The organism is Exiguobacterium sp. R-17, from assembly GCF_049913315.1.
Lineage (GTDB): Bacteria > Bacillota > Bacilli > Exiguobacteriales > Exiguobacteriaceae > Exiguobacterium_A.
Genome location: NZ_CP184372.1, coordinates 152,501 through 1,075,246, shown reverse-complemented (window position 1 = coordinate 1,075,246; position 922,746 = coordinate 152,501). Strand labels below are relative to the sequence as shown.

The following is a 922,746-nucleotide window of genomic DNA, read 5'->3' as shown; positions in this document are numbered from 1 at the left end:
GATCTTGGAACGTATACGGATACGCTGCTGCTTCTTCCGGTGTCGGCGTTCCTGTTGACGAGACCCCTTTTTCGAGTAAGAGCAGAGATAAATCAAGGCTTGACGCCAAACGTTCTGCTTCTTCCGTCGTTTCGGCACATGTCACGAAGATCGAAACGAGTGTTTGTGGTGTCTCATTAAACGACGTCGCCATGAAATTATGACGATAGTAATCCATTACTTCCTGACCACCCTGTCCATTGATGAAGTGGGCAAATGCAAATCCGAATCCGCGTTGTGCGGCGTTCAAGGCACTACCACCACTTGATCCGAGCAACCAGCCTTCTGGTGTCGTATCGACTTCTGGTGTGGCGACGAGTCCCGCGAACCGGTGTCCGGCAGGTGCCCCGTCTTTCAGGTAGTCGACGAGATCATCAAGTTGCTCACCATAATCAGCTCCACCAAACCGTGGCGACGAACCTTCTTGTAACGCACGCGTCGCAAGCGGCATACCACCTGGTGCCCGACCGAGACCGAGATCAATCCGGTTCGGAGCAAGTCCTTCGAGGACACGGAAGTTCTCCGCAACTTTGTAGGCACTGTAATGTGGCAACATGACACCGCCTGAACCAAGGCGAATCTGTTTTGTCACGGCTGCCATATACGCGATCAAGACTTCCGGACTCGAACCGGCTAGTGTTTTTGCAAAGTGGTGCTCGGATACCCACAGGCGATGATAACCGAGTTCGTCCGCGATTTTTGCGAGCTCGACCGTTTCGTGTAAGGCATCAGATGGGGATTGTCCTTTAGAGACCGGGGATTGGTCTAAAATACTAAGTTTCATATATGTCTCTCCTTTTTCTTTCGAATGCGTACTTACACTGTACGCCTCCTCGTTGTACCGTGCAACGAAACTGCTTCTTTCTGTCATGGGGACGTTTTTATTTTAAAATTCAGGGAACAATCCTTACGTGAGCATAAAAATCTAACGAATGAGGTGGAGCTACATGTCAACGCATACTACGAATCAAGAAGCAGTCGAAACGGTCAAGAAACTGATCGATAAAATCGAGACAGCGATGCTGACGACGATTGCAGCAGAAGGACTCGTATCGCGTCCGATGCAAACGCAGGATATTGAATTTGATGGTGACCTCTGGTTCCTCACTTCAAAAGAAACGGACAAGTATCAAGAATTACTTAAGAATCCGAGTGTTAACGTCGCGTACGTCGACAAATCATACGTCTCGATTCGTGGGACAGCAGAACTCGTCGAAGACATCGAACGAAAAAAAGAGCTCTGGAGCCCACGTTACGAAGCATATCTTGGAACGACATACGAAGATCCGAAAGTCGTCTTGATCAAGGTCAACACGGAAGCTGCTGAGTACTGGGAAACAGGAAACACGACAAAGTCCGTCAAACAAGTCTTAAAGAAAGTCGTCGGCAAAGACGATGAGAACGAAATCAATAAAACAGTCGACTTATCTTGACGAGTTAAACCCGCGCAGCTTGCGTGGGTTTTTTCATGTGAAGATAGTCGTTTTTCTCAAAATGATGTAACATAATAAAATGAACTAATACGTAACTTAACTAAAAGGAGTACAATCATGGGAGAATTTTTTACGTTATTACGCCGGGGTAACCGGTCTGCGTTGACGGCAGGCATCGTCAACTCTATCATCGCCATCATCAAGGCAATTGCCTACGTCCTGACGGGAAATGTCGCGATGTTCGCGGAGATGATGCATACGCTCGGGGATGCTGCCAATCAATTTTTCGTCTTCATCGGTTCTGCCCTCAGTAAAAAAGCACCAACGAAACGGTTCCCGAATGGCTTTGGTCGTCTCGTCAATCTCGTCTTGTTAGGCGCAATCCTCTTTGTCGGCATCATGGCCTACGAAACGATTCATGAAGGGATTGCCCACATCATCGAACCGACAGAATCGACAGGCTTCTGGATCACGTTATCCGTTTTATTCGCAGGGGTCGTCTTAGAAAGTGGTGTGTTCTTTAAAGCAATGCAGGAAATCGCGCATGATGCGAAATTGGACTCAAAAGGACCACGCCTCATCCTCGACAGCTTCCGGTCACTGAAGCAAGCAAAACCAGCGACACGCCTTGTGTTCCTTGAAGACTTAGTCGCAACGGCTGGCGGAATCGTCGCGATGATCGCCGTCATCATCTCACATGTGACACCGTTTCATCAGGCAGAAGGAATTGCTTCGATCCTGATCGGGCTGATGATGTTTTACGTCGTCGGAAACGTCTTCTTGCAAAACGCAGCTGGTGCACTTGGTGAAGCCGATGAGACGATGGCAGCACGTCTCGGCGGACTGATCATGAAAGACCCAGACGTCAAAGACATTAGTAAACTGGAAGTTATTAAAGAAGGCGATCATTTCCACGTCGAAGTTGAAATCGAAGTTGATCCGACGTTGACGATCGCTCAAGCAGACGACATCAAGGACCGCCTTGAACTGCAGATCCGTTTGCAACAAGGCATCATCGATGTGACGATCGGCTTTGACGAAGACGATAAGATTCAACAGTATGTCGTCGCTTCTGACGAGTCATGACACCGTTCACGCAAGATGTCCTGACCATCATCCGTTCAATCCCTGCTGGTCGGGTCATGACGTACGGGCAAGTCGCTCGACTCGCCGGTCATCCGCGTAGCGCACGACAAGTGGCGCGGATTCTTCACAGCATGAGTACGACGGAACGTCTACCGTGGCACCGCGTCCTTGCTGCTGGCGGAAAACTATCGTTCGAAGGCGATGAACAACGGCTAGCACTTGAAGCAGAAGGTGTCGAGTTCCTTACAATCCGTCAACTCGATTTATCGCGTTATCAAGTAAGAAGTGAATAGATGAAAAATAGAGGGATGACCGGTGTATGTACCAGTCATCCCTCTTTTTGTTGTTTTGAATCAAGCTTTTGACATACTCGAAGCCGCAGCAATTTGTCGACGTACTTCTGCTTCAAGCTGTGGTTCCGGTGGTTGCCAGTCTTCTGGTTTCATGACCTTTTGGTCAGATTCCCGGAAGATTGGTTTTCCGTCCGGTCCAAGCTTCGCCATATTGGCACGTTGAACGATCTCGAACAATGGAGCCGGATCAAGACCGATCTCAACAAAGCTTCCCATGATGAAGTAGAGCGCGTCCGTCAAGGCATCCCCTTGTCCGACGAGTCGTTCGACGTCCGTTTCGGGTTGTTTCATCTGGAGCGATTTTTCGACCGCTGTATCAAGCACTGACTTGAAACGTTCGATCGCATCGAGGAACTCTGCTTCACTCGTCGCCGTTTGATGCAAGAACTCAACGACCGCTTCTTCCGCCGTCCAAGTCGAGCGTTTGATTCCACGCTCAACCGTCATAGGTGTTGGCGTCGTTGCGCCAGGATGTGAAAACACACGGTGAAATTCCTTTACGTCTTGATAATAATTTGTCATACCGATCATCCCCTTTTACCGAATGTCTCCATTCTAACAGGTTCAGAACCGGAGTTCGACTCATTGATGAACGACGTCGAGTAAAGCCATTCCACGTGTGATCAATTCATCTCGCTGCTCAGACGTCGCTTTTAAGCGTTCGAGATCAGCGACCAGACGTGGTTGGTCGACTTCATCCGCTAACTCAAGTAATTCGAGGCGGAGTAACCAAGCGTCCGGTAACTGGACGAGTGTCTGGTCGATCAGTTGCGGTAACCGTTCCCGACCGGCACGTCCTTCACGAATCTCGCGGACGACTTCGAAGATCGGATCAGCCGCTGTCAGCGGACGTTCGATTCGTTCGAACTCGACCGTTTCCGGAATCGGCTTCAGTGCTTCAACTTCCGTTCCCGGGAATGCTGACGTGATATCACCGACGATCAATTCCATCCGATCCATCGTCATCGTTTTCCCGTCGTTCGAGAGCGTTGCTGCTTCTAAGACGACGAGTGCCCGGTGACCATTGACGTTTTGAATTGCTGTGATGTCACCTGTGACGTGAACATTTCCTTCCGCCCAGTCGAGACGTTCACCGACTTTGACTTGCATCAATACTTCGTTCAATTCCTTGCCGTGAAGGAGTGTAAAGCCTTTCGGATGATCTGCAAGTCCTTGACCCGTCAACACTTCACCGTTTGCAGCCAACGCTGTCGGTCCAGTCAGTTTGACGATATGCAGCGAATCGTGAATTTCTTGCGTTTCAGGAACACCGACGAGTGAGAGACCGCTGTCGAAGACGAGCGTTGACAGGTTGCCTGATTCAACGGCTTTCGTCAGTCCGTGGATGCCACCGCGAATGTAGGACATCGATTGAGCGAATTCTTCGAGTGCGTCGCGGAGTTGTTCAAACGATTCACAGACGAAGAGTTCTTTTTGCATGCTCGTCACGTCATGTTTCGTCGCAAGTGCTTTCTTAAGCGAGAATGGATGTTTAACGACCGCGTCCGTCAAACAATGGCGACTTTCACCGACTGATGATAGAAGACCTGCCCCGTAGATTTGTGGGTTGTCGATATCACCGATCAGACCGAATTCAACCGTCCACCAGAACAGACGTGAGATTTCGTTCGCTTCCGAAATCCCTTTGACGTGTGTCCGTGTCTCCGCAAGCTCAATTTCAGCTTGCTCGATATCGGCTGGCGTCGAGAATGGACTCTCTTTGACGATCGTCAATTTCTTGAGTGCCTTGAATACGTCATGCTCGGCTTTATGGTTAAAGGCATGTGCCCCGATCTCACCGAAGCGACGAACGAATTCCGCGTAGACCGGATTCATCAGGATCGGTGCATGCCCCGCTGCTTCGTGCAGAATATCCGGTGCTGGTGTGTAGAGAATGTTATCGACCTTCCGGATGTCGGTTGCAATCGGTAATAAACCATGTCCTTGGAAATCGAAGAAGGCGACGCCAGGAATGAGACCATCGACAGCGACTGTTCCCCAGCCTCCACGGCTTAGATTCGCTGTCATCTCACGTACATCTGGAATCCGTTCCGGGCTGATGCCCGATGCAGCAAGACCTTCGAGGTATGCTGGATGTGCTGTATCTTGTAACGTATTTAAATTCAGTCGCATGACGTATCTCCAAACGGCATGATCCGTTGGCGTGTAGTCTTCGTAGTGCTGTGGTGCGACATGTGGACGTAAGTGACTTGGAATGATTGGTGTAGACATATGAGTTCCCCCTTGAATGAATGTAAGATAACAAAAAAGCCCCTGCCGAACGTATCGTTCGACAGGGGCGACGAAAGCCGCGGTACCACCCTGATTACCCAGTCATCAACTGAGTCACTCATGATTGGGATAACGGTTTGCTCCGCTCGCTTACGCAAGAAGCTCAGAAACTGTAATTCAACACCATCTGTGTACACGTTCGCAGCGCCACGTGCTCTCTGAAACAGGGAGATGGTCTTTACTTCGGTTTCATCATCGCTTAATCTTTCGTTCTGTTATGCTGTTATACTGTTATGCTTTTAGCAAGTAAAGTATCGTTAAGGAGGACTATACGCTTACTTTTTACTTTCGTCAATGGCTTTTTTACGTTTAAATCGATTAAATGTTTTATCACGGACTGATTTTTGTTCGATCGTCAATGATGTGATATGGCGACGAAGCCCACCATTGAGGCGTTTTTCAAAGGATTCGAGTTCTTGTATCCACTCATTCATCGAGACGACGATCGGTAAAATTTCCATGATGACTTCTTCCTCGAGTTCATCACGGTCGAGAAAAGAGTGCTTGACGAAGGCAATGTTCTCTTTGACGAGATCCTCCATCGCGAGCGGCTCTTCCGTCAACAGGAGATCGTATGTCAGCAAGACTTTCTCTTGTCGCTGGGCGATATGCATCAAATGATAGAACAGTTCACTTCGAAGATCGTCTGCAATCGAATCAAGTGCCTTCTCTCGTTCTCTGAAGCGCTCTGCCGTCGCGACGCCACGTTCGAGGCACGATTGCATATGTTTGAGGATCAGCAGGTTCCGTAGAAGCGAGGCATGCTTCTGACGCGTTCCTCTAATTTCTTCCTTGTGTAGGTTGAACAGGTTTTGTGTCTCAAGGAGCGAACGTCCCATCTTATCGATTGCTGCCCGATATGGGGTGACCTTGCCTTCAAAGGCAATTGCTCGCGTGACGACGAGTAGTTTCTCAAAGAGTTTCGTCGCTTTCTGGTAATAGACATTGCCGTAACGTGGCGGGAAAATTAACGCATTGATGCCGAGTGCACAACCAATCCCGAGCATGACGAGCAAGTAGCGGATCAAAACGACTTGCCAAAGTGGTTCGGTCGCAGTCGCGACACTTTCGAGAATGACGATGATCATCAAGACGACGTGTGGAATCGTCCGCCCGAAACCAAAAGCTAGCAAAATCGAAATTGCTGCCATGATGACGATCCCGATCGCAAGCGGATTCGCCGGATTATCGCCTAAAATCCAAAGTGCGAGTAACGTCAAAAAGGCACCAATCAAGTTGGCCTCTGCTTCTTCGAGAAATTGTTTCCATGTCTGATAGACCGAAGGCAGGAGTGTCGTCGCTGCCGAGATCGCAGGCAGGATTGGGCTGAGGTTGAACAGGTTACTGATCAACAGCGCCAAGATGACCGCGAGACCTGTCTTAATGGTCCGTGGTCCGATTTGTAAGGATTGTCCACCCATGTCCATCCCTCCTTCTTATTCAGTATGCCCTCTATTCTTCACCGTTAGCCGTCAAAATTCAACAAAAAATCCCCTCCGCTTAAAAACGGAGAGGAGATTTAGGTGAATTATGATGCTTTCGTACCTGTTCCTTCTGTCATTTCCGCTTTCGCGACCGATTGGTCAACAAGCGGTTTTTTGAGGAAGGATAGGATTGCCGCACCGACGAGTGAACCGATGAGGATCGCACCCGCGTAACCGACGATTGCCATGACCGTACCTGATGGACCATCAAGTAACGGGAAGACGAAGATACCGCCGTGTGGTGCAGGGAGCAAGACGCCGAAGACGATCGTCAACGCACCAGCGATCGCTGAACCGATGACGCTTGACGGAATGACGCGCAGTGGATCGGCTGCAGCGAATGGAATCGCACCTTCAGTGACGAACGATGCGCCCATTGCGTAAGCGGCGATACCTGCTTCACGTTCTTGCGGCGTGAATTTCTTACGTGCGAACAATGTGGATGAGAAGGCAACGATGAGTGGTGGAACCATACCACCTGCCATGACAGCTGCCATGACTTCCGTGTTACCTGCTGTAAGAGCAGCTGTACCGAAAACGTATGCTGTTTTGTTGATTGGACCACCCATGTCGATTGCCATCATCGCTGCGACGAGCATACCGAGGAGGATTGCGTTTCCACCACTGAGTCCGTTCAATGAATCTGTGAGCCATGTCATGAACTTCGCAATCGGCTCATTGATGACGAGCAACATGATCATTCCTGTGATGAATGAACCAAACAGAGGATAGAGCAAGACTGGTTTGATTCCTTCAAGTGCTGCTGGAAGACCTTTGAATACTTTAACAAGCAAGAGTACGACGTACCCGGCAAGGAAACCGGCAATCAATCCGCCGAGGAAACCAGCGTTACCGTTGCTTGCAAGGAAACCAGCGATTAGACCAGGAGCAAGACCTGGTTTATCAGCGATCGACATCGCGATAAATCCAGCGAGGATCGGAATCAAGAGACCGAACGCGGCTTTCCCGATCGTCATCAATTGCGCAGCGAATTCATTGTACGATGGATCTTTTGGGTTCGCAGAGTTGATACCCCAGAAGAAGCTGATTGCGATCAAGAGACCACCTGCAACGACGAGTGGCAACATCGCGGATACCCCACTCATCAAATGTTTGTAGAATCCGCCACGAGCTGGTTTTGAGCTTTCGCTTGAACCGCTCGCTTTGTAGACAGGTGCATCCTGTTTGACGGCACGGTTGATCAATTCTTGTGGTTTCCGAATTCCTTGTGCAACTGGTACTTCAACTACGTGTTTCCCGTTGAAACGATCCATCTCAACTGCTTTATCCGCTGCGACGATGATGGCTGTCGCATCGTTGATGTCTTGTTGTGTCAAACCGTTCTTGACGCCTGTCGATCCGTTCGTCTCGACTTTGATACGGACACCCATCTCTTCCGCTTTTTGACGAAGGGCATCAGCTGCCATATACGTGTGTGCGATTCCTGTCGGACAAGCTGTGACGGCAAGGATATATGGTGCGTCTTGATCGACGTTGTCGCTTGAGACGTCAACTGGACCTTCTTCTTCGCGTTCCTTCGCTTCGATTGCTGCGATGACTTCGTCTTTCGTTTTAGCCGCAAGGATCGTATCGCGGAAGTTCATATCCATTAAATAAACGGATAGTTTCGAGAGTGTTTCAAGGTGTGCATTATCTGCGTTCTCACCCGCCGCAATCATGAAGAACAACCGACTTGGTTGACCATCGAGTGCTTCGTAGTCAACGCCTGCCGAACGCCCGAAAGCGATTGCTGGTGTTTTGACCGCTGCTGTTTTTGCGTGTGGGATGGCAATGCCTTCTCCTAAACCTGTCGTACTTTGCGCTTCCCGTGCGAGAATTGCTTCTTTATATGCCGAACGATCGTTTAGTTTTCCTGCCCGATCGAGGACGTTGACGAGTTCATCGATGACAGCGGCTTTAGATGACGCTTGTAAATCGAGTTGAATCGTATCACGTGTCAAGAGATCAGTAATTTTCATGAGTAGTCACACTCCTTTTAGGATTGAATGAGTTCAACGACGTTGACGTCTTTGATGAGACGATCGATATCTTCTTTCGTACAAAGACCGAAGGAATAAGCAGACGCGCTGCCAGTCGTTACCGCATAGCGGAACGCTTCTTCTGGTGATTTGCCGAGCGCGTGGCTGGCGACGAATCCAGCGACGAGTGAATCTCCGGCACCGACGGAATTGACGAGCTTTCCTGCCGGTGTGTTTGCCGTGTAGGCACCTTGACGATTGACGAGCAGTGCTCCGTCTCCTGCAAATGAGATGACGACATTCTCGGCACCACGCTCGACGAGCTGTTGCGCGTATGGAACGGCCATCTCCTTCGACGTAATCTCGACGTCGAAAATTTCACCGAGTTCATGGTGATTCGGCTTGATTAAAAATGGACCGAGCGGTAAGACTTCAAGCATCGCTTCCTTCGTCGTATCGACGGCGAAGCGGACGTTCCGTTCATTCAAGATCGTCGCGATATGACGATAGAGATCATGCGGTAGACTGCTTGGGATACTGCCTGCGAAGACGACGATGTCACCGGCTTGCATCGTCTTGAATCGGGATAATAAATGCTCCAGCTCTTCCGGTTGAATCTTCGGTCCCGCTGCATTCAGCTCAGATTCTTGATCGGCACGAATCTTTACGTTGATCCGCGTCTCATCTTGAATCGGTGTGAAGTCCGTTAACACGCCTCGTTTCTCGAGTTCCGTCCGGATGAATTGTCCAGTACTTCCTCCAAGGAATCCGAGTGCTTGTGTTTCTACCTCATAGTTTTTTAGGACGAGAGAGACGTTGATTCCTTTCCCTCCGGCCACTTTTTCCGCCTGTTCGACACGATTGACTTGTCCTGCCTCAAATACCGGTAACGTGACATAATAGTCGATTGATGGGTTGAGTGTCAGTGTATAAATCATTTCGCGTTCACCACCTCTGTGTATTGACTGTATTTCGCTGCTTGCTCACTGGATGTCGTCGTGATGATCGTCGCCGCTTGCAAGGACGCCACCCGACTGAAGCTGATCGCATCCAGCTTCGTCTCATCGACGAGTACATACGATTGTTTTGCTAATTCGATCGCTGTCTTCTTTACGAGTGCCTCTTCCGGATCTGGTGTCGTGAAGCCTTGTGCCGGATGAACACCGTTCATCCCAAGGAACGCGACATCAAAATGGTAAATCAACATTCCTTCACGTGCGTTGTAACCGACGAGTGCCTGCGTTGAATGCTTGAGTTGCCCTCCGACGACGAACGTCGGGATACGGTGATAGAGTAACGTGTTCGCTAGAGGAAGACTGTTCGTTACGACCGTAATCGCCTTCTCTTCGAGATACGGAACGATGGCAAGCGTCGTCGTTCCGGCATCGAGATAGACATACATACCGTCTTCAATCAGGTCGGCAGCCGCTCGCGCGATCCGTTCCTTCTCTTCGACATGCTGATCACTCTTCTCGAAGTAACTCAGTTCTTCAATTTGCAAATGGTTTGCTGTTGCTCCCCCGTGCACTCGACGCAGGTGACCTGCTGTCTCGAGTTGTGATAAATCCCGACGAATCGTGGATTCACTCGCACCGGTTTGTTCGACGATCTTTTGCATCTTGACGACTTCTTCTCGGGCTAAAAGCTCAAGGATGAGTTGATGGCGTTTTTTGGTTAACATAAGGTTTCCCTCCGCATCTTTAATATAAAGCGTTTACATATAAAAATCAATCAAAAACGTTCAAAATTTATATAAATTCTTTATAAAACGTTCAAAATACGACTTTTTTCGACATGAAACCGTTCTTATAGTTTCATTATACATCAAAAACGGTCATTTTATGACTGTTTTATTTTTTGAAATCAATCATTTTTTAAATTTTTGACGATTTTCACAAAATAAAAAACCACTTTCCAAAGTAATTTGGAAAGCGGTGAATGCAATTCAATCAATTCGGTCATCTTCGTTCACTGGACTTCATTTTGTAAACGACCGATTCCTTCAATCGATACTTCGACGACATCCCCTGTCTGAAGGTAGACCGGTGGTTTCATACCATGTCCGACACCAGCTGGAGTTCCTGTCGCGATGACATCTCCGGCTTCAAGTGTCATCCCACGTGACACTTCCACTAAAATCGTTACGACGTCACGCAACATTAAGGCGGTTGATCCTGACTGTCGGAGTTGCCCGTTCACACGTGTCTCGACGAGGACGTCACTTGGATCAAAGCTATCCGCTGAGACGATGACCGGTCCAAACGGACAGAACCCATCGAGTGATTTACCACGGAAGAACTGGACGTGTTCTTTTTGTAAATCCCGTGCCGTCACGTCATTGACAATACTGTAGCCAAACACATGATCAAGCGCATTTTCTGGTGTCAGATCACGCCCCGTCTTGCCGATGATGATGGCGAGTTCTCCTTCATAATCCAGTTGCTTCGTCAAATCCGCATGCCGTTCGATTGGTTCGAACGGACCGACGATCGACGTCGGTGCTTTCGTGAACAAGACGAATTTCCCTGCTCCCGCCGTATCCATCTCTTTGATATGATCAGCATAGTTCTTGCCGACGCAAATGACATTTCGTGCTGGTACATACGGTGCGAGTTGTCGCACATCCCCTTTAAGTAGTGGTGCGATATCTAAATCAAGATCAACATCAAACTCACGTGAAATCACTTCAAGCAATGAATCGGTGTAGACTTGCCCTGTTACATCATATGTAGTGCCCTGTTGTTCAACCCCGATGCCAACTTTTCCATCTTGCTCAAATCGAAACCATTTCATCTTAAATGCCCCCTTTATTTTTAGTATAGCGAAACGGATAACCCGTCGCACCTAACCTCTTCAGCCTATATTCAGTCCTAAAATCATTTTACTATTATTTTCAAAGATAGAGCACCATCTATACATGTTACTCAATCGTTCCTCGATCTTGTTGTTCGTTTTATCTGGTGAAAAATTATGAAATCATCCGTTATAAATAGTTATCTCATGAATCATATTGAACAAATAGTACATTTAAATATTGAAACATCCTAAAATTGTTTATTCTTGCGATAAGAAGTTAAACTTTTCTATAGGAATATGATCAACGTTTATTGAACAATTGTATTTTTCTAATATGTTTTGAAGTAATGGAAAAATGTCGTTCAAATTATTTTTTTGTTTAAAATCATCAATAACTTCAACATCAAAGTTCCATCGACATTCTTCTTTATCCTCTAAAAAACCACCCGCCACTATACATAACTCATCATACGTTTCTTGAGTAACTTCCTCAGATGAAATAAGGAGTGCCTTAATATAATTATCATCTCCGAATTCGTCTTCCGAGATTCCATCAATATTTTTTAAATAAGGAAAATCGTCAATTGTGCTAGGACGTTGATAATCAATCAGTATCATGCAATAAATAGGTGGTGTTAAATAACCAGTTCTCAAAAAATATGCTTCGACCGACCTTAAATTGATTATTCTATTCAGGTGGTAATTTTTCATTTAGTGAACCTCGTTTATTTATTAGAGTGAGTTTAATTAATATTTTTAACGTTAGTTCAGATAACTTTCTTTAATAGTTTACACCTTATCACATCATACAACTATCGGATATATAGTACTTATATGACTCGTCAAGATAATAGAAAGGGGTAGCATTCCCATGTACCTAGGAATGCTACCCCTTTGATAAAATTCATTATGCAATCCGTTGCGCTAATCGATCAACAAGAGCCTGAGACTCTTCATTTAATCCTACCAATTCAACTTTTTTGCCGAGTCGTTCATATTTCAAGACGACGTTCTCGATCGCTTCGATGGCTGAATCATCAAATAAGTGACACGCTGAGAAATCGAGCGTGATGATCGATGATAGATCAGCATCGAGCTGGAACTGTTCCGCAAATGCAGTCGTCGACGCAAAGAATAACGGTCCACGGATCGTATAACGGACTCGTTCTGTTTGCTCCTCACGCTCGACTTGGATGCGAGAAATTTTTGACGCGAATAATAACGCTGCAAGCAAAATCCCGACAAGGACACCCATCGATAAGTCATGCGTCAATACCGTCACGAACACGGTCGCGAGCATGACCGCAGAATCACTTTTCGGTGACGTCTTGAGCATCTTGAATGAGCCCCAGTCAAACGTCGCATACGAGACGAAGAACATGACACCGACAAGTGCTCCCATTGGAATCGTCATCAATAGATCGTTCATCGTAAACATCAATAGCATCAAAAACACACCTGCTGTCAACGTCGACAAGCGACCGCGTCCACCGGATGTGACATTGATGACTGATTGCCCGATCATCGCACAACCTGGCATTCCACCGAACATACCGGCGATAATGTTCGCAATTCCTTGTCCGCGCGATTCCATCGCTTTGTTCGACGTCGTATCCGTCATTTCATCAACGATTCGTGCTGTCAGTAACGATTCGATCAAACCAACGAATGCGAGTGACAAGGCATATGGGAAGATGATTTGAAGTGTCTCGAGTGAGAACGGGACATCTGGCAAGAAGAAGCTTGGTAACGCCGCTTCGATTTGTCCCATATCCCCGATGACACGGGTATCGAGCGAAAAGACGACTGTTAATACCGTCATAATCGTGATCGCAACAAGTGGCGCCGGAATCGCTTTTGTGACCCGTGGAAATAACAAGATGATGGCGAGTGACGCGGCGACCATCGCATACATAATCCAGTTTTGCCCTTCGAACTGTGGCAATTGCGCCGAGAAAATCAGAATGGCGAGCGCATTGACGAATCCGACCATGACAGCTCGAGGAATGAATCGTAATAACTTGGCAATTCCTAAAAAGCCGAACGCGATTTGTAGAATTCCGGCAAGTATACCGGCAGCTAGTAGATAATCAACACCGTGATCTTTGACGAGCTGAACGACGACGAGTGCCATCGCGCCAGTCGCAGCCGAAATCATTCCAGGGCGACCACCAGCAATCGAGATGACAATTGCAATGATAACGGAAGCGTATAGCCCAACCATCGGGTTGACACCAGCGATCAGCGAAAACGCGATTGCTTCCGGGACGAGTGCTAAGGCAACGACGATTCCGGACAACAAATCCGCTTTTGGTTGCAAGAACCACTCTTTTTTCCATTGAGTAAACATATGATGATTGAGACCCCTTTTCTAACATGAATGATCTCAGTGTAATTGGATTAGTTTCAAAAAGCAACCTTTTTAGGAAGTTTTGGTCCGAATGCGGGCAATCTCATCGACCATCGTTTTATAAGTCGCCATGATTTCCTGGCCCGCAAAGACCGGATCTTCATCCATCGTCTCGAGTGCCCGGCGCAGGAGATGGATTTTCGGTTTCTTACGTTCGAGCAATTCCTCATAGATGAAATCGAGAACTTCTTCATGTGCTTCCTTCGATTCTTCGGAAATCGAAGACAAGGTGATCAAACGCTTCATATGTGCGCTCGTCTTTTCGAATAAATCCTTCCGAATGACGACTTCATCTTGTGGACGATCGAGCCAGACCGATAGGAATCGTGGCGGAATCAATTGTTCCTCCGTCCGACTGACGTCTTCGACGAGATGCGTCAACCGATTGAACACATAGCGGACAACCCGTTCCGGTTGAGTGTTCGGCTCAGATTGACGGAAGAAGTACATTGCATATTGCAACATCCCCGTGTAAATGACTGCTAAATCTAGAAGATACGGTTCCTTCGTCTGACCGAATAAATCACGTAACCGATCGAACGTCCACTCGATCTCAAGAAGTCGATTGTTTTCCATGAACGTCTTGAGTTCTTTTTCATTTGAAGCAATGGCCTCTTCGAACAATGTATATAATTTATATTTTTGCATCAATTCCAAATAACAGTTTCCTTGTTGAATGAATGTTTCATAATCCGAGACATCCCGTCCGACAAGAATTTCCTTACGCGCGGTCCGCATTTTTTCAAAGACGGTATTAAAGACATCAATGAATAATTCGTTTTTAGAAGAGAAGTAATTATAGAACGTCCCTTTAGAAACGTTACTGTGTTCGAGAATATCCTGAATGGATGTCGATTGATAACCCTTTTCGACGAATAGTTGATAGGCAGCATCTAATAATTGTTTCTTTTTTGGATTCATGGTCTTGTCCTTTTCTGTTCATAATTGGTTCGAGAACCACTTATTTTAGTGTATGAAGCAAATAATTTGAACTCATTCGACTTCTGCTGGTAAGATAGCCAAGTCAGTCATAGAATTCAAGTCTAACATTTTAGACTCGTAGTACAAAAGGAGCATAACGAAATGCAATCAAGCAAGCAATCATCACGACTTTATTTAATTTTAGCTGTCCTCATGGCAGGTGCGTTCGTTGCGGTCCTAAACTCGACGTTACTCAACATCGCCTTACCGTCGATCATGAAATCGTTCGGTATTCAGGCAAGCACCGCCCAGTGGTTGACGACGGGATATATGCTCGTCAATGGAATCATGATTCCGACGTCGGCATTCCTCGTCCAAAAGTTCTCAACGCGTCAACTGTTCTTGACGGCGATGACATTGTTCTCACTCGGAACGATTATCGCTGGACAAGCACACATCTTCCCGCTCCTACTCGGCGCGCGCATGATGCAGGCCTCGGGTTCCGCGATCATGATGCCACTGTTAATGAACGTTCTCTTGACCGGTTTCCCAATCGAAAAGCGTGGGCAAGCGATGGGAATCTTCGGACTCGTCATCACCTTCGCTCCAGCAATCGGACCGACATTGTCCGGGTGGATTCTTGAACATTATGAGTGGCGGATGTTGTTCCATCTCGTCACACCGATCGCATTGCTCGTACTCTTCACGGGTGCCTTCTTATTGAAGAAAGAGACGGTTCAAAGTTCACTTAAGCTCGATTTGTTCTCACTCGTCCTTTCAAGCTTCGGCTTCGGTGGTTTGTTGTATGGATTTAGTTCCGCCGGTTCTGCCGGATGGGGATCTTGGACGGTCATCGGATCATTGATTATCGGTGTAATCAGTTTGACTTCCTTCATTATACGTCAATTCATGCTCGAAGAACCGATGCTTGAGTTCGGTATTTTCCGGTATCCGATGTTCGCTTTATCGCAAGGGATTTCAATGGTCTTGAACATGTCAATGTTCTCCGCGATGATCTTGATGCCGATCTACATCCAGACGATTCGTGGCATCTCACCATTTCACTCTGGTCTCTTGATGTTACCGGGTGCGATCGTTATGGCGATCATGTCACCAATAACAGGTCGTCTCTTCGACCGATTTGGTGCTCGCATCCTTGCCATCATCGGCTTATCACTGACTGTCTTGACGACGTTCTCATTCAGTCAGCTAGCTGCGGATACGTCATACGCGTTCCTCGTCATCATGTATACGTTACGTTTCCTTGGAATCTCGATGGTCATGATGCCGGTCATGACGAACGGATTGAATCATATTCCACAACATTTGACACCTCACGGTACGGCATTAAACAACACGTTGTCACAAGTATCGGGTGCGATTGGTTCAGGTCTGCTCGTGACGATCATGACATCGCGGACGAAACACCACGTTCCGGAACTCGCTTCACAACCAGAAGCCGCTAATCCGGAATGGTTGCAGATGCAGGCGATGATCGAAGGAATCAATGATACGTTCTTCATCGCGACGTTACTCGCACTTGCTGCTTTGATTTTATCGTTTTTCATCAAAAAACGACGGACAACGACACTCGCAGTCGTCGAATCCGTCGATCAAGAACAAAAATATGCATGATTTGATTCTCCCCTGTCTAAAAAGATGGGGGAGTTTTTGTCTAATCCAAACGTTTGTTTAAATGCTGTCGATCATACATTCGTTGATTCGTACTCCCCCGAAAGCTTGTCGTTCGGTCAAGTTTCGATAGGATGAACGGACCATCAATCAATCCATCTAGTCGGCGTAACAAAGGGTGCCATTCTCGGTGCTTAATGATCTCTTCCAACACATAGCCCGTATACAAGATCACTTCATAGTCTGGTCCGAGTCGTTCTAGTAGCCGATAGAGCGCTATTGCTTGTAACAACGGTTCCCCACCGGATAGCGTCAGACGCCGGTGACCAGTTGCTTGAATCCGCGCGATCGTCTCATCAATTGTCCAAGCTACACCACCTGCCGGATCCCAGGAGGACGGATTATGACAGCCGGCACAATGATGCGGACAACCGGCAAGAAATAACACCGTTCGTAAACCAGGACCATCGACGACCGAGTCAGGAAGAAGCGAGAGAACGCGTAGCATCGTGTTTCACCCGATTCTGCTCTTCTGCCCGTTTCGCTTCATTCCAGCGGTCCAGCGTACCGACGAGATATCCGGTGATGCGCCGAATGCGTTCGATCGATCCACTCCCGCAAACCGGACATTGATCCTCGATCGTCTGCTCCGTTCGGCAATCAAGACAACGATCGACGGGATGATTGATTGATCCATAACCGATTCCAGCCTCCGCCATTAAACGAACGATGTCTTCGATTGCTTCCGGATTTCCAGCAAGCGCACCATCCGTCTCGACATAGGTGATATGACCGCCATTACATAATGAATGGAACGGGGCTTCAAGTTGAATCTTCTCACGGATCGTCACGGGCGCATCGACAGGAATGTGAAAGGAATTTGTATAATACGGTCGATCTGTCACTCCTTCGATCTCACCAAAGTCACTGACATCGCGACGTGTGAACTTACCGGATAATCCTTCGGCCGGAGTTGCGAGTAAACTAAAGTTCAACCCTGTCTGTTCGCCAAAATTGTCGACTACCGTCCGCATCGCTTGAATCAATGCAAGACCAATCCGGTGTGCTAGTTCGGAATAACCATGATGACTCCCCGTCAGGACGGACAAACATTCAGCAAGTCCGATGAAGCCGACCGCTAACGTCCCGTGTTTGAGGACCGGACCTACCTGATCCGTATTTCTTAGCGTCTCACCGTCTTTCCAGACGTGTTGATATAAAAATGGAAACTCGTCAGCCGTTCGACTTGCCTGGAACTCATACCGTGCGATGAGTTGCCGGCATGCAAGTCTTGTCGTATCTTGGACGGCTTCGAACATTTGATCGACGGTTTGACTTTGAAGTGCCAAGCGGACAAGGTTGATGCTCGTGAAGGATAAATTACCACGACCTGTGACGGACGGTATGTCTCCACGATCCTCGAATACACGGGTCCGGCATCCCATATACGCGACTTCCGCTTTTCCCGGTTGCTCCTGGTGATTAAATGGTGCATCGAGAAATGCAAAGTTGGGAAACAATCGCTTTCCTGTTACCCGTGTAGCGAGTTTAAACAAATCATAGTTTGGGTCCATTGGTGACAGATTGATTCCTTGTTTCACTTTATAGATCTGAATCGGAAAAATCGGTGTCTCACCCTTGCCCAGTCCACGCTCCGTCGCTGTCAGCAAGGCGCGCTGGAAGAGCCGCCCTGCCTGCGTCGTATTCGTTCCATAATTGACGGATAAAAACGGTACCTGTCCCCCACCGCGTGAATGCATCGAATTCGTATTATGGATGAACGCTTCGCACGCCTGAAACGTCTTTTCATACGTCTCCTGCCATGCGCGCCGCTCCCGCTTGCGTCGCTTCCAATGCGGCACGAGGTCATGTAGTTTGGTCCATTCGCGTTGGTAGGTCTTTTCGACGAATGGTGCTATATCATCGTCAAAGGTCGCAAAGGCTTGTCCGCCATGCTGCATGTTTTGATTCGCCTGGACGATGATTGCTGCAAGGGCGAGGGCAGAACGAATGTCTTGCGCCGGACGGATCGAACCGTGCGTTGTCTGAAATCCGTTTGAGAGTAACTGACCGAGCGGAATTTGGGCACAAGTCGTCGTCCCAGTCACATAATAATCGGCGTCATGAATATACAAGATGTTGTCGTCAAGCGCCTGCAAGACATCCGCTTCGAGATGTCGTCGCATCATCTGCCGTGCTGCTTCCCCAGCAATCCGTTGTAACTTCGCAAGTGGTGTTTTGCCATCAATGTTTGCATTCTCTTGTTCGATCTCTTGCGGTGGTGTGAGTAACGCTTCTAAGCTCTCCATGATTCTTCTTCCTCTCCCGCTTTTTTTGTTTTCACTATAGCGATGGAGCCGAAAGAAGTGCAATCCCTGCATACCTTACGATTTTTTCAACTGTTTCAGCCGTTTTGTCATCAATCTGTTCGGTTTATTGCGTAAAAGCCCGATTCTTCTACATTTTAGCCGATCTCATGGACTTGGACGAATCTCACACGAGAAACGACAAAAAAGAAGAGGCGCATGATATCGCCTCTTCTTCATCTCTTCATTCTGCTTCGAGTAACGCGTCCGTCGCACTTGGTAACTTGACCCGAAAAACCGTCCCTTCTCCCAAGATCGATTCGACTTCGATGTTGCCATCATGCGCTCGAACGATTTCTTTACAAATCGATAATCCAAGACCTGTTCCGCCGATTTTTCGGCTGTCTGAGTTATCGACACGATAGAACTTGCTGAATAGATGCGGCATCGAATGACTCGGAATCCCGATTCCGAAATCACGGACGCTGAGTTCAATCTGATTGTGCTGATGGGTCAGCGTCACAACGACATCCCCACCGTCCGGTGAGTATTTGACTGCATTATTCAATAGATTTCCGAGTAGCTGTTTCATACTGTTCGCATCTGCTTCGACCATAAAGTCCTGTTCGTCATTCAAATCAAGCTGCAGACTATGTTGTTCCGTCGCTGCTTGATAAAACTGAATTTGTTCCTTGACGATTTCTTTCAGGTCAAAGATTTGTTTATCATACTCTTGCTTTCCTGACTCCATCCGCTGAACGTTCAAGAAGTCGCTGACAAGATTGGTCAATCGTTTCGATTCATCATGAATCGTTTGCAAGTATCGCTTGTTCCGCTCGGGATCCAGATCCCGTTTCAACATCAGCTCCGTAAAGCCATAAATTGAAGAGAGCGGTGTTCGAAGTTCATGCGAAACCGTCGAGACGAGTTCTGATTTGACCCGATCAACCTCTGTCTCAGCCGTGACATCACGGAAGACGAGGATCGTTCCTTTCGACTGTTCTCCATGCGCGATGGCTTCGGCATAAACTTGAATGAAATATTCACCCTGGTCGATCGACAAAGAGAACATGCCCTCAGGGATCTCACCCGATAAGACTTCTTCAAAGTACGCTTCAAAAGCTTCTTTCTGGTCCATCTGCTCGAACATCGTCTCTGGTCGGACTTCAAGAAACGTCATCGAGTCATTGTCTTCCTCGACCTGTAACGACTGGAAGATATCAAATAATGCCTGATTCCCTAAGATCGTCTTTTCCTCATGTTTGATATAAAGAATCGCTTCCCGAACGGAATTCAACAGTTGCGCCGTCTCTTTTCGTTCATATTCCATCTGTTCATAGAGTGACATCCGCATCAATGAAATGGCGATTTGTTTCGAGAACGATTCCAGTTCCGCCAAATCTTTTTGATTGAACGGCGCGTCAAAGCGCGCTAAATAAAGACAAGCAATCAATTCCTCCTTCGCCGGATCCATGATCGGAATGACTCCCTCATAGACATGATACGGATACTTGATAAGATCATCATTGGCGACCTTTTTCGAGGAATGCGCTGTCTCCTTTGAAATCATGACCCGTTTCAGCAGCAATGATTCTGTTTTTAAGCTCTCCTGCTGATCCTCCGTCATCTCCTTTGGAACGACTTGGGCGATCTCATTATGTTTGATCAGCAACAGGGCACCAAATTCCGTCTTCGTCAATCGGACGATCGTACTGATGACAGAAGAATAATCGAATAAACTCTCCTTTGAAGCAAGCGTTTCAATTAATTCGTTCCGATCTTGTAAATGCAATTCGTTCGTCCGAGTCACTTCCAAAGCACGCTCAAGTTCGTCCTGCTTTTGCGTCAGTACTTCCTGATTGCGTTCCATTTCTTGATTCTTTGCTGACAGTTCCGCATGTTGTGATGAGATCGACCGTGCCATCTGGTAAAACGATGCTGTCAATTGACCGACTTCATTATGGCTGTCGACATCATGCTCGAGCGAAATCGACTTTCCTTCCGCAAGACGGCGACTTTTGACATTCAATTCGCGGAGCTGTGACGTCACCCGATGAATCAACGGACGGACGATGAACAATAGACAAAATAAAAAAACCATCAAGTTTAAAAACCAGAACCATTGTGTCTTTTGTAACTGGTCGAGTACCTGTTCCTTCGTCCGACCGTCTGCATTGTCCACGTATAAATAACTGGCAACCGATGTGATGACACTTAGTGCAAAGACACTATAAAAAATTGCCATCAACTGTCTGCCTAACTTCTCAGTCATCCAGTGTTTCATGTTCATAAATCCTCCTAGCAGTATATTGCCCTTCGTTCAAGATTGTTTCCTCCTCATCTATTATCATCTAATGATTCCCGGAAACATCTCTCTTGAATCCTTTATGGTCGGGCAGGCGAGAGTCCGATCCCAGTCACGAGAGCAATCGCATCGACAACTTGTCCTTTTGTCAGATCGTCCGTCTGGATCTGTTGACGAAACAGCGGATCGGATAATTGCCGTAGTCGTTGTTCCGCTTGTTGACCGCCCCACGAGTTTGGACGCTCAAAGCGGCTGATCAGGCGGCGTTTGACAGTCGTCTCCTTCGCCATCAAGGCGATATGACGGACATCATGTCCAGTCTCGCGTAACGTCCCGATGATTTCCTGAAAGTACGTTGGATTCGTCAAGGTCATCGGTACGATGATCCGCGCATCTTCCGTATCGAGCTGTTCGAGGAGCTGTCGATTAAACGTGCGCCACAACGGCTCATCCTGAAAATCGTCCTTGTTTTCCGGCAGTTGTACCCGTAAGAAATAGCCTGTCTCTTCCGGATCAAAAATGTATGATCCGCTCCAGCGTTGGTGTAGTCCTTTTGCTGCTGTCGTCTTCCCGACGCCAAACGTACCGTTAATCCAAATGATCATCCTCTTCTCCTCCACCCTGTTTTCTGTTGTACTATACTGCAAAAGTGGTCGACAAGTTTCAATCGGTTACAAAAAAACACTCCGTTGAAAAAACAGAGTGTTTAGCCATATAACCATGTGATTAAAAACGGTGCGAGAATGCTGGCACAGACAGCCGTCAAGACCATCGTCAACAGACCGACCGCCCCTTCCCGTTGATCGAGACTCATCGACTTCGTCGCACCCATGACATGAGCGATTGATGCTAAACCGACCCCACGGCTGACGAAGTGGCGAATCTTTAATCCCGTCATGAGCTTCGGACCGACGATCGATCCAGTTAACCCCGTCAATAAAACGAAAGCAGCCGTCAGCGTCGTCGTCCCACCAGCTTTTTGTGAAATCGCCAAGGCGACGGGTAACGTGACCGACTTCGGTAACAGAGCAAGATTCGTTGTCCGCTCAAGATGAAGCAATAGACCAAGTAACAAATCAGAGCTCATGGCAATACATGTTCCAAGCAAAACACCAAGTCCGATTTCTGTTAGAAAACGCCGAACGTGATGCCGGACCCGATAGAGTGGAATCGCAAATGCCGTGATCGCTGGACCGAGCATCTTCGACAAGTATTGTCCTCCTTGCATGTATTCTGCGTGTGAGACTCCAGAACAGACGAGAATTAAGATCAAAACTGCCGTTACCGTCAGAATTGGTAACGTCCAGACACGAGGATAACGTTGATAGATGAACATTGCGATACTAAACAATGCAATTGACAGGATGATCCAAAACAGTGCCTCATTCATGTCGTGTCACCGCCTCTTTTCGGTGTGCTAGTCGATCAACGATATATGCTGATCCGACTAATGTCAGAAGGCTACTGACGATGACGATCAACACGACCTGTAAACCGGATGTCCGGAGAAATGCGGTATAATCCATGATTCCGGACAGTGCTGGAACAAAGAACAATGGCATGACGAACAGAAGAAATGTCCCGCCCCGTTCGACGGCCACAAGCGGAATCAGACGGCTTTTTAACGCCAGGTACAGTAGAATCAAGCCGATGATGTTACCGGGTAATGGTAATTGAAAGGTTTCGCTCACCCAGTCCCCACTGAGTGAAAAACAAAAAATAAGTGCGATTTGAGCAATGATTTGAATAATACGCATAACGCGTGACAGCATGATAAAGGTCCCCTTGTTAACAGTTTCGGGTCCTATTATCCGCCTCTTTCCTTCAACAATCAACCTTAGAATTTGTTCTAAATAAGTAATCATCTCGTTCAAAATTACTTATATTTAATTTTTAACAATTTATTTAAAATTAATCGCCAATGAATTATATTCAGCTTCAAGATTTACTTTCAATTCGCTAGTTTCCTTTGTGTATGTTAAATAAGAACCCGATGGTTCTTTGGCTAAGCTAGAATAAGTAGAATAATTTGAATAGTATTCTTTAAAATCTAAATATAGATCCATATATTTTTCAGATGGACTTTTTAATTTATTTACACTCTCATCAATAGTAAATTGTGCATCCTCCATACTGCTATATATACCCTCGTCCTCTAACACACCATGAACAGTTTCTAATGCTGCGCTAAATTCGCCTCTTTCAATATAACGACCTCTATTATTAAAACGTGTTCCATTCTCTGGTGCATTATTCTCAACTGACGATTCATCTACTCCAAGATAATTTGCAAGAGAACTTAGTCTTAAATTATTTTCAATAGAAGCATTCCAAACGTCGCTATACATTACAATTACGTCGTTAGAAGTATCACTTAGAGTATTTAGATTTTCTACAGTATTATTCATTAAAGTAAGGTAATCTTTCTCTTGTTGTTCTTTTTTTTCTTTTCTAATAACTGCTTGTTGATTTTTTTCTCTTTAATCACTAAGTAACTCGCAACTCCTCCACCAATAACTAATAAAGCTACAATAAATAAAATCACCTTTTTTTTAATTAATTTTTTTCTCATAGTAAATATTTTCTTATTCCTTTCCAATATCTATATTAGTGAAACTTCCACTTTGTAATTATAGCATTTATTTCTATTTTTTCATTATTCCAGAAAAATTATTCTAATCATACAATTTTCTATATAAAAAATTCTCTATCAATAGAAAGATTACTCATCTAACTATATTTAGAGAATTTAACATTATTTATACTTATATGTTTTATTCCTAAGCAAAATCACATGACTCGCTTAAATAGCTTCTCGAGTTCATATGTCGTCCATTCAATGATGACTGGACGTCCGTGTGGACACGTGAACGGCATCTCTGTCTTCGCTAAATCATCAATCAACCGACGCATCATCTCATCGTTCAACGGATGATTCGCCTTGATCGATTTCTTACATGCCATCATGATGGCGGCATCTTCCCGATACGTCTCAAGATCGATTTTCCGTTTCATCAATGCCTCATCGAGTAATTCTTGAATCGTCTCTTCCTGTCGATGGGACGGGAACCACGTCGGGACTTCTCGGACGATGAAGCTCTGTGGACCGAACGCTTCGAATTCAATGCCGACGTCTTTTAGTAACGGAAGGATTTCCTCCATTCGTTTCATGTCATCTGACGAGATTTCAAACGTATATGGTAAGAGTAATTGCTGCCGTTGCTCCGGTGGTCGACCGAACATGACTTTATACGTCTCGTATTTGATCCGTTCCTGAGCCGCGTGTTGATCAATCATATACATCCCGTCTTCTCCGGCACAGACGATATAGGACGAATGAAGTTGTCCGATGACGTCGAGGTGTGGAAAGCGCGGACGAGCGTGGGATTCCTCTATCGGTTCGACAACGTCCTGCTTGACCGGTTCCATGGGCTCGAATAGATCATCCTCGTTACTAAACGGCAATGGTTTCTCTACAGAGGATCGATCGTCCTCTTGCGGTTTTTTCGGAATCGGATAATTCCAGACTGCTCGCGATGACGTCTCCTCGACCGGTTCCGCGACGTAAGAAAAATCGAGTTTCTCTTGACTACTCGGATCCTTTTTCGGTTTCGGTGACGTCACCTTCGGAATCAACGTCTCTCGGCTGAGCGTCATCTTGATTGTCTCTTGAATCAACTGGCAGAGCTCCATCTCTTTTGAGAGACGAACTTCCCGTTTCGCCGGGTGGACGTTGACGTCAATCAGGAGTGGATCCATCGTCACCTCAATGACGGCAATCGGATACCGTCCAATCGGTAAGAGCGTATGGTAACCGTTCAAGACCGCTTGCGTCAGGGCAAAGTTTTTGACCGAACGTCCATTAAGAATCAACGTGATGTAATTCTTCGAGGCACGGGTCACTTCCGGTTTGACGAGATGACATGTCAGTTGATAATCGGCATTCGCTCCCTTAGCGACCAACGTCCCTTGGATCGTTTGATGACCGTAGACACTCGCCAGTGCTTGCCGGACGTCTCCCGATCCATTCGTCTGAATCAGCGTCTTCCCTTCATGGGTAGCCCGAAGCTTGACGTCCGGATGGGCGAACGCCATTCGGTTCAACACGTCCGTGATTGCGGCAAGCTCCGTATGCGTCGTCTTTAAATATTTGAGCCGAGCCGGTGTATTGAAGAAGAGATGCTCGACTGTCAATTCCGTTCCTCGGTTCATGGCAGCTGGTGTCCGCTGAACGACCGTCCCGTACTCAAGCGTCACTTGAATCCCTTCCGCGTCCTCGCGTTTCGTCTTCAACGTCACTTTACTGACGGACGCGATCGAGGCAAGGGCCTCTCCGCGAAAACCAAGTGTCTTGATTCGGAACAAGTCATGCTCGTCCTTAATCTTACTCGTCGCGTGACGAACGAAAGCCAGTTCAGCGTCATCCGGGTAAAACCCGTGTCCGTTGTCACGGATCGTCATCCGTTTCATTCCGGCTTCTTCGAGTTCGACATCGATTTGGGTCGCACCGGCATCAAGTGCGTTCTCAACCAGTTCCTTGACGACCGATGCGGGACGTTCAACGACTTCTCCCGCCGCGATCCGGTTCGCTAAACTATCGGATAATTCACGAATGATTCCCACTGCATTCTCCTCACTTTCTCGCTTCGGCTTGTAGACGGTATAGCGTATTCAGTGCCTCGAGTGGCGTCATATTAATTAAATCAAGACTAGCCATCGTCTCTCGTAACGGATCCGCTTCTGAGAACAGACTGAGTTGATCAATCGGCTCCTCCTGAACAGGGGCTTTTACAGGTGCTGCGACCGGAACAGGCTCCGCCTGCTCGAACTCGGACAAGAGGATTTGCGCCCGCTCGATCAGACTATCTGGTAAATCAGCTAGCCGCGCGACATGGATTCCGTACGATTGATCAGCTTTTCCATCGCGTACTTCATGCAAGAAGACGACGCGTCCCTCTTGTTCGACGGCGCGGACATGAACGTTCGCTAATCGATCAATCGATTCTTCGAGCACTGTCAATTCATGATAATGCGTCGAAAATAGTGTCTTTGCTCCAACATGACGAGCGATGTGTTCAACGATTGCTTGCGCAAGTGCCATCCCATCATACGTCGAGGTCCCGCGACCGATTTCATCAAGCAGAATCAACGACCGGTCTGTTGCACGCGTCAACGCTTCTTGTGTCTCGACCATCTCGACCATGAACGTCGATTGTCCACTGACGAGGTCGTCTGCCGCCCCGATCCGAGTAAAGATTTGATCGAAGATTGGTAGTTCCGCTTGAGAAGCTGGTACGAACGAGCCGATTTGATGTAACAAGGCAATCAAGGCGAACTGTCGCATATAGGTCGATTTACCGGACATGTTCGGTCCAGTGATCAACAACATCTCGCGTTCTTCGTTTAAGGTAATCCCGTTCGCAACATATTCGCCGCGCGGTAAGACTGTCTCGATGACCGGGTGACGCCCTTGCTGAATATCAACCGTTCGTCCCGTCGTCGTGATTGGTCGGACATAGTCGTGTGTTTCGGCAATCTCAGCCAGTGCGACGAGGACGTCGAGTTCCGCAATCCGGCGACTGACGCGTTGTAAGCTTTCGATATGTCCTTTGACTTCATCGCGCACTCCACAGAAGAGATCGTACTCGAGCGTGACACTCTTCTCTTCCGCACCAAGGATCAATGCTTCTTTTTCCTTCAATTCCGGTGTGATATAACGCTCAGCATTGGCGAGTGTCTGCTTCCGTTCATACCGTCCTTCCGGTAACAGTTTGGCATTTGCACGCGAGACCTCGATGTAATAGCCGAAGACACGGTTGTAACCGATCTTCAACGTTTTGATGCCGGTTGCTGCTCGTTCATTTGCTTCGAGTGTCGCAAGCCACGTTTTGCCGTCTTTTGAAGCGACAAGTAACTCGTCGAGGTCTGGTGAATAACCGGACTTGATCATCCCGCCCTCTTTCGTTGAGATCGGTGGGGCTTCAACGAACGCACGATCGAGTAGATCGCTCAATTCGTCGTGTGGATCGAGTCCGAGACTAAGTTGACCGAGACGTTCGCTCATCATCTCTTCAAGTGCTGATTGGATACGGGGAATCAATCGCAACGTCGACTTCAATTGAACGAGATCACGCGCTGACGCTGTTCCGTAACCGACTTTTGCGACGAGTCGCTCAAGATCATAGACTTCCCGTAACGTATCTTTTAATTGCTGACGCTCGAAATAGTGTTGCAACAGTTCCTCGACAGCGTCGAGCCGTTCCGTGATGACTCGCTCCGATAACAACGGTTTTTCCAGCCAGCGTTTCAACATCCGTCCACCCATCGCTGTACCTGTCACGTCAAGTAGACCAAGCAACGAACCCTTTTTGTCTCCTGTCCGTGCCGAGCGGACGAGCTCAAGATTTTTGACCGTATTCGGTTCGAGTTGCATGAAATCGCTCGCTTCGTAGACAACTGCCGGTTGCAGATGTGTCAACGCTCGTTTTTGTGTATCGTGCATGTAGGCATAGAGGACAGCAAAGGCTTCCGCTTGGGCTGTATCAATCGCGCGATCTCCATGTGGATGTGTCTCGCGTCGTGAACTTCGCGTCAGCGGGATCCGTAAGGACGCAAGTGCCGTCTCATGTTCCTCTGTCGTGACGATGATTTCCCGTGGCAAGATAATGCTTAATTCTTTGATTACACCATCGAGTGTTGCAACGCTTGTCAAGGCACTCTCACCCGTCGAGACATCTCCTCTGGCAATCCCAAAGCGACCGTCCTGTTCAACGACCGCAACTAAGTAACGATTTTCTTTTTCTGTCAAGGCGGACATCAACGTTCCCGGTGTGATGACTTGGATGACTTCGCGTTTGACGAGTCCTTTCGTCAACTTTGGATCCTCGACTTGATCACAAAGCGCCACTTTATAACCACGCTCGATCAACTGTTCGATGTAGCCGTTCGCCGCGTGATGGGGCACGCCACACATCGGAATCGGATGCTCCGCGTTTTTACCGTTTTTCGCCGTCAACGTCAACTCCAGTTCATGGGCGACTTTCTTGGCATCCTCAAAAAATAATTCATAAAAATCACCGAGCCGATAAAACAAGAAAGCGTCCGGATAATCTGCCTTGATCGAGAAGTATTGTTTCATCATCGGTGTGTTGTGTACTGCTTCCATTCTTCCACCTCATTCGTCGAAAAAGCCGACGGATGTCCGTCGGCTTTTCGTTCATTTCGTGATTAGTAGCCGCAACCGCCGCTTTTGTTTTCTGCTTCCATACCGCTACCTGTCTTACCTGCAAGAACATCTCCGTCCGTTGCTTCGATGATTTGATCCGTAATCCCGTTCGAGATCGTCACCGTGATGTATTGGAGAAGTCCATTGACTTCTTCTTGCGTTTCTTGGAACTGTTGGACGACAGGCATCTCATCAAGCTCAGCAAACAATTTATCGAGCTTCGCTTCGACACGTGCGAGTGCTTCTGTTTTGCCGTAATGTTGGCAGTTGACTGCCTCTTTTTGAAGGAACTTGATTTGTTTCATCATCTTTTGGACTTTTTCATTCCCATTGATGTTGGCTTCTGCCGCTTTGAATCGTTCTACTTCCGGTGTCTCTGAAATCATTTTGGCGATTTCATTGGCTTTTTCGATGATTTGTTCATCTGTATACATCCACATTCGTCCCCTCTATCGTTAGCGAACACGTCGCTTCCCTTAGCATTTCTGAACGATTCCTCGTTCTATCGCATTCATTATACCGTTCTGACGATAGAGTGACAAGAATAGTTCCTTATTCAATCGAACGCCATAATAGATAGGCGGCGTGACTGCGAACAGGAGCGAATTCCTCTGCCAGTCGCGTCGCTTCTTCTACTGTCGGTCGATATCCAAGTAATCGTTCAAAAGCCCGTAATATCCCAATGTCCGATGCCGGGAAAAGATCCGGACGACCGTACCCGAACATCAGGACGTTTTGAACCGTCCATGGTCCGACACCTTTCAGTGCAATCAACGTCTCAGCGATTTCTGCGTCGGTCGCTGACGTCAATGCATCATAATCAATCGCTGCTGTTGCTACCCCGAGTAGATAATCGACTTTACGTCCTGATAGTTGCAGAGCGAGCAAGTCCTCGCGACGCGCTGCCGCTAGTTGGCGCGGTGTCGGCGGTAGGATGATTCCATCCTTGACCGTTCCGAATGTCCGAAAGACACGTTCCGTCAACGTATGCGCAAACGACAGATTGATTTGTTGATGGATGATCGAACGAATCAAGGCCGTGAACGGTGAATGATCAAGAACGAGCCGTTCGTCGCCGAACTGTTCGACGATCGCATGTAATGACGTCGTCTTGAGACGCTGCGCAGGATTCGGCTCACTGAGTCGAAAGCGTCGCTTGAGTTGTGCCAACACCGCTGCTTGTGGTCCTGAACCGTCAATCCGTAACGTGAAGCCGTCGATATCTTCAACCGTCGTAATATACGCCTGTTCTTCAACGAAGATTGGAACGACGAGTCGCCCATTCTGTTCGATTTGTAACGGGTCTTCCGTCAAACGAGACACGATTCCTTTAAAATCAAATGCTTCCGACAACGTCAGATCATACGTCCACCGACTCATCCGACGAACACCTTGATGGCACCGAGGATCAAACCGATGATGAATCCACACAATGCTCCGTTGACCCGGATCCATTGCAAGTCACTGCCAACCTTATCCTCGATCATGTGAATGAGTGTCTCGGTATCGAACCGGTTTAAGTTCTCGCGCACGAGTCCGCCGATTTTTTGGTGATTTTGTTCGACGAAACGCACGAGTTGCTCCTTCATCCACTGATCACTGCTATCCTTGAACGTCGGATGCTGTTCCCAGTCGTCTAAAGCGCGCGAAAGCATCGGCATCGCCCGTTCCGTCCAGAAAGCGTCTGACGTCAAATAGCGTTCGAGCTCGATCAGACCAGCGTCATAGGCACGTTCAATGACCGGTACGAAGTCAAACCGGTCAACCTCACTTGCCTTCCAAGCATCGATTTTCGCGAGACGCTCTTCATCAATCGACAACTGTGCCAGGTTACGACGCAGATGATCGAGAATCGCGAGTCGATTTGGATGATGGACGTGCCGCATATCTTGAATGACCGTCAACAAGACGCCTTGAATGACCAGACTGAGTTTTTCTTCCGAATAGACTTTTTGGACGGTTCGCGCCGTCACCCGCAAAAACGTATTTTTTTCTTGGTCAATCATTGCCGTATAAGCAAGGCGGCCAATCTGATCGCGAATGATCGGATCTTCGAGAAGACGTTGGCCGTAATCGAGTAACTGATCCATCAGCCACTCGTCGAGTCGACGTTCCTCATTCAACTCCATCGCCCGGACCGCCAGCCGTTTGGACGGATACGCTTTGATCGTCTCCGTCACCCGTGTATTCGCAAACTCAAGAATTGCCTCTTTCGGTAGTTTCCGAATCAACCCCATCAACAGCTCGGTGACGGTTGCTCGAAAGGCAGGTAAGACCAGAATCGAACGTAAAATTTTGATGACACGATCTGCAAGCGTCATATGTTGCAGCTTCGCAACGATACTTTCTTTGTTCAGTAAGTCCGTCTCGAGCATATGAACAATCGATTCGATGACCCGTTCCCGATTTTTCGGCAATAGGTTCGTATGGGGAATCTTTAAGCCGAGCGGGTGACGAAACAACGCCGTGATCGCGAACCAGTCGGCAATCCCACCAACGAGTCCGGCTTCAAAACCACTCTGGAGCCAAAAGACCCAGGCATTTTCTTTAAATGGCAATGAGACGACGAATCCGACCGCCATGAAAATCAACGAAACGGTTGCAAGCCGCCGTGTCGATGTTTTAGGTTGTTCAAATGATGACACATCGTTTCCTCCTTCAACTGAGTCACTTATCTACCTTACGAACGGGACAAGGATTAGGTTTCGACACGAAAGAGCCCCAGTCATCGACTGGGACTCCCTATGTACTTAAAACGTGTATTCACCAAAACGGTCGCCATCCCATGTCGCGGTTGCCGTTGAGACAAAATAGACCAGTCCGTTGCCAAATGTATTTTCCATTAATGAAACGAGTTGTTGACCATTTGTCTGTTCAACGAACGCTAATCGGACTTCTTCTTTCCCTTGATAAATCCGTTCGTAGACACTTAAACCGCGTGCATTGAGAAACGTACGCGCCGACTCGAATTGAATCGGACCGACTTCAGGTCGTCGTTCCTGAATGAACGACTGACATTTTTGCTCGAATGTCTCCATGGTTCTTCACTCCTTCTCTCTTTTTGTTCATGGATATCATGTTCCCGACTCTTCCTCATCATAATCCTCAAATGTGAAAAAAGCGACAGATGCGTCGCTTCTTTCATCATTTTACGACGATTTCTCACAATCTGACTCCAAACTGTCGGGCAACATGGATCGCAGACGTCGTCGCACCGATCGTTCCAGCACCCGGAAAGATGGTATCGCCGATTGCAAAGAAATGATCGACACCTGTTCGAAACGGTGCCGCGAATAGGAGACTCGTACTCGGACGTTGCGGATATCCACCGACTCCACCATCCGGACGGAACGTATAGCGGACCCATGCACCTGGTCCACCCGGATGGCGTTCGATTGCCTGTTGCGCGAAGCCAGGAAACTGCTGCTCGAGAATGGCTTCGAAGATCGCCGACATCGTCTCGACTTGTCCGTCATAGCGTTTCCGGTTCGTCTTATCAAACGTACCAATCGGAACATGGCATGACATCGTCAGCGTCCGCTGACCAACTGGTGCACGTAATCGATCATCCGGACGGGACAGCGAGATGAAGGCATGACCTGAAGGTAAGGACGGATCATGAACTTGCCGGAATGCTTCGTCAGACAAAATGAGTGCCTCTGGAATCGCCGCATAATACGTAAAGGTCGCCCATTGCTGTAATTTTTCCTGTCGTCGGTACGTTCGTCGTAACGTTCGTCGCATATCCATGCTGACGACTTCCCGGATGCCTTCAAGCGGAACCGCACAGATGACAGCATCAGCAATCATCAAGCGTCCTCGGCGATCCTCAATCAAAAATCCATCTGATGTCTTTCGAATCGACGTGACTTTTCGCCCAAGGAGACAGGTTGCCCCGCTCTCCTCTGCTGTCTCTTTCAATTGCTCAGCTAGTCGGTACAAGCCTCCCGGAACATAATAGGCACCTTCATGATAAATCGATAAGGCGACGGCTCCTAGTAAAGCTGAGGCCTCCTGCCCTGTCTGCATGCTGTCGAGCAAAATCCCATCGATCACTTGTGCGAATAACGTATCCGCTAGTCGATGTTTTCGTAACAAATGACCAATCGTCAGCGGAAAATACGGAAAGAGAACAACACTTTTCGCGTGACGGACTAACCGCCGGACGTCTGCTGGATCTTGAAGTGGTAATGCTGGCAGTTCTGCCATTAGCGGACGAATCATCTCGTGAATCTGCTCGATTTCAGCAAAGAAAGCCTGAATCGACGATGCCTGCTCCGGAAAATGTGACGTCAATTCGGTTAGAAACGCAGCACGATCCTGATAATAATGAATCGTCCGTCCTGCGATGCGAATCGTCATGACGACGTCGAGCGACTCGACCTGATGCGTTACTCCAAGATGATCAAGAACACGGGCGTGAATACCACCGGGCTCAAACCCCATTCCGAGTGTCGCCCCTACCGGATACGTCAGGTCCCGGCGCGTGAACTTCCCGGCTGATCCCCCCCATTCACGACTTCCTTCAAGGACGGTAACAGTATGGCCTTCTTGTGCGATCAGAGCCGCAGCCGTTAAACCTGCAATTCCTCCGCCGACGATGACGACGTGTTTCATGATGATTCCTCCTCCGTGACCCGATTTTCTTTAAATAGGAAATTGCGGATTTCGCGGAAGACCGGCTCCCGGCGATGAATCGTGAAGTGATCATATTTATACGATTTTGTCTGGATATTATCCGTGTAGTTCTCGAGTGCAAAGGAACTCTTTAACGAAATCAGATTGAAATCGCCTCCTTTGGCACCAAACGAATAGACGAGTACATCGCGCGGCCACGTCTCGAGCCGCTTAGTTAAATTGTTCATCGCTGGTGAGCCCTTCGCGAGATCACGAATGGCGGGACTGTTCGTATTCGTGCCAAGCGGTGCGAGCGTCAACCCGAGTTTTGCATAATCGGAGCCGGCGATTGGTGAGTCGAGCGTCACAACTTTTCGGACGTGATACGGCATCTCTTCTTGGACCGTATAGGCGACGACATCCACACCACCCATGCTGTGCCCGACGAGCTGGATATCGGCAAAGGTCGCTTTTTGTTTCGCATCATACGCAGCAATCGCTGCATTCAACCACTTTTGTTGATCGGCAAGGCTCGCCTCGTCGTCTGCAAAGACGATTCGGACAAGCGGGTAGCCGGTTGACGAGGGTGTGACGCTACAAGTCGCTTTCCCAGAACGAGTCACGTCACATCGACCGCCATCATCGGCAACTTTTTTTTTCGTGAAGTTCTGAATCATTGGGACGAACGTCCGCTCTGTACCGAACAATCCATGGACGAGGAACGTCGGTACGATTTCACTCTTTCCTTGCGTAACGATCTGACGCGTTGGCGGTGGAGCACTCGATGTATCTTCCGCGAATAGCCACCATGCCCCTCCTCCGACAATCAAACAGACAAGGAGCGAAATACTGATTGTCTTCAACTGTTGCCGACGCAAACGACGGACACGGTGAAAGATCCAGTAAAGCAATAAGCCAACACCGATCAATAATACAACACCGGTGATGATCCAGCCTGTCGGATTTGGTACATAGGCAATCAACTGTAGTTGGTTTGCTTTCGTTCCGTATAATTTCCATGACACATCATGGTAATTCGACCAGTCGATCTTTTCTCCGTTTTGGAGACCAATCACTTTCGGACCGTGGAGCTTGATCTCGATATCGGCTTGGCGAATATAACGATCAGCAAGTTTCTTGACTTGACCCGTCGGTTGATACCCTTTGATGTTCAGGCGATCGATACTTAGATCGATGTTCGTATCAAGTCGATACGTATCAAACCAAAATCCGTCTGATTTTTTCATGTCGAACTTCGTATCAGGTGGAATGAGAATCCCACCGATGCCCGTCTTCCATTCGTCTTTGATCGACGTCATGTCCTTGAAGTTCGCAAATGTCTTCTGCATCCGGATGCCTTCGTAGTCATCCTTCGTCTTGAACGTCTTTGCCGCATAGCCATTCTTTTCTGCCTGTTTGACATAACCTTTCCAATTCGGATTTAGATTCAGTAAACGCGCCACTGGATGTTCCTTTGCGGCATATGTCGTTTTTAAGGTGACGCTCTGATCGGTATGGATCGTTGCATCGTACTGGATGCGAATACACCCCCCAAGGAGTAGTGTCAGCATCAAAAATGAGAGCAGTATCCCTTTCTTCTTCATACTCATCAGGTCACATCCTTTCCTCATCTATTATTCCCTATCTCGCAAAAGTAAAAACGGTCGACTTTGATTCTTTCGTCATGACGCACTTCAGGCAGCGGATCGCTGATCCGCTGCCTGAAAGTATGCGGACCTGGTTCGTCCGTGATCGATATCAACCGATCAAGTTTAATTCACGACCGACTTTTTCGAACGCTGCAAGAGCTGTCGTTAAGTCTTCGCGTGTATGTTCCGCCGTTACGATCGTCCGAACACGTGCTTTTCCTTTTGCAACGGTCGGGAAGGCGATTCCTTGAGCAAAGACACCTTCTTGACGGAGGCGATCGGATAATTCGTGACAACGCGCCTCATCACCGACGATGACCGGTGTGATCGGTGTCGTAGACGTCCCGATATCGAATCCAAGATCCCGTAATCCTTGTTTGAAGAATTCCGTGTTTTCCCACAGACGATCAAAGAGGACCGTTTCTTCTTCCATGACACGAAGTGCTTCCCGGTTTGCTTCAACGACTGCTGGTGGATGTGATGTCGAGAATAAGAACGGACGCCCTTTATGGATCAAGTAATCTTTGACGTGTTGTTCACACGCAACGTATCCACCGAGGACTCCGATTGCTTTTGAGAGTGTACCGACTTGCAAGGCAACCCGACCGTCAAGACCGAAGTGATTGACCGTACCGCGTCCTGCTTTCCCAAGAACACCTGAAGCGTGCGCATCATCGACCATGACGAGCGCGTCATAACGCTCGGCTAATTCAACGATTTCTGGAAGTGGTGCAATGTTCCCATCCATCGAGAAGACACCGTCCGTGACGACGAGGCGCGTCCGTGCGTCTTGTGTTTCTTGTAATGCTGCTTCAAGATCCGCTAAGTCAACGTGTTTATAGATCCGGCGTTTCGCTTTTGTCAGACGGATCCCGTCGATGATCGAAGCGTGGTTCAACTCATCCGAGATAACAACGTCTTCAGGACCGAGTAACGCTGATAAGACACCGAGATTCGTTGCGAATCCCGACTGGAAAACAAGTGCCGCTTCCGTATGCTTGAATGTCGCGAGTTCCCGCTCAAACGCTTGGTGCATCTCGAGCGTTCCAGCAATCGTTCGAACCGATCCTGTTCCGGCACCAAACGTCCGCGCTGCTTCCGCTGCTTGTTCAGCAAGACGCGGATGTGCTGCGAGTCCGAGGTAGTTGTTCGACGACAGTTGGATCAGTTCCTTCCCGTCAATCGTCACGCGATTGTGTTGCGCGCTCTCGAGTGCTACAAGGTTGCGGAACGTGCCCGCCTGTTTCATCTCTTCTAATTCTGTCCGTAAGTGTTCAAATCCCATTAATTCGTCCCCCTTGGTTGTAATACGACTTTCCCGCATTTCCCTTGACGCATCAATTCAAATCCTTCTTCGAACCGCTCAAGCGGCAACGTGTGTGTAATCAACGGTCGGACATCAACTTTTCCACTTGATAAGAAAGCAGAAACCTGACTCCATGTCTCATACATCTTCCGACCGGTGATGCCTTGAACCCGGACGCCTTTGAAGACAACGTGGTTCGTCAAATCGATTTCGACCGGTTTGACCGGCAGACTGAGGATGTTGACGTCTCCACCTGCTGTCACCATTTCGAATGCTTGACGAATCGCAGCCGGATGTCCACTCATCTCACAGACAACGTCGATTCCGTCGCCGTCGGTCATACGCTCGATCCGCTCCAAGACATCGTCATGACGTGAATCGATGACGACATCTGCCCCCATCGTCCGTGCGAGTTCAAGACGATACGGATTGACGTCGATTGCGACGACTTCCGCCGCACCGGCTGCTTTAGCGACTGAGACTGCCATCAAACCAATTGGACCACAACCGACGATCGCGACCGTTTTAGCGCTGACATCACTCGCAAGAACGGTATGGACAGCATTTCCCATCGGCTCTTGAATCGAAGCGATTCCCGCTGGCATATCTTCCGGGTTGACCCAGAGGTTTTCTTCCGGCATGACGACGTATTCCGCAAAACAGCCTTGTGTATCGACACCGATGATCTTCGTGTTCTTACAGATATGATATTGCCCACGAAGACACTGTTTACATTGATGACAGACGATATGCGTCTCAGCCGAGACACGGTCACCAAGTTTCAAGCGTTTCGTACCCTCCCCGAGCTCGACGACTTCGCCCGAGAACTCGTGACCGAAGACATACGGCGGATTGACACGTGACGCTGCCCACGCATCCCACTCATAGATATGCACGTCCGTCCCACAAATTGATGTTGCCTCGACTCGAATCAAGACTTCTCCACGATCCGGTACGGGTACGGGTACTTCTTTCAGTGCCGCACCGAATCCGCGCTCTTCTTTGACAAGTGCACGCATCGTTTTCGTCGTTTTCGTCTCTTCTACCGCTGTTACTAATTTCGTCATCTTTCCCCGACTCCTTCGCGGAAGCTCACGTTTATTTATATGTGGCGAACTTCCAAATGTTTAGCATCCCCAAAAACCAAACACATCTTTCCTCTATCTTACATGAATTCTGCCGCTAGTTTACCGAATGTTTCTTCGTTTAGCTCAAGATCCGCATATGCGAGACCGGATTCTTGGTACCCATCGATTTGTGACTGGTAATCAGGACGTGTTTCATCCTGATAGATCAATCCCATGACGAGACCATCGTGTGCATGAACGGTCTGTTTTGCAAGATCCAAGTTCGACGGGTCGTATCCTTCGATATCGGACAGCTTCGTCAAGTTCTGCTTGAACCAATCGTACGTATTGACCTTGTTGAATGTGACGCATGGACTGAAGACGTTGATGAACGCAAATCCTTTATGTGCCGTCGCTTGCTCGATCAGTTGCGTCAAGCCCTTCAAATCATTCGAGAAGCTCTGGGCAACGAACGTCGCGCCAGCCGTCAAAGCAAGTTCAACCGGTGAAACACTCTTTTCAATCGATCCTTTTGGCGTCGATTTCGTCTTAAATCCCGGTGCAGAAGTAGGTGACGTCTGTCCTTTCGTCAAGCCGTAAATCTGATTGTCCATGACGATATACGTCATGTCGACATTCCGTTTGAATGCATGAATCGTATGTCCCATGCCGATCGCGAATCCATCACCGTCGCCACCAGACGCGATGACCGTCAATTCGCGGTTCGCCATCTTAACACCTTGGGCGATCGGTAAAGATCGTCCATGAACGCCGTGGAAGCCATACGTATTGATGTAACCGGAAATCCGACCAGAACAGCCAATCCCGGAAATCAATGCCAACTCTTCTGGTTCGAGCCCGACGTTTGCGACAGCACGCTGAATCGCTGCTTGAATCGAGAAGTCTCCACACCCTGGACACCAGTTTGGTTTGACATCATTTCTAAAATCCTTAAAGGTTGCCATGATATACCCCTCCTACGACCTGCTCGACGACCTCTGCCGGGTAGAACGGGTCGCCATTGAATTTCAGGATATGCTCGATCTTCGATGCATGTCCACAGTTCATCTGGATTAGCTTCGCCAGTTGTCCTGTTGCATTGTACTCGACGACGATGACTCGTTTTGCCCGCTCTAAGTGCGGCGTGACGAGTTCACTTGGGAACGGATGGACTTGACGGATATGCAAGTGATCGACCTTGATCCCTTGTGTTTCGAGTCGTGGCATGATCTCTTCGATTGTTCCACGTGTCGAGTTGAAACCAACGAATAAGATATCCGGTTCTGCATGATGCTCCGTTACAAGAACGGCATCCTGTAAGCGGAACGTATTCAGCTTGCGAAGTCGTTTCGTCATTTGATCGACCCGGTTCTTCGTCGCTTCCGACGGACGCCCTTCCTCATTGTGCTCAACACCCGTCACGTGATGAATCCCGTGCTTGACGCCTGGAATGACACGTGGGCTGATTCCATCTTCCGTCACTTCGTAGCGTTTGAAGTACGCTTTCCCTTCAAGTTCCGGTAAGTCTTCCTGAATCAACTTCCCGCGACGGATCTCAACGCGTGACATATCTGGTGGCTCAACCGATTGTTTTCCGAGCGATAGCATCAAATCCGTCAATAGAATGACAGGACATTGGTACTCTTCTGCGATGTTAAATGCTTCTGCTGCATCGTAGAACGCTTCCTCGACCGTTGATGGTGCCAAAACGACCTTTGGAATTTCACCATGTGTACTATAGATCATCGCCATCAAGTCAGATTGTTCCTGTTTCGTTGGTAGACCTGTTGACGGACCACCCCGTTGTGTATCGACGATGACGAGCGGTGTTTCCGTCATCCCGGATAATCCGATCGCTTCCGCCATTAGTGACAATCCTGGACCAGCAGACGCCGTCAAAGCACGGACACCTGCGTAGTTGGCACCAATTGCCATCGTAACCGCTGCCAGTTCGTCTTCCGTCTGGACGACCGTTCCACCGAACTGCGGTAATTTCTTGATTAAGTATTCCATGATCTCAGATGATGGTGTAATCGGGTAAGCTGCCATCAGACGCGCTCCACCGGCAATCGCGCCAAGAGCAATTGCATCGTTTCCGATCATGAACATCCGTTGTTTTCCGTCAGCCGGTTCCAAGACGAACCGTTCGCCCTCTCCTGCAAGAGCTTCAAACGCTGCTGCTCCTTCACGGATTGCTGCTAAGTTCTTCTCGACCATATCTGGACCTTTTCGTCCGAAAATCTGTTCGACGACGGCTTGGAAACGCTCTGGTGCAATGCCGAGAATCGCACTCGATGCACCAATCGCGACCATGTTCTTCATCAAGGCCGTACCGAGATCAGCTGCGATCTCCGTAAATGGAATCGCATACAACGAGGCGCGCGCTTCGTCCGGATTCGTCGGATTGAATTTCGCATCCGCGATGATGATGGCACCTTGACGCAATTCATGGAAGTTGACGTCGATCGTCTCTTGATCGAATGCGACCAAAATATCGAGATCATCGGAAATCGTCCGGACTTCCTGTGTCGCGACACGAATCTTATTATTCGTATGTCCTCCCTTGATACGTGACGAAAAGTGACGGTAGCCATACAGGTAATAGCCGAGTCGATTCAAGGCAATCGCAAAGATTTCGCCTGTTGATTCGATCCCTTCTCCCTGCTGACCGCCAACTTTCCATGATAACTGATTATACATCGACGTTCGCTCCTTCTCTGTCCCCTGAAATGATAGTTCTCTCTATCCTCCCTCATGATACCGATTTACCGGAAGTAGTACAATGCTCCCTCGGTGGAAAGGTGAGAAAAATTCGAAGACGCAGCAAAAAGACCATCTACTCCAGTCGAGTAAATGGTCTACTTGTAAATATAGGACCTATGTCCAATTCATCATCGTGGTTCGATGATGAGTTTGATGGCGGTTCTTTCTTCTCCATCAATTAAAATGTCTGTGAAGGCTGGGATACAAATCAAATCGATGCCAGAAGGCGCCACGAACCCGCGTGCGATGGCGACGGCTTTGACAGATTGATTGAGCGCTCCCGCACCAATGGCCTGAATCTCGACGGAACCTCTCTCTCGAATGACACCCGCGAGTGCACCTGCTACCGCGTTTGGATTCGACTTAGCTGATACTTTCAGGACGTCCATGCGTGTACCTCCCCATCCAGAAATGGCAATCAGTCGAAGAATACTGACTGATCCGTCAGATGAATCCGTTCAATCTTCGTTGCTTTTTTTGTTGTGTCATCGATATGAATCAAGACTCCATTAAGTTGTTCCCGTCCTTCGGCAACTTCAAACCGCGTTGGGAGCTGTGTCTTAAATTTTCGTAGGACATCTTCCTGACGCATCCCGAGCACACCGTTCAACGGACCTGTCATCCCGACATCCGTGATATAAGCCGTTCCTCCGTCAAGAACACGCTCATCTGCTGTCTGGACGTGCGTATGTGTGCCAACGACAGCTTGTACACGACCATCGAGGTGATAACCCATCGCGATTTTTTCACTCGTTGCTTCCGCATGGACATCAACGAATATCGCATCGACTTTTCCTTCGACTTCCGCAATCAGTTCATCAACGGTACGGAACGGGTCACCGAGAGGTGGTAAGAAGACCGTTCCTTGGACGTTGATGACGGCAATCTTTTTATTGCCTGCCTTAACGATCATCATCCCACGACCTGGTGTGCCTTCCGGATAGTTCGCAGGACGGATGATCCGGTCCGCGTCGTCAATCCAGTCAAAGATGTCACGGTTATCAAACGTATGGTTCCCCATCGTGATGCCGTGGAATCCGAGTTCGAGGAATTGATGATAAATCGATTTCGTGATGCCGCGTCCGTGTGCTGCATTTTCACCGTTGACAAGCATGACGTTCGGATTGTATTTCGCTTTCAAGCGTGCTGTAAATTGTTGCAGGATATGTCGACCGGGTGCACCGACGACGTCTCCGACGAATAAAATCTTCATTGCTGTTCCTCCGTTCATTAAAAAAAGTGGCGGTCGCCCGCCACTCCACTTATTTCGCGTATTCGACTGCTCGTGTTTCCCGAATGACCGTGACTTTGATGTGTCCCGGATAATCGAGTTCTTCTTCGATTTTTTTCCGGATGTCACTCGCCATCTTGTGAGCCAGTACATCATCGACGACGTCAGGTCGAACGATGATGCGGACTTCACGACCCGCTTGGATCGCAAATGATTTTTCGACACCGTCGAACGATTCCGAGATTTCCTCGAGGCGTTCGAGACGGCGGATATAACTTTCGAGCGTCTCTTGACGTGCACCTGGACGAGCAGCAGATAATGCATCCGCAGCTGCAACCAAGACAGAAATGACAGATGTCGCTTCCGTATCTCCGTGGTGTGATGCGATCGCGTTGATGACGGTTGGATGCTCTTTGTACTTCGTACCGAGCTCGACACCAATCTCAACGTGACTGCCTTCGACTTCGTGGTCGATCGCTTTCCCGATATCATGCAGAAGACCTGCACGCTTCGCAAGCGTGACATCTTCTCCAAGTTCAGCTGCCATCATACCTGCAAGGTGGGCAACCTCAAGTGAGTGATACAGGACGTTCTGTCCGTAACTCGTACGGTACTTCAAGCGACCGAGAATTTTGACAAGGTCCGGATGAATGCCGTGGATTCCGACATCATACGTCGCTTCTTCCCCGATTTCTCGAATCCGCTCGTCGACTTCACGACGGGATTTGTCGACCATCTCTTCAATACGAGCCGGGTGAATCCGACCATCCTGAACCAATTTCTCGAGCGCCATTTTAGCGACTTCGCGACGAATTGGGTCAAAACCAGACAAAATGACGGCTTCCGGCGTATCATCGATGATCAAGTCGATCCCAGTCAAGGTCTCGAGCGTACGGATGTTGCGGCCTTCCCGTCCGATGATGCGACCTTTCATCTCATCGTTCGGCAAGTTGACGACCGATACAGTCGTCTCTGCGATATGTTCAGCGGCGAACCGTTGAATCGCAAGTGACAAGATGTTACGTGCTTTCTTGTCGGCTTCTTCTTTTGCTTTTTGTTCGATTTCTTTTTGAAGAATGGCTGCGTCGTGTAAAGCAGCCTGTTTCGTCTCATCCATGATGATTGTTCTTGCCTCGTCTTGCGATAAATTCGCGACGCGGACAAGCTCTTGACGTCCCTGTTCATACAGGTCCTCTACTTTGCGCTCTAGTTCTTCAGCTTGATGCTTCCGTTTCGCGATCTCTGCATCACGTGTATTGATTTGATCTTCCTTACGGTCGATAGCGTCAACACGGCGATCGAGTGTCTCTTCTTTCTGGAGCAACCGGGCTTCTTGTTTCGCTAGCTCTTGGCGACGTTCACGCAATTCTTTTTCCACTTCGTTACGAAGTTTGAATGCTTCATCTTTCGCTTCGAGTACGGCTTCTTTTTTCGTTGCCTCAGCCGATTCACGCGCACGTTCAACGATTTTATTCGCTTCCGTTTCTGCGCCTTGAATTTTCGCTTCTGCAATCGATTTCCGCAAGAAGTAGCCTACGATGAATGCGATCAGCAAAGTGAGGAGAAGTATGACAATCCAAGTCAGTGTACTCATGGGTTCACCTCCCCTTTGCAAGGTGTTTCTTAGTTCATTTCGGTATTTCATCGAAGCTGTCTAAAAAACGTACATCTATATTGTAAGGATAGCACTCGTTCATTGTCAACGAACGGACGGGAAAGAATTCCACTGTTTTCCTCTTTTACACTAAAAAAGAGAGGATTCGTATGCGAATCCTCTCTGAAACGGTTTATTCAGCAAATAGATCTTCTGGTTGTTCTGCTTCGAAATCAACCGGCTCTTCGCGATCGACGAGACCGTGATGTTCACGAATCAAACGTTCGACCTCTGCTGCGACTTCCGGATGCTCGACCATGTATTGCTTCGCGTTCTCACGCCCTTGACCAAGACGCTCTGAGTTGTACGAATACCATGCACCACTCTTTTGAACGATATCCAGATCCGTTCCGATGTCGATCAACTCACCGACCTTCGAAATACCGAGACCGTACATGATATCAACTTCTGCTTGTTTAAACGGAGGAGCAATTTTGTTTTTGACGACCTTGATCTTCGTTTTGTTACCGACGACGTCCGTACCGTTTTTCAACGCTTCCGCACGACGCACTTCTAAACGAACAGACGAGTAGAATTTGAGTGCTCGACCACCTGGAGTCGTTTCCGGGTTACCAAACATGACACCGATTTTTTCACGGATTTGGTTGATGAAGATGACAATCGTTTTCGATTTATTCGTTGCACCAGACAACTTACGGAGCGCTTGGCTCATCAAACGCGCTTGAAGACCGACGTGTGAGTCACCCATCTCGCCTTCAATCTCTGCTTTTGGTACGAGTGCCGCAACAGAGTCGACGACAAGAATATCGACCGCACCAGAACGAACGAGTGCTTCCGCGATTTCAAGTGCCTGCTCCCCAGTATCCGGTTGTGACAAGAGGAGCTCATCGATGTTGACACCGAGTTTATTTGCGTATGCTGGATCAAGCGCGTGCTCTGCATCGATGAATGCTGCTTGTCCACCTTGTTTTTGAACTTCTGCGATTGCATGAAGCGCTACCGTCGTTTTACCTGACGATTCAGGTCCGTATACTTCGATGACCCGTCCACGTGGGTATCCACCTGCACCTAGGGCAATATCTAATGTAATCGATCCAGAAGAGATCACTGATACCTTCTGATCCGCATTTTCTCCGAGTTTCATGATGGAACCTTTACCGAACTGTTTCTCTATCTGGCGTAACGCCATCTCAAGTGCTGCTTTACGATCACTCACGTAGCAGGCCTCCTTTTAATTATCTTACTGAGATTATTGTACTTCTTTTGAGACCGAATGACAAGCATTTTACGAACATTTATTCGCATACTTGCACTTTGACCAATTTTCTCACTCGGATGCTTTTTCGAGATGTTTCAGTAGAAGGAAATAGGTATCCTTGACGGCGCGCAGTCGAATCATTCCCCGGTCGAACGATGGATATTGCCATTCGACGATGCGTGTTCCATGTGCATCCGCAACAGCACAATAGACGGTTCCGACCACTTTTCCGCTGTTGCTTGTCGGACCTGCTTCCCCTGTCAAAGCGACGGCGATATCGGATTGATACAGTTCGCGTACCCCTTCAGCCATCGCGATTGCGACTTCTTTACTGACAGCAGTATGCTCTCGTAACAAAACTTCCGGTACCGATAATACGCCTTGCTTCGCTGCATCATCATACACGACGGCGCTCCCACGCAACACTTGACTCGCACCGCTGACATCAACGAGTCCACTTGCGACAGCTCCTCCCGTCAGTGATTCGGCGAGTGACAGTGTCAATCCTGCTTCTTGATACCGTTTCAGTACGACTTCCGGCAGGCTTGTCTCGCCATATCCATAAAAGTACATGCCCACTTCAGCCAGTACGTGTTGTTCCAGTTCATCGAGCATACGGTCGGCTTCCTGTTGATCGAGTGCTTTAGCAGTCAGACGCAACCGTACTTCAGCGAGTTCCGCATAAGGGGCGACCGATGGATTGGTTGCTTCTTTGATTAACGTTTCCAGGCGATCGTTTAGAGCCGATTCTCCGATTCCGAAGAAACGTAGTGTTCGGGAACGGATTGTCTCTTGACCGAACAAATGACTGAAGTGATCTTTGAGGATTTGCTTCATCTCACGTGGCACACCGGGTAAAACGATATATTGGTGGTGCTCCGTCTGCACCGACATACCGGGAGCAAGACCCGCATCATTGCGTAAAACCGTCGCGCCAGCGATGACTAATGCTTGTTTCCGTTCATTGTTCGTCATCTCCCGTTGACGTGTCTTCAAGAATCCTTCGATTCTTTCGTACGCTGCTTGATCGAGAACGAGATCGCGCCCAAGCAGGTCAGCGAGCACCTCTTTCGTCAAGTCATCCTCGGTCGGTCCAAGCCCCCCTGTGATGACAAGGAGATCCGCCCGCTGTTGCGCCTGACGGAACGTTTCCTGCATCCGCTCGCGGTTGTCACCGACGACTGTATGATAATGAACGTCAATTCCTGCACTGGCTAGCCATTCGGAAAGGTACTGTGCATTCGTGTTGGCGATTTCTCCAAGGAGAAGCTCACTTCCGACTGCGATGATTTCTGCTTTCATGTTGATTCCTCACCTTCTTGAAGTATAAGAAAAGACTGTTCGGTATGACGAACAGTCTAAATTGATCCAACTTACATGGATTTCGTAATTAACTTGATGTTTTTCGAGAAATACTCGACGCCTGAGTAGATCGTCAAGATAAGAGCAAGCCACATCGTGATGTCTGCGAATGGAATATTCCACATCGCAAAAACGATATCGTGCAATAAATACGCTGTAATCGATGTCAACTGGACCCATGTCTTTGCTTTCCCAGAGTTTCCGGCAGCAAGAACGATGCCTTCGTCAGATGCGACAAGACGAAGACCTGTGACAGCGAACTCACGGCAGAGAATGATGACGACGATCCATGCCGCAACGAAGTCAAGTTCCACAAGGTAGACGAGCGCAGCAGCGACTAACATCTTATCGGCAAGTGGATCCATGAATTTTCCAAAGTTCGTTACTAGATTTTGTTTGCGGGCGATATACCCATCGAGCCAATCCGTCAGTGAAGCAACAAGGAAGATGATGGCTGCAACGAAGTGTGAGACGGGAAGTTCAGCTCCTAGTACATCCCACTGTCCCCAGTTCGGATCAATCGCAAGTACGATGACGAACACGGGAATTAATAAAACGCGTAATACTGTCAATTGATTCGGTAAGTTCATGTAACGCCCTCCTCCTTCATTTCATATGTAGATGAATATGCCATCTAAAAGAAGGCACGCCGGTTTACGGCGTGGCTACTTTCTTCAGATAGATGTTTTGGACGAGAAGCGAACGGTTCAGTTTCAGTTCTTGGTCATTGACGACGATTTTATCAATCCCTTTAATCGAACCGATCCGGATCCGGATCAAGTCCGTCTTCGCGTCCTTCACGACGATCGGATTCGGATCCGACGCGTTGATGTGATCTGGCGCGAGTGCTTCTCCTTCAAGGGATGTATCACGCACACCAACGAATGGTGATGGAGAGGCATCTTTCTTGATTTGAATCGAGACACTCATCGTACCTTTCGTTGCGACTTCATAGGTGACATCTTGACCAGATGTCGACTTCGCAGCAAGCGCTTCTTTTTTAGGTTTTTCTTTTGTTTCTTCTTGTTTCGCCGGTTCCTCCTTCGGCTTTTCTTCTGTCTTCGCAGGCGCATCCGTTTCTTTACTCGGTGCGTCTCCTTGATCAATCGTGACATCGTTTTGCTTCGGTGCAGACGTTTTTGCCTCTTCGTTACCGTCGAGGAACATCTGAAGTCCATAATACAAGGCAGCACCAATCGCAAAAATTAGCACGATGATGATGATGTTCGGAATCCAGCGCTTTGCAACGCTTTTCTTCGGTGCACTTGATTTCGAATACGTCGCGCGTCGTGATAATTCGACGACCGGTTGTGCCTCCGGTTCCGGAAGATCACGCTTATAGGTCGTGAAGACTTCATCGACGTCAAGACCGAGTGCTTCCGCATATGTCTTGATGAAGGCCCGGGCATAGAACGCACCCGGTAATTGATCATAATTGCCTTCTTCAATCGCGACGATGTAACGCTTTTGAATCTTCGTCGTCGTTTGAATTTGTTCGAGAGAGACGCCTAGCGCCTCTCGTTGTTCCTTTAAGTAGGTTCCGAGCTCGGTCATCGGTAACACACCTTCCATTTTTCATACTTATTCAAAGTTGAACCAATCATTTCCCCCATGGGAACGAGGCAGTTCAGTCACAATGATTTCTTCTGTCGTGTTGCGTAATTCAATGATGTAATCAAAATCATCCCACGTATATTCACTTGATTTGACGAATGCATCCGGATGTTCGACGATTTTCGTCGCCGGTAGTCGCATGACTTCGCGTAAAATCTGCCAGTGCCGTTCATCGAAATTCCGTTGCGACACCAAGGCATCGATGATGTAGACGTAATCCCCAGTCCGTTCGTCATCGAATAACGACGTTCGTACCGTCTGTTTGATCAGCGTCGAAGAAAGGAACAACCATTTCTTGTTCGCACTGACGCTTGCAGCGACGATCGATTCCGTCTTTCCGACTCGTGGCATACCGCGGACACCAATCAACAAGTGCCCATCCTGTTTGCATAGTTCTGCCATGAAATCGACGAGAATCCCTAAGTCTTCCCGAACGAAGCGGAACGTCTTTCGTTCATCACTGCTTTGATCGATATAACGACCGTGACGAATCGCGATCCGATCACGCAGTTTTGGTTTTCGTAGTTTGATGACCTCTATGGTTGACATCGTCTTGAGAATAGCAGCGAGTCGTGGAATTTGATCCGGTTGTTTCGTTTGGAGCAACATACCGCGTCGTTGATGATCGACACCATTGATCGTCACGATCGAAATATGTAACATTCCCATCAACGAAGCAATGTCCCCGAGTATACCGGGACGGTTGACCTTTAATTCATATTCGAGATACCATTGCTCGAACTCACTCACGCGCCCATCCTCCTCTATTGATACGATTATCCATTCCTCATGTTAAATGATTTTTTGAAAAATGAAAAGCATTCCTGAACTGAAATTCCAATGCTTACATCCACGCACCATCTATTTTAAGGATGGCTCCCGACACATAACTCGATTCTGGTTGCACCAAGTAACGGATCGCGGAAGCTACTTCCTCTGCTTTTCCGAATCGTCCGGCAGGGATTTCAGCAATCGCTTCTGCCTTTTCATCCTCAGAAAAAATCGCGTTCATCGGCGTATCAATCCATCCTGGCGTAATCGCATTGATGCGTCCATGCATTGGTCCAAGTTCTTTACTGTATGCTTTGACGAAGCCCAGCTGTGCTGCCTTGCACGTCGAATAGGCAACTTCACCCGCGACACCTTGTTCCCCTAATACACTACTGATGACGACGATCGCCAGCTGCGACGTAAACGGTTTCGTCCGCGTCACGGTTTGACTGATGCGCATCAACGCATCGACATGTATTCTCCAAAGTTCACTCATTGATGTTGCCGATTGATCGAGCAACAGACCGCTATAACTCGTTCCGGCACAATGGACGAAGGCATCGACGACAGGTAACGCCGTACAAAATGCCTGCAAGTCCTCATCATCCGCTAAATTCGCCGTCAGGATGTGGTGCTCTCCTTGCCACTCCTCTATCATCCGTTCCAAAACCGCTTGCTGTCGATACGTCTGAAGTACCAATTCATGTCCGGCGGCAGCAAGTTGTTTTGCTGCCGCAAGACCAATGGCGCCACTCGCACCGGTGATGAGGATTCGCATCACGCGTACGGTTTGACGATTGAGATCGCCCGGTTTTCAATGGCGAACAACTCGTCGAAACGGGCTTCGATCTCTTCTTTCGTAATCGAAGCAATCAATGTCGGAAGCGTGAACAGATTCGTACCGGCAAGTGCGTGACGCGAGAACTGATTCGCGATGAATTCCGGTGAATTCAAGGCACGGAGGAATTTCCCTTGCATCATGTTCCGCTTGCGCGTGACCTCGTCTTTCGTGAAGTCAGGACGCGTTTGCAGAAGTGTCTCATACGCTTGGATAAACTTGTCTGGATCCTCTGTCTCCATGCCGAACGTCGCGAAGGCGAACTCTTCCTCACTCGAGTAATCAAAGCTGAACGTATCGTCGATCAGACCGTCTTCATACAATTCCAAATACGTCGATGATGTTTGATCGAATAAGAGGTGCAATAATAATTCACTCGTCAACTCACGACGGACTTGTGCTTCGCCGCGGACAGATTCGTCCTTGTAACCGATTAATACCTTCGGTGTCTTGACGTCGAGCTCGAGTTCGAGACGTGGACGATGCACGCCGTGCGGTTCTTGACCATAATCCCGCTCGATCGCTGGACGATCCGTATAATCCTTCTTCGCCTGATTCGCCTTGATCAATGCCAGCGTCTCTTCCGGGTCGATGTTTCCGACAACGAACAATACCATGTTCGATGGATGATAGAACGTGCGATAGCACGTGTATAGGTCATCGGCTGTGATTTGATTGATTGATTCCGGTGTTCCTGCGATATCGATTCGGACCGGATGCGTCGCATACATTGATTCAATCAGACCGAAGAACAAGCGCCATCCCGGATTATCTTGATACATCTGGATTTCTTGCGTGATGATTCCCTTCTCTTTTTCAACGCTTTCCGGCGTGAAGTAGGGATCTTGTACGAAATCGATCAATGTCTCGAGGTTTTGTTCGATCAATGACGTGGCTGAGAACAAGTACGCTGTTCGTGAGAACGAGGTAAAGGCGTTCGCTGAGGCACCGAGACGACCGAATTCTTGGAAGACGTCCCCTTTTTCGGATTCAAACATCTTATGCTCGAGGAAGTGGGCGATGCCGTCCGGTACCGTGATCCATTCCTCTCCTTTTTTAAATCGTTGATCAATCGAACCATAACGTGTCGTAAACGTCGCATACGTCTTTTCGTATCCTTTTTTTTGCAACAGATAAACGGATAAGCCGTTATCGAGCTGCTCGTGGTATACCGTTTCGTCTGTATCGTGATAAGTCAGTTGTTCCATCATGCTTCACCTCGCAATAGATATACGGCATCAAGGTCGATTGCCGCTGCTAATCGGACGACGTCTTCACGTGTCGTCGTCTCGATGATGTGGATCTCATCTTCAAGTGTCAGTCCACGCATCTTCGAACCATTCAACCAGCCAATCAATTGCCCCGGCTGATCAAGAATTTGACGGCGCGCATTGATCAACATCGCCTTCGTCTGTGTCAATTCTTCATCCGTGAACTGCCCCGCCTTCAAATCAACGAGTTGCTCTAGGATGATCTTCTCGGCACGTTCCGCTTCTTTTGTGTCAACCCCTGCATAGACGTAGAGTGCACTGTTTAATGCCGCATATCGTGAAGCCGCATAATAGGCGAGACTCTCTTTTTCACGGACATTCATGAACAGTTTCGAATGTGGGAATCCACCGAACAGACCGTTGACGATTTGCATCCGGATTGAATCGGCAGACGTCGGATCGACCGCTACCCGGTAACCAAGGTGCAGCTTCCCTTGTTTGATCGGTTGCGTTTCGCTCGACCGTTTCACACCATTGACCGGTTTTTGGGCAGGGATGTAATGGCTGACTTTTTCTGAGTGCGATGGCAAGAAGGACAACGCATCTTCCATTTCCTCCTTCGTCACCTGTCCGACGACGAAGACATCGATTCGATCGTCTTCGATCATCGAACGGTATGTATCACGCAAGGACGATGGAGTAATCCGTTCGAGTTCTTCGATTGTCCCAAGCGATGGTAACGAAACGGCTTCACCTGGTGCCATCAATTCAAGGAGACGCTGCTGTGCGTAGCGCATCTTATCGTCGTATAGCGAGCTGATTCGTAAGGCATGCAGTCGCTTTTCTTGTTTGACGAACTGTTCGCGGAAACCACTTTCCGTCAAGTCTGGATACAAGACCATTTGCTCTAGCAATTCAAGTGCTTCTTTTAATAACGACGGGTGATGGACGAGTTCTCCACGGACGACATCAAGTTGGAACGAGATGACGTGCTCTTCTCCGAACTTCGACGCGTCCGCATAAAGCCCGGCATCATATAATGTCTCAAGTGGCTCACGTAATGCTTTCATCGACGGATAAACAGCTGTCGATTTTTCCATGATGTATGGTAAAATCGCGCGGCTAGTCAGTGTTTTCGCCTCTAGCGGTGCTGAAAACGTGACGAGGATCGTCGTCGTCTTGAATTTATCGGTCGGAACGAGGTGGAAGCTCGTTCCTTCCTTTTTCCATGTGCTAAATGACTGACTCATTACTCTCCATCCTTTCGTTTGAACACGTGCGCACTGCGAACGTATTCAATATCTGCTTTTTGGTTAACGGCATTCTCATAACGGGCTGCTGTAAAAAAGAAATCACTGAGCCGATTGATGAACGGTAACAAATGAGCCGCTTGGGGAACATCGATCATCGAACGTTCGACGCGACGGCAGACCGTCCGTGCCACATGCAATGTCGCGGCCGCTTCCGTTCCGCCTGGTAAGATGAACTTGTCGAGTGGTGGCGATAATTCCGTTAAACTATCAATCCAACTTTCTAAATCAACTGTTGCTTCCTGACTTAACCGTGATGGACGAGGTTCGACATACATCAAGTCACTGCCACAGTCGAACAACGCATGCTGGATGACCGTCAATTGTTCTCGTACTTCGATCGATGATGCTTTGGTCCGAGCAAGTCCGACGAAGCTATTCAATTCATCGAGTTCTCCCATCAAGCTGATCAATTGATCATTTTTTTTGACTCTCCCACCGACAAGGGATGTTTCTCCTTCATCGCCTGATTTCGTATAAATTTTCATGTTTTATTCACTCCTATAGCGAAAGGAAGCGACTCATAATGTTCGCTTCCTTTGTTTTTTTGGTAATCGGATTCGGAAAGTCGCTCCTTCTCCTAAGCGGCTGTCGACTTCGACCTCTCCACCATGAGCACGGACGACGTTCGCGACGATTGCAAGACCAATTCCTGTACCGGTCTTACCGCGCGTTCGTGCCTTGTCCGCCTTATAGAAACGATCAAAGACGAAAGGTAGATCTTCTTCCGGAATCCCGTCACCTGAATCGATGACGGATAATGTAATGTTTTCCCTATCTTCGTCAATCTTAATCTTGATTTCTCCGTTCTCCGTATAACGAAGGGCGTTTCCAAGAAGATTCGTCAAGACTTGTTCCATCTGATCCGGATCGGCGTCAAATGTGATGTTCGGACCGGAAACCGAGAAAGTGACCTGCTTATCGCGTCCCATTTGTTTGAATTTCTTGATGACTCGCTGTGCAAACGAGACTGTTTCGATGGCTTCAATCCGTAACTCCTGATAACCGGCTTCCATCCGCGCGAGATCGAGTAGATCATTGACGAGACGGGACAAGCGTTGCGATTCATCATAGATGATTGATGCAAATTCTTTCGTCGCCTCGTCACTTTCCGTCATCCCGTCGACGATCGCTTCCGAATACCCTTGCAACATGACGAGTGGCGTCCGCAGTTCATGGCTGACATTCGCGACGAAGTCGGCCCGCATCTTCTCCAGTTGTTGTGCTTCCGTCATGTCGCGCAGGACAGCGACCGCTCCGATCTGCTCTTCTTGTTCGAGTAACGGACTGACGATGATGATGTAAAAGCGTCCTTCCCGTTCAAACGAAACCGTCATCTCCGTCTCTTCCTTCATGACTGTCTGGAACAGTTCAATCAGTTCATCCGGTACGGGAGAACCTGCAAGAAATGCTTCAGCTGGTGGATTCGTCGCGAGTAGCTCACCTGATTTTGAGAACGTCAACACGCCGTCTGCCATACAGCGCAGAATCGAGGAGAGCAAATGCCTCTCCTTATCAAGATCCGTGACGTATTGATTGAGTTGGCTACTCATCTCGTTAAAGGCAAGCGCTAAGTCACCAATCTCATCACGTGAACGTTGCGTCAGGCTTTGATCGAATTTCCCTTCACCGGCCTCAACGACGGCTTGACGAATCGTCCGTAGTGGTGCGGTGATCCGTGTCGATAGGAAGAAAGCAAAGACGGTCGTTCCGATGATCGCTAACAAGACACAGAGCTGAATGATTTGACGTGCGCCTTCATTCGCTTGCTCGATGTTCGTCAATTGTTCGATCAAGTAGATCGTTCCGTTACCGCTATCCGTAATGAGCGGTGCTCGATACGCGAGTGCCGCCTTTCCATCGAAGGTCTCGTAATTACCGATTGCCGTTTCACCTTCTTCACCATCGATCGCTTTCCAGTTCTGACGTTCGAGCTCCTTGATGATCCGGTTCGCTTTCGCTTGTGAAATATTCGCTTCGACAGAATCGTCCTGGGTCTTCGCAATTAATGTCGCGCCATATATATCCGTGATTTCGACAGCAGTACTCGATCCTTCCTCAATACCGGAGTGCGCCTGAAAGACGGTCTCGACTTGTTGACCGAGCTTTGCAAGGTGCCCCCGCTCCTGTTCGATATGAAAAGAGTTGAAAAATTCAAGTAACAAGATCGTCAAGGCGATCAAGACGACCGAGACAAGCAATAGGATCGTGCCCCATAGTTTGATGACTACACTTTGCAACCATTTCATCGTCAGGTCGGACTATTCTCGAACTTGTATCCGACACCCCAGACCGTCGTGATCATTTGAGCAGCGTTCGGAGACAAACGATTCAGCTTTTCACGCAGACGTTTGACGTGTGTATCGACCGTCCGAAGATCCCCAAAAAATTCATAGTTCCAGACTTCCTTGAGTAGTTGTTCCCGTGAGAATACTTTGTCCGTTTGTTTTGCCAAGAAATACAGGAGTTCATATTCTTTTGGTGTTAAATTGACTTCTTGTGATTCAACCGTCACGCGGTGTGCGTCATTATCAATCGTCAAATGTGGGAAGACGATGACATCTTTTGTTTTCGCATCCGTATGGAGGAATTTCGTTGCACTCGCTCGGCGAAGGATTGCTTTGACACGCAAAACGACTTCACGTGGACTGAATGGTTTGACGATATAATCATCTGCCCCCATTTCAAACCCATGGACGCGATTCGTTTCTTCACCTTTTGCCGTCAGCATGACGACCGGCGTCGCTTTTGTTTTCCGTAGTTCTTCACAAACTTGCATCCCGTCCATCTTCGGCATCATCAAGTCGAGGAGAATGACATCGTATTCTGTCTCAAGCGCCATTTCAAGCGCCGTCTCTCCATTGTCTGCTTCCTCGATCGTGAAATTTTCCCGCTCCAGATACATCTTCAACAGGCGACGAATTCGTTCCTCATCGTCGACGACTAAAATACGTGCTTCTTCTGACATGCTGTCTCCTCCTATAAACTAAACTCTACTCCTCTATCCTACTACTCTTTTAGTATACTATGAAACGAAAAGAATGGCTTGCACTGGCTGATTTCCCCTAAACGATACTCTTTTGTCAGAGAAACATGAAAAAGCAGCGGACCGTTTCCGGATCCGCTGCTTTTCTTTTCCTTATGCGTACGAGTGTAATCCCGCTACGACAAGGTTGACGAAGACCAGGTTGAACATGATGACAGCAAAACCACCAACACATAACCATGCTGATTTTTTACCGATCCACCCACGCTGGATGCGCATGTGGAGATAGAACACGTAGAAGAGCATCGTGATCAGTGCCCAAACCTCTTTCGGGTCCCAGCCCCAATAGCGGCTCCATGCCATTTGCGCCCAAATCATTGCGAAGATTAATCCGCCAAGGATAAAGATCGGAAGACCGATCGCGATCGCACGGTAACTAATCTCATCAGCTGTTTCTAGATCAATCTTCCGCGCGATTGGTTTCAGACTCTCTGCGACACGCTTACGGAGAACTACGAAACGTAGCAACACATATAAGACGACCCCACCAATGACTGACCATAAGACCGTATTGACCTTATTCGCATTCAAGAAGTTCGGCAATTCAATGACGGCACCTGAACCAGATAAGACTTTTCCGTTCTCAGGACCTGTCAGAACCGGCATCGTGTATTCATGTGTCATCTTCGCACCATTCTTCGCGACGTATTCGATCGTTGATGCAGAACCTGTTGCTTTGAACAAGAGGCCGACGAGGATGTAACCAACGACACAAACGAGTGAGAACATGACGATCTCAAGCCATGTCCGTGTTTTCGATTCTTTATTGAAATCCGTCGCGTGGACCAGATAGAGCAATCCGGTCGCAAAACTGACAGCGAGAATCCCCTCACCGAGCGCTGCCGTCGTAACGTGGATTTTGAGCCAGACACTTTGAAGTGCCGGAATCAAGGGTTGGACCTCATCCGGGAACATCGACGCATAAGCGATGACGAGCAAGGCAACCGGCATTGCAATCAAGCCAAGGACATTGTTTTTATAGATGGCATAGACGATTAAGAATCCAAGGACCATCATCATACCAAAGAATGTCGTGTATTCGTATAAGTTCGAGACCGGAACGTGTCCAGCACCCGCCCAGCGCGTAAAGAAATACCCTAACTGAGCAAGAAAACCGATGATCGCGAGCGTATAGGCGATCTTACCAGAACGTGTCGGACCTTTTTTACCACTCGTCGCAACAGCGAAAAAACCTGTACTGACGAGGTAGACGATGAATGACGTTAGGAGCAGATTACTGCTCAACTGAAGCATGTTCATTTAGCTTCCCCCTCTTCCCGCAACTTTTGTCGGTCCTCAAGTTCTGGTAGACCAACTTCCGTCAACGCGAGATTGGCTTCTTTTTGAAGCCCTAATGCGTTTTTGTTCGTAAATCCAGCAATCTGAATGCGACCGTTCTTCTCACGTAACCAGAGACGACGGTGCGGCCAGTACATCCCGATCAATAGACCTGCCATGAAGATGATGCCACCCGCAAAGAGGAATGGGAGCGTCAAGTCTTTCTTGATTCGGACACCTGAGATGTTTGAGAGCTCCGTACCGGCAAACGCCATCTTGTACTGGTTCTCATCCCCACCGACATTCAGCTTGATACCAATCAAGCTACGCTCCCCTTTTGGGTGCTCCGGTGATTTGATATTAAAGACGAACGCCGGATTGACAGGACGTCCAGAATTGGTCGTCGGCTGTCCATCCTTGACGACGAAATCAGGCAAGAAATCCTTCAATTCGACATCATAGCCGTTTTTCAACTTGTAGGTCTCTTTTGGTTCACGTAAATCGACCTTGATCGTATCCACGACTTTACCTGTCTTTTGGTTGACGATGCTAAACGACATCGTCTTAAATTCTGGATCTGCCGCGTATTGTTCTTGGAAGACTTGGAAATCATCGAATTCGAATGGACGGTTGACTGCCGTCTCACCTGATTTGACTTCTTCGAGTTTCGGTTTGAAATCACTTGTCTCTCCGACTCTTTTATAGAGCGTCATCTTCGTGTCGTAGTTTTTCGGTACATTTCCGCCCGCTGCTTCAAGTGATTTCTTGAATTTTGCGTCCACCTTCTCAGGATCATAGAACTCGATGTTGAACGCCTCATTCTTCAAGTAATACTTGTTGTCTGTCGCCTCGATCGGTAATGTTTCTCCTTCACGAAGCCAAAGCAGTTCATCTTCATGCATGCCCGGTACGACCCGAAGCATCGCCCCTCCGAAGAATAGTACAAGACCGATATGGTTGATGTAAGGACCCCATCGTCCAAAACGTTGCTTTTCCGCTAAGAGCGCCCCGTCTTGCCGACGAACTTTATAGCCCTTTTTCTCAAGTAACGGTGCGATCGCATCGATTTTTTTGACGTCTCCAGTCGCTTCAGCGCCAAATCGCTGACCATTCATGAAACGGTCCGACTGGATGACCGGTTGTTTCTTCAATGCTCGGTAGAGCGGGAAGAAGCGGTCAATCGACACGATGATGATCGATAAGAGTAACAGTGTGATTAATCCGATGTACCACCATGATTCAAACAGGTTGTGGAATCCTAACGTATAGTAGATATCCCCTGCCGTACCGTATTCTTTTTGATAAAATTCTTCCGGTGGTGTTGCCTGCGGAATATACATCTCTTGCGGGAAGATCGTACCGACCCCACTCGCGATGATGATCAGACCGATCAGCCATAACCCGACCTTGACGGACGAGAAGAACGTCCATGCCCGGTCGATCCAAGATGGATTCTTACGTTTCGAACGAAGTTCTGCTTCCTCGTAACGCATGTCCAGTTGTTTAAAATCTTCTTGCTCCTGCATCCTTAAATCCCCCTTCGATGCGTTACTGGTTCGCCTTCTTCACCATCTCTTCCAGCTTCGCTTGATCAATCTCACCTTCGTATTTCTCGACGACCTCACCTTTTTTGTTGATGATGAACGTCACAGGTAAGTTGTAGATCCCGTAAGCCTTCTCGACCGAACTATTCGTATCCATGAGGATCGGATAATCCGTTCCGCCGATATCCTTGATGAAGCTTGAGACTCGAACCGGTGTTTCTCCGACATTGACCGCTACGAAATTGACACCTTGATCCTGCATCATCTGATAGTTGTCATTGATCAAAGGCATCTCTTTCTTACATGGTTCGCAGAATGTACCCCAGAAATTGAGTAAAAGTCCTTTTCCTTTGTATTCATCCATTGAGTGCTGTTTCTCACCGTATAGATCGACGAGCGCGAAACCAGGAGCATCATCGCCTGCCATGACACGTCCGTTTTTATCGCGTGTCGCCTGATCGACGAATTGCATGATGACAACTGCGCCTGCAAACAAGACCATCGTCATGATCATCAGACGCCAGAAGGAGCGTTTCTTCTTTTTTTGCTGGGCCGCTGCTAAGCGTTCTTCCGGATTTTGTTTTGTTTTTTTCATATTTTACCGCCTCCACCCATATTGTACTTGAAATCGCTTAAACGTTGATAAAATGTGAAATTCGTTAATCGTTTTGTCACAAAAAAAGAAAACTCAACCCGGAGGATGAGCTTCTCGCTTTACAAATTAACGTTTTTTTGTGTTCTTACGTCTTTTCGTAGGTGGAGCGGCTGGATCCGCTAGCTCACGCAATTGATTGACTTCTTTTTTTGAAAGTTCACGCCACTCGCCAGAAGTAAGACCTGCCAGTGTCAAGAAACCAAACTGTTCACGTTTCAACTTCAAGACTTCTGAACCGAGTGTCTCGACCATTTGACGGACTTGGCGGTTATGTCCCTCGTAGATGACCATTTCGAGGATAGCCGTGTTTTTCTTCTTATCGATGTCACGCATCTCGACGCGTGCTTTCCCTGTCTTAAAGCCGTCCGGCAAGACGACGCCTTTTTCAAGACCTTTGACGTGGAAATATTCCGGTACGCCTTTGATTTTGACGATGTAACGCTTCGGTACCTTATACTTCGGGTGAAGCAGAAGGTTTGAGAATTCACCGTCATTCGTCATCAACAGAAGACCGCTCGTATTGTAGTCGAGACGACCGACTGGGAAGACACGATGACCCGGTGGTACGAGATCGACGACCGTCTTACGTCCTTTATCGTCTTCAACCGTCGAGACGACACCTGTTGGTTTATATAGCATGTAATAAACGTGTTCTTCCCGCTCGAGCTTGACGCCATCGACTTCGACTTCAGCACGCGCTCCAACTTTCGTTCCGAGCTCCGTGATGACTTTCCCGTTGACCTTAACGCGACCTGCTGTGATCAATTCCTCTGCTTTACGCCGTGAAGCGACACCTGCTTGTGCGATGATTTTTTGTAACCGTTCCATTAATTCACTCTCTCCTCTAATGAAGGATCATTCCGGAAGAAGAGATCTCCATCTGATTCGAACGTTTCTTCGAACTCGAGTGGTGGTAACTCCTCAATACTATTCAGACCAAAGTGGTCCAGGAAATGATCCGTCGTCTTATACAATTTCGCGCGACCAACGCCTTTGGCGCGTCCCGCTTCTTCAATCAAACCTTTTGCACTTAACGTATGGATGACGCGTTCCGTCTTGACGCCACGGACGACTTCGATATCAGCACGCGTGACGGGTTGTTTGTACGCGATGATGACGAGTGTCTCCATCGCTGCTCGAGACAAGGAGTCTTCTGCAAGTGATCCCGCATACGCCTGAATATATGGCGACATCTCTTTTCGTGTCACCATCTTAAAGACGCCACCTGACTCCACGATTTGCAACACCCGTCGCTCCGCTTCGAACGTCGTCTGAAGAGCCAGTAACTGTTCACGCGCCGCCGCTTCACTGATCTCTAGTGCTTGACTAAGACCACGTGGGTCGATGCCGTCATCGCCGACGACGAATAACAAGCTTTCAATGATTTGTTCATACGCCAATCTGACTCTCCTCCTTCACCATGCTACGCAACAAAATGTCATCGGTCATTTGTTCACAATCAATGACGCGTTGCTTGACGAGTTCTAGGACGGCGAGGAAACTGACGACCAGTTCTTCGACCGTCGGCTGCTCCACAAAAAAGCCAAAGAATGTCGTACGCTCACGCGTCGCGACGTAACGGGCGACAGACTCCATCTGTTGCTCAAGCGACCGTTCTTCCCGTTTGACCGTCTTCGAACGACGTACCTTCCAAGCTTCCCGTTGACGCATTTTTTCATAGGCACGCAATAAATCACTTAGTGATAACGTACCATTATACTCTTGTGCGTCCGTATCGAGATAACGCATCAAATCCTCTGGTTGTTTCGAGAACAGCTCAAGGCGTGCCTCTTCCTTTTCCTTCAGGACGAGGGCTGCTTCCTTATATGCCTTATACTCGATCAACTGTTGAATCAGACCTTCTCGTGTCGGTTCTTCCTCGAAATCGGGAATCTCATCATATTCCGTCTGTTCGATCGGCAAGAGTTGTTTGCTTTTCAGTTGCAACAGCGTCGCTGCCATGACAAGATATTCACTAGCAACATCTAGTTCAAGATGTTGCATCGCACGGATATAGGACACATATTGATCCGTCACCATGGAAACGGATATATCATAAATATCGATTTCTAATTTACCAACCAAGTGTAACAGCAAGTCCAGCGGGCCTTCAAACGCATCCATCTTTACACTGTATGATTCCATGATTCTCCCTGCCCATCAACGTTTTTTGCGCCTTAGTATACCATACAACTGGTGGGTTCGACTATGTTATATTCCAAGGAAGAGGTGATTCCATGAATCCGATCGAGCGATTCGTATTTGAATTCAACATCCGGCACGATTACTTCGAGTGCCATGAAATCTTAGAGGAAGTCTGGCAAGAAGGACAACGCCAGGACGAGGCGCTTGTCGGTCTGATCCAGCTGGCCGTCGCCCGCTATCATCACCGCCGCGGCAATACGACTGGGGCACAGCGGACATATGCGAAAGCATTTGATAAAATCGAACGCCATCGGGCAACACTGATTGCGTCCGGGATCGACGTCTCTTGTTTGCTGGATTATCGGAACCACTTTACGGAGCCGGTCTATCGACACATTCCGTTACCAGTCTTCCCGGACGTCATCCGAACCGTCGCCCTGGAAGCGACAGCACCTGATCTCGACTACGTGACGCATAAACATCGTTTGCGTGATCGTACGGATGTCGTTCTTGCACGGCAAGAAGCGCTACAAAACCGAAGAGACCGGTCCATCTGAGCCATGGACCGGTCTTTTTATTGATTTTTCCATTTGTCGACGAGGCGTTGCGTCTCTTCGGTCGCACCCGTAATATCCGTTCGAAGCAATTTGGCTGCTTCATCGAGTAGGAGATACGACATCCGTTCTCCACGGAAAGACGGTGATAATGCGATATGTTTCAATTCAGCATGGCCATCCATTAATTGAAACCCGATGACACCGACGAAATCCTCATCTTGTTTGTACAAATACAAGCGTTGGTCTTCTTCCTGTTCATAGGCTTGAACCGTTTCAAGCAAATACTTCGGATCCTTCACTTCGCACGAAAAGGCGATCAGCCCCATCGCGGTCCGTTCATTCAACTTCTTATATTTTACTAGCATGTGATTCTACACCTTCCTAATTTCAACAACTCTCAGGAGCATGAACGACTGAGACTCATTCATTCTACACCTTCTCACACAGAATTACTGCATTTTTTTCATAATCCATGAAAAAGGCAGGAGACCGTCATGTGACGTCCCCTGCATCTGAATCATGCTTGTTCTTCCATCACTTGGATGAAAGCACGCATGTAATCTGGTAGATCAGGCGGGCGACGGCTCGAGACGATATGTCCGTCGACGACGACGGCTTCATCGTGCCAAATCGCACCTGCATTCGTCATGTCATCCTTGATTCCTGGCGTACTCGTGACATTAACACCTTTTAAGATGCCAGCAGAGATCAAAACCCAACCAGCGTGGCAGATTTGACCAATCGGTTGTTTGTTCTGGTCAAAATGACGCACCATGTTCAGGACAGAGTCAAAGCGGCGTAACAGATCGGGTGACCAACCACCCGGAACAAGAATCGCATCGTATTCTGCTGGATTGATCTCATCGAACGTCTTATTCGATTTGATCGGAACACCGTACTTCCCGATATACGTCTCATCTGCCTTCTCACCGACGATGTCAACGATCGCGCCTTCTTCACGCAAGCGATGGACAGGATACCATAATTCTAAATCCTCGAAGTCATTGCTGACAACTTGGATGATTCGTTTTCCTTCTAAACGCATGACAAACACTCCTTTACTAGTTGAGTTCCCTTACTGATTGTACCCGCTTCTAAAAAAAGAAAAACTCCTCTTCAAACGTTTGAAGAGGAGTAAGAACTTATGCTTCGACGCGGATTTCTTTGATGCCAGCGCCTTGCTTCATTTTTTGTGCATGTTCGAGACCTGAAGTCACTTGTCCGAAGACCGTGTGTACGCCGTCGAGGTGCGGTTGTGGCTCATGTACGATGAAGAACTGGCTTGATCCAGTGTTACGACCAGCGTGTGCCATCGAAAGTGAACCCGCTTTGTGTTTGTGTGGGTATGATGTAGACGTTTCGCAAGGAATCGTTTTTCCTGAACCGCCTGTACCGTTTCCGATTGGGCATCCGCCTTGTGAGACGAAGCCTGGGATGACACGGTGGAAGTTCAATCCATCGTAGAAGTTCGAGTTTGCAAGGTTTTCGAAGTTTTCAGTCGTGATCGGTGCTTCATCGTTGAACAATTCGAATTCGATTTTATTTCCATCTTCTAATAAGATATGACCAGTTTTTTGCATGTTTGACCAACCTTTCGTGCTTTCCAGCAAGAGATTCGTCACGATTCAAGATCGTGATTCCATGGTACAGTGTACCAAATTTCAGGACGTCGTGCAGACCTTTTTACTCGACAGCTGCCTCTAACACATCGAGTGTCACCGAATCCGTTGCTTCGACACGAATCCGAATTCCATTCGCGAGTGTCGCAACAGGATCCGTATGCCCGAAGTCCGCATCGAGAATGATCGGGAAATCATAGCCCCGCGTCGCGCGCAGAATGATGTCTTTGAGCGGGAAGTCCGGATCAAAATCGACCTTGCTCGGGAAGCGTCCGACGACGAGCGCCGCAATCTTGTCATACGCACCCATGTGTCGCAATTGCGTGAAATACCGGTCGATCGTTTCTGGTGTCTCACTTTCGTCATCCTCAAGCATCAAGACGACACCGTCAAATGATGGCAAGTATGGTGTCCCAGCAAGCAGCAAAAGTGTTCCCGTGTTCCCCGTCAGAATCGGACCTTCTGCGACGCCCGTCTTGACGATCGTGTACCCTGCATTCGGCTGATGCTCTCGTCTGCGATCATCCGCGATATCCCAGCGTAAAATCTCGTCCGTCCACTCTTCCGATGCTTCAATTCGACCGATCGGTTCCGTCTGCATGAACGTACGATTAAACGACTCTTCCGTATACGGATCAAGACCATCAAATTGACCGAACTGTGTCAGTAGCGCTGGTCCGACGAACGTCGTCAATCCTGTCTGCTGATAGATGCCAGCAAACAATGCGGTGATATCACTGTATCCGACGAAGATTTTCGGATTGTTTCGGATCAACTCATAATCAAGTTCATCGAGTAATTGGTGCGAGTTAAACCCACCGATTGTCGAGATGATCGCCTTAATCGACGGATCAGCAAACGCCATATGTAAATCTTGCAGACGTTCGCCGATCGTTCCTGCTGTATGACTATGAACAGCTGTTGCATTCGGCATCAAGACGACCTCGAACCCCATTTTTTCAAGTGTTGCGATACCGCGGGCGAGACGACGCGGTACGTATGCTGCGACAGCAGACGCCGGCGAGACGATAGCAATCTTATCCCCTTTTTGTAAGCGTGGTGGTTTCATGAAAGTTCCCCCTTATTCATTACAAGTATTTCCAGTATAACAAATCGAAAGGGAACCGCGTACTTTCATTTTTTAATCCATTTTATAGCGTTACGAACAACGAATTCCCGTCCTCCAGTAACTCACCTTTTTCCGAGACATAGTCAACCTTGACCGTCATGTATTGAAGGATCTTTTGTTCGCGCAACGACTTTGCCCACGCTGTAATCTGCGTTTTATCCTGTTCGCTTTGCTTGCGTGGAACGCTAATTAAAATCGTCGGAGCGACTTCCGTACGTAAATAAGCCTTTGAATCAAAACGCGCATTACCAAGCTGTTGAATCTTATCGTTATCAAACAGTACCACCATATCTAGTTCCGCGTTCACATCATTAAGAGTAGGCAACGTGATCCGTCGTTCTAACTGATCTTCCCAAAGTGACGCATGATACGTATCGACGAACCTTCCCGACTCCTCATCTTGATATACGAAAAACTCAGTATTCGTTTTTTCGTCAATCGCTCGTGCTGCGTACTCAAACGAAAAATTACCCATATTGTCGTAAATACTACCGGTCACCTTTGCTTTCGGAAGATGCTTCTCTAAGTATGTCCTTGCTTTTTGTTGAATTTCAGCCTCTTTCGTTCCATCTGACTCCATGTCCTGTGTAAAAGCGGACGTCATCATCAATGCGCCGCCGCCGATAACTCCAACTAAACTGGCAATTACTATGAACCAACGTTTCATGCGATCACTCCTTTAGATATATCCATATTTTTACACTTTCGATTTTATCACAAAAAAAGAGTAGCGGACGAAGTCCACTACTCAAGTATTGCTGATTGAATTGCTTACTGGATGACAGCGTGAACGAGCGGACGTTCTGCCGGTTTCGTTTCACTAATGTGATACGCGTGATCCATTTTTTCGATCGCTTGGTCGAGCGTTTCTTTGTTTGAACGAAGCGTTGCGATGACATCGCCGACTTCGACACGATCGCCGACTTTTTTATGCAGCGTGACGCTTGCTGCGTGGTCGATCTCATCTGCTTTCGTCGCACGTCCAGCACCGAGGATCATTGCCGCAACACCGACTTCGTCAGCGATGATTTCAGAAACGTAACCGGCTTTTGAAGCAACGAATGTTTTTTCGTATTTCGTTTCAAGTGCTTTTGTCATGTCGTCAACGAGTGACGCGTCGCCGCCTTGCGCTGCGATAAACTTTTTGAAGACGTCAAGTGCTGCGCCGTTACCGAGACGTGTTTCGAGATCCGCATATGCTTCATCGAACGTCGGGTAGAACTCACCGAGGACTGCCATGTGTGATGCAATCGTCAATGCGATGACTTTCAAGTCACGGACATCTTTTCCTTGAAGGACTTCGATCGCTTCCTTGACTTCGTTTGCGTTTCCGATTTCAAAGCCGAGCGGCTGATCCATGTCTGTAATGACAGCAACCGTCTTACGGTTGACACTCTTACCGATCGAAACCATCTCTGTCGCGAGTGCTTTTGCATCTTCAAACGATTTCATGAAGGCACCAGAACCTGTCTTGACGTCGAGTACGATGCTGTCTGCTCCCGCTGCGATTTTTTTCGACATGATTGAACTTGCGATCAATGGGATCGAGTTGACCGTCGCCGTGACATCACGAAGTGCGTAGAGTTTTTTGTCTGCAGGCGTCAAGTTACCTGTTTGACCGATGATCGCCATCTTGATGTCGTTGACTTGTGAGACGAATGCTTCTTCTGAAAGTTCAACGTCAAAACCAGGGAACGCTTCGAGTTTGTCGATTGTTCCACCTGTGTGACCGAGGCCGCGACCGCTCATCTTCGCCACCGGAATACCGATTGACGCAACGAGTGGTGCAACAATCAGACTGATCTTGTCACCGACACCGCCAGTCGAGTGTTTGTCGACTTTTTTTCCGTGAATGCGGGAAAGGTCGATCACGTCACCCGAGTTGACCATCGCCATCGTCAAATCAGCGATTTCACGATCTGACATTCCTTGATAGAAAATCGCCATCGACATCGCTGACATTTGGTAATCTGGAATCTCACCATTCGTGAATCCTTCTACCATTGCTTGAATATCAGCTGTTGCGAGTTCGCCACCGTCTCGTTTTGTTGCAATCAAATCTACCATACGCATAATCTAGTTCCTCCTCAGGAGTGGTTTGTAAGTTTTATAAACAGTCGTTACATTTTTTTGATCGAACCGCGAACGAGTGATAGGAAGTGTGCGCGGACGCGTTCTGTCGTTTCGATGACTTCATCATGGTGTAACGGTTGATCGAGAATACCTGCTGCCATGTTTGAGACACACGAAATCCCAAGGACTCGCATATCGGAATGACGGGCAACGATGACTTCAGGGACCGTCGACATACCGACGACGTCGCCACCGAGCATCCGTGCCATCTTAACTTCTGCTGGTGTCTCATATGTTGGACCAGTGTTTCCGAAGTAGACACCTTGACGGACACGAATTCCGAGTTCATCCGCTGTTTCCTGTGCAAGACGAAGTAATTCCGCATCATACGGCTTCGACATATCCGGGAAACGTGGTCCCATCTCGTCGACGTTCTTCCCGATCAATGGGTTCGTACCGAAGAAGTTGATGTGATCCGTGATCAACATCAAATCACCTGGTTCGAACGCTTCGTTACAAGCACCCGCTGCGTTCGTAACGATCAATGTCTCAACGCCGATCGCCTTCATGACACGGACTGGGAACGTGACCATATCCATCGAATATCCTTCGTAGAAGTGGAATCGTCCTTGCATCGCAACGACTTGTTTCCCTTCAAGAGTACCGAAGACGAGTTGCCCCGCGTGTCCTTCGACTGTTGATACCGGGAAGTTCGGGATTTCGTGGTATGGAATCGCGATTGGATTTTCAATCTCATCCGCGAGGACACCAAGTCCTGAACCGAGAATTAATCCAATCTCCGGTTTTGCCTGCATCTTGCTTTCTAAAAACGAACGTGTTTCATTCCAGTTGACTGTCATCTGAATCGCTCCCTCGAATTATAGTTCTGTTAAAAAGCTTGTTCCATGTGCCGGCATTTTGACGCCGAAGTTTTCTGCGACCGTCGCTCCAAGATCAGCGAACGTTTCACGGATACCGAGCGGTTTTGCAACACCATTTTTATGGTAGGCAAGCAACGGTACATACTCCCGTGTATGGTCTGTTCCAGCATGAACCGGATCGTTTCCGTGGTCAGCCGTGATGATCAAGAGATCGTCTTCGTTTAAGCGAGCAAACACTTCCGGAAGACGCGCATCGAACTCTTCAAGTGCTTGTCCGTAGCCTTGCGGATCACGACGGTGTCCGAACAACGCATCGAAATCAACGAGGTTTAAGAAGCAAAGTCCGTTGAAATCCCGATCGAGTTGCTTCACGAGCTGATCCATGCCGTCCATGTTCGACTTCGTACGGATTGCATCCGTCACGCCTTCGCCGTCATAGATATCAGCAATCTTACCGAGTGAGATGACATCAAGTCCAGCTGTCTCAAGTTCGTTCATGACTGTCCGGTCGAATGGTTTAAGGGCATAGTCGTGACGGTTCGCTGTCCGAACCCATGCTCCTGCCTCACCAAGGAATGGACGTGCGATGATACGACCGAGCATGTACGGGTCATCCCGCGTAATATCGCGTGCATATTCACAAATCCGGTACAGTTCCTCTAATGGAACGACTTCTTCATGAGCTGCGATTTGAAGGACAGAGTCTGCCGAGGTATAGACGATCAAGGCGCCTGTTTCAACATGTTCTTGTCCAAGTTCGTCTAAGATTTCCGTACCAGAAGCCGGTTTATTCCCGATGATCTTCCGCCCTGAGAACTCTTCTAAGCGATGAATCAAATCATCTGGGAATTTTTCGAAGACACGGAATGGTGTATCAATTCGCAGTCCCATGATCTCCCAGTGCCCTGTCATTGTATCTTTCCCTGCAGATACTTCCTGCATTTTCCCGTATGCTGCAAGCGGTGCTTCTTCAGCCGAGACACCTTCGACCGGCTCGATATGTGAAAGTCCGAGCTTTGCCATGTTCGGCATGTTTAATCCGCTACGTTCACGCGCGATGTGACCAAGCGTATGTGAACCAAGATCTCCGAATTGTTCAGCATCCGGTGCTTCTCCGATTCCTACGGAGTCCATGACGATCAAAAATACACGTTTAAATGATTGAGCCATTTGCTATTCCTCCTATTACGAGCTGTAGTTGTGCGATTCCCGTTACGAATTTTCCCGTAAAGGAACTAGACAAAACGCATTAATTGTCTGAAGTCAGACCTTTAAAAGATAGAACCATCATGCCCGTGGATGATGTTTCTTATACACGTCATGGAGTCGTGCTTTATTGACGTGTGTATACATTTGTGTCGTCGACAAATCAGCATGCCCTAGCATCTCTTGCACGACGCGTAGATCAGCACCATTTTCAAGAAGATGGGTCGCGAACGAATGACGCAAGACATGCGGCGTGATTCCTTTTTCGATACCGGCTTCCTTTGCCCGTCGTTTGATCATCTTCCAAAAACCTTGTCGTGATAAACGATCACCGCGACTGTTCAAGAAGACATCGTCCGTCTGTTGACCACCGAGACTATTACGCGCGAGGTCAAGATATGTCCTGACGCTTTCAATCGATGTCGAACTCATCGGGATGATACGGGACTTGTTCCCTTTCCCGATACACGACAGATACCCTAGTTCGAGTTGCAAATCGTTCAACTTCAGTTGTAGCAGTTCGCTGACGCGCATCCCTGTTCCATAGAGAAGCTCAAGCATTGCTGCATCTCGTCGTGTAAGCGGATCGACACCGACGACCGAATCAAGTAAACGTTCGACGTCGGTTTGACTCCAGACGACGGGAAGCTTCTTCTCCGGTTTCGGTAAATCAAGATGACGGGACGGATCATGCGTCGTTAGTTTCTCTTCGACCAGATATTGATGGAACGAACGGATTGAGCTCGTCGCCCGGCGGACCGTCGATCGTGACTTGCGTGCTTCAAGCAATCGTTCAATGTGGTCGACGATATGATGTCGGTGAACCTGTTCAAACGAAGAAACTTCCGCTGTTTCGAGCGTCTGTAAGTATTGATTCAAATCATTTCGATACGCAGCTGCCGTATTCGCGGACATTTGCCGTTCAATCACTAAATAGTTGATAAATGCTTCCAGTTGTTCACGCACTGAACTCATCCTCTTCGTTTACGAAATCGCTTACTTTCCCATCATATCAAAGGTGTAAACCGTTGTGAAGAGGTCTGACCTATAAAAATCGAAAAAGAAAAACCATCCGAAATTTCCTCGGACGGTCAGACTGTTTGTGTTTGCGATTGTTCCAACGCTTCCCGAGCGTGACGCTCTTGGCAGACACGGCAGACGCCATGGAATGTCAGGCGGTGATCCTTGATTTTGAAATGGAATCGGGACACGATTTCTTTCTCTACTTCTTCAAGCATATCGTCTAAAATCTCTTCGACGGATCCACATTCGATACAGACGAGATGGTGATGCGAATGACTCGCACCTTCTTGTCGTAAATCAAACCGGGATACGCCATCTCCGAAGTTGACCTTATCGACGACTTCGAGCTCCGTCAATAATTCGAGCGTCCGGTAAACCGTCGCAAGTCCGATGTCGGAGTTCTTTTCTTTTACAAGGAGAAAGACATTTTCGGCACTGAGGTGATCCGACTCATGTTCGAGCAGGACACGCACAGTCGCTTCACGTTGGGGAGTCAGCTTATATCCTTTACCGCTTAGCTGTTTTTTGATGCGTTCTACACGACTTTCCATCATAGCGCCCCCTTTGTTCGAACTGATGCTATTATCATAGCTGAAACTCAGTCTTTTTTCAAATTAAAATGATTATCAACTGAAAATCATTTAAATGAGAATCATTTTAAAGTACGGATCTGCCAATGCTGAATCGCCATGATTGTCTTCGCGTCGACAATCGTTCCGTTTGCTACGAGTTCGAGCGCTTGTTCAAGCTTCAATGTTTTGTTCTCAAGGAACTCATCTTCATCGAGCTGACGATCACCGGCAGTAAGACCAATCGCTTCATAAATATGTACACGTTCGCTACAGAAACCAGGCGCACCGTAGAAATCAAAGACATGTCGTAACTCTTTCGCGACGTAACCTGTTTCTTCCTTTAATTCACGTCCGGCACAATCGAGTGGATCTTCACCTTTCTCGAGTTTGCCCGCTGGTATCTCGATCGATAGACTCTCGAACGCCTTCCGATATTGTTCAACGACAATCAGATCCCCTTGTTCATCAAAAGCGATGATGGCGACGGCACCATTATGATAGACCAGTTCACGAACCGAGGTATTACCGTTCGGTAACGTGACGACATGTTTCTCGACATCAAAAACTTTTCCTTCATAGATCACTTCACGTTCAATCGTTTTTTCTTCCATCGGTAGTGTTCCCCTCTTCTATCCTAGTTTACGTTCTCTGTCATGATTAGTATGCCGTTTCCGACGTATTGCCGCAAGACTTCAAGCCGTCTTTTTCATAAGATATGATACACTAGAATGCAGAAGTTCCAAACTTACAGTTCATTTAAGAAAAGAGGGAATTGAACATGTCATTAGGATTAGGTACGATGACGATCTTAAAACGCGGACAGGAAGAAGCGGCAGCAATCCTGCGGACGGCACTCGACGCGGGTATCACCCATTTCGACACAGCGGATGTCTATGCAAACGGAGCCGTCGAATCGATTATCGGTCAAACCTTCGCGCAAGAGGATCGTAGTCGATTGTTTCTTGCCTCAAAAGGTGGCAATCGAATGAATGCGACCGGAACCGGTTGGACATGGGATCCGAGTTATGACTATTTGAAGCAAGCCTGTCTTGAAAGTTTAAATCGACTCGAAACACCTTACCTCGACCTATATTACGTCCATGGTGGCACGATGGACGACGATATCGATGCATCGATTCGCGCGATGGAAGACTTAAAAGCAGAGGGGAAAATCAAGGAATATGGTCTCTCGTCATTGCGACCGAACGTCATCGAATATTGGCTTGAGCATAGTAATTTCTCTTACTTGATGACGCCTTATTCATTGCTCGATCGTCGCATCGAAGAGTTGTTACCACGCTTAAAAGAGAAAAACATCCAAGTCGTTGCCCGCGGTCCACTAGCAAAAGGACTGTTGACACACGAAAGTGTCTCACGCCTGCAGTCGGTTGATCGTTTCGAACAGTTCGATAAAGAGACGCTCGAAGCCAGTCTACAACAATTACAAAACTTCCCGCTTCCAGCGCTTGCATTGCAAGCAATCGATCAACAGGTCGATATCGTCCTTCCAGGTGCGTCAAGCGTGTCGCAACTTCAAGCAAACGTCCAAGCGATGAGAGAGCCGGTTTCGCAAGCTCAGATCGACCAGGCGCTTGCTACACTGCCAGTTCATCACTATACCGAACACCGGTAAGGTTTAACACTCCATTTCTCCGGGAATCTCCTTCTTTGTAACGTTCATACAGAGGAGGAGTTTTATTATGGCACGTATTTTAATCGTATCAACAAGTGCAGATGACATGAATGGTCACAAAACAGGATTATGGTTCGAGGAGTTCGCAGCACCCTACAACCTGTTCAAAGATGCAGGACATGACGTGACGGTCACGTCCATCAAAGGCGGAGATGTTCCAATTGATAAAGCATCGATCGTCAAAGAAATCTTACCGAAATTCCAAGATGCTCGCCGTGCGTTGCACGATACGAAAGCACTTTCTGAAGTAGATCCAGCATCATTTGACGCTGTCTACTTCCCAGGTGGTCACGGTGCGGTCGTCGACTTCCCGAATAACCCACAAGTGGCGAGTGCCATCGAAGCTGTCATCAAAAAAGACGGCGTCGTCGCATCGGTCTGTCATGGTCCTGCTGCCTTCGCGCACGTCATGATCGATGGCAAACCCTTCGTATCAGGTCGTCAAATCAACGGCTTTACAGATGAAGAGGAAAAATCAACAGGTCTCGAAGATAAAGTACCATTCTTGCTCGAGACGACACTTCGCGGTGAAGGAGCTACTTTCCTGACATCGGATGCTGGTAAAGAGTTCGCTGTCATCGATGGCAATGTCGTTACAGGACAAAATCCGGCTTCAAGTGAAGCAGTCGCAAAACTAGTCCTTGCGAAACTGGCTACACAAGCTTAATAGAAACAGTGCTTATAGAAAATGGAGCAGGCGACGGTATGTCGCCTGCTCCATTTTTTCACGTGAATTATAACCGATGAAGCGAATCCAATCGTTCGAGATCGGCTTCTGTCTCACGCTTTTTTCGTTCAAGCCGCTTTAACTCGTTCTCGAGTTGTTGCTGTTGGGCTCGCAGCATTGATCGTTCTTCCTCTGTAAAGGAACGAGCTACTTCTTTTTCTTTGAAATACCACCACTTTTTAATTTTCTCAGGTGGTGGTCCGATCTCAATCTGTTGCTCATGCTGTTTGACCTCATCCATTTGTTCAGCATGGGCCAATTGAAGCTGTTCTAATTCTGTCTCATAAGCTGTTTGTCTAGCTTCAAGAATCGGTGTCAGGTACGCAAGGATATGCGCCGTCAAGTCTCGCTCGACGACTCGTCGTAATACATCTCGACGAAGTGAGGCTTCCGAATTGCCCGAAGCATTTTTCCAGACGGTTGGATCCGCCTGTTCTAGAATCTCCTCTTCTTCCGCTTCTCCGAGCCAGCGTAATTTGAGTAATAATGGCTCGAGGAGTGCCTCCTCTACATACGCCGTAAATTGCGAATACGACGTCGCTTCTCGCGTCAACGGTTCTTCATGTAGGTGAAATAACGCTTCTGCCTCTTCTTCGATCCAGTCTTCGTAATCATTAAAGTACATGGTTTAACTCCTTACTTCATCTCATCAAAAACAAGACTGGCTCGAATCCGCCATCTACATGACAGTCGAGCCAGTTTTGTTAGACGTTCGCTCCGTTTTTTTTGATTTCCGCGATCGCCCAATCACACCAGTCCAAGTAATTCAACATCATACGCAAGCCGTATTCACTCGTCAAGGTCTCACCTAGTGTCGCACCGTTCTCGAGATGATCGTGACGCCAACTTTGCATCATCTCGACGGCAAATTGATGGTGTCGCTTCGATTCTTCTAGATAAGCGACAGCTTCCTCTGGTGGGAGCAGATGCAAGAGCGACACCCGCATCAAGTTCTCATCCTTCATCTTCGGTTTGAATTCATTTGGTGTCCGTAACCATTCGACGAGCTCCGTCCGCCCTTTATCCGTAATCGAATAGACTTTCTTATCCGGCAGATCTTCTTGAACGATATGAACACTCGTCACGAGTTCTGCCTCTTCCATTTTTAACAACTCTCGGTATATTTGTGTATGATGTGCGGTCCAGAAGTGGATCATCTGTTTTTTAAAAGTCGCGCTCAAATCATAACCGGTCGCTTCCCCTTGGGTCAGCAGCCCGAGTAGTGCAAATCGTAATGCCACTGGCTGCACCTTCTTTCCTTCTTTTGTATATATACTTAATTATCTCAAATATACCTGAATTTCGCTACTCTCGTGTCGAACAAATGTACGAATGAAAACGACCTACGTCGACATCACATTCGATCGTAGGTCGTTCTGTGTCATGATTCTCAAGATTAGCTTAGGTTACGTAATCTTTCGATTCCCTGTTGGACATGTTTCCAGTAAGAAGAAGGATGCGGAACGAATTGATGACGATCGAACCATTCTCCTGTTTTATCCTGAATACGCTCAATCGTCACGTCAGCGATGCGATCCAACTGCTCAATCGAAAAAGCGATTAATCGTTTCACTTCGGTTTCCTGGAGCATATACGATTCTAACGCTTGATCACTTTGTGCGAGAAACACATGGCATCGTTCACAATCCCAAAGTGTCGCATCCCGAAACTCCTCCTCCTGAACTCCAAGAGGTATTAGTTGATCAAAGGTATAAGCTAAACCAATCTCTTCTTCGAGTTCCCGGACACCATCTTCAACCGTCTCATTTGCAAGCAGATGACCGGCTGCCGTGATATCGAGCATTCCCGGAAAGTCCTTCTTTTGTTCAGAACGTTGCTGGAGCAACACGACGTCCCGCGTTGGATCATAGACGAAACAATGAAACGTTTCATGCCATAGACCTTTTGCGTGGACTTCTGATCGCGGACGCGGTCCGAGCGGATTCCCAGCTCGGTCCACCGTCATGATCATCTCTTGTTCACTCATCGTAACACCTTCGATGCTTGATGGAATCGTTCTCCAACCGTATAGAGTTCAGCGATCAAGAAGACACTTGCGATCCAGATGATAGCACTTGGAAACAGAATCATCGCCGTCAAGAATAGAAATCCTTCCGTTCGTTCGATGAGTCCTGGTTGATATTGAAACGACTTGTAACCGTAGTTCTCACTAACTGCTCCGATCGCAAGGAACATCGTCATCCCAATGACGAATGATGCGACAAGTAACAGAATCACAACCTGCGTTTCCGGAAACCGGAGTGCGAGACCAATTAACACTGACAGTTCGACAATTCGGTCGAGAACAAGATCAAGGATCGTACCAATTGGTGTTGTCTTCTCTTTTCTTGCCATCGTGCCATCAATAACGTCGAGCATACCCGAGATCCACAATAGGACAATTGCCGTTCCCATCATGTCGTTATAGACGAAAAAGCCTGTCGCACCACCGATGATGCCCGAAATGATCGTCACCTGCGTCGCTGATAATCCAATTTTCTTAAATAAGGTCGCCCCTTGATCAAACAGGGGTTGAACGATTTTACGCGCACGTGTATCTAACATGTCACCCCTCCTTTCTAACGATATACCCTTCTATCGAATGAATCGTCTCGTCTGAAGAAAGTACGAGCCGTTCGCCTGATGGCCGTTCCACTTCGTAGAACCGAACGCCATATTGAATGAGTTCTTTCGTAATCGTAACACGCTCATCCGTTTCCTTCGTCGGTCTTGAGACCAAGTTAACTGACGTCAACGGATACCAAGTCGCTTCGATGTAGATGCCTTCACCGAAAAACGGACTTGTCTGACTGAGCGTGATCGGTGTGCCGCGATCCACGATCCGTCCTTGTTCCAAAACATAAATGACATCTGCCATCGCCATTGCCTCTTCCCGGTCATGCGTGACAAGCAGTGTCGTGACGCCTTGTTCCTCGGTCAACTTTCGGATCAATGTCCGAAGTTCTCGTCGTCTCGGTACATCTAGACTCGAGAACGGTTCATCGAGCAACAAGAAGTCCGGCTGACTCGCCAGCGCACGAGCTAGACTCGCACGTTGCTGTTCACCACCTGAAAGTTCGTGAATGGCACTTCGTCCTCTCCCCTCGAGTCCAACGCGATATAACCAAGAATCAAGTTCGATCGGTGTTAACTGTTTCGCACCGAGGCGAATGTTTTGTTCAACGTTCAAATGCGGAAACAATAAAGAGCGTTGAAACATCATCGTCACACCTCGTTGATTCGGAGAGAGTGTCGTGACGTCTCGTTCCCCAAATCGAATCACTCCACTCGTCACACGTTCGAGACCCGCAATCAGGCGGAGAAGCGTCGTTTTCCCGCTACCACTCGGTCCGACTAAAGCCACGCATTGTCCAGACGCGATGCTTACATCGATATCAGACAACACTTGTTTGCTTCCAAATCGTTTATTGACTTGTTGTATCGTGACTTCCATTTAAACGCCTCCGTACGATTCGTATCCAGCTAGAAAAAATAACGGCTTGTAATACATAAAAAAGAATAGGTAATCCAATCAACCAAAGTGTCGCCAGACGAGCTGCCTCCTGGGAATTACCAGAATACGCCGGGAACACTTCCAGTGCGATCATGCGGACGATTCCGCCTCCAATCAACGCAACAAGAGCATATTGACTGATCGTGATCACGGTGACGAGCAACGTCACGGACTGTAATGTCGATCGTAACATCGGTCCCGTCAAATAAAACCAACGTTTGAATCGATTTCCTTCGAGCAAGACCATCTGTTCGAGCATCCGCTCACCGAGCGTCTGAAATCCGTTCGTGTACAAACGGACTGTATATGGCAATGTCGGCAGAAGCAACACGAGCAGTACACCGAAAAAACGATCTGCCAGACCGAGCCGGATCCATGTCAAATAGAGACCGAACGACAACAATAAGACGGGAACGAATAGCGGCAAACTAATCAAGAACTCTGCTATACGAATGCGTGTCCCGGTTTGAAAAGCGATCGCTTTTCCTGCCATGTATCCGAAGAGATGATTTAACAATATAACGGCACAGACCATCGCAATGGTCGTACCAAGCGTTGCTTCAAGACGCGGATTCCAATTCCATTCTCCCGGAATTAAACCGATCAATGGAACGTTGAAAAGAAGAACAATACATACGATGACGCTAGTTTTTTTCATTCACTTCGCCCCCTACTGATCTTCGTTGCCAACGGGCGGGTTAAACCCGTCATGAGCACTAGTAAGAGGAAAAGTCCACCCGTCAAGACGACACTCATCGCAAAAGCGAGCGGTTGTTCCGATAAATCACCTTGTGTGTATAAGTCAAAGGCATAGACGCCAAGTAATTTCGGATAGGTCACGCCGAGCAGTGCTGGAATCTCATATGCGAACAGGATGAAGGCAAGTAAGATAAAGCCGGCTTCAAGCATGGGAACGAGCAGGAACACACCCCGTGCATGCCAGAATCGGCGCACTGGCGATAAATCGAGCATCATACCGAGTTCTTGGTAACGTGGATCGAGACGTCGTACAACCGGTAAGAGATAAAAAAAGACGAACGGAATTTCTTTATATAGATACGTCAAGATGACACTGATGTAGTTCCCTTCATGCGGTCCGATGACCGGCACATCACTGAGGTAGAGGATTGCGAGATACGCCGCTCCTAGATGAGGAATGAATAACGGAATCGCGAGCAACGCCGCTAGCCGTGTTCTGCTCAAGATTCGTGCGAGCATCACACCGATGATCAAGGCAATGCCCGTACTCACGATGGCAACGTAACTACTGACGGTTAGACTCTCTAAAAAGACGTCATCCGTCAGTAGCTCATGATAGTCGGCGGGTGGCGTCATTGAAACACTCACCCACAGCCCGTATAAGACCATCCCTGCCATCAGAATTGCAGCAGGATATACGTTACCGCGCCACACGAGACGGCCATTCCTTACGGATCATCTCGAAGACCGATGGATCTAGTTCCGTCCGGACTTTCCCTTCAAAGACACTCGGCTTCGGTGTCGACGGTGCGGCCGGTACATCAGCGAACTGCTTTTGTTCTGCCTGATCAAGTGTCGACAAATCGAGACTCGTTCCATCGCCCCAGTAAGTCGCATCATATTTTTTCAATTGTGCCTCTGGTGACAACAGCGTATTGATCGTAACGAGTGCACCTCTCGGGTTCGGTGCGTTGAATGGTACGGAAAGGAAATGGGTCGATGCGATTGAGCCATCCTTCAAAACAATCGGACGCGTTTGTTTCGGAAACGTTCCTGACTTCACTTCTTGTTCTGCCCGTCGTTCGTTGAAGCCCATCGTGAAGTCGACGTCTCCCTTCGCGTATAACTGATCGAGTTGCGCAAGCGTCTTCGGATACGTTTTCCCCTTTTTCCAGAGGTACGGTTTGATTTCGTTCAGGTAAGCCCATGTCTTCTTGAAGTCTGCTTTTGGGTCTTTCAGGGTCGCGTTCGATTCGACACCATACATGACGTGACGGACGAAGGCGTTTCCTGTAAAATCCGTCACTTCTGGATACGTGAAGCGTCCTGGATTTTCCTTAACCCAAGACTTCAACGCTTGTAAGTCCTTTGGTGACGATTTTACATCAGCTGCGTCATAGTGCAACGTATATTGGACTTTTCCCCATGCGGCTTCGAGCCCGTCTGTTTTCGTACCGCTATCTGAACTTTGGGCGGCAGCATCAACGTATTTCATGTTTGGAAGAACTTTTGTAATTTCCCCATAAAGTAACTCATCTTTTTTAGCATTCAAAAAGTTATCGCCATTAATCCAGACGACATCGATGACGCCTTTTTCCTTATCTGCCTTTTTCTCAGCACGTAATTTTTGAATAATGTCTGCCGTCTCGATCGGAACGCGTTCGAGCGTAATATTATGTTCCTTCTTCAGACGGGGCGTCACATATTCATCGATATAGGCGTTGATTCCGTCATCGCCGCCCCACATGTACATCCGAACCGTTGATTTTTCCGCTTCTTTTTCAATTGTCTGATAAGAAGTTCCTAAGACATTCTTCGGTTCCGGTGTTGCATCCGGTGACCCACATCCTGCAAGCAGGGTACCTAAGGCAAGAAAGCTGATTACTTTTGTTTTCATTCGTTGTTCTCCTCCGTCATCACTTTTTGTCGAAACCTGATTTTCCTAACCATTCAATCAGCTGTGGCATAACGCCGTACCCTTTTGCTGAAAGTTCCATCCACCATGGCGCATTGACCTCTCGCTTTCGGCGTCGCATCGCCCGGACGACAGTCCGTGCGAGTTGTTCTTTCGATAAGACAATCGAAGCCACGTTTTTTTCGTACTTCCGACTAATGTCCGCTCTTACGAAAAATTCCGTTGCGATCGGTCCGGGATTAATCGTCATGACGTGAATCCCTTTTGGACGCAACTCCAGTCGTAAGGCGTTCGAAAACTGCAGGATTGCTGCTTTCGTCATGCAATAGATCGTCGACTTCGGTGTCGGCAGCTTTCCTGCTTGACTCGCGACATTGACGATCATACCCCCTTCTCGAAGTAACGGAAGGCACGCTTTCGTTAAGCGAACGGGAGTTAAGACATTGATCCGATGCATCGACTCGATCGTTTCAATCGAAGTATCGTCTAGGAAGCTGAATTCCCCGAAACCTGCGTTATTAATCAAAATATCGATCCGTCCATAACGATTTGCGAGTGTTTTCGCAAGAATTTCGGGCGCCACTTCCAAATCGTAGACCAGGTAGTCTGCCTGGAGTTCAGATGCTAACGTTTGTAATCGATCCTCGCGTCGTGCGATTAAAATCAAGTTTGCCCCTTCTTTATGCAGAGTGCGCGCCAGTGCTTCCCCGAGTCCACTTGAAGCACCGGTGATGACGATCGTCCGGTTGATGAGTTGCATTAAACTTCCTCCATTTTCGAATAGTAGAGGATACCAGATCGTTTCTCAACCGTAATCGCACCACGTGCGACGAGCGTATCAAGACGTGCCTTCATTTCACTCATGACGAGTGGGAATGATTTTTTCAATCGATTCCCATACGTCACTTGTGCTAATTCAAATAACGTATGCTCTTCTGAAAAATACTTTAACAGTTGATCGCCGCGTGCCTTGCGTTGCATCAATCGTTCTTCAACGAGTGCCGCGACATCGCGAATCGGATCACCATGACCGGTATACGCAATTCGGATCTGTTCTCCTTGTAGTTTTTCCAAGGAGTCAAGATACGCAAGAACAGGTCGTTTCACGAGCACGTCATCACCCGGTTGCGGTTGTTCAAGCAACGGGTTCGGTTCGACCCGGTCTAGCAGATGATCCGCCGCGAACAATATACCATCGTCGCTTAAAATTCCGATTTGGTCACTCGCATGACCTGGCAGTTCGATGACGCGATATCGCCCAGAAGGTGTAATTGCGTCGCCTTCCTTTAATATGAAATCAAGCTGACCTTTTCCAAGCCATTTTAAGGCAGATTGATAGCTCGGTAACATCTCTTGAATCGCTGACGGAACACCAAATGAAGTCGCCAGCCGACGTAAGAACACATCCCCATTGTTTAGAAACGTCTCGTCCTGTTCCAAATACGGACGCAACCGCGCATGTCCATAGACAGGAATGCCTTTCTCTGAAAATCGATGTGCCATCCCAGCATGATCCGCATGGTGATGCGTCACGATGACACGATCTAAATCCTCAACCTGCAAATCGTGTCGCGCAAGCGTCTGTTGCATCATTTGCCACGCCTCGAGTGTATCGGGGCCACAATCAATGAGGATGTTTTCCCCTTCCGTTCGTAATATATAACAGTTCACGTCCCCTACAGGAAATGGTGTGGGAATCGGAATCGGGATGATTTCGTCTGCTACAGCCATGCCTACATGCCTCTTTTCTCTCGTCCATTTTCTTTCATTATAAAGAGAATGAAGCTATAGCGCCAAACTTTGTGCGTCAACGGATGATATTTGTTGTCTAGCTTACGCTAGAGTATAAGAAATGGATGCACAAAAAACCGACCTTTCCGCAGATTGAAAGGTCGGTCAAAAACTTATTTTAAGTTGAGGACTGTTAATTTGTCGCGTGTCATCGAAGCTAAGCTACGTCCGACACCTTGAACACCAAGACCCGATGATTTAACACCGATGAATGGGAAGTGGTCAGGACCACGTTCCGTCCGTCCATTGATTTGAACAGAACCTGTTTCAAGCGCGTCCGCTACCGCAAACGCAGCATCGATGTTTTCCGTGAAGACACTTGCTTGAAGACCGTATTCTGATTCGTTCGAGTATGCGATCATTTCGTCGACCGAGTTAACACGAATAATTGGAAGAACTGGTCCGAACGGCTCTTCCCAAGCGACGCGCATGTCACGTGTCACGTTGTCAAGAAGTGTTGGTTCGATCAAGTTCGCTGTACGTCCGCCACCTGTGACGAGCGTTGCGCCCTTGTCTGTTGCGTTCGTAATCAAGCCTTCGACGAAGTCCGCTGATTTCGTATCGATAAGCGGTACGACGACACTTTCTTGTTCAGGTGAACCGACTGTCAATTTTGCAATTCGAGTCTTAAGTTCTTCAATAAGCGCATCCGCTTGGTGATCGAGAACGAAGACACGTTTGATTGCTGTACAACGTTGACCTGAGTAAGAGAATGCACCACTGATGATGTGATCTGCTGCAAGGGACAGGTTCGCATCCTCAAGAACGAGTGCTGGGTCTTTTCCACCGAGTTCAAGGACAAGTGGAATCATTGCAGATTGACGTGATAAATGTTGTCCTGTTCCTGTACCACCTGTGAATGTGATCATGTTGATTCCCGGATGAGCTGTCAAGTAATCACCGATGACTGATCCACGACCTGTGACGATGTTTACGAGTCCAGCTGGAAGGCCTGCTGCGACGAGTGCCTCGACCATTAAGATACCACTGATTGAACCTTGTGTTGCCGGTTTAAAGACGACGGCGTTCCCTGTCATGAGTGCAGGTGCGAGTTTCGCTGCTGCCAAGTTAACTGGGTAGTTGAACGGTGAGATGGCAAGCACGACACCGAGTGGCGCTTTTTTGATGACCGCGATTTTTTTCGCGCTACCGCCTGGGAACGAATCCCCTTGCATCATCTGACCGTCGAAACGGAGACCTTCTTCCGCAGTGTAGCGAATGATTTCAGCTGTCCGTTTGACTTCTTTGACGCCATCTGCACGTCCTTTACCGACTTCGCGCATGATGACTTCACCGATTTCGTCCGCACGTTTCTCGAGTTCCGTTGCCCAAGCGTGAAGCAGTTCAGCCCGTTTGTTCGCTGGTTGTTTTGCCCACTCTGCTTGTGCCGCTTTCGCTGAAGCGATGGCACGATCGACTTCTGGTTTTGTCATCGCTTGAACACGACCGACAAGATCCTCTTTATATGGTGAAGAGATTTCAATCGTCTCTTTTGATTCACTTTCATGCCATTTTCCATCTAGTAAAAACGTGTAGGTTGTTGCTGTAGTCATTCCACTCTACCTCCATTTATTTTTATCTCTCTCATTTCAGTGTGTGGCTGCATAGCTTATTGTAATCAATTGGTCTGACAAATGCCAAACTTTTTGCTTAACATATTATGAAAGCGATTACAACACTTTTTTTGTCGATTCAGAACTAGAATTTTTAACGTAGCATGCCGATAACTAGTCAGAAGTGAAGTGAAGGTAATGGAAAGGGGCACAACCATATGTACAATCAGCACGATATTTTATTAGAAGCCGGCACGAACGAACTCGAGATCGTCATCTTCCATTGTGGTCCGTATACGTTCGGTATCAACGTCATGAAGGTTCGGGAAATCATCGTTCCGCTCCCGATGACACCACTTCCGGGTACACCGGATGCTGTCAAAGGATTGATCGAACTCCGCGGCGAAGTCATGACGGTAATCGATTTGCCTACAGTCATCGGTGTTCCCCACGACGAAGCAACCGAGGATCGACTGATCATCTGTGAATTCAATGGAGAAAAGAGTGTCCTACGCGTTGATTCCGTGACGGAAATCCGCCGTATCTCATGGGAACAGATCGATACACCAAACGAACTCGCTCGTGGCATCGAAGGGTTAACGAACGGTGTCGTCAAAACGGGAGACAAGATGATCATCCTGCTCGACTATGAAAAAATTGCCCTTGAGCTCTCACGCAAGGATATCTTCGCCCGCGAAGAAGGACGTCGCGTCCAGTCCCGTGACCGGTCCGATAAAATCATCTGGATTGCCGAAGACTCGGAAATGCTCCGGACGTTGATCATCGAAACACTCGAGGAAGCCGGTTACCACGGACTGAAGTGGTTCATCAATGGTAAGGAAGCTTTTGATGCGTTTGAGAACGGAAGCAACTGTGATCTCCTGATCACCGATATCGAGATGCCGAAGATGGATGGACTTCATTTAACGAAACGACTCCGTGAAGATGATCGTTATGCAGAACTGCCGATCATCGTCTTCTCCTCCTTGATTTCCGACGATTTACGCCATAAAGGCGAGTCCGTTGGTGTCAATGCACAAATCACGAAACCGGAAATCGGTCGATTGATCGAAACGGTTGATTCATACGTCTTGTAAATCAAAAAAAAGCCGACATGAAGTCGGCTTTTACTATTTATTTCATCCTTAACGTAAAGCGTCAAGGTTTTTCCCAGTAAAGACATCGAGCCAGACGACACGGAATTCTACCATGCATTGCTCAATCCGATCGACGATTTCTTGCGTTCCGGTCATCGAACCGGATTCTGCTTCTTTTTCAAGCAGTTCGAAATCATCAGCTAAATCATCAGCGGCAACGGAATAGGAAGCACCTTTTAACAAGTGAGCGAGTTTTTCAGTTTGCTCAGCATCTTGTTTAGCGACGGCATCTTTCAGTTCAGGAAACTTTCGATCGAACTGTGCGATATACGTCTCTCCGATTTTTTGAAGGAACGCGTGATCCCCACCCGCGATCGATTGAAGTTCTTCGAGCTTCTTAGCATTAAAAAAAGGCATGTCTTCCCCTCCTCTGTTTTCATCTTATCACTAATCTTCGTAAAAAAAAATCGGAGAATCATTTACACGCCATCGTTTCTATTTCTATAATGAGACAGTGAAGAGCAGGAGGGATAGACAATATGTTGACGATTTATCGAAGCGATGTCACTGGGGCAGTCAACGAGATACAGGAGTTTACGAAAGGTTCCTGGATCCATCTTGTCAATCCGACCAAGGATGAAGCCGACCAAGTCATCGCTGCTACGAATATTCCAGAGGATTTCATTTATGACCCTTTGGACGTGGAAGAAAAACCACGTTTTGAAAAAGATGAAGAAGGTCTACTGATGATCGTCGACGTTCCCTACATCGAAGAAGAATCATCAGGACGCCGTTATAATACGATTCCGCTCGGTATCATCGTAACATCCCGTCATTTCATCACCGTTTGTTCGCAACAGCTCGATGTCCTGACGTTATTCTCGAGTGGTAAGTTGCGAGGATTCCGGACGAATTATCGATCGCGCTTCGTATTTCAGATTCTCTATAAAGTCAGTTCCTCGTATCTCCGTTTCCTACGCCAAATCGATCGACGGATGGATGAACTCGAGGAAGAATTACAACGTTCGATGCGAAATCAAGAAATCTTTCAACTCATGAACCTTCAGAAATCATTGGTCTATTTCATGACATCCTTGAAATCGAACGATGGTGTCCTCGACCGAATCATCAAGACACCGAGTCTTGAGAAACACGAAGACGATGAAGACTTACTCGAAGATGTCTTCGTCGAACACCGGCAAGCAATGGAAATGGCACAAATCTATAAAGACATCATCAGTTCGACGATGGATACATTCGGTTCCGTCATCTCGAACAATGTCAACTTCGTCATGAAGTTCCTCGCCTCGATTACGATCGTCATCTCGATTCCGACGATGATATCTGGGATGTTCGGAATGAACGTCCATGTCCCTTGGGAAGGAGAAGTCATCGGTTTTTGGATCGTCTTCGGCATGATGATCTTCTTCTCTGGTCTTGCCGCATTCATCTTATGGCGGAGAAGGTTCTTCTAGTTCAAGTAAGCGCAAGACTTGTATGACTCAAAAAAGACTCAGTGACGGTGTTTCTGTCGCTGAGTCTTCTTCATTTACATGTTAATTGATTTCGACTGTCACGAGACAAAGATCATCCGCTTCATCGCTCTGATCCGGTTGAATCAGCTGATGGATGTTCGGTCCTTGTTGTTCAATCAGATTTTGGATGGCGTGAATTCCTTCATCAATACCTTTACTGTACAATTCCATGAAACCATCCGTGTACAGATAGACACATCCTGGTGAGACGATGTCGATCGTCTTGCTCGAATACGTCGAGTCTTCGAACATACCAACAGGAAGTCCCGTATTCTCAAGCGGAATGATTTGATCGTTCATCCGCAACAAACCAGGTGGATGCCCCGCGTTCGCATAGCTGAGTTTCATTTCATCTAAGTCGATATAAAGGTAGACAGCCGTGAAATAGATTTCTGTCTCGTCTCCCGGAAACAGTCGACTCATCTGTTGATTCAATTCTTCAAGCACTTGAGCCGGATCACCAATCCGGTGCACGAGTTCAAATAAGATTGAACTCATCCCCATCGTAATCAATGCAGAGGAGACACCGTGTCCCATGACGTCAAATAAGATGATGCCGTATTTATTCTGAGAGATGCGATACCAGGCATACATGTCTCCCGCTAGTTTCTTAGACGGGATATAGGTCGCCATGATGCGGATCTCATCGTCTTCGATATTGGCACTAAGCACACTCTGTTGCAGTTTTTGCGCCAAATCAAAGTCTTCTTGTAGCACTTTTTCATATCGTTTTCGTGCATCGATTGCTTGCTTCAGACCGATCGCATTACGAACTCGTGCGAGCAATTCCGTTTTTCGAATCGGTTTCGTCGTGTAATCAGATGCCCCTGCATTCAATCCATCAACGATATCTTCTTCGTTTGATCGACCCGAGACGATCAGGATTGGTAGTTCATCAAGACCAAACCGTTTTCGGATCAAACGTGTTGCCTCGATTCCGCTGATTCCCGGCATCTCAACGTCGAGCAGGACGACATCTAATTGCTCAATGAACAATGGATCCTCCATCAATTCGATTGCTTCTTCTCCACTCATGGCTTTGACGACGTCATATCCTTCATTTTCTAACAATCGCTCTAAGAGCATTAAATTTGTTAATTCGTCATCTACGACCAAAATACTCATCCGTCGTCACCTCGTTCTGTTTAACATGTTTATCTGAAATCAGTTTAGCACACAACCTACAATTTCGTTTAGACGGATGCTGCTTTTTCCGTCATACTAGAAAGTGAATGAAAGGAGGAGTGGACTATGTGGCTATATGTCGTCTCCATTCTCATCATCGTATTCGTCTTGGTCGCCTCGATCATTGTCATTTCAAAAGGATATGGCTATAAGGGCAACAAGGACGATATCGAAATCGATTATGATGAAATCAACCGAAAACTTCGTCACGAAAATGATGATGATTCATCCAACAAATGAACCTCTAAGACCATCATATCACGGTGGTCTTTTTAAATTCATTTCAAATACATGTTTTTTTTAGATGTTTTTGATTTGCTCACAAGGGTATATCCATATCATGGTTAAATACTATCTCAAGGGAGTGTTTATTATGGAACCGAATCTTCAACATGATCCACACGCAACGCACGCAGAACATCCGAATCGTCAGTTTGATCAGGAGGAATCATCAGGTCGTCAAGTTAATCTTGTCACAGGGATGTTAATCGGTGCCCTTGTCGGCGGACTATTGACGCTACTTAGTTCTTCGTCCCGTCAAAACACGAAACAAAGCTTACGTGGTGCGAAGGATTCCGTCTCGACACTCGCGTCTTCCATCAAGGAAGATCCGTCGGGCAAAGCGTCGCAAGTTATCAATCAGGTAAAGAGTGCTTCAAGTATCATCCAAGAAGTGGCGTCTGACGTTCAAAACGTCTATGACAAAGTGAACACAGAACTTGAAACAGTGAAGTCTGATGCTTCGACTGTGAAAGATACAGTCAATGAGACAAAAGGTGACCTGAGTTCTATCAGCAATAAAGTCGTCGAAGCGAAAGATGTCGCACTTGGCAAAGAAGAACCACCTGCTGAGCACGATGCTTCTAATCAACAAGCAAATGATTCTCAATCTTCTGAGGAAAAAAATAAAGGTGAAGGCATCTAATCGTTTGGTGTACTTCTTCATTCTCCCCGATGTGTTCAACACGTCGGGGTTTTTTAACGTAGGAATTGAACAAGAATCGCGACGCGTTCACGCATCCCGAAACGAAGGACACCTGAAAGGGGTGTCTCTGCCGGAATCGCGTCCGTCTGTAACCCCAGTTGTTTCGCCTCTTTTCGAGCGCGGTACAGATGAAAATCTGACGTGACAATTGAGACACGTCGGACATTCTTTGGTAATAAGTCTTTTGAATACTGTAGATTTTCCGTCGTCGATGTCGAACTGGACTCAAGAACCAGTCGCTCCGCTTCAATGCCAGACGCCACCATTCCGCGTCGCATCGCTTCTGCTTCCGAGATATCCTCATCCGGTCCTTGTCCACCACTCAAGATGAAGCGGACATTCGGGTGTTGTTTCCCATATGCGGCTGCCGCCTGAATCCGATTATGTAAGATTTGCGACGGTTTCTCCCCTTTGACACCTGCGCCAAGAACGATGACATACGGCGACGACCCATCCGCAAGTGGTCGTTCTCCTCTGTTGACGAAAATCCCGACACTGTACCAGAAGGCGACACAAGCGACGAGTCCTCCACCAACCATCCATTTGATATTTCGTTTGTTGAACGTGCGTTTAATCATACCGTACGACCTTTCTGCTAAAAAATGGTTTACGGTATGCTGTACGAATGATGCTTGCAAAAAGTTTCAACCTGACGGGCTTTACCTCCAAAAAAATGCGATCTTCTCTGAATCGAGAACATCGCATTTTCCTATTGATTGACTCGTCATCAATTTCCCCAAATTGATGTCACGTATTCCGGATGATCAATGAATGGATTCCGGTTTTTTTGCCACTTCTCGAAGATGACGTCGTTACGACGCATTTCGAAGCTATCGACTGGATCAAGCTTATTCCATGCTTTCAGCGTCGATAATTTTCCATGTAATGGGTTCGTTCCATTGTTGACGTTTTCTGAGGCTTCGAGATCGATTTCTCCGCCACCTTCGTAACGAACTGCCATGTAGAAGATCATCCGCGCGATGTCACCTTTGACTCGGTTCGGTGGTTCCCACGAATCGCCATCACGGTAGCAATCGCATCCACTATATTTCGTACCGCCATTGTCGAAATCAAGATTCCCACGTGCGCTGTTGACGACGACATCTTCCGGACGCAAATGATGCAAGTCTGTTCCCGGTCCGTTCGTCGTACCAAAGTCACCGTGCGACTTTGCCCAGACGTGTTCCCGGTTCCATTGACCGACATTTCCACCATTGCTGCTTTTCGCAATCGATTTCCCCGTGTATAACTCGATAACGTTGTTCGCATTGTTTGGATCTTGATCCGTTTCTTTCAGTGCTGTCCATACTGTGTCGTATGACACTTGTGTATGGTTGTCGATGATATCGTGCAGCGATGCCTTCAACGCTGCCCCTGTCTTTCCTGCTGCCGGTAGATAGTACGCATCGATCGTCGATTGAGATGTAACCATCTGCGGACCTGCCGCTACTTGTTTTGGATCGACTGTTTTTGCAGTGACCGGCGTAAAGACGATTGACCCGAGCGCAAGTGTTGCAGCAAGTGCACCTGTGACCTTTGACTTCCAGTTCATGCGTGTTCCCCCTCGATTGGTATGTATGAAAACGGATGTTACACGCTCATTTTCACATCGAATCCATTCATGGTGGAAGATGGACGATAGACCTGCTTTTTTGAAGATGAGTCGTCGTTCAGATTTTTTATCGAAAGACAACGGTTAGATGGTCCTGATTTTTTTCGTCCAAGACATTAATTGCATCAAAATAATTCTTCGAAAGAAATATTCTAGGGTCAAAAGTCACGAACGAAAGACACTGACAAATAAGAATCCGGGACGATATTCCTTTCCTCTAAGGCTTCACTATAATGAATCATGCAAGCGTTTTCATAAATCATAAGGAGGTCTTTTTGTGAAACAAAAAGGATGGATTTTAGCAACCGTCGCTTCAGTTGCATTTTTAGCGCCACTTGCGCAACCGATTGCAGTAGGTGCAACAGCTGACAATGGTACGATGATGCAGTACTTCGAATGGTATGTACCAAATGACGGTAACCATTGGAATCGTCTCGGAAGTGACGCGACGAAACTGGATCAGCTCGGTATTACATCAGTCTGGATTCCACCTGCCTACAAAGGAACTTCACAAAGCGATGTCGGCTACGGTGCCTACGACCTATACGATTTAGGTGAGTTCAACCAAAAAGGAACAGTCCGCACGAAATACGGAACAAAAACGCAATTAAAAACAGCGATCGGACAACTGCATACCGCTGGAATCGATGTGTACGGGGATGTCGTCATGAACCATAAAGGTGGTGCTGATTTTACCGAAGCCGTTACGGCAGTCGAAGTCAATCCGAGCAACCGCAATCAGGAAGTCTCGGGCGATTATCAAATCCAGGCGTGGACGGGCTTCAATTTTGCAACACGAAATAACCTCTACTCGAACTTCAAGTGGAAATGGTATCATTTCGACGGCACGGATTGGGATCAATCGCGTTCAAAGAGCGCCATCTATAAGTTCCGTGGTACCGGTAAAGCTTGGGATACGGATGTTTCAACTGAAAATGGCAACTACGATTACTTGATGTACGCAGATCTCGATTTTGATCACCCGGAAGTTCAACAAGAAATGAAGAACTGGGGAAAATGGTACGTCAATGAGCTTGGTCTTGATGGGTTCCGTCTCGATGCCGTCAAACATATCAAACATGGTTACTTAGCGGACTGGCTCGCGAACGTTCGTCAGACAACGGGCAAACCGCTATTCACAGTCGCCGAGTACTGGCAGAACGATCTCGGCACTTTACAAAACTACTTAAGCCGGACGAATTACCAACAATCCGTCTTTGATGCCCCGCTTCATTATAAATTCGAGCAAGCAAGTAAAGGTGGCGGATACTACGACATGCGGACGATCTTTGACGGAACACTCGTCAAGAGTAATCCAGTCCAAGCCGTGACACTCGTCGAAAACCATGACTCGCAACCTGGACAATCGCTTGAATCAACAGTTCAACCATGGTTCAAACCACTCGCCTACGCGATGATCCTGACCCGTGAACAAGGCTATCCATCCGTCTTCTACGGTGATTACTATGGCACAAAAGGCACGTCGACCCGCGAAATTCCAGCACTCGCTTCGAAGATTGATCCGTTGCTCAAAGCACGGAAGGACTTCGCGTTCGGAAAACAAAACGATTATCTCGATAACCAAGACATCATCGGTTGGACACGTGAAGGTGTCTCGGATCGGGCAAAATCCGGTCTTGCAACAATCCTCTCAGACGGCCCTGGCGGTAGCAAATGGATGTACGTCGGCCTTCAGAACAAAGGAGAAGTCTGGACGGATATCACTGGAAACAACACGGCATCGGTCACGATCAATCAAGATGGCTACGGTCAATTCTTCGTTAATGGTGGTTCGGTTTCCGTCTATCGTCAACAATAATCACGTAAAAAGGTCTCTTCCGTATGACGGGCGAGACCTTTCTTCTTCATTCAGCGAGACCGACACTCGACTTGATGTGATCTTCTGTCTCGATCGCCTGTAAAAGGAAATGTGCCACATCTGCACGATTGATTTGTTTCGCATCTTCCGGTACACCTGTATCCGCTTGGCGATAGAGTCCGGTTAACGGACCGTTCAGTAAACGGAGTGGACGGGCTACCGTATAGTCAAGATTCGCCTGCTGGAGGAGTGAAATCGCTTGACGGTGATCTTTTAATGGATTCTTCAGAATCCGCTGAGCGAGCATCCCTTGCACACCCGGTAATTCATCATCGACACCGGCAGACGCGACATAACCGATCCGCTCTATCCCCTGTTTCTTCATCGCTGTCACGATCCGGACGAGACTTCGTTCTAAAAAACCACTATACGCAAGACTCTCCGTACCGAGTGCTGTCAGGACAGCATCTTGTCCGGCAACAGCAGCTGTTACCGCTTCTTGATCGAGCACGTCGCCCTTTACGACTCGTAACCGTTCGTCATGTAGTGTCAGTTTTTCTGGACTGCGGACGAATGCTGTGACCTCATGCCCGTGATCAATCGCCTGTTTGACTAGTTCTTGTCCAGTTTGACCAGTCGCTCCAAAAATAATCAGTTTCATACGAAACATCCTTTCTCTTTCAAGATCCACTGATTCAATCATACCCTTACCACTTGAAAATGAATCGTCTCACCTTGTCTTTATTTTCAGAAAATTATTTTTATTTGTTAACACAGTATGCTAAAATCTTCCTAAGTACATATGGATATTTTTTCCTTAAACAACTGAATCATCGTTCTTAAAAAATCACCCTATCTTTATACATCAGATGTGTCTTCACGTGTTCGCGATCTCGTGATCCGCTTTGAACAACAATTAGCACACTACTCAACCATTTAACTTTGGAGGGATTTCCTATGAAACTACAACAATTAAAAGATCAACTCAATTCCATCTATCTCGGTAAACCGGACGTCATCGATCTTTGTCTGACGGCACTCATCGCAGAAGGACATATTCTATTAGAAGATGTACCGGGAACAGGGAAAACGATGCTCGCCAAAGCGCTCGCTCAGAGCTTTGAAAGTGCCTTCTCGCGGATTCAGTTTACGGCGGATTTGCTTCCGTCCGATGTCATCGGTTCGGATTTCTTCAACTTAAAGACACAGGAGTTCGAGAATAAACACGGTCCATTGTTCGCGAACGTCGTCTTGATTGATGAGATCAACCGTGCTGTTCCGCGGACACAATCGGCATTGCTTGAAGCGATGGAAGAACGTCAAGTCTCGATCGGTGGAACGACCTATCAGATGCCCGCCCCATTTTTCGTCATCGCGACACAAAACCCGATCGAGTCAGCAGGAACGTTCCCATTACCGGACGCCCAACTCGACCGGTTCATGGTCGCAATTGAAGTCGGTTATCCGGATTTCGAGAACGAACGGCGCTTATTGTCTGAGATTCTGACGAACGTCCGTCGATCAGCTGTCGGCATCGCGTCAGGCGGTGACTTGATTTCCTGGCAGGAAGAGGCACGCCGCGTCCATGCATCACAAGACGTGCTCGATTACTTGCTCCATATCGTCCAAGCGACACGAAACCATGAACTCATTGAAGTCGGCGTCAGTCCGCGTGGAGCGATTGCATTACTTCGCGCCTCGCAAAGCTACGCGTTCTTGAATCAACGCGACTTCATCATCCCGGAAGATATCAAATATCTTGCAAAACACGTCCTGTCTCATCGCCTGACACTGACACTTGAAGGTGGAATCAAGACGACGAAAGCGGCTGTCTTGACGCATATTCTGGACGACGTGCCGGTTCCGGTCGAGATGGGGTGACGAATCATGCAGATTGAACGTTCCGTCCCGTTTTGGCTTGAACGCCGACTCTTTCCACTGTACGTCGCGATGACGTTCATCTTCCTCTTCATTCCACGTCTGTCGATCCTCGGTTTTCTGTTCGCCGCCTTGGCGACGATTCATTTCGTCGTCGGTCGAACAGAAAAACAGCTCCGACGGGACGTGGCAATCGAATGGAAGCATTATGAAGCATTGATGTTCAACCAAGAACAGACATCGCTCCATCTACAAGTCTTCGGTGTCGAATCTTTAAGTCAGCTCGGACTCGAAGCGACGCTTCGTTTGCATACGGATGGTGGGGTCATCTTCCCGGAGATGGACCCGCTGCACCCGGCGACGTTTCATGCGGTGATTGACTCTGAAGACGCGGTAACAATACCGATTCAGACGGTTCGCCGCGGACCGGCGGAGTTCGATGAGATCATCTTGACGATTCGTTTGCCTTGGAAGATGGGCGTCTATCTCTTTACGTTCGATACGTATCCGTCGTTTACAGTCTTACCGTCCTTGACGGCGCAGGCGACGCCGCTTCTTTTACAGCGTTTACGGATCGGCGACCGACCAGATCGGTACTCGCCACTTAAGAACAAGCTCGTTCAGCTTGGTGCAAAACCCTATACGGCAGAACCGTCAAAAGAGATTGATTGGTATGCGACAGCGAAGACCGGTCGATTGCAGGCAAAAGTGTTCGAAACAAGCAATCAGGATACGTTTACGATTGCCTTGAATTTATCGGCACCAAGCGGTTACGGGCTCCATCAACAATTCGAGACATTCATCGAACAAGCAGCGTTCCTGATCAGTGAATTAATCAAGGAAGGCTGCAAGATCGAACTATTTCTCAATCGTCTCGACGGAGCGAACCGAATGACGCATCTTTCGCTACAAGAAGGCCAACCACAATTAAAGCATGTCTTAATGACCCTCTCGACGGTCTCGACGCGTGATTCGTTCATCGCGACGCAACATTTCGAACGCTACGTGCTTCGCCGTAAGCATATGAATAGTCAGTTGATTCAAATTGGGAATGACCGGATCCTCGCCATCGGTTGAGGACCCTAAAGAAAGGAGTTTCTCACTTCATGGCTTTTATCGCCCGAAAATCGATGCAGCTCATCGTGGCTTTTTTTGTCTTGATTGCGATCAGCGCCCTTCCGGCGCTCGTCGCACAAATGAAATTCAATCCAGCAAGCTACATAGAAGGTCTGAAACAGCAATTCGTTCAACTAGCAAAGCTTAATGAGATCACTTATTTTAATGTGTCTGCTCAAAAAGAAGTCTTATTACTCCCTTCTTTACAGCCCTATATTCAAGAGACGTTGATCATCTTTACAATAGCAATGATCGTTTCCGCGATCAGTGCGATTCTTTACGCCTATCTGTTTTATCGAAGTGGTCAACGAACACGGACACTATTGAAACAGGCGACACGCACACTTGAGATGGTTCCAGACTTATTTTGGATCATTTTTTCGCAATTCCTTGTCATCTATTTATTCAAAATGACAGGATATAGCAAAATCGAGATTGCAGGAACATATGCTGACTCGATTCGTTTCTTACCGATTACCACCTTAACGCTGACAACATTATTTTTCTTTATCAAATGGCTGACGACACAAGTACTGGAACAAGAATCTGCACCGTTCCTTGAACTCGCAAGGGCAAAAGGTATTCAGCCAACCGCTCTTTTCTGGAAACATTTACTTCCGACGATGGTCTATCGGTTTTATATATTTTTCAGAGCCAATATTATTACAATTCTATCAAGTTTGTTAATCATTGAGTACACTTTTCAGGTCCAAGGCCTGTTTCGTTTCGTTCTTCAATTTGGGCAAATGCCGATTTTAATGGTCGTCTTGTTCTTAATCTATTTACCAATCTTCATCATGGATTTACTTGCAGAATGGTTGATCCCGAACGCCTGGAAAGGAGGGATTTGATGCGTCGCACCCTAATGCGAGATCCTGTCTTCTGGCTATGTCTATTTTTGCCCACCGTTTTACTGATCCTAAGTTTCGGAAATACGATCTTACGTGATGGTCAAGTTGATCAAATCTCGAATCGTTACGCTGAAGATGGCACATTTCTTGCTACGTCTCCCTTAAAACCGTCAAGTGATCAATGGCTCGGTACAGACCGCTCTGGCTATGACCTCTTTCAATTGATGATTGAAGGATTTAAATGGACAGCCGGTATTTGCATGATTGTTGCGCTCGGTCGAATGTTTCTTTCGCTAGTGATCGCAATTCCGCTAGCTTTCCGAACTGCTCGCGTCAATCGATACTTAAAACTTGTTTTTGATGGGTTTTTAGTTTTACCGCTCTCTCTTGTCGCGTTGCTCATTTTGCTTCCATCACTTACGTTCTTTGATTCGACTGCTATCCCACCACTTTTTGATCGTGTATCGTTTGAATTGATCGTCTTGATTTTGCTTGGTCTCCCCTCTTTATCGCTTTATCTGATTGCTGAGACCCGCCAGTTACTTAGTCAAGAGTTCATGATTGTCGCCCAGACGCTTGGTGGTAGTCCATGGCATCGGTTCAGACGCCATATTTTGCCACACCTCATTCCGACGTTGATGATCGTCTTCATGCAACAATTCATCCAAACGCTAATGTTGCTGATCCATTTATCGCTCTTAGGTATTTTCTTCGCCGGAACAGTTAATTTACATGTAGGAACTGCTCCAACGATCTTTGAATGGTCATCGATGTTTGGCTATTACTACAATCAGTTTTCGGCGACGTCGTGGCTCAACCATATGTTCCTCGTTCCACTGATTGGACTAGCATTAGTCGTCTTTTTCAGCAATCTATTCATGAGTCGACTCGAACGGGCTTTCCGATTCCGCCAGCAACTAAAACCAATCAAGCTATCGGCATCTCGTGCTCAAGACGAAGCTGCCGCGACATCGATGGTTGATTCCTTTACACTCGTTGCCCGGAACTCCCGTCACGATTCTGATTGACAATCCATTTTTTTCCTCTTACACTAGAAAAAAACACGAAATGAGGGCGTCCAATGTAAGTCATTCTGAATTCTCACTCCTAATTAAATACGTACGATATGGAGGTCATTCAGAATGAACCGGTTTACGCTTTTATTGGTCAGTCAATGGATTGCGAATGCGGGAGATGCGCTCTATATCGTCTCCCTGATCGCGATGATCTATCAAACGACAGGGCAAGCGAGTCTCTCTGCCCTGTTTCCTGTTCTCGTCACAGCAGGCATGACAGGAAGCGGCTTCTTATTCGTCCAAGTCGCTCAACGTGTTCCCCATGCCTCGTTGTTGTTCGGCAGTCAACTCCTCAAGACGATTCTATTAGGCATCATCTGGGGATTTAATTTACCACTGCCACTTATCCTCGCACTCGTTGGATGTATCGCTTTCTTCGACGGATTTGCTCGTCCGATCGAAAGTGCCTTCATCCCTCGACTGTGTCAGGATGTCCAAAAAGCTAACAGTCTCGTACAAGGTTCGAATCAAGTGATTCAGCTCATCATGTGGCCGCTTGGTGCCATTCTGGTCAGCCTGTTATCGCCTCTTTCCGTCTTGTCCGTCTCAGCTGCTCTGTTTTTAGGTGCGAGTCTCATCAGCTATCTGTTCTATCGAAGCGTCCGCTCTCTCCCCGACCCTTCGATGGAAGGGGAAGACGTCTCCTTCCGGTCGAGTATTCGCTACACGCGAACGCATCCTTTCGCGAAAGCCAACACGTATCTCGTCGGAATCGATGCGTTCGTCAGTACGGCTTGGATTTCTGCTCTGTTCCTCGTCTACATCGATACACATTTCCAGCTATCGGAACGCTGGTGGGGCATTCTAAATGCCTTCTATCTGCTGAGCATGATCGCCGGCAGTTACATGATGTTACGCCGTCGTGGAACGCGTTCGTTGCTTTATCGAAGTATCGGCTTTTCGATTGCTGCGACCTTCTTGTTCGCTTTCGCTCCAATCGTCACACTTGCCGTGATCGCTTGTCTGTTCCAAGGGTTTGCAAGTCAAGTCCGAGCGATTGAGCTGAATACGTTGTTGCAGACGACGACACCACTCGAACGGTTACCGTATGTCTATAGCGTACAACAAACCGTGTATGCACTCTGCTTCTGTCTCGGTAGTCTATTGTTCGGATGGCTTGCCGATGTGTTTGCGATCGAGCTTGTCTATGCGCTCGCAGGAGCCCTCTCCTTATTAATGTGGCAACCAGCTCGCCAGCTATTAGCACGTTCCTCTCAGGAGCAACGACACGTGTCGTAATAAATGACAGTCAAAAGGACAAAGGTCAATGCACCTTTGTCCTTTTTTTGATTCAGTTCTGACGCGTGCGCGTCACACTATACAACAGAAGCAACATAAGTGAGACGAGACCGAGCGCGGCATAGGTCATCTGAAGCGAGAAGACACGTTCGACGAAGACGAATAGCGTACCGGTTCCAAGCACAGCTAAACGTTCAATGACTGAGATCAGCGATGTAAACGTTGCGCGTCCATTTGTCGGCGCAATATCTTGGATAACAGTGGTCACATAAGGCTCAGCCCAGCCGTAACACAAGTACAGTGTACCGAGTAACCCGATACTGACGAGCGGAGAGGCAACCGACAATCCGACAAGACACACGATATAGATCATCGCCCATCCGACGGGCGATCGAAACTGTGATAAGGATGCACCGATCGCTTGCATGACTTGGAAGAACACGAAGACGAATCCGAAATGGACCATCGGTATCGTTTGATCCCGTAGATAGAGTTGCCAAAACTCATCAACGAAATCAATCGTCGCCCCGTATAACAAGACAAGACAAAGAATTCGGACGTAGACGCGTCGAAACGAGAGTCCTATTAGCAATGTCTTCAACGAACTCGTCTCTCCGTCTTGTTCTCGCGCTGCTTCCTTTAAGAAAAACGTCAGGAGTACTGTTCCGAGCAAAACCCACCAGGACACGTGATAGTGCCAGATCAAGTCTACCGATCGCACGGCGTAACTCCCGACGAGTGCCGCAAGTCCAGACGTCAACAAACCACCGATTGAAATCACTCGCCAGACCGTCTCGAATCGCTCTTCTCTCTTATGCATTCGCAATGTTTCATAGACGTGGGCTTCAAGCAACACCGTAAACGATAACCACTCACATACGAAACCAGCCAGAATAAACGGCTTTCTACCCCACCGGTCGGATAACAAACCGAACGGAACCTCACCAATCAATATGACCCAAGCAAAGATGATCTCTGCGATGACGACATCGGCAATACTCATCCCGCGGTCTTCCCAGTAAAAGCGTTCAATCACATAAGCTGGAATAAACGAACTACTGGCTTCAATCAGGATCCAAAGAATGAGTGATCGTCGGACTTAACAAGGCCATCTGCTTCGCCGCATCTCCTCACTTCCTTTCTGTTTGATAGTAATCAGTTCCCGTTTTGCAGATGAAACCAACAAAAAAACGTTCTTTGATTTTTCAATCAAAGAACGTTTTTGACATCAACAGTCCTCTACCGATTCCGTGACCGGGACGACAGACTGGACGATCGGTAGTTCGACGATGAACGCCGACCCGACACCTTCCGTTGATTCGACATGAATCATTCCTTCGTGCGAACGAACGATTTCCTGACAAATCGCAAGACCGAGACCCGTACCACCGATTTTTCGACTATCTGAATTATCGACTCGATAAAACTTGCTGAACAGTTGTGGTAGCGCGTGACGCGGAATACCGATTCCTTCGTCTTCGATCTTTAGCTGAACACGATCATCGACTTGACGCATCGTAATCGTGATCTGACCACCATCCGGTGAATACTTAATCGCATTGTTGATTAGATTCGTGAACAGCTGGCGCATTTTTTGTTCGTCGGCATGAATCCGCCCCGTCGTCGTTTCTTCAAAATCAAGGACTAGCTCGTGATCTTTTGCCGAAGCCGTATGGAACTCGACCGTTTCCTGAATGACTTTCGTCAAATCAAGCGGTTTGAAATCATATTGTTGCTGACTCGATTCCATGCGTTGGACATCAAGGAAGTCGTTGACGAGGTTCGTCAGCCGTTCGGTTTCCGCATGAATCGTCTCGAGATACCGTTGACGTTTTGATTCCTGGACGTCGCGCGCAAGCATCAATTCCGTGTAGCCGTAAATCGAGGCAAGCGGTGTCCGCAACTCATGCGATACGGTCGAGACGAATTCCGATTTCATCCGGTCGATCGCTGTCTCTGCCGTCACGTCACGTAAGACGAGCATCGTGCCACGGAAACAGCCACCATAATGAATTTCCTCTGCATATAACGTGACGAATCGCTCTTCCTTATTTAAGGACAACGCCAAACTCTCCGTCGGAATTTCCTGGTTGCAGACATGATCCATGTAGGTTAAGAACGCCTCATGTTGATCAACCTGTACTGCCAACTCTTCGATTTTGACGTCGAGCGTCATCAATCCTTCTTCCGCCACTTGATCGTGCGCCGGATGATGGAACAAAGCGAGCAATGGTTTATTGGCAAAAATCGTCTCTCCTTCGATATAGATGACCGCTTCCCGAATCGAATGGAGAAGTTTTGACGTCTTTTCCCGTTCTCGTTCGACTTCTTCGAAGACGCGCATCCGGAGCAAGGAGAGTGCCAATTGACGGGAGAACGACCAGATTTCGTTCGTCTGGTCTTCTGTAAAAGCATCCCGGTAACGGACGAGATAAATGCTTGCAATCATCGTATTCGACGCTGGATCCATCACTGGTACGACGATTTCGTACATCGTGTACGGATACGGGAGCGGATGATGACTCGCGACTTGTTTCGTCGAGCGAACGGCGCGTTTGTTTAGACGTGCGCGTTCGAGTAATGACGTCGAAGCATGTAATAACTGGTGTTCCTGAATTGGCGTCATCCCGTACGAAACGAGATCCGTGTAACGGTCCTGCTCGAGGAAGACAATTGCTCAGAGCTCCGCATCAGTGATCGTGATCAATTTTTCGATGATCGCCGGATATGCCGTCAACGTTTCGCGAGACGCAAGTGTCTCGGTCAACTCATTGCGATAACGCAAATGGGTCTCGTTACGTAACGTGATGTCGAGTGCTTCTTCGAGTTCTTCCTGTTGCGATTGAAGTTCTTCTTGCTGGGCAATTAATTCTTCCTGTTGACTTTGTAGTTCATCGTTGCTTGCGACAAGTTGATGTTTTTGCCCCGAAATGGCGGCTGCCATCTGATTGAACGTCGTCGTCAACTCACCGATCTCATCTTGATGATTCGTGATGACGATCGGCGTCGCATCCTCACCTTTAGCGAGTCGTCCACTTTCCCGGTTCAACTGACGCAACTGACGCGTCAAGCGGCGGACGAATGGTCGGACGAAAATGAGAGTGATCAATAAGAGGATTGCGATATTGACAGCTCCGAGAATTTGCGACGAGTTCACTTGTTTACCAAGTCGCTCTTGCGCTGCCATCTCTTGATCGTTTAAAGAATTACGATATTTCGTGAAGACCGTCTCCATATCAACGATACTTGAACTCATATCAGCTGCACTCTTCGTCTTGATGTTGAACTTCCGCTGTGGATCGAGTGGTTTTGATTTCGTAACCTTTCCAAGCGTCGGCATCTTCAAGAACGGCTCCGTCACTTTGCCGTCTTTTTTCGCTGCGACATAATTGACGAGGCTCGGCATGACGCGTTGGGTATACGCTGTATAGAGTTCCCGTGCGTCTGTTGCATACTGTCGTTCTTCTTTGAAGCGTGCATTGCGCTCGAACCAAGTCGTTTGTTGATTGATGTCATTTTTCTTTGCTTCGATTTCTTTTAACATCTCTTCGTCACCAAGCAAGACGAAGCCACGCATCTCGTACTGCATGCTTTGCCACGACTCATATAAATCCGTCGCCCGTGTCCGATGTTCGTTTAACATCTTTAATTCTTGTCGTGATTCATCCACCTGTTGTTTCGTATATAGGTAGACACCACCTGTCGTTAGCAGCAGTGTCAGAAAAATCACATAAAACGCAGACATGATTTGCCGTCCAATCGTTCGATTCAGCCATGTTTTCATTGGAGGAATTCAACTCCTTTCCCTTTATCCTTCTCCAGCAACAAAGGTATTCCCGTCCATTCATTGTAAACTTTTTTCAATCGATACACAGCATTCTGCTCAAAAAGATTTCAATTTCATACAACTTTAATCTAAATCGTTGTATATGACAATTAGATGTCACGATTCGATCGTTTTCAACAAAAAAAGAGCCCCTGAGGACCCTTTTTAATGATGATGGTGATGGCTATGACTATGACTCCGGACCGGCTGTTCGTCCGCTAAATGATCCGCATCCAAAATGCCGAGCCGTAAGTATTGGGCGACGACTTGTTTTTTCGTCGTTTCGGAAATCTGATCTGTTCCCTGAATGAGCCTTAAGATACCGGTCGCAATCCGGAACGGTTCGAGATTCGTCTTTTCCACCGGAAAACTTGTCAACGTTTCTAAGTAAGCGAAGTAATTCAGTGCATCCGATTCATTCGGACTGACGAGACGCGCCGCATGCTCGCGCAGTTGTTGCGTCAATGAATTCGTTGAGATTCCCTTTGAGGCTGCAGAGATGACTCCGAACAGAATGAACCCGATGATGAGAATAAAAAATCCGACCATGAAAATCGGCATGCCCGAGAAGAAGCCGTCGCCTCCCAATTCGCTTTCCATGAATGCTACTGTAAACATGATGAACCCTCCAATTGAACAGTATGATGACGTTAAGCTATATTACGTCATCCTGATCAAGAAAGTTTCACCTAGTTAGGTAGTTTTTGTAAGTCAGCTTGGAACCAGTCTTCAACGAAGAAGCGTTCCGTCTCCGTCTCGATTTGATATGAATACAACACTTCGAAGTCGCCTTCCGTCAACATCGGTAATGTCAATTCGCGGACGAGTTGGCGTAATTCTTCCGTCAGCTCAGCTTCGTAGCGGATGAATCCATCTTCCCGGTGCTCGACTTCCATCAAGTACGGAAGCAGGATATGCTTGCCGAATGATTGTGGATCATCGATCACTTCCGCTGTCACACCAAACAGTTCTTCTGCTTCTTCGACCAGTCCTTCTGCCGACTGTACCTCGATATGATCCGGAAACCAGACCGTCAAGCGGCGCCCTTCCTGTAACAGTCGTTCAAAGACAGGACGAAATGATTGATTTTGAATCAGTTCGTATTGCATCAGTCTTCCCCTTTCGTGAATTCGAATTTTAATTGATCGCGCTCGAGATAAAGCATCGCCTTAAACTGGCGCGCATTCTTTTTCATCTCGAGTGGCTTTGTTTTTTGACCTGCGAGTACTTTTTTGACTTCCGTTTGTGTCAATTTGGCACCAAGGATCGTTTTCGGTAACGTAAAGCCACAGTTGTTCTTCTGATAGCCGCTGCAGCCATAAAACTTCCCACGATCAAGCACCGCTGATTGACACAGTGGGCACGGACCGACCGGACGATTCGTTGCACCCCGCGGAGACTTACTCTTGACTTGCGTCGGATCAACAGCGAGTTGTTCGATCCGTTGCTTGGCATCAACGACGAGATGCTCCGACAGTTTCTTCGCCTGTTCAATGAACTGGGCGGCAGACGCTTCCCCTTTACCGATTTGCTCGAGACGGCTCTCCCACTTCGCTGTCATCTCTGGCGAAGCAAGAATACTCCCCGTCACGGCATCGATCAATATCCGACCTTTTGGCGTCGGATGAATCTCTTTTTTGACGAGTTTGATGTATTCCCGCCGTTTTAGTCCGTCGATGATCCCGGCACGGGTCGCTTCCGTCCCGAGTCCCTCGACTTCCTTCATAATCGCTTGCAGCTCATCTTCGAGTAATTTACCAGCTGTTTTCATGCCGAGGATGAGTTTCCCTTCCGTATAGCGTTTCGGCGGCTCCGTTTGTTTCTCGAGCAGACGACAGCCTTTGATCGGCATCTCTTGTCCTCGTTCGACGGCTGGCAATTCGACTTCCTTTGATTCGATTTGTAAGACTTGTTTAAAGCCCGGATCAATCGTACGACTGCCGCGTGTCAAAAAACGGTCCATCTCACGCGTCGTCACGATTTCCGTCTTCTCCGAGACTGCGTCCGGTGCAAAGGCAGCAAGGAAACGGCGAACGATTAAATCGTAGACTTGCGCATCTCGTCCAGAGAGCTTCGCGACGGCACCCGCCTCTTCTGTTGGAATGATCGCATAGTGGTCGCTGACCTTTGCCGGATTGACGTAGCGTTTATCGTTAGCTGGATTGTTCGTCAGGACATCCTTGATTGGGCTATATTCCGCTTGCTTCAATAACCGATCAAGAATGACCGGGAACTGTCCCGCCTCCTCTTTCGTCACGAAGGAAGAGTCCGTTCGCGGATAACTGATCCAACCACGGATATAGAGTTTTTGCGCGATATCGAGTGTCTCTTTTGCACCGAGACCAAACCGTCGACTCGCTTCTGTTTGTAAGAGCGACAAACTGAACCAAAACGGTGGACGTTCCGTCTGCCGTTTTTTCTCGATCGATGCGACGATTCCGGTTCCTTTCGTCCGATCCACGATCGCTTGTGCCTGTTCCCGGTCACTCAGTTTCGTCTGTTTCTTCGCATTGATATATTTTCCTTTGTATTGCGTAAAATCCGCCTCGACTTCGTAGTACGTCTCCGGTAAGAAATTCTCGATCTGTTTTTCCCGTTCAACGATCAGTGCAAGCGTCGGTGTCTGGACTCGTCCGAGGGAAAAAACGTCGGCGATGCCCTTCTTCTTCAGTAACGTCGTATACGCACGGGACGCATTCATCCCGATCAGCCAATCGGCGCAAGCGCGACTCATCGCCTCATGGAAGATGTTCTCTGTTTCCTTACCATCGAGCAGGTTCGCAAACCCATGATCAACGGCTTGAGGCGTCAAACTCGAAATCCAGAGTCGTTGCAGTGGTTTCGCGTTGTTCGCGAGACGTAAGATCAATCGGACGATTGCCTCTCCCTCTCGCTCGGCATCCGATGCTATAATGATGGAAGTCGTCGTCCGCTCATTCAATAATTTCTTGATGACTTGGTACGGTTTACTCTTACCTTTTGCCAGTCGGTAATCAAATCGTTCCGGGATAATTGGCAAATGGTCATAGTTCCATCGTTTCCACTTGGCGTCATAATGCGCCGGCTCCTGCAATTCGCATAAATGTCCAACCGCGTAGGCGAGTTTTGCCCCTTGCGGAAATCGGTCACACGGTTTGATTTCGATGTAGTCGTCCCGCTTCACAGACGGATACGGAGCTGCCAGTTTTTCAGCTTGTTTTGGTTTTTCAGCAATGATCAATTGCACACGCTTCACCCTCATTTCCTTACTTCAGACATGTGGAGGTACCCATGCCCTATTTTACGTTATTCATGGCTTTATTCTTTATTTCAACATCGGCAATCTTCGTCAAATGGGCGGAGACCCCGATCGAGGCTGTCGCCTTTTACCGCATGCTGTTCTCGACCTTATTGTTGCTCCCACTCATTCGCTTGAAGGAACTTTTGCAACTCAGTTCGTCGACGATTCGGCATATGCTATTAAGTGGCATTTTGCTCGCCGGGCATTTTTGGCTGTGGTTTCTCTCTCTTGATTATACGACAGTTGCGAGCTCAACGCTCTTCGTGACCGCAAGTCCGATTTTTGTCCTTGCCGGTAACGCATTATTTTTCAAACAACACCCGTCGCGCAAGGCACTCCTGTTCGTCGCTGTCGCCTTGTTCGGTGGCGGTCTCGTCGCTTACGGAGATATCGCCGTCGGCATGCGCGCCTTGATCGGGGACGGTCTTGCTTTGCTCGCAACGATTTTAGTCGCTGGTTACTGGTTGCTCGGTCAACACGTCCGCACAAGCGTTTCGACGAATCTCTATTCGTTCGGTGTCTACGCTGTCGCGTCGCTCGTCTTGCTTTTGTTATCATTGATTCAATCAACGAATCTCGTCGCTGCGTTCCAACAAGACTGGTGGCTGTATATTCTTCTTGCCGTCTTCCCAACGTTACTCGGTCACAATTTATTCAACTGGGCGCTCGCTCGTGTCAGCGCTAGCATCGTCAGCATCACGATCCTTGGCGAAGCGGTTTGGGGCATGATCTTTGGGTATTATCTGTTTAACGAGAAGTTAACATGGATTCAAATCACCGGTGCCGCTTTACTCTTGATTGGAATTGGATTGTTCCTCCGACGCAATGAACGTGATATTCGTGAACAGCTCGCCCATCGTGAAAGTGCCACTAGTCAATCTTCCTCATGACAAAAGCGAACCAGGATGATCATCATCCTGGTTCGCTTTTTCGTTACGATCGTGGATCGTCAGGTCGAACTTTCGGTAAACGCCATGTCATCACAAACGCAAGAATCGCACAAAGGACTCCGCCAATGAAGACGTAACGTAATCCATGCGACAACGCAATTTCTGCCGCATACTGCACGTCTTGCCCGAACGTTTTAGCCGTACTTGATTGAAAGAATGGATCAATCGCGTATCCTGAAAGCGTATCTGACGCTGCAAACGAACGAAGGATGGATAAGTTGAAGATCGTACCGAAGATCGCAACACCGAGCGTCTGTCCCGTCGTACTCAAGAACGAGTTGACGGCCGTCGCTGAACCACGAAGTGACCAATCGACGGATGTCTGCAAGACGACCATGAAGACGGGTTGCGAGAGACCAAAACCAATTCCGATCAGCGAAACGGCAAGATAGATGAAAACATCACTTGATTCGCGCGTGATCAACGATAAAATTACTGTGCCGACGATCAGCAGCCCCATTCCTGTCATCGTCCGGTACCGGGGTGAGGCGACACCAATCGTCCGTCCACCGATGATGGCGGTCAGCGTCCAAAAAAGCGACAGTGGCATCAACATGAAACCAGCTTCGGTCGGACTCTTCCCGAGTACCCCTTGGGCAAAAATCGGAATATACGCTGACATCGAGACGAGCACCCAGGCGGAAAAGAAGACCGCTAAGTTGATCACGAGAATGACCGGATGGCGAATGACTGCTGGTGGCAAGAGTGGATCGCTCGCCTTTTTCTCGACCCGATAAAACGTGAACAATAATACGAAACTAATGAAAAAGCTCGCTAGAATGATCGGCCGCAAGAACGTCTCCGACTCACTGCCCGACAATAAACCGTACAGAAACGCACTCATCCCGAGCGCAAACAATAAGGCACCCCGGTAATCGATTTTCCGCTCCGTTTCCCTGACCGTCTCTTTGTAGTAAACGACGATCATGAAAAACGATAATAAGGCAAACGGTACGTTTAGTAAGAAAATATACCGCCACGAAAGCGATTCGACGAGGAATCCACCGACGAGTGGTCCAGCGACACCCGAAATCCCCCACACGGCACTGAGCACTCCTTGGATTTTCCCTCGTTCCTCATATGTATACAAATCACCGATGATCGTCATTGCAATCGGTAATACAGCTCCTGCCCCGATGCCTTGGACGGCGCGGAAGACGATCAACATCTCCATCGATTGAGCGAGTCCACAGGCTAACGAAGCGACGGTGAAGACGCCAATCCCGAATAACAGAACCCGTTTTCGACCATATAAATCTGCCATCTTGCCGTAAATCGGCGTTGATACCGCCATGAACAATAAGAACCCGGCAAAGATCCAACTGACTAATTTCGCCCCGTTCAATTCACTCGCCATGACAGGTGTTGCTGTTGCAACGATCGTCCCCTCGATCGCGGCTAAAAACGTCGCGAGCAACAAGGCGACGGTTACTTTTTTCCTCATCTGTTCCACTTCCCCTCTACTGTTCTATCATACTGGTTGGACCAGTGATAAGAAAAGTAAATGCTTATGAAACAGGATTCGCGGGAACGGTATGGAATGGTATACACTAGACTCAGATTCACGATTTCGAATGGAGGAATGTCCTATGTTACGAAAAACGGCACTGATTACCGGTGCATCGGGTGGAATCGGACTGGATCTCGCTGTTCTCACAGCGCGAGATGGCTTCGATTGTGTACTCGTTGCCCGCAATGAGAAAAAATTGAAGGAGCTTCAACAGGTCCTTGAAAAACGCTATCAGATCAAGGTCTATGTATTCGCTGCTGATTTATCACTAAGCGACAGCGTTGATCGTCTCGTGCAATACTTAGAGGAACAAGAATTGACAGTCGATCTATTGTTCAATAACGCCGGATTCGCCACGTCGGGACGCTTTGCGGAAATCGATCCAACAGAAGACATTAACTCGATCCAGGTCAACGTCGTCGCCTTGACGGATTTGACGAAACGTCTCTTACCAGGAATGGTTGAACGTGGCTTCGGACGCATCCTGAATGTCGCGTCGGTCGCTGCCTTCATGCCAGGACCATACATGAGTGTCTACTATGCAACGAAAGCCTATGTCCTGTCGTTCTCGGAAGCACTTGCGACAGAAGTCGACGGCTCGGGTGTCAGTGTGACTTGTCTCTGCCCAGGACCGACCGATACGAACTTCTTCGACCGGGCGAACATCACGCTACCGTTCAAGAGTATGCCGTCACACCTCGTCGCATTCGCTGGGTACCGTGGCATGCTCAAAGGACGCCGCGTCGTCGTTCCAGGTGTAAGCAACCGGGCCATGGTTTCCTTGTCTCGTCTCCTGCCGCGTCGTCTCCTAACGGAAGTAACAGGACGAATCCAAAATCCTGCACGTCAGCAAGAATCCTCGACAGAAGAAGATCTCCTGTACGCGAATTCATGAAAAAACGGAAGAGCCAGATAGCTGGTTCTTCCGTTTTTGTATTTACGCTTCGCGATGACGAAAGCGTCGCGTCACATAACGTTTGACGCGATCAAATGTCATCGTATAATGATACAGATAACGAACGACGAGCGCACCCGTGATTGAGACGAGGTACCCCGTCGATAAGACGAGTAACCAGGAAACAATCGCGAGGAACCAGGAACTCTCGAATCGTAAATATTGCCATTGTAATCCTTCTGATGAGGTAATCAACATGGCGCCCGGGAAAACGGAGGCAGCGAGTAAGTAACAAGCGGCGTAGCGTCCTCTAATGGTACCTTTCATCAACAAAATACTACCAAACACTAAGCCGACGCTCGAGACGATGAGTAACATGACGACATAAGCAAGCGAAATCGATGATCCCAGCATATGCCTTCCCTCCTGTTCGGTATGTTACTATTCTGTACCCCTCTTTTCATCGAATGAATGCAAAATTCGTAAAAAAATCGGAAACAATATCCAGATGAATACCGCATTACTGAATCCATGAAGTAAGTCAAACGTTCCCCCGGTCACAAGTAATGTCAAAAAGGCTTGCCACGAGAACCCGGTTAATACCAAGAAACCGAGATTGCTCACCCATCCATATAAAAAGCCAGCAAAAAAACCATACCCGGTTAATACGATTCGGGATCGAAGAAACGGAATGAATCCTAGACTGGCAATCGTTGCATACGCCAGTGCCTGAAAGAGGACGAACGGACCGCTTCCTAAAAATAAACTCGTCAATACGACGATGAGCATCCCAGAGATAGCACCGGCGATTGGATGAACGAAGACGGCTACTAATAAGACGAGGGCCGTTGCCGGCTGAATGTTCGGCAAACTGGAAAACAACAAACGTCCAACGATTGCCGCTGCCGTCATGATAGCGATGAACCGTAATCGTTGATCTGTCACCTGAAGTCTCTCAAACATGATCAAGAACAAAGAAACGATCAGAACCGTTACGACGATCATACGAACAACCGACTTTCTTGTAAAAAGTGCTTCGTTGGTCCATCGAAAGCCACTTCTCCGTGCACGAGATAGATGATCCGCTGTGCTGCCCGAATTAGAACTGGATCATGCGTCGCCATAACGATCAGATTCGTTGGATTCTGCTTCCACGATGCGACAAAATCCATTCGTGCGCTGTCATCAAGTCCAGCCGTCGGTTCATCAAAGTAATAGCTGTCTTTACTCCATTCGATACCGTCCAAGAGACGTTTTTTTTGCGTCGTAAAACTACCGCTTCGATCGTCTAATGGCGCAAGCATCGGATGCGCTGGTACATAATGCGTCTCCCCCGACCGCTGGACTTTTCCGTATAGCGGTCGCTCGACACCGAGCGCGAGCCGGAGTAACGTCGATTTCCCACTACCATTTGCACCAATGATCGCAATCCGTTCGCCTTGATGAAACGACAATTTTTCTGTCACGAGTGCATAGCGTGTCTGTAACGGATAACGGTGTTGGACGTTTTCGATCCGATTCAGGACACGACCTGTCAGTTCAGTGGCGCGACTCGTGATCGCCAAGTCGGATTGGATCGTCATCGAGCAATGGATCTGACAACCAAACCGTCGTTCGATTTCTTCAAGCAATCCCATTAATCGCTTGCGTCTGACATGATCAAGAAAGAGAAACGGTTCCGACAAAAAAAGTGTCTTCGGTGACGAAGACAAGGCATGACCGAGTCCGACGAGCTGTTGTTCCCCAGCCGAAAGTTCACTCGACTCCGCTTCAAAAAAGGCTTCTAAGCCAAGTAAGGTCGCGAGTTCTCCGGCTCGAAACAAGGAGACGGTCGCAAGCAAGTCCCGGACACGTCCATGTAGGAGGCGCTCTGGTGTCAAGACCGATTGATCATGTTCGATTGCCTGATGTCGCAGTCGCTCTTCTCGATCGTTGTCGGTATACATGATAGGCATCCCGCACTCCTCCCTTTGTAACTAATAATGATATTGGTAGCAACAGAGCCGAAGCGATTGCCCATGATGTGAAACAAAGCAGGACTCCCATTGTTAGCAGGACTCCGGTCTGAACATCCCGTCGCGCGAACGGTCGTAAACGAGACGGTGCCGCTTCGATCGGGATGATATGATAGGCCGCCATCCGTTCCAGACGAATGCCAAGCGACGCATCAGGATGACTCATCTTAACCTCCGGCCAAGTCCGTAAAAACGAGGGAATTAGTGCCAGGACCATACCCGTCAATCGTGTTAGTCGGGGTAGGAAACGAAACAACGGTCCCATCTGATCAAGTCGAACTAACGTGAAGATCCATTGACTTGAGGTGACGAATAATGTCACCTGGATCGTCGTTTCATATATGGCAAACGAATCGATGCTTGCTCCATATAGGAGTGGTACACACATCATGACGGCATAGAGAGCAGGAAGTAAGAGATATCGAAAAATAGTCCGCTCTTGAACGAATAAGAACAAGAGTAGATGATAGACCACGATGATCGTTTGATCGTGTGTGAGGACGAACGGGATCGTAATCATCCCGATGAAAAAGAGAGCGACGTTCACTGGGTGAAGTCGCTCCCGTTCTGGTTTACTCAAAATAAGCCATTGCATCTTTTTCAAACCGCCATTCGAGACGGTCTCCTTTTTTCAGTTCATAACTCCCGGCACCGACTTCCCCGGGTTTTCCGTTGACACCGAAGACCCAGCCACTCCCTGCTCCAGCTGACTTTTCACGAATCCCATCGACTGCCGTTACATATGCCATCTCACCTTTACCTGTTTTAACGACATCAAGCGTTGTATCTTCAAGCGCATCCAGTGCTGTATCTTTTTTATTTAAACACACGTCTTTATCGAATAATGTCTTATCCTTGACGTGATCCACGACCGACACCTTGACTTCGGTCTCACAAGACGCTGTTTGTTGTTCCTCTTTTGCTTCTGCGCAACCGGCAAGTAACACGATACTTGCAGCAAATAACCATTTTTTCATCGTACGACTCCTTTTCGCCTTGAGGTCTCAAAGCTGTAATTGTATAACAGAATGGTTTTGTCTCGTAATGATTGACCGTCAGACCGCAGATAGGTCAGGCGAATCGCATTCGCTAAGACATCGTCCCCTGTATTAACATACGGAATAAGTTTTCCTTTGTCATCAATCAAAAATACTGTCGCATCCTGCAGACTAAACGTTTCGTAGAGCCCATCGAGATCCATCTCGACATAGGGGGTTTTGGAATCATGTAAAATCTCATGCATCGAGAGTTTTCGTAACGTCTCAAACGATTGGTTCGCATCAATCAGTTTTTGATAATACGATATCAATGATTTCGTTGCCAACTCTTCACGTGGTCGATAGGAAATCGTTCCGGTCAACTCTTGATAACTGACATCATAACGAATGAACCGTTTCGGAGTTTGGACGAGCATCTCAAACGAAGCATTCCGTAGATTCCCGCCTCGATCGAACATTAGCTGGCTTTGTTCCAACCGTAATCCGTCTTCTCCTACACGGCGTTCGACTTGTGCGAGAAAGCGATCGAACGAATCATCCGTGATGGTCACGCGACCAATCTGTTGAGTTTCTTCCCGCAACGTTCCGGCATCAAACGGTCCGAGGAACAGTTGAAACAGGAAGAACAAGAACCCGAATAATGCCATGTATCGTTTATAACGTGAATTCTTTTTCGGATGCAACACGATCAAAAAGATGATGATGCCGAGCGGTAATTGAATATCATAGACTGGAAACGACACGGCGCCGAGACACGCATAAAAAATGAACTTCATATACAAGTATGTTTCTTTTTCCGTTCGCCGTTCAAGTAAAAACGCTAAGCCACTAGCAGCCAGTAAAAAGAGTGCCCATAAAATGAGAAAGTCCATCTTTTACCCTTTGACCGGGACGACCCGGTGATCAAACATGAGATGGCTGTTTGCAAATACCTCTCGTGCCTCTTGTTCCAGTACTTCTTCTTGATCGACATAACGCGCAGATACGTGCGTCAAGAGGAGCTTTTTTACCTGCGCCGTATCCGCGATGACAGCTGCCTGTCGAGCAGTCGAGTGACCGAAGCGTCCCGCATGTTCGACTTCTCGATCGGCAAACGTCGCTTCATGGACTAATACATCGACATCTCGCGCGAGCTCTATCGACGCCGCGCACGGCATCGTATCGCCAAGAACCGCTAGCTTGACACCTGGTTTGGGAGATTCTAAAAAGTCAGACGATGCGTAGACCGTGCCATCGAATTCAAAGGTTTCTTCCAGTGTGATTCGGCGATAGAGTGGACCGGAAGGAACTCCAAGTGCCTTCAGTGCATCGACACGCAATGCCCCACGCTCTTCTGGTCCTTCTAGGCGGTATCCGAACGCCGGAAAACGGTGCTCAAGTGACCGCACCGTCACGCGGAAACCATCTTGTTCGTATGTTTGACCATCTTCGACTTCAACGATCTGGAGTGGATAACGTAAATAGGTTCCTGTAATCCTTAATGTCGCGTCCATCCATTCCTTAATCCCTGTCGGTCCATAGATCGTTAGCGGTGTCGTTCCTTCTAAGGCAGCTCGCGTACTGATAAATCCTGGTAATCCAAAAATATGATCCCCATGTAAATGGGTGATGAAGATCGCGTTGACTTTTCGTGGTTTAATCGGACTGTGTAAGATTTGATGTTGCGTCGCCTCTCCACAATCGAACAACCAGGTCATTTTGGGGTGTAACAAGGCAATCGAAGTAACGTTCCGTTGTTTTGACGGCATACCGGCTCCTGTCCCTAAAAAATAAAATTCCATCTTTTTCCCCTTTTCGTAAAATTAGCATTTTTTATACACAAAATACACCTTTCGTCTGTTGAAGCATGGTAAACTGTACCTATTCAGATTTGGAAGGTGGTTTTTCCATGACTAAGATTGAACGGACATATGCCCGGATCGTCCGGGAAGCCCGTAAACTAAACGAGAGTTATCGGCAAAAATACGGAAAGTCGATTCAAATCGATGAAATCGCTTCGACCTTATTATGTACAGAAGAACTCGTTTTAGAGTCTATGGAATATGTGGATCGTCCTCAAGTAGTTTAATCGTACAATGATAAAGAGTGTATCGCAATGTCGCGATACACTCTTTTTGTGTTCCATCAGCTTATTTGTTCGTGATGTAATCGACTAACGTCACACAAAGTTCCGCTGTTTTGACGAGTTCTTCGATTGGCATCTTCTCATTCGTCGTATGGATATCTTCATATCCGACCGCCAAGTTGACCGTTGGAATACCGAAACCAGCGATGACATTGGCATCTGATCCGCCACCAGAATGCAAGAGACGTGGTGTACGTCCAAGTTGTGTGATGGCTGCTTTTGCGACTTCGACAACTTGATCTCCATCTTCGAACTTGAAGCCTGGGTACATGACTTTGACTTCCACTTCGGCACGACCACCGAGTTCTGCCGCTGCTTCTTCAAACGCCGCTTTCATCTTCTCAGTCTGCGCTTCCATCTTCGGAGCAACAAGTGAACGTGCTTCCGCGAAAATTTCTACATAATCACAAACGATGTTCGTTGATGGACCACCACCGCTGAACCGTCCGATGTTAGCTGTCGTCTCTTCATCAATCCGACCGAGTGGCATCTTCGCGATGGCTTTTGAAGCAATCGTAATCGCCGAGACCCCTTTTTCTGGTGCAACACCAGCGTGAGCTGTTTTTCCAAAAATCTTCGCATTGACTTTTGCTTGGGTTGGAGCAGCGGTGATGATGTCCCCTACTTTTCCGTCTGAATCGAGTGCGAAACCGTAATCCGCATCAATTTTCGATGAATCAAGGACCATCGCCCCAACAAGTCCAGATTCTTCACCGACTGTAATGACGAACTGGATTTTTCCGTGTGGTTGATTTGTCTCATTGAGTACATGAACGAGTTCAATTAGTGAAGCGAGTCCCGTTTTATCATCTGCTCCGAGAATCGTCGTGCCGTCCGTCTTGACATAACCGTCCTCGATAATTGGTTTGATTCCTTGACCCGGGAATACTGTATCCATATGGGAAGTGAAATAAATTTTATCGACCCCATCTTTTGTTGCCGGAAGCGTGACGATCAAGTTATTTCCTTTGTGTTCCGTCTTAGACGAAGCGTCATCCTCAAAAACGTCACATCCGAGATCCTCAAACGTTTTTTTCAAGTGAGCACAAATTCGTGCTTCCTCTTTTGATTCCGAATCGATCTGGACAAGCTCTAAAAACGTATCCAATACGCGTTGTTCATTGACCATGACAAAAACCTCCTCTAATATACTTCAATCCAATAGCGCTTTATTAGTATACCATCCTGACAGCCATTTGCACTTCTGAAAGGTTGTTTGTACAATGGCAGTAATCAGTCGATATGAGAGAGGAGGACATGACGATATGGCAAGACCATCGAAACAACAACGGATCATTAAATGGACGACGATCGGAATCTTAGCGATTTTCCTACTCGGAACATTCGCTTCAACGATGTTCTATTTCTTTTGATTGACGTAGCGTTGTTTAAGACGCAAATATTGCTCTGCTTCCTGCAGCATATGCAACAAGGCAGATCGAACCTCAAACTCCTCCCGCGTGACGGGTAAGGCAGAGGCACGAAAACGCGTCAATAGCGCTTCTAGTTCTAAAATGTATACCATTGCGTCGGCTTCAGGTCGGACATTGTCGCCAATCGTCCGAAAGAAGGCGGCGACTTTTTTTCCTTCTTCGACAACGAGAACAAGTTCCTCCGCATGATGGACGATGCCACGTAGGAGCTCGAATTGTTGTTCGCGCATTCGGAAATAGGCATAGTCCTCATCGTCATTACGTCGACCGATCGCATTCCCCATCCGTTTTAAGGCAGCATCTTTTCCCTCATGTAACAGCCGTTCCGTCTCGTCAAGCGTCAACGCATGATGATTGACTCGCCCTGTCTCGATCGCGGCCGCGACTTCATAGAATAAGGACGCGATCCGTTGATCAATCTTTTCCCGTCGGTCGTCGATCAATAGATCGAGACTTGGCATGTACATGTTGACAAGCATTCCGACACCAACACCAATTCCGAGCAATAAGGATTCATTCAACAGGATGTGTGCGTTGAGCTGACGTTCCGTATACAAATGTGTCAGTATGACGACACTCGTGATGAAACCGTCCTGAAGTCGGAGGCGTTGAACGGATGGAAGGAATAAAATGAAATAGATCAATAACGTAACCGGACGATAGCCGATGACTTCGAACAGAATGAATCCAAGTACGATGGCAAGTAATGACGCCATGATCCGTTCGTAAGACGACCGAAACGTCTTCTTTCGTGTCGATTGGATACTCAAGATCGCAATGATCGCAGCGAAAACGTAATAATCGAGCTTGAGTCGCTCCGCGATCCACATCGCGAGCGCGGCAGCGACTGCGGTCTTCAGCGTTCGATAACCGATTTGCATCAGATTCACCTCCCCATTTATTTTTCTTTGTTAGACTACCTACGTTGGACACGAATGTCCATTGCTTTTTAAAGGACGTGATTTTCTTTGACGACACGCACCATCCGTCCTGGTCGCCCCGTGCGCCGGACTAGCTCACTAAAAGGGTTACTCTTCTTTTTCCTCATCGGCATTCTCTTGTTCTTTTGGCTTCGTGAGGAACCGAAGACAGTTTTATCCCCACCGGCTCCTTATACAGCTGAGCGCTATGAGAAAGGTACAATCAACGAACAAGACTTCCAAACGTTCGCCGAGGCAAAGGAGTATGCGGGTCAGCGTGGTGCGGTAAAACGCGCTTCCGATGACCGCTACGTCTATCTCGGTGGACAAGGTACCGGGATCGTCGATGATCGCGGTATTCTGTCGATTCATCGTGACGTCGATTTAAAGAAACGGCTTACCTACGTCGCTTCCGGCACACGCGTCCAGTTGCTTCAGTTCGGTGAACAGACGAGTCGCGTCAGCGTCGCAGGCGCAACTGGTTATGTTCCAACGGATCGCTTACGTCCGTTCCCGGCAGAACGTGTCTCGAATCCGTCGTACTATCAGACGAAGGGAAATCGACTCCTTCACTACATCGTTGCTGACGGTGGACTTGGTGGATTGATTGTCGCTGGTGAAGCGACGAACGCGACGTCTCGGACGAGCAAATACATCGAATCGAAGACACTGACACGTGATTTGACGAAACCGACGCGCCTGAGTGCCAAACAACTCGATGCGTTCATCAAGGAGCAAGCGCCGGACAGCCCCTTGGTCGGGAAAGGAAAAGTCTTTAAATCCGTTGAAAAGAAATACCGGGTCAACGCGGCCTACCTGCTTGCACACGCCATCCACGAATCCGACTATGGACGGTCTGAGATTGCCCGCGAAAAAAATAATCTATTCGGCGTCAATGCGACGGATTCTGCCCCGGGAGAAGATGCGACTGCTTATAAATCCTTGACGGATTCAATCGAGCAGACCGGCCGATTCATCGCAAAGGACTATCTTGATCGGGATGGACGTTATTTCCGCGGGGCTTACCTCGGGAACAAACAAAAAGGAATGAATGTCTTTTACGCATCAGACCCCTTCTGGAGCGAAAAAATCGCTGGTATCCTAGTGAAAATGAACGCCTTCTAAATCCGAGATATGATACACTATAGGGCGAGACAACAATCATTGAGGAGTGAACACGTCATGGAAAAAGTTTTAGTATTTGGTCATAAAAATCCTGATACCGATACGATCACATCGGCAATCGCTTATGCAGAATTAAAGAAAGCGCTCGGTGTCAATGCCGAAGCAATCCGTCTTGGTGAGATGAATGATGAAACGTTATTCGCGCTCGATACGTTCAAAGTTTCAGCACCACGTCTAGTGACAGAGGTCGCGACAGAAGCGTCACACGTCATCTTAGTCGACCACAACGAACGTCAGCAAAGTGCGAACGATATCGACGCTGTTACCGTAACAGAAGTCATCGACCATCACCGAATCGCAAACTTCGAGACATCGGATCCTGTCTATTACCGGGCAGAACCAGTCGGTTGTACAGCAACGATCCTGAACAAGCTCTACAAAGAGCATGGTGTTGCAATCAAACCAGAAATCGCTGGTCTGATGCTATCAGCGATCATTTCTGACTCGCTTCTGTTCAAATCACCGACTTGCACAGAGCAAGATATCATCGCAGCTCGTGAACTCGCAGAAATCGCCGGTGTCGATGCGAACGTCTACGGTCTTGAGATGCTCAAAGCTGGAGCTGATCTCTCGAAGAAAACCGTTCCTGAATTGATCTCGCTTGACGCAAAAGAATTCACGATGGGAACACTCAAAGTCGAAATCGCTCAAGTCAACACGGTCGATACAGCTGAAGTTTTGCTTCGCCAAGAAGAACTCGAAACAGCGATCAACGAAGTCATCCTTGCAAAAGGTCTTGATTTGTTCGTCTTTATCGTCACGGATATCTTGACGAACAACTCAGTCGGACTCGTCCTCGGGAAAGAAGCGAATCTCGTCGAACGTGCTTATGGTCTTGAAGCGACGAACAACCTCGTCTACCTCGAAGGTGTCGTTTCACGTAAGAAACAAGTCGTTCCTGTTTTAACAGATACAGCTCTTGCAACACAATAAGTAAAAAAAGAAGGAGTTCGCTCCTTCTTTTTTGAATAAAGAATATGAATGGTCGTTCATTCATTACATAAAGGAGGAATCAATATGACACAAACAATCATGGTGACGGGTGGAACAAACGGTATGGGAAAAGCGATGGCAATCGCTTTAAAGGAAGCTGGCTGGAATGTCGTCGTCACAGGACGTGACGCAGAACGCTTGCGACTGATGGATGAAGCATTGGGTCAGATTCAAGGCGAACATCTGACGATTCAGATGGATGTCCGTGACGCGGACGCTTGTCTTGATGCTGTCAAGCAAGCACGCGAACGGTTCGGTCGTCTCGAGGCATTAATCAACAATGCTGCCGGGAACTTCATCTGTCCGACCGACGAATTATCACCGAATGGATGGAAGACGGTCATCGATATCGTCCTCAACGGAACATTTAACTGCTGTCACGCTCTTGTCAAAGGTTGGCAGGAAGATCAAGTCGCTGGCGGTCAAATCGTCAATATCGTCGCTTCTTATGCATGGCAGGCAGGTGCCAGTGTCGCTCCGAGTGCTGCTGCAAAAGCCGGCGTGCTGAACTTGACGCGGACGCTTGCCGTCGAATGGGGCTATAAATATCAAGCCCGTGTCAACGCGATCAGTCCGGGGCCGATCGAACGGACGGGTGGTGCCGATAAACTTGCTTTATCACCAGAACACGCGGAACGAATTCGCCGCAACGTTCCACTCGGTCGATTCGGAACACCGGAAGAGATCGCGACGCTCGCAACCTGGATGGTATCAGATCAAGCCCGCTACTTGAACGGAGAATGCATCGCTCTTGACGGTGGTCATTGGTTAAATAAACAACCATTCTGATGATTGAGATTTAATTACTTAAGAAGTCGTTCTCCACAAAGATAAAAATGACGCGTTTCACGCCACTCCTACAGGAAAAAGCGCATTTTTGCGCTGTCAGAGACGAACAAGATCTGCTTTCCTGCTTGAATGAAGCAGGAAAACTAGCTTGTGTCTCGCCTGAGGAAAGAGCGTGAAAAGACGCGGCATTCTTTTTTTTGGAGTCAGCCCCTTACATTCGTCTCGAACTATTTTTCTTTCTTTTCGCTATGTTTATGAATTATCTAGAACAGGTAGAAAGTACAAGAAGGAGGCGGTCATATGTGGGGTGCGTTCGGTTGGGGTGCGTTAGCAGGTGGCGCCGTTGTCATTGGCGCCTTGTTTGGACTGTACTTACCCTTAAAACAACGACTGATCGGTTACATCATGTCGTTTGGAACAGGAATCTTGATTGGAGCAGCGACATTTGAGTTGCTCGATGAGGCATTAAAGAAATCAACAACGTTCGTCGTCGCGATTTCCTTTATCGTCGGGGCACTTGTCTTTACGGGCTTTGACTTGTTTGTCTCGTCACGCGGCGCGAGTAAACGGAAACGCTCGTCTGGTGGGAATGAAGGCACGGGGACGGCGATTTTCTTTGGGACGATTCTTGATGCCATCCCGGAATCAATCATGATCGGTGCCAGTCTGTTATCTGGAAATGTCAGCGCGGCACTCGTCGCGGCAATTTTCGTCAGTAACATCCCGGAAGGTTTATCGAGTACGACAGGGTTACGAAAAGATGGCTTTTCGAAGAAAAAAGTCTTGCTGATGTGGGGAGTCGTCTGGTTGATCTCCGCCCTCGCCTCACTCGCCGGCTATACGGTTCTCGCAGAACTACCGGACATGCAGTTCGCCATGATCGGTGGCTTCGCAAGTGGTGGGATCATCGCGATGCTCGCTTCGACGATGATGCCGGAAGCTCACGAGGAAGGCGGCGCGATCGTTGGTCTGTTCGCAGCACTTGGGTTAATTACTGCCATCATCCTTAGTTAAATACAACATAAGGCGCGTTGTCTGGAAAACGAACCGGACAACACGCCTTATGTGTTAAACAATTTAAAACTCACCTGTTCCTCCCGTAACCCCCTCCCATTCCTCCTTAAAACGATCCACGAACTCTTCCATGTAGCGATGCCGTTCCTCCGCTAAATGATGGGCCGTCTTCGTATTCATTAAATCTTTTAGTCGGAATAACTTTTCTTCAAAATGATTCAGGGCACTTGTCTCGCCTGTTCGATCACCCGGCTTTCGTGGTGTTAGTCCTGGCACATGCATTGGCTCCCCGAACCGACCAGCGAACTGAAACGTTCGCGCAATCCCGATTGCGCCGATCGCATCGAGACGGTCGGCGTCTTGGACGACTTGTCCTTCGATCGTTCGCATTGGTGGACGTGTGCCATCTTTATAGGACAAGCTCGTAATAATGTTTAAAATCTGTTCCTGTTCCTCCTCTGTCACCTTTCCTTGCAAAAAGGTGGCGACCGTCTCTGCCGTTCCCCCGAGTTTGCTATCTGCTACGTCATGAAGTAAGGCTGCTAATTCGATGATCCGGGTATTCCCGCCTTCCTGTTTTGCAATATGTAACGCTAAACGGCGAACTCGTTCAATGTGAGCATAATCATGACCTGAAAAGTCCGTCGCATGAAACGACCGGACGAAGATTTCCGTTTCTTGAATCATTGTCGACCCCTCCATTCCGGTTCAAGTAATCCATACAGTAACATGTCATGCCGCTCTCCGTCTCGTCGTAAAAAAGCACGGTATCTTCCTTCCTGCACGAACCCAAGTCGCTCGTATAATTTAATTGCACGCAAATTATAATCAAAGACCGTCAATTGAATCCGGTACAGATTCAGCTCCAAGAAGGCGTATTCGAGGATCGTCTGTAGCGCATCCGTCGCATACCCTTGCCCTTCACAATCCGGATCGATGCCGATCATCAACCACGCCGTTCCGTGTGTCGGTAAAATATCTTCTAATGCGACCACCCCAATCATCCGTTCATCTTCAAAGTTCCGAATCGCAAATCGAAACGTCTCCGGTGCATCCGTCGCCATCATCTTTTCAATCTTATCCATGGATAAATGACGATATGGCGTTGCACTAAAATGACGGGCGAATGTCGCATCGTCAAGCAATCGTTGCATCACTTCGGTATCTTCCGGTTGAAAACGTGTCAGACGAGTATGATGACCTTCCAGTAGTTTTTTCATTCTTATCCCCCTCTCTATATTAAAAATCGAAAAACGCTAACCCCTTTTCAGAGTTAGCGTACGGTGATCATAAAACTTTTTCGAGGAATTTTTTTGCCCGGTCCGTCTTCGGATTGTCGAAGAGTTCGACTGGTGAACCTTCTTCCATTAAAATTCCTTCATCGAGGAACAAGACACGATCGGCGACTTCTTTTGCGAAGCCCATCTCGTGCGTCACGATGACCATCGTCATTCCACTCTCAGCAAGCTGCTTCATGACGTCTAGCACTTCGTTGACCATCTCTGGGTCAAGGGCTGATGTCGGTTCATCGAACAGCATGACGTTCGGTTCCATCGCAAGTGCGCGGGCGATCGCGACCCGTTGTTTTTGTCCACCTGACAACTGATTCGGGTAATTATCGCGTTTTTCCGCTAAACCGACACGTTCCAGTAACGTCTCCGCTCGTTTAATCGCCTCGTCCTTTGAAATTCCGAGGACGTTGATCGGTGCGTACGTCAGATTATCAAGGACAGACTTATGCGGGAACAAGTTGAACTGTTGGAAAACCATGCCGATGTTCTGACGTGCTTTCGAGATGTTCGCCTTTGGTTTTGTCAGTTCAAAACCATCGACGATGATCGTCCCACTCGTTGGTTGTTCAAGTAAATTGATACACCGTAGAAATGTTGATTTACCAGATCCCGACGGTCCGATGACAGCGACGACTTCACCGCGTGTAACCGTCGTCGAGATACCTTTTAATACTTCTAATTTTCCGAACTGCTTATGCAAATCGGTGACTTGGATCATAGGTTCCATCTGATTACCCACTCTTTCTCATAGCTTTTTCGACTTGTTGGCCTATCAAGCTCAATCCCATGACAAGAACAAAATATACGAATCCAGCAAACAATAACGGTTCGAAATAGATTGCCTTTTCTCCTCCGACGATTTGCGCCCGGCGCATGACATCAAGTACGCCGACCGTCGAGACAAGCGCCGACTCCTTCGTCAACGTGATCAATTCGTTCATGATCGCTGGGAGGATATTTTTAAAGGCTTGCGGCAAAATGATCGAACGCAGTTGTTTGAAATACGAAATACCGAGCGCGTCTGCTGCTTCCCATTGTCCACGATCAACAGCCTGAATCCCTGCCCGAATGATTTCCGAAATATACGCTCCGGAGTTCAAAGAGAAGGCGATGATTGCTGATTGGTATCCTGTCGTGACATATCCAGTTAGTTGCGGTAATCCGAAGTGAACGATTGCCAGTTGCAAAATCAGTGGTGTACCCCGGAAAATCGCTGTGTAGGCATGACCGATAAAACGGAGGATTCGACTTTTTGTGATTTTTAGTGCCGCGACGACGATTCCGATCAGCATCCCGGCAATGGCTGCTACGATGACGACTTGGAAGAGGACCGGAATGCCCTCGAGAATATATGGAATTGAATCTTGAATCTTTGTAAAGTCTATCATAATCAATCTCCTAACGTCGCACAAAAGGGATGAGGTTACCCCCACCCCCATGCACTTGACTTATTTTGCTTCTTTTTGGAACCATTCTTCTGCTAATTTATCGATTTCACCACTGTCGATCATTTTCTTCAGCTCTTTGTTGAAATCGTCACGCATCTTATCCCCTTTTTTGAAGGCGATTGCTGAACCAGCTGGACCATCTTCTTTAATCTGGTACGTTTTCAGGGAGGCATCTTGATCCATGTATTTGACGGCGACTGCATCCTCGATAATGAGGGCATCGATCCGACCTGTATTCAATTCTTGAATGATTTCTGGAATTTTGTTCAATGGAACCGTTTCGCTGTCCTTAAAGCGGTCTTTCGCGAGTCCCTCTTGAATCGAACCAAGCTGGACACCAATTTTTTTACCTTTGAGTTCATCTTCTGAACTGATCGCTTTATCCTTCGTCATGACTAAGTTTTTCGATTCGAAGTAAATGTCCGTGAAGTCAGCATTTTTCTTCCGTTCTTCCGTTGGTGTCATGCCCGCCATGACGAAATCCACACGACCTGAGCTAAGCGCACCAAGTAGACTACCGAATTCCATATCTTCGATTTTTAATTTATATCCAAGATTTTTCGTAACTTCTTTGGCGATCGCAACGTCGAAGCCGACGATGTCTTCTCCTTTTTTCGTATCGATGTATTCAAATGGGAAGTAATCCGCTGATGTTCCCATCGTCAATACTTTATCATCCTTACTTGATCCACCTGTTGATTCTTCTGACGCGCCACATGCTGCCATTGTGACCGCCAGAATGCCTGCCATTGCCGTTGCTAATAATTTTTTCATTCGAGTTTTCCCCTTCCAACGCTCAATTGTCAGAACTTTAACAATAGTATGACTTATGTGTATGTCCAATTCAATACCGAAAAGCCTGACCTGTTCTATTGCTTTTAGGATATACGAATATTTATTCACTGTAAAGCATAAATATATAAATTTTTTTGACTTTCTATTCATAAATCATGCATAAATGACTGTTTATACAATTTTGCAAACGTTTTCAAATTTAAAATTTATTATTTTAGTCTTATGAATACACAAAAAAAGACTCCTTTTTCAGGAGTCTTCTTCGTTTAGGCGTAGATTTCAATTAATGATTCAAGTTTCTCGACGACTTCTTCCGCCGTGAACGATTCGATGTCGAAGCGCTCGACCATCGAGAGGATGTTTCCATCTTGCATTAACGCAAATGATGGAGATGAAGGTGGATAACCTTCGAAATATTCACGCGCACGGTCTGTCGCTTCGCGATCTTGTCCAGCGAATACCGTGACGAAATGATCGGGCTTGATGCCCTCTTTCCGATTGACGTACGCTGCTGCAGGACGGGCGATCCCGCCAGCACATCCACAAACAGAATTGACAAGGACAAGTGTCAGACCTTCCCGTTTCATTGCTTCATCCACGCTCTCTGGCGTCGTTAATTCTTCAAATCCAGCAGCTTGCGCTTCTTTGCGGGCTGTTTGGACGACATCTTCAAAATACATTTGGAAATCCATCGTATTGCCTCCTTTGATTCGTTCTCCTTCTTATTGTACGAGTTTCGGTGAAATCTGTCCAAGTCTGCCGCTTAATTCATTTTCTAAAAATGGTCGTGCCTGCAACAGATCACGGAATGCGATGTACCGGTCGATTTTTTCTTCCGTTGGTCGCTTGTTTTGTTTGTACGCACGGATCAAGATGTTCTTCGGTGTGTGCTCAAGATCGATGAATTCAAGCAATTGCGCTTCATATCCTACAAGCGTCAATAACTCGGCACGAATCGAGTCCGTCGCAAGTGATGCGAATTTTTCTTTGATCAGTCCGTGCTGGAGCATGACATCAAGCGGAGTGCAGTCCAATTGACGGTTCAGCTCCTTTTGACAACACGGTACACTTAGGATGACTGATGCATTCCAGTCGACAGCTCGTGCGAGTGCGACGTCCGTCGCGACATCACAAGCGTGAAGCGTCACCATCAGGTCGACTTCCGTCTCCCCTGTATAATCATGAACGTCCCCGACGCGGAATGTCAGATCGGTATAATCCAGATCACGTGCAATTTGCGTACATTCTTCGATAACTTCTTTCTTTAAATCAAGACCTGTCACTTCAAGGTCGAATCCTTTGACGACTTTTAAATAATGGTAGAGAGCGAACGTCAAATACGATTTCCCGCAACCAAAGTCTAAAATCCGCAGTTTTTTTCCTGTTGGTAAGGCGGCGATGCTATCCTCGACGAATTCAAGGAAACGATTGATTTGCTTGAACTTATCGTACTTCTGTTTTTTGACTTGCCCCGCTTCCGTCATCACACCTAGACGAATCAGAAACGGAACCGGTACACCGTCTTCTAATAGATAGGTTTTTTTTCGGTCATGCGACAAGAGTGCTTTCATCGGTTCCTTTTGGGATGTCTTGATCGCGACTTTCATCTTTTTCGAGAGCTGGAACTGCCATTCTTCTTCTTCGAAACGGAAGAGGAATTGCCGGAATTCCGTGAACCAGTCATCGAGTCGACCGATGAAATCCTCCACTAAAATATTTTCATGCTTCATGACGCGTTCAAATTGAAACTCAACCTGCATCATCACCGTATCTCTTAATAGAATCGGTTTTACCTTGATTCGTCGGAGATCATTGGATTTTTGACGCGGATTGCTCATCGTTGCATGGATCAGTACTCCTTGCGTGATTTTCGAAGCAAGGTTCGCTTTTAATTCATGTAGTTCCACTAGTCGTCCCGTCCTTTTCTAATGTTCTTTCGAAACTGTAGCAAATTCGTACCTGTTCGACAAGTTTACACGCTTCATCATTCTTACGTAATCAAAAGGAGGAATGCATCATGTTCAAAAAAATTCTCTCACAAATCGGAATCGGTGCTGCAACGGTCGACACACGGTTGACGGATGATCGCTGTGAACCAGGCGGTCAAATCCACGGTGTCGTCCATATCAAAGGTGGAAACGTCGATCAAGAAATTGACCGGATTTATCTTGAATTCAACACGCAGTACAAACAAGAAGTCAATGATAGTACGACGTTTACGACCTTTACGCTCGACCGGTTTGCCTTAAATGAAGCGAAGTTCACGATCGAAGCGGGTGTCGAGCGGGAAATTCCATTCACATTACGTGTGCCACTAAATACGCCACTCTCCGTCAGCCAATCGAAATCATGGATCGAGACCGGACTTGACATCGCACAATCCGTTGATCCGTCGGACCGTGACGCTGTCATCGTCGAAGCAAACCGTTACCAAACGACGGTCTTAGATGCCATGGAGTCACTTGGCTTCCGGTTAAAGAAAGCCGATACAGAAAAATTACCTGGACGATTCCGTAAAGATTTACCGATTGCTCAGGAACTTGAATACTCAGCACGCAATACACACTACGCTCATAAACTGGATGAGATCGAAATCATCATGCTCCAAGACAGCTCAGGGATTGATTTAATCGTCCAAGTCGATCGTCGTGCGCATAGTCTCGGATCATTGTTCAGTGAAATGGCTGGAGCGGATGAGTCGATGATCAAACTACGCCTATCCAATAGTGAACTGCAGGATCAGTCATTTGTCGAACGCCAGCTGACAAACATCGTGGAGCGCTATAGCTGATCGATCGAATGACTAAAAAGTGATTCCTCTTTAAGGGGAGTCTTTTTTTTGTTCAAATCGGAATGCACAAAAACATTATTAAAACTTATTTGCTAATGTAATCGTTTTCAAATAAAATATTGTTTTAAAACAAGCACCTTGCTATACTGTCCGTATTGAAAAGAATTCCAGTCGTGGTTTGACTAGAGGAGGATGTACATCATGAAAAGGATCGGGCAATTCACGTTAACAGCAGGACTCGCAGCAGTACTCGTTTCAAGTAGTTTGCCTGTCATGGCAGAGGCAGGATCTTCAGCAGATCGGATCAGTCAAAAAATCGACACGATGACGCTCGAACAAAAAATTGGACAGATGATCATGCCGGACTTCCGGCAGTGGAATGGCAGTAACCATACGTCGCTTGCTCCGGAAGTCGCGAACATCATCGACCGCTATGATTTAGGTGGCGTCATTTTGTTTGCTGAGAACGTCAGTGAAACCGAACAGACGACAAAACTCGTTCATGATCTGCAAGAAGTCGTCAAACAAGATGACAGCAACGATATTCCGCTCTTTGTCACGATCGACCAAGAAGGTGGCATCGTCACTCGGCTCGGAACAGGAACGAACTTACCCGGCAATATGGCGTTAGGTGCGACCCGTAGTAGCGCGTATGCCAATGATGCCGGTCATATCATCGGTTCCGAACTGCATGCGCTTGGCATCAATGTCAACTTCGGTCCGGTTCTTGACGTCAACAGTAACCCTGGAAATCCCGTCATCGGTGTTCGCTCGTTCTCAAGTGACCCGGAGCTCGTCGGAACGCTCGGTTCCGCTTTGATGAAGGGTATTCAAACTGAAGGCGTCGCAGCGACCGCGAAACACTTCCCGGGTCACGGCGATACCGCGACCGATTCCCATTATGGCTTGCCGGTTGTCGACCGGTCCCTGGAGGAGCTGGAACAAGTCGAGCTCGTCCCGTTCAAGCGAGCCATCGCCGAAGACATCGATATGATCATGACAGGACACATCGGAATGCCGCAAATCGAGTCTGAAGTCGTCACGTCAAAAAACGGCACTTTCCCTTTACCTGCGACATTGTCGGATGACGTCATCACGGGCGTACTGCGCGAAAAACTCGGCTACGATGGCATCGTCATCACGGATGCTTTGAATATGCAGGCGATCGCCGACAATTTTACGGAATCAGAAGCCGTTCTGAAAACATTTGACGCCGGTGTCGACATCGCGCTCATGCCGACGATTCTTCGTTCCGAGCAGGATGTCACAAAACTCGACCAGATTTTTAAGGACGTGATTGCAGCAGTCAAAGACGGACGTCTGTCAGAGGAACGGATCGATCAATCGGTCGAGCGGATCCTGACGCTGAAGGCAGAACGCGGAATATGGAATGGCACGACGGATACGACATCCTTAGCAGATAAACTCGCGCAAGCGAACCAAATCGTCGGTAGTCCCGAACATAAAGCAAAAGAACGCGCGATGACGGAAGCCGCGGTCACACTCGTGAAAAATGATCAGCGGACGTTACCCTTCAAGCCGAAAAAGAATGCAAACGTTCTTGTGATCGCCCCTGCGACGGATCAAACGGACAGCATGAAAAAGACGATTGCTTCCCTGCCTAAGAACCGGAACTGGCACGTAACGACAGCGAATTACTCGGCTACTACGCTACCGCTCGACCAAAACCCGACACTACGGGCACAACTCGATGCAGCAGATTACATCATCGTCGGTTCAAACGTCAATACGAGTGCCAAACTACTGCCTACTGCACCAGAGCAAGCGATTCCGGCTTCAATCTTCCGGTATGCGAAACAAACAGATATACCATCCGTCTTGCTTAGCCTCCGCAATCCATACGATGTCGCCGTTCAACCGGACGCACCGGCACACGTCCTCGTCTATGGTTTTAAAGGGGATCCGAACGGACCGGACTCCGAAGCAGGCAATCTGAAATCAGCGGGACCGAACCTCCCTGCCGGTATCCGAGCGATTTTCGGAACGTTTAAGCCCCAAGGCACTCTACCTGTTGATGTACCAGTCTTTCAGAACGGTATCTTTACCGATCAACTGCATCTCGAATTTGGTGACGGCTTTAAAAATTGGAAAAAATGAGAACATGATACACAAAAGACCGAGACTCCTTTAAAGGATGCCTCGGTCTTTTAACGATTGATACGGATAATCCGCTTCTTCTTTCGCACGATGGTAGACGCGGTATAACCAATAGGTCAGTAATGCATAGACGACAATGACAAGAACAGCAGAAATGTAGCTCCCCATGCTATATGCTACCTTGAAGTTTCGAGTCGTAGCGGATATACCGGACAACACGATTAACGTTGGAATGATATATCCAATAAATCTTACTTTGACTTTACCCAGCATTCGTTGCACGGCATACGCGGCGCTGATCGCGAGTATGATCACGATGATTTCCATTTCTACCCCTACTTCCGCTAAATGTTATACCTAATTCTACCATTCAACTCTTTAGGAAGATACCGTCCGTGCTGGAATCGTCTCGTAAATCGACGTAAACGTTTCTTCCGTCCATCCCATATGCCAAAACAGCAACTCATAATAACAGCTCGTCACGAAATGCCGTTTCATCCGCTCTCGTTCAGTCGGGCTTGCTTGTTCCGCCAACGTATCAAGCCGTGCAATCTGTTCAAAGACGACCTTTTCGAACCATTCCGAACTATATGTGTCGATCCATTGCTGATAGATTTTTTCATCCGGTGTACACGTCAATAATTGTTGTCCAACTTCATAATACAACCAGTAACATGGCAAGATGGCAGCAATCGTCTCACCAAGCGTCCCTTCACTCGCATGATGCATGTGTGAGACGTAAGCATATGCCGTTGGTGCCGGTTCAAATGCTTCAAGGTCTGCTTCTGTGATACCGAGCGGCTCGAAAAATGATTGATGCAAGCTCAGTTCTGCCCCATATGTCGAAGTCGCGTGCTCGGCAAGTGTCGCGATCGTCGCAAAGTCATCTGCTTTTGACGCTGCCTTCGCTTGAATCTTCGCAAAGTGTTTTAAGTAATACGCATCCTGCATGACATAATGTCGAAATTTCGAGAGCGGTAACGTTCCCTCGCCGATTCCTTGAACGAATGGGTGCGTAAAACTACTGTCCCAATACGCTTGTGCTGCTTGTTTGATTTCTTGTGTGAATGTCATGATCTCATCCTCCTCGTTTTTATGAAACGAAAAAACACCACCCCGAAACACACGGGCATGGCGCAAGAAGAACAAGACTTGACGCCACTTCCCTCCGTAAGTACGAACTTAATCAGGTTCAAAGGGTCCGAACGTCTTCGTTCGTCTCAGTCGGTCAACCGACTCCCCTAGTGGTCATTATTCGATTCAAATCCACTATAGTATGCTGAAAATGGAAGTCAAGTTGTCCTCTTTTCGCTATACTATGGAGTGTCAGAAGGCGGATATCGTCTCCATCTACAGACCGATTCCGAACTTCTTTCGTTCTCGTACACTAATTTTAGTACCTGATACTATAATTCATTCTGTTACTTACAATTGGAGGATTTCATTATGCATACACCAACAAAAATCATGGCGTCAGCCGTTATCGCTTCTGCTTTATTACTTCCGACAGCCGCATCCGCCGAGCAAGTCGTTGATAAAACGATCGTCACTCTCGGGGAGTCACTCGGCGCAAAAGATAAGGCTTGGGTACTTTCACGTCTCAATGCACCAGAAGGTATCACACCGATCATCGCAACCTCTGCAGACGAAGAAAAATACCTCGGGAAAAACATTCCCCAGTCACAAAAGGGCGGCAACATGTATTCATCCGCTAAGATCGAATTGACGGAAAAAGGGGACGGACTTTCCGTTGCGACGGAAAACATCACGTGGGTGACGAAGGATATGTACTTGAACGCTCTCGTCACGGCAGGTGTCAAAGATGCCGACATCACGATCACTTCTCCTTATAAAGTGACTGGAACATCGGCACTGACAGGAATCATGAAAGCCTATGATCAAACTTCGGCTGAGACCGGAATCAAGCTGAGTGACGAACGGAAAGATTTAGCACAGCAAGAATTATCGGTCACATCAGACGTCGGGAAGACAGTCGGGACAGATAAAGTCGCTGATTTGATGAATGAGATCAAGGCCGAAATCGCGAATCAAAAACCGGAAACAAAAGTTGAGATCGAAAACCTGATCGTCCAAGTCATTCAAAACAACAACATCCAACTGTCTGACGCACAGATGGATCGGTTGACGAATCTATTCAATCAAATGGAGCAAGCGAACATCAACTGGGGGCAAATCGAGAGTGGACTGAAAAATGCTGGTCAAGACATCCATTCGTTTGCAACGTCCGAGGAGACAAAAGGATTCTTCGCTAAATTATTTGATGGTCTGAGTGACTTCTTCAGCTCGATTGCTGGTGTGTTCAAATAATTCAGACTTCCGCAATTAACAAGATAATGGTAAACTGATTGTATCTGAAACGAAAGGTGGTGTGAAATGATGGACTTTGCCGCGTGCAAACATTGGTTAATGGAACAATTGTATCGGTTGCGCGCGATTTTTCATGGAATGGCGTTCTAAGGCACCCGTCTGCCCTTTTTAGAACTTCATGATTGAAAAATACAGCAAAGCGCATCTTTCACACACTAGGGAGAGTGCTATTTGCGCTCTCCTTTTTTTAATGCGCGCGAAAGGATCAACTCATTATGATGATTTGCGACATTCAACATCTGACAAAACAATTCGGAGGCGAAACGATCTTAACGGACGTTTCCCTCTTCTTAAACGAACACGATCGTGTCGGTCTGATTGGACGAAACGGAAGTGGTAAAACGACATTACTCCGCTTACTTGCTCGCCTTGACCAACCGGACGGTGGCGTCATCTATCAAAAGAACGGTTTGACGATTGGCTACTTGGAACAACTTCCCACTTATGCCGAGACAATGACCGGACTCGACGTCCTTTGGACGGCGTTTGAAGAGATCCTCGCAATCCGTTCTCGGATGCAACAGTTGGAGCTTTTGATGGCGACAGCGCCAGATGATCTGGATGCACTACTCGTTCGATATGCGGAAGCGATAAATGCATTCGAACAAAAAGATGGCTATCTACTCGACTCGAAGATCGAGCGCATGGTGAACGGATTACATTTACGTCCGTTACTCACTCGCCCTTTCCATCAGTTGAGCGGCGGTGAGCAAACGAAGATTTGCCTCGGTCGCATGTTGCTGATGGAACCACACCTCCTGATCCTTGATGAGCCGACGAACCATCTTGATTTAGCTGCCGTTGAATGGTTAGAACAATTCTTACGGGACTACACTGGAACTATCCTGCTCGTCTCTCACGACCGGGTCTTCTTAGACGCCGTCGTCACCTCGATCGTCGAGCTCGAAGATGGTGAACTGACCTCCTACCTAGGGAACTACAGTGCGTTCGTCGTCGAACGAGAACGTCGCTTGATGGAACAGTTCCACGCCTATCAGGAGCAACAGAAAAAAATCAAGAAGATGAAGGAAGCGATTCGTCGACTACGGCAGTGGGCAAACGAAGCATCTCCACCGAGTGAGAAATTATTCCGTAAAGCAAAATCGATGGAGCGGGCACTCGAGCGAATCGAACGGATCAAACGACCGCAACTCGAAGCCAAAACCGCTGATGTCTCTTTTTCTTCTACCGATCATACGAGTCAAGTCGTCTTTCGCGCTGAAGAGCTCTCTTTCGCTTACGATTCCCGTCGCATTTTCGATGTTGTCTCGTTCGAAATCATGGCTCAAGATCGGGTTGCAATCGTCGGAACGAATGGGAGCGGGAAATCGACGTTGCTCGCACTGTTGCTTGATGAATTGTCACCAGACGCAGGCACGCTCACGCGTGGACCATCGAACCGGATCGGTTACTTGTCCCAACATGCTCATTTCGAGGAGGATGCTCGCTTAATCGACTGGTTTAGAGACCGCATTGCCGTTCCAGAAGCGGAAGCCCGCCATATTCTTGCCCGGTTCCTGTTTTTCGGACCGACTGTCTTTCGGTCTATTTTGTCACTAAGCGGAGGAGAACGTGTTCGATTGCAGCTTGCCGTACTCGTTCATTCGTCGATCAACGTTTTGATTCTCGATGAGCCGACGAATCATCTAGATATTGAATCAAGAGAGACGCTTGAAGAAGCACTCGAGAATTTTTCTGGTACATTGATCGCCGTCTCACACGACCGCTATTTCTTGAATCGTCTTTTTCCAAAAATCATTTGGCTTGACCATCAAATTACTTCGTATACTGGAAACTATGCTTATGCAGTGGAGAAACGACAAGCCAGTCATGGCACACCACCTCAGATAAATCATGAGAAGAAATCGAAAATTTCAAAGCGTTCGAAAGCACCTGCGAAAGAACAGTCCATTGAACAGCAAATAGAAGAGTTGGAACTTCAAGTCGTACATCTTGATGCCGTTCTTTCTCATGTATCCGCGGAAGAAGAATGGATGACGGTCGAGATGGAAAAAGAAGCATTGTTACGAAAAATTGAAGGTTTGTATGAACGTTTAATTTTAGAAACTTGAACTAAAATGATTAGTCCTTCTTTGACTCGGGAAAATAGGAACAGATACGTCAAAGGAGGAATTCATCTTGTCTCAAGCTATGTTGATCATCAACCCGTCTTCTGGTAAAGAACTCGGAAAAAAACACGCGACGCTCGCTGAAGAGACGCTTGCTACTCGCTTTCAAACCGTCGACGTTCGATTCACGGAAAAAGAACACGATGCAACGGAATTCGCACGTCATGCCGCCCAGTCTAATTACGACGCCGTCATCGCCATGGGTGGTGATGGAACGGTCAATGAAGTCATTACTGGAATTGCCGAGCAACCACATCGTCCAACACTTGGGATCGTACCGCTTGGAACGGTCAATGATTTATCACGCGCGTTACACATCCCGACGGACCCCGAAGAGGCGATTCAGATATTAGCTGATGCCCCTGCCCGCCCGCTTGATATCGGTAAATATGATGATCATTACTTCATGAACGTCATTGCGGTTGGTCTGATTGCGGAAGCCGTCGAAGAAGTGAGCATCGAACAGAAAACGTCACTTGGATCGGTCGCTTATTTCATTGAAGGTTTGAAAGCCTTTAAGGATCATAGTCCTTATCCAATCAAAATCAACTCTGCCGAAAAACAATTTGATGGAGAAGCCCACTTGTTAATCATCGCCTTGACGAATTCCGTTGGTGGATTCGAATCGTTTGCGGAAGAAGCAAAAGTCGACGATGGATTACTGCATGGATTCATCATTACGAAGCTCGGATTCTTTGATGCGCTTCAAGCATTACCTAAACTCATCACGGGTGGGTTATCAAAGGCGGATCAAATCGAACACTTCACGACGACACGTGTCGAGATTCGTTCGAAAGAAGAGTTACCAATCAATGCCGATGGTGATACGGCAGGTCATGTTCCTGTGACTGTCGAGGTACTCCCTCAACATCTTACTGTATATTCACCATTCTCTGCTGGCTAACGTTATACGAGTAAAAAAAGAAATCGACGATTTGTCGGTTTCTTTTTTTACTTTAAAATCCATTACAATATATGTTAACAAAGCGTAATTTTGAAATATATTTGAAATATTTTTGTGTTATTGACGATGCTATAATCATCTCAGACGAAAAATCATTCTTTAAAATAAATAAATATACATAAAATCTTACAATTTTGTAATGATCAGTTCTGTCGCTTCAGATTTTTAAGGAGGAAATACACTTAATGAAACGTTTGCTTACAACAATGACAATGACAGCTTTGGTAGTTTCAGGTTTTGCTACAACGAGTGCTTCGAAAGTTGAGGCCGCAACGACATATAAAGTAAAAGTCATGGCAGACGGACTACGCGTCCGGACAGGTCCATCAACGGCTTATAAAATCGTCGGTAGCGTCAATACAGGACAGACATTCAATTATCTCGGTGTTTCTGGTTCATGGACAAAAATTTCATACGGCGGCGCATCACGCTACGTTTCTTCTACATATGTTAAAAAGTACAGTACGACGACTTCAACAAAAGCAACGACTGGTTTTTCGCGTCCAGCAAGCGGTCCGATCACACAAGGATACGGTGCGGCAAGCGGTGTTTATGGTTACACGTTCCACAATGGTATTGATATCGGTGCTCCGACGGGTACACCTATCTATGCTTCAGCTGCTGGAAAGGTCATCACGTCTCGTTACTACGGTGCATACGGTAATCATGTCATGATGACGCATACGGTTAACGGCATCCAGTACACGACAGTTTACGCACATATGAACAGCCGTGCTGTTTCTGTTGGACAAACGATTGCTAAAGGAACAAAAATCGGGACAGTCGGCGCGACAGGAAATGCCTTTGGTGCTCACTTGCATTTTGAAATGCACCGCGGCTCTTACGTCTACAGTGGAACGTCTGCAGCAAACAGCGTTAATCCACTCAATTACTTCAACTGAATCAGATTCGCCGGACTTCTCATCTTGAGAAGTCCGTTTTTTTGTTTCAGATGAAATCTTCTGACAGGAGTGGTACGGTATATTCATGGCTCTCATGAATATAGGAGGCGAATCATATGAAACGAACCATTCCCTTGATTCTATCGGCATCTTTCGGCGTGACTCTGCTTGCCGGTTGCCAAGATCAACCGACACCTGAAGAACGTCTTGATGCCTATATTAAACTTTGGGAGAAACAAGACTACGATAAAATGTATACGTACGCGAGTACAGCTACTAAAAAAGAATACGGTAAAAAAGAATTCATCGAGCGAACGAAACAATTGTCGAAATCACTTGATATTCAAAACTTATCCGTCGAACGAAAGAAAGCGGAGGAAGCAACGGATGACGAAAAAGCGTCCCTTCCCGTGCAGATTTCCTTTGATACGGTTGCAGGAACCGTTGCCTACGATAAACAAGTTCCACTGACATTTGAGAAACAAGGTAAGACCGAAAACTGGTTCATTGACTGGGACTCTTCGTTCGTTCTAAAGGATTTTAAAAAGGATGACAAAGTCCAGCTACAAACCGTTGAAGGCAAACGTGGTGATTTACTCGATTCGAATGAGAAACCGCTCGCAACCTCTGGAAAAGGATTTGCTGTCGGCGCGACAGCCGGACAATTAAAAGACGTCGAGAAAGTTGCCGAATTGCTCGACCGCCCGACCTCTTCAGTCGAAGATTCCTTAAAGGCAAGTTGGGTCAAAGATGGACAGTTCGTTCCGCTCAAAACGATGACCGACGAAGCAACGGTTGAAAAATTGCGTGACATTCCTGGAATCAGTGTCCAAGAAACGGAAGTCCGAACGTATCCACTTGGTAAAGCAGCCTCTCATTTGATTGGATATATCGGTTCAGCGACAGCAGACGAGATTAAACAATCAAAAAATCAAATCCAAGCTGGCGAGCAAGTCGGGAAACGTGGACTTGAACAAGTACTCGATGAGCGCTTACGTGGTAAAGCCGGTGCGACAATCACTTTACAGAAAAAAGACGGCTCAAACGTTACTGTTGCCGAAACGAAACCGACGGATGGCGAAGATATTGCGTTGACAATTGATGCCACTCTTCAGAAAAAGACTTATGAAACGATGCAGGATGATCCCGGAACAGCATCAGCGATTGATCCGCGGACCGGCGAGACCCGTGTCTTACTCAGCTCTCCTGGCTTTGATCCTTCTGAATTCATGTCAGGAATCTCACAAGCACGACTCGATGAACTGACGCAGGACCCGGACCAGCCATTATTGAACCGATTCACAAGTGCCTTCGCACCCGGTTCGACTCAAAAACCATTGACGGCTGCTGTCGGATTAAAGAGCGGAACGCTCGACCCGGAAAAAGCCTACACAATCAATGGGCTGAAAAATAAGATCGATGGTTTTAACGTCACCCGCATTCATGAGACACCGGCCCCGGTCAATCTGCATAATGCGCTCGTCTATTCCGACAACATCTATTTCGCCCGTTCGACACTCGAACAAGTCGGAACGAAAGCATTTACGTCTGGTCTTAAAGCGCTCGGATACGGTGAAAAACTACCGTTCACGTACCCATTACGTGCCTCACAGATCTCAAACGACGGCACGATTTCTTCTGATGGACAGCTGATGGACACGTCTTACGGACAAGGTCAGATGTTGACGAATATTCTACACTTAGCATCGATGTATGAAATTTTCCTGACGGATGGAACAATCTATCGTCCGACACTCTTACAAGAGGAAAAAACGAAGCAAGTCTTTAAGAAGGATTTACTCGACGCAGACGACGCGAAGATGATCCGCGATGATTTGTATGATGTCGTTCATAACGGTTATACGCTTCCGGCTGATATCAAAGAAGTCGATGTTGCCGGTAAGACAGGTACGGCAGAATTGAAAAAGGCAGGCGAAACCGACGGCAAAGAGAATGGCTTCTTCGTTGGGTACGACAACGACAAAAAAGATCTTCTCGTTGCCATCATGATCGAGTCAGTCGAAAAAGAAGATCGTGGCAGTCCGTACGTGTCGGGACTCGTCGCCGAAGTACTCAAACAAAATCGATGATCGGAGTGATCCCTTGATGATCCGCACTAGCTGTACTTCAGACCTCCCTGCCCTGCTTACACTGACGGCTGAGACTTTCGCGCATCACAAGCGGTTGTCGCCTCACTTTCACCCAGATGTAACGACACCATACACGCTAGAGTCTTTAAGTCAGATGATAGAAGCAGAACAACACCTCTGTCTGACAGCGCTCGATGGAGAAACACTCATTGGTTACTTGTTTGGCAAGTGGACGGCGCCAGCATCCGACCGGTTTACGCCCGTTCAAATCTTGAACATCACTGACGTCGGTGTCACCTTTTCCCATCGTTCATCGGGAATCGGTCGCCAGTTGATGCAGGTGGCAGAAGAACTCGCACTCGAACGAAAGGTCGATGCTGTTCGCTTAAACGTTTGGACGGTCAACGACCGGGCCGCAGCGTTTTATGAAGAACTCGGATTCGAACCGCTGTATACGAACTTGCAGAAGTCACTCGTTCAAAAGTGACATCTATACGAAAAAGAGCGGATGATCGTATGATCATCTGCTCGTTTTCATTAATGTGACGGCGTTGCCGCAAGCCGTGCTGCCATCAACTGTTGAATCGTTTCTCGATTGTTTTGATGGAGTAAGTCGACGATCTTACTGCCGACGATGACACCCGCGACTGGTCGACTCAATTGTTTGACGTGTTCCGGTGTACTGATTCCGAACCCGGCAAGTACCGGTACCGGGCTATGGGCTGCGACATTTGCTAAATGTTCTTCAAGTGTCTTATCAAACGTCGTCTGTCCGCCAGTCGTCCCGTTAACCGTAACGGCATAAAGGAACCCTTCGCTTTTATCGGCAATCTTTTGAATCCGTTCCATTGGACTCGTCAAGGAGACGAGTTGAACGAGCGCGATATCCGACTTGTCCTCTCGTTCGAAGAACTGTTCACTCTGTTCAAGTGGTAAATCAGGAATGATCAATCCGTCAACCCCGACTTCGCGACATGTCGCTAAAAACGCTGTTAATCCATAACGGAAAATCGGGTTTAAGTACGTCATCAAGACGATTGGAACATCGACGGTCTGACGGGCAACGCGAACCGCCTCAAGAACATCCTTCAGTCCGACGTTCGCTTCTAGTGCCCGGAGTCCCGCTTCTTGAATGACTGGACCGTCAGCAACGGGATCCGAAAACGGAACGCCGACTTCAATCGCTGTCGCTCCGGATTCAGCGAGAAACGCTAAGATTTCCGGAAGGCGATCAATCCCTCCATCTCCCCCCATGACGTACGGGATGAAGGCTTTTTCGCCCTTACTTGTAACGTTACGAATCGCTGTTTCTAATCGCATCATTCTTCCCCCTTTAGTGCGTTTCTGACAGTGACGACGTCTTTATCGCCACGTCCTGATAAGCAGATAACGAGAATCTCTTCCTTGTCCATCTCTGCAGCGAGTTGAGTCGCATAGGCAATCGCGTGTGCCGACTCGAGTGCCGGGATGATTCCCTCCTTGCGGCTCAACAGCTGTAGTGCTTCGAGTGCTTGTTCGTCGGTCACCGCTTCATACTGAACACGACCGATATCTTTGAGCAAACTATGCTCGGGTCCGACGCCCGGATAGTCAAGTCCTGCTGAGATCGAGTGCGCTTCTTGTACTTGACCGTGTGCATCCTGTAAAAGATACATCATCGATCCGTGCAAGACACCAACCTCTCCTTTTGTCATCGTCGCTGCGTGTTTCTCTGTGTCGATTCCGCTGCCCGCCGCTTCAATGCCATACAATTTTACATCTGTATCATCGATGAACGGGTGGAACATCCCGATCGCATTACTACCGCCGCCGACACAAGCGACGATCGCCTCCGGTAGACGCCCCTCTTTTTCGATGATTTGGCGTCGTGTCTCTTTTCCGATGACTGCTTGGAAATCACGGACGAGTTGCGGGAATGGGTGTGGTCCGAGAACAGAACCCATCAAGTAATGCGTGTCTTCGACATGTTTGACCCAGTAGCGGAGTGCTTCATTGACGGCATCTTTGAGTGTCCGACTGCCTTGTGTGACTGGGATGACGGTTGCTCCAAGTAACTCCATCCGGAAGACGTTCAATTCTTGACGACGGACGTCCTCTTCTCCCATGAAGATGACACATTCGAGATCGAGTAAGGCACAGACCGTCGCTGTCGCGACACCGTGTTGTCCTGCCCCTGTCTCAGCAACGATTTTTCGTTTCCCCATCCGTTCAGCCAGTAACGCTTGACCGATCGTATTGTTGATTTTATGGGCACCGGTATGGTTCAAGTCTTCTCGTTTCAAATAGATCTTTGCGCCACCGATCGTTTGCGTCAAATGTTCGGCAAAATAAAGTGGTGTTTCACGTCCGACGTATTCTTTCAGCAATTCGTCCATCCGCGCTTGAAACGCTGGATCTTCTATTACCGTTGCGTAAGCTTCTTCGAGTTCGATCACCGCGTGCATCAATGTTTCCGGGATGTAGCGTCCTCCGTATTTACCGTATTGTCCGAGTGTATCCGGTTGTGCGTAGCTCATACTTCTCTCTCCTTTACGGCATCTGCGAATGCCTGCATTTTGATGGGATCTTTCCGTCCATCCGTCTCGATGCCACTTGAGACATCGACGGCGAACGGGTGATATCGTTTGATTGCTCCTCCGACGTTTCCTGCTGTCAAGCCACCGGCAATGAACAGTGGTCGATCGGCTTGAATGTCTCGTGACCAGTCGAATGTCTCGCCACTTCCAGCAACCGGTGCGTCAACGAGCAAATAATCCGTCTGTTGCTCTACTTCCGTGATGTCCGTCACGGGAATCGCTTGAATGACGGGAACCGGCAGCTTGCCATCCGGGATGATCCCGTGAATTTGAACGAGATCTAGCGCGACTTGTTCGACCGCGTCGGTCACCTGCTGGTAAGTCGGGGAGACGAAGACACCGACGACCTGGATTGCACTCGGAATGTCGCGTCTAAGACGTGCTGCCTCTTCCAGCGTGACCTGTCGTTTACTTTTAGCAAAGACGAAGCCGATGTAGTCCGCTAAGCGAACTGCCGCTTCGACATGTTCGCTTTCTCGGAGACCACAGAATTTAATCCGTGTCATACGCGCATGCCACTCACTTCTCGGATGAAGACTTGCGGATCGTCTGCCCGCATCAATGTCTCGCCGACGAGGATCCCGTCTGCACCGGCAGCATGTAATCGCTGTGCTTCCTCGACCGTCTTGATACCACTCTCACTGATGTACCGGACGTCCGGTTGTTGCTGTTCGAGTAATCCGACCGATGTCTGTAAATCAACTTCGAACTTCTTCAAGTTCCGGTTGTTGATGCCGATGATTTGCGCACCGATCGCCTCTGCTCGGCGTAATTCCTCTTCGTCATGGACTTCGACTAAGACCTCAAGTCCTTCCGCGTAAGCATACGCATACAAGTCAGCAAGCGTCTCTTGTTCGAGAGCGGCGACGATCAAGAGAATCAACCGTGCTCCATGTGCTTTTGCCCGGTCGATCTGAACCCGGTCGATCATGAAATCCTTACAGAGGACGGGGATGTCGACCGCTGCAGCGACTGCCGCTAAATCGTCCATCGATCCTTTGAAGTACGTCTCGTCCGTCAAGACAGAGATGACGGTCGCCCCACTCGCTTCATATTGTTTTGCCTGAGTGACGACATCGACGTCGAGTGCGATGGCACCTTTTGATGGCGACGCTCGTTTGATTTCCGCGATGACGGATAACTCCGCTCCCGATAGTCGTTGCTTGATCGACGGCTTCAATGCCTCCCGGTCGATCCGTTCGACGCCAGTTAATTTCAATTGCAGGACTTCTGCTCGTTTTGTTTCGATGATGCGATCTAAGATATTCATCCGATTGCTTCCTCCCGTGTCATTTGTCGTAATTGGTTCAATCGTTCCATCGCTCGTCCTGAATCGATGCTATCTGCTGCTAAAGCAATCCCTTCCTCAATCGTCTTCGCTCGATTTGCTGCAAAGAGTGCAATTCCGGCATTGAGTAGGACCGTGTCGCGATAAGCACCATGCTCGCCACCAAGGACTTGCAGTAAAATCGTCGCATTCTCTTGTGCACTACCTCCACGGATCGCTTCAAGCGGTGCGGTCTTCAGTCCGACTTCCTCCGGGTGAAGACTGAAGCGGATCAGCTCACCTTTGTCAAGTAAGACGAGTTGGTTCGTTCCGGCAAGGGATGCTTCATCCATTCCATTCGCACCATGCAAGACGATTGCCCGCTTCCGACCGAGTCGATGTAAAGTCAACGCCATCGTCTCGAGCATATCCTCCCGGTAAATTCCTAATAGTTGTGTCTTGAGTGGGACCGGATTCGTCAACGGACCGATCAAGTTAAAGATCGTTGGAATCCGCAGATCGCGTCGAACCTTCATGATTTGCTTGACGCGTGGGTGCATCCGTTGCGCAAACAAGAAGGCGATTCCGTTCGACTCGAGCTGTTCTGCTAAACGTTCTGGTGTCGCATCAAGTGACACCCCGAGTGCTTCGAGCACATCAGCGCTGCCCGTTTTACTCGAGACACTCCGATTTCCGTGCTTCGCGACTTTCATACCGGCACCGGCTAGGACGAAGGCGGCTGTCGTACTGATGTTGAACGATTGTGAGCCGTCGCCTCCCGTGCCGCAGTTATCCATGAAATCGCCGGTGACCGGAATGTCGAGGGCGACCTCGCGCATGATTGAAGCGAGACCAGCTAATTCTTCTGCAGTCTCCCCTTTTGCTTTCAAGGCGACGAGAAAAGCAGCAATTTCGCTATCGGTCACGTCTTCTGCAAACAGTTCGCGTGCTGCCTGTTGCATCTCTTCATATCGTAAATGTTTTGCTTCTGCTAATTTCAATAACGTCTCTTTCATCGTTCGTCACTCCTTCGTCAATTCAATGAATCGTTTAATCATCTGCTGTCCTTGTGGTGTTCCGACGGATTCAGGATGGAACTGGATTCCGAAAGTCGGATGCGTCCGGTGCTCGAGTGCCATAATCGTCCGGTCATCCGTTTCTGCTGTGATGACGAGCTCCGTCGGTAAGTCGTTTCGAGCGACGATCAGCGAATGATAGCGCATGACCTCTAACGTTCCTGTCATTTCGTCGAAGAGTTGTCCCGATTGTCGGATCATCGATGTCTTCCCGTGCATGATGACCGGTGCTTCAACGATGCGTCCTCCGAATGCTTCGCCGATTGCCTGATGTCCGAGGCAGACACCGAGAATTGGTACTTGACCCGATAATTGACGAATTAGATCGATGCAGATGCCAGCATCAGCCGGGCGACCGGGACCGGGTGAGAGGATGATACCGTCCGGTTTCATCTCGCGGAGCTCTTCGATGCTAACCGCATCGTTTCGAATGACGTGGACGGCCGTATAAACGGATGCGTATTGGTATAAGTTATAGGTAAAGGAATCATAGTTATCAATCAGGACGATCATTTCCAAACCTCCAGTAGTGATTTCGCTTTGTGTAACGTCTCCTGGTACTCAAGGCGTGGAATCGAGTCGTAGACGATACCAGCCCCTGCTTGAACAGAAGCGACACCATCTTTGATGACCATCGTCCGGATAGCGAGGGCAAAATCCATATTCCCCCGAATGTCGAAATAGCCAACAGCTCCAGCGTATACTTCTCGTTTGACCTGTTCGTACTGGTCAATCAACTGCATCGCTCGAATTTTCGGAGCTCCTGTGACCGTCCCAGCCGGTAGACAAGAGACAAGTGCGTCTGCTCCGGTCTTCCCGTCTGCTAACGTCCCTTCAACGACGGAGACGAGGTGCATTACGTTTTTGAATCGTTCGATTTGCATGAAGCGTGTCACTTCGACGGTACCAATCTGACAAATCCGTCCTAAGTCGTTGCGTCCAAGATCGACGAGCATCCGGTGCTCTGCCCGTTCCTTCTCATCGTGAAGCAACTCTTCTGCCAGCCGTTCGTCCTCCGCTTTCGTCTTCCCACGGCGACGTGTACCGGCAATCGGATTCGTCGTCACTCGATTCCCTTTGACTTGGACGAGACTTTCAGGAGAAGCCCCAAGTACGATTGCTTCGCCTAAGTCGATATAAAAGAGATAGGGACTCGGATTATCCTTGCGGAGCTTCCGGTAAAACTGGAACGGGTCACCCGTAAACGTCGCATCAAGTCGTTGCGAGAGAACCAGTTGGAAGACGTCTCCTTGGCGAATATGTGTCTTCGCTTGCTCAACGAGCCCTTCAAACGTCTCTTGATCCATCAATGGTTCATAGATGACATCCCGGAGTGGTCGCTCGATATCCGTTCGTTCTCGCGGTTGCTCGAGTTGCGCTTTTCGTTCTGCTAAACGTTGACGTAAGACGTCACGATCAGTGATGCCACCAAGTGACGTTTGAATCAAATGAACACGATGCTCGAGATGATCGAACAGGATGATTTGGTCGTAGACGGCGAGCAGCGCATCCGGTAGTTGGCGCGTTCGTTTCGGAATCGTTCCGAGTGTCTCATACGCCCGCATCATATCGTATCCGACATATCCGATCCCGCCTGCTAAAAACGGAAGATCTTCTTCGACGCCATTCCGGAGGATCATTTGTTGCATCAGCCGTACTGGATCACCTGTTTCTTGTGTCAATCGACCTGTCTTCAACTGTTCCCGTGTCACGGTTCGTCCTTCTGCGCGGATCATTTCCACCGGATCGACACCGATGATTGAATACCGTCCATGATCCGTATGGGCGGAGCTTTCAAGCAAGCATTTCTGTGTTCCACTCAGTTGTTGGAAAATCATGATCGGCGTCATCTCGTCGCCGTTTAGTTCAAGTTGTTCAATGATAAGTGTGTCTGTCTGAACCATCCCTGTTCGCCTCCTGGAATATAAAAAAAGTCCCCCACACAGCGTATGCTGCATGGAGGACGATTATCTCGCGGTGCCACCTCTCGATTGGAACGGTTCGACCGTCCCCACTCTGTCTGATGCGTCTAAATAAGAGACATCATAGCCTACGATAACGGGGGCATCCGTCGTGACCTACTTCTTCGTTCAGCCACGCTCTCATGAGACCATTCACGAAACCTCGCCGTACGGAAGTCGCACCATTCTTCCGCTCTCTGAAACGCCGATGTTGCCTCGCTACTTAACTCACTCTACGATTTATTCGATTCAATTGTATACGAAAAGGGTCTTCTCGCCCATTCATGTAGAACATGAAGGACGGGAAGACCCGCGGTACCACCTTCGTTGACGATGCTGACATCGTCCCCTTTGAAACGAACCGGACCATTGTCCTGATTCGTCGACCCCAATAACGGGAGGAACCCGTCAGAGCCTACTACCCACTTAAAGGATTCGGTCTGAAGCTCGGAAGGCCATTCGCTTGTTACCCGATACTGATTCACACCACCCATCAGCTCTCTTAAATCGTTTCACAAGTTACTTCTCTTCGTCTTTGCTATCGTGTGTTGAATTGTTTCTTATATTACGATGCTTCTACTTCCCTGTCAACTGGAAAATCTCAGTATAAGGAAAGTTGGTTTGGATCGATGGATTCGAGCGCTTGTTTGACGGTTTGTAGGAACTGTCCGGCGACGAGTCCGTCGAGCACCCGATGGTCAATCGACATACAGAGGTTGACCATGTCACGTGCTGCGAACATGCCGTTCACCCAAACTGGACGTTTAACGATTGATTCAACGGATAGAATCGCTGCTTGCGGGAAGTTGAGGATCGGTGCCGATTGAATCGATCCGAACGATCCTGTGTTGTTGACTGTAAACGTCCCACCTTGCATCTCTGCAGATGATAGCGTGCCTGCTTGTGCACGTTTACCAAAGTCATCGATCGCGCGTGCGATCCCTTTGATGCTTAGTTCATCCGCATTCTTGACGACCGGTACGAACAGAGCGTCCTGCGTTGCAACAGCAAGTGATAGATTGATCGCTTTCTTTTGAATGATCTTATCTCCCGCCCATGTCGAGTTCATGATCGGATGTTTCTTCAATCCTTCGACCGTCGCCTTCATGAAGAACGGCAAGAACGTCAATTTGACCCCTTCTTGTTTGAAGAACGCATCTTTATGACGATTACGTGCTTCGACCAAGTTCGTGACATCGACTTCAATCATCAACCAGGCGTGTGGCGCTTCGTGTTTCGCGCGAACCATGTTCGAAGCGATTGCTTGACGTACGCCGGCAGTTGGAATCTCGATGTCGCCTGCTTCAGTCGCTTGTGGTGCGCTGACCGGACGTTTTGGTGCGGATGGTGCTTCTGTTGGAGGCGCTACCGGAGCCGTTTTCGCTTCCGGTTTTGGTTCAGTTGTTTGTGGTGTAGGAATAGCGCCGGACTCAATCAGTTTCAACAAATCTTTCCGGGTAATCCGGCCGCCCGCTCCTGTACCCGTCACTTGTTCGAGATCGATGCCATGCTCACCCGATAGTTTCAAGACTGCTGGTGAATAGCGCTTTTTCATCGAAGTATCAGCCGTCGTTGTCTCTTCGACAGCCGGTACTTCTTGTTCAGTCGCAGCGACTTCCGTTGCCCCCCCGTTGACTTGCATCGTGACGATTGCGTCACCGACTTGCAACGTATCGCCTTCTTCTGCAAGAAGTTTTTCGATCACACCATCAAACGAAGATGGGACTTCTGCCGTTACTTTATCAGTAATGACTTCTGCAATCGGATCATATTTTTTGACAGTGTCACCTGGTTTGACCAGCCACATCGAAATCGTTCCTTCAGTAACGCTTTCCCCGAGTTGTGGCATCGTAAGTGTTTCAGTCTTCATCGGTCAGTTCCCCCTTAGTATGCGTGTAACGTCCGGATTTTATCTTCAATTTTCTCACTTGAGATGTTGAAGAACTTCTCCATCGTCGGAGCGTATGGCATCGCTGGTACGTCTGGACCACAGAGTCGTTCGATTGGTGCATCAAGATCGAACAAGGCTTCTTCTGCAATGATCGCCGATACTTCACTCATGACGCTACCTTCTTTATTATCTTCCGTGACGAGCAAGACTTTCCCCGTCTTTTTCGCTGCTTCGACGACTGCTTCGCGGTCGATTGGATAAACAGTCCGCAAGTCAAGGATGTGAACATCGATTCCGTCTTTTTCAAGACGTGTTGCCGCCTCGAGTGCCATATGGACACACAGTCCGTAGGTAATAATCGTCACGTCTTCGCCCTCACGCTTGACGTCTGCTTTACCGATTTCAACCGTATAATCGCCTTCAGGGACATCTCCCTTCAATAGACGATAGCCCCGTTTATGCTCGAAGAATAAGACCGGGTCATTCGAACGAATCGCTGCCTTTAGCAATCCTTTCGCATCGTATGGATTAGACGGGATGACGATCTTCAGACCTGGCGTCGAGTTGAACATCGCCTCGACCGATTGGGAATGATAGAGCGCCCCGTGAATACCACCACCGAACGGTGCGCGGATAACGATTGGACACGTCCAGTCATTGTTCGAACGGTATCGAATCTTTGCTGCTTCACTGACGATTTGGTTGACCGCTGGCATGATGAAATCAGCGAATTGCATTTCAGCAATTGGACGCATACCGTACATCGCAGCTCCGATTCCGACACCAGCAATCGCACTCTCAGCGAGCGGTGCATCGATGACACGTTCTTCTCCGAATTGTTCAAGCAACCCTTGTGTCGCCCGGAAAACACCACCACGGACACCGACATCTTCGCCGAGGATGAAGACGGACTCGTCGCGCTCCATCTCTTCTTTGATTGCACTATTGATCGCTTCGATTAAACTTAACGTCGTCATTTTGTTTCCTCCTCGTCGTACACGTAACGTAATGCATTTTCTGGCGCATCGTAAGCCGCTGCTTCAGCATACGCCGTTGCTTCATCGACTTCTTTCTCCATCGCTTGTTCGATTTCAGTCGCTGTTTCTTCCGTCAAGACACCCATTTCAATCAGACGCGCACGGAAGAGTTTGATTCCGTCACGCGCTTTTAAGGCCTCGAGTTCTTCAGCAGAACGGTATGATTTATCGTCATCATCGGATGAGTGTGGCACGAGACGTTCGACTTCAACTTCGATTAAGGTTGGACCTTCTCCCCGTAATCCACGTTCGCGTGCTTCTTTGACGACTTTGAAGACAGCAAGTGGATCAATACCGTCCACTGTATATCCTGGCATACCATAGCCAATCGCCCGGTCAGCAACGTGTTTCGCTGACAGCTGTTTCGAAAGTGGTGTCGAAATCGCGTATTTATTGTTTTCACAGAACAAGATGACAGGAAGCTTATGAATTCCGGCAAAGTTTGCTCCTTCATGGAAATCACCTTGGTTTGAAGAACCTTCACCGAACGAGACGTAAGCAACGAGTGGCTCCTTACGCATCTTCGCAGCCAGTGCAATTCCAACAGCATGTGGTACTTGCGTCGTAACCGGACTTGAACCTGTCACGATGTTCAAGGCACGTGAACCGTAGTGTCCTGGCATTTGGCGACCACCTGAGTTCGGATCTTCTGCTTTGGCGAATGCCGATAGCATGATATCGCGTGACGTTTGACCGAAGTGCAAGACGACACCTAAATCACGGTAATACGGCAAAATGTAATCTGTTCCTTTTTCGAGTGCGAACGCTGCACCGACTTGAGCCGCTTCTTGTCCTTGACACGAGACGAGGAAGGGAATTTTACCTGCTCGGTTCAACTTCCACATCCGTTCATCGATTTTCCGCGCACGGACCATCGTTTCGAACATGTGAATCGCGTCTTGTTCCGTTAATCCGAGTTCTACCAATTCTTTGAATTCTATCTTTTCCATCCGTAATTCCTCCTTAGGCGTGAACCGCAAGTCCGTCGACTGCAAGTGCTGCTTCTCCAAATGCTTCAGATAAGGCCGGGTGCGGATGCACGAGCTGTCCAACTTCCCATGCCGTTGCATTGAGTACGAGCGCTAACCCACCTTCACTAATCAGTTCCGTTGCTTTTGGTCCGACGATGTGAACGCCGACGAGATCATCTGTCTTCGCATCCGATACGAGCTTGATGAAGCCTGCTGCTTCTCCTTCAATCCGCGCTTTTCCTAACCCATTGAACGAGAAGCTCCCGACCTTAACGTCCATTCCGGCACGTTTCGCTTCGTCTTCCGTTAAACCGACCGATGCCGCTTCCGGTACGCTGTAGATACAACGTGGTACGAACGCATATTCAAGTGGTGTCGTCGATCCGTTTACGATCGCCTCGACTGCTTTGACGCCTTCTGCTGACGCGACGTGCGCGAGTTGCAAGCGACCGATGACATCACCGATTGCATAGATATGTTGATCCTTCGTCCGGAAATGGTCATCCACTTGGATGAAGCCATTTTCGACGACGATATTCGTGTTTTCGATTCCGATACCTTCGACATTCGCCATCCGACCGATGGCGACGAGCAACTTATCCGCTTCAAGCGTCGTCTGTTCTCCGTTACGGTCGATCGCGATCGATACGCCGTCTTCTGACATACGGAACGTATCACTTTGTGCAGCTGCGCCCGTATGAATCTTGACGCCCCGCTTTTTTAGTTGGCGGGCGACTTCACGACTGACTGCCGCATCTTCTGTCGGTAAAATCCGGTCGCTGAATTCAACGACCGTTACTGCGACGTCAAAATCCGTCAACATCGATGCCCATTCGACACCGATGACGCCGCCGCCGATGATGACGATTGATTTTGGCAAATCTGCCATATCGAGTGCATCATCCGAGCTGAGGACATACTCTGAATCAAAAGCGAGTCCGTTCAATGGACGTGGACGCGACCCTGTCGCGACGATCAATTGACGCGGAAGGATCAACTCGCCTTCGCCTTCTTCCGGCTCAACGCTGATTGTTCCCGGCATCGGTGAAAAGATACTTGGTCCAAGAATCGAACCCCGACCATGAAAGACTTCAATCTTTCCTTTTTTCATCAGATGCTGAATGCCTGCCTCTAATCCATCTACGATCTCTTGTTTACGTTGTTTGACCTGTTCGAATCGTAAAAACGATTCCGGTACGTCCACGCCATATGTAGTAGCGTGTTTGACCGTCTGATAGACTGCTGCTGATTTCAAAAAGGCTTTAGAGGGGATGCAGCCACGATGTAAGCATGTCCCGCCTAATTTTCCTTGTTCTACGATTGCTACCGACTTCCCGGCTTGTGCTGCACGGATCGCGGCGACATATCCACCGGGTCCGCCACCTAGGACAACGACGTCGAATTCTCTAGCCATGTTGGTTCGCCTCCATATTCCTTAACTTCCTCTTCCCCACGTAAGACACGCAACACTCCTTCTGCGAGCGCCTGCAACTCATCTTCACCAGGACTACGCACGACTTGACCAAGATGGGCGACGCGTTCTTCGATCACACGCGTCAACCGATCACTATAAGCAAGTCCGCCTGTTAGAATGATCGCGTCGATCTGACCGAACAAGACAGCACTTTGACCAGCGATTTCTTTCGCGATCCGGTACGCCATCGCGTCATATAACAATGCCGCTTTTTCATCGCCTTCTTCAATCCGGCGCTCGATCTCAACCGCGTCAAACGTACCTAAGTGCGCAACAAGTCCGCCTGACCCAACGACCAGACGCTTCATCTCTTCAAGTTTATACTTGGTACTATAACATAGTTCTACTAGTTGACCAACAGGTAGCGACCCGCTTCGTTCTGGTGAAAACGGTCCTTCTCCATCGAGTCCATTGTTGACATCGATAACACGCCCCTCATGGTGTACGCCGACTGTAATGCCGCCACCCATGTGAGCGATGATCAGGCGTAGTTCCTCATATGGACGTCCGATTTCCTTCGCGTACCGTTTCGCAACAGCTTTCTGATTCAAGGCATGGAAAATACTTTTTCGTTCAAGTTCAGGTAAGCCTGTAATACGTGCAATCGGTTCTAGTTCGTCAACGACGACCGGATCAACGATGAATGATGGGATGTCGAGTGTCCGAGCAATCTCATCCGCAAGGAGTCCACCGAGGTTCGATGCATGAACGCCAAAAATACCGCTGAGTAAGTCTTCTCGCATTTCTTTGTTGACTGCATACGTACCGCTGACAAGCGGTCGGAGTAACCCACCACGCCCAACGACTGCAGTAAGCGCTTTCAAATCAATCTGCTCTTCAGCTAACACTTCGAGTACTACGTGACGACGCATCTCCAGCTGCGCTGGAAGCGGTCCTCTGACCGCTTCCGCTGGATGGCGTAACGTCTTCATGAACACCGGGTTTGGTCCTTCGAAGATACCGATCTTCGTCGAAGTTGAACCGGGATTGATCGTCAAAATACGTTCGCTCATGGATATCCTCCTCTGATCAGCCGCGTGATCCTAGAATGTTTTTATCACGACGTAAGAATTGGCTGCGGGCACTACGCATCGTTGCGATACGCTCTTCTGCCATTTTCTCAGCAGCACGATATGTCGGTAAATGATCGCGTTTTGCGATTTCGAATACTTTCGTGACCGCATCGTAGACGAGTTCGACTTTTTTCATGGCACGATCACGGTTGTATCCGTCGAGTTCATCGGCAACGTTGATGACACCACCCGCATTGATGACGAAGTCTGGTACATATAAGATATCGCGTTCTTCGAGCATGTCACCGTGACGGTCTTCTTTAAGTTGGTTATTTGCCGCACCAGCGATGATTTTGACTTTCAATTGTGGAATTGTCTCGTCGTTTAATGTCGCACCGAGGGCACATGGCGCAAAGATGTCCGCTTCGACGCTATAAATGTCTTCTGGTGCGACGATCAAGGCACCGAATGCTTCTTCTGCACGTTGCAGTGCTTCTTGATTGATGTCCGTGACGATCAGTTTCGCCCCTTCTTCATGCAAATGACGGCATAGATTGAAGGCAACGTTACCGACACCTTGGATCGCAATCGTTTTTCCACCAAGTGAATCTGTTCCGTACACTTCTTTTGCCGCTGCTTTCATACCACGGTAGACACCGTATGCCGTAACTGGTGATGGGTTACCACTTGATCCAAATGCTGGGCTGACACCAGTGACGAAGTCCGTCTCCATATGGATGTAATCCATGTCTGCAACCGTCGTATTGACATCTTCTGCTGTAATATAACGACCGTTCAGTGACTGGACGTAACGTCCGAATGCCCGGAAGAGTGCTTCTGATTTTTGTGTCTTCGCATCGCCGATGATGACAGCTTTGCCACCACCAAGGTTCAAACCAGCGGCTGCATTTTTATACGTCATCCCTTTTGATAAACGAAGCGCATCAATCAATGCTTCTTCATCTGATGCATAATTCCACATACGAAGTCCACCGAGTGCCGGTCCGAGTGTCGTGTCATGAATCGCGATGATTGCTTTTAATCCAGATACTTTATCGTGGCAAAAAACAACTTGTTCGTAATCTTCCATCTCCATTGTTTCAAAGATACTGAAGCGTGATTCTACATTTGTTTCGACCATTTTAAGTTCCTCCTCAGATTGTTTGTTTTACTTTTTTCGTCTGTTGAGCATTTAATAGCGCAAAGGCTAGTGAGTACATTTTTGCTTCTGCTGTATCGGCGCGGCTTGTCAATACAACTGGAGCACGCGCTCCGACGAGAATCGCCGCCACCGAGGCATGTGCGAAATACATGAGCGATTTGTAGATAACGTTCCCAACTTCGATTTGCGGAACGACGAGTAAATCCGCCTGCCCTGCTACGTCTCCCGTCAAGCCTTTTTGCTGGGCAGCGACGAGATTCACGGCATTGTCGAGCGCGAGTGGTCCGTCTACAAGGCAATCCTTGATTTGACCACGTCGGTTCATTTGCGTCAGTAGGGCAGCGTCTATCGTTGCCTGCATCGTCGGATTGACGACTTCGACGGCTGCTAAGACTGCGACTTTCGGTAATCCGTATCCAAGCGCTCGTAAGGCGGAGACACCGTTTTCGATAATTTTTACCTTATCTTCGAGTGACGGTTGGATATGAATCGCTGCATCGGTCAATCCGATCGCTGATTCACGCCCTGGCACTTCGAACAACGCGACATGCGACAGGACATTTCCAGAACGCAGACCCGTTTCTTTGTTCAAGACAGCTTTCATGAACATCGCTGTCGGAACAAGACCTTTCATCAAGACGCTCGCATCCCCTTTACGAACGGCATGAGCGGCACGCTCTGCCGCTTCTTGCGATGTAGAGGTGTGAGTGATCACGAACTGCGACTCTCGTAATGTCCGTTTTTGAATCATCTGCTGAATCCGTGTCGCATCCCCGAACAAATGAAAACGCGCTAAATCGTTTTCAATTGCTAATGCGACAGCATCCATCACTTCTTCGTCATCCGCAGCTGCAATCGCAACGACGGAATCCTCGAGTCGAGCTGCTTGCTCGACCATTTCACTGAATCTCACTGTATTCCCCCCTTACCTGTCATACATAAATAGTAATAGCAATTTTCGTGCCAATTCAAAAGAGACGGTAGGATAAGCAAGAACGTCTTTAATTTTGCACGCTTTTGCATTTTTTGCAATATATTGCACGCAAAAATTTGCGCTTCATGAATAAATGTTAAATCGTTCCACTTTGTAATAAAGTGCCCGGAGAGAAATCCCAAGTTGTTTTGCGGCTTCTGTTTTGTTGCCGTTAAAAGCAGTAAGCGCTTCCCGGATCAACCGTTCTTCGACGTGAGACATCTCGTCGGATAAATGTTTGATTTCCTTTTTCTGTCTCGTCGTGACTTTTGTTGTTTGTGGCACGACAAGTTGAAGATGTCCTTTTCGTAAGACCGTTTCTGTTTTATCCGTAAAAATCAACGCGCGTCCGATGACATTCTCAAGTTCACGGACGTTTCCTTTCCACGGTTGCTTCTTCATTGCTTCGAGTACATCATCCGATATCCGTCCGACCGATCGTCCATAACTTTGATTCAATTTACGGAGTAAATGTAAGGTCAATGGTACGATATCATCCGGTCTCTCACGTAGTGCCGGTATGTGAATCGGTAAACGATTGATCCGGTAGTAGAGATCCTCTCGGAACTCATTCATGATGATTTTTTGCTCTAGATTCGCATTCGTCGCCGCGATGATCCGGACATCGACTGGAATTGCCTTTGTTCCACCGACACGAACGACTTCATTCTCCTGTAGCACCCGTAACAGTTTGGCTTGGACATCGAGTGGCAGCTCGCCGATCTCATCTAAAAACAGCGACCCTCCGTGTGCTTCTTCGAAGTATCCCCTCTTGCCGCCACGCCGTGCTCCTGAAAATGCTCCTTCCTCGTAACCGAATAGTTCACTTTCGAGTAACGTCGGTGCAATCGCCGCACAATTGACACGGACGAATTGTTCGTATTTACGTTCGCTCGCTGCATGGATCGCATGTGCGAACAGTTCTTTGCCGGTTCCGGATTCACCGCGAATCAAGACGTTGACTGGCATCGTTGCCGCAAGCTTCGCTTGATCGACGACGAAGCGCATTGCTTCACTCTCAGCGATGATATCATCGAATGTATATTTAGCTTCGAGTGTCCGGATTTTTTGTCGCGCTGCCTTTAATTCTTTTGCTAGAGCCTTCATTTCCGAAATATCTCGAATGACCCCAACGGAACCGCGGACTTGTCCATCGACGATGACAGGTGCTGCGTTGACGATGATATCGCGTTGATCTTGTCCGATCTTCATCCGAACATCTCGCACGTTCTCGCCTGTATTCAAGACTTTCAAATGAACGGATTCCTGCATCCCGATATCGGCGCTAGCCGGTTTTCCGACGACATCTCGTTCTGTGAAACCGGTCATTCGTGTATACGCCGGATTGATCAGCATCGTCTGTCCGTCTTGATCGGCGACGGAAATCGCTTCGCTCGTACAATGAATGATTGCTTCGAGCATTTTCTCTTTTTCAGTCAGACGCTCAAGTAACACTCTGACGAATTCACCCGGTAAGACCGCCGCTCCCGGAAAATCATGGATTAATTGTTCGAGTACGCCACTTTCTCCCGTAGCGTCAATGATGAAATCGACGTCTGCTCCTTCGAATGCTGACCAGTTCGTTTCGATCCGGATGTCCGCGCGCCGTGCAAGCGCTACCCCAGGCGCCTCCATGTTTGGATCAACAAGACCGATGACCGTTAATAGTGGTGAACGTTGAAATGCGTGCAAGACCTCTGTTCCCCCTTGACCTGCTCCGACGACGAGTAGATGATGCATATAAATTCCCCCTTTGAAACTGCTTACATTTCTATCCTACTCGGAATAAAAAAGGGAAGCAAACCCGATTCGCAGAACGGTCGATTTTTTGATACAATACGCTTGGAAAGGAGTGGCGTCCTATGCGTATCATTGGTTTGCTCTCATTATTAATCCCCGGCATCATCGGCGCGATTGGTATTAAGCTCATGCGCGACAGTGTCTTTCTAATTGCGCAAGTGCCGTTTAAATACTTAGGCGATGCGGCTTACGTATATGTATTGCAAGGTCTTGTTGGGTTGATTCTTGCGATGGGTGGTATTGGATTTGTCGCAGGATATGTCTTTTATCGCGATCGAAAACGTGGAAAAGTCTCCGACCGCTATCAAAAAAAATAAATAAACACAGAAAAAGGTCCCCATCTCTTGAACTCATTTCAAGCGCGGGACCTTTTACTCGTATAAAATTGGTTTCACTTACGGATGAACTCCTCTCATAGTTAGAACTATTCGTGTACTCCAAAACCTTAGGTGTTCCTCTTAATGAAGAGGTGGAAAGAAATCAGATCTGGCTATCGAGCTAACGATAGAATGGTATTTCAGTTCCATCATCTGACTGTACTCGGGACCTAGGTGGAGCGTAATGTCATCCGCTTGAAGCAGTCAAACATTCGGTTGCTAACAATCACTGCTAGACAACACTCCTTTTCACGAACTGTACTTTTCATCTTAGACGATCCGTTACCTTCCACTTTTCCCTAGCTTCGAAATCATGGAAGCTCCCATTCATTCGAGATTTCCCATCTAGAATGAACAAGATACCTTGGTACGACTTCTACCAAGAGAATGTCGTCCGGCATTCTTGAGCCATTTACAGTTGGCGTTCTGAGATGATATTCATCAACGGGATTTCCGGAGTCCTCGCCGACTCGACGTTCATCTGACGTCTTGCCAAATCATTTGGTACCTTTATTATAACAAACATTTCAGTTTATGCAATATTTATTTGCAAACGCTTTTATTTTTTTTGACCTCTACGGTATGCTCTAGAAAGAGTGCATTCGAAAGGAGATCTTATATGCGAAAAATCATCGTATTCGAACATCTATCTTTAGATGGTGTCGTTCAAGCACCGAGTGGAAAGGAGGAGGATGTAAGCAACGATTTCGAACATGGTGGCTGGACCGTTCCTTTTCAACATCCTGAGATCGGTCAAGTCATTCGCGGATGGATGCATGAGGACTGCTCTCTGTTGCTCGGTCGAGCGACTTACGAACAATGGGCAAGTTATTGGCCACTCCACTCAGATGTCTGGCCGGTTGCCGATCATGCCATGAAGTATGTCGCCACGCGTCATGCACTACCTGTCCTTTGGCAGCCGACAACTTGTTTGAAGAATCCGACTTCTGAACTAAAGCTTTTGAAACAACAGGCTGGCCCACCGTTTCATATCTGGGGCAGTAGTGAACTCGTTCATACACTTTATCAAGCGGATTTGATCGATGAGCTTCGATTGCTCCATTATCCTGTCATCATCGGTTCCGGTAAGCGTCTCTTTCCCGATCAAAGAATGGTTCCCCTCACTTGGAACGTCATAGAACAGCACACGTTTGATAACGGAGTGACAATCATTCGCTATGAACGAAATAAGAATCAAATATAAACCGTTTATTGTATAGATACTTCCTTTTACCAGAAAGAAAGAGGAAAGAAGCGTAGCGATTCGAGATGGACAAAAAAAGTGCAATCTTTCTCGTTAAGAGAAAAACTGCACTTTGTCTTCAGTCTGGCGCCTTTTATGAATTAGACGGTATATGGCTTCAACCGGATTGTTCTTGATTCATATGACTCGATACATACGAGATGAATTCCGAGTTCTTTGGACTCTTCTCCTGTTCGATCCGACCGTTGAACAACTCGTGTTGCTGCATTCCTTCGTTCCAGGCGGACTTGATGGCATGACGCATCGCTCGTTCGACGCGAGAGGCTGTTGTTTGATGTTTTTTCGCAATCGTCGGATAGAGTTCCTTTGTGATCAATCCGAGTAGATCTTCCCGTTCAAGCACCATTAAGACAGCGTCTTTTAAATACGTAAACCCTTTGATATGCGGAGCGATTCCCACTTCTCGAAGCGTCGAGCCGACTTTTAGATCAATCGTTTCGATCGCCGGAGCTTGTCCTTGATTCGTCACGAGACGAATTTTTTGAACGAGCTGATCCATGCTGAACGGTTTAAGTAAGAAGTATGATGCACCAAGGGTGACCGCCTGTTGTGAAACCTCGTCCTTACCGAAAGCACTCAACATGATGACAGCAGGATTCTTCTTTTTCTTCATCAATTCTTCGAGCACACCAAGCCCATCTAAATGAGGCATGATGATGTCGAGGAGCAATACATCCACCTCATGTTCTTTCATGCGTTCGAGACAACTCTCCCCATTGTAGGCGACGCAAACGACTTCCATGTCTTCTTGCGCAGAGATATGCTGGCGAATCAGTTCGACCATTTCGCGATTATCATCTGCTATCCCGACTTTAATCAATCCTTACACCCCATTTTTAAGCGATTCTTTCATCGTCTTCGCCTGATCCATCAATTCCTCGGCATGCCGTAATGTCAAATCTGTCATATGGGCACCGGAAATCATCCGTCCAAGTTCGTTCCCTCGATCTGCTTGAGACAAGACGTTGACTTGGGTCGTCGTACGATCCGTCTCCTCAATCTTTCGAATATAGAGATGTTGATCCGCCATCGAAGCGACTTGTGGTAAGTGCGTAATACAAAGCACTTGTCCGTCTACCGACAAACGATAGATTTTTTCAGCCATCGCTTGTGCAACACGACCCGAGACACCCGTATCGACTTCATCGAATATGATTGAGGCGACTCCGACCGAGCGCGAGAAGATTGACTTCAGTCCGAGCATGATACGAGATAACTCCCCGCCCGACGCAACTTTTCCGAGTGACTTGAATGGCTCTCCCGCATTCGTCATGATGAAGAATTCCACATGATCGATCCCGTTCTTGCGTAGCATCGGTGTCTTTCCGTCTTGAAGAAAACGAATTTCAAACCGCGCCTTCTCCATGTAAAGCTCACGCAATTCCAAATGAATCGCTTCACTTAATTGAACTGCCGCTTTGCGACGCTGTTGTGAGAGTCGACCTCCAATTTCAAACAATTCGCTTTCGAGCTGTTCGACTTCGGTTTTTAAGCGTTCAATTCGTTCATCTCGATTTGTCATCGTATCAAGTTCAATCCGAATTTTCTCACCGTAAGCAATGACTTCCTCAATCGTCGCCCCGTATTTTCGTTTCAGCTGTTGGAAGACGGACAAACGTTGTTCGATCTCATCGAGTCGATTGGAATCGAACTCAAGTGTTTCGAGTTGATCTCGAATGGCATAACCGACTTCTTCTAGTCCATAAAAGGCGCTTGCGATCGCGTCACTTTGCTGAGAAAACTGTTCGTCGATGCTTGATGCTTGTTGTAGTTCACGCATCGCGTCTCCAACGGAATCGATGCCGCGCATCTCATCGTGTAAGGCGTCATAGGCTGTCTTCAACGACGCATATAACTTCTCGAAGTTCGCAAGACGATTCCGCTCGACGAGTAACTCATCTTCCTCATGTGCTCGAAGTTTTGCGCCCTCGATCTCTTCGGTCTGAAACGATAACAAGTCGATCCGTTGGGCGAGTTCTTGCTCGCTTTGTGCGAGCGATTGTAGCGCCGTCCGTTTTTCTTCATACGTTTGATAACCGGACTGATAGGCTTGAAGGAGTGGCGCGATCGCCTCTTGCGCGAAGTCATCGAGAATCGCTTGATGGTACGTACTGTCCATTAAATGCTGATGTTCATGTTGCCCGTGCATATCGACGAGGACACGTCCGAACTCACGTAAAATCGTTAGTGTGACCAGCTTATTGTTGACGCGACAGACACTTTTTCCTGTCGCGAACAGATCACGTCGCAAGATGATCAATCCGTCTTCGATATCGATGCCATACTCTTCTGCAAGATCATAGACGAGATGGTCGTCTTCAATCAGAAACAATCCTTCTAGTTCCGCCCGATCTTCCCCGTATCGAACGAATTCCGCAGATCCACGTCCACCAATTAATAATCCGATCGCATCGAGAACGATCGATTTACCGGCACCTGTTTCCCCAGTCAAGACGGTCATTCCTTTTTTAAAGTCGATCTGTAGCTCGTCAATGATCGCAAATTGTTTGATCGATAATTCAGCTAGCATCCTGTCAACTCCTTACAGCATTTCTAAAATTCTTTCCGTCACTTCTTTCGCTTGTCCCTCACTTCGTGCAATCAATAGGATCGTATCGTCCCCACACACCGTTCCAAGCAGTTCGCTCCAGCTCAAATGGTCTAGTAAGACAGCGACTGCATTCGCATTTCCCGGCAGGACATGCATGACAATCAGATTTTGAGCAGAATCAATCGAGATGAAGCTATCTCCGAGCAGACGCCGCAATTTCCCGAGTGGGTTGAAGCGTTGGTCGGCGGGTAAGCTATATTTATAACGTCCATCATTCAACGGGACCTTCACGAGATGGAGTTCCTTGATATCTCGTGATACCGTTGCCTGTGTCACCTTATATCCTGCATTCCGTAATTCCTCTACCAATTCATCTTGGGTTTCTACTTCTGATTGGGTGATGATCTCCCGAATCTTAATCAACCGTTGCCCCTTTGTCATTCCTGCACCTCACAGTATTCTTCGATGTTACTATTGTAATCCAATAAATCATCAAAAGTCCACGTTTGCCATTTTATTATCCGGTTTTCATCGTGCCACACAACAAGGAAGACGGACCCATGAACCGGATCCGTCTTCGTTATCATCTGTTCGTTTAAAGACTAGCATGCGCTAGCTTGACCGTCTCCGTCGCATGAACGGACGGATCAAGCCCTGGTTGACCAAGGCGTGCATGCAACAAGAACTCAATGTTCCCCTCTCCACCGGTAATCGGAGAATAGTCGAGCTGCTTGACATAGAACCCTTGTTGAATGAAGAATTCGATCATCTCATCGAGAACTCGGACATGAATCCGCTCGTCACGCACGATGCCTTTTTTACCGATATCCTCACGACCTGCTTCGAATTGCGGTTTGACGAGCGCCATGACGTCTCCTCCTTCAACGAGGATCATCTTCAATGGTGGAAGCATCAAACGTAATGAAATGAACGAGACATCGATCGTCGCAAACTGCGGCGCGACAGGGAACATGTCTGGTGTCGCATGCCGGAAGTTCGTTTTTTCCATCACCGTCACGCGGTCATCCGAGCGAAGCTTCCAGTCCAGCTGATTGGAACCGACATCAAGTGCATACATATGTGCTGCTCCATTTTGTAAGGAGCAGTCGGTAAAACCACCTGTCGACGATCCGATATCGAGACCTGTTTTACCCGTGACATCAAAATCGAATACTTGAAGTGCCTTTTCCATCTTAAAGCCACCACGCCCCACGTAAGGCATCAACTGACCTTTAACGTGCAAATCGATATCGGACTTGACCTTTTCACCGGCCTTCTCCAATCGTTCCGTGCCACTAAAGACGAGTCCAGCCATGATCGACCGTTTCGCTTTTTCACGCGTTTCAAACAAACCGCGCTCGACGAGAAGAACGTCGAGGCGGATTTTCTTTACATTTTCCATGAATCGTCACACACTCTGTTTCTTTCCTTGATTGACGAAAGCGCGTACTTCTTCTGCGATTTGTCCAGGTAATAGTCCAATTTCTTCCAGCAACTCATTCACACCGCCGTGCTCGATATACCAATCCGGAATACCGAAGCGTTTGACGCGTGGGAATGCTTCCTGCTCGTTCGCATGCTCAAGGACAGCTGATCCGAATCCACCTTTTAGGACGGCTTCTTCCAGTGTCACAAGTGGAATTCCCTCTGCGTAAAGAGCGTTCAGCATCTTCTCATCAAGCGGTTTGATCGTCCGGGCATTGATGACACGAACTGATAATTCGCCTGCTAAGAGATCCGCGATTTTGAGCGCGTCTTGCACTTGTGGTCCGAATGCAAGGATGGCGACATCTGTTCCTTCACGTTCAACTTCCCACGTATCGAGCGAAATTTCATGCAATGTCTCATCCATTGGTACACCAAGTCCTTCGCCACGCGGGAAACGAACGGCGATTGGTCCTTCGTATTTAACAGCTGAATAGAGCAAGTGCTGTAGTTCATTCTCATCCTTTGCCATGACGATTCGAATATTCGGCACGTGGCGCATGAAAGCAATATCGAAGACCCCTTGGTGTGTCTCTCCATCTGCTCCAACAAGACCTGATCGGTCAATCGTAAACGTTACGTCCAGATTTTGACGCGCCACGTCATGCACGAGTTGATCGTATGCGCGCTGGAAGAACGTCGAGTAGATTGATACAACGGGTTTCATGCCTTGCGTCGCTTGACCAGCTGCGAACGTGACAGCATGTTGTTCCGCGATCCCAACGTCAAACATCCGCTCTGGGAATTCTTTTTCAAAACAATCGAGTTTTGAGCCAACACTCATCGCTGGTGTGATCAACGTCAGCTTTTCATCGTCGCGTGCCATCTTCGTCAAGGTATCCGCTACCGTAAAGGAATAACTTGGTGCTTTTGATTTTCCTTTGATGACTTCGCCGGACTCCATCTTGTATGGTCCAAGACCGTGCCATGTACCGACCCCGTCAAACTCTGCCGGACGATAACCTTTCCCTTTTTTCGTGATGACATGAAGCAGGACAGGTCCTTCTTCTTTTTTCACGTAATTGAGCTGTTCGATCAAATCATTAAGATCGTGTCCATCGACCGGACCGTAATAGTTGAAACCAAGTTCTTCAAAGAACATCCCAGGAACGAGTGCTCCCTTGACGGCTTCTTTCAATTTCTCGCTTCCTTTTTCCAAACGTCCGCCAATGACCGGAATCTTTTTGATCAATGCTTCAAGCTCGTCTTGCGCAAAACGTACTTTTCGCGATGAACGAATCCGTCCTAGCATTTGATGCATCGCACCGACGTTTGGTGCAATCGACATCTCGTTATCATTTAAGATGACGATGACGTTTTGTTGCTCTGCTCCGATGTGATTCAATGCTTCGAGGGCCATACCGCCTGTTAACGCCCCGTCACCGATGATCGCGACTGCGCGGTCATCCTTACCGCTCAATTCGTTTGAAACAGCAATCCCCATTGCTGCTGACAAGGACGTCGAGCTATGCCCTGTCTCCCAGACGTCATGCACGCTTTCATTGCGTTTCGGAAATCCACAAAGTCCTTTATGCTGACGGAGCGTATCAAACTGGCTCGCGCGTCCTGTGAGAATCTTGTGCACATAGGCTTGGTGTCCGACGTCCCAGACGAACTTGTCATTTGGACTGTCGAATTCACGATGCAGTGCAAGCGTTAACTCGACGACTCCAAGATTCGGTGCCAAGTGCCCACCTGTCGTCGCTAATTCTTCAATCAAAAAGCGTCGAATATCGCCTGCGAAAACTTCGAGTTCGGAGACCGACATACGCTTTAAAAATGACGGATCCTGTATTTCTGTCAATTTCATACCTTACCGCCTCTTTTCCTTACAATCTTATAGGGTTTGTACCCTACATTGTACTAGAACAATCTATCGAGCGCCATTGTCAGCATAGAAAAAGACGACGCACGATGCGTCGTCCTGCTTAATGGTCACGCTTGACCACGAAGTCTAGCAGTTCCTTAAGTGTCGTCGCTTCGACCGATAGTGCTTCAATCGCTTGTTCTGCTGCTTCTACCTGAGCTGTCAGTGCACGTTTCGCACCTTCAAGACCGAGGAGTTTCGGATACGTCGCTTTTTCATTTTCTTCATCACTACCAACCGGCTTGCCGATTTTTTCAGCATCTCCTGTCACGTCTAAGATGTCATCTTGAATTTGAAAAGCAATGCCGAGATGGCGACCATATTGATGCAGGTGCTCAAGATCTGTCGGACTAACTGCGGCGAGCAACCCGCCTGCTTCGACCGCAAAGACGAGAAGTGCTCCTGTTTTTCGACGATGAATCGATTCTAGCTCCGCTACATCATTTATGCCACCACGCTCACCGAGCATATCATCGAGTTGTCCGCCGACCATACCAGAAGCTCCTGCCGCCGCCGCTAATCGTTCGACGAGCGCAAGCTTCACTTCTGGCGAAGCTGGTGTCTCAAGGAGGCAGCTGAATGCGTTCGTGAGCAATGCGTCTCCTGCTAAAATCGCTGTCGCTTCATCAAAAGCAATATGATTCGTCGGACGACCTCTACGGAGATCATCATCGTCCATTGCCGGAAGGTCATCATGTATCAGCGAATATGTATGAATCATCTCAAGTGCCGCAGCAGTAGCATCTCCTTTTGAGCGGTCGATTGAAAAGGCATCGAGTACTGCATAAATCAAGGCCGGACGAATCCGTTTCCCACCGGCATCAAGTGAATACCGCATTGAGTCACGTAAACGGTCGGGTGCATCGAGTCGCTCCATGAACTCTGCCATTTTGTTTTCGACTTGTGTCTTCCATTCATGCAAGGCAATCATTGTGCTCCTCCTTTTTCCCGCAGCGTACCATCTTGCTCCAGGATCTGATCGAGTTTTTTCTCAGCAACGGATAACTTTCCTTGGCAAAGAGCTGTCAATTTGACGCCCTCTTCATAAAGAGCCATCGCTTGTTCTAGCGGAGCTTCGCCCTCTTCGAGTAACGTGACGATCTCTTCTAGTCGTTCTAGTGCTTCTTCAAAAGATTGTTCCGTCTCCATCCTTACTCCCCATCCTCTCGTTTGGCACGAATCGTTCCATCATGGAATCGGATATCGAACGAAGACGCTGTTAATGCCTTCGCGGAACGAACAATTTGTCCATCCTGTTCGACATACGTATAGCCGCGCATCAGGACATGCGTCGGACTGACGGAGTCGAGTCGCGCGAGCACATGACGCACTTGTTGTTGTTTCGATTGCAAAAGCCGACGCACGATTTCGAGTCGACGACGCGACTGTTCAATCGTTGCTCGTTGTTGTACGAATCGATCACGTACTGGTATTCGCATTAAGCGTGTGTGAAGACGCTCCACCTGCTGTCGGTTTTGGGTCACGATATACTGCATCTCTTTTTGGAGCAACATTTCCGTCCGGTCCAGTTGTTCCTGCTTTAGTCCAAGTAAAACACGTGGCGATTTAAGACCGTAACTCGCAGCTAGACGCGTCACTTGCTCCTGTTTACTCTTAAGGAGTTGTGTATACGTTCGTTCCAAACGTCGCTCTACATCCTGGACACGACGGACGAGTGCCTCTGCTTCCGGAGTGACAAGTTCTGCCGCCGCTGTTGGTGTAGCAGCACGAACGTCGGCGACGAAATCACTGATCGTAAAATCAGTCTCATGTCCGACAGCAGAGACGATTGGGATACGTGATTCAAACACGGCTGTCACGACAGACATTTCATTGAATGCCCACAGCTCTTCGATCGAACCGCCACCACGACCAATGATCAACACATCACAGGCAGCATGCTCGTTCATCAGTTGAATAGCACGACTGATTTGGGGTGCCGCGTCTGCTCCTTGTACAAGAACTGGCGCGAAGACGATAGCTGCTTGCGGATAACGACGCCGGAGTGTCGTTGCGATGTCGTGAAGCGCCGCTCCTTTTGGCGATGTGATGATCCCGATCCGCTCCGGAAAAGCAGGCAACGGTTGTTTGATCGCAGGATCAAACCAGCCACGTTCCTCAAGATCCATTTTCAGGCGAGAAAACGCCTCGTATAATGCGCCCACACCATCTTCCGTCATCCGTTCGACATAGAGTTGCATTTCTCCAGAAGAGACGTAAACGGATAAGCGTGCTGTGACGACGACACGCATGCCGTCGCGTATGTCTGTCTTGACCCGACTCGCATCCCGAGCAAACATGACGGCTTTCATCCGTGACTGTTCGTCCTTCAACGTAAAATAAAGGTGACCGGAAGAGTGTCGTTTAAAGTTCGACACTTCTCCCACCACCTGGACTTGTTGTAGAAGGGCGTCGCCTTCTAGTTCACGTTTGACATAGTGGACTAAATCGGAAACGTGAAGAGGTTCACTCATTGCGCGGCCTCGATCGTGTTATGCAGTAACATCGTGATCGTCATTGGACCAACGCCACCCGGAACAGGTGTAATCATCGATGCAACGTCTTGTACCGTATCAAAATCAACATCACCGACGAGTTTACCATCGACACGGTTGACACCGACGTCAATGACGACAGCATCCGGTTTCACCATATCTGCAGTAATCAGCTTCGGTACACCGACTGCGACGATCAAGATATCCGCTTGGCGTGTCATCGCACCGAGGTCTGCAGTTTTTGAATGACAGTATGAAACGGTAGCCGATTCATTCAAGAACAACATACCGACGGGTTTTCCGACGATTTGACTCCGTCCGACGACAACGACGTGCTGACCCGCGATCGGTACATTCATCTCTTTTACGAGATGGAGAATACCGTTTGGTGTACATGGTAAAAATGTCGGTTCACCAATCATCATCTTCCCGACAGAGACAGGATGGAAGCCATCGACGTCCTTTTCAGGAGAAATCGCAAAAATGACCTTGCTCTCATCAATATGGTCTGGCAACGGCAATTGAACGAGAATCCCGTGGACACTCGCATCTACGTTCAGGCGTTCAATCAAATGAAGGAGTTCTGATTCCGTTGTTTCTGCCGGAAGTCGGATCAACTCTGAATCCATTCCGATTTCCTTTGCTGCCTTCTCTTTTCCGCGTACATAAGATTGACTAGCTGGATCTTCACCAATCAAGATGACAGTCAATTGCGGTTGAATCCGCTGTTCTTTCAGACGTGCGACTTCTTCTTTCAGCTTCATACGATATGAATGGGCTACCTGTTTTCCATCGATTACTACTGCCATGATTTGTCCACTCCCCCAAAAAGTTCGATTCACTCTTCTGTCTGTTTGTCTCTATTCGGTTTTAAATCGGTTTATGAATTTTCTTTGACGACGCCTTGTGCCACTTTACCAAGAACACCGTTCACAATTTTCGTCGCTTCTTCATCTGCGAACGCCTTCGTCAATTCGATGGCTTCGTTGATCGTTACTCGAACCGGAATGTTCGTTTCGAACAACAATTCGTAGACGGCCAAGCGAAGAATCGTCCGCTCGATGTTGCCAAGTCGCTCGAACGACCAGTTGACGAGTGCTTCTCGAATATGCTGATCAATTGTTTCTTTGTTCGTTTCGACACCGTTCACCAATTGCTCGACGAATGTATCGTATTCCTTACCTTCTACCGCGAATTCAATGGCCTCTTGTGCAGTCAGATCCGAAAGTTCCATTTGGAACAAAGATTGGACTGCGAGTTCGCGTGCCATGTGTCGTTTCATCATGATTTTGCGTGCTCCTTTTTTTGTCGTTCTCAATCAGTTAGTTTAGCACATTCCTCTTTTAAAAAACATAGAGAACGCCAAAAAAAGACGGGAGTTCGTCGCACAAACTCCCGTCCTGATTCAGTTTACGATCGTACCTTTTAACTCACGCTCTGCAAATTTCGTCGTAAATGTACCACGACGGAATACCGGGTGACTGAGAACCCGTTCGTGGAACGGGATCGTCGTTTTAACACCTTCGATCCAAAATTCAGCTAGCGCACGTTCCATTTTCGCGCATGCTTCTTCCCGTGTTTCTGCATGAACGATCAACTTCGCAACCATCGAGTCATAATATGGTGGAATCATGTACCCTGGATAGACCGCGCTATCGATGCGCACGCCCATTCCGCCCGGTGTCACATATTGTGTGACACGTCCAGCAGACGGACGGAAATCATGGTCTGGATCTTCGGCATTGATCCGGCACTCAATCGAATGACCATGGAACTTGATATCCTTTTGTTTAACGGCAAGTGGATGATCGAGCGCGACTTGGAGTTGTGCTTGAACGAGATCGAATCCTGTGATCATCTCCGTTACTGGATGTTCCACTTGGATGCGCGTGTTCATCTCCATGAAGAAGAATTCTTCTGTCTCTTCGACGAAAATGAATTCGATCGTTCCAGCTCCAGTGTACTGAATCGCTTTTGCTGCTTTTACAGCAGCCTCGCCCATCTTCAACCGTGTCGTTTCACTGACCGCAGGAGATGGTGCTTCCTCAATCAGTTTCTGCATCCGGCGCTGAACGGTACAATCTCGTTCACCGAGGTGAATGACATTGCCGTGCCGGTCAGCAAGTACCTGTACTTCAACATGGCGGAATTCTTCGATGAAGCGCTCTAAGTATACGTCTCCGTTTCCGAAGGCTTGTTTCGCTTCACGGCGCGTCTCACTTAGACCATTGATCAATTCTTCTTCCGAACGAGCGACCCGAATCCCTTTACCACCGCCACCTGCTGTCGCTTTGATGATGACCGGATAACCGATTTCTTGCGCCAGCGCGACCGCTTCTTCGTCTGTGACCGTTCCATCTGAACCAGGCACGACGGGTACTCCGCATTCGATCATCGTCTTCTTCGCGACATCCTTGATCCCCATCTGACGGATCGCATCCGACGTTGGACCAACGAACTTAATCCCACACGCTTCACACATCTCGGCAAAATCAACGTTCTCAGCTAAGAAACCATAACCCGGGTGGATCATCGTGACTTGACGATTTGTTGCGATTGCAAGGATGTTCGTAACGTTTAAGTAGGATGAAGCAGAACTTGCTTCACCGATGCAATATGCCTCATCTGCTAAGCGAACGTGTAACGCTTCCTTATCCGCCGTCGAGTAGACAGCAACGGTTTGTATTCCAAGTTCCTTTGCCGCTCGAATGATGCGGACGGCAATTTCTCCACGGTTGGCAATCAATAATTTTTCCATGCTGTTCACCCCCGTTTACGGACGGATCCGGAAGAGTGGTTGACCAAATTCAACGAGATCTCCATCGGCGACAAGAATCTCGACGACCGTTCCAGATACTTCCGAGTTTAAGTTATTGAAGAGTTTCATTGCTTCAAGGACACAGACGACTTGACCGACTTCGATCTGATCCCCGACTTTGACGTATGCCGGTTTATCCGGATTCGGACGAGAATAGAACGTCCCGACCATTAACGCATTGATTGTGATCGTATCGTCAGCGACTGCTTCTTCTTCAACAGGTGCCGCTGTTTGTTTCACAGGAGCAGGTGCTGCTACCGGTGCAGCGGGTGCTTGGTGTGAGACCGTTACCGTCTCTCCTTGTTTCTTTAACTCCAATTTATACGTATCCGTCTCGAGTGAGAGTTCATTTACACTCGACTGATCGAGCATTTCGAGTACTTGTTTCAACTGATCGATTTTCATCTGTCATTCTTCCCCCATCTATGCTGTATTCACAATTATTATACCAGGTGCTAATGCCTACTCAAATACTTATATTAACTGGTCATACCATTGGATGCAAGTCAAGCTGGATGAAAAAAGACGTCTCTCGACCTGATAAAAGGTGAGAGACGTCTTGTCGTTTCAATATTATCCGTTGTAACGACCTGTGAAATCACCTGTACGTGTATCAACCGTTACTTTTTCGCCTGCTTCGATGAAGAGTGGGACTTGAATGATATGACCTGTCTCCACTGTCGCATTTTTCTTGACGTTCGAAGCTGTATCACCCTTAACGCCAGGCTCTGCTTCAACGATCGTCATGACGACTGTGTTCGGTAATTCAAGACCGAGGATTTCGCCGTTGTAAACCGCGATTTGAACTTCCATGTTTTCAAGCAAGTATGGAAGAGCTGCTTCGACTTGTGCCGTCGTCAATTCCAATTGCTCATACGATTCTGTGTCCATGAAGACGTAAGTTTCACCCATTGGATAGAGGTATTGCATCTTGTTACGCTCGATGTGTGCACGTTCGACACGCTCACCGCCGCGGAATGTCATCTCTTGGATGTTTCCGTTACGGATATTACGCATTTTCGTCCGAACGAACGCTGCCCCTTTACCTGGTTTAACATGTTGGAATTCAAGTACTTGCCAAATCATACCGTCTGAAGTTTTAATCGTTAATCCTGTTTTTAAATCGTTTACTGATACCATGAATGGTTCCTCCTAAAATGTCCCGTCACTCTGAATTAGAGAGTGATCAGTTCTTTTGGTGAAGACGAAAGAATTTCTCGACCTGTTTCCGTGATCAAGACGTCATCTTCAATCCGGCATCCGCCGACTTGCGGCACATAGATGCCTGGTTCGACCGTGACGATCATGCCCGGTTCAAGTTTCGTCTCAGAGCGGAAAGATAGACCAGGTCCTTCATGTACTTCTAGACCAATGCCGTGTCCCGTCGAGTGACCGAAGTACTCGCCGTATCCTGCTTCTTTGATGATATCACGCGTCAATGCGTCCGCTTCGATCCCAGTGATACCTGGTTTTAAACCATCAACGCCCGCTAGTTGCGCTTGTAAGACTGTATCGTAGATTTTCTGCAATTCAGCATTGATCGGACCGACTGCTACAGTCCGTGTGATATCTGAAACATAACCGTTCAGAAGCGCCCCAAAATCAAGCGTGACAAGTTCGCCTGTCGCAATGACCTTCGAACTGGCAACACCGTGCGGCAAGGCAGAACGATAGCCCGATGCAACGATCGTATCGAAAGAAGAAGACGTCGCTCCATGCTTACGCATGAAGAATTCTAGTTCATTTGATACTTCAAGTTCCGTCCGTCCTGGTTGAATGTACGTCAAGATATGCTGGAAGGTCGCATCTGCGAGCTCCACCGCTTCCTTAATCATCTTAATCTCTGATGAATCCTTAATCAAGCGTAGGTTTTCGATGATTCCCGTCGTCGGAACGAGTTCAATCGAAGAAGCTTGATCATACGCTTCAAAAGCACCGAGTGTCATCGCATCTTTTTCGACGCCGACCGCGCGAACACGTGCCCCTGCCATCAATTCACCCATTGTCTCTGGAATCGAACGTTCAATTTGGACGATTTCCATTCCTTTGACTTGGTCTGCCGCTTGCTCCGTGTAACGGAAATCCGTCACGAAGTACGCTTGCTCTTCTGTTACGAGACATGCACCGCTTGAACCTGTGAAGCCGGAAATATAACGAATGTTCTCTGCTTTCGTGACGAGTAATCCTGGAAGGTCCCGTTCCTTTAAAGCTGCTTGTAACGCCTCGATCCGTTGTTTCATGATTGATTTCCCCCTTATTCCGATTGTTGTAAAGCTTGGAGTGCTTCTGTTGCCAGACGATATCCCGTCATGCCAAGTCCAGCGATGACCCCCTTGCAGACTGGTGCGATCATCGAATGATGCCGGAAGGATTCACGTGAATGGACATTCGATAGATGGACCTCTATGACGGGTGCTTCGATTGCAGCAATCGCGTCACGTAACGCGATACTCGTATGCGTGTAGGCAGCCGCATTGAAGACGATGCCGTCCGCCCCTCGTTCCTCGTGAAGAACATCAATCAGTCGTCCTTCATGGTTCGATTGCTCGAACCGAAACTGAATGTTCGGAAAATAAGCGCGAAGCTCGTGTTCTAAATCAGCTAACGTTGCCGTTCCGTATGTATCCGGTTCGCGTGTTCCAAGTAAATTCAAGTTTGGTCCGTTTAAAATCAAGACACGCAAAAAAACACCTCCTCGAATTCTTTTTCATTGTATCATAACCCGATTTCCGACTCCTAAAGATTACCTCGTTTTGACGAGTCGAACATAGTTTTTTTGTCGTAAATCAAGTACACTGACGATACACCTAATTTTAATGAAGACGGGATGCGTTCTATTATGAAAACGACTAATCCGCCGGTCGGTGGTCAAGCCATCGTCGAGGGCGTCATGTTCCAAAATGCGACCCATGCGGTCTCTGCGATTCGTCGAAATGATTCGTCGATTGAGACGTTTGCACAACAAAAACCGATTCGACCACGAATCGCCAAAGGAAAACGAATTCCACTCCTGCGCGGTCTCTTTGCATTAATGGAGTCTTCAGCGAATGGCGCAAGTCACATGAATTTCGCAAGTGATCGCTACGGCGTTAAACCCGGTGAAGAACAACCAGAAGAGTCAACAGCTAGTCCATTGACGAAATGGCTCGGAGTGGCTGTCGTCGGAATTCTTTCCTTTTTCTTTGGGAAATTACTCTTTACGCTATTACCTGCTTTCCTTGCGTCTTTGTTTGATGTGTTTCCGCTCTTATCGGGACATGTCGTTCAAAACATCATCGAAGCAGTGATTAAATTAACGTTACTATTTAGTTATCTCTACGTGATTTCTTTGACTCCACTCGTAAAACGACTCTTTCAGTATCATGGCGCTGAGCATAAAGTCATTAACTGTGTCGAGTCCGGACGTCCACTCACCGTCGAAAACGTTCGTGTTAGCAGTCGACTCCACTACCGGTGTGGCTCGAGTTTCTTGATTTTCACCGTCATCGTCGGTTTTTTCGTCTACTTGATCGTCCCAACAGATCCGCTTTGGTTGCGTCTCGTCTGCCGGATTGCTTTATTACCGGTCGTCATCGGTCTCTCATTTGAAGTCTTACAGCTAACGAATAAAGCACAACATATCAAAGGACTTCGTATTATCGCCTTGCCTGGTCTATGGTTACAGTACTTGACGACGAAAGAACCGGATGATGCTCAAATTGAGGTTGCGATTTATGCGTTTGAAGCCTTAGAAAAACAGGAACATAACCTACATGAGAATGCACTGGGTTAATCGATAACAGGGGTGATATTATGATCAGACAACGCATTGGTTCTACATTCGCACTCGTCGTGTTACTGTTCGCTTTTGTCGGCTTTGGATATAAACTCGTCAATAATCCAAGTAGTCTGTTTTCACAATTGCTGTTCTTCGGCATTACTGCCGGGATCATCTTCTTACTCTTTAAGTTCCTGACTCGTAATCGAAGCGTCGGAAACGGTACGAACGCACAGTACCGTAAATCGGTCGCTCAATCCAAAAAAATGCATGGTCCTTCGAATTCTGTTCGCCGGACAGACTTCAAGAAAAAACCAGTCAAGTCTTCGAAAGCACCTGCATCGAATAAAGTCAGACCGTTACGTGATCGTTCGAAAGCGCCTCATCTGACGGTCATTGAAGGAAAAAAAGGCAAAAAGAAAAAACGTGCTTTTTAATGTTGAAAGCATATTAAATAAGGAGGTTCGTCGCCTATGACGAACCTCCTTATTTTTCACTCCGTTTCGACCCAACCGATGTAAGGAAGATTGCGGTATTCCTCGGCACAATCAATCCCGTACCCGACAACAAAGTAATCCGGAATCTCGAACCCGACATAGTCCGCATCGAGTTCTACTTCACGACGTGCCGGTTTATCAAGTAACGTACATACCTTCAGGACGCCTGGCTGATGCAATTTCATATGATCACATAGGAAATGAAGCGTCCGTCCTGTATCAATGATATCTTCGATGACGACGACATATTTTCCTTGAACATCGAGATCGAGGTCCTTCTTCAATTGAACACGACCTGAAGAAACAGTCTTTGTACCATAAGAAGAGCACGCGACCGTATCAATTTGGACGCTTCCTTTGATTTCGCGCATCAAATCCGCAGCAAAAACCATCGATCCTTTCAATACGACGACGAGAACGATTTGACGTCCTGCCGCATCTGCTTCGATCTGCTGTGCTAACTCACGAACTTTTTCTTTCAGTTGTGATTCCGACACTAACTTTTCTTTAATCGTGATTTCCATGACAAGGTGCGAACACCCGTCACCCCCTTCGTCCATTTTCAGGATCAGTATAGCATATCTACCTCATAATGCGTACTTTACCATGAAATTATAATGGATTGTTCGTGTTTAAGTGTATCTAATAAGAAATTATATAAAAAAAACAAGCCTCAATCCTCTGGATGGGCTTGTTGATAGCGATGTAACTCTTCTTTCAGACCAGGACGTTCCGCAAAGAACTGAATCATCCCATTGATTTTATCCAATGCTTCGATGCTAATATGGTGTTCGATTCCTTCGACATCCTTGTAAATCAATTCCTCATCCACACCAACAAGACGAAGAAAATCTTCAAGCAATGCATGTCGTTCTACAAGACGCTTACCAATCTTACGTCCTTTAGGCGTCAACATGAGCCCACGATATTTTTCATAAACGAGATAGGTCTCGCGGTCGAGCTTTTGTACCATCTTCGTCACAGACGAAGGATGTACACCTAATGACTCCGCAATATCCGATACACGGGCATATCCCTTATCTTCAATCAACTTATAAATTTGTTCCAAATAATCTTCCATACTCGGAGTTGGCACGACATCACCTTCCCATTTCATTCATTAGCGTTTCCAGTTCCACTCATCACTACGGTATTTCTCGGCAAGACGCTCAATCTCCTGCCACTGCTCACTAGTGAATGTCAACGGAACGAACGACAAATCAAGTGCTTCTTCAAACCCTTTCGTGAACGCTCCTCTTACTTCGTCAAATGCTACAGCACGACCTGCTAACTCGTTCAGAGCGACAGCCTTTCCTGAAAAACGAGCCTTCATCCGCTCGCGCGTCAACTCATCATCGTACAAGAAGCAATCAAACAGTTCGCCTTCATCAACAGAGAGTGGAACAGAACCATGCTGTAAGACGACGCCTTGATGACGGACTTGTGCACTTCCGGCGACTTTTCGTTTACCGACAGCGAGTTCATAATATGATGCTGCATCAAAACAGACAGCCGATTTCGGCTTCCGTAATTCTTCTTTTTCCTCTTCCGTCAATGGAACTGAAAATTCGACTGGAATGCCGAGGTGATGGTATCCCTTGCGAATCCCTTCCGTCAACATTCGGTAACTTTCGATGACCGTGCGTGGTAACCCTTCCGTATCTTCAGGGATTACGATACTGTATGTCAACTCGTCTGCATGCAAGACAGCTCGCCCTCCTGTCATCCGACGCACGATCGGAATGCCGAGCTCCGCGATCCGCTTTCGATCGATATCACGGGTTGCTCGTTGGAAATGACCAATACTTAATCCACGTGGTTCCCATGAGTAAAAACGAAGCGTCGGTGCGATCTCCCCCCGCCCGACGAACTGAATTAATGCTTCATCGATTGCCATGTTCATTGCCGGCTCCATTGCCGGCGTCGTCAACACTTGCCACTCTCTGTTCACTTCAGCACCCCCAAAACGTTTCCGTATTAGTGTATCAAACCCTTTCTCGGTCGCGCAATCACGAGTCGATTGCCGAAATCGATTTCGTTGACTATAATGAAACAGAGGTTAAACGAACGAAGGGGTTGGAAGTCGAATATGGAAACTGGAACTATCGTTACGATCGTACTATGGGTCGCGCTGATCGCCTACATCGCTTGGCGTTTCATGCCGGTCAAAGGTATCACGAAATTGTCACAGGAAGAATTCCGTGCGAACTATCGCAAAGCACAAATCGTCGATGTCCGCGAGACACAGGAATTCAAAGGTGGACACATCGTTGGTGCTCGTAATATCCCGGTCAGCCAAATGAAGATGCGCTCGAAGGAATTACGGAAAGATATGCCGATTTACTTGTACTGTCAAGGTAGCATGCGTTCTTCACAGGCTGCAAAAGTTTTGAAAAAAGCAGGCTATACGAATCTGTATCAATTAAAAGGTGGATTCAAGCAGTGGTCAGGAAAAATCAAACGGAGCTGATGCTTCGTTCATCGCAAAAAAAGGATCCCTCCGGAAGGAGAGATCCTTTTTTTATGGTTCTTGCTTATACATGTACTTCTTGTTTTGGTTCATAGCGTAAGACGGGCTTGCGAGCAGCAAGTGTCTCGTCCATCCGTTTGACGACCGTCGTGTGTGGGGCGTTCAAGACGACATCCGGTGTCTCTTCGACCTCTTTTGCAATCTGGAGCATCGCATCACAGAAGGCGTCGAGTGTTTCTTTCGATTCCGTTTCCGTCGGTTCGATCATGATACACTCCTCGACGTTCAACGGGAAGTAGATCGTTGGTGGATGGTATCCAAAGTCAAGCAGACGTTTAGCGATATCAAGCGTCCGGACACCTAATGCTTTTTGACGTTTACCCGACAAGACGAATTCGTGCTTGCAATAGACGTCGTATGGCGCGTCATACGCACCTTTGAGACGAGCCAACATATAGTTCGCATTCAAGACCGCTTCTTTCGAGACGCGAGCGAGACCTGCCCCACCCATCGTCCGAATATAGCTATAGGCACGAACGTTGATGCCGAAGTTACCGTAGAATGGTTTGACACGACCGATCGCTTCCGGGCGATCGTAGTCGAGGACATAACGCTCTTCTTCTTTGCGGACGATTGGTTTCGGTAAATACGGAATCAAATCTTGTTTGACCCCTACTGGACCCGATCCTGGTCCGCCGCCACCGTGCGGTCCTGTGAACGTCTTATGCAAGTTCAAGTGGACGACATCAAAGCCCATGTCCCCTGGACGAGCAATGCCCATGATCGCATTCGAGTTCGCACCATCATAGTACAGTTTTCCGCCTGCTTCATGAACCGCTTGTGCGATTTCGACGATATCCGACTCAAACAAACCGAGCGTGTTGGGATTCGTCAACATGAGTGCCGCTGTATCGTCACCGACTTTTTTCTTTAAGTCTGCTAGATCAACGAGACCACGTTCATCCGATAAGACCGTCACGGTATCAAATCCAGCGACTGATGCCGATGCCGGGTTCGTTCCGTGTGCCGAGTCCGGTACGAGGACTTTCGTCCGTTTAAAGTCACCACGTGCATGGTGGTAGGCCTTAATCAACATCAAGCCTGTCCACTCACCGTGTGCTCCCGCCGCCGGCTGGAGCGTCACTTCATCCATTCCTGTGATGACCGCGAGTTTTTCTTGCAGATCATACATCAAACCGAGTGCCCCTTGAACACTTTCGACTGGTTGAAGCGGGTGAATGTGTGCAAACCCAGGGAGGCGTGCCATATCTTCATTGATTTTCGGATTGTATTTCATTGTACATGACCCGAGTGGATAGAATCCAGAATCCACACCATGGTTACGGTTCGAGAGTGCCGTGTAGTGACGGACGAGATCCAGTTCAGATACTTCCGGTAGCGCCACGTCTTCCTTCCGTAACATCGAGGTCGGTAACAATTCTTCTACTGCCACCTCATCGACAGTCGGTAACGGTAAGCTATAGGCGATACGACCCGGTTTAGAAATTTCAAAGATCAATGTTTGCTCATTCATGTGTGAGTCCCCCTAACGCTGTCACGAATTGATCCAACTCTTCATTCGTCCGTAATTCCGTTGCACAAACAAGCATTTCATTTTGACGCGCTGCGTCATACGATCCTAACGGCAAACCGCCGATGATCCCGTGATCGAGCAATTGTTGACTCGCACGTGTTGCATCGATCGGTAGCGTAACGACGAATTCATTGAAGCTCGGTCCATCGTCAACGATCGTAAAGCCAGCCTGTTTCAGCTTTTGTTTTAAGGCATGTGCCGTTTGCAAGTTGCGTGTCGCGAGTTCTCGGATTCCCCGTTTTCCGAGTGCACTCATCGCAATCGAAGCAGCGAGTGCATTCAACGCTTGGTTCGAACAGATGTTAGATGTCGCCTTGTCACGGCGAATGTGTTGTTCACGTGCTTGTAACGTCAGAACGAAACCGCGTTTCCCATTCTCATCGACGGTCTGCCCAACGAGACGTCCCGGAATCTTACGCATCAACGCTTTTGTCGTCGTGAAATAACCACACGTCGGTCCACCAAAACTTTGTGGAATTCCGAACGGTTGGCAGTCTCCGATCGTTATGTCAGCGCCAAGTTTACCTGGTGCTTCTAAGATACCGAGTGCCAGTGGATTCGCAGAGACGATGAACAGCGCACCACGAGAATGAGTCGCATCGGCCAATGCTTGTAGTTCTTCGACACGACCGTAGAAGTTCGGATACTGCACGATGACACAGGCAACGTCTTCGATTGCATCGAGTTGATCGATCCGTGTGACACCTTGCTCAAGCGCCAACGTCTCGACGTTTAGTCCTGGACCGTTCGCATACGTCCGAACGACATCGTGCGCTTCCGGGTGAACGCCGTCTGAAAGAACGATCGTCTTTTTCTTCGTATGGGCGCACGCAAGCATGGCCGCTTCCGCTAACGCCGTGATCCCGTCATACATCGACGAGTTCGCGACGTCCATCCCTGTCAATTCACAAATCATCGATTGGAATTCAAAAATCGCTTGCAGCTCACCTTGCGAAATCTCTGGCTGATATGGTGTATAGGCAGTGTAAAACTCTGAGCGCAGTAACATATGGTTGACGACAGCAGGTGCATAATGATCATAGATGCCTGCGCCAAGGAACGATGGATATTGTTTCGTATTCATGTTTTGGTCGGCAAGCTTCGATAGCGTCCGAATCAAATCTGTTTCCGGAAGTGGCACACCGACTTCTTCCAATGTACCGTTATCACGGACGGATGCCGGGATATCAGCAAGTAAATCTTCGATCGATGTTGCACCGATCGTCTGTAACATCGCCTGCTCATCTTCTGCTGTCATTGGTAAATAACGAAAATCCATAGAAATATCCCCCTTATTTCGTGCGACGATAAAACGGTGTCGCTGTTCGTTTCGCTGCTAGACGTTTTCCGCGTACTTCTACTTCAAATTGTTCTTGTTCCGCTACTTCTGCAGGAACGAGTGCCCAAGCAATCGCTTTTCCGACTGTCGGCGGCAACGTACCTGTCGTCACCACACCAACGACTTCCCCGTCATGCCAAACCGGTGCATCTTGACGCGCAATCCCTTTATCGAGTAATTCAAGACCGATCAAGCGCCGCGGTGCTCCTTGTTCTTTCTGTTGTAACAAGACTTCCGAACCGACGAACGGTTTGACTTGTGGTTTGACCGCAAAGCCCATTCCCGCTTCGATGGGTGAAATCGTTGCTGATAATTCATGTCCGTAAAGTGGCAGACATGCCTCAAAACGTAATGTGTCACGTGCCCCGAGCCCGCATGGTACGACACCTTGCTCAAGCAATGCTTGCCAGACAGCAGATGCGTCACTAGCTGCCATGTAAAGCTCGAATCCATCTTCCCCTGTGTACCCACTGCGTGAGACGATCATTTCCACTCCCGCAACCGTCCCCCGTTGGAACTTGAAAAATCCGATCTCTGATAAGACAAGTGGTGTCATGCCGGAAAGGATGGCTTCCGCACGTGGTCCTTGGACAGCAATTTGACCATATTGTTCCGATTGATTCTCAAGCGTGACGTCCCCTGTTAGATAGTGACGTAAATGTTGTTCGTCTTTTTCAATGTTCGAAGCATTGACAACGAGAAGATAATCCGTTTCTGCTAAACGATAGACGAGTAAATCATCCACTGTTCCACCGTCTTCTTGGCATAAGACGTTATATTGCGCTTGCCCCACCGCAATCTTTGAAATATCATTTGATAACGTGGCTTGTAAAAATGTCAGAGCATCCGGTCCGCTGACGAACAGTTCACCCATGTGCGAGACATCGAACATACCGACATTCTCTCTTACTGCAACGTGTTCTTCTTTAATCGAGGAAAACAAAACTGGCATTTCAAATCCCGCAAAATCCACCATCTTACCGGTTTTCGAAACCGTTTCGAATAATGGTGTTCTTTTCAATGTCGTCTGACTCATACAAATCCCCCTATTAACGAACGTTTTCACTCTCTCTTCTCATTAATGTTCCATTTTCAAATTTATCTTACCAATTTAAATCATAATTATCTAGTATTATTCGGAAAAAGGAACACATGAAAAAGAGAGAAAGGACCCTGTCCCTTCTCTCCTATTGTTTCATATTCTTCCCATGAAAGCCATTTCAAAATTGATTGATTCCGGCAGTTCGCTTGATTTCTTCTTGAAGTCGTCGCCCTTCCGTCACTAATTGGCTTGTTCCCTGCTTCACACGATTTCCTTCTTCGGTGATCCGGTTGATGTTCCCTTTGATTTGATCGATTCGGTGCGTTGTATGATCGATGTTCGTCTGCAAGGTTTTCTGACGAATCGTAAAGCGCTCCATCAATTGCTTCAATTGTTGAATATCCTGAGATAGCTTCTTTTTGTAAAGAATGAATCCGAACAACACAAGTCCTACGATGGACAATAAAATAATACCTAACGTAATCCAAATCATGACTTTTCCTCCAATACAGTTTCAATCGCATGAACCAACCCTTCGATTGATGTCGTTCCTTCAATGCGAACAGTGGCAACTCCAGCATACAAAGAATAGCGACGATCGAATAAATGCTTCACCTGTTCCCGTTCTGTCACGAGTGGACGATTCGAGTCAGAAGCAATCCGTTTCCAGATGACATCAAAAGGCGTATCAATCCAAATGACTGTCCCTGCCTTTTTCATGAACAGTCGGTTCTCTTCTCGTTCGACGATTCCACCACCCGTGACGACTACTTCCGCGTTGCTGTTCCTTAACAATTCGCTCTCGTGTGTACGAAACCCTGCTTCGCCATGCTCAGCAAAAAAAGAAGGAATCGTTTGTCCATGTTTCTGTTCGAAGTGTTCATCCAATTCGTCGACCGTGTAGCGTCCACGTAATCGATGTCCGACGGCTGATTTACCAGTTCCCATAAAGCCAATCAAATAAACCTTACTCATGTGTAACGACCGCCTCGATTCTTTGACCATTATCTAATCTCGCTTCCATTTTAAAGCCTTTATCGGTCACTGTACAGCTGACTTGCCCGATTGGATAGCGTAGGGTCTCATCCTTCGTACAATCTGCTTTTGCCGCGCGGATGAGAGATTCGAGTTGTAGTGCTTCTTGTTCCAACTGATGATGGCGCATTTCTTCGTCAATTTGCTGACAAGCGATTAAGAGCACGACTCCCATGCCTAGAAGCAACATTAAGGTCTGAATCAAGATGAATCCGTCTTGACGCATCGGAAGGAACGTTTGCTGTCGTTCAACTGAATTGAGAGGATCTCGGCAGTGCTTGTCACTGTGTATTGTTTGACATCGCGAGCGTATGTCAGTTCACCTCCTTGTTCTTTCTTGAGGCGTAGTTGATCCTGCACACGGACGAGACGCCATTTCTCAGCCATCTCTCCCGGATTAACGTCCATTCCGCGAATCTCATCTCCAACGCGTTCACACATCGTACTCCGCCACATAAGCCGTTCTACGGTATGAAAGAACAGTTCCTCATTCATTCGATTGACTTCTGGTGGGCGAACGAGTGGTGTCAGCGTCAAAATCGCCAACAGGAGCAACGGACTGATCCACAGGACGAACGATAGTTCGAGGAGGGTCATTCCGGATTCTGCTCGCAAGACATGTCGTTTCATTGCACCACGCTCCTTGCTTCAGAACATAGGACACTGTTCGGTTTTCAACTTGATCCGTCGCCATCTGCTCAAGCTGTTTCGTCTCTTGTTCCCATTTGATTTGTTTCGTTCGTAAATCGAGATAAGGATCGATCGCTAGCATCATGAAGACACCCATCGCAACGATAGAGAGAATCACTTCGAGCAAAGAGAAACCCGCTTGTCGTTTGTCCTGCATACTTCTCACCTCACTTTACGGATTGCCATTTGATAGTTCCCAAGTAAGAATTTAATTTCATACTCGGCTGTTGCCGAACGGCAAGACCACGTCGCTGCATAAATCGAGTGATAGCTCTTAAAGTAGATGATGCGGTTTGACGGGGGGACGGCACATGTATGCCCATTCTGGAACGTTCGTTGCCATAACAGCCGGTCATCCGCAAGTACAAGGTATCCTGTTCCGTCTCCTCGAAATCGAAACTGCATCAATGCTTGATCTTGTTTCGAGTACTGCATGAGCCGAAGCGTCTGAATATCTTGTTCCATTAGACGAACCTCTTGTTCAAGCGGAATCCAGTCCGGTCGTTTTTCAAATAGTGCCGGCAACAACAAAACAAGTAAACAAGCAATGATTGTCAGTACCGCCGTCATCTCAAATAAGGTAAATCCTTGTTCACTTCGTAAGTTCGCCAGTCTTCGGATCATACGTATACGTCTCCTGATCACAGACGAGGGCATTCGGTTTATCGGCGGTTCCCCGATTGATCGTCTGAAGCGATTCCGGGTATTTTTTCTCTTTCGCATAATAGAGATTGACCTCCGAACGAATGACTCGAATGTTCGCCTCACAACTCACACCTTTCGCCTGATCCTTTCCACTTGTCATCGTTGGAATCAAAACGAGCAGTAACAACGAAATGATTAATAAGACGGCTGCCATCTCCAGTAAAGTGAATCCGTCCTGTCGTTTTAAGAATTGTTTCATCGTATCGTCTCCTCTGTTTAAAATGGAAGCTGCTGTATCGCTAGCTGAATCGGATAATATAAGATGAGAAACAACGTTCCTGTCATGATCGTTAATCCCCCGTACAAAATCGGCTCGATCCATAACAACTTTTTCTCTAACTCCTCTTCCATCGACTCATGCAAGAGCGTCGCTTGTTCAAGCAACAACGGACCAAGATCTCCACTTTCTCGCGCTAAATGGACGATTCCAATCGTCTCGGCTTCGATGATCTCATCTTCGCCAAGCGCTTCTGCAAGTGGTTCCCCCGACTGTTGTTTAGCATGCAAACGAGCGTACAAATGACCTTTTTTATTCGCTTGTCCTTGCTCTAGATGACGAAAGGTCTCTTCGAGCGAAAAGCCAGCATCGATAAACGATCCTACTTCGATCGTGAATAAATAGCTGTAGTAGAGACGAATCAAACGCTGTAACGGTTTCAGTCGTAAAATACGGTTTAATGGAAAGAAGCGAAAGAAGAGGTAACCGGAGGTTAACAAAATAACGGGAATACTTGCGAGCATATATTTCGCAGAGGGGTGAAGAAGAAGATGAAGAAATGAGGGGAGAGTTTTCGGGTCCGACATCTCGAGGAGAGATGGAAATACGTAGAGGGCGTAAAAGAAGAACAGCAGGAATAGACTGGTCGCTAGAACAAGCGGATATCGGATCATCTTCCAAAACTTCGATCGCATTTCTGTTTCGAGGTCGAGCAGTTTCACGATTTGGCGAAGAACAAGCAACGGTCGCTCTGTCCTTTCTCCAACAAAAAGAAGTCGTTTTAAGGTATTCGTTAACGCAAGCGGTTCAAGGGATGCTGCAAGGGAGTCTCCTTTTTCAAGACGTTGCTCCATTTCTCCGACCACTTCCGAGAACGGATGACGCTCGAATCGTTTTAAAATGAGTAGCGTCTCTTTCGCGGAAATACCTTTTGATAACAAGCGATGATATCGTTTTAAGAACCGACTTTGATCGCGGCTTGTAAGTTTCTGACGGTACAGCGGACATCCTCTCCTTTTCGCTCGAGATGAATGATGCGTTGACAGACAGCTAGCTCTGACTCTTCGATACCTAAACTGCGCAATCGTAATCGCGCTTCATCAATACTTCCAGCGTGTAGCGTAAACAACACGACGTGACCACTAAGAGCGGCATTCATCGTCAAACGTGCTGCCTCCCTTGTCCGCACCTCACCAAAAGCAATCCAATCTGGATCCGCTCGCAGTATTTCCTCAAAACATCGCGTAGCAGTGAAGCCTGCTTTTTCATTTAGTTCCAGTTGTAAGACGTTTGGTACCGTACATTCCACCGGATCTTCAATCGAGATGATTCGTTTTTCTTCCATTGCACTCATCAAGGAATATAACATCGTCGTCTTTCCTGCACCTGTGGATCCGGAAATGACGATACACCCATGTCGTTGTTCAGCTAACCATGCGAAGTCCAATTGATCATGTAACGTTTGTAAAGCCGTTTCTCGAGAGACCGTCGAACGATAAAAACGCCACGACATCGCATCCCCTTGTCGACTCGGTAACAACGAGACACGCATTCCCTTTTTCCCATGTGGATACAAGCCACTTTGCGGAATTCGTTCATTTTGTTCCTTTAAGTTCGCCTCATAGCGAATATGGCTGACAAGCGTCCGGTAACGTGTCAGTTCTACGTCATCTTGTTCACACAGCCCATCGCTCGTTCGACAAACGATTCGGACACGAGTCTCGTTCGGAACGAAATGAACATCTGTTGCACCGAGTGCTTCGAATCGTTCCATGAGTTGTGTCGTCCATTCCTTCATTTCTACTCACCTCCCTACAGCAAACAATACACAAAAAAAAGAAGCCGACCAAACCGGCTTCTTTATGATACGTGTGCAATTGTCCGATGTTTACGCTTCGCTAATGTCTCAAGACCCGGTTTATCATACCCGATAACGAGTTGTTTTCCATCAGTGATGATTGGACGGCGTAACAACTTCGGATTGTCACTCATGAGGCGTAATAACTCACTGAGTTTCATGTCTTCAATATCAATGCCGAGATCTTTGAAGGCTTGACTGCGTGTTGCGAGCAAACTTTCAATCCCGTCTGTCGATAATTTTAACAGTTCCATGAGTTCATCAACTGTTGGAGCATTTCTGAACAGATGACGTTCCTCTACATCAACATGTTCCTCTTTTAACCATGATTTCGTTTTACGACATGATGTACAACTTGGATATGTGAAAAAGACTAACTCATTCGCCATTTTTGCTCCTCCTCTCAAAGTGTGGGGTTTCATTACAGTTACTATAGCACGACATTTTGACTTTGTATACCTTTTGTACAACTATTGTACAACTTTTTTTGAAACTTCATCTTTTGTTCACAGTTATTCCTTAACAATCACTAGAACAGGATAGACGAATGATTGTTTGCTTGGTAAAATAAGTACGTATATTGACTATCTGTCGGATTTAGGGGGTTATAGGAATGGGGAGAATGTACCGCGTACTCGGTTTCTGGACTGGTATCATCGCAGTCATGGCATTTATCGGCGCATTGGGTGGCGATGCAAGCTCAAGTGAGCATACGGATTCATTTTTAGTCATGGGCTTCGTCTTCTTGGCACAAACTGTCTTTTTTGCAGCGCTTGGTTACTTGCGTTTAACTGAAAAAACGTATGTCTATATCTTTGGAGCTTACTTAACTGTATTTTTCATCGTCTTTACGTACTGGTCGAACTTCCAGATGTAATGAAAAAAACTCGTCATCCTCTTGGATGGCGAGTTTTTTTGCTTATAGAAACGGATTGGTTTTCATCTCTTGTCGGATCGTCGTATTTGGACCGTGACCCGGATAGACTGTCGTGTCTGCTGGTAGTTCCGCAATGAGTCGATCAAGCGAACGCATCAATACGTCTTGATTCCCACCATAAAGATCCGTTCGCCCGACGCCTTGTTGGAATAGGAGATCCCCACCGAATGCGATTCGTTCTCCCTTGAAATAGAACGTCACACTTCCTGGTGAGTGTCCTGGCGTCTCAAGTACATGCATTGAAAAGTTACCGATTGCCAATTGTCCTGGTTGTAACAGGTGATCGGCTGGCTTCATGCGCATCGGCGGCATGCCGAATTTTGCCGAACCATTCCATTCTGGATTACCAAGCCAGCCTGCCTCTTCCGCATGAACGTAGACAGGAGCTTCCGTGAAGCGTCGTAACATATCCACACCACCAATGTGGTCAAAGTGAGCATGGGTCAAAAGGATTCCTTTTAAGGTTGCTCCTCGACTTTCAATTTCATCGAAAAAACGCATATCTTCTGTTCCTGGATCAATGACGAGACACTCCTTGTCCTTAAATAACAAGTAGCCATTCTCAGATGCCATACCGGAAGTGATCATGACGATTTCCATTCTATAAAACCCCTTTTCAATAGACTCTTCCCCTACTATACACGAAATTGTCGAAAGTTCCTGCAACGCCCTCTCGACTTTATCCCGAGAGTCGGATAAACTAAAAAGTGAGATTTAAGTGAAATCTTCGTGAAATTCATAACGTGATTGTTTAAGGGGGAGTACGTCATGCATTTGGATCAACCAATCGGTTGGCTTTTCTTCTTCGTCGCACTCGTCGGTGTTTGGGCCGTCGTTCGTTCACTTAAGAAACGCCAAATGTTTCCACTCGTATTCGCAGCCCTAACTGTCGTCTTATTCGGCTGGTTTGGGATTGCGACATTGATTTACGGCGGTATTCCATCGTAATCAGAGTACACTAAAAAGAGAGGTGCCTCGAGCATCTCTCTTTTTTGTTATTTTATAAAAAGAGTAGACCTACTAGAACGTAGACCTACTCTCAGTATTATCTTACTTATTTTGAAGTTTGAAGGAAACGTAGCAAGTCGCCATAGATGACTTTATCTGAGAGTCCTAATTCTTTCTCAGATTGTTTCGTAGATTGTTTACACATTTCCGCTTGTTCCCCGTCCTTCACTTCTTCTCCTGTCTTACGGTCATAACATGTTTCTTGCGTGTAGACCGTCTTATCTGTTACGACAGAACCGTCACGGAACAACGCATAGTCTTTATGTTGTTTTGAGAAGAGATCGGTACCGAACAAGATCTCATTCTTGAAATCATGACCTAACAGGTGAAGCAATGTTGGTTTAATATCGATTTGACTCGCAACATTTTCGTGTTTGACACCTTTCGTTTGACCCGGTAAATGAATGACGAACGGTACACGTTGCAGTTGCGCAACATCATACGGAGTCAACTCATCTTTGTTCATGAGTTCTGCCATTGCAGCATTATGGTTTGTTGAAATACCGTAATGGTCACCGTATACCATGAAGATCGTATCATCCCACGTACCATCTTTTTTTAGACCTTCGATGAACTTACCGAGTGCCATATCTTGATACGCTAGCGCCTGAACGTAGTGGTTCAGTGTCGTAGAACTCGTTTCAAGCGGTGGTACGAGTTCATCTTCTGGTTTTGGCATCTCAAATGGATAGTGGTTCGTTAACGTAATGAATTTCGAATAAAACGGACGTGGTAAATCTTTTAACATCGGAAGTGACTGTTCAAAGAACTTGTCATCGAGTAAGCCCCACTCCGTCAAATCTGCTGGATCCCCTAAATCATAATCCGTCTCCGAGAAGAAACGATCTACGCCGAAACTGTTGTAGACGATGTCCCGGTTCCAGAATGACTTGTTATTCGCATGGAAAACAGCTGAGTAATAGCCATCTTCTTTCAACATCTCAGGTGTTGCACGGAATTCGTTCTCTCCGTTCGTAAAGAATGCAGATCCACGACCAAGTGGATAGATCGAATTCTCAAGAATGAACTCAGCATCTGACGTTTTCCCTTGTCCTGTGTTGTGATAGAAGTTATCCCATGAATGGGATTCCTTGATCAATTTATTCAAGTTCGGTGTAATTTCTTGACCGTTCGGTGCTTTTAAACCAACGGCAAATGATTGAGCTGACTCAAACGAGATGACGATGACGTTCTTACCTTTATACTTGCCGAACATCGCCGGATTGGCTGCAGCATGCTTCGAATCGATGAAGTTTTGGACTTCTGATAACTCAGAGCTATCCGCAAGTGCTTTTTGCGCAGATGTCTTCGACTGGATGAGTGCGTCATACATATGGAAGTTAAATGTTCCGATGTTCTTAACGAGTAATTCCCGGTCAAAGGCACGTGTCAATAATTCTGGACGTTCTGTCTCAGCAAGCGTCAAGTTTCCAAGGAAGACGACGACTGCTGCGACGAATGCAAGAATTGCGCGCCCACGTGACGCGACGTTTTTGGACATATCCATTTTCCGTAAGAAAAATGGTAAGATGATCAAATCGCCGACGATCAGTAAATCAGCCCAACTTAAAAGCGATGCGAGTGAAGCTGAAACCGTCTCTGCATTCGAAGTTTGGAACAATACTGGCAACGTCAAGTAATCATTAAAGAAGCGGAAAAAAATGATGTCCGCATATAAAATGATGGTTGCGACGAACAGTGTACCGTAGATGAACCATTTTTGGACATTTCCTCGGAAGAAGAAGCTAAATCCAAACATGAAGAGCGCTGAACTAATTGGATTAATTAGTAGAATGAATGCTTGCGCGGAGTTCGTTACGGGAACGTTGAAGAAAAGTGTATACGCTAAATACGTTTTTAACCAAATCAATAAGGTCGCAATCCAAAAAAGCTTATGCTCTTTATAAGTACTGCGAACGCCTTGACCCATCTTTAGGCGCATTCGCGACCAGATGTTTGCGTCTTGCTGCATAAAAACCTGCCTCCTAATTTACATGTGCTTTCTGCTTTCAGTTCACACAACTTACATCATAATGTACATATACCCATATCACGTGAAAATTTTACGCTTAGTTTTACAAAAATGCAACCGGAATCCGGAAGATACTTAACAATCACACAATTACTATACGTTTGTAAACAAAAAAAAGATTCGCCGGAGCGAACCTTTCATTGAAATTGAATATTATCATTTTTTCAAGAACATTTGCTTAGCAAGCCATGCACACCCGATGACTCCAGCATCGTTTCCGAGTTCAGCAATCTTGAACGTCGTTGATCCAAAGACACGGGGTAACGCAAACCGTTCAAATTGCTGACGTAGTGGTGCAAGCAGTGTTTCACCTGCTTTCGAGACACCACCACCGATGACGATGATTTCCGGATTGATACTATTTGCTAGATTTGAAATCGCAAGTCCGAGGTGGAACGTCACTTCCTCTACAACATCCGTTGCGATACGATCGCCTTTCTCATACGCTTCAAATACATCTTTCGCCGTCACTGCTTTAATGTCATTCAGTAGCGATTCTTGTCCTTTACGTTTCTCAAGACCAAGACGGGCGATACCCGTTGCTGAAGCAATCGTCTCAAGGCATCCTTTACGTCCACATCCACACATGACGCCACCTTCAGGCAACATGGTGATATGACCGATTTCTCCTGCCATTCCGACCGTACCGTGAACGATTTGTCCGTTCGTGATCAGACCACCACCGACACCCGTACCAAGTGTGACCGCGAGTAATTCTGTTGCGCCACTACCGGCACCTTTCCACATCTCACCGATCGCTGCTGCGTTCGCATCATTTTCAAGTACTGCCGGTAAACCTGTCAACCGTTCGAATTCACCAACGAGTTCAAAATTATGCCACCCGATGTTGACTGCCTTTTCAACGACACCCGTATTAAAGTCGATGAATCCTGGCGCACCAATACCTGCTCCGACAAAATCCTCTGGTCGTTTGTTGCTTTCTTGACACTTCTCAAAAAATGATTTTGCAATATCTCCCGGAATTTGTGCACCATCATTCAGGATCACCGTCTCAATTTCCCATTTTTCTACGATGATGCCCTGCAAATCCAAAATTGCCATCTTCACTGTCGTTCCACCGATATCAATGCCGAGTAACCATTTCATTGCTCTGTCTCCCCTATGCTCATATAATGTCTACTTGTTCATTTTAACGGACACACTCGCATTGCGCAAAGGGTTGCGCAACCTTAAACATTATCGGATTGTGAACGTTTTAATTCATGTCGTAAGATGAGTTTTGCTGAATCGTACTGACGTTGCTCTAAAACGCCTGCTTCTTGCAATTCATCGAGTTCAAGCATCATCATCGCAATATCGGATGCTCGGTCTCCTAGATAGATGAATGTTCCGTACGTCTTAAGTAACTGTTGTACATCATACAGTGTCTTCATCGACCATCGGCTCCTTTACATACGCATGTAGCAAATCATAGGTCGCTTGTAATGACGTCTCATGTGTTCGCTCGTAAGAATGGCTCGATTCAATCCCCGGACCAAATAGTCCGTGTCGAACATCATGTCCCGCACGCACTGCTGCCGAAGCGTCCGAGCTATAGAACGGATAGATATCAACTTTATATGGGATACTATTGCGTTGTGCTAGACGTGTTAGCTGATGACGTAACGCTAGGTCATACGGACCGGAACCATCTTTTGCACAGATCGAGACCGTGAATTCGTCAGAGTGCTGACCATCTCCTAACGCACCCATGTCGACCGCGATATATTCTGCGACTTCTTCCGTGAATCCAGCATTTCCACCGAACCCAACCTCTTCGTAATTTGAAATCAGGATCTGGACCGTGTGTGGCAGGTCGATGGTTTTCCATTCTTTAATCAATTCGAGCAACAAAGCAACCGATGCTTTATCATCGAGATGGCGCGATTTCACAAACCCAGTTTCCGTATAGAGGAAACGCGGATCAAACGTCACGACGTCTCCTACTTCAATCCCCGCGACGCGCGTCTCTTCTGCTGTCGTCGAACGAATATCAAGTCGGACTTCGATATTATCAGCGGACCGTTCCGTTTTGTTCGTCTCGCGTGACGTATGGACACTCGAATGATGGAAAACAATCGTACCGGAAATTGTTTGACCGTCCATCTTATGCACGAGGCAGTTTTCTCCTTCGATCGCTGTCCAAGCATAGCCCCCTAATTGTGATAAACTGAGTCGTCCCGTTGGTAAAATCTCTTTTACCATTGCCCCTAATGTATCGACGTGTGCCGTCAGTAACCGCGTGCGAGTTGAAGCACCAGGCAAAGTCGCTAAGATGGCTCCTTTCTCGAGTTTTCGATACGTGATGCCTTCTGCCATCAATCGCTTTTCTACGTATGTAATCGCTTCTTTCGTCGAACCTGTCGGACTTGGAATCGAGACCAGCTCTTCAATCGTACGTATGACTTCTTTCATGTTCATTCGCTCCCTTTCAATCGGACTACAACGTGCTATCCGCTTTGTTTTCATGATAACAAATATTCATTCTCTGTCGGTACTGATATCCTACATGCATTACGCGAAAAAGCTGTAGCACTTTTTTGCTACAGCTTTTTGTCCACACCATATAATGAACTTAGACGTATTTTTTCATCCAAATATCATCGCGGTATGTGCCATCTTCTAATTTTACAGAGTCTGGATCTTCGGCATATACTTCAAAGCCGAGCGATTCGTAAAGACTTTGCGCTGCTTCATTTCCTGATAATACGGCAAGAATGACTTGCTCAACGTCTGGTAACTTCTTCGCCTCGTCGATCAAGGCTTCCATTAGAGCACGACCGGTCCCTCCACGATATGCAGGCGAAACATATACTCCGGAAATCATCGCTTTGTGCGATTCACGTGACAGTTCATATGGCTTGACCTGACCAAACCCAAACAATACATCGCCGTCGAACATACCGAGCCAAATCTCATCGGAGTCGGGTTCTCCTTCTAGACCTTCTCGTACTTCGCGGAGCGGGGTTTGCTGTTCATCGTCAAACGAATGACCGAACGCATCTGGATGATTCTTTAATCCCTCAAGGCGTAGATTCCAGTATTGTTCTGCATCCTCTTTAGTTAATTTTCGAAAAGTATACATGACTGTCGATTCTCTCCTTTTTTGGGTTTCATGACGTACAATCAAATGGCGTAAAAACGCTTCTATCTCTTACTTAACCCTTTTCTAGTAAAATAAAACCTAGATTTTTTTCTCTTTTAATTTCATTTAAATACGGTAGTGATGTTTACCTCTTCTTTTTTTTCATAACAAAAACTCAAAGGTGGACACTAAGATACAGGATCACCATTTGAGTTTTTAAACTCTCTATTTATGAGGTTTTCGTTATGCTTCGCGCCGTTAACCTTGCAAGACAGGTTCGAGCGTCTGACGCAATACATCAGCAGAATGATGAAACTTCTTCATTTCTTCTTCTGTCAACGCGACTTCAATGATTTCCCGCACACCTTGACGATTGATGATTGCCGGTACTCCGATGTGAATGCCGGAAATCCCGTACTGCCCATCTACATGCGCTCCGACCGTCAACAAACAGTTCTCGTTCCCAAGGATGGCACGCACGATTCGAACAAGTCCAAGTCCAATCGCATAATAAGTTGCTCCTTTACGTTCGATAATATGGTAGGCAGCATCCCGAACGTTGATATAGATTTGATCAAGGTCTGCTTGAGAATAACGATCGTCCTCAGCAAGTAGTTCATCAATTGTTTTTCCATAAATACGGCTATTACTCCAGGCAGCGAATTCCGTATCTCCATGTTCTCCAAGAATGTAGGCATGGGCATTGCGAGAATCGATGTGAAAGTATTCTCCAAGCATTTGACGCAGACGTGCTGTATCGAGCACCGTTCCTGATCCAAATACGCGTGATTTTGGAAGACCGGAATATTTCCAAGCCAGATGTGCCATGATATCAACCGGATTGGAAGCCACGACGATGAGACCATCAAAACCAGAATCCATAATCTGACGAATCATTTCTTTCATGATCAATGCATTCTTTGCGACGAGATCGAGTCTCGTCTCTCCTGGTTTTTGAGGAGCTCCCGCCGTGATGACGACGACCTCAGCCTCTCGGCAGTCCATATAATCTCCAGCCCAGATCCGCATCGGTGAAGAACTAAACGGGGTTCCGTGGTTCAAGTCCATCGCTTCACCTTCTGCTTTTGCTTTATTGACGTCAATGATGACAAGTTCCTCACAAAGTCCGGCTGTTGACATCTGATAAGCAAAGCTTGAACCGACCGCACCTGCTCCGATTAACGCCACCCGTGTTACTTTCGCATGTAATTCCATCTCGTTATGTCCACCCTTTCATTCGTTCTAAGAGTTTGTTAACTATCTCACAAATAAATTGTAACATCTTTCACATTCTTTGTAATATGTGAAACTAATCACATTTGTCTATTTTGTGTCATCGATATCCTAACATAAGGAATTACCCTGTCATACTTTTCACTTACCAGAATCGGACGATGATAAACCCGATTCCACTCGCTAGACCACTCGTCATGACGTTTACCGCATCATTTCCAAGAAACCAAATACCCGATACGTAAGCTGTCGGTTGTCCATGATGCTCTCGTTTTTCCGTACGTTCCCCGCAAACTGAACATTGATACACGCGTTGCCACATTGCTCCAAATAGTGTATCGAGCAGACTTCCAAGGACACCGATACCTGTCACAAGTAAGGCCTCTGTCAAAGAAAGAGAGAAGATCCACTGCGCTGCTAAAGCGATGAACGCAGCTCCAGCAATTGTTCCTAACGTTCCGATTAACGACATCGCTCCGCTCGTTCCTGCTGGTACCCGTCGTAATGTTTTCAGAGACCATGGATCACGTCTTGAGAGTGGACCGATTTCCGAAGCCCATGTATCGGCATTCGATGCCGCGATGACGAATAGGAATAACAAGAGATACGCAAAATTCATCGTCATGGCGTAGGCTATAGCAGCGACGAACGCTACTCCTCCATTCGCAAGTACTTGCCATCCGTCACGTGCACCCTCTTTTTCGACGATCGCGTCCACGGATTTTTTTCTAGAACGCCCAATTTTCGATAAAAGACTCGAGCTGCCAAAGAAGAGTAAGAGCACCACTAAACCTTTCAAGCCGAATCCGAATGAGACACCACTACCGACGAGCATTGTTAAGACAGCCCCGCTTGTCGTCAACAAGCGAAAATATCGTCCAGTCCAGGCGAGAATGAGACAAAATAAAATCGTAACACTTAACATCGGATAACCTCTTGGTCCGTGACGATGAGATCAACTGGGATATCGAAGTCTTCCACTTCAAAATCTGGAAAGAGCTGTTCTGAAAAGGCGATGGATACTTTACAACCTGTGTATGTCACGAGTGCACGATCATAATAACCGCCTCCCCACCCTAAGCGATAGCCATCTCGTCGATAGGCGCGTCCCGGAACGAGACAAAATCCCGCTTGATCAAGTGTAGTGCGACGAGCTGAATCCATTGGTTCTGCGATCCCCATCTGATTATGCTGCAATCGATCTTCTGGTCTGTATTCATAAAAGACCATCTCTTCTCCGACTACTTTCGGTATCAAGACCGTCTTGTCCTCTTGCCACGCTTGTTTAATCAATATGCTTGTATCACATTCATTTCGAAATGCTAACGTGATTGCGACACAAGTCGCTTGTTGCCATTCAGGCAATAACAAAACATGTTCGTGTATTAACCGTTCCTTTTCAGCACGGTTCTCCATCACATCTAATCTTTCTTTGATCAGACGGCGTACTTCTTGTTTGTTCATAACTGTCTTCCTTTCCACAAAAAAAGCCATCACACGAAGTGACGGCTTCCATCTCAATTATTTCACTTCACGGTGAAGTGTGTGTTTACGGAGACGTGGGTTGTATTTCTTCAACTCAAGACGCTCTGGGTTGTTACGCTTGTTCTTTTTAGTGATATAAGTACGGTCACCAGTTTCAGTGCAAGCTAATGTGATTTTAACGCGCATGGGATTCCCTCCTATCTAGCTCTCGATGTATCAAGTGATTTTGCTTTACATAAGGTTAAGCATACTCAAGTATCGTACCAAGAAAGGAAAGGAATTGCAACTGTTCATCCGTTCTTTTTCGGATTCGTCACGTGTTGATATGGTTTTTCAAGGTTCTCTTCAAAACGAAGGGGTTTCTTTTCAACGTGATACTCTTGTTCCACCCCGTTGCGTGATTCTTCCCGTTCTAGATAAACGACAGCCGATTGACGCAATGCGTCTCCTTCAAGTCGTTTTAACGCAACGACCAGACCACCTGAACGATCCGGAGAACGCTCACTCTCGACATCATAAACATTACTGACGAGTGGCAACTCTTTCATCTTGGCGATTGCCTGGGCAGCTGACGCTGTTTCCATATTGAAGTTATGAACGACTTGGAAGTCAACGATCTTCGCCAAGGCTTGCGCCTGACGCAAGAAGGCTAGATTTAACGCAGCCAGTTGATTGTATGTCTGAACAAGCGGTAGACCTGTCACTTGTACCCCGTATACATGCACACCCTCCTCGAATCGATACGCTTCAGGATGTTCCGTTACGACGTAGACGTTCTCTCCCGCTGCCGCTAGTCGTCTAGCTACATCACGAACTGGACGGTGGGATTGTTCGTAATCCCGAGTGAACATTAGAATACCATCCTTGTTCAAAGCAGCATCGCGTTTGACCGCAACATAATAGTCATGAGCCGTTAAGAAAACATCTGGTTCAATGTCTTCATCTTGCAAGAACGGATATTGTTGATAACGTCCTTCCAACCAGTCCATCGTTAATTCTTGTGCATCGAGACGACGTTCGGTTTCTTCAAAACGTAAGATATGCTCACGGAACCGGTTCGCAGCGTACTGTGCTGTCGTCTGTCCGTCTAAAATGAACGGCCAGTCGCTTGAGACAGCAAGTAGATATTCTCGAATGAGCTGGCGTTTCGCCTTGACAGTCAATGCATCTTGATGACGATTTCGCGCAACGATTCCTGCTAGTCTCTTTTCGAGCTGGTGGAGATGGCGAATCATCCAGTCGTTGCGCTCGTTGATCCAGACTTCCGCATAGCCTTTTCGTCCCCACGTTCCCATCGCGACATGTGCCGTATCGATGTCTTGGAAGTGACGTTCGAGGAACATAGCTGGTGAAATCGACTCAATCGCCTGATCCTCTAGACGTTCCATCGCTTTACCAAGGAAATCAGGTCCTTCAAACCACCAGTGACCAAACAATTCAGCATCAAATGGTGCTGTGACGAGAAATGGTGGGAAGTCTTGCCCTTGATATGAATCTAAATGTTCACCAAGTGCTTGAGCAAAATCTGCTGCATGCTCACTTGTTCGTTGCCATGCCCAGTCACGTACGTAATAGTCTTTTTGATCCGTCTCACCTGTTACACGATGCAATTTCAACCCTGTATCATAACGTAAGCCTTCCGGATGCATGAACTCAGCAATTTGATCCCATTCCCGATCATACGCGAGATCCCGATAAAACTCACGATAATCAGGATGTCCCGGATACCCGATGACAGAACTCCAGATTTTTCCGGAAATGATTTGATCACGCGGGAAGAGTGCTACGCCGTGTGGAGAATAGACGGGTGCTCCGATTCCGTGTTTTGGTGCTGGATCGGCGTTTAAAATCGAATGTTCATCGACGAACGTATAGCGAATGCCTTCCTCATATAAAATCCGATCAAGTCCTGGCGTATAGGCACATTCCGGCATCCAAAGACCAGATGGACGGAATCCATAATGGCGTTCGAAACAGTTCAATCCTGTCTGAATTTCAGAGCGTGCCGCTTGTTCGGACAACATATGTGGACTGAACCCGTGTGTCGCCGTACAGGTGATCAAATCAAGATACCCCTGATCTTTGTAATGACGGAATGCCCGGTTCAAATCTTTTTCCCAGTGAAGGAACGTATTCAATAAATCTTGATAGCGGTCTTGATAGAATAAAAGAGCATCTCGTTCCTTTTGGTCAAGCTCTCGCTCCAGTTCCTGACGAATTAAACGTAATGTGTCCTCGATATGCTCGATGTAGCGGTCTTGAATCAATGGATCGGCAAGCATCTCGATGACCGGCGGTGAAATACTGACTGTCCATCCGAGTGGGCGTGACAAACGATCAACTTCCCAAAGCAACGGGATGTAAGTTTCTGAAATCGCTTCGTACATCCATCGTTCTTCTAGACGATGTGCCTCTTCGTGACGGATATATGGTAAGTGTGCATGTAAGACGAGTGAAAAATATCCTTTTCGCATAGCTTCTCTTCCTTTCCCTCTCTCTAATTCCATTATCGGACGCGATCGAAATAAGAATACGGGCGTAATACCTCGACCCATTCCGGCTGTTCGACCTCTCCGTATTGCCAATGATGCACGACTTCGGCGAAGCGTCCGTCTGTGACTGGTTCGTCACGTGGTGTCTCGACTGGTTTCGAACGTAATACTGGAACGAAATCTCCATCAATCGTTTGAATGCCCCATTCAATGATGTATGTAGTATTCGGGGCAACTGGTCGAACGAACCAAGCATTCGTCATCTCAGGCAGTTCGAACTGATACGTACGATTCGCTTGTCCTTGTTCGTAATCAACGAGTGTGACGTCAATGATGCGTAACTCTTTACGGAACGAATCAAATGTCGTGTGATAATGCGTTTCTAACAACTGTTTCGACAGTTCAGACAATTCCCAGTAGACATATAACGCAGTCGGTGACTGAACGATCGCATGGAGAATATCATCTTCATAATGCGTCGCCATTCCAAACGCATCACGTTCGAGCGATGGCATCACTTGCACAGACGGTACGACATCTAATACCGGTGCAGTCGACTTTTTGGTCTGTTTGACAGTTTTTGATTTTACTTTCGGTGCTTCTACAGTTGGTTGATCTGTCAACGATTTACGATATTTGGTCCAAGCATATTTGATTTTTCCTTCAGTCGTATCCAATTGAGCTGCGATTTGTTTTGTTGTCAGCCCTTGTTCTTTCATTTTAATGATTTGCTCAAGCATTCCCAATCACCTCTCTGTCATTATTCACTTCTTTCCTATTCTACAAACGTGTTTCGAATCCCTTTACAAAAAAAGTAGGCAGAGGAAATTCCTCCTGCCTACTTAGTTCACCCATTTAAATCATAATGTTTTCCTTTTTCGAGATAGATCAGATGTTCCCCGACGTTCGTCAAGTGGTCACCCATTCGCTCGATATATCGGCAAATGTTCGTGAATTGCATGACTTCATCGACAACAATTGGTTGCAAGGACATATGACGCATATACTGACGAAGCGCCTTGTATGTCGTCTCATCGATGACATTGTCGAGATCAGACAGTGCTTTTGCTTTTTCGACATCTCCGTCACGATACGCAACGATTGCGGTTTCCGTCATATCAAGTAATGTCTCAAACGCTTCCTTCAACAAGGAGATATCGATGACGTATGGAAATGTTTCGACACGAAGGACTGCTTTTGAAATATTTCCTGCATAATCCGCAATCCGCTCGAGATCCGATGAAATCTTCATCGCCGTGATGATCCGTCGTAAATCCGTCGCAACCGGTTGTTGCTTCGCGATTAAAAGGATCGCATCATCGTTGATTTCGAGTTCAAGATCATCGAGTTCATTGTCGTTCGCAATGACACCACGCGCGATATCTTGATCATATTTTTCGAGCGCCTCTGCTGTCGTTGCGATTTGTTGCATCGTTTTTCGTGCTAGTAAAAAGACTTTTTGATCGAGTATTGCAAGGTTTTCTCCAAAAATTGTACGGTTCGCTGCCATTCGTCTCGTCTCCCCTTCTTATCCGAATCGTCCTGAAATGTAATCTTCCGTCCGTTTGTCGGTCGGATTTCCAAAGATCCGGTCTGTTTGATCGAACTCGACGACTTCACCATTCAAGAAGAATGCTGTTTTGTCAGATACACGTGCAGCTTGCTGCATGTTGTGCGTGACGATGATAATTGAGTAGTCCGATTTCAACTCTTGGACGAGTTCTTCTACTTTTAATGTAGAAATCGGGTCAAGTGCCGATGTCGGCTCATCCATCAAAATGACATCCGGCTCGATCGCGAGGCAACGCGCGATACAGAGACGTTGTTGTTGACCACCCGAAAGACCATAGGCATTTTCATTTAAGCGATCTTTAACTTCATCCCAAATCGCTGCTCGGCGTAAACTACGTTCCACGATCTCATCAAGGATTTTTTTGTTTTTAACGCCATGGACACGTGGACCATATGCGATGTTATCGTAAATTGATTTTGGGAATGGATTCGGTTGCTGAAAGACCATTCCGACAGACGTCCGTAATTCTTCAACACCATACTCTTTTTCAAAGATATTACGTCCGTGATACTCAATGACACCATTCGTTCGAACGATCGGAACGAGTTCGACCATCCGGTTCAATGTTTTGATGAATGTCGATTTACCGCATCCTGACGGTCCAATAATTGCCGTAACTTCATTTTTTTTGATATCAAGATTGACATCTTTAAGCGCGTGATCGTCACCGTACCATAAATTTAAATTTTTAACGTTATAGACGCTCTCGCGTGCTACTACTGGTTGGTTCATACGCTCTGCCCCTTCTGTGACGACTGATTTCGTATTCAGCTTCGTATCCATCATCTGTCTTCCTCCTTAAAAGAAATCCCTTCTATCTCGTTCGATTAATAGCGTTTAGAAAATCGGTTCCGGATCCAGATCGCAAGCGAGTTCATTGTCAAGAGAATGACCATCAAGATGATGATTCCTGCTGCTGCAAGACCTTGGAAGTCCGCTTGTGGACGACTTGTCCAGTTATAGATTTGAATCGGTAATGCCGTGAACTCTGAAAAGATCCCTTCTGGCGCACGGGCGATGAAAATGGCAGCTCCGACCATGATCAACGGTGCGGTCTCACCGATCGCTCGAGATACAGCTAAGATGATTCCTGTAATGACTCCCGGAAGTGATGCCGGAAGAACGACTTTGAACGTCGTTTGCCATTTCGATGCACCGAGTGCGAGTGATGCATGGCGCATCGCTTGTGGCACGGCGCGAATTGCTTCTTGAGAAGAAACGATGACGACCGGAAGACTCATCAATGCGAGTGTCAAAGCTCCAGCAATCAACGTCGAACCAAAGCCCATATTACGGACGAAGAAGGTTAATCCGAGTAGTCCGAAGACAATTGACGGAACACCTGCGAGGTTCGAGATATTGACCTCGATGAACGATGTCATCCGACTCTTTTTTGCATATTCTTCTAAATAAATTGCTGCTCCAACACCAATGATGAAAATCATCGGGATGATCAGGAGCATCAAGAAGATCGATCCCATTAACGCTGGATAGATTCCGGCACGTTCCGCACGACGAGATGGTGCGTTTTGTAGAAATTCAAGTGATAACCACGAAGCACCGTCACGGATGACGCCGAATAGGAGAATACCTAAGACGACGAGACCGAAAAACAGACCGACGAGGAAAATGACTTTCGTTACATTGTTGACGACGAGGCGTTGGCTAATGGATTTCTTAACTGCGACCGGGTCGATGAATTTTTTTGTGACAGGTTGCTTTTCTGGTAAGGCCATCTTAATACTCCTCTCTGAAGCGGCGTGTGATCCAGTTCGCGAGTAAGTTCATCAATAACGTAAAGACGAACAAGAGCGTACCAACCGCATAGATACTGTAATATTCAACTGTTCCAAATCCAGCATCGCCTAAAGCGACCTGAACGATATACGCAGTCATCGTCTGGACCGGCTCGAGTGGATTAACAGCAGCTGTCGGATTCGAACCACCAGCGATCGTCACGATCATCGTCTCACCAATTGCCCGAGACATTCCGAGTACGATTGAAGCAATGATTCCGGACAAGGCAGCGGGAACAACGACTTTTAATGCGACTTCAAGACGTGTCGAACCAAGAGCGAGCGCACCGTCACGAATTTTTTTCGGGACAGAGCTCATCGCATCCTCAGAAATCGAGGCGATCATTGGAATGATCATGATACCGACGACGATCCCCGGACTGAGCGCATTGTAGATTTGAATGCCTGGAATTAATTTAACGAGTAGTGGTGTGACGAACGTCAACGCGAAGAATCCGAAAACGATCGTCGGAACACCAGCTAAGACTTCTAAAATCGGTTTTAAGATACGGCGTGCACGGTCTGACGCATACTCACTTAAATAAATCGCAGACGTGAGGCCGATCGGCACGGCAACTAGCATCGCAATCACGGTAATCTCAAGTGTACCGACGACAAGCGGCCAAATCCCATACTCTGGTTGAGAGTTCAGTGGATACCAGCTCGTACTGCCGAAAAATTCCTTGAACGGAACGACTTCAAAGAAATGCTCGGTTTCAATGACTAACGTGAGAATGATGCCGATGGTCGTAACGACCGAGACGAACGCACACAGAAATAAAACGATCGGCATGATGCGTTCCATGACGTTTTTCACACTGAATTTTTGCTGTCGGTTCTGTTGAATCAGCTCGCGAACCGATTTATTGGGTGTTGAATTCATCCTTCTTCGCTCCCTACTCCTTCTTGACATGAGAACGGGACCCAACCGGTACAGACTTCCCCGGTTGGGCCATCCTCATGACTCGATGATTATTTCATTGCATCTTCGATTGCTTTTGTGTTTTCATCGTAACGATCTTGTGGCATTTTGATATAACCGACTTCTTCAGCTAAATCTCCAGCGTTTTCGTTCGCAAATTTCACGAAGTCTGCCACCTGTTTTTTATCGTTCAATGATTTGTTGTTGACGTACGTGTAGATTTCACGTGACAGCGGGTAAGATAAATCCTTGATTGTTTCTGGTGTTGGATCGACAGCATCTTTTCCTTCAGCTGAAAGTGGTACTTCTTTTAACTTATCTTTATTTTCAGCGTAGTAGGCATAACCGAAGTAACCAATCGCACCTTTCGTTCCTTCAACCCCTTTGACGAGTACGTTATCGTCCTCAGACAGTTGAACGTCTTTACGCATGTCTTTCTTCTCAAGTACTTTTTCAGAGAAGAAGTCGAATGTTCCTGAATCTTTCCCTGGGCTGAAGAACTTCAGTGGTTCAGCCGGGTAAGAAGAATCAACATCTTTCCAAGTCTTAACGTTTGGGTCGAGCCAAATCTTTTCGAGTTGATCAAGCGAGAGTTCTTTTACCCATGTATTATCTTTGCTGACTGCAACAGTTAGACCATCATATGCAAGTGAAAGTTTTGTATATTCGATGTTGTTCTTTTTCGCTTCAGCTGCTTCTTCTTCTTTAATTTCACGCGATGCGTTCGAAAGATCCGTTTCACCGACGACGAAGCGTTTGAATCCGCCACCCGTACCAGAGACACCGACTGTGACATTTACGTCAGGTTGTTCCGTTGAATATTCTTCACCGACAGCTTCCATGATCGGGAAGACTGTAGAAGAACCGTCGATTGCGATTTTCCCTTTTAAATCAGATGAACTAGCAGAACCGCCTTTATCGTTACCACATGCTGCCCCCACTACTGCGATTGATGCTACCGTTGTGATGAGTGCTGTTTTTTTCATCCAAGACATGATTAATTTTCCTCCTCGAAAGTATGTCGCTGACGATGCTACGACTTTTTATCCGTTTTCCTTACAAGACTTATACTACGGATGAACTATTAAAACGAAATGAATCCAACGTAAAAGAATTGTAAAGGCGTGTTTTTTAGTGTTTACAATTCGAAATCCATTATAAAAAAAGGTCAATACAAACAAAAAAAAGCGAGAGTGATTGCTCACTCTCGCTTAGTTTCTAGTTAATTTGGCTTAGTCTGCCACGGTACGTCCTTTACGTTGAAGTACGCTTTGACAAGATCATGACCGATTTTCGAGTTGACAGTCTCTTGTTCCATATAAGGAAGGAACACGGCCCACGCCATCTCTGGATTGTCATACGGTGCCCAACCGACAAGGTTTGAGTTCAATGAACGAACCGGTTGCCCGCTACCGTCACGTAAGGCGATTCCGTCATCCCCATAGACGCTGACCTGTGCAGTACCTGTTTTCGCTGCAGCATCGATTCCAGTTTGTGCGATGACTTTCGCTGTACCACGCTCACCTTTTACAACACGGTGCAACCCTTCCCGGACATGATCAATATTATCTTGACTGACTTCAATCCGGTTCAGATAATTCGTTTTAAAGCTGTAATCGACTTTTTTCGTACCCTTTTCAATCGAGTTCGACGCTAATACTTCTTTTAAGAAATGAGGCTGAACACGATAACCACCGTTCGCAAGTGTTGAAATGTACTGCGCGACTTGAAGCGGCGTGAAAGCATCGTACTGTCCAATGACTCGGTCCATCAGCAATGTGACACGGTCTGGCGTTCCTTGAACACCTTTTGCTTCGTACGGCAAATCAACACCCGTCGTCACCCCAAGACCGAACTGGCTATAGTAATTCTGCATGATGGCTGCTGCTGCATCCACGCTCGCACCAGCGATCCCATTGCTTGGATACTTCGCCATCCGCATCGCAATGTTAAACATATAGACGTTTGACGAACGCTCAAGCGCCGTTAAATCCGTAATCGGTCCCATGTTAACATATGACCCTTTTTTTGTACCTCCGATTGTGATCGGCGCATCATTGATGACTTCGTTTTGACGAATGACACCTTCCTGTAGTCCCATCGCAACTGTCGCACCTTTGATCGTTGAACCGATTTGAAGAGACGTCAAGACATTATTAATCGCTACATCCGTGAACTTCCCAGTCGAAGGATCAAGCTTTTGACCTGACATCGCTAAAATCTCACCAGTTTGTGGATTCATGACGACGGCATATCCTTCTTTTAAATAACGACTACCCATACCACGACCCATTTTGATCGCTTGTTGCATGATTTGATCTACTTTTTTATTGTATTCCGCATCAACGGTTAGAACGAGGTCCTTCCCGGACTCGCCTTCTTCACGTTTTGGATCACCGACCGGTTCTCCATTAAACGTTTCGTACACATCGTATGCCGGTTTCCCGCGCAGAAGATCTTCGTACTGTTGCTCAAGGAACGAAGTCCCGACACGATCATTCAAACTATATCCTTTTGCTTTGAACTCCGCTTGTTGTTCTGCCGGAATCTTCGAGTACTTTCCGAAGATGTTTCGAAGTGTTCCTTCATACGGATAAGAGCGTTCGTAAAACGGTTCGACCGATACACCTTTCAAATCTTCTAAATTTTCATCGATGATTGCCATCTCTTTTGCAGACGCACCGAGCTTGACGAGTTGCGGATCAAGTGCGTAACCGACTTCCATGTTATGTTTGATCGCGATGACTTCCATTGTCTTGTCATCATAATCGATATCTTTTTTCGTGATCGCATCTAGGCGAATTTGATCTTGTTCCGCAATCGAAAGCTTACTTTGCGCTTCCGTTGAAGGATACTTCTTTTTCACTGCTGCTTGGTAACGACGATCCGACTCTTCCGTGTTTGTTGCGACCCAAAAATCCTTGATATCACGTTCCGTGACTTTCCAGTCTTTTTTAGGCAGATCAATGATTGCTGCGAGACGCTGCGCGATTTCAATACGTTCATCTACTTTCGTCGATTGTGCGCGACGATATACAATGGAGTATTTAGAAATTGTATCGACAAGTAGACGACCATCCCGGTCATAAATCTTACCACGTGGTACTTCATACTTTGATGCAGTCATCTCCGTTTTTTGGACTTCCCGCGAAATTTTTTCACCATTGACGATTTGAACGACTCCTAGACGGAAAATCAAAATCGCGAACAATAAAAAAACGACGAAGAACATTAAATTCAGACGAAGCGGCAGATGATTACGCCGTCTTCCTCGTACGGTGATTCGTTTAGCCATGGCGTACTCCCCTATCGTTCAAAAGTCATCTTGTTTCATTATATAGAAGGAAACTTTCCATAACAACCTATCCCATGATTTTCCGCATTAAAAAAAGCGTATCGTTCACAATTGAACGATACGCTTCTTTCCATTACTTCGCGTCAGCGTAAAGCTTCGCTACGTGGTCCCAATCAACGACGTTGAAGAATGCATTGATGTAATCCGGACGACGGTTTTGATAGTTGAGATAGTATGCATGTTCCCAAACATCAAGACCGAGGATTGGCGTTTTGCCTTCCATGACTGGTGTATCTTGGTTTGGAGTCGAAACGACTGCCAATTTCCCACCGTCAACGATCAACCAAGCCCAACCAGAACCGAAACGAGTTGTTGCTGCTTTCGCGAACTCATCTTTGAATGCATCAAATGATCCGAATGCTTCGTCGATTGCTGTTGCAAGTTCCCCTGTTGGAGCAGCGCCATCGTTTTTCTTCAACAATTTCCAGAAGAATGAGTGGTTCCAGTGACCGCCACCGTTGTTACGGACTGCAGTTTGAATGTTTGCTGGGAGAGCATCCAAGTTTTGAAGAAGTTCTTCAAGTGACTTTCCTTCATGTTCTGTACCCTCAAGCGCCGTATTCACGTTCGTGACATACGTGTTGTGGTGTTTCGTGTGGTGAATCTCCATCGTACGAGCATCGATATGTGGCTCAAGCGCATCATAAGCGTAGCCGAGTTCTGGTAATTCAAATTTTGACATGTTCATGTCCCCCTTTGTGCTATTTTCGAAAACTTCAATACCCTTTAAGACTAGCAAAAGAACCTGTGTTGACGCAAGTCAAGACCCTCGGATTCACTCGACTTCTCGCGGAGCAAAAACAGAGACGCCTCCGCCCGGAACCGGGAAGACACCAAATCCTTCTTCGTCGATCACGACTGGATGATCTTGATGGTTCGTATAGTCGAACCATTCTTGACCCGCACGCTCTTCACCGACGAACATGCGTTTCTCGCACATGTCGGCGTTCGAAAGCAACACGGCACAACCCGAGTTCTCGATTTCATCGACACCAAGACGAACCCAGCCTACACAGTGCGGGTCATCAAGATAATCCTGTTGTTCTCCGTATGCTTTATGATAGCGCGTATAGAGTAGGGCATTGATCATCTCTTTTTTCCCTTCGACAGGGGTCGGTCCTTGGACGCCATAGTAATCCCCGTAAAAGACACATGGATATCCGTCCTTACGCAACAAGATCGCTGCATAGGCATGTTGCTTGAACCAGTCATCCACCCATGATTCTAACGACTCGCCAGGCTGTGAATCGTGATTGTCGACGAACGTCACGGCATTCGTCGGATGCGACTCGACGAGCGTATCCGCAAACAATGTCGTTAAATCAAATTTTTCTCCCTGCTTGGAAGCTTCATGGAACTTATAATGAAGCGGAACATCAAACAAATCGATCGTGTAGTCGACACTGTCCAGGAAATGACGGCAATCGTCGAGGTCTGACTTCCAAAACTCGCCGACCATGTAAAAATCGCCTTCGCTGCTTTCCATCATCGATTTCGCGAATTCACGGACAAATTCATAGTTGATATGCTTGATCGCATCAAGACGGAAGCCTTGGCAATCGATCGTGTCCTTGAACCAGTGTCCCCAACGGATCATTTCTTCCCGTACCGTCGGATGATTGTAGTCGATGTTTGCAAACATGAGATAGTCATAATTGCCGAACTCATCATCTACTTGGTTGTTCCAATCCTTATTATTTCCGGAAATCTTAAAGATCCCTGTTTTTTCTTCGCGCGCGTCAAAATCCGTTCCATTGAAGAATTCGTGTGTCCAGACGAAATCCGAATACTTTCCATTACGACCTGGGAAAGTAAACTTCGTCCACGCATCGATTTCAAACTCTTCTGAAATTTCTTTCGATCGGTCTTCTGGGTTAACTTCCACTACTTTAATCGTCTCGAGTTCGTCTGCTGCAGCTTTATGGTTCATGACAACATCCGCATAAACAGCGATATCGTTCTCGTGAGCAACTTCGATTGCTTCGACCAGCTCATCCTTTGTACCATATTTCGTCCGGACCGTTCCTTTTTGATCGAACTCGCCTAAGTCATAGACATCATAGATGCCGTATCCTGTATCTTCATCCGACTGACCTTTCGATGCTGGAGGAATCCACACGGACGTGATGCCGGCAGCACGCAATTCAGGCGCTCGTTCTTTCAAACGTTGCCAGTGCTTTCCATCATTCTCTACATGCCACTCGAAAAACTGCATCATCGTATGGTTACGTTCCATCTCTCTTCGCTCTCCCTTAGTTACTATAGTATGAATATTATTACAATACCTTTACTATTCCCCGAGCGAACAAAAATAAACGCTTCCCGTTTTTCAACGAGAAGCGTTCTACTGAATGGACCCTGCAGGGCTCGAACCTGCGACCGGACGGTTATGAGCCGTCAGCTCTAACCAGCTGAGCTAAGGGTCCTTAAGTAATAGTAGCGGCGGAGGGAGTCGAACCCACGACCTCACGGGTATGAACCGTACGCTCTAGCCAGCTGAGCTACACCGCCATGATGTATGTTTCTTACTCTTACTAGATTACGAGATGTGACGAAACTTGTCAATATGCTATTTCAAAAAAATAAACAGCTGATTTCATTTTTTTCGAAATCAGCTGTATTAAAATACGTCTATACTTAGTTCGTTAATGCTGTCCGCTGTTCAAGGACGAGATCCGTGATGTTCACAGCGTGATCGCCGATTCGTTCAAGGTTTGAAAGTAAGTCGACGAAGATCATTCCTGCTTGTCCTGTACATTCACCAGCATTCACGCGAAGTACATGATGTTTACGGAATGAACGTTCGAGTGCATCAAGTTTCCCTTCAAGTTCAAGAACTTTTCGTGCCCGCGTGATATCGTCTTCTTCGACGGCGCGAATCGCACAAGCGACGATTTCTTGTGTCAGGACATACATCTCATCGAGCTCTCGCTTCGCAGATGTGGTGAACTGAATCCGGTTGACGATCTGGAAGTCGATTAATTCAACGATATTCTCAACATGATCACCAATCCGCTCAAAGTCATTGACGGCGTGCATCAATAACGAATGATCGTTTGATTCACGTTCTGATAAATCATGTGCTGCTACTTTAACGAGATAACTCGTCACTTCTGTATTCAGGTGGTTGATCGCATATTCAATCTGCTCGGATTCTGAAACATCTTTTTTATCATGCGATTGCGTGTAACGGTGTGCTTTTGCAAGTGCGTCTTTTGAGAATTCACCCATACGCAAAACTTCAAGTTTCGCTTGGTTTAAAGCAAGCGTAGAAGATTGATTTAAGATGTTTTGATCGAGATGACGCGGTTTTGAATCGATCGTCGTATCCGTACCTGGTACGATTTTTTGAACGAGCCATGCGATTTGTGCGATGAACCAACATTGAATCAATGTGTTGACGACATTGAACGTTCCGTGTGCAAAAGCGATTTGCATTTTCGGTTCTAAACCAAGCGCGTCTGTAATCCATGCGATGAAGCTTGAGAACACTGGTAATGCGATCAAGAACAAAATTGTTCCGATGATATTGAAGATGACGTGTGCGGCGGCTGTCCGTTTGGCTGCGATCGACGCACCAAGTGCTGCAAGTACTGCCGTAATCGTTGTTCCAATGTTATCACCGAACAAGACCGGTAGTGCCGCTTTGATATCGATCATGCCACCAGCATACAACTCCTGTAAGATACCAATCGTCGCAGATGACGACTGAACAAGAACTGTAAAGATAGTTCCGACGAATACACCAAGCAATGGGTTATCCGACATCGAGACAGTCAACTCTCGGAACCAGGCACTTGATTCGAGCGGAGCCATCCCGTCCCCCATCAATGTGAGACCGTAAAACAATGCACCGAAACCAAAGAAAATCTGTCCGATATACTGAACACGTTCTTTATTGAAGAAGAAGATCAAGAAAGCACCAATGGCGATTGCCGGAAGTGCCGCTTCTTTAACGTTGAAGCCGATGATAAAGGCCGTGATCGTCGTACCGATGTTCGCTCCCATGACGACACCAATTGCTTGTCGTAAATTCATCAGACCTGCACTCACGAGTCCGACGACGATGACAGTCGTACCGGATGACGATTGAATCAATATCGTGACGACGATACCTGCTAAGATACCTAATAGTGGATTCGTCGTATACTTATCGAGGATATAACGTAATCGGTCTCCCGCTGTTTTTTGGAGACCATCTCCCATATACTTAATACCGAAAAGGAAAATCCCTAGTCCACCGATGAAGGTAAAAATCATTTCCTGCAAATCATAGTTCATCTTGCCAGCTCCTTTATTTGATGTGGATTGATGTGTTTGTAAAGTTTATTTTTTCGACTCCCCCTATTATGTAAAGGTCTAATGAACTTGTAAACAGTTTTCCCGACATCCAATTGTTAAGGTTTTATTAATCTGTACCACTACAATAATTCCTTTATTTATGAACAAATAGACAAACCAAAAAATCTGTTATAAAACAATGGAAAGAGTGATATTCTTGTCTTTTTTACGTCAACTCATTAATTACTTACAAACTTCATTAATTCCAAACCGCTCGTTTTTACGACTTCGTCTATCAGATGTTTCTTTGTATTTCTGTGGATTGGCTTGGATTTCACTATGGACGACGATCATCGATTCCTTCTTTTTACAAAAAGATATTCCAATCGTGATTTGGTTCGTTCTCCACTTCATCTTCATCGCTATCGCGGTCTTACTGTATTTGCTCTTGATGGCATATCTGACGAAAGGATTCGTTCGTCTGTTACTCCCCCGCCCATGGGCATATCGTCAGACGTTCCCTTACACGGTTGCAACGAATCTATGGACCTTCCCCCTTGGCATGCTTCTTTACCAATTGGGGCATCATCAAATAGGAGTCGCTTTACTCATCCTCGGGCACTTCATTTACACGTTAGTGCCATTATGGATCGCCCGTTACTCGAAACCCCGCGCGTCACGTAAATCTCGATGAGTATCAAAATCAGGCGTCCGACGGATTGACGGACGCCCTACTTTCATTAAACAATTGTAAATGTTCGATTTTCGTTCTTGTTTCTCGATTTTTAGGGAATAGTTCGATATGATAGAAAAGGTAAACATAAACAATATGGCGGTATGCCACAAAAGGAGATTTTCGATATGCCGAAAATGGTCCATCGCTCTAAGACTCGTCCCGTTCGTGTAGGGGACCTTGTCATTGGTGGAAATAATGAAGTCATCATCCAAAGTATGACGACAACTAAAACACACGACGTCGAAGCGACAGTCGCTGAAATCCTACGTCTTGAAGAAGCTGGTTGCCAAATCGTCCGCGTCGCTTGTCCAGAAGAACGTGATGCGCTCGCACTTGCAGAAATCAAAAGCCGAATCAACATTCCGCTTGTCGTAGACATCCACTTCAACTATAAACTCGCGCTCATGGCGATCGAAGCTGGCGTCGATAAAATCCGGATCAACCCAGGTAATATCGGTCGCCGCGAAAAAGTCGAAGCCGTCGTGACAGCAGCAAAAGCGAAAAACATCCCAATCCGTATTGGGGTAAACGCTGGTTCACTCGAAAAGCACATTCTCGAAAAATACGGTTATCCAACAGCACGTGGTATGGTCGAAAGTGCCTTGCACCACATCAAGATCCTTGAAGACCTCGACTTTCATGACATCATCGTTTCATTGAAAGCATCAGACGTACAGTTGGCGCTTGAAGCATATCAACTTGCTTCTGAATCGTTTGATTATCCACTTCACGTTGGGATTACGGAATCGGGTCCACTACGTTCTGGTTCATTAAAATCAGCAGCAGGACTTGGAGCGATCCTCTCACGCGGAATCGGAAACACGGTTCGTGTATCTCTTTCAGCAGACCCTGTCGAAGAAGTAAAAGTCGCAAAAGAAGTCTTGAAATCATTTGGTCTCGCAGCCAATGCGGCGACATTGATCTCATGTCCAACATGTGGTCGGATCGAAATCGATTTGATGTCGATCGCTGCAGAAATCGAAGACTATATCGAAAATATCCAAGCGAACATCAAAGTTGCTGTTCTTGGTTGTGCAGTCAACGGTCCTGGTGAAGCACGTGAAGCCGATATCGGTATCGCCGGCGCTCGCAACGAAGGATTGTTGTTCCGCCATGGAGAAATCATTCGTAAAGTACCAGAAGCAACAATGGTCGAAGAATTGAAAAAAGAGATCGATGCCATCGTCCTCGAAAAACAGGCTGAAAAAGAAGCCGAAAAAGCAAATCACGTATAAGATAGGGACTCCTCTTTCATGAGGAGTCTTTTTTCGTATCTCGATTTCGACTATGTTATACTAAGTGAAGAAAAATTCTTAGAACGTGGGTGACTGTAAATGAAAATTGGAATCGACATCGATGGAACGATCACACATCCATCCTCTTGCTTCACTTACATGAATAAACATCTCGGAACGTCGATTGACTTCAATCAGGCGTCTGAATATGAATTGCATACGTATACGGATATGAATCAAATCGAATTTTGGGACTACATGGTGAATTCTGGTCACGAGACAGGAATTTATCGTGAGTCCATCCCTCAAGAACATGTTCGCCACCACTTATGGAATTTGCGGAAGCAATATGATCTCCATTACGTGACAGCACGATCGGAACTCGTTCGTCCTGTAACTGAAGAGTGGATCAAACAACATGAACTTCCTCTTGATTCCTTAATCATGACGGGATCACACGACAAAGTACAAGTCGTCCGTGATTTATCACTCGATTTGTTTATGGAAGATCGATTAGAGAATGCTGTGCAGATCGCAGAAGATACATTCATCCCTGTGATTTTGTTCGACGCACCTTATAACCGTAAAGCCGTACCGAATAATGTTATTCGTGTCGCTTCATGGAATGAGGCCGTTCAAGAGATTCAAAAATTTGCACCGATTCGTTAAAACAGCCGATTAGGCTGTTTTTTCCGTTTTTCATGTTATTGAACTCTGAGATATCTTACAATGATTTTCGTTTTAAATTTTAAACTAGGAAGTGCTTCATGATGCTTGCTACAGTGAATATCTTTTTTATTAATATTTGTATTATTTTTCTCGTTTCTACATTCGCCTTTTATCTGCTTCGTGATCGTTTACCGATTCAACCCGACTCGATGATATCTACTCGGCTGTATTTTGGTTTTGCTAATGGGATCACCGGTATTCTTCTTATGCATCATGCGATTGATTTAAACGGCGCACTGATTGATTTGCGTTTGTTACCTCTCGCTTTATCCGCTTTATTCGGTGGTAACATCAGTATCACAGTGACGGGATTAATGCTTTTGATTTATCGTTTTTTAATCGATAATGGCGATTCTATAAATGCCTTACTTAGTTCTGTCATGACGCTACTCGGTTTTTTGATGCTGTCATTTATTTGTCGTCGGTTCATTACACGGCAAGGATATTTTTTTGCCGCCATCGTGACAGTCGGTTCTCTACTTGTTCTTTGGCGACTGATTACGAGTAATTCCCCTGTAGATGCCTGGAGGACGATTTATATTCCTTATTTCGTCTTAACGATTGGCGGAGCCGTTTTGTTTTATCGTTTGTCACTACTCCTGCAACAACATTTTGTTCTTTACTCTTATCAATCCTATCTCGCTTCGACCGATCAATTAACAAGGCTTGCGAATCGACATGTCATTTTGGAAAAGGTCACGACGCTTGAAAAAAACAGAGCTTCTTGGGGGGTTATCTTGTTTGACTTAGACCACTTCAAGAGTGTGAATGACACGCATGGTCACGCCGTCGGCGACGCTGTCTTGCGCCATTTTTCGATTGTATTGAATGAACGTTGTCCCGCACCTATCACAGTTGGTCGATATGGCGGTGAAGAGTTCATCGTCATCATTCCAGATTGTGACCTTTACGAACCTATTCATTTAGCAGAAACAATTGTGGCAGCCGTTCAACAAACGCCATTTGTCATGCAGGATCACGCTGTATCGATCACGGTATCTGCTGGAATTGCTTACGCTCATCATCAACCCGCTGAAACGGTCTTCAAGCAAGCAGATGCTGCTTTGTATGAAGCAAAAACACAAGGTCGAAATCAATATCGACTGTACCAATCATAAATACTGTATGAAAAAGCCACTTCTCTCCGAAAGGTTCGGACTGAAGTGGCTTTTTAGGGATTAATGAATCGTTCCTTCATTCGTTTTTTGTAGCAGACAGATGATTTCTTCGAGTGGTACCGGTTTAGCGAAGAAGTAGCCTTGGAATAAATGAATCCCGATTTCTTTGGCAATGCGTACTTCTTCTCCCGTCTCTACCCCCTCGACGATACATTCGACATGCATCGACTGACTCAATTGAAAAATCGACTCAAGGATCGATTGTCGTTTCTCTGATGCTCCGATTTGTTCAATGAATTGCTTTGGAATCTTTAATTGACGTAACGGTAATAAACGTTCGAGGACGTGATACGAGGCATGACCAGTCCCGAAATCATCAAGAGAAACTGGAAAATCGAGTGTTTTGATGCGCTTGAGCGCTCGATGAATCGATTGACTCTCAAAATCAAGCGACTGACTTTCCGTGATCTCGATCTTAATCTGTTGCGGCTTTAGTGCATACTTGAGTAGCGTTCGTTCAATGAATGGCATGAATGACTCACTCGTCAATTGTCGTGGCGATACGTTAACCGATAAGGTAAATTCATCCGGAACGAGACCGATCAATGCTTTACGCGTCTTACACCCTTCCTCAAAAATCCATTCTCCTAGACGAATCATCAAGTCACTTTTTTCAGCAATCGGGATGAAGACGGATGGTCGATCAGCTCCTTGCAACGAGGTCTTCCAGCGAACCAATGCTTCAAGACCGATGAATTGCTCTGATCGAACATCGTACTGCAGTTGATAGACGAGGTGAAAGTCCGTTTCAATATTAGCCTGTGCTAATGATTGTGCTGCTTTGACTCGCAATTCTTGATCCTTTCGCCAGGCTTGGTCAATGCACATCACACGTTCATTTTGTTGAGCGGCTTCCTGTAGCGCAGTCAATAACTGCTGTACTCGACGCTTCCGATTGTCCGTCGCCCCTTCTCCATTATCGATGACGATGGATATGTTGACGTAGACATGATGCCCTTCGATTTCGTAAGGTATGGAAATTTCTTGACTCAATTTTTCCATCGCTTCCTTACATGCCACCTTATCCGGCTTTTCCATGACGATCAATAACGTTCCTGCTTCGATTCGAGCAAACGCTTGATAAGGAGGTAGTTTTCGCTTGAGCCGTTCAATACATGCTCGTAACACTTGTGACTGAATGTCTTCTCCAAAATACCGTGCCAACTCATAATAATTTTCTAAATGAATCCCGACAAAAATGAGCTGTTTATCAGGTCTTGGGAAATCGACTTCGTTCAATCCTTGACGATTCAAAACACCTGTTTCTTCGTCACAGCGTGCCGTATCGTGTAGTTGTATCGCCAAATCATTCAAACGATTTAAATTACGGATATGCAAGTGATTGATGACAAGGGCGATGGAAACACCAATTATAATCATGCCAATTCGTCCATAATGATCAGTCGGATCAATTTTCACCGTCACGGTATCGGCATTCCACATGACGTAAAAACTAGTTGCGATGGCAATGATGATGGCGTACCACATCATGATTCGTTGATACGAAATCAAAGCGATCATTAAAAACAAAAAACTGCTAGCCCAAACGGTGACCGCCGCATAAGGTAAAAAACTAATCGAAGTGATTGGAACAACGAGCAATATCAAGGACAATAAGTGGGTTTGCAACACCACGTCCATCTTACGACGACTGATATAAAAAATAAAAATCCCCATGAGGACTAAAAATGAAATAATGACAGAACGACTTAAATATGCATTCTTTATCGTCTCTTCCGTCGTCGTATAAATGATTAAAGCGCCAACGAGCATCATGAAAAGGGCAAAATTTCCGATCCACCATTGTTGTTTCCGAACAATGTCCTCCATGTATTTCCCTCCTTTCCATTAGATTTTTCGTATATAGGTTTCGACATCGCTTGATGATACTCCTATCGTATCGAATGTGTCAATTCTTTCCTAAAAAGAAAAGTCTTCCCTCATACATGTCGCGGAAGACTTTTCTCTAACATTTATTGTCCTATAACCCAAATCGTCCTAACTCTTCGATGACATCCGTTGCTAACAAACTACTTGGATGTAATCGTCGTTCAACTTGTTTTGAAGCACGCGCATACCACTCTGCTCCTAGCGCTAGCGTCCTTTCGACATCTCCTGATGGATGTTGCGCAAGGAGACTCGTTAAAATTCCAAACAAGGTATCCCCGCTTCCTCCCTTTGCAAGACCACTCGATGCACCAGAGATGACAAACCCACCTCCATTTGGTTTAGCGATTAAAATGACATGGGATTTCAAAACGACAGTTACTTGATGCAAGACGGCATACTCAGTTGCTTGACCGAATAGATCATCTTGAATACTTGCAACAGTCTGATTCGTCATCCGAGCGAATTCGCCAATATGCGGTGTGACGATGATCGGCGCGGTTCGTTCTGGGTAACTTTCTTTTATTAGTGCTCCGGCATCTAATACTACCGGTAAATCACTCTCAAGTAGATGATCCACCCATGTTTCGGCTACTTCTTGCGATAAACCAGGACCGATTCCAACTGCTGATATGGAAGATAGCACGTTCTGAATCGCCGGTAACGTCTGGTCCACGACCATCGCTTCCGGTGCTTGGACGACGATCCCCTGTTTCGCAAGTGACGTCGTCGCGACTTGTAGTTTACCGACTCCCGTTCTTAGGGCTGCCCGTGTCGCAAGTTGAATGGATCCCGGCATCGTGTCACTTCCTCCAATCAATAATGCGGTTCCGTATGTCCCCTTGTGACCGTATGGTTCCCGCTTAAACAAGGAAGCCAGATCCTTCGGTGAGACGCGCCATTCACCAAAAGCCGGTAATCCGATATCTAGCGTTTCTGATTCTCCATAAAACGGTGCCGTCCGTATCAAAAAGGTAGATCGTTTCATCGCATGCAATTGAAATGTCGCATCTGCTCGAATCGCTATCTCTTTGAATCCTATAGTATGGTCCGTTGGCACACCGCTCGGTACATCTATTGCATAGATGCGTGCTCCTTGCTGCTTTTGTTCCGATACGAATGTACACTGCGCCTCGAATTCCGGATTAATCCGACCTGGATCAAATCCAGTACCGTATAAGGCATCCAAAATGACATCATATCGACCACATGGTTTTTCGGCTACAAGTCCGAACGCTTCTGCATAATGAGTATGAATCGTTGCAATATCCGAACGACTCTTTCCAAACGGAGTGAATAGCGTGACATCGAATCCGTCACGTATCAGTTCGCGACCAATGACATAACCATCCCCACCATTATTGCCGGTTCCACACAAAATTAGTATTCGTTCCCTCTTCGAATGGCGCGTTTTAATCTGTGTTGCGATCTGACTTCCGGCTCGCTCCATTAACACCTCGAGCGGTAGCCCAGATGTCCGTGCCCACTCATCAATTTGTCGTGCTTCCTGTGTATCATAAATCATCATCTCATCACCTCTGTTCGACTATTCCCGTTTTAATCAGGACTAGTCGTATAAAAACAAAAAAGAGAACGTCCCGAATGGACGTTCCCTTCTATTTAAGACGTCAAGCGTTGACAATTCGCACAACGTCCATAGATTTCGAATTTATGATCTTCGACTTCAAAACCAGTCTCTTGAGCAGGTGAAATCCACTCCATCGGGCAGACATTCAACGTCTCCGTCTTGCCACAGATTCGGCATATCAAATGATGATGGTGATGACCGGAAGCACAGGCAGCCCGATATTTCATCTCACCGTCTAATTCCGTCACTTCTAATAAATCGATTTCCGAAAAATCATTCAAGTTTCGATAAATCGTATCATAACTTAACGAAGGATGAGACGTCCGGAGAGCTTCTGCCACTTCCCGCGCACTGACATACCGATTCACTTCAAACAGATACGATAGCAAATCCAGACGTTTCGGTGTCATTTTAAACCCACAAGCCTTCATTCGTTCACGCGCTTGTTCGATGTTCGTCTTCATGTGTTTTACCTCCTATCCAAAAACGTTCTAATAGCATGACGATGATCAGTTCGAGCACGGCAAGTAGGACAATCATTCCGCCGGGTGCTAAATCAAACTGATAAGCCAGGATGAGTCCAAGTACTGTTGCAACCTCACCGAAGATGATAGCTAAAAAGATCGTCGTCTTAAAACTTTTTGCAATTCGAAGTGCTGCCGCAACCGGCAACGTGATTAAGCTCGAGACAAGTAAAATCCCGACGATTCGCATACTAATCGCGATCACAAGCGCAACGACGATCATAAAGAGAATGTGAACTAAACGAAGTCGGATTCCCGAGACACGTGCCTGTTCCTCGTCAAATGAGAGGAACAACAATTCCTTATAAAAGGCAAAGACGAAGATGACGACCACGACCGTCACGATAAGAATCGTGTACACATCCGTTAAGGCAACAGCCGAAACCGTTCCAAATAAGAAGGAGACGAGATCCATTGAAAAGCCGTTCGCAAGACTAATGAATGTCGCACCGAGCCCCATCCCTGTTGCCATGATGATCGGAATCGCGAGTTCTTGAAAATGCTTATATTTAGCGCGCAACCAATCAATCGTCAGTGCCGCGATGACCGACGTCACGATTCCTAAGTACAGTGGATTTAAGTCCGCTAATTGCGCGACCATACCAGAAATCAAGAGACTGAGTGCAATCCCAGCTAACGTGACGTGCGAAAGTGCATCTGCGATCAGGCTCATCCGCCGGACGACGACGAACGAGCCAATCAATGGGGCCGTGAATCCAATTAAAATGGCAGCCACTAAAGCATACTGTAAAAATTTTAACGTCATGAATGCTTCAATCATTGGACACTCTTCCCTTCGTGAACGAGGACACGTCCCGGAACTGGATAGAGGGAGCGGATCGTCTGTTCATCTAGTTCCCAATACTCTTTAATGCCACAGTTACAACCTAAACGTCCATCGACCAAATGAATGACATCCGTGACGAGTTTGCTGACGAAATGGATATCATGTGTCACAAGGACGAACGTTCGCCGTTTATCTCGACGCAGTTCTTCAAGAATTTCATAAAATTCTTTCACGTATCGCTGATCGACACCAACAGTTGGTTCATCTAAGATCATTAAGTCCGGATCGTTGACGAGCGCACGCGCGATGAAGACGCGTTGTTGTTGACCGCCGGACAAGTCGCCGACTTTTGAATCACGGCGTTCCCACATTCCGACTGTTTCAAGGGCAGTCCGCACTTTGTCTCGATCATCGCGTGACAAACGACGAAAAAGTCCTTTTTTAGCATACAACCCCATCTCGACGACTTCTGCGACAGTTACCGGGAAACCCGAGTTAAACGAAGCTGCTTTTTGCGAGACATAGCTGATTCGCCACCATTCATTGAATTGCGATTGGGGTTGTCCGAATAAGCGAATCGTTCCTTTCGGTTGCAATAAACCTAAGATACATTTGATCAGCGTCGATTTCCCAGATCCATTTTCCCCGACGATTGCTAAGAATTGTCCTTGTTGAACCTGAAACGAAACTTGATTCAATACCCGGCGATCTGGATAATCATAGCTGACTTGATCAATCTCGATGATTGGTGTTTCCATTTATTTTCACTCCTTCCGTTTTCGTAAAACGGAATAATTACGTCTTAATCAACTGTCTTATTATAGCGTTCGCTAATTATTGGTGCAACTCTAGCAACTTCCTATCCTCCTTTGAAAATAATCAAGGTACAATAAAGACAGAAACTAGCTGTTTCCGGCTTGTTCAGGAAGGGAAATCTTTTAATGCACGCATCGCAGAGAGGAGTCGAGGTCACTTGAAACAAGAACTTGCAGTTATCGATATCGGTTCCAACTCAATTCGTTATGTCATCTTCCATCCGATCGCTTCTGGTCGTTACATCGAGAAGATTAACATTAAAGTCGTCGCGCGTTTATCTGCTCATATCAATAAAGACGGAGCACTTGACGACGCAGGCATCTCGTTACTCGAAGAAACGTTACATCGATTTTACGAAGTCGGTGTCACCCATGAGGTCGAGGAGACGATTTGTGTCGCGACCGCTGCTATTCGTAATGCGACGAATCGAGAAGCAATTGTTAAATCCGTTACTGAAAACACACCTTTTTCCATTCAGGTTCTAACAGACGAACAAGAAGCATACTATGGTTATTTTGCTATCATCAATTCGACCTTCCTGACAGATGGGTTTTCTGTCGACATCGGCGGTGGTTCCATGGAAGTCACCTTGATCGAAAATCGCGAGATGGTAGCGTATCATAGCTTTCCATTTGGCGCCGTCACATTGACACGGCAATTCGTTTCCGACGAGACACTTAGTGCAAGTGATAAGAAGAAGTTGGTGAAATTCTTAAGGGAACAATTCGAATCGATACCATGGCTAAGTGATAAAAAGCTTCCTTTAATCGGTGTCGGTGGTTCTGCCCGAAACTTCGTTCGTATCCATCAATCCAATCAGGATTATCCGCTTCGGAGCGTTCATCAATATCAAATCAAGGCGAAGGAACTCGCTAAGATGGTCGATGATCTGGAAGGGAAATCAGCGAAACAGCTATCGAAAATCGAAGGGTTATCAAAGGATCGAATCGATATTTTCCTGCCGGCATTGATTGCGATCCAAGGGTTAGCTCAACACATCGAAGCGGAAGAATTCATCATGAGCAATCTCGGTCTTCGTGAAGGTCTTGTTTACGAGTTCGACGTGCAGGACGAAGCATACCGCCGGATTGAAAACGTACGTGAGCAGAGCCTCTATCAGCTTGAAAGTGATTATAAGGTCAATCGTGATCGTGCGTCGTATATCAGAACACTTGCTAAATCGATGTACCGTCAACTCGTCACGTTAGACCTGGTATCAGAACGAGCGTCCGATTTACGCCTCCTCGATTCCGCAAGTCGTTTGTTTTATTGCGGTCAATACATTAATCCGGACACGCGATCAGACCAGACGTTTTATTTGTTGACGAACACCGAAATGAATGGCATGACGCATAAGGATCGCGTTGCACTCTCCCTTGTCAGCTCCTATTCTTCAGCAAAACGGATGCAACAACTCGCAAAGCCGTTCAAAGAATGGTTCACGGAAGAATCACTGGACCGCTTCGACTTACTCGGTTCTTTACTCAAGTTAAGCCATGCCCTCGACGTGACGGAACGAAAAGCTGTCGATCATTTGGAACTGTTCCTTAAAAAGGACCAACTCCAATTCGTCCTCGATACAGGCGATCACGATTATGGATTTGAAGTCGAAAAAGCCGAAAAACAAAAGAAACACCTGGAACGAATCATTGATTGTACGATTACCTTCGAAACGAAAGGAGATCTTCCTTCATGAAGCTCGACATACCGGAACATTTCAATAATCGTGAGCTCAGCTGGCTCCAGTTCAACGAACGTGTACTGGGTGAAGCTTTTGACACACGCAATCCATTAATGGAACGTTTTAAGTTTCTCGGTATCTTTAGTTCCAATTTAGACGAGTTCTATATGGTAAGGGTCGGTGGCTTAAAGGATGAAGTGCTCGCCGGGTTCAATAAACCGGAAAATAAACAACAGATGACACCTAAACAACAGTTACGTGCGATCGCGTTGAAAACAAAAGAGTTAGTCGATCGGCAATACGAAGCATTTCAAGCAATCAATCAGACGTTATCAGATGAAGGCATTACATTCTTAAAATACGACGCCCTGACTTCAGAACAAACGACCTATGTAAAATCCTTTTTCCGTGAACAAGTCTTTCCGGTACTCACGCCTGTTGCTGTCGATGCCTATCGTCCGTTCCCGATGTTGTCTTCAAAATCACTTAACATCGCAACGGTTCTTGAAGCAGAAGACGGGACGAAACGAAATTTGGCACTCGTACAAGTACCTGCTGTTTTACCGCGATTCGTCGATTTACCGGTAGAAGATGACGAGACGACGGCTGTCATTTTACTCGAAGACGTCATCATCGCCTTTATTGACAGTTTATTTAAAGGCTATCGCGTGTTGTCTGCTATGCCATTTCGGATAACCCGGAATGCCGACCTTCCGTTTCACGAAGAAGGGACACACGATTTATTGAAGTTAATCGAAAAGGAATTAAAAAAACGGCGTTGGGGGGTAGCAATTCGACTTGAAGTCCAAAAAGCTGCCATCAATACTGAACTACTCAACATGCTACGTGATGTACTTGATTTGCAGGAACGCGATATCTTTGCTGTGGATGGTCCGATTGATTTGACGTTCTCCTTCGCCTTCTACAGTCAAATCGGTGTTGAATATGATCATTTGATCTATCAGACGATCATGCCGGTCGATCCACCCGCACTCGATAGTTCAAAAAATCTGTTCAAGCAATTACTGGAACGCGACTATCTCTTGCATCATCCGTATCATACGTTTGATCCTATCGTCCGGTTCATCGTCCAAGCGGCTAATGATCCGAACGTCCTTGCCATCAAACAAACCCTTTACCGCGTATCTGGTGACTCACCGATCATTAAAGCCTTAAAAACAGCAGCCGAGAACGGGAAACAGGTCACTGTCCTCGTCGAACTCAAAGCTCGATTCGACGAGGCGAAGAACATCGAGTGGGCAAAGCAGCTAGAAAAAGCCGGCGCTCATGTCATCTACGGATATAGTGATTTAAAGACGCACTCGAAGATCACGCTCGTCGTCCGACTCCACGAAGGAAAGATTCAGCGTTTCGTCCATCTTGGTACCGGCAACTATAATGATTCGACGGCGAAACTATACACGGATGTCGGATTATTGACGGCTCGAGAAGAAATCGCCGAAGATGCGACTAATTTCTTTAACTGGTTGTCCGGATACGGGGAACAACCCGAATGGAACGTCATCCAAACTTCCCCGAACGCGATGCTTGAGAAGTTCCTGTCATTGATTGATGAAGAAATCCATCATCATCAAAAACACGGAAACGGTCGAATCGTTGCCAAGATGAATAGTTTAACGGAGAAAGACATCATCTTACGTCTCTATAAGGCATCGCGCGCCGGTGTACAAGTCGAACTTATCGTTCGTGGCGTCTGTTGTCTGCGTCCTGGCATTCCAGGTGTTTCGGAGAACATTCGCGTCATCTCGATCGTTGATCGTTATTTGGAACATTCACGCATCTTCTACTTCCATCACAACGGGCAGGATTTGATGTATGGGTCAAGTGCTGACTGGATGACACGCAACATGCGAAAACGGATTGAAATCTTGTTCCCGATTATGGACGAAGAACATAAACAATATCTAAAGGATTGTCTCGCCCTCGCCCTTGCTGATAATGTCAAAGCGCGTGAGCAGACAGCCGATGGATCCTATTATTACGTTAAAGACGGAAAACAGAGCTGCGAATCACAGTTGCTGATTCTAGATTATACGAGCGGCAAATTAAAACAAAAACCAAGTTTTACAGCTCCATTGAAACAAAAGTGGATCACAATCGAAAAGAAGGATGACAAAGTCATTCTTGATCAAAATGCCACCTGACATTTAAGATATACTTTACTTCAAATGCTGATTACAGCAGAAAGGACGAAATGTATGCTTCAGCAAATCTTGTTATCCCTTCTCGCAGGCGTCATCTGCGGAGTCGTGTTCACCGCATTGAAATTACCAATCCCTGCTCCACCCGTTTTCCCAGCCGTCGTCGGGATCTTTGGTGTCTTCCTTGGGATGAAAATCTATCTGTTTTTAGTAGAACGCTTTTTCTAATCTAAATGAAAACAGTTCTCTTTACTGCCAGCGCAGATAGAGAACTGTTTTTTTGATTCTTTTAAGGTTTTAATGATTGGATGATCAGTCATACGAGCTCTGCTTGAATAGAAAAAGCTTTTACTCACTCTCTTCCGTCGCCGCCGCCGTATCCATACCATGCAACATCCGTTGATGTAACCACCGGTGACATGTCGGACACACCGTCTGGTATCCTTCTGATGTCAAATGCCATTCGAGTAACGACTGCCTAGACTCCTCACAATGAACACATTGACGCGCAATTTGTTCTAGATGATTTCGCTCCTTGAAGCGCTCGATTCGACGTTGTTTAGATTGTTCGAGTGTCAGCACATCGGTTTCGAAATACCCATACTGCCATGAATCAAGCAGACGTGTGCGAAACGCACTTTCGACTGGTCCGGTTTTAAGACTAAGTTGATCGAGTGGTCGTCCAAGTAACGGATGTCGTAAATCCACACTGATGAGATCAAGGCACACATATGACCCTTCCGAGTCGTCAGCATTCGTCAACCAAAATGGATCTTCTGGACGTGTCGTATACTCGGTGAACAAGACTTCTGCATACGCAATGATTCCATCAGACGTCGCAAGAAATACTTCTTCTCCCTCTGCCAGATCTGCCGGCAAATAAAACGGTTCCTTTGTTTCATAATAGTGGACAACAGCTTGTCGTATCGCAAAATTAGTCTCATCGACGACGAGTATATGACACATCACTGACACCCCTTTATGAGTTATTCGACCGGTGCTCCTAGAATCGGTAGACGCCAGTCTGCATCAAATGCACCCGAACGTAACATATCGATTTCTTGTTTATACGGTGCTACTTTTTTCTTTGGATCGAGACCAATGTAAGGTGTCTCTAGAATTTTGGGTAAATGAGCCAGGGCAGGATGATGCACGACACGGTGTAAGGCATCAAATCCAATCTCACCAAAACCAATATTTTCGTGACGGTCTTTCCGCGCACCGCGGACATTTTTCGAGTCATTCACATGGATGACACCAAGACGATCCAGTCCGACGATTCGGTCGAATTGTTCGAGAACACCATCTAGGTCGTGCACGATATCGTATCCCGCATCATGCACGTGGCATGTATCAAGACAGACGGACAGACGATCATGATGTGTGACGCCTTCGATGATCTGAGCAAGTTCCTCGAAGGTTTTTCCGATTTCCGATCCTTTTCCAGCCATCGTCTCAAGCGCTATCTTCACCTGTTCTTCGCCTGTCAATACTTCATTGAGTCCTTCAACGATCCGTTTGATTCCAACCTCTTCCCCAGCACCTACATGCGCACCTGGATGCAATACGATGTGTCGTGCTTTCTCTAGAGCTTCTGCTCGTTTGATCTCAGCTCCTAAAAACGAAACCGCGAGTTCGAATGTCTCGGGTTTTGTCGTATTCCCTAGGTTGATGATATACGGTGCGTGTACGACGATTTCTTCAATTCCATTCGCACTCATATGTTGCAATGCTTCCGGAATTCGTAACTCTTCCATCGGTTTACGGCGTGTATTTTGAGGTGCTCCTGTATAGACCATCATCGTCGTTGCACCATAAGACGCTGCTTCCTCACTGGCACCTAACAGCATTTTTTTCCCCGAAACGGAGACGTGTGAACCTATTTTCATGTTGTTTTCCACCTTTCTCTTTTTACAGTGTACCAAATCTTGAAAACGACAAGACACCCGAAAAATGTTTTTTCATTTCACGGGTGTCATCAATGGAGTTATTTTGATTTGCGGGCGTTTTCTTTACGTTGCGCGCGACCGACACCACGTTGTTCTTTGATGCGTTCACGTTTTGCTGTTTCTTTCAGCTTATATTGATGTTTCTTCTTATAACCTGGTTTAACACGTTTTTTCGCTTTTGCTGCTTCACCCGAAAGACGACTATGCGCTGTCTTCGAGACGGCAGTCTTCATGTGCGGCTTCGCGCGGCGGCGTTCTTTGACTTCGACGATTTGACTGCCTTTGACATCGACGTTCGTAAATTGAATGCCACGGTCTTCTAAGCGATTGATCATACCGTTCTCGTGATCTTCAAACAGCGTGTACGCCAATCCATCTTGATCGACACGACCTGTCCGACCGACACGGTGAACGTAGAAGTCCAAATCTTTCGGAATACCGTGGTTGATGACGTGTGAGACACCTGAAATATCGATTCCACGTGCAGCAAGATCCGTCACGATGACATACTGGTACTTCGCATCGTTGATTTCCTTGATCGCTTGTTTCCGGCGACGAGCCGGGAGGTCACCGTGAAGAGAACCAACATTAAGTCCTGCTTCTAGGAACAAAGCTTCGACTTCGATTGCTTCTGCTTTTGTGTTCGTAAAGATCAGACAAATATAAGGGTTCAACGCTTTCGCGACTTTCAGTGTCAACTCTGAGCGCTCACGGTGTTTGACTGGAATCGTATGGTGAACGATTTTCTTCGCTGTCTGTTGTTTCGGATCCACATGGGCGTAACGTGGGTTGTTCATGTATTTTTTCAAGAACGGTTGCAATTTCTCAGGAATCGTTGCTGAGAAGACCATCATCTGAAGCTGTTCTGGAAGAGCTTGAGCAATCCGGTCAACTTCTGGCAAGAACCCCATATCGAGCATTTGATCCGCTTCATCGATGACGTAGTGCTTCACGAAATGCGGCTTCAATGCTTGTTCCTTGAATAAATCTAAAATACGTCCCGGTGTTCCGATGACGATTTGTGGCGAGACTTTAACACGACCAATTTGACGTTCGCGATCCATCCCACCTGTAATGAGACTCGTTTTGATGAAGTCAGGTTCTTTCACAAGTAACGATTTTAGTTCTTCATGGATTTGCCAAGCAAGTTCACGCGTCGGAGCAACGATGATCGCCTGTAATTCTTGAAGCTTCGGATCGACGTTTTGAACGATTGGAAGAAGGAACGATAACGTTTTTCCTGTTCCTGTTTGTGATTGACCGATGATATCGCGCCCCTTTACTGCAGCTGGGATGATCCGCGACTGAATGTCGGTCGGTTTTGTGATGCGGGCGTCATCGAGTGCTTCGATGACGAACGGGTGTAATTGATAATGGCTGAATCCATTCATGAATTGACACCGTCCTTTCCTTATTTGCTGAGGCATCTGCCTCTCGATTAGTTCAACATGGTTATGGGTCTACTACCGTCATACAGATAGGAGTACGTATAAAAACGATTTGGAATCTTTTTGTTTTTCGTATGAAGCTTCAATGCACTGAAGGCGACTTTCATCATCTCATCAGCACTCTGGACGACCGTCGCATCCATCGATTTCATGTCAACAGCTTCTAATATAGCACGATTCCCGTCTATGCCGACAATTATTTTTCCTTTGATGCCTGCTTTTTTCAATGCTTCGAGGACACCGAGCGCGATATCGTCATTATGACAATAGACGGCATCAAACGGAATTCCTGACTCAATCACCTGCGTCATAACCTTTTCTGAAGTGATGGGGTCGTAATCCCCATTCACGGATTCGACAATCTGAAGTTCCGGCTCACGCTCAAGACCAGTCAAAAATCCTCGGTGTCGTTCATTCGTTGTATTGACGTTTGTTGTCCCTGCGACTTCAATGATATTGGCGGTAGCTCGTCCCGTCTGCTTGATACGTTCGTGTTTAATGAAGGATGCAAGTTGTTCCCCAATCAATTGATTATTTGAAGTGATTGAACTGACGACTGCATCGGAACGAATCAATCGATCGATGGCAAAAACCGGAATCCCGGCACGAGCCGCTTCTTCTAATGTATTAGCGATATAGACGTCATCTAATGTCGTCACGAAGATCGCATCGACTTTCATCCGAATGAACTCTTGAATCTGCTCCCGTTCATTGATGCGTGAGTTATGGGAAGTCGTGACGACCGCTTCGTATTTATTGATTTTTGCCTGCGTTTTAAACGCATCTACGAGCCGTTGTGCGAACTCATGCTTATCATTAACGATCGTAAATCCAACGAGATGACGTCGTGGACTAGGATCTGGATTGACGAACAAGTTGGAAATGAACAGAACGGATGAAATCCAGACAATCAGGACGAATAACCAGGCCTTATTGAATTTCATTCCATTTGCTCCTTTCGTGGCAAGTGAACTTGAATCGTCGTACCGACGCCCGGCTTACTATCAAAGATCATTTTCCCTTTATGATCACGGACGATTTGTTTCGACATGAAGATCCCAAGTCCATTTCCATCGACTTTCGATGTTTTGAATGCTTGACCGACATGTTCGATTTGATCTCCGTCCATACCGATTCCGTTATCCTGAACAATGAAGACGACCTCTTCTGGATAGACATGCACATGCAGATGACATATGCCGTCCGGTCCTTTAAACGCAACAGCTTGTAGGGCATTTCGGACACAGTTTGCTAAAATTTGTAAGATCCCCTCTTCTGACGCATAAATCTTCGGCATAAAGGATGGTGTATAAATCTTGCAGTCCGCCTCGTAATGATGCGCTTCAGCTTCGAGGATATATGTCAATTTCTTCATTAAATCATTCATATCAATCGTTGTTTTTTGAAGCGCATTGTTCTCACCTTTTGACAGATCGAGCATCGTTTGAATCATACCATTCGCCCGATCGAGTTCTGATAAAGCAAGGACTAGCATTTCTGCATTACGATCTTTTTCCGTCGCTAACAACTGTAAGGTCATCTTAACAGGCGTCAATGGATTACGGATTTCGTGTGCGATTCCTGCTGCTAATTGACCGAGTGATGCTAATTTTTCTTGATGTAACATCGTTTGTTGCTGACTCAATTGCTCAAGACGCGCATTTTCCATCCGTTGTGCATACTCGTTATAGGCGGCAACGAGTGTCTTGACCTCATTAGATCCCGCTCGCTCAAGAACGATCGGTTTGGGTGAGGTGCTTTTCTCGATCTTATTTACAAGTTCAAGCATCGGCGCGGTCAACTGCTTCGACATCAAATAGCCGACAATTAGACTGAGGACAAGCGTTAAAGCCGCGATGATCAAATATTGTTGTCGTGTCGTATAGACCGGTTCATAAAAAACATTTCGCGGCGTTCGAACGAGTATTTTCCAATCCGTCACTTTCAAATCTTTCGCAAAGTAATACATATCTTGATTCGTACTAAAAATCTCGGAAGGTTCTAGCGATTTAAAAGCACGGTCAACCACACTTCTTGATAATACGCGCTCTTCATCTGTCACGAGATTACTGGATGTGGCTAACAATTGTTTTTTACTATTGAAGAGGTAAGCAATGGTCTGATCGTCGAACGATTCAAGTGAATTTCGAAAAACAATCGAATTCATGACGCTTAATCCACCACCAAAGACTCCGACACGCTCATTGCCGTCTCGAATCGGGACGAACATGTACGTGACAGCATCTGACTCCATCGTATAGAGCTTGCTCATATGAAAATCCGTACTCGTCAACGTTTGCAAAAAATCGTCGTCTTTTAGGATGGTACTATTCTCCACTCGACGATCATCGCTTGAAAACCAGGTGATTTGTTTCGTCTTTCGGTCAAAATAAAAGAGACTTTTAAATCCTGTATCAATGTCTAACAATTTAGACTCCTCAATTTTCCGACTCAACTTTTTAGGGTTTTTGACATTCAACTGCAAGCTCATGATTTCTTCATGCAAATTCCCGACATTGTCGCGAATTGCATTCCCAGAGACTTCAACACTTTTTTCACTCTGTTTCTCTGTTTGTTGTTCGACTCGGGAAATCGTGACCCGGTCTGCAGTGAAGGCAAGCGCTGAAATGACAAGACAAATCAGGATGAATAAGACGGCGGTGATTTGGAAAAAATACGACCGCATCATTTTCTTTGACTCCATCCCTTCGCCTCCCTTTTGAATAATTGACAACTTCATTAGTATAGCATGTTCTGTGGCTGAAACAGACTCCTCTATTTTCATTCAGCTTCAATCAATGGTACACTCTAACTAATCATTCTTTTTCACAAAGGGAGAATCTACAACTATGCTAGTAAAAAAAATCAGCCCCCGCGGCTATTGTTACGGTGTCGTCGACGCAATGAAACTTGCACAACAAGCGGCATTGAATAAAGATTTGCCACGTCCGATCCATATTTTAGGGATGATCGTCCACAATGCTCACGTCACACGTGAGTTCGAAAACATGGGCGTCATCACTGTTGATGGTCCTGATCGCCTCGAAGCCTTAGAGACGATTCAAGAGGGAACGGTCATCTTTACAGCACACGGTATTTCACCTGCTGTTTATGCTCGTGCTGCAGAGAAGAACTTACACGTCGTCGATGCGACGTGTCCTGACGTAACGCGTACCCACGACTTGATTCGTCAAGTCGTCGCAGATGATTACGAAGTCATCTACGTCGGGAAACATGGGCATCCGGAGCCTGAAGGTGCCGTCGGCGTAGCGCCGAAACATGTTCACCTCATCGAAAAAGTCGAAGATATCGATGAACTTCCTCCTCAGCTTGCTCATAAAAAAATCATCGTCACGAACCAGACAACGATGAGTCAATGGGATGTCCAAGCTTTGATGGAACACGTTCGGAAAAAATATCCGCATGTGGAAGTACACAATGAAATCTGTAACGCAACACAAGTCCGACAAGAAGCGGTAGCGGATCAAGCAGGAGACTGTGATCTCGTCATCGTCGTCGGTGACCCACGTTCGAACAACTCGAACCGTTTGGCACAGGTATCCTTTGATATCGCAGGAACTCCTGCACATCGAATCGGCGATTTAACGGAGCTTGATTTATCATGGCTTGAAGGTGTACAGCAAGTCGGCGTCACATCAGGTGCATCGACGCCAACACCGATCACGAAAAAAGTCATCGACTTCTTACAACAATATGATCCTACTGATATTAGTACGCATGACAAGACACCATTCCTTGAACTAAGACGGATTTTGCCTAAAGTCAAAGTACTTTAATCCTAACAATCGATACAGCAAAACCGAGTCGCGATTATCATTCGCGACTCGGTTTTTTACTGCTCAAAAGATACCCTTAGCGTACTCGATTCGTTGCCTCACAAAAACTGAAACGGATTCGTATTCGCTGTTGAAATTAGTAGTTCAACGTCGATTTTTTTCTGATCGAATCGGCGCTTCAATTCGTTGACGACGCCTTCTTTCATGACCGACTCTACATGATGTCCGGGATCAACGACCGCTAGTCCAAGTGCCATCGCATCATGGGCGACATGAAAATAGAGATCACCCGTGACAAGAACATCGGCTCCGGCAAAAGCTGCTGTCGAGACATATTTATTCCCATCGCCACCGAGAACAGCAACTTTATTGATCTCCCGTGATTCGTCTCCAACGAAACGTAAGTTTTGAACACCAAACACCGTCCGAACGTGCTCTGCAAATGCTCGCAACGTCATGGGTTTCGGCAATCGACCGATTCGCCCGAGACCAAGTGGCGCTGCCGGACGTTCCTGCTTTATGAGATCATAGGCTACCTCTTCGTAAGGATGTGCCTGCTTCATCGCTCGAATGACTTGTTTCTGATTCAATTCCGTCACGATCGTCTCAATTCGGACTTCAGAAACCCGCTCGAGTTGATTCGCTTCACCGATATATGGCGTAGCCTCAGGCGACGGTCGGAATTGCCCAGTTCCATTGACATGAAACTGGCAGTCACTATAATCCCCTTCTTGCCCGGCTCCTGCTTTCGCAAGTGCTGTCGAGACACGCTCTGCATCTTCTGTCGGTACAAAAACGCTCAACTTGTAGCGCGTATTTTCAAATGTGGGGGTGAGAACTTCACATGACTCAAGACCGATTGCCTCTGCCATCCAATCATTGACCCCTCCTGGTGTCACATCAAGGTTCGTATGCGCAGCGTACACCGCAATATCGTGCTTGATACATTTTGTGACGATGCGTTCTGTTGCGGAACGATCCGTCACATTCGCTAACTTGCTAAAAATCGGTGGATGATGCGCGATGATGAGATCAACCTTTTTTTCAATCGCTTCATCAACGACAGACTCCAAGACATCAAGTGTCACGAGCACACGTTTTACGTCCTTGTTCAACGTTCCAATATGCAAACCGATCGGATCACCCTCGAGCGCGAATTTTTTCGGAGCGAATGCTTCAAACTGCTCAATGACATAATTCCCATTCGCCATCAGCTTGTCACCTCTTCCATCTTTTGAATCAATCGTTCGATCGCTATGATTTTTTCAGATAAGATTTCCGTAGTTTGTCCTTGTTTCATCTGCTCCAAAATATACTGACGTTTTTGTTTTTCCATTTGCCACTTTGCAATGAATTCTGGCGCTCGCTCTCGCATCAACTGCGGACCAAAGAAGAGTTCCCATTGTCGTGTTGTTTCATCTTCCGAATATAAGGTTTCTTCGCCACGTTCCGCGACAAGGATTTCATAAATCTTCCCATTCTCCTCGACGATGGCTTCTGACAATAAAGCATACGAATGTGCGAGTAACCAGTTTCGGACATCGACTGCATCGACATTCGGTTGTAGAATCAAACGTTCTTCTCCCGACAATCGATCTTTCCCTTCTTCAAGGATTGAGGCAATCAATGTTCCACCCATTCCCGCGATCGTGATCGCTGTCGCTTCTCCCGGTTTCAATACCGATAGACCACTCCCAAGACGGACATCAATTTGGGACTCGAGTCCTACAAGTGCCACTTGTCCTTTTGCGGCTTCCATCGGTCCTTCATTCACTTCCCCCGCGATGGCGCGTTCGATTTTATTTTGTTGGATACAAAAACACGGTACGAATGCATGATCCGAACCAATATCTGCAAGGATGGCTCCTTGTGGAATATACGACACGACTTTTTGGAGTCGTTGATCCAATACGACGTTCATTTGCATCTTCTTCATCCTTCCTATTTTCCGAAAAACTCTCTTTTAAAATAGCGGATTTACAGTAAAAAAGAAACCATCCGCCCATAAAAAAACATCCATCTCGTAACGAGATAGATGCTCTTGTTCTTATTTCTTAGCAGCTAACCATTTAGCTAAAACAGCTGCTTCTTCGTCATTCGCAAGACCGCCAGGCATTTGCCCTTTACCGTTCATTGCGATGTTCTTGATTTCATCTTCTTTCAGCTTCGCGCCGATCTTTGTTAAGTTCGGACCAACGCCGCCTTCTAAGTTTCCACCGTGACATCCTGTACATCCTTTAGATGCAAACAAGTCTTCTGGCTTCATTTCTGCAGTTGACGGCCCTTTGCGAGCTTCCTTCACCTGATCGACCCCAAAGTAAGACAATGAAATCATTGCGATGATGGCGATGACTGCGATCGCCGCAAACGGTACTAATGGATTACGCATTTGGATTCCCCCCATATTCTATACCCAACCAAGTTGGTGACTGAATGGTATTCCCCGTTACTATTCTACTGTAAAAAAAACAGGGAAGGAAGAAAAAAACGAAACTTTTTTCTTCCTTCCCACTAAAATTTCATATATTCTTCACACTTTGAATTAATCGAGGAAGTCTTTCAAGCGTTTTGAACGACTTGGATGACGAAGTTTCCGAAGTGCTTTTGCTTCGATTTGACGAATCCGCTCACGCGTGACGCCAAACACCTTGCCGACTTCTTCGAGTGTTCGAGTCCGACCATCATCAAGTCCAAAGCGAAGACGAAGGACGTTTTCTTCACGATCCGTGAGTGTATCTAACACATCTTCGAGTTGCTCTTTTAAGAGTTCATATGCAGCAGCATCCTGTGGTGCTGTCGCATCTTGATCCTCGATGAAATCACCGAGGTGTGAATCGTCTTCTTCCCCGATCGGTGTCTCAAGAGAAACCGGCTCTTGCGCAATTTTCAGGATTTCACGAACTTTTTCCGGCGTGATTTCCATCTCTTTCGAAATCTCTTCCGGTGAAGGTTCGCGTCCGAGATCTTGCAAAAGTTGACGTTGGACACGAATCAATTTATTGATCGTCTCAACCATATGAACCGGAATCCGGATCGTCCGTGCTTGGTCGGCAATCGCACGTGTGATCGCTTGACGAATCCACCACGTTGCATACGTCGAGAATTTATATCCCTTCGTATAGTCGAATTTCTCGACCGCCTTGATCAGACCCATGTTACCTTCTTGAATCAAATCAAGGAACAACATACCGCGTCCGACATACCGTTTAGCGATCGAAACGACGAGACGTAAATTTGCTTCCGCTAGACGTTTTTTCGCTTCCTCATCGTTTTGTTCGATTCGTTTCGCGAGTTCAACTTCGTCTTCTGCATTCAACAAATCCACGCGTCCGATTTCTTTTAGATACATCCGGACAGGGTCATTGATCTTAACGCCGGGTGGAACAGACAAATCGTTCAAATCTGCCTCTTCCTTTTCATCTCCTGTACCGTCATTGTTAACCTTGATACCTTCTGTTTCGAGCAACTGAAGGAATTCCTCGAATTGCTGAGCATCCATTGATTCGAACGAACTCAGTTTGTCTTCGATTTTCTGGTGCGACAATTCACCATTCTTATGTCCGAGCGCGATGAGTTCCTCTTTCGCGAGACGGAGTAATTCAGCTTCTGATCTTGCTTTTTCTGCCATCGAACCATACACTCCTTCCACATCATGCAGCAGGTCATCGATCTTTCAAACGACGCTTTCGTTCAATGATCGCCTGCATCAGTTCCGCTTGGGCACGGATATCTGTTTGTTGATTCAATCGTGATTTTTCTTCTTCGAGCAATCGACGTTGCTGTTCGTTCTGGACGGCACGAATGTAATGACTGAGTAAGTCAGGATCATATTCAGGCATCAGCATGAACTCTAGATCCACTACGATTCGTTGCAGGGACGCATCATGGAGCATCGTCAAAAAACGATCTGGACTTCCTTGCGTACCTGTCCCATAAAATTCATATAACTTGCCGGCAATCAATTGATGTGCCGGATCATTGAATTGGACACCCAGCTGCTCACGCACTTCTAGACATACTTCTTCGGAACGGATCATGTAGGCAAGCAAGAAGCGTTCTGCCTTTTTCCAGTTCGCGAACGTTCGATCAGGAGGTGCTGTCGGTACAGCGGTCGGGCGATCGGAAACGATTTGTTCTCTTTTCGGTTGTTGGACGGTTGGACGCACTTGTGCGATCAAGGAATCTTTCGAGAGTTTAAATTCCTCAGAAAGTTTTCCTAAATAGATGTCCCGTAACAACGGATTGGATGTTCGACCAATCTCTTCAAGCATAGTTTCAATATATCGAACGCGTTCTCCTTCTAATCGCAAGTTTTTTCCTTGTCGAAAATAAAAAGATTTGAATTCAAGACTTGAAACCCGTTTCTGTTCGATCCAGTGTAAAAACGTCTCTTCTCCCTGATTCCCAATAAAGGAGTCAGGGTCTTCGCCATCCGGTAAGCGGATGACGGAACAGTCGACGGCAACGGCCTCAAGCAACTGTAAGGCTTTTAGCGTCGCAGCGCGTCCTGCTTTGTCTCCGTCATAACAAACAATGACTTCATCGACGATGCGTGCCAGGTTTTGAGCATGAACAGGCGTTAACGCTGTTCCTAAAGAGGCTACCGTATAAGGTATACCCGCTTGAGCAACACGCACAACATCAAGATTTCCCTCAACAAGGACGACTTGTTTGATTTTACGCATCGCCCCTCGTGCTTGAGCAAATCCAAATAACAGTTCACTTTTATTGAACAAAGGGGTTTCCGCTGTATTAACATACTTTGGGTCACGACCGTCAATCGAACGGCCACTAAATCCGACGATCGTGCCATCACGATCGGAAATAGGGAACACGACCCGACCGTTGAATCGATCTCGATAATCACCATCACGTCCGATTGAAATCAATCCCGCTTCGACCATCTCATCTAAATCAAACCCACGTCGTGCCAAGGAATCCACTGTAAAACGATCTTGATCCGGTGCATACCCGAGTCGAAACTCACGCATCGCCCCCTCGCGTATACCGCGATTTTCTAAATAGATTCTTCCGGCGTCGCCTGCTTCCGTTTGAATCAGCACCTCGTGATAGAGCTCGGTGACGATTCGATGCGCTTCGCGCATGCGGAACTTCTTTTCCTGTTCAGGCGTCGATTCCGACTGCTCGAATCGGTCTGGTTCTAGCTCTGGAAGTGTGACGTCGCTTCGGTCGGCTAATTTCGAAACGGCTTCCTTGAAACTCATTCCTTCTGTTTCCATGACGAAAGTGATTGCATTTCCTCCTGCACCACATCCAAAACAGTAGTACATTCCTTTATCAGGAGAAACAGAAAAGGAAGGTGATTTCTCAGAATGAAACGGGCAAAGCCCTGAATATCGATTCCCTTGTTTTTTTAATTCTACACGTTCTGAAATCAATTCGACGATGTCCGTTGCTTGGCGGACCTGATCGACGATTTCATCAGGAATTCGCTTCATTCCGTCCTCTCCCCTTTCCTTGAGAACTTATCCTTACATGACCATACCCGCAATGAAACGGAACGATGACTCGTTCCGTTTCATTAGAAAAAGGGCATTATCTCATTTATCAGCTAAACAAGTATACTATGTTCCTGACTGCTTGACTAGTCATGCGCTTTCCCGGAAATTCCGGTCAAAATCAAATTCGCCGTCTCTTCGACTGCTTTATTCGTCACATCAATAATTTGGCATCCGATTCGTTCATATAAATTTCGTGCGTATTCAAGTTCCCGATTGATTCGGTCCATCTGCGCATAGGCTGCTTCAGGTTTGAGTCCTAATGAACGCAATCGTTCCATTCGGATATCGATCAACTTTTCCGGTGAGATGAGTAGTCCAAAACATTTTTCTTTTGGAATATCGAATAGCTCTGCCGGTGGAATCGATTCGGGTACGAGTGGTACATTTGCTACTTTATATCGCTTTAAGGCTAAATACTGCGAGAGCGGCGTTTTAGATGTACGCGACACACCGATCAAAACGATATCGGCGCGTTTAATTCCTTTTGGATCACGTCCATCGTCATACTTAACAGCAAATTCGACCGCTTCGATTTTCCGGAAATACTCCTCATCTAAGCGATAGATTAATCCAGGTTCTTCCTTCGGTTGCATCTGCAAACGATCTTCCATCGTGTCAAGCAATGGACCAAGTAGATCAATCGCCTTTACACCGTGGGCACGCGCTGTGTCTGCAAGCAGACGACGATGCGTCGCATGAACGATCGTAAAAGCGATCGTCGCTTGTTCTTCTTTCGCATGAAGAACCAAGTCATAAATGACTTGATCATCATCGACGAACGGAATGCGGACCGTTTCGATGGCTTGTTCCGGGAACTGAATAGCAGCTGCGCGGACGACGAGTTCACACGTCTCTCCGACAGAATCACTCACGACATAAATCCGTTGACGCATCAGGAGCCCTCCTTAAATTTCTTCATCACGTGCTAAAGCGACCAGCACTTTCGTCATGTTCGTTTTCGTCATTCGACCGACGACTTTCAAGACCCCATTCTCTTCTTCAACGACTGGCATCGAATCAATCTGTTTTTCGATCAGTTTCATGCCGGCACCAATTAACGTTTCCGATTTTTCACAGACTGTCAAATTTGGCATTCGTGTCATGATGATATTGACCGGTAACGAGTCTAATTCTTGATTACCAATTGCCGCACGTAGAAAATCCTTACGTGATAGCACACCGACCAACGCATAGTCCTTGCTGACGACAAACAACGAACCGACATCTTCTAGGAATAAATGGACGATTGCATCATACACAGTCATCCCTTCATGAATGACCTTTGCTGATGACATGAATTCGCCGACGGTCAAGGTGTCCAGTTTCTCATGAAGCATGGAAGCATTTTTCTTTCCGACATACATATAGCCGACACGTGGGCGCGCTTCTAACATGCCGGTCATCGTTAAAATCGACAAATCAGGTCGTAACGTCGCTCGTGTCAGGGAGAGCGCTGCAGCAATCTGCTCTCCCGTGATCGGACCATTCTCTTTGACGATTTGGAGTATCTTTTTTTGCCGTTCATTTAACTTCATCGGCTCATCCGTCCTTTTTCTTTACGCTAAAGTGAGTGCATTGAACCGAGCGACTGATTCGATTGCTTCTGCAAATCGTTTCATTTCGCTAAGACGGTTCGTACGGACCGTTTCGTCATCCGTCATGATCATCGTACCGTCAAAGTAGGCTGTGATCGATGGAACGGTTGCCTCAAGTGCCTCAAGTGCTCGTGCATAGTCAAGTGACGCGATGGCTTGATCGACCTCTGGTAAGGCTTTCTCAATCGCCTCATGCAACGCACGTTCCGCATCATTTTCAAAGAGCGCTGGATTAACAGTTGTGACACTTTCTGCTTTTTTCGAGATGTTCAAGACACGGCTTAATTGTTCGACCGTTTTCTTGAACGATTCTTTTTTCGTCGCACTTTCAAGCATCGCAGCACGCTGTTCATTCGCTTCGACCGTTAATGTATGATCAAGTGCAGCTTCGACGACATCATGACGGAAGTTCATTTCCGATAGACGGTATTTCAAGCGTTGCGCAAAGAAATCTTGTAATGCGGCTTGGACTTCTTCGGCATCCTTCGTATAAAGACCTGCTGCTACCTGTTCAGACACGACGAAGGCAATCAGTTCAGTCAATGTCAGATTCAACTTACGATCCGATAAGATTTGCACGATCCCTTGTGCTTGACGACGCAATGCATACGGATCCGCCGATCCACTTGGAATCATGCCGACACCGAAGAATCCAGCGACACTGTCCATCTTATCGAGGATCGCGTAGAGTGTCCCTGTCGGTGTCTCCGGACTTGCATCACCCGCGAAGCGTGGCATGTAATGTTCGCGAATCGCAGCAGCGACTTCCGGATCCTCGTTTTTCATGTTCGCATAACGTTCACCCATCAGACCTTGTAATTCCGTGAATTCGTAGACCATCTGACTGACGAGGTCGAATTTATAGATTTGACCCGCACGTTCGACACGTGTTTTGTCTGCGCCGACACGGTCAGCAAGTGCGAGTGCCATTTGACGTACGCGACGGACTTTTTCACCAGTCGTTCCTAATTTTTCATGGAAGACGATTTTATCAAGACGTTTCGCCTGTTCATCAATGTCTGCTTTTTTATCTTCTTCATAGAAGAACTGAGCATCTGCTAAACGGGCACGAATGACTTTTTCGTTTCCTCGAGCAACGTTTTCAAGATGGGTTGCGTTCCCGTTTCGTACTGTCACGAAATAGTGGAGCAACGCACCGTCACGTTTGACTGGGAAGTACCGTTGATGTTCTTTCATCGTCGTGATCAAGACTTCTTCCGGTAACTCAAGATACGCTTCATCGAATGCACCGAACAAGGCTGTCGGATATTCGACGAGATTCGTGACTTCTTCAAGTAAAGACGCATCGATCGGTACTTCGAATTGTTCACGCGCCTCAAGCGCCGTGATTTGTTCTTCGATTAATTGACGACGAGCTTCATAGCTGACGATGACGTGCTCTCCTGCGAGCGCTTCGACATAGGCATTCGGACGAAGAATCGTGATGTCTTGCCCAAGGAAGCGATGCCCACGAGACGTTCGACCTGTTTCGACGGATGCGACTTCAAACGGGATGACTTGATCGTCAAGAAGAGCAATTAACCAGCGAATCGGACGCATGTAGCGTAACGATTGTGTGCTCCAACGCATGTTTTTCGGGAACGTCATCGCTTCAACGACTTGTTTTAATCCAGGAAGTAGATCGGCTGTCGCTTGTCCAGTTTCCTTACGCGTCGCATAGAGGTATTCGACTCCCTTTTCTTCCCCAAGGAAGAGATCGTCCGTCGTGAGTCCTTTACCACGCGCGAATCCTTCTGCAGCTTTCGTCCAGTTCCCTGCTTCGTCCATCGCGATCCGTTTTGCGGGTCCTTTTAATGTCTCTTCGAGGTCGCTTTGACGTGCTGCGAGACCCTTGACATATACTGCAAGACGGCGTGGTGTCGAGAAGGATTCGACGCTTGTGAACTCAATCCGTGCTTCTTCAAGGAAACGCGTCACGCGTTCCTTGAGTTGTGTTTCGGATTGAAGGACGAATCGAGCCGGCATTTCTTCTAAACCGATTTCAAGTAATAATTCATGCATGTGACTCACCTGCTTTCGACTTGATCAATGGGAAGCCAAGACGTTCCCGTTCTTCGATGAAACCTTGCGCACAACGGCGCGACATGTTCCGTACACGATGGATGAATCCTGTGCGTTCCGTGACGGAAATCGCCCCCTTCGCGTCGAGAAGGTTAAAGGTATGCGAACATTTCAAGATGTAATCATATGCTGGGAAAACGAGATTCTCATCCAAGGCACGATTCGCTTCTTTTTCATATTGATCGAATAATGTAAAGAGTAAAGCGACATCTGATGTTTCAAATGTATACTTCGAATGTTCGAATTCCGGTTGATAGAAGATATCACCGTATTTGAACCCATCTGTCCAAACGAGATCAAAGACGCTCTCGACATCTTGGATGTAAGAAGCGAGACGCTCGATTCCGTAAGTGATCTCTACTGCGATTGGATTACACTCGATTCCACCGACTTGTTGGAAGTACGTGAATTGTGTAATTTCCATTCCATTTAGCCATACTTCCCAGCCGAGACCAGCAGCACCGAACGTTGGGTTCTCCCAGTTATCCTCTACGAAACGGATGTCATGTTCGAGTGGATTGATCCCGAGCAACTCGAGACTTTGTAAGTACAATTCCTGAATGTTGTCAGGTGATGGTTTCATGATGACTTGGAATTGATGGTGTTGATACAGACGGTTCGGGTTTTCTCCATAACGACCATCAGCCGGACGGCGTGATGGTTCTGTATAACAAACGTTCCACGGTTCCGGTCCGAGACTCCGTAAAAACGTCATCGGATTCATCGTACCGGCTCCTTTTTCTACGTCGTATGCTTGCATCGTCAAGCAGCCTTGTTCTGCCCAAAATTTTTGTAATGTCAAGATCATGTCTTGTACTGTCATCTTCACGACTTTCACCTCCGAAATGATTAAGGAACGCAAAAAACGCCCCTATGTACAACAATCGTTGCACATAGGGACGAGACGAGCCCGCGGTTCCACCCTACTTGCATGCATCGCATGCCACTCTTTTTGACAAAAAAACACTCCGAAACGCCGTTCGCGCCCCTCTCACTCCCAGCTCACACCACCCTGGAATCGCTTGATTGAGAAAAAAGACGGTACTCCTTTTCGTCATCGTGTTCATTTAGTTACTTCTTCCGCATTCATTCTACCGAACCCGCTTGTTGCTGTCAATCGTTGCCGAAATCAATCAACTGGTCGAGGACACGTTTTGAACGCAGACGTAACCCGCTGTAGCGTTCCATATAAGCATCCATGATTTGACGCAATAGATGCTTCGTTTCTGGCTTTACCGTCACGGTACCAATCCGTGAGAAATCATAGACGGAAAACACATAGAGCATCTTCGCAACTGCCTCTGACATATAGACAGCATGTTCATCCTCATGGCGATGCCGGCGACAGAGTAGACCGCCGTGGTGTAACGAAAAAGCGAATGGCGCTTCAGCACTTCCGCAAATCGTACAACCATTCAAATGTGGAGCAATGCCTAGATGACGCAACAGACGCAATTCGATGATGAAAGAGACGACGTCAGGATCTAGTCCTTCATCCATCGCCTCTAGTCCTTCGACGAATAAATCGTACAGCGCCGGTTGCGGCACCCGTTCATCAAGCGCTTTATCCGCAAGCTCCAATAGATACATCGCATAGGCCATCAACACGACATCTTGCCGAATATGCGCATGACTTGTAATGACGTCTGCTGATTTTAACTGACCGAGACCCCGTGAACGTGGATAGATATAAACAGCTCGGACGAAAGGCTGACTAGCCGCGTTAAAACGGCTACCCGGCTTCTTCGCTCCTCGCGCCATGACGGCGAGCTTGCCGTATTCACGTGTCAGTAGCGTAACGATCTTATTCGATTCACCATATACGACCGTTCGTAATACAAGCCCTTCCGCCTTATCGATCATCGCTTAATACTCATCATCGCGGAAGCCGAGTTCACGCAATTGACCGGCCTTGTTGCGCCAATCCTTTTGGACTTTGACCCACAAGTTCAGGTAAACTTTCGTCCCGAGTAACATCTCGATGTCCGTTCGTGCTTCAGAGCCGATTTCTTTTAGAAGTGCTCCGCGTTTACCGATGATGATTCCTTTTTGGGAATCGCGCTCGATCAAGATCGTCGCATGGACATCCACCATATTTCCATTCTCACGCGTCTTGATTTGATCAATCGCGACGGCAATCGAGTGAGGTACTTCATCGCGTGTCTTTTGCAAGACTTTTTCACGAATCATCTCTGAGATGATGAAGCGCTCTGGGTGGTCAGTGACTTGATCCGCTGGGTAATACATCGGTCCTTCTGGTAGAATTTTTGCGATTTCTTCAAGTAACGGCCCGACGTTATTCCCTTGTAGCGCCGAAATCGGAACGACTGCCGCGAACTCGAGTTCATTTTTGTACGACTCGATGATCGGTGGAATATCATTCGGATGAATCAAATCGACTTTATTCATGACGAGAATGATTGGTGTATCGAGTTCCTTCAATTTTTCAATAATGAAGTCGTCACCTTTTCCTTTTGGTTCCGTCACGTTGACCATGAACAAGATCGCATCGACTTCACGCAATGCGTTCGTCGCGACCTTCATCATGAAATCGCCGAGTTTATGTTTTGGTTTATGGATCCCAGGTGTATCGATGAAAATCGTCTGAACATCTTCTGTCGTGTAGACACCTTGAATCTTATTACGCGTCGTTTGTGGTTTATCAGACATGATGGCAATTTTTTGTCCGATGACACGGTTGAGGAATGTCGATTTTCCGACGTTCGGGCGTCCGATGATCGAGACAAAGCCCGATTTGAATCCTTCTTTAAACATGTAAATCTCCTTTCGTGAATGCTCCCGGTAAGAGGGCACCCACTGTTGTTTCTGTGACATCCCCTTTAAGGTTCGTCAAATAGATTGGCATATCCGCATCACACATCTCTGATAACACTTGGCGGCATTGTCCGCATGGTGCGACCGGTCCTTCTGTGTCCGCAACGACAGCCATCGCTGCATATTCGCGCGCATCTTGTGCCCACGCAGAGAAGATAGCTGTCCGTTCTGCACAGTTACAAAGACCATACGCTGCGTTTTCAATATTGCAGCCATGGAAGACTTGTCCGTCTTTCGTTAAGAGAGCAGCACCGACTTGGAATTTTGAATATGGAACATACGCTTTTTCGCGTGCACGTTTAGCTTGTTCGAGTAATTGTTCTGTTTTCATGTGAGTATCCCCTTTTTAGGAACGGTATTGGCCAAAAAGGCCGGATTCTTATTGTACCAAATATGGGATGAAGATGCATAGCGCAATCGCAACAGATGTAAGCGCCAACACTAAAACAGCACCACTCGCGATATCTTTGACTGCTTTTGCCAGTGGATGCCACTCCTGCGTCACGAGATCCACGACGCGCTCAAACGCTGTATTGAACATCTCGGCACTTATGACGATCCCGACCGTTAGAAAAAGAATCGCTCGCTCGACAGATGTCAACGGTAATAAAAAGGCGACAAGTAATACGATGCCGCCAATGATGACATGAACTTTCATATGCCGTTCTTCTCGAATCGATTGGCGCAACCCATGCATCGCATGTCGAAATGGTTGCCACCAGCTTTTCACAATGTGCCCCGGAATAACTCGAAGTGATGCAGGATTTCCTCCTGTCGCTTCGTCATGATTTCCTCATCTGCCTTTTCAATGTGATCATATCCGAGTAAGTGGAGGAAACCATGGACGGCGAGAAAACCGAGTTCACGCTCGAAATGATTGCCATATTCAGCCGCCTGTTCGCGACATCGTTCCACGGAAATGATCAAATCACCGAGGACGACTGGTTCATCTTCCAATAATCCAAAATCGATTTCATCTTCTCCGAGTTCTTCCATCGCGAAGGAAATGACGTCTGTCGCCTGATCTTTCCCACGCCATTCACGATTAATCTCTTGAATTTCATCGTTTGAGACGAAAGTCACGGACAACTCACTGTTCGGATCGACTTCTTCTTGTTCCGCCGTGTAAATCAAAATCGATTCGACAAGCTGTCGTTGCTCTTCCGTTAGACGATTATTTTCGTCTGTCATATAAATGTTCATTTCGTTGCCTCTTTCTTTAATTCTGGATACTCGATTCGTTCATGGAACAAACCGGATAAGGTATGACATGCACTTTCACCAACGCGATAAATCTCGCGTGTCGTGATGTCACATTCCGCAAATTGGTCGTCCATCATCTTTTCACGAATGATTTTCGCGACTAGGTCCCGAATTCCTTCTTCCGAAGGAGCTTTCATTGAACGAACAGCCGCTTCAATCGAGTCGACGATCATGATGACCGCCGCTTCACGCGTTTGTGGTTTAGGTCCTGTATAACGGAACGTATCCTCATCGACTTCACCTTGTTCTGCTGCCTTGACATAAAAATATCGGAGCAACGATGTTCCATGATGCTGGCGACAAATATCGATGATCGCTGCCGGGAGTTTTGCTTTTTCGAGCAATTCAACACCATCCTCTGTATGTGCCAAGATGACACGTGCCGACTCTTCCGGCGTCAATCGATCATGCGGATTGCGTCCATGCTGGTTTTCAATGAAATAAAGTGGTCGTCGTGTTTTTCCTAAATCATGATAGTAGGCACCGACTCGCGCAAGCAACCCATCTGCACCGATTGCTTCACAGGCTGTTTCTGCTAGGTTCGCGACCATCATGCTATGATGATACGTTCCTGGCGCTTCGACCAAGAGTTTCTTCAACAAGGGATGCGTCGGGTTCAACAGTTCGAGCAGACGCGTCGGTGCTAAGATACCAAATGTCATTTCGAGGAACGGCAATAACCCAATCGCAAGAATGGCACTCAAGATCCCACTAGCAATCGCAAAACCGACTAAAGTCAATGTTTCACGTAATTCGAATGTGCCACTACGTAATAGAACGAACGCAAAGAAAATCGCGATGTTTGCTCCGGCAATCGAAATACTGCTCATGAAAATACGACGACGTGACAAACTAGACTGTAGGAAAAACGTTGCGACTAAACCACCGACTAATAAATAGATCGCGATATTGAAGCTGAAGTTTTGATTCGTACTATAGAAGAATGTTCCGGCAAGTGCCGTGAAGAGTGAACTTGACAATGCAATCCGTTCGTTTAATAAATTGCGCAGAACAAGCGCAACAAAAGCGGTCGGTGTGAGTAAGTAAAGTGCAGGATTGATATCGTTTGCTAAAAACGCCATGCCATACATGACAAGCAATTGTAAGCTGACGACGAGGTAGACAAGCCCAAACAACCGGATCCGCCCCATCTGTGCATACCGTAGTTTCGAGCGATGAATGAAGCCGAATAGGAAAGCAGTCATCAATGCACTGACAAGCATCGCTCCAAGTAACGGTTTCAACGACTGACGGTCAGAAATCAAGCCGACGAGTTGTAGCTGGCGGTAAGCATCTTGCGAAATCACTTCGCCTCGCTTCACGATCACTTCCCCTTCCGAGATGATGACCGGTTCCACTTTATCACTTGTTTGTTTACGAAGCTGTTCCGTCTTTTCCGGATCATAGACGTAGTTCGTCACGATCAGTTGATCGGTCAACGCTTTGGCAATCGCCTTTAGCGAGAAAGAAAGCGGTGAACGTTCGATATCAGTTCGGGCATTTTCACGTGCTTCAGCCACTTCGCCGCCATCAGACGAGATGCGCTGACGCATCGCTTCTTCGATTGCTGTAATGACGACATCCCGTGTCGTGTCTCGAAGCGCTGTCGTTGAAGCTACAAGTAAACGTAGTTCGTCGTCCTTTAAAAGAGTTGCCGCTTCTGTCCCACGCAAACGCTGTTTGATTTTACTGATCTCGTCTGCTTTTTTAATGCCGGATAAACTAGCAAAAAGTTGTTCGACTTTATCAATTTGCTGTGCTGCATACTCTTGTTTGATCGTATACTGACTCTCGATTGCAGCAATCGCATTTTCCTTGATTTGATTCGTCGCGACCCGATCCTCCATCGTCAATGGCGACCGGATGTCTTCTTCTGCAATCGAGAATGGTTCTGCGGACAAGGCTTCTGGTCGGACACTGACATACATCATCGTCGATACGACGAGATAGAACACTACTGTCAAAAGTCCAACCCAGACCCTAACCTTGCGCATATCATCTCCCCCTTTTTCCATTATTCCCGTAACGGCTTATGTCAATTCCTGACTGTAAGCATCAACGATTTTCCGGACAAGTGGGTGACGCACGACATCAGCTGAGCCGAAGTGTTCGAAATGAATGCCTTTGACATTTCCGAGCAGATGCAATGCTTCTTGTAGACCAGACGTTTTTCCGCGCGGAAGATCAACTTGTGTCAAATCGCCTGTGACGATCATCTTCGAATGAAAACCAAGACGTGTCAGGAACATCTTCATTTGTTCACGTGTCGTGTTTTGCGCTTCATCTAGAATGACAAATGCATGTTCAAGTGTCCGCCCACGCATATAAGCGAGTGGCGCAATTTCGATGACACCACGCTCAAGTAGTCGAGCCGTATGTTCGACACCAAGGACGTCGTGTAACGCATCGTATAGAGGACGTAGATATGGATCAACTTTTTCTTTAAGATCACCAGGAAGAAATCCAAGATTCTCTCCTGCTTCTACTGCTGGACGCGTCAGGACGAGTCGTTTGACATGTCCTTCCTTCAGTGCTTTTGCAGCCATCACGACTGCGAGATATGTTTTTCCGGTCCCCGCTGGTCCAATACCAAATGTCAAATCACAGCGATCAATTCCGCGGACGTAACGTGCTTGACCGAGCGTTTTCGCACGAAGTGGTTTTCCTTTATGATTCGTATGGATGACCGTATCGTAAAGTTCCAGTAGTTCATCCACCCGATCTTGACGTGCGAGTTGAATGGCGCTCGTTGCGTCACGCTCCGTCAAAACAGCTCCACGATTGACGAGTTGCTTCAGGACACCAACGACTTGTCCTGCCAAGATCACAGACTGTTCCTGTTCGGATTGTGCCAACAGCTCATCTCCTCGATGTGTAAGCTGGACTTCAAGTTCCGCTTCCATCGTACGTAAGACTGCGTCATTCGGACCGACGAATGCTTGAATCTGTTCTGAATTCGAAAATGCAAATGGGATTCTTTCGTTGAATATCACGTTGTGAATGGCCTCCTAGTCATGGATAACAAGTTGTCATCGCTTCATATCTAATCTCTTCCACTTTAGCACTTCCACCGAAAAGATGGAAAGAAAAACCCGTTTCCACCTTTTGGAAAACAAAAAGAGTCGATCCTACACGTTTCGTAGGATCGACTTCCTGTCCAACCATCATCGTTTTCGTTTAGAGACAGGCGCTCCGAGAACCTCACTCCAGACGATCGCACGTCGCATTTCGTCTTGCGAAAGCGTCGTTGCTGATGCCGAACGACTCGATGTTCCAATAGCACCGTCTGCGACGCTGTCTTTGATTTCACCAATACTCGAAGAAGGCACCCCTTTTTTCGAATGTTGTTTCTGACGTTGGTCCAAACGTTGTTGCAATTCCGTTCGTTCATGAACTGGTCGTGCTTTCGTTTGGGTTACCCCAGGTTGTTTCTTCGCAGGTGCTTTTTTACGAACGACAGGTGGAGGTGTCGTCTCTTGTCGAACCGTATCCACCTGTTCGACCATTTGCTTCACATACTCCCCGAACTCTTTTGAAGGTGTCCGGTTCGTCTGCTTCGGTTTTTTATCTGCTGCTTTTGAGATGACGGAGATGACACCGAATGCGATCATCAATCCGACCCATATGATATCCATACCGTCTCACCCTTTACTGTGAGTCATGTGGTGATGATTGTCCACCGATTGCTTGACGCATTTTCGTATCGGCTGTCACGTTCAAGTAGTTCGCATAATCCATGACGCCAAAATTTCCGTCACGCATCGCTTCTGCGATAGCAAGTGGTACTTCCGCTTCAGCAGCGACAACCTTCGCTCGCATCTCTTCAACACGTGATTTCATCTCTTGTTCGCTTGCGATCGCCATTGCGCGACGCTCTTCCGCCTTCGCTTGCGCAATGTTCTTATCTGCTTCCGCTTGATCCGTTTGAAGGACCGCACCGATGTTCTTACCAATATCAATGTCTGCGATATCGATCGAGAGAATTTCAAACGCCGTTCCTGAATCGAGTCCTTTTGCAAGTACTGTCCGTGAGATCATTTCTGGATTCTCAAGTACTTCTTTTTGGTCATTACATGATCCGATGGTTGAGATGACGCCCTCACCAACACGCGCGATAACTGTTTCTTCCCCAGCACCACCGACGAGACGATCAATATTCGCACGTACCGTGATCCGGGCTTTCGCTTTCACTTCAATCCCATTCATCGCGACACCGGCGATGAACGGTGTTTCAATGACTTTTGGGTTAACCGACATTTGAACAGCTTCTAAAACATTACGACCAGCAAGATCAATCGCCGCTGCGCGTTCGAAGCTCAGCTCGATATTCGCCCGGTGTGCTGCAATCAAGGCATTGACGACACGGTCAACGTTACCCCCTGCAAGGAAATGACTTTCCAGTTGGTTCGTATTCAAGTTCAATCCCGCTTTAACTGCCTTGATCAACGGATTGACGATTTTTGATGGTGTTACTCGACGAAGACGCATCCCGACTAATGTAAAGATTGATACGCGTACGCCTGCTGCGAGCGAGCTAATCCAGAGTGGAATCGGGACGAGCGTGAAGAAAATAGCGAGGAAAATTAAGATTCCTCCAGATATGAGTAATACGGTCAATAATTCAGGTGTCATGTGTGGGACTCCTCCTTCGTATGTTGGACTCTAACAATGACGCGTCCGTGCGTCACTTCTTTTACAACGATCGTTTCCCCCGCTTGAATGAAGGTTCCTTCTGTAACGGCATCAATTCGGTTCCCATCGATTTCAATCGTTCCTGACGGACGTAATGGTGTCAGACTGACTCCTTCTTGTCCTAACAGTTGTACTTTGTCTTGATGAGAAAGGTAGCCCTTTTCAGACGATGTAGAATCCGTCAAAATCAAACCTCTCCAAAGCAATGACTGATTTGATTTTATTCTGCGATACGCCCAGAACCCGGCCGCAAGTGACAGAAAAACTGCAAGCCCAACGGCTAAACCGACTTGTCCGACGGTCGCACCTGCCATAATCAAGCTAGCAAGGACAGCACCGATCCCAAGGACGCCAAAGATTCCAAACCCTGTGACGAATATTTCAACCAGTAACATGAGTACCCCGATCATGAAGACCGTCAAAATCATCCCTAAGCTAAACGTCATGCGTACGTTCACCCCTTTTCATTCGTGTCAGAAGCTACTTCTTTTGCACTTTGATTCGTTACTACAATTATATACGCTTTCAAAACAAAAAGGTTTCATGACTATTCTGAATTCATCAAGAAACTTTAAAAACGTGACAGGAACGACAAAAAAAGGTGTCCCTCGGGACACCTTTCCATGTATTAAGCGAGACGTTGTTTGACGAGTCGATTAATTAAGGCACCGTCTGCCTTGCCCTTAAGCTGCGGCATGACGACACCCATTACTTTCCCCATATCCGAAGGAGCAGAGGCACCCGTCTGCGCAATAGCTGCGTCGACGATTTCCTGTACTTCTTCCTCGGAAAGCTGTTTTGGCATATAAGCTTCGAGCACGACAATCTCTGCTTGAATTTTCTCGACGAGATCGTGACGACCAGCGCTTTCGAATTCTCGGAGGGAGTCGTTGCGCTGCTTCATTTCACGTGAAAGAATCGTTAATTCTTCCTCGTCTGTCAATTCTTGCTTACCGAGTTTGATCGTTTCATTTTGCAGCGATGATTTCACCATGCGAATCGTCGTAAGACGATCTTTTTCACGAAGACGCATGGCATCTTTCATATCCGCTGTCAAACGCTCCTGAAGACTCATGAGGATACACCCTCTCTAACGTTAGAACTTCTTACGCTTACGCGCAGCCTCCGATTTAAGCTTACGTTTTACACTTGGCTTTTCGTAGTGTTTACGTTTACGAACTTCTGCAAGCGTACCATCTTTTGAAACACCACGTTTGAAGCGACGAAGTGCGTCTTCAAGTGATTCATTTTTACGTACACGAGTTTCCACTAGTTTTCCCTCCCTCCGATATTACCGACTAAAGGAAACGTGTCAGACACGTCATACAACATTATAGTAGGAATATACAATTTGGTCAACAGTTGATTCAAGCGACTTTTCTGTACCCTACGCTGTTCCTTTTTGTTCTTTTCTATCCTCTCATGCTTGCATCCGTTTGACAACAAAATCTGATCATTCCTGCATCAAAATTCAGAAACTTTTTTGTAAGCGTTATCATCATTTTTTAAAATGTTTTGTCAAAAAGGGTGATGATGTGTCAAAATATAGGCAATTATCAAACAAAGGAGTGTGACATCACGTATGAAAGAAGCAAAACGTATCATTTTCGGACTTATCCTCGGATTGATTCTCGGAATCGTCCTCGCTGCATTGCCCGATAAGTCGATTTATGAGGGATTGAATAAATATGCTCTACAACCGATCGGGACGATATTCTTGAACCTGATCAAGATGCTCGTCGTACCGATCGTCTTCTTCTCGATCACCCTCGGCGTCATGGGACTCGGTAATCCAAAAGAATTGGGTCGTGTTGGCGGAAAAGCGATCACTTACTTCATGACGACGACGGCTGTCGCGATCGTCATCGCTCTCGGTTTGTCATTATTGATTAAACCGGGTACGTTCGGTAACTTCGAGACGCAAGGTCTTGAATACGATAACGGAAATCTACCAGATACGAGCTTGATCAATACAATCGTCGGTATGTTCCCGACGAACCCGATCACGTCGATGGCGGAAGGCAACATGCTACAAATCATCGTTTTCAGTGTGTTCGTCGGTTTTGGAATCACGTTCCTTGGTAAAAAAGTTTCGACGTTACGGACATTCGTCGAACAAGGGAACGAATTGATGACGTACTTGATCACGCTCGTCATGAAGATGGCCCCGCTCGGTGCGTTCGCTTTGATTGCATCGGCAGTTGGCTCACAAGGATGGTCTTCAATTAAAGCCATGTTCTTCTACATGTTAGTTGTCGTTTTATCTTTAATTATCCATTCTTTATTGACGTACGGTTCAACCGTCTCACTTCTTGGGAAGATGAATCCGTTCTTCTTCTTTAAAAAGTTCGCACCTGTCATGTTATTTGCTTTCTCGACGTCTTCGTCGAACGCAACACTTCCTGTCGCGATGCAAACGGCTCAAAAAGAGCTGAAAGTTCCACGCTCCGTCTCAAGTTTCGTCCAACCGCTCGGTGCGACGATCAACATGGACGGTACGGCGATCATGCAAGGAGTTGCGACTGTTTTCATCGCGCAAGTCTATGCGGTTGATTTAACACCTGGGCAACTTGCGACGGTCGTTCTGACAGCTGTTCTCGCATCGGTCGGAACAGCTGGTGTTCCGGGTGTCGGTCTCGTCATGCTAACGATGGTTCTTCAGTCGGTCAATTTACCCGTAGAAGGGATCGCTTTGATCATCGGTGTCGATCGTCTTCTGGATATGATGCGTACAGCCGTCAATATCACGGGTGACGCAGCATGTGCCGTCATCGTCTCGAAATCAGAAGAAGGTAACCTCAAAGAAGGCGAAGAAACCGATGAACGCTATGCGTAATCGTATGTCTCTTACTCCAAGAAAGGACGTTCCGCAGTTTGCGGAACGTCCTTTGTCGTTTGTTTGATTATTTTGCTAAGACGAACGAGCTGAGTCCCTCAACACGAACCGTACCTGAAACAGTGCGGATCGTTTTTGTTCCTGCTTGTTTACCATCTACGAGAAGCTTCCATTTCCCTTTCGGTAGCTTCATGTCAACTACTGTTCGATTTGCATTGTGAATGACATATAAATCGTTCTTCTGTTGTGGAGCGTCGTCATCTAGTCGATACGCAATGACTTGTGCCGGTGCTGCTTCAAACGTCAAGTAACGACGGATATCTTTCGCTGTTGCTAAGTGAAGTGCAGGGTTCTTCTTGCGTAATTCGATTAATCCTGTCATATAATCGACGTCTTGTTGACGATCCATCTTCCGTTTCCAATCGAGCTGGTTGACAGAGTCCGGTGATTTATATGAGTTATGATCGCCACCTTTTGTCCGCATGAAGTCCTGACCTGCATGGATGAACGTCGTTCCTTGTGACGTCAGCAAAATACTTGAAGCTAGACGGTGCATCTTCGTCTTCGTTGCGTCATTGTCTTGTGGATTCGTCAGGTTCAACTTATCCCAGAGGGTATGGTTATCATGTGCTTCAACGTACGTGATCGCTTGATCTGGTTCTTGCGTAAATCCTTGAATGTCTTTATCGTAAGCAATCTCGCCGACGATACCACGTTTGATACGTGTCTCAAGACCCGCTTTCCCGTTGATGAATCCAGCATCCGTGTCTTCGAAGACACTACCTTTGAGCGCATCGCGCAGGTTGTCGTTGAAATGTCCGATTCCCGGCATTTGTTTTGTGTTCGTTTGGTTTGCTTTCTCTGAATCTGGAAGAGGAGTTCCGAGGCTCCACCCTTCTCCGAACACTAGAATCGACGGATCAATTCGCTTCGTCGCCTCTTTGACAGCGTTCATTGTCTTGACGTCGTGAATGCCCATCAAGTCGAAGCGGAAGCCATCCCAGTGGTATTCCTTTGCCCAGTACGAGACAGAATCAACGATTAGTTTATGCATCATTTGACGTTCAGACGCTGTATCATTCCCGACACCCGTTCCGTTCGCTAAGTCGCCGCCTTCTGTATAACGGTAGTAGTAACCAGGGACGATCTTATCAAGATTTGATGCTTTGGCGTCGAACATGTGGTTGTAGACGACATCCATGACGGCACGAAGACCATTGTCATGGAGTCCTTGGATCATCTGTTTCATTTCCGTGATCCGGACTTTTGGATCATATGGATTTGTCGCATACGATCCTTCTGGTGCATTGTAGTTCTTCGGATCATAACCCCAGTTGTATGATTTAAGCGGATTCGTCTCATCGACGGACGCTGTATTGAAATCATAAACAGGAATGAACTGGACGTGCGTGATGCCAAGTTCCTTTAAGTGATCGAGTCCCGTCTTTGTCTTCGTTTTTTTTCCATCCTTCGTTAAACGTGTACCTGGCTCGATGACACCAAGATATTTTCCTTTTTGTTTGATACCTGAATCGTAACCTGAATTCGTCACATCAAACATCGATAGATCACGGACATGTGATTCATAAATGATCGCGTCTGTTGCGTGACGAAGTGGCATTTTCCCATTCGTCCAGCGTTTTGGATCCGTCTCGCGTAAATCAACGACGACACCTTGGTCTCCGTTAACAGCGACCGCTGTCGCATACGGATCAACGGCACGCGTCGATTCTTTTGCGTGTTTGACTTCATATGTGTAACCGACACCGTCAAGATCACCCTTGACCGTCACTTGATAGACACCACGATCCGTCCGTTTCATCTGGATTTCACGCGTGATATCTTTTGTCGTAGCTGCTTGTTGTTTCGGTAAACGATATAACTCGAGTTCAACGGCTTGCGCTGTCGGCGCCCAGACCTTGAATGTCGTCTTCGATTTCTGATAGTCGACGCCGAGCTTACCACCATAGGCATACTTTTGATCGAATGCTTTCGAACGCAGTACCTTCCCTGCTTCAAGAACTGCCTCTCCAAAAACAGGATGCGTCACGCGGACGACTTTTGCTAAATCGATATCAGAAGCGACTTCGACTTTCGCCGTCTTGGCATCGATCGCTGATACGACTGGATTCGTCACACCTTCGAACGTAAATGCCTTTAAGTCTTCTGCCGTCATCGGTGTATTCGTTTTAAGCGTCATCGTCCGGAAGTCATCAGCCAAAAAGCTCGTGATTTTTGGCGTCCGATCAATTTCCGGTTTGCTGTAGTACACTGTCTGGTCCCCTTCGATCAACCAGATGTCCTTCGCACCTGCATAAAAGAAACGATCGGCTCCGTCTTTTTCCGACCAGCCCTCAAGATGAGGAATGACGCCTGCAAGACGTGCTTTCGTTGGGTTATCAAGCGTTACTTTGGCAATGGCACCGAACTCATCCTGCTGATCGAATTCGAATCGTTTGCCATCTTGCGCTTCCGGCCAAGACCAGACGCCGTATTTATCATAATCATTGTCATACCGATAATAGTGGATATTCGTGTCGATTTTTTCGACGTCTGCTCCATTAGTCGGATTGACCGTCGAGATATCCTTGCTTCCCGACTCGATCCAGATTTCAGCAACTCCGTTTTTAATCATATCTTTCGTGATGAAACGATCGTTCTCAGATCCCCCATCCTTGTTCCAGTTATCATCTCGCACGATGAAGCCGACTTTTTCCGGCTGATCGACTGGAAATTCATAGGCTGCGATTTTTCCGTAAGCATCTTCACCATTAAAGGCATGTGCTTTATTCGGAAAATAATCCGGACCATTTGTCCATAACCACAGATTCCAATCCTTCGTGGCATTCGGGTCTTCCTTGTAGTGAATGATGACCAATGTAGACTTTCCTTTTTCCAGTGCTTGACCGGATAAAGACAGTCCACTAAATATTAGTGCAAACGTTAGCGCAACGATACAAACGGATCTTATGCGTTTCATACGATAGCCATCTCCTTTGTTATGTAATCGTTTTCATTTTGCATCCGTTTACAAGTCCTGTCAAAGCCTATTTGATGATTCGAACAGAAAATAAGACTTTTGAACCAAAGTGATTCGGTTGGATGGAAAACAACAAAAAAAGAACCGTCCGTGTGGTAGACAGTCCTTTTTACCGGGTTTAAGAAGACGCGAGGATGGCATGAATCTTGGCTTTCGTTTGTCTCATGGATTCATCCGATGCAAAGAAGTACCATACCCCATCGTTTGCGATATAGCCTTCTCCGTCTAGCTTTAATGGTTTCAGCTGTTTGAATCCCGGCTGATTTTCTTGAGCAAGTTGTGCCGCCACGTCAAAATCGATGTTCGTCGCGAAATTATGCTTCATGACATTCGTGATTTCTTCCATCTTGGTCAGTAAACGAGGTCCAGCCAGTTTAGCACCGACGGCTTCTAAAACTTGACGTTGCCGAATCTGTCTGCCCATATCGCCGAGTGGATCTTGTTTTCGCATACGTGCGTAACCACTTGCTTCTAGACCAGTTAAATGAATCTTTCCTTTTTTATACTCCTTTTGTAAACGACGGTCGTTCCAGCTGAAGGCGGATGGATTATCCACTGTGACACCGCCAACAGCATCAACCAATTCAATCAACCCATCCATATTGATCTTAGCGTAATATGGGATATCGACATCAAACGTTTGTTCCACCGTCTCGACCGTCTCCTTCACACCACCATAGGCATACGTATGATTGATTTTCGTCTTCTCACCTGTCGGTATCGTAACTTGCATGTCGCGTGGAATGGACAACGAAGTCGCTTGCTTCGTTTTCGGGTTAAACGAGAGCAACATGATGGCATCTGCCCGTCCCTTATCATTCTTTCGCTCGTCGACGCCAATCAAGAGGACATTGACTGGCTTCATCGATGCGAGTGGCTTTGCTTTTTCCCCACCCAACGGTTGTAAAAAGGAATGCGCCGTCTGTTGGATTTTTAAAAATGCCAGTCCCGTCGAAGCGCTAGCAATCAAGACGATCACGAGCAAAAGCGCACTGATGACGCGCCAGAGGATCGGAGGTCTTCGTTTATCGATGCGTGATTTCATACTCTGTTCTCCTTCACAATTTGTCCTCGTACGTCTTCATCAAACCGGCAATGTTCGAGTTGTGCAGAAACAGCACCGAATCGATCTGCTTTTGTTTGGCAAATCGGGAAACATCAAATGATTTTGGAACGTATCGAATATCCACGACTTCTAAGTTGGCACTTTTCGCAAGCAATGGTAACACAGGATTTGCAAACGAATCCTTTAAAACCAAAATCGTCGGGCGATTTCGATTCGCCGCTGACTTCATTGACATGATGTCGTGGTTTCCGCGAAGAAATACTTCATATCGATCGACATAATCACCTTCTTGTTTGACGAATGATTCATCAATGACAGGACGTCCACATTTCCCTTCATAACAAACATCGATGCCGTTGAAGAACGCAGGAGCATAATAATCTAGACGGTCACCGGACGCCGCATAGGAGAGCGTCGTTTTTCGTGCTAATGATCCATAGTAGGCGTGTTGATCTTCCTTCCGCCACTTCGTCTCAGGTAACGTCGTTGACAGTCCCATTCTTTTCGTGATGACTTGGTAAGCTTCTGTTGCACCGTCAATGTTCCAGTGATGATCTGTCTTGAAGTAGTCACTTAACTTCAATCCTTGCAAAGAAAGATTGGTCATCCCCGCCGCTTGAAAGTCTCGTACCATTTTTTCATAGCGCTCGTTTGCATTGGAAGCGACATAAGACGGAATTAGTTTGTCCCGTTCTGCGATGACGGTTTTAGACGGTGCTAACGCCATATAGACCGGACGATCGACTTCTCCAACGAATTGTTTGAATGCTTGCGGAATTTTTACGTTTCCTGATGCACTCGGTTCAATCATATAATCGTTTTTTGCCGTATAAATGCCATTACGAAACGGCTGTCGAAAGACATCTTTTGATAAAAGCGCCTGTATCTCGACGAACGTTCCTCGCAACAGTAATTGATCCGTGAAATAGGTCTCCATTTTGAGCATATCCTTGCCTGTCGCGATTCCCTCGACGGTGGGCTCAACGGACTGGGCAAGTGTACGATTTTCCAGCTGGGACCGGACACGGTCTTCCCGGACAAGCGTTCCGAGTCCGATCGTCAGTAAGACGAGAATAAAACTGACAGTCGTCACCCACATCATGATTCGCTCGAAAGAAGGTGTTTGATTCGTCTCCTGTTGCGTTTTCATCAATGGCTGCTCCATGGATAGTCCTCCTTTTTAGAACCGGAAATAGATGAACGGATTAAACGTGCTCGCAACGAGTGCCGATGTCGCAAGGAACAACATCAACATGGCGTACCCATACTGCATCGTTGTTCCGATCTTCCCGAGAGAGACGACGACACGTTCTCCGAGATACTTCGGAATCGGTGTCGCAGCGATACACGCGACAAGTAGTAGGACTCCGTTCTGAACGAGTTGGTAACTCGCCCTTTCATCCCATAGCACATCCGGTACGAACATTGCTTGAATATACATAACGGCTTCTGGAAACGTCTCTGAGCGGAAAAAGACCCAACCGACGAGCACGAGGATGAGCGTCCAGACTGTCGAGACGACAGGCATACGCTCGAGCCATCTCCCGAGAAATGCCTTCTCGAGCATGATCCAAACTCCGTAATATGCGCCCCACGCGACGAATGTCCAACTCGCACCGTGCCAAAGGCCCGTCAACATCCAGACGATCGCCAGATTTCGATACTGCCGCCACGGCGATACACGGTTTCCCCCTAACGGAATATAAACATAGTCGCGGAACCAAGAGCCGAGCGAAATATGCCATCGACGCCAAAATTCTGACACGGATTTTGAAATATATGGGTAGTTGAAGTTCTCCAAGAAATGAAATCCGAACATCAGTGCTAAACCAATTGCCATATCGCTATAGCCCGAAAAATCAAAATAGATCTGTAAGGCATAAGCGATGATTCCAATCCATGCTAGCCCCATCGAAAGGTCTTTCATATTAAAAACAGCGTCTGCGACCTGACCACATCCGTTCGCAAGAATCAATTTTTTTGATAGACCAATCGTAAAGCGGCGAACACCCCGTGCAAAATCAGATACTGTCTCTTGACGAGATTCGATCTGACTCGCAATCGTGTTGTAGCGGACAATTGGCCCCGCGACGAGTTGCGGGAAAAACGCGATATAAAGGGCAAGGTCGAGTGGATTCTTTTGCACCGCTTCCTTCCCTTTATAAATGTCGATGACGTAACTCATCGCATGGAATGTATAAAAGGAAATTCCAAGCGGTAAGACGACTTCTGGAACGAACCAACTCAGACCAAACGATTCGTTGACGGAGCGGACGAAAAATCCGCTGTACTTAAACCAACCGAGCAATCCAAGGTTGACGACGATCATGCTGAACATGATCCACTTCACTCCGACACGTTGCCGGTAGAAATCAACGAATAAGGCAAAGAAGTAATTGATCGTGACGCTGAGTAGCATCAGTAAGGCAAAGCGTGGTTCTCCGAATGCATAAAAGAACAGGCTGGCAACTAACAGCCAGCCGTTACGGAATGTCCGAGGCAACACGTAGTACACGAGCAGTACTGTCGGCAAGAACAAAAATAAAAAAATCGTCGAACTAAACAGCATAGGTTGCTTCCTCCTCTGCCTTGACGTATTGCGCGATGGCGAGTTCGCGCAGATGGACCCGGAAGCTCCCTTCGTTTAAAAACTTCCAGGCCATTTTGAAATAAACCGCTCCTGGCACACGCTCCATCTCGAACTGGACGATCGTCTCATTCGTCAACGTCAGATGCTCCGTCTCAGAGACCATCCGCTTCTTTTGCCCATACTGCATCTTGAATACTTGAACGAGACATGGTTCCGCCACTTCAAAACGGCACGTTACCTGAATGATGTCACCTATCAGTTCAGCATCTTTTCGATACAGTTTTGAAGGCGGATGTTGAAAGCCTTGATCGAACAGTTGCAGATACAGTTTGTCAGTCGCTATCGCATCCTGAAAATCAAAACACACCCCCGGCGCTGCATCTTCGAGCAAAATCTTTTCCTGAGTACCGAACGGAAAAAACTGATAGCTCGCGACGGTCAGCTCCTTATTCATACCGGTACCTCACTCATGATCGCATCGACGATTCGTTCTGCTGCCTGTCCATCGCCATACGGATTCGCGGCTTGCGCCATCGATTGATAGAAGATTTCGTCCGTCAATAATTGATGGCTCATCGCATAGATATGCTCTGGATTCGTACCGACCAGTTTCAAGGTTCCTGCTTCGACGCCTTCAGGTCGTTCCGTCGTCTCCCGTAAGACAAGAACGGGAACACCGAGTGAAGGCGCTTCTTCTTGAATCCCGCCTGAATCTGTCAGGATGAAGGAAGCACGAGCTGCCAGGTTGTGGAAATCAAAGACATCAAGCGGCTCAATCAACTGAATCCGTGGATGATGCTCTAGGCGAGCTGCTGCTTCTAGCACGACTGGATTCGGATGGACTGGATAAACGATTTCGATTTCCGGATGATCATTTGCCAACTGTTCAATCGCTTCAAAAATCGTTGCCAGTTGTAAATGGTTCTCACGACGATGAACCGTCAGCAAGACGAGTTTTCGCCCCGACTTCTCAAGTCGTGTCAGAACAGGATGCGTATAGCTAGCAAAAACGGTTGTCTTAAGTGCATCAATGACCGTATTACCCGTTACGATGATCGGTGTCTGTTTGTTCTCAGCACGTAAATTCATCGCCGCTTGTTCGGTTGGAGCAAAATGATAATCCGCCAACACACCTGTCAATTGACGATTCATCTCTTCCGGAAACGGTGCATACTTTTCATATGTCCGCAGTCCTGCTTCGACATGACCGACTGGAATCTGTTGATAGAATGCCGCTAACGAAGCAGCGAACGTCGTCGTCGTATCCCCATGGACAAGAACGAGATCCGGCTGTTCTTTTTCGAGGACACGACGCATCGCATTCAGAATACGTGCCGTCATCTCCTCTAACGTTTGACGCGGACGCATCAAATCCAAGTCATGGTCCGGAGTGATCTGGAACAATTCGAGTACCTGATCAAGCATTTCCCGGTGTTGCGCCGTTACGACGACAATCGGTTCGACGTCTGGGCGGTTTTCAAGTGCTTTTACGACAGGTGCCATCTTAATGGCCTCAGGTCGTGTTCCGAATACGAGCATGACACGTTTCATCTACTTCATCCCCTATCTCATTTCATGACGATCGTTCGATCGTCTCGCCTCTCATCTGTTGCTCAATGTCACCGATTCGACCGGTTCGTTTTTTCGAAACATAGTGAGTGGCTTGCTTTTTGGATAACTGTTTGTACCAATATAAATATTTATTGTATTCCGCGAGTGTTTCATTCGTTGGACCAAATAAACGCACTTCACCGTATTCCAGCCAAAGGATCTTCGTACAAAAGCTTTTGACTTGATTCAAAGAATGGCTGACGAAAAAAATCGTTTTTCCTTGATCCCGGAATTCGCGCATCTTATCGAGACACTTCTCCGTAAATGTTTGATCGCCGACAGATAAGGCTTCATCGATGATCAAGATATCCGGATTGATATTGATCGAGATAGCAAAACCGAGACGTGCCCGCATCCCACTCGAATAGGTTTTGACTGGCTGATCGATGAACTCTCCGATATCCGCGAATTCGAGAATTTCCGGTGTGATCTCCTCGATTTGCCGTTTGGTCAGTCCCATCATCAATCCTTTGAGCTCGATGTTATCGCGACCTGTCAGTTGACTGTTCAATCCACTTGAGATGGCAATCAGTGCTGATTTTCCTCCTAGCGTGACACATCCATACGTAGGCGGTGTGACGTTAGCAAGTAAATGGGATAACGTTGATTTCCCACTACCGTTGATGCCTACGACACCCACGATTTCTCCCTCTTCAACAGAGAAGGAGACATTTTTGAGCGCATAAAAGGATTTTCCGCTCACTTTTCCAAAGAGCACTTCCTTTAATTTATCGATTGGACGCTCATAGAGCATGTACCGTTTTGAAACGTTCTCAAACACGACGTGACTCATCGTCTTTCCTCCTATACATAATCAATGAAGTAGCGTCGGAAACGAATATGGACCGCTGCTCCGACGAGCAGGATACCGAGTGTCACACTCCAAAAATAAGCGCCATACCAGATGTGATCCATCAAGTAACCGGTTCCGATCAAGGCGGAGCGGTACCCCTCAATCAAATAGACGAGTGGATTCAACATCAATAGCATCTTAAACAGTGAATGTTCTGGGGGAATCCACATGATCGGCGTTAAATACATCAGCATCCTTATCGCGGATGTCACCATGTTCTGGACGTCTCGGATCATCGTAGCAAGAGCCGACAATAACAACGAGACGGCATAAAGAAAGATGACGCCGGCTGGAACGATATAAAACAGCTCGAGCGTATGCCATCCTGGGAAGTAACCAAATGCACTTCCTAAAACGATCGTCAGGGCAATCATCGCAAGATGTCGATAGAATTGAGCCAAAATGACATATGCCGGAATCGTACTCAACGGAAAATGCATTTTAGAGACGAGCGCGACCCGACCGTAGATCGACCGTGATCCACTTGGAATCGTGCTTCCGATGAAGAACCATGCGATCAGTCCACTAACGAGCCAAAAGACGAATGGAATTCCGTCGACAGGATGTCCACCACGGATTCCAAAACCAAAGACGACCCAGTACACCCCGATTTGGAGGAGTGGCGTCATGATCTCCCAAAACCAACCTAAATACTGCATGCTATACTGACTTTTTGTTTCATAGAGTGACAGCCGAAAGATCAGATACAGATGATCTTTCAACTCCCCTCCAATCGTTCGTAACGCGTTCATATTGCTTTTGCATCCACTTCCGTCACGCGGTGCGTATGCAAGTTACCGAAGTTGAGGACCTTGACCGCATCGAGTTCACGGACAATTCCTTTTGTATCGAAGAGTAACGGTGTCCGCATGTAGTTTGCGAAACGACGTGAATCGAATTGTTTGAACTCATCGTGGTCGACTAAGACGAGTGCTAGATCGGCGTCTTGGATCGCTTCGATTTCATCAACGAGTTCAAAGCGTGTCGAGATGGAATGCTCGACGTGTGGATCACAGACCGCGACATCGAGTCCACGATCGAGCAATTGTTCAATGACTTCGACAGCTGGGCTCTCGCGCATATCGTCAACATTTCCTTTATACGTCACACCGAACACAGCGATTTTTGGACGAACACGTGAACCGACGAGACGAGCGGCTTGTTCAGCGACGAATTGTGGCATTTGGACGTTCGTTTGTCGTGCCGTATGAATGATGCGTGCAAGTGATGGGACTTTTGCGACGATGAAGTACGGATCGACTGCGAGACAGTGACCACCTACACCCGGTCCTGGATGATGCAAGTTCACACGTGGGTGCATGTTTGCCATCTCGATGACATCTAAGACGTTGATCTCAAGCTGGTGACATACTTGCGTCAATTCATTTGCCAGTGCGATGTTGACATCACGGAACGTATTTTCCATCAATTTCGACATTTCGGCTGTCTTCGCGTCGGTCCGAACGATTTCTCCTTGAACGAATGTTTCATAGACGGCTGCTCCTACCTCTGCACATGCCGGTGTCAATCCTCCAACGATCCGGTTGTTATGAACGAGTTCGTGTAAGATCTGCCCTGGTAACACACGCTCTGGGCAATGAACGACATAAACGTCTTCACCGATCGTAAAGCCGGCTTCTTCAATCAGTGGACGAACATGATCGTCCATAGTGCGTGGCGCGATCGTCGATTCAACGATGACGACGTTTCCTTTTTCAAGGAACGGCAACATGTTGTTGACGGCTGACACGACGTATTTTAAATCACATGATTTATACGTATCGTTCAAGTTCGGCGTCGGGACGGCGATTAAAAAGACATCTGCTCGTTCTGGCGTAAGTGTCGCTCGGAATTTTCCGTTAGCGACGACTCGTTTGATGACATCCTCGAGTCCTGGTTCCTCAATATGAATCGTTCCCGTGTTCAGAAGATTGACGATGTGTGGATCGATGTCGACACCGACGACCTCCGTGCCGTGATCCGCGAACATCGCCGAAGAAGGTAATCCAATATATCCTAGTCCGATTGTGCAAAGTTTCATTTTGTCATTCCTCCATCGAGTTAGTCATACTAGCCAACGAACGGTCTGTGGCTTGGCTGTAACTAGACCATAACGACATTTCCTTTGCTTTCCAATGCTTCTAACCATCTCTTAAACCATTCTTCACAGACCTTACATTTCCAGCGTTTTCTATTGTTTTTGTAAATCTTATGAAGCTTTCACGAATACTTCGTTGCCATTCATATCAAACAAAACGACCCGTCAAGAATTCACCTTCATTCCATGTGGATTTCCCTTCGAGTCGTTGACTATTTTTCTTATTTTGTCCCAGATTCCATGAAAATCGAGTCATAGACAGCAAGAAGTCGGCCTTTTTCTTGCTCCCAGTTGTATTGTCTCCTTGCTACGCTTGCTCGCTCCTGCATCACTCCGCGCAAGCTCTTATCCTTCACTAGACGATTGACCGCCTCGGCGATACTATGCGGCGATTCGACATCGACGATCAAACCGATTCCTTCTGTTTCGACGACACGACGGATTTCCGGTAAGTCTGCCGCGATGACAGGAATTAACGCTGCCATGTATTCGAATAGTTTATTCGAAGAAGCTGAATAATGATTGAAGCAGACGTTTTGAAGGACCTGAAAGCCGACAGTCGCCGCTGCCGTATAGCTTGGTAGTTCAGCAAGCGGAACCTTATCAATGAAGCGGATGCGAGACTTTTCCGATGATTGCGCAGCCAGTTGCATCAGTTTCCCTTTTAACTTTCCATCTCCAACGAAAATCAATGTTCCACGATCGATGAACGGCATCGCTTCAATGAGTCGCTCCAGTCCACGTCCTTCCTGGATCCCGCCTTGATACAACAAAATCGGCTCGTCTGGTGCGAGTGCTAACTCTTCGCGTAACGGTCGCGGTTGCGGAATAATCGGTTCGTAAAACGGATAATTGTGCAAGACGGATGGTCGTGTTCCGTATAACTTCTGGTGATAATCTGCACGCGTGTCATTTTCAACGATGGTCTGGTCGACGAAGTGAAGCAACCACCGTTCTAGTTTCCCTTGCATGCTACCATAACCTGTCCGATCGGTCTGGACTTCATGCGAGTCATAGACGATTTGTGCACCACGCGCCGCCCCAATCGCTTGCGGTAATGTATTGACATCATTCGCATGCATGACGTCGTAATCATGCTTCCGGGCAGCACGTGTCATGCGAAGAATGCCGAAACTGTTATATAGGGCGTAACGGATGAATCGACTTCGCATGAGCAAAAAGAGTACGATCATCACGGGAATGAGCCAAGGTGCAAGAAGCGCACCCATCAATCCGATAGCAAGTGTCCGTTTTTTCCGTTTGCGAAAGAACGGGAGCCACCTCGCAAAAGGTGGCGTCCGGTCGATTCGAATGACGCGAAACCCTGACATCGGGTATTCGACTTCTGGAAGTGTGCCGTCATTTAGACAGTATAGGTCCACGCGGTGTCCTGCTTCGACGAGTGCCGTACATTCACGTAAGACACGGGCGTCATTCGTAAAAGGATTCCAAACAAACATTCCAATGCGCTTCATTCTGCGACCGCCTTTCGTGACTGCGTTTGTTCGATGGCTTCAAACAAGCGCTGTTCATTTTGTTCCCAATCGAAATGGCGTTGGACGTAATCCACACCTGCCCGTCCCATCACTGCACGTTTCTCTGGATTTCTAGATAACTCAAGGATTTGTGCAACGATTTCTTCCTTTTTACGCTGGATCGAGACATACCCAGCTCCTGCTTCTTCGATGACATGCGCCGCATGACCTGATACCGCACCGACGATGGCACAGCCCATCGCCATGTAGTCGATGATTTTGCCTGGTGTCACTGTATCGAACGCTGTACTCTCGACGAGTGTCGCAAAGGCAATGTCACTCTTCGCGAGTTGTTTCAATGCATCCCAGCGTGGCATCGCGTCAAGAAACTCGATATTCGTCAATCCTCGTTCCTTGACGAGTCGTTCGAACGTTTGTTTGTGATAGCCGTAACCGACGACTTGAAAGCAGATATCCTGTTCTTGTTGAAGTTCCTGTGCGACGTCAAGCAACAAGAACACATCTTGCGCGAGCCCGATATTCCCTGTATACACGACGCGAACTTGTTCCGATACTTTTCGACGTTTGATTAACCACTCGTTTTCCTCGATCGAGTTCGGGATATAATGAATTTTTTCCGGTGCAATGCCTCGTCCTTCGATATACGATCGAAAACCTTCACTGTTGATGACCAATTGATCCGCCTGTCGATACATCCACTTTTCAAGCCAGTAGAGCGGAGTCAATAAGAGACGCGATTTCGTAATGCCGACGCCAATCAACGATTCTGGCCATAAATCACGCACATCAAGAATCAAAGGAGCCTTTTTGACATGTTTCGCGACGACCCCGACGAGCCCCATGAAGATAGACGGCGTCGTCGCATAGATGTAGGCGTAGGATTTTGGATCATGTCGAACCTCTTTCACCGCAAGTACGAATTGTTCCACGAACAAGCGAAGGCGCCGCCATAAATTATTCGTCGCCCGGACGTCACGCGGTTGGATACGAGTCACATGTGCCGTGTCGAGGCTCGGTTCATCCCAGAACATCGAGTCCGTATAGAGTTCTGCCGTCGGATAAAGCGGTTCTGACGTCAGTACATGAACGTCACTTCCCGCTTGTTCCATCCGCTTGAAGATATTCTTCATTCGGTTTGCCGCACTGCCAATTTCCGGATAGAAATTTTGACAAATCATCAAGACGTTCATCGACGACTCCGGCGCTGTTTGAGTTGACGTCGGAACTTCCAGTAGCGGACGACGATTTTTCCGAGCTTTGAACGCGCGAGTGAGCGGTATTTTGATTTCCATGATGCATTCGCCTCCAGCAATTCCAGATTTGTCACCAATGACGCTTCGAACCGATCAAGCAGTTCAGCATATTGTTCTTCGAGCATCTTGTATTGTTCACGCTGTTCCTGTAATTGCTGTTCATGACGTAGTGATTCCGCTTGTGCCTGCTCGAATAAATCTGTTTGTTCCGCTAACCGTTGAACTTTTCGTTCTAGAGTCTGTTGCTTGCGCTTTAAGTCAATGATCGTTGCGAGATGCAATCGTTCCACTTCTTCAAAGGCATCCTCGAGCCATTCGACTTCCGTTGGTACAATTGCTCGACCCTCTCGTGGTTCAGGATAGACTTGAATCGTGATTCCAAGCCACTTATCAAGCCGCTCGACCGTCTCGATTTTACCGAAGGGCGTCAACTGTTCAAGCAGTCGATTTAAATAATACGTCCGTTTGTGATCCGCATAATCGTTCACTCCAAATGGAACTGTGATGACGAGTCGTCCTTCTGGTGCGATGAACGAAACGGCACGAGCGATGAAGCGTTCCGGCTCCCCGATATGTTCCAATACTTCCGTCATCAAGACTGTGTCGAATTGAATGTCAGGTGTATACGTCATGACATTCGCTTCATGTAATTCCACTTTTTCCTTTACGGATGCCGGTTCCTCAAGCAATGCTTGTTTGGCTTCAGTAATCGCTTCTGGTAAGACATCGATTCCGACGACATGTTTCCCTTCCCGTCCGAGCAAAATCGGAACAACTCCACCGGAACAACCGATATCTAAAATGTGCTCCCCTTTTGCTTGTCGAACGATCCAGTGCACACGTGCGCGGACTTTTTTACCGAATCCACCGCCTAACTGATCGTAGTAGGCAGCCCGGATTTGATCTTTTGGTCGTGCTGTCTTCATCGATGCCGTCATTTCTGCACCTCCTCGAGTAATAGATGTTGAAGTCGATCCGTCTCCTGGCGATCTGCAAGCTCCATGAATCGACGAATCAATGGGTTCGTCAACGTGATCGGTTCATAGAATCCGATGATTGTTCGCAACAATGCGACACTCGGTGCAAAATCCTTATCACTGCAGTAGCGTAATTTAACGAGATACCAATGCTCGAAGAAATGCTCGAATCGTGTTTCCTTGTATTCCTCAAGCACTCCATAACGAGCGAATTTCTCAGCTCGTGCCCGTTCTCGGACAACACTGCGTTCAAAAAATTTCACCGTCAATGCATTCACGGTCGATCCTGCAACGGCTGCATAATAATAATGGATGACCCGATTGACGAGTAAGACACGATTGGCGCGAAGCATCAATTCCTGGAAAAACAAGGAGTCCTGACCGACTGCACCGACGACCTGTTCCAATTGATGTTCGAGCAAGAAGGTACGACGGACGACGAGTGCTTGAATGCTTTGTACCGCAAAGCGATGTTTCAATAGAAAAGCTTTTGGATCTTCACAAACCGTTCGTCCTTGTTTGCGAATCGTCGGCAAGGCGATGATACTCGTCTTCTCGGCAAGTTTTTTCATATGACCCGCTACAAAATCAAGTGATGGATCGTTCTCTAATTCCTGAAGCAAAAAGGCATAACGATCGCTGAGTACCTCGTTATCTGGATCAAGGAACGTCACATAGTCAGCTCGTGCCATCTCGACTCCCTTGTTGCGAGGACGCGAAGCACTACCACTACCACCTGTCTCGAAGAAATAGGTTCTGACATTGCCATAACGACGCGCGAGACGTTCTACGGCTTGACGTGCCGCTATGTCCGTCGATCCATCATCTACGAGTAAAATCTCTGACTCCATGAATCGATCCATCCGTGTTAGACTGGCGAAGCATTTATACGTGAGATGTTTCCCATTGTTATAGATGGGAACAACGACCGACAGTTGCGGTGTGTGATCCGTCGGAACTACCGTCTGCTCGTTCCACTCAAATTGATCGAGCAACAGCGTTTTTCCGTTCAATTCATCTGCTTGGAACGCGTCATATCCGATATCTGACCGCCAGATAATCGCACCGTTTCGGCTACCGTTCATCTCATGTAGATGATATGGATGTTGGCTCCCCTTTCGGACAATGCTGGCATCGCTATATTTAAAGCCATTCACGAGGTCCTCTAAATAATATTCACCGTAGGATTCATGCCCATCCATCCAAGCAACGAGATCCGCTTGATCATAGGTTTGCTCCGTCAATGCATCCGCTGAGACGATTTCGTCTGGTGTGAGACTTTGACGATTGATCACGTCACGAATGACTTCCCCATCCTGAGCGACAACGATTAGTAAACGATGCTTTCGTGTTTCAGGTACTCGTCCAATGAACGCTAGAATCTGATCCATCCGTTCGAAGACTGTATGCTCCGTCATGACGGCACGAAGTCCTTCTGCTCGTAAACGTTCGATTTCTTCTTGCGATGTGCGTTCTACGATCGCCGTCGCCTCCTGTGCGTCATGTACGGTGAAGATGTTCGGAAACTCGTTGTTGACGGCGATACTGTAATTCGACAGGATCAAATTACCGAGTGCTTGCGATTCATAGACGCGACGGGCACACATCGTCTTACTATATTTGATGCTATTTAGGTTCAGGACCCAGTCATAACATTTACTGACTTGTTGTAAGGCATCATAAGGAATCGCTGGTGCGACCCGTGATTGATAGCGTTCCGGAAACTGATAGGCTGGTAAGTCGAGATGATAATTCCGGTCCACGATATCGAGTTCGTGCGAAGACTGCATGACCCCATCAAACAACATCTCCGTATCTTTCACACGCTCCGGATATTTCGCCATCCAGCTACCGGCGAATAAAACGCCCTTCTTTCGGCTACGTGTCGCTCCAATCGGATTGTGAATCAATGGATTGACTCCAAACGGCATCGCCATGATTCGATCATGTCCACATAAAACACGATATTCAGGAATCATCGCCTCATCTGAAGTCAGGACATAATTGGCAGCTTGAGCCACGTCTTGAAACCGTTCATGGTTACTCGGGTCTTCCGTCGATTGAAAGACGACTGGAATTCCTTTGGCTTTGACTTCCTGCATCATCGAAAGTAACCGTTGGCGTTTCTTTGAATTTGGTGTGGCGACACCTTTCCAATCATCCCCTCGTAATCCTTTCCATGAAGATACGACCAAAAAGAGATCAATCTCGCGCTCGAAAACTTCTTCGAATGTGTTCGCATTGACATAATGGAGATGAACGGCATCTTCATAATAGGCATACATGAATTCCGAGCAGACGATTGCCATCTCGATTGGTCGTTTTTCATAATAACGTGTCGTCGTCCGTACCGGAATATGTGAGACATCCAATTGATCTAGTAATGACGCTTGGCTATTTTGTTGATAACGTGTCGTCGTGTTTTTAGAAGTTCGAACCGTTGGCAGACGCAAGACGTCCAGCTGACGAAGTTTTTCGAGTGACTCTTTACTTGCTGTCGTCTCGCTTGTGAGCCGTTTTTTCTCTTCGCGAACCCAGTTTAGTTGTTGCATGATTTGTCGTTTCCATTTTTGATCACTCACACGTAAACACCCTTCCTCTTTTCAACTCTTTTTTAGTCTACGGAAGCAATTCAAAGGCTACTTGAAGGACTTGCAAGGTTTTTGTAAAGACTTAGTGAAGCTTTTTTGGATTTTCCTTACATTCCATTTCAGTCAACCTGTATTTCCTAGGAAATCGACCGGTTTCGCTTTCTTGTCCGTGGAAATCATTTACGCGTTTTCGAAAACGACTCTTATGCACTCTCATTGTTTTGGATTTAAAAAACGGGGAAACATTACTACGTACTGATAAAAGGAGATGACTGGACATGTTAAACGAAAAAAATCATGATTTACCAGATGAAAAGGCAGACGTTGGTCTTCACCCGGACCCTGATCCAGCTGAGACATCAGATCCCGGAATCAAGCCTGCGGAAACACAACATCCGGATCCAGATCCAGAAGAACTCAAGCGCGATCAAAAGGATTCATGAATCTCATGCCATAAAAAAAGAGGTTGCGGAATAATTCCGCAACCTCTTTTGGCGTATTACTTAACTTTTACTAATAGTTTCCCTGTGTTCGAGCCATCGAATAATCCGAGGAAAGCATCTGGTACACGATCGAAGCCTTCAAAGATCGTCTCTTCATATCGTAATTTCCCTTCACTGACCCATTGACCGAGTTGCTCAGCCGCTTCCTTGAATCGTTTGCCATAATCCCCCACTAAGAAACCTTGCATGCGCGCACGCGCAATGATTAATTTCGATTGAACACGTGGACCGATGTCCTGTTGTGCGTTATACCCAGAAATAGCGCCGCAGACCGGTACCCGCGCGAATGGATTAAGCCGATCCAGAACCGCATCGCCGATCTCTCCACCGACATTTTCAAAATAAACATCGATGCCGTCTGGACACGTCCGGTCTAATGCTTTCCGGATGTCTTCCGTTTTGTAGTTAATGACTTCGTCAAAACCAAGATCTGCTTTTAAGTGCTGTAACTTTTCGTCACTTCCTGCAATCCCAACTACTCGTGCACCTTTGATTTTAGCGATTTGACCAACGATCGATCCAACAGCCCCTGCTGCTGCCGATACGACAACAGTTTCTCCTGGCTGTGGATTCCCGATATCAAGCAACCCGAAATACGCCGTCATCCCTGTCATTCCGAGAACACCGAGCGCTGTTGAGATTGGAGCGATCTGCTCATCGATTTTACGGACACTTTTCGCATCGACGACTGCTTTCGTTGCCCAATCGAGCATCCCCACGACGACATCACCTGACTTGAACGCCTCACTTTTAGACTCGATGACACGCGCTACGACACCCCCGTGAATCGGTTCATCAATCTCAAACGGTTGCGAATAAGAACGCGTATCGTTCATACGTCCCCGCATATATGGATCGACTGAGATATAGAGTGACTCCAGTGCGACTTGCCCTTCTCGTAAATCTGCTAACTCAAATGATTCATAACGGAATGTTTCCCCTGTTGGTTTTCCGTTTGGTCGTTCCGCTAATACGATACGTTGTTCTGACATGATTCATGACCTCCTCATTCAATATACTTCTTCACTGTAACAATTCCGTTTCTGAAAGACGAATCCTTTGCTCGTTTGGAATTTTCTAACTTTTTCTTGACGTCCTTCTGTTCTTACCGTAAGATAAAACACAATTCATAACTTTTATACTGTTATGCACAAAAGCGTTACATAAGGAGAGGATTTTGTGGATTCATCTATTTTGCGTCAGCCACGTCAATTTGCAGTGCATGTTTTAAACGGTCTCAGTATTGGAATTCTCGTTGCCCTTATTCCAGGAGCCTTACTCGGTGAACTCGCTAAGGCATTATTGCCATACGTTTCTGGTGCCCAACACGTTTTGGACGCAACGACACTCGCGATGCGACTTTTACCAATGGTGATTGGTGTCGCCGTAGCGATGCAATTTAAAGTAACACCGATCGCCACCACATCGATTGGACTCGCGACGGTCGTCGGCTCAGGTGTTGCGACCCGTGCGGATGCGACATTCGTTTTCGTCGGTACAGGTGATGTCATCAATGCTGGTTTGACGGCAGCTATTGCAACAGCAATCGTCTTATTGATTGGTGAACGCTTCAAAACATATACGGTCCTTGTCATGCCAACGATTTTGATTGTCGGTGCCGGTGGAATTGGTGTTCTGACGTATCCGTTCGTCACACGGATCACAACAGCAATAGGACATGTCATCTCAGACTTCACGGCACTTCAACCCGTCTTGATGGGCATTCTAATTGCGGTCGCCTTTTCCGTTCTCATCGTCTCTCCGCTTTCGACGGTCGGCATTGCAACCGCGATCAGTTTATCGGGTGTTGCTGCCGGAGCTGCCAATCTAGGTGTCTGTGCCGCTGGGTTTGGTCTTGCGATTGCCGGTTGGCAAGCGAATTCACGCGGAACGTCGATTGCTCATTTTCTCGGTTCTCCTAAAATTCAGATGGCGAACTTCATTCGTAATCCATTGATGATTCTACCTGTCATGTGTAGTGCCGCTATCCTTGGTGCATTAGCTGGAATGCTCGGTGTTCAAGGTACACCGTTTAGTGCCGGATTTGGAATGTCTGGTTTAATCGGTCCAATCAATGCGCTACACCTGATGTCAGGAGGATGGACGCTCTTCAATATGACATTCGTGCTTGGTCTTTTTATCGTCTTACCCATTATTCTCTGTTTATTGTTCCATCTACTCTTCCGGAAGTTCCGTCCATGGATGAGCGCAGAACCGTACCGACTTGATTTCGAGTAAGTGCATCTTGATTGATATTTTAACCACAAAAAAGCCAAGCCGACCGTCTGAAAAAATCGACGTGTCTAGCTTGGCTTCTTACTTCTTTATTTTTCAATCACTGTTAACAAATCAAGCGGTGTCTCGATGACATGATCTGCCGAATTCCACTCGGATGGCGTACCAAAACCATATTGACATAAGACGACCGGCATATGTTCCTTACGAGCTGCTTCGACATCAGAAGACCGATCTCCAATCATCCAGTAAGATCCTTCTCCAAACTCATCGCGGTGAGCGCGTAAGATATCCGATTTTTCTTTTCCATTGACGGATTCCAAGCATTTCGGACTTGTGAAGAACGAGCGGATTTCCTGACTATCAAGCACAAGGTTTAGATAATGGTTGCCGCAATTACTTGCAGTTGAGACCGTGTGTCCCGCTGAAACAAGAGCTTGCAATAATGATCGAATTCCGTCAAATAATACATTCTGTTCAACCATCGTATCTTCTAAATGACCATGTCTCTTTTTTCGAATTAAACGAATATCCTCTTCTGAAGCTTCCGGAATCGCTTTTCGCCAAAAGGCGCTTCCTGCAAGACCGTAGCTTGCCTGAACACTTTCTTGCGAGGGTTTTGGAAGATGCGGCATATCATCCATCGCCCGATGAATCGCCTCTGTCATTTGTTCCGTTGAGTCAATCAGTGTACCGTCAATATCGAATAAGATAATTGCCATGATGCCACTCCTTTTACATCTCTTTTTTTACTTTTTTCTTTCTTTGGATCAAGTAAATGATAGTAATGAGCATCCCTAATCCAATCCAAACTACAGGATGGTTGAGGTGATGCAATTTTCGCCATTCATGACCAACGGCTTTCCCACCCCAAATGAAGATTGCTGACCAAAGGAAGAAAGAAATCGTCGTCACGACCGTAAACGTCCAGCGCGAGACACCCGTCAGACCTGCACCAATCGCAAATCCGATTCGCCACATCGGAGACAGAAGTAATATATAGCGTCCCTTCGTCTCCATTTGTGTTTGAAACTGAAGCATTTTCGTTTCTGAAATCCGAAACCATTTGAATAAACGATTCAATAACCGTTCACTCCCGAACTGACCAATCGTAAAGAAGAGGTTTTGACTAATGACGAAGCTCAGTACAGCGAGGAACAACATGAATAAGAGGTTTGCCTGTGCGGTGTGCACAAGATACCCTGCATAGGCCAGTGGTACTTCGCTCGGTATAAAAGGAAACATAAGTGTCATCATGATCCCAATATATCCGTACGATTCCATCCAGTGATGTCCCATCTTCGCCCTCCTCTCTCTTTACCAACTATTTCTAGTGTATCGAAATTTCAAGAGGGCGTACAGGAAACGGCTCTTTTTACATGAGAAAGAGCGACTTCGTATCGGAAGTCGCCCTGGTTATGATTTACGTGCGAATTAATACGCATCTTCACTTTGTAATGGTTGCGTGCGACGTTTTTGTTGCTCATCCTGCCAATCGCTGAAACGTGTTAATTCTTCGAAGACCGTTTTCGTAACAAAAAGAATGACTGCGATATCGTCTGCGAAACCAAATCCGAGTACGAAATCAGGTACGAGGTCAATCGGTGATACGAGATAAATCAATGCTCCGATTACCTTTAACATCGTCGTACGACGAATATTACGGTATTCACCTGACTGGTATGCGCGAATCATATCGACGAACAGCGTCAACGGCGAGAAGATGACGGACAAACGAGAGTTATCGTTCACTTTAGCAGTTGCTCGTTGTAATAGCGAGTTCGTCTTTTTCGGACGATCGATGTAATCTTTTGCATCTTCAGCATATTGATTTTGCTGTTTTTCTAATTGTTGATTCGAAAATTTCATGACCTGTTTTCCCCCATTCTAAAGTAACTTCGACGCTTTTCTATTTCCCTATTCCTACGTATGATAATCCTGTCAGGTTTCAGGACGCGATGGAACGGTAAAAAAGGGAGAGAAGCGTTACAGAAAGGGTGATTTTTATGAATCATGTCAATCAAACCGTTATCATCACCGGAGCTGCCAATGGGATTGGAGCTGAACTTGCACGAACTTATGCCGCTCAAGGTGCAAACGTTGTTCTTGCCGATATCGATCAGATGACAGGAGACGAATTAGTTCAACAAATTGAAGAAGATGGTGGGACGGCTTACTTCTATCACCTCGATATCCAACACGAGAAAGACGTTCAACTGTTGATTGAGAAAGCGATTGAACATACTGGTCGTATCGACATCGTCATCAATAACGCCGGTATCATGATTCGAAAACCCTTACTCGAATTGTCACTTGAGGAATGGGATCGGGTTCATCATACGAACCTGCGTAGTATCTTTTTAACGACTAAGGCCGCTACACCTTATTTGAAACAAAGTAAAAGTGGTGGTCGGATTGTCAACCTGGCTTCGACCCGCGCCTTCATGTCGGAACCGCATACAGAATCTTATGCATCGACGAAAGGTGGCATTTTTGCTCTGACCCATGCACTTGCTGTCTCACTCGGAGAAGACGGAATTCTCGTCAACGCGATTGCTCCGGGTTGGATTGAAACCGGTGACTATCAAGAATTATCACCTGAAGATCATAGTCAACATCCAGCTGGTCGCGTCGGAAAACCAAGTGATGTCGCTCGTGCGGCTCTCTATCTAACACACCCGGATAACGATTTCTTGACGGGCGAAACACTGGTCCTAGACGGTGGGATGACACGAAAGATGATTTATGAAGAATGATTCGGATGGAGTGCCTTTCGGGGCACTTTTTCATTTCACAAAAACTATATTTATACCTTTTTCAAACATTAATAAACCTTCTATTTATACGATGTTACAAAAATATATCTTCTGACATCATTCGGAAATCAATCAATTACATAATGATTTTTCCTTTCATATCAACATATTCTATTTATTCTTCTGTTCACGCATCATTATTTTCATAAATTCTTCATACTTTCTGCTAGCTTCTCTTGTATTTTTTTAAAAGAATTGTAAAGTGGATTTTCTGATTTTCTTGTTAGAGTGGGATAGGTAACACTTCACAAGGGAAAGGAATGACGCTTAGTTTATGAAACGACCTTTCGGAAAGTCACTTGGGCTATCGCTCATGACACTCACTTTACTCGCAAGTCCGCTCATGACGACAACTCCCGTCGACGCAGCAAGTTCATATAGAGAAAAGCAACAACAAAACCAGCAACAACAATCGAAGCAACGCGAGGCGTTGTCTCAAAAAAATAATCAATTATCTAAAGCACAGCAAAAAGTCTACGCCCTGGATCAACAGATTAATGGGCTGACATTACAAGTCGTCGAGAATCAAAAGAAAATCGACGAAAACACGAAACAGATTGCTCGATTAGAAGATAAAATCGAAAAGCTACAAAAGAAAATCAAGAAACAAGAAAAAATGCTCGGTGATCGTCTGGCGGTCCGTCAGTCTAAAGCCGATAACGCCCCGCTGCTTGAGGCCGTCTTCGGCGCAAAAGATGTCGGTGATATGATTAGCCGTTTCAATGCCTTTAATACGATTGCGGAAAGCGATGCTTCTTTATTAAAAGATTACGAATCAAACAAAAAAGAACTGGCAGCTGCGAAAGAAGAACTGAAGCAGACACGCCAAGACTTGATTGAAGATCGTAATGTTTTAAAAAAGAAACAACGTGAATTAAAACAAGAAAAACAAAAGCGCACAGCACTGTTGAAACGCTTGACGTCACAAAAGAAAAAAATCGAATCCAACATCCTCAGCCTGAAAGAGGCATCGGCCCAACTGAAGGCACAGGAAGCAGCTGAAAAAGCTGCAGCACGAGCAGCAAAGGCAGCTGCTGAAAAAGCTGCGAAACAATCGGCAGCACCAGCATCTGTTAGCAAGGCTAGTACGAAAGTCATCTCAAAAGCAAAAGGTAAATTCATCAAACCTGCTCAAGGTTCTGTTTCGCAAGGAATGGGTGCGGCAAGCGGAAGCAATGGTTATGCGTATCACAATGGAACAGACTTTGCTGGTCCGCTCAACTCGCCAATCGTCGCTTCAGCTAGTGGCACAGTCATCTTAGCAAGTTCAGGTGGTCCTTACGGCAATCACGTCTATATCTCTCATAATATCGACGGAAAAACGTATACGACTGTGTATGCCCATATGAATGCCTTGAACGTCAAACAGGGACAACAAGTCAAACAAGGACAGCAAATCGGTGTTCTCGGAAGTACTGGTAATTCGACTGGTCCACACTTGCATTTTGAAATCCACGATGGTGGGTATCAGTATGATGCAAATGGACGGACGAATGAGCTCGATCCAGAAAGCTTCTTCTAAGTCGATTCAAGAAAAAGTGCACGCCTTCTCTTCCTGAGAAGGCGTGCACTTTTGCTGTGTTCATTAAATTTTGAATTGATGTGTCTGACTGTCAAGCGACGTCGTCGTCGACTCGAGTTCTTGCATCAATTGATGAATCTGTTCGAACGATGCCTGTTGATCACGCATCGAAGCAGCGATCTCTTCATTTCCGGCTGCAAGTTCTTCCATGACACCACTAACTGTACTGACTTGACCAACGACATGGCGGGCTTGTTGTTTCGAATGTACGAGTTGTTTCGTCACATAATCGAGTGTTTCGGTCACACTCGCTACTTTTTGACGCGTCTCACCGAATGCTTGTTGGACGTGTGTAAAATTCTCGACCTGGTTCGTCTGTTCCCGCTCCGCTTGCACGAGTGCTTCTTGTAAAACAGCGCCGTCTTGGCGAATCGAACGGACGAGTGAGAAGATCGAACGCGCCGCTTCGATTGCCGCATTGAGTGACAATAAGTTCGTCTGCGCAGAGACTCCAGCGACGAGTTGCGCCATCTGTTCGATTTGTTGCGTTTGCTCAAGGAAACCTTCTAATTTCTGACCGAGTTCACGATTTTGTTCTGTTGACGCGCGTAATGAAGTAGCCTGTTGTTCCATGACAGAACTACTTTGAACCATCACGTGATCTGCCGCCTGTCCTTCTGCATAAGCGGTTTGTGCGCGTTGTTCGCTCTCCTCGAAGAGTTGTTGCATATCAGCCATCGTACTGACCGTTGTCTGGATATCATCCGACACCGTTTGTGTACCGCTCGCCATCTCATTAATCGCATGGGTCATGTTACCAGAAACTTCGACGATGTTCGCGTTCTCTGTCGTCGCTTCCGTACTCATTTGACGAATTGTGTTCGACGAACGACTGATCGTTCCGATGACCTCATGTAAAGTTCCTTGCATCTGCGCAACAGCCGTCTCGAGTCGACCAATCTCATCTTTTCGACCGGATACGACCAGTTCCTGTGACAAGTCTCCATCCGAAATTTGCTCTGCTGTCCGGACGACACGGCTGATCGGTCGCGTGATACTACGTGCGAAGTACCAATTGTATAACGCTAGACCAATCAAGAGGAGGAATGTCGCGATTAGGACGGTCCGCGTCAAATTCAATGTCTCGTCTTTTGCCTCACGTTGTAAGACATCATAAAACTCCCCATTTTTCGTATGTAACGTATAGAGATCACTGAGGACACCTTCAATTCGTGCGGCATGGGAGCGAATGTCAATCGGATTCACCGCGTCCGTCAGTTCCGTCCGTTTTGCAGCGAGCGTCTTATACTTCATATCCGCCCGGTTCAACTCTTCTTGAAACGCTGGAATCAAATATGTCTTCTGTAGCTGATTCAAAGCTTGCTCGTTCTTCTTACTAAGAGCCTGAACCTGCTCCGCCTGACTCTCAGACGGTTGGCTTGCCAGTCGGTTCCATGCTGCCTGTTCATATAAGAGCTTCGTTTCGAGTTCTGAAATTTCAACGAGTTGTTTCCCGTAGTCTTCGTTATAGGATTGAATTTGACGGAGTTGGAACAAGGTCCATCCCATCAAGATGACGACACTCAAAATCGTCACTAATGTTGAGAGTAAAAATCGTTTCCGTAACGTCATTGGATCGTCACCTTACCTTCGAGCACATCTTGTTGCAGCTGCTCTAATTTTTTTCGTTCCCCGTCCGTAAAGTTCGTATTACGGATTGGAGCCAACTGGATTGCCCCTTCTTTGACACCAAGGACGACTTGTCCAGATTGGAGTCCTTTTGCATCCACATCTTGTCCGATTTTCGTAATCGCAAGATCAACTTGTTTTAGCATCGACGTCATGACGGCGTCAGGCGCGATCGGGGTCTGATCGCTATCAACACCGATAGCTTTTTTCCCCTTCGTTTGCGCTGCCTCAAGGACGCCGCTCCCTGTTAATCCAGCAGCTGCATATAACACGTCTGCCTTTTTCTGGATCATTTCGTTTGCAAGCGTCCGTCCCTTTTCGGGCGCCGCAAAGTCCTCCGCATATTCGACGAGTACCTTTGTTTTCGGATTGACGGCTTTAGCGCCAGCTATGTATCCTTTTTCGAACTTCTCAATCAAAGGCGACTTCATCCCACCGACGAAACCAATCGTATTCGTCTTGGTTTGGATTCCTGCAGCGGCACCCGCTAAGTAGCTTCCTTCGTCCTCTTTGAACGTAACCGAGAGTACGTTCGGTAACGTCGAGACGGCATCAATCAAGGCGAATTGTTGTTTCGGATATTTTTTAGCAACGGTCTCAAGATCTGTCTGCCCCATGTAGCCGAGTCCGACGATAACGGTCGGCTTCTTTTTCGCTAACGCTTCAAATGCTGTTTTATAGGTCTTCGTTTCGTTTAATTCCCGGTAATCGATCGACCAGCCTTCCTTCTCCCGTAACAACGCCATACCGCTCATCGCTGCATCGCTGAATGATTGATCGCCAAGACCAACATCCGATAAGACGACCGCCATTTCCTTTCGCTCCTTGACTGCCCGTTCTGGATCATCGATGACACTACCGCATCCTGCAAGGCTTAGTGTCGATGCCAGTATGATTCCACTCCATCGTTTCATTCATTCCACACCCTTCCGACATTCTACATCTGATTATCGGAAGCGATGTCTGACTTTTTAATACAAAATCCAAATTCAGAATAATCCCACAACAAAAAAACATGCCCCTCTAAAAAAGAGGGACATGTGACACATACTTAGTAGTCGCTATCAGACGTACCACCAGTAACGATTGCGATTCCTGCTGAAGCACCAATGCGTGATGCACCTGCATCGATCATTGCTTTTGCACCTTCGAAGTCACGAACGCCACCAGACGCTTTAACACCGATATCAGGACCGACTGTCTCACGCATGAGACGGATATCTTCGACTGTTGCACCACCTGTTGAGAAACCAGTTGATGTTTTCACAAAGTTAGCACCTGCTTTAACTGAAAGTTCAGCAGCTGTTTTGATTTCTTCTTTTGTAAGAAGACAGTTTTCAAAGATGACTTTAACGAGCGTACCGTTCGCCGCTTCGACAACTGCACGAATATCACGTTCTACTAACTCAAGATTTCCATCTTTTAGTGCGCCGATGTTTAAAACCATATCGATTTCTGTTGCACCGTTTTGAATGGCATCCTTTGTTTCGAATGCTTTCACTTCTGGCGTGTTTGCTCCAAGTGGGAACCCGATGACTGTACATACTTTCACGTCATCATCTGACTTTAAGAGTTCTGATGCTAACGCGACGTATGTCGGGTTAACGCAGACGCTTGCGAATTTGTATTCTAATGCTTCTTTACAGAGTGTTTCGATTTGAGCACGTGATGTTTCTGGCTTCAGTGCCGTATGGTCGATCATTCCTGCTAAATTCATGATTGTTATCCTCCTTAAGGCTTCCCTTTGACTCTGATATTATTCTATCACGCAAGAGGTCTGACTTCTATCTTTTTACGCGACTTTTCGAAGCTGTTTTTTTCGAATCCAGACTCCATTGAGCGTAAAAACAATCGCTGCTGTCCAAATACATGTAAACGCCACCATATGTGTTTTAGTAAACGGTTCATGATAGAGCAAAACACCGAGTCCAAGTGATAAGGTTGGTGCGACGAATTGCAAGAATCCAACCCATGTGAATGGAATTCGTTGTGCCCCGAATCCAAATAACAAAAGTGGCACAGCGGTGACAATCCCCGTTAAGATGAGTCCAGTCATCGTACCGACAGATTCGTTTATCGAAGACGTTCCCTGTACTTGCCAATATCCGAGGAAGATCAAAGCCAGTGGAAGCGGCGCCATCGTCTCAAGTGTCAGACTGACCGTTGATTCAAGCGGACGACGTTTTTTGACGACGCCGTAAAAACCGAAGCTTAAGGCAAGCGCAATCGAGATCCATGGAAATTCACCGTAGCCAATCGTTAAAATCAGAACACCGATCGTCGCAAGGACAATCGAGATCCATTCAATCCGTGAGAGCTTTTCTTGAAAGAAGAAGACACCAAAGACGATGCTGACGAGCGGATTGATGTAATAGCCGAGCGACGCCTCAACGATAAATTGATGATTGACAGCCCAGATGTAGATGAACCAATTCAAGCTGATGATCAGTCCGTTTAAGAAAAAGAGTCGGCGCGTGAACGGATCACGCAATGCCGTCTTCCATTTTCCAAGTGCTTTTTGAAACGACAGTAAGATGAGTAGAAATAGAAACGACCAGATGATCCGGTGCGCTAGTATCTCTTCACTCGGTACATTAGCGAGCATCTTCCAGTAAAGCGGTAAGAGCCCCCAAATGATATATGCGACAAGCGTCGCAAAAAATCCCGGTAGATTCACATAATCCCTTCTTTCGTTATGATACCTTCTTCATCCGTATCTTTCCTGCTGATAAACCGCTGATCGTAAACAAAGCAACGGCAATCCAAATGAACAGGAAAGCGATGAAGTGAATCGTCGTAAAGACGTCATTAAATAGATAAATTCCAAGGAGTAGCGTTAACGTTGGTGCAATGTACTGCAGAATTCCGACGTAAACGAACGGGATTTTCGGCATTCCGTATCCAAATAACATCAATTGAACTGCTGTTGCGATTCCGAGCATGATGATTGCAAGCAGTGCACTCGTCGGCATCGCAAGCGGTTGACTATCCGTCACGCCTAGCGTCAAGAGAGCGAACGGGAGCGTGACGAGCGTCTCTAAAAATAATCCCGATAATGGCTCGGCTGCCGCCTTTTTCTTCAGCACACCGTAAAATGCGAACGAGATGGCAAGTGAAAAGGCAATGATCGGAAATTGACCATAACCGAGCGTTAAAATCATCACACCAGTGATTGCTGATACAATCGCGATGATTTGTGGACGCGTTAATCGTTCCTTAAAAAAGATCAAACCGAACAAGACGCTGACGAGCGGATTGATATAATACCCGAGCGACGACTCGACGATATACCCTTCTCCGATGGCATACAGATAGAGTGACCAGTTACCACCTAATACGAGACCTGCCGCAAGCACGGTATAGCGCTGGCGTTTGTTTTGCCACAGGTGACGAACGAATTGAAACTTCTTCGTCAGTCGTAGTAACAACGTTACGAAGATGAACGCACTTAAAATCCGGATCGAAACGACCGTCCATGCTGGAATACCAGTTGCAAATACTTTATAGATCGGCAATAGTCCACCAATCACATAGGCGACGAATGTCGCACTCATACCCCGTTTGTCCACGGTCATCCCCCTTATGTAAGAAGAAAGCCGCCGGGTGGCGACTTTCATTGAACCTTATTGCCCGTCTAGCGTCGTAAACAACTCGCTTAATTCCGCTTCCGTCAAATCACGCCAAGAACCGATTGGTAAATCGCCGAGCTCGATGTTCATGATTCGGACGCGTTGCAGCCGTTTGACCCGGTAGCCGAATTCTTTACACATACGGCGAATCTGACGATTTAACCCTTGCGTCAAAATGATGCGAAATGTCCGTGTCTCGATCGGCTCAACGATACATTCCTTCGTCGTCGTACCGAGAATGTCGACTCCACTCGCCATGCCTTGAATGAACGTATCCGTAATCGGTGCGTCGACGGTCACGATATATTCCTTGTCGTGATTGTTTTCCGCTCGTAAGATCCGGTTGACGACATCACCGTCATTCGTTAACAGAATCAAACCGTCTGAATCCTTATCGAGACGACCAATCGGGAAAATCCGCTTCGGATGGTTGACGAAATCGATGATGTTTCCTTCGATATCAAGCTCCGTCGTACATGTGATGCCGACTGGTTTATTTAAGACGATGTAGACAGGTTTTGGTTTCGTTTGAAGTGGTTGACCGTCGATTTCGACGACGTCCGTCTCTTCAGCTTGCGAGCCGAGTTCTGCCGTCAGACCGTTGATCGTCACACGACCTGCGTCGACTAATTTATCGGCAGCACGCCTTGAGCAAAAGCCCGTTTCACTAATGAATTTGTTGATTCGCATGAATGATATCCTCTTTCCTTAATTGAACTGTATTCAGTGTAGCGCATTCCTGAAATGAAAACAAAATAACATGCGATGCTTCTCTAAGTAAGAAAAGCAATGCATGTCGTCCTTAGTCTTCAAAGCAATGATTGATTCATTGTTTTTTCTTATCTATGTTTAAAAACGTCAAACAAGTAATACTTATTATTAGCACGACCAAAATGATTGAACTATGCTCAACTGCATCTTGATTAAATAAAACGATGAACATCAATACTGTTAAGGTGACTGATAGAACTGATAATCCGTTTGTTTTCATTTTGGAAAATTCCTTTGTATGTGAAGTAATATGCCACTGTTACAAGGCTTTATTTCTGGTAATCATCTACTTATAGAAACCATAACATAAAATCATTTTCTAAAATGAATCGATTACAAGTTGTTTTAAAAATCTAAAGCACCCTCTATAGTAACGTAAGAAAACAGCCCCTATTTCGAGGCTGTTTTCTTATATACGTATACCAAGACCGCTTTTACGAATCATTAGACCGCAGCGTCTTTTAATGTCTGCATGATGCGAACGAATTGACCATCGTTCATCGGATAACCGGCTTTCGTGATTTTGACACGAACGAGTTGTCCGATCATCGACTCATCGCCTTCGATTGCAACACGCAAATAGTTATCCGTATAACCGACGAGACGACCGCCTGCTTCTTCCGAGAATTCTTCCGGAATGATCTCAAGCAGTTCCCCTTCGTATTTCGAAGCATATTCCTTTGCGAGTTGATCCGATAAGGCGATCAAACGCGCGACGCGTTCTTCTTTGATCGATTCCTCGACTTGATCATCCATCATCGCAGCGGGTGTTCCTGTCCGTTTTGAGTACGGGAAGACATGCAACTCACTGAACTTATGGTCATTGATGAAGTTGAACGTTTCCATGAACTCTTCTTCCGTCTCACCTGGGAAACCAACGATGACATCCGATGTGATCGCACAGTCAGGCAGGACTTCCTTCAGACGCGTGATCCGTTCTCCGAATTCTGCCATCGTATACTTCCGGCGCATCCGGCGAAGGACCGTATCGGAAGCCGACTGGATCGGAACGTGCAAGTGACGAACGACGATCGGCGAATCCTTCAGGACATCAAGTACCTCGTCCGTGATTTGACTAGCTTCGATCGACGAAATGCGTAAGCGTTCAAGTCCATTGACGGATTCGAGTGCTTTAAGTAATTTAGCTAAGTTGTAGTCTTTTAAGTCTTCTCCGTAGCCACCTGTATGAATGCCCGTCAAGACGATTTCTTTATAACCCGCATCAACGAGCTGTTGTGCTTGCTTCAAGACATCTTCTGGTTGACGAGACCGCATGAGACCACGCGCCCATGGGATAATACAGAACGTACAGAAGTTGTTACAGCCTTCCTGAATTTTCAGCGAAGCCCGCGTCCGGTCCGTAAAGGCCGGTACATCTAGTTCTTCATAGACTTTTGCTTTCATGATGTTTCCGACCGCATTGATTGGCATGCGTTCTTCACGGAATTGTTCAATGTATCCAATCATTTTATGCCGATCTTGCGTTCCAACGACGACATCGACGCCAGGAATCGCCATGATTTCAGCAGGAGACGTTTGGGCATAACAGCCCGTTACGCAGATGACACTATCCGGATTTTGGCGAATCGCCCGTCGGATGACTTGGCGACTTTTCTTATCTCCGGTATTCGTGACCGTACATGTATTGACGACATACACGTCCGCATGATCAGCAAAATCAACGCGTGCGTAACCAGCGTCCTTGAACAGTTGCCAGACAGCTTCTGTTTCGTAATGGTTGACTTTACAGCCAAGCGTTTGAAAGGCAACAGTTGCCATTTCGTTCACCCTTTCAATTCAAAATGATACGAGACGGCGGAAAGGACATACAACGGTGCCGTTTCCGTCCGTAAGATGCGGCGCCCTAGAGCGGCTTGTTTAAAACCGGCATCCGTCAAACGTGCGATTTCTGCTTCAGCGAACCCACCTTCAGGTCCGATGACGACAAGAAGGGAATCTCCCTCTTGCAGTCCAGCAAGCGTCGTAGCGAGGACGGAAGCCTCCCCTTGTTTCGCTGATTCTTCATAGGCAACCAGACAAGCCGTATAGTTCGATGCATCCTGTAAGACTTCATCATACGCCACGAAGTCGACCGTCGGCAAGTGGGCACGGTACGATTGTTCCGCTGCTTCCTTGACGATTTTTTCGAGTCGTTCAATCTTTTTCGGAACCTTCTTCTGATCCCATTTCGAGACGGAACGGTCGGCTTCGAAAATCCGTAGATGATGGATCCCGAGTTCCGTTGCTTTTTGGGCAACGAGTTCGATCTTATCGCCTTTTGGCAATCCATGGGCGATCGTCACACGAATCGGTAGCTCCGTCTCGATCGGTAGCGTCTCTTCGATACGGGCAGAAGCTGCCTGTTTCTCGAGTGCTTCCAGGCGACACCGGTAAAGACCTGTTCCATCGAGCACGAGAATCTCTCCGCCGACTTCCATCCGCATGACGTTTTTCATATGGTGTGCATCATCTTTCGGGAGATGAAAAACATCTCCCTGACGCATCGAAGGCTCGACGAAATACCGTTGCATGCGCTTACCCCTCCCGTTTCGCGATGATTGCGACCCAGTCCTCAAGCTTCGTCGTCTCGACGATCGTAAATCCTGCTTCTTGCATCGCTTGTACGACCATATCTTTCTTCTGACTAATGATACCGGAAGCGATGAAATGCCCGCCTGGTAACGTCAGCGTATAGGCATCCTTGACGAAGAGGAGGATGACTTCCGCTAAGATATTCGCGACGATCAACTCGACCGGCTCACTCAATTCCTTCATCAAATCGCCTTGACGGACCGTGATCTGCTCACTGACGTTGTTCAAAGTGACGTTTTCCGTCGCTGATTTGACAGCGACTTCGTCTAAATCGAGTGCAAAGACATCCTTTGCCCCAAGCTTCGCAGCTGCAATCGCTAAGACACCGGATCCTGTACCGACATCGACGACACGATCTTGCTCTTGCAAGTAGTTTTCGATTGCTTGAATGCAAAGAACTGTCGTCGGGTGTGTTCCCGTTCCGAACGCCATACCTGGATCGAGCTCGATGATCTTTTCATCCGGCTGTGGCGTGTAGTCTTCCCACATTGGGACGACTGTCAGGTGGCGGCTGATCTTGACCGGTTTATAGAATTGTTTCCATGAATGTGCCCAGTCTTCTTCATCTACTTGAGTCAGCGTGACAGCACCCGTGCCAATCGACAGACCGAAGTTCGTCAATTGTTGGATGTCCTGTTCGATGCCTTTGATCGTGTCCGTCAAATCGCTGCTTTCTGCAAGATATGCCTTCACGAGTACACCTTGAGTCGGGTACTCATCTCGTTTCGTCTCATCCCAAATTTCACCGAAGTTATCTTCGCGGTGGGACATCATCTCGAAATCTTCGACGTCCTCGATGACGACTCCGCTTGCTCCCGCTTCATGTAAGATGTTTGAAACTGCTTCGATGGCTTCTTGTGTCGTATGGACACAGATCTCTGACCATTTCATTTCTTGTCACGCTCCTCTGTAGTGATCACCCTGTAAAGAATGTCTTGATCCGGCTGAAGACACCTTCGTGTTGCTCTTCGACACCTTTTTCATCGCTGATTTCATTGAATTCCCGTAATAGTTCTTTTTGACGTTCCGTCAGATTCTTCGGTGTAATGACGACGACGTTGACGTATTGATCACCATGGTGACCGGACCGGACGTTCGGCATCCCTTTTCCGCGGAGACGGAAACGTGATCCTGTCTGTGTGCCCGCTGGAATCTTCAGACTGACCTTGCCATGAACGGTCGGCACTTCGATCTCATCACCGAGTGTTGCTTGTGCGAATGTAAGTGGCATATCCATGACGATATGATCGTCGACGCGTTCGAACAGTTCGTGTGCTGCGACACGGACGACGACATACAAGTCACCTGCTGGTCCACCGTTGACACCGGCTTCCCCTTTGCCTGCTAAGCGGATTTGTTGCCCATTGTCGATCCCTGCTGGAATTTTGACACGGACATCTTTGTTTTTACGGACACGACCGGCTCCACGACATGTTTCACATGGCTCCTTGACGATTTGTCCACGCCCATGACACGTCGAACACGTCGTTTGGTTGACGACACGACCGAACATCGTGTTTTGTTCGACGTTGATGTGCCCCGAACCACCGCATCGTTTACATGTTTCTGGATGTGTTCCTGGTTTAGCACCCGAACCATGACATGTACCGCAATCTTCTTCGACTGGGATCGTGATCGTCTTCTCGACGCCTGTGACCGATTCCATGAAGTCGATTTCCTCGACGTATTGTAAGTCCTGTCCTTTACGTGGGGCATTTGGATCTTGACGACGTCCGCCACCGAAGAACATGTCGAAGATGTCGCCAAATCCTTCAGCTCCACTGAATCCACCGCCACCTTGTGATGGATCTTGGTGACCGAATTGGTCGTAACGTGCTCGTTTATTGTCATCGGACAACACTTCATACGCTTCCGATAATTCCTTGAATTTCGCATCCGCATCCGCTTCCTTGTTGACGTCCGGGTGGTACGTCCGGGCAAGCTTACGGTACGCGCGTTTGATTTCCGCTGATGAGGCATCGCGCGCGACGCCTAGTACTTCATAATAATCGCGTTTTTCCACGTGCAGTCTTCCTCTCTCTATTCCGATTCATTTCATACTGTTTGATTTTACCGAACTTCGTGCGACATGGAAAGAGCCAAAGCGCGGATACGCTTTGGCTCTCTCTAGCGCCCGAAAAATCGGTCGGATGAATTACTTGTTGTCTTTCTCGTCGACTTCTTCGAACTCAGCGTCCATGACGTTGTCGTCTTGACCACCAGCTTGTGCGCCTTCAGCGCCCGCTTGTTGCTGTGCCATGTTCTCGTAGACTTTTTGTGTCAACTCTTGGACGACTGTCGACAATTCGTCTTTTGCAGAACGGATTGCTTCGATGTCTGTTCCTTCGAGAGCTTTTGTTACTTTTTCTTTTGCAGCTTCTGCTTTTTCTTTATCAGTGTCAGCGACTTGCTCACCGAGGTCTTTGATTGCTTTATCTGTTGCGAAGACGAGTTGGTCTGCTTCGTTGCGTAATTCGACTTCTTCTTTACGCTTGTTGTCTGCGTCCGCGTTTGCTTCTGCATCTTTGACCATTTGCTCGATGTCCGCTTCAGTCAAACCGCTTGATGATTGAATCGTGATCGACTGTTCTTTGTTCGTTCCGAGATCTTTCGCAGAAACGTTAACGATACCGTTCGCGTCGATGTCGAATTTAACTTCGATTTGTGGCACACCACGTGGTGCTGGCGGAATGTCCGTCAATTGGAAGCGACCAAGTGTTTTGTTATCTGCTGCCATTGGACGTTCCCCTTGGAGGACGTGGATGTCAACAGCTGGTTGGCTGTCTGCTGCAGTCGAGAAGACTTGTGATTTCGAAGTTGGGATCGTTGTGTTACGATCGATCAATTTCGTCATCACGCCACCCATTGTCTCGATACCGAGTGAGAGTGGAGTTACGTCGAGAAGAACGACGTCTTTGACGTCTCCTGTCAATACGCCACCTTGAACCGCTGCACCGAGGGCAACGACTTCATCCGGGTTAACCCCTTTGAACGACTCTTTACCAGTGAAGTCTTGGATTGCTTTTTGAACTGCAGGAATACGAGTCGAACCACCAACGAGGATGATTTTGTCGATTTTGTCTGGTGTCAGACCTGCATCGTTCATAGCACGGCGTGTTGGTTCCATCGTACGTTCAACGAGATCTGCTGTGAGATCGTCGAATTTCGCGCGTGAGAGCGTCATTTCCAAGTGAAGTGGACCTGATGCGCCAGCTGTGATGAACGGAAGGCTGATTTGTGTTGAAGAAACACCTGAAAGGTCTTTTTTCGCTTTTTCAGCTGCATCTTTCAAACGTTGAAGCGCCATCTTATCTTGAGCAAGATCGATGCCGTTTTCTTTTTTGAACTCTGCTACGAGATGATCGATGATTTTTTGGTCGAAATCATCTCCACCAAGACGGCTGTCACCTGCAGTTGAAACTACTTCAAAGACGCCATCACCGAGCTCAAGGATCGACACGTCGAACGTACCGCCACCAAGGTCATAGATGAGGATCGTGTGATCTTCGCCTTTTTCGAGACCGTAAGCGAGCGCTGCTGCTGTAGGCTCGTTGATAATCCGTTTTACATCAAGACCAGCAATTGTACCAGCGTCTTTTGTCGCTTGGCGTTCTGCATCGTTGAAGTAAGCCGGTACTGTGATGACAGCTTCTGTGACTTTTTCACCGAGGTAGTCTTCTGCTTGCGCTTTTAATTTTTGAAGGATGATCGCAGAGACTTCTTGTGGTGTGTAGTCTTTGCCTTCAACTTCTACTTTATAGTCTGTACCCATATGACGTTTGATCGACATGATCGTGTTCGGGTTCGTGATTGCTTGACGTTTTGCAACTTCCCCTACTTGACGCTCACCGTTTTTGAATGCGACGACAGATGGTGTCGTACGGTTTCCTTCTGCGTTAGCGATGACGACGGGTTCGCCACCTTCCATTACTGCAACACATGAGTTCGTTGTACCTAAGTCAATACCGATGATTTTTGCCATGATCTATTTCCTCGCTTTCAATGATTGGAATAATGAAGTACAGGCTGATTACTCAGCTACTTTAACCATACTCGGACGAATCACACGATCGTGCAATTTGTACCCTTTTTGGAATTCAGCGATGACGACACCTGATGCGTGTTCTTCGCTCGCTTCTTGAACGACCGCTTGGTGTAAGTTCGGATCGAACGCTTCACCGACAGCTGGAATCTCGACGACGCCTTCATTTTGAAGCGTTTCGACGAGTTGACGTTTTACCATCTCGACACCCGTCAAGACAGATTTCGTCTCCTCGTTTTCCGTCTCGATTTGGAGCGCCCGGTCCAAGTTATCGACGAGTGGCAACAGCTTTTCGACGATCGCTTGTGAAGAATACTTCGCGCGGTTCTCTGCTTCGACACGGTTACGACGCTTGAAGTTCTCAAAATCCGCACGGAGGCGTAATTCTGAAGCTTTTGCTTCTGCGAGTTGTGCTTCGAAGTCCGGCTTCTCGTCTTCGACGAGATCCGCTTGGATGACTTCTTCTTCTGTGACTTCGACGGTTTCAGTCGGCTCTGTCACGTTTTCTTCTTGTTGGAGGTTTTGATTCTGTTCTTTTTCTTCCACTCTGAATCGAGCCCCTTTCTATATTCAATCCAAATTGTTCTTATGCAATTCGGTTTGGAATGCTTGAAGTAGATGGATGATCGAGTTGATTCCCCGGTTGTAATCCATCCGTTTCGGTCCGATCAATGCGAGTGTCCCAATTGAGACACCGTCGACCGAATAATGGGCCCGGATGACGCTACAATCTTTTAATGCATCCATATTGTTCTCACTCCCGATCGTAATCAAGATTTGATTATCGAGATTCGGTCGTAGGAAATCGAGAACAGCTTCTTGCTGTTCGATCAGTTCGAGAACAGGTCGTAGTTTTGCGACGTCCTGAAATTCAGGCTGATCGAACATGTTGGCTTTCCCGCCCAAATAAATGAACGGTCGCTCCTCTTGATCCGTCAAGACGAGATCAAGTGCTTTCGAGAGCAATACCGTCTGCTCAGAATGCTCTGAACGGAAGCGACGGATTTCCTCAAGCAGACGACTGCGTAAGGCTGAGAGCGGTGTACCGCGCAACGTCTGGTTCAGACGTTCCATCAGTCGGCTCGCTGCTTCCTGGGACAACGCTTGATTCAATTGCAATGTCTTGTGTTCAACATGTCCCGTCTCTGTGACGAGAACGATGACGACACGACCCTCGGCAAGAGGAATTAATTCTAGATGATGCAGTCGTTGTCCGTCTTCTTTTGGTCCAAGTACAAGTGTCGTGTAATGGGTTAAATCACTCAACAGGTCTGCTGTGTGCCGAATCAACCGATCATTCTCATTCACGGAATGGGCAAAGAGTGACTTCAATGCCTGTGCTTCTTTTGGTGTGATGTTTTCCGGACGAATCAGATGGTCGACATAAAAACGATATCCGAGTTCGGAAGGAATCCGTCCTGCGGAAGTGTGTGGCTTTTCAATCAGACCCATCTCTTCGAGGTCCGCCATCTCGTTACGAATGGTCGCGGAACTGAACGTCACGTCGTCTCGTTTTGAGAGCGTCCGTGAGCCGACGGGTTGAGCAGTCTTGATATAATCATCGACGATTGCACGTAAAATCAACAATTGACGATCCGTCAGCACCTTCTTCACCACCTTATTTTGTTAGCACTCACTTTTAACGAGTGCTAATTACATCTTTTACTATAAGGAATTGTCCGCCCGATGTCAACCGAATTGCGTGACCCTTTGAACAGTTTCCCATTCTGCGATACAGTGAAACAAAGAACGGAAAGGATGAATTGGATGATTGAATTATTGGCAATGGCGGGAGTCTTTGTCTGGCTGTTCATCGCGGTCATCGGAACGACTGCGTATTTTTTAAGGAAGTCGAAAAAATGAGAGAAGCGGTGTTCCACATTTGGGAAACACCGCTTCTCTCATTTTCATTGATTTCAGCTACTCTTATGTCATTGTACTTGCGCTTCACCAATGAACTCTGCAAAGACTTCGTTCGCTAGCGGAATTCCGGCTGGCGTCAAACGGATATGTGTCTCCGTCTGCTCGACGAGACCGTTTGGCAACAACCGTTTCATGACTTCACCAAATACATCTTTAAACGCTACTCCATACTTCTCCTGGAAACGCTCGAGCGATACGCCGTCCTTCATTCGAAGACCGAGGAACATCTCTTCTTCCATCCGCTCAACGTTCGTCAACGGCGTCTCTTTTCGAACCGGTAACCCTTCCGCCTTGATATAGTGCGGAATCGGTGCGATGTTCGCACGACGCGTCTGATTGATATAGCTATGTGAGCCTGCACCAAATCCGTAGTACTCATCGTTTTCCCAGTAGACGCGATTATGACGACTCTCTTTTCCAACTTCTGCGAAGTTCGAGATCTCATACTGTGCATAACCACCTGCTTCAATCGTTTCGATCATCACTTGATACATCTCTGCCTCGAGATCTTGCGTCGGTAGCGGTAGTTTTCCTTTTCGCTCTTGAATCGCAAAAACCGTGTGTGGTTCTAAAATCAATGAATAGGATGAAATATGCGTAATCGGTAATTGTAGCGCCCGTGTAACGTCGTAGCGGACCTGATCGAGCGTCTGATTCGGTAATCCGAACATCAAGTCGACGGAGATGTTATTAAATCGTTTCGCTGCTGCATCGAGCGTCTGCGCGACTTTCGCTTCCCGGTGCGTTCGACCGATGCGTTCGAGCAAACCATCGTCAAACGATTGGACACCGAAACTGACACGATTGACACCACCTGTCTTCATGATATCAAGTTTCTCTTCCGATACACCGTCCGGATTCGACTCGACCGTATACTCTAAATCGTCACCTGTTAGTGGCAACAAATGCTTTTGAATGATTTCCATTAAACGTTGCATCTGTGGTTCATTCAAAGCAGTTGGTGTGCCACCACCAATGAAGATCGTCTCGAGATGATCTGTCGGGTATTGTTTCAGCGTCAGTTCGATTTCGCGTTCAAGCGCATCGAGGTATTCATCGACGGGCTGATTCTTTAAAAAGACTTTATTGAAATCACAGTAGTAACAAATATGTTCACAAAAAGGGATGTGGACATATGCGGCGCGTATTCCCATTTCGCCTCATCCTTTCTCTATAAAAACCAAAAAGGGGACGCAAGCGCCCCCCACCTGTTTAATCTTCGTCCATAGATAGAACGGACATGAAGGCTTCTTGCGGTACCTCTACTGAGCCTACCATCTTCATGCGTTTCTTACCTTCTTTTTGCTTCTCGAGCAACTTCCGTTTCCGAGAGATGTCTCCCCCGTAACATTTCGCGAGAACGTTCTTCCGTAATGCTTTAATCGTCGAACGCGCGACAATCTTTGTTCCGACTGCTGCCTGAATCGGCACTTCGAACTGCATCCGCGGAATCAATTCTTTCAGCTTATCAACGATGACCTTTCCACGTTCGTACGCGAAGTCACGGTGAACGATGAAGCTGAGCGCATCGACGTTTTCGTTATTAAGAAGGATATCCATCTTGACGAGACGCGACTGTTGATAGCCAATCAATTCATAATCAAGTGACGCATATCCTTTTGTACTCGATTTCAACTGATCAAAGAAATCGTAGACGATCTCAGATAACGGCAATTCATAGGTGATTTTGACACGTGTCGTATCGATGTATTGCATATCGACGAATGTTCCGCGTTTCTTCTGACACAACTCCATGATTGCACCAACGTAATCATTCGGTGTCATGACAGCAGCCTTAACGAACGGCTCTTCAATGAATTCAACTTTTTGCTGATCCGGCATCTTCGATGGGTTATCAACATGCAAGACTTCACCCGCTGTCGTCGTCACGTGATAGATAACGGACGGTGCCGTCGTGATCATATCGATGTTGAATTCACGTTCGATCCGCTCCTGGATGATTTCCATGTGGAGCATCCCGAGGAATCCACAACGGAATCCGAATCCGAGTGCTTGTGATGTCTCTGGTTCGAACTCAAGCGCCGCGTCACTAAGTTGTAGTTTTTCAAGCGCTTCTCGTAAATCGTTGTATTTCGCAGCATCGATTGGATAGAGTCCACAGTACACCATCGGATTCATCTTACGGTATCCCGGCAGCGCTTCAGCAGCCGGCTGTTTCGCGAGCGTAATCGTATCCCCGACACGTACATCGCCGACCGTTTTGATCGAGGCCGACAACGTTCCAACATCACCAACTGTCAATTCTTGCTGACGTAATGGTTTTGGTGTTGCGACAGCAAGTTCAAGGACTTCGAAATCCTTACCTGTCGACATCATTCGGATTTTATCGCCGACTTTAACTGTTCCGTTGACGACTCGAATCGAGGCAACGACACCACGATACGCATCATAGTACGAGTCGAAGATCAATGCTTCAAGCGGTGCAGAGGGATCACCCGTCGGAGCTGGTACTTTCTCGACGATCTGTTCGAGAATTTCTTCAATGCCGATTCCGGCTTTCGCGGATGTCGGAACGGCTTCAGACGCATCAAGTCCGATGACATCTTCGATTTCTTGACGGACGCGTTCGACGTCTGCAGAAGGCAAATCGATTTTGTTGATGATCGGGAGGATTTCGAGATCGTTGTCGAGTGCTAAGTAAACGTTCGCAAGCGTCTGCGCTTCGATTCCTTGCGCCGCATCGACGACGAGGACAGCCCCTTCACAAGCTGCCAGTGAACGCGAGACTTCATATGTGAAGTCGACGTGTCCCGGTGTATCAATGAGGTGAAGAATGTAATCTTCCCCGTCTTTTGCTGTATACTTCAATTGAACAGCGTTGAGTTTAATCGTGATGCCACGCTCACGTTCGAGCTCCATGGCATCAAGTGTCTGATCTTTCATTTCGCGCGATGTCAACGCGCCAGTTTTTTCTAAAATTCGGTCAGCGAGTGTCGACTTCCCGTGATCGATATGGGCAATGATCGAGAAGTTACGAATACTCTTCTGCCGCTTTAAACGGTCTTCATTCGTCATGTTTAGAGTCACCTTACCTTATTTTCAAACGTACATACGGTTCATTATACCAAAAAGCGCTTCACTGTACTATCTCGTTTTGTTTTACCCGAAAAACAAAATGTGAAGATTCCCTAGACGTCGTATTGCTTTTAAGAAAAACGTTTGCTACAATTGTGTTTGTTCTGTTGAACGATAACTGCAGATATGCGAATATAAATCTCGAATGAGTTTTATTGGAGGTGAATCATCCATGGCTAACATTAAATCAGCAATCAAACGCGTTAAAACAGCTGAAAAACGCCGCGTCGCTAACGTACAACGTAAATCGGCAATGCGTTCAGCGATTAAAGCAGTCGAAACTTTCGCAGCTGAAGGTAACAAAGACCAAGCGGTCCTTGCTTTCGCTACAGCTTCTAAAAAAATCGACAAAGCTGCTGCTAAAGGTCTCATCCACAGCAACAAAGCTGGTCGTGACAAATCACGTCTCGCTAAACTCGTAAACGCACTTTAATTCTTTCCGAAGAATACGGTGATGGGTCGCCACTAGGAGGTATCTCCAGTGGCGATTTTTTTATATGATGTGAAATGGCGGACGAAGGACTCGTGTGAAACGATTCCTTCGTCCGCCATTTGTTGTCTTAGTTGTCGTCTAGACGGTCGATCATGACATAGTGAAGACCAATTCCTTCAATGAGGAACGGTTCTCCAACACGTTCTAGTCCAAGACGCTCATAAAAAGGAAGGGCCGTAACGCGGGCGTTACACCACCAAGCTGTCACTTGTCGTTCTTTCAAGAGACGACGGGCTTCTTCGATCAGCGCCCGACCATATCCTTCACCACGCACTTGTTCACTCGACGCCATGCCACGAAGTTGGTACGTCGCTCCTGGCGCTTGTTCATGTGATTGTTCCGAGAAACTACCGATCGCGACAATTTGTTGTGCTTTTATCCCGCCGAGATGAAACGTCGAGGCACGCGCATCGTCTGGATAAACACACGCTTCACGTGGTTGATGCGGACGCAACACTTCATGCCGTAATGGGATGACTTCTTCTGCTGTTATGAGCTGGACTTCCATCATCATTCTCCTCCTCTATAGTGTCGCTAAGCGAACGATCAACGCATCGAATAGAATCTTCTTATCACCGCGCCCCGTCTTCATGCCTTCATCCGTCGTCGTGATGGCGATGAGTGCTTGCTCGAGCTGCGCAAAGGTAAACCTCTTCGCAGATTGTAATGCCAATTTGATCGCATAGGGATGGGCTCCGACTTTCGATGCGATTTGTCGTTCTCCGTATCCTTGTTCTGCTAATCGTTTCGATAACAGCATCATCCGATATTGCCGTGCCATCAGCCCAAGAAGGGCCAACACTTCCTGTCCCTGTTTTTCAAGGTCACGAATCAAACGGATTGCTGGTTCGAGTTGACGCTTCATCAAGTAGTCCGTTAATTGAAAAACGTTGTCCTCTAATGTCCGCGGAACCAACAAATCGACATCCTCGATTTCGATCGTCGGTCGATCTCCTGCGAACAACATCAACTTCTCCAGTTCGTGCGCTAATGTCCCCCACATCTCAGCAGTCAGGAAAATAAGCCGCTCGATCGCCGGACGTTCCATCCGGTACCCTTTGTCATTGACGGCATCCAGGACGAAGCGGAACAGCTCTTCGGTCGTCGGTTTTTTCGCCTCCAGCACCGTCGCGCGCTCCTTCAATCGTTTAACGACGGTTTTTCGTTCATCGAGCTTTTCTGCTTCGACAATCAAGACAACGACCGCATAGTCTGCCGGTTGTAGGATATAATCTGCTAACCGTTCGAGGTTATGTTGTTTTTTATCTTTTGCTCCTGTCAGAAACGTTGCAGGTTTTGCAACGACGACACGGTAGTCACTCAAGAATGGCACCGTCTCTGCTTCATCAAGCACCGCATCAAGCGGTTGGTCGTTCAAATCGATTTTCATATAATCAAAGCGTTCTCCGTCCGGAAGAGCCGCTTTCACGATTTCACGTTCCCATTCTTCTAACAGATGTCGTTCCGTTCCATATAATAAGTATAAATTCGCTAATTTTCCGTTGACGAGCCAAGGAGTTTTCATCATTCCCACCACATTTCACAGTTTGTTCTTAACTTCATCATAGATAATCCTCTTTTATTCCGCTATACTAGAAGCGGAATCTATTAAGGGGGAATGCAGCATGGCACATTCAGTACGCCCACCAAGTGAAAACGCGTTCGAGAACGATATTCAATCAAAACGCAACGATGCGCTCGACTCTGCCGTTGGTTTTGGTGCATCATTCGGCTTCTTCGCAGTCTTGTTCATCATCGGTGTCGCAATTAAGTTCTTAAGTCTATAATCAGTAAAACAGCAACCTTGGGGGGTTGCTGTTTTTTTATTTTATCATAGGTTCACAGCCCGCTGAAGAACAAGTTACACTCCCGTCCTCATCCGTTCGAAAGACGATCCGATCTGTCCCGATTCGTTCGAGGACGTCCGGATGTGGATGCCCGTATCGATTTTTTCGTCCGACTGACAAGATGACAATCTTCGGATTCGTCTTTCGTAAGAGTTCTTCACCGGTCGACGTGTTCGAACCATGATGACCTGCTTTTAGAATATCGATCGGACCAATCTTTAACTCGTCTTCGATTGCTAGTCCAGCGTCGCCCGTCAGTAAAACACGTTGCTTGGCAATCTGTGCGAGTAATATGATAGACCGATCGTTTTCTTCTTCTTTTCGTCCAGTTGGTGCAAGTACCTGTAACCAAGGACGAATCGTTTGCCCCTTTTGAACGAACTCAACACGCGTTCCAGTGGCTTCGATAGAACGAATCAAATCATTTCGCTTCTCATCCATGTTGTCATATGCACCTAAATAAATGGTTTTCACGCGAACTTGGCGCAGTACACCTAGAAGTCCACCGACGTGATCGTGATCAGCATGTGTCACGATCAGACCGTCAATTTCGGCTTCTCCTCGTGTGAATAAAAAGGGAGCGACGATATGACTACCTGGATCAAACGGACGGAGCAGTGGATGCGTCGTTTGTTGATAAACGCCACCGGTATCCACGACGAATGTCTCTCCTGCTTTCTCAAGCACGATACTATCGCCTTGCCCAACATCTAAAAACGTGACTTGCTCAGGTGCGCGCCACTCGGTGTAGCACCATGCCGCAAGTAAAAGGATCAACGGGAGAACATGCCCCCACCATCTCCGCTCAGCAATGAACCAAGCAATTCCGATTCCGACAACGACGATCGTCAAGACGATCGGAGAAAATGCCGGAACGGCAACCATCGCCAACGGTAAATCCTCCGCCAGTCGTAACACTTGATCCATCCATTGAATCGCATACTGATGCGCGATCTGAAACGTTGAACGAATCGGTAAGAACGGAAGTGTCGCGAGAATGAACGATCCCGGCAGAATCACCCATTCAATCCAGCTACCAATCAATAGGTTCAACAATGGCGACCAAATTGAAACAGTCGTCTGTTCAATCCCCTGCAAAAAGAGGAGTGTTCCAAACTGTGCCCAAGCACTGATCAGCAGCCAGTTCCAAGGACGACGAACCGAACCCATTAGTCGTCTCGACAGCACAAGAAACAGCGTCAGTCCGACCGTCAATTGAAATCCGATATCGTAAATGACAGTCGGTTGAATCGCCAATTGAAAAGCCGCGACCCCTGCAATGACCTCCACCGGATCTAACGGTTTGTGGAAACGACGACCGAGTAACAGAATGATCGCGACAAGAACAGCTCGTGTGACTGGAGGGCTCCACTCCGTCAACCATCCGTAAATCGGCAGTAAGATAAGAACGATATCGAGTCGTTTTTCTTTTGTCATTCTGATTTTTCGTAAGACATACAGCAAACTAAATACTAAAAAAGCGATATGTGATCCTGAGATGACGATTGCATGTAATAAGCCGAATTTCTTAAACCGTTCGAGCGTCACTTGATCTATTAGTCGATCCTCACCAAACACAAGCGCTTCGACGTAGAATGCTTGCTTTTGTGGTAACAATTCTTCGATCCGCTTTAGCCATACTTCACGTACCCGTCTTCCTTCTGCCGCATACCCAGGTGTCCGATGACAGGAATCAAATGAACGGACTTCCCACTTTCCAGCGTAACGATGTGTATGCATGAATTGCTGTTCATCAAACCCTCCAGCATTCGATTGTTGGCGGACATCGAGCGGTTCCGTATTTACGCGACAGGAGTGCCCGATTCGTTCGTATCCTGTTTCTTCTTCCGTAATCGTTGCCGTCAATAGAACCGATTGACCGTTACTCTCTGCCTCATAACGAATTCGATCCCCATTACGCTTCCCTGACAAGATGTCAACAGACGAGACGTCATGCGGTTCAGGTGACAGATGACCCATTCCGATGAATAGGCAACTCAGAATGAACAGAAAAAAGAGACGACCGATTGAAAAAGACCATGATTTCAAGACAGCGAAGAGCATGAGGAGCACTAACCACCAAATCGATTCTTTGATGGCAACGATGAGTAAGAGGACGAACAGCACATGAAGTGGCATCAGTAGACGATCAGGTAGGATTTAAGCGATTCTAACGTCTTTTCCCCAAAGCCCTTCACATCTCCGAGTGATTCATATGTCGCAAATCCCCCCTTCTCCTCACGATAGGCTAAGATCGCTTCTGCTTTGGCGGGACCAATTCCCGGAACCTCCATCAACTGTTCCGCCGTTGCCGCATTGAGGTCAATCAATCCTTTCGGTATCTCTGCTTTTGAGCGTTTCGTTGGTTTTGGCTGACCTTTCCCTTTTTTCACCGGCACGATGACTTCCTGTCCATCAATGAGACGTGCCGCGAGATTCATTTGTCGAATATCGGCTTTTTCAGTCGTCTTTGCTTTTTCGATTGCATCCTTCACTCGATCACCCAAATGGAATTGATAAGGTCCAGGCGCTTCTACTGCTCCTTTTACGTCGACCATGATGAGTTTGTCACGAATCGAGGTGTCCTTTTCTGCTGGCTCTGCTTTTGCCTCTTGTTGTTTATCCGTTAAGGACGGTTGATCGACCATCGCTTCATTTGAACAAGAGGGTAATGGTACGAACAATAAAATGATGAGCAGCAGGACGACGACGAGACCTGCTATCTGTTGCAAACGTGGAACGGTCAAAACGAATCCCTCCTTTTCCCACGACTCTAACAGGTCACTACAGACTTCAGGAAACGAAGGAATACGCACTAACCATTCTTTACAGCACGATCCTGCAGTGTTTCGTCGGATGAAAGTCCTACCATCCATACCGTTACTTTGAATTAGCATCTGTTTCACGAACAAAAAAATCCGTCTCCTTCAAGCAACACGAACGTGTATCGCTAAAAGAAGACGGATGAAATCACTTTTACATTTTTTCGGCAACGAAGAAGATCCGCTCGACTGTCTCAGAAGGAGCGTCCGGTCCAAAATCGCCTGTGACCGCGAGAACCCGGAATCCGGCTTCGCGTAACCATGTTACGTATTGTGCCGGAGGATACGTCCGCTGATGATGCGTTTCATCGACACGCTCATAGCGACCATCCTCCTCCTCGATGAAGAATGTCAGTTCATGGACGACAGAAAGCGGCGCTTCACCAGGATCCGCGAACCAGATATACGAGCTTTGTTCCGCATGTGTCGCGTACGTCTTCCCATTGAACAGCGTCTCCATTTTGTAAGGGGAGTGTGTATCAAATAAGAGACGTCCACCCTCCTTTAGAATCGCTGCTACATGTGTAAACGTCTGTTTGACATCCTCTTCCGTCTGGAGATAATTCAAGGAGTCGCATAGGATCGTCACGGCATCGACAGGTGTCGGCAATTCGATTTCGCGCATGTCTTGCGCCCAGAATTGAATAGTCAATCCTTCTTCCATCGCTTTTTCCTGCGCGACTTCGAGCATCTCTTCAGATAAATCGATCCCGAGCATCTCATAGTGGGCTGCTAATGCAAGCGTCGCCGTACCCGTTCCACATCCGATATCAGCAATTGTACTTCCAATCGGAACGTATGCTTTGACCCAGTCAACCCATTGATCGTAAGGGACGTCTTGCATCAATTCATCATAGATGTAGGCGAACTGTTCGTATGCCATTAGTTGACCTCGACTTCAACCTTTGGAGCATCTGCCCATAGTTTTTCGAGGTTATAGTAATCACGATCGTCACGGTGGAAGACATGAACAACGACGTTTTCAAGATCCGCCAACACCCAACGTGCCGCATCGAATCCTTCGAGGCGTTTGATCGGCAGGTTATGTTCGTGCGCGACTTCTTTGAGTTCACGCGCGATCGCCTGTACTTGTTTTTCTGAATTTCCTTCACAGATGACGAAATAGTCGGCAACTGGTGAGATGCTCGACATATTCAGGACGACGATATCTTCAGCACGTTTATCGTCGATGGCATTTACGATTAATTGTAATTCTTGTTCGACTGTCATAGGACGGTCCCCTTTCGTTTGGCCGCGACGAAGGCATTATAGGTCTCAATCGTTCGCGGAAAGATGATAGCTTGTTTTGTACATAAAAAATGAATCGTCTGACTGAGTGTTGCGATGACGGCGTCCGTCAAATCCTGCTCGGCTACTTCACGAAGCGCTTCGACACCCGAATAACTACGATTCGGCTCAATCGCATCCGCGACGAAGATGATTTGATCAAGTAACGGCATACCAGGTGCCCCTGTTGTATGATTCGCGATGGCCTGATAAATCACGTCTGAATCAAGACCAAGTTCTCGACGCACAAGCTCCGCACCCACTGGCGCATGAAGTAGTTCGTCATCATAGTCAAGTAAGATCCGTTGATTCAATTCGACGGCAATCGAACGCATCTCATTCGTATCGCGGTATTTTGCATAATCATGGAGCATGGCAGCAAGTGTTGCTTCTTCTTCGTCAACACCATATTTAAGAGCCAAGTGTCGTGCCGTCTCGACGACACCTAACGTATGCACATAGCGTCGCTCAGGCAATGTGTTTTCAATGATTTGACGTGCTTCTTCAAGGCGCATATAGATTCCACTCCTCAATCCGTTGTCGAACGGCTTCCGGTACAAGGTAGCGAATGCTCCGTCCGCGCGCGACCCGTTGCCGGATATCCGTCGAAGAAATTTCTAATAATGGCATATCGACCGCTTTCACACGGGCACCACGCGGAATCAAATACCGACTTCCCGGTCGAGCGACGGCACCAAAGACGACTTCCTCGTATAACCGTTCAGCTTGATACCACGTATCGAGACTAACGAGTGAATCTGCGCCGATTAGAAACAGAAACTCATGCTCTGGGTATCGGTGCTTGAGTGCACGAATCGAATCATACGTATAGGAAGGTTCTTTTCGCTCAAATTCAATCGCAGAGACAGAGAAGGCAGGGTTCAATGCAATTGCTTCTTCTACAAGACGGAGACGCTTAGTTGCGTCTGTGACAGTACGTTGTTTATGCGGTGGTACATTTGCTGGTAAAAACCAGACCGCATCAAGTTCGAGTTGTTCCTGCGCTTGTTCGGCAATCAGGAGATGACCGATATGCGGAGGGTCGAACGTTCCGCCCATCAGTCCGATTTTCATCGTGGCAATTCGAGCGTCTTGTTCTCTTTTGATTCTTTATAGAGAACGATGACTTTTCCGATGACTTGAACGAGTTCAGCATTCGTTCCTGCGACGAGTTCTTGTGCGACATCCTTTGGTGCGTCCGCACAATTTTGTAGTACTTGTACTTTCAAGAGCTCCCGCTTTTCGAGCGCATCCATCAAATCAGCGCACATCGCTTCACCGACTCCATTTTTACCGACTTGGAAAATCGGGTTTAAATCGTGAGCTGTCGCGCGTAAAAAACGTTTTTGTTTACCTGTTAACATGATTAAAATTCCTCCAATTGCTTTCGTATCACCTGCTCGCCAAGTGCGAGATCAGGTGCTTGTCCGGTGAAACGTTCAAATGCTTCAGCCGCTTGTAAGACGAACATCGGGACGCCGTCGAGTGTGTCGAGACCTTTTTCAGTCGCTTCACGTAATAGACGGGTCGGCGTCGGTCGATAAATAATATCACAAATCAAAGCGTTCGTCTCTGTCAATTCAATCGGACGTGCTTCGACATGTGGCGCCATCCCGACAGAGGTCGTATTGATGATGACGTCGTAACTCGTTAAATCAAATGTTTCGTGCCATGGTAAAACGTGTGTTCCGAATTCATCGGCAACCACCCTAGAGCGTTCTTCTGTGCGGTTCGTGAGCGTCACATCTCCCGGTAGCGCAGCAATGATTCCTCGTGCTGCACCGCCCGCACCAAGGACAAGTGTCTTTTGAAATGACGGACGACGTTCTGTCAACGCACGGACGAATCCGATTCCATCTGTATTCGCACCAATCAACTGCCCATTCTTCCAGTATACCGTGTTGACGGCACCCGCTTTTTGAGCTGCCGGCTCCAGCCGATCCAGGTACGGAATGATTGCTGTCTTATGGGGAATCGTCACATTGATTCCATCTAGCTGATGCGTACGTAATTTCGTAATGATTCGTGGCAATTCATGCTCCGTTACATCGATAAGGTCATAACAGCCGAAAAGCCCAGCCGCTTCCAGCCAAGCTGTATGCAGCTCAGGTGAAAGTGAATGGGCAATCGGATGACCGATGACGGCAAAGCGCATCAGACGAGCGCCTCACGTAAAGATACAGCGACACCTTTCGGGGCATAAGCAGCGACACGTCCACCTTTTCCATGAACCGCAACCCACCCGAGTCCACTGAAGACGATATCCGTCTTCATGTTGTCGCGAAGACTGAATTCATGACGGACGAGCGGAGGTAGCATCTCACGCGTCTTTTCGTTCGGCGGAGACAACAGCTCACCGTTATGGTTCGCATATAGATCGTCTGCTTTTTCAAGCTTCGTCCGGTGAACTTTCAATTCGTTCGACATATAGATGACGAATGAACGCTTGTTCCCTTCCATATAGTCCAATCGCGCAAGACCTCCAAAGAAGAGCGTCTGTTGCGGATGGATTTGGAAGACTTGCGGCTTGATCTCTTTTTTCGGTGTGATCAGCTTCAAGTCCTTCGCATCAACGTAGTGAGCCATTTGGTGATGATTAATGATCCCCGGTGTATCATATAGGTTACAGTTATCGTCAAGTGGGATGTCGATTAAATCTAGTGTCGTTCCTGGGAAGTGACTGACCGTGATGACGGCCTCATCCTCTTCACCGAAACGTTTGATGACTTGGTTGATCAGGGTCGATTTCCCGACATTTGTACAACCAACGACATAGACGTCGCGTCCTTTTCGATAATAATCGATTTTCTCAGCAAGTTCATCGACCCCGTGACCTTTTTTCGCACTGATCAGATGAACGTCAACTGGACGTAATCCAAGTTCTTTCGATGCTTGACGCATCCAGTTCATGAGACGGTTCGGATTCAGTGACTTCGGTAATAAATCGGCTTTGTTCCCGACGAGTAAGACATCATTTTTTCCGACGAACCGATGTAATCCCGGTAACCAGCTTCCATTAAAATCGAAGATATCAACGATTTTAACGACAAGTGCATCTTTTTGACCAATTCCGTCTAAGATTTTAACGAAATCATCGTCCGATAAAGATACATCTTGAATTTGATTGTAGTGCTTTAATTTAAAACAACGTTGGCAAATGACCATTTCACGATCAAGTGCAGATTTAGGTGCGTATCCTGGTGCTTTTGTGTCTTCCGTTTGAATGGCGACACCACAACCAGCGCAGTGGATTTCTTCGATCATATTATGTTGAGCCGCATGCGGGAATGATTTCCCTTCTCTTTTCACCGTAGCGCCCTGCTCGCTACTCCAAGAGCGTAACTTCCGACCTCTCGCCGTACATGTTGCGACTACTGCCTTCCCTTTCATCTACCGATCTGACAGGGTTATTGTTGCTTATCCTGACGAAGTGTTTCGATCGGATGCTTCAGTGCAGAAGGATCTTCCTTGACGCGTTGTGTCAATTTATAGATTCCTTTGCGTTTCATCCGGTGGAAAATGACACGTTCCATCAGGCGATTGAATTTCGTGACGACACCGTCCGTCTTAACGACGGGTTGAACGTGGATGACTTCGATTCCAACGGAGTTTGCACCGAGTACATCCGTGAAGAGTTGGTCTCCTAAGAAGACGACTTCTTTCGCGTGATAGCCGAATTCCGTCAATGCCCGTTTAAACCCGATAGGAAGCGGTTTTCGAGCAGGCGCAATATAATGCAGTCCGAGTGGATCCGCGAACTTCTTAACGCGGTCTCCGTTATTGTTCGATACGATGATGACGTCAAAACCATATTGATTATTCACCATATCCAGCCAAGCAACCAATTCGTCTGGAGCATCTGCGATATTCCATGCGACGAGCGTATTATCAAGATCGGTCAAAATAGCTTTAACACCGTTTCGTTTGAGCATTTCAAGGTCGATATCGTAGATCGAAGCCACGAAATGTTTCGGATAAAGTCGTTTGAACAAGAATAAAACCTCCAGATAATGGTCTAGCTCTATAGTTAAGTTTAAGAAACAGTTATGCTCTTATCGTTCGATTATAGCACAATCAGGTAGCAAGAGCGACGCACAAAAGAAAACGGGAGGCGAACCTCCCGTTTTCTTAATAATACCGAATCCACAAATAGAGTTGGGATAGGATCAACGTCACAATCGTGATCGGTGCTCCGTAAATCAAAAAGCGCATATAGGTGAATTTTTCACCTTGTCGTGTCGCAAGACCCGCGACAATGACGTTTGCCGATGCACCGATCAATGTCCCGTTACCACCGAGACATGCACCGAGTGCGAGGGACCACCATAAAACATCCACTTTCGCATCTGCTGGTGTAAGTCCGATCCCAGCAGCGACATCATTGATGAGCGGGATCATTGTCGCGACAAACGGAATGTTGTCAATCGTCGCACTCGCGATACCGGACAACCAAAGAACAGCAGTTGCTGTCGTCTGAATGTCACCGCCTGTCAAATCAATCGTCTTCTCCGCAAGATATCGAATGATACCGGCTTCCTGAATTCCACCAACAAGTACAAATAGTCCGGCGAAGAAAAAAATCGTCGTCCATTCAACACGTGCAAAGATTCCTTCTAGCTGATGATCGTTTTCAATCGTTAGCAACATCAGGACGGTCGCTCCAAGAATTGCGATCGCTGGTGCTTCGAGATGGAGTCCGATTCGATCAAGCATCGGATGCAATACGAAGAGTGCAATCGTACTAACGAGTACGACACTACTCCGCGTGACGAGTTTTCGACTGACAATATAACTCTTTTCATCGATTTCCATCAATTTTTGTCGATCTTCTGCCTCGACATGCAGTTGCTTCCGGAAGACGAAGTACAGAATGCCGATCGTCACGACCGTAATGATCAGGATGATCGGTGCAAGATTCAGCAAAAAGGCATTGAACGTTAAGTGTGGATTCGCGGCACCGATCATGATGTTCGGTGGATCGCCAATCAAGGTCGCCGTCCCACCGATGTTCGCAAATAATACTTCGGCGAGCAAGAACGGAAACGGCGCGATTTTAAGTATCTTTGTAATCGAGAAAGTGATTGGGACAATCAATAAGACTGTCGTGACGTTATCCAAAAAGGCAGATCCAAGTGCCGTCAATGCGGATAATAGAATCAACACTTTGATTGGGTCGCCTTTTGTTGTCTTCGCTGCACGAATCGCAATATATTCAAACAATCCAGATTGATTGGCAATCGTAACGAGAATCATCATCCCAATTAATAAGACGATTGTTCCCCACTCGATGTATTCAAATAATGCAGTCTCGAGATCCACAATGCCGACGATGACCATCGCGAGCGCTCCGAGTAGAGCGACGATCGCCCGGCTTACTTTTTCACTGATGATGAAGCCATAGGTCACTAAAAAAATGATAAGTGCGATATATGTCTGGACCTGTGTACTTCCGATTTCTGCTAATGCCATTGCCGGCATGATTCATTCCTCCTAAACGTAAGGAGACGCCCTGAACGGGCGCCTCGCTCTCATGAATGCCATTGTCCGAGGCGTTGCCCCATTAAAACTGGTCCAATCGCTTGTGTATCTAATGTCAATGCATCTTTCGGACAGATCAGGACGACCGTTGAACCGAAAGAAAAGTATCCGAACTCATCTCCTCGACGAAGTTCCTTTGCTTCGTTTGTCCGAACGATTGAGTTGACGTTGAGTGCACCGACCATGACATGTTCAAGTGCATGTTTTCCTTGGACGATACGTGTCACGCGACGATAGTTCCGTGTCAATGGACGAAGCGCATGTGTGAGACCGATCTCATTCACCGGTGCCGAATCCCGACCGAGCGTATAACTGGTCCGGATCGTTCCGTCCATCGGTACATGGACACGGTGGTAGTTTTGCGGACTCAAGTAAAAGATCATCACACGTCCCCCGACATATTGTTGCGCCTCGTGATGGGAACCGAGTAACTCTGATACCGTATACGATTGTCCTTTGACGGTAAAGCGGCTATCAGCCGTCAAGTCGTCAACGACAGACAACATACCGTCACACGGACTGACGAATGCGCCTTCTGATTGATCAATTGGTCGCATTTCCGGTTTGACATGACGAATGAAAACGTCATGTAAACTCGAATACGCTTCTAAATTCCGAGTCGCTTCTGCCATATTCAAATCATATGCCCGAACGAACGGACCGATGAACGGACGACTGACCCGGCTCATCGCAAACCGTTTCAGTTGTTTGGCAACAAGCGGGTGTCCATTTAACTCGAACACGCGAGAGTAGAACCATTTTTTAATCATTGAGATCACCGGACGATTCTTCTTTTGAATCCTTTACTTCTTTTCCAGCAAAGAACTCTTTATAGCTGTCTTCTGTTTGTTCACCAGCTACCCGTCCGACTTCCTTACCGTCCTTAAAATGAACGACCGTCGGTGTACCCTCGATGCCAAACGTGTCCCAAGCTGACTGTTCGAAAGCAAGATCGATTTGTTCGAACGGAATGTCTTGTTTTTCACCAAGCGGAACAAGATATGGTTTTACTTTTTCGCAGTGCACGCATCCCGTTTGATAGAAATACGTATAGAATTCGTCACCGGATTTTACTTTATCCGAGACTTGTGTAGCTGTTAGATTGCCATTCTTCGATGCGGAATCATCACGATCCGTGAAGACGAGCAGTAATCCCCCAACCAATACGATCAAGGCAATGACTCCCGCTGTAATCCAGTTCGCTTTGGATTGCGGTTTTTTCGTGTTTTTTCGTTTCGACTTCTTTGACACGTCTATCCCTCCGTCATTCTGGTATAAGCCATTTTTTCTGAATCATTATAGCATGACCATTCGCAAGAATCGTATCGATTTGCAAAGCGTCATCAATCAGTAACAGATCAGCACGTTCTCCGGTCGCTACCTGCCCACCCGGAACGCCATATGCATCCGCGACATGTCGCGTGATCGTCGAAATTGCCTGATCAAAAGCAACACCATGCTCTACTGCATCGCGCACGGCTTGCATCAAGGAAGATGGTTTTCCTGTATCGATTCGCACTAATCGACCTGCATCATCAAACGCCGGAAGACTTGCACCAGCGTCGCTCGACATCGTGATCTGCTCGGGTGGGATTCCCGCTGCTAGAGCACGGGCAACAGCCTGCCCTGCCGGAATCTCTCCTTCATCAACGAAGCTTTCTGTCGTACACGTCGTGAAATCGATTCGTCCGCCCTGTTTCGCCCAAGCGAGTCCCGCCTCAAAAATCCGTTCACTCCGATTGATATGCGTCGGGAGAAATTGCCCTATTGGAATATCAGTCGTTTCAATCACTTCATGTAATAAATCAAGCCCTTGTTTCCCGTCTCCGATGTGGACGTTCATCGTTCCCGACACGCCTTTGACCATGCCGGCGATTCGAGCCTCTGATGCTAACCGCGCGAGTTCATGGGCAGTCGGCTGTGTCGATCGGTGATCATTGATGGCAATCTCTCCGATGCCAATCACTTCATTGATGAGGACGATATCATGCCCTGTCGAATGTGTCAGGAAGACGGGTGGCACCATGTAACTTCCGCTCAAGAGAAAGGGACGAATACCGGATGCGGCATATCCTCGTATGTGTGCCAGTAGATCAATTCCGGTTCGCGTCCAGCCATCTGTTCCGAGCAATCCGACGACTGTCGTGACACCGCCTTCGAATATATCACGAACAGTCAACGGAGCCGTTCGCGTGGCAAATCCACCTTCTCCACCTCCACCGATCGGATGTAAGTGTCCGTCGATGAATCCGGGAACTAGCCGTTTGCCGCGACCATCAATCCGGTGTGTAATCAGTGCTTCATCTATGGTATAGGAACCGATTCCGATGATCTGATTTCCTGCTATGTAGATATTTTGCGGCATCTGTTGCCACATGACCTGTTCGATAACGATCATCGCTCATTCCTCCTTAAGACAAAAAGCGAGCCTATCGTCCAAGTGACGATATCTCGCTTTTCCTTATTCTGCCTTAGTCCCTTGACCAAGACCTAAATCTTCATTGACGGCATCGAGTGCGAAGACGACAAGTGAAGTGACGACAGACATCGCTGTCGCGAATCCAAAGCTATACGATACTGCATCAACCGCTGATACGATGAACACGGCTGTGTTCACGAGTAAGAATGACCAAAAGAATGTAACGAGAAAACGCATGATTTCCCCTCCGTTTCCATAACGTACTATAGTGTTGTCCTACGATTTGTAGTATACCATTTTTTAATCTAAGCAACAGCCTTTCTCCGTTTTTTTCAAACGCTTTCTTTTCCTTGAAAAACTTCATCAATTCATACAGGCGACTGTCACTTCGTATGCTACAGTAGAACTAACGAAAAGAAAGCGGAGGATTTCATCATGACTCGTCACTTAATTGCTGTCGATCTCGACGGCACCCTTTTAAAGGATGATAAAACGATCAGTGTGGCGAACATCGCTGCGCTTCAACGTGCACGTGCAAACGGTCACGAAGTCGTCATTGCGACAGGACGACCGTTCCGTCACGCTCGAAAATATTACGAACAGCTTGGATTAACGACACCGATCGTTAATTTTAACGGTGGTCTCGTCCATCACCCGCAGAATGTTCATTTTGAAGTCCAGCACCATCCAATTCCACTCAAGACCGTCCAACATATTTTGGAATCCGTCGCTGAAACAAAGACACAAAATATCGTTTGTGAAGTCACGGATCATGTCTATTTTCAATATGATCCAGTCGGTATCTACGAATTTTATACCGATCATGCCTTGTCTGTCACAACAGGAGATTTACGAAAAGTACTTCTTCACGAACCAACGTCACTTTTGATTCATGCTAAAGGAGAACATGTCGATGAGATTCGTTCCGAACTATCCGGTGTCCATGCTGAGACAGTACTTAATCGTCAATGGGTAAAACCTGAATTCATGGTCGAAGTGATGCGAAAAGGTACAAGTAAGGCGATCGGTCTTGCTCACATCGCGCATCATCTCGGGATTGATTCCCGACAGATCGTCGCGTTTGGTGATGAGGAAAATGATTTGGAAATGATCGAGTATGCTGGTCATGGTGTTGCAATGGGAAACGCCATCCCTGCCTTAAAACACCTGGCAAATGGCACGACGAAGCGAAACGAGGACGATGGTATCGCGTACTATTTAAAACATGTCTTAGGACTCGCATGAAGAGATACGAAAAGGCACTTGCTGCATATCGCAGAGCAAGTGCCTTTTTCATTATCCTTTTCGGAAGTATCCGACGACCGAGTCCGTCGCGACGACGTTGATGAATACTGTCTCGTCCGCTTCCCGACAAATCCGTTCGATATCCCGCAATTCGTGACGCTCAATGACCATCATCAACGTCGCTTTCTCAGCTCGTGAATACGTACCGATCGAAGGAATCTGCGTGATTCCACGAATGATGTGCTGATGCAGAGCCGTCGTGATGTCATCCGCATGATTCGTGACAATAAAAATCGTCAAGCGTTGGTTACTTGTATGAATCTCATCGACGACCTTAGAAGTCACGTAGATGAAGACGATCGTATATAAGGCAGTCGACCAGCCGAACAACGCACCTGCTAATAATGCGATCAAAAAGTTCAAGACGAACAGATATAAGCCGACACTGCGATCGGAGAAACGGGCAAAGATGAGGGCGACGATATCAAACCCACCCGTTGAAGCACCGAATTTAATCGTGATACCGGTACCAATCGCAAGCAAGACCCCTCCAAACACTGCATTCAGTGTCTGATCACCTGGTATGACAGCATATTGAGGAATAAGACCAATAAAAATTGTCGTTGCCAGAACCGAAATCAACGTGACGATTGTAAAACTCCGACCTAACATGATCCATGCAAGCACGATCAAAGGTAAGTTCAGCGCTAAGAACCAAACGTTTTCACCAAACGCAAACGCTGTATTTTGAAGAACTTGCGTCAAGATTTGGGCAAGTCCTGTAAATCCAGTCGAATAAACACCACTTGGAATCAAAAACCAGTTCATGGCAACGGCAATGACGAATCCTCCGATCGTAGCCACGATCACTTTTAACATACTTTCCTTTACTACTGCTGTCACATGCCGTTCTCCTCTCATTCATAACTATCTTGAAACACTTTAGCACATTCAAATGTCGTCGGATAGTCAAGATTTCCAAAGATTGATGTTCTTTTTCATGATGGCGTTTTCATTTGTGACAAAGGTGTCCTCTAATTCGTTTTACACAAAAAAAGAACTGACTTGGCATCAGTTCTTTTTCATCGTATTTATACTGTCATCGAAGCAGGCACCGTAATATTTCCTCCTGCCGGAACTTCTACAGTCGTTCCATGAACGTTTAAGCTGAATGCTTCGCCTTCCGTCTGAGTGATTTCGACGGCGTTTGGCTGAACATGGACATGGATATGATGACCGCGCCACTGCATCCGGAACGCATAGCTCGTCCAGCCTTTTGGCAACATCGGCTTAAAGGACAACGTATCGTTCGCTACCCGTAATCCAGCGAATCCATGGACGATCGACATCCAAGATCCAACCATCGACGTGATGTGTAATCCGTCTTCTGTATCATTGTTGTAGTTATCGAGATCAAGTCGTGCCGAACGTTGGTACAATTCAACTGCCTTTTCCTCATAGCCGACTTCCGCTGCAATGATCGAGTAGATACATGGAGATAATGATGATTCGTGAACCGTACGTGGTTCATAGAAATCGAAGTTCGCTTTCTTCTCTTCTAGACTGAAGCGATCCGTCAAGAAGTAGAGACCTTGCAGGACATCTGCCTGTTTAATGAAGACAGAGCGAAGGATCCGGTCCCAAGACCAATTCTGGTTCAGCGGAAGATGTTTTGGATCGAGTTCAGCGATCAAGATTTGTTCCTTATCCATGAAGCCATCCTGTTGCATGAAGATACCAGGAGCTGCTTCATCTTTTGGATAATACATCTTCGCGTCGATATCTGCCCACTTCGCCAGTTCCTCATCCGTCAACGCTAATTGATGCATGAGTTCTTGCAGACGTTCTGGCTCTTCTTGTGCCAAATGACGGTGGACGGTCTGCGTATATTCGAGACACCATGCCGCAATCAGGTTCGTATACCAGTTGTTGTTGACGTTGTTCTCGTATTCGTTTGGTCCCGTCACGCCAAGAATCATGTAGACGTCCTTATGCGCGACGTAATTGACACGGCTTGCCCAATAACGAGCAATCTCGACTAACACTTCAAATCCGTATTGTCCGAGATACGACGTGTCCCCCGTGTAGTTCGTGTAATTATAAATCGCATGCGCAATCGCGCCGTTCCGGTGAATCTCCTCATGCGTAATTTCCCACTCGTTGTGGCACTCTTCTCCATTCATCGTCACCATTGGATAAAGCGCCCCCTTCATCCCGACATTCTTATCCGCGTTTTCTTTTGCTTGCGGTAATTGATTATGTCGATATTTGAGTAGGTTCCAAGCCACTTCCGGCTTCGACGTCGCGAGGTAGAAGTTCAAGCAGTACGCTTCTGTATCCCAATACGTCGCACCGCCATACTTTTCGCCCGTGAATCCTTTCGGTCCAATGTTGAGGCGTGAATCTTCGCCTGTGTATGTCTGGAACATATGGAAGATATTAAATCGAATCCCTTGTTGTGCTTCGACATCTCCTTCAATCTTCACGTCTGCTTCTTCCCAGTGATGCAACCACGCTGCTTCATGTGTCGCAAGTAATGTATCAAATCCGGATTCGAAAGCGGTATGAACCCGTTTCATCGCTTGTTCCAATAATGCGTCGATGTCATAGTCACGATTCGTTACGAGCGCAACGAATTTCTCGACAGTGACACCTTCTCCGACTACTGCTTGTTTCGTAAAACGATTCGCGACATACTGCGTATTGCCGTCAACGACTTCACAACGTGCGCCTTCGACATCCGTGATCATAGCTGCTGTCACATGCCAATCAAGCTTTTTCGTCTTCGACGTGACGTAACCAAAACGCTCTTCGATTCCGTGTTCAACGGGAAGCCAGAACTTCTCATCATAGTTTGAGTCTTCATTCTCAACATCCGCATCGAGATACGATTCAATGATGATCTCTGCTTCGAAATTGACAGGTGTTACCGTATATTGCAAGGCTGCGATTTCTTTATCGACAATCGAGAAGAAACGTTTGGATTCAACTTTTATTTCCTCTTCCCCATGTTTCAACAGCATCGTCCGTGACAACACACCGTGTTGCATATCGAGTTCGCGTTTGAAGTCGACGACTTCCCACGTGTTCAAATCAACTGCTTTTCCATTAACGGATACTTTTAAGCCCATGATATTGACAGCATTGAGTACTTTCGCGAAGTATTCCGGATAACCATTTTTCCACCAACCAACACGTGTCTTATCTGGATAATAAACACCTGCGACATACATGCCTTGATGTGTATCCCCTGTGTACTCTTCTTCAAATGTACCGCGCATTCCCATATGACCGTTTCCGATCGATGTCATCGATTCTGCTAGTCGATTATCTTCTGGATGAAAACCAAGCTCTGTAATTTTCCACTCATTGACCTCAAAAAGTCGTTTCATCGTCAAGTCGCTCCTTTTATGCTAAACATGTCAGCTAGCCTGATCATGTAAGCGTTTCATCTGTACTCTACATTCTTTATTGTACACATAAAAAGCTTCAATGCAATCGTTTGCACGAAAATAAATTTCTTTTTCTGCAACCGCTTCCTTTTACTAGGAATAGATGTCTCTTGCATCAAAAAAAGTCTATGATTAAACCCGTCGGTTTAAACATAGACTTTCGTTTCATGCTTCGGATTTTCCGCCACAAGACTGACGGACGACAAGATAGTGTGGGACAATGACGCGTTTCCCATAAGGCGTCGCATCTTCATTGATTTGTTCAATCAAACAATTCGTTGCTTCAAAGCCAAGTCCAAAGATATTGATTTCGACAGAAGTCAACGGTGGACTTGAGAATTCTGCGATGAACAAGTTATTGAAACTGACGACAGCCATTTGATTTGGTACACTGATGCCCATCTCATTGAGCGTACTCATGACACCAAGTGCCATCATGTCGTCACTGACAACGACAGCGGTCGGTGGGTGTTCAAGTGACATTAGTCGTTTGACTGCTTCAGCCCCTCCTGTCGTCATAAATGGTGCGCTGACAATATAAGACTCTTGAATTGGAATGCCCTCTTCCATGAGAGCCGTCTTGTATCCGCCGACACGCTCTTGCGTCACGGCTAAGTCCTGTGCGCCACCTACGAATGCGATGCACTCGTGTCCGAGTTGATGCAAATACTTCGTTACCTCTCGACCTGCCAGATAATTATCCGTATCGACATACGTGACGTGCGACGAATCACTGAATGGTTTCCCGACGACGACGAACGGGAACTTCGAGTCTTGCAAAAATTGAACGACTTTATCATCCGTTCGGGAATAAAGAACGACGACACCATCGACGCGGCGACCCTGAACCATCGAGACGACACCTTCGTACACCTCTTCTTCCGAGACACCTGTCGTCATATAAAGCGAATATCCATTTTGATGCGCTTTTGTACTAATCCCTCGAATGACTTCCGAAAAGAATGGATTTTGAAGCGTTTTTGTTGCGGCACTCGGCATGACGAGACCAATCGCTTGTGTCGTCCGATTCGCTAGACTGCGCGCATGAACGTTCGGATAGTATCCGAGTTCATCCATCGCCTGTCGTACCCGTTCTTTCGTCTTTTGACTGATACGCGAACTGTTCGCGATGACGCGTGATACCGTCGAGGGTGCGACATTTGCCTCCCGTGCTACATCCTTGATTGTTACCTGCATCCCCTTCACCTCACATTTCCCCTACTTAAGTATTTTATTTCGTTTGACGTTGCATCCGTTTACGGTGAACGAGAAGAAGTATGAGCGCTAAAATTGGAGCGATTGCACCGATTGCGACGATCGACCACCAATTGACTTGTGATTTTTCGATGACGTAGCTATTTGCGCTACTTGCATCGAGCGTGATCTCATATGCGTCACCATCTTGACGCACCAAGTCTGAGAATAAAAGACCTCTCAAACGCTGATCATTACCGATTTCTTTCGCAGATACACGTAAGCTCGTTTTTTTCTCCCCAAGATTAATCGCATAAACGACTTGTTGTTGTTTGGTTTCCCGTGAGTAGACCGCCATATGATCCGTTTTTGCGATCAAGCGTTGCTTCCCTGTGGCAAACGCTGGGTAGTCCTCGCGCATCTCATTCAACGTTTTTACGTACTGTTGCATCTTCTTGTTTTGATCAAATGTCATCATCATCCGGTTTCCGGGATCCTCACCGCCTGGCATCGCTACCTCTGTTCCTTGGTAGACGATTGGCATACCTGGAGCAGCATAGAGTGCAAACAGCGCTAATCGAAGTTGACGCTCCTCTTCTTTTGCGCCACCAATCTTCGCTTCCGTGATGAAACGTTTGACATCATGATTGTCAACGAAAGTTGCAAGTCCTTTAGCATTCGGATTAAACGTAGTATCTCGATTATAAACTGAATCGAGTTCTTCCGCTGAACCATTTTTGCGGGCAAACTGGTCCTTAACTCCATAATAAAACGGGAAATTCGTGACGGAATCAAAGCCTAATTTTGAATAGGAGGCAATTTTTCGCGGATCTCCGTCAAACACTTCAGCCAGTAAGAATAAGTTTGGATGCTTTTCCTTTACTGCAGGAATGAATGTTTTCCAAAATGCGGCTGGCACATGGCGAACCGTATCGAGCCGGTATCCGTCTATACCCGTTTCATCGACCCAGTAGTTCGCAACATCAATTAAGTAATTCACAACTTCAGGATTTTCCGTGTTGAAGTCTGGTAAATCAAATAACCAATTATTTTCGACTTCCGACGCATTATTCCAGTTCATGATCGGTTGGTTTTTATGAAACCAATCCGGTTTTTCTTTGACCATTGGGTGATTCGGTCCTAAGTGATTGACGACAAGATCAAGGACGACCTTGATATCTCGGTCATGCGCTTCCTTGACGAGACGCTTGAACTCTTTCTTTGTTCCGAAGTGCGGATCAATCTCGTAATAATCATCCGTCCAGTATCCATGATACCCATTTGGACGGTTCTTGAAGATTGGTGTTAACCAAATTGATGTGAAGCCTTTTTTCTTGATGTAATCAAGACGTTTCGTCACCCCTGCTAAATCTCCACCTTGGAAGGCTTTTGGATTCTCAGGATCCGCCTCTCGGTCATTACTCGGGTCTCCGTTCTCGAACCGATCAACCATGATGAAATACATCCGTTCTTTTTCCCAACTTGCTGCTTCCCCGATCATCGGTTGAAGTCCGATAGACAAGAGAAGCGGCAAGAGGAGAAGCATTATGCCTCGTCTCATGCCGCTGATTTCCCCCTTATGATTATCCTTTCGTTCCACCAGCTGTCAAACCAGAAACGAAGAAACGCTGGAATGCGAAGAAAAGAAGAACGATTGGAACTGCTGATAATACGGCACCTGCCGCAAATAACGTGAAGTTATTGTCGAACTGCTCTGACACCATGTTGTACAACCCGACCGCAAGTGTCTGTTTCTCAGGAGAACGCAGGACGAGCGATGCTAAAATGAAGTCGTTGAATGGTGCCATGAAGTTGAACAACGCGATGACGGCGACCATCGGTTTTGCGAGCGGTAAGATGATTTGCCAGAAGATTCGTAAGTGACCGGCACCATCCATCCGTGCCGCCTCATCGAGTTCTTTTGGAATCGTATCGAAATATCCTTTTGCAAGATACGTATTCATTGGAATCGCGCCACCCGAGTAGAGTAGGATGAGCGCCAGATGCGTATCAAACAATTCTAACATATTAAGCAAGACATAAATCGCAATAATGGCAACGAATTGCGGTACCATCTGCAACACGAGGAATAGGATTAGTGAATTTTTCCGACCGACGAAGCGATAGCGTGAAAAAATGTATCCTGTTAACGTGATTAGAGCGACGGAGACGACCATCGTGATGACGGCAATCTTGATTGTGTTTAAATACCACATGCCATAATCCGTTTTTGATGGATCAAACAAATCGAAGTAGTGAATCAAAGTCGGATTACTTGGAAAGATATCCGATGTAATACTTTTCCCTGGGTTAAGTGAAGTACCAACAACCCAAAGGAGTGGATAAACGATAATGATGGAGGCGATCGTCAAAATGAGATATGACAACGCCATGTTGATTCGGTTTTGTTTTCTCATATTAGATCATATCCTCATCTTTGAATGATTTTGAACGCTTGAACTGAATGACGGCAATCGTCATGATGAAGAACGACAACACAAGCGTGATCGCTGCTGCAAATCCATACTGCGGGTTCGAGCCAAGCGACAATTTGTAAATCCACGAAATCAAGATATCCGTTCCACCAGCCGATTGACCAGGTACTGCCGGTCCACCGTTGTTGAAGAGGTAGATGATATTGAAGTTATTGAAGTTGAACGTATACTGCGTAATCAAGATCGGTGCTGTTGCGAAAAGAATCATCGGCAATGTGATCAAGCGGAATTTCTCGCCTGAAGTTGCCCCGTCAATTGTCGCCGCTTCATAGAGATCCTCTGGAATCGACTGCAAGATCCCCGTCGTCAGTGTCATGATGTACGGGAAACCTAACCACCACTGAATCCCGATCAAAGCAAGCTTCGTATACGTTGGATCTGTCATCCACTCGATACCATTATCGAGACCAATCGCTGGTAACAATGTCGTATTGAAGACACCGAATGTCTCATTCAACATCGAGCGGAAGATCAAAATCGTGATGAAGGCTGGTACTGCCCATGACAGGATTAAGATGGAACGGAAGAACCGTTTCCCTTTGAGTCCTTTTTGGTTAAGCAAGACTGCAAGTCCGATACCGATCGCGATGACACCTGTCGTCGAAGCAACGGTCCAGACAAGCGTCCAACCAAGAACGCTGACGAACGTGTCACGGAAAATATCAACCGTAAAGATGTTCAAGAAGTTTTGAATCCCGATCCAGTCGACCAGCTTTGCAGGAGGCGAGTTGTTGAACTTATAGTTCGTAAAAGCAATCAAGAAAGTAAAGATTAACGGTAAGACGACCGTGAATACTAAAAGTACTAATGAAGGAATCAACATCGCATACGGGAATCCATTATCGCGGAAGTTCCGTAGTTGCATCTTTAAGGAAGGTACTTCAAGGTTCATGTCACGTAACTTACCGATTCGATACGCATCGATAAAGTTCCAGACGTAAATGGCAATACCAAAGATAAGTAAAATCAAGGCAATGATGCCCTCGACCATTAGAAAGATCGAGTGATCCCCTCTTACGCCTGGTACCTCACCGAGTGTAATCAAGCCCCAGATCGCTCCGCGATCGCCAGGACCATTTCCGGCTCCTTTGAAGAACAGTTCAAAGTTGACGAGAAAATATGATAGTACGACGACGAAAAACGTCGCGCCTTTAAGGAACTGTTTATTGTATAGTTGTCCTACTCCTGGAATGATCGACATCAGCGCCGCAATCGTGCGGTGGTTCGTCTTTTTTTCAGGCGTTGGATTCGTCGGGTGTGGTGTTGCAATCGCAGCCATCGTCCGTTCTCCTTTCCAAAGGTCATGTCTGACCTCAGGCTTCTCTTCCAACCATAAAGATGAGGGGGAATCCAAGATCCCCCTCTCTTTATCTCTTTGTCATGGATTCATACGTTCCATTTACGCTTATTGATTGTTTGCTTCGATTTGTTGCTTGATTTGTTTGACAGCATCATCAGCTGATTTTTGTGCGTCTTGTTTGTTTGTTGCAACAAGCTGGAGTGCTGCTGCCATTGGCTCCCAAACTTGACCCATCTCAGCGATGTTCGGCATTGGTACACCGTTTTTCGCTTGTGCGAAGACTGCTGCTGCGACTTCGTTATCCTTGATTGCTGCATCTTCTTGAAGAGCAGTGACTGGTGGGATCTCGTTGTATTTTTCGAACATTGTCTTAGCGTTTTCTTCACCAGTAAGTGATGCCAAGAACTTCTCAGCCCACTCAGCATTTTCTGAGTATGCTGAAATCGCGTATGTTTTTACACCAACGAATGTTTTGATCGGCTCACCGTTTGGAAGTTTCGGAAGTTCAGATGCTCCGAGGTTGATACCTTTTTCTTTATATCCTGCAACAGCCCAAGGACCGTTCATGACAGCTGCTGCTTTTTTATCACCGAAGAGTTGGTCCATCGCTTGAGCACCGCCACCACCGATGAGACCTTTCGGGAAGAGACCTTCTTTGTACCACTTGCCGATATAATCCATACCTTCGACAGCACCTTTATTGTTCAAGCCGATATCTGCTGGATCCAATTTGCCACCGTTGTCTTTGAAGACATACCCACCGTATCCACCGATTGGACCGTGTGCGAAGTAGAAGTTATCCCAAAGTGCGAGGAAACCGTACTGACCGCCTTTTTTCTTTTCAGTAGACAATTTGTATAGGTCGTCCATTGAAGCTGGTGCTTCTTTTAATTCATCTTTATTGAAAAGGAGGATTGGTGTTTCAACTGCTTTCGGATATCCGTAGACTTTACCATCAAACGTAACTGCTGACTTCGCTGTATCGATGAATGGCTCAAGTGCTTTTTCACCATCCTTGAGTTCCGCGATCAACCCTTGGTCAACGACTGTACCGATTTGGTCGTGAGGAAGAAGCATGATGTCCGGTCCCTTACCTGCTGGTCCGTCAAGTGCTACTTTCTTCTGCTGATCTGTCATCTTGACTTCTTTAACTTCGACTTTGACGCCTTCTTTTTCTTCGAACGCTTTAGCTGCCGCTTTAGTCGTTTCAGCTTTGTCAGTGTCTTCCCAGATGACGATTTTTGATGGTTTTTTGCTACCTGATTCTGAAGATGATGATTCAGAGTCCGATCCACCGCCACAAGCTGCAAGCGCACCGATTGCCATGACAGATACAGAGAGACCTGCTACGAATTTTTTCATTTCCATGATTGAAATTTCCTCCCCAAGTTAACTTATGAATGATAAGTTTTAATGCACAACGTTTGCATAAAGGCACAACCATTTTCTCATGATAACAACCGAGTGGTTGTAAGCGTTTTATGAAAACGTTTGCATCACCTTTACATTTTTATTATACAATCTAAAATCCTTTTGACAAGTCCTTTTATTCAATTATTTTCTTACATTTCAAAAACTTTTTATTTTTAATTTCATTATTTGAATCAAACGCTAAAAAGAATAAGTGAATAAAAAGAAAACGTTTTCATTTTTATTGTTTGCACAACATGATGCAAACGATTGCATCATACTCTCGACTTTTATCAGGAATCCTTGATTTCACGGGATTGGAATTGACTTTAAGAAAGCGCTTTACTATTCTTAGGTCGAAGACATAATCAATATGATGCAAGCGATTGCGTTAAGGAGTGACTGCCATGTTCAAAGAAGCTGTGTTTCACCGTGCGATGTCTCCCTTCGTCTACAAGTATGACGAGCGAACGATCCACATCCGTTTACAAACGAAAAAAAATGACGTTGATCGCGTCGATTTGATTTGGGGCGATCCATACGATTGGCATACTGAAAACCCGGATGCTGCTGATTGGAACTTCGATCCCTCAAAATCAAATTACTGGAATACATTTGAAACACCGATGAAGCGAAGTGGATCAGATGAGTTATACGATTATTGGTTCATCGATGTCGTACCTCCTTTCCGTCGTCTACGATATGGTTTCCGTCTCCATGACGGTGCGACAAGTCAAGTCTTTACAGAACGTGGATGGTTTGATGAAAAACCGCTCGATGATACGGGCTACTATTTCTGCGTTCCTTTCCTTAATGCAGTCGACGTATTCACTGCACCAGATTGGGTCCAGGATACGGTTTGGTATCAAATCTTCCCGGATCGCTTCGCAAATGGCGATGCGACGAATGATCCAGCTGGTACACTTCCGTGGAATAGTACAGCACCGACGACGACGAATCTTTTCGGTGGAGATTTCCAAGGGGTCATCGATCACATCGATTATCTCGTTGAACTTGGTATCACTGGTATTTACTTCTGTCCGATCTTCTTGGCGAAATCGAATCATAAATATGACACAATCGATTACTTAGAAATTGATCCACAGTTCGGTACGAAAGAGAAATTCAAGGAAATGGTCGATTTGTTACACGCACACGGCATTCGCATTATGCTAGATGCCGTATTCAATCATGCCGGCTTCCATCACAAAGCATTCGCTGACATTCGTGAACATGGTAGCCATTCAACTTATAAAGAATGGTTCCATCTGCGTGATTTCCCACTCGTGACCGAGCCGCTACCGAACTACGATACGTTTGCTTTCGTACCTGAGATGCCGAAATTCAATACCGAGAACGATGAAGTAAAGTCATATTTACTTCATGTCGCCCGCTATTGGGTCGAAGAATTTGGAATCGATGGCTGGCGACTCGACGTCGCCAACGAAGTCGATCACGCATTTTGGCGTGATTTCCGTCAAGTCGTCAAGGAAGTCAATCCTGATGCGTATATCCTTGGTGAAATTTGGCATGACTCACAGGAATGGTTGCTCGGTGACCAGTTTGACGCCGTCATGAACTATCCATTTACGAATGCCGCCTTGAACTTCTTTGCCTTAGATAAGACTAAAGCAACTTCGTATGCGAATGATATGTCGCATGTATTGTTCTCAAACACGATGAATGTCAATGAAGTGACCTTTAATTTAATCGGTTCACACGATACACCACGTGCGTTGACGCGCGCTGGCAATAACAAACAAAAGCTTCGTCTTCTCTTGTTATCGATGTTGACGTTCTCGGGTAGTCCCGTCATCTATTATGGTGATGAAATCGGTCTCGATGGCGATCAAGATCCAGGCTGTCGGAAATGCATGCCATGGGATCCAGAGGAGCAGGATCAGGAGTTATTCGCCTATACGCGACACTTGTTACAGCTTCGAAAGCAGCATAAGACGCTTGCGAACCAAGGTCACATTTCTTTCGTTCATGCGAATGATGAGACGAATACGATCATCATGCGTCGCATGAGCCCGGAAGGATTGTATTATATCTACTTCAACAATTCAGATGTTCCTGTTTCGCTGACCGCTCCACAAGCTGGTCGAGGACTTGATTTATTGACGAACACGCACCAGCAGACACTTGATGTCTCTCTCCCTGCGTATTCTGGAACGATCGTTCAAGTCTTATAACCATCTAAAAGCCTGTACACTCACCTTCTAAAAAGAAGTTTGTGTCCAGGCTTTTTCTGTATCCGTTCTTCAGGAGAGAAACAAGTTAATGAATGCCATCGAATTAGGGTATAGGGTACAGAAAGGAGGACATCCTCCATGGAAATTTTCTTTTACGCCGGTCTCATCCTCATCGGCTTATTTACGATCAGTTACTTGAGTGAACGATTCCACGTCCCGAGTATTCTGGCCTTCATCTTGATCGGAATCGTCCTTGGATTCTATTACGACCCTCCCGAAGAGCTGAAACTCGGGGGAGAAGCGGGCATCATCGTCCTGTTCTTTTTACTCGGTCTAAAATTTTCAGTGGCGGACTTGCTGATTCAGCTCCGTTCCATTTGGAAAGCGGGAGTCATTGATATTCTACTTTCGTTTGGTGGAACAATCCTATTGACTTTATCGTTCGGTTTTTCCATCGCCGAATCGTTTTTGATTGGCTGTGTCTTATATGCGACGAGTTCTTCGATTTCTGCTCGATTGCTCGACCGCGAACCGGACAAACATCAGGACGTGAATCGCTTCGTGCTATCCCTACTCGTCTTTGAAGATTTGATGGCACCGATCTTACTGACGACTGCACCATTCGTTTTAGGAACCGGGACGTTTTCTGTTACTAAAATTAGCATCATCTTTCTCGGCTTCGCTTTCTTTTTCATCGCTTTAGTCATCATGACGTTGTTCATAAGAAGACGGAAACGTCTCGTCGATTCCCTCTACCGTCATCCTGATGCCGGCATCGGAATCATCGGCTTGATCTTATTGTTTTCTGGAATTGGAATCTTATTTGGTCTATCCGAAGTACTTGGTGCCTTCATCATCGGTATTTTGTTAACCGAACTGGATGAGACGCGTTATCTTAGACGACTAGTCACGCCGTTCCAAGACTTATTATTACCATTGTTCTTTATTACATTCGGAATGTCATTCGAATTGACTGACGGATTACCGATTGATCTATTTTTCTTCGCTCTTGTCATTTGGGGAGTCGTCTCTAAATTTTTAGTCGGTTACCTCGGCGGAAGGTCCTTTGGTTTATCGAATTATCATGCGATCGAATCTGGCTTTTGTCTGGGTCCACGTGGTGAATTTTCGATACTTTTCATCACGCTCGCTAGTGGTGCATTCGTGACGTTGACCGGGATATACATTTTTGTTTCTGCTTTTCTCGGAATTCTATTATTCCGTATCTCTACAGGATTGACGAACCGTACACATGCGACCGCACGAAAAATCAAAAAGAAATTGAATTAAAAAGACGTCGGCGCATCGTGCGTTTCCGACGTCTTTCTTCTATAAAGTATGCTCGATTCATCGTCCGACAAAAACAGGGCGTTTTTTTTCGATGAAGGATTCAACAGCATGGCGATGGTCTTCCGTTTTTCCAGCACGTGACTGATAGATGATTTCTTGAGCAAGCATTTCCTCCAAGTTATTTTCATAACTCGCTGCTTGCAGCTGCTTAATGTACCCGATCACTTTCGTCGGACGATTCGCTAGCTGACGAGCAAAAGCTGTGACCTCTTCTCCAAATTTCTCTGATTCGATGCTTCGTGTCGCAAGATTGAGCGAAACGGCTTCGTCTGCTGATATCGTATCACCGAGTAACGCAAGCTCCGTTGCTTTTGCTGCACCGATTAGCCGAGGTAAGAAATACGGAGCCCCTGCATCCGGGACAAGACCGATATTGATGAATCCGAGCGACAATTTCGCTTCAGCGTGGACGAGCCGGAAATCGCAGGCAAGCGTCAATGATAAACCGGCACCTGCCGCTACACCATTGATGGCAGCAATCGTCGGTTTTTTCGATTTAGCAATTGCCCGAACGACAGGATGGTAATACTGCTTTAGATATTCACCATGGTCGAGCTCAGGAGAGACAGTTTTTAAGTCTTGTCCTGCGCAAAAACCGCGTCCTTCACCAGTCAAGACGATGACTCGTACTTCTTCATCTTGATTTGCTTCTTCTAAAGCGTCTGCGAGTTCTTCTAATAAATTCGAGGTTAATGCATTCAATTGTTTCGGTCGAGCGAGCGTTAACGTCGCAATCTGATCCTTGACGACATAATTCAATTCTCGTTTCATCGGATTCCCCTACCTTTTAAAAATGAATGATTGTTCATTATGATGTATTCGTGATATTTTATGAAAATCCTTTTAAATCTCTATTTTTTCGATGAAAGACAAAAAACCCTCTTTCATTATGAAAATTGAAGGCGTATAGTTTCAAAAAGATAAAGAAACACTATTCGTTTTATGAAACAAAGGGGATTTATTTTATGAAAACAGTCAAGCAACCAAGCTTATTCCACATTACGTGGCCATTATTCATTGAAATCGCACTGCATATGAGTCTCGGAATCATTGCAACGTTGATTTTAAGTTATTACTCGGATAGCGCTGCTGCGGCAGTCGGCGTATCCAATCAAATTTTGAATATCTTCATCATTTTATTCAATATCACATCGGTCGGTGCAACGATCATCATTGGTCAGTATCTTGGTGCAAGAAAGACACAAAATGCTCGCCAAACTGCTCGATCCGCTTTTGCAATTAACTTGTATACCGGTCTCATCGTTTCTCTGACCGTCGTCTTGTTCGGAAGACAACTTCTTGGATTTTTCTCATTAGAAGGAGAGACCCTCGTTTATGGCGAAACGTTCATTAAGATCGTTGGTTTGTTCCTTTTCTTAGAAGCCATCTCACTGACACTGGGTGCGATTCTTCGGAGTCATGGATTCACTAAAAATGCTATGTACGTCACGCTACTCATGAATTTCGTTAGTGCTTTTGGTAACGTCATCGCTGTTCTTGGACTCTTCGGCATTCCCGTTCTCGGTGTTGCTGGTGTCGCTTGGTCGATCGTCATCGCCCGGACAATCGCTGTCCTTGTGTTGTTCTTTGTCGTTTACCGCAAACTTTCTTTACGTTTTACAGTAAAAGACTTGATTCATTTCAATCGTGAGGATGTGAAACGAATCATGAACATCGGAATCCCATCTGCTGGTGAAGGGATCTCGTATCAATTCTCACAACTCATCATCACAGGATTCATCGCAACGATTGGTGAAGCAGCGTTGTCTGCTCGTGTTTATGTATCAAACATCACGATGCTTTGTTTCCTATTTACGCTTGCCATCGCTCAAGGAACTCAATTACTCGTCGCACGCCAAGTTGGTGCTCAACAATTTGAACAAGCATACGGACGTGCTGTGAAAACATTGAAGATCGCTGTTTTCGCAAGCTTCATCTCAGCTGTCGCTCTTGCTTCATTCGGTTCATCGATTCTATCAGCGTTCACATCGAGTCCCGAAATCATTGCAATCGGTATCCCACTACTCTGGGCAAGCGTCATTCTTGAACCAGGTCGCGCGATGAACATCGTGCTCATGGGAACTCTTAAATCGGCAGGAGATGTTCGTTTCCCTGTCGCCATCGGTATTCTATCGATGTGGGGAATCGCGGTCGTCCTAAGTTATACGCTTGGTCTTGGTTTCGGTCTTGGACTACTTGGAATCTGGATTGCCTTCTCTGCTGACGAATGGTTCCGTGGCATTTTCGCCATGAAACGTTGGCACGGACGGAAATGGGTCCAATACTCACTCGTCAAAGGAGAAACACATGAGCAAAACGAACGTCGAGAGGCTTCTGAAGCAGTCTAAGATTGACTTTGAATCCCTCACTTATCCTGTTGATCTTGATGATTTATCTGCTGAAGCCGTCGCTAGAAAGATTAATTACCCCCTTTCGACCATTTTTAAAACCCTTGTTTTGAAAATGGTCGAAAATAAATATGTCTTCGTCGTCATTTCGGGGGAAGAAGAACTCTCTCTAAAGGCAGCGGCTAAAGCATTGCATTCGAAAAAAGTCGCGCTTGTTTCGATGAAGGAGTTAGAATTCCTGACTGGCTATATTCGAGGTGGTGTCTCTGCCATCGGTGCTAAGAAGAATTTTCCGGTTCTTTTATCGGATCGTGCTATCCATGAACCATTCATCATCATATCCGCTGGAAAACGTGGACATCAAGTTCGATTGAATCCTCATGATTTTTTATCTTTCACTCAGGGGATTCTCTTTACGAACGGCTGAATTCCATCTCCTAATTATGGTATGATGAGTAGTATCGATGAAGTGGCAGGAGGAATCATTTTGTGGAAAGATCGTGTTCGTAATTCAATACCCAACCTATTTACGTTCGGAAATCTGTATTGTGGTTTTTTAGCCATCGTCATGGCAGCAAAAGGTGATTTTCAAAATGCCACCTTACTAATCGTCATCGCGATGATGCTTGATAGTCTGGACGGACGTCTTGCTCGGATGCTTGGTGTAGCAGGCGACTTCGGAAAAGAACTGGACTCATTAGCAGATATCGTGACATTCGGTGTCGCACCTGCAATGATGGCCTACTATACGTATTTCTATGAATTCGGAGAAGTTGGTTTACTAATCTCTGCTCTGTTCCCGTTGTTCGGCGCATTCCGTCTTGCCCGGTTTAATTTATCGGCAACGAATGTGGCATCTGCTTATTTTTCAGGTGTACCAATTACGGCGGCAGGTGGTATTTTGGCCGTCGTCACGTTGTTTAGTGGACGAATGAACGACTTGATGGTCCCACTTGTCTTCACAGGTCTTGCCTTCTTGATGGTCAGTCGTGTCAAGATTCCAAGTTTTAAAGACATTCCCGTTCCGCGCCATACGTTCGTCATCACCTTTACGTTGCTGTACGTGACGTATGTCATGATTGCGCGTAGCAATGAGTGGTCGACGTTTTGGTTCGTTGCTGTTCCGTTGTATATCGCGTTTCTCCTTTTCTCATTTATCAAAAAGAAGAAGCAAAAACAACATTCAAACGGATGATGATAGGAAGTGGTTCGGTTTCTCTTGCGAGAAGCCGGACCACTTTTTTTATAAGACCGCTTCTCCCTCGCTCGTTTTCAAGATATATGGGTATACTTATGACAGAAGCTATTTTGGAAATGGAGGAATGTCACGCATGGAGCAGTTTCATAAACGTCTTTGGATTTTCTTTTCGATTTGGTTCGCCATTGGCTTGATCTTAGTCGGTTTTTCGTTACTTCCTCCTTGGCTCGAGTGGGCCAATGCCGTCTTTTTATTCGCTTCCGGCTTATACGCAGCTCTCTATTTTTGGCATGTCTTACCGAAGGGACGTCTTGTCATCCCCTTCATCTTTTTTGGTTCGATCATCATTGAGTCGATTGGGGTCCATACCGGTTGGCCGTTCGGAACATATCGTTACGAGTCGGATTTCGGTGTCCAGTTATTAGGTGTGCCGATTACGATTGGGGCTGCATGGTTGTCGGTCATGGGTGCGAGTCTCGCTTTCTCCCGTTTGTTCTCATTTCGCTATAGTACACTGATTCTCGTTCCATTGTTTGCCGTTTGGCTCGATTTAGCGATCGATCCTGTTGCTGCTAACGTGAAATCGTATTGGCTTTGGCAAGACGGTGGCTGGTATTACGATATTCCGACACAGAATTTCTTCGGGTGGTATGGAACGGCGCTCGTCTTTTCCTTTTTCATCAATCGCTATCAAGTCAAAGCGACGGATGCCGCACTCGAACAAAACAATCAGTATCTCTTTTTGATGTTGCACACTTTATTCGGTGTAACAGCAGGAGTTGCTGGTCTCTATGGCGTCACTTTGGTCAGCTTAAGTGCGTTCATCGTCTATTTCATTGTGAAACGAGGGGTTATCGTTGAAAGAAGCAAACAAAAGCAAATTAGCTGAATCCGTATTTCATACGTATGTCGATCATGCTTTGATTCAGCGTCATTTTCACCGTGTTTTATACCGCGCAGACGATTTACCCGTCCCAGGACTCATGCTTGCTACGCATAGTTCTTGGTGGGATGGCATGATTCTCTTTCATTTAGATCAAACCTGTTTCCGTCATGATCCGTATGTCATGATTGACCAGGCAGGACTCGCCCGTTTTCCATTCTTCTCCCGTCTCGGAGCTTTCTCTGTCGACCGGACATCGTTCTCTGATATCAAGAAAAGCCTTCAATATGCAAAAGCACGACTCCAAAACGGAAGCAGCGTCTGGATGTTTCCTCAAGGGGAGGAACGGCATCAAGAAGAACGACCGATGCACTTAGCAAGTGGAGCAACGCAATTAATGCGTCATGCGGATACCGTGTCTCTCGTCGCCTTCTACTATTCGTACGGACATGAACAGCAACCGGATGTCTATGTAAGGACGCGTCGCTTTTATCCATTGTCTGACGAACGATCCAGTGTCCAAGTAAAACGTCTGACAGTAGAGCTAACAGCACTATATGACGACATACGAGCAGATGCGATGGCAGAGCGTGTTGATTTGTATCGCTGTATCTCAAAACGAAGGGAACCACTCCCTGCGCGAACGGAGCGCTGGTTACGGGCACTTCGGTCATGAGTTGGTTCTTTTTTTTCCTCGCTCTAGCTGTCTGTCTCTACACATGGGTCAATTTAGCTTTTTTACCTCGATTAACGGATGCGGTTCAACCAGATAGTCTAGCAATCTGCATCCCGTTACGTAACGAGGAGCGCAATGTACGAAAATTATTAGACGCACTGGAACCCGCTTTGACATCAGGTATGCACGTCTACTTATATGAAGATCGTTCGACCGATCGGACGCGTGAGTTATTGCTCGATCGGATTGGTCAAGACAATCGTTTTACGGTGATTGATGGTCTTCCCTTACCAGTAGGCTGGGCAGGAAAGGTCCATGCGTGTCATCAACTCGCGAGACGAACGACAGAGGACTATCTATTATTTCTCGATGCTGATGTGACACTGACACCTGATGCAATTTGTCGCTTATACGGAACGTTACGAACAGAACGAGCCGTTTTCCTTTCTGGTTTTCCGTCATTTCCTGTACCGACGTTTCTCGGGAAGTGTTTGATTCCGATACAACATGTTCTTATCGCACAGCATCTTCCGATTCCGTTTCGCAAGGTGAAACATCCGGCTTTTGCCGCTGCGAACGGAATGGTCGTCCTCGTCGAACGACATGCTTACGAACAAGTCGGTGGACATGACAGCATTCGAACGGCTCTTGTAGACGACCTAGAGCTTTGTCGTACATTTAAACGACATGGATGGACAACGACACTTGTCGAAGTCGCCCCAGTTGTTTCTTGCGACATGTACGCTACGAATGAAGAAGTCTGGCAAGGTTTTCTAAAGAATGTCTTTCGTGGGATGAACGATTCCTACGTCGTCGGATCATACTTTCTACTCTTTTACTTGATTCAAGCAAGTGTCCTACCTTATCTCATCCTTCACCCATCCTGGCAGATGGGTGGCGCACTGATTCTTCTTTACTTAGCAAGATTCCGGATCGATCGTGCGGCACAAATCCGACATGTTTGGTGGCTTCATCCACTGGCGGTACTTCTTTATGTCATCTTGCTAACCAGTGCGATGATTCGAAGCTTTAGGAAACGGGAAATCACATGGAAGGGTCGAACCTATTCATAAGGAGGAATCAATAGTATGAAACATATAGCTGTCATCGGAGCCGGTCTTGGTGGACTCAGCGCCGCCATTTCATTAGCGGCAAAAGGGTTTCGTGTCACTGTCGTCGAGCGTAATGCACATATTGGCGGCAAGATGATGCCGATCGTCACAGAAGGACATCGCTTCGACTTCGGACCGAATACGATCACAATGCCGGAAGTCTTTCAGTCTGTCATTCTCGAGTCCGGAGCAGATCCCGATGAATACTTTACATTTACGAAACTCGAGCGCCATACGATCAATCACTTTTCAGACGGACGCACGTTAACCTTTTCGTCTGGGCGAGAAGCGATGCGAACAGAAGTAGATCGTTTCACGAACGGTCAGTTGGCGAAAAACGATATTACCGGTTACCAAGAGGAAGTCGCGAAGTTGCATACGATCGCCAAACGACAATTTTTCACAAATATCGATTCATATGTCCGCCCTTCCCTTTGGCGTGACATGCTAAAAGTGCATCCCTTTCAAAGTCTCCATGGACTGCATAAACACTACTTTAAGGATAAAGAGTTAATTCAGGCACTTGATCGTTATGCAACATATATCGGGAGCAGTCCGTATCAAACACCTGCTACCTTCAGTTTAATCGCTCATTTAGAACTAAATGACGGCGTCTACTTCACGAATGGCGGCAATACAGCAATCGCAGAAGGATTCGCTCGACGTGCAAAAGAACTCGGTGTCGTCTTCCGGCTTGGAGATGAGGTGACCCAGATCGAAGTCGTCGACGGACAAGCAACGGAAATCGAATTGAATCATTTAGAATATCTACCCGTCGACTTCGTCGTCATGAACGGTGATTTGTTGACACAATATCCACGTCTGATCTCAGAAACCGCACGACCTGATTTTAAAAATCCGACGCCTGCTCAAGTCGAACCGTCCATTTCTGCCTATGTCCGTTGCATCGGTCTCTCACGTCGGATCGAAGGACTGGCTCATCATAACGTCTTCTTCTCTTCAGATTACGAAGCAGAGTTCAAAGCACTTTTTGATGAAAAACGTTATGCGGAGGAACCGACGATCTATATCTCCAATTCTTCCGTCACAGCCCCAGAAATGGGACAAGCGGGTGACAATCTGTTTGTACTCGTCAACGCGCCTGCGACAGATACTGGACATGCGATTGATTTTGATACGTATGATCAACTGATCAATCAACGGTTGCAGTCGTTTGGAATTGATATTTCATCAGATGTCGTCTACGAACAACGGGTCACACCACAGGATATCGAACAAACCTTCTTTGCTTATCACGGCTCGTTGTATGGCTTGTCATCCAATGGCATCCGGTCGTCTTTCCTCCGTCCGAGCAACCGTTCAAAGAATGTTCACAATTTGTTTTTTGCCGGTGGATCAACGCATCCTGGTGGTGGTAGTCCAATGGTGACGCTTTCAGGAAAACTAGCAAGTGAACGAATCGTCTCTGCTGTCGCCGCTACCCTGTGAACGTTATGTGAATTGCATATCAATCACTTGTACGGACAACTAAGATTTGATACGATTACTTCGAGTTCAAGAGGTAGTGATTGACCCCACATCCTCAATCAAGCGCAAGGTGACTTCCCCGAGTCAAGAGCGTTGAAGAACTTACTTTTTCTAACCAGCGAAATCAAATGGGACCCACCCATTTCATCACGTGACTCATCGTGTGTCCATTCGCATGACTTACGACGTTCCCCCTTAGATCGTCTCATCCGAATGGTCCACAGATAGCTCGATAAAGAAAAGACCATCCCCGTGGTCGAAACAGACCTATCTCGTAGTCCAGATGTTCGCTCTGGTGTAGAAGTAATCTGAGACTCCCCGGTCTCAGACCATAGAAAAAAGACCTTGGTCCCCGCCAAGGTCTTTTTTCTATAGTCTTGTATTAAATCGTTGCGAGCAACTTCATCTTTTGCCAACGGCTGACGTACGCCCGCTTCGTAAAGACGTCGTAATGATTATCCCGTGCCGCATCGAGGATACCACGGTATAAGAAGGCAGCTGCCTTTAAAGCGCGTCTGCTCTCCCGTGGATACCGATCAAACGATGGAATCGCCGCATCATACAGATGCTCTGCTCGAAGTGCAACCTCTTCCCAAAGACCAATGAAGTCTCCTGAAGGGCGACCAGCGAGTAATGACTCCGCTGTGACACCATATGTCTCCATCCATGAATGGGGCAAGTAGATGCGGCCGCGTTTTGCATCTTCTCCGACGTCTCGCAATATATTCGTTAGTTGCATCGCGATTCCAAGATCAATAGCAGATTTACGGAGATCAGGCTGTTGAGGTGCAAGGATTGGCAATAACATTAAACCGACAGTACTCGCTACGTAATAACTGTATTGCTCTGTCTCCTCAAGCGTCTGATAACGATTTTTCTCGATGTCCCAACGCATACCTTCCGCGAGCTCGAGAAAGGGTGTCTCATCCATTTCGTAACGTTCAAATACATCTGCTAACGCAATCCATAACGGTTTATTTAGTACTTCACCATTGCGGAATCGTTTGAATTCATTCAAAAAAGCCATTAAACTTTCTTTTGGTGTATCCGATTCGTCGACGGTATCGTCAAGGAACCGGCAAAATGTATAAATCGCATAAACAGCTTGTCGATCTGCTTTTGGTAAGAGTGAAAAGGCTTTATAGAACGTTTTAGACCCGGACTGAATGACTTCCTCACATTTGATATACGCGTTCTGGATCGTCACTGAATTCATGTTTCCACCCCATCTCTTGTTCCATTCGGTTTACGAGTATCGTTGCGCCCATCATGACGACTGGTACTCCTCCACACGGATGCACCGATGCACCGACGGCATATAGTCGATCGATATCTGGATATGGTTTTGCCTGTGTCTTTAAGGCGGCTGATTGACGAATCGTCGGAGCAATTCCAAAACTGCCACCTTCGTATAGTCCAAATGCCTGTGCATCATTCGGTGTACGAATCTTCATTTCTTGTATCTTTTCCCGAAATCCCGGATGATGATGCTCGATTTTTTCGAGTACGGTCTCGACGAAGTCTACTTTTTCATAATCTTTCACACCATAGCCACGGGGAGAAGGAATTAATGAATAGACGACGCTATCGTCCGTTCCTGTTAAACTACGATCAATCTGACTCGGATGGAACAGATAGACTGCCGGATGTTCAGGTAATCGTCCTTTTTTAAAGATGTTTGTCATGAGTGGTTCCAAGTCATTCGGCATCAAAAATCGATGCACCGGTAAGTCAACTTTCCCTTTCATCTTGAAATACAGCAATAGCGTCCCGCCTGAAGGAGTATATGTTTTAGGTTGTTTACCTTCCACAAGACGTTCCATTAATGGAAACTCTCCATTTAGTACGATTTGATCGAATGCTTCATGTGTTCCATCTTGTAAGACGATTTCCTTCGCCTGTCCTTGGTCAACGACGACTCGTTCAACGGGTGCCTCGAAGACGAACCGGACACCTCGTTCGACTAATGTGTCATACATGCGTTCAGCAAGCGAGAAATAACCGCCTTTTACATACCAGACACCTTCTGCTTGTTCCCGGTATGGAATCAAACCATAGATGGATGGTGTCGTATACGGATTTCCTCCGATATAAAATGTTGGGAAACTGTATGCCATGCGCAAATATTTACTCTTGAAGTATCGCTTCAAATGATCATGCGCTGTCTCTAAAGCGTGCATCTGTAATAATGGACGCATCATTTCTGGATGCAACAGCTCCGTTTTCCGACGATAACCACGTTCTAAAAATTTCGATACACTCGTCTTATAATCCTTTTCTTTTTGATGCATGAATTCATAAAATCCACGACCTTCGCCGAATTGGCGTTCGATTGCAATGGCTTGGTCCACGACATCAGATACTTTTGTAACGACGGTCCCGTCGTCGAAGTGAAGGTCATACAATGGATCAACCCGTTCGAGTTTTACTCCCGTCACGCCTGCTTCTGCCAACTGCTCTTTCAACTTACCTGGCATCAAGACGATTGTCGGACCTTCATCGATGCGTCCACCGGATTCAAAATCGACGGATCGTAATCGACCACCGACATGCGCTTCTTTTTCAAAAATCGTAATCTCGACTCCCGGATGTCTTGCTGTCAGCAAAAGTGCTGCATGCAGTGTTCCGACACCTGCTCCTACAAATCCTATTTTCATGTCCGCACCCCTTCTTTTTTGAGCACGAGTTCTGCCGTAATACGCGCGGATTCGAAGATTGTTGGTAAGCCGCTCCCTGGGTGTGTGCCTCCCCCGACAAGATACAAGTGATCCAGCTCTTCAAACTGGTTATGCGGTCGGAAATACATCATCTGTGTCAACTGATGCCCAAGGTTAAACGTCGCTCCTTGATGGATCCCCATCGCTTCCCAATCGTCCGGCGTGAACATCTCTTCGACTTCGATTGCCGCTTCAATCCCTTGATACGGTGAACGCGTTTCAAGCGTATCCAGAACACGTCGACGTAATTTTGGTCCTTCGATCGACCAATCGAGTTCCGAGTAGTTGTTCGGAACCGGAACTAACACATACATGGCGGACTTTCCTTCAGGTGCTAGTGTCGGATCAAGAACGGATGGATTTTGAACATAAAATGAAAAATCATCGGATAATTCTAAAGTCTGCGTCATCTCGCGAACGTTTTTCTCGTAGTCTTCCGCAAAATAAATCGTGTGATGTGGCGCATCGAATGTCCGATTGACGCCAAGATACAACATAAACGTCGAACACGAGAATTTTTTGCGATCAATTTTTGGTCGGGACCATTTTTTCAGTACTCCTTCCGGTACAAGGTGATTCATCGCATGTGCGAAATCAGCACCGACGATGACTTCATCAAATAACTCATGTTGACCTGACTCAAGGATGACCCCTTCGACGACTTTGCCGTTTAAGATCAATTGCTTGATGCCTGTACCTAACTGAACCGTTCCACCGAGTTCTTCGATGGCACGTTGCATCGCAAGTGGCACCTGATGCATCCCACCAATCGGATGATGGACACCGTATGCATGTTCCATGTAAGACAAGATGGAGAAACCTCCTGGGCATTCCCAAGCCGACATCCCTAAGTACTTCGCTTGGAACGTAAAGGCATACTTCAGTTCTTCGCTCGTGAAATAGTCGGACAAGACATCATAAAGTGATCGCCCGAGTGAGAGACGCGGAAGTGCTGTTAAGACACGCGGTGACAAGTAGTCCGTTAATCGGTCATGACGTGTCTGTAGAATCGGCATCAACTTACCGAGCTTTAACGCTTGCTCTGCCATGAATCGATCGTACCCTTCCCCATTTCCCGGAAAGTGGCGCTCGATCGTCTCTTTCATCCGGTCCCGATCCGTCGTCATCGTGAACTGTTCTGTTCCACCTTTGAAATAGAGTGTATACATCGGATCAAGTGCCTTTAGATCTAAATAATCTTCTAACCGTAGACCGGCTTCGTGAAAGACGTTTTCTAAAATATGCGGCATATTAAGAAAAGTCGGTCCTCGATCAAATGTGTATTCACCTAGCTTGACGGCAGAAGTTCGTCCACCGACTTGCGGTTGTTTTTCATAAACGGTGACGTCTACTCCTTTTCCTGCTAATAACAAGGCACATGCAAGTCCCCCTGGTCCTGCTCCTATCACTGCTACGCGTCGCTTCACCCAAATCTCTCCTTTTTATCTCTCATCGTTTCAACTATTATACTAAGCACATAGTAAGAGCGACAAATTTGAACTGTCTTCCAACTGTAAAAACGCCAGACTTCGCTTAGGAAGTGGCGTTTGCAGTCACGATATACCAAGCACCTTCTTTTAAGAATGGTGTGATCGAAATATTTCCAAACCCAGCTTTCGATAAATCTTCTTTCAATTCTTCCTGGCTTGGTAATGGATACAAATTCTCATGCAGTGTCATAAAGGCATTGAATGCTGCTGAGAACGGTGCACCATGTGAACTGTCACGAAGTGGAGTGACGAGAATGACTGTTCCATCATCTTTGACAAAACGGCGTACCCCTTTTAGTAAAGCAAGACGTTCCGGTTGTGGGAAGTAATACAAAATATTATTCATCATGACACCATCATACGTTTCTTTTACGTCAAACGTTTTGATGTCTCCGACGACGAAGTCAATCTCTCCGCTCGTATCTCGTCGTTTTGCTTCTGCAATGACCGATTCTTCGATATCGATTCCAGCGAGTCGCAAATCAGGCAACGCCTCATGAATTTTGCGAAGATAACCGCCATAGGCACAGCCGATATCGAGCAGTGATGTCAGATTGCGACTTCGAATGATATGACGTACAGCCGGGAAAGCAACGGTCTCGACAAGTGCCGACGTTTCGGCAACGATGTCGCCATGTTCTTCTCCATTAAAGACTTTCTGTTGCCCCTCTTCTAGGAATTGTGGATAAGAGAACAAGGCGGGTAAATGTAGCTCCATCATCTCAGATAACATAAAACCGATACTACGATCGTCTGATTGAGAAAGTTCTGGCAATACATGACGCGTCGCCGTATAACGTAAATCTTTTTTCTTTAAATGACCGACAGCTACGCCAACCTCAAACCAGCGGGATAACGCTTCCTGTGTCAGCGGACGTCGCATCCGTAGTTGCGCTTCCGCCTGCGTCGCTCCCGATTGAAGAGCATCGAATAACCCATATTTATAACCGATGTATCCATGCCAGAGTGGTAACACCGGTTCTGCGCGTTTCATCCATTTCCGTGCCCGGAAGACCTTCGTCCATTCCTTCAACTGTGCCACAAGCGTTCCCCTCTCTACTGTGTAATACATCCCTTTTCCCAAATAACAACCACTTGTAAACAAAAATTACTAGCAGACACGACAAAAAGAGTCCTTTCGACCCAAAAGGTCGAAAAGGACTCTTTGATTTCGCATAAAATCAGAAAAACTTCATACCGTATGGAAGCGAATAGCCAAGGAATACTGTCACAAGGACAAGCACGATGAATCCGATGACGAAACCGGAATAGGCTTTTCCTTTTTTGACACGAACGAGTGTCAATTCTCCGAAGATGAGCGTCAAAAGACCTGCTGTGATCTTCGCATGGTAGAGTGGATCTGGATTTTCAGACACCCCCATGATTTTAATGTACAGGTAAAGACCTGTCGCGAACGTCAATAAAAGCAGAAGACGGAACGCCATATGAATGCCTTTTGCGGCTTTCTTATTGTTCTTGTACATCGAAAACGCGACGAAGAACGTAACCAATAAAAGTACCCAAAGTAAGACGTGTGTGTGAACGAATGCTGTGATTGGCATTTCATTTCCTCCTTTCTTTTCCTATTTCATCGTATCTGATTTCCGTACGAACACCTAGTGTTATTTTGTTGCTATATGATTTTTTCAGGAGATTGTCACATGTGTGGACTGAACAAGTGGGAATTTGACAGTGAAAAGACTCCCTTCTCTTACGACCGATTCCACATGAATTTCTCCCCCATGACCGGTGACGATTTCTTTACAGATGGCTAGACCAAGGCCCGTACCACCGATTTTCCGACTATCCGAGTTATCGACGCGGTAAAACTTTTCGAATAGACGACTGAGTGATTGTTTCGGAATCCCGATTCCCTCATCCCGAACTTGAAGAATGACTTGATCACGTGATGTCGTGAGTACGACATCAATCGCACCACCAGATGGTGAGTATTTCACCGCATTATTCAATAAATTATTGAGTAACTGTCTGATTTTTTCTTCATCTGCTTCAATGACAGGCAACTGATTTCCTTCGTGACGGAACGTAATCCGGTGGGCTTGTGTCGAAGCCGCATAAAAGTGTGTCGTTTCTTCAGCAATCGCATGAATGTTCACAGATGTCTTTTTGTACGATTGTGTGCCTGACTCCATGCGCTGGACGTCTAAGAAATCGTTGACGAGATTCGCAAGACGTTCTGTTTCGGAATGGATCGTCCGTAAGTATCGATCTTGGCGCGATTCTTCAATATCTCGATTGAGCATGAGCTCTGTAAAACCATAAATCGAAGAAAGCGGTGTTCGAAGTTCATGAGATACAGTCGAAACGAGTTCTGATTTCAAACGATCCATTTCGGTTTCTTTCGTCACATCCCGCATGACAAGCATCGTTCCTTTATGCACCTGATGAATGTGAATCACCTCGACATAAAATTGAATGAATACCGTTTCGTTTCTAATCGAGAACTGTAGACTATCTGTCGGTAATTCTCCCCGAAGAACTGAATCAACATATCGACTGAAGTTTTCCGGTTCATCGACGACGGATTGAATGACTTCTAAGCATGTTTGAAGTGTTTCTTGTTCCGCCTGGACACCATATCGCAGTTCCGGGAATAGATCGTACAGTGGTCGATTGACGAAAACCTCTTCTTTCCCTGGCTCAAGATAAATGACCGCTTCACGAATTGAATCGAGAATCCGTTCCGTTTTCGTTTTTTCTCTCGTCATCTCGTCAAACAAACGCATCCGGAGAAGGGATAACGACAATTGACGAGAGAAGGACATGACATCCCGCATCTGTTCATTCGTAAACTGATCGCGGTAACGGACCAGATAGATATACGCGATGATATCATCTGCGGTTGGATCGAGAATCGGCACAGCCGTTTCATACATATAGTACGGGTACGGTAACGGATGATTGCTCGCGACTTGTTTGGAGGAGTGAACTGGTGTCTTGAGTGATTCTGCTCGTTTTAACAGTGACGCATCGTTTTGAAGTAACTGCTCTGCCAGTTCATCCGTCATACCATAGGTGACGACGGAATAACTCTCTTCCTCATCGACGAATACTAATGCACCAATTTCAGAATCCGTGATCGTGACGAGCTTCTCGATGATTTCCGGATAAGCGGTCAACGATTCACGTGCCGCGAGCGTCTCTGTCAGATCATTCCGGTACTGAAGGTGTTGTTCATTGCGCATCGTCAGTTCCAATGCTTCTTCAAGTTCCTGTTGTTGTGCTTGCAATTCTTCTTGCTGCGCTTGTAATTCTTCCTGCTGGGCTTGCAACTCTTCATTTTTTGCCAATAGATGCTGTTTATTCTCAGAAATCGAACTTGCCATCTGATTAAACGATAGTGCTAAAATACCAATCTCATCTTTACGATTCGGTACTTTGACGCTTAAAACATCTTCACCATTCGCAAGCCGTTGACTGTTCTTAACGAGAGACAATAATTCAATCGTGATGCGACGAATGAATGGATAGATGAAAAAGATCAAAACAGCGATCAAAACGACGATATTCGCTAACCAAATCAGTTGCGTCGTTCGGATTTCCTGCTCCAATTGATCACTTGTCCGTTGTGCCCAATCTTCCAAAAATTCACGATAACCGCCGAGTGCCAGTTCACTTTTATTAATCTCTGATAATACATCGATGTTTCCTTGACTATCTAACTGAATCTTTCCTTCAGTTAACAACTTTTGACCGAGTGGCAATTCAGCTAGCGTCGTTCCTTTCAAGAAGGATTCTGTAATATCTCCTGACTCTTTCGCTTTGACATAGGATTGAACAAGCGGCAAGATTGCATCGAAATAGTATTGATATAGTTCTCTCGAGGACTGGGCGAATGCCTTTCCTTGATCGTAGATTGCATTTTTTTCGAACCAATCCGTTTGCTGAGCAATCTTATCTTGTTGAGCCATAACTTGGGTATACAATTCTTCATTTCCCATCAAGGCATAGCCACGCATGTTGAATTGAACATCCTGCCATTCTTCCCATAGAGCCCCTGCGCGTGCACTGCGATCTCGGATGTCTTCTAATTTCGCCCGTGTCGCTTGCAATTTCGTATCCGTGTAGTTGTAGACGATCAATGATGAAATCATCAATGTAGCTAATACGACATAAAAGGATGCCATAAGTTGGCGTCCGATTTTTCGATTAATCCACTTGGTGATCACTCAATATTCCTCCTACTACATCAATCAACTCAAGAGGACTAAAGGGTTTCGAAAAGAAGTAGTTTGCACCGATTTCTTCCGCGCGCTCTCGATCAGATTGTTGACTTTTAGCGGTCAACATCATAATTTTCAAGTGTTGCTTATCTGGATGTTGTCGAACTTTTTCGATGACTTCGATTCCTGTCATCCCAGGCATCATGTAATCCAACAGAACGAGGTCATATTCCGTGTTCATGATTTTTTGATATGCCTCGTCTCCGTCCGTAGCTTCATCAATCGTATATCCTTCATCTTCTAGTGTATCAAGTACCAACATACGTAAGACATCTTCATCTTCTGCTAATAAAATACGTGCCATCTATTAAAACCTCCCAAAATTAACCATCATTAAAGTGACATATCTTCTTTATTTTACACAGTTTTTTCACAATAAGAAACGGAAATCACTCCATACCTTGATTTTATTCTTTTAATCCTCATCCCTCTTTCGACCTATACTAAAACCTCCCTCGCCTCTACCTGAAGTAGGAGGACAAGAGAGGTCTCAGTCGTAAAATTAAACTAAATCAATCGTTTCTCCTAAAGCAAAAGCATAAATGACTTTCCGCGAGATTCGAATATGAAGAATAGCTTCTAATGCTTCTTGGTATAGATTCAATTGAGTCGCATACCGTTCACGTAACACATCAGCAGGTGTCTGTCCGACTTCCGTCGTAACGATTTGATCCGATTTATAGTCGAGTAAGATATATGACTCCCCATCCTGAATCAAGCAGTCGACGATTCCCTGCATGACTGCGTCATCCACTGGACCCGTCCAGTCTTTCCGAAAACGTGATGCTCCGATTTTATACGTAAACGGTAACTCTCGATAGACGTGGTTTGTCAGTAGTCGTTCGCTGAACAATTGTCCGATCTCGGAGTCTAGGAACTCTTGCAACTGTGGTGTTGCTTCCCGCATCGTCGTTGCTTCGATAGGTGTGATTCGTTCCATCGTTTCCCATTGATCGATCTGTTCTGAAATCGCTGCACCCGGTTTGTATAATTGCATCGCTAGATGTAGGACCGTTCCTCGTTCCGCTCCACTAAGTACAGGTCCAAGGAATTGTGGCGTTCGGTAATACGTCGTCTGGCGATACGTCGTTTCAAATGCTGCGCGTTCCAACTGTTCCGCGCGCTTCAGTTCCGTGACGGTCTGTTTCGCTGCCGTCTCTGTCGCGAGTAGATGCGGATACTGATACGAAAATGCCGCTTCAACGATTTCTTTGACGTGCGTATTGACGGGCACATCAATTTTTTCAAGCTTTTGAACGTGTTCGAGTTGCTCCACGAGTGTTGAGATTTCTTGATACGGTGCTAACTCCTCTAAAGACATCACGCGAATCGACCAGTTCGTCTCATCCGGACGTAGTAAACTACTGCGTAAGACTGCCGGAACGACCCATTCCGCATAACTCTTCGCTTGGCGCCGGTCATTTTCAGGTAGTAAGACTTCGTCGAGTGACGTCATCTGCCAGGCCACCATTTGATCTTCTAAATCCTTGACTGTCCCAACGAGAATCAATTTTTCCTTCGCTCGAGTCATTGCAACATACAAGACGCGCATCTCTTCTGCCTTCATCTCGCGATCCATTTCCCGACGGATGACTTCCTTCAATAGCGTTCCAGATCGCAAACGACGAATCGGATCAATGGCGTCTAGAGCAATGCCATATGTCTTATGCAACTGGATGGCCTGCATTTGATCCTGTTTGTTGAATTGCTTCGTCAATTGGCTGACAATCGTCACGGGGAACTCGAGTCCTTTTGATTGGTGAATCGTCATGATTCGAACGACGTCCTCGTCTTCTCCAAGCGAACGGGCTTCTGCGAAGTCTTCTCCTCGTTCGATCAACCGATTGATCAGGCGTAGAAAACGATACAATCCACGATAACCGGACGTCTCATATTGCTTTGCCCGCTCATATAAGGCATTTAAGTTAGCTTGACGACTTCTGCCTCCAGCGAGACAGCCGACATACTCAAAATAACCAGTCTGATCAAACAATGATCGAATGAAGGCAGGAAGCGCACTCCCACGTGCTTCGGTTCGCCATGCATGAATCTGACGGATGATCTCGTCTATTCGAATACCAAGTGCTGATTCCTCTGTCGCCATCGCGAGTGCCGCCTCATAAAAGCTTCCTTCTTTTTGTTTTGCTCGAATCCGCCCTAGATCACGATCCGCCACACCGAAAATCGGCGATCGTAACAGACTGGCGAACGGGATATCTTGAAGTGGATTATCGATTGTCTTGAGTAACGCCATCATGATTTGAATTTCCGTCGCTTGGAAATATCCGCCCGTCGTATCTGCATAGACCGGAATCTCATACTGTTCGAGTACTTCAACGAGTGCCTGAACACGCTTGCCGCGCGAACGGGCCAAGACGACGATGTCACGGTATTCGCACGTCCGGAATCGGTTCGATTTCGCATCGTAAATCAGATGTGGATGTTTAGAGTCGACGAGTTCTAGAATTCGTGTTGCAATCGCTCGTGCTTCAACTTCTTCTTTTTCACTATCAAGCGGATCAATTAAGAGTAATTCAGGGTCGACTTGCTCTGATTCTAAATAGCTTAAATTACCGAGTCGAAGGTGCGCCGCTTCATCGTAATCAATTTCTCCGACTGTCTCATCCATGACTTGGCGGAAGATTTGATTCGTTCCATCCAACACCTCGAGGCGACTGCGGAAGTTCTTTGTTAGATCGATGCGTGTTCCGACGTCGGTCTGCTGGAATCGTTTGAACTTCTCCAGGAACAATCCTGGTTCTGCATGTCGAAATTTGTAAATGGATTGTTTGACATCACCGACCATGAATAGATTCCCTGTTGCCTCGTCCGTTTTCGAAACCAGTTGAATGATGCGTTCCTGGACTTCATTCGTATCTTGGTATTCGTCGACCAGTACCTCAACGAAGCGTTCCATTAGAAGTTTTGCCACATCCGACGGTTGTCCCTCTTCCGTCAAGATCTCTAATGCAAAATGTTCAAGATCCGAAAAATCAACGATTCCACGTTGTTGTTTCGCTTCGAGATAATCGCTTGCGAATTGACGCACGAGTGTAACAATCGTTTCTACATGTCGGAGCTGTGATCGTAAATCCTCCAAGTAATCAACACCTGTTTTTTGGACAAACAGTTCTTTCATTTTCTTGAATTCTGCAACGAGTCGTGTCCGCTCTGTCTGGAACGGTTTGATGCCTTCATCTCCGCGCGGACTTTTCCAACGACCGAATTCTACTGCTTGAAACGCAAGAGCAACCATCGACCATTGCCGTACTGACGTTTCAAGTACTCCAAAAGGAGCGATATCCTGTCGCATCATCTGTCCCATTTCCGTATATCCGGACTGTTCCAATTCAAAAGCAAGTTCTCGATAGCGTCCTAGTAGATTCGACAGCGTCTCCCATTCCAGTTCGACCAATCGTTGCATGAGCGGAGACTCATCCGGATCGATTGGTTGATCGTACTGATTGATTAAATGCGCATAAAACGCTTCCGGATCAGGTAAGGATCGAGAAAAACGGTAGAGATTTGAAATCAGCGAAAGCATCGCTTGATCGTCCCGGTCTGATGTATAACTATCAATCAAATCATAGAATCCCGGATCCTCAGAGGCATAGAACGACTCAAAGACCGCTTCTAAGACATCATCTTGCAGTAATAACAGTTCAGATTCGTCAGCAATCCGAAACGCCGGATCCAAACCGATCCGGTAATAATTCTCGCGTAGAATCGATAGACAGAATGAATGGATCGTCGTAATTTGTGCCCGGTTCATTAATTGACGTTGCTTTTTTAGATACAGATCATCCGGTGCCTCTTTGATACGTTGATCCATGACCTCAATGACTCGCGTTTTCATCTCACGCGCTGCTGCATTCGTAAAGGTAGCAACAAGAATCCGATCCGCCGACAACTCATCTTCGGGATCGATCAATCGTTGCGTCAGCCGTTCGACGAGGACAGCTGTTTTCCCTGATCCAGCAGCTGCTGAGACTAAGATATGTCCTCCCCTTGCTGAAATGGCTTGTTGTTGTTCTTCCGTCCAACGCACGCTCATTCTTCATCCTCCTTCAATCGTTCCAGTACCTCTTTTTCAGACATCGGTTTTAATGGACGATATTGATTTCCGAGTGATTCATCGAATTGACAGACTGAACGATATTCGCAGAAACTACACGGTGTCCGTTCCTGATAATCGAATGGATTGATTGCAATATCCCCATCATAGATATCTTGACTGCTGTCTTTTAATGCCTCCCACGCATGATCCATCAGTGCCGATAAATCTGCCTCTTGTACAACACCCTTCGTCTGTGATTTATGCAGTCCATTTTTCGTGAAGGTCACTTTGACGAGTGGGGATTTTTTTCGTTCATCGTATGCAATATGATCCATCGCTCGCAGTACCTCATCATTCTCGAGAATGACGCCTTGCATCTGATAGGACTCGAGTAATAGTCGATTACGTTCTGCTTCATCAGCAGATAAATCGCCTCGTAGCATCGGATTTTTAACATGGAAATACAGCGCACCAGCAGGTTTTGCCTGCTGTTGATACAGCAGCTCTGACTGTTCCACGACTGTTTTCAAATACAGCAACATCTGTATGGCGAGTCCGTAATAGATTTCCGCAAAATCCAGTCCTCGTGCACTCGACTTATAATCTATGATACGGACGTATAACTGGTCACCGATCATCGCCTGATCAATACGGTCAATGCGTCCTGTGAATTCAATTTCCGTTCCGTCTGGTAGCGTAAAGCGTAAAGGTGGAAACGTCGCATTCCCAAAACTGATTTCAAATAGATCTGGTTCAAAATCCGTTCGCTTCGCCTGCTCGACGAGCATCTTAGCGGTCTGTTCGACGACATCCGTCAACTTTTTCTTGATATAACCAAATCGACTCGAGCTCATCAAAATTGCATTCTGGATTTCTGGTGTCACCTTTTCAACAGCTTCCTTCGCAAGTGCTCCACATGTCTCACTATCGAGCTCGCGCCAGTGCCGTCCGGAAGCTTTGATACTGAGCGACAAATCATTTAATGCGCCGTGGAACAGATTTCCGATGTCCGGCGCTTCGAATTTATAGAGCTTTCGCTCGCGTAAACGAAGTCCATACCGAGCAAAATGTTTATACGAGCAAGCATTATACGTTTCAAAACGCGAAACGCTCGCTTGCAGAGACTCGCCATATAAGCGATGCGCCAACCCTTCAGGTAACGCTTCCGCTTGATTTTGATAGAACAAGGCACTTGAGAATAGACCCATTCGTTCGCGCCCTTGTCCGTTTTCAAGAAGTGAATTATATACTTGAAACCAAATTGGCTGAATCGGATAACGTCGTTGTAAACGGCGGAGTTCAATCGCCGTCGCTGCTGCCGCGCGATCGGGACTCGTCACGAAATCGAATTGTTCTTGCGGTGCATGTTCGCCAGCCTCCGCAAACTGTGTTTTGATCGGACGATCAAGCAACAGTTGCCGCTTCAATTGTTTCGTGATTGCCGCCGGTTGCAACGCCTTTCCTTCTTCATCGACAAGCGCATAACTGACATACAATGCTTCACTTGGAGCCATCATCCCTTGATATAGATAAAATAGTTCATCATCAAACACATCGAGGGACGCTTTTCCGACCGGAATACCATGTTCATGTAAAAAGTCATGATCATTTTCGGACAGTAACTTCGATTGATCTTGGACGAACGGAATCAGACCATCATTCGCTCCCAGTAAAAAGACGACTTTCACTCGTTGCAATCGTCCACGCACATAATCCGTCGCAATGACTTGATCAAGCGATGGGGGGACAAGTGCAAAACGCAGACTCTCAAGTCCTGTCTCGACCATTTGGACGAACAAGTCCGTTGATAAAGTATGCTCAGGCGCAGCAGCTTCTAGCTGTTCGAATAGGTGAAGAATCGCTTCATACACTTGATCATGTTCCCGAGCAGCAAGTAACTGATCTTGCTCTAATGCTTGCTTGCGCCATTCCATTAAATGTTCTGCAATTTTTTGTTCTTCGAGGAATTGATAAAGACCTTTCGTATACGCGCTCATCGTCTTTGCCTGCTTTAACCGACGGTGTAACGGTTCAATCAAGTCGACGACGAACGTACGGAGATGATTCAATTCCTCTTCTTGCGCGATTTCCTCTTCCGTTAAGCGAACTTCCTCTGCTAAGCGTCGCTTTAATTGCCACGGTTGTTGCCACATCGACCCTTTGATGCCGCGTTCGAGCACGAACGTCTCGAAACGATCGAGCGCTAGACGCGCATCTTCTGCTGGAATCGGTAAGAGCTCCGTCTTCAGTAAACGAAAGACCGTTTCTTCCCGATAACCCGATGTCACGATGTCTAAAGCAGATTGAATCAAGTCAACGAGCGGATGATGGATCATCGACTCACGTTGATCCAAGAAATACGGAACATCATACATGTGGAAGGCTCGTTCCAAGTGATCCGCATACGGTTCAAGATGTCGTACGACGAATGCCATTTCATGAAATCGATACCCTTTTTGTCGAACAAGTTGAATCGCTTTCCGCACGGCTGATTCTGCTTCGACTTGCCGGTTGACTGCAGCTGTCATCTGAAAGCCCTCAACGTCATGATCGACAGATGGATAACCTGGCTTTAACAAGGCCTGCTCTAAATACCGTAGCCCTTCTGATTGAAATTTGATTGGCTGTTCATACAAGATTTCTTCGTACGGAATCGATTGTTCCTGCATTTGCCCGATCAACTGCATGTAGCAACGCTGGGACACACCAAAAGACGTTTGTTTTGCATAAGGATCCGCCGCGTCCATTGTAAAACTAATATGCATTTCAGCCACTTGTTGCATCAAGGCAAGCAGTACTTGTTGTTCCTGAAGCGAAAACTCATAAAATCCGTCGACGATGATCGTCGCTTGATCCAGTCGCGCTTTCGGAAGCAACTCAAGTAACGTCGTATAATAATCATCCGCATGGAGTGCCTTATCGACGATTCGTTCCGCAAAGCGCTCATAAATCAACGCAAGGTCGTTCAATTTTGGTGACCGTTCGAGAGACCGATCACTCACTTGACGCAACATATCTGGCTCGATCAATGAGCGTTTAAACGACGCGATGAGTTCATCAAGTCCTTGGAAAAATCCTGGCATATTTTTCGTACGCTTAAAAATCTTTAACTCGTCTTCTGATTCCTCGACGACCTGTCGGAGTAATAATTGTGTTCCTGTCTCATCGAGAAATGGAATTGCTTGATTTCCGTAATCGCGTAAAATATGAAACGCAAAGCGCCGTAAACTCATGACTTCGAGACGAACAAGACCTGCTATCCGTTCATCTGTCGCAATCCGACGCTCCATTTCAAATGACATCTGATCCGGAACGATGAAATACATCTTCTCGCCTAGTGGTCGTTGCTCGAGTTCTTGTACGACGCGCTCAATCAATTGTGTCGTTTTCCCACTACCAGCACGACCAATGTGCATATGGTTCATCAAGAAAACCTCCTCTACGTTTTTATGTATCATTATTATCGCACAAATAAGAACAAATGTACTGTTTTCGACGCATGTCTTTTCGATATGGATTTGCTATAATCAGAACACATCCTAATGTAAGGCAGGTGATGATTTTTGTCGCTCTATGAAATGCTTGGAGGCGAGCAAGTACTCACCTCTTTGATTCATTCGTTCTATCATCAAGTCTACCATGATTCCTTATTGCGTCCGTTATTCCCTGATGATCGACACCGTGTCGAACAGGCACAATTCGCCTTCTTGACCCAAATGACAGGAGGTCCACGCGATCCGAATCAACTGCCGACGAGTTTAGCGATGATTCACCGGCTATTGCCGATTCAAAAAGAGCATGCCATCCGTTGGTTGGAACTGATGGAAATAGCTTCTCTTGATACGATTCCAAATGAAGAAGCGCGACTCCAACTCCTCGAGCGATTACGGATTGGCGCAACGAATGTCTTACGTGTTTGCGAAGCACACCAGATGGACTGAGGGATTTTTCTTTCTCATCTGTCCATTTCCATGTAAAATAATAAATGGAGGCGATATAACATGACGGAAGAACAAGAACAACGACCGGAACTCGTAAAGAATGCGATTGAGCAAGCAGAAGCATCGACGAACGAGGACGATACACTCGAAGAAGAACAAACCGAACAACAAAAAAAATTGGACCATATCAAAGGTCTCGTCACCCTTGAACGCGGTTCTGATTACTACCGTGTCGTTTTTTATGACGATCATAAACACTTGATTTTCAAGGAACTCGATTACGACCGTGTCGACTTTGTAGGTCGGTTCTACAATGATAGCTTTGATCCGACGAACTTGACGGAACTAGAAGAAATCGCAGACAAAGCACTTTCGACTTCTTTACGGAAACGATTCCTTTAAGACATAAAAGAAGCCGTCCTCCCAACTGGAGAACGGCTTCTTTTTTATTGATCGGATTGTTTTTTCTTCCGACGAAGGACATAGGCAAGAACGCCACCTGCGACAGCGATTCCTGTTGCCGCCAAGATTGGAAGTAAGACTTTTTTATTAGATGCTAGTTTTTGTTTGACTTGTTCAAGTCGCGATTCATTCGTCTCTTTTAAGGCGATCGATGTTCGACGATTCATCGTGACATGCTTCGCAGCATCCGTCACAACGATTCGTTTCGTAACCCAACGGCGATTTCCGGCATCATCGACGACTAGTTGTCGCGCGCGTTTGATTCCTTTGATTCGTTTACCCGGTGTATTTTCCGGACGTACGATGCGAGAACTGATAAAGCGTCTGCCACCTGTCGCACCAAATCCAGGCTGCAATTTTCGGCGATTTAACCATTCATATGATTCATTCATCGTGTCGCGGTAAAAGTTACCGCTTCACCTCCCTATGATTTCTCTCTCTACTTCTTTCTCCTTACATAAGTAAGATTCCTGTTATGTGTTTCCACTTTTCATCGATTCTTAAACTCCGGCAATTGGAAGCGCCGTTGCATTTCATACGCCAGTTCCAACGTTTTGATTCGTTGCCGTTCGATGCTGTATGCGGATGCGTCCGTATCAATACATTGACCTGTCTGAAACTCTACCTGTACTTTTCCAGACTTTTTTTGAACAGTCTTCATTTGCTTGAAATTGATCCAAATGCATTCCGCCTTTTCTTTTGCGGTCGTCGGAAAAAATATCGTTTGTGCCTGCCAATCTACTAAAACAGGTGTCTTTCGGTTCGGACCAAGAATATGTCGCGCTGCTTCAATCCGTCCACGCATCGATGAACCAAAATATAAACAGGATTCTTCAATCAACTTAATTGGATGACCCTCTAAAATACTTTCCGAATGCTCCTTGATGACAAGTGTCTGTGGTTCACCATATTGACCATATCGTGGAATCAAAGCTAACGTTTCTTCCGTAACTGGGTATGACATCTCCTTCACTCCCTTTCTGAATTATATTGGTTATATCAAACTTCCTTCTACTCTGCATGAGTATACCGATTATTTCCTAACGAAAAAAACGAGATCCTAGGATCCCGTTTTTAAAATTCTTCTGGCTTTTTTTCCTCTTGTTCAATAAAGTGACGTGGGAAATTAAAAATCACACAAACTTTCCCGACTCCATTTCCCGCAGGGCGATTCTCAATTGCTACCGTACCATCATGACGCTCAACGATCCTTTTGACAATGTAAAGACCAAGCCCAAACTTCCCTTCTTTGCCCCGTGAAAATTGATGAAACAAGGGCGAAGAGTCATCAAGTGGCGGTCCATCATTTTCAATTTCGATATGAACCTGATCCGCTGTCCCAGACAGTCGGATGTCAATTTGTGTTTCAGCATAACGAATCGCGTTGTCCATGACGTTTTCGAGTGCAACTCGTAATTGTTCCCCTTCACCAAGGACGATTCCCGCTTCTCCACTAACATGCCATTCGAGTGACTTCGTTCCAGAAAAACGATTTTTCAGCAGGTGTATCATCCGATCGATATCGACATTATCCCACGTCGAACGATCGAGCTCGAAATAGTCGAGCTTCGTGACGTAAAGAAGAGCCGCCACTTTTTTCTCTAATCGTTCCGCTTCCTCATCAATGACCGATACGGAGCCGGTTAAATCACCATCTGGATAGATCCCATCTGAAATGGACTGAGCATAACTTCGAATGACCATGATTGGCGTCTTCAAATCATGTGAAATATTTTGAAGCAACGATTTTTGTGCCTTATCCTGCTTTTCAAGATCCATCCGCATCGCATCGACGGACCGTGCCAGTCGACCGATTTCATCCCCACGATCGAGCGGAAGTGGTGTATCCCACTTTTGAGCCGCGATTTTCCCGACTGCTCTTTCGATTTCGACGAGCGGATGTGTCAGACGACGCGCCAACCAGAAGGCAATGAATAACGTAAAGATACTACCGATGATGACGACGAAGCCGATTTTTGAAAACAGTTGTGTAATCAGTTCTTGTCGATAAGCATCCCAGACGTAAGAGACACGATAGTAGGTTTCACCGCTCTCTTCCATTTTACGAATACTATAATAAACGTCTTCTTTATCAAGACGCGTCGTATACTTTGCCGTAACTGTTTTTTGATCAATTGCATCACGGTACATCTGATTGATCAGTTGTTGCGGTGCCCCACCGTAATAAAGTTTTCCGTTCTTAGATAGCAATAGGATATTAACTGATCGAGATTCTTGTTTTCGACGATCGAATTCAATCGGATTATCTTGTAGCATCTCGATGACAGAGGCATCCTTCGAGAAGAAGACCTCACTATTCTCAAGCGTCGAATAGACCTGTTCATCGATGAAATTTCCGATCGATGAGCGGATGACAAGGAGAATGACTGCAGATAATGTGACGATGACGAGCAGAAACATCGCCCAAATCTGAAATCCGAGACTGCGATTTTTCATGCAGACACCAAGCGATAGCCAATACCATAGATCGTTTCGAGTTCCAGTTTCGATAATTTTTTACGGACACGACGGACAAGATCATCGACGACGCGGTCCGAACCGAAATAATCGTCACCCCAGACACTGACGAGAATCTGCTCGCGAGACATCGGCGTCCCGATTTGTGTCGCAAATAAAATCAGTAGATCATACTCTTTTGAGGTTAGATCAATTTCTTGACCGTTCTCCTCGATGATTCGTTTCTCAGGATAAATCATATAATCGCCGTATTGAATGACTCCACTTTTCGGTGTCGCATACGTACGTGCTAAGATTTTTTTGACACGAATGACCAGTTCGCGCGGAAGGAACGGCTTCGCAATATAATCGTCCGATCCCATCTCAAGACCAATGATCTTATCGATATCCTCATCACGCGCCGAAATGAAAATGACGGGTGTCGTTTCATCATGCGCCTTGATTCGCTTAATCAATTGAAAACCATCCATATCCGGTAGCATGATATCTAAAATCCACAAATCTGGCTTCTCTACGATCGCAGAAGCAGCTGCCTCACCAGATGTAAACGATTTAACCTGCCAACCTTCTTGTTCCAAGTACTTTACGAGTACACGATTCAAGTTCACTTCATCATCAACCAAATAGATTGTATGCATGGCTCTCACTCCTCGACTAATGTGCTTTGTTTCAGTGTATCAAAGGAATTCCGCAAAATTATGGGAGAGTGGATAATAATTCAAAAAAACCTTTCTTTTCAAAAGAAAAGAAAGGCGAAGTCATAAATTTTCTATTATTTGACGAGACGGAGCGCTGGATACGCTACTTGCTCGTTCTTTGAAGTCGCAGGTGCCACCTGTTGACGTCGTTCCATTTTCACGACGTGCGTCAAAAATCCAACGCCGCCTCCTAGCAATACTGTTACACCCGTCATTAATAGAATCTCCATTTTCTTCGCCACCTTTTCCATCGCAATTGATAATCAGTATCATCCTCAAACTGACTATAGCATGCTTAAACGAAAATGAGAAGCGTTCTCACAAAATTAATCATCTAAAAACTTTTTTTGTTCTAGTTCATGACGTTTTCGAATGATCTCCTTCCAATCGAATTGTCCTTGTTCGAGTCCATTGATTAAAATTTCGGCAGTTCCGACATTCGTTGCGAGCGGCAGATCGTACACATCGCATAATCGAATGAGTGCGGAGACGTCCGGTTCATGCGGTTGCGCCGTTAGCGGATCGCGTAAAAAAATCACGATATCGATCTTTCCTTGCGCCACGAGGGCTCCGATTTCTTGATCACCGCCGAGTGGTCCAGATTTACAGCGATGAACATGTAAATCTGTCGCTTCCATGATCCGTTGCCCGGTCGTTCCTGTCGCATACAATGTATTTTTCTTGAAGAACGCAGCATAAGCTCGTGTAAACCCCATCATCTCATCTTTTTTTTCATCATGTGCGATCAATGCGATATTCATTCGTATCCCCTCCTTCTTGTCTATGCACAGAAAAAGAACTTCAGAAACCTGAAGTTCTTGAAACACTCATGAATTCGTCGGTTGCTTCTTCAACACGGTCCGTAAAATCTTTCCGGTCGTATTACGAGGTAATCGATCGATGAACTCAATCTGTGTCGGACATTTGTATTTCGCGAGTGATGTGCCACAGAATGTCCGCGCCTCCTCTTCTGTCATCGTCTCACGGACAACGACGAATGCTTTGACAGCTTCGCCCATCTCCTCGTCCGGTATGCCGATAACAGCGGCTTCAATGATATTTGGATGCTGATAGAGCACTTCTTCGACCTCACGTGGGTAGACGTTATAGCCACCAACGATGATCATATCTTTTTTGCGATCGACGATATAGAAATAACCATCTTCATCACGACGAGCCAAATCACCCGTATATAACCAGCCATCGCGTAACGTCGCTTGCGACTCTTCTGGCATCTTGTAATAACCCGTCATGACGTTTGGTCCACGAACAATCAATTCTCCGACCTGACCATCTGGTAATTCCTGTCCGAGTTCATCGACAACTTTGTTTTCAACATCGACGATCGATGTACCGATCGAGCCTGGTTTCTGAACACCATCGACCGGATTGAAACAAGTGACGGGCGATGCTTCCGATAAACCGTATCCTTCGAGGATATGACACTGGAATGTCTGATCAAACGCTTCAAGGAGTGGTACTGGAAGACTCGCTCCTCCTGAGACGAATAGACGGGTTGACTCAAAATAGGTCGCGTATTCCGGATGTGCCTTCACGGTTTGCAGTAAGAAATTATACATCGTTGGCACGCCTGCAAAAATCGTCACCTGTTCTTTTTTCGCTAACTCAAACGTCTCTTGTGGTGAAAACCGTGAAGCAATGATGATTGAGGCTCCATGTGCGAGCGAAGCATTGATGACGACTGTCAAACAAAAGACATGGAACATTGGTAATACGGCAAGTGTCCGGTCTTTACTTGATACGTGTAGATAATCTCCGATTGAGCGCGCATTTGACGTCAGATTACGATGCGATAACATCGCACCTTTTGGTTTTCCTGTCGTCCCACTTGTATAGAGAATGACGGCGATGTCATCCAGTTCATTCGTCACGTCTGTCAATGGATGTTCGATTTCGAGCCAGCGATCGAGCGTGATGAACGTAACTTGTTGATGTGTTTCGTTTGGTCCTTCCTGATCCGCATAGGGAACAGAGACGACAATCTTGAGGTTCGGTAAATGAACAAGACGATCTTTTGCAGCTTCGACAAGCGGAGCAATGCCTAAAATCCCTTTCACATCACCGTTCATCAGGATATACCCGATTTCATCCGGCGTGTATGTAGGATTGATTGGAATTGCAATAGCTCCTTGTTTCATGATGGCATAGTACGCGACTAGGAAGGATGGACTGTTCCCTAAGATAAGCGCAACATGATCGCCCTTTCGAATTCCATTTGCTTCAAGCGCGCCGGCTGCCCGGTGAAACTTCTCGACGAACTCACGATAGCTGACTTGCGTGTCCTCAAACACATACGCCGTTGTGTCCGGATGTGTTCGAGCTGTCTCCTCAACGGATTGAATCAATCCAATCATGAGCAAAATTCCCCTTTCGAATGAATGAATATTCATTTTTTACGTAAAAAAAATCCATACGTAGTCAAAAGCGACCGTATGAATAGTGTAACACTTTTTGGAAACGTTTTCACCGAGTTTCTTTTTAACCGTTAACGATGACACCACCATTTAAGTGAAGGACCTGTCCTGTCATATAACTTGAATCGTTACAGGCGAGGAAGACATAAGCAGATGCCATCTCGGCCGGTTGCCCTGGGCGATCCATAGGTGTATTCTTACCGAACGTCTTGACTGATTCATCCGGGAACGTCTCCGTGATGAGTGGTGTCCAAATCGGACCAGGCGCGACGGCGTTGACACGAATTCCCTCTTTTGCCAGATTCATTGAAAGACTCCGCGTGAAGCTAACGATTGCTCCTTTAGTAGCGGAGTAGTCGATCAATAATGCGTTCCCCTCGTATGCTGTCGAAGATGTTGTATTGATGATGGCAGAACCAAGTGAAAGGTGCGGTAGTGCGGCACGGGCAAGACGCATCATTCCGAAGATATTTGTCTTGAACGTCTTCTCCATCGACTCATCCGTGATATCCTTCAGACTATCTTCTGGTTTTTGCATACTTGCATTGTTGACGACGATATCTAAGCGACCGAAATGGTCGATCGTTTTTTGAACAAGTGTTTCACAGTAGTCTGCGTCCCCAATATCTCCTTTAGAAAGTAGGACTTCGCCTCCTAATTCTTCAAGACGCGCCTTCGTTTCTTCTGCTCCCTCTTGATCGCCATAGAAAGCAATGACGACCTTTGCCCCTTCACGGACATAAGCAATCGAGACAGCACGACCAATTCCAGAATTGCCGCCTGTGACGATTGCGACCTTTCCTTCAAGCTTACCTGCTGCCTTATAATCATCACGCTCATAATAAGGTAACGGTTGTTCGTCCTCCGTCTTCGGTAATTGTTTTGAAATCTGTTCAAAATCGATAAAGTCCGTCAACGAACCTTCTAAAAAGTTATCTTTATTATAGCCCATGAAAAAAACTCCCCCTATGCTGTTGATAGAAGGAGTTTTCCCATAAAGACTTACGCTAAAACGTCTAGCACCTCATCAAGTTCGACGGCGCCGAAATATTTTTTCAATTCGTACCGACCGAGCACTTCGCGAAGAGACGCGCGATCATAACGTGTACCTTCAAGCGCCCGTGCGATTTCTTCCGCGTCCTCGACGCCAAAGAAGTCACCGTAAATCTTCGCTTCTTCAATGATGCCTTTTTTGACATTCAATCGGAAGTCAATCGTTCCGATCGGGAAACGTTTTTTTTGAATGACATCGAATTTCGGCGATTTCCCGAAATTCCACTCCCAGTTGCCATAACGTTCTGCCGAGATGGCACGTACTTTATCCCAGTCTTCTTCAGATAAGATATACCGTTCAATCTCTTTCCCTTCATAGATCGAGGCAAGGAGATGATCGACGAATTGTTCCATCGTCAACGGTTCTGTCAGGAATTCCGAGATGTTCGCGACACGGCTCCGAACCGATTTAATGCCTTTGGAACGCATCTTCTCTTCACTGACGACAAGCGCATTGACGACTTCTTCGATGTTCGAATCGAGCATCAGCGTACCATGACTAAACATCCGTCCTTTTGTCGTGAACTGGGCATTCCCGCTGATTTTCCGGCTTCCGACATGAATATCGTTTCGTCCAGATAATTCCGCTTCGACACCGAGTTTATGCAGCGCTTGCACGACCGGCTCCGTGAACTTTTTATAGTTGTTGAACGAATCACCGTCATCTTTTGTCAAGAAACTGAAGTTCAAGTTTCCTTCATCATGATAAACAGCGCCACCGCCGGAAAGACGACGGACGACGTGGATGCCGTTTTCCTCGACATACTTCAAATTAACTTCTTCATTCGTGTTCTGGTTTTTTCCGACGATGATGGATGGACCGTTGATATAAAACAAGAAATAGTCTTCTTCATTGACGTTCAGGTTGTTCAAGATGAATTCTTCGACAGCGAGATTGATTCGCGCATCGCGAATCTCAGGATGGAAGATGAATTTCATAAGGGTTTCGTGCTCCTTTGTGATGGAATCATAATGTGATCAGTTACAGCCGTCGACACCACACGCATCACCTTCAGCGATGATTTCAAGTGTTTGTTCTTGGCGGATCTTCGTGAAGACTTGTTCGAACGCTTCTACTGGTTGTGCGCCAGAAATGGCATATTTTCGATCAAAGACGAAGAACGGTACACCACGAACACCAAGTTGTTGTGCCATCGCCTCTTCTTCTCGAACATCCGTCGCTAATTCATCTGATGCGAGAAATGCTTTAACGTCTGCTTCAGCAAGTCCTGCTTCTACTGCGATCCGCGTCAGAATGGTTGGGTCATTCAAGTCTTCTCCATCCATGAAATAAGCTGTGAACAAAGCTTCCGATACTGCATTCATTTTACCATGTTTCTTAGCGAATTGAGTCAGGCGATGAGCCTCGAATGTATTCGCCGGAATGACACGATCCATCTCGTAGTGCAAGCCTTCTTGACGTGCCGTATCGACGACACCTTGCGACATATTCCGTGCTTGCTCAAGAGTCGTTCCGTATTTCGAAGCAAGAATGTCGTACAATCCTTTCGTCGGCACTGCTGGTGCATCTGGGTCAAGTTCAAAACTTTTGAATTCGACCTCGACCTCTAACTTTTCATTCGCAATTGCTTGTTCTAAACGACGCTTCCCAATATAACAAAACGGACATGCATAATCCGACCATACTTCTACTTTCATCTGTGTTCTCTCCTTTTGTGCGATATCATACATTAAGCATAGTCGCCTCTAGACAGAGTTGCAATCTTTCCGCCCGAGTCGATTCGAATACGTGCGAAAAAAAGAACCAAGATCGTTTTGATCTTGGTTCTTTAGTGCGTTCATCGCTTATTCTGTTACAAGCGCGTGTGCTGCATCTTCGATCTCGATATCGAGTTCTTTCGTGTAGGCAGCTGTTTGTTCTGCAGTCCAGTTCAAGACAGATTTCATCTCTTCGATGACTGCGTCTTTGTGAGCACGAGCCCAAGCGATGTCGAAGAAGACAGCGCCTGTACGACGGATGAAGAAGTCGATTGGACGAGCGACCATTTCATGTTCGATACCATAGTGAAGTTGTGCGTAGACAGAACGTGGAAGATCTGTCGTAGCAGCATCATATGCTGCTGCATATTCAAGTACTTTCGGTAAGTTCGAACCGTAGCGTTTTGCTAGGAATTGAACTTCTTCTGTCGTTAGACCATTCGTTGCTGTTTGAGCTTTTAGGAATTCAGCAAATCCTTTTGCTCCGCCGACGTGTCCACCAGACATTGGCATGTTTTTCGTCGAGCAACGTGCATACGCAACATTTTCTTCTTTTTTCAAGAGTTTTGCAACGAGATCAACGACGTGCTCGCCCATTTTGCGGTATCCAGTCAATTTCCCACCCGCAATCGTGATGAGACCTGATTCAGATTGCCACACTTCGTCTTTACGAGAAATTTCAGAAGGATCTTTTCCTTCTTCATAGATCAATGGACGTACACCCGCCCAGCTTGATTCCACGTCTTCCGCTGTCACTTTAACATCCGGGAACATATAGTGAATCGCGTCTAAGACGTAGTCTTGGTCTTCGACTGTGAACTTCGGATGTGCTGTATCTTTATCGAAGAACGTATCTGTCGTACCAACGTATGCTTTTCCATCACGTGGAATCGCGAAGATCATTCGACCGTCTGGCGTATCGAAGTAGACCGCTTGTTTGAGTGGGAATTTCGATTGATCGATGACAACGTGGACACCTTTTGTCAAACGAAGTTGTTTCCCGACTTTCGAGCCATCTTTTTCACGTAATTCATCAACCCATGGACCTGTCGCGTTGACGACTTTTTTCGCACGGATTTCATGCACGTCACCTGTCAAGAGGTCTGTCACACGCATCCCGACGACTTTTCCAGCATCGTAGATGATTTCTTCTGCTTTTGTATAGTTGACGACACGTGCGCCATGTTCGACTGCTTCTTTCATGACTTCAATCGTTAGACGAGCGTCATCTGTGCGGTACTCGACGTAGTAACCGCCACCTTTAAGACCTTGTTGTTTAACGAGTGGTTCTTTTGCTAATGTTTCTTTTGCAGATAACATCGTACGCCATTCAGAACGTTTAACACCTGCTAAGAAGTCATAGACACGAAGACCGATTGACGTACTGAACGGTCCGAATGTACCGCCCTTATGCATCGGAAGTAACATCCACTCTGGTGTCGTAACGTGTGGGCCGTTTTCGTAAACAATCGCACGTTCTTTACCGACTTCAGCGACCATTTGAACTTCGAATTGTTTTAAATAACGTAGACCACCATGGACTAATTTCGTTGAACGACTAGATGTACCAGATGCGAAATCCTGCATTTCGACGAGGCCAATCTTCATACCGCGTGACGCCGCATCGAGGGCGATTCCCGCACCTGTGATCCCGCCACCTACGACAAGTAGATCGAGTTCTTCACGTGTTAATCGATTATAGACATCTGCACGGTTTTTGCTTGAGAATGGTTGGTTAGCCATGAATAGTTCCTCCTGTTTAGGTTCGAAAAAAAGAGACCACAACAAACACGCTGACTAGGTCAACTGTTGCTGTGGTCTCTCCATATTCTCCGACCGGTTTATTAACTTGACCTTACTATAACATAGATCACATCATTTGAACAACATCGTAGCTTGAATAGCTTTTTGCCATCCGCCATAAAGCGCATCCGTCTCTTCTTTTGCCATACTCGGCTCGAAACGGCGTTCTTTTTTCCATTGCGTAGCAATTTGTTCACGGTTTTCAAAGAATCCGACAGCAAGACCTGCCAAGTAGGCTGCACCTAATGCCGTCGTCTCATTGATTTCCGGACGTTCGACCGGCGCTTGAATGATGTCACCTTGGAACTGCATTAAGAAGTTATTTTTAACCGCTCCACCGTCAACACGAAGTGTCTTCATCTCGATACCTGAATCTTGCTCCATCGCAGATAAGACGTCACGTGTTTGATAAGCGAGTGATTCTAATGTTGCGCGGATAAAGTGTTCTTTTTCCGTACCACGTGTCAAACCGAAGACTGCACCACGAACGTCTGAATCCCAGTAAGGTGTTCCAAGACCAACGAATGCCGGTACGACGTAGACACCTTCTGATGACGTGACACGCGTTGCGTATCCTTCTGATTCCTTTGCATCATCAATGATGCGTAATCCGTCTCGTAACCATTGGATTGCGGATCCTGCGACAAAGATACTTCCTTCTAAGGCATACTCAACTTTACCATCGACGCCCCACGCAATCGTTGTGAGCAGTCCATGATCTGATTTCACAGCCTCTTCGCCTGTGTTCATCAACATGAAGCAGCCTGTACCGTATGTGTTTTTCGCCATTCCTGTGTCAAAACACGCTTGACCAAACAAGGCGGCTTGTTGATCACCCGCTGCACCAGCGATCGGAACCGCTTCTCCGAAGAAATGATAACCTGCTGTTTCTGCGTACACTTCAGAAGAAGGTCGTACTTCTGGAAGCATCGCTTTCGGGACGTCTAAGATGTCGAGTAATTCGTCATCCCATTTTAATTCATGAATGTTGTACATCAACGTACGACTCGCATTCGAATAGTCGGTCACATGTGCTTTTCCGCCAGATAATTTCCAGATGAGCCACGTATCGATCGTCCCGAATAATAGTTCACCACGTTCAGCACGCGCTCGTGCTCCTTCGACATGATCCAAAATCCATTTGACTTTCGTACCAGAGAAATAAGCATCAATCAATAGACCTGTCTTCTCACGGAAGAGCTCGGCATGACCGGCTGCTCGAAGCGCTTCACAAATTTCAGCCGTTTGTCTCGATTGCCACACGACTGCATTGTGAATCGGTTTCCCTGTTTCTTTTTCCCAGACGACGGCTGTTTCACGTTGGTTCGTGATCCCGATGCCGGCAATCTGCGACGGTTTTATGTTTGCTTCCGTCAGACAAGTCGCCACGACCGCAAGGACACTTCCCCAAATCTCGTTTGCGTTGTGTTCGACCCAACCTGGTTTTGGAAAATACTGCGTGAATTCCTGTTGCGCTGAATGTACGATCTCACCAGCACGATTAAACAGGATCGCACGTGTACTTGTCGTTCCCTGATCCAATGACAAAATGTAGTTCTCCATCTCTTCCCCATCCTTTTGTATCTAAATAAGTTAAGCTGACTTTGACTTCACTGACGTTGTTTTGTTCGGACGAACACCGAATCTATAGCATAAGCCTAATATGATGATTGTCACAAGTCCTACAATCCAAAAAGCCGGTGTATCTTTTCCTGTGAAGACCGAACGATAAAACAATCCGCCAAGACTTCCACCAAGAACTGGTCCAAGAACCGGAATCCAAGAGTACCCCCAATTCGATGATCCTTTTCCATGAATCGGTAGGATGAAATGGGCAATACGAGGACCGAGGTCCCGCGCCGGGTTCATCGCATATCCTGTCGTACCCCCGAATGACATACCGAGGCTGACGATCAAGAAGCCGACAATTAGAGGATTCAGACCATCCGAGAACTTATTCGCTCCGATTGATAACAACCCGATAACAAGTAAGAACGTCGCAATCATTTCACTCATTAGATTAGCAAATGTGTGTGGAATCGCTGGAGACGTTGCAAAGACGCCAAGCTTCGTTGCTGGATTCTTCGTTTCCGCCCAATGTGGTAAGTAGTGCACGAAAACAAGACTTGCACCTAATATCCCGCCGGCGATTTGGGCGACGATATAGCCTGGTACATCCGCCCATGCAAATGAGCCGTCAAATGCTAAACCAAGCGTCACTGCTGGATTAAGGTGTGCCCCACTGAATTGACCAACGGCATACGCGGCAATCGCTACGGCAAATCCCCATGCAAACGTGATGACGATCCAGCCTGCGTCCTTCGCGAACGATTTCGTTAAGCTAACGCCTGCGCCAACACCATTTCCAAGCGCAACTAGCAAGGCTGTACCTAAAAATTCTGCTAATAAAGGTGACATAAGTGTTCCTCCTTTTTTATTATGTGAAAAAAGCAACATAAAAAGGAGATCCACGTCAGCTCATACTTGAATTTTCTTCAAGTAGAACTCACACGTGAATCTCCCTTTTCTCCGTCACTTTGTATCAACTTGATATCACTATAACAATCGGTGAAAACGCTGTCAAACGTTCCAAATGATTTTTCTCACAATCCGATTAAGAGCGTGGTTCAAAATGCCGCCATAAATCCTTATTCGATGTCGTAATGCTTGAGGCACCTGCTTCAATCGCTTGTTCGACTTCTTCTACTGTATCAATCAGTCCCCCTGCGAATACGAGACGTCCTGTCTTTTCCTTCACTTCTTGAATATACTTCGGCATCAACCCTGGTAATACTTCGATGTAATCAGGTTGTGTGCGTTCCATAAGTTGATAACTTTTTTCAAGTGAACTGGAATCGAGTAAGAACATACGCTGCATCGTCTTGACCTTTTTTTGACGTGCCTTCAAGATGACACTCGCCTTCGTCGAAATGACGCCATACGGTTTCAGTTCTTGGCAAACATATTCCGTCGCGTACTCATCATTTTTTAACCCCTGGACGAGATCCATATGCAAAAACATTTTTTTATCGTATCGATGTGCCATCTCATAGACTGCTTTTAAACGCGAGACGTGCATTTCGAGCAAGACCCCATACTCATATGGACTCTTCAGCATCTTTTCAAAGTCTTCTAATTTTCTAACGGAAGGCAGGATCTTCTGTCCAAAATATGTCATGCGTTCTCCCCCTGATTCGTAATGTGTCCTAAGTATGTCGTGAAACTGAGGTATTAGGCAATGCTCTTTTCATGAAAATAAGTGAAAAGAGCGCTACGATTAGGGTATAGCTTAACGAAACGATTTATTTTCAGGAGGTGAATGCGCAGTCCTACCGTCTGTGCACGTCAATGAGTCAGCAAAAACGGATCACTATTTATTTATTCTCGATTTTAATTAATGCCCTAGGTAACAGCTTTATGGTAACCGCCTCGATCGGCAGTGCACCTTGGACATCCGCAAGCGAAGCTGTCGCGGCGATCTCACCGTTAACTGTCGGACTCGCTATCATCGTTTTACATGCTCTTGCCTTGATTGCAGCGCTTTCTCTTGGAAGCCGCTTCAGTTGGTGGACGATCGTCCTCAGTTTTGCACTCGTCGTACTGTTCGGCGCCGCAATTGATTTCTTCTTATCAATCCATCAATTGATCTACACACCACAAGGACTATGGATGCGCGGCTTGTATATGTTAATCGGTATGCCGTTGATTTCACTTGGACTCGCACTTTATCTCCAAATCGGCTTCGTGTTGATGCCGCCAGATTACTTGATGAAATCACTCATCACCCGCTTTAAAAGTACATCAATCGGAGCAACGATTAGTCTCGGGATTCCTTTTTTGATTGCCAGTCTCTTTTCACTGATTGAACGTCAATTGATCGGCATCGGAGTCGGGACTTTTATTTTCTTACTATTGAATGGTCCGCTGATCGAATGGTTTCAGCGACTGTTCCCGATTACGGCTCGTCCGCCCAAACGAACTAGTTCTTAAATACTCAAAGAAAAGAGTTGCTCACGGACGAATTTGTCTGTCAGCAACTCTTTTCTTTACGTGTAGGATTTTCTCTGGAAAACAAGAATTGACGCGCCTAATAAGACGATGATATGCGCCATTACGAACAAGACGGAGAATGTTAAAGATGTTCCCATTGCTTCACTGATACCATAGGAAACAGAATCCTTGAAATACATCGACCAGTCCAAGTGCATGAATACGATCCATTTGGCAATCGCTGGTTTAAAGCCGATCAATAGACTTCCCGCAATGCTCGTAAAGAACTGCGCTAATACGGTAAAGCCAATGATCATACCGACCGAGCGGAATAATAATGAGAAGAACAACGTCATAAATATCGTAAAAATCGGACTGACGACCTCAACGATCGTGTCGCGGAACAGGATCGGATCTCCTATCTCTGAAAACACAAATGAGCCTGCATAGACGATCGCAGCGATGAACACGAATTGGAATAACATGATCAAGATCGAGAAGATCAGCTTCGAGAAATAAATCGTCATTCGTGAATATGGACTCATTAATAGATGTTTCATCGTATCATATCGTACTTCATTCCCGATAGCTTCTGCCGTGAAGACGATCGTGATGATCCCTAATAAGGAGGTCAACAACACAAACGTTAAGGAATAGTAATCATAGCGTGTGAACTCAAAATCATTTGTCTTCGCCACAATGATAATACCAACCGCAATGACGACATATAGCGCTAAGACGATTTTCGCTTTTTTAGTCGTCCACCATTTCATCCATTCATTTTGTATGAGCGAAAGCATGTGAATCCCCCTCTTTTTTCGTTACTTGCAGGAATTGTTCTTCGAGCGTCAAGCGTTTGACGGTCAATTCATGTAAGTCAGCAATCGGCACGACAAGTCGGGCAATCGCCGGGCACTCACTTTCTGGTGCTGTGATGATGATTTGTTCATCAAGTACTTCTGATGGATAGTTCGCGATGCGAAGGGCTTCAAGTACATCAGTCATCGCTTCCTTATTGACGCGAAGTGCCACCTTTGCTCCGGTTTCGTTACGAACCGATTCGACCGACTTGATGACACCTTGATCAATGATGGCATATCGATCACTGATTTGTTCCATTTCACTCAGCATATGACTTGAGATCAAAATTGCGATATCCTGCTCACGCGCCATTTGTCGTAAATACTCACGAAGTTCTGCGATCCCGGACGGATCTAGACCATTTGTCGGTTCATCTAAAATCAAGACGCGCGGATTATGTAACAACGCGCGAGCAATTCCAAGACGTTGCTTCATTCCGAGTGAATACTCTCCAACTTTCTTCGAAAGCTTTCCTTCTAAACCAACGAGACGAGCAAGTGCGTCATAGTCGACTTGTCCGAGTCCTGGAATCAGGTTTTTTGCATGTATCAAGTTTTGTTTGCCTGTTAAATAAGGATAAAAAGCTGGATTTTCAACGATTGCTCCGATTTGCGTCAATGCCTTCGAACGCTCTTCTACGACATCATAGCCATTGACCGTGACTCGCCCAGCATCCTGCTCAAGCAGACCCGTGATGATACGAATCGTTGTCGTCTTCCCTGCCCCATTTGGTCCGAGGAAGCCGAACACTTCTCCTGGGGATACCTCAAAACTGACGTCTTTTAGAATTTGCTCTTTTCCGAGACGCTTTGAGATATTTTCAATCTTTAACATCTGCTCTTCCTCCTCATTCATATTTTGTCTATGCTATATAGTGTACGTGAATTCCCTGCGAAAGTTTCTTTTCTTACAAATATGTAATCTGATTCCAAATAAAAATCCGCTAACGCAGAAATTTGAGACTAAATAAGGAATGGAGTCTTCAGATGATTCTTTTTGAAGAAATGACACGTGAACATTTTCCGATCGTTCAATCACTGTACGCAAGCGTTCCAGAGTATGCATGCCTAGAAGAACGGGCGCTACCACTCTCTGATTCGATCTTACAGGAGGAATTCTTGAATCCCGATACTGTATCGCTGATCGGGTATATCGATGGAGAATCTGTCTTACTGATTGACTACCTCCCAAAGCATCCGCAAGACGGTACAACGTGGATTGGTTTATTTTTACTTGATGCTTCTCATCATGGCACCGGAACAGGTAGTCGGTTACTGTCCGACTTTTTCAATCAATTCTTAAGTCGAGAGTCACAGATTCATCTCGCCGTATTACCTGATAACGTAAAAGCCCGACGGTTTTGGGAAAAACATGGATTCCGCTACGTACGAACGAGCATCTCGAACCGTAAACAGCAAGTAGACGTCTATGTATATGAGTCAAACAAAAACAAATGAGAAACGTATGAATGGAGTATCACACAATGTCCAGACCCTCACTTCGCTTTGACATCCTGTTAGCGGGATTGATTTCCCTATTATTTTTAAGCATGACGCTGTTGTTGACCTTCTTCATCAGTCAACACGCGACAAGCCGACTCCAATCGGAAGTCGGAATGAATCTGTCAACGACTGCTCATCAACTATCCGACAAGCTCGATCATTACATGTGGTCACGCTATGCAGAAGTGAAGTTGCTTGGCTCTTTATCAACGATTCAACAAACAGATCAAAAAGTAGAAACACGTCGGACACTAGAGGAGTTACAACGACAGATTCCCGACTTTTCTTGGATTGGTCGTTTAGATGCGAACGGTAAAGTCATTGCGTCAACGAACCAGATTCTTGAAGGAACATCGATCAAAGAACGACCTGTTTTTCAAGAAGCATTATCGCAACCATTCATCGGTGATGTTCATGAAGCCGTCCTACTCGCAAAATTATTGCCGAATCCAAGTGGTGAGCCACTCCAATTTGTCGATATAAGTACACCTTTATATGATAAGGGAGGATTTTCCGGCGTCCTCGCGACACACCTCAGTTTCGAATGGGCTAAAGCGATTGAACAAAGTTTCCAGAGCGCTACCTCTTCTCTCCAAAAAGTCGATGTCTTCATCGTTAGTCAAGATCGAAAGACGATTTTGCTTGGACCAAACGGATGGAGTGGTAAGACATTGCCTACTAGTGTAACGCTCACTTCGAATGCTCCTGCGACCGCTTTTTGGAAAGAGAAAGAATTCGTCTCTGGTCAAAGTACGAGCCGTGGTTACAAAGACTATGATGGACTAGGTTGGACGGTTCTTGTGCGTCAACCGACATCGATTGCCTTCGCTGATGCCGACGCTTTACGCCAAACGATTTTTATCGCTGGGTTAATTGCCTCTCTCATTACAGCTCTGCTTGGATGGATGTTAGCGAAACTGCTGACTCGACCACTCTTAAAAATTACGCATGCCGCACAACAAATGCAAGGTGATCCTTCAAAATCACTTCCGAACCATCGTGGAATCCGAGAAATCGAGACATTGACAGATGCCCTACAGCAACTGATTCGTCGATTGCTGCATACCGAAAAAGAAAAACTGACGTTTGAACGATTATCGCAACGTGACAGTCTCACGGGTCTTGCGAATCGAAACGGTCTTGCTCAATACATCGAACAATTACCTATAGGAACGCATTCCATCTACCTTTGTCTCGATTTAGACGGTTTTAAAGCAGTTAACGACACATATGGGCACGCACTTGGTGATCTCCTCCTGATCGAGGTCGGTCAACGTCTCAAACAGTTACTTCCACCTGGTGGCTTCGTCGCTCGTCTTGGTGGCGATGAGTTCATCATCGTCTTAACGCATCAGTCTGTAGTAGAAGCACAACACTTAGGTGAACAATGGATTGCCCATGTCTCGATGCCTTATCATTTAGAAGAACAGACCGTCCATATCGGAATGAGCATCGGACTCGCTGAACAGATAACAGGTGAATCGCTCGAGCAAGTCATGCACCATGCGGATTTAGCGCTCTATCGTTCGAAGCAAGATGGTAAAGGATGTATGTCCGTTCATTGACCTTTTGGAACGGAGGATTGACAAGCGCGGTTCTCCTCCGTAAGGTGAACGAGAAGCGTATAAATTTTCAACAAGGAGCTGTCAGCATGAATCAATGGACACGTGAAGCACGATATCGTCCCCTCTCGGATGTCGATCCGACCGTATACCAAGCGATGAAGGAAGAAGTAAGAACATCTCCTTGGCGATTTTCTTACCATATCCAACCTCCAACCGGACTTTTGAATGATCCGAACGGCTTCGTCTACCACGACGGTCTTTATCATTTATTTTATCAATGGTTCCCACTCGGTCCTGTTCATGGTCTAAAGTACTGGTATCACATGACATCAAAAGACCTCGTACATTGGTTCGATGAAGGGGCCGCCTTGATTCCAAATGACGATCCTGATTCGCACGGCGCTTATTCCGGTAGTGGCTTCATCAAAGATGATCAAGTGCACATCATGTACACCGGTAACAAACGGGACGCAGAGTGGAATCGCCATACGAGTCAAATCGTTGGGCACCTTCGTTCGGATGGACGGATTGAAAAACACTTACCACCTGCTATTCCAACCGTTCCTGAAGGTTATACAGAACATTTTCGTGATCCGAAAGTCTTTCAAGATGCATCGGGCATCTGGTACTGCATACTTGGAGCACAGCGCACTGACTTGACAGGTTGTACTGTCATTTATCAGTCTCAAGATGCAGAGCACTGGACGTTTGTCGGTGAGTTACGGACGAACTACCCGACATTCGGTTATATGTGGGAATGTCCTGATTATTTCGAGCTTAATGGAAAAGGCGTCTTTCTCTTTAGTCCTCAAGGGATTGAGCCAGATGGTACGAACTATCAAAATATTTTCCAGTCCGGTTACTTCATCGGGGAACCGTTTGCTTTACCCAACTTAACATTCACACATGAACCTTTCCAAGAACTCGATTTCGGATTCGACTTCTATGCGCCACAAACAACTGAGGCGGCAGATGGTCGACGGATTCTTGTTGGTTGGATGGGTTTACCGGACATTAGTTATCCTTCTGACATTTATAACTGGGCACATGCTTTGACATTGCCACGTGAATTAACGATCGAACAGGGACAACTTCGTCAACGACCTGTCCATGAACTGACACAGCTACGAAAAGAAACCTTATTTGACGAAACGATTCTTTTCGAGCAAGATGTGACGGTTGCGGAAGCCGAGATTTTCGAACTTGTGATGACAGACTTGAAGCTGTCGTCGGATTCGTTCCGCTTCTCAATTCGTCAAGACGCTACAGAAGAAACCCTATTTAAATATGATGTCGTTTCGCGTCAATTTACGATTGACCGGAGTCGTTCGGGTGTGGACGTTCCTGCTGAATCATTTGGTACATCACGATCGACTGTCCTTTCGAAAGACTTGCAGACATTACGTTTGTTTGTGGACCGGTCCTCGTTCGAACTTTTCCTCAATGATGGAGAAGCCGTCGCAAGCGGACGTATTTTCCCAAAAGCAACGAGTCGAGGTATCGGATTCTCTGGTGAGGCGACTGCCCACCTCTCTATTTATGATTTATCTTAAATAACAAAAAGCATTTTCCTGAACATAATCAGGAAAATGCTTTTTTACTTCACTGCTTCAATCGTGATTCCTTTTCTAAATCGAAGGCGAGAATATGTTGCTCTCCGATTGGACCCATGACCGATTGTAACGTATCGACATATCCCGTCTTGAAATACAGTGATTTTGCAGCGATATTCTTTTTATTGACCGCAAGTGTAATCGATGTGACTTCCGGGAAATGATGATGAACGAACTCCGGTAACTGCATCATCGCTTCCTTCGCGTATCCTTGATGTTGATGCCGTTCATCAATCGAAAAGGCACGTAACAGGACACTTTGTTCATCCGTCCGGTGTGTTTTAGGGGGATTGAGATGGAGAATAAAAAATCCGACGACGAGCTCGTCTTTTTTAATAACAACCGGAAACTTATCGGGATGTGCAACCGCATCCGTAACGACATCCGTTGGAAAAGAAGTAAACTGAACTTGTTCTTCCGGAAGAATGAACGCCTCACATTGTTCATAATGTTCATTTGTATACATGTGTAATTTCACTACAGACATTCTCATTCCGCCTTCCCTCTTTGTACAGGACAAGAGAGTACTCTCTTACATCTATTCCCATTTTAATATTTTTGAGTCCATTTGCCTAGTCTTTTAAAGGCACTCCTCTTACATTGATTCCAATAGTCTTTTGTCTCTTTATTCCACGGTTCGTCTTTCAGTAATCCAATCCGATCATTAAAAATGCTACACTAGGGAGAGTTCGATTTAATGGACACGAAATTAAACGCTCGAGGTGAACTGTATCATGCATGAAGATTTTTTCGAACAGATGGAGCGATTGACCGGCATTCAATTGAATCCTGTCCAACAACAGGCAATTGAACATGACCATGGTCCGTTGCTGTTACTCGCCTCACCCGGCTCTGGAAAAACAACGACTCTTAATTTTAAGATTGCCTATTTGATTTTACAAAAAAAAATTGAACCACATCGTATTCTTGGACTGACCTTCAGTAAAGCGGCAGCTCGCGAGATGGCGGATCGATTTTATCATTTATTCCATGAACTAATTGGAACAACAGCGGCTTTTTCGACAATCCACAGTTTTGCTTTTCAAGTCGTCCGGGACCATACGTCCGAGCAACGCCTCTCCTATACGATCATCGAAGGACCGATGGATCAACAACATCCGAATGCGCCACATAAACGGATGTTACTGCGCCGTATTTTCCAGGAAATTAATCGAAGTGTCATTACCGATGATCAAATGGATGAGTTGTTACGGATGATTTCCTTTGTCAAAAATCGCCTTCTTTCTTTAAAAGAAATCAAGGCAGTACCGACGACGATCAAACACTTTCCTGACATCTACGTTGCATATGAACAATTCAAGTCTCGTGATCCTCTACATCCGTTACTTGATTTCGATGATATGTTGACGTACGCTAATACGATTTTGGAACAAGACCGTCGTCTATTGCAACATTACCAACGTCGCTTCGATTATATTCTGACAGATGAGAGTCAAGATACATCACTCGTTCAGCATCAACTGGTTGAAAAGTTAGCCTTACCCCACAATCGCCTTTGTGTCGTCGCGGACGATGACCAGACGCTTTACAGTTGGCGTGGCGCAGATGCATCCAAGATTCTCCACTTCAAGGATACGTATCCGAATGCGACGATTCTTTACATGGAACAAAATTATCGCTCATCAAAGGACATCGTCTCAGTCGCCAATCAGTTCATCCAACGTAATAAAGCACGTTATCCGAAACAGATGTTCACGGAGAATGTTGCGGTTCGTCCAATTATCTTAGAGACGCTACCGACTTATGAAGATCAGACTCGTTATTTATTGAATCAGTTACGGACGGAAACGAATTACCGCGAAGTCGCCATCTTATATCGCAACAATGCTTCTTCGATCAACGTCATGAATGCGTTAGATCAAGCAAACATTCCTTTTTACATTAAGGATGTTGATCATAAATTCTTCAGTCATTGGATTTTGAAGGATATTTTAAATTTCATGACATTCGCACAAGATCCAACAGATATCGAGATTCTAGCAACCATCCATACGAAGTTCGCCGGATATATCTCAAAAGCTCAACTGGCTCAATTGCAACAGTTTGGTTCGGGTGAATCTGTATTTGATCTACTCATAAACAAAATCGAGATGAAGTTTTATCAAAAGAAACAACTTCAACAAATGAAGCGCACATTCGCTTCCATTCAGACCGTTCGACCGTCTGCTGCCCTCTCTTTGATTCGTCATGAACTGGGCTACGAAAAGAATTTGCGGAAAATGAGTGAGAGTCTCGGTTTTAGTCTCGATCACCTGCTTGAGACATTAAATACGATCGATAACATCGCAAGTGATGTACCGACGTTACTCGCCTTTCGTGAGCGGATCGCGCATCTCGAACAGTTGATGCGTGATGCGAAACAAAACAAAAATCAAAATGCGGTCACCCTTTCGACCTTTCACAGTGCAAAGGGGCTTGAATTTGATCGCGTCTTTATGATTGATCTCGTTGCTGGTATTCTTCCATCGGCTGACACGATCAAGGCGTACAAGAATGGACAACTCGATGATATGGAAGAAGCAGCACGCTTGTTTTACGTCGGGATGACACGGGCACGACACGAACTGCATCTCCTGTCTTATCGTTTTAAATCGAAATCGTTCGATGTCTCACCATTCGTCGAAGACGTTCATCGTCTTGTTACACCGGATTCCGCAAAACGAAAAATAGAACGCCAACGTCCTGCCATTGCAGCGCGAGCTAAAGTTCCTCCACTTCCGATCACTGAGAACATGCGTGTATCGCATACAGCATTTGGTCCCGGAACCGTCTTGCACCTGGTTGATGACGTGCTAGAAATTTCATTTGATCAAGGAATGAAAAAACAGCTTTCGTTACAAGTCTGCTCCGAAAATGCATTACTCGAAATTTTATGAGCCAAAAAAGCCTGTTTCACATAAATATGTGAGACAGGCTTTTGGTATATATCAGTTTTTAGGTGATGACTCATTTTGACGAATCAAGGCATCTCTGATTTCTGTCAATAGTTTTTCTTCTGTCGTTGGTACCGCTTCTTCTTCGACGACTTCTTCCTTCTTCCGGAACGAAGTGATTCCTTTGACGAAGATGAACAAAGCAAAGGCAATCAATAAGAATTCGATACTCGCCTGAAGAAACTGACCGTACTGTAATTTTGCATTTCCGACCATGATTGATAATCCTTTGACATCAATACCACCGATGATGATACCGATCAACGGCATGAAGACGCTGTCGACGAGTGATTTGATAATCCCGCTAAACGCAGCACCGAGAATGACTCCGACCGCTAAATCGATCACATTGCCTCGAAAAGCAAACTCCTTAAATGCCTTAAACATGAAACGTCCCCCTTACCAAGCACGGGACGCCAGTTGCTGAATCGCATATCCGACGCCGTGCTCATCGTTTATTTTCGTCACATGATGCGCAATCGCTTTTGCTTCATCATGACCATTCCCCATCGCGATCGCCTTTCCAGCAACCTTAAACATGGGAAGATCGTTCAGATTATCACCGATGACAGCGACTTGTTCGATCGGCACACCAAGGTGGTCCGCGAGGATTTTAACTGCCGTTCCTTTATCGGCACCGACTGCCATGACTTCGATGTTATCGTGTCCTGACGACGTGACATAGACACCCTCGACTTTCTGCTCGATTTCCTGCCAGATTGTTTTCATCAATTCTTGATCAAATGAGAACGAAATGAACTTGAATACTTTTCCCGCTTGATTACGAATGTATGACCGGAATCCATCAATCATCTTGACGTCTTCGTGGACATAATAGCGATCGTGGAAGAAATCAAGCACTTGTTTTGCCCGATCACTTTCTTCACTTAATTCTTTTAACGAATCGTAGGCTGCATCAATCGTCGCTCCTTGCGCTGTCACGAGTCCTTGATCACAGAACATCTCGAAGAAGACTTCGTACTGGCTAATGATGCCGTAAATTTGCTGTGCTTGTTCTGTCGTCAGAGTCGTCGCACTCAACTCTTCTCCATCGACGGTCATCACACGTGCCCCGTTTGAAGCAATGATCGGACAATGAATTCCTGCGGCATCCGTCAATTCTTTAGCATTTAAGTAATTACGTCCTGTTGCAATTGCAAACTCGACACCTTGTTCGCGTGCTGCTTCAATTGCCTGAATCGTCTCCGGTTCTATTCGTTGTTTGCCCGAAAGAACGGTACCATCCATGTCTGATACGAGTAATTTAATTGGGTTTGCCATCGTCTTCACTCTCCTCTTTTTCTATTTCCATACCACTATACCATTTTTCACATTTTGACTGGTCGTAAACACGGTTTACAAAATCGGTGACAACAAACGCGAAATACTTTCCTTGAATTTGATCATTCTTGAACGCGCAACATACGACTCGACCGTCATGAGCTTTGATACATCACAATCGGCTAAGAAGAGCCGTTCTAGTTCAATTGCTACTTCCTGATCATAGACAATTGTATTCATTTCGAAATTTAAACGGAAACTTCGTGCATCGATATTCGTCGTCCCGACTGAAGCAATCTCTCCATCAACAACAATCGTCTTCGCATGTAAAAATCCAGGTTCATACGTGTAGACTTTAGCTCCGTACGACAACAACTCTCCTACAGCAGCTGTCGTCGCCCAATAAACGAATGGATGGTCCGGCTTATTCGGAATCATGATGCGCACCTCCACTCCAGACAGAAGAGCTGCCTTACATGCATCTAAATAACTCGTGTCTGGAATGAAATAAGGCGATTGAATGTAAATCGTCCGCTTTGCCTCATTGATCATCTTGATCAAAGCAAGCTTCAGATATTCTGAACGGGAATCCGGACCCGACGTGACGATCTGCATCGGTAATATACTCTGAACCCTGTGTGTCCCGTAGTAGAACAATGATTTTTCTGTATAGACGTCACTCGCTTGATTCCAGTCAAGAATAAAACGGTCGAGCTGATCGTGAACGACATCACCTTTCAAGCGAAAATGCGTATCCCGCCAGTAGCCGAACTTTTCATCGATACCTAGATATTCCGTACCGACGTTAAATCCACCAATGTAGCCGATTCGACCGTCAATGATACAGGATTTACGGTGATTGCGGTTATTTAAGCGAAAATTAACGAAACCAATCGTCGACGGGAAAAAAGCGAACACTTCTCCCCCGTGTACCAGTAAATCTTTGAAATCCGTCCGTTTGAGACTACGTGATCCGACAGCATCATATAATAGACGGACTTTGATTCCACGACGGGCACATTCGGTTAATGTATCGATCAACGCTAGCCCAAGGCGATCTTTCTGAATGATGTAGTATTGAATATTCACTTCATGCTCTGCCTGGCGGATATCTTGAATCATCCGATTGAATTTCTGTTCTCCATCCGAAAGAATCTGCAGTTGATTCGAGAGACTGAGTAACGAACCGTTCGACATCAGATTCATCCGAATCATATCCCGGTGCTTTTGAATCATCGGGTGCCGCCCCATCGTCACGAGTTCTTTTTTCTGTAAGGCAATCCGTCTATCGTGTTCTAGTTGTTCTTCTTCCGTAATACGATAAAAATTCGATTTTTTCAACAATCTTCCGAAAAACAGATAGACGAGAAACCCAACGAGCGGAACGAAATACAAGATGAACACCCATGCCCACGTCGCACCAATATCGCGCCGTTCGAGAAAAATAACCGTTAGGACCGCCAAGATATTCATGATGAGCAATCCGTAGACGATGATGATCGTGAACGTACTCCATACTTCCACCATACGATTCCCTCCCGTTCAACGGTATTGTTCGATTTTGGTCCCTTGTCTCCTATTCCCGTTTCCTTCCGCGTCATTCTTTTGAAGACAAAAAAACCTTTTTAAAGCACGAATGGCTTCAAAAAGGTTTAGGTCTTTCATGATTCTTGACATGGTTCCGGTTGTTGTAACGCCATTTGTTCAAGTGTCGCTTTGACACCTGCTACACAGTCTGGCAATCCAACACCATCATAAGCAAGTCCGGCTAAATGAATGTGTGGATAGTGCGAAGCGATGGTTTCTCGCACTTCTTGAATCCGCTGTGCATGCCCTACCGTGTAGGCCGGTAAGCCGTCTAATAGACGACTGATGACGACACGTTCCGGTTGCAACGGACGACCACAGATGGCTTCAAGATCTTCTAAGACGACCCGTTCAATCATTTCGTCTGATTCACGAACGAGTGCATCTTTTCCGGGACGACCGATGAAGGCACGAAGCACGGTATGATTCGGTGCTGCATGATTCCACTTTTGATCAATCGCCGTACACGCTGTAATCGAATACGGTGCCTGACGGTTGACGATGAAACCTGTTCCATCGATCGGCAACGCTGTTTCCTTATCGAAAATCAACGTGACTGTCGCCGTCGAGTGTGTCGAGAGGTTCGCAAGCCCAGGCAGCGTCGCTTCTGGTAACAGGGACACGACTTGGCGATGCGGAATCGTTAACAAAATATCATCGGCATACTCTGGACCATGATCCGTTTCGAGACGATACCGTCCATCTTCTTCCCGTTTAATCGAGCGAAGTGGTGTCTCAAGACGAATTTCTGTCCGTTCAAGCACCTCTTCTAGCCGCTCGACGAGAGACTCGAGTCCAGTAGCGAGCGATAAAAATTGACCTGTCGCTTTGAGCGTCGGACCTTGTTGTTGGTCAAGAGGACGCATGAGACGCATTCCTTCAAACAAACTTCCTGCCTTTTGTTCATTTGCAACAAATTGCGGGTAGGTCGCAAACGTACTCATCCGATCGATATCACCAGCATAAATGCCTGAAAGAAGCGGTTCGATCAGCTTCTCGACGAGCGCATCTCCAAGACGCGGACGCAAATACTCTCCTAGCGGGATATCTGTTTCTGGAATCGTCAAATCAGGAGCCGGGTGAAGCAATCGTTCTGACACTTCTGCTTTTTCTTCTTCCGTCAACAAAGAAGTCTCTGCAAATAACTCTAAATCCGTCGGGATACCCATGACGGCACCTTTTGGAATCGGGTGGAGACCTCGCGCATCCAATATATAGGCTTGCGACGTGTTATTACGAACGAGTTGCTCCCCTAATCCAATCTCTTCGATGAGATCCGTCAGTACGTGTTTTCGTGCTACATACGAATCTGGTCCCCGCTCGATCGTCAATCCTTCGTCCCGATATGTTGCCACCTTACCACCGAGACGACCTTCTGCCTCAAGTAACGTGATGTTCATTTCCGGAAACTGTTTCTCTGCATAATAGGCGGCCGCAAGTCCTGATATACCACCGCCCACGATGACGAGACGTTTACTGGACATAACTACCCACCTGTTTCGCGACGGCTTCCGTGACAGCTTTCATGAAAGCAGGATCCGCGTTTGGCATGACAGGTCGCGCATAATGGATTCCGAGTTCGTCGCAGACGACTTTACACTCATAGTCATTATCGAATAATACTTCTAGATGGTCCGCAACGAAGCCGACTGGCACGTAAACGAACGCTTCGTATCCTTTTTCTTCGTAAACATCACGTGTCAGATCCTGAACATCAGGACCGAGCCATGGCTCAGGTGTTTGTCCAGCTGATTGCCAACCTGTGATCATATGCGGTACACCGGCACGTTGTGCGATCAATTCGGCAGTTTCTTTCAATTGCTCTGGGTACGGATCGCCGTTTGCGATGATTTTCTCAGGCAGACTGTGCGCTGAAACGACGAGAACGGCTTTTTCTTCAGGAACTGGTAAAGCGTCGAACGTCTTGCGGATTTCTTTCCCCCACCAATCGAGAAATGCTTCTTCTTTGTACCACGATTCAACGGATGCGAGACGAATACCGTGCTGATCTGCGACTTCCTTCGCACGACCATTATATGAACGAATACTGAACGTCGAATAGTGCGGTGCTAAAACGACTGTGACCGCTTCTGTGATGCCGTCTTTTGCCATTTGCTCGACAGCATCCTCAACGAATGGCTCGATGTGCTTTAGACCAAGATAAAGCTTAAACTCGATTTCACCGGCATATTTCTCAGACAATTGACGGTACAGCTCTTCTGCCTGGTCAATCGTGACTTGTGCGAGTGGTGAGACTCCACCAATGGCTTCGTAGCGTTCCGTCAACTCTGCCAATGCTTCTGGAGACGGTTTGCGTCCGCGGCGGATATGCGTATAATACCGCTCGATATCTTCAGGTTTATACGGCGTACCATACGCCATGACAAGTAATCCTAACGTCTTCATTTTTCTACCTCCATTTTTTCTTTCGAATAATCATGGATAAATGCAGTCAAACGTTTCAATACTTCTGGATCAACTTCCGGGAAGATACCGTGACCGAGGTTAAAGATGAACCCTGGTTGTTTCATTCCCATGTCGAGAATCTCCTTCGCTTTCGCTTCAAGGATATCCCATGGTGCTAACAGATAAGACGGATCGAGGTTCCCTTGGACGGGTTTCGTCAGCCCACGTTCACGTGCTTCATCGATCGATAAGCGCCAATCGAGTCCAACGACGTCTAACGGTAAGCTATGCCACTCTTCTGCCAAATGACTCGCCCCTACACCGAACATGATCATCGGCACGCCTGTATCTTTTAGTTCCGTGAAAATGCGTTCCATCGTCGGTTTGATGTAACGGACATAATCTTTCCGGCTTGTCGTTCCGACCCATGAATCAAAGATTTGGAACGCTTGAATCCCTGCATCTACTTGTGATTTGATGTAATCGATGACCATGTCACCTAGTTTCTCCATTAAGGCATGCCATACTTCAGGTTGTCCATACATCAATGCTTTCGTTTTATGGTATCCCTTTGAAGGTCCACCTTCAATCATATAGCTCGCAAGTGTAAATGGCGCCCCGGAAAAACCAATTAATGGCACTTCAAGTCGTTCCCGCAATAAACGAATTGTTTCATAAATGTACGGAATATCTTCACGGTTGAACGGTTGCAGTGCTTCGACATCTGCCATCGTGCGAATCGGATTCGCAATGACTGGACCGATGCCACTCTTGATTTCAACATCAACGCCCATCGACGGAAGTGGCGTCATGATATCTTTATATAGAATCGCTGCATCGACCCCTAGTTGTTTTACAGGTAGTTCTGTCACATATGCGCCTAGCTCCGAGTCATGTGTGATCTCGAAAAGCGTCCGTGTCTTCTTGATTTCACGATATTCCGCTTGATAACGACCTGCTTGTCGCATGTACCAGACGGGAACGTGATCAATCTGCTCGCCACGGATCGCCCGCAAAAACGTATCATTGAATTTCTTCATTATAACTACCCCTTTATACTCGTTCTAACGCCCCAAAAAACGTACGATAAGTTTGTGAACACAGAAACATTATATCTGAAATTAAGAAGTCTGTGCCAATAAATCGTTTACAAAATGACAGTTCTATTACCAGTTCATGAAATGTTCACTGTTTCTTGTAAAGACCGAATGCAGCGTTTAACTGACCACGAATTAAGTCAGAACGTTGCTGTTCCGTTACCTTACGTTCTTTTTCACGAATTTCGTGCGTGCGCCAACCATCCTCGATTTTTTCCGCGACTTCGACGAGTCGCTCGACATCCGTAAACGAATATTTTCGCGTCTTTCCATTTGTCCGTTCTGGAAAGATTAATTTCCGTTCTTCATAGTAACGAATCTGACGTTCTGACAAGCCGGTCAATTCACAGACGATTCCGATCGACATCACCTTTTTTTCGCGGTACTTCATCTTCGTCACTCCTTTCCACAAAAATAACATGTCAGATTTTCTGACACAATACGTTTCTTTGAAAGTATTTCCGTCTAAAGTAAACACATACTTTAAATGGATAAAGGAGGAACGACAATGAAACTGGAACAACTCGCAATTTCAGTCGATACGTTTTATGTCTTATTCGCAGCACTGCTCGTCTTTACGATGCAAATCGGATTCTTACTTCTGGAAACAGGGATGTTACGGGCAAAGAACGCGGGGCACGTCGCTGTTAAACAAATTATCAGCTTCTCAGTTGCCGCTCTCGCCTTTTGGGCTATCGGATTCGGATTGACGTTCGGTGATGGTAACTCCATTATCGGAACAGAAGGATTCTTCTTACATGGAGGATTCAGCAGCCTTGATTGGTCGAACATCACGATTGATGTAAAGTTCCTCTTCCAACTCTCGTTTGTCGCCGTCTCTCTCGCAATCGCTTGGGGCGGATTCGCAGAACGTGCTAAATTATCCGTTTACTTGTTGTTCGGAACGTTTTTCGTTGCTATCATCTATCCGATCATTGCTCGTTCCGTTTGGGCAGGTGGATTCCTTGGTTCGCTCGGAATGCAAGATTTCGCCGGGTCAACGGTCGTCCACTTACAAGGTGGGATTGCTGCACTTGTTGCTGCTTTACTGCTTAAGAAACGAATCGGTGCTGAAAAAACACCGTTGCTTGGACACAATGTCATTTATTCTGTCGTCGGTGCCTTCATCCTCTGGTTATGTTGGTTCGGCTTCAACGCTGGTTCGACATTAACGATTGCCGACGGATTCTTTAGTTACGTTGCTTTGACGACGTTACTCGCGACTGCAGCAGGTGCCCTCGGCGCTCTTGCCATCTCGTTCTGGCACCGTCGCGTCGCAGATATTCCTTCGATCATCAACGGTGTATTAGCTGCACTCGTCGCCATTACTGCAGCCTGTGCCTTTGTGGAACCATGGGCAGCCGTCGTCATTGGTTTCCTTGCTGGTGTGATCACGTATGGAACGAGCATTCTTCTCGCAAGTCGCGTGGATGATCCACTTTGTGCCTTCTCCGTTCATGGCGTCGCTGGTATCTGGGGTACACTCGCAACTGGATTCTTCGCTTCACCACGACTCGTTGAAATCACAGGTATCGGACAAGCAGGACTCTTCTATGGAGGTGGCTTCACGCAACTCGGTGTTCAAGCTCTTGGTGTCGTCTTTGCTATCGTCATCGTCAGCGTCTTAAGTTATGCTTTCTTAAAAGTCCTCGACCTTACGATCGGACTTCGAATCACACGCGAAGATGAACTCCGTGGTCTTGACGTCGCGGAACATGGTCAAGCTTCTTACGATCTTCCTGCTCCTGTCAGCAAGGAATTGCATATGGTTGAAGAAGAAGATCTATCAAACGAACGTGTCAATTAATGGTTCATAACGAATAAGAGCCTATGCGATGAACATCCATCGCGTAGGCTCTTTCTTGTTTATTATTTTCGGGCATAGTATTCACCAATTACAAGTGCTATGGCTGCCCCACCAACGACATACATGGATCCACTTAAGAAGAATCCAAGTAGCGTCAAAACGATGCATTGACTGATTGCTGCGAAGCGGATGATTTTCCGTTTAGCATGTACGGCATTCCCAAATGGCAATAAGCGAGTCAACAGATGCTGATCGACTGCTTTCGTAAACGGCGCCAATTGAAAACTCGTTAATCCACCAAATGCAGGAATCGCAAGTGCAACGAACCAAACGTTACCGCTCGCCAACCACATGAACACAGCCCCGATCAGTGTTAAACGAACAATCAATCCGATGCCGTCCCCACTCCGGATGAACTGTTTGACATACAAATAATCAAATGTCGTCTGGGCTTGGTACGGAAACCGCTCGACCATGTTACTTAAGAGACGACGGTGTTTATACGTTGCCGATAGATGTGGAACATCGACGAACCAGTTGGCTAGTCGATAAAAACGATCACGTGATTCTCGTTCGAGCGCAATCCATTCACGTAACGGGAGATGATCCTGACGCTTCAGATGAAGGACGATCATTAACAGCAAGGCAACGACGATCGACATCCACGCCATATCGATGATGACGAGTAGTGCTGCTCCAAATGCATACAATAACACTGTTCGATGTGCGATGCCTTCAAGTTTCGACAAATTCGCTGCCGCTCCGAATAGGGCAAGAGATACGCCTATTAAGATAAGTTCAAACGGTGTCGTCTGTTCTGTCCGAACATAGAGAACAACGACTGCTAGAAACGGAATCACGGCACGAATGATACCAAAAATCGCATTATATGCGCGCACCTGCTGCATGAAACTGGATAACTTCGCTAACACGGGTAATAGAAACACTTGATCCGCCTCGACAAGAAACGTTCGACTTGTCCGGTAGAGCGGCAGAATCAGAAATAAGGCTGCCATGACGAATCGACCTGGAAATGATGGATCGAGTTGGTCGAGGAAACGACCGTAGACGACTAATGCGTATAAAATAACAAAGTAGACGGTGAATAATAGTCCACCATTCGCCATATATCGTGTATATTTCACTGTTTCCGTCATCGCCGCCTGATACCGTTCCTTCCATAAGGACTGGCTATTCATCGTTCTGCCTCCTCGATCGCAGCAACGTACAGATCATCCAGCGTTCCATCTTGTAGTCCATAGCGAGCTCGTAAAGCAGCCGTTGTCCCTTCCGCCGCAATATGTCCTTCATGTAAGAGAACGAATCGGTTGCAGTGGCGCTCGGCTGTCTCCAGGATATGCGTTGACATTAAAATTCCTTTACCGTCCTGCTTGAGTTCACTGAAAATCTGAAGCAACTCTCGGATTGCCAGTGGATCAAGTCCAACGAATGGTTCATCAACGATCAACAATTCACTCCCCGTGACAAGGGCGCACAAGATCATTGCTTTTTGTTTCATCCCTTTTGAGAAGACACTTGGAAACCACTCTAATTGTTTCGTCATCCGAAGACGTTCAGCATAATGATTTGCTCGTTCTATCGCTACTGCTTCTTCGACATCATATCCTTGTGCCATGAGGCGAAGGTGCTCCCGTAACGTTAGTTGTTCATATAACATCGGCTGTTCCGGAATATACGCGACTTGACGACGATACTCGGTTTCGTTCGTCGCTAAATCCAATCTATTGATTCGTACAGATCCCGTTTTGACCGGTAATAGACCGAGGATGTGTTTAATCGTCGTTGATTTCCCCGCACCATTTAAACCGATTAAACCAACGAGTTCCCCTTGATCCACTTCAATATTGATATCATGAAGGACTGTTTTAGATCCGTATCCTCCTGATAGACCCTTGATCTCTAATAACATGTTTGCCACTCCCTTTAAGCTCATCGTAAGGTAGATCTTCTTAGACTTTCTAGCTTCGTGCCTCATTTTTTAAAATATAATGTTTTAATACTTGTTTTTTCGGCAATTACTCTAAGTGTAATCGTTACATCAATATATGAAAACGATTTACATGCAAAACGAAAGTGAAAACGATGAATCGTTCATTTAATCTTTATCAAGTGGTCTAATCTTCTAGTCCTTTCAATGAATGAATGATTTCAATTTTTTCACTTTCACACGTGTTTATAACTGCCTGAAAACAGGTAAAACTAATATGTAGAGGAGTTGTTTAAAAATGGGATTCTTATGGGCATTAATCGTTGGTGGTCTCATCGGTTGGATCGCAAGTTTAATCATTGGAAAAGATGTACCGGGCGGCATCATCGGTAACATCATCGCTGGTTTCATCGGTTCGATGATTGGTCAAGCTATCTTTGGTTCAATGGGACCAGAAATTGGCGGATTTGCAGTCATTCCGGCTATTCTCGGGGCAGTCATTTTGATCTTCATCGTCTCACTTATTCTCCGAGCAGTACGCAAGTAATCATATATTTTAATCGAAAAGGAGTGTTTTGAAATGGGATTCTTATGGGCATTAATCGTTGGTGGTATTATTGGATGGTTAGCAAGTCTAATTTTAGGTAAAGACGTACCAGGCGGTATCATTGGTAACATCATCGCTGGTTTCGTTGGTGCATTGATCGGTCAAGCATTATTCGGAAATTGGGGTCCAATGGTTGCTGGATTCGCAATCGTACCTGCTTTACTCGGAGCTATCATTCTCATCCTCATTGTATCGTTCATTCTCCGTGCGGTGAATAAACGATAAACAGAAAATCCTCGGACATGATGTCCGAGGATTTTTTATGCGTTAGTTTTTTATACTTTAATCTTTTATTTGTAACCACATGCCATCTTCTCGCTCGAAGACACGTTTTTCCGATCGTAAATTCAACCATTCGAACACGCCTTCGAGAAAGCTAGACGGATATTCCCAAACCGTACCGACGCGCTCTCGCTTCTTTCGTTCTGGTTTTCCGGCGACAGCTTTCAATTCATCTGGAGTTTTATTCAATCGGATTAATAACTCCTCCACCTGTCCCGACTGATAGGTCACTTCATATCCATCGTACCGTGCTCGATTCGCAACTGTCGAATCAGGCGTTCCGAACGCGTTCTCGAATGCGTCGCGCGATTTCCCGAGATAGCTGGTCATCATATCGATACTTTTTCCAGTTCGCGCTTTCACTTCCGTTTCAAGTAATGTTTTAATATCGACTGCATATTCGTTTGATACAGTCGTATTGAACTGATCAGCTAATTTAAAATCAACTGCCGTGTTTGGTTCATCACCGAGTTGAACGGTTTTTGAGTCCTGAACGGTCTGTCCTGATTGGTCGGCACTCACCTGGACATCATATTCTCCTGGAGAACGCTTGATTTCTAGTGATGTTCCATCCATCGTTCCAATGACTTCCCCGTCTAATGATACTTCTGTTTTAGGGACATCACTTGAAACGATCAGTCGTTGTGGATTCAGATCGAGAGAATACCGGTCATACCAAAGCCATCCATCCTCTTTTTGTAACGTAAATAGATGTGCCTTTACTTGTTTACCAGAGTCTTGATCCTGTTTGACTTGTTTGATGACCCGATCTGTTCGTTCTGATTCAGTCGTCAACCAAGTAATGAGTCGTGTCGCCTCACTCATCGGTAATGGTTTATCGTTCATCGTGACTAGTTGTTGGAATCCACGCTGATCCTTTTCCTTCAATAGAGTAGCAAGCCGCTCGTCCGTTTTCTCCATTTTTGCCGCCTCTTGCATGTTGCGCCCAAACCAAAAGGCAACTAACAAAAACAGACAGGCGATGAAGGCGCTACCAATGAGTAAACGTCGTTTTCGTTTTTTCTGTGCCGTTGAGGCTATTCGTGATGCCATGCACTTCGCTCCTTTTTCTCCATTAGCTGTATGGTCTTAAGTGTATCGGGTTCAAGTTGACTGTCAATCGTGCGGAAGGCGGAAACTTTCCGTATACTAATATTATCTTACCCAAAGGAGTGACTGTTCCATGCAAAAAGAATCATGTATCTTCTGTAAAATCGCTCGCAAAGAAGTCCCTGGTCATATCGTATTTGAGAATGAAACCGTTCTCGCCTTCCTCGACTTGTCACAAGTGACGAAAGGACATACGCTCGTTATCCCAAAACAACATGCCGATAATATGTATGATCTCTCGCCTGAACAGGCACAGGACGTGTTTGCGACGATTCCGCAAATCAGCCGTGCGCTTCAACAAGAGACAAATGCAGCTGGTATGAACCTTCTATCCAATACAGGAAAAGTAGCGGGTCAATCAGTCTCACACTTCCATTTGCATCTCATTCCTCGTCACGATAAGCAAGACGGATTCGGCGCGAAGTGGGAAGTCCATAACGACGAGTATACGGCAGAAGAATTGGCTGAGCTCGCAAATTCAATCGCTTCGCATATCTAAGGCTGTTCTTTTTCTTCTCTTCTTAGAAAAATATTGCCGAAATAGGTTTCTTTCATTCAATTTTCGGTAAAATAATATGAAACAAATATTTTAATATTAAAAAGGAGGTTTATCATGTCGAAGCGTCCCGCCCGTAACTGGGTCGCTTTTGGTGCTACGCTAACACTTGTGACTTTTTATGGTCTGAAGGCGCTTCGCCAAGGTACGAAAAGCGACTCTTCGAACGGTCATCAACGTCGAAATTCTTATTCTACAATCGTAACGAATGTGCAGGATTTGACCCACGAGGGCAAGAACTTAGTAGAGACAGCAAAAGCGTCTGGTATGCACTTCAAGGAAGAAGTCATGCAGAGCGTCTCGGAATACCAAACGGAAGTCCAAGCATCGCTCACGAAGATCCAGTCTCTCGCTGATGAAGCGAAACAGGAAGCAGACCAGCTTTCTCCACAAAAGTAAGATCCGTTGCTTCGATTTGTTTTTGTATAGTTTGCATTTTGCGCGTTTGAGCCATTGTCACCTTTCGAAAGGATGAGTCAGATATGGAACACGAAAAGTTATATCCTGGACAAGAAGCATTATTGTATAGCCATAAAATTGTCCAATTAAGCAAAGCACTATGGAAAACGGTAGAAAAAGATTGGCAAAATTGGATCAAGCCTTTTGATCTGAACATCAACGAACACCATATTTTATGGATTTCGCATGCCCTAGGTGGTGCCTCGATTTCTGAGATCGCGAAGTATGGTGTCATGCACGTCTCGACAGCATTCAACTTCTCGAAGAAGTTAGAGGACCGCGGATTGTTGACGTTCTCGAAAAAGGAAACCGATAAACGAAATACCTATGTCCAGTTGACACCGGCAGGCGAATCACTTTTACTCGAGACGATCCAAGCATTCCGTCCCGAAGAAAATGGCGTCTTCCGCGCATCTCTTCCTCTTCAGGAATTGTACGGTAAGTTCCCAGAACTGACGGATATTTCTGCAATCGTGCGTCGTTTGTACGGAGACAGCTTCATGGACATCTTTGCCGAGACATCGAAGATGATCACGGAAGAAGCAGATCGCCGTCCGCAAGATCCTGTCATGGACTCGATAAAAAAAGCATAAGCATACTATCATCAAAAGCGTTTTAGCCTTCAGCTAGAATGCTTTTTTTAGGTCTTATTTCCTCATGACAGGGACATTACTACTATGTCTCAAGAGCGTTATTTCCCTCACAATTTCCCATAAAAATTATCCTCAACCGACTACCTGGATGTGATAGCATGGAAAAGAGCAAGTATCTTTTGGCATGACAAGATACAGCTGTCAACCAAACGAGAATATGATATGATAAAACGGTTGAAATAAATGGTAAATTAGGGGTGTATGTATGAAAAAGAAATTGTTAGGCGCAGCAGCAGTCGCAAGTGTATTTACGTTAGCAGCATGTGGATCAAATGACGAAGCCGTCATCAATTACAAAGGTGGCGAAGTCAACAAGGCTGACGTCCAAGATGAAGCATACGAAAAAGCTGGTGCTCAAATCGCCTTCCAGCAAACGATGAACAAATTGCTTGAAAAGAAATACGGCAAGGAAGTCACGGACAAAGAAGTCGAAGCAGAAGTCAAGAAAACAAAAGACCAGTTCCCGGATAAAGAGCAGTTCAGCTCAACACTGAAATCTGCTGGAATCAAGAACGAAAAAGAATTCGAAAAAGTACTTCGCACACAAATGCTCTTAACAGAAGCAAAATCTGCGAAATCCAAAGTAACAGATAAAGAAATCCAAGAGCGTTTCGATCAAGAAAAAGTCGAAGTCAAAGCAAGCCATATCCTTGTTGCGAAAGAGTCAGAAGCAAAAGACATCAAAAAGCAATTGGATAAAGGTGCAGACTTCGCGAAACTTGCAAAAGAAAAATCAACAGATACAGGTAGTGGTGCAAAAGGTGGAGACCTCGGGTACTTCACAAAAGGTAAGATGGTCAAGGAATTCGAAGATTACGCGTTCAAGGATGGCGTTGAAGGTAAAATCTCCGATCCGATCAAAACACAGTTCGGCTATCACATCATTAAAGTAGTCGATCGTAAAGAAAAGAAAAACTTCACACTCGATAAAGAAAAAGCACGTATTAAAAAAGCACTTGCTGAAGAGAAAGCAGCACAAGTCAACCCGAACGATATTTATCGTTCACTTATGAAAGAATACAATGTCAAAGTCGAAAACAAAGACTTCAAAGACGCTTTCGATCTAGACAAACAAGAACAACAACAAATGCAACAACAAATGATGCAACAACAGCAGTAATCAAAAAAGAAGCATTTGTATCAATATACTCTCCATAAGATGTACAGGTTAAAGAATTAATCTGTACATTTTGTGGAGAGCTTTTTCAGATTAAGGCATTCACATTTCAATAATTAGTGCTGTTTTTTATAGAGCCTTAGTACCCATGTTCGCAATTTGTATATTTATTCGTTAAATATCTAGATTAGTTATACATTTTTAACTTAATAATATTTAATTTAAATGTATTAACTTTAAGAACAAGATTATTTGAAATTAAAAATATTAATTTAAAGATAAAAATAAGAAATTAGTAATTTTATCTTAAAAAGATAAAATTAAGAAAAATACCAACTAAAACTATAGGAATAGTTTTTTTGATATGATAAATTATGTAAGAGTCATAAACTTACATAAAAAAGGAGTCTTATCATGAAATTTGTAAAAGTTCTTAGTGTTTTATCTTTAGGTAGTATTTTATCTGCTTCACTAGTGGGAAACGTAGACGCAACTTCAAAGCAAACTGCATTATCACAGCAGCAAAAAAATGCATATTATGAGCAATACTTATTAACAGTAAAAAAAATTAATAAAAGTACTTCTACTTCTCTTTTAGAAGTAGCTCCAAAAAAATCTTTTAAAGAAAGCGATTGGATTACACCAAAACGTTTTAAAGAAATTGCCGAAAAGCGTATTAATGCTAAATTTGAACAATCTAATAATGTCTCAATGAAAATGTCTGCTGATACTGCTAAAAAAACAAAAACCATTAAATCAAATGGAATTTCAGTAAATATAGCAATAACTGGTGATTTTAATACAGAGTATAGATCATCTGCTAAGCGACAAGTTTTTTCAGGTATAAACTCAATTCGCTCTACTGATACTTCTTCAAAGGGAACTTGGAAACAAACTGGGTACACAGCAAATTTAATTGATGCAGCTAAAACTTATGATATTACTGTTGGAGGAAAATATACTCAAAATGGTCTTACTTCTTCACATAATATCTCAGTTGAGTTTTATTGCAGTACAACTGGTGGAGTAAGTTAAAATAGAATTCCAATACAACAAACCCTCATTTTTTTTGAAATGAGGGTTTGTTGTATTGGAAAACATAGATGATAAAAAAACTAATTTTGCGACCTTTTTATAGTGAACAAAAACTATAATAGAAGTTCCCTAAACTATACTTTCTTTTAATTCGCTCCCTTAAAAAATGATTACTTTAGCGAACCGTCCGAATCGGTGCCCGTTCGTATTGTTTCGGCAAGGCAACCGTATCCCCTAGTTCGGCTGCCGCATGATAGACCCAGTATGGTTGGCGAAGTAGTTCACGTGCAAGCAGGACGATATCTGCTCGACCGTTACAGACGATCTCTTCTGCATGAGCTGCTGTCGTAATCAATCCAACCGCTCCCGTGGCGATACCTGTCTCTCGTTTCAACTCTTCCGCATAGCTGACTTGATAGCCCGGATACACTTCAGGTACCGCATTGGCGACGACAGCACCAGAACTACAATCGAGTAGATCGATGTTACGTGCAGCTAGTTCTTTCGCAAGTGGAATATAATCCGTCGCCGTCATTCCCCCTGTTGCGTGATCCGCTGCTGAAATCCGGACCCAAATCGAGAGCTGTGAGACTGCTTGAATTCCATCAATGATTTCTAACAACAAGCGCATCCGATTTTCAGTCGATCCGCCGTACTGGTCTTCTCGAATATTGGATAACGGAGAGAGGAACGTGTTCAATAAATAACCATGTGCGCCATGGATTTCAATGAAGTCATATCCTGCTCGTTCCGCTCTTAATGCTGCATCGATGAACTGTTGTTTGATTGTCGCGATTTCCTCAAGTGTCAATGCATGTGGATGCATATACGTATCATCAAACGGTAAAGCGCTCGGTGCGACGGGTGGTTCTGCGGTCGTGCTTTTACGCCCGGCATGGGCCAGTTGGACCCCCGCTTTTGCGCCCGCTGCTTTGACTTGCTGTGCGATTCGTTGTAATCCTTCGATATGTGCATCTGACCAAATCCCAAGGTCCCCAGCTGAAATGCGACCGTCTGGCGTGACAGCACTCGCTTCTAAAATGACACCACCGACGCCTCCCATTGCACGGGTTGCATAGTGTGTGACGTGCCAATCCGTCACGAGTCCATCTTCTTTTGCACTGTACATGCACATTGGCGCCATAATGACCCGATTGCGGAATGTCAACGTTCCGAGTTGAACCGTATCAAACAACTTCGTCTTCATCTTTCTTCCCCCTTATAGCTTCGGACGGTAGAAAGCACGATTATCTAGTGCAAATGATCGTTCCGAGAACTGTCCCGGTTCGACATATTCAAGAAGACGATCCATCATCGTCATTCGCGCATCGAGGTTATCGATCAAGAACAAGACTTCAGCCTCACGCATTTGTGGTGCTACAGCAGATCCCCATTCCGGTCGTCCATGATGGCTTAAGACAAGATGTTGCAAGACAGTCAGTACTTCTGCGTCAATTTGTAATTCTGCTCCGACTTTTTCGAGTTCCGCTACCATCATCGTAATATGACCGACGAGTTTACCAGGCAACGTATATTCCGGTGCAACCGGATCGGATAACTCCTTGATTTTCGCATAATCGTGTAGAATGATGCCACTGATTAGCACGTCACGGTTTAAGGTCGGATAGAGTTGAGCGATTTGATCCGCTAAGCGCAACATCGAAAGGACGTGGTACGACAGTCCCGAGTAAAAGGCATGATGGTTCTTGACCGCTGCCGGATGCGTGAAGTAGGCGTCAAATCGTGAAGTGATCAAATGTTTGACGAGCTTTTTCATGTCACTGTTTTGAATCGATTCTACGAACGCGAGTACTTCCGTCTCAATCTGCTCTCGTGGAATAGGTGCTGATTGAACATAGTCCTCGACATTCGTCTCCTCTAAGACCGTAATTTGTTTGAGCTTCAGTTGTGTCCGGCCTCGATAGTCCATGACTTCTCCAGCAGCATGAACGATTGACTTTGGCGCATATTTTTCAAGGTCACTCGTATCCCACATCTTCGTCTCGATTTCGCCTGTCTTATCCGTCAAGATGAGCGTCAGGTATGGTTTCCCATTTGCTGCAATTCCTTTGACTGCTTGCTTGATCATCGCTCGTTGATCGAGCGTTTCTCCAACTGCTAACTTCCCGATTCCTTTCATTCTTGAAACACGTCCTTTATCTGTAAAATAGGTGTCTTTTTTATATTCCATTGACTACACTTAAGGCATATACTATTTCATTCTACTATATGGGAGTCATGAACATGGAACTGGAACCTCAATTTAATTGGTCCCGCTATCTCGATTTAGCTGACTATGAACAAATATTTCCGACGGCTGCCGTCGACCAATCCGAAATGGACTGGATCACGCAGTTGCGATCGAAAGATATGAACTTCACGCGTTCAGAAAAAGGGGTTCTTTATGGTGCTGTCGTCACATGGCAAAATCCCGTCGACAAAAGTGACCGTCGCTCGATTTGTTTTTACGTGACGAAAGAAAAACTGATCACAATCGGATTGTCGGAATCGATTGTGACACTGGTCGCTCCCTATTCTCCCGCGCATCCGTTCGCTGCTTTTTATACGATTCTCGCTTTACAGTTGAATACGTATTTCGCCGGTATCGATCAGTTTGAAACGGAACTGTTTTCAAGACAAGATGAACTGCGTGGCAGCATCAATGAAGATTCGCTCGATAGCATCTTCGCGCTGCGCGACACGATTGAGAACTGGTCCGATTTGATCGTTCCGTTTCAAGAGCTCGTCATGGCTGGCGAAGAGTCGTTTCTCGAAGAAGATTCATACCTTGAGGACATTTCCTTAAAACTAGCTACGAAACGTGTCCGCCGTCTATTGATGCTCATTGAACACTATCAAAAAGACATCGAGGTCCTGCTCGACTTATCGACGACCGTTTCGAACTTCCGTGGAAACGAGATCATGAAGGCACTAACGATTTTCACTGCTGTCGCGACACCGACGATGGCACTCGGTGCGATTTGGGGGATGAACTTTAAAATCATGCCGGAACTAGAATGGAAATATGGTTACGCCATATCCCTCGGTCTAATCTTTTTATCGACTAGTGGTATCTTTTACTGGATGCGCTGGCGTGGATGGTTAGGCGCTCTTGTTCGGATGCCAAAGAACAGTCGACCAAAAAAATAGATATCAGAACATAAGTTCGTTATACTAATTGTATCATATCCACTGAAAGGAGACGCTTGTACGATGGAACGAAAAATCATTCATATTGATATGGACGCCTTTTACGCTTCCGTCGAGCAACGCGATCGTCCTCGATTAAAAGGTGTTCCCGTCGTCGTCGGTGGACCGCCTCATGCCCGAGGTGTCGTAGCGACCTGTTCCTATGAAGCACGGAAATACGGCATCCATAGCGCGATGCCGTCAAGACGCGCCTTTCAGCTCTGCCCTCGTGCGGTCTTCATTCGCCCCCGCTTTGACGTCTACCGAGCTGTCAGTGCGCAAATCATGGCGCTTTTCCGAGAAGTGACACCGCTCGTCGAGCCTCTCTCGCTTGATGAGGCGTACCTCGATGTCTCGGAAAATTATTTCGATCAAAAAAGTGCGACGTATATCGCGCAATATATCCTAAAACAAATTAAAGAACGAACGGGTCTGACAGCCTCTGCCGGTGTCTCTAACTCTAAGCTCGTCGCGAAGGTCGCTTCCGGATACGAGAAGCCGAACGGGATGACGGTCGTCCCACCAGAAGAAGTTCTCAACTTCTTGTCTCCATTGAAAATTGGAGACTTACATGGCGTCGGAAAAGTCACAGAACAAGCGTTACGAAAACAAGGAATTGAAACCGTCGCGGATGTCCAAGCAATGCCCGTCGAACAATTACGAGCAATACTCGGACGCGATCGGGGAACGGAACTGCATGCGATGGCGCATGGGATCGATGAACGCCCGGTTCGTCCGGAACGCGAACGAAAATCGATTGGTTCTGAGACGACCTTCGAAGAAGACACGGAAGATATCGATACGATATTTGAGACGTTGATTCGAGAATCAAAATCCGTCATTGCGAGTCTTCAAAAAAAAGAACTCGTCTGCCGAACAATCACGATCAAGTGGAAGACCGATACATTCCAGTCTCGCTCGAAACGGCATACATTTTCAGAAGAGACGGCGGACGAAGAACGACTACTTGAGGAAACAACGAAACTGTTCAATGGCATCACCTTTGACGGACCGATCCGCTTGATTGGTATGACGGTCAGTCACCTGACTACTCCTCCCGCTGCGAGACAGCTGACGTGGCAGGACTTGGACTTGCGCTTGTAAAATGAACGGATATTCATTATACTAAGTACAAGACCGATCAGACAAGGGAGGAACAAGTATGCAGTATACGATTACAGTCTTTTCAGATCGTGGTGAAACGTTACTCGATGACGTCTTCGAAGCAGAGTCGGATGGACAGGCACGAGAAGAAGGGATTCGACGCCTCAATGAGAGTGGTTATGCCCATCATGCCGCTCGCGTCACACGTTCAGGCCGTTTGATTCATTTCGAGCGCGCCTACTTGCGACGGATCGTCCCTGCTTCATCTTGAGCGATACATGAAAAAGGAAGACGCGCCAGCTGGCACGTCTTCCTTTTGTTTACTTATTGCACGTCGTCTTGTTGCTCCATCATTGGCGCATAGAGCTCTTCTAACGGCTTCATGATGATTTGTGTGACTTCCGTCAACATCGTGTGCATCCGTTGCTCTTCTTGCATCAGCTGACTGATCAATGGGTTGTTTTGTACTTCAAGCATCTTTGTTTGGGCAGACGCCATATCGTCTGGTGTAATTTCTTCACCTTGCATCTGTTTTTGTTGTAATTCGAGTTGGATGTTACGGAACGACGCGAACAATTCGTTTGATTCCGGATCTGCGTTAACTTGCGTATACAAATCTTTTAATGTCGTGTACTCCGAAGTTTCGCGTAATGCACGCTCCAGCGTGTACGCGTGATCGTATAAATTTGTTTCTGCCATGAGTAAAACCTCCAATTTGTTTAGACGAGATAAAGCCCCGCCTGTATCAATCCAATTAAACCACCTAACAACCCTCCAAGCCAAGTGATAGCACGGAATTCCCGCTTGGAAATCGATAAGACGATTTCCTCGAGATACGCAGTATCAAGCAAATCGACTTCTTCTCGAACGATCGTTTCGAGGTCGAGCGTCTGTAGGATCTGTCCGATTTGATTCGTCGTCCGTTCGAATAGGTGATCGATGACGACAGGTACATGTTGCTCGAGTAGTTGTGACTCGAGTGGATTCAACCAGACGCGTAACGGTGTAGCAAGCATCGATTCAATCGGTAAACGTGCCATGATCTGTTCTTTGACAGTCTGTCGAATCCGTGACTCGGTCTCTTCTGTCAGATAAGACGACAGCGGACGATCCAGCCCCTTTTGCCATTCCTGACGTAATAAGGCAAGAATGAATTGAGACGTTGACTCTGATTGAAGTACCCGTTTCAGCTCCGGCTGAATCATATCAACGACGTTGACGTTCGCGAGTAACATCCCAAACATCCCACCTCCGAGACGCTGTTGGATAAAACGAGCAACAGTCTCCTCCAGTTGCAGACGTCCTTCAGGTCCATCAAAATATACCTCTGCTTGGTGCAATACAGATGTGACGAGTCTTGGCATGACTTCCTCGATTTTTTGTTCTCCGCCTTCTCCGATCAAGTCGCGTACGGATTGCTCGCGCCATTTATTCATCAGACTCGAAAACTCCCGATCCAAGTGATAACTGATCTTCCCTTGGATCCGTTGTTTTGGTTCGTCGATGAATCGACTAATCCACGCTTCCGTCGTCTCTTCCGAGCGTGTCCATTTCATGACTTCTTGTTCGACAAGCCGCGTGACGGCTCCACGAACAGCTGGTGACGCGAGACGTTTCCCGATTCCTTCTGGCGTCAAGAGATGCTTGACGACCGTCCGTCCGAGATTCGCTGCTAGTTCATCCCGCCGTTTAGGAATCAGACCCGGCGTGAATGGTACACGAAATGTACCGATGTATTTCGGTTCAAGTGGTCGAAACAACATTCGGATCGCCAAGTGGTTCGTGACCGCTCCGATGAGGGCACCGATGATGACGATTCCAACAAGCTTCAACACAAGTAACAAAGTGTCTGACATAAGTTATCATTCCTTCCGATTTTCGACTTATGGTAAAGTCGAGATAGTTAGTTATGTACGATTTAGGAGTGATGCCGTGTGTTACGACAACTGATGACTGTATTCAATGACCAGCTTACGACCGATCCGAATCTGTATTGCCAGGAACAGTATAGCGTATATCGTCTTACAGATGGGCTTTGTTTTGGGATCAAGACGACTGCCATCTCCGACCGTGAACAACAACTGCTTGATGTATTTGCCGAGCGCATCATCACGACGTCGCGGTCAGATATCGATCTATGGCGAGAACGTCTCCAATCTGCTCATGCTGTGGAAGATCGACCATTTCGACTTGTCCACTTTTTATTTAATCCAACTGATGAACGTACGAGTGAGGAAATCCAACAACTGCTCTCTTCTTTCTTTTCGCAGACGAGTACGCTCATTCCTTTCAGTACTCATCGTTTTACGATCATCGAACGAGAAGAATTCGTCATTGAGGCAGAACTACACGATTTATTTTTAGCACTACAATCTGATTTTGTGCTCGATGGTAAGGTGTTGCTTGGTCAACAGCGTGCTACCGGCGACATTGCCGTTCAGTTCCAACTCGAACAAGCAGCGCTTACCTCCGTCCCTTCTATGCAAATCGAACGTTTTTTACCTGCCATGACTCGTCTTGCAAGTCTAGATGACCGATATCGGGCAACACTCGTCGATCAGTTCATCCTGTCCCTCGAGCCAGAGTCTCGTGAGACGATCCTCGCTTTTTGCCGAGCTAACTTGAATGTCTCTTTGACAGCAAAACATCTATACTTACATCGGAACAGTCTCCAGTATCGACTTGACCGCTTAACGGAACAGACAGAAATCGATGTTCGGTCGTTTGAAGGGGCCACTTTTCTTTATACCTTGTTACTTGTAGCATGATGCCTAATTGAAAACGTTTGCATTTAGTCAGGTTGTCCATAGGCAGACTACCTGACTTCTTTTATACTATTTCTTGTAAGCGTTATTATTTCATCATTTACTAGGGGGAACTACAACATGGCTGAAATTCGTCTTGAACATATCGATAAAATCTACTCAGGTGATGCAAAAGCGGTTGATGATTTCAATCTGCATATTAAAGATAAGGAATTCATCGTCTTCGTTGGACCATCTGGTTGTGGGAAATCGACGACACTCCGGATGATCGCTGGACTTGAAGAAATCTCAGGTGGAGACTTTATCATCGACGGTAAACGCATGAATGATGTAGCGCCAAAAGATCGCGATATCGCGATGGTCTTCCAAAACTACGCTTTGTATCCACACATGAACGTCTTCGATAACATGGCGTTCGGATTAAAGCTTCGGAAGTTCCCGAAAGATGAAATCAAGCAACGCGTTGATAACGCAGCTCGTATCCTTGGTCTTGAAGAATATCTCGAGCGGAAGCCAAAAGCACTCTCTGGTGGTCAGCGTCAACGGGTCGCGATTGGTCGCGCCATCGTTCGTGATGCTAAAGTCTTCTTAATGGATGAGCCGCTCTCGAACTTGGACGCTAAATTACGTGTACAAATGCGTAAGGAGATCATTCAGTTACACAAACGTCTTGAGACGACGACGATTTACGTCACGCACGATCAGACGGAAGCGATGACGCTTGCGACACGGATCGTCATCATGAAAGCCGGAATCATTCAACAAGTCGGTACGCCGAAGGAAGTCTATGATCATCCGGATAACATGTTCGTTGCTGGATTCATCGGTTCACCATCGATGAACTTCTTGACAGGTAAACTGGCAGAAGACGGTCTCTTCCATGTTTCAGGAACAGAAGAGAAATTCGAAGTACCAGAAGGAAAAATGAAAGTTCTCCGCGACCGCGGTTACACGAATAAAGATCTCGTCCTCGGAATTCGCCCAGAAGACATTCATGCGGAATTGATCTACCAAGACACTAAAACAGCGCATCGTTTTCCAGCGCATATCGAAGTATCCGAATTGATGGGAGCAGAGTCTTATCTCTACTCAAAAGTCGGACAACAAGCATTCACGGCACGTGTCGATTCACGTTCACATGTCGAGATGGGATCACAGCTCGATCTCTTCTTCGATATGACAAAAGCACACTTCTTCGATGCTTCAACCGAAGCAACGATTCGTTAATCACATCACCGATCAGTAATGATGTTTCAGACTGTCCATTTAAGGGCAGTCTTTTTTATTGACAGACGTTCCTGTAACTTTGTATGATACTGCTTGTAGCTTAAAATTAATCCTATTCGAAAACTAGGAATTGAAATCATTCATTTATAAAGGAGAGAGCGCTATGAAACACGGTTTAAAATTAGCTGTAGCAGCATTATCGACAGCGGGGGTGCTTGCAGCATGCGGCGCTTCGAACGACAACGCAGGTTCTGATAAAGAGTCAAAAGTCATTACAGTCGGTACAGAAGCAACATATCCACCTTTCACTTATAAAGAAAAAGGAAAATTGACAGGTTATGACGTAGACGTCATGAACGAAGTCGCAAAACGTGCCGGCTATAAAGTCGATTACAAAGCGATGGACTTTAAAGGACTCATCCCGGCACTTGATTCAAAACGAATCGATGTCATCGCGAACCAAATGGGCATAAACAAGGATAGAAAAAAGAAGTATGCTTTTTCTGATGCGTATACAGTCTCTGGTTCAACGATCATCGTCAACAATAAAACGAACGACATCAAAACACTCGACGACTTAAAAGGAAAGACAGTCGGTTCGACACAAGGTTCACTTTATGCAAAAACGGCTGAAAAAGCAGGCGCTAAAGTAAAATACTATAAAGGTGCGAACCAAGTCTTAAAAGATCTTGAAGCAGGTCGCGTTGATGCAGCACTGAACGATCGCCTCTTCGTTTTGACGCAGTTGAAAAAAACTAATTATAAAGTTAAAGCTGTTGATAAGACATTTGACAAGAACGAATCAGGCTTCATGATGGCGAAAAATAGCAAGTATACAAAAGACTTCAACAAAGCACTCGCTGAGATGCAAGAAGACGGCACTCTTGCAAAAATCGGTAAGAAGTACTTCAACGAGGATATCAGTAAGTGAGTGAATTACTGACGATCGTCCGAGATAACTCGGACGTCTACGCAAAGGCGATTGGCACGACCCTTCTAGCAAGTGGTCTCGCCATCGTCTTTGCGCTTATTCTCGGGTTGATTCTTGCCGTCATGCGTGATAGCCGCGTTGCCGTTTTCAGCGGTTTTGCACGTTTATACGTCTCGTTCTTCCGCGGAACGCCACTCTTGTTGCAAATCTTGATTCTTTATAATGGTCTCGTCACGCTTCAATTGACTGGATTCCAAGCACTTGCCTTCGGTTTGTCGCTTCACTTTTCCGCATATATTTCGGAATCGTTCCGCGCTGCCATCTCCTCTGTCGATCGTGGACAATGGGAAGCTGCTGACTCACTTGGAATTCCGCGTCGCAAGACATTCAAGGACGTTATCTTGCCGCAAGCACTATCTCGGGCGATTCCACCGCTTTCGAACTCTGTCATCGATATCATCAAGTCGACATCACTCGGTACGATCGTTGCTGTCGAGGAATTAACGTACGTCTCTGACCAGATTTCAGCGACGACATACCTCGTCATGCCGCTACTTTTGTTCTCCGCTGCAATTTACTGGATCATGTCAACACTTATTCAAAGCGTCCAACATCGTTTAGAAGCACGTTTCAGCATTCCAGAATGAATTTTTCACACTTGAAACCGTTAGGATTTCAAGTGTGTTTTTTTAGATTTTTTGAGGTTTAGCACTAGTCAATCCGGGAATAATCAAGTATACTAATAAAAATCAGAATTATCTGACAAATTACAAAGGAGCGTGGCCGAGATGAAACAAGTAATTGAAGCTTTCCGTAGACAAGATGCAGAGCAGCGAATTCCAGTGCTACGTCTCGAAATCGATTATGAGCTCAGTACGCTCTTCGATGCGATTCAAGCCAATGACCAAGCTGGCATGTCAGCAAGTAAAGATCGTTTAGATAAATATCGTCAGGAGATGCTTCGCTTAGAAGCTTAACCTCATAGATCTCCCATCTCTCCTCCCCCTTGAGATGGGACTTTTTTTGTTTACTGTTACTCTATTCATAAAAGAGAGGATCGTTTCCAGATCGTGTACTGGTCGATCCTCTCGCTTCATTTCTTAAACAGAAAATATTTTATGCGTTTATTTCTGTCTCACAGTCTAGATTAATCGACATCACGACCTCGTGATGCCTTCAAAATCTCAAACCATTGCTCGCGCGTCAACGACAGATTCGTCGAACGAACAGCAGATTCGATGCGTTCAATCTTACCAGAACCAATGATCGGCATGATACGTGCTGGATGTTTAAGTAACCATGCATATGCGACTTCGTCGATTTCTTTTGCCCCGATCTTTTCAGCGATCTCAGCTAATTTTTCACGTAACGGTGCGTATCGCTCGTCCTTAAAGAGACGACCGCCCGCAAGCGGACTCCATGCCATCAATGGCATCTCATTTTCATGACACAGATCGACGGATCCATCCTCGAAATGTTTCAGTTCCGAAACCGATAACTCGAGTTGGTTCGTCACGAGCATGAACGGTAAGCGTGATTGTATAAGACTCTGTTGTGCAGGTGTATGGTTCGATAGACCGAATGTCCGTACCTTACCCGCGTCCTTCAGCTCAACGAACGCTTCTGCAATCTCGTTCGGATCCATCAATGGATCTGGACGGTGAATCAACAACGTATCGACGTACTCGACATCGAGTTCTTGCAGGGAACGATTGACCTGTTTGATGATATGCTCTTTCGTCGTATCATAGAACGATAATGACTGATCCGAGAAATGATTCCCTTTCATCTTGATGCCCGTCTTCGTGACGATCTCCATCCGGTCACGTAATTCCGGTTTTAAGGCAAGAGCTTCCCCGAATAAGCGTTCATTCGTATAATCGCCATAGATATCTGCGTGATCAAACGTCGTAATTCCTAAAGCAAGGCATGCTTCAATCAATTCAAGACGCTCTTCCTTCGTCATTTCCCATTCATTCAATCGCCACAGACCATGAATGATCCGTGAGAATGATAAATCTTCTGTTAGCTGAATCCGTTCCATGTTTCTTCCACTCCTCTATCGTATGAACTCTATCTCGTTTACTGTACCTCAAAATGGTAACGGTTGCACGAATTTCAATTTTCAATGCTCTAAGACAAAAAACAGGATTCCGTCATCGACGGAATCCTGTTTAGGACTTATTGAATTTGCTCGACTTCCTGCATGACTTCATCTTCGATTTGCTGACGTTTTCGTGTCGTCTCAGCAGCATCTGGTGACGTGACGCTGAAATAGAACTTAATTTTTGGTTCCGTGCCCGATGGACGAAGGCAGAACCACGATCCATCACTGAGCGTGAACTTCAAGACATTGGATTTTGGCAGATTGATCGGTGAGGGTTGATGTGTCTTCAGATCGTGAGCGATGCTCGCATCATAATCCTCGAACAAGACGACCTGTTCTCCAGCCACTTGTTTTGGTGGATTCTCACGGAACGTATCCATGATACGACCGATCTGTGCCACGCCATCCTTCCCTTTGAGCGTCAGAGAGCGGAGTGACTCTTCAAAGTACCCGAACTGCTCGTAAATCGACTGTAATGCTTCATATAGCGTCCGTCCTTCTTTTTTGTGATACGCAGCCATCTCAGCAGCTAACAAGCACGCTTGGACGGCATCCTTGTCGCGGCAGAAGTCCCCGATGAGATATCCATAGCTCTCTTCATAGCCGAAGAGATACTCATATTGACCCGATGCATTGTATTGTTTGATTTTTTCCCCGATGAACTTAAAGCCTGTCAACGTGTTCTCGACATGGAGATCATAATGACGTGCAATCAACGCACCTAGTTCTGAAGTAACGATTGTCTTCGCAACAAATCCGTTCTCTGGTAGTGTCCCCTGCGCCGCTTTTTGTGAAAGGATGTAGTCAAGCAACAATGCCCCCGTCTGATTCCCTGTCAAGACTGTCCATTCTCCGTCTGCATCACGTGTTGCTACTCCGACGCGGTCAGCATCGGGATCCGTCGCAATCAAGATGTCGGCATCTGTACGGTCTCCGTATTCGATCGCCAGCTTAAAGGCAGCATGTTCTTCCGGGTTCGGTGACGTCACGGTCGGGAATGCACCGTCTGGCTCTGCTTGCTCCTTGACGACTGTCACGTGTTCGAAACCGTAACGTTTCAAGCCTTCTGTTACCGGTACAAGACCTGTTCCGTGAAGTGGAGTGAAAACGATTTTTAGTGGATCGGCTAATTCCGATTGGATTGAAGGTAAGACACGAATCGTCTGTAATTTTTCTTGATACGCTTCGTCAAGTTCTTCACCGACACGGACGATTAAACCGTTCGCACGAAGGACCTCTTCTTGCTCAAGTTCAATCGACAGCTCGTCTTCGATTTGACTGACGTACGATACGAGTTCATCCGCTTCTTTTGGTGGAAGTTGTCCACCGTCGTCTCCGTACACTTTATAGCCGTTGTATTCTGGTGGGTTGTGACTCGCTGTGATGACGATCCCGCCCGCTGCTTGTAAAGACCGAACCGCAAACGAAAGTTCTGGTGTCGGACGTAGACCGTCGAACAGATACGCTTTGATACCGTTACTTGCGAGCGTCCGTGCCGCCTCCAGCGCAAATTCTGGTGAGAAATGGCGTGAATCGTGTGCGATGACGATTCCTTTTGCTGCCGCTTCTTCTCCTGATGCCTTAATGAATGCTGCGAACCCTTGTGATGCTTTTCGAACCGTATACACATTCATCCGGTTCGTTCCGACACCGATCTCCCCGCGCATACCACCTGTTCCAAACTCGAGTTCTTTATAGAATGCTTCTTCAGCTGCTTTTTCATCCGCTGCTAGCGTGACGAGTTCTTCTTTTAATGTACTGTCAAGATCAGCGAACTGATCCCATTTTTGATAGGTTTCTTTCCATGACATAGTAAATCGACTCCTTTTTGAATGAGGGTAAGACTTGCGATGATGCGATACCTTTCATATGATTAACACTAGAAAGGGTAAGGTGATGAGGCATGTTTCCTACGATTCAAATGGCAGACCTTCAACAGCTCGTCCGTACGGATCAGATTCGCTGGTTTGACTGCCGCTATGACTTACAACAACCTGAATATGGACGAAATGCTTTCTTGGAACAACACATCGAAGGTGCACAGCACCTGGATTTAACGACTGACCTTTCTGGTCCAATCGATGAGGTCGGCGGTCGGCATCCGCTTCCTTCAAAAGAAGCGTGGCAACACACACTGGAACAGCATGGTGTGACCCCGGAAGACTTCGTCGTTTTGTATGATGATGGTTTTCCGTATGCCGCTCGTGCGTGGTGGTTATTTAAATGGATCGGACATGAGCGTGTCGTCGTTCTCGAGGGCGGATTCTCCTCTTACCTAGCATTCGATCTTCCGGTTACAGACGAGACTTTTACTTATGAACCCTCTCAGTACACGCCGCGTTTCCAAGACGAGATGCTCGTCTCGTTCGAAGAGCTAAAGGATCAGCTGACAGAAACGCTGGTCATCGATTCCCGAGCGCCCGATCGGTATCGCGGAGAAATCGAACCACTCGATCATGTCGCCGGACACATTCCGGGTGCCATAAATTGTTACTTTGAACAAGCACTCTCACCAGATGGTCGTTTACGAGACGCGGAAGATTTGAAAGAACTATACGCCGACATCCTGCCGGTCACGGCACCTATCCTCTACTGCGGAAGCGGTGTGACAGCGTGCGTCAATGTCATCGCTCTCCACTCACTCGGGAAAACCGATGTCCGGCTCTACGCCGGCTCTTATAGTGATTGGGTCAGCCGCGGTGAAGACGTCTCCCGTTCGTAAACATCAGACGCTGACAGAAATATCTGTCAGTGTTTTTTTGTTTAGAGTTGAATTGGTTTGATGTTCCAGATCGCATTCGCATACTCTTTAATCGTTCGATCACTTGAGAACACACCTGACCGAGCAATATTAAGAATGACACGTTTATACCATTCTTCCGGTTGCTGATACATCCGATCGATACGTTCCTGTGCTTGTTGATACGACATGAAGTCTTTCAGGATCAGATACTCATCATTATACGTCAATAATGAATCGTAAATTGCTTGGAATTCACCCGGAGCAAATAATGTCCCGTCGACGAGACTATCGATGATTCGTCGCAACTCGGGTTGGGCACTGTATTGATCATACGCACTATAACCGCCGTATTGCTTATAATTCATGACTTCCTGCGGCGTTAAGCCGAAGATGAAGATGTTCGCATCCCCAACTTCATCTCGAATTTCGATGTTCGCTCCGTCGAGCGTTCCAATCGTCAAAGCGCCATTCATCATGAACTTCATATTGCCGGTTCCAGAGGCTTCATAGCTGGCAGTCGAAATCTGCTCACTGACATCACTTGCCGGGAAAATCTTTTCAGCAAGCGATACACGATAGTTTTCTAGGAAGACGACTTTCAAGTATGGGCTGACCTCTGGATCCTGATTAATTAAGCGAGCTAACGCATTGATATAACGAATGACTTCTTTTGCATAATGATAGCCTGGCGCTGCCTTTGCACCAAAGATGAATGTCCGCGGTGTCATCGTAAAGGAACGGTCTTCCTTCAGACGATAATAGAGCGAATGAATGTGTAACGCATTTAAGAGTTGACGTTTGTACGCATGCAATCGCTTGACTTGAACATCAAAAATCGAGGTTGGATCAACGACGATACCTGTTTCCTTTTCAATGAGCAACGCTAATTCTTCCTTACGCTGAAGCTTGATCTCGGCGATGTCCTTCTGCAGTGCTGAATCCTCTGCCCATTTCGTCAATTTTTGCAAATCGGACGGATGCTGAATCCAACCATCCCCGATCGCTTCTGTCACACGGTTTGCCAGTGCTGGGTTAGATGAGAGAAGCCAGCGACGATGTGTAATCCCGTTCGTCTTATTATTAAATCGAAGCGGAAACATCTCATAAAATAGTCGCATCTCGCGCTGCTTCAGAATCTCAGTATGAATCTGAGCGACACCGTTCGTTGAATGCGTGCCGACGACAGCCAGATTCGCCATGTTGATCCGATCGTCCGCGATGATGGCGATATCTCGCATATGTGCTTCCATGTGTGGATAGTTCGCCAGCACATCTTTACAGAAGCGTCGGTTGATTTCCTCGATGATGAGATAGATGCGTGGCAACAAGCGACGGAACAAATCAACCGGCCAACGTTCAAGTGCTTCTGATAATAACGTGTGGTTCGTAAACGACATGACACTCTTCGTGATCCGCCATGCTTCTTCCCATCCAAACCTTTCTTCATCAACAAGAATCCGCATCAATTCCGGAATCGCGACGACCGGATGCGTATCATTGATATGAATGGCAATATGATTCCCGAGTTGCTTCAATGAATGGTTTCGTTTTTTAAAGGACGTCAAGATACTCCGTAATCCTGCAGAGACGAAGAAATATTGTTGCTTCAGACGGAGTTCTTTTCCTTCGTACGTCGTATCATCCGGATACAAGAACTCTGAAATCGTCTGAATCGATTGTTTATGTGCCAGTAAATCTTTATAATTCCCACGGTATTGACTAAGTAATTCATCATCATCGAGTGGAGACTCAGCACTCCAGAGTCGCAGGTTATTGACAACCTTGTTTTGATAGCCAACGATCGGCATATCGTACGGAACAGCACGGACGATTTCAGTCGGTTCATGATGGACGCGATACCCATCACCGACTTCTTCGAGCCACACATGTCCACCGAATGAAACATCGACCGCTTTATCAGAACGTCTAATTTCCCACATGTTTCCGTTCTTCAGCCAGTTATCCGGTAGCTCGACTTGATAGCCATCGATGATTTTTTGCTTAAACAGACCATATTGGTATCGGATACCGTTCCCATGTCCCGGTAGACCAAGCGCAGCCAAGGAATCAAGAAAACAGGCTGCGAGACGACCGAGACCTCCGTTTCCGAGTCCTGGTTCCGGCTCTTCTTCTGTCAGGTCACTGAGCTGATATCCGAGTTCTTCCAGTCCCCGTTCCACATCCTTTAAGACGTCAAGGCTTAATAGGTTATTATACAAGAAACGTCCGAGCAAAAACTCGAGTGAAAAGTAATAGACTTGCTTACTTTTTTTATGGGTATATGTTTCCTTTGTCCGTAACCAATCGGTCGTGACCGTCTCACGTACCAGATAAGCAAGTGTCTGATAGATATCGTTTTCTGTTGCTTCCGTTATTGCCTTGCCATGCATCGAAACGAATCGTTCCGTAAACCTCTCCTTGAACTTCTCTTTATCTTTGAACATGACGTAACTCCTTTTCCCAGTGATACGATCAAGTGGCGGACGGTGCAATCAAACGATATAACGCCAAGTATTCGTCGGCTGAACGCAACCAACTGAAATCCTCATTCATCGCCGTCTCAATCAAGTGCTCAAAGACCGGGCGATCATGATAGACCTCAATGGTACGTTTAATCGCTTCTAAAAACTCATGTGCATTATAATTCGCGAACGAGAATCCATTTCCTTCTAACGTAAACTGATTGAATGGCTTGACCGTATCACGAAGACCACCTGTTTCCCGGACGACTGGTAAACAGCCGTACTTCATCGAAATCAACTGACTGAGACCACATGGTTCAAAACGCGAAGGCATCAAGAAAGCGTCACTGCCCGCATAGATTCGTTGCGCGAGACCAACGTCGAACCCGATGTAAGAAGCGATTTTGTCTGGACGAATCGATGTCGCATGATGGAACAACCCTTCATATTCCGCTTCACCTGATCCAAGGATGATGAACTGCGCATCGAGTTCAAACAAATCTGGCAAGATATGCGCGAGCAAATCAATCCCCTTTTGGTCGACGAGACGAGAAACGAAACCAAACAATGGTACATCCGGATTGATGGGGAGACCTAGTTCTTCTTGTAAGGCAGCTTTGTTCTTCGCCTTTCCTTCCGTGACGGTATCGACCGAATACGTCTCAACGAGATGCGTATCATGTGCAGGATCAAATTGACGATAGTCGATTCCATTCAAGATTCCGCGTACGTCGACAGCGCGATGTTGTAAGACGGGTTCAAGCGTCTCACCGTAATACGGATCCATGATCTCATCACGATATGATGGACTGACTGTCGTGATTTGATTGGAATGGACGAGTCCTGCCTTCATATAATTGACGAGACCGTTATGAGCAATACCATCGGCTGTGAAGTGTTCATGACTCAATCCAAGTAAGTCACCGAGTACTTCCTCCGGGAAAACACCTTGATATTGTAGATTGTGAATCGTAAAGACCGTTTTAATGTCTTGATAGCGCTCTAGGTGCTGATAATGGATCCGTAGGAACGCTGGAATTACACCTGTTTGCCAATCGTGACAATGGATGACGTCCGGTACTTCATTCCGATCGAGATGTTGAATCATCTCAAGAACGGCACGTGAAAAATACGCAAATCGTTCCGCATCATCGTAATGTCCATAAATGACACCATCGCGTTTGAAATAGTACTCATTATCGATGAAATAGAACGTCACACCATCTTGTTTTAATCGAAGGACAGCACCAAATTGCTGTCGCCAGCCAACTGGTACGATGAAGTCGAATAAAAACTCCATCTCTGATTTGTATTGTTCCTTGATTTGACCATAATTGGGTAAGACGACCGAAACGTCTGCCCCTTCCTCAGCAAGCGCTAAAGGGAGCGAGCCGACGACGTCAGCTAGCCCCCCTGTCTTGATGAAGGGTGTCGCTTCCGTGGCAGCAAACCATACCTTCATGAATGACATCTCCTTTAAACGATTGTTTGTTTTTTGATGACGATTGGTTCTTCTGCCGTACCGCGGATGACTTGACCGCGTTTGACGGTCACTTCTTTGTCGAGAATCGCGTACTCAACGACCGCGCCTTCTTCAATGACCGATTTTTGCATGATGATCGAGTTTTTGACGCGAGCATGTTTTCCGACTTTAACACCACGGAATAGGATGCTATCCGTCGTCGTGCCTTCTAACTTACAGCCGTTTGCGACGAGTGAATTCTTAATCGCTGAACCTGGCAAGTAACGTGTCGGCGGTTCATGCTTGATTTTCGTGTAGACATGCTGGAAATCGTTGATTGCTCCCCACTGTTCAAGCAATAGCATGCTCTCACGGTAGTATGAACGAAGTGAGTGGATGACTTGTGATGTACCACGATATTCATATCCATGTACATGCAAGCGATTTAGCTGCGAGCGGATGATACTTTGTAGTAAATCGTACTCACCACGCGCAATCGCCTCATCAATCAAACGAACGAATAGGTTCTTCGATAGAACGACCGTTTCCATGTAGAACGTCTCATCAGTTGGCTGGAACCCTCGTGATCCGATTGCAGTCACGCGGTTCTGCTCGCCAAAGCGAATCGGACGGCAGTATTTACAAGGCAGTTCACGCTTCGTATAAACGACTGTGATATCCGCATTCGATTCTTTATGTTCGCGCAAGACATCACGATAATCTACGGCTGATAAGATGTTCGAACCAGAGACGACGACATAGTTTTCCTTGCTGCGCAGGAAGAAATCGCGATGAAGGTGGAAGTTTGAGAGATCTCCCCGGAACTCATTCGCATCTTGTGATAATGCAGGCGGGAAGATGTAGAGTCCACCGTTTGAACGGTCAAGATCCCACTCTTTTCCTGAGCCGAGGTGATCCATCATCCCACGATATTTTTCAAGCGTAAAAATTCCGATGTTCGCGATATCGTTTTGTACCATGTTCGTTAATGTAAAATCGATCAATCGATAACGACCCGCAAATGGCACAGCTGCCAAGTTACGGTGCTCTGTTAGTTCTTTGAAAAATCCTTCTTCACCACTTAGATTGATGACGCCTAATAAATCGACCTTCATTCGAATATCCCCCTTATTGAATTGCTTCTTTGATGACTTCGTTCTTTTTAACGATGCTGTCTGCTTCAATGACGAAGACTTCTCCGTCCGGAGATCCAATCGTCGCACCATCTTCAACGATGACACCATCTGCTAAAATCGCCCGGTGAATCGTGACGTCTCGTCCGATTTTAACGTTCGGGAAGATGACTGAGTCTTTGACGAGTGATCCTTCCGCTACTTCTACACCATGGAAGAGGACTGAATGATTAATTTCACCTTCGATATGGCATCCTTCATTGATGATTGATGACTCGACCGTTGCTGCGTTCCCGATATATTGAGGTTGTTGGTTCGGGTTGACAGAATAGACTTTCCAAGATGGATCGTATAAATCAAATTCTGGTTCTGCCGTCAACAAATCCATGTTTGCTTCCCAGAGCGATTGAATCGTTCCGACGTCTTTCCAATATCCTTTGAATTTATACGCACGGATATTCAGATTTTCAAAGAGCATGTTCGGAATGATGTTCTTACCGAAGTCGAAGCTTGATTCCGCATCCCCTGCATCTTGAATCAAATGACGCTTCAATACATCCCAGTTAAAGACATAGATTCCCATCGATGCGAGATTCGATTTTGGATTCTCTGGCTTTTCTTCGAATTCATTGATCCGGAGATCATCGTCGGTATTGAGAATTCCGAATCGTGGTGCTTCTTCCCATGGGACCTCACGTACAGAAATCGTCACGTCAGCTCCACCAAGTCGATGCTCCTCGATCATTTTTTCATAATCCATTTTATAAATATGATCGCCTGATAGGACGAGTACATAGTCAGGGTCGAATTGGTTGATGTAACTCATGTTTCGATAAATGGCATTCGCTGTTCCTTCATACCAGTTCTTTCCGTTTTGAGCTTGGTAAGGAGGTAGAATCGTTAAACCACCGTTACGTCGATCTAAATCCCACGCACTCCCGATTCCGAGATAGCGGTTCAATTCAAGTGGTTCATATTGCGTTAACACGCCGACTGTATCGATTCCTGAGTTCGTACAGTTCGAAAGCGGGAAATCAATGATGCGGTATTTTCCTCCAAATGCAACAGCTGGTTTTGCAGTATGTTTCGTTAAAGCTCCCAGACGTTTCCCTTCTCCGCCTGCAAGTAACATCGCAACGACATTCTTTTTAGCCATTTCGTCCCCTCCATTTATGCTCTTTTTTTCAGACAATTTGAGTTATAAAATCCACAGATACTTCTATATACCCAATCTTTTCTCTTTTTAATATAACATTCCTGCAAAATAGGTTTATTAAAATACAAAAATCGAAAAAAAATCTACTGATTTCTCCATAAAAGACCGATAATAGGAATGAAATGGCTTTTTGAAAGGAGTTCTCATGCGAATTACCACCGGATATCTCGTCTTATTTGGTCTTGCGACGATGCTTGTATTTTCCTTATTTTCAATTAAAGATGAGTTGAACACAGCACGTACATTTTTTTTCTGGGCCGACGAACAGACGACACGACATCCACTGACCTCCTACCAACCGATCACTGTAACGTACGAAAACAAACAGGTCGAGCTTTATGATGGATTACGACGGGATGATTTGACGCCTCAAACATTACCCAAAAAAGTCGAGCAAGCGTTTGTAGCAATTGAAGATCAACGTTTTTATCAACATGATGGTTATGACATCACAGGAATCTTACGTGCATTTACTAAAAACCAGTCTGATTCTAAATCCCAAGGCGGAAGTACGATCACACAACAACTAGCAAGAATGACATACCTATCAAACGAAAAAACGTATACTAGAAAAATAAAAGAGCTGTTAATCGCTGTTTCTTTAGAACAGAAATATTCTAAAAAAGAACTAATGACGGCTTATGTCAATCAAGCATATTTTGCGAATAATATTTACGGGATCGAACTGGCCGCAAAATCATATTTCAATAAGCCAGCGCGCGAGTTAAATTGGTCTGAAATCAGCTTTTTGACAGCGATTCCGAACAATCCGTCACTCTACGATCCGCTTCGTTTTCCTGAAAATACAAAAAAACGTCAGCAACGAATCGCTCAAGCATTAGTGCGCGATCGTGTACTGACGAAAGATTTTACTATTTCTCATGTGACACCTCGATCCTATAAGCCGCGGGTTCCTTATCCGGACTATATCGATGCAACCGTCCAAGCTGCCATCCGGATGACCGCTCAACAGCACGGATGGAGTGAGAAGCATGCTTCGGAATATCTACATCAACAAGGTGCGATCATTTCGACATATCTCGACTCAGCCGAGCAACAACGAGCTAAAGAAGCTCTTCGTCGTCTACCAGACCCGATTGAGGGAGCCTATGTTGGCATTGATGGACAAACACACGGGGTTACGGCTTTAGTCGGCTACAAATCAAATTTGACCGGTCAGTTCAACCGAGCAGTGCAGTCGTACCGACAACCTGGTTCAGCCATCAAACCGTTACTTGTCTATGGTCCTTATCTCGAGAAGACGAAAGCTCGATTGTCGAGTATATTAGACGGTAGTCCTGTCTGTATCGATGGATACTGTCCATCAAATAGCGGAAATCGGATCCTTGGACAAGTGACGATTGCCGATGCGATCGCTTATTCTTATAACACACCAGCGATCCGTGCTTTTGCTGTTTCTTTCCAAGAAGGATTGAAGTCCATCCGTCCGTTCCATTTCAGTCAGTGGACACGGAAGGATGATGCCTTCACGAGCGCTTTAGGCGGTTTGCAGTACGGCATTAGTCCGTTTGAACTGACAAATGCCTATACCGTATTCGTAAATGACGGGCTCTATCGACCGGCTTCGATGATTAAAAGTATTACACTTCGAAATGGAACGGTCGAACGACCGCAGGAAAAGGAACAACGGATTTGGTCCAGTCAGACGAACCGTGAATTACGGGCTGGTTTAAAGAATGTCATGACGTATGGGACAGGGCGCAAAGGATACGATCCCTCCGCGCGCTATATCGGAGGAAAAACAGGAACAACGAATGATAATAAGGACATGTGGTTCGTCGGTATCAAAAATCAACACATCGGGGGTATTTGGTTAGGAGCTGACCGTCCCCGCCCTTTCCCTGCTGAAGCCAATGCAACGTTACAGGTCCAGACGTGGGCGACGATTTTACGTCCTTGAGTCAACTCGGAAATAAAATTGCTTCTCCAAAGGAATTGAATAAGGTCAGACCAACCCATGATAGACCAGCGAGTAGAACGCCCCAGGCTAAGAAGGAGAAGATGATCAACCCAACAGCTCCAGCCGCACTCGTCATTTTACTAATCTGTACCGTGTAAAAGATAAAATAGATGAAGAAGGATACAAGCAATACGATCCCGACGTGCAAGAAGGACGTCATGAAAGCAAAGCTGACACATCCTCCGACGAGCAGGAGAATACTGCCCGGACGTAACATACCGAGTGTCGTTCCCTCTTGTTCTTTGATGAAAAAGGCGAAACCAAGCTGATTGATCGTGTCCGATAGTAGTTTAAGCGAACTAAAGATCATGAAATAGACGATCAAAAAACCAAGCCAAACGACGAGCTTCGTATCACGTGCCGTCAGTAGCTGGAGCAGTTCATCGTACACGCCGACTTGATCGAGCCAATGCAATGCAAGTTCCGTCGTCGCGATCGCAAGGGATGTACTAAATAACAAGATGCTGATCAGTGGGGCATAACTTAATAGGTAAACGTTCGTACGCATGTGGAGTCTCCATTCATAGAAAATTCATATGTAGCACACAATTTCACTTACAGGTATACTATAATAGATTATATCGGTTCAAGAGACTGAAGGGGGAAACAAAAATGGCATTTATCTTAATGGTCGGCGTAAGTCTTGCGTTTTTGACAGCAATCTTCACTGCAGGCTACAACAAAAAACCTGAAGGTAACGAATAACTCATAAAAGCTCCATCCTGAATCAGGATGGAGCTTTTGCTTTACAGAAGACCTGCGTATCCTTGCTGACGTAATGCTTCATAGACGATGATCGCTGCCGTGTTCGAGACGTTCAGTGAACGAACGAGATTCGATTGGGGTAAACGGATACACCGTTCTGCGTTTGCATCGATGACTTCAAGCGGCAATCCTTTTGTTTCCCGACCAAAGACGAAGAAATAGTCCTGTTCAACGTCCGATAAGTCAATCTGACTTGGGTACTGTTCCCCGTATTTCGTAATATAGTAGAAAACACCTTCCGGATGTTTTTCCCACAGTTCTTCTAACGAATCATGATAACGGACATCGACAAATTCCCAATAATCAAGACCCGCACGTTTAAGTTGCTTATCGTCTGTCGAGAAGCCGAGCGGTCGGATCAAGTGAAGGACGGAATGCGTCGCTGCACACGTTCGCGAAATATTACCTGTATTTTGAGGAATTTCCGGTTGATACATAACGACATGAATAGCCATGGTTCAATTCTCTCCTATCTCATGCGCTAAAAGCGCTTCTTTATGGGCAATTCCGCTTGCGAAACCCGTCAATTTACCGGTCGCCCCGATGACACGGTGGCATGGATAAATCAATGCGATCGGATTCCGATTCAAGGCACCGCCAACAGCTCGTGCTGCCTGTGGTTTTCCAATCATTCGAGCCAGTTCACCATAACTGATCGTCTGACCGAACGGAACGGTTCGCAAAGTTTGTAACACTTTCTCTGCAAATGGTGTGACACGCAACTGACAAGGAAGCGCATCAAGCGCTTTTACCTCTCCTTGTGCATAACGATCAAACGCCATACGCCAAGCTTTCGGTAATGTACCCTCGCCTGTCTCTTCTGCTAAATAGGTCCGAGCACGATCTTTATTCAATCCAAAGTCGAGGTACACGATTTGCTCTTTTTCCCATGCGACGAGCAATGTACCGAACTTATAAGTGAGCTGTTGAAATGGCATCTGCTTCCCCCCACTCTTCAATTAACCGTTGTCCTTCTGTCTGAACATCCACTGCAGTATCTGCTAAAAGACGGGATTCGATGTACGACTTCTCATCAATTCCGCCAATCCGACCGACTGCCCAGAGTGCAAGCGCCCGCATGTCTTCGCGGGCATCTGTTTCCGTCATTAACCGTAGCGCGTCAATAGCACTCTTGTCTCGATAATGAACAAGCGCACAAATCGCATTACGTTGAATCGGCTTCTTACCACGCCATGCTCCGGATAATGTTCCGAAACGACTCTTGAACTCACGGTTACTCATTGATAAGAGTGGAACAAGGAGCGGTTTGACCTGCTCCGGATCCGGTTGTAGTTCAACATGATGTGTCGCATTCTTCTTCCGGTTATATGGACATACTTGCTGACATGTATCACACCCATACAGACGGTTCCCAAGCGCCATCCGAAACGGTTCTGGCAGTAACGTTTTCGTCTGTGTTAAAAACGAGATACATCGTTTAGCGTCGATGACACCAGGTTCAACTAGCGCATCCGTCGGACAAGCATCGATACATTTATTGCATGTTCCACATAATTCTTCGACTGGCTGATCCGGCGGCAAGACGAGGTCAGTAATCAATTCACCAAGATAAAGATACGATCCGTGCTCTTCACTGATGATCGAGCAATTTTTACCACTGAATCCAATACCTGCTCGTTCTGCTACTGCACGATCGACGAGTTCTCCTGTATCGACCATCGAGCGCGTCCTTGCACCTGGACTCAACTCTTGAATTTTTTCTTCAAGCAACGTCAAACGTTGTCGCAACGCCTGATGGTAATCCAGTCCCCAGGACGATCGACAAAAAATACCCCGCCGCTCCCCTTCCTTGCCACGAGGTGCATTTTTGAGAGTACTTGGATATGCGACCGCAATGGCAATGATCGAAGCCGCATCTTCTACGAGTAACGAAGGAGTCGTTCGTAGATCGAGATCGGGCTCTTCAAAACCAGAAGCAAATCCTTTCTCCTGTTGTGCTTGAAGTCGACGTTTTAAGACAAGAAAAGGGTCAGCCGTCGTCACCTTCAGCTCATCGATTCCAATCTCAACTGCGTACTCTTGTAAAGCCAATTTCAATTGTACACCATCCATTACGACTCGCTCCTTTCCTCTTAAGATTCCTTCCTAAACAAAAAGAGCAAGGTGTCAGCGAAAACGACACATTGCTCTTTTTAGGTAAGCGGGTGAAGGGAATCGAACCCTCGTCATCAGCTTGGAAGGCTGAGGTTTTACCATTAAACTACACCCGCATGATCAGGTGAAACATCAGATTGTGTAAAAAGTATAAAGCGGGTGAAGGGAATCGAACCCTCGTCATCAGCTTGGAAGGCTGAGGTTTTACCATTAAACTACACCCGCAAGATACCGGTGGTCGGAATCGAACCGACACTCCAAAGGAACACGATTTTGAGTCGTGCGCGTCTACCAGTTCCGCCACACCGGCACAATCTCTTGCAAAACTATTTAATTGAGAAATAGTTGGAGGCGCCAGTCAGAATCGAACTGACGATAAAGGAGTTGCAGTCCTCTGCCTTACCACTTGGCTATGGCGCCACTCATTGGAGCGGAAGACGGGATTCGAACCCGCGACCCCGACCTTGGCAAGGTCGTATTCTACCACTGAACTACTTCCGCTTGAAAAGCTGGGCTGGAAGGGATCGAACCTTCGCGTGCTGGAATCAAAATCCAGTGCCTTACCACTTGGCTACAGCCCAATAATAAGAGGGCGACTGATGGGAATTGAACCCACGAATGCCGGAATCACAATCCGGTGCGTTAACCACTTCGCCACAATCGCCATGGTAAACAGGGGCAGCAGGAATCGAACCCGCGCTGACGGTTTTGGAGACCGTAGTTCTACCGCTAAACTATGCCCCTATGGTGGTGGGGGGGGGCGGATTCGAACCGCCGAACCCGAGGGAGCGGATTTACAGTCCGCCGCGTTTAGCCACTTCGCTACCCCCCCACAAATGGGAAAATCATGTTGTTAATAAAGATGGTGGCTTTGGACGGAATCGAACCGCCGACACAAGGATTTTCAGTCCTTTGCTCTACCAACTGAGCTACAAAGCCTTAACAATGGCGGTCCTGACGGGATTCGAACCCGCGATCTCCTGCGTGACAGGCAGGCATGTTAACCGCTACACCACAGGACCGTATGTAATTGCGGGGGCCGGATTTGAACCGACGACCTTTGGGTTATGAGCCCAACGAGCTACCAGACTGCTCCACCCCGCGACGCTATAAATGGTGACCCGTACGGGATTCGAACCCGTGTTACCGCCGTGAAAGGGCGGTGTCTTAACCGCTTGACCAACGGGCCATTCTGAATTGAAAGTGATGATGGCGGAGAGCAAGGGATTCGAACCCTTGAGACGCTTTTGACGCCTACACGATTTCCAATCGTGCTCCTTCGGCCACTCGGACAGCTCTCCATTGTACGTGGTGAAGAAGTAATAAATGGCTCCGCAAGTAGGATTTGAACCTACGACCTACCGGTTAACAGCCGGTTGCTCTACCGCTGAGCTATTGCGGAACGATCGCCTGGCAGCGTCCTATCCTCACAGGGGGAAGCCCCCAACTACTTTCGGCGTTCAAGTGCTTAACTTCCGTGTTCGGCATGGGAACGGGTGTGACCACTTGGCTATCGCCACCAGACATTTATTATCTTAACATTATGTTCACATAACGTCAAGACTTTTTTTCATTTTTTTGAAAGGCTCGCGCCCTCAAAACTGAAGTCATCAACAATGCATCTGCTAGAACAAGGCCTCGACCGATTAGTATCACTCAGCTCCACATGTCGCCATGCTTCCACCCGTGACCTATCTACCTCATCGTCTCTGAGGGGTCTTTCTTGATTACTCAAAGGGAAATCTCATCTTGGAGGGGGCTTCATGCTTAGATGCTTTCAGCATTTATCCCGTCCGCACGTAGCTACCCAGCGATGCTCCTGGCGGAACAACTGGTACACCAGCGGTGCGTCCATCCCGGTCCTCTCGTACTAAGGACAGCTCTCCTCAAATTTCCTGCGCCCACGACGGATAGGGACCGAACTGTCTCACGACGTTCTGAACCCAGCTCGCGTACCGCTTTAATGGGCGAACAGCCCAACCCTTGGGACCTACTCCAGCCCCAGGATGCGATGAGCCGACATCGAGGTGCCAAACCTCCCCGTCGATGTGGACTCTTGGGGGAGATCAGCCTGTTATCCCCAGGGTAGCTTTTATCCGTTGAGCGATGGCCCTTCCATGCGGAACCACCGGATCACTAAGCCCGACTTTCGTCCCTGCTCGACTTGTAGGTCTCGCAGTCAAGCTCCCTTCTGCCTTTGCGCTCTACGAATGATTTCCAACCATTCTGAGGGAACCTTTGGGCGCCTCCGTTACTGTTTAGGAGGCGACCGCCCCAGTCAAACTACCCGCCTGACACGGTCCTCCAGCCGGATCACGGCTGCGAGTTAGAGACTCTATGCATGAAGGGCGGTATCCCAAGGGTGACTCCTCCGAAGCTGGCGCTCCGGGCTCGACGTCTCCCGCCTATCCTGTACATCATGCACAAAGCCTCAATATCAGGCTGTAGTAAAGCTCCATGGGGTCTTTCCGTCCTGTCGCGGGTAACCTGCATCTTCACAGGTACTATGATTTCACCGGGTCTCTCGTTGAGACAGTGCCCAAATCGTTACGCCTTTCGTGCGGGTCGGAACTTACCCGACAAGGAATTTCGCTACCTTAGGACCGTTATAGTTACGGCCGCCGTTTACTGGGGCTTCGGTTCAAAGCTTCGCTTGCGCTAACCCATCCCCTTAACCTTCCAGCACCGGGCAGGCGTCAGCCCCTATACGTCATCTTGCGATTTAGCAGAGACCTGTGTTTTTGCTAAACAGTCGTTTGGGCCTATTCACTGCGGCTCTACTCATGTAGAGCGTCCCTTCTCCCGAAGTTACGGGACCATTTTGCCGAGTTCCTTAACGAGAGTTATCCCGCGCGTCTTAGAATTCTCATCTCGCCTACCTGTGTCGGTTTACGGTACTGGCGCCTTCCCCCTCACTAGAGGCTTTTCTTGGCAGTGTGAAATCGTGACCTACGTCCCTACGGGACTCCGCGTCGTTCCTTGACTGTGATGCCTGACGGATTTGCCAATCAGACGGTCTTGAAACTTGCACATGCACTTCCATCCGCATGCGTCACTATCCTCCTGCGTCCCCCCATTGTTCAAACGGTGGATCGGCGGTACAGGAATATCAACCTGTTATCCATCGCCTACGCCTTTCGGCCTCGGCTTAGGTCCAGACTAACCCTGAGCGGACGAGCCTTCCTCAGGAAACCTTGGGCTTTCGACGGAGGGGATTCTCACCCCTCTTTTCGCTACTCACACCGGCATTCTCACTTCCAAACGCTCCACTGCTCCTTCCGGTACAGCTTCGCAGCGGTTTGGAACGCTCCCCTACCATTCCTTACGGAATCCGCAGCTTCGGTGGTATGTTTAGCCCCGTTACATTTTCGGCGCGGCGCCACTCGACTAGTGAGCTATTACGCACTCTTTGAATGGTGGCTGCTTCTAAGCCAACATCCTAGCTGTCTAGGCAGCGCCACATCCTTTTCCACTTAACATACACTTGGGGACCTTAGCTGGCGGTCTGGGCTGTTTCCCTCTTGACTACGGATCTTATCACTCGCAGTCTGACTCCCGAGTATAAGTTGCTGGCATTCGGAGTTTAACTGAATTCGGTAACCCTGTGGGGGCCCCTAGTCCAATCAGTGCTCTACCTCCAGAACTCTCAACCTCGAGGCTAGCCCTAAAGCTATTTCGGGGAGAACCAGCTATCTCCAGGTTCGATTGGCATTTCACCGCTACCCACACCTCATCCCCGCACTTTTCAACGTGCGTGGGTTCGGACCTCCAGTCAGTGTTACCTGACCTTCATCCTGGACATGGGTAGATCACCTGGTTTCGGGTCTACGACAACGCACTGAACGCCCTGTTCAGACTCGCTTTCGCTACGGCTCCGCCTCATCGGCTTAACCTCGCGCGTTATCGTAACTCGCCGGTTCATTCTACAAAAGGCACGCCATCACCCGTTAACGGGCTCTGACTACTTGTAGGCATACGGTTTCAGGATCTATTTCACTCCCCTTCCGGGGTGCTTTTCACCTTTCCCTCACGGTACTGGTTCACTATCGGTCACTAGGGAGTATTTAGCCTTGGGAGATGGTCCTCCCGGATTCCGACGGGGTTTCACGTGTCCCGCCGTACTCAGGATCCACTCTGGAGGGAAAACAGTTTCAGCTACAGGGCTGTCACCTTCTTCGGCCGACCTTTCCAGGTCCTTCACCTACTGTCTTCCTTTTTGACTCCGTATAGAGTGTCCTACAACCCCGAAGAGCATGCTCTTCGGTTTGGGCTGTTCCCGTTTCGCTCGCCGCTACTCAGGGAATCGCATTTGCTTTCTCTTCCTCCGGGTACTTAGATGTTTCAGTTCCCCGGGTCTGCCTCACGTTACACTATGTATTCATGTAACATGTCCCATCCCATTACAGATGGTGGGTTCCCCCATTCGGAAATCTTCGGATCAAAGCATACTTACTGCTCCCCGAAGCATATCGCTGTTCGTCGCGTCCTTCATCGGCTCCTAGTGCCAAGGCATCCACCGTACGCCCTTCATACCTTGATCTAGCGTTGGTATTCTAAGAACACACGTCTAATGACATGGTTAATTAAAAGTTTGATGTCTTGTTGATGTCTTCAGTTTTCAAGGTGCGAGTGTCTCTTGCGAGACTGAGAGACGAGCTCTCAAAACTGAACGATGGGCATGTCCCGTAAGGGACGTTTTCCTTAGAAAGGAGGTGATCCAGCCGCACCTTCCGATACGGCTACCTTGTTACGACTTCACCCCAATCATCTACCCCACCTTCGACGGCTGGCTCCTTGCGGTTACCTCACCGGCTTCGGGTGTTGCAAACTCTCGTGGTGTGACGGGCGGTGTGTACAAGACCCGGGAACGTATTCACCGCAGTATGCTGACCTGCGATTACTAGCGATTCCGACTTCATGCAGGCGAGTTGCAGCCTGCAATCCGAACTGGGAACGGCTTTATGGGATTGGCTCCACCTCGCGGTCTCGCTGCCCTTTGTACCGTCCATTGTAGCACGTGTGTAGCCCAACTCATAAGGGGCATGATGATTTGACGTCATCCCCACCTTCCTCCGGTTTGTCACCGGCAGTCTCCCTAGAGTGCCCAACTAAATGCTGGCAACTAAGGATAGGGGTTGCGCTCGTTGCGGGACTTAACCCAACATCTCACGACACGAGCTGACGACAACCATGCACCACCTGTCACCATTGTCCCCGAAGGGAAAACTTGATCTCTCAAGCGGTCAATGGGATGTCAAGAGTTGGTAAGGTTCTTCGCGTTGCTTCGAATTAAACCACATGCTCCACCGCTTGTGCGGGTCCCCGTCAATTCCTTTGAGTTTCAGCCTTGCGGCCGTACTCCCCAGGCGGAGTGCTTAATGCGTTAGCTTCAGCACTGAGGGGCGGAAACCCCCCAACACCTAGCACTCATCGTTTACGGCGTGGACTACCAGGGTATCTAATCCTGTTTGCTCCCCACGCTTTCGCGCCTCAGCGTCAGTTACAGACCAAAGAGTCGCCTTCGCCACTGGTGTTCCTCCACATCTCTACGCATTTCACCGCTACACGTGGAATTCCACTCTTCTCTTCTGTACTCAAGCCTTCCAGTTTCCAATGGCCCTCCCCGGTTGAGCCGGGGGCTTTCACATCAGACTTAAAAGGCCGCCTGCGCGCGCTTTACGCCCAATAATTCCGGACAACGCTTGCCACCTACGTATTACCGCGGCTGCTGGCACGTAGTTAGCCGTGGCTTTCTCGTAAGGTACCGTCAAGGTACGAGCATTCCCTCTCGTACGTGTTCTTCCCTTACAACAGAGTTTTACGATCCGAAAACCTTCATCACTCACGCGGCGTTGCTCCATCAGACTTTCGTCCATTGTGGAAGATTCCCTACTGCTGCCTCCCGTAGGAGTCTGGGCCGTGTCTCAGTCCCAGTGTGGCCGATCACCCTCTCAGGTCGGCTATGCATCGTCGCCTTGGTGGGCCGTTACCCCACCAACTAGCTAATGCACCGCAAGGCCATCTCAAGGTGACGCCGAAGCGCCTTTCATCAGCGGACCATGCGGTCCGTTGAACTATCCGGTATTAGCTCCGATTTCTCGGAGTTATCCCAATCCTTGAGGCAGGTTCCTTACGTGTTACTCACCCGTCCGCCGCTCATTCCACTGCCTTCCCTCCGAAGAGTTCCGTCAGTTTCCTGCGCTCGACTTGCATGTATTAGGCACGCCGCCAGCGTTCGTCCTGAGCCAGGATCAAACTCTCCATGAAGTGTTTGACTTGCTCGTTGTGTGACCGAAGTCACGATTGACGAAGCTTGCGCTTCATTCGTTTTTGTATTCCGTAGAATACGATTTTTGCCTCATCGTTCAGTTTTCAAAGTTCGTCGTGTCGTTTTCAGCGACTTTAATAAGATATCACGGAATAACTTAAGCGTCAATCCTTTTTTAAAATCTTTTTTATTCCCTGTCACCGTCCAGCGCGTGTTGCCCTGTCGACATGTATTAATATACTATCTCGGTATAATACCGTCAATAGTTTTTCTAAAAAAACTTTTGAAATCTTTTTTCTTCTATATATAGCAAAAACAATTCTAGGAAAAAGTAAAGCCGATCGTCATACGACCGGCTCATACGTCACGAGTTCGACTCCCGCCCCTTTAGTCGTTTGATATGAGATACGAATCAAACCTTTTCGCATGAAGAAATCGATTAAGCTGCTCAAATCTACTTTAACTTCTTGCAGTCGTTCTTCTTCCATCAATTCATACATCGTCCAAGGATCCGTCCGTTCACGCATAATTTCGAATAAATAGCGTCCTCCCGATAAAACCTTGGACTGCAAAAGGTGCTCAAGCCCAATCAAAGCAAGATGAATACGTTGATCTAGCGTCTCTTCACTCATCAATAATTGCTCGTATAGTTTATAGACATCTGGGTCATCGAGTCGCGCCTGTTCCCAAACGACCGTTTCAGGATGTTTTCCTTTTTCGAGGACGGATAACCGTGCCAGGTGATGCAACGCATGATGGACATGTGTATAGGCATCATAATGATGTCCGCGACTAAACAAGTTTCTCCCATCTTGGAAACGACGCAACAATTTAGCAAAGGAAATCGTCATCTGTAAATGTCGTTCCTCATCAGGAAAATCGAGTAGTTGTCTTTTTAAGTCAACTAAGTAATCGTTTCGTTCGAATACGATCGTTCCTTCTGTGATCCAATGAATCGCACGTCGATTGGCATTCAATAAAATCCAACGCGATAACACATCCTCGTGTACAAGATGTAAAGATACTTTCAAAGTATTCAATCGGTAATGTTTAATCGTCCATTCGACTTCCGGATCTCTTGTGATGACAACAAGAAGTGTATCAAATTGATCTGTCAGAGAATCCCGTGGTTGTCGTTTTTCAACCGCAATGATTCCTTGAGTTTCACGATAAGCCGCGTATTCCGAATAAATCGTTCGTGTTGCTTGTTCCATTTACTTCTCACCCTTCTATACGAACTCGTCGTTACCATTTTCGACAAAAAAACAAGCTTTCCTTCTTCAGGCAATCCCGCATCTTATGCTAGACTGACAACAGGGGGAATTCACTTGAAAAAACAACGAAAAAATAAAATAAACCGCGCGCGAAACTTAGCAATGTTCCTCGTATTCGGCGGTATGCTCGTCATGTACGGCGGTCTATTACTTAAACGGTTCGAGATCATCATGGTCTTACTCATGCTTCTCGGTTTCGTCATGGTTCTCGCCAGTACGGCACTCTACTTCTTGATTGGTCTAACATCAACGAAGGCAGCTGTCGTTACTTGTCCGAATTGTGGAAAAGAGACAAAAGTCCTTGGTCGCGTTGACTTATGTATGCATTGTGACGAACCACTGACGATGGATCCTTCTCTCGAAGGAAAAGAATTTGACGAAAAGTACAATAAACACAATAAACGAGCTCCCCGCTAAGGGCAGCTCGTTTTTTTATTGGACATTCGATTGACAGTCCGGGCAAGTTCCATACACCTCTAGTCGATGACGATCGACTTTGAAACCTGTTAAATGAGCCGCTACCGTTTCGACATCATCGAGCACAGGATAATTGAAATCAACGATCTTTCCGCAGTTCTCACAGATCATGTGGTAATGGCGTGTCGTAACGAAATCGAAGCGACTTGAAGCGTCTCCGTAGTTCATTTCCTCAACGATTCCCTTTTCTCGAAAAACGCGTAAGTTATTATATACAGTCGCCACACTCATATTTGGAAATCGATGTTCGAGTGCACGATAAATCTCATCCGCTGTCGGATGTGTGTGTCCCGTCGTCAGATATTCTAAAATCGCGTGACGTTGTGGTGTCATTCGAACGCCTGATTCCCGAAGCGACTTCACGGCGTCATCCAGCATTTCGTTAGCCACGTCCATCCCCTCATTTCTATCTTTCATTGATTATCAGATTATAATCTTTATAATTAGTCTACCTACAAAAAGTCATTCCGTCAACGGCTCTGCACCGGATTTGACGTCCATGATACAATCATATCGTGATATTTTTCACGAATCATCGATTGGAGGAATCCTCATGTCTACTCACACTACTCGCCCTACTTCAGAGGCGTTATATGAAATCGCACAAGAGTGTATCGTTGGTGGCGTCAACAGCCCATCCCGTTCATTCAAAGCCGTCGGCGGCGGTGCACCTGTCTATATGGAAAGCGGAAAAGGTGCTTACTTTTATGATGTCGATGGCAATCGCTACATTGATTACTTAGCGGCCTACGGTCCGATCATCACAGGACACGGTCACCCCCACATTACGGAAGCGATCACACACGCTGCCCAGAACGGTCTTCTTTATGGCACGCCCCACCGTCTAGAAATCGACTTTGCACATAAACTACAAAAAGCGATTCCTTCGCTTGAAAAAGTACGTTTTACGAACTCCGGAACGGAAGCCGTCATGACGACGATTCGCGTCGCACGAGCATATACAGGTCGTGAGCTTGTCGTGAAGTTCAGTGGCTGTTACCACGGTCACTCGGATTTGATGCTGATCGCAGCAGGAAGTGGTCCAGCGACACTTGGTTCTCCCGATTCAGCAGGTGTCACGAAAGCGACGGCAAAAGAAGTTATTACGACACCGTTCAATGATATTGAATCGTACCGTCAAATCATGGAACAATGGGGCGATCAAGTCGCTTGTGTACTCGTTGAACCGATCGTCGGAAACTTCGGTATCGTCGAACCGCAACCTGGATTCCTTGCTGCGGTCAACGAAATCACGCATGCTCACGGCGCACTCGTCATCTACGATGAAGTCATCACAGCCTTCCGCTTCACGTACGGCAGTGCACAAGAGTTACTCGATATCCGCCCCGATATGACAGCGCTCGGGAAAATCATCGGTGGTGGTTTACCAATCGGTGCTTATGGCGGTCGTAAAGAAATCATGGAACATGTCGCGCCACTCGGTCCAGCCTATCAAGCAGGTACGATGGCAGGGAACCCGGCATCGATGGCTGCCGGTATCGCTTGTCTTGAACTACTTGAGCAACCTGGCGTTTATGAACAACTCGATCACCTTGGCGCCTTACTCGAACAAGGTGTGCTAGAAGCAGCAAAACGTCATGACGTCACGATTACAATCAACCGTCTAAAAGGTGCCATGACGGTCTACTTCACGGATGAAACAGTCATCGATTACGATGGTGCAGAACGTGCAGATAGTGAGATGTTCGGACGTTTCTTCAAATTGATGCTAGAAGAAGGCGTCAACCTTGCTCCTTCAAAATACGAAGCGTGGTTCCTGACGACAGAACACACGGAAGCCGACATCACAGAGACGATCGCAGCAGTCGATCGTGCCTTTGCTCGACTCTAAGTCTTCCTCCTAAAAAAGCAGCGCCCTCGCAAGGGGCGCTGCTTTTTGTTATTCGACGAGTTCCAGATTTTGAATGGCATACAGTTCAAAATAAGCACCTCGTTTTTGCATGAGAACTTCGTGTGTGCCAATTTCCGTAATCTGACCATTTTCAATGACGACAATCTTATCGGCATCGGTAATCGTTGATAAACGGTGCGCGACAGTAAACGTTGTCCGCCCTTTCGCAAGACGCGCTAACGAATCTTGAATCATCGCTTCACTCTCTAAATCGAGCGCACTAGTCGCCTCATCCAAGATCAGAATCGGTGGATTTTTCAAGAAGACCCGTGCAATCGCAAGACGTTGCTTTTGACCACCTGATAACTTGACGCCTCGTTCTCCGACCGGCGTATGATAACCGTTTGGTAATCGTTCGATGAATTCGTGGGCATTCGCTGCTTTTGCCGCTGCGATGACTTCCTCGTCCGTCGCCTCCGGATTCCCCATCTTGATGTTCATCTGGACTGATTCACTGAAGAGAATCGATTCCTGCATGACCATCCCGATCTGATCACGAAGACCACGCAACTTCAAGTTACGGATGTCAACGCCGTCAAGCGTGATCCGACCGGCAGACACATCATAAAAGCGCGGAATCAAACTGACGAGCGTTGATTTCCCACCACCTGACATTCCGACGAAAGCAATCCGTTCGCCTGCCTGTACGTCAAGCGTTAAGCGATCAATCGCCAGCTCACCGCCTTCTTCATAAGCAAAGCTGATATCTTCGAACTGAACGTTCCCTCGGACATCTTTCGGTTCGCGCGCATTCGGTTTTTCCGTAATGTCATACGGCTCATCTAAAAACTCGAACATCCGATCCATCGAAGCGATCGACTGTGTCAATGTCGTTGAGGAGTTGACGAGACGACCGAGCGGTGCATAGAGGCGATCGATATAGCCAATGAACGCAACCATCGTCCCAAGTGTCACATGTCCGTTCAAGACGAAGAACGCCGCCGTTCCGAAGATCAGGATTGGTGCGAAGTCCGTAATTGTCGAGACGACGACGTATGTCCGCGCATTCCAGTTCGTTTGACGAAGCGCTGCTTTTAAGAACCCATCATTTTGATGTTTGAACGCTTTGTTCTCGTGTGGTTCCAGTGCAAAACTACGGATGACCGCCATGCCGTTGACCCGCTCCGTCAAATGACCTTGTAGTTCCGCAAGGGCTGCCGAACGTTCCCGTGTCAATCCGCGTAAACGCCCGTAAAAGAACTTAACGGCGAGGGCATAGAAGGGTAAAGGAATGATGGCGACAAGCGTCAATTTCGGATCAATCGTCCACATGATGGCAATGGCAATAAAAATCGTGATCATATCAAGCCATAGATTCATTAATCCTGTGACGACGAAGTCTTTCGTCTGCTCGACATCATTGATGATCCGCGAAATGACTTCTCCCGTTTTCGTATTCGAATAAAAACGAAGCGACAATTTCTGAACATGATCAAACAATCGGTTCCGTACGTCAAATAGAATCTTCGATGCTGACCATTGTGCGAGATATTGGCGAACGTATTCAAGCGGTGGCTTGACGATCAAGAAGATGAAGACACCTCCTCCGATCAAATATGCCAATTGCTTACTTTTTTCCGCCATCGGCATCGTGTTCCCAGTTAGGATATGGTCGATGATGTACTTATACAACAATGGAAGTCCGAGTGGGATCGAGAACTTGATGATCCCGACGAAGACCGTCAAGAGGATCTGTTTTTGATACGGCTTGACGAACGCCATATAGCGGCGGATCGAGCCTTGTTTCTTACGTTTTGCTTGTGTTGCCACATGTTTCACTTCCTTCAACTAAAAAAAGACGATGGCGAACCATCATCTCCGATATCTTGTTTCATATTCACGATACCACATATCCACGAAAGCCGGGTTAAATGGACCCTTGCGACTACGAATCCACTGGATCAGGATTTGGACATTGTCTTTCAAAATACGATCGATCGCCTTCGGATAATTCATCTCGCGGCGATGTTTCTCATATTCGTCCTCATCGAGGATCATGTAGGACATATCCGGATATACTTTGATATCTAAATCATAATCAATGTACTTGACTGCTCGATCTTTCTCATCGAACGTAGAAGGGGATCCGAGGTTACAGTAGTAATAAATGCCATCCTCCCGAATCATGCAAATGACATTGAACCAGAGTTCTGTTGAAAAATAACAGATTGCAGGCTCTCGCGTTCGCCACTGACGACCATCCGATTCACTGACCATGATGCGATCATTGAACCCAATCAATTCTTCTTCCGTCGATTTCAGCACGAGCGTTTCTTCCCAAACTCTGTGTAAGCTCCCGTTATGTTTGAAACTTTGAATCTCAATCTTGCTACTTTCTTTTGGGAATCGACTCATGTGCTACTCCTTTCTAAAGCGTTTTTCTTCCATTCTGTTATACTCTCGTGCTTATTATACCCATTTTCAGAACACATGAAAAACGAAAGGGTATTTTTTCAGAAAAATGACGGAATTCAGCCTTGAAAGTGATTCAAAATCGCATTTTTTCGCTGTTTGAACATCGGTTTCAAGATGAATGCTTCAATGACGAAAGCTGGTAAGAAGGAGGCATACGTCACTTCATCCATGAAATAGACGCCAGATTCACGTTCTTCGACTCGGTGGACGTGGCACCAGGCGCGAAACGGATACGGCACTTTTGTACCAACATCGACGAAGACATATTCTTCTACGAAAGGAATCCAAGACGTCCACGAGACAAATAGTGGTGAAACTCCGACACGTAGACGAATCGTATTCCCGGCTCGCGTCCGTGTATCACCCGACGTCTTCACTTGCGGAAATACCGTCAATCGACTCAATGCCTTGGCATCACTTAAAAAATCCCACGCTTGCTTCTTTGATGTATCGACACGCGTCTCAAATCTAAAAGTATGCATTAGATCTCCCCCTTTAATAGTCGATCAATCTTCATTTGGGCGACAGATATCGGATGCGTCGCATACGTTTCCTGATCAACTAGTATCGTCTGGTCCGGCTGTTCCGTCACGCGATAGACAGCAATCTCCCAAATCCGGTGCGAAAAGATGTGTCGAACATGCCCGATAAGCGTTCCGTCACGCTCTTCTTCTGCTTCTCGAAGTGGGTATTGCCACATGCCAGCAAGCAAACCGGTCTCCGCCCGTTGTTCAATTGCGATTTTTCCGTCTGCTTCATAAACAAGAGCATCATATGGAATAATTTGCGTCTTTCCTTTCTTCGTCTTCACAGGCAATTCTTCCTGTGCATTTCGGTCGTATGCGAAACAAACGTCTTGAACAGGACAGAGTCCACACATCGGTGACTTCGGCGTACAGACCATCGCCCCGAGTTCCATCAGACCTTGATTGAAGCTTGACGGATCAGCCGGATCAATCAATTGATGCACCGCCGCTTCAAACAATTTCCGCGTCTTCGGTGCAGCGATATCCTCATAGATTCCAAGCACACGCGAAAGAACGCGCATCACGTTCCCGTCTACTGCTGGTTCTGCTTGTCCATAAGCAATCGATAGAACGGCTCCTGTCGTGTACGGACCGACGCCTTTCAGCTGACTGAACAATTCCTTTTCATCGGGCACGATTCCATCATATTTTTCAACAACTTCCTGAACCGCGATTTGAAGATTCTTGACACGGGAATAGTACCCTAAGCCTTCCCAATGCTTCAGGACTTCACTTTGATCCGCCTCTGCTAAATCATGCGGTGTCGGAAAACGTTTCGTAAAGCGCTCATAATACGGAATGACTGTGTCGACGCGCGTTTGTTGGAGCATGATTTCACTAATCCAGATATGGTACGGATTTTTGGTTTTTCGCCATGGGAGATCTCGCTGTTCACGAAGGAACCAGGCAATCAGTTCTGTGGTAAATTGTGTTTTATTAAAGTTTGTGAAATATTCTTGAACGACAGTCAAAAGGTTACCTCTTTTCTCTTGGATACGATATATTAATTAAAAATTACTCGGCAGAACCACGATGGATTCACCATCACGATTTCATAGAAGGAGCGAATTCGCATTGGATACTGGTACGCATATCGGCATGGGACTTTGTCTCGCCGCCATCTCGACGCTACACCCTGACGTCGCAGCGAGCACGACGATGTTTGCTGCCGTGACGACGACGGCGCTCGTCGGCTCACACGCACCGGACTTCGACACTGTCTTTAAGTTTAAAGGAAACAGCGCCTATTTGCGCCAACACCGCGGAAAATCACACGGATTAATCGCCTTACTCGCCTGGCCCTTATTACTTTCGATCGTCATCGGCACGTTATTCGGTGTACCTCCGACTTCATTATGGCTGATGGCACAGATCGCTGTCGCTCTTCATGTCTTCGTCGATCTGTTTAACGCTTACGGCACACAAGCCTTACACCCGTTCAAAAAATCCTGGATTGGTTGGGGTGTCATCAACACATTTGATCCGTATCTGTTCACGATGTATTATGCCGCGTTCGGGATTTGGTTATTGACAAGAGCGACGATCGTCATCTTCCCGATTTTGATTGCTATCGTCATCATTTACTACGCTGTTCAATTCAAGTTGCGAAATGATGCCCTTGCGACCGCAGCACGCTATTATCGCGGCGCACATAAGCTCTTCATCTCACCTGGAATGAAATGGGATGAGTGGCATGTCGCGGCACGTTTACGCGATGAGTATTCCGTCGTTAAGATCAACAGTGGAACCGTCATCGAATGCGGAAACTTCCGGATCAAGGACGAACCGCATGGTGACGCCTTGTACGAAATTGTTAAACAAAACGCGGACTTGCAAGCATTTCTTGAGTTCTCGAAGATTCATACGTATACGGTCTCACGAAAAGATGGCATTGTCGAATACCGCTTCACCAACCTGCGTTATTTCACGAAGGAAGTCTATCCATTCGTTGCCGTCGTCAGAATCGACGCTGCTACACAAGAAATCGTCAGCTCCTATACCGGCTGGGTATTTAGCGAACGAACCTTGCAGAAAAAACTGTTCATCCCTGCATTATAAAGACAAAGCTCCGCGCAACGGAAATCCCGATGTGCGGAGCTTTGTTCATTCGACGTTTCGACCTGTCATCAAATGCTTGAATTTTTCGTTCGTTGTATTAAACCGGTGTAACATCGCCCCGTGCTGTTTAATCTGCTGTTCGACGAAATGAACCGCGACGGCTTCACCTTGATATTTTTCACCAGCGCGCGCGAGTGTCGCTTCGAAATCTTCCCAAAGCACTTCGACCCACGTCAGTGCTTCTTCCGGTGTCAGTACTTCATTCACTTGCAATAATTCTTCAGCCAATTGCTGAAGGGCTTGTTCTCGATTCGTCATGTCTGTTCTCCCTCTCCTGTGAATAATGCGAGCGGAATCGCGACTTCTTGAGCGGTACCTTCAAAATGTCCCCAGCCCATGACGCCATTGACGAAGTGTAACTCAAATCGCGCCTCTTCTCCTTCGATTCGGTAAAAGGCTCCCCGTTCGAATCGTTTCGGATCGATCAAATAACTTTTCGCAATGGCGATTTTTCGCGTTACGACCTCCACTTCACTGACATTCCCATGTTGCTCCGCTTTTCGTTTTTGTTCACTTAATTTCGTGATCAACATCTCAAGCTCGTATTTCGATAATTGACTCATCCGTGTCTCCATTACAAAAACTCCCCCTCTTCGTTTTTCAGTATAAACGAAAAGGAGGAGAAACTGGATGGATTAGCTTGATTTCAATTCTAGATTCCGCTTACTTTGTAACGCATACATTTTCGCATAAATTCCGGACATCGCGAGGAGTACATCATGTGGTCCTCGCTCGACGATCTGACCATGATCGAGAACAAGAATCTCGTCCGCATCCTTGATCGTCGATAAGCGGTGCGCAATGATGAACGTCGTTCGCCCTTTCGTCAACGTCAACAAAGCATCTTGAATGACCGCTTCGGTTTCCGAGTCAACACTCGCTGTCGCTTCGTCAAGAACTAGGATCGCAGGGTCGAACGCCAGTGCACGAGCAAAGCTGATCAACTGTCGTTCACCCGCTGATAACGTAGCACCTTTTTCGATGACCGGTTCATCGAGTCCGTTTGGTAAACGATTAATGAATCGATCCGCGCCGACGGCTTCGATCGCTTGTCGTACCCGTTCTTCGGAAATATCAGGATTACCGAGTGTGATGTTCGAACGAATCGTTCCCGTGAAGAGGAACGGATCCTGTAAGACGATGCCCATATGTTCACGGACCGCTTGTTTCGGTAAAGTCGTCACGTCCTGTCCGTCAATCAACAACTGTCCCTTTGACGGATCATAAAAACGCATCAATAAATTCATGATTGAACTTTTCCCGCTACCCGTATGACCGACGAGGGCAATCGTCGCGCCAGGACGAGCATCGATTTGAATTTCACGTAATACGGGATTTCCCGCTTCGTAACTGAATTCGACGTCTTTGAAGGATACCGCTCCTTTAAACCGAGCAACGCGCCCTTGTTCGACCGGCTCGCCCTTTTCGTCGAGCAACTGGAACATTCGGTCCGCTGACACGAGCGCTTGTTGTAGCGGTGACAGCTGATTCATGATTTGAGTGACCGGTTCGAATAAACGGGACACGTAATCGATATACGCATATAAGATCCCGAGTGATAAAAACGATCCATTCGTCAGACTTTTTCCGCCGACGACCCAAATCAACAAGGCGAGCGTCAAGTTTTTCAAAAAGTAGGATAAGTTGTGTGACATCAAGGCATCAAGTCGTAACAACTTTGCCCGTGTCTGATAGTTCTCTTCATTCTTTTGTTCGAATTCAGCAAGGACTTCCTTCTCACGTGCATAAGCCTGAATGATCGGCATCGTCTGGATGTTCTCATTCAGTTGACCATTCATGTCGGCAACGAGTGAACGAACCTTGAAGTTATTCTTCGTCGCGAGTTTCTGGAACAGCTGAATCCAGAAATAGACGATCGGAATGATGATCAGCGAAACAAGTCCTAATCGATAATCGAGGAAGAACATCGCGACGAGAATCCCTGCCATCGTGATGATCCCTGAGAAGACTCGGGCGAGCACACCGAGATATAAATCGCGAATCGTTTCCGTATCATTCGTGACGCGACTAACGATTTTCCCGATTGGCGTCTGGTCGAAATAACGAACCGGTAACCGTTGCAGATGCGTAAAGACATCAAGCCGCATCCGTTTGATGATTTTATGAGCAGATCGCTGGAGCAAGATTTGTTGAATCCAGTTCAAACCAGCTGCTGCAAGCAGCAAAAGAACATAGATCAAGGACAACCAGCCGATTGCTTTTAAGTCCTTTGAATAAAAATCATAGACCTGTCCTTGTGTCAGTTTTTGAATATTATCATACGTGTACACATTGTCTCCACGCGTGACCGTCAGCGTATTTCCACTGATTTTCCGCTCTCCCCCACTGACGACTTGTTTTGGTACGAAAAAGTAGCCGTTGGTCGTTTGGACGATCGAGACGGATCGAACGATCTCACTTTTAGATACTTCTTGTGCTTTGGCGAACTGACGACCGTCATACGTGACCGCACCGTCTGCTTTAACTTCGACCCAGTCCTTTTCAATCGCTACGATATGTTCATCGATGATGACTTTCGCGATATACGGACCTGTCAATTCCGCACCGACTGCCAGTACGAGTAGAAACAATCCTAAGAAGATCGCTTGTTTCTCATGCATCGCATAGCGGATCAACGAACGGATCGTCGTCTTCCGACGTGCCGGATCGAGTTGATATAATTCCAATTCATTCATGCAAAGGCACCTCCTTACATTTCTTCACTTTGTCGCTCGAATTGTTGAGCGTACCAGCCATTTTGTGCCATCAGGCTGTCATGTGTTCCTCGTTCAGAAATCATTCCGTCTTGCAAGACGATGATTTCGTCCGCATGTGCCACTGCCGATAAGCGATGGGCAACAATTAATGTCGTCGATTGGTGGCGATTCGATCGAATTGAATCGATGATATGTGATTCCGTTTTCGCGTCTACCGCTGATAATGAATCATCCAGCAACAGCAACTCTGGTTTTTTTAACATCGCCCGCGCGATTGACAGACGTTGCTTTTGTCCTCCCGACAACGTAACGCCACGTTCACCGACCATCGTCTCAAGTCCTTGCTCCAGCGTCTCGATATCTTTTTCGAACGATGCGAGACGAATCGCTTCCTGCAATTCTTCTTCTGTCGCTTCACCTGCACCAAACAAAATGTTATCCCGAACAGATTTTGAAAATAGTAAATGTTCTTGTGACACATAGCCCGTCCAACCGCGAACCGTCTCTAGCGCAACATCTTCATACGGTACGCCGTTGACTGTCAACATGTCCCGTCCGATTGGATACTCACGTAAGAATTGACGCAAGAACGTCGTTTTCCCGGATCCCGTTGGTCCGACGATACCGATCGTTGTTCCTTGTTCAATCGTCATATTCAAATCTCGTAAGACCGGATGGGCTGTCTCTGGATACGTAAACGTCAAATCGTTCATCTCGATCCGTTCAGGGCGATCGACGTGTTTCCGTGGTGTCGAAGCAATCAACGGTTTGACTCGCATCGTTGCTTCTAAGCGATCAAGACTTGCTGTTCCGCGCTGGATGACATTGATCAATTCACCAAAGGCGTACATCGGCCAGATCAGCATCCCGAGATAGATGTTAAAGGCGACCAATTGTCCGAGCGTGATGTCGTTCGTAAAGACGAGATATGTCCCGAACGATAAGCCGATCAAGTAACTAAACCCGACGAGCAACTTGATGATCGGTTCAAATAAGACATCGATTTTTGCGACATGCATGTTTTTCTCAAAAACATCCGTCGTGACATCGTCGAACCGTTTAACGTCGACTGGTTCTTGGACGAACGAGCGAATGACACGCAGTCCGGAAATCGACTCGACGACCTGATCATTCATCGTTCCAAACGAATCCTGGGCCGTGATGAAACGCCCGTGAATCTGACTTCCGAGCTTATTCATCGCGTAGGCGAGAAGTGGCATCGGTAACAAGGCAGCGAGCGTCAGCTTCCAATCGATCGCCACCCCCATGACGACGAGAGTGATTGCCGTCATGTTCAACGAGTCGACGAGCGTCAAGACACCAAATCCGGCTGTCCGCTCGACCGCCTTCAAGTCGTTCGTCGCGAGTGCCATCAAGTCTCCCGTCCGATTCTTTTGGTAGAACGTCGGCGTCAGTTTCAATAAGTGCGTAAAGAAGCGACTCCGAAGTGTCCGTTCTAATAAAAATGCCGTTCCGAATAATTTCGCTAACCACAGATACGTCAAGATGAAGGAAACGATGGAAATGACTGTTAATCCGATGACGTATTGCAAGAGCGTCGCCTGGTCCATCGATCCCGACCGCAATCCGTCGATGACCTTACCGATTAGCCATGGTGGCGTTAAATCGATGAAGCCGGTGATGATCAATAAGACGACTGCTACGAGATACGATGATTTGTGTTCTTTTAGAAACCAACTCAATTGCCGAAATAAACGCATGAGGGTCCCCCCTTTACTGTGAAATGAACTACTTTTTCCGAGCACGCAAAAAGGCATACGGATTTCCGGATGCAGTCCGAGAATCAGTATGCCTTGAAATGGGCATGATCCATTCTTGTTCGTCTGCGCGCTCGGGAGACGAATCCCCTTGCTCGCACATGAAATGAATTACTTATACGTGCTCAAGAGTCTCCGTCGTATTCAGCTGTTGGATATGAGTGAAACCAATTGGCTTTTTCATAGGACGGTTCCTCCTTTTCTTAGTCTGTGCGTAGAATAGCACAATTGTCGGATAATTGTCAATTTTTCGTCTTGCTTTTATTATTCCACCTCTTCTTCTTTGACTTGTTCAAGGACTTGAGCCGCTAGTCCGTATGGAAATCCTTTTCGGACGAGCGCTTGCTTCACTTTCTGTTCGCGTTCGAACGGTTCAAGTTGCCGGTATTTCGGATAATACTTGCGTGCTTGATAAAGGGCCGCTTGTTCTTCTTCGTCCCCTTCTTCAGCTCGGAACACCTCTTCGATACCCGCCTTGATCAAGTCGGACGAGAAACCGCGTTGCATGAGTGTCATCTGTAGCTTTTGCGTCAGTTCCCGCACGGAACGCCGTTGCAGCTCTTTTTGCTTTTGCCGCAAAAACTTCAGGACTTTTTCGTATTCTTCTTCATCCGTAAACGTCACGATCGCTTCATCAATTGCTGTCTTCGGTATCTTCAATGCCTCAAGGTCGCGGCGAATCCGTCCAGGTCCTTGTGGTGTCGTCGCTTTTTTCGTTGCCGTATAAGCAAGTGCGAACTGTTGATCATCTAGATAGCGTTGCTCTGTCAATCGCTCGATTGCATGTTTGATCGCATGCTCCGGTGTCTCTTTCTCTGTTAAATACGCGACGACTTCACTCGTCGCCCGCATGCGGTACGATAAATGATTCAATGAGAGACGATATGCTTTCTGCTGTTCTTCAGCCGTCAACACTTCCTTGACGAAGTCGTCATCAAGTTCTTTATCGCGTTGCAGATTGTATTTGATTAAAATATCGACGTCTACGGCAAAGGCATACTCTTCTTTGCCATCACGCTCGACATAGATATTAAATCGTTCGCTGTTCTTTTTCTGTGTCGAGATCCGTTTGATCTTCATGTCGTTCCCTCCTCTAACCTGACTCGGTAGTTCTACGATATCATGAACAGGCAGGTCTATGTTTGAGTGAAACCATGGAACGGGAACAAATGGAAAGAAGCTACTTTTACTTATTTCAGGGAGGATGAATTACATGAACATTGCGATTACCGGTGGAACCGGTATGATTGGTCAAGCCTTGACGAAGCGTTTGCTAGATCAAGGACATCACATCTTTATCTTAACGCGTCATCCAAAAGCGAACGATGCGCATGTCACATATATCAAGTGGATGACAGAAGACGCAAAGCCCGAGCAACACTTAGAGGGCGTCGATGCATTCATTCATCTGGCTGGTGCTTCGATCAACGATGGACGTTGGACGGATGAACGCAAACGTGTCATTCTCGACAGTCGCGTCAGTACAACGAAGGAACTCGTCCGGATCGTTGAAGCACTCGACCCAAAACCAGACGTCGTCTTATCTGCTTCTGCGGTTGGCATTTACGGACAGGATCGGCATCAGACCTTCTCCGAAGATCAACCACTTCCACCGACTGCTGACTTCTTAAGTCATGTCTGTGTCGCATGGGAAGACCTTGCTCGTCCGATTGCTGACGCCGGCATTCGACTCGTCCATCCACGAATTGGTGTCGTCTTGACGAAAGCCGGTGGCGCTTATCCGTTAATGCGTCTCCCTTATGTCTTGTTTGGTGGTGGGACGATGGGCGACGGTAAACAATGGGTCTCCTGGGTCCACATCGATGATCTAGTCGAGTTATTCCTATTCGCGCTCGAGACCCCGACAGTCGAAGGACCGCTGAACATCACTGCGCCTCACCCGGAGACGATGCGCCGTTTCGGACAGACGATCGGAAAAGTCTTACATCGCCCACACTGGCTCCCGGCACCACGCTTCGCATTAGAACTCGCACTCGGTGAAAAGAGTACGATTGTACTAGAAGGAGCTCGTGTCGTCCCGAAAAAAGCGCTCGAAAACGGATACAAGTTTCGGTATGCTGAACTAAAGGATGCATTACGAGCAATCGAGCATTCAAACTAGTACAGGGGTGGACGATACTTGGATATCTTAATTCGAAATGCACATATCTATCCGATTACTTCGGACAGTTTTTACGGGGACATCCGCATTCGTGATGGGAAAATCATTGAAATCGGTGAATTACTGGATCATTTAGAAGACGATCAAGTCATTGAAGCAGAAGGTCACTTTTTATTGCCCGGTTTCATCGATGCCCATACACATCTCGGATTATATGACGAAGGTACCGGAACCGTCGGAAATGATGCGAATGAGACGATTTTCGCGATGACTCCTCATCTGCGTGCCATTGATGGCGTCTATCCGCTGGATGAAGGCTTTAAGGAAGCTGTCGAACACGGAATCACGACCGTTCAAGTCATGCCGGGTAGCATGAACATCATCGGTGGCGTCACGAGTGTCATCAAAACGCACGGACGATTCATCGATGATATGATTCTTCGAAAGTATGCGGGTCTGAAGGTGGCGCTCGGTGAAAACCCGAAGCGTGTCCATAGTGCTGGTCGTGCCGGTGAACTGACACGGATGGGCATCATGGGGATGTTGCGCGAAGCTTTTCTTGAAGTTCGAACGCAACCGGTTTCCGAAACCTTCGCCCATCAAATGATCAAACGGGTCCTCGATCACAAGATGCCGCTTCGTGTACATGCACATCGAGCAGATGATATCCTTTCCGCCATTCGTTTCGCGGAAGAGTTTGATCTTGATTTACGCATCGAACATTGCACGGAAGGTCATCTCGTCGCAAAAGAGATGGAACAATTACCGATCGAAAAAGTGACGGTTGGACCAACCTTTACGCGAAAGTCTAAAATCGAACTGAAGAATAAGACATGGGAAACGTACCGGATTCTTCACGAACATGGTCTTGAAATTTCGATTACGACCGATCATCCATACACGCCTGTCCAATACTTGAACCTCTGTGCTGGTCTTGCCGCACGAGAAGGTCTACCGGTCGATGTCGCCTTACGCGCGATCACGATTCATCCAGCCCGTTCGCTCGGTGTGGACGATCGTGTCGGATCGATCGAGGTCGGAAAAGACGCGGATCTCGTCTTGTGGAGTCACTTCCCACTCGACTATTTAGCGAAGCCGCTCATGACGATGATCGATGGAAAAATCATTTTCGAACACGCTCAACTGAACTTGATTTAACCCCACCCCCGCCAGGTGTTTTTTGCACCTTTCGGGGGTTTTAGACGCTTACGGAAAACATCTTATTTTTGTATCTTTTTTCACAAAAATTATTTTCTTGCAATTTAAAAAAAAGAAGGTAATATTATCTTATCCGACAACTGAAGAAGGCATACCATGCGCGGTTCAAACGAGTCAGACAGGTAGCTTTCGACAATCATTCTTGCGGTCCTAAAAGGAGGAATGGAAGTATGCTCAAGCAACGGGAGCTGAGCGACTGCGCTGATTTGTTCGAACTGATGCAGCATCAAGACGTATATCCGTACGTCCGCCAAAAAACACGGTACTTTGATGAATTTCTGTTTACTACAAAGCAGGCAATCGAAGAGGAAGAACGTGGTGAAATCGTATCACGTACCATCCTAGATGAATTCGATCAACCGATTGGTACGATTAGTTTACTCGATATCGAAGGACAATATGGGTTTCTCGGTACATGGTTAGGTAAACCGTATCATGGTAAAGGATACAATCATTTAGCGAAAGAAGCCTTCTTCTCTGAGCTGTTCTTCGAGCTCGGATATGAGAGTGTCTTCATGAAAATTCGCAAAAGCAATATTCGGTCACAAAAAGCAGCTGAAAAATTGCCGTATGCGTTCTGTGCGGATGAGTTGCGCCCTGCGCTTCTTGAGCAATTGAATGCTGGCGAAACTCAGTTCACGCTGTATGAAGTCTCAAAATCTAGTTTCCACATGTACATTCATGGTCGGGAACTCGAAACACTATACGATCACCAACAACTCGAAGCATGAGGGCCTTGTCTCTCATGCTTTTTTGTGTCCACGCATGCGTTTCTAAAGTTTGAAATGGTATGATAAATAAGAAAACTCATCTTTATGGAAGAAACCTTTTCTTCTACAGGAAATGGAGCGAAGACTAATGCCAGAATCGTTTAACATTCTCGTAGTAGATGACGAAGCACAAATGCGTGACCTTCTCGTCTCGAATCTCGAAAAAGAACACTACACGACGATGACAGCTTCTAACGGACAAGAAGCCATCCATCTCATTCAACAAAATACATTCCATCTCGTTCTACTCGATGTCATGATGCCGGAAATGGACGGCTTGACAGCCTGTATGCGCATCCGTGAGTTCTCAAATGTTCCGATCATCATGCTGACGGCACGTTCAGACGAACTCGACCGCATCCACGGTCTGAAAATCGGAGCTGATGACTATATTACAAAACCATTCAGCCCCCGAGAACTACTTGCTCGTATCGAAGCGACGCTTCGTCGTTCTCACCGCTTTACAGTTGATCAATCGGCTACTTTAACGCTCGGTATGCTTGAACTCGACACTGAAAGTCGGAGTGTCCATGTCAATGGCAAGCCGGTCAGTCTGACGCGTAAGGAATTTGATTTGTTGCATCTGTTTGCTCAAAACAATGATAAGGTCTTTTCTCGCGAACAGCTACTCGATCAAATTTGGGGTGCGGATTATATCGGGAACTTACGGACGGTCGATACGCATATTAAAACACTTCGCTTAAAGCTCGGGGAAGCCGGTGGCTCGATTCAAACAGTTTGGGGCATCGGTTATAAATTCGAGGAAGTATGATTAAGCGCTATACGATCCGGCGCCGGATTTGGATTACGATTTGGTTTACAAGCGTTTTTTCTGCCATTTTATTTGTCCTGCTGACGTTTTATCTCTACGACCGGTTCTATCTTCAGACGCAAGAAGATATCTTATTGAACCGTGGGGAAAAGCTAATCAACATTTACAAGTCCGAAGGTCTATCCGGTGCTTTTTATGATGGGATGACTTATACGAATGAATTGACGGAATCGAAAGTCTTCTTCATCGATTTTCTGAAGAAAAATCCGGCAGGACTCCGTTTTTTGACGAATGCGGACATCGAACAGCTTCGTAATGGCGAGACTGTCGTCTCGAGTCGGACCCATCCGATTGAAGGAACGGACATTCTAATGACTGGATTTCCGATCATCGAAAACAATCGACTGGTCGGTACGTTGATCTTGTATCTGGAACTCGGTCAAATCAGTGAACCATTCCGCCCACTCCGCCTGATGATCTTCTTCATGATCGGACTGATCGTCTTGAATCTCGTCATCTTCGGACGACAAATCATCGACACGATCATCCGTCCGTTGATCGACATGAAGCGCGCCTCGACTGTTTATGCACAAGGTGACTTTGATTACCGGATTCCGATTCAATCGGACGATGAAATCGGAGAACTCGCAGAAACATTGAACAAGATGGCGGAATCGCTCGGTGAGGTCGACGAGCAGCGAAAGGAGTTCCTCGCGAACGTCAGTCATGAATTGCGGACACCTCTCTCCTACATTCGTGGCTATACGGAGATGATGCAGGATGATTCGCTCGAGGAAGAAAAGCGTGCGCAGTATTACCAAATCATTGAGCGGGAAACGGAGCGTCTGCAACGTCTCGTCAATGATCTGCTCGATCTCGCTCAACTTGAACGCGATTCCTATCCGATGTCGAAACAACCACTTGTCTTCAGTCAAGTACTTGAAGATGTCATTTACCGGATGGAACCGATCGCCCAGTCAAAAGGAGTCACGTTCGTGATGAATCTCGATCCGGATCAAATTGTCTTAGGCGATACAGACCGTCTCGAGCAAGTCTTTGGCAATTTACTCGATAACGCCTTACGGTACACGCCGCCTGGCAAACAGATTTTCTTATCGACTGAAACGATCGGCGACCGGACGCATTGCCTTATCCGGGACGAAGGAGAAGGCATTCCGGAAGAGCATCTTGATCGATTGACAAAACGCTTTTATCGCGTCGATAAATCACGGACGCGTAAAGATGGCGGAACCGGTCTTGGTCTTGCCATCACGAAACACATCATCGATCGTCATGATGGAACGATCCGGTTCGACTCCGTTCTTGGAGAAGGAACGACTGTTCACATCGAGTTACCACTTCTTCCGGATGAAGAGGATGAATTCGAATAATGGAACAACATGTCATCCAAACCTTTGAACTATTTGGACCGTTCGCTCCGTTCGTTAGTGTCTTGGTCGGTGTCGTCGTCAGTGTACTTGGTATCCTACCGAGTACGTTCGTCACCGCTGCGAATCTCGTCTATTTCGGGCTATGGACGGGCACATTGCTCTCCTTCACCGGTGAAGTCCTAGGTGCGGTTTGTGCGTTTCTACTTTATCGGAAAGGACTACGATATGCCCTTCGTCGCCCGCTTCCAGATCGAGTCAATCGTTTGCAACAAAAGCTCCAAACACAACAAGGACATGAAGCTTTTTGGACGATCATCTTGTTACGGCTGTTACCATTTGTCCCGTCAGGCATCGTCAACATTGTCAGTGCTGCTAGTGGTATTTCCGTCTTACTCTTCCTAACTGCGAGTACGATTGGAAAAATTCCAGCGATGTTAGTCGAAGTGCTCGCCGTCCATCAATTCATGCAATTCTCGTCCATCGTCCAATGGTCGATAGCAGGCGTGGCACTCGTTGGTTATCTGATTTATCGTAATCGCCAAAAACGAACATCATCGATATAAAACTACAGGTTGTCTGAAAGGAAGTATCGTTCATGAAGTTAAGACGTTTTGGAACATCCGATCTATTCGTGTCCCCGCTTGGGTTCGGAGCCGGTCACATCGGTGCAGAACAGATGACGGACCGCGAAGCAATCTATTTGCTCGAACAAGCACGTGATCTTGGCATCAATCTGATCGATACAGCACGCGGCTATGGCTTATCGGAGCAACGCGTCGGACAATTTCTAAAGAATCGTCGGCACGACGTCATTTTGTCGACGAAAGTCGGCTATGATGTTCCCGGTACACAGGATTGGACGTTTGAAGCGGTTCAAGGTGGCATCGATCAAGCCTTACAGACGATGCAAACGAATCATCTCGACATCGTACACTTACATTCTTGTAGTCGAGAAATCCTCGCTCAAAGTGATGTCATCGAAGCGCTTGAACAAGCAAAACAAGCTGGAAAAGTCCGCGTCATTGCCTATTCCGGTGATCGAGAAGATTTGCAGTATGCCATCGAAACGAAACGCTTCGATAGTTTCCAGACATCCTTCAATCTGTTTGATCAACGCGTCGATCAAGTCTTACCTACACTTTTGAATCACGGGGTCATCGCCAAACGTCCAATCGGTAATGCACCGTGGCGCTTCACGGATCGTCCGGTCGGGCAATATGTTGAACCATACTGGGAACGAGCGCAACAACTGGCTTATCCACTCGAGGAATCTAGCTGGCTTGAGACCGCGTTACGTTTTACAGTTTTCGAACCAGGAATCACGACGGCCATCATCGGAACGTCTCGACCAGAACACCTCGCGTTGAACCAGCAATTGATTGAACGTGGTCCACTCCCAGCTGACCGCGTCAGTCAATTGAAGGAACGTTTTTCCGAATGTGATGCCACGTTCGATTATGTTTCGCAAACGTAAGTGAGCAGTCACAGAAAAAAAGCCCGTATGTTCACTCGTTCAAGGAGTGCATACGGGCTTATTTCGCGCTTAGAACTTTTTCTTTTTCTTCTTTTCGAGCACGACGATCGCTTCAACGTGCGCCGTTTGTGGGAACATATCATACGGTTGAATGTACGATACCTTATATCCCGCTTTCATCAAATGATCGCAATCACGTGCAAGCGTCTGCGGGTTACACGAGACATAGATGATTTTTTTCGCCTTAGACGAAATCATTGCGTTCAATAACTGCGTATCACAACCTGAACGGGGGGGATCGACGATGAAGACGTCTGGAATCCAACCTTCCTTCACCCAACGTGGAATCCATGCTTCTGCCTTACCGACGACATAATGCGCATGGTCAAAGCCATATTGCTTCATATGCGCATTCGCATCTTCAACTGCTTCTTCGATGATTTCCATACCACGGACTTCTTTTGCACCCTTAGCAATCCAAAGTCCGATTGAACCGACACCTGCGTAAGCATCAACGACACGTTCTTCGCCTGTCAAAGCAGCAGCACGGGCAATTTCCTCATACATCCGTTCTGCCTGTTCCGGGTTCAACTGGAAGAAGGCGCGTGGCGACAGTTGATACGTGAACTCGCCCATCTCTTCTTCAATCCGTTCGACACCGCGCAAGACTTCCGTCTCTTCTCCAAAAACACGTGACGTCAACTTATCATTGATGTTCAGCGCGACCGAGACGACACCTGGAATGTCCATGATATCGCGCGACAAACCCTCTAGATCACGGAAGCCGTCTTTAAAGGCAACGAGCACGACTTGAATTTCACCCGTTTTGATTCCTGTCCGGACGACGATATGGCGCATGACACCGTCTTGTTTTGCTGCATGGTAAACAGGTACTTTATAATCGTTGAGTAATTTCGTGACAGCTTGGTTGACACGAAGCGTATCCTTATTTTGGACGACACAATCATCGATTGCGACCAGACGATTCGAATTCGCAGAATAGAGACCACTAACGATTTCATTGCCTTGTTTCCCGACGACGAATTGTGATTTATTGCGGTAACCCCACTCCTTCGAACCAATCGTCGGACGGATATCGGCCTTTTCGACATTCAATTTCGTTGATTTTAAGAACGCATTGCGAAGCATCTCTTCCTTATAACGCAATTGCCCATCGTAACTCATATGTTGTAATTGACAGCCACCACAGACACTATAGACTGGGCAAAGTGGTGTCACGCGGTCTGGTGAACGATCGTCACGCTTTAAGATCTTTGCATTCGCATAGTTCGCATGGATTTCCGTGATCTCGATTTGCGCCGTCTCACCTACAAGCAATCCTGGGATGAAGACGATTTGTCGCTCGAGCGTCGCGATCCCTTCACCGTTGATGCCCATCCGTAGACAAGTGACCGAACGGACCTCACCTGTCTGTAATTTGATTTTTGTTGCCATTGATTTCATCCTTTCTCTTTACGCAAATGAAAAAGCGGTCTCAATCTACCGCTTTTTTCGTTTCTTCTTGTTCTTTCATATCCTTCGCATACCGAACGACTTTCGCCTTGAGTTGATCTAGTGATACGATCAGTCGTTCCAAATCTTCGATATCTGATGATTCATCGAGTGAATCGATTGTATGACAGAGAAGCTGCATTCTTGATTTTAGCACATTCATTTGACCAAGTTTATCAGTTCTTGCTTTTCCCATTATTCAGACTTCCTTTCTTCCGCTGGATTCCGACGTTATTTTAGCATACGATACGAAGTGGAGCACTAAAAAGGAGGAGTATCTATGTCACATTCATCACCCATCACGATCGCGAACGATCCGTGGGAAGCTTATCGCGACATTGAACAATACGGCACGGTCCGTTTGACGAACATTGAAGTCACGACGACAAAACTGTGTAACATGCGCTGCGAACATTGTGCCGTCGGTTACATGTTATCCAGTAGCGAGTCACCTGAAATCCCTGTCGAACTGCTTATTCAACGTCTGGATGAAATCGAACACCTACGCGCCTTTTCCATTACAGGCGGCGAACCGATGCTTTCAATGAAGTCCGTCAAGGAGTACGTCGTCCCTTTACTTAAGTATGCCCACGAACGTGGCGCTAAAACCCAAATCAACTCAAATTTAACACTTCCATTATCTCGTTATGAATTAATTATCCCTTATCTCGATGTCTTGCATATCTCACATAACTGGGGAACAGCCGATGATTTCATCGATGGTGGCTTTGCGATGATGGAGCGAAAACCGTCACGTGAAGCACGAACGAAACTATTTGAAACGATGAAAGAGAATGCTCGTGTCTTGAATGCACGTGGTGTCATCGTGTCTGCCGAAACGATGATCAATAAACGGACGTTGCCACATCTTGAAGCGATCCATAAAGAAATCGTCGATATGGGCTGTGTCCGTCACGAAGTCCATCCAATGTACCCAGCTGACTTTGCGTCGATGATCGAAGCCGCTAGCTTATCCGAAATTCGCAATGGAATCCATCGTTTGCTTGACGTCCGGGATCCGAACGTCTGGATGTTGTTCGGAACACTCCCCTTCTATGCTTGTTCGATGGAGGAGGCAGATTTAGAACTGCATCGTCGCTTGCGTCAGGAGAAAAACGTATCGGTCCGAAATGACCCAGATGGTCGTTCCCGTCTCAACGTCAACATCTTCGACGGTGAAATCATCGTAACCGATTTCGGTGACGAACTCGCTTCGCTCGGTACGATTCACGAGACATCTTTCAATGATGCGTATGCCCAGTGGCAAGAGACAGAGCTGAATAAAAGTTTGTCGTGTCACTGTCCTGCAGTGCAGTGCCTTGGACCGAACGCGCTTGTGAAGAATGCTTATTACCCTGAGATTGATTTCACAAAACAAACTAGTCGTCTTTAAAAATGAAAAATAGGTTTTGAACGATGCCATCCCGGGAAAAATGTCACAAAGTAGACACATTTTGTTTTCTAAAAAGGGGTGACCGGGATGGAATGGCTTGTAGGTATTATCGCAATTATCGGCACGTTCAGTATGGTTCTGTTCATCATGATGGTTGGTATTCGTGCTTCACATAGCATTGAACATGATGAAGTCTTTGATCAGACGGATTGGGATGAACATCTCCTGCACATGCCTCGTCCGACACGGTTTGAACAAGAAAATAAATGAAACACGCCCCGGTCTCCCTTTTCGAAGTCCGGGGCGTGTTATGCTAAAAGAAAAAAGAAAGGTCGTCGTTACTTGTGTCACGTCGTTTTGCTCTCATCTTATCGATCGTCTTCATTTCCGGTTTCACACAAGGATTACTGATTCCATTACTGTCCATCTTGTTAGAACGTCAAGGGACATCTGCTTTCATTAATGGACTCAGTGCCGCCGTCCTCTATATCGGTGTCATCGTTGCCGCACCTCTTATGGAAGGTCCATTACGACGGCGTGGTTATATTCCTGTCATCTCATTCGGTCTTGCCCTCGTCGCAGTGGCTGTCTTCTTATTCCCATTACTCCCAAGCATTATCGCTTGGGTAATTCTCCGTTTCCTCGTCGGTTTCGGTGATCAGACGTTACATTATGGGTCACAAGTCTGGGTAACGTCCATTACACCAAACGAACGGTTAGGACGAACGATGTCGTTATACGGGATGGCATTCGGTCTCGGTTTTGCCTTAGGTCCTCTTGCTGCACCGCTCGTCGATGTGATCGATTGGTTACCGTTCGTGTTAACAGGGACTTTAACTGTCATCGTTCTAATTTTATTATTCCGTATACCGAACGAAAAACCATCGTCCGTCATGCCAGAGGAACTACAAAGTGCTGCTTCACGGTATCGACTCGTCCTATCGACTGCTTGGTTTACATTACTTCCTGGTTTTACATACGGTTTTCTCGAAGCCACACTGAATGCCAGTTTTCCTGTTTTTGCGACGCGTAACGGATATGGTTTATCCGAGACAAGTACCTTAATCACGACATTTGTCGTCAGCTCATTGATCATGCAGCTACCACTCGGGCGACTTGCCGATCACTTCGGAAAACGTCGGACGTTAGTCACTGTACTGTCGATTGGTTCCGTCGCTTTTCTCACTGCTTGCTTCGTCTTCGAACGTTACGGTTGGTTGTTCGCGATTTTTGCCGTCAGTGGGATGGCACTCGGCTCGACCTATTCGCTCGGTGTTGCCTATATGACAGAACAGTTACCACGTCATCTTTTACCAACCGGTAACTTACTCGCAGGGATTGCCTTCAGTCTTGGTTCGATTCTCGGACCGATCGCTGGTAGTCTGTTCGTTACACTTCCTTCCATGCTGTATTTCAGTTTATTTGTTCTTGTCTTAACGACGCTTGCGCTTCTATTGCGGTATGCAAAACGTCACGAGACACCCGAAATCTAAAAAAACGGATCTTGCGCCATCGATGCGCAAGATCCGTTTTTTATTTCACGATTCCTTCTTGTCGAAAACTCCGCCAGAGCTTATCGTCGATTGCATACGGTTGCTCCTTTGCACGCTTCAGCTCTTCTGTCTCGAGCAACACGACGACCTCTCGACCGTTGATTGACCACACTGAATCGTAACCTCTCTCCGCCTCGATGATCTCTACATCGACATCTCCGTGGGTTTCCTTTAACTGCTGACTGACGCACGTCACGACGAACCGAGCAAACTCATCACGTGGACGACGAGTGGCAATGATCTTTCGAACGATCTCATTCCGTTCCATTCGTTTTCATCTCCTTCCGTTTTATAGTCGCACTAGCCTTTCAGACAAGGCCGAATCGGTCTTTTGATGACCGTACAGAAAAAAGCCGAACAGGTCGGCTTGAGCAACGAACGATTGGAGTTACATTAATTGAAACTATTTTTACACGATTCTGAATCTTCGTCAACCTCGCTTTTGAAACCACACTGGTAAGTATGTCGAGACTGAGATACCTCCGATAACGAAGAGTAAACCGAGCAACGCTTGAGGTGGAATCGTCTCACCCAGAATCAAAGCAGATAAACTGACACCATAGATTGGTACGAAGAACATAAACAACGATACTTTACTGACTGGATTATATTTCATCAGTAGATTCCAAAGCGTAAATCCAGTCGCGGATAAAAAGGCAAGATACACAAGCATCCAGGCACTCGTAGTCGAAAAAGTAAACGGTGCAACGTGACCATCGAGAACGACGCCCGCGATGAAGAGACCGATTGATCCAATGACCATCGCCCATCCTGTCATCGGTGCCACCGGATAACGTGCTGAGTATTCTTTCGCGATCAAGTTACCGAATGCTCCGGAAACCATTGCCGCAATCAATAATCCTTCTCCAAGACCAAATGAGACACCTTGCCTACCTTGCGGCCAGTTGGCCAAGATGACACCTGTAAACCCAAGGAATAAGGCCAGTCCTTTGAATCGATTCAATCGATCGTCCTCGTACCGGAAATGAGCCAGTAACATTTGGAAGAACGAAGTCGAGCCGGCAATGATTGATCCTTGCACACCGGTTGATAAAGAGAGACCAATATAGAAAAAGACATACTGCAAGAACGTCAAAAAGAAACCAAGACGGCTATAGGCATAGGTCCGATTCTTCAGTGTAATTGTTTGTTTAAAGACGAATACACTGACGACAAGTAGCAACAACCCTGCTAAAAAGAAGCGATAGCTCGCAAACAGTAGTTGCTCCCCGTATTCAGAAGACGTGATCTGTAATAATTCATAACTTTTCTTAATGAAGGGAAACGCACTTCCCCACAAAAAGGTCGTCAATAATGCAAAGACGACGAGACCAATCCGATGGGTTAAAATTTTTTGCATCTTTCTGGTTCCTTTCCTGTTCCTTTTCACTGAAGCATGGTATAGTAATTCTACAGATAATAATAATTATAATCTAGAGACAATGAAACTCATTATCAATCAGTTAAACTTATTGATATATCACATTCTCATTCTCTTTCTATAATGATTTCATTTCTCATTTACATTTTGAAAGGAGTTTTAATATGATGACTTCCACTACTACCGATGTTCAACAGCGTTCCGTATTCCGTCATGCTTGGGATGAGCATCACGAATTGATTCTAGCATTGTTTAGCGGAATATTGATTTTAGTTGCTTATGGACTCGAAAAATTCAATACGGCGTCTGCCGTTTATGTCACGTTGTACTTATCAGCATATGTGATTGGAGGATATGCGAAAGCAAAGGAAGGCTTGACGGAGACGTATCAAGAAAAAACGTTGAACGTCGAATTGTTGATGATTTTAGCTGCCATCGGTGCCGCTGCCATCGGCTATTGGATGGAAGGTGCGATCCTTATCTTCATCTTCGCGTTATCCGGTGCTCTTGAAACCTATACGATGAATAAAAATGAACGGGCGTTACAAAGTTTAATGTCCTTACAGCCAGAGGAAGCAACGCGTCTGAATGCAAACGGACAACTTGAAGTCGTTGGAATCGAGCAACTAGTAATCGGTAACCTCGTCTATGTTCGTCCCGGGGAACGCATTCCGGTCGATGGTGTCATCGTTCGTGGTCAAGCAGCAATCGAAGAAGCATCGATTACAGGCGAATCGATTCCTGTTGAAAAACAAACGGGCGATACCGTCTATAACTCGACCGTCAACATGAATGGCGTCTTGACGATTGAAATGACGAAAGCCGCTGATGAATCATTGTTCCAAAAAATCATTCATATGGTCCAAAACGCACAAAGTGAGCAGTCTCCCTCTGCTCAGTTCATCGAACGATTTGAAAGTCGTTATGTCAAAATCGTCCTCCTCGTTGTTGCCCTGATGATGGTCCTTCCTCATTACGTCGTCGGCTGGACATTCGAGACAAGCATTTATCGGGCGATGATTTTACTCGTTGTTGCTTCGCCTTGTGCGCTTGTCGCGTCGATTACCCCTGCTGCCTTGTCCGCAATCGCCGCATCTGCGAAAAATGGCGTTCTCTTCAAAGGTGGAGCACACATCGAGACACTCGGACAAGTCGACACGATCGTCTTCGATAAAACAGGGACTCTGACAACAGGTAAACCCGTCGTTACTGAAAGTCGGTATGCGGAAGGTATCGATATCCGAGCCGTCGAACAAGCGGTTGCTTCCATTGAAGCCCAGTCGAATCACCCGCTCGCACAAGCAATCGTTGATCACTTAAAAACCGATGTTCGCGAACCGTCAACGTTCAAAGATGTGACAGGATACGGGATTGAAGCAACTATCGATGGCGTCACGTATCGCATTGGCAAGCGAGCATTCCACGATGGTCTAGACGATCCATTCGTAACGATTGAACAGTCACTGAAAGAACAAGGGCATACAATCGTTTATGTCAGCAATGGATCACAAATCGTAGCACTTTATGCATTACGTGATACGATTCGTCCGGAAGCTAAAACAGCAATCGCCGCTTTAAACGATCTCGGCATCGCGACGATCATGTTGACAGGTGATAATCCTGTCACGGCAGCAGCCATCTCGCGTGAAGCGGGTTTAACGGACTTCGTCGCTGAATGCTTACCGGAAGATAAAGTGCGCTATATTAAGCAATACCAAACAGAAGGTCGGACCGTTGCGATGGTCGGTGATGGTATCAATGATGCTCCGGCGCTCGCACTGGCACATGTCGGGATTGCAATGGGTGAAGGAACGGATGCTGCGCTTGAGACTGCTGACGTTGTCTTGATGAAAAACGATTTAGGTCGTCTTGCCTACGCCGTGCATAAAGCCCGGAAGATGAACCGGATCGTCAAACAAAACATCACGCTTGCGATCGGTGTCATCCTTCTATTGATCGCATCCAACTTGTCACAGTTCCTAATCATGCCGTTCGCTGTCGTCGGACACGAAGGATCGACGATTCTTGTCATCCTGAATGGCTTACGTCTTCTTCAACAGGATGCTTTACCAACTCTCCCACAGCGTGTATCCGAAAAACGATTAGCCGCTTAATCATTAAAAAAACGTCTGATTGCCACGCGGCAATCAGACGTTTTTCGTCTCTTCATCCGAACGTATTCGTCGGAATCGAATCGAGTTCTGCTTGTTCCTTCAAGCGCTTTTCTTCCATCTTCTTCGGATCCGCTTTTTTCATGAATCGTTCCCATGACGCGTTCAATTCAGAACCAAGTAAGATGATCAATCCTGTGAAATAAAGCCATAATAACAAGATAACGACACTACCGAGCGAACCGTACGTCTGATTGTAGTTTGAGAAGTTCGAGACGTAGAATCCAAATCCGACCGATAGTAATTGCCAGACGATGACACCAAAGACGGCTCCTGGGATCGCTTCCTTAAAGGTAATCGGGCGCTTTGGTGCGACGCGGTAAAAGATCGACAGTATACCAATCAATAGAATCGTTGAAACGACGTAACGCAAGACCGTTAATAAGATTTTTTGCCCCATATCGATCGGGAGAACAAAATTCGCAAGATACGTGATGATTGGACCACCAAGAACGTTCAAGACAATCAATAATAACATCCCGATTCCGAGAACAATCGTGAGTAGTAAAGCAATCCCGCGTGCTGCGACAAAATCACGTGGCGAGAAATCACCATAGGCATGGTTCGCTGTCGTGATCAAGCGATCGACACCTTTTGAAGCGGACCAGATGGCAAGAATCGCACCAATCGATAACAATCCCCCCTGCGGATCCTTGATGGCTTGAAAAATCGTATCCGTGAATGTATTGACGGCCCCACCCGGTGCTAAGTCCCGGATTTGCGACTCAAGTGTCTGACGATCAATATCAAAGAACGACAAGACGGAAATGACGAAAATGATACCTGGGAAAATGGATAAAAACCAGTAATAGGCGAGTGTCCCTGCATAATCCGTAATGTTGTGATCGGACATTCGCTGCTTTAAGTTCAAGGCAAGCCCTTTAGGATCGCGTGAATGCGCCATCGTCATCTCTCCTTCATGAAAAAGAGGCAGTCAAAGACCACCTCATTGTTTTAATATACTTTTCCCATTTTATTTCAACTAAAACCTCATTCGTTTTCAGAAAGAATCAATTTATAGAACGGTTCTGTCATTTCTGCCAATTGTTTGGCAAGAGACGGTGGACGAATCGGCAATGACGGCAACTCGGATCGTTTAATCCAGACTGGTGTATAACCAGACCCTTCCTCTTCGAATTCTTCACCCATCCCTGTTCCAAAGCGACCGCCAATTGCTTTCGCCCAAAAATAAGGGTTATCGAATCCGTTAAAACGGACGATGGCAGCAATGCCATTCAACTCCACGTCGACACCAAGTTCTTCATGTGCTTCACGAACCGCTGTCTCTTCTAGTGATTCTCCATCATCTTTTCCACCGCCTGGAAAGACATAATACGTTTCGTTCGGTTTATCCCGTCGAATCAACGCAATTTCATCCTGTTCATTTCGTAAAATGATCGCACTTCGTTGAATCGGCATGACGCCACCCCTTTTCAAAATTAATTCATTGAATGGCATCCAGCATTTCTGGAACCAATCCGTTTTCTGTCGAAGCGATGACTTCTGCCGCGATTTTCATGCCAAGCTTTAATGCCTCTTCTGCTGGTTTTTCTTTTGTCAATTCAGATAAGACAGCAGAGAAGAAGGAATCGCCTGCTCCCGTTGAGTCGACGACTTTTACTTTTTTCGTTCCAACATGACCTGACGTCGCCGTACGACGATCGACGTAGACCGCCCCTAGTTCACTCATCGTCACGACCGTGAATGGAGCACCTTTTTTCGCTAGCTCATTTGCTACATGAATCGCATCTTCTACCGTCACGATTGACAGATCAGACAAAATTTCTGCTTCTTCGCGACTGCAAATGAATCCAGTGAAGCCTTGTAACAGATGACGATTCCGTTCAATGACGCTCAAGTGACCACAAACACCAAACAATGGCAACTCCATTTTGCGACATAGATGAATCAAACGTTCCAAGACTGTAACAGACAAATCAAGATCGATGGCAACGGCATCGACTCCATCGAGCGCATAGATTGATTGACGTAAAATCGCCTCTTCGAGCAACTTCGCATCCGGTTGTTTCGAGATTGAGGTTTGCAAGTCACCTTCGTTATCCATGACCGCTAGCCACATACCCATTCCATGATCTTCTAACATTTCGACATGATCCACATTCGCACCGTAAGATTTCAGCTCATCGAGCACTCCCACGCCAATCTGATCATTCGTAACCGTCGAGATAAAGCGAACTTCATTCCCGAGGACGGCTAAGTTTTGTGCTACGTTGCGTCCTGTTCCTCCATTCGAAAACGTGATGTCTCCTACGTTTTTCGCATCCTTGTGCAAAGGAGCGAACGAAGTTCCTTTTATGTCGACGAATACTTTTCCGATTACCGCGATTTTATTCATTCCAGTTCCACCTCTAACCATATTTCCTGATTCCCGATCCTTGAATTGATCTTTCAGGCACATTGCTTCAATTATAGTAAAATTTTAAATCAGTGACAACCGAAGCACTTTTTTTCTAACTGTTCGCTATCTTCTCATAAAAAAACAGCAAGCGAATCGCCTGCTGCTTTGTTTGAATTTAGATGTTCGCAATCACGAGACTGATTGCGAGTAATAATCCGAAAATCGTATTTACTTTACCAGTCTGCGCCATACCAGGCATCAGTTGTTCTGGTGGCAAGTCCTCCCAGAAGAGACGGACCGTTTTAATCATGAGCGGAATACTTAACAACGCAAGTAAGGCAAACCAAGAGACTTCGAATGCCAGTACAGCAATGATGAGTGACAGGACAGCTGCCGCAAAAAATCCGATCAAAACGTACACGGCACGGCGATGCCCTACAAGACAGGCAATCGTTTTTCGTCCGTTGACCTTGTCATTATCCAAGTCCCGAATGTTATTTGCAAGCAGGATTGAACCGATCAAGATGGCAACAGGTATCGAAATCGCAATGGCTTCCGTTGGTACATAACCAATTTGCAAGTAGGCGGAGATCGCAATGATGATATATCCCATGAAAAAGCCAGCAACCACTTCCCCAAACGGTGTATACGCGATCGGTAGTGGTCCTCCGGTGTAAATATATCCGACGAACATCGAGATGAGTCCTACGACAAGCAACCACCACGAAGTCTCGATGCATAGATACACACCGAGTAGTGCGGAAATGCCATACAACGTAAGTGCAAATGCAAGAATCGTACCTGGCTTGAATCCATCACGTACGATTGATCCACCGATTCCGACCGATTCCTCTGTATCTAAACCACGTTTGTAATCGTAGTATTCATTGAACAGATTCGTTGCGATTTGAATCAACATCGATGCGATTAACATCGCTACGAACAAATCCAAGCGTATTGATTCCACACGTGGTGCGACAACTGCCGTACCGACGACGACCGGAACAAAACTTGCTGTCAGTGTATGCGGTCGTGTCATTCGCCAATAGACAGCGATTGATTTATTCATATAATAACCCCTTTCCTGTCTAAGTGTAGCGGGTTTCGTTTTTTGATGTCAATGTTCAATCCAAGATAGCTTATTCCTTCTTTTTTGTCCGCAAAAAGTTTACACTTAGAATAAGTGAAACATATCACAGTATCTACAGACTAGGGGGCAATGAGCGGTATGGCTTACGCTCAACAAGAGCTAAAACAGTGTATCGAACAGGCCGTCAGTCAGGCGAATGCCTCACAACGACCTATACTTGCTTCGTATTCATGGGAAATCGAAGCAACTGACATGCGTTCTCTCGAACAGGGTATCGAGGAACGATTTTATTTCGCGACACCTGATCGCTCGATGCGGGCCATTGGGTTTGGCATCGTACAACAACTTCAGGCTTCAGGAACGGATCGTTTTTTACGAATTCAATCGCAATGGACAAATGTGAATCGCGACCATGTCGGTCATGATTTGTTTGCGTTCAGCGGATTCTCTTTCACTGAACTTAACCAACCGGATTATCGCTGGTCTTCCTTTGGAGACGCTTCGATGACGATTCCGAAGTTTTTATTCTTAGAGCAAGATGGTAAGACACGCGTGACGATCTTTGCCCGTGTTGAACCGATGGATCAAGTCGATTCAATCTTAAATCAGCTCGCACTTGATTTCGCCAAAGTTAATCAACCGCAAACACCGACTTCGACAGGCGTCACGCGTTTACGTCTATCTCGGGATGGAAATGAAGCCTTTGAAGCCTCGTTTCAACAAGCGATGCATTACTTGGAGACAACACTTGAAAAAATCGTTTTGGCGCGGGAAGTCGTCTACGAACTGGACCGCCCACTTGATGTAGCCGCCGTCGTTGCTGAACTCGAAGATACGCAGCCTGGTAGCTATGTCTTCTGCTTCCAGCCGAATCCGGAAGAGGCCTTTATCGGAGCCACACCGGAACGACTCGTCCAAAAACGTGGACGTCGCCTTGAGACAGCAGCCGTCGCCGGTTCTGCACCGCGCCACGCGACGGATGAGATGGATGAGGCACTCGGTCAATCGTTATTACAAGATCAAAAGAACCGAATGGAGCACGGGATTGTCGCTGATTCGATCGAACGGACGTTATCTGCTTTTTCAGAGCAACTGGATTGTCCGGATACCCCGATTCTCTTAAAAAATCGTCATATCCAACATCTCTATACACCGATCACAGCGCGTTTAAAAGCAGATGTCACGTTATTCCAACTGATTGAGAAACTTCATCCGACACCTGCACTTGGTGGCGAGCCAAAGCAATTAGCGGTCGATGCGATCCAAGAGATTGAAACGTTCGAACGGGGTTGGTACGGTTCACCCGTCGGTTGGATGAACGGACAGGATGATGGGGAATTCATTGTTGCCATTCGCTCTGGATTATTTACGGAACGGGCTGTCATTCTTTATGCCGGTTGCGGTCTTGTTGAAGGTTCTCATTTCGACAGCGAGCTAGCAGAGACGGAAACTAAACTATCACCGATGTTACAAGCTCTTTCACACATTGGTTCGATTGAAAAGGATGATATTTATGTTGACTAAGTGGATGCACACGTTAATTGATACGCTCGTCGCGTCCGGTGTCCGGGACTTCGTCATCAGTCCCGGTTCCCGCTCGACACCACTTGCTATTGCAGCTTTTCTGCATCCGTCTAGCCGTACCCACGTCCTTGTTGACGAACGGTCGGCTAGTTTTTTTGCTTTAGGTTTAACACGGACGGAAGAGCGTGTTCGTCCCGTTGCGCTAATTTGTACAAGCGGTACCGCCGCGACGAACTATTATTCAGCAGTAACTGAAGCTAATATTTTTGAACTTCCATTGATCGTTTTGACCGCCGATCGACCTCATGAATTACGTAATGTCGGGGCACCTCAAGCCATCGATCAGGTCGGACTATACGGCAAGCAGGTTCGTCATGCATTTGATCTTCCCTTAGCAGAAGAAGCGAGTCTTCCTTACGTCGCTCATGTCGCACAACGTGCAACCCTGCTCTCCCTGACGGAACCGGCGGGACCAGTTCAAATCAACGTTCCGTTACGTGAACCACTCGTGCCTGAACTCGATCTTTTACGAACAGGTCGTCCTGTCGGCGTTTTACCTGAACCGACATCGGGAGTAAATAACGCCTTAGCGATCGTGCTTCAGAAAGAGCGCCTTCTTTTTGTACTTGGACCACAACTTGCTGCCGCGGACAGTCAGATTGTCATCTCGTATGCAAAACAAGCAGGGATTCCGGTCTTAGCAGATCCACTCAGTCAAGGACGGCAATCGCATGATGATCACGTCTTTGCCTACTACGATACATGGCTAAAACATCCGGCTACCGCTCAGCACGTCCGACCGGATCGAATCGTTCGTTTTGGCGCCATGCCGACGTCAAAACCTTATCTGCTTTGGTCTCGGGATATTCCGACGACAGTCGTTGGTCATCCAGGGAATTGGCGCGATCCCCAACTTCATTCGGATTTCGTGATTGGTCACGCGCGACAACTCGAACATCATGAGCCCGTTCCACATGACCCTACGTACCTCAATCTGTTACAACAGGCAGAGCGACGCGTCACCGATGCCTTTACGACGATCGATCAAGAGGAGATGACGGAGTATAACGTCGTCCGCGCGTTAACGACGTTACAAGAAGGAAGCCTATTCGTTTCGAACAGTATGCCGATCCGAGATATTGATACGTTCTTGCCTACAGGAACACCCCTTCGTCTACTCGCGAACCGTGGAGCAAATGGGATTGACGGCATCCTCTCGAGTGCTCTCGGGGCAACGTTTGATGCCAAACACCGCTATTTACTCGTTGGTGACCTGGCATTCATTCATGATATCAACGGGCTGATGACAGCGCGCACGCTTCCGTTAACGATCATTCTCGTCAACAATGCGGGTGGCGGCATCTTTAGCTTCTTACCGCAACAGCAACTCGAGCAAGCGGTGTTCGAGCCACTATTCGGTACACCGCAGCATCTCGACTTCGCCTCCCTCGCCTCCGGCTACGGTGTGACCTATCAGGCGATTGATTCGATTGCTGCGTTACGTCAAGCACTTGCGGAAGAGACGAATGTCACTCGGATACTTGAAGTCAAGACAACACGAATCGAAAACGTACAGATGCATCGTTCGATTTGGGACGTGACGAATCAAGCGTTAGCCGAGGTATTCCGATGATTTTACGCGGTCATCCCTATCATGTGAAAATCGAGGGAGCTGGTCCACCGCTCTTATTACTCCACGGTTTTACAGGCTCTCTCTCGACGTGGGACATGCTAAGTGAGCATTTATCGACTCACTTCACCGTCTATCGCCTCGATTTGATGGGACATGGAGAAACGATACCAGCGTCTAATCAACGAATGCGTTTGACACAACAAGTCAAGGATCTTGAGGCGCTGCTCGCTACACGATCCGAGCCATGGATTGTCCTCGGTTATTCGATGGGCGGACGAATCGCCTTAATGTTGAGTGTCGTCTCTGAGCAAATCGCTCGAACAATCGCTGTTAGTACAACACCAGGTATCAAGACGGCAGTGGAGCGAAAAGTACGTCGTGCATCCGATCGTATGTTAGCGGAGCGACTTGAAAAGGATGGACTCGAAGCTTTCATTGATCATTGGGAGACACTTGGATTATTTAAACCTCAAGCGCTTCTCAAAGAACAACAACGCACGCGACTCCGTCAGGAGCGTATGTCTCAAACGGTTGAAGGTCTGAGTGCTTCGCTTCGAGCACAAGGTACAGGAAGCATGCCCTCTCTTTGGTCATGCCTTCCGAAAGAGATTGATTGGATCGTCGGGGAAGAGGATGAAAAATTCCGCGCCATCGCCTTACGAGCGGCATCACCTGAAAAAATTCACGTGATTTTGCATGCTTCGCATGCCCCACATATCGACCAACCGCAAAAGTTTGTTACAATGGTAAAGAATCTACTTATTCATCACTAACATATTGGGGGAATTCAAATGAAATACGCTCCGGAATGGGTATCAGCCCGTAGCTATGAAGACATCAAATATGAACAATGGAACGGGATCGCAAAAATCACGATCAACCGTCCAGAAGTTCGCAATGCGTTCCGACCACACACGGTCCATGAACTCATCGACGCATTTTCACGTGCACGTGACGATCAAAACGTCGGCGTCATTATCTTAACAGGTGAAGGCGATCTCGCATTCTGCTCTGGTGGAGACCAAAAGGTACGCGGACATGGTGGATATGTCGGCGACGATGAAATCCCACGTTTAAACGTCCTTGATCTTCAACGTTTGATTCGTGTCATCCCGAAACCAGTCATCGCTATGGTCGCAGGTTATGCGATTGGTGGCGGACACGTCCTTCACCTCGTGTGTGACTTGACGATCGCTGCAGACAACGCCCGCTTCGGACAAACAGGTCCAAAAGTCGGTTCATTCGATGCTGGATATGGCTCTGGTTACCTCGCGCGCGTCGTTGGACACAAGAAAGCGCGTGAAATCTGGTACCTCTGCCGTCAATATGACGCACAGCAAGCACTTGATATGGGACTCGTCAACACGGTCGTTCCACTCGCGGATCTCGAGCAAGAAACGATTCAATGGTGTGCTGAAATTCTTCAACATTCACCAACGGCTCTTCGTTTCCTCAAAGCGGCATTCAACGCCGATTCAGATGGTCTCGCAGGGATTCAGCAACTCGCAGGAGATGCAACATTACTGTACTACACGACTGACGAAGCAAAAGAAGGACGCGATGCGTTCAAAGAAAAACGCAATCCTGACTTCGGACAGTTTCCGCGTTTCCCATAATGAAAAAAAGGTTCAATCGTCTTACGACATTGAACCTTTTTCGTATATTCATCAAAAAGGAAGTGACTATTTTGTATCCTTGGATCTATACACGGGCAAAAGAGCAACCGGATGACATTGCGCTCATTACGGAAACGGAGCGTTGGACGTGGTCTGAACTATATGCACGCGCGCATCGTTTGGCGAGTACGTGGGCGACGATCGTGACACGCGGAGACCGGATTGCTCTTTACGGTCCATCCAGTGCACAGTATATCGTCGCTCTTCACGCTGCTCAATTGCTTGAATTAACCGTCGTACCGATCAACACTCGACTAACGCAAACGGAAGTGCTACGCCAATTCAAACAGGCAGATGTGCGGCTCGTCGTAACAGACCGGATACTCGATACAGCGATTCCGTGTCGAGCTTTCTCTTATGAAAAAGAAGCGCCCGATCTGTTAATACGCCATATGCCTAAACAATACGTCCAATCAATGCTCTTTACGAGTGGTACGACCGGACATCCGAAAGCTGTGGAACAAACGATGTTGAATCATTTCTCGAGTGCGACGAATGCCGCTCGTCATATCGGATCACTGCCAGAGGATCGTTTTTTGATTGTCACACCACTGTTTCATATGAGTGGGTTAGCCGTCGTCTATCGAGCGGTCATCTATGGAGTACCGATCATTCTCGAGCCACATTTTTCACCAGAACGCGCCTTACACTGGATTACGACGGAAAAAATTACACATGTCTCACTCGTCTCAGTCATGCTTGATCGGTTGCTCGACGCCGGACTACGTCGTCACGCGCTTCGCGTCGTACTGACAGGGGGTGGTCCTGTTCCATTACCGATTCTGACGCGTGCACTCGACCGCAATATTCCTGTCATGCAGACATATGGGATGACGGAAACAGCTTCTCAAATCGCGACTCTTCTGCCTGAGGATGCCTTACGAAAAATCGGATCAGCTGGACAAGCCATTTATCCGACGCAAATCCGCATCACGCGCCACCAAGAAATCGAAGTCAAAGGACCGACAATCATGAAAGGCTATTTTCATGATGAAGAGAAAACGGCAGACGCCTTTACAGCAGACGGTTTTTTCAAGACTGGTGACTTAGGACGTCTGGACGCCGATGGATACCTATATGTCCTCGATCGTCGAAGTGATCTCATCATCTCAGGTGGGGAAAATATTTACCCAGCTGAGGTCGAATCAGCACTTCTCTCGATCGATGGGATTCAAGAAGCAGGTGTCGTCGGACGATTCGATGCTAAATGGGGACAAGTTCCGGTTGCCTTCATCGTTAGTTCACTCGATGAAGCCATCATCCGAACGGAAATCAGTCAATTGCTCGCCAAATATAAATGTCCGGTTGATTACATCTATCATAGCGTTTTGCCACGCAATGCGAACGGTAAACTATTGCGGAAACAACTGAAGGAGTCGTTATGAGCATCACCCTCCGGTCTGCCGAATTGTTCGATGTACCGCTCGTCTTTCGTCGTCCGATGCAAACAGCACTCTCGACGTTAACGATACGCAGGACGACGATTTTGCGCCTGACCGATTCGGAAGGACGAATGGGTTACGGGGAAGGAGTCGCGTTTGATACACCGTGGTATACGTCCGAAACACAACATTCTCTGCAAGGAATCGCTTCACTGCTGTACCAGTTACTTGACCAACCGCTCCATCATCCAGCAGATGTCACGCACCGCTTCCGCATCGTGCAAGGCAATCCGATGGCAAAAGCGATGTTTGAAGGAGCGATTTATGAATTATTCGCAGCAGCTGCCGGACAAGCGCTCGCTACGTATCTCGGAGGTGATGAATCATCCCTCGTACCTTGCGGGAAAGCACTCGGACGGGCTTCTGCAGCGCAGACCGTCGAAGCCGTCGGACAAGCGCTCGCCTCCGGATATGGACGGATCAAGCTGAAGCTCGCTCCGACGGATACCGTCGTTCTTGAGCAAGTACGTGCCGCTTTCCCTGATGCGCCCTTGATGTTTGACGCTAACGGCAGCTTCACAGAAGCAGACTTTCCTTTATTACAGCATTGGGATTCATTCGGTCTCGTTATGATGGAACAACCGCTCGTAGCGTCGGATTGGTCCGGACTTCAACGTCTCGCTAAACTCTTGCAGACACCGATTTGTCTAGATGAATCCATCGTCGCTCCAGCGGATGCCGATTTGATGAAGACGCTTCACGCTGGTCAGATTCTGAATATCAAGCCGGCACGTGTCGGTGGGCTGACGAACGCTTTGTCCCTTCGAACAAAAGCGCCTTACTGGCTCGGAGGGATGTTTGAGAGTGGCATCGGACGTCGTCAGACCCTTGCTTTCGCGACACTTCCAGGGCTCGCTTATCCGATCGATATGGCAAGTACTGCGGATTATTTTGAAGAAGATTTGCTCGAGACCCCGTATCATGTCGAACACGGACACATTCGCTATTTTGCTCCAGCCGTATCCGAGTCCCAATTAAACAAATTGGCAACCTCCCGGATCTCTTTGTAACAAGAACACCACGACGAAAAAGAGGCAATGGATTGACTTCCATTGCCTCTTTTTGTGTTTTATTATGCGAACTTTTTTAGAACGATTCTTTGCCTTCGACTTTCGTCAAAATCTCATACCCGTCCTTTAAGACGACGACAGTGTGCTCAAACTGTGAGACAAGGCTCCGATTTGGTGTGTATAACGTCCAGCCATCCCGCTCATCTTCGATACAGAACTCGTCTCCTGTTGAAATGAACGTCTCGACAGCAATGACTTGCCCTTCCTTCAGCAGATCGTTTTCTTCACGATTGAAGTAGTTCGAGATGGATTCCGGCTCACCATGAAGTGTCTTCCCGAGACCATGCCCCGCTAAGTTACGGATGACGGTGAAACCACTCTTACGCGTTTCAGCATAGATCGCTTTTCCGATCTGATTGACCTTCGTTCCGGCTTTGACCTTCTCGAGTCCTTTTTCAAGCGCCGTCAATGATACTTCAACGAGTCGGACATCTTCCGGACGTTTTGCTTCTCCTGCGATGACTGTTTTCCCCGTATCCGAATAGTAGCCATTCTTCACAGCTGAGACATCGACATTAACAATATCGCCTTCTTGAATGACATATTTACCGGGAATACCGTGTGCTGCGATATCGTTGACACTGATACATGTCGCTCCCGGAAAATCATACATGACGATCGGGGCAGATTCTGCTCCCTGCTCCTTCAGAATACGTGCTCCGATGTCATCAAGTTCCTTTGTCGTGATTCCTGGTTTGACGGCATCCGCCATCTCGTCGCGCGCCATCGCGACGATGCGTCCAATTTCTCGTAATGCTTCATAATCATAATCTAACACTTTCATTTCCTCCTCATTCACTCAATCGTTCTTGATATAGATAATCTGCGGAGATATCCGCAAATAAGAACATGCCATTGCTGAGCGGCATACTAAACGTCCGCGTTTGTTCACTCGAGCTGAAGTCGACGTACCGTTCCGACAGATATCCGCTATGCCGTCTCTCCATTGCTACCGTCGTCCGGATAAAGTAAGGACGAAAACTCCAGTTGTATCCCTTGTAGAAGGAATACAGTTTCCACTCGCCACTCTTTTTACTGACATTCGAAGACTGTTGGAAGCCATTCGCGTCCGTGATGTAAAACCGGATGAATTCCGGCTCCATCTTCCGGGCGAGCATTAGCAGCCATTGATCGAGATCTTGCTCCGACTTCAAGGACTGACAATACTCATTAAATCGGACTGTCCAGTCTTGCTCCAGTTGGAACAGGCGATTCATCTGTTCCCGATCATATTTATAGAACATCGGGACTTCATGGATCAAGACCTCCATTCCAGGACAAGTCATGACCCATTCCGGCGCAGCCTCTCCTAAAAGATTCCCCATGTAATAGCGTCCACCATGCTGCCACGCATATCGAAGTTGACCAAGATGACTGATGTTTTTATACAAAAGTGGCGCTCCAAGCTGATCACAAAGGTGCTCCATCGTCTGTAAGAGATGCGGATACGATGCTGAGACGGTCTTTTTCTCAATCATTGAAGATAGATCGACGATCAACATATCCGGCGACATCGAAAAGACGCGTTCGAGACTCGTTGCTTCCGCGCGATCCAGCGCTACCTTCAGTCCAGAATTCTGATAGTACGCGACGATCCGGCCCAGACGATCAAAATCATCGACTTGAACATCCGTCAAAGTAACATACATCCGTTCTTTTGGAAACGACGAGTCGACCGTACGTAAAACATGCAAGAAATCTTCCCCACCGTTCTCAAACAACCAAGCCGGACGACAACGGATCAGGATGAACGCTTGTGTATCGGAGGGTACTTTTTGGAATGCTTGACGGACGACATGTCCCATGACTTCGAGCTGATACTCGATCGGAACATCATCTTCCTGAAAAAATGGTTTTAACGGTTCTCCACGAAAATGGGACTGGATTTCATACCCTTCCACCTTAAAAGGGGCAGCGCCTACGATCGGTTGAAACCACGCCTCTATCTCTTCGGGATGAACGATGACATCTAATGCGTCCATTCTATTCCCCCCTTGTACTCTTGTTCTATCTTAACAAAAAAGGAGCCTCTCTGTAACGAGAGAGCCCCCTGTTTTACGATAACGTCGTATCTTTCCGCATTGCGATATACAAATACACACCGAATGTCGCCGTCAAGTAGATGATACTCAGGACACCGTATTGAATCCCAACAGCTCCGCCCTTACCAATGGCCAGCACAAGAAAGATGATGCCACCAAATAATAAGGTCGCTAACGGAATATAACGAAAATGTCCTTTTGTCGTCCGCTCACAAATCTTTTTCGTCGCGACGATCAGTGCAACGAGACAGACGGATGCTGCTACATAAATGGTATACACGAATGATTCAGCCCTCTCCCTATCGTTCATGGCTCATTTTATCATGACCGCTTAGATAAATCATAAAAAAGAACCGACTTGTCTGTGACAAATCGGTTCGAATCGTTTACTTTTCAAAGCGTGGTTTGCGTCCACCACGGTTACGATCGCTTTCGCTACGGTTGCTACGTCCAGCATAACCGCCTTCACGACGATCTGATGAAGAAGATGAACGACCACCTTCACGACGATCGCCACCACGCGGGTTGTTTCCACGGTATCCGCCACTGCGGTTGCCGCTTCCACTTCCACCTTTGTTTCCGTAAGGACGACGGTTTCCACCACCGTTGCTACCGAAACGTTTCACGCGGATTGGTTCGATTGAAGAGATTTGGACTGGTGTTGCATCCGGCTCTTTCGTCAATCCTTTAAGTGCTGCTGAAAGAAGTTCCACTGCTTCGTACTCTTCTAAGAGTTCTTGTGCAAGTGTCGTATATTCTTTTGAGTCTTTTGCTTCAACACGTTTAATGAGTTCTTGTGCAGCAAGCTTCAAGTTGCCTTCTAAGATTTCATCAAGTGTTGGTGCATGACGACGTGACATTTTTTTGTTCGTGACACGTTCGATTGTTTTAATTTGACCGAATTCACGTGGTGTAACAAATGTGACAGCCGATCCTGTTTTACCAGCACGACCTGTACGACCGATCCGGTGAACGTAGCTTTCTGGATCTTGTGGGACGTCGAAGTTGTAGACGTGTGTGACACCAGAGATGTCAAGACCACGTGCTGCAACGTCTGTCGCTACGAGGATATCGATCGTTCCTTTTTTGAAACGACGGATGACTTGGTCACGTTTTGCTTGTGTTAAGTCACCATGTAAACCGTCAGCTGTGTATCCGCGTTGGATCAAGCCTTCTGTCATCTCGTCAACACGTTTTTTCGTACGACCGAAGATGATTGAAAGTTCTGGAGAATCCGTGTCGATCAAACGGCAAAGAACGTCGAATTTTTGGCTTTCTTTCAATTCGATGAATGACTGGTCGATGTTTTCAACTGTCATTTCTTTTGCTTTGACTTTGATGTGCGTCGGAGTCGTCATGAAACGATCTGCGATTTTACGAATTTGTGGTGGCATCGTTGCTGAGAACAAGAGTGTTTGACGTGTTTCAGGAAGTGCACCGAGGATTTTCTCGATATCTTCGACGAATCCCATGTTCAACATCTCATCTGCCTCGTCAAGGATGACCGTTTGAACGTGATCGAGGTTCAACGTCTTACGGTTCATGTGGTCCATCAAACGTCCTGGTGTCGCAACGACGATTTGTGGATTTTTGCGAAGTGCACGGATTTGACGATCGATTTGCTGACCGCCGTAAACAGGAAGTGCATGAACGCGTTTTACTTCACCGATCCGGTTCAATTCTTCAGCTACTTGGATTGCAAGCTCACGTGTCGGAGCAAGGATCAACGCTTGGATGTTGCGTGATTTTGCGTCAAGACGCTCGATTGTTGGGATACCGAATGCTGCAGTTTTACCAGTACCTGTTTGTGCTTGACCAATTAAGTCAACGCCGCTGAGTCCGACTGGAATTGTTTCTGCTTGGATTGGTGTTGCTTCTTCAAAGCCCATTTTTAGGACACCTTTGATAAGTGCCTCACTAAGATTTAATTCACGAAATGTTGTCAATGCTAAATACTCTCCTTTGTCATATGAAAAGCGTCTGCCACTAAACAGACGCTACCGTAACGAATACAATCGACTACCTATTATAACAGAATCTATCCCATAAAGATAGAGTGGTTTCTCTCATAATAATGTTTAGGGAAGTCACCATCATAATCGTTGCCATAAGGGCGAGGGAAAGGCGAAGTGCCCGGACCGTGCGATGAACGTCATCGCGTGCCCCCACTAGTGATGGGGTATATTCAGTAAATGGTCGCCGGTAATCAAACCAGCCGCAACCACCAAAATGATGAATTCCTTACTATCTATTCGAAACGCAGGCTTACTCGGTTTGATTATTGCGTCAACCGAATACCCGTTTCATTTTTTTCTATTTTTTTATCTTTCAACAGGCGACCGAGCGCTCGTTTGAATGCTGCCTTACTGAGACCGAATACTTCATCGATCGTCTCGGGAGCTGTCTTATCACCATACGGCATCTGACCATCATGTTCAAGTAGATGGTTCAGAATCAACTCCGCGTCTGTATCAATGGCTTCAAAGGCACGTGGTCGTGCTGAAAGTAATACTGTACCATCTGGTTTTACATTTGTCACTCGTAATTTCAAGACTTCTCCAAGACGCGGCCAACGTTCCATCTCGCGTTCATGCAAGAATCCGATTGACTGATCGTTGACCCAGACATTGACGCCTGGTTCGCGTTGTGAGAAGACGAGACCTTCGACGTCCATGTTGTTCCATTCTTCTGGAGCTGGCTTCGCTCGTAAGTTGAAGTAAGCATATGGTGCAGGGTCTCCGAGTAAACGAAGCTTTTGATCATGTTTTAGACGAATGAAAAGTTGATCGCCTTCTTCCGGCCAGAACATCCGACGTTGCGGCAAATCGTCAAGTGAGACAAGAACATCTTTTTGAATCCCGATATTCGCGAACACTCCTGTGTTATAGCGTGTCCCATTGATCGTCGTCTTGACGTAGTCTTCAAATGAAGCTTCTGGAATCGTCATCGATGATGCCAAACGTCCTTCATTATCTTGATACAAGAAGACTTCTACTTCATCATCAAGAGCTACTTTTTGTGTCTGTTCATTGTTATGCAACAACACATCTTCATTTCCATCTGTCAAAAACACTCCGAACTCTGCTTCACGTTCTACTTTTAATGTGACAACCTGTCCTGCGCGTAATCCCATTTCGGGTCATCTCCTCTCTCTATTTGAATTGGTTTAAGTTCATTCGAACCATTCTTCTGTTCTTTCCCTACCATACTATACTCTTTTTCTGTTCACCTCTGAAATCGACCACACGATGACAGTTGTGACATATTTGTGAACGAAACACATTTGCGTGATTTTTTTGAAAAAAAGATATATGATTAAATAGCAGGAAAAAGAAGGTTTAGTTTAGGTAAATATGGGGGATAAAAATGTTTCATAATATTCAATCGCGTTCGTTCGCTCGACGCTTCACGAAAACATTGGTTTTTGCATTTTTTGCTTTCCTTGCTACGATTGGAATCGTTTTTGCAGAAGGATCAAACAGTACAGATATGACTCCGAAGACACCAGCGCTTCAGCAAATCGATCGCCCTTAAAATCTACACCTTCCGTGTGGATTTTTTTATTTTTTCCGGACATTTACAGGACGATAAAGGAAAATCAAGTTCAACCTCGAATTAGATGAACATACCTATATTTTAATTTCGAGGAGGAAACGGACGTGCTCTTCTACTTATTCACGACGATTGCGGGTCTCATCACTACATACTTAAGTTTTGTTACCGGTTATTATACAAGTTCGATTGGTGTTTTCGTCTTTACGTTAGCGATTTGCCTATCGTTATCATCGATTCGACAGTTAATCCGTACGTCCTATCTGACTTACATTGAATACATTCAATACCGTCGCGTCAAAAAACAGTACGAACGCATGAAAAAACGAGAACAGTCTTATCAAATTGCCTATCCTAATCGAGATTCGAGTACACCACTTGCATTCTCTGGGACAGACCAGCATGATAAATAAAGAACACGATTTCATCACCTAGGAGGAACAGATTCATTATGAACGAAATCCCTTTATCAAACGGTTGGACACTCCGCTACTCACCTGTCATCGATTTATGGTTGAAGGAAGATGGCGTACTGCTCGTAGATCACGAAGATAAGGTCCGCTTGACTCTCATCTTGGATGAAGAGACGATGGAAATCAAACAGATCGACAACACGAACGCTACGTTCTCCGTTGATCCGACGACACGTCGCCTCACTTTCGAACTTGGAGAAAGCGAAGAGGAATCTGAGCCTCGTTACTGGGAATAATCATGGAGACCGGGTGCGACACCTGGTCTTTTTTTGTACAATAACATCAGCAATGAAAAAAAGGAGCTGTCACTTTACCATGATCCGTACTGTCATTTGGTTCATTTATTTTGGACTTGTCTTACCCTGTACCTTACCGTTTTTACCAACCGCAAAACGTCGAACGCATCTCGCGCGCTACGCATTCGTTCAGCGTGTAGCGAGCGCTTGGGCGAACTCTCTTCTCCGACTTGCTGGCGTTCGTGTCCATGTGACGGGGCATGAACATATTCCGGCAAATGAACCTGTCGTGTTCATCTCGAATCACCAAGGAAACTTCGATGTTCCGATTCTACTTGGAAAAATCGATAAACCAAAAGCATTCATCTCAAAAATCGAAGTGAATAAAATTCCAATCGTTAATGTCTGGATGAATCTGATGGGGTGTGTCATGATTGACCGAAAAGACCGACGCCAGTCCCTAAAAGCGATCCGCTCTGGTGTCGACACGATCAAGGACGGACAATCAATGATCATCTTCCCAGAAGGAACACGTTCAAAAGGCGGACCGATGGCGGAATTCAAAGCAGGAAGTTTTACCCTTGCGACATCAAGTGGCGCACGCGTCGTACCCGTCGCGATTTCAGGTAGTTATCGTGTCATGGAGGAAACGGGTAAGATCCGTCCGGCTACAGTCGAAGTCACGATCTTGCCGTCGATTGATCCGAGCACGATGACACAGAAAGAACTCGTCCAGACGGTCGAACATCAAATCAAACAGATTGTAGAAGGTGTCTAATATGTTAATGAAAGTAGAAAATCTCAAAAAAGAATTTGCCGATAAAATTGTCTTCGAAGATGTCACGTTTTCTGTCTCTCCTGGTGACCGGATCGGTATCATTGGCGTCAACGGTACCGGTAAATCGACCCTCCTGCACATTCTAGCAGGCAAAGAAACAGCAGATGCTGGTACGATCCATCATCCAAATGATTATCGGATCCGTTTGCTATCGCAAACGACCGATTATCCGGAAGATCGGACTGTCATGGAAGTACTCCTATCGGGTGACACACCAACGATCAACGCGTTGCGCCACTACGAAACGGCACGACTAGCGCTCGAACAGGATCCGACAAGTGAGACGTTACTCAACCACTTCATCACAGCGCAAACCGAGGTTGATGCCGCGCAAGCGTGGGACACGGAATCGCGTTTAAAGATGATCTTAAACAAACTCGGCATCCTCGACTTGAACGCGTTGATCGGCTCTCTTTCCGGAGGACAACGTAAGCGTGTCGGACTCGCTGAAGCCTTACTCGATGAAGCTGATCTCCTCCTGCTTGATGAGCCGACGAACGAACTTGATGCCGAGACGATCAGCTGGCTTGAGACTCAAATCAAGGAATACCGTGGTGCGATTCTACTGATCACTCATGATCGCTATTTCTTGAATCGTGTCACGAATCATATGATGGAGATCGCAAATGGAACAGCTTATTTCTATGTCGGAAACTATGAATCGTTTCTTGAAAAACGTGCCGAACGTCGTGAACGGACGGCTTCTATGGAGGAAAAACGTCAAAACATCCTCCGTCGCGAACTCGCTTGGTTGCGTCGCGGAGCAAAAGCACGGACGACGAAACAAAAAGCCCGGATCCAGCGCGTAGATGCTTTACAAGACCTTTCGTACGAGGAAGAAGAAGCGACACTTGAAGTACAGGTCGGTTCGACCCGCCTCGGCAAGAAAGTCATTGAAGCATATGACGTCTCGCACCGATTTGGTGAACGGACACTTTTTGAATCGTTTGACGCTCTGATCGGACGCAAAGAGCGGTATGGCATCGTTGGTCGAAACGGTAGTGGAAAATCGACACTTCTTTCAATTCTCGCGAAACGCTTAGAGCCAACAACGGGTGAGATCATTCACGGCGAAACAGTGAAGATCGGTTTTTACGGTCAATTCGCCGAATTCACGCATCCCGAACGCCGCGTCATCGATGAGGTCGAACGGATTGCAAAAGTCATTACGACACTCGCCGGTGAGGAGATCACAGCAAGTCAGATGCTCGAACAATTTCTCTTTAAACCGGAAGCACAATATAAACAAATCGGCAAGCTTTCTGGTGGCGAAAAGCGACGTCTGAAATTGTTAACGATTTTGATGGAAGAACCGAACGTCCTCTTCCTTGATGAGCCGACGAACGACTTGGATACCGAGACCTTATCCGTATTAGAAGATTATTTAGAATCATTCCCAGGTACTGTCATCACAGTCAGTCATGATCGCTACTTCCTCGACCGGGTCGTCGATCGCCTGATTGCATTTGAAGATGGAAACATCATTTTTTATTACGGACAATATACAGACTATCTTGAGCAAATGGCAGCACCCGTTCCCTCAATCGTCGTTGAAAAAACGGCAGAGGTTGCTACAGCACCAAAAACAGAGACGCCAAAGAAACTAAGTTATCAGGAACAACAAGATTGGGCTATCATTGAGCAACAAATTGAAGAGAGTGAAGTTGAACTAGAGCAATTAGAGGCTGATCTCGCTTCAGCAGGAAGTGATCTCGGAAAGGTCAATGAATTGTATCAAGCCATCGAAAAGACCAAAGCGACGCTTGACGAGCGAATGGAATATTGGACATATCTTTCTGAAAAAATCGAGGCATTTGAAAACCATCGCCAATCTAATCAGTAAATCCGATAAGCGGAGTTCTTCACTTAGAAGAGTTCCGCTTTTTTTTATGAAATAGAAAACATCTCTTACTTTTATTTTTAATTATGAAAATAAATGTGAATTCATATTAGATATCGGGTAATGTTATAGCATATTTCGTTTTGGAGGAAGGCTTGCGAAAGGAGGAGTTCTAGTGAAACGGATGGTTCAAAACATCTACCCTATCGTCGCATTCTACTTAGTCATTACTTACATACTGCTCTGGCTATTGCCACAAGACCTTTCGTTACAACTCTCGGCACTTATTAGTTTAAGCGGTTCTTTCATGATTTTCTTATTTAGTCGATCGACGGCTTTCAAACAACCTTCCCTTCCGTACAAGTGGTTATCCATCGCTTTCTTCTCTTATTTTTTGGGTGATTTCCTGAATGTGATTGGACGTTTCTTTCAATGGAACGATGTCAATTTGAACGTCTTGCTGGATTTACCTTATACGATTCATTTGACAATGATGGTCCTTTTCTTTTTCCGACAATTAGATTTGACATTATTCAAAAAACAAAAATTATTGATTCTTGATTCCTTGACTTTATTCGCTGTTTCAATGATTGCTGGATATATCGCTATTTTCCGCTTTGTTCCCTCTTATACGCGAACGACACTCGAGCAAATCAGTTGGACATTTTATGCCTTTTTGACAATTTTGTTGACGCTTTTCTTTTTTTTAATCTATGCGTCTGGGTTAAGACGGAACGTATCACGATCAGGATTTATCTTTCTTGTCCTCGGAACATTCATTCTCGGCATGACGAACTTCGTGTTTTATACCTTGTTATTAAACGGTGAACCGCAAATATCGGGTCTATTGCTTCCGCTATATCCACTTAGCGGTCTGTTCCTTATCGCCTTTCTGAACACACGTACACTTCCCATTAGTCGTGAGGAGCAAGCAAATCTTATTCGAGTCGAGACACTTACGCGTTCACTGTTGGTTTACATCTTATTATCTGCGCTGATTCTTTATATTACGTTTTTTCCTGTCTCTCGAACCTTCTTCTTGTTGTCTATTGGTATTACGTTTTTATTATTTTTAACACGGCAGCTTTTTTCATACCGGGAAAATCTTCGGTTGTTACAGGAAACAACGGCATTACAAACGAATCTAGAAGACATCGTTCATCAAAAAACAGAGTTGCTACAGTTGCGTGAAAAAGAACTGACGTCACTTTTTTTGTCTTATCCAGAAATCGTTTTTGAAATCGATGACATGTATCAGATTCGATCCGTCAATCCAGCCGCTGCAGAAGCAGGATGGAATGATTTACCGCTCGGACCGAGTCAACGCCGTCAACTTGATCGGCTCATCCCGTTGCTTCAACAAAAGCAGTCGACCTATCCTGCTCACCTCCTACATGTACCTGCTACGGAGGAGCATCCAGAAACCTTTTTGAATACGACAATCATCGATATTCCACATCAGCAACGCTATTTCGTCGTCTTAGCGGATGTCACAGAAGACTATCAACAGGAAGTATGGCTAGAACGTATGGGATACCATGACTCACTCACTCGTTTACCAAACCGGCGTTACTTCGAGGAGCAACTCTATCTAACTCTGCCAACGCTAGATTATGGCTCCTTATTATTCATAGATTTGGACGGATTCAAACAAATCAATGACACCTATGGACATGATGTCGGTGATTTACTGCTACAAGAAACAGCAACGCGTCTTCAATCAATGACGACGCCAACTGATCTCGTCGCACGCCTTGGTGGAGATGAATTCTTGATCTTCATTCAGGCATCTGCCTCGGAAACTCGACAGTTTGCCGAACACGTTCTCGAAATCCTAAATTATCCATTCTATATCAACACGTATATGCTTCATATCACACCATCTATCGGAATTTCCTTATACCCTGAAGACGGTAAGAGTTCAGAACAGTTATTGATTCGGGCAGACGAAGCCATGTACCAGATCAAGAAGAACGAGAAAAATAACTATATGTTCGCTGTCCACATCAAACGTTAGGAGGGATCCCGTGCTTAAATCAAACTACTTCATCCGTTGGTTCCCTGCCATGCTCGTAATCTCTTTTATTCTAATGATCCTTACTACATGGACTCCTTCCATCTCTAATGGGATTGTCGAACAGGTACTTCAGTATGTATCACTTGGGTTGATCGCTTACTTCATTCTTACGGCTTATCGTAAGGAACAAACATTAGTCGTACCCAGACGAAATTTCTGGCTGATTGCTTTAGGATCACTGGTTTTATCCTATATCGGTTCCATTTTTGAGACGTTACGTTTTGTCTATTCAGACTTTCCAATTCCATCTATTTATAGCCTGATTTTATTTTCAATATCCCATTACGTATTCTTATACGCGATTTTTTACCGAATCATCACAAAACGAACACTCGGACAACATGTACTTGCTTTCGTTGATGCCGCGATTATCGTCATTTTCATTGGACTTGTCGCATTCCATGTCCTCAATGAACTGACGAACCCTGGGCTTCAGACTGTTCCTTATGCCATCATCGTCATTACGAACACATCACTCGGTTTGTTCGTTTTTTTCTATTTTACGTTCATCCAAGAAACACATTGGGTATCACGGATGGCCTTATTTCTATTATTCTTATCCATTTTCATTCGTGGTATCTATGAAGTCTCTAGTGTCTACTTCCCTGATTTTTCAGCGAATTATCTGGTGTTCTTCCCGATATTGATTCGTTTGGCGCAAAGTGCAGCTATTCTATGGCATGTTGATCATATTGAAGAAGGAACTGCTCGAACGACGGTCATTCCTCGTTCGTGGCTTCCTTTACTGGCCATCCCTTTGTTCATCCACTACATGGTGGAACAAGAAGGTGGAAAACTCGACATCTTTATCATCTTATTCCTACTAATCGTTCGACAAATCTTGATTGCCCGTCAACATGGGTTGATTGTCGCACAATTACACGAACGAAATGAACAACTCGCTTCACGCATTGAACATCGAAAACAACAAATCCAAGATAGTGAACAACAGGTCATTCCACTCTTCCTCGGTCATCCTGATCCGATGATTCGACTCGATCAGTCCGGCACTGCGCTGTACGCGAATTTAGCTGCCCAACGTCTGTTTCATTTGCCAGATATGACGATTGAACATGTTCCTCGTACGATGCGTCATTTGTTAGAAATGCTCGAAACGAACGTTGATGAGTATGAGGATGAACAAAGTCGACGCTATGAAATCATTGATATTCCGATTCAAATTACCGCTACCTCGATGGGACGATTCACGATTTTACATGATGTCACGGAAAGCAAAATTCGTCAAAAGAGAATCGAATACCATGCCTATCATGATGCTTTGACTAATATCGGAAACCGTCGTTCCTTAGAACGAGATTTCTCAAATCGACTCTCCGATAAGAATTATCTTGCCTTAGTCGATTTAGATGGATTTAAGCAAGTCAATGATACGTATGGTCACGAGGCAGGAGATTATGTATTAATTGAAGTTGCGAAGCGATTGAGCGAACATACAAGTTCTTCGGAATCCGTGTATCGCCTCGGTGGAGATGAATTCGCGATCCTTTTACAAGCCGATGATGAACTCTCCTTACGCCGAAAATGTAAATCCTTTTTACAATTTTTAAGACGTCCCTATGTCTATAAAGGACAATCTTTATTCGTTTCCGCAAGCATCGGAGTGACAGCGTGTCATGAGGCCGATCTTGAAACATGTTTAAAGCAAGCCGATCTTGCCATGTATCGCGTGAAACATCGGGATAAGAATGATGTCGCTTTATATCGAGCGGACCCATGAAAAAAACCTAGGACATATGACTTTTTGTAGTCAACGTGTCCTAGGTTTTTTGAGTTATTCTTCGGGTCTTGGTGCAATGTTACCTTCTTCGATATCGAGGAGCAAGTCGATTAATTCCGCACAAAACTCTGGATATTGACGAAGTAACGCGTCTTCTCCCACTTCATCCACGAAGTCCGTCAACAAAGCGAGGACTTCTGGTACTAATGCGCGCGCTACCTTCATGTAGGCAATCGCAAAGCGCCACTTCCCCGAAATATAGAGCAGTTTCCCAATCAACAGATCCCCCGGTTCGACTTCAATCTCAGCCAAATCCGTTTGATATGTCTGTTTCGACATTAAGTCAACAACACCCTCTGCATCGACTTGAAACAGCGAAGGCATCGGGTCAGCTAATCCACGTAAGGCGCGATATAGACTAGGTGATAACTCGTCTTTTATCTGCTCGAGAAAACGACCGTGCGGTGTTTTTCCTTGATCATCCGTTTCATAGAAGATCGCCCAGTCAACGAATAAGTCCCGGAACAATTCAGCATCTTTTAAATACCAACGTCCTTCTGTCGCAATCTCTTCAATGAAAGCGACCCAGTCCGTACTGCGTGCTGTTGCTGCTTCCTGATACATTTTTTTCAAGGCTGCATTCATTTCCGCTTCAGAAACCGTCGTCGGAAATGGAATTACTTTTCGATCGTTCTTCATTTCGATCGCCCTTTCCGGTGAGGAGTAGCCGGTCGCTTAATCGTCTGAGGAGCTGTGAATTCACGTTTCGGAATGACTTCTCCGCGGTAAATTTCCATTGGCTCCATCTCGACGCCCATTTGCTTTGCAAGTGTTTTTAAGTGTTTTAAATCTTGATCCGTGACAAGTGCAAGTACCATCCCATTTGCGTTTCCGCGTCCCGTCCGACCTGAACGGTGTACGAAATCGTCAAGCGACTCCGGTAAATCGTAATGGACGACGTGTGTGACCGCTTCGATATCAAGCCCACGCGCCGCAAGACCTGTCGTGACGAGTAAAGGAAACTCTCCCTTTTTATAAGAACGCAAGGTCTCCATCCGCTCTCGTTTTCCTTTTTCAGCGTCTAAAATCCGGTATTTCAGTGAGAATTTACTCAACTCGCCATTCAATGGTCCAAGGAATGAGCGATTGTTGATGAATGTCAGCACTTTTGATCCTTGCATGTTCGCCAGACGACGTAACAATTCCGGTTTCTGACGACGTGAAGTCTCCAAATAACCGAATGTCACTTGTGTGCTGACGGCACGCTCAACACGAATCGTCTCAGGATCATTCGCAAGCGTCCGTCCCCATTCTGCTGTCCGTTCCGGCAATGTCGCTGAGACAAATGCCAGTTGTCGATCGCGTAGCGCACTATTTGCGATTCGCGTCGCCGAGTCACTCATGCCACTTTCATAAATTTGATCCGCTTCATCTAAAACGATCAATTTCACCTTATGCATCTTCAGCTTCTTCGAATCAATCAACTCGACGAGACGTCCCGGTGTTCCGACGATGATTTGCGGCTTTTTCTTCAATCGTTCATATTGTCGCTTTAATTCAACACCACCAATGAATGCACCGGATTTGATACCACTTCCTTGAGCAAATAATTGAATGACTTGATGAATTTGCATGACGAGTTCCCGTGTTGGTGCCGTGATGACGACTTGCACGTGTGGCTCTTCCACTTCAATCTTTTCTAAAGCTGGAATGACATAAGCAAGCGTCTTCCCTGTACCTGTCGGCGCTTCAGCTAGGACATCTTTTCCTTCGCGCAACAACGGAATCGCTTGTTCTTGAACAGGCATCAACTCTGTAAAGCGTGCCCGTTCCCATGCTTCCTGTAAAAATGGTTTTGTAAAGTTCATAACGATTTCTCCTACTCTCTTAATTCCATCATGCCGTTACGTATTCGACATGATCTCCTGATGCATCACGGTATCCCCGTAATGTCTGTGTATATTCATTTCCTGCGTCGAGCAATCGGATGTGGAACCGGACTTCTCCTTCACCAGCTTCTTCCTCTAAAATCTCGAAGCCTTGGATGACACGATCCTGTAATTCTGCAGCGAGTGCCGGATACACGGCAAGACTGGCATACGTCGCTTTTACGTCCACGGGACGGCGAACAAGCGCAATCCAGTACGATTCATCATAGCCGATAAAGTCTTCATAATCAAAATCATCTTCAAACCGAATCCAGAATCCATCACCTTCAAATTCTGTGATCATCCCAGTTCGCGTCGAACCTTCCGATCCGATTTTCAGTGAGACCCAGTCTCCCGACTGATAATCTCCTTGTTGTGTTAATGACACATACTCCATTTGGCACACCTCCACGTTCTATATTCCCTTTTTCATTGTCAACGATACGTCGTAAAAACACAAGATACCGTAACGTGACATTCCTCACAGTTTCAACTGTGCTAGTGGATCTTTTTCAAATCAGCCCATACAGTTTCGCGAAAATCTTGATTTACCAGGCTTCACCTGTTTTTTAATCTTCACTCTTTCATAAGTACAGAAATAAAGAAAGCCCGTCATATCAACGTTTAATCACTTGTTAAAATATTCACATGAACGTAAAGGGAATCTCTACCTCCTTTTGTTACACTATTCACATAAGGAACTGATCATTAGCTCAATTTTAAAGGAGTGGTATCCATGTTATTAGAAAAAACAAGTGCCTGGGCAAACTTTACGTCTGGTGAATGGGTAAAAGCGATCGATGTCGCAGATTTCATTCGACTCAACCGCACGGAATATACAGGAGATGATCACTTTTTAGTCGGTCCGACGCAAGCGACGGAACGGCTCTGGCAACAAATTCTACAGCTGACAAATGAAGAACGACAACGTGGTGGTGTGTTTGCCGTCGATGCCAAGACACCATCAACGATCCTCTCGCATGATGCAGGATATCTGAATCGCTCACTCGAAAAAATCGTCGGTTTACAGACAGACGAGCCGTTTAAACGTTCGATTCATCCAAACGGCGGGATTCGGATGGTGAATGATGCCTTAGCTGCGTATGGTTTTGAAGCAGACGAGACCGTCACGAAAACCTTCAGCGAGTACCGAAAGACACATAACCAGGGCGTTTTCGATGCCTATACCCCAGAGATGCGTGCCGCACGTAAAGCCGGTATCATCACAGGATTACCGGACGCCTATGGACGCGGACGGATTATCGGCGACTATCGTCGCGTCGCCTTGTACGGAACGGCACGCTTGATCGAAGAACGTAAGCAGGATTTAAAGGCACGTGGTGGATTCTTATCTGAATCAATGATTCGTGATCGCGAAGAGATGAATGAACAGTTGCGTGCATTAACGGAACTGACCGAGCTTGGAACTCGCTATGGTTTCGATCTCTCCCGCCCTGCAGAAACAGCACAAGAAGCATTCCAGTGGGTCTACCTTGCTTATCTTGCTGCCATCAAGGAGCAAAACGGGGCAGCCATGTCACTTGGTCGCGTCTCGACGTTCCTTGATATTTATGTCGAACGTGATCTTGCGGCTGGTCGCTTGACGGAAGAGACTGCACAAGAACTCGTCGATCATTTCGTCATGAAGCTTCGGATCGTTAAGTTCTTACGGACACCAGACTACAACGATCTGTTCTCAGGTGATCCGACATGGGTAACGGAATCAATCGGTGGAATGAGTGAAGATGGACGATCAAACGTCACGAAAAGTTCATTCCGCTTCTTACACACGCTCTCGACACTTGGTCCGGCACCGGAACCGAATCTAACCGTTCTCTGGTCTATTCAGCTTCCACGCGGATTCAAGGAATTCTGTGCGAAGATGTCGATCGTTTCAAGCTCGATTCAATATGAAAACGATGATTTGATGTTACCGGTTTATGGAGATGATTACGGCATCGCTTGTTGTGTCTCCGCGATGCGGATCGGGAAACAGATGCAGTTCTTCGGTGCTCGAGCAAACCTTGCAAAAGCATTACTTTATACAATCAATGGCGGAATGGACGAGAAGCTCAAAATCCAAGTCGCCCCAGCTACACCATTGATGCTCGATGAAGTACTCGATTACGAGACGGTCATGGCGGCTTATGATCGTCAACTCGATTGGCTCGCGGAACTGTACGTCAACACACTGAATGTCATCCACTACATGCATGATAAGTACAGCTACGAACGGATTGAAATGGCTTTACATGATCCGGAAATCTTACGGACGATGGCATGCGGTATCGCTGGTTTATCAGTCGTCGCTGATAGTCTATCCGCCATCCGTTATGCGACAGTTCGTCCAATCCGAGATGCGGATGGGGTTGCAGTTGATTTCAAGATCGAAGGCGAGTTTCCAAAGTTCGGGAATAACGATGAACGGGTCGATCAGATGGCGGTTGATCTCGTGACGCTGTTCATGGAGAAAATCCGTAAACATCCAACGTATCGCAATGCGCTCCCGACACAGTCTGTCCTGACGATCACTTCAAACGTCGTCTACGGTAAAAAGACAGGAAATACACCCGACGGACGCCGTGCGGGTGAACCATTCGCACCGGGTGCTAACCCGATGCATGGACGTGATACCCGTGGTGCTGTCGCCGCCTTGACGTCTGTCGGAAAATTACCATATGAACATGCGCTCGATGGTATCTCCTACACGTTCTCGATCGTGCCAAAAGCACTTGGTAAGGATGAAGCCACACGTATTCGAAATACGGTCGGATTACTTGACGGATATATGGGCGGTACGACTTCAAAAGGACATCATTTGAATGTCAACGTCTTTGACCGTGAGACGTTACTTGATGCCATGGAGCATCCGGAACAATATCCGCAGTTAACGATTCGGGTATCCGGTTATGCCGTCAACTTCATTAAACTGACGCGTGAACAACAGATTGATGTCATCAATCGTACGTTCCACGGTTCTCTCTAAAATGATGTGTAGTATGTGAAAGGAAGTGAGCAGGATGACCTATGGTACGATCCATTCCGTTGAATCATGTGGAACAGTCGATGGTCCTGGCATTCGATTCATCGTCTTTACGCAAGGATGTCCACTACGGTGTCAATACTGTCATAACGTGGATACATGGGAGTTCGGTTGCGGACGGCGTGTCTCAGCAGACGAAGTAGTAAAAGAAGCGATCAGCTATCGATCCTTTTTCGAAGCAACGGGTGGCGGAATCACCTTCTCTGGAGGTGAACCGCTCGCTCAGCCAGAATTCTTGGAGGCTGCTTTAACAGAGGCAAAACGCCATGGACTGCACACGGTCATCGATACCGCGGGATCCGTCGTCCCGAAAAACATCGACGCGATCCTCGATGCGACGGATCTGGTTCTGCTCGATATCAAGCATATCGACGATGCTGCTTGTCGCGTCTTGACTGGACGGAGTAACGCCAATACACTCGCCTTTGCAAAACGCCTAGCCGAGCGAAACATTCCCGTCTGGATTCGCCACGTCCTAGTTCCAGGTATCACGATGTCGGAACATTTCCTCCGTCAGACCGGCGAGTTCATCCGGACGCTCGGAAACGTCGAGCGCGTCGAGGTACTGCCGTATCATCAACTTGGAGTCTATAAGTGGGAAAACCTTGGTCTTGCTTATCCGTTAACTGATGTGCTTCCCCCTTCACGAGAAGAAACGGATGCTGCGCAAACCCTACTTGAATCGTACTTGTGTTAACGTTTCCAATTTGTTACAATGACATCATAGATTATGAACAGGAGGTACAACACCGAAATGAAGCAATCACTCGTACACGTCGCTTGATGAATGAAATCATCTCTTTCGCAATGCAGTTGCGGATGTCTGACGCTACGAGTCTGCTCTTTTTCGGTGTGACCATCCTCTGGTCATCGCCTTCTTTGAGTTACACTCCGGCACACCATCCGCTCGCTTCGGATGGTGTGTTTTTCATTTCATCTTATCGGAAATGAACACTAAAGGAGCTGCTTTTATGCCTACTGAAACACTTACGATCCAACACCTATCAATGGATTACGACGAACGACGTCTTTTCTCGGACGTCTCTTTTCATATTCATACTGGCGAACATGTCGCTTTGATTGGTCCGAACGGCATCGGAAAAACGACACTGTTACACTTGATCGCTGATCAACTTCAACCGACTGACGGTTCGATCAAGCGTCATTACAAAAAACTCGGTCTACTATCACAACACTTTGTGGCGGGCGATCACACCGTTCTTGATGTCGTCGAACGAGCGGATGAGGTTCGTTATCAACTTCGCGCTAATGCCATGAATGGTGACTTGACGATTTATCAACAAGCAATCGATCAGGACGCCTTCTCGCTGGAAGCAGATGCAGCACGCGTCTTAAAAGAAGTCAAATTAGAGGAAGCACTCTGGACACACAAAGCATCCAGTTTAAGCGGTGGTGAACAGACGCGCCTCCAACTTGCCTGTCTGCTTCTATCACGACCTGATTTCATCATTCTCGATGAACCGACGAATCATCTGGATCAAGAGACACTCGAGTGGCTCACGGAATGGGTCAACATGTCACGGACCTCGATTCTCTATGTCTCACACGAACGATTCTTCATCGACGCAACGGCTGATGCCGTCATTGAATTATCCGAATCAGGGGCAACGCGATACAGCGGAAACTATCAGTCCTATAAAGAACAAAAGGAACATCAAGCTCTGTCGCAACAACGAGCGTACGAAAAACAAGAACGCACCCGTAAAGAGCTGACACGCATGATTCAAGGATACCGGCAATGGCATCAAAAAGCCTCGAATCAAGCGAGTGAACGCGATCCGTATGCGAAAAAGAAGGCTGCTAAACATGCGACGAAGGTAAAGGCAAAAGAGCAGCAACTCGAGCGTCTACTCGAGGATCGTGTACAAAAACCACAAGTTGCACCGACTGTTCACGTCGCATTCGAACATGAAGCGATTCGTGCGAAACGACTGATTTCGTTCGAACGTGTCTCATTCATGCATGAGACGAAACCGATCCTAAACGACGTTTCGTTTACGGTAGAACGTGGTGACCGAATTGCTGTCATCGGACCGAATGGAAGCGGGAAAACGACCTTACTGCGTCTCATCGAGGGTGAATATGCTCCTCATCAAGGGAACATAATCCGTCATCCTCGATTGAAGACCGGCTATTTTTCACAAGCCCTTTCCCACTTACCGACATCAGGTACATTGTTAGAGGCATTACTTGAGTACGGCACGATGAGTGAGACGGACGCCCGGACGTTGCTCGCCTGTTTTTTATTCCGTCGTGATGATGTCTACCGGTCGATTTCCGACGCCAGTATGGGTGAGAAATGTCGGATCGCTTTCTTACGCCTGTACTTTTCTGGTGCTCACTTGCTTATTCTCGATGAACCGACGAACTATTTGGATCTTGCGACTCGTGAACAAATCGAAGCCGCCCTCGATGTTTTCCCTGGTGAGCTCCTCTTCGTCTCTCACGATCGTTATTTTACCGATCGGCTGTCGAATCGGACGTTTGATTTAACGACTGGATTCAACGATCATCCGGTCGGAACGGCCACGGTACGAAACGCGCGCCGAAGTGACCCTGAAGCGATTCAATCCGATCTACATCGTCTTGATGCTTTGACGGGTAACGTGCCGTTCCATACAGAAACAAATGAATCACTTTCAAAAGAATAACGAGAAAAAAGCATCTGCATAGAAAAAGAGACTCCTTTTTCCGTTGCAGATGCTTTTCATATATCAATCGTATTATCGCTTTTGATACTTCACTTTCGTATGCGCTTGGGCCTGCTTGTGGATTTTTTTCCACTTTTCTTTCTCCGCCGCCTGCAACGCCACGTTTTGCTTGCGTTCCGCATAGGCGATTTCTCGTTTTAGCTTGACGAAGCTGTTCCAGCGCTCAGCAGTTAGTGTGCCATCTTCTAAAGCTATCCGAACGGCACATCCCGGTTCCTTATCATGTTCACAGTCTCGGAAACGACAGTTTTCAGCAAGCTCCTCAATATCGGAAAACGTCGACGATAAACCGTCACTGCCATCCCATAAGGCCAATTCTCGCATCCCCGGTGTATCAACAAGCAATAGACCGTTCGCCAGTCGTTTCAGTTCGCGATGTGTCGTCGTGTGACGTCCACGTTCATCGTCTTCCCGTACGCCACCCGTCTCCATTAACTGTTCTCCAGCTAAAGCATTGACGAGCGTCGACTTCCCAACGCCGGACGATCCGACTAACACGATCGTTTGCTTGACTTGTAACTGGGCACGTAGTTCCTCTAATCCGTCACCCGTCAAAGAATCAACGGCAAGGATTGGTGTTCCGAACGCAATCGCTTCGACAGCCTGTATTTCCGTTTCAATCGACGGCATCAAACTTTTTTTCGTCAGGACGATGATTGGTGTCACTCCTGCATCCCAAGCAACCGTTAAATAACGTTCCAGTCGACGGACGTTGAAGTCATGTCCAAAAGCCATGACGAGCAAGGCAACGTCGACATTCGCGCAGATAATTTGTTCCTCGGTCTCCGTCCCTGCCGCTTTTCGGGAAAATTGAGACGACCGTGGCAAGACCCGTTCGATTCGTCCTTTGCCTGGCTCTCGCTCTGTTTGAATGATCCAGTCTCCCACCGCTGGCAATTCAGCTTTCGTTCCTGATTGAAAACGCAGCTTACCAGACAGTTCGCTAAGTGATTCTCCTGTGTCCGTCATGACACGATAATGCGTTTGGTAGACGGCCGTGATTCGTCCCAGTTGTTCTGTTCCTGTCGTTTCGTAGACAGGTGGTGTACCCCATTCGTTCAAATGGTTTCCTCCTCTGATTTAAGGGAGGGAAACCCCTCCCTGGTTTTCGACACATGTTACTTTTTTAGCGTTGATTGTTGCACTCATCAACATCACTCCTCTCGATTCGATTCCTTTATAGAATATCATATCAATCAATGTTTCTGGTAGCGCTTCCCTCAAAGTCAGACCTTCTCTCCGCCTTAAGCCCGAGAGCAAATACGGTCCAAAGAGCGTCGTACGAACAGAAGGACTTCCGTATTATAAAGGTATCAACACAAGGGAGGCTTCCTCATGAAGCAATCGAAAGGAAAACAATTGGTGATGGTTCTTGCCGGACTCGCATTACTCGCCGTTGTCATCGGAACATTACCACATATGATCGGACTTGGTTTAGGGGCATTACTTGCGTTCTATTCGATCAGTAAGTTCATGCAATCGAACAAATGGCCAGCGAAACTCGGTTTCGGATTTCTAGCAGCCATCGGAATCGGACTTGCCCTCTCAAACATCTGGGCAGTCATCGGAATCGCAGCAGCCATCGCATTGTACGTTGGTTACATGCGTATGAAACTACAGCGTGTCAATGTTCAAGATCTCTTTAACCGCCGCCGTACGTCAACAACACATTTTGAAGCTGACTGGAAAGACTTAGACGAAAAACGATTCTAAATTTAAAGATAATACCCATACTGTTTACCACTTTCAAGGAGGAATTTTTCATGAAAAACGTGTTTGATCAACTCAATGATTTTGCGACACAAATGATGACAGAAGTCAAAAAAGCCGCTGAACAGGGCGAAGTACCTGCTAAAAAGCTCGTTCGTCATATTCGATCTACAGAAGCTGATTTAAAAGAGATTGATCGACTACTTGAGCGTCAACGGACATTATTGCTGGAACTGACTCAAAAGCAGGAAGAAGCGAAGGATTTAGCCGATAAACGCTTCAAACAAGTTGAAATCGCAAACGAAGCCGGTGAACAGCAACTCGCCGAACGTGCTGCCATCGAATCGAAACATTACGGAGAGCAATACCGGTTCTTCGAAGAACTCGTCGCTGAAACGAAACGTGAGTTAAATGAGCTCGAACGTGAAGCCCTCGAATTGAAGTTGAAGCTCGAAGACCTACAGAACAAACGGTACGAATGGATGATGCGCGAAAACGTTTCGAACTTAAAAAACAAGATGAACCAGGTGCTAGATCGCGAACCAAATGCTACTATAAAAGAAGAAGCACATCCGTTCACGGCGGAAGAACCTGAAGCAAAACAACCAGCCGTTGATGAAGATGATATCGATGCGCGTATCGCTGAACTCGAACGCCGCATTCACCAATAAGCAGTTCATGACGAAGGAGGCGTATGCCTCCCTTTGTCATGTTAGAAAGGAGATTGATCGTGCGACGATTAAGTACGAAACAACTGGTCGGTTACGTATCGATCCTGTTCGCCCTTGGTCTATTCTATGACCTATTATCCGGTGCAGGAAATGTATTGTTCGGTGTCTTATTCCCTTTCCTGCTGTATTACGTCGGGATTCATTTCCGGCGGCGCAATCATGAAAAACTAGCGATCCTCTTTTATATCGTCGGTACGATCATTCTTGCTGGCGTCGTCCTCAGTTCGGCTGCCATCGGTTTTGTCATTGCCGGAATTTTGCTCTATCTTGGGATCATTCTTGTGACACGGCATTCTGTCCGTGAATTTTTGTTTTCACGGATTGCCCCCCATCAATATGAAGAGGAAGGCATCAAGATTCAACCAGCTTACTCCTTCTCGACCCAGGCCGATGCACCGTATGTCTTACAGGACTTAAGTGAACAGTTCATCGTCAAGGATTTAGAAATCGATTTGACGCATGCCTATGTCCCGGAAGGTGAAACATTGATCGTCGTCAGTGGCGTCGTCGGGGACGTCCGGATTCTTTTACCGTCCGGTTATGATTATACGCTCGACACGTCGATCGGCTTCGGAAGCGTCAAGACGGACATCCGCCGTATTCCGACCTTCTTCAATCGACGCATTCAATTCCGAGCACCAGAATATGGTGAAGCGACGCGGAAGGTTCGTATTCATGTCATGCTCGGTATTGGCAACGTGGAGGTGTCTTCGATATGAAGCGTGATCAATTTCCGCTTGGTGTCATCGCTCTGCAAGTCATGACGGGCTTCTTGACAGCCGTCATGACGACGTTGTTATTCTTAAGTACACGCCAAGTCGATTGGCATGTTCTCTTCGTCCGTCAGCAAGACTTTCCTGTCCTTTTACTCGTCATCGGACTCTCATTACTACTGCCGCTTGCTATCGGTAGCATGCATTATTTTTTCTTGCGTCGTGACTTCAAGCGTGTCACGACTGCCATCATCGAACTGGAGCAAGGAAAAGATGTCACAATTGTTCCCGGTCCCTATTTTCATACGTTGACACGCCTGTCACGAATTGGAAAACGTATTGACGAGCAAGTCGAGACCGTTCAAAAGATCAGCACGCGTCCGCAGCACGTCGAACAGGTACGGATTCAAGCTGTCACCGAAGAACGCAAGCGACTCGCACGTGATTTACACGACTCCGTTTCACAACAACTTTATGCCATCTCGATGATGACGACAGCAGCCAAACAGACGATTTTGTCTCAACCTGAAGCTGCTGCCAAACAAATCGAAATGGTCGAGACGATGGCACAAACGGCACAGTCTGAAATGCGTTCGCTCTTACTTCAACTTCGCCCCGTCGAACTCGAAGGGATGACGTTACAACAAGGACTTTCTCAACTGCTCGAAGAATTATCTAGAAAGCAGTCCACACAATTGAGTTGGAAGTTAGAAGAGATGTCACTCCCACGACAAATCGAAAACGAGTTGTTCCGGATCGTTCAAGAAGGATTAACGAATGCCTTACGTCACGCGAAAGCGTCCCATATGGATATCGAGCTCCGAGAATTCAACGAAACAATTATCCTGAGCATGAATGATGATGGTGTTGGATTTGTTGTTGATGAAAAAAAACTTGCCTCTTATGGCATCAATTCGATGCGAGAACGAACGGCTGAGATGGGTGGAACGATTCGTCTCGTCAGTGTTCCTGGACAAGGAACCCAAATCGAAGTAAAACTTAGAAAAGATCGGATGGTGCAAGTATGATACGCGTATTATTAGTAGATGACCACGAGATGGTCCGGGCCGGTGTGTCTGCTTTCCTTTCCACACAACCAGACATCGAGGTCGTCGCTGAAGCTTCGGATGGTCAAGTGGGAGCCTTGCTGGCGCTCGAACACCGACCGGATGTCATCTTGATGGATTTAGTGATGGAGCCAGTTGATGGCGTCGAAGGAACCCGGTTGATCCGCAAAGACTGGCCGGAAGCAAAAATTCTCGTCGTGACGAGTTTTCTTGATGACGAGAAAGTCTATCCTGTCATTGAAGCGGGTGCGATGAGTTACGTTTTAAAGACAGCTAGCGCCTTTGACATCGCAGAAGCGATTCGCAAGACAGCAAACGGTCAATCCGTCATGGCAGCACAAGTGACCGGTAAAATGATGGAACGTCTTCGTCGTCCTACGACACACTTACATGATGATTTAACGGAACGTGAGCAGGAAGTTCTTCAATTGATGGCTCGTGGTATGGCGAACCAAGAGATTGCGGACGAATTATTCATTTCCTTAAAAACCGTCAAAACACATGTCTCGAACATCTTATCAAAACTAGATGTCGTAGACCGTACACAAGCTGTCGTCTATGCCTTCAAGCATAATCTCGTCAAATAAGATTTAGCCCTTCATTACTTATTCTTTAAGCGCATGCCAAAAACCCCGAATCGTCTCTTAGTCAGAGACCGTTCGGGGTTTTGATGTTGTACGAAACGATTACCAAAGCTTCCATCCCGGAGCGCCTGGAGGGGCGTTTTCAATCATATGCCAAATCGGTACTGTGTACGCAAACGCAATCAAAGCGAACGTTACAAAAATCCATAGCTTCCAATTTTCAAAGAAGAGTGGCGTTGCCATCGCCTCTTCTTCCGTTTCAGCAATCGGAAATTCTTCCGTTCCTTTTGGTGTACGAAATGCAAGTTGGAACATCGCATACAAGAACAATAGAATCGAGATGAATAAAATCGTCCCACCAATTGCCATGGCGACATGATATGGAATCCAGTCAGCGACGATCGAATCTTTGAAGTAGGCGGCAGGACCCGTCCGTCGTGGATTACCGAGTAGACCTGAGATATGCATTGCTGTCGACATGAAGAGCATTCCGATCGTCCAGGCAGCCGTTTGAATAAGCCCAAGACGATTCATTGCCGCTGTTAACGTTCGACCACGTAAGAGCGGGACAAGCCAGTAAGCCGTTCCAAAGAACGTCAATGCCACAGCGGCACCGACCGTGATATGAAAGTGTCCTGTGACCCATAACGTATTGTGAACGATGATGTTTAGTTGATGGGATGCGTTGATGACACCACCTGCACCTGCAGGAATGAAGAACAACATCCCGATGAACGGTGCAAGAAAACGTACATCGCGATACGGCATTTTTTTCACCCAACCAAATACCCCGGTCGCCCCTTTCCGACGACCCGCCAACTCAAAAGTCGCAAACATCGAGAAGGCTGTCATCAATGATGGAATGATGACGAGGAACGTTAAGACGACTTGGACATACTTCCAAAAAGCAGAAATCCCCGGCTCTAACAATTGATGGTGAAAACCAACCGGGAACGAAAAGAGGAGGAACAATAAAAATGACATACGTGCTAACGCGTCAGAAAAAACCTTTCCACCAACGATTTTCGGGATGACTGTATACCAGACGATGTAGGCAGGTAACAACCAGAAATAGACGAGTGGATGACCAAAGTACCAAAATAGCGTCCGGGATAGCTCGATTCCGACCTTATCCGTCCAACCAAGGGATAAGGGAAGGAGCTGAAAAAGAATCGTCGCTGCTACTCCGAGTGTCGCAACCACCCATAATAAGGCAGTCATAATACTCATGTATGCTTGAAGTGGTGGATGAACGCCAGGGTGTTCCCGTTTATAATCAGCATACATACGGAACATGGCACCAGAAGCAATCCACGTTCCGACGACGAAGATGACGAGTCCAATATAAAATACTGGATGTGCCTTGAGTGGTGCATAGAATGTATAGAGGACGGAAGCTTCTCCTGCAAGTACCATCCATGTGACGAGGATGACACCAAGGATCATGAACCAGAATCCAACCCACCCGAGACGTCGAGGAAAGTCTTCGAAACGTCCAAAGGATTGACCTAAAAATGAAAACAGTAATCCAAATATGAATAATGTCGTAAAGACGATCGCAAGCATTAACCCGTGGGCAGTGAGAAGCTCATAGTAGCCGACTCCAGCAATTTCTGGAATGACACCTGTCCGCACCATCGTTTGCAACAATCCACATAAACCACCAATCAATAAGGCAACGAGCGAAAAACTAACATGTGCGAAAGCGAGCTTCGCTTCCTTAATTCCGATGACGGTAGCAGGCAGACCACGCTCCATCTCGAACTGTCTTAATTTTTTTGAAATGGCATTCATCTTATTCCACCACCTTGATTTTGGTTGCCATCATATGATGACCCGATCCACAGTATTCATTACAGACGACCAAATACTCGCCAGCTTCCTTGAATGTATATTCAATGGAATTGATATGACCAGGAACGACCATCATATTGACATTCGTCTTGACAATTTCAAAGCCATGGACGACATCTTTTGATGTCACCAAAAAATCAACCGTTGCCCCTTTGGGAATGACCATATCTTTTGGTGTGAATTGGAACGCTTGTGCGACGATGATCGCTTCGTATCGGTCGTCATCGATTTTTTTTAGTCCTGGCTTGTCGAATGGTTTCGTTTGATCAACTTTCGTCGGATCAATCAATGTTGCATCGGATGGCGGTTGATTTCCGGATGCAAAAGCGGATACGCCGATGATGGTTAAAAAGACGCCAAGCATCACTGCTCCAAAAATCAGCCAGATTTTTTCTAGACGATGAATATGCATTGTGACTCCCCCTTACCGTGATAAGAATAATAGAAAGATTGAGCTCCACATCCCAATGATGATACCTGCTACGATCAGGACGGCAATAAATGTTCCTTTGAGGTTTGATTCTGATTTTTGGTCCATGGTGATTACTCCTCTCCTGCTTTGAACTTGTCTTTATTGTAAGAATTCAGCAAGTTCGGAAACTGTGATATATATCACTTCAAATGTGAAGAATCCGCACTTTTCTTTCTAAAAACACACAAAAAGTTCACATCTGAACAAGAGAAGGAGGCACGACTCATCTACAAAAAAAACAATCCATACATGAGACAGAAAATTCTGCTTCACGTTTGAATTGTTTGTACACTATCTATTAAATTCGACAAACACCTGCTGGGCATCCTTCACAATGACACAGATCACGCAGATATTGTGCATCATGAATGATGATTTCTTTTGGCGTCATCGAAATGACACCTTCTTTTTTCCACTGGGAGAACATCCGATTGACCGTTTCACGCGGTGCGCCAATCAATTGACCAAACTCCCCATCGGATGGACGTTTTGCAAGACGGTAGGTTTCTCCTACTTGTTCCCCTTCCATCGCGATGAGACGAAGTAACGTCGAAGCTAATGCACCCGGTTTTCCGAACAATAGCAAGTCGCGCAATTTAGTCTCCGTTTGTTTCCGCATCAATGCTTGCCACCGCATGATCTCAAGCGCAAAAGTACCATCCTTTCTCATGAGTTCCTCTAATTTTTCTTTTGAGAGGAAACCGATGATACTATCCTCCATCGTCTCGATACTGTATGAACTCGGAAAAGCTTCTCCTACATCAAATTCACCAAATAGATCCCCTTTGAAATATAAGAACATGAGTAATGGACTGCCTTTTTTCGTCAACTTCGATAGTTTGACGCCTCCTTGTTTCACATAAAACAACTTGTCGTTCATTTCCCCTTCCCAACAAACGATGGAATCCTTTTTGAACGTCGTTTCCGTCATGAAGCTCTCTAGTAACGTTCTTGTCTCAGGTGATAAGATGAACGTATTTGCTTCAGTCGTTCCACAAGTCAGCATATCCATTTCTCCTCTCCTTTTCTTCTGCTTTTAGTATAGAACATCACAGTTCAAAAGAATGGATTTTCAAAAGATTGTCAAACTTTGTTCAATGTTTCACATTATTTTTGAAAAGTATCTGACGACCGCTTTCTAAAACTAAAGCAATCGTCAGATATAGTATCACATACCTGTTCCGTAATAATGATGAACGATTCGTTCAACTGCTTGACCTGGTGGGTGATCATACCAACTTGTTTGGAATTCCTGCATGTGCTGACGGCACTCTTCAAGTATCGCGTCAGACACGATCCACTCCATCAATTGCGCCATCTGCTCCGTCTGTCGCACCGGTAATGGTTTCGGATACTGATCGACAAGTCCTGGTAGTTGTCGATATGTATCGATGTCCGGTGTGTATAAGAACGTTGGAATCTCAAGAAGACAGCTTTCAAATGGAATCGATGAATAGTCGGTCACCAGAACATCCGTGATGAGCAAATAATCATTGATCTGATACGTGTCATCCACAAGATGTATATGGGCGGAACGATAGGTCGAAAGCGCTCGGATCGTCGGATGTAACTTAACAAGAATCGTCCAGCCTGTTTTAGCCAGTTGTTCAAATTGTTGAATCGTGTGATCTTCCGTTCCTTTATATTCGCGGTAAGTCGGGGCATACAATAGAATCCGGCGGTCGGGTTTTACATAACGTTCTTTTAAATCAAGCGCCCGATGTTCCCGCTGAACCTCATCATACCAATAATCCGTCCGCGGCATGCCGAACGGTTTAAAATGAGATCGTTTTAAATCATGCGGTGCCATGAATTGTGTCGCACAACGCATCCCCGGCACGATGAAATCACCATATTCCTGATAGACACGTCGGAACCGATTTCGTATCCGTTCCGATACGAACAGGCTTTTCGAAGAAGTTAGTCCAAACTGCTTTAACGTTCCGCCGGCATGCCATAGCTGGATACGTCGTGTTCCACGTCGCGTTTTAGCAACACTGAATTCCGCAACATAATTATCGACGAAAACCGTCCGGGAGGTCGCAAGTAAATATGCGAGTCTGACGAACCGTAATCGACGAAAGCGAAGCATTCGGTCTGACTTCCATAAATCCGGCTGCTTCATGAAATGGTGATCATATACAAGATACCGTTTCTCATTTGGCAATTCCTGCGCCAAGCGATCATTAACAGGTTTTGCGTTATCCCCGTATGTCATCCAAAATAAAGTGACGGGGCGAAGCGGTAACAACCGAAAGACACCATAACAAATACGAAACAACAATAAATAGACCCATACGATTCCTTCTCTAACCACTTTCATCCTGCCCTTCTACGAAGAAAGACCGCACGTCGTCGTGTGGTCTCCTCTTCAATCACTTCGAAGCTAATTCCGATTTAATCTGACTCGTAGAAATACCCTCAGTTCGGCTAAGGTAAACGACTTCACAATGCTCTTTTAAGAAGTCGAACTCGCCTTTCCAATCATCACCCATGACGAAGAGGTCGACGTTATGCTTCTTCACATCTTCTACTTTTTGATCCCAGCTGTTTTCCGGAATGACTTCATCCACATAACGGATAGCTTCAAGAATCATCTTCCGATTCTCGAAATTATGGTAGGACTGCTTATGTTTCAAACGATTGAATTCGTCCGTTGAAATCGCAACGATAAGATAGTCTCCCATCGCTTTTGCGCGTTTTAAGATGTTGATATGACCCCAGTGTAATAAATCAAATGTTCCGTACGTAATAACCTTCTTCATGATTCTGCTCTCCCTTTTATCCGTGAATTCTCTTTATGATCGTCTTCATTGCCCGTTCTGAAGCCTGTCCATCATCCCATTGACAATACGTCTCTTGGAACGCTCGAAATGCTGATGCATACCGTGTGTGCCAATCATCTAACTGGTCCAGCTCTTCAAACAGTGCCGTTTCAGTCGACAACAATGGTCCCGGTGCCTCCTGCTCAAAATCGAAGTAAAACCCACGCAATTGATCTCGATAATGTTCTAAATCATACGTATAGAATAAAATCGGACGAGATAAGTGCGCAAAATCAAACATGACAGAAGAATAATCCGTGATCAAGGCGTCCGATGCCAGATAAAGCTCCGCGATATCCGGGTAGTCCGATGTATTTCGAACGGATGGAGCAGTGACGTCGAGACGACTTCCAACTAAATAGTGCATTCGGACAAGCAGAACGTATTCATCCCCAAATCGCTTTTCAAATTCATTTAGCGAAAAAGGCAGCTCAAATGAATATTTCCCTTGACCTTCGAATGCATTATCTCGCCAAGTTGGTGCATACAATAAGACTTTTTTTGAATGATCAATATCATAGTGGCGATATACTGCTTCTTTGATTTTAGCATGTCGCGCCTCTTGATAAAATATATCATTTCGAGGATACCCAATTTCTAGCATCTCACCTTCAAATGCAAATGCCCGTCTAAATATTGAACTGGAATAGGCATTGGGTGAAACTAAGCTAGACCATTTTGCTGCTTCCTGCTTAAATCCTTGTTTATATCGTGCGGTTGTCGTATTCGCCATTTGGACATCATCCATATCAAGCGCTAGTTTCTTGAGCGGTGTGCCATGCCAAGTTTGGAGATAAAACGTTTTTTCCGGTTTGATCAACCAACCCGGTAACCGACTGTTTGATACCCAGACCCGTGACGTCGCAAGTAAATAAATCCAGCGGAACGTCAACCGATCTACTGTCTTGACATTTGGTGGAAATGCAACACCTCGTTGCTTGCTGAAAATCAACTCACACTCCGGATGCATCGCGCGCATCAATTCGTAAATGGCACGCGGACTGTCACTATATTGTTTTCCGAGAAAACTCTCGAAAAGAATTCGCTTACGTTTTTGTGGCAACCATGTAAAGACTCTCATGACGGTACGAAGACCGCGTTCAATCAAGCCTGTTCGTTTCATCCACTGTTTTACTTGATCTTTCAAGTGAAGAGCTCCTTCTTAAGTCAATTAATCACAGCTCATCATAACAAAAAGCGCATCCATTTGGAATTGCTATTTGTTCGCATGTAGCGGAACGGTAAATCAAATGCCGTCGTATTTTTGACGATTCCTTTCCGATGACTGAACGTCTCGAAACTATATTTGCCATGATATCCACCCATTCCACTCGCTCCGACTCCACCAAATGGTAAGTGGTGCTGTGCGACATGCATCAATGTGTCATTGACGCATCCACCACCAAACGAAATTCGCTCAAGGACGCGATGCTCGATGGCTTTATTCTCTGTGAATAGATAAAGCGCAAGCGGCTTATCACGATCGTTGACGAATGTAATAACTTCTTCAATTTCATGGTATGTTAACACCGGTAGGATCGGTCCGAAGATTTCGTCTTGCATCAATGGAGCATCCTTCGCTACACCAGTCATGACGGTCGGCGCCATCTTGCGTGTTTCCGGATCCACTTGTCCACCGAATTCAATCGTTCCTTGCGTTAAATAATTGCTTAAACGATTCAAATGATCGTCCGATACGATTTTAACGTATGAAGAGACGCCTACGCCGTTTCCGTACTGTTTGAAGGCTTCTTCTTCTATCAGTTGTAAGAAGCGTTCTTTGACGTCTTCATGAATCAATACATAATCCGGAGCGATACATGTCTGTCCCGCATTCAACCATTTTCCCCATGCGATCCGCTTCGCTGCTAGACGAAGTTCTGCATCCTTGTGCACGATCGTCGGAGATTTTCCACCTAGTTCAAGCGTGACTGGCGTCAGGTGCTTCGCCGCAGCCTGATGTACGATTTTTCCGACGCGTGTGGAACCCGTAAAGAAGATATAGTCAAAACGCTCGTTTAATAAGGCACTGCTGACTTCAGCATCCCCTTCTATGACGATTCCGAATCGTTCATGGAATGCCGTTTCAAAGACTTCTCGTAATACGCGAGAGACATTCGGTGTCAACTCGGATGGTTTAAGGACGACCGTATTCCCGGCTGCAATCGCACCAATGACAGGAGCAAGTGCGAGCTGGAAGGGATAGTTCCATGGTGCAATCACAAGCACATTGCCATAAGGTTCGTATTGGATTTCACTTTTCGACCCGATATGCAGAAGCGGTGTTGTGACACGTTTTGGTCTTGCCAGTCGACGGAGTTGTCTCTCCATCCGTTGAATCTCTCCGTAAACGAATCCGATTTCCGTCGTGAACGCATCATGCTGTCCTTTATTGAGATCTTGTTTTAATGCCTCATAAATCGCCACTTCATGTGTTTCGATTGCTTGGCGTAAGAACGTTAACATACTTAAGCGGAAGGCTAGACTGCGTGTTGCCCCTGTCCGGAAAAAGTGCCGTTGTAATTGCAAGCGTTCTGAAAGATCTGTCTCTGTCATCGTTGTTTCCATCCGAGAATCTCTCCTTTAACTGGTCTATAACACTGCCTTCATCTTACCATATCTCTTTTTCGATATGAAAAAAGACGGAGAGGATTCTCCGTCTTGCTCTTTATAATTGAATCGCTGTCTCGAGCGCGACTTTCATCATGTCGTTGAATGTCGTTTGACGCTCTTCCGATGTCGTTTCTTCCCCTGTCAACAGATGATCCGAAATCGTCAAAATCGTCAATGCATTTACCTTATGTTTCGCAGCGAGCGTATACAGTCCTGCTGCTTCCATCTCGATTGCGAGGCATCCGAAATCTGCCCATTTTTTGAAATGATGAAAATCATCTTGATAGAACTGATCCGTCGTGAAGATTTGACCGACTTTTGCATCGATGCCTTGTTCTTTTGCGGCTGTATAGGCTTTATGCAACAGATCAAAAGACGCTGTCGGTGCGTAGTCTAATCCGTTAAAACGAGCGCGGTTTTGTGCCATGTCATGTGAAGCACTCATTGCGATAACGACATCGCGGACTTTAACGTCTGGAGTAATGCCACCAGCAGTACCGACACGAATCAAGTTTTTCGCACCATACGACTGAACGAGTTCGTTCGCATAGATTGACATCGATGGTACACCCATACCTGTTCCTTGAACAGAAACTTTTTTACCCTTATAAGTACCTGTAAAACCATACATTCCTCGAACTTCATTGTAGAGAACAACATCCTCTAAAAACGTCTCGGCGATGTATTTAGCCCGTAACGGATCTCCTGGAAGTAAGACCGTTTCGGCGATTTGTCCTTCAGCTGCGTTAATGTGTACACTCATGTACGATTCCTCCTCGATAGTCGTTTAAATCGACAACAATTCACGAAACTCGTTCGGTGTGACACCGAATTGTTTTTTGAACACTTTCCGAAAATACTTATCGTCCTGATATCCGACTTCAAGCGCAATTTCATAAATACGCGCTTCCGTCTCGCTCAACAATTCCTTCGCCCGATTCAAACGAATTGTTTGAATGTAATCAGATAAGTTAACAGAAAAACGCTGTTTGAAGCGCCGTGATATATACTCTCGGCTCAAGTAAAACCGTTCGCTCATGAATTGTAGTGTCAATTCTTCCGCATAATGCGTTTCGATGTATTTTGCGATTTGATCAATCGCTTCCCCTGATTCCACTACCGGATGGATACATTCCATCGCGCGGGACAAGGCATCATTGAGTACATCTGGATCAACTGGCTTCAATAAATAATCAAAGGATTGATGCAAAATGGCACGCCGCATATACGTATAATCATCATACCCTGTCAGCACGATCGTGACGACCTTTGGATGATGATTTTTTGTCCATTCCAGTAACGTTAATCCGTCCAGTCCAGGCATTTCGACGTCGGTCAGCATTAAATCGATCGTTCCGGTATCCAGTAAACGTTTTGCCTCTTCCCCATGTTCCGCCTCGTATAGGTTTGAAACACGCCATCTGTCCCATTCTCCGAGCAGTTTGACCGCTTCTCGTACATGTCGTTCATCATCTACGATCAATACGTTCATGCCAAATCCCCCTTTTCATATGGAATCCGAATCACGATTTTGAATCCTCCCTCCGTCACTGGAGAAGAGAGGGTCATACTTGCTTCCTCCCCGTAAAATATCAAGAGACGTTCGTAGATATTGTGGAGACCGATCCCGCTCGTCTCGAGATCCTCTGGACTACGATGCATACGCATTTTTCGATCAATTTCTTCAAGTCGTCCTGTTTCAAGGACGGCACCGCTATTCTCGATTTGAATGATGAGACGTCCACCATCCGTCCGTACTTTGTAGGCAAGATAGTTTTCTGTCGCCGCTAATTGTTGACGGAAGCCGTGTTTGAAATAGTTTTCAGCAAACGGTTGTAAGATCATCTTTGGTACTTCAATGTCATTGAGGTGCCAAGGGACGTCGACGATATAACGGAATCGCTCAGGAAAACGTTGCTGTTGCAGACGGATGTATGCTTGAAGATGATCGACTTCTTGTTTTAACGTTACGATCGTTTGTTCATTGTTCATCGAGTAACGCATCATTTGCGATAATCCGGTGATGGAGCGGTACGCGATCTTCCGGTCCCCTTGTAACGTCGTCGTTCCGATCGATTGCAAGGCGTTGAATAAAAAGTGAGGATTGAGTTGAGATTGTAAGGCTCGAAGCTCATTCGTCCGATTTTCGAGCGCCAATCGATATTCCCGTTTAATCAAACGATCGATCCGTTGAATCATGCGTTGGAACTGACGATTGAGTAATCCAATCTCGTCATTCGTCGTGGCAACGAACGGTGCCGATAAATCACCCTGTTCGACTCGCCAGACGTTTGCCGTCAACTGTTTAATCGGTTTCGTGATTTGCATGGCAACCAGACTCGCGGCAATAATCATGACGATAAGAGAAGCGAGACCAATCAGTACGAGAATCAATGCCGTCTCGTTTGCCCCTTGGATGACGGATGCATAAGGAATCCGTTTGATCAGTGTCAACGGGATTCCGTTCGTCATCGTTTTCGAGTAGACGATGAACGATTTTCCGACACGTAGACTTCCGCTCTGTCCAGTGAATTGGTCGGTAGGTAGGTCCATCTTTGCTCCAGTCTGTGCCAGAACACGTTGATCGGTCATCAGCCACAGCGACTCATCCGGATCATTCTCGAACAATTTTAATTGCTGTTCAAATACCCGAACCGGAATATCGACTGAGAGGAACCCAAGCGGCTCATCCGTCTCGACACGATCAATCCGATAACGAAAACTGACGACTTGTTTCTCATCGAGAATCATCGTATGCACATTGTACGGTTCGATCGGGTGAGCTCCGTCAATCAACCAACTGTTTTTTTGTTTCATTAATCGAAAATAATCCGTTTCTTGCATCCAATCAAATGTTCCTCGACTCGTCGTTTTCATATTGTAAACCGAATACTCTGAATAGCCATTCAAGATGACGAAATGTAACTGCTCAATATCCTGTCGGGATAAAAATAGACCTAACATCGCCCGCGAGACGACTCCATCGGATTCGTCTAGTTCCTGATCCGCTCCGACACGCATGATGTTCATCAACGAGCGATTCGCATATAAACTCGTTGATAGACGTCGAATATCCTCTATATAATGAGTCACCTGTGTATTTCCCCGAGTCAACACGTTCAGGCTAGAATGTTCTGCCTGTTCGATGTTCTGGTGTCGTACATAAAGATAGGAAATCGAAGTCGCGAGGGCTGTCGGAATTAAGATCGCTAAGACAACGAGGCGAATCAAACGTGTCCGGATACTTTTCATAAAAGGCGCCCCCATCCTTTTTCTTGTAATCAATCGTATCATAACCTTGAATTCGCTTACATCATTTCCTGATATTCTCTTTCAGGATTGCAATAATAAATTATTTTTTCTTTCGACTTGATTCCGAATGAATTTTACTATAATATCATCAATGTTCGTCTTTTAATCAATTTGTTATGAAGGTGGTTCTTTTATTCATGTTTAAACTTGCCGCACACCAAACAACCGTAAAACGTGAAATCCAAGCCGGATTTGTAACGTTTATTACGATGGCATACATTTTGCTCGTCAATCCGACGATTTTAGCAGATGCCGGTATCCCTCAAGCCCAAGCTTTTTCTGCGACGATCATCGCTACATTGATCGGTACACTTTTAATGGGGTTCTATGCGAATCTACCGATCGCAGTCGCACCCGGAATGGGACTCAACGCGTATTTCACATATACACTTGTCGTCGGTGAAAAAATTCCATATCAAACAGCACTTTCAGTCGTGTTCGTCGCTGGTGTCATCTTCTTATTGTTGTCACTCTCGCCGATCCGTACGAAACTGATCGAAATCATTCCGATGACCTTAAAGCTTGCCATCACGGGTGGAATCGGTCTCTTCATCGCTTCACTTGGTCTCAAGATGTCAGGAATTCTCATTGGTAGTGAAGATACACTGGTCACGATTGGTGCCTTGACGTCACCAGAAGCGCTGATCACACTCATCGGGTTATTAGTTGCTGCGATCTTGACGATCAAACGGGTACCAGGAGCTATCCTTTACGCCATGATCCTTTCTGGTGTGATCGCATTTTTGACAGGTGAATTAAAGTTCTCAGATTCCTTCGTCGCGTTACCAACGTTACCGGAAGGATTGATCATCACTAATCCGTTCAACGCCATTCAGGACGTATTTCAGTACGGGCTATTCAGCGGCGTCCTCTCCTTCGTGCTCGTAACGATGTTTGACACGACAGGTACGATGGTCGCTGTCGGTGAACAAGCTGGATTGATTGAAGAAGATGGATCATTGAAAAATAGTGAACGCGCACTATTATCTGATTCGACTGCGATGGTTGCCGGTTCCTTGTTCGGAACAAGTCCAACAACTGCTTATGTAGAATCTGCAGCAGGTGTTGCTGCGGGTGGTCGGACTGGACTCACGTCCGTGACGGTCGGGATACTCTTCGCATTATCTGCCATCTTTGGACCGTTCGTTCAATCGATTTCGAGTGTTCCAGCGATTACCGCACCCGCGTTGATTCTAGTCGGTGCCTTTATGATTCAAAATATCAAACAGATTCAATGGAATGATTTCAGTGAAGCTTTCACAGCTTTCCTTGTCATCTTGATCATGCCGTTATCCGGTAGCATTGCAACCGGTATCGCATTCGGCTTCATCGTTTATCCGATCATGAAAGCCATCCAAAAAGAGCGCGTCCATCCACTCATCTATGTATTTGCGCTTCTCTTCTTCATCCAATTATTTTTCCTATAATAAAAAACATGCCTGTTCCGTCAGTTGATCGGAATAGGCATGTTTTTTTGAATCACTTCTTATTTCTTCATTTTGTCCCATGTTTTCGTGAAATCTTGTAGCATCTCGTCAGCTGTTTTTTGCTTACCGACGTATGCCTGCATGATCGCACCAAACTCGTTTACTGCACCATCCGGATACTTGAACCAGTTCCATGAGATCGTTTTACCAGCTTTCGAGTACGCTTGGATATCATCCGCAAGCGGTCCTAAATCTTTTGCTTCGATTGATTTGAAGGCCGGAATAAATTTGAATTTGTTGACCATGTAGTCTTTTCCTGTATCAGATGTCGCCATCCACTCGAGGAATTTTTTCGCTTCTGCTTTATTCTTCGAGTTTTTATTGACGACCCAGTTATTTGGTACGCCAACAGGGAGACGATCCATTTTTTCTTTATCGTCATTGATTGGCATCGGGATGAAGCCCATATTGATATCCGGATTCACATCTGTGATCAATTGCTGTGCCCAGTTCCCTTGTTGAATCATCGCTGTCTTACCTTCAGCGAACTGAGAAACTTGTGTGTTGTAATCCGTCGTTAACGGATTTTTATTCCCGTACTTAATTGTCAAATCAAATAGATTCATGAATTCCTTGAACTGTTTGTTATCTTCGAATTTAGCTTTTCCAGCATTCAAGTCCGCGATGAACTGATCTGGATCATCCTGCTGTGCGACCGGAATGTTCATTAGGTGGTTTCCAAGAATCCACCACTCTCCATATCCGATCGAAAACGGTGTCACACCATCTGCTTTCAACTTTTTAGATGCATCCGTTAATTCCGTTAATGTTTTTGGAAGCTCTGTGATGCCTGCTTTTTTGAAGATATCTTTGTTGTAGATGAAGCCGTATCCTTCAAGGTTCATCGGCATGCCGTATAACTTTCCATCAATCGTCATCGGCTCTTTTGATAGGTCCGTTAGATCACCGACCCATTTTTCGTCTGACAAATCTTCTAATTTATCCTGCCATGTTTTTGCTTCCGTAAAGCCACCGTTGTTAAAGACATCCGGTTCATTCCCAGAGGCAAACTGCGACTTCAAGGCAGCACCATAATCCGATCCACCACCAACTGTTTGTACGACGACTTTCGTCCCCGTCTCCTTCTCATACGCTTTTGCCATTTTTTCCATGTCTTTTGCGATTTCAGCCTTGAATTGGAATACGTTGAGCGTCTTACCATCTTTTGAATCACTATCTTTCGAGTCATCGCTATTCAATGTACCGCCACCACATGCTGCCAAAGCGACGACCATCGCCGTTGTGACGACAGGTAATGCTGCCCATCTTCTTTTACGCATTCGGATTCCCTCCCTGATTTCGTTTCATTTACGTGCTATACCTTCACAATAAATGAAAACGCTTGCAATGAAGAGAGAGAAAGTTGTCCGGTGTGGTGGAAAATATTGAACAATCGTTATCCGAGTCTTTTCATCGGGATTGTTGTATCATGAAACTAGAAGATTCTTTATTGAATAGGAGCTTGATGCCATGTCCTTACAATTCACGATTTTATTGATTGGTATACTATTGTTCGCCGCTGTGTGGACGACGAAGTTATCAAGTCGTCTGAATATTCCTGCTCTATTGATTTTTATCGCTCTTGGTATGATTGCCGGAAGTGATATTACGGGTTTCATTCGCTTTGACGATGCGGAACTTGCCCAGCTTCTTGGAACTGTCGCTCTGATCATCATTTTGTTTGAAGGTGGTCTGCAAACAGCGTGGAAAGAAGTGCGACACGAGCTCGCACCTTCGCTTTCTCTTGCAACGTTCGGAGTCTTCATTGCTACTTCCATCGTTGCAGTGGCCTCCCATTACATTCTTGGCTTCAGTTGGGCGAATGCCTTTTTACTTGGCGCAATCGTAGGATCGACGGATGCTGCTGCCATCTTTTCTGTCTTAAGTGGACAACCGATCCGACGTAAGGTAGGGTCAACACTCGAAGTTGAATCTGGAACGAATGACCCCATGGCTGTCTTTTTGACCGTCTTATTCCTTGAATTCGTGACGAATCCTGAAGAAGCATCACTCTTGATGGGACTCGGTTCACTCGTTTGGGAAATGTCGATGGGGCTTTTAATCGGTCTATTCATTGGATGGACAGCTTCAACCTTGATCAATCGGATTGATTTATCTTCCTCGAGCTTTTATCCGATTTTACTCATGTCGTTTGCTTTCTTGTCTTTTGGGTTAGCTGATACATTTCATGCTAGTGGATTTCTCGCCGTTTATGTGACAGCAATCTATATCAGTAATCATGAACTCGTCTACCGTCAGACGCTCGTCCGCTTTACGATGAGTATGGCGCACCTAGCTCAAATCGGAATGTTCATTGTTCTCGGGTTGCTCGTCTTCCCGAAACAATTGCTCGATATCCGGGTTATCCTGTCTTCCGTTGCCCTTGCGTTGATTTTGATTTTCATTGCTCGACCGCTGTCCGTTTGGATTAGCTTATTGCCGTTTCGTTATTCGTGGCAAGAGAAGGTCTTTATTTCTTTTGCTGGTCTAAAAGGAGCGGTACCGATCATTCTTGCGACATACCCACTCGTTGCCGACATCGAGAATGCATCGATGATTTTCAATATCGTGTTCTTTACAGTTCTACTATCGACACTGATTCAAGGGAGTATGTTGACATTCCTTTCCGAACGGTTACGTCTCAACGAGACACAGACTTCTGCTATCCATACGGTCATTGAGTTCATGTCGATCGGTAAACCGAACGCAGAAATCATTGAATTGACGTTACCGATGTCCCATCCGTTCATCGGAACGACGATATCAGAAATCGATCTACCGCAAGAGTTTTTGATTACCGCCATCATTCGCGATGATCATATCATTACTCCCCGTGGCGACACTGCTCTTGAAGGCAATGATCAACTGTTACTGCTGACGCCTAAACATCGTATTAAGTCGCTGAAGCGATTCTTGTTTCCTCCTGCTTGAATCCCGGGCTTACTCAAAAAAAGAAGGACTCGTCTTTTCACGCCCTTTCCTGTAGGTGTCGCGTGTGACGAGTCCTTTTTTATGAGGTAAGGGTGGCAGATCATCATTCTGCCACCCTTATCTTTGTAGAGACTGACTTTTTGTCGACCCCTTCATTTATTCTGTTGCTTCGTTTTTACGTCTTGCGTCTGTCCGTGTTGTTTCGCTTTAGAGCGACGATACAGGATGTACCCGCCGAGGATTACGACGATTCCGCCTAAAATCCACCATAACTCCTGCTCTAGCCCTTTAAGCATTGACTCCGCTCGCTTTACTCCGAATCGCTCCCCGACCCAGATGTAAAAGAAAGAGACCGGAAATAATCCAATACTTGAAGCGAGTAGATAGCGCTTGAATGACAGACCAAACAGACCACAGGGAATCGAGACGACTGAACGAACGACAGGGAAGAATCGTCCAAATAACGCAGACCATGTTCCATACTTTCCGACGATTCGCTCACCCTGCTCAATTTCTTTTTCTTTGATCAGTAACCATTTTCCGTATCGTACAAGGATTGGACGACCTGCGTAACGTCCTAAGAGATAAAAGACTGTCGCCCCCATCAAACTCCCTAGAAAGCCGACGAGAACAGCAATTGTCCAACTGACTGTTCCGTTCGATACATATAAACCGAGTAGCGGTAATCCGACTTCTGCTGGAATCAATTCTGTTCCAAGACCAATGATCATGATTCCTAAAAACAGCCAGAGATTGGATTCTCCGGCCGAAAATAACCATTCCAACATACGAGTAACCCTCCGTTCATCCTCTCGCTGGACGGAGGAGATAATAAATGATGACGACTAGAGTTGTCCAGACACCTGTGAAAATTCCGATGACCCCGACAATGAAAAAGCCGAGTGCAACGATTGAGCCTGTCCGTTTATAATCCCGCCACATTGTGCGTAAACCTTTAATGTTGAACCAAAGAAACGCAATGAACAAAATGGGGATGAGTATTCCGACGATTAATAGAGAAGACATGCTTTCACCTCTTTCTTATTTATTGTTATCCCCATTCTATCAAGAATTGACACGCTTTTCCTCCGCCTGAGGTCTTATGACCTTTAAAAAAAGAGCACACTTCCGAATGGAAGTGTGCTCTTCGTTACTTAAAATATCATTCCTTTGACGCTTTCTTACTATATATATGTTAGAGCAAGTGGATACCTTCAGCTTGAAGACTTTTACGAGTCTCTTCCGACCAGACAGAAGCTTGGACTTCGCCGATATGACGTTTCTTCAATAAGAACATCGCCATACGTGATTGACCAATCCCTCCACCCATCGTTAACGGCAGACGCTCTTCGAGCACACCTTGATGGAACGGGAAAGCCAATTTATCCTCTTCTTGAGCGATGGACGTCTGTTTTAATAGCGCTTCACGGTCAACACGAATTCCCATTGAAGACAATTCAAATGCTCCGATTTCTGGGTGATGTACTAAGATGTCACCGTTGAGTGTCCAATCGTCGTAATCTGCCGCTCGACCATCATGCTTCTCTCCCGAAGCAAGCGCGCCACCAATCTGCATCAAGAAAACAGCACCGTATGCCTTCGTGACCTCTGTTTCACGTTCTTTTGTTGAAAGCGTTGGATAGGCATCCTCTAGTTCTTGTGTTGTCATGAAATGAATCGTTTCTGGTAAGATCGCTGAAATGCCATACTCTGCTTCCACTTCTTGCTCGACTTGGCGAATCGTTGCATAAATCGCTTGTACCGTTTCTTTTAGATAGGCACTCGTCCGTTGTTCTTTCGTAATGACCCGTTCCCAATCCCACTGGTCGACGTGGATGGAATGTGTCGCATCAAGTATCTCATCACGACGAATCGCATGCATCAATGTGTATAATCCTTCTCCAGCTTCGAATCCGTATGTGTGAAGCGCTTGACGTTTCCATTTCGCAAGGGATTGGACGATTTCAAGATCTGTCGTGTGATCTAGTGCATCAAAGCGGATGATGCGCTCTACGCCGTTGAGATGGTCGTTGACGCCGAGTGTGCTCTCTACGAATAATGGTGCTTCAACACGTGTTAATCCGAGTGTCGTCGAAAAGCGTTCCTCAAAGCGTTTCTTTACGAGTGTGATTGCTTCCTGTGTGTGTTTCATCGATACGAGTGTTGTCATGGTGGTGTTCCTCCTCAATTGTGTTTTGAAAAAGAAGCCATAAAAAAGAGCCCTTCTTTCCCAAGAATATGGGACGAAAGACTCGGTTCCGCGGTACCACCCATGTTAGCAACGATGTTGCTCACTCAAAAGACGAATCACTTCATCTTCGGCCATATGATAACGGACAGGCAACTCCGGCTACGCCTACTGACATTCGGGTTCGGGTAGCGACTCCGGGAGGTTCTTCGCATCTTGCTTCCGACTGGGCTCTCACCATCCCCAGCTCGCTATACGGTCGTACAAGGTGTTACTCTTCCCTTCAACGTCGTTGTTACAATTGAATTGAGAACATCGTACAACAGGTCGCAAGTATTTGAAAAGCCTTTTTTTCAAAAAAAATAAAAGTTATCAGATTAATCTGATGCATGAAACATAAAAAAGCGTTCTCCTAGAATCGAGAACGCGCTTACAAAAATTATTTGATTGATCCACTTGTAATCCCTTGAATGATCTGTTTTTGCAGGGCGAAGAAGAATAGCAACAACGGAATGATCCCAAGCACGAGTCCGGCAAGAGCCAAGTCCCATTGTTTTGTATACTGTCCGAAGAAGTAAAACGTCGCGAGAGGAATCGTCCGTAAATCGACATCTCGTAACATGAGCGAGGGTAATAAGAAATCGTTCCAAATCCACAGCGTGTTCAAGATGATGATCGTCACTGTAATCGGCTTGAGCAATGGGAAGACGATGCGCCAGAACACACCCCATTGTGAACAACCATCAATGATTGCTGCCTCCTCGATTTCTTCAGGAATCGACTTCATGAAACCATGATACAGGAAGATCGATAGTCCAGAACCAAAACCAAGGTACATCAAAATCAGTCCCCAATAACTATTCTGTAATCCAAGATCCCCAGACAGTTTCGATAAAGGAATCATGATTGATTGGAATGGAATGATCATCGCAGCAACGAACAAGAAGAAGATGATCGTCGACAAACGTGTTTTCGTCCGGACAAGCTTCCAGGCTGCCATCGAACAAAAGATGATGATGACCGCATTAGCACCGACTGTAATGATGACGGAGTTTAAAAAGACTTTACCGAAGTTCATGGCTTCCCATGCTTCTGAATAGTTGGAAGTCATCCATTCCTTTGGTAGACCCGATGTGTTCGTAAAGATATCTCCCTGCGTCTTGAATGAATTCGAGACGACGTAATAAAACGGAATCATATACAGAAGCCCCATCAATAAGGCTGCTAGTTCGACCGTTCCAAGACGGAGTGAATAACGACCTCTCGCCTTTTTAGAGCGCTTTGGTTTCTCCTCTTGCGGAGTAGGTAACGGTTGTGCCGTACTCATGCTTCCACCTCCCGTTTTTTCGTCAGATAGACTTGAGTGACTGTAATCGCCGCAACAACAACGAAGAAGATGATTGCTTTCGCTGAACCGAGTCCAAGATTATTATTCGTAAACGATTCCTTGTAAATGTTTAAAGCAAGCATTTCGGTCGATTTGAAGGGTCCACCATTCGTTAGTGACAAGTTCGTATCGAATAACTTGAAGGACCACGAAATCGTTAAGAACAGACAAATCGTGACGGACGGCATGATCAGTGGCAACGTAATGTTCCGTAACGTCGATATACGATTGGCACCATCGATTTTTGCTGCTTCAATCAGCTCTTGAGGAACGTTTTGTAGAGCCGCGATATAGATGACCATGATGTAACCGCCACCTTGCCAAATTGAAACGATGACGATACCCCAGAACCCTGTTCGGGCATCTCCTAACCATGGAAGTTCAAATATGCTCCACCCTGTCAATTCACCGATTGATGCAAAGCCTTTGACATAGATGAACTGCCAGACGAATCCGAGAATCAATCCACCGATTAAGTTCGGCATAAAGAATATTGTCCGTAAGAAATTACGTGTGCGAATATTTTGTGTCAATAAGAACGCCAAGATGAAACCGACGACATTCGTTAAGATGACGGCGACGACCGTATATTTCGTCGTCAACCAAAATGACTGCTGAAACTGCTCGTCACTCGTAAAGAGACGGACATAGTTATCAAAGCCGATCCAATTTAATTCTCCTGTTACACCATTCCAGTCCGTGAACGAATACATGACGCCATTGAAAAACGGTACAAGCACGATCACTGCGAATACAAGAAAGACCGGTCCGACGAAGAGCCAAAAATCAAGACCGCGTTTCCACTTCTTTTGTCCAGATGTCATTGTTTCATCCCTCCTCCACTCTACAGTACGTCTTTCACTTACACTTGAACACGTCACCATTTGACCCATTGGGTGGAAAATATTGAACGTTTTCTTTTGGCGCGTTCACACTAGATAGGCTACTATTAGAAAAAAGAGAGATCCAATCAAAGAGGGAGTCGATACCATGGAAAAGACCATTCGTTCTGACTTAGAAATCGCACAACAAACTGTCTTACGCCCGATTCGAGAAATCGCGGATCGGATTGGTTTGCAAGAAGAAGATTTTGATACGTACGGAAAGTATAAAGCGAAGTTGACAGACGGGCTGCTGAACCGGTTGGCAACGAAATCTGACGGCAAACTGATTCTTGTCACTGCTATCAATCCAACGGCTGCCGGTGAAGGGAAATCAACCGTCACCGTCGGACTCGGACAAGCACTACACCGAGCAAACCATAAGACGATGATTTGTTTACGGGAACCCTCACTTGGTCCGACGATGGGATTAAAAGGTGGTGCGTGTGGTGGTGGCTATAGCCAAGTCCTGCCGATGGAGGAGATCAATCTCCATTTCACAGGTGATATGCATGCGATCACATCTGCTCATAATACAATCAGTGCCTTGCTCGACAATCACCTGCATCAAGGCAACATTCTTGGCATTGATCCACGCCGTATCGTCTGGAAACGTGTGCTTGATTTAAACGACCGTGCCTTGCGCCAAGTTACGATTGGTCTCGGCGGTCCTGCACATGGCGTTCCGCGTCAAGATGGCTTCGATATCACGGTCGCTTCCGAAATCATGGCTGTCCTCTGTCTAGCAGACTCTATCACGGATCTCGAACGACGCCTGAGCCGCATTGTCGTTGCGTATACGTACGATCAACAGCCGGTTACGGTCAAGGATATTCAAGCATCAGGAGCTGCAACGTTGCTTCTAAAAGATGCGTTCCGCCCAAACCTCGTTCAGACCGTCGAAGGAACACCGGCATTGATTCATGGCGGACCGTTCGCGAACATCGCACACGGCTGCAACTCTTTGATTGCTACACAAACCGCGTTGAAGTTAAGTGACTACGTTGTCACAGAAGCAGGATTCGGCGCTGACTTAGGAGCTGAGAAATTCTTCAATATCAAATCTCGGATTGGCAAACTCCATCCGGATGCCGTCGTCATCGTCGCTACGGTTCGTGCCTTGAAGATGCATGGTGGTGTAGACAAAACACAACTCAGCGAAGAAAACCTCGCTGCCTTAACGGATGGTCTTGCTTTACTTGAAAAACACGTTGAGACGATGAACTTGTTCGGTGTCCCTGCCGTCGTTGCCTTGAACCGTTTCTTCACCGATACGGAAGCCGAGCGGAACATGATTTTGACATGGTGCCAGGAACGAAATATTCGTGTGGCGGAAAGCGAAGTCTTCAGTAAAGGCGGTGCCGGCGGTGAAGCACTCGTCGCGGAAGTCATGCAAGCACTTGAGGAACCAAGCCAGTTCCGTCCACTGTACCCTGACGAGTTGCCGCTTCGTCAAAAGATCGAACGTATCGCAAAACGTGTCTATGGCGCAGCCGACGTTCATTTTGAAGAAAAAGCCCTCCGCGAACTCGAACGGTGTACGGAGATGGGATTGAATCATTTACCGATTTGTATGGCAAAAACGCCATTTTCTTTAACCGATGACCCCGCTCGGTATGGTCGTGTCGAAGACTTCACGATTACAGTTCGTGAAATTCGACCATCGATTGGTGCAGGATTCATCGTTGCATTGACTGGGAATGTATTAACGATGCCGGGATTACCCGCGGTTCCTGCTGCCTTCCATATGGGCGTTTCGGAAGACGGACAGGTATTCGGACTTTCTTAATGAGAGGATGAGTTACATGACGATTGATCATTCACACTGGATAGCCTCTGACGGCTATACTACGACATTGCATAGCCTCGAAGCACATGATTCGAAAGGAGTCGTGATCGTCTTTCACGGGATGATGGAGCATGGCGCACGGTATGAGGAATTCGCAGAATTCCTCTATGCTCATCATTACCACACGATCATCGCAGATTTGCGCTGTTTCGGAACTCAAGCTGCACAGCGCGGGACACTCGGTCATCTTGAACCGAATCAAGGTTTTAATCAATTGATGCAGGACGCAGAAGAACTCGTCTCTGACATCAAAGAACGTTACCCGACGTTACCAGTATTCATTTTCGGTCACAGTTTTGGTTCGTTGATCGCTCGCCGGATTGGTCAAACACTCGGTCACACGGTAGCAGGAATCATCGCGAGCGGCCCTCCGACGAGCACAGGTTTACTCGGTAACATTAGCGAAAAGCTCGTCGAACGCCAAATCAATCAGCTTTCTTCTACACATCTTGCTGAACGTTTCGGACAACTGGTCTTCGGACGCTATAATCTACGTTTCTTCCCGGCACTATCGAAAAATGCCTGGCTCTCTTCGGATCCACAATCCGTCATGCGCTATGATGAAGATCCGTTATCCGGTCAAACGGTCACACTCGGGTTCTTCCATGAACTCTTGCACGCAACGAAACTCGTCAACGCACTTGCCTCCATCTATCAGCATCCGCGTCACTTACCACTGTTGCTCATTGCGGGTGGCGATGACCCGGTCGCATTTGACGGCAAAGGTATCCATCATCTGTTTGATATGTATAACCGTGTCCGTGTCGATGCCGTACAGCTGACGATTTATAAAGGGTTACGCCACGAGCTCTTCCATGAGTTCGAACGTATCCGCGTTTTCGCAGATATCGCGAGCTGGTTGAATAAACAAGTCAACCCTGCAGCTACACGCTCATCTTCTCGTTCTTCTTAAGTCATATCGATCGATACAAAAAGGCAGCAGATCCTTGGATCTGCTGCCTTTTGAACAATCTATTGTGTACTTCATTGAATCCAAGTTAGTGAAGAAATCATCGCTTCGATTTCCTCGATTTCAAGCGTCTCGCGTTCTGCGGAGTATGTCAATAGGACTAGCCGTTCCCCGTCTGAATACGCATAGATGCGTAAGAAGATATCTTCTTCTTTCCCGTCTACTGCTAGCAATGCTTCTTTTGTTGAATTACGGCGGACTTCAAGTGCTCCCGTTAGTTTGATGCCGAACTCTTCTACCAACAGATTGATTTCTTGTTCTGCCGCTTCATACGGTGTCAGTTCTTCTGAATCGGACTCATAAATGGATAATTGTAGCGTGCCCATTGCATTTTCGTCTGTTGAATAAAAACTGACGTATGTTTCTTCTTCTTGATATTCAAATACCTTTGGATATTCTAGCGTGATCCAATGATCGACTGTGTACTGTTTCATTTGAATTCCTCCATTCGTTGTATCTCTTCAAAGCGAATACCCGTCACAGCCATACGCTCGAATTGTCGAGCGAGTTGAGCAGAGACGAACATGCGATGTGTTCGCTCATCTCGCATAAGATGATGCGGACATATCGAATCGCTGATTCGTCGCTCTGTCAAAAAATAGACGCGCCGTCTCGGAATCGGACGGAATACATCCGTCGTATGTAAATGTTCGATCCGACTGACAGATAAGAGATTGAGAAGATAGTACGGAACCACTCCGTCCTTCGTCTCAAGATGTACCTTGAGACATTGTACAGAAAAGGGCGCATATGCTGCAATGACTCGCTGCACACGTTCCGAGACGAGCGGCAGATCGAATGTGTTCGGAAGGACATCCGGTAGCAAATCCGCATCTTGATTGATGGAAAAAGCAAGTACACCTACGTTATGGAACCACTCTCCTATCAATAAGCGATGACGATCGAATTGGTGATGACAAATTGCTTCCCATCCTTTTCCCATCGGCTGTTCGCTCCAAACTCTTACTTCATTCACCAGACACTCTCTCCTCTACCCAACTTTACCCATATTACAAATCAAGATTACCAGTGTAAACGATTAACTAGTATTATTGTACACTGAATCTCAAAAGAAATTGCCTTTTTTCATAAAAGTTATGGAAATGCTCTCTTTGCTATGCTACTATATTTCATGTAGCCAATACGCGGGTGTAGTTTAATGGTAAAACCTCAGCCTTCCAAGCTGATGACGAGAGTTCGATTCTCTTCACCCGCTCCAATTATGACATAACATAGGTCTAGGACCATTTCCCTCTAGAGGGCAGGCGACTCGCGGCGTGCGAGTCGTCTTTTTTATTGGTTCTGCTGATGATTCCAACGAATTTATGGGTATACAACGATATAGATAGAGATTCGTAAAGGAGGATTCGTATGATTCAGATGAAAATGCCTGGCGTGACGATTTATCAAAGTACACTTATGAAAACGACCTCAACATTGATCGAGACGCCTGATTGTCTGATTGTCGTCGATCCTGGCTGGCTTCCTGATGAGATTGCAACGATTCGTCGAGACGTTGAAATCGTGCGTCGTGAACGACCATTATATATCGTCTATACGCATGCTCATTTTGATCATATTTTAGGTGCTTACGCCTTTACGGATGCCATCGTCATCGCTTCTAAACCGTTCATCGATGTCGATCGACAAGAAGCGCTCAAAGCCGTTCAAGACTTTAACGATGAATTTTACATCGACTCCCCCGTGCTATTTCCAGATGTGACACATGTGATCCATGAGTCTGAAACGATTTTGACGATTGGACAGACGAAGCTGATCTTCTTTATGACGCCCGGTCATGAAGCGACTCACCTTTCCTTCATCGTTATGCCACTTCACTTGTTAGTCTGCGGTGATTATGCTTCCGATGTTGAAATCCCTTTGATTGAACACGATTCCTCTGAATATTTGACGACACTCGAACTACTCGAGTCGTTCATTTATGAATATGAAGTCAAACTCTTGATTCCCGGACACGGTCACATTTGCGATGTCCGAACAGAGATGATTGAACGACTTCATCAGAGCTATGATTATATCCTCGCGCTCCGTGCCGGAAAAGAATCTGACTGGGCACCATCCTGGCAAACGACTCCGTTCATGAAACGTCTGCACGAAAAAAATAAGCGACAAGTCAAACAAGAACACGAGGAACGATTAGCACGGCGTCACTACGATTAACTTTCATCAACCAAAAGACTCGGTCGCTAAATCGGCGACCGAGTCTTTTATGATTATCCAAGTAATGTGACGAGTAACGCTTTTTGTGCATGGAGACGATTCTCGGCTTGATCGAAGATGACAGATTGCTTGCCATCGATGACGTCTGCCGTGACTTCCTCCCCACGGTGTGCCGGCAGGCAGTGCAAGAAAATGGCTTCATCATTCGCTTGATTCATGATATCGTCATTAACCTGATATCCTTCAAATGCTTGCAGACGCATCGTCGCTTCTTCCTCTTGCCCCATGCTTGCGAAGACATCCGTATACACGACATCCGCACCACTCGCTGCTTCCTTAGGGTCCGTCATGACGATGATATTTCCACCGGTTTCTTTCGCGATGGCTTGTGCCTCATGAACGACTTGTGGATCAGGAGCATAGGCTGCTGGCGCACAAATCCGGACTTCCATTCCACTGAGCGCTCCACCAATAATTAGCGAATGCGCCATATTGTTCCCGTCCCCGATATATGTCAAAATCTTTCCAGCCCGGGTTCCGAATGTCTCTTCGATCGTCAGCAAGTCAGCAAGGACTTGGCACGGATGATGCAAATCCGTCAGTCCGTTAATGATTGGAATCGTGCCATGTGCCGCAAGTGTATCGACGATCTCATGACCGAACGTCCGGATCATGAGGGCATCGACGTAACGGCTCATGACTTGAATCGTATCAGAAAGCGGCTCCCCCCGACCGATTTGCATATCTGCTCCACTCAGTACGATTGGATGCCCGCCGAGTTCGACAACACCCACTTCAAATGATAGGCGTGTCCGCGTCGATGCCTTTTCAAACAATAAGGCAACTTTTTTATGGCTTAGTACGTTTTGGTAAACGCTTGGTTGATGCTTGATATCTTTCGCGAGTGCCAATAGCTCCGTCAATGCTTCCGGCGTCAGTTCCGCCATCGTCAAGAAATGTTGCAGTTGTTGCATCGTCTTCATTTTACTTCCTCCTTGATCGGCTCTGTCCATGTATGAAGTGGCTTAATAGCATAAGGGGACTTTTCTACCGCTTGTAGATGATACTGTGCTAGTTCAGGTTCTGTCAGAACTTGTACTCCGGCAGCAAGCGCTGCTTCGCGACTGGTTTTTTCTTCTGTCACGTGTGAATAGAAAATCGCACATTGTGCCCAGTCGATCGTTTCATCTAACGCTACACCTGTTCCGAATGCCTCGGTATCTGCTCCAGCAACGATGATGTCTCTTGCGGTCAAATGTCGTTTCGTCGTCTCGTCGAAAATGAAACGCTCCAGTGCCAGTCCGTCTGTCGTCCATTGCAACGTTTCACCTGTCGAACGCATGACGGGACCTGTTTTCGGATCGACTCCTTGTAGTTTCAGCGTTGAAAAAACAGGGGTCTTGACGGCATGGAAATTAAGTTTCGTCTGTTCTGTTGGTAGTGCGACCGCTTGACCGACAGCAGCTTGGACTGCCCACTGCAAGATTGGTTGACCCGTTACTTTGGCGACGATCGGTAACGTGCGGGAGGCACGCGGATTGATTTCTAGCACGTAGACCTGATCGTCATGCAAGACGAATTGGATATTGTACGCTCCTTTATAATCCATCCGTTGCCCGATCATCTGTGCAATTCGTTCTACTTCGCTCTGAACGGTAGCGCTGAGCGATACAGGTGGTAGAATCATCGTCGAATCTCCAGAGTGAACTCCTGCCCGTTCCAATTGCTCCATCAAAATCGGAACGTACGTCGTTGTTCCGTCCGTAATGCAATCGACTTCGATTTCCTTTCCTTGGAGGTAGGCATCCACGAGGACAGGGAATGCTAATTCGGAAACGATCGTCTCTAATTGCTCTTGATCGTGGATGATATGCATCCCCTTACCTCCGATGACGTAGGAAGGACGAATCATGACCGGATAACCAATCGTTGTTGCGACTTCTATCATTTGTTCGTGTGTCGCCACTTCTTGTCCTGGAATACGATCGATTCCGATGTCATCTAAAAATTGATAGAACCGCTCACGGTCTTCCATTTGATCGATGACAGCTGCCGTCGTTCCAAGAAGATGATAACCGGCTGTCTCTAAACCAGACGCAAGCGCAATCCCCGTTTGTCCTCCGAACTGGACTAATACATCTTGGCAATCCTCTGCTTCTAGGACATGCATGACGTCTTCGAGTGTCAGGGGCTCAACATATAGGCGATCTGCGACTTCGAAGTCGGTCGAGACGGTCTCCGGATTATTGTTGATCATGATCGTTTCATAACCGGATGCTTGTAGTGCACGTACCGCGTGAACGGAACAATAATCAAATTCGATTCCTTGACCGATCCGAATTGGTCCCGCACCGATGACAGCGACTTTCTTTTTCGTCGATGCAGTGACTTCCGTTTGACCACTCCAGTTTCCGTAGAAGTAAGGAGTTGCACTCTTGAACTCTCCTGCACATGTATCAATCATATGATAGACAGGAAGGATGCCTTTTTCTTTACGTAAGTGCTCGATGTCTACAGCACCGACACCCGTCAGAAGGGCAATTTGTTCGTCCGTGAAGCCCATCATTTTTGTCTGTTTTAAAGAACTTTCATTCGATAAATCAATTTTTTGTTGCTGATCGACGAGGCGCTGGAGTACTTTGACGAATAAAGCTTGTACTTTCGTCTGTTCGACGAGTTCTTCGACGGTCGTTTCCTGACGATCTAGTAGTGCTAACATCGCGAGCAGACGACGGTCCGTCGGCACTTTTATTTCTTTCCACAATACGTCAGCCTCCGCTGTTTTCATCCATGTCGGATAAAGAGGCGATTGCTCGACTCCTGCACCACGCCACGCCTTTTGTAACGCTTCTTCCAGCGTCTTCCCCATCGCCATACTTTCACCGGTCGCCTTCATTTGTGTACCAAGTGTCCGGTTACTGTCAGTAAATAGATCGAACGGGAAACAAGGCACTTTTGCCGTGATATAATCCATCGTCGGTTCGAAGCTCGCCATCGTCTCCTTCGTGACAGGATTGATACAGTCGTCGAGTCGCTCACCGAGTGCAAGACGCGTCGCTAATTTTGCAATCGGGTACCCCGTCGCTTTGGAAGCAAGTGCTGAAGAGCGACTGACACGCGGATTGACTTCAATGACAAAGTAGCGTTCTTCCGTCGGGTGGATCGCAAACTGGATGTTGCATCCACCGATGACACCGAGGTGCGACACGATTTTACGCGCTTCCGTCCGCAATTGCTGATTCATTCGATCCGAAATCGATTGAATCGGTGCAAAGACGACAGAGTCTCCGGTATGGACACCGACGGGATCAATGTTTTCCATGTTACAGACGATGATCGTCGTATCTGCACTGTCACGCATGACTTCATATTCGACTTCTTTATAACCAGCAATACTCACTTCAACCAAACACTGTGAAATCGGACTTGCTTGTAAGCCGTTTTGCGCTAGCAGACGTGCTTCGTCCTTTGTCAGCGCAATTCCACCGCCCGTTCCCCCGAGCGTAAAGGCTGGTCGGATGACGAGTGGGACACCATGTACTGCCATGAATTCTTCAAGCTCTGCTAACGATTCGATCGTTTGACTTTCCGGGAGCGGTTGCGCGAGCTCGATCATCTTTTGCTTGAATCGTTCGCGATCTTCTCCGTCTCGGATCGTCTCAAGCGATGTCCCTAGAAGTTCGACACCGTATTGCTCAAGTACTCCTGCTTCTTCGAGTGACATTGCAAGATTGAGTGCCGTTTGTCCGCCGACCGTCGCTAGGAGATGGGACGGTCGATCTTGTTTGATGATAGCTGTTGCTTTTTCAAGAGTCATCGCCTCAATGTAGACATGATCTGCCGTGCTCGGATCCGTCATGATAGTAGCCGGATTCGAATTCATTAAGATGACCTCGCATCCCGCTTCTCGAAGCGCCTGACAGGCTTGTGTGCCGGAATAATCAAATTCTGCTGCTTGTCCGATGACGATCGGACCCGAACCGATGACGAGTACTTTCTGTTTATCCCACATATGCTACCTCCTGATGTAATACGGTATTTACGAATTGATCGAAGACGACCATCGCCTCTGTCGGTCCTGGACTCGCTTCTGGGTGAAACTGGACTGTCATGATCGGTAGAGCCGGATGAATCAATCCTTCAACGGATCCATCATTGATGTGTTCATACGCAAGTTCCATCTCAGACGCTTCGATGCTTTTAACATCAACGGCATAACCATGATTCTGAGACGTCATGAATACTTGTCCGGATGCTAGATGACGTACAGGATGATTCGCTCCTCGGTGTCCATGATGTTGTTTTAATAAGGTACAACCGAACGCATGAGCGAGAACTTGGTGTCCCATACAAATACCAAGTGTCGGATAGCTCGTCGCCAGTTCACGGATTTCTGAAAGGAATGGATCTAGTTGCGTCGGATCACCAGGTCCATTGGAAAACAGCAGACCGTCTGGTGCCAGTGCTTGAATCCGTTCCGGTGTCGTATCGTATGGCACGACCGTCACACGCATATGCCGTTCAAGCAAAGCATCGATCATCGATTGTTTCACACCGTAATCGATACAGACGACATGACCCTCTTCGACTTCCGGAACGTATTCAACGTTTGAAGTCGTCGACACAGAAGCGATATATGCTGCGTCTACTGACTCCGGTACTGTCATATTCTCCTGCATCATGTCTCCAAATTGGTCGCCCTCTGTCCGTAATAGATGTACAAGGGAACGCGTATCTACTCCCGACAAAACCGGAACATTCGCTTCGCCTAGCCAGCTTGCGAGTGATGTTCCTTGCCCATCCTCAGCCAAAGTTTGAACGATGACACCAGCGACTTGAATCTGGTTGCTTTCTGACGCCTCCGCTTGAATACCGTATTGACCGATCAACGGATATGTGAAGACAAGAATTTGCCCCTGATAAGATGGATCTGTTAAGACTTCCTGATATCCTGTCATCCCAGTAAAAAAGACGACTTCTCCTTTGACTGGAACTGTTCCTTGCCACGAACCGGTAAACGTCGTTCCGTTCGCAAGCGTTAGTTTTCCGGATTGTTTCATACGATGACCTCCTGTTGACAAACGAGTTGTATTTTTTCGATGGCTTGCGTGAGCTCTTGTTCCGTCACGAACAACGATGGCAACAAGCGAATGACATGAGGACCAGCCGAAACGACAAGAAGACCATTCTCACGTAAGGCGTCAATCAGCGGTGCAACAGGCATCGTACATTCAATACCAATCATCAAGCCACGTCCACGAATAGAACTCACGATCGACTTGGGTAATTTTTTCTCTAATTGTTGACGTAAATATTCACCTTTTTCTTGAATGTCTGCCATGACAGTGTCACTTAACAAGAGGTCAAGTGTTGCTTCTGAAGCTGTCATCGCGAGTGGATTTCCACCAAATGTCGAACCATGCGATCCGGGCGTGAATACTTCTGCTGCCTCTTCCGTTGCGAGTAGCGCACCAACCGCGAGTCCACTTCCAAGTCCTTTCGCGAGGGTGATGATATCCGGTACGAGTGGTGTCTGCTCAAATGCAAAACGTGAACCCGTCCGACCGATTCCGGTTTGCACTTCATCGACGATGATTTTGACATCGTATTGCTGCGCCTTCTTCATCAACGCTTCTAGCCACGCATCGTCAGCGACGACGACCCCACCTTCTCCTTGAATGATTTCGAGCCATACAGCAGCAGTTTGATCCGTAATTGCTGATAGGCTTTCCATCTCGTTAAACGGTAGATGTTTGAATCCATTCACCATCTCCCCGTATCCCGCTTTGATTTTTTCCTGTCCTGTTGCGCCCATCATCGCAAATGTCCGACCATGGAAAGATTGTTTAAACGTGACAACTTCTGTTTTCCCTGTCCATTTTCGAACGAGTTTGTACGCCGCCTCGTTTGCTTCAGCACCACTGTTACAAAAGAAAGCATGACTGAGATGACTGTCTTCTGTCAGTCGCTCGGCGACCCGCTCTTGTGCCGCGATTTGAAACAGATTCGACGTATGCCAAATTCGGTTCAACTGTTCCTCTAGCCGTTGCTGAACATAAGGATGACGGTGCCCTGTGTTGCATACAGCGATTCCCATGATGAAATCAAGATACGTCTTTCCTGTCGCATCTTCTACGATCGATCCTTGTCCTTTGACCAATTCCACATCAGTACGTTGATAAGTGGGTAGTAGTGCACTCATGTAATTCCTCCTTGATTCGTGTCCCTGCAGCTAACGCATTTTTTCCCGATCGAATGACGACCTCTGAAATACCATGCTGAGTGGCCTGCATCATCGCTTCGACCTTCGGAATCATTCCCCCGTAAATTTCTCCCGACGCGATCGCAGCTTCGATAGCTGCAGACGTGATTTCTGATTGATAGTCACCGTTTACTTTTACACCTTCGACATCCGTCAACAATTCAAATCGGTCGACGGACCAAGCCTTCGCGACAGCAATGGCACACGCATCCCCGTTACTGTTCAACACACCTTGTTCCCCTGTGACAAGGGATGTGACGACCGGCACATAACCATTCGTACTCAACACTGTGAACAATCGTGGATGAATGTGCGTAATTTGACCAACTGCCCCGAGTCCTTTGACTTTTTTACCATGGACGCTCGCACCGTCTAACCCGCTCATCCCGACCGCTGGAATTCCTGCCTGATTCAATTGCTGGACGATCCCGGATTGGACTTCCCCTGCTAAGATCCGTCGCGCCCCGAGTAACACACCATCCGTCGTCACACGGACACCATCTCGAAACACGGGTTTGATTCCCTCTTGTTCACAGTAACTCGATAGAAGTGGGCCACCCCCATGGACGATCAATAGTTCGTTACCGGTTTCGACCCACGCTTTCCATTCCTCGAAATACCGCGCATCCAATTGCTCCCATACACTACCACCCAGTTTGATGACTTTCCGTTTCGTCATGTCCGGTAACTCGCATTGATTTTGACGTAATCGTACGTCAGGTCACAACCATAGGCGTGTCCTTGTCCTACTCCATCATGCAAATCGATATGAATTCGGACGTCTTGTTGCGCGAGGTCCTGCGATGCGATTGTTTCATCAAATAAAATAGGCATGCTCTGTTGTAACACCCACTGCGAACCAATTTTAATATCAACGTTTGATACATCAAGCGGCTCCTTGATACTTCCGACAGCAGCGATGATTCGTCCCCAGTTCGCATCTTCCCCAAAGATTGCTGTTTTGACGAGAGACGATCCGACGACTTGTTTAGCGACCATCCGCGCTACTTCATCGGTTTGTGTTCCCTTTACCGTCACTTCGATTAACTTCGTCGCACCTTCCCCGTCCCGCGCAATTTGTTTCGCTAAATCTTGACAAACCGTTTCGATGGCCTGTTCGAAGGCCAATGCTTCGTCCGTACCTTCAACGATCGGCGCTCCCCCTGCAGCTCCACTCGCTAAAATCATGACCATGTCATTTGTCGAACTGTCTCCATCTACGGTAATGCAGTTAAACGTCCGATGAATCGTCCGGCGCAATAGTGTCTGTAAGACATCCGGTTCAATCGTTGCATCGGTCGTCAAGAACCCAAGCATCGTCGCCATGTTCGGATGAATCATCCCTGACCCTTTCGCTACACCACATACTGAAATTTGGACATCCCCTTGCATGTATTGTTGACCAGCTGATTTCGTACCGGTATCGGTTGTCAGGATCGCATGGGCGAAATCACTCGCGGCATCCTTGTCATTTGTAGGGATCAGCTGTGGAATACCTGCCAGTAACGTATCAATGGCTAACGGTTGACCGATGATCCCAGTCGAAGCGATGACAACTTGTTCAGGAGCGATCCCGAAATGTGTCGCTAACGCTTGTTGTGATGTATACGCATGTGATAGACCAAGTTCTCCCGTACAGGCATTCGCGTTCCCGCTGTTGACGAGGACGGCATGAATGCGTCCTTGTGACGCCTGAATCGCTTGCTTCGTCACAGTAATCGGTGCTGCTTGCACCTGATTCGTCGTATAGACAGCTGCGGCACTTGCTCCTTCCTCACACCAAATCAAACCAAGATCCTTTCGCTTTCGCTTTAGCCCCACGTGTACCCCTGATGCTTGAAATCCCTTCGGTGTCGTGATTGTCAATGGGGTCTCTACTTGTACTTGCCACACAGGCGTTCCTCCTCTTTCGTCTCCAAGTGTTTAAATAAAGATCGGTTGTTGGGTCAAACCAGACATTTCATCAAATCCTGCTAGAATGTTGGCATTTTGAACGGCCTGTCCGGCAGCACCTTTTTGCATATTATCGATGACCGAAACGACGGTAACGCGCCCTGTCCGTTCATCCTTATAGACGGTCAAATCACAGTGGTTGCTACCCACGACGGACTTAATCTCCGGATCGCTGTGTTGTACACGTATAAACGGTTCCGTTGCATACTGTTCCGTCAACCAGGATCGCCATTCTGCTTCTGATTGATCAAGGAACGGCTGGACCGTCATGATCGCCATGATGCCTCGATTGATTGGTAATAATTGCGTCGAGAACGTGATCGGATACGATGAACCGGTCCATTCCAAAAGTGCCTGTTCAATTTCTGGAATATGTTGGTGTTGATTTACTTTATATAAACGAACGTTTTCACTGGAATGGACATGATGAGTCTGTGTTGTCAACGTCTTTCCTGCTCCCGTTAGACCAGAAGATGCTTGGATGATGATTTGAGAGGGATCGATTTTTTTCTCTTTTACGAATGGTGCTAGTCCAAGAAGGACCGCTGTCGCATAACAACCGGGATTCGCAATCCATCTGCTCGTTTTGATTGCTTGACGATTCCATTCCGGTAAACCATACGTCGCTTTTTGTTGTAACTGGGCATCAATTGGTTCCTTATCATACCAAGCTTCATACGATTCAGACGGTAGTCGTAAATCACCACTTAAATCGATAACGTAACCGGACCAATTTTGAAGTTGTTCTAAGTATTGTTTCGAGACTCCACTCGGTGTCGCTAAGAACACTATGTCTGTCTCTGTTTCCGTTAAATGTTCTACGGAAAAGGAAGATAATAATGAATACGTTTTTTTATTCATGAATGGGAATAACTCATTCATCGATTGTCCTGCCATCGAATCACTCATCAAACAAACGATTTCAAATGAAGGATGTGCTTCTAATAGCCTTAATAGTTCAATTCCGGTGTATCCTGTTACTCCGATGATGGTACATTTCATAACTGTACGCTCCCCTTCAAAGAATGTTATACCGATTTAAACATATGTATATTTATACTGTCAATTGAATTTTTATTAGTTTTTATGCAAAAAAGAAGCGTTGAAGTGATTGTCTTCTATAAGACAGCCCCTTCAACACTTCTTTTATATCCACTCATTTAACGCTTTTCAGCACGTTGTGCTACGAGATGATCGATCCCAAATACGCCTGCACCCATGATCGCAACGACTACCACAAAAATCATTGTAAACATATGTATCCTCCTCATCGTTCACAAAAATGTCATCTGATACTTCCTATTGTGCAAGATTTAAAGAAAAAAAGAAAGCGTTTACGACGAAAAATCGTCACATTTATACTCTTTTCTAATTCATTGGCGAATCTCTTATAGTTGACGCCAACGTTATTATTCGTTAAGATTACGTTTGTTCATTGCTTTCATGCATAAAAGCGTGTTAGCAACAGAGGACTATCATCTATCCATATTCTTTTAAGGAGGTGGAAGCATGCGCATGTCATTCCGTGAATCCGCAGCTATCCTAGGAATCAGCATCATCATCTTATTGTCCGCGTTATTCGGTGCTAAAGCCGAACCGCATCTTGCCATCTTATCCAGTCTTATTTTCGTCTCAGGATATGCTGTTTATCGTGGATTTAAGTTCGAAGACGTTGAACATCATATGATTCAAGGTATTCGGGAAGCGATTAAACCAATCTTAATCATGTTACTCGTCGGCATAACGATCGCAGTCTGGATGATGAGTGGCGCAGTGCCGACCCTTCTTCATTTTGGTTTATCCACTCTTTCGGCGACTTGGTTCGCACCGAGCGCCCTTCTCATTGCGATGGTCGTTTCGACCTTTACAGGCAGTTCATTTACGACGATCGGTACGGTTGGTGTTGCCTTAATGGGAATCGCAATCGCGTTAGGTGTCAATCCCGCACTTGCAGCAGGTGCTATCATCAGTGGTGCGTGTTTCGGAGATAAGATGTCACCCTTGTCGGACACAACGAATTTTGCACCGGGAATCGTCAACGTTTCCGTATTTGATCATATTCGTTTCATGATGGGAACGACGATTCCTGCTATCACGATTACGTTCATCTTATTCTTCATCTTTGGACGTAGTAGTGGTACTGTCGATTCATCTGCTGTTCAAACGACACAAGAGGAATTAGCCCGCTTGTTCCATCTATCACCATGGACGCTACTTTCTCCTTTACTTGTCATGGTTCTAGCATTGCGTAAGATGCCGGTCATCCCGACACTTGTAGCTGGTGTATTAAGTGGTCTGTTATTAACAGGTCTCGTTCAAGGAAATTGGGATGTTTCAAATTGGATGGCTGTCATTCAAAACGGTTTAAAACTAGAATCTTCTAGTAAAACCGTCGCAGCAATCATCAGTAAGGGTGGCTTGCAATCAATGATGTGGTCCGTTTCACTCGTCATGCTCGCACTCGCTTTCGGTGGCGTCTTGCGTGGCATCGGTGTCATCGATGTCATTATTGAACGGACCGTTTCACGACTCAAACGCGATGGGAGTATCATCTCTGCTGTTGCCTTATCTTCCATCGGTGTCAACGTGATGGCTGGAGAACAGTACTTGTCGATTTTATTGCCAGGACAAGCATTTAAACGGGTTTTTGAAGAACGTCAGATTGATCCACGTTTCCTTTCTCGTTCACTAGAGGATGGAGGAACACTCGTCAATCCACTCATTCCGTGGGGAGTTTCCGGAGCATTCTTCGCTTCAACACTAGGTGTTCCGGTAACGGAATACATCCCGTTCGCATTCTTTTTACTTCTTTCACCATTGTTTACGTTCTTACTTGCTTTTCTTCGTCCGACTAAAGTCGAAACGAAACAGTCCCTCGCTTCTTAAGTCTATTTCATATTAGAGGTCCGATATAACATATCGGATCTTTTTTTCTGCCACTATCGCTTTTATTTCCAGTTAATTACGTCCGAATTACGACGAAAACGGCTTGGAATCACGTTTTTTTAAAGAATTATGTGTAAAGATGAAACGAACTGGGAATATACCAAACATAAGAATAAAAATTACAGAGAATGATAGAGAAAGAGTACGTTCCTGTTCGACCGAGGAACGACTTCGATGTAATTGTGGGAGGAGTTAATATGATCAAACGTGGTACGCTGGAGCGACTTGATGGTAAATATGCCGTTCTACTATGGGAAAATGGTTCAAGCTTCATTCCACGACGTTATTTACCACCTGAAGCAAGATTAGGCGATACAATTATTTTTGACGGTACGACTTATACGTTAGATGTCAGCAATTCATCATCCTCTTCCTTTCAAACGTTTTCGTTTCGGCAAATGGGCTGATGATCGATAAAAAGCCATTCGGTATCATGCATTGACTATAGAGGAAAATTTCTCTCATCAGTCTTTCATGAAACGAATGGCTTTTTCGCTTTAACGACGAACATATAGGGAATGGTGACTACACGACGGACAAGGGTACTGATGGACATCAGATATTTCGATTCGTTCTAATATTGTTTGATCGTTTGGACACACATACTGTGGCTGTACGACATCCAATTGCAAAAATAAAGCACACCAAAATCGATTTGAAAACTGGTGACATGTTGGACAATGATATAAGTCTAATTGATACGGTACCCAATCATCCGCTACTTCTGCTTGATGTAGCTGATAGTATTGGATTAGACGAAAACGATTCCAGTCGTCCACATACGTCCGCTGTAAGACCGGTTCATGCATCGACGGTACGAACCAAAGCGGCAGACCTGTCATGAACGCTTCAACTCCTTGCGTCAAGACAGCAGGAAACGTCGGCCACCCATCTAGTTGACCGAGTTGAAATGTTTGTTGAAAGGAGCAGTTGTCGCATAGGAGTTCCATTGTCATCCTCCTGTTCGTTTCACCATCTCTTTTAACATCTGTTCCGTCACAGGACCGACATGTTTTGCAAGAATCGTTCCTTTACGATCTAATACGTAGGTTGCGGGCATTGCTACGAGACGATAGGCGTCTTCTGAATTTCCTGTTCGATCATACAACACGGAATATTCAACAGGTGTCTGCTTCAGAAAATCGGCAACATCTGAAACACGCCGCTCCGATGTCGTGACGTTGATGCCATAAACAGGTATATTCGTATGTCGTGCAAAGGCATTTAGTTCTGGAATTTCTTGTTTGCAAGGTGGACACCACGTCGCCCAAAAATTAATAACAAAGACATCATGATTAATTTCGTCTAGATCGATTGTTTTTCCTTCTTGACGCAAGGATAGATTCGGGGCTTTCATCCCTACCTCTAGACCACCTTGTGATGCTTGTTTTTGTTGTTGTTCTACTTTCTTTTGCTTCGCATCGTATGTTTGATAACCTTGATAGGCAATGCCGATGATAGCGATCGCTAGGATCAGATAGATCAACATTTTTTTCACATCTAATCCCCTCCTTCTTCGTTAAGTGTAGCAGACTTCCTCTTTTCGACCGTCTTCTTTTATCAACAAAAAAGCGAACTCTTCTGTTTTGTAAACAGAAAAGAGTTCGCCTCATTTTATTTAGATACGCTCTTTAAATGATTAGTTAAAACGTGGTAATTGTTTTTTGACTTGACGGTTATCTTTGACGCTACCGACTGCCTCGGTTCCGCCTAAGGCCTCATTCAAGGATGTCTTCCCTTCCTTGACTTCTAGACGTCGATTGAATACTGACCGATTATCAACGGAAGCAACGAGAATCGATGCGACATCTGTTTCCGAAATCGTTGCATCCTTTGTATCTTTCAAATCTTCATCTGCCTCAATCAAACCTCGCCCTTCACCAGTCGTGATGGCAACGGGACAAATGATCGTATACGTCAAACCGCTATGTTCAATCTGTTCCTCTGCTGCATTCTTAGCAGCGTAGAACGGATAGACATCTTTCTTGAATTGCTCAGGTCGATCTGCACCATAAGCGCTCAGTAGCACGAAATGACGTACTCGCGCTTTTTTAGCTGCATCAATTGTTTTCAAAGCGACTGTTCGATCCAGCAGTTCAATTTCCGTTGCTTCGCCGTCTACTCCTGCGGTCGCCGCACAAATGACTGCATCCTGTCCTGCGACTCCATGTTCAATGACTTTTTCGAGTTCTGTTTCAATATCGACGTAATGTGCCTTGACACCGAGTTTTTCGAATCGTTCCACCAGATGTTCGTGACGAACGATGACCGTGACCTGATGACCCTTGGCAAGCGATTTGACGACGCGCGCTCCAATCGTACCGGATGCACCTACAACTAGTACTTTCATATGGGGGGTCCCTCCTCGATAAGTTAGTCACCTTCGTGGAATGTCATGATGTCATGTCCAAAAATCGTTACTTTCGGAGATAACCTAACACGATCCACTAAAGGAGCAACGTACATCAATTTATACCCGCAATGACCGGAAGGAAACCCCTCCCCTTTAGTTCTTCAAGGTACCATAAAACGTCGTATCGAGACGATCACGTAGTTCTTGCAGTGCCTTCTCATTCGGTAAGTCATAGAAAATACCATTCAATCGCTGACTGACGGCTTCAATTTCATAGTGTTTTCGTTCTGACATCAAGGCGATCGATAAACCTGCTGTTGCCATCTCACGAACACTTAAATCGAGGTTCATCTCTTCTTTCATATACGTGTGCGCTGCCGGAATTTTCGACCATCCAGTTGGCTTCAACAAGTCCGTCGCGACGGCTTGGATGACTTCCGACTGACGATTGGCGCGTGCCCCGTCATTGTCCGTTTTACGGTGTCTCGAATAGGCAAGTGCCATTGCACCATCCATATGGTATTCCTTTCCTTTCTGGAATGAATACTGATTTGCTTTCCCACTCGCATCCTGCTCGGAGAACGTTCCTGTCGATACAAGATCGATTCCGCCGATTTGATCAACTAATCCGATGAAACTATCGAAGGAGATGACGATCTTTCCATCGATGTCTTCATCGAGTAGACCAGAAACGGCATCTTGTGTACATTCTTCTCCACCGAAGGCAAAAGCATGTGTGATTTTATCTTTCTTTCCATTCTCACAGGAAATCGGTGTATACGTGTCCCGAGGAATCGATGTCAACTGAATCGTTCGAGAAAGTGGAATGAATTGCATAACCGACAGGGAGTCTGAACGTGACCCGCGTAACGATTCTCCAGGTCGTGCGTCACTACCGATCAACAAAAACGTGAAGGGTTGTGAGGCAAAAAGAACGAATACGATGAGCAACAGCAAAAACAATCCAAGAAGCTTTCGTTTAAAACGACGTTTTTTCTTGATTTTTTTAGGATAAGCTTCTTTTGAAGATACGTCAGGTTTTTTTTGCACGGATTGCTCTGATCGCCCAGTCTTTCTCGAACGTCTCGAGCGTTCTTGATTAGAAAACAATCGCGAGCCTGCGCTCCCGATCATCTGTACGACCTGTTTCAGTACGCTGTTTTTAGAACGACGCGATGTACTTTTTGGGTCCCGTCGTTGCTCTTCAACATATCGATGGTACGTTTCTGTTCCCTGCTGTCCCTCAAGTGGTTCATGAGCAATCGACTCTTCCGACGAAAATGCCTCTTCTTTTGCTTGCTCTTCTAGTTCTAAGCGTCGTCGCTCCAAGCGGGAGCGCTGTGGTTGATGTTCTGCCATTCAGATACCTCCGTATCAATCTTTTGCGATTTGTTTCTCTTTCAAGAATTCGCGGAGATACGTCCGTTTCGGTTCGTGCATCGAGGCAGCCATCTGTTTGACCCACCCTTCTGTCCGTTGACCACCGGTCCGTTCTCCGTAATACGATGACGTCGACTCTTCGTATTGTGCCAGTAAGTCACGCATCGTATCGTCATCAGTATACGTATTCCGGTGGAAGACCGCATCCATCGGAAGGCGGGGTTTTTTACCAGGTTGCTGATCCGGAAGACCAACTGCGACTCCGAATAATGGTACGACGTGATCAGGAAGTTGTAAGAGCTCGCTGACACGACGGGCATCATTACGCAGTGAACCGATATAGACTGTTCCATATCCGAGCGACTCGGCAGCTACGACTAAATTTTGAGCAGCGAGTCCCGCATCAACAGCCCCCACAACAAGTGCTTCTGTCGTCTCGATCGTCCGACTTACATCCCCCCTTGCTAGTTCTGCTGCTAACATGTGTTTGTGGTAATCCATACAAAATACAAAGAAATAACTATTTTCTGCCACGTATTGTTGACCACTTGCAACGTCGACTAGTTGTCGTTTCAATTCTTCATCTTCGACACCGATAATCGCATAGGCTTGCTGATAAGAAGATGTCGATGCAGCCTGCGCTGCTTTAACAAGTGTCTCGATTGTCTTTTCGTCTAATTGATGTTGTTTAAATTTCCGGACTGACCGGTGGTTGAGTAAATGTTGAATGGTTTCATTCATGAGTAATTGTCCCCTTCTGTAATAGTCTTCTTATTTAAGATAGTCGTCTCTGACTAAAAAGCGCAAATGAAGAGGTTCGGTTTATGAAAAAAGCGGGAAATGAATAGTGTTGTACTGTGCTTTTTTGGCGAAGGAGGTCGATCATGAGAATACGGAAACTACGTCTTTTATTGGAACAGTATGGCGATACGACCCTTCGCGATATCATCGTCGAAATCTATCGTCAACTTCCGAAACAAGTCATCGAAGAGAAAGAGTTTGACGCCATGTTGACACAGTTCGTGAAGTATAAGGATTTGCAAAAAGAACAGGAACAACCGACCGTCGAACAAACCATCGCACAGACAGATCGGTTCATCCAATTGGCATACGACTTACAGTACCTTGAGCCAAACCCAATCGTACCGCTTCGCGAACAAAAGAATTGGTATATTACCGCAAAACGTTTGCTGAAGCATTTACGACATTATGCACATCGCAAAAATGGAACCCAGATTGCCTTTGAGGAGTTTTTCTTTCTTCTTTCGTCAGCTGCCGGAGAAGAACCTTTATTTTTAAGTAACGATCCTTTTCGACTATTAAAAGTCTCACAAGTCGATTTTTTTCAAGAATTAGTCGGTTATTATAAAAATGATAATCATAGCATCGAGTGGATGGAACGCGCGCTCTATACTGCCTTGAAAGTTCCAATGGACGTTGATACCGAACGCAGTGATCTTTTACTTGCCGTACTTGCCCACTGTGAGACAGCAGAACACCAAGAAGCCTATATCAATTGCTTGAACGTGCATGCAAAAAAACTACAGTCACATGTCCGAATCGATGCAGATGCTTTATCCACTTATCAAGAAATTCGCTTTGCAGAGTTGCATGCCCTGATTTCACTACGAGCCTTAGAACGAGCGGAGACAATGCTGTTCACAGAATATATTCCTTACTTTTCGCATCGTTCGACTCCTTTTCGTTATTATCTCGACCTCCTCGAGCGCGCTGGACTAGAACAAGAGCATGATCGTATAGAGCGCGTCGGACGTAAAAAACGTATTCATTTTTAAGGATCCTTCTCTTCCTAACCACTCATACTATACAAAAAAGCAAGTGACGGACAGCGTCACTTGCTTTTTTGTATTCTCGTGGCTCAGAGCAGATTCATCTCAATCAGAAGCATTAACGATTCCAAGTCCAACCGTTGCCAGTAAAGCAATACAGGCAAATAAAAATGCCATATCGTTTGGTGAATCGAATCCTTCATAAATTGGTTCTTTTCGATCAACGATGATATGGTCTTCCGTTCCATAATTACCATACGTCGTCGAACTACTCACGCCCGGTTCATCGTAATCACGTGCTTCTACTGTCAATGTATCCGCACTGATTAGAAATCCTGATAACCCAATGATGATCCAAAAATACTTCATGATATTTTTGCCTCGATTCTTTCTTATCTTCAGGAATCCATCTACTTTTTATTTGAAACAAAAGATATAAATACCTTTTATTTCCTGTAAAATAAAAGTGAGATGCAACCATCTTCACTTTCTTAAAGGAGGAATTTAATTTGCCTATCGTGTATTACGGTCAATTGTCTCATGTTCAAAGACGACACGTCCATCAACTTCTACATTCTCATCAACAGCCGTATGATGTTTCATTTTTTCAGCCTCTTGAAGAGTGTCAATGGATTTACCTCGAGTCTGATCAGATCCAGGCGACACTTGGCTATCATGTCGTACATGATGTCGTTCGTTTAACGAACGGAGCTTTTCATGATATTCAAGCCTTCCGTCGTCTCGCCATTTCATTACACACACATGCCCTTCGGCAAGGGTGTCGACAAATTCACGTACAAGTTTCTCCACCACATGACCTTTCTGTAACCTCGATTTGGAAAGAGCTTGGCTACAGTTTATATGCCGAACAATTTCGTTTGATCGGATTATCAGACGGACAACCTGCCACATTGCGTTTGAAAGCTGTTCATGAACGCAATCAAGATACGTATTTGGCTCTTCGTAACGATGCCCTCAAAGGATCCACCCACTTCTTCCCTCACAGTGTTGCTGATTTAGAAAAGTTAATCAGACGAAAAGCTGTTCCTTATTTAGTCTATGATAAGCAATTGATCGTTGGTACACTCTTATTTCAAAAACTCGGTCCGAACATTCGTCTTCTTGAAATCACCTGTCTACCTGGGCTGAGACGTCAAGGCTACGGAAGTCGCATACTCCATACGTTTCAGGAAAAACTACGACGTTCGAACATTCAAACGTTTGAAGTCTTTTTTCTTTCAACACAGCAAGACGTATTACGACTATATCGTCCCACGATGTTTTGCGATATCCAGTTAACCTCTTATTGGCATACATTTAGCACAGATCATCCCCCGTTAATCGTTTAACCGATCGACGACCTCTCTGTATTCAGGTAACACATACTCCGCATCCATTTTTCTAAAATCAACGTGCCCCACGTCACGAAGCACCAGACCCATCCCGAATAACTGTTCGATATAGACGTCTCCCATTGTCATAGCAAGTCCAGGATGATGGTTATGGAAAGCAAGCAAGGCATCCTTACAGATTTCAGATGCAACAGGCTCTTGCATCACACGTTTTAATAAAGATGGAAAGAGCGTCGTTTGCCGTCCAATCAACGCATAGAATGGAAAGTAATGTTTCGCATAAACGAACGTCGGAAGATAGGCATTTGCCTCAATTGTTTTGAACAACAACGGTGAAGTCGGGCGCTGTAATCGTTCTGCTAGCCCAACGGTCGCTTTGCATTCGCTCAGCTGATCCAGCACTCGAATCGTCAATTCTTCTTCGATATCAAGTAATAAGACGAGATCAAGCAGATTTAATTCATGCGTCTCCATGAATTGATCACTGCGTTGAAGATGCATTGTGTAGGTAACGTCCAATTTTGTAGCGACAAGTGTCCATAGCTCTGGATGACGCGCCGCATAAAGACCTACAGGAAAGTGAAGCGGCTGCCGGACGATGGAGCGATGACCCTCAAGTGTGTAGACTTGATTGACGTCAAGACCGTGCGCTAATAGCATCTCGAGTAACTGCTGACGATTTTGACACGCGACAAGCGTTTGGAACAGACGATCGATTTCGCTGAACGGTTGTTTCATCTCCAGTGCTAGTTCTAAATGAGCAGGTGAATCCTGCTCTAGCGATCGTTTAATGAATTGTAAGGCACGTTGTTCCGCATCGTTCAGTTGAGCAACGTGCGTCCGAAACATCTCAACGTCAAGTTCCCGAAAGGCTTGCAACGCCGGAGCAATTGATTGATTTTTCGTAAAGGGTTTCCACATAATTCCCTCGACCTCCTCATTCCAGTATCTCTTCGTAGTGTACGCAATATCCGATCGTCTTAAAAGCAAAAAATGGAGGATCTTCCGTTGTTTCCGGAAGATCCTCCATTTTTTTATTTTTCCCCGACTTTTAGATGAGCATTTCGAAAGACGTCATCGTGCTTCCCTGTCTTTTCAACACTTGTTCCGACAGATCCATAATATTCGATTTCATCCTTTGGTTGGATGAATTCGTATGTGATGGCAGGCTCGCCACGAAGGCGGACGTGTATGATTTGCCGATGCTGTAAAGAAAAGGAGGCATGCACTTCAAGAAAGGAGGAAGCCGATAAATCATGTTGTCGCTCTAAAATCGTCATCAATTCTTGCTCAGAATCACGGTAATTCCCTTGCAATTGAGCATACGAAATACCGACTCCTAAAGAGAGGATACCGATTAAACTAAGCGCGCAAATGACCAGCACTTTCTTCATGACTGATCCACCTCCGAGAAAAGTTCATTCTACTTATTCATCGGTTTATCCTTCGACGACGTGAAGTCTTTTTTAGAATCCTTTGCGTAAAACTGCATATCTACATGTGGAATATCATCCTCTAAATAAGGTTCGGATACAGTTTCGAAACCAAATGACCCGTAAAACCCTTCTAAGTGCGCTTGCGCTTGTAAGTAGATCGTAGCTTTTTCCTGCAAATAATCCATCGCTTTCTCCATCATTTGTTTTGCCAATCCAACTGATCGGTGAGTACGATGAACGGCAACCCGGCCAATCGCTAATCCTTTTGTCGGATGGTTGTATATCCGAAGACATCCAACGATTTGACCGCTTTCGTTACGTACGATCAGGTGTGTGGCTTGTTGATCTTGATCATCTAGTTCCGGATATGCACACTCCTGCTCAACGACGAAAATATCCATTCGTAATTTCAACAATGCATATAACGTATCGGGTGTCATGTGATGAAAAGACTCAAATGCGAATGCGTACATAAAAACTCTCCTCTTTAGTTACGACAAAGTCGTGATAATTGTCCAGCATAGATCGTGACCGGAATGTCTTTAAAAATCGTATCTTTTTCCCAGTTCAGACCGTTTGCGCGAGCGACATTTTGAGAAGAACGATTATCGGGATGAATGATCGAGATGATTCGATCATGCCCTCGATTAAACGCTTCCATCATTAGACGTTTCGCTGCTTCACGACCATAACCGACTTTCCAGTGCTTCGGTTCGAGCCAATAACCGACTTCTAATTCTTCTTTTCCATCCACTTCCTGCATCAATAATCCAGCGAAACCGATTGGTTCATTCGTTTCTTTTTTGAATAACAGCAAAAAACCAGTTTGTCGTTCATCCGAGTATCGTTCCAATTGTCGATCGAACCATTCTCGTGCCTCATCTTCACTCAGAGCAACGCCACCATTGATATAGCGCATGACTTGCTCATTTTGAACAAGTGACTTGTAAAAGCTGAAATCCGCTTCTTCGAATGGTCGCATCCATAATCGTTCACTTTCCATCCTCATCGCCTCCTTCTATATGTTTCTTTTCCCGAGTTCTTTTCCCTTCATTCCTCTTCCCTATTATTCTACCTGTGCGATGTTTTTCATTACTAATCGATGACATTCACTCTCTAGTGCTTGCAATTCCCGGCATAAGTCGGTATTTTGGGAACAGTATGTTGAACAACGACTGCACAATTAATGTTAAAATATATTTTGAGCGCATAAGCGCTGGATAGGAATTTATGAAAAGGACTGAGACCATGATGACTGAACAAGTAATGACAGGGCTATATGAAGGCATTTCAAAAGAATCTGTACTGATCAATGAACCTTTAAAATATCATACGTATACAAAAATGGGAGGAATCGCTGATCTCTTCATCATCCCAACGTCTTATGAAGAAACGGCTTTTGTCGTAAGATATGCTTACGAACGAGGCATCCCTTTGACATTGCTCGGGAACGGATCGAATCTCGTCGTACGTGATGGCGGTATTCGCGGTATCGTTCTTTCGTTTGAAAAGTTAACCGACATTTCGGTCGAAGGACATGAACTCGTCGCTCAAAGTGGCGCAGCAATCATCGAGGCGTCTCGTGTTGCGTATGCGCATCAACTGAGTGGTCTTGAATTCGCTTGCGGGATTCCGGGAACGATTGGTGGCGCGTTGATCATGAATGCGGGCGCCTACGGTGGAGAAGTCAAAGATTGCCTTCATAGCGCCACTGTTTTGACACGACAAGGGGATCTGTTGAACATTTCGCATGATGAACTCGAACTGGGATACCGGACGAGTTGTTTCTCAAAGAAAGAATACATCATTCTCGAAGGACGATTTGCTTTGACGGAGGGTGATCCAGCATTGATCAAGGAAGTCATGGATGATCTAACGCATAAACGAGAAACAAAGCAGCCTCTCGAATATCCTTCTTGTGGTAGTGTCTTCAAACGTCCAGAAGGCTATTTTGCGGGTAAATTGATTCAAGATAGTGAACTCCAAGGAACACGCATCGGTGGTGCTGAAGTATCAAAGAAACACGCCGGTTTTATCGTCAACGTCGAAAACGCATCAGCATCTGACTACATTGCACTCATTCGCCATGTACAAGAAACCGTCCAAGAAAAATTCGGTATTTTACTTGAGACAGAAGTAAAAATCATTGGGGAAGAAGTATGATAATAATCTAATCAGAAAAGGTGAGCCCAGTATTCGGACTCACCTTTTTATTCGTTTAGATCGACCAGTTTCCGTCACGCATGACTGATTCACGCGTCCCGTCTGCAAGTTCTCCCTCAATTGATAGATCCGCGGATCCAATCATGAAGTCGACATGCGTCATCGAGTCGTTCGCACCTTGTGCTTCTAGTTCTTCCGCTGAAAGACTGGGACCATTTTCAAGACACGTCGAGTACGCACGACCAATCGCTAAGTGGCACGAAGCATTCTCATCAAACAACGTATTGTAGAATAAAATACCTGAATCAGAAATCGGAGAACGATGTGGTACGAGCGCGACTTCTCCGAGATACCGGGCACCTTCATCGAGTGAAATTAAATCATCCAATGCTTCTTGCCCCTGTTTCGCTTCCGCTTTGACGATTTTTCCGTCCTCGAACCAAAGAGTAAATTCATCAATCAAGTTACCACTGTAGCTGAGTGGTTTCGTACTCGAGACATGACCGTTAACACCTGTCTTCTTCGGTAATGTGAACACTTCTTCAGTCGGCAGATTCGCGATAAAATCAACACCATCTGCATTCGGACCACCGCCACCTAACCAAACGTGACGTTCTGGTAATTCAATTGATAACTCTGTTCCTGGCGCTGTATAATGCAATGTTTTGTATTTCTTCTCTGTCAGGAATTTCGCTTTTGAACGCAGATTATGATCATGATCCGCCCATGCAGCAACCGGATCCGCTTGATCAGCACGTGTTGCCTTCAAAATAGCTGCCCACAGTTCCTCAATCGGTTCCTCTGCATCAGGGAATACTTTCTTCGCCCAGCTTTCAGAAGGTGCTGCTACGACACACCAGCTGACATTGTCACTCATGACGAACTTTCGCCAATTGGCGAGAGCAATACCAGCTGCTTTATTCGCACGCGCGATTCGACTTGAATCAACACCATTTAATAAATCTGGATCTTCGCTGACGACCGATAAGAATGCTGTTTTTTCTTCTGCAAGCTGATCGTAACGTGCTTTTAACCAATCCGGGAATGTATCAAACGAGTCTTCTGGTGCATCAAAATAACGGATTTTCGTCATCTCATCATCTGACCATTGTACATATACTTGCGTAGCACCTACTTCATATGCTACACGTGTGATTTCGCGAACAAGTGGTAAGTTCTCGATTCCCGCTCGCACCTCAAGTTGTTGTCCTGGCTGTAGATTGATCCCGGTACGCACTGCTAAAGACGCGTACTGTTGTAATTCTGCTTGTGTCGGCATTATGTAATCCCCTTTCTTGTATCTTTATTTTCACGAAATAGTTGCAATTTTGCAAGAAATAAGGCGAAACTAGAAAGAGAAGAGAAGGAGGCATCATCATGGAATTCACACCCGGAGATTTTAAATCAGCTTATACGTATTTTCACCGACAGGCACTCGATCTCGTCGGTGATGAAAAAGCACAACAAGAATTGTTGATTCGAGCAGAAATCGGACTCGCACATCTGACACAAGATATCGCGTCTACGGAAAGTTCTGATATCGAACGCGAGGCAGAACTCGTCCTTTATTTCCAATTAAAACAACTACTCGAAATGCTTCGTGCCCTCTATCAGAAAAAATTCGAGATGCATGCAGAGCAAGAACAATTATTGCTAACGGCAGTTCTGTACTTTACGTCTCCTGTTGACGCCTTACCGGACGATAACGTCCTCGGACTCTTTGATGACGCACAAATCGTCGAGACGATTTACGAAGAACTCGCCGCAGATGTTGATCGCTTTCAACATATGGAATGAATGAAAAAGCAGCTGTCGCGACAGCTGCTTTTTCATTATGCATTTTGTTTAGAAGCGATATGAACCGGTGCCGTAGATTGACGTGATTCATCTATTTCTAGTTTTTCTTTATTCAACCACGTATAAATCATTCCCATGAAGACTGCTCCACCGATGATATTCCCAGCTAAAGCCGGTAAAAGATTGTGCATGGCTCCTGCAAACGTAATCGTATCCGGATGTGGCACGATTAATGCGATAGAGAACAATGCCATATTTGCGATGACATGATCAAATCCTGATGCGAAGAAGACTGCGACAAGTACCATCATCATCATGATTTGCGCTAACTCATTCTTCATGTTCTTCGGAATGAAAATTGCTAAACAGACCATCCAGTTACAGAAGATTGCCCGAGTAAAGATTTCCCACGTCGAATGATGAATTTTTGTTTCCGATACAGCAAACAACCAATTGTTCATTCCAAGTTCCTGTAAGATACCTGTTTGAGAGAAGAGTAGTGCGAATGCTAATCCTCCAAGACCATTTCCGATCAGACAAATCAACCAGACTTTCATCGTATCCATCTTCGTTGTATAGCCGCGCATCGTTGCCGTCGTGAAATACATCGTATTCCCTGTAAACAGTTCTGCACCGCCATAAACGATCAAGACGAGTGCCACTCCGAACGTCAATCCACCGACAAGTGTCGCGACAGGTGATTCTGCCATATACAGCCCATTAATTGCTTTTAAGGTAAAAATGATTGCAAATCCAATGAATATCCCCGCTAACATGGCACGAACTAAGTATTCGAGAGGACGCAGTTGTAGCATACGTGTCGACTTGATTGCTTTATTCCGTAATCCTTCTAATGCTTCTACCTCGTTCATTGTAGAAACCTCTCTTTCTTTTGTTCAACACTTCACAATGTTTATTCATTTATTATGATACTTCCATCTTAAGAGATGTTCAAGTCTTGAATCGACCTGTTTTATCGTTTTCATAAAAGAACGAGATGTAAACGATATCATTGTGTCGAGATTGTGAAAAATGCCTTTTCTTGCTTTATACAATTAATTAGTTTGAATCGAAAATCCTGATGCGAAACGCTCGAAAAAGGTTTGTCGTCTGGAGGCATCAAGCACATATCCATCGATGACGACACGATTAAAACGTCCAGACGATGACGTAGCGCGTTCGATGTCAGATGGTGTATAGATGTCGAACGCGCTACGATCTATCTTAAAATCAGCTTTCGAATAGGGATCGGTATAGTGAATTTCAAGATTGGTCAAGTCAGGAATCGTCGAAAATAAAACGAGCGTATGATGCATAAGTACTTTTGATAAGCGAGCGTTCAAGAAATCCTGATTCATTTGTAATGTACCAGTATCGGTCCCGATCCAAGCACGCCGTTCTTTGCCTGTGACGTCATAAGCGAGCCGTAACGACTCTCCTTCGACATCTACCTGTTTTAATTCTGATGAAAACGGGAGTTGTTCAGCTAATTGGCGAACAGCTAATGTATTCATCATGGAAGCACCGACTTGTCTCGCTACGAGATCACCATCATGCCAAATAGATCGTTGGTTTTCTTCGTCTGGTTGTTGAAAAAGACGAATCCCCACCAATACGCCTAAACAAATACAGCCTATAATCAAGAATGTTTTCTTCATTTTCATCACCTTCCTAAAAAAACTTACCCTTTTTCATCTTTTTTCATAAGAAGGGTTGAAATTTTATGCATATGGGCGTACTCTTGCAGGCAGATACTCACAGAAGGAGGAGCATGAGGTCACTCATCATAATGCCATGACTACAACACACCCACAGAAAAAGAGAGTTGAAAAAATCAGTTTTTTAATCATAGGTACGTTGCTGTATTCCCTGTACATCAGCTTACTACTATCTCCAAATGATATCGGATCAGGTGGTATCATGGGGATCACGCTTGTCATTCAAGAGCTTTTCCACACTCCAATCGGATTAACCCAATTGCTCTTAAACATTCCCCTTTTCCTTTTAGGTTTCCGTTTCTTACGAAAGCGATTCATGTTCTTATCTGGCATCATTGTCGTTGCCTCTTCTTTTTTAATCGACTGGATTCCGACTCAGATCGTTCCCGAGTCGTTGAATGATCCGCTTGTTGCCTCCATCTTTGCCGGTCTAGTCTCTGGTCTTGCAATGGCATTGATTTTCTTTGGTGGCGCATCGACTGGTGGACTCGATATTCTTGGAAAGTTTTTCTTTGCTCGTTTTCATAATTGGCCACTTCCTCGCATATTTCTGATGCAAGATCTTGTCATCTATATCTTGGTATGGTGGGTCTTCGATTTGAAACACGTTATGTATGCTCTTATCATGAGCTTCGTTCGCGCCAAAGCTCTTCAAACGGTTTACAGTTTTTATTCCGCTTCTAAGCAATGTATCATTATTTGCGAAAAGGCGGATGAAATAAATGAAGTCATCACAAAAGAACTTGGTCGTGGTGTGACGATCCTTGATGCACGGGGAGGATACTCCAACCGAACGAAGAAAATGGTCTATGTCGTCGTTCAAAATAATGAAATCGTCCGTTTGCAAGAAATCGTTTCTTCTGTCGAACCTAACGCGTTCGTTACGTTCTCAGAAATCCATACTGTTTTTGGGAATTATAAGGAACATTCGTATTCGTTTTAAACTCAAGCGCAGCCTAGCTGTGCTTTTTCTATTTCGTTTACTTTAAAACAGCTTCTCGTATTGCACCAGCTTTCCTGCTTTTTTATTAGGAATACTGATTTTTTTACTTTCTTCTCCCTATTCAAAAAATGGACAGGCTTCACTTTTTTTGCGATAGTAGTTAAGCTTATGACATGTCTATTTATTTAAAGGAATGATTGCATGCACTCACTTTGGCGTCAGCGTATTCTGCTGATCCTTTTGATCAGTTTATTCGCTTCTATCCCAATCATTTACGCCCTATCCGGTTATCGGACGATTGCAACGATAACAGAGCAAATAAAGGATCATGACATACCGTTAATCAATCAAGTGGACCAGTTGGTTGAACATAACCGAGATCGTGCCAATGCGGTGCGTGGTCTTTTATTGTATGAAGATAGTCGTTATCTCGAACAGTATTACTTTTCTACTTCTAAAATTCATGATTTACGAAACAGTCTAAATCAATCGTCGACCACGCCAGGAGCAATCAAGGATTTATTACGTCGCAATAATGTCTGGGAGTCCGAGATTGAACGAGTATTCGTCGTCTATGAGCGTCAGAGTCCAACGGCAGCAAAGCGCCTTGCCAAACAAACGACGCAAACGACACAAACGATTCTCGAGGACTTATCTCGTGTGAAAGATGATTTGTATAAGACACTTCAAGCAAAATTACAACAATCAGATACTTTAGTCGCTACATATAAATGGATGTGTCTCAGTCTCTCTATTCTGTCCTTTTTATTAATTAGTGCGACGATCTTTTTTTCCCACCGGTTCGCACCTAACAAGTCAGACGAATCGTCCTTAGAGTAAACGAAAAGCGCAGCCAAAGCTGCGCTTTTCGTTTACTCTAAAAATTATTCAGATACTGCTTTTCCCTCTTGTACATGCTCCATCGCCATATGAACAAGCGACGACACATGATGGTCATCTAAAGAATAATACACGACTTTTCCATCTTTACGAAACTTGACGAGCCCTTGTTTCAACAGGGAGCGAAGATGATGAGATGCTGTCGCAATCGAGCAGTCGACAGAAGCAGAGACGTCACAAACGCACAATTCCTCTTCGATCGTCAACGCATAAACGATTCGTAGTCGTGTCGCATCTGAAAGGATCTTAAATAATTTTCCGATTTCAAGCGTCGGAATCGTATCAACGACTTGTCCAATCTCAGACGCACGCTGTTCATCAATAGCAATCGTTTCACAACGGGGAATGTCCATGTCCGTCACCTCGTTTCTATTTCTATATTGCACCATGAGAAACAGGACATTTGCAAGTTCAGCGCATCCGCCTACGAATGAGCCAAAATACCAACCATCCCCCTACGTAATCACCGATATCCCAAACGATTCGATTTTGATCGACCGCACGTACACCGATATCGATGATCTTCGTACTCTCCAATCGATTCCTATAACGCTTACGTAATCGAGAAGGAATCGGGAGACGAAGCAGTATTCGATAATAGATGTCTAAGTGGGTGTGTCCCCAAATTTCTGTAGCGATCGAACTTGTCTTGATATACAACGGACGTTTGTAGCGTCTTTCATACTTTTCCTTCAGCAAGAGAGCCATTTCATAAGATACACGATTAGGACGCGGAAATAAAATTTTCCCCAAATGGTAGATCCCCCGATTATCCACGCGAATGATTTGTGGTTCCAATCGATACCGGATCCAATAGCCCCGAAAACGGATCGTCTGCCATTTCAATACAATCACCTCTGAACGGATTATACCCTGTTCTGAAGAGATTGATGCCATTCCCATACAGCATCTGTCATATGTTGTGCAGCACGTCGTCGATCTTCTTTAGCAAAAATTTCCGAGATGACCGCATATCCTTCTAATGGGATAGGAAGAGAAGCGACATTCGTTGCCGTAATTCCACCAATGCCGATTAAAGGTAAGCGCACGGCTTCGCGAATCGCTTGAAGCATCGTGTGTGACATCGAGTCGGCGTCTGCTTTCGATGACGTCGCAAATAGAGAACCTACACCTAAATAAGATGCTCCATCTCGTTCTGCTTCAATCGCTTGCGCGACGGTTGCTACCGATACGCCAATCACAGTGTTCGGTAAGAGACGTCGCGCTGCGGTTAGAGGAATATCTTCTTGTCCGATATGCAAACCAGCTCCGACAAGTAACGCAATATCAATTCGGTCATTGATAATCAAAGGAACATCATGACGATCCGTCAATCTCTTTAACCGGACTGCCTGTTCGAAGAATTCCTTTCCCTGCGCTGTTTTTTCCCGTAATTGTATAATCGTTGCACCACCTAAAATCGCTTCTTCAACGACCGTTTCGATTGCAACTCCCGGATGATATCGACGATCTGTCACCGCATAAATGGAATAATCAATTGACATGTTCTACCACCTCCATCAAATCTTGCTCCGTCATCAGACTGATTGCATTGAACAACTCTCGTTTGAAATTACCTAGACCTTTTTCTGATGCTGCCTGTTCTCCTGCTTTTCCCATGATAAATGTTCCGTGGACTGCTGCCTCAAACGCAGAATATCCTGCACCAAGAAAACTCGCAATCAAAGAAGCTGTCATACACCCCGTACCTGTGACGTCTCCGAGACGCGGCGTACCTACTTGTAGTTCCACTTCGCGCATGCCGTCCGTGATGTAGTCGATTGGACCTGTGACGACAATGACGGACTTTTGTTTACGAGCGAATGCACGAATGATTTCTCGATCCATGATCTCATCACTAGCAGCATCGACTCCTTTTGTTCGTCCATTCTCCCCAAGCAATGTCTTGATTTCTGAAGCATTTCCTTTAACGACCGTACATCCGAGTCTACTCAATTCTTTTGAAAAGGACGTACGCAATGATGTAGCTCCCGCTCCAACTGGATCAAGGATGATCGGAACGTTCAAGCGTCTCGCTTCGCTTGCGGCGAGTCGTTGAGCTGCTTGCATGTCTGCATCAATTGTTCCAATGTTCAAGACAAGAGCTTGCGCAAGTCGAACCATCTCTTCCACTTCGCGAATATCCTCCGCCATGACTGGAGATGCGCCAACGGCGAGTGTGACATTGGCGCAATCATTGATCGTGACTGTGTTCGTCAAATGATGAATGAGTGGTTTGTGTTTAAGAATGGTCGTAAACATGTGTATCCCTCCAAAGTGAATGAAAATGATGTGTCGGTCCAATCCCTTGTCCGAGAGCAAATCCATGACGAATCGCCTCTGTAACATACTTCTTGGCCTGACGTACACTGTCCGGTAAAGCTTCTCCAAGTGCCATCCGTGCCGCAATCGCTGCAGATAAGGTACAGCCTGTTCCATGAGTATGTTGATTATCTAACCGATCTGATGTGAAACGGTATTCCTCTTGCCCGTCCCATAATAAATCCGTGGCAGCTCCCGGTAGATGTCCACCTTTTAGCAAGACGGCTCCAGTCTTCATAGCCAACTGATGCATCGCCAGTCGCATCTCCTCTAGATTAGTAACTGACTGCCCTGTTAAGCGCTCTGCTTCCGGTAAATTTGGTGTGACGAGTGTCGCAAGTGGCAGTAACTCCGCGATTAGTGCTTCCTCTGCCTCCGTCCGCAATAGGGCATGCCCGCCTTTTGCGACCATGACAGGGTCTAGTATGATCGGAACTGTCTGTTTGCGAAGATGTGTTGCAATGACGTGAATCGTTTGTGCATTCGAGACCATACCGATTTTGATAGCATCCACACGAATATCTGAAAAGATTGAAGCTAATTGGGCATCAACGATTTCCGATGATAACTCTTCTACTGCTTGAACGCCCAGTGTATTTTGAGCCGTTACCGCCGTCAAAACACTCATCCCATAAACGCCCAATGCCGAAAATGTCTTTAAATCTGCCTGAATTCCAGCTCCACCACCGGAGTCAGATCCCGCAATCGTCAATACATGTTTCATATTTTTCTCACCTTTCCATCGAGCAATGTAAGGGAGTTGTTACCGACAAAAAAAGCGTCGACCGCTGTAAAAAAGCAGTCGACGCTATACGAAATCGTTATCCAACCATTTCGGTATCCGTTCGGCTCAACTTTCCTACGCTGGTATTATCCAGTTCAGGTAATAGGGTCGAAAACAGATTGGTTTTCCTCTCAGCCGGATTCCTCCAGCTCCCCTAGTTGCTCAAGTATTCATTTCGCCTTAACTGTAGCATAGCGGCAAGAAAAAAACGAGCCGAAGCTCGTTTTGAATTATAGGTATGCTAATGGATTAACTGCATTCAGAGGAGAAGAGGCACTGTACTGATAGCCTCCGACATGTAGTTCGAAATGCAAGTGTGGTCCTGTTGAATTCCCAGTACTACCAAGTGTTCCAACTTGCTGACCTTGAGAAACTGTTTGTCCTGCATGAACAGATAATGAACTCATATGAGCGTAGACTGTCGTATAGACTTTCCCGTCAAGGAAGTGAGAAATCATGACGTGATTTCCATAAGGCCCACCACCTGAAGCTGTAATGACCGTTCCAGCTGCTGCTGCGACGATTGGTGAGCCGACCGAACCACTGAAATCGACACCATTATGGAACGTATAGCCGTTCGCACCGCTTGCTGGTCCAAACCCTTGTGATACGCCACCAGAAGATGGACGAACGAATTTCCCACCGCTCGAAACAACGGGTGGGGCAACTGAAGTAGGTGATTCTGAACTCTTACCTGCTTGTTTTGCTGCTTGAGCATTCGCTTTAGCGGCTTTTTCAGCTGCTGCTTTCTCGGCTGCTGCTCTTTCAGCCGCTACTTTAGCTGCTGCCTTCGCTGCCGCAATCGCACGTTCTTGAGCTTCAAGTGTGGCTTGTAGTTCTTTCGCGTCTAGAAGTTCTGTCGTAAACTTCGTCTTACCTTTTCGTAATTTTTTAAGCGTAGCACTGCGTTCTTTCATTTGAACTTTCAACGCTTTTTTTTGTTCGATTAATGTTTTCTTCTCTTCAACCTGCTCCGCCTTTTTTTCAACGAGCGCTTGTTTTGCTTCCGCTAGCTTTTGTTGGGTTGCGATGTAATCCGAAATCATTTTATCATCTTGCTCCGCGATTTTTTTCCCTGCCATGACACGACTAAATAAATCACCTAAATCCTTCGATCCAAAAATGACTTCTTCCCATTTGATTGAGTTTCCATCGTTTTCTTGGAAGACACGTAGACGATCACCGAGTAGTTCTTCTTGTTTTTTCAACATCTCTTCGTAGCGAACGATGTCTGCTTTTAATTCATCGATTCGCAAATTCAATTTCTCGATTTGTTTATTTTTTTCGGAAATCTGAAAAATCTTTTCGTTGATCGCTGCATCGATTCGATTGATTTGACGTTGTTCTTTCGAAATTTTCGACTCTTGTTTTTTAATTGCTTTTTCTAATTTACGTTGTTCTGCGGCATTTTCAGCCTTTTTTTCTTTGATCGTTGCTGCTGCAATTGGTTGTGTTCCTGTTATAAGTAATGCTCCTAAAACAATGGTAGAAATTAGTTTTTTTAGCATATATCGTTTTCCTCACTTATGTTTTTCATATTTTATTATAGTATTCAAGTTTCTCTCATATCTGAAATAGATTATAGCACCCTAATCGTTTCAAAAAAATTTCATTTACATTTCAAATGAAAACGTTTTTTTGTAATATAATCATTTATTTTTTGAAAATCGCAAAAAAAGAACCGCTGCATAAGCAACGATTCTTTACTGTTTAAAACATCGTCATTGGGTTCACTGAGCTAGCTGGACCAGTTGCACTATAGCTGTATCCACCGACGTGGATTTCAAAGTGTAAGTGTGGACCAGTTGAATTCCCAGTACTTCCACGTAAACCGATTTGTTCACCTTGACTGACGCGTTGACCTGCGTGAGCATTGAGTGCGCTCATATGAGCATACAATGTTGTGTACGTTTTACCGTTTAATTGGTGAGCAATCATGATGTGGTTTCCGTAAGGACCACCACCTGATGCTGTAATGACTGTTCCTGTTGCAGCTGCAACGATTGGAGTTCCAACCGGACCACCAAAGTCAATCCCGTTATGGAACGTATAACCGTTTTCTCCACCTGCTGAGCCATAGCCTTGCGTGACAGCCCCAACCGTTGGATGGATGAACAGACCACCGGATGATGGTGACGGTTTAGGTGTCGCAGGTGCTGACGGTGTTGGCGCAGCTGGTGCTGGCGCAGGTGTAGATGCTTTTGGAGTCGATTGTTTCGTCGAACCAGAAGGTTTCGCGGCTTGCGACGCTTTCTCTTGTGCTGCCTGCTGAGCCGCTGCTTCTTTAGCTGCTTGTTGCTCAGCTTCTTTTTGAGCCGCTGCTTGAGCTGCTTCAGCTTCTGCTCGCGCTTTTGCTTCACGTGCTGCTTGAGCTTGACGCTCTTTTTCGATACGTGCTTCACGTTCACGTGCTGCCTTTTCAGCTGCAATCGCTTTTTCTTGAGCAATCAGAATTTGCTGGACTTCTTTTGCATCCATCAATTGTGTTTCAAATTTCTCTTTTTTCTTACGTAATTCTTTTAAGCGTTTGTTTCGCTCTTTTAATTGCGATTCAAGTTCTGCTTGTTGGCGTTTCAATTCTTGCTTTTCAACAACCAATTGTGCTTTCTTGTCTTTCACTTCTTGTTGTGCATCCGCTAATTGCTTTTGCGTATTTTGATAATCCGTGATCATTTTATCATCTTGCTTTGAAATCGATTTTCCGGCCATGACACGGCTAACGAGGTCACCGACGTTTTTTGCCCCAAAAATGACTTCTTCCCATTTAATCGAGTTCCCGTCATTTTCTTGCATGACACGAAGACGATCCCCAAGTAGTTTTTCTTGGCGTTTTAATTTCGCTTTATACTTTTCGATTTCCTTTCCAAGTTGAACGATTTCTCGTTCCGTCGCCTTAATTTGACGATCTTTCGTTTCGACAGCAAAGATCTTTTCATTCAAGGCTTCGTCTAATCGATTGACTTCTTGTTGCGTCTTAGAAATTTTTTGACCCTCCTGATTAACGGAAGACTCTAAGTTTTTTTGTTTTTTAGCATTGTCTTGTTGCTGTTGTTCGTTTTTAGCTTTCTGTTCACTTAAATCGTCAGCTGCTGCAAAATGAGGTGCTGATGAAAGAACTAGTGCGGAAACGATGAGCGACGCGAACGTTTTTTTCATGTAGTATTCCCTCTTTTTCTCTAGTAGTATGTCGATGAATTATATGGAATAACAGTTACGTTAAAATTAAATTCTATAATAGTTTTTCTTATTTATAGGAACGTTTTTGATTATAGCATTCATTCCTCTTCCATAATATTTCAGTGATATTTCATTTTAAATAAATTGTTCCTCTTCTATGTAATAGAAAATGATGGAAAACAGCTTCCCATTGCAACTTTGATTCATTTTTGGGAAACTGAAGCGAATGGAGGGAAACATCAGATGAAACTAGATCATACCGGCATCGCCGTTCGCGATATGCAAGAAGCAATCTCATTTTATACAAAAGTACTTGGTGGAACATTAACAAAAGAGTACTCAAACCCCGCACCTGGTGTCGCTTCCAACATCGCCGTCATCGAGTTCGATGATGCGCATATCGAGCTGTTGACACCAACTAGCCAGGATAGTCCAATCGCTCGTTTTTTAAAACAACGTGGAAAAGGAGTCCATCACATTGCCTACCGTGTTGATGATTTAGATCAAGCAATCGCCGAAGCAAAACAACAAGGCTTAACATTTTTAGAAGATACGTATCGAACGACGCCGTTTGGACGACGACTGATTTATATGAACCCTCGTCATTCACATGGGGTTATCACGGAACTCTGTGATTATCCAGAGAACTCATAAAAAAATCAGCACTGCGACAACGCAGTGCTGATTTTTGTTTTATACGATTAGCCGAGTTTTGCAACGATTTCTCGATTGAATGCAGGAATGTCATCCGGTTGTCGACTTGAGATAAAATTATCATCAACGACGACTTCTTCGTCCGCGAAATCTACTCCAGCATTTTCTAGGTCGATGCGAATTGATTTATAACCTGTCATTTTTCTTCCTTTAACGATTTTGGCGTTAATCATCAACTGAGGTCCATGACAGATCGAGAAGATCGGTTTTTTTGACATATCGAATTCTTCGACGAATGAGACGAAACGCTCATCTTCGCGTAGTAAATCTGGTGAAAATCCACCTGGTATCAAAAGGGCATCATAGTCTGCCGCCGATGTCTCATCAATTGAGAGATCAACGGTTACTTTTGCATCTTCCTGTTTACCAACAAGCTCTGCACCTTTTTTGGCACCAATGACAGTAATGTCGTGCCCCGCTTCTTTTAACGCATCAACCGGTCCAGTGAATTCTACATCTTCAAAATGATCGGCGAGTACGACTGCTACTTTTTTAGACATGTGATTCATCTCCCAAGTTATTTGAATTTAAATCGGATCTTCTCCGCGATCTCGTGGAGAAACCGGATCATCTGGCATCTCGTTTTTCCCTTTTAGGATTTCCTTCTGCTGCTCCTCTGTCAGTTTCCGTTCTTTATCAGACAGACGATCCCGTTCATCTTCCAATTTTTCATTTGGACGATCGGTTTCTTTTGGTGCCATCGAAAACCCTCCTTAAGGATGTATTCTTATAACGAATCGACGACTTTAACAGAAAGGTCAACATCGATGTTGCCACGAGTCGCTTTTGAATACGGGCAGAAATTGTGTGTCTTCTCAAGTAGTTCTTCTGCTTCTTCTTGCGATACCCCAACGACTTCGACGACGAGTTTCGCCGCAATTTTCACACCGTTATCCGCTTCGTCCTGTAAGAGGCTGACTTCTGAATTCGTCCGCGTCTCGACTCGTTTTTTCGCTTGGCGCGCCATCAAATTGTAGGCACCATCAAAACAAGCGGCATATCCTGCTGCGAATAACTGTTCCGGGTTTGATGTCGGAATGTCTTCTTTGCCTTTTGTTCCAGGCATGACTAAATCAAGATTAATGACGTTATCATCTGAAGCGACTTTCCCGTCGCGACCACCGACTGCAGATGCGCGTGAAGTAAGAATGACGTTTGACATGATAGAAAACCCCTTTTCCTGTTGAATTAAAAAAAGACTTTTTTGCCACATAAACAGTAATACCCGTCACTGGCGGAGATAAACACAAGGAGTGTTCAATCCCTTTACCCTGCCATTCTTTCAATAACGAAAAAAGACGATGAACTTAATGTCCATCGTCTTTTGATTTTGCTATTTTATCCGATATCCTCTGTTGCAACTTCTTCTTGATCAGGCAATTGAAGATAAATCGACTTCACTTGGTGGTTATCGACTTCCATGACCTTGATCGTATACGCTTGATAGCGGAATTCTTGACCACTTGATACTTCTGTATCCTGTGCCATGACCCAACCACCAATCGTATCAATATCTTCTTCTTCAATACCTAGGTTAAAGCGTTCATTTAAGTCATCAATCAAGACACGACCTGAAATCCGGTATAATCGCTCATGAATCTGTTCGATATCCGCTTTCTCATCTTTATCGAATTCGTCTCGGATTTCTCCGACGATTTCCTCCAATATGTCTTCCATCGTGATGACACCAGCTGTCCCTCCGTATTCATCAATGACGAGTGCCATTGGCGTCCGTTCCACCTGCATCTTCAGCATCGCGTCTTGAAGAGGTGAATACTCGGATACGATCGGCAAGTTGTGGATATAATAACTTAATGCTTTCCCCTTGTTCGCCATATGGTCCGTAAATAATTGTTTTGCATTGATGAAGCCAAGGATTTTATCCTTATCTCCTTCTTCCGCTACCGGATAACGTGTGAACTGATACTCTTCAACGAGACGAATAATGTCCTCCATCGATGCATCGTTCGAAATCGTGATTAAATCTGTCCGCGGTAACATGATGTCTTTCGCGATCCGCTCATCGAACGAGAAGATATTTTGCATGTAGGAAAGTTCGGTCTGGTTGATTTCTCCACTCTTGTAACTCTGCGTCATGATGATTTTAATTTCTTCTTCCGAGTGAACTTCTTCGTGACCAGCAGGTTCAACACCAAACAAACGAAGAATGACCCGGGCTGAACCGTTCAATGTCCAAATGAAAGGTTTCATGACCTTACCGAACCAATAAAGCGGTGGTGCGAGTAACATCGTGATGGCTTCCGTCTTTTGAATAGCCAAGGACTTAGGAGCTAGTTCTCCAAGCACGACATGAAGAAACGTTACAATTGAGAATGCAAGGACGAACGAAATGATCGTCGAAACGGAGTTTGGGATGTCGATTTCTTCGAACAACATACTGAGAATCGCACCTACCGTCGATTCTCCTAACCACCCGAGACCAAGCGCTGTCACGGTAATTCCAAGTTGACAGGCTGATAAATAATAATCCAAATTCTCAAGCAGCCTTTTCGCTACTTTCGCAGTCTTGCTTCCTTCTGTAATCAACTGATCGATTCGAGACATTCGCATTTTGACGACCGAAAATTCGGCGGCAACAAAAAAAGCGGTTAAAATGATGAGTAGTGCAATGACGAGTAGTCGAATAATGATCGTCGTCGTGTCGAATGTCTCCATTGAGTGTGTACTGTCCAATCGTTTCCCCGAAGAAAGGGGATTCACCTCCATTAATATAAAGCCAGATGCAAAGGCATCTGGTCGTTTACAGCAAAAAGAAGCTTTATTCTTTCAAAGCTTCCTTACTTTTTCATATTCATACTATAACGGAACTTTTGCAAAATGTGTACTTGAAGACACGATTTCAATCGATCAGACCACGTATAGGATGAAGATTACAATCATGAGCAACATCGCGATTCCCTTTAACAACGCACTTGATAAGATACCGAGAACCGTACCGATTCCTACTGAAACGGCTGTTTGCCATGTTTTTTTACTAATGATTTTTTCCGTCAAGATGGCAAAGACGAACGGGAAAATCAATAGTCCGATTCCTGGTAAAATAAACGGTCCAGCAATCAATCCCACTGTCGTCGCGATTTTAGCCGCTTGAGATCCTCCCCGTCGATCAACAGTGTAGGCGCTGACGAGATAATCCAGTGTGAACAAGAGAATGATAAAAATCGCTTGAATCACCCAAAAACTAATCGATAATTCAGAGAAACCGAATCCGAATCCATAAATCAAAAAGCCTACCACTAAAATCGGCGCACTTGGGATGATCGGATATACGAGTCCTGCAAAAGCGACGAGAAAACACACGACGATTAGACTCCATAATAAAATTGTCACTTCCATCCCTCCCTTCTTCTAAAGTTCTTGCTTTTATTACGAACGTGAAGAGGCAAAGGTTTCATCAAGCGCTTGTTTCAATCGTCCTTCTAAAAAAGAACGATCCCACTCATTCATCTCATCGAACCGCACTTCTGAACAGATGTACGGAATGAAGCGTTGAATGGTCTCGTGATGCTCAGGTAAGGCTTGTTGTTTCATCGTTCTAAGCGATTCGAGCATCGTTGCAAGAACCGAAACATCCTCTTTCCCGTAATGTCTCAATTGATAGAATGAATTATATAATAGCTCTTGAAAGGTAATCCGTTCTGTTGCGTGCCGCCGATCTTCACCAGTTAACAATGGACCATCGGGAAAAATAGCATAACATCGCATTAAGTCACCGATGATTCGGATAGCGTGGCGCGCCGTATTCGGATCGTTAATGCCGGGTGAAATAGCGCGTAACGCCACTTCACTTAGTTTTTCGATCACGAATGAAAAGTCCTGTTCCGATGACTTCGTCGGTCCAATCAGGATGTATCTTCCCATATCCTTCCCTGTCGACCAGCCCACTTCCTGTCCTTGCGTGACGAACGATCCAATATACGCTGAAATGTATACAGCTTTTTCATTTTCAATCCCCTCATAATCAATCGCTTGGATGTAGCCTGTACAAGTTGCTCGCATCACGTTCGGATGCGTCTGTTCTGACAGTTCCATTGAAATAACGTGTTCACCGGATTTGATATGATCGATTTGCCGTTTCAATAATTCGTTCCCTTCTTCGTGTAATCGATCGAGCAATGTCGTCACGCGAATCGACTGGCTGACGATATGAATGAATGCGACGAATGCCACAATCGATATCAATACAACAAGAACAGCTACCGTCGAGGCGACGACGCTCGTCTTTAAAGCCGGACGAAGGAAAAAGAGCATCGTCATCGAATAACTGACCGCTCCAATGAATATGCCAAAGATATGTTGCACCTGCCGATTCTCAATGAAGTTAGGTAATGTCCGTGGTGAAAATTGCGATGAATAGGTCGTCAATACAACCAGGATGGTCGAGAACGTGAATGTCATCATGGCGAGTAATCCGGTAAAGACTGAACTATGAATCGTCTGTGCTAATCCAAGTGTTGTTTGCCACTCTTCTGGAAACCAGTCTGATACATACACATCCAACCATGCCACGATACCTGTTAATCCGATCCCAATGAGTCCATATAACAATGGCCACCACCAATTGATTTCTCGAGACAGGACTTTCAGCTTCTTCAAAATAAACCTCCTCCTTTTTATAGCACTATATTGATTAAATTCCTGATTTAAAGTGCTTTAAAACTCGGTTGACTGACTGATTTTGAGCAATATGTTTGGTAGAAGTGTATGGATGTGTTTTACTTCTTTTCATAACGTGAATAACTTAATTGTTATGAAAACGAATGGGGGATGAAATGAGATGGCTCAACAAAACGAAGCTACATTGCATACGGATTTCACGAAGATTTATATTGACGGTCAGTGGCGCACAGGCGCAAGTGACAGCAACATGACAAATACAAATCCTTTCACGGGTGAAGAGCTCTTCACGATCTCTGCAGCGAATCAACAAGATTTAGATGACGCATATGAAGCGGCTCAAGTCGCTCAAAAAGACTGGGCGAAAGTTCCTGCCTTAAAACGCCAAGGCTTGATCGAAAACTTCTTGAAAGTCTTGTACGAGGAGAAAGAAACAATCATTGAATGGTTGATTAAAGAGTCCGGAAGTACACGTATTAAAGCGGAAGGCGAATTCCTTGCTTCTGTCTTGATCGTCAAGGAAGCTGCGACATTCCCACTTCGGATGCACGGTGAAATTCGTCCATCGGTCGTACCAGGTAAAGAAAACCGGATCTACCGTAAAGCACTTGGCGTCATCGGTGTCATCAGTCCATGGAACTTCCCGTTCCACTTAGCTGTACGGTCGATCGCTACTGCTATTGCCATCGGGAACGCAGTCGTTGTCAAACCAGCTACGGACACACCTGTTTCAGGCGGATTGATTTTTGCTAGTCTGTTTGAAAAAGCTGGATTGCCAAAAGGTGTCTTGAATGTCATCGTCGGTCGCGGTTCAGAAATCGGTGATGCTATCGTCGAACATCCTGTACCACGTTTGATTTCATTCACAGGATCCACTGAAGTTGGTCGTCATATCGGTGAACTTGCCGGTAAACACCTGAAGAAAACAGCGCTTGAACTTGGCGGAAACAACGTCTTCGTCGTACTTGATGATGCTGATCTCGATCGTGCGGTCGAATCTGCTGTCTACAGCAAGTTCTATCACCAAGGCCAAATTTGTATGTCGACGAACCGAATTCTTGTCGCTTCTTCGATTCATGATGAGTTCGTCGAAAAATACGTTGCTCGTGTGAAAGAATTACAGTATGGTGATCCATCACATGACCGGACACAAGTCGGACCACTCATCAATCAATCACAAGTCGAACGCATCCTTGAAGATCTTGAAAAAACAAAAGCTGCCGGTGCAACCGTTCGTGTAGGTGGAGAAGCAAAAGACAACGTCATTGCGCCAACTGTCGTCACAGGCGTCACGAACGATATGCCGCTTGCTAAAAATGAAATCTTTGGACCAGTTGCAGTCATCATCCCATTCGATACAGATGAAGAGGCACTTGAAATCGCAAACTCTCTTCCATACGGATTGAGTGGTGCAGTGCACGGTTCATCTATTGAACGTGCGACCGCTTTTGCACTGGAAGTCGAGACAGGTATGATTCACATCAACGACCAATCGGTCAACGATGAGCCACATATGCCATTTGGTGGTGAAAAAGATTCAGGACTTGGTCGCTTCAACGGTGAATGGGTACTTGAAGAATTCTCAACTGTACAATGGTTGTCCGTCATGCATGATCGCCGCCAATACAAACCATTCTTTGAATAAATAATCGAGAGCAGGGAACTCTTCCCTGCTCTACATACTTAAAAAAGGAGCTGAACGGTTATGCCATTATTACGATTCGACGTTATTGAAGGACGTTCTGAAGAAGAGTTGAACGTGTTACTCAACACTGCACATGACGCGATGGTCGAAGCATTCGACGTGCCGGAACGTGATCGGTATCAAATCGTGCATACACACAAAGCCCACGAAATGGTCATTCAAGATACAGGTCTTGGTTTTAAGCGGAGTAAAGATATCGTCCTTATCAGTGTGACAAGTAAAACGCGGACGAAAGAGAAGAAGCAACGTCTCTATCAATTGCTCGCTGAACGATTAGAAGCAAATTGTGGACTTGCTCCGACTGATTTAATGGTTTCAATCGTCGAAAATGATGCGGCGGACTGGAGTTTCGGTCTCGGTGAAGCACAGTTTTTAACAGGTAAACTATGAGCGTTCAACAAATGAAACAATTAAAGGGGGGTGTGTTACCGATGATTTCCGGTAACACACCCCCCTTTTTCTTCATTCATTAAACTATTAACATAAACCCTAACATGACTTATTCCACAGTGACTTCGACCTTCTCACGGGGATTTTCTCGCTGTAACGGCGCTTTCCAACTAAACTGATCAGGTTCTGGAACGAAATCGAGACCTCCTGCATGAAACGGTTGGCAACGGAGCAAACGGCGTGTCGTCAAATAACTCCCTTTTACTGCACCATGACGTTCAATTGCCTCCATCCCGTAATGGGAACACGTCGGATAGAATCGACATGTGGCTGGTTTCATGGGAGAAATGACTTTTTGATAAAAGCGAATGCCTCCCATTAAGACACGTTTCATAACGTCCCTTCTTTCTTCTTTTTTTCTAGTGTAACGCATCTGTCCATCATTTTCAGATGTTCTGCTTTATACTATAAGCAGATTTAAAAGAAGGATGTGTTGAGATGAAGGCATTAACATTCCACGAATTCGGAGGTTCTGATGTATTACGCTTCGAAGACGTGCCAACGCCAACAATCAGCGAACAGGAAGTTCTGATTGAAATGAAAGCGATCGGTCTGAATTTTGCAGATATTTATCGTCGAAAAGGAAACTATCATTTAGAAGGACAGCCTCCCTATATTTTAGGTTACGAAGGAGCAGGAGTCATCACCGCAATCGGTGCAGCCGTTTCAACGTTCCATGTAGGTCAACGGATTGCTTTTGCGGACGTTCCGCTTGCGAACGCTGAGTACGTGGCGGCACCCGTTGATAAATTGATTCCGCTTCCTGACGGTATTTCATACGAAACAGCAGCTTCTGTCTTATTACAAGGATTGACGGCACATTATTTGACTCGCGACAGTTATCACGTTCAACCAGGAGATACCGTCTTAGTTCACGCTGCTGCCGGTGGCGTGGGGCAATTACTGACACAACTCATTCGTTTACTTGGTGCAACTCCGATTGGCTTAACTTCTTCTCCCGATAAGGCACAGATCGCAAAAATTGCCGGTTGTGAGTCTGTCTATTTGTACTCAGAGAACTGGGTCGAGCAAGTGCTTACACAAACTTCTGGTAGAGGGGTCGATGTCGTTTATGAGTCTATCGGTTCTACGCTAATGGACAGTTTCCATGTAACGAAAGTACATGGGACCGTCGTCTTCTATGGTATGGCAGGCGGTGATCCCGCACCTGTCGATCCACGTTTTTTAATGGATACGTCCAAAACATTAACAGGTGGCGACCTTTGGAATGTGTTAACGTCTTCTGAGGAACGCATCCGCAGATCGGGTGAGCTGTTTGATTGGATTTTATCTAGTCACCTTAACCTGTCCTCTCCGACAATTTTTGCTTTATCTGATGGAAAAGCAGCGCATGACTTTTTAGAAAGCCGACGTAGTACAGGAAAGTTACTGTTAATTCCTTAATCATTTTCTAGAGACGACTCTCCGTGAGTCGTTTTTTTGTGTGAAATTGGAATTATCGATTGATTTTTTATAATGAAGAGGGTAAAGTAAATCTCATCAAAACCTAAAACTCAAATTAGTTTTGAGTTTTAGAAAGGGGATTTGTATTTATGTTTCGCTCAGAATGGAAGAAATTGAAGAGTCCGATGATGATCGTCGTTATTCTCGCCCTCATCCTCGTACCGTTTCTTTACAACTCCATCTTCTTATCTGCATTCTGGGACCCGTACGGTCGTACAGAAGATATTAAGGTCGCTATCGTCAACGAAGATCAGGCGACAAAGTTTAAAGGAGAGAAAGTCGACATCGGGGATCAATTCGTCGATAAACTCAAAAAAAATGATGATTTTGATTGGCAGTTCTTGTCTCAGGATAAGGCAGAGAAAGAATTGCGTGACGGAAAAGTCTACATGACAGTTGTCATTCCAAAGAATTTTTCTAAAAATGCAACGACACTACTCGATGATCACCCGAAGAAGATTGAGTTAGAATATTACTTGAATCCAGCGAAAAACTACTCGGGAACACAAATTTCGAGTACTGCCGCAAAACAGTTAAACGAAAAAATCCGAAAATCCGTTACGAAACAATATAGTAGTGCTATATTCGGTGCGTTAAAGAAAATCGCAAACGGAATGGAAAAAGCGTCGGACGGTTCCTCTAAACTCGAGGAGGGTAACCATAAAACAGCGGATGGCGCTAAAACATTGGCAACAAATCTTGGAAAACTCGCAGATGGCAGTCTGACACTGTCCGAAAAACTCGGGGAAGCGAATCAAGGTTCTAAAAAACTGAGTGATGGTGTCACGACACTCGACGAAAAGACCACCCTCTTCGCTCAAAAAACGGGTGAGCTATCTTCTGGATTGAACACACTCGATGAAAACGGTGGCAATTTACAGGCAGGTGCCGCGCAACTTCAAGAAGGCGCAACAAAACTCAGCGGTGGCTCAACACAGGTACGCCAAGGGGCAGAACAACTGGCTGCGGGTACTGCTCAGCTTAATGAAAAAATTCCTCAGTTGACGGACGGATTAAATCAACTGGATGAAAAAGCACAGGCTGCGAATGCCTTTTTAACACAACTCAATCAAGATGCTGAACAGGCGAAACAGGACTTACGGGCCCGTCGCGAAGCACTTGAGGCAAACGTCGCTCAACTAAAAGAAGTTATTTCTGCTTCTGAACAGTTATCAGATGAAGAAAAACAAACATTACTCGGTTCTATTGGTTCATTAGAAGAAAATATTCAAAGTCTTGCTGCCCAAGAAGGTGCAATTGATCAGAGTCTTGCTCAAGCAACAGAAGCAACGAAGAAAATCGGTCAACTCGCCGCAGGTGGTCAGCAAGTCCAGTCTGCTGTATCGCAACTAAACGCTGGACAATTGAAGCTCGTCGATGGTGCGAAACAAGTCGAGTCTGGCGCACAACAATTAGCTAGTGGACAACAGACGTTCAATGAAAAACTCGGTCAGTATACTGCGGGTGTGCATAAAGCCGCAACAGGCGGTGCCCAACTAGCTGACGGCGCGAACCAACTGTCAGATGGTACACATCAACTTCAAGCTGGGGCTAGCGCGTTGAATAACGGATTAGGACAATTGGCATCTGGTTCTTCTACGATTACAGATGGTATCGGCAAAACGACCGAGGGTGCTTCAAAAATCGCGGATGCCAACACGAAACTTGAAGATGGAGCTAAAACACTGAAGGATGAGCTCAGCAAAGGAGCTAAAGACGCGACGGTCAAGCCGACAAAAGAGCGGGATAATATGCTAGCAGAACCCGTCGTCTTAAAAGAACATGACTATTCGACTGTCAACAATTACGGTTCTGGTTTATCAGCTTATATCCTTAGTATTGCCTTGTTCGCAGGTGCCTTGATGTTCTCTTCGGTCTATCAGATTCGTCCCGAACATGGTGAGCGTCTGACATGGCGCTTCCTCGTCGGTAAATTATCACTTATCTTACCGATTGGCGCATTACAAGGTGTCGCAGCGGCCACAGCCATCGTCTATGTGCTGGATGCTGATGTCGCGAGTGTCCCTGCGCTCTATGGATTCGCTGCCTTGACAGGTATGACGTTCATTACCATTCTGTTCACGCTCGCGATGCTACTCGGTCGCGTCGGACAATTCCTTGCCTTCTTACTACTCCTTCTTCAAATCGGTGGTAGTGGTGGAACGTTCCCTGTCGAAATGACGCCAGGGTTCTTCCAAGCGATTCACGCTTTCTTACCGATGACATATTCGGTCGGTGGATTCCGCGAAGCGCTTGGACTCGGTGTGACGGATTCCCTCGTATCCAATAGTCAAGTCCTTGCGACCATATTAGTCGTCGCATTAATCATCAGCTTCGTTGGAGGGCTCGGAGCCAAACGGATTCTACTCTCAACGAAAGCGAGACGAAAACAACATGACACAGTCTGATAAAGAAACTTTGATACTCGACTCAGCAATGGCTTGCTTTTCAGAACTCGGTTATAAGGGAACGACGATCGAGCGTGTCGCCCGACGCGCTCATGTCGGAAAACCAACCGTCTATCAATTGTTCGAAAGTAAACTCAATCTGTTTGAATCACTCGTAACACGTGTGTTGCAAGAGATGAAAGAAGAAGCAGAACGCGCTTACGTCGAACAGGCGACCGTAGAAGAAAATAAACAAGCAATGATCGACGCCATCGTCTATCATCAGCAACAACACTTATTCATTCTTCAAATCATCGAAGAAACACGCAACTTAAAATTACAAGAGATGCAGGAATTACGGATGCGGATTGAACGACATGTCGTCGAATATATCAAGACATTACTTGAGACTCGTCTTGGTCAAGACGATCGCGACATACCGGTCGATGTCACGGCCTTCCTGATCTTTCGAACGTATATCGCGTTGATCGCCGAATGGCCATCGATTGCGCGTCCACTTGAACTCGATACGATTCGACGTGCCATGTTGCGCGTTCTATGAATAAAAAACCGCTGATCCATGGATCGACGGTTTTTTATTATTCAATTCTTTTTCTAAATCACGTGTCGCTTGGCTGGATAAGACTGTTTTTTCATCCATTTCCCAAAGCGTCTTCTCGGCTTTAGCAAAACATGCGCCACATAATGCTTCCACTCGTAAGCAAGCAACATGACGATCAATCCGATGCAAAAGAATAGCAACATGGACCAACTGAATGGTTGCGCGATGATATACCCACTTATTCCAATCAGTAATACAAGCATGATTAAAATATCTGGAAACAGAAAAAAAGGCGATACATATCTGACATGAATGTCCTCTCCTTTTCCTTCATTACAGCGTTTAGTCGTACGTTCATCGATTCGTCACGTTTTTTCCTGTAAGACATCTAGTCATCTTTGCTCCTTCCCTTATACTAAAAAAGGAATGGAGTGATGATCGTTTTGAGTTTATCGACCGGAATCATCTTTGTATTACTCGCTTATACACTTATGTCGCTTTACGACATGTGGCAGGTTTACCGGACAACGAGCAAGCTCTGGATATTTGTTTTATTTCTTGCAACACTGATCAGTCTTGTTCTTGCCTTTTTCGTAGCCCCTGTCCTTGCACTATTCTTCTACTGGTCACGCCACTCGTTGAAACGAAATATCGGCATCCTGTTACTGATTATCGTCTGTCTCGTCTCAATCATGACGAAACTGTCTGCTTGATCGACTTCCTTCATGAACTATTCATGAAGGTTTTTTTTCATAATCTATTACCGAAGAAGAGACGACGCATCAATTCACGTTCCGGCATTTCTGTTGCATTGAGTACATTTAGAAATGGTCGATCATCATATGGAATCGTCAGAATCTCCGAACGTATTTGTCCTTTTTCTAAAGTGAGGATTGCTACTGGGGCAAGAGCTGTTTCCTGACACCCGACCGCTCCAGGGTTGATGTACAGCGTTTGATCCGTCTCAACTTGTTGTGCTGGATGGTGGTGACCAAAGCCAATGATTCGCGCCTCATTTCCGGAAAAAAGGACGGGTAAGTTTTCTTTCGTTCCATCCACTGCTGGCTTTAAGGGCTCCTCACCGATTTTTTTCGTCTGATCGGCATAGGCATAGTGTGTCAGATACATCATTTGTTCCTGATGGGTGACATTCAATACACGCGGTAAACGCTCCAAATAACTCTGATTCTCCTGCGTCAATGAATCTGCAATCCATTGGTGATGCTCTTTCGCATGTTGGTAACTAGCGGGATAGACATCCCCATGAATCAAAGCAAGGACGCATTCATCATGGTTTCCTGAAATCGTCTGAATATCAGGTCGCTGCCTTAACAAATTGATGACCTCATTATGTTCAGGTCCGATACCGACGAGATCACCGAGGCAATATACAGCATCGATGTCTGAAGACTGATCGAGACAGGACAACACGGCACGCAATGCTGAAGCATTCCCGTGAATATCTGTAAAAATCATTACTTTCATGTAAACGCCTCCATTGTTAGTACATTAGGATTTCCCGATGATAGCGTGAATTCCTATTAGATTTAGAGAAAAAATAAATTGTCAGAAAATATTGATTATTGATCAGAAGCATGTTAGGCTTAGAAAAATTCACAGAAAGGGGCACGATTGAATGATTCCGACGCAACAGCCATTTAACCAAGCCGGACGACTGATTATTCTATGCATGAGGGACTGAAAACTTTTCCGATGATGAAACGGAAATGATTTTTGGGCCCTCCTTTCGATGCATCGAATGAGGCGCCCGCACAGAATGAGTGGCGCCTATCCCAAAAATGGATAGGCTTTTTTCATGGCAAAAAATAGAGATAGATAGAGAGAGGATGACAACGTTGAAAGAATATGCGATGGATCGAATGGTAAAAGTATCAGCTGGAATGGCGAATGCCGTTCTTGTAACACTCGGTGTCGGACTCCTGATTGAGACGCTCGGCAATTTTTTACATATCCAAATGCTACTGACGATTGGCGGCGTCGCAAAAGTACTGCTTGCTCCTGCACTCGGTGCCGGTATCGCCTTTCAGCTCGGAGGAAACACACTTGTCCTGTTCAGCGCGATGATCGCAGCGACGATTGGTGGTGCTGCGCTTCAATCGACTGCTTCTGGACTCGTTCTTGCCCCCGGTCAGCCAATCAGTGCATTACTCGCAGCTGCGGTCGCTGTATATGTCGGAAAACGCATGACTGGAAAAACGAAATTTGACATGATGGTCATCCCGATGAGTGCTGTGCTTGCCGGTGGTATCACTGGTATCGGTGCTGCTGCCGTAACGACACCACTCCTTACAAAATTCAGCGCTATGATCACCGCTTCAGTCGAATCGTCTCCTATTGCTACATCTCTTGTCATTGCACTTATCTTTAGCGTCTTATTGATGTCTCCTGCTTCGTCTGCAGCACTCGCTATTGCTTTACAGCTTGATCCTGTGGCAAGTGCCGCTGCACTCATTGGCTGTTCCGCTCAATTCGTTGGCTTCACATTGATGGCATATCGTCAGACGGATCCCGGTGGTTTGATTGCTTCATTCTTTGTCACACCTAAAGTACAATTCCCGAATATCGTTAAAAATCCACGTCTTGTCGTTGCACCGTTTCTCGCAGCGATGATTTCAGCTCCTGTAGCGACGCTTCTTCTCTCTTTGAAAGTACCATATGAACTCGCTGGACTCGGTTTAAATTCGATGATTGCGCCACTCAATATCTTCGTCAACCAAGGTCCTCAGGCGTTCCTTATCTTCTTCTTGACTGGTGTCGTTTTGCCTGGCGTCTTGACACTCGTCTTCTATCGCTTGACGACTGTCGCAGGCTGGACGAAGCGTGGCGATCTTCATCTCGAAATTCAATAAAATAATATCTCTACCTTCCAACTATTCCTGATTGATTTCGGGAATAGTTTTTTTAATGCAAAAAAAAATCGTTCCTTCGAAAAGGAACGATTTCGGTATGATTCTGACTGGGCTCGAACCAGCGACCTCTACCCTGTCAAGGTAGCGCTCTCCCAGCTGAGCTACAGAATCATGCTGTGTTGTTACTGGGTATATTTTTATTATAGCAGCATATCGAAAGGTGTAAAGCCTTTTTAACAAAAAAAATTATCTTTTTTCAAAAAGATTTTTTTGAATAGAACAGTTTTAAAGTTGCGGGTTCTATGAGTGTCCTCTACTATGTAAATAAGCACATATAAAAAGAAAGGAGCGTTCATATGAACTTTTTAACCCGATTCAGTTTAAAGAACTCGGTGGCTGTCTTCATCATTGCCATTCTTTTAGTTTTAGGAGGCGTCTATTCTTTCTCGAAATTAAAAGTCGATCAGTTCCCAGAAATCGAATTTCCTCAAATCTCTGTTGAAGCAGTCTATCCTGGTGCTTCGCCCGACGATGTCGATAAACAAGTCGTCTCGAAGCTTGAAACTGCCTTGAAAGGAATCGAAGGGGCTACCAAGCTGACAAGCTCTTCTTATGAAAGCATCGGTATCTTAAACATCGAATTCCCATTCGATACTGATATGGATAAAGTCGAACAACAGATTGATGCTGCAATCCAAGATGCGAATCTACCGGAGGAAGCAACGACGAAATTAAATCGTCTGTCCTTTGGATCGTTCCCAATCTATAATATCTCTTTCTTTAGTAAGGATGGTAAAGACATCGAAAAAATCCTAAAGGACGATATCGAACCTGAACTTAATAAGATTCCAGGAATCAATAGCGTTTCGGTTGGTGGCTACAAAGATGATCTCGTTCAAATCACCGTCGATAAACAGAAAGCAACAGAAGCAGGACTCTCGCTCTCAAGTATCAAGGAACAAATCAATGGAAAATATGTCTCCTTCCCGTCCGGTCAATTATCGGAAAACGATTCAAAGATTCCGATTCGTGTCGAGGAAAAATTAGAAAACCTAAACAAGTTAAAAAATCTTCAATTAACACCTGCTGCTGGCGCGACTGGTTCAGCTAGTAGCGGTCAAACAGGTGGTTCATCTGCTGGCGGCCCACCACAAGGTGCAACACAAGGACCACCAAGTACAACAGGTGGAGCAGCTACAGATCAGGCGTCTGAACCTGCAGAACCGATTCGTCTAGAAGATATTGCAAAAATCGAAGCAGTCTCGCAACAAAGCGAAAAAACACGTTACGATTTAAAAGATTCCTTATCGATGGCAATCACGAAAAAACAAGATGCCAATACGGTCGAAATCGCAGATGAAGTCACGAAGATCCTTAATAAATATGACGATCAAGTCGACTATACGATTGGGATTGATTCAGCGAAGGATATCGAGGAATCCGTCGCGACACTCGTCAAAGAAGGATTACTTGGTGCCCTCTTTGCCTCTCTCGCTGTACTCTTGTTCTTACGAAATATTCGCGCGACGATCATTGCTATCGTCTCGATTCCTTTATCGTTGCTAATCGCTGCTATCTTCTTGAACTGGCAAGATATTTCTCTAAACATCATGACACTTGGCGGGATGGCCGTTGCGGTCGGTCGTGTCGTTGATGATAGTATCGTCGTCATCGAGAACATCTTCCGGCGCGTTCGAAAATCCGAATCCGGTATGACGGATGAGATCATCGAACAATCGACAAAAGAGATTCTAAAAGCAATCACGTCATCGACGCTAACGACCGTGGTCGTCTTCTTGCCCATCGGGTTCGTCGGTGGAATCACTGGTAAGTTCTTCTTACCGTTTGCTTTGACAATTATTTTCTCATTACTTGCTTCACTACTCGTTGCGATCACGATCGTACCGATTCTTGCGAAATTTGCCTTTAAGAAGGTTCCAGCAGAAGAAAAAGAAGGTGCTCTTCAACGGTGGTATGGCAAGCTGATTGAAAAGTCACTCTCGCATAAGGCGACGATCTTAATTGTATCGTTCATTCTTCTCGGCGGTTCTCTAGCGATCGTTCCACGTCTCGGCTTTACGTTCATTCCGAACGAAGCCTCAAAGACACTAACGGCATCGCTTGAACTTCCGGCTGCCACATCGCTCGAGAAAACGAGCGACGTCTCATTTGAGATGGAAAAGATGTTTGATAAAGAACAAGCAATCGCTGACGTCACGACGTCTGTCGGAGCACGAGACTTTACGACAGGCTTACGTCTCGATAATAAAGCAAGTTATTTCTTGAACCTGAAGGACGGCGCGAACGTTGAGAAAACGATCAAATCACTTGAGACACAGATGGAGGACATCGCTCAAGAGGAAAACGTCAATGTCAAAATCAGCGTAGCTGAATTATCAACAGGTGGTCCTCCGTCGAACAACAACGTCGATGTCGACCTGTTCTCGAACGATCTCGAAGCGCTTCAAAAAGCTGCGAAATTAGTCGAGGATAATATGTCCAAAAATAGTGATTTAAAATATATCACAAACAACTTCAGCGAAAAACAAAAGCAATTCCTCGTTGAAATCGATCCTGAAAAAGCAAGTGATCGTGGACTATCCGGCTTCCAGATCCTCGGGACCGTCAATGATCAAACGAAGCCTGTTACTGTTGGCACGTTGAATCTTGATAATAAAGATCAAGATGTACAATTGTCTTATGAAAAAGGACTCGTTTCGAAGAAAGATCTCGAAGACGTCCAACTGTTCTCAGCAAACGGTCCTGTTGCTCTAAAAGATGTCGCGACCGTCAAAGAAGTTGAGACCTTCACATCAATTCAGAAGCTCGACGGAAAAGTATATGCTCGCGTTTCCGGACAAGTTAAAGGAGACGACGTACAAAACGTTTCTAATGCTGTAAAAACAGAGGTCGAAAAAATTAATTTACCAGACGGTGTCTCGTTGACAAGTGGTGGTGGGAATGATGATACAGTCGAAATCTTCCAGTCCCTCGGAATCGCGATTGTCGTTGCAATCGGGCTTGTTTACCTGACGATGCTGATCACGTTCGGAAAAGCACGAATTCCGTTCATCATCTTGTCTTCACTGATTTTTGTTCCAATCGGTTCACTCGTCACGCTCTTCTTTGCAAATGAACCATTATCGGTCAGTGTCATGATCGGCTTCTTGATGTTAATTGGTATCGTCACCACGAATGCCATCGTTCTCGTCGACCGTATTGGTCAAAACGTTGGTCGTGGTATGCCAATTCGCGAATCATTGATTGAAGCGGGTAAAACACGATTGCGTCCAATCCTGATGACCGCATTCGCAACGATCATGGCATTGGTACCACTCGCATTAACAACTTCTTCAGGGACATTGATCTCAAAAGGTCTCGCCCTAACAGTTATTGGGGGGTTAACGACATCTACGTTGTTAACACTCATCATTGTTCCAGTCGTCTATGAACTGTTCTTCTTCAAAAAAGCGAAAAAAGAACGAACAACCAATTAAGTGAACATCAAAAAAGCCCATCGCTTGGATTGCGATGGGCTTTTTATAGTGTGAGGCTTATGATTCCAACGGTTCATCCGTCTGCTCCAATGTACCGTCATGTTCAGCTACCAATCAGCATGCCGGTCATTGTCAAACAGTCCATCTCTTTCATTCAAGACGAATAATAGATGAATCCAACACCCTCTATTTATCATGTTTTAAGATGTCGAAGTCTTTACTGGTTTCCAAGGAGCAAGATGAAAATACTCTTCCATTGTCAACCCACTGAGTTTCAGGCGAGCAGCAAGCGTCGCCCCTACATAACGGTAGTGCCAGCTTTCATACGTATAACCTGTCCACGATTCTTTACCAGATGGATAACGAAGATGGAAACCATACCGGTGCGCATTCGCGAACAGCCATTTCGCCTCTTTCGTCTTCGCAAAACTGAACATCGCGTATTTAGAAGAATCTGCTCCCCCTATATCAAAAGCGAGTCCTGTCTGATGTTCGCTTTTTCCTGGCTCCGCACTATAAGTACTCGCTTTTTCATATCCATCTCGCGCGACATATTTATCAAACAATGCCTTTTGGTAAGCGTACGAACGGTATGTACTAAATGCGACCAGCGTAATCCCCTCTTTTTTTGCTGCCAAGCGCATTTTCTCAAAAGCTGCACGCGCTTGCTGATTCTCTCCAGGAGCGTACGTCGAACGGAGTGCTAAGTTCTTATTCGCGATGAGTGTCTTGCCAATACGTTTCCCACCGATTTGTTCATCCGTCAACAGATATTTCGTACTCGCATAGCCAATCTTCGTTCCGTACTGTATTTTGGACCACGTACCGATTTTTGATAGTTCTGTTACATAAATCCCTGTCGGAATGACTGCAATACTCGGTTGCTCGACTGATGTCCCTTGACGTAAATGAAGGGATGTCTTGGCTTGACGATAAGAAGAAGTCGCCGCCTCAGCTTCTGATATATAAGTCGACGTACAGGCTACCGTCAATGCCAATGTCGTGATGAGTGTCTTGATGTATTTCATGAATCGTGTATCTCCTTTATGCATGAGGATCTGCATCCATATTTTAGATTAGAATACCATTATTTTTTTCAAACAGGGTTCATTCGGAATGCTTGTCATGAAAATGAAGTATTTCTGAAGTTTTCTAAATGTAGCTTAAGGGTGAATTGCAATGGGTAAATAACGTTGAATGCGCTTTCGGAACAAGTTCTGAAACAGAAAGGAGGAGCGTACGTGACATTGTGGGAATGGATCTTCAGCATTGGTAGCGTCTGTTGGATCAGTGAAATGATTCGTTTTCGGAATCGATCCGATTCCCAGTCGGGCGCCGCAGAACAAGTAAGTTTTTATTTGATTTTCCTTGTCTTGAGTGGAACGATCGTCTGCTCTTTCCTCTTTGCGGACGAAAGTGTTTCTCCCTGGTTGCGCATCACTTCCTGCCTGCTGTTGTGGAGTGGAGTCGCTTTACGCCTTTGGGGAATTCTCCACTTAAAACAACAATTCACTCGTCACGTCGTCGTCGCAGCTGATGACAAGCTTGTCAGTAGTGGTCCTTATCGTTTCTTGCGCCATCCATTGTACAGTGGATTATTGTTGATCACGATCAGCTTTCCTCTGTTCACGGGACAAATGGTCCTATTCGCTTTCGCTGGAGTGCTCATGTTCTTTTTCCTACTCTATCGAATCCGGATCGAGGAAGCGATGTTGACAAAAGGTTTCGGACCTGCCTATACGATGTGGGCTGCAAAACGAAAACGTTTGATTCCATTCATCTATTAAAAGGAGAAGTGATCCATTTGAAGAAACGTGCAATCGTCATTGGAGCTGGTCTTGCCGGTATGTCTGCTGCCATTCGTTTAGCTGGAGATGGTTACGCAGTCACGATGCTTGAAAAAAATGCAAACGTCGGTGGGAAACTAAATCAGCGCAGCGGGAAAGGATTTACTTTTGATACTGGTCCATCGATTTTAACGATGCCTTGGGTACTCGAACAACTCTTCTCAAGTGTTCATCGTAACTTAGATGATTACTTAGAAATCGAACGCATTGAACCGCAATGGCGTACTTTTTTTGAAGATGGGACAAAAATCGACGTCAAAGGTGACTTACCTGGGATGCTTGAAGAAGTCGAGCAAATTTCGTCACGAGCGGATTTCGTCGAATTGTTCCGGTACTCAAAACAAATGTATGACTTATGTCTCGACAGCTTTTATAAATACAGTCTCGAAGATTTAAAGGACTTAAAAAAATACCATACGATGTCTGATTTATTAAAGATGGACCCGATGAACACCGTCGCGACCGGAACAAAAAAACACCTCAATAATCCGTATCTCGAACAGCTGTTCAACTACATGGTCATGTATGTCGGTTCCAACCCTTATCAAGCGCCAGCCGTCTTCAATCAAATGATTTATGTACAGATGGGGCTTGGCATCTATTATGTTAAAGGCGGGATGTATCAAATCGCGCGTGCTATGAAACGATTGCTTGACGAGCTCCGCGTCACGGTGCATCTCAACTCACCGGTTGAACAAATCGTCCTTGAGAATAAAAAAGCAGTTGGTGTCCTTTCGAATGGTACGTTCCATGCAGCCGACATCGTCGTCTCAAATCTTGAGGTCATCCCGACTTACGAACGAATCGTACCTGAGAAAAAAGCCCGGAAGCAGGCAAAAAAATTACAGGCATCGTTTGCTCCCTCTGTTTCTGGACTCGTATTATTACTTGGTGTGAACCGTGAGTACAGTGGACTAGCACATCACAACTTCTTTTTCTCAGAAAATCCAGAGCGCGAATTCGCTCAAATGTTCAAAGAAGGAACGCCTCCTGAGGATCCGACGATTTATGTCGGGGTCTCGTCGAAATCTGATGCTTCGCAAGCGCCCGATGGAAAAGATAATCTGTTCGTCTTGACGCATGTCCCTCCTCTAACACTCCAAAAAGGTGAGGTCGACTGGGATGCTTATCGTGAAGTTGTTCTTGATAAACTCGAACGAATGGGACTTTACGGTCTTCGGGAATCAATCGAGTTTGAATATCGCTTCACCCCAGAAGATCTGAAGGACTTATATGGTCCAAACGGTGGATCGATTTATGGTGTCGCAGCTGATCGGAAGAAAAATGGTGGATTCAAGATTCCATCGAAGAGCGACTTATACGAAGGACTTTATTTCGTTGGTGGTTCGACACACCCAGGTGGCGGTGTACCGATGGTCACCTTGTCTGGTCAATTAACAGCGGATTTGATCCGAAAACATGAAGGTGCTGTTCCTACACCTTAAGATCTCTTCAATTACAAAAGAGACGGAAACTGAGTTACTCATCAGTTCCGCCTCTTTTTTACTTTACATTCGTCAAAAGTGGTACGACGTGAATATCTACCTCTCCTCCTGATTTCACTTCCAACCGGCACACGGCTGGCATCGGTAAGGATTTCCAAAATGTATAATCAAATGTCGGATCGAATGTTTCGAGAAGTAACACCATGATGTTTCCATGTGTTCCAAGAACAACTATTTCGTCGGAATGCTTCTCCACCAGTTCATCGATGAATTGCCGAATGCGTTGCGCTGCTTCTTTGTTCGTTTCGCCCCCGAATGGATTATCGTTCGGATGTTGCCATACATACATAACCGCCTCCTGAAAACCGTCAAGCTCTCCAGGTGCTAGTAATCGCTCTCTTAGTTCTTCTACCTCAATAATTGGTTGTCGACGTGCCTCCGCGAGCGGTGCAACCGTCTCGATCGCCCGCTGATACGGACTACTATAGAATCTGTCGATTGGAATTTCTTGAAACGTTTCAAGTAAACGTCTTGCATCTGCCTGTCCTTTATCGGAAAGTGGACGTCTCCGTTCATCCGATGAGTATGTCGAATGTGCGTGCCGTACGAAATAGAGTGTCGTCATGTTTGAATCTCCTTCTTACTAGTGTATCCAGCGGTATCCGATTCCGCGAACCGTTTCCAGATGCTGTTCGATTGGAAAACCGCAAACACGTAGTTTTTCTCTTAAATGTCTGATATGCGAGTCGATTGTCCGCTCGTCTACAGACGCTTCCGCTCCCCATAACATCGTCGTCAGCTGATTCCGCGTCCAAACACGTCGTGGAGAATCCAAAAATACACCTAACAACTCAAATTCCGTTTTCGTTAACGAAATCTTTTGTTGGAGGTAACTACAACGATAGCTTTCCCGGTCATAGGATAGACCATCATACTGTTGCTGTAATAAAACTTCCATTCGCCCGATCAGTTCCCCTTCTTGAATCGGTTTTGATATGTAATCATTCGCTCCTACTTCTCGTGTCCGAATGATGTCTTCCCGTTGATTCCGAGCCGTAACCATCAAGATCGGGATGTTAGAGTGTTCTCGAATGAGACGACAACATGTCCAGCCATCCATATCCGGCATCATGACATCTAGTAAAATCAGGTCGAATACGTGCTGACGGCAGAGATCAAGAGCTTGTTGCGCAGAATCCACAAGCTGACACGTATACCCATACGGCTGAATATACAGTTTGAGCAGTTCAAGCATTCTTGGTTCATCATCTACGATCAATACATGCGGCATTTTATTTCTCCTTCCACTGCAGTGTCACTTGTGTTCCATGTCCAAGTTGACTCTTGATGTTCAATTCTGCTCCATGTGTTTGAGCAATTGCTTCAACGATGGAGAGTCCGATTCCAGTTCCTCCATGTTTTCGAGAACGAGATGCTTCCGTTCGGTAGAGCCGTTTCGTTACATGAGGTAAAGATTCTGCAGCGATCCCTTCTCCTGTATCTTCGATTTGAATGAATGCCCCTAATGCGTTGACACCATAACGAACGATAATTTTTCCCGACGTCGTATGTCGCCGTGCATTTTCAATGATATTCACGATCATCTGACGGAGCTGCTGAGCGTCACCCATCACTTCTAATCGCTCACCTTCTATCTCGAACGAAACATTTTCTTGTTCGATGTCTGGACGCATCAATCGTATCACTTGATGAATCAAGTCTTCGACATCGACAGGTTTTCGCTCCATCATAAAAGCATTGGCGTCAATTCGTGCTAACCAAAACAATTGCTCAATCCATTCATTCATTTGCTGACTTTCTTCTCGAATGATCGTAATGTAGCGTTGTTGCTCATCCGGCGTCAACGTTTGGCGTTCGAGAATATCCGCGTATCCCTTTATATATGTCAATGGTGTTCGTAGTTCATGAGATACGGTTGCTAAAAATTCGGATCGTTCCCGATTCAAAAAATCGAGATCCTGTTTTAATTGCTGAATCGAACGCGCCAATTGTCCCAGTTCATCTTTTCGATCAATCGGCAACTCTCCACCTTCCCCATCCAATAGACGCGCTGTCGCTTTTTCCATCTGAATCAACGGACGAGAAATGAGTCGGGTCGTCCAAATGCTTGCAGCACCTGCTAATAAAAGCGCTAGCAGACCCACTTGGAAAAACTGCTGTTTCAACGGATCAAGTACGTGATCTACGATTTCTTTAGAAGCGAACATGAATACATGACCACGATGTTCCCCGTTAATGGTGATGGGACTGTCCGTCATTAAAAAGTCACGCATCGTCACGATTTTTCCTTGTTGACGGTAATCAAAATCCGTATGCTCTAACATGCTCTTCATCTCATTCGACAAAGGTCGTGACGCTTCAAGTTGTTTTCCATCTGCATCAGTGATCACCACAGTAAACGATGAATCTGCTTCCATCATGCTGACATGGCGCATCGTCGTTTGGTCATAGGAATCGACAAGGACATCACGGTGTGTATTTCCTCGGTTCAGTAAACCGTCTACTACTTCCTGCGTTCGTGTTTGAGACAACTGATAATACAATGTCCCGAACAACACACTGCCACAAATTAAAAATGCCGCAAGCACGATTCCTCCAACTGAGTATGAAATACGACGCATGACGATTCCTCCTTTTTCTCTCCACTTTTAGTATAGCTAAAAAAAAACGCGATCGATGCAGACAAACGAAACTGTCACCTCATCTGCACACGATTTGCACATACGCTGGGTATAGTAAAGAAGACTAATGACTTCAGGAGGGTTTTAATATGAAAAAATCATTGACGTTAACTGTACTTGCTCTTAGTTCTACGCTTTGGCTCGGTGCATGTGGATCCGCCAATAACGATGGAAGTAATAGTGACTCACACGACATGTCACATGGAGATATGATGCATTCGAGTGACGGAAAGGTACCGTCTGGTTTAAAGAAAGCTAGTGATCCGACTTATCCGAGAGGCAGTAATGTCACTTTGACGACGAATCATATGGACGGAATGAACGGAGCAAAAGCAACGATTGCCGGTGCTTATGATACTGTCGTCTATGCGATCAGTTATAAACCGACTACTGGTGGAAAGATGGTGAAAAATCACAAATGGGTCATTCAGGAAGAACTTGATCCAGTTCCAACTAAGCCACTGCAAGTTGGTGATGAAACGACTGTCAAGGCAGATCATATGAAAGGTATGGATGGAGCTAAAGCGACGATTGATGAAGTAAAAGAAACGACTGTCTACATGGTGAACTATGAACCAACGGACGGTGGAGAGATGGTGAAAAATCATAAATGGGTCACCGAGGATGAGATAAAGAAATAATAAAAAAACCCGCTTTTCCTATAAAGGAGAAGCGGGCTTTCGGTATGATTCTGACTGGGCTCGAACCAGCGACCTCTACCCTGTCAAGGTAGCGCTCTCCCAGCTGAGCTACAGAATCATGTTTGCAGTACGTAATGTACTTGCTAGGACATGTATTAATATATCAAGAAACTAAAAGGCTGACAAGTCTTTTTCTGAAAAAAAATAAAAAAATTAAAATGGAGGAATTGAACCCCGCTTCCTCCATTTTGAATGACTTACAGGAAGGTTGATATTCGATCGATCGGTAAACGGAGTGCTGGACGTTTTTTTGCATTTTCGACCGCTTTACCGACAGCAATTAACATGACCGGTACATACCGTGACTCGGTAATAAACGTTTCCGTAAAACGTTGATGATCAAATCCACCCATTGCGAGTGTTGATAATCCACGCGCTTCTGCCGCAAGCATCAATTGCATCGCAGCAAGACTCGCATTCGACATTGCCGCGTCGCGACCATACGCTTCACTTTGATAAGCGCCTTCTACTTGTTCTTTGATCGAATCGAACAATTCTTCTGTCATACCACCCGCTTCTACTGCCGGACCATAAACCGGATTGTAGTTTCGATTGGCTTGAACATCCCCTAGAATCGCAATGATTGCTGAAGCCGAAGTGATAGCCGGCTGATTGTATGCGATCGGTGCAAGCTGTTGCTTCGCTTCTTCTGAATGGAAGACCGTGAAATGCCAGTGTTGTAGATTCCAAGCACTCGGCGCCGCTGTCGTCCATTCTAATAGTTCTTCCACTTCCTGTTTTGAAAGTTTGAACGTTTCGTCGTAATGACGAACGGAACGTCTTTCTGTTAAGACACGCATTGTATCAAGTGTTGCCTGTGTCATGTGTAAATCCCCCTTATCATTATCAGATTACTTAGATATCGTAGCATGTCTCTTTTTTATTGTCCTCTATCAATACTTCAAACGAATTTACTGTTATAAAACAATAGTTGACATTAAACTTCTGTACTAATACAATAAAAACAAGAAAAAGACCATTGCGTTTATTTTGAAGGAGGAAAAACACATGGAACAACCCCTTTACCAAGAAGCATCTGCTGCATTCTATCGTGAGCTTCCCGTCAAGACGTGTGCCCATTGCGGAAAAGAGATGGATGAACAATGTGAATCCTATCAAACGGAATGCGATGAGTGTGCTGTAACAGAACACTAATAACACATGAAACAATCACTTATTCAGTGGTTGTTTTTTTATTTCTTACAAACTTCTTCTAAATAAATCGATATTTTTTAGAAAAATCGATTTTTAGTCATCTTTTTGTCATCTGTTTGTTACAAAAGAAACAGTCAGAATGTTACATTATCTGTATATGATATTTTTGACAAAAGGAGCGACAGACAACGATGGATCCATTTACCTCAAGCCACGCTAGCGAACTCGGTCCACGACCGCGGACAAAAAAAAGAAAGTTTTTCCCTCGGTTCTTCTTACTTCTCACACTTGTCTTTCTCGGAGTTGGGGGATATGTCGCTTATCGATACGTATTTACTCCTGAACAACAATCCATTACGACAGGTAAATCCATTACTGAAGTCCCTGTCGTCAATATGGAAAAAGCACGCGTGGAAAAATGGAATGGTGTGACGAAAAAAGTCGCTTATTTAACATTCGAGGATGGTCCATCCGCATTAACACCGGACTTACTTCGAACATTGGATCAACTTCAGACTCGTGCCACTTTCTTTTATCTCGGAACACAAATAGATGCTTTTCCGCAAGAAGTTAAAGCTGCTGCGAAAGCCGGACATTACATCGGCTTACACGGGGAAACACACGATTACGATACATTGTACGAAAAAGGAAAGTATGTCTCAGAGATGCAAAGTGTTCAGAAGAAAATCCATGAGTTGACGAAGCTAACACCACATTTGACACGACCACCTTATGGCTCTGATCCAGGCATCACGAAAAAAATGGCATCTGCCATTCACGCTGCAGACTTCCGAGTATGGGACTGGTCGATCGATTCAATGGACTGGTATTACAAAGATAGTGCAAAAGAAGTGGCTAATACGGTCATTCGGCGAGCAGAGCGTCCATTTGAAATCATTCTCTTGCATGAACAACCACAAGCTATCAAGGCCCTTCCGGCCATTGTTGCCGGACTTCAAAAAAAGGGCTATCAGTTCGCGATTTATGATGAAGATTTCCATATTCCGTACAACTTCGTGCAATACTCGAATTTATAAGGAGTTACTATCTAGATGAAAAAATCATTCGTAGCAGTACTATTCCTGTCGAGCTTCGGACTCGCTGCCTGCTCCAACGATTCACCAGCCTCTCTTCATGAACAGCTAGAGCAACAAGTCAAAGGTGAAGAAAAGGCATTCATGCTAGCTGATCAACGTGCTCGTAAGGACGAAATTTCAGTTAATACGTACCAAGCCGTTCTTGATGCAGGTGCTGAAGAAATCAAACGCTCTCAAAATGAACGGGAGGAACTAGAAGCCTTAAATGATGAACGGCTTGCTTTATTGAAACAAGAAGAAACGTTACGTAAGGAAACGTACGCTGAACTTGATCTTGAAGAATTGAAGGATGCTGTAAACAAACTTGATGGTAAAGCAAAAACGGAAGGAACTGCCTTAGTGGCAATCATCAAGGAACGCCAGCAGACGTTTCAAACGTTCTCGAAAACGTATCGACAAGCGATGGACGCTGAAAAGAAAGTGCTTTCACGCTTGACTAAAAAACCGGATTTCGTTAAGATTGATGAGTCAACAGCGGATTTAAATCGTTTAACACGGAAAGCTACCGCGTCATTAAAGAAGTGGAACACGCTGACCGTTCAGTACAACCAGACGAAAACCCGGCTGTATCGTTTGCTCGACACATCAACTCAATAAATCACACAGGTTGCAACCAAACCCTGTCCAAAAAACCTGGACAAGGCCCCGTTGCAACCTTTTTTGTGTGGTTTTTACTAAAAATGGAGGGAAATTATTCATGCATCGCTCAAAAGCAACCTTATTCGTTCTCATTGGCGCTATCAGTTATGGTGTCCTCTCAACGATCGTCAAACTCGCTTATGCAGCTGGATTTAACTCAGCAGCCGTTTCTGGGAGTCAATTTTTCTTCGGTTGGCTGATGATTTTCAGTCTTGCCTTATTTACGAAAAATCTTCGTCTCGATCTTAAGACAGCTGGTCTTCTCATGTTGATCGGTATCTCTAGTGGTACAACTGGTTATCTGTACTATCAAAGTCTTCAGACCGTATCGGCATCCGTTGCAATCATTCTCTTATTCCAATTCACTTGGATCGGTGTCATCATCGATGCGCTCGCATTCAGACGTTTACCATCTCGCGCGCATTTCCTGTCTGCGATTCTGTTGATTGGCGGAGCCATTCTTGCGAGTGCCGCTTACTCGAGTCCACTTGACTTCCGTGGAACATTATTCGGTCTTGGAGCGGCTGTCAGCTTCTCAATTTTCTTACTCGCTAGTGGACGCATCGCCAATCATTTACCCGTCATCAAGAAGAGTTTTTACATGATGACAGGTGGTCTTGCTTTCGTCATGACGATGTATCCACCGACGACGTTCTTGTCCTCTGCGAACTTCGAAAATGGACTTCTGTTATACGCGATTCCGCTCGGTCTGTTCGCGTTAATTTTACCACCGCTCTTATTTGCTGCGGGCGCGCCTCACCTCTCCCCAGCAAGCGTTTCTTTGCTTGGAGCGGCTGAACTACCGACAGCGGTCATCTGCTCCGTGTTAATTTTAGGTGAACATCTGATGAGCTCTCAATGGATTGGGATCGTCATCATCTTGATTGGAATCTTTTATCCGATCTATCGCTCGAGCAAAACAGCACCTGTTGCGAACTTACAGCAAAACGACCTTTCCTGAGCTCAGGAAAGGTCGTTTTCTTTACTTCTGTCGTTTCATCGCATCTGCAACGAATTCGACATCTGTGCCAATGATGATTTGAACACTAGTCGCCCCCATCTTCATGACACCTTTTGCTCCAGCCGCTTTAATCGCTGCTTCATCAATGATGCTTGGATCCTTGACTTGAAGACGTAAACGTGTCGCACAGTTGTCAATCGACGTGACATTTTCTGTTCCTTTCAATCCAGCAAAAATTTGAGCTGCTTGTTGTTCATATTTATCGTCTGAGTCCGTCAAAACGACTCCCGTGTCTGTAACGAGCGATTCATCTTCACGACCTGGTGTCTTCAGATCGAATTTTGTGATCATGAAGTAGAACAAGAAGTAGTAGACGACCGCGAACGCGAGACCAACCGGGATGATCAACAATGGTTTTTTCGCAATCCCGAAGTTCAAGGCGTAATCAATGAAACCAGCCGAGAAGGAGAAGCCATGTAAAATACCGAGTAAGTTAACGATGGCCATCGATAGACCCGTTAGTACAGCATGGATGACGTATAAAACAGGTGACAAGAACATGAACGAGAACTCGATTGGTTCCGTAATTCCTGTCAGGAAGGATGTCAGTCCAAGACCAATCATCGCTCCAGCAACGGCTTTTCGATTTTCCTTACGCGCAGCCATGACGATGGCAAAGGCTGCAGCTGGCAAGGCAAACATCATGATCGGGAAGAAGCCAGCTTGATAAATCCCCGCTGTTGGATCTCCAGCGAAGAAACGCGCAATATCCCCGTTCGCTACCGTACCATCTGCTTTTTCGTATGAACCGAAAACAAACCAAAAAATATTATTTAAAACATGGTGCAAGCCGACAGGAATCAGGAGACGGTTAAAGAATCCAAACAAAGCAGCGCCTCCTGCGCCAAGACCGACCATCCATTCACCGGCACCGTTGATACCTTGCTCGATGAACGGCCAAACATAACCAAAGATGAAAGCAAGTACGAGCATGACAGCTGAGGTAATGATTGGAACAAAACGACGGCCTCCGAAGAATGCCAACCAATCCGGTAACTTAATATTGTAGAAGCGATTGTATAGAAGACCGGCAACGATACCCGCAATGATCCCACCGAATACTGCCATATTGACGGTTGAACCGAGCGTCGCCTGGTTCGCAATCGAACCAAGCGTCGCGCCATCGACCTTGGTCGAGGAATCATTGACGATCGCCGCAATCGCATCATATTTTGCTTGAATCTGTGCACTGGAATAATCCTTGTTCATCGAGTCGACGCCATTTTTTAAGACAAGATACCCGATGGCTCCGGCAAGACCCGCTGCCCCACTCGCATCAATCGATAGACCGATTGCGACACCAATGGCAAATATCAATGGAAGGTTATCAAAAATTGCCCCTCCTGCTGCTACCATCAATGGAATATCTAGCATATCCGCCGAACCTAATCGAAGTACGATTCCGGCAGCTGGTAATACTGCGATTGGTAACATTAAGGCCTTACCAATTCGTTGTAGAAACTGCAACATACCTTTCACCCTTTCCTAAATAAACGATAATGACAGAACAATGTAAACGCTTTTACGTTTTTAATTATTCCATATAAATATCTAAATGACTAGACCTTTATACAAATTATTCACTATCTTTTTTATTAGTATAAAAATTCATTATAGCAAACACTAAAAACCGGACTAGAGTAATCCTCCAGTCCGGTTTTTCTATTTAATTCTTACAGTCTTAACGACGAGTTGTATCTTCAAAATTTTGTTGAACGTTTCCTACGGTTTTCTTTGCGTCACCTTTTAATTGATCTTTTTTACCTTCGCGCTCTGTCGATTTATCTCCTGTTGCTTTACCGAGTGCTTCTTTTGCTTTACCCGCTACTTTATCAACAAGACCATCTGCTTTTTTATTGAGACCACTGTCATTTGACATAACCATTACCCCCATTTAAAAATTTTTTTTGCGATAGTTATATGTTCCCGTATGACTGAATTTCAAACATTTCCTGTATCCATACCGACACTCATCCAAACAAAAATAACAGTGAACATCTTGTTCACTGTTATTCGATTTGAATGTATTCATTTACTGGGCGACGGAAACGCCTAACACTTGTTCAATCCGTTCGAACGCCCAATCCAACTCTTCTTTTGTGATGACAAGCGGTGGTGCAAAGCGAATGACTGTCTCGTGTGTTTCTTTACAGAGTAAGCCTTTCTCTTTCAACGCTTCGCAATATGGTCGAGCTGCTTCTGTTAGTTCAACACCAATGAACAATCCACGACCACGTACTTCTTTGATCATCGGGTTGTTAATTTGTTTTAATTTCTCCATGAAGTACGTACCGAGTTCGAGTGAACGTTCCGGTAACTTTTCGTCTTCTAATACTTCAAGTGAAGCAATCGATACGGCACAAGCAAGTGGATTACCACCGAACGTCGAGCCGTGCGAACCTGGATTGAAGACAGAAAGGACATCTTTATTCGCGGCAACACATGAGATTGGGAATACCCCACCACCCAGTGCTTTCCCAAGAATGTACATGTCTGGTGTTACCTCGTCCCAATCAGAAGCAAACCATTTACCGGAACGACCAAGTCCAGATTGAATCTCATCCGATACGAGCAAAACATTCTGCGCACGACAAACTTCTTGTGCATCTTTTAGGAAGCCATCATATGGAATTAAAATTCCTGCTTCGCCTTGAATCGGCTCCAAGATGAATGCCGCTGTATTTTCAGTGATTGCCTGTTTTAGTGCCTCCAGATCGCCGTATGGAATCGTCTTGATTCCAGGAAGAAGCGGTCCAAATCCTCGTTGATATTCTGCCTCCGTCGACATGGAGACGGCTGTCATCGTTCGACCGTGAAAGTTTCCTTCACAAACGATGATTTCAGCATCACCTGGGATTTGTTTCACTTCATATGCCCAGCGTCGTGCTGCTTTCACTGCCGTCTCAACAGCTTCCGCACCTGTATTCATCGGTAATACCATGTCTTTACCCGTCAATTGTGCTACTTTTTCATAGAAAAAGCCCAGTTGATCATTGTGGAAGGCACGTGACGTCAAAGTGATTTTATCCGCCTGTCGTTTTAGAGCTTCGATGATTTTTGGATGACGATGTCCTTGGTTGACGGCTGAGTAAGCACTCAACATATCCATATAACGACGTCCTTCCGGATCCGTGACGAAGACACCTTCTGCTTCTGAAATGACGATCGGGAGTGGATGGTAGTTATGTGCTCCGAACTGTTCTGTCTGTTGAATGATTTTCTCTGTTTGATTCATCGAGATTCCCCCTTATAGCTCTTTAGAAAACGCTTTCAAAATCATTATAGCAGATTTTCTTGTATAATCTTCATCTAAAAAATGTATAACCTAGAGGATTGGGATGCGTAAGAATTGAATATATTGGGAAAAGACAAGACAAGTGAACCGTCATCTCTTTTCATCATAAAGGAGCGTGCGCACGTAATGGATCGTTCGACCATTGATTCCTATGAAGTCGTCATTCAAGAGTTTCCACTACCGTCTTTCATCTTAAATATCGATTTGACCATTCGTTCCTGGAACGAGTTAGCAGAACAGCATTGGGGCTGGACACAACAGGAAATCGTCGGACAAATCGTTCCTTTACTTGACCAGGAAGATATGGCATTCAGCCATCAAATTTGGCATTCCTTTTTGGAACGCCGTCAATCGGTCCAATTGCCGAATGCTTCCTTATTCCATAAGTCTGGTACTCCCATGACCTCAACGTTGCTACTGTCTCCTCTACTTGATGAAGTAGGCAACGTCGTTGCTGCTTTCGTTTGCTGTATTCCGTCTGCTCAACAACCGATTACAACAAAACCATTATTTCAAGGTTTGATGGATTTACGTCAGGCGTTCGATCAAATCGCCAGTGTCGCTGTATTTGACGCGCGTGGTGCAATTACGTATATAAACGACCAACTCATGGATGTAACAGGTTACTGTCCTGAAATGCTTATTGGTCAGCCATGGTCCGTAATTCTCGATCAAACTAGTGCGACTGTCTCAGAAATCCGAACACAACTCCGTGAACGCAAAGCGTGGTCTGGTCGTCTTAGTCTCACTTCACATACGGGTGAACGAAAACATCTCCAAGCGACATTGATTCCGATTTATGATGCAAACGGCGTTCGTTTTCAGCATCTGTTCATCGGTAACGACATTACGGAAACAACTGTGCTTGAAGAAGAACTTGATTTTTTAGTGCATCACCATGAGATGACGCATTTATTAAATAAACGTGGATTTTTACGCGAAGGGGAAGCATTGTTCCAGTCTGCTGCATCACATGAACCCATTGCACTCATTTTGTTCGATATCGATCGTTTCAAAGTCATAAACGATTCGTTTGGAACACATGTCGGGGATCAACTCCTTCAAGCAATGGCAACACGGCTTTTGGAACATACGACGGGTGTCCTTGCTTTTCATCCGACGAGTGATTTATTCGGTGTCCTATTACCTGCACCCTCGAGTAATCTACTCTTTCAATATGCTCGAAAATTACAACAAGCGTTACAACGTCCTTATTACATTAACGGTCATTCACTCATCGTTTCTTGCACATTCGGTATCACTGTCTATCCGTCTGAAGCGAAAACACTTGAAGATTTATACCGCCGCTCTGAAACTGCTCTCTATGCGGGAAAATCAATTGGTACGGGAACGATTCAGTACTTAACACACGAGATGGACACACAATTCACACGTAAAATCCAACTCGAACGTTCTCTCTTCACGGCACTCGAAGATCAGTCGCTCTATCTTGCTTATCAACCGATCATCGAGCTTCAATCACAAGCCGTCAAAGGATTCGAAGCGTTATTACGCTGGAATCATACGGCCCTCGGAAATATTCCGCCGGATGAGTTCATTCCACTCGCCGAAGAAGCTTCTCTAATCACACCAATCAACAACTGGGTCATCATCGAAGCATGCGAACAGCTCGCGAAGTGGCAACAAACGACTGACCCTGAATTGACGATGGCGATCAACATTTCACCGCACCAATTCCAAAGTGACTCTTTTATTCGAACGTTGCAACATATCGTAACGGAGCGACTCGTTTCGCCATCTTCCGTCACGCTCGAGATGACAGAGAATATTGCTATCTTACAGACACAACGAACCGTCGAACGCATGCACCTCATTAAGTCACTCGGTTTCCGCTTATCGATTGATGATTTTGGAACAGGCTACTCTTCTTTACAGTATCTCAGTGCGTTTCCAATTGATGAATTAAAAATTGATAAAGTGTTTATTGATGGACTAGCAAAGAACGATCATGCTTTGCTGGATTCTATTATTCAACTGGGTCGCAATCTAGAGTTGAACCTCGTCGCTGAGGGTGTTGAGACAGAGCATGCTTTAGCTTACTTGAAAACGACAGATTGCCAGTACATGCAAGGGTTCATTTTCTCTGAACCACTTTCCGTACAGGATGTCGAAAAACGATTCTCAACCCCTTAATAAAAAAAGAAGTCACGGTGGAAAAGCATCCACCACGACTTCTTTTTTCATATCGTTTTTTACAATTACAATTGAATTTCTCCTACGACCATTCCGTAAACAGCCACTCCGGCTAAGATAACAAGAATCATGCTAGCAATCCACTCATAACGTGACATGCCTGTCCGTTGCTGTTCTCGTTCTGCTAACGCATATGCTAAAATGCCTGGCGCATAAACTAATGCCGCAATGACGATGTACCAAACGCCCGACGCATATACGAGCCAAATAGAGTACGCGGATGCGATGACCGAGAAGAGTAACATTTTTCGATTCCGCTCTTCCCGCGAAGTCCGGATGCTGTACAAGGCTGATAACAGATACGGTAAGAGCGCACAAATCCCTGCAATACTTGATAGAACGAGATACGTCTGTGCAGAGAATAGCGCAATCCCAGCAACGATCTGTGTGGCGATCTGTGTAATCAGTAGTGCTCCGACTGGTGCCCCTTTTCGATTCGTCTTAGCGAATGCTTTCGGGAACGCACCATCTTTCGCAACCAAATATGAAATCTCTGATGCTAAAATCGTCCATCCAAGAAGCGCTCCGGATAGAGAGATGATTAAACCAATCATGATGATCGTCGCGCCGACTGGTCCGATTGCTGCCTCTAATACATACGCCATCGTCGGTTCCTTTAGTCCAGCCAGTTTTTCTTGACTAAGGACGCCAAGTGATAAGACAGAAATTAAGATATAGATGACTAAAACACCAACGAGTCCTGTTACCGTCGCTTTTCCGACATCACTTCGATTTTTAGCACGACTCGATAAAACGACTGCCCCTTCAATTCCAACGAACGCCCAAAGCGTGACGAGCATCGTTCCCTTTACTTGATCGAAGATTGAACCGAGTTCTGTCCCATCTCCCCAGATGTCTAAATTGAACGTTTCGATATTAAAGGCGATCCCAACCAATAGAATGAAAATTAAGATTGGAACGAGCTTTGCAATCGTTGTAATCAGATTAACGAGGGTCGCTTCCTTGATCCCGCTTGAGACAAGCCAGAATAATCCCCAAATGACGACCATACTCATTAAAAGAAGGAATATCCGATTTTCTGCCGCGAAAATCGGGAAGAAATAACTAATCGCATTGAAGACGAGCGTGATGTTCGCAACCGTTCCAATCCATGCAGATACCCAGTATCCCCAAGCACTGTTGAAACCGACGAAACGTCCGAACCCTTCACGTGCATAGGCATAAATACCACCTTCAAGTTCGGGTTTACTGTTTGCAAGGTGCTGAAAGACGAGCGCGAGCATGATCATTCCAATTCCTGTGATACTCCAGCCGATGAGAATAGGTCCTGCACTTGCACTTTGGGCCATTGCACCGGGAAGGTTAAAGGCACCTCCACCGACCATCGAACCGATGACCATTGCTGCGAGAGCAAAGAAGCCGATTTTTTGCTGATTCATGATGAGACACTTCCTTTTTCCGTATATCTATTACATCTTACGTATATTCATTCGAAAGACACAAAAGTCATTATAACAAATCACCTTTTAAAGTAAAGAAAGGATTTGAGACGAATGAACTGGATTCATGTATTTCAGCTCGAGGACCTCTTTAAACTCCTAATGGCTGCTGCCCTTGGAATTTTCATGGGATTCGAGCGTGAAATAAAAAATAAACCGGTCGGTATACGCACTAGCCTCGTAATTACCCTCATCAGCTGTCTTTTAACCATCGTATCGATCAAATCCGTTTCACTCTATCACGATATGGCGACGAATGTTCAAATGGATCCGATGCGCCTTGTCGCACAAATCATTGCCGGTATCGGCTTCATTGGTGCTGGTGTCATTTTGCGTCGTCCTCACGATATCGTCAGTGGATTAACGACGGCCGCCATTATATGGAGTTCAAGTGGAATTGGAATTGCTGTCGGTGCAGGATTTATATGGGAATCGGTTTTTCTTGTTTTGTTTTTGTTCTTCTTATTAGAGGGATTGACTCGAGGAATGCGCCGCATTAATAACAGTCGGTTCGAAGCGAACGTCCTTGTCGCACACTTGCTCCTTCCTGCTGATCTGGATCCATCTGAAATCATCTTCGCTCTTGAACGAAAAGGTGTTCATATTACGAATATGCGCATGCGAGGAGATCCGGTTCGATTGACATTACGAATGTATTCCCCGCATAAACTGACCATATTCCTACTTTATGACTATTTAAAATCACTCGGAATTAAGGATATAGACCTTGATCAGTGAGAATTATCTGAAAATTTATGTTGCATTTTTAATCACTTTCACTTAAATTAACAATATGTTCACATTTTTCTGAAATATTTAACTCTAACTCTCGGGGGGTCATCGTTCCATGAATAAAACATCGAAAATTGCGTTTGCTGGACTATCTAGCATCGCACTACTTGCTGTCGCTGCATGCGGGCAAGGAAATGATGAAAACACAAGCGGATCTGATTCAAAAAACAAGAAAAAGGAAGTCACGCTCGTTTCGACGACAGATGTACCTCAGCTTGATCCGACGAAAACGACGGACTCGACTTCCATCATTGTTACGAACAACGTCTTTGAAGGACTTTATCGACTTGATGGTGATAACAAGCCGACACCTGGAATCGCAGAAAGTGTCGAAGTGTCAAAAGATAAAAAGACATATACGTTTAAATTGCGTAAAGATGCGAAGTGGTCGGATGGATCAGCCGTCACAGCAGATGATTTCATCTATGCTTGGAAGCGTGCACTTGATCCAAAGACAGCCGCAGAATATGCGTACATTTTGCAGGACTTGAAAAATGCCAATAAAATTATGGCAGGCAAAGCTGAACTCGATGAACTCGGTGTCAAGAAAATCGATGATCAGACACTTGAAGTACAACTCGAAGCTCCAGCACCTTACTTCCTTGGTTTGACGAGTTTTCCGACTTACTTACCATTAAAGCAATCATTCGTTGAAGATAAAGGCGATAAGTTCGCGACAAGTGTAGACACTATGGTCTTCAACGGACCTTTTGTCCTCGATAAGTGGCAAGCGAACGCGGGTTGGACATATAAGAAAAACCCGGATTACTGGGATAAAGCAAACGTCAAGATGGATCAGATCAACGTTAAAGTCGTTAAGGAAATCTCGACTGGCGTCAACCTCTTTGAAGCAAAAGAAGTCGACTTCGCACCGATTACATCTGAATTCGTTTCACAATATGAAAAATCCGAGGATTACAAGACACGTCCAGATGCTCGGATCAACTTCCTCCGCTTTAACCAAAAGAATAAAGCATTGAAAAACAAGAACATTCGAAAAGCGCTCGCACTTGGTTTTGAGAAACAAGGGATTACGGACGTCATCCTAAACGATGGATCAAAACCAGCAAACTTCATCGTTGCGAAAGACTTCACGTTCACACCGGATGGTGAGGATTTCCGAGCGAAATATCCGGATCTTCAAAGCTATGATGCCGATGCAGCGAAAAAAGCTTGGGATGCTGGATTGAAAGAACTTGGTGTCAAAACAGTCGAACTCAGCATGCTCTCACGAGATGAGGATGCATTCAAGAAAGTCTCTGAATACTTAAAAGGTGATCTAGAGAAACATCTTCCTGGTTTGACGATCAATATCAAACAACAACCGTTCAAGAACTTCCTCGACCTCGAATCGAAGGGCGATTATGATATCTCTGCAGCTGGATGGGGACCTGACTATCAGGATCCAATGACGTTCCTCGATATGTGGTTGACAGGCGGAAGCTTCAACCGGATGGAATACTCGAACAAAAAATTCGATGATCTCATCAAAGGGGCAAAACAACAAGCAGATGAAGCGAAACGTTGGTCTGATATGCAAGAAGCTGAAAAAATCTTGCTAACCGATGACTACGCGATCGCGCCGATCTATCAAAAAGGTGAAGCGTACTTGCAACGGACAAACATTGATAAATTATACCGTCACCCATTCGGTGCCGATATGAGCTTTAAATGGATGGAAATCAAGTAAACGAGGACCTGACGCACACATCGAATTCTTTAATCAACAAGTAGTGGACCTCGTCCGCTACTTGTTTTTGATTTCCTGAAGATATCTCTAAAAACAACAAAGACCCCTTCTGACGGAGCCATCGGGGGTCTTTACTGTGCGATTTGTTTATAAAAAGCGATTTCTTCATCTTGTCCTTCTTCCACTGCTCGGAAGAATTCAGCAAAATAGGCGTACAAAACGGTGCGTTCTTCATACGTCGGTCTGGCTTGACGAATAACGGAGAATGCAAGGTTTCGCAATTGACGTTTCGTTCGCCGATGTGTCGGAAGTGCATAAAATTGACGCGTGAATGAACGATAGACGTCCGCAATCAAGACTTCATGTCCTTCAAAATATGATTTATCCATAAATATAGTCCCCTTTCCACTTTAGTGATCCTATTCTTTTCTACGCCTCTTTTAAATAAAGAGTTTCAAAGAAAGTGAGGTTTCTCACAAATGATATAGACCTTACTATAACAAGCTTTCTAAAATGATTCAACATCCAAACTATTAAGTTTCATTAAGAATATTTAGACCTTTTGTAAAGTATCTTTCTTTGATTTTAGATCATCTATTTCTAATAAAAAACGGTCTGAGTCCCGGAAAGAGACTCAGACTCGCGATGGACTTTAGTTTGCTTGTACTGAAATATGCTGGAAGTGTTTCACATCGAATAACCCACTGTCGGTCAACTTCAATTCCGGAATGACCGGTAAGCAAAGGAACGACATCGTCAGATAAGGATTAAAGGACCGATCCGCTTCTAATACATCAAGTGCATCGTTTAATGCTTCGAGTGTATCCCCAACTTCTTGGAAAGGACGATTCGTCATCAGCCCAGCGATTTCAAGCGGTAACTCTGCAAGCACGTCTTGTCCATTAACAGCAATGACACCCCCACCCGCTTGAACAAGACGTTCTGCAGCGAGTTGCATCTCTTCGTCTGATGCCCCAACGATGACGAGATTATGGGAATCATGAGCAACGGTCGCAGCAATCGCGCCACGCTTCATCTTAAATCCTTTGACGATTCCAACTGCTGAGAACGATGTCCCGTGATGACGCTCAATGACAGCAATTTTTAAGAGATCCTCCTCTGGCACAGGAACGAAATGCCCTTCTTGAAGCGGAACGTCAAGAATCAAGTGCTCGGTGACGATGCTTTTCGGAATGACTCCGATGACATGCGCACGTGCTGATTCGAGTGGAAGGGCGAATACTTCTGGTGTGATCGGTTTTGTATTCAAGGTTCCACGTAATGACTCCGGCACATGAGCACGGCGAACGGGTCGAATCGTTTTCCCTGCTCGTGCGACACAATTCCCTTGAATATAAACCTCATCAATCACGACGTTATCGGCATCCGATAATAAGACGAAGTCCGCCCGGCGTCCTGGTACGATGGCTCCCCGATCGTCTAGACGATACGCGTTCGTCGCGTGCAACGATGCCATCGCATACGCTGTTTCGCGTTTAATCCCATGACGAATCGCATAGCGAATATTATAATCAATCGTACCTTCGCGTAATGTATCGTCCAAATGTTTATCATCCGTACAGAAGAGGAACCTGCTGGCATTACTCTCTGTCACGGCATCGAGTACTTCCTTCAAGTTTCGGGCTGCTGACCCTTCCCGTACTTCGACATACAGACCACGACGTGCTCGTGCAATTGCATCTTCTTTACTGACGGATTCATGATCCGTCCGAATTCCAGCGACACCATAAATGTTGATTTCGCGTGGTCCGAGTCCTGCAGCATGTCCATCGACGAGTTTCCCTGCGTCTTCAATCTGTTTGATTTTTTGTAACATGTCGCGATCGGCTCGTTCGACAGCCGGATAATCCATGACTTCCCCTAAACCATGGACACCCGGATGATTGACGAATGGCGCAAGTGCCGCAGCATCAAGTGATGCCCCCGCATGTTCAAACGAAGTCGCCGGGACACAGCTCGGTAACATCATGCGCACGTCAAGGGCGAGATCTTCTGCATCATCTAGCATGAAGGACAGACCTTCTGCGCCTTTGACGTTCGCGATCTCATGTGGATCCGCAATGATCGTCGTGACGCCTAGTGGTAAAATCGCCTGTTCATACTCACTTGGTGGTACCATCGATGATTCAATATGAACATGAGCGTCAATAAAACTTGGAGCGATAAACAGATTCGTTCCCGGACGATTCTCGACTCCTTCATACCCCTCTCCGACAGCAGCAATAAAGCCTGAATCAATCGCTACATCTGCCGTATACGTCTCACGTGTCATGACATCGATGACTGAAATGTTCTGATAGACGACAGCTGCTTTCTCTTTTTTTGCAGCAATCGCAATCAATCGTTCACGTACTGTTTGTTCCATCCTGTCTCCTCCTGGTGTAAGCGTATTTTCACTATCTTACAATTAGTTTGGAAGCTGTTGCAATTTATTTTTTGTAACGTCAAGATGAAAGAGTATGGATTTAATGCCTGAGGGGGAAAAACGCATGAAATATCGTGTCGGTTCACTTATTCCAAACATCGATCCATCCGTTTATTTAGCGGATGGATCAAAGGTCATCGGAGAGGTCACGATCGGAAAAGACTCATCCGTCTGGTTCAATACAGTCATCCGGGGAGATGAAGGTCCGATCCAAATCGGAGAACGCGTCAACATTCAAGATGGTTCGATGATTCATCAGTATGAAGGGTTTCCGACTATCATTGAAGATGAAGTCACGATTGGTCATATGGCAATGATTCATGGAGGTATCATTCGAAAAGGAGCTTTGATTGGAATGTCGGCAACGATCCTTGATGAAGCCGAAATTGGAGAAGGTGCATTCGTTGCTGCCGGAAGTCTTGTTCCGCCAAAAATGAAGGTGCCTGCAGGGACAATGGTTATGGGGGTTCCTGCAAAAATCGTCCGCGATATCAGCGACCACGATCGATTCATCATGGAACGGACAGTCCGAAAATATGTGAAACGAGGGCAGCAATATGCCGATAGTTGTGAAGCCATTACAGAGGATTTGACAAGTTTGTGAGAACGTTTACAAAGTTCACAGGTTCTTAATACCTCCCCTCTTCCGTCTTTACAATTCTTTCGTACACTAGAGGTGCAAGAGATGAATCAAGACACCGAGAGGGGATTTTTATATGATTCCAGTATATGAAGAACGTATTATGTCTGATTTATTTTCATCTACGAGTAACCCAAGCTATGGTTTGCCGACGTTACCTGAATTCGAAACAGATTGGTTGACAGCTGAGGTTCAAGTACGTATCGTTAAAGATGCCGAGCACCGCCTTGGAACATTAAACCGAGAGGAAGAACGTGTATGATTCAGCAACGCACTGTTCGCGCTTGGCTCGCTAGTCGCATCAAAAAATAATTTAATCACTTGATTACGTATTTTCCAAAACGATATAGCGCGTCAGCGCGCATACAAAAAGAGCCGAAGCGGATTCCCGCCTCGGCTCTATCTGTTTATTTAGAAATCAATCCTTCTTTAATCAAGAAATCACGCGCGACTTTTTCAGGACGCTGCTTCTCAACATCTGCTTTGTAGTTCAGTTCTTGCATCGTTTCATCCGTGATTTTATCCTTCAATGTGTTGAGGACTTTTTTCAGCTCTGGATGTTCTTTAAGGGTTTCTTGACGAACAAGTGGTACCGCATAGTATGGTGGGAAAAACTCTTTATCATCTTTGAGTACAGTCAAATCAAACTTCTTTAAAAGACCGTCTGTTGAAAAACTATCGATGACATTCGTTCGACCGTTCGTCAATGCTGTATAGCGAAGTCCTCCATCAACTGGTTGTACATCTTTGAACTTCATATCCGGATACTTCTTCTTTAGACCAAGATAACCATCCTCACGGTTCGCGAATTCAATCGTTGAACCGAGAATCAAGCGATCACTGACTTTTGACATGTCCGACACTGTCTTCAAGTCGTACTTCTTAATGTCTTCTTTTGTCATGGCAAGAGCATACGTATTGTTGAAGCCGATCGGATCTAGGACATCGACCTGACTTTTTTCGGGAATCATCTTCCCGACTTTTGCATAGACCGTTTTCGGATCCGTCTCGACTTCCTGCTTGAGCACGTCGATCAACAATGTCCCTGTGTACTCGACATACGCGTCAATCTCCCCTTTTTCAAGCGCCCCGTAAGCGACCTTCGTCCCCCCGAGATTTAATTGACGTTCGACTTGTAGATCCGTTTTATCTTCGATTAAATCCGCTAACATATTTCCAAGAATCAACTGTTCCGTAAAGTTCTTCGATCCGATGACGATCTTATCTTCCTTGAGGAAAGAATAAGCGACTGTACCACCAACCAATAGGAAGACGATGCTTGCGATTGCGATCTTGCGTCCCGCTGACATCGCTTTACGGCGCTTCCGTGCCTTGTTTTTAATTCGACCATCTGCGAGCGGAATACCGTTCGGCGCCACCGAATATTCAATCCGGCTGACGACGAAGTCGATGATAAGCGCTAAGATACCAGCTGGAATCGCTCCGGCGAGAATCTGGTTATTATCAACCGTTTGAATACCTGAAAAGACAAGGTAACCAAGACCACCGGCACCGATGAATGCTGAAATCGTCATTAAACCAACCGCTGTGACGGCTGAAATCCGAATCCCTGCCATCATGATCGGTAAGGCAAGCGGAATCTGGACCTTACTGAGGATTTGACGATCCGTCAAACCAATTCCTTTTGCTGCTTCAAGCGTATCTCCCGGAATACTCGATAGACCTGTGTACGTATTTTTGACGATTGGCAAGAGTGAATAGAGCACGACCATGATGATCGCTGGTGTCGATCCGATACCGATGAACGGAATCAAGAAACCGAGTAAAGCAAGACTCGGGACGGCTTGCACGACGCTCGTCAACGCGAGGACCGGTTTTGCGAACTTTTGATAGCGCGTGATTAAAATCCCGATCGGAATCCCAAGGACGACGGCGATGACGACGGCAAAGACCGTCAGCTGTAAGTGCTCCAGTAATAAGTCACCGATTTGATCGGTATTATTTTTTACATAATCAAAGAAACCGTTCATTGAACTTCCTCCTCATGAATGAATTGCTCACTCAAGACGGAAAGTAAGCTACTACGCGTGATTAATCCTCTTAGTTTTCCTGTTGCATCTGTTACCGGCAGATAACCTGTCTCTTCCTGATTCATGACTTCAAGGACATCAAGTAACGAATCGTGTTCATTGACGGCAATGATTTCGCCCTCCATTACTTCTTCAATTCGTTGGCTCTTATCCGGGATCGTCTGGATGTTCTTTAACTTAATCAGCCCTTGTAAAACGCGGTCACGATCAGTGATCAATAGACTGTCGACTTTTCGCCCACGCATGATTTCAATTCCCTGTAGCAATGTACGTTTGCCACTGATTGAAACTGGATCCTCAATCATGATATCTTCTGCCTTGATGAATTCTGGACTACTCCAAATTTTATTTTTTCCGATGAACGATTCGACATATTCATCTTTTGGATGACGCAGGATTTCTTCTGGAGTATCGAACTGAACGATCTCCCCGTCACGCATGATACATATCCGATCCGCTAACTTGATCGCTTCATCCATATCATGAGTGACGAAAACAATCGTCTTTTTCACTTCCTCTTGTAAGTTGAAAAGCTCTTCCTGCAAATCATTACGAGTAACGGGATCGAGAGCACTGAACGGCTCATCCATCAGGATGACATCAGGATCATTCATCAGAGCACGCGCAAAACCGACACGTTGCTGCTGTCCGCCACTAAGTTCACTCGGATAACGATCAATAAATTGTCTCGGATCAAGCCCGACCATCGTTAATAGTTGTTCTGTCCGCTGATCCATTTGATCGTGATCTTTCCCCTCAAGTCCAGCAATCAATTGAATGTTTTCCCGGACCGTCATATGAGGGAACAGACCAGTTTGCTGAATGACATATCCCATATGGCGTCTTAATTCGATCGTATCCGTCTTCATGATATCCTTCCCATTGACCAAAATCGTGCCTGAAGAAGGTTCGATCAATCGATTGATCATTTTAAGTGATGTCGTTTTCCCACAACCACTTGGTCCGATGAAAACAACGAGTTCACCCTTTTGAATCTCGAGCGATAAGCCTTTTAAGACGACATTTTCCTTAAACTGCTTGCCGACGTTTTTGAATTCGATCATTCCTTCTCACTCCTTTTTACTATTTCCATATATTATGGTTTCCCAAAAAGGTTACGGTTTAAACAAATTTCCATTAAATCAGTTTTATTTCTTTGAAAAAGGGGAAGTTCTTAGTTCTTTTTTTAAAAATAAAGGGAATACCTAAATAAAGAGTACTGATAAAGCATGTTTTGATGAAGGAGGCCCTTAACGATGAACATCAAGAAACCCACCATCATGATGATCGGATTGCTTCTCCTAACCCCACTTTCAATTCCCTCACAGGTCGATGCAGCGAGTTCTACGTTTGTCACAAAAGGAACGACGACCAAAAAAGTCGTCGCATTGACATTTGATGACGGTTCAGATGGAACGAACATTGCCAAAATATTAAGTGTCTTAAAAAGTAATCAAGTGAAAGCTACTTTCTTTTTAACAGGCAGTGGTGCAAACAACCATCCTCAATCGATTAAAAACATCACAACCGCCTCTCCAACACATCAAATCGGCAATCACTCGTATTCACATCCGGATTTCACGACTTTATCAGCAAGCCAAATGACAAGTGAATTATCCCGGACGGAGTCGCTCATCCGATCCTTGACCGGAAAAACGACGAAACCGATTTTTCGGGCGCCGTTCGGTGCGAGTAACAGTAAGGTATTGAGTGTCGTCGGAGCGGCTGGTTATACGAAAACGATTCAATGGAATATCGATTCGACGGATTGGAAAGGCATCTCTTCAACAGCCATCTTGGATCGTGTGTTACCAAAAGTCGTTCCTGGATCAATCATCCTTATGCACACTGGGGCTGGTGCGAAAGGAACACCAACCGCCCTGCCGACGATGATTTCGAAATTAAAAGCAAAAGGCTATTCGTTCGTCACGATTTCAGAACTGTTGCGTTCTACGGTCCCAACCGGTACGACGTATACTGTCAAAGCGGGCGATACACTCTATTCGATTGCCCGTAAATACAATGTCTCGGTCTCTGCCCTCGCGAGTGCGAACAACATCACGAATTGGAGTCTACTCAATGTCGGTCAAGTCTTAAAAATCCCGACAACGACGTATACGGTTAAAGCGGGTGATACACTTTACTCGATCGCGACACGTTACGGCGTCACCGTCACAGCATTAATGCAGGCGAACGGCATCACAAATCCGAATCTCTTACTCGTTGGACAAGTCTTGAAAATCCCAAAATGAATATACTGATCACAGCAAAAAAAACGATTCCTCTCTAGTCGCGAGAAGAATCGTCACATGTATGAAAAACCGGCGAGATTGCGCCGGTTTTTTTGTTGTCAATCGCTTGACCCCTCACCTCTTATGACTCCGAACGGACCCCATTGATTCCAAGATCACACTGAACTAAGTCCGCATATGTTTGTCGACGGACGACTTCGCGGGATTCCCCGTCCCGAACGAAGACGAGTGCCGGACGTAAGAATTGATTGTAGTTGCTTGCCATCGAGAAGTTATACGCTCCCGTTCCAAATACAGCGAGGGTATCGCCACTCTTTGGCGTAACTAACTGCGCTTTTTCAGCGACGAGATCACCTGATTCACAAGCTGCTCCAACGACAGTCATTTCAGTCGTTTCGCCACTCATCCGGTTAGCGATGACGGTTTTATAAACCGCTCCGTAAAGTGCGGGACGAATGTTATCCGTCATTCCACCGTCCACCGAAAGATATGTCCGGACGCCTTCGATCTCTTTGATTGCCCCAACTGTATAAAGTGTCGTCCCTGCATTCGCAACGACCCAGCGTCCTGGTTCGATACCGATTCGCGGACGTTCGATGCCAAGTCGTGCCGTTTCCGTCTCAATGACATCCATGACGCGTGCGATCGTCGCTTCAAAATCAAGTGGCTGGTCGTCCTGTGTATAGGCAATTCCGAACCCACCTCCAACGTTGACTTCGCTGACTGTGAAATCATGTTGTACACGAATTGTTTCGACGAAGCCCATCATCGTCCGAGCCGTCTGTTCGAACAGCGACGGATCTTGGATTTGCGAACCGACATGACAATGGATGCCAAGTAACGATAGATGTCCTGATGCTAAAATCGCTTCGATTGCGTCCAAGTAATCTGACGCATGTGTCGAGAAACCGAATTTCGTATCGACACCACCTGTCTGAATTTTCGCATGCGCTCCACCGATGACTTGTGGCACGATCCGAATCAAGACATGAACCGTTCGACCAGCTTGTGCCGCAATCGCTTCCAGTTGTGCAATCTCTGCAAAGTGATCGATGACGATTCGTCCGACACCTTCTTCGACAGCATACTGAAGATCAGCCGTTGATTTATTCGAACCATGGAAATAAATTCGTTCTGCTGGAACGCCCGATTGACGGGCGATGAAGAGTTCCCCGCCCGTGACGACGTCAATTCCAAGACCATGACGTACGACTTGTTCATACACCGCACTGACAGTCAATGCTTTAGAAGCGAAGGAAGCATACGTATTCGGATACTTATCAAGGAAGTGTTCCCGGACGGTCGCCAGTCGATCCGTCAGCTCCCGTTCTGCCATCACGTACAACGGTGTTCCGTACTGTGCTGCAAGATCGGTCGCTGCGACACCATCGATGTGCAACGTATTGTTTTCTTCTGTCAGGTATTGACTTCCATACATAATAAGTTCCTCCTTATAGATACTGATGCGTCAAACGCCAAGACCGGGCACACATCTGCTCTGAATTGTTCGCTGCTCCTGTCCGGGTGATATCGTCAATTTCAACGCCATCCCCGTATAGCACGACCTCGTCTCCGACCTCAACCGTCCCATCGACAGCGACGAACGTATGACTCATGAATAGTTTATTGATAACTGGATAAGGCTTTCCTTTAATATGAACGGGTAGAACGGCCCGTCCACGGACAACACCGTCCCCATAGCCGACGGGCAAAATAGCGATCCGCATCGGTTCTGTACTCGTAAAATTCGTGCCATATCCTACGTGCTCACCTGGTCCGATTTCGCGAATTTCAACGACCTCCGTCGTCATCCGTAGCGAAGGAACGAGCCAGTCCATCTTTTCGATCGGCGAATAGCCGAATAAGAAGATCCCGGGACGGACATAATTACAAAATGCGAGACGCGGATCGTGTTTGACGATCGTTGCACTGTTTTCAGAGTGCATATACGTAAACGTATGGCGCTTTCGTAGTACATCGGCAATGGCGACGAAACGTTCGACTTGTCCATCGTGATCCGCATCCGGCTCATCGGCAAGTGGAAAGTGTGTATATAAACCCGTTAAAGCGAGTGAATCTGCTTGCGCAAGCGCAAGGACAGCTTCCGCTTCCTGAAGCGAACTGACACCAAAACGGTTCATCCCGACGTTGATCTTCAAATGTAACTCGATTCCCTGCAGCTGTTCACTGTGGAGAGCGAGCCATTCTAGCGATGAGACACCGAGTGCAATTCCGAAACGTCGTGCTGTTTCAAAATCCTCCGTCGGATTCATCACCAGTACATAACTGTCTGGAAAATTCGTTTTGATTTCAATGGCTTCATACAACTCGGCGACAGCAAAATGATGAACATCAGACGCCATCAGCGTCTCAACCATCTCGAGCATACCTAAGTTATACGCATTGTTCTTGACCACGGCAAAAATATGTTTACGTGACCGAGCGAAGACCGATGCGACGTTCTGTCGCACCGCCTTCCGATCGATCGTGACGAGTGTACGCGTCGTCATTCCGCGACAGCTGGTGTCACATACGTCAACCAATCCGCGTATTGCGGCAATTGACCTGTGACGGCTTGACGGTAAAGATCGAGCAATTCATCTGCGACGTTCCGTGTTCCGCCGTTGATGGAGATATGATCGATTTCACCGACACTCGTGATTTCAGCAGCTGTTCCTGTTAAGAAAATCTCATCTGCGACATATAATTCATCGCGTCCGATGTGGCGTTCGACGACAGGATAGCCTTGATCTTGTGCCAAACGGATAATGACTTGGCGTGTGATACCATCGAGTACTGAACAATCAAGTGATGGTGTATGAATCGTTCCGTTTTTAAGAAGGAAGAGGTTCGCGACACTCGCTTCACTGACATTTCCGTTCATGTCGAGTGCGATTGCTTCATCAAATCCATCACGGATGGCTTCACCTTTTAAGAGTTGTGAGTTCATATAGTTGGCAGCCGCTTTCGCTTGCATCGGCATCATCGTTGATGAGACGCGGCGATATGACGCGACTTTAGCACGGATGCCAGCGCCTTTATCGAAGTATTCCCCAAGTTCCCAGCAAGAGATGCCGACATGAACTGTCGTATCTTTCGCCATCAATGCTTGCCATGGCGTACCGAGGAACACGAATGGACGGATATAACAAGATTCGAATCCGTTTTTCGCAACTAGATCAATCGTCGCCTGGACGAGTTCATCAACCGTATACGGAATTGTGACGTGGTAATAGGCGCAACTACGGAAAAGACGTTCAATATGTTCCTTCAATTGGAAAATCGCCGGTCCGTCCGGTGTCGCGTAGGCACGAATTCCTTCAAAGAATCCACTACCATAGTGAATCGCATGTGACATGACGCTCGTGTTCGCATCTTTCGGATCATGAAAGACTCCATCTAACCAAATTGCTTCTCCATACTGTGTATCCACTGCCATGTGTTTTCCTCCTCTTCGACGTCAATCAGAGTGAACGTAAATCATCCACCAATTGCGTCTTCTCTTCTGTTTTCGCATCTTTCTGTTTGATGACACGTGCAGGTGTTCCGGCAACGACGCTTCCAGCAGGTACGTCTTCTGTGACGACACTACCGGCAGCGACGACGGCATCTTTACCGACTTTGACGCCTTCGAGAATGACTGCATTCGCACCAATCAAGACACCGTCTTCAATGATGACAGGTGTTTTTGAAGGTGGTTCGAGGACACCCGCGACCACGGCACCTGCGCCGACATGAACGTTTTTCCCGATCGTCCCACGTGCACCGACGACAGCGTTCATATCAATCATTGTACCATCTCCGATCGATGCGCCGATATTAATGATGGCACCCATCATAACGACCGCGTTGTCACCAATGACGACATGATCACGAATCCATGAACCTGGTTCGATTCGCGCATTCAAATGACGTGTATCAAGCATAGGTACCGCACTGTTGCGACGGTCATACTCCACATGAACATCCGTGATGCGATCTGAATACTTTTCTAAGAAAGTAGCCGCAAGTCCTGCATCTGCGAAGAAAATTTTTGATTCATCTGATCCGAACGCTGTAGCACCTTCGATCGTCAAGCCCGCCAAATCGCCGTTAACATAAAGTTTTACCGGTGTTTGTTTTTTTGCATCTTTAATGAATTTAGCAATTTCGTAAGCATCAGTGAGTAACATGTGAATCCTCCTGTGTGTAGAGCGTCTCTAACGTATAGAGTCCCGCTGTTTTTTGAATGAGTGCTTCAGCTGCTTTGATCGCACCAGAAGCAAATACTTTTTTCGATAGCGCTGTATGTTTGATTTCAATCAACTCGTCGACACCTGCGAATAAGACTTCGTGTTCTCCGAAGATCGTTCCACCGCGCATCGCATGCATCCCGATCTCGTTCGTCTCCCGCTTTTGCCGCGTCTGCGACCGGTCATACACAGGTGTGACGTCACGTGCCGTCTGAATCGTTTGCAGTAACAACTCGGCCGTCCCACTTGGAGCATCGACTTTTTGATTATGATGTTTCTCAAGCAATTCGATGTCATACGCCCCTGCCAGTGGCACCAGTGTCTTCAGTAGTTGCTGCACCATTGCGATACCATACGACATGTTATACGACTGGAAGATCGGAATTTCTTTTGCAGCGTCCTTGATGGACGCAAGCTCCGCTTCAGAAAAACCAGTCGTCGCGATAACGAGTGGCGTCTTTGTCGCCAGCCCGTATGCGAGTAGATCCGGTAGCAAACTCGGATGCGAGAAGTCGATGATCGCATCGACTGTTTCTGACATCTCCGTCAGCTCGGCATATGAAGCGATTGTATCGGATGACTTCGTCCGGTCAACGATCGCAACGACACTTTGCGCTGCTAGTTCGACGACGTATTGTCCTGTCGCCCCATAACCGTGTAACGCGAGTCTCATCGAACCACTCCTTTGTAAGCACGCATTGTTTCAAGTAAATGGGCATGACCCGATTCCGATTGACGGACGAGTGGTAAGCGCGGTGCACCGACAGCAAAGCCAAGTTCTTCAAGCGATGCTTTAACTGGAATCGGATTGACGTCACTGAACAAAGCACCGATGACTGGTAACAAGTCTGCCTGAATCCGGCGGGCCGTGGCGAGATCTTGCGCGAGTAACGCTTCAGCAAGTGCTTGTGTCTCTGCTGGATACGGATTTGAAAGAACCGAGATGACGCCCTGTGCACCCCATGCCATGTACGGTAGGATTTGATCATCATTTCCACAGAAGACCGCGAAGTCTTCCGGAATCGCCGCCATCAGTTCACCCATGAAGCTGACGTCTCCACTCGCTTCTTTAAAAGCTTGAATCCGAGGATGACGTGCCAATGTCACCGCTGTTTCGACGGCAATCGCAACACCAGTCCGTGACGGGACATTGTACAGCATGATTGGTAATTGTGTAGCATCAGCAACTGCCGTGAAGTGTGCGATGAGACCAGCTTGTGATGTTTTATTGTAATAAGGCGTCACAAGCATCGCTGCGTCCGCACCGAGGCGTTCTGCGAGTAATGTTTTCTCGATCGTTACTGCCGTGTTGTTCGAACCCGTTCCTGCAATGATGGGTACTCGTCCTGCCGTGACCTGAACGGCAGTCGTCAGTAGTTGTTCGAATTCCGTATTCGTCAATGTCGAGCCTTCTCCTGTCGTCCCTCCGACGACAAGTGCCTGAATCCCTGCTGCGAGTTGTTGCTCGATCAAGCGTTCGAATACATGTAAATCCAACTCGCCTGCTTCATTAAATGGTGTGACGAGTGCTGTACCTGCTCCTTTGAACATGAAGAACTCCTCCTTTTTTATGAATGAATCGACTCTTCGATCGCTTGGCGTGCAACTTGTACGGCGTTCGACGCAGCACCTTTTCGGATGTTGTCAGCTACACACCAAAGATGGAACGTGTTCGCGAGACTATCATCTTGTCGAATCCGACCGACGTAGACGTCGTCCGTCCCACTCGCATCGAGTGGCATCGGATAGCGTGTATTCGCGACATCATCGACGAGGACGACGCCGGGTGCGTTTTTAAGTGCTTCACGAATCGTTGCAACCGTCGTCGGTTGTGTAAACGTGACATTGATTGCAACCGAGTGAGAGTTCGTGACCGGAACCCGGACACACGTCGCACTGACAGGCAATGCTGGAAGATTGAAGATTTTTCTTGTTTCATCAATCATCTTCTGCTCCTCTTTCGTATAGCCGTTCTCAAGGAACACATCGATATGCGGCAAGATGTTATCGTGAATCGGATGCGGATAATTGACAGGTTCTTCTCCGCGCGCCCCACGCGCCAAGTCCTCGATCCCTTTTTGACCAGAACCCGATACTGCCTGATACGTCGTGTAATTGATCCGTTCGAATCCCAGTGACTGGAGCGGTGCTAAGGCGACGACGGATTGAATCGTCGAACAGTTCGGATTCGCGATTAAGCGATCCATCGCTTGAATTGCTTGTGGATTAACTTCTGGTACGACGAGTGGAATCGTCTCCTGCATCCGGAAGGCACTTGAGTTATCGACGACGAGTGTTCCATTTTCAGCTAGTAAAGGGGCATATTGTTCACTGATCGTTCCGCCCGCTGCGAACAGCGCGACATCGATACCGTCTTCCGTGATGTTCGGTGTCAACGCTTGAATCGTGATGTCTTCTCCTTTGAACTGTACCGTGTTCCCTGCTGAACGAGCAGAAGCATAGGCGGATAAGCGACTGACCGGGAAATCCAGTTCTGCGAGTACTTGTAACATTTTTTGACCGACGGCGCCGGTTGCTCCAATGACGGCTACATGATACATGCTGTTTTCCTCCTTATAACTCGAACGCGTTTGCAATCGCTGCAACCGTCCGTTCAATATCTGCTTGTGCAATCGTATACGAGATGCTGATTTCTGATGTCGTGACTTGATAGAACGGGATGTTCTCTGCTCGGAAGATCGCGAACAACTTTGAGGCAACACCTGTCGCATCCCGCATCCCGATTCCGACGACAGACAACTTCGCGTGCTGATCGTGGCGATCGACCTTGACTGTCGTGAAGCGATCCATGATATCTTTCAATGCTTCATCGAGGAACTCTTCTTCGTCGAGTGGACAAGAGAACGATAAGAAGATGTCACTGTCGAACGTCGTTTGACTGATCATGTCGATATTGACGTGACGGTTCGATAAGAGTTCGAAGATATCGGCTACTGCTGCGTTCGTTTGCGGTACGTGTTTAATTGATACCGTCAAGACGTTCTTCGTGACACTGACACTCGTGACCGCTTTTTGTTCCATTGTTTCCGTCGCTTCCATGATCCATGTTCCCCTTTTCGATTCAAGTGTTTTCCCGACGAAGATGTGTACGCCGTATTTTTTTCCTAATTCGACACTCCGCATTTCCATAACCTTCGATCCGAGGGCGCTCATCTCCATCATCTCATCATATGAGATGTGCGGAATCGGTTGAGCAGTGGCATGGATTCGTGGATCAGCCGTATACACACCGTCGACATCAGTGTAGATTTCACACCGTTTATCAAGGACTGCCGCAAGAGCAACAGCCGTCGTATCCGATCCGCCTCGTCCGAGTGTCGTCACGTCACCAAGTTCGTTGACACCTTGGAATCCGGCGACGATGACAACATCGTACGTTTCGAGTTTTTGTCGTAATAGATCTCCATCGATCTGTTTGATTTTACTTTTCGTATGCACGCCCATCGTGCTGATCCCTGCTTGCGCGCCCGTTTGCGATAACGCTTTGACGCCAAGTGAGTTGAGAGCGATGCTGAGTAATGAAATCGTCTGTTCTTCTCCGATGGCAAGCAACCGATCGAGTTCTCGCCGCTCAGGGCGATCCGTGATGGCTTGTGCCTGAGCGATCAAAGAATCTGTCATCTTGCCCATCGCCGAAACGACGACGACGAGTTTTTCACCTTCGGCTGCGCGACTCTTCAAATAATTCGCAATAGACTGAATCTGTTCGACAGTCGCAACCGAGCTTCCACCAAATTTAAGTACAGTTGTCACAATCCTATCTCCTTTGTCCCGATACAGAAAAAAACGACGGGCCGGTAGGAGCGTTCCTACGGCCCGTCGTTATCACGATCGGACAAACGAAGACAAAGTCATTCGTTCTTTTACGTAAGATAGCGCTCCGAAACATCGGTTTCGGCAGTACAACGGATCTTAACCGTTGTACCAGCAAATAAGAAGAAGCATCTTCTCGTTCACTTCGGCGGACTTCCCCTTTCACATCATTCAGCATGCTTGCCTTCAAGAATGATGCTACTCATGTCATCCGCGCCTCTATCTGTCGGTTGTTAGTTACAGTTATAGCAGACATCTTTTGTTAAATCCAGTCATTTGACTGATTTTTTTCAAAATTCGTCAATTCGCAAGATGCTGTTTCGCGAGTTCGAGTTGCTCCGAAACGGCAGCAAACCCTGTACCGCCGTAGCTTGTCCGGCGTGCCACTGCTTGAACCGGATCGAGGAGCGGATAGACGTCTTCTGTGATATCAGGATGGAACGTTTGATACGTCTTGAGATTCAAGTCCTTCAGGAAACAACCGTTCTGCACACAGTAAAGGACGGCTTTCCCTACGATTTCATGCGCTTCCCGGAATGGTATGCCTTTCGTTACAAGGTAGTCGGCGAGTTCCGTTGCATTCGAGAAGTCTTGCATTGTCGCCTTCTTGAGCGCTTCGGTCTTAAACGTCGCGGATTCAATCATTCCGGTGAAGATTTGAACGGACTTGAGAACGGTATCTGCTGTATCGAAGACCCCTTCCTTATCCTCTTGCATGTCTTTGTTGTAAGCGAGTGGTAATGCCTTCATCGTCGTCAAGAAGCCCATCAGGTTGCCGTAGACGCGACCTGTTTTTCCACGAATCAATTCAGCAAAATCAGGGTTTTTCTTTTGTGGCATCATGCTTGAGCCTGTCGAGAAGGCGTCAGACAACTCGATGAAGCCGAATTCTTGCGACGCCCAGATGATGATTTCTTCACAAAAACGTGAGAGATGCATCATGACGGTTGAGGCGATTCCGAGATATTCAATGACGAAGTCACGATCGGAGACAGCATCGAGACTGTTCGGATAGACCGACTCAAAACCGAGCAACTCGGCAGAACGGAAACGGTCGATCGGGAACGTGGTCCCCGCGAGCGCGCCTGCCCCGAGTGGTGATTTCCGAATTCGTTTTTGATTGTCCGTCAATCGTTCGACATCACGTTCGAACATCCAGAAATAAGCGAGCAAGTGATGCGCAAGCGAGATTGGTTGTGCCCGTTGCAAATGCGTATACCCCGGCATAACCGTCTCGATATGTTGCTCAGCTTGTTCCGTAATGACCGATTGGAGCTCGCGTAATGCCGTCGTCAACGCTTCGACATGCTGCTCCATCCATAGATGTAAATCGGTTGCGACTTGATCGTTTCGGCTCCGTGCCGTATGCAGTTTCCCTGCAACTGGACCGATCTGTTCCGTCAACAAACGCTCAAGATTCATATGAATGTCTTCGTCCGCTAATGTGTAGGAATGGTCCTTTAACGTCGCTTCGAGTTGCTTTAATCCTTGCTGGATTTGTGTCCACTCATCTTGAGCGAGAATCCCTTGTTCAAATAACATCTGTGCATGTGCGAGACTGCCTTTCAAATCAACGCTTGCTAATTTTTGATCGAACGTGATTGATGCTCCGAAGGCTTCCGCTTGAGCGGAAGCACTTTCCGTAAAACGTCCACCCCAGAGTTTGGTCATTTCGTTACACCTGCCTGACGATGTACACTCGCATGCGTTGAAACGGCAAGACCGTGTAATTTGATGAAGCCTTTTGCTGCTTCATGATCGAATGCATCTTCTTTCGTGTACGTCGCAAGTTTCTCATCATAAAGCGAGACAGCCGACTGACGACCTGTAACAGTTGCATTTCCTTTGAACAGTTTAACGCGAACTTCTCCTGTAACGTCCTTTTGTGTTGCCGTCAAGAAAGCTTTCAAGCCTTTCGTCAATGGCGCATGGAAGAGACCGTTGTAGATTGTTTCTGCGTATTGTTTGCTGAGTAATGGTTTGAAATGCGCGACGTCCTTCGTCAATGTAATCGTTTCGAGTGCAGCGTGCGCTTTGAGTAAAACAGTTGCGCCTGGGCACTCATAGACTTCCCGCGATTTGATACCGACGAGACGGTTCTCGACGTGGTCGATCCGTCCGACCCCATGTGCTCCAGCGATGATGTTCAGTTCCGTAATCAGTTTCGCTAATGGATACTTCGTCCCGTTGATAGAAACTGGAACACCTGCTTCAAAGCCGATAATGACTTCTTCTGCCTGATCCGGAGCGTCTTCTGGTGCTACCGTCAACGCATATGCGTCTTGTGGTGGTTCTGTCCATGGATTTTCTAGGACGCCACATTCATTACTCCGTCCCCAAAGGTTCATGTCGATCGAGTATGGGCTGTCGAGGTTGATCGGGATTGGCACATTGTTTTCTTTCGCGTAGGCGATCTCTTCTTCCCGTGACCATTTCCATTCCCGAACCGGTGCGATGACTTCGAGTGACGGATCAAGTGCCGCGACCGAAACTTCGAACCGGACCTGGTCGTTCCCTTTTCCGGTACATCCGTGTGCGACCGCCGTCGCACCATGCTGATGTGCGACTTCGACGAGCTTTTCTGCGATCAATGGACGCGAAAGCGCTGAGATCAACGGATAGGCATTTTCGTAATGGGCGCCATATTGAAGTGCTGGCAAGACAAAGTCTTGTGCGAATTCTTCTTTGACATCGAGAACGATTGATTCGATCGCACCGACGAGGAGTGCTTTTTCCTTGATGACGGATAAATCTTTTCCTTCTCCGACATCCATGCATAAGGCAATGACATCATAGTCCTTGCTCAACCATTTGATGGCTACTGATGTATCGAGTCCCCCAGAGTACGCTAAGATTAATTTTTGTTTTGACATGTATAATTCCCTCCTGGTTTTTAATTCATTTGTCTGTATAAAAATTCATTATGAATTATATATATACATAGAAAACAAAAAAAAGAAACCCTTTTTGCAGGATTTCTTTCAAAATAACTTACATTTTCTTCTCCATCGTCCGGTGTGGAATGCCCGCATCGTCGAATTCATCGGAGACGATCGTATAACCAAGACCTTGATAAAACGGGATGGCTTGGACTTGTGCACCGAGTGTCAGCAGTTGTTTTCCTTCACGCCGCGCGACACGTTCCATCGCCTGCATCAACTCACCACCGTATCCTTTTCCTCGGGCTGTCGACAGCGTCGCCACACGCTCCACCTTCATCCGTTGGTCGTCATATGGTCGTGTGCGACCCGTTGCAACCGGTCGACTCTGTTCATCGAGGACAAGCAGATGAATCGCTGTTTCATCATGTGTATCATATTCAAGATGACGTGGTACGCCTTGTTCCTCGACGAAGACACGCTCCCGGATCATCCGAACGGCTTGATGTTGTTCTGCTGTACGTACTTGAATGACTGTCATAACTGATATTCCTCCCGTAATCGATCGACATATGCCATCGCATCATCCCGATTCGTAAATTGTGCTTGTGCCTGAACCGCACTTCCTCCACCTCGTCCATTGAATGCTTGGACATGCGCTTTAGCGAACTTCCCGAGATGGGGTTCCCCTGGACTACTCATCAGTAGTTTGTTTGTCGTCGCATTCCAGACGACGCCGACGCGTCCCGCTTCTTGGATCGCTTTAGCGAGTTGCTCGGATGCTTTGATTTCTTCATTCAGATGTTCAAACATCAGAATACCTTCTTGTTGTTCTAAAGCTTGAGCGAGCGTGAATGTTGCAAGTTGTTCCTGGGCGTGTTCGACCTGTTTCGTTAAGCGTTTTTGTTCTTCTTGTAACGCTTGAACGGCTTCTAGCATTTGAACCGGCTTGACTGACAAAGCTTGCGCCGCTTCCCTCAAGGCGTGACGTTCTGACTGAACAAGTTGGTATGCCCGTTCCTTTGCGACATAGGATAGACGAATGTTCCCACGAATCCGTTCGACCCCAGTAAAGAGAATCAACTCGAGCTGTGCCGTCGAATCGAGATGCGTCCCACCACAGGCACTATAATCAAGTGTGCCGATTTGAACGACACGAATTCGTCCTTCGACTTGTGGTGTTTTTCGTAATGGTAGACGTAGGGCTTCCTCCTCGTCATATTCAGTCGCCGTGATCGGTAATCCTTGTTCAATCACATGTCGTAATCGTCGATCCAGCTGTTCTTGTTGAATAGTTGTCCATTCAGGTGTCTCGATATCAAGCGTCGAAACCTCACTTCCCGTCCGAAAACTAAGCGTTTTGATGTTCGACTCATCGTGTAAAATCGCAGAGATGACGTGTTGTGCCGTATGTTGCGCCGCATGATCAATTCGGACTGCATCATCTATGATCCCGGTGACGTCTCCTGTGAGCGGATTCGCCAGTTGATGCCAGACGACACCGTCTTCGATTTGAACGTCAAGGACAGGTTGGTTGTTCAATGTTCCACGATCCGCTGGCTGTCCACCGCTCTCCGGATAAAAGTAACTTTTCTCTAAAGCAACCCAATAGCCGTCTACTTGTTTTGTCGCACGAAGGGATGTCTGAAAGGTTCGGACATCGGATTCTATTTGTTCGGGGCGCATGCCTCGACCACCTTTCTCTGTCAGTTTCACTCTGTATTATGCCATATTTCATCCAGAACCGTTTGTCGGCTTGCCTTTTTCCTAGTACACTAGACGAAAGACTACCGATCGCGAAGGGACGAAATGCCGTGATTCAGCACATCAATAAAAATTCACCACTCCCCATTTACTATCAAATTGAAGCTGCCTTAAAACAACAAATCGAAAGCGGTGTCCTTCAACCTGGAGACTTGATTCCGTCCGAGCGCGAATTCGCCGAGGCCCACCAAATTAGCCGAATGACGGTTCGTCAAGCCATTTCAAACTTGGTCAACGCTGGTTACTTGATTCGTCAAAAAGGACGAGGAACATTCGTCGCGAATAAAAAAATCGTCATGCAACTTTCCGGTTTGACGAGTTTCTCGGAAGAGATGGAACATCTTGGACTAGAACCGACGAGTGCGCTCCTCTCCTATCAAATCATCGACGCGTCGATGACGATCGCAAATAAGCTCCGGATTCGTGAAGGCGCATCTGTATATGAATTGAAGCGTTTACGTATTGCTGATGAGCAAGCTCTTGCTCTTGAGACCGTCTACATCCCAGAGCAACTCTTGCCTGGACTCGATCAAGACGTCGCGACCGCATCACTCTATGCATTTGCTGAAGCGAGTGGATTAAACCTCGGACGTGCGAGTCAAACGTTTGAATCACGTCTCGCGACAAAGGAAGAAGCGAGTCACCTTGGCTTGTCGACCGCTTCGCCTGTCTTATCCGTCGAGCAACTGACGTATCTCGCGACGGAACAACCGTTTGAATACGTCATCTCTGCTTACCGAGGAGACCGATATACCTTCACTGTCGAAATGGAACGCCAACGCTGAAAAACCCCTCGAATCGCCATGCTGTGACGGTGATTCGAGGGGTTTTCGTGTATAGATTACTGCGCAGGGATCGTTTCTGTCTCTGGTGCTTGTTCAGTCGTATCTTGTACAGCATCCGTTTCATCTGCGATCGGCTTGACTTCTTGACCTTGCATCGCTTTCGCTAAGTTGCTCTTCACTTGTTCCAGTTGATTCGGATCGAGGTGGTATTCCCATTTCCCGCTAATGCCGATATAGCCTTCTCCAGCGAGCTGATACTCCGTTGTGTCACGGAGTGCTGCAGTGAAATCTGCTAAGCGTGTGTAATCATTCGGTCCTAAGTTTGTTTCAACATTATCACCCACGGCATCCAAAATATCACGGTATGCACTGAGCGAACGGAAACTTGCCGCTTCTTTTGCGACCGCTTGAATGACTTGCATCTGTTTTTGTCCGCGACCGATATCACCGAGCGGATCATCATGACGGTTCCGGACATAGGCCAGTGCCTGTTCCCCCGTCAAATGTTGCTTTCCTTTATCAACGGTGATGGTACCCGCTTTACGTTTTGAATCTTGTTCTTTAAACGCATACCGTACATCGATATCTACACCATCTAATGCATCAATCAATTGAACGAATCCTTGGAAATTAACTTTGATGACGTGATCGATTTGAATCCCGAGTAGGTTTTCTGTCGTTTCACGTGCTAATTTAATGCCGTTGTAGGAATTCGATTTATCCATCGAACCGAAGTAAAGGGCATGTGTGATCTTATCTTGCTCAACACCTGTCTTGCCGTAAGGGATATCATACTTCGAATAATCGATGTTCACGAGTGAATCACGTGGGATACTCGTCAACACTAATTGCTCCGTCTTTTTGTTCAAAATTCCGACGATCATGACGTCTGAACGAGCTGGTTCATGACGTTCCTTGCTTTTTTTCGTTTCATCCGTTCCGAGAATCAAGAATGATTCAGACGGAACATCATCATATTTAGAGCTCACTTTTGAGCCGGGAATCTTAATCTGCGTCTTTGCCAATGTTTCTTGCGTTTTGATAAAAACAGCTCCAGCATAACCAGAACCGATGATTGTGACGAGCAGGACGAGTGCAGCGACGACTTTCATGAACATCTTGCCAGCACTTGGCTGTCTCTTTCGTGCGGATCGCGTTTCCATCATGTAAACCCTCATTTTCATGTAAATTTTCCGTAAAGTTCGCTAATCTCCATTATCCGGACATTTAATGAAATGTCAATTTACGTTTCGATTAAAGAAATCGCACAGAATAGTTGCATCTAAAATAATTCCGGTATCGTAGCACTTTGCCTGATTAGCATGAATGCTACCAGCATGTCGTCTTTCGTTATTTCTTCACCTATCTCACGTTAAAATATAAAATCGCATGAGACCGGGCTTTATTCCCTTCTTTCATGAACCACAAAAAAGGTACAAAGCCAATTGATGGGGTGGCTCTGTACCTTGTAATTCATTCGTGTTTCTCCATCATGCTTTCATGAAATTCAAATAAGCAGCCCGCCCTGTACGTTTAGCGTCATCTGACAATAAAGAGGCGGCCTCTTCGTCGAGGATCACCATAACATCGGCATGACGTTTGAGTACGGTCGCCGGACAATCCGTCGTCGCGACCCCTTCCATCATATCGCGGACGGCTTCTGCCTTTCGTTCGCTTGAAGCGACGAGAAGGATTTTTTTTGCTTCCATGATCGTACCGATTCCCATCGTGATCGCTTTCGTCGGCACTTCCTCCAATCGATCAAAGAAACGTTGATTCGCTTCTCGCGTCGATTCCGTCAATTCCGTCACGTGTGTCTTCGCATCGAACGGCGTACCTGGTTCATTGAAAGCGATGTGTCCATTCGCTCCGATTCCGAGCAATTGGATATCGATTCCTCGCTTGCGCACGAGCGCCTCGTATCGTTCACTTTCTTTAACCGGATCTTCCGTATTCCCGATTGGTACGAAAGACTCCTTGAAACGTACATCATTAAACAAGTGTTCTTGCATGAACGTATGGTAGCTTTGTGGATGTTCTGGGCTGAGACCGACATATTCATCTAGATTGACCGTCGTCACATGTCTGCAGTCAAGCGAGTCCTTCCGCCATTCTTCATACACACCGACTGGTGAACTGCCCGTCGCAAGCCCTACTGTTAATCCTTCCGGATGACGCTCAATTTCCTGTTTCAAAAATTGATACGCCACATGCGCTAATTCTTCTCCTTTTTCTACAATCATCCATTTCATGAGGTAGACTCCTTTCCGTTCGTGATCCGGTATCGCGTACCACGATGAATCGTTTCTTGAATGTGTAATCCCTCGTCGAGCAACACAATATCCGCATCCTTACCGACCGAGAGACTTCCCTTTTGTGTCAACTGAAGCTCTTTTGCCGCATTGACCGATGTCATACGAACCGCTTCTTCGAGCGTACAACCTGTATAGGCGATGATGTTTCGTAAAGCGGCGTCCATCGTCAAAATACTTCCGGCTAAACTACCATTCTCAAGGCGTGCCGCACCGTCTCGAACGAATACAGCTTGTCCCCCTAACTCGTATTCACCTTCTGCGAGTCCTTTGGCGCGCATCGCATCCGTGATGACGATCAATCGATCTGCACCCTTCATCCGGTAGGCGAAGTCCACCATTTCCGGTGCACTATGAATCCCGTCCGGAATGATCTCGGCATAGACTTCCGGCGTTAGGAGACAGTACCCGACTGTTCCCGGTTCCCGGTGATGCAGCGCACGCATTTGATTGTAGAGATGAGTACCATGGGTGACATGACCAGCTTGGTTTTGGGTATACGTCGCATCCGTATGACCGGCAGACGGAATCGCACCCGTTAATCGCACTGCCTCCTCGAATGTACGCGCTCCCGGGCGTTCTGGGGCATAGGTCACGAGTTTGATCGTATTGCCAGACGCTTCCTGCCATTTCAGGAACTGTTCGACATCGGGTTCAACGATATATTTGCGCGGTTGCGCACCAGCATAATCCGGGTTGATGAACGGTCCTTCGAGATGAACACCGACGATCGTCGTGTCCTCTTCCTCAACGACTGTTCGCACCGTCTCGAGCGCTCGTGTGATGTCTGCCCAATCTTGGGTGATCGTCGTCGCTAAAAAGGACGTCACGCCTTCTTGTAACATCTGTCGGCTGAAATGATGCAACCTTTCGGCATCTCCATCCATGACATCGACATCATATCCCCCATGAATGTGCACATCGATCATTCCAGGAATGAGTGATTGATGGTGCGCATCAATCGTCTCTTCTCCTGCGATTTCCTCAAATTCCGACATTGTTCCAATCGCCTCGATGGTTCGGTCAAAGCGAATGAACCCGTCTTCAATCGTCTGCTCTCCCGTGTAAATCCGGGCATTGATGATCACTGTCATCTGGCATCACCCTTTCTCTATCCGTTCCATGACTTGCTTTCGTATTTAGTATAACGTGATTATTTCTAGTTGTATAGACCTTTATACATTTGAACTGAAATTGCAAAAGGGCGATCCCGTTTGTCATTAGACAAAGGGTCGCCCTTTGTATACCCGTCTACTGCCATCTTCATGCGTCAGTCGATCAGGGTAATAAAATTCGGTCTTTCTTTCGAGAAATCAGACGCGTCGCTTTTAAGATTGCTATCGGTAACGATTGCCGCTTTCGGTAAGCAAGGTAGCGCCCTTCCCATTTTGGATCGTATTTTTCTTTGTATCGTCGTAGACCCGTGAAACTATACATGTAACGAATATTATTAAAGACATCTGCCGCCACACGTTCTTGCCAGAAGGACGTTTCATCCTCGCCGACGGATGAGAGTGGTGCCATTCCCATGTTGAATGTCCGGTAGCCTTCTTCTTTCGCATATTCGAATAGCCGAATGAACATCGCATCCATGATCCCGTTCGGTCCGTCCGGTCGAAAACGCATCAAGTCAATCGATAGGACTCCCTCTTGGTAAGCAGGCATGAACGTCATGAATCCGATCAACCGTCCTTCCGCTTCACGCATGATGCCGATTGGTGCTCGATTTAAGTAAGGTTTGTGGAAGTAACCGAGTGAGAAGCCTTTTTCAGACTTCCCACCTAACCATTCATCCGAGACCTCTTGCAGTTCTGCTAACAATGTATCCGAAAAAGGTGGCTCGATCACTTCAAACGTCATACCTTCTCGTTCAAAGCGATTTTTAATCGAGCGAAGTCCAGCTCGTTTTTTTCCTGATACGGTGAAAGACGGAATATCGACGATCGCTTCTTCACCGAGTTTGAAGAAGTTGAAGCCGAAATCATGATACAGCGACATGTTTTGCGCTTGAATCTGATAGATGTTCGGAATGTATCCGAGATCTTCGACACGGCGCAGGAAGGAGGCGATAACTTGTGAATGTTCCTTTGGATCTCCACTTGGATCACCGAGTACCATGATCCGGTTGCCAGTCTGACTAAACTGAATGAACGAACGACCTGTTTCGGAAAAGAAGAAGCGCTTATCTCCGAGAAACGCCAAATGGCTCAAATAATTGCCACCCTGTTCACGTAATACCGTTTCGATTTTTTCAGCATCGAACTGCTCCCCGAGCACCGGTTGATTAAAGGTGTTAAACAAGCGTATGAAAACTAATCCATAAACGAGCGCAAAGATGGATGAGCTCGCGGCAAACATGAAAATCTCATGCGACGGATACACTTCTGTTCCGTCTGCCGACCCGAGTGTATAAAAAGCGTATCCGAAAAAGACGAACCCGCCAATGTACAACAGACCAACGAACGCAACCCGGATGAAACGCGACGTCGTAATCAGTGTCCGTTCCCGATGAAACGCGTTACGAGACATCAGTAACAATCCGAGGACGACGACGACGGCAAGGAAGGAAATCAAGTTAAATCCACGAAGTGCCATCCCGACCAGCGCGAAGAACGATGCGCCATACATCATATACAAGGAACGCTTCGTTCGACGATAGAGCGCCGTCGATAAGAGGACAAATAATAGTCCGCCCATCAAAAAGAAACTGTTTGCGAGCAACAACGCTTCATGGGGCAATTTAGATTCCAGATATTCATATTGTGTCGAGACCGGTGGCAAAATCGCTAGCCCCCAGATCGTGATACCCGCGACAAGCGTAATCAACGCTAAGGTGAAGTGACGAATTTTACTGAGGAATCGCAATTGCAAGCGCCAAATGACACCCCCGACCTCAACCGACGGACCAACAATGGGTTTATCTTCGATCATCTTGACGACTGGACCACTAAACTCTCGAGCCGAGAAGACGACACCGATTAAGAATGGAATTAAGTAATAAACGAGACGATAAATCAATAATCCCGTCAAGACGATGCCTTCCTCGACTCCTGCACGTTGCATACCGATCAAAAAGACTAAGTCGAATGAACCGAATCCGCCGGGTACCATCGAAATCAAACCGGCTGTCGCAGCGATGATGAAGACACCGATCACTTTTGCAAAACTGACGTCTGTTCCGAGTGCTGCCAAAATGAGATAGACGACGACACCGGCACTAAACCACTCCGCAAACGATACAACGGAGTATAAGGCAATCGATTTCGGATGAATGCTGCTGTTCCCACGTCGAAACGAGAACAATAGATAGAGCGGGAAGAATAAGGCAACACCGATGATGACAGGCCATAACCATTTCTTCATTTCAAGCACTTCAAACGCTGGGAAGACGTGCAAGAGGGATAACGTCGATAAGATTGACAAACCGCTAATCAATGTCGGCGCCATCCAACCGATCGCTTTCAACAGGCGTCCGCCTTCAACGAATGGTCGATACAGGGCGGACCGGATGGCCACCCCTGCGAGACCTCCGAAACCGATGATGCCATTAAAGGAGTTCGCAATCCAGGACGCTCGGAAAATCAATCCGACTGGTGCTTTTGCTTCTAGCGAGCGCAACAAAAAGAAGTCATAAAAGAACATTGTCGAGACTGCCACGAGACCTGCGAGAATCAACAGGATGAACTGCCAAGATGGTACTTGGCGGATCGCTTGAATCGATTCCTTTAGAGACAAACTGCGTAATTCATTTTGTCCTTGATAAAAAATGAATCCGATCAAGACGATCGGCAAGATGATCTTCGCAATCGTCATGAGCCGTTGTTTTGAGAATTTCAAGATGCCAGCCTCCTTGATTTACGGATTAAGTACATAAGACGAACAAGCAATAGTGTCGCTCCGACCGCAAGACCGATGATCAATCCCCACCAGTATCCATCTGGTCCAAGTGCTGTGTAGCGTTCAAGATAAAAACCTAATGGTAGTCCAATGACCCAGTAGGCTACGATCGTCAATAAGAAGGTGACGTTGACGTCCTTGAACCCACGTAGTGCACCTTGCGTTGGTGCAGCGACGGCATCTGACAATTGGAAGAAAATCGCGAGAATCATAAAGTGTGCAGCTGCTTCGATGACTTTTGGGTCTCGACTATATAACGCTGCGAGTTCTTCATTCTTTAAGTACAACAGGATACCGGAAAACACGGAAACCGCAACACACATCGTCAACCCGATGCCAACATACTGAACCGCATCCTTGATCCGTTTAGCACCGACCTCGAAACCGACTGTGATTGTCAATGCGGACGCAGCGGACAACGGAATCATATAGACGAACGAGGCGAAGTTGATAGCAGCCTGATAGGCACCGATGATGACGTCGCCATACGCTCCAAGCAACAAGGTGACGGCTGAAAAAATACTGACTTCTGAAAAAATCGCGAGACCGATCGGCGCACCGAGTAGAATCAATTCCTTGATCCGCTTCATGTCCGGACGGTAAAAACGTCGGAGAACACCAAGACGCTGGAACAGCTCTCCTTTCATGACGACAGCGATGATTGCTAAACAAAGAATCCAGTACGTGATGGCAGTCGCAACTCCCGCACCGACACCACCGAGTTCCGGAAAACCGAAGTTTCCGAAAATGAATAGATCATTGAAAAGGACGTTAATGGGTAAAGAGATTAGTAGTAAGACCATCGTAATGTTCGATTTTCCTAATGAATCGATGAGTGTTCGTAAGACGAAGAAAACGAACATCGGCACGATGCCGAGCGCTAGCATCAAGAGATAGTTCCGTGCGACTTCGCGCGCTTCTACCGATAACTCCATCCGCTCGAGAATCGGATTGACAGCGAGAAGTCCGATGACGACTGTCAATCCGATGATCACGACAGCGACGTACAACGCCTGCATGACGATCCGTTTGACTTCCCGCTCGCGTTTCGCTCCCATCGCTTGGGAAACGAGCGGCGCGACGGCAAGTAGAATACCAGTCAACCCTGTGTAAACAGGTGCCCATAGACTTGCTCCGACACCGACTCCAGCTAAATCAGCAGAGCCATATCGACCGGCCATGACCGTATCAAAAAAACTGATTAAATAAAACGCGACTTGCGTTACGAGAATTGGAAAGAAGATTTTCATGAATTGTTTCATCTTTCCTGAGAACGTAACTGTTTCTAACATGTTTCCACCACATTTCAGGAGGAGTCCTCCTTAATTTTAAAACGCATCATTCTTGAACTCTTACGAAATCAATCCAAGGAGGGATTCATCTCATGAACCATCGAGATACTGAAAAGCTAACTTTTGAACTACTCGAGACCTGGTCTACCTTCAATCATTATGCCAAAGAATCACAAACGTTTGAAAATCCGGAAGATATCCATCAAGCCCGGATTCGCTTGCGGAAACTGATCACGTTCGCTCGATTGGTCGAGTTGACGGAAGAACCCGTCTATTTGATTTGGAAGCGTCTGATGCACGCCTTCGGTGAAGTGCGCGATCTCGACGTACAGCTCGAAGCGACTTCGAAAAAAACAGAAATCGACCAATTGTTCGCAAACCATGTCGCCTTACAACTTCAAGGAAAACGTTCGACCTTGATTGAGACGATGCATCTCTTGATCTCAAATGAACTAGATCGATCTGTCCGTCGATTTTTAGCGAGTCCGATGACAAAACGCCTCAAGCGGATGTCAGAAAAAGAACTGATTCATGCCGCGGAGAAACGCTATGAGAAAAAACGTGAACAATTTGAAAAAGTACAACGAAAGGATGGTCCAAAACGTATCGAACGGATGCATGAGTTGCGGCTTGCGACGAAAGCGTACCGCTATACGGTCGAGTACTTGCGTCCCTATACGAATCAACCGAAGTCCGCTGTCGATCGTCTAAAAACAACCCAGACGCAACTCGGACATATCAATGACACGTATCAGCGACTGGAAAGATGGCGGTCATTCGAGGTTCCGACTGCTTATCAAGCAGAGCGCTTGCATCAGATCAAACGCTTAGAGGATGAACTGCGTAACGCACTCGATCAAGTTAAGATCGCTCACGGGTGACGTTGAACAAGTAGTTCAAGCATCTTTGTTCCGGCAATCGAATTGCCTTTCGCGTCAAGGGAAGGACCAAACACACCGATTCCGAGATCAGCCATATCGAAATCACTTCTACCACAGGCAACGACCGCACCGGAAACACCGCTTTTTCCGGGAAGTCCGACTTGGACAGAAAATTCTCCAGATGCATCATACATGCCACATGTCGTCATGATGGCCCGGATGATTCGTGCGTTACGACGCGAGATGACTTGACGCCCGGATGGCGTTTTTCCAGATGTACTTAAAATTTTCCCCATCATGGCAAGTCCTTTACAGTTCGTCAAAATCGCACATTGTTTCGTGTAGACGTCGATGATCTCTTCGACGTTGCCTTCGATGACGCCGTGATAGCGCATGAAGTAGAGCAACGCTCGGTTCAAATCTGTCGTTTCGAATTCTGATTCAGCGACATCTGCGTCATATTTTACCATTTCTACTTTAATATCCAATAGTTTTGCGATGAATTGACGCAATTGCAGTAATTTATCCGCAGCATCCGTTCCCGGCAACATGCTGGTCACTGCTAGTGCTCCTGCATTGATCATTGGATTGAGCGGTTTTGTCGGAATCGTCTCTTCAAGTTTCGCAATCGAATTGAACGCATCACCCGTCGGTTCCATCCCAACTTTCGAAAAGACATAATCTTCTCCGAATGTCTCGAGGACGAATGCCAGTGTAATGATCTTCGACACACTCTGTAATGTAAACATCGTGTCCGCATCACCTGCCGAAACGAACGTCCCGTCGGCATTACAGACAGCGATACCAAGTTGGGTCGGATCAACTTTCGCAAGCTCTGGGATGTAACTTGCGACTTGTCCAAGCACCGTATACGGACGACACTCTTCAATCAACTCCTCGAGTTGGGCTTGTGTAACATTCATGGCGTTCCCTCTTTCTCTTTTTTTCTAGCTTATCACGCATCTGGTGGATGCGGATATGGTTCTTCCGTAAACGCTAAAAGGAGTCGATTCGTTTCAGCCGAGTCGACTCCTTTTTCTAGCATCTGCTTTATCCGTTTACGACTAGTTCACCGTCTGCTACATCGATCGCAATCTGGGAACCATCTTGAATCGCCCCACTAATCAAAGCTCGGGCAAGCTTCGTCTCAATCGTCCGTTGCATATAACGGTTGATTGGACGCGCACCGTATTGCGGTTCGAATGCTTCTTCAAAGATCAGCGTCTTCGCAGCATCCGTGACATTAATCGTAATGCCGCGTCCAGACAAGCGAGAAGTCATCTTCTCGACCGCTTTGTCGATGATTCGTTCGATCTCTGTCCGGTGGAGTGGATGGAACAAAATCGTATCATCAATCCGGTTTAAAAATTCCGGTCGGAAGTGACGCTTCAGTTCTTGGCGAACGGCTTCTTCTTCCGCCACATCGATGACACCATCTTTTGCTGCTTCAAGCAAGATGGGCGCACCGATGTTTGATGTCATGATGACGATCGTGTTCTTGAAGTCGACGACACGTCCTTGCGCATCTGTTAACCGACCATCGTCGAGCAACTGAAGCAAGATATTGAAGACATCTCCGTGCGCTTTTTCGATCTCATCGAATAGAAGAACCGAATACGGGCTCCGTCGGACGGCTTCCGTCAATTGACCGCCTTCTTCATAACCAACGTATCCTGGAGGCGCACCGACGAGACGGGAGACATTGTGTTTTTCCATATACTCCGACATATCGATGCGGACGATATGATCTTCACTATCAAACATCGCTGCCGCCAAGGCTTTTGCAAGTTCTGTCTTCCCGACTCCTGTCGGACCGAGGAACAAGAACGAGCCGATCGGACGATTCGGATTCTTGATACCTGCTCGCGCTCGAATGACAGCATCCGCGACGAGACGAACCGCTTCGTCTTGACCGAAGACACGCTCATGAAGCGTATCCTCGAGATAGAGTAGCTTTTCCCGTTCGCCCTGCGCGAGCCGCGTCACTGGAATGCCGGTCCATTTCGAGACGATGTCGGAGATCTCTTCTTCCGTCACCGCTTCCCGAACCAGTTCGTGGGAGACGTGTTCAGATGATTCTTCCGCGACTTTCAGACGCGCTTCAAGGTCTGGAATTTGACCGTACTTGATTTCTGATGCCCGGTTTAAGTCATAGCGCCCCTCGGCTTCTTGTAACGCCAGTTTCGCTTTCTCAAGATCCGCGCGTAACTGTTGGACACTTTGCGAACTTTCTTTTTCCCGTTCCCATCTTGTCCGAAGCGCACTCTCATCTTCTCGGGCAGAACTGAGTTCTTGCTGTAAGACGGCAAGCCGTTTCCGGGATGCTTCATCCGTCTCTTTCTTTAATGCTGCTTCCTCGATCTCGAGCTGCATGACCCGACGGACGAGGGAATCGAGTTCAGCCGGCATCGACTCCATATCCGTCCGAATCATCGCACATGCTTCATCGACGAGATCAATCGCTTTATCCGGCATGAACCGATCTGTAATATACCGATCGGATAACATCGCCGCCGCGACGAGTGCATTGTCATGAATTCGCACACCATGGTGAATCTCGAACCGTTCCTTTAATCCACGCAGAATAGAGATCGTATCCTCGACATCCGGTTCCGCGACGAGGACTTGTTGGAAGCGACGTTCGAGCGCTGGATCCTTTTCGATATACTTTCGGTACTCGTCAAGCGTCGTCGCACCGATACAGTGCAATTCTCCTCGCGCAAGCATTGGCTTGAGCATATTTCCAGCATCCATTGCGCCGTCCGTCTTCCCGGCACCAACGATCGTATGCAGCTCATCGATGAATAAGAGAATCTGTCCTTCGGCCTCCTTGACTTCATTCAAGACTGCCTGCAGGCGCTCTTCGAACTCACCACGGTATTTTGCACCAGCGACGAGTGCACTCATGTCTAAACTGAACAACTGCTTGTTCTTCAGACTTTCCGGTACATCTCCTCGGACGATCCGTTGCGCGAGCCCTTCAACGATTGCCGTTTTCCCGACACCAGGTTCTCCGATTAAAACGGGATTATTTTTAGTCTTCCGACTTAAAATCCGGATGACACGTCGAATTTCGTCGTCACGACCGATGACCGGATCCGTTTTCCCCGACCGGAAGTCCGCTACGAGATCGCGTCCATACTTTTTCAGCACATCAAACGTCTCTTCGGGATTTTTCGTCGTGACCTTCCGATTGCCTCGCATACTGACGATCGCTTCCCGAAGTGTCTCTTCCGTAATGCCTTGACGACGTAAATACTGAGCTGCTGGACTTGATTGTTTGATCAGGGCTAATAATAAGTGTTCGACGGAGACGTAGTCATCCTGCATGAGTCGCGCTTCCGTCTCCGCTTCCGTCAACACGTTCAGCAACGAGCCCCCAATCCGTGGCGTCGTCGCCTGGGACAAAGCCGGAAGCTTACCAATCGCTTCGTCAATCGATGCATTCAATGTCTCAATCCGTTGATTCAACTTTTCAAAAATGACCCGTGCAATTCCCTCTTCTTGAGCAAGTAAGGCAAGTAACAAATGCCACTCTGTGATTTCACTATGACGACGTTGTTTCGCAATCGCTTGGGCAGAGACGATTCCCTCATGTGCCCGATCCGTTAAACGTTCAAAATCCATCCTTGATCACTCCTTCACTGCAAGTTGACGTTCCCACTCTTCATAAAAGGCGCGGTCCATCTCAGGTAACTTGACTTCGAGTTGGACGAGTAATGCCCCACGATGACCATTCGCTTGACTCAGACCACGATTTGGAATCCGAAGTCGTGCTCCTGGTTTTGTGCCCGGTTTGACTTTCAGTTTAATTCGTTTTCCTTCAAGTGTATCTGCGACGACTTCTCCTCCAAGTACAAGTGTCGTCGGATGAACGCGGACGGTCGAGATGACGTCTTGGTCGACCCGTCGGAACTGATCGTCATCCTTCAGGTGAATCGTCACGTAAACATCTCCCGCGACACCTTGTCGGTTACGCATCGAACTTTTTCCACGTAAGCGGACTTTTTTGCCGTCATAGACATCTTTCGGTAGCGTCAACTGAATCGAACCGGTCGCAAGACGCACCGTGACTTTTTCATTCGTACTGAGATGACTGAGTGGAACCGTCAATTCAAGCTCTTCATCGGTCGACACTTCTTCCTGACTAAAGAACGAACCGAACATGTCTTCAAATCCGAACGATTGTCCAGGTCGTGTCCGTCCACCACCTCCGAACTGTCGGAACAGATCTTCATAATCTCCAGCGCCCCCAGCTCCAGCACCTGCCATCCGGTCGAAGTTACTGCCGTATCGATCGTACTGGGCTCGTTTCTCCTCATCCCCAAGCACATCGAAGGCTTCTTGGATATCCTTGAAGCGCTGGTCCGCACTCGCCTCCTTGTTGACGTCTGGGTGATATTGCTTCGCCAGTTTGCGGTACGCGCGCTTAATATCTTGATTCGATGCATCCTTTGCGACACCGAGTGTTTGATAATAGTCTTTTGCCATTCGAGTTCACTTCCTTTTCCTATACTTCATTACCTTAATTATAAAAGTCACATCTTAATTGGTCAAATATAGTCAAACTTTTTTCTGACATTCTGTTCTCTTTTCACTTTACGTCCTTGCGACAAACAAGTTTCACCGGCTGAACCATGTTATACTGATAGCCAAACAGGAAATGAACGATGGGAGGATCTACAGATGGACGGTAAAACACGTAAAAATATCACACCTGGTCTTAAAGTCAGTATCGTGTTGAAACAAGATCAACGAACAGGTAAACGAACAGAAGGAATCGTTAAAGACCTTCTCACGAAATCACCGCAGCATCCGCACGGGATCAAAGTGCGCTTAGAAGACGGACAAGTTGGTCGTGTTCAAGAAATTTTAAGTTAAGAAGACAACAATCGCTCGCCCTGATTCCTTTTCGGAGTCAAGACGAGCGATTTTTTCATGCTTCAGCAGTTTGTTCTAAATACCGCCACGTTGCTTCGACTAAAATACGCGCTGCGTCAAGCATCGCTGGCTCTTTAAAATCAAACTGGGGATGATGATGCGGTGGATAGGAAGCGTCCCCGGCTCCTGTAAAGAAGAATGCACCGGGTACGTGTTGCAGATAATACGCGAAGTCCTCGCCGCCCATTGTCGGTTCGATTTCAAATACATGCTTGTCTCCTAAGATTTCTCGTGCGACGGATTCGATCAATACGGTGGGTACCGCATGGTTGACGACAGCTGGATACCCTTTTTCGTATGTAAATTGATACGTCGCTCCGACCGCCTGACAGATTCCTTTGATCGTCTGCTCCATCCGCTCAATGATTTCGTCCGCTGTCGCTTCATTAAACGTTCGGACCGTTCCTGTTAATGTCGCTTGATCTGCGATGACATTAAACGTATTCCCCGCATGCAACGTTCCGATGGTCACGACTGCCGGCTCTAGCGGATTAAGTTGACGACTGACGATCGATTGTAATTCCTTGACGATCGTTGCCCCGAGTAAGACAGCATCAATCGTCTCGTGTGGCTTCGCACCGTGTCCGCCTTTTCCATATAAGATCAGCTCGAACTTATCAGCCGCTGCCATGATCGGACCGGTTCGAATACCGACGTGTCCTTGATCGATCGTTGACCAAAGATGCGTTCCGAAGATGACATCGACCCCTTCAAGACAACCGTCGGCAATCATATCTCGCGCACCACCCGGGACGACTTCCTCCGCATGTTGATGAATTAAGACGACATTCCCCGGTAACGATTCCCGCTGTTGCATGAGCGTCTTTGCGACGGCAAGCAACGTCGCCGTATGACCGTCATGACCGCACGCATGCATCACGCCCGGAACTGTCGATCGATACGCGACCTCTTTTCCGTCAGCAATCGGTAAAGCATCGAAGTCGGCACGTAACGCGACGGTCTTCCCCGGTTTTCCTCCACGAATGTACCCGACGACACCACGTCCACCCACTCCTGTCTTGACTTCGATTCCGAGCGTTTTTAAATGTTGCGCGATATAACGCGGTGTCTCGACTTCTTGAAACGATAACTCCGGGTGCTGATGGAGATAACGACGACGCTCCACCATTTCCGGATACAACGCGTCTAGTCCGGCAGTTCGTTCTGACATGTATGTATCCCCCTTATTTTTTTTGATGCAGTGTCTTAACGCTCTCCCGCGTAAATTGGAGACGTTCGAGTGTATCTTCATAGTGTCCCGCAGCATAGGACAAGAATAAGACGTCAATCGCAAACAGTTGAGCCAGTCGTGAACTGAGTGCCGCGCTACGAAGCGGTGCTTCCGGTGCGCGCGAAGTCCAAAGCGCAATATCTGCTAGTTGGCTGATCCGATTGTCCCCAAAACGCGTCAGACTAATAACCTTTAACCCTTGGATTTTCGCCAAGCGAATCAACTCGACGACTTCTTCTGTCTCACCACTGTAGGAAATCGCAAAAAAGACATCTTCTGGGCGTGCATTCGCTAAAATCGTCGCAAGTAGATGCTGATCCGTTTCTTGAATCGCTAGTTTCCCGACACGCGTCCATTTTTGAGCAGCGTCTTCCGCTACGACATGTGACGCCCCGATTCCGTAAAAATAGATTGCACGTGCTTGGTCGATAACGTCGATTGCTTCTGCAATCCAATCATCATTTAACTGCTTCGCTGTATCCTGCAACGCTTGAATACTGTTACTAAGCGTTTTTTCAATCAAGTCGACCGGACGTTCATCCTTTTCGATATCATGATATCCTTTTAAATCCGTGCGTGCCGTATCAGCCGAAATCCGCATCCGCAGCTCTGGATATCCCTTTAATCCGAGTGCACGGCAAAAGCGAACGACTGCAGCAGCACTTGTATCCGACTCCTCTGCGAGTTGGTGGATCGTCATGCGCGCAATTTGGTTCATATGCGTCAAGACGTAGTCTGCGACTTTTCGTGAGGACGATGGTAGTTCTTCTCGAACTGCTCCGATTTGTGAATAGATACCGCCATTCATCTAGATCTCTCCTTTATCATCTTCTTTAAAAGAACTGGCGATTCATCGCGCCGTCCCCGTTTATAGAACTGTTCTTCTTCCATTATGCTCTCTTCTACTGACTTTCGTAAATCTAAAAAATGGGAAAGTGAAACAAAATATCATTCTTCTTCCATACCCTTCCTTTCATACTCATATACTTCTATCTTCAAGCGTTCGTCATACAAAAAAGCGACATTCCGCTAAATAAGGAATGTCGCTTTATAAAGTAAATGGAGAAATCAACGAATCTTGACGATTGGTTTTTTTGTATCCGGATCGAGGAATAGCATCGCTTCCGTATCACCGTTCAAGTTCGTCACAGTGATCGTCGTCGGAATGTTTCGATTATATTCCCAGCGATTCTCAAGCAGGTACGTCACGTACTGAACGAATGCGACGAGTTCTGCTTTTCCGTAAAATTGAACGGGAATCTTCATTTCAAGCTTTTTAAGTTCATCTTCTTGATAGAAGCCTTCCCCCATCATACCGGTGTAGTTCGGGAAGTAGTCTTCTAGACGGTCTTTGAATAAATCAAATTTCGCCGCATCATCACGAACATCATTCGTTGCACGTGCTGACGGGTAGTAGTAATAGCGTTCATTGTAGTTCTTCCAATCATTCGCGCTGATTTGATTCCCGCGACCGATGAATGCAGACGAGAGATAATGACCGGAAACCGGTGAACCTTCTTTTTCCTGGAGGTAGAGGGCGACGTGAATCGGTGTCGTCTTCATACCCTGCGTCTTACGCATTTTCTTGACTAAATTGTTTGCCATCCGCTTCCCTTCAGCAACGACTTTCTTTTCATCAAGTTTAACGGTATAGGTCGGTCCATAGTTTTCATCTTGGAAAACATACTCACTATTTAAGACGAGAGCGATTGATGTACCACCGAGTTCAAGCTTCTTATCTTCTTCAAGCATGTAGTCTTGCTCTAAGATATGCGATAGAATCATAGGTGACTTTTGATTTTTTTCTTTATATGACTTACCTGACGTGTAGGCTGGGTTTAAACCTTCAGGATCGCTGACGCCATCGCCTGCTTTCCCTTTTCGTAACAACCATTTTGCGATTTGGTCGGCTTCGAGTAACTGACCTTCTTGGTAATAGTATTTTTCCGGATCAAAAAATTGTGTCGAATGACGCATCAATCCTGTTTCGATTTCATCGAGTTCAAGACGCGAACTGACACGCTTTTGTGTCATTCCACGTGCGACGCTTGGACGAAACGGTAAGACCGTCCGGTAATACGAATCCGTCGTATCAATGGCTGGACTGACGACGGCTTGGACTTCCTTACCTTGTTCACTTTCAGTAATGACTTCTTTTGTATCGCTACTTGGCGAAAGGTCGAACGAACAAGCACCCAAAAATAACGTGCTCGATAACGTCAACGCTACTGCTTTTTTATAGTTCATCTCTATTTGCACCCCATGTTTTCAAATCGTTCTCTTTATCATAACAGAATCGTTTTCCATCGGGGAAGGACAAGTTTTCCCCTGTTTTTCAAAAAAGATGATGCGCCCTCACGCATCCGAAAGGACTTTTTATCATGACACGCCGTAAATTCATCGGTCTGCTTTTTTTGTTAGCAGGCATCGCACTCATCGTTTGGCCCTTCATCAGTGATTATCAGCGCGAACAAGAAGCTGAACATTTAAAGAAACAATGGACCAACAGTCTAAAAATCGTCGATGCAAAAGAAACCAAACAACCACTTGCAAAATCAGGTGTCGGATTACTCTCGATACCAAGCATTGATTTTGAACAAGTCATCTTAGAGGGGTCGACGACAGCGGTCCTCGACCGTAGTATCGGTCATATTCCGAAAACCGGATCGCCTGGAAAAGGCAATTATGCACTCGCCGGACATCGAAGCTTCACGGAAGGTCTTCACTTCAATCGTCTGCCTGACGTCAAGAAAGGCGATACCGTTATCGTCACGACGAAAACACATCGGTATACGTACCGGATCACGTCAAGTCGTCTCGTCACACCGACGACGTTGTCCGTCCTCGATCAATCCGTCGTCTCCCCGACGATTACGTTGATCACTTGCGATCCACCGGAAACGGCAACGAATCGTCTCATCAAACAAGGTACCTTAATTCGAAGCGAGACGATTGCTTCGTGACAATTGGATCAATACGAATAAAGGAAGGCGGAATCCCGCCTTCCTTTGAAACTGAAGATGGTGTGCAATTTTTCTCTAACGAGAAGGATTGCGCTTTTTTGTTCGTCTCGAATCGTTTTCCTGGGACAAGCATCGCGCCGCTTCGCTTCGCTGCAGGGTCGCTCTTGCTTGTTTTTCCCTAGGAAGCGATGTCGAGGGAACAAAACGCTTCTCTGATACTTCTTCCCGATATAAAAAGAATGACGCATTACACGCCACTCCTACAGGAAAAAGCGCAATTTTGCGCTGTCAGAGACAAACAAGACCCGTTTTCCTGCTCGAATGAAGCAGGAAAACTGGCTTGTGTCTCGCCTGAGGAAAGGGCGTGAAAAGACGCGTCATTTTTTGGAGTCAGCCTTTTTGTCTATAGTCTGAAAGGAAGACGGAATTCCGCCTTCCTTTTTATTTGATCGTTCTCATTCATTCTGCTCACGCTTCATGTTTAGCTAGTTCTTCTAACAGACGCGCTTCATCCCAAATTTCGATGCCGAGCGATTCTGCTTTCGTCAGCTTAGAACCTGCCTTTTCCCCTGCGACGAGCACGTCTGTCTTTTTACTGACGCTTCCCGTCACATCGGCACCAAGTGCTTCAAGACGCTTCCCTGCCTCTGACCGTTTTAGGCTTTCGAGTGTTCCCGTCAAGACGATCGTTTTTCCACCGAGCGGTGCATTCGTCTGATCAACTCGTTCACCAAGGAACTGTTGATTAACACCGAGTTGTTCCAAATCACGAATCAATGCTTGTGCTTCTGGGTGCTCGAAGTACTTTACGATGGAGTCCGCGATTTTCCCACCGATACCATCGATCGCGACGATCTCCTCGTAGCTAGCTGCCGCAATCCCTGCTAACGAATCAAAACGTTCCGCTAAGAGATACGCCGCTTTTTGACCGACGAGTCGAATTCCGAGACCAAACAAGAGACGTTCGACTGAGTTCTGCTTCGAGGCTTCGATCGCCGCAAGTAATTTATCGACGGACGTCTCACCCATTCGGTCGAACGTCAACAACTCGTCGCGATCGAGTCGATATAAATCGGCAATCGTCCGGATTGCTTCATGGTCATACAATTGACGGACGACTTTTTCACCGAGACCATCGATGTTCATCGCTTGACGCGAAACGAAGTGAATGATACCTTCCATCAATTGCGCTGGACATTCCGGACTGACACAGCGGATGTCGACTTCGCCTTCGAGACGGACGAGTTCCGATTGACAGGCCGGACAATGGGTCGGGAAGACGATTGGTGTCTCTTCTCCCGTTCGCTCTGCCGTGACGACTTGTACGACTGCCGGGATGACATCTCCCGCTTTTTTGATGATGACCGAATCCTGAAGGCGGATATCTTTTTCGGCGATGAAATCAGCGTTATGCAGTGTTGCATACGTCACCGTCGATCCTGCAACGACGACCGGTGCAAAACGGGCACGCGGCGTCACTTTCCCGGTCCGACCGACACTGAAATCAACGTCTTCGACTGTCGTCATGACTTCTTCCGCCGCAAACTTATAGGCTGTCGCGAAGCGGGGACTTTTTGCTGTGAAGCCGAGCTCTTCCTGATCATCGTATCGATCGACTTTCAGGACGATTCCGTCGATCTCATACGGCAGGCTCGCACGTGCTTCTGTCCAATGTGCGATGTAGGCAAGAATCTCTTCGACCGTCTCACACGTCTGCATATGTTGATTGGTCGGTAAGCCAAGTGAAGCGAGTTGCGCCATCGCTTCGCTATGTGAACGAGCCGTCAACGTATTGACGCCGACGCCATACACGAACAACGACAGATTACGCGACGCCGTGATCGACGAATCCAGCTGACGCAGACTACCTGCTGCCGCGTTACGTGGATTCGCGAACAACGTCTCTTCCCGGCTTGCCCGGTCTTCATTCAATCGTTCGAACGATTGTTTCGGCATATAGGCTTCTCCGCGGACTTCGACCGTCTCTTCTGCCTGCAAACGAAGCGGTAAGGCTTTGATTGTCCGTAGATTCTGCGTGATGTTTTCGCCGACTGTTCCATCACCGCGTGTCGCTCCACGAACGAATCGACCGTCTTCGTATTTCAGCGAGATGGCAAGTCCATCGAATTTCAGTTCGGCGACATACGTCGTCGAACGTCCGAGCGACCGCTCAATCCGAGCGACCCATTCGCGAATTTCTGTCTCATCAAAGACGTTTCCGAGCGACAGCATCGGTAAGTCATGCGTCACCTTCTCGAACGCTTCAAGCGGTGCTGCGCCGACGCGTTGCGTTGGCGAGTCTGGCGTGATCAGTTCCGGATGCGCTGTTTCTAGCTCCGTCAGTTCACGAAGCATTTGATCGTACGTCGCATCTGGTACTGTCGGTTGATCCAGTACATAATATTCGTAGCTATATCGGTTCAATGTTTGACGAATCTCATCTATACGCTGGCTTGCATCCATCTGTGGACCTCCCGTCATACCTTTTTAATCGGTGCGAATTTTGCGAGCAATCGTTTAATTCCGACTGCTGGGAATGCGATATCGATTTCAAGATTATCTCCTTCACCCCGAGTCTGGACGACTGTACCGAGTCCCCATTTCCCATGCTCTGCCTTATCTCCGACCGACCAACCGAGCGTTTCCGCACCTGACGTCTTCATCGCTGTCGGTTTACTGATTGAACGACCGATGACCGCTTTGCCTTGTGGGACAGGGCGATCTTCCCATGGGAGTGGCTTCGCTTTTTTACCGGTCCGCTCGATGACGACTTCCGGCAGCTCCGCTAGGAACCTTGATTCTTGGTTTGCGTTCGTTCGTCCGTACAGGGAGCGCATCCGCGCATGTGACAAGTAAAGACGTTTCTCAGCACGTGTGATCCCGACATACGCGAGGCGACGTTCTTCTTCCATCTCGTCTTCATCTTGAAGCGAACGGCTATGCGGGAACAGACCTTCCTCCATCCCAATCAAGAAAACGACTGGAAACTCGAGTCCTTTTGCCGAGTGGAGTGTCATCAACGTGACTTGTTCTTCCGGATCCGTCTCGTCGAGTGAATCGACATCGGCGACGAGTGTCAAGTCAGTCAAGAAGGCGATGATCGTCCGGTCTTCCGGATCGGCTTTTGCCGTCTCCTTCTCAAAGTTCTGTGCAACGGTGATAAACTCGTTGATGTTCTCAAGACGACTCTGTGCTTCAAGCGTCTTATCTTCCTTCAGCACTTGACGATAGCCCGATTTCTCAAGCACTTCTTCGACCAGTTCCGAAATACTGATGAATTCTTGCATTTGACTGAGTCCGAGAATCATCGTCCGGAAATCCGTCAATTTCGCTGCCGTTTTTGGTGCGATACTCGACAATTCGATATCGCGAATCGCTTCCATCAGTGACACGCCTTGTAAATCGGCGAAATCACGCAGCTTATTAATTGTCGTCGCGCCGATACCGCGTTTTGGTTCATTGACGATTCGCGCGAAGGACAGGTCTTCGTCCGGATTCGAAATTAAACGGAGATAAGCGAGCACGTCTTTGATCTCTTTACGATCGTAGAACTTCGTGCCGCCAATCATTTTGTACGGAACGTTCGATTTGAGAAGTGTTTCCTCGATCGCACGCGATTGTGCATTCGTCCGGTATAAAATCGCGATATCACTCAGTTTCATCCCGTAGCGAAGTGAATTCCGAATTTCCTGGACGATATAAAATGCTTCTTCCCGCTCGTTCTCTGCCGTATGAACGATCAGCTTCTCGCCTTCGTCGTTATCCGTCCAAAGTTTCTTATCTTTACGTGTTGAGTTGTTTTGGATGACATGGTTGGCCGCTTCCAAAATTCGTTTCGAGGAACGGTAGTTTTGCTCGAGTAGAATGACGGCTGCATTCGGATAATCCTCTTCGAACGAGAGGATGTTCGCAATGTCAGCGCCACGCCAGCGGTAAATCGACTGATCCGAGTCCCCAACGACACAGAGATTCTGATGTCCCGAAGCTAACAGATTGACGAGATCATACTGGGCTTTGTTCGTATCTTGATACTCATCAACATGGATGTAGCGGAACTTCTTCTGATAGTACGCAAGGACATCCGGACTCTTCTTGAATAACTCTGTCGTTTTTCCGATTAAATCATCAAAGTCGAGCGCGTTGTTCCGGCGTAGGACCGCTTCGTATCCTTTATAGATTTCAGCAACGGTCTTCTCATACGGACTCGTCACGATCGAGGCGTAGAATTCAGCACTGCGTAATTCATTTTTCTGTGACGAGATGATCGTCAGCATCGATCGCGGATCCCATTTTTTCGGGTCCAAGTTTTGTTCCTTTAAGACGAGCTTGATCGCCGATTGCTGATCACTTGAATCAAGAATCGTGAAGTTGCGATCGTATCCAAGCTGATCGATGTCGCGACGTAACATCCGGACACACATCGAATGGAAGGTCGAGACCCAAATATCGTTTGCGACACCACCAACCAAACGACCAATCCGGTCCCGCATTTCCCGCGCTGCCTTGTTCGTGAACGTAATCGCAAGGATGTTCCACGGCGCGACTTGTTTAGCCGCCATCAAATATGCGACCCGGTGTGTCAGGACGCGTGTCTTCCCGGAACCGGCTCCTGCCATGATCAGCAGTGGACCTTCCGTATGCTTGACTGCTCTTGCTTGCTCAGGGTTTAGTCCACTGACGAGCTGTTCACTCAAATTAAACATATCAATAGCCTCATTTCTTATATTCCGAACTTTTGTTCCTATATTTTATCGTGTCGCTGCGACGGTCGCAAGCGCTGCTTTTAAATCCTCATAAATGACGTTCCCAACGACGATCGTATCCGCATACTGCAGCATCTCACGCGCCCGCTCCTCGGAGTCGATGCCGCCGCCGTAAAACAGGCGTGCCTGTTTCAACACATCGCGAACGGCTGCTACTCGTTCTGGTTCCCCGTAAACGCCACTGTATTCGAGATAGACGACCGGTAAGCGGAAGACGCTATCCGCAAGTTGTGCGTAAGCGACGGTTTCATCCAACGTTAACGGCTTTGCTTGTGTCACACGCGCGACCTTCGCATCAGGATTCAGGACGATATACCCTTCCCCGACAAGATCAGCGTGCGCCAGCATATGACCGACTTGTTCTAATGCCTCGACCTGTTTTTCGACGACATATTCTAATGTTCCCGCATTCAGGACCGTCGGCGTCAAATACGTATCGAATCCCATCGTTGCGGCTTCGAGTTCTGAAATCTCAAGTGCCACCGCGACTGGATATCGTCGCAAACGCATTAAGAGATCAAGCGTTGCATCGAGTGTGATGTCATCTGTTCCACCGACAAGAATCGCATCCGTTCCGGACGTCGCAATCGCCTGTAGGCTAGCATCATCAATTGGTTTTGCTGGATCTAGTTTAAAGACATGTCGCCATTCATTAAAAGGTAATAACACGGTTCGTCCCATCCTCTCTTTCTCATTCCACATTCAGTATAAAACAAAAAACCATCTCGCGCAGAGCGAGATGGTCAGACGTGTGTCCGTCGTTTCGTCAACAGTGACGCCAGTAACAACGCGAAGACGGCATATACCGGCACGAACGCCCACGGTTCTGCCAAAAAGAAGCCGAGTACCGGAACGTCCAGTAACGGTGAATCTGGCGAACAGAGCGCTCGCCCATTGACGAGCGCCAAAAACGGTAAGACAGGCACAGCAAAGATATACGCGAAGTTGATCCAAAAGGCACGTTTCATCCAAGAGCCTCCTTATCCGATAATGACGGATTCCTTCGGATAGTTATAGTTACGTTTCGGTTGGTTCGCTTTCAACAGAAGAACGAACGAGATGACACCGATTCGACCAATGAACATCAGCACAGACAACGTCCATTTTCCGATATCCGATAATTGATCCGTGATGCCGAGTGATAGACCGGTCGTACCGAACGCTGAACACGCTTCAAAGAACAGCACCAGGAACGGCGCGTCCTCAACGATCAACAAGACGATCAATCCAACCATCGTCACGCCAGTCGAGACGACGATGACGACAAAGGCCTTCCAAATATCCGATTGACCAATCTCACGACCGAAGATTTTGATACCATATTCCCCTCGTATGAAGGCGATGACACTCAAGACAGCGACGGCGAACGTCGTCGTTCGAATCCCCCCACCAACGGAAGACGGTGACGCTCCAATGAACATTAAGAGCGACAAGACAAAAATCGAGGCTTGTGAGAAGGACGTGATATCGATCGTCGTCAATCCACCGTTACGAGTCGTAACGGATTGGAACAAGGCGTCGACGAGCTTCTCATCGATTGGTAAGCCTTTAAAGGATTGGTTCCATTCGAATAGTAGTAGTGCTACCATTCCAAAGAGAACGAGAATGAAGAACGTCGACGCCGTCAATTTCGTGAACAGTGAAAAATGATACGGTTGACGTGTCGCCTGACGTGTCGCCCGGTAGGAAATATAACGTCGGACTTCAACGAGTACCGGAAAACCGATCGCGCCGAGCGTCAAAAGCAGAATTTGCATGAAGACGACGAACAAATCCCCGCGAAACGGCAGTAACGATTCTCCCGTGATATCAAAACCGGCGTTCGTCGTCGCACTGACCGATCCGAACAACCCTTGAAGCATCGCTTCTCCGAGCGTCGGAAAATACTTTGTGTAGTACAGCCCGAGAATCAATGCTCCGATCAATTCAATCGAAACGATGATCAAGATGACTTCCCGAATGTATTTGACGACACCTTGCATCGTCGTCTGGTTCTGATCTCGGACGACGAGCTGACGCTCCCGGAAGCCAATTCGTTTTCCGAGGATGACCCACATCGCGATATGAAGCGACATCAAGCCGATCCCGCTGACTTGTACTAAAATCATGATCATGAAGTACCCGAACGTCGTAAAGGTATCCGAAACCGAGACCGTTGTCAGACCGGTGACACTAACACAACTGACCGCCATGAAGACCAGGTCCGTGAAGTCCCAGTCGTAATTTCCTTTCGTCGACCACGGTAAGCCGAGCAGAATGATCCCAATGATGACAGCAACGAAGTAGATGATGACGAGCGACTGGATAGGCGTCAGCTTACGAATGAAATGTTGAATTCTTTGTTGTAACGCAAAATCCAATGTAACACGCCCCCCTTCATAGAAGTAGCGGATAACATTAGTTATCCGCTACTTCTTGCTCGATAAGACCTAGGCGGGCAAGCGCCAGATCATAACCGCCCGAACCGTAGTTCAAGCAACGTTTGACACGCGAGATCGTTGCTGTTGAAGCACCGGTCGCCTTTTCGATTTTGTGATACGTATTGCCTTCACGTAATTGACGTGCGACTTCCAGACGTTGGGCGAGCGCCTGGATTTCGTTGACGGTCGCTAAGTCTTCGAACAACGTATAACAATCTTCTAATGAATCCATCTTCATGATGGCTGTAAATAACTGATCTAGTTCTTTTCCACGCAATTTATCGAGTTGCATCTTGTGACTCCCTTTCCCATTCAATTGCTCTTTAATAGTTTAAAGCGCGACGTTTTAAAATTCAAGCGTCATCGCAAAATCGCCGGGAAAAGGACTTTTTTCCGAAGGACTTCGTAAATACCTTGTGGTGTGATCCGCACATATGGTAGATGTGTCGACGCTAGGAATAGCAACGTATAGACCGGATCTTCAAAGGCATATCCACGGGCAAATAATGCCTCCCGTAAAGCGGTTTCTTGAACGATCAAATCCTCGAGTGGTAAGTCGGACGTCTGCCCCATTAAGGTCAATGGAACTTCAGCGATGACTTCTCCGTCTTCGACGAGAACGATTCCACCGCCAAATGTTTTCATCCGCTCAAACGCGACTTGCATATCTCGTTTTGATTTACCGATCATCAAAATATCACCACTAATCGAGTACGAACTGACGAGACCTCCGACTTGTGTCGCAAAGTTCTTCAAGACGGTATTCAAACGCCACTTCCCTTCGCGGTCCAGTAGCATTAGGAAGGATTCATCGCAACCTGCTGGTAGCATAGGTACACTCGTGTCATGCTCGACTTGATAGAGCTTCATGATGACGGAATTGACCATTTCAAGACCAACCGGCATGCTGAATGAAAAATCCTGCTCCGTTAAGGAAATCTGGACTTCTGATTGTGGCATAAGGGCATAAGCAGCATCAAGCGCTTCGGCTGGGTAACATGGAATGTCGGCTTGACGGACCCATATGCCGCGTGCAAGTACAGCGACAGGTGTCGGAGCATCTTTTGCCTCAAGGAAATTGAGATGTGCAATCCGTCCTGGCGCGATACTTCCGAGTAGATGATCGAGATTAAAATGACGTGCTGCATTGTATGACGCAATCCGGTATGCTTCTTCGACCGGAATGCCTGCCTCGAGCATCAGTCGGATCGTCTCATCCATCATACCCGCTTTATAAAAGGACGGTGTCGAACCATCTGTTGTCACTAGTACCTTATCGAACTGCGTCAATCCCGCTTCGACAAGCCCCTTAAAGATATCCGGTAGATCCGGACGAATCGATGAATAACGAATCGTCGTCGTATAACCAAGTTCAAGACGTGTCATCGCTTCTTCGACCGTCATTGCCTCGTGATCACTCGTCACACCATACAGCGCCATCTTTGTCAGCGTCTTCGCTGAAGCACCAGGGAAATGACCTTCGATTGGTTTTCCAAGTTTGATCGCATCCTGCATCCAGTGGAGCAGTTCATCGTCCCCTTGCGAGAGACGTGGCCATCCCGTCAACTCACCCGCTTGGATGACTTGTGGATGTTTAAGCCATGCTTGAATCCGGCGATTATCGATCGAGATACTATCGGCATCAAGCTCGGTCTGCGCGTCGAGTCGTGCCCACCAGTACATCGAGGTCGGTAAGTCCGCTAGCGCCTCGACTTGAGCAAACGCTTGCTCCGTCGGCTCTAATAATAACAACATGTTGTCGTTGACGAGGGTCGATGTTCCTCGCTCTGCTGCGAATTTTGCAAGACTCGCTGGATTATAAAGTTGAAACGGATGGGCATGAGGTTCAATGTAACCGGGTACGATATATTGACCTGTCGCATCATGGTAGGCATCGGCTTGTTCCGGCATCTCTGGACCGACATAGACGATCCGGTCGCCACTGATCCAGATGTTCGCCGTCCGCCATGCTTTGACACCATGATTTAGGTACGTAGCATTCTGTATGACAAGTGTCGGTGCAAGCTTTCCGCTGATGACCGCTTGGTGTGTTCGTACTTCAGATTTCGTCCAAGGGGATCTTCCACAATTTTTTTTCACGAAAGCTCGACCTCCTTTATTTTATTGAAAACGCTTTCTTATAGTTCTTATACTAAAATGTTGCTAAGTAAGTTTCAAGAAGTTTTGCCCCGTTCCGGATTCATTTGGTCAAAATAACACAAATTCGCCATGGAAGACAAATCTTTTCGTGCACTTCGCCAAGAAATAAAAAAACCAGACGAGACTCTGTCGAGTGCGTCTGGTTCAACTATCATGATTCATGTGAGGCACGAAAGGCTTTTTGAGCGATATCAGTTCGGTAAAAGAATGGCTGATGCGTCACGTCTGGTAAGTTCGCATAGACCTGTTCGACAGCTTGCTCGATCGTCTCTGCACGACTGACACAGACGAGGACACGTCCACCGGCTGAGACAAGTTGACCGGATTGTTCTGCTGTTCCGGCATGAAAAACGAGAAGGTCATCCCCGATCTGATCGAGTGGAATCATTTGTCCCGTTTTTGGCGCTTCTGGATATCCTTCTGCAGCGACGACGACACCGACAGCTGCTTGGTCCGTCCAAACGACTTCTGGTGTCTGTCCGTCCATCAGTGGTCTGATGACATCAAGTAACGGTGTCTCTAAGCGTGGGAGAATGACTTCCGTCTCCGGATCACCGAACCGAGCATTGAACTCGATGACGAACGGTCCTTGTTTCGTCAACATCAGACCGGCATAGAGGAAGCCAGTGAACGGTATTCCTTCGCTTGCCATCTGATCGACGAGCGGCTGTATGATGCGATCAACAGCTTCTGTCGTCAACGCTGCCTCGTCCCACTGAGGTAACGGTGAATACGCGCCCATTCCTCCTGTGTTCGGACCTAAGTCACCGTCAAATGCCCGTTTATGATCTTGCGACAATACCATCGGAATGACCGTCTCTTCGTGGACGAACGCCATCAACGAACACTCTTCCCCGACCAAACACTCTTCGATGACGACGCGGCTTTGCTGCCCGTATTCCCCGGCAAACGTATCGTGGATCGCTGCAAGTGCCTGGTCCACAGTTTCTGCGACCGTGACCCCTTTTCCGGCAGCGAGTCCGTCGGCTTTGATGACAATCGGTGCACCCGCTTTGCGAACATACGCTTCTGCCTCTGCTGCTGAAGTAAAGACGGCGTGAGCAGCGGTCGGAATACCGGCACGCGCCATCAATTCTTTCGCGAACTGCTTACTTCCCTCGATTGCCGCAGCTTCCCGTGTCGGTCCGAAAACCTGCAGTCCCGCTGCCTGAAAGGCGTTAACGACCCCGAGAACGAGTGGTCCTTCTGGTCCGACGATCGTCCAATCAATCTGTTCGTCTTGTGCGAACGCCACGAGTTCATCGATGGCATTTTCGGCGATCGGAACACATGTAGCTTGTGTCATCCCGGCATTCCCAGGCGCAGCATACACTGTGTCGATCCGTTCATCCTGTGCCAGCTTCCAGACGAGCGCGTGTTCACGCCCTCCTTTACCAATCACCAATACCTTCATTCAAATCGCCTCCGCTTAGTGTTTGAAATGTCGAACGTTCGTAAAGACCATCGTGATGCCGTGTTGGTTACACGCATCGATCGACTCTTGATCGCGAATCGAGCCGCCTGGTTGAATGATTGCTGTAATGCCAGCTGCTGCTGCCGCTTCGACCGTATCGCCCATTGGGAAGAAGGCATCGGAAGCAAGGGACGCGCCGATCGCTTTTTCCCCAGCTTGCGTGATTGCAATGTTCGCTGAACCAACACGGTTCATCTGTCCTGCACCGACACCGACGGTTACTTCGTCTTTTGCGAGAACGATCGCATTCGACTTGACGTGTTTGACAGCGCGCCATGCGAGTTTCAAGTCTTCCCATTCCGCTGCTGTCGGTTTGCGGTCTGTCACGACACGTGCTGCTGCATCATCTAATGTCTCATCGTCACTGTCTTGGACGAGCATACCGCCGGCAACTGCTGTATAGCGGATCGCTTGGACACGTTTGACGTCAAGTTCAAGCAGACGAATGTTCTTTTTCGCTGACAATAAGGCGAAGGCTTCTTCCGTAAAGGACGGGGCAATGATGATTTCAAGGAAGATACCGCTTAGTTGTTCTGCTGTCTCTAGGTCGACTTCACGGTTCAAGGCGACGATGCCTCCGAAAATTGAAACCGGATCGGCTGCATGCGCGCGACGGAATGCCTCTCCGATCGTTGGACCGACGGCAACACCACACGGGTTCATGTGTTTGACGACGACGGCTGCTGCTTCGCGGAACTCGTCGAGAATTTCGAGTGCAGCGTTCGCATCTTGGATGTTGTTATACGACAACTCTTTACCATGCAACTGTTTCGCTGAAGCGAGGGAAGCCCCACGGTAAATTGGTGTTTTATAAAAGGCTGCTTCTTGGTGTGGATTTTCTCCGTAACGGAGATCCTGGACTTTCTCAAGCGTGATCGTCAACTGGTCCGGGAACTTCTCGCCTGTTTGCGTCAAGAAATAATCCGCGATCAACGCATCGTACGCCGCTGTATGACGGAAGGCTTTCGCTGCAAGACGTTGGCGTGTCTCAAACGTTGTTCCACCTTCACGAACCTCAGCAACGACTGTTTCGTAATCAGCTGGATCGACGACGACCGTCACAGCCGCGTGGTTCTTCGCTGCAGATCGCAACATGCTTGGACCACCGATATCGATGTTCTCAATCGCATCCGCATACGCAACGTCTTCTTGTAAAACTGTCTGCTTGAACGGATACAAATTGACGACGACGAAATCAATTGGTTGAATCTGTTGCGCAGCCATCTGTTCGCGATGGGATTCAAGATCACGACGACCAAGTAGTCCACCGTGGACCATCGGATGAAGTGTCTTGACACGTCCATCGAGCATCTCTGGGAATTGTGTGACTTCACTGATACCAATGACCGGAAGCCCAGCTTCCTCTAATGCTTGATGTGTTCCGCCTGTCGAGACAAGCTCGATCCCTGCTTCATGAAACGCTCGTCCTAGTTCGACGATCCCTGTTTTATCCGACACACTAATTAACGCTCTCATACGTTTGCCTCCTCTTTCATCCACTCTTCGATGACTTGCGGATACAGTCTATGTTCGACACGCTGAATCGCTTGTTGCAACGTTTCACGCGTCATCTCTTCTGTAATCCGAACGGCTTCTTGAGCCATGATGGGTCCTGTGTCCATTCCTTCATCGACTATATGAATTGTAACACCTGTGATTTTAACTCCGCCACGAAACGCTTGTCCGATCGCATCTTTTCCCGGGAACGCCGGAAGCAGCGACGGATGAATGTTGACAATTCGCCCTGCGTATCGTCCGAGCAACTCTTCCCCGATCAAACGCATGTACCCGGCAAGGATGATCCGTTCAACACCTTTTGCTTTAAGACGAGCGATGATCTCCCGCTCAAAGCTCGGTTTATCCGGATAGTCCTTTGCTCGAAAGACGAAGATGTCACATCCACGTCGTTTTGCTCGCTCGATGACTGCTGCGTCCGGTTGATCGCAGACGATCAGTTCGATCGAGGCATGTAACGTTCCTGCCTCGATTGCTTCAAAAAGTGCTTCGACATTACTACCGCTTCCTGATGCAAAACAGGCGATCTTCATGCGTCGACCCCTTGAATCCGGACACCTTCTTGATCGGTCACGTGACCAATCACGTACGCCGTCTCATTTTCACGAGCGAGGCGTGCTGTTACTTCCACGACATCTTCCGGTTTGACGATCAACATGAAACCAATCCCCATGTTGAAGACATTATACATGTCATGTCGTGGCAGATCACCTGCTTGCTCGAGCCAGTCGAAGACCGGTAACGTCGGCCACTTTTTCGGATCAAACGATGCACCAAGACCCTCTGGCAAGACGCGTGGTACGTTTTCGTAGAAACCGCCACCTGTAATATGGACCATCGCTTGAATCTTTTCCGTCTCAAGGGCAGCTTTGACCGCTTCGACGTAGATACGTGTCGGCATGAGAAGGGCATTACCAAGTGTATGACCGAGCATCATGACTTCATCTTCGTAGCTAAGGCCACTCTCGGCGACAATTTTACGGACAAGTGAAAAGCCGTTCGAATGGACACCGGACGAAGCAAGACCGAGAATGACATCGCCTGCTGCGACCTTGTCACCGGTAATCAATTTTTGCTTCTCGACGGCACCGACGGCAAAACCAGCGATGTCGTATTCGCCATCCGCATACATCCCTGGCATTTCTGCCGTCTCACCACCAATCAACGTACAGCCCGCTTGGACACATCCTTCAGCAACACCGGCGACGATCCGTTCGATCTTCGCTGGAATCGCCTGACCGAGCGCGATGTAGTCGAGGAAATAAAGTGGTTCTGCACCTTGGACGATGATATCGTTCACACACATCGCAACACAGTCGATCCCGATCGTATCGTGTTGTTCGAGTGCGAAGGCAAGCTTGAGTTTCGTACCGACCCCGTCTGTTCCACTGACGAGGACCGGTTCTTTCAACTGCAATTGGCTGAGGTCGAACATCGCACCAAAGCTACCGAGTCCCGTTAATACTTCTTTGCGCATCGAACGGGCGACGTGTTTTTTCATTCGAGTGACGGACTCATATCCTGCCGTCAGACTCACACCTGCTGCTTCGTAATGTTTGCTCATGTTCTTCCCCCATCTATCAAAGTTTAGCTTCTAACTCGAGCGAACCGAGCGGTGTCGGATACTCTCCTGTGAAGCAAGCGGTACATTGTCCTTTTAATGGTCCTTCAAACGGGCGGTCGATTGCATCGACCATACCCGGTACAGTTAGGAATTCAAGTGAATCAGCACCGATTTCTTGACGGATTTCTTCCGGCATCAACCGGGCAGAGATCAACTCGTCTTTTGACGATGTATCAATCCCGTAATAACATGGATTCGTAATCGGTGGTGCCGTGATACGGACATGAACTTCCGTTGCACCGGCTTCACGTAATAAACCGACGATGCGGCGACTCGTCGTTCCTCGGACGATCGAATCATCGACCATGATGACACGCTTCCCTTGTACGACACCGCGTAACGCAGACAACTTCATTTTGACCCCACGTTCCCGTAACTCCTGTGACGGCTGGATGAACGTCCGTCCGACATAACGATTCTTGATCAATCCCATTTCATACGGAATACCACTCGCTTCCGCGTAACCGATCGCTGCCGAGATACTGGAATCCGGTACCCCTGTAACGACGTCTGCTTCGACCGGTGCTTCTTCATACATCTTTTTCCCGAGTGCTTTCCGGGCCGTATGGACGTTGACGCCATCAATGATTGAATCTGGACGTGAGAAGTAGATGTATTCCATCGAACACATCGCTCGTTCGCGTGGTTGCATGTATTGACGAGACGACATACCGTGTTCTGTGATCGTCACGAGCTCCCCCGGCTCGATATCACGAATGAACTCTGCACCGACGATATCAAAGGCACATGTCTCTGACGCAAATACGATGCCGCCGTCCGGTGTCTTCCCGAGTGACAGTGGACGCAGTCCGTGTGGATCAACCGCCACGAATAACGTATCTTCCGTTAAAAAGAGGAAGGCAAATGCCCCGACAAGACGCGCGAGACTGTCGGCAATCCGGTCTTCAAGTGTATCGAGCTTACTGCGTTTGACGAGATGGGCGACGACTTCCGTATCGCTCGTCGTCTGAAAGATTGCACCTTCTGCTTCGAGTAGATGTTTCAGTGAATCCGCGTTGACGAGGTTCCCGTTGTGTGCGAGAGCGAGATCTCCCGTCCGCGACTTGAAATGCAGCGGTTGGGTATTCTCAAGTGTGTTTCCACCTGCTGTCGAATACCGGACGTGTCCGATCGCATGATGTCCTTTAAGATTCGTCAGTATCTCTTCCGAAAAGACTTCCGTCACCAGTCCTTGCCCGCGGTGCGGGAAGAGGTCGTCGCCGTCACTCGTGACGATGCCTGCCCCTTCCTGTCCCCGGTGTTGCAAACTATGCAAGCCGTAGTAAGCGAGTTGCGCTGCATTCGGTTGTCCGAAGATCCCGAAGACGCCACACTCCTCATTTAGTCCTTTGATGTCATATAACACGCGATTGCTCCTTCCCAGTCTCCCTGTAAGGTCGAACGGTCTGCTTCGATCCGTGTCTCTGCCGTCTCGATGACAAGAAGCTCATCGTTCGTGACGACACCGATCGCTTGAGCACCGGTCCGTTGTTCGAATGCTGCAACGTGCGTTTGTGGCACAGTGACGACGAAACGTGATTGCGATTCACTGAACAGATGTAACGTTGGTCCATCAAACTGAACCGTCAACCCAAAGTTCGTTCCAAACGTCATCTCAGCGAGGGCGATTGCGAGACCACCTTCTGATACATCATGCATCGCATTGACTTCACCTGCTTGTACTGCTTGTTGTAACACTTGTAAGCGTGCATGTTCGACTGCTAAATCGATTTGTGGTGCGCGACCGAATGATTTACCGAATTGCATATATTGAAGCTCACTACCACCAAACTCGGCTGTTGTTTCACCTAACAGATAAATCTTGTCACCTGCTTGTTTGACGTGTTGCGTTGTGATCCATTCGGTTTGCTCGTGTAATCCGACCATTCCGACGACCGGTGTCGGGTGAACCGCTTGACCAGCTGACTCATTGTAGAGCGAGACGTTTCCACCGATAACAGGTGTCTCAAGGACACGACATGCTTCCGCCATACCAGCTGTTGCTTGCTGCAACTGCCAGAATCCTTCTGGTTTATCCGGATTTCCGAAGTTCAGGCAATCCGTGATGGCAAGTGGTGTCGCCCCACTCGCGACGATATTACGAGCTGCTTCTGCAACGGCGATCTGTCCACCGACATATGGATCCAAGTAGACGAAGCGACTGTTGCAGTCGGTCGTCATGGCGAGTGCCTTGTTCGTACCACGGACACGGATAACGGCTGCATCAGATCCCGGTGCGACGACCGTCGATGTCTGGACCATATGATCGTACTGATCGTAGACCCAGCGTTTTGAAGCGATTGTCGGCTGACGGAGTAGTGCTCGCCATGTCTCAACAACGTCTTCGACGACTGGAAGTGTCTCTTCCATCGCTTGAAATTCTTCATAATACGCAGGAACGCGAGATGGTTTTTCATAGACTGGTGCTTCTTCCGCTAACGCGTCAACCGGAACTTCCGCCACGATATCCCCATGATGGATCAACCGTAAGACTTTCTCTTCAATGACTTCTCCGACGTGAACGGCATGGAGCCCCCATTTGCTGACGATTGCTTCAATCTCTGCTTCGCGCCCCCGTTTAACGACGAGTAACATTCGCTCTTGTGATTCTGAGAGCATCATTTCGTAGGCTGTCATCCCTGTCTCCCGTTGCGGGACGTCATCGAGGTGCATCTCGATGCCCATGCCTGCTTTTGAAGCCATCTCCGCTGAAGAAGATGTTAGTCCAGCAGCGCCCATATCCTGCATCCCGACCAGTGCTGGATGACCAACGATCTCAAGACAAGCTTCAATCAATAGCTTCTCCATGAACGGATCGCCGACTTGAACAGCCGGTCGTTTTGCTTCCGTATCTTCTCCGAGATCTTCCGAGGCAAACGTCGCACCATGAATACCATCGCGCCCAGTAGCTGCACCGACATACATGACTGAGTTCCCGACACCTTTTGCCTGACCTTTTTGAATATCGGCATGGTTGATCAAACCGATACACATCGCATTGACGAGTGGATTTCCTTCATACGAACGATCAAATCCGATTTCGCCACCGATCGTTGGAATACCGACGCAGTTGCCATACCCCGCGATTCCAGCGACGACTTGTTCGAACAGTTGATTGACACGCGGTGTACCGAGATGACCGAAACGAAGCGAGTTCATGAGCGCAACTGGGCGTGCGCCCATCGAGAAGATGTCACGAATGATACCGCCGACGCCTGTTGCAGCGCCTTGATACGGTTCAACAGCGGATGGATGGTTGTGGCTTTCAATCTTAAAGACGACAGCCTGCTCATCACCGATATCAACGACTCCTGCTCCTTCACCCGGTCCCTGTAAGACACGTGGTCCAGTCGTCGGGAATTGACGAAGGACGGGTTTAGATGTCTTGTATGAACAATGCTCAGACCACATGACCGAAAACAATCCTGTTTCCGTATAGTTCGGTTGGCGTCCGAGTAAATCGACGACCATCTGGTATTCCGTATCACTTAATCCCATCGTGGCATAAACGCGTTGCTCTTGAATCAATTCTGGTGTTGGTTCAGACTGTTGTTTTAGCATGGTGTGCCCCCTGTTTGACGAGTGAAGTAAAGAGTTTCAATCCATCTGTTCCGCCAGTCAATAGCTCGACTGCTCGTTCTGGGTGTGGCATCATCCCAAGAACATTGCCAGCTTTATTCGTGATCCCGGCGATATCACCGCGCGAACCGTTCGGATTATCGACATATGTGAAGGCGATTTGCCCGTTCGTTTGGAGCATCGCGTAAGTCGCATCGTCGCAGTAGTAGTTTCCTTCGCCATGTGCGATTGGAATCGAGATCGTCTCGCCTGGCAGATAATCTGATGTAAACCGTGTCTTCGTGTTTTCAACCTTCAGTTCGACCGTCCGACACATGAACTTCAAACCGTTATTTCGATGCAAGACACCTGGTAAGAGTCCCGCTTCGACAAGAATCTGGAATCCGTTACAGACACCAAGGACGGTTTTTCCTTCTGTTGCAAAACGTTTGACCTCTTCCATAATCGGTGAGAAGCGTGCGATTGCCCCGCAACGAAGGTAATCTCCGTAGGAAAATCCACCTGGTAACAGGACGCCGTCATAACCCTCAAGTGAGGTTTCGGTATGGAAGACGTATTCGGCTTCTTCTCCGAGCGCATCCTTAACCGCATGGTACATATCTAAATCACAGTTCGATCCCGGAAAGACGATGACCGCGAACTTCATGCTGGCGTCACCTCTTCGATCGTAATCTGATAATCTTCCATCACCGTGTTAACGAGTAATTTTTGACACATCTCATGAATCATCGCTTCTGTCGTTTCCGTTTCAACGAGCAGTTCAATCTGTTTTCCGATTCGAACACTCTCGACACCCGTAAAACCAAGCTGTTGCAATCCGCCTTTTACAGCAACTCCTTGTGGATCTAAAATGCTTTCCCGTAATGCGATCGATACGATGACTTTTTTCATTGTGTGTTTCCCCCTAGGCGATTGAATAGTGTTTGGTAAGTCTCTGTCAGTGAACCGATATTGCGTCGGAAGACATCTTTATCGAGATGTTCTCCAGTTTCCTGATCCCACAGGCGGCATGTATCAGGTGAAATCTCATCAGCCAGTAGAATCGTTCCATCTGCCGTCTTGCCGTATTCCAATTTAAAATCAATCAACGTGATTCCGTTTTGACGGAAGTAAGGTTGCAAGACTTCATTCACGCGAAGTGCTTTGTCCGACAGCTCTTCTAGCTCCTCAGAAGTCGAAATCTTCAGTAAATTGATGTGCGATGAGGTGACGAGTGGATCGCCTAACGTATCATCTTTATAGTAGAACTCAACGATTGGTGTTTCGAGCACCGTACCTTCTTCGATACCGAGCCGTTTACTCAAGCTTCCTGCGACGACGTTCCGGACGACGACTTCGAGTGGAATGATAGTGACACGACGTACGAGCTGTTCGCGCTCCGAGACACGCTCAATGAAATGTGTCGGAATGCCCGCTTGTTCGAGGATTTCAAAGAAATGACTCGTCAATCGGTTGTTCAATTCGCCTTTTCCAGCAAATACTTCTTTTTTCTCGCCGTTGAATGCCGTGGCCTCGTCTTTATAGACGATCCGGAGCACATCCTGCTCCTGCGTCGTGTACAATCGTTTTGCTTTTCCTTCATAAAGTGGTTGCATCGCTTTCGTCCCCCATGATCCTAAGATGTAGACGGGGCAAATGCCCCGTCTCAGGTTGATTAGTTCAAGCCACACCGTTCAAAAATTTCATCGACACGACTCGTATGGTACGTCGGATCGAAACACGCATCGAGCTCTTCTTCTGTGAACAGCTGTTGAATGTCCTGTTCTTGCCACAATAAGTCACGGAACATGATTTGTTCTTCCCACGCCTGCATCGCACGCGGTTGAACGAAATCATACGCTGCTTCACGCGACCAGCCTTTTTCGATTAAAGCGAGTAAGACATGTCCAGAGAAGATGACCCCAAACGTCCGGTCCATGTTCCGCTTCATGTTGTCCGGGAAGACCGTCAAGTTCTTCACGATGTTTCCGAAACGGTTCAACATGTAGTTGAGCAGTCCTGTTGCGTCCGGAAGAATGATGCGTTCTGCCGAAGAGTGCGAGATATCCCGTTCGTGCCAGAGTGAGACGTTCTCGTACGCCGTCACCATGTGTCCACGGATGACTCGGGCAAGACCTGTCATGTTCTCAGAGCCGATCGGATTCCGCTTGTGCGGCATCGCCGATGATCCTTTTTGACCTTTAGCGAAGAATTCTTCGACTTCACGCGTTTCCGTCTTTTGTAGACCGCGGATCTCCGTTGCCATCTTTTCAATCGATGTCGCGATCAGAGCAAGCGTCGACATATAGTGTGCATGACGATCGCGTTGTAACGTCTGTGTGGAAACTGGAGCTGGTTTCGTTCCTAACTTTTCGCAGACGTATTTTTCAATGAACGGATCGATATTCGCGAATGTTCCGACGGCTCCTGACATCTTGCCGTATTCGACCGTCTCACGTGCTGCTTCGAAGCGGACTTTGTTTCGTTTCATCTCTTCGTACCAAAGCGCTAGTTTCAGACCGAACGTCGTCGGTTCTGCATGTACGCCATGCGTTCGTCCCATCATGACCGTATATTTATGTTCGTTCGCTTTGACCTTTAAGATGTCGATGAATCGATCGAGGTCTGCAGCAAGAATGTCGTTTGCTTGCTTCAACAGATATGAGAGTGCTGTATCGACGACGTCCGTTGACGTTAGTCCGTAATGAACCCATTTACGTTCTTCTCCGAGTGTCTCAGAGACAGCACGCGTAAAGGCGATGACATCATGACGTGTCTCTTGTTCGATTTCAAGGATCCGGTTGACATCAAAAGAGGCATTGTCCCAAAGTAATTGAACGTCCTCTTTCGGGATGACTCCTAGTTCACTCCATGCTTCACACGCAAGAATCTCGACTTTTAACCAAGCCTCGAATTTGTTTTGTTCGGTCCAGATCGCTTTCATCTCAGGACGTGTATACCGTTCGATCATTGAACTGTCTCCTTCCATATCGACAGGCGTTCGACTTCTGCCAAAGCATCGTCGACCGTGTCCGCAAGGATGTTTAAATGTCCCATCTTGCGACCTGTCTTGGCTTCTGCTTTTCCATATAAGTGAACTTTCGTCCGAGCGCTTAGTCTCGGTAGTTCCTCGTATAATGCTGTGACATGCTGACCCAGGATGTTCGCCATGACGACCGGTGTCGTCAGACGGGTATCACCGAGTGGAAGACCACTGATGGCACGGATATGTTGCTCGAATTGGGATGTTTCGCAAGCATCGATTGAATAGTGACCCGAATTGTGTGGTCGGGGTGCTAGTTCATTGACGATTAGTCTAGAACCGACGACGAACAACTCGATGGCGAGTGTACCGATCAACCCGACAGCATCCGCGATCGATTCAGCGAGCGCAATTGCTTCTTGTTCGAGCGATTCGGAAATGCGAGCCGGTACGATCGATAGATGCAAGATATTTTCCCGATGAATGTTCTCACTGACTGGGAAGACGCGTGTTTCTGTTGCGCTTCGCGTCACGATGACGGAAATTTCCTGATCAAACGGTAACCACTGCTCCGCGACATACTCTGTCGGTTCGAATCGTTCGATTGCCGCTTGGAACTGTTCTTCCGTCCGAATGACGGTCTGTCCTTTTCCGTCGTATCCGAATCGTGCTGTCTTCAAGACGAACGGTAATCCGAGTCGTTGCTTCGCTTCCTCTAAGTCAGCAGGATCTGTCACCGGATAGTATGGAGCGACGGAATGCCCGATGCGTTCAATCATCTCTTTTTCTCGAACTCGATGTTGCGTTTGAAAGAGGAGATTCGTTCCGTGAATCAGTTTCGTTCCGATCGCTTCAGCGACTTCCGTTGAGATATTCTCGAATTCGTAGGTGACGACATCCGATTCAGCTGTAAGTTGCTTCGCTGCTTCAATATCCGTGAAAGCTGCCTGAATGTGTTGATCCGCCACTTGCGCACACGGTGCGTTGTCTGTTGGATCAAGCGTCAGAATCTCAAAGCCCATCTCACGGGCGGACAGTGCCATCATTCGACCGAGTTGACCTCCACCTAATATTCCGATTCGCTTCATAGTAGGTTCCCTCCAGATGCAATGACGTCCCCTTCGAGTTCGACACGCATATGATCGAGCTTACGGGCAAGTCGTTCATCTTGAATCGACAGAATTTGAGCGGCTAGCAATCCAGCGTTTTTTGCGCCTGCTTCTCCAATCGCGACTGTTGCAACCGGTACACCACCTGGCATTTGAACAATCGAGAGCAAGGAATCAATTCCTTGGAGCGCTTTACTCTTCACAGGAACACCGATGACGGGTAATGTCGTTTTAGCGGCGACCATGCCTGGTAGATGAGCGGCACCGCCTGCACCGGCAATGATGACCTTCAGTCCTCGTTCACGTGCTGATTCAGCATAACGAAACATCAGATCCGGTGTCCGGTGTGCGGAGACGACTTTTTTTTCATATGGAATCTCAAGTTGCTCCAACACATCGCATGTATGTTTCATCGTTTCCCAATCCGATTGACTTCCCATGATGACGCCGACTTCTACATTTCCCATCGCTGTTTCCTCCTTTGTGCATAAAAAAAGCCCAAACCACGGCTAAAAGGGTGGCTTAGGGTATAAAAAGGTACGCCAAAGAAATATCGACGAACATCCATATACCCCATAGTCCAACGATTTAGGGTCGTTGGGTAGAAACTTGCAAGCCATATCCCTGCTATTATACGAGGTGTTTATATTCAATCATCCTGTCACGACTTCATCTTAACAAGTCCATCCCAAGGCGTCAACCAAAGGCGAACGATTTAATTATCTGAAAATTTATCGTTCGGTTTTAAAAGCGGTTTTTCTGATTTCATCGATTGTCCATTCGGAGTTTATTTTCTTGAAAGGCATCACATGGAATCAAGAACGAAAAGAGCACCCTCCACATGAATCGGAGGATGCTCTAGGCAGTTACTCATTCTCTTTCACTTTACAATCGAAGACGATTTGTTGACGAATTGGATACGGTTCGCCATTAGCGTCTAATCCAAAGATCGGTTCTTCTCGTCGGACCGTCGGGCGGTATCCCATGGCATCGATACGATCCAAACAAGCACCAATCGTCTCGTTCTCTTCGACGGCTACACGTAGTTTCGTTTTTTTCGCCATATCCCTGTTCAGTCCCTTCATTAAAATGGATACGTGTCTTTCTACAAAAAGACACAAAAAAGCGGCGGCACTTGAGCGTATGCTCCAGAACCACCGTTTGCCTGGCAACGTCCTATCCTCACAGGGGGAAGCCCCCAACTACTTTCGGCGTTCAAGTGCTTAACTTCCGTGTTCGGCATGGGAACGGGTGTGACCACTTGGCTATCGTCACCAGACGACGGGCTCGCGCCCTCAAAACTGAAGTCATCAACAAGCATCTGCTAGAACAAGGCCTCGACCGATTAGTATCACTCAGCTCCACATGTCGCCATGCTTCCACCCGTGACCTATCTACCTCATCGTCTCTGAGGGGTCTTTCTTGATTACTCAAAGGGAAATCTCATCTTGGAGGGGGCTTCATGCTTAGATGCTTTCAGCATTTATCCCGTCCGCACGTAGCTACCCAGCGATGCTCCTGGCGGAACAACTGGTACACCAGCGGTGCGTCCATCCCGGTCCTCTCGTACTAAGGACAGCTCTCCTCAAATTTCCTGCGCCCACGACGGATAGGGACCGAACTGTCTCACGACGTTCTGAACCCAGCTCGCGTACCGCTTTAATGGGCGAACAGCCCAACCCTTGGGACCTACTCCAGCCCCAGGATGCGATGAGCCGACATCGAGGTGCCAAACCTCCCCGTCGATGTGGACTCTTGGGGGAGATCAGCCTGTTATCCCCAGGGTAGCTTTTATCCGTTGAGCGATGGCCCTTCCATGCGGAACCACCGGATCACTAAGCCCGACTTTCGTCCCTGCTCGACTTGTAGGTCTCGCAGTCAAGCTCCCTTCTGCCTTTGCGCTCTACGAATGATTTCCAACCATTCTGAGGGAACCTTTGGGCGCCTCCGTTACTGTTTAGGAGGCGACCGCCCCAGTCAAACTACCCGCCTGACACGGTCCTCCAGCCGGATCACGGCTGCGAGTTAGAGACTCTATGCATGAAGGGCGGTATCCCAAGGGTGACTCCTCCGAAGCTGGCGCTCCGGGCTCGACGTCTCCCGCCTATCCTGTACATCATGCACAAAGCCTCAATATCAGGCTGTAGTAAAGCTCCATGGGGTCTTTCCGTCCTGTCGCGGGTAACCTGCATCTTCACAGGTACTATGATTTCACCGGGTCTCTCGTTGAGACAGTGCCCAAATCGTTACGCCTTTCGTGCGGGTCGGAACTTACCCGACAAGGAATTTCGCTACCTTAGGACCGTTATAGTTACGGCCGCCGTTTACTGGGGCTTCGGTTCAAAGCTTCGCTTGCGCTAACCCATCCCCTTAACCTTCCAGCACCGGGCAGGCGTCAGCCCCTATACGTCATCTTGCGATTTAGCAGAGACCTGTGTTTTTGCTAAACAGTCGTTTGGGCCTATTCACTGCGGCTCTACTCATGTAGAGCGTCCCTTCTCCCGAAGTTACGGGACCATTTTGCCGAGTTCCTTAACGAGAGTTATCCCGCGCGTCTTAGAATTCTCATCTCGCCTACCTGTGTCGGTTTACGGTACTGGCGCCTTCCCCCTCACTAGAGGCTTTTCTTGGCAGTGTGAAATCGTGACCTACGTCCCTACGGGACTCCGCATCGTTCCTTGACTGTAATGCCTGACGGATTTGCCAATCAGACGGTCTTGAAACTTGCACATGCACTTCCATCCGCATGCGTCACTATCCTCCTGCGTCCCCCCATTGTTCAAACGGTGGATCGGCGGTACAGGAATATCAACCTGTTATCCATCGCCTACGCCTTTCGGCCTCGGCTTAGGTCCAGACTAACCCTGAGCGGACGAGCCTTCCTCAGGAAACCTTGGGCTTTCGACGGAGGGGATTCTCACCCCTCTTTTCGCTACTCACACCGGCATTCTCACTTCCAAACGCTCCACTGCTCCTTCCGGTACAGCTTCACAGCGGTTTGGAACGCTCCCCTACCATTCCTTACGGAATCCGCAGCTTCGGTGGTATGTTTAGCCCCGTTACATTTTCGGCGCGGCGCCACTCGACTAGTGAGCTATTACGCACTCTTTGAATGGTGGCTGCTTCTAAGCCAACATCCTAGCTGTCTAGGCAGCGCCACATCCTTTTCCACTTAACATACACTTGGGGACCTTAGCTGGCGGTCTGGGCTGTTTCCCTCTTGACTACGGATCTTATCACTCGCAGTCTGACTCCCGAGTATAAGTTGCTGGCATTCGGAGTTTAACTGAATTCGGTAACCCTGTGGGGGCCCCTAGTCCAATCAGTGCTCTACCTCCAGAACTCTCAACCTCGAGGCTAGCCCTAAAGCTATTTCGGGGAGAACCAGCTATCTCCAGGTTCGATTGGCATTTCACCGCTACCCACACCTCATCCCCGCACTTTTCAACGTGCGTGGGTTCGGACCTCCAGTCAGTGTTACCTGACCTTCATCCTGGACATGGGTAGATCACCTGGTTTCGGGTCTACGACAACGCACTGAACGCCCTGTTCAGACTCGCTTTCGCTACGGCTCCGCCTCATCGGCTTAACCTCGCGCGTTATCGTAACTCGCCGGTTCATTCTACAAAAGGCACGCCATCACCCGTTAACGGGCTCTGACTACTTGTAGGCATACGGTTTCAGGATCTATTTCACTCCCCTTCCGGGGTGCTTTTCACCTTTCCCTCACGGTACTGGTTCACTATCGGTCACTAGGGAGTATTTAGCCTTGGGAGATGGTCCTCCCGGATTCCGACGGGGTTTCACGTGTCCCGCCGTACTCAGGATCCACTCTGGAGGGAAAACAGTTTCAGCTACAGGGCTGTCACCTTCTTCGGCCGACCTTTCCAGGTCCTTCACCTACTGTCTTCCTTTTTGACTCCGTATAGAGTGTCCTACAACCCCGAAGAGCATGCTCTCCGGTTTGGGCTGTTCCCGTTTCGCTCGCCGCTACTCAGGGAATCGCATTTGCTTTCTCTTCCTCCGGGTACTTAGATGTTTCAGTTCCCCGGGTCTGCCTCACGTTACACTATGTATTCATGTAACATGTCCCATCCCATTACAGATGGTGGGTTCCCCCATTCGGAAATCTTCGGATCAAAGCATACTTACTGCTCCCCGAAGCATATCGCTGTTCGTCGCGTCCTTCATCGGCTCCTAGTGCCAAGGCATCCACCGTACGCCCTTCATACCTTGATCTAGCGTTGGTATTCTAAGAACACACGTCTTAAATGACATGGTTAATTAAAAGTTTGATGTCTTGTTGATGTCTTCAGTTTTCAAGGTGCGAGTGTCTCTTGCGAGACGTGAGAGACGAGCTCTCAAAACTGAACGATGGGCATGTCCCGTAAGGGACGTTTTCCTTAGAAAGGAGGTGATCCAGCCGCACCTTCCGATACGGCTACCTTGTTACGACTTCACCCCAATCATCTACCCCACCTTCGACGGCTGGCTCCTTGCGGTTACCTCACCGGCTTCGGGTGTTGCAAACTCTCGTGGTGTGACGGGCGGTGTGTACAAGACCCGGGAACGTATTCACCGCAGTATGCTGACCTGCGATTACTAGCGATTCCGACTTCATGCAGGCGAGTTGCAGCCTGCAATCCGAACTGGGAACGGCTTTATGGGATTGGCTCCACCTCGCGGTCTCGCTGCCCTTTGTACCGTCCATTGTAGCACGTGTGTAGCCCAACTCATAAGGGGCATGATGATTTGACGTCATCCCCACCTTCCTCCGGTTTGTCACCGGCAGTCTCCCTAGAGTGCCCAACTGAATGCTGGCAACTAAGGATAGGGGTTGCGCTCGTTGCGGGACTTAACCCAACATCTCACGACACGAGCTGACGACAACCATGCACCACCTGTCACCATTGTCCCCGAAGGGAAAACTTGATCTCTCAAGCGGTCAATGGGATGTCAAGAGTTGGTAAGGTTCTTCGCGTTGCTTCGAATTAAACCACATGCTCCACCGCTTGTGCGGGTCCCCGTCAATTCCTTTGAGTTTCAGCCTTGCGGCCGTACTCCCCAGGCGGAGTGCTTAATGCGTTAGCTTCAGCACTGAGGGGCGGAAACCCCCCAACACCTAGCACTCATCGTTTACGGCGTGGACTACCAGGGTATCTAATCCTGTTTGCTCCCCACGCTTTCGCGCCTCAGCGTCAGTTACAGACCAAAGAGTCGCCTTCGCCACTGGTGTTCCTCCACATCTCTACGCATTTCACCGCTACACGTGGAATTCCACTCTTCTCTTCTGTACTCAAGCCTTCCAGTTTCCAATGGCCCTCCCCGGTTGAGCCGGGGGCTTTCACATCAGACTTAAAAGGCCGCCTGCGCGCGCTTTACGCCCAATAATTCCGGACAACGCTTGCCACCTACGTATTACCGCGGCTGCTGGCACGTAGTTAGCCGTGGCTTTCTCGTAAGGTACCGTCAAGGTACGAGCATTTCCTCTCGTACGTGTTCTTCCCTTACAACAGAGTTTTACGATCCGAAAACCTTCATCACTCACGCGGCGTTGCTCCATCAGACTTTCGTCCATTGTGGAAGATTCCCTACTGCTGCCTCCCGTAGGAGTCTGGGCCGTGTCTCAGTCCCAGTGTGGCCGATCACCCTCTCAGGTCGGCTATGCATCGTCGCCTTGGTGGGCCGTTACCCCACCAACTAGCTAATGCACCGCAAGGCCATCTCAAGGTGACGCCGGAGCGCCTTTCATCACCGGACCATGCGGTCCAATGAACTATCCGGTATTAGCTCCGATTTCTCGGAGTTATCCCAATCCTTGAGGCAGGTTCCTTACGTGTTACTCACCCGTCCGCCGCTCATTCCACTGCCTTCCCTCCGAAGAGTTCCGTCAGCTTCCTGCGCTCGACTTGCATGTATTAGGCACGCCGCCAGCGTTCGTCCTGAGCCAGGATCAAACTCTCCATAAAGTGTTTGACTTGCTCGTTGTTGTGACCGGAGTCACGATTGACGAAGCTTGCGCTTCATTCGTTTTTGTATTCCGTAGAATACGATTTTTGCCTCATCGTTCAGTTTTCAAAGTTCGTCTGCCGCCTTAGCGACTTTAATAGATTAACAGGTTGTTTTGTTTATGTCAACCATGCTTTTTGAAAAACTTTTCAGCCCCAACGAACCGTTTATAAAAGGCGTCTCGCTGGAACATTTATTAATATAACAACATAATTCGACAAACACAAGCATTATTTTAAAAAAACTTTGCAAAGAGTTTAAATCCTCTTCGCAAAGTCTTTACCTTCTTAACATGGCGCCTACTGTAAACGCGATATTCGCTGGGCGTTCTGCTAGCCGTCTCATCAAATACGTATACCAGTCCAAACCATGCGGAACGTAGATGACGACACGATAACCTTGTCGAACTAGCTCTTGTTGTCGTTTTGGTCGCATGCCTTGAAGCATTTGAAATTCAAACCGTGATGGATCAATTTGTTTCATTTGAGTAAAGTCAATGATTTGCTGAATAACTTGTTCATCATGTGTCGCGATTTGCGTGTAGTTGCCTTCTAACAAATTAATCTTCACTAATTGAAGGTACGTCTCATCGACGGTCTTTTTAGGTTGAATATAGGTTTCATCGTCTCCATCGTATGCGCCTTTGACGACACGTACTGTTGCCTGAAGACGTTCTAGATCAAAACGACTGCGGTATACATTTGCCTGTAATGCAATTCCGACGTTCGGATATCGTTCATGCACGCGTTCAAATATTTGCACAATCGACTCAACCATCGTTGCTTCTTCCATGTTGACTGTCACACGCATATTTCTCTGATCAGCAACCTCTGCAATACGACTCAACTGTTGATAGGCGATATCTGGATCAATCCTTAATCCGATTGAAGTAAGTTTTAAAGATACTTGTGCATCTAGATCATATGCTTTGATTTGTCCGATGACTTTGATGCATTCATTCGCAATATCTACTGCGTCTTGTTCAGTCTCGATGAATTCGCCTAAACAATCTACTGTCGCCGCTCGTCCATCTTGATTGAACTGTTTGACTGTGTCGAGCGTCTCTTCCGCGCCCTGCCCTCCGACGAACAATGTTCCACCAAGTGGTAACCCGACTTTTCTGGCGAATTGAATAAGTAACTTATTCTCGGCCAAGTACTCGAATACAGGTCCAGTAATCTTCTGTAACATCTGAATCACCCTCTCTCTTCTCCCTTACCCTCTCCCTAACAAAAAAACGTCTTTCTTCTATATAGAAGAAAGACGCAGTTTGAATTAGTGCAACCAGATGAAGTAACCGAGGAATCCAAGTGATAATACGTACATGATTGGGTGTACGTCCTTTGCTCGTCCTTTTGCGATCATCGTGACCGGGTAGAAGAGGAAACCGAATGCAATCCCTGTTGCGATCGAATACGTTAATGGCATCATGATGACGGTCAAGAAAGCTGGAACCGCATACTCGAATTTTTTCCAATCGATTTGCAGCAATGAAGCTGCCATCAATACACCGACGATGATCAATGCGGGTGCTGTGACCGGCGCAGTGATGATCGCGAGTAACGGTGAGAAGAATAAAGCGAGACCGAAGAACAATGCTGTAACGATGGCTGTCATCCCTGAACGACCGCCTGCTGCGACTCCAGCACTGGATTCAACGTATGAAACCGTCGTCGATGTTCCGAGAATCGAACCGGCTACGGTTGCTGTTGAGTCAGCGATTAATGCGCGACCTGCGCGTGGTACTTTATTTTCTTTAATTAGACCCGCTTGGTTTGCTACCGCAACCAACGTGCCCGCTGTATCAAAGAAATCAACGAAGAAGAAAGTCAGGATGACGATCATCATTTGGACCGTGAAGATTTCATTAAAGTGAAGAAATGCCTGTCCGAAGGTCGGTGCAATACTTGGTGGTGCTGAAACGATTTCACCAAAACTAGTCGGAACTGGAATTAATCCGAAAATCATTCCGGCAATGGCTGTTATAATCATTCCGAAGAAAATCGCGCCTTTGACACCGCGTGTCATCAAGACAGCTGATACGACAAGACCGAATACTGCGAGAAGTGTTGTTCCCTTGCTTAGGTCACCGAGCGAAACAAGTGTTGCTTCGTTCGCGACAACTAAACCACCTGTTTTCAAGCCGATAAAGGCGATGAACAAACCGATACCTGCTGCGACTGCCATTTTCAACGGCTCTGGAATCGCATTGATGATCACTTCACGAATGCCTGAAGCCGTTAATACCATGAAGACGAGACCTGAGACGAGAACGCCCGAAAGTGCAGTTTGCCATGGAATACCCATGCCAATGACGACACTATATGCGAAGAAGGCGTTTAAACCCATACCCGGTGCAAGCGCAATTGGATAATTCGCAAATACTCCCATTGTGATGGAACCGATGATTGCGACGAGCGCTGTAGCACCGAATACCGCTCCCGCATCCATGCCTGCCTCTGCTAATGTGTTCGGGTTGACGAATAAGATGTACGCCATCGCGAAGAACGTCGTCATGCCGGCGATGAACTCTGTACGCATATTCGTACCAAGCCCATTGAAATCAAAGAAACGCGCAATCGCATTTTCTTTTGCTTTCGGTTGGTGTGGCTGTTTCAATTGTGTGCTCATGATTGCCTTCCTTCCAAATAAGCCGTCTCCTTGAAAACGAAAAACGGCCCTTACCTAAGCGGTAAAAGCCGTTTCAATAAGCGCACGATGTTGCATGTGCGCCGTAGTAGGAACCTTTACGGTGTTCCTGTAGAGACTTCCGGGCCCTATCCCCAGAATTATACGGCATTATTTATGTTTTTTAGTGGTATGAAAAATAAGAACAGACACATCGTAGCACGGTCAAATTCACGGGTCAACCATAAAAACGAAATTTAACCACTTATTTTATCCGAACGTTCGGTTTTGTAAGCGTTATTTTTGAGTTGTCTTTAATTTGCAGTAAAAAAGGAGATAGCTGATCGCTATCTCCCTCTTAGTTTGGTCCATTACAGTCGTTTATGATCGTCACGGTCTACGTCCGTTCTCGTATCCGTACCTTCATCAATATCTGCTTCCTCGCGTCGTACCGTTTCAGATACAGTTTCTGTATCTCGCACTTTACGTTTTCCAACAACAATTTCTTCAGAGACTACATCTTCTTTTGATACTACTACCTTTTCTTCTGAAAGCGGTACGTGAATGGAGTCGTTCTCATCTACAAAAGCATCTGTTCCCGACGCATTATGATCCACTTTACGTCGTTCCACATAAACTTCTTCCCTCTCTACCGGCACCTCGATCGATTGTTGATCTTCGACTACGTGTTTACTGACGTTTACCTCCCCTGTTTGCACTCTTTCTTTATCTACATTTAACCGTTCTTCATGCAGGCGAAGGCGTTCTTCTTCTGTATCACTGTTCGTTTCAGTAACGCCAGTCCGATCTGCACCAGACCGATCGACCCCTAGAGTATCGTCATAGTCTTGGCTTCGGTCTGCACTTAAAGTGTTGTCGTAGCCTTGGTCTCGATCTGTCCGGGAAAGAGAGCCGTTATTAGAGAGATGGTCGTTGTGATCCCGATTTGCTTCGACTCCCGTGCGATCATATTGATTATCGTTTACTCCAGAAGTTTGGTTGTAGCTTTGATTATGCTTTTCGTAAGAATCGCCATAGTCGCTGTCTACATATAAAACCAGCTTGCCGCTTTCTACCTGACGACGGTATTCTTCTGATTCATCATGCGATAAGCCCATTCCGCGGAATGCTTCCGTAGAAGAGTCGTCTGAAAAGGCAGCCATGAATTTCCCCATAAATCCTTGGTGCTCTTGTTCACCGGCAGTATCTACATTGACGTTTGTCTGATTCTCTACCATGGAGAAGGAATGTTTATCTTGAGCCACGACATACATATCTCTTTCGTCATATCCCTGCGCTTTCAATTCGTTTACTTTACTCAGTACTTCCGCTTGGGTATTAAATACTTGGATAAATGTATCTTCTTTTCTCGTCATGATCTCTTCCTCCTTTTTAATAAATGCCACAAAAAATAATAATTAGCTCTTGAAAATCAATCTTATATGCCAACAGTTTGAATTTCCCCTACTTTTTTTCTGATTAAACCTGATTTTTTTGTACATCTTTTTTAATTATTGAAGGCTTTTTGGAATGTATTGATCCTGTTTACTAGAGCATGTTCATTATTAAAATTTTTCCTGTTTAAAACGTTTTAGTCATGCTACGCAACAAGAAAAGACCCTTACCTAAGAAGTAAAAGCCGTTTCAATAAAGGTACGATGTTGTATGTGCGCCATAGTAGAAATCATTACGGTGTTCCTGTAAAGTCTTTCAAACCCTGTCCCCGGAATTATACGATAATATTTTTTATTGATATGAAAAACAAAGACAGCCACATCATAGCATGGTCAAATTTATGACTAAACCATAATCTAGTCGATCGACTTCAGCTCATGCCCAATCTATTATGAGAGCGTGCATCCTATCCGTTTAATGATTTATTATATATTCCAGTAAAAACTAACAAAATATCTCGATACATCTTAATTGAATCTCTCGAATAAATTGATTTTGTCTAATGTCATCCAACAGTTCGATGCGATTGGTTACGAAAAAAGCTCACTTCCATTCACAAATAATGTGAACAAAAGAGAGCTTCATTTTGAAATCGAATTGTTGAAGGTGAAACAGACTTCATTTCACCTATCCCCTTTAACACATTGATAGGACAGGCTTCATGAGACGAATTTTCTCAGCAAGTCTAGTTCTTATTCCCACTCAATCGTTGACGGTGGTTTCGACGTCACATCGTACAGGACGCGGTTAACGTTCTGGACTTCGTTGACGATTCGAACCGAGATCTTCTCAAGCACGTCCCATGGGATACGTGCCCAGTCTGAAGTCATCCCGTCAATTGACGTAACAGCGCGGATTCCGACAGCATAGTCGTATGTCCGCTCATCGCCCATGACACCAACCGAACGGATTGGAGGAAGGACTGTGAAGTACTGCCAGATTTCGCGCTCGAGTCCTGCTTTTTTAATCTCATCCCGAAGAATGAAATCAGATTCGCGGACGATTTCGAGTTTTTCATCTGTGATTTCACCAAGGACACGAATTCCGAGACCTGGTCCTGGGAACGGCTGACGCCATACGATTTCATCAGAAAGGCCAAGTTCTTTCCCGAGTTCACGAACTTCATCCTTGAACAACGTGTTGATCGGTTCGATCAATTCAAACTGCATGTCTTCCGGCAATCCACCGACGTTGTGGTGTGATTTGATTGTTTGTGCCGTATCCGTACCACTCTCAATGATATCCGTGTAGAGCGTACCTTGGGCAAGGAAGTCCATATCCGTCAGCTTCGAAGCTTCTTCATCAAAGACGTAGACGAACTCGTTACCAATGATTTTACGTTTTTGCTCCGGATCCGAGATACCACGGAGTTTGTCGAGGAAACGATCCTGAGCATCAATCTTGATGACGTTCATGTGGAAGTGATCCGCGAATGTCTTCATGACGCTTTCCGCTTCTCCCTTACGCAGTAAACCGTGATCGACGAACATACATGTCAATTGATCACCGATTGCCTTGTGGATCAAGGCTGCGACGACAGACGAGTCGACACCACCTGAAAGGGCACAAAGAACTTTTTTATCGCCGACTTGTTCTTGGATCTTCGCTACTTCGATTTCGATGAAGTTCTCCATTGACCAGTCGCCTGCACATTTACAGACTTCAAAGAGGAAGTTCTTGAGCAATTCTTTTCCGAAGACCGTATGGTTTACTTCTGGGTGATACTGCACACCATACATTTTCAACTCTTCGTTCTTGATCGAAGCGATTGGACATGACACGTTCGTTCCATCGACGACGAATCCGTTTGGCACAGATGTGACGAGGTCACTGTGACTCATCCAGACCGTTTGTTCTAGCGGTAAGTTCGCATACATCGGTGACGGGTCTTGTAACGTCAATGTGGCTTTTCCATATTCACGATGTCCCGCACGTTCCACTGTTCCGCCGAAATGTTGTGACATGAGCTGCATGCCGTAACAGATTCCGAAGATTGGAATACCGAGGTCGAAGATTTCCGGGTCACACCGGTACGCATCCTCTGCGTAGACGCTACGTGGACCACCCGAGAAGATGATACCAGCAGGTGCGATTTCTTTTACTTCAGCTGCAGTGATTTTATGCGAATGCAATTCACTGTAGACACCAAGGTCCCGAATACGACGTGTGATCAATTGATTGTACTGTCCTCCAAAATCGAGGACGAGAATCATTTCCTGGTCCAAATGTGCTTCCAAATCTGTTCCCGCCTTTCTGATTTCATGCGTACCCTATGAAAAAAGCCCGCTCTTCGCCCATGGATAAAATGGAAAAAGAGCAGGCCGCTTCACAAAAAAATGTATACGAAGGGTCTGCTCCTTCATAGTCAGGTCGTTTAAGGTGACCCGGTAGAGACTCTCGCGCCATATTCGCGAGTATATACAAAGGAGATTGCATGTGTGTGATTTACGTTGTTCCCATTGTACCTGTATCGTTTCGTAAATATCAACCCTCTACATGACGAATGATATTTTCGAAATATTCACGTTTTTTATCAGCCGATAATGATTCTCCACCATAAACCATCCGCTCGTAAGCATCCGTCAACGGTCGCATCGCGTACGTCTCGTAGTACCCATCGACTTCGTGAGCAAGTTCCGCAAGCGTCCGACCATCTTGATAATGGAATCCTTTTTTATCAAGACGCCGCAAGAGATACCGATACATCCGTCGGAATCCTTCCGGTCGTTCAATCTGTCTCCGGAAGAAGAGAATCGCAAGCGTCCGAATAATCGGTTTTCGGAACAAGTAGAGGAACAAGAGAGCAAGTGCCGTCAGGAAGATTGGCCAAAATGGAATTGACTTCTGCTCCGTCTGTCCGGCGCTAGTCGTCTGTTCTTCATCGAGAAGATTTTCTTGAGGACGATTTGGCGTCGTTGTCTCCGTATTATCTTCTGTCTCACGTTGCGGATTTGCTTGTTCCGTCTCGTTGTTCGTTTCCCGATCGATCGTGTATTGTCCTTCTCCATCGAAACTGACTGTCGGTTCAAGCGGTACCCAGCCTGGTCCTTCAATGTAAACTTCGACCCACGAATGGGCATTTTTATTGCGTACTGTATAACTCGTCACGGCAGCTCCGATGACGTCGGATTCGCCCCCCGTGAATCCTTTCACCCAGCGTGCGGGTAACCCAGCTGCCCGAAGTAACACAGTGGCTGATGTCGAGAAGTTATCACAGTATCCGAGTTTCGTCTCGAACAGGAACTGATCGACGTAATCCTGATTTTCTTTCGGTACAGCAACATCTTCTGTATTGTATTCAAAGTTTTCTTCTTCGAAATAATTTTCAATCGCCCGTGCTTTGTCCCATGGTGTCTCCTCACCCTCGACGATTTGTTCCGCTAAATCACGAACTCGTTGTGGTAAACCTTCCGGCAGTTGAAGATACCGTTCTGTTTCTCTATCCGATAAATTGACGGGTTCATCTGTCTGGAGCTGTTCTTCCGTAAAGAGTGGGTACGAATAGTCGATTCGATAGTTCCGTTGACGATCCGTCTCGTCGAGATACGAAATTTTTTGATTCTCGGGGTCAACCAACACATTTTGTCGTTGTTGATCCACTTCGACCCGTACATTGTCACCATTATATGGCACGAATGGTAATTCACGCGCCATTTCAAATGTTGCTGTCTCTTCGCGGGTCTTGACCTCTGTACCGAAGGTCGAGAAAAAACCACGTCCATCGATTTCAGGGTTTGACTTCGATAAGACCCAGCCTTTACCAGTATAGATGTCTTTCGTCTCGACTCGCCAGTAGCGGTTCCCTTCACTTTCGACTTGGAAGACTTCCCGGTCGTCCATTTGGAATGGTCCTCCAAGTTGCTCATCGTTGTTACCGTATCCGACCTTCTGAATCGCATTTGTCGGCTCTCCTTCCCCTTCAAGACCCGACGTCAAATCGTACCAACTGTCTTGCCATGTCGCATTGATGACAGGACTTTGGACAGCAGCGACGATGACAGCTCCCATGATGAATAATGCGCTCAGTGGGCGTACGTAGGAAGCACGCGGTCGTTCATTGACCTCCGTCGCATACAGCAATACCAAAGACAAGATGATCGGATAAAGAATGAACGTCTCTCCCGAGTAATCCGTCCAGGTATCGCAATAGGCAATGAACCCGATGACTCCGAAGGCAAGTCCGAAGACGAACCCACGATTCGGGAACGTCCGGCGCGCGAGATAAGCGATCAAGAAACTGATCAAACCAATCGACAGCGCAAAGGCTGGTCGTCCCGGTAATTCACCATTGATGACACTTCGAATATCCGAGCTGATTTCCGTAAAAATTCCCCACGGTGCAGAACCCGGTGTCAAAATCAAGTAGAACGACAATAGTAGCCCCGCGAGACTGCCAAGTAAGAAGTAACGTCGCGCGAGATGCGATAACAGTAAAGGCAGGAACAGCATCGGTAAGAAGGACCAAAGATGCTCGAATGTCGTCAGTTCGAGAAGTGGTGGCATGAAACAAGTCAAAAGGGCTGCTGCGATGGCGTTCCAGATTAATCGTCGTATCATCGCACTCCCCTCCGTTCTGGTGTATAGACATGAACGGTGGCTTCTTGATTAATCTTCGAAATCCATAGTTCATTGTTTGATTCAAGATCCGGTGTGATAAAGAGGACATTCCCGCTCAATCGAAGCGCCTTGGACGAGTACTCCCATGACTCGATGAACGTCCGCGTCCGACTCGGTTGCGCCGTCATCAGGTAATGCGTCAGTTTCGCTCCTTCAAGTGGTAATGACAATGATTGAACGGCATGTCCGACGAGATGGATCCGGTAGCTCAGTCGTCGCTTGTTCAACTGATCCGTCGTTTCTGCGAGCATCGAGATGACACGTTCGAAGGCTTCACCCGCCTCCGTTCCCTCATCAAAGACGATCGTCGTCTCCCGTTCTTGCTCTCGTTCGAACGTCTTCGTCATCAACCCTTGGCGTTTCGCTGTCGCTTTCCAGTCAATCTGATTCATCCGATCCCCACTGACGTATTCCCGGACCCCGACGACGGTAAAGGACGACTGGCGAAGATCAAGTGACACCGGTGAGATCCCGCCATCGCCACGGTCTTCCTCATGGGGAAGCTGAACGGCAAGGCGCGCTGGTTCAATCGCAAGATACGTCTCGACCGGAAACATCCGCTTCCGCTTGAATAACCCGAATGGATCCGTGATTTCGACGATACAGCCTGGAATCTGATACACCCCTCGACGAATCGATGGTATCGTGTAATCGATTTGCTCCGTCTTCCGGTAATGGGCTCGGAGTGGACGGCTGATATCGAGTTTTTCTTCACTGAGTTCGTTCGGAATCACCTCCGTCACTTCGACGGCTCCGACGAGAAACGGAAAACGTCGACGAACCCGTAAGGAAACCGGGATATCGGTTCCAGCAACGAGCATCTTGTTCGATACTTCGCGCGTCGCAAGTGCCTGCGTGACGGGCCAAACGAGGAAGAGCGTCCAGTAGACGGTCAGACCAGCCATGACGTAAAACAGCAAGGAAGCGACATTTCCGCCATCAACGCGCGCATATGCCCATAAGGCTGCCGTCGTCAAAAGTAATACAGCGTAACGCCAACCAATTTGCCACTTCGTCATAGGGACTCCACGTCTTGTTGGATCGGTACAGCAACCTCTTTTTTGATCTGTTCTAAAATCCGTTCCGACGATTGACCGTGATAACGCGCATCCGCTGTCAAAATCAGGCGGTGTGACAGGACTGGAATCAAGAGATGTTTAACATCATCCGGCAAAACGAAACTGCGTCCTTCCATGTACGCCCACGCTTGCGCGACCTTCATCAAGGCGATCGAAGAACGAGGACTCGCGCCGAGGTAGAGTGACCCATTCGTCCGTGTCGCTTGAACGAGATGGACGATATATTTTTTGACAGGCTGTGAGACATGGACGTTCTTGACGTCTTCTTTCATCTGGAGCAATTGCTCGCGACCAATTACAGCTTCGAGTGTTTCGATTGGTTCATCCCGTTCAAAACGCGTGAGCAACTTCATTTCTTGCTGGAAATCAGGATAACCCATTTTGACTTTGACGAGAAAACGGTCGAGTTGTGCTTCTGGTAACGGATACGTTCCTTCATGTTCAATCGGGTTTTGTGTCGCCATGACGAAAAAGGGATTCGGAAGCGTATGAATCTCACCATCGACGGTGACGTTCGCTTCCGCCATTCCCTCAAGTAAGGCAGATTGAGTTTTTGGTGATGTTCGGTTGATCTCATCGGCTAAAACGATGTTTCCCATTAAAGGACCCGGTCTATATTCGAACTGGCTTGTTTTCTGATTATACATCGATACACCCGTCAAATCTGACGGAAGTAGGTCTGGCGTGAACTGAACACGTTTGAAGGTCAACCCGATCGATCGGCTGAACGCACGGACGAGCATCGTCTTCCCGACTCCCGGTACGTCTTCTAATAGAACGTGACCGCCCGCTAGTAATGCTGCCAATGATTGTGTGATGACATCTTCCTTACCGATGATGACTTTCTCTACGTTGTCGATAATCGCTTGAATCTCCTTAGTGTATGTTCGCATTGTCAGGCCCCTTGCTCTCATAGTAGTTGAATTTTCTGACTTTTTATATCATCTCATATTCCGCTATACTTTTAAAGAAATACGAGCAGTTTCAAGCACGTGAAAAAGGGGGAACGCCGTAGCGTTTCCCCTTATTTGTTTCAGGAACGAACACATGCCGTGATCCGTTCTTGAACCGTGCAGTTGCACGTAAAACACGAATACATCCGTGTCAATGGACAACGTTCGTCAAGTCCGGTGATCCTCTTCTTTCAGAAGCGACATGCGATCGTTCCCTCTACATTGGTAATCATTCATGTGCATCACCATCCTTTCATATATTGAATATTACCGAATATGTTATAAATGAAACGTCGAATTTTAATTATTTTTTCCGATACCGCGCATAGGTCGTCGCGAGTGCGACCGCAAGGACCAGCCCTTTGATGATATTCAACGAATAGTATGGAACAGACAACATGACAAGACCATTTTCAAGAATCCCGACGAGACAAGCCCCGACGAGTGTGCCAAGGGCATTCGGTTTTCCTTGCCCTGCGAACGACGAGCCGATGAAGGCAGCTGCGACCGCTGGCATCAAGTAACCGGACCCGGCGTTGATTTGCGACGATCCGACTTGTGACGCAAGCAAAATCCCACCGATTGCAGCAAGTAACCCAGCAATCAGATATGCGAGTGCCCGGTAGCGGTTGACACGAATTCCCGTCAGTCGTGCGGCTTCCGGATTCCCACCGATGATATAGAGAAAACGACCGTGTCGCGTATGACTTAAAAAGACATGTGTCATAGCGACGACGACGAGCATGATGACGATGATCCAAGGCGCCTGGCTGATTTTCGCGAACGCCTCCGGAATTGTGCCGACTGTTGGTGTACCGTCTAAGCGCGGCATTCCGGCACTGATTGAACCACCACCAGTATACGTCATCGCGGCACCTTCGACGATGAACATCGTCGCAAGCGTCGCAAACAAATCCGGAATCTTAAACCAGACGATAAGTAAGATGTTCAACAAGGCGACACTTAAAGACAGAAGGAGTGCTAGACCAATCGAGACACCGAGTGGCAGACTGTACCAGACGAAGAATGAGACGACGAAGGAGCTTGCAAGTGTTGCAGTTGATCCTACGGATAAGTCAAATCCATTAATCGTCAATGAAACCGTCAAACCAATCGCGATGATCGTCACGATGGAGATACTTCGTAAAATATTAATCAAATTCGTCCCTTGTAGGAATGTTGGAGCCGTCGTCGCAAAAAACAGGACGAGGGCAAGGATCGCGAGGACGATCCCCCAGTCGTTCAAGAATCCAAGGACCGGACGTAAACCTTTCCCCCGATTCGTTTGTTTTGATACTACCTCATTCATCGTTGCCCTCCTCCTGTCGCATACCACAACAAGGTTTCTTCTGATGTATCCGCCGTCTTCGTTTCATGGACAATCCGTCCATCGAACATGACGTAGATTCGGTCCGTGACGGTCAAAAGTTCATCCCATTCACTCGTCGCGTAAAGGATCCCTTTTTGTTGTTGCGCGAGTTCGTCAATCAGACGATAGATATCTTGTTTAGCTCCGACATCGACACCTTTCGTCGGTTCATCTAAGACGAGGACAGAAACATCGGTCAGTAACCATTTTCCGATGGCGACTTTTTGTTGATTCCCACCGGATAGTTGACCTACTTCCTGTTTCACGTCTGCCACTTTGATGCCCAGCTCCTTGACCCATTTCGATGCCTGTTCGACTTCTTTACGACGATCCATCAGTCCCCAGCGGTTGACAAAATCATGAGCTGCCGCTGCTGTCAGGTTTTCTGCGACAGAATCGGCAACAAGAATTCCTTCTTTTCGCCGTTCTTCCGGAACGAGACCGATTCCCGCTTGAATCGCAGCTTGTGGGTCGCGAAGGCGATGGGCTTTTCCACCTATACGAACCTCCCCTTCCTGAAACGGGCGATCACCGAACAATGCTTTGCATAATTCCGTTTTACCGGCACCGACAAGACCCGCGATACCAATGACTTCCCCTGCTTGAACCGTCAAGGAGATGTCGCGGACGTCCGCATTCGTGGCACTCTCGACCGTCAGTACGTTCGTCGCATTGATCCGTGACGTTTTCGCGACAGACGTAAGCTTACGCCCGAGCATCTGCTCAACGACAGCTTCCTTCGTGATGTCTGTCAAAAGATGTCGCGAGATGAGTTGACCGTCGCGCATGACCGAGATGGAGTCGCAAATGTCATACAATTCTTGTAGGCGGTGGGAAATGAAAATGATCCCAAGTCCCCGTTCCGCTAAACGACGCACGACTGAAAAGAGATGGCTTGTTTCCGCCTGACTGAGAGGTGCCGTCGGTTCATCCAAAATTAAAAAACGACGTTCCTGAACGAGGGCGCGTGCAATCAATACGAGTTGCTTTTCAGCAAGACGTAATTCTTCGACACGTGTCTTGACGGAAATATCCGCCTGTAATGTCGCTAACGCTTCTTTCGCACGCTGTATGTAACGGCGTTGGGATACCAAACCCGTCATTGTTCCGTCCGTCAACAGATCGAGACAGATATTCTCAGCAACCGTCAAATACGGGACAAGCGCCACATCAACCTCTTGTTGGACGAGATCGATCCCGATTCGTTTTGCATCACGCGGAGATTGAATTGACAGTTCTTTCCCGTCAAGACGGATGATTCCTTCATCCGCTGTTTCCGCTCCGGATAAGACTTTCATCAGCGTCGACTTACCGGCACCATTCGCACCGACAAGCGCATGAATTTCACCAGACTTCACCTCAAAGGAGACTTGCTTGAGTGCCTGGACTCCCGGAAACGCAAGTGAAATCCCGGTCATTTCCAGGTGATGATTGATAGACGTCATTGTTTTTTATGGACGTCACGCAACCGGTCCATCCACGGCTCATTGAATTTATCCGACGTACTCCAATCTTTGATGATCGTATCGAGATTATACATCGTTGTGTCCTGCTTCAATGCCTTCTGCTCAACGAGTTTCGCATCGAGATCAAAGCTATCTGGTGTCTTCTCTCCGGCGATTTTCTTAGCCAGTAGTCGCATGTCCGTTTGTCCAATCAGGAATGGATCCACCGCACTCGTCGAAACCCAGTTGCTGCCTTTCTCACGCATCAGGTTGATGTCCTGATTTGAGACATCGATCGAGATCAATGGGATTTCTTGACGTTTATTATCCTTGAGCGATTTGTAAGCGCCTTTTGCGACTTCGTCCCATGCTCCCCAAACGGCATCAACGCTTCCTTTCGGGTATTTCGCGAGAATGGCATTCATCTTTGTCGCGATATCCCCTTGGACATCTTGGAAGTTCGTCGGTCCAACCGTCTCAAGCGTTTTGATTTTGCCGTCTGCTTCGTACGTCTTATAGATTTCCTGACGACGATCGAGCGGGGCAAAACCTGGTCCGAACCAGAGTTTGATGACACGGACCGGCTTTTTGTCCGTCACCTTCGTCACTTCATCGAGTGATAGCTTCGCAAGTTGATGATCGTTTTGGAACGTTTCCGTCACGTCTTGTAGAGATGCCCCTTTTTTCTTCGTGACCGTATCGAACGTCACGACCTTCAGTCCTTTATCGACTGCTGGTTTGATCATGTCATAGGCATAGTCTTCCTTACCGTGCGAAATGATGAGCCCATCATAATCTTGCTGAATCGCCTGCGCGACCAGTTCCTTGAACTTGACATCGTTACCTTCCGAAATGAACGTGCTGACTTTAAAGCCGAGCGCTTCTCCTTCACTTCGTGCGCCATCAAGGAATTGCTTCGTATGGTCGTCCGATGCGAGGTTACGGATGACGGCGATCTTGACGTCCGATTGAACTCCTTTTGGTACATCCTTGACGACTTTCGTCGTCGCTTCTCCATTCGCACAAGCCGCTAGTAATAAGGCCGGTGCTAGGACGGCGTAAGCTAATTTTTTCATGAATTGTCTCCTTATCCGAGGGGTTGAAGCCCCATTAATTTTTCAATCGTTTCTTCATTCGGTTGCGTGATAATACCAAGTTCGGTGATGATGCCCGTGATCAATGTGTGTGGTGTGACATCAAAAGCTGGGTTGAAGACAGCAACTCCTTCTGGTGCTGTCGCAACACCTTGGACAGTCGTCACTTCCTGCGGATCACGTTCTTCAATTTCGATCGCGTCTCCGGAAACAAGTGAGAAATCAAACGTCGAGAGCGGTGCTGCGACGTAAAACGGGATACCGAAAGCTTGAGCGAGTAATGCTAGTTGGAACGTTCCGATCTTATTCGCCGTATCTCCGTTGCGTGTAATCCGGTCCGCCCCGACGATGATTGCATCGATCTGTTTTTCTTTCAGCGTATGGGCGACCATGTTATCTGTAATTAGCGTGACATCGATGCCGGCACGTTGTAGCTCCCATGTCGTCAGTCGTGCTCCCTGCAGTAATGGTCGCGTCTCACTCGCAAAAACAGATAATTCAATGCCGCGTTCTTTTGCGATATAGAATGGCGCAAGTGCTGTTCCATAAGCAGCGGTCGCAATCGATCCAGCATTACAGATCGTTAGGATCCGGTTACCTGACTGGAACAATTCAAGTGCATGAATCCCGATTTGACGTGACGTCTGCGCATCCTGATCGTATAAGGCAATCGTCCGCTGCTCTAGCCGTTCGCGGATCTCTTCTACCGACGTCCCGTCTTGAATGATTGGATTCAATTGATCAAGGACATTTCGTAAGTTAACAGCCGTCGGTCGTGTCGCGAGTAACGTCGCTGATGTCTCAAGCAAGGCTTGCTTATAGATCGACAGTTCTGCTTCAAACCGGTACGCCTCTTGAACGAGTACGAATCCGCCAAATAAACTGATCGCAGGCGCCCCTCGGACGCGCAGTTGTTTAATCGCTTCGACCGCTTGTGCAAGATCGGTAATGACTTCATAGTGTTCTTCCTGCGGTAGACGTGTCTGATCGAGAATCGTCAAGACACGATCTTCATAACGAATACTTTGAACGAATGTACTCATCGGCTAAGTTCCTCCGTTACGTCGAAGTTTCGTAAATCATCAAATGTCCGGCATTCGGTCCGACGTTTGATTAACGCCGATCCTAAACGTAAAGCATGTTGTTTTCGTTCTAGTCGTTCTGTCATAGAACTAATCGTTTCTAAATCAGCGACTGGTGCGAGTCCGATCGTCCGACGAATCAGTTCGCAACCGGCAAAGCCAAGGGCATCCTGCAAGATCGTGCTCAGTACATCGTCGACGAGTCCCGATGTCCGGAATGGTTCGACGGCTTCGCGTTCCCATAAGGCGCGGAACGTCGAAGCGAACGTCAGCCAGAACGTATCGATGTCGCGAATCCGGGCATCACGAAGTGCTGAATAATCCGGGTATGCTGCAAAGAATAAGTGGGCGATGAACTGTCCGACATCAAATCCGAATGGACCATAAAAGGCGAATTCTGGATCGATGACTTTCGTTTCCGTTGCCGAAGCAAAGATGCTTCCTGTATGTAGATCGCCGTGTAGCAACGCATCTCCTTTCGTGATGAAAAGCGCTTCGAGTTTTGCGACTTCGCGTTTCAACTCATCGTCCGCCCATAGACGTGCCACCTCTTCTTCAAGCCCGGCTTCAATCTCGTTCGTCTCCGCGTCATGGAACGGATCCGTGAAGATTAATTTTTCCGTGATGTCGCACAAGTCCGGATTGTAGTACGTTCGGGCGACACGTTTTTTTTCAACCGGACCAAGCGCAAAGTCCGATGTATGGAATAAAGTCCGAGCGAGATAAGAACCAATATGTTCCGCAAGCAACGGATACTGTTCACCTGCGAGTAAACCGCTTCGAACGATTGTCAGATGTGAAAGATCTTCCATGACCGTATACGCCTCGTCGTGACTAGCATGAAAAACACGCGGTACGAACGGCACGGCATGCCGGGCGAATTCACGGAGTGCGGATTGCTCGATCCACGCCCGCTCGAGTGATAGTGGCCAGCTTTCACCGACGACTTTCGCGTACGGAAGTGCTTGTTTTAGAATCAATCGATGTTCACCTTCTCGAATTCGAAAGACAAGATTGAGATTGCCGTCGCCAATCTCTTCTGCTTCGACGGCTCCGTCGCCGATCAGTCCTAGTGAGCGGACCCGTTCGATCGCGTCCTGTTCTGTAAATGCTTTGTATGTCATCTCAGTTCCCCCTGTGTGATACACGAAAAAGCGCCTCTTTTCGTCATCGAAAAGAGGCGCAGGAAAGTCACTGCGTCCTCTTATCTCTCAGACGAAACGTCTGTTGGATGTAGCACCGTGCCAAGTGGTCGGTTGCTGCGGCGTCATCGGGCCAATTCCCTCTGCCAACTCGCGATAAGAGTCGTATGTAGTTGTCGTGTGTGATATTGATTTGAATCTTACGCAATCCTCTTCCCTGCTGTCAAATCGAAATCAAGCAGAAACGGATATCGTTTTTGCTCCATATATAGAAAGAGTATTTTCAAAAAAATAAATTTTCTAAAAATAGTTTGACAAGTCGTGACTCTCATGTAAAAATTGCAATTAGATTTCACAATTTCATCCAATTCTTATCAAGAGCAGACGGAGGGACAAGCCCTACGATGTCGCAGCAACCGACCTTTTGGCACGGTGCTAATTCTTGCAGCTACTAAGCTGACAGATAAGAGTCCACGTTCGAATCATTCATGGTCTCTTGTCGCTGACAAGAGACCATTTTTTTATTGAAGGAGGAAAGACATGGCTTACATCACAGCTACTTATCAATTGACCGCCCGCGATCGACTGGAGCAACGCGCCGAACAACTCGCGCTTGGTCTGACGGTTGGTTCCTGGACGGAGCTGAATCATCTTGAGCAACAACAACTCGCCTCATTCAAAGGAGAAGTCGTACATACGGAAGAACGCGACGGTAAAGGCTATATCACGATTCGTTACCCGGAACACAATGTATCGCGCGACTTTTCTGCGATCTTGACGACCGTCTTCGGGAAACTCTCACTCGACGGTGAAATCAAATTAACAGAACTGCTACTACCCGATACATTCACGTCGGATTTTCCAGGTGCGAAGTTCGGGATCGAAGGAGTTCGTTCCTTGATTGGTGTCGAAGATCGTCCACTGTTAATGAGCATCTTCAAAGGGGTCATCGGACGCGATTTATCGTTCCTTCGTGATCAACTCGAAGGACAACTTGCTGGTGGGATCGATCTCGTCAAGGACGATGAGATCTTATATGACAATCCGTTGACACCGACGATTGATCGGGCACGGATCGGACGTGAGGTTATCGATGCTCATTTCCACCGGACCGGTAAACGTGCGTTGTATGCGATCACACTTAGTGGTCCCGTCTTTACGCTCAAGGATCAAGCCAAACGATTGATTGACGCTGGAGCAACTGCTTTCTTGTTGAATACCTTCACATACGGACTCGACGTCTTACGTGAATTGGCAAGTGATCCGGAGATCAACGTTCCCATTTTCAATCATCCGGCTTACAGCGGTGCATTGATTGCTAGCCCGAACCACGGTGTTGCAGCGCCTGTCTTACTTGGCACATTACCGCGCGTTGCTGGTGCAGACTTAACACTATTCCCGTCACCTTACGGCAATGTCGCTCTTCCGAAGGACGTCGCCCGCGGCATCGCGGTCGAAGCGACTCGCTTCGGTCAGACGAAAGCGATTTTCCCTGTCCCTTCAGCCGGTATTCACCCAGGACTCGTTGCTCAACTCGTACGCGACTTCGGGATCGATTCCGTCATCAACGCTGGTGGTGGCGTACATGGTCATCCGCAAGGTGCTGCGGCTGGTGTTATCGCTTTTCGTCAAGCACTTGATGCGGCACTCGCAAATGAATCCCTATCGAATGCTGCGTCACGACATGAAGAATTACGAGTCGCGCTCGACGCTTGGGGGATCAAGTCATGACCTTACGAATTCTTTGTGACTTCGACGGTACCGTGACGATGCAGGATAACATCATTGCACTCATGGAGGTATTTGCGCCAGTGAATGACTTCGAACCGTTGAAACGTGGCGTGCTCGACCGGACGTTGTCGATCCAAAGTGGTGTCGGGCAGATGTTCGCGCTTCTGCCGTCCGACGGTAAAGCGGACTATCTTGATTTCTTGATGGAGCGCGCTGTCATTCGCGAAGGATTTTCGGAGTTGCTTCAGTACAGTCGTCGTCAAGGAATCCATTTTTCGATTGTTAGCGGTGGAATGGACTTTTTCGTCGAACCGATCTTAGCACCGTTCCTCGAGCAAGAGCAGATTTACTGTAACATTGCCGATTTCAGTGGTCCATTTGTCCACATCGATTGGCCACACGCCTGCGATGCCCATTGCACGAATGGATGCGGCTGTTGTAAAACATCCGTTGCCCGTACATTATGCAAAGACGATGACGTCATCATCGTCATCGGTGACTCAGTGACGGACTTCGAACTCGCAAAACAAGCGGATCGTGTCTATGCCCGTGATTATCTGATCACGTTGTGTGAAGAAAATGATATCGCCTATACACCTTTTGAGACGTTCCACGATATCGTTCATGATTTAGCACGATCGGAGGTGACGATATGACATTCATGCGACGGTATGAAGAACTACGCGCCATCAAACAAGAACTTGCAGCGCGCGATTGGTTCCCTGGTACGAGTGGTAACCTCGCCATTCGGACGTCCGGTATTCCGATTGAATTTCTTGTGACGGCAAGTGGGAAAGATAAGCGGCAAACGACTCCTGACGACTTCGTTCATGTCGATGCGACCGGTCAATTGATCGGCGAGCAATCCGGGCGCCCTTCTGCTGAGACATTGCTCCATGTCGAAGTGTTCAACCGAACGAACGCCGGATGTTCCCTGCATGTCCATACGATTGCGAACAATGTGATTTCGGAGTTATATGGCGATCAGGGAAGTATCACCTTCTCCGGTCAAGAAATCATCAAGGCACTCGGTCACTGGGAAGAAGATGCGACGGTCACGGTGCCGATCATTCTGAATCACGCGGACATCCCGACACTCGCTGCTGCTTTTGCGCCATATGTCACAGCGGACAGCGGTGCCGTCCTGATTCGCAATCACGGAATCACGGTCTGGGCACCGACCGCCTTTGAAGCAAAGAAACACCTCGAAGCCTTCGAGTTTTTATTCAACTATACGTTGACGTTGCAATCATGCCGTCAATCTATCTATTAAAAGGAGGAATCATCTCATGGCAACAGTCTTATTCCAAGAAACAAACACACGGTATACGGATCAAACGGAAGTCGCTGACTTCCTCGCATCGCGCGGCGTTCTTTACGAACAATGGGACGTCTCAAAACTACCAGCACCTCTCGTCGAGAACTTCACACTGACGGATGCCGACAAACAAACGATTCTCGATACGTTCGCTCCAGAAATCAAAGACGTATCAGAACGTCGTGGATATCAGACAGCTGATATCATTTCACTTTCGGATACGACACCGAACCTTGACGAGTTGCTCGTCAACTTCCAGAAAGAACATCATCACACGGATGATGAAGTCCGTTTCATCGTAAGCGGTCACGGCGTCTTCGCGATCAAAGACGAAGAAGTCGGCTACTATAACATCGAACTCAATCCTGGTGATTTGATTTCTGTTCCTGTCAATACACGCCACTACTTTACGCTCCAAGAGGATCGGAAAGTCGTCGCTGTTCGAATTTTCGTCACGACGGATGGCTGGGTTCCAATTTACGAGAACGAGACATCCACGGTCTCTTAAGAACGACAAAAGCGTTGATTTCTTCTATATAAGGAGAATCGGCGCTTTTTCTTATCTCACAAACATATCACTACATCGACACGTAACAGATATAATGAGGGAAAAGCGATTGGGGAGTGAGCAACATGCATATTCGTCCTGTAACGGAACATGATTTACCCGCCGTTCTATCCATTTATAATGAAGGCATCGAAGACCGAATCGCAACGCTTGAGACGGATCGAAAAGATTTATCGTTCATGACCCAGTGGTATGCAGAGCGTACGCATCGCTACGCTGGATATGTCGCAGAAGATGAGACAGGTGTCCTCGGCTTCATTTCTCTTGATCCGTATAACCCGCGTCCTGTCTATGCGACAGTTGGTGAGATTTCCGTCTACATTACTCGAACACATCGCGGACAAGGGATCGGGACACAGTTGTTAGAAACTGCCGAACAACATGCGCGCGATCATCAGATGCATAAGCTGATTCTCTTTACCTTCCCGTTCAATAAAATCGGACAAAAGCTCTACATCCGTTCCGGATTCCGGATTGTTGGGACATTTAAGGAACAAGGTCGCTTGAACGGCGAATACGTCGACGTCATGGCGATGGAGAAACGCTTACGATAGGATTCATTGAATGCCAGACGGGGAATAATCAATCCGAGTCATTGAGAGAGGATGAACCTAATGGATATTCAACAAATTCGTAATGCGACGCTTGTCGTCACGTATGCCAATCAAGTTTTACTGATTGATCCGTTTCTCGGCGAAAAAGGCAGTTTACCTCCTTTCGGTCAAACGCCGAATGCCGTCGCCAATCCACTCGTCGACTTACCGGTCGATGTTAAGACACTGCTCGATCCTGACGCTGTCTTCGTCACGCATCTGCACGCGGATCATTTCGATGATGCTGCAAAACAATTTCTACCCAAGCATTTGCCATTCTATGCGCAGCAAGAAGAAGACGCACGGCAAATCCGAGAAGCCGGCTTCACGAACGTCTCTTCCTTCGATTCCGGTGTGACGATCGGTGATATCCAGGTCCATCGAACAGGTGGACAGCATGGTGTCGGTGAAATCGGTGAACGAATGGGACATGTCTCCGGACTCGTCCTCACGCATCCGGACGAACCGACGCTTTATATCGCAGGTGATACGATCTGGTGTGACGAGGTCGCGCATGCGATTGAACAACATACACCAGATATCATCGTCGTCAACAGTGGGGCTGCCCAGTTCCTGACGGGAGAACCGATCACGATGTCGCAGCGTGATCTCCTTGCCGTACACGAAGCAGCAGCGGAAGCAACGATCATCGTCTCGCACCTCGAGTCCGTCAATCACTGTCTCCTGCGGCGCGACATGATTGCTGACTTTTTAGCTGCTTTCCACCTCTCTGCCCATTTCCTCATTCCGGAAGATGGCGAAACGATGTCATTTTAAGAACAAATCAAAAGTCTCTTTTCGAAATTCATCGAAAAGAGACTTTTTTCATGGAATGACCAATCCTAATAATCGAGCGAAGGCGACTGCTTGTTCTTCCGTAATGACTGCGCCCGGTAAAAATCGCGGATCGATTGTGATACCAGAGAGTTCCGTCTGCCGGAGATCAAGACCTTTTAATGGTGTTTCAATCCATTGGCTATCAGTAAGCCGGACCGCTTCGAGTTTCCAATGGGTCGGTTTCACTTCGAAGAACTGTGCTTCTTTCATCGTCGTTTCACTCCAATGCTGATGACGGACAGTACTACGAATGAACTGGGCATAGTCTGCGAGTCCTTCTTCGATCGTCAGATGATCAAGCGTACAATCTTCAAACTGAACACCCGTCATCCGGCATCCGACGAAAGACACGCGGTGAAAACGGGTTTCTTGGAAGTGACATCCTGTTAAGTCACATTGCTCGAAACGAATATCTTCGAACGAACCGCGGTCAAAGGTGAGGTTCGCGAACGAGACATTTTGAAAACATACTTGATAGGCATCGATACGCTCCGTCAGTTCGACAGGCATCGACTCCTTTTCATAACGTGCTCCTTTCAGATATGGATCGTCGATTTCGACTTGATCGAACGTCTCTGCTTGAAGCGTTTTCGGTAATTCTGGTAAACGGATAACGATCTCTTTCATAGAAATTCCCCCTTTTTCTCTCCTTTAGTGTATCAAACTCCTTTTGCATAAGGGTCAATCGTTCGAATTCCCTCTTTTTTCAACAGTTTTTTATTTTGAGACACTTTGAGACCATGCTATAGTCAAAGAAAATCAAAACAAGAACATATGTTCTTTTATGTAAAGGAGTGATTCAAATGTTTCCTTCCGTCGTTTTACCACAGAATAAACGTATTTTTTGTGTTGACAGTGTTTCCTTCTACGCCAGCTGTGAATGCCAGTATCGCAATCTCCCTCCCTTAACGACACGTCTTGCGGTCGTCTCCGATTTAAAACGAAGCGGATCCGTCATTCTCGCCGCTACTCCCGCCTTAAAAGCGCTTGGAATCAAGACAGCCGGTCGACTGTACGAAATCGAGCAATTACCCTACGCCATTCGTCGTACGATTCAACTCGTCGAACCGCGCATGCTCGCTTATATGAAAACGTCGATTCGTGTTTTAGATGTCCTGCATCAATTTGCCCCACCTGAAGCGATTCGTGTCTATTCGATTGACGAAAGTTTCATTGACATGACTGGAACCGATCGCCTGTTTGGTTCCGATCTGCAAGCTGCCAAAAAGATTCAAGAAGCGATTCTGAAGCAGACCGGCATTCACGTCCGCATCGGGATTGGTCCAAATAACGTCATCGCGAAACTGACGCTTGACTTAATCGGGAAAAAAGAAGGCATCGCACAATGTGGATACGCTGATGTCGCACGACGTCTCCATGATTTTCCGATTCGGAAGATGTGGGGAGTCGGACACCGCATGGAACAACATCTGCAGATGATGGGGATTGAAACGATTGGTGACCTTGCCATGCGCCCAGTCGAAGAGTTACATGAACGCTTCGGTGTCATCGGCGCCGAACTATGGCACCACGCTTGGGGTCTTGACGCGTCACCGACACTGCTTGCCCCTCGCCATTTGTTCGAGAAAGCCCCTCAACGGACGATTGGACACGGTGTGACCTTGATGCAGGACTATTATCAATTTGAACGTATCCGGAATGTGCTCAACGAACTCGTGCAGGATGTTGCGGCACGTTGCCGCTTTTCGAATCAAGTTGGTTGGACTGTTCATATCGGTGTCCGCTATTCTCGAAACGTCGTCCGAAGTGGCTTCTCGCGTCAAGTCCGGTTGCCTTATCCGACATCCGATGAGCGAATCATTCTGCGTCATGTCTTACAATTATTCGAACCGAATTGGCTTGACGGGGAACCCGTTCGTTTTTTATCTGTCGCAGTGGGACATCTAACTGCCGATCAAGGCACCTTACAGTTATCCTTGTTCGAGGATAATACGCGACTCTGGAAGCGGCGGCGGTTATTAAAAGCAATGGACATCGTTAACCTCCGCTACGGGAAAGGAACGATTCGTCTCGCTGTCTCGTTTCTCGATACGAGCGTCGCCAAACGGCGGCTTCGTTTCGTTGGCGGTCATCCAGGAGGTGATCTTCATGACAGCGTATCGTGATCGAGGGAATTTAAAGTGGATCCCTTTTCTCATGCCGGAGCACTTGCAATTGCTCCGGGAGTATTATGTCCAAATGCATCAGCTCGACTTGCCTGAAATCGATGAACAACTGCAAGAATCGTGGCACTTTCTACTTCAAGAGGCTTTAATAGAAGGAAACGAACTCGAAATCACGTATTATAAGGAAAGTAGCTACGTGACGGTCGTCGGTTTTGTTGAACGGCTAGAGCCTGAACGTTCTGTTCTCTTTCTGCGTGGTCGTGTTGCAGTAGAAATCTCCTTCACACGAATCGTTCGGATCGAAAACGGGTAAGCTTTCATACAGATAGCCGCTTCAAATCGTGCCCGGAAAGAAGGAATAGTCATGTTGGATTGGTTCACTTCCCTCCCCGTCGTCGTGCAAGCATTACTTGCCGGTATGATGACTTGGGGATTAACCGCACTTGGTGCGGCACTCGTTTTCGTCTTTACAACGATTGAAAAACGCGTCATGAACATGATGCTTGGTTTTGCAGCCGGTGTCATGATCGCCGCTTCATTCTGGTCTTTGCTCGCCCCAGCGATCGAATTCACGGAGCAGGACGGTGGCATCGCGTGGATTCCTGCTGCAATTGGATTCCTTGCGGGTGGATTTTTCGTCCGTCTCCTTGACTTCGTCACACCGCATTTGCACTTATCCGCACCACTTGAAACAGCTGAAGGTCCTTCAACAGGACTTAAGAAAACGACGTTGCTGTTTCTTGCGATCACGTTGCATAACATTCCGGAAGGTCTTGCGATCGGTGTCGCTTTTGGTGCCGCTGCCTTGAATATGGACGGAGCGACCGTCGCCGGGGCTTTGACACTCGCACTCGGGATTGGCATTCAAAACATGCCCGAAGGTGCTGCGTTATCGATTCCGTTACGCGGTGAAGGGATGTCGCGCCGGCGTGCCTTTCATTACGGTCAATTGTCAGCAATCGTTGAACCGATTGCCGCGATGGTCGGTGCGGCGGCTGTCTTCTTCGTTCAACCACTTCTACCATATGCGTTATCGTTTGCTGCTGGTGCGATGATTTTCGTCGTCGTCGAAGAATTGATTCCGGAATCACAAGCAGAGAACGGATCCGATTTAGCGACACTTGGTCTAATGGTCGGTTTCACGGTCATGATGATTCTCGATGTCGCTTTAGGTTGAGCTCAAAAGCAACGAGCAGTGGATTGAATCCTCCACTGCTCGTTTATCTATTCCCATTCAAATCATTATTCAATTTGAAGTTGTCCTGACCTTGTGTGATAAGCGGAGGATTTTATTCAAGATGCCGTCCTACACACAAACTTCGTCTTGAAGTTTGCGTTGCTGTCCTAAGTATTTCGTCTCTCTTGCTTTCTATGATCGAAGTGCGTCTTCACGGATCAGATTGGTCACGTTCCCTCAGACCTGCGCCCGATATTCCGATTGGTTCTATCTCACAAGAATAAAACATGATATGTTTTTACATAGCACATCATTATAGAAGGAGATTACCATGCATATCATTGAACTCTTGAAAGCTCTTTTACTCGGTTTCGTCGAAGGAATGACGGAATTCGCACCTGTCTCTTCAACAGGTCATATGATCATCGTTGATGACATGTGGTTACAAACAACCGAATTTCTCGGTAAATACTCAGCGAACACCTTTAAGGTCGTCATCCAGCTCGGATCAATCCTTGCGGTCATCGTCGTCTTTTGGAAACGTCTCTTCAGTTTGATTGGTCTGTATAAAATTGAAGGAGAACACGATGCGACAGGTACACACAAGTTAAAACTACGTCACGTTTTGATCGGTCTATTACCTGCTGCTATTCTCGGATTGTTATTCGAAGACTTCATCGATGAGAACCTCTTCTCGATTGAAACAGTCATCATCGGTCTTGCGGTCGGTGCCCTCTTGATGATTGCAGCCGACAAACTCGGACCAAAGGAACCGAAAACGACATCGCTTGATCAGATTACATATCGCCAAGCAGCATTCGTCGGTCTGTTCCAATGTATTTCCCTTTGGCCTGGCTTCTCCCGTTCTGGTTCAACGATTTCAGGAGGGGTCTTCCTCGGCATGAATCACCGGACGGCAGCTGACTTCACGTTCATCATGGCCGTACCGATCATGTTCGGTGCCAGTTTCCTCTCACTCGTTAAGAACTGGGATAACATTCATGCGAGTGATTTCGGTTTCTATGCCGTCGGATTTATCGCATCGTTCGTGTTTGCCCTCTTATCGATTCGTTTCTTCTTGAAGCTGATCAACAAGATCAAACTCGTCCCGTTCGCGATCTACCGTCTTGTCTTAGCAGCTGTTCTTGCTGTCATCGTCTACATGTAAATTCTAACCGTTAGCTATTTTAGCTGACGGTTTTTTATTTTTTTTGAAACTAATTCATTCGGTTAAGGGTATATAGGGATGAGACATACTTAAAGGAGTGAACGCCATATGGCACGCAGAAGTCGGAGTCGATCAAAACTCCCATTAATCATCGGAGTCGTTGTCGTCGTCGTGATTGCGTTTTTAGCAATCGGCCAATACAACAGCCTCGTCAATGTAGAAGAAGATGTATCGAATAAATGGTCGCAAGTCGATAACCAGATCAAGCGTCGTGCGGATTTAATTCCGAACCTCGTCGAAACGGTCAAAGGTGTCGCGGGTCAAGAAGAAAAAGTATACGGCAAAGTCGCTGAAGCTCAAGCTGGTCTTGCGCGCGCCGCGTCAACCGAACAACGGATTGAAGCCGATCAACAAGTCACGTCTTCGCTTCGTGGATTGATTGCTTTGCAAACCACTTATCCGGAACTAAAATCAAGCGAACGATTCCAATCATTGATGGATACGCTGGAAGGAACAGAAAATCGTCTCGGGATCGCCCGCAAGGATTACAACGATGCCGTGACGCTTTATAACAAAAAACGTCGGAGCTTCCCAACAGCACTCTATGCCTCTGCATTCGGATTTGAGAAAAAGCCGTATTACGAAATTTCAGACAGCGACCGAGAAAATCCGACTGTCGACTTTAACAGTGATTCGAAATGATTCGGCGGTGGACGCGACTTCTGTTGAGCGCGTTCCTCGTCTTCTTCCTCTTCTTTCCGACGGCTAGTGCCGTTTCAGAACGAACGGGAGCAGCCTTTTTCATTCAAGATGATGCTCAGTTGCTCACACCGTCGGAAGAAGCCGAACTCGCGCAACTCGGTCAGGAACTCGAACAGTACACGACGGCGCAAGTCGTGCTGAAGACGGTTCCCGATCTAAAAGGACAGGACTTAAGTTCTTACGCCAATGAAACATTCCGGCGACAAGGAATCGGTCAAAAAGGAAAAGACAATGGTGTACTCGTCGTCGTCGCTCCGAACGAAAAGAATCGCCAATTTCGGATCGAGGTCGGTTATAAACTCGAAGGGGTTCTGACCGATATCACGGCCGGTCGTATCCTCGATCAATACGCGGTTCCTTATAAAGAGAATGGTCAGTATGGAAAAGCAGCAAGCGAAACATACAAAGCTGTCGTCAGTGTCATTTCAAAAGATCAGTCGCTTGAGTCGCAAGACCCTCCGAAATCTCAAAATGATGGTGGGCTTCCGCTGTGGACGAAGATTCTGATCGGTGCCGGATTACTGATCTTATTGTTCCTCGATATGAAGTTCACTGGCGGTATGTTCTTCTTTGCAATTTTGAACATTTTTTCCGCAATCATGCGCGGTGGCGGTGGTGGAAACGGCGGTAGTCGTGGTGGTGGCGGAAGTTCCGGCGGCGGTGGTGCCGAACGTTAGAAAAGGAGTCGGTTTTCATGAGGATTATCTTAGGCTATTACATCCTCCTGACACTCATCGGATTTGGCTCGATGTGGCAGGATAAACGTCGAGCACGACAACATGCTTACCGGACACCGGAAACGACACTATTGACGATTGCTTTTCTCGGTGGTGCGCTTGGTTCTTGGATCGGTATGTATACAGTCCGGCACAAGACACGGAAAGCGAAATTTCAATGGTTGGTGCCACTTGCAGCTGTGTTGCATCTCGCTTTCTGGATATTTTACACTTCACAATGAAATCATGTGACCGATAGAGAAGAGAACGTACGGAAATGCATCCGTCGTTTCCTTCTCTTTTTTATATGAGGTCAATGATTATGAAAAATAGGTTTAATTTCTTTTTCTCTCAGGGTAAAGAGTTTAACTAATTTAATAAATACATCTTTTGATGTATCGAGAGGTGGACATCTTTTATGTGGCATCCTTGCGCCGAATGTACGACATCAATCCGTTTCGTCGAAGCTGGAGCACTCCATATCCAATCACCAACACCAGAAATCTATTCCTATCAATCGTTCGAACAACTCGAACAGTTACTAACATCGCTCTTGCGTGTAGCGGATTATTCGGTATCCTGTCGCGCCACACAATCGCGTTATGTGACAGCACCCATTCTAGCTTCAGCACTTCTAGAACAACTAAAGCATCGGTCAGCAATTGATTTTATCCAACACGGTGTCATGACGAGCCATTTGCAACCGATTTATGATATTCAACAAAATGTACTCGTTGCGAATGAAGCATTACTGCGAGCAGCAGATGACAACACTCCTATCTCACCAGGTGTCCTATTCTCAACAGCATCGAAGATGGGGCTTCATTCTCGGCTTGATCAACGGGCGCGCGAAGAAGCGATTCGCGCGACACATCATATCGGTGGCACAACAAAAACGTTCATCAACTTTCTCCCTTCGACGATCTATAATCCGGAGTACTGCCTGCGCCATACGTTTGAAATCGTTGAGCGTTATCAAGTTGATCCAAGTCGGCTTGTCTTCGAAGTCGTCGAAACGGAAAAAATTGAAGACGTCAACCATTTGAAACACGTCTTCGAACAGTATAAAAAGCAAGGCATTCAAGTGGCACTAGACGATGTCGGCGCTGGTTTCTCAACACTTGATATGTTGTCCTTGCTTCAACCGGATTATATTAAGATCGATCGTTCCTTCATCAATCACTGCGATACGAACTCAGAAAACGAAGCGTTCTTACGAAAAGCCCGTTATCTAACGCGAGAAATGGGGATTCAAATCTTAGCTGAAGGCATCGAACGTCAAGAAGAACTCGATTTTTGCCGCGAACTCGGCTTTGATCTTGGTCAAGGATACCTACTCGGTCGTCCCACTCCTTACGCTCATTTGGCGAAAGCACAATAAAAATACGCACATGGACCGTCTGATTCGGAACATGTGCGTATTTTTAGGTTAAGAAGTCGAAACGGAAACTGTCTCGTTCTGTGTGATGGCATCGACTAGTTGTTCTGCTGATACGATTGGACGCAACAGACGGCACAGCTCCTCTTTCGATGTTTGAAAAGCAAGTGCTTCGACAATGTTGAGCGAAACTCCGAAATCAGTGAGTGTCGTTGGCTGCTCTTGTGCAAGAAGGTAGTCACGCAACTCTATATAATCATCATCATGTCCGAGCAGCTTCTCTTGGACGAGTAACCCGTAACCGACCTTACTCCCATGTAAGAACGCATGAGTTTCTGGATAAGGAGACAATGCGTTATGTACCGCGTGTCCGATTGCACCGCGTGTCGCCGCATCACCAAAACCTCCAATGCTTCCGGCTAATGGAATGACGGTCTCGACGAGGTATTGGATTTCAGCTGGATATTCACGAAAACGTTTTTCTGTCACATTCGTCGACAAAATGAGATCCTTGCATCGCTCAGCTGTCCGGAGTGCCGTCTCGATGACGGGATCGCTTGCTGTAGACCCACTCAAGGCACGTGCTTCATACCATTTTGCTAGCGTATCGACGAGTCCGGCGACAAAATAATCATACGGACTCGTTGCGATGATACGATGATCGAGTAAAAGAGCTTCAATCACGACAGGAAACGTGTCAAATCGAATATACTGTCCCTGTTCGTTATACATGACACTGAGCGGAGTCCACGGGGCACAGTTCGAGACAATCGTCGGAATGACGATGACAGGACGTTGTAATTGAAACGCGACCTGTTTTGCCGTATCGATGACACTCCCACCACCGAGTGCGAGAATCACATCATACGGAGCACATACTTGTTTGAAGAATGCCACCTGTTGATCCGTACAATGTCCTTCAAATAAAAAGCGGGGAACATCCGGTAAAGCAAAAGCAGCTGCTTCGTAGGCTTGACGTCCATGAATCAAGACTGCCGAACGGTTACCTATTATTTCTTCGAGTTGATCGAGTGCGTGTTCCTCATGTATGTATTGTAAAACAGCTTGTCGAATCACAGAATCGCCTCCTAATATTTGTTATCGCTCAGTATACGCAAAAGAACGCGCTTCGGCAATCATTCGATTTTTATAGGAGGAGCGCGTACACTAGACAAGAAAAGAATTTACTATAAAGGAGTCGATGAATCGATGCAACAGATCACGTTAAATAACGGTATCAGCATGCCCCAACTCGGATATGGTGTTTTTAAAGTACCGGAAGAAGAAGTATATGAAGCGGTCAGCGAAGCGCTTCGCGCCGGGTATCGCTCAATCGATACGGCGATGATTTATGAGAACGAAGAAGGCGTCGGTCGTGCTCTGCGTGACTCGGGTATTCCCCGGGAAGAGATCTTTCTGACGACGAAAGTCTGGAATTCCGATCATGGCTACGAAGAGACACTTGCCGCTTTTGAGACGAGTCTGCAAAAGCTCGGCGTTGATTATGTTGATTTGTATCTGATTCATTGGCCAATGCCTAAAGAAGATCGCTATGTCGAGACATGGCGAGCGCTCGAGCATCTCTATGCAGAAGGGAAGACGCGTGCCATCGGTGTCTCGAACTTCCATATTCCTCACTTGGAACGAATTTTAGCCGAAGGATCGGTTGTTCCTGCCGTCAATCAGATTGAACTCCATCCGTTTCTTAGCCAAGAAGCGATTCGAGACTTTTGCCGCAAGCAAGGTATCGTCGTCGAAGCATGGAGTCCGTTGATGAAAGGACGCGATGCGTTGACGCATCCGGTCATCGTCGATATCGCCGACCGTCATCAGAAAACACCTGCTCAAGTCGTTCTCCGTTGGCACTTGCAACATGACATCGTCGCGATTCCGAAATCCGTCACACCAAGCCGGATTCGCGAAAATCTCGATGTCTTCGACTTCAGCTTGTCAGACACTGATATGCAAGCGATTGATCAATTGAACGCTAATGTGCGTACAGGATCAAATCCGGATGATAAATAAAACGAGACGATTCTCGTTTTATCTCCATACAAAAAGAAGGTACTTTTCAGATTTTATCCGAAAGGTACCTTCTTCGATTATGACCCTGACGTGTGATTCCATTCTATTATTTTAGCGGTCTAAATTATTTCCATGGTCTTGCTTGGCAATGTCATTCGATTGATGTTTGGATTGACGATGTTCTTCACCGTCTTGCGTTGCATCCTGTTCTTTTTCCTCGTATTCTGTTTCTGGACGCCGGAAATCATCATCCCGACGCATCGCAATATTCGGTTCTCGGTTTCCATCGAGCTTTTTCGAATGATCGATTGCTTGCTCGTCTTGCGGCATCTTATCGGTACCTGCGCGATGCAAATCAATCTCCGCGTGCTCTTCCTTTGAATCCTTATCAACGTCAAGCGAATTACCTGAGCCAAGCTGTGCGTTAGAATTAGCGTCTGATGACGTATGCGTTTCTTCTCCACTACCATAACGGACTTTTACATCAGGGTGTGTGTTGTCTGTATTTAAATGTGGATCGAACTGGATGTCTTGGACTTCAAGTAACAGAACGAAGCCCCCACCTTCAACTTCCGTTTTTCGTTGTTCGATTTCATTATCTGATAGATCAAGTGACTCGAACAGATCATCGACTTCTTGATCACGACCTTTGTTCCCACGAATCCGGTCCATCCAAGAGGGTTTTGTTGTCGCGATTTCTGCGTCCATCTGGCTACGGACGAGTGCGATATTCGACTTCTCCTTGACGATCACGTAAAAGTCTTCTTCCCGATGTCCTTGAATGTGTAGTTCGTCCATTTTTGAGATCAATTCGTCTTCTGAATAGAACGTTCCGATATATTGTTTCGTTTTCATGGATGTTCTCCCCTTATTAACACGATTTGTCATGCGTGGCTTCTATAAGGAGTATTTCCTCTTTTGCATTAAAATATGCCAAAAAATATGCGTTCCGTTAAAACGTCATCTGTTTGACATGTAAACGGTCATTCGCCGACAAGTTTTAAACCGATCGTCGCACTTAAGACAAGACCGATACAGACGAGCCGTTTCCAGTCTTTTGATTCGTTATAAAGCACCATGCTGAGAATCGCTCCGCCCGCTGCTCCAATTCCTGTCCAGACCGCGTACGCTGTTCCCATCGGTAAGCCATTCATTGCAAGCGTCAAGAATAGAAAACTGAGTCCGAACCCTGTTCCCATCAACAGTAGATTCTTCGCATTCTTATTTTGATTAAATGTATTGATCAAGACGACACCAAACATCTCAAAGATTCCGGCAATGACTAAATACACCCAACTCATGCTGATTTCTCCTCTCCACTGACTAATTTTAGACCGATGACGCCAACGAGTAAGACAGCGATCAATGCTAATTTCATCACGGAAGCCGCTTGATCGAACAACACGATGTCCGTCAAGACCGTCCCTGCCGTCCCGAGACCAACGAAGACAGCATAGACCGTTCCGACCGGTAAATGGTTACTTGCTTTAATCAATACGGTGAAGCTAACGATGATACAGATGACTGTCGCTCCCCATTCGAATGGTGTTGCCGCATGTTTTAACCCGATGACCCAACCGACTTCAAAACACGCTGCGATAATGATCCCGATCCAATACTTTGCCATAGTAATTGCCTCCTAATAGATGATTTCAAATGAAAAAGCCCGGGAGCAAGCGAGACGATTCGCTTTACTCCCGGGCTTTTATCCCTCCGTTGCATGGACAAACGTCCATGTTCCTCCCTCGGTCCAGCCGTACGGAACCCTAGAGGATACTGCCTATTTCATTCGATACGTCCACCCTAGCACGCCCTTTTTCCCGTGTCAAACAGGAATTCGTCTTCGATTTGTCTAATAGAATTAAAGTGACTTCATCTGAAAGAGGAGGATGCTGCATGCGTTATAAAATCAATGACCAACTTCGGATTCGTCGTTTTACACCGGAAGATGTAGAAGCGGTCCACGCCTATGCGTCACAACCCATCGTCAGCCAATTTCAGTCGTGGGGACCGAATTCCGAGACCGATACGAAACAATTCCTGCACGATGCACTAGAAAGTGAACTCGAGACACCAAGACGTCGTTATGTCTTTGCCGTGACGTTTCCAAGTGACGTCGTCATCGGTGCCGGTGAACTCGTCATTACAGACGTGGAACATAAAATCGCCGAAATCGGATATGTCCTCTCACCCGATGAATGGGGAAATGGGTACGCGACGTCAATTGCCTCTTTCCTTCTTCAATTCGGTTTTGAAAAACTAGAATTACACCGAATCACAGCGACATGTGATCCACGGAACGTCGCTTCTGAACGTGTCTTACAAAAAGTCGGTATGACAAAGGAAGGACAGCTTCGCGAGACGGTCTATTTAGAAGACCACTGGCGCGACTCTTTAATTTACGGCATGCTCGACTGGGAATGGCAAGTCGATCATGAGGACGATGACTAAAATATGACTTCAAATGGTGTGCTTCGGCATACCGTTTTTTTATGCCCAATCTCCTATTTTTTTGATTTTCATCAATTTTTAAACAAGCGCATGCTACACTATTCCTAATGACAAATTTTAAGAATTGGAGTGAACCTCTTGATGAAAAAATGGACTGCTCATGTTGCTGGACTCGCTGCAACATTGATGTTGAGCTCGGTTCTACCCGCACCTGCTTTCGCTGAATCGCCACCTGCTCAACCGACGGCAGAAGTACAAACAGTCACAGAAACGACAGGAAAGGCTTATTTGAAAGAGAATACCGCATTGCTACAAACAGCTGACTCTACCGCTGTCATCCAACAACTACCAGCAGGAATGACATTCAAGACGCTCGATACGGACGGTGACTTCACTCGTGTCAGTTGGCAAGAAGGAATTGCTTATGTCGCAACAAGTGCGTTAACGCAAACAGCGCCTGTCTTCCAAAAACAAGCAACGTTGACTTCGAAAAGTCCACTCTCATTAGTCGCTTCACCTTTTGACTCCACCGTCGTGACGACACTTCCCGCTTATCAGCGAATCGATACATACGGCACTTTTGACACGTTCACACGCCTGAAATGGAAAGAGCAATACGTCTACGTACCTACGACACAACTCGAGCAACTTCCGAAATTGGTTGGAACACAGTACGTCAAACGAGCAACTTCCCTTTTCGTTGAGCCGAAGACGACGAGTACGAAGACAGCCATCGTTCAAAATCAATCATTCGAGACATTCGGTACGGTGGGTACCTTTACGCGCGTGGCGACTGAAACAGGTTATGCCTTCGTATTGACGACTGATTTAGCAGATGCGCCGGTCGAAAATTATCCGGAAACAGGACTGCGTTATGTTAAACGAACAACTTCACTTTTCGTTGAGCCAAAGACGACGAGTACAAAGACAGCCGTCACTCAAAATCAAGCATTCGAGACATTCGGTACGGTGGGTACCTTTACGCGCGTGGCGACTGAAACAGGTTATGCCTTCGTATTGACGACTGATTTAGCAGATGCGCCGGTCGTGAACCATCCGGAAACAGGGCTACGTTACGTCCAACAGCAGACGACGGTCTATGCTACTGCGACTACGAAAGGAAAAGTCGTACAATCGCTTCCTGTGAATACTTCGCTTCAGACGTACGGCATCGAGGGTTCATTTACACGAATCAAACGAAACGACGATTACGCCTATGTGTTGACGGCACATCTTGGGACACTAAAGTACTATCCGAAGACCGCACGCCTCTATGTTCAGCGCGCTACACCCATCTATTCGGATGCCAAATCTTCAAGTCCTATCTTAAAGCAACATCAAACGAATACTTTACTGACCGTTTACGGGACGAACGGTTCCTATAGTCGAATCATCTTCCGCGGGATTCATGCTTACGTCAAGACAGCTGATCTCGGTACTGGAAAAGTCTATGCATCAACCGGGACACGATACGCGAAACGCAACCTGTCTGTTTATACGTCGGCTTCGACGAGCAGTAAAACAGTCTATACTGTTAAACGGGCTGATCAATTGACGATTTACGGAACGAGCGGTAGTTATACACGCTTGAAAAAAGGATCGATCTACGGTTACGTCAAGACGACGGATCTCGTGACAAAAAAGCCGGATCTGTATAATGTCTCTGGTCAACGTTACGTGACAGAAGACGACGTCGTCATCCGGTCGCAGGCAAAACTGTCGGGTAAAAAAATCGGTACATTAAAAAAAGGTGCCTCGATCTCGATCTACGGAAAAAGCGGTTATTATACACGTGTCAAATACAAAAATACCTTTGGTTTCGTCGATTCGAGTCGTATCGGACTGAACAAACCGATGGCAAAAGCAAAAAAAGGGACGACGTTTTATGTTCATCTAGATCAAACTCCCCTCTTCTCTGCCGACGTCGCTTACAGTCGTCCGGCCGCTTATTTGAAGAAAGGGACGAAATTAGTCGGTTTGAAATCGATTGATGATGACTTTTGGCAAGTCCGCTTAGTCAGTGGTCAAACCGGTTATGTCCTCAACCCTTATATCAGCACGAGTAAACCCGATATGAGCCTGGCACAAAAAGCGATCGACCGGGCGAAAATCTATACCGTCAAACAGACGACATCCTTTTTCGCAAGTCCGACGAGCCCAAAAGGCAGCGGACTTGTTGAACAAGGCAAACGCGTCTATCCGCGTCACCGGGTCGGAAATTTCTATGTCATCCAATCAGGTTGGACACCTGTCTATCTTCCGGTATCCGCCGTGACGATCACGTCGGATAAACGAGTCGTCAAAAAGAATAATACGCGTGGTGAAAAGCTGATCCAAGCAGCCGTCCAGCATATCGGAACACCCTACACATGGGGTTCGCAAGATGCCGTAAACGGTGGCTTCGACTGTTCCGGACTGATTCACTATGCGACGAACCAAGCTGGAAAATACGGTGGTCGGACGAACGTTCGTGGCTACTGGTATGGTGCGTTCTTCACGAATCGCCGGACGAGCATCTCAAGTGGTAAACGCTCAGATATCGTCTTCTTCCAGAACACCTATACAGACGGTCCATCGCATATTGGAATCATGCTTGATAACGAACACTTCATCCATGCGGGTGGTTCACAGCTGCAAATCAATTCAATCTATGAACCGCGTTGGCAGGAGCATTTCCTCGGCTTTAAATCGATGTAATAAAAAAGACGAATCCGTCGGTTTCGACGGGTTCGTCTCTTCTTATCGCAACACGTCAGAATGTCATCTCGACGTATTTCGCCACTTGTCGGTCCATCAAGTATAATTCGATCTGTTCACGGTAGGCTTTATAGTGGTCGGATGCGATATGCGCTTCAAGCGCTTCTTCGTCCCGATACACTTCATACAACATGAATTGATGCTCATCCTCGATCGATTGGTGCAAGGAATAACGTAAGCATCCTTCTTCTTTTTGTGAAGCATGATAAACCGTTTGTAAAATCGGGAAGACTTGATCCGCAAGTCCAGCTTTGATTGTAAGTACAGCATTGACGACGATTTCTCCCATGTTACATTATCCCCTTTCGTGATTACCTGTATCTGTACCCATTTTCGCGAAAAGACACACGTTAAAGGAGCTTGAACATGCAAACTCAACTTTTTGAAGCACTCGAACAATTCGAACCGACGATGATCGCGTTACGTCGCGATTTTCATCGACACCCGGAACTCTCTTTCCAGGAAGTCCGCACACCAGAACGGATTGCCGCCTTTTACGCAGAACAGGGCATTCCTCATCAAACAGCCGTCGGAGGTCGTGGTGTCGTCGCGACGATCGAAGGCAAACAGCCTGGTCCGACGATTGCTGTCCGTGCCGATTTTGATGCTTTACCGCTTCAGGAAGAGACGACGCTTGCCTTCCGGTCGATTCATCCCGGGGTCATGCATGCTTGTGGACACGATGGTCATACGGCGATCGTGATGGCCCTTGCTGCTACGCTCTATCCGTTACGCGATCAATTGCAAGGAACGATTCGGATCATCCACCAGCATGGAGAAGAGGTCTTCCCCGGTGGAGCAATCCAAATGATCGAAGCCGGCGTCCTCGAAGGGGTCGATGCAATTTTCGCGACACATCTCGAAAATGATTTACCGGTTGGCACGATCGGATTCCGGGAAGGACATACATTGTGTGCGATCGACGAATTCGAAATCATCGTCCATGGTCAAGGTGGGCATGCCCAGGCACCGCATAAAACAAAAGATGCTCTCGTCGCTGGAGCGCAACTCGTCTGCAACTTACAACATCTCGTTAGTCGACGGGTCGATCCGTTTGAGCCGGCTGTTCTCGCAATCGGTTCTTTCCATGCAGGAACAGCACCAAATATCGTTACGGGTGAGGCACGCATTGTCGGGGAAATCCGAACGTTCAATGAGACACTTCGGCATCAGCTCCGGCAAGAAGTCGATCTTGTCGCTAAGACGACGTGTGCCGGCATCGGTGCTTCGTATTCGATTGACTTCACGACTGGTTACCCGGCGCTCTGGAATCACCCGGATGAGACAAAACTCGTTCAGGAAGCTGCTGCTTTCTTACCGGAAGCATCCGTCCGGGCACTCACACCAATGATGGCGGCGGACGACTTCGCACATTACTTAACACACGTCCCGGGTAGTTATTTCTTTACCGGCTCTGGCTATACGGACGGTCGCGTCAACTATCCGCAGCACCATCCACAGTACGAGATCAATGAACAAGCGTTGTTGATCGGTGCGAAGACACTTGGGGCAACCGTTTTACGTGCCTTAAATTCTAAGGATTGACTTTATTTCTTTGTGAATGGTATCATCACAACAATGATAACGAATGACATCAACTTCATATACCCTTATCAAGAGTGGACCGAGAGATCTGGATCGATGACGTCCCAGCAACCTGCGCATAGCAAGGTGCTACGACCAGCAAAGCGAAAGCTTTGGTTGATAAAAAGCGGCGACTCCTTTTGCAACCAAGCGAAGGAGTCGTTTTCGTTTTCTCGCTGTCAGACATACAATGGGGATTTCCCACGGAGAGGAAGAGACAGATGGAAAAAGCAACATTTGCAGGTGGATGTTTTTGGTGCATGGTGACACCATTTGAAGAATTACCAGGAATCGAGGGAATCGTATCAGGTTACATGGGCGGACACGTCGATAACCCGACATACGAGCAAGTCAAAACAGGAACGACGGGACACCTCGAGGTCGTCCAAATCACGTTTGATCCGAGCCTGTTCCCGTACGAGCGTTTACTTGAACTCTACTGGCCCCAAACGGATCCGACGGATGCAGAAGGTCAATTCCAAGATCGCGGTACGCAGTACGCGCCAGCAATCTTCTATCATACGGATGCGCAGCATGAAGCTGCGATTACTTCTCGTGACGCTCTTGCTGCAAGCAACCGTTTCAAACAGCCAATCGTGACGCGGATTGATGCCGCTTCTGAATTTTATCCAGCGGAAGAGTACCATCAAGACTTCCATAAGAAAAATCCAGAACACTATAAAAAAGATCGTGCTGCTTCTGGTCGCGATGCTTTCATCGAGCAGGAATGGAAAGATACGACGACGGTCTAATCACCTCGAACCATATACAGTAGCTGAAACTGATTTCAAACATCTCGTTCTTCCCCTACTTTCAGTAAAAAGTGGAGGATGATCGAGATGTCATGGAATCAGTTTTTTTATGTAAACAAATGATGTCTTCTTTACCAACACCCTTACATAAATTTGTAATCGTTTACAAACGAAGTCTTTTGTTTTACGGTTAATAAAAATTAACCGGTTAAAAAGGAGATGATTGTATGGAACAAAAAGCGATTCACATATTAGAGAGCTATGAACAGTTAAAAGTGATCAGTGATCCGTTACGAACAAAAATCCTCATGTTTCTCGTCGAAAAACCACACACGGTACATCAGTTAGCTCACTTGCTGACGTTATCCCGCGCGAAGGTCCTCTATCACGTACGGGAACTTGAAAAGCATGACTTGATTCACCTCGTCCGGACGGAAGAACAGGGCGGCAATCTATTGAAATACTATCAAGCGATTGCCCGAGGATACATTCCTGCCGATCATCTACTGAACTTCGTCGAGACAAATGAAGCGACCCGGCAGTCGTATCTTGAGGTACTAGACCGGGCAAAGACACGCGTTCTTACGGCTCCGACAGCTACTTTTTCTCCTTCATCTTCGAACGTCGAGGACTGGATGAGCTTATCACTTCAAAAGGAACTGACGATGTCTCAAGCCGACTTTCAACGCTTTGCTACAAAATATCGTGCTCTATTGGACGAGTTCACACGGTCCCCTTCACTAGACGAAGAAGATAAAAAACACTTCTATATCATGACGACTGCCTTTGCAATTGATGAACCACTATTTGAGAATGACGACGTCTAAACCGGAGGTGCCACATGCTGCCTATTGAAATGGATACGCAACAATCGCTGTTTAAAAATCGATCTTTTTTATTTTTATGGGGGTCCGGTATGTGCTCTGCCCTCTCCCTATCAACCTATCTGTTTGTTGAACAATGGTATGTCATCCATACGCTAAACCAGGCGTCATATCTTGGATTCGTCCTCATGGCCACCTTGTTACCCCGTATTTTTCTCATGTTATTCGGTGGCGTCTTATCCGATCGCTATAAACGTTCGACGATCATGCGCATCTCGAGCGCTTTACGAATCAGTTTCATTCTCTGTCTTCTCGCATTACTTCATACCGATCAGCTTACATTGCTGACGATTTTAGGATTCGCCTTTCTATTCGGTAGTGTGGATGCATTCTTTTCGCCGGCGAATGCTTCCTTACTTCCTACACTCGTTCCGAAAGAACAACTCACTAAAGCCAATTCACTGATTCAGACATCTAATCAAATCGCCCTCTTTTCAGGTCCGATTCTTGGTGGAGTCATTCTCAGCTATTCTTCTTACTCGCACGTCTTTCTCGTGATTTTCGGGACACTCTGTCTGACGCTCCTTTTCACGTATGGTATTCGTGAATCTAAGATCAAGCGATCGCTTCAGCATTCAGCTCTCTTTGAACTAAAAGAAGGGCTACATTACGTCTTTAACCTTCAGCAACTCAAGCAGACACTTTTTCTTGTCATCTGTGTCAATTTCTTTTTCTTTGGACCACTCTTACTCGGAATCCCCTTACTCGTTCATGATGTGCTCCAAGGAGATGCGATGGATTTAAGTTATATGCAAGGGGCTTATCAAATGGGAATGCTCGGAGGGGCGCTCTGGAGTGGTTTTGCGCAGACGAAAGCAAATGGGCTTACCTCATCGGTCCGATTAATTGGCGCCTTAGGTTTGCTTTTCTTCCTGCTTAGTCAAGCCCAGCAGATTTTGTTGTACCTGATCATCCTGTTATCGCTTGGTGTCCTTTCTTCCATCATCAATATTCGCTTCATTACGTTCATCCAGTCTCAGTGTGCGGAACAGACGATGGGACGTGTCATGAGTGTTGTCAATGCATCGTCCAACGGTCTCGTTCCATTATCTTACGCCCTCCTCTCGTTTCTATTGTCGTTTCACGTTTCGATCACGACGATTATGTTGTACTGTGGTCTTCTTATTTTTGTCCTATCACTCTATTTCAGAAAACGCATGATACAAATAGAAGATTAGTCAAAAAAGACAGTGGATTGGAACTCCACTGTCTCCGTTCTGTATTCAATTATTATGAAACACGTTCTACTTGATCCTTTGCCTGTTGTTCCGGTGCCACGACTTGATACCGTTTCAAGACGAAGATGCCACACACCATGACAGCGAGACCGATGAGCTGACCAAACGATAAGTCGATTTGCGGCAAACCGAACCAACCGAACGTATCAACAGCGAGGGCAAAGCTCAACTGCGAAATCAACACGACAGAAATCGCGACGGACGGACCAAGCAATTGAATCCCGCGCATGACACAAAAGACGACACCGACACCCACGAGTCCACCGAACCAGTAGAGTGGTGACACGTTTTGAATCTGCCCGATCGTTCCACCATGAAACAGGACATACGTGATGCTTGCTCCGATGAATCCGACGAAGAAAACCAGCGTCGTCGTCGCCCATGCGCCGAATGCATCACTCATCCGAGCATTCAATACCGTCTGCAAACTGATTAACATTCCAGCCAATACGGCACACACAATGCCTATTATCATGTTCGTTCCTCCTTACTCATAGCTGTTACCGTTCGCTTTCTCGCGAATCCGTTCCAAATCGACGATGATGATCTTGCCACGTCGTCGAACAAGGATCTCTTCCTCACACAACTTCGTGATGATCCGGTTAAGGTGACGATAACTCGTTCCAAGCCAGTCAGCGACGTCATGTAGATTCGACGTCCGCATCTCCTGATAAAACAAACTGTCACTAGCTTCGGACGCAATCGATAATAAGTAGCCTGCAAATCGCTCCTCGACCGTATAGAGTACGTGGTGCGACGCTGATTTCGAATCGGCATACCATTTCGCTGTAATTGTTCGTAGTAAAAATTGCAGAAAGACATTCGTCGTATTGTGCTCGCGTAAAATCGCATACGGCACGCTCAACACATCGACATCGGTCACCGCCTCAACTGTATTCAACACTTCTCGTTCATTGATGAACTCGGCGTCACCAATCACTGTCAGTGGTGTTTTGAATCGTAAAATCCGTTGTTTCCCTTCTGACGAAGCAGCAGAAATCTTGACCTTGCCTGCGACGATGAAGTACATCCGGTCGATTGTCGCACCGGTCGTACAGAGGAGTTCTCCTTTTCGGAAGGTTTCTTCACGCAACCAAGCGCGCGTCTCTTCCGTTAAAATCGTATTCAGTCCATATTGTTGGATGACGGTTTCCATGTTCGTTCCCTCCCTTTAGGCAAGTGAGAAAATCGCAACTCCTGCAAGCATGAGACCCACACCAACCCACTGACCACGATTTCCTTGTTTTTTTAAGACACCGAACCATCCTTTTAAATCAATCAGAAAGGCACATAAAATCTGCGCGACGAGTAACAAACACATCGCCCATGTCATGCCGAGTTTTTGGATCGCTGTGAGTTCCGTTACGACGACTAGCACGCCAATCAAACCACCGCTCGCATAAATCCACGGTAACTGACGGAATCCGCCGATTTTCCGATCTCGTACGAAGCTATAAATGACTAAACAACCCATCAGACCAACAAAGTGGACGATCAATACGGATAACCACGGTCCGACGCCTGTCGCAAGGCGCGCATTGAATATACCTTGCAGGGCGATGAACAGACCGCTCATCAAAGCAAACACGACTCCTTGCACGTCATCTCCTCCTTTAATCTCTACACTAGAGTAGACCTTATTCGTGCCTCACTTGAAAAGGACAAATGTCCCATTTTCAAAAAAACATGAAAAACCCGCTTTCCACAAGCGGGTTTACGGGTCATCATTGTATGTTCATGTCGCAAAACGAGCAGTCGTCCGCTTCAGCTGTTCCTCTGCTTCCTCCATCATGCGCGTAAACAACTCAGCAACCGTTGGCACATCACGAATCAAACCGGCAACCAGTCCAGCGTTGACATATCCTTTCTCTTCATCGCCTTCAAGAGCGCCTGTAATATGATACGACTCATTCGTCTGATCGAGAAAAGCAGTAGGTGTCTCGGCTGTGAGGTGTTCGACGTAAGGACCATCAAGGACACGTCGGACAAATCCAACGGAGCGCCCGATGATGCGTGTATCGGTATCTGTCGCATCCGTTAAGCGCGATTTATAAACTGGATGAACCTTCGCATCTTCCGTCGCGATCAACCGTGTTCCGAGCTGGACGCCGGCAGCACCAAGCAACAGGACAGCTGCTAGTCCACGCCCATCGCCAACCCCACCCGCTGCAAGAACCGGAATCTTGACCCGGTCGACAAGCTGCGGAATCAAAGTGAGGGTCGTCAGTTCAAGCGGGGAATTGATACCTGCCGCTTCAACCCCTTCTGCTACGAGTACATCAGCGCCTGCCTGTTCTGCCTTTACTGCCTGTTTGACCGAGGCGACGACCGCAATCGTTTTGATGCCAGCGGCTTGTAGTCGCTCTATGTATGGTGCCGGATTTCCTGCCGACAAAGAGACGACCGGAATCTTTTCTGCAATCGCGAGATTGATCAGTGCTTCCGTATAAGGAGATACACGAATCGCGATGTTCAAGGCAAATGGTTGCTCCGTCAGGGTTCGTGTCTCCTGAATCCGAGACGCTACTTCATCGACCGACAACGTACCGCACCCAAGCGTTCCGAGTCCTCCGGCATTCGACACCGCTGCCGTGAGTGCTGCATGACTAATGTTACCCATCCCTCCTTGGATCAATGGATAACGAATGTTGAATAGCTCACAAATCGGAAACATATCTTTCCTCCGTTCTCGACTCCCACCGCATGATATACTGACAGGGAATGAATAGTAGTTCATCTTATCCTAGAAATGAGGTCGTTCTGTTATGAAGATTCCGTATCAATCGATTCATCCGAACGTAGCATCCGATGTATTCATCGCTCCTGGCGCTTATCTGATTGGAGACGTCACGATCGGTTCCGAGTCTACCATCTGGTTCAACGCTGTATTACGCGGTGACGAAGGACCGATTACAATCGGCAAACGCTGCAGTATCCAAGACAACGCAACGATTCATCTGTACGAAGGCGCACCTGTCGTCATCGAGGATGAAGTGACGGTCGGACATAACGCGATTTTACACGGCTGTAAAATCGGACGTCGTTCGATCGTCGGAATGGGCGCGACCGTTCTTGATCACGCAGATGTTGGTGAAGAATGCATCATCGGGGCGAACACGTTGATTCCATCAGGAAAAGTCTTCCCACCCCGTTCGCTGATCATCGGCTCACCGGGTAAAGTCGTGCGTGAACTGACGGAAGCGGACCTCGCGATGATTCAGGAGTCGATTGATTCCTATGTCGATAAAGGTTACGCTTTCCGAAACATTCTCGCAGGATCAACCGAACAAAACACATCTGAATGACACGAATGCGGGGCGGATCGCGCGATCCGTCCCGCTCTTTTGTATATCATCGTTCCGCAAACAGCGGGTGTTCTGTTGCATCATACGAAGCGCTACGTTGTGACACATCGTGTGTCTCTTCAAAGATTGATTCAAAGAAGCGGCTCGCTGGTTGCGCAAGCAGACGGTAATATTGCTCGAACAACAGTGCCGCATGGTGTCCGCTCCAAGCATCCGGTAATAGTTCTTGCGGGAGTCCCGGATCCGTGAAGAGGAATTTTCGGTACTCATGTACGAGCATCGTCCGTTCGACGAAACACTGCTCATCCGTCATTTCTCCTAGTTGGATCTGACTCTGATGGACGATGTATTGCCGGCTATAATCCGTGATGAACGTTTCGTAACGTTCCTGCAATTCCTCGAGTGGAAAAGCGCGCTCAACAAGGGATTGGTCTTGCTTTGGACCGTGGTATTCACCGACGAAGAAATCGACATACTCTTCGATTTCGTACGCTTCAATCAATCGTTCCGCCTCTTTTTCAAGCGGATTCGGCGAAATCCAGACCCCGTTTGATAAGTTGCCAAACCCACTCCACGTCAGTTCTTTACGGAGCTCATCGCGAATCTGTCGCTTATCCTCAGGAATCGTGTACATTAACGTCCGCCACTTCCCGTCCCAGTCGTGCGGTGTTGATCTGTAGATCCGGCGCGCTGCTTCTTCCATCCGTTCCACCCCACGTGGTGTCAATGAATAGAAGCTTTTATTTCCTTGTCTCTCGGAGACGAGCCAGCCTTGTTTAACCATTCGGGACACAGCAACCCGAACGGCCTGTTCGTTATGTCCGAACTCTTTGACGAGTCGAATTAAACTCCCGACCCAGATTTGATTGCCGTAATGGCGAATGTAATCGCCGTAAATCGTAAAGATCATCGATTGGGTGTTCGCACTCATGGTATTCACTCTCTCTTCAGTCGTTCATAGTGTGTATCGTTAGTATACGGTTTATTTCAAACGTCGACCATCCTCATCTTCCTTCAAAGCGCGGTGGTCGTTTTTCAGCGAAGGCTTGTAGCGCTTCCTGACGATCAGCCGTCGGAATGACGACTTCATAAGCTTCTGTTTCGAGCTGTAGTCCTTCTTCGAGTGAGACATCCCGCCCTTGATCAATCGCTCGCTTCGCTTGGCGCAAGGCGATCGGACCATTCTGTAACATCTGACCGGCAAACTCAAGACAGGTCGTCATCAACGCTTCCCGGGCGACGACGGCTGTCGCGAGTCCGTACCGTTCTGCTGTCATCGCATCGATTTTTTTCGCTGTGAAGATCAATTCCTTTGCCCGCGTCTCCCCAATCAGTCGTGGCAAGCGTTGTGTTCCACCGGCTCCTGGAATGATCCCGAAGCTAGTTTCCGTCAAGCCGACGAGTGCATCCTCGACGAGAAAACGGAAATCACAGGCAAGGATCCACTCGAACCCACCGCCGAGCGCGTGACCGTTGACGGCTGCGATTGTTGGTTGCGGCAATTGTGCGATCGAAGTGAAGACATTCCGGATCGCAAGGACATTGCGCCGGACTTCTTCTTCGTTTAAATGCACGCGTTCTTTTAAATCGGCGCCGGCGCTAAATGCTTTCCCCGTTCCCGTAAACAGGACGACCCGCGCTTCCGGGTCGACCGATAACGCATCGACTTGTTCTTGCAAAGCGACAAGCGTCGGATAATCGAGACAGTTCAAACGTTCTGGACGATCAATCCGAACGATTGCGATATAGCCTTCTCGTTCTAAGTGAATCATACGAGCCCCTCCCGATCGACGACGAGTGCGATACCCTGTCCGACTCCGACACACATCGTCGCGAGACCATACGTCCGGTTCGTCCGGCGCATCTCATGCAATAACGTCGTCAAAATCCGCGCCCCACTTGCACCAAGTGGATGACCGAAGGCAATCGCACCGCCGTTGACGTTGACTTTTTCGCTTGGTAAACCAAGTGCTTCGATACAGGCAAGACTTTGAGCCGCAAACGCTTCGTTCAACTCGATTTGATCGAGCTGTTCGACCGTCAACCCTGCCCGTCGGAGGACTTTTTTCGTCGCGTCGATCGGTCCGATCCCCATGATGGCAGGTTCGACCCCTGCCGTCGCACTCGCCCGGTAATACCCAAGCGGCGTCAAACCGAGTTCGTTTGCTTTTTCTTCACTCATCAATAACAACGCCGACGCACCGTCGTTGACACCAGATGCATTCCCCGCCGTCACGGTACCGTTCGGGAATAACGGACGAAGTGTCGCCAGTTTCTCACGTGTCGTCTCAGGACGAGGATGTTCATCGCGGTCGAAGACGCTGACGTTGCCTTTCCGATCCGTTTGCGTAACCGCAACTAGCTCTTCCGTGAAGCGCTCTGCCTCGATGGCTCGTTTTGCGCGTTGCTGACTCTCAAACGCAAAGTCATCCTGTGCTTCGCGTGAGATGCCGTACTGACGGGCGACGTTCTCAGCTGTCTCCGGCATCGAATCCGTTCCATATTGATCTGCTAAGCGATCATTGACGAACCGCCAGCCAATCGTCGTATCATACATCGTCTGATTGCCACGCGGGTTGGCTTGATCCGGCTTCGCGAGGACGAACGGTGCACGTGTCATGCTTTCCGTTCCTCCAGCGATATAGATGTCCCCTTCACCTAGGGCAATTCCGCGAGCGGCTGCGATGACAGCATCGAGTCCTGATCCACATAAGCGATTGATCGTCGTACCAGCGACTTCGACCGGTAGACCAGCCAGCAGTCCGGACATCCGGGCGACGTTCCGGTTATCTTCCCCCGCCTGATTCGCATTGCCGAAAATGACTTCCTCGATCGTCTTTGGATCGACTTGTGGATTGCGCTTCAGCAACGCTTCGATGACACGTGCCCCTAAATCATCCGGGCGAACTTGACGCAACGCGCCGTTATAGCGACCGATTGGTGTCCGAACGGCATCGATGATGGCAACACGTTTCATGACGTCACCTCACGATTCGTGTAGTCGTAAACCCCACGACCTGTTTTACGACCGAGTCGACCGGCTTTGACATACTGTTCAAGCAGTGGTGCCGGACGGTATTTTTCACCGAGTTTCTCATGGAGATACTTTAAGTTGTGGAGTCGAGTATCGAGTCCGACCAAGTCACCCAGTTCGAAGGGTCCCATCGGGTAGTTTAAGCCGAGTTTGATCGCTTTATCGATCTCTTCTGGTGTCCCGAGTCCTTCTTGTAACATGTAGAACGCTTCGTTTCCGACGAGCGCACTGATCCGTGAAGTCACAAAACCGGGAAACTCACGGATGACGACCGTTTCCTTTTGCATTTGACGCGCCACTTGCTCTAAGGCAGCAACCGTCTCATCCGACGTCTCAAGACCACGAACGAGCTCGATCAGTGGCATCAAATGAACCGGATTGAAGAAATGCATCGCCATGACCCGGTCCGCCCGGTTCGTAAAAGAGGCAATTTCCGTCGGACTCATCGTCGACGTGTTCGTCGCAAAGTAACAGTCCGGACGTGCATTCGCTTCTAACGTTTCAAAGACTTGCTGTTTGATGCTGAGTTGTTCCGGTACCGCCTCAATGACGAGATCCGCTTGTTGTGCAGCTGTTGCTAAATCCGTCGACAAACTTAATCGATCGAACAGTCCCTCGACTTCACTCGCGGACATTTTCCCCCGCGCGATGCCTTTCTCCGCGATGCGTTCGAGTTCTTGATAGGCACTTTCGACATACGCTTCTTTAATATCAACGAGTGTCACCTGAAATCCACGGTGTGCGGCAACGTACGCAATGCCACGTCCCATGACGCCGGATCCGACGACAACGATTTGTTCTACCATCTGATTTCCCCCTTATCCCCTGTGCTGTTAAAAAAGGCTGGACTTCCCGACGGAACTCCAGCCTTCCCTCTTGCTTATAGTCCGAACGGATTGAGTGGACGACTGCCGTAATACGACAAGATACTCTTCGTTTCTGTGTACAGATCAAGTGTTTCGATACAGAGTTCACGACCGAATCCTGATTGTTTATACCCACCAAACGGTGTACCTGGGAAAGCAGAAAACGGACAGTTGACCATGACGATACCGGCTTTGATTTGGTTGGCAACGCGCGTCGCTTTTGCACCGTCTTTTGTCCAAACCGCTGATCCGAGTCCAAACGATGTGTCGTTCGCTAAACGAATCGCTTCTTTTTCATCTTTGAACGGCATGACGACGACGACCGGTCCGAAGATTTCTTCATTGACCGCTTTCATCTCGTGCGTGACGTCCGTGATGATCGTTGGTGCGTACCAGAAGCCTTTTTCGTATCCTTCTGGTGCTGTCGCATGACCACCTGTGACGATTGTCGCTCCGTCTGCTTTCGCTGACTGGACGTATCCATCGATGACATCGACTTGTTGTTGGTCGATGATCGCTCCGACGTGTGTCCCTTTATCAAATGGATTGCCGAGAACGAGTTGTTTTGTCTTCGCGACGAATTGCTCCATGAACGCGTCGTAAATCTCTTCGTGAACATACAAACGCGAGCGTGCTTCACACGATTGACCGCTGTTATAGAAGATTCCGAACAACGAACCATCAACAGCTGCTGTCACGTCTGCATCTTCAAAAACGATGTTCGGCGATTTCCCACCGAGTTCGAGCGTGACTCGTTTTAACGTCTCGGACGCACGTCCCATAATGTCTTTACCGACTGGTGTCGAGCCCGTGAAGGCGACTTTATCGACGTGAGGATGCTCGACGAGATGGTTACCGATCTCGCGTCCAGATCCCGGAATGACGTTGACGACACCCGCTGGTACACCAGCTTCTAGACAAATCTCACCAAGAATGATCGCTGTCAACGGAGTCAACGTCGCTGGTTTGACGACGACCGAACAACCGACTGCGATTGCTGGTGCGACTTTCCAAGCTGCCATCATCAACGGATAGTTCCACGGGATGATTTGCGCACAAACACCGACCGCTTCTTTTTCTGTGTAGTTATGGAATTGTCCCGGCACGTTATTGACGACACCGCGGTGACCGACGATCGCACCTGCGTAGAACTCAAAGTCTTCAATCGCTTGCGTGACTTGTCCTTGCGCCGCTGCTAGTGATTTCCCTGTATCGAGAATCTCAAGTTCGACGATTTCGTTGAAGCGGGAACGCATGATGCTCGCAATCTTATTTAAGATTTGCGCGCGGCGTCCGACTGGCCACATCTTCCACTTCCCGTGATCAAACGCATCCCGTGCGGCTTGAACGGCACGATCAGCGTCTTCCTTCGACGCTTTTGCAACTTCTGCAATCACTTCACCTGTTGCCGGATTATATGTTTTAAATGTCTCGCCTGTTGCACCTTCGACTTGTTCGCCGTTAATGAGCAAATGATAGACGGACCGTTTCATTTCAAGTGTTTTTTCATGTACTGTCGACATTGTATTCACTCCTGTTCCTGTTGATTGAAAATCGGTGGGCGTTTTTCGAGAAAAGCTTGCATACCTTCTGTTTGATCGGCTGTTGCGAACAACAGATAGAAGTTCCGGCGTTCGTGCTCCATGCCATCTTGTAACGACAAATCGACGGCTTTGTTTGCTGCGTCCTTGATCAGTCGTAACGCCATGCTCGGCTGGTTCGATAACCGCTCTGCCATCGCAAGCACCGTCGCTTCAACGTCCATCGTCACTCGATTGATGATGCCAAGTCGTTCTGCTTCGTCTGCCTGCATCCGGTCACCCGTGAAGAGCCATTCGAGCGCCCGCGTCCGACCGATGCATTTCGTCAAACGTTGCGTCCCGCCTGCTCCCGGCATGACGCCGAGTCCGACTTCTGGAAAACCGAACTGTGTCGCAGGATCGGCGTAGATTAAATCACAAGCAAGTGCGAGTTCGAAACCGCCGCCAAGGACGAAACCATGGACACCTGCAATGATCGGCTTTTTGATTCGGCTGATCCGGTCCCAGTCCGCGAACGGATCGAGGAGTTCCATCGAGATCGGTGTCGCTTCGAGCATCTCCTCGATATCAGCACCTGCTGAAAACGACTTTCCGTTTCCCGTCAAGACGATGACCGTCACCTGATCGTCACGATCAAATATCTCCATCGCCTCGACGATTTCGCGGACCATCGTCCGGTTCAGCGCATTGTATCGTGCCGTCCGGTCGAGGCGAATTCGACCGATCCGACCAACCATTTCCGTCTTAACGTACTGTTGTGTCGGCATGGACATCTTCACCAATCATCAATGTGACGAGATCCCCCGCAAAGCTCATCAAGTCTTTCCCTGACGCTTTTCCTTCAATAGAACGCATGCCAGCTTGCATCGCTTCCTGACTTTCATAGACCATCTCGCACATTAAGTAGTACTTTCCGTCTCCACCCATTGGTGAACCAACGATTTTTGTGACGTTCATTTCTTTTAGTCCTGGAATTTTTGCTGTTAGCGGACCATGGACTTCAAAGTAATGCTGATCGAATGCTTCCTTGTTTTCCGGGTGTTTGTACAATGCGATTAATTTTGCCATATTGATTACCTTCCTTCACATGAGAGTAGAGACGGGTTTCATCGCCTCGAATGGATTTTTACACGATTTACAGTAGAGAATACTTCGACATGCCGTCGGTCCGAATAAGTTTTCCATCGTCACATACGTTGATCCACAATACGGACAGTCAATCTCCCACTTTCCTTGTTCGAATCGAGGGGGTGCGATGCCGAATGCTTTTAATCCTTGCATCCCTTGTTCTGTGATTCGGTCCGATGTCCACGGTGGATCAAACCGGAACTGGACATCGACCTGTTCGACGTTCGGAATCACCTGCAAGGCAGCTTCGGTATTTTTTTTAATGATTTCAAGCGCCGGACAACCGAGAAACGTCGGGAGAAGCGTGACGTGCACCGTGTAGCCATGCGCCGTCGCTTCCGCGTCCATCGTCTCGACCATGCCAAGATCTAAAATACTGACGCTATCGATTTCTGGATCCTTCACCCCGTTCAGGGCTTCACGGATCGCATGTTGAAGTGTCGTCGTCATGCTTCCCTCTCCTTTCACCACGTCGCCGTTTGGTCAATCAGATAGACTTCTCCGAGTGTCGCGAGTGCATCATTCAAGTCTTCCGTGTGATCGCCGTCCCGCCCGTTGCGTGTCATCTGCATTTCTGGGAGGGTCACGTTCAATTCGACGAGTAACGGTGTGATCGTCTGATACCAACGATCAAGTAAAATCCCTTGCCCTTCAATCAACCGCATCTCTTCGATCAGTTGACCGTGTTCGCCATAATCGAACATGTCGCCGAAGTCGTAGAGGACTTTTTCTAGGGCTGCATCCATCTTCTGGCGAGCTGTCTCCGTCGATTGGTAGAGCTGGGTGAACCACGTTTGCCAGTGCAGCAAATGATAGTACAACTCCATATTGATCTTGACGGCAGCAGCAGCAAGGGGCTCGTAACTGCTCGATTTCAACGCATCAATCCGGATCTTTTTCGCGACCGTGTAGCAATAGTTCCGGACGACAGCGAATGCCCAGTCATATTCGGGTTTTTCCATATAGTAGCCGGGTCCATTGACACGTTCGACAAGAATCGAGTTCTTCCGTTCATGTGCCAAGCGGACGTGGGCTAACGCATCGGCATTCCCTTCACCAAGTTCCTCAAGGAGTTGGTAATACATCGCCGCGTGCCCCATCGAATCTTGCGCGATTGAGGATGAAGCGACGTCCTCTTCGATATGCGGTGCAAGTCCGAGCCATTCCGAACCACGATACGCGTAGAGGAAATCATCATCTGCGAGTTGATAAAGTAAGGAGGCGAGTGCCGTCCGTTCTTGTTCCGTCATTTGGAATCGCCTCCTTGCCACGACATGATTTCTTTTTCATCGAGCATCTGTTGCTCGTAATGCCGCCATTTTTTCTTCAAGTAGCCATATCCTTTAGTCGTCCGGTAGTCCTTATTATCAAGGCGTTGGAGCATCTGCTTTTCATCGGGTGACAAACCACGGATATCTTCACGTTTGACGACCCAGATATCGACGACTGGTTCCCGGCGCATGAAGTTTTCTTGTGCCATCAGTAACGCCATCTCTTTATTTGGAGCAAGTAAACTGAATTGATGCGTGAACGCCGCGTTCGGCGTCCGTTTGCTAAAGACTTCGAATTCGTGATAGAACGTCTCGTTCATCGTACCTTCCCCTCTCATGCCTTCGTTTCAGCGAGTGCATCCCGTACCCAAGCATTATTCTCATAAGATGTCCGGCGCAGATCTAGTCGCTCTTTCGAACGCGGTCCTCCACCTTGGATGATCGTCTTGAATTTCGTCCAGTCCGGCTGTGCGTATTCCCATTGCCCTGTCTCTTCATCAAAACGTAACGTCGGGTCTGGAATGACGAGTCCGAGCGAACGAATCCGCGGCACGTACTTTGTAAAGAAGTTTTGCCGGAGCTCTTCATTCGTTTTCGTCCGAATCTTATAAGCGATCGTCACGTCCTGTTTCGATGTCCCGGTCGTCTCTTTCGAGGCTGGTCCAAAGAACATCAACAAGGATTCCCACCACTCATCCAGTGATTCTTGAATCATTGCCCGCTGTTCCGGTGTTCCTTCTGCGAGTGCCATGATGATTGACTCCCCATGTTGTGCGTGGAAGACTTCCTCTGCACAGATCCGTTGCAAGGCACGCGCGTACGGTCCGTACGAAGCGCCGAGCATGTTCGTCTGCGTGATAATTGCCGCCCCATCGACAAGCCAACCAATCATTCCGGCATCGGCCCATGACCGTGTCGGCATGTGGAAGACGTTGTGAAATTTCAATCGTCCCGTAAATAAATCATCCATCAAATCCCCACGTGTCTTGCCATACGGCTTCATCAAATCCTCAACGACACGAAGCAACAATTGCCCGTGTCCCATCTCATCCTGGACCTTCGCCATGATGCCAAGTTTTCGTCGAAGCGATGGTGCTTTTGGAACCCATTCTTTTTCCGGAAGTGCACCCATGATTTCACTGATACCGTGCATCGAAATCAGTTTAATCAGTGTGTCTCGGTAAAAAGCAGGCATCCAGTCATCAGCTTCGATCTTTTCACCTTGCTCGATTCGTTCCTTGAAGCGTGCTAATTTTTCGTCTTCCGTCAGTTGGACGGGTTCGAACAGTTGTGTTGCATCATACATGCTAGTTCCTCCTTTGAATCAGACGAGTGATGTCGAGCGTCGATCAACGACCCGGACGGCTTTACCTTCCGATCGTGGTAACCCTTGATGCGGGTGACAGACGAGATCAATGGAAATGAGACATTCCGACTTGATGGCGTCACATATCGAACGCATTTGTCGTTCTGAGATATTTTCGAATTCGATATGTAGCTCAACGGCATCGAGTCCGGCTTTACGTACGAGTTGGATTTGATAATGTGGCGTCACGTCCGGTTGTTGGAGCAAGACCCGCTCGATTTCTGACGGAAAGACGTTGACCCCTCGGATAATCAGCATGTCGTCCGTCCGCCCTTTGACACGTGACATTCGTGTCGTCGTCCGACCACAAGCACACACTTTACGCGTGATCGAAGCTAAGTCGCCTGTCCGGTATCGAATGATTGGAAGCGCTTTCTTTTTCAAGCTTGTAAAAACGAGTTCCCCGACCATGCCATCTGGTAACGGTTCCCCCGTAACGGGATCGACGACTTCCGTAATGAATAAGTCATCCATGATATGCAGACCTGCTTGCTCTTGACACTCCATCGCGACACCCGGTCCCATGATTTCGCTGAGTCCATAGATATCGAGTGCCTGCAGATCAAAGGTCTGTTCGAGTGTCTGCCGCATCTCCTCAGACCAGGGCTCGGCCCCAAAGATGCCATAACGCATACCTGTTTTCCGTGGATCGATACCACGTTCAATCATGCGTTCTGCCAAGCGTAAAATATACGAAGGCGTACCACAGATTCCGTCCGGTCGGAAATCCTCGATCAATGTGATTTGGCGATCCGTGTTGCCACCGGAAATCGGTAAGATCGTCATGCCTAGTTTTTCTGCTCCTGCATGAAGCCCGAGACCACCTGTGAACAATCCGTAACCATACGCATTGTGCAGCAAATCAGCTGGTGATCCACCGGCTAAGACTAAACTGCGTGCCACGGCACCGGCCCAGTCATCTAAATCTTCTTGCGTATATCCGACGACGGTCGGTTTACCGCTCGTTCCAGACGAGGCATGAATCCGGGTGACCTGTTCTCGTTCGACGGCAAATAGTCCGAACGGATAATGATCGCGTAAATCTTGTTTACGTGTGAAGGGAAACTTTCGTAGATCCTCGATCGTTTGAAAATCGTTCGCCGTCATCTGTAAGGTCTGCAGACGTTCTTGATAGAACGGGACGCGCGTGATGTGTTCCATCGTTTGACGTAATCGCTCCATCTGTAGCTGCTCCCGCGTTTCAGCATCCATCGTTTCGTGATGTTGATCGTACATATCTGCACCTCCTCATCATGTATACAATAATAAAACGGTCGTTTTTTTTTAGTTATATGTTTAACGTACGATACGTTCACAATGTTGTCAATCTTGTTTTGTTAAATGCTCCCAAACGATTCTCACTTTATCACTTCAACGCACCTTATCGATAAAATAATCAACATTAAACAAGAGATTTCATGATATATAGTCTTTTTTTGGAAAATATTTTTGAAATGATTTGCTCATTTTGTAACGGGTTGATAAAATATCGTGTGACAAGTGTTATACTATTTTTGGTAAGACCACTTGGTTGAATAAAGATGCTGTGTTGTGAAAGGGGATCACGATGAAACTAGGGTTAGCTGTCGGGGATACAGCAGAGATTCAAGCGGTCGTCTCGGAAGATATGTTTGCACGATTCGAAGGTCAGCTCGTTCATCCAGCATACTCCACCGTTTCGATGGTTTATCACATGGAATGGGCAGCACGTCAACTGATCTTGCCTTACCTAGAAGCTGGTGAAGAAGGTGTTGGGGGTGCAGTTTCACTGAAGCATCTTGGTATGGCAGCGGAAGGAGCACGATTGATCATAACCGCGACAGTAACGTCGATGACCTCACGTCGCGTTGACGCGAGCATTGAAGTCCGAGACGGACAAACGATCATCGGTACAGGGGAAGTCACACAATTCATTTTAGAAAAAAGCCGGATTCAAGAAAAATTACAAAATAATGTTCCGACAAAATGAAAGCGCTTACTTATATTTGATAGAGGAGGACTCTACTATGAACATGTTAAACCCATCTACGAATCCAACGCTCTCGATCATGGAAAAAATCGCTGGTCACGAACAAGTCGTCTTTTGCAACGACCCTGTCTCGGGGTTACAAGCCATCATCGCCATTCATGATACGACGCTCGGTCCTGCTCTCGGTGGATGCCGCATGGCGCCTTATGCTTCTGTTGATGAAGCACTTGACGATGTGCTGCGTTTGTCGCGCGGTATGACGTATAAATGCGCTGCCGCTGATGTTGATTTTGGTGGTGGTAAAGCCGTCATCATCGGTAATCCAGCGACGGATAAATCACCAGAGCTTTTCCGTGCCTTCGGTCGCTTCGTCGATTCGCTCGGTGGTCGGTTCTACACGGGAACGGACATGGGCACGACGATGGATGATTTCGTTCATGCTAGCCGAGAAACATCACGGATCGTCGGCATTCCGGAAGCATTTGGTGGTAGTGGTGATTCATCGATTCCAACGGCTGAAGGTGTCGTCTATGGATTACGGGCGACGATCGAGACGTTATTCGGTTCAGATGAATTAAGTCGGGCAACCTACGCGATCCAAGGACTCGGAAAAGTCGGCTTTAAGGTCGCCGAACAACTGTTGCTCGCCGGGGCGACGATTTATGTCTCTGACGTCAATGAAGCGGCACTAGCAGCAATCGTAACCCAAGCTGAAATGGCGCCTGGCACGGTTCGCGTCGTCTCGCCTCATGAAATTCATCTGACGGATGCTGATATTTTTGTCCCGTGTGCATACGGTGGTGTCATTCACGCTCAAAACATCGCGCTCTTACCGTGCAAAGCCATCTGTGGTTCGGCGAACAACCAACTCGCGGAAGAACAACTTGCGCACGTCTTGATGGATCGTGGCATCTTATATGCCCCAGACTATATCGTCAATGGTGGTGGGCTGATCCAAGTGGCAGACGAACTGTATGGAGCAAATCACGAACGGGTTCTCCTAAAAACGCGTCACATCTATGACGCAGTTCTCGAAGTCTTCAAAGAGTCGCAAGCAGAAAACATCACGACGGTCGAAGCGGCGAACCGGATGTGTGAAAAACGGATGCAGATTCGGGCGAAACACAACAACATCTTCACGAACACGACAAAACCAAAATGGGATATCCGTAACCACTGAAGGAGGGACTGACATGGAGCAACATTTTCCGATTCAACGCATTATCGATGAAGAAGGTCGTATCATCGACGCCTCAAAAGAACACGATCTGACAAAAGAGCTTGCCCTCACCCTATATGAACAGATGCACCGGATCCGGGCGTTCGACCGGAAGGCGATCAACTTACAACGCCAAGGGCGCCTCGGCACTTATGCACCGTTCGAAGGACAAGAGGCAGCGCAAGTCGGTAGTGCACTCGCGTTGTCCGATCAAGACTGGTTGTTCCCGACGTACCGGGATCACGGCGCAACGTTGACGTTCGGTGCCGACATGGTGCGGACACTCCTCTACTGGAACGGTCGTGTTGAAGGCTGCGTCCCGTCTGAGAAACACATCTTTCCTCCTGCTGTGCCGATTGCAACGCAAATTCCGCATGCCGTCGGTGCCGCATGGGCGGAAAAACGAAAAGGCACGACGAATGTCGCGGTCGCCTACTTTGGTGACGGAGCGACGTCTGAAGGGGATTTCCATGAAGGAATGAACTTTGCAAGCGTCTTCCAAGCACCAGTCATCCTGTTTAACCAAAACAATCAGTTCGCGATCTCTGTTCCGATCGAAAAACAGATGCATTCTGAGACGATTGCGCAAAAAGCGATTGCCTACGGGATGCCGAGTGTTCGGATTGATGGAAACGATGCCTTTGCCGTCTATTTTACGATGCAAGCAGCCGTTGAACGTGCCCGCTCTGGTGGTGGACCAACATTGATCGAAGCTGTCACGTGGCGGTTTGGTGCCCATACGACAGCAGATGATCCAACAAAATACCGGGATCAAGCACGCTCGCGCGACCGAGTTGATCCGCTCGATCGACTCGAACACTTCTTAAAACACCAAGGCTATTTTGACGAAACATGGATGCAACAGCTGCAGGAACGGCATCAAACAGAAGTCGAAGCGGCAGTAGCTGCGATGGAGCAATTCAAGGCGCCAGACATCAATGACTTGTTCGATTATACGTACGCGACTTTACCGGTTGATGTCCAGCAACAAAAAGAAGCGTATTTGCTAGCAAGGGGGAAATGAGATGGCAACACCAATCAATCGTCAAACAGAGATGACACTCGTTCAAGCTGTCACGGATGCCCTGCGGACAAAATTGTCGGAGGATGAGACGACACTCGTTCTTGGAGAAGATGTCGGAAAAAACGGTGGCGTCTTCCGAGCGACGGACGGCTTACAAGAAGAGTTCGGTGAAGACCGGATCGTTGATACACCGCTCAGTGAAGCCGGCATCGTCGGTACATCGATCGGTCTTGCCATCAATGGCTTTAAACCGATCGTCGAGATTCAATTTCTCGGCTTCATCTACCCTGCCTATGAACAAATCATGACCCATGTCTCTCGTATCCGGATGCGAACGATGGGACGCTATAGTGTGCCGATGGTCATTCGTGCGCCTTATGGTGCCGGCATCCGGGCACCGGAAATCCATTCCGATAGTACGGAGGCGCTCTTTACATCAATGCCCGGTCTCAAGGTCGTCTGTCCCGCGACACCGTACGACGCAAAAGGGTTATTGATTGCTGCGATTGAAGATCCAGATCCCGTGTTGTTCCTCGAGTCGATGCGTAGTTACCGTTCATTCAAGGAAGTCGTACCGAGCGAGTCCTATACCGTCGAGATCGGAAAAGCGCGCTGCGTCAGTGAAGGGACGGACGTGACGTTGATCGCTTGGGGGGCAATGGTCCAAGTGGCTCACAAGGCAGCGATGGCTGCACAGGAACGCGGTATTTCTTGCGAAGTCCTCGACTTACGGACGCTCTATCCGCTTGACCGGGACACAATCGCTGCTTCCGTTCAAAAGACCGGTCGTGCCGTCATCGTGCATGAAGCCGCAGCGATGGGTGGTCTCGGGAATGATCTCGTCACGTTGATCAACGATACGGCGTTTCTTTATTTACGGGCACCAATTGCCCGTGTGACAGGTTTTGATGTTCCGGTTCCACTGTTCGCCCTCGAAGACCATTACATTCCGACGCCGGAACGAGTCCTTGCGACGATTCAGCGTACGGTCGAGTTTTAAGGAGCTGAGTCCCATGATCGAAGTCAAGTTACATGATGTCGGGGAAGGTATGACGGAAGGTGAAATCGCGCATTATCTCGTTCAAGTCGGAGACCACGTCACGACCGATCAACCGGTCGTTGAGGTTGCGACCGATAAGATGGTCGCTGAACTACCGGCTCCTGTCTCCGGAATCGTCAAGAAAATCATCATTCCGGTCGGTCAGACGGTGCAAGTCGGTACGACGTTGTTGCACATCGAAGCAAGTAACGCTTCTGAAGTGCCGGTCGCGGTAAAACCTGAAGTGTCGCGCGTATCTGAACCAGCGCCTGTCGCTGTCGCGGCCCCACCTGCTCAAGCATCTCCATCAAAACGTGTCCTAGCGACACCGTATACGCGAAAACTTGCTCGTGACCACGGGATTGATATCGAAGCTGTGACGGCTTCGGATCCATCAGGTCGAGTTTCAGAGGACGATGTGCTTCGCTTCGTCCAGGCTACTACTGCTCCACAAGAGACAGCTACACCGATTATTGAAGAGGTCACATACCAAGAAACATCACCGGAAACGATTCCGTTCCGCGGCATTCGTAAGCAAATCGCGAAAAAGATGACTCAGTCGCTGTACACGATTCCGCACGTCACCCACTTTGAGGAAGTTGACATGACGCGCTTGCTCGCACTACGCGCAGAATGGAAAACCGCTGGACGAAATATCAACATCAATGCTTTCTTCATCAAAGCCTTGATCGTTGCCTTAAAAGACTATCCTGTCTTCCATGCCAAACTCGATGAAGCGAATGAATGTATTCGATTAGAGCAGGATTTCCACTTTGGCATGGCAACCGAGGCACCAGACGGGTTAATGGTGCCAGTCATCCGTCATGCCGATCGGCTCTCACTGACGGAATTGCATGATCAACTGATCTCGTTGCAACAACGTGCTCAAAACGGTGCCTTACGTGCAGCGGACTTAAAGCCAAGTACCTTTACGATGAGCAATGTTGGTCCACTGGGCAGTACGGGGGCTACACCAATCATCAACTATCCGGAAACGGCATTGATTGCCTTCCACAAGACGAAAAAACGAGCCTGTGTCGATGAAGACGATCAAATCGTCGTCCGCTCGATGATGAATTTGTCGATGTCGTTCGATCATCGCGTCGCAGACGGGGCAACGGCCGTTGCCTTTACAAATCGATTCGTTTCACTGATTGAACATCCGACTACCCTACTTTTGGAGTTGATCTAACATGGTTGTTGGCGAACTTACACAAGAACGGGATCTCCTGATCATCGGTGGGGGTCCCGCAGGTTACACGGCAGCGATCCGTGCTGCGCAAGGCGGTCGTAAGGTGACACTGATTGAACAAGCTGAACTCGGTGGACTTTGTTTGAACCGAGGCTGTATCCCGTCCAAGGTTTATGCGCATGCGGCAGAAGAAATGTTACGCTTGCCTCATCTTGAAGACCTTGGATTCACCACCCCTACTGTCCATGACTTCAGTAAACTGAATGCTTACCGCAATCGTGTCGTGCAGCAATTACGTCAAGGTGTCGTCGCCCTCTGTCAGGCGAATCAAATCGAGCATATTTCTGGTGCAGCTTCCTTCCTGTCAGAGGACCGGATCGGTGTTGAGTCGGGACATCAGTTCGATACGTATCGATTCCAAGATGTCATCATCGCGACCGGTAGTCACAGCATCCAGCACGAGGAATCGTGCCGACTGAATGCCGAACAGCTTTATCAACTCGAGCAGTTACCAACCAGCTTATTGATCATTGGCTCCGACACATTAGCACTTGAAGCCGCAGCCTGTTTCCATGCTCTCGGTACAGAGGTGACGTTGTTTGCCGATCAATTGTCGCTTGAACCAAGCGTTGAAAAGGAACTGAAGCGGACATTCAAAAAACAAAAAATCCGTCTCGTGTCGGATGTCGTGACACAGATCGATGCTTCAGTAGACGCGACCGTCACGGTCATGAAAAACGGTGAAGAAGTCACCTATCATGGCGCCTATCTGTTCCAATCCCTCGCCCGGATTCCGAACAGTTTGACGCTCGGTCTCGAACGGATCGGCGTGACACTTGCAGAAGACGGGACGATCCCCGTCGACGCATACGGACAAACCAATCAACCGCATATTTACGCGATCGGTGATGTGACCCCGGGTCCACAGTTCGCCACTCGTGCGATTCACGAAGCGAAGCGGACCGCAGCTCACCTGTCCGGTCAAGACGTCGATCCGACGACACCGTATTATCCGACCGTTCTGCGAACGTTTCCTCCGATTGCTTCGGTCGGGATGACGGAACAGGAAGCCCGTGAAGTCGGACATACTGTTCAGAGTGGACAGTTCCCACTAAATGCAAACGGAGCGACGACGATTGAAGGGGGCAGTGGGTTCGTCAAGGTCATCACTGACGAACAGACATCACTGATCCTTGGTATTCATATGATCGGTGACGATGCTCATCGTCTCGTCGGTCAATTCACCCAAGCACTGGAACTGACAGCGAAACGAGAAGATCTCCTCTTCCCTGTCATGGCACATCCGAGTAGGGTCGAAGCCTTGACGGAATCGATGGAATCCTTATTTGGTCAATCGATCCATCTTCCACCACGTCAACAGGTCGGTTCGCGCGCGTAATCAAAAGAGGTGCCTCTGCGCAAAAAGCACCTCTTTGGGATGCGTCACTTCATTTCGTGTAGAAAGGAAAATATGGTCATGGAACTGTACTTCACTCGCATGCAATGGAACACCCATACGTTTCCGGTCGCCGCTACAGCGGATGGTCTCTGTTATGTCGGTGCTTGGGATGAACCGGAGGATTTATTCGATGACTGGTCGCGGAAACACTTGCCTCGGGCGGAACGAATTGCTTCTGATACCGCGCTTGCTCCATATACGGAGCAACTGCTGGCCTACTTGAATCAGCAGTCGACGACACTGTCCTTTCCGATCGCACCAGTCGGTACCCCGTTTCAACTTGAAGTCTGGCATGCTCTACGTGCGGTACCGTACGGTCAAACCGCCACCTACTCCGATATCGCGGAACGTCTTTTCCGACCGAACGCGACTCGCGCGATTGGCACGGCAATCGGTAAAAATCGATTACTGCTTGCGATTCCGTGTCACCGGATTATCGGCAAAAAAGGTGATTTGCTCGGCTATCATGGTGGACTGAATATGAAGCGGACGCTACTCGCGCTCGAGCAACGTCTGTGAATTGAGACTTTTCCTTCCCTGTTCTACCACAAATAAGCCCCGCTTCCCTGTCCAATTGGACACGGGAAGCGGGGCTTATTTCAAGATACTACATTAAAACGATAAGCTGTTTTCCAGTGATAGGTCTCACCAGGTGATAACAGGATTGAAGGAAAATCGGGTTCATGGACTGCATTCGGATGGACTTGTGTTTCAAGGCATAAACCAAGTGATGGTCGAGCAGGAACACCATGAACCGTATAATCGGTCAACAGTTGCGTTCCGGTATAAAGTACAACTGTCGGCTGATTCGTCGTGACGTCGACGAAACGACCGGATACCGGATCTGCGAGTCGAAGTGTGTTATCCCGCAACACGAAGGGATGATCGTAGCCATTTCCGACAGCGATCGTCTCAGGATGCTCAAGCGTAATTCCCTTACGAATCGACTGACCGTTCCGGAAATCGAATGGGGTTCCGGATACATCCCGTTGTTCGCCTGTCGGCAAGCCGTCTGGCTGGACCGGTAAGTAACAGTCGCTTGGTAACGTCAAGACATGATCTAACACATCTCGCTTCGCATTTCCAGATAGGTTGAAGTACGTATGATTCGTCAGATTGAGTGGTGTCGTCTGATCCGTCACCGCCGACATCTCAAGTGTCAATGTCGTATCTTTTAGTCGATAAAACACATCGAGTGTGACTGTTCCCGGATAACCTTCTTCTCCGTTTGGACTTTTTAAGCGCAAATGGAATAATGTATCCGTCGCTTCGATGACATCAAACCACGCTTGATCAAATCCGTGAATTCCACCATGCAGATGATTCGCCCCGTCGTTTGCGACGAGCGGATAAACGTCTCCCGCTACTTCGAAACGTGCCTGTCCGATTCGACCAGCGACGCGTCCGACGATTGCCCCGAAGTACGGCGAGTGTTGTTGATAGTCTTTCACCGTCTCTAGACCTAAGACGACGCTTTCCAAATGACCATCCCGATCAATCGTCCGGATGTCCTGGATAATGCCGCCATAGTTCCAGAGTGTCACTTCGATGCCTTCCTGACGTAATGTATGTCGAATCAACTCTTTCTCCAGTAGTCGTGTCATCGTTGTTCCTCCACTGGTTGGCGCGTCACGAGTTGAACGAATCGTCCGAACGCCGCCTGACCTTCCTCTGTCTGTTTAAAGACACCACAGTCCTCAAGACCACGTACGAATTTTGCAGCAACTGCTTGCTCGACGTATGTCGTGACATGTTGTCCGACATACGCTTGTTTTAGTTCCTGTGCCCAGTCAGCATGAGCGACAGCTACTTCGTCGACTTCACCTGTGATGAACTGTTCGACCTGTTGCAACTCTTGAAGCAGGCGTGCCGGTAAGACTGCCAGTCCCATCACTTCGATCAAACCGATATTTTCTCGCTTGATGTGGTGAATATCGGCATGCGTATGGAAAATACCGTCCGGATGTTCTGCTGACGTCCGGTTGTTCCGTAAGACGAGATCGAGCTCGAATTGTCCATCACGTTGACGGGCGATCGGCGTCACAGTATTGTGTCGCGTCTCACCAGTATGTGAACGAATCTCTTGACTCTCATCCGTGTACGTCAACCATGTCTCATAGACGGTCGTCGCAGCATTGAGTAATGCCGACGCATCTTTACTCTTCAGACGCAACACACTCAGTGGCCAGTGTAATGTCTCCCCAGTGACTGTCGGCTGATCCGGGAACGTAAAGGATGTTAAAGTTTTTGCTCGGTCCATCGCAAACGTATAGCGTCCGCCCTGATAATGATCATGCGTCAGGATCGATCCACCAACAATCGGCAGGTCAGCGTTCGAACCAGCGAAGTAATGTGGAAACTGCTCAACGAAGGCAATCAGACGTGCAAAGGCATCCCGATTGATGACCATGTCACGATGTTCCTGCGACAGGATGATGCTATGTTCATTGTAGTAGACGTATGGTGAGTATTGCAGTGCCCACGATTCTTCCATCAGTGTCAGCGGAACAACCCGGTGATTCGCACGGGCCGGATGATTCGCACGACCCGCGTAGCCGACATTTTCGACGCACAACAGACAGGTTGGATAGTTCGACGCCGTTGGTGCCTCCGTCCGAGCTGCTGCGATTTCACGCGGATCTTTTTCCGGCTTCGATAAGTTGATCGTGACATCGATCGTCCCGTAAGCCGTCTCTGCTTGATACCGTTTATTTTTAGCGATCCGCTTCGTTTGGATGTAGTTACTCGCTTGGCTCAGTTGATAGAAGTAATCTGTTGCCGCTACCGGTGATTCAGCGTACAGACGGCGGAATGCCGCCGTCACGTCAGATGGACGGGCAACGAAAATGTCCATCACATCTGCTTCGAACTGCTCTTTGTCTTCAAGACGCGCCGGCAACTGCCCACTTACGATCAACACTTCAATCATGTCGTCCAAAATATCGGGAATTGGGCGAGATGGTACGTCTGCCTGTTCTTCAAAATCGGCTTGACCGATTCGCGCTAGAATCCGGTTCCGGGCGTAGATCGCATCTTCCGGTTCAATCAAGCGTTCCTGGATCGCTTGCGCTACTAACTGTTGGATGAGTTCATTCATCGCCGTCACTCTCCTCATTCTGTCTCTCTATTAACGAACGCTCGTCCGGTACCCTTCTGGATTGTGCGCATGCCAATTCCAAGCATCACGGATGATCGTTTCGATGTCGGTACGTTGTGGTGTCCAGCCGAGAACTTCTTTTGCTTTGGCAGATCCGGCGATTAAGATACTCGGATCCCCTGCACGACGTTCAATGATCCGTTCTGGAATCGGATGTCCCGTCACGCGACGGGCTGCTTCAATGATTTCCCGAACGGAAAACCCTTGGCTTGAACCGAGGTTAAAGACCGTACTCTCGTTTCCATCAGCCAAATAATCAAGTGCTCGCATATGGGCGTCGATCAAGTCCTCGACATGGATGTAATCACGAATACAGGTACCGTCAGGCGTTGGATAATCATCGCCATAGATCGAAATTTCTGACCGTTGTCGGTTGGCAACTTCGAGGACGAGTGGGATCAGATGGGTTTCCGGCGTATGATCTTCCCCGATTTCTCCTGTTACGCGCGCACCGGCAACGTTGAAGTAACGTAATGCGACATAACGTAAGCCATATGCTTGTTCAGACCATCGCATCATCTTCTCCATCATCAACTTCGTCTCACCATAGGCATTCGTCGGACGCGTTTCTGCTGTTTCGAGAATCGGCATCTGCTCCTGTTCACCGTATGTGGCTGCCGTCGAAGAAAAGACGATCTGTTTAATGTCATGGGCAATCATCGCTTCGAGCAACACTTGTGTCCCGTAAACGTTGTTATCAAAGTAGCGTAATGGTTCTGTCATCGACTCGCCAACGAGTGAAAAAGCAGCGAAATGGATGACCTGCTCAATCGTCTCTTCCGTAAAGACGCGATCGAGAAAAGCACGATCGCGTATGTCTCCTTCATATAGACGTGCCCGCGGATGAACCGCTTCACGGTGACCGGACTGCAGATGGTCGATGACGACGACATCCTTTCCGGCATCAATCAATTGATAGACAGCATGGGAGCCGATATAACCAGCTCCACCTACGACTAAAGTTGCCATTTAGATGACCTCCCGTTCGATTTCACGTGCTCCGTCACCGACCGTCGCCGTATAGAACGTCGCTGGGTAACCGATCCTTGCTTCATATTGTTCGCCGACAGCTTGTTTGAACGCGTCGACTGCCTCGTCTTCAACGATCGCAATCGCACAGCCACCAAAACCAGCACCTGTCATCCGTGCGCCGAGCACGCCCGGTTGCTCCCAAGCGGCTTCGACGAGTGTATCGAGTTCAATCCCTGTCACTTCATAATCTTCCCGTAACGAGACGTGTGAAGCATTCATCAACTGACCGAACGTCTTCAGTTCTCCCGCTTCGAGTGCCGCTAGTGCTTGAAGTGTTCGTTCATTTTCTGAAATCGCGTGTCGGGCACGACGCATCAAGATTTCGTCTTCCCATGCGACTTTCGTGAATTCTGACGTCGTCCATTGTCCAAGCGTTTCCCGTGATGTGAACTGATTGAGATAAGCGAGTGCTGCCTCACATTCCGCCCGGCGTTCATTATATTTCGAATCTGCCAGTTCACGGCGTTTGTTCGTATTCATGATGATGATCGTATATCCCGTCAAATCGAGTGGAGCATACGTATAGTCGAGCGTTTCACAATCGAGCAATAATCCTGCTCCCGCTCTCCCCATACCGATCGCAAATTGATCCATGATACCACTATTGACACCGATATAACGGTTTTCGACCTGTTGACCAAACCGAACGAGATCAAGACGTGGAATGTCTAATCCATACAATCGATCGAGCAAGACTCCGATGACGAGTTCAAGTGAAGCGGATGACGAAAGACCGGCTCCGTTCGGGATGTCACCTTGAATCAAGATGTCGCATCCTGTATTGATCTGGTATCCTGCTTCCTGTAGGACTGAAATCATACCCTTCGCATAGTTCGCCCAACCGTGCGTCGCGTCATACGCCAGTTCTTCGAGTGCGACTTCGATGATGCCGTCCTGTTCAAAATTCAGCGAGTAGAAGCGGAAACGTTGATCGTCTCGTTTTCGCGCGATCGCGTGTGTACCGAACGTTAACGCGCACGGAAAGACGTGACCGCCATTGTAATCCGTATGCTCACCGATTAAATTGATCCGACCCGGGGCAAAAAAGCGATGCGTCGACGGTGAGCCAAACCGCTGTTCAAATTGTGCTTCTAACGTCTGGTCTGTCATACGATCGTCTCCTTTGATTCGAGTAGTGAGAGCGCACGATGGACCGGCTGAATCCGCAGACAGCGGGCTTCATAATCCGTCGTGTATGAGAACGTCAAGCCTTGTTGCATCAAGTAGGCACCGCTTAACGTCCGGTCCTCGACTTGGTAGCGCATTGTTGGGTCGAGTCCTTTTAGCTTGAAGTGATACTGATGTATTCCGTATTGCCGAAGTGGCGCGATCGCGAGCAAGACTGTTTCTTCTTCCGATGTATACTGCATGACACTTGGTGTCTGTTGTGTGAAGGATGAAAGACGGTACTGGATGCCGCGTTGGATTGTCGGACGAATCGCTTGATAGGTCTCGATCCAGCCTTTTGCTTCCGCTAACTCATCCGTCGACCACTCGCTTAAGTTACCACCGATCCCGAGCGTTCCTTGCATCGAGGAGACGAAGCGTGTCGCAAGTGGCACGTTGCGTCCATTTAACCAGTTCGGTCCGTCCGTTACCCAGCAGCTCATCATCTTCGCGTTATAAGCGTAAGAGAAGTCATGCTGAATTTGTAAGCGATCGAGTGGATCCGTGTTATCACTTGTCCAGACTTGCTCCGTCCGTGCGAGGATCCCGAGATCAATTCGTCCGCCACCACCGGCACAGGCTTCGAAGTCGACCGCCGGATGCAAGCGACGCAATTCATCAAAGATCCGGTACAATGCATCGACGTGACGTTTCCATAATTCCTGTTGGCGATCCGTCTGGTCTTTTGGAACACCCGGTTCCGAGAAGGCACGGTTCATGTCCCATTTGATGTAGTCGATCGCGTGACGCGTCAGCAAGTCATCCATCATCTCGAGAATGAATTGCTCAACTTCTGGTAATCCGAGATTTAAGACGTATTGATTCCGTGACGTCGTCCGAACCGCATCCCGTGCATGATAAATCCAATCCGGATGCGCCCGGTATAGATCAGAATCCGGGTTGACCATCTCCGGTTCGACCCATAGCCCGAACTGTAACCCTTGTTGTTTTACATATGAGATCAAAGGCTCTAGACCATTCGGAAACTTTTCCCGATTGACGTGCCAGTCCCCGAGTCCCGCTTGATCGGAATGGCGTTCACCGAACCAACCGTCATCGACGACAAACAGTTCACAGCCGATTCCTGCTGCAAGATCGACGAGTTCACGTTGACCAGATTCCGTCACATCGAAATAGGTCGCTTCCCACGAATTATAGAGAACTGGACGATCAGTCGCACGCGGCATGATGACATCACGTTGGAACGCATGCGCATGGGCGCTCATATCTGCGAAACCGTCCGCATACCCGATGTAGAACGTCGGTGTGGTCAACTGTTGATGATGTGATAGTTTCCAACTGAAATCAAACGGATTCATGCCACCCGATAGCTGAACGAAACCGAACGCATCTTGTTCGACGTGAATCGCCCAGTTGCCGGAATAAGCAAAATGTCCGTAAACGACTTCACCGCTGTCTTCTGTCGCATCCTGCTCGAGTGCGAACCAAGGATTCGCTTGATGACTCGTCACCCCGCGCCGACTTTCAATCGTCTGGCGTCCTGGTGTCACCGGTGTGATCTGTTTCTTGAACTCACCTGTCCACATCCCAGCGAAGTGATGCAGTTTTAAATTCGGTTGATGCCAACGTCCCATCGCAAAGGACTGGGCTGCTGTTAAACGAACAGGTAATCGTCCTGTATTTTCGACGACAATCGAGCGACCGATGATATCGTAATCTTCAAACAGTTCATATTGCACTCCGACACGCATCTCCTGCAACGGATCAAAAAGCCACAATGTCAGTTTCGTTTCTGTCTGCTCGGAGCGTTCAAACTGGAACTGGTGAATCCGTTGTCCGTCCTCTCGTTCCGATTTCAAAGTTGGCTCCGTGTACAACATCTCGCCGAATGGTACGAAATCATACGTCGCAACGCCGTCTGGTGATTCAAACGAACTGTGTGCGACGACCGGACTCGGTAATGCTTCATAATCATCCCGGTACGGTAACTTGGCACCGAAATAGGTGTGAATCAGCTTACCGTTCGCACCGACCGTCACGACGTGAGCGACCCGCTTCCCCTCGACGACGAAACGACGTCCTGCTACTTCAAAGATTGCCATGGTTCTCTTCCTCCTTACGTCGTCAGAATCAGTGTCTCGAGTGGTGCGAGTCGGACCGTTCCACGATATGTCTCTTCCTTTGTCAATGCTTGGTATGTTCCGTCGAGCGTGACGTCCCGTGCTTCTTTCGTGTCATGGTTCATCAAGAAGAGGAAATCGCGTTGTTCGCCGTGACGACGAATGATTTCAACTTGATCCGGAGCATCGATCATCTCGATGCCAGCCTCTGTGAACGCTTGACGGTAAATTGTATCAATCATCGCATCATCAATCGATGAGCCGATGTAGGTAATCATTCCTTTATAGGCATTGCGCGTCACAGCCGCTACACCCTCGTAGAACGTATCTTCATAGACAGCAAGCGTCTCTGCTGTCGTTGGTGTGATCAAGTCACACCAGAGGCGCGCTGTTGAGGATTGTCCTGACATCTCGCCGATACCTGCCACCTTATGTTGCTGAACGGATTGAAGTGACTCATATTCGTCGATTTCAATACCCGCATACGGTGCGAATTTACCCGGTAACGTCGTCGGTACGACATGATTTCGTGCATCTTTGACACCTGTCCGGTACGTGAAGATGACGTGACCGCCTTTTTCCATGTACGCAATCAAGGCGTCATCGAACGTAGGATTCGTCAAGAAATAGAGTGGAACGATGATCAGTTTATAACGAGATAGATCATCACCTGGGAAGACGATGTCGGTTGCGACTTGTTGACGAACCGCTCCGCCATAGAAGCGGACGAACTCCGTCCGAAAATCAAACGCATCACTGTGCGGCTGATGCGTCCACGCCCAGACGTTTTCTTGATCGAAATAGACACCGACCTTCGCGTCGTAACGGCTTGCGTTGATCTCATCGCCATACGTATTCAGTTCCGTCATGATCTGTTTGACTTCTTCGAATTTCCGTTTCGGTTTTCCATCATGATCGATGATGCCGTGACAGAACTCCTCTGTTCCAAAATGAGCAGCCCGGAATCGGAAGTAGACGATCGCTTCTGCTCCCCGCGCGACTGCTTGATACGTCCAGAGACGAATATGCCCTGGTCGTGGCAAGTAACCGATTTTACTCCAGCCTTGTGCGCCACTCAACTGTTCCATGACCCAGAAGCCTTTTCCTTGCTTCGAAGAGCGGCAAAGATCATGATCGCTTGCCATCTTCTCGAACCGGTTCGGCTCCGGTAGTCCACCCCAGACCGGGTAGTTATCGAACGCGACGTAATCGAGATCTTGCGCCATTTGCTGTTGATTGACCGCCATGTCACTGTAGACGAGGTTGTGCGTGATGAAGACGTTCTCTGGGATGTAGCGACGTAAGACATCGACTTGTAATTTGTTGTAGTACGTATAGCCGTCGGCACAAAAACGATCGAAGTCGACGAGCAGGGATGGGTTATGTTCCTGATAGACTTTACGCGGTACCGGGATTTGATCCCACGCCGTGTACGTCTGACTCCAGAAGACGGTTCCCCATGCTTCGTTCAAGGCATCAAGCGTTCCGTAACGGTTCTCTAACCAGCGCTGAAAAGCAGCGCGGTCGACATCACCGTAAGAACGATCCGATTTCTCATGCCCATATTCATTATCCGTTTGCCACCCGATAACACGAGGATGTTGACCGTATCGTTTCGCCATCTCTTCCGTGATCTTGACGGATAGTCGTTGGTACGTTTCGCTGTGGACCGTATAATGGCGACGAGCACCAAAGCTGATCGTCACACCGTTCTCATCGACCGGTAAGATTTCTGGATACTTCGTACACAACCACGCAGGTGGTGTCGCGGTTGGTGTCCCGAGTACGATATCGAATCCTTCCGCACTCAAACGTTCGATGACGTCATCCCAAAAACTAAAGTCATAGACGCCTTCTTCCGGCTCCATCATCGACCAAGCGAATTCTGCGAGACGAACGACGTTGACGCCAAGTTCCTTCATCAGTCGGAAGTCTTCCTCCCATAGTGCTCGTGGTGTTTGTTCTGGATAATAATCGACTCCTAAATACATTGTGCTCCCCCTTACGCAAAAACAATTATTTTACTGCACCCGCCGTCATCCCTTTTTGGAAGAAACGTTGGAAGAAGATATAGAAGATCATCGTCGGTAAACTGATCAAAACAAGTGAAGCGTAGATTTTCCCTGGGTCCCCGCCAAGCGCATCCTTGAAGAAACTTGGTGCCATCGTGACTGTCTGATAAGCAGGGTCGGTCATGAACGTAAGAACCATCAAGTACTCGTTCCATGAGTTAAGGAACGCATAGATTAAAGCTGTTGCGAGCGCTGGTTTTGCGAGCGGTAGCATGACTTTGAAGAAGACTTCAAGAATCGTCGCACCATCGATATACGCTGCTTCCATCAATTCGTTTGGCAATTCATCAAAGTATCCTTTGATAAGCATCAGACCGAATGGTAAGAAGAAGGCAACTTCCGCTCCGATCAGTCCCCAGTGGTTGTTCAGCCCGTCAAATGAACGAAGCGTGAAGAACAAGGGTACGATCATCGATGCAACAGGTAACATGAGTCCAGCAAGGACCATGTTGAACAAAAGACGTTTTCCAGCAAACTCAAGCTTCGAGAAAGCGAATGCTGCGAACGCCAAAATCGTGATCGAGATGATGATCATGAAGAAAGCGACAAAGAAACTGTTGAAGACGAATGTCGGGAAGTTCGGGTTTTGCAATGTCGCAATATAGTTATCGAATCCATTGACGCGAAGACTCTCTTTGAACATGACGAAAATTGGGAATAACCAGACGATTGACGCAAGCGCCAATACGAGGTTAATCATCCAGCGGCTTTTTTTAGATTCTACATCCATGGGTCGTTCCTCCTTAGTTATCCATTTTCTTTTGTACACGCAATTGGAAGTACGTGATCAGCAAGGCGATCGTCAGTAGGATGATGGCAACAGCACTCGAGAAACCAACTTCCTGTTGCAACATCGATTTTCGGAATAGGTATGTCGAAATGAACTCCGTCGACGATCCTGGTCCACCAGCTGTCGTGATCCAGACTAAGTCAAACGTCTTCAGACCACCGATAACTCCGAGAATCGACAGAGTGAACGTCGTTCCTTTCAAGTTCGGGAAGACGATGCTCCACAGTGTCCGGAAGAATCCAGCTCCATCGATTTTTGCTGCTTCGAAGATTTCCTTCTCAATCGTCAACATTGCCATGTAGTACATGACCATCGAAGAACCCGTCCACTGGAAGATGTTGATCGCAATGACGGAATAAAGCGCGATGTCCGGATCACCGAGCCAGTTCTGCTCGAGGCTACCGAGACCAATCGCACGGAGGAACTCATTGATGTAACCAAACTGGAAATCATAAATTTGTGAGAATGCCGCACCGAGTACGACAGGACTCAAGACGACCGGGAAGAAGAAGACCGACTTCATCGCCGTCCGCAATGGTCCCGGTGTATGCAGGAAGTACGCCAAGACGAGACCGATACCAGCTTGAATCGAAACGGTCAAAATCGTGAAGATGAATGTGTTCTTCAGCGAGAGATAGAAGTCCGGATCTTGGAACATCTCAGCATAGTTGTCGAGTCCGACGAATACTTTGTCAAACGAAATCCCGTCCCACGAGAAGAATGAATTATAGGCATTATAGAAAATCCCATAATAGATGAAGCTGACGACGAACAAGACGATCGGAGCAACGAAGGCCCATCCGACCATGTTTCGCTTCATGTTCTTTTTCTTCTTCGGTGCGGGCGGGCGTGTCGCCACCGGCTGGAGCGGTTCTGCTTTTGGTTTAATCGGCAATTCCTGTCGCTCTGTCTGCATATCGATTCCCCACTTTCCTCAAGTCCAAAAATCAGGAAGTGGCACGCAGGCGTACCACTTCACTGTCGAGTCTTATTTCGCTGATTGATCCGCTGCGTCTTGAACGCGTTGTAGTGCTTCTTTCGGATCTTGTCCTGTCGCGATGTTTTGAAGTTCCTTACCGAGGATATCGTTTAATTTCGTATCTCGGATACCACGGCTAGCAACCGCTTTTGCTAATGTGTCGTTTAACATCTTGTACGATTCTTTTTCGCCTTCAGATGTGAAGGCAGCGTCTGAATCGACTTTGACATCCTTGATACCAGGTGCCATTTCAAACTCACCCATGTAGACTTCTTGTCCTTTTCCTTGACTCATGAAGGCGATGAACTCTGCTGCACCTTCTTGTTGTTTCGACTCTTTATTGACACCAAGTGCCATATCGATCGATGCGATGACCGGTTGCTCTGTTCCACCTACTAAGTTCGGGAGTGGAACGAATCCGAGTTCATCTTTGATTTTCCATTTGTCTTTTTTCTCAGCTGTTGTCATCGAGTGTGCTTCCCATGAACCGATGACCCACATCGCTGCTTTTTTATCAAAGAATTGGTTCATCCCGTCATTGTATGTCGCTAGACCAAGCGCTCCTTCTTGGAAAACTTTATCTTTGAAGAGATCTTGCCAGACTTGTGCTGTTTTAACCATTTCGTCGTCTGTCCATTTTGCTTGACCCGAGAGGACTTTTTGAATGTAACCTGGTGCGACCTGGTGGCTGAGGACGTTGTAGACATCGATGTCAATCCATGCATCTTTTGCTCCGAGCATGAGTGGGATGACTTTATCGCCTGATTCTTTAATCTTCTTGACTGCGCTGACTGTTTCTTTGTAGTTCTTCGGTGGTGTCACACCGTATTTATCAAGCATCGTCTTGTTGTACATCAAGTACGCTTGACCTGTGAAACCAATTGGAACTGCATATTGTTTGCCGTCAATCGTTGTTTGTTCGATTCCGAGCTCGACGAACTTATCTTTCCATCCTTTACCTGCTGCTTTATCCATGTACGAATCGACCGGTACGACGCGATCCTTGTACTGCTGAATCATCGGTTCTTTCAGACCGATGATGTCTGGGCCTTTACCTGACAGCATCGCGACCTGTAATTGTTTTTCGTAGTCTTCACTGTATCGTTTGAATTGAACGACGTATTTATCTTGTGATTTATTGAAAGCATCAACGACAGTTTTCCCCGCTTCTGGTTGCGGTGCCCAGCCCCACCATGTGACGATCGTCTTACCGTCTTTTGTTTTCGTTTGTTGCTCGTCTTCGCCACCACAAGCGGCGAGGAATGCGGATAATGTTAGGACTGATGCTGCAGCAACGAGTTTCGTTTTTTTGAATTTCATGTAAGAGCTCCCCTTTTATGTGTAAGTAGTCAAGCGTATCGTCTAGCGTGTTCCCCTTCGATTAGTGCTTGTCGGCACCATTCTTCGATCACCTTCGTCTGAATCGGCATTCCCTGTAGCTGAATCAATACACGGGCGATCAATCGAAGACGGTATGCCAGCGTATCGACGTCCGGTCGGACGAAGAGATATAACTCTCCACCCAGCGTCAAACAACCGGCAGAGCGCATGTGTTGCATGAGTGCGCGTAATTCAATGTATCCGCTCTCATTTTTTCGAATGTGTAGCTCGGATGAACGGATCGTCAGGACCCCTTGTACCGATGACATCCGGAATTGAAACACACCGTCACGTCGTGGTCGGACGAGCACGATATCCTGCTCGTCTGTCGGGACATCGCCTGGACCCTGTTCTGTCATCTGTTGCGTTGACCGATGAAAATAAAAACCGCGGATTGCTCCGTAACGCCCGAAAGCTTCACGGTACGAAACCCATGGATCGTGTGGTTCCATTGCGCGATGCCTCCCTTTCCTGCTTCAGCTTGATTAGCCCCTGCTAACCTGCATCCACCTCCACTTAGTTGACCATGAACTTAGTAAATTAAATTTATTATCTAACTTTATATCGACTATAGCACATTGGTTTTTAACTTGTAAACGGTTTCAATAAATTATTTTTTGAATAACAAAACCGATTCCGTGTCTTGCTAGTTTGCAAGACACGGAATCGGTTCATTAAATCGTTTGAAATAAACTATTTGTCGCAAGGGCAGCCGCACTGAGTGCTCCTTGTTTTTCACCCCACGGGACCATCTTGACATCGGTTTCACGTGAAGCAGCGGTCAACGCCGTGTGCTCGACCCGTTCCTTGATTTGATCAACGATCGTGGGTGCGAGCTCAAACATCGGTCCCCCAAGTAAAATCCGGCGTGGATTCAGGAGATGAATCGTATTCAAGACACCGATTCCGATATATTCCCCCGCCCGTTCATATGTACGAACTGCTTGTTCATCGCGTTCGTTTAACCGTTTGCGCAAATCAGCAATCGTCATGACTTGCGGATCCACGACAGCATAATCCCGTAACAATGCTTTTTCGCCTGCTAATGCTTCTAGGCATCCTCTGTTCCCACACGAACAAATCGGTCCATCGAGATCAAGACGCATATGTCCGACCTCTCCCGTAATATGATGTTGTCCGTCGACAAGCTGTCCATCGAGCACATAAGCACCCCCGATGCCTTCCCCGGCATAGAGATAAAAGAATTGTTCGACCCCAACACCTTCACCGAATAATAGCTCAAACGAAGCGAGTGCTCGAACATCGTTTTCGATGAAGACAGGATAGTCAAAGCGTGCTTCAAGTTGTACCTTCAACTCAACGTCGTGCAGGTGGAAACGTGGTGCAAACAAGATGACACCTGTCTCCGGATTGACCATCCCGTGGACGGAGATCCCGATACCGTGAATCGTTCCCCGTCCTTGTGTCTGTGCAATCAAGGTCTCGCATAATCGACCAATCGCTTCAATCAATTCTTCATTCGTCTCAAAACGTCCCACGGCTTCGGACTCATAAATCGTATTACCACTTAAATCCGCGACGACTCCGATGAATTGGTGACTTGTCGCATCGATTCCGATGACGTATTGCTCTGTTGCGACGAGTTCGAGCATGATCGGTTTTCGTCCCCCATTTGATATTCCAAGCTCTCGCTCCGTCACGAGTTGTTCTGCAATCAATTCACTGACGATGTTCGATACCGTCGGCTTCGTCAAGTTCGTCCGTTGTGCTAACTCAACCCGCGAAATCGGTTGATGCATCCGAATCAGTCGCAAGACGAGTGCCCGATTATAGGAACGCATCCATTTAGAATTACGCGGTGTTTCTTTCGCCATGTCCCCATCACCCCCTTTGGTCTGTCTCTTTACTATCTTCGCATATTTTGTAAGGGATTTCACGGTCTCACTTAAAAACCGTTCATCTGCTGAACGGTTTTTGTGCACTTTCATGCTTCGTCATATGGTTGTTCTAAAATCAGGACGCGTGAACCGTCCGGATTCTCGGTCAGTTCGATCTCAACAATTGCCTGACCGACGAGCAAAACGATTGGTAGAGAGGGATCATTCTCGCGAAAGAAACCGATTTTTCCATGGTGTGCGTCCATATAGTCCGCATATAAAAACGTTCCATTGACGTGCAGCTCATCCTTCATTCGATTGAACGACAAGCGCGGGACACCATACCAGGCTTCCCCGTTCAAATAAAGCAAGGGACGCTCGCCGACCGATTCATTCGTCGCCCGCCGGACCTCGATTGCTCCCATCGTATCGTAATACAATCGATCTTGACCACGTGTCGCGATGACGATCGGATGTTTCTGATACAAGACGACTTCTAAAATTTCATCCGCTTGTTCGACGAAATAACCAGTCTCATCCGACTGGGCAAAACTAATCGTATACAACTGCATCCAGGAAACGATATCCGTCACTTGAACCGGTTTATGAAAAAGTGCAGAAACAAGTAGTGTTTCTTCCGGGGTGACAAACAGATTGACGGAGATATCCGCTAAGCGGATCGTCCGGATTTGTGTCGAAGGATACGTATGGTCATAACTCGGTACAAGCATCGCTTCATAGTGATCATCCTTTTCGACCAATTCAATCGATGGCATGCGTCGATCAAAATCCGCAATTTGAATTCGTTTCATCCGACATCTCCTCTCACTTTCACTAACAGTCTCACGCAAGTTATTACCCAATATCTGGTTTTCGTGCACTCCCCTGAATTCAAAAAATCGGAACGCATGCGTTCCGATCATTGTACGTACAGATCATATAGTAGATATAGAATGCCTCCAACGATAACCAAAAATGAAAAGATGCCCGCTTTTCCAAGAAAGACGCGATCGATGGTTTCATCCCGTTCGAATTTTGGCTTTGTCATATAGTACCGCTCCCTTTAACAAGCTCGTAGTACTTTTTTATTTCGACGTCTCGTATCCAATCCCTTGTTATGATCTGTTATTTCGTTCCATTTGCGAAATAAATCAATGTTTCGGTCTCATCTTCTGTCAACGTTCGTCCGGTCTCTTCTGCATATAAGGTCCGCATGTCCTTCAGTCGTCCTCCGGTCGCTTCTGTTACGCGAATGGCTCGACGCAACATGTTGATCTCTTCTTCAAATTCCGACTTCGGCATCGCTTCTCCATGCGACCAGACATAATAATCGGCTTCTAAACGATCGATTGCCGCTAATAAGCGCGTCGTCCGTTCGACCGTATAATTCCACTTCGATGAAAAGATATCCGCATACATCGCGTCTCCTAAGAACACGACGCGTTCTTCCGGAATGTAGACGAGTAGGCTACCAGGAGAATGATCATTTTCGATTTCAATCAGTTGGCACTGCACGCCACCTAAGTCAATTTCCAATTGTCCAGTAAAGCCAATCGTCGGTAAGACGACTTCGATGTCGCGTGTCGTACCAAACTCGAGCTTGATCGCATCCGCACAAAACGGAATCTCGATTCCTTGATCCATTCGTTCTTGTAACGCTGCATCCGTCCAAGCGTATGGTTGCATCTCTTTCATGCGGGTGATTGTTTGCTGTGTTGCCATCGATGGCAGACGGAGATGTTTCATCCCAAAAATATGATCCCAGTGCCAGTGGGTCAGGGCCAATAAGTCAGGTGATCCAAGATTGTGTTTTTTCATTTCTTCTAAAAACAAAGCGGCATGGGCTGACGAGTTTCCGGCGTCAATCATCAATTGATGCTTCTCCCCACGCACGACGGCGAGAATCGGGCGATCCGTCTCGCTGACCGGTGTCTGATACCAAATCCGTGAAGTCAGTTGTTTGAAGTGTTGCATGTTCTACCTCCTTATACTCTGCTCTTAGTATACGTCATGAAAAAACCGGATTCATCTAGAAGACGAATCCGGTTTGATTAGTTCTTATTTTTTGGCATTTGATCGAAACGGCCACCAGACCCCTTTACCAAACGAAACTGTAATCGCTGGAATCAAGAGTGGTAAGACGATTAGTCCATACAAAAGTAGACCTGTGATTACGATCGTCGCGATTTGAACGAGGCTCAAGACACCAGACGGCATCATCGCTCCGAAGGTTCCTGCAAGAATGATCGCTGCCGTGATGATGACAGACCCCATCTTTTTCATCGACAGGAACATCGCTTCCTTCGTATCGAGTCCCTTGATCGTCTCTTCGCGGAAACGATCGAGTAGGAAGATCGAATAATCGATACCAAGGGCAATCAACATGACGAATCCGAAGAACGGAACAGCCCAACTGATGCCGTCATATCCGAGACCGTTGACGAAGATCAGCTCAGCGATCGACATCGACGTATAATACGTCAGCAATAACGAACCAATCATGAACAATGGCATGATCAACGAACGGAACATGATCGCTAAAATCACAAAGAGACTGATCAACATGACGGTCACTGTTCGTTTGAAATCGGCTTTCGACGTATCATTCAAGTCACTGTTGACGCTTGAAATCCCGCCATATGCGACAGTGCTGTCTTCAAACGGTGTCCCTTTAATCGTATTCGCTGTCGTCTTTTTGATTGCAGCGACGGTTTGAATCGCTTCTGGTGAATACGGATCATCTTCGAGGATGACTTCAAACTTCAATCCGGTTTGCTGATCAATCGCGTAACGGTCAATTGCTGGTTTAAAGGCCTTGTCCGATAACGTATCTTTTGGCACGAACACACCTGTCCCACGGATCGATGTCGCTTGTCCCATCTCGGTTAACAAATTCGAGATGTCATCTAGACCATTACTAATTTTCGCAAGCCCTGTGTTTGCTTGACCAACACCATCCGCAAGTTGTGTCAGCCCACTTCCAAGTTGACCGGCTTGTGCTCCTTGTGAGGCTATTCCACTTGCTGCTTGACTGATGCCAGATTGAACTTGGCTCAATTGACCAGACAAGGCATTTAATGTCCCAATGGTTTGTGGGATATTTTGAGTCGATTGCAGACCTTGACCGACGAGCGTCAACTGTTGGTTGATCTGTCCAAGTCCGTCTGCTGCTTGTTGCAACTGACTTGCTCCTGCTGAAGCCGAGTCTCCTGCCGGTAGTTGTCCTGTAATACCGTTGAGATTGTCTTCAACTGTCGTCAGACCAGACTGAACGTCCGTAAGACCGGCGGTTGCTTTCTTCATGCCGGAAGCAACTTGTTTTAATTGACGATCGACGTAGAAGTCATTAATGATTTCGCCTGTCGGACGAGAAATCGAACGAACCGATTTGACCCCGTCGATTTTCACGAGCTCACGACTCAACTGTTCCGCATAAGGAACTGTCTTTTCTGTAATCAAATCTTTGTCGCTCTTAAGAATGACATTGACCGGGAGCGACTCACCTGCTCCAAATCCATCCGAGATCGCATTCAGTCCTTTGACCGTATCATACTTCGCACCAATCTCATCGACAGTATTAAACGAGAGGTCATCATCGTACGTAAAGAGTGTCGGGACCGTGACGATCGCAACGATGATCATCGCAAGTAAAGGACGACGGATCGATAACCCACCATAATGTGACCACAGTTTACTATCTTGGTGACTCGCTGCCTTCTTTGACGGCCAGAATAATTTTTCTTTGAGTGTCGCCATGAAGAATGGGACAAGTGTAAATAAGACGAGTAAGAGGACGGCAATCCCAACCGCAACAGCGACCGATGATTTGAAGATTGGGAAGTCCGCAAACCCAATCGCTGAGAAACCGACAAGAACAGCAAGACCACTGATTAGTAACGTACGCCCTGCTGTCTTATACGTGTTGACGATCGCTGTCTCGACATCGTGTCCTGCCGTCAATTCTTCCTTATACCGGCTCAGTAGCAAGATACAGTAATCCGTCCCAATCCCAAACAGGATGGCAACTAGGAAGATTTGCGTATAGTTCGATACCGGGAATCCGAACCAGTCGACGAAAAAGGCGACGAGTGATTGGCTGATCAGGTACGTAAAGCCCACTGCCACAAGTGGTACGAACGGTGTGACGATGGAACGGAAGACGAGCAGAAGTAGTCCGAAAATCAACCCGACGGTAATCAGTTCCGTCCGCTTCAACCCTTCTTGTGAGCTTGTATTGACGTCATCGTTGATTAACGCTTCACCCGTTAGATAAATCGTTTGATCCTTTGGCAAGAGATCTGTCCGAATTTGTTTTGCCAGTTTGACGATTTCTTCTTGCGAACCGTCGACCGTGATTGGAACAAGGACCGTCTTTTGATCTTTTGAGACGAGCTGTCCTTCCGTCTCTTTGTTTTCAAACGGATTCAGCACATCCGTGACCGGACGATCGAGTGCTTCTAAATCTTTAACGATTTTCCCAATCGACTTTCGATCAGCCTCGCTGACTTTGTCTTTGAGCGGAATAACAAGAGAGATCGTTTCTTCACTTGCTCCCGCTTTTTCTAAAATATCTGCTGCCCGCTGTGAGTCAGCGTTATTCGCAAGCTGAATCGCCCCTGCGTCCTCTGCTTGTTTTGCCAAGTTTGGTGCCGTAAATAGTAAACCTACTGTGACGATGAGCAATAATGCAAGAATTGCCCAGCGCCATTTGACGATTTGTCGCATGTCTGATTCTCCTCTTCCTTCTATTCTGTCTTTAGACGTTCAACTGCAGAATCTCTTTGATTTTCTTAAAGGTTTCGATGAACTGGATGATTTCTTCTTCCTCGACCTTTCCTTCAATCAAACTTTCGAGATACGTATAGATTTCTTGCTCCGCCTCTGTCGCAACCAATCGTCCTGCTTCGGTCAACGAGATGTACTTCGTTCGGTGATCATCTTCTCGGCGTTCGACGATGACAAGTCCTTTTTCCGTCAACTTTTTCAGCCGATTGGAAATGGCGCTTTTATGTACGCCCTGTACTGCCGCGAGACGCCCCGATGAGATTGGTCCGTATTTTCCAACGAGCTTCAACACATGGAGTTGTTCCGGTGAATACATTTGCCAAACAGGCGCTTCGACTGACTTCAGCACACGTTCAGTTCCATGGATCATGACTTCTTCGAACAGGAGGACTGCTTCACGTAAATTATCTTTCATTTTTAGTTTACCCCCTAAACTTATGAAGTTAGTTTAGCCCCTCAACTAGTACGTTGTCAACTTTAAACTGTCACAACTCACCACTGCAGAACATGACCATTTTCTGTATGATAAAAGAAGAGAGGAGCATGCTTATGTTGACTTTATTTTGGATCGCATTAGTCATTTGTCTCGTCGGACTCATCTTTACGTTGCGGATTGCTAAGCAACCAGCAGAAGAGCAGTACGATCACAAGACTTCGGCAAAAAATATGTCTTGGATGTATTTCATTTTTCTCCCGATCATTCTGATTTTATTAGGCATTTTCTATTACTTTCTAACGTGACATAAAACAGCACACATCAGCCGATGTGTGCTGTTTTATGTCACTTCAAGGTTTTCGGACGGACGATATAGATATCGCATTTTGCATAACGGGAAATGTTTTCAGAAACACTCCCAATCATGATTCGTTCCATCGCATTCATCCCGACTGCTCCGCAGACGATCAGACCCGCACCAACGCGTGGTGCGATGACCTTTGGAATCAGTGTTTTCGGAGAGCCATTTTCGATGATCAGCTCAACTGTCTCGACACCTGCTTCTCGTGCCCGCTTTTCGTAACGATCGAGCAATTCTTGTGCATATTCGGTAACGTTTTGATCAATGAAACGTTTATTGGCACGTACGTTAGCAAACGTCTGAATATCGATGACATGGGCGATGACGAGTTTAGCATGATCAAGTTTGGCAAATTTCACTGCCTTCTCAAATGCTAAATCTGCTGTCTCTGATCCGTCGACTGCTACCAAAATCGTATGATATTGGCTCTCCATCAAGATTCATCCTTTCCGCACGACTCTCTTACAACATCCGATCATTTTCATTTTCAAGGGCACGGTTTTCGTGATCAAGTTTTCGTTCCGCTTCGATTCCCTCTGGCTCTGTTTCCAGAATACTTTTTGGTTCCGGCGCAGGACGAGAAGCCCCTGCTTCGTCTGCCAACAGGACATAATCGCCTTGCTGGACACGTAAGACGTGTTGCCGAATATCTGCCTCCGGCAATCCGAGTTCCGTAAAAGCAGTTTGAATTTCCTCAGCCGAAGCTGGTTTGCCTGTAAACCGCTCAAACAGCGTCCGTTTTCCAGAGACGAGTTGCGCCGCCGATTGCCCACGTAACATCGCCATATCAGTCTTGTCTTGCAACACGATATATAGATCCTCTTCTAGATAACCTGCAAAATGTAAATCCTCGATCTTACGAATTAAATCCGTTTCATTCTGATAGACACCAATCCATTGTTTTTTCCCCATGATGCACGCCTCCCCCTTTTATAACAGCTATATGGGATATACCCCAAATTCACCTAAAACATAACTAGGACGAAGAAGACTTAGGTGAATGCTGTCGAAAAAGACGTTGACGTTTCTGAAAGACGTAATAACATAGGAGTAAAACACACATTATGCCAATTCCCGCTACGATCTGTTGCAAGAGAACGAGACGTTCGTTAAACAATAGCCCAGCTAAATACCAGATGAGTGCGAGACCAAATACCCAATCTGAATGGATTGCGATGAACAGGAGTCCACCGATAACAGCTAGTGCGAGCGCACTCGTGCTCCATTGGCGTTCGGAAAGACTGAATAGAGAAGTGAACTGAAAATCCGATAAGATCCGAAATGGTAAAATCAATAGCATCGTACTGATCCAGGCAAGCAACACTGAAACTGGAGAGCGCATCCACGGCGAACGCCGGGGATGGTGTTGAATTTTCATATAGACTAAGCAAAGGCTGATGAAAGAAATCGTCGTCGAGACGAGTTCCCAAGGGGGGCCACTCATACTACTGATTCCAAGCGTCACGAGTGATAATGCAAGCCACCCTCCGATATCTTCAATCAGTTCTCGATCCGCAGGGAAGGCACGTACCGGTCGAATACACCAAATCAATAATGTCGTAAACACAACACCGGCAATGGCGTCAAAGAATGGTGCAGGAACAAGAGGTAACTTAAGAATGGTCATCGGCTGTTGCCAAACGACGCGTGCTAGCATTGCAAAGAGGAATGCTCCTACATTCATCAAGCGTAAAAATGTTAAATACTGCACGTCCCTTTTCACCTCCTCGTTCAGTCTGTTATTTAATTCCCGCTGTAGGAGTCCGAAAAACTAAAATGTCGCTTTGTTCTGTTGCCAAATTCCGGTACGATGAAAGGAAAAGGAGGAACGAGAATGGACGCATTTTTACTACCCCATCAATACAATTTCATTCGGAATCAAGTCGAGCTGCTGCAACATCAATTCGCAGCCGTTCATGACCCCGATGTTCGTGATGCTGTTCGGTACAGTGCCGCTGAAAAGATATTTGATCTATTGCCAGTACTTACACCGGAACAGGAAATCTTGTTGACGAACATTCGTGACGCTGAATCCGAACAGGATCTTCTCATGTATTTGACACGTGTGGAGCCGTTCGTCCAACCATTTCCGACCATCTCTGAATCACGAATCCGACAGCTCTTTAAAAAAACGAAAAAGCTACACGTTCCGCCACTTCACTCCTTTGAGTGGACACACACGACGTTTTTAAGCTGGAACGATACCGGAAATCGGAAAAAATATTTCGTCTATCCCTTTAATGGTGAATGGATTGGCGTAGAAGGTACCTATCTACCATCGATTCAAAAAGGGATTTGTGCGATTTGTCATACGTATAGTGATATTACACTCGTAACTGTCACGACACGCCGTTCGACTGAACAGCATCAAACGATTGGTCATTATATGTGTATCGATAGTGATGCTTGTAATCAAGCAGTGACCAAGCCGGACGTTATTGAAACGTTCTTAGCCCGTTCGCAAAAGAAATGATATGCATCAAAAAACACGTTCGTATGACTGGTCCGTTTGGATCAGTATACGAGCGTGTTTTAGTATATGATTTCATTTATACCTTCGTCACCGTCGAATCATGCATAAAAAATTGATTTTTCCCCCGACGTTTTGCTTCGTACATTGCAAGATCTGCCTGCTCGATCAAGTCCGATCGAGAGGCTGCATGTGTAGGATAAATCGCGCCCCCAATACTTGCCGTCACAGGAAGTGGAATGATGCCATGATGAAACGGCTGTCGAAACAAGGAAACCAGGTGTTCTCCACACTGCACGACTTCTGATTCTTGTTCAACGTCAAATAATAAGACGATGAATTCATCCCCACCCTGTCTCGAAATGACCGTATTAGGCGATAGTTTCTTTTGTAAGCGTGCCGTGACGTCGATGATGAGCTGATCTCCGACACGATGTCCGTACGTATCATTAATCTCTTTGAAGTGATCGATATCGATAAAGAATAATCCGACTTGTCCTTCACTCGCTTCCGCTCGGTACAAGGCATCTTGAAACAATCGTGCAAACAGATACCGATTCGGTAACCCTGTTAAAGCATCGTGATACGCCATGTGCCGCATCTCTTCCATGGCAGATGCTAGTGCTTCCGTTCGTTCCTCTACCTTCGCCTCAAGGTTTTCACGCAGTCGTTGATTATCAACGACGATCCGAATTTGACGGGAAATTAATAACGGAATCGCAATCATCAGACCAATCGTCAAACCATTCCAACTGATTGTTTGCCGTGCCATCGTCACGAATAGAATTAACAAGAATACGTATGGCGTAATCAAACGCAAGACATCGATCCATTTCCGAGCGACATCAAAGCTGACGAATGATTCCTCAGCATCAAAACGATAAGCTGCTAATCCGACGATCATGACAGTCGCTAACCATAACGGATCGAGCCAACTCGAAGGGATGGGGTAATCAAATCGTTCTAGCACGACGTATAGAAGGTCGGCAAGTAACTGAAAATGAAAAGCGAGTAAAATTAATAACAACGAGCCACCATTGCCACGCTTCATCAAACCAAAAAACAAGACAATCATTCCACCGAGTAATAATAAATCGCCGATCGGATAACGGAGCCATAAAATCGTTTCGATCGTCAGCAAGGCATTCGCTTTTAAATACGGCGTCACTAAGTAGTGCCATGAGAGCGACCCTGCAACGATTAGAATGATGAATTCATCAAACAAAAAAACACGCAAGTTGACCTCGCGTCGTCGATTGCGAAGAAAATAACCAAAAGCGATCAAATAAATCAAGATTTGAAGACTAAAGATCAAGTCGATCCAGTCAAACGATTCCGTTCGTATTCGTCCTTGTAGTAAATATAGAAGCTGTCCACATTCGCCTAATCCAAGCATGGCGTTAGCGAACAATAAAAGAAGAAATAAACGATAGGTAAAAGAGCGTCTTGTCTGACGTCGTTGTGTCTGCCAAATCAAATAGAGGGAGATCGTTACACCACCGATCGTGAACAGACTGTTGACGACTTGTCTGATGGATGTATCCGTTCCAACGCACGTCACCCAGCCGATATGAAAGAGTAACCAACCGATGACGACACCCAACCATTTTTGATACATTGACGAGTCCCCCCTTTCCTTTTTTAACCATAGTTCGTTTGTCCTATAGGTATATCGGTTCACGGTTGCTGTTTATTCACTCTTTTTTTATTTTATTAAAAATATTTTTGACAAGATTACTCTTTTTAAACGTAAGCAAAAACCGTGTTCACACCTAAGCGGTTTGAACACGGTTTAACAGAAATACATCATGTTTTCTTTAACTAGAACGTCGATTCTCTTCTGTCGAATCGATCGATTCACTTAAACTGAGCGGTAAGACGATGATGAAGCGACTGCCTTTTCCGACTTCAGATTCGACGTGGATGACGCCTTCATGTTCTTTGACGATTTCCTTACAAATTGATAAGCCGAGTCCCGTTCCACCGATTCGACGTGTATCGGAATTATCGACACGATAGAATTTATCAAATAAATGAGTAAATGCGTGGCGTGGAATCCCTATTCCTTCATCCTTCACTTCAATGATGGCTTGATCGTCTTTCGTATCAATCCAGACATCCACACGTCCACCATCCGGAGAATACTTGATTGCATTATTGATCAAGTTGCTCATCAGCTGTTTGATTCGGTCCTCATCTCCTAAGATGAACGGACGGTCCGGACTGAGCAATTGCAAATGAAGATCGTGTCGTTCACTTGAAGCGTCATACAGGGACATCACTTGTTCAGTTAGGCTGAGCAAATCAAGATGTGCCATTTGGTACAACTGTCCACCCGACTGCATCCGTTGAACGTCTAAGAAGTCCGTGACGAGGTTCGATAATCGTTCTGTCTCATTATGGATCGTCGCTAGATACTTCTGCTGTTTTGAGTCATCGATCTTTCGATTTAGCATCAACTCTGTAAAACCGTAAATCGATGAGAGCGGCGTTCGCAATTCATGTGACACAGTCGAGACAAGTTCTGTTTTTAGACGATCGGCTTCTGTTTCCCGGGTAATATCCCGTAAGACGAGAATGATTCCCTTCCATCCCCCGACGACATCAATGCGTTCCGCGTAGACTTCTAGATGCGCCGTATTGTTTCGAACATCAAATCGGACTTTGTCCGGTGAAATCTTACCGGAACGAATTAAATCCAGATACGTATTAAAGGCTTCAACATCATCCACCAACTGACGCATCACATCAATGACGTACTCACTCGAAGGTAACGTCCGATCTACTGTGAATTCCGTTTGAAGTTCTGGAATCAAGTCAAACAATGGACGGTTGACGTATAACTCTCCATTTCCATCCTCGAGATAAATGATCGCTTCTCGAATTGAGTCCAACACTTGCTCGGTCTTTTCTTTTTCCTGACGCATTCCTTCATAAGAACGCGTCCGTAGAAGTGAAAGCGTCATTTGTTGCGCAAACTCGCGAATATCCGTCAGCTGTTGTCCTTTATATGCAGATTTGTAGCGAACGAGATAGATGGCAGCAATCAATTCATGCGTTTCTGGATCTTGAACCGGAATCGTCACCTCATACGTACTAAAGGAATACGGATGCTCTTTTTCACGTGTAACGCGCTTCTCCGATTGAACGAATTCCATCTTGCGAACAGATCGATTGATGACGGACATCTCATCTTTCAGGAGATCTTTTAAATAGTCCATCGTCATGCCGTTTGTTGTTGCACCCATAAACTGCCCTTCTTCATAAAGCAATAGAGCACCGTACTCTGAAGAAGTGATATCGATCATCTTTTGAACGATTGCTGGATACGATTCGACAGTTTCGCGAACGGCAAGTGCCTCTGTTAGTTCACTACGTAATCGCAACTTTTCCTCATTCTTTTTCGTCGTTTGATACGCTTCTTCGAGTTCCTCTTGTTGCGCCTGTAACTCTTCTTGTTGCGCGAGCAATTCCTCACTTTGCGCTTGTAATTCTTCATTTTTACCTTGCATCGCATCCGTATGAGCATTCGTCGTCACGACCATCCGATTAAAGGAAGCACGTAATAATCCGATTTCGTCTGGACGTTTTTCTGTCGTCTTATCGATTTCAATTGGTTCCTTGCGAGCAAGTTTTTGATTATCGTCTACTAATCGTAACAACTGCCGCGTCATCCGGCGAAGGAACGGGTGAACGAATAAGAGAATGAATGCGACGAGCACAACGATACTTGAGATCCAAATCCATTGTGATTTTGCAACTTCACTCCGCAATTCCCCGACAGCGGTTTCTTGCTGTTGACTTAAATTCGTCCGGTATTCGTCAAGCGCTGCAGATGCTTTTTCAATATCTGGTGTAATATCGATTGAACCGTCTGCGGTTGGCTTTAATCGTCCTTGTTCTACGAGACGTTTCGCGATTGGTAAGGAAAATAGACTGTTCCCTTGTAAAAAATCCTCGTTGATTCGATTCGCCTTTTTTTCATTGACGTAAGACTGGGTCAGCGGAAATAAAGCGTCATAGTACAGTTCATATAAATTCGTCATTTGTGCCGCGAATTCTTCTTCTTCATCCGTTTTTGCGTTTCTCATGAACCAATCGGTCTCACTTTTAATATCTGTTCGAAGTGCTTGAACCTCGTCAAACCGATCCTGGTCTCCAAAGATGACAAACCCTCGTAAACCGAACTGAACCGTTTGCCAATTGTCCCATAAATCGTTGGCTCGGCGATTTTGTTCACTGATCGTTTCTAAATTTTGTTTAGACGTTTCAATTCGCCCTTCCATGTAGTCATAGACAAAGAACGAAGTAATCGATACTACGATCAGTACCGCATAAAAAACCGTCAGCAACTGCCGACCGATTCGTCGCCGAATCCAATTCATCATGAATGTATCCTCCTCATCATTCATTGAATGATGCTTTTTCATTTGTTTCTTTTAATATAATAGAAACGCTTTCGAAGCAACAGCTAAGATGTACAAAAAAAGACCTTTTATCGGAATGTACCCGAAAAAAGGTCTTTTCATGCTCTTATTTTTTCGCTTTTTTCACTGTCACAGACGTTACAGGACTCACTTGTCCGCGTGTATTCTTAACGTAAACCGACAGTTTCGCTTTTGCTTTTTGCTTCGGAATTTTGACGGAATAGTTTCCTTTTGAAGAAACCGTTCCTTTTCCGATGACTTTTTTCTTCGCATCTTTTACGTAGACACTCAATTTCTTTTCAGCTGTTCCGGTTACTTTCGTTTGACCGGCATAGACCGATTTCACTTTTGGTGCCTTTGGTGCTGGTAAGACTTTTACGATCGTCGGTTTACTTGTTCGTTTTGCAATATCCGTCACCGTAACGATCAAGCTTGAACCACCAACTTGCTTTGGCAATTTCGCGCTGAACTTACCTTTTGCATCGACTTTCGCTGTTGCAATTTTCTTTTGTTTCGCATCTTTAACTGTAATCGTACCGCCCGCAAGAGCTGTACCTGTCATTTTTGTCGCACCGGCAAGAATCGCATTCACTTTTGGTGCTTTTGGTGCTTTTCCAGGAAGGACTTCTGTCCGTTCCGATGTGACGTCTAATCCATTCGCATAGCGAACCGTCAGAACTGTTTTTTGGTTTTGACGCGGAATCTTGACGCTGTATTTTCCTGCTTGTGCTGTTGTTGCAGCTAACTTTTTATTCGTTGTTGTTTCTTTGCCATTCTTATCTTTTGTTACGACAGCTGCCCACACTTCAACTTTCGTCCCTGTCTTAACTGTTCCAGAAACAACTAGTTGGTTATCGTAGACATCATTGACGTTCCCGTTCAAGTTCAACTGGGAGATCGCACGTGGAATACTAACTTTCCCGTAGCCAGCGACTGGACTGACATAAGCTGGGAACTCAGGCTCGATTTTCTCACCATCTTCGTCCTCATCTTCAAATTCATACCAGTCATTCGGATTTTCAAACGCAAGCGGTTCTGCACTCTTACGCAAGATTTGTTCGATTTGCGCTGGTGTCAGTTTCGAATTTAGTGATTTCAAGATACCCGCTACTGCGGCAACATGTGGCGAAGCCATACTTGTTCCATCCATGTACACCGTGTTACCGTCTGGAATCAAACTAGCAACTTTTGATCCTGGCGCTACGACATCAAGTCCAACACCATAGTTTGAATAATCCGCGACCATTCCGAGAGGGTTCGTCGCTCCGACAGAAATCGCGTATTCCGAGTTCGCTGGGTAACCGACCATCATATCGTAGTCATTTCCTGAAGCAGCTACGACCGTAACACCATGATCTGCTGCATATTTCATCATATAAGCCATCGTCCGGCTCTCACCGCCACCAAGACTCATATTGATGACTTTTGCATCATGATCAACTGCATATTTAATCCCGAGTGCGATGGCGTCTGTTTCCCCTTCACCGTTCGCATTCAAGACTTTAACCGGAAGGATTTGTGCCGATTGATGGATTCCCTGGATACCATAATCGTTATTCATCGTTGCTGCGATGACGCCTGCCACGTGTGTCCCGTGACCGTTGTCATCAATTGTATTCCCGTCACCGTTGACGGAAACGTAGTTCTTTTCATTTGCGATATCAACTTTGCCTTGTAAGTCCTTCAAACGATAATCAACACCTGTATCGATGACTGCAATCTTAACAGGAGCTAATTTTTTTGTTCCAAAACGTTGTTGGAATGCTTCAAAGCCGATCCCAACGTTATCAAATTGCTCAAAAGCAGTCTTTTTATTGACGGCCCACTGGTAGTCGAAGTTGATATCACTTGTCGCACGGTACGTCTGAACTTTCTCAACGTACTCAACGGCTGAAGAACGATTGAGTGATTGTTTTAATGCTGCCGCTGATTGACCTTTAACAGTTGGATCTTCCGTCACGATGACGAAGTCTCCTGCATTGCCAAGGGATAAACGTTCTACATCATTTGCTTGAACACCCGCAATCTTCATCGAACGGTTCATCTTACCTGGTTTTAATTTGACGATGTAACGTGTTGCTTCTTTTGATTGGATACTCATACCCATCGACTGGAATGTTTCGCTTAACGAACTACCACTTAATTTCGAGATATCCATTTTATTTGCATATCCATCAATCTCTTCAGCAATCACAGTAGGTGACGCTTCACGTGATAATTTGTAAAGACGATCGACAGCTTGTTGATCAGCTTTCGTCAACGTGTATGAAGTTCCACGCACGAGTGCTTCCATCGCTGGTTTCAATGTTTTTAAATCTTCGTATGCTTGTTGACGCTTATCTTTGTTAAATAAAAGTGTTTTGACGACATAAGGCGATGCTTTGTAGTAAAGCGATGTCAAAGCGCGTCCAGCATCCGATTGGCTCAATACTTGTTTTTGAATCGAGTGCATGAGCGCAAGCATTGGTTTTTCTTCTTTTGTTTGTTTGAGCGCTTCTTCTGCCATACAGCTGATATCATTGATCGGTTCATACTCAACCGGCAATTTGACATTGTTATACGTTAGTTTAGCGTGCGCTACTTTTGTCGTCTTCCCTTCTTCGATGTTCGGGTAATATTCTACTTTGACATAATACGGTCCATCCCATGCGTATGGAACAGCTAGTTTTGTCGGTGTTTTTTCATTTGGCTCTGCTTCTGTCCGGTAACGATCAAACGTATCGTCTTCTGCAGCCATCGCTTCGCTCGGATAAGCTGTTACTTGAACAGGTTGATCCGTATCGATTGATAACTCGAAGTGAGAGGCAGTTTTTTCTACACCCGCTTCATGATTGACGCGGTACCAATATGTATTTTTTTCTTCCGTTCCTGTTTCAAGCGTCGTCTCTTGACCTGCTTTCAAAAGCGTTGCTTTAGCAAGGGCAGTCTCCGCCTTTGCTGTCGTAGGTCCTACTCCAAGCGTCAAAATCAGACAGCTCAGCATGACCCAAATCATCAGTTTCTTCACAGATGTTCCTCCTTCAAAATGGACGTACTTTACCTTGATTATAAACAGGATATGGATAAAATGGATATTTATTTTATGGATGTATCTTACAATTTTGAAAGGAAAGGCACTCAATGCTCACACGCATTGAATGCCTTTAATGATTATTTAAAATCTGCTACATATTCGCTGTATCCTTCTTGTTTCAATTCCTCTTTCGGAATGAAACGTAAAGCAGCCGAGTTCATACAATACCGAAGTCCGGTCGGTTTCGGACCATCCGAGAAGACGTGTCCGAGATGTGCATTCCCATGTCGACTCCGGACTTCCATCCGTTTCATGCCGATTGAGAAATCACTTTTCTCAATGATATTCCCCGGCTCAAGTGGTTTCGTAAAGCTTGGCCATCCTGTCTTCGAGTCATATTTATCGTTTGATGAAAACAGTGGTTCACCAGAAATCAGATCGACGTAGATCCCGTCTGCCTTTAAGTCATGATACGGATTATCAAATGCCGGCTCTGTCCCATCTTCTTGTGTCACCTCGTACTGGATTGCGGTTAGTTTCTTTTTAATTTCTGCGTCTGATAATTTTGGATACGTTGGAAGGTTAAGTTTTGGTTGATCGTTCCAGTAGCGATTGATAAAGTCATCGCGTCCAGAAGCTGCCCGATAAAACTTATATTTTTTCTCATTCGTTAAATAATAATCCTGATGGTATGCTTCCGCTTCGTAAAAAGGACCTGCTGCAATCAATGGTGTGACGATTTTTTCATCAAAAACCTGTTGTTTCTCTAAATCCTGTTTCGATTGCGTTGCAATTTCTTTTTGTGTTTCATTCGTGTAGAAAATCGCTGTCGTGTACGATTCCCCTTGGTCGACGAACTGACCGTTTGCATCTGTCGGGTCAATCTGACGCCAGTAGACATCTAGTAATTGTTTATATGAGATGACGTTTGGGTCAAACGTGATTAACACCGCTTCCCGATGCCCTGTCGTCTCCGCCGATACTTGATTGTATGTCGGATTTTTAACATCACCGCCCGTGTAACCGGAAATGACCGATTTAACTCCTTTTAACTCCTCAAACGGTGGCTCCATACACCAGAAGCATCCTCCAGCTAAGATTGCCGTCTCTTCCGGTTGATAACTCAATTCCTTACTACCACTTGATTTTGCCTGCTGTTGCTGGAACACGAAGTATCCCCCGACCATGACGACGATGAGACCAATGACGGATAAAACTGTCCACATTCGTTTCTTCATCTCCCTTCGCCTCCTTTATTTAGCTTACGTTACGTGACGTTTATTGGATGTTATTTTATTTAACTGTACCGCGCTGTTGCTGGCTTGTCGTAGCATGTGCTCAAAAGAAGCACATTCATTTATCCCTTACTACGACCCTACTAAGATATATGATTTTAATAAAAAGCAGCTGACACACCGTCAGCTGCTTTTGTGCGTGCTCAATGATTAACGCACGCTTTCTTCTTTGATTTTTTGCGGCTTCATGATTTTTGCTTCTTTTTTCTGGCGCATGCGTTCCGCATTCATCAGTCCCCCTAACATCAGGACAACGGCAGATAAATAGAACCATGTCATCAAGACGATGATTCCGGCAAGCTGACCGTAAAGACGGTCGTAACTCCCAAATTCAGCGTAGTAAGAGAAGAATTCCGAAACGACTTGCCAAGCAATGGTTGCGAAGATCGCCCCGGGAAGTACCTGACGAACCGTCAAATGGACACTCGGTAGGATCCGATACAATAAGATGAAAAAGACAAGTAAGAACAATGTTCCGAGTCCCCAGCGAAATAAGAACCAAATCCATGAATAGTTCGTTACGAATTCAGCAACAATTGAAAAATGATTGATGAAACGTCGTGTTAGTTTCTCTGAAATCGGAACAATCAATGAAATCGGTAAGATGATCATCATCCCGATTGTAAAGGCGAAGTCTTGCAACAACCCGCGCCAAAATGGCGCTTTTCGTGTCACTTCGAGCGCATCGTTCAGCGAGCGAACAAGTGACTGGACCGACATCGAAGCAAGCCAAAAAGCGGCGATGAAACTGATCGAGGCAAGCTTAAAGCCGCCTTGATCAAAGATTCCGACGACGTTCCGCTGAATCAAGTCGTACGTTTCTGCTGGAGCAAATGGTCGAATCAAATCCAGCACGTTTTCCGACGTAAACGGTAAGAACGAGACGATCCCAACCACAAATAATAAGAATGGGAATAAGGACAACATCAGATAATAGGCGAGCTGAGCCGATTTATCAAAAAAGGCTTCACCAAAAAAACGGGCAAATACAGGTTTGATTAAAGACATACAAATTTCCTCACTTTCAACTCATTCTCTACACTATCCCCCATTTCATAACTTCTTTAAACTTTTGGGAGTCTTTTGAACTTATAACAACCTTATACATCATTCAAGTTTGGCGCTTCGTTTCTTCGCGGGGTACACTAGGAACAGAGATTGTATCGTGCTTGTTTTTCAGAAAGGATTTCGATTCGTGGACCCATTCATTCAATCCGAAGCAGAACGCTTCTTTACTTCTTATATAGAGCAATACCCCGAAATGTCCGGACGTCAGCAAGAAGTCATCCGTTCGATTCAAATGACAGGAACATATGAACAGACGGCTTCCGAGCTCGCGTTCGGTGCTAAGCTCGCTTGGCGCAACAGTAACCGATGTGTGGGACGCCTCTTTTGGGAGCAACTTCATGTCTTTGACGCGCGGGATGCGTTGACCGTCGAAGCGGTCCGCGACGCGTTATTTGAGCATATCCAGTTCGCGACGAATGAAGGACGAATTCGCTCGACGATCACGATTTTTCATCCGACACGTGTGCGGCTGCATAATCACCAACTGATTCGCTACGCTGGTTATGAGACTGCAACAGGAATCATCGGCGATCCGGCTTCTGTCCAACTGACACGACAATGTGAAGCACTTGGCTGGACAGGGGCAAAAACACCGTTTGACATCCTTCCTCTCTTGATTGAACTCGATGGACAACGTAGTCTGCATCCGATTCCAGACGAGCTCGTGCTCGAAGTTAGCATCACACATCCTGACTATGACCTGTTTGATGGTCGCGAAGTCCGCTGGTATGCCGTACCGATGATTGCTGATATGCAGCTTGAGATTGGCGGTATTGTTTATCCGTGTGCCCCGTTCAACGGTTGGTATATGGGAACAGAAATCGGCGCTCGTAACCTCGCCGATACGGATCGTTACGATCTGTTGCCGCTCGTCGCGACGCAACTCGGTCTGAACACATCGCGTGAACGTTCACTCTGGAAAGACCGAGCGCTCGTCGAACTGAACGTCGCCGTACTCGAATCTTTTGAACGCGCTGGTGTTACGATCGTCGATCACCATACCGCTGCGAAACAGTTCGCTCGTTTCGAAAAAAATGAAGCGGCATGCGGTCGTGATGTCACCGGGGAATGGTCCTGGCTCGTACCACCGATGAGTGGTGCAACGACGCATATGTTCCATAAAGATTACGACCCAGAAATCAAACGACCGAACTTCTTTCCAAAACCAACACAGACAGCGCCTGTGACGGGTTGTCCGTTTCACCAAGGAGTATTGAAATGAATTATGTCGAACAGTTACGTCGAAAAATCGGTCACGATCCGGTCATTCTCGTCGGTTCCGTTGTCCTCGTCGTGCAACATGAACACATTTTGCTGGAACAACGGAACGAAGCACAAGCTCGCTTCGGTTTGCCAGGTGGATTAATGGAATGGGCGGAATCACCGGAAGAGACCGCTCGTCGGGAACTCCTCGAAGAGACTGGACTGGAAGTCGAACGATTGACGTTACTCGATGTCTACTCCGGTCCGCAATACGTGACGACCTTAGCGAACGGAGACGTCTTTCAAAGCGTCACTCTCGCCTATATCGGTGAACATCCGATCGGAACGTTAAAGCAAAGTGACGAAAGCATCAAACTTCAGTTCGTTTCGCTAGACGACTTACCCGATCACTTGGTCGGTTCTCACGCTCGAATGATTGAAGACTACAAAAAACGCCGCTGAAGGATAGCGGCGTTTTTTCATTTGTTATAAAATGGAATAAATTCATTTTTAGAAAGGAGCTTTCAGATGAAACCACTTGTAATTGCTGGAATGTCCATACTCCTCAGTCTTTCATTAATCTCATCGACAGAAGCTGCTGCTCCTAAATCTGTCAAACAGACGTATACGATTGTCGATGCAAAAAACAAAAAGTATACTGTATCTGTTCAATCTAAAGCAGCATCTTGCCGAAAAGCGACAGTAGACGACTTTTGGTGGGTGAAAGGAAAGGATTTGTTATGCACTGGGAAGTTTTCTCTGTACGTAAATAACAAGTCGACAGCTTACCACTATACATTCTCGAAGGATTTTCCGTATGTGATTGCTACTCACGATTTTCGTACGAGCGGGAAATTGAAAAATGTATCCGGTAATCCGACTGTCTTTTCACTTTCTTTCCGAGAAACACCTTCTTACATGAGTTTAACTACATTCTCGATTCAAAACGGAAAATTAATTCGTCATCCAGGAACATTCATGTCTTACGGTATGCGACCTAAGATGAAAAGTGACTTGTTACAAGTTCCAATCTACTCGAATGCTGGAGACAAAGTCGGCTTTTTGTTCCAAGATAAAAAATTATCTAAAGGAAAATGGGTAAAAGGCAAAGAACACTCATTCTTATCCTCAAGTTTTAATAGCAAAACATATAAAAAAGGAGTTCAAGAATGGAACGCCTATAGCTCTAAGACGAATTACTTTGTAAAGTGACACTTACCTAAGTAAATAAAACCCTTATATTTTTGTATCTTAAAGTAGCATACATAAAAATTTAAGGGTTTTTGTATTTAAAATCATTCCCTTCTTATTTTAGTGACTGACGCATGATGTATTGCTTCAAATCCCGTTGTATCCATCCTTCAGAACGTAATGCTTCCCACACTTGTACATCTGTCGATTGATAATGATAGGTCGTTCCCGGTAAATGGCGGACGACTTCTGTCGCATGCCTTGCTTTATGTTCTGTTGGACCGACGACCGACAATAAAGCAGCCTCCGCTACAGCGACGACACTTTCCTCGAGTTGATAATAATTCGCCTGCAAGCGTTGCATGACATGAGGATCTTGTTGCCAGATGTATTCTCCTTGTCCACGATACTGTTTTAAGAACTCTGTTTCTTCGATCGCTGGCAAAGCGGATTTTTGATGTTCATCGGTTAAATGAAAATATCCAATTTCTCCAACAATCTTGTAGTGAAGCGATTGATACAATCGAATCGCTGGATCGTTCCCTTGAATGACTTCAAGCATCAGTTCATCCATTCCGATTTCCTTAGCGTGGCTCAGTTGCGCTTGGTACAAGGCTTTTGCAATGCCAAGTCGTCGATACTGCGGTGAAATGCCCAGCCCTCCACATCGCATGATGCGTTGACCATCGATTTCCTTCCAACCGTTCAGCCAAAGACCAACCGGTTTTTCTCCATGGTAGGCAATAAACGAATGTTCCAACTGGTTTCCGTCTCGCTCGAGAATTCGCTTCTGAAACTCTGCTTCTGATAAGTGCAGCGGAATCAGATAATCTTGAAATCCATCCTGCATCGTTTGATATGCTGTTTTTAAGTCAGGCGCGCGTTGAATATGAATCATCGAAAAACCTCCTTTTCCACTGAGCAGTTTCGCTATCTTTCTTGCGATTTCCTGCACACAAAAACACCCTTGTCGCCAAGGGTGCCCTACTTATTGAATTTTAGAACGGCTACGTCCGTAACCAAAGTAAACAAGCAGTCCGATTGCTGTCCAAACGAAGAAGGCAATCCATGTGAATTTCTGTAAGTTGACCATCAACATGATACAAGCGAGGACTGATAGAATCGGTAAGACTGGTACGAACGGAACTTTAAAGGCACGCTTCAAATCAGGACGCGTCCGGCGCAGAATGATGACTGCGATTGAGATGAGCGCGAATGCTGCCAGTGTCCCGATGTTGATCAATTCAGCAAGTGTACCGAGTGGCACGAATCCAGCAATCAAACCGGCGATTGTTCCGAGAATCCATGTCGCTTTGACCGGTGTGTGTGATTTTTCATTAACATCCGAGAAAACTTTCGGTAAAAGTCCGTCACGGCTCATCGCGAACAAGAGACGAATAAGACCAAATGTCATGACGAGGATGACCGTCGTCATACCAACAATGGCACCTAAGTCGACGAATCCAGCAACCCAGTCTTGACCTGCGACTTTTAACGCAAGCGATACGGGACTATCGACACCCTCGAACTGTTTGAATGGAACGATTCCGACCATGATAGCCGAAACGACGACGTATAGAACGGTAACGATCGCAAGCGATCCCAAGATTCCGATTGGTAAGTTACGTCCTGGGTTTTTGACTTCTTCTGCCGCTGATGTAACCGCATCGAACCCAAGGTACGCAAAGAAGGCAATCGCCGAAGCTTGTAAGATCCCACTCATACCAAACGGAGCAAATGGTTTATAGTTGCCTGGTTCGACATACCAAATCCCGACGACGATGAAAAGAACAACGACGGCAACTTTGACGAGTACCATGACATTGTTGACGCGTTTTGTTTCTTTAATGCCAAGCGAAAGCAAGAGCGTGATGACCATTAAAATCAAGAATGCCGGTAAGTTAAAGAATGTCTCGCTTCCCGGTACAGCTCCTGGCGCAGCTGTTAAAGCCGTCGGTAAATGGACGCCGAAACCTGCTAAGAGCGACTGGAAATATCCTGACCAGCCAGTTGCAACGGCACTTGAAGCGAGTCCATATTCTAAGATCAAACACCACCCGATGATCCAGGCGACAAGTTCCCCGATCGTTGCGTATGTATACGTATATACACTACCTGAAACAGGAATCATCGACGAGAATTCAGCATAACAAAGGGCTGCGAGTGCACAGACGACTGCAGAAATAATGAATGAGATCGGTAAAGCTGGTCCAGCATAAAGAGCACCCGTTCCTGTTAGAACGAAAATTCCGGTTCCGATGATCGCACCGATTCCAAGTAAAATAAGGTCAAACCCTGATAAATGACGTGCCAGTTTGGAATGTTGTTTCATATCCATCATTACACTGACATCTTTCTTGCGAAGCAAACTCATGTTTCATCCTCCGAACTTTTCTCTTTTTTCTGAATATTCAAATCATTGAGGTAATTGACTTTCTAATCATAACAAACGATGTCAGGTTCGATAAGTCTTTTTTTCTGTATTTTTTCACAAAGTGGTCAAACCACTTTTGTGAAAATACGACAACGCTTTGATGCATCAACGCAAAAACGCCCTTTCCCCTAAAGTTAGAGGAAAGGGCGTACTCTCATTACGGACGATCATTAGGGTGATCGAGGTTTGGACGATTGTTAGGATGATCGAGGTTTGGCCCTTTATGATCATTTGGGTCAATCGGATAATCATCTTGTTGTGCTAAATCATTTTCTGGCAACGCACCTTTTGGTGTACCATGTGTCGTTTCATCTGTTGAAGATGGACGCGCTGAACGTGGTGCACGATCTGGTGTGACATCATCCGCTGCTTGTGACGCAGCACCTTTTGCTGCATCTTTCAAACTTGGTGAAGAAGAAGTCGATGCAGACTTACTTGGAAGATTCGATGTATCGACTTCCGTGTTCTCTGCTTTCTTTTGCAAACGATCGAGGTAACGCGATGCATTATCACGTCCACCGAGACCAAAGGCAAGACCGAAAGCAAGCGCAAGTGCTCCAAGGATCAAGATGAAGGCTGAGTTGACGATTGTATCCGCAACACCCAATTGATCAAGTGCCATGAAGACAGCAAGTGCAAGAATCGCATACTTCGCAACGATTGAGAGGACTTTCAGTTCAGAGTTACCGAACAGGCTGTCCATCGTACGTTTGACAAGGTTGCTGACGATGATACCGATCGCGAGAATGATGATCGCTGTCAAGACGCTTGGCAAGAAAGCAAGGACGGCACGACCGAGGTCGACCATGAAATCAAGACCAATCAAATTGAAGGCTTCGACGACGAAGAGAACGACGATGACGATCTCAACGAGTGCACCAACGATGGAAGCTGGTGATGTAGACGCTTGGTTCGCATCCCACGTCCCGATTTTCAAGTGACGTGTTAGATTGTTGAATCCAAGACGTGACAGGAGATCCGTAACGAATTTCTTGATGAAACGTCCGACATAAAGACCGACAAGAATCAGAACGACACCGACAATGATATTCGGAATCATACCTAGGACATCGTTCAACATGTTGATCGCTGGTCCTGTAATTCCTTTAATATTTAATTGATCAAGTGCTGAAATCGTGATTGGAATCAGAATCAAGATGAAGACGACTGTTCCAAGAATCGACGACAGTGATTTCGAATCTTTTTGATCATTTGACCCAAGATTGAAGCGAGATGCAAATTTATCCGTTCCAACAGCATGAAGGAAATTCGTCACGATATCGCGGACGATTTTCGCTACGAGGAAGCCAACGAAGAAGATGGCTGCCGCAGCAATCAAGCGTGGAATGAATCCAAGGAATGACGATAACAATTGGCTAAACGGTTGTGAGACACTCTCAATGTTCAACGCACCAAGTACACCTGGTAGGAACAGAAGCAAGACGAGGTAGAAGACGATCTCCCCTGCGATTTTTGGATAAGCTGAAAGATCTGTCTGACCTTGAAGCATCTTGTTCGAACGTACTTTGTCGTTCGCCATCAGCTTCGTACCTGCTTTGACGATGATCATGCGGAGAACGACCGCGATGACATATGCCAAGAGGAGGATGAGGGCTGCTTTCAGGATATTTGGGATTGCCGCGAGCAATGTACTCATCGTATCCGCAAGTGGTCCCGCAATGATGTTCAGATTAAGGATATTGAAGACCAAGATCAGGACGAAGACCATGAGAACCCAAAAGACGACAGTCCCGATAATTTTTTCAGGTGTCCACTTTTTCTTCTTTGGTGGCGCTCCTTCTTTTTGAGGCGATAACTTGTTGACGACTCCAGATTTCTCTAACGCTTTTTGAATCCCGTTCGCAATCAGCTTAGCAATGAGCCATCCAATTAAAAAGACGATGATCGCTCCAAGCAAGTTGCCGAGTGATCCGAGAATGCCGTTCAAGTTCAACGACGTTCCGTTCCAAATGTTATTCATCTTTTCACACTCCTTCACCTAAGATAAAATTATATATTTCTAACACTTCTTTAATTTCCCCAGCTAAAGGATTTGTTAAACCCTTACCTGTACCAGAATGTGGCGTTTCTTGTTTTTCCTACAAGAAATTGGATAACTACGGTATGTGAAAATACACATTTACAATAATCGTTTCTAAAAAAAAGCAGCATCGTCTACATGACGACACTGCCTTATATCATACGACTTCTTTTTCAGAGAATTGGCTGTTGTACAGATCCGCATAAAATCCATCTGCCTCGAGTAATTCCTTATGAGTACCTTGTTCGATGACACGCCCTTGATTCATGACGAGAATCAAATCAGCATCTTTGATCGTCGACAGACGGTGAGCAATGACGAAACTCGTCCGTCCTTCCATCAACCGTCGCATTGCTTGCTGGATGAAGACCTCCGTCCGTGTATCCACACTAGAAGTCGCTTCATCAAGGATCATGATCGGAGGATCGGCAAGAACTGCCCGAGCAATCGTCAACAACTGTTTCTGACCTTGCGAGATGTTCGAAGCTTCCTCATTCAAGACGGTATCATACCCGTCCGGCAATGTCCGGATGAAATGATCAGCATGTGCGGTCTTCGCTGCCGCGACAATCTCTTCTTCGGTTGCTCCATTTTTACCGTAAGCAAGATTGTCTCGGATCGTACCGTTGAAGAGCCACGTATCTTGTAAGACCATACCGAACGTCGTCCGTAAGTCTTCGCGTGACATCTCACGGGTATCGATACCGTCAATTCGAATCGTCCCGCCGTTTAATTCATAAAAGCGCATCAATAGATTGATCATCGTCGTCTTACCGGCACCCGTCGGTCCAACGATCGCGACGGTTTGTCCCGGTGCGACATCAATGTTCATATCCTCGATCAAGAGATCGTTTCCGTAACCAAAATCAACGTGTTCGAATGCAACGGCTCCTTCAGCCTGCGCAAGACGATGCGTCGTCACTTCCTTGATCTCTTCTTCTTCGTCCAGTAATTCGAAGACACGTTCCGCTGCTGCGACCGTCGATTGGACGATGTTCGCGATGTTCGCCGTTTGTGTGATTGGTTGCGTGAACTGGCGTGTATAGGTGATGAACGCTTGGATATCCCCGATCGAGATCGCCCGTTGCGTGACGAGAATCCCGCCGACGATACTGATCAGAACGTAACTGATATTCCCGATGAACATCATCATCGGCATGATGATCCCGGAGATGAACTGTGCTTTACGTCCTGCTTCATACAACTCCTCGTTGACGGCATCGAACTGCTCGACCGCTTTGCGTTCATGTCCGAACGCCTTGACGACAGAGTGTCCGGTATACATCTCTTCGACGTGTCCGTTCAACTGACCGAGTGTCCGTTGTTGATCGGCAAAGTATTTTTGGGATCGTTTCAAAATCGGACGAATCGCAAAAATCGAGACCGGCAACGAGACAAGTGAAATCAGTGTTAACAATGGACTAATCGTCAGCATCATGATTAAAATCCCGACGATTGTCACGATCGACGTGATGAATGAAGTCACACTTTGTTGTAACGTACTCCCGATCGTATCGATGTCGTTCGTCACACGGCTTAGTGTCTCCCCGTTCGGACGACCATCATAGTATTTTAATGGCAAGCGTTCGAGTTTATGATTGACGTCCTCACGTAAATCGTAGACTGTTTTTTGAGCGATGCCCGACATCAAATACTGTTGCAAGTAATTGAACAGACTACTGATGATATAAAGTCCAGCGAGCCGCAAGAGGATCTGTCCGATTTTCGTGAAATCAATTTCTGCTCCTGGTACACCTTGGAATTTCGCATACGCACCTTCAAACAATTCCGTGATCGCCGTTCCCATGATTTTCGGACCGGCAATCATGAAGACTGTACTGAGGATCGCTGCTAAAAAGACACCGATCAGTGCCGTCCGACGCGGACGCAGATACCGAAGCAGGCGTCGGAACGTTGCTTTGAAATCCTTTGGTTTTTCACCAAGCATCATCATATTTCCGCCACCGGGACCACCAGGCGGAGGACCGCCGGCAGGTCGTTTCTTCTCACTCATGCGATTTCCTCCTCTGATAGTTGTGACTTAACGATTTCCTGATAGACGGCATTGCTCGCAAACAACTCGTCGTGCGTGCCGATTCCAGCGACTTTCCCTTCATCAAGGACGATGATTTGATCGGCATCGATGACGGTACTGACACGTTGAGCAACGATCAAGACCGTCGCTTCGCGTGTTTCTTCCCGTAACGCTTTCCGAAGAGCCGCATCGGTCTTGAAGTCGAGCGCTGAAAAACTGTCATCAAAGACATATAGATCTGGTCGACGAACGAGGGCCCGAGCAATCGACAAGCGTTGTTTTTGCCCACCAGAGACGTTCGATCCGCCTTGTTCGATCCGCGCATCGTAACCATCCGGCATCCGTTCGATGAAATCCGTCGCTTGCGCGATTTGTGCTGCATGCGCGACCTCTTCATCTATCGCGTCCTCTTTCCCGAAACGAATGTTTTCGGCAATCGTACCTGTGAACAGTAACGCCTTTTGGGGAACGAAGCCGATTTTCGACCGCAGTTCCTCTTGCGGTACGTCCTGGCTATTAACGCCATTGACGCGAATGCTCCCTTCCGTTACGTCATAAAAACGGGGAATCAAATTGACGAGCGTTGATTTACCAGAACCGGTCCCACCGATCACAGCCGTCACTTCACCTGGTCGTGCCGTAAAACTAATATCGGATAAAACGGGTGTCTCAGCTCCTGGGTAACGGAACGTGACACGATCAAAGACGAGCGTTCCTTTTTCACGGTCAGCGGTTTGTGTTCCCTCATCTGTCATGGTTGGTGTCATCTCGAGGACTTCATTGATCCGTTTCGCCGAGACGGCTGCCCGCGGAATCATGACGAACATGACTGAAGCCATGACGAGAGCGAACATGATTTGCATGACGTACTGGATGAACGCCATCAAATCCCCGATCTGCATGCCGCCATTATCGATCCGGATGCCCCCGAACCAAATGACACCGACGACCGTCAAGTTCATGACGAGCATCATCACTGGCATCAAGAACGCCATGATTTTATTGACCTTGATCGAGACTTCTGTCAAATCCGCGTTCGCTTTTGTCAATCGCACTTGTTCATCACGTTCCCGGTTAAAGGCACGGATGACACGGATCCCGGTCAAGTTCTCCCGCAAGACGAGGTTCAGACGGTCGAGTCGCTTTTGAACTTTCCCAAACAACGGAACCCCTTTCCACAAAATCAACAGGATTGAAATCACAAGGACCGGCATCGCCGCGACGATGACGAGTGAGAGTTTGGCATCTTTTGAGACGGCCATGATCAATCCACCGATGAACATGATCGGTGCACTGACGACCATCCGTAACATCATGATGACGACTTGTTGGACTTGCGTGATGTCGTTCGTCGTCCGCGTGATCAATGACGCCGTTCCGACTTGATCGAACTCTTGCAGGGAGAACCGTTCAACATGGTTGAAGACTTGGCGACGGATATCCCGTCCGAGTCCCATTGACGCCTTCGACGAATAATAACTAGCGGCAACTGCGGCTAACGCCCCGATGCCGGTAATTCCGAGCATGACGGCACCAATCTTCCAAATGTAGGCGGTATCGCCAGTGACGACCCCTTTATCAATGATGTCTGCCATCAGTGTCGGCAAATAGAGATCAGACATTGATTGTGCGAAAACCAAGACGAGCACCGCGAGTACTGCCCATTTATACACCGTCAATCGTTTGAGTAACTTAATCATCCGAGCATCCTCCTTTCATTTCTGGCTGTAAGATACGTCCGATGCCTTCTGCAATCTGAGCATGCGTCGCAAGCATCTGTTCGAATACCTCTTGATCAATCGTCTTTAGGACCTGTTCGAGTTGACGTTGCATCCCCTTCTCTTGTTCTTGAATCTCCGTCACGAATTGTTGTCCTTGATCACTAAGCGATAGGACGACTTCTCGTCGATTTTCAGGATTCGTCTCCCGAATGACCCAACCGGACTGAACGAGGCCCTCAATCGACTGACTCAGTGTGCTCTTTGGTAAATGCGTATGTGTCGCGAGTGCTTTTTGCGAGATCGGTCCACGTGGCGCAATCGTCATCAAGCTATGAAATTGCGGTAAACTGAGTCCGTTTTCCTGCGCCGTCTGGTGTGCTGCTCGAACGAGATGTCGTTGTACATTCCAAAACGACTGCATCATCGCCGTTGAACGAACCGTTTCCGTTTGCTCCATCCTGTTTCGCCTCCTTGTTCCATTTCAAATCGTTCCAAAAGGAACAATTACTTATATGAATTAAAATACGCTGATTATTTCTAGTTGTCAACGAAAAGGCAATGTGAAAAATCACATAGTTTTGTTATGCTTTTGTAGAGAAGGAGTGGAGATAGATGAGACATGAGATGGGATTATATGAAGTACCGTTTCGTTCGATTGAACAACGGCTGAAAACGGTCGAAATTCGACTCAATGATCTGAAACGCCAACAAGTACAAGTCGGTGATCAGATTCAGTTCACGCATACGGAGACGAACGAGACGCTACTCGTCCAGGTGACGAAACGGGAGACATTTCAAGATTTTCAAGCACTGTATGAACACGTATCACAGGAATCCATCGACTGCGTCGGTTGGTCGATCGATGAACTCATAACATCTACGTATACGATCTATTCACCAGAAGCCGAGCAACAGTACGGAACACTGGCTCTTCACATCGAGTTATTGCCATAAAAAACGTCTTTTCTACAGTCAGCGTAGAAAAGACGTTTTTGAATTCATTCGGGTTCGACGTGAACATGGATATCATAAACTCCGTATTCTTCCGTCAGCGTATCCTCAACACGTGTCGCAATATCGTGCGCCTGATGGATGTTCAATGTGGAGTTGACGAGGATGACGACATCGACGACTTCATTGTTGCCGTAGTTACGTCCTTTGATTGATTTGATGCCTTTGACACCTTCGAGATCGAAAATGACATCTTCATACATTTTCAGCTTCTTCTCATCGAAGCCATCCGTCAGTTCGTGTGACGCTTCCGTGAAGATGTCCCACGCTGTCTTACAGATCAAGAAGCCGACGATGATCGCGGTCACGACATCGAGCCAGGGCATACCGAACTGTGATCCGACGATCCCGATCGTCGTCCCGACACTGACCCAAGCATCGGATAGATTATCTTTCGCCGCTGCCATGACGGCTTTGCTTTCAATCTCCTCGGATAACTTCTTATTGTAACGATAGACGAAGTACATCACGAGAGCCGAACCAATTCCGACGTACGCTGCAAGAACATCAGGCGATTCCTGCTTGCCTTCGAATAACGTCGAGATCGTATCAATCAAGACTTGGAGACCGACTGCCATCATGATGAAGGAAGCTACGAGCGAGGCAATCGTCTCACTTTTCCAGTGTCCGTACTTGTGATCGTCATCTGCAGGACGTTGTGAGATCCGTAAGCCGATTAAGACAGCAATCGACGCGATGATGTCCGTCGCGTTGTTCAAACCGTCTGCCCGGAGTGCGGCGGAATCTGCTGTATAACCAATGATTAATTTTAAAGATGATAACAAGATATAGGCTGCAATACTGATCATCGCACCGCGTTCGCCGCGTTTTAGATTATCGTATTTTTGTTGTTCCATTCTCGTCGCCCCACTTTCTCTGCGATTAGCAAACCTCATCGTACCAGTCGGAAATCGAGTGGGTCTAGAGAAATCATTTTGTTTCGAACTAGGTAATTAACAAACACGCAATAATGTTTCCCTATACCAAACTGAATTTGATTACGTCATGTGGCTCTTTTAAAGAAAATCGGTAGCATTATCTTAAAGAGCAACCAACTTTTTTGACTTGTCAGACTCTTTGACGAACATAATTCGTGCAAGTTCTGAAGGGAATCGGTAGACTAAAGGTACAACACCAAGAGGAGGAGTTCTCACAATGGCAGAATTCATTAAGAGTGAAGAAACATTCAAGGAATTGATTTCAAGTGATGCACCGGTCATCATCAAGTTCGAAGCAGACTGGTGCCCGGACTGTAAACGGATGGATTACTTCATGCCGGACGTCGAGTCCCAGTTCGACCACTTACCAATCCACACGATCGATAAAGATGAGTTCCCTGAAATCGCATCGAACCACGATGTCATGGGGATCCCAAGCTTGCTCGTCTTCAAAAACAATGAAAAACTGGCGCACTTGCACAGTGCAAATGCTAAAACACCAGAAGAAGTTACAGCATTCCTTAAACAAAACTTCAACTAAGCAAAAATAACCTGACGCCGCAGCGTCAGGTTATTTTTTAACGTTCACACGCAATACCGTCTTTATCCCGGTCACTTTTCGTGTTTAAGTTATATGTCGCAAGACTCACGTATGCCTTATATTTTGTTGCTTTGTAGATCGGTTTTCCGCTCTTGTCATACCCGGTCCGATTCTTTAGCCCCGCTTTTTTCGCGACGCCACCTTTATATTTCTTCTGCATTTCCGTACAGTTCTTAAAGGCTTTTGCTTTCGTCGCCGCTTCACTAGCTGCCGGAACATGGATCAATGCGAGACTGACGACACCCGCGAGTACAAGCCGACTCCATTTTTTCATAGGGATTCCTCCTTTTTTCAAAAAACAACGATTCGTCTTTTGATTATAAGAAGTCATTTTTAGAAATTGTTCCCTTTTTTCATTTTTACGTCAATGATTTTTAAAATCTGATAATCAACGAATATAGGACGAACTAACGAGGTCATCTTTTAAAATCGATGTCGGGATCTTAAATTCAACGATGCCCATATATCCTGGAGCAATGCTGTATTCATCAAACGACAGGACTAATTTGTGGTCTGCCGTAATATAGAAGTTTTGCTTCGCGGAAATGCGCTTGAACTGTTCGCTCTCCGGTACATCTGGTGTTCCTTCGACAAAGTAGACTTTCCCTTCATCTGCCTTCATTTGCCGACGCATTTCTTCCTTTAGATAATCACTGATCGTCGTGATATATCTGTCATTCTTGAACAAGGACGGTAACGTCAGGACAAGCTGTTGCTTCTTATCAATCGTATCGTACTGGACACGTTCCGCTGCACTTGCCCGTGTCTCGGTGACGACTCGACCAATCGACAACAGGTCGTCCGTATCCGTCTTGACGTCGTATCGGCTATCGATCGCAAATACTCCCTCTTGTCCGTGCGTCTCTTGTTTGAACTTTTCATATAACGCTTGTCCTTCCGAGATATACTTTTCATTCAGCTGTTGCTCAAGCGCTTTGTCCGGTAACGTCACTTGAGGAGCTTTAATATCAGCCGACTGTTGTGTCTTCGTCTCTTTCCAGTCAATCGTCACGATCTCAGTCAGTTGACCGAAGACCGGCACCTTCGCCATCGCGTCTGCAAATGACGCATTACTATTTAATCCACCAATGAATAACGTGATGGCGGCCGCTGTAATCAACACGGATTGCTTCGTCCGCGAAGGACGAGTTCGACGCTCGACTCGGGCAATCATTTCATCGAGTTCTTTTGGGACCGGTGGTTGTTGGTAAGCCTGTTTCAGATCATCAAGTTTGTTTGACATCTAGATCATCTCCATTCAATTTCATTTTCAGTAAGGTCAACCCTTTATAGAGGCGAGACTTGGTCGTACTTAGATTCAGCTCCAAAATCGTCGCGACGTCTTTTAAGATCAAATCCTCGAAATAGTGTAAGATAACGACTTCCCGGTACATGACCGGTAACTCCTCGAGTGCTTGTCGCAAATCGGCATCCGGATATGTATCTTCTTTCGTCGCAACAAGTTCGATCAATCGATCCGTATCGTAACTGACGCTATGCTGGCGTTTTCGAATCGCATCAATCGCTGTTCGTGTCAATATCTGATAGAACCAGGCTTTCATTCGTTCATCATCCTCGAGTCGGTCGAGTGATTGTAACGCTTTTTGGATGCTGTCCTGAATGACATCCAGACTATCCTGTTCATTTTTCATATAACTGTAGGCTAACCAGTAGAGATTCGGTTTGTATTCCTTTAAAAAACGGACAAATGCTTTTTCCCGTTTTTTTATTTGGCGAGAGATCATAGGCCGCGGCTCCTTTTTTCGATATCGTTCTTTGTATACATCATTAAGACGGGCGAGTCGAGAAAAAAGTTGACGACATAACAAAAAAAGGCGACACAAGGTCACCTTTTTGAATCAATAATTTAAATGCCGTGATGCATCATTCCAGACCTTTACGTGAAGCGTGATCAAGGCGATACCGTACAGGACACTCATGTATAACGAAAACTCACCAAACAGAACATCCGTCCAGGCATTTAATCCAAACAATGGGACGACGAACAGGAAATAGAATATGAACTGAACACTCGCAAGCCCATCAAACCAAATCGTCTCAGAAAACGCGCCTTCAAGTAACGAAACACCGTAAATGAATAACGCCGCAACGAGACCAATCCGGATATACCAGACCATAAGTCGAAGCGCTTTATCTTCCTTGATATAGAATAGAGACCCGACTAGACCAACAAGCCAGACAACGGAGGCAATGCTTTGCCATCCGTTAATCATTCCATCCGGATGGAGCATGGCGGACCATCCGTTGATTCCGATCATGACAAGTAAACTTAAAATGAAGATGAGCCGATACGGTAAGTCCCTCTGACGCATGACGTTTCCTCCCTGAAAACGAATAGATGTCACTTCTACACTTTACATTCCATATGATGGGTTTTAATCCTTTTTCTTTTACACATTTTTTTACCCTATCTCTATTGATTTTTTTATCTAATCCGGGCAAAAAGGCAAGGACGATGAGCGTCCTTGCCTTTTTCCTTATACGCTTTGGGGAAGCGTAGCTTTATGTTGCTTGATCACGTTCGCATACCAATGAGCACTGTCTTTCCAAATTCGTTCCTGTGTCTCGAAATCGACATAAAGGATTCCGAAGCGCCTTTCGTAACCGAAGCTCCACTCGAAGTTGTCAAGAAGCGACCATAAGTAGTAGCCACGAATATCCATGCCTTCTTCATTCAAATCCGAGATTGCTTGCAAGTGTTGCGCCACATAATCGATTCGGTTTTGATCGGCGACCCGTCCTTCAATCAGCTCATCGTCAAATGCGGCTCCGTTTTCTGTAATATAGATCGGTAAATCTGTATATTCCGCCCGCAATCGGTGAATTAAGTCCTTGAATGCGTTCGGTGCAATGTCCCATCCCATCGCGGTTCTATCGTAGTCAGAATACGCAGCTTTTTGTAGAAAATCATTTGCTGCGCTGAATTCGACGAGGTTACGGCTATAGAAATTAATCCCGAGGAAGTCACACGGTACAGCAATCGTTTCCATGTCCCCTTCCTGGATGAAAGCAAACGAATGGACATATTTTGAGAAAAGATTCATCATGTCGACCGGATAATGTCCCTTAAAGACCGGATCAAGGAACCAACGATTCGCATAGCCATCTGCATTATTCATCGCCAACCGATCATTGACCGAATCTGTCTTTGCATATTTAGGCGCCAGATTGAGTGTGATGCCGATCGGTGTCGTCGATTTCATCTCTTCCTTCAGCATCTCGACTGCTTTTCCGTGAGATAAGAGCAAATGATGCACCGCATGAACGGCTTCGTTCAGATCAGTATGACCGGGTGCATGTTCCCCGATGTGATAGCTGAGGAACCCCGCACACCACGGCTCATTGTGCGTAATCCAAGAGTCGACGACTTCGTCAAGCTCCGTAAAACATGCCCGTGCAAAATCAAGGAACCAGTCGACCGATTCTCGGTTGACCCAGCCGCCTTCTTCGTACGCCCAGAGTGGCAAATCCCAATGATACAGTGTGACAGCCGGCTTAATGCCCTCTTCGCGCAAGCGTGTTGCAAGCTGCTTATAGAACGCCATGCCTTCGGGATTATAAACTCCTTTTTGCGGAAAAATCCGTGGCCAGGCAATCGAGAAGCGATACGTATCGACGCCAAGCTTCTTAATATGGGCGATGTCCTCTTCATAACGATGGTAATGATCACAAGCGACGTTACCGTTTTGCCAGTTGAAGACCTTGCCATCTTCTGCGCAAAACGCATCCCAGATGGAAGGCGTCCGTCCGTCTTCGTTGTAAGCGCCCTCGATTTGATACGACGATGTGGCTGTTCCGAATACAAAGTTTGGTGCAAATTTCATGTATGTCATCTCCTTTGACGAATTATTCTTTGACGGCACCAGCCGAGATACTGCTAACGATATACTTCGAGAGGAACAAGAAAGCGATCATGATCGGCACGACGGAAATCGCGATGCCGAGATACAGTGACCCTAAGTTCTCTGCGACTTGTGAACCTTTTAAGAATCCCATCAAGACCGGGAGCGTATACTTCTCCGGTGAGAAGAGTAAGACGAGCGGCATGATGTAGTTATTCCACGAACCGATGAAGGTGAAGATCGACATCGTCGCGATCGCGGGCATCATCATCGGTAAGGCGATCGTATGGAAGATCCGCCATTCGCTTGCTCCATCGATACGTGCTGCTTCAATCAAACTCGGATGGAGGACCGTCTGGACGTACTGCCGGATGAAGAACACGGTGAACGGGCTAGCAATAGCCGGTACGATGAGCGGAATGAAGCTATCGAGCAATCCTAAGTTTTTGCTGAGCTCATAAAAACCGATCAATCCGAGCTGTCCTGGAATCATCATCATGATCAGCATGAACACGAACAAGACATTTTTTCCTTTGAATTGATAGAATGCAAAACCGAATGCGGTCAAGGCGGAAAAGTATCCCGACAAGACGGTCACGAGTACAGCAATGATCAAGCTGTTTTTAAAGCCGGACCAGATATTGACGTACGAACTCAACGCCGCGTAGTTGTCAGCAAGCGAGTTGCCCGGGATCAAAGAAAAGCCGGACAGGACTTCTTCATTCGAACGGGTTGCGTTGACGATCATCATCAAGAATGGAATGATGCAGGCAATCGTCAAAGCAATCAATGCGAGGTAAATGATCGTTTTTCCAAGCCATGGTTTTTTTCGTTTTGGAGGTGGCGTCAATCGAAGCGGATGCTCCGAGCGTTCTGGTTGTTCTTCCGTTTGTGGCACGAGCCGGCGTGCTTCTGCATTTCGTTCCATCGGTCAGGCTCCTTTCGGTGAACGTTCTTTTCGGAACATCCCTTTGAAGACGATGATTGAAAAAACAAGAGTGATGGCAAACAACCCATAAGCGACAGCTGCAGCATAGCCATAGTTGTTGTATTTGAATGCCTGGTTATAGAGATACAGCACCATCGTATTCAGTGCCCCGTCCGGTGCCCCGATTCCATCTGTGATCAGCATCGGCAGGTCGAACAATTGCAAACCACCGATCAGTGAGGTGATCATGATATATAATAAGATTGGCTTGAGCAGCGGCAAAGTGATTCGAGAAAAAATTTGCCATCGGGTCGCTCCGTCAATCAAGGCCGCTTCAAAATAATCTTTCGAGATGCCAGACACGCCTGCCATGACGACGATGAACGAGTGACCGAGCCACATCCATGTCAGGATGAGCGAGACAGATACTTGTGCCGTGACAGGTTGCGTCAACCAGTTGATTGGCTCTGAAATGATACCGATCTTCATCAACATCATGTTGAGCGAGCCATGCTGCCAGTCGAGCAAGATGCCGAACAATAAGGCGACCGAGCTGATCGTGATCAAGTTCGGCAGATAAAAGGTCGCTCGGAAGAACGCGAGCCCCTTCAATTTCAATTGGAGGTCGGAGAACAGCAATGCAAGCAACAATGCCCCGCCAATTTGTAAGGTAAAGTTGACAGCCCAAATCTTGATCGTGTTAACGAACGCTTCGATGAAGTAACTGTCACTCAGTAGCCGAGTATAGTTCGCAAGACCCACGACTTGTTCTCCTTCAGCCCCCGTATAGTTCGTAAAGCTGTAATAGAATGTCAGGGCGACCGGATAAATACTGAAGATCAGGAAGACGATCCAAAACGGTGCGATGAAGAGATACCCAGTGCGATCGATTTTTTTCACAGGTTAAGCTCCTTTCTTCCATGAGAAAAGGTGAGGCAGGATGCGCCCCACCTGCTCGTTATTCGGGTACTTTTACATCAGGGTACGCGTTTTTGACTTTTTTATAGAATTCCGTTAGAGCTTCGTCCTTTGATTTTTTTCCGCGAACATACTCTGTCACGGCAGCTCCATAGAGCGTGTCAAGTTGTTGATCATACTTCGTGACGATGCCTGGTTTGATTTGGTCTGCTTGCTTTAAGAAAAATTCGTAGTTGTTCTGTCCATCCAAGAAATCTTCTTTAAAGTTGGTCTTGATTTTATCCGTGACTGGCTTGAATGCTAAAACGTCACCCGTTTCCTTTGCCCAGTCTGTCAAGAATTCTTCGTCCTGCGTCATCATTTTGACGAAATCATACGCGAGTTTTTGTTTTTTCGAATCTTTGTAGACGCCTAACCATGTTCCTCCCCAGAAGTAAGGACTCGGTCCGCTCGTGACAGCCCAGTCTCCTGCGGATTTTTTCACGTTTTCCTTCAAGACGCTATGCAGTCCCCAAGTCGGTAACACATACGAGAAGACCTCTGTCTGAATTTCCTTGCCATTCTCTTTGACTTTGACTGGTTTATCCATGCCGGCGTACCACGATGGTGACCATTCCGGTGCAAGGGCCGTATATTGTTTCGTACGGAGTTCTTTTGCGTAGTCCATATATTCTTTTCGCGCATCGGTCAAGACGAGCTCCTGCTTGTCGTTGACCCATGGTTGTGGATCATTGCCTTGCACGAACCAGCGAATCGATCCTTCATCCGGGAACATTTTATAGCCTTTTTGCTTCATTTTATCGGCGACTTCAAATACCCCATCCATTGAATTCATCATGCCGCCGATTTTTTTCGGGTCATCTGTTCCGAGTACTTTTTTCGCAATGCTTCGTTTGTAGTAAATGCCTCCTGGCGTCGTTTGCCAAGAGAGCGCACGCACGTTTCCTTCTTTATCTTTCCCCATGTCAAATACATAGGGAATATAGTCTTTTGCGGCGTCATCTGCATTAAACGGCTTTTCGGATAAATTGGCCCAGTAGCCAGCGTCGACCCATTGCTTCAAGAAGGCGATTTCACCCGTGAAGATATCTGGTGCCCCGACGCCACTTTCAAGAGCTGGTTTCAACTTCGTCGGATAGTCGGCCATCGGCACGATCGTCAATTCGACTTTGACGCCATTCTTTTCTTCAAATTTTTTGATTGGTTTTTTTAATTCATCCGTAAACGACCAGATCTTTAAGACCTCTTTGCCACCACTTGTAGTTTCTTCGCCACTTCCCGTACATCCCGCTAAGACAGTTGCTGTCATGGCACCAATCGTGACTGCACTAATGAACGCCTTTTTCATTTCATCCCATCCTTTTTTAATAATTTTTAAGTAAGCGGTTTCAATTTAATTGTTTAATTCGAAAGCGCTTTCGAAAGTGACAATAAAATAATCGAAAGCCCTTTCGGAACTGCCGTAAAAATAATTTCGGAATCGCTCTCGCGTTTTCTCCCTGACAACCAGCGAGAGCGATTCCGAAATCGTCGCACGTCACTCAGGTGCAGGACCTGTCGAATGACGAACGATCAACTCGACGGGAATGACGTCTTGTGTCGTCATCCGCTGTTTATCGACAATCTGTTCGATCAAGACTGAAGCCGCTTGCTGACCAATTGTTTCCGTATCTTGCCGGACAGTCGTCAGCTTCGGTGTGATATACTTCGCCATCTCGATATCATCGTAGCCTACGAGTGAGATATCTGTTGGAATCTGTAAGCCAGCTTCATGAATCGCTTCAATAGCGCCGATTGCCATTTGGTCCCCTGCCGCAAAGACAGCAGTCGGTCGATCCGGTAGCACCAGCAATTCTTGCATCGCCCGTTTTCCTTCTTCTCCGGAAAACAACCCACCGTTTGCAATATAGCCGTCCGGAATCGGCAAACCAAACTGAGTCATTGCTTGTTTATAACCTTCGATCCTTGCTGCACCAGCATCCGTCGTCGTGTCGCCAGCGATATGCGCAATCCGGCGATGACCTAATTCATATAGATGATTGACGGCTAGTCGCCCACCCGTAATATTATCGGAATAGACGACGCTACAATCCGGACTGTACATATCAACGACAACGATCGGAATCGTACTTTGAATTAATTCTTGAACGTGCAGATCCAACTGGTCCGAACAGATGACGACAATGCCATCAACCGCTCGGTGCCGAAAGTGCTCCAAGTAACTCATGTCCCGATTACGTAAATTTCGTGATGCAAAAATCAGATCATAACCTTGTTGCTCTGTTGCTTTCCGGAAGCTTTCAATGATCGCATTAAAGAACGGATGCATCATGCCGACACCATGTGCTTCTGAGAACATGACACCAATCGTCCACGAACGTTTCGTCGAGAGCGATTGAGCATGCGCATTCGGCAAGTATCCCATCTCAGCTGCGGCCTGGACGATCTTCGCTTTCGTCTTTTCACTGACATCTGAATAATTATTTAAGGCTTTCGAGACCGTCGTGATCGAAAATCCGGTCATCTTCGCTAAATCATAAATTGTTCCCATACTACTCACTCCATTTCACCGAAAGCGCTTTCGATAAATTTAGTATACGAAGTCTTTCTGGAAGTTGCAACCTATTTTTTATAAAAATCAGATAAATTGAAACCGTTATCATTTATACTAAATAAATCAGCAACCCACTCTTTTTATACGAACAAATGTTTGGTATACTAAAAGAAACACATTCTCCCTTTTGAAAGGAGCTTTCCCATGCCGATTAATCCGTATCTTGTCTTTAATGGAAATACCCGTGAAGCGTTGACGTTTTACACGGAGGTGTTTCAGGAAGAAATGCCGGAAATCATGGAGTTCGGACCAGGTCCTGGACCGGATGGTCAACCGTATCCACCGGAGCACCAGACACTGATTTTACATGCGCAGCTTATCGTCCATGGCACACGTCTCATGTTCTCAGACGCGATGCCACAAAACCCTGTGACGTTCGGACAAAACATTACGCTAGCCCTTCACTTAGCCGATGTGGAGCTATTGCACGAAACGTTCGCGCGGCTCGCTGAAGGCGGCAAGATCATCATGCCGATTCAAAAGACGTTTTGGAGTGAAGCATACGGTATTGTCGAAGATGCGTTTGGCGTGCAATGGCAACTCAATCATGAAGTGAGTGAAGTAACGGTGTAATCTTTAAACTCTTCGAGTTCTCGAGGAGTTTATTTTATGGTTTACTACGAACGGCAGAATTAAGTATCGCCCTATCCATGCATGTAGTTAAAACACATAAGCTAGGATTACCAAAATCGAGATGTGATGGTTTTCAGTTACTTGAAGAAGCACAACTTATGGACGTGTCTCTTGTTGCTAGTCTAATCAACATAATTGAATTCTGTCGTATTGCTATTCATGATGATCAAGCGATCAATTTAAACATTCTTCGAAAGATAATCGATCATCAACTTAACGATTTTTTGACGTTCACTCAAATTGTTGTTCAACTAGATATTTAGTTCCATATAAATACTTTTTAGATATTTAAATTGATATTTTTTTGTTTTTACGTACTTTCATTAAATAAATATCCAAAAACATTGTAATACATTGACAAATTATATTTGGATAATTAGTGTGTAATTTAGAATATGTATTATGAATTTGGAGGTTTTTAGAATGGAAATGAATTTAGTGAGAACGAACGGAAGTGACGCTATTACGGAGGGGCTACAACGTTATCAACCAGTTGTGCGTTTCAAACTTGCTGAGGTCATGCAAGAACGTCAATTAACACAAAGTGATTTACACAAACTCACAGGCATTCGCTTGGCAACAATCAGTGAAATGGCGAACGCCAAAAAACTATCAATTAATGTGGCTCACTTAGTCGCTCTTATGAGTGCTTTACGTATACAAGATGTTCGCGAACTAGTAGACATCCAATTCAATGAAGAAGCTATTTCAAATTGGGATCAAGAGCGCAAAGAGTATCCAACAGGGCTTTCTCCTAAACAAAAAGAAGAAATGCTTGAGGCATTTACAAACGCCAATCAACGTTGATTACTTACTGATGTAAGCAGAGAAATTAGTAATATTAAAAAAGGCAATTCCAAACATCGGAATTGCCTCTTCACTTCAAATACATCAGACTTTTTTACTTTTTAAATTTATTGAACACACCTGCCGCACGGCTTGTTTTTTCGATTTTCACAGGCACCTCTTTTATAGTTTCTTCATTAGACAAATTAACTAATCCTGAAACTGATCCAATCAAACCTTTCATTTTATTTGTTGCTTCGTTTTTAGACTCTTCATAAGTTAATAACTCAATTTCAATCTGCTTATTCAGTTCAGTCATTTCAATCATGTATTTACAGCTTTCAGATTGCGCTTTAGAATATCGAGCGACTAATGCATTGTATTCAGGTAGTTTTCGCTTTTTTTCTTCTAAAGTCGCATTTCCAAAGAAAAAGTCTAATCCAGCATAAACAATCGAATCATTTAACTTACGATTATATGTATCCTCTTCTAACAGAATTCCTGATATTTCTGTCGTGAGATTAGAAATGTCGTTTGTAAATAATCTTTGTCCCTCTTGTAATGAAACAATAGACTTCTCAATCCAATTTTTCGCATCTTTCGGAGAGTCTAACATAAGCCAAGTAATACTAATATAAGACTGAATGAATCCAGTAAAATGAATATCGAAAGCTGTTTTTCTAAATTTTGCACGCTGTACACCATAGGCTTTAATAAATTCTTGAAGAGCATGCTTCAACATTTTCTTAGAATCCTTTGGACTCCTATGATCATCGACTGATTGTTCTAAGTAAGTTAACCCCCATAAAATGGCCCTTCTTGAATTGCTTTGATTTCGTTCTCGAACATATCAAACAAGCGCGCTTGTTCTGTCTCTAAATCGATTAACTTATTTACGATTTCTTTCTTTTGCTTCACTCCTTGATAAACTGAGAAAGCTTTCATCGTTCCTGAAATTAGAACTTCTATCATTCTTCATTCTCCTCATGACGTTTTTATAGTCTAACCGTTAACTTCACTGAAATTGTACATGATCATTTCTCGTAAGGATTTCTTTTAAGTAAGTACATCTCACTTTTTCTGAAAAATCTTCATTTCCGAATCTCTCTACTCTGAACGGAAGCATTTCTAATAACTGACGCTCCAGTACTTGCCGCGCCTGTAAAATCGCAATCGTCCCTTCCACTCCTGATAACGAATGATTCACACCATATGCTTGCTCTGTGTAATAGGATACAAATCCATCCGCCCATTCTGTTGGACGCTCGTTTAATGCTTTACGGAAGCTTTTTTCTACATCCGTTTGATCAACATAAACTAGAACGGGTTGTAACGGTGCGATAATCGTCGCTATGCGTTCAATATACGCTCGCAACGTCGCTTCCGGTAAATCGTATTTGATGAGCCCCATCGTCAATGGATTTTGCAAGAAACAGCACTCAAAAACATATGTTGTATCCGTCATTAACGCTTGAGCGACGAACGCTTCCCACTTTTTAAAGATCAATGACTGATATGACTCGAACGGTAGTTCATAGATATCATGTGCTTGGAGAAATGTAAGTGCTGCTTCAGGAATATCCTGTTTTGACTGCCACTGACGATACGATATCAGTACGTAGTCATTGAACACCTCAGTAAATCGTAAGACATCGAGTGAAGCATACTTGCTTTGAAAGTCTGTCCATTTATCCATCGTTAAGTAAGCGACACTCTCATAATCCGCAGGATGGTTGAGATCACCTTCGATATGAAGGCGTGTATTGATTTGTTCCTTTTGCAATAGACAAGTTAATGCTTCAGCTGTTGTTGTTTTGCCTGAGCCCGGGAGCCCTTCCATTAGATAAAGTTTAGCTTTCATACTGTACACTCCTCAAATCATTTTCGCTTCACTTTTTGATACTTCATCTTTATAGTACATAAAATAATAAAAAAGAGGTATATATGTAAAAAATAGGTATAATTAAAAGAAAAAAATAAAGGAGACTCTTAATGACCTTACTAACAAACGAGCTAGAAATACTTCCATTACGTGATTTGTTCAATATTCCTCTCCGTATTCCTTCATATCAACGACCTTATAAATGGAGTGCACGCTCAACGAATCTTTTGTTCATCGATACTTATGAAGCATTTCAGAATGATTTAGATGAATATCGTCTGGGGTCTGTCATTCTTCAAAAAGATCAAAGTAATACATACAATATCGTTGACGGTCAACAACGACTCACTACCCTTTCGATATTACTTTATTGTCTAGGTGATACAGATCAATCATTATTGCAAGAAGAGTATTCTGAGCTATCTACAAATGCAATACTAACGAATCACAGCATTCTTTCTAGAAAAACGAATGAGTTAAACTCTGATGAACAAGTTCACTTTAAAAATTATCTTTTAGAAAAATGCACAACCGTTCAAATCGTCACAGATAAGGAACAAGAAGCTTTTCAATTTTTTGATTCTCAAAATTCACGAGGAAAAGCGTTAGCCCCTCATGATCTCCTCAAATCTTATCATCTTCGTGAAATGACAGCCGAAGATGAATCACAAAAGGTGAATGTCATTAGTCGTTGGGAGGCTGTCAATCAAGAGGATTTGAGTAATCTATTTAAAAACTATTTATATCCGTTAACTCAATGGTATAAAGGAAAACATGGTCTCGGTTATTCCACGAGTAAAATTGACGCTTTCAAGGGAATCGACGCCACGCATGTCTACAATTATGCGTTATACCATAAAGCTAGTAACTTGTTCATAGAACAATTTAATAAAAATGGTCATCACGAACTGCTCGCTTCAAATTCTTTGAATCAGTTCCAACTGACACAACCGTTAGTTGCCGGAAAGCGTTTTTTTGACTACATCCTTCATTATGGACAGCTATTAGAACAAATTCAGAAACTCATTAAACAGTCTTATGCAGAAGACGAAAATCAAATACCACGTAAAGGAACCGGTGATACTTACATCATGCAATTGTTTGAATGCTCCTTGCTATTTTTTGCTGATCGTTTTGGGATTGAAAGCTTGAATAAATCGGTACTCGATTACTTTTATACTTGGAGTTACTCTCTCCGATTAGTCATGAATGCTGTCTATCAGGAAACGACTAACAAGTACGCAATAGGTAAGCATGAACGTCTCAACGTGGGACTCGGTATTTTTACGATCATCAGTGAAATGAATACACCGACAGAATTAGATTTATATGTAATAGAGCAACCAGCCGTCGATTTAAAAAACAAAAAGAAATACCAAACAGTGTATGACAAACTTTCTTCCTTGAATGGATGGTGCTAACATGAGCGATAATCTGAAAGTCATACCAGTAGCAAATGTATTCGTAAATACTAATTATTCGGTTCCGATTTATCAGCGGAATTATGCCTGGAACGAACTTCAAATCCTCCAGTTGATCGAGGATATTGATAGTGCCATTCTTGATGATGAAGACCAGACATATTTCCTCGGAAATCTAATCGTTAATCAGACCGACAACAACGTCTATGAAGTCATTGATGGTCAACAACGTTTAACGACTTTGTATTTACTTGAACGCTATCTAAAGTTTTCTTTTTCAAAAGAGGCCCTTCGCTTCGAAGCGCGTGATACATCAAATCGTACACTCGCTCATCTTAGTACTGATAATGCAAACACATTACCAGAAGAATTAGCTTCCGCTGAAATTTTAAACGGTTATCATATCATTCAAAATTACTTCGAAACGAATCCGATCAATAAAGAAAAATTTGCTAAAAAACTAGAATCCGTCTTTTTGATTCGAGTCCAAGTTCCAAAAAATATTGATTTAAATCATTACTTCGAGATTATGAATACGCGTGGTGAGCAATTAGAACTTCACGAAATCGCAAAAGCAAAATTACTCGAAGTGCTTAAAACCGATCAAGATAAACACGTTGGTGCAATGATTTGGGACACTTGTTCAAATATGAATTCTTACGTACAAATGAATTTTGATCCAAATCACAGAAAGCTTCTCTTCACCCATAATTGGAGTAGTCTTCAATCTAAAATTGAGAGTTTTAATACGATCGTTGATCAAATCGATAACAAAAAGAGCACTTCACAATCTAAAAAACCGTTACTTTCTATTCTCGATAGCAGCAAAACACCGGACACGAAGAGCAAAGAACTTGAAGATGAAAATGAGCGGTTTGAATCAACCATCTCTTTCCCTAATTTCTTACTACAGGTGAATGCTGTCTTAAAGGATATTAACTCAAACCCTAGTCTGGACGACAAACACTTTCTCCAAACTTTAGAATGGTCTTGGACAAGTCCTGACAACGCCAAGTACTTTTTGTTCACTTTGTTGAAATGTCGTGTCTTGTATGACAAGTACATTGTAAAACGTGAATTTGCCAAAGATTATAAAGAAACAGGTAAGTGGTCTTTGCAACGGTTAGAAAAGTACCGGGATACAAAAAGAAAAAGTGATAAACCAGCGTATGTTGGAACACTGAAACGTGAAAAGCAGAATCAAAAATTAAGAACACTTCAATCTTGTTTGCGTATCACCTACACTTCTCCAAAAACTATGCACTGGATATCACTAGTCCTTTCTGAATTACTAAATGATGAATCAACGAATCTCATTAAATTACTCGAGCAGTACTGCTGTAAGAAAGTCAGCAAATCTAATTATGAAACGAAATCAGGGTTTGAAATAGAACGAATAGTTTTTTCTTATCTAGATTATTTAATCTTCCGTGATGGCTACTCATATAAGAACAAACAACTCGTATCTCCATTAAATGATGACTGGCAGTTCCAGTTCAGAAATTCTATCGAGCACTTCTACCCACAACATCCAATTGACGGAATGAAATGGGATAACCGTGATTTGCATAACTTAGGTAACCTAGCTTTAATAACGATTTCCGGAAACTCGAAATTCTCGAATTTATCTCCGCTCAGTAAAATCGACTCTTATCCAAATCTAATTAAACAGAGTCTAAAATTAGCGATTATGCAGACCATAACGATATCTAGTGAAGAGAAGTGGACGACAGAAAAAGCAAATGAGCATCAAATAGAGATGACGACTATTTTGAATAAAGATTTAGCGAAATATGCTAGTGTATCATCTTCAATATTGCAGGTAACACCTTAAAAGAAATAAAAAAACTTTCCGATAAAAAATACGGAAAGTCTTTTTTATATTTCCTTACACAATAATAGAATTTCCGTTAAAAATAGCGTTCTTCTACCTTCATTACAGATTATTAATTCACTATTTTTTCTAGATGAATTTTTTATTTAATTTATGAAGCGAGTAATCATATCTTTATTCATCTTATATTAGTGTCATTTTACGACCCGCCCTGTATAAAACACCTCATCTTCATCCATATCATAATCACCTAGAGAAATGATTGTTCCTCCTGCATCCAGTACGCGAGTAATAGACTCCATCAAAAATTTACTATCTAAGCCAATCTCAACGTCTTTATTTCTCGCATCCACATACTTCAATAAATAAGAGTCTGGTGTCGCTAATTTTGAATCGGGTCGCGGTTCTACATCCACTTCAATCAATTCGATATGAGCTTCTTTTGAATCATTAAGATTTAACTGCTGTAATGTAGATGGATTATTAAACGTTTCTCCATGCGTCAACATACTCTCTAACATTAATTCTAAAACATCTTTCGCCATGAAAAGTGCATGTTCATACGTCTCTCCATACGTAAATACATTATTTAAATCTGGAAAAGAAACATCGTATCCATCATTACCTTCATCACTAAACCCTTCATCTTCTTCTATTTTTGTCAGTACTGCATAATACTTATATATCGCCATTTATGTTCTCTCCCTTGCTTCTTGTTATATTCAGCTCATAGCGTGTCTAATCCATTAATTCGAAAAATACATGTGCAATCGGAAATGAATTATGTCTTTTATGACGTTAAATAGTTCCCGTCCTGATGTTTGGCTTGCGATTGATAACACGTCTCCATCAAATGTAAATGGCTTCCCCATCTTCGGAAACGGCATTTTCCTCAATAACCGTTCTACTTTTGCTGCATCAAATGGTCCTTTTAACTCAGCCGTTTGCGCATCCTTCAATTCCCGATACTTCTCCGCATGCAAGTACTCATAAAAGAATGGTGCTACTTCTTCGGCCGTAATCGGCTCCATCCAGCGCTCTTCTCCCCGCTCAAGCATCGCTAGCAAGACGACCATCTTATAACTCCGATTCATGATTGTCTTTTCGACCTGCTCAATCAATTCACGATTTGCGTCGTACGCTTCGATTTCTTCGTCTGATAACTCCTGATGCTCCTTCAAGAAACCAACGTAAGAACCCCATTCTTGTTTATAGCCTTGCGAAACTGCCGCATATTCTCCAATCTCAACATACGATGGCCGGTGTCCGAGTTCGTATTTGATTTGCTCGTATTGCTCAATCAATCGTAACTTCCGCTGACTCGGTTGCCGGAGTCGATGAATCAATTCCAGTGCCCGCGTATCGAACTCAATCACACAGCCAGGTGGTGGCGTAATCGGTTCTGTTTCCCCTCGCTTGAACGACTCTTTCATCGTTCCGAGCAGCTTCAGCTTCGTTTCGACGTTGCGATAGTTCCCAATCAAGTCAATGATGACGCAGTGCGATTTGTGCTGTGCCAAGCGTAAGCCGCGTCCGATTTGTTGCGTATAGATGGCGACAGACTCAGTTGGACGACAGAACAGGAGTGTATCGACTTTCGGAATATCAACACCTTCGTTAAACAAATCGACGGTAAAAAGGACGTCAATCTCGCCCTGCTCGAATGCTTGCATATATTGCGCGCGATTCGTCGTCTGCCCTGTCAGTGCAAATGCCGTCGTTCCTTTATCCCGGAATACTTGCGCCAGATATTCCGCTTGCTTGATCGACGAACAAAAGCCAATCGTCTTCGTTTGCCGATGTTTCTCCCATGAATGATAGATATTATCTGCGACCTCACGATCAAGTTGTCGATGCTCGAGCTGCGACGCATCATAGGTCCTACCGATTCGTCGAATCTGGGAATAGTCAATCGTGTCATGAATACCGTAATAGTGAAACGGTGTTAAAAAGCCTTCAGCAATCGCCGCTGTGAAATGCATCTGGAAAGCAACGTTATGGTGACAGATCGCATAGACATCCGCACCGTCCATCCGGTCTGGTGTCGCCGTCAGACCAAGTAAGAAACGAGGCGTGAAATGATCAATGATTTTTCGGTAACTCGTTGCTGCCGCGTGATGGAACTCGTCAACAATAATGAGATCAAACTGATCCGTTGCAAAACGGTCCAAGTGACGCTTTTGCGCCAACGTCTGGACGGAAGCGAAGACGATCTCTGTCGTCTCCGTGACGGTCCGATCACTACCGATATAAAAGCCGGTCTGCCAAGCCGGATTGACTTTTTGAAACGAACGCTCTGCTTGCACTAATAGTTCTTTTTGATGTGCCAGGAATAGGACTCGTGTAAAGTCTCCCGCAAAGAACGCACTCAGATAGGTCTTCCCTAATCCAGTCGCAAGCACTGCCAATGCACGTGTCCGTCCTTCTTCCATCGTTTCCCGTAACGCGTGCAGCGCTTCTTCCTGCACCCGGTGTGGCAGGATTTCTGGTGCAACGACGACTGTTCCTTCGTCATACTCGACTTCTGGTTCCGCGACATATTGACGTGCCGCGTACTCTTGACGATAAGCATCTAAGACAACCGGATTCAGTTCTTCTGCCGATTCGCTGAGGTAAAGATCCATGAAGGCATCAATCGCATCATCAAGGATCTGTGGAGCGACAGCTTGTGGTAGATGGACGTTCCATTCGATTCCAGACCGAAGTGCACTGTTCGAGATGTTCGACGAACCGACGATTGATAAGCCAGTCTCTGCGTTTCGAAACAGATACGCTTTCGGATGGAACGAGCGTCCGCCTGACCGATAAAAGCGAACTGACAACCCATCCAGCGCAAGCAACTGCGCCAATGCTTCTGGATCGGTGATATGTAGATAATCGCCAATCAACAGCCGAATCTCGGCTCCTCGTTGCAAGGCGCGACGAAATGCCGGGACGAGTAAGGCGACGCCTGACTTCTGGGCAAACGCTGCGACGATATAGACTTCCTCCGCCTGATCAATTGCCTCGACGAGTGAGTCATATAAGTGATGCGTCGTCAGCTTCGCTTCCGGGATCAATCTTCGACCTCGATCAGGTAGAGGCGTTCTTCAAATCCGCCGCGTTGTTGCTGTTTCTTCGTTCGGACGGCTTCCAGTTCCTCGACTGTCACGCCATGTGTCTTCGCTAACGCTTGGATGAGCTCCAGTAAATCAGCTAACTCCTCGACAGCGTCTGCTTCCGTCGTTGCTTCCTCGTATTCAGCCAGTTCTTCATGCAATTTCTTTTTCGCTTCCACTAGGAATTCATTTTCGTTCAGCGTTCGGAACGTCGCTTTTTTTCCGTTTTGGTCGATGATGTTTGGAATCGCGTCTCGAACTAATTTATGATAAAGTGGCATATCAATTCACTCCTTTGAAGGGTTGAGGGATATCCGAGTCGAATCACTCGGTGTCGTACATATGTATTTTATAAGAGGAGGTTCTTTTCATGTCTACATTCAAACAGATCGACACAACAAACGCCCCTGCTGCGATCGGTCCTTATTCGCAAGGCTTTATCGCAAACGGAACACTCTATGCTTCCGGTCAAATCCCGATTGATCCGGCAACAGGTGAACTTGTACCAGGCGGAATCACGGAGCAGACGGAACAAGTCATGCGAAACGTCGATGCCATCCTGAAAGAAGCAGGACTGACACCTGACCGCGTCGTCAAGACGACATGCTACTTAACAAGCATGGAACACTTCGCTTCTTTTAATACGATCTACTCCGATTACTTCGCACCACATGATCACTTCCCAGCACGTTCTTGTATCGCTGTGAGGGAACTACCAAAAGGTGCATTGGTCGAAGTCGAGATCTTAGGACTCGTGTAATCTGATCGCTACGCACTCGTTGCGTAGCGTTTTTTCTACTTAGAGTGACTACATACTATCTGGCCTCTTCACCTAACTCTTTTTTCATGACTTTGTTTTGAATCGCATTCATCACCATTGGTATTTGTACGACCAGATTCAAGACACTCACTCCAAGAACCAGTTGATTGACTGTCAATGGATTGAAGTATCCTTCGCCGTATCCTTCCCCTACACTGAGTGCAATCGCGTACGAAATTACAAACGAAGCCATGTTGCCGATGACGATGTATTTCGGTTTCCCACTCCGCGCAAGTGAATACGACAGAACACCAAGTCCAAATAAAAATAAGGCATACCCTAGTATCGAACCCTCTTTCCAGTCGAGGTAAGGTCCAAGCCAAGCAAACGGAATCAAGTACAATAGTGCTCGTTTCATTGTTCACCCTCTCCTTCTTCATCTTCTCGGTTACTCCCGGCATCATAGTAACCGTATAAGAGTTCCCGAATCATCTCCCACCCTGGTGGAAACACATTTGAACGTGACACTTTTTCTGTACCGTGTTCTGTCGTCACATGAATTTCCCAATCCGTTCCGTCCATCATCGTAAGACTTTCAGGATCCGAGTATTCCCGCCATTTCTCGACATCGAACAAATCTGACCACATGTCGATCAAATAGATATCCTCTTCCGTCAGGTTTATAAGCAACGGATCCATTTCGTCAGGTAAAATTAATCCATGCGGAATCCATGGTGCTAATACTTCTTCCTCATCTTCCGCACGAACCGTCCGACTTGCGCGATCCCACCAAAAAGTCTGTCCTCTCCCCATGCCGGACTCTCGGAAATAAATCCGTTCGACTGTTTGCAACGTGATCATCCTCTAAAATTGATATTTCCATTATAGCCCATTTGTTATTTTTAACCCGTTACATTTTTTACTATGGTTCTGCTGATTTCTGTTGCTGTGAAACATTATTCTCCTTCTATCAGTAGATGTAGTGAAAGGAGATGTTTCACATGCATGTATCCATTCAACAAGCCGGTTATGACGTCGGTCAACCTGTCTTACAAGAGATTGCGTTTACCTTACACCCTGGATCCATCACCGGTTTGATCGGTACAAACGGTGCGGGAAAAAGTACGACGATTCAAGCGATGTTCGGTACGCTACCTTGGGTCGAAGGAGAAATCGATTTACCAGTCTCACTTGCCTATATTCCGGAACAGCCGGCCTATTACGAATATTTGACGCTCGCCGAGCACCTTGAGCTGATCGCCTCACTCCACGAGACAGATCATGCCTACACGGAACGACTCTTAAAGACGTTCGAACTGCATGCTGTCACGAGTGACTATGTCTCTTCTTTCTCTAAAGGAATGAAACAGAAGGTGATGCTCGTCTGCGCTTTGATGCAACGCGCCGACTGCCTGATCATCGATGAACCGTTCGTTGGTCTCGACGCGGTCGCAACGATTCGGTTGTTACATTTACTCGAAGCAGAACGAACGCGTGGCGTGGCGATTCTGCTCGTCACCCATGTCCTTGATTCCGCGGAACGTCTGTGTGACGACTTCGTCTGGATTGATCAAGGGCGCATCAAACATCAAGGAACACTCGCTCAAATCGGTGAAGCCTCCGGTCAGCCAGGCGCTCGCTTGTTCGACATCATGGAAGCGATGGTGCTCGAGCATGATTGAAACCTTTTTGAAGCAACGGATACGTCGACGACACGCGGAACAGCGTCGCTTCTTTCGAGAAATCTTCGACTGGACGATCTTGCTGTATCTTGTCGTTCCAGTCGGTCTGTTCCTCATCTATGAGACAGTTCAGATCTTAAATGGTCAAGCGGACTGGGTCCAAACCGTTCCGGTCGCTTGGATCTTACTCGGTTGGATGCTGTATGGGTTCCTGCCCGCTTTTTACGCTTGGTTCGAACCGGCAGATCGCCTCTTCTTCAAACCGGTTCCTGGAGCGATCGTTCGAATGAAGTGGTATTCCATTCGGTATCACTTTTTGCGGATTTTTCTAATGACTGCCGGATTACATCTACTCTGTTTTCCGTTACATCGCATCCGGTTTGACCAATCTAGTATCACCGTACTGCTGACTAGTCTCGCGCTTTCTTTACTCCAACCTTTCTTTAGCTTCTGGACATACCGATTATCTGGGCAACGGTTCTTGCGGAAATGGAGCGGCCATCTCTTCCTGGCAGCAGGACGCATCTCCCTGTTGCTCCTGCTGTGGCTTCAACCGCACCCTGTTCTCTTCGTTGTCGCACTGGGTGTGTTACTGTTCGGATTTTTTCATGTCCGGCACTGGTCACAGCGTGAGGACGGATTAACGGAGGACATTCTGTTGTCAACGAAACGACAGTCGAGTTTACCCGCGACCGTCCTTGAATTGAACGGTGCCTTACCGAAGCCGTCTCATCGAAAGCGACCCTTCCTTCATCTGCGACTATTCAAGCAAACGCATCAGCAACTCCCACTGCTCACGTATCTGCGGGATCCGAGTAAGCGCCGCTTCTTGCTCCAGCTGTTCACTGCGATGAACTACGGTCTTCTCGTCTTACCATGGATCGGACGCGGTCTCGTCATCGCCTTCGTACTATTCGTTCTCTTTCAAGAACGGAAACAACATCACACGTGGTTCCGCAGACAATCATTCTACCAGCATATTTCCAATTGATTGATTTCTGCTATACTTTTTCTATTACACGGTTGGAGGGATAACTTCATGCGTACTCATTTATTCTTATTTGGAGGCGGTCCTCCATTTACACCAAATTTGCAAAAACGATTTGCTGCATTAACGAATGATGGTCCGGTCGCAATTCTGTATGTCCCACGTACTGGTAAGGACTGGGTGACCTACGCCTCGATCTATACGGAAGCGTTGCAGGAAGAGGGTATTGCGTCCTTCGTCCATCTACCACTGTCTGACGCACCAACGGACGAACAACTCGCGCAACTACAGCAGTGTCAGGGCATCATCCTCTCCGGTGGCGAGACCGAATTGTATCAGCAATACTTGGTCGCGACACCGATTGGTGACATCATCCAGTCGCGTTTCGTAAACGGTGTTCCGGTCGCTGGCTTTTCTGCCGGTGCCCTCGTTTCGCCTGAACGGTGCGTGATTCCGGAGATTGACCAACGCGATAATCGACGCCTTCGCTTGCCTGGTCTTGCCCTGCTGAAAGACGCGGTCGTCTGTGTGCATTACGAGACGTGGGGCGAAGCCGCCCACCTCGTGCAATCCTTTACGGAAGAAGGCACGGCTCGTGCCTTCGGACTTGCCGACGCAAGCGGGATCTATCTGTGCGATCAGTACCTGATTGAAACAGAAGGAACCGATCCCGTCGTGTTATCGCGGAGTCCCGTCAGATGACGGCGATCGTCCCTGCCGTCAAAGGCATCATCATTCACGAGCAACGTCTCCTGATCGTCCGCCGGGCTGTCGCTGACTTCGGCGGCGGAACATGGGAATGTCCAGGTGGAAAGATCGACTTCGGTGAATTGCCGCTCGACAGTCTCGTTCGCGAGATGAAAGAAGAGACACAGTTGACGGTTACGCCAGAGCGTCTACTCTATGCCTCGAGCTTCCTAACGCATCCCGATCGACAAATCATTTTGTTGATGTACGTCTGCTCGACGAACCAGACGAGTGTTCAGTTATCCGCAGAACACGACGCTTATCTCTGGGCGGACGAAGAAATGATCCGTCAGTTGATCGCTCCAAATATTTTGGCTGATTTTGAACGATATGATGTCTGGTCTCTCCTTAGTTGACCGTAATATACTGCCCTGTCCACCGCTCTCGTCAGACAAGGCAGTATTTTTTTCATTACCGAACAGTTGTCGTGTTTTTAAAGTAATGAACAGGGAATCCCTTAAATATACCTATCGTATACATTATTAAGGGGGAATCTTTCATGGACCGTCAAGCCGAAAAACGAAAAAGTAAGATGCCGTTCTTCATCATTCTTGTCATTGCCATCTTTGTCATCGTTGCTGCTGCGTTGATCATTTATGTGACGTCTGAACCAAAAGAAGAGACACAAGCACTTATGACACATCTTGCGACTGTCCTTCCGATTTACGTGAACTAGATTCACAAGACCTTTACACAAGTCGTACAACGCTTTCATACATGTTGAGCTATCTCCTCCCGATAGGAATACGGGGGGAGATATTTTATGCCAAAGAAAAAACGATTACTGGCACAACAATTAAATGGATGGTTGATTCCGATCGTCGCCATCGGACTGATCGTGATCAGTGGTCTAAGCGTTTACGCCTCGTACCAACAATCCGTCACAGCGACTGAGGAACGGCTGATGCGTGAATTAACGATGTTTGATGCGAACGTCCGGGCAACGTTTCTCGCATATCCGAATGACGCAACAGACCGTACGCGTGCCATTAAACGATTGCAACAGCAACAGCGAACCGACTTATCACGTGACGACTACACGGTTCGCTTTCAAAGCCTGAACACGAGTGAGGCGTTCCGACCGTTGACACTCGAACCGGCAAAACGAAAACAACTACTACAGCACTTAAAAACAGACCGTACATATACCTTTTCGTATCAAGACCAATTTCTTGTCGCGATGACGATTCCAGAACTCGATGACGTCATCTTACTGACGACCGACCGTGATAAATTAATCGCCCCTGCTCGAGATTTAGCTTGGACACTCGTCTGGGTGAGTGTGATCACACTTGTCAGCATCAGCCTCTTGATCCGCTGGCAAATTCAACGCCAACTGGCACCGTTATCGAAACTCGCTCTACAGATTGAAGAAGCCCATGCGAAGCGATCGTATCGTCCGTTAACGCTCAAAACAACGACCCTTGAGTTACAACAGCTCACGTTTCAATACAATCAATTGATGCAACAGATTGGGGATTTGACGACCGAAATGCAACAAGCCAGTCAGGAACTTGAATCCGTCCAACCCCACTTTTCATCGCACTTATCCGCGATGGATCAGTCGGTGCATGCCGTCGATGAAGTCGCCGGTTCCTTACTTGCGCAATCGACGCAGATGAATCAGACGATCATCGCCTCCACACGTTTGACTGCCCAAGGACACGATGCGTTAAGCGAAATGCAAACGACACTTCTGAACAGCCAACGTGCCGTAACTCGTTTTCAACAGACTGTTCAGACGAATCACACGACACTTGGGACATTACAACAAGAAAGCCACTTGCTGAAGGAACAATCCGCGACGACAGAGCAAATCTTGCAACAGACCTCACATCTACAGCAGCAGATGGAGACCTCGATTTCCCACATCCAGCGTGTCGCTGAAGAGACGCGCCGCCTATCGCTGAATGCGCTGATCGAGGCAACTCGTGCTGGCGAAGCCGGTCGTGGCTTCACGGTCGTGGCCAAGGAAGTCGAAAGACTAGCCATCGATATCCGGACGAGTACGGACCACATCCGTCAGGTCAATCAGACGTGGACGGCAGGGCTCACTCAAGTCGAACAAGCGCTCTCGCAGATGACGGAACGGTTTCTCTCGACGTCACAACAGCTCGAGACGGCAACAGAGCACTTGCAACAGATGCTGACTGAAGCGACGACGATCGAGACGACACTGGGGACCGTTGAACACCAACGTCAAATCGTCGCAGAAGTCCAGTCGAATATGCAACAGCATCTACAATCTGTCCAAAAGTTGATGTCAGAGCTCTCGTCCTATAGCCAAGTACTCGGGGATCAAATGCAACACCACGTCATTCAGCAAACGGAATTGAAGACACATAGCGCGGTACTCGAGTCACGGATCAGTTCGTTGCAACAGACCGTTCGCTCGAGCGAATCGTCGTCTTAACAAAAAGAGCGCCTGCCATTCCTGGCAAGCGCTCTTTTCCTCTGTTCTCAGCCGATATAACGTGCTTCCTTTTTATCGATGATATTGCGAATCCTGTTCTCCGTCACCTGATACTGCTCCGCCAGTTGACGAATCGTCTTCCCTTTTTCATATTGGGCGCGAATCGCTCGAATCTGGAATGATGACAGTGTCACATGTTGTTCTAATAAGAGATCAAACTCACCAAGTAGTTCGGTATACTGCTGATCAAATGAAGGCAACACGTCCAAGTTCGATAACTGATCGTCAGCTCGTTTACCGTTGCGTCGGACGAGTCGCGCTTCCGTAACGTCAACCGTCAGAAAAGCTTGCGCAACGAGTAGACCGACCTGCACTCGTTCTCCTCGCCCCCGTTGATAGAGCGTGACTTTCCGATATCCTTCCCGATTGAGCCGCGGTCGGAGCAAGACACCTTTTCGGCGTTGTCGGACGCCGCGACACGTCACGATCGTCCGATCAAGCGACCTTACGCGACCAAGTGACGAGACTTCATATATACCTACATAGCCGATGACGGCCTTCCATTGCTCTTGCATAGTTGTCCTCCTTCAGACAAGGACACGACGGGACTTCATACCTGAATTATACCAAATTACGAACAAACGTTCTAGTGATGTCACTCATCGGAATGTGCTATTCTTAGCAGAAAAAGGAAATGAGGTTCGTCCATGAAATTTGTCTTGTTACTTGGTCCCCAAGCAGTCGGAAAGATGACGATTGGTCAGGAAATCGAACGGTTGACGGAGATGAAAGTCTTCCATAACCACCAGACGATCGACTTGTTATTGCCTTATTTTGATTTCTCTGAACCCGCCCATCACCGCTTAAAAGATACGATTCGGCGCGAGATGTTCAAGGAAATGGCGAACAGTTCGCTTGAAGGTGTTCTGTTTACATTCGTCTGTCTATTCGGCGTCGAAGGTGGTGGTCTCGAGTTCATCGAAGAAACGGTTGAGTTGTTCGAACAAGCAGGTGCTGACGTCTATATCGTTGAACTGGATGCGCCGGTCGCAACCCGTCTGCACCGGAACACGACCGAAAACCGATTGACGCACAAAGTAACGAAGCGTGACCTCGCCGCTTCTGAACAAGACTTACGCGAGACGGCGGACGGATACCGGACACGCTCGCTGCCAGGCGAACTACCGGACGTCAATTATCTCTTCCTTGATACGGAACAGTTAAGTGCGCGTGAAAGCGCTGAAGCGATTTGCGAACATTTCAACTGGTCGAAAACAACGGTCTAATCACAAATAAGCCCCGTTCTGCTCAGCAGACGGGGCTTTAATGATGAAGTTCGCGTGCATATCGATTCGCCTGCAACTGAAATCCATTCCGACGCCAGACCGTTTCACTGCCCGCTTCACTATAGACACGCTTCAGTAATAACGTCCGTGCGAGATAAGACAAAATCGATGCCAGTGCTTCCGTGATGTACCCGTGCTGATCGTCCTCATCAGTCGTCGTGTAACGTAAGGTTCCGGTGGATGCATTCCAAGTGAAGATAATCGTTCCGACGATCGTTTTCTCACGTAACGCATGTAGCGTCCACTTACAACCCGATTCTTCATCCGTTGCTTCGACAAATAATCGTGACGTTTTAAAATCCGGATGCCGTCCTTGCATTCAGCTCTCCTCCTCGACCTCAAACGTTGCTGTCGCGTAAGCCTCTCCGTTAATCAAAATCGTCAATGTGTGTGTACCAGGATAATGAACGCGCGTCGTCATGTTCCGAAACGATTGGCGTCGTTCGACTTGTAAGACACCTTTAACTTCCCGCTCCCGCAGTTGAAACACCTTCCGACTCGTTCTGCGTTGTTTGACGTAATCGATCGCGTACTCCAAGCGTAAACGTTGTGGAACAGAACTCGTCACGGTGAACGAGAAGTCGAGCTCTCCGCCAATCGTAACCGGCGAGACGACTAAATTTGTAATCTCGACCTCACCTTGCGTAACGTGTCCGAATAACTGTAAGACTTCTGGATTTCCGCGTTTGAGTAACGTCCGGGAGGCGTGGCGCAAAATCCAGTCCGTGTTCGGATCTGTTCCTAAGTGACGTTCGATCCGCTCAATCAGATATTCCGGATGTGTCTTTGAAATATCGTTCAAGTGATTGGCGACACTTTTTCGGACGTAGAGTGACGGATCCTGTAGTAACGCGTCAAGAACCGGTAACGCCGGTCGCGGATCAGCAATCAGACTTGGAATCGCTTGTCCCCATGGCAGACGCGGTCGTGTCCCTTCCGACGCTAAGCGCCGAACATGTTCATCGTCTGATGTTGCCCACATGAGTGCTTGCTCGAGATAACGCTCTTGATCAGCGAGTAGAAAACGCCGGACAGCGAACTCAGACGTCGAATACGGTGTCAATTTAGCGAGTGTCTCTAACGCAAGTGTCCAGTCAACGAGTGTTGCTGTCCGCTCGACATACTCGGGAAAAACAATTCCCGGTAGTCCGGTAAACTGCGGTGCGAGCCGCTCTAGCTCCGGCACCGAGTCCGGAAACGGTGGCAGGACGGATTCTAGCGTCTCCGTAACACGACGGACGCGTTGTTTAAACGCAAGCTCCTCCCAGTCCTTGCGTTCGACTCGTCTGCGAAAATCTGATACATCGACCGCTTCTTCTAATTCATCGAGCCAACTCGGTGAAAACACATCTTTAATCAAACTCATCCTATATCTAGTCCCTTCCGTGTACGCTCCAGTTTGAGCAATGTTTCCTTGCGTGCAAGTCCCCCGGCGTATCCACCTAAATCTCCATTCGTTCGAATGACCCGATGACATGGAATGATGATTGCTAGTTGATTTGCTCCGTTGGCTCGTGCGACAGCGCGAACAGCGGTTGGTTGACCAATTCGGATGGCCAGTTCTTGATACGAGATCGTCTTGCCACTCGGAATCCGTTCAAGTTCTTCCCAGACGCGGCGTTGAAAGGACGTTCCGTACCGCATCAATGGCGTCTGAAACAAGACCGGTTCTCCTTTGAAGTAACGACGGAGCTCCCCTTCAATCTGTTCAAAGATGGGTGACTCACCGGGAACGATGACAGCACGCGCTTTTTGACGCAATTGTTCAATTTCCCGCTCAAGTCCCCGTCGATCGACGAATTCAAGGAGATGCAAGTGTTGTTCATCAGCAATCGCAAGCATCGAACCGAGTGGTGTATCAAGCCATTTTGCGCGCAAGACCTGTCCGTCAAAACGTGACGGTGCTTCCCCGAGCATCCGTGCTGACGCTTCACGAAAACCGCTGCTTGATTCATAGCCTCCTACTAACTGCCCTTCGATGACCGGCTTTCCGGTCCGGATCTCCTTCATCGCTAGCCCCATCCGCCGTGCCCGAGCATAAGCAACGAACGTCATCCCGAAGCGTTTCTTGAACTGGCGCCGTGCTGTTGATTCGTCCAAACCAAGTGCTCGGAAATCAGCTTCTTTAAACCGTTTATCTGGTTCCGCCTCGACTGCTTCGATCAAGCGTTGAATCGTACCGTGATCGCCGGGATAAGCGAGCGGATGACACCGTCTGCACGGTCGATAAGAGGCAAGCAATGCCTCCTGCGCCGTCTCGAAAAACTCACAGTTCTCCGCCTTCGGTTTTCGCGCTGGACACGTCGGACGGCAAAAAATACCGGTCGTCTTGACCCCAACAAAAAACGTTCCTTCGTACGTCGCGTCTCGTCGAACGAGTGCTTCATAATACGTGTGGTGTTCCATCGCTTTCCCCTCCTTTGTCTCTAGTATAACGGCTTGTCCAGTTACGATGTCGCCGAAAATCAGGCATTGATATGTTTAAGATTCAGTTAAGAATTCTCCTCCTGTTTTCGAAAGGGACGACGTGCATACTACATGCTATACTCAACGGAAAGTAGGGTTTTCATGTTAGATTTCTTTAAAAGAAACACTTCACGGAATCGGTGATCTTCGGATTTCAATCAAAGAAGGAGCACAAGGCATCCAACTGATTTGCTCGAATGCGATTGAAACGATCTATACGCTAGAGGAACTAAACGCGTGACTGACGCCGTTCGGAACGTCTAACGCATCGCGGTTCTTCCGGCGGTTCCGGTATCGATCTGTCGATTGTTCAACAAATCATGGCGCGCCATCACGGATGTGTCCAGCTCACTTCAGCAGATAAACACTTTTCCGTCACGTGTCGTTTTCCGCGTCATTCGTAAGTCAGCATCCGATGCTCTCGTCGGGTGCTTTTTTGGGCTAGGTTGTTACTTCTTAGACACTTCTTTGAAATTGGAATTCGATACACTAAAGACTGTTAGAAATTAGTTGTCGTTTTAAAGGAGTTGTTCGTGTCTTATGAAATCCTCGTCTCGTTCGATTACATATATGCCAGGGCTTGACGGCTTACGTGCTTTCGCTGTCCTGTCTGTCATTCTCTACCACTTATCTGTTTCATTCTTCTCTGGTGGTTTCCTCGGTGTTGATCTCTTTTTCGTCCTATCCGGTTACCTGATTACTGGTCTTTTGTTACGCGAGTGGCAAACGACCGGGCGCCTCGATTTGAAACGGTTTTGGATTCATCGTTTCCGTCGTTTGTTCCCAGCTCTATTCGTCATGCTGTTACTCGTTCTCGGATATGTAACCGTCTTTGAACGCGAGTTGTTACACACGGTTCGTCAAGATAGTGCCTTTGCGCTTATTTACGGAACGAACTGGTGGTATATCTTCCATGACGTTTCGTATTTCGAGTCGTTCGGGAAACCGTCACCGATTCAAAACCTTTGGTCGCTCGCGATCGAAGAACAGTTCTACCTACTATTCCCGATCCTACTTTGGTTCGGCATGAAAAATCGTCGCCTGTTCCTTCAATTGATTGGTGTCGCGATCGGCGCATCCGTGCTCGCGATGGCGATTCAATTCACACCGGGTGAGGATCCGAGTCGTGTCTACTACGGTACCGATACACGATTATTCGCCTTATTGATCGGGAGCTTGCTCGCGTTCGCGTGGCAACCGACCCGCTTTAAGATTGATATCCCAAAACGTGGTGTTCGATTGTTGAATCAAACAGGTGCTGTCACGTTGCCACTCTTACTTTTACTGATGGTTGTCACGAGTGAGTTCGGAAGCTTTTTATACCGCGGTGGCTTTTTCATCGTTTCGCTCCTTGCCGCCCTATTGATTGCTACGATCGCCCATCCAGCGTCGATTTGGAGTCGTTGGTTTGCGCATCCATCACTTATTGCGATCGGCAAACGGTCGTACGGCTTATATCTATGGCATTTTCCCGTCATCACGTTGCTGACACCGGTCGAGCAAATTGGAACATTCTCGGTACTACGGACTATATTGATCATAGTTATTCTTGTTGCGTTAACAGAAGCGTCGTATCGCTTCATCGAGCGTCCGATTCGTCAACACGGACTGTCTGGTTACTTGAAGCGTTTATCGCTACATCCGCAACAGTTACGTCAGTTCTCAACGGTACAGTGGGCGAGTGTTGCCATGTTGACGATCCTTATCGTCAGCTTCATTGGTAACTTATCGATTCTTGCTGTTTCCGATACACCGAAGCCAGAACCCGCCTTCCATAAGATAGCGGCGCCAAAAGAAAAACCGAAACCGGTCCTCAAACCGACGACACCGAAAGCAAAACCTGATCAACGAAAAATTTGTCGACCGACGCTTGCGATCGGTGACTCCGTCCTGCTCGGTGTCGAAGATTATCTCGGCAGTACACTCAAACAACTGACGATTGATGCGAAACTCGGTCGACAGCTACGAGAAGCGATTCCGCTAAGTGAGCAGTATGCGTCGTACAATCAACATGGACGCCAAGTCATCCTCCATCTTGGAACGAACGGCAGCTTCCGCAAAGATCAGTTGAATAGCTTACTCGACCAATTTGCAAATGCCGATCACATCTATCTCGTGACAGCACGGGTGCCACGCCCGTGGGAAGCAGAAGTCAATCAGATGTTACGAGAGGCATCAAAACGGAAACGGGTCGAACTGATCGACTGGCATGCTATTGCTGTCAAACACCCATCCTATTTTGAAGCAGATGGTGTTCATTTGAATATTAAGGGCGCCCGGGCCTATTCGAAGATTCTTGCGAAGGCCACGAATTGCGCCGTTTCGACAAAATAAAACCACGACAAACAAGGTAGCAGATAGTTCCGCTACCTTGTTTTTTCGTGTTCACCCTGTCGCAAGTAGTCCAAGGTAGATCAGACTGACACTAAGAAGGCTCAGCAAGACACCCAATGCATGTCGCCTGAATCCGAGTAAGAGCAGTGGTAAGGTGGCAATCCCAATCATCAAGACCCACCCGTCCCCTGCTGGACCACTGACCGGTAGTTGACCTAACGTCGGTTGTTCCAAACGACTGAGTGATGCACTTGCCATGAACAGAAGGATTAAAATAATACTCTCCATCCGGAGTAACGGACGCGGATCGTATGTCGAGTCGAAACGTAACCGACGCCGGACAAGCGTGCCATTACAAAAGGCGTAGAACAAAAGCGGCAACAACAAAAGATGCTTCAGCAACATGGCTTGACCGTATGGCACGCCCCATAGATTCGGATAACGTTCAAGCGGAATCGCCAGTTGCATCAGCAACAGACCTGACAGAATGACACCGGTAAAAGCAATCCGAGCAAACGGACTGAACCAGTTTAAAAAGGCGGACCAATGCTCGGTCGAACGGGCACCAACAGCTACCCAAAACACAACACCGATCCAAGCCGTCACACATAAGAAGTGACTGAACTGAAGCGTCCACCCAAGCGCCCCGTATTTCGCTGCGGCATGACTCGTTCCTGCAATGCCAATCCATATCGGGATCGTCAAGAGTGCGAGTAGGACGGACCGATGTTTTCGCCAAGCAAGTACGATCAATAGGAGTAAGACAGCGAAGTAAACGACAAGAAACATCCGACCGATATGCAAAAGTAACCCCGTTCGTAGAGCCCCCGTCATCGTTTGCGTCGAAAGCAGAAAACGAACGGCACCGATGACCGGGATACTTGTTCCAAGAACAAGCATTCCGAGTCCCGCTACCGCCCATGACGTACCATCCATTAATGGCGGTTTGTGTTTCGTTGAGATGAAGCATAACACCAGATAACCCATCCAAATCGCTCCACCCATGTAGACAAGTAGTTCTCCTAGAAATGCACTCATGTCGAACGACGACGAAATAAGAGAAGTAAGACGATGCTGACTAATAGTCCACCAACAATCCAAGGAAGCAGCGTCGGAACGAGTCCTTTTGAAACAGGCTCAGCTTCTGGGACGACCGCTGCCTTTGTTTCCATTGGCTCTGCTTTCTCGACTGTACTCGCTTCAGTTGTCGCGGCACCCATCACTGTAAATCCGATCGCTCCTTTCACGGGATGACCATCATCTGAAATCAATGCCCATTTAATCGTGTACTGTCCTTTTGGCAATGGTTTCGAGACGACGGCACTGAGTTCATTCCCGATGATGAGCGGTTTCGCAAGCGACTGTTCGACACCGTTCGCGTCCACTACACGTAAGGTACTCGTTTTTTCGACAGCCTCACTAAACGTCAAGCGGATTCGATCGACGGGCTTTGATAACACCGCTCCTTCTGCCGGATTGGAACTTTTGAGACTCGTGTGTGCTTCGACCGAGACAGGCAATAGACAAATCAGAAATAGAAGTGCAAATCGGATGATACGCATGTCGTTTACCTCCTTTCTGCTTGATGTGTATAAGAAAACCCGCTGTTTCCAGCGGGTCGTCCTTTATTGTTGCGGGCGACGACGGAGTGCGACCAATCCAAGGATCGATGCTGCTGCGATACCAAGCAATGACCACACGATACCTGTCGTCGATGATGCTGCTTGCATACCACCGAGACCTGTGTTCGGCATACCAGATGGTGCACCTTTGAATTTATCTGGGAACTGATCGACGATTGCTGTCGCTGTTCCTTCCCCTACGCCGTACATATGCGCGTACGCTTCACGAATCGCTGGGTACGTTTTGTCGTAATTTTTTTCATTGTAGCTATTGAAGGCGAGTAAGAGTTGGTCGATGTGGACCTTTAGTCCTTCTTCCAAATCTTTTGCTTTTAAACGACCTTCCGTTGCTGCATCGAGGAATGCAGCTTGTTCGACACGGTACTCATCGAGTTCTTTTACAGCCATGTCGCGTGCTTGATCATCTTTTGCACCTGTTGCTTTGACGTAGTCGACGAAGTAGCCGATATGGCTCGACCAGATTTTCTTGAATTGTTGTGCTGCTTCACTGCCGTAAACGGAACCGATTGAAGCCGACAAATCATCTGTATTTTGACTCAAGGCACCGGCTGCCGCGTCAAAGTCCTTTGCACCGTCAATTCCTTTTTGCATCGCGAGCACCGCAAGCGCTGCGTGCTCTGAGAAGTTCCGGTTGAGCCCGGCACGAAGATCGGCTGCTGGTGTATCGACTTTCGTATTTTTGAATTTGTCCGGATACTGATCAACGATCGCACCAGATAATCCTTCTCCGACCATATACATATGCTCGATTGCTTCACGTAGATTGCTGTAGGCAGCGTCATAATCACCAGCAACGTAACTATCAAACGATGTTAACAATTGCGTGATATGGACTTTGAGCCCTTCTTCGAGATCTGCTGCTTTCAATCGCCCGCCTGTTGCTTTATCAAGGAATGCAGCCTGCTCGACACGGTACTCATCCAAATCTTTCAATGCTTTTTGTTTAGCATCTTCATCTTTTGCTCCAGTCGCTTTGACGTAATCGACGAAGTAACCGATGTGGCTCGACCAGATATCTTTAAACGCTTTTCCTGCATCGTCACCGTAGACAGAACCGACAGCTGCCGCTAAATCATCCGTATTTTGATTCAAGGCACCGGCTGCTTGTTCAAAATCTTTTTTACCATCAATTCCTTTTTGCATCGCGACGACTGCGAGATATGCGTGTTCAGATAGAATTTGATCGAGTGTCGCTCGCAGATCCGATGCTGGAGAGGAGACATCTAGTGAGACTTTTCCTGAACTATGAGACATTTTACTATGGTCCTCATGACCATGTGCACTGACACCTGCTGCTGGAATCAACAATGCGGCACTTAGCGGAACAGCGAGATACGACTTTTTCATCTTCATCTTATGAACACCCCTTTAATTTTTTGGACTTCACATAGATAACGTATGGAGTTCATAAATGGTTTTATCCTTTTACATTTTTTATTTAAAATATTTTTTAATCAGAAATAAATTTATGTAGTATTTCATTATTTTTAGTTTTTATTTACTCATTTCACGAAACACTCGACTTATTTTCTAATCAATTCATTAGAATCTTCTTATAACCGCATCTTTTATTTTTTAGAACAGGAGTGGAATCATGAAACGAATCGTCATTGGCGCAGTACTTGCTTCACTCGTCGTCTCGCAAGCAGTCGGACCTGTCGAAGCAAAAAGTAAAGCGAAGAAAAAGCCTGTCGTGCAAGTCGATCGAGACAAAAATGGGATTCCAGATGCTTGGCAAAAACAATATCATTTGGGATATGGAAAACAAGTCGCAACAAAAGATCACGATCGCGATGGTCTAACGAATGCACAAGAGTATCAACTTCGCCTCAACCCAACAAAATCGGATTCGGACCGCGACGGAATCAAGGATGGGAAAGAGGATTCGGACCGCGACTTACTTACGAATCAACAAGAATACACAGCGCATCTAAATCCGTTGAAGAAGGATTCCGATCAAGATGGTATTTCTGATGATAAAGAAGATCAAGACAAAGATCGATTGACGACACGAGAAGAATTCATCGTGGGTACGCAGCCACTGAAAAATGATTCAGATCGTGACGGCATCAAAGACAATGAAGAAGACCGGGATCGAGATACGCTTATCAACGAAGATGAGTTTGAACTCGGTTCTGATCCAACAAAAGCCGATAGCGATCAGGATGGAACACGAGATGATCAGGAAGATACGGATCATGACGGCGTTCGAAATAATCAAGAACTCAAGCGGATCATGATTAAAGTAACGGATACGAACAAGAAAAAGTTCGAGTGGCGCTACAGTAATGAACACCAACGGAAAGAACTCCGTTTTAAAGATGAGATTGGCATCACTGATGTCGCGACGTTAAAAGACCGCCTTCTCGTCACGCCATCGATGACGGAAGAGGAATTATTAACGTTAGTCGCACAGGCACTTCAATTGCCAAACATTAAAACATTACAAGTCCAAGTCAAGTTCTACAATGGACAAGAGCTTGAATCGGAAGATGAACACGCGGATGACGATGGTGCATCGGATGATTCTGGGGATGAAGGCGATGACGATTCCGATGATCATGGCGATGATCATGGTGGTCACGGTGATGATGATTGATCCTCAATACACAAAGAGAGAACGGAAAATTCCGCTCTCTCTTTTTGATGCCTCTATTAGTGATGGTGACCGCTACTTCCACCAGCGGGTTTTGCTCCACCTTGTAAGATTTTTAAATCCTGGGCCGACAGTTTTCCGACGATGAATTGCCGTGTCGGCATGATCATCGCACCTTCACTGCTCGCATGCGCTTTGACATAATACAAGCCGGATTTCGGTAATGTCTTCGCAATCGTGTAGACACCCGGCTTCGTCTCTTCTGCCGGTTCCATACTATAGCGGACTGTTCCGTCTGCTTTCCAGATTTCGAAGTGGACATAGTCGACTTTTTGAGCCGGTTTCGCTTCACGCCAAACCGTCGCTTCAAACGTTTGCTTCTTCTTAGCATCTGGCTGTAAGTCCTTCGGTATCGTGAATTTGATTGATAACGGATGAACGACTGTGTACTGCTCCGCCGCATCGGAATCAACAGCGCAACCCGCAAGACTCGTCGTCGTGACGAGGAGACCACCGATCAAAAGTAATTGTATCGATTTACGCATTGAAGAACCTCCTCACACTTGGAATACGACGGATGATGAGGAAATCGAGTAGCCAGACAATGAGTAATGAGAGTCCAACAAGCGGGAACAAAATACCGAGTACGACGAGCACGGCAAGGAATCCTTTCAACATGAATGCTTTCGGTCCTTTCGGCGCCCCCATCCCCTTGCTTGGTTTCCGCTTCAACCACAGATAGAAACCGCTGACTGCAACAAGAATGATGCCAAGACAAATCAGCAGACTGATTAACTGGTTGAACCAGCCGAACTCTGTTCCTTTGTGAAGCGTGATTCCGGTCGCGACGATTTTACCGACGACGCCATAGTTGTCATAGCGGTAATCGGCGAGCACGGCACCTGAATATTGATCGAGATGAATCGTCGCTTCATCCTGTGCCTTCGCTGGAAACGCGGACAGCGTATAGACTCCACTCGGATCACTCGGGATGCTGATCTTAAAGCTTGGGTCTATCCCTTGTTGTTTGCCGATCGCAACGATATCATCAATCGAAGCTGGGACGGCTCCTTCGACTTTCGATCGCGGAACATCAAGTGTTTCGGCAGCCCACGGGACTTCTGCGATATCCTTCGTTTGAAGAGTTGACTTCGGTGCTTCCCCACCCCAGATGGACGGTGGATAACCAAGCCCTTGGTTCGTGACGAGTGACTGGAAGTTCGTCCCCCAGAAGCCAGACCACGGAAGACCTGTCAGGATGAGGAATAACATTCCTGCTGTGATCCAGAATGCCGGAACGGCGTGGAGGTCACGACGAAATAACTTCTTGCCTTGACGAAGACGTGGGAACAAAACACCTGACAGCCCCTTTTGCTTACGCGGGAACCACAAGAATAATCCTGTCACGATCAAAACAATCGCCCAACACGCAACAAGTTCGACAATCCGGTCGCCTGTCGTTCCTGCCATCAGCTCTCCGTGGATCTCTTCGATTTTGTTCATGATCCGGTCATCATCCGGTAATGTTCCAATGATCTTACCGGAATACGGATTGACGAAGACCGTCGCCGATATTTTAGGTGACGAGATATTCACTTCACTTGATCGGTCGTCGGATTCACCCGGTCGGTATGACGTGACGAGCGCGTCCGGATACTTCGCTTTAACGCGATTGATTTGTTCCGTCGCAGTGATGCGATCTGCTTTTGGTGTAACGTCATAATACGATTGATACAGGACGTTTTCGATTTGTGGCTTAAATAAATAGATCGATCCTGTCACAGCAAGCATGACGAGGAACGGTGCAAAGATGATACCAGCATAAAAGTGCCATCGCCAAATCGTCCGATAAGCAGAAGAAGTCGGTGCTTTTTTGACCGTCTCTTCCGTCTGCATGAGATTCATATGTATCCTCCTTCGACAGGAAATATGTCCACTCTGTGAACACCTCTTAGTATAAGCGTTTACAATCCCTTTCCATCCACTGGCTTGTGACGATAAATTGCCAATCCAGTGTGTAAACCACGTTGCTTTTAAGAAGTGATGTGCGTCATTTTTTGACAATGATTTCACTTCTTTGATGGATTATTTCTTATTTCAAAAAACTATCCTTATTTATAAAACCAAACTTTATCCAAAAAAGCGAATCCATTATCGGATTCGCCGTTGTATTTAGATTTACATCGAGGACTCTTCTTTCAACGATTCCTTTTGACGATGATGATGGACGATCCCGATGACTGCTGCTCCAATAAGGATCATGATGATTGATCCGATGACGCCAGGATTCACCTGTAGCCAGTTCCACAGTTCCGACCAGGTCACAGCTTCTCCGATTCGAATGATGATGAATGTCCATAGTCCCGTATAGACGCCTGCTGCTAAGAACGTCATCGCTAAATAACGCGGTAACGGATAACCGAGAAGTCCAGCGACATAATGAATCGGATGTCTGACGCCGGGTAAGAAAAATGATAGTCCAATTGCCCATAACCCGCGTCGTTCGATAATTGCTTCTGCTCGTTCTAAGAAACGGGACTTCATCCAGCGTTTGACGAGTGGAATTTCTCGAAAGAACCGGGCAAGCAGATAAAACCATGTAAAAGCGATAAAGAAAATCGGCCATGCCGTCAACCAGATGACGACCGGATACATTCCTTCTCTTAAACGCAGTGCTGCAAACCCCATCATTAAGACATCGTCCGACAATGGGGTAAACATGATTCCGCCAGCTAGGCGGACGAGTGCCATGATATCCATCACATATCCCTACTTTCTGTTTCTCTCTATATTCAGTATCCCCGATTTTTCTAAAGTTGAGCCCCGTCCGTTTCTTAAGTTCTTCTTTAGCTGTACTTTTTTGAGCAAAATAAATCGTCATCGATTTCGGAAAGCCTGTTACGTCATATGAATGGGTTCAGCCCCTTTTCATAAAAAATCCTTTTTCCACCTCGAGAAAAAGGGTTTCATCCGTTCGTTCGAGAAGGGGTACAACGTACATCCGAACGCTCATCTGATAGGAGGAATTTCCATGTTGCATCGCCGGAAGACCTATACGATTCGTCCCGAACGCCTAGAAGAATTTACTGAGTTTTTTCATACCTACCTGTATCCGCTTCAAGTCAGTCATGGTGCCCGTCTCGTTGGTCGCTGGGTGACGGAAGCAGAAGATGAAGTCATCGCTATCTGGGAATACCGCGACCGTGAACATTACGAACAAGTCGATCGTGATGTCCGAAACAGTGCCTTACGCCGTGAAGCGATGAAGAAACGCGCGCGCCTCGGCAAAAACCTCTATATCAAATCCTATGAAGATTTCATGACGTCGACTGGTACGTACGCTCCCCCTCGCGCGATCGTCAGCGTGACCGCGTACATCACAAACGATGCCGGTGAAGTCCTGCTCGTTCGCAACCTCCACCGGGGTGATACGTATGAGATGCCGGGTGGACAAGTCGAAAATCATGAGTCGATTCTTGACGCGATCAAACGAGAAGTCAAAGAAGAAACCGGGATTGATGTCACAATCGATGGAATTACCGGTATCTATCAAAACGTCTCAAGTCATGTCCTTTGTGTCTGTTTCCGCGGAAAATACGTCGGTGGTGAACTTACGACACAAGAAGGCGAAACGACGGATGTCGGCTTCTTCCCACTGACACGTGACTCGCTGAGTGAATACATCAAACGGGATCATTTCCAGTTGCGGACGCTCGACGCCATGGATCCGCACTACTTCCCGCATGCCTTATATAAAGTCAGACCGTATGAGCTGATCAGCCGGTATGACGGTAATGCAACGTCATCTTCACGATAAAACAAAAAATCCCCTTGCAGATTTTTCTCTACAAGGGGATTTTTTCAGTTATGTTGTCAATCGAGCAGTGATTCCAGCATCATCGGTGACATAGACAGCATCTGTTTGATCCGTAACGGTATAAGCAGAAGACTTCAACGTCTCGATTGCTGCACGGAGCGTCGCTTGATCCGGATAACGCAGTGTCCAGTAGACAAGCCCGACCGCATCTTGCGGATTCGTCGGTGCGTCAACTCCCGACCAGACGTTCAGACCGATATGATGATGGTAACCGCCAGCAGCGACGAACAACGCACGCATTCGCGAAGCGTCAGCCGCAACCTCAAAGCCGAGCGTATCGACATAAAATGTCCGCGCTGCTTCCAGTGTCTTGACGTGGAAATGGACATGTCCCATGACGGTCTCGGCCGGCATACCATACCAGTCTTCTTCTCCAGCTTCGACGAGCATACTTTGCCAATCGACAGGATCGGTCGTCATCTTGACATCTCCATTTGCTTCATACGTCCACGTCTCACGTGGACGATCGGCATAAATCTCGATCCCGTTCCCATCCGGATCCGATAGATAAAAGGCTTCACTGACAAGATGGTCACCTTGACCAATCTCAATCCCTTGTTCGATCAAATTGCGGATGACGAAACCGAGTTCTTTTCGGTTCGGTAGCAAAATCGCAAAATGGTATAACCCGGCAACCGAGTTCGGTGGGAAACGGCGGGCATTCGGATGAACTTCGAGCTCAACGAGTGGTGTACCTTGTGCGCCAAGAACTGTTAGCTGATCCGTTTGTGTCAGTACACGTAATCCGAGTGATGCTGTATAAAATGAAACGGAACGGTCAAGATCCGTGACGCGTAAACGAACGGGACCAAGTGTAATCTGTGGGTGAATCGACATGTTGTTTCCTCCTTCAATGAAATAGCTTGTACCTCTATTATTACGCGGAAGTGATGGAAGCGGAAGTAGGCACGAATAAGTGGTATAGTATCCTAAACGATACCATGAAGGAGGAAGACCGATGGAAGAGACACCAAGCTGTCGAGTCGAGACCGCACTCGAAATCTTGACCGGAAAATGGAAACCGTCGATTTTACTCGTCTTGATCACACACGGAACGCTCCGCTTCAGTGAATTGAAACGACAATTGCCGAACATTACGCAAAAGATGCTGACAGCTCAATTGCGCGAGCTCGAACTAAACGATATCGTGCATCGCGAGATTTACCAAGAAGTCCCGCCACGCGTTGAGTATTCGCTGACGGATTACGGTCGGACACTTATCCCGGTTCTTGACGCCATCAATGCATGGGGCGAACAGCACGTCATTCATCTTGAAAATAAAGAAAAAGTAGCTTCTGCCTCCCAATGAGAAATCCATTTCGATGTGATTTCTCATTTTTGTATGGAATAAACTGTCTATTCCCCCGTATACTAACCTAATAGACTTCTGTTTTCGGAAAGGAATGAGTCCTCATGAATCAACTCCATGCAATCGAGCAACTCGTTGCTCGGCTCAAACAAGATCCTGCAGTCGAAGCCATCTTCTTGAAAGGATCCTTCGGACGAGGAGAAGAAGACGTTCATTCAGACATCGATCTGTACTGTCTCGTCTCGGAAGAACGCCAAACGAAATTTTTATCACGTCGACTGTCCCACCTCTCTGTTTATCGCCCCATCATCTGGAAAGATGAGATCGACATCATCGCACCACAGATGATCGTCGTCTATGATGATTTGTTACATATCGATTTATTCACGGTGACGCTTGATTCGCTAAACCATAAGGATCAATTGCGTGTCCTGTACGATCCAAAACAGCAATTGACGGACTTTACGGATACTTGCGACTTGACGCTTTCCGCACAAGAAGCGACCGATGAAGCGATTGATGCCGTCTGGTTTTTATTCCAATACAAAAAAGCAGCGGCACGGGGAAACGACTTATGGGCAGTCGAGATGCTCCGGAGCGCCTTGATCAAGTTCGCGAAAGTCTTGCTTCATCACCATACTCCAGATCGGGCGCAGCTCGGATTAAAGACGATTCCGACGACATTGCCTGACGGTCCACGCCTTTCTCTTGAAGCAATCTATGAAGTCTTGACACCCGCAACGCATGCTGAAGCGGCTCAACGTTATCTGGCATGTCTAGAGACTGAACGGAAGACACTCGATCGGACGCTCGTCACGCATCCCGAAACACTCGACTTACTCGATCGATTAACGCATGAACTATCGATGCAACAAGTAAAACGATAACAACAAAGGAGTAGCAGGCATTTGCCTGCTACTCCTTTGTCTGCTCACCTATCATCGTGTCAATTGAATCTCTTTTGATTGTCCACCTGCCCAGCCAAAACCGGATGAGACTTCAAGCTTCGGATTTTTGACCTGTTTCGGTAATTCAAAGACGATGTTGCCGGTTTTTTCGATATTCGGGTTGATCGTCTCTAGGAAGAAGCCCATGCCGTCTTCATTCGCATAGAGATCGAGTTCCGTATCGGCTGAATACTCGGTATCGCCGACATTGACTTTAAACATGTTGCTATCGACGAAGCGCTCTTCCTTATCTCCATTTAGAATCGTCAGACCGATGACTAAGAATTGTCCTGATGTTTTCTTTTCGCCAAGGACGTTCGATAACGTGTCGACCATCTTGACGTCATTGACGACGTACGTCAATTTACCGACTTTCACCCGATCATTGATGCCGTAGGTTTTGTTGACAGGTTTTGCGGCAGCTTTCGCTTTCACTGGTTTTGCTTCTGATTTGACTGCTTCTTGTTCGACCTCTACTTTTTTCTCTGGTGTTGCTTGTTCTTCATCATCTCCTAGATTTCCAAGGATGACTGCTCCGATTACGATGATTCCTGCCCACTTCAATCCTTTTTTCATGTTACTTCCTCCTTTTAATGTGGCTGACTCACGTCTGATAGCCCTAGTATAGGAAGAAGCAACCCCTTATCCTTTACACTTTTTTAACCAGGTTATTTTTTGTTTATGGTTTGATAAAAAGATTGACAAAAATAAAAGAGAACGCTGATTTCAGCGCCCTCCTCTTCTTATTCTCCTTTGACCCGGATGACGATTTTGCCTTTTGCATGTCCCTCTTCGCCATAATCATGCGCTTCCTTGATTTGGTCGAGATCAAAGATCCGGTCGACGACGGGTTGTAGCTCGCCACGTTCGACGGCTTTAGCGATATGTTGCAAACGCTCACCGGTCGGTTGCATGAAGACATACGCAGAACGCGCATTATGTTGCTTCGCTTGCTCCTCATCGGGTGGTGTTGAAATCGAGACGAGCATGCCGTTCGGCTTCAGCATCTGATACAGTTCCCCTTGCTTGTCGCCGCCCATCGTGTCAAAGACAAAATCGACGTCGCGAATACGATCCGCCGGATTTTCCTGTTTGTAGTCGATGACTTCGTCGGCTCCAAGTGCTTTTACCCAATCGACGTTTTTTGTACTCGTCGACGTAATGACGTACAAACCGTTCGCTTTCGCAAGTTGAATCGCAACCGTTCCGACGCCCCCTGATCCGGCACCAATGAAGATCCGGTCACCCGGCTTCGCATCCATCACTTCGAACATAACCTGCCATGCTGTATGCGAGACGAGTGGAAGAGATGCTGCTTCAGCAAAACTGAGCGATTCTGGTTTTTTCACGACAAGATGCGCATCGACTGCGACGTACTCCGCATACGTCCCTTGACGGGCGATTTCCGGACGACTGAAGACGGCGTCCCCGACTTGAAGATCGGAGACGTTTTCTCCGACTTCCTGAATCACGCCAGCAACATCCCAACCGATGACGAGCGGCATTTCGTAGCTCAACATCTGACGCAAGTATCCTTCTCGTAACTTCCAGTCGACCGGGTTCACACTTGCGGCATAGACTTCGATTAACACATCATCCGGTCCGATGACTGGTTTCTCCAGTTCTCCGACCTTGAATTGTTCCGATCCACCATACTGTTCAATGTAAGCTGCTTTCATCCGTTGACTCCTCCTTCGATAATCGTTCCCTATCTTCTTCCCCGTCCGTTCCACCGACAAACAGTCTGAAGATCGACAACAGCTCCCCACCAATCGATGAGGAGCTGTTTCGTTAACGATTCGTTTGCTGCAAGGTGGATGCCGTCTCGTTCAAAGCATGAATCGCCTGTTGCAGTTCCATGACCTGTCCGACTTGGTGACGTGTCAGACCGGATAACGATTCACTTTGCGCGAGCAAGCCGTTCATGAACGTATCAAGTTGACCAGTTGCTGTCGTGATAGCAGTAAGACTGCTCGTCATCGTCGCGAATTGGATCTGCGCCGACTGAATCGAACCGACGACTTCGGTCGCATCCGTTTCAATCGTTTGCAGCGCCAACTGACTCTCTGCCATCCGTTCTTCCTGCTCACGTAACAAGGTCGTACTGGCATGAATCGAGTTGCCGGTTTGTGTGACGTCCTGCTCAACACGTTCAATGATCGTATTGATTTCCTTCGACGCTTCTGCCGTCTGTGATGATAGATTACGAATTTCTTGCGCAACGACCGTAAAACCTTTTCCGAACTCGCCCGCGCGAGCCGCTTCGATCGACGCGTTAAGACTAAGCAGATTCGTTTGCGTCGCAATCGCGTTAATACTCGACGTGATAGCGACGATCTCCTGGAAACGCCCAGCGAGCTGTCCGAATGACGTGACCGATTCATCCATGCTTGTCGTCAATTGTTGCAGCGATTGTCCGGCAAGACCGATCGTCTGCCTGCTTTGTTCAGCTGTTGTCCGCGATGACGAACTCCGCTCGAGCGCACGGTCGACTGATACCGTTACCTCTTGCATCCGGTTAACTTGTTGTTCGTTCAGTTGACGGATTTCACGAATCGCTTGGACGCTGCCTGCCGCTTCACTTGCCAGCTGTTGCATCGCTAGATCGACCTGACTGAAGGAATCCTTCGCCGCGTCGACCGTCTCACTCATCTCTTCTGTGAACGTCGTCACTTCCGTTGCCGTTGCTGCCGTTTGCTCAAGGGCGACTTGCGATGTTGCCGCGTAAGCTTCCGACCGTTCCTGTTCTTGGCGGACTGCCAGCATGACGTTCCGTCCGAAGACGGCAACGAAGACAGCCGCTGAGAAGATCATCAAGTAGATGACATATGCGACGATCAAGTCAAATGTGTTCGTAAAAACAATCGTACCGTTGGCTGTGAATAACGCCATTTCAAGTAGTCCGAAGATCCCAGCCAGAACGACGAGACGCGGAATCAAATAGACGATCGAAATCGTCAAATAAAGATAAGCAATCGTCCAGATACTTAGGGACGGTAATGTCGTCAAAACCAAGGCGAGGACGAGATACGTTAATGTCACTTGAACATATTTCCCACTCGGACGATGTCCGAGGAGGCGGTTGCCGACCAGCAACGCGACCGTCAAGATCAGACCACCGACTAAAAACTGATAGAACACACTGATGGGAACGTAATTCATTTGGGCAAATACGAAAATCAACGGATGCGCAATTGTAATCAACGTTGCAATCAGACGGGATAAAATCTTTGTACTTTGTTGCTCGAGGGCAGATACCATCTTGTTCAAACTCCTTCATCATAGTAAAGTCATACAATTGTTCATCGGCAGAAAGAATTCAATCGTTAAGTCCCTCGGATGACTTTTTTTCTTGACGCTTTCTTGAGAGCGGGAGTACGTTTAACGTAGACTTTTTTCAGAAAAGAGGATTCCTATGCTCTATGTACTCGTAGGTCTCGCAGGTGTTCTCGGTGCCTCTGCACGTTATGGACTTGGACTGCTGATTGGCGACTTTACGACCGGTCCGTTTCCGTGGCCGACGCTTGCGATCAACTTGATCGGTAGCTTTCTGCTCGGCTATGCGACACACTTCCTATTTCGAACGAAACTCTTGCATCAATATGCGATTACAGCTATTGGAACGGGCTTCATCGGCTCATTCACGACATTTTCGACATTCAGCGTCGAGACTGTGACCTTATTTAACGAACGTCATTTAGCGGATGCGTTCCTCTACGTACTCGTCAGTCTATTCGGCGGTCTATTCCTGTCTTATGTCGGTTACGCGCTCGGAACACGACGACTGCGGCACGTGACGAAAGGACGTGAGTGAATGGAATTACTCGCCCTTGCCATCGGTGCTTTTTGTGGAGCCATCAGTCGTTTTGCTGTCAGTCAATGGATCAAGACGATGTGGAAACGTGAATTCCCACTAGCCACATTCCTCATTAACGTACTCGGCTCATTTTTGCTTGGTCTCGTCATCGGTTCACATCTTGATACGACCTGGACGTTACTGCTTGGTACCGGCTTTCTCGGGTCGTTTACGACGTTCTCGACGTTCAAGATTGAAACGTTACAGCTCTTACAAGATGGAAACCGTAAAGTACTCGCCTTCTACTTGATATGCAGTTATGGATTCGGAATCCTCGCTGCCTTTTTCGGTATCACCTTGACCGCTTGATTAAAAAAAGAGGCGATGGAAAAATCCATCGCCTCTTACATGTAATTTTAATCATTCATCCAGAACAGACCGACCGTCTCTGCTCCGGCATGTGTCCCAATTGCCGGTCCGAACGTGCCTTCAAGAATCGTCAGATCCGGGAATTTCGCTGCGACCTGTTGGCGCAGTTCTGCTGCCATTTCGGGTGCCATCGTCGTCGCAACATATATCCGGTTCTTATAGAACGTGTGTTGACGCATCGACTCATCGATTTGTTTGACCATCTCGATGTAGGCTTTCTTAAGAGAACGCGCTTTTTTGAATGGTACGACTTTTCCCGCTTCATCCGTCGTGATGATCGGTTTGATGCTGAGTAAGTTCGCAAGGAACAGGTCTCCTGACGAGACACGTCCACCGCGACGCATCGTCTCCATATTACCGACGATCATATAAAAATGGGTCTTTTTCGTCAATGCTTGTAACGCCGCAACGATTTCTTCGACCGATTTCCCCTGTGCCTCAAGTTCCATTCCGTAACGAATGAATTCCTGTTGGTTTTCGAACGCGGTATGGGAATCGATGATATAAACCGGGAAGCTTGCCGCTTCCGCTGCTGATGCTGAGCTTTGAACGGTACTTGATAAGCCATTCGTACAATGTACTGCAATCGCGCAGTCATATCCTTCTTCTTTTAGCCGTTCGTATGTCCCGACGAACTCACCAAAGATCGGTTGTGAAGTTTTTGCAATCAGCTTTTTGTCCGCATCCAGGGCACGAAACAGACGCTCGACCGTAATGGCATTCTCTTGATACGCCGTATCACCAAGTAAAATTTGAATCGGCACGACATTGACGCCGATCGCTTCCGCCTCTTCTTTCGTGAAATAGGCCATACTATCGGTCACCCATGCAATTTTAGTCATTTTCCTTAGCCTCCGTTAGATTCTTCTCGCTCTATCCTACCATATACAGGAGTGGAAATCGCAAGATACCTCATGACATCATCTGAAAATGAAACGATGTACGCTTATGATAGTGCTCACCGGCACGCAAGACAACGGAAGGGAAATCTGGTTGATTGATCGCATCCGGTAGCCCTTGTGTCTCAAAACAGATGCCCAGGTACGGCGTTGCCCGTCTTCCACAAATCGTGAACTCGCCTGACAAGTGATTGGCCGTGTAGACGACGACCCCCGGTTGGTCGGTTACGACCCGTAACCGCCGCCCGCTGATTGGTTCGTCAAGAACGATTTCCCCACCTTCTCTAAGCAGGAAGGGATGATCCACCCCGCTACCCGCTTGACGAAGTTGTTCGTCTGGTGCGTGTGTGACTTCATGTAGAAAACGGGCATCGAGAAAATCAAAAACGGTGTCTGTTACCGGGAGAATGTCACCGGTCGGTACGGCATCTTTCGTCAACGGAATATAAAAAGGGGCGTCCATTCGCAGGACGTGCTGTTCGATTGTCGTCTTCGCCTCACCCGTCAAATTGAAGTACGTATGATTCGTCGGACTGAACGGTGTCGAGGCCGTCGTCTCCGCTTCATAATGAACATGCAGGACGTTCTCGTCTGTCCATTCGAAGGTCAACTCAAACGATAAGTGACCTGGGTAGCCGTTCTCTCCATTCGGACTATCTAATCGTAGGACAAGTCGGTCATCGTTGATTTCGTGCGTGAACATCCGGTTCGCCCAATTCTCGCTTCCCCCGTGAAGATGATGCTCGCCTTCATTTTGTTCAAGTACATACGTCATTCCTTCGAGCGCGAACGCTCCGTTCGCGATTCGTCCTCCGACACGTCCGATCGTTGCGCCTAAATGGTGTGGATCATCCTGGTATTCTGACAGGTCATCAAATGCGAGTACGACGTTTTCAATCATCCCTTGCTGATCTGGAACCCGTATCGCAAGAATTTTTGCGCCTCGGTTCAAGATATCGACACTATGTCCATGAACATTCTCTAACGTGAACCGTAACAAGTACTGATCTCCTAGTTGACCCACTTCTGTTGTCGTAATCATCATCTGCTTCCTCCTGTACAATACGTTTTGCTGTTTTCCTATTTACCCTTGAAGCAACACAAAAAAACAACAGTAGCAAAGTGCCACTGTCGTCAAGGCGATGGAAAAGGTAGCCGGACTTCGATTCGTGTTCCTTGATGGATAATGGAATAGACGCGTAGTGACGCAGCCGGACCATATGTCACCTCCAGTGCGCGTCGAATCAAGAACAGATTCGAATCACCTGATTCTTTTTGATCCAGTTGTTGCATCACAGCAAACGGCATTCCTTGCCCATTGTCTGCGACTTCGATGACCCAACCCGTCGTCGACTTAAAGGCGCGGACATCAATCCGGTGATGCCGTCCTGCCTTTACGAACGCGTGACGTAGTGCATTATCGACAAGCTGTGTCACGAGGAACGGGAAAACGAAGTATTCCTCAACGGAAGTCTCGATGTCGAGATCGACCGTGATATCAGCGGATGTCAATTGATTCGGACGGCGGCGTGTACCTTCGAGCGATAGATAAGCTTTTAGCGTCGCTAGTTCCTCACGCAGTGGATGTTCATCGTGCCGCGTCGCTGTCGTCAAAAGTTGAAGCAACGCATTCAATTGATGTTTTACAGGAGTTCCGGGATCGGCTGTCCGCTGAATTTCTTCGATGATGCCTTTGAGATAACTGACGTGTAACATAGGTTTCATCTTTCTACCGCTTAATCGGAGCAACTGCTCTTCTCGGTGCATGTATAACTCTCGTGCTAATAAACGGACAAGTTGTTCCGTCATTCGCTCGACCGTATCGTCAAATAGATCTTTCGAGAAATAACAGATGACACCCGCCTTTTGACCGTTGATGCGTATTGGATGAAAGCTTAGAATCTGTCCCGTCAGTTCATCTTCCTGTCGGACGGGTTCTTCTGCCTCAATCCATTGTTGTTCCTCACGTCTCGGTTGTTCGCCACAGACAGCAGGTTGCTGTTCCGTCATATCAATGACGACTTCCGTCGCTCCGAGCAAGACGACACGTTGCATTTTCGTCTCCTTTAATAATGTCGCTCCGATTTGTCGGGCGACTTCTGACGTCAATCCCTGCTTTCGTAAAGGTTGCAACGCTTGTAATAAACGATCAGAACGCTCCGTTTGTCGGACGAAGAGATCACCTTCGAGTCGAAGTTGCGTTCGTAAAATCATGATAAACAGTATGACACCACATGTGTTCGCGAATAATAGCGGAAACACCGCATGACTGATTAAATCAAGCGCCTGCGTCGTGTCTGGAGCCAGCAACAACGTGATTCCACTTTCAAAGAACAATGCGGCTAAGACGATGCCGACTGGTGGAATCAAGGCATAGTCATCCCGTAAACGCCAACGTTTCCGGTACCATCCACTCACGAGCCCAGCTACCATCGCAATGATCCAACCTGCTTCTGCCCCTAGAGAACCGAGTAAATAGCGGTGCAACCCGACTAGACATCCTGTGATCCCACCGACGATTGGTCCACCGATCAGACCGCTCGTCACGATGACTGCTAAACGTGTATCAAGTAATAAAGCATCCTTTTTGACGGATAACCCGAGTAACGGATCGATCGTTGTATCATTCGAAAGCACGATTCCCGCATAGTTCATTAAAATACCAGATGATACGAATGCTAAAAGAAGTGGTACATTCATCCCGCGGTCCATCTTGAATATGTATCGAGAAATGCGCCACTGGGACAATAGAAAGGCTAACAGTGCTAACATACCTAAACGACTCAGTAAGAATGGAATCTGATCAAGCACGGAATACCTCCTCGTTTCATAGGACGCGAATCGACAATACGGTAGTTGTAGATTACATTCCCGCTCACTCCGCCATTCTCCTATCATGACCGCTGAAAGTTCACACAATCCGCAAGTTCTTGATTTTTTGACTGATGTGATATAAAAAATCGGCTCCTCGATGAGGAACCGACCATCTTATCCTTCTGCTTCTACTTGTTCAGCTGGATGCAACCAAATCTTGACGCGATTGATTTGATAGTTCTCCATCTCCATTACTTCAACCGAAAAGTCTGGTGTATCGATGTGCTCACCGGGTTGAAGATCAATGTTGTGCATCTGAATCCAGCCGCCGATCGTATCCACGTCCTCGACGTTCGTAAATCGAATGTTGAAACGTTCTTCTAAATCCACGAGTAATACAGTACCGTCCAGTAAAAATTCGTCAGATTTGATTTGTTCGATTTCTTCGACTTCATCTGCATCGAATTCATCACGGATTTCGCCGACGATTTCTTCGAGTAAGTCTTCCATCGAGACGAGTCCTGCTGTTCCACCATATTCATCGACGACGAGTACGAGATGTGTCCGGGTCCGTTTCATCTTCCGCAATGTGTCCTGAAGTGATGTTACTTCAGAAACGACCGGTAGTTCCTTGACGTAATGTGTCACCGGATGTTCGTTCCCGTTCGCAAAATCCGTCAAGACTTCCTTGACGTTGACGTATCCAAGAATCCGGTCTTTATCGTTCTCTTCTGTGACCGGATAACGCGTATACGGATTGTCCATGAAGATTTCCATCAGTTCATTCTTCGTCAAACGTTCCGAGATCGTCTCCATCCGCATTCGTGGAACCATTAAGTCTTTGACAATATGCTCGTCAAAGGCGAAGACGTTCTGCATGAGAGCAAGTTCCGTCTGATTGATTTCACCACTTTGGAAACTTTGCGCCATGATGATTTTCAATTCATCTTCTGAGTGGGCTTGTTCATGTCCTGCTGGTTTGACACCGAACAGACCAAGGAACAGGCGTGCTGAACCGTTGAGTAACCAGATGAACGGATACATGATCTTCCCGAACACATACAGCGGACGAGCAAATAACAATGTCATGCGTTCTGCATACTGAATCGCGAGTGTCTTCGGAGCAAGTTCGCCGATGACGACGTGTAAGAACGTTACGGATACAAATGCGATACCAAACGACAAGAGTGTTGAAACAGCAGCAGAGATCCCGAAGTCATCGAAGACCGGATGCAAGATCTTTTCGACTGTCGGTTCTCCAAGTGCCCCAAGACCGAGTGCCGTGACGGTAATACCGAGCTGACAGGCAGACAAGTAATAATCAAGATCACCGGCGATTTTTTTCGCAAGGACCGCACTTTTATTGCCTTCCTGGATCATCTGATCCAAACGCGACATTCGCACTTTGACGACAGCGAATTCCGATCCGACGAAGAACGCCGTCAACACGATCAACAACACCACTAAAAATAAATTGATGAATAATATAGTATCCAAAATCCCCTAAACAGGGGTCACCTCCATTGTTTTGTATTAAAGCTGTGCAATCAGAGAAGCAATCAATGTCAGACGTCGGGACAGTTCTAAGCGAATCGCTTGTTTTTCGACTTCCGTCGACTGCAACAAACGTTGCTCGAGTCCTTCAACCGTTGTCTGTAACTGTTGTACTTCCTGATAAATCGTCTCTCCTGTTTTTTGTTCTCGTTCCGTAAAAGAAGCAAGAATCTCTTGCAGGGAAAGCCGTTGAGACTTCAAATATTCAATCTTTTCGATTTGATGAATGACCGATTCGTCATACAAACGGTAGCCCGATGCAGTACGCTCTGATGTTAAGAGACCGAGTGATGTGTAGTAATCAATCGTTCGTTTTGATAAGCCGGTGGTCTCCGCGACCTGACCGATTCGAAGTAACGCCTTCCCAAAAGATTCTCACCTCCTTGCCATAGTTAGTCTTTTTATTTTATCATGTCAAAACCATACAGTAAAACGTCATGCTTTTAATAAAAAAACGATTACTCCCGTTGATACGAGAATAATCGCTTATACACTTCTAATTTTAAACTGTGGCAATTGGCTCTTCGACCGCTATACCAACGATCGACCGTTCTAATAATTCGACGACATCATACGTGGCGACTGCTTCATCCACTTCCTTCGCCTTCGTACCGTCACTAAGCATCGTCAAACAGTACGGACATGCTGACCCGATGACGGATGGTTGGACGGTCAACAATTGTTCCGTCCGCGCGACGTTGACACGTGCACCAACTTTTTCTTCTTGCCACATCATGCCGCCACCAGCACCACAACACATGCCTTTTTCACGGTTACGTTCTGTCTCGACGAGTGTGATGCCTGGAATCTTCTCGAGAATATAACGCGGTGCGTCGTAAATATCATTGTATCGACCGAGGTAACACGAATCGTGATAGACGACCCGCTCTTTGACTTCATGTAACGGTGTGATGCGTTTCTCATCAATCAGACGAGCGAGCAATTCGGTATGGTGATAGACTTCGACATCCGGACTAAGTCCGAAGTCTGGATACTCATTTTTGAATGTATTGTAGGCATGCGGATCAATCGTGACGATCTTTTTGACGCCATACTTCTCAAATGATTTGATGTTTGCTTCCGCGAGTTCTTGGAACAAGACTTCGTTACCGATTCGACGTGGTGTATCGCCCGAGTTCTTCTCGTCATTACCGAGAATCGCAAACGAGATATTTGCCTCGTTCAGAATACGGGCAAACGCCATCGCGATTTTTTGACTCCGGTTATCGTACGATCCCATCGCACCGACCCAGAAGAGGTACTCGAACTCTTCGCCTGCTTTCTTCTTTTCTTTCGCTGTCGGAACGACGAGTTCATCACGGTTTTTCCGCCAGTTTTCGCGCTCTTTTCGGTTCATCCCCCACGGATTACCTTGACGTTCGATGTTTGCCATCGTCCGTTGCATTTCCGGATCCATCTTGCCTTCCATCATGACGAGATGGCGACGGAGGTCGATGATTTTATCAACATGTTCGTTCATGACCGGACACTGATCCTCACAGTTTCGGCACGTCGTACACGCCCAAATTTCTTCTTCCGTAATGACGTTCCCAATCAATGAATCCGGGACGATATCCATCTGTCCGGCTGCTGCGAGCGCGGCAATCTGATTTCCTTGCGATCCTTCGAACGCAAAAGCAGGTGCCCATGGTGAACGTTGTGTGATGGCTGCCGTTTTCATATTAAGATGGTCCCGTAATTTAACGATCAAATCCATCGGTGACAACATCTTCCCAGTTCCGCTTGCTGGGCACATGTTCGTACAGCGACCGCACTCGACGCAGGCATATAGATCAACGAGTTGCTTTTGATTGAAATCTTCAATCCGATTGACCCCGAAGCTGAATTCCGCTTCGTCGTCTTCTGCTTCTTCCATGACGGATAGATCAATCGGTGCCAAACGACCAACCTTCGATGTCCGACCGAGCCAGACGTTTGCTGTACCGGCAATCAAGTGCGCATGCTTACCTTGTGGGATGTAGACCATGAAGCTAAGTAGGAACAAAAGATGCGCCCACCAGAAGAAGACGAATAATCCGAAAGCGACCGATTCCGGTACCCAGCCGAATAAGAACGCAATGCTTGAAGCGACGGGTTCACCGAGCGTCGAGTGGTTCTCATAAACAAGGAAGAATCCATTTCCGAAGAGGACGGCAACCATCAAGCCACCGATGAAGATCAAGGCAAGACCTGCTAAGAAATTTCGCTTCAGACGGACGAGCTTCTCGACATACCGGCGATAAAAACCCCAGACGACGGCAATCAAGATGACGAGCATGACGATCTCTTGAAAGAATGTAAAAAATGGATAAAGTGGACCGAGCGGGACATGCGGAAAACGCTGACCGACGGCAAGTCCTTTCCAGATAAAATCAATCGCTCCGAATTGAACGAGTAAGAATCCATAGAACATCATGACGTGGATGGCGCCACTTTTCTTATCTTTTAATAGTTTCTTTTGACCAAAGACGTTAACTAAAACTGCGTCTAGTCGTTCTTTATTCGTCAGCGTCCATTCCGCCTTTTTCCCCCGTTTAATGGCGGCATAACGACTTTTGACGAGTGATGTGAACAGATAGCCTGCATAACCGATGACGAGTAGGAAGGCAATCCAGTTAATGATTAAAAACGTATTCATGTTCGAACAAACCCCTTTCCCCCTAAAGCAGTTGTGTTGAAATGAGTATAGCATATAATGAATGACTATTCATTCATAAATTTTTAAATAAATTCCCTTTCGATTGATTGGCTCAATATGATTTAAAAAATGAGTTGAATCTATTAAAAGTAAATTGTCACGTGCGATTGTTCGATAGACATGCTTAGCAAGATTTCCTTCGTCTAATAGGACATTCTAAGCAAAAGAACGGATACATTCCTTCATAAGGATGATCCGTTCTTTTTGCTTACCACTTCATCTCTTCAAACATATAATAACCTTTGTGTTGTTCTGTTAAGTAGGTATACAACGGAAGACGGACATCCTCACTTGTGATGTATTCCGTTAGCTCCCTTTGATTGATCCACTTCGTCTCGCTAATTTCTTCATCAGGATCATTCGGATCGAGTACTCCGCTCACCTCGCAATCAAAATAAGTGACGAGACTGTGCGCTTGATAAGTTGGCATGAAGTTCTCCGTCAAGAAGGCAAACGACGATGATGTGACTGCCAAGCCAGTCTCCTCAGCAACCTCACGACGAAGTGCTTGCTCGAGTGTCTCCCCAGCTTCAATCTGTCCACCGGGTAAGCTCCACCGATTGTCCTGATCCGATTGATTGTTGACAATGAGCAGTTGATCGCCCTTCCGGATGATCGCGACGATGATTCGATAGAGTGGATACATGACGTTTCCTCCTAAAAAGACCACCTTATCTAAAACAAGATGGTCCACTGATTGTTTATTCTAGACCGAGCGACTGTGGCAGACGGACTGCACGTGCGAAGGCATTTTTATAATCCTTTTTCGCGACTAACTTTTCGACTTCACGGATCGCTGGATGCTGTTCGTCCGCAAACGCACCCAGGATCGTCAAGTAACGCTCGTATACTTGATCGTCTTCCTGACGTGCTTTCAAAAGCGCTGTATACAGCATGACGGTATCTTCACCGTATAAGACAGGTAATTCTTCATTGATTAAAAGTAGCGTATCGATTGACTCCGGATCGACCTTCGGATTGTATTCCGTGATGACATGCTCTGCGAGTCCTTCGAGTTGATCACGCCATTCGTTGTAGCGCGGCTCATCGTTCTCGAGCCACTCGAACCATTCCTCTTCCAACATCTGTTCCATTTGACGTACTGTTTGTTCAAATGCCATTCGTCTCACTCCGTTTCCAAGTTAAATCAATCGTATACGTACCGACTGCTTGTCCATTCATTTTTAATGTATAGCGAAACTTCATCTGCTGCGGTTTCATCTCAATCGTCTCCGTGTCTGTCTCCATCAACATTTGACCGAACTGACTGCCATACTGGCTTTTAGTCGTCTCTTTTAAAATGAAAACATGATGCATCGCAACAGGACCTTTACGATTCAGGGCGATCTGGTCTTTTGACCATTTGATCGTCGTATCAATCGGTTGTTCATCCGGTTGAACGAATTTCACGGCAAAACCATCCTTTGTTTCGAACAACGTGCCGTCCGCCTCAAGTTCGACCGATTCACGCATCGGACCATCTTCAATCGTCGTCACCTGTCGTAATGACACCGAGTACTTTACTGGTTTCACTTCTATCACCTCATCGTTTAGCGTACACGATTTTTTCGTCTGATGCATCTTCTGCTTACGCACAACAAAAAAACGGATTCGATGTACTTCGAATCCGTTCAAAACATATTAGCGCACACGGTACAGACGAGCTTCGAATGGACGAAGTTCCAGTTCTGTTCCTTCGTGGTGCATCGTCGGATAGTTGCCAAGCAACATATTATCCGAATGCAAAATGATATCCGTATCGATTTCTGCTGTTTCGCCTTTTAAGTTCGTAACGATCAAGAACTGTTCGTCACCAAGCGTCCGTGTATAGGCATAGACTTTCGTATCTTCCGGTAAGATGAGATCATACGCACCATAAATCAATGTCTCTTCCATCTTACGGATTTGAATCATTCGTTTATAGAAGTTCAAAATCGAGTCTTCGTCTTGTTCTTGTGACGCAACATTGATGTCCGCGTAGTTCGGGTTAACACCGAACCATGGGGATTGATTCGAGAAGCCACCATTTTGCTCGTTCGTCCATTGCATCGGTGTACGTGAGTTATCGCGGGACGAGTTCCAGATGACTTCCATGATTTCCTCATGTGTCTTCCCGGAAGCGAGTTGCATCTCATACATGTTTTTCGTCGCGACGTCATCATAATCCGAAATATCCGGGAACTGAACGTTCGTCATCCCGATTTCCTGACCTTGATAGATGAACGGTGTGCCTTGCATGAAGAAATACATCATCGCAAGCGACTTCGCGCTCTCTTTCCAGTACTGTTCCTCGTCACCCCAAAGGGAGACCGAACGAACCTTATCGTGGTTTTCGAGGTACAACGCATTCCAACCGGTCGCTTCAAGTCCTTTTTGCCACTTCGTCAGCACTTGTTTCAGTTTGACGACGTCGACGCCTTTTTCCGCATCTGCGCGCCAGAGATCCATGTGCTCGAACTGGAAGACCATGTTCATCTTGCCGTTCTCTTCTCCGACCCAAAGGTCTGCTTCTTCCGGCGAGACGCCGTTTGCTTCCCCAACAGTCATGATGTCGTATTTCGAGAATGTCTCATCCTTTAGCTCTTCAAGATACGCATGGATGCCTTCGACGTTCATATGCATGTCAAACGACGGCACATACGGCATACCAAGTGGGTTCGGGAGATCGCCGAACGACTGATCCTTGTTGATGTGACTGATCGCATCGATTCGGAAACCATCGATGCCTTTATCAAGCCACCAGTTGATCATTGTATAGACCGCTTGACGCATATCGCGGTTTTGCCAGTTCAAGTCTGGCTGACGACGGGAGAAGACGTGCAGGAAGTATTGCTCCGTCTTCTCGTCATATTCCCATGCTGATCCACCGAAGATACTTTCCCAGTTGTTCGGTTCTCCTCCATTGATCGCATCTTTCCAGATGTACCAATCGCGTTTCTCGTTGTCTTTTGACGAACGCGATTCAAGGAACCATGGATGTTCATCAGATGTGTGGTTGACGACGAGATCAAGTAACACTTTGATGTCTCGTTTATGCGCTTCTTCCATTAAGAGATCGAAGTCTGCCATTGTTCCGAACTCATCCATAATGTCTTCATAGTCACTGATATCATATCCGTTATCATCGTTCGGTGACTTGAACATCGGACAAATCCACAAAACGTCGACGCCAAGATCCTTCAAGTAATCCAGTTTTGCGATGATACCCGGAATATCGCCGATTCCATCGTTATTTGCGTCATAAAAGCTGCGTGGATAGATTTGGTATGCTACTGCTTCTTTCCACCAAGCTCGTGTAATTGTTTGTTGGGCCGTCTCAGGGCGCGGTATCATTTGTGTCATGTGTTAGAAATCCTCTCGTAGGTGAGTCATTAGTAGGAGTTAGGTATATTTGTTCGTCCTTCATTTTGTTTTTGCGCAACCGATTGCGCAAACCCTTTACTTTTATCTTATCAAATCCACTTTTAAAGTCAATGTCTCGAGGATGATTTCACCATTTCACATCAATGGGGATCACTCTTCGTTTACATCGAATATTTCAGTTGAATTTACATTACATTTACTGAATCATCCTACACTGTTTATCGGTCAATTTCTACCTTTTTGCATAACCTTTCCTTTCCAAAATGAATCTTTTTTTATTCGTTCGGGTATACCCTAACCAATGCACGTAAAAAAGGGGGATTTTCAAGATGAAGGGACAATTCTTTATTGGTGGACAATGGCTGGATCACGGACGAGAACGGACAGATGTCACGAATCCAGCAACCGGAGAAGTCGTCGGTAGCGTACCAAACGGAACAAAATCAGACGTCAATGATGCTGTCGAAGCAGCACGGAAGGCTTTTCCAGAATGGTCGAAGCGGACAGTATATGAACGCGCTGAACTCTTGGAAAAACTCTATGCCAAAATGATCGAGAAAAAAGATGAACTCGCCCGGTTAATGACGCTTGAGATGGGGAAACCGCTGGCTGAATCAGAAGGTGAAGTCCAGTATGCGGCAAACTTCGTCAAATGGTTCGCAGAGGAAGGAAAACGGGCATACGGACGTGTCATACCGACACACGATGCTTCTAAAAGACTTCAAGTCATCAAACAACCGGTTGGTGTCGTCGCCGCGATCACACCATGGAATTTCCCAGCAGCCATGATTACCCGAAAATTGGCTCCGGCTCTCGTTGCCGGATGTACGTTCGTCATCAAACCACCCACCGCGACTCCATTAACAGCACTTCGTTTACTTGAACTTTGTCAGGAAGTCGGGATTCCAGAAGGCGTCGTCAATGCCGTTACAGGTAGCGGGAAAGCACTCGGTGAATCACTCGCGACACATCCGCATGTCGATAAGATCACCTTCACTGGTTCGACCGAAGTCGGACGGACATTGATGGCTCAAGGAGCAGAGACGATCAAAGCGATGTCGCTTGAACTCGGCGGACATGCACCGATTCTCGTCTTTGATGATTGCGATCTCGATTTAGCTGTTGCGGAGACGATCAAGTCGAAATTCCGAAACGGCGGACAGACGTGTGTCTGCGGAAACCGGATCTATGTATCTGATTCGATTTATGACGCGTTCGTTGAAAAACTCGGTCAGGAGACGGCAAAATTGAAAACCGGGAACGGTCTGGATGCCGAAACAAAGATCGGTCCAATGATTAATAAAGCGGGTTACGATAAAGTTAAAAAACATGTCGATGACGCTACTTCAGCCGGTGCTCGTGTCGTCACGGGTGGAACAGGAACAACGGACGAGGAGAACGATGTCTATTATTATGAAGCAACCGTGCTCGCTGACGTAAAACCCGGCATGTTGATCATGAACGAGGAGACGTTCGGACCTGTCGCTCCCGTCCAGCGTGTCAGTTCTGATGAAGAAGCGGTTCGTTACGCCAACCAGACACCATTCGGTCTCGCTTCATACGTCTTTACGAAGGATTACGCGCGTGCCATTCGTGCAATCGAAGGGCTTGATTATGGAATCGTCGGCTGGAATGATGGGGTTCCTTCTGCTGCACAAGCACCATTTGGTGGAATGAAACAATCCGGTCTTGGACGCGAAGGCGGTAGTGAAGGACTCGAAGCGTATCTCGAGACAAAATACATCTCAATCGGTGGACTAGCATGAACGCGGCGGATTGGTTCGTCCAATGTTTAGAGGCAGAGGGAATCACGCATATCTTCGGTGTTCCCGGTGAAGAGAACATCACATTGCTCGAATCACTTAGTCGTTCGTCGATCACGTTCATCACGACGCGTCACGAAACGAACGCTGCGTTCATGGCAGCGATGTTCGGTCGCCTGAGTGGACGACCGGGTGTCTGCTTATCGACGCTTGGTCCTGGTGCGACTAACATGATGACGGGAATTGCGAGTGCAACGATGGACCATTCTCCTGTCGTTGCCATCACAGGACAAGGAGCACTATCACGGCAACATAAAGCGTCGCATCAAATGTTTGATCTCGTTGATCTATATCGTCCGGTCACGAAGTCAAGTACGTCCGTTCTGACACCAGAAGTGATTCCGGAAATCGTCCGTCGTGCCTTTGCGGCGGCACAGAGCGAAAAGCCGGGAGCGACGCATATCTCTTTCCCAGAAGACGTTGCAAAACAAGAACGAGATCAACCTGTGATTCCTGTCAAAAACGACAGTGCTCCGGCATATCTTCATCCGTTGACGATTGATGATCCGGACGTTTTACGATTGATCGAGCGATCGCAACGTCCTGTCATCATTGCCGGTTTCGGGATTCATCGTCAACACGCACTTGAGGCGTTTCGGGCATTCGTCGAACAGCTGGATGCTCCGGTCGTCGAGACAATGATGGGAAAAGGCTCCATCTCCTCACAACATCCGCTTGCCGCGCATACGATCGGTTTGCCGGATGTTGATTACAACCAACGAATTCTTGATGCGAGTGATTTAATCATTACGATTGGTTATGACATTACGGAACTGCCCCCGGAAAAATGGAATCCGAAAAAGACGCCGGTCGTTCATCTGGATACGAACCCTCACGAAATCGATGCCTACTATCCAGTCGTTGCAAATCTAGTCGGCAATCTTTCAGATGTATTGACCGTTTTGACACCACTGCTTCCAAAGCGTTCCTGGAACGGTTGGCAACGGAATCGTGATAAGTTGCGCCAAGAGATTCAAGAAACATATTCCCTCGCGCTTCCTTTACATCCTCAAAGCATCGTTCGTGAGCTCGAACGGACGGTTGGTGAAGCCGGAATGGTTTTCTCGGATGTCGGAGCACATAAAGTCTGGCTCGCTCGCCATTATCAAACGACACATCCAGATCAATTGTTCATTTCGAATGGGTTTGCTTCAATGGGCTATGGTTTATCGAGTGCACTCGCAGCCAAACTTCTCTACCCCGACCGACGTATCGTCTGCGCCGCTGGAGACGGAGCTTTTCTTATGAACGGTCAGGACCTCGAGACCGCCGTTCGTTTGAAGCTGCCACTCGTCGTATTAATTTGGCGAGACGGGACATATGGTCTCATCGAATGGAAACAACAACAAGCATATGGAAAATCATCGTACATCACCTTTGATAATCCGGATCTCGTTCAACTGGCTCATGCTTTCGGTGCGCTTGGACTTCGCGTCGGTGAACACGGTTCGCTTGCCCATTGTCTTGATCAAGCTTTCGCGAGCGATGGACCCGTATTGATTGACTGTCCGGTCGATTACCGGGAAAATCTAAAGTTAAGTGAACGTCTCCGGACGTATGGAGGGTGATATATTATGACACAACCACGTAAACTGCAGTCTATTTCTGATTTTGATCAATTTGCGTCCGAACATAGCGCGTTCGTGATTTGCAAACACAGTACGACGTGTCCGATCAGTGCCGCAGGATTCTCAGAGTATACGAAGTTCGCGGATGAAACATCTGTTCCGACAGCATATCTCTTCGTCCAAGAAGCTCGGACCTTATCGAATCACATCGCTGAACACTATAATGTCCGACATGAGTCGCCACAAGTTCTTTTCATTCAGGACGGCAAATCTGTCTGGACAGCATCTCACTACGACATTACAAAGGATGCACTCGAAACGAACGTTCAGTAACGCTAACTATGAAACAAGCTTCTGGCTGTTTCAAACTAAAGACAAAGCGCAATTTTCCTCTAACGAGAAGGATTGCGCTTTTTTATTTCCTACGAATCATTCTCCTCATTTAGAAAAACGCTTTCAAAACTACATAAAAAATAAAATTATCTTTCTTAGCTATTATTATTTGTAATTCGAACTAAATCGGATTAAGATAAACTACAGATAGAACGACCGTATATAAATCTGTACCGTTAGTTTAGTTAGGAGGATATTCATGCAACAAAGTGCAACTCACACAGCTCGCGCTCCTTACGGCATCCTCGCCGTTTTGATGATCGGGGCATTCATCGCTTTCTTAAATAATACCTTGCTCAACATCGCCCTTCCTTCAATCATGAAGGATCTAGCGATCGAACCAGCTACTGCTCAATGGCTGTCGACTGGTTTCATGCTCGTCAATGGTGTCTTGATTCCGACATCTGCTTTCTTGATTCAAAAGTATTCGGTTCGTCGCTTGTTCTTACTCGCGATGACCCTCTTCTCGACCGGAACGATTCTTGCCGGATTCGCAGACGTCTTCCCTGTGTTGCTCGCAGGACGGATGATTCAAGCGTCGGGTTCTGCCATCATGATGCCGCTACTGATGAACGTCATGCTCGTCAGTTTCCCGATTGAAAAACGCGGGACTGCGATGGGCTTCTTCGGATTGATTATGATGGGGGCTCCAGCGATCGGACCGACGTTGTCTGGTTGGATCATCGAGCACTATGATTGGCGGATGTTGTTCCACTTCATCACACCAATCGCCTTGATCGTTCTCGTCGCTGGTTTCTTCTTACTTCGTGACGTCAAGGAACGGTCTGCCACTCGGATCGATCTGGCTTCCGTGGCACTTTCGTCACTTGGTTTCGGTGGCTTATTGTACGGATTCAGTTCTGCCGGCTCTAAAGGTTGGGATAGTTTCCACGTCTATGGAGCACTGATCGTCGGGGTCATCGCACTCGTGACATTCATTTATCGTCAGCTGCATATGGAACGTCCGATGCTCAACTTCAAGATTTATCGTTACCCGATGTTCGCCTTGTCTTCTGCGATCTCGATGGTCGTCACGATGGCGATGTTCTCGGGCATGTTATTGCTTCCGATCTATGTCCAGACGATTCGCGGTATTTCACCACTTGATGCGGGTCTCATGCTGTTACCGGGTGCCATCTTGATGGCCGTCATGTCACCGATCAACGGGAAGCTGTTTGATAAGATTGGTGGTCGTCCTCTTGCATTGACTGGTTTGTTCATCACAGTCGTCACGAGTTATTACTTCAGTCAACTTGAGATGGATACGACGTATACCCATCTGATCATCCTGTATTCGTTACGGATGTTCGGGATGTCAATGGTCATGATGCCGGTCTCAACGAACGGTTTGAATCAGTTACCAACACGCTATTATCCACACGGCACAGCGATGAACAATACGTTGCAACAAGTATCTGGTGCAATCGGAACGGCGTTGCTTGTTACGATCATGTCAACGCATGCTAAGACTCGTGGCACAGAGCTCGCGGCCGAAGCGGCGAAGAACATGACAAGTCAACCGACAGCTGAAGCAGCTGCTGCTTTAAAACAGCAGATTACGATGCAAGCGACGCTTGACGGAATCAACTATGCGTTCTTCATCTCGACGTTCATTGCTGGTCTAGCATTCGTCCTCGCCTTCTTCATTAAACGGGCGACACAAGCTGAAGACATCATTAGCGATCAACGCTCATTGAACGAAACGATCGTCAAACCGCAAGTCTCCAATCAATAAGTGCAAAAGCAGTCGCCTCTCGCGACTGCTTTTTTTATTGTTTGAGCTATATACTGGTACCCCCCATACCTATATGTTAGAGTAAAGATAACAACAAGATTACTAAAGGAGGCACGACTATGGCACACGATCACCCTGTCGTCCCACGAACACATGAAGAACAAGACGCTTTAATGAAACGATTAAAGCGTATCGAAGGACAAGTCCGCGGGATTGCCAACATGGTTTCTGAAGACCGGTATTGTATCGACATTTTGACGCAAACCGCATCGATTCAAGCAGCACTTCGACAGGTCGAACTACAAATCATCGAACGCCACGTCAAAATGTGCATGCATGAGGTCGCGACTCGTCAAGACAGTACGGACGCTTACGTCGATGAGTTGATGGCAGTCATTGCCCGTCTGAAAAAGTAAGGAGGGTTTTCTGATGTCAAAAACGATTGAGTTTGATATTGAAGGGATGACATGTGCCGCCTGTTCCGCTCGGATTGAAAAAGTCCTGAACCGGATGGACGGCGTCGAAGCAACGGTCAACTTACCACTCGAGACGGCTCGTGTCTCGATTTCTGATGCCTATGATGATCAAGCGATTATCGAAAAAATTCGCAAAATCGGCTACGAGGCCACGGTCAAACAAGCACCACACGCAACAAAATCGAATCGTCGGATGCTGTATCGCTTCGTCATCGCAGCCGTTCTTTCGCTCCCTTTGCTCGCGAGCATGCTGACACATATTCCAAATAGTCCATTCCATCTTCCATTTTTGATGAACCCGTGGCTACAATTTGCTTTAGCGACACCGGTTCAATTCATCATCGGTGCGCCCTTTTATATCGGGGCTTATAAAAGCTTACGGAGCGGGAGTGCTAACATGGATGTCCTTGTCGCGCTCGGGACATCGGCAGCCTACTTCTATTCCGTTGCTGAAATGCTGTTCGTCTCTGATATGCCACACCTCTACTTTGAGACAAGTGCGATTCTGATTACACTCGTCTTGCTTGGGAAGGTTCTCGAAGACCGTGCGAAACAACAGACGACAGGAGCGATTAAAAGTCTGCTTTCCTTACAAGCGAAAGAAGCCATCGTTTTGGAAGATGGGCAGGAACGGATCGTTTCAATTGAGGCGATCCAAGCCGGGATGGTGTTGCTCGTAAAACCCGGAAATAAAATTCCGACAGACGGTATTGTTCGCGCAGGTGATGCGTATCTCGATGAGTCGATGTTGACCGGTGAATCCGTTCCTGTTCATAAAACTGTTGGCGCATCCGTCATTGGTGGTACGCTGAATACGAACGGTTCCTTACAAATCGAGGCGACAAAGATCGGGCAAGCAACGGTTCTCGCACAAATCATTCGCGTCGTCGAGCAAGCGCAGACCGAAAAAGCGCCGATTCAGCGCCAAGCCGATCGGATTTCTGGTGTGTTCGTACCGATCGTCGTTGCCATTGCGCTTCTGACGTTAGCCGCTTGGTGGATGTTCACCGGTTCCTTTGCAGAAGCGATTCGTCCTGCCATCGCGGTTCTCGTTATCGCCTGTCCGTGTGCACTCGGGCTTGCGACACCAACTTCAATCATGGTCGGAACCGGAAAAGGAGCGGAACGAGGGATTCTCTTTAAAGGCGGTGCTCAACTGGAGAACCTCCAACATGTCGATGCTGTCGTCTTTGATAAGACTGGAACATTGACAGTCGGTCGCCCTGTCGTCGTCGAGACGTTTGGCACGGAGACAGCGCTCGATTTCGCTGCCGCGCTCGAACGTCAATCCGAACATCCTCTTGCCCGTGCCATCACAGCAGAGCGGGATGTCGTCTTTGATATCGAACAGTTCCATGTCGAATCAGGACGTGGGATCACGGGACAAATCATGGGACATGATTTGATCGTTGGTTCAGCGCGAATGATCCAGGAACGAAACATCACCCTTCCTGACTGGACGTCACTCGGAGCGACACTCGTGTATGTCGCCGTCGATGGAGAAGTCGCTGCCGGATATGCCATCCGTGACGCGTTAAAAGATTCAGCGAAAGAAACAATCCAGCGATTGCGAGAGACTAAGGACGTGTATCTCTTGACCGGTGATCGTCGTGAAGTTGCTGATCATCTAGCAGAAGAACTCGGACTCGATCGAGCGTTCGTCTTTGCTGACGTCTTACCTGTTGAAAAGGCAGATGTCATTCAGTCACTTCAACAAACAAAACGTGTCGCGATGGTCGGAGACGGTATCAATGATGCTCCCGCTCTTGTAACGGCGGACGTCGGCATCGCGCTCGGCAGCGGCACGGATGTCGCCCTCGAAGCAGCCGACGTGACGTTGCTTGGACACGATTTAAAACAAGTTTTACTTGCGATCGAACTAAGTGAGCAGACAATGAAAAACATTCGTCAAAATCTCGTTTTCGCACTCGGCTACAATACGATCGGCATCCCTGTTGCTTTTCTTGGTCTGCTTGCTCCTTGGCTTGCGGGCGCCGCCATGGCATTCAGTTCTGTCTCTGTCGTGACGAATGCGTTACGATTAAAACGTACCCCACTATCTGAAGGAGGAACTTCATCATGAAAGAAACAACATTATCTGTTATCGGTATGACATGCAATCACTGTAAAGCGAGTGTCGAATCAGCTTTATCTGAAGTCGAAGGTGTACAACATGCTACTGTCTCACTGGAACAAAACCAAGTGACGGTACAGCATGAAGACGTTCCTCGTGAGCGCCTCGTCGATGCAATCGAAGAGATCGGCTATGATGTGCCGACTGCTTAAACATCCATGCCAAACTGCTTCTAACACGCAGTTTGGCTTTTTTATTTTTTGAAAAGCGGGAATATACGGAGTAAGGAGGGGGTCGTATGGTACCGAAAATCGAATTCGTAGAATACTTCGACGACAACAAAGGAAAACGATTCAAAATCGAACTTTGGAATCTCGGAACCTTCACATTCAGTGCCGAGTCAGCCCGTGGACCTGTCACCCGTTTCACCTCCATCGATATTCAATTCGTTCAAACCTGCGTTCAACGAATGCGCTCGATCGTGGACGCCAAAAAAGCATTCCAGGAAGATCAACCGGTCTAATCCTGTCTTTTTTCATTCTCCTCATGGCACTTGCCATGAGTTTTTTTGTTTCCGGTCAATGTTTTTCAATATTCTCGTCTTTTTTTCGAAAACTAGTATCGCTTCGTCAAGATGAACCGATAAGAAACAGACATCATTTTATTCACATCTTGAGTATTGGAGGCAACTACGTGCGCAATCCTTTTAAAAGTAAGACTACTTCGGTTTATCAAGCTACAATCGGCTTTCCTGATTCTCATCTCATCACGAAGACGGCAGATCCTGATCTTACATCTCGTCTCGTATACATGGGGTATACAGAAGAACAGCTACAGACACTTAAATCGATGGCACCTGTCGTTCAAGGCATCTTAGATGAGGTCCTCGAGCAAGTGCTTGACCATCTATTATTGAATCCAGAGATGGCAACGATCGCGAAACAATCATCGACACGCGAACGATTGAAAAAAGTCTTTGCGGACTACTTCACGAGTCTTCTGACAGGAAACATGGATGAATCCTTCCTTGCGATGCGGACACGGATGGGACAGACGCATAAACACAACTTCGTTCCCGTCACTTGGTTCATCGCTTCATATGCTGCGTTTCAGACGTTGTTGATTCCTAAAATCGTCGAACATTATCAGCATGACCCAGCGCAACTGACAACAGCCGTGCTTGCATTGACTCACGCGATGAACTTAGATGCTCAAATCGTAACGAGTCAGTACGTCGATTCTCGTCTTCATGAAGTAACGGCAGCGAACGAGTCGCGCCGTCAACTGCTGACAGACGTCGTTCGTGTCAGTCAAGAAGTCGCAAGCTCCGTCGAACATACGGATCATGCCATCATCGAAACGAGCCGACGTGCTTCACAAGTGTTGGCAGAAACAGATCAGACGGAGCAGACGAGCCAGCAACTCGTCCAAATGACGATTGCTAACGAACGACAGATGCAACAGATGGAGCAACAATTCGCTCAATCAACACAACAAGTTGGTACTTCGCTTGAAAGCATCCACGAATTGAAAACGACGTCGGATGAGATCGTCCAGATGACACAAAGCATCGAAGCGATCGCCAATCAAACGAACTTACTCGCGTTAAATGCTTCGATTGAAGCAGCCCGCGCCGGTGAACACGGTAAAGGATTCGCTGTCGTAGCGACGGAAGTCCGGAACCTTGCTGAAAATGCCAAGTCATTAAGTAGCAGCATCAATGGTCTGATTCAAAAGAACAATGGCAACATTACACAACTGGTTTCTCAGATGGAAGACATCACACGCGCCAACACTGCATCTCAGCAAGAATTGCAACAAGTCAAACAAGGAATCCAAACCGTTAAGAGTGAAATGGAAAACTCACTGACGTTGTTCGGTCGTAATAAAGAAAACCTTGGACAAATCGTCGAGACGATCCAAGGTCTCAGTAAAACGACGCAAGGCTTGACGAAACTGACGACGGATCTTGTCGCAGCTTCAGAAACACACTAAAAAAAACAGGTCTCTCTTTTTCGGTCATAGCCGAAGTGAGAGACCTGTTTTTTTAATTGTCTTGTTCTGCCGTGACGACAAGACGTTGATCGTACCCTTTTGAGTTTGTAAACGTACCAATGCATGAAATGAGCGTCAGTTTGTTCATGACGGTCGCACCAAAGATTGATCCGACTGGTGCTTCATCGACAGGATAGGACATGACGTTCGTCACCACGTATGACACCTGTTGTCCCGCTTTCCCTGCCACTTCAATCCGTTGCCCTTTTTTCATCTTAGCTAAATCATAAAAGACAGCAGGTCCCTTTTCATCGTCTAGATGTCCTGCTAATACGACATTTCCGGTTTGACCGGCTTTCGCACCGTATTTATACCACGCGACTTGATCCGTTTTTTTTGGCACATCCATCCGTCCTTGCTTATCCTTCCCGACGACTTCGATGTTTGCTTTCACATCGAGCGTCGGAATCATAATACGCGTTGGAATGAATGCTTCTTCGTCCACCATTTCGGATGAAGTGGACGAAGAAGACGTCGTTTCAGTTTGTTTTGGTTTTTCCGGCTTTGTAGTACCTGGAGGTGATCCCGATTGGCATCCGGCTAATACGAGTAAGAGAAGCAGACTACTCTTAAGCGTTTTGTTTACGACGGACGACATACGCTGTTCCTACTAACAAGGCAGCTGCTGCTGCGACTGCCCATGGTGTAGCAGAAGTCGTATCAGCAGAACCACCAAGTCCTGTATCTGGCATTGATGCCATTTCACCGCCATCTGGAATTAAGAGAACATCAAACGCTGGCTCGCCTTCTAGTAAACCGATTGCGAGAGCTGTATAGTTTTTGCCACTGTCGAGTTTGACGCCATCAAGTGCTTTGACGACATCCGTTGCGCCTGCAGGGCGGACTTCAAGGTCATACGTACCTGCATCGAGTGTACCGTAGTCAGAGACTTTTGAGAATTCAAGGTTGCTAAAGAGTGGGTCTCCACCTTTTGGTGCGACATCAACAGCAGGTGCATCTGGTGCAAAGTGTGCGACACGGACCATTGATTTGCCGTCTTCGCCTTTGCCGTTGTCTTCCATGACAGCAAGTTTAATATCAGCAAGTTTACCGATTGCTGCGACAGAATAGAATTTACCAGCTTCCACATTGAGTGTTTGAGAGAGCACAGGATCTTTTGTTGTTCCTGCAGCGAATACTTCTACTTTATGTTCGCCAGCTGGTAGTGTGAGGTAATCTGTAACATCTTTGAATTTTGCTCCTGATACGGCTTTTTTGCCATCGACCGCGATATCGACTGCCGGAGCATCTGGTGAAGCATGAATGACACGAACCATTGCGTCATCTGCTGCGCCTACCGGAAGCACGAATAGTGCAAACAGTAACGTAGCAGTCACAAACGATAAGAGTTTCTTCATCTTTTTTCCACCTTTCTGATTGTCAAATGTACATCGCTCTCAAACCAATGTTCTTACACTTAAGAATATTTCCGTCGTGGTGACATCTTAAACTTAAGATACTTCCGTATATGTGTAAAGATTTCAGTGTGCTATGAACTTGTTTTGAAAACACACTGACTTTCTTTTTGTTTTCGAAATAAAATACATAACAAATCAATTGAAAAGAAGGTTAGTTATGATACAGCCTCGTCACGGTTAAGTGCCTACCTGTCCGTTTTACTTCTGACGTTCTTGAATCCGATGACGAGCGAACAGGATGCCGTTTTGTTTCTAATCGGTATTTTTCTTGGTTCTGCCACCTGGGGGAGCATCCTGGCAAACATCACACACCTGCTTAAACACCAGATTGCGACGTCCGTTCTGCGCGTCGTCCAATAGACATCTGTCAGTCTGATCATCGGATTCGGTGCATTCGGAGTCGTTCAGTTCTTCTTCTGAACAAAACAAAAGAGACCGACATCACGTCTGGTCTCCTTTGTCTATTTATTTAATGAATCCAATCATCATCTCGCGCAACACTTTTGCTGCTGCGATCGCTGTCATATCCGATTGATCATACGCTGGGCATACTTCTACCAAATCAGCTCCGATGACGTCGACGTCTGCTCGTGCAATCATGTGAACGACTTCGAGTAGTTCCTTCGTCGTCACCCCACCGATTTCTTGTGTCCCTGTTCCTGGTGCTGCTGACGGATCAAGGACATCGATGTCGATCGTGACGTAGACCTTTTTCCCGGCAAGTGTTGGAAGAACTTGACGAAGCGGCTCGACGATCTCGTATTTGAAAAGGTTGTAGCCTGACGTCTTCGCCCATTCGAACTCTTCTTTCATCCCCGAACGGATTCCGAACGAATAGCAGTTCTCCGGTCCGATCAAGTTCGCGATTTTCTTGAGTGGCGTCGAGTGTGACAACGGCTCACCTTCGTACTCGTCACGCAAGTCCGTATGCGCATCAAAGTGAAGCACAACAAAATCATCATAGTGTTTATCGAACGCTTTGACGACTGGCCACGTGACTAAATGTTCGCCACCCATACCGAGCGGGAACTTGCCTGCTGCCAGTAATGAATCGACGTATTCTTCAATCATATCAAGTGATTTTTGTGCATTCCCGAATGGTAACGGGATATCTCCCGCGTCAAACAACTTCGCGTCGGCGATGTCGCCATCTAAGTACGGGCTATATTCTTCTAAACCAAGTGAGACTTCACGGATACGTGCCGGACCGAATCGTGAACCGGGACGGAAACTGACCGTCCAGTCCATCGGCATGCCGTATAAAATTCCTTTTGCATCCTCGTGAGTCGGTTGACTCGCGATAAAGACTTTTCCTGAATATGCTTCATCAAAACGCATGATCCATTCCCCCTGTTCATTGGTCGTTTGCTGCTGCAAACGCCTCTTTACCTGACAACAGAGCGATTTCGAAGATCGAAACCGCTCTGTTCATGTGTGCTATAGTGACTGAACTCAGCCGTTCGTCAAATCTTTAACGAACTTCGGAAGCGCGAATGCTGCCGTGTGAAGCTCAGGCGTGTAATACTTCGTATCGATCTCGTGGAAACGCTCTGGTACGACAGCAAGCGGATCGTGTTTCTTTGATCCGATCGTAAACGTCCAAAGACCACTTGGGTATGTCGGAACGTTAGCGATGTAGAGCTTCGTGATCGGGAAGATTTCTTTGACGTCGCGTTGAACATCACGGATCAAGTCTGGTGTGAACCATGGGTTATCCGATTGTGCGACGAAAATACCGTCTTCTTTTAATGCTTTTGAAATACCAGAGTAGAAGCCTTTCGTGAACAAGTTGACCGCTGGACCAACTGGTTCTGTCGAATCGACCATGATGACATCATACTCGTTTTCTGCTTCTGCGATATGCATGAATCCATCCCCAACGATGACTTCGACGCGTGCATCATCCAATCCACCTGCGATGTTCGGGAGGTATTTTTTCGAATACTCGATGACTTTTCCGTCGATTTCAACCAAAACAGCTTTTTCGACGGACGGGTGTTTCAAGACTTCACGGATGACTCCGCCGTCTCCTCCACCAACGACCAGAACCGATTTTGGATTCGGGTGTGTGAACAATGGGACGTGCGCGACCATCTCGTGGTAAACGAACTCGTCCTTATCTGTCGTCATGACCATTCCGTCAAGTAACAACATCGTACCGAACTCGTCCGTTTCAACCATCTCTAGGCGTTGAAACTCCGTTTGTTCGCTCTCATAAACGTGGTTGACACGGAATGTGATACCGTAATCTTCCGTTTGGTGTTCCGTGAACCATAACTTTAATTTTTGTTCCATTTGCGATAGAACCCCTTTCTTTCATCAAGACAAAAGTTGTTCGTATGCGAGTGGCGTTTACGGCGCTTCTTAATCATACAAATGCGAGTATACCGAATTTCGAAAGAAACTTCTATATAATTTGAAAATTTTTGTCTTCCGTGTTTATTCGACGAACGTTACGATTTCATCAAGCGGGCGACGTTGCTTATCACGTTTCGGTTCGTCTGCCCGGTAACCAAATGCGACCATGACCGGAACCGTAAAAACAGAACGATCGAGGAGTCCACGATCGAGGAGTAATTGCTCGACGGCTTGCTGGTCGAATCCTTCGATTGGGCATGAATCGATTCCGATTTGTGCCGCCGTCGACATCATGTTCCCAAGTGCGATATAGGCTTGTTTTGCTGCCCAGTCTTCCATCGCTTTCGGGTTATGACCGATCGCGAAATCCTCCTTTAAAAACAGACCGTAACGCTTCGTCCGTCCGGCTTTCGCTTCTTCAGATAGACCAAGGAAATCCATCATCTGCGTGACATGTGGACCATCTGCCTGCATTTGTTCTCCTGTCCGAGCGAGGAACAAGACGAAGTGACTCGCTGTCGGCAATTGTCCTTGTGCGCCCCAAGAAATTTCTTTTAAGGCTTCTCGGATTTCTGGATTTTGAATGACGAGCATGTTCCATGGCTCATATCCGAACGAACTCGGTGACAGACGCGCCGTTTCCAAGATGAACCGGAAATCGTCTTCTGGGATCACTTGACCATTAAATGCCTTTGTCGCATGACGAGATTGAAATGCTTCAAGAATCGCTTGTTTTTGTTGTTGTTTTTCCATGGGAAATGCCTCCTTCAAAGTGATGACTGCTCTTGTTATATCAAATCTGATTTCGGACCGCCTCTGATTTGCTCAGATTAGTCATTACGTTAGTTTTTAAGTAAAACGGGAAATAAGAATATTAACGTCTTTCCTTTCACTATTTAAAAATCATTTTAAACATTTGATTATCCGCCATTTTACACCTTTCCTCTCTGGTAATTCCCTAGTTTCTATGGTTTCATTTCCCAAACGATTTGCTTTTTCACCAAAGTGTTTGTTACGGTAGTACCCTGCGTGATTAGGTTTTGTTATCGGATGCACGGGGTAATGATAATGTCGTTGTCATCAATTGATACAGAACAACCATGTAAAATTCGAAAGAAGGTGTGGAACACGATGGAAAATAATCGAAAAAGTAAGGTTACAAAAGTCTTTATGGTATCCGTCATTTTCTGTGTGCTCTTTACCATATGGGGAATCTTACCGGAATCCCTAATCGGTGCAGCTAGTCTCGGAAATGTCACAGCTCAAGCACAATCCTTTGTCTCTGACGGATTTGGCTGGCTTTATCTTCTCGGCATGAGTGCTTTTTTAATCATTGCTATCTTTTTAATCTTTTCCCGCTTCGGTTCCATCCGACTCGGTAAGGATTCGGACCGACCTGAATATGGTCTCATTTCTTGGTTTGCCATGCTCTTCAGCGCTGGTATGGGAATTGGTCTTGTCTTCTGGGGTGTCTCAGAGCCTTTGACGCATTTCCATACACCGCCGGTCGCAACGGATGATCCGACGGAAGCGGCACGACTCGCGATGCGCTATTCGTTCTTCCACTGGGGATTACATCCGTGGGCCTTGTATGCGATCGTCGGACTTGCCATCGCGTACTCGACATTCCGAAAAGGACGTCCTGCTACGATTGGCGACACGGTTGCTTCATTGATGAAGCCTCAGTTCGCTTCAGCCGGTAAAGGTACCGTCGAAGTACTCGCCATCGTCGCAACGGCGTTCGGTGTCGCGACGTCACTTGGTCTCGGTGCGCAACAAATCTCAGGTGGACTGAACTTCTTGACAAGTAGTATTCCGAACTCATTCGCTACACAAATGATCATTATCGTGATCGTCTCTGTCCTTTATATGATGAGTGCCGCATCTGGTCTTGATAAAGGAATCGTTCGTCTCAGTAACGCCAACATTGTTCTTGCTGTTCTACTGATGGTCGCCGTCCTTTTCCTCGGACCGTTTAGTTTCATCATGGACCTCTTCGTCCAAACGACAGGAGCTTATCTGCAAAATTTACCAGTCATGAGCTTCCGCGCATCTGCTTTTAATCCAGATGAACGCGGCTGGATCAACGATTGGACGATCTTCTACTGGGCGTGGTGGATTTCATGGTCACCATTCGTCGGTACGTTTATTGCTCGTGTCTCGAAGGGACGAACGATTCGTGAGTTCGTCATCGGAATCATGCTCGTCCCAACGATTTTCGGATTGCTTTGGTTCTCTGTTTTTGGTGGATCAGCAATTTGGAATGAACTGTTCCAAAACGTCAATTTGATCACGACGGTTAACGATAAAGGAGTCGAAACCGGCATGTTCGCTCTGTTTGAGACATTCGGTGGATTAGGCACATTCCTCAGTATCGTCGCTGTCTTCTTGATCACGACGTTCTTCATTACTTCGGCTGACTCCGCGACATATGTTCTCGGGATGCTTTCGTCTGGTGGTAGTCTCATGCCAAGCTTACGCATTAAGCTCGCTTGGGGTGTTCTCCAGTCTTCGATTGCCGCTGTCTTACTTTATGCCGGAGGATTGAGCGCCTTGCAGGCTGCTTCAGTTCTTGCCGCCTTTCCGTTCATCTTCGTCGTCGGTATGATGATTATCGCTCTATTTAAGGAGTTATCAGATGAACCTGATGCCCAAAAAGAAGTAACTGATTTGAAGCAAGATGCTTAAATTGTTTTGAACTCCTCCTTCCGTCGCATACGGAAGGAGGTCTTTTTTGTTATCCTGAATTATGCTGAACAGAAAGAAATGAGGTGACTCATGCGAAAACGTACACGTTGGCTCGTATCCCTTGGGATTCTCGCCCTAGGTAGTTGGTTTTTATATCGTGAAAATAACGTCATCGACGTCTCAGAGATCACAGTGACGTCGGGTCGCTTGCCAAAATCATTTGATGGCTATCGCGTCGTTCAAATCGCCGACTTACATGGCAAAGCGTTCGGATCGGATCAACAACGACTATTGAAAAAAATTAGTCGTAAATCACCAGATCTCGTCGTCATGACTGGCGATTTGATTGACTCGAGGCGAAACGGAGAAGAAGCTGCCCTTACACTTATGAAAGCGCTCGTCGATCGATACCCTGTCTACTTCGTCACCGGGAATCATGAAGTCCGACGAAATTTAACGATTTTACCGAAACTTGAGCAGCTCGGTGTCACCGTTCTTCGGAATGAAACGCGTGTCATCGAGTATAAAGGACAATCGATTTCGTTACTGGGTATCGATGATCCGACGACGACACGTTGGCGCGAAGGACTATCAGAACCGGATGGGATTCGTCAAAGTCTCAATCAAGCACTGCAAGACGTATCGCCTGATGCGTTCCAGCTCCTGCTTGCGCATCGTCCGGAATATAAATCCTTGTATGCAGAGCGTTCCGTTGATCTCGTCTTATCCGGTCACGCCCACGGCGGACAGATCCGCTTACCTTTTACGGAAGGTCTGTATGCGCCTGGTCAAGGATTCTTTCCAACCGTGACGGCAGGCCGCTATCAGGAACAGCAGACGGAACTGATCGTCAGTCGTGGTCTCGGGAACAGCCTGTTTCCGTTTCGTCTGTTCAATCATCCAGAACTCGTCGTCTTGACGCTGAAACGACCATGAAAAAAGAACGTGTGCCGCGGCACACGTTCTTTTGTTTAGACCAACGCTTCATGTAAAGCAGTGTCAGCATTTTCCCACATCTCAGGTTTATGAGTCTGTAAGAAATCACGTAACAATTCCTTTGAACGCTCATCCATGTGATCGACGACGATCCGTCCTTTAAGGGATTTATCCATCTTATTGACGTGGTCGGCAAGAATCTTGAATCCGCGACGCGCTTCCGCATCGACTAACAGATCGCACGCAGCGACACCACCGTAATAGAAGCCTTCTGGCTTACGGCCGACTGTCACCCAGACGATCCAGTACAATTTACCGTTCGGTGTATCGGCTTTATCCGTCGTGAATTTGACGCGTTTCTCGATTGCTGCTTTTGCGTGCATCGCACCCATATCGATGTAAGCTTCACCGTCTTCCGGAGAAATGATGACTGGTGACATACTATTTAAACTGAGTGTTCCGACACCGAATCCTCCGTGACCGTCTGTAGAGTTATCTGAAATGATATTGAAGTTAATCTTTTTTTCCATCGTGTTTTGTCCCCTTTTATTCCTGTTGCTTCTATCATACCGCATTCCGAGGTGTCTGCAACCAGTCACTCGTAACGGAGTAACTGTAATTGATCCTCTGTCGCTCGGCGAATCGTCGGGAGACGATAACACGTCATGGATGCAATCTCCTCGTGGGCTGGGGGATTGACCTCTTCGAGATGAAGCAAAGCACGATCAAACAGGGTTTGCGCTGCACGACCGAATAAAAAGAGACGTTCCAGCGAAGAACACTGCGACCGAATCGCACGTAACTGATGCGCCAGTTCTCGCACCTTTGCCTCAACCTCTTCTTCCATGTCGGCTGTCGGTTTTCGATTTTGAAACAACGGTTTGAAACGTACATCGTCCTCAAGCAATGTCAGCATCCCGTATCGCTTCGCTTCTTTTTGATTCAGCAGTTGAGCGAGTTTTTTATCCGTTACGAGTCGACCGAACGGGATGTTCTGTTCAAAGACGATATCTGCAACCTCGAGTCCTTTAGGGCCAGACAATGGATAAGCTGTATCTTCTGGTAACGTCCGATCAAAAATCAGTAGCGTATGAATTTTTTTTCGTATGATCGCGTCCATTATGTCTCTCCTTTTCTGCCGTATGTGTATGACTACCTTCGCTTCCGACAAGAATAGCTCCTACCTTATACCCTTCTTTTTCGAAAACGATGTTCGAATTGACGAATCCCCTATCGAATGCGCTATACTGATGGCGTATCGTCATCATGTTAGAGGGGGAAATGAAGTCATGCCATATGTTACGGTTAAAATGTTATCGGGTCGTACAGTCGAACAAAAACGTGCCTTGATTGAAAAAGTCACGGAAGCGGTATCAGAAACGACAAATGCTCCAAAAGAAAACATCACGGTCTTCATCGAAGAGATGGAAAAAACAGATTATGGTCAAGCTGGCGTCATGTTTGCAGATAAATAATCAAAAAGAGACGTCCGGTCGCTACCGCACGTCTCTTTTTCCCATCTACTTGATCTCTAAGGAGGAAAACTTATGACTACTGTTACTGTACTTGGTGCGACCGGTCGAACGGGTCGCCCTTTGATTGATCGATTATTAAAAGATGGCTACGATGTCCAAGCACTCGTGCGTTCCGTGTCGTCGGACTTACCAGTTCACGATTGCCTTCATATCCTGACGGGAGACGCGACAAATCCGGACGATCTCGAACAAGCACTCGCGGGAAGTACCGCTGTCTTCAGTTGTCTCGGTACCGATCAACAGCAGGTCCTCTCGACAGCGATTCCGCATCTTGTCACGAAGATGAAGGAAGCAGGCATCGAACGGATCGTCTTCATCGGTACAGCAGGCATTCTCGATGCATCAGAAGAACCTGGGAAGTATCGTTTCCAATCGAGTGAGTCCCGTCGCCGCTCGACGATTGCAGCCGAGGATCACTTGAAAGCTTATTTGACTTTAAAGGATGCAGACGTCGACTTCACCGTCATCTGCCCAACACAATTGACGGAAGATAAAGCACTTGCTGCTGACGACTTGTTGATTGAGACGACACGCTTCACTGCATCGACAGGACCGATTCCCCGGGAAAATGTCGCGCAGTTCGCTTACGAAGTCTACCGTGACGGAACCCACCATCGCGTCCGCGTCGGAATTGCTTCGCACGGTGAAACGAAATAATAGACAAAAAGAGCAATGGATTTGCTGATCCATTGCTCTTTTACATGTGTAACGATTACAGCAAGACGCTGACGACGATTGACGTCAAGACGCTGACGAGAGTTGCACCATACAGTAATTTCAAACCAAAACTAGCTGCAACGCTTCCTTGGCGATCATTCAATCCTTTAACCGCACCAGCGATGATTCCGATCGACGAGAAGTTCGCGAACGAGATCAAGAAGACAGAAACGATTCCGAGTGTACGTTCCGAGAACTCTTTCGTGTACTCAGGAAGGCTTAACATCGCGACAAATTCATTCGTGATCAATTTCGTGGCCATGACACTACCGGCACTGACGGCTTCCGCCCATGGAACACCCATGATGAATGCGAATGGTGCAAAGATGTATCCGAGAATTTCTTGGAACGAGATATCGAGAACCATCAGGAAGATATCGTTGACCATTCCAATCAAAGCATTATAGCCGATCAACATCGCACCAACGATGATTGCGACTTTGAATCCATCCATGATGTATTCGCCGAGCATTTCGAAAAACGTTTGCTTCTCTTCGACGATTTCAAGAATATCTTCTTCCGGGTCAACCGTGTATGGGTTGATGATTGAGACGATCATGAAACCACCGAACAAGTTCAAGACGATTGCTGTAACGACATATTTTGGTTCTACCATCGTCATGTACGCACCGACGATTGACATCGAAACCGTCGACATTGCTGATGCACACAATGTGTAAAGACGGTTTGCTGGTAATTGACCAATTTGTTTTTTTACTGTGATGAATACTTCTGATTGTCCGATCGCAGCTGAAGCAACCGCGTTGTAAGACTCGAGACGCCCCATCCCGTTGATTTTCGACAAGACGAAACCAATTCCGCGCATCAAGATCGGTAAAATCTTTGTGAATTGCAAAATTCCGATCAAGGCAGAGATGAAAACGATTGGTAGCAAGACGTTAATGAAGAACGGTTGTGCACCTTCGTTCGCTAGTCCACCAAAGACGAAATCAATCCCGATTGCCGCATAACTCAGCAGTTTTTCAAAGACTTTCGCGACGCCACGAATGACGATATATCCGAACGATGTATTGAGTAAAATGAACCCAAGTACGAGCTGAAGAACTAGCATGACCGCAAGCGGTTTCAATTTGATGCCTTTACGATTGCTGCTGACAAGGAGTGCCAAGCCGAAAACGATAGCCAGTCCGAGTAGTGCGATAAGATATTTCATGAAGTACCCCTCTATCTATTAGTTGTTTATCAGTTGTACATTCGTACGATGTCTGACGTTTAATCTCTTTCCAAGTAATAGAATAATCAATATTTCGAAGAACTACAAGAGAAAAAGTTCATTTAGTAACCGCTTTCGTTATTTTCATAGACTTTCAAGACAAACTTTTCCAAGCGTTCCCGAACATTGTCCTGACTGAGGTTTTGCCTTCCATATGCTTTCCACCCCGAATAGACGTCAATTGTTTCAGGTCCAAAATCAAAAACAGCTCGAATATCCCACGCGTGATCGTACAAACGGTTCGTCTGTTTAAGGTAACTTTTTAAAAAATGATCCGCCATCTCGACGGATTCGAGCAAGGCAAGATTCAAACGACAATGCGCAAGGTCGACTTCAATGGGACCTACACATGCATTAATCCAATCAATCGTATGACACGTTCTATCCATTTCGTATAACACATTGACCGGATGGAAATCCCGATGAATAAATCGGATTGTTTGACTTTCGATCGGTTCGACCGCCAGTAGCTGACGCCATCTCTCCGGATGCTGCGTCCACGTCGGAACGTAACGTTCCGTCGTATACGGCTGATAGACATAAAGAGATTCTGGTACGGGCAGCGTATGGATTGCCGCAAGCATCTGTGCTAGTCGTTCGACATATTGCTCATCTACCTGATCAAGCCGGATCTCTCCCGGTGAACGCGTCATATATAACCAAGGCGGTATTTCGTCCCTAACATCTGTTTGATAGTCCAACACATCTGGTGCTAAGTCACCTGCTGCTCGTAACGCAAACACCTCGTGCAAGACAAGATCAGGCTCCTCATGTAGCCAGTCCTGATTCGTATGGACGCGAAGAATTCCCTCACCGACCCGAAAAACAAGGGAGGATGTCGCGCCTTTTAAGACTTCGACCTCTCCTCCCTCCTGTCCAAGCTGTTGCAAGATTTTCGTAAGGACAGTGGACGATATCATGATGTCACACTACCAATCAATAACTGGTCGATTTGCATCTTCTCATTCGCATGTTCGCGCAAGTCGTGCAAAATTTCTTGCGGGAAGAACAGCTTCTCATCCGTCTGGCGTGATGTCGCGATGGCTTGAACGAGCGGTGAAACTTGCGAAATCTCTTTCATCTGCCCACCCTTCATCTGTAGCATGATCGGTTGTTTGCTGATTTCACCATTATCCCCATATAAATCGTAAGGAAGACGACTGAGTTTATCTTCTAGCAGATAATACGTCGGATTCAAGCCGATCGCGTCAAACAGCTCGCATAATTTTTCATGGACGAGTTCACGTTTTTCAGCCGGGTAATCGACATACTTGAACAACTTCCGGTCAACGAATCTTTCTGATAGATCAGAAAGGATCGGATCCTGTTCGTTCGCCCACTGCTGAAAATAGAAGTAGACGATCGTCTCATCGAGTCCAAGGAAATCACGCAACTCCATCTTCTGATCAAACAGCGGCATTAAATGAATCGGTGCAATCACAAACGGATAACCGGAAAGGTATAGCTCCTGTGCTCGTTCGAGAATGGCTTTTAATAGGTAATCACTCGATCGTGTCACCGGATGCAGGTAGACTTGCCAATACATCTGATACCGACGCATGATGTAGTCTTCAATCGAATGCATCCCGGACTGCTTGACGACCATTTGATTCGGCGCCGGACGCAATACCCGAAGCATCCGCTCAAGATCAAATTTTCCGTAGCTGACGCCAGCAAAGTGCGCATCGCGTAATAAATAATCCATTCGATCAACGTCGAGTTGAGAGCTGATCATCGTGACGAGCAGTTGATTCGGGTGCGTTTTATTGATGATCGACGCCACTTCTTCCGCGAATCCCTCTCCCACTTGGTCGAGAACTTTCTTGATTTCCGTATCCCCGAGGATGATTCGCTCTGTCCACGTTTCATGGTTGACACCGAAGACATTTTCGAACGCGTGCGAAAACGGACCATGACCAACATCGTGTAAGAGTGCCGCAGCCAGCGTCAACTCCCGGTACTGATCATCCCAATCGGCGCGACCGTTAAAGACGTCGATCAGTTGGCGCGTGATCTCATAGACGCCGAGTGAATGATGGAATCGCGTGTGTTCCGCCCCATGAAACGTCAAAAAGGATGTTCCCAGTTGTTTGATTCGACGTAGTCGTTGAAACTCACGTGTACCGATCAATTGCCAAATCAACTGATCACTGACATAGATATACCGATGAACAGGATCTTTGAAGACCTTCGTTTCCTTTAATTGTCCTAATGATTGATACATATGTTTCTCTCCTTTAAATCGTGTCTATGTCGTTGTTGTTCGGTTTTGTCTCCAAGGATTCCTGTCTCCTGCGGCGCTTCGCACAGAAACTTTATACACCCTGTGCTATAATGATGTCGCAAATCTACAATAAAGGAACGAGCCTATGGGAATCGAACTCTTAAAACAAGAACATTATCGTATTTTTGATCAAACGTCACTCGGAACTGCTTTTCATGCGACACAATCGTTTGCGATGGACGACACATTATGCGCTTCCGTTGCAACAGAAGGAGCTGCACTCCGCTCTTGGATTCACCACGAAACTGTCGTCCTCGGCATCCAGGATGCCCGCCTTCCTCACCTCGCAGACGGCGTAGTTGTTTTGCACGAACATGGTTTCTCGCCCGTCGTCCGTAACTCAGGCGGTCTTGCCGTCGTCCTTGACGCTGGTGTCTTGAATATTTCGCTAGTCTTACCGGAACGCGGTGGGATCGATATTGACAGTGGTTACGAAGCGATGCTTGCGCTCGTCCGTGGCATGTTCGCGCAAGAAACAGACGCGATCGTCGCCGGTGAAGTCGTTGGATCGTATTGTCCCGGTTCTTACGACCTGTCAATCGCCGGTAAAAAGTTCGCCGGTATCTCGCAGCGCCGTGTCCGCGGTGGCGTTGCCGTCCAAATCTACCTCTGTGTTAACGGAAGCGGGAGTCAGCGCGCCGCTTTAGTCCGCGACTTTTACGCGGCAGCGCTTCAAGGCGAGGCGACGAAATTCGTCTATCCAACCATTGTCCCGGAAACGATGGCTTCGCTTGAAGAATTACTCGGTACCTCATTGACGGTCGAAGACTGCTTACGTCGTGCCTATGAGGCATTACTTGCGCTCGGCGCTGATTTAACACCAGCGACTTTGACGGAACTCGAGAACGAGCGGTTCGGTGTCAACTTGAGTCGAATGCTTGATCGAAATGAAAAAGCCCTAGGTTAAGAAAGGAGAGAACGTGATGATCCGATTGATCACAGACAGTGGTGCTGATGCACCAAAAGACATGTTAGATGCTTATGATTTTACGATCATGCCGTTCGGCGTATTGATCGACGAAGATACGTTCTTCGACGGAGAATCGATATCTCCAAAACAACTGTATGATAAGATGCGCGATGGCGCAGCACCAAAGACATTCCAAGTAGAAGTCAGCCGGATGGTCGAGGTGTTCACGCGTCACTTCGAACAAGGTGATCCCTTCCTCTATCTCGCCTTTTCAAGTGAGTTATCTGGAACATACCAAACCGCGAAGATGCTCGCGGACGAACTCGCCGAAAAGTATCCGAACGTGCCTTATCTCGTACTCGATACGAAAACGGCTTCAACGGGACAAGGACTATTCGTTCTCGATGTCGCAGAGTATGCACAAACGCATTCGTTTGAAGAAACAGCGGCTTACGCTGAAGCCAAGGTCAATACGATTCGTCATCTGTTTACAGTCGAATCACTCGAATATTTGATGCGCGGTGGACGCGTTTCGCGAGCTAGCGCCTTCATTGGTGGTCTCTTATCGATCTTGCCACTGTTGACCGTCGAAGACGGAAAGTTGATTCCGAAAGAAAAAATCCGAGGTCAGAAAAAGGTCATGAACCGGATCGTCGAGTGGATGGAAGAAGCACGTCCTGCGATTGACGGACACCGAATCATGATTGGTCACGGGGATTCGATCGAACGGGCAGAACAGTTAAAACAATTGATTGAAGCACAATTCTCACCAAGCGAAGTCATCTTGACGATCGCCGGCGCAGCGATCGGTTCACATACTGGACCGGGACTCGTCGTCATTGGATACGACCTTCCACGTTAACGGCATTTATTCTTACTTCATTAAACGAGGCTGACTCAAAAAAAGAATGACTCGTCTGTTCACGCCCTTTCCTCAGGCGAGACACAAGCCAGTTTTCCTGCTTCATTCAAGCAGGAAAGCGGGTCTTGTTTGTCTCTGACAGCGCATAAATGCGCTTTTTCCTGTAGGAGTTGCGTGTGACGAGTCATTCTTTTTATTACGAGATAGGGGTGGCAGATCATCATTCTGCCACCCCTATCTTTGTAGAGACTGACTTTTGAGTCAGCTCCGTTTTTTATGAATTGTATCCGAAGAACAGCAGTGCCATGCTTAATCCAAGCGAGGAGACGATGAACACGATCGCCATCCCACCCATTCCGAAGACTAACAGTTTCGGTAAATCACGTCGCTTCTTAAGAAGGGCAGTCAATAACCCGACGTTGATCAAGAAGACGACAACGAACGGGAGCAACAACATCCAACGCTCTTGCAGTAGAAATAAACTATCCATTTCTTTGCTCCCTTCTTTCAGACTCCAAGAACGGTCGGAATAGATCCAGACATAAGAAACGGAATAAGACATAAGCGAACAGAAGTGTTGACACTACTTCGAAACTAACATATCCGACATCACGCCACGTGATTCCTGTCGTCGCCCCGGCGAACCAATACGGGAAGTCGACCGTCAACAGACTGCACATCAAAGCGAGAACGGCTTCCTGACGTGTCTGTCGATCCTGTAGCGAATAGGACACTTTCTTCAAATTAAATATATTGACGATTCCTTCATCCGCTGTGTATCCCTTGATGATTCCAATAACGCCACCTAGTACTGCTAATGCATACCACGGAAGCGGCCAAGCGACATGAAAAATAAGGAGCGCAAACAAGATCAATAAGACGCGACTTTGCATAATCAGTCTTCTGTTTTCGACGCTGCCACCGCATCATGGGAATTCAAGTTGACCGTCAACGGCTTTGCTGTTCCTTTACCAGAGAAGTTCTCGATCAACTCTTTGACATCTAATCCTGACGACGCTTTTAACGTCTCTTGCAGTGACGCCATCAAATCCGTCGCGTATCCTGTGACACGGTTCGCACCGCCACCTTCACCACTACCTGTATCAACGACGGTGATCTTATCGATGTTACCGAGTGGTGCTGCAATCTCTTTCGCGTATTCTGGCATCATCCGAATGACCATGTCAAGGATTGCTGCTTGTCCAAATTGTTCGAACGCCTGCGCGATTTTTTCTTTCGCTTCTGCTTCGGCAAGACCTTTCAAACGAATGATGTCTGCTTCTGTTTCCCCTTGTGCTCGCTCAGCGTCCGCTTTCGCAAGACCATCCAGACGAATGCGTTCTGCATCCGCTTTTGCCGATGCTTCAATCCGGTATTTCGTTGCATCTGCTTCCGCATATTGCTTCGCACGGTCCGCTTGGGCAGCTTGCTCAATCGAGTAACGATCGGCATCGGCACGTTTTTTGACTTCCGCATCGTATTGTTTCTCACGACGGAGGATTTCACGTTCTTCGAGCTCGATTTGTTTTTGACGCTCGATGATTTTGATTTGCATCTGTTGCTCGGTGACTTCTTGTTGTGCGCGTGCATTCTCAAGATCATACGCTTGGTCGGCTTTCGCCTTCGCGATATCTTGTTCGCGGCGGTAGTCTGCCATCTTCAACTGATTTTCTTTTTCCGCTTCAGCGATTTCCGTTGCACGTTCGAGTTCTGCTTTTTTCGCATCTTTTGAAGCTTCCGCTCGTTTGATGCGTGTCTCTTTTTCCGCGTCTGCTGTTGCGATGTCCGCATCACGGCGCACCTGTGCAATCCGTGGTTTCCCGAGGGATTCTAAGTATCCATTTTTATCTCGGACGTCTTTGATCGTAAACGAAACGATGACGAGTCCCATCTTCGCCAGGTCTTGAGACGCGACCCGCTGGACTTCTTGCGAGAACTTATCGCGGTTCTTATAAATTTCTTCGACAGTCATCGAACCGAGGATCGAACGCAAGTGCCCTTCAAGAACTTCACGCGCTTCCCCTTCGCGCTCTTCTTTTGATTTTCCGAGGAACTGCTCTGCTGCTGTTGCAATCTCAGAAATCGAGCTGCCGATCTTGATGATCGCTGTTCCGTCCGCCATGACCGGTACACCCTGCTCCGTGTACACTTCTGGTGTCGTGACTTCGAGTTTACTTGATAACAAACTGAGTGGTGTTGCTTGTTGGAAGACAGGTAACACGAATGTTCCGCCGCCACGAATAATCTTCACCCGGTTGCCGGACTCATCGGTATTAACGTTGCGTCCTCCAAGATAACTACCGGATACGATTAATGCTTCTTCCGGACCAACCGTTCGGTACTTCGTGATGAATAGGACAATCAATGCAACGATCAATGCGACTGCAACGATCGATACGATTAACACTGGATTCATGTAAACATCTCCTTTTTCCATTGTTGGGGATACGTCACGACAGACGCGACGCCTTGTTTAATCTCGATGACAAGTACCTTTGTTCCTTGTGGTAAGGCAGGACCTTCAAACAGGACGGCTGACTTCGATACACGTCCTGAGACGTCATCAAGTAAAATTTCACCATATCCTTCAGTCGGAATCGGCACGATGACGGTTGCGCTACGCCCTTCTAGCATCTGTTCCGAAAACCCAAGCGACTGTTCGGCTTGTGCCATCGGAACGAACAAAAAAATATGCATCAGTGTCGTCACTAACAACGCGATGACACTGCTGATGATTAAAATCAAAATTGAACCAAGCGGACTCAGTTGTTCGAGTCCGAAGCCGATCGCTGACGTGATGATGACGAAAGATAAGATCAACGTAGGATGGAAAATTTGATCGACACCCGGAATGACGTCTGAGAATAGGATGGACACAAACACACCACAAGCAGCGGCCGCTAACGCATATAAATAAAGTGTACTAACGTCCATTTTCGTTCACCTCGATGTAAGGATGTGAACCATACAGTTCGTGATAAGCCCGCTGATACGCGGTCCGATTTTCTTCATACAATAAACGAGCCAACTCTTTGTCTCGCTGATCAATCGCCTCTTCTTGACGACGTAAGTATTTTTTTTGCGCGGCAAAATGACGTGCTAATCTTGCCTCAATCGACGGTTCTCGTTCACGCGGCAACTCCTGTTTCATCGCTCCACTCCTTTCTGAAGTACTGGCTTTCTCCCTCTTCTACGCAAACCATCTAGAAAATGTTTCAAAATGAATTCCATTTCTTTTCCTTTCATTAAATAAAAAAAACGTTCGTCCCATAAATAGGACAAACGTTTTTGACTAACGAGTATTTATGAGCGGTCGGGACGTCGGACGATTAGTCCGTAATAAAGGACGAGTGCCAAACAGTCAAGCGTCATGATAATCAGCCCCATCGGAACGGCCGATTGCTCCCCCATGATGCCGACGAGTGGTGACACGAGCGAACCGACGAGCATCGGGAGTAAACCAAGAAGTGCCGAGGCACTTCCAGCCGTTGCTCCGTAGTTTTGCATCGCTAATGTAAAACCGAGCGTTGAGATCAAACCAACGCTTGAGACGACGAAGAAAAGTGGAATCATGACGAAAATCAATTGGTCCGTTAACGTTAAAGCGAGGAACAATAAGATACTTGCACTCGCAACAACCGTCAAGCTGATTCGCATCAGCCGTTCTGAATCAACTCGACCAGCAAGACGTCCAGCGATTTGAGCCGCTAAAATGATTCCGATTCCGTTTAGGCCGAACAAAAAACTGAACTGTTGCGGCGAAGCGCCATAAATATTTTGTAAGACGAACGGTGAACCGGAGATGTAGGCAAACATCGCGCCCATGACGAATGCTTGCGCGAACGCATAGCCGATGAAGACGCGGTCCGTCAACAAACGTCCGAATGTCTTTAACGTCGTCGTCAAATTCCCTTCAACGCGTCTTTCGAGTGGAAGTGTTTCCGGCAAACGCAGTGCCACAGCGAGCAACATCAACGTACTTAAAATCGCCAGCAAGTAAAAGACAAAATGCCAGTCACCGAACCGAAGCAACTGTCCCCCGATGACGGGTGCGAGAATCGGTGCCGTTCCGTTGACGAGAGACAAGGCAGCAAAGAACCGCGTTAATTCCGGTCCTTCGAATAGATCGCGAACGATTGCCCGGGAAATGACGATCCCCGACGCTCCGGCTGCCCCTTGGATGAAGCGCAGCGCAATCAACACTTCAATCGTCGGTGCCATCGCACACGCAAGAGAAGCGAGCAGATACGCAAGTAAAGCAATCATTAATGGACGCTTACGTCCACGAACATCACTGAGCGGACCGACGATCAATTGTCCGAGCGCCATTCCGAGCATACAAGCCGTCAAACTCAATTGGATCAGTGACGCACTCGCATCAAACGAGCGTGACATATCCGGAAAAGCAGGTAGATACATGTCGATCGAGAGCGGTCCGAGTGCAGCGAGTGAACCGAGGATCAAGATCAACGTTAAGCGGCCTGGTGTCATCGTTGTCTTTGTCATGACGTCACGTAATCCAAATCATGCAAGACATAAGCGAGGAAAAAGACGACCGATGGATTTTCATATGTCATCTGTACCTTTTTGAGTTGGGCCCGATAACCGGTCTCATACTCCACACCATTTAACTTTCGTTCCATGTTCATTTTGATCAACGCATCGAGTTTATCGATCACATCGACCATTTGCCCTTCGTACGTCTCGTCTTTTGCTTCCACGACGAACCGACGGAACGGTGCTCGGATGTCTTCTGGTAGATTGTTGATCAACGTCTCTCCTTCTGCCCGTTCATAAGCTTCGAAGGCTGCTGCCGTGACCGGCGTCGCATGTTTGACAGGTCCAAGAACATCTCCTGTCGTTCCTTCAACAAGATCATGACACAAGAGACGAGAGACGACTTCTTCAATGTCGATCGTGACGCCGTATTTTTCTGATTCAATCAATCCATTGAAGATACCAAGCGAAGCTGCTCGAAACGCATGTGTCGCGTCGTTATCATCAATTGTGTTAAAACGTCCTTTCCAGCGCCGAATCGTATCCATCATCAAGACGTTTTCGATAAAATGAGACATCTCGTCCTCTTCCATGACCGACTGTGTCAAGCGACGGATTGAAACGAGTGGGTGTCGTTCCAGAACAGCCTGTAATTCCGCTGCTTTTTGTTCGAAAAAGACGGACTCTGTCATCCGTGCTTCCCGGCGTGCATATAACATCGCATCGAACGTATCGATGGCTTCAACGATTCGTCCTTCCGGTGAATCATCTTCTGCATGAACAAGATACGTCGTAAAGGCTGGTTGAAGCGACTTCGAGAGTAAGGCGACGAGTTGCTCACTTGCCTGTTGTTCCATTGCCTGAATGTGTGCATGTAGCGTTGGCTCTTTTTTCGTCCGGTGTTTAATGGGTCCGGTGATGACCTCGTTCATGTCATGGAATAGGGCTTTTCCAAGCAATGTCAGGCGGTCGACTGGTGTTTGTCCGCCCGCTTCTTCTAAATAGCTTGCCATCAAACTGAATAAGGCAACACGAAAGCTATGACTGGCTGCGTTATCCGGAAAACGTGGTGCATATTCATCCCACCGTGGAACGTTTTGCATCCGCGTCAGCATCCGAATGAAATTACCGTTTTGCATAAAATCTCTCCTAACGAAAGACGGACAGAGAGTACCCTGCCCGCCATTGTATTATTTTGCTGATTTGGTTGAACTACTTCCGCTACGGAACCAACCAATGATTAAAATCAGGGCAAGTACGACCCAGAAGATCGTTTGCCATAGTGTACTCTCTGGAAACTCATGCGGCAAGACGTCGATCGACGGATGCGCGAGTGTCATGACGACGAGTTTTACGCCAACCCATGCGACGAGCCAAAAGGCAGCTTCTTCGATACCTGGTCGCTTTTGGAGCAAGACAACGAACCAACTCGCAAAGTAACGCATAATGACGAGACCAATGATCCCACTGAAGAAGACGACCCAGAATTGTCCTGTGTTCAGACCACCGATCGTTCCTCCGATCATCGGTAATGTCGTTGCCATGGCGACAGCGGCAAGTGTCGAGTCGACAGCGAACGCTAAATCAGAGAATTCGACTTTAACAACCGTCCACCAAAAATTCGGTGAGGCTTTTTGTGAAGCAATCGAGTCCGGTACTTGGTGTTTATTCGATCGTGCCTCGACGATTCCTTTAAACGCCACGTAAAAGAGGTATATCGCTCCGAGTGCCTGAAGCTCCCAAATCGTCGCTAGGTACGAGGCAAAGAAGATTGCGACGAAACGTAAGACGAGTGCCCCGACGAGACCATAGAAAAGTGCTTTTTTGCGCTGATCGTCTGGTAACGGTCGGACTAGGACAGCCATGACCATCGCATTGTCGGCAGATAATAACCCTTGCAAAATAATCAGTACGAGCCCGACGGTCGCATACTGTGTAATTAATCCAATATCCATACTAACGAATCCCCTTTTTTGTTCAGTCTATTCATTATATGCCGGTCGATCGGAAAGAAAAAGATGAAAGCTCGACTGAAGTACTTAACCTTGTGTTTTATTCCCATTGTTTAAGAAAACCTAACACCAAAAAACGACCCGTCATCGACGGATCGTTCCACTTCTTATAAGTTTTGATCAACTTTCTTTTCCGCATCTGGATTTGCTTTCGTTTTTGGTGAAGAGAACCAACCCCAAAGGGCAAGACCGACCATGACCGTCCAGAAGAATGCCTGCCACGGTGTACTGTGAGCAAATCCTTCCGGAAGTTTTAAGGCTTCGAAGACTGTTCCTTCGATTGATGCATGGTATTTCGGATGTTCGAGCGCAAGAACAGCTAGCTTCACACCGACCCAGGCAACGATTGCAAAGGCTGCTGTTTCAAGACCTGGACGTTCTGCAAGTAATTTCACGAAGACACGGGCCGCGAAACGCATGAGAACGACACCCATTAAACCACCCGTTAAGATGACGATGAAGTGACCGGTGTTCAAACCACCGATTTCGCCCGATCCCCAGTTCGGAAGTGCGACTGCTAAAGCAACTGCAGCAAGAATCGAATCGACAGCAAATGCTAAGTCAGCGAATTCAATCTTCGCGACTGTCCGCCAGAATTCACCTTTAGAAACTGGCTCTTCCGACTTCGGCTCTGCATCGAGTTCATTTTCGGCGCCATGATTCTCACCAAGTTTCCTTGCCTTAGCGGTCTTATAAATATGCCGTAATCCCATGATGAGCAAGTACGCTGCTCCAAGTGCTTGGATTTGCCAAATATCGACGAGGAATGAAATCGCGAACAGTGCCGCGAACCGTAAAACGAATGCTCCAGCTAATCCATAAAAAAGTGCTTTCTTTTGTTGTTCTCCTGGTAAGTGCTTAACCATGACCGCGAGTACGAGTGCATTATCTGCCGAAAGTAATCCTTCAAGCGCGATCAAGACGAGTACGACCCAGGCATATTGAAGTAATAACTGCCAATCCATCTCTGTCATCCCTTTCTCTGACTATCTGTAAAATCAAAAATACATTGTATGACTATGACAAAAACAATGATTACACGTTCACCTGAACATATACTATAGGATAATATACCCGATTGCAAGCATGTTATTCCTCCGGCTATGGAATGTGTCGATTTTAAGTCGTGCGAGTTTCGTTTATCGAACGTTCGTGATAAAATTCAAGACAACACTTCTAGTAATGAAACGATGAAACACATTTGCGGAATCATCAGACTTGCTCGTCTCTAGCATTCCTGTCATGTTATTACTATTGAAACACTACAAAAGGACAAAGGGGCCCATAAATATGTCTACCTACCCGATTACGTTACCAACGAAAGAAGAGCGCCATAAGCTGTTCGGTTCGGTACCACCAATCAAAGGAACAAAACCGACTGAAAAAGATAAAATGGTCGACTTGCAAAATACACCGAAGAACTTCCTGTTCGCACTTGACGCTGTTGGAATCTCAAACGTTAAACATCCTGTCGTCATCCAAGACGGGGACAAAACACAAGCGACAGTCGCAACGTTCGAGTTGTCGACGTCACTCGTACAAGACCGTAAAGGGATCAACATGAGTCGCTTAACGGAACAACTTGATCAATATCACAACGAAGGTTGGACAGTCACGAATGAATCACTTATTCAATTCGCGCGTGATTTAGCGGACCGTATGGAACAAACAGAAGGTCAATTGACGATCCGTTACCCATGGTTCTTTACACGTAAAGCACCTGCAACGGGACTTAGTGGGTTGATGAATGCCGAAGTATGGCAAACGGTCAGCGTCAACACGGAAACGAATGAAGCGACATTATCTGTCGGCTTGACGATCAACGTCACGACACTTTGCCCATGTTCGAAAGAAATCAGCGAGTACAGTGCCCACAACCAACGTGGCTACGTCACGATGGAAGCTTCGTTACGTGATGAAGCAGAAGACTTTGACTGGAAACAATCATTGCTTGATGCGGCTGAATCAAATGCTTCTGCCCCACTTCACCCGGTACTCAAACGTCCGGATGAAAAACGCGTGACAGAGATGGCATACGAAAATCCACGTTTCGTAGAAGACATGGTGCGCTTGATTGCTGCTGACCTATACGAAATGGATCCAATTGCTTCGTTCTACGTCGAATGTCGCAACGAAGAAACGATTCACCAACATGATGCAATCGCACGCATCACGTTCGATAAAGACGCACAATAAGCAAGCTCGCCGTACTTCCTCTCCACTAGAGGGAGTACGGCTTTTTTGTTTATCGGCATTGCCCTTCGTTTTGCGAGCGTTTACACTTAACTCGAATGGAGGAATACATATGTTGGAACTGATTCCTTTTTTACTCGAGCGACTTGGTATCATGATCATCTTAGCGTTCATCCTCGCCCAGTGGGGACCAACGCGACGCTTGTTGCGTCAACCGGAAGCGGGTTGGCAATTCCGTGTCCTCGTCCTGTTTTTTGCGACGTATGGGATCTTAAGTAACTATACAGGGGTCAAAGTCGACTTAGCAGAATTCTTGCCCCATGCTTGGCTCGAAGAGGTCGACGGCACATCGGCAATCGCGAATACACGAACGATGATCGTTGTCATCAGTGGGTTACTCGCTGGTCCGCTTGGTGGATTGATGACTGGACTGATCGTCGGGATTCATCGGTATTCCCTCGGCGGGTTCACAGCATTTGCTTGTACGCTTTCGACCGTCATCGCCGGTGGTGTCAGCGGATTACTTCGCCCTTACTGGCGTGACCGACTCGGCAGCCAAGCGTTGTTACCTGTTTGTCTGACCGCTTTTTTGATGCTATTTGAAATGTCATTGATTTTACTGTTTTCTCGTCCCTTTGATGCGGCAATCGAACTCGTCCAGTTTATCTTCTTGCCGATGACACTCATCAACGTCCTTGGCGTCTGGTTATTTTTATCAATCATCCGCCTTGCTGCGCGAGAAGAAGAAACCGTCCGTGCACGAGAAGCAGAACGGTCGTTGCATATCGCCGATTTGACGCTTCCGCATCTGACGCGCGGTCTACATATCCATACGGCAGAAGCTGTCGCGGAAATTCTATTGCAGCAAACACGAGCCGAAGCCGTCTCCTTGACGGATCAATCCGTTATCCTTGCTCACCTTGGCATCGGAAGTGATCACCATCAAGCAGGTAGTCACTGGACGACAAAACCAACCGAACATGTTTTACAAGATGGACAAGTTCGTCTTGTGACGGAACGACTCGATATCGGCTGTCCCGTAACGGATTGCCCACTTCAAGCGGGCATCATCGCTCCGCTCATCGTCGGGGAAACGACGATCGGGACGTTAAAAGTCTACTATCCGCATGCTGAACTGCTCGACGCCGTGGAAGTCGAACTCATTGAAGGATTAGCAAAACTGTTTTCTACACAACTGGCACTCGGGAACGCACAGCGCCAAGCTGATTTACTGAAGGATGCCGAGATCCGGGCACTCGAAGCACAAATTCATCCACACTTCCTGTTCAATGCCATCAATACGATTTATGCACTGTGCCGAACGGATGTCGAACAGGCACGGACATTGTTGCTCGAATTATCAACGTTTTTCCGTAGTAACCTCCAAGGAGCACGCTCGGCGAAAATTCCGCTCCAAAAGGAACTCGAGCATATCGAAGCGTATACATCCCTTGAAGCTGCTCGTTTTCCAAATCGACCGTTCCTCGATATCGATTTAGCGGAAGAGACGACGTCTTTACTCGTTCCACCGTTTATCTTACAACCGTTGATCGAGAATGCGTTCCTTCACGCTTTTTTAAATGAGCAGACGGGATATGTCGGGGTGACGGCGTGGTGTGAGGCAGATCAACTTTACCTCGAAGTCGTCGATAACGGACGCGGGATTGAAGCCTCTCGCCTTGCTCGTCTCGGTCGAGAAGTCGTTCCATCTTCTGGTACCGGTACCGCGTTATTCAATACGGCAGAACGGATTCGAAGCCTGTACGGTGAAAAAGGACAGTTTACGATCACGAGTGACGGTCAAAACGGAACGACGATTACAATTCGCCTTCCCATTGAAGTCAGAAAGGAGAACCAGCATGCGCACCCTGTTGATTGAAGATGAACCGCTCGCACGTGACGAGCTCCGTTATCACGTGACCGCAGCCGGTCTTGAAGTCGTCGGAGAAACCGGTAGTGTCGAAGAAGCGGAACGACTCGTCCGCTCCCTTCAACCCGACTTAGTCTTTCTTGATATCGAGCTGACGGACGGAAGCGGTCTTGAAGTCGCCAAACGATTGAAGTCGATGCCACGTCCTCCGGCTCTTTTGTTTGTAACGGCATATGATGCTCATGCACTTGAAGCCTTTGAACTCAATGCCTATGACTACATCTTGAAACCGTATGATCCGGCACGGATCGTGCGCGCCATCGAAAAAGTCGCACGACCGCTTCCGAAAAAAGCACCTCGACTTGAACGTTTAGCTGTCGAAACGGGAGATCGACTCAAACTCTTATCTCCGCAAGATATTGATTACATCGTCGCTGAAAATGGGAAAACGAAAATCGTAACGGAACATGAAGCGTATCCTTCAAACGAGACCTTACTCGAACTTGAACGAAAGCTTCAAGATCATCGGTTTTTACGGGTTCATCGCTCGTATCTCGTGAACTTATCAGCGATTGACGCGATCGAACCTTGGTTTAACGGGGCTTACAACTTAAAGATTCACCAAATCGATGTGCCGGTCAGTCGGACGTATGTCAAACTATTGAAAGAAGCGCTCGGTATTTGAGCGCTTCTTTTTTGTGATTCAAGGTCCTTTTTCAACCTTTCGTCGTACAAAATCGACAACTCATCTAAAAATTAAAGAAAGCGCTTCCACAACTTGTATACTAAATCCATCATAGTTCATTCAAGAGGAGGAATTTTAGATGAGCGCTACTCCCATCGTCATTGCTGTCATCTGTATCTTATTAATCGCGTATCGTCTCTACGGTACATTCATGGCCGCGAAAGTCTTAAAAATCAAAGATGATCGCGAAACGCCTGCTCATAAACTAGCGGACGGAAAAGATTACGTTCCAACGAACAAATGGGTCTCATTCGGACACCATTTTGCGGCAATCGCTGCTGCTGGTCCACTCGTAGGACCTGTCCTTGCTGCTCAGTTCGGCTACCTACCCGGCTTACTGTGGCTCTTGATCGGTGCCGTCATCGGGGGAGCGGTCCATGATATGGTCGTCCTGTTTGCCTCGATGCGTCAAGATGGTCAATCGTTGTCCGAAGTCGCTAAAAAAGAATTAGGTCCCGTCGCTGGTTTTTGTGCCGGTCTTGCGATGCTCTTCATCATCACGATTACGATGGCGGGACTATCGATGGTCGTCCTGCACGCACTTGAACATAATCCATGGGGCACATTCGCTGTCTTCTCGACGATTCCGATCGCGATGCTCGTTGGGATTTACTTACGTAAAGGTGGTAACCTAGCCCTTGCTTCAACAGTCGGTTTTCTACTCATCTTAGCTGCGATTGGTTTTGGTCCTCAGTTGACGGAAACATTCATCGGTGACTGGTTCGACCTGTCCTCTCGTCAGCTCGCAATCGCTCTACCGATTTATGCATTCTTCGCTGCGGCACTGCCTGTATGGCTCTTGCTCGCACCACGCGACTATCTATCAAGTTTCATGAAGATCGGTGTTTTCCTTGCCTTAATCGTTGGTGTCTTCATCATCAACCCGGACATTCGATTCCCAGCATTCACGAAGTTCGTTGATGGCGGTGGTCCAATCATCGCTGGTCCAGTCTGGCCATTCATCTCGATCACGATTGCCTGTGGTGCAATCTCTGGTTTCCACGCTTTCGTTGGTTCTGGTACGACACCGAAGATGATCAATCGGTGGAGTGACATCAAACCGGTTGCTTTTGGTGCCATGCTTGTCGAATGTCTTGTTGCCGTCATGGCATTGATTGCTGCGACATCTCTTGAAGTCGGTGATTACTTTGCCATCAACTCAACACCAGAAGTATTCGCAACTCTAGGTATGAGCACGGTCTACTTGGATGATTTATCTCGTGAAATCGGACTCGACCTTGCAGGTCGAACGGGTGGTGCCGTTTCACTCGCCGTCGGTATGACGTTCATCTTCCGCGCCATCCCATGGTTCAAAGAGATTGCCGGTTTCTTCTTCCAATTCGTCATTCTGTTCGAAGCGGTCTTCATTCTGACAGCTATCGACGCAGGAACACGTGTTGCCCGTTACTTGATTCAAGATTTCTTCGGAGAGTTCTATAAACCACTCAAACGCGTCGACTGGATTCCAGGTGCCATCTTCGCCTCAGCACTCGGGACGTTCTTCTGGGGCTATCTCCTATTCTCAGGTGACATCGGTTCGATTTGGGCATTGTTCGGGGTATCAAATCAGCTGATGGCTTCGATCGGCTTGATCATTGGTACGACGATCATCTTGAAAATCGCCGATAAAAAAGTCTATGCCCTGACGACGTTCATCCCGCTCGTCTACCTCCTGATCACAGTAACGTTCGCGGATATCTGGATGGTCGCAAACGTTTATGCAAATCCAGATTCTCCAGGATTTAGCGTCTTGAATACCGTCTTATCCGTAACGATGGGACTGCTCGCGATCGTCATTACGATCTCAGCCGTGAAGAAATGGATTGAACTATTGAATTCACCACGTTGGGAAAATCAAAAACGTTCTGCATAAGCGGATTAGTTATATGATAAAAGGCAGTGGACGCATCCACTGCCTTTTTCGTATCTCATGCTTAGAACGGATTATAAAATCGATTGCCATCATGGAAAGTGACGACAAACGAGAAGATCGTCAAAAGTACTACACAACTGATGGCGACATAATCAATTCGTGTCATCGTCTGTTGGTTGTACCACGTCCGCTTTCGTCCCGCACCAAATCCACGGAGATCCATCGCATTGCTGACGGTTTCAATTCGTTCGAGACTCGTAAACAGTAACGGGAGTAAAATCTGGATGCTATTACGCGCCCGTTGCCAAAGCGAACCATGCGAGACGGCAATTCCCCGCGCTTCCTGAGCGTTCGCAATCGTCCGAAAGTCCGCTTGTACGTCTGGAATGTAACGGAGCGCTAATGAGACAGCGAAGGCGATCTTATAGGGTACACCAATCCGATTCAACGAGGACGCGAATTCCGTCGGATGGGTCGTGACGAGAAACAACACAGCAATCGGAACGATCACACTGTATTTTAAGATGAGATTAAACAGATAAAACAATTGTTCTGATGTTATCGTAAAGCGACCAACGCCTTCAAATAAAACGTGACGCGAACCGTAGATTTCAACGCCCTGCTCTGGTTCGAATAGATAAACGGCGAGTGCATTAATCAGGACAGAGACTCTCTATCGATTTCCAATCACTTTACTCTCCCCATCTACACATGCAGATTCAGTTGTCTGAAAATTTAAATTAATGGTACAACCTTTTTATTCCTGACGCAAGGTTTTTTACTCAGAAATCTTTAAATTCGTCGTCCGGATCGTTCCCCATGGTGACACATCCGCACGGACTTCCAGTGCTTTTGCTTTTTCGTATTGTTTTCCGCTTCCCTGTTCGACATAATACTGCGTCAACTGCGGAATCGATACATATTGATCGTAATAATCGCCGGCGATACTTCCGAAGAATCGTTCATTCGAAATCCGATCGATTTGAGCATAACCGGAAGCATCCGTCTTGAAGCTGACATAGACACGTCCGTTTTGAATTCTCGGACCAGGTTTTAAATCTGGGTACTGAAGCATCACGTATTCGCCGTAAACGGGATCAAACGGATCAAACGGTTCTGCCCGAAAACGGTACGATGTCCCGAACCAGGAGGTCGCAAAAAAGCTGACGATCAACAGACCGACGGCGCATGTCTGCAATACTGGTATCAGATAACGCTTCATGACGCCACACCTCCTTTACGGCGTAACCACCATAAGACACCGGACAATAAGAAGATGAGTAGCGCACCAATGAGGAAAAATAAGGACATGTTTAAACGATCCCATGCATATATGACATATATCGCAATTTGAACGAGAATGAAATAGAGAAAGGCTGGCCAGACGACTGCATGACGGCGTTCTTGATATAACAGATACAGTAGCGCGGATAATTCAAAGAGAATGGCAAGTAGAATTGCCTGTTCATCAATCCAGAGTACTCCGACGAATCCAAGCGGTACGATGAACAACAATCCACGACGTTTTTGATAGAGAAAGATTCCTAGACCGATGGAGGCGATAGCTAACAGTACCGCTTCTGTCACGGAGGGTAATACGACGTTTGATTCTGCACGAACAGACAAATAGATGATTGAACTGATGGCAGCAACAATCAGGTAGATCATCTCAACGATTCGACGGTTAGATTCCTCACGAACAAGCCAGATCACCGGAACGAGCAAAAACAGCGTCCAGACTGGCCACAGGAATCCGTTATATGATACGAGGAGAAACAAGGATAGACCGCTGAAAAAAAGAAACAGCCAGCTAAATAAAAGCGACGGCAGCTGTTGACTGAAGTAAAACCAGCTGAACGAAAGTATAATCATAAGACTAAAGGACGTCCAGTCAAGATAACTCGCCTGCTCCTGACCAAATCCCCCAAGACTCGTGAAGATCGTCCATCCGGAAAGAAAGGCGACGACACCGTATGCCTCATGACGCCAAAGTACATAATGTACTAACGCGGCGACAAACAAACACCAACCGAGTAATGATCCTTCCATCGGCAAATGAAAACTTTGAACCACGACGAGAATTGAGGCACCAAATGCTAGGATTCCACCGATTCGAAAGACAATCGGATGAAGAATATGACGACGTTCCGAAAGATCTGCCACGATGTAACAGCTCCACATGAGTACTACGACGAGTCCAATTTTCCAGCCGACTGGCATCGCTTGCCAATTAGCAGCCAAAAAGCTGAATACAGCCAATACGACAAAGGTACCTCCAATGATTAATAACAAAGGCAGACGTTGTTTTGTTGAACGTTGATTTTCATAGTTCAGAATTCGTTCAACAGTTGCTTCATCCAAAAGACCTGCATCTTGCCACTCTCTTATTTTACGAAACTGCTTCACCGTACCCACCTCCTTCGAAGTGTTAGATACTAATTAAATTCCCGATTTAACACTGTCTCAAGCCCGGATTCACAGGGATTACAAGCTGTTTGTTCCGTTTGTCACAGAATGTTGACAGACAAAAAAAGCAAGGAAGACGGGCTTCCTTGCCTTTTTTTGATTTAATCATTTAAACACGGAAACGGGCAACGAGTACTTGTAGTTCTTCCGCCATATCGGATAATACTTTGGCGGATTGCGAAATCTCTTCCATCGCACTCAACTGTTCTTCCGTCGTCGCTGCGACTTGTTTCGAAGCGGACGAATTCTCTTGCGCGATATGTGCGATTTCCGTCGCTGACGCAGATACTTCTTGGACGTTCGCTGCAATTTCTTCGACAGTCGCCGTCACGTCTTCGATCCGTGGCGTCATTTCCTGCATTCGTTCGAGAATCTTTTGGAAACGCTCTGCTGATGCTTCTGTCGTCGACAAACCGGCTTTCGTCTGTCCTGAGACTTCCTTCATCATCGTGACCGACTGATCCGTCTCCTGTTTAATGTTTTGAATCAGCTGTGCAATCTGTTTCGTTGAATCCTGTGATTGCTCTGCTAGTTTACGCACTTCACTCGCGACGACAGCGAATCCTTTTCCATTTTCGCCTGCGCGTGCTGCTTCGATCGCTGCGTTCAGTGCTAACAAGTTCGTTTGCTCAGCGATACCGTTGATGACATCGACGATTTTTCCGATTTCATTCGAACGATGGGCGAGTGAGCTGATGACACCACCGAAGTTCTGAACAGAAGCATCGATTTCTTTCATCTGCTCAACGTTCTTCAGCACAGCAACTGTTCCATTCTCGGCTTCTGTTGCCGTTGAACGTGACAATTCCGAGACATCGGTTGAACTCTCAGCGATTCGCATGATGCCTGCTGTAATCGATTGGAGCGAAACAGCATTCGCATCGAGTTGACGTTTCGATTGATCTGCCCCTGCTGCGACCTGTTGAATCGATCCCGCGATCTGTTCCGATGCCGATGTCGTCTGAGCAGAGTTCGCCATCAATTCCTGAGAAGAGCCAGCTACTTGTGTAATCGACTGATCGAGATTAATAATGATCGAACGGAGTGAGTCAACCATGACGTTAAAGCTTTGGGCCACTTTCCCCACTTCATCATTTGATTCAACGATGACGGGCTCCGTCAAATCACCAGATTGAATCCGTTCTGCTCCACGTGTTAAATGGCCGAGTGGGCGAAGAATCGAGCGAAGAATGAAGTAGATGAAGATGGCTGCGACGAGCAACATCCCGCCGATGACAACAAGCGTCGTCCAAAGAATACTCGATGTCGCATCCGTGATTTCATGATCGTACAGTGTTCCGGCAACCTTCCACTTCGTCAGGTCGTTCGTCATGAAGTCCATCTGTTTGCCTTTGTTTTCAAACTCATAGCCAAACTGCCCTGCTGGGTTAGCGTAAAGTGATGACACCCATTTGCCTGTCGCTTTCTCACCTGGTTTTAATGTCGGATGCGTAACGATTTTTTTCGTAGAATCAAGAATCATTACGTATCCTTCTTTTCCGATTTTGATCTTTTTCGCGATTTCCGCGATCCGGTCGACATCGACATCAATCGCCACGACACCTTTTCCGTTACCAGTCGTCTGCGAGAGCGTGACCATCATCTTGTTCGAGGCAGCATCGACGTACGGATCCGTGATGACGACCTTGCCACCTGCTTCTTCTGCCGATTGATACCACGAGCGTTCCCGTGGATCATAATCATCTGGCATGACCTGTTCCGGGAAAATATTCATATCCCCGTCCGTCGTCGCGAAATAGATGTTCGCCGCCTGCGGATGCATATCGAGATATTCAGTCATTTTTTCCTTTAACGCAGCATTTTGTTTTCCTTTTTGATAGAGCGTTCCGTCAATTCGGTCCGCAAAAAAGGCGACATCGCGTCGCATCGGATCAATGATGTTTTGGATCTCATCATTCATCCGGTCGACTCCACTATGAGCAGATTGAAGAATCTGTTCCGTCATCTTTTGTTTCGCGAGGTCATATGCGACAAAGCCGATTACTAATGCAGGAATCATCAAAAGTAGAATCGATGTCACGATTAATTTTTGTTTGATGCTCATTGTTCGTTTGATCTTTTGTTCCATGTGTCACTCCATTCTCGAGTGCAAGGACTCGCTATTCTACCTTCTCTATCGGAAGAATAACGAAAAATGTTCATAGAAAAATCGATAAACGTGTACTAGTTCACATGAAGGAAGACGACTCAGTTCGAGTCGTCTTCCTTGGTAACGCTTACCCTTATGCTTCTTGATCGCCCTTCCAGTTCATCATACCGCCTTCGACGTTGACGATGTCGTATCCATATTGCTCGAGGAAACGACCGACGTTTTCGCTCCGCGCACCCGCTTTACAGATCAAGTAGTAGGTTTCGCCTTCTTGCAATTCCGTATAGCGTTCGCCGATCTCAGACATCGGAAGGAGGCGGACGTTCGGAATATGTCCTGCATCGTATTCATCCTGCTCACGGACGTCGACGACATGCAACGCCTCACCTGCCTCTAATCGCTCTTGTAATTCATCTACATGAATCGTTTTCATCTCGTATGACCTCCTGTATGGTTCTGTCGTAAGTGTAGCAAATCTATCATTAAAACAAAACGAAACGGTTTGATACGAAGCGTCAAAAAAGCGGATCCGTTTCCGGATCCGCTCGTTCCCTTATTCTCCTGATGCCTGACGCGTCGACTGACGTGTCTCCTTATGCATTCCCCGTGCATAATAGACGGCAATCAGAATCACGTACCAGAGTGGTCCAACGACCAGAGCGATCCGTGTACTTGCGTCAAATGCCATCAAGACGATGACACCGGCAAGCGCCGCGAGGGCGATATAGTTCGCAATCGGGAAGAACGGAACACCAAATTCTGCTGAACCGTGTACTTTTCGCGCCCGCATCTGAGCGATCAAAATCATTGCCCATGTCCAAACGGCTCCGAACGTCGCGATACTCGTCACAATCGCAAAAACATCTTCCGGTAAGAAGTAGTTCAAAGCGACACCAACGAGTAAGGCAACACCTGACAAGATCGTTGCAAGTGCTGGAACACCGTTTTTTGAGATTTTCGAGAAACGACGTGGCGCTTCACTGTTCTCGGATAAGTTCATCATCATCCGGGCTGTCGAGAAGATACCGGAATTACATGATGATAGTGCTGCCGTTAAGACAACGAAGTTGATAATACCAGCTGCTGATGGAATACCAAGTGATTCAAACAATAGAACAAATGGACTGCTGTTGTTCGCACCGACTTGATCCCACGGATAAATCGATAAAATAACGAAGAGTGCTCCGATATAAAATACTAAGATTCGTAGGAAGACGTTATTGACGGCTTTTCGAATCGTTTTCTTCGGGTTCTTCGCTTCCCCTGCTGTGACCCCAATCACTTCAATCCCTAAGAAGGCAAACATGACCATCTGCATGGCAAGGAGTACTCCACCGAATCCGTTCGGCAGGAATCCACCATGTGACCAAAGGTTCGAAATCCCAACCGGTGTGCCGCCGTTTCCAAGACCAATGACGATCGTCAAAGTTCCTAAGATGATCATGGCGACGATCGCGACGATTTTAATCAACGCAAACCAAAATTCGAATTCACCATAAAATTTAACAGCAATGAAGTTGATGCTCGTCATCAAGACAAGTGCTGCTAGCGCCCATACCCACCCCTGGGAATCCGGGAACCATACTTTCATGTAAATACCGACTGCTGTGATTTCCGCCATACACGTAAAAATCCAGAGTAACCAATAATTCCAACCCGTTAAAAAACCAGCTAATGGACTGACATACTTTCGGGCATATTCCGCAAAACTACCAGCGATCGGCTCCCGCACTGCAAGCTCCCCAAGTGCTCGCATGATAATGAAAATGATGACACCACCGATAAGATAACCAAGTAAGATCCCTGGACCTGCCAATTGGATCGCTTTCGCTGATCCGAGGAAGAGTCCAACACCGATTGCCGCCCCCAGCGACATGAGTGTAATGTGACGTTCTTCCAGTCCCCGATTCAACTCTGTCTGTTGTTTCATTTTTACGACGTCCTTCCAGTCTCTGTTTGTTTCTTAGCAGTTCCCCGTACCGCTACGTTGTCAGTATAAAGAAGATGTGTCGATTTTGTAAACGTTTTCAATGTATATTTTTCACTAAATCCACATACTCGGAATATTCTGATTACGTTAGCAGTATAAAAAAGGAACTACCTGCTACTATGTAGTATACAGGATAGCTCCTTTCGGAAAGTTACAATTGTTATTCAACTTTAGCAAGTGGCACATCTGCTGTTTCGGACTTCCCGGTCAATCGGAAGATCCCGGTCAATAGCAATGCTGTTAGTGAACCAGCGACGATCGGGCTATCCGTCAAAACGCGAATTTGTGACGGGAGACCTGCTACGATTTCAGGATTCATGCTAATTCCTAGACCAATTCCGAGCGCGAGTGCCACCGTGATGACGTGCTCGTTCTTCGAAAAATCGACCCGTGATAGGATACGGATCCCGCTTGCTGCGACCGTTCCGAACATGATCAACATCGCTCCACCAAGAACAGGTTTTGGAATCAATGTCGTAAACGTCGCCACTTTTGGTAAGAAGCCGAGCAAGATTAAAAATCCACCCGCAAATAAAATGACTTTGCGTGTCTTTACGCCAGTCAACTGAACTAGACCGACGTTTTGGCTATAGGTCGTATAAGGGAAACTATTGAAGATACCGCCAACGATCGTCGCGACACCCTCTGCTCGGTAGCCACGCGCTAGATCCTTATCCGTCAAACGACGGTCCGTGATTTCACCAAGTGTCAAGAACACACCTGTCGATTCAACCATCGAGACGAGACCAACGAGCGTCATTGTCAAGATGGCAGTTGCATTGAATGTCGGTACACCGAAGTAAAATGGTGTCACCATTTGGAACCATGACGCTTCTGCCACCGGACTGAAGTCGATCATTCCCATGCCAAATGCAACGAGTGTACTGATCATCACAGCAATTAAGACAGCTGCCGCTTTTGAGAAGACCGTACCGTAGCGATTCAAGATTAAAATCAAGACGATCGTTAATCCGGCGAGTCCGAGATAACGTAAGTCACCAAAGTCTTTCGCTCCCTGTCCGCCTCCGATATCGTTGATCGCAGCCGGAATTAAGGAAATCCCGATGATCGTCACGACGGAACCAAGGACAACCGGTGGGAACAGGACCGCGATCTTACTAAACCAGCCTGAAATGACAAGAATAATCAGCCCACTGGCAATCAAAGCACCGTAAATCGCTGTAATGCCTTGAAGACTTCCAATCGCAATCATTGGACCGACTGCTGTAAAGGTACAACCAAGTACGACGGGAAGACCAACACCTGTGTATTTCGTGACGAGTACTTGTAATAAGGTCGCAACGCCACACATGAAGAGATCAATCGCCACTAAATAAGCAAGTTCTTCTCCTGACAATCCGATCGCACTCCCGACGATCAGTGGAACAACAGCTGCTCCCGTGTACATCGCAAGCACATGCTGAAGTCCGAGACTGGCTGCTTTGAAGTTTGATAGTCTCATACGGTCACCGAGTCGACGAATGTCGCTTTTCCGTCCTTCAATGACTCAACACGCGCGAGTGACTCGACACGGAATCCAGCTTCGATCAGTTTTTGACGTCCCGGTTGGAACGACTTTTCAATGACGATTCCAAATCCAGCGACTTCTGCCCCTGCCTGTTCAACGAGACGAGCGAGACCAAATGCTGCTTCTCCGTTTGCGAGGAAGTCATCAATGATCAGAACACGTTCACCCGGTTGCAGGTATTTCTCTGCGACCGTGATTGTATTCGTCTGTTGTTTCGTAAATGAGAAAACTTCAGCTGAAATTGTTCCTTCGTTCAATGTGACCGATTTCGTCTTACGAGCATAGACCATTGGTACGCCAAGACGAAGTGCTGTCATCATTGCCGGGGCAATACCTCCCGCTTCGATTGTCAAAATCCGCGTGATGCCAGCATCTTGAAAGCGTTCCATGAACTCATAGGCGATTTCCCACATCAACGTCGGATCAACCTGATGATTTAAAAAAGCATCCACTTTCAATACTCGATCCGATAAGACGATTCCCTCTTGATTAATCATGTCGTGTAGACGTTTCATACATGCATTCTCCTCTTTAAAAAACGAAAAAACGTACAGCCGCTACCCGGGGGCAGCCACTGTACGCCAAAAAAGAGAGCAGTAACTCACCACCCGTAGTCGGATCGTTACGGCGATCCGGTAGAGACTCGTGGGCCAATTCCCACTATTATACGAGCGTTGCTATACGTTTACGTTTCGTGATTTTCGTGATGTGTACCATTGTACGGGGTTTAGCGAAAAAGTAAAGACTTTTTCACACTGTGCTTAGGCTTGGCGTTCTTCGACCGCTTGTGCCGCCGTGATGATCGCGAGTTTGTAGACATCTTCTTCGTTACAACCGCGTGAAAGATCGTTGACCGGTTTGTTCAAACCTTGAAGGATCGGACCGATTGCTTCGAAGCCACCAAGACGTTGTGCGATTTTGTAGCCAATGTTTCCAGCTTCAAGACTTGGGAAGATGAAGACGTTCGCTTGACCCGCGACATCTGATTCTGGTGCTTTTGATTTTGCGACACTTGGAACGAAAGCAGCATCAAATTGAAGTTCGCCATCGATCGCAAGTTCTGGTGCGCGTTCTTTTGCGATACGCGTTGCTTCAACGACACGCTCTGTCTCTGGTGATTTTGCTGAACCTTTTGTTGAGAAGCTGAGCAATGCGACTTTCGGATCGATCCCGAATGTTTTCGCTGTTTTCGCAGATGCGATCGCGTTTTCTGCTAGATCGTTCGCATCCGGTGCGATGTTGATCGCACAGTCTGCGAAGACGTATTGCTCATCGTCACGAACCATGATGAAGACGCCAGATGTTTTTTTATAGCCTTCTTGCATTTTGATGATTTGAAGTGCCGGGCGAACTGTATCACCTGTCGCGTGCATCGCACCCGATACAAGACCTTCTGCTTGTCCAGTGTGAACGAGCATTGTACCGAACGTGTTCACGTCTTTTAAGATGACAGCACGTGCTTGTTCTTCTGTTGCTTTCCCTTTACGACGCTCAACGAACGATGCGACGAGCTCATCAATGCCAGCGTAAGAAGCAGGATCAATTGTATCAAGTCCAGTTACATCGATGCCGTTCGCTGTTGCTGTTTCTTCAATTTGTGCACGCGGTCCGATGACGACCGGTGTGACAAGACCGTCTTTCTTCAAACGGACAGCTGCGCCGAGAACACGCGCGTCAATTCCTTCTGGGAAGACGATTTTCGGTTGGTGCGCTTTAATCTTTTGTTCTAACATATCGAATAATTGCATGAGTTTCTCTCCTTTTTAGGTAAACACGACGACGTCGATTTGATCCATTTTCTTTTCCACCGTTTATTATACACAGTTCTCAATCGTTGTTAAAACAATTTGCAAAAAAGTTATCTAACAAAAGCACTGAAGCCATATTCATCGACTACTACAGCTTTTTTATAAAATAGTACAGAAGCCGTTTTCGAGAAAAACAGGACCCCCTATCCCTTTTACCCACTCTCTGCTTTTTTCATGTGTTACGATCTCATGGACAAAACCTTTTAAGACGAAGCCTTTTAATAGAATGTGATAAGATAGGATATGGAAAAAGACAATTTATTTCAGACTCAGGAGGTCATCTCATGCAACACCAAACATCTGAACCGACTGCTACGCAACAAGCCGCTGAAACACTCGACGGCTGGTATACATTACATGATTTTCGCCGGATCGATTGGTCACGCTTAAAACAAGTCGACGCGACAGAGCGCGCGCGCATGATTGAAGAGTTCCAAGCCTTCCTCGCAGAGCTTTCTGGTGTGGAAGAAGCTAAAGACGGAAGCCACGCACTTTATACGATCATTGGTCAAAAAGCAGATCTCGTCTTGATGGTTCTTCGTCCTACGATGGAACAAATCCAAGACGTCGAAGTCAAGATGCAGAAACTCGATCTATATGATTATTTGGTTCCAACATATTCTTATGTCTCTGTCGTCGAACTTGGTACGTACCGTGGTTCAGGCGAAGGAAACCCATACGAGAATCCATATGTGCGTGACCGCCTCTATCCGATCCTGCCACAAGCGAAGCACATCTGCTTCTATCCAATGAGCAAGTCACGTCGCGATGGCGATAACTGGTATACACTCTCAATGGAGAAACGAAAAGAGCTCATGTATCGTCACGGTATGATCGGTCGGAGTTACGCTGGGAAGATTCAGCAAATCATCGGTGGATCAACTGGATTTGACGATTGGGAATGGGGCGTTACGCTCTTCTCAGATGACATTCTTCAGTTCAAGAAAATCGTCTACGAAATGCGTTTTGATGAAGTCAGCGCGAAATATGGCGAGTTCGGTGAATTCTTCATCGGTAACCGTCTCGAAAGTGAACAATTAAATACTCATTTTGCACTTTAATGTGTTGAATGACGTTTGATTGAAATATCTCATGGGAATATACTCCTTGCGGCTATAAAACAGTAAGTTGAATGACGTAAGGAGGAATTACCATGGGGAATGCTATGAACCGATCGACACGATCGCGTGAATTGCAATTCGCTGTGCTTTCAAAAGAGCTGAAACCGGTTGCAGATCGTGTACTGGATCGCTATGAGCAAGCATTATCGAAGCTAAACAAAACACAAACCACAAAGCGGTGAATCCGTTTTGATACCTACGCCTACTCTATCATGAGTAGGCGTTTTTCATATGAAAAAGACCGTCTTTCTCCATGACTGAAGAAACACGGTCCGTTCTCATAATCCTTTATAGGCACCAATTGCGACAAAGATCCACGCCGCGATGAACAAGACGCCACCGATCGGTGTGATGGCACCCAGTTTCGTTACATTCGTCAATGCCATGACGTACAGACTACCTGAGAAGAAGACGATTCCGGCGAGCATAAGCCATGCAGCCAATGACCATTGTGGGATCGATGCCTTTAATAAGAGTCCTCCGAGTGCTAGGATGCCGAGCGAGTGTACCATCTGGTAAAGTACGCCTGTCTGCCAGTTCGCGAGCATCCGCTCCGTCAACATATCTTTTAAGGCGTGTGCACCGAATGCACCTAGTGCGACCGATAGCATCATCGAGATCGCGCCAATCATAATGAATACTTTCATAGTTATTCTCCCCCTAACCGTCGTGCTGGTAAATTCCATTCATAATAATACGATAGCATACGTAAAACGGTGATGAGTCCGAGCAATGTGAACAAATGTAGAGGATTCGTCAATTGAAAGCGATCAATCACGAGTGCTGCCATGACAGCCCACATCGCATAGATCTCTTTATGCAAGACGAGTGGTTTCCGTCCAGCGAGTAAATCGCGAATCACTCCGCCACCAACACCGGTCAGTACAGCCGCTGAAATTGTTGCTGACAACGGCAGTCCTTTTGCTGTCGCCATCAGGGCACCTTGAATCGCAAACGCAGACAATCCGAGCGCATCCGCGAGGACACCCCAACGTGTCCAGTGCGGCAAGAATAACTGGGGTAACATGAAAATCAACAACGCAACGAGAATCGCGACTAAAAAGAGACCACCTTGCGACCAGAGAGCAGATACTGGTACACCAATCAATAGATTACGAATGGCACCGCCACCAAATGCTGTGATCAAAGCAAGTAACCAAACGCCGAATAAATCATATTTTTCTTCCATCGCGACGATCGCACCACTCATCGCAAAAGCGACCGTGCCGATGATATTCAATAAGTCCCAGGACATGCGCACATTTCACCTTTCTACAAAGAAATTCCAATACTTACTATACTCTCTTTTTAGTTTCCGTAAAGCATTAATTTTCTGTCACCGTTTCGACCGTTTGCGAGTGACGTTTTTAGGTAAAGTAACCTATACTGAAACAAACTGTACAGGAAGCTAGGTGACCGTATGAAACGTTGGGCGCTTTATCGCATCGTCGTCATCGTGACGATGTTCGCACGTTACATCTTTACGATCTATCGATTCACCCGGAAAAACCGGCCAGGTACGAACAACGAAGAGTTTGAGCGCATCATGATCCGAATTGCGCGTGACTATAAGAAAAAAGCATTACGGTTAGAAGGATTATTGATCAAGCTCGGTCAGTTCTTATCAATTCGAGCCGACCTGTTTCCTCCGTCCGTCTTGATGGAACTGACCGAACTGGTCGATAAAGTTCCTTCAAGTAAACTTGGAGAGTCACGAAAGATCATCGAAGAGGATTGGGGTATGCCGATCGAAGAAATCATCTCGGATATCAGTTCCCGTCCTGTCGCTTCTGCCTCGATTGGTGAGGTGTACAGCGGAACCTTAAAATCAAACGGTAAAAAAGTCGCGATCAAAGTACAGAGACCGAATATCGAACAAATCATCAAAACCGATTTCCGTGCCATGCGTATCGTCATTGCCATGTTGCGCCGGACGTCGTTAAACAAATCGACTGATTTGCAAAGCTTATATCGCCAAATGGTCTTCGTAATCGGTGATGAATTGAATTACCGGACCGAATTAAAAAACGGTCTCTACTTTAAAAAGATGTATGAAACAAACCCTGTCATTTATATCCCGAGCTATTATGAAGAACATTGTACAAATCGGGTGCTTGTTATGGAATGGATTGAAGGAACACGCATCACGGATCTGGATTATCTAGCCGAACATCAGATTGACCGTGAAGAACTAGCACGTAATTTATTTTTGAACGCTGGAGAACAATTATTGTTCGGCGGGAAATTCCACGCCGATCCGCACCCAGGCAATGTCCTCGTCCAGTCCGATGGCAAAATCGTCTTGCTTGATTTTGGGATGATCGGAGCGACGACGCCCGATGATATGCGAGCGATCCAGCGGATTCTTCAGTCCTTCGTCACATTGGATTACGATGCAATCGTCGATGGTTTAGAAGATCTACGATTCTTATTGCCAAATGCGAATAAGCAAAATATCCGACAAGCAATTGAAAAAGCAGTCACGTTCTATCTCGAAAGTGATATGGAAAACGTGGATACAAAACTGATCGAGAAGGTCTTATCCGATATCGAATTGCTCGTCCGAAATGAACCGATCCAGCTTCCTGCTGAGTTTGCTTTCTTTGGACGTGCCGCATCAACGATTCTTGGAATCCTTCAGATTCTTTCACCGCAAATCAACCTGCTGGAACTCGCTAAACCAATGGTTCGACGCTGGCTCGATGACGAAGGGAAAAATCAAAACCGTTACCTACAGATTGCTGGTTCTTACGGCGCGCGATTGCTCGCCTTCCCGCGTCTTGTTAACGATGCCTTAAGCGAACCGACACGTTGGCGGATCATGGAGCAACAAAAGTTCTCTCGTGTTGCGAACATCGAGTCACTCAAAATCCGACAGTGGACGAGTTCGCTCGTCGGGATCATCAGCCTGCCTTTTAGTTATCTCGGCTATTATTTTACGCAGTACGACGTCATGGGCATTTCCTTGACGATCGCTGTCATCGCTTTATGGAACGGTCGCCGGATCGGACGACAAATCGTCCGGATCGCCGATGAACCATTCCGTTAAATAACACATGAGCAGACGTCCACCTCGGTGGACGTTTTTTATTTCAGAATAATTCATCTTCGCACCATAAGGTTTTTCCTATCGCCTTGCGGGGTACAGCTTCAAGTAGAGAGATAATAGTAAGGAGAGGTGAAACACTTGATTGATATTCTAATTGCCATCGTTCCCGCATTGATGTGGGGATCGTTGCCGCTTGTCGTTTCGAAAATCGGAGGTTCAACAGCGCAACAAATCATCGGTACGACTCTGGGTGCGTTACTTTTCGCGATCGTCACCTTCTTTTTTGTCAGCCCAGAGATGTCGACGACCGCTTGGGTTGCCGGATTCTTTTCTGGTGCCTTTTGGGCACTTGGTCAAAAAAATCAATTTGCCGCATTTCGTCAAATGGGTGTCTCAAAAACGATGCCAATTTCAACAGGGATGCAACTCGTCGGAACATCGTTGTTCGGTGTTCTTGCTTTTGGCGAGTGGTCAACGACAACTGCCTTGATTCTCGGAATCAGTGCGCTTGTATTGATCATTGCCGGAGCAGCTTTCACGTCTTATAAGGAAGATAAGAGTAAAGAAGATGAGAATATCGGCAAAGGATTGACGCTCCTCCTCATCTCGACTGTCGGATATGTCGGATATGTCGTCATCGCCCGCTGGTTCGATATTAATGGCTGGGAAGCCGTATTACCGCAAGCGATCGGGATGGTCGTTAGCGCAATTTTTCTTTCTTTACGAGAAGGAGACCTCTTCACAAAGAAAACAGCTGGCAATACCATCGGCGGACTCATGTGGGCTGTCGGGAACGTCGCTTTACTGTTTGCTACGGCAAAAGTCGGGGTCGCAACAAGCTTCTCCCTTTCTCAAACAGGTGTCGTCATCTCAACCATCGGTGGCGTCCTCTTACTGAAAGAAACGAAAACGAAGAAAGAGATGACCTTCGTCATCATCGGTTGTATTTTAGTCGTTGCTGGTGGAATCATGATTGGATTTACGAAACAATAAATGAAGGAGTGAAGCATCATGTATGAAAGTTTAAAAGGAAAAGTTGCCATCGTAACAGGTGGATCAATGGGAATCGGTGAAGCAATCATTCGCCGTTATGCAGAAGAAGGCATGCGTGTCGTCATTAACTATCGCAGTCACCCGGAAGAAGCAAAAAAAATTGCCGAATCGATTCAAGATAAGGGTGGCGAAGCTATTACGATCCAAGGAGATGTCTCGAAGGAAGACGACATGATCAACCTTGTGAAAGAGACTGTCGATCGCTTTGGTCAATTAGACGTTTTCGTCAATAACGCGGGAATCGAGATGCCGTCAGCCTCCCATGAGATGTCGCTCGAAGACTGGCAAAAAGTCATTGATGTCAACTTGACAGGAGCTTTCCTCGGGGCACGAGAAGCACTGAAGTACTTCGTCGAACATGATGTCAAAGGTAGTATCATCAATCTGTCGAGTGTGCATGAAATCATTCCATGGCCGACATTCGTCCACTACGCCGCGAGTAAAGGTGGCGTCAAATTGATGACACAAACCCTTGCGATGGAGTATGCACCGAAAGGAATCCGGGTTAATGCGATTGGACCTGGTGCAATCAATACGCCGATTAACGCTGAAAAATTCGAAGATCCAGAACAACGCAAAGAAGTCGAGAGTATGATTCCAATGGGCAACATCGGGAAACCAGAAGAGATTTCTGCCGTTGCTGCATGGCTTGCGTCGGATGAAGCAAGTTATGTTACAGGGATCACGCTCTTTGCGGACGGCGGCATGACACTTTATCCGTCTTTCCAAGCAGGACGCGGTTAACCTATTTTGAGTAGACAAGGAGAGGACCGCTCATGACCACTTTTTTCTCATTGATCCGTCGCGGAAATAAGTCAGCCCTTGCTGCCGCCATCGTCAATACGATCATTGCCGCGATCAAGTTCGTCGCCTATATCTTAACTGGGAATGTAGCGATGTTCGCTGAAATGATGCATACGATCGGTGACGCAGCGAACCAGTTCTTCGTCTACATCGGTTCTGCTCTCAGTAAAAAAGCACCAACGAAACGGTTTCCGAACGGTTTTGGTCGGCTCGTTAATCTCGTCTTACTTGCTGCAATCATTGTCGTCGCTCTCCTTGCTTACGAGACGATTCGGGAAGGCATCTTGCATATCACACACGGTCCTGGCGAAAAAACGAGTGGTTTGTGGATCATCCTGACGGCACTTGGCATTGGTGTCGTACTGGAAGTCGGAGTGTTCTATAAAGCGATGAAAGAAATCGCACATGAGACGGGACTCAAATCGAGCGGACTGACACTTGTTGGTCAAAGCTTCGCCCATCTTGGACAAGCCAAACCGGCGACACGTCTTGTCTTCATGGAAGATCTTGTCGCAACTCTTGGTGGCGTCATCGCCATTATCGCTGTCCTGATTTCGCATTATACATCGTTTTATCAAGCAGAAGGCATTGCATCCATCTTGATTGGACTCATGATGTTTTATGTCGTCTACAACGTCTTTATTCAAAATGCTGCCGGTGCGCTCGGTGAGGTTGATGAAGTACTGACAGCCAAAATCGGTGAAATCTTGTTACGTGATGAAGCGGTTCGGGACATCGAAAAACTTGAAGTCATCAAGGAAGGAGATCACTTCCATGTCGAAACGGAGATTGAAGTTGATCCCAACTTGACAATTGCGCAAGCGGACGACATTAAAGATCGACTCGAATTGCAAATTCGCATCCTTAAAGGAATCACCGATGTCACGATCTCCTTTGATGAAGATGATAACGTACAGCAGTATCAACCACCGCCACCACCTGTATGATAGATAAAAGCCATCGCTAGCGATGGCTTTTTTTGCGTTTATCAGCGTGTTGCTCGGACGAATCCGGCTTCTTGTGCTTCTTTCTCCGTACAGAACCGTTGCTCCGGCTTCACTTCATTGTAAGACTGACCACCCGGGACATGGTAAATTTTTTTACCTGACCGATTGATATTACCTTTGATATCGCAGGATTTCGTTTCTGTAATCGCTTGAACATTGAATCCGCGATTCGTGACGTAGCCATCGTGCTTCCAGATTTTCTTCTTTGCCTGCTTGGCTTCCTGTTCGATCTGTTCAAACACATCGACATAACGTGTGTCTGGTTCATAGACGAACGCCACACGCGCAAGACCTTTTCGGAGTAACTCTTGATTCAACATTTTATCGCCGTACCAGACATATGCGAGCAGTCGTCCGTATCGGTCAGCCCGGGAATGATCACGCTCTAACCGAATAGCTGTCCCGCTCGGTAATGTCTCTTTTGTAAACGCTGAAGCTTCCGTTCCATAAGGTTGAACCGGCGTATTCGGTTTAACAGTTTCCGGTGTATCGACGAGCAACAAACGAACATCCTCCGTTTTCCCGTCTGCTAACCTTACTTTTAATGTATCCCCATCGATGACGCGTTGCACCGTCGCTTTCGTAATCTTTTCATCGTCTGGTTGCTTGATGCCAAGCAGATCGGTTTCTTCTGGTGCACAACCGATGAGGACGAATAAAAAAAGTAGACTTATGAATACAGATCGTCTCATTTCTATTTCTCTCCTTTCCATGAAAATACGGATTCGGTCAATGTCCGAACCCGCATACGTCACCTTGTTCATAAGTTAGTCTGCTGATAGAACCGTCTCTACTTCGTTACGGTTTGTATAGAGTGTATAGAACGCTTCCGCTACGTTTTTCGGATCAAGTGCCGTTCCACGCTTCACTTCTCCGGCAATCGTGACGGTTCCGACGTAGACACCGTCTTCCTTCAACGTATCATGGAGCATGTGCGTCACTTGACGAACGCCTGCCTTGCCAATCGAAAGCCCTGGTAACGATTTGATTGCTTGCATCGCAGCGCCACCTCCTGTAATCAGGATGGCGCCGTCTTTTCGTTCCTGCATCGAAGGAGCAACGAGTTGTGCGGCATGCAGTGCACCGAGAACATCGATCTCGAACTCTTTCGTAATCTGTTCTGCCGAGACTTCAAGGACAGATGCTTGATGTAAAATCGAAGCATTATAGACTAAGACATCGATTTGTCCATACTGCTCCTCTGTCCATTCGATGAGTGATGCTATATCGGCTTTTCGAGAAGCATCACATTCTACCCCCACCGCCTCTACACCTTCTTCTTTTAGTTCCGTGATGACGGCTGCAAGCGTTTCTTGTGTCCGCGCCGCACAAACGACTTGAAACCCTTCTTGCCCGAATCGTTTACTGATTTCATACCCGTTTCCTGGTCCTGCTCCAATGACGATGACTGTTTTCATGACGTATCTCCCTTTCTCATTTCAACTGTGGTGGTTATTCCCTGAATTGCGTCATTTCATTCAAAAATCGAGCAATGAAGTGCCTTTTTCTTCTTTTTCCTGCGAAACACCCATGAAACGCGCTAACATCGGATCGACCGCTGGGGTTGCCTGAGGCGTTGACGTAGGTAGCGATAGGGTCGAACTCGACGTCGCCTCGGATTCGAGCAGTAGTTCACAGTAAACCTTCATCGCTGCAATCTGTTCTTTCTGCGCAGCTCCTGTTGTTTGATCAATACGTTGCATCGCTTGGCGCATCTTTTCGATGATGTGTTGCTCGGTAATCATCTTGTATTCCTCCTTATGGTAGATTGAGGGTATGAACTTGAAAAGGATGTGTTTTCTATGATTCGTACCGCTTTAGTTGGTTTTGGTCTTGCCGGTGAACATTTGCATGCTCCTTATTTACACGCACCTGATTATCAGTTGGTCGCTGTTCAGTCGAGTCGCCCGGAAGCGGTCGCTGCGTATGACGCGACGCTCCCTGTCTATCCGACACTTGAAGCATTACTTGAAGCGGAACAAATCGATTTAGTCGTCATCGCGACGGCAAACGATCTGCATTATCCACTCGCGCGTCTCGCCTTGCTCTCGGGCTGTGATGTACTTGTCGAGAAACCGTTCACCGTCACGCTCGAAGAAGCCGAAACGTTGACAGAACTAGCACGGACATACGGTCGGTTACTGACAGTTTATCATAATCGGCGGTACACGAAGGACTTTCGGACGCTGATGACCTTATTGAAATCTGGACGACTCGGTACGCTCCAGACGTTCGAAGCGCATTATGACCGTTACCGTCCCGATGTGCAGGAGCGTTGGCGCGAACAGGACGTTCCTGGTGCCGGACTATTGTACGACCTTGGTTCACACTTGATCGATCAAGCACTCGTCGCCTTCGATGAAATTCCAGACCGTGTCTTTTGTGATCAAACGATTCAACGACAAGATGGGATCGTTGATGACTATACACATCTAATTTTAGCCTTTGGCACGCGACGCGCTATTTTGCATATCGGTTCCATCGTTCCAGCTGTTGGTCCCTCCCTGATGGTGCACGGAACACAGGCGAGTTACTTCGTTGATGAAGTCGATACAAAACGGACGACCTATCAATTGGCTGAAGCAAATGGACCTCTGCAAGACTTCCCTTTTGTTTCCGGTCATTTTGGGGATTATTATACGGATCTCGCTCCAGCCATCCGTAAGCGAACCACACCACCTGTCTCTGCGAAACAGGCTGAACTCGTCATGAAAATCATTGATCTTGCTCAAAAGAGTGCAAAAGTGGGTACATGGATAGAAGTAGACTAACTATTCATTTCAGACGAACAGGGGGAAGACAAGATGTTTTCAAGTACGGAACGGACAGCATGGTTAGAAGAGATGGGACAAGAACTTCTAGACGTCCTCGTCATCGGGGGCGGTATCACGGGAGCTGGTATTCTGCTTGACGCACAAAGTCGCGGCATGCGAACAGGTTTGATTGAAATGCAGGACTTCGCCGAAGGGACATCGAGCCGATCGACGAAACTTGTCCATGGTGGATTGCGTTATCTGAAGCAGTTCGAGATTAAACTCGTCGCCGAAGTCGGGAAAGAACGTGCCATCGTGTATGAGAACGCACCGCATGTGACGACACCGGAGTGGATGATGCTTCCACTTGTCGAAGGTGGTACATTCGGTAGCTTCTCGACCTCGATCGGCTTACGTGTCTATGACCAACTCGCTGGTGTCAAACGCCATGAACGTCGGACGATGCTTAGCAAAGAAGAAACATTACGTTACGAACCACTGCTACGCTCGGAACACTTAGTCGGTGGTGGTCGGTATGTCGAATATAAAACGGATGACGCTCGACTGACGGTCGAAGTCTTAAAGGCAGCGGTCGGATACGGTGGGCGTGCCGTCAATTATACGAAAGCGGAATCGCTTGTCTACCACAATGGAAAAGTCGTTGGTGTCGAAGTCCGCGACGTCTTAAGTGGTAAAACGTATACGATTCGGGCGAAGAAGATCATTAATGCGACGGGTCCTTGGGTCGATGAACTGCGCGAAAAAGACGGTTCGAAGTCTGGAAAGTCATTACACCTGACAAAAGGGATTCATCTCGTCATCGATCAAGTACATTTCCCGTTGCAACAAGCCGTTTACTTCGATGTTCCAGACGGTCGGATGATCTTTGCGATTCCACGTGAAGGGAAAACGTATGTCGGAACAACGGATACGAACTATAAAGGAGATATTCTTGAGCCTGGTGTCACCGTCGAGGATCAGGATTACATCCTAGAGGCGACGAATCAAATGTTCAACGTCGAGTTACGACCTGAGCATGTCGAATCAACGTGGTCTGGACTACGTCCACTCATTCATGAAGATGGAAAAGATCCAAGTGAACTGTCCCGAAAAGACGAAATCTTCGTTTCGAAATCCGGTCTGATGTCAATCGCCGGTGGTAAGTTGACTGGGTACCGGAAAATGGCGGAACGAATCATCGATATGGTCGCGGAGCAATTCAAGACAGAAGAAAATCGAATTTATCTTGCTTCCCGTACGCACGATATCTTGCTTGGTGGTGGTCATCCACAAGGAAGTAAAGGATTCGCGCGTTACATGAAGGAACAACAACCAAAAGGCGAAGCACTTGGGTTGTCACCGAATGAGACGACATGGCTCATCCAGCGCTACGGTACGAATGTCGAACGTGTCTTCGAATTGATTCGGACACGCGGTGACGAAGCCGCTCGTTATCAATTACCGTTACACTGGTTCGGTGCCCTTCTGTATGGTCTAGAAGCAGAGCTCGTCATGCAACCCGGTGACTTCTTGAATCGTCGTGCTTCAGCCGTCTTCTTTGATTTCCCACATGCTGAACAATACGCAGACGGTGTTCTTGCCCTGATGCGTAGCGAACTCGGCTGGTCGGCAGAAGATGAAGCGAAAGCCAATGAAAGCATTCGTCGTGAATTTGATGCGGTTCGCGTCAAAGGTCCTGTTCCACTTTCCTAACACAAGAAGACCCGATCGCCTGAAGGCGACCGGGTCTTTTGATGTGTTTACTCTTCTTCTTTTGAAGCAGCAAGTTCCGCTGCCGGCATGTTTCCTGGGTGTAGATTTGAACGCTTACGCGCAAACGTAAAGTAAAGCACTAAACCGATTGCAAGCCAGATTCCGAAAGCAATCCATGTCTCGAGTTTCAAGTTGAACATCAAGAAGAGACATGCAGCGATTGCTGCGATTGGCACATATGGCATACCCGGACATTTGAATGCACGTGGGAGATCCGGCTGTGTTTTACGAAGAATCAAGACAGCGACAGAGATTAAGACGAATGCTGCGAGTGTACCCATGTTGACGAGGTTCGCGATGACATCGAGTGGAACGAATCCAGCGACGAGTGAACTACCAAGTCCGATCATCCAAGTCGCCTTGAATGGTGTTTGGTATTTCGGATGCACTTCGGAGAATACTTTAGGGAACATCCCGTCACGCGAGATCGCAAACGCGAGACGCACCATTCCGTATGTCATGACGAGAATAACCGTTGTGATCCCGAGAATCGCACCGAGATCGATGAAACCAGCGACCCAGTTTTGACCTGCCATTTGAATCGCAAGTGAGACCGGGTGATCGATACCAGCGAATTGTTTGTAAGGGACGATCCCTGTCATGATGGCTGCGACGATGACGTAAAGAATTGTACAGACAGCAAGTGAACCGATGATACCACGTGGTAAGTTCTTTTGTGGATCACGGACTTCTTCCGCTGCTGATGTAACAGCATCAAAACCGATGTACGCGAAGAAGACGATCGCAGCACCCGAGAAGACGCCTCCCCAACCAAATGGAGTGAATGGTGTCCAGTTTGATGGTTCAACGTAGCCAACACCGACGACGATGAACAACACGACGACTGCTAATTTGATGACGACCATGATGTTGTTGACACGTTTCGTTTCCTTGATTCCCATCGACAACAATGCCGTAATGGCAAAGAGGATCAGGAAGGCTGGAAGGTTGAAGTATGTCTTGGCTCCTTCTACTGCTCCTGGAGCTGCTGAGAGAGCTGTTGGCACATGGATATTAAATCCTGCGAGTAAAGACTGGAAGTAACCTGACCAACCGGCTGCTACGGCACTGGAGGCGAGTCCATATTCGAGAATCAAGTTCCAACCGATGATCCAAGCGAAGATCTCTCCCATCGTTGCATACGTATACGTATAGACGGATCCACTGACCGGAATCGTTGATGCAAATTCAGCGTAAGCAAGAGCAGCTAGACCACAGGCGATGGCAGATAGAATGAATGATACGATAAGTCCTGGTCCTGCAGTCAACGCTCCTGTTCCCGTCAAAACGAAGATTCCGGTACCGATGATGGCGCCAATTCCTAAAAACGTTAAATCCATCGCGCCAAGATTTCGAGCAAGTCCACTGTTGCGTTTACTTGCAGCAATCATAGCGGAAACATCTTTTTTCCGCGTCAAACTCATGATGTACTTCCCCCTATATCCGTTGTGATTTGTCTTACGAAGCGAGTCGTTCGTAAGAACTTAATCAAAAATTTACGAAGTTTTCAGATAAATTGATATAGGTCATTATACCTATTTGTTTTTTGCGTGATGCTTTCATCTGTTAAAGAGTAAAAATCACTTCAAAAATATCGGCATGTAACATCTGTTACATACCGATATTTTTCTCCTTTTTCAGTCCAGGTTTTAAGTCGTTTTCCACGTCTTCGTCCATTCTAAAAACACTTGGTAATCCAGCTTTGTTCGCATGACATAAGCTTCCGACCAACGCTCGATCTGCTCCAAAAAAGCGGTATCGGAAACACCGATAGCTCGAATGATTTCAACATCCGCATGATGGGTTAATATTTTTTCTTGAATTCCCGCATCTTGATCTGCCCGCGCATGGATTTTCGCGGTAATTTGACCTTGAATACATAACACATTCTCAAGGTCTTCCTGACTTTTTATATGCTTCGCCTTTAGTTTTTTCTTGTACGGTGAGCGCTCGCGTACATAATATTCCTTTTTTTCAATCGTCAGATAACCAAGATATGGATCTTCATGTGCCTGCATCGCCTTTTGCGACGTGATGACCCGTCTCCCTTGATGAACGGTTTCTGCTTCTGGACGATAAACGGGCAGGAATAACGAAGGGACAGACGTTTGCGCTTGTTTCATCTCAAGAATCAAATCTTCTTCTCCCCCTTCGCCCTCAATCAAGATGTAATAGCGCTCGAGACCAATGGATGCTGTTCCGCTGTCTAACTTACGAACGATATCCTTGATCGTATAGAACGATTCCTCACGGCGATCCTCGGTGTCGATTGTCTCGATGTAGGAAGGCCAGGCAGACTCAATTGCTGCTCGTGTCGCATCATCTACTACTTCCATATCCGGGAGTGTACAAAATCGTCTCACGCCATCTACCAGTTCCGTTCGCTCCCCCATTAATTCTTCACGTTTTTTTTCTGCTTTTTTGATTAATTTCTTGATTGGTCCTTTTGTATTATCCCGTGTAAAACAAACATCACTTGGATCTTTTCCAAGTGCATACTTTTTTAAATCATGTAAGTATTCAAGAACATAATTACGAATTGCAGGGACTGAATCATATCCTGCCTCTTCAGCGAATAATCGCACAGAGACTGCCATGCGAATCAAATCGTATAAATACGATCCTAAGTATCCTTCATCAAAGTCGTTGACGTCGTAGATGATTTCTCCTTTTGCATTGCCATGGACACCGAAGTTCTCAAAGTGAAGATCACCTTGGATCCAAGTTGGCTTATCACGAGGTGTGTCAAAACCAAGCGGAATCCGGGTCACATCGTAATAAAAAAGATGCGAACTCCCCCGAAAAAAACGAAATGGACTCAAACTCATCTTGTCGTACTTTTCCTGACGTGCTTTCTCATCGAGCTGACGGATTTCATGATCATAGAAATCAAGTACCTTTGCAATCGTCATCTGTCGAATCTCTTCATACACGGACTGAAACATCTGATCCTCTCCTTTCCATTTGAAAAAAAGAGCAGTCAAAACGAAATCGTTTGACTGCTCTCTACATGTTACTCGAAATGTTTTTTATATTCCCCGTATCCTGCCGAATCAAGCTCTTCTACCGGAATAAATCGTAACGCTGCTGAGTTGATACAATAGCGTAGACCACCAAGCTCTGTCGGACCATCATCGAAAATGTGACCAAGATGACTATCTGCATTCGCAGAGCGTACTTCCGTCCGCGTCATCCCATGACTCGTGTCGAGTTCGACTTCCATCTTGTCTTCTGAGATCGGTTTAGCGAAGCTCGGCCAACCGCAGTTTGACTGGAATTTATCTTTTGATGTGAAGAGTGGTGTACCATCGACGATATCGACATAAAGACCTGGACGTTCTTCATCCCAGTACTCGTTACGAAAAGCGGGTTCTGTCCCGTTCTCTTGTGTGACTTTATACTGAATCGGTGTCAGGCGCTCTTTTAGTTCTTTTTCCTTACCATGATCCTTCCACGCTTCCTTAACGAATTTCGCGCGACCTGAGCCGACGCTATACATCTGATAACGGAACGGATTCTTTTTATAATAATCTTGGTGATATTCTTCTGCTGGCCAAAACGGCTTTTCCGGACGAATCTCTACTGCGACCGGACGCGAGAAACGTCCTGATGCGTCAAGCTCTGCTTTCGAACGTTCAGCTGCTTCACGCTGCGCTTCATCGACATAAAAAATAGCCGGCTGATATGATTCACCACGGTCATTGAATTGACCACCGCCATCTGTCGGGTCGATTTGACGCCAGAAGATATCGAGTAATTCTTCATACGTAATGACGGACGGATCGTACGTGACTTCAACCGCCTCCAAGTGACCTGTCGTTTCCGAACAGACCTCTTTATAAGTCGGGTTCTCTGTATGACCACCGGTATATCCTGAAATGACCTGCTCTACCCCATCATATTTATGGAATGGCTTGACCATGCACCAGAAACAACCACCTGCAAATATTGCTTTTGCCATCTATCTTCCCCTCCTCTGTATGTCTCTATTTTACCGCGTTCAGAGAATGGACTCGACTTTCCTGCTCATTCAATCCTCTGGATTCGTTTTTAGGCGACGCATGACGAAGTAAATTGCCGCGAAGACAAGAAGAAGTCCTCCAAGCGAGTACCAGATGTTATTCAAACGATAAATCATTTGGTACAAGGCAAGCGTCACAAGCAATAATGCGATCGGTAAGAAGGCACGCTTAAAGTGGTACCAGTAATTCACGAAGATCGCCTCCTGTTTTTCTTTCATCTTACCCGATATGTCATACCTTCTGCGAGAGGATTATTCAGCTTGACGGTACTCTTCTTCGAGATAGGTCCGGTACTTCGCTTCCCAAGCATTTAGCGACACACGCCATAATATGATCGTTGCAATAGCAAGCCCCAACGTAACCGGCCAAAACCAAGTTGATACGATGCCTACTGTCGAAGCTAGTCCGATCTTTGAGAACAAAACGTACGTCCAAACGATAGATGTACATAATAGGATTGAGACTGGAATCGCGAATTTCCATGGAATGAGCTCGACAGAGTATCGTCGATTGACCTTTTTTGACTGGACTGCTGGATAACGATACCCCATGAATACCATGAACAATACTTCAATCACGAGTAGAATACCGTACCCATGAATATAGCTAATGCCATGATCCCAACCGAACAGTTGTTTGAAACCGAAGACGAATAAGTAATATGCGAACACGTGAAAGATGATGACGATTTTCGCTGCAATCGCCGGGATTCGTTTCATGAAAATCCCCATTAATACGATAACAAGAATCGGAATGTTGAAAAATCCTGTGAATTGTCGGATTAAACTCCATAAGCCGTCCGGTGCATACATTAAGAACGGCGCAATGATGAAAGAAATCAAGGCAACGATCGTTCCAAACCATTTACTAACGCGAATCAGATGTTCATCACTTGCCTCTTTCGCAAACACTGGCTGATAGACATCCAGTACGAAAAGTGTTGCAATACTGTTTAAAAGCGAGTTAAACGAACTGAAGACGGCTCCGAGTAAGACAGCTAAGAAAAATCCCATCATCGAGACTGGCAGCAATTCTGTAATCAGTCGAGGATATGATAAATCACCGCTCGTCAGTGTATTTCCATACAAGTGATAAGCAATGATTCCAGGAATCAGCATGAAGACTGGAACTAACAACTTCAAAAATCCTGTCATTAAGACTCCTTTTTGACCTTCTTTTAAATCCTTTGCGCCGAGCACACGCTGAATGACATATTGATTTAGTGACCAATAGAATAAATTTGCGAATAAGATTCCCGTAAATATCGAGAAGAACGGAACGGCATCGGTTGAGCTTCCGATTGCGTTCAGCTTCTCCGGTTGCACAGTTGCAATCGTCTTCATCCCTTGAAGGAGGTTCCCGTCACCAAGCGCAATAAAGCCAAGTACTGGAACTAAGAATCCAACGAAGACGAGTCCGATCCCATTCAACGTATCGGAGACAGCCACCGCACGTAGTCCTCCAAAAATCGCATAAATCGCTCCGATGATCCCGACGACCCAAACGACTAACCAGAGGGACTGCGTATAGCTGAGGCCGAACAACTCAGGGACATCGAACAACTGCAAGACAGCAATCCCACCTGAGTACAGCATTGAAGGGATCGTGACACACATATATCCGAGTAAAAAGAGTAAAACTGTCATCCGACGAACCGTCTCATCATAACGGTGACTTAAGTATTCCGGCAACGTCGAGATACCAAGTCCAAGAAACTTCGGAAGTAGATAGATGGCCATGATGATCGCAGCAAAGCCTGCTGTGACTTCCCATGCCATACTTGACATGTTCCCCATAAAGGATTGCCCATTGAGCCCAATCAACTGCTCTGCTGATAAATTGGTCAGCAGTAACGAGCCGGCAATGAACACGCCACTTAGCCCTCGACCTGCTAAGAAGTACTCATCAACACCTTGTGTTTTCCCGCGCGTCAACCGGTACGATATGTAGGCAACGAGCAACATGAAAAATGCTGCAGAACCTAATGTAAAAAATAATTCAGATGTAGTCATGTATCTCCCTCCCTCTCTTTTTCAAAATTCCTATTCTCAAATATGTATTCATTGATTCCTTTTTTATACTTTTTCAAAACTATATTTTAGAAAACGTTTTCTTTTTTAGGAACAAAAAACCACCTTCTATAAATAGAAGGCGGCTAGTTGATTACGATTGACGTGGATGTTCTGGGAAGTCCATCTCTTCGTAACGAACAATCGACGTCCGGTTTTTGAATTTGTGTCCTAACCAGAAGGCAAGGAACAACGGAATTCCGACATACGTCGCGGCAATCCCGACCCAATCAATTCGATCAGCAAGGAATGCTGCATAGTTTTGACCAACGATGACAAGGAAACAAAGACCGAATGCAAACAGCGGACCGAACGGGAACGCTGGTGCCACGTAAGGTAAATCTTTCAACGAATGACCTTGTGCAAGGAATCCTTTACGGAAACGATAGTGACTGATCGCAATTCCGAGCCATGCGATGAATCCTGTCATACCTGAAGCATTGAGTAACCACAGGTAGACTTGTCCACCGAACATCGATGTTAAGAAACAGAGCGCACCGATTGCTCCTGTTGCAAGCAAGGCGTTACGCGGTACCCCATTTTTCGACACTTTTGCAAAGAACTTTGGTGCATCTCCTTGACGAGCAAGTGTATACAGCATCCGTGTGGAAGCATACATACCTGAGTTACCAGCAGATAGAACAGATGTCAAGATGACGGCGTTCATGAGTGCTGCCGAGAACGCAAGACCTGCTTTTTCAAAGACGAGCGTAAACGGACTAACGGCAACGTCCGTGATGTCATTGGAAACCAAGTTCGGGCTCGTATACGGAATAAGCATCCCGATGACGAAAATCGCAAGGATGTAGAAGAGTAAAATGCGCCAGAAGACTTGTTTGACTGCTTTTGGAACGTTTTTTTTCGGATTTTCCGATTCACCTGCGGCAATTCCGACTAGTTCCGTTCCTTGGAAACTGAATCCAGCAACGAGGATGATCCCGATGACGGCAGGAATACCACCGACGAACGGCGCATCCCCGAGAGCAAAGTTTTTAAAGCCAACTGGTGGCTCCGATGTAAAGACACCGAAAATCATCGCAACACCGACGACTAAGAAGACGATGACAGTGACGACTTTAATCATGGCGAACCAATACTCCGCTTCCCCAAAACCTTTAACGGAGAAGTAGTTCAAGCCGATCATGAGTAAAAGGAATAAGGCACTGAAGTAAAATCCAGGAACGTCCGGGAACCAATACGTCATAACGATTTGTGCTGCAACGAGCTCAACTGCGATCGTGACCGCCCAGTTGTACCAGTAGTTCCAGCCGAGGGCAAAGCCGAATGAGGGATCGACGAATTTTGTCCCGTATGTCGAGAAGGATCCGGCGACAGGCATATACGCCGCCATTTCGCCAAGACTCGTCATTAGGAAGTAGACCATCAGACCAACGATTGCATACGATAGGAGTGCACCACCTGGTCCTGCTGCTGCAACGGAAGCACCGGACGCGATGAAAAGTCCTGTTCCGATTGCCCCACCGATGGCGATCATCGACATATGACGGGCTTGTAATCCACGTTTTAATCCTTCGGCTGTCGAATCTGTTGTTTGTTTCACATCTAGTTTGTTCATTTCGTTCGCTTCTCTCTGTTTAGATTTTTTGAGAGGACACTTTTTGAATGAAAAAACAAAAAGCGCCCTCATCTTCCAGATGGAAGATGAGAACGCAACATAATAAAATGAATGCGCCTCATTCTACCGTCGTGAAAGATAGCTCTCCACAAGTAAGTGATACCCGACTTGTGACAGTATTAGACCTATTCGATCTAATCCCAATCGATCATCTTCAAAGCGATGATTGATTTCGGCAATTCTTCCTTTCAGGTCACTTCATTTGTCGCTTGACGACATCCGTAACCGTACTCTTAAGAACTGCAACCTCCATCCCACTGGTTGAGTGAGAACTGAATTAAATTAGTTATTACTACGCCATATTACACAAACCGCCACGAAATTGTCAATTGCCTTTTTTGAATCTGGGGTAGTAGATGGTAAAAATCCGATATGTTTAGTACACTAAATGATAGAAGTCCACTGAGAGAAAGGATGCTGCTTGCATGCCACAGGAACGTGATTTGCTGACTTACCGACTCGAGGAACAAATGCGTGTCATTCTTCGTACCCTGCGACGTGAACTTAATCGACTATTTGAAGGAACAGCGACCCGAAGCGAATTTTTCATCTTACGGAGTCTTTCAGAAAACGGTCCTCAGCGTCCGACACTTCTTGCGGAACAATTTGAGCTGGCGACGAGTCAAGTCACTGCTTTAACGGATAAGCTCTATAAACAAGGATATGTCACACGGACGCGTTCGACGGAAGATCGTCGCTCGATTGTCCTCGCTTTGACGGATGATGGAGAGCGTGCTTTTCGGGAACTCGAGGTCGTCCGAAGAAACTATTTACAAGATCGCTTCGGAACTTTAACAGCAGAAGAACTGGAAACGATGATTCGCGTCTTCGATAAGATTTTACTGACGATGGATGAGGATACGCTCACTTCGTCTTCATAAAAAACGGTAGATTTTCTACCGTTTTTTATGTTTTATCTAAACATTTACCTCTGTCTAACCGTTACCTAGATGAGTATACTGGAGTATATATATGGAAATCTGTTAGCTGGGGGAGTTGGGAGGATTTGTTGTCCATCATGAATCAATTCATCATTAACTTTTGTCTACTGTTCACGACGATTACTCTCTTATTCTTACCATTTCGGAATCGACCACGTATTTCGCTGAATTCCAGCTGGAGTACACGCCTCATATTGGGAACTGTCTGTGGTCTGATTGCAGTTTTGTTGATGTTCAATGGCATTCAGATCGATGTCGCCCGTGTGGATTTACGAATCATCCCAGTCGCGATCGCTATGCTATTCGGTGGTTTCCCGAGCGCCATCGTCGCCGGTATAATGATCATCGGAACACGTTACTTTTTGACACCCGTCGATCAAATGGAGGGTTTTTATCTGTCCACACTGATTATCGTCTTAATCATTACGACGATCGGAATCGTACGTCGATTCGTTCATGTCTCGACACGCCATTTTCAATTATTGGTGTCAATTGGTGTTCTCTATTCGTTACCTGCCATCTATATCCTGACAAACAGCTGGTCGACATTCTTTAAAATTTCAATCGCTTATATCTTCTTTAATCTATTGGCTGGCTTTGTTGCTTTTCGACTGCTGACGGAATTACGCCGTCACTTCGAAAACATTCAGTATCAACAAAAACTAGCGATGACGGATGCTTTGACCGGACTTGCCAATCGGCGCCGTCTCGATGATTCACTGTCACTTGTCGGTTCAACGGATCAAGGGTATTCACTTGTCTTGATTGACATCGACTTCTTCAAGCACGTCAATGATACATATGGTCATGACGCCGGGGATGATGTCCTACGTCAACTCGGCATGACACTCGCTTCCTTAACACGACCGGATGACCTCGTCGGACGGTACGGTGGTGAAGAGTTTTTGATCATTTTACCAAGCACTACAGCTAAAGAAGCTCAAAAAATCGCAGAGTTGGCTCGGATGACAGTCGCACGCAACCTGTTCCCGACGGCAGACGTACCTGATCTGCAAATCACGATTTCGCTTGGGATTGCACATTCTAGTGGTTCCCATACGTCTCTTGAAGCATTACAACAAGCAGATAAAGCGTTGTATTACTCAAAAGAAAGCGGACGAAACCGAAGTACGATTTATACGAAGGAACTTGCCTTCCGACAAGCTTGAATATGAGACATTTCCTAGCGGGAGTGTCTTTTTCTATGACCTTATTCCGTTTCTTTCGGAAAACCGATGCTTTCAACCGTTCCAAAGACGATCATCCGGCTCAATTGCTCCGCCATATATGCGGATGAATATGGCCGACCGTTTCGCAACCAGGAAATCAATAATCCTAACTGTCCACCAATGACATAGTTCAGTAACAAATCCCGATCGACGAAAGTCGCATCCTCTGCGACTTGGGATCGAAAGACGAGGCGATAATTTTCTTTCAACGTATCAAGAAAACGTGAGATGAACGTTTTGATAGGACCTTGAACGAGCATCGTTTGGTAAAACAATTCGTTTTCTTCAATGTGAATGAACAAACGAGCAAAATAACGACTGACCTGTTCGACTGTCGGAAATACGGTGCCTGTACCTGTAATCCGAATCGCTTGTTCGAGTGCCATCATCTGTTCCTCAACGATTTGGTCAAGCAAATCATATTTATCTGTGTAGTGCGCATAAAAGGTCGAGCGGTTCACACCCGCCCCATCCGTCAGCATCTTGACGGTGATGCTCGAAAAGCTATTTGTCTTCAGTAAACGAAACAATTCCATCGTAATACGGTCACGTGACCGTTTTGGTCGTGGATCACGGCTCTCTTTCATGTGCATTTCACTCCTTTTCCATCATCTTTTTAAAAATGAATCCGTTATCATTTATTTTTCCAACATTTTGTCGGAAATTGTTGGTTGTTTGTTATCTAACTATCCATATAATTAACTATATTAATTACTCCTCCCCCCAGAGGAGTACTTTTTTTGAATCGATTGTACACAAGAAAGGATGCTAACACACCCATGAGTATGAAAAAATTACTAATCATTAATATCGTTACACTCATCGTTTTGATCGGTGGTGGGGTCGTCGGATACTACTATTACGATCAAGCAACAAGCTATGTCAAAACAGACAATGCGAAAATCGATGGCAAAATGATAACGATTGCTAGCCCAAGCGCTGGTAAATTAACGGACTGGTCTGCTAAAACAGGCGAATCGCTCGACAGCGGTGCAACACTTGGTCACATCATGACTGCGCAAGCTGGACAAAAACCAACAGATCTTTCTGTTTCGATGCCTGCGAAGGCAACGATCGTTCAGTCGATGGCGACAAAGAACGGCTTCGTCGCAGCCGGTACACCACTTGCCTATGGTTTTGACTTAAACGACCTTTGGGTCACAGCGAACATCGAAGAAACAGAAATCGATGAAATCAAAGTCGGACAAACCGTTGACGTATATGTCGACAGCTATCCTGACACGACACTTTCTGGTGAAGTGGAACAGATCGGAATGACGACAGCTTCGACGTTCTCGATGATGCCTTCTTCAAACGGAAATGCGAACTACACGAAAGTCGCACAAGTCATTCCAGTTAAAGTATCACTCTCGCAAGAAAAATCACTCGACATTCGACCTGGTATGAATGTGACCGTCCGCATTCATAAGGATTAAGGAGGGACGTTCATGTCTACTACCTTCTTGTTCGGATATAGTGCGTTCACGATTCTGATCATCATCGGCGTCAACTGGATCGCCCGCCGGAATCGTCAATCCGACATCGCACTGGCCACTGACGGACCGACACTTGAGGAGTCCCTCGAGACGGAACCGACGATGACCGTGACACCACCAGTCGCAGCACCTTCAAAACAAGTATCGACTGAAAACGTCAGTATTCCGAAAGTACTGACGGTCTTACTGATTGGTATGTTCATTGCTATTTTGAACCAAACGTTGATTAATGTCGCGTTACCGGTTCTAATCAATGACTTCAACGTGTCGACGTCCACTGCCCAGTGGTTGACGACAGGTTTCATGCTCGTCAACGGGATCTTGATTCCGATCAGTGCTTTTTTAATGCGCAGTTATACGTTCCGCCAGTTGTTCCTCGCGTCGATGACACTGTTTTTCTTTGGATCAATCATCTGTTCGATGGCGATGAACTTCCCGGTCATGATGATCGGGCGTGTCGTTCAGGCGGCAGGTGCTGGTATCTTAATGCCACTAGGATCAAATGTCTTCATGACATTGTTCCCACCGCATAAGCGTGGCGCTGCCATGGGAATGCTCGGAATCGCGATGATTCTCGCTCCAGCAGTCGGACCAACGATCACGGGATATGTCATCCAAAACTATGATTGGCACGTCATGTTTTATGCGATGTCGTTCTTTGGATTAGTGACATTGTTACTCGGTACGGCCTGGTTCCGCCTGACGCAGCCACTCTCGAAACCTTCTTTTGATGCACTTGGTGTATTATTCAGTACGATTGGGTTCGGCAGTCTCCTTTATGGATTCAGTGAAGCCGGGAATGACGGCTGGGATAGCCCGATCGTCATCAGCACGATCGTCATCGGCTTAATTGGAATTGCTGCTTTTGCAATGCGTGAGCTGTCGATGGAAGATCCGATGTTGAACATTCGCGTCTTGAAGGTTCCGGAATTTTCATTTACCCTCTTCATCAATGTCATCGTCACGATGGCGTTGTTCGGTGGGATGTTGCTTTTACCGATTTACCTTCAAAGCATTCGCGGTTTTTCACCGGTCGATTCAGGTCTTCTCCTTTTGCCCGGATCACTGATCATGGGAATCACCGGACCGATTGCCGGTCGTTTATTTGACCGCTTCGGTATTCGACCGCTCGCTATCTTCGGTTTGACGTTGATGACGTACGGGACATGGGAATTGACGCAATTAAACATGGATACGTCGTATTATTCCATCATGGGCATCTACATGCTTCGGTCATTCGGTATGGCATTCATCATGATGCCGATCATGACTGCCGGTATGAACGCTTTACCGATGAAGATGATCCCGCACGGAAACGCAACCCAAAACACACTTCGTCAAGTCGCCGGCTCCATCGGAACGGCAATTCTCGTCACCGTCATGACCCGTCAAACGACGGCTCACTTGGCAGACGATGCGAATCAGTTCACGACGCTCGACCCGACGCTTTCGCAACATTTAAACGATCTTGGACAACAGCTGGGTAGCTCACAAGCTGCTTCAACGAGTTGGTTTACGATGCTGACAAAACAAGCAACGATCCAAGGGATCACTGACGCGTTCTGGATTGCGACCGTTTTATCTGCGCTCGCATTGATTCTGTCCTTCTTCTTGCACGGAAAAAAAGAACCAAATCTGGATTGATTCATGAAGGACCAGTTGATGTCATATCAGCTGGTCTTTTGCTATACTTCGTGAAAAGTTCTTCTTTGCACTTCTCTCTTAAAATCGATACACTAGGGACAATGAGTTTCATATCTAAAGGAGATGCTTTATGGTTGCCTTTCTGCAATTTTATGCGTTTATCTTTGCTTGTTGTTTTGCTTGGCAAGTCGGTCGACCATCGCCTTGGTCGCAAAAGATTTTTCGCGCCTTTTTAACAAGTGTCAACGGGCTCTTCGTCTTTGCACGTGCCTCGATTTCAATCTTTTTGTTAGTTGGACCACTATTACTCGTCACATATCTTGTTTTTCCACGATTAATCACTTTTGAAAATGGTTTAGCGATGGTGATCAGTGTGCTCGTCATCGGTCTGGTCGATCGTCTCGTCAGTCTCGTCGTCCTACCACTCATGCGTTCCTTTTTCCTAAAACGTCAACGCGTCATGCCACAATCGGTGGAAATGGTGCTCTATACGATGGCAATGGCTGTCTTGCTCTTCATTCAGCTTCATGCTGTTCCTGGCGTTCAGATTCATGTAGCATTAACGCTTTTCCTGGGATTCACGATTTATTTCGCCCATTATTTATTTGCGTTGTACCGGATTCGTCTCATGAAAAAGAAACTAACGACTGTTGCTCAAGAAGAGGAACGAAAAGCCTCTTAATACAAATTCAACGAAAGATGATTTCCTCTTGGAAATCGTCTTTTTGTTTTCTGACAAATAACATTGACAATGATAATCGTTATCATCTATAGTGAAAAAGTACTCAGTGAGGAGATGAAACGGATGCATGTCCAACAAGTGATTGAAACACGCCGGTCCATCCGGTCTTATACGGAACAACCAGTTCCAGTCGAATTAGTAGAGGCATTACTCGAAACGGCGATGTATGCCCCGAATCATAAATTACGAGAACCTTGGCGTTTTGTTCTCGCAATCGAAGAGGGACAAACTCGGTACGTCGATGCTTTGATGGAGTTACTGACAGCGCGTGGTCAATTCGAGACGAAAACATCTGAACAACGTCAACAGGCTGAACAAAAATTACGGGAAGTCCCGGTTTACTTAACAGTACTTTGTCAGGTACAAGGGACACCGGATCAACAGCTAGAGGATACACTCGCAACAGCTGCCATGATTCAAAATCTACAGTTGGTGGCGACAGAGCGCGGCCTTGGTTGCTGCTGGAAGAGCGGAAAACATTGGTTTACACCAGAATATGCTTCACTCGTTCACGCTTCAGAAAATGAACGAGTTCTCGGCGTCATTCAAATCGGCTGGCCAGCCCTCGTTCCACCTGTCAAACCGAGAACGTCCCTGAAGGACAAGTTGACGCACTTTTAAGAGGTGCGCATTCTGCGAGCTACCCCTGCTCGCGCCAATCAAGCCCCAATTCAAAATAAAAACGTTCCGATGACGTCTCTCTCCCCAAATGGAGACGCAATCGGAACGTTTTTTTGTGTTCATACCGGCGTTTTCGTATAGACAGGTGCTTCCGGAATCGTGTCATATAACAAATGATCGACAATTCGTTTGGTTGCTTCCCCGTCCTGATACGTAAAGAACTGATTCGCGAACGTCTCGATCTTCTGCGTATCGAATTGCCCGCGTTTAATCCAAGCGATGACGTCTTCGAACGTCGAGACAATCGGTCCCGGTACGAAGGATTCATACGGGAAATAGAAATCGCGTTCTGCTTTGTACGACTGCAGATCGTTAACAAGGAAAATCATTGGCTTCTGCAACAAGGCAAACTCGAAGATGACAGATGAATAATCCGTGATCAGAATATCCGCAATCTGCATCAGATCATTGATGTCCGGATAGTCTGTCATGTTAATGATTTGATCCGAATACGCGTCCGGTACGATTGGTGGATTAAGAACGAACGGATGCATCCGTAATAAGAGGACTGTATCCGGTCCAAGCTCATGACGGAACTTCTCAAAATCAAGTTCTTGATCGTAATGTGCTGTCGTCTGTCCGTTTCCACGGAATGTCGGCGCGAGCAGGATGATTCGTTTCTTGCGCCACTCTGGGTAACGGTCATACAATTTTTCTCGCACACGGGCTTGTCGTGCTGTATTCAGTAGCTGATCCGTCCGTGGAACCCCTAACGGATAAATCCGTTCCTGCGTCATCCCGAAAGCATCCGCATAAGGTGCGACACAGGCTTCACCGGAAACATAGACCTTGCTATAATTCCGGTGAATCTGGACCATCTTCAAATAATCATCATCCGGCGAATAGGATTTATCAAGCACACTATAGCCGAACTTTTTAAAGGCTCCACAAGCATGCCATAGCTGAATGACTTCTGTTCCTTTCCGTAAGGACGAGACATATACAGGATAATAATAATCATCGATGATGAAATAACGGGCAGTCGCTAATTCATACGTCGCTCGCATCATGTGGAAGACGTATTGAATTTGTCCCACCAACGATTGAGGAAATCGTTTCAACAAAAAAACGTATTCATATCCTAAATCGCGTCGCTCTAGTTCATCGTAGACGGCACGAAAGTTATCGACGAGACGATCGGAACGATAGGTCGCAAAAACGACTTTCTTTGATTGGATCGGCAGTCGCTTCGTCAACCAATATGTCATAGCAAGCAAATAGTGGACCGTCCGTCGTTGCAATAACCGAATTTTTTGTTTCATAGACGATTCTCCTCTTTTTCAGCGCATATCATCACATGCACCATTCCATGACCGTCTTTCCGAAGCGATTCGTTAAATCGTTTTCAAACGCTTTATGAATATCTTCGATTTGTCGGATTTGGAATACGCCCGAAACCAGATTCGATAGATAGGCTGGAATGTCCGGATGAGTTTGATACAATTCCATCGTCCGTGCGAAATCAGCCGGTGTACTTCGACTTGATCCGTAGACACGCAGTCCTTTTTCAAGAATCATCCGCGTGTTGATCGCGACGGCATCTTCTGACACACCGAGCAATGCCATCGTGCCTTCTGGAATAATGTAATCGATCATCTGATTGATCGCATATTGGCTACCGATTCCACCGACGCATTCGAAACCGTGGTTGAAGGAGACATCAGTTGGAATCTGGTCGATGTGATATGTCTCGTCCGCAAACGAGAAGTAGTCGAGCTTCGACTGGGTTTTACCGAAGACGAGTAGTTTTGCTTCCGGATATAATTTACGCAACAAAAGTGCCGTGATGAAACCAAGATTTCCATCTCCCCAAACACCGAACGTCTCACGGCGCGGGTGCGCAATCTTTTCAAAGCGAGTCAAAGCATGGACCGATACACTGACAAGTTCGGTGAATGCCGCGACTTCAGGATCAAGATCGATCGGTACCTCAACGAGACGATCCGCTTTCAAGAACACATAGTCTTGCATATAGCCGTCATATCCACTCGAACGAAAACGACTCGTGCGCAGATAGTTTTCACCAATGATATCATCATCTTCCGTCGGTGTATTCGGTACCATCGCAACGAGCGTTCCCTTTTTGAATGTACCGCTTGGATCATGGACGACTTTTCCGATTCCCTCATGAATCATGGCCATCGGTAATTTTTTCGCCAATACTTCCGCACTACGACTACCTGTGAAGTAGCGTTGATCGGCGTGACAAATCGATAGATATGTCGGACGCACGACGACACGATCGGTATTCAGTGATCGCTCATCATAGGTCACTTCAATCTGACGCGGGGCGACGAGTTGATAGACTTGGTTAATCATTGATGAATCCGCTCCTTCAAGATAGCATTCGCGATCCGTAGGTCGTATGGTGTCGTCACTTTAATATTGAACAGTTCCCCCGTGACGAGCGCCACATCTTCTCCTTTCAGAAGAAGAATCTTACAAGCATCCGTCAAAATCGCCCGTTCTTCCGTTGAGAGTGACTCATAATGCGATTTTAACTTCGTGATTTGGAAACTTTGTGGTGTTTGCCCTTGATACATTTGATCACGAACCGGAATATCCGTGATCGTTTTGCCGTTCGTTGACGCGACGATCGTATCGATCGCTGAAATGACCGTGTCGCATGAACCGAACTCTTGCGCTGCTTCGATGTTTTCCTTAATGATGCGGTGCGTCAGGAACGGACGGACGGCGTCGTGCGTGACGATGATGTCTTCTTCAGACAGACCATTTTTCTCTTCAATCCAGTTCACGGCTGCCATGATTGATTCATTTCGATCTTGTCCACCCGGTGTAATGACAAGACGTTCATCTTTTCCGATGTATTTCTCCAAAATATCGCGTGTATAGTTAATCCAAGCAGTCGGTGTGACGATGATGATGCGGTCAAAATCCTCATGTAACAAGAATTTCTCTACTGTATGGACGATGATCGGACGTTCTCCGATCGATAAGAATTGTTTCGGGCGATCGACATTCCCCATTCGTGTTCCTTTTCCTCCAGCTAAAATGGCTGCATAAATCATCTTCTGACGCAGTGTCTCGTTGCCTGTTCCAAACGAGACGACCTGCTTCCCTCCCTTATGAAATAATCGTATTTCGGTTTTCTCTCCCTATCCTTCAGGGTATGTGTAGTGATGCAGTCTGTGTTGAAGTGTTATTTTACAAAAACACAAAAAAATAAAGAAATCCCTATTAAATTTAATGTCTCACGATATAATGAGTGGTGATTTCTAGTTTCACTATACTATGTTCAACTGCGTTTTAAAATTTTATCCGTATTGTGTAAATGTAATGTAATTATTCGAGCGAGGAGAGATGGTTTTGACAGAAGAGACACTTATGCCTACTTTACATGCTGAGGTCACCTACTTAGAGTTAGCCGGAACGACGTTTCGTTTCGAAGCACGTTTAAGCGGGTTGACTGATTTTTTGCACGCCGAACAAACATTATTTGAAAATCCTTCATTGCAACAGCAAGTTGATACAGAGGAACCGGACGACGATTATATCCAGTCTGAACCTGTTGAAGCATCGGTACCACTCGAACGTGCCATCGTTTTTCGTAATAAACGAAATAAACGGACATTCATCTGCCGTTTCCCATTTGAAGGAGCCTGGACGGAAGAGTCCTTTACAGGCGAATTAAATTTGAACCATATCACGCCAACAGGTCGTCCGTTGCCGATGGGTTATTTTGATGCCTTCTTCGCCATCGTCCAAGGTAAGACGATCTTACATGAAGCGCCTTTTGGTGATACACGTTCACTTATCCCTGTCGCTTACCGCGTTGATACGAAACATAGTAACGCGTTAATCTTACTTGAGTACGAACTTGTCGTGCAGTATTCGCAATACAGCAACTCTTTAGGTTTCCATTCCCTGAAGAAAGGCGAAACGAAACGTCTAATTCAAGTCATTAACCGGTATAAAAAATGGAAGAAGAACATGAAAAAACGGGCGTTCAAGTTCCGTCGTTTTACGTTCAAGGCGATTTATAACGTTACGAAATGGACCCAACCGATCCAAGAGAATAAAGTCATCCTCGCTTCCGACTCACGGAGCGATATTAGCGGTAACTTTGCCTATATCTTGGATGAAGTCGAGCGTCGCAATCTCGATCTTGATGTGAAGACGTTCTTCAAACCGAATCTCCAGTCTCGCCGTGATTGGCGTGATAAGTTTACGCTGCCATATCACTTAGCGACAGCAAAGACGATTCTTGTCGATGATTTCTATCCGATGATCTATCCGTTAAATATTCGTAAAGGCAGTGACCTCGTTCAAGTCTGGCATGCCGTTGGCGCCTTCAAGACGTTCGGTTACAGTCGCCTCGGAAAACCAGGTGGTCCAAGTGCGAACTCGCTCAGTCACCGGAACTACACGAAAGCGATCGTTAGCTCTCATAATGTCGCCCGTCATTACGCAGAAGGTTTTGGTTTACGGGAAGATCAAGTCGTCGCGACCGGTATTCCTCGAACGGATATGTTCTTCGATCAACCGTTCATCGAGGAAGCGAAAGCACGTATTTATGAGGAATATCCAATCTTCAAACAAAAGAAAGTCATCATGTTTGCTCCGACATTCCGAGGAAATGGTGCGAAGAGTGCCTATTATGATTTTGATCAGCTGGATCTCGATGCATTGTATGAAGCACTTCATGAGGAGTATGTCTTTGTCCTAAAACTCCACCCGTTCATCCGTCGTCGGATGGAGATTCCTGAAGTCTATGCCGACTTCTTCCTTGATTTGACGGATCATCGTGAAATCAATGAATTGCTGTTCGTCTCAGACATTTTAATCACGGATTACTCATCGACGTGCTTCGAGTTCTCTCTATTGAATCGACCTATGTTGTTCTTCGCGTACGATCTTGAAGACTATATCTCGAAACGTGATTTTTACTATGATTTCGAGGAATTCGTACCTGGTCCGATCGTCAAGACATCAGAAGAGTTGATTGAGCGAATTAAAAATCAAGACTTCGAAATGCACAACGTCAAAGCATTCGCGGAGTACTTCTTCGAGCATCAGGACGGGAAATCGAGTGCCCGGTTCGTCGATCAAATTCTGCTTGGTGAAAAAAAATGACCACTGCTATCAAACCAGTGACCGCTCCTATGTACGATCATTGGCTTGGAAACTATAAAGTGCTACTCATTTTCACGGTTGTCTTTGGTCACTTGATCGAGACGTTCCGTGACTTACCAGGAAATGATGTCGTCAAGATGGCATATAACGTCATTTACCTGTTGCATATGCCAGCCTTCATCTTCATGAGTGGCTATTTCTTCAAACAAGCGCGACCACAACGAATCATCGCGTTCGTCGTTCTCTATTTTCTCTGGCAGTCGATTCACGAAATTTATTTATCTTACACGCAGGATGACTCCTTACGGGAAATGCTCGATGGATTACTTCATCCACTCGTTCCGAACTGGACGCTTTGGTATTTGCTCGGCATTATCATTTGGCAGACCGTCACACCGGCTTTTCTAGCGATGCGTTTTCCGCTGATTGTCAGTGTCTTATTCGCCTTATTGATCAACGCCAATCCAGATTCGATCACGAACTTCCTATCATTACAAAAAGTCGTCAGCTTTTATCCGTTCTTCTTGATGGGGTATCTCGTCAAGGAGCGTGGCTGGTTAACTGATACCGGCTGGCGAAAACAGATGACAGCACCGATCGGGCGGTTGACCGGACTGATCATCTCACTCTTGATTGCCGTCTTCATGATTCTCTGGACAAAAAATGGGTTTGACACGGTCTGGCTCTTTTACCGCGATACGTATGGTGAATTCGAAGTCCCGCTTCTCAAGGGAGTGGCAATCCAACTGTTTCTTTACGCCATCAGCACCATCATGATCTTCTCCGTTCTCCTGCTCGTACCGCATCGGTCGTTCGGTGAACGGTTCGACCAGATCGGAATTCAGACGCTCGCGATCTATTTGATCCACTCGTTCATCGTTCGTTTGTTCCGAGATTCGGTTCCACCAGCCATTACGGAGTCACCACTGTTATTGATTGGACTTTCTTTCTTACTCGCTACCGGATTCGTCTGGTTGCTGTCGAGTCGACCCATCGTGACGATTTTCCGACCGTTGCTGTCACCGAACGTCAAATGGTTATTCAAAAAAGAGCAATAAGTTTGAATTGGCTCTATCCTTCTTGAAGGATAGAGTCTTTTTCAAATCATCGACTCGTCTACGTTGACAGACGCTTTAGCTTGAATCTAAGATAATGAAGGTGAAACAAATAACCGCTTACAAAAAGCGGGTCGAAAGAAGGGGTCCCCTTGCACGCGGATCAACGAAAAAAATTAACGGTCCTCATGATCAATATGTTTATTGCGGTCGGGAGCTTCGGGATCATCATTCCGATTCTACCCGCTTACTTAGCGTCGATTGGACAAGGTGGAACGGCGGCTGGATTAATGATTGCCATCTTTGCCGGAGCACAGCTCGTCATGTCACCGATTGCTGGTAAATGGGCAGATCAATATGGTCGTCGTAAGATGATCATCTATGGATTGATCGGCTTGACGCTCTCGATGTTTGTCTTCTATTTCTCAAACTCTGTCACGGTTCTCTACATCTCGCGCGCAATCGGTGGTGCCGGTGCCGCACTCCTGATTCCAGCGATTTTTGCTTACGTTGCGGACATCACGACGATGGATCAACGTGCAAAAGGAAACAGCTATGTCTCAGCTGCGATGTCACTCGGGATCGTCATCGGTCCAGGAATCGGTGGATTCCTTGCCGAGTATGACTTAAAATTGCCGTTGCTCATCTCAGCGATCGTCTCGGGTGCAGCTGTCTTATTCAGCGTCCTGTTACTTCAAGAAAGCGAACAACACGATGCAACAGCGATGGCACCAGATGAAGGGTCGATGTTTAAGAAACTGGGGACATCGTTTAAAAAACCGTACTTCGTACCGCTCGTCATTACACTCGTCATGAGCTTTGGTCTCATGGCATACGAATCGGTACTCGGTCTGTTCGTTGATGATCAATTCGGTGCTTCACCGAAGGACATCGCGATCATGGTGACGTCAACTGGAATCATCAGCGTCATTGCTCAAATCTTCATCGTCGATAAGTTATCCCGTAATTTAGGCGAAGGAAAGGTCCTGAACCTGTTCCTGTTCATCGTAGCACTCGGCTTCCTGTTGTCATTATTGACATCAAGTTACGGTGGATTCTTTGCGATTACCCTCGTCATCTTCCTTGCGACATCGATTTTACGCCCCGTCTTGAATACGATGATTTCAAAGCTCGCTGGTAATGAGCAAGGCTTTGCTATGGGAATGAACAATGCCTATATGAGCATCGGGAACGTGCTCGGACCGACGCTTGCCGGTGTACTGTATGACGTCAACATTTTCTATCCATTCGCACTTGGTCTGATCTTCCTCGTCGTGACGTTCATCGGATCATTCATCTGGCAAAAACGTCAAGCACGATTAATTGCCAAGGTCGAACAGAGTTCTTAAACGAATCAAAAATAGCCTCGATCGCTCTATCCTATTGGACAGAGTAATCGAGGCTATTTCCTTTATCCCTATTCGTTCGTCATACGAATTGTTCCTCCGTTACTGACACGAGCAGTTTTGCAGCGATTTCTGTTAACAAGAAGACGAAGACGACTCCTGTAAAATCCAGCGTCAACCACGGCATCAGACCACAGCCGATCAAAAGTGTCCCAATCATTAACGGACGATATGACGAAAAGGATCGTCGCTTCGGACGGATACTTAAAAGGATGCTCACAATACCAAGCATGATAAGCCATATCAATGAAATATCATAGAAAAAGTGATCGACCAGTAAAAACAGACCAATCGGATACAGCGGAACCCACCAACGATTCATACCGAGGCCTCCCGTTTTCTTTTCAGTATCGCATGGTTTGAATGGATTCCCTTTATTTTGAAATGACTTATCCGTACTGCTTTTGATGCGCACGTTTAAGTTCAAGGTATTCTTCATCTGCCCGGATCAAATCCCATTTTTCTTGGAAGATAGCCGCAGATTTTGCTTTTTCTTCGTCGATCTCGCGCGTGTGCAATTCTTTGGTCTCTTTATCTTTATATTTACGCCCACCCTTATAGTTCGCGTAACGTCGCGCGCGCGTATGTCCCATCTGAATGAACTTCCGCGCCATATCCATACCGACGAAGTCTCCGTCTTCTTTATAAGCTAAATACATCTCATAAATTTTCTCGGAAGATTCCTTCGCGATGTCCGGCGTCTTAAAACGCCAATGCGGCAAAATCTCACTTTTATATGGTTCGACGAGCAAAACACCTTGCTCTCCGCGTCCGACCCGGTACTTTTCCGGCTCCTTACGAAAATCCGTCGTCTTGAAATCGAGATCGTAATCAAACGCCATCCCGGTCACGCTCCCTTCTACTTTGAAACGTTCCCTTCCTGTCCGTTCATCAATCCTCGATCCGGTAGAGTCCTTGCGTATAAATCGTCGCTAAGACGTGTGCGATCTCTTCAATCGTCGCTGTTGCTTCTTCACGGACGACTTCGAATAAATACATCTCGTTCGCGAAGAACCAGCCACGGGCGACGAGCTTCGAATCGACATCTTGTCGCGCGAGTCCTGTCTCCTGAGCATATTGAATGTCCTGACTGATCCGATCAATGAAGCGTTCTCGAATCGCTTTCCATTTCGCACGGACGATGTAAGAGACGCCGATTGCTTGCTCAACGATCCGTAGCATCGCTCGTTCTTCTTCCGCGAGACGTAAGAAATCCGTAGCTTGCGTCACGATACGTTCCTTTGCCTCTAGCGGCGTCGTCGGTTCAAATGTTCGTTCCGCAATCGCATGGAAACGACTCATGACATCTTCCATCAGGACGACGAGCAACTCATCTTTCCCTTCAAAATGCACGTAGGCTGTTCCGTAGCCGACGCCAGCTTGTTTGATCACTTGTGAAATCGTTGCCGTTTGAAACCCTTGTTCTAAGAAGACGTCACGTGCCGCACTCAACAGTTTTTCGCGTGTCCGCACTGTGCGCAGATGCCGTTTATCGATTTTTTCTGGTTGAGAAGATGACATGTCCTTCACTCCTTCTGTTTTCTCTATTCGATAATATTGACACAATGTCAATTTGTTTGCTACGCTTTTGTCAAAATTGATTGAGTATTCATTTGAGGAGGATGACGTATGACATTACAAGCAAAACGGACGGATGCCGTTGCTCGGGACGAGCAAGATGTATTGTCCACCTATCGTGATGAGTTTTATCTGCAACCGGGTAGTATCTATATGGACGGAAACTCGCTCGGTTTATTATCGAAGCGTGCCGAGAAGACGTTGCTCGAGTCGCTATCAGACTGGAAAGAACTCGGAATCGACGGCTGGATGAAAGGACGTCATCCTTGGTTCGAATTATCAGAACGTCTCGCTACCCTCAACGCTCCGCTTGTCGGCGCACAAGCGGAAGAAGTCATGGTCACCGGTTCGACGACCGTCAATCTACATCAACTCGTCGCGACATTCTTCCAACCAACAGAAGGACGAGATAAGATTTTAGCGGATGCGCTGACGTTCCCGTCGGATATCTATGCTTTACAAAGTCAGCTTCGTTTACGCGGACTGGATCCGGAGACACATCTCGTCCAAGTACCAAGTCATGATGGTCGCTTTTTAGAGGAGGACGATATTATTGCCGCGATGACAGACGATATCGCTTTGATTGTCTTGCCTGCCGTGCTGTACCGAAGCGGACAGATTCTCGATATGGAGCGTTTAACGAAAGCGGCACACGACCGCGGCATCTTGATTGGTTTTGATGGCTGTCACTCCGTCGGAGCCGTTCCGCACGCTTTCCATGACTGGGGCGTCGACTTTGCTTACTGGTGTAATTACAAGCACTTGAACGGCGGTCCTGGAACAGTCGGTGGATTATTCGTCCACGAACGTCATTTCGGAACGTTGCCTGGGCTGACGGGCTGGTTCGGTTCGCGCAAGGACAAGCAGTTTGACATGGATCACACGATGACACCGGCCGCGCACGCAGGTGCCTTCCAGATTGGAACACCACACGTCTTAAGTCTCGCCCCACAAATCGGTGCGTTAGAGATGTTTGACGAAGTCGGTATTGAAGCCGTCCGAACGAAGTCACTCGCCCTGACGCAGTACATGATGGACCTTGTCGAGCAGGAACTCATACCGTACGGTTTCGTCATCGGAAATCCAATTGACGATAAACGCCGTGGGGCGCATCTCAGCCTCGAGCACCCGGAAGCGGCGCGGATCTGTAAAGCACTCAAGGAAAATCGGATCATCCCCGATTTCCGGGCACCGAACATTGTCCGTCTAGCACCCGTCGCGCTTTACAACACGTTTACCGATGTCTATGACGTCGTCGCGACACTTAAACGAATCATGGAAGATAAAGAATACGAACGTTTCGCGAATGAACGCGAAGTCGTTGCTTAAGGAGTACACCATGGAACAACCTACTGAACTACGGCGTGAACTCAAGACACGTCAACTCACGATGATTGCAATGGGCTGCGCGATCGGTACCGGTCTCTTCCTCGGAAGTGGGCTTGCAATCGGGCTTGCTGGACCGAGCGTTTTGATCAGTTACGCAGTCGGCGCCTTCATCGTCCTACTTTTAATGGGCTGTCTGGCTGAAATGACGGTCGCCCATCCGACATCTGGCTCATTCGGTACGATTGCCGAACGATACATTAGCCCGTACGCGGGTTTTCTCGTCCGCTATTCGTACTGGATCGCAAACGTTCTCGCAATCGGCGTTGAAGTTAGTGCGATCGCCATCTATATGAAATACTGGTTCCCGGACGTTCCCGGGGTTGTCTGGATTCTCGTATTCGCTGCCGCGTTAATTTACATTAATGCTACGACAGTCAATACGTTCGCAACCTTTGAGTACTGGTTCTCGGTCATTAAGATTAGTGCCATCTTACTGTTCATCCTGCTTGGTGCTTACTTGGTCATCGGTAGTCCGAGCCCTGAGATCGGTCCACAAAACTTCACGAATGATGGTGGCTTCATGCCATTCGGCTTCTCGGGTCTCTGGATTGCGATCTTCATCTCCCTGTTCAGTTTCCTCGGAACGGAATTGATTGCTGTCACTGCCGGTGAAGCAAAGGACCCGGACGTTGCCGTACCGAAAGCATTAAAAGCGACGGTCTTCCGTCTCTCGACGTTTTATGTCGTCACGATTGCTTTGATGTTGATGATCGTCCCGTGGCAACAAGCAGGCGGCGTCGATCAAAGTCCGTTCGTCAAAGTAATGGAGATGCTATCGATTCCATATGCAGGCGGTATCATGAACTTCATCATCCTGACAGCAGCGCTCTCCGCGATGAACAGTCAACTGTATGCTTCGACACGGATGATGTATTCATTATCCAAGGCAACGTATGCGCCAAAAGTATTTGGTCGTTTAAATCGAAAAGGTGTACCGCTCTTCGCACTCGCCTTATCAACGCTCGGCATTTTTCTCGCAGCGATCATCAGCAGTCAGTCGAGCGTCTCTTATCCGTTCATGATGGGGATTTCGATGTTCGGGGCGATTTTCACATGGTTCATGATTTTCATCTCCCACCTCTACTTCCGTAAAGCCTGGGAACGTGAAGGTGGACGGACGTTACCGGTTCGGATGATGGGCTATCCGTATCTGACTGCCCTCGGTGCATTGTTATTATTCGCACTCGTCCTGACGACATGGTTCACAGATTTCCAAATCGTCTTGAAGTTTGGTGTACCGTGGTTAGTGTTCTTGTCTATCGCCTATTTCTTCTGGAAACGGGCGCATCCAGAACAACTGAAGACCGCTGAAAAACGAAAACTGAATTAACTCGATAAAGGGGATGAATGGGAATGACAAAGACAGATCCTACGTCTGTTGAAGCATCGATTCAAACGGATTTTAAGAAAGATATGTCCTACGGGGATTATTTGCAACTAGATCCATTGCTTACGAGTCAACATCGCTTATCGGGGCATCATGATGAGATGCTGTTCATCATCATTCATCAAACGAGCGAACTCTGGATGAAGCTGATCCTGCATGAGATGCGTGCAGCGACGCAAGCGGTCGCAAACGATGATCTCGAATCATCGTTTAAGATGCTCGCACGCATCTCAAAGATTCAGCACCAGTTGATTCAGTCGTGGAATGTCTTGTCGACCTTGACCCCTGCCGAATATCTGGAATTCCGTGACGCGCTCGGTCATTCGTCCGGTTTTCAGTCGTATCAAAACCGTCAAATCGAATTCGCGCTCGGTTTCAAGAATGAGCAGATGCTAAAAGTCTATGCACATGATGAAATACTCTATCCGATGATGCTCGAAGACTTGAAGACACCAAGCATCTATGATGAAACGATTCGCGCGATGGCGCGTCATGGACTACCGATCGACGAGTCCGTCCTTGAGCGTGATGTCACGGAAGACTGGACGCCGAATGCAAGTGTCGAGGCCGCTTGGGCAAGCGTCTATCGAGATGTCGAGCAATACTGGGATCTGTATGAACTCGGTGAAAAATTACTGGATATCGGGAGCCAGCAACAGATGTGGCGCTTTAACCATATGAGTACCGTCGAACGGATCATCGGACAAAAGCCAGGAACGGGCGGTTCGTCTGGTGTCAGTTATCTACGGCGTGTGCTCGACCACCGGTTCTTCCCGGAACTGTGGTCGGTCCGCACGACATTATGAGGAGGATGAAACGATGACACGATGGATTGATGTTTCACAACCACTTGATCGTCACGTCACGACGTGGCCGGGGGATACACCGTTTGAAGCGACATTGACATGGAATAAGGCAGAGACCGGTTCCGTTAACGTCGGCAAAGTTACGATGAGTCTGCATACCGGTACCCATGTCGACGCGCCGTTTCATTTTGATGATGCCGGACAAAAAATCATCGACCTGGATCCAGACCTCTATATCGGACATGCGCGTGTCATTTACTTACCAGGTCGTACAGAAATCACAGCCGCTGATTTAGATGGCTTTGAGCTAAATGACGTCCAACGCTTGATCATCAAAACGGATGGTTGGATCGACAAATCGACTTTCCCAGAGACGATTCCTGTGTTGACACCAAGTCTTGCTGAGCGTCTCGGAGAACTCGGGATTTCGCTGATTGGTCTCGACTTACCAAGTGTCGATGCGATCGATAGCAAGGAAATGGCAGCCCATCACGCACTGGCGCAGCATGGAGTCCATATCCTCGAAGGACTCGTCCTCGATGCGATCACGCCTGGTGATTATCACTTGAATGCCGTCCCGCTCCCGCTCGTCGACGGCGATGGTAGTCCCGTTCGCGCCTTACTTCGTCCATACTAAAAAATCCGTCCAGCAGCCTCTCTGCTGGACGGATTTTTTACTTATGTAGCGGTTCGAATAGACTGGCTTCGATCTGACGAATGACATGTCCGAGAACTGCAAGTGACGAATCGACCTCAAATCCTTGATCGAGTGAATGATTCGCTCCTTCGATAACATCGATCATTAATTGTGATGTCCGACACGTTTCAAGTGCTGCCTCATCATAAAACTTATCGGCCGTGCCAATGACGATCAGTCCAGCTTGCGTCGATGTGGCGATTTGTTCAACCACTTCATTTAGGACGGGTGTTAAGAAAACGAAGCGCGCTGTCTGTAGACTCGGCTTAGCAAGTAACGCGGCAAGCGGAATCGTGCCTAACGATTTTGCGATAAACTGAACGTTTTCGTATGGATGCTTTGCCAGCACTTCCGAGACGACAGCGTCAACCCGGCGCGTCATGCAGGCATTTGATTCAGCGTCTGACATTGAAAATAGATCTTCTGTCACATAGTGAATGCAGATGACATCGATGCCTCGCGCGAGTAATGCCATTCGACTGTAGTAAAAGTATGGATGGTCGTATACGTACGATGCTCCCGAAATCAAGAAGCAGACCTGTTTGGATCCCATCTGAAAATGATCATATGAAACGGTCGTCTGATCGACAACGATGGATGATTGTTCGATATGCATAAAATCCCCCTATGTTTTTTCTAGACTTTACCATTTCAGAAGTAGACTGTCATGTCTTTTCAGTTCTTCCAAGCTAAATAAAAAAGACAATGAACCTTACTTGATTCATTGCCTTCCATACTTTTTATCCAATTGGAGCAAACACAGATTGTTCGACTTGTTTTAACTCATAAAATGCCCCTTGTCGTGTCATCAATTCGGCATACGTTCCGACTTCGATGACTTGTCCTTGATCCATGACGATGATTTGATCCATCGCTTCAAGACCCGCTAAGCGGTGGCTGACGAGGACGAGTGTCGCATCCGTTGCTCGCGCAAACAGTCGCTTGAGAATCATCTGTTCCGTCAAAGAATCAACGGATGACGTCGGTTCGTCAAGCAAGTAAAGCGATGCTTCCCGCAAGAGCACGCGGGCAATCGCTAGCCGCTGTTTTTCTCCTCCGGATAAGTTCTCTCCTTTTTCAAACACACGATCACTCAACTCGAATGTCGTTAATCCGACATCGTCGAGTGCTTGTCGCATCGCTTCGTCCGTCGCTGCTTCGTTTGCGAGCAGTAGATTATCACGAAGCGTTCCATAAAAGTAGTGATTTTGTTGCAAGACGACATTCGCGTGCTGCCAGAGTCCTTCCGGATCAACCGTCTGACTGTCCTGTCCAGCAATCGTTAATCCGTCCGTCGGATACATCCGTAACATCAATTGAAGTAACGTTGATTTCCCAGAACCACTCGCTCCGACGATTGCCGTCTTCTTACCAGCTGGAATCGAAACAGTGACGTCACGTAAGACTGGACGGGGTGCATCAGGAAACGTAAACGTCAGCGCATTCGTTTCAAAGGACGGTGCCTGATCGAGGACGAACGGAGCGTACGTCGGCTCCTCTTGCTCAGTCACGACTTCATCGAGTCGTTTCGCAGCATGCCGGCTGTCTTCAAAAAAGCCGGGTAAGATCGCCATCGGTGCCGCATTTTCAAAGACGGTCAGCGATGTCATGACGAGTAAAGCGAGGAAAACTCCCTCGAGTTGTCCGCTTGCGACGAGATAGGCACCCACACCGAGGACAAGCCAAGAGATGATCAACGTCACCATCGTATTTAAGGCCAGGTTCGAGACAGCGTGTAAACCATTACGTTTCTCTTCCTCGACATACCGTTTCGCGACGGCATTCAAGTCCTGTTCCTTTTGGTCGAGCTGTTGGTAAATCTTCAAATCACGATAGCCTTGGAATAACTCTGTCACTTCTGTCGACAAGTCACCACGTCGAACACGGACTGAACGGGCAAAGCGTTGTTCACGGTACGCGAACCATCCCGGAATCAAGAAACCGGTCAGAATTAAACCAAGCAACAGAATCCCGGCAATCGTCCATGAGAAGAAACTGACGAAAAAGATCGTACAGAAGAAAACGAGCAGCAACACGATCGGTGGATAGAGGACACGTAAGAACGTATTTTGCAGACTCTCGACATCCCCGACGATCCGCGCAAGTAAATCCCCACTGCGGTACTTACCAAAAATCCCTGGCGCAAGCGGCTCGAGACGACGGTAAAATGATGTTCGGATGTCACTAAGGATCGTAAACGTCGCCCGGTGCGAATAATAGCGTTCCGCATACCGACTGACGGCGCGCGTCAGACTCGACACTTTTTGCAGGGCGATCAAGACGGCGAGTGTCTGGATCGGTGGCAACAAGGCTGCCTTTGAAATCAGGTAACCACTTGCTGCGAATAAACCGACCGCTGTCACACCGGCGAGGACACCGAAGAAGATCGACCAGGCGATATCGCGTTTTTGATGCACCATCAACCGAAAGACTCCTAATAATTCCTTCATCGTGTTTCCTCCCCTCTCTGGACGCTACGCATCCGCGCATATTCCGAATCTCGACCAAGCAATTCATCATGGGTGCCACGATCGACGATTCGTCCGCCGTCGAGAACGACGATTTGATCCGATCGTTCAATCGTATGCAAACGGTGCGCGACAGTGATGACCGTTGCCGATTGTCCGAGTTGCTCAATCGCTTGTTGGAGCAGTCGCTCCGTTTTGACATCAAGTCCAGTCGTCGGTTCATCAAAGACGACGACGTTCGGGCGTTTCAAGAACGCTCGTGCTAACGCAACACGCTGTTTTTCGCCACCCGATAGACCGCGTCCACCTTCTCCGATCACCGTGTCGATCCCTTCAGGCAACGTCGCAATCAACTCCTCGAGCCCTGCCGCCTGCGCCGCTTCGAAAATCTCTTCCGGCGTCGCTTGACGAAGCTCACCAATCGCGATGTTTTCTGCCAGTGTTCCGGCATACAGATACGGATGTTGCGAGATATAGCTCAACTGACGAAACCAGCTTGTTTCCTCCACCTGACCGCGCTCGGTTCCGTCGAGTAGAATCCGTCCTTCTTGTGGATCCGCGAGTCCGGCAATCAACTGCAAGACAGTCGATTTACCGGCACCACTGCGACCGATCAACGCCACCTTTTGATACGGCTCAATCGTAAGCCCGATATCTTGCAGAGCAAAACGTCCTTCTTGGTACGTAAAGCCAACTTCATCCAAGACGATTTGTGGTGGACGATTGGTCGTGAGTTCCGATTGACCGAATGCAACAGGACGATCATCTGCCGTCAGTTCGGCTGCGATTTGTTTCGCTGCTGCCACACTACCGCGTCCCGTGTGGAAAGCAGCCCCCATCTCTTTTAAGGCAAGATAGTATTCTGGTGCCAACACAAGCATCAAGAACGCTGGGATAAAGGTGATACTTTGAAACAGAATCAAACGCAGACTGACTTCAAGTGCAATCATTCCCATGCTAAGCATCGAGATGAACTCAAGCATCAATGACGACAAGAAGGCGAGCTTCAAGACCGTTAATGTCGCATCTCGGAAATCGAGACTGCTTTTTTCGATGACGTCACGCTGTCGTTTCGCGCGACCGAATAACTTCAAGGTCGTCAGTCCTTGTAACGTATCGAGGAACGTTCCTGAGAATGCCGTCATCTTCTCGAGTTGAGCATCGGCCCGCTTTTGCGTCATGATGCCGATGATGATGTAAAACAACGGAATGAACGGTGCCGTGATCATCATGACAAGACCGGTGATCCAGTCATAGCTGAATGCCGCAATCAAGACCATCAAGGGAACGATTGTCGTCTGGACGACTTTCGGCAAATATTGACTATAGTAGCTGTCCATCTCGTCTACTGCATCGAGCAAGACACTGACCTTCTGTCCCGCTTGCCCTTGTAGCATCATCTCGACTGAGCGACTCGTATATTTCGCAACGAGTGCTTCCCGAAGCGCCTGCTTCATGTGTGCCGATAACGTCGTACCGAGACGACCGTTCCAATACGTCACGACGACTCGGAGCAACAGCATCCCGAGAACGATGAGTAGTAACGGAATGACGGCTTCAAACGGTTGTTCTTTTAGGAAAATCCGATCGACTGTTAACACGATGCCGTACGATTGACCGACGACCGCGACCCCCATTAAGAAAGCCGCAATGATGAATTGAATGAGAATACTACGTGGAATCTGGACGATTCCTTTTAATGGATTCATATACAAACGTCCTTTCACAAAGTGTGAACGACTTTTAGTGAATATTTTCACATATCGTACATTTAGTATACCGAATCCGGAACGGGGATGCCATGCAGATGCTGTCGAAAAGGTGTGACGGTTTTGTGAGAGCATATCATTCGACAATTTTTCATCATCGAACTATTATGGATATACATTATCCACGTTTAACGAAAGGAGTCTTTCTATGCAAATGAAAACAGGAGTCGAGCAATCCGTTTATGCGATGTTGCTCTTGACCTTCCTTCCGGATCGCGCTGTATTGCCCGGTGAATTCATCAGCCAACAACTCGGTGCCTCGCCAACCTATTTTCAAAAACTCTTACGAAAACTCGTTCAGGCGGATCTGTTGTATTCCGTACCGGGTGTCAAAGGCGGCTTTCGTTTACGGCGTCCGGCAGACGAAATTCAAATCTTTGACGTTTATCAAGCGATCGAGGGCAAGCAGACGTTGTACGCGTCAAGTGGTGTCTTTGAAGATTTGATGGGGATTCAGGAACAGGAGATCGGTCTGCTCTCGAATCTGATGACAGAGGCAGAAGATGCTTGGCAATCGACGTTGAAGCGCGAATCAATCGGCTCGATCCGTCAAGCAATCGATACCTCCTGTCCACCGGAACATTTAGAACGGTTGCATGCGTTAATCACAGATCGGATGATGACACTTTTTTAATGAACAGAAAGAGGTTTTTACTATGGTATTGAATCGTTATTTCGACTTATTCGACGCGTCACGCACGGACGCACAAGCGTTCGAGGATCTCGTTTCCTTGTTTACGACAGACATCACGTTCGTTCTGAACGGACAACCAAAGCACGGCATCGACGCCTGGAAACAATTCGTCCGTCATGTGTTCACGGCGAATCAGGATATTAAGCACATGTACGCTGGCTGGGAAGAAACAACACCAGGAACGTATGAAACACGCTGGGCAGTTTGCGGAAAACGGGCAGACGGTAGCGTCTTCACGCAAGACGGAAAAGATATCGCACGTCTTAATGAAAACGGACGGATCACTTACCTGGAGAACGTTCCAGATGATCCGACGATGTTCCGTTCATAAGGTAAGTTCATATCAGCAAAAAACTGTGTCCCGCTTTTAAGCAGAACACAGTTTTTTTGATTTCTAACGTTTGATTACGAGTCGCTTCAGCAAGTAGCCCGTGATGACGAGTAACGACGCAATCGCGATATAGACCATGTAGACCAACAAGTTTGGCGCAAATCGTGACACGATGTACGTCAATACAACGACAGCCGTATACAGCAACAAAAATAGACTGATGTGCTTCAACTTCGACACTCCCCTTTGAATCCTTCTCTCTTCTTTACGGAAACGACTGGAAAATGTTTCAAAAGGTATGTCGTTGCTTTGTTTTATAGATTCTTCGCTTTGAATGTGTCTCCACCTTCGATCGTGCCGTTATCAAAGCCTTTTTGGAACCAACGTTCCCGTTGCGCCGATGTGCCGTGGGTGAAACTTTCCGGTACGACATATCCTTGTCCTTTCTCTTGTAACGTATCGTCCCCAACAGCATTCGCTGCCGTCAACGCTTCTTCGAGATCGCCTTCTTCGAGCAAGTTTTCGCCTTGCGCGTGATGCGCCCAGACGCCGGCATAATAATCTGCCTGTAGCTCGAATCGAACGAGGTATTTATTGAACTTCTCCTCACTCATTTGCTTTCGAAGTGGCATGATCTCATCCGATTTTCCGAGTAACGTCTGGACATGATGCCCGACTTCATGCGCAATGACATAGGCCATCGCAAAATCGCCCGGTGCCCCGTATTTCGTCTGCAGTTCATCATAAAAGCTTAAATCAATGTATAATTTCTGATCACCGGGACAGTAAAAGGGACCGACGGACTTCCCTGCTTGTCCGCAAGCCGAACTAACTTGATCCGTATATAAGACGAGTGTCGGTTTTTTATAGGTCTTACCATCTTCTTTAAATTCTTTCGTCCAGACTCGTTCCGTATCGGCTAAGACAACGGAGACAAAGTCCGCTGCTTCTTTTTCCTGCGCTGTTTCCTCATACGTCGTATTTTGCTGATCCCCACCGGTTAAGTCTCCGAGTAGTTCAGTTGGATTACCGCCCATCAAAGTGATTACGATCAGCAGGATGATCCCGACACCACCGCCGATACCGGCGATTCCTTTCCCACCCATTCCTCGCCGGTCCTCGACGTTTGAACTCCGTTCTCTTCCTTTCCATTTCATGCGCTTTCCTCCTACCCGTTTCGTTATTGTTCTTTACCCAAAAGCTTTTATACATAACTCTTCAGGACATCATGGATGAAACAGAAGTCTATTGATTTGATGCATTTTCTAGGAATATCCTTCTACTGTAGAGAAGATTAGTAGCAGAGCCGATCTTTCGGATCCAATTTTTTCTACGCAAAGGAGGTATGACATGAAACCTCATCTACTTTTTTTATCTTGGCGTGATGCTCGACATCCACAAGCCGGAGAAGCTGAAACTTTTATTCATGAAATGTTGCGGCGTGTCAGTACTACCTACCGAGTTACCCATTTGTCTGTCTCATTCAAGGGCGGATCACCGACGGAGTATCGAGATGGTATCACTTACCTCCGTTATGGTACGACAGCTTCTCTTATCCCATATGCACTTTATTATTACTGGTCTTATGCTAAAACGATTGATTTAGTTCTGGATCATTTGAATGGGTTTCATTTCTTCACACCACTGTATGTTCCACGTCATAAACGAACTTTATTTCTTTATCAATTGATTCGTGAGCGTTGGTCGACGACACTTGTTTTTCCTTTTTCAAAGCTTGGCGAATGGACAGAGACTCGACGGTTAAGCTGGTATAAAGATAGTCATGCCTTGACTGTCAGCCCCTCTGTTGTAGATGAACTACAAAGTGCTGGTTTTACTAACAGTCATATCACGATGTTGCCGCCAGGACTTTCCTTTTCCCCGTGGTCTGAACAGGAATGGGAGTTAAAAGAACATGTTCCAACCTTTCTATATATCAACCGTCTGAACGAAAAAGAACTTCAAGATACGATTGGGGCATTCCTCATGGTCCAACGTGAGTTTCCTGAGACACGCCTCTGGCTTATTGGTATTCGTAACAGCTCTCATCTTTTGCAATACCTTACACTTCCCCTTCCTAAAGAAGTGAAGGATGCTATCACATACTACGATTCAATCACTGAAACAGAAACGCGCAGCATGATGAGTCGTGCCACCGCTCTCCTCTTCCCTTCTATACGCGAAGGCGTGGGTTTTCCTATAATTGAAGCGGCAGCTGTCGGAACACCGTCCATCGTATATGATGCTCCTGGTGTCCGAGACGCCGTTCAGTATGGCATGACAGGCTACATGGCTAAAAACAAAACACCTGGTGCACTCGCTGCCGAAATGCGAGCTTGTTTCCGAGATTCAGAGGAGTACGAAGCCATTCGTACCTCCGCTCATCATTTTGCACGGGCAATGGACTGGCAACAGACTGATCTCAAGTTTCAAGAATGGTTAAGACAAGTACTGCTTGATACAAAATAAAGGTAAACTTCAAACGGTCTGACTTCTCCCAACAAGTAGAGAGAAGCCAGACCGTTTAAGTCAATCTTCATACTTTTTATTCTGTTCAAGGTTTTGGAGGATGCGTTCTGGATCAACGCGTTTCGTATAATCGGACGGCACTTCTACGAAACGAATCACACCATTCGTATCAATGATAAACGTCGCCGGTTTCGGTAACTGCCAATCCTCATTTCCATTGTGCTTCGCTACATCAAGTCCCGATGCTTTGTAAATCTCAATCAAATAATCTGGCAAGTCGAACACCAAATCAAATTGGCGGGATACATGTAAATCAACGTCACTTAAGACAGGGAAACTCAAGCCATTCTTATCCGCTGTTTGTTCAGCAAAATCAGGCGTCTCCGGACTGATTGCAACAACGGTTGCACCAAGTGCGCGAATCCGTTCGATCTCCCGTTCGTAAGCGCGAAGCTCGAGATTGCAGTACGGACACCAGCCACCCCGGTAGAACGTCAAGATGACAGGACCTTGCTCGAGTAATGTCTCGATCGCCACAGGTTTGCCGGATACATCTGGTAACGTAAAGTGTGGGATTGTGTCACCGACATCTAGACCTTGTGCGACTCCAGAAGCAGTTAATTCTGCTGTCGCTTCCGCCATCAGGCGTTGTTTCTCAGCAGGTGCCTTTTGTCGAAATTCCGATTGATACTGTTTAATTTCTTCAAGTAAGCGTGTCATACGTTCTCTCCCTTTATTGCTTTATAGAATAACAGGGGAATTACTCGTTTGTCTCTTCTGACGTTTCCTCCGTTTTCTTCCGGAATCGTTTGACGAATCCCATTAGTTGTTCCGGCGTTAGTTCGAGCTTATTCTCATAGACATATTTCGTTCCGTATCCGAGCGCAAGGGTCGCTGTCGAAGCAACTCCCGCTGCAATGACGGCTCCATATCCAGGAACCAGTTTCGCTATTTGCCGAAAAGCCGTTTTTCCGGAGTTTCCGACGATCGTCACGACAAGCAATTCTTTTGCACTCTCCTTGGATAACTGTCGTTCGTACAGATTCGATAACTTGAGCATCAAACCGATTTGGATTGAAGTTAATGGAATGATGTCGGCTCCGGGAAACGGGACGGCACCAATCGCACCAGCGGCTGTTCCAGCACCCACGATCCAATTGTTGGCGATCTTCCCGCGAACGGTCGGATCCATCTGGCGAACGAACACATTATCCTTGTCGAACTTTTTTAAGATATCGAGGACCTCCCGGCGGAGCAAATCAATATTCGTTCCTTCTCGTGCTGATACGGGAATGATTTTTGGTCCCGGTAGTTTTTCTGCAATATGGCGAACGATCGTGTCGACATCATCCGTCGCATCCATCTTCGTGACAACGATCAAGACATTTTGGTTATGTTGATAGATTTTCTGAAAATTCTTCGTTTCTGTCTCAGATAAGACAGTACCTGCCGCATTTAAAAAATAAAGGATGACATCGGCACTTTGATAATACGTCCATGTCGCTTCCGAGTTCTGTGTATTGGCATCATTTAATCCCGGTGTATCGACGAAGATGACTTTATCTTCCGGATGTTGCCTTACTTGATCGATGCGGACCGTTTCACCTGGGCGTGCTCCGACCGTTGCGACTTCGCGACCAAGAATTGCGTTCAAGGTCGAGGATTTTCCCGCATTGACATCTCCAATCAGAGCAACCGTCACGTCCTGCTCCAACGATTGATTAAAATCCCGGCGCTCCGATTCAAACGACTGATCAAAGATTTCCTCCAGTTTGCGTTTCCGCTTTTGTTGATTGGTCTCAAGTCCCTCACCAAAAAAATCATCCATCGTGATCCCTCCCCTTCTTTTGCTGTCTGTCTTTTCCCGTTATCCCTTGCTTTCAACACAAAGAAGGCAAGGGAACATTGCGTCCACTTGCCGAATTTTAGAGATATGTGCTGCGTCGCTCGAGCAATACCGTATCGCGCCATCTGCCTCCGAGCCGACCAATTCGCTCCCGGCGACCGACTTTCCGAAAATTAAAACGTTCATGAAGACGGAGACTCGCTTGATTTTCCGGAAAGACTTGCGATTGCAGGGTCCAGATTCCGGCTGCTTCACTTGCTTTAATGACGTCTTCCATCAAGCGAGTGCCGACACCTTTACCGCGTGCTTCTTCTGCAATATAGAGACTGATTTCCGCGACACCGGCGTATGCCGGAATCGAAGAAAACGGACTTAACGCGACCCAGCCGAGCAGTTGCTCGCCTTCGATTGCAACGAGTCGACTGTGTTCGTGGTGATGCTTCGTCCATTCTTCGTACGGTAATGCTTCCGTGCGAAACGTCGCGTTCTCCGTCTTTATTCCTTGTTCGTAGATCCGAACGACTTCTGGGTAATCTTCCGCTGTCATTTGACGTACTTCCATTTCATCAGACTCCTTTGTTGCTCACATGCTGATTCTAGTTCGACAGCATGTCAGGAGTCTCCTGTTTAATCGACGGTGAACGGAATCGGCTTCAAGTCGATTGGTGTGTTCGTCATGATATTCGAGTAACCTGTCTCCAGATAAAATTCGTCAATGGATGCCATTTGTGACGCTGATAACGTAAACGTTGCTCGGAATTGCTTTTGGTTCGCATCTCGTACCGTGATGTGTGGTTTGATTTCACGCCCATCCGGTGGTTCGTTTCCTTGAATCAAGAACATGCTTCTCACTGCATCCAATTTAATGTTTGATAACATTTCGACTGCATTCGTTTCAAAATCGACGATTACTTGAGAGTCCGTAATCTTAATGTTTTGTGTCGTCATTTTTAACGGATGTGTTGGATTCTGCTCCGCGTAAGGTAACGATGTCGTCAATGGAATAAACGTTGTTTTAGGTGTAATGCTTAATTGAGGATGCAATGTGTATGCCCCACTCGGAATCACATAGTTGCCTAGACTAAGCCGTGACGTATCGGTTCGCTCGGATGAAGTATTCGTATGGCTTACTAAGGCTGTACTTTCTGACCAATTGTGAATGACTTCTTTCCCACTATCATCAAACAATGAAAATATGATTCGGTAATCATATGACTTCGGATAAACCGCCGTATAATCAAACGTCGTACTCGCCTGTCCTTTTGTCATCTGTTTCAACGTGACATCGACCGCATAATCAGGATTCTTCACCGTCGTATTAAACGTCTGTTCAATCGCTTGCAGTCGTTTGACGGGAACCTCGAATTGCCAGTTTCCGTCTAGACCAAACATTTCCGAAATCACGAGTGGCACCTGCATGGAATCACTTAATTTCTGTAAGCCGACATCATATTCGATTCGTGCTTTCCATACCTTACCGTCCTGTTTGAAATGTGCCAGTTCTTGATTTTCAGTACCTTCGAATCGTTTATCCCCTTTGAACACTTCATAAAAAGCAGCTCGTTTCGTTTCGTTGACGTCTGGTACACCAGTTGCCGTCAGGTTCATCCCGATCGTCGTACCATCATAGTAGGCGTCGACGACCTTGATCGTAATGCCTTGATCGGTTACCGTCTGATCAATTGTTGTTGCGAGCTGTTTCTTCTCGATTTCAGTTCCGACTGTCCCCTGTTCTGTAAAGGGACGATACAGTCCACCAATCAACGGAACGTGTGACATCGCGGAAGCAAACGGTGGGACGATGAATGTCGTTACAAACAACGATGCTGCAAGACCGGCAATAGCTACGTATTGTTTCCGGCGCGGACGTACGTGTTGTCGTTCCGCTACGCCTTGCGTAATTCCTTGACGAATTCGATCTTGTAACGCGTTCGTCGGTACGGGAATTTTTTCGTAGTCATTTTGTAGATCGTGCTGTGCCATAATCCATTCCTCCTAACTGTATTTTTAACTCTTCTCGTCCTCGTTTTAAATAGGTCTTCACCGTATTAAGGGTGATCCCGATGAAGCTTGCAATCTCTTTCATCGGAATATCATGAAAATAGAAAAGAACTAAGACATCCCGGTATTCTTTTCGCAGATGCGATAACGCGTGCACGAGATCGAGGTGTTCGTCTCGCGATTGGTCTTCCTGTACCGGAACATGAAGTAAGATATCATCTGTTGGTTGTTGTTTTTCCAACGCGCGGTAACAATTACGGATCAGAATTTTCGTGATCCACGTCACGAAATGTTTCGGTTCCTTCACTTGTTCGATCGAGATGAACGCTTTATAAACTGTCTCTTGTACGACGTCTAAGGCATCGTGTTCGTTCTTCACATAAAGATATGCTGTTCGGTAGAGTTGTTCGCTATGTAGTAGCACCAATTGCTCGAACGCCGCTTCATCGTGCTTCATCGCACGGCGGACGAGTGTCGTGTGCTCGTTTCGTAAGTCCATCGTGTTCCCTCCCTTTACTTATTAGAGCATGATAAACCGAGAAAAGTTTCAAAAAATATCCAAAAGAAAAGGACTCTTGTGTTTCAAGAGTCCCTCCATACTTCAAATGTCTAATTGTACTGCCATTTCCCGACCGAATCGATTCCCGTGGTCGATGAAGCCGAGACTTGCATACAGACGGTGTGCCGCCTGATTATCCGGTCGATAGCCGACGATGATTCGTTTTGCAGCAGGTAACGCGCGCATCTCGTCAATCACGGCTTGCATCGCTAATCGTCCGATCCCGTTCCCTTGCTGCGTCTGATCGATCATGATGCGGTAAATCCAGTAGCCGTCGAGTTCTTCTAGTTCCGTGTTGTACATCACAAAACCAACAACCGTATCGTTCATCATAATCGCCCGAAGGACAAGGCTTGGTTCGAACTTCGCTTGCGCGATCGAGTAGACATTCGCTTCCATGAAGTCCTGCTGTTCTACTGTCAGCGTCAGCTCACAACACGCTTTCCAGTTGTCTGCTGTTACCGGTACGAGTTGAATCATGTTCATTTCCCCTTTTAATTAGACGGGAGTTGCCTCCAGCGTCTGTTGATCACATCGTTGCACGGTGATCGCCCCCTTTCCTTCTCTTTCCTATCGACTGATTTGATTCATTGTTGAATGACTGCTGCGTTTTCAAGCACTGCAGGTAGTTCGGCTAAAGAGGTAATCGTAAACGTGGGCTTGATATCCGTTGCCGGCTTTCCTTCTGGATTAAACCAACATGTTGCGATACCAGCTTGATTGCCACCTGCAATATCAGCTGACAAGGAATCTCCGATAATGATCGTTCGCGCCGGGTCGAATTGCGGAATCCGCGCAAACACATGATCGAAAAATCCTGCCATCGGCTTTTGAAAACCTGTCTCCTCTGAAACGAAAATCGCTTTAAAGAAGTGCGTTAATCCGGCGCCATCAAGTCGCGCGCGTTGCGTCTTTGAAATCCCGTTCGTGACAACGTACATCTCGACGTTCCCTTCTAGTTGCTCTAACAGGGCAGTCGCACCCGGAATCAATTCCGTCCCTTGCGCGAGATAGCCGCGATACGTTTCGTCAACTACTCGTCCGTCGACTTCTCGTCCTTCTTCCGCGAAGAACGTCACGAACCGTGAGTAAATGACTTCCTCGCGTGTCACTTCACCCCGTTCGAGTGCTCTCCAGAGCGCGTGATTGATTTCCTTGTAGCGCGCTTCTCGCTCTGGCGTCCACTGCAACTCTTGTTGCTCAAGCAGATGGCGAAAGGCAATCCGTTCCGTCGCTTCAAAATCAAGTAGTGTATGGTCAATATCGAATAATACTGTTTTATAAAACATCCTCAAGCTCCTTTACGTACTTGTCGTACAGTTGTTGTTTTCCCGCCCAGTTGAAATAACAGTACTCCCCCACCAATCAGCAACACACCGAGTGCTTTCGTCCACGTAAACGGAACGGCTTGTAACCCGAACCAACCGAGCGTATCCCACAGTAAGGCAAACAAGATTTGCGACACCATGACGATCGAAATCGCTCGACTTGGTCCGAGTTGTTGAACGCCTTGCGTCACACAGAGGACGACACCGACACCAATGATTCCGCTGAACCAAAACCAGGTTTGTGCCTCTTTTAGGGCAAACAGTTGTGATCCTTCGACGATCAAACCAATCGTCAGTGAAGCGAGGAACCCGAGTCCAAGGACTAGCGTCGTCGTCGCCCAAGCACCGACATGTTCTTTGACTTTTGCGTTAAACGTATTTTGAATACAAACGAGCATGCCCCCACAAAGAGCAAGGATGATTCCCGTAACCATGTCGCACCTCTTTCATTCGTAAATGCTTTCTCCAACGCGCTCCATCAATCCGTCTCGATCAATGATCTCAATCGTATGCTGTGTCCGACGAATCAACCCATCGTCGACGAACTGACGTAAGACACGGTTGACATGACGGTAGCTCGTCCCAATCAAATCTGCTGCATCGACCAGTTCCTTACTCGCAAAAGCATCCGTATCAGGTGTCATCGACAGCAAATAACTGGCTAGCCGAACTTCAACCGGGTACAACAGATTGAAGCTGAGCGTATGCGATTTTAATTCAAACTTTTTCGTGATCGTCTCGAGTAAAAATAATAAAAAGGCAGAATGATGTACACGTGCCTCTTCCAAATCCGCATAGGCGATGCGTAAGACGGTTACTAGTGTCACTGCCTCGACCGTGTTCATCAAATCGATCTTCCGGACGAACTCAATATCGCCGACGAGATCAAACGGATGCTTAAAGGACAACACGAGACGTTTTCCCGTTGCCGACATATGTGTGATTTTCAATTTCCCTTCGACGAGCAGGTAGAGTTCATGCGCAACATCGCCTTGCCGACATAAGGTCTCACCCGGTCCAAACGTCTGGATGTACATCGCCTTGCGTAACGATTCATCAAAGACATGCTCTAACTGATAGCGTTCCAAATAGGTCGTAATGTCTGTCACGCTTTTTCCCCCTTAGCTTTTTAAGATGAAGATCCCCGCGATCATCATCACGATACCGATGATTTGTGGTCCCCGCAGTCGACGTTTCATGACGCCGAACCAGCCTCTTCCGTCAATCCAGAGTGCCAGTGCTAATTGCGCCAGTAAAAAGAGCGAAATCGTCAAAGTTACGCCCATCCGGTGGACCGCCGTCATGTTGCTGAATAATATGATCGCTGCAAAGGCACCTCCTGCTAGATAAAGCTTTTTGACACGTCGCATCGCTGAAAAACTGCGATCCCGTAAGACGATCGCTAAGAGGATCGCAACGATGAACCCGGTCATTTGGGTGATCGTTGCCGCTTGCCACGTCCCGATCGTTTGACTAATCCGGGCATTGGCAACACTTTGAAGCGTTAAGAAAAAGCCACCAGCAATCGCAAATAAGACACCACGCATGTATATACTCCTCTCTCGTTCCATGATACTCTCATTTAACGAGAGTCTTTCTGATTTGAACAGGACATTTGTCCTGAGATGTTCAGAAGTTCAGAAATCATGATGAGTAAATACAATTTCATACAACTCCAAGTGTATCAAAAAAGCGATTGTTCTCAGCAAGAGAACAATCGCTTTTGATGTGTTTAAATATTTTATGCATCTTCTTCCAGTCGTTTAATCGCCTCATCGAGCTGTTCCTGATCCTCTTCCGACAACTTCGGATATTGCGGATCAATTTCCTTCAGGACGTCATTCATGACTTCAGTGACGATATAGCGGGAATACCATTCGTCATCTGCCGGTAAGATATACCACGGTGCATACGATGTCGATGTCGCTGAGACAAGCTCAGCAAAAATCTCATGGTATTCGTCCCAGTGCTTGCGTTCCTCAATGTCATTAAACGAGAATTCGAAGTTTTTCGTTGGATCTTTCAGACGAGTCAACAGCCGTTGCCGTTGCTCCTCTTTTGAGACATGAAACAAAAACTTGACGACCCGGAAGCCGTTCTCGACGAGATAGCGTTCAAAGTCATTGATTTGACGGTAGCGCATCTGCCACACATCTCCGTCATCCGGCTTTTCTTCCTCCTCGAGCAAATCATGGATTCGTGGTGCAATGACTTCCTCATAATAGGAGCGATTTAAGATGCCGACTTCCCCTTTTTCCGGTAGTCCTTCGTGGATTCGCCATAGGTAGTCATGTTTTTGCTCCGTATCCGACGGTTTTTTGACGGAAATCGTTCGGAGTCCTTGTGCGTTCAAGTTAGAAAAGATATAGCTAATCGCCTCATCCTTCCCTGCTGCATCAATCGCTTGCAGGATGACGAGGACGCCATTTTTCTCTTCGGCATGCAAACGCCAATGTAACTCTTGTAACGTCTCAACACTTTTTGGAATCCGTTTCTCTCGCAATTCTGCTTCCGAAATTTTATGTTCTTCTGATGTCGGGTAATTCGAAAACGAGACTTGCTCGCCTTCTTTAACACGATAGGATGACAGTTTCATGGTAGGACTCCTCCTTTAATTGCTTCTAAAGGGGGTTTACCCAACTCACTCACCTTGAAAACGTTCAGATGAACTTATCTTTTTAAAAGAAGTCGAACTCCCTCTTCCAGCGTCGTCACGGGACGGCCAAGTAATGCTTCAAAATCAGTACTTTCTACTGCCAGAGTCCCTGCTGCGATATCTGCCTGGATACCAGTCAGCATTGGAATCAAGAAGTCAGGTAAGCCAGCTGCTTGCATCCGCTTACCATATGTCGCTTCATCCACTTCATCTAAAGCGACCGATCGGTTAAGCACTGTTCCGACTGCAGTCGCGAGTTCTGCTTGTGTATGCAACGGACCCGATAGTTCATAGATGGGGTTTGGATGCTCAAGCGTCAGTCCCGTCGCAATGGCTAGCGCATACTCATCTTGTAACGCCCATCCGACTTTCCCTTCGCCTGCTGCCGTTAACCAGTCTGCGCCTTGCGCGACGGCGTCAATCGTTCCGAGTTCATTTTCGAGATACCAGTTGTTACGGAAAAAGACATACGGGATACCTGTCGCTTGAATCGCTTCCTCTGTGACACGATGCGTTCGAGCAAGTCCGTTTGTACTGTGTGCCGCATTGGCGATGCTCGTATAGCCGATCAGCTTGACGCCTGCCTCTTTTGCTGCCGTGACAGCAGCTTGGTGTTGCCGGATCCGCGTCGCCTCTTCACCGTCCGTCGAAATGATCAACAATCGATCAATTCCTTGAAACGCTTGTCCGAGTGTTTCGGGCTGATCAAAGTCTCCGTATCGGACATCGATTCCTTGTGCTACAAGCGCTGTTGCTTTTTCGACGTCGCGGACACTAACCGCTACATGTTCGTTGCCGACTTGTTCACTGAGGTGCTGCACGATCCGCGCGCCTAATTTTCCGGTTGCTCCTGTAATTAACCATTTCATGATGAAACCACTCCTTTGAAGTTTGATGTTGTTCTTCATGATACGCTAGGTGATACACTAAAAAAAGTAGGCACTTATCTGAAACTAGGTCCCTCAAAACGAACCAATGGGAGAGGATGAACGTGGCTGTATTCGATTCAACAACTAATCAACGGACGGCTTGTCCAGTCACTCGGGTCCAACAGATGGTCGCTGGCAAATGGAAGATCATCTTGCTGTGGCACCTGACACACGGGACACATCGTTTTCATGAACTGCAACAATTAACAGGTATCTCTAAGGGAACTTTGACACGTCAGCTACGTGAGCTCGAAGCGGATGGTTTGATTCAACGGCACGTCTTTGGCGAAGTTCCCCCTCGTGTTGAATATTCTCTAACGGATGCTGGTCATAGTTTTTTACCAATTCTTGATCACATGGCAGCTTGGAGTGAACAACACTTTCAGGTGAAATGATCGTGAGTAACAAAAAAATGCGCTTCTTCTCGAGTCAGAAAAGAAGTGCATGTTTTCGTTCATTCCGTCGCTGTTACCGTCTGACGTAAGTGGGTGTCGATCGCTTCTGCGACACGTAATCCGGAGATGATAGCGCTCTCGACGCGCGTCCGTCCTGACGCATCATCGGCTTCAAGGAACGCATCACCAGCAAGCCAAAGTGGATGTGACGACAGTTTCAAATGCGGTGTCCGGTAAACTGCGCGTGCCTGAGCGTAACGCCAACGCTTGAGCTGGCGGGAGATAATCGTCACTGGTCCGAGTTGCTGTTGTAACAGACGCTCGACTTCCGCGAGTGTCTCTTCTTCTGGGCGCTCGTACCAGTCTTCACTGAAGCGAGCTGTCATATAGACGCTCAGGAGTGTCGTCTTCGAAATCTGTTTCTCGGCATTATTGACGAGTTTTAACATCCCATCGACGAGTTGTTCGTCTTGTAGGCCGACTTCCCCGATCGTCAGTCGCTCTTTGATTTCAAACAGACCCACGAATGTCGGCTCGAACGTCACTTGGCGTAACTGCTCATGATCGTCCTCTCCGAGCGCCAGATCAGAAGCCTGCAACAGTTCATATGCTTGCGGTACAGGCGCCGTCACAAGTAACGCATCATACGCACCTTGATGATCCGTCGCTTGTGTGACGAGTTCGTCCTCCATTGCCGTAATATGCGTGACCTGTTCATTCAACTGGACGGGAATCCCTCGACCAATCGCTTGTACGAGTTGATTCATGCCGTCCGTCGCGACATAGCGTGGAAAATCCGTTCCGAACCATTTACGAACCCACCCTTTCTCAAGCCAGTCGTCGACTTCGCGTCCTAACTCTTCCGTCCGAACCGTGAAGAAGACGGCACCATGATCCGCTGTTCCTTCATCAATCCGACGAGTCGCCATTCGCCCCCCGACGCTCTGGCTTTTTTCGATGATTTCAACAGCATGTCCTGCTGCCTGCAATTGACGTGCCGCAAAGATTCCGGCGAGTCCACCACCGATGATTCCGATTCGTTTCCCTGTCATCTCGCTTCCCCCTCATATTCCTCATTTCTCTAAGTATAGAGGTTTCTTCCAAGACATGGGTGAATCAATACCCGTCCGATATGCTTGTCATCTGTAATTCCTGCTCGATAAGCATGATGTTCTCCTCAAAGAACACCCGGTGCTCTTCTAGTCCACGTTTGATGCACCAGCCGACGGCCGTGAGTGCTTCCCACAAACGATAGTATGCTAGATACGTCTCAATCGGCACGTCTGGGTGTAATGTCGCGTATCCTTCTTGAAATGCCGTGACGTAAATGGAACCGAACGTATTGAGATTACGGACGATCTTCGTGAAGTCCATCTCGACGGCCCCGTAGCGGGTCGTCTCGAAATCGATCACCCCTGTGACTTGATCACCTACCGTCAGTAAATTTGCTAGGCGGAAGTCACAATGTGTGGCAACGGGACGTGAAGGCTCCGGTAACGACTGTTCTCGTCTGACTAACTCTGTTTGGATGTTCTCTAAAAAACTGGGATCGAGTTCGGTCGTGATGAACGGCATGAATCCATCGAGTTTTTCATTCCGGAAGCGTCGCCAGTCCTGAACTGGATAGGCATAAAATCCATCTTCCGTATACTCGCCGTAATCTTCTCCTGTACACGTATGCAGCATTGCGAGCGTTCGACCAATTTCGTACGCCAATTTTTTATTCATCGTGATCGGTGCCTGTCCCGCTAAGGCAGCAAGCACGAACGCCCCGGTCGTCTGCCCGGGAGCTGCTTCAGCTAAGATGTGTGGTACGGGTACAAGCCCTTCTAGTGCATGAATCCAGCCACGTTCCCGGTACCACTTTTCAGCCGTATACGGGCGCTTCAAGAAGACGACCTGACCATCCGTTAGGACGAGACGATCGACTTCAGAACTATACGATTCGTCGACAGTCGCGCATGCTGCGACGTCGAGTTGAAAATGTTCAATCCATTCGTCTCGCGTCATTCCGTCGTTCCCACTATTTTCTGTAGCGTTTCACCTGGTAGACCGTCAATCGGTCCAACATAGGTCGATTCAAAACCTAATCCGATCAAAATACGGCGCGACGCTTCATGTGCTGGATCAATCGTCGCCGTGACGACCTGTAGCTCTTCTTCTGTCGCTAACTGTAAGAGACGCTCTGCAATGGCTGTGCCGTATCCGCGTCCCCACTGATCGGGTAGTAGCATGTAACCGAGCTCTGCTTCGAACGGTTGCGTTTGACTCCGGGTCATGTGCCCGATTCCAATCCATGTCTCTTCGGTATAAATCAGATACGATCCGAGTCGGTCGTGCTGCTGTTGTTCAAGGATTCGCTCAAAGCGTTGTTTCGTTTCCGTATCTGTTAATGCCTGTTCCGTGATGTAACGCATGACACGTTCATCTTGGACGAGCGTCGCGTAGCGATCGTAATCGGACGCTGTCATTTTTCGTAATTCAATCATCTTATTCTCCTCTTCATGTCCGGTAGTCATTGTGGGTTGGGGTGAAGACATCTTCCGTTGACGGACGAACGATCGAAAAGTGTTCGACGTTATAATGACCGTGCAAGACTTGATTGTGGTGGGCAATCATTTGCTCCGGCGTCAATACATCAGAACCGTTCGTCGTATGTCCATCGGCAACGAGTGTGACATCAAAACCATGTACTGTCGCACTGCGTACCGCAGTATCGATGCAGTGTTCCGTCTTACAACCTAAGACGATTAGATGTTCAATCGATGCTTGGCGTAGATGATCGAGCAATGGGGTACCATGAAACGCATTCGTCGCTGCTTTATCAAACGTGACACTGGACGCTGGAACGGGAATCGAATCATGGACTGCAAAACCGGGTCCTGTTCCGCCAGCGACATCTAGATCCCGAATAAAGACGACTGGGATGTTCCGTTCGTCTGCTTCGAGTACGACCGCTTCGATGACGTGCGCAACTTGTTCCTTTAAGTATACCGGACGTTCTTCGGTGTTTCCGTCAACGAGTTCCTGTTGAAAATCAATCACTAGGACCGCTTGTTTCATCGTCATGTTCCTCCTTGTAAAATCGACTGCTTGTTTCCTTCCCGCTCATCTGAATGATTTCCTGCTCCTGACGGGCGCGAAACTTTTTAGCTATTGGATTCGTTAAGAAGAAAGAAAGGATGTGTCTGGATGATTTGGTTTGGCGTCATCTTCTTATGTGTGCTTCTCGTCAATCTGACACTGGAGAAACTGATCATGAACCGGACGATGACAGGTCGCTGGTTCGTACGCAACTTACTCATTTGTCTCGGGATCACTCTATTACTTTTCGGAATCGAACGTTATATCCTATCCGGTCTGTAAAAAAAGCAGGTAGCGATTTTTCGCTACCTGCTTTTTTATTTAATAGACTTCGTAATTTTGTCCCGTCTGCGCCCCTTCGACACTTTTTTCGAACGCCGTCGCGACACGTAACGCCGGGACGGCTTCAAAACCACGGAAGAAGGGTCCGTACTTCTCGAGCGACTCAATCAGTACGTTCGGACTGACGCTGTTGATTCGAATGCCTCGTGGCATCTCGATCGCTGCTGCATGAACGAACGCTTTGACCCCACCGTTCGCAAGCGCTGCGGATGCGCCTTGGCGAATCGGATCGTCCATCATGATGCCAGTCGTCAGCGTAAAGCTTCCTCCGTCTCGTACTGACTGTAAACCAAGTAGGACCAGATTAACCTGACCTTTTAGTTTACTGTCGATTCCGATTTGATTAAGCTCCGGTGTTAAGTCCGTCAATGGACCAAAATGAGCGCCACCTGTAGCACTGATGACGGCATCAACAGAACCGACTGCTTCATACATCGCCCGAATGCTTTCCTCTGATGTGATGTCGACTTGCACATCCGCTCCGCTTCGCCCAGCACGAATGATTTCATGTCGCTCACTCAACTGTTCGACAACTGCCTGACCAATCGTTCCGCTTGCTCCTACTACTAAAATTCGCATGATCCCTTCCCCTTTCGCGTGTCGCTTACCTATATAGCCTACTGCACAGCAGATGATGGTTTCAAGGAATCTACCGGATGCGTCTTCAAGAAGACGAGGATTTCTTCGAACAGACGCTGTTTGTCCCGATCGAGCGTCAGTAAATGTTTACTGTTCGGAAGAAGAACCTTTTTCTGATCTCGGCTCGACACCGTCGTTTCGATTCGCTCGAGACTGGCATGATAGACCGCATCATCTAAGGCGCCAAGGAATAGAGCGATGGGCTGTGTGATCTTCGGCAAGACGACTCCTGTGTCGAGAATGAACTGTTGCAGTGCCCGTAAATCTTTTTCCGGTCGTGGAAAATGACGGTCGACAAAATCTGCGATCCACTCCGGCGAACGATCGTCAAATTGAAAATACCGTTCCGTATAGCGACGAACGCGGTGCTCAAGTCCGGCAATCGTCCGCTCAAGAATCGGCGTCGAGAGTAAGATGAGTCCGGCACATCCTGACTGTTCTGCCAGTCGAAGTGCCATCACCCCACCGAGTGATTGTCCAATCAAAAAGATGTCTTTGTGTCCTCGATCTTGTAAAAAGGCGCATCCGTCTTGCGCGGACTGCCAGACGTCTTCGATCGTCGTCGCAAACAAGCGCTCCGGCGATTCGCCGTGCCCGGCGTAATTGGGCGCGTAACAGGTATACCCGGCTACATGTAAAAAGCGAGCGAGCCCCCGCATCTCATTCGCACTACCAGTAAAACTATGTAACAGCAAAACAGCAGGTCCGGGTCCTTCTAAGTACAGATCCTTTGATTTCGTGATCATGGGCGCACCTCCTTTTTATCTCTTTAAACTTCCTCTACCGAAGTATTCTCCCGTAACGATTTTATAATCTGAAAGCCTGGGTAGTCCGCTTCAGATCGTCGTTCGCCAGAGCGGTAATAAGCATTCCAGTAACTGATCATCCGGTCTTCGATCCGCTTCATGTATGCTGGATCATCCTCGACGAACCGCCGCTTCACTTCCAGATCCCATTGCTCGATTGCGGGTACGATGATGTCGACGATTTCACGGACGTACTCACTAGCAAGTTCGATGAGATAGGCGAGAACCCATCCGTCGTGTGAATGGTTTTTAAGTAACTGCTGAAGATAATGCTCACGAACATGACCATCATGGTGACGGGTATAAAGGCAGTATAAAATCGTCTGCTGAGTCGGCGTTAGTTGCTTGATCCGCTCGGGCGCAACTTCTGGCACATATACGCGAATCGGAAGCTGTATGTGTTCCTGCTCTGTATTTACTTCGATCGCCCCGGGTGATAAACGCGTCCAAGCAAACGGTAGACACGCTTGGACGATTCGGACGTCCTGTTCATATCGTTTAGGAAATGCGGCGATCCAGCGATTCATCTTGTTGTCCTCCTATATAAAAAACTCCAAACGGCAGACACTTTCGCGCCTATCGTTTGGAGTCGATTTATTTTCTTATTCAACCGTTACTGACTTCGCCAAGTTACGTGGCTTATCGACGTCACAGTCGCGACCGAGTGCCGCGTAGTATGAAATCAATTGAAGTGGCAAGACAGACAAGAGCGGTGACAAGAGTGGCTCGACTGCTGGGATGACGAAGGCATCCGTCGGCAATTCAAGACCTTCTGCTGCGATGACACACGCGTTTGCACCACGCGCGACGACTTCCTTGACGTTCCCACGGTTGTTGAGGTGAACGTGTGGTTGTGTCACGAGTGCGATGACCGGTGTGTTATCTTCGATCAAAGCGATCGGACCGTGCTTGAGCTCTCCACCCGCATATCCTTCTGCTTGGATATATGAGATCTCTTTGAGTTTCAATGCACCTTCCATCCCGACGTATGCATCTTGTCCGCGACCGATGAAGAACGCGTTACGTGATTCAGACAAGTACTCTGTCGCGATTTCTTGGAAACGATCTTTTTGAGACATGACCGATTCCATCGCACTTGAGATTTTACCGAGTTCCTTCATGAGATCGAAGTTGACAGCAACCCCTTTCGCTTGAGCGAGGTCAAACGCAAGAACAGCGAGGACAGCGATTTGAGCTGTATACGCTTTTGTTGAAGCAACGGCGATTTCTGGACCCGCGTGGAGCAACAACGTTGCGTTCGCCTCACGTGACAATGTTGATCCTGGAACGTTCGTGATCGTCAGTGCCGGGTGACCAAGTTTCTTCGCTTCAACGAGAACCGCACGGCTATCCGCTGTTTCACCTGATTGTGAAAGGAAGAGGAAGAGTGGTTTCTCTGTCAATAATGGCATGTTGTATCCGAACTCAGAAGAGATGTGCACTTCTGTCGGGATGCCTGCGATTTGTTCAATCAACTGTTTCCCAATCAAACCAGCATGATAGCTTGTTCCGCAACCGATGATGTAGACACGGTCACGACCGAGTACGAGATCACGGACCGATTGGTCGAGTGTGATGTCGCCTGCTTCATTTTGATATTGTTGAACGATGTTCCGGATGACAGCTGGTTGCTCATCCATCTCTTTGAGCATGTAGTGCGCATACGTTCCTTTTTCGATATCTGATGCATCGATTTCAGCCGTATATGCTTCACGCTCTTGAACGTTACCGTCGAGATCTTGAATCGTAACGCTATCACGCGTCAAGATGATCATCTCACCGTCATGCAGCTCAACGAATTGATCCGTTACTTGTAACATTGCCATTGCGTCTGATGCGACGACGTTGAACGTCCCGTCACCGAGACCAACGAGAAGTGGTGATTTGTTTTTCGCAATGTACAAAACGTCTGGATTTTCAGCATCGATCAATGCGAGGGCATACGAACCGTGCAAGACGCGGAGTGTTTGACGGAATGCTTCCGCGACATCACCTGTCTCGTTGAAGTTCTTTTCGATCATCTGAACGATGACTTCTGTATCCGTGTCGCTGAGGAGATCGACATTCAATTCTGCCTTCAACTGCTCATCGTTCTCGATGACACCGTTGTGCACGAGTGTGAAACGTGTTGACGCACTTTGGTGCGGGTGCGCGTTTGGTACGCTTGGGACACCGTGTGTCGCCCAGCGTGTGTGTCCGATTCCGACTGTGCCGTCTGCATCTGCAGGAACGACTTCGCGTAGCGCAGCAATCCGGCCTACTTCTTTGTGGACTTGGACGCCGTCGTTGACGAACGCAAGACCTGCCGAGTCATAGCCGCGGTACTCGAGCTTCTCGAGACCTTTTAATAAAATTTCTTTCGTGTTGACCTGTCCAATCATACCTACGATTCCGCACATGTTACATCTCTCCATTTACAAGTATTTCCCTGAAGAGGAAACGGCTCTTGTTGAGAGGATCCCGATCGGTCTGTTTGTCCGCCCAATCACTTGGACGATTTCAGAACGATTTACGGTATGGATCTGGTACCGGGAGGCATCCGCCGAATCATTCGATAAACCTCCACCTCGTCAGCTTTCGTCCTACGGAGAAAGCCCTGGCGCTTCTTGTTTCTGTCCGACCCCGTTTCTGTCCGACTTCACCATCATACGAACTTTAATCTGAAAAAGCAAGAAAGGTAACGTATTTGTAACTATTCCCGATATTTTTCTATTCAATACGCATAATCCCTATTTTTTGTAAAAATATCAATTTGTTTTTCTAAAATAATTGTAAAAAAGAAGCAGAGCAATCGCTCTGCTTCGGGCTGCTTAGTTTTCTTGTAACGCGTAGTTCTCACGAACGACGTTCGCGATCCGCTCGACGTATGCATCACACGCTTCTTGTGTCGGGGCTTCTGCCATGACACGAACGAGTGGTTCTGTTCCTGACGCACGAACGAGAATACGTCCGTTGCCTGCCATCTCTGCTTCGACTTCTGCAATGATCGCTTGCACGGCAGGACCGCTCATTGCACCATTTTTGTCTGAGACACGGATGTTAACGAGACGTTGTGGGAAGATCGGCATCTCAGCTGCGAGTTCCGATAACTTTTTCCCTGTCGCTTTCATGATTTGCAACAACTGGACGCCTGACAACATGCCGTCCCCTGTCGTTGAGTAATCCATGAAGATGATATGCCCCGACTGTTCACCACCGAGCGTGTAGTCGTTCTTACGCATTTCTTCGACGACATAACGGTCACCGACTGCTGTCTGAAGTGCCGTCATCCCGTTTTCTTCAACAGTTTTATGGAAGCCGAGGTTACTCATGACCGTTGCAACGATCGTGTTGTCTTTCAGACGCCCAAGTTCATTCAAGTATTTTCCGCAAATGAACATGATTTTATCGCCATCGACGATATCACCGTTCTCATCGACTGCAATCAAGCGGTCGCCGTCTCCATCAAACGATAAACCAACATCTGCGCCTTTTTCCTTAACGAAGGCAGCGAGATGTTCTGGGTGTGTCGAACCGACACCATCATTGATGTTGAGTCCGTTCGGAGTTGTACCGATCGTCGATACTTCTGCTTCCAAGTCACCGAATAGACGTGGTGCGAGGCTTGACGTCGCACCGTGTGCGCCGTCGATCGCGACATGGATGCCTGAGAAATCTTCATCCGATGTCTGGCGAAGCATATGAAGATATTTTTGTGCACCTTCGTAGTAATCGTGAACGAAACCGAGCTCTTTTCCAGCTGGACGTGGTAATGTATCTTCTGCTTCATCGAGCAATGCTTCGATTTCAAGCTCAGTTGCGTCATCGAGCTTGAAGCCATCTGAACCGAAGAACTTGATTCCGTTATCTTCAACTGGATTGTGCGATGCAGAAATCATGACTCCCGCTGTGGCATCCATCGTTTTTGTCAGATAAGCGACACCCGGTGTCGAGATGACACCAAGACGCATGACTTCTGCACCGATTGATAAAAGACCAGCGATGAGTGCGTTCTCAAGCATTTGACCAGAAACACGTGTATCGCGTCCAATCAAGACTTTTGGTCGTGTGCTTTCGTGTTTCGTCAACACGTAACCACCTGTTCGACCGAGGCGATATGCTAGTTCCGGTGTCAATTCTACGTTTGCGACGCCGCGTACGCCGTCAGTTCCAAAATACTTACCCATGTGTTATTTCCTCATTTCACTAATTTGTTTTAATTGGTCGGAACGGATGTCCTCGGAACAGCTTTTAGCGTGACATCCATATTATCCGGACGCAGGACATCAAAGGCTTTTGACGTCTGATACGAAATCGGCAATCCGTGCGTTCCTTCTTTTAGTCCCGTCACATCGATGACCGCTTTGATATCCGTCGCATCGATCGATGCTAAATCAGATTCTTTCCCACGGACAACGACATCAATCGTTTGGTTGTAATCAATCGTATACTTCGATTCATCAAACCCATTTAACGTGACCGTCACACCGGGAATTGTTTTCTCCGCTCGATCCTCGACGGTTTCCGTCGTCGACTTCGCATTTTCCTTTTCGACAACGATATTGACGGTGACCTGTGTCGGATCCATCGCTGTCGCATTTTCCGGTTCAACAAGTTTGACGGTTTTTTCTGTCGTCTTCGTCAATCCTTTGAGCGAGACTGCTTCCGTATCAACAGAACCGATACGCTCTAACTCTTCTTTTGTTCCATATAGACGAGCTTCCGTCGTAACGGGAACGATCTTGACGACGGTATATCCTTTTTTGACGTCATCTTTTGTCTGCACATTGATCGGTACCGTCTTACTTTCCTTATAGATCGGTACTGTGATTTCTAGTTGCTCCGGTTGATAAGATGCATTGATCGTATTCCCGTTCGCATCAGTCGCTTTGGCATTGAACGTCTCTTTGAACGTCTCTGCCCGACCAGTTACATCGATCGGTACTTGGATCGCTGAAATCGCCTGTAACTTCTCTGCGCCTCCCGTAACTTCAACGGTTTGTTGATTCGGTTGCGCTTCCCCAGCGACATATCCTTCAGCGATTTTGTTTTTATTGAGTAAGGCGACTTGTACCGGTACTTCCTTTGTAATCTTCTTATCGAGGAAGACTTCAATCGTCTCCTGTTTTGGCGTCACCTCGACATCTTTTCCGAAGCCAGTTGCTGTGACACGGACACGATGATAGCCAGGGTCAAGTCCTTTTAAATCAATCGATAACCCAAAATCCTGAACAAGCCGAAGCATCGTCAAGCTACTCGATGGACCTTTAACGGTTACCTCCATCGTATTTGGAATATTATAGGCGACCCACTGCGATTCATCATACTGGACCGTGACCGGCACGTCAAATTTCGTCGAACCTTGACCTGCGATCGGCAACAGACTAGCGGCGTCACTCTTTCCTGTCGTATTCGAACCTGCCACCATCAAATACAACATGACGGCTAAGACGACCGCAACAATGCGTAAAAACCATCGTTCATTGAACCATTTTTCGAACATTATTTTTTCGCCCCCATCCAGTTCAAGAAGGAAGTATTCGTCTGTTCGACCTTAACGATCGTCTCAAGCAACTTCGTCCGTAAGGATTCTTCATCGAGTTCCCGGTACAGACGTCCATTGATGGCGAGTGAGACACCACCCGTTTCTTCCGAGACGACGAGCGTAACACTATCCGTTACTTCACTGACACCGATTGCAGCGCGGTGACGTGTTCCAAGCTCTTTTGAGATATGTGCACTTTCTGACAACGGTAAGTAACAAGCGGCGGCTGCTAACTTGCCTTGCTGGACGATGACGGCACCATCATGTAATGGTGTATTCGGAATGAATAAGTTGATCAGCAACTGACTCGTGATTTGTGAACCAAGCGGAATGCCCGTCTCTACGTATTCACTCAGTCCTGTCTCACGTTCAATCGTCACGAGTGCCCCGATACGGCGTTTTGACATGTACTGGGCAGACGATACGAGCGCATCGACGATTCGAACTTGTTCATCTTCATCACTGATCGCACTACGTGAGAAGAATTTACTCGTTCGTCCTAAATGTTCCAGTCCACGCCGGAGTTCGGGTTGGAAGATGATGATGATCCCCAGTAACCCATAGGTGATAATTTGATTGAGTAAGAATTGAAGTGTTTTGAGTCCAAAAAAGCCACTCAGGAACCAACTGATCAAAATGACCGAAATCCCTTTAATGAGCTGGACCGCTTTTGTTCCTTTGACGATGATCATGAGACGGTAAATAACGAACGTCACAACCGCGATATCAATCACATCATTAATATAATCGTACCAATGTACGTTTTCTCCCAGTTTCAACAATTGAAATTGAAGTGGTTGCCAGCTGAAGTAATTCACCAACCGTGCCCCCTAACTCATCTGATTTAAACAGTTTCCATTATAGCACAAAGGGACGAGTTCGACTCGTCCCATCTGATTATTGAAATAGACGTTTGATTCCGTACCAAACGCGTTCGAATAATTGATCAATTTCCTTGATTTCTCCGGTCACGCTACCGGCACTCGCCGTGTAAGCTTTCCCGTCAACGGTCATGACGTCGCCATTAACTTTCCCTTCGATTCGGACGTTCCCGCCCTCAACATAGAGATCTTGATCGACCGTGACGCCTTTTGGCACGACGACCTCACCATTTTGAGCGACGATGCCTGGTGCATTCGTATAAGATAAGTCATGTTCTTCCTGTGCCATATAACCACCAAGGCTACCGACCGACAAGAGTAAGAAAACAGCCGCTGCCGCGAGCAATGGGTATTGCTTCATCTTCCCTCCAAAACGGGACGGTTGCGGTTGGTGCAGTAAGGCAGCGCTCGGCGTATCCACCTGGTCGGGCAATTGTGCCAGCACGCGGGATGTAAAATCTGCCGATAATTTAGGCGCTGGAAGTTGACGCAGCCGAGCATCAAGGAGCCGATACTCTTCGAACTCGTCCATCGCGTCCGCTTCCCGTAACTCTGCTTCCAATCGCTCGAATTCCTCAGGTGGTTGGTTTTGATCTAAATAATCCTGAATCCGTTCATGTACATGCTCTCGTGACATGGTGAGTTCCTCCTTCTCATCGTTTGGCAAAATGCTTCTTCAGCGCTTCCCGTCCACGATGAATTCTAGTTTTGACAGTAGCGACAGGTAATTCGATCATTTCACTGATTTCCTTTAGTGAAAGATCCTCTATATATTTCAGGACGAGTGGGACGCGGTATTTTTCTGGTAAAGCTGCAATCGCATCCCCGACTTCACTTCGTTGCTCGTTATCGACCACTTGGTCCTCCGGCAAGGTGTCCTTGCTCTCGAGTTGTGAATACAATGTCAGTCCTTCAGTACCTGACATCTCAGCATCAAGAGAATAGTCAGGTTTCTTTTTCCGTAATCGGTCAATCGATACGTTCGTGACGATTCGGTACAACCAAGTCCGGAACTTCCATTGTGCATTATACGAATCAATCTTCGTAAATACACGGATGAAGGCTTCTTGTGTCGCATCCTCCGCTTCCATTCGATCGCGCAAGACGCGGAAAGCCACAAGAAAGGCACCTTCCTTATATAGATCAACAAGTGCCGCAAAAGCATCGCGGTCTCCCTGTTTCACTCGCTCAATTAAGCGCAGTGTCGTTTCTTCCACTTTGAATACCCCCCGCTCTATGCGGTCAATCTCTTATACGAAGTCGACCGATAAATGTTTCATCTCCTTTTAAATTGTAACAAAAAAAACTTGAACCCCGATGAAAAGAGTTCAAGTTTCATCCATTATTTTACTAAGCGATGTGTTTCCATTGCCAAAAGTAGATCTCCGATCAGTTCATTCGCAAGTTCTGCTGTTCCGTTTCCTTCTTCAAGTAACGGATTCACTTCAACGAATTCAGCTGCAATGAAGTCTTCTGCTACCGCACAATGCTTTAATACAGTCTTCGCATCTTCTAAGAAGATACCATCGGCGACACGTGTTCCTGTACCGACGACGAGTGAGGGATCGAGACCATCCATATCGAAACTAAGATAGAACGCATCCGTTGTTTCCTTCAAATAGGCAATCGCTTCTTCCATGATCGCGTCCATTCCCCGTGTTCGGATCGCTTCCATATCATACACACGAATACCAAGACGATCAATCAGTTCTTGTTCGCCTGGATCAACGTCACGTAATCCGATGAAGACGAGATGTTCCGGTTGCAATTTAACGTCTGTTCCTCCTACTTCCGTTAAACGCTGATGTCCTTCCCCAAGGGCTACAGCGAGCGGCATACCGTGGATGTTGCCAGACGGTGATGTTTCCGGTGTATTCAAGTCACCGTGTGCATCGAACCAGATGACGCCAAGACGTGGTACAGTCTGACGTAACCCCGCAATCGTTCCGATCGCCATGCTGTGATCACCACCAACTAACAACGGAAAGCGTTGCTCTGATAACGCATCGCGAACAATCAGATGCAAGTCATTCGTCGTGTGGACGACGCCTTCAAGACGCTTTAGCTTTGGATCTTCTTCTCGGACCGCATCCTCGGATAAGACAGCCGCTTCCCCGTAGCGTACTGCTTCTTGTCCCCATGCTTCGAGTGTCGCTAGTAGACCCGCTTTTTCGACAGCAGCAGGTCCGTGTTCAGTGCCCGGCTTTCCTTGTCCATAACGGTACGGTACGCTGATATACGCGATGTTCATACGATATTCCCCCTATGTCATAGTCACTTCTACATATATTGTAAGCGGTAACAAACAAGTGGTTCAACTCAACAAAAAAACGCATGAATATACAAAAAAACACCGTGAAGGGAATCACGGTGTTCTTGCGTACGTACTCTGGTTATGCTTGGCATTTCATATAAAAAAAACTTAAGACGAACGAAACTCGCTTAAGATCTTTAAATAAAATTGGTGGAGCCTAGCGGGATCGAACCGCTGACCTCCTGCGTGCAAGGCAGGCGCTCTCCCAGCTGAGCTAAGGCCCCAAAAGAAAAAGCGGAAGACGGGATTCGAACCCGCGACCCCGACCTTGGCAAGGTCGTATTCTACCACTGAACTACTTCCGCAAGAAATGAGCCATGCAGGATTCGAACCTGCGACCCTCTGATTAAAAGTCAGATGCTCTACCAACTGAGCTAATGGCTCGACATGGTGGGGGGGGGCGGATTCGAACCGCCGAACCCGAGGGAGCGGATTTACAGTCCGCCGCGTTTAGCCACTTCGCTACCCCCCCAGTTTGTCTAGGAAACTTATACAATTGAGAAAAAACAGTGCCGGCAACAGGAGTCGAACCCGCGACCTACTGATTACAAGTCAGTTGCTCTACCAGCTGAGCTACACCGGCACAAAAAGTATAATGGTGACCCGTACGGGATTCGAACCCGTGTTACCGCCGTGAAAGGGCGGTGTCTTAACCGCTTGACCAACGGGCCATTGGCTCCGCAAGTAGGATTTGAACCTACGACCTACCGGTTAACAGCCGGTTGCTCTACCACTGAGCTATTGCGGAATAAATTAAATGCCTGGCAACGTCCTATCCTCACAGGGGGAAGCCCCCAACTACTTTCGGCGTTCAAGTGCTTAACTTCCGTGTTCGGCATGGGAACGGGTGTGACCACTTGGCTATCGTCACCAGACGATCGGGCTCGCGCCCTCAAAACTGAAGTCATCAACAAGCATCTGCTAGAACAAGGCCTCGACCGATTAGTATCACTCAGCTCCACATGTCGCCATGCTTCCACCCGTGACCTATCTACCTCATCGTCTCTGAGGGGTCTTTCTTGATTACTCAAAGGGAAATCTCATCTTGGAGGGGGCTTCATGCTTAGATGCTTTCAGCATTTATCCCGTCCGCACGTAGCTACCCAGCGATGCTCCTGGCGGAACAACTGGTACACCAGCGGTGCGTCCATCCCGGTCCTCTCGTACTAAGGACAGCTCTCCTCAAATTTCCTGCGCCCACGACGGATAGGGACCGAACTGTCTCACGACGTTCTGAACCCAGCTCGCGTACCGCTTTAATGGGCGAACAGCCCAACCCTTGGGACCTACTCCAGCCCCAGGATGCGATGAGCCGACATCGAGGTGCCAAACCTCCCCGTCGATGTGGACTCTTGGGGGAGATCAGCCTGTTATCCCCAGGGTAGCTTTTATCCGTTGAGCGATGGCCCTTCCATGCGGAACCACCGGATCACTAAGCCCGACTTTCGTCCCTGCTCGACTTGTAGGTCTCGCAGTCAAGCTCCCTTCTGCCTTTGCGCTCTACGAATGATTTCCAACCATTCTGAGGGAACCTTTGGGCGCCTCCGTTACTGTTTAGGAGGCGACCGCCCCAGTCAAACTACCCGCCTGACACGGTCCTCCAGCCGGATGACGGCTGCGAGTTAGAGACTCTATGCATGAAGGGCGGTATCCCAAGGGTGACTCCTCCGAAGCTGGCGCTCCGGGCTCAACGTCTCCCGCCTATCCTGTACATCATGCACAAAGCCTCAATATCAGGCTGTAGTAAAGCTCCATGGGGTCTTTCCGTCCTGTCGCGGGTAACCTGCATCTTCACAGGTACTATGATTTCACCGGGTCTCTCGTTGAGACAGTGCCCAAATCGTTACGCCTTTCGTGCGGGTCGGAACTTACCCGACAAGGAATTTCGCTACCTTAGGACCGTTATAGTTACGGCCGCCGTTTACTGGGGCTTCGGTTCAAAGCTTCGCTTGCGCTAACCCATCCCCTTAACCTTCCAGCACCGGGCAGGCGTCAGCCCCTATACGTCATCTTGCGATTTAGCAGAGACCTGTGTTTTTGCTAAACAGTCGTTTGGGCCTATTCACTGCGGCTCTACTCATGTAGAGCGTCCCTTCTCCCGAAGTTACGGGACCATTTTGCCGAGTTCCTTAACGAGAGTTATCCCGCGCGTCTTAGAATTCTCATCTCGCCTACCTGTGTCGGTTTACGGTACTGGCGCCTTCCCCCTCACTAGAGGCTTTTCTTGGCAGTGTGAAATCGTGACCTACGTCCCTACGGGACTCCGCGTCGTTCCTT

891 protein-coding genes, 27 tRNA genes, 8 rRNA genes, 3 pseudogenes, 12 riboswitches and 4 other annotated features (2 of these 945 only partly in view) are annotated in these 922,746 nt (G+C 46.8%); of the genes and pseudogenes, 265 read left to right on the top strand and 664 right to left on the bottom strand.

Features of this window, described 5'->3' with window-relative positions; genetic code table 11:
- Positions 1-823, bottom strand: partial view of an LLM class flavin-dependent oxidoreductase gene (locus ACN9MT_RS05540; protein WP_023467737.1) — the 5' portion only. The gene continues 188 nt to the left of window position 1, outside the view; 823 of the gene's 1,011 nt are visible here — the first part of the coding sequence; its start codon is at positions 821-823; the stop codon falls past the left edge of the window.
- 163 nt (positions 824-986) lie between these two features.
- Between ACN9MT_RS05540 and ACN9MT_RS05535 the strand changes: the two genes are divergently transcribed.
- The 3 genes from ACN9MT_RS05535 (at position 987) to ACN9MT_RS05525 (ending at position 2,851) form a co-directional block, all read left to right on the top strand.
- A complete protein-coding gene (locus ACN9MT_RS05535) occupies positions 987-1,472 on the top strand; it encodes a pyridoxamine 5'-phosphate oxidase family protein (RefSeq protein WP_035408773.1) in 486 nt (161 codons plus the stop codon).
- Positions 1,473-1,589: 117 nt separating this feature from the next.
- The gene (locus ACN9MT_RS05530; protein ID WP_035408776.1) at positions 1,590-2,558 is read left to right on the top strand and encodes a cation diffusion facilitator family transporter; all 969 of its coding nucleotides are present in this window, start codon (positions 1,590-1,592) and stop codon (positions 2,556-2,558) included.
- Entirely contained in the window at positions 2,555-2,851 is a 297-nt protein-coding gene (locus ACN9MT_RS05525) for an MGMT family protein (protein ID WP_056060490.1), read from the top strand. The genes ACN9MT_RS05530 and ACN9MT_RS05525 overlap by 4 nt, the downstream gene beginning before the upstream one ends.
- 60 nt (positions 2,852-2,911) lie before the next feature.
- On the opposite strand, the gene ACN9MT_RS05520 is transcribed toward ACN9MT_RS05525, so the two are convergent.
- The 10 genes from ACN9MT_RS05520 to ACN9MT_RS05475 all read right to left on the bottom strand — a co-directional run bounded on the left by ACN9MT_RS05520 (position 2,912) and on the right by ACN9MT_RS05475 (position 14,793).
- The gene (locus tag ACN9MT_RS05520) at positions 2,912-3,442 is read right to left on the bottom strand and encodes a hypothetical protein (RefSeq protein WP_426272931.1); all 531 of its coding nucleotides are present in this window, start codon (positions 3,440-3,442) and stop codon (positions 2,912-2,914) included.
- Positions 3,443-3,493: 51 nt separating this feature from the next.
- A complete protein-coding gene (locus ACN9MT_RS05515; protein ID WP_426272930.1) occupies positions 3,494-5,143 on the bottom strand; it encodes an aromatic amino acid hydroxylase in 1,650 nt (549 codons plus the stop codon).
- 60 nt (positions 5,144-5,203) lie between these two features.
- Positions 5,204-5,408, bottom strand: a binding site (T-box leader).
- A 70-nt stretch (positions 5,409-5,478) separates the two neighbouring features.
- Positions 5,479-6,624: an FUSC family protein gene (locus ACN9MT_RS05510; RefSeq protein ID WP_035408788.1), complete on the bottom strand. Its 1,146-nt coding sequence runs from the start codon at positions 6,622-6,624 to the stop codon at positions 5,479-5,481.
- A 107-nt stretch (positions 6,625-6,731) separates the two neighbouring features.
- On the bottom strand, positions 6,732-8,666 hold the full coding sequence (locus tag ACN9MT_RS05505; RefSeq protein WP_035408791.1) for a PTS fructose transporter subunit IIABC: 1,935 nt from the start codon (positions 8,664-8,666) through the stop codon (positions 6,732-6,734).
- Positions 8,667-8,683: 17 nt separating this feature from the next.
- On the bottom strand, positions 8,684-9,604 hold the full coding sequence (pfkB, locus tag ACN9MT_RS05500) for a 1-phosphofructokinase (RefSeq protein WP_195865443.1): 921 nt from the start codon (positions 9,602-9,604) through the stop codon (positions 8,684-8,686).
- Positions 9,601-10,347: a DeoR/GlpR family DNA-binding transcription regulator gene (locus tag ACN9MT_RS05495; RefSeq protein ID WP_035408796.1), complete on the bottom strand. Its 747-nt coding sequence runs from the start codon at positions 10,345-10,347 to the stop codon at positions 9,601-9,603. Before ACN9MT_RS05495 ends, pfkB begins: the two co-directional genes overlap by 4 nt.
- Positions 10,348-10,634: 287 nt before the next feature.
- Complete coding sequence (locus tag ACN9MT_RS05490; RefSeq protein ID WP_035408799.1) at positions 10,635-11,459, bottom strand: fumarylacetoacetate hydrolase family protein; 825 nt, start codon at positions 11,457-11,459, stop codon at positions 10,635-10,637.
- Between the two features lie 261 nt (positions 11,460-11,720).
- Positions 11,721-12,173, bottom strand: a complete 453-nt coding sequence (locus tag ACN9MT_RS05485) for a hypothetical protein (RefSeq protein WP_056060482.1) — start codon at positions 12,171-12,173, stop codon at positions 11,721-11,723.
- Between the two features lie 196 nt (positions 12,174-12,369).
- Complete coding sequence (locus ACN9MT_RS05480) at positions 12,370-13,812, bottom strand: SulP family inorganic anion transporter (RefSeq protein WP_035408806.1); 1,443 nt, start codon at positions 13,810-13,812, stop codon at positions 12,370-12,372.
- Positions 13,813-13,884: 72 nt separating this feature from the next.
- Positions 13,885-14,793 carry a TetR/AcrR family transcriptional regulator gene (locus ACN9MT_RS05475; protein ID WP_290755474.1) on the bottom strand — a complete coding sequence of 303 codons (909 nt, stop codon included), beginning with the start codon at positions 14,791-14,793 and terminating at the stop codon, positions 13,885-13,887.
- Between the two features lie 162 nt (positions 14,794-14,955).
- Here ACN9MT_RS05475 and ACN9MT_RS05470 point away from each other — a divergent pair, with 162 nt between their 5' ends.
- Positions 14,956-16,428 carry a DHA2 family efflux MFS transporter permease subunit gene (locus tag ACN9MT_RS05470; RefSeq protein ID WP_035408812.1) on the top strand — a complete coding sequence of 491 codons (1,473 nt, stop codon included), beginning with the start codon at positions 14,956-14,958 and terminating at the stop codon, positions 16,426-16,428.
- 40 nt (positions 16,429-16,468) lie between these two features.
- Here the strand turns inward: ACN9MT_RS05470 and ACN9MT_RS05465 are convergent, their stop codons facing one another.
- The 40 genes from ACN9MT_RS05465 to ACN9MT_RS05270 all read right to left on the bottom strand — a co-directional run bounded on the left by ACN9MT_RS05465 (position 16,469) and on the right by ACN9MT_RS05270 (position 59,541).
- On the bottom strand, positions 16,469-16,933 hold the full coding sequence (locus ACN9MT_RS05465; RefSeq protein WP_426272929.1) for a 4Fe-4S single cluster domain-containing protein: 465 nt from the start codon (positions 16,931-16,933) through the stop codon (positions 16,469-16,471).
- Positions 16,905-18,734 (bottom strand): anaerobic ribonucleoside triphosphate reductase, encoded by a 1,830-nt coding sequence (locus tag ACN9MT_RS05460; RefSeq protein ID WP_426272928.1) that lies wholly within the window; start codon positions 18,732-18,734, stop codon positions 16,905-16,907. The genes ACN9MT_RS05465 and ACN9MT_RS05460 overlap by 29 nt, the downstream gene beginning before the upstream one ends.
- A gap of 241 nt (positions 18,735-18,975) precedes the next feature.
- Entirely contained in the window at positions 18,976-21,015 is a 2,040-nt protein-coding gene (locus ACN9MT_RS05455; protein WP_426272927.1) for an ATP-binding protein, read from the bottom strand.
- 101 nt (positions 21,016-21,116) lie between these two features.
- Complete coding sequence (locus ACN9MT_RS05450) at positions 21,117-21,641, bottom strand: AAA family ATPase (protein ID WP_426272926.1); 525 nt, start codon at positions 21,639-21,641, stop codon at positions 21,117-21,119.
- Positions 21,642-21,742: 101 nt separating this feature from the next.
- Positions 21,743-22,426, bottom strand: coding sequence for an LrgB family protein (locus ACN9MT_RS05445; protein ID WP_426272925.1), 684 nt, complete (start codon positions 22,424-22,426; stop codon positions 21,743-21,745).
- Positions 22,419-22,808, bottom strand: coding sequence for a CidA/LrgA family protein (locus tag ACN9MT_RS05440; protein ID WP_426272924.1), 390 nt, complete (start codon positions 22,806-22,808; stop codon positions 22,419-22,421). Before ACN9MT_RS05440 ends, ACN9MT_RS05445 begins: the two co-directional genes overlap by 8 nt.
- Positions 22,809-22,937: 129 nt before the next feature.
- A complete protein-coding gene (locus tag ACN9MT_RS05435; RefSeq protein ID WP_426272923.1) occupies positions 22,938-23,444 on the bottom strand; it encodes a hypothetical protein in 507 nt (168 codons plus the stop codon).
- On the bottom strand, positions 23,444-23,608 hold the full coding sequence (locus ACN9MT_RS05430; protein WP_426272922.1) for a hypothetical protein: 165 nt from the start codon (positions 23,606-23,608) through the stop codon (positions 23,444-23,446). The genes ACN9MT_RS05435 and ACN9MT_RS05430 overlap by 1 nt, the downstream gene beginning before the upstream one ends.
- 218 nt (positions 23,609-23,826) lie before the next feature.
- On the bottom strand, positions 23,827-25,659 hold the full coding sequence (gene mutL / locus ACN9MT_RS05425; RefSeq protein ID WP_426272921.1) for a DNA mismatch repair endonuclease MutL: 1,833 nt from the start codon (positions 25,657-25,659) through the stop codon (positions 23,827-23,829).
- 10 nt (positions 25,660-25,669) lie between these two features.
- Complete coding sequence (mutS, locus tag ACN9MT_RS05420) at positions 25,670-28,201, bottom strand: DNA mismatch repair protein MutS (RefSeq protein WP_426272920.1); 2,532 nt, start codon at positions 28,199-28,201, stop codon at positions 25,670-25,672.
- A 62-nt stretch (positions 28,202-28,263) separates the two neighbouring features.
- Complete coding sequence (locus ACN9MT_RS05415) at positions 28,264-28,701, bottom strand: RicAFT regulatory complex protein RicA family protein (protein ID WP_023467714.1); 438 nt, start codon at positions 28,699-28,701, stop codon at positions 28,264-28,266.
- Positions 28,702-28,813: 112 nt separating this feature from the next.
- Positions 28,814-29,641 (bottom strand): DNA-3-methyladenine glycosylase family protein, encoded by an 828-nt coding sequence (locus ACN9MT_RS05410; RefSeq protein ID WP_426272919.1) that lies wholly within the window; start codon positions 29,639-29,641, stop codon positions 28,814-28,816.
- Positions 29,638-30,906 carry a DUF445 domain-containing protein gene (locus tag ACN9MT_RS05405; protein WP_035408840.1) on the bottom strand — a complete coding sequence of 423 codons (1,269 nt, stop codon included), beginning with the start codon at positions 30,904-30,906 and terminating at the stop codon, positions 29,638-29,640. The genes ACN9MT_RS05410 and ACN9MT_RS05405 overlap by 4 nt, the downstream gene beginning before the upstream one ends.
- Before the next feature lie 105 nt (positions 30,907-31,011).
- Positions 31,012-31,299, bottom strand: coding sequence for a hypothetical protein (locus tag ACN9MT_RS05400; RefSeq protein ID WP_029341204.1), 288 nt, complete (start codon positions 31,297-31,299; stop codon positions 31,012-31,014).
- 124 nt (positions 31,300-31,423) lie between these two features.
- Complete coding sequence (locus ACN9MT_RS05395) at positions 31,424-32,878, bottom strand: phytoene desaturase family protein (protein WP_426272918.1); 1,455 nt, start codon at positions 32,876-32,878, stop codon at positions 31,424-31,426.
- The gene (locus ACN9MT_RS05390; RefSeq protein ID WP_426273465.1) at positions 32,875-34,491 is read right to left on the bottom strand and encodes an alpha/beta hydrolase; all 1,617 of its coding nucleotides are present in this window, start codon (positions 34,489-34,491) and stop codon (positions 32,875-32,877) included. Before ACN9MT_RS05390 ends, ACN9MT_RS05395 begins: the two co-directional genes overlap by 4 nt.
- Before the next feature lie 145 nt (positions 34,492-34,636).
- A complete protein-coding gene (locus ACN9MT_RS05385; protein ID WP_035408845.1) occupies positions 34,637-35,812 on the bottom strand; it encodes a glycine C-acetyltransferase in 1,176 nt (391 codons plus the stop codon).
- Positions 35,812-36,900, bottom strand: a complete 1,089-nt coding sequence (gene tdh / locus ACN9MT_RS05380; protein WP_426272917.1) for an L-threonine 3-dehydrogenase — start codon at positions 36,898-36,900, stop codon at positions 35,812-35,814. The genes ACN9MT_RS05385 and tdh overlap by 1 nt, the downstream gene beginning before the upstream one ends.
- 98 nt (positions 36,901-36,998) lie before the next feature.
- Positions 36,999-37,865: a 2-oxoacid:ferredoxin oxidoreductase subunit beta gene (locus tag ACN9MT_RS05375; protein ID WP_023467707.1), complete on the bottom strand. Its 867-nt coding sequence runs from the start codon at positions 37,863-37,865 to the stop codon at positions 36,999-37,001.
- On the bottom strand, positions 37,852-39,600 hold the full coding sequence (locus ACN9MT_RS05370) for a 2-oxoacid:acceptor oxidoreductase subunit alpha (protein ID WP_056060443.1): 1,749 nt from the start codon (positions 39,598-39,600) through the stop codon (positions 37,852-37,854). The genes ACN9MT_RS05375 and ACN9MT_RS05370 overlap by 14 nt, the downstream gene beginning before the upstream one ends.
- Positions 39,601-39,791: 191 nt before the next feature.
- Positions 39,792-40,052, bottom strand: a complete 261-nt coding sequence (locus ACN9MT_RS05365) for a stage V sporulation protein S (RefSeq protein WP_023467705.1) — start codon at positions 40,050-40,052, stop codon at positions 39,792-39,794.
- 29 nt (positions 40,053-40,081) lie between these two features.
- Entirely contained in the window at positions 40,082-40,876 is a 795-nt protein-coding gene (locus tag ACN9MT_RS05360; RefSeq protein WP_035408850.1) for a TIGR00282 family metallophosphoesterase, read from the bottom strand.
- A gap of 49 nt (positions 40,877-40,925) precedes the next feature.
- Positions 40,926-42,488 carry a ribonuclease Y gene (gene rny, locus ACN9MT_RS05355; protein ID WP_023467703.1) on the bottom strand — a complete coding sequence of 521 codons (1,563 nt, stop codon included), beginning with the start codon at positions 42,486-42,488 and terminating at the stop codon, positions 40,926-40,928.
- 193 nt (positions 42,489-42,681) lie between these two features.
- On the bottom strand, positions 42,682-43,725 hold the full coding sequence (gene recA, locus ACN9MT_RS05350) for a recombinase RecA (protein ID WP_023467702.1): 1,044 nt from the start codon (positions 43,723-43,725) through the stop codon (positions 42,682-42,684).
- A 111-nt stretch (positions 43,726-43,836) separates the two neighbouring features.
- On the bottom strand, positions 43,837-45,069 hold the full coding sequence (locus ACN9MT_RS05345; RefSeq protein ID WP_056060439.1) for a competence/damage-inducible protein A: 1,233 nt from the start codon (positions 45,067-45,069) through the stop codon (positions 43,837-43,839).
- Between the two features lie 71 nt (positions 45,070-45,140).
- Positions 45,141-45,719, bottom strand: a complete 579-nt coding sequence (gene pgsA, locus ACN9MT_RS05340) for a CDP-diacylglycerol--glycerol-3-phosphate 3-phosphatidyltransferase (protein ID WP_035408854.1) — start codon at positions 45,717-45,719, stop codon at positions 45,141-45,143.
- A 64-nt stretch (positions 45,720-45,783) separates the two neighbouring features.
- Positions 45,784-46,683, bottom strand: coding sequence for a helix-turn-helix domain-containing protein (locus ACN9MT_RS05335; RefSeq protein WP_426272916.1), 900 nt, complete (start codon positions 46,681-46,683; stop codon positions 45,784-45,786).
- 27 nt (positions 46,684-46,710) lie between these two features.
- Positions 46,711-47,493, bottom strand: coding sequence for a DUF3388 domain-containing protein (locus tag ACN9MT_RS05330; protein ID WP_023467698.1), 783 nt, complete (start codon positions 47,491-47,493; stop codon positions 46,711-46,713).
- A gap of 94 nt (positions 47,494-47,587) precedes the next feature.
- On the bottom strand, positions 47,588-48,292 hold the full coding sequence (gene ymfI, locus ACN9MT_RS05325; RefSeq protein ID WP_056060433.1) for an elongation factor P 5-aminopentanone reductase: 705 nt from the start codon (positions 48,290-48,292) through the stop codon (positions 47,588-47,590).
- Positions 48,292-49,563, bottom strand: a complete 1,272-nt coding sequence (gene yfmH, locus ACN9MT_RS05320; protein ID WP_426272915.1) for an EF-P 5-aminopentanol modification-associated protein YfmH — start codon at positions 49,561-49,563, stop codon at positions 48,292-48,294. Before yfmH ends, ymfI begins: the two co-directional genes overlap by 1 nt.
- Positions 49,560-50,813 carry an EF-P 5-aminopentanol modification-associated protein YfmF gene (gene yfmF, locus ACN9MT_RS05315; protein ID WP_426272914.1) on the bottom strand — a complete coding sequence of 418 codons (1,254 nt, stop codon included), beginning with the start codon at positions 50,811-50,813 and terminating at the stop codon, positions 49,560-49,562. Before yfmF ends, yfmH begins: the two co-directional genes overlap by 4 nt.
- The gene (locus ACN9MT_RS05310; protein WP_426272913.1) at positions 50,813-51,361 is read right to left on the bottom strand and encodes a cob(I)yrinic acid a,c-diamide adenosyltransferase; all 549 of its coding nucleotides are present in this window, start codon (positions 51,359-51,361) and stop codon (positions 50,813-50,815) included. Before ACN9MT_RS05310 ends, yfmF begins: the two co-directional genes overlap by 1 nt.
- Before the next feature lie 33 nt (positions 51,362-51,394).
- A complete protein-coding gene (locus ACN9MT_RS05305; RefSeq protein WP_290755436.1) occupies positions 51,395-53,122 on the bottom strand; it encodes an ATP-binding protein in 1,728 nt (575 codons plus the stop codon).
- Positions 53,123-53,124: 2 nt separating this feature from the next.
- Positions 53,125-53,841, bottom strand: a complete 717-nt coding sequence (locus tag ACN9MT_RS05300) for a response regulator transcription factor (protein WP_035408876.1) — start codon at positions 53,839-53,841, stop codon at positions 53,125-53,127.
- A gap of 171 nt (positions 53,842-54,012) precedes the next feature.
- Positions 54,013-55,179 carry a c-type cytochrome biogenesis protein CcsB gene (gene ccsB / locus ACN9MT_RS05295; protein WP_035408879.1) on the bottom strand — a complete coding sequence of 389 codons (1,167 nt, stop codon included), beginning with the start codon at positions 55,177-55,179 and terminating at the stop codon, positions 54,013-54,015.
- Entirely contained in the window at positions 55,176-56,723 is a 1,548-nt protein-coding gene (gene resB, locus ACN9MT_RS05290) for a cytochrome c biogenesis protein ResB (protein WP_081780387.1), read from the bottom strand. The genes ccsB and resB overlap by 4 nt, the downstream gene beginning before the upstream one ends.
- A 22-nt stretch (positions 56,724-56,745) precedes the next feature.
- Entirely contained in the window at positions 56,746-57,336 is a 591-nt protein-coding gene (locus tag ACN9MT_RS05285) for a redoxin domain-containing protein (protein WP_035408882.1), read from the bottom strand.
- A 126-nt stretch (positions 57,337-57,462) separates the two neighbouring features.
- Positions 57,463-58,224 carry a pseudouridine synthase gene (locus ACN9MT_RS05280; RefSeq protein ID WP_023467688.1) on the bottom strand — a complete coding sequence of 254 codons (762 nt, stop codon included), beginning with the start codon at positions 58,222-58,224 and terminating at the stop codon, positions 57,463-57,465.
- A complete protein-coding gene (gene scpB, locus ACN9MT_RS05275) occupies positions 58,224-58,796 on the bottom strand; it encodes an SMC-Scp complex subunit ScpB (protein WP_214855249.1) in 573 nt (190 codons plus the stop codon). The genes ACN9MT_RS05280 and scpB overlap by 1 nt, the downstream gene beginning before the upstream one ends.
- Positions 58,786-59,541 (bottom strand): segregation/condensation protein A, encoded by a 756-nt coding sequence (locus ACN9MT_RS05270; RefSeq protein ID WP_035408886.1) that lies wholly within the window; start codon positions 59,539-59,541, stop codon positions 58,786-58,788. The genes scpB and ACN9MT_RS05270 overlap by 11 nt, the downstream gene beginning before the upstream one ends.
- A 92-nt stretch (positions 59,542-59,633) precedes the next feature.
- Between ACN9MT_RS05270 and ACN9MT_RS05265 the strand changes: the two genes are divergently transcribed.
- A complete protein-coding gene (locus ACN9MT_RS05265) occupies positions 59,634-60,098 on the top strand; it encodes a DUF309 domain-containing protein (protein WP_426272912.1) in 465 nt (154 codons plus the stop codon).
- 17 nt (positions 60,099-60,115) lie between these two features.
- Here ACN9MT_RS05265 and ACN9MT_RS05260 read toward each other — a convergent pair whose 3' ends face one another.
- The 11 genes from ACN9MT_RS05260 to ACN9MT_RS05210 all read right to left on the bottom strand — a co-directional run bounded on the left by ACN9MT_RS05260 (position 60,116) and on the right by ACN9MT_RS05210 (position 69,212).
- Positions 60,116-60,463 (bottom strand): GNAT family N-acetyltransferase, encoded by a 348-nt coding sequence (locus tag ACN9MT_RS05260; protein WP_023467684.1) that lies wholly within the window; start codon positions 60,461-60,463, stop codon positions 60,116-60,118.
- Between the two features lie 152 nt (positions 60,464-60,615).
- Positions 60,616-61,143, bottom strand: a complete 528-nt coding sequence (locus ACN9MT_RS05255) for a type 1 glutamine amidotransferase domain-containing protein (protein ID WP_035398198.1) — start codon at positions 61,141-61,143, stop codon at positions 60,616-60,618.
- Between the two features lie 97 nt (positions 61,144-61,240).
- Positions 61,241-61,678, bottom strand: a complete 438-nt coding sequence (locus tag ACN9MT_RS05250) for a peptidylprolyl isomerase (RefSeq protein WP_023467682.1) — start codon at positions 61,676-61,678, stop codon at positions 61,241-61,243.
- 103 nt (positions 61,679-61,781) lie between these two features.
- Positions 61,782-62,786, bottom strand: coding sequence for a S66 family peptidase (locus tag ACN9MT_RS05245; protein ID WP_426272911.1), 1,005 nt, complete (start codon positions 62,784-62,786; stop codon positions 61,782-61,784).
- A gap of 82 nt (positions 62,787-62,868) precedes the next feature.
- Positions 62,869-63,513: a hypothetical protein gene (locus tag ACN9MT_RS05240; protein ID WP_426272910.1), complete on the bottom strand. Its 645-nt coding sequence runs from the start codon at positions 63,511-63,513 to the stop codon at positions 62,869-62,871.
- Between the two features lie 104 nt (positions 63,514-63,617).
- Entirely contained in the window at positions 63,618-64,919 is a 1,302-nt protein-coding gene (locus ACN9MT_RS05235; protein ID WP_023467679.1) for a pyrimidine-nucleoside phosphorylase, read from the bottom strand.
- Positions 64,920-64,966: 47 nt separating this feature from the next.
- Entirely contained in the window at positions 64,967-65,779 is an 813-nt protein-coding gene (locus ACN9MT_RS05230) for a purine-nucleoside phosphorylase (RefSeq protein ID WP_029341181.1), read from the bottom strand.
- Positions 65,780-65,797: 18 nt separating this feature from the next.
- A complete protein-coding gene (deoB, locus tag ACN9MT_RS05225) occupies positions 65,798-66,970 on the bottom strand; it encodes a phosphopentomutase (protein WP_426272909.1) in 1,173 nt (390 codons plus the stop codon).
- A gap of 117 nt (positions 66,971-67,087) precedes the next feature.
- Positions 67,088-67,972: a site-specific tyrosine recombinase XerD gene (gene xerD / locus ACN9MT_RS05220; RefSeq protein WP_426272908.1), complete on the bottom strand. Its 885-nt coding sequence runs from the start codon at positions 67,970-67,972 to the stop codon at positions 67,088-67,090.
- 125 nt (positions 67,973-68,097) lie between these two features.
- The gene (locus ACN9MT_RS05215) at positions 68,098-68,580 is read right to left on the bottom strand and encodes a Fur family transcriptional regulator (RefSeq protein ID WP_023467675.1); all 483 of its coding nucleotides are present in this window, start codon (positions 68,578-68,580) and stop codon (positions 68,098-68,100) included.
- Positions 68,581-68,681: 101 nt separating this feature from the next.
- Positions 68,682-69,212: an NUDIX domain-containing protein gene (locus tag ACN9MT_RS05210; protein WP_035408909.1), complete on the bottom strand. Its 531-nt coding sequence runs from the start codon at positions 69,210-69,212 to the stop codon at positions 68,682-68,684.
- Positions 69,213-69,379: 167 nt separating this feature from the next.
- Here ACN9MT_RS05210 and ACN9MT_RS05205 point away from each other — a divergent pair, with 167 nt between their 5' ends.
- Together ACN9MT_RS05205 and ACN9MT_RS05200 are read left to right on the top strand one after the other, a co-directional pair.
- A complete protein-coding gene (locus ACN9MT_RS05205) occupies positions 69,380-70,234 on the top strand; it encodes an aldo/keto reductase (RefSeq protein ID WP_426272907.1) in 855 nt (284 codons plus the stop codon).
- A gap of 67 nt (positions 70,235-70,301) precedes the next feature.
- Positions 70,302-70,961 (top strand): type 1 glutamine amidotransferase domain-containing protein, encoded by a 660-nt coding sequence (locus tag ACN9MT_RS05200; RefSeq protein WP_035408915.1) that lies wholly within the window; start codon positions 70,302-70,304, stop codon positions 70,959-70,961.
- Positions 70,962-71,028: 67 nt separating this feature from the next.
- On the opposite strand, the gene ACN9MT_RS05195 is transcribed toward ACN9MT_RS05200, so the two are convergent.
- The 11 genes from ACN9MT_RS05195 to ACN9MT_RS05145 all read right to left on the bottom strand — a co-directional run bounded on the left by ACN9MT_RS05195 (position 71,029) and on the right by ACN9MT_RS05145 (position 80,493).
- The gene (locus ACN9MT_RS05195; protein ID WP_035408918.1) at positions 71,029-71,646 is read right to left on the bottom strand and encodes a DUF5320 domain-containing protein; all 618 of its coding nucleotides are present in this window, start codon (positions 71,644-71,646) and stop codon (positions 71,029-71,031) included.
- 79 nt (positions 71,647-71,725) lie between these two features.
- Complete coding sequence (locus tag ACN9MT_RS05190; protein WP_035408921.1) at positions 71,726-72,262, bottom strand: PadR family transcriptional regulator; 537 nt, start codon at positions 72,260-72,262, stop codon at positions 71,726-71,728.
- Positions 72,263-72,417: 155 nt separating this feature from the next.
- The gene (locus tag ACN9MT_RS05185) at positions 72,418-73,008 is read right to left on the bottom strand and encodes an NUDIX hydrolase (protein ID WP_035408926.1); all 591 of its coding nucleotides are present in this window, start codon (positions 73,006-73,008) and stop codon (positions 72,418-72,420) included.
- Positions 73,005-73,586, bottom strand: a complete 582-nt coding sequence (locus ACN9MT_RS05180) for a CDP-alcohol phosphatidyltransferase family protein (protein WP_035408929.1) — start codon at positions 73,584-73,586, stop codon at positions 73,005-73,007. The genes ACN9MT_RS05185 and ACN9MT_RS05180 overlap by 4 nt, the downstream gene beginning before the upstream one ends.
- A gap of 1 nt (position 73,587) precedes the next feature.
- Positions 73,588-74,475 (bottom strand): ABC transporter ATP-binding protein, encoded by an 888-nt coding sequence (locus ACN9MT_RS05175; protein WP_035408932.1) that lies wholly within the window; start codon positions 74,473-74,475, stop codon positions 73,588-73,590.
- The gene (locus ACN9MT_RS05170; protein ID WP_290749110.1) at positions 74,447-75,193 is read right to left on the bottom strand and encodes an ABC transporter permease; all 747 of its coding nucleotides are present in this window, start codon (positions 75,191-75,193) and stop codon (positions 74,447-74,449) included. Before ACN9MT_RS05170 ends, ACN9MT_RS05175 begins: the two co-directional genes overlap by 29 nt.
- Positions 75,190-75,948, bottom strand: a complete 759-nt coding sequence (locus ACN9MT_RS05165) for an ABC transporter permease (RefSeq protein WP_426272906.1) — start codon at positions 75,946-75,948, stop codon at positions 75,190-75,192. Before ACN9MT_RS05165 ends, ACN9MT_RS05170 begins: the two co-directional genes overlap by 4 nt.
- The gene (locus ACN9MT_RS05160) at positions 75,935-77,131 is read right to left on the bottom strand and encodes an ABC transporter substrate-binding protein (protein WP_426272905.1); all 1,197 of its coding nucleotides are present in this window, start codon (positions 77,129-77,131) and stop codon (positions 75,935-75,937) included. The genes ACN9MT_RS05165 and ACN9MT_RS05160 overlap by 14 nt, the downstream gene beginning before the upstream one ends.
- 19 nt (positions 77,132-77,150) lie before the next feature.
- Entirely contained in the window at positions 77,151-77,909 is a 759-nt protein-coding gene (locus ACN9MT_RS05155) for an SDR family NAD(P)-dependent oxidoreductase (RefSeq protein WP_426272904.1), read from the bottom strand.
- Positions 77,909-78,880: an MBL fold metallo-hydrolase gene (locus ACN9MT_RS05150; RefSeq protein WP_426272903.1), complete on the bottom strand. Its 972-nt coding sequence runs from the start codon at positions 78,878-78,880 to the stop codon at positions 77,909-77,911. The genes ACN9MT_RS05155 and ACN9MT_RS05150 overlap by 1 nt, the downstream gene beginning before the upstream one ends.
- Positions 78,881-79,053: 173 nt before the next feature.
- A complete protein-coding gene (locus ACN9MT_RS05145; RefSeq protein ID WP_426272902.1) occupies positions 79,054-80,493 on the bottom strand; it encodes an NADP-dependent glyceraldehyde-3-phosphate dehydrogenase in 1,440 nt (479 codons plus the stop codon).
- Positions 80,494-80,711: 218 nt separating this feature from the next.
- Here ACN9MT_RS05145 and ACN9MT_RS05140 point away from each other — a divergent pair, with 218 nt between their 5' ends.
- The gene (locus ACN9MT_RS05140) at positions 80,712-81,590 is read left to right on the top strand and encodes a chemotaxis protein CheV (RefSeq protein ID WP_035408954.1); all 879 of its coding nucleotides are present in this window, start codon (positions 80,712-80,714) and stop codon (positions 81,588-81,590) included.
- 48 nt (positions 81,591-81,638) lie between these two features.
- Here ACN9MT_RS05140 and ACN9MT_RS05135 read toward each other — a convergent pair whose 3' ends face one another.
- Positions 81,639-82,007 carry an Hpt domain-containing protein gene (locus tag ACN9MT_RS05135; RefSeq protein ID WP_023467659.1) on the bottom strand — a complete coding sequence of 123 codons (369 nt, stop codon included), beginning with the start codon at positions 82,005-82,007 and terminating at the stop codon, positions 81,639-81,641.
- A gap of 122 nt (positions 82,008-82,129) precedes the next feature.
- On the opposite strand from ACN9MT_RS05135, the gene ACN9MT_RS05130 reads away from it, so the two are divergent.
- The gene (locus ACN9MT_RS05130; protein ID WP_023467658.1) at positions 82,130-83,065 is read left to right on the top strand and encodes a magnesium transporter CorA family protein; all 936 of its coding nucleotides are present in this window, start codon (positions 82,130-82,132) and stop codon (positions 83,063-83,065) included.
- A gap of 81 nt (positions 83,066-83,146) precedes the next feature.
- Here the strand turns inward: ACN9MT_RS05130 and ACN9MT_RS05125 are convergent, their stop codons facing one another.
- The gene (locus tag ACN9MT_RS05125) at positions 83,147-84,250 is read right to left on the bottom strand and encodes a PP2C family protein-serine/threonine phosphatase (protein WP_035408959.1); all 1,104 of its coding nucleotides are present in this window, start codon (positions 84,248-84,250) and stop codon (positions 83,147-83,149) included.
- Positions 84,251-84,376: 126 nt separating this feature from the next.
- Here ACN9MT_RS05125 and ytzI point away from each other — a divergent pair, with 126 nt between their 5' ends.
- Positions 84,377-84,550: a YtzI protein gene (gene ytzI / locus ACN9MT_RS05120; protein ID WP_023467656.1), complete on the top strand. Its 174-nt coding sequence runs from the start codon at positions 84,377-84,379 to the stop codon at positions 84,548-84,550.
- A 133-nt stretch (positions 84,551-84,683) separates the two neighbouring features.
- Complete coding sequence (locus tag ACN9MT_RS05115) at positions 84,684-85,235, top strand: hypothetical protein (protein WP_368915693.1); 552 nt, start codon at positions 84,684-84,686, stop codon at positions 85,233-85,235.
- Positions 85,236-85,288: 53 nt separating this feature from the next.
- Here the strand turns inward: ACN9MT_RS05115 and ACN9MT_RS05110 are convergent, their stop codons facing one another.
- On the bottom strand, positions 85,289-85,873 hold the full coding sequence (locus ACN9MT_RS05110; protein WP_426272901.1) for a YdcF family protein: 585 nt from the start codon (positions 85,871-85,873) through the stop codon (positions 85,289-85,291).
- 149 nt (positions 85,874-86,022) lie between these two features.
- Positions 86,023-86,847 carry an endonuclease I family protein gene (locus ACN9MT_RS05105; RefSeq protein WP_290749088.1) on the bottom strand — a complete coding sequence of 275 codons (825 nt, stop codon included), beginning with the start codon at positions 86,845-86,847 and terminating at the stop codon, positions 86,023-86,025.
- A gap of 355 nt (positions 86,848-87,202) precedes the next feature.
- On the opposite strand from ACN9MT_RS05105, the gene amyS reads away from it, so the two are divergent.
- Positions 87,203-88,726, top strand: coding sequence for an alpha-amylase (gene amyS / locus ACN9MT_RS05100; RefSeq protein ID WP_426273463.1), 1,524 nt, complete (start codon positions 87,203-87,205; stop codon positions 88,724-88,726).
- Between the two features lie 46 nt (positions 88,727-88,772).
- Here the strand turns inward: amyS and ACN9MT_RS05095 are convergent, their stop codons facing one another.
- Positions 88,773-89,387 carry an NAD(P)-dependent oxidoreductase gene (locus tag ACN9MT_RS05095; RefSeq protein WP_426272900.1) on the bottom strand — a complete coding sequence of 205 codons (615 nt, stop codon included), beginning with the start codon at positions 89,385-89,387 and terminating at the stop codon, positions 88,773-88,775.
- Between the two features lie 296 nt (positions 89,388-89,683).
- On the opposite strand from ACN9MT_RS05095, the gene ACN9MT_RS05090 reads away from it, so the two are divergent.
- From ACN9MT_RS05090 to ACN9MT_RS05070, 5 genes are all read left to right on the top strand, one after another.
- On the top strand, positions 89,684-90,607 hold the full coding sequence (locus tag ACN9MT_RS05090) for an AAA family ATPase (protein WP_426272899.1): 924 nt from the start codon (positions 89,684-89,686) through the stop codon (positions 90,605-90,607).
- A gap of 6 nt (positions 90,608-90,613) precedes the next feature.
- A complete protein-coding gene (locus tag ACN9MT_RS05085; protein ID WP_290772679.1) occupies positions 90,614-91,681 on the top strand; it encodes a DUF58 domain-containing protein in 1,068 nt (355 codons plus the stop codon).
- Positions 91,682-91,710: 29 nt separating this feature from the next.
- Positions 91,711-92,571, top strand: coding sequence for an ABC transporter permease subunit (locus ACN9MT_RS05080; protein ID WP_426272898.1), 861 nt, complete (start codon positions 91,711-91,713; stop codon positions 92,569-92,571).
- Positions 92,571-93,599 carry an ABC transporter permease gene (locus tag ACN9MT_RS05075; protein WP_426272897.1) on the top strand — a complete coding sequence of 343 codons (1,029 nt, stop codon included), beginning with the start codon at positions 92,571-92,573 and terminating at the stop codon, positions 93,597-93,599. Before ACN9MT_RS05080 ends, ACN9MT_RS05075 begins: the two co-directional genes overlap by 1 nt.
- 114 nt (positions 93,600-93,713) lie before the next feature.
- Positions 93,714-94,886, top strand: a complete 1,173-nt coding sequence (locus ACN9MT_RS05070; RefSeq protein WP_426272896.1) for an MFS transporter — start codon at positions 93,714-93,716, stop codon at positions 94,884-94,886.
- 52 nt (positions 94,887-94,938) lie between these two features.
- Here the strand turns inward: ACN9MT_RS05070 and ACN9MT_RS05065 are convergent, their stop codons facing one another.
- From ACN9MT_RS05065 to ACN9MT_RS05040, 6 genes are all read right to left on the bottom strand, one after another.
- Complete coding sequence (locus ACN9MT_RS05065; protein WP_426272895.1) at positions 94,939-95,889, bottom strand: hypothetical protein; 951 nt, start codon at positions 95,887-95,889, stop codon at positions 94,939-94,941.
- 225 nt (positions 95,890-96,114) lie between these two features.
- Positions 96,115-97,512, bottom strand: coding sequence for a sensor histidine kinase (locus tag ACN9MT_RS05060; protein ID WP_426272894.1), 1,398 nt, complete (start codon positions 97,510-97,512; stop codon positions 96,115-96,117).
- Positions 97,513-97,563: 51 nt separating this feature from the next.
- Positions 97,564-98,670, bottom strand: a complete 1,107-nt coding sequence (locus ACN9MT_RS05055; protein WP_426272893.1) for a HAMP domain-containing protein — start codon at positions 98,668-98,670, stop codon at positions 97,564-97,566.
- A 207-nt stretch (positions 98,671-98,877) separates the two neighbouring features.
- A complete protein-coding gene (locus ACN9MT_RS05050) occupies positions 98,878-99,330 on the bottom strand; it encodes a hypothetical protein (protein WP_368915681.1) in 453 nt (150 codons plus the stop codon).
- 71 nt (positions 99,331-99,401) lie between these two features.
- Positions 99,402-99,821: a hypothetical protein gene (locus ACN9MT_RS05045; protein ID WP_426272892.1), complete on the bottom strand. Its 420-nt coding sequence runs from the start codon at positions 99,819-99,821 to the stop codon at positions 99,402-99,404.
- Complete coding sequence (locus tag ACN9MT_RS05040; protein WP_426272891.1) at positions 99,821-101,938, bottom strand: DNA topoisomerase 3; 2,118 nt, start codon at positions 101,936-101,938, stop codon at positions 99,821-99,823. Before ACN9MT_RS05040 ends, ACN9MT_RS05045 begins: the two co-directional genes overlap by 1 nt.
- Positions 101,939-101,982: 44 nt before the next feature.
- On the opposite strand from ACN9MT_RS05040, the gene ACN9MT_RS05035 reads away from it, so the two are divergent.
- Positions 101,983-102,882 carry a DMT family transporter gene (locus ACN9MT_RS05035; protein WP_290749055.1) on the top strand — a complete coding sequence of 300 codons (900 nt, stop codon included), beginning with the start codon at positions 101,983-101,985 and terminating at the stop codon, positions 102,880-102,882.
- A gap of 43 nt (positions 102,883-102,925) precedes the next feature.
- Here ACN9MT_RS05035 and ACN9MT_RS05030 read toward each other — a convergent pair whose 3' ends face one another.
- Positions 102,926-104,386 (bottom strand): MDR family MFS transporter, encoded by a 1,461-nt coding sequence (locus ACN9MT_RS05030; protein WP_426272890.1) that lies wholly within the window; start codon positions 104,384-104,386, stop codon positions 102,926-102,928.
- A gap of 145 nt (positions 104,387-104,531) precedes the next feature.
- Between ACN9MT_RS05030 and ACN9MT_RS05025 the strand changes: the two genes are divergently transcribed.
- Positions 104,532-105,347, top strand: coding sequence for an SDR family NAD(P)-dependent oxidoreductase (locus ACN9MT_RS05025; RefSeq protein WP_426272889.1), 816 nt, complete (start codon positions 104,532-104,534; stop codon positions 105,345-105,347).
- Between the two features lie 42 nt (positions 105,348-105,389).
- On the opposite strand, the gene ACN9MT_RS05020 is transcribed toward ACN9MT_RS05025, so the two are convergent.
- The 7 genes from ACN9MT_RS05020 to rnz are packed head-to-tail and all read right to left on the bottom strand — an operon-like array spanning position 105,390 to position 110,141.
- A complete protein-coding gene (locus ACN9MT_RS05020) occupies positions 105,390-105,761 on the bottom strand; it encodes a hypothetical protein (RefSeq protein WP_056060317.1) in 372 nt (123 codons plus the stop codon).
- Between the two features lie 27 nt (positions 105,762-105,788).
- Complete coding sequence (locus tag ACN9MT_RS05015) at positions 105,789-106,352, bottom strand: hypothetical protein (RefSeq protein WP_035409007.1); 564 nt, start codon at positions 106,350-106,352, stop codon at positions 105,789-105,791.
- Positions 106,349-107,302, bottom strand: a complete 954-nt coding sequence (locus tag ACN9MT_RS05010) for an ATP-binding cassette domain-containing protein (protein ID WP_313489353.1) — start codon at positions 107,300-107,302, stop codon at positions 106,349-106,351. Before ACN9MT_RS05010 ends, ACN9MT_RS05015 begins: the two co-directional genes overlap by 4 nt.
- Positions 107,238-107,957: a hypothetical protein gene (locus ACN9MT_RS05005; protein ID WP_426272888.1), complete on the bottom strand. Its 720-nt coding sequence runs from the start codon at positions 107,955-107,957 to the stop codon at positions 107,238-107,240. Before ACN9MT_RS05005 ends, ACN9MT_RS05010 begins: the two co-directional genes overlap by 65 nt.
- Positions 107,935-108,339 carry a DUF4430 domain-containing protein gene (locus ACN9MT_RS05000; protein WP_035409014.1) on the bottom strand — a complete coding sequence of 135 codons (405 nt, stop codon included), beginning with the start codon at positions 108,337-108,339 and terminating at the stop codon, positions 107,935-107,937. The genes ACN9MT_RS05005 and ACN9MT_RS05000 overlap by 23 nt, the downstream gene beginning before the upstream one ends.
- Positions 108,336-109,232, bottom strand: a complete 897-nt coding sequence (locus ACN9MT_RS04995; protein ID WP_035409016.1) for a hypothetical protein — start codon at positions 109,230-109,232, stop codon at positions 108,336-108,338. The genes ACN9MT_RS05000 and ACN9MT_RS04995 overlap by 4 nt, the downstream gene beginning before the upstream one ends.
- Before the next feature lie 3 nt (positions 109,233-109,235).
- A complete protein-coding gene (gene rnz, locus ACN9MT_RS04990) occupies positions 109,236-110,141 on the bottom strand; it encodes a ribonuclease Z (RefSeq protein ID WP_035409018.1) in 906 nt (301 codons plus the stop codon).
- A gap of 107 nt (positions 110,142-110,248) precedes the next feature.
- On the opposite strand from rnz, the gene ACN9MT_RS04985 reads away from it, so the two are divergent.
- Entirely contained in the window at positions 110,249-110,428 is a 180-nt protein-coding gene (locus ACN9MT_RS04985) for a hypothetical protein (RefSeq protein ID WP_023467629.1), read from the top strand.
- A 61-nt stretch (positions 110,429-110,489) separates the two neighbouring features.
- Here the strand turns inward: ACN9MT_RS04985 and ACN9MT_RS04980 are convergent, their stop codons facing one another.
- Both ACN9MT_RS04980 and ACN9MT_RS04975 read right to left on the bottom strand, forming a co-directional pair.
- Positions 110,490-111,614: a M20/M25/M40 family metallo-hydrolase gene (locus tag ACN9MT_RS04980; protein WP_308101204.1), complete on the bottom strand. Its 1,125-nt coding sequence runs from the start codon at positions 111,612-111,614 to the stop codon at positions 110,490-110,492.
- 231 nt (positions 111,615-111,845) lie between these two features.
- Positions 111,846-112,799, bottom strand: a complete 954-nt coding sequence (locus tag ACN9MT_RS04975) for an aromatic acid exporter family protein (protein ID WP_035409021.1) — start codon at positions 112,797-112,799, stop codon at positions 111,846-111,848.
- A gap of 87 nt (positions 112,800-112,886) precedes the next feature.
- On the opposite strand from ACN9MT_RS04975, the gene ACN9MT_RS04970 reads away from it, so the two are divergent.
- From ACN9MT_RS04970 to ACN9MT_RS04955, 4 genes are all read left to right on the top strand, one after another.
- Positions 112,887-113,963, top strand: coding sequence for an N-acetylglucosaminidase (locus ACN9MT_RS04970; RefSeq protein ID WP_426272887.1), 1,077 nt, complete (start codon positions 112,887-112,889; stop codon positions 113,961-113,963).
- Between the two features lie 57 nt (positions 113,964-114,020).
- Complete coding sequence (locus ACN9MT_RS04965; protein WP_035409025.1) at positions 114,021-114,956, top strand: manganese-dependent inorganic pyrophosphatase; 936 nt, start codon at positions 114,021-114,023, stop codon at positions 114,954-114,956.
- Positions 114,957-115,040: 84 nt separating this feature from the next.
- A complete protein-coding gene (fadH, locus tag ACN9MT_RS04960; protein ID WP_426272886.1) occupies positions 115,041-115,805 on the top strand; it encodes a 2,4-dienoyl-CoA reductase in 765 nt (254 codons plus the stop codon).
- A 300-nt stretch (positions 115,806-116,105) separates the two neighbouring features.
- Complete coding sequence (locus ACN9MT_RS04955; protein ID WP_035409029.1) at positions 116,106-116,819, top strand: ZIP family metal transporter; 714 nt, start codon at positions 116,106-116,108, stop codon at positions 116,817-116,819.
- Between the two features lie 63 nt (positions 116,820-116,882).
- Here ACN9MT_RS04955 and ACN9MT_RS04950 read toward each other — a convergent pair whose 3' ends face one another.
- The 7 genes from ACN9MT_RS04950 to ACN9MT_RS04920 form a co-directional block, all read right to left on the bottom strand.
- Positions 116,883-117,521, bottom strand: a complete 639-nt coding sequence (locus tag ACN9MT_RS04950; protein ID WP_426272885.1) for an HD domain-containing protein — start codon at positions 117,519-117,521, stop codon at positions 116,883-116,885.
- Positions 117,503-118,039: a GNAT family N-acetyltransferase gene (locus ACN9MT_RS04945; protein WP_035409031.1), complete on the bottom strand. Its 537-nt coding sequence runs from the start codon at positions 118,037-118,039 to the stop codon at positions 117,503-117,505. Before ACN9MT_RS04945 ends, ACN9MT_RS04950 begins: the two co-directional genes overlap by 19 nt.
- A 67-nt stretch (positions 118,040-118,106) precedes the next feature.
- On the bottom strand, positions 118,107-118,829 hold the full coding sequence (locus ACN9MT_RS04940; RefSeq protein WP_035409728.1) for an amino acid ABC transporter ATP-binding protein: 723 nt from the start codon (positions 118,827-118,829) through the stop codon (positions 118,107-118,109).
- Positions 118,830-118,842: 13 nt separating this feature from the next.
- Complete coding sequence (locus tag ACN9MT_RS04935) at positions 118,843-119,502, bottom strand: amino acid ABC transporter permease (protein ID WP_035409731.1); 660 nt, start codon at positions 119,500-119,502, stop codon at positions 118,843-118,845.
- Between the two features lie 57 nt (positions 119,503-119,559).
- A complete protein-coding gene (locus ACN9MT_RS04930; protein WP_035409033.1) occupies positions 119,560-120,333 on the bottom strand; it encodes a transporter substrate-binding domain-containing protein in 774 nt (257 codons plus the stop codon).
- Positions 120,334-120,620: 287 nt separating this feature from the next.
- Positions 120,621-121,046 (bottom strand): BrxA/BrxB family bacilliredoxin, encoded by a 426-nt coding sequence (locus ACN9MT_RS04925; RefSeq protein ID WP_023467616.1) that lies wholly within the window; start codon positions 121,044-121,046, stop codon positions 120,621-120,623.
- 30 nt (positions 121,047-121,076) lie between these two features.
- On the bottom strand, positions 121,077-122,261 hold the full coding sequence (locus ACN9MT_RS04920) for a class I SAM-dependent methyltransferase (protein WP_426272884.1): 1,185 nt from the start codon (positions 122,259-122,261) through the stop codon (positions 121,077-121,079).
- A gap of 110 nt (positions 122,262-122,371) precedes the next feature.
- On the opposite strand from ACN9MT_RS04920, the gene ACN9MT_RS04915 reads away from it, so the two are divergent.
- Together ACN9MT_RS04915 and ACN9MT_RS04910 are read left to right on the top strand one after the other, a co-directional pair.
- Positions 122,372-123,145, top strand: a complete 774-nt coding sequence (locus tag ACN9MT_RS04915) for a sporulation protein (RefSeq protein WP_035409037.1) — start codon at positions 122,372-122,374, stop codon at positions 123,143-123,145.
- A gap of 201 nt (positions 123,146-123,346) precedes the next feature.
- On the top strand, positions 123,347-125,263 hold the full coding sequence (locus ACN9MT_RS04910) for a glycoside hydrolase family 3 N-terminal domain-containing protein (protein ID WP_426272883.1): 1,917 nt from the start codon (positions 123,347-123,349) through the stop codon (positions 125,261-125,263).
- Between the two features lie 30 nt (positions 125,264-125,293).
- On the opposite strand, the gene ACN9MT_RS04905 is transcribed toward ACN9MT_RS04910, so the two are convergent.
- Positions 125,294-125,590 (bottom strand): hypothetical protein, encoded by a 297-nt coding sequence (locus ACN9MT_RS04905; RefSeq protein WP_426272882.1) that lies wholly within the window; start codon positions 125,588-125,590, stop codon positions 125,294-125,296.
- A gap of 51 nt (positions 125,591-125,641) precedes the next feature.
- Entirely contained in the window at positions 125,642-126,337 is a 696-nt protein-coding gene (tenA, locus tag ACN9MT_RS04900; RefSeq protein ID WP_426272881.1) for a thiaminase II, read from the bottom strand.
- A gap of 72 nt (positions 126,338-126,409) precedes the next feature.
- Positions 126,410-126,516: riboswitch (TPP riboswitch) on the bottom strand.
- A 193-nt stretch (positions 126,517-126,709) separates the two neighbouring features.
- Here tenA and ACN9MT_RS04895 point away from each other — a divergent pair.
- From ACN9MT_RS04895 to ACN9MT_RS04870, 6 genes are all read left to right on the top strand, one after another.
- Positions 126,710-127,591: a DUF1002 domain-containing protein gene (locus ACN9MT_RS04895; protein ID WP_426272880.1), complete on the top strand. Its 882-nt coding sequence runs from the start codon at positions 126,710-126,712 to the stop codon at positions 127,589-127,591.
- 275 nt (positions 127,592-127,866) lie between these two features.
- A complete protein-coding gene (gene abc-f / locus ACN9MT_RS04890) occupies positions 127,867-129,723 on the top strand; it encodes a ribosomal protection-like ABC-F family protein (RefSeq protein ID WP_426272879.1) in 1,857 nt (618 codons plus the stop codon).
- Positions 129,724-129,790: 67 nt separating this feature from the next.
- A complete protein-coding gene (locus ACN9MT_RS04885) occupies positions 129,791-130,684 on the top strand; it encodes a diacylglycerol/lipid kinase family protein (RefSeq protein WP_426272878.1) in 894 nt (297 codons plus the stop codon).
- 245 nt (positions 130,685-130,929) lie between these two features.
- The gene (locus ACN9MT_RS04880) at positions 130,930-131,646 is read left to right on the top strand and encodes a peptidoglycan DD-metalloendopeptidase family protein (protein WP_035409046.1); all 717 of its coding nucleotides are present in this window, start codon (positions 130,930-130,932) and stop codon (positions 131,644-131,646) included.
- Between the two features lie 116 nt (positions 131,647-131,762).
- A complete protein-coding gene (locus ACN9MT_RS04875) occupies positions 131,763-133,736 on the top strand; it encodes a penicillin-binding transpeptidase domain-containing protein (RefSeq protein ID WP_426272877.1) in 1,974 nt (657 codons plus the stop codon).
- A gap of 16 nt (positions 133,737-133,752) precedes the next feature.
- The gene (locus tag ACN9MT_RS04870) at positions 133,753-134,223 is read left to right on the top strand and encodes a GNAT family N-acetyltransferase (RefSeq protein WP_426272876.1); all 471 of its coding nucleotides are present in this window, start codon (positions 133,753-133,755) and stop codon (positions 134,221-134,223) included.
- Between the two features lie 50 nt (positions 134,224-134,273).
- On the opposite strand, the gene trpA is transcribed toward ACN9MT_RS04870, so the two are convergent.
- The 15 genes from trpA to ACN9MT_RS04795 form a co-directional block, all read right to left on the bottom strand.
- Positions 134,274-135,056 (bottom strand): tryptophan synthase subunit alpha, encoded by a 783-nt coding sequence (gene trpA, locus ACN9MT_RS04865; protein ID WP_368916194.1) that lies wholly within the window; start codon positions 135,054-135,056, stop codon positions 134,274-134,276.
- Positions 135,056-136,252: a tryptophan synthase subunit beta gene (gene trpB / locus ACN9MT_RS04860; RefSeq protein WP_426272875.1), complete on the bottom strand. Its 1,197-nt coding sequence runs from the start codon at positions 136,250-136,252 to the stop codon at positions 135,056-135,058. Before trpB ends, trpA begins: the two co-directional genes overlap by 1 nt.
- Positions 136,249-136,818, bottom strand: a complete 570-nt coding sequence (locus tag ACN9MT_RS04855; RefSeq protein ID WP_426272874.1) for a phosphoribosylanthranilate isomerase — start codon at positions 136,816-136,818, stop codon at positions 136,249-136,251. The genes trpB and ACN9MT_RS04855 overlap by 4 nt, the downstream gene beginning before the upstream one ends.
- Positions 136,815-137,582, bottom strand: a complete 768-nt coding sequence (trpC, locus tag ACN9MT_RS04850) for an indole-3-glycerol phosphate synthase TrpC (RefSeq protein ID WP_426272873.1) — start codon at positions 137,580-137,582, stop codon at positions 136,815-136,817. The genes ACN9MT_RS04855 and trpC overlap by 4 nt, the downstream gene beginning before the upstream one ends.
- Positions 137,579-138,595 (bottom strand): anthranilate phosphoribosyltransferase, encoded by a 1,017-nt coding sequence (gene trpD / locus ACN9MT_RS04845; protein WP_426272872.1) that lies wholly within the window; start codon positions 138,593-138,595, stop codon positions 137,579-137,581. Before trpD ends, trpC begins: the two co-directional genes overlap by 4 nt.
- 6 nt (positions 138,596-138,601) lie before the next feature.
- On the bottom strand, positions 138,602-139,168 hold the full coding sequence (locus ACN9MT_RS04840) for an anthranilate synthase component II (protein WP_035409060.1): 567 nt from the start codon (positions 139,166-139,168) through the stop codon (positions 138,602-138,604).
- Positions 139,165-140,559 carry an anthranilate synthase component I gene (gene trpE, locus ACN9MT_RS04835; protein WP_426272871.1) on the bottom strand — a complete coding sequence of 465 codons (1,395 nt, stop codon included), beginning with the start codon at positions 140,557-140,559 and terminating at the stop codon, positions 139,165-139,167. The genes ACN9MT_RS04840 and trpE overlap by 4 nt, the downstream gene beginning before the upstream one ends.
- Before the next feature lie 52 nt (positions 140,560-140,611).
- Positions 140,612-140,861: a binding site (T-box leader), on the bottom strand.
- A gap of 48 nt (positions 140,862-140,909) precedes the next feature.
- Positions 140,910-141,161, bottom strand: a binding site (T-box leader).
- Between the two features lie 56 nt (positions 141,162-141,217).
- Positions 141,218-142,486 (bottom strand): dihydrolipoamide acetyltransferase family protein, encoded by a 1,269-nt coding sequence (locus tag ACN9MT_RS04830; protein WP_426272870.1) that lies wholly within the window; start codon positions 142,484-142,486, stop codon positions 141,218-141,220.
- Positions 142,487-142,500: 14 nt separating this feature from the next.
- Positions 142,501-143,484 (bottom strand): alpha-ketoacid dehydrogenase subunit beta, encoded by a 984-nt coding sequence (locus ACN9MT_RS04825; RefSeq protein ID WP_023467596.1) that lies wholly within the window; start codon positions 143,482-143,484, stop codon positions 142,501-142,503.
- Positions 143,481-144,494: a thiamine pyrophosphate-dependent dehydrogenase E1 component subunit alpha gene (locus tag ACN9MT_RS04820; RefSeq protein WP_426272869.1), complete on the bottom strand. Its 1,014-nt coding sequence runs from the start codon at positions 144,492-144,494 to the stop codon at positions 143,481-143,483. Before ACN9MT_RS04820 ends, ACN9MT_RS04825 begins: the two co-directional genes overlap by 4 nt.
- A 13-nt stretch (positions 144,495-144,507) precedes the next feature.
- A complete protein-coding gene (gene lpdA, locus ACN9MT_RS04815) occupies positions 144,508-145,929 on the bottom strand; it encodes a dihydrolipoyl dehydrogenase (protein ID WP_426272868.1) in 1,422 nt (473 codons plus the stop codon).
- Positions 145,899-147,002, bottom strand: coding sequence for a butyrate kinase (buk, locus tag ACN9MT_RS04810; RefSeq protein ID WP_426272867.1), 1,104 nt, complete (start codon positions 147,000-147,002; stop codon positions 145,899-145,901). The genes lpdA and buk overlap by 31 nt, the downstream gene beginning before the upstream one ends.
- A gap of 16 nt (positions 147,003-147,018) precedes the next feature.
- Entirely contained in the window at positions 147,019-148,143 is a 1,125-nt protein-coding gene (locus ACN9MT_RS04805; protein WP_023467593.1) for a Leu/Phe/Val dehydrogenase, read from the bottom strand.
- Positions 148,144-148,156: 13 nt separating this feature from the next.
- Positions 148,157-149,077, bottom strand: coding sequence for a phosphate butyryltransferase (yqiS, locus tag ACN9MT_RS04800; protein ID WP_056060232.1), 921 nt, complete (start codon positions 149,075-149,077; stop codon positions 148,157-148,159).
- 144 nt (positions 149,078-149,221) lie between these two features.
- Positions 149,222-150,877: a sigma 54-interacting transcriptional regulator gene (locus ACN9MT_RS04795; protein WP_426272866.1), complete on the bottom strand. Its 1,656-nt coding sequence runs from the start codon at positions 150,875-150,877 to the stop codon at positions 149,222-149,224.
- A 122-nt stretch (positions 150,878-150,999) separates the two neighbouring features.
- Between ACN9MT_RS04795 and ACN9MT_RS04790 the strand changes: the two genes are divergently transcribed.
- Both ACN9MT_RS04790 and ACN9MT_RS04785 read left to right on the top strand, forming a co-directional pair.
- A complete protein-coding gene (locus ACN9MT_RS04790; protein ID WP_023467590.1) occupies positions 151,000-151,254 on the top strand; it encodes a DUF2627 family protein in 255 nt (84 codons plus the stop codon).
- Between the two features lie 679 nt (positions 151,255-151,933).
- Entirely contained in the window at positions 151,934-152,518 is a 585-nt protein-coding gene (locus ACN9MT_RS04785) for a dihydrofolate reductase family protein (RefSeq protein WP_426272865.1), read from the top strand.
- A gap of 157 nt (positions 152,519-152,675) precedes the next feature.
- On the opposite strand, the gene spo0A is transcribed toward ACN9MT_RS04785, so the two are convergent.
- From spo0A to aroQ, 15 genes are all read right to left on the bottom strand, one after another.
- A complete protein-coding gene (gene spo0A, locus ACN9MT_RS04780) occupies positions 152,676-153,398 on the bottom strand; it encodes a sporulation transcription factor Spo0A (RefSeq protein ID WP_035409083.1) in 723 nt (240 codons plus the stop codon).
- Positions 153,399-153,401: 3 nt separating this feature from the next.
- A complete protein-coding gene (gene recN / locus ACN9MT_RS04775; protein WP_035409085.1) occupies positions 153,402-155,108 on the bottom strand; it encodes a DNA repair protein RecN in 1,707 nt (568 codons plus the stop codon).
- 12 nt (positions 155,109-155,120) lie between these two features.
- Positions 155,121-155,570, bottom strand: a complete 450-nt coding sequence (gene ahrC, locus ACN9MT_RS04770) for a transcriptional regulator AhrC/ArgR (RefSeq protein WP_035409088.1) — start codon at positions 155,568-155,570, stop codon at positions 155,121-155,123.
- Between the two features lie 154 nt (positions 155,571-155,724).
- Entirely contained in the window at positions 155,725-156,531 is an 807-nt protein-coding gene (locus tag ACN9MT_RS04765; protein ID WP_035409090.1) for a TlyA family RNA methyltransferase, read from the bottom strand.
- Between the two features lie 6 nt (positions 156,532-156,537).
- A complete protein-coding gene (gene dxs / locus ACN9MT_RS04760) occupies positions 156,538-158,424 on the bottom strand; it encodes a 1-deoxy-D-xylulose-5-phosphate synthase (protein ID WP_056060225.1) in 1,887 nt (628 codons plus the stop codon).
- Positions 158,425-158,542: 118 nt separating this feature from the next.
- A complete protein-coding gene (locus ACN9MT_RS04755) occupies positions 158,543-159,412 on the bottom strand; it encodes a polyprenyl synthetase family protein (protein WP_056060223.1) in 870 nt (289 codons plus the stop codon).
- Positions 159,409-159,630 carry an exodeoxyribonuclease VII small subunit gene (gene xseB / locus ACN9MT_RS04750; protein ID WP_023467583.1) on the bottom strand — a complete coding sequence of 74 codons (222 nt, stop codon included), beginning with the start codon at positions 159,628-159,630 and terminating at the stop codon, positions 159,409-159,411. The genes ACN9MT_RS04755 and xseB overlap by 4 nt, the downstream gene beginning before the upstream one ends.
- Before the next feature lie 2 nt (positions 159,631-159,632).
- Positions 159,633-160,955, bottom strand: coding sequence for an exodeoxyribonuclease VII large subunit (xseA, locus tag ACN9MT_RS04745; RefSeq protein ID WP_426272864.1), 1,323 nt, complete (start codon positions 160,953-160,955; stop codon positions 159,633-159,635).
- Positions 160,952-161,785: a bifunctional methylenetetrahydrofolate dehydrogenase/methenyltetrahydrofolate cyclohydrolase FolD gene (folD, locus tag ACN9MT_RS04740; protein WP_081780391.1), complete on the bottom strand. Its 834-nt coding sequence runs from the start codon at positions 161,783-161,785 to the stop codon at positions 160,952-160,954. The genes xseA and folD overlap by 4 nt, the downstream gene beginning before the upstream one ends.
- Positions 161,786-161,856: 71 nt before the next feature.
- Positions 161,857-162,258: a transcription antitermination factor NusB gene (nusB, locus tag ACN9MT_RS04735; RefSeq protein ID WP_035409747.1), complete on the bottom strand. Its 402-nt coding sequence runs from the start codon at positions 162,256-162,258 to the stop codon at positions 161,857-161,859.
- Positions 162,259-162,381: 123 nt separating this feature from the next.
- Complete coding sequence (gene accC / locus ACN9MT_RS04730) at positions 162,382-163,734, bottom strand: acetyl-CoA carboxylase biotin carboxylase subunit (RefSeq protein WP_311246272.1); 1,353 nt, start codon at positions 163,732-163,734, stop codon at positions 162,382-162,384.
- A 15-nt stretch (positions 163,735-163,749) separates the two neighbouring features.
- On the bottom strand, positions 163,750-164,199 hold the full coding sequence (gene accB / locus ACN9MT_RS04725; RefSeq protein WP_426272863.1) for an acetyl-CoA carboxylase biotin carboxyl carrier protein: 450 nt from the start codon (positions 164,197-164,199) through the stop codon (positions 163,750-163,752).
- Between the two features lie 168 nt (positions 164,200-164,367).
- Positions 164,368-164,934: an elongation factor P gene (gene efp / locus ACN9MT_RS04720; protein ID WP_023467577.1), complete on the bottom strand. Its 567-nt coding sequence runs from the start codon at positions 164,932-164,934 to the stop codon at positions 164,368-164,370.
- A 35-nt stretch (positions 164,935-164,969) separates the two neighbouring features.
- Complete coding sequence (locus ACN9MT_RS04715; protein WP_035409103.1) at positions 164,970-166,034, bottom strand: M24 family metallopeptidase; 1,065 nt, start codon at positions 166,032-166,034, stop codon at positions 164,970-164,972.
- A 14-nt stretch (positions 166,035-166,048) separates the two neighbouring features.
- On the bottom strand, positions 166,049-166,477 hold the full coding sequence (gene aroQ, locus ACN9MT_RS04710) for a type II 3-dehydroquinate dehydratase (RefSeq protein ID WP_035409105.1): 429 nt from the start codon (positions 166,475-166,477) through the stop codon (positions 166,049-166,051).
- Between the two features lie 156 nt (positions 166,478-166,633).
- Here aroQ and ACN9MT_RS04705 point away from each other — a divergent pair, with 156 nt between their 5' ends.
- Both ACN9MT_RS04705 and ACN9MT_RS04700 read left to right on the top strand, forming a co-directional pair.
- Positions 166,634-167,566: a DUF1385 domain-containing protein gene (locus tag ACN9MT_RS04705; RefSeq protein ID WP_426272862.1), complete on the top strand. Its 933-nt coding sequence runs from the start codon at positions 166,634-166,636 to the stop codon at positions 167,564-167,566.
- A 20-nt stretch (positions 167,567-167,586) separates the two neighbouring features.
- Complete coding sequence (locus ACN9MT_RS04700; RefSeq protein ID WP_035409109.1) at positions 167,587-167,988, top strand: SA1362 family protein; 402 nt, start codon at positions 167,587-167,589, stop codon at positions 167,986-167,988.
- Between the two features lie 56 nt (positions 167,989-168,044).
- On the opposite strand, the gene hpt is transcribed toward ACN9MT_RS04700, so the two are convergent.
- The 3 genes from hpt to ACN9MT_RS04685 all read right to left on the bottom strand — a co-directional run bounded on the left by hpt (position 168,045) and on the right by ACN9MT_RS04685 (position 169,999).
- Positions 168,045-168,572 carry a hypoxanthine phosphoribosyltransferase gene (hpt, locus tag ACN9MT_RS04695; RefSeq protein WP_035409112.1) on the bottom strand — a complete coding sequence of 176 codons (528 nt, stop codon included), beginning with the start codon at positions 168,570-168,572 and terminating at the stop codon, positions 168,045-168,047.
- A 149-nt stretch (positions 168,573-168,721) separates the two neighbouring features.
- Positions 168,722-169,144, bottom strand: coding sequence for a transcriptional regulator MntR (gene mntR / locus ACN9MT_RS04690; RefSeq protein ID WP_035398709.1), 423 nt, complete (start codon positions 169,142-169,144; stop codon positions 168,722-168,724).
- 24 nt (positions 169,145-169,168) lie between these two features.
- Positions 169,169-169,999: a lipoate--protein ligase family protein gene (locus ACN9MT_RS04685; RefSeq protein ID WP_308101181.1), complete on the bottom strand. Its 831-nt coding sequence runs from the start codon at positions 169,997-169,999 to the stop codon at positions 169,169-169,171.
- A 138-nt stretch (positions 170,000-170,137) separates the two neighbouring features.
- Here ACN9MT_RS04685 and ACN9MT_RS04680 point away from each other — a divergent pair, with 138 nt between their 5' ends.
- Positions 170,138-170,518 (top strand): rhodanese-like domain-containing protein, encoded by a 381-nt coding sequence (locus ACN9MT_RS04680; RefSeq protein WP_035409116.1) that lies wholly within the window; start codon positions 170,138-170,140, stop codon positions 170,516-170,518.
- Between the two features lie 64 nt (positions 170,519-170,582).
- Here the strand turns inward: ACN9MT_RS04680 and gcvPB are convergent, their stop codons facing one another.
- The 13 genes and pseudogenes from gcvPB to ACN9MT_RS04615 form a co-directional block, all read right to left on the bottom strand.
- On the bottom strand, positions 170,583-172,052 hold the full coding sequence (gene gcvPB / locus ACN9MT_RS04675; protein ID WP_035409117.1) for an aminomethyl-transferring glycine dehydrogenase subunit GcvPB: 1,470 nt from the start codon (positions 172,050-172,052) through the stop codon (positions 170,583-170,585).
- Entirely contained in the window at positions 172,045-173,391 is a 1,347-nt protein-coding gene (gcvPA, locus tag ACN9MT_RS04670; RefSeq protein ID WP_426272861.1) for an aminomethyl-transferring glycine dehydrogenase subunit GcvPA, read from the bottom strand. The genes gcvPB and gcvPA overlap by 8 nt, the downstream gene beginning before the upstream one ends.
- 13 nt (positions 173,392-173,404) lie before the next feature.
- On the bottom strand, positions 173,405-174,487 hold the full coding sequence (gene gcvT / locus ACN9MT_RS04665) for a glycine cleavage system aminomethyltransferase GcvT (protein ID WP_426272860.1): 1,083 nt from the start codon (positions 174,485-174,487) through the stop codon (positions 173,405-173,407).
- Between the two features lie 184 nt (positions 174,488-174,671).
- The gene (locus tag ACN9MT_RS04660; protein WP_056060206.1) at positions 174,672-174,986 is read right to left on the bottom strand and encodes a hypothetical protein; all 315 of its coding nucleotides are present in this window, start codon (positions 174,984-174,986) and stop codon (positions 174,672-174,674) included.
- The gene (locus ACN9MT_RS04655) at positions 174,983-175,468 is read right to left on the bottom strand and encodes a shikimate kinase (protein ID WP_056060203.1); all 486 of its coding nucleotides are present in this window, start codon (positions 175,466-175,468) and stop codon (positions 174,983-174,985) included. The genes ACN9MT_RS04660 and ACN9MT_RS04655 overlap by 4 nt, the downstream gene beginning before the upstream one ends.
- Positions 175,461-175,733: a hypothetical protein gene (locus tag ACN9MT_RS04650; protein WP_426272859.1), complete on the bottom strand. Its 273-nt coding sequence runs from the start codon at positions 175,731-175,733 to the stop codon at positions 175,461-175,463. The genes ACN9MT_RS04655 and ACN9MT_RS04650 overlap by 8 nt, the downstream gene beginning before the upstream one ends.
- Positions 175,730-176,158 (bottom strand): hypothetical protein, encoded by a 429-nt coding sequence (locus tag ACN9MT_RS04645; protein ID WP_290773380.1) that lies wholly within the window; start codon positions 176,156-176,158, stop codon positions 175,730-175,732. Before ACN9MT_RS04645 ends, ACN9MT_RS04650 begins: the two co-directional genes overlap by 4 nt.
- 139 nt (positions 176,159-176,297) lie before the next feature.
- Positions 176,298-176,375: pseudogene (locus ACN9MT_RS04640) on the bottom strand (prepilin-type N-terminal cleavage/methylation domain-containing protein); the annotation flags it as partial.
- Positions 176,376-176,380: 5 nt separating this feature from the next.
- Positions 176,381-176,842, bottom strand: coding sequence for a prepilin-type N-terminal cleavage/methylation domain-containing protein (locus ACN9MT_RS04635; protein WP_035409128.1), 462 nt, complete (start codon positions 176,840-176,842; stop codon positions 176,381-176,383).
- Complete coding sequence (locus ACN9MT_RS04630) at positions 176,811-177,122, bottom strand: competence type IV pilus major pilin ComGC (RefSeq protein WP_023467559.1); 312 nt, start codon at positions 177,120-177,122, stop codon at positions 176,811-176,813. Before ACN9MT_RS04630 ends, ACN9MT_RS04635 begins: the two co-directional genes overlap by 32 nt.
- Positions 177,123-177,139: 17 nt before the next feature.
- Positions 177,140-178,081, bottom strand: coding sequence for a type II secretion system F family protein (locus ACN9MT_RS04625; protein WP_426272858.1), 942 nt, complete (start codon positions 178,079-178,081; stop codon positions 177,140-177,142).
- Positions 178,082-178,095: 14 nt separating this feature from the next.
- A complete protein-coding gene (locus ACN9MT_RS04620; RefSeq protein WP_056060197.1) occupies positions 178,096-178,938 on the bottom strand; it encodes an ATPase, T2SS/T4P/T4SS family in 843 nt (280 codons plus the stop codon).
- A 62-nt stretch (positions 178,939-179,000) separates the two neighbouring features.
- Complete coding sequence (locus ACN9MT_RS04615) at positions 179,001-179,387, bottom strand: Spx/MgsR family RNA polymerase-binding regulatory protein (protein ID WP_035409130.1); 387 nt, start codon at positions 179,385-179,387, stop codon at positions 179,001-179,003.
- 224 nt (positions 179,388-179,611) lie between these two features.
- On the opposite strand from ACN9MT_RS04615, the gene ACN9MT_RS04610 reads away from it, so the two are divergent.
- Positions 179,612-179,875 carry a DUF2626 family protein gene (locus ACN9MT_RS04610; protein ID WP_023467555.1) on the top strand — a complete coding sequence of 88 codons (264 nt, stop codon included), beginning with the start codon at positions 179,612-179,614 and terminating at the stop codon, positions 179,873-179,875.
- Between the two features lie 42 nt (positions 179,876-179,917).
- On the opposite strand, the gene ACN9MT_RS04605 is transcribed toward ACN9MT_RS04610, so the two are convergent.
- Complete coding sequence (locus ACN9MT_RS04605; protein WP_035409132.1) at positions 179,918-180,535, bottom strand: MBL fold metallo-hydrolase; 618 nt, start codon at positions 180,533-180,535, stop codon at positions 179,918-179,920.
- Between the two features lie 168 nt (positions 180,536-180,703).
- On the opposite strand from ACN9MT_RS04605, the gene ACN9MT_RS04600 reads away from it, so the two are divergent.
- Complete coding sequence (locus ACN9MT_RS04600) at positions 180,704-180,883, top strand: DUF2759 domain-containing protein (protein ID WP_035409134.1); 180 nt, start codon at positions 180,704-180,706, stop codon at positions 180,881-180,883.
- Positions 180,884-180,989: 106 nt separating this feature from the next.
- Here the strand turns inward: ACN9MT_RS04600 and ACN9MT_RS04595 are convergent, their stop codons facing one another.
- From ACN9MT_RS04595 to ACN9MT_RS04490, 22 genes are all read right to left on the bottom strand, one after another.
- Entirely contained in the window at positions 180,990-182,915 is a 1,926-nt protein-coding gene (locus ACN9MT_RS04595; protein ID WP_035409136.1) for an LTA synthase family protein, read from the bottom strand.
- A 216-nt stretch (positions 182,916-183,131) separates the two neighbouring features.
- Complete coding sequence (locus tag ACN9MT_RS04590) at positions 183,132-184,082, bottom strand: ROK family glucokinase (RefSeq protein ID WP_035409137.1); 951 nt, start codon at positions 184,080-184,082, stop codon at positions 183,132-183,134.
- Positions 184,083-184,165: 83 nt separating this feature from the next.
- Positions 184,166-184,369, bottom strand: coding sequence for a YqgQ family protein (locus tag ACN9MT_RS04585; protein ID WP_035409139.1), 204 nt, complete (start codon positions 184,367-184,369; stop codon positions 184,166-184,168).
- A complete protein-coding gene (locus ACN9MT_RS04580) occupies positions 184,353-185,390 on the bottom strand; it encodes a M42 family metallopeptidase (protein WP_308101176.1) in 1,038 nt (345 codons plus the stop codon). Before ACN9MT_RS04580 ends, ACN9MT_RS04585 begins: the two co-directional genes overlap by 17 nt.
- A 160-nt stretch (positions 185,391-185,550) precedes the next feature.
- Complete coding sequence (locus ACN9MT_RS04575) at positions 185,551-186,060, bottom strand: GNAT family N-acetyltransferase (protein WP_035409143.1); 510 nt, start codon at positions 186,058-186,060, stop codon at positions 185,551-185,553.
- A 258-nt stretch (positions 186,061-186,318) separates the two neighbouring features.
- Positions 186,319-187,275, bottom strand: a complete 957-nt coding sequence (locus ACN9MT_RS04570) for an L-lactate dehydrogenase (protein ID WP_426272857.1) — start codon at positions 187,273-187,275, stop codon at positions 186,319-186,321.
- Positions 187,276-187,438: 163 nt separating this feature from the next.
- Positions 187,439-188,218 carry a DUF92 domain-containing protein gene (locus tag ACN9MT_RS04565; protein ID WP_426272856.1) on the bottom strand — a complete coding sequence of 260 codons (780 nt, stop codon included), beginning with the start codon at positions 188,216-188,218 and terminating at the stop codon, positions 187,439-187,441.
- Positions 188,212-188,757, bottom strand: coding sequence for a 5-formyltetrahydrofolate cyclo-ligase (locus ACN9MT_RS04560; protein WP_426272855.1), 546 nt, complete (start codon positions 188,755-188,757; stop codon positions 188,212-188,214). The genes ACN9MT_RS04565 and ACN9MT_RS04560 overlap by 7 nt, the downstream gene beginning before the upstream one ends.
- Before the next feature lie 57 nt (positions 188,758-188,814).
- Positions 188,815-188,964 (bottom strand): 50S ribosomal protein L33, encoded by a 150-nt coding sequence (rpmG, locus tag ACN9MT_RS04555; protein WP_012369771.1) that lies wholly within the window; start codon positions 188,962-188,964, stop codon positions 188,815-188,817.
- A gap of 104 nt (positions 188,965-189,068) precedes the next feature.
- On the bottom strand, positions 189,069-191,252 hold the full coding sequence (locus ACN9MT_RS04550; protein ID WP_426272854.1) for a 1,4-alpha-glucan branching protein domain-containing protein: 2,184 nt from the start codon (positions 191,250-191,252) through the stop codon (positions 189,069-189,071).
- A gap of 32 nt (positions 191,253-191,284) precedes the next feature.
- Positions 191,285-192,010, bottom strand: a complete 726-nt coding sequence (locus ACN9MT_RS04545; protein ID WP_290748879.1) for a DUF4912 domain-containing protein — start codon at positions 192,008-192,010, stop codon at positions 191,285-191,287.
- A 107-nt stretch (positions 192,011-192,117) separates the two neighbouring features.
- The gene (gene phoU, locus ACN9MT_RS04540; RefSeq protein ID WP_035409154.1) at positions 192,118-192,780 is read right to left on the bottom strand and encodes a phosphate signaling complex protein PhoU; all 663 of its coding nucleotides are present in this window, start codon (positions 192,778-192,780) and stop codon (positions 192,118-192,120) included.
- 18 nt (positions 192,781-192,798) lie between these two features.
- Entirely contained in the window at positions 192,799-193,575 is a 777-nt protein-coding gene (gene pstB / locus ACN9MT_RS04535; protein ID WP_052019099.1) for a phosphate ABC transporter ATP-binding protein PstB, read from the bottom strand.
- Between the two features lie 95 nt (positions 193,576-193,670).
- Positions 193,671-194,579 (bottom strand): phosphate ABC transporter permease PstA, encoded by a 909-nt coding sequence (gene pstA / locus ACN9MT_RS04530; RefSeq protein WP_035409158.1) that lies wholly within the window; start codon positions 194,577-194,579, stop codon positions 193,671-193,673.
- Position 194,580: 1 nt separating this feature from the next.
- Positions 194,581-195,522, bottom strand: a complete 942-nt coding sequence (gene pstC / locus ACN9MT_RS04525; RefSeq protein WP_035409160.1) for a phosphate ABC transporter permease subunit PstC — start codon at positions 195,520-195,522, stop codon at positions 194,581-194,583.
- An 89-nt stretch (positions 195,523-195,611) separates the two neighbouring features.
- Positions 195,612-196,556: a PstS family phosphate ABC transporter substrate-binding protein gene (locus tag ACN9MT_RS04520; protein ID WP_290754778.1), complete on the bottom strand. Its 945-nt coding sequence runs from the start codon at positions 196,554-196,556 to the stop codon at positions 195,612-195,614.
- A gap of 227 nt (positions 196,557-196,783) precedes the next feature.
- Positions 196,784-198,856: a peptidoglycan D,D-transpeptidase FtsI family protein gene (locus ACN9MT_RS04515; RefSeq protein ID WP_426272853.1), complete on the bottom strand. Its 2,073-nt coding sequence runs from the start codon at positions 198,854-198,856 to the stop codon at positions 196,784-196,786.
- A gap of 133 nt (positions 198,857-198,989) precedes the next feature.
- Positions 198,990-199,598: a superoxide dismutase gene (locus ACN9MT_RS04510; RefSeq protein WP_214854880.1), complete on the bottom strand. Its 609-nt coding sequence runs from the start codon at positions 199,596-199,598 to the stop codon at positions 198,990-198,992.
- A gap of 93 nt (positions 199,599-199,691) precedes the next feature.
- Positions 199,692-201,152: an alpha-amylase gene (locus ACN9MT_RS04505; RefSeq protein WP_290754776.1), complete on the bottom strand. Its 1,461-nt coding sequence runs from the start codon at positions 201,150-201,152 to the stop codon at positions 199,692-199,694.
- A 116-nt stretch (positions 201,153-201,268) separates the two neighbouring features.
- Positions 201,269-201,342 (bottom strand) — tRNA-Ile (locus ACN9MT_RS04500).
- 11 nt (positions 201,343-201,353) lie between these two features.
- Positions 201,354-201,427, bottom strand: a tRNA-Met gene (locus tag ACN9MT_RS04495).
- Between the two features lie 126 nt (positions 201,428-201,553).
- Positions 201,554-203,197 (bottom strand): Na/Pi cotransporter family protein, encoded by a 1,644-nt coding sequence (locus ACN9MT_RS04490; protein WP_426272852.1) that lies wholly within the window; start codon positions 203,195-203,197, stop codon positions 201,554-201,556.
- Positions 203,198-203,405: 208 nt separating this feature from the next.
- On the opposite strand from ACN9MT_RS04490, the gene ACN9MT_RS04485 reads away from it, so the two are divergent.
- The 4 genes from ACN9MT_RS04485 (at position 203,406) to ACN9MT_RS04470 (ending at position 207,015) form a co-directional block, all read left to right on the top strand.
- A complete protein-coding gene (locus tag ACN9MT_RS04485) occupies positions 203,406-203,891 on the top strand; it encodes a hypothetical protein (protein ID WP_426273460.1) in 486 nt (161 codons plus the stop codon).
- A 167-nt stretch (positions 203,892-204,058) separates the two neighbouring features.
- Positions 204,059-205,168 carry a flavodoxin-dependent (E)-4-hydroxy-3-methylbut-2-enyl-diphosphate synthase gene (ispG, locus tag ACN9MT_RS04480; protein WP_035409173.1) on the top strand — a complete coding sequence of 370 codons (1,110 nt, stop codon included), beginning with the start codon at positions 204,059-204,061 and terminating at the stop codon, positions 205,166-205,168.
- A gap of 99 nt (positions 205,169-205,267) precedes the next feature.
- Positions 205,268-205,837 carry a 5' nucleotidase, NT5C type gene (locus ACN9MT_RS04475; protein WP_251137900.1) on the top strand — a complete coding sequence of 190 codons (570 nt, stop codon included), beginning with the start codon at positions 205,268-205,270 and terminating at the stop codon, positions 205,835-205,837.
- 98 nt (positions 205,838-205,935) lie between these two features.
- Positions 205,936-207,015: a GGDEF domain-containing protein gene (locus tag ACN9MT_RS04470; protein ID WP_426272851.1), complete on the top strand. Its 1,080-nt coding sequence runs from the start codon at positions 205,936-205,938 to the stop codon at positions 207,013-207,015.
- Between the two features lie 60 nt (positions 207,016-207,075).
- On the opposite strand, the gene ACN9MT_RS04465 is transcribed toward ACN9MT_RS04470, so the two are convergent.
- The 5 genes from ACN9MT_RS04465 to ACN9MT_RS04445 form a co-directional block, all read right to left on the bottom strand.
- Positions 207,076-208,905 carry an EAL domain-containing protein gene (locus tag ACN9MT_RS04465; protein WP_426272850.1) on the bottom strand — a complete coding sequence of 610 codons (1,830 nt, stop codon included), beginning with the start codon at positions 208,903-208,905 and terminating at the stop codon, positions 207,076-207,078.
- A gap of 151 nt (positions 208,906-209,056) precedes the next feature.
- A complete protein-coding gene (locus ACN9MT_RS04460) occupies positions 209,057-210,490 on the bottom strand; it encodes an NAD(P)H-hydrate dehydratase (RefSeq protein WP_426272849.1) in 1,434 nt (477 codons plus the stop codon).
- A gap of 92 nt (positions 210,491-210,582) precedes the next feature.
- Positions 210,583-211,014, bottom strand: a complete 432-nt coding sequence (locus ACN9MT_RS04455; protein ID WP_426272848.1) for a Fur family transcriptional regulator — start codon at positions 211,012-211,014, stop codon at positions 210,583-210,585.
- Positions 210,986-211,855: a metal ABC transporter permease gene (locus ACN9MT_RS04450; protein WP_313489914.1), complete on the bottom strand. Its 870-nt coding sequence runs from the start codon at positions 211,853-211,855 to the stop codon at positions 210,986-210,988. The genes ACN9MT_RS04455 and ACN9MT_RS04450 overlap by 29 nt, the downstream gene beginning before the upstream one ends.
- Positions 211,852-212,619 (bottom strand): metal ABC transporter ATP-binding protein, encoded by a 768-nt coding sequence (locus tag ACN9MT_RS04445; RefSeq protein WP_035409184.1) that lies wholly within the window; start codon positions 212,617-212,619, stop codon positions 211,852-211,854. Before ACN9MT_RS04445 ends, ACN9MT_RS04450 begins: the two co-directional genes overlap by 4 nt.
- Positions 212,620-212,834: 215 nt before the next feature.
- Here ACN9MT_RS04445 and ACN9MT_RS04440 point away from each other — a divergent pair, with 215 nt between their 5' ends.
- From ACN9MT_RS04440 to ACN9MT_RS04430, 3 genes are read left to right on the top strand one after another with little or no spacing between them, the layout of a single operon-like run.
- A complete protein-coding gene (locus tag ACN9MT_RS04440) occupies positions 212,835-214,373 on the top strand; it encodes a Ppx/GppA family phosphatase (protein WP_426272847.1) in 1,539 nt (512 codons plus the stop codon).
- Positions 214,370-216,523 (top strand): RNA degradosome polyphosphate kinase, encoded by a 2,154-nt coding sequence (locus tag ACN9MT_RS04435; RefSeq protein WP_426272846.1) that lies wholly within the window; start codon positions 214,370-214,372, stop codon positions 216,521-216,523. The genes ACN9MT_RS04440 and ACN9MT_RS04435 overlap by 4 nt, the downstream gene beginning before the upstream one ends.
- 54 nt (positions 216,524-216,577) lie before the next feature.
- Positions 216,578-216,748, top strand: coding sequence for a XapX domain-containing protein (locus tag ACN9MT_RS04430; protein WP_023467523.1), 171 nt, complete (start codon positions 216,578-216,580; stop codon positions 216,746-216,748).
- Positions 216,749-216,868: 120 nt separating this feature from the next.
- On the opposite strand, the gene ACN9MT_RS04425 is transcribed toward ACN9MT_RS04430, so the two are convergent.
- The 5 genes from ACN9MT_RS04425 to ACN9MT_RS04405 form a co-directional block, all read right to left on the bottom strand.
- Positions 216,869-217,486 (bottom strand): hypothetical protein, encoded by a 618-nt coding sequence (locus ACN9MT_RS04425; RefSeq protein ID WP_426272845.1) that lies wholly within the window; start codon positions 217,484-217,486, stop codon positions 216,869-216,871.
- Positions 217,487-217,506: 20 nt separating this feature from the next.
- Entirely contained in the window at positions 217,507-218,409 is a 903-nt protein-coding gene (locus ACN9MT_RS04420) for a deoxyribonuclease IV (RefSeq protein WP_035409192.1), read from the bottom strand.
- A 98-nt stretch (positions 218,410-218,507) separates the two neighbouring features.
- Entirely contained in the window at positions 218,508-219,860 is a 1,353-nt protein-coding gene (locus ACN9MT_RS04415) for a DEAD/DEAH box helicase (RefSeq protein ID WP_035409194.1), read from the bottom strand.
- Between the two features lie 47 nt (positions 219,861-219,907).
- The gene (locus ACN9MT_RS04410; protein ID WP_426272844.1) at positions 219,908-220,861 is read right to left on the bottom strand and encodes a sugar ABC transporter substrate-binding protein; all 954 of its coding nucleotides are present in this window, start codon (positions 220,859-220,861) and stop codon (positions 219,908-219,910) included.
- Positions 220,858-222,621, bottom strand: coding sequence for a two-component system sensor histidine kinase NtrB (locus ACN9MT_RS04405; RefSeq protein WP_426272843.1), 1,764 nt, complete (start codon positions 222,619-222,621; stop codon positions 220,858-220,860). Before ACN9MT_RS04405 ends, ACN9MT_RS04410 begins: the two co-directional genes overlap by 4 nt.
- A 145-nt stretch (positions 222,622-222,766) precedes the next feature.
- Here ACN9MT_RS04405 and ACN9MT_RS04400 point away from each other — a divergent pair, with 145 nt between their 5' ends.
- The gene (locus ACN9MT_RS04400; RefSeq protein ID WP_426272842.1) at positions 222,767-223,714 is read left to right on the top strand and encodes a 4-hydroxy-3-methylbut-2-enyl diphosphate reductase; all 948 of its coding nucleotides are present in this window, start codon (positions 222,767-222,769) and stop codon (positions 223,712-223,714) included.
- A gap of 98 nt (positions 223,715-223,812) precedes the next feature.
- Here ACN9MT_RS04400 and ACN9MT_RS04395 read toward each other — a convergent pair whose 3' ends face one another.
- The 21 genes from ACN9MT_RS04395 to rpsU form a co-directional block, all read right to left on the bottom strand.
- Positions 223,813-224,925 (bottom strand): Nif3-like dinuclear metal center hexameric protein, encoded by a 1,113-nt coding sequence (locus ACN9MT_RS04395; protein ID WP_426272841.1) that lies wholly within the window; start codon positions 224,923-224,925, stop codon positions 223,813-223,815.
- Positions 224,925-225,641 carry a tRNA (adenine(22)-N(1))-methyltransferase gene (locus ACN9MT_RS04390; protein WP_056060136.1) on the bottom strand — a complete coding sequence of 239 codons (717 nt, stop codon included), beginning with the start codon at positions 225,639-225,641 and terminating at the stop codon, positions 224,925-224,927. The genes ACN9MT_RS04395 and ACN9MT_RS04390 overlap by 1 nt, the downstream gene beginning before the upstream one ends.
- A 120-nt stretch (positions 225,642-225,761) precedes the next feature.
- Positions 225,762-226,103, bottom strand: coding sequence for a cytochrome c550 (gene cccA / locus ACN9MT_RS04385; protein ID WP_035409203.1), 342 nt, complete (start codon positions 226,101-226,103; stop codon positions 225,762-225,764).
- A gap of 153 nt (positions 226,104-226,256) precedes the next feature.
- Positions 226,257-227,342 (bottom strand): RNA polymerase sigma factor RpoD, encoded by a 1,086-nt coding sequence (gene rpoD, locus ACN9MT_RS04380; RefSeq protein ID WP_023467512.1) that lies wholly within the window; start codon positions 227,340-227,342, stop codon positions 226,257-226,259.
- A gap of 34 nt (positions 227,343-227,376) precedes the next feature.
- On the bottom strand, positions 227,377-229,173 hold the full coding sequence (gene dnaG / locus ACN9MT_RS04375) for a DNA primase (RefSeq protein WP_056060131.1): 1,797 nt from the start codon (positions 229,171-229,173) through the stop codon (positions 227,377-227,379).
- A gap of 146 nt (positions 229,174-229,319) precedes the next feature.
- The gene (locus tag ACN9MT_RS04370) at positions 229,320-230,129 is read right to left on the bottom strand and encodes a pyruvate, water dikinase regulatory protein (RefSeq protein ID WP_035409206.1); all 810 of its coding nucleotides are present in this window, start codon (positions 230,127-230,129) and stop codon (positions 229,320-229,322) included.
- Between the two features lie 12 nt (positions 230,130-230,141).
- On the bottom strand, positions 230,142-230,771 hold the full coding sequence (locus ACN9MT_RS04365; RefSeq protein ID WP_426272840.1) for a helix-turn-helix transcriptional regulator: 630 nt from the start codon (positions 230,769-230,771) through the stop codon (positions 230,142-230,144).
- Positions 230,772-230,792: 21 nt separating this feature from the next.
- Entirely contained in the window at positions 230,793-232,853 is a 2,061-nt protein-coding gene (glyS, locus tag ACN9MT_RS04360) for a glycine--tRNA ligase subunit beta (RefSeq protein WP_426272839.1), read from the bottom strand.
- On the bottom strand, positions 232,846-233,736 hold the full coding sequence (gene glyQ / locus ACN9MT_RS04355) for a glycine--tRNA ligase subunit alpha (RefSeq protein ID WP_426273458.1): 891 nt from the start codon (positions 233,734-233,736) through the stop codon (positions 232,846-232,848). Before glyQ ends, glyS begins: the two co-directional genes overlap by 8 nt.
- A 290-nt stretch (positions 233,737-234,026) precedes the next feature.
- Positions 234,027-234,776: a DNA repair protein RecO gene (gene recO / locus ACN9MT_RS04350; protein WP_426272838.1), complete on the bottom strand. Its 750-nt coding sequence runs from the start codon at positions 234,774-234,776 to the stop codon at positions 234,027-234,029.
- 3 nt (positions 234,777-234,779) lie between these two features.
- The gene (gene era / locus ACN9MT_RS04345) at positions 234,780-235,688 is read right to left on the bottom strand and encodes a GTPase Era (protein ID WP_023467500.1); all 909 of its coding nucleotides are present in this window, start codon (positions 235,686-235,688) and stop codon (positions 234,780-234,782) included.
- Positions 235,681-236,079, bottom strand: a complete 399-nt coding sequence (locus tag ACN9MT_RS04340; RefSeq protein ID WP_023467498.1) for a cytidine deaminase — start codon at positions 236,077-236,079, stop codon at positions 235,681-235,683. The genes era and ACN9MT_RS04340 overlap by 8 nt, the downstream gene beginning before the upstream one ends.
- A gap of 48 nt (positions 236,080-236,127) precedes the next feature.
- Complete coding sequence (locus tag ACN9MT_RS04335) at positions 236,128-236,478, bottom strand: diacylglycerol kinase family protein (protein ID WP_035409213.1); 351 nt, start codon at positions 236,476-236,478, stop codon at positions 236,128-236,130.
- Positions 236,475-236,951, bottom strand: a complete 477-nt coding sequence (gene ybeY / locus ACN9MT_RS04330; RefSeq protein ID WP_056060122.1) for an rRNA maturation RNase YbeY — start codon at positions 236,949-236,951, stop codon at positions 236,475-236,477. The genes ACN9MT_RS04335 and ybeY overlap by 4 nt, the downstream gene beginning before the upstream one ends.
- Entirely contained in the window at positions 236,948-239,005 is a 2,058-nt protein-coding gene (locus tag ACN9MT_RS04325; protein ID WP_052019073.1) for an HD family phosphohydrolase, read from the bottom strand. The genes ybeY and ACN9MT_RS04325 overlap by 4 nt, the downstream gene beginning before the upstream one ends.
- Before the next feature lie 36 nt (positions 239,006-239,041).
- Positions 239,042-240,004, bottom strand: coding sequence for a PhoH family protein (locus ACN9MT_RS04320; protein WP_052019074.1), 963 nt, complete (start codon positions 240,002-240,004; stop codon positions 239,042-239,044).
- A gap of 171 nt (positions 240,005-240,175) precedes the next feature.
- Positions 240,176-240,646 carry a hypothetical protein gene (locus ACN9MT_RS04315; RefSeq protein WP_035409220.1) on the bottom strand — a complete coding sequence of 157 codons (471 nt, stop codon included), beginning with the start codon at positions 240,644-240,646 and terminating at the stop codon, positions 240,176-240,178.
- Positions 240,647-240,659: 13 nt separating this feature from the next.
- Positions 240,660-241,643 (bottom strand): flotillin-like protein FloA, encoded by a 984-nt coding sequence (gene floA / locus ACN9MT_RS04310; protein WP_035409222.1) that lies wholly within the window; start codon positions 241,641-241,643, stop codon positions 240,660-240,662.
- Complete coding sequence (locus ACN9MT_RS04305; RefSeq protein WP_035409223.1) at positions 241,640-242,149, bottom strand: NfeD family protein; 510 nt, start codon at positions 242,147-242,149, stop codon at positions 241,640-241,642. The genes floA and ACN9MT_RS04305 overlap by 4 nt, the downstream gene beginning before the upstream one ends.
- A 182-nt stretch (positions 242,150-242,331) precedes the next feature.
- On the bottom strand, positions 242,332-242,778 hold the full coding sequence (locus ACN9MT_RS04300; protein WP_035409225.1) for a GatB/YqeY domain-containing protein: 447 nt from the start codon (positions 242,776-242,778) through the stop codon (positions 242,332-242,334).
- 21 nt (positions 242,779-242,799) lie between these two features.
- Complete coding sequence (gene rpsU / locus ACN9MT_RS04295; protein WP_012369719.1) at positions 242,800-242,973, bottom strand: 30S ribosomal protein S21; 174 nt, start codon at positions 242,971-242,973, stop codon at positions 242,800-242,802.
- A gap of 312 nt (positions 242,974-243,285) precedes the next feature.
- On the opposite strand from rpsU, the gene ACN9MT_RS04290 reads away from it, so the two are divergent.
- Entirely contained in the window at positions 243,286-244,539 is a 1,254-nt protein-coding gene (locus ACN9MT_RS04290) for a dicarboxylate/amino acid:cation symporter (RefSeq protein ID WP_290748805.1), read from the top strand.
- 67 nt (positions 244,540-244,606) lie between these two features.
- On the opposite strand, the gene pulA is transcribed toward ACN9MT_RS04290, so the two are convergent.
- From pulA to ACN9MT_RS04225, 13 genes and pseudogenes are all read right to left on the bottom strand, one after another.
- A complete protein-coding gene (gene pulA / locus ACN9MT_RS04285) occupies positions 244,607-247,519 on the bottom strand; it encodes a type I pullulanase (RefSeq protein WP_426272837.1) in 2,913 nt (970 codons plus the stop codon).
- A gap of 178 nt (positions 247,520-247,697) precedes the next feature.
- Positions 247,698-248,624 (bottom strand): LCP family protein, encoded by a 927-nt coding sequence (locus tag ACN9MT_RS04280; protein ID WP_426272836.1) that lies wholly within the window; start codon positions 248,622-248,624, stop codon positions 247,698-247,700.
- 13 nt (positions 248,625-248,637) lie between these two features.
- Positions 248,638-249,810: a DHHW family protein gene (locus tag ACN9MT_RS04275; protein ID WP_035409231.1), complete on the bottom strand. Its 1,173-nt coding sequence runs from the start codon at positions 249,808-249,810 to the stop codon at positions 248,638-248,640.
- 15 nt (positions 249,811-249,825) lie between these two features.
- The gene (locus tag ACN9MT_RS04270; protein ID WP_426272835.1) at positions 249,826-251,214 is read right to left on the bottom strand and encodes an MBOAT family O-acyltransferase; all 1,389 of its coding nucleotides are present in this window, start codon (positions 251,212-251,214) and stop codon (positions 249,826-249,828) included.
- Complete coding sequence (locus ACN9MT_RS04265) at positions 251,204-251,689, bottom strand: hypothetical protein (RefSeq protein ID WP_035409236.1); 486 nt, start codon at positions 251,687-251,689, stop codon at positions 251,204-251,206. Before ACN9MT_RS04265 ends, ACN9MT_RS04270 begins: the two co-directional genes overlap by 11 nt.
- Positions 251,686-252,786, bottom strand: a complete 1,101-nt coding sequence (gene wecB / locus ACN9MT_RS04260) for a non-hydrolyzing UDP-N-acetylglucosamine 2-epimerase (RefSeq protein WP_426272834.1) — start codon at positions 252,784-252,786, stop codon at positions 251,686-251,688. Before wecB ends, ACN9MT_RS04265 begins: the two co-directional genes overlap by 4 nt.
- Before the next feature lie 112 nt (positions 252,787-252,898).
- Positions 252,899-253,639, bottom strand: a pseudogene (gene tagH / locus ACN9MT_RS04255) (teichoic acids export ABC transporter ATP-binding subunit TagH); the annotation flags it as partial.
- Positions 253,640-253,650: 11 nt separating this feature from the next.
- Positions 253,651-254,451, bottom strand: a complete 801-nt coding sequence (locus ACN9MT_RS04250) for an ABC transporter permease (RefSeq protein WP_035409242.1) — start codon at positions 254,449-254,451, stop codon at positions 253,651-253,653.
- On the bottom strand, positions 254,448-255,740 hold the full coding sequence (locus ACN9MT_RS04245) for a nucleotide sugar dehydrogenase (protein WP_035409245.1): 1,293 nt from the start codon (positions 255,738-255,740) through the stop codon (positions 254,448-254,450). The genes ACN9MT_RS04250 and ACN9MT_RS04245 overlap by 4 nt, the downstream gene beginning before the upstream one ends.
- 278 nt (positions 255,741-256,018) lie before the next feature.
- Entirely contained in the window at positions 256,019-257,272 is a 1,254-nt protein-coding gene (locus tag ACN9MT_RS04240; RefSeq protein WP_426272833.1) for a glycosyltransferase, read from the bottom strand.
- Positions 257,269-258,585, bottom strand: coding sequence for a glycosyltransferase family 4 protein (locus tag ACN9MT_RS04235; RefSeq protein ID WP_426272832.1), 1,317 nt, complete (start codon positions 258,583-258,585; stop codon positions 257,269-257,271). The genes ACN9MT_RS04240 and ACN9MT_RS04235 overlap by 4 nt, the downstream gene beginning before the upstream one ends.
- On the bottom strand, positions 258,480-259,484 hold the full coding sequence (locus tag ACN9MT_RS04230) for a class I SAM-dependent methyltransferase (protein ID WP_426272831.1): 1,005 nt from the start codon (positions 259,482-259,484) through the stop codon (positions 258,480-258,482). The genes ACN9MT_RS04235 and ACN9MT_RS04230 overlap by 106 nt, the downstream gene beginning before the upstream one ends.
- Positions 259,481-262,105 (bottom strand): glycosyltransferase, encoded by a 2,625-nt coding sequence (locus tag ACN9MT_RS04225; RefSeq protein WP_426272830.1) that lies wholly within the window; start codon positions 262,103-262,105, stop codon positions 259,481-259,483. Before ACN9MT_RS04225 ends, ACN9MT_RS04230 begins: the two co-directional genes overlap by 4 nt.
- A 287-nt stretch (positions 262,106-262,392) precedes the next feature.
- Between ACN9MT_RS04225 and ACN9MT_RS04220 the strand changes: the two genes are divergently transcribed.
- A complete protein-coding gene (locus ACN9MT_RS04220) occupies positions 262,393-262,557 on the top strand; it encodes a hypothetical protein (RefSeq protein ID WP_197026223.1) in 165 nt (54 codons plus the stop codon).
- Positions 262,558-262,613: 56 nt separating this feature from the next.
- Here ACN9MT_RS04220 and ACN9MT_RS04215 read toward each other — a convergent pair whose 3' ends face one another.
- Positions 262,614-263,609 carry an NADP-dependent oxidoreductase gene (locus tag ACN9MT_RS04215; protein WP_056060089.1) on the bottom strand — a complete coding sequence of 332 codons (996 nt, stop codon included), beginning with the start codon at positions 263,607-263,609 and terminating at the stop codon, positions 262,614-262,616.
- A 187-nt stretch (positions 263,610-263,796) separates the two neighbouring features.
- On the opposite strand from ACN9MT_RS04215, the gene ACN9MT_RS04210 reads away from it, so the two are divergent.
- A complete protein-coding gene (locus ACN9MT_RS04210; RefSeq protein ID WP_056060085.1) occupies positions 263,797-264,855 on the top strand; it encodes a PTS transporter subunit IIC in 1,059 nt (352 codons plus the stop codon).
- Between the two features lie 86 nt (positions 264,856-264,941).
- Here ACN9MT_RS04210 and ACN9MT_RS04205 read toward each other — a convergent pair whose 3' ends face one another.
- The 3 genes from ACN9MT_RS04205 to ACN9MT_RS04195 form a co-directional block, all read right to left on the bottom strand.
- Positions 264,942-265,574, bottom strand: a complete 633-nt coding sequence (locus ACN9MT_RS04205; protein WP_426272829.1) for an HAD family hydrolase — start codon at positions 265,572-265,574, stop codon at positions 264,942-264,944.
- A gap of 13 nt (positions 265,575-265,587) precedes the next feature.
- Positions 265,588-266,151, bottom strand: a complete 564-nt coding sequence (locus ACN9MT_RS04200; RefSeq protein ID WP_426272828.1) for a DedA family protein — start codon at positions 266,149-266,151, stop codon at positions 265,588-265,590.
- Between the two features lie 135 nt (positions 266,152-266,286).
- Positions 266,287-266,721, bottom strand: coding sequence for a YkvA family protein (locus tag ACN9MT_RS04195; RefSeq protein ID WP_426272827.1), 435 nt, complete (start codon positions 266,719-266,721; stop codon positions 266,287-266,289).
- 137 nt (positions 266,722-266,858) lie between these two features.
- On the opposite strand from ACN9MT_RS04195, the gene ACN9MT_RS04190 reads away from it, so the two are divergent.
- Positions 266,859-267,608, top strand: a complete 750-nt coding sequence (locus ACN9MT_RS04190) for an SDR family NAD(P)-dependent oxidoreductase (protein WP_047396351.1) — start codon at positions 266,859-266,861, stop codon at positions 267,606-267,608.
- A gap of 334 nt (positions 267,609-267,942) precedes the next feature.
- Positions 267,943-269,190 carry a murein hydrolase activator EnvC family protein gene (locus ACN9MT_RS04185; protein ID WP_426272826.1) on the top strand — a complete coding sequence of 416 codons (1,248 nt, stop codon included), beginning with the start codon at positions 267,943-267,945 and terminating at the stop codon, positions 269,188-269,190.
- Positions 269,191-269,253: 63 nt separating this feature from the next.
- Here ACN9MT_RS04185 and ACN9MT_RS04180 read toward each other — a convergent pair whose 3' ends face one another.
- The 15 genes from ACN9MT_RS04180 to lepA form a co-directional block, all read right to left on the bottom strand.
- On the bottom strand, positions 269,254-270,822 hold the full coding sequence (locus tag ACN9MT_RS04180) for a methyl-accepting chemotaxis protein (protein WP_426272825.1): 1,569 nt from the start codon (positions 270,820-270,822) through the stop codon (positions 269,254-269,256).
- Complete coding sequence (locus ACN9MT_RS04175; RefSeq protein ID WP_426272824.1) at positions 270,819-271,793, bottom strand: BMP family lipoprotein; 975 nt, start codon at positions 271,791-271,793, stop codon at positions 270,819-270,821. Before ACN9MT_RS04175 ends, ACN9MT_RS04180 begins: the two co-directional genes overlap by 4 nt.
- Positions 271,794-271,930: 137 nt before the next feature.
- Positions 271,931-272,596 (bottom strand): deoxyribose-phosphate aldolase, encoded by a 666-nt coding sequence (gene deoC / locus ACN9MT_RS04170; protein ID WP_035409273.1) that lies wholly within the window; start codon positions 272,594-272,596, stop codon positions 271,931-271,933.
- Between the two features lie 75 nt (positions 272,597-272,671).
- On the bottom strand, positions 272,672-273,556 hold the full coding sequence (rarD, locus tag ACN9MT_RS04165) for an EamA family transporter RarD (RefSeq protein WP_426272823.1): 885 nt from the start codon (positions 273,554-273,556) through the stop codon (positions 272,672-272,674).
- Positions 273,557-273,572: 16 nt separating this feature from the next.
- Positions 273,573-274,454, bottom strand: a complete 882-nt coding sequence (rarD, locus tag ACN9MT_RS04160; protein WP_426272822.1) for an EamA family transporter RarD — start codon at positions 274,452-274,454, stop codon at positions 273,573-273,575.
- 48 nt (positions 274,455-274,502) lie between these two features.
- Positions 274,503-275,198: a 23S rRNA pseudouridine(2604) synthase RluF gene (rluF, locus tag ACN9MT_RS04155; RefSeq protein WP_313585939.1), complete on the bottom strand. Its 696-nt coding sequence runs from the start codon at positions 275,196-275,198 to the stop codon at positions 274,503-274,505.
- 525 nt (positions 275,199-275,723) lie between these two features.
- Positions 275,724-277,058, bottom strand: a complete 1,335-nt coding sequence (mtaB, locus tag ACN9MT_RS04150) for a tRNA (N(6)-L-threonylcarbamoyladenosine(37)-C(2))-methylthiotransferase MtaB (RefSeq protein WP_023467445.1) — start codon at positions 277,056-277,058, stop codon at positions 275,724-275,726.
- Positions 277,059-277,063: 5 nt separating this feature from the next.
- Positions 277,064-277,810: a 16S rRNA (uracil(1498)-N(3))-methyltransferase gene (locus tag ACN9MT_RS04145; protein ID WP_426272821.1), complete on the bottom strand. Its 747-nt coding sequence runs from the start codon at positions 277,808-277,810 to the stop codon at positions 277,064-277,066.
- Between the two features lie 4 nt (positions 277,811-277,814).
- Complete coding sequence (prmA, locus tag ACN9MT_RS04140) at positions 277,815-278,762, bottom strand: 50S ribosomal protein L11 methyltransferase (RefSeq protein WP_426272820.1); 948 nt, start codon at positions 278,760-278,762, stop codon at positions 277,815-277,817.
- Between the two features lie 25 nt (positions 278,763-278,787).
- Positions 278,788-279,894: a molecular chaperone DnaJ gene (dnaJ, locus tag ACN9MT_RS04135; protein ID WP_023467442.1), complete on the bottom strand. Its 1,107-nt coding sequence runs from the start codon at positions 279,892-279,894 to the stop codon at positions 278,788-278,790.
- A gap of 132 nt (positions 279,895-280,026) precedes the next feature.
- Positions 280,027-281,853 carry a molecular chaperone DnaK gene (gene dnaK, locus ACN9MT_RS04130; RefSeq protein ID WP_426272819.1) on the bottom strand — a complete coding sequence of 609 codons (1,827 nt, stop codon included), beginning with the start codon at positions 281,851-281,853 and terminating at the stop codon, positions 280,027-280,029.
- A 48-nt stretch (positions 281,854-281,901) separates the two neighbouring features.
- Positions 281,902-282,459, bottom strand: coding sequence for a nucleotide exchange factor GrpE (gene grpE, locus ACN9MT_RS04125; protein WP_290748740.1), 558 nt, complete (start codon positions 282,457-282,459; stop codon positions 281,902-281,904).
- 24 nt (positions 282,460-282,483) lie between these two features.
- On the bottom strand, positions 282,484-283,518 hold the full coding sequence (hrcA, locus tag ACN9MT_RS04120) for a heat-inducible transcriptional repressor HrcA (RefSeq protein WP_035409289.1): 1,035 nt from the start codon (positions 283,516-283,518) through the stop codon (positions 282,484-282,486).
- 326 nt (positions 283,519-283,844) lie between these two features.
- Entirely contained in the window at positions 283,845-284,984 is a 1,140-nt protein-coding gene (gene hemW, locus ACN9MT_RS04115; RefSeq protein ID WP_290773627.1) for a radical SAM family heme chaperone HemW, read from the bottom strand.
- A 64-nt stretch (positions 284,985-285,048) separates the two neighbouring features.
- Positions 285,049-286,872, bottom strand: a complete 1,824-nt coding sequence (lepA, locus tag ACN9MT_RS04110) for a translation elongation factor 4 (protein WP_056060060.1) — start codon at positions 286,870-286,872, stop codon at positions 285,049-285,051.
- Positions 286,873-287,104: 232 nt separating this feature from the next.
- Here lepA and rpsT point away from each other — a divergent pair, with 232 nt between their 5' ends.
- Positions 287,105-287,365 carry a 30S ribosomal protein S20 gene (rpsT, locus tag ACN9MT_RS04105; RefSeq protein ID WP_023467434.1) on the top strand — a complete coding sequence of 87 codons (261 nt, stop codon included), beginning with the start codon at positions 287,105-287,107 and terminating at the stop codon, positions 287,363-287,365.
- Positions 287,366-287,492: 127 nt separating this feature from the next.
- Here rpsT and ACN9MT_RS04100 read toward each other — a convergent pair whose 3' ends face one another.
- Both ACN9MT_RS04100 and holA read right to left on the bottom strand, forming a co-directional pair.
- A complete protein-coding gene (locus tag ACN9MT_RS04100; RefSeq protein ID WP_035409297.1) occupies positions 287,493-287,936 on the bottom strand; it encodes a GNAT family N-acetyltransferase in 444 nt (147 codons plus the stop codon).
- Between the two features lie 12 nt (positions 287,937-287,948).
- Positions 287,949-288,950 carry a DNA polymerase III subunit delta gene (gene holA, locus ACN9MT_RS04095; RefSeq protein WP_023467432.1) on the bottom strand — a complete coding sequence of 334 codons (1,002 nt, stop codon included), beginning with the start codon at positions 288,948-288,950 and terminating at the stop codon, positions 287,949-287,951.
- 100 nt (positions 288,951-289,050) lie between these two features.
- Between holA and ACN9MT_RS04090 the strand changes: the two genes are divergently transcribed.
- Positions 289,051-289,212 (top strand): YqzM family protein, encoded by a 162-nt coding sequence (locus tag ACN9MT_RS04090; RefSeq protein WP_023467431.1) that lies wholly within the window; start codon positions 289,051-289,053, stop codon positions 289,210-289,212.
- 36 nt (positions 289,213-289,248) lie between these two features.
- On the opposite strand, the gene ACN9MT_RS04085 is transcribed toward ACN9MT_RS04090, so the two are convergent.
- The 15 genes from ACN9MT_RS04085 to ACN9MT_RS04015 form a co-directional block, all read right to left on the bottom strand.
- Positions 289,249-291,411 (bottom strand): DNA internalization-related competence protein ComEC/Rec2, encoded by a 2,163-nt coding sequence (locus ACN9MT_RS04085; RefSeq protein ID WP_426272818.1) that lies wholly within the window; start codon positions 291,409-291,411, stop codon positions 289,249-289,251.
- Complete coding sequence (locus tag ACN9MT_RS04080; RefSeq protein ID WP_035409301.1) at positions 291,411-292,019, bottom strand: helix-hairpin-helix domain-containing protein; 609 nt, start codon at positions 292,017-292,019, stop codon at positions 291,411-291,413. Before ACN9MT_RS04080 ends, ACN9MT_RS04085 begins: the two co-directional genes overlap by 1 nt.
- Before the next feature lie 229 nt (positions 292,020-292,248).
- Entirely contained in the window at positions 292,249-292,977 is a 729-nt protein-coding gene (locus ACN9MT_RS04075) for a class I SAM-dependent DNA methyltransferase (RefSeq protein WP_035409303.1), read from the bottom strand.
- Positions 292,977-293,324: a ribosome silencing factor gene (rsfS, locus tag ACN9MT_RS04070; RefSeq protein WP_023467427.1), complete on the bottom strand. Its 348-nt coding sequence runs from the start codon at positions 293,322-293,324 to the stop codon at positions 292,977-292,979. Before rsfS ends, ACN9MT_RS04075 begins: the two co-directional genes overlap by 1 nt.
- Entirely contained in the window at positions 293,321-293,896 is a 576-nt protein-coding gene (gene yqeK, locus ACN9MT_RS04065; RefSeq protein ID WP_035409306.1) for a bis(5'-nucleosyl)-tetraphosphatase (symmetrical) YqeK, read from the bottom strand. The genes rsfS and yqeK overlap by 4 nt, the downstream gene beginning before the upstream one ends.
- Positions 293,886-294,455, bottom strand: coding sequence for a nicotinate-nucleotide adenylyltransferase (nadD, locus tag ACN9MT_RS04060; protein ID WP_426272817.1), 570 nt, complete (start codon positions 294,453-294,455; stop codon positions 293,886-293,888). The genes yqeK and nadD overlap by 11 nt, the downstream gene beginning before the upstream one ends.
- Positions 294,452-294,745 carry a ribosome assembly RNA-binding protein YhbY gene (gene yhbY / locus ACN9MT_RS04055; RefSeq protein ID WP_023467424.1) on the bottom strand — a complete coding sequence of 98 codons (294 nt, stop codon included), beginning with the start codon at positions 294,743-294,745 and terminating at the stop codon, positions 294,452-294,454. The genes nadD and yhbY overlap by 4 nt, the downstream gene beginning before the upstream one ends.
- Before the next feature lie 2 nt (positions 294,746-294,747).
- The gene (gene aroE, locus ACN9MT_RS04050) at positions 294,748-295,536 is read right to left on the bottom strand and encodes a shikimate dehydrogenase (RefSeq protein WP_035409309.1); all 789 of its coding nucleotides are present in this window, start codon (positions 295,534-295,536) and stop codon (positions 294,748-294,750) included.
- Positions 295,536-296,645: a ribosome biogenesis GTPase YqeH gene (yqeH, locus tag ACN9MT_RS04045; protein ID WP_023467421.1), complete on the bottom strand. Its 1,110-nt coding sequence runs from the start codon at positions 296,643-296,645 to the stop codon at positions 295,536-295,538. Before yqeH ends, aroE begins: the two co-directional genes overlap by 1 nt.
- A 143-nt stretch (positions 296,646-296,788) precedes the next feature.
- Positions 296,789-297,373, bottom strand: coding sequence for a YqeG family HAD IIIA-type phosphatase (locus ACN9MT_RS04040; RefSeq protein WP_035409311.1), 585 nt, complete (start codon positions 297,371-297,373; stop codon positions 296,789-296,791).
- A gap of 136 nt (positions 297,374-297,509) precedes the next feature.
- Positions 297,510-298,850 (bottom strand): ArsB/NhaD family transporter, encoded by a 1,341-nt coding sequence (locus tag ACN9MT_RS04035; protein ID WP_035409769.1) that lies wholly within the window; start codon positions 298,848-298,850, stop codon positions 297,510-297,512.
- A gap of 59 nt (positions 298,851-298,909) precedes the next feature.
- Positions 298,910-299,689, bottom strand: coding sequence for a phosphatidylserine decarboxylase (locus ACN9MT_RS04030; protein WP_290753160.1), 780 nt, complete (start codon positions 299,687-299,689; stop codon positions 298,910-298,912).
- The gene (locus tag ACN9MT_RS04025; protein ID WP_035409313.1) at positions 299,682-300,170 is read right to left on the bottom strand and encodes a thioredoxin family protein; all 489 of its coding nucleotides are present in this window, start codon (positions 300,168-300,170) and stop codon (positions 299,682-299,684) included. The genes ACN9MT_RS04030 and ACN9MT_RS04025 overlap by 8 nt, the downstream gene beginning before the upstream one ends.
- Before the next feature lie 13 nt (positions 300,171-300,183).
- Positions 300,184-301,317: a beta-aspartyl-peptidase gene (gene iadA / locus ACN9MT_RS04020; protein ID WP_290786524.1), complete on the bottom strand. Its 1,134-nt coding sequence runs from the start codon at positions 301,315-301,317 to the stop codon at positions 300,184-300,186.
- 63 nt (positions 301,318-301,380) lie between these two features.
- Positions 301,381-301,575: a YjzD family protein gene (locus ACN9MT_RS04015; RefSeq protein WP_035409317.1), complete on the bottom strand. Its 195-nt coding sequence runs from the start codon at positions 301,573-301,575 to the stop codon at positions 301,381-301,383.
- Positions 301,576-301,773: 198 nt separating this feature from the next.
- Between ACN9MT_RS04015 and ACN9MT_RS04010 the strand changes: the two genes are divergently transcribed.
- Positions 301,774-302,583 carry a Cof-type HAD-IIB family hydrolase gene (locus tag ACN9MT_RS04010; protein ID WP_056060040.1) on the top strand — a complete coding sequence of 270 codons (810 nt, stop codon included), beginning with the start codon at positions 301,774-301,776 and terminating at the stop codon, positions 302,581-302,583.
- 51 nt (positions 302,584-302,634) lie between these two features.
- On the opposite strand, the gene ACN9MT_RS04005 is transcribed toward ACN9MT_RS04010, so the two are convergent.
- The 7 genes from ACN9MT_RS04005 to ACN9MT_RS03975 form a co-directional block, all read right to left on the bottom strand.
- Positions 302,635-303,486, bottom strand: coding sequence for a YitT family protein (locus tag ACN9MT_RS04005; RefSeq protein WP_035409321.1), 852 nt, complete (start codon positions 303,484-303,486; stop codon positions 302,635-302,637).
- Between the two features lie 188 nt (positions 303,487-303,674).
- Positions 303,675-305,975 carry a glycoside hydrolase family 65 protein gene (locus ACN9MT_RS04000; RefSeq protein WP_426272816.1) on the bottom strand — a complete coding sequence of 767 codons (2,301 nt, stop codon included), beginning with the start codon at positions 305,973-305,975 and terminating at the stop codon, positions 303,675-303,677.
- 225 nt (positions 305,976-306,200) lie between these two features.
- A complete protein-coding gene (locus tag ACN9MT_RS03995; protein WP_426272815.1) occupies positions 306,201-307,232 on the bottom strand; it encodes a LacI family DNA-binding transcriptional regulator in 1,032 nt (343 codons plus the stop codon).
- A 34-nt stretch (positions 307,233-307,266) separates the two neighbouring features.
- Positions 307,267-308,790 carry an alpha-amylase family glycosyl hydrolase gene (locus ACN9MT_RS03990; RefSeq protein ID WP_426272814.1) on the bottom strand — a complete coding sequence of 508 codons (1,524 nt, stop codon included), beginning with the start codon at positions 308,788-308,790 and terminating at the stop codon, positions 307,267-307,269.
- A 22-nt stretch (positions 308,791-308,812) separates the two neighbouring features.
- Positions 308,813-309,646, bottom strand: coding sequence for a sugar ABC transporter permease (locus ACN9MT_RS03985; protein ID WP_050677686.1), 834 nt, complete (start codon positions 309,644-309,646; stop codon positions 308,813-308,815).
- A 1-nt stretch (position 309,647) separates the two neighbouring features.
- Positions 309,648-311,003 (bottom strand): ABC transporter permease subunit, encoded by a 1,356-nt coding sequence (locus ACN9MT_RS03980; protein WP_426272813.1) that lies wholly within the window; start codon positions 311,001-311,003, stop codon positions 309,648-309,650.
- 126 nt (positions 311,004-311,129) lie between these two features.
- Positions 311,130-312,386: an extracellular solute-binding protein gene (locus ACN9MT_RS03975; RefSeq protein ID WP_426273455.1), complete on the bottom strand. Its 1,257-nt coding sequence runs from the start codon at positions 312,384-312,386 to the stop codon at positions 311,130-311,132.
- 455 nt (positions 312,387-312,841) lie between these two features.
- On the opposite strand from ACN9MT_RS03975, the gene ACN9MT_RS03970 reads away from it, so the two are divergent.
- Both ACN9MT_RS03970 and ACN9MT_RS03965 read left to right on the top strand, forming a co-directional pair.
- Positions 312,842-314,629: a glycoside hydrolase family 13 protein gene (locus ACN9MT_RS03970; protein ID WP_426272812.1), complete on the top strand. Its 1,788-nt coding sequence runs from the start codon at positions 312,842-312,844 to the stop codon at positions 314,627-314,629.
- 138 nt (positions 314,630-314,767) lie between these two features.
- Positions 314,768-315,919 (top strand): cation:proton antiporter, encoded by a 1,152-nt coding sequence (locus tag ACN9MT_RS03965; protein ID WP_426272811.1) that lies wholly within the window; start codon positions 314,768-314,770, stop codon positions 315,917-315,919.
- A 57-nt stretch (positions 315,920-315,976) separates the two neighbouring features.
- Here the strand turns inward: ACN9MT_RS03965 and ACN9MT_RS03960 are convergent, their stop codons facing one another.
- Entirely contained in the window at positions 315,977-316,750 is a 774-nt protein-coding gene (locus ACN9MT_RS03960; RefSeq protein ID WP_056060026.1) for an enoyl-CoA hydratase/isomerase family protein, read from the bottom strand.
- A 194-nt stretch (positions 316,751-316,944) separates the two neighbouring features.
- Here ACN9MT_RS03960 and ACN9MT_RS03955 point away from each other — a divergent pair, with 194 nt between their 5' ends.
- The 7 genes from ACN9MT_RS03955 (at position 316,945) to ACN9MT_RS03925 (ending at position 323,645) form a co-directional block, all read left to right on the top strand.
- On the top strand, positions 316,945-318,327 hold the full coding sequence (locus tag ACN9MT_RS03955) for an MATE family efflux transporter (RefSeq protein ID WP_035398439.1): 1,383 nt from the start codon (positions 316,945-316,947) through the stop codon (positions 318,325-318,327).
- The gene (locus ACN9MT_RS03950; RefSeq protein WP_426272810.1) at positions 318,287-318,754 is read left to right on the top strand and encodes an aminoacyl-tRNA deacylase; all 468 of its coding nucleotides are present in this window, start codon (positions 318,287-318,289) and stop codon (positions 318,752-318,754) included. The genes ACN9MT_RS03955 and ACN9MT_RS03950 overlap by 41 nt, the downstream gene beginning before the upstream one ends.
- Before the next feature lie 21 nt (positions 318,755-318,775).
- Entirely contained in the window at positions 318,776-319,522 is a 747-nt protein-coding gene (gene pssA, locus ACN9MT_RS03945) for a CDP-diacylglycerol--serine O-phosphatidyltransferase (RefSeq protein ID WP_174316042.1), read from the top strand.
- A gap of 136 nt (positions 319,523-319,658) precedes the next feature.
- Positions 319,659-320,414 carry a carotenoid biosynthesis protein gene (locus ACN9MT_RS03940; protein WP_035409339.1) on the top strand — a complete coding sequence of 252 codons (756 nt, stop codon included), beginning with the start codon at positions 319,659-319,661 and terminating at the stop codon, positions 320,412-320,414.
- Positions 320,383-321,084 carry a lysophospholipid acyltransferase family protein gene (locus ACN9MT_RS03935; RefSeq protein WP_426272809.1) on the top strand — a complete coding sequence of 234 codons (702 nt, stop codon included), beginning with the start codon at positions 320,383-320,385 and terminating at the stop codon, positions 321,082-321,084. The genes ACN9MT_RS03940 and ACN9MT_RS03935 overlap by 32 nt, the downstream gene beginning before the upstream one ends.
- Positions 321,081-322,157 (top strand): glycosyltransferase, encoded by a 1,077-nt coding sequence (locus ACN9MT_RS03930; RefSeq protein ID WP_426272808.1) that lies wholly within the window; start codon positions 321,081-321,083, stop codon positions 322,155-322,157. The genes ACN9MT_RS03935 and ACN9MT_RS03930 overlap by 4 nt, the downstream gene beginning before the upstream one ends.
- Positions 322,158-322,172: 15 nt before the next feature.
- Complete coding sequence (locus ACN9MT_RS03925; RefSeq protein WP_035409346.1) at positions 322,173-323,645, top strand: phytoene desaturase family protein; 1,473 nt, start codon at positions 322,173-322,175, stop codon at positions 323,643-323,645.
- 421 nt (positions 323,646-324,066) lie between these two features.
- Here the strand turns inward: ACN9MT_RS03925 and ACN9MT_RS03920 are convergent, their stop codons facing one another.
- From ACN9MT_RS03920 to addB, 9 genes are all read right to left on the bottom strand, one after another.
- On the bottom strand, positions 324,067-324,900 hold the full coding sequence (locus tag ACN9MT_RS03920; protein ID WP_308101137.1) for a phytoene/squalene synthase family protein: 834 nt from the start codon (positions 324,898-324,900) through the stop codon (positions 324,067-324,069).
- Entirely contained in the window at positions 324,860-326,341 is a 1,482-nt protein-coding gene (locus ACN9MT_RS03915) for a phytoene desaturase family protein (RefSeq protein ID WP_368915350.1), read from the bottom strand. Before ACN9MT_RS03915 ends, ACN9MT_RS03920 begins: the two co-directional genes overlap by 41 nt.
- On the bottom strand, positions 326,338-327,828 hold the full coding sequence (locus ACN9MT_RS03910) for a phytoene desaturase family protein (protein ID WP_035409353.1): 1,491 nt from the start codon (positions 327,826-327,828) through the stop codon (positions 326,338-326,340). Before ACN9MT_RS03910 ends, ACN9MT_RS03915 begins: the two co-directional genes overlap by 4 nt.
- A 106-nt stretch (positions 327,829-327,934) precedes the next feature.
- Positions 327,935-328,933 carry a class I SAM-dependent methyltransferase gene (locus ACN9MT_RS03905; protein WP_290788129.1) on the bottom strand — a complete coding sequence of 333 codons (999 nt, stop codon included), beginning with the start codon at positions 328,931-328,933 and terminating at the stop codon, positions 327,935-327,937.
- A 139-nt stretch (positions 328,934-329,072) separates the two neighbouring features.
- Positions 329,073-329,453 carry a DUF1516 family protein gene (locus ACN9MT_RS03900; RefSeq protein ID WP_056060012.1) on the bottom strand — a complete coding sequence of 127 codons (381 nt, stop codon included), beginning with the start codon at positions 329,451-329,453 and terminating at the stop codon, positions 329,073-329,075.
- Between the two features lie 84 nt (positions 329,454-329,537).
- Complete coding sequence (locus tag ACN9MT_RS03895; protein WP_368915353.1) at positions 329,538-332,081, bottom strand: HAMP domain-containing sensor histidine kinase; 2,544 nt, start codon at positions 332,079-332,081, stop codon at positions 329,538-329,540.
- The gene (locus ACN9MT_RS03890; RefSeq protein WP_035409361.1) at positions 332,062-332,439 is read right to left on the bottom strand and encodes a response regulator; all 378 of its coding nucleotides are present in this window, start codon (positions 332,437-332,439) and stop codon (positions 332,062-332,064) included. Before ACN9MT_RS03890 ends, ACN9MT_RS03895 begins: the two co-directional genes overlap by 20 nt.
- A gap of 198 nt (positions 332,440-332,637) precedes the next feature.
- A complete protein-coding gene (gene addA / locus ACN9MT_RS03885) occupies positions 332,638-336,189 on the bottom strand; it encodes a helicase-exonuclease AddAB subunit AddA (protein WP_426272807.1) in 3,552 nt (1,183 codons plus the stop codon).
- A complete protein-coding gene (gene addB, locus ACN9MT_RS03880; protein WP_426272806.1) occupies positions 336,186-339,617 on the bottom strand; it encodes a helicase-exonuclease AddAB subunit AddB in 3,432 nt (1,143 codons plus the stop codon). Before addB ends, addA begins: the two co-directional genes overlap by 4 nt.
- A gap of 138 nt (positions 339,618-339,755) precedes the next feature.
- Between addB and ACN9MT_RS03875 the strand changes: the two genes are divergently transcribed.
- Both ACN9MT_RS03875 and ACN9MT_RS03870 read left to right on the top strand, forming a co-directional pair.
- Positions 339,756-340,133, top strand: a complete 378-nt coding sequence (locus ACN9MT_RS03875; protein ID WP_426272805.1) for a truncated hemoglobin — start codon at positions 339,756-339,758, stop codon at positions 340,131-340,133.
- 60 nt (positions 340,134-340,193) lie between these two features.
- A complete protein-coding gene (locus ACN9MT_RS03870) occupies positions 340,194-340,535 on the top strand; it encodes a hypothetical protein (RefSeq protein ID WP_426272804.1) in 342 nt (113 codons plus the stop codon).
- A 44-nt stretch (positions 340,536-340,579) separates the two neighbouring features.
- Here the strand turns inward: ACN9MT_RS03870 and ACN9MT_RS03865 are convergent, their stop codons facing one another.
- The 14 genes from ACN9MT_RS03865 to ACN9MT_RS03800 all read right to left on the bottom strand — a co-directional run bounded on the left by ACN9MT_RS03865 (position 340,580) and on the right by ACN9MT_RS03800 (position 353,959).
- On the bottom strand, positions 340,580-340,987 hold the full coding sequence (locus ACN9MT_RS03865; RefSeq protein ID WP_023467385.1) for a hypothetical protein: 408 nt from the start codon (positions 340,985-340,987) through the stop codon (positions 340,580-340,582).
- 98 nt (positions 340,988-341,085) lie between these two features.
- Positions 341,086-341,559: a competence protein ComK gene (locus ACN9MT_RS03860; protein ID WP_035409368.1), complete on the bottom strand. Its 474-nt coding sequence runs from the start codon at positions 341,557-341,559 to the stop codon at positions 341,086-341,088.
- 110 nt (positions 341,560-341,669) lie between these two features.
- On the bottom strand, positions 341,670-343,052 hold the full coding sequence (locus ACN9MT_RS03855) for a sensor histidine kinase (RefSeq protein WP_035409370.1): 1,383 nt from the start codon (positions 343,050-343,052) through the stop codon (positions 341,670-341,672).
- Positions 343,049-343,711, bottom strand: coding sequence for a response regulator transcription factor (locus ACN9MT_RS03850; protein WP_023467381.1), 663 nt, complete (start codon positions 343,709-343,711; stop codon positions 343,049-343,051). Before ACN9MT_RS03850 ends, ACN9MT_RS03855 begins: the two co-directional genes overlap by 4 nt.
- A gap of 134 nt (positions 343,712-343,845) precedes the next feature.
- Positions 343,846-344,001, bottom strand: a complete 156-nt coding sequence (locus ACN9MT_RS03845; protein ID WP_197026224.1) for a hypothetical protein — start codon at positions 343,999-344,001, stop codon at positions 343,846-343,848.
- A 96-nt stretch (positions 344,002-344,097) separates the two neighbouring features.
- Positions 344,098-344,532 (bottom strand): methylglyoxal synthase, encoded by a 435-nt coding sequence (gene mgsA / locus ACN9MT_RS03840; protein ID WP_029340960.1) that lies wholly within the window; start codon positions 344,530-344,532, stop codon positions 344,098-344,100.
- Positions 344,533-344,598: 66 nt separating this feature from the next.
- Complete coding sequence (locus ACN9MT_RS03835; RefSeq protein ID WP_426272803.1) at positions 344,599-346,146, bottom strand: fatty acid--CoA ligase family protein; 1,548 nt, start codon at positions 346,144-346,146, stop codon at positions 344,599-344,601.
- A 124-nt stretch (positions 346,147-346,270) separates the two neighbouring features.
- Entirely contained in the window at positions 346,271-347,158 is an 888-nt protein-coding gene (locus ACN9MT_RS03830) for a glucose 1-dehydrogenase (protein WP_035409372.1), read from the bottom strand.
- Positions 347,159-347,208: 50 nt separating this feature from the next.
- On the bottom strand, positions 347,209-348,198 hold the full coding sequence (locus ACN9MT_RS03825; protein WP_426272802.1) for a lipoate--protein ligase: 990 nt from the start codon (positions 348,196-348,198) through the stop codon (positions 347,209-347,211).
- A 39-nt stretch (positions 348,199-348,237) separates the two neighbouring features.
- Entirely contained in the window at positions 348,238-348,918 is a 681-nt protein-coding gene (locus ACN9MT_RS03820) for a DsbA family oxidoreductase (protein ID WP_426272801.1), read from the bottom strand.
- Between the two features lie 147 nt (positions 348,919-349,065).
- Positions 349,066-350,721, bottom strand: coding sequence for a glycerol-3-phosphate dehydrogenase/oxidase (locus ACN9MT_RS03815; RefSeq protein ID WP_426272800.1), 1,656 nt, complete (start codon positions 350,719-350,721; stop codon positions 349,066-349,068).
- Between the two features lie 132 nt (positions 350,722-350,853).
- Positions 350,854-352,344: a glycerol kinase GlpK gene (gene glpK, locus ACN9MT_RS03810; protein WP_035409380.1), complete on the bottom strand. Its 1,491-nt coding sequence runs from the start codon at positions 352,342-352,344 to the stop codon at positions 350,854-350,856.
- Between the two features lie 30 nt (positions 352,345-352,374).
- Positions 352,375-353,199, bottom strand: coding sequence for an MIP/aquaporin family protein (locus ACN9MT_RS03805; protein WP_426272799.1), 825 nt, complete (start codon positions 353,197-353,199; stop codon positions 352,375-352,377).
- 196 nt (positions 353,200-353,395) lie between these two features.
- Positions 353,396-353,959: a glycerol-3-phosphate responsive antiterminator gene (locus tag ACN9MT_RS03800; protein ID WP_023467370.1), complete on the bottom strand. Its 564-nt coding sequence runs from the start codon at positions 353,957-353,959 to the stop codon at positions 353,396-353,398.
- 239 nt (positions 353,960-354,198) lie between these two features.
- Between ACN9MT_RS03800 and ACN9MT_RS03795 the strand changes: the two genes are divergently transcribed.
- On the top strand, positions 354,199-354,771 hold the full coding sequence (locus tag ACN9MT_RS03795) for a hypothetical protein (protein WP_311246234.1): 573 nt from the start codon (positions 354,199-354,201) through the stop codon (positions 354,769-354,771).
- A gap of 56 nt (positions 354,772-354,827) precedes the next feature.
- Here the strand turns inward: ACN9MT_RS03795 and ACN9MT_RS03790 are convergent, their stop codons facing one another.
- Positions 354,828-355,571, bottom strand: coding sequence for an ABC transporter permease (locus ACN9MT_RS03790; RefSeq protein WP_426272798.1), 744 nt, complete (start codon positions 355,569-355,571; stop codon positions 354,828-354,830).
- Positions 355,549-356,466: an ABC transporter ATP-binding protein gene (locus ACN9MT_RS03785; RefSeq protein ID WP_035409389.1), complete on the bottom strand. Its 918-nt coding sequence runs from the start codon at positions 356,464-356,466 to the stop codon at positions 355,549-355,551. The genes ACN9MT_RS03790 and ACN9MT_RS03785 overlap by 23 nt, the downstream gene beginning before the upstream one ends.
- 152 nt (positions 356,467-356,618) lie before the next feature.
- Between ACN9MT_RS03785 and ACN9MT_RS03780 the strand changes: the two genes are divergently transcribed.
- The 3 genes from ACN9MT_RS03780 (at position 356,619) to ACN9MT_RS03770 (ending at position 360,252) form a co-directional block, all read left to right on the top strand.
- The gene (locus tag ACN9MT_RS03780; protein ID WP_426272797.1) at positions 356,619-357,089 is read left to right on the top strand and encodes a GNAT family N-acetyltransferase; all 471 of its coding nucleotides are present in this window, start codon (positions 356,619-356,621) and stop codon (positions 357,087-357,089) included.
- Positions 357,090-357,115: 26 nt separating this feature from the next.
- Positions 357,116-358,699, top strand: a complete 1,584-nt coding sequence (locus ACN9MT_RS03775) for a diguanylate cyclase domain-containing protein (RefSeq protein ID WP_426272796.1) — start codon at positions 357,116-357,118, stop codon at positions 358,697-358,699.
- An 86-nt stretch (positions 358,700-358,785) separates the two neighbouring features.
- Complete coding sequence (locus ACN9MT_RS03770) at positions 358,786-360,252, top strand: glycoside hydrolase family 32 protein (RefSeq protein ID WP_426272795.1); 1,467 nt, start codon at positions 358,786-358,788, stop codon at positions 360,250-360,252.
- 49 nt (positions 360,253-360,301) lie between these two features.
- On the opposite strand, the gene ACN9MT_RS03765 is transcribed toward ACN9MT_RS03770, so the two are convergent.
- Positions 360,302-360,799 (bottom strand): GNAT family N-acetyltransferase, encoded by a 498-nt coding sequence (locus tag ACN9MT_RS03765; RefSeq protein ID WP_035409789.1) that lies wholly within the window; start codon positions 360,797-360,799, stop codon positions 360,302-360,304.
- A gap of 247 nt (positions 360,800-361,046) precedes the next feature.
- Between ACN9MT_RS03765 and ACN9MT_RS03760 the strand changes: the two genes are divergently transcribed.
- Positions 361,047-363,209 carry an ATP-dependent helicase gene (locus ACN9MT_RS03760; protein ID WP_426272794.1) on the top strand — a complete coding sequence of 721 codons (2,163 nt, stop codon included), beginning with the start codon at positions 361,047-361,049 and terminating at the stop codon, positions 363,207-363,209.
- 51 nt (positions 363,210-363,260) lie between these two features.
- Here ACN9MT_RS03760 and mscL read toward each other — a convergent pair whose 3' ends face one another.
- From mscL to ACN9MT_RS03725, 7 genes are all read right to left on the bottom strand, one after another.
- Positions 363,261-363,653: a large-conductance mechanosensitive channel protein MscL gene (gene mscL, locus ACN9MT_RS03755; RefSeq protein ID WP_035409394.1), complete on the bottom strand. Its 393-nt coding sequence runs from the start codon at positions 363,651-363,653 to the stop codon at positions 363,261-363,263.
- A 12-nt stretch (positions 363,654-363,665) separates the two neighbouring features.
- Positions 363,666-364,547: a Cof-type HAD-IIB family hydrolase gene (locus tag ACN9MT_RS03750; protein ID WP_214747401.1), complete on the bottom strand. Its 882-nt coding sequence runs from the start codon at positions 364,545-364,547 to the stop codon at positions 363,666-363,668.
- Between the two features lie 75 nt (positions 364,548-364,622).
- A complete protein-coding gene (gene cls, locus ACN9MT_RS03745) occupies positions 364,623-366,074 on the bottom strand; it encodes a cardiolipin synthase (protein WP_056059974.1) in 1,452 nt (483 codons plus the stop codon).
- Positions 366,075-366,208: 134 nt separating this feature from the next.
- On the bottom strand, positions 366,209-367,618 hold the full coding sequence (hemG, locus tag ACN9MT_RS03740) for a protoporphyrinogen oxidase (RefSeq protein WP_035409399.1): 1,410 nt from the start codon (positions 367,616-367,618) through the stop codon (positions 366,209-366,211).
- The gene (gene hemH, locus ACN9MT_RS03735; protein ID WP_426272793.1) at positions 367,608-368,540 is read right to left on the bottom strand and encodes a ferrochelatase; all 933 of its coding nucleotides are present in this window, start codon (positions 368,538-368,540) and stop codon (positions 367,608-367,610) included. The genes hemG and hemH overlap by 11 nt, the downstream gene beginning before the upstream one ends.
- Positions 368,537-369,580 carry a uroporphyrinogen decarboxylase gene (hemE, locus tag ACN9MT_RS03730; RefSeq protein ID WP_426272792.1) on the bottom strand — a complete coding sequence of 348 codons (1,044 nt, stop codon included), beginning with the start codon at positions 369,578-369,580 and terminating at the stop codon, positions 368,537-368,539. Before hemE ends, hemH begins: the two co-directional genes overlap by 4 nt.
- Positions 369,581-369,725: 145 nt before the next feature.
- Complete coding sequence (locus ACN9MT_RS03725; RefSeq protein WP_035409401.1) at positions 369,726-370,028, bottom strand: MerR family transcriptional regulator; 303 nt, start codon at positions 370,026-370,028, stop codon at positions 369,726-369,728.
- 117 nt (positions 370,029-370,145) lie between these two features.
- Between ACN9MT_RS03725 and ACN9MT_RS03720 the strand changes: the two genes are divergently transcribed.
- Positions 370,146-371,444, top strand: coding sequence for an ammonium transporter (locus tag ACN9MT_RS03720; protein WP_035409402.1), 1,299 nt, complete (start codon positions 370,146-370,148; stop codon positions 371,442-371,444).
- Between the two features lie 62 nt (positions 371,445-371,506).
- On the opposite strand, the gene ACN9MT_RS03715 is transcribed toward ACN9MT_RS03720, so the two are convergent.
- Positions 371,507-372,643, bottom strand: coding sequence for an ABC transporter permease (locus tag ACN9MT_RS03715; RefSeq protein WP_426272791.1), 1,137 nt, complete (start codon positions 372,641-372,643; stop codon positions 371,507-371,509).
- Positions 372,640-373,374 carry an ABC transporter ATP-binding protein gene (locus ACN9MT_RS03710; RefSeq protein ID WP_035409404.1) on the bottom strand — a complete coding sequence of 245 codons (735 nt, stop codon included), beginning with the start codon at positions 373,372-373,374 and terminating at the stop codon, positions 372,640-372,642. The genes ACN9MT_RS03715 and ACN9MT_RS03710 overlap by 4 nt, the downstream gene beginning before the upstream one ends.
- A gap of 316 nt (positions 373,375-373,690) precedes the next feature.
- On the opposite strand from ACN9MT_RS03710, the gene ACN9MT_RS03705 reads away from it, so the two are divergent.
- Both ACN9MT_RS03705 and ACN9MT_RS03700 read left to right on the top strand, forming a co-directional pair.
- Positions 373,691-373,939, top strand: a complete 249-nt coding sequence (locus tag ACN9MT_RS03705) for a GlsB/YeaQ/YmgE family stress response membrane protein (RefSeq protein ID WP_035409405.1) — start codon at positions 373,691-373,693, stop codon at positions 373,937-373,939.
- A gap of 33 nt (positions 373,940-373,972) precedes the next feature.
- Entirely contained in the window at positions 373,973-374,224 is a 252-nt protein-coding gene (locus ACN9MT_RS03700) for a GlsB/YeaQ/YmgE family stress response membrane protein (protein WP_023467348.1), read from the top strand.
- Positions 374,225-374,281: 57 nt separating this feature from the next.
- On the opposite strand, the gene ACN9MT_RS03695 is transcribed toward ACN9MT_RS03700, so the two are convergent.
- A complete protein-coding gene (locus ACN9MT_RS03695; protein WP_426272790.1) occupies positions 374,282-375,334 on the bottom strand; it encodes a TcaA second domain-containing protein in 1,053 nt (350 codons plus the stop codon).
- A gap of 130 nt (positions 375,335-375,464) precedes the next feature.
- Between ACN9MT_RS03695 and ACN9MT_RS03690 the strand changes: the two genes are divergently transcribed.
- The 5 genes from ACN9MT_RS03690 to ACN9MT_RS03670 all read left to right on the top strand — a co-directional run bounded on the left by ACN9MT_RS03690 (position 375,465) and on the right by ACN9MT_RS03670 (position 379,211).
- Positions 375,465-375,890, top strand: coding sequence for an HIT family protein (locus ACN9MT_RS03690; protein WP_290748603.1), 426 nt, complete (start codon positions 375,465-375,467; stop codon positions 375,888-375,890).
- A gap of 114 nt (positions 375,891-376,004) precedes the next feature.
- Positions 376,005-376,346, top strand: coding sequence for a hypothetical protein (locus ACN9MT_RS03685; protein ID WP_214856756.1), 342 nt, complete (start codon positions 376,005-376,007; stop codon positions 376,344-376,346).
- 83 nt (positions 376,347-376,429) lie between these two features.
- Positions 376,430-376,999, top strand: coding sequence for an HTH-type transcriptional regulator Hpr (locus tag ACN9MT_RS03680; protein ID WP_035409411.1), 570 nt, complete (start codon positions 376,430-376,432; stop codon positions 376,997-376,999).
- Positions 377,000-377,264: 265 nt separating this feature from the next.
- Positions 377,265-378,179, top strand: coding sequence for a peptidylprolyl isomerase (locus ACN9MT_RS03675; RefSeq protein ID WP_035409413.1), 915 nt, complete (start codon positions 377,265-377,267; stop codon positions 378,177-378,179).
- Positions 378,180-378,590: 411 nt separating this feature from the next.
- Positions 378,591-379,211 carry a hypothetical protein gene (locus tag ACN9MT_RS03670; protein ID WP_052019077.1) on the top strand — a complete coding sequence of 207 codons (621 nt, stop codon included), beginning with the start codon at positions 378,591-378,593 and terminating at the stop codon, positions 379,209-379,211.
- Positions 379,212-379,386: 175 nt separating this feature from the next.
- Here the strand turns inward: ACN9MT_RS03670 and namA are convergent, their stop codons facing one another.
- Positions 379,387-380,418 (bottom strand): NADPH dehydrogenase NamA, encoded by a 1,032-nt coding sequence (gene namA, locus ACN9MT_RS03665; RefSeq protein ID WP_426272789.1) that lies wholly within the window; start codon positions 380,416-380,418, stop codon positions 379,387-379,389.
- Between the two features lie 12 nt (positions 380,419-380,430).
- The gene (locus ACN9MT_RS03660; protein WP_029340932.1) at positions 380,431-381,351 is read right to left on the bottom strand and encodes an HD domain-containing protein; all 921 of its coding nucleotides are present in this window, start codon (positions 381,349-381,351) and stop codon (positions 380,431-380,433) included.
- A gap of 104 nt (positions 381,352-381,455) precedes the next feature.
- Between ACN9MT_RS03660 and ACN9MT_RS03655 the strand changes: the two genes are divergently transcribed.
- The 3 genes from ACN9MT_RS03655 (at position 381,456) to ACN9MT_RS03645 (ending at position 383,775) form a co-directional block, all read left to right on the top strand.
- Positions 381,456-382,361: a magnesium transporter CorA family protein gene (locus ACN9MT_RS03655; RefSeq protein ID WP_426272788.1), complete on the top strand. Its 906-nt coding sequence runs from the start codon at positions 381,456-381,458 to the stop codon at positions 382,359-382,361.
- Positions 382,362-382,424: 63 nt separating this feature from the next.
- Positions 382,425-383,504 carry a DNA polymerase IV gene (dinB, locus tag ACN9MT_RS03650; protein ID WP_426272787.1) on the top strand — a complete coding sequence of 360 codons (1,080 nt, stop codon included), beginning with the start codon at positions 382,425-382,427 and terminating at the stop codon, positions 383,502-383,504.
- A 58-nt stretch (positions 383,505-383,562) separates the two neighbouring features.
- Positions 383,563-383,775 (top strand): YhzD family protein, encoded by a 213-nt coding sequence (locus tag ACN9MT_RS03645; protein ID WP_035409422.1) that lies wholly within the window; start codon positions 383,563-383,565, stop codon positions 383,773-383,775.
- Positions 383,776-383,828: 53 nt separating this feature from the next.
- Here ACN9MT_RS03645 and ACN9MT_RS03640 read toward each other — a convergent pair whose 3' ends face one another.
- Positions 383,829-384,203, bottom strand: a complete 375-nt coding sequence (locus tag ACN9MT_RS03640) for a YlbF family regulator (RefSeq protein ID WP_023467337.1) — start codon at positions 384,201-384,203, stop codon at positions 383,829-383,831.
- Positions 384,204-384,223: 20 nt separating this feature from the next.
- Positions 384,224-385,360, bottom strand: coding sequence for a DUF445 family protein (locus tag ACN9MT_RS03635; protein ID WP_426272786.1), 1,137 nt, complete (start codon positions 385,358-385,360; stop codon positions 384,224-384,226).
- Positions 385,361-385,438: 78 nt separating this feature from the next.
- Here ACN9MT_RS03635 and ACN9MT_RS03630 point away from each other — a divergent pair, with 78 nt between their 5' ends.
- From ACN9MT_RS03630 to ACN9MT_RS03610, 5 genes are all read left to right on the top strand, one after another.
- Positions 385,439-386,272, top strand: a complete 834-nt coding sequence (locus ACN9MT_RS03630; RefSeq protein ID WP_426272785.1) for a PucR family transcriptional regulator — start codon at positions 385,439-385,441, stop codon at positions 386,270-386,272.
- Between the two features lie 117 nt (positions 386,273-386,389).
- Positions 386,390-387,496 (top strand): ABC transporter ATP-binding protein, encoded by a 1,107-nt coding sequence (locus ACN9MT_RS03625; protein WP_035409428.1) that lies wholly within the window; start codon positions 386,390-386,392, stop codon positions 387,494-387,496.
- Between the two features lie 163 nt (positions 387,497-387,659).
- Positions 387,660-388,427: a transporter substrate-binding domain-containing protein gene (locus ACN9MT_RS03620; protein ID WP_426272784.1), complete on the top strand. Its 768-nt coding sequence runs from the start codon at positions 387,660-387,662 to the stop codon at positions 388,425-388,427.
- On the top strand, positions 388,424-389,074 hold the full coding sequence (locus tag ACN9MT_RS03615) for an amino acid ABC transporter permease (RefSeq protein ID WP_035409432.1): 651 nt from the start codon (positions 388,424-388,426) through the stop codon (positions 389,072-389,074). The genes ACN9MT_RS03620 and ACN9MT_RS03615 overlap by 4 nt, the downstream gene beginning before the upstream one ends.
- 141 nt (positions 389,075-389,215) lie before the next feature.
- Positions 389,216-389,404 carry a hypothetical protein gene (locus ACN9MT_RS03610; protein ID WP_035409434.1) on the top strand — a complete coding sequence of 63 codons (189 nt, stop codon included), beginning with the start codon at positions 389,216-389,218 and terminating at the stop codon, positions 389,402-389,404.
- A 170-nt stretch (positions 389,405-389,574) separates the two neighbouring features.
- Here the strand turns inward: ACN9MT_RS03610 and ACN9MT_RS03605 are convergent, their stop codons facing one another.
- Together ACN9MT_RS03605 and ACN9MT_RS03600 are read right to left on the bottom strand one after the other, a co-directional pair.
- Positions 389,575-390,471 (bottom strand): aldo/keto reductase, encoded by an 897-nt coding sequence (locus tag ACN9MT_RS03605; RefSeq protein WP_426272783.1) that lies wholly within the window; start codon positions 390,469-390,471, stop codon positions 389,575-389,577.
- A gap of 137 nt (positions 390,472-390,608) precedes the next feature.
- Positions 390,609-392,345, bottom strand: coding sequence for a phospho-sugar mutase (locus tag ACN9MT_RS03600; RefSeq protein ID WP_056059933.1), 1,737 nt, complete (start codon positions 392,343-392,345; stop codon positions 390,609-390,611).
- Between the two features lie 92 nt (positions 392,346-392,437).
- Here ACN9MT_RS03600 and ACN9MT_RS03595 point away from each other — a divergent pair, with 92 nt between their 5' ends.
- Entirely contained in the window at positions 392,438-393,256 is an 819-nt protein-coding gene (locus ACN9MT_RS03595; RefSeq protein ID WP_426272782.1) for a sulfurtransferase, read from the top strand.
- A gap of 41 nt (positions 393,257-393,297) precedes the next feature.
- Here ACN9MT_RS03595 and ACN9MT_RS03590 read toward each other — a convergent pair whose 3' ends face one another.
- From ACN9MT_RS03590 to ACN9MT_RS03575, 4 genes are read right to left on the bottom strand one after another with little or no spacing between them, the layout of a single operon-like run.
- Entirely contained in the window at positions 393,298-395,721 is a 2,424-nt protein-coding gene (locus ACN9MT_RS03590; protein WP_426272781.1) for a glycogen/starch/alpha-glucan phosphorylase, read from the bottom strand.
- Between the two features lie 28 nt (positions 395,722-395,749).
- A complete protein-coding gene (gene glgA, locus ACN9MT_RS03585) occupies positions 395,750-397,201 on the bottom strand; it encodes a glycogen synthase GlgA (protein ID WP_426272780.1) in 1,452 nt (483 codons plus the stop codon).
- Positions 397,202-397,215: 14 nt separating this feature from the next.
- On the bottom strand, positions 397,216-398,316 hold the full coding sequence (glgD, locus tag ACN9MT_RS03580; protein WP_035409446.1) for a glucose-1-phosphate adenylyltransferase subunit GlgD: 1,101 nt from the start codon (positions 398,314-398,316) through the stop codon (positions 397,216-397,218).
- A gap of 13 nt (positions 398,317-398,329) precedes the next feature.
- Positions 398,330-399,490, bottom strand: a complete 1,161-nt coding sequence (locus tag ACN9MT_RS03575) for a glucose-1-phosphate adenylyltransferase (protein ID WP_290748557.1) — start codon at positions 399,488-399,490, stop codon at positions 398,330-398,332.
- A 205-nt stretch (positions 399,491-399,695) separates the two neighbouring features.
- On the opposite strand from ACN9MT_RS03575, the gene ACN9MT_RS03570 reads away from it, so the two are divergent.
- The gene (locus ACN9MT_RS03570; RefSeq protein ID WP_426272779.1) at positions 399,696-401,471 is read left to right on the top strand and encodes a transglycosylase domain-containing protein; all 1,776 of its coding nucleotides are present in this window, start codon (positions 399,696-399,698) and stop codon (positions 401,469-401,471) included.
- Between the two features lies 1 nt (position 401,472).
- Here ACN9MT_RS03570 and ACN9MT_RS03565 read toward each other — a convergent pair whose 3' ends face one another.
- From ACN9MT_RS03565 to ACN9MT_RS03455, 23 genes are all read right to left on the bottom strand, one after another.
- Positions 401,473-402,039, bottom strand: a complete 567-nt coding sequence (locus ACN9MT_RS03565; RefSeq protein ID WP_035409453.1) for a DUF5366 family protein — start codon at positions 402,037-402,039, stop codon at positions 401,473-401,475.
- Between the two features lie 238 nt (positions 402,040-402,277).
- On the bottom strand, positions 402,278-402,751 hold the full coding sequence (gene trmL / locus ACN9MT_RS03560) for a tRNA (uridine(34)/cytosine(34)/5-carboxymethylaminomethyluridine(34)-2'-O)-methyltransferase TrmL (RefSeq protein ID WP_214856782.1): 474 nt from the start codon (positions 402,749-402,751) through the stop codon (positions 402,278-402,280).
- A gap of 3 nt (positions 402,752-402,754) precedes the next feature.
- On the bottom strand, positions 402,755-403,234 hold the full coding sequence (locus ACN9MT_RS03555; RefSeq protein WP_426272778.1) for a methylated-DNA--[protein]-cysteine S-methyltransferase: 480 nt from the start codon (positions 403,232-403,234) through the stop codon (positions 402,755-402,757).
- Positions 403,209-404,369 carry a tRNA epoxyqueuosine(34) reductase QueG gene (gene queG, locus ACN9MT_RS03550; RefSeq protein ID WP_035409457.1) on the bottom strand — a complete coding sequence of 387 codons (1,161 nt, stop codon included), beginning with the start codon at positions 404,367-404,369 and terminating at the stop codon, positions 403,209-403,211. The genes ACN9MT_RS03555 and queG overlap by 26 nt, the downstream gene beginning before the upstream one ends.
- 87 nt (positions 404,370-404,456) lie before the next feature.
- Positions 404,457-404,527: transfer RNA gene (locus ACN9MT_RS03545), tRNA-Gly, on the bottom strand.
- A 38-nt stretch (positions 404,528-404,565) separates the two neighbouring features.
- Positions 404,566-404,636, bottom strand: a tRNA-Gly gene (locus ACN9MT_RS03540).
- A gap of 4 nt (positions 404,637-404,640) precedes the next feature.
- Positions 404,641-404,721, bottom strand: a tRNA-Leu gene (locus ACN9MT_RS03535).
- Between the two features lie 36 nt (positions 404,722-404,757).
- A tRNA-Cys gene (locus tag ACN9MT_RS03530) sits at positions 404,758-404,831 on the bottom strand.
- 6 nt (positions 404,832-404,837) lie between these two features.
- Positions 404,838-404,912: transfer RNA gene (locus ACN9MT_RS03525), tRNA-Gly, on the bottom strand.
- 8 nt (positions 404,913-404,920) lie between these two features.
- Positions 404,921-404,992: transfer RNA gene (locus tag ACN9MT_RS03520), tRNA-Gln, on the bottom strand.
- A gap of 10 nt (positions 404,993-405,002) precedes the next feature.
- A tRNA-His gene (locus ACN9MT_RS03515) sits at positions 405,003-405,075 on the bottom strand.
- A 9-nt stretch (positions 405,076-405,084) separates the two neighbouring features.
- A tRNA-Trp gene (locus ACN9MT_RS03510) sits at positions 405,085-405,155 on the bottom strand.
- 4 nt (positions 405,156-405,159) lie between these two features.
- Positions 405,160-405,243, bottom strand: a tRNA-Tyr gene (locus ACN9MT_RS03505).
- A 31-nt stretch (positions 405,244-405,274) separates the two neighbouring features.
- Positions 405,275-405,350 (bottom strand) — tRNA-Phe (locus ACN9MT_RS03500).
- A 7-nt stretch (positions 405,351-405,357) separates the two neighbouring features.
- A tRNA-Asp gene (locus tag ACN9MT_RS03495) sits at positions 405,358-405,433 on the bottom strand.
- A gap of 8 nt (positions 405,434-405,441) precedes the next feature.
- Positions 405,442-405,515, bottom strand: a tRNA-Met gene (locus ACN9MT_RS03490).
- A gap of 10 nt (positions 405,516-405,525) precedes the next feature.
- A tRNA-Glu gene (locus ACN9MT_RS03485) sits at positions 405,526-405,600 on the bottom strand.
- Between the two features lie 21 nt (positions 405,601-405,621).
- Positions 405,622-405,712 (bottom strand) — tRNA-Ser (locus ACN9MT_RS03480).
- A gap of 26 nt (positions 405,713-405,738) precedes the next feature.
- A tRNA-Asn gene (locus ACN9MT_RS03475) sits at positions 405,739-405,813 on the bottom strand.
- A gap of 6 nt (positions 405,814-405,819) precedes the next feature.
- Positions 405,820-405,935 (bottom strand): 5S ribosomal RNA (gene rrf, locus ACN9MT_RS03470).
- A gap of 102 nt (positions 405,936-406,037) precedes the next feature.
- Positions 406,038-408,951: ribosomal RNA gene (locus ACN9MT_RS03465) — 23S ribosomal RNA — on the bottom strand.
- Between the two features lie 165 nt (positions 408,952-409,116).
- Positions 409,117-410,678 (bottom strand): 16S ribosomal RNA (locus ACN9MT_RS03460).
- The 16S, 23S and 5S rRNA genes sit together here with 15 tRNA genes alongside, the layout of an rRNA operon.
- Positions 410,679-411,023: 345 nt before the next feature.
- Positions 411,024-411,893: a nucleotidyltransferase-like protein gene (locus tag ACN9MT_RS03455; protein ID WP_290784243.1), complete on the bottom strand. Its 870-nt coding sequence runs from the start codon at positions 411,891-411,893 to the stop codon at positions 411,024-411,026.
- 114 nt (positions 411,894-412,007) lie between these two features.
- Between ACN9MT_RS03455 and ACN9MT_RS03450 the strand changes: the two genes are divergently transcribed.
- Positions 412,008-412,370, top strand: a complete 363-nt coding sequence (locus ACN9MT_RS03450; protein WP_035412738.1) for a DUF2614 family zinc ribbon-containing protein — start codon at positions 412,008-412,010, stop codon at positions 412,368-412,370.
- A 15-nt stretch (positions 412,371-412,385) separates the two neighbouring features.
- Here ACN9MT_RS03450 and perR read toward each other — a convergent pair whose 3' ends face one another.
- Positions 412,386-412,808, bottom strand: a complete 423-nt coding sequence (gene perR / locus ACN9MT_RS03445) for a peroxide-responsive transcriptional repressor PerR (RefSeq protein WP_369792039.1) — start codon at positions 412,806-412,808, stop codon at positions 412,386-412,388.
- 175 nt (positions 412,809-412,983) lie between these two features.
- On the opposite strand from perR, the gene ACN9MT_RS03440 reads away from it, so the two are divergent.
- Entirely contained in the window at positions 412,984-414,282 is a 1,299-nt protein-coding gene (locus tag ACN9MT_RS03440) for a glutamate-1-semialdehyde 2,1-aminomutase (RefSeq protein WP_426272777.1), read from the top strand.
- Between the two features lie 48 nt (positions 414,283-414,330).
- Here ACN9MT_RS03440 and ACN9MT_RS03435 read toward each other — a convergent pair whose 3' ends face one another.
- The 4 genes from ACN9MT_RS03435 to mutY form a co-directional block, all read right to left on the bottom strand.
- Positions 414,331-416,064 (bottom strand): ABC transporter ATP-binding protein, encoded by a 1,734-nt coding sequence (locus tag ACN9MT_RS03435; protein WP_426273453.1) that lies wholly within the window; start codon positions 416,062-416,064, stop codon positions 414,331-414,333.
- A gap of 90 nt (positions 416,065-416,154) precedes the next feature.
- Entirely contained in the window at positions 416,155-416,697 is a 543-nt protein-coding gene (ntdP, locus tag ACN9MT_RS03430) for a nucleoside tri-diphosphate phosphatase (protein ID WP_023467311.1), read from the bottom strand.
- A 116-nt stretch (positions 416,698-416,813) separates the two neighbouring features.
- The gene (locus tag ACN9MT_RS03425; RefSeq protein WP_035412732.1) at positions 416,814-417,239 is read right to left on the bottom strand and encodes a hypothetical protein; all 426 of its coding nucleotides are present in this window, start codon (positions 417,237-417,239) and stop codon (positions 416,814-416,816) included.
- A complete protein-coding gene (gene mutY, locus ACN9MT_RS03420) occupies positions 417,239-418,255 on the bottom strand; it encodes an A/G-specific adenine glycosylase (protein ID WP_375092339.1) in 1,017 nt (338 codons plus the stop codon). Before mutY ends, ACN9MT_RS03425 begins: the two co-directional genes overlap by 1 nt.
- A gap of 103 nt (positions 418,256-418,358) precedes the next feature.
- On the opposite strand from mutY, the gene ACN9MT_RS03415 reads away from it, so the two are divergent.
- Positions 418,359-419,342 carry a metal-dependent hydrolase gene (locus tag ACN9MT_RS03415; RefSeq protein WP_426272776.1) on the top strand — a complete coding sequence of 328 codons (984 nt, stop codon included), beginning with the start codon at positions 418,359-418,361 and terminating at the stop codon, positions 419,340-419,342.
- A 45-nt stretch (positions 419,343-419,387) separates the two neighbouring features.
- Here the strand turns inward: ACN9MT_RS03415 and ACN9MT_RS03410 are convergent, their stop codons facing one another.
- The 5 genes from ACN9MT_RS03410 to ACN9MT_RS03390 all read right to left on the bottom strand — a co-directional run bounded on the left by ACN9MT_RS03410 (position 419,388) and on the right by ACN9MT_RS03390 (position 424,977).
- Entirely contained in the window at positions 419,388-419,660 is a 273-nt protein-coding gene (locus ACN9MT_RS03410) for a YfhJ family protein (protein ID WP_023467307.1), read from the bottom strand.
- Entirely contained in the window at positions 419,657-419,977 is a 321-nt protein-coding gene (locus tag ACN9MT_RS03405; RefSeq protein WP_214856515.1) for a DUF1811 family protein, read from the bottom strand. Before ACN9MT_RS03405 ends, ACN9MT_RS03410 begins: the two co-directional genes overlap by 4 nt.
- A gap of 60 nt (positions 419,978-420,037) precedes the next feature.
- On the bottom strand, positions 420,038-422,098 hold the full coding sequence (locus tag ACN9MT_RS03400; protein ID WP_426272775.1) for an ABC transporter ATP-binding protein: 2,061 nt from the start codon (positions 422,096-422,098) through the stop codon (positions 420,038-420,040).
- Positions 422,099-422,112: 14 nt separating this feature from the next.
- The gene (locus tag ACN9MT_RS03395; protein ID WP_426272774.1) at positions 422,113-423,840 is read right to left on the bottom strand and encodes an ABC transporter ATP-binding protein; all 1,728 of its coding nucleotides are present in this window, start codon (positions 423,838-423,840) and stop codon (positions 422,113-422,115) included.
- 321 nt (positions 423,841-424,161) lie between these two features.
- Positions 424,162-424,977 (bottom strand): RecX family transcriptional regulator, encoded by an 816-nt coding sequence (locus ACN9MT_RS03390; RefSeq protein ID WP_290787843.1) that lies wholly within the window; start codon positions 424,975-424,977, stop codon positions 424,162-424,164.
- A gap of 133 nt (positions 424,978-425,110) precedes the next feature.
- Between ACN9MT_RS03390 and ACN9MT_RS03385 the strand changes: the two genes are divergently transcribed.
- From ACN9MT_RS03385 to ACN9MT_RS03355, 7 genes are all read left to right on the top strand, one after another.
- Positions 425,111-426,019 (top strand): TIGR01777 family oxidoreductase, encoded by a 909-nt coding sequence (locus ACN9MT_RS03385; RefSeq protein WP_426272773.1) that lies wholly within the window; start codon positions 425,111-425,113, stop codon positions 426,017-426,019.
- 18 nt (positions 426,020-426,037) lie between these two features.
- Positions 426,038-427,177 carry an amidohydrolase gene (locus ACN9MT_RS03380; RefSeq protein WP_426272772.1) on the top strand — a complete coding sequence of 380 codons (1,140 nt, stop codon included), beginning with the start codon at positions 426,038-426,040 and terminating at the stop codon, positions 427,175-427,177.
- A 230-nt stretch (positions 427,178-427,407) separates the two neighbouring features.
- Positions 427,408-427,968, top strand: coding sequence for a GNAT family N-acetyltransferase (locus ACN9MT_RS03375; protein ID WP_023467300.1), 561 nt, complete (start codon positions 427,408-427,410; stop codon positions 427,966-427,968).
- A gap of 127 nt (positions 427,969-428,095) precedes the next feature.
- Positions 428,096-428,779 carry a response regulator transcription factor gene (locus tag ACN9MT_RS03370; protein ID WP_023467299.1) on the top strand — a complete coding sequence of 228 codons (684 nt, stop codon included), beginning with the start codon at positions 428,096-428,098 and terminating at the stop codon, positions 428,777-428,779.
- Positions 428,776-430,170: a sensor histidine kinase gene (locus ACN9MT_RS03365; RefSeq protein ID WP_056063655.1), complete on the top strand. Its 1,395-nt coding sequence runs from the start codon at positions 428,776-428,778 to the stop codon at positions 430,168-430,170. The genes ACN9MT_RS03370 and ACN9MT_RS03365 overlap by 4 nt, the downstream gene beginning before the upstream one ends.
- Positions 430,170-430,733 (top strand): TVP38/TMEM64 family protein, encoded by a 564-nt coding sequence (locus ACN9MT_RS03360; protein ID WP_426272771.1) that lies wholly within the window; start codon positions 430,170-430,172, stop codon positions 430,731-430,733. Before ACN9MT_RS03365 ends, ACN9MT_RS03360 begins: the two co-directional genes overlap by 1 nt.
- 32 nt (positions 430,734-430,765) lie before the next feature.
- Positions 430,766-431,644, top strand: coding sequence for an aldo/keto reductase (locus tag ACN9MT_RS03355; RefSeq protein WP_290787848.1), 879 nt, complete (start codon positions 430,766-430,768; stop codon positions 431,642-431,644).
- Positions 431,645-431,713: 69 nt separating this feature from the next.
- Here ACN9MT_RS03355 and rlmD read toward each other — a convergent pair whose 3' ends face one another.
- Both rlmD and ACN9MT_RS03345 read right to left on the bottom strand, forming a co-directional pair.
- Positions 431,714-433,099 (bottom strand): 23S rRNA (uracil(1939)-C(5))-methyltransferase RlmD, encoded by a 1,386-nt coding sequence (rlmD, locus tag ACN9MT_RS03350; RefSeq protein ID WP_056063648.1) that lies wholly within the window; start codon positions 433,097-433,099, stop codon positions 431,714-431,716.
- Between the two features lie 40 nt (positions 433,100-433,139).
- Positions 433,140-433,352, bottom strand: a complete 213-nt coding sequence (locus ACN9MT_RS03345; protein ID WP_023467294.1) for an SE1561 family protein — start codon at positions 433,350-433,352, stop codon at positions 433,140-433,142.
- Between the two features lie 84 nt (positions 433,353-433,436).
- Between ACN9MT_RS03345 and yfkAB the strand changes: the two genes are divergently transcribed.
- The 3 genes and pseudogenes from yfkAB to ACN9MT_RS03330 form a co-directional block, all read left to right on the top strand.
- Positions 433,437-434,549 carry a radical SAM/CxCxxxxC motif protein YfkAB gene (gene yfkAB, locus ACN9MT_RS03340; protein ID WP_426272770.1) on the top strand — a complete coding sequence of 371 codons (1,113 nt, stop codon included), beginning with the start codon at positions 433,437-433,439 and terminating at the stop codon, positions 434,547-434,549.
- An 87-nt stretch (positions 434,550-434,636) separates the two neighbouring features.
- Positions 434,637-434,819 (top strand): hypothetical protein, encoded by a 183-nt coding sequence (locus ACN9MT_RS03335; RefSeq protein WP_035412697.1) that lies wholly within the window; start codon positions 434,637-434,639, stop codon positions 434,817-434,819.
- A 71-nt stretch (positions 434,820-434,890) separates the two neighbouring features.
- A pseudogene (locus ACN9MT_RS03330) lies at positions 434,891-436,042 on the top strand (MFS transporter); the annotation flags it as partial.
- 40 nt (positions 436,043-436,082) lie between these two features.
- Here ACN9MT_RS03330 and ACN9MT_RS03325 read toward each other — a convergent pair.
- The gene (locus tag ACN9MT_RS03325) at positions 436,083-436,370 is read right to left on the bottom strand and encodes a hypothetical protein (RefSeq protein WP_023467290.1); all 288 of its coding nucleotides are present in this window, start codon (positions 436,368-436,370) and stop codon (positions 436,083-436,085) included.
- 162 nt (positions 436,371-436,532) lie between these two features.
- Positions 436,533-437,462 carry a DMT family transporter gene (locus ACN9MT_RS03320; protein WP_426272769.1) on the bottom strand — a complete coding sequence of 310 codons (930 nt, stop codon included), beginning with the start codon at positions 437,460-437,462 and terminating at the stop codon, positions 436,533-436,535.
- 188 nt (positions 437,463-437,650) lie between these two features.
- On the opposite strand from ACN9MT_RS03320, the gene ACN9MT_RS03315 reads away from it, so the two are divergent.
- Positions 437,651-439,597 (top strand): heavy metal translocating P-type ATPase, encoded by a 1,947-nt coding sequence (locus tag ACN9MT_RS03315; protein ID WP_426273451.1) that lies wholly within the window; start codon positions 437,651-437,653, stop codon positions 439,595-439,597.
- 52 nt (positions 439,598-439,649) lie between these two features.
- On the opposite strand, the gene ACN9MT_RS03310 is transcribed toward ACN9MT_RS03315, so the two are convergent.
- The 4 genes from ACN9MT_RS03310 to ACN9MT_RS03295 all read right to left on the bottom strand — a co-directional run bounded on the left by ACN9MT_RS03310 (position 439,650) and on the right by ACN9MT_RS03295 (position 443,082).
- Positions 439,650-440,558 carry a YihY/virulence factor BrkB family protein gene (locus tag ACN9MT_RS03310; RefSeq protein WP_426272768.1) on the bottom strand — a complete coding sequence of 303 codons (909 nt, stop codon included), beginning with the start codon at positions 440,556-440,558 and terminating at the stop codon, positions 439,650-439,652.
- An 86-nt stretch (positions 440,559-440,644) separates the two neighbouring features.
- Complete coding sequence (locus ACN9MT_RS03305) at positions 440,645-441,073, bottom strand: NUDIX hydrolase (RefSeq protein WP_426272767.1); 429 nt, start codon at positions 441,071-441,073, stop codon at positions 440,645-440,647.
- Positions 441,074-441,098: 25 nt separating this feature from the next.
- Complete coding sequence (locus ACN9MT_RS03300; protein ID WP_035412684.1) at positions 441,099-442,010, bottom strand: PfkB family carbohydrate kinase; 912 nt, start codon at positions 442,008-442,010, stop codon at positions 441,099-441,101.
- Positions 442,011-442,188: 178 nt separating this feature from the next.
- The gene (locus ACN9MT_RS03295) at positions 442,189-443,082 is read right to left on the bottom strand and encodes a 1,4-dihydroxy-2-naphthoate polyprenyltransferase (RefSeq protein ID WP_056063630.1); all 894 of its coding nucleotides are present in this window, start codon (positions 443,080-443,082) and stop codon (positions 442,189-442,191) included.
- 159 nt (positions 443,083-443,241) lie between these two features.
- Between ACN9MT_RS03295 and ACN9MT_RS03290 the strand changes: the two genes are divergently transcribed.
- The 6 genes from ACN9MT_RS03290 (at position 443,242) to menC (ending at position 450,388) form a co-directional block, all read left to right on the top strand.
- A complete protein-coding gene (locus ACN9MT_RS03290; RefSeq protein ID WP_035412678.1) occupies positions 443,242-444,627 on the top strand; it encodes an isochorismate synthase in 1,386 nt (461 codons plus the stop codon).
- On the top strand, positions 444,617-446,260 hold the full coding sequence (gene menD, locus ACN9MT_RS03285; RefSeq protein WP_426272766.1) for a 2-succinyl-5-enolpyruvyl-6-hydroxy-3-cyclohexene-1-carboxylic-acid synthase: 1,644 nt from the start codon (positions 444,617-444,619) through the stop codon (positions 446,258-446,260). Before ACN9MT_RS03290 ends, menD begins: the two co-directional genes overlap by 11 nt.
- On the top strand, positions 446,257-447,033 hold the full coding sequence (gene menH, locus ACN9MT_RS03280) for a 2-succinyl-6-hydroxy-2,4-cyclohexadiene-1-carboxylate synthase (RefSeq protein WP_035412672.1): 777 nt from the start codon (positions 446,257-446,259) through the stop codon (positions 447,031-447,033). The genes menD and menH overlap by 4 nt, the downstream gene beginning before the upstream one ends.
- Positions 447,034-447,051: 18 nt before the next feature.
- A complete protein-coding gene (gene menB / locus ACN9MT_RS03275; protein WP_023469886.1) occupies positions 447,052-447,876 on the top strand; it encodes a 1,4-dihydroxy-2-naphthoyl-CoA synthase in 825 nt (274 codons plus the stop codon).
- A gap of 62 nt (positions 447,877-447,938) precedes the next feature.
- Positions 447,939-449,321 carry an o-succinylbenzoate--CoA ligase gene (gene menE, locus ACN9MT_RS03270; RefSeq protein WP_290753918.1) on the top strand — a complete coding sequence of 461 codons (1,383 nt, stop codon included), beginning with the start codon at positions 447,939-447,941 and terminating at the stop codon, positions 449,319-449,321.
- Positions 449,318-450,388, top strand: a complete 1,071-nt coding sequence (gene menC, locus ACN9MT_RS03265) for an o-succinylbenzoate synthase (RefSeq protein WP_426272765.1) — start codon at positions 449,318-449,320, stop codon at positions 450,386-450,388. The genes menE and menC overlap by 4 nt, the downstream gene beginning before the upstream one ends.
- Before the next feature lie 76 nt (positions 450,389-450,464).
- On the opposite strand, the gene map is transcribed toward menC, so the two are convergent.
- The 5 genes from map to ACN9MT_RS03240 all read right to left on the bottom strand — a co-directional run bounded on the left by map (position 450,465) and on the right by ACN9MT_RS03240 (position 455,623).
- Positions 450,465-451,226, bottom strand: a complete 762-nt coding sequence (map, locus tag ACN9MT_RS03260) for a type I methionyl aminopeptidase (protein ID WP_023467279.1) — start codon at positions 451,224-451,226, stop codon at positions 450,465-450,467.
- A gap of 13 nt (positions 451,227-451,239) precedes the next feature.
- Entirely contained in the window at positions 451,240-452,430 is a 1,191-nt protein-coding gene (locus ACN9MT_RS03255; protein WP_056063615.1) for an EAL-associated domain-containing protein, read from the bottom strand.
- Between the two features lie 73 nt (positions 452,431-452,503).
- Entirely contained in the window at positions 452,504-452,770 is a 267-nt protein-coding gene (locus tag ACN9MT_RS03250) for a hypothetical protein (protein WP_035412663.1), read from the bottom strand.
- A gap of 106 nt (positions 452,771-452,876) precedes the next feature.
- Positions 452,877-454,436 carry a DEAD/DEAH box helicase gene (locus ACN9MT_RS03245; protein WP_035412660.1) on the bottom strand — a complete coding sequence of 520 codons (1,560 nt, stop codon included), beginning with the start codon at positions 454,434-454,436 and terminating at the stop codon, positions 452,877-452,879.
- A 332-nt stretch (positions 454,437-454,768) separates the two neighbouring features.
- Positions 454,769-455,623 carry a CvfB family protein gene (locus ACN9MT_RS03240; RefSeq protein WP_214856486.1) on the bottom strand — a complete coding sequence of 285 codons (855 nt, stop codon included), beginning with the start codon at positions 455,621-455,623 and terminating at the stop codon, positions 454,769-454,771.
- A 233-nt stretch (positions 455,624-455,856) separates the two neighbouring features.
- Here ACN9MT_RS03240 and ACN9MT_RS03235 point away from each other — a divergent pair, with 233 nt between their 5' ends.
- From ACN9MT_RS03235 to ACN9MT_RS03205, 7 genes are all read left to right on the top strand, one after another.
- Positions 455,857-456,024: a hypothetical protein gene (locus ACN9MT_RS03235; protein ID WP_023467274.1), complete on the top strand. Its 168-nt coding sequence runs from the start codon at positions 455,857-455,859 to the stop codon at positions 456,022-456,024.
- 125 nt (positions 456,025-456,149) lie between these two features.
- Positions 456,150-456,455, top strand: a complete 306-nt coding sequence (locus tag ACN9MT_RS03230; protein WP_290787904.1) for a hypothetical protein — start codon at positions 456,150-456,152, stop codon at positions 456,453-456,455.
- Positions 456,456-456,493: 38 nt separating this feature from the next.
- Positions 456,494-456,751 (top strand): hypothetical protein, encoded by a 258-nt coding sequence (locus ACN9MT_RS03225; protein WP_023467272.1) that lies wholly within the window; start codon positions 456,494-456,496, stop codon positions 456,749-456,751.
- Positions 456,752-456,830: 79 nt separating this feature from the next.
- On the top strand, positions 456,831-457,529 hold the full coding sequence (locus tag ACN9MT_RS03220) for a lysophospholipid acyltransferase family protein (RefSeq protein ID WP_035412648.1): 699 nt from the start codon (positions 456,831-456,833) through the stop codon (positions 457,527-457,529).
- 1 nt (position 457,530) lies between these two features.
- Positions 457,531-459,432, top strand: a complete 1,902-nt coding sequence (locus ACN9MT_RS03215; RefSeq protein ID WP_426272764.1) for an ABC-F family ATP-binding cassette domain-containing protein — start codon at positions 457,531-457,533, stop codon at positions 459,430-459,432.
- Between the two features lie 181 nt (positions 459,433-459,613).
- Positions 459,614-461,446, top strand: a complete 1,833-nt coding sequence (locus ACN9MT_RS03210) for a diguanylate cyclase domain-containing protein (RefSeq protein ID WP_426273449.1) — start codon at positions 459,614-459,616, stop codon at positions 461,444-461,446.
- 10 nt (positions 461,447-461,456) lie between these two features.
- Entirely contained in the window at positions 461,457-463,244 is a 1,788-nt protein-coding gene (locus ACN9MT_RS03205; RefSeq protein WP_426272763.1) for a diguanylate cyclase domain-containing protein, read from the top strand.
- Between the two features lie 54 nt (positions 463,245-463,298).
- On the opposite strand, the gene ACN9MT_RS03200 is transcribed toward ACN9MT_RS03205, so the two are convergent.
- From ACN9MT_RS03200 to ACN9MT_RS03190, 3 genes are read right to left on the bottom strand one after another with little or no spacing between them, the layout of a single operon-like run.
- A complete protein-coding gene (locus tag ACN9MT_RS03200) occupies positions 463,299-463,943 on the bottom strand; it encodes a hypothetical protein (protein ID WP_426272762.1) in 645 nt (214 codons plus the stop codon).
- The gene (locus ACN9MT_RS03195; RefSeq protein WP_035412637.1) at positions 463,940-465,112 is read right to left on the bottom strand and encodes a DEAD/DEAH box helicase; all 1,173 of its coding nucleotides are present in this window, start codon (positions 465,110-465,112) and stop codon (positions 463,940-463,942) included. The genes ACN9MT_RS03200 and ACN9MT_RS03195 overlap by 4 nt, the downstream gene beginning before the upstream one ends.
- Positions 465,113-465,140: 28 nt before the next feature.
- Positions 465,141-465,569, bottom strand: a complete 429-nt coding sequence (locus ACN9MT_RS03190) for a hypothetical protein (RefSeq protein WP_056063604.1) — start codon at positions 465,567-465,569, stop codon at positions 465,141-465,143.
- Between the two features lie 339 nt (positions 465,570-465,908).
- On the opposite strand from ACN9MT_RS03190, the gene pflB reads away from it, so the two are divergent.
- The 3 genes from pflB to abc-f (ACN9MT_RS03175) all read left to right on the top strand — a co-directional run bounded on the left by pflB (position 465,909) and on the right by abc-f (ACN9MT_RS03175) (position 470,887).
- Entirely contained in the window at positions 465,909-468,158 is a 2,250-nt protein-coding gene (gene pflB, locus ACN9MT_RS03185) for a formate C-acetyltransferase (protein WP_426272761.1), read from the top strand.
- A gap of 34 nt (positions 468,159-468,192) precedes the next feature.
- Complete coding sequence (gene pflA / locus ACN9MT_RS03180) at positions 468,193-468,912, top strand: pyruvate formate-lyase-activating protein (RefSeq protein ID WP_426272760.1); 720 nt, start codon at positions 468,193-468,195, stop codon at positions 468,910-468,912.
- Positions 468,913-469,186: 274 nt separating this feature from the next.
- Complete coding sequence (gene abc-f, locus ACN9MT_RS03175) at positions 469,187-470,887, top strand: ribosomal protection-like ABC-F family protein (protein WP_426272759.1); 1,701 nt, start codon at positions 469,187-469,189, stop codon at positions 470,885-470,887.
- A 72-nt stretch (positions 470,888-470,959) separates the two neighbouring features.
- Here the strand turns inward: abc-f (ACN9MT_RS03175) and rsgA are convergent, their stop codons facing one another.
- Positions 470,960-472,009, bottom strand: coding sequence for a ribosome small subunit-dependent GTPase A (rsgA, locus tag ACN9MT_RS03170; RefSeq protein WP_368915956.1), 1,050 nt, complete (start codon positions 472,007-472,009; stop codon positions 470,960-470,962).
- A 273-nt stretch (positions 472,010-472,282) separates the two neighbouring features.
- Between rsgA and ACN9MT_RS03165 the strand changes: the two genes are divergently transcribed.
- From ACN9MT_RS03165 to ACN9MT_RS03145, 5 genes are read left to right on the top strand one after another with little or no spacing between them, the layout of a single operon-like run.
- Entirely contained in the window at positions 472,283-472,660 is a 378-nt protein-coding gene (locus ACN9MT_RS03165) for a hypothetical protein (RefSeq protein ID WP_058704987.1), read from the top strand.
- Between the two features lie 50 nt (positions 472,661-472,710).
- Complete coding sequence (locus tag ACN9MT_RS03160; RefSeq protein ID WP_023467259.1) at positions 472,711-473,328, top strand: hypothetical protein; 618 nt, start codon at positions 472,711-472,713, stop codon at positions 473,326-473,328.
- A 59-nt stretch (positions 473,329-473,387) separates the two neighbouring features.
- Positions 473,388-474,107 (top strand): cell wall-active antibiotics response protein LiaF, encoded by a 720-nt coding sequence (liaF, locus tag ACN9MT_RS03155; protein ID WP_029340864.1) that lies wholly within the window; start codon positions 473,388-473,390, stop codon positions 474,105-474,107.
- Positions 474,104-475,129: a sensor histidine kinase gene (locus ACN9MT_RS03150; RefSeq protein WP_056063588.1), complete on the top strand. Its 1,026-nt coding sequence runs from the start codon at positions 474,104-474,106 to the stop codon at positions 475,127-475,129. The genes liaF and ACN9MT_RS03150 overlap by 4 nt, the downstream gene beginning before the upstream one ends.
- The gene (locus ACN9MT_RS03145) at positions 475,126-475,755 is read left to right on the top strand and encodes a LuxR C-terminal-related transcriptional regulator (RefSeq protein ID WP_056063585.1); all 630 of its coding nucleotides are present in this window, start codon (positions 475,126-475,128) and stop codon (positions 475,753-475,755) included. Before ACN9MT_RS03150 ends, ACN9MT_RS03145 begins: the two co-directional genes overlap by 4 nt.
- Before the next feature lie 99 nt (positions 475,756-475,854).
- On the opposite strand, the gene ACN9MT_RS03140 is transcribed toward ACN9MT_RS03145, so the two are convergent.
- The 11 genes from ACN9MT_RS03140 to ACN9MT_RS03090 form a co-directional block, all read right to left on the bottom strand.
- Positions 475,855-477,546 (bottom strand): b(o/a)3-type cytochrome-c oxidase subunit 1, encoded by a 1,692-nt coding sequence (locus ACN9MT_RS03140; RefSeq protein ID WP_251137987.1) that lies wholly within the window; start codon positions 477,544-477,546, stop codon positions 475,855-475,857.
- Between the two features lies 1 nt (position 477,547).
- Complete coding sequence (locus tag ACN9MT_RS03135; RefSeq protein ID WP_035412613.1) at positions 477,548-478,018, bottom strand: cytochrome c oxidase subunit II; 471 nt, start codon at positions 478,016-478,018, stop codon at positions 477,548-477,550.
- A 12-nt stretch (positions 478,019-478,030) separates the two neighbouring features.
- Entirely contained in the window at positions 478,031-478,144 is a 114-nt protein-coding gene (locus tag ACN9MT_RS03130) for a cytochrome C oxidase subunit II (RefSeq protein WP_155960209.1), read from the bottom strand.
- A gap of 232 nt (positions 478,145-478,376) precedes the next feature.
- Positions 478,377-479,084, bottom strand: a complete 708-nt coding sequence (locus ACN9MT_RS03125) for a Crp/Fnr family transcriptional regulator (protein ID WP_056063687.1) — start codon at positions 479,082-479,084, stop codon at positions 478,377-478,379.
- Positions 479,085-479,246: 162 nt separating this feature from the next.
- A complete protein-coding gene (locus tag ACN9MT_RS03120) occupies positions 479,247-480,401 on the bottom strand; it encodes a CDP-glycerol glycerophosphotransferase family protein (RefSeq protein ID WP_368915964.1) in 1,155 nt (384 codons plus the stop codon).
- Between the two features lie 52 nt (positions 480,402-480,453).
- On the bottom strand, positions 480,454-480,843 hold the full coding sequence (tagD, locus tag ACN9MT_RS03115; protein WP_368915966.1) for a glycerol-3-phosphate cytidylyltransferase: 390 nt from the start codon (positions 480,841-480,843) through the stop codon (positions 480,454-480,456).
- A 16-nt stretch (positions 480,844-480,859) separates the two neighbouring features.
- Positions 480,860-482,026 (bottom strand): CDP-glycerol glycerophosphotransferase family protein, encoded by a 1,167-nt coding sequence (locus tag ACN9MT_RS03110; RefSeq protein ID WP_426273447.1) that lies wholly within the window; start codon positions 482,024-482,026, stop codon positions 480,860-480,862.
- A 62-nt stretch (positions 482,027-482,088) separates the two neighbouring features.
- A complete protein-coding gene (locus ACN9MT_RS03105) occupies positions 482,089-483,471 on the bottom strand; it encodes an aldehyde dehydrogenase (protein WP_426272758.1) in 1,383 nt (460 codons plus the stop codon).
- A gap of 100 nt (positions 483,472-483,571) precedes the next feature.
- A complete protein-coding gene (deoD, locus tag ACN9MT_RS03100) occupies positions 483,572-484,279 on the bottom strand; it encodes a purine-nucleoside phosphorylase (protein ID WP_035412602.1) in 708 nt (235 codons plus the stop codon).
- Positions 484,280-484,303: 24 nt separating this feature from the next.
- A complete protein-coding gene (locus tag ACN9MT_RS03095) occupies positions 484,304-485,008 on the bottom strand; it encodes a response regulator transcription factor (protein ID WP_035412600.1) in 705 nt (234 codons plus the stop codon).
- Positions 485,005-486,768: a sensor histidine kinase gene (locus ACN9MT_RS03090; protein ID WP_035412597.1), complete on the bottom strand. Its 1,764-nt coding sequence runs from the start codon at positions 486,766-486,768 to the stop codon at positions 485,005-485,007. The genes ACN9MT_RS03095 and ACN9MT_RS03090 overlap by 4 nt, the downstream gene beginning before the upstream one ends.
- A gap of 197 nt (positions 486,769-486,965) precedes the next feature.
- Here ACN9MT_RS03090 and ACN9MT_RS03085 point away from each other — a divergent pair, with 197 nt between their 5' ends.
- The gene (locus ACN9MT_RS03085; RefSeq protein ID WP_426272757.1) at positions 486,966-488,255 is read left to right on the top strand and encodes an NCS2 family permease; all 1,290 of its coding nucleotides are present in this window, start codon (positions 486,966-486,968) and stop codon (positions 488,253-488,255) included.
- 59 nt (positions 488,256-488,314) lie between these two features.
- Here ACN9MT_RS03085 and ACN9MT_RS03080 read toward each other — a convergent pair whose 3' ends face one another.
- Complete coding sequence (locus ACN9MT_RS03080) at positions 488,315-489,595, bottom strand: extracellular solute-binding protein (protein ID WP_426272756.1); 1,281 nt, start codon at positions 489,593-489,595, stop codon at positions 488,315-488,317.
- Between the two features lie 190 nt (positions 489,596-489,785).
- Here ACN9MT_RS03080 and ACN9MT_RS03075 point away from each other — a divergent pair, with 190 nt between their 5' ends.
- Positions 489,786-491,246, top strand: a complete 1,461-nt coding sequence (locus ACN9MT_RS03075; RefSeq protein ID WP_035412588.1) for a potassium/proton antiporter — start codon at positions 489,786-489,788, stop codon at positions 491,244-491,246.
- Between the two features lie 152 nt (positions 491,247-491,398).
- Here the strand turns inward: ACN9MT_RS03075 and ACN9MT_RS03070 are convergent, their stop codons facing one another.
- The 5 genes from ACN9MT_RS03070 to ACN9MT_RS03050 form a co-directional block, all read right to left on the bottom strand.
- Positions 491,399-492,034, bottom strand: coding sequence for a DedA family protein (locus ACN9MT_RS03070; protein ID WP_056063558.1), 636 nt, complete (start codon positions 492,032-492,034; stop codon positions 491,399-491,401).
- Between the two features lie 16 nt (positions 492,035-492,050).
- Positions 492,051-492,272: a hypothetical protein gene (locus ACN9MT_RS03065; RefSeq protein WP_035412585.1), complete on the bottom strand. Its 222-nt coding sequence runs from the start codon at positions 492,270-492,272 to the stop codon at positions 492,051-492,053.
- A gap of 169 nt (positions 492,273-492,441) precedes the next feature.
- Positions 492,442-493,416 carry an aspartate--ammonia ligase gene (gene asnA / locus ACN9MT_RS03060; protein ID WP_035412582.1) on the bottom strand — a complete coding sequence of 325 codons (975 nt, stop codon included), beginning with the start codon at positions 493,414-493,416 and terminating at the stop codon, positions 492,442-492,444.
- A 66-nt stretch (positions 493,417-493,482) separates the two neighbouring features.
- Positions 493,483-493,730 (bottom strand) — a binding site (T-box leader).
- 143 nt (positions 493,731-493,873) lie between these two features.
- Positions 493,874-494,761 carry a carbohydrate ABC transporter permease gene (locus ACN9MT_RS03055; protein ID WP_035412579.1) on the bottom strand — a complete coding sequence of 296 codons (888 nt, stop codon included), beginning with the start codon at positions 494,759-494,761 and terminating at the stop codon, positions 493,874-493,876.
- Complete coding sequence (locus ACN9MT_RS03050) at positions 494,758-495,645, bottom strand: carbohydrate ABC transporter permease (protein ID WP_426272755.1); 888 nt, start codon at positions 495,643-495,645, stop codon at positions 494,758-494,760. The genes ACN9MT_RS03055 and ACN9MT_RS03050 overlap by 4 nt, the downstream gene beginning before the upstream one ends.
- A 166-nt stretch (positions 495,646-495,811) precedes the next feature.
- Between ACN9MT_RS03050 and ACN9MT_RS03045 the strand changes: the two genes are divergently transcribed.
- Both ACN9MT_RS03045 and ACN9MT_RS03040 read left to right on the top strand, forming a co-directional pair.
- Positions 495,812-497,491: a formate--tetrahydrofolate ligase gene (locus ACN9MT_RS03045; RefSeq protein ID WP_426272754.1), complete on the top strand. Its 1,680-nt coding sequence runs from the start codon at positions 495,812-495,814 to the stop codon at positions 497,489-497,491.
- Positions 497,492-497,507: 16 nt separating this feature from the next.
- Positions 497,508-498,464: an alpha/beta fold hydrolase gene (locus tag ACN9MT_RS03040; protein WP_035412573.1), complete on the top strand. Its 957-nt coding sequence runs from the start codon at positions 497,508-497,510 to the stop codon at positions 498,462-498,464.
- 71 nt (positions 498,465-498,535) lie between these two features.
- Here the strand turns inward: ACN9MT_RS03040 and ACN9MT_RS03035 are convergent, their stop codons facing one another.
- Both ACN9MT_RS03035 and ACN9MT_RS03030 read right to left on the bottom strand, forming a co-directional pair.
- A complete protein-coding gene (locus ACN9MT_RS03035) occupies positions 498,536-498,955 on the bottom strand; it encodes a hypothetical protein (RefSeq protein WP_426272753.1) in 420 nt (139 codons plus the stop codon).
- The gene (locus tag ACN9MT_RS03030) at positions 498,952-499,497 is read right to left on the bottom strand and encodes an imm11 family protein (protein WP_231496925.1); all 546 of its coding nucleotides are present in this window, start codon (positions 499,495-499,497) and stop codon (positions 498,952-498,954) included. The genes ACN9MT_RS03035 and ACN9MT_RS03030 overlap by 4 nt, the downstream gene beginning before the upstream one ends.
- A gap of 169 nt (positions 499,498-499,666) precedes the next feature.
- Between ACN9MT_RS03030 and ACN9MT_RS03025 the strand changes: the two genes are divergently transcribed.
- Both ACN9MT_RS03025 and ACN9MT_RS03020 read left to right on the top strand, forming a co-directional pair.
- Positions 499,667-499,740: transfer RNA gene (locus tag ACN9MT_RS03025), tRNA-Gly, on the top strand.
- A 152-nt stretch (positions 499,741-499,892) separates the two neighbouring features.
- Complete coding sequence (locus ACN9MT_RS03020) at positions 499,893-500,702, top strand: MBL fold metallo-hydrolase (RefSeq protein ID WP_426272752.1); 810 nt, start codon at positions 499,893-499,895, stop codon at positions 500,700-500,702.
- Positions 500,703-500,755: 53 nt separating this feature from the next.
- Here the strand turns inward: ACN9MT_RS03020 and argF are convergent, their stop codons facing one another.
- The 7 genes from argF to argC are packed head-to-tail and all read right to left on the bottom strand — an operon-like array spanning position 500,756 to position 509,919.
- Positions 500,756-501,685, bottom strand: a complete 930-nt coding sequence (argF, locus tag ACN9MT_RS03015; protein WP_426272751.1) for an ornithine carbamoyltransferase — start codon at positions 501,683-501,685, stop codon at positions 500,756-500,758.
- A complete protein-coding gene (carB, locus tag ACN9MT_RS03010) occupies positions 501,682-504,714 on the bottom strand; it encodes a carbamoyl-phosphate synthase (glutamine-hydrolyzing) large subunit (RefSeq protein ID WP_426272750.1) in 3,033 nt (1,010 codons plus the stop codon). The genes argF and carB overlap by 4 nt, the downstream gene beginning before the upstream one ends.
- The gene (locus ACN9MT_RS03005) at positions 504,704-505,762 is read right to left on the bottom strand and encodes a carbamoyl phosphate synthase small subunit (protein ID WP_290758103.1); all 1,059 of its coding nucleotides are present in this window, start codon (positions 505,760-505,762) and stop codon (positions 504,704-504,706) included. The genes carB and ACN9MT_RS03005 overlap by 11 nt, the downstream gene beginning before the upstream one ends.
- Positions 505,759-506,904 (bottom strand): acetylornithine transaminase, encoded by a 1,146-nt coding sequence (locus ACN9MT_RS03000; protein ID WP_426272749.1) that lies wholly within the window; start codon positions 506,902-506,904, stop codon positions 505,759-505,761. The genes ACN9MT_RS03005 and ACN9MT_RS03000 overlap by 4 nt, the downstream gene beginning before the upstream one ends.
- Positions 506,870-507,643: an acetylglutamate kinase gene (gene argB, locus ACN9MT_RS02995; protein ID WP_214856452.1), complete on the bottom strand. Its 774-nt coding sequence runs from the start codon at positions 507,641-507,643 to the stop codon at positions 506,870-506,872. Before argB ends, ACN9MT_RS03000 begins: the two co-directional genes overlap by 35 nt.
- Complete coding sequence (gene argJ, locus ACN9MT_RS02990) at positions 507,640-508,857, bottom strand: bifunctional glutamate N-acetyltransferase/amino-acid acetyltransferase ArgJ (RefSeq protein WP_290753998.1); 1,218 nt, start codon at positions 508,855-508,857, stop codon at positions 507,640-507,642. Before argJ ends, argB begins: the two co-directional genes overlap by 4 nt.
- 30 nt (positions 508,858-508,887) lie before the next feature.
- A complete protein-coding gene (gene argC, locus ACN9MT_RS02985; RefSeq protein WP_426272748.1) occupies positions 508,888-509,919 on the bottom strand; it encodes an N-acetyl-gamma-glutamyl-phosphate reductase in 1,032 nt (343 codons plus the stop codon).
- A 507-nt stretch (positions 509,920-510,426) separates the two neighbouring features.
- Here argC and nhaC point away from each other — a divergent pair.
- Both nhaC and ACN9MT_RS02975 read left to right on the top strand, forming a co-directional pair.
- On the top strand, positions 510,427-511,803 hold the full coding sequence (gene nhaC / locus ACN9MT_RS02980) for a Na+/H+ antiporter NhaC (RefSeq protein ID WP_426272747.1): 1,377 nt from the start codon (positions 510,427-510,429) through the stop codon (positions 511,801-511,803).
- A gap of 257 nt (positions 511,804-512,060) precedes the next feature.
- Positions 512,061-512,270 carry a DUF3006 domain-containing protein gene (locus ACN9MT_RS02975; protein WP_058703651.1) on the top strand — a complete coding sequence of 70 codons (210 nt, stop codon included), beginning with the start codon at positions 512,061-512,063 and terminating at the stop codon, positions 512,268-512,270.
- A gap of 90 nt (positions 512,271-512,360) precedes the next feature.
- On the opposite strand, the gene ACN9MT_RS02970 is transcribed toward ACN9MT_RS02975, so the two are convergent.
- From ACN9MT_RS02970 to nfsA, 5 genes are all read right to left on the bottom strand, one after another.
- A complete protein-coding gene (locus ACN9MT_RS02970) occupies positions 512,361-512,813 on the bottom strand; it encodes a hypothetical protein (protein ID WP_035412539.1) in 453 nt (150 codons plus the stop codon).
- A gap of 2 nt (positions 512,814-512,815) precedes the next feature.
- On the bottom strand, positions 512,816-513,352 hold the full coding sequence (locus ACN9MT_RS02965) for a TlpA family protein disulfide reductase (protein WP_231496927.1): 537 nt from the start codon (positions 513,350-513,352) through the stop codon (positions 512,816-512,818).
- A gap of 150 nt (positions 513,353-513,502) precedes the next feature.
- The gene (locus tag ACN9MT_RS02960; RefSeq protein ID WP_035412533.1) at positions 513,503-514,213 is read right to left on the bottom strand and encodes an NAD(P)H-binding protein; all 711 of its coding nucleotides are present in this window, start codon (positions 514,211-514,213) and stop codon (positions 513,503-513,505) included.
- Between the two features lie 156 nt (positions 514,214-514,369).
- A complete protein-coding gene (locus tag ACN9MT_RS02955; RefSeq protein WP_290787961.1) occupies positions 514,370-515,575 on the bottom strand; it encodes an LCP family protein in 1,206 nt (401 codons plus the stop codon).
- Between the two features lie 15 nt (positions 515,576-515,590).
- Positions 515,591-516,337, bottom strand: coding sequence for an oxygen-insensitive NADPH nitroreductase (nfsA, locus tag ACN9MT_RS02950; protein WP_290787962.1), 747 nt, complete (start codon positions 516,335-516,337; stop codon positions 515,591-515,593).
- Positions 516,338-516,480: 143 nt separating this feature from the next.
- Here nfsA and ACN9MT_RS02945 point away from each other — a divergent pair, with 143 nt between their 5' ends.
- Positions 516,481-517,392 (top strand): hypothetical protein, encoded by a 912-nt coding sequence (locus tag ACN9MT_RS02945; protein WP_426272746.1) that lies wholly within the window; start codon positions 516,481-516,483, stop codon positions 517,390-517,392.
- Between the two features lie 99 nt (positions 517,393-517,491).
- On the opposite strand, the gene ACN9MT_RS02940 is transcribed toward ACN9MT_RS02945, so the two are convergent.
- The gene (locus tag ACN9MT_RS02940; RefSeq protein WP_035412522.1) at positions 517,492-517,755 is read right to left on the bottom strand and encodes a hypothetical protein; all 264 of its coding nucleotides are present in this window, start codon (positions 517,753-517,755) and stop codon (positions 517,492-517,494) included.
- Between the two features lie 149 nt (positions 517,756-517,904).
- On the opposite strand from ACN9MT_RS02940, the gene ACN9MT_RS02935 reads away from it, so the two are divergent.
- Positions 517,905-518,735 carry a GNAT family N-acetyltransferase gene (locus ACN9MT_RS02935; RefSeq protein ID WP_349680038.1) on the top strand — a complete coding sequence of 277 codons (831 nt, stop codon included), beginning with the start codon at positions 517,905-517,907 and terminating at the stop codon, positions 518,733-518,735.
- On the opposite strand, the gene ACN9MT_RS02930 is transcribed toward ACN9MT_RS02935, so the two are convergent.
- From ACN9MT_RS02930 to ACN9MT_RS02915, 4 genes are all read right to left on the bottom strand, one after another.
- Complete coding sequence (locus ACN9MT_RS02930; protein WP_035412518.1) at positions 518,724-519,659, bottom strand: hypothetical protein; 936 nt, start codon at positions 519,657-519,659, stop codon at positions 518,724-518,726. The genes ACN9MT_RS02935 and ACN9MT_RS02930 overlap by 12 nt on opposite strands.
- Before the next feature lie 113 nt (positions 519,660-519,772).
- Complete coding sequence (locus tag ACN9MT_RS02925; RefSeq protein WP_035412515.1) at positions 519,773-520,132, bottom strand: hypothetical protein; 360 nt, start codon at positions 520,130-520,132, stop codon at positions 519,773-519,775.
- A 29-nt stretch (positions 520,133-520,161) separates the two neighbouring features.
- On the bottom strand, positions 520,162-520,647 hold the full coding sequence (locus ACN9MT_RS02920; protein WP_052019161.1) for a GNAT family N-acetyltransferase: 486 nt from the start codon (positions 520,645-520,647) through the stop codon (positions 520,162-520,164).
- Between the two features lie 14 nt (positions 520,648-520,661).
- Positions 520,662-521,177, bottom strand: coding sequence for a GNAT family N-acetyltransferase (locus tag ACN9MT_RS02915; RefSeq protein ID WP_035412512.1), 516 nt, complete (start codon positions 521,175-521,177; stop codon positions 520,662-520,664).
- Positions 521,178-521,422: 245 nt separating this feature from the next.
- Here ACN9MT_RS02915 and murB point away from each other — a divergent pair, with 245 nt between their 5' ends.
- The gene (gene murB, locus ACN9MT_RS02910; RefSeq protein WP_035412510.1) at positions 521,423-522,337 is read left to right on the top strand and encodes a UDP-N-acetylmuramate dehydrogenase; all 915 of its coding nucleotides are present in this window, start codon (positions 521,423-521,425) and stop codon (positions 522,335-522,337) included.
- Positions 522,338-522,392: 55 nt separating this feature from the next.
- On the opposite strand, the gene ACN9MT_RS02905 is transcribed toward murB, so the two are convergent.
- Positions 522,393-523,616, bottom strand: a complete 1,224-nt coding sequence (locus tag ACN9MT_RS02905; RefSeq protein WP_035412507.1) for an aminopeptidase — start codon at positions 523,614-523,616, stop codon at positions 522,393-522,395.
- 98 nt (positions 523,617-523,714) lie between these two features.
- Here ACN9MT_RS02905 and ACN9MT_RS02900 point away from each other — a divergent pair, with 98 nt between their 5' ends.
- Positions 523,715-524,134, top strand: a complete 420-nt coding sequence (locus ACN9MT_RS02900) for a YkvA family protein (protein WP_035412504.1) — start codon at positions 523,715-523,717, stop codon at positions 524,132-524,134.
- Between the two features lie 35 nt (positions 524,135-524,169).
- Here the strand turns inward: ACN9MT_RS02900 and ACN9MT_RS02895 are convergent, their stop codons facing one another.
- Together ACN9MT_RS02895 and ACN9MT_RS02890 are read right to left on the bottom strand one after the other, a co-directional pair.
- A complete protein-coding gene (locus ACN9MT_RS02895; RefSeq protein ID WP_035412502.1) occupies positions 524,170-525,006 on the bottom strand; it encodes a formate/nitrite transporter family protein in 837 nt (278 codons plus the stop codon).
- Between the two features lie 183 nt (positions 525,007-525,189).
- Positions 525,190-525,792, bottom strand: coding sequence for a hypothetical protein (locus tag ACN9MT_RS02890; protein ID WP_426272745.1), 603 nt, complete (start codon positions 525,790-525,792; stop codon positions 525,190-525,192).
- 136 nt (positions 525,793-525,928) lie between these two features.
- On the opposite strand from ACN9MT_RS02890, the gene ACN9MT_RS02885 reads away from it, so the two are divergent.
- Complete coding sequence (locus tag ACN9MT_RS02885) at positions 525,929-526,795, top strand: YitT family protein (protein ID WP_035412496.1); 867 nt, start codon at positions 525,929-525,931, stop codon at positions 526,793-526,795.
- 201 nt (positions 526,796-526,996) lie between these two features.
- Positions 526,997-527,635, top strand: coding sequence for a CHASE3 domain-containing protein (locus ACN9MT_RS02880; RefSeq protein ID WP_426272744.1), 639 nt, complete (start codon positions 526,997-526,999; stop codon positions 527,633-527,635).
- Between the two features lie 44 nt (positions 527,636-527,679).
- Here the strand turns inward: ACN9MT_RS02880 and ACN9MT_RS02875 are convergent, their stop codons facing one another.
- From ACN9MT_RS02875 to ACN9MT_RS02845, 7 genes are all read right to left on the bottom strand, one after another.
- Entirely contained in the window at positions 527,680-528,048 is a 369-nt protein-coding gene (locus tag ACN9MT_RS02875; RefSeq protein WP_035412491.1) for an ArsR/SmtB family transcription factor, read from the bottom strand.
- Between the two features lie 58 nt (positions 528,049-528,106).
- The gene (locus ACN9MT_RS02870) at positions 528,107-528,448 is read right to left on the bottom strand and encodes a hypothetical protein (protein WP_426272743.1); all 342 of its coding nucleotides are present in this window, start codon (positions 528,446-528,448) and stop codon (positions 528,107-528,109) included.
- 113 nt (positions 528,449-528,561) lie between these two features.
- Entirely contained in the window at positions 528,562-529,200 is a 639-nt protein-coding gene (thiE, locus tag ACN9MT_RS02865) for a thiamine phosphate synthase (protein ID WP_035412485.1), read from the bottom strand.
- Positions 529,190-529,957, bottom strand: a complete 768-nt coding sequence (gene thiM, locus ACN9MT_RS02860; protein WP_035412483.1) for a hydroxyethylthiazole kinase — start codon at positions 529,955-529,957, stop codon at positions 529,190-529,192. Before thiM ends, thiE begins: the two co-directional genes overlap by 11 nt.
- The gene (gene thiD, locus ACN9MT_RS02855; protein ID WP_056063516.1) at positions 529,938-530,741 is read right to left on the bottom strand and encodes a bifunctional hydroxymethylpyrimidine kinase/phosphomethylpyrimidine kinase; all 804 of its coding nucleotides are present in this window, start codon (positions 530,739-530,741) and stop codon (positions 529,938-529,940) included. The genes thiM and thiD overlap by 20 nt, the downstream gene beginning before the upstream one ends.
- 115 nt (positions 530,742-530,856) lie before the next feature.
- A riboswitch (TPP riboswitch) is annotated at positions 530,857-530,967 on the bottom strand.
- A 64-nt stretch (positions 530,968-531,031) separates the two neighbouring features.
- Positions 531,032-532,309 (bottom strand): murein hydrolase activator EnvC family protein, encoded by a 1,278-nt coding sequence (locus ACN9MT_RS02850; RefSeq protein ID WP_290754054.1) that lies wholly within the window; start codon positions 532,307-532,309, stop codon positions 531,032-531,034.
- 202 nt (positions 532,310-532,511) lie between these two features.
- Positions 532,512-533,957 carry a murein hydrolase activator EnvC family protein gene (locus ACN9MT_RS02845; RefSeq protein ID WP_035412477.1) on the bottom strand — a complete coding sequence of 482 codons (1,446 nt, stop codon included), beginning with the start codon at positions 533,955-533,957 and terminating at the stop codon, positions 532,512-532,514.
- Positions 533,958-534,221: 264 nt separating this feature from the next.
- On the opposite strand from ACN9MT_RS02845, the gene mce reads away from it, so the two are divergent.
- Positions 534,222-534,632 (top strand): methylmalonyl-CoA epimerase, encoded by a 411-nt coding sequence (mce, locus tag ACN9MT_RS02840; protein ID WP_035412473.1) that lies wholly within the window; start codon positions 534,222-534,224, stop codon positions 534,630-534,632.
- A gap of 47 nt (positions 534,633-534,679) precedes the next feature.
- Here mce and ACN9MT_RS02835 read toward each other — a convergent pair whose 3' ends face one another.
- From ACN9MT_RS02835 to ACN9MT_RS02810, 6 genes are all read right to left on the bottom strand, one after another.
- On the bottom strand, positions 534,680-535,192 hold the full coding sequence (locus ACN9MT_RS02835; protein ID WP_035412470.1) for a type 1 glutamine amidotransferase domain-containing protein: 513 nt from the start codon (positions 535,190-535,192) through the stop codon (positions 534,680-534,682).
- A gap of 27 nt (positions 535,193-535,219) precedes the next feature.
- A complete protein-coding gene (locus ACN9MT_RS02830; protein WP_197026247.1) occupies positions 535,220-535,393 on the bottom strand; it encodes a hypothetical protein in 174 nt (57 codons plus the stop codon).
- Between the two features lie 26 nt (positions 535,394-535,419).
- Positions 535,420-535,854, bottom strand: coding sequence for an organic hydroperoxide resistance protein (locus ACN9MT_RS02825; RefSeq protein WP_035412467.1), 435 nt, complete (start codon positions 535,852-535,854; stop codon positions 535,420-535,422).
- 176 nt (positions 535,855-536,030) lie between these two features.
- Positions 536,031-537,368, bottom strand: coding sequence for a hemolysin family protein (locus tag ACN9MT_RS02820; RefSeq protein WP_056063508.1), 1,338 nt, complete (start codon positions 537,366-537,368; stop codon positions 536,031-536,033).
- Positions 537,369-537,560: 192 nt separating this feature from the next.
- Positions 537,561-538,049, bottom strand: a complete 489-nt coding sequence (locus tag ACN9MT_RS02815; protein ID WP_231496923.1) for a DUF456 domain-containing protein — start codon at positions 538,047-538,049, stop codon at positions 537,561-537,563.
- Positions 538,050-538,079: 30 nt separating this feature from the next.
- A complete protein-coding gene (locus ACN9MT_RS02810; protein WP_426272742.1) occupies positions 538,080-539,309 on the bottom strand; it encodes a DUF2254 domain-containing protein in 1,230 nt (409 codons plus the stop codon).
- A 181-nt stretch (positions 539,310-539,490) separates the two neighbouring features.
- Here ACN9MT_RS02810 and ACN9MT_RS02805 point away from each other — a divergent pair, with 181 nt between their 5' ends.
- Both ACN9MT_RS02805 and ACN9MT_RS02800 read left to right on the top strand, forming a co-directional pair.
- The gene (locus ACN9MT_RS02805) at positions 539,491-540,975 is read left to right on the top strand and encodes an aldehyde dehydrogenase family protein (RefSeq protein WP_023467170.1); all 1,485 of its coding nucleotides are present in this window, start codon (positions 539,491-539,493) and stop codon (positions 540,973-540,975) included.
- A gap of 60 nt (positions 540,976-541,035) precedes the next feature.
- Positions 541,036-541,425: a tautomerase family protein gene (locus ACN9MT_RS02800; RefSeq protein WP_056063504.1), complete on the top strand. Its 390-nt coding sequence runs from the start codon at positions 541,036-541,038 to the stop codon at positions 541,423-541,425.
- 109 nt (positions 541,426-541,534) lie between these two features.
- Here ACN9MT_RS02800 and yidD read toward each other — a convergent pair whose 3' ends face one another.
- Entirely contained in the window at positions 541,535-541,819 is a 285-nt protein-coding gene (gene yidD, locus ACN9MT_RS02795) for a membrane protein insertion efficiency factor YidD (RefSeq protein ID WP_426272741.1), read from the bottom strand.
- Between the two features lie 104 nt (positions 541,820-541,923).
- On the opposite strand from yidD, the gene ACN9MT_RS02790 reads away from it, so the two are divergent.
- The 3 genes from ACN9MT_RS02790 (at position 541,924) to ACN9MT_RS02780 (ending at position 545,898) form a co-directional block, all read left to right on the top strand.
- Positions 541,924-542,889, top strand: a complete 966-nt coding sequence (locus ACN9MT_RS02790; protein ID WP_426272740.1) for a quinone oxidoreductase family protein — start codon at positions 541,924-541,926, stop codon at positions 542,887-542,889.
- A 149-nt stretch (positions 542,890-543,038) separates the two neighbouring features.
- Positions 543,039-545,357, top strand: coding sequence for a YhgE/Pip family protein (locus ACN9MT_RS02785; RefSeq protein WP_426272739.1), 2,319 nt, complete (start codon positions 543,039-543,041; stop codon positions 545,355-545,357).
- On the top strand, positions 545,344-545,898 hold the full coding sequence (locus ACN9MT_RS02780) for a TetR/AcrR family transcriptional regulator (protein ID WP_035412451.1): 555 nt from the start codon (positions 545,344-545,346) through the stop codon (positions 545,896-545,898). The genes ACN9MT_RS02785 and ACN9MT_RS02780 overlap by 14 nt, the downstream gene beginning before the upstream one ends.
- A 53-nt stretch (positions 545,899-545,951) precedes the next feature.
- On the opposite strand, the gene ACN9MT_RS02775 is transcribed toward ACN9MT_RS02780, so the two are convergent.
- Positions 545,952-546,161: a hypothetical protein gene (locus tag ACN9MT_RS02775; protein ID WP_426272738.1), complete on the bottom strand. Its 210-nt coding sequence runs from the start codon at positions 546,159-546,161 to the stop codon at positions 545,952-545,954.
- Positions 546,162-546,332: 171 nt separating this feature from the next.
- Here ACN9MT_RS02775 and ACN9MT_RS02770 point away from each other — a divergent pair, with 171 nt between their 5' ends.
- Complete coding sequence (locus ACN9MT_RS02770) at positions 546,333-546,611, top strand: hypothetical protein (RefSeq protein ID WP_056063494.1); 279 nt, start codon at positions 546,333-546,335, stop codon at positions 546,609-546,611.
- A gap of 37 nt (positions 546,612-546,648) precedes the next feature.
- On the opposite strand, the gene ACN9MT_RS02765 is transcribed toward ACN9MT_RS02770, so the two are convergent.
- Positions 546,649-547,383, bottom strand: a complete 735-nt coding sequence (locus ACN9MT_RS02765; protein WP_426272737.1) for a metallophosphoesterase family protein — start codon at positions 547,381-547,383, stop codon at positions 546,649-546,651.
- A gap of 362 nt (positions 547,384-547,745) precedes the next feature.
- On the opposite strand from ACN9MT_RS02765, the gene ACN9MT_RS02760 reads away from it, so the two are divergent.
- A complete protein-coding gene (locus ACN9MT_RS02760) occupies positions 547,746-548,768 on the top strand; it encodes a PTS transporter subunit IIC (protein ID WP_035412440.1) in 1,023 nt (340 codons plus the stop codon).
- Positions 548,769-548,866: 98 nt separating this feature from the next.
- Here the strand turns inward: ACN9MT_RS02760 and ACN9MT_RS02755 are convergent.
- Positions 548,867-548,939: transfer RNA gene (locus tag ACN9MT_RS02755), tRNA-Val, on the bottom strand.
- 185 nt (positions 548,940-549,124) lie between these two features.
- Here ACN9MT_RS02755 and ACN9MT_RS02750 point away from each other — a divergent pair.
- A complete protein-coding gene (locus ACN9MT_RS02750) occupies positions 549,125-552,265 on the top strand; it encodes an efflux RND transporter permease subunit (protein WP_426272736.1) in 3,141 nt (1,046 codons plus the stop codon).
- Between the two features lie 200 nt (positions 552,266-552,465).
- Here ACN9MT_RS02750 and ACN9MT_RS02745 read toward each other — a convergent pair whose 3' ends face one another.
- Complete coding sequence (locus tag ACN9MT_RS02745; RefSeq protein WP_047395064.1) at positions 552,466-553,293, bottom strand: D-alanyl-D-alanine carboxypeptidase family protein; 828 nt, start codon at positions 553,291-553,293, stop codon at positions 552,466-552,468.
- Between the two features lie 213 nt (positions 553,294-553,506).
- On the opposite strand from ACN9MT_RS02745, the gene ACN9MT_RS02740 reads away from it, so the two are divergent.
- Positions 553,507-554,052, top strand: a complete 546-nt coding sequence (locus ACN9MT_RS02740; RefSeq protein ID WP_308102361.1) for a methyltransferase family protein — start codon at positions 553,507-553,509, stop codon at positions 554,050-554,052.
- 17 nt (positions 554,053-554,069) lie between these two features.
- Entirely contained in the window at positions 554,070-555,557 is a 1,488-nt protein-coding gene (locus ACN9MT_RS02735) for a phytoene desaturase family protein (RefSeq protein WP_426272735.1), read from the top strand.
- 58 nt (positions 555,558-555,615) lie between these two features.
- Here the strand turns inward: ACN9MT_RS02735 and ACN9MT_RS02730 are convergent, their stop codons facing one another.
- Genes ACN9MT_RS02730 through ACN9MT_RS02720 form a run of 3 tightly spaced genes read right to left on the bottom strand, consistent with a single transcriptional unit; the run spans position 555,616 to position 558,199 of the window.
- Positions 555,616-556,182: a histidine phosphatase family protein gene (locus ACN9MT_RS02730; protein ID WP_313491893.1), complete on the bottom strand. Its 567-nt coding sequence runs from the start codon at positions 556,180-556,182 to the stop codon at positions 555,616-555,618.
- Positions 556,183-556,200: 18 nt separating this feature from the next.
- Positions 556,201-556,848 (bottom strand): response regulator transcription factor, encoded by a 648-nt coding sequence (locus ACN9MT_RS02725; RefSeq protein WP_313491895.1) that lies wholly within the window; start codon positions 556,846-556,848, stop codon positions 556,201-556,203.
- A gap of 1 nt (position 556,849) precedes the next feature.
- Positions 556,850-558,199, bottom strand: coding sequence for a sensor histidine kinase (locus ACN9MT_RS02720; RefSeq protein WP_313491897.1), 1,350 nt, complete (start codon positions 558,197-558,199; stop codon positions 556,850-556,852).
- A gap of 149 nt (positions 558,200-558,348) precedes the next feature.
- On the opposite strand from ACN9MT_RS02720, the gene ACN9MT_RS02715 reads away from it, so the two are divergent.
- Positions 558,349-558,900, top strand: coding sequence for a YdhK family protein (locus ACN9MT_RS02715; protein WP_035412424.1), 552 nt, complete (start codon positions 558,349-558,351; stop codon positions 558,898-558,900).
- Positions 558,901-558,945: 45 nt separating this feature from the next.
- Here ACN9MT_RS02715 and ACN9MT_RS02710 read toward each other — a convergent pair.
- Positions 558,946-559,018, bottom strand: a tRNA-Val gene (locus ACN9MT_RS02710).
- Positions 559,019-559,157: 139 nt separating this feature from the next.
- Complete coding sequence (locus ACN9MT_RS02705; RefSeq protein WP_426272734.1) at positions 559,158-559,784, bottom strand: nitroreductase family protein; 627 nt, start codon at positions 559,782-559,784, stop codon at positions 559,158-559,160.
- Positions 559,785-559,968: 184 nt separating this feature from the next.
- On the opposite strand from ACN9MT_RS02705, the gene yhfH reads away from it, so the two are divergent.
- The 4 genes from yhfH to ACN9MT_RS02685 all read left to right on the top strand — a co-directional run bounded on the left by yhfH (position 559,969) and on the right by ACN9MT_RS02685 (position 562,812).
- A complete protein-coding gene (yhfH, locus tag ACN9MT_RS02700; protein ID WP_064505459.1) occupies positions 559,969-560,115 on the top strand; it encodes a protein YhfH in 147 nt (48 codons plus the stop codon).
- 191 nt (positions 560,116-560,306) lie between these two features.
- On the top strand, positions 560,307-561,152 hold the full coding sequence (locus ACN9MT_RS02695) for a polysaccharide deacetylase family protein (RefSeq protein WP_426272732.1): 846 nt from the start codon (positions 560,307-560,309) through the stop codon (positions 561,150-561,152).
- A gap of 15 nt (positions 561,153-561,167) precedes the next feature.
- Positions 561,168-561,809, top strand: a complete 642-nt coding sequence (locus tag ACN9MT_RS02690; protein WP_290774802.1) for a YkyA family protein — start codon at positions 561,168-561,170, stop codon at positions 561,807-561,809.
- A 100-nt stretch (positions 561,810-561,909) separates the two neighbouring features.
- Positions 561,910-562,812, top strand: a complete 903-nt coding sequence (locus ACN9MT_RS02685) for an EamA family transporter (RefSeq protein ID WP_426272731.1) — start codon at positions 561,910-561,912, stop codon at positions 562,810-562,812.
- A gap of 21 nt (positions 562,813-562,833) precedes the next feature.
- Here ACN9MT_RS02685 and nagE read toward each other — a convergent pair whose 3' ends face one another.
- The 3 genes from nagE to ACN9MT_RS02670 form a co-directional block, all read right to left on the bottom strand.
- Positions 562,834-564,342: an N-acetylglucosamine-specific PTS transporter subunit IIBC gene (gene nagE, locus ACN9MT_RS02680; RefSeq protein ID WP_035412415.1), complete on the bottom strand. Its 1,509-nt coding sequence runs from the start codon at positions 564,340-564,342 to the stop codon at positions 562,834-562,836.
- 211 nt (positions 564,343-564,553) lie between these two features.
- Positions 564,554-564,751: a CsbD family protein gene (locus tag ACN9MT_RS02675; RefSeq protein ID WP_035412412.1), complete on the bottom strand. Its 198-nt coding sequence runs from the start codon at positions 564,749-564,751 to the stop codon at positions 564,554-564,556.
- A gap of 153 nt (positions 564,752-564,904) precedes the next feature.
- The gene (locus ACN9MT_RS02670) at positions 564,905-566,107 is read right to left on the bottom strand and encodes an ornithine--oxo-acid transaminase (RefSeq protein WP_023467138.1); all 1,203 of its coding nucleotides are present in this window, start codon (positions 566,105-566,107) and stop codon (positions 564,905-564,907) included.
- 186 nt (positions 566,108-566,293) lie between these two features.
- Here ACN9MT_RS02670 and ACN9MT_RS02665 point away from each other — a divergent pair, with 186 nt between their 5' ends.
- Complete coding sequence (locus ACN9MT_RS02665; protein WP_426272729.1) at positions 566,294-568,321, top strand: EAL domain-containing protein; 2,028 nt, start codon at positions 566,294-566,296, stop codon at positions 568,319-568,321.
- A 65-nt stretch (positions 568,322-568,386) separates the two neighbouring features.
- Here ACN9MT_RS02665 and ACN9MT_RS02660 read toward each other — a convergent pair whose 3' ends face one another.
- Positions 568,387-569,784, bottom strand: coding sequence for a basic amino acid/polyamine antiporter (locus ACN9MT_RS02660; protein WP_426273445.1), 1,398 nt, complete (start codon positions 569,782-569,784; stop codon positions 568,387-568,389).
- Between the two features lie 111 nt (positions 569,785-569,895).
- On the opposite strand from ACN9MT_RS02660, the gene ACN9MT_RS02655 reads away from it, so the two are divergent.
- Complete coding sequence (locus tag ACN9MT_RS02655; RefSeq protein ID WP_290754136.1) at positions 569,896-570,579, top strand: MgtC/SapB family protein; 684 nt, start codon at positions 569,896-569,898, stop codon at positions 570,577-570,579.
- A 109-nt stretch (positions 570,580-570,688) separates the two neighbouring features.
- Positions 570,689-572,323, top strand: a complete 1,635-nt coding sequence (locus ACN9MT_RS02650) for a peptide ABC transporter substrate-binding protein (protein ID WP_290754139.1) — start codon at positions 570,689-570,691, stop codon at positions 572,321-572,323.
- A 131-nt stretch (positions 572,324-572,454) separates the two neighbouring features.
- Here the strand turns inward: ACN9MT_RS02650 and ACN9MT_RS02645 are convergent, their stop codons facing one another.
- Together ACN9MT_RS02645 and ade are read right to left on the bottom strand one after the other, a co-directional pair.
- Positions 572,455-572,712 (bottom strand): hypothetical protein, encoded by a 258-nt coding sequence (locus ACN9MT_RS02645; RefSeq protein WP_035412398.1) that lies wholly within the window; start codon positions 572,710-572,712, stop codon positions 572,455-572,457.
- A gap of 263 nt (positions 572,713-572,975) precedes the next feature.
- The gene (gene ade, locus ACN9MT_RS02640; protein ID WP_375092378.1) at positions 572,976-574,709 is read right to left on the bottom strand and encodes an adenine deaminase; all 1,734 of its coding nucleotides are present in this window, start codon (positions 574,707-574,709) and stop codon (positions 572,976-572,978) included.
- A gap of 124 nt (positions 574,710-574,833) precedes the next feature.
- On the opposite strand from ade, the gene ACN9MT_RS02635 reads away from it, so the two are divergent.
- Both ACN9MT_RS02635 and ACN9MT_RS02630 read left to right on the top strand, forming a co-directional pair.
- Positions 574,834-575,373 carry a gamma carbonic anhydrase family protein gene (locus ACN9MT_RS02635; protein ID WP_047395039.1) on the top strand — a complete coding sequence of 180 codons (540 nt, stop codon included), beginning with the start codon at positions 574,834-574,836 and terminating at the stop codon, positions 575,371-575,373.
- A gap of 112 nt (positions 575,374-575,485) precedes the next feature.
- Positions 575,486-575,671, top strand: coding sequence for a hypothetical protein (locus ACN9MT_RS02630; RefSeq protein ID WP_035412391.1), 186 nt, complete (start codon positions 575,486-575,488; stop codon positions 575,669-575,671).
- Between the two features lie 145 nt (positions 575,672-575,816).
- Here the strand turns inward: ACN9MT_RS02630 and ACN9MT_RS02625 are convergent, their stop codons facing one another.
- Together ACN9MT_RS02625 and ACN9MT_RS02620 are read right to left on the bottom strand one after the other, a co-directional pair.
- The gene (locus tag ACN9MT_RS02625; RefSeq protein WP_056063467.1) at positions 575,817-577,400 is read right to left on the bottom strand and encodes a glycine betaine ABC transporter substrate-binding protein; all 1,584 of its coding nucleotides are present in this window, start codon (positions 577,398-577,400) and stop codon (positions 575,817-575,819) included.
- On the bottom strand, positions 577,397-578,524 hold the full coding sequence (locus ACN9MT_RS02620; RefSeq protein ID WP_313586387.1) for an ABC transporter ATP-binding protein: 1,128 nt from the start codon (positions 578,522-578,524) through the stop codon (positions 577,397-577,399). The genes ACN9MT_RS02625 and ACN9MT_RS02620 overlap by 4 nt, the downstream gene beginning before the upstream one ends.
- Before the next feature lie 192 nt (positions 578,525-578,716).
- Between ACN9MT_RS02620 and ACN9MT_RS02615 the strand changes: the two genes are divergently transcribed.
- Entirely contained in the window at positions 578,717-579,712 is a 996-nt protein-coding gene (locus ACN9MT_RS02615; protein WP_056063464.1) for a LysM peptidoglycan-binding domain-containing protein, read from the top strand.
- Positions 579,713-579,833: 121 nt separating this feature from the next.
- On the opposite strand, the gene lysA is transcribed toward ACN9MT_RS02615, so the two are convergent.
- The 12 genes from lysA to ACN9MT_RS02555 all read right to left on the bottom strand — a co-directional run bounded on the left by lysA (position 579,834) and on the right by ACN9MT_RS02555 (position 592,343).
- On the bottom strand, positions 579,834-581,150 hold the full coding sequence (gene lysA / locus ACN9MT_RS02610; protein ID WP_426272728.1) for a diaminopimelate decarboxylase: 1,317 nt from the start codon (positions 581,148-581,150) through the stop codon (positions 579,834-579,836).
- A 13-nt stretch (positions 581,151-581,163) separates the two neighbouring features.
- Positions 581,164-582,222 carry an alanine racemase gene (gene alr, locus ACN9MT_RS02605; protein WP_426272727.1) on the bottom strand — a complete coding sequence of 353 codons (1,059 nt, stop codon included), beginning with the start codon at positions 582,220-582,222 and terminating at the stop codon, positions 581,164-581,166.
- Positions 582,219-583,151 (bottom strand): branched-chain amino acid transaminase, encoded by a 933-nt coding sequence (locus ACN9MT_RS02600; protein WP_023467124.1) that lies wholly within the window; start codon positions 583,149-583,151, stop codon positions 582,219-582,221. The genes alr and ACN9MT_RS02600 overlap by 4 nt, the downstream gene beginning before the upstream one ends.
- 25 nt (positions 583,152-583,176) lie before the next feature.
- Positions 583,177-583,884, bottom strand: coding sequence for a 2,3,4,5-tetrahydropyridine-2,6-dicarboxylate N-acetyltransferase (gene dapD, locus ACN9MT_RS02595; RefSeq protein WP_029340774.1), 708 nt, complete (start codon positions 583,882-583,884; stop codon positions 583,177-583,179).
- Complete coding sequence (gene dapB, locus ACN9MT_RS02590) at positions 583,871-584,617, bottom strand: 4-hydroxy-tetrahydrodipicolinate reductase (protein ID WP_329470061.1); 747 nt, start codon at positions 584,615-584,617, stop codon at positions 583,871-583,873. The genes dapD and dapB overlap by 14 nt, the downstream gene beginning before the upstream one ends.
- Positions 584,614-585,495 (bottom strand): 4-hydroxy-tetrahydrodipicolinate synthase, encoded by an 882-nt coding sequence (dapA, locus tag ACN9MT_RS02585; RefSeq protein ID WP_329470060.1) that lies wholly within the window; start codon positions 585,493-585,495, stop codon positions 584,614-584,616. Before dapA ends, dapB begins: the two co-directional genes overlap by 4 nt.
- A 17-nt stretch (positions 585,496-585,512) precedes the next feature.
- Positions 585,513-586,505, bottom strand: a complete 993-nt coding sequence (locus tag ACN9MT_RS02580) for an aspartate-semialdehyde dehydrogenase (protein WP_426272726.1) — start codon at positions 586,503-586,505, stop codon at positions 585,513-585,515.
- 13 nt (positions 586,506-586,518) lie between these two features.
- Positions 586,519-587,718 carry an aspartate kinase gene (locus ACN9MT_RS02575; protein ID WP_056063449.1) on the bottom strand — a complete coding sequence of 400 codons (1,200 nt, stop codon included), beginning with the start codon at positions 587,716-587,718 and terminating at the stop codon, positions 586,519-586,521.
- A 112-nt stretch (positions 587,719-587,830) separates the two neighbouring features.
- Positions 587,831-588,008: riboswitch (Lysine riboswitch) on the bottom strand.
- 70 nt (positions 588,009-588,078) lie between these two features.
- A complete protein-coding gene (argH, locus tag ACN9MT_RS02570) occupies positions 588,079-589,449 on the bottom strand; it encodes an argininosuccinate lyase (protein ID WP_426272725.1) in 1,371 nt (456 codons plus the stop codon).
- Positions 589,446-590,651, bottom strand: a complete 1,206-nt coding sequence (locus tag ACN9MT_RS02565) for an argininosuccinate synthase (RefSeq protein WP_308102349.1) — start codon at positions 590,649-590,651, stop codon at positions 589,446-589,448. The genes argH and ACN9MT_RS02565 overlap by 4 nt, the downstream gene beginning before the upstream one ends.
- Positions 590,652-590,769: 118 nt before the next feature.
- Positions 590,770-591,198 (bottom strand): GNAT family N-acetyltransferase, encoded by a 429-nt coding sequence (locus ACN9MT_RS02560; RefSeq protein WP_029340768.1) that lies wholly within the window; start codon positions 591,196-591,198, stop codon positions 590,770-590,772.
- Positions 591,195-592,343, bottom strand: coding sequence for an alanyl-tRNA editing protein (locus ACN9MT_RS02555; RefSeq protein WP_426272724.1), 1,149 nt, complete (start codon positions 592,341-592,343; stop codon positions 591,195-591,197). Before ACN9MT_RS02555 ends, ACN9MT_RS02560 begins: the two co-directional genes overlap by 4 nt.
- Positions 592,344-592,471: 128 nt before the next feature.
- Here ACN9MT_RS02555 and phnF point away from each other — a divergent pair, with 128 nt between their 5' ends.
- Positions 592,472-593,206, top strand: coding sequence for a phosphonate metabolism transcriptional regulator PhnF (gene phnF, locus ACN9MT_RS02550; RefSeq protein WP_081780439.1), 735 nt, complete (start codon positions 592,472-592,474; stop codon positions 593,204-593,206).
- A gap of 56 nt (positions 593,207-593,262) precedes the next feature.
- On the opposite strand, the gene ACN9MT_RS02545 is transcribed toward phnF, so the two are convergent.
- The 5 genes from ACN9MT_RS02545 to ACN9MT_RS02525 form a co-directional block, all read right to left on the bottom strand.
- Positions 593,263-594,372, bottom strand: coding sequence for an LCP family protein (locus tag ACN9MT_RS02545; RefSeq protein ID WP_308102347.1), 1,110 nt, complete (start codon positions 594,370-594,372; stop codon positions 593,263-593,265).
- A gap of 324 nt (positions 594,373-594,696) precedes the next feature.
- A complete protein-coding gene (nagB, locus tag ACN9MT_RS02540; protein ID WP_056063434.1) occupies positions 594,697-595,458 on the bottom strand; it encodes a glucosamine-6-phosphate deaminase in 762 nt (253 codons plus the stop codon).
- Entirely contained in the window at positions 595,455-596,612 is a 1,158-nt protein-coding gene (gene nagA, locus ACN9MT_RS02535; RefSeq protein ID WP_426272723.1) for an N-acetylglucosamine-6-phosphate deacetylase, read from the bottom strand. The genes nagB and nagA overlap by 4 nt, the downstream gene beginning before the upstream one ends.
- Before the next feature lie 184 nt (positions 596,613-596,796).
- Positions 596,797-599,355 (bottom strand): bifunctional lysylphosphatidylglycerol flippase/synthetase MprF, encoded by a 2,559-nt coding sequence (gene mprF / locus ACN9MT_RS02530; protein WP_290788079.1) that lies wholly within the window; start codon positions 599,353-599,355, stop codon positions 596,797-596,799.
- Positions 599,352-600,707: an MATE family efflux transporter gene (locus tag ACN9MT_RS02525; RefSeq protein ID WP_426272722.1), complete on the bottom strand. Its 1,356-nt coding sequence runs from the start codon at positions 600,705-600,707 to the stop codon at positions 599,352-599,354. The genes mprF and ACN9MT_RS02525 overlap by 4 nt, the downstream gene beginning before the upstream one ends.
- A 92-nt stretch (positions 600,708-600,799) precedes the next feature.
- On the opposite strand from ACN9MT_RS02525, the gene ACN9MT_RS02520 reads away from it, so the two are divergent.
- Positions 600,800-601,588, top strand: a complete 789-nt coding sequence (locus ACN9MT_RS02520) for a CHAD domain-containing protein (protein WP_426272721.1) — start codon at positions 600,800-600,802, stop codon at positions 601,586-601,588.
- Here ACN9MT_RS02520 and glsA read toward each other — a convergent pair.
- The 3 genes from glsA to ACN9MT_RS02505 all read right to left on the bottom strand — a co-directional run bounded on the left by glsA (position 601,579) and on the right by ACN9MT_RS02505 (position 606,079).
- Complete coding sequence (gene glsA / locus ACN9MT_RS02515; RefSeq protein WP_035412330.1) at positions 601,579-602,511, bottom strand: glutaminase A; 933 nt, start codon at positions 602,509-602,511, stop codon at positions 601,579-601,581. The genes ACN9MT_RS02520 and glsA overlap by 10 nt on opposite strands.
- Before the next feature lie 127 nt (positions 602,512-602,638).
- The gene (gene clpB / locus ACN9MT_RS02510; RefSeq protein WP_426272720.1) at positions 602,639-605,215 is read right to left on the bottom strand and encodes an ATP-dependent chaperone ClpB; all 2,577 of its coding nucleotides are present in this window, start codon (positions 605,213-605,215) and stop codon (positions 602,639-602,641) included.
- A gap of 6 nt (positions 605,216-605,221) precedes the next feature.
- The gene (locus tag ACN9MT_RS02505) at positions 605,222-606,079 is read right to left on the bottom strand and encodes a DnaJ C-terminal domain-containing protein (RefSeq protein ID WP_035412324.1); all 858 of its coding nucleotides are present in this window, start codon (positions 606,077-606,079) and stop codon (positions 605,222-605,224) included.
- 195 nt (positions 606,080-606,274) lie between these two features.
- Here ACN9MT_RS02505 and ACN9MT_RS02500 point away from each other — a divergent pair, with 195 nt between their 5' ends.
- A complete protein-coding gene (locus ACN9MT_RS02500; protein ID WP_290754208.1) occupies positions 606,275-606,469 on the top strand; it encodes a YwbE family protein in 195 nt (64 codons plus the stop codon).
- 55 nt (positions 606,470-606,524) lie between these two features.
- Here ACN9MT_RS02500 and ACN9MT_RS02495 read toward each other — a convergent pair whose 3' ends face one another.
- The 3 genes from ACN9MT_RS02495 to ACN9MT_RS02485 form a co-directional block, all read right to left on the bottom strand.
- Positions 606,525-607,700, bottom strand: coding sequence for a M20 metallopeptidase family protein (locus ACN9MT_RS02495; RefSeq protein ID WP_426272718.1), 1,176 nt, complete (start codon positions 607,698-607,700; stop codon positions 606,525-606,527).
- 13 nt (positions 607,701-607,713) lie between these two features.
- Positions 607,714-608,568, bottom strand: coding sequence for a MurR/RpiR family transcriptional regulator (locus ACN9MT_RS02490; RefSeq protein WP_329470048.1), 855 nt, complete (start codon positions 608,566-608,568; stop codon positions 607,714-607,716).
- A gap of 260 nt (positions 608,569-608,828) precedes the next feature.
- Positions 608,829-610,007 (bottom strand): CamS family sex pheromone protein, encoded by a 1,179-nt coding sequence (locus ACN9MT_RS02485; protein WP_035412315.1) that lies wholly within the window; start codon positions 610,005-610,007, stop codon positions 608,829-608,831.
- Positions 610,008-610,141: 134 nt separating this feature from the next.
- Here ACN9MT_RS02485 and ACN9MT_RS02480 point away from each other — a divergent pair, with 134 nt between their 5' ends.
- Entirely contained in the window at positions 610,142-610,723 is a 582-nt protein-coding gene (locus ACN9MT_RS02480) for a class D sortase (protein WP_290784089.1), read from the top strand.
- Positions 610,724-611,191: 468 nt separating this feature from the next.
- Here the strand turns inward: ACN9MT_RS02480 and ligA are convergent, their stop codons facing one another.
- The 35 genes from ligA to mtnK all read right to left on the bottom strand — a co-directional run bounded on the left by ligA (position 611,192) and on the right by mtnK (position 655,184).
- Entirely contained in the window at positions 611,192-613,186 is a 1,995-nt protein-coding gene (ligA, locus tag ACN9MT_RS02475) for an NAD-dependent DNA ligase LigA (RefSeq protein ID WP_426272717.1), read from the bottom strand.
- Between the two features lie 14 nt (positions 613,187-613,200).
- Complete coding sequence (gene pcrA, locus ACN9MT_RS02470) at positions 613,201-615,426, bottom strand: DNA helicase PcrA (protein ID WP_426272716.1); 2,226 nt, start codon at positions 615,424-615,426, stop codon at positions 613,201-613,203.
- A gap of 45 nt (positions 615,427-615,471) precedes the next feature.
- On the bottom strand, positions 615,472-616,167 hold the full coding sequence (locus tag ACN9MT_RS02465; RefSeq protein ID WP_023467081.1) for a heptaprenylglyceryl phosphate synthase: 696 nt from the start codon (positions 616,165-616,167) through the stop codon (positions 615,472-615,474).
- Positions 616,168-616,229: 62 nt separating this feature from the next.
- The gene (locus ACN9MT_RS02460; RefSeq protein WP_035398958.1) at positions 616,230-616,454 is read right to left on the bottom strand and encodes a hypothetical protein; all 225 of its coding nucleotides are present in this window, start codon (positions 616,452-616,454) and stop codon (positions 616,230-616,232) included.
- Positions 616,455-616,466: 12 nt separating this feature from the next.
- Complete coding sequence (locus ACN9MT_RS02455) at positions 616,467-617,846, bottom strand: TrkH family potassium uptake protein (protein ID WP_056063401.1); 1,380 nt, start codon at positions 617,844-617,846, stop codon at positions 616,467-616,469.
- A gap of 37 nt (positions 617,847-617,883) precedes the next feature.
- Positions 617,884-618,198 carry a YerC/YecD family TrpR-related protein gene (locus ACN9MT_RS02450; protein WP_023467078.1) on the bottom strand — a complete coding sequence of 105 codons (315 nt, stop codon included), beginning with the start codon at positions 618,196-618,198 and terminating at the stop codon, positions 617,884-617,886.
- A gap of 68 nt (positions 618,199-618,266) precedes the next feature.
- Positions 618,267-620,006, bottom strand: a complete 1,740-nt coding sequence (locus ACN9MT_RS02445) for an adenine deaminase C-terminal domain-containing protein (protein ID WP_308102341.1) — start codon at positions 620,004-620,006, stop codon at positions 618,267-618,269.
- Between the two features lie 211 nt (positions 620,007-620,217).
- Positions 620,218-621,480: a phosphoribosylamine--glycine ligase gene (purD, locus tag ACN9MT_RS02440; protein ID WP_426272715.1), complete on the bottom strand. Its 1,263-nt coding sequence runs from the start codon at positions 621,478-621,480 to the stop codon at positions 620,218-620,220.
- Positions 621,481-621,495: 15 nt separating this feature from the next.
- A complete protein-coding gene (purH, locus tag ACN9MT_RS02435) occupies positions 621,496-623,016 on the bottom strand; it encodes a bifunctional phosphoribosylaminoimidazolecarboxamide formyltransferase/IMP cyclohydrolase (protein ID WP_035412295.1) in 1,521 nt (506 codons plus the stop codon).
- Entirely contained in the window at positions 623,013-623,588 is a 576-nt protein-coding gene (gene purN, locus ACN9MT_RS02430; protein WP_426272714.1) for a phosphoribosylglycinamide formyltransferase, read from the bottom strand. The genes purH and purN overlap by 4 nt, the downstream gene beginning before the upstream one ends.
- Positions 623,585-624,619, bottom strand: a complete 1,035-nt coding sequence (purM, locus tag ACN9MT_RS02425) for a phosphoribosylformylglycinamidine cyclo-ligase (RefSeq protein ID WP_329470041.1) — start codon at positions 624,617-624,619, stop codon at positions 623,585-623,587. Before purM ends, purN begins: the two co-directional genes overlap by 4 nt.
- A gap of 16 nt (positions 624,620-624,635) precedes the next feature.
- The gene (purF, locus tag ACN9MT_RS02420) at positions 624,636-626,045 is read right to left on the bottom strand and encodes an amidophosphoribosyltransferase (RefSeq protein ID WP_368916045.1); all 1,410 of its coding nucleotides are present in this window, start codon (positions 626,043-626,045) and stop codon (positions 624,636-624,638) included.
- The gene (purL, locus tag ACN9MT_RS02415) at positions 626,021-628,240 is read right to left on the bottom strand and encodes a phosphoribosylformylglycinamidine synthase subunit PurL (protein ID WP_426272713.1); all 2,220 of its coding nucleotides are present in this window, start codon (positions 628,238-628,240) and stop codon (positions 626,021-626,023) included. The genes purF and purL overlap by 25 nt, the downstream gene beginning before the upstream one ends.
- A complete protein-coding gene (purQ, locus tag ACN9MT_RS02410; RefSeq protein ID WP_035412283.1) occupies positions 628,221-628,904 on the bottom strand; it encodes a phosphoribosylformylglycinamidine synthase subunit PurQ in 684 nt (227 codons plus the stop codon). Before purQ ends, purL begins: the two co-directional genes overlap by 20 nt.
- Positions 628,901-629,149, bottom strand: a complete 249-nt coding sequence (purS, locus tag ACN9MT_RS02405) for a phosphoribosylformylglycinamidine synthase subunit PurS (protein ID WP_023467069.1) — start codon at positions 629,147-629,149, stop codon at positions 628,901-628,903. Before purS ends, purQ begins: the two co-directional genes overlap by 4 nt.
- The gene (gene purC / locus ACN9MT_RS02400; RefSeq protein WP_426272712.1) at positions 629,146-629,853 is read right to left on the bottom strand and encodes a phosphoribosylaminoimidazolesuccinocarboxamide synthase; all 708 of its coding nucleotides are present in this window, start codon (positions 629,851-629,853) and stop codon (positions 629,146-629,148) included. The genes purS and purC overlap by 4 nt, the downstream gene beginning before the upstream one ends.
- Positions 629,854-629,912: 59 nt before the next feature.
- Positions 629,913-631,208: an adenylosuccinate lyase gene (purB, locus tag ACN9MT_RS02395; protein ID WP_035398969.1), complete on the bottom strand. Its 1,296-nt coding sequence runs from the start codon at positions 631,206-631,208 to the stop codon at positions 629,913-629,915.
- Positions 631,205-632,308 (bottom strand): 5-(carboxyamino)imidazole ribonucleotide synthase, encoded by a 1,104-nt coding sequence (gene purK, locus ACN9MT_RS02390; RefSeq protein WP_290788107.1) that lies wholly within the window; start codon positions 632,306-632,308, stop codon positions 631,205-631,207. The genes purB and purK overlap by 4 nt, the downstream gene beginning before the upstream one ends.
- Positions 632,305-632,796, bottom strand: coding sequence for a 5-(carboxyamino)imidazole ribonucleotide mutase (gene purE, locus ACN9MT_RS02385; RefSeq protein WP_290754229.1), 492 nt, complete (start codon positions 632,794-632,796; stop codon positions 632,305-632,307). Before purE ends, purK begins: the two co-directional genes overlap by 4 nt.
- An 89-nt stretch (positions 632,797-632,885) precedes the next feature.
- Positions 632,886-632,987: riboswitch (purine riboswitch) on the bottom strand.
- A 208-nt stretch (positions 632,988-633,195) separates the two neighbouring features.
- Complete coding sequence (locus tag ACN9MT_RS02380; RefSeq protein ID WP_023467064.1) at positions 633,196-633,393, bottom strand: NETI motif-containing protein; 198 nt, start codon at positions 633,391-633,393, stop codon at positions 633,196-633,198.
- A gap of 99 nt (positions 633,394-633,492) precedes the next feature.
- Positions 633,493-633,608: ribosomal RNA gene (gene rrf / locus ACN9MT_RS02375) — 5S ribosomal RNA — on the bottom strand.
- Positions 633,609-633,654: 46 nt separating this feature from the next.
- A 23S ribosomal RNA gene (locus ACN9MT_RS02370) occupies positions 633,655-636,568 on the bottom strand.
- Positions 636,569-636,736: 168 nt separating this feature from the next.
- Positions 636,737-638,298 (bottom strand): 16S ribosomal RNA (locus ACN9MT_RS02365).
- A 319-nt stretch (positions 638,299-638,617) separates the two neighbouring features.
- Positions 638,618-639,529, bottom strand: a complete 912-nt coding sequence (locus ACN9MT_RS02360; RefSeq protein WP_056063692.1) for a proline dehydrogenase family protein — start codon at positions 639,527-639,529, stop codon at positions 638,618-638,620.
- Between the two features lie 84 nt (positions 639,530-639,613).
- Complete coding sequence (locus ACN9MT_RS02355; protein WP_035411623.1) at positions 639,614-640,918, bottom strand: NCS2 family permease; 1,305 nt, start codon at positions 640,916-640,918, stop codon at positions 639,614-639,616.
- Between the two features lie 135 nt (positions 640,919-641,053).
- Positions 641,054-641,155: riboswitch (purine riboswitch) on the bottom strand.
- A gap of 182 nt (positions 641,156-641,337) precedes the next feature.
- Entirely contained in the window at positions 641,338-642,342 is a 1,005-nt protein-coding gene (locus tag ACN9MT_RS02350; RefSeq protein ID WP_426272711.1) for a DUF2382 domain-containing protein, read from the bottom strand.
- A 279-nt stretch (positions 642,343-642,621) separates the two neighbouring features.
- Positions 642,622-642,723: riboswitch (purine riboswitch) on the bottom strand.
- Between the two features lie 390 nt (positions 642,724-643,113).
- Positions 643,114-644,634 carry a glutamine-hydrolyzing GMP synthase gene (gene guaA, locus ACN9MT_RS02345; protein WP_051353615.1) on the bottom strand — a complete coding sequence of 507 codons (1,521 nt, stop codon included), beginning with the start codon at positions 644,632-644,634 and terminating at the stop codon, positions 643,114-643,116.
- A 129-nt stretch (positions 644,635-644,763) separates the two neighbouring features.
- Positions 644,764-644,865: riboswitch (purine riboswitch) on the bottom strand.
- 40 nt (positions 644,866-644,905) lie between these two features.
- Positions 644,906-646,978 (bottom strand): transglutaminaseTgpA domain-containing protein, encoded by a 2,073-nt coding sequence (locus tag ACN9MT_RS02340; protein WP_426272710.1) that lies wholly within the window; start codon positions 646,976-646,978, stop codon positions 644,906-644,908.
- Positions 646,975-648,057 carry a DUF58 domain-containing protein gene (locus tag ACN9MT_RS02335; RefSeq protein WP_035410944.1) on the bottom strand — a complete coding sequence of 361 codons (1,083 nt, stop codon included), beginning with the start codon at positions 648,055-648,057 and terminating at the stop codon, positions 646,975-646,977. The genes ACN9MT_RS02340 and ACN9MT_RS02335 overlap by 4 nt, the downstream gene beginning before the upstream one ends.
- Entirely contained in the window at positions 648,054-649,010 is a 957-nt protein-coding gene (locus ACN9MT_RS02330; RefSeq protein ID WP_035410946.1) for an AAA family ATPase, read from the bottom strand. The genes ACN9MT_RS02335 and ACN9MT_RS02330 overlap by 4 nt, the downstream gene beginning before the upstream one ends.
- A 364-nt stretch (positions 649,011-649,374) precedes the next feature.
- Positions 649,375-650,379 (bottom strand): ABC transporter permease, encoded by a 1,005-nt coding sequence (locus ACN9MT_RS02325; RefSeq protein WP_056063700.1) that lies wholly within the window; start codon positions 650,377-650,379, stop codon positions 649,375-649,377.
- On the bottom strand, positions 650,376-651,884 hold the full coding sequence (locus tag ACN9MT_RS02320) for a sugar ABC transporter ATP-binding protein (RefSeq protein WP_426272709.1): 1,509 nt from the start codon (positions 651,882-651,884) through the stop codon (positions 650,376-650,378). The genes ACN9MT_RS02325 and ACN9MT_RS02320 overlap by 4 nt, the downstream gene beginning before the upstream one ends.
- Complete coding sequence (locus ACN9MT_RS02315) at positions 651,881-652,960, bottom strand: sugar ABC transporter substrate-binding protein (RefSeq protein WP_056063708.1); 1,080 nt, start codon at positions 652,958-652,960, stop codon at positions 651,881-651,883. The genes ACN9MT_RS02320 and ACN9MT_RS02315 overlap by 4 nt, the downstream gene beginning before the upstream one ends.
- Before the next feature lie 11 nt (positions 652,961-652,971).
- Positions 652,972-654,021, bottom strand: a complete 1,050-nt coding sequence (mtnA, locus tag ACN9MT_RS02310; protein ID WP_056063711.1) for an S-methyl-5-thioribose-1-phosphate isomerase — start codon at positions 654,019-654,021, stop codon at positions 652,972-652,974.
- On the bottom strand, positions 654,018-655,184 hold the full coding sequence (gene mtnK, locus ACN9MT_RS02305) for an S-methyl-5-thioribose kinase (RefSeq protein WP_056063714.1): 1,167 nt from the start codon (positions 655,182-655,184) through the stop codon (positions 654,018-654,020). Before mtnK ends, mtnA begins: the two co-directional genes overlap by 4 nt.
- 77 nt (positions 655,185-655,261) lie before the next feature.
- Positions 655,262-655,365: riboswitch (SAM riboswitch) on the bottom strand.
- 205 nt (positions 655,366-655,570) lie between these two features.
- Positions 655,571-655,672: riboswitch (SAM riboswitch) on the top strand.
- Between the two features lie 70 nt (positions 655,673-655,742).
- Between mtnK and ACN9MT_RS02300 the strand changes: the two genes are divergently transcribed.
- The 6 genes from ACN9MT_RS02300 to ACN9MT_RS02275 all read left to right on the top strand — a co-directional run bounded on the left by ACN9MT_RS02300 (position 655,743) and on the right by ACN9MT_RS02275 (position 660,189).
- Entirely contained in the window at positions 655,743-656,933 is a 1,191-nt protein-coding gene (locus ACN9MT_RS02300) for a 2,3-diketo-5-methylthiopentyl-1-phosphate enolase (RefSeq protein WP_426272708.1), read from the top strand.
- Positions 656,930-657,589: a 2-hydroxy-3-keto-5-methylthiopentenyl-1-phosphate phosphatase gene (locus tag ACN9MT_RS02295; protein WP_035410962.1), complete on the top strand. Its 660-nt coding sequence runs from the start codon at positions 656,930-656,932 to the stop codon at positions 657,587-657,589. The genes ACN9MT_RS02300 and ACN9MT_RS02295 overlap by 4 nt, the downstream gene beginning before the upstream one ends.
- The gene (locus ACN9MT_RS02290) at positions 657,586-658,206 is read left to right on the top strand and encodes a methylthioribulose 1-phosphate dehydratase (protein ID WP_035410965.1); all 621 of its coding nucleotides are present in this window, start codon (positions 657,586-657,588) and stop codon (positions 658,204-658,206) included. Before ACN9MT_RS02295 ends, ACN9MT_RS02290 begins: the two co-directional genes overlap by 4 nt.
- Positions 658,207-658,222: 16 nt before the next feature.
- The gene (locus ACN9MT_RS02285; protein WP_035410968.1) at positions 658,223-658,759 is read left to right on the top strand and encodes a 1,2-dihydroxy-3-keto-5-methylthiopentene dioxygenase; all 537 of its coding nucleotides are present in this window, start codon (positions 658,223-658,225) and stop codon (positions 658,757-658,759) included.
- 125 nt (positions 658,760-658,884) lie between these two features.
- Complete coding sequence (locus ACN9MT_RS02280; RefSeq protein ID WP_056063724.1) at positions 658,885-659,373, top strand: arsinothricin resistance N-acetyltransferase ArsN1 family A; 489 nt, start codon at positions 658,885-658,887, stop codon at positions 659,371-659,373.
- 60 nt (positions 659,374-659,433) lie between these two features.
- Positions 659,434-660,189 carry an MBL fold metallo-hydrolase gene (locus tag ACN9MT_RS02275; protein WP_056063727.1) on the top strand — a complete coding sequence of 252 codons (756 nt, stop codon included), beginning with the start codon at positions 659,434-659,436 and terminating at the stop codon, positions 660,187-660,189.
- A 48-nt stretch (positions 660,190-660,237) separates the two neighbouring features.
- On the opposite strand, the gene ACN9MT_RS02270 is transcribed toward ACN9MT_RS02275, so the two are convergent.
- Entirely contained in the window at positions 660,238-660,876 is a 639-nt protein-coding gene (locus ACN9MT_RS02270; RefSeq protein ID WP_035410976.1) for a pentapeptide repeat-containing protein, read from the bottom strand.
- Positions 660,877-661,052: 176 nt separating this feature from the next.
- Here ACN9MT_RS02270 and ACN9MT_RS02265 point away from each other — a divergent pair, with 176 nt between their 5' ends.
- The 8 genes from ACN9MT_RS02265 to ACN9MT_RS02230 all read left to right on the top strand — a co-directional run bounded on the left by ACN9MT_RS02265 (position 661,053) and on the right by ACN9MT_RS02230 (position 667,579).
- Positions 661,053-662,375: a DNA polymerase thumb domain-containing protein gene (locus ACN9MT_RS02265; RefSeq protein ID WP_035410978.1), complete on the top strand. Its 1,323-nt coding sequence runs from the start codon at positions 661,053-661,055 to the stop codon at positions 662,373-662,375.
- Entirely contained in the window at positions 662,359-662,688 is a 330-nt protein-coding gene (locus ACN9MT_RS02260) for a YolD-like family protein (protein WP_056063735.1), read from the top strand. The genes ACN9MT_RS02265 and ACN9MT_RS02260 overlap by 17 nt, the downstream gene beginning before the upstream one ends.
- Positions 662,689-662,739: 51 nt before the next feature.
- A complete protein-coding gene (locus ACN9MT_RS02255) occupies positions 662,740-663,552 on the top strand; it encodes a ZIP family metal transporter (RefSeq protein ID WP_023467025.1) in 813 nt (270 codons plus the stop codon).
- Positions 663,553-663,883: 331 nt separating this feature from the next.
- On the top strand, positions 663,884-664,720 hold the full coding sequence (locus ACN9MT_RS02250; protein ID WP_035410984.1) for an undecaprenyl-diphosphate phosphatase: 837 nt from the start codon (positions 663,884-663,886) through the stop codon (positions 664,718-664,720).
- Between the two features lie 108 nt (positions 664,721-664,828).
- Entirely contained in the window at positions 664,829-665,422 is a 594-nt protein-coding gene (locus tag ACN9MT_RS02245; protein ID WP_029340715.1) for a LemA family protein, read from the top strand.
- Positions 665,419-666,159 carry a TPM domain-containing protein gene (locus ACN9MT_RS02240; protein ID WP_426272707.1) on the top strand — a complete coding sequence of 247 codons (741 nt, stop codon included), beginning with the start codon at positions 665,419-665,421 and terminating at the stop codon, positions 666,157-666,159. The genes ACN9MT_RS02245 and ACN9MT_RS02240 overlap by 4 nt, the downstream gene beginning before the upstream one ends.
- 17 nt (positions 666,160-666,176) lie before the next feature.
- Positions 666,177-666,440, top strand: coding sequence for a DUF1294 domain-containing protein (locus ACN9MT_RS02235; RefSeq protein WP_426272706.1), 264 nt, complete (start codon positions 666,177-666,179; stop codon positions 666,438-666,440).
- A 176-nt stretch (positions 666,441-666,616) separates the two neighbouring features.
- Positions 666,617-667,579, top strand: coding sequence for an EAL domain-containing protein (locus tag ACN9MT_RS02230; RefSeq protein ID WP_035410992.1), 963 nt, complete (start codon positions 666,617-666,619; stop codon positions 667,577-667,579).
- A gap of 48 nt (positions 667,580-667,627) precedes the next feature.
- On the opposite strand, the gene ACN9MT_RS02225 is transcribed toward ACN9MT_RS02230, so the two are convergent.
- Positions 667,628-668,653: an iron-containing alcohol dehydrogenase family protein gene (locus ACN9MT_RS02225; protein WP_035410994.1), complete on the bottom strand. Its 1,026-nt coding sequence runs from the start codon at positions 668,651-668,653 to the stop codon at positions 667,628-667,630.
- Between the two features lie 132 nt (positions 668,654-668,785).
- On the opposite strand from ACN9MT_RS02225, the gene ACN9MT_RS02220 reads away from it, so the two are divergent.
- Positions 668,786-669,601: an aldo/keto reductase gene (locus ACN9MT_RS02220; protein WP_056063749.1), complete on the top strand. Its 816-nt coding sequence runs from the start codon at positions 668,786-668,788 to the stop codon at positions 669,599-669,601.
- 111 nt (positions 669,602-669,712) lie between these two features.
- On the opposite strand, the gene ACN9MT_RS02215 is transcribed toward ACN9MT_RS02220, so the two are convergent.
- The 3 genes from ACN9MT_RS02215 to ACN9MT_RS02205 form a co-directional block, all read right to left on the bottom strand.
- The gene (locus tag ACN9MT_RS02215) at positions 669,713-670,456 is read right to left on the bottom strand and encodes a general stress protein (RefSeq protein WP_056063752.1); all 744 of its coding nucleotides are present in this window, start codon (positions 670,454-670,456) and stop codon (positions 669,713-669,715) included.
- A 128-nt stretch (positions 670,457-670,584) separates the two neighbouring features.
- Complete coding sequence (locus tag ACN9MT_RS02210) at positions 670,585-670,902, bottom strand: DMT family transporter (protein WP_035411003.1); 318 nt, start codon at positions 670,900-670,902, stop codon at positions 670,585-670,587.
- Positions 670,899-671,228, bottom strand: a complete 330-nt coding sequence (locus ACN9MT_RS02205; RefSeq protein ID WP_035411006.1) for a DMT family transporter — start codon at positions 671,226-671,228, stop codon at positions 670,899-670,901. Before ACN9MT_RS02205 ends, ACN9MT_RS02210 begins: the two co-directional genes overlap by 4 nt.
- 269 nt (positions 671,229-671,497) lie before the next feature.
- Between ACN9MT_RS02205 and ACN9MT_RS02200 the strand changes: the two genes are divergently transcribed.
- Both ACN9MT_RS02200 and ACN9MT_RS02195 read left to right on the top strand, forming a co-directional pair.
- Entirely contained in the window at positions 671,498-672,052 is a 555-nt protein-coding gene (locus ACN9MT_RS02200) for a GNAT family N-acetyltransferase (protein ID WP_035411009.1), read from the top strand.
- A gap of 141 nt (positions 672,053-672,193) precedes the next feature.
- Positions 672,194-674,749, top strand: coding sequence for an SH3 domain-containing protein (locus ACN9MT_RS02195; protein ID WP_426272705.1), 2,556 nt, complete (start codon positions 672,194-672,196; stop codon positions 674,747-674,749).
- A gap of 55 nt (positions 674,750-674,804) precedes the next feature.
- Here ACN9MT_RS02195 and ACN9MT_RS02190 read toward each other — a convergent pair whose 3' ends face one another.
- Positions 674,805-675,098 (bottom strand): putative quinol monooxygenase, encoded by a 294-nt coding sequence (locus ACN9MT_RS02190; RefSeq protein ID WP_035411012.1) that lies wholly within the window; start codon positions 675,096-675,098, stop codon positions 674,805-674,807.
- 77 nt (positions 675,099-675,175) lie between these two features.
- Here ACN9MT_RS02190 and ACN9MT_RS02185 point away from each other — a divergent pair, with 77 nt between their 5' ends.
- The 4 genes from ACN9MT_RS02185 to ACN9MT_RS02170 all read left to right on the top strand — a co-directional run bounded on the left by ACN9MT_RS02185 (position 675,176) and on the right by ACN9MT_RS02170 (position 679,207).
- The gene (locus ACN9MT_RS02185; protein ID WP_035411015.1) at positions 675,176-676,354 is read left to right on the top strand and encodes a M20 metallopeptidase family protein; all 1,179 of its coding nucleotides are present in this window, start codon (positions 675,176-675,178) and stop codon (positions 676,352-676,354) included.
- A 62-nt stretch (positions 676,355-676,416) separates the two neighbouring features.
- Positions 676,417-676,520, top strand: a riboswitch (SAM riboswitch).
- A 94-nt stretch (positions 676,521-676,614) separates the two neighbouring features.
- Positions 676,615-677,145, top strand: coding sequence for a peptide-methionine (S)-S-oxide reductase MsrA (gene msrA, locus ACN9MT_RS02180; protein ID WP_056063762.1), 531 nt, complete (start codon positions 676,615-676,617; stop codon positions 677,143-677,145).
- Between the two features lie 227 nt (positions 677,146-677,372).
- Positions 677,373-677,972, top strand: a complete 600-nt coding sequence (locus ACN9MT_RS02175) for an ArsR family transcriptional regulator (RefSeq protein WP_426272704.1) — start codon at positions 677,373-677,375, stop codon at positions 677,970-677,972.
- A gap of 14 nt (positions 677,973-677,986) precedes the next feature.
- Entirely contained in the window at positions 677,987-679,207 is a 1,221-nt protein-coding gene (locus tag ACN9MT_RS02170) for an MFS transporter (protein WP_426272703.1), read from the top strand.
- 52 nt (positions 679,208-679,259) lie between these two features.
- On the opposite strand, the gene ACN9MT_RS02165 is transcribed toward ACN9MT_RS02170, so the two are convergent.
- The 4 genes from ACN9MT_RS02165 to ACN9MT_RS02150 form a co-directional block, all read right to left on the bottom strand.
- Complete coding sequence (locus tag ACN9MT_RS02165) at positions 679,260-679,742, bottom strand: DMT family transporter (protein ID WP_308102140.1); 483 nt, start codon at positions 679,740-679,742, stop codon at positions 679,260-679,262.
- A 12-nt stretch (positions 679,743-679,754) separates the two neighbouring features.
- Positions 679,755-680,423, bottom strand: coding sequence for a Crp/Fnr family transcriptional regulator (locus tag ACN9MT_RS02160; RefSeq protein ID WP_426272702.1), 669 nt, complete (start codon positions 680,421-680,423; stop codon positions 679,755-679,757).
- Positions 680,424-680,438: 15 nt separating this feature from the next.
- The gene (locus tag ACN9MT_RS02155) at positions 680,439-680,867 is read right to left on the bottom strand and encodes a DMT family transporter (RefSeq protein ID WP_035411027.1); all 429 of its coding nucleotides are present in this window, start codon (positions 680,865-680,867) and stop codon (positions 680,439-680,441) included.
- Between the two features lie 135 nt (positions 680,868-681,002).
- Positions 681,003-681,941: an NAD(P)H-dependent flavin oxidoreductase gene (locus ACN9MT_RS02150; protein ID WP_426272701.1), complete on the bottom strand. Its 939-nt coding sequence runs from the start codon at positions 681,939-681,941 to the stop codon at positions 681,003-681,005.
- 91 nt (positions 681,942-682,032) lie between these two features.
- Here ACN9MT_RS02150 and ACN9MT_RS02145 point away from each other — a divergent pair, with 91 nt between their 5' ends.
- Entirely contained in the window at positions 682,033-682,572 is a 540-nt protein-coding gene (locus ACN9MT_RS02145) for a gamma carbonic anhydrase family protein (RefSeq protein ID WP_308102143.1), read from the top strand.
- Positions 682,573-682,618: 46 nt separating this feature from the next.
- On the opposite strand, the gene paaX is transcribed toward ACN9MT_RS02145, so the two are convergent.
- From paaX to ACN9MT_RS02085, 12 genes are all read right to left on the bottom strand, one after another.
- Complete coding sequence (gene paaX / locus ACN9MT_RS02140) at positions 682,619-683,503, bottom strand: phenylacetic acid degradation operon negative regulatory protein PaaX (RefSeq protein ID WP_426272700.1); 885 nt, start codon at positions 683,501-683,503, stop codon at positions 682,619-682,621.
- Between the two features lie 73 nt (positions 683,504-683,576).
- The gene (locus tag ACN9MT_RS02135; RefSeq protein ID WP_329469995.1) at positions 683,577-684,344 is read right to left on the bottom strand and encodes an enoyl-CoA hydratase-related protein; all 768 of its coding nucleotides are present in this window, start codon (positions 684,342-684,344) and stop codon (positions 683,577-683,579) included.
- The gene (locus tag ACN9MT_RS02130; protein WP_426272699.1) at positions 684,341-685,549 is read right to left on the bottom strand and encodes an acetyl-CoA C-acyltransferase; all 1,209 of its coding nucleotides are present in this window, start codon (positions 685,547-685,549) and stop codon (positions 684,341-684,343) included. The genes ACN9MT_RS02135 and ACN9MT_RS02130 overlap by 4 nt, the downstream gene beginning before the upstream one ends.
- Positions 685,546-686,412, bottom strand: a complete 867-nt coding sequence (locus tag ACN9MT_RS02125) for a 3-hydroxyacyl-CoA dehydrogenase (RefSeq protein ID WP_056063783.1) — start codon at positions 686,410-686,412, stop codon at positions 685,546-685,548. Before ACN9MT_RS02125 ends, ACN9MT_RS02130 begins: the two co-directional genes overlap by 4 nt.
- Positions 686,413-686,486: 74 nt before the next feature.
- Positions 686,487-687,995 carry an aldehyde dehydrogenase family protein gene (locus tag ACN9MT_RS02120; RefSeq protein WP_058703594.1) on the bottom strand — a complete coding sequence of 503 codons (1,509 nt, stop codon included), beginning with the start codon at positions 687,993-687,995 and terminating at the stop codon, positions 686,487-686,489.
- A 5-nt stretch (positions 687,996-688,000) separates the two neighbouring features.
- The gene (locus tag ACN9MT_RS02115; protein ID WP_056063790.1) at positions 688,001-688,780 is read right to left on the bottom strand and encodes an enoyl-CoA hydratase/isomerase family protein; all 780 of its coding nucleotides are present in this window, start codon (positions 688,778-688,780) and stop codon (positions 688,001-688,003) included.
- Positions 688,758-689,081: an EthD family reductase gene (locus ACN9MT_RS02110; protein WP_056063793.1), complete on the bottom strand. Its 324-nt coding sequence runs from the start codon at positions 689,079-689,081 to the stop codon at positions 688,758-688,760. Before ACN9MT_RS02110 ends, ACN9MT_RS02115 begins: the two co-directional genes overlap by 23 nt.
- Positions 689,082-689,096: 15 nt before the next feature.
- Entirely contained in the window at positions 689,097-689,591 is a 495-nt protein-coding gene (paaD, locus tag ACN9MT_RS02105) for a 1,2-phenylacetyl-CoA epoxidase subunit PaaD (protein WP_056063796.1), read from the bottom strand.
- 14 nt (positions 689,592-689,605) lie between these two features.
- Positions 689,606-690,391, bottom strand: a complete 786-nt coding sequence (gene paaC / locus ACN9MT_RS02100) for a 1,2-phenylacetyl-CoA epoxidase subunit PaaC (protein ID WP_056063799.1) — start codon at positions 690,389-690,391, stop codon at positions 689,606-689,608.
- Positions 690,388-690,732: a 1,2-phenylacetyl-CoA epoxidase subunit PaaB gene (gene paaB, locus ACN9MT_RS02095; RefSeq protein WP_023466991.1), complete on the bottom strand. Its 345-nt coding sequence runs from the start codon at positions 690,730-690,732 to the stop codon at positions 690,388-690,390. Before paaB ends, paaC begins: the two co-directional genes overlap by 4 nt.
- A 14-nt stretch (positions 690,733-690,746) precedes the next feature.
- Complete coding sequence (gene paaA, locus ACN9MT_RS02090; protein WP_035411059.1) at positions 690,747-691,718, bottom strand: 1,2-phenylacetyl-CoA epoxidase subunit PaaA; 972 nt, start codon at positions 691,716-691,718, stop codon at positions 690,747-690,749.
- Between the two features lie 18 nt (positions 691,719-691,736).
- Positions 691,737-693,014 (bottom strand): phenylacetate--CoA ligase family protein, encoded by a 1,278-nt coding sequence (locus tag ACN9MT_RS02085; protein WP_426272698.1) that lies wholly within the window; start codon positions 693,012-693,014, stop codon positions 691,737-691,739.
- Positions 693,015-693,345: 331 nt separating this feature from the next.
- Here ACN9MT_RS02085 and ACN9MT_RS02080 point away from each other — a divergent pair, with 331 nt between their 5' ends.
- From ACN9MT_RS02080 to ACN9MT_RS02050, 7 genes are all read left to right on the top strand, one after another.
- Positions 693,346-693,747: a thioesterase family protein gene (locus tag ACN9MT_RS02080; RefSeq protein WP_035411062.1), complete on the top strand. Its 402-nt coding sequence runs from the start codon at positions 693,346-693,348 to the stop codon at positions 693,745-693,747.
- Positions 693,748-693,784: 37 nt separating this feature from the next.
- Entirely contained in the window at positions 693,785-694,927 is a 1,143-nt protein-coding gene (locus ACN9MT_RS02075) for a Glu/Leu/Phe/Val family dehydrogenase (protein ID WP_035411065.1), read from the top strand.
- Between the two features lie 13 nt (positions 694,928-694,940).
- On the top strand, positions 694,941-695,990 hold the full coding sequence (pdhA, locus tag ACN9MT_RS02070) for a pyruvate dehydrogenase (acetyl-transferring) E1 component subunit alpha (protein WP_426272697.1): 1,050 nt from the start codon (positions 694,941-694,943) through the stop codon (positions 695,988-695,990).
- Between the two features lies 1 nt (position 695,991).
- A complete protein-coding gene (locus ACN9MT_RS02065; protein ID WP_056063806.1) occupies positions 695,992-696,990 on the top strand; it encodes an alpha-ketoacid dehydrogenase subunit beta in 999 nt (332 codons plus the stop codon).
- 13 nt (positions 696,991-697,003) lie between these two features.
- Positions 697,004-698,221 (top strand): dihydrolipoamide acetyltransferase family protein, encoded by a 1,218-nt coding sequence (locus ACN9MT_RS02060; RefSeq protein ID WP_426272696.1) that lies wholly within the window; start codon positions 697,004-697,006, stop codon positions 698,219-698,221.
- Between the two features lies 1 nt (position 698,222).
- A complete protein-coding gene (locus ACN9MT_RS02055) occupies positions 698,223-699,620 on the top strand; it encodes a dihydrolipoyl dehydrogenase family protein (RefSeq protein ID WP_426272695.1) in 1,398 nt (465 codons plus the stop codon).
- Positions 699,621-699,698: 78 nt separating this feature from the next.
- A complete protein-coding gene (locus ACN9MT_RS02050) occupies positions 699,699-700,199 on the top strand; it encodes a methylated-DNA--[protein]-cysteine S-methyltransferase (protein WP_290774447.1) in 501 nt (166 codons plus the stop codon).
- An 80-nt stretch (positions 700,200-700,279) separates the two neighbouring features.
- On the opposite strand, the gene ACN9MT_RS02045 is transcribed toward ACN9MT_RS02050, so the two are convergent.
- The 16 genes from ACN9MT_RS02045 to ACN9MT_RS01970 form a co-directional block, all read right to left on the bottom strand.
- Positions 700,280-701,284 (bottom strand): aldose epimerase family protein, encoded by a 1,005-nt coding sequence (locus ACN9MT_RS02045; RefSeq protein ID WP_426272694.1) that lies wholly within the window; start codon positions 701,282-701,284, stop codon positions 700,280-700,282.
- Entirely contained in the window at positions 701,281-702,777 is a 1,497-nt protein-coding gene (locus tag ACN9MT_RS02040) for a UDP-glucose--hexose-1-phosphate uridylyltransferase (protein ID WP_426272693.1), read from the bottom strand. Before ACN9MT_RS02040 ends, ACN9MT_RS02045 begins: the two co-directional genes overlap by 4 nt.
- A 30-nt stretch (positions 702,778-702,807) precedes the next feature.
- Positions 702,808-703,806 (bottom strand): UDP-glucose 4-epimerase GalE, encoded by a 999-nt coding sequence (galE, locus tag ACN9MT_RS02035; protein WP_290786130.1) that lies wholly within the window; start codon positions 703,804-703,806, stop codon positions 702,808-702,810.
- Complete coding sequence (locus tag ACN9MT_RS02030) at positions 703,807-704,979, bottom strand: galactokinase (protein WP_426272692.1); 1,173 nt, start codon at positions 704,977-704,979, stop codon at positions 703,807-703,809.
- Positions 704,976-707,099, bottom strand: a complete 2,124-nt coding sequence (locus ACN9MT_RS02025; protein ID WP_426272691.1) for an alpha-galactosidase — start codon at positions 707,097-707,099, stop codon at positions 704,976-704,978. Before ACN9MT_RS02025 ends, ACN9MT_RS02030 begins: the two co-directional genes overlap by 4 nt.
- Before the next feature lie 14 nt (positions 707,100-707,113).
- Positions 707,114-709,108: a beta-galactosidase gene (locus tag ACN9MT_RS02020; protein ID WP_426272690.1), complete on the bottom strand. Its 1,995-nt coding sequence runs from the start codon at positions 709,106-709,108 to the stop codon at positions 707,114-707,116.
- 25 nt (positions 709,109-709,133) lie between these two features.
- Positions 709,134-709,919 carry a carbohydrate ABC transporter permease gene (locus ACN9MT_RS02015; RefSeq protein WP_035411101.1) on the bottom strand — a complete coding sequence of 262 codons (786 nt, stop codon included), beginning with the start codon at positions 709,917-709,919 and terminating at the stop codon, positions 709,134-709,136.
- Between the two features lie 13 nt (positions 709,920-709,932).
- On the bottom strand, positions 709,933-710,895 hold the full coding sequence (locus ACN9MT_RS02010; RefSeq protein WP_035411105.1) for a carbohydrate ABC transporter permease: 963 nt from the start codon (positions 710,893-710,895) through the stop codon (positions 709,933-709,935).
- Between the two features lie 72 nt (positions 710,896-710,967).
- Entirely contained in the window at positions 710,968-712,278 is a 1,311-nt protein-coding gene (locus ACN9MT_RS02005) for an ABC transporter substrate-binding protein (protein ID WP_426272689.1), read from the bottom strand.
- A 29-nt stretch (positions 712,279-712,307) separates the two neighbouring features.
- Entirely contained in the window at positions 712,308-712,790 is a 483-nt protein-coding gene (locus ACN9MT_RS02000) for a hypothetical protein (RefSeq protein ID WP_035411111.1), read from the bottom strand.
- Between the two features lie 222 nt (positions 712,791-713,012).
- Entirely contained in the window at positions 713,013-714,173 is a 1,161-nt protein-coding gene (locus ACN9MT_RS01995; protein ID WP_426272688.1) for an ROK family transcriptional regulator, read from the bottom strand.
- Positions 714,174-714,283: 110 nt separating this feature from the next.
- Entirely contained in the window at positions 714,284-714,988 is a 705-nt protein-coding gene (locus tag ACN9MT_RS01990; RefSeq protein WP_426272687.1) for a hypothetical protein, read from the bottom strand.
- A gap of 107 nt (positions 714,989-715,095) precedes the next feature.
- Entirely contained in the window at positions 715,096-715,224 is a 129-nt protein-coding gene (locus tag ACN9MT_RS01985; RefSeq protein WP_426272686.1) for a hypothetical protein, read from the bottom strand.
- A gap of 77 nt (positions 715,225-715,301) precedes the next feature.
- Complete coding sequence (locus ACN9MT_RS01980) at positions 715,302-716,150, bottom strand: MBL fold metallo-hydrolase (RefSeq protein ID WP_426272685.1); 849 nt, start codon at positions 716,148-716,150, stop codon at positions 715,302-715,304.
- A gap of 84 nt (positions 716,151-716,234) precedes the next feature.
- A complete protein-coding gene (locus tag ACN9MT_RS01975; RefSeq protein WP_426272684.1) occupies positions 716,235-718,901 on the bottom strand; it encodes an MMPL family transporter in 2,667 nt (888 codons plus the stop codon).
- Positions 718,902-718,932: 31 nt separating this feature from the next.
- Positions 718,933-719,376, bottom strand: a complete 444-nt coding sequence (locus ACN9MT_RS01970) for a MarR family winged helix-turn-helix transcriptional regulator (RefSeq protein ID WP_035411126.1) — start codon at positions 719,374-719,376, stop codon at positions 718,933-718,935.
- Between the two features lie 134 nt (positions 719,377-719,510).
- Here ACN9MT_RS01970 and ACN9MT_RS01965 point away from each other — a divergent pair, with 134 nt between their 5' ends.
- Positions 719,511-719,702 (top strand): hypothetical protein, encoded by a 192-nt coding sequence (locus ACN9MT_RS01965; protein WP_035411129.1) that lies wholly within the window; start codon positions 719,511-719,513, stop codon positions 719,700-719,702.
- Between the two features lie 40 nt (positions 719,703-719,742).
- Here ACN9MT_RS01965 and ACN9MT_RS01960 read toward each other — a convergent pair whose 3' ends face one another.
- The 3 genes from ACN9MT_RS01960 to ACN9MT_RS01950 all read right to left on the bottom strand — a co-directional run bounded on the left by ACN9MT_RS01960 (position 719,743) and on the right by ACN9MT_RS01950 (position 721,469).
- Positions 719,743-720,192, bottom strand: a complete 450-nt coding sequence (locus ACN9MT_RS01960) for a universal stress protein (protein WP_056063846.1) — start codon at positions 720,190-720,192, stop codon at positions 719,743-719,745.
- Positions 720,193-720,220: 28 nt separating this feature from the next.
- Positions 720,221-720,670: a general stress protein gene (locus tag ACN9MT_RS01955; RefSeq protein WP_035411135.1), complete on the bottom strand. Its 450-nt coding sequence runs from the start codon at positions 720,668-720,670 to the stop codon at positions 720,221-720,223.
- 64 nt (positions 720,671-720,734) lie between these two features.
- Positions 720,735-721,469, bottom strand: a complete 735-nt coding sequence (locus ACN9MT_RS01950) for a hypothetical protein (protein WP_056063849.1) — start codon at positions 721,467-721,469, stop codon at positions 720,735-720,737.
- Between the two features lie 123 nt (positions 721,470-721,592).
- Here ACN9MT_RS01950 and ACN9MT_RS01945 point away from each other — a divergent pair, with 123 nt between their 5' ends.
- The gene (locus ACN9MT_RS01945) at positions 721,593-722,231 is read left to right on the top strand and encodes a FusB/FusC family EF-G-binding protein (RefSeq protein ID WP_426272683.1); all 639 of its coding nucleotides are present in this window, start codon (positions 721,593-721,595) and stop codon (positions 722,229-722,231) included.
- A 76-nt stretch (positions 722,232-722,307) separates the two neighbouring features.
- Here ACN9MT_RS01945 and ACN9MT_RS01940 read toward each other — a convergent pair whose 3' ends face one another.
- The 5 genes from ACN9MT_RS01940 to ACN9MT_RS01920 form a co-directional block, all read right to left on the bottom strand.
- Positions 722,308-723,846 (bottom strand): diguanylate cyclase domain-containing protein, encoded by a 1,539-nt coding sequence (locus ACN9MT_RS01940; protein ID WP_426272682.1) that lies wholly within the window; start codon positions 723,844-723,846, stop codon positions 722,308-722,310.
- Positions 723,847-724,045: 199 nt separating this feature from the next.
- Positions 724,046-726,616 (bottom strand): HAMP domain-containing sensor histidine kinase, encoded by a 2,571-nt coding sequence (locus ACN9MT_RS01935; protein WP_290786102.1) that lies wholly within the window; start codon positions 726,614-726,616, stop codon positions 724,046-724,048.
- A 145-nt stretch (positions 726,617-726,761) separates the two neighbouring features.
- Positions 726,762-729,662: a S8 family serine peptidase gene (locus tag ACN9MT_RS01930; RefSeq protein WP_426272681.1), complete on the bottom strand. Its 2,901-nt coding sequence runs from the start codon at positions 729,660-729,662 to the stop codon at positions 726,762-726,764.
- 143 nt (positions 729,663-729,805) lie between these two features.
- A complete protein-coding gene (gene msrB / locus ACN9MT_RS01925) occupies positions 729,806-730,906 on the bottom strand; it encodes a peptide-methionine (R)-S-oxide reductase MsrB (protein WP_313586580.1) in 1,101 nt (366 codons plus the stop codon).
- Positions 730,907-731,113: 207 nt separating this feature from the next.
- Positions 731,114-731,971 carry a YihY/virulence factor BrkB family protein gene (locus tag ACN9MT_RS01920; RefSeq protein WP_426272680.1) on the bottom strand — a complete coding sequence of 286 codons (858 nt, stop codon included), beginning with the start codon at positions 731,969-731,971 and terminating at the stop codon, positions 731,114-731,116.
- Between the two features lie 187 nt (positions 731,972-732,158).
- On the opposite strand from ACN9MT_RS01920, the gene ACN9MT_RS01915 reads away from it, so the two are divergent.
- From ACN9MT_RS01915 to ACN9MT_RS01905, 3 genes are all read left to right on the top strand, one after another.
- A complete protein-coding gene (locus ACN9MT_RS01915; protein ID WP_052019124.1) occupies positions 732,159-733,253 on the top strand; it encodes a nitric oxide synthase oxygenase in 1,095 nt (364 codons plus the stop codon).
- Positions 733,250-733,696, top strand: coding sequence for an NUDIX hydrolase (locus ACN9MT_RS01910; protein ID WP_035411156.1), 447 nt, complete (start codon positions 733,250-733,252; stop codon positions 733,694-733,696). The genes ACN9MT_RS01915 and ACN9MT_RS01910 overlap by 4 nt, the downstream gene beginning before the upstream one ends.
- 66 nt (positions 733,697-733,762) lie before the next feature.
- Positions 733,763-734,446, top strand: coding sequence for a hypothetical protein (locus tag ACN9MT_RS01905; protein ID WP_426272679.1), 684 nt, complete (start codon positions 733,763-733,765; stop codon positions 734,444-734,446).
- A 94-nt stretch (positions 734,447-734,540) separates the two neighbouring features.
- Here ACN9MT_RS01905 and ACN9MT_RS01900 read toward each other — a convergent pair whose 3' ends face one another.
- The 6 genes from ACN9MT_RS01900 to ACN9MT_RS01875 form a co-directional block, all read right to left on the bottom strand.
- Positions 734,541-735,323: a GNAT family N-acetyltransferase gene (locus tag ACN9MT_RS01900; RefSeq protein WP_426272678.1), complete on the bottom strand. Its 783-nt coding sequence runs from the start codon at positions 735,321-735,323 to the stop codon at positions 734,541-734,543.
- A 90-nt stretch (positions 735,324-735,413) separates the two neighbouring features.
- A complete protein-coding gene (locus ACN9MT_RS01895; RefSeq protein ID WP_035411158.1) occupies positions 735,414-736,799 on the bottom strand; it encodes an amino acid permease in 1,386 nt (461 codons plus the stop codon).
- A 217-nt stretch (positions 736,800-737,016) separates the two neighbouring features.
- Complete coding sequence (locus tag ACN9MT_RS01890; protein ID WP_426272677.1) at positions 737,017-738,840, bottom strand: mechanosensitive ion channel; 1,824 nt, start codon at positions 738,838-738,840, stop codon at positions 737,017-737,019.
- A gap of 217 nt (positions 738,841-739,057) precedes the next feature.
- On the bottom strand, positions 739,058-740,914 hold the full coding sequence (locus ACN9MT_RS01885; RefSeq protein WP_426272676.1) for an ABC transporter ATP-binding protein: 1,857 nt from the start codon (positions 740,912-740,914) through the stop codon (positions 739,058-739,060).
- Complete coding sequence (locus ACN9MT_RS01880; RefSeq protein ID WP_426272675.1) at positions 740,911-742,635, bottom strand: ABC transporter ATP-binding protein; 1,725 nt, start codon at positions 742,633-742,635, stop codon at positions 740,911-740,913. Before ACN9MT_RS01880 ends, ACN9MT_RS01885 begins: the two co-directional genes overlap by 4 nt.
- Positions 742,628-743,113 (bottom strand): MarR family winged helix-turn-helix transcriptional regulator, encoded by a 486-nt coding sequence (locus ACN9MT_RS01875; protein ID WP_329469956.1) that lies wholly within the window; start codon positions 743,111-743,113, stop codon positions 742,628-742,630. The genes ACN9MT_RS01880 and ACN9MT_RS01875 overlap by 8 nt, the downstream gene beginning before the upstream one ends.
- 155 nt (positions 743,114-743,268) lie before the next feature.
- Between ACN9MT_RS01875 and ACN9MT_RS01870 the strand changes: the two genes are divergently transcribed.
- On the top strand, positions 743,269-743,610 hold the full coding sequence (locus ACN9MT_RS01870) for an ASCH domain-containing protein (RefSeq protein WP_426272674.1): 342 nt from the start codon (positions 743,269-743,271) through the stop codon (positions 743,608-743,610).
- Between the two features lie 44 nt (positions 743,611-743,654).
- Here ACN9MT_RS01870 and ACN9MT_RS01865 read toward each other — a convergent pair whose 3' ends face one another.
- On the bottom strand, positions 743,655-744,524 hold the full coding sequence (locus ACN9MT_RS01865; RefSeq protein WP_053452503.1) for a cation diffusion facilitator family transporter: 870 nt from the start codon (positions 744,522-744,524) through the stop codon (positions 743,655-743,657).
- Positions 744,525-744,822: 298 nt separating this feature from the next.
- Here ACN9MT_RS01865 and ACN9MT_RS01860 point away from each other — a divergent pair, with 298 nt between their 5' ends.
- Positions 744,823-745,146 carry a thioredoxin family protein gene (locus ACN9MT_RS01860; RefSeq protein ID WP_023466923.1) on the top strand — a complete coding sequence of 108 codons (324 nt, stop codon included), beginning with the start codon at positions 744,823-744,825 and terminating at the stop codon, positions 745,144-745,146.
- A gap of 37 nt (positions 745,147-745,183) precedes the next feature.
- Here ACN9MT_RS01860 and ACN9MT_RS01855 read toward each other — a convergent pair whose 3' ends face one another.
- The 9 genes from ACN9MT_RS01855 to ACN9MT_RS01815 all read right to left on the bottom strand — a co-directional run bounded on the left by ACN9MT_RS01855 (position 745,184) and on the right by ACN9MT_RS01815 (position 753,466).
- Positions 745,184-745,480 carry an excalibur calcium-binding domain-containing protein gene (locus tag ACN9MT_RS01855; protein WP_426272673.1) on the bottom strand — a complete coding sequence of 99 codons (297 nt, stop codon included), beginning with the start codon at positions 745,478-745,480 and terminating at the stop codon, positions 745,184-745,186.
- 114 nt (positions 745,481-745,594) lie between these two features.
- Positions 745,595-746,449: an RsiV family protein gene (locus ACN9MT_RS01850; RefSeq protein ID WP_426272672.1), complete on the bottom strand. Its 855-nt coding sequence runs from the start codon at positions 746,447-746,449 to the stop codon at positions 745,595-745,597.
- Positions 746,433-746,951, bottom strand: coding sequence for an RNA polymerase sigma factor (locus ACN9MT_RS01845; protein WP_426272671.1), 519 nt, complete (start codon positions 746,949-746,951; stop codon positions 746,433-746,435). The genes ACN9MT_RS01850 and ACN9MT_RS01845 overlap by 17 nt, the downstream gene beginning before the upstream one ends.
- 114 nt (positions 746,952-747,065) lie before the next feature.
- Positions 747,066-747,539 (bottom strand): hypothetical protein, encoded by a 474-nt coding sequence (locus ACN9MT_RS01840; protein WP_426272670.1) that lies wholly within the window; start codon positions 747,537-747,539, stop codon positions 747,066-747,068.
- A gap of 165 nt (positions 747,540-747,704) precedes the next feature.
- Positions 747,705-749,051, bottom strand: coding sequence for a GH1 family beta-glucosidase (locus tag ACN9MT_RS01835; protein ID WP_426272669.1), 1,347 nt, complete (start codon positions 749,049-749,051; stop codon positions 747,705-747,707).
- Between the two features lie 22 nt (positions 749,052-749,073).
- A complete protein-coding gene (locus ACN9MT_RS01830; protein WP_081780419.1) occupies positions 749,074-749,997 on the bottom strand; it encodes a carbohydrate ABC transporter permease in 924 nt (307 codons plus the stop codon).
- Between the two features lie 3 nt (positions 749,998-750,000).
- Complete coding sequence (locus ACN9MT_RS01825; protein ID WP_426272668.1) at positions 750,001-750,897, bottom strand: carbohydrate ABC transporter permease; 897 nt, start codon at positions 750,895-750,897, stop codon at positions 750,001-750,003.
- Positions 750,898-750,955: 58 nt separating this feature from the next.
- Positions 750,956-752,263, bottom strand: a complete 1,308-nt coding sequence (locus ACN9MT_RS01820; RefSeq protein ID WP_426272667.1) for an ABC transporter substrate-binding protein — start codon at positions 752,261-752,263, stop codon at positions 750,956-750,958.
- A 189-nt stretch (positions 752,264-752,452) separates the two neighbouring features.
- Positions 752,453-753,466 (bottom strand): LacI family DNA-binding transcriptional regulator, encoded by a 1,014-nt coding sequence (locus tag ACN9MT_RS01815; RefSeq protein WP_426272666.1) that lies wholly within the window; start codon positions 753,464-753,466, stop codon positions 752,453-752,455.
- A 207-nt stretch (positions 753,467-753,673) separates the two neighbouring features.
- On the opposite strand from ACN9MT_RS01815, the gene ACN9MT_RS01810 reads away from it, so the two are divergent.
- From ACN9MT_RS01810 to ACN9MT_RS01800, 3 genes are all read left to right on the top strand, one after another.
- Positions 753,674-754,102: a VOC family protein gene (locus tag ACN9MT_RS01810; protein ID WP_426272665.1), complete on the top strand. Its 429-nt coding sequence runs from the start codon at positions 753,674-753,676 to the stop codon at positions 754,100-754,102.
- A complete protein-coding gene (gene hepT, locus ACN9MT_RS01805; RefSeq protein WP_426273442.1) occupies positions 754,102-754,425 on the top strand; it encodes a type VII toxin-antitoxin system HepT family RNase toxin in 324 nt (107 codons plus the stop codon). The genes ACN9MT_RS01810 and hepT overlap by 1 nt, the downstream gene beginning before the upstream one ends.
- Before the next feature lie 160 nt (positions 754,426-754,585).
- Positions 754,586-754,969, top strand: coding sequence for a helix-turn-helix domain-containing protein (locus ACN9MT_RS01800; protein ID WP_426272664.1), 384 nt, complete (start codon positions 754,586-754,588; stop codon positions 754,967-754,969).
- Positions 754,970-755,063: 94 nt separating this feature from the next.
- Here the strand turns inward: ACN9MT_RS01800 and ACN9MT_RS01795 are convergent, their stop codons facing one another.
- From ACN9MT_RS01795 to ACN9MT_RS01785, 3 genes are read right to left on the bottom strand one after another with little or no spacing between them, the layout of a single operon-like run.
- A complete protein-coding gene (locus ACN9MT_RS01795) occupies positions 755,064-755,690 on the bottom strand; it encodes a hypothetical protein (RefSeq protein ID WP_426272663.1) in 627 nt (208 codons plus the stop codon).
- Positions 755,691-755,743: 53 nt separating this feature from the next.
- Positions 755,744-755,920, bottom strand: coding sequence for a hypothetical protein (locus tag ACN9MT_RS01790; protein WP_426272662.1), 177 nt, complete (start codon positions 755,918-755,920; stop codon positions 755,744-755,746).
- Between the two features lie 43 nt (positions 755,921-755,963).
- Positions 755,964-756,809 carry a hypothetical protein gene (locus ACN9MT_RS01785; RefSeq protein WP_426272661.1) on the bottom strand — a complete coding sequence of 282 codons (846 nt, stop codon included), beginning with the start codon at positions 756,807-756,809 and terminating at the stop codon, positions 755,964-755,966.
- 131 nt (positions 756,810-756,940) lie between these two features.
- Here ACN9MT_RS01785 and ACN9MT_RS01780 point away from each other — a divergent pair, with 131 nt between their 5' ends.
- A complete protein-coding gene (locus ACN9MT_RS01780; protein ID WP_426272660.1) occupies positions 756,941-758,251 on the top strand; it encodes a DUF262 domain-containing protein in 1,311 nt (436 codons plus the stop codon).
- A 1-nt stretch (position 758,252) separates the two neighbouring features.
- Positions 758,253-760,085: a DUF262 domain-containing protein gene (locus ACN9MT_RS01775; protein WP_426272659.1), complete on the top strand. Its 1,833-nt coding sequence runs from the start codon at positions 758,253-758,255 to the stop codon at positions 760,083-760,085.
- A 194-nt stretch (positions 760,086-760,279) separates the two neighbouring features.
- Here ACN9MT_RS01775 and ACN9MT_RS01770 read toward each other — a convergent pair whose 3' ends face one another.
- Genes ACN9MT_RS01770 through ACN9MT_RS01760 form a run of 3 tightly spaced genes read right to left on the bottom strand, consistent with a single transcriptional unit; the run spans position 760,280 to position 763,464 of the window.
- Complete coding sequence (locus ACN9MT_RS01770) at positions 760,280-760,777, bottom strand: type II toxin-antitoxin system HicB family antitoxin (RefSeq protein ID WP_375092214.1); 498 nt, start codon at positions 760,775-760,777, stop codon at positions 760,280-760,282.
- A 54-nt stretch (positions 760,778-760,831) separates the two neighbouring features.
- On the bottom strand, positions 760,832-763,144 hold the full coding sequence (locus tag ACN9MT_RS01765; protein ID WP_426272658.1) for a DEAD/DEAH box helicase family protein: 2,313 nt from the start codon (positions 763,142-763,144) through the stop codon (positions 760,832-760,834).
- On the bottom strand, positions 763,141-763,464 hold the full coding sequence (locus ACN9MT_RS01760; protein WP_035411213.1) for a nucleoside triphosphate pyrophosphohydrolase: 324 nt from the start codon (positions 763,462-763,464) through the stop codon (positions 763,141-763,143). Before ACN9MT_RS01760 ends, ACN9MT_RS01765 begins: the two co-directional genes overlap by 4 nt.
- Positions 763,465-763,553: 89 nt before the next feature.
- Between ACN9MT_RS01760 and ACN9MT_RS01755 the strand changes: the two genes are divergently transcribed.
- Positions 763,554-763,943, top strand: a complete 390-nt coding sequence (locus ACN9MT_RS01755; protein ID WP_035411216.1) for a RidA family protein — start codon at positions 763,554-763,556, stop codon at positions 763,941-763,943.
- Between the two features lie 55 nt (positions 763,944-763,998).
- On the opposite strand, the gene ACN9MT_RS01750 is transcribed toward ACN9MT_RS01755, so the two are convergent.
- Both ACN9MT_RS01750 and ACN9MT_RS01745 read right to left on the bottom strand, forming a co-directional pair.
- Complete coding sequence (locus tag ACN9MT_RS01750) at positions 763,999-764,361, bottom strand: hypothetical protein (protein WP_290748156.1); 363 nt, start codon at positions 764,359-764,361, stop codon at positions 763,999-764,001.
- Positions 764,358-764,795 carry a hypothetical protein gene (locus ACN9MT_RS01745; protein WP_426272657.1) on the bottom strand — a complete coding sequence of 146 codons (438 nt, stop codon included), beginning with the start codon at positions 764,793-764,795 and terminating at the stop codon, positions 764,358-764,360. The genes ACN9MT_RS01750 and ACN9MT_RS01745 overlap by 4 nt, the downstream gene beginning before the upstream one ends.
- A 149-nt stretch (positions 764,796-764,944) precedes the next feature.
- Between ACN9MT_RS01745 and ACN9MT_RS01740 the strand changes: the two genes are divergently transcribed.
- The 6 genes from ACN9MT_RS01740 (at position 764,945) to ACN9MT_RS01715 (ending at position 769,773) form a co-directional block, all read left to right on the top strand.
- Complete coding sequence (locus tag ACN9MT_RS01740) at positions 764,945-765,625, top strand: ABC transporter ATP-binding protein (RefSeq protein WP_426272656.1); 681 nt, start codon at positions 764,945-764,947, stop codon at positions 765,623-765,625.
- Positions 765,618-766,616: an ABC transporter permease gene (locus ACN9MT_RS01735; protein WP_426272655.1), complete on the top strand. Its 999-nt coding sequence runs from the start codon at positions 765,618-765,620 to the stop codon at positions 766,614-766,616. The genes ACN9MT_RS01740 and ACN9MT_RS01735 overlap by 8 nt, the downstream gene beginning before the upstream one ends.
- A gap of 48 nt (positions 766,617-766,664) precedes the next feature.
- Positions 766,665-767,315, top strand: coding sequence for a Type 1 glutamine amidotransferase-like domain-containing protein (locus ACN9MT_RS01730; protein WP_426272654.1), 651 nt, complete (start codon positions 766,665-766,667; stop codon positions 767,313-767,315).
- Positions 767,312-767,716: an NUDIX hydrolase gene (locus ACN9MT_RS01725; RefSeq protein ID WP_035411230.1), complete on the top strand. Its 405-nt coding sequence runs from the start codon at positions 767,312-767,314 to the stop codon at positions 767,714-767,716. Before ACN9MT_RS01730 ends, ACN9MT_RS01725 begins: the two co-directional genes overlap by 4 nt.
- 143 nt (positions 767,717-767,859) lie before the next feature.
- Positions 767,860-768,036 carry a hypothetical protein gene (locus ACN9MT_RS01720; RefSeq protein ID WP_023466867.1) on the top strand — a complete coding sequence of 59 codons (177 nt, stop codon included), beginning with the start codon at positions 767,860-767,862 and terminating at the stop codon, positions 768,034-768,036.
- An 87-nt stretch (positions 768,037-768,123) separates the two neighbouring features.
- Positions 768,124-769,773: a methyl-accepting chemotaxis protein gene (locus tag ACN9MT_RS01715; protein WP_426272653.1), complete on the top strand. Its 1,650-nt coding sequence runs from the start codon at positions 768,124-768,126 to the stop codon at positions 769,771-769,773.
- Positions 769,774-769,820: 47 nt separating this feature from the next.
- Here the strand turns inward: ACN9MT_RS01715 and ACN9MT_RS01710 are convergent, their stop codons facing one another.
- On the bottom strand, positions 769,821-770,348 hold the full coding sequence (locus ACN9MT_RS01710) for an NUMOD4 domain-containing protein (RefSeq protein WP_052019130.1): 528 nt from the start codon (positions 770,346-770,348) through the stop codon (positions 769,821-769,823).
- Between the two features lie 132 nt (positions 770,349-770,480).
- Between ACN9MT_RS01710 and ACN9MT_RS01705 the strand changes: the two genes are divergently transcribed.
- A complete protein-coding gene (locus tag ACN9MT_RS01705) occupies positions 770,481-771,059 on the top strand; it encodes an AAA family ATPase (RefSeq protein WP_308102197.1) in 579 nt (192 codons plus the stop codon).
- 37 nt (positions 771,060-771,096) lie between these two features.
- On the opposite strand, the gene ACN9MT_RS01700 is transcribed toward ACN9MT_RS01705, so the two are convergent.
- From ACN9MT_RS01700 to ACN9MT_RS01690, 3 genes are read right to left on the bottom strand one after another with little or no spacing between them, the layout of a single operon-like run.
- Positions 771,097-771,438, bottom strand: a complete 342-nt coding sequence (locus ACN9MT_RS01700; protein ID WP_308102198.1) for a GNAT family N-acetyltransferase — start codon at positions 771,436-771,438, stop codon at positions 771,097-771,099.
- A complete protein-coding gene (locus ACN9MT_RS01695; RefSeq protein ID WP_426272652.1) occupies positions 771,439-772,485 on the bottom strand; it encodes a DNA alkylation repair protein in 1,047 nt (348 codons plus the stop codon).
- Entirely contained in the window at positions 772,482-773,525 is a 1,044-nt protein-coding gene (locus ACN9MT_RS01690) for a bifunctional transcriptional activator/DNA repair enzyme AdaA (protein WP_426272651.1), read from the bottom strand. The genes ACN9MT_RS01695 and ACN9MT_RS01690 overlap by 4 nt, the downstream gene beginning before the upstream one ends.
- Positions 773,526-774,125: 600 nt before the next feature.
- Between ACN9MT_RS01690 and ACN9MT_RS01685 the strand changes: the two genes are divergently transcribed.
- Entirely contained in the window at positions 774,126-775,919 is a 1,794-nt protein-coding gene (locus ACN9MT_RS01685) for an acyltransferase family protein (protein WP_426272650.1), read from the top strand.
- Between the two features lie 51 nt (positions 775,920-775,970).
- Here the strand turns inward: ACN9MT_RS01685 and ACN9MT_RS01680 are convergent, their stop codons facing one another.
- The 3 genes from ACN9MT_RS01680 to ACN9MT_RS01670 form a co-directional block, all read right to left on the bottom strand.
- Positions 775,971-776,906 carry a copper resistance D family protein gene (locus ACN9MT_RS01680; protein ID WP_426272649.1) on the bottom strand — a complete coding sequence of 312 codons (936 nt, stop codon included), beginning with the start codon at positions 776,904-776,906 and terminating at the stop codon, positions 775,971-775,973.
- Between the two features lie 47 nt (positions 776,907-776,953).
- Complete coding sequence (locus tag ACN9MT_RS01675) at positions 776,954-777,481, bottom strand: copper resistance CopC family protein (protein WP_426272648.1); 528 nt, start codon at positions 777,479-777,481, stop codon at positions 776,954-776,956.
- Positions 777,482-777,544: 63 nt separating this feature from the next.
- Positions 777,545-778,915: a copper amine oxidase gene (locus ACN9MT_RS01670; protein WP_426272647.1), complete on the bottom strand. Its 1,371-nt coding sequence runs from the start codon at positions 778,913-778,915 to the stop codon at positions 777,545-777,547.
- A gap of 241 nt (positions 778,916-779,156) precedes the next feature.
- Between ACN9MT_RS01670 and ACN9MT_RS01665 the strand changes: the two genes are divergently transcribed.
- A complete protein-coding gene (locus ACN9MT_RS01665) occupies positions 779,157-780,161 on the top strand; it encodes a hypothetical protein (RefSeq protein WP_426272646.1) in 1,005 nt (334 codons plus the stop codon).
- 56 nt (positions 780,162-780,217) lie between these two features.
- Here the strand turns inward: ACN9MT_RS01665 and ACN9MT_RS01660 are convergent, their stop codons facing one another.
- From ACN9MT_RS01660 to ACN9MT_RS01650, 3 genes are all read right to left on the bottom strand, one after another.
- A complete protein-coding gene (locus ACN9MT_RS01660) occupies positions 780,218-780,703 on the bottom strand; it encodes a FixH family protein (protein WP_426272645.1) in 486 nt (161 codons plus the stop codon).
- Positions 780,696-782,063, bottom strand: coding sequence for a PepSY-associated TM helix domain-containing protein (locus ACN9MT_RS01655; RefSeq protein ID WP_426272644.1), 1,368 nt, complete (start codon positions 782,061-782,063; stop codon positions 780,696-780,698). The genes ACN9MT_RS01660 and ACN9MT_RS01655 overlap by 8 nt, the downstream gene beginning before the upstream one ends.
- 273 nt (positions 782,064-782,336) lie before the next feature.
- Entirely contained in the window at positions 782,337-782,918 is a 582-nt protein-coding gene (locus ACN9MT_RS01650) for a DedA family protein (RefSeq protein ID WP_313489447.1), read from the bottom strand.
- 271 nt (positions 782,919-783,189) lie between these two features.
- Here ACN9MT_RS01650 and ACN9MT_RS01645 point away from each other — a divergent pair, with 271 nt between their 5' ends.
- The gene (locus ACN9MT_RS01645) at positions 783,190-783,975 is read left to right on the top strand and encodes an NUDIX domain-containing protein (RefSeq protein WP_329469880.1); all 786 of its coding nucleotides are present in this window, start codon (positions 783,190-783,192) and stop codon (positions 783,973-783,975) included.
- 48 nt (positions 783,976-784,023) lie between these two features.
- Here the strand turns inward: ACN9MT_RS01645 and ACN9MT_RS01640 are convergent, their stop codons facing one another.
- Positions 784,024-784,872 carry a VOC family protein gene (locus ACN9MT_RS01640; protein WP_426272643.1) on the bottom strand — a complete coding sequence of 283 codons (849 nt, stop codon included), beginning with the start codon at positions 784,870-784,872 and terminating at the stop codon, positions 784,024-784,026.
- Positions 784,873-784,993: 121 nt separating this feature from the next.
- Here ACN9MT_RS01640 and ACN9MT_RS01635 point away from each other — a divergent pair, with 121 nt between their 5' ends.
- Together ACN9MT_RS01635 and ACN9MT_RS01630 are read left to right on the top strand one after the other, a co-directional pair.
- Positions 784,994-785,344 (top strand): winged helix-turn-helix transcriptional regulator, encoded by a 351-nt coding sequence (locus tag ACN9MT_RS01635; protein ID WP_035411270.1) that lies wholly within the window; start codon positions 784,994-784,996, stop codon positions 785,342-785,344.
- Between the two features lie 104 nt (positions 785,345-785,448).
- Complete coding sequence (locus tag ACN9MT_RS01630) at positions 785,449-786,231, top strand: nucleotidyltransferase domain-containing protein (protein ID WP_426272642.1); 783 nt, start codon at positions 785,449-785,451, stop codon at positions 786,229-786,231.
- 51 nt (positions 786,232-786,282) lie between these two features.
- On the opposite strand, the gene ACN9MT_RS01625 is transcribed toward ACN9MT_RS01630, so the two are convergent.
- The 3 genes from ACN9MT_RS01625 to ACN9MT_RS01615 form a co-directional block, all read right to left on the bottom strand.
- Complete coding sequence (locus tag ACN9MT_RS01625) at positions 786,283-786,867, bottom strand: DUF4352 domain-containing protein (RefSeq protein ID WP_426272641.1); 585 nt, start codon at positions 786,865-786,867, stop codon at positions 786,283-786,285.
- A 167-nt stretch (positions 786,868-787,034) separates the two neighbouring features.
- Positions 787,035-787,970, bottom strand: a complete 936-nt coding sequence (locus ACN9MT_RS01620) for an NADP-dependent oxidoreductase (protein WP_375092194.1) — start codon at positions 787,968-787,970, stop codon at positions 787,035-787,037.
- Positions 787,971-788,082: 112 nt separating this feature from the next.
- The gene (locus ACN9MT_RS01615) at positions 788,083-789,552 is read right to left on the bottom strand and encodes a methyl-accepting chemotaxis protein (RefSeq protein WP_426272640.1); all 1,470 of its coding nucleotides are present in this window, start codon (positions 789,550-789,552) and stop codon (positions 788,083-788,085) included.
- Positions 789,553-789,706: 154 nt separating this feature from the next.
- Here ACN9MT_RS01615 and crcB (ACN9MT_RS01610) point away from each other — a divergent pair, with 154 nt between their 5' ends.
- Both crcB (ACN9MT_RS01610) and crcB (ACN9MT_RS01605) read left to right on the top strand, forming a co-directional pair.
- On the top strand, positions 789,707-790,105 hold the full coding sequence (gene crcB / locus ACN9MT_RS01610) for a fluoride efflux transporter CrcB (protein WP_035411280.1): 399 nt from the start codon (positions 789,707-789,709) through the stop codon (positions 790,103-790,105).
- A complete protein-coding gene (crcB, locus tag ACN9MT_RS01605) occupies positions 790,106-790,456 on the top strand; it encodes a fluoride efflux transporter CrcB (protein WP_329469871.1) in 351 nt (116 codons plus the stop codon). It abuts the gene before it with no gap.
- A 47-nt stretch (positions 790,457-790,503) separates the two neighbouring features.
- Here crcB (ACN9MT_RS01605) and ACN9MT_RS01600 read toward each other — a convergent pair whose 3' ends face one another.
- The 10 genes from ACN9MT_RS01600 to ACN9MT_RS01555 form a co-directional block, all read right to left on the bottom strand.
- The gene (locus tag ACN9MT_RS01600; protein ID WP_426272639.1) at positions 790,504-791,358 is read right to left on the bottom strand and encodes a DegV family protein; all 855 of its coding nucleotides are present in this window, start codon (positions 791,356-791,358) and stop codon (positions 790,504-790,506) included.
- Positions 791,359-791,428: 70 nt separating this feature from the next.
- The gene (locus tag ACN9MT_RS01595) at positions 791,429-792,460 is read right to left on the bottom strand and encodes an aldose epimerase family protein (RefSeq protein ID WP_035411287.1); all 1,032 of its coding nucleotides are present in this window, start codon (positions 792,458-792,460) and stop codon (positions 791,429-791,431) included.
- An 89-nt stretch (positions 792,461-792,549) separates the two neighbouring features.
- Positions 792,550-794,226 carry a LytS/YhcK type 5TM receptor domain-containing protein gene (locus ACN9MT_RS01590; protein ID WP_426272638.1) on the bottom strand — a complete coding sequence of 559 codons (1,677 nt, stop codon included), beginning with the start codon at positions 794,224-794,226 and terminating at the stop codon, positions 792,550-792,552.
- Positions 794,227-794,403: 177 nt separating this feature from the next.
- Positions 794,404-795,726 (bottom strand): hemolysin family protein, encoded by a 1,323-nt coding sequence (locus ACN9MT_RS01585; protein ID WP_056064026.1) that lies wholly within the window; start codon positions 795,724-795,726, stop codon positions 794,404-794,406.
- Positions 795,727-795,762: 36 nt separating this feature from the next.
- Complete coding sequence (locus tag ACN9MT_RS01580) at positions 795,763-796,131, bottom strand: MerR family transcriptional regulator (protein ID WP_035411297.1); 369 nt, start codon at positions 796,129-796,131, stop codon at positions 795,763-795,765.
- Between the two features lie 154 nt (positions 796,132-796,285).
- A complete protein-coding gene (locus tag ACN9MT_RS01575; protein ID WP_426272637.1) occupies positions 796,286-798,421 on the bottom strand; it encodes a (Fe-S)-binding protein in 2,136 nt (711 codons plus the stop codon).
- 268 nt (positions 798,422-798,689) lie between these two features.
- Positions 798,690-799,127 carry an NUDIX hydrolase gene (locus tag ACN9MT_RS01570; RefSeq protein ID WP_313489430.1) on the bottom strand — a complete coding sequence of 146 codons (438 nt, stop codon included), beginning with the start codon at positions 799,125-799,127 and terminating at the stop codon, positions 798,690-798,692.
- 55 nt (positions 799,128-799,182) lie between these two features.
- The gene (locus ACN9MT_RS01565) at positions 799,183-799,602 is read right to left on the bottom strand and encodes a hypothetical protein (protein WP_426272636.1); all 420 of its coding nucleotides are present in this window, start codon (positions 799,600-799,602) and stop codon (positions 799,183-799,185) included.
- Entirely contained in the window at positions 799,592-800,014 is a 423-nt protein-coding gene (locus ACN9MT_RS01560) for a DUF1934 domain-containing protein (protein WP_231496909.1), read from the bottom strand. Before ACN9MT_RS01560 ends, ACN9MT_RS01565 begins: the two co-directional genes overlap by 11 nt.
- Positions 800,015-800,122: 108 nt before the next feature.
- On the bottom strand, positions 800,123-801,823 hold the full coding sequence (locus tag ACN9MT_RS01555; protein ID WP_056064035.1) for a glycoside hydrolase family 13 protein: 1,701 nt from the start codon (positions 801,821-801,823) through the stop codon (positions 800,123-800,125).
- 350 nt (positions 801,824-802,173) lie between these two features.
- Between ACN9MT_RS01555 and ACN9MT_RS01550 the strand changes: the two genes are divergently transcribed.
- From ACN9MT_RS01550 to ACN9MT_RS01510, 9 genes are all read left to right on the top strand, one after another.
- Positions 802,174-803,610 (top strand): NAD-dependent succinate-semialdehyde dehydrogenase, encoded by a 1,437-nt coding sequence (locus ACN9MT_RS01550; protein ID WP_035411314.1) that lies wholly within the window; start codon positions 802,174-802,176, stop codon positions 803,608-803,610.
- Positions 803,607-805,235 (top strand): acetolactate synthase large subunit, encoded by a 1,629-nt coding sequence (locus tag ACN9MT_RS01545; RefSeq protein WP_426272635.1) that lies wholly within the window; start codon positions 803,607-803,609, stop codon positions 805,233-805,235. The genes ACN9MT_RS01550 and ACN9MT_RS01545 overlap by 4 nt, the downstream gene beginning before the upstream one ends.
- A gap of 6 nt (positions 805,236-805,241) precedes the next feature.
- On the top strand, positions 805,242-805,568 hold the full coding sequence (ytxJ, locus tag ACN9MT_RS01540) for a bacillithiol system redox-active protein YtxJ (protein WP_035411320.1): 327 nt from the start codon (positions 805,242-805,244) through the stop codon (positions 805,566-805,568).
- Between the two features lie 259 nt (positions 805,569-805,827).
- Positions 805,828-807,363, top strand: coding sequence for a DHA2 family efflux MFS transporter permease subunit (locus tag ACN9MT_RS01535; RefSeq protein WP_056064044.1), 1,536 nt, complete (start codon positions 805,828-805,830; stop codon positions 807,361-807,363).
- 119 nt (positions 807,364-807,482) lie between these two features.
- A complete protein-coding gene (locus tag ACN9MT_RS01530) occupies positions 807,483-807,779 on the top strand; it encodes a metal-sensitive transcriptional regulator (protein WP_035411326.1) in 297 nt (98 codons plus the stop codon).
- A gap of 13 nt (positions 807,780-807,792) precedes the next feature.
- Positions 807,793-809,922 carry a heavy metal translocating P-type ATPase gene (locus ACN9MT_RS01525; RefSeq protein WP_426272634.1) on the top strand — a complete coding sequence of 710 codons (2,130 nt, stop codon included), beginning with the start codon at positions 807,793-807,795 and terminating at the stop codon, positions 809,920-809,922.
- A complete protein-coding gene (locus ACN9MT_RS01520) occupies positions 809,919-810,125 on the top strand; it encodes a heavy-metal-associated domain-containing protein (RefSeq protein WP_023466808.1) in 207 nt (68 codons plus the stop codon). The genes ACN9MT_RS01525 and ACN9MT_RS01520 overlap by 4 nt, the downstream gene beginning before the upstream one ends.
- A gap of 86 nt (positions 810,126-810,211) precedes the next feature.
- Positions 810,212-810,436 carry a hypothetical protein gene (locus ACN9MT_RS01515; RefSeq protein WP_426272633.1) on the top strand — a complete coding sequence of 75 codons (225 nt, stop codon included), beginning with the start codon at positions 810,212-810,214 and terminating at the stop codon, positions 810,434-810,436.
- Positions 810,437-810,606: 170 nt separating this feature from the next.
- Positions 810,607-811,908: a protoglobin domain-containing protein gene (locus ACN9MT_RS01510; RefSeq protein WP_426272632.1), complete on the top strand. Its 1,302-nt coding sequence runs from the start codon at positions 810,607-810,609 to the stop codon at positions 811,906-811,908.
- Positions 811,909-811,960: 52 nt separating this feature from the next.
- Here ACN9MT_RS01510 and ACN9MT_RS01505 read toward each other — a convergent pair whose 3' ends face one another.
- The 5 genes from ACN9MT_RS01505 to ACN9MT_RS01485 form a co-directional block, all read right to left on the bottom strand.
- On the bottom strand, positions 811,961-812,566 hold the full coding sequence (locus ACN9MT_RS01505) for a class F sortase (RefSeq protein ID WP_311247115.1): 606 nt from the start codon (positions 812,564-812,566) through the stop codon (positions 811,961-811,963).
- A complete protein-coding gene (locus ACN9MT_RS01500) occupies positions 812,538-813,326 on the bottom strand; it encodes a DUF4397 domain-containing protein (protein WP_035411338.1) in 789 nt (262 codons plus the stop codon). Before ACN9MT_RS01500 ends, ACN9MT_RS01505 begins: the two co-directional genes overlap by 29 nt.
- Positions 813,327-813,851: 525 nt before the next feature.
- Positions 813,852-814,724: an agmatinase gene (speB, locus tag ACN9MT_RS01495; RefSeq protein WP_290773770.1), complete on the bottom strand. Its 873-nt coding sequence runs from the start codon at positions 814,722-814,724 to the stop codon at positions 813,852-813,854.
- A 114-nt stretch (positions 814,725-814,838) separates the two neighbouring features.
- Positions 814,839-815,681, bottom strand: coding sequence for a polyamine aminopropyltransferase (gene speE, locus ACN9MT_RS01490; RefSeq protein WP_035411343.1), 843 nt, complete (start codon positions 815,679-815,681; stop codon positions 814,839-814,841).
- Between the two features lie 144 nt (positions 815,682-815,825).
- Entirely contained in the window at positions 815,826-816,497 is a 672-nt protein-coding gene (locus ACN9MT_RS01485; RefSeq protein WP_426272631.1) for an NAD(P)H-dependent oxidoreductase, read from the bottom strand.
- A gap of 378 nt (positions 816,498-816,875) precedes the next feature.
- Between ACN9MT_RS01485 and ACN9MT_RS01480 the strand changes: the two genes are divergently transcribed.
- Positions 816,876-818,432: a BCCT family transporter gene (locus ACN9MT_RS01480; RefSeq protein WP_426272630.1), complete on the top strand. Its 1,557-nt coding sequence runs from the start codon at positions 816,876-816,878 to the stop codon at positions 818,430-818,432.
- A 90-nt stretch (positions 818,433-818,522) separates the two neighbouring features.
- On the top strand, positions 818,523-819,368 hold the full coding sequence (locus tag ACN9MT_RS01475; RefSeq protein WP_069201494.1) for a metallophosphoesterase: 846 nt from the start codon (positions 818,523-818,525) through the stop codon (positions 819,366-819,368).
- A gap of 35 nt (positions 819,369-819,403) precedes the next feature.
- Here ACN9MT_RS01475 and ACN9MT_RS01470 read toward each other — a convergent pair whose 3' ends face one another.
- Entirely contained in the window at positions 819,404-819,898 is a 495-nt protein-coding gene (locus ACN9MT_RS01470) for a YwhD family protein (protein ID WP_308102229.1), read from the bottom strand.
- A gap of 65 nt (positions 819,899-819,963) precedes the next feature.
- Positions 819,964-820,488 (bottom strand): hypothetical protein, encoded by a 525-nt coding sequence (locus tag ACN9MT_RS01465; RefSeq protein WP_056064062.1) that lies wholly within the window; start codon positions 820,486-820,488, stop codon positions 819,964-819,966.
- Between the two features lie 169 nt (positions 820,489-820,657).
- Between ACN9MT_RS01465 and ACN9MT_RS01460 the strand changes: the two genes are divergently transcribed.
- Together ACN9MT_RS01460 and ACN9MT_RS01455 are read left to right on the top strand one after the other, a co-directional pair.
- Positions 820,658-820,843, top strand: coding sequence for a 2-hydroxymuconate tautomerase (locus tag ACN9MT_RS01460; RefSeq protein ID WP_023466792.1), 186 nt, complete (start codon positions 820,658-820,660; stop codon positions 820,841-820,843).
- Between the two features lie 72 nt (positions 820,844-820,915).
- Positions 820,916-821,560: an NAD(P)-dependent oxidoreductase gene (locus tag ACN9MT_RS01455; protein ID WP_426272629.1), complete on the top strand. Its 645-nt coding sequence runs from the start codon at positions 820,916-820,918 to the stop codon at positions 821,558-821,560.
- Between the two features lie 55 nt (positions 821,561-821,615).
- On the opposite strand, the gene ACN9MT_RS01450 is transcribed toward ACN9MT_RS01455, so the two are convergent.
- The 3 genes from ACN9MT_RS01450 to ACN9MT_RS01440 all read right to left on the bottom strand — a co-directional run bounded on the left by ACN9MT_RS01450 (position 821,616) and on the right by ACN9MT_RS01440 (position 825,078).
- Positions 821,616-822,794 (bottom strand): NupC/NupG family nucleoside CNT transporter, encoded by a 1,179-nt coding sequence (locus ACN9MT_RS01450; RefSeq protein WP_035411361.1) that lies wholly within the window; start codon positions 822,792-822,794, stop codon positions 821,616-821,618.
- Positions 822,795-822,916: 122 nt separating this feature from the next.
- On the bottom strand, positions 822,917-823,774 hold the full coding sequence (locus ACN9MT_RS01445; protein WP_426272628.1) for a phosphotransferase family protein: 858 nt from the start codon (positions 823,772-823,774) through the stop codon (positions 822,917-822,919).
- Entirely contained in the window at positions 823,771-825,078 is a 1,308-nt protein-coding gene (locus ACN9MT_RS01440) for an HD domain-containing protein (protein ID WP_426272627.1), read from the bottom strand. Before ACN9MT_RS01440 ends, ACN9MT_RS01445 begins: the two co-directional genes overlap by 4 nt.
- A 145-nt stretch (positions 825,079-825,223) precedes the next feature.
- Here ACN9MT_RS01440 and ACN9MT_RS01435 point away from each other — a divergent pair, with 145 nt between their 5' ends.
- A complete protein-coding gene (locus ACN9MT_RS01435) occupies positions 825,224-826,045 on the top strand; it encodes a biotin/lipoate A/B protein ligase family protein (RefSeq protein WP_368915442.1) in 822 nt (273 codons plus the stop codon).
- A 16-nt stretch (positions 826,046-826,061) separates the two neighbouring features.
- Positions 826,062-826,910 (top strand): DegV family protein, encoded by an 849-nt coding sequence (locus ACN9MT_RS01430; RefSeq protein ID WP_368915441.1) that lies wholly within the window; start codon positions 826,062-826,064, stop codon positions 826,908-826,910.
- Positions 826,911-827,184: 274 nt separating this feature from the next.
- Here ACN9MT_RS01430 and ACN9MT_RS01425 read toward each other — a convergent pair whose 3' ends face one another.
- The 9 genes from ACN9MT_RS01425 to ACN9MT_RS01385 all read right to left on the bottom strand — a co-directional run bounded on the left by ACN9MT_RS01425 (position 827,185) and on the right by ACN9MT_RS01385 (position 834,384).
- Complete coding sequence (locus ACN9MT_RS01425) at positions 827,185-827,400, bottom strand: hypothetical protein (RefSeq protein ID WP_214858691.1); 216 nt, start codon at positions 827,398-827,400, stop codon at positions 827,185-827,187.
- Positions 827,393-827,803, bottom strand: coding sequence for a hypothetical protein (locus ACN9MT_RS01420; protein WP_426272626.1), 411 nt, complete (start codon positions 827,801-827,803; stop codon positions 827,393-827,395). Before ACN9MT_RS01420 ends, ACN9MT_RS01425 begins: the two co-directional genes overlap by 8 nt.
- A 2-nt stretch (positions 827,804-827,805) precedes the next feature.
- Positions 827,806-829,326, bottom strand: a complete 1,521-nt coding sequence (locus ACN9MT_RS01415; protein WP_029343201.1) for a flotillin family protein — start codon at positions 829,324-829,326, stop codon at positions 827,806-827,808.
- Positions 829,323-829,844 (bottom strand): hypothetical protein, encoded by a 522-nt coding sequence (locus ACN9MT_RS01410; RefSeq protein ID WP_035411376.1) that lies wholly within the window; start codon positions 829,842-829,844, stop codon positions 829,323-829,325. The genes ACN9MT_RS01415 and ACN9MT_RS01410 overlap by 4 nt, the downstream gene beginning before the upstream one ends.
- On the bottom strand, positions 829,834-830,061 hold the full coding sequence (locus tag ACN9MT_RS01405) for a hypothetical protein (RefSeq protein WP_035411379.1): 228 nt from the start codon (positions 830,059-830,061) through the stop codon (positions 829,834-829,836). The genes ACN9MT_RS01410 and ACN9MT_RS01405 overlap by 11 nt, the downstream gene beginning before the upstream one ends.
- Before the next feature lie 152 nt (positions 830,062-830,213).
- Positions 830,214-831,416, bottom strand: a complete 1,203-nt coding sequence (locus tag ACN9MT_RS01400; RefSeq protein WP_426272625.1) for a multidrug effflux MFS transporter — start codon at positions 831,414-831,416, stop codon at positions 830,214-830,216.
- Positions 831,413-832,546, bottom strand: coding sequence for a YfbR-like 5'-deoxynucleotidase (locus ACN9MT_RS01395; protein ID WP_426272624.1), 1,134 nt, complete (start codon positions 832,544-832,546; stop codon positions 831,413-831,415). The genes ACN9MT_RS01400 and ACN9MT_RS01395 overlap by 4 nt, the downstream gene beginning before the upstream one ends.
- A 51-nt stretch (positions 832,547-832,597) precedes the next feature.
- A complete protein-coding gene (locus ACN9MT_RS01390) occupies positions 832,598-833,362 on the bottom strand; it encodes a TerC family protein (protein ID WP_035411388.1) in 765 nt (254 codons plus the stop codon).
- A gap of 164 nt (positions 833,363-833,526) precedes the next feature.
- Complete coding sequence (locus ACN9MT_RS01385) at positions 833,527-834,384, bottom strand: TerC family protein (protein WP_035411391.1); 858 nt, start codon at positions 834,382-834,384, stop codon at positions 833,527-833,529.
- A 325-nt stretch (positions 834,385-834,709) separates the two neighbouring features.
- On the opposite strand from ACN9MT_RS01385, the gene folE2 reads away from it, so the two are divergent.
- From folE2 to ACN9MT_RS01365, 4 genes are all read left to right on the top strand, one after another.
- Entirely contained in the window at positions 834,710-835,615 is a 906-nt protein-coding gene (gene folE2 / locus ACN9MT_RS01380) for a GTP cyclohydrolase FolE2 (RefSeq protein ID WP_035411393.1), read from the top strand.
- A 109-nt stretch (positions 835,616-835,724) separates the two neighbouring features.
- The gene (locus tag ACN9MT_RS01375; protein ID WP_426272623.1) at positions 835,725-837,491 is read left to right on the top strand and encodes a LytS/YhcK type 5TM receptor domain-containing protein; all 1,767 of its coding nucleotides are present in this window, start codon (positions 835,725-835,727) and stop codon (positions 837,489-837,491) included.
- A complete protein-coding gene (locus tag ACN9MT_RS01370) occupies positions 837,472-838,167 on the top strand; it encodes a LytR/AlgR family response regulator transcription factor (protein WP_035411399.1) in 696 nt (231 codons plus the stop codon). The genes ACN9MT_RS01375 and ACN9MT_RS01370 overlap by 20 nt, the downstream gene beginning before the upstream one ends.
- Before the next feature lie 139 nt (positions 838,168-838,306).
- A complete protein-coding gene (locus ACN9MT_RS01365; protein ID WP_035411402.1) occupies positions 838,307-840,100 on the top strand; it encodes a carbon starvation CstA family protein in 1,794 nt (597 codons plus the stop codon).
- A gap of 61 nt (positions 840,101-840,161) precedes the next feature.
- Here the strand turns inward: ACN9MT_RS01365 and ACN9MT_RS01360 are convergent, their stop codons facing one another.
- The 9 genes from ACN9MT_RS01360 to pta all read right to left on the bottom strand — a co-directional run bounded on the left by ACN9MT_RS01360 (position 840,162) and on the right by pta (position 849,942).
- A complete protein-coding gene (locus tag ACN9MT_RS01360) occupies positions 840,162-840,710 on the bottom strand; it encodes an energy-coupling factor transporter transmembrane component T family protein (RefSeq protein WP_426273440.1) in 549 nt (182 codons plus the stop codon).
- Positions 840,711-840,878: 168 nt separating this feature from the next.
- Positions 840,879-841,322, bottom strand: coding sequence for a GDYXXLXY domain-containing protein (locus ACN9MT_RS01355; protein WP_426272622.1), 444 nt, complete (start codon positions 841,320-841,322; stop codon positions 840,879-840,881).
- Entirely contained in the window at positions 841,319-842,506 is a 1,188-nt protein-coding gene (locus ACN9MT_RS01350; protein ID WP_426272621.1) for a DUF2157 domain-containing protein, read from the bottom strand. Before ACN9MT_RS01350 ends, ACN9MT_RS01355 begins: the two co-directional genes overlap by 4 nt.
- Before the next feature lie 169 nt (positions 842,507-842,675).
- Positions 842,676-844,655 (bottom strand): methyl-accepting chemotaxis protein, encoded by a 1,980-nt coding sequence (locus tag ACN9MT_RS01345; protein ID WP_426272620.1) that lies wholly within the window; start codon positions 844,653-844,655, stop codon positions 842,676-842,678.
- 154 nt (positions 844,656-844,809) lie between these two features.
- Positions 844,810-845,109 carry a rhodanese-like domain-containing protein gene (locus ACN9MT_RS01340; RefSeq protein ID WP_035411426.1) on the bottom strand — a complete coding sequence of 100 codons (300 nt, stop codon included), beginning with the start codon at positions 845,107-845,109 and terminating at the stop codon, positions 844,810-844,812.
- A 120-nt stretch (positions 845,110-845,229) separates the two neighbouring features.
- Positions 845,230-846,606 carry an amino acid permease gene (locus ACN9MT_RS01335; RefSeq protein WP_426272619.1) on the bottom strand — a complete coding sequence of 459 codons (1,377 nt, stop codon included), beginning with the start codon at positions 846,604-846,606 and terminating at the stop codon, positions 845,230-845,232.
- A gap of 220 nt (positions 846,607-846,826) precedes the next feature.
- Positions 846,827-848,128, bottom strand: a complete 1,302-nt coding sequence (locus tag ACN9MT_RS01330) for a nucleobase:cation symporter-2 family protein (RefSeq protein ID WP_426272618.1) — start codon at positions 848,126-848,128, stop codon at positions 846,827-846,829.
- The gene (locus ACN9MT_RS01325; RefSeq protein WP_426272617.1) at positions 848,125-848,709 is read right to left on the bottom strand and encodes a xanthine phosphoribosyltransferase; all 585 of its coding nucleotides are present in this window, start codon (positions 848,707-848,709) and stop codon (positions 848,125-848,127) included. The genes ACN9MT_RS01330 and ACN9MT_RS01325 overlap by 4 nt, the downstream gene beginning before the upstream one ends.
- A 76-nt stretch (positions 848,710-848,785) precedes the next feature.
- Positions 848,786-848,885, bottom strand: a riboswitch (purine riboswitch).
- A gap of 70 nt (positions 848,886-848,955) precedes the next feature.
- Entirely contained in the window at positions 848,956-849,942 is a 987-nt protein-coding gene (gene pta / locus ACN9MT_RS01320) for a phosphate acetyltransferase (RefSeq protein WP_056064431.1), read from the bottom strand.
- Positions 849,943-850,286: 344 nt separating this feature from the next.
- Here pta and hemQ point away from each other — a divergent pair, with 344 nt between their 5' ends.
- Both hemQ and ACN9MT_RS01310 read left to right on the top strand, forming a co-directional pair.
- Positions 850,287-851,063 (top strand): hydrogen peroxide-dependent heme synthase, encoded by a 777-nt coding sequence (gene hemQ, locus ACN9MT_RS01315; protein ID WP_035411450.1) that lies wholly within the window; start codon positions 850,287-850,289, stop codon positions 851,061-851,063.
- A 92-nt stretch (positions 851,064-851,155) separates the two neighbouring features.
- Positions 851,156-851,305, top strand: a complete 150-nt coding sequence (locus ACN9MT_RS01310; RefSeq protein ID WP_023466754.1) for a hypothetical protein — start codon at positions 851,156-851,158, stop codon at positions 851,303-851,305.
- 96 nt (positions 851,306-851,401) lie between these two features.
- On the opposite strand, the gene ACN9MT_RS01305 is transcribed toward ACN9MT_RS01310, so the two are convergent.
- Both ACN9MT_RS01305 and ACN9MT_RS01300 read right to left on the bottom strand, forming a co-directional pair.
- The gene (locus ACN9MT_RS01305; protein ID WP_023466753.1) at positions 851,402-851,770 is read right to left on the bottom strand and encodes a DUF423 domain-containing protein; all 369 of its coding nucleotides are present in this window, start codon (positions 851,768-851,770) and stop codon (positions 851,402-851,404) included.
- A 2-nt stretch (positions 851,771-851,772) separates the two neighbouring features.
- A complete protein-coding gene (locus tag ACN9MT_RS01300) occupies positions 851,773-852,378 on the bottom strand; it encodes a trimeric intracellular cation channel family protein (protein WP_023466752.1) in 606 nt (201 codons plus the stop codon).
- A gap of 165 nt (positions 852,379-852,543) precedes the next feature.
- On the opposite strand from ACN9MT_RS01300, the gene ACN9MT_RS01295 reads away from it, so the two are divergent.
- From ACN9MT_RS01295 to ACN9MT_RS01280, 4 genes are all read left to right on the top strand, one after another.
- Entirely contained in the window at positions 852,544-854,172 is a 1,629-nt protein-coding gene (locus ACN9MT_RS01295; protein WP_035411453.1) for an ABC1 kinase family protein, read from the top strand.
- Between the two features lie 141 nt (positions 854,173-854,313).
- A complete protein-coding gene (locus ACN9MT_RS01290; RefSeq protein WP_426273438.1) occupies positions 854,314-855,165 on the top strand; it encodes a GRP family sugar transporter in 852 nt (283 codons plus the stop codon).
- A gap of 18 nt (positions 855,166-855,183) precedes the next feature.
- Positions 855,184-855,969, top strand: coding sequence for an SDR family oxidoreductase (locus ACN9MT_RS01285; protein ID WP_308102239.1), 786 nt, complete (start codon positions 855,184-855,186; stop codon positions 855,967-855,969).
- 32 nt (positions 855,970-856,001) lie between these two features.
- Complete coding sequence (locus ACN9MT_RS01280) at positions 856,002-856,976, top strand: cation diffusion facilitator family transporter (RefSeq protein ID WP_214856255.1); 975 nt, start codon at positions 856,002-856,004, stop codon at positions 856,974-856,976.
- A 41-nt stretch (positions 856,977-857,017) separates the two neighbouring features.
- Here the strand turns inward: ACN9MT_RS01280 and ACN9MT_RS01275 are convergent, their stop codons facing one another.
- The 3 genes from ACN9MT_RS01275 to ACN9MT_RS01265 all read right to left on the bottom strand — a co-directional run bounded on the left by ACN9MT_RS01275 (position 857,018) and on the right by ACN9MT_RS01265 (position 858,781).
- Positions 857,018-857,728: a thermonuclease family protein gene (locus ACN9MT_RS01275; protein WP_426272616.1), complete on the bottom strand. Its 711-nt coding sequence runs from the start codon at positions 857,726-857,728 to the stop codon at positions 857,018-857,020.
- Between the two features lie 75 nt (positions 857,729-857,803).
- Positions 857,804-858,454, bottom strand: coding sequence for an SDR family NAD(P)-dependent oxidoreductase (locus tag ACN9MT_RS01270; protein ID WP_035411468.1), 651 nt, complete (start codon positions 858,452-858,454; stop codon positions 857,804-857,806).
- 60 nt (positions 858,455-858,514) lie between these two features.
- Positions 858,515-858,781 carry a DUF5327 family protein gene (locus ACN9MT_RS01265; protein ID WP_426272615.1) on the bottom strand — a complete coding sequence of 89 codons (267 nt, stop codon included), beginning with the start codon at positions 858,779-858,781 and terminating at the stop codon, positions 858,515-858,517.
- A gap of 57 nt (positions 858,782-858,838) precedes the next feature.
- On the opposite strand from ACN9MT_RS01265, the gene ACN9MT_RS01260 reads away from it, so the two are divergent.
- Positions 858,839-859,807: a Gfo/Idh/MocA family oxidoreductase gene (locus ACN9MT_RS01260; protein WP_426272614.1), complete on the top strand. Its 969-nt coding sequence runs from the start codon at positions 858,839-858,841 to the stop codon at positions 859,805-859,807.
- Positions 859,808-859,840: 33 nt separating this feature from the next.
- Positions 859,841-861,502, top strand: a complete 1,662-nt coding sequence (locus ACN9MT_RS01255) for a glycerol-3-phosphate dehydrogenase/oxidase (protein WP_375092176.1) — start codon at positions 859,841-859,843, stop codon at positions 861,500-861,502.
- Positions 861,503-861,549: 47 nt separating this feature from the next.
- On the opposite strand, the gene ACN9MT_RS01250 is transcribed toward ACN9MT_RS01255, so the two are convergent.
- The 6 genes from ACN9MT_RS01250 to ACN9MT_RS01225 all read right to left on the bottom strand — a co-directional run bounded on the left by ACN9MT_RS01250 (position 861,550) and on the right by ACN9MT_RS01225 (position 869,229).
- Positions 861,550-862,986, bottom strand: a complete 1,437-nt coding sequence (locus ACN9MT_RS01250; RefSeq protein WP_035411480.1) for an amino acid permease — start codon at positions 862,984-862,986, stop codon at positions 861,550-861,552.
- A gap of 225 nt (positions 862,987-863,211) precedes the next feature.
- Positions 863,212-864,507, bottom strand: a complete 1,296-nt coding sequence (locus ACN9MT_RS01245) for a DUF2252 domain-containing protein (RefSeq protein ID WP_290774563.1) — start codon at positions 864,505-864,507, stop codon at positions 863,212-863,214.
- A gap of 68 nt (positions 864,508-864,575) precedes the next feature.
- The gene (msrA, locus tag ACN9MT_RS01240; protein WP_056064465.1) at positions 864,576-865,523 is read right to left on the bottom strand and encodes a peptide-methionine (S)-S-oxide reductase MsrA; all 948 of its coding nucleotides are present in this window, start codon (positions 865,521-865,523) and stop codon (positions 864,576-864,578) included.
- 69 nt (positions 865,524-865,592) lie between these two features.
- Complete coding sequence (locus ACN9MT_RS01235; RefSeq protein ID WP_035411695.1) at positions 865,593-865,775, bottom strand: hypothetical protein; 183 nt, start codon at positions 865,773-865,775, stop codon at positions 865,593-865,595.
- Between the two features lie 60 nt (positions 865,776-865,835).
- Positions 865,836-867,596 carry a solute:sodium symporter family transporter gene (locus ACN9MT_RS01230; RefSeq protein ID WP_368915424.1) on the bottom strand — a complete coding sequence of 587 codons (1,761 nt, stop codon included), beginning with the start codon at positions 867,594-867,596 and terminating at the stop codon, positions 865,836-865,838.
- Positions 867,597-867,747: 151 nt separating this feature from the next.
- On the bottom strand, positions 867,748-869,229 hold the full coding sequence (locus ACN9MT_RS01225; RefSeq protein WP_056064471.1) for an amino acid permease: 1,482 nt from the start codon (positions 869,227-869,229) through the stop codon (positions 867,748-867,750).
- Positions 869,230-869,360: 131 nt separating this feature from the next.
- A riboswitch (Lysine riboswitch) is annotated at positions 869,361-869,549 on the bottom strand.
- Between the two features lie 165 nt (positions 869,550-869,714).
- Here ACN9MT_RS01225 and ACN9MT_RS01220 point away from each other — a divergent pair.
- The gene (locus tag ACN9MT_RS01220; protein ID WP_056064474.1) at positions 869,715-870,170 is read left to right on the top strand and encodes a MarR family winged helix-turn-helix transcriptional regulator; all 456 of its coding nucleotides are present in this window, start codon (positions 869,715-869,717) and stop codon (positions 870,168-870,170) included.
- A gap of 137 nt (positions 870,171-870,307) precedes the next feature.
- Positions 870,308-871,399, top strand: a complete 1,092-nt coding sequence (locus tag ACN9MT_RS01215; RefSeq protein WP_235514047.1) for a diguanylate cyclase — start codon at positions 870,308-870,310, stop codon at positions 871,397-871,399.
- Between the two features lie 41 nt (positions 871,400-871,440).
- Here ACN9MT_RS01215 and ACN9MT_RS01210 read toward each other — a convergent pair whose 3' ends face one another.
- Positions 871,441-872,046, bottom strand: coding sequence for a TetR/AcrR family transcriptional regulator (locus ACN9MT_RS01210; protein WP_290748409.1), 606 nt, complete (start codon positions 872,044-872,046; stop codon positions 871,441-871,443).
- Between the two features lie 192 nt (positions 872,047-872,238).
- On the opposite strand from ACN9MT_RS01210, the gene ACN9MT_RS01205 reads away from it, so the two are divergent.
- The 4 genes from ACN9MT_RS01205 (at position 872,239) to ACN9MT_RS01190 (ending at position 875,962) form a co-directional block, all read left to right on the top strand.
- Positions 872,239-872,895, top strand: a complete 657-nt coding sequence (locus tag ACN9MT_RS01205; protein ID WP_056064483.1) for an HlyD family secretion protein — start codon at positions 872,239-872,241, stop codon at positions 872,893-872,895.
- A 12-nt stretch (positions 872,896-872,907) separates the two neighbouring features.
- Positions 872,908-874,599, top strand: a complete 1,692-nt coding sequence (locus ACN9MT_RS01200; protein WP_290776338.1) for a DHA2 family efflux MFS transporter permease subunit — start codon at positions 872,908-872,910, stop codon at positions 874,597-874,599.
- A gap of 130 nt (positions 874,600-874,729) precedes the next feature.
- On the top strand, positions 874,730-875,281 hold the full coding sequence (locus ACN9MT_RS01195) for a hypothetical protein (RefSeq protein ID WP_035411503.1): 552 nt from the start codon (positions 874,730-874,732) through the stop codon (positions 875,279-875,281).
- 123 nt (positions 875,282-875,404) lie between these two features.
- Positions 875,405-875,962 (top strand): nitroreductase family protein, encoded by a 558-nt coding sequence (locus ACN9MT_RS01190; RefSeq protein ID WP_426272613.1) that lies wholly within the window; start codon positions 875,405-875,407, stop codon positions 875,960-875,962.
- A 119-nt stretch (positions 875,963-876,081) separates the two neighbouring features.
- On the opposite strand, the gene ACN9MT_RS01185 is transcribed toward ACN9MT_RS01190, so the two are convergent.
- From ACN9MT_RS01185 to ACN9MT_RS01175, 3 genes are read right to left on the bottom strand one after another with little or no spacing between them, the layout of a single operon-like run.
- Positions 876,082-877,284: a CDP-glycerol glycerophosphotransferase family protein gene (locus tag ACN9MT_RS01185; RefSeq protein ID WP_426272612.1), complete on the bottom strand. Its 1,203-nt coding sequence runs from the start codon at positions 877,282-877,284 to the stop codon at positions 876,082-876,084.
- A 31-nt stretch (positions 877,285-877,315) separates the two neighbouring features.
- Positions 877,316-878,341, bottom strand: coding sequence for a ribitol-5-phosphate dehydrogenase (locus ACN9MT_RS01180; RefSeq protein WP_426272611.1), 1,026 nt, complete (start codon positions 878,339-878,341; stop codon positions 877,316-877,318).
- Positions 878,338-879,051 carry an IspD/TarI family cytidylyltransferase gene (locus ACN9MT_RS01175; protein ID WP_056064491.1) on the bottom strand — a complete coding sequence of 238 codons (714 nt, stop codon included), beginning with the start codon at positions 879,049-879,051 and terminating at the stop codon, positions 878,338-878,340. The genes ACN9MT_RS01180 and ACN9MT_RS01175 overlap by 4 nt, the downstream gene beginning before the upstream one ends.
- 316 nt (positions 879,052-879,367) lie before the next feature.
- On the opposite strand from ACN9MT_RS01175, the gene ACN9MT_RS01170 reads away from it, so the two are divergent.
- From ACN9MT_RS01170 to ACN9MT_RS01160, 3 genes are all read left to right on the top strand, one after another.
- The gene (locus tag ACN9MT_RS01170; RefSeq protein WP_426272610.1) at positions 879,368-881,116 is read left to right on the top strand and encodes a CDP-glycerol glycerophosphotransferase family protein; all 1,749 of its coding nucleotides are present in this window, start codon (positions 879,368-879,370) and stop codon (positions 881,114-881,116) included.
- Positions 881,113-882,174: an acyltransferase family protein gene (locus ACN9MT_RS01165; RefSeq protein WP_290748427.1), complete on the top strand. Its 1,062-nt coding sequence runs from the start codon at positions 881,113-881,115 to the stop codon at positions 882,172-882,174. Before ACN9MT_RS01170 ends, ACN9MT_RS01165 begins: the two co-directional genes overlap by 4 nt.
- Positions 882,175-882,323: 149 nt before the next feature.
- On the top strand, positions 882,324-883,520 hold the full coding sequence (locus ACN9MT_RS01160) for an MFS transporter (protein WP_426272609.1): 1,197 nt from the start codon (positions 882,324-882,326) through the stop codon (positions 883,518-883,520).
- A gap of 79 nt (positions 883,521-883,599) precedes the next feature.
- Here the strand turns inward: ACN9MT_RS01160 and ACN9MT_RS01155 are convergent, their stop codons facing one another.
- From ACN9MT_RS01155 to ACN9MT_RS01145, 3 genes are all read right to left on the bottom strand, one after another.
- Positions 883,600-883,899, bottom strand: a complete 300-nt coding sequence (locus ACN9MT_RS01155) for a hypothetical protein (RefSeq protein ID WP_426272608.1) — start codon at positions 883,897-883,899, stop codon at positions 883,600-883,602.
- 67 nt (positions 883,900-883,966) lie between these two features.
- On the bottom strand, positions 883,967-884,419 hold the full coding sequence (locus ACN9MT_RS01150; protein ID WP_056064504.1) for a DUF4385 domain-containing protein: 453 nt from the start codon (positions 884,417-884,419) through the stop codon (positions 883,967-883,969).
- Positions 884,420-884,468: 49 nt separating this feature from the next.
- Entirely contained in the window at positions 884,469-885,098 is a 630-nt protein-coding gene (locus tag ACN9MT_RS01145) for a TetR/AcrR family transcriptional regulator (RefSeq protein ID WP_035411532.1), read from the bottom strand.
- Between the two features lie 108 nt (positions 885,099-885,206).
- On the opposite strand from ACN9MT_RS01145, the gene kynU reads away from it, so the two are divergent.
- From kynU to kynB, 4 genes are read left to right on the top strand one after another with little or no spacing between them, the layout of a single operon-like run.
- Positions 885,207-886,484, top strand: a complete 1,278-nt coding sequence (gene kynU, locus ACN9MT_RS01140; protein WP_308102248.1) for a kynureninase — start codon at positions 885,207-885,209, stop codon at positions 886,482-886,484.
- Positions 886,485-886,494: 10 nt separating this feature from the next.
- On the top strand, positions 886,495-887,874 hold the full coding sequence (locus ACN9MT_RS01135) for an amino acid permease (protein ID WP_426272607.1): 1,380 nt from the start codon (positions 886,495-886,497) through the stop codon (positions 887,872-887,874).
- 23 nt (positions 887,875-887,897) lie between these two features.
- A complete protein-coding gene (kynA, locus tag ACN9MT_RS01130) occupies positions 887,898-888,737 on the top strand; it encodes a tryptophan 2,3-dioxygenase (protein ID WP_426272606.1) in 840 nt (279 codons plus the stop codon).
- A 13-nt stretch (positions 888,738-888,750) separates the two neighbouring features.
- The gene (kynB, locus tag ACN9MT_RS01125; RefSeq protein ID WP_326188585.1) at positions 888,751-889,374 is read left to right on the top strand and encodes an arylformamidase; all 624 of its coding nucleotides are present in this window, start codon (positions 888,751-888,753) and stop codon (positions 889,372-889,374) included.
- A 37-nt stretch (positions 889,375-889,411) separates the two neighbouring features.
- Here kynB and ACN9MT_RS01120 read toward each other — a convergent pair whose 3' ends face one another.
- The 3 genes from ACN9MT_RS01120 to cydD form a co-directional block, all read right to left on the bottom strand.
- The gene (locus tag ACN9MT_RS01120; protein ID WP_426272605.1) at positions 889,412-890,050 is read right to left on the bottom strand and encodes a cyclase; all 639 of its coding nucleotides are present in this window, start codon (positions 890,048-890,050) and stop codon (positions 889,412-889,414) included.
- A 124-nt stretch (positions 890,051-890,174) separates the two neighbouring features.
- Positions 890,175-891,884 carry a thiol reductant ABC exporter subunit CydC gene (gene cydC / locus ACN9MT_RS01115; protein ID WP_426272604.1) on the bottom strand — a complete coding sequence of 570 codons (1,710 nt, stop codon included), beginning with the start codon at positions 891,882-891,884 and terminating at the stop codon, positions 890,175-890,177.
- The gene (gene cydD / locus ACN9MT_RS01110) at positions 891,881-893,611 is read right to left on the bottom strand and encodes a thiol reductant ABC exporter subunit CydD (protein WP_426272603.1); all 1,731 of its coding nucleotides are present in this window, start codon (positions 893,609-893,611) and stop codon (positions 891,881-891,883) included. Before cydD ends, cydC begins: the two co-directional genes overlap by 4 nt.
- A gap of 208 nt (positions 893,612-893,819) precedes the next feature.
- On the opposite strand from cydD, the gene ACN9MT_RS01105 reads away from it, so the two are divergent.
- Positions 893,820-894,305 carry an Rrf2 family transcriptional regulator gene (locus tag ACN9MT_RS01105; protein WP_426272602.1) on the top strand — a complete coding sequence of 162 codons (486 nt, stop codon included), beginning with the start codon at positions 893,820-893,822 and terminating at the stop codon, positions 894,303-894,305.
- A 22-nt stretch (positions 894,306-894,327) separates the two neighbouring features.
- Positions 894,328-894,696 (top strand): nuclear transport factor 2 family protein, encoded by a 369-nt coding sequence (locus tag ACN9MT_RS01100; protein WP_035411560.1) that lies wholly within the window; start codon positions 894,328-894,330, stop codon positions 894,694-894,696.
- Between the two features lie 63 nt (positions 894,697-894,759).
- Here ACN9MT_RS01100 and ACN9MT_RS01095 read toward each other — a convergent pair whose 3' ends face one another.
- Both ACN9MT_RS01095 and ypfJ read right to left on the bottom strand, forming a co-directional pair.
- The gene (locus tag ACN9MT_RS01095) at positions 894,760-894,927 is read right to left on the bottom strand and encodes a hypothetical protein (RefSeq protein ID WP_290776663.1); all 168 of its coding nucleotides are present in this window, start codon (positions 894,925-894,927) and stop codon (positions 894,760-894,762) included.
- An 83-nt stretch (positions 894,928-895,010) separates the two neighbouring features.
- The gene (gene ypfJ / locus ACN9MT_RS01090) at positions 895,011-895,853 is read right to left on the bottom strand and encodes a KPN_02809 family neutral zinc metallopeptidase (protein ID WP_056064528.1); all 843 of its coding nucleotides are present in this window, start codon (positions 895,851-895,853) and stop codon (positions 895,011-895,013) included.
- 193 nt (positions 895,854-896,046) lie between these two features.
- Here ypfJ and ACN9MT_RS01085 point away from each other — a divergent pair, with 193 nt between their 5' ends.
- Positions 896,047-897,165 (top strand): glycosyltransferase family 4 protein, encoded by a 1,119-nt coding sequence (locus ACN9MT_RS01085; protein ID WP_368915405.1) that lies wholly within the window; start codon positions 896,047-896,049, stop codon positions 897,163-897,165.
- Between the two features lie 60 nt (positions 897,166-897,225).
- Here the strand turns inward: ACN9MT_RS01085 and ACN9MT_RS01080 are convergent, their stop codons facing one another.
- From ACN9MT_RS01080 to ACN9MT_RS01025, 12 genes are all read right to left on the bottom strand, one after another.
- On the bottom strand, positions 897,226-897,885 hold the full coding sequence (locus ACN9MT_RS01080; protein ID WP_426272601.1) for a peroxiredoxin-like family protein: 660 nt from the start codon (positions 897,883-897,885) through the stop codon (positions 897,226-897,228).
- A 40-nt stretch (positions 897,886-897,925) separates the two neighbouring features.
- On the bottom strand, positions 897,926-898,993 hold the full coding sequence (locus ACN9MT_RS01075; RefSeq protein WP_426272600.1) for a YcjF family protein: 1,068 nt from the start codon (positions 898,991-898,993) through the stop codon (positions 897,926-897,928).
- Positions 898,994-899,090: 97 nt separating this feature from the next.
- Complete coding sequence (locus ACN9MT_RS01070; protein ID WP_426272599.1) at positions 899,091-899,573, bottom strand: GNAT family N-acetyltransferase; 483 nt, start codon at positions 899,571-899,573, stop codon at positions 899,091-899,093.
- A gap of 65 nt (positions 899,574-899,638) precedes the next feature.
- Positions 899,639-900,994, bottom strand: a complete 1,356-nt coding sequence (locus tag ACN9MT_RS01065; protein ID WP_308102258.1) for a DUF4179 domain-containing protein — start codon at positions 900,992-900,994, stop codon at positions 899,639-899,641.
- A complete protein-coding gene (locus tag ACN9MT_RS01060; RefSeq protein WP_426272598.1) occupies positions 900,969-901,511 on the bottom strand; it encodes a sigma-70 family RNA polymerase sigma factor in 543 nt (180 codons plus the stop codon). Before ACN9MT_RS01060 ends, ACN9MT_RS01065 begins: the two co-directional genes overlap by 26 nt.
- 102 nt (positions 901,512-901,613) lie before the next feature.
- Positions 901,614-902,051, bottom strand: a complete 438-nt coding sequence (locus ACN9MT_RS01055) for a GNAT family N-acetyltransferase (RefSeq protein ID WP_426272597.1) — start codon at positions 902,049-902,051, stop codon at positions 901,614-901,616.
- A gap of 107 nt (positions 902,052-902,158) precedes the next feature.
- On the bottom strand, positions 902,159-902,860 hold the full coding sequence (locus tag ACN9MT_RS01050; protein WP_426272596.1) for a YjjG family noncanonical pyrimidine nucleotidase: 702 nt from the start codon (positions 902,858-902,860) through the stop codon (positions 902,159-902,161).
- Between the two features lie 2 nt (positions 902,861-902,862).
- Positions 902,863-903,333 carry a DMT family transporter gene (locus ACN9MT_RS01045; protein WP_426272595.1) on the bottom strand — a complete coding sequence of 157 codons (471 nt, stop codon included), beginning with the start codon at positions 903,331-903,333 and terminating at the stop codon, positions 902,863-902,865.
- Between the two features lie 12 nt (positions 903,334-903,345).
- On the bottom strand, positions 903,346-904,008 hold the full coding sequence (locus tag ACN9MT_RS01040; RefSeq protein ID WP_426272594.1) for a Crp/Fnr family transcriptional regulator: 663 nt from the start codon (positions 904,006-904,008) through the stop codon (positions 903,346-903,348).
- A gap of 12 nt (positions 904,009-904,020) precedes the next feature.
- Positions 904,021-904,446 carry a DMT family transporter gene (locus tag ACN9MT_RS01035; protein ID WP_426272593.1) on the bottom strand — a complete coding sequence of 142 codons (426 nt, stop codon included), beginning with the start codon at positions 904,444-904,446 and terminating at the stop codon, positions 904,021-904,023.
- Positions 904,447-904,640: 194 nt separating this feature from the next.
- Complete coding sequence (locus ACN9MT_RS01030) at positions 904,641-905,495, bottom strand: PPK2 family polyphosphate kinase (protein ID WP_426272592.1); 855 nt, start codon at positions 905,493-905,495, stop codon at positions 904,641-904,643.
- A gap of 74 nt (positions 905,496-905,569) precedes the next feature.
- On the bottom strand, positions 905,570-906,424 hold the full coding sequence (locus tag ACN9MT_RS01025; RefSeq protein WP_426272591.1) for an SDR family oxidoreductase: 855 nt from the start codon (positions 906,422-906,424) through the stop codon (positions 905,570-905,572).
- Between the two features lie 122 nt (positions 906,425-906,546).
- Between ACN9MT_RS01025 and ACN9MT_RS01020 the strand changes: the two genes are divergently transcribed.
- The gene (locus ACN9MT_RS01020; RefSeq protein ID WP_368915388.1) at positions 906,547-906,879 is read left to right on the top strand and encodes a winged helix-turn-helix transcriptional regulator; all 333 of its coding nucleotides are present in this window, start codon (positions 906,547-906,549) and stop codon (positions 906,877-906,879) included.
- A gap of 59 nt (positions 906,880-906,938) precedes the next feature.
- Here ACN9MT_RS01020 and ACN9MT_RS01015 read toward each other — a convergent pair whose 3' ends face one another.
- From ACN9MT_RS01015 to ACN9MT_RS01000, 4 genes are all read right to left on the bottom strand, one after another.
- Positions 906,939-907,931 (bottom strand): NAD(P)/FAD-dependent oxidoreductase, encoded by a 993-nt coding sequence (locus ACN9MT_RS01015; protein ID WP_056064559.1) that lies wholly within the window; start codon positions 907,929-907,931, stop codon positions 906,939-906,941.
- Positions 907,932-907,995: 64 nt separating this feature from the next.
- Entirely contained in the window at positions 907,996-908,889 is an 894-nt protein-coding gene (locus ACN9MT_RS01010; protein WP_290775518.1) for a phosphotransferase family protein, read from the bottom strand.
- Complete coding sequence (locus ACN9MT_RS01005) at positions 908,886-909,368, bottom strand: GNAT family N-acetyltransferase (RefSeq protein ID WP_290776627.1); 483 nt, start codon at positions 909,366-909,368, stop codon at positions 908,886-908,888. Before ACN9MT_RS01005 ends, ACN9MT_RS01010 begins: the two co-directional genes overlap by 4 nt.
- 13 nt (positions 909,369-909,381) lie before the next feature.
- Positions 909,382-909,942: an isochorismatase family protein gene (locus ACN9MT_RS01000; RefSeq protein ID WP_426272590.1), complete on the bottom strand. Its 561-nt coding sequence runs from the start codon at positions 909,940-909,942 to the stop codon at positions 909,382-909,384.
- Between the two features lie 129 nt (positions 909,943-910,071).
- On the opposite strand from ACN9MT_RS01000, the gene ACN9MT_RS00995 reads away from it, so the two are divergent.
- A complete protein-coding gene (locus ACN9MT_RS00995; protein ID WP_155960197.1) occupies positions 910,072-910,245 on the top strand; it encodes a hypothetical protein in 174 nt (57 codons plus the stop codon).
- Between the two features lie 39 nt (positions 910,246-910,284).
- On the opposite strand, the gene ACN9MT_RS00990 is transcribed toward ACN9MT_RS00995, so the two are convergent.
- The 19 genes from ACN9MT_RS00990 to ACN9MT_RS00900 all read right to left on the bottom strand — a co-directional run.
- A complete protein-coding gene (locus ACN9MT_RS00990) occupies positions 910,285-910,884 on the bottom strand; it encodes a short chain dehydrogenase (protein ID WP_426272589.1) in 600 nt (199 codons plus the stop codon).
- A gap of 38 nt (positions 910,885-910,922) precedes the next feature.
- Complete coding sequence (locus ACN9MT_RS00985; RefSeq protein ID WP_426272588.1) at positions 910,923-911,690, bottom strand: alpha/beta hydrolase; 768 nt, start codon at positions 911,688-911,690, stop codon at positions 910,923-910,925.
- Between the two features lie 23 nt (positions 911,691-911,713).
- Positions 911,714-912,277 carry a hypothetical protein gene (locus tag ACN9MT_RS00980; RefSeq protein WP_426272587.1) on the bottom strand — a complete coding sequence of 188 codons (564 nt, stop codon included), beginning with the start codon at positions 912,275-912,277 and terminating at the stop codon, positions 911,714-911,716.
- 75 nt (positions 912,278-912,352) lie between these two features.
- Complete coding sequence (glmS, locus tag ACN9MT_RS00975; RefSeq protein WP_056064583.1) at positions 912,353-914,149, bottom strand: glutamine--fructose-6-phosphate transaminase (isomerizing); 1,797 nt, start codon at positions 914,147-914,149, stop codon at positions 912,353-912,355.
- A gap of 411 nt (positions 914,150-914,560) precedes the next feature.
- Positions 914,561-915,916, bottom strand: coding sequence for a phosphoglucosamine mutase (glmM, locus tag ACN9MT_RS00970; RefSeq protein ID WP_029343107.1), 1,356 nt, complete (start codon positions 915,914-915,916; stop codon positions 914,561-914,563).
- 29 nt (positions 915,917-915,945) lie between these two features.
- Positions 915,946-917,232: a CdaR family protein gene (locus ACN9MT_RS00965; protein WP_056064586.1), complete on the bottom strand. Its 1,287-nt coding sequence runs from the start codon at positions 917,230-917,232 to the stop codon at positions 915,946-915,948.
- Positions 917,232-918,092 carry a diadenylate cyclase CdaA gene (gene cdaA, locus ACN9MT_RS00960; protein WP_056064589.1) on the bottom strand — a complete coding sequence of 287 codons (861 nt, stop codon included), beginning with the start codon at positions 918,090-918,092 and terminating at the stop codon, positions 917,232-917,234. The genes ACN9MT_RS00965 and cdaA overlap by 1 nt, the downstream gene beginning before the upstream one ends.
- Positions 918,093-918,171: 79 nt before the next feature.
- Positions 918,172-918,792 (bottom strand): hypothetical protein, encoded by a 621-nt coding sequence (locus tag ACN9MT_RS00955; RefSeq protein WP_056064592.1) that lies wholly within the window; start codon positions 918,790-918,792, stop codon positions 918,172-918,174.
- 16 nt (positions 918,793-918,808) lie between these two features.
- On the bottom strand, positions 918,809-919,372 hold the full coding sequence (gene sigW, locus ACN9MT_RS00950) for an RNA polymerase sigma factor SigW (protein ID WP_056064595.1): 564 nt from the start codon (positions 919,370-919,372) through the stop codon (positions 918,809-918,811).
- A gap of 125 nt (positions 919,373-919,497) precedes the next feature.
- The gene (gene rocF / locus ACN9MT_RS00945; protein WP_426272586.1) at positions 919,498-920,406 is read right to left on the bottom strand and encodes an arginase; all 909 of its coding nucleotides are present in this window, start codon (positions 920,404-920,406) and stop codon (positions 919,498-919,500) included.
- A gap of 211 nt (positions 920,407-920,617) precedes the next feature.
- Positions 920,618-920,693, bottom strand: a tRNA-Ala gene (locus tag ACN9MT_RS00940).
- 9 nt (positions 920,694-920,702) lie between these two features.
- Positions 920,703-920,774 (bottom strand) — tRNA-Gly (locus ACN9MT_RS00935).
- A gap of 6 nt (positions 920,775-920,780) precedes the next feature.
- A tRNA-Lys gene (locus ACN9MT_RS00930) sits at positions 920,781-920,853 on the bottom strand.
- Between the two features lie 4 nt (positions 920,854-920,857).
- Positions 920,858-920,941 (bottom strand) — tRNA-Tyr (locus ACN9MT_RS00925).
- Positions 920,942-920,979: 38 nt separating this feature from the next.
- A tRNA-Thr gene (locus ACN9MT_RS00920) sits at positions 920,980-921,052 on the bottom strand.
- A 13-nt stretch (positions 921,053-921,065) separates the two neighbouring features.
- Positions 921,066-921,140: transfer RNA gene (locus tag ACN9MT_RS00915), tRNA-Glu, on the bottom strand.
- A gap of 2 nt (positions 921,141-921,142) precedes the next feature.
- Positions 921,143-921,217: transfer RNA gene (locus ACN9MT_RS00910), tRNA-Asn, on the bottom strand.
- 11 nt (positions 921,218-921,228) lie between these two features.
- A 5S ribosomal RNA gene (rrf, locus tag ACN9MT_RS00905) occupies positions 921,229-921,344 on the bottom strand.
- Positions 921,345-921,391: 47 nt separating this feature from the next.
- A 23S ribosomal RNA gene (locus ACN9MT_RS00900) occupies positions 921,392-922,746 on the bottom strand; it runs 1,559 nt beyond the window's last position.

Coding starts and splice junctions, on each gene's coding strand:
- ACN9MT_RS03670 (WP_052019077.1), top strand. CDS start 378,591: ATGAAATTTGTAAAAGTTCTTAGTGTTTTATCTTTAGGTAGTATTTTA.
- pcrA (WP_426272716.1), bottom strand. CDS start 615,426: ATGTTTAATTTGAGTGAACAGCTCGTCAGTGGACTAAACCCTGAGCAA.
- ACN9MT_RS03035 (WP_426272753.1), bottom strand. CDS start 498,955: ATGAAACAGTACACAGTCGATCATTGGATCACGCTAGAATATCCAAAG.
- ACN9MT_RS02285 (WP_035410968.1), top strand. CDS start 658,223: ATGGCAACAGTCTTATTCCAAGAAACAAACACACGGTATACGGATCAA.
- ACN9MT_RS05140 (WP_035408954.1), top strand. CDS start 80,712: ATGTACAATCAGCACGATATTTTATTAGAAGCCGGCACGAACGAACTC.
- ACN9MT_RS02255 (WP_023467025.1), top strand. CDS start 662,740: ATGTTGGATTGGTTCACTTCCCTCCCCGTCGTCGTGCAAGCATTACTT.
- ACN9MT_RS01295 (WP_035411453.1), top strand. CDS start 852,544: ATGAAACGTTGGGCGCTTTATCGCATCGTCGTCATCGTGACGATGTTC.
- ACN9MT_RS05155 (WP_426272904.1), bottom strand. CDS start 77,909: ATGCAACTCATCAACCGGACGATCGTCATCACCGGTGCTTCAAGTGGA.
- ACN9MT_RS05130 (WP_023467658.1), top strand. CDS start 82,130: ATGTTGACGATTTATCGAAGCGATGTCACTGGGGCAGTCAACGAGATA.
- pta (WP_056064431.1), bottom strand. CDS start 849,942: ATGCAATTATTCGATATGTTAGAACAAAAGATTAAAGCGCACCAACCG.
- ACN9MT_RS05470 (WP_035408812.1), top strand. CDS start 14,956: ATGCAATCAAGCAAGCAATCATCACGACTTTATTTAATTTTAGCTGTC.
- ACN9MT_RS04265 (WP_035409236.1), bottom strand. CDS start 251,689: ATGAATAAGGAGCTGACCGTCGCGAGCTATCAGTTTTTTCCGTTCGGT.
- ACN9MT_RS01185 (WP_426272612.1), bottom strand. CDS start 877,284: ATGAAACAAAAAATTCGGTTATTGCAACGACGGACGGTCCACTATTTG.
- ACN9MT_RS03655 (WP_426272788.1), top strand. CDS start 381,456: ATGGAACTGGAACCTCAATTTAATTGGTCCCGCTATCTCGATTTAGCT.
- ACN9MT_RS04595 (WP_035409136.1), bottom strand. CDS start 182,915: ATGCAGCAAGACGCAAACATCTGGTCGCGAATGCGCCTAAAGATGGGT.
- ACN9MT_RS02495 (WP_426272718.1), bottom strand. CDS start 607,700: ATGTCAGAACGAACTGCCGGACTAGACGCGTTGTATCCGGAAATGGTG.
- ACN9MT_RS02065 (WP_056063806.1), top strand. CDS start 695,992: ATGGCAACACCAATCAATCGTCAAACAGAGATGACACTCGTTCAAGCT.
- ACN9MT_RS05135 (WP_023467659.1), bottom strand. CDS start 82,007: ATGCCTTTTTTTAATGCTAAGAAGCTCGAAGAACTTCAATCGATCGCG.
- ACN9MT_RS01460 (WP_023466792.1), top strand. CDS start 820,658: ATGCCATATGTTACGGTTAAAATGTTATCGGGTCGTACAGTCGAACAA.
- ACN9MT_RS05115 (WP_368915693.1), top strand. CDS start 84,684: ATGGAACCGAATCTTCAACATGATCCACACGCAACGCACGCAGAACAT.
- purB (WP_035398969.1), bottom strand. CDS start 631,208: ATGATCGAACGGTATACACGTCCTGAGATGAAAGCGATCTGGACCGAA.
- gcvPB (WP_035409117.1), bottom strand. CDS start 172,052: ATGAATGAGCAAACATTGATCTTTGAAATTTCTAAACCGGGTCGTATC.
- accB (WP_426272863.1), bottom strand. CDS start 164,199: ATGAAAATCGATCAGTTGAAACAAGTACTCGAAATGCTCGATCAGTCG.
- perR (WP_369792039.1), bottom strand. CDS start 412,808: ATGCTGGATGACGCCGTGAAGTCGCTTCGGGAATCAGGCGTTCGAATG.
- ACN9MT_RS04565 (WP_426272856.1), bottom strand. CDS start 188,218: ATGTTAAGTGTTACGATTTTATTTTGTCTCATTCTCGCCTGGACTGGA.
- yqeK (WP_035409306.1), bottom strand. CDS start 293,896: ATGCGCCTTGAAGAAGCACGTCAAATCATTGAAAACACATTGCCTGAG.
- ACN9MT_RS03675 (WP_035409413.1), top strand. CDS start 377,265: ATGAAAAAGAAATTGTTAGGCGCAGCAGCAGTCGCAAGTGTATTTACG.
- ccsB (WP_035408879.1), bottom strand. CDS start 55,179: ATGAACATGCTTCAGTTGAGCAGTAATCTGCTCCTAACGTCATTCATC.
- paaB (WP_023466991.1), bottom strand. CDS start 690,732: ATGAACGAGACGTTCTATCACGAATTCGAAGTCTTTAGCAAACGGACG.
- ACN9MT_RS01175 (WP_056064491.1), bottom strand. CDS start 879,051: ATGATTTATGCAGCCATTTTAGCTGGAGGAAAAGGAACACGAATGGGG.
- purL (WP_426272713.1), bottom strand. CDS start 628,240: ATGCTAAAACAACAGTCTGAACCAACACCAGAATTGATTCAAGAGCAA.
- ACN9MT_RS01780 (WP_426272660.1), top strand. CDS start 756,941: ATGACCTTACTAACAAACGAGCTAGAAATACTTCCATTACGTGATTTG.
- purQ (WP_035412283.1), bottom strand. CDS start 628,904: ATGAAGTTCGCGGTCATCGTCTTTCCGGGATCGAACTGTGATTTAGAT.
- ACN9MT_RS02805 (WP_023467170.1), top strand. CDS start 539,491: ATGGCTCAACAAAACGAAGCTACATTGCATACGGATTTCACGAAGATT.
- msrA (WP_056063762.1), top strand. CDS start 676,615: ATGGAAAAAGCAACATTTGCAGGTGGATGTTTTTGGTGCATGGTGACA.
- ACN9MT_RS03295 (WP_056063630.1), bottom strand. CDS start 443,082: ATGAATAAATCAATCGCTGTCTATTGGCGAATGACACGACCGCATACA.
- ACN9MT_RS02215 (WP_056063752.1), bottom strand. CDS start 670,456: ATGAAAACGAAACAATATATCGGAACGTTCTATTCAGAAGACGAATTG.
- purS (WP_023467069.1), bottom strand. CDS start 629,149: ATGAAAAAAGTCATCGTATCGATCGCATTACGGGAAAGCATTTTAGAT.
- ACN9MT_RS04645 (WP_290773380.1), bottom strand. CDS start 176,158: ATGAAACGACATGTCTTGCGAGCAGAATCCGGAATGACCCTCCTCGAA.
- ACN9MT_RS03055 (WP_035412579.1), bottom strand. CDS start 494,761: ATGAGTACGGCACAACCGTTACCTACTCCGCAAGAGGAGAAACCAAAG.
- ACN9MT_RS02775 (WP_426272738.1), bottom strand. CDS start 546,161: ATGCTTGTATTACTGATTGGAATAAGTGGGTATATCATCGCGCAACCA.
- ACN9MT_RS01675 (WP_426272648.1), bottom strand. CDS start 777,481: ATGCGTATCATCCGATTTGCACTTCTATTTCTGATTTGTCTATTGCCT.
- ACN9MT_RS02925 (WP_035412515.1), bottom strand. CDS start 520,132: ATGAAGAAAGTGCTGGTCATTTGCGCGCTTAGTTTAATCGGTATCCTC.
- ACN9MT_RS02110 (WP_056063793.1), bottom strand. CDS start 689,081: ATGGCAAAATTAATCGCATTGTACAAACACCCGGAAAACAAGGAAGCA.
- ACN9MT_RS03620 (WP_426272784.1), top strand. CDS start 387,660: ATGAAACACGGTTTAAAATTAGCTGTAGCAGCATTATCGACAGCGGGG.
- ACN9MT_RS03750 (WP_214747401.1), bottom strand. CDS start 364,547: ATGGCAAACCCAATTAAATTACTCGTATCAGACATGGATGGTACCGTT.
- ACN9MT_RS03605 (WP_426272783.1), bottom strand. CDS start 390,471: ATGGAACGGATTCAGCTAACAGAAGATTTATCATTCTCACGGATCATT.
- ACN9MT_RS01720 (WP_023466867.1), top strand. CDS start 767,860: ATGGACCGTCAAGCCGAAAAACGAAAAAGTAAGATGCCGTTCTTCATC.
- ACN9MT_RS01725 (WP_035411230.1), top strand. CDS start 767,312: ATGACGGCGATCGTCCCTGCCGTCAAAGGCATCATCATTCACGAGCAA.
- ACN9MT_RS02000 (WP_035411111.1), bottom strand. CDS start 712,790: ATGGAACCACACGATCCATGGGTTTCGTACCGTGAAGCTTTCGGGCGT.
- ACN9MT_RS02030 (WP_426272692.1), bottom strand. CDS start 704,979: ATGACAGACCAGACGTTAGAAGCACAATTTGAACAGCGGTTTGGCTCA.
- kynU (WP_308102248.1), top strand. CDS start 885,207: ATGACATTACAAGCAAAACGGACGGATGCCGTTGCTCGGGACGAGCAA.
- ACN9MT_RS02580 (WP_426272726.1), bottom strand. CDS start 586,505: ATGTATCATGTAGCCGTCATTGGAGCAACCGGCGCCGTCGGTCAAAAA.
- ACN9MT_RS03305 (WP_426272767.1), bottom strand. CDS start 441,073: ATGCCGATTCAACGAAGTGCGATCATTTTACGAAATGAACAGGATGAA.
- trpA (WP_368916194.1), bottom strand. CDS start 135,056: ATGCGATTAGAAACAGCGATTCGTAACGTTACAAGTAAGGGCGAAAAA.
- paaD (WP_056063796.1), bottom strand. CDS start 689,591: ATGACGACGACACTTCAACATGCGATCCGTGAAGCCCTGAACGGGGTG.
- era (WP_023467500.1), bottom strand. CDS start 235,688: ATGTTTAAAGAAGGATTCAAATCGGGCTTTGTCTCGATCATCGGACGC.
- thiM (WP_035412483.1), bottom strand. CDS start 529,957: ATGTTTACGACCATTCTTAAACACAAACCACTCATTCATCATTTGACG.
- ACN9MT_RS03600 (WP_056059933.1), bottom strand. CDS start 392,345: ATGTCATGGAAAGAAACCTATCAAAAATGGGATCAGTTCGCTGATCTT.
- gcvT (WP_426272860.1), bottom strand. CDS start 174,487: ATGAGTCAGACGACATTGAAAAGAACACCATTATTCGAAACGGTTTCG.
- ACN9MT_RS04100 (WP_035409297.1), bottom strand. CDS start 287,936: ATGATGGAAGTCCAGCTCATAACAGCAGAAGAAGTCATCCCATTACGG.
- menD (WP_426272766.1), top strand. CDS start 444,617: ATGTTGACTAAGTGGATGCACACGTTAATTGATACGCTCGTCGCGTCC.
- ACN9MT_RS02745 (WP_047395064.1), bottom strand. CDS start 553,293: ATGAAATACATCAAGACACTCATCACGACATTGGCATTGACGGTAGCC.
- ACN9MT_RS02135 (WP_329469995.1), bottom strand. CDS start 684,344: ATGATTCACTTAGAACGAGAAGGCTATATCGCAATCGTTCGGATTGAT.
- ACN9MT_RS02655 (WP_290754136.1), top strand. CDS start 569,896: ATGAACTGGATTCATGTATTTCAGCTCGAGGACCTCTTTAAACTCCTA.
- guaA (WP_051353615.1), bottom strand. CDS start 644,634: ATGATTCTCGTCCTCGATTTTGGAGGACAGTACAATCAATTGATCACA.
- ACN9MT_RS01650 (WP_313489447.1), bottom strand. CDS start 782,918: ATGGATATCATGGCACTCGTCCGCCTAGCTGGCGGAATCATGTTTACC.
- ACN9MT_RS03565 (WP_035409453.1), bottom strand. CDS start 402,039: ATGCGTACGAACGTTTACCTATTAAGTTATGCCCCACTGATCAGCATC.
- iadA (WP_290786524.1), bottom strand. CDS start 301,317: ATGATCGTTATCGAACAGGTCATGTGGCAACAGATGCCGCAAAATATC.
- ACN9MT_RS02350 (WP_426272711.1), bottom strand. CDS start 642,342: ATGACGAGAAAAGAAGATACATTTATCCAAGTATTTAATACCCAAGCG.
- ACN9MT_RS05530 (WP_035408776.1), top strand. CDS start 1,590: ATGGGAGAATTTTTTACGTTATTACGCCGGGGTAACCGGTCTGCGTTG.
- ACN9MT_RS02260 (WP_056063735.1), top strand. CDS start 662,359: ATGACAGCGTATCGTGATCGAGGGAATTTAAAGTGGATCCCTTTTCTC.
- ACN9MT_RS01670 (WP_426272647.1), bottom strand. CDS start 778,915: ATGAAGATGAAAAAGTCGTATCTCGCTGTTCCGCTAAGTGCCGCATTG.
- ACN9MT_RS04220 (WP_197026223.1), top strand. CDS start 262,393: ATGTTAAACGAAAAAAATCATGATTTACCAGATGAAAAGGCAGACGTT.
- ACN9MT_RS04580 (WP_308101176.1), bottom strand. CDS start 185,390: ATGAAAGAAGTCATACGTACGATTGAAGAGCTGGTCTCGATTCCAAGT.
- ACN9MT_RS02765 (WP_426272737.1), bottom strand. CDS start 547,383: ATGAAAGTAATGATTTTTACAGATATTCACGGGAATGCTTCAGCATTG.
- namA (WP_426272789.1), bottom strand. CDS start 380,418: ATGAAGACGAAGTTGTTTGATACGGTTCAACTCGGAACGTTGACATTC.
- ACN9MT_RS03865 (WP_023467385.1), bottom strand. CDS start 340,987: ATGAATGAATCATATGAATGGTTAAATCGCCGAAAATTGCAGCCTGGA.
- ACN9MT_RS02320 (WP_426272709.1), bottom strand. CDS start 651,884: ATGACGTCTATCAATCATCACCTGGAAATGACCGGGATTTCACTTGCG.
- ACN9MT_RS01220 (WP_056064474.1), top strand. CDS start 869,715: ATGCCACAGGAACGTGATTTGCTGACTTACCGACTCGAGGAACAAATG.
- trmL (WP_214856782.1), bottom strand. CDS start 402,751: ATGGCTATTCATGTCGTTATGTATCAACCGGAAATTCCTCAAAATACA.
- purC (WP_426272712.1), bottom strand. CDS start 629,853: ATGCAACCACTTTATGAAGGAAAAGCAAAACGATTGTACACGACGCAG.
- ACN9MT_RS05070 (WP_426272896.1), top strand. CDS start 93,714: ATGAACCGGTTTACGCTTTTATTGGTCAGTCAATGGATTGCGAATGCG.
- mce (WP_035412473.1), top strand. CDS start 534,222: ATGAAACTAGATCATACCGGCATCGCCGTTCGCGATATGCAAGAAGCA.
- ACN9MT_RS03075 (WP_035412588.1), top strand. CDS start 489,786: ATGTCCTTACAATTCACGATTTTATTGATTGGTATACTATTGTTCGCC.
- ACN9MT_RS01700 (WP_308102198.1), bottom strand. CDS start 771,438: ATGCAAGGACGGCATCCGGATTTTAAAACGTCACGATTATTTGTCGAA.
- ACN9MT_RS04975 (WP_035409021.1), bottom strand. CDS start 112,799: ATGCAAATCGGTTATCGAACGCTGAAGACCGCAGTCGCTGCCGCGCTC.
- ACN9MT_RS02725 (WP_313491895.1), bottom strand. CDS start 556,848: ATGCCGCATGTATTGATCGTAGATGATGAACCAAGAATGCTTGAACTG.
- lysA (WP_426272728.1), bottom strand. CDS start 581,150: ATGTATGGAAGTCAATACCTGACAGAAGAAAACAATACGTTGCACATC.
- ACN9MT_RS04325 (WP_052019073.1), bottom strand. CDS start 239,005: ATGCGCAAGGTTAGGGTCTGGGTTGGACTTTTGACAGTAGTGTTCTAT.
- purN (WP_426272714.1), bottom strand. CDS start 623,588: ATGAAGATCGCCTGTTTTGCATCAGGAAGCGGTAGTAATGTCGAAGCA.
- ACN9MT_RS01035 (WP_426272593.1), bottom strand. CDS start 904,446: ATGCGTGGTGTCTTATTTGCGATTGCTGGTGGCTTTTTCTTAACGCTT.
- ACN9MT_RS04435 (WP_426272846.1), top strand. CDS start 214,370: ATGAAGCTCGACATACCGGAACATTTCAATAATCGTGAGCTCAGCTGG.
- ACN9MT_RS04630 (WP_023467559.1), bottom strand. CDS start 177,122: ATGAAACAATTCTTAAAACGACAGGACGGATTCACTTTACTGGAGATG.
- purK (WP_290788107.1), bottom strand. CDS start 632,308: ATGAAGCGAATCGGAATATTAGGTGGAGGTCAACTCGGTCGAATGATG.
- ACN9MT_RS02125 (WP_056063783.1), bottom strand. CDS start 686,412: ATGGTAGAACAAATCGTTGTCGTCGGATCCGGCGTCATGGGACGTGGC.
- ACN9MT_RS05270 (WP_035408886.1), bottom strand. CDS start 59,541: ATGGAATCATACAGTGTAAAGATGGATGCGTTTGAAGGCCCGCTGGAC.
- ACN9MT_RS03830 (WP_035409372.1), bottom strand. CDS start 347,158: ATGGGCTATAATAAAGATAACTTTTTAGAAGGTTCGTTGACGGACTTT.
- ACN9MT_RS01225 (WP_056064471.1), bottom strand. CDS start 869,229: ATGAACAAACTAGATGTGAAACAAACAACAGATTCGACAGCCGAAGGA.
- galE (WP_290786130.1), bottom strand. CDS start 703,806: ATGGCAACTTTAGTCGTAGGTGGAGCTGGTTATATCGGCTCCCATGCT.
- ACN9MT_RS03040 (WP_035412573.1), top strand. CDS start 497,508: ATGACGATTGATCATTCACACTGGATAGCCTCTGACGGCTATACTACG.
- ACN9MT_RS04340 (WP_023467498.1), bottom strand. CDS start 236,079: ATGAAAACAGAACAATTACTCGAACAAGCTAAACGTGCACGCGAAAAA.
- ACN9MT_RS03820 (WP_426272801.1), bottom strand. CDS start 348,918: ATGAAAGTAGAAGTATGGTCGGATTATGCATGTCCGTTTTGTTATATT.
- glmM (WP_029343107.1), bottom strand. CDS start 915,916: ATGGGTAAGTATTTTGGAACTGACGGCGTACGCGGCGTCGCAAACGTA.
- deoB (WP_426272909.1), bottom strand. CDS start 66,970: ATGGCTCAATCATTTAAACGTGTATTTTTGATCGTCATGGACTCCGTA.
- ACN9MT_RS05210 (WP_035408909.1), bottom strand. CDS start 69,212: ATGGAAGAAAAAACGATTGAACGTGAAGTGATCTATGAAGGAAAAGTT.
- ACN9MT_RS03950 (WP_426272810.1), top strand. CDS start 318,287: ATGAGCAAAACGAACGTCGAGAGGCTTCTGAAGCAGTCTAAGATTGAC.
- floA (WP_035409222.1), bottom strand. CDS start 241,643: ATGACACCTGAATTATTGACCGTATTACTCATATCTGGAGGAATCTTA.
- ACN9MT_RS05450 (WP_426272926.1), bottom strand. CDS start 21,641: ATGATCATTTGGATTAACGGTACGTTTGGCGTCGGGAAGACGACAGCA.
- ACN9MT_RS01730 (WP_426272654.1), top strand. CDS start 766,665: ATGCGTACTCATTTATTCTTATTTGGAGGCGGTCCTCCATTTACACCA.
- glsA (WP_035412330.1), bottom strand. CDS start 602,511: ATGAATGTTACACAAGCCCAACTCGAGGAGTTGATTGAAGAGTGTCGT.
- ACN9MT_RS03195 (WP_035412637.1), bottom strand. CDS start 465,112: ATGAACTTTACAAAACCATTTTTACAGGAAGCATGGGAACGGGCACGC.
- glyQ (WP_426273458.1), bottom strand. CDS start 233,736: ATGACAGTACAAGACATGATCTTGACATTACAAAAATTTTGGGCAGAA.
- hemE (WP_426272792.1), bottom strand. CDS start 369,580: ATGAAGAAATTCAATGATACGTTTTTGCGGGCGATCCGTGGCGAGCAG.
- ade (WP_375092378.1), bottom strand. CDS start 574,709: ATGGAACAAACAGTACGTGAACGATTGATTGCGATTGCTGCAAAAAAA.
- ACN9MT_RS04785 (WP_426272865.1), top strand. CDS start 151,934: ATGCGAAAAATCATCGTATTCGAACATCTATCTTTAGATGGTGTCGTT.
- ACN9MT_RS01485 (WP_426272631.1), bottom strand. CDS start 816,497: ATGGAAAAACAACAACAAAAACAAGCGATTCTTGAAGCATTTCAATCT.
- ACN9MT_RS04300 (WP_035409225.1), bottom strand. CDS start 242,778: ATGAGTCTTCAGGAGCGTTTGACAGCGGATATGAAAGATGCCATGCGT.
- yfmH (WP_426272915.1), bottom strand. CDS start 49,563: ATGATGGAACAACTGACTTATCACGATACAGACGAAACGGTATACCAC.
- ACN9MT_RS03065 (WP_035412585.1), bottom strand. CDS start 492,272: ATGTCTTCTCTATTAATCGTCGGAATACTCATCCCCATTTTGTTCATT.
- xseB (WP_023467583.1), bottom strand. CDS start 159,630: ATGGAGACGGAACAATCTTTTGAAGAAGCACTAGAACGACTAGAAGAG.
- ACN9MT_RS04680 (WP_035409116.1), top strand. CDS start 170,138: ATGGAAACTGGAACTATCGTTACGATCGTACTATGGGTCGCGCTGATC.
- ACN9MT_RS02720 (WP_313491897.1), bottom strand. CDS start 558,199: ATGCGTCGTATTTCATACTCAGTTGGAGGAATCGTGCTTGCGGCATTT.
- ACN9MT_RS01390 (WP_035411388.1), bottom strand. CDS start 833,362: ATGGATATTGGATTAATTACACAGTATGCGACCGTCGGGCTCGTACTG.
- ACN9MT_RS04950 (WP_426272885.1), bottom strand. CDS start 117,521: ATGGAGGGGTCGACAATGATTCAAGAAACGGAAATCTTCGTCCGGTCG.
- ACN9MT_RS05015 (WP_035409007.1), bottom strand. CDS start 106,352: ATGATCGTCGTAACGGTTCTGATCGTTTCTTTGTTCTTGATCATGTTT.
- nagB (WP_056063434.1), bottom strand. CDS start 595,458: ATGAAATGGATGATTGTAGAAAAAGGAGAAGAATTAGCGCATGTGGCG.
- ACN9MT_RS01440 (WP_426272627.1), bottom strand. CDS start 825,078: ATGTATCAATCATTAGGACAATTAAAGGAAACGAAGGTCTTCAAAGAT.
- ACN9MT_RS05475 (WP_290755474.1), bottom strand. CDS start 14,793: ATGAATCCAAAAAAGAAACAATTATTAGATGCTGCCTATCAACTATTC.
- ACN9MT_RS02080 (WP_035411062.1), top strand. CDS start 693,346: ATGAAACTAGGGTTAGCTGTCGGGGATACAGCAGAGATTCAAGCGGTC.
- deoC (WP_035409273.1), bottom strand. CDS start 272,596: ATGAATTTAGCAGGAATGATCGACCATACGGCACTGAAGCCAGAAACA.
- deoD (WP_035412602.1), bottom strand. CDS start 484,279: ATGAGTGTACACATTAACGCAGCTGAAGGACAAATCGCCGAAACGGTC.
- thiD (WP_056063516.1), bottom strand. CDS start 530,741: ATGAAACATGTATTGACGATTGCGGGATCTGACTCCGGTGGTGGAGCT.
- ACN9MT_RS04245 (WP_035409245.1), bottom strand. CDS start 255,740: ATGAAACTTTGCACAATCGGACTAGGATATATTGGATTACCTTCTTCG.
- menC (WP_426272765.1), top strand. CDS start 449,318: ATGAGCATCACCCTCCGGTCTGCCGAATTGTTCGATGTACCGCTCGTC.
- addB (WP_426272806.1), bottom strand. CDS start 339,617: ATGAACCATATGCACATTGGTCGTGCTGGTAGTGGGAAAACGACACAA.
- ACN9MT_RS04655 (WP_056060203.1), bottom strand. CDS start 175,468: ATGAGTAAGGTTTATTTGATTGGCTTTATGGGAACTGGTAAATCAGCC.
- ACN9MT_RS05075 (WP_426272897.1), top strand. CDS start 92,571: ATGCGTCGCACCCTAATGCGAGATCCTGTCTTCTGGCTATGTCTATTT.
- nfsA (WP_290787962.1), bottom strand. CDS start 516,337: ATGAATGAAACCATTCAACATTTACTCAACCACCGGTCAGTCCGGAAA.
- ACN9MT_RS03160 (WP_023467259.1), top strand. CDS start 472,711: ATGAAAAACGTGTTTGATCAACTCAATGATTTTGCGACACAAATGATG.
- ACN9MT_RS04190 (WP_047396351.1), top strand. CDS start 266,859: ATGAATCATGTCAATCAAACCGTTATCATCACCGGAGCTGCCAATGGG.
- ACN9MT_RS01840 (WP_426272670.1), bottom strand. CDS start 747,539: ATGCGTCAGAGGGACTTACCGTATCGGCTCATCTTCATTTTAAGTTTA.
- ACN9MT_RS05020 (WP_056060317.1), bottom strand. CDS start 105,761: ATGCTGGGATCATCGATTTCGCTTGCTTATGTCGTCATGTTACTCATC.
- ACN9MT_RS05150 (WP_426272903.1), bottom strand. CDS start 78,880: ATGGCTGTAGCAGACGAAATCATCCCGATTCCGATTCCCACACCATTT.
- ACN9MT_RS01500 (WP_035411338.1), bottom strand. CDS start 813,326: ATGAAGAAACTCTTATCGTTTGTGACTGCTACGTTACTGTTTGCACTA.
- ACN9MT_RS01880 (WP_426272675.1), bottom strand. CDS start 742,635: ATGATTAAGTTACTCAAACGATTGACGGTGTATAAATGGGCAGTACTC.
- ACN9MT_RS02965 (WP_231496927.1), bottom strand. CDS start 513,352: ATGTTGATCTATCTGATCCTAGCGATCGCTATCATCGGCATTGCCTAT.
- pdhA (WP_426272697.1), top strand. CDS start 694,941: ATGGAGCAACATTTTCCGATTCAACGCATTATCGATGAAGAAGGTCGT.
- ACN9MT_RS02500 (WP_290754208.1), top strand. CDS start 606,275: ATGGACGGTAAAACACGTAAAAATATCACACCTGGTCTTAAAGTCAGT.
- ACN9MT_RS04015 (WP_035409317.1), bottom strand. CDS start 301,575: ATGCGTTTTCTCGTTACATTCTTTTGGTCATTCTTACTCGTGAACACA.
- ACN9MT_RS03225 (WP_023467272.1), top strand. CDS start 456,494: ATGAACGAAATCCCTTTATCAAACGGTTGGACACTCCGCTACTCACCT.
- ACN9MT_RS01365 (WP_035411402.1), top strand. CDS start 838,307: ATGAGCGCTACTCCCATCGTCATTGCTGTCATCTGTATCTTATTAATC.
- ACN9MT_RS03070 (WP_056063558.1), bottom strand. CDS start 492,034: ATGTTGGAATGGTTATTTTCGGCCGGAGAATCCAATCTCTGGCTGTTT.
- tenA (WP_426272881.1), bottom strand. CDS start 126,337: ATGACATTCACACAAGAAATCAAACAAGCAGCACAAGCGTATTGGGAC.
- ACN9MT_RS05335 (WP_426272916.1), bottom strand. CDS start 46,683: ATGACCGAGCTCGGAACCTACTTAAAGGAACAACGAGAGGCGCTAGGC.
- ACN9MT_RS02920 (WP_052019161.1), bottom strand. CDS start 520,647: ATGTACGCATTCGCATTTGAGTCTTTTCATCACATGACACCCGATACG.
- ACN9MT_RS04945 (WP_035409031.1), bottom strand. CDS start 118,039: ATGAAAAAACTACTGGAAGGTCATCATACTCGTCTGACACGTTTTCAA.
- ACN9MT_RS01275 (WP_426272616.1), bottom strand. CDS start 857,728: ATGAGACGATCTGTATTCATAAGTCTACTTTTTTTATTCGTCCTCATC.
- ACN9MT_RS02785 (WP_426272739.1), top strand. CDS start 543,039: ATGTTTCGCTCAGAATGGAAGAAATTGAAGAGTCCGATGATGATCGTC.
- ACN9MT_RS02665 (WP_426272729.1), top strand. CDS start 566,294: ATGGATCGTTCGACCATTGATTCCTATGAAGTCGTCATTCAAGAGTTT.
- ACN9MT_RS03920 (WP_308101137.1), bottom strand. CDS start 324,900: ATGAATTCAGTGACGATCCAGAACGCGTATATCAAATGTGAGGAAGTC.
- ACN9MT_RS01665 (WP_426272646.1), top strand. CDS start 779,157: ATGAAACGAATCGTCATTGGCGCAGTACTTGCTTCACTCGTCGTCTCG.
- ACN9MT_RS04600 (WP_035409134.1), top strand. CDS start 180,704: ATGCATTTGGATCAACCAATCGGTTGGCTTTTCTTCTTCGTCGCACTC.
- trpE (WP_426272871.1), bottom strand. CDS start 140,559: ATGGTTCAGACAGACACACTTATCATTGAACAACTTGAACTAAACGGC.
- ACN9MT_RS01170 (WP_426272610.1), top strand. CDS start 879,368: ATGCCTACTTTACATGCTGAGGTCACCTACTTAGAGTTAGCCGGAACG.
- ACN9MT_RS05375 (WP_023467707.1), bottom strand. CDS start 37,865: ATGGCAACCTTTAAGGATTTTAGAAATGATGTCAAACCAAACTGGTGT.
- ACN9MT_RS03765 (WP_035409789.1), bottom strand. CDS start 360,799: ATGTCTGTAGTGAAATTACACATGTATACAAATGAACATTATGAACAA.
- ACN9MT_RS04290 (WP_290748805.1), top strand. CDS start 243,286: ATGAAAGAAGCAAAACGTATCATTTTCGGACTTATCCTCGGATTGATT.
- ACN9MT_RS04420 (WP_035409192.1), bottom strand. CDS start 218,409: ATGAAAATAGGTTCACACGTCTCCGTTTCGGGGAAAAAAATGCTGTTA.
- abc-f (WP_426272759.1), top strand. CDS start 469,187: ATGCCTACTGAAACACTTACGATCCAACACCTATCAATGGATTACGAC.
- ACN9MT_RS01995 (WP_426272688.1), bottom strand. CDS start 714,173: ATGGCGAAAGAAACACCGCGTAATTCTAAATGGATGCGTTCCTATAAT.
- ACN9MT_RS01015 (WP_056064559.1), bottom strand. CDS start 907,931: ATGACAGGGAAACGAATCGGAATCATCGGTGGTGGACTCGCCGGAATC.
- ACN9MT_RS01410 (WP_035411376.1), bottom strand. CDS start 829,844: ATGGACGTTAGTACACTTTATTTATATGCGTTAGCGGCCGCTGCTTGT.
- ACN9MT_RS02845 (WP_035412477.1), bottom strand. CDS start 533,957: ATGAAAAAAACGTTCGCGTCGCTCATCGTTTCCGCACTAGTTCTTTCA.
- ACN9MT_RS01845 (WP_426272671.1), bottom strand. CDS start 746,951: ATGATCTCTCGCCAAATAAAAAAACGGGAAAAAGCATTTGTCCGTTTT.
- ACN9MT_RS02915 (WP_035412512.1), bottom strand. CDS start 521,177: ATGGAAAGTGAACGATTATGGATGCGACCATTCGAAGAAGCGGATTTC.
- ACN9MT_RS01100 (WP_035411560.1), top strand. CDS start 894,328: ATGGTATTGAATCGTTATTTCGACTTATTCGACGCGTCACGCACGGAC.
- ACN9MT_RS04075 (WP_035409303.1), bottom strand. CDS start 292,977: ATGGCATACGAACAGTTCGCCTACATCTATGATGAATTGATGCAAGAC.
- ACN9MT_RS04475 (WP_251137900.1), top strand. CDS start 205,268: ATGAAAATTGGAATCGACATCGATGGAACGATCACACATCCATCCTCT.
- ACN9MT_RS05250 (WP_023467682.1), bottom strand. CDS start 61,678: ATGCAAAAAACTGGTCATATCTTATTAGAAGATGGAAATAAAATCGAA.
- dapB (WP_329470061.1), bottom strand. CDS start 584,617: ATGAGACTCGCGTTACACGGTTATGGGGCGACAGGACAATACGTCGTC.
- ACN9MT_RS03690 (WP_290748603.1), top strand. CDS start 375,465: ATGCAAAAAGAATCATGTATCTTCTGTAAAATCGCTCGCAAAGAAGTC.
- ACN9MT_RS04035 (WP_035409769.1), bottom strand. CDS start 298,850: ATGGCATTAGCAGAAATCGGAAGTACACAGGTCCAGACATATATCGCA.
- ACN9MT_RS02325 (WP_056063700.1), bottom strand. CDS start 650,379: ATGAATGAGGTAGTATCAAAACAAACGAATCGGGGGAAAGGTTTACGT.
- ACN9MT_RS04515 (WP_426272853.1), bottom strand. CDS start 198,856: ATGGCTAAACGAATCACCGTACGAGGAAGACGGCGTAATCATCTGCCG.
- ACN9MT_RS03900 (WP_056060012.1), bottom strand. CDS start 329,453: ATGCCAATCACAGCATTCGTTCACACACACGTCTTACTTTGGGTACTT.
- ACN9MT_RS03995 (WP_426272815.1), bottom strand. CDS start 307,232: ATGCAGGTAACAATCAAGGATGTAGCACGGGAGGCAAATGTCGCACCC.
- ACN9MT_RS05035 (WP_290749055.1), top strand. CDS start 101,983: ATGCCCTATTTTACGTTATTCATGGCTTTATTCTTTATTTCAACATCG.
- ACN9MT_RS02715 (WP_035412424.1), top strand. CDS start 558,349: ATGAAAAAATCATTGACGTTAACTGTACTTGCTCTTAGTTCTACGCTT.
- ACN9MT_RS01055 (WP_426272597.1), bottom strand. CDS start 902,051: ATGATTCAACTCGTACCGGTAACAGCAGACAACTGGAAAGCGTGTTGT.
- ACN9MT_RS04430 (WP_023467523.1), top strand. CDS start 216,578: ATGCTTCAGCAAATCTTGTTATCCCTTCTCGCAGGCGTCATCTGCGGA.
- yfkAB (WP_426272770.1), top strand. CDS start 433,437: ATGTCACATTCATCACCCATCACGATCGCGAACGATCCGTGGGAAGCT.
- trpD (WP_426272872.1), bottom strand. CDS start 138,595: ATGAAAGAGACGTTATTGAAATTAGCAGAAGCAAAACATTTACGATAT.
- ACN9MT_RS01050 (WP_426272596.1), bottom strand. CDS start 902,860: ATGTTTTATAAAACAGTATTATTCGATATTGACCATACACTACTTGAT.
- addA (WP_426272807.1), bottom strand. CDS start 336,189: ATGAGCGTGCGTTGGACGGAAGAACAACAACAAGCCATTTCAGCAAGG.
- purH (WP_035412295.1), bottom strand. CDS start 623,016: ATGAGAGCGTTAATTAGTGTGTCGGATAAAACAGGGATCGTCGAACTA.
- ACN9MT_RS02560 (WP_029340768.1), bottom strand. CDS start 591,198: ATGACAGTCATTCAAGTACGTACAGCAGAACAACATCAAGCCGTTCGG.
- ACN9MT_RS01525 (WP_426272634.1), top strand. CDS start 807,793: ATGTCAAAAACGATTGAGTTTGATATTGAAGGGATGACATGTGCCGCC.
- cls (WP_056059974.1), bottom strand. CDS start 366,074: ATGGTGGAAGTATGGAGTACGTTCACGATCATCATCGTCTACGGATTG.
- ACN9MT_RS02275 (WP_056063727.1), top strand. CDS start 659,434: ATGGATATTCAACAAATTCGTAATGCGACGCTTGTCGTCACGTATGCC.
- ACN9MT_RS05440 (WP_426272924.1), bottom strand. CDS start 22,808: ATGCTGTCACGCGTTATGCGTATTATTCAAATCATTGCTCAAATCGCA.
- ACN9MT_RS03790 (WP_426272798.1), bottom strand. CDS start 355,571: ATGCTTTCGCTCATACAAAATGAATGGATGAAATGGTGGACGACTAAA.
- ACN9MT_RS01505 (WP_311247115.1), bottom strand. CDS start 812,566: ATGTCGTCCGTCGTAAACAAAACGCTTAAGAGTAGTCTGCTTCTCTTA.
- ACN9MT_RS02330 (WP_035410946.1), bottom strand. CDS start 649,010: ATGCGAACATACACTAAGGAGATTCAAGCGATTATCGACAACGTAGAG.
- ACN9MT_RS05000 (WP_035409014.1), bottom strand. CDS start 108,339: ATGAAAAAATGGTTATTTGCTGCAAGTATCGTGTTACTTGCCGGTTGC.
- ACN9MT_RS02230 (WP_035410992.1), top strand. CDS start 666,617: ATGTGGCATCCTTGCGCCGAATGTACGACATCAATCCGTTTCGTCGAA.
- ACN9MT_RS05305 (WP_290755436.1), bottom strand. CDS start 53,122: ATGAAATGGTTGCAAAGTGTAGTCATCAAACTATGGGGCACGATCCTA.
- ACN9MT_RS01975 (WP_426272684.1), bottom strand. CDS start 718,901: ATGCGACAAATCGTCAAATGGCGCTGGGCAATTCTTGCATTATTGCTC.
- ACN9MT_RS01300 (WP_023466752.1), bottom strand. CDS start 852,378: ATGTCCTGGGACTTATTGAATATCATCGGCACGGTCGCTTTTGCGATG.
- ACN9MT_RS05175 (WP_035408932.1), bottom strand. CDS start 74,475: ATGGAAGTCACGATACAACAAGTCAATAAACGATTTGGAAGCAAACAA.
- ACN9MT_RS04215 (WP_056060089.1), bottom strand. CDS start 263,609: ATGTCAGAACAACGTATCGTATTAGCGGAACGACCAAACGGAAAACCA.
- ACN9MT_RS04205 (WP_426272829.1), bottom strand. CDS start 265,574: ATGGCAATTATCTTATTCGATATTGACGGTACACTGATTGACTCAACG.
- ACN9MT_RS01570 (WP_313489430.1), bottom strand. CDS start 799,127: ATGTATCCACTCTATCGAATCATCGTCGCGATCATCCGGAAGGGCGAT.
- ACN9MT_RS02295 (WP_035410962.1), top strand. CDS start 656,930: ATGACCTTACGAATTCTTTGTGACTTCGACGGTACCGTGACGATGCAG.
- ACN9MT_RS03645 (WP_035409422.1), top strand. CDS start 383,563: ATGCAGTATACGATTACAGTCTTTTCAGATCGTGGTGAAACGTTACTC.
- rpsT (WP_023467434.1), top strand. CDS start 287,105: ATGGCTAACATTAAATCAGCAATCAAACGCGTTAAAACAGCTGAAAAA.
- ACN9MT_RS05505 (WP_035408791.1), bottom strand. CDS start 8,666: ATGAAAATTACTGATCTCTTGACACGTGATACGATTCAACTCGATTTA.
- ACN9MT_RS04410 (WP_426272844.1), bottom strand. CDS start 220,861: ATGAAATTCAATAAGGCCTGGTTATTCGTCCTGATTGTCTGGATTTCA.
- ACN9MT_RS03370 (WP_023467299.1), top strand. CDS start 428,096: ATGCCAGAATCGTTTAACATTCTCGTAGTAGATGACGAAGCACAAATG.
- ACN9MT_RS01190 (WP_426272613.1), top strand. CDS start 875,405: ATGCATGTCCAACAAGTGATTGAAACACGCCGGTCCATCCGGTCTTAT.
- ACN9MT_RS02625 (WP_056063467.1), bottom strand. CDS start 577,400: ATGAACGGTTTCTTTGATTATGTAAAAAATAATACCGATCAAATCGGT.
- ACN9MT_RS03080 (WP_426272756.1), bottom strand. CDS start 489,595: ATGCGTAAAAGAAGATGGGCAGCATTACCTGTCGTCACAACGGCGATG.
- ACN9MT_RS03940 (WP_035409339.1), top strand. CDS start 319,659: ATGGAGCAGTTTCATAAACGTCTTTGGATTTTCTTTTCGATTTGGTTC.
- ACN9MT_RS01045 (WP_426272595.1), bottom strand. CDS start 903,333: ATGGTTACGGGAATCATCCTTGCTCTTTGTGGGGGCATGCTCGTTTGT.
- murB (WP_035412510.1), top strand. CDS start 521,423: ATGATGACTGAACAAGTAATGACAGGGCTATATGAAGGCATTTCAAAA.
- yhfH (WP_064505459.1), top strand. CDS start 559,969: ATGGAACAACCCCTTTACCAAGAAGCATCTGCTGCATTCTATCGTGAG.
- ACN9MT_RS02780 (WP_035412451.1), top strand. CDS start 545,344: ATGACACAGTCTGATAAAGAAACTTTGATACTCGACTCAGCAATGGCT.
- glpK (WP_035409380.1), bottom strand. CDS start 352,344: ATGGAGAACTACATTTTGTCATTGGATCAGGGAACGACAAGTACACGT.
- ACN9MT_RS02220 (WP_056063749.1), top strand. CDS start 668,786: ATGCAACAGATCACGTTAAATAACGGTATCAGCATGCCCCAACTCGGA.
- ACN9MT_RS03635 (WP_426272786.1), bottom strand. CDS start 385,360: ATGTCAGACACTTTGTTACTTGTGTTGAAGCTTGTTGGAATCGTCATC.
- ACN9MT_RS01455 (WP_426272629.1), top strand. CDS start 820,916: ATGACTACTGTTACTGTACTTGGTGCGACCGGTCGAACGGGTCGCCCT.
- ACN9MT_RS05010 (WP_313489353.1), bottom strand. CDS start 107,302: ATGCCTATCATGTATACCGACAACGATCGAGAAGAGCGACTGCGACAT.
- ACN9MT_RS02695 (WP_426272732.1), top strand. CDS start 560,307: ATGGATCCATTTACCTCAAGCCACGCTAGCGAACTCGGTCCACGACCG.
- holA (WP_023467432.1), bottom strand. CDS start 288,950: ATGAAAACTCCTTGGCTCGTCAACGGAAAATTAGCGAATTTATACTTA.
- ACN9MT_RS03825 (WP_426272802.1), bottom strand. CDS start 348,198: ATGAAATTCATCTTCCATCCTGAGATTCGCGATGCGCGAATCAATCTC.
- ACN9MT_RS03320 (WP_426272769.1), bottom strand. CDS start 437,462: ATGCAAAAAATTTTAACCCATCGGATTGGTCTCGTCGTCTTTGCATTA.
- ACN9MT_RS04905 (WP_426272882.1), bottom strand. CDS start 125,590: ATGGAAATCATCGTGATCATACTCGCGATCAGCGCCGCGTATGCCGTG.
- pstA (WP_035409158.1), bottom strand. CDS start 194,579: ATGGCCTTACCAGAAAAGCAACCTGTCACAAAAAAATTCATCGACCCG.
- ACN9MT_RS03955 (WP_035398439.1), top strand. CDS start 316,945: ATGAAAACAGTCAAGCAACCAAGCTTATTCCACATTACGTGGCCATTA.
- ACN9MT_RS03315 (WP_426273451.1), top strand. CDS start 437,651: ATGACTTCCACTACTACCGATGTTCAACAGCGTTCCGTATTCCGTCAT.
- ACN9MT_RS02505 (WP_035412324.1), bottom strand. CDS start 606,079: ATGGCAAAAGACTATTATCAAACACTCGGTGTCGCAAAGGATGCATCG.
- dnaG (WP_056060131.1), bottom strand. CDS start 229,173: ATGAAGCGAATTCCTGATGAAATCGTCGATCAGGTCCGCCAAGCAACG.
- ACN9MT_RS01030 (WP_426272592.1), bottom strand. CDS start 905,495: ATGAAACTGTCATCCTATCGTGTTAAAGAAGGCGAGCAAGTCTCGTTT.
- ACN9MT_RS03985 (WP_050677686.1), bottom strand. CDS start 309,646: ATGAGAAAACAAAACCGAATCAACATGGCGTTGTCATATCTCATTTTG.
- ACN9MT_RS03925 (WP_035409346.1), top strand. CDS start 322,173: ATGAAACATATAGCTGTCATCGGAGCCGGTCTTGGTGGACTCAGCGCC.
- ACN9MT_RS03700 (WP_023467348.1), top strand. CDS start 373,973: ATGGGATTCTTATGGGCATTAATCGTTGGTGGTATTATTGGATGGTTA.
- ACN9MT_RS05455 (WP_426272927.1), bottom strand. CDS start 21,015: ATGAAACACTGGATGACTGAGAAGTTAGGCAGACAGTTGATGGCAATT.
- ACN9MT_RS03705 (WP_035409405.1), top strand. CDS start 373,691: ATGGGATTCTTATGGGCATTAATCGTTGGTGGTCTCATCGGTTGGATC.
- ACN9MT_RS05365 (WP_023467705.1), bottom strand. CDS start 40,052: ATGGACGTCCTGAAAGTATCAGCTAAGTCGAATCCAAACGCGGTAGCA.
- asnA (WP_035412582.1), bottom strand. CDS start 493,416: ATGACAACACTCGTATCGATGAAACACACACAGGAAGCAATCACACTC.
- ACN9MT_RS01865 (WP_053452503.1), bottom strand. CDS start 744,524: ATGGAACAACAAAAATACGATAATCTAAAACGCGGCGAACGCGGTGCG.
- ACN9MT_RS04465 (WP_426272850.1), bottom strand. CDS start 208,905: ATGGAGGACATTGTTCGGAAACAACAATGGTGGATCGGAAATTTTGCC.
- ACN9MT_RS01255 (WP_375092176.1), top strand. CDS start 859,841: ATGTTTTCAAGTACGGAACGGACAGCATGGTTAGAAGAGATGGGACAA.
- ACN9MT_RS04610 (WP_023467555.1), top strand. CDS start 179,612: ATGGGGAGAATGTACCGCGTACTCGGTTTCTGGACTGGTATCATCGCA.
- ACN9MT_RS02195 (WP_426272705.1), top strand. CDS start 672,194: ATGAAAAAATGGACTGCTCATGTTGCTGGACTCGCTGCAACATTGATG.
- ACN9MT_RS05030 (WP_426272890.1), bottom strand. CDS start 104,386: ATGAGGAAAAAAGTAACCGTCGCCTTGTTGCTCGCGACGTTTTTAGCC.
- ACN9MT_RS01535 (WP_056064044.1), top strand. CDS start 805,828: ATGCAACAAAGTGCAACTCACACAGCTCGCGCTCCTTACGGCATCCTC.
- ACN9MT_RS04700 (WP_035409109.1), top strand. CDS start 167,587: ATGATCAGACAACGCATTGGTTCTACATTCGCACTCGTCGTGTTACTG.
- folE2 (WP_035411393.1), top strand. CDS start 834,710: ATGTCTACCTACCCGATTACGTTACCAACGAAAGAAGAGCGCCATAAG.
- nadD (WP_426272817.1), bottom strand. CDS start 294,455: ATGAAAATCGGACTGATGGGCGGAACGTTCGACCCTCCGCATATCGGT.
- ACN9MT_RS03255 (WP_056063615.1), bottom strand. CDS start 452,430: ATGGACGCATTAGATGTCATCGTTCATCCCGAAGAGATAGAGGCGTGG.
- ACN9MT_RS02815 (WP_231496923.1), bottom strand. CDS start 538,049: ATGGAAGTGACAATTTTATTATGGAGTCTAATCGTCGTGTGTTTTCTC.
- ACN9MT_RS02690 (WP_290774802.1), top strand. CDS start 561,168: ATGAAAAAATCATTCGTAGCAGTACTATTCCTGTCGAGCTTCGGACTC.
- ACN9MT_RS03915 (WP_368915350.1), bottom strand. CDS start 326,341: ATGAAAATAGGATTTGTAGGAGCAGGTGTCGGAACACTGCATGCAGCA.
- ACN9MT_RS02115 (WP_056063790.1), bottom strand. CDS start 688,780: ATGCCGACACAACAGTACGTTAAGACGGAAATGGTTGGTCGGATCGGT.
- pstB (WP_052019099.1), bottom strand. CDS start 193,575: ATGAACCAACCAGTAGTAGCACGCGAGAGCGTCTATAACGTTAAAAAT.
- ACN9MT_RS02635 (WP_047395039.1), top strand. CDS start 574,834: ATGAAATATCGTGTCGGTTCACTTATTCCAAACATCGATCCATCCGTT.
- ACN9MT_RS04445 (WP_035409184.1), bottom strand. CDS start 212,619: ATGGAAACACCAATCATCGAGATTGATCAAGTCAGCTATGATTATCCA.
- recO (WP_426272838.1), bottom strand. CDS start 234,776: ATGATCGATAAGGCGGAAGGGCTTGTATTACGAACGGTCGTATATGGT.
- ACN9MT_RS02880 (WP_426272744.1), top strand. CDS start 526,997: ATGCACTCACTTTGGCGTCAGCGTATTCTGCTGATCCTTTTGATCAGT.
- dxs (WP_056060225.1), bottom strand. CDS start 158,424: ATGAAATTGACAGAAATACAGGATCCGTCATTTTTAAAGCGTATGTCG.
- ACN9MT_RS05185 (WP_035408926.1), bottom strand. CDS start 73,008: ATGAGTGAACAAGAGATGATCATGACGGTGGACCGAGCTGGGAATCCG.
- ACN9MT_RS03890 (WP_035409361.1), bottom strand. CDS start 332,439: ATGGCACGTATTTTATTAGCAGAAGATGAAGATGTCTTACGTATGTTG.
- phoU (WP_035409154.1), bottom strand. CDS start 192,780: ATGGCAGCGAACCGTACAATTTTTGGAGAAAACCTTGCAATACTCGAT.
- ACN9MT_RS02145 (WP_308102143.1), top strand. CDS start 682,033: ATGAAGATTCCGTATCAATCGATTCATCCGAACGTAGCATCCGATGTA.
- ACN9MT_RS03220 (WP_035412648.1), top strand. CDS start 456,831: ATGATCCGTACTGTCATTTGGTTCATTTATTTTGGACTTGTCTTACCC.
- argF (WP_426272751.1), bottom strand. CDS start 501,685: ATGAAGACGATGCAACAACTGCAACATTTCTTGACGATGGCGGAACTG.
- ACN9MT_RS01770 (WP_375092214.1), bottom strand. CDS start 760,777: ATGGCGATATATAAGTATTATGCAGTACTGACAAAAATAGAAGAAGAT.
- ACN9MT_RS01000 (WP_426272590.1), bottom strand. CDS start 909,942: ATGAAACAAGCGGTCCTAGTGATTGATTTTCAACAGGAACTCGTTGAC.
- ACN9MT_RS01655 (WP_426272644.1), bottom strand. CDS start 782,063: ATGAATCTCATGCAGACGGAAGAGACGGTCAAAAAAGCACCGACTTCT.
- ACN9MT_RS01325 (WP_426272617.1), bottom strand. CDS start 848,709: ATGAAACGTCTACACGACATGATTAATCAAGAGGGAATCGTCTTATCG.
- ybeY (WP_056060122.1), bottom strand. CDS start 236,951: ATGAACATTTATATGACAGACGAAAATAATCGTCTAACGGAAGAGCAA.
- ACN9MT_RS02205 (WP_035411006.1), bottom strand. CDS start 671,228: ATGGCAAAGTATTGGATCGGGATCATTATCGCAGCGTGTTTTGAAGTC.
- ACN9MT_RS01550 (WP_035411314.1), top strand. CDS start 802,174: ATGAAGGGACAATTCTTTATTGGTGGACAATGGCTGGATCACGGACGA.
- ACN9MT_RS03660 (WP_029340932.1), bottom strand. CDS start 381,351: ATGAAAGGAATCGGGAAGTTAGCAGTTGGAGAAACGCTCGATCAACGA.
- ACN9MT_RS01180 (WP_426272611.1), bottom strand. CDS start 878,341: ATGATTAACCAAGTCTATCAACTCGTCGCCCCGCGTCAGATTGAAGTG.
- ACN9MT_RS05385 (WP_035408845.1), bottom strand. CDS start 35,812: ATGGGATTTGAACACTTACGGACAGAATTAGAAGAGATGAAACAGGCG.
- ACN9MT_RS03455 (WP_290784243.1), bottom strand. CDS start 411,893: ATGGAACAAGCAACACGAACGATTTATTCGGAATACGCGGCTTATCGT.
- ACN9MT_RS01385 (WP_035411391.1), bottom strand. CDS start 834,384: ATGGATTGGCAGTTATTACTTCAATATGCCTGGGTCGTACTCGTCTTG.
- ACN9MT_RS02040 (WP_426272693.1), bottom strand. CDS start 702,777: ATGAATGAACTCATCCAACAGTTAGTAGCGCAAGCGATCCAGGAACGC.
- ACN9MT_RS02485 (WP_035412315.1), bottom strand. CDS start 610,007: ATGAACTATAAAAAAGCAGTAGCGTTGACGTTATCGAGCACGTTATTT.
- ACN9MT_RS03780 (WP_426272797.1), top strand. CDS start 356,619: ATGATTCTTTTTGAAGAAATGACACGTGAACATTTTCCGATCGTTCAA.
- tagD (WP_368915966.1), bottom strand. CDS start 480,843: ATGAAGAAGGTTATTACGTACGGAACATTTGATTTATTACACTGGGGT.
- wecB (WP_426272834.1), bottom strand. CDS start 252,786: ATGAAACGTGTCATGCTCGTATTCGGAACACGACCTGAGGCCATTAAG.
- ACN9MT_RS02970 (WP_035412539.1), bottom strand. CDS start 512,813: ATGGAACTCCTATGCGACAACTGCTCCTTTCAACAAACATTTCAACTC.
- ACN9MT_RS01750 (WP_290748156.1), bottom strand. CDS start 764,361: ATGAAACGAGCACTATTGTACTTGATTCCGTTTGCTTGGCTTGGACCT.
- ACN9MT_RS04370 (WP_035409206.1), bottom strand. CDS start 230,129: ATGCGTCAACGGATTTATGTCGTGAGTGATTCTGTCGGAGAGACGTGT.
- ACN9MT_RS05180 (WP_035408929.1), bottom strand. CDS start 73,586: ATGTTAGATACACGTGCGCGTAAAATCGTTCAACCCCTGTTTGATCAA.
- ACN9MT_RS04560 (WP_426272855.1), bottom strand. CDS start 188,757: ATGAACAAACAAGAAGTACGCCGTCTGATCAAAGAAAGATTAGATGTG.
- efp (WP_023467577.1), bottom strand. CDS start 164,934: ATGGTATCAGTAAACGATTTAAAAACAGGATTAACGATTAAAACTTCA.
- lepA (WP_056060060.1), bottom strand. CDS start 286,872: ATGACGAATGAAGACCGTTTAAAGCGGCAGAAGAGTATTCGTAACTTC.
- ACN9MT_RS01790 (WP_426272662.1), bottom strand. CDS start 755,920: ATGATAGAAGTTCTAATTTCAGGAACGATGAAAGCTTTCTCAGTTTAT.
- ACN9MT_RS04590 (WP_035409137.1), bottom strand. CDS start 184,082: ATGAAATGGTTACTCGGCATTGATATCGGTGGAACGACAGTGAAGATG.
- ACN9MT_RS03975 (WP_426273455.1), bottom strand. CDS start 312,386: ATGAAAAAATTCGTAGCAGGTCTCTCTGTATCTGTCATGGCAATCGGT.
- ACN9MT_RS01305 (WP_023466753.1), bottom strand. CDS start 851,770: ATGAAAGTATTCATTATGATTGGCGCGATCTCGATGATGCTATCGGTC.
- ACN9MT_RS04895 (WP_426272880.1), top strand. CDS start 126,710: ATGCATACACCAACAAAAATCATGGCGTCAGCCGTTATCGCTTCTGCT.
- ACN9MT_RS03845 (WP_197026224.1), bottom strand. CDS start 344,001: ATGGAGATTCTATTAATGACGGGTGTAACAGTATTGCTAGGAGGCGGC.
- ACN9MT_RS05510 (WP_035408788.1), bottom strand. CDS start 6,624: ATGGGTGGACAATCCTTACAAATCGGACCACGGACCATTAAGACAGGT.
- yqeH (WP_023467421.1), bottom strand. CDS start 296,645: ATGATCGAAGAAATCCACTGCGCTGGTTGTGGTGTCGCCATTCAAACG.
- ACN9MT_RS05480 (WP_035408806.1), bottom strand. CDS start 13,812: ATGTTTACTCAATGGAAAAAAGAGTGGTTCTTGCAACCAAAAGCGGAT.
- ACN9MT_RS04910 (WP_426272883.1), top strand. CDS start 123,347: ATGAAAAGGATCGGGCAATTCACGTTAACAGCAGGACTCGCAGCAGTA.
- ACN9MT_RS04570 (WP_426272857.1), bottom strand. CDS start 187,275: ATGGAATTACATGCGAAAGTAACACGGGTGGCGTTAATCGGAGCAGGT.
- ACN9MT_RS01695 (WP_426272652.1), bottom strand. CDS start 772,485: ATGAGTTTGATTAAAGATGTGTTTTCACCGAGTTGGCTCGATGAATTA.
- ACN9MT_RS02190 (WP_035411012.1), bottom strand. CDS start 675,098: ATGGGAGAAATCGTCGTCAATGCTGTACTTACAATCAAAGCTGGACTT.
- ACN9MT_RS01705 (WP_308102197.1), top strand. CDS start 770,481: ATGAAATTTGTCTTGTTACTTGGTCCCCAAGCAGTCGGAAAGATGACG.
- ACN9MT_RS02450 (WP_023467078.1), bottom strand. CDS start 618,198: ATGCAACTCGATAAATTGCGTGGAAAAGAACTAGATCAGTTATTTACA.
- ACN9MT_RS04615 (WP_035409130.1), bottom strand. CDS start 179,387: ATGGCGAATGAGTTAGTCTTTTTCACATATCCAAGTTGTACATCATGT.
- ACN9MT_RS01025 (WP_426272591.1), bottom strand. CDS start 906,424: ATGAAATGGTTAATTACAGGAGCAACCGGAAAATTAGGCGCGCGGATC.
- ACN9MT_RS01420 (WP_426272626.1), bottom strand. CDS start 827,803: ATGCAAAGTCGCGTCTTATTGATCTTGTTTGCGCTCCTTATTTTTCAT.
- ACN9MT_RS01640 (WP_426272643.1), bottom strand. CDS start 784,872: ATGTCGATTCACCCACAGATTACACTTGGTCCCGTTCGTTTACGCGTC.
- buk (WP_426272867.1), bottom strand. CDS start 147,002: ATGAGCGAACGTATTTTGACGATCAATCCCGGTTCAACTTCGACGAAG.
- argC (WP_426272748.1), bottom strand. CDS start 509,919: ATGAAATGTACCATCATCGGAGTAACAGGATACACCGGAATTGAACTA.
- ACN9MT_RS05490 (WP_035408799.1), bottom strand. CDS start 11,459: ATGAAATGGTTTCGATTTGAGCAAGATGGAAAAGTTGGCATCGGGGTT.
- ACN9MT_RS05435 (WP_426272923.1), bottom strand. CDS start 23,444: ATGAATAATACTGTAGAAAATCTAAATACTCTAAGTGATACTTCTAAC.
- ACN9MT_RS04510 (WP_214854880.1), bottom strand. CDS start 199,598: ATGTCAAAATTTGAATTACCAGAACTCGGCTACGCTTATGATGCGCTT.
- ACN9MT_RS01435 (WP_368915442.1), top strand. CDS start 825,224: ATGGGAATCGAACTCTTAAAACAAGAACATTATCGTATTTTTGATCAA.
- ACN9MT_RS01910 (WP_035411156.1), top strand. CDS start 733,250: ATGAATTATGTCGAACAGTTACGTCGAAAAATCGGTCACGATCCGGTC.
- ACN9MT_RS04315 (WP_035409220.1), bottom strand. CDS start 240,646: ATGGATATCATATGGGTCGGATTGATGATCGCATTCGGTGTCATCTCC.
- ACN9MT_RS01760 (WP_035411213.1), bottom strand. CDS start 763,464: ATGCCACTTTATCATAAATTAGTTCGAGACGCGATTCCAAACATCATC.
- ACN9MT_RS02770 (WP_056063494.1), top strand. CDS start 546,333: ATGATCGTTTTGAGTTTATCGACCGGAATCATCTTTGTATTACTCGCT.
- ACN9MT_RS01935 (WP_290786102.1), bottom strand. CDS start 726,616: ATGATGAATTGGATTCGGCGACGAATCGGTCGGCAGTTGCTGACGGTT.
- ACN9MT_RS03405 (WP_214856515.1), bottom strand. CDS start 419,977: ATGGAGACACGGATGAGTCAATTATCGAAATACGAGCTTGAGATGTTG.
- ACN9MT_RS03135 (WP_035412613.1), bottom strand. CDS start 478,018: ATGCATATTCATCGTCTAGAAAAAATCTGGCTGATTTTTGGAGCAGTG.
- ACN9MT_RS01755 (WP_035411216.1), top strand. CDS start 763,554: ATGTCTACATTCAAACAGATCGACACAACAAACGCCCCTGCTGCGATC.
- ACN9MT_RS05055 (WP_426272893.1), bottom strand. CDS start 98,670: ATGAAAACATGGCTGAATCGAACGATTGGACGGCAAATCATGTCTGCG.
- ACN9MT_RS01970 (WP_035411126.1), bottom strand. CDS start 719,376: ATGAAAGATAATTTACGTGAAGCAGTCCTCCTGTTCGAAGAAGTCATG.
- ACN9MT_RS04635 (WP_035409128.1), bottom strand. CDS start 176,842: ATGATCCGAAGACTGGCGAACTTACGAAGTGAACAAGGATTTACCTTA.
- dnaK (WP_426272819.1), bottom strand. CDS start 281,853: ATGGCAAAAATCATCGGTATTGACTTAGGTACAACGAACTCATGTGTT.
- ACN9MT_RS01575 (WP_426272637.1), bottom strand. CDS start 798,421: ATGAATACGTTTTTAATCATTAACTGGATTGCCTTCCTACTCGTCATC.
- ACN9MT_RS03375 (WP_023467300.1), top strand. CDS start 427,408: ATGCTCAAGCAACGGGAGCTGAGCGACTGCGCTGATTTGTTCGAACTG.
- ACN9MT_RS05465 (WP_426272929.1), bottom strand. CDS start 16,933: ATGCTACGCGTTCTCTCGCTTCTTCCTGACTCGGTCGTCGATGGTCCT.
- ACN9MT_RS05065 (WP_426272895.1), bottom strand. CDS start 95,889: ATGAGTATTGCCGATGTCGTCATCGCAGAGATCATCTTTGCTTGGGTC.
- ACN9MT_RS05230 (WP_029341181.1), bottom strand. CDS start 65,779: ATGACAGTCAACTGGAATGAAACACGTTCGTTTTTAGAAAGCAAGATG.
- clpB (WP_426272720.1), bottom strand. CDS start 605,215: ATGGATTTTGAACGTTTAACGGATCGGGCACATGAGGGAATCGTCTCT.
- ACN9MT_RS04940 (WP_035409728.1), bottom strand. CDS start 118,829: ATGATCCAAGTCACCGATTTGCATAAGCAGTTCGGAAAATTAGAAGTA.
- ACN9MT_RS04705 (WP_426272862.1), top strand. CDS start 166,634: ATGAAAACGACTAATCCGCCGGTCGGTGGTCAAGCCATCGTCGAGGGC.
- ACN9MT_RS04545 (WP_290748879.1), bottom strand. CDS start 192,010: ATGCTTGAGCAAATCATTAAAATGAAAGAACAAGGGCTGACAACAAAA.
- ACN9MT_RS02830 (WP_197026247.1), bottom strand. CDS start 535,393: ATGGCACCAAAAGAAACCGATCGTCCAAATGAAAAATTGGAAGATGAA.
- rocF (WP_426272586.1), bottom strand. CDS start 920,406: ATGAACATCGCGTATATCAGCGTACCGTACCGTTATGGACAAGGAAAG.
- ACN9MT_RS03050 (WP_426272755.1), bottom strand. CDS start 495,645: ATGACATCTGGACAAAAGAAGTGGAAACGCGGTCTTGATTTTTGGCTC.
- ACN9MT_RS04755 (WP_056060223.1), bottom strand. CDS start 159,412: ATGATTGCCTTGCATGAATGGAAGACACAAGTCGAAAACAAAATGGCA.
- ACN9MT_RS02245 (WP_029340715.1), top strand. CDS start 664,829: ATGGCACGCAGAAGTCGGAGTCGATCAAAACTCCCATTAATCATCGGA.
- ACN9MT_RS03365 (WP_056063655.1), top strand. CDS start 428,776: ATGATTAAGCGCTATACGATCCGGCGCCGGATTTGGATTACGATTTGG.
- rlmD (WP_056063648.1), bottom strand. CDS start 433,099: ATGGCAACAAAAATCAAATTACAGACAGGTGAGGTCCGTTCGGTCACT.
- speB (WP_290773770.1), bottom strand. CDS start 814,724: ATGCGTTTTGATGAAGCATATTCAGGAAAAGTCTTTATCGCGAGTCAA.
- ACN9MT_RS04660 (WP_056060206.1), bottom strand. CDS start 174,986: ATGATTTGGATTACGTTAGGTATTATTTTATTGTCCATCGTAGGACTT.
- ACN9MT_RS01145 (WP_035411532.1), bottom strand. CDS start 885,098: ATGTCATCTTCTCAACCAGAAAAAATCGATAAACGGCATCTGCGCACA.
- folD (WP_081780391.1), bottom strand. CDS start 161,785: ATGGCAGTAGTAATCGATGGAAAACAGGTAGCCCATTCATATCGTATG.
- ACN9MT_RS04830 (WP_426272870.1), bottom strand. CDS start 142,486: ATGAAGACTGAAACACTTACGATGCCACAACTCGGGGAAAGCGTTACT.
- ACN9MT_RS02615 (WP_056063464.1), top strand. CDS start 578,717: ATGAACATCAAGAAACCCACCATCATGATGATCGGATTGCTTCTCCTA.
- ACN9MT_RS03715 (WP_426272791.1), bottom strand. CDS start 372,643: ATGAATAGCCAGTCCTTATGGAAGGAACGGTATCAGGCGGCGATGACG.
- ACN9MT_RS03110 (WP_426273447.1), bottom strand. CDS start 482,026: ATGAAACGAACAGGCTTGATTGAACGCGGTCTTCGTACCGTCATGAGA.
- ACN9MT_RS01010 (WP_290775518.1), bottom strand. CDS start 908,889: ATGACGCGAGACGAATGGATTGAACATTTTCAACTCGACGTCGCAGCA.
- ACN9MT_RS02315 (WP_056063708.1), bottom strand. CDS start 652,960: ATGAAAAAATTAGCTTACGCCGTCCTAGCACCGGCCTTATTACTAGCG.
- ACN9MT_RS03410 (WP_023467307.1), bottom strand. CDS start 419,660: ATGACGAATCGAGAACAAGCCCTTCAGCAATTGGCTGAAGAATTATTG.
- ACN9MT_RS03680 (WP_035409411.1), top strand. CDS start 376,430: ATGGAACACGAAAAGTTATATCCTGGACAAGAAGCATTATTGTATAGC.
- ACN9MT_RS01820 (WP_426272667.1), bottom strand. CDS start 752,263: ATGAAAAAGGCGTTCATTAGTGCAGTCACGATTGGTGCCATGACAGCA.
- ACN9MT_RS04280 (WP_426272836.1), bottom strand. CDS start 248,624: ATGAAATCACGCATCGATAAACGAAGACCTCCGATCCTCTGGCGCGTC.
- ACN9MT_RS04240 (WP_426272833.1), bottom strand. CDS start 257,272: ATGAAGCGCATTGGAATGTTTGTTTGGAATCCTTTTACGAATGACGCC.
- ACN9MT_RS02750 (WP_426272736.1), top strand. CDS start 549,125: ATGAACTTTTTAACCCGATTCAGTTTAAAGAACTCGGTGGCTGTCTTC.
- ACN9MT_RS02170 (WP_426272703.1), top strand. CDS start 677,987: ATGCTGCCTATTGAAATGGATACGCAACAATCGCTGTTTAAAAATCGA.
- ACN9MT_RS03960 (WP_056060026.1), bottom strand. CDS start 316,750: ATGAAACGAGAATTGAATTATGTCGTCAAGGATCAGATTGCGACGTTA.
- ACN9MT_RS01875 (WP_329469956.1), bottom strand. CDS start 743,113: ATGGAGCAAACGGAAACGGTTCGTTCAACGGCGATGATGCAGTCGTTT.
- ACN9MT_RS01065 (WP_308102258.1), bottom strand. CDS start 900,994: ATGGCACAGCACGATCTACAAAATGACTACGAAAAAATTCCCGTACCG.
- ACN9MT_RS05240 (WP_426272910.1), bottom strand. CDS start 63,513: ATGAAACGTTGGTTCATAGTAATTGCCAGTTTAGTTGGAGTTATCGGC.
- ACN9MT_RS01425 (WP_214858691.1), bottom strand. CDS start 827,400: ATGGATAGTTTATTTCTACTGCAAGAGCGTTGGATGTTGTTGCTCCCG.
- ACN9MT_RS02460 (WP_035398958.1), bottom strand. CDS start 616,454: ATGAAACGTGCCTTTTGGATCAACTTCGCGTATATCTTTGCTGTGCCT.
- ACN9MT_RS03850 (WP_023467381.1), bottom strand. CDS start 343,711: ATGCATACAATCTATTTGGTTGATGATGAAGTGAACTTGAATCGTGTA.
- ACN9MT_RS01710 (WP_052019130.1), bottom strand. CDS start 770,348: ATGCAAGAGCAATGGAAGGCCGTCATCGGCTATGTAGGTATATATGAA.
- ACN9MT_RS05110 (WP_426272901.1), bottom strand. CDS start 85,873: ATGATTAAACGCACGTTCAACAAACGAAATATCAAATGGATGGTTGGT.
- ACN9MT_RS05235 (WP_023467679.1), bottom strand. CDS start 64,919: ATGCGTATGGTAGATTTGATTGCAACAAAACGAGACGGTGGCGAACTC.
- ACN9MT_RS02565 (WP_308102349.1), bottom strand. CDS start 590,651: ATGTCAAAACAAAAATTAATCTTAGCGTACTCTGGGGGACTCGATACA.
- hemG (WP_035409399.1), bottom strand. CDS start 367,618: ATGTCCAGTAAACGTCTCGTCATCGTGGGCGGTGGTATATCAGGACTT.
- ACN9MT_RS04875 (WP_426272877.1), top strand. CDS start 131,763: ATGAAACGAACCATTCCCTTGATTCTATCGGCATCTTTCGGCGTGACT.
- ACN9MT_RS03325 (WP_023467290.1), bottom strand. CDS start 436,370: ATGGAACGGAATGAGATCGTTCGAAAGATCATTGCCACTCGTCGTCCA.
- rluF (WP_313585939.1), bottom strand. CDS start 275,198: ATGCGAATCAACAAATTCATTAGTGAAACGGGCTTTTGCTCAAGGCGT.
- alr (WP_426272727.1), bottom strand. CDS start 582,222: ATGACGACGCGTACACTCGTCACGATCGATCGGAAGGCGGTGCGACAG.
- ACN9MT_RS03400 (WP_426272775.1), bottom strand. CDS start 422,098: ATGAATGAATTGGAATTATATCAACTCGATCCGGCACGTCGGAAGACG.
- ACN9MT_RS01280 (WP_214856255.1), top strand. CDS start 856,002: ATGACCACTTTTTTCTCATTGATCCGTCGCGGAAATAAGTCAGCCCTT.
- ACN9MT_RS01895 (WP_035411158.1), bottom strand. CDS start 736,799: ATGAGTTTGCTTCGCAAGAAAGATGTCAGTGTAATGATGGATATGAAA.
- ACN9MT_RS02085 (WP_426272698.1), bottom strand. CDS start 693,014: ATGTACGATCAACATCACGAAACGATGGATGCTGAAACGCGGGAGCAG.
- abc-f (WP_426272879.1), top strand. CDS start 127,867: ATGATGATTTGCGACATTCAACATCTGACAAAACAATTCGGAGGCGAA.
- ACN9MT_RS03395 (WP_426272774.1), bottom strand. CDS start 423,840: ATGCGTTTATTTCGGCAATTGAGTTGGTTTCTAAAAGAACACAAATCA.
- ACN9MT_RS00990 (WP_426272589.1), bottom strand. CDS start 910,884: ATGCGAATTTTAGTAGTAGGAGCAAGCGGAACGATTGGTCAGGCAGTT.
- ACN9MT_RS01515 (WP_426272633.1), top strand. CDS start 810,212: ATGGTACCGAAAATCGAATTCGTAGAATACTTCGACGACAACAAAGGA.
- ACN9MT_RS04765 (WP_035409090.1), bottom strand. CDS start 156,531: ATGGAAAATGTAAAGAAAATCCGCCTCGACGTTCTTCTCGTCGAGCGC.
- ACN9MT_RS01330 (WP_426272618.1), bottom strand. CDS start 848,128: ATGAGACTATCAAACTTCAAAGCAGCCAGTCTCGGACTTCAGCATGTG.
- ACN9MT_RS02290 (WP_035410965.1), top strand. CDS start 657,586: ATGACATTCATGCGACGGTATGAAGAACTACGCGCCATCAAACAAGAA.
- ACN9MT_RS01345 (WP_426272620.1), bottom strand. CDS start 844,655: ATGGAACAAAAGATCAAACGAACAATGAGCATCAAACAAAAATTAATC.
- ACN9MT_RS02150 (WP_426272701.1), bottom strand. CDS start 681,941: ATGTTTCCGATTTGTGAGCTATTCAACATTCGTTATCCATTGATCCAA.
- dapA (WP_329470060.1), bottom strand. CDS start 585,495: ATGTTCAAAGGAGCAGGTACAGCACTCGTCACACCATTTAATGAAGCA.
- ACN9MT_RS04305 (WP_035409223.1), bottom strand. CDS start 242,149: ATGACGTTTAGCTTAGGGATGATTTTGACGGTCTTCATGATCGGGGTA.
- ACN9MT_RS02010 (WP_035411105.1), bottom strand. CDS start 710,895: ATGCAGACAGAGCGACAGGAATTGCCGATTAAACCAAAAGCAGAACCG.
- ACN9MT_RS01415 (WP_029343201.1), bottom strand. CDS start 829,326: ATGAATCCAGTGTTAATCGTATCGATCGTTGCAGTCGCATTGATCGTT.
- ACN9MT_RS05265 (WP_426272912.1), top strand. CDS start 59,634: ATGAATCCGATCGAGCGATTCGTATTTGAATTCAACATCCGGCACGAT.
- mtaB (WP_023467445.1), bottom strand. CDS start 277,058: ATGGCAACTGTTGCCTTTCAAACGCTTGGCTGTAAAGTCAACCATTAC.
- ACN9MT_RS02835 (WP_035412470.1), bottom strand. CDS start 535,192: ATGTCTAAAAAAGTAGCAGTCGTACTCGCCGATCATTTTGAAGATGTA.
- ACN9MT_RS01985 (WP_426272686.1), bottom strand. CDS start 715,224: ATGACAAAGCCAAAATTCGAACGGGATGAAACCATCGATCGCGTCTTT.
- ACN9MT_RS01940 (WP_426272682.1), bottom strand. CDS start 723,846: ATGTATCAAAAATGGTTGGGTGTCGTCATCGGTTGGTTACTCTTTCAT.
- yfmF (WP_426272914.1), bottom strand. CDS start 50,813: ATGAGTCAGTCATTTAGCACATGGAAAAAGGAAGGAACGAGCTTCCAC.
- pflB (WP_426272761.1), top strand. CDS start 465,909: ATGTTATTAGAAAAAACAAGTGCCTGGGCAAACTTTACGTCTGGTGAA.
- ACN9MT_RS04425 (WP_426272845.1), bottom strand. CDS start 217,486: ATGTGTCATATACTCGTCGTCGATGAGACTAATTTTGCGATACGACAA.
- ACN9MT_RS01905 (WP_426272679.1), top strand. CDS start 733,763: ATGAAACCACTTGTAATTGCTGGAATGTCCATACTCCTCAGTCTTTCA.
- ACN9MT_RS03200 (WP_426272762.1), bottom strand. CDS start 463,943: ATGAAGAACGATCGAAAAGTAATTCCATTTCCGACGACGGTTTCTGAA.
- ACN9MT_RS04795 (WP_426272866.1), bottom strand. CDS start 150,877: ATGCATCATCTACTCGTCGTCGGAGCAGGTCAAGGGGGAACAGAGGTC.
- ACN9MT_RS00995 (WP_155960197.1), top strand. CDS start 910,072: ATGATTTGGTTTGGCGTCATCTTCTTATGTGTGCTTCTCGTCAATCTG.
- accC (WP_311246272.1), bottom strand. CDS start 163,734: ATGGAAAAATTATTGATTGCCAACCGTGGAGAAATTGCCGTCCGCATC.
- ACN9MT_RS03575 (WP_290748557.1), bottom strand. CDS start 399,490: ATGGCTAAAAAGAATGTCGTTGCGATGTTACTTGCAGGCGGAGAAGGG.
- ACN9MT_RS04825 (WP_023467596.1), bottom strand. CDS start 143,484: ATGACGACGTTAAGTTTAATCGAAGCGATCAATAGTGCAATCAAAGAA.
- ACN9MT_RS01870 (WP_426272674.1), top strand. CDS start 743,269: ATGAGACATGAGATGGGATTATATGAAGTACCGTTTCGTTCGATTGAA.
- menH (WP_035412672.1), top strand. CDS start 446,257: ATGATTTTACGCGGTCATCCCTATCATGTGAAAATCGAGGGAGCTGGT.
- ACN9MT_RS05170 (WP_290749110.1), bottom strand. CDS start 75,193: ATGAAAAAAACTAGCGTCATCGTATGTATTGTTCTTCTTTTCAACGTT.
- ACN9MT_RS05415 (WP_023467714.1), bottom strand. CDS start 28,701: ATGTGGATGTATACAGATGAACAAATCATCGAAAAAGCCAATGAAATC.
- ACN9MT_RS04395 (WP_426272841.1), bottom strand. CDS start 224,925: ATGGCGAATGGGAATTATGTCATTGAGCAGTTTGAAGCATTCGCTCCG.
- ACN9MT_RS03795 (WP_311246234.1), top strand. CDS start 354,199: ATGGTAACCGCCTCGATCGGCAGTGCACCTTGGACATCCGCAAGCGAA.
- ACN9MT_RS01335 (WP_426272619.1), bottom strand. CDS start 846,606: ATGAAACAACAGACAGAGTTGAATCGGGGACTGGAAGAACGTCACATT.
- ACN9MT_RS05145 (WP_426272902.1), bottom strand. CDS start 80,493: ATGACTACAGCAACAACCTACACGTTTTTACTAGATGGAAAATGGCAT.
- hemQ (WP_035411450.1), top strand. CDS start 850,287: ATGCAACACCAAACATCTGAACCGACTGCTACGCAACAAGCCGCTGAA.
- ACN9MT_RS03240 (WP_214856486.1), bottom strand. CDS start 455,623: ATGGGATTACGCGCAGGACAGGTTGTCACATTAAAAGTAGAACGTGAA.
- ACN9MT_RS04145 (WP_426272821.1), bottom strand. CDS start 277,810: ATGCAACGGTATTTCGTCGAGCCTTCGATGCGTCAGGGAGATGTTTTT.
- ACN9MT_RS05195 (WP_035408918.1), bottom strand. CDS start 71,646: ATGTACTTTAATGATTACGAAGACTGGATCGAAGAAGAGGCAGAAGCG.
- thiE (WP_035412485.1), bottom strand. CDS start 529,200: ATGTCAATTGATTATTCCATTTATGCGGTGACAGATCGTCGATATCAT.
- ACN9MT_RS00965 (WP_056064586.1), bottom strand. CDS start 917,232: ATGTTCGAAAAATGGTTCAATGAACGATGGTTTTTACGCATTGTTGCG.
- ACN9MT_RS05515 (WP_426272930.1), bottom strand. CDS start 5,143: ATGTCTACACCAATCATTCCAAGTCACTTACGTCCACATGTCGCACCA.
- ACN9MT_RS03685 (WP_214856756.1), top strand. CDS start 376,005: ATGTCGAAGCGTCCCGCCCGTAACTGGGTCGCTTTTGGTGCTACGCTA.
- ACN9MT_RS02945 (WP_426272746.1), top strand. CDS start 516,481: ATGAGAATACGGAAACTACGTCTTTTATTGGAACAGTATGGCGATACG.
- ACN9MT_RS03720 (WP_035409402.1), top strand. CDS start 370,146: ATGAAACTGGAACAACTCGCAATTTCAGTCGATACGTTTTATGTCTTA.
- pfkB (WP_195865443.1), bottom strand. CDS start 9,604: ATGATTTATACACTGACACTCAACCCATCAATCGACTATTATGTCACG.
- ACN9MT_RS05300 (WP_035408876.1), bottom strand. CDS start 53,841: ATGTCAGAAGAAGCACGTATTTTAGTCGTCGACGATGAGGAACGAATT.
- ACN9MT_RS05080 (WP_426272898.1), top strand. CDS start 91,711: ATGGCTTTTATCGCCCGAAAATCGATGCAGCTCATCGTGGCTTTTTTT.
- ACN9MT_RS05085 (WP_290772679.1), top strand. CDS start 90,614: ATGCAGATTGAACGTTCCGTCCCGTTTTGGCTTGAACGCCGACTCTTT.
- ACN9MT_RS01285 (WP_308102239.1), top strand. CDS start 855,184: ATGTATGAAAGTTTAAAAGGAAAAGTTGCCATCGTAACAGGTGGATCA.
- ytxJ (WP_035411320.1), top strand. CDS start 805,242: ATGACACAACCACGTAAACTGCAGTCTATTTCTGATTTTGATCAATTT.
- ACN9MT_RS03990 (WP_426272814.1), bottom strand. CDS start 308,790: ATGAGACGAGGCATAATGCTTCTCCTCTTGCCGCTTCTCTTGTCTATC.
- ACN9MT_RS02185 (WP_035411015.1), top strand. CDS start 675,176: ATGCAAACTCAACTTTTTGAAGCACTCGAACAATTCGAACCGACGATG.
- ACN9MT_RS05255 (WP_035398198.1), bottom strand. CDS start 61,143: ATGCGTTTAGAAGGAAAACGAATCATCCAAGTTGTCAGCAATGACTTC.
- ACN9MT_RS01060 (WP_426272598.1), bottom strand. CDS start 901,511: ATGGACTTACGAAACGAGCACACGACACTCGTCCGCCGTGCGATGAAG.
- ACN9MT_RS03870 (WP_426272804.1), top strand. CDS start 340,194: ATGACGGAAGAACAAGAACAACGACCGGAACTCGTAAAGAATGCGATT.
- ACN9MT_RS03980 (WP_426272813.1), bottom strand. CDS start 311,003: ATGGCTGCGATTGCAACACCACACCCGACGAATCCAACGCCTGAAAAA.
- ACN9MT_RS05525 (WP_056060490.1), top strand. CDS start 2,555: ATGACACCGTTCACGCAAGATGTCCTGACCATCATCCGTTCAATCCCT.
- ACN9MT_RS01400 (WP_426272625.1), bottom strand. CDS start 831,416: ATGACAAAGACAACGATGACACCAGGCCGCTTAACGTTGATCTTGATC.
- nagE (WP_035412415.1), bottom strand. CDS start 564,342: ATGTTGCAGTTTCTACAACGAATTGGTAAGGCCTTAATGTTACCAATC.
- ACN9MT_RS04275 (WP_035409231.1), bottom strand. CDS start 249,810: ATGGAGCAGCCATTGATGAAAACGCAACAGGAGACGAATCAAACACCT.
- ACN9MT_RS02025 (WP_426272691.1), bottom strand. CDS start 707,099: ATGGCAATCTTTGAAGTAGCAGGACGTCGTTTCGTCGTCGAGGGGAAG.
- ACN9MT_RS03760 (WP_426272794.1), top strand. CDS start 361,047: ATGCATGAAGATTTTTTCGAACAGATGGAGCGATTGACCGGCATTCAA.
- ACN9MT_RS04955 (WP_035409029.1), top strand. CDS start 116,106: ATGTGGGGTGCGTTCGGTTGGGGTGCGTTAGCAGGTGGCGCCGTTGTC.
- ACN9MT_RS05060 (WP_426272894.1), bottom strand. CDS start 97,512: ATGACGCCAATTCAGGAACACCAGTTATTACATGCTTCGACGTCATTA.
- ACN9MT_RS02175 (WP_426272704.1), top strand. CDS start 677,373: ATGGAACAAAAAGCGATTCACATATTAGAGAGCTATGAACAGTTAAAA.
- ACN9MT_RS03590 (WP_426272781.1), bottom strand. CDS start 395,721: ATGTTCAAAGATAAAGAGAAGTTCAAGGAGAGGTTTACGGAACGATTC.
- pulA (WP_426272837.1), bottom strand. CDS start 247,519: ATGAAACGCATAAGATCCGTTTGTATCGTTGCGCTAACGTTTGCACTA.
- ACN9MT_RS05310 (WP_426272913.1), bottom strand. CDS start 51,361: ATGAAAATTTATACGAAATCAGGCGATGAAGGAGAAACATCCCTTGTC.
- ACN9MT_RS05485 (WP_056060482.1), bottom strand. CDS start 12,173: ATGAAAAATTACCACCTGAATAGAATAATCAATTTAAGGTCGGTCGAA.
- ACN9MT_RS01630 (WP_426272642.1), top strand. CDS start 785,449: ATGAATCAACTCCATGCAATCGAGCAACTCGTTGCTCGGCTCAAACAA.
- ACN9MT_RS01265 (WP_426272615.1), bottom strand. CDS start 858,781: ATGATTACCGAGCAACACATCATCGAAAAGATGCGCCAAGCGATGCAA.
- ACN9MT_RS05345 (WP_056060439.1), bottom strand. CDS start 45,069: ATGAAAGCAGAAATCATCGCAGTCGGAAGTGAGCTTCTCCTTGGAGAA.
- ACN9MT_RS04490 (WP_426272852.1), bottom strand. CDS start 203,197: ATGAACTATGATTTGCAGGAAATGATTTTTACCTTCATCGGTGGACTA.
- ACN9MT_RS03120 (WP_368915964.1), bottom strand. CDS start 480,401: ATGAAAGTGGTTAGAGAAGGAATCGTATGGGTCTATTTATTGTTGTTT.
- ACN9MT_RS03145 (WP_056063585.1), top strand. CDS start 475,126: ATGATACGCGTATTATTAGTAGATGACCACGAGATGGTCCGGGCCGGT.
- ACN9MT_RS05025 (WP_426272889.1), top strand. CDS start 104,532: ATGTTACGAAAAACGGCACTGATTACCGGTGCATCGGGTGGAATCGGA.
- ACN9MT_RS02490 (WP_329470048.1), bottom strand. CDS start 608,568: ATGAATGGCGGTATCTATTCACAAATCGGAGCAGTTCGAGAAGAACTA.
- ACN9MT_RS01105 (WP_426272602.1), top strand. CDS start 893,820: ATGCAAATGAAAACAGGAGTCGAGCAATCCGTTTATGCGATGTTGCTC.
- ACN9MT_RS02270 (WP_035410976.1), bottom strand. CDS start 660,876: ATGAAAGAGATCGTTATCCGTTTACCAGAATTACCGAAAACGCTTCAA.
- ACN9MT_RS03290 (WP_035412678.1), top strand. CDS start 443,242: ATGGCTTACGCTCAACAAGAGCTAAAACAGTGTATCGAACAGGCCGTC.
- ACN9MT_RS02890 (WP_426272745.1), bottom strand. CDS start 525,792: ATGAAGAAAACATTCTTGATTATAGGCTGTATTTGTTTAGGCGTATTG.
- mgsA (WP_029340960.1), bottom strand. CDS start 344,532: ATGAATATCGCATTGATCGCACATGATGAAAAAAAAGATGAGATGATG.
- ACN9MT_RS01990 (WP_426272687.1), bottom strand. CDS start 714,988: ATGAAACGAATTCAAATTGCGGATTTTGATCGACGCATGCCATCGATT.
- ACN9MT_RS01405 (WP_035411379.1), bottom strand. CDS start 830,061: ATGAAACAGGAGTTGCCGCGTGAACGAGAACCGTCGATTGAGGCAAGA.
- ACN9MT_RS01340 (WP_035411426.1), bottom strand. CDS start 845,109: ATGAAAACGATTCATGTAGATGAATTACAAGAGCGATTAGAGGCAGGT.
- ACN9MT_RS02555 (WP_426272724.1), bottom strand. CDS start 592,343: ATGCGCCCCGAACAAATAGAATCCGATGTCCGAACCTTTCAGACATCC.
- ACN9MT_RS02800 (WP_056063504.1), top strand. CDS start 541,036: ATGCCATTATTACGATTCGACGTTATTGAAGGACGTTCTGAAGAAGAG.
- ACN9MT_RS01660 (WP_426272645.1), bottom strand. CDS start 780,703: ATGCGTAAATCGATACAATTACTTTTGATCGGTGGTCTCCTCGTCACG.
- ACN9MT_RS03775 (WP_426272796.1), top strand. CDS start 357,116: ATGTCCAGACCCTCACTTCGCTTTGACATCCTGTTAGCGGGATTGATT.
- ACN9MT_RS02300 (WP_426272708.1), top strand. CDS start 655,743: ATGGCTTACATCACAGCTACTTATCAATTGACCGCCCGCGATCGACTG.
- ACN9MT_RS01835 (WP_426272669.1), bottom strand. CDS start 749,051: ATGAAATTTGCACCAAACTTTGTATTCGGAACAGCCACATCGTCGTAT.
- ACN9MT_RS05410 (WP_426272919.1), bottom strand. CDS start 29,641: ATGAGTCGGTGGACGTATGATCTGACGTTGTCGGAAGCATTTGATTTT.
- ACN9MT_RS02465 (WP_023467081.1), bottom strand. CDS start 616,167: ATGGGACGAACCGTGTTATTACCTTTTAATGAATGGCGACATGTCTTT.
- ACN9MT_RS02975 (WP_058703651.1), top strand. CDS start 512,061: ATGATCAAACGTGGTACGCTGGAGCGACTTGATGGTAAATATGCCGTT.
- ACN9MT_RS01600 (WP_426272639.1), bottom strand. CDS start 791,358: ATGACTAAAATTGCATGGGTGACCGATAGTATGGCCTATTTCACGAAA.
- ACN9MT_RS01245 (WP_290774563.1), bottom strand. CDS start 864,507: ATGTTTCAGTCCGTGTATGAAGAGATTCGACAGATGACGATTGCAAAG.
- hpt (WP_035409112.1), bottom strand. CDS start 168,572: ATGGAAATCACGATTAAAGAAAAGTTAGTGTCGGAATCACAACTGAAA.
- pflA (WP_426272760.1), top strand. CDS start 468,193: ATGACCTATGGTACGATCCATTCCGTTGAATCATGTGGAACAGTCGAT.
- ACN9MT_RS03785 (WP_035409389.1), bottom strand. CDS start 356,466: ATGTTAAAGATTGAAAATATCTCAAAGCGTCTCGGAAAAGAGCAAATT.
- ACN9MT_RS04390 (WP_056060136.1), bottom strand. CDS start 225,641: ATGCAAATGAACGTCGTATTGGATCAACGACTCCAAAAAGTCGTGTCG.
- ACN9MT_RS01795 (WP_426272663.1), bottom strand. CDS start 755,690: ATGTTGAAGCATGCTCTTCAAGAATTTATTAAAGCCTATGGTGTACAG.
- ACN9MT_RS03725 (WP_035409401.1), bottom strand. CDS start 370,028: ATGAAGTACCGCGAAAAAAAGGTGATGTCGATCGGAATCGTCTGTGAA.
- ACN9MT_RS03930 (WP_426272808.1), top strand. CDS start 321,081: ATGAGTTGGTTCTTTTTTTTCCTCGCTCTAGCTGTCTGTCTCTACACA.
- ACN9MT_RS02895 (WP_035412502.1), bottom strand. CDS start 525,006: ATGAACGAGGTAGAAGCATTAGAAGGATTACGGAATAAAGCAATCAAG.
- ACN9MT_RS04995 (WP_035409016.1), bottom strand. CDS start 109,232: ATGGACTTTCTCATTTTATGGGCACTCTTTTTACTGGCTGCTAGTGGC.
- ACN9MT_RS01965 (WP_035411129.1), top strand. CDS start 719,511: ATGTTGACTTTATTTTGGATCGCATTAGTCATTTGTCTCGTCGGACTC.
- ACN9MT_RS02520 (WP_426272721.1), top strand. CDS start 600,800: ATGAACCATCGAGATACTGAAAAGCTAACTTTTGAACTACTCGAGACC.
- menB (WP_023469886.1), top strand. CDS start 447,052: ATGAAATACGCTCCGGAATGGGTATCAGCCCGTAGCTATGAAGACATC.
- ACN9MT_RS01075 (WP_426272600.1), bottom strand. CDS start 898,993: ATGGATGATTTTTTTGGTGAGGGACTTGAGACCAATCAACAAAAGCGG.
- ACN9MT_RS05400 (WP_029341204.1), bottom strand. CDS start 31,299: ATGGAGACATTCGAGCAAAAATGTCAGTCGTTCATTCAGGAACGACGA.
- ACN9MT_RS04195 (WP_426272827.1), bottom strand. CDS start 266,721: ATGAAATTTTCGAATCAACAATTAGAAAAACAGCAAAATCAATATGCT.
- ACN9MT_RS02280 (WP_056063724.1), top strand. CDS start 658,885: ATGCATATTCGTCCTGTAACGGAACATGATTTACCCGCCGTTCTATCC.
- trpC (WP_426272873.1), bottom strand. CDS start 137,582: ATGAATATCTTAGATCGCATCATCGAAACAAAACGAGCAGAAGTCCTG.
- ACN9MT_RS03805 (WP_426272799.1), bottom strand. CDS start 353,199: ATGTCACCTTTATTAGCAGAATTTTTAGGTACAGCCTTGCTAGTTGCG.
- ACN9MT_RS01980 (WP_426272685.1), bottom strand. CDS start 716,150: ATGCAACACTTCAAACAACTGACTTCACGGATTTGGTATCAGACACCG.
- ACN9MT_RS03300 (WP_035412684.1), bottom strand. CDS start 442,010: ATGAATAAAATCGCGGTAATCGGAAAAGTATTCGTCGACATAAAAGGA.
- ACN9MT_RS02885 (WP_035412496.1), top strand. CDS start 525,929: ATGACTACAACACACCCACAGAAAAAGAGAGTTGAAAAAATCAGTTTT.
- ACN9MT_RS02250 (WP_035410984.1), top strand. CDS start 663,884: ATGCATATCATTGAACTCTTGAAAGCTCTTTTACTCGGTTTCGTCGAA.
- ACN9MT_RS02160 (WP_426272702.1), bottom strand. CDS start 680,423: ATGGAAACCGTCATCCAACAATATGGACTGAATACGATTTTAACGGAA.
- ACN9MT_RS02265 (WP_035410978.1), top strand. CDS start 661,053: ATGTTTCCTTCCGTCGTTTTACCACAGAATAAACGTATTTTTTGTGTT.
- ACN9MT_RS01215 (WP_235514047.1), top strand. CDS start 870,308: ATGAATCAATTCATCATTAACTTTTGTCTACTGTTCACGACGATTACT.
- ACN9MT_RS02875 (WP_035412491.1), bottom strand. CDS start 528,048: ATGGACATTCCCCGTTGTGAAACGATTGCTATTGATGAACAGCGTGCG.
- ACN9MT_RS02240 (WP_426272707.1), top strand. CDS start 665,419: ATGATTCGGCGGTGGACGCGACTTCTGTTGAGCGCGTTCCTCGTCTTC.
- ACN9MT_RS04235 (WP_426272832.1), bottom strand. CDS start 258,585: ATGGAAATCAAAATACCGCTCACTCGCGCGTTCAAAGCTCGGAAAAAT.
- ACN9MT_RS04030 (WP_290753160.1), bottom strand. CDS start 299,689: ATGATTAAAAAATGGTTCTACTCTCGCGTGTTCGAGTTAAATGGACAC.
- nhaC (WP_426272747.1), top strand. CDS start 510,427: ATGCGCATGTCATTCCGTGAATCCGCAGCTATCCTAGGAATCAGCATC.
- ACN9MT_RS04520 (WP_290754778.1), bottom strand. CDS start 196,556: ATGTCTTGGATGAAAAAAACAGCACTCATCACAACGGTAGCATCAATC.
- ymfI (WP_056060433.1), bottom strand. CDS start 48,292: ATGCGAATCCTCATCACCGGTGCGAGTGGCGCCATTGGTCTTGCGGCA.
- ACN9MT_RS02820 (WP_056063508.1), bottom strand. CDS start 537,368: ATGGAGACATTCGACACGACGACGATCATTATTCGACTACTCGTCATT.
- ACN9MT_RS04925 (WP_023467616.1), bottom strand. CDS start 121,046: ATGGATTTCCAAATGTATTTTGAAGATGTCGTCCAAACAGCCCGCAAA.
- ACN9MT_RS04605 (WP_035409132.1), bottom strand. CDS start 180,535: ATGGAAATCGTCATGATCACTTCCGGTATGGCATCTGAGAATGGCTAC.
- rny (WP_023467703.1), bottom strand. CDS start 42,488: ATGAGTACACTGACTTGGATTGTCATACTTCTCCTCACTTTGCTGATC.
- ACN9MT_RS03965 (WP_426272811.1), top strand. CDS start 314,768: ATGGAAATTTTCTTTTACGCCGGTCTCATCCTCATCGGCTTATTTACG.
- ACN9MT_RS02645 (WP_035412398.1), bottom strand. CDS start 572,712: ATGGATAAATCATATTTTGAAGGACATGAAGTCTTGATTGCGGACGTC.
- tdh (WP_426272917.1), bottom strand. CDS start 36,900: ATGACGAAATTAGTAACAGCGGTAGAAGAGACGAAAACGACGAAAACG.
- speE (WP_035411343.1), bottom strand. CDS start 815,681: ATGGAACAAAAATTAAAGTTATGGTTCACGGAACACCAAACGGAAGAT.
- cydC (WP_426272604.1), bottom strand. CDS start 891,884: ATGAAGGAATTATTAGGAGTCTTTCGGTTGATGGTGCATCAAAAACGC.
- paaA (WP_035411059.1), bottom strand. CDS start 691,718: ATGTATGATGCAACACAACTGTTCGAACCCGTCCAACTGACGGAAGAC.
- ACN9MT_RS03970 (WP_426272812.1), top strand. CDS start 312,842: ATGTTCAAAGAAGCTGTGTTTCACCGTGCGATGTCTCCCTTCGTCTAC.
- ACN9MT_RS01815 (WP_426272666.1), bottom strand. CDS start 753,466: ATGGGAACAATTTATGATTTAGCGAAGATGACCGGATTTTCGATCACG.
- ACN9MT_RS03090 (WP_035412597.1), bottom strand. CDS start 486,768: ATGAAAAGTATCCGGACACGTTTGATTCGCCTCGTTGTCTTAGCGATC.
- crcB (WP_329469871.1), top strand. CDS start 790,106: ATGGAATTACTCGCCCTTGCCATCGGTGCTTTTTGTGGAGCCATCAGT.
- ACN9MT_RS01310 (WP_023466754.1), top strand. CDS start 851,156: ATGGGGAATGCTATGAACCGATCGACACGATCGCGTGAATTGCAATTC.
- ACN9MT_RS01615 (WP_426272640.1), bottom strand. CDS start 789,552: ATGGTATCTGCCCTCGAGCAACAAAGTACAAAGATTTTATCCCGTCTG.
- ACN9MT_RS01960 (WP_056063846.1), bottom strand. CDS start 720,192: ATGGAGAGCCAATATCATACGATTTTGGTAGCAGTCGACGGATCAGAG.
- ytzI (WP_023467656.1), top strand. CDS start 84,377: ATGTGGCTATATGTCGTCTCCATTCTCATCATCGTATTCGTCTTGGTC.
- ACN9MT_RS04085 (WP_426272818.1), bottom strand. CDS start 291,411: ATGCCACTTCATGTGCTGTTCGTCCTCTTACTCATCGTTGCCATCAAA.
- ACN9MT_RS04200 (WP_426272828.1), bottom strand. CDS start 266,151: ATGGGACATCACTGGATGGAATCGTACGGATATATTGGGATCATGATG.
- ACN9MT_RS01165 (WP_290748427.1), top strand. CDS start 881,113: ATGACCACTGCTATCAAACCAGTGACCGCTCCTATGTACGATCATTGG.
- ACN9MT_RS01355 (WP_426272622.1), bottom strand. CDS start 841,322: ATGAAGCGTTATCTGATACCAGTATTGCAGACATGCGCCGTCGGTCTG.
- ACN9MT_RS01735 (WP_426272655.1), top strand. CDS start 765,618: ATGATTGAAACCTTTTTGAAGCAACGGATACGTCGACGACACGCGGAA.
- lpdA (WP_426272868.1), bottom strand. CDS start 145,929: ATGGCTAGAGAATTCGACGTCGTTGTCCTAGGTGGCGGACCCGGTGGA.
- ACN9MT_RS01680 (WP_426272649.1), bottom strand. CDS start 776,906: ATGGGTTATCTGGTGTTATGCTTCATCTCAACGAAACACAAACCGCCA.
- rpmG (WP_012369771.1), bottom strand. CDS start 188,964: ATGCGCGTTAAAATCACATTAGCTTGCACTGAAACTGGTGACCGTACT.
- ACN9MT_RS02670 (WP_023467138.1), bottom strand. CDS start 566,107: ATGAATCAAACAGAGAAAATCATTCAACAGACAGAACAGTTCGGAGCA.
- prmA (WP_426272820.1), bottom strand. CDS start 278,762: ATGAAATGGTCAGAGATCTGTGTCCATACGACACAAGAAGCCATCGAA.
- ACN9MT_RS01120 (WP_426272605.1), bottom strand. CDS start 890,050: ATGCATATCGAACAATCATCCATCGTTGTCGATCAGACGACCGTTTCA.
- ACN9MT_RS05005 (WP_426272888.1), bottom strand. CDS start 107,957: ATGCAATGGCTTATTTTGAGTAAACCAGAACGGGAGCGACTTCACCCA.
- ACN9MT_RS05535 (WP_035408773.1), top strand. CDS start 987: ATGTCAACGCATACTACGAATCAAGAAGCAGTCGAAACGGTCAAGAAA.
- ACN9MT_RS03425 (WP_035412732.1), bottom strand. CDS start 417,239: ATGCATACTTTTAGATTTGAGACGCGTGTCGATACATCAAAGAAGCAA.
- ACN9MT_RS03435 (WP_426273453.1), bottom strand. CDS start 416,064: ATGGCGTTCGTCAAGCCGTATCAAAAACAGATCCTCTTGACGGTCTTC.
- ACN9MT_RS03310 (WP_426272768.1), bottom strand. CDS start 440,558: ATGGCGCATTCACGCGATCCTAAAGGGCTTGCCTTGAACTTAAAGCAG.
- crcB (WP_035411280.1), top strand. CDS start 789,707: ATGCTCTATGTACTCGTAGGTCTCGCAGGTGTTCTCGGTGCCTCTGCA.
- ACN9MT_RS01715 (WP_426272653.1), top strand. CDS start 768,124: ATGCCAAAGAAAAAACGATTACTGGCACAACAATTAAATGGATGGTTG.
- ACN9MT_RS00980 (WP_426272587.1), bottom strand. CDS start 912,277: ATGAATCGCTGGATCGCCGCATTTCCTAAACGATATGAACAGGACGTC.
- msrA (WP_056064465.1), bottom strand. CDS start 865,523: ATGGCAAAAGCAATATTTGCAGGTGGTTGTTTCTGGTGCATGGTCAAG.
- ACN9MT_RS03595 (WP_426272782.1), top strand. CDS start 392,438: ATGTTTCCTACGATTCAAATGGCAGACCTTCAACAGCTCGTCCGTACG.
- ACN9MT_RS03860 (WP_035409368.1), bottom strand. CDS start 341,559: ATGTCATACCCAGTTACGGAAGAAACGTTAGCTTTGATTCCACGATAT.
- ACN9MT_RS01800 (WP_426272664.1), top strand. CDS start 754,586: ATGGAAATGAATTTAGTGAGAACGAACGGAAGTGACGCTATTACGGAG.
- ACN9MT_RS04805 (WP_023467593.1), bottom strand. CDS start 148,143: ATGGTCGAAACAAATGTAGAATCACGCTTCAGTATCTTTGAAACAATG.
- dinB (WP_426272787.1), top strand. CDS start 382,425: ATGGAACGAAAAATCATTCATATTGATATGGACGCCTTTTACGCTTCC.
- ACN9MT_RS03625 (WP_035409428.1), top strand. CDS start 386,390: ATGGCTGAAATTCGTCTTGAACATATCGATAAAATCTACTCAGGTGAT.
- ACN9MT_RS02960 (WP_035412533.1), bottom strand. CDS start 514,213: ATGAAAGTACTAGTTGTAGGTGCATCCGGTACGATTGGAGCGCGCGTC.
- ACN9MT_RS02480 (WP_290784089.1), top strand. CDS start 610,142: ATGACACGCCGTAAATTCATCGGTCTGCTTTTTTTGTTAGCAGGCATC.
- ACN9MT_RS04585 (WP_035409139.1), bottom strand. CDS start 184,369: ATGAAGACACTGTATGATGTACAACAGTTACTTAAGACGTACGGAACA.
- resB (WP_081780387.1), bottom strand. CDS start 56,723: ATGCAGGAGCAAGAAGATTTTAAACAACTGGACATGCGTTACGAGGAA.
- ACN9MT_RS01375 (WP_426272623.1), top strand. CDS start 835,725: ATGTTGGAACTGATTCCTTTTTTACTCGAGCGACTTGGTATCATGATC.
- ACN9MT_RS01625 (WP_426272641.1), bottom strand. CDS start 786,867: ATGAAAAAAGGATTGAAGTGGGCAGGAATCATCGTAATCGGAGCAGTC.
- rpoD (WP_023467512.1), bottom strand. CDS start 227,342: ATGGCAGAAAAAGCAAGATCAGAAGCTGAATTACTCCGTCTCGCGAAA.
- ACN9MT_RS04455 (WP_426272848.1), bottom strand. CDS start 211,014: ATGAAGACGAACATCGAACAAGCGCGTGAACGAATGAAGGCTTGTGGG.
- ACN9MT_RS02050 (WP_290774447.1), top strand. CDS start 699,699: ATGGAACTGTACTTCACTCGCATGCAATGGAACACCCATACGTTTCCG.
- trpB (WP_426272875.1), bottom strand. CDS start 136,252: ATGAGCTACGCACAACCGGATACACTCGGACAATACGGTAAATACGGA.
- ACN9MT_RS05095 (WP_426272900.1), bottom strand. CDS start 89,387: ATGAAACTGATTATTTTTGGAGCGACTGGTCAAACTGGACAAGAACTA.
- ACN9MT_RS01555 (WP_056064035.1), bottom strand. CDS start 801,823: ATGACACAAATGATACCGCGCCCTGAGACGGCCCAACAAACAATTACA.
- ACN9MT_RS02630 (WP_035412391.1), top strand. CDS start 575,486: ATGATTCCAGTATATGAAGAACGTATTATGTCTGATTTATTTTCATCT.
- ACN9MT_RS04620 (WP_056060197.1), bottom strand. CDS start 178,938: ATGAAGGAATGGACGACACAACTCATGGAACGATTCGAAGCACTCGGT.
- ACN9MT_RS04915 (WP_035409037.1), top strand. CDS start 122,372: ATGTTCAAAAAAATTCTCTCACAAATCGGAATCGGTGCTGCAACGGTC.
- ACN9MT_RS01250 (WP_035411480.1), bottom strand. CDS start 862,986: ATGAGTTTGACGCGGAAAAAAGATGTTTCCGCTATGATTGCTGCAAGT.
- mtnK (WP_056063714.1), bottom strand. CDS start 655,184: ATGACATACAAAGCATTTACAGAACAGGACGCGATCGAACGGGTCCGC.
- ACN9MT_RS01545 (WP_426272635.1), top strand. CDS start 803,607: ATGAACGCGGCGGATTGGTTCGTCCAATGTTTAGAGGCAGAGGGAATC.
- ACN9MT_RS02210 (WP_035411003.1), bottom strand. CDS start 670,902: ATGAGTTGGGTGTATTTAGTCATTGCCGGAATCTTTGAGATGTTTGGT.
- kynA (WP_426272606.1), top strand. CDS start 887,898: ATGACAAAGACAGATCCTACGTCTGTTGAAGCATCGATTCAAACGGAT.
- pgsA (WP_035408854.1), bottom strand. CDS start 45,719: ATGAACTTACCGAATCAATTGACAGTATTACGCGTTTTATTAATTCCC.
- ACN9MT_RS04930 (WP_035409033.1), bottom strand. CDS start 120,333: ATGAAAAAATTATTAGCAACGGCAATGGCAGGCATTCTGGCGGTCACA.
- ACN9MT_RS01470 (WP_308102229.1), bottom strand. CDS start 819,898: ATGGAAAAAAAGATTAACTTCAATATCATTTCAGATAACTCTACAGAC.
- ACN9MT_RS05045 (WP_426272892.1), bottom strand. CDS start 99,821: ATGCAATACGAACTGATTCAAAATCAATCATTTCGTCCTGTCTTTGAA.
- ACN9MT_RS03610 (WP_035409434.1), top strand. CDS start 389,216: ATGAAACAAGTAATTGAAGCTTTCCGTAGACAAGATGCAGAGCAGCGA.
- rsfS (WP_023467427.1), bottom strand. CDS start 293,324: ATGACAGTCGAACAAGAATTACAATTAATCGTAAATGCCATCGACGAT.
- ACN9MT_RS01645 (WP_329469880.1), top strand. CDS start 783,190: ATGTTGCATCGCCGGAAGACCTATACGATTCGTCCCGAACGCCTAGAA.
- ACN9MT_RS04880 (WP_035409046.1), top strand. CDS start 130,930: ATGAAACGTTTGCTTACAACAATGACAATGACAGCTTTGGTAGTTTCA.
- pstC (WP_035409160.1), bottom strand. CDS start 195,522: ATGAATTCAACACCCAATAAATCGGTTCGCGAGCTGATTCAACAGAAC.
- paaX (WP_426272700.1), bottom strand. CDS start 683,503: ATGAGTGCGAACACCCAATCGATGATCTTTACGATTTACGGCGATTAC.
- ACN9MT_RS01370 (WP_035411399.1), top strand. CDS start 837,472: ATGCGCACCCTGTTGATTGAAGATGAACCGCTCGCACGTGACGAGCTC.
- rnz (WP_035409018.1), bottom strand. CDS start 110,141: ATGGAATTTTATTTTTTAGGGACAGGAGCCGGTATGCCGTCAAAACAA.
- ACN9MT_RS03165 (WP_058704987.1), top strand. CDS start 472,283: ATGAAGCAATCGAAAGGAAAACAATTGGTGATGGTTCTTGCCGGACTC.
- ACN9MT_RS02130 (WP_426272699.1), bottom strand. CDS start 685,549: ATGAAACGTGTTGCCATCATCGATGCCGTTCGGACACCAATCGGTCGC.
- fadH (WP_426272886.1), top strand. CDS start 115,041: ATGACACAAACAATCATGGTGACGGGTGGAACAAACGGTATGGGAAAA.
- ACN9MT_RS05285 (WP_035408882.1), bottom strand. CDS start 57,336: ATGAAAAAAACAAAACAAAATCCGGAAGAACGCTTAGCAGCGGCCCAG.
- ACN9MT_RS01195 (WP_035411503.1), top strand. CDS start 874,730: ATGGTTGCCTTTCTGCAATTTTATGCGTTTATCTTTGCTTGTTGTTTT.
- ACN9MT_RS02900 (WP_035412504.1), top strand. CDS start 523,715: ATGGAATTCACACCCGGAGATTTTAAATCAGCTTATACGTATTTTCAC.
- mscL (WP_035409394.1), bottom strand. CDS start 363,653: ATGTTTAAGGCATTTAAGGAGTTTGCTTTTCGAGGCAATGTGATCGAT.
- ACN9MT_RS02685 (WP_426272731.1), top strand. CDS start 561,910: ATGCATCGCTCAAAAGCAACCTTATTCGTTCTCATTGGCGCTATCAGT.
- ACN9MT_RS03835 (WP_426272803.1), bottom strand. CDS start 346,146: ATGATTGGATTGATTCAATCCGTTGAGGAGACAGCTCGAACACATCCG.
- ACN9MT_RS02380 (WP_023467064.1), bottom strand. CDS start 633,393: ATGGCGAAAAAAACGAAACTACGTGTAGCCGTCGAAGAGAACGAGACG.
- ACN9MT_RS05105 (WP_290749088.1), bottom strand. CDS start 86,847: ATGAACTGGAAGTCAAAGGTCACAGGTGCACTTGCTGCAACACTTGCG.
- ACN9MT_RS04575 (WP_035409143.1), bottom strand. CDS start 186,060: ATGTATACTTTTCGAAAATTAACTAAAGAGGATGCAGAACAATACTGG.
- glyS (WP_426272839.1), bottom strand. CDS start 232,853: ATGCATGAATTATTACTTGAAATCGGTTTAGAAGAAATGCCGGCTCGA.
- ACN9MT_RS05445 (WP_426272925.1), bottom strand. CDS start 22,426: ATGAATGAGGCACTGTTTTGGATCATCCTGTCAATTGCATTGTTTAGT.
- ACN9MT_RS01005 (WP_290776627.1), bottom strand. CDS start 909,368: ATGATTGAATTACGAAAAATGACAGCGTCCGATTACGATCGCTACGCG.
- rarD (WP_426272822.1), bottom strand. CDS start 274,454: ATGACCGTGGACAAACGGGGTATGAGTGCGACATTCGTCGCCTATGTG.
- ACN9MT_RS02055 (WP_426272695.1), top strand. CDS start 698,223: ATGGTTGTTGGCGAACTTACACAAGAACGGGATCTCCTGATCATCGGT.
- ACN9MT_RS05360 (WP_035408850.1), bottom strand. CDS start 40,876: ATGAAGATTTTATTCGTCGGAGACGTCGTCGGTGCACCCGGTCGACAT.
- ACN9MT_RS02675 (WP_035412412.1), bottom strand. CDS start 564,751: ATGTCAAATGACAGTGGTCTCAATAAAAAAGCAGATGGTCTTGTTGAT.
- ACN9MT_RS01860 (WP_023466923.1), top strand. CDS start 744,823: ATGGCAGAATTCATTAAGAGTGAAGAAACATTCAAGGAATTGATTTCA.
- ACN9MT_RS01565 (WP_426272636.1), bottom strand. CDS start 799,602: ATGGCATTTGAACAAACAGTACGTCAAATGGAACAGATGTTGGAAGAG.
- ACN9MT_RS02650 (WP_290754139.1), top strand. CDS start 570,689: ATGAATAAAACATCGAAAATTGCGTTTGCTGGACTATCTAGCATCGCA.
- argH (WP_426272725.1), bottom strand. CDS start 589,449: ATGACCAAACTCTGGGGTGGACGTTTTACGGAAAGTGCTTCCGCTCAA.
- ACN9MT_RS04185 (WP_426272826.1), top strand. CDS start 267,943: ATGAAACGACCTTTCGGAAAGTCACTTGGGCTATCGCTCATGACACTC.
- ACN9MT_RS04965 (WP_035409025.1), top strand. CDS start 114,021: ATGGAAAAAGTTTTAGTATTTGGTCATAAAAATCCTGATACCGATACG.
- yhbY (WP_023467424.1), bottom strand. CDS start 294,745: ATGTTAACAGGTAAACAAAAACGTTTTTTACGCGCGACAGCTCACGAT.
- ACN9MT_RS03045 (WP_426272754.1), top strand. CDS start 495,812: ATGGAAAAGACCATTCGTTCTGACTTAGAAATCGCACAACAAACTGTC.
- ACN9MT_RS01450 (WP_035411361.1), bottom strand. CDS start 822,794: ATGAAATATCTTATCGCACTACTCGGACTGGCTATCGTTTTCGGCTTG.
- purE (WP_290754229.1), bottom strand. CDS start 632,796: ATGGGAAATGTAGAAGTCGGCGTCATCATGGGAAGTCAATCGGATTGG.
- ACN9MT_RS03440 (WP_426272777.1), top strand. CDS start 412,984: ATGTCTACTCACACTACTCGCCCTACTTCAGAGGCGTTATATGAAATC.
- ACN9MT_RS03140 (WP_251137987.1), bottom strand. CDS start 477,546: ATGAATGCCATTTCAAAAAAATTAAGACAGTTCGAGATGGAGCGTGGT.
- ACN9MT_RS03085 (WP_426272757.1), top strand. CDS start 486,966: ATGTTTAAACTTGCCGCACACCAAACAACCGTAAAACGTGAAATCCAA.
- ACN9MT_RS04400 (WP_426272842.1), top strand. CDS start 222,767: ATGCTAGTAAAAAAAATCAGCCCCCGCGGCTATTGTTACGGTGTCGTC.
- ACN9MT_RS01885 (WP_426272676.1), bottom strand. CDS start 740,914: ATGAGTGAGAAGAAACGACCTGCCGGCGGTCCTCCGCCTGGTGGTCCC.
- ACN9MT_RS04985 (WP_023467629.1), top strand. CDS start 110,249: ATGACTAAGATTGAACGGACATATGCCCGGATCGTCCGGGAAGCCCGT.
- ACN9MT_RS04870 (WP_426272876.1), top strand. CDS start 133,753: ATGATCCGCACTAGCTGTACTTCAGACCTCCCTGCCCTGCTTACACTG.
- queG (WP_035409457.1), bottom strand. CDS start 404,369: ATGGATGGTGTACAATTGAAATTGGCTTTACAAGAGTACGCAGTTGAG.
- ACN9MT_RS01945 (WP_426272683.1), top strand. CDS start 721,593: ATGGACGCATTTTTACTACCCCATCAATACAATTTCATTCGGAATCAA.
- ACN9MT_RS04790 (WP_023467590.1), top strand. CDS start 151,000: ATGCGTATCATTGGTTTGCTCTCATTATTAATCCCCGGCATCATCGGC.
- ACN9MT_RS02940 (WP_035412522.1), bottom strand. CDS start 517,755: ATGAAGTATTTTTGGATCATCATTGGGTTATCAGGATTTCTAATCAGT.
- ACN9MT_RS02825 (WP_035412467.1), bottom strand. CDS start 535,854: ATGTCAAACGTCATTCTTACTTCACGCGCATCTGCAGTCGGTGGTCGC.
- ACN9MT_RS03005 (WP_290758103.1), bottom strand. CDS start 505,762: ATGAAACAATCCGGAAAACTAACGCTTGCGAACGGAACGACGTTTACC.
- ACN9MT_RS01465 (WP_056064062.1), bottom strand. CDS start 820,488: ATGGACGCGATCATACGAAAAAAAATTCATACGCTACTGATTTTTGAT.
- ACN9MT_RS02730 (WP_313491893.1), bottom strand. CDS start 556,182: ATGACGACACTCTATTTCGTACGGCACGCACATTCGACATACTCATCG.
- ACN9MT_RS03125 (WP_056063687.1), bottom strand. CDS start 479,084: ATGCTGACTTGTGGAACGACTGAAGCAAATACGTTCATCTTATCACCT.
- ACN9MT_RS01690 (WP_426272651.1), bottom strand. CDS start 773,525: ATGGAACACCACACGTATTATGAAGCACTCGTTCGACGAGACGCGACG.
- ACN9MT_RS03855 (WP_035409370.1), bottom strand. CDS start 343,052: ATGAAAAATCGCAGTCTCGGATTTCAGATTTGGGCGATGTTTCTGCTC.
- ACN9MT_RS02360 (WP_056063692.1), bottom strand. CDS start 639,529: ATGTTACAGAAGATTACTGGACCTGTATTCGAGTACTTGGCCGAGAAT.
- dapD (WP_029340774.1), bottom strand. CDS start 583,884: ATGTTACTCACTGATGCTTACGAAATTGCTAAATTCATTAAAGATGCA.
- ACN9MT_RS01830 (WP_081780419.1), bottom strand. CDS start 749,997: ATGGAACGAAATGCAGAAGCACGCCGGCTCGTGCCACAAACGGAAGAA.
- ACN9MT_RS01810 (WP_426272665.1), top strand. CDS start 753,674: ATGCCGATTAATCCGTATCTTGTCTTTAATGGAAATACCCGTGAAGCG.
- ispG (WP_035409173.1), top strand. CDS start 204,059: ATGCCGAAAATGGTCCATCGCTCTAAGACTCGTCCCGTTCGTGTAGGG.
- ACN9MT_RS01085 (WP_368915405.1), top strand. CDS start 896,047: ATGAAACCTCATCTACTTTTTTTATCTTGGCGTGATGCTCGACATCCA.
- ACN9MT_RS02075 (WP_035411065.1), top strand. CDS start 693,785: ATGAACATGTTAAACCCATCTACGAATCCAACGCTCTCGATCATGGAA.
- ACN9MT_RS05460 (WP_426272928.1), bottom strand. CDS start 18,734: ATGGAGAGCTTAGAAGCGTTACTCACACCACCGCAAGAGATCGAACAA.
- ACN9MT_RS04470 (WP_426272851.1), top strand. CDS start 205,936: ATGATGCTTGCTACAGTGAATATCTTTTTTATTAATATTTGTATTATT.
- ACN9MT_RS01230 (WP_368915424.1), bottom strand. CDS start 867,596: ATGACTACATCTGAATTATTTTTTACATTAGGTTCTGCAGCATTTTTC.
- ACN9MT_RS03190 (WP_056063604.1), bottom strand. CDS start 465,569: ATGGAGTATGTGTCATTAACACAACAAGGAGATTATCAGTCGGGAGAC.
- ACN9MT_RS03105 (WP_426272758.1), bottom strand. CDS start 483,471: ATGGAAACAACGATGACAGAGACAGATCTTTCAGAACGCTTGCAATTA.
- ACN9MT_RS05125 (WP_035408959.1), bottom strand. CDS start 84,250: ATGAGTATTTTGGTCGTAGATGACGAATTAACAAATTTAATGCTCTTA.
- ACN9MT_RS01620 (WP_375092194.1), bottom strand. CDS start 787,970: ATGAAAGCAGCTTACATTGAACAGTATGGTGGATCGGAACAATTCAAG.
- ACN9MT_RS05430 (WP_426272922.1), bottom strand. CDS start 23,608: ATGAGAAAAAAATTAATTAAAAAAAAGGTGATTTTATTTATTGTAGCT.
- ACN9MT_RS01155 (WP_426272608.1), bottom strand. CDS start 883,899: ATGAATCGTTGGTGGGTTCCGCTGTATCCGATTGGTCTGTTTTTACTG.
- ACN9MT_RS01855 (WP_426272673.1), bottom strand. CDS start 745,480: ATGAAAAAATGGAGTCGGCTTGTACTCGCGGGTGTCGTCAGTCTCGCA.
- ACN9MT_RS03555 (WP_426272778.1), bottom strand. CDS start 403,234: ATGCCATTTCAACAGCTCACTTATAAGTTCGGTACATTGCTCGTCGCA.
- ACN9MT_RS01200 (WP_290776338.1), top strand. CDS start 872,908: ATGTCTACTACCTTCTTGTTCGGATATAGTGCGTTCACGATTCTGATC.
- ACN9MT_RS05370 (WP_056060443.1), bottom strand. CDS start 39,600: ATGTATAATCAGTTATCATGGAAAGTTGGCGGTCAGCAGGGAGAAGGG.
- argB (WP_214856452.1), bottom strand. CDS start 507,643: ATGACGAAACGGAAAGTCATCAAACTGGGTGGTAGTGTATGGGAGCAA.
- ACN9MT_RS03020 (WP_426272752.1), top strand. CDS start 499,893: ATGATTCAGATGAAAATGCCTGGCGTGACGATTTATCAAAGTACACTT.
- ACN9MT_RS05280 (WP_023467688.1), bottom strand. CDS start 58,224: ATGGAACGGTTACAAAAAATCATCGCACAAGCAGGTGTCGCTTCACGG.
- ACN9MT_RS02620 (WP_313586387.1), bottom strand. CDS start 578,524: ATGATCGAATTCAAAAACGTCGGCAAGCAGTTTAAGGAAAATGTCGTC.
- ACN9MT_RS01785 (WP_426272661.1), bottom strand. CDS start 756,809: ATGAAAGCTAAACTTTATCTAATGGAAGGGCTCCCGGGCTCAGGCAAA.
- ACN9MT_RS02790 (WP_426272740.1), top strand. CDS start 541,924: ATGAAGGCATTAACATTCCACGAATTCGGAGGTTCTGATGTATTACGC.
- ACN9MT_RS01480 (WP_426272630.1), top strand. CDS start 816,876: ATGGAAAATAATCGAAAAAGTAAGGTTACAAAAGTCTTTATGGTATCC.
- ahrC (WP_035409088.1), bottom strand. CDS start 155,570: ATGACAAAGGGGCAACGGTTGATTAAGATTCGGGAGATCATCACCCAA.
- ACN9MT_RS04180 (WP_426272825.1), bottom strand. CDS start 270,822: ATGACGTTACGGAAACGATTTTTACTCTCAACATTAGTGACGATTTTG.
- ACN9MT_RS02705 (WP_426272734.1), bottom strand. CDS start 559,784: ATGACACAGGCAACACTTGATACAATGCGTGTCTTAACAGAAAGACGT.
- ACN9MT_RS02005 (WP_426272689.1), bottom strand. CDS start 712,278: ATGAAATTCAAAAAAACGAAACTCGTTGCTGCAGCATCAGTCCTAACA.
- ACN9MT_RS02200 (WP_035411009.1), top strand. CDS start 671,498: ATGCGTTATAAAATCAATGACCAACTTCGGATTCGTCGTTTTACACCG.
- ACN9MT_RS02545 (WP_308102347.1), bottom strand. CDS start 594,372: ATGATGGAAACGCGATCCGCACGAAAGAGACAGCCAAGTGCTGGCAAG.
- ACN9MT_RS02335 (WP_035410944.1), bottom strand. CDS start 648,057: ATGACGAAGTGGCAAATTGGTTGGCGTTACGCTGTATTACTTTTGACG.
- ACN9MT_RS01205 (WP_056064483.1), top strand. CDS start 872,239: ATGAGTATGAAAAAATTACTAATCATTAATATCGTTACACTCATCGTT.
- ACN9MT_RS02905 (WP_035412507.1), bottom strand. CDS start 523,616: ATGCCGACACAAGCAGAATTACAACAGTACGCGTCTTTAGCAGTGCGT.
- ACN9MT_RS04505 (WP_290754776.1), bottom strand. CDS start 201,152: ATGGAACGTAACCATACGATGATGCAGTTTTTCGAGTGGCATGTAGAG.
- cydD (WP_426272603.1), bottom strand. CDS start 893,611: ATGAATCCATTAAAAGGAATCGTCCAGATTCCACGTAGTATTCTCATT.
- ACN9MT_RS04550 (WP_426272854.1), bottom strand. CDS start 191,252: ATGCGAAAAGGATATTTTTCACTCGTCTTACATGCACACTTACCATAT.
- ACN9MT_RS02060 (WP_426272696.1), top strand. CDS start 697,004: ATGATCGAAGTCAAGTTACATGATGTCGGGGAAGGTATGACGGAAGGT.
- hemH (WP_426272793.1), bottom strand. CDS start 368,540: ATGAAGACGTTAGGATTACTTGTCATGGCGTATGGTACGCCGTATAAA.
- ACN9MT_RS01430 (WP_368915441.1), top strand. CDS start 826,062: ATGATCCGATTGATCACAGACAGTGGTGCTGATGCACCAAAAGACATG.
- ACN9MT_RS03095 (WP_035412600.1), bottom strand. CDS start 485,008: ATGAACGTATTGATCGTAGATGATGAACGACATGTACGAGAAGCGGTC.
- recN (WP_035409085.1), bottom strand. CDS start 155,108: ATGCTAGCTGAATTATCGATCAAACAATTTGCGATCATTGACGAGCTA.
- ACN9MT_RS02600 (WP_023467124.1), bottom strand. CDS start 583,151: ATGGCAGTGGATACACAGTATGGAGAAGCAATTTGGTTAGATGGAGTC.
- ACN9MT_RS01900 (WP_426272678.1), bottom strand. CDS start 735,323: ATGATTCATATTCAACGCGCGCCTGACTTAAAAACAGCATATCAAACG.
- ACN9MT_RS01920 (WP_426272680.1), bottom strand. CDS start 731,971: ATGTCTTTAATCAAACCTGTATTTGCCCGTTTTTTTGGTGAAGCCTTT.
- ACN9MT_RS04090 (WP_023467431.1), top strand. CDS start 289,051: ATGGCACATTCAGTACGCCCACCAAGTGAAAACGCGTTCGAGAACGAT.
- pssA (WP_174316042.1), top strand. CDS start 318,776: ATGATGAGTAGTATCGATGAAGTGGCAGGAGGAATCATTTTGTGGAAA.
- ACN9MT_RS05050 (WP_368915681.1), bottom strand. CDS start 99,330: ATGTTTACAGTAGCATTCATGGAAAGCGAATTGGGAGGCGACGGCTTC.
- ligA (WP_426272717.1), bottom strand. CDS start 613,186: ATGGATGCAAGCCAGCGTATAGATGAGATTCGTCAAACATTGAACCGA.
- kynB (WP_326188585.1), top strand. CDS start 888,751: ATGACACGATGGATTGATGTTTCACAACCACTTGATCGTCACGTCACG.
- ACN9MT_RS04415 (WP_035409194.1), bottom strand. CDS start 219,860: ATGAATGGATTCAGCCATTATCAATTACACCCGTTCGTCATCGAAGCA.
- ACN9MT_RS01955 (WP_035411135.1), bottom strand. CDS start 720,670: ATGGGGAAAAAACAATGGATTGGTGTCTATCAGAATGAAACGGATTTA.
- ACN9MT_RS01685 (WP_426272650.1), top strand. CDS start 774,126: ATGAAATCCTCGTCTCGTTCGATTACATATATGCCAGGGCTTGACGGC.
- glmS (WP_056064583.1), bottom strand. CDS start 914,149: ATGTGCGGAATCGTAGGTATGATTGGACAGGTCAACACGAAAGAAATT.
- ACN9MT_RS03800 (WP_023467370.1), bottom strand. CDS start 353,959: ATGACATATTTTGGACAGAAGATCCTGCCTTCCGTTAGAAAATTAGAA.
- aroE (WP_035409309.1), bottom strand. CDS start 295,536: ATGCGCTTTGCCGTCATCGGTCATCCGATTGCCCATTCACTTTCACCT.
- ACN9MT_RS05520 (WP_426272931.1), bottom strand. CDS start 3,442: ATGATCGGTATGACAAATTATTATCAAGACGTAAAGGAATTTCACCGT.
- ACN9MT_RS04250 (WP_035409242.1), bottom strand. CDS start 254,451: ATGAACGCGTTACGAACGATTGGAGGGGAGTTGAAAGATCATCTGTAT.
- ACN9MT_RS03000 (WP_426272749.1), bottom strand. CDS start 506,904: ATGAGTGCACTACTACCCACTTATCAACGTACTGATGTGGAATTGGTC.
- ACN9MT_RS02045 (WP_426272694.1), bottom strand. CDS start 701,284: ATGACACGACTACTGGAGAAAGAGTTGATTCGACATACATTACGTCAG.
- ACN9MT_RS05090 (WP_426272899.1), top strand. CDS start 89,684: ATGAAACTACAACAATTAAAAGATCAACTCAATTCCATCTATCTCGGT.
- ACN9MT_RS03235 (WP_023467274.1), top strand. CDS start 455,857: ATGTTTCATAATATTCAATCGCGTTCGTTCGCTCGACGCTTCACGAAA.
- ntdP (WP_023467311.1), bottom strand. CDS start 416,697: ATGAGTCGATTCCCAAAAGAAAGTAGCAAGATTGAGATTCAAAGTTTC.
- ACN9MT_RS01395 (WP_426272624.1), bottom strand. CDS start 832,546: ATGCAAAACGGTAATTTCATTCGGATGCTGACGCGGATGCAAAACGTT.
- ACN9MT_RS01520 (WP_023466808.1), top strand. CDS start 809,919: ATGAAAGAAACAACATTATCTGTTATCGGTATGACATGCAATCACTGT.
- ACN9MT_RS04175 (WP_426272824.1), bottom strand. CDS start 271,793: ATGAAACGATGGAGTGGAATCATACTGGCATCGACACTAAGCCTTGCA.
- ACN9MT_RS04000 (WP_426272816.1), bottom strand. CDS start 305,975: ATGAAACGACTTTTTGAGGTCAATGAGTGGAAAATTACAGAGCTTGGT.
- purD (WP_426272715.1), bottom strand. CDS start 621,480: ATGAAGGTATTGGTGATTGGTAAAGGAGGGCGTGAACACGCGCTCGTC.
- carB (WP_426272750.1), bottom strand. CDS start 504,714: ATGTGGGATAAACAGAAAGTACTCGTCATCGGTTCGGGTCCGATCGTC.
- ACN9MT_RS05205 (WP_426272907.1), top strand. CDS start 69,380: ATGTCATTAGGATTAGGTACGATGACGATCTTAAAACGCGGACAGGAA.
- ACN9MT_RS02120 (WP_058703594.1), bottom strand. CDS start 687,995: ATGTCGACAGTACATGAAAAAACACTTGAAATGAAACGGTCCGTCTAT.
- ACN9MT_RS03130 (WP_155960209.1), bottom strand. CDS start 478,144: ATGGACCAAAAATCAGAATCAAACCTCAAAGGAACATTTATTGCCGTC.
- ACN9MT_RS02235 (WP_426272706.1), top strand. CDS start 666,177: ATGAGGATTATCTTAGGCTATTACATCCTCCTGACACTCATCGGATTT.
- ACN9MT_RS01260 (WP_426272614.1), top strand. CDS start 858,839: ATGATTCGTACCGCTTTAGTTGGTTTTGGTCTTGCCGGTGAACATTTG.
- ACN9MT_RS03815 (WP_426272800.1), bottom strand. CDS start 350,721: ATGGCTAACCAACCATTCTCAAGCAAAAACCGTGCAGATGTCTATAAT.
- ACN9MT_RS01445 (WP_426272628.1), bottom strand. CDS start 823,774: ATGATATCGTCCACTGTCCTTACGAAAATCTTGCAACAGCTTGGACAG.
- ACN9MT_RS01270 (WP_035411468.1), bottom strand. CDS start 858,454: ATGAAAACAGTCATCGTCATTGGAGCAGGACCAGGAAACGGGTATGAA.
- ACN9MT_RS02015 (WP_035411101.1), bottom strand. CDS start 709,919: ATGGATGTAGAATCTAAAAAAAGCCGCTGGATGATTAACCTCGTATTG.
- ACN9MT_RS01740 (WP_426272656.1), top strand. CDS start 764,945: ATGCATGTATCCATTCAACAAGCCGGTTATGACGTCGGTCAACCTGTC.
- ACN9MT_RS04365 (WP_426272840.1), bottom strand. CDS start 230,771: ATGAAGTTAAATGAACGGCAAAAAAAGATACTCCAAATCGTCAAAGAG.
- paaC (WP_056063799.1), bottom strand. CDS start 690,391: ATGACGGAACAAGAACGGACGGCACTCGCCTCCTTACTTTATCAACTC.
- glgA (WP_426272780.1), bottom strand. CDS start 397,201: ATGAAGGTATGGTTTGCTGCCACGGAAGCGACACCCTTCATCAAGACA.
- ACN9MT_RS03215 (WP_426272764.1), top strand. CDS start 457,531: ATGTTAATGAAAGTAGAAAATCTCAAAAAAGAATTTGCCGATAAAATT.
- nusB (WP_035409747.1), bottom strand. CDS start 162,258: ATGAAACGACACATGGCACGCGAACTCGCAGTCCAATCTTTGTTCCAA.
- ACN9MT_RS02165 (WP_308102140.1), bottom strand. CDS start 679,742: ATGATAATAGGCATTGTGTGTGCCGTATTGGCTGGAATGTTAATCAGT.
- ACN9MT_RS04980 (WP_308101204.1), bottom strand. CDS start 111,614: ATGGTCAATGAACAACGCGTATTGGATACGTTTTTAGAGCTTGTCCAG.
- ACN9MT_RS03710 (WP_035409404.1), bottom strand. CDS start 373,374: ATGTTATTAGAGATCAAGGGTCTATCAGGAGGATACGGATCTAAAACA.
- ACN9MT_RS03355 (WP_290787848.1), top strand. CDS start 430,766: ATGAAGTTAAGACGTTTTGGAACATCCGATCTATTCGTGTCCCCGCTT.
- ACN9MT_RS00955 (WP_056064592.1), bottom strand. CDS start 918,792: ATGTCACGAGAGCATGTACATGAACGGATTCAGGATTATTTAGATCAA.
- ACN9MT_RS03390 (WP_290787843.1), bottom strand. CDS start 424,977: ATGAAGATCAAACGGATCTCGACACAGAAAAAGAACAGCGAACGATTT.
- ACN9MT_RS02930 (WP_035412518.1), bottom strand. CDS start 519,659: ATGTGGAAACCCTTTACGAAAAATCAATCAATTGCTCCGGCGTTGCAA.
- ACN9MT_RS04270 (WP_426272835.1), bottom strand. CDS start 251,214: ATGCTGTTTAGTTCGACGATTTTTTTATTTTTGTTCTTGCCGACAGTA.
- ACN9MT_RS03385 (WP_426272773.1), top strand. CDS start 425,111: ATGAACATTGCGATTACCGGTGGAACCGGTATGATTGGTCAAGCCTTG.
- ACN9MT_RS01635 (WP_035411270.1), top strand. CDS start 784,994: ATGGAAGAGACACCAAGCTGTCGAGTCGAGACCGCACTCGAAATCTTG.
- ACN9MT_RS03640 (WP_023467337.1), bottom strand. CDS start 384,203: ATGGCAGAAACAAATTTATACGATCACGCGTACACGCTGGAGCGTGCA.
- ACN9MT_RS05200 (WP_035408915.1), top strand. CDS start 70,302: ATGGCACGTATTTTAATCGTATCAACAAGTGCAGATGACATGAATGGT.
- ACN9MT_RS01530 (WP_035411326.1), top strand. CDS start 807,483: ATGGCACACGATCACCCTGTCGTCCCACGAACACATGAAGAACAAGAC.
- ACN9MT_RS04230 (WP_426272831.1), bottom strand. CDS start 259,484: ATGACGGCATCGATGAAGACAGCACGACCAAAAGATCAAATCCGGGCT.
- ACN9MT_RS05395 (WP_426272918.1), bottom strand. CDS start 32,878: ATGAAACACGTCGTCATCGTCGGCGGAGGAATTGCAGGTTTAACGGCT.
- mtnA (WP_056063711.1), bottom strand. CDS start 654,021: ATGAGTACATTCGTTCAAAGTATTCGTTATGAAGATCGTGTCTTGACG.
- ACN9MT_RS03695 (WP_426272790.1), bottom strand. CDS start 375,334: ATGGCATCACGAATAGCCTCAACGGCACAGAAAAAACGAAAACGACGT.
- msrB (WP_313586580.1), bottom strand. CDS start 730,906: ATGAAGAAACGAATGTGGACAGTTTTATCCGTCATTGGTCTCATCGTC.
- ACN9MT_RS05495 (WP_035408796.1), bottom strand. CDS start 10,347: ATGTTAACCAAAAAACGCCATCAACTCATCCTTGAGCTTTTAGCCCGA.
- ACN9MT_RS03210 (WP_426273449.1), top strand. CDS start 459,614: ATGGTTCAAAACATCTACCCTATCGTCGCATTCTACTTAGTCATTACT.
- ACN9MT_RS02955 (WP_290787961.1), bottom strand. CDS start 515,575: ATGGCAGAACATCAACCACAGCGCTCCCGCTTGGAGCGACGACGCTTA.
- xseA (WP_426272864.1), bottom strand. CDS start 160,955: ATGAGTGAACCTCTTCACGTTTCCGATTTAGTCCACTATGTCAAACGT.
- ypfJ (WP_056064528.1), bottom strand. CDS start 895,853: ATGAAATGGAAAGGAAGAGAACGGAGTTCAAACGTCGAGGACCGGCGA.
- ACN9MT_RS04840 (WP_035409060.1), bottom strand. CDS start 139,168: ATGATCGTCCTGATTGATAACTATGATTCCTTTACCTATAACTTATAC.
- glgD (WP_035409446.1), bottom strand. CDS start 398,316: ATGAAGGTCGATTTATTAGGCGTCATCAATCTAAGTGGTGAAGAAGGA.
- ACN9MT_RS01475 (WP_069201494.1), top strand. CDS start 818,523: ATGCGAAAACGTACACGTTGGCTCGTATCCCTTGGGATTCTCGCCCTA.
- ACN9MT_RS03770 (WP_426272795.1), top strand. CDS start 358,786: ATGAATCAATGGACACGTGAAGCACGATATCGTCCCCTCTCGGATGTC.
- ACN9MT_RS04010 (WP_056060040.1), top strand. CDS start 301,774: ATGACTCGTCACTTAATTGCTGTCGATCTCGACGGCACCCTTTTAAAG.
- ACN9MT_RS01070 (WP_426272599.1), bottom strand. CDS start 899,573: ATGGAAGTACGTCAAATGACAGCGGAAGATTACCCAGAAGTCGTTCGG.
- ACN9MT_RS01080 (WP_426272601.1), bottom strand. CDS start 897,885: ATGACACGCTTACTTGAAGAAATTAAACAGTATCAATCGGAATTTCGA.
- ACN9MT_RS02760 (WP_035412440.1), top strand. CDS start 547,746: ATGACAACGTTGAAAGAATATGCGATGGATCGAATGGTAAAAGTATCA.
- ACN9MT_RS02340 (WP_426272710.1), bottom strand. CDS start 646,978: ATGATACGACGATTAATCTGGAACGCCATCGCAGCAGCCCTTTTGACT.
- ACN9MT_RS01135 (WP_426272607.1), top strand. CDS start 886,495: ATGGAACAACCTACTGAACTACGGCGTGAACTCAAGACACGTCAACTC.
- gcvPA (WP_426272861.1), bottom strand. CDS start 173,391: ATGGATTTTCGTTATTTACCAATGACAGCAGAAGATGAGCAGGCGATG.
- ACN9MT_RS05215 (WP_023467675.1), bottom strand. CDS start 68,580: ATGGAAAGTCGTGTAGAACGCATCAAAAAACAGCTAAGCGGTAAAGGA.
- ACN9MT_RS05245 (WP_426272911.1), bottom strand. CDS start 62,786: ATGAAACCACCACGCTTACAAAAAGGGGATAAGATTGCTATCGTCTCG.
- ACN9MT_RS02850 (WP_290754054.1), bottom strand. CDS start 532,309: ATGCTAAAAAAACTAATTTCTACCATTGTTTTAGGAGCATTACTTATA.
- ACN9MT_RS01775 (WP_426272659.1), top strand. CDS start 758,253: ATGAGCGATAATCTGAAAGTCATACCAGTAGCAAATGTATTCGTAAAT.
- ACN9MT_RS03335 (WP_035412697.1), top strand. CDS start 434,637: ATGGAATGGCTTGTAGGTATTATCGCAATTATCGGCACGTTCAGTATG.
- ACN9MT_RS03345 (WP_023467294.1), bottom strand. CDS start 433,352: ATGGGAAAAGCAAGAACTGATAAACTTGGTCAAATGAATGTGCTAAAA.
- ACN9MT_RS01595 (WP_035411287.1), bottom strand. CDS start 792,460: ATGATGATTACGACAACAGAAGTGGGTCAACTAGGAGATCAGTACTTG.
- ACN9MT_RS02020 (WP_426272690.1), bottom strand. CDS start 709,108: ATGTATTTAGGAGTCGATTATTATCCAGAACAAACACCACGAGCACTA.
- ACN9MT_RS04405 (WP_426272843.1), bottom strand. CDS start 222,621: ATGGAGTCAAAGAAAATGATGCGGTCGTATTTTTTCCAAATCACCGCC.
- ACN9MT_RS03360 (WP_426272771.1), top strand. CDS start 430,170: ATGGAACAACATGTCATCCAAACCTTTGAACTATTTGGACCGTTCGCT.
- ACN9MT_RS04460 (WP_426272849.1), bottom strand. CDS start 210,490: ATGATGATTTATGATACACAGGAAGCACGACAAATTGATGAGTGGGCA.
- ACN9MT_RS00985 (WP_426272588.1), bottom strand. CDS start 911,690: ATGATCACGAAATCAAAGGATCTGTACTTAGAAGGACCCGGACCTGCT.
- ACN9MT_RS04450 (WP_313489914.1), bottom strand. CDS start 211,855: ATGATTGAAGCATTCATGACGTTAAAATTTTTACAGTATGCTTTAGTG.
- ACN9MT_RS03570 (WP_426272779.1), top strand. CDS start 399,696: ATGCGAATTACCACCGGATATCTCGTCTTATTTGGTCTTGCGACGATG.
- cccA (WP_035409203.1), bottom strand. CDS start 226,103: ATGCGTAATCCATTAGTACCGTTTGCGGCGATCGCAGTCATCGCCATC.
- ACN9MT_RS04820 (WP_426272869.1), bottom strand. CDS start 144,494: ATGGAAAAGATAGAATTCAAAGAATTGGTAGAACTCGGATTAACGGAA.
- ACN9MT_RS04715 (WP_035409103.1), bottom strand. CDS start 166,034: ATGAAACAACGGATCGAGGCGTTACAAGCAGCTTTAAAGGAACGGGAC.
- nagA (WP_426272723.1), bottom strand. CDS start 596,612: ATGACAGTGATCATCAATGCCCGGATTTACACGGGAGAGCAGACGATT.
- purM (WP_329470041.1), bottom strand. CDS start 624,619: ATGAGCAAACATTACGAAGCAGCAGGTGTGAGTCTGACGGCAGGATAT.
- ACN9MT_RS01150 (WP_056064504.1), bottom strand. CDS start 884,419: ATGGCGTTTGATTACGATCTCGATTTCAAGACGACGGATTTTCGTAAG.
- mutS (WP_426272920.1), bottom strand. CDS start 28,201: ATGGAAGCAGTACACAACACACCGATGATGAAACAATACTTCTCGATC.
- ACN9MT_RS01890 (WP_426272677.1), bottom strand. CDS start 738,840: ATGAATAACATTTGGAACGGAACGTCGTTGAACTTGAACGGCATTCTC.
- ACN9MT_RS05160 (WP_426272905.1), bottom strand. CDS start 77,131: ATGAAAACAAAAGTAATCAGCTTTCTTGCCTTAGGTACCCTGCTTGCA.
- ACN9MT_RS01850 (WP_426272672.1), bottom strand. CDS start 746,449: ATGTCAAACAAACTTGATGATCTGAAACAGGCTTACCAACAACCACCG.
- ACN9MT_RS01210 (WP_290748409.1), bottom strand. CDS start 872,046: ATGAAAGAGAGCCGTGATCCACGACCAAAACGGTCACGTGACCGTATT.
- ACN9MT_RS02525 (WP_426272722.1), bottom strand. CDS start 600,707: ATGTTAGAAACAGTTACGTTCTCAGGAAAGATGAAACAATTCATGAAA.
- ACN9MT_RS04855 (WP_426272874.1), bottom strand. CDS start 136,818: ATGACACGGATTAAATTCTGTGGTCTCCGAGAAAGCGAACATGTCGAA.
- ACN9MT_RS03150 (WP_056063588.1), top strand. CDS start 474,104: ATGAAGCGTGATCAATTTCCGCTTGGTGTCATCGCTCTGCAAGTCATG.
- ACN9MT_RS05260 (WP_023467684.1), bottom strand. CDS start 60,463: ATGCTAGTAAAATATAAGAAGTTGAATGAACGGACCGCGATGGGGCTG.
- yidD (WP_426272741.1), bottom strand. CDS start 541,819: ATGAAACGTGTCTTAATGGGAGGCATTCGCTTTTATCAAAAAGTCATT.